719 protein-coding genes, 16 tRNA genes, 1 other RNA gene, 81 pseudogenes and 3 riboswitches (1 of these 820 running past the window's edge) are annotated in these 922,746 nt (G+C 74.1%); of the genes and pseudogenes, 470 read left to right on the forward strand and 347 right to left on the reverse strand.

Annotated elements, in window-relative coordinates; translation table 11 throughout:
- The first annotated feature begins 52 nt into the window (after positions 1-52).
- The 5 genes from LUW75_RS15915 (at position 53) to LUW75_RS15935 (ending at position 6,300) form a co-directional block, all read left to right on the forward strand.
- Positions 53-613, forward strand: coding sequence for a YqgE/AlgH family protein (locus LUW75_RS15915; protein ID WP_250336202.1), 561 nt, complete (start codon positions 53-55; stop codon positions 611-613).
- Between the two features lie 30 nt (positions 614-643).
- Positions 644-931, forward strand: coding sequence for a DUF3039 domain-containing protein (locus tag LUW75_RS15920; protein ID WP_010470163.1), 288 nt, complete (start codon positions 644-646; stop codon positions 929-931).
- Between the two features lie 499 nt (positions 932-1,430).
- Entirely contained in the window at positions 1,431-2,318 is an 888-nt protein-coding gene (locus LUW75_RS15925) for an FAD binding domain-containing protein (RefSeq protein WP_250336203.1), read from the forward strand.
- The gene (locus tag LUW75_RS15930; protein ID WP_250336204.1) at positions 2,315-3,979 is read left to right on the forward strand and encodes a 2Fe-2S iron-sulfur cluster-binding protein; all 1,665 of its coding nucleotides are present in this window, start codon (positions 2,315-2,317) and stop codon (positions 3,977-3,979) included. The genes LUW75_RS15925 and LUW75_RS15930 overlap by 4 nt, the downstream gene beginning before the upstream one ends.
- Entirely contained in the window at positions 3,976-6,300 is a 2,325-nt protein-coding gene (locus LUW75_RS15935) for a xanthine dehydrogenase family protein molybdopterin-binding subunit (protein ID WP_250336205.1), read from the forward strand. The genes LUW75_RS15930 and LUW75_RS15935 overlap by 4 nt, the downstream gene beginning before the upstream one ends.
- Before the next feature lie 637 nt (positions 6,301-6,937).
- Here the strand turns inward: LUW75_RS15935 and LUW75_RS15940 are convergent.
- Positions 6,938-7,105: a hypothetical protein gene (locus LUW75_RS15940; protein ID WP_250336206.1), complete on the reverse strand. Its 168-nt coding sequence runs from the start codon at positions 7,103-7,105 to the stop codon at positions 6,938-6,940.
- A gap of 609 nt (positions 7,106-7,714) precedes the next feature.
- Between LUW75_RS15940 and LUW75_RS15945 the strand changes: the two genes are divergently transcribed.
- The 3 genes from LUW75_RS15945 (at position 7,715) to LUW75_RS15955 (ending at position 10,960) form a co-directional block, all read left to right on the forward strand.
- The gene (locus tag LUW75_RS15945) at positions 7,715-8,140 is read left to right on the forward strand and encodes a hypothetical protein (protein WP_250336207.1); all 426 of its coding nucleotides are present in this window, start codon (positions 7,715-7,717) and stop codon (positions 8,138-8,140) included.
- 8 nt (positions 8,141-8,148) lie between these two features.
- Positions 8,149-10,293 carry a DUF6571 family protein gene (locus LUW75_RS15950; protein WP_250336208.1) on the forward strand — a complete coding sequence of 715 codons (2,145 nt, stop codon included), beginning with the start codon at positions 8,149-8,151 and terminating at the stop codon, positions 10,291-10,293.
- A gap of 148 nt (positions 10,294-10,441) precedes the next feature.
- The gene (locus LUW75_RS15955) at positions 10,442-10,960 is read left to right on the forward strand and encodes a hypothetical protein (protein ID WP_250336209.1); all 519 of its coding nucleotides are present in this window, start codon (positions 10,442-10,444) and stop codon (positions 10,958-10,960) included.
- A gap of 67 nt (positions 10,961-11,027) precedes the next feature.
- Here the strand turns inward: LUW75_RS15955 and LUW75_RS15960 are convergent, their stop codons facing one another.
- From LUW75_RS15960 to LUW75_RS15970, 3 genes are read right to left on the reverse strand one after another with little or no spacing between them, the layout of a single operon-like run.
- Positions 11,028-11,213 (reverse strand): hypothetical protein, encoded by a 186-nt coding sequence (locus LUW75_RS15960; RefSeq protein ID WP_250336210.1) that lies wholly within the window; start codon positions 11,211-11,213, stop codon positions 11,028-11,030.
- The gene (locus LUW75_RS15965; protein ID WP_250336211.1) at positions 11,210-11,368 is read right to left on the reverse strand and encodes a hypothetical protein; all 159 of its coding nucleotides are present in this window, start codon (positions 11,366-11,368) and stop codon (positions 11,210-11,212) included. Before LUW75_RS15965 ends, LUW75_RS15960 begins: the two co-directional genes overlap by 4 nt.
- 26 nt (positions 11,369-11,394) lie before the next feature.
- The gene (locus LUW75_RS15970) at positions 11,395-11,733 is read right to left on the reverse strand and encodes a hypothetical protein (protein ID WP_250336212.1); all 339 of its coding nucleotides are present in this window, start codon (positions 11,731-11,733) and stop codon (positions 11,395-11,397) included.
- Positions 11,734-11,901: 168 nt separating this feature from the next.
- On the opposite strand from LUW75_RS15970, the gene LUW75_RS15975 reads away from it, so the two are divergent.
- The 6 genes from LUW75_RS15975 (at position 11,902) to LUW75_RS16000 (ending at position 18,918) form a co-directional block, all read left to right on the forward strand.
- The gene (locus tag LUW75_RS15975) at positions 11,902-12,162 is read left to right on the forward strand and encodes a GntR family transcriptional regulator (RefSeq protein ID WP_250336213.1); all 261 of its coding nucleotides are present in this window, start codon (positions 11,902-11,904) and stop codon (positions 12,160-12,162) included.
- Between the two features lie 91 nt (positions 12,163-12,253).
- Positions 12,254-12,736, forward strand: coding sequence for a VOC family protein (locus tag LUW75_RS15980; protein WP_250336214.1), 483 nt, complete (start codon positions 12,254-12,256; stop codon positions 12,734-12,736).
- Between the two features lie 652 nt (positions 12,737-13,388).
- On the forward strand, positions 13,389-14,867 hold the full coding sequence (locus LUW75_RS15985) for an MFS transporter (protein WP_250337695.1): 1,479 nt from the start codon (positions 13,389-13,391) through the stop codon (positions 14,865-14,867).
- Positions 14,868-15,211: 344 nt separating this feature from the next.
- Complete coding sequence (locus LUW75_RS15990) at positions 15,212-16,996, forward strand: DEAD/DEAH box helicase (RefSeq protein WP_250336215.1); 1,785 nt, start codon at positions 15,212-15,214, stop codon at positions 16,994-16,996.
- Between the two features lie 308 nt (positions 16,997-17,304).
- A complete protein-coding gene (locus tag LUW75_RS15995; protein WP_250336216.1) occupies positions 17,305-17,949 on the forward strand; it encodes an IclR family transcriptional regulator in 645 nt (214 codons plus the stop codon).
- Between the two features lie 180 nt (positions 17,950-18,129).
- Positions 18,130-18,918 carry a S16 family serine protease gene (locus LUW75_RS16000; RefSeq protein ID WP_250336217.1) on the forward strand — a complete coding sequence of 263 codons (789 nt, stop codon included), beginning with the start codon at positions 18,130-18,132 and terminating at the stop codon, positions 18,916-18,918.
- Between the two features lie 120 nt (positions 18,919-19,038).
- On the opposite strand, the gene LUW75_RS16005 is transcribed toward LUW75_RS16000, so the two are convergent.
- Entirely contained in the window at positions 19,039-19,530 is a 492-nt protein-coding gene (locus LUW75_RS16005; RefSeq protein WP_250336218.1) for an Lrp/AsnC family transcriptional regulator, read from the reverse strand.
- A 124-nt stretch (positions 19,531-19,654) separates the two neighbouring features.
- On the opposite strand from LUW75_RS16005, the gene hppD reads away from it, so the two are divergent.
- The 6 genes from hppD (at position 19,655) to LUW75_RS16035 (ending at position 28,464) form a co-directional block, all read left to right on the forward strand.
- Positions 19,655-20,800, forward strand: coding sequence for a 4-hydroxyphenylpyruvate dioxygenase (gene hppD / locus LUW75_RS16010; RefSeq protein WP_250336219.1), 1,146 nt, complete (start codon positions 19,655-19,657; stop codon positions 20,798-20,800).
- Positions 20,801-21,313: 513 nt separating this feature from the next.
- Positions 21,314-22,681 carry an FAD-binding oxidoreductase gene (locus LUW75_RS16015; protein ID WP_250336220.1) on the forward strand — a complete coding sequence of 456 codons (1,368 nt, stop codon included), beginning with the start codon at positions 21,314-21,316 and terminating at the stop codon, positions 22,679-22,681.
- A gap of 225 nt (positions 22,682-22,906) precedes the next feature.
- Complete coding sequence (locus LUW75_RS16020) at positions 22,907-24,337, forward strand: RDD family protein (RefSeq protein ID WP_250336221.1); 1,431 nt, start codon at positions 22,907-22,909, stop codon at positions 24,335-24,337.
- 63 nt (positions 24,338-24,400) lie between these two features.
- Positions 24,401-25,069, forward strand: coding sequence for an RDD family protein (locus LUW75_RS16025; RefSeq protein ID WP_250336222.1), 669 nt, complete (start codon positions 24,401-24,403; stop codon positions 25,067-25,069).
- Positions 25,070-25,605: 536 nt separating this feature from the next.
- The gene (locus LUW75_RS16030; RefSeq protein ID WP_250336223.1) at positions 25,606-28,047 is read left to right on the forward strand and encodes an immune inhibitor A domain-containing protein; all 2,442 of its coding nucleotides are present in this window, start codon (positions 25,606-25,608) and stop codon (positions 28,045-28,047) included.
- A gap of 120 nt (positions 28,048-28,167) precedes the next feature.
- Positions 28,168-28,464, forward strand: coding sequence for a hypothetical protein (locus tag LUW75_RS16035; RefSeq protein WP_250336224.1), 297 nt, complete (start codon positions 28,168-28,170; stop codon positions 28,462-28,464).
- A gap of 99 nt (positions 28,465-28,563) precedes the next feature.
- Here LUW75_RS16035 and LUW75_RS16040 read toward each other — a convergent pair whose 3' ends face one another.
- Both LUW75_RS16040 and LUW75_RS16045 read right to left on the reverse strand, forming a co-directional pair.
- The gene (locus LUW75_RS16040) at positions 28,564-29,151 is read right to left on the reverse strand and encodes an isochorismatase family protein (protein WP_250336225.1); all 588 of its coding nucleotides are present in this window, start codon (positions 29,149-29,151) and stop codon (positions 28,564-28,566) included.
- 146 nt (positions 29,152-29,297) lie between these two features.
- Positions 29,298-30,650: a nicotinate phosphoribosyltransferase gene (locus LUW75_RS16045; RefSeq protein ID WP_250336226.1), complete on the reverse strand. Its 1,353-nt coding sequence runs from the start codon at positions 30,648-30,650 to the stop codon at positions 29,298-29,300.
- 128 nt (positions 30,651-30,778) lie between these two features.
- On the opposite strand from LUW75_RS16045, the gene clpS reads away from it, so the two are divergent.
- The 8 genes from clpS to LUW75_RS16080 all read left to right on the forward strand — a co-directional run bounded on the left by clpS (position 30,779) and on the right by LUW75_RS16080 (position 37,263).
- Positions 30,779-31,084, forward strand: coding sequence for an ATP-dependent Clp protease adapter ClpS (clpS, locus tag LUW75_RS16050; protein ID WP_010470125.1), 306 nt, complete (start codon positions 30,779-30,781; stop codon positions 31,082-31,084).
- The gene (locus LUW75_RS16055; protein WP_250336227.1) at positions 31,084-31,668 is read left to right on the forward strand and encodes a DUF2017 domain-containing protein; all 585 of its coding nucleotides are present in this window, start codon (positions 31,084-31,086) and stop codon (positions 31,666-31,668) included. The genes clpS and LUW75_RS16055 overlap by 1 nt, the downstream gene beginning before the upstream one ends.
- A 613-nt stretch (positions 31,669-32,281) precedes the next feature.
- Positions 32,282-33,748 carry an amino acid permease gene (locus LUW75_RS16060; protein WP_250336228.1) on the forward strand — a complete coding sequence of 489 codons (1,467 nt, stop codon included), beginning with the start codon at positions 32,282-32,284 and terminating at the stop codon, positions 33,746-33,748.
- 295 nt (positions 33,749-34,043) lie between these two features.
- Positions 34,044-34,466, forward strand: coding sequence for a M67 family metallopeptidase (locus LUW75_RS16065; RefSeq protein WP_250336229.1), 423 nt, complete (start codon positions 34,044-34,046; stop codon positions 34,464-34,466).
- A 119-nt stretch (positions 34,467-34,585) separates the two neighbouring features.
- Positions 34,586-34,702 carry a putative leader peptide gene (locus LUW75_RS24685; protein WP_349816424.1) on the forward strand — a complete coding sequence of 39 codons (117 nt, stop codon included), beginning with the start codon at positions 34,586-34,588 and terminating at the stop codon, positions 34,700-34,702.
- A gap of 137 nt (positions 34,703-34,839) precedes the next feature.
- The gene (locus tag LUW75_RS16070; RefSeq protein WP_250336230.1) at positions 34,840-35,118 is read left to right on the forward strand and encodes a MoaD/ThiS family protein; all 279 of its coding nucleotides are present in this window, start codon (positions 34,840-34,842) and stop codon (positions 35,116-35,118) included.
- Positions 35,118-36,068: a PLP-dependent cysteine synthase family protein gene (locus LUW75_RS16075; RefSeq protein WP_250336231.1), complete on the forward strand. Its 951-nt coding sequence runs from the start codon at positions 35,118-35,120 to the stop codon at positions 36,066-36,068. The genes LUW75_RS16070 and LUW75_RS16075 overlap by 1 nt, the downstream gene beginning before the upstream one ends.
- A gap of 445 nt (positions 36,069-36,513) precedes the next feature.
- A complete protein-coding gene (locus LUW75_RS16080) occupies positions 36,514-37,263 on the forward strand; it encodes an MBL fold metallo-hydrolase (protein WP_250336232.1) in 750 nt (249 codons plus the stop codon).
- 45 nt (positions 37,264-37,308) lie between these two features.
- Here the strand turns inward: LUW75_RS16080 and LUW75_RS16085 are convergent, their stop codons facing one another.
- Positions 37,309-38,559 (reverse strand): PTS transporter subunit EIIC, encoded by a 1,251-nt coding sequence (locus LUW75_RS16085; protein ID WP_250336233.1) that lies wholly within the window; start codon positions 38,557-38,559, stop codon positions 37,309-37,311.
- A 458-nt stretch (positions 38,560-39,017) separates the two neighbouring features.
- Here LUW75_RS16085 and LUW75_RS16090 point away from each other — a divergent pair, with 458 nt between their 5' ends.
- From LUW75_RS16090 to rdgB, 5 genes and pseudogenes are all read left to right on the forward strand, one after another.
- Entirely contained in the window at positions 39,018-39,272 is a 255-nt protein-coding gene (locus LUW75_RS16090) for a PTS glucose/sucrose transporter subunit IIB (RefSeq protein WP_284453839.1), read from the forward strand.
- Between the two features lie 139 nt (positions 39,273-39,411).
- Positions 39,412-39,836 (forward strand): annotated as a pseudogene (locus LUW75_RS24990) (hypothetical protein).
- A 43-nt stretch (positions 39,837-39,879) separates the two neighbouring features.
- Positions 39,880-40,611, forward strand: coding sequence for a ribonuclease PH (gene rph, locus LUW75_RS16100; RefSeq protein WP_250336234.1), 732 nt, complete (start codon positions 39,880-39,882; stop codon positions 40,609-40,611).
- Positions 40,612-40,703: 92 nt separating this feature from the next.
- Positions 40,704-41,084, forward strand: a complete 381-nt coding sequence (locus tag LUW75_RS16105; RefSeq protein WP_250336235.1) for a hypothetical protein — start codon at positions 40,704-40,706, stop codon at positions 41,082-41,084.
- Between the two features lie 117 nt (positions 41,085-41,201).
- Positions 41,202-41,804, forward strand: a complete 603-nt coding sequence (gene rdgB / locus LUW75_RS16110) for an RdgB/HAM1 family non-canonical purine NTP pyrophosphatase (protein ID WP_250336236.1) — start codon at positions 41,202-41,204, stop codon at positions 41,802-41,804.
- 55 nt (positions 41,805-41,859) lie between these two features.
- Here the strand turns inward: rdgB and LUW75_RS16115 are convergent.
- The 4 genes from LUW75_RS16115 to bcp all read right to left on the reverse strand — a co-directional run bounded on the left by LUW75_RS16115 (position 41,860) and on the right by bcp (position 43,893).
- Positions 41,860-41,932 (reverse strand) — tRNA-Leu (locus LUW75_RS16115).
- 11 nt (positions 41,933-41,943) lie between these two features.
- The gene (locus LUW75_RS16120) at positions 41,944-42,639 is read right to left on the reverse strand and encodes an HNH endonuclease (RefSeq protein ID WP_250336237.1); all 696 of its coding nucleotides are present in this window, start codon (positions 42,637-42,639) and stop codon (positions 41,944-41,946) included.
- Positions 42,636-43,286 carry an HNH endonuclease signature motif containing protein gene (locus tag LUW75_RS16125; RefSeq protein ID WP_250336238.1) on the reverse strand — a complete coding sequence of 217 codons (651 nt, stop codon included), beginning with the start codon at positions 43,284-43,286 and terminating at the stop codon, positions 42,636-42,638. Before LUW75_RS16125 ends, LUW75_RS16120 begins: the two co-directional genes overlap by 4 nt.
- A gap of 139 nt (positions 43,287-43,425) precedes the next feature.
- Positions 43,426-43,893: a thioredoxin-dependent thiol peroxidase gene (gene bcp / locus LUW75_RS16130; RefSeq protein ID WP_250336239.1), complete on the reverse strand. Its 468-nt coding sequence runs from the start codon at positions 43,891-43,893 to the stop codon at positions 43,426-43,428.
- A gap of 142 nt (positions 43,894-44,035) precedes the next feature.
- On the opposite strand from bcp, the gene LUW75_RS16135 reads away from it, so the two are divergent.
- The 3 genes from LUW75_RS16135 to LUW75_RS16145 all read left to right on the forward strand — a co-directional run bounded on the left by LUW75_RS16135 (position 44,036) and on the right by LUW75_RS16145 (position 45,177).
- Positions 44,036-44,359: a DUF3618 domain-containing protein gene (locus LUW75_RS16135; RefSeq protein WP_250337696.1), complete on the forward strand. Its 324-nt coding sequence runs from the start codon at positions 44,036-44,038 to the stop codon at positions 44,357-44,359.
- Positions 44,360-44,406: 47 nt separating this feature from the next.
- Positions 44,407-44,745 carry a GroES family chaperonin gene (locus LUW75_RS16140; RefSeq protein WP_250336240.1) on the forward strand — a complete coding sequence of 113 codons (339 nt, stop codon included), beginning with the start codon at positions 44,407-44,409 and terminating at the stop codon, positions 44,743-44,745.
- A 9-nt stretch (positions 44,746-44,754) separates the two neighbouring features.
- A riboswitch (guanidine-III (ykkC-III) riboswitch) is annotated at positions 44,755-44,822 on the forward strand.
- Positions 44,823-44,856: 34 nt separating this feature from the next.
- Positions 44,857-45,177 carry a DMT family transporter gene (locus tag LUW75_RS16145; protein WP_250336241.1) on the forward strand — a complete coding sequence of 107 codons (321 nt, stop codon included), beginning with the start codon at positions 44,857-44,859 and terminating at the stop codon, positions 45,175-45,177.
- A gap of 132 nt (positions 45,178-45,309) precedes the next feature.
- Here LUW75_RS16145 and LUW75_RS16150 read toward each other — a convergent pair whose 3' ends face one another.
- Positions 45,310-47,541, reverse strand: a complete 2,232-nt coding sequence (locus tag LUW75_RS16150; protein WP_250336242.1) for a transglycosylase domain-containing protein — start codon at positions 47,539-47,541, stop codon at positions 45,310-45,312.
- A 226-nt stretch (positions 47,542-47,767) separates the two neighbouring features.
- Between LUW75_RS16150 and LUW75_RS16155 the strand changes: the two genes are divergently transcribed.
- The 4 genes from LUW75_RS16155 to LUW75_RS16170 all read left to right on the forward strand — a co-directional run bounded on the left by LUW75_RS16155 (position 47,768) and on the right by LUW75_RS16170 (position 52,290).
- On the forward strand, positions 47,768-48,568 hold the full coding sequence (locus tag LUW75_RS16155) for an ABC transporter permease (RefSeq protein WP_250336243.1): 801 nt from the start codon (positions 47,768-47,770) through the stop codon (positions 48,566-48,568).
- 184 nt (positions 48,569-48,752) lie between these two features.
- Complete coding sequence (locus tag LUW75_RS16160; RefSeq protein ID WP_349816425.1) at positions 48,753-49,568, forward strand: ABC transporter permease; 816 nt, start codon at positions 48,753-48,755, stop codon at positions 49,566-49,568.
- Between the two features lie 3 nt (positions 49,569-49,571).
- On the forward strand, positions 49,572-50,570 hold the full coding sequence (locus LUW75_RS16165; protein ID WP_250336244.1) for an ABC transporter ATP-binding protein: 999 nt from the start codon (positions 49,572-49,574) through the stop codon (positions 50,568-50,570).
- A gap of 412 nt (positions 50,571-50,982) precedes the next feature.
- On the forward strand, positions 50,983-52,290 hold the full coding sequence (locus tag LUW75_RS16170; RefSeq protein ID WP_250336245.1) for a DUF445 domain-containing protein: 1,308 nt from the start codon (positions 50,983-50,985) through the stop codon (positions 52,288-52,290).
- Between the two features lie 66 nt (positions 52,291-52,356).
- Here LUW75_RS16170 and LUW75_RS16175 read toward each other — a convergent pair whose 3' ends face one another.
- The 3 genes from LUW75_RS16175 to LUW75_RS16185 all read right to left on the reverse strand — a co-directional run bounded on the left by LUW75_RS16175 (position 52,357) and on the right by LUW75_RS16185 (position 54,830).
- A complete protein-coding gene (locus LUW75_RS16175) occupies positions 52,357-52,659 on the reverse strand; it encodes a hypothetical protein (RefSeq protein ID WP_250336246.1) in 303 nt (100 codons plus the stop codon).
- Between the two features lie 365 nt (positions 52,660-53,024).
- The gene (locus LUW75_RS16180) at positions 53,025-53,540 is read right to left on the reverse strand and encodes an excalibur calcium-binding domain-containing protein (RefSeq protein ID WP_250336247.1); all 516 of its coding nucleotides are present in this window, start codon (positions 53,538-53,540) and stop codon (positions 53,025-53,027) included.
- A 273-nt stretch (positions 53,541-53,813) separates the two neighbouring features.
- Positions 53,814-54,830: an SEC-C domain-containing protein gene (locus LUW75_RS16185; protein ID WP_250336248.1), complete on the reverse strand. Its 1,017-nt coding sequence runs from the start codon at positions 54,828-54,830 to the stop codon at positions 53,814-53,816.
- 193 nt (positions 54,831-55,023) lie between these two features.
- On the opposite strand from LUW75_RS16185, the gene LUW75_RS16190 reads away from it, so the two are divergent.
- The 3 genes from LUW75_RS16190 (at position 55,024) to LUW75_RS16200 (ending at position 57,549) form a co-directional block, all read left to right on the forward strand.
- Positions 55,024-55,317, forward strand: a complete 294-nt coding sequence (locus LUW75_RS16190) for a DUF6412 domain-containing protein (RefSeq protein WP_462933743.1) — start codon at positions 55,024-55,026, stop codon at positions 55,315-55,317.
- Positions 55,318-55,543: 226 nt separating this feature from the next.
- Positions 55,544-56,218 carry a YidC/Oxa1 family membrane protein insertase gene (locus tag LUW75_RS16195; protein WP_250336249.1) on the forward strand — a complete coding sequence of 225 codons (675 nt, stop codon included), beginning with the start codon at positions 55,544-55,546 and terminating at the stop codon, positions 56,216-56,218.
- A gap of 191 nt (positions 56,219-56,409) precedes the next feature.
- On the forward strand, positions 56,410-57,549 hold the full coding sequence (locus tag LUW75_RS16200) for a hypothetical protein (RefSeq protein WP_250336250.1): 1,140 nt from the start codon (positions 56,410-56,412) through the stop codon (positions 57,547-57,549).
- 677 nt (positions 57,550-58,226) lie between these two features.
- Here LUW75_RS16200 and LUW75_RS16205 read toward each other — a convergent pair.
- The 4 genes from LUW75_RS16205 to LUW75_RS16220 form a co-directional block, all read right to left on the reverse strand.
- Positions 58,227-58,784 carry a helix-turn-helix domain-containing protein gene (locus LUW75_RS16205; protein WP_250336251.1) on the reverse strand — a complete coding sequence of 186 codons (558 nt, stop codon included), beginning with the start codon at positions 58,782-58,784 and terminating at the stop codon, positions 58,227-58,229.
- Positions 58,785-59,167: 383 nt separating this feature from the next.
- Complete coding sequence (locus tag LUW75_RS16210) at positions 59,168-61,021, reverse strand: S8 family peptidase (protein ID WP_250336252.1); 1,854 nt, start codon at positions 61,019-61,021, stop codon at positions 59,168-59,170.
- A gap of 472 nt (positions 61,022-61,493) precedes the next feature.
- Complete coding sequence (locus LUW75_RS16215; protein ID WP_250336253.1) at positions 61,494-62,360, reverse strand: thioredoxin family protein; 867 nt, start codon at positions 62,358-62,360, stop codon at positions 61,494-61,496.
- Between the two features lie 860 nt (positions 62,361-63,220).
- Entirely contained in the window at positions 63,221-63,685 is a 465-nt protein-coding gene (locus LUW75_RS16220) for a hypothetical protein (RefSeq protein ID WP_250336254.1), read from the reverse strand.
- A 592-nt stretch (positions 63,686-64,277) separates the two neighbouring features.
- Between LUW75_RS16220 and LUW75_RS16225 the strand changes: the two genes are divergently transcribed.
- A complete protein-coding gene (locus tag LUW75_RS16225; protein ID WP_250336255.1) occupies positions 64,278-65,057 on the forward strand; it encodes an HAD-IIA family hydrolase in 780 nt (259 codons plus the stop codon).
- A 125-nt stretch (positions 65,058-65,182) separates the two neighbouring features.
- Positions 65,183-65,560: a hypothetical protein gene (locus LUW75_RS16230; RefSeq protein WP_250336256.1), complete on the forward strand. Its 378-nt coding sequence runs from the start codon at positions 65,183-65,185 to the stop codon at positions 65,558-65,560.
- Positions 65,561-65,568: 8 nt separating this feature from the next.
- On the opposite strand, the gene LUW75_RS16235 is transcribed toward LUW75_RS16230, so the two are convergent.
- Positions 65,569-66,081, reverse strand: a complete 513-nt coding sequence (locus LUW75_RS16235) for a hypothetical protein (RefSeq protein WP_250336257.1) — start codon at positions 66,079-66,081, stop codon at positions 65,569-65,571.
- 303 nt (positions 66,082-66,384) lie between these two features.
- Here LUW75_RS16235 and LUW75_RS16240 point away from each other — a divergent pair, with 303 nt between their 5' ends.
- A complete protein-coding gene (locus LUW75_RS16240) occupies positions 66,385-66,579 on the forward strand; it encodes a winged helix-turn-helix domain-containing protein (protein ID WP_349816426.1) in 195 nt (64 codons plus the stop codon).
- Positions 66,580-66,733: 154 nt separating this feature from the next.
- Here LUW75_RS16240 and LUW75_RS16245 read toward each other — a convergent pair.
- A tRNA-Lys gene (locus LUW75_RS16245) sits at positions 66,734-66,807 on the reverse strand.
- Between the two features lie 168 nt (positions 66,808-66,975).
- On the opposite strand from LUW75_RS16245, the pseudogene LUW75_RS16250 reads away from it, so the two are divergent.
- Both LUW75_RS16250 and LUW75_RS16255 read left to right on the forward strand, forming a co-directional pair.
- A pseudogene (locus LUW75_RS16250) lies at positions 66,976-68,266 on the forward strand (peptidoglycan-binding protein).
- Between the two features lie 1,883 nt (positions 68,267-70,149).
- Entirely contained in the window at positions 70,150-71,115 is a 966-nt protein-coding gene (locus LUW75_RS16255; protein WP_250336259.1) for an SPFH domain-containing protein, read from the forward strand.
- A gap of 49 nt (positions 71,116-71,164) precedes the next feature.
- Here LUW75_RS16255 and LUW75_RS16260 read toward each other — a convergent pair.
- From LUW75_RS16260 to LUW75_RS24355, 3 genes are all read right to left on the reverse strand, one after another.
- Positions 71,165-71,238: transfer RNA gene (locus LUW75_RS16260), tRNA-Lys, on the reverse strand.
- Positions 71,239-71,415: 177 nt separating this feature from the next.
- Entirely contained in the window at positions 71,416-72,174 is a 759-nt protein-coding gene (locus LUW75_RS16265; protein WP_250336260.1) for an IclR family transcriptional regulator, read from the reverse strand.
- A 480-nt stretch (positions 72,175-72,654) separates the two neighbouring features.
- The gene (locus LUW75_RS24355) at positions 72,655-72,786 is read right to left on the reverse strand and encodes a hypothetical protein (RefSeq protein ID WP_284453840.1); all 132 of its coding nucleotides are present in this window, start codon (positions 72,784-72,786) and stop codon (positions 72,655-72,657) included.
- A gap of 173 nt (positions 72,787-72,959) precedes the next feature.
- Between LUW75_RS24355 and LUW75_RS16270 the strand changes: the two genes are divergently transcribed.
- The 3 genes from LUW75_RS16270 to LUW75_RS16280 all read left to right on the forward strand — a co-directional run bounded on the left by LUW75_RS16270 (position 72,960) and on the right by LUW75_RS16280 (position 77,091).
- A complete protein-coding gene (locus tag LUW75_RS16270; RefSeq protein WP_250336261.1) occupies positions 72,960-74,750 on the forward strand; it encodes a coiled-coil domain-containing protein in 1,791 nt (596 codons plus the stop codon).
- Positions 74,751-74,847: 97 nt separating this feature from the next.
- Complete coding sequence (locus LUW75_RS16275) at positions 74,848-75,681, forward strand: hypothetical protein (protein WP_250336262.1); 834 nt, start codon at positions 74,848-74,850, stop codon at positions 75,679-75,681.
- Between the two features lie 720 nt (positions 75,682-76,401).
- Positions 76,402-77,091 (forward strand): aspartate racemase/maleate isomerase family protein, encoded by a 690-nt coding sequence (locus tag LUW75_RS16280; protein ID WP_250336263.1) that lies wholly within the window; start codon positions 76,402-76,404, stop codon positions 77,089-77,091.
- Positions 77,092-77,490: 399 nt separating this feature from the next.
- Here LUW75_RS16280 and LUW75_RS16285 read toward each other — a convergent pair whose 3' ends face one another.
- Complete coding sequence (locus LUW75_RS16285; protein WP_284453841.1) at positions 77,491-79,239, reverse strand: putative bifunctional diguanylate cyclase/phosphodiesterase; 1,749 nt, start codon at positions 79,237-79,239, stop codon at positions 77,491-77,493.
- Between the two features lie 550 nt (positions 79,240-79,789).
- Between LUW75_RS16285 and LUW75_RS16290 the strand changes: the two genes are divergently transcribed.
- Positions 79,790-80,959: a M6 family metalloprotease domain-containing protein gene (locus LUW75_RS16290; RefSeq protein WP_250336264.1), complete on the forward strand. Its 1,170-nt coding sequence runs from the start codon at positions 79,790-79,792 to the stop codon at positions 80,957-80,959.
- A gap of 56 nt (positions 80,960-81,015) precedes the next feature.
- On the opposite strand, the gene LUW75_RS16295 is transcribed toward LUW75_RS16290, so the two are convergent.
- The 6 genes from LUW75_RS16295 to LUW75_RS16320 form a co-directional block, all read right to left on the reverse strand.
- Positions 81,016-81,089 (reverse strand) — tRNA-Lys (locus LUW75_RS16295).
- Positions 81,080-81,742, reverse strand: a complete 663-nt coding sequence (locus tag LUW75_RS16300) for a hypothetical protein (RefSeq protein WP_250337700.1) — start codon at positions 81,740-81,742, stop codon at positions 81,080-81,082. The genes LUW75_RS16295 and LUW75_RS16300 overlap by 10 nt, the downstream gene beginning before the upstream one ends.
- A gap of 358 nt (positions 81,743-82,100) precedes the next feature.
- The gene (locus LUW75_RS16305) at positions 82,101-82,457 is read right to left on the reverse strand and encodes a hypothetical protein (protein WP_250336265.1); all 357 of its coding nucleotides are present in this window, start codon (positions 82,455-82,457) and stop codon (positions 82,101-82,103) included.
- Between the two features lie 413 nt (positions 82,458-82,870).
- Entirely contained in the window at positions 82,871-84,208 is a 1,338-nt protein-coding gene (locus tag LUW75_RS16310) for an AAA domain-containing protein (protein ID WP_250336266.1), read from the reverse strand.
- A complete protein-coding gene (locus LUW75_RS16315) occupies positions 84,205-85,812 on the reverse strand; it encodes a hypothetical protein (RefSeq protein ID WP_250336267.1) in 1,608 nt (535 codons plus the stop codon). The genes LUW75_RS16310 and LUW75_RS16315 overlap by 4 nt, the downstream gene beginning before the upstream one ends.
- Positions 85,812-87,050: a hypothetical protein gene (locus LUW75_RS16320; protein WP_250336268.1), complete on the reverse strand. Its 1,239-nt coding sequence runs from the start codon at positions 87,048-87,050 to the stop codon at positions 85,812-85,814. Before LUW75_RS16320 ends, LUW75_RS16315 begins: the two co-directional genes overlap by 1 nt.
- 149 nt (positions 87,051-87,199) lie before the next feature.
- Here LUW75_RS16320 and LUW75_RS16325 point away from each other — a divergent pair.
- From LUW75_RS16325 to LUW75_RS16345, 4 genes and pseudogenes are all read left to right on the forward strand, one after another.
- Positions 87,200-87,797, forward strand: a pseudogene (locus tag LUW75_RS16325) (histidine phosphatase family protein).
- A gap of 902 nt (positions 87,798-88,699) precedes the next feature.
- The gene (locus LUW75_RS16335; protein WP_250336269.1) at positions 88,700-89,215 is read left to right on the forward strand and encodes a hypothetical protein; all 516 of its coding nucleotides are present in this window, start codon (positions 88,700-88,702) and stop codon (positions 89,213-89,215) included.
- 61 nt (positions 89,216-89,276) lie between these two features.
- Positions 89,277-90,137 (forward strand): annotated as a pseudogene (locus LUW75_RS16340) (spermidine synthase); the annotation flags it as partial.
- A gap of 263 nt (positions 90,138-90,400) precedes the next feature.
- Complete coding sequence (locus LUW75_RS16345) at positions 90,401-91,357, forward strand: DUF2332 domain-containing protein (protein WP_250336271.1); 957 nt, start codon at positions 90,401-90,403, stop codon at positions 91,355-91,357.
- A gap of 223 nt (positions 91,358-91,580) precedes the next feature.
- Here the strand turns inward: LUW75_RS16345 and LUW75_RS16350 are convergent.
- The 3 genes from LUW75_RS16350 to LUW75_RS16360 form a co-directional block, all read right to left on the reverse strand.
- Positions 91,581-91,653, reverse strand: a tRNA-His gene (locus tag LUW75_RS16350).
- A gap of 114 nt (positions 91,654-91,767) precedes the next feature.
- A complete protein-coding gene (gene orn, locus LUW75_RS16355; RefSeq protein ID WP_250336272.1) occupies positions 91,768-92,379 on the reverse strand; it encodes an oligoribonuclease in 612 nt (203 codons plus the stop codon).
- Positions 92,380-92,461: 82 nt separating this feature from the next.
- Complete coding sequence (locus LUW75_RS16360; RefSeq protein WP_250336273.1) at positions 92,462-93,649, reverse strand: helix-turn-helix domain-containing protein; 1,188 nt, start codon at positions 93,647-93,649, stop codon at positions 92,462-92,464.
- A 1,090-nt stretch (positions 93,650-94,739) separates the two neighbouring features.
- Between LUW75_RS16360 and LUW75_RS16365 the strand changes: the two genes are divergently transcribed.
- The 3 genes from LUW75_RS16365 (at position 94,740) to LUW75_RS16375 (ending at position 98,050) form a co-directional block, all read left to right on the forward strand.
- Positions 94,740-95,261: a universal stress protein gene (locus LUW75_RS16365; RefSeq protein ID WP_250336274.1), complete on the forward strand. Its 522-nt coding sequence runs from the start codon at positions 94,740-94,742 to the stop codon at positions 95,259-95,261.
- A 699-nt stretch (positions 95,262-95,960) separates the two neighbouring features.
- Entirely contained in the window at positions 95,961-97,178 is a 1,218-nt protein-coding gene (locus LUW75_RS16370) for an alpha/beta hydrolase family protein (protein WP_250336275.1), read from the forward strand.
- A gap of 326 nt (positions 97,179-97,504) precedes the next feature.
- On the forward strand, positions 97,505-98,050 hold the full coding sequence (locus LUW75_RS16375) for a hypothetical protein (RefSeq protein WP_250336276.1): 546 nt from the start codon (positions 97,505-97,507) through the stop codon (positions 98,048-98,050).
- A gap of 77 nt (positions 98,051-98,127) precedes the next feature.
- Here the strand turns inward: LUW75_RS16375 and glmS are convergent, their stop codons facing one another.
- From glmS to LUW75_RS16435, 12 genes are all read right to left on the reverse strand, one after another.
- Complete coding sequence (glmS, locus tag LUW75_RS16380) at positions 98,128-99,945, reverse strand: glutamine--fructose-6-phosphate transaminase (isomerizing) (protein ID WP_250336277.1); 1,818 nt, start codon at positions 99,943-99,945, stop codon at positions 98,128-98,130.
- A gap of 68 nt (positions 99,946-100,013) precedes the next feature.
- The gene (locus tag LUW75_RS16385) at positions 100,014-100,289 is read right to left on the reverse strand and encodes a hypothetical protein (protein ID WP_250336278.1); all 276 of its coding nucleotides are present in this window, start codon (positions 100,287-100,289) and stop codon (positions 100,014-100,016) included.
- A 244-nt stretch (positions 100,290-100,533) separates the two neighbouring features.
- Positions 100,534-102,327: an IucA/IucC family protein gene (locus tag LUW75_RS16390; protein WP_250336279.1), complete on the reverse strand. Its 1,794-nt coding sequence runs from the start codon at positions 102,325-102,327 to the stop codon at positions 100,534-100,536.
- Entirely contained in the window at positions 102,324-102,881 is a 558-nt protein-coding gene (locus tag LUW75_RS16395) for a GNAT family N-acetyltransferase (protein WP_250336280.1), read from the reverse strand. The genes LUW75_RS16390 and LUW75_RS16395 overlap by 4 nt, the downstream gene beginning before the upstream one ends.
- A complete protein-coding gene (locus LUW75_RS16400; protein WP_250336281.1) occupies positions 102,878-104,152 on the reverse strand; it encodes a lysine N(6)-hydroxylase/L-ornithine N(5)-oxygenase family protein in 1,275 nt (424 codons plus the stop codon). The genes LUW75_RS16395 and LUW75_RS16400 overlap by 4 nt, the downstream gene beginning before the upstream one ends.
- The gene (locus tag LUW75_RS16405; RefSeq protein WP_250336282.1) at positions 104,136-105,578 is read right to left on the reverse strand and encodes a pyridoxal phosphate-dependent decarboxylase family protein; all 1,443 of its coding nucleotides are present in this window, start codon (positions 105,576-105,578) and stop codon (positions 104,136-104,138) included. Before LUW75_RS16405 ends, LUW75_RS16400 begins: the two co-directional genes overlap by 17 nt.
- Positions 105,579-105,738: 160 nt before the next feature.
- Positions 105,739-106,623 carry a siderophore-interacting protein gene (locus tag LUW75_RS16410; protein WP_250336283.1) on the reverse strand — a complete coding sequence of 295 codons (885 nt, stop codon included), beginning with the start codon at positions 106,621-106,623 and terminating at the stop codon, positions 105,739-105,741.
- A 4-nt stretch (positions 106,624-106,627) separates the two neighbouring features.
- Positions 106,628-107,668: an ABC transporter substrate-binding protein gene (locus LUW75_RS16415; RefSeq protein ID WP_250336284.1), complete on the reverse strand. Its 1,041-nt coding sequence runs from the start codon at positions 107,666-107,668 to the stop codon at positions 106,628-106,630.
- A gap of 417 nt (positions 107,669-108,085) precedes the next feature.
- On the reverse strand, positions 108,086-109,246 hold the full coding sequence (locus LUW75_RS16420) for an acyl-CoA dehydrogenase family protein (RefSeq protein ID WP_250336285.1): 1,161 nt from the start codon (positions 109,244-109,246) through the stop codon (positions 108,086-108,088).
- Between the two features lie 5 nt (positions 109,247-109,251).
- Entirely contained in the window at positions 109,252-110,169 is a 918-nt protein-coding gene (locus LUW75_RS16425) for a hydroxymethylglutaryl-CoA lyase (protein WP_250337701.1), read from the reverse strand.
- Between the two features lie 14 nt (positions 110,170-110,183).
- On the reverse strand, positions 110,184-112,136 hold the full coding sequence (locus LUW75_RS16430) for an acetyl/propionyl/methylcrotonyl-CoA carboxylase subunit alpha (protein WP_284453842.1): 1,953 nt from the start codon (positions 112,134-112,136) through the stop codon (positions 110,184-110,186).
- Positions 112,137-112,156: 20 nt separating this feature from the next.
- Positions 112,157-113,788, reverse strand: a complete 1,632-nt coding sequence (locus tag LUW75_RS16435) for a carboxyl transferase domain-containing protein (protein ID WP_168437269.1) — start codon at positions 113,786-113,788, stop codon at positions 112,157-112,159.
- Positions 113,789-113,884: 96 nt separating this feature from the next.
- On the opposite strand from LUW75_RS16435, the gene LUW75_RS16440 reads away from it, so the two are divergent.
- Positions 113,885-114,487: an SACE_7040 family transcriptional regulator gene (locus tag LUW75_RS16440; protein ID WP_168437268.1), complete on the forward strand. Its 603-nt coding sequence runs from the start codon at positions 113,885-113,887 to the stop codon at positions 114,485-114,487.
- A 186-nt stretch (positions 114,488-114,673) separates the two neighbouring features.
- Here LUW75_RS16440 and LUW75_RS16445 read toward each other — a convergent pair whose 3' ends face one another.
- Complete coding sequence (locus LUW75_RS16445) at positions 114,674-115,204, reverse strand: lamin tail domain-containing protein (protein ID WP_250336287.1); 531 nt, start codon at positions 115,202-115,204, stop codon at positions 114,674-114,676.
- A gap of 220 nt (positions 115,205-115,424) precedes the next feature.
- Between LUW75_RS16445 and LUW75_RS16450 the strand changes: the two are divergent.
- Positions 115,425-116,203 (forward strand): annotated as a pseudogene (locus tag LUW75_RS16450) (phosphatase).
- A gap of 109 nt (positions 116,204-116,312) precedes the next feature.
- Here LUW75_RS16450 and LUW75_RS16455 read toward each other — a convergent pair.
- Together LUW75_RS16455 and LUW75_RS16460 are read right to left on the reverse strand one after the other, a co-directional pair.
- Positions 116,313-117,470 (reverse strand): acyl-CoA dehydrogenase family protein, encoded by a 1,158-nt coding sequence (locus LUW75_RS16455; RefSeq protein WP_168437257.1) that lies wholly within the window; start codon positions 117,468-117,470, stop codon positions 116,313-116,315.
- A gap of 348 nt (positions 117,471-117,818) precedes the next feature.
- Positions 117,819-118,445 carry a TetR/AcrR family transcriptional regulator gene (locus tag LUW75_RS16460; RefSeq protein ID WP_250336288.1) on the reverse strand — a complete coding sequence of 209 codons (627 nt, stop codon included), beginning with the start codon at positions 118,443-118,445 and terminating at the stop codon, positions 117,819-117,821.
- Positions 118,446-118,598: 153 nt separating this feature from the next.
- Here LUW75_RS16460 and LUW75_RS16465 point away from each other — a divergent pair, with 153 nt between their 5' ends.
- From LUW75_RS16465 to LUW75_RS16495, 7 genes and pseudogenes are all read left to right on the forward strand, one after another.
- Positions 118,599-119,465: an alpha/beta fold hydrolase gene (locus tag LUW75_RS16465; RefSeq protein WP_462933744.1), complete on the forward strand. Its 867-nt coding sequence runs from the start codon at positions 118,599-118,601 to the stop codon at positions 119,463-119,465.
- A 238-nt stretch (positions 119,466-119,703) separates the two neighbouring features.
- A complete protein-coding gene (locus LUW75_RS16470) occupies positions 119,704-120,489 on the forward strand; it encodes an AAA family ATPase (RefSeq protein WP_250336290.1) in 786 nt (261 codons plus the stop codon).
- A 34-nt stretch (positions 120,490-120,523) separates the two neighbouring features.
- Positions 120,524-120,805 (forward strand): annotated as a pseudogene (locus LUW75_RS16475) (AAA family ATPase); the annotation flags it as partial.
- A complete protein-coding gene (locus LUW75_RS16480) occupies positions 120,709-120,963 on the forward strand; it encodes an AAA family ATPase (RefSeq protein ID WP_250336291.1) in 255 nt (84 codons plus the stop codon). The pseudogene LUW75_RS16475 and the gene LUW75_RS16480, both read left to right, overlap by 97 nt.
- Entirely contained in the window at positions 120,963-121,622 is a 660-nt protein-coding gene (locus LUW75_RS16485) for an RloB family protein (RefSeq protein ID WP_250336292.1), read from the forward strand. The genes LUW75_RS16480 and LUW75_RS16485 overlap by 1 nt, the downstream gene beginning before the upstream one ends.
- Positions 121,623-121,714: 92 nt before the next feature.
- On the forward strand, positions 121,715-124,315 hold the full coding sequence (locus tag LUW75_RS16490; RefSeq protein WP_250336293.1) for a type I restriction-modification system subunit M: 2,601 nt from the start codon (positions 121,715-121,717) through the stop codon (positions 124,313-124,315).
- On the forward strand, positions 124,305-125,519 hold the full coding sequence (locus LUW75_RS16495) for a restriction endonuclease subunit S (protein WP_250336294.1): 1,215 nt from the start codon (positions 124,305-124,307) through the stop codon (positions 125,517-125,519). Before LUW75_RS16490 ends, LUW75_RS16495 begins: the two co-directional genes overlap by 11 nt.
- Here LUW75_RS16495 and LUW75_RS16500 read toward each other — a convergent pair.
- The gene (locus tag LUW75_RS16500; RefSeq protein ID WP_250336295.1) at positions 125,503-125,715 is read right to left on the reverse strand and encodes a DUF397 domain-containing protein; all 213 of its coding nucleotides are present in this window, start codon (positions 125,713-125,715) and stop codon (positions 125,503-125,505) included. The genes LUW75_RS16495 and LUW75_RS16500 overlap by 17 nt on opposite strands.
- Positions 125,693-126,502 carry a helix-turn-helix domain-containing protein gene (locus tag LUW75_RS16505; RefSeq protein ID WP_250336296.1) on the reverse strand — a complete coding sequence of 270 codons (810 nt, stop codon included), beginning with the start codon at positions 126,500-126,502 and terminating at the stop codon, positions 125,693-125,695. Before LUW75_RS16505 ends, LUW75_RS16500 begins: the two co-directional genes overlap by 23 nt.
- Before the next feature lie 171 nt (positions 126,503-126,673).
- Between LUW75_RS16505 and LUW75_RS16510 the strand changes: the two genes are divergently transcribed.
- The 4 genes from LUW75_RS16510 (at position 126,674) to LUW75_RS16525 (ending at position 131,774) form a co-directional block, all read left to right on the forward strand.
- Positions 126,674-127,018, forward strand: a complete 345-nt coding sequence (locus LUW75_RS16510; RefSeq protein WP_250336297.1) for a hypothetical protein — start codon at positions 126,674-126,676, stop codon at positions 127,016-127,018.
- Positions 127,015-127,329, forward strand: coding sequence for a hypothetical protein (locus LUW75_RS16515; protein WP_250336298.1), 315 nt, complete (start codon positions 127,015-127,017; stop codon positions 127,327-127,329). Before LUW75_RS16510 ends, LUW75_RS16515 begins: the two co-directional genes overlap by 4 nt.
- Before the next feature lie 99 nt (positions 127,330-127,428).
- Complete coding sequence (locus LUW75_RS16520) at positions 127,429-130,983, forward strand: type I restriction endonuclease subunit R (RefSeq protein WP_250336299.1); 3,555 nt, start codon at positions 127,429-127,431, stop codon at positions 130,981-130,983.
- A gap of 5 nt (positions 130,984-130,988) precedes the next feature.
- Positions 130,989-131,774 carry a M48 family metallopeptidase gene (locus tag LUW75_RS16525; protein ID WP_250336300.1) on the forward strand — a complete coding sequence of 262 codons (786 nt, stop codon included), beginning with the start codon at positions 130,989-130,991 and terminating at the stop codon, positions 131,772-131,774.
- A gap of 390 nt (positions 131,775-132,164) precedes the next feature.
- Here LUW75_RS16525 and LUW75_RS16530 read toward each other — a convergent pair whose 3' ends face one another.
- Entirely contained in the window at positions 132,165-132,767 is a 603-nt protein-coding gene (locus LUW75_RS16530; RefSeq protein ID WP_250337702.1) for a choice-of-anchor C family protein, read from the reverse strand.
- A gap of 730 nt (positions 132,768-133,497) precedes the next feature.
- On the opposite strand from LUW75_RS16530, the pseudogene LUW75_RS16535 reads away from it, so the two are divergent.
- The 3 genes and pseudogenes from LUW75_RS16535 to LUW75_RS24695 form a co-directional block, all read left to right on the forward strand.
- A pseudogene (locus LUW75_RS16535) lies at positions 133,498-134,047 on the forward strand (MBL fold metallo-hydrolase); the annotation flags it as partial.
- Between the two features lie 96 nt (positions 134,048-134,143).
- The gene (locus tag LUW75_RS16540) at positions 134,144-134,395 is read left to right on the forward strand and encodes an Lrp/AsnC family transcriptional regulator (protein ID WP_250337799.1); all 252 of its coding nucleotides are present in this window, start codon (positions 134,144-134,146) and stop codon (positions 134,393-134,395) included.
- Between the two features lie 223 nt (positions 134,396-134,618).
- Positions 134,619-134,723 (forward strand): annotated as a pseudogene (locus LUW75_RS24695) (AAA family ATPase); the annotation flags it as partial.
- Positions 134,724-134,859: 136 nt separating this feature from the next.
- Here LUW75_RS24695 and LUW75_RS16545 read toward each other — a convergent pair.
- A complete protein-coding gene (locus tag LUW75_RS16545; RefSeq protein ID WP_250336301.1) occupies positions 134,860-135,870 on the reverse strand; it encodes a hypothetical protein in 1,011 nt (336 codons plus the stop codon).
- A 330-nt stretch (positions 135,871-136,200) separates the two neighbouring features.
- On the opposite strand from LUW75_RS16545, the gene LUW75_RS16550 reads away from it, so the two are divergent.
- Entirely contained in the window at positions 136,201-138,486 is a 2,286-nt protein-coding gene (locus tag LUW75_RS16550) for a heavy metal translocating P-type ATPase (protein WP_250336302.1), read from the forward strand.
- A 68-nt stretch (positions 138,487-138,554) separates the two neighbouring features.
- Here LUW75_RS16550 and LUW75_RS16555 read toward each other — a convergent pair whose 3' ends face one another.
- Complete coding sequence (locus tag LUW75_RS16555) at positions 138,555-140,342, reverse strand: pentapeptide repeat-containing protein (RefSeq protein WP_250336303.1); 1,788 nt, start codon at positions 140,340-140,342, stop codon at positions 138,555-138,557.
- 157 nt (positions 140,343-140,499) lie between these two features.
- Positions 140,500-141,921 carry a PucR family transcriptional regulator gene (locus LUW75_RS16560; RefSeq protein ID WP_250336304.1) on the reverse strand — a complete coding sequence of 474 codons (1,422 nt, stop codon included), beginning with the start codon at positions 141,919-141,921 and terminating at the stop codon, positions 140,500-140,502.
- A gap of 132 nt (positions 141,922-142,053) precedes the next feature.
- Between LUW75_RS16560 and speB the strand changes: the two are divergent.
- Together speB and LUW75_RS16570 are read left to right on the forward strand one after the other, a co-directional pair.
- A pseudogene (speB, locus tag LUW75_RS16565) lies at positions 142,054-143,030 on the forward strand (agmatinase).
- 171 nt (positions 143,031-143,201) lie between these two features.
- A pseudogene (locus LUW75_RS16570) lies at positions 143,202-144,943 on the forward strand (thiamine pyrophosphate-binding protein).
- Positions 144,944-144,967: 24 nt separating this feature from the next.
- Here the strand turns inward: LUW75_RS16570 and LUW75_RS16575 are convergent.
- The 3 genes from LUW75_RS16575 to LUW75_RS16585 all read right to left on the reverse strand — a co-directional run bounded on the left by LUW75_RS16575 (position 144,968) and on the right by LUW75_RS16585 (position 147,734).
- Positions 144,968-145,822: an endonuclease I family protein gene (locus LUW75_RS16575; protein WP_250336305.1), complete on the reverse strand. Its 855-nt coding sequence runs from the start codon at positions 145,820-145,822 to the stop codon at positions 144,968-144,970.
- Between the two features lie 231 nt (positions 145,823-146,053).
- Complete coding sequence (locus tag LUW75_RS16580) at positions 146,054-146,884, reverse strand: nucleotidyltransferase domain-containing protein (RefSeq protein WP_250336306.1); 831 nt, start codon at positions 146,882-146,884, stop codon at positions 146,054-146,056.
- Between the two features lie 244 nt (positions 146,885-147,128).
- Positions 147,129-147,734, reverse strand: a complete 606-nt coding sequence (locus tag LUW75_RS16585) for a hypothetical protein (protein ID WP_250336307.1) — start codon at positions 147,732-147,734, stop codon at positions 147,129-147,131.
- A gap of 266 nt (positions 147,735-148,000) precedes the next feature.
- Between LUW75_RS16585 and LUW75_RS16590 the strand changes: the two are divergent.
- The 5 genes and pseudogenes from LUW75_RS16590 to LUW75_RS16610 all read left to right on the forward strand — a co-directional run bounded on the left by LUW75_RS16590 (position 148,001) and on the right by LUW75_RS16610 (position 156,221).
- Positions 148,001-151,799, forward strand: a pseudogene (locus LUW75_RS16590) (ABC transporter ATP-binding protein).
- 244 nt (positions 151,800-152,043) lie between these two features.
- Positions 152,044-153,066, forward strand: a complete 1,023-nt coding sequence (locus tag LUW75_RS16595) for an alpha/beta hydrolase (protein ID WP_250336308.1) — start codon at positions 152,044-152,046, stop codon at positions 153,064-153,066.
- A 766-nt stretch (positions 153,067-153,832) separates the two neighbouring features.
- Positions 153,833-154,189 (forward strand): hypothetical protein, encoded by a 357-nt coding sequence (locus tag LUW75_RS16600; RefSeq protein ID WP_250336309.1) that lies wholly within the window; start codon positions 153,833-153,835, stop codon positions 154,187-154,189.
- A gap of 70 nt (positions 154,190-154,259) precedes the next feature.
- Positions 154,260-154,673 (forward strand): hypothetical protein, encoded by a 414-nt coding sequence (locus LUW75_RS16605; protein WP_462933745.1) that lies wholly within the window; start codon positions 154,260-154,262, stop codon positions 154,671-154,673.
- Between the two features lie 123 nt (positions 154,674-154,796).
- A complete protein-coding gene (locus LUW75_RS16610; RefSeq protein WP_250336310.1) occupies positions 154,797-156,221 on the forward strand; it encodes a S28 family serine protease in 1,425 nt (474 codons plus the stop codon).
- 70 nt (positions 156,222-156,291) lie between these two features.
- Here LUW75_RS16610 and LUW75_RS16615 read toward each other — a convergent pair whose 3' ends face one another.
- Complete coding sequence (locus LUW75_RS16615) at positions 156,292-158,121, reverse strand: glycoside hydrolase family 3 protein (RefSeq protein WP_250336311.1); 1,830 nt, start codon at positions 158,119-158,121, stop codon at positions 156,292-156,294.
- A 181-nt stretch (positions 158,122-158,302) separates the two neighbouring features.
- Between LUW75_RS16615 and LUW75_RS16620 the strand changes: the two genes are divergently transcribed.
- The 4 genes and pseudogenes from LUW75_RS16620 (at position 158,303) to LUW75_RS16635 (ending at position 162,061) form a co-directional block, all read left to right on the forward strand.
- Complete coding sequence (locus LUW75_RS16620) at positions 158,303-159,082, forward strand: SDR family NAD(P)-dependent oxidoreductase (RefSeq protein WP_250336312.1); 780 nt, start codon at positions 158,303-158,305, stop codon at positions 159,080-159,082.
- Positions 159,083-159,892: 810 nt separating this feature from the next.
- Positions 159,893-159,963, forward strand: a tRNA-Cys gene (locus LUW75_RS16625).
- A gap of 429 nt (positions 159,964-160,392) precedes the next feature.
- A pseudogene (locus LUW75_RS16630) lies at positions 160,393-160,737 on the forward strand (alpha/beta fold hydrolase); the annotation flags it as partial.
- Positions 160,738-161,329: 592 nt separating this feature from the next.
- Complete coding sequence (locus tag LUW75_RS16635) at positions 161,330-162,061, forward strand: ferritin-like domain-containing protein (protein WP_250336313.1); 732 nt, start codon at positions 161,330-161,332, stop codon at positions 162,059-162,061.
- 93 nt (positions 162,062-162,154) lie between these two features.
- Here LUW75_RS16635 and LUW75_RS16640 read toward each other — a convergent pair whose 3' ends face one another.
- From LUW75_RS16640 to LUW75_RS16655, 4 genes are read right to left on the reverse strand one after another with little or no spacing between them, the layout of a single operon-like run.
- The gene (locus LUW75_RS16640; RefSeq protein WP_250336314.1) at positions 162,155-163,240 is read right to left on the reverse strand and encodes a C40 family peptidase; all 1,086 of its coding nucleotides are present in this window, start codon (positions 163,238-163,240) and stop codon (positions 162,155-162,157) included.
- 22 nt (positions 163,241-163,262) lie between these two features.
- The gene (locus tag LUW75_RS16645) at positions 163,263-163,745 is read right to left on the reverse strand and encodes a poly-gamma-glutamate biosynthesis protein PgsC/CapC (protein ID WP_250336315.1); all 483 of its coding nucleotides are present in this window, start codon (positions 163,743-163,745) and stop codon (positions 163,263-163,265) included.
- The gene (pgsB, locus tag LUW75_RS16650) at positions 163,742-165,109 is read right to left on the reverse strand and encodes a poly-gamma-glutamate synthase PgsB (protein ID WP_462933746.1); all 1,368 of its coding nucleotides are present in this window, start codon (positions 165,107-165,109) and stop codon (positions 163,742-163,744) included. Before pgsB ends, LUW75_RS16645 begins: the two co-directional genes overlap by 4 nt.
- Positions 165,110-165,115: 6 nt before the next feature.
- A complete protein-coding gene (locus LUW75_RS16655; protein ID WP_250337704.1) occupies positions 165,116-167,344 on the reverse strand; it encodes a cache domain-containing protein in 2,229 nt (742 codons plus the stop codon).
- 323 nt (positions 167,345-167,667) lie between these two features.
- On the opposite strand from LUW75_RS16655, the gene LUW75_RS16660 reads away from it, so the two are divergent.
- Positions 167,668-168,630 (forward strand): hypothetical protein, encoded by a 963-nt coding sequence (locus tag LUW75_RS16660; RefSeq protein ID WP_250336316.1) that lies wholly within the window; start codon positions 167,668-167,670, stop codon positions 168,628-168,630.
- 190 nt (positions 168,631-168,820) lie between these two features.
- Positions 168,821-170,191, forward strand: a complete 1,371-nt coding sequence (locus LUW75_RS16665; protein WP_250336317.1) for an FG-GAP and VCBS repeat-containing protein — start codon at positions 168,821-168,823, stop codon at positions 170,189-170,191.
- 389 nt (positions 170,192-170,580) lie between these two features.
- Here LUW75_RS16665 and LUW75_RS16670 read toward each other — a convergent pair whose 3' ends face one another.
- A complete protein-coding gene (locus LUW75_RS16670) occupies positions 170,581-170,943 on the reverse strand; it encodes a hypothetical protein (protein WP_250336318.1) in 363 nt (120 codons plus the stop codon).
- Between the two features lie 239 nt (positions 170,944-171,182).
- On the opposite strand from LUW75_RS16670, the pseudogene recD2 reads away from it, so the two are divergent.
- Together recD2 and LUW75_RS16680 are read left to right on the forward strand one after the other, a co-directional pair.
- Positions 171,183-173,433, forward strand: a pseudogene (recD2, locus tag LUW75_RS16675) (SF1B family DNA helicase RecD2).
- Positions 173,434-173,580: 147 nt separating this feature from the next.
- Positions 173,581-174,870 carry a citrate synthase gene (locus tag LUW75_RS16680; RefSeq protein ID WP_250336319.1) on the forward strand — a complete coding sequence of 430 codons (1,290 nt, stop codon included), beginning with the start codon at positions 173,581-173,583 and terminating at the stop codon, positions 174,868-174,870.
- A 466-nt stretch (positions 174,871-175,336) separates the two neighbouring features.
- On the opposite strand, the gene LUW75_RS16685 is transcribed toward LUW75_RS16680, so the two are convergent.
- The 3 genes from LUW75_RS16685 to LUW75_RS16695 all read right to left on the reverse strand — a co-directional run bounded on the left by LUW75_RS16685 (position 175,337) and on the right by LUW75_RS16695 (position 177,228).
- Positions 175,337-175,573 (reverse strand): heavy-metal-associated domain-containing protein, encoded by a 237-nt coding sequence (locus LUW75_RS16685; protein ID WP_250336320.1) that lies wholly within the window; start codon positions 175,571-175,573, stop codon positions 175,337-175,339.
- A 304-nt stretch (positions 175,574-175,877) separates the two neighbouring features.
- Positions 175,878-176,075, reverse strand: a complete 198-nt coding sequence (locus LUW75_RS16690) for a helix-turn-helix transcriptional regulator (protein ID WP_250336321.1) — start codon at positions 176,073-176,075, stop codon at positions 175,878-175,880.
- 460 nt (positions 176,076-176,535) lie between these two features.
- The gene (locus LUW75_RS16695) at positions 176,536-177,228 is read right to left on the reverse strand and encodes a TetR/AcrR family transcriptional regulator (RefSeq protein ID WP_250336322.1); all 693 of its coding nucleotides are present in this window, start codon (positions 177,226-177,228) and stop codon (positions 176,536-176,538) included.
- 171 nt (positions 177,229-177,399) lie between these two features.
- Here LUW75_RS16695 and LUW75_RS16700 point away from each other — a divergent pair.
- Positions 177,400-178,519: pseudogene (locus LUW75_RS16700) on the forward strand (serine hydrolase domain-containing protein).
- 240 nt (positions 178,520-178,759) lie between these two features.
- Here the strand turns inward: LUW75_RS16700 and LUW75_RS16705 are convergent.
- Positions 178,760-179,236 carry a hypothetical protein gene (locus LUW75_RS16705; RefSeq protein WP_250336323.1) on the reverse strand — a complete coding sequence of 159 codons (477 nt, stop codon included), beginning with the start codon at positions 179,234-179,236 and terminating at the stop codon, positions 178,760-178,762.
- Positions 179,237-179,952: 716 nt separating this feature from the next.
- On the opposite strand from LUW75_RS16705, the gene LUW75_RS16710 reads away from it, so the two are divergent.
- Entirely contained in the window at positions 179,953-180,834 is an 882-nt protein-coding gene (locus tag LUW75_RS16710; RefSeq protein ID WP_250336324.1) for an SAM-dependent methyltransferase, read from the forward strand.
- Between the two features lie 165 nt (positions 180,835-180,999).
- Here the strand turns inward: LUW75_RS16710 and LUW75_RS16715 are convergent, their stop codons facing one another.
- Positions 181,000-181,839, reverse strand: coding sequence for a phytanoyl-CoA dioxygenase family protein (locus LUW75_RS16715; protein ID WP_250336325.1), 840 nt, complete (start codon positions 181,837-181,839; stop codon positions 181,000-181,002).
- A 522-nt stretch (positions 181,840-182,361) separates the two neighbouring features.
- Between LUW75_RS16715 and LUW75_RS16720 the strand changes: the two genes are divergently transcribed.
- Positions 182,362-185,076 (forward strand): alpha/beta fold hydrolase, encoded by a 2,715-nt coding sequence (locus LUW75_RS16720; RefSeq protein WP_250336326.1) that lies wholly within the window; start codon positions 182,362-182,364, stop codon positions 185,074-185,076.
- Positions 185,073-185,930: an ABC transporter permease gene (locus tag LUW75_RS16725; protein ID WP_250336327.1), complete on the forward strand. Its 858-nt coding sequence runs from the start codon at positions 185,073-185,075 to the stop codon at positions 185,928-185,930. Before LUW75_RS16720 ends, LUW75_RS16725 begins: the two co-directional genes overlap by 4 nt.
- Positions 185,931-186,098: 168 nt before the next feature.
- Here LUW75_RS16725 and LUW75_RS16735 read toward each other — a convergent pair whose 3' ends face one another.
- Complete coding sequence (locus LUW75_RS16735) at positions 186,099-186,737, reverse strand: helix-turn-helix domain-containing protein (RefSeq protein WP_250336328.1); 639 nt, start codon at positions 186,735-186,737, stop codon at positions 186,099-186,101.
- A 435-nt stretch (positions 186,738-187,172) separates the two neighbouring features.
- On the opposite strand from LUW75_RS16735, the gene LUW75_RS24360 reads away from it, so the two are divergent.
- From LUW75_RS24360 to LUW75_RS16745, 3 genes are read left to right on the forward strand one after another with little or no spacing between them, the layout of a single operon-like run.
- Entirely contained in the window at positions 187,173-187,307 is a 135-nt protein-coding gene (locus LUW75_RS24360; protein WP_284453886.1) for a hypothetical protein, read from the forward strand.
- Positions 187,308-187,312: 5 nt separating this feature from the next.
- Positions 187,313-187,861 carry a DUF4142 domain-containing protein gene (locus LUW75_RS16740; RefSeq protein WP_250337705.1) on the forward strand — a complete coding sequence of 183 codons (549 nt, stop codon included), beginning with the start codon at positions 187,313-187,315 and terminating at the stop codon, positions 187,859-187,861.
- A gap of 6 nt (positions 187,862-187,867) precedes the next feature.
- Positions 187,868-188,497 (forward strand): class F sortase, encoded by a 630-nt coding sequence (locus LUW75_RS16745; protein WP_250336329.1) that lies wholly within the window; start codon positions 187,868-187,870, stop codon positions 188,495-188,497.
- Positions 188,498-188,669: 172 nt separating this feature from the next.
- Here LUW75_RS16745 and LUW75_RS16750 read toward each other — a convergent pair whose 3' ends face one another.
- From LUW75_RS16750 to LUW75_RS16770, 5 genes are all read right to left on the reverse strand, one after another.
- Positions 188,670-189,005, reverse strand: coding sequence for a YnfA family protein (locus LUW75_RS16750; RefSeq protein ID WP_250336330.1), 336 nt, complete (start codon positions 189,003-189,005; stop codon positions 188,670-188,672).
- A gap of 966 nt (positions 189,006-189,971) precedes the next feature.
- Complete coding sequence (locus LUW75_RS16755) at positions 189,972-190,823, reverse strand: HNH endonuclease (RefSeq protein WP_250336331.1); 852 nt, start codon at positions 190,821-190,823, stop codon at positions 189,972-189,974.
- On the reverse strand, positions 190,820-192,379 hold the full coding sequence (locus LUW75_RS16760) for an AAA family ATPase (protein ID WP_250336332.1): 1,560 nt from the start codon (positions 192,377-192,379) through the stop codon (positions 190,820-190,822). Before LUW75_RS16760 ends, LUW75_RS16755 begins: the two co-directional genes overlap by 4 nt.
- 86 nt (positions 192,380-192,465) lie before the next feature.
- Complete coding sequence (locus LUW75_RS16765; protein ID WP_250336333.1) at positions 192,466-195,537, reverse strand: N-6 DNA methylase; 3,072 nt, start codon at positions 195,535-195,537, stop codon at positions 192,466-192,468.
- Between the two features lie 875 nt (positions 195,538-196,412).
- Positions 196,413-196,485 (reverse strand) — tRNA-Arg (locus tag LUW75_RS16770).
- 317 nt (positions 196,486-196,802) lie between these two features.
- Between LUW75_RS16770 and LUW75_RS16775 the strand changes: the two genes are divergently transcribed.
- The 7 genes from LUW75_RS16775 to LUW75_RS16805 all read left to right on the forward strand — a co-directional run bounded on the left by LUW75_RS16775 (position 196,803) and on the right by LUW75_RS16805 (position 205,736).
- The gene (locus LUW75_RS16775) at positions 196,803-198,386 is read left to right on the forward strand and encodes a dynamin family protein (protein WP_250336334.1); all 1,584 of its coding nucleotides are present in this window, start codon (positions 196,803-196,805) and stop codon (positions 198,384-198,386) included.
- A gap of 15 nt (positions 198,387-198,401) precedes the next feature.
- Positions 198,402-200,168 carry a GTPase gene (locus LUW75_RS16780; protein WP_250337706.1) on the forward strand — a complete coding sequence of 589 codons (1,767 nt, stop codon included), beginning with the start codon at positions 198,402-198,404 and terminating at the stop codon, positions 200,166-200,168.
- A 120-nt stretch (positions 200,169-200,288) separates the two neighbouring features.
- A complete protein-coding gene (locus tag LUW75_RS16785; RefSeq protein WP_250336335.1) occupies positions 200,289-200,732 on the forward strand; it encodes a single-stranded DNA-binding protein in 444 nt (147 codons plus the stop codon).
- A gap of 291 nt (positions 200,733-201,023) precedes the next feature.
- A complete protein-coding gene (locus LUW75_RS16790) occupies positions 201,024-202,463 on the forward strand; it encodes a Cys-Gln thioester bond-forming surface protein (RefSeq protein WP_250336336.1) in 1,440 nt (479 codons plus the stop codon).
- Positions 202,464-202,928: 465 nt separating this feature from the next.
- On the forward strand, positions 202,929-204,593 hold the full coding sequence (gene ettA / locus LUW75_RS16795) for an energy-dependent translational throttle protein EttA (RefSeq protein ID WP_250336337.1): 1,665 nt from the start codon (positions 202,929-202,931) through the stop codon (positions 204,591-204,593).
- A gap of 13 nt (positions 204,594-204,606) precedes the next feature.
- Positions 204,607-205,041 (forward strand): acyl-CoA thioesterase, encoded by a 435-nt coding sequence (locus LUW75_RS16800; protein ID WP_250336338.1) that lies wholly within the window; start codon positions 204,607-204,609, stop codon positions 205,039-205,041.
- Entirely contained in the window at positions 205,038-205,736 is a 699-nt protein-coding gene (locus tag LUW75_RS16805) for a hypothetical protein (RefSeq protein WP_250336339.1), read from the forward strand. Before LUW75_RS16800 ends, LUW75_RS16805 begins: the two co-directional genes overlap by 4 nt.
- A 20-nt stretch (positions 205,737-205,756) precedes the next feature.
- Here LUW75_RS16805 and LUW75_RS16810 read toward each other — a convergent pair whose 3' ends face one another.
- From LUW75_RS16810 to LUW75_RS16840, 6 genes and pseudogenes are all read right to left on the reverse strand, one after another.
- A complete protein-coding gene (locus LUW75_RS16810) occupies positions 205,757-206,161 on the reverse strand; it encodes a globin (protein WP_250336340.1) in 405 nt (134 codons plus the stop codon).
- A 221-nt stretch (positions 206,162-206,382) separates the two neighbouring features.
- Positions 206,383-208,068, reverse strand: coding sequence for an FHA domain-containing protein (locus LUW75_RS24995; protein WP_250336341.1), 1,686 nt, complete (start codon positions 208,066-208,068; stop codon positions 206,383-206,385).
- 605 nt (positions 208,069-208,673) lie between these two features.
- Positions 208,674-210,049, reverse strand: a pseudogene (locus LUW75_RS16820) (protein phosphatase 2C domain-containing protein).
- A gap of 509 nt (positions 210,050-210,558) precedes the next feature.
- Positions 210,559-211,854 (reverse strand): hypothetical protein, encoded by a 1,296-nt coding sequence (locus LUW75_RS16830; protein WP_250336343.1) that lies wholly within the window; start codon positions 211,852-211,854, stop codon positions 210,559-210,561.
- Positions 211,824-212,861, reverse strand: coding sequence for a transporter substrate-binding domain-containing protein (locus tag LUW75_RS16835; protein WP_250336344.1), 1,038 nt, complete (start codon positions 212,859-212,861; stop codon positions 211,824-211,826). The genes LUW75_RS16830 and LUW75_RS16835 overlap by 31 nt, the downstream gene beginning before the upstream one ends.
- Before the next feature lie 46 nt (positions 212,862-212,907).
- A complete protein-coding gene (locus tag LUW75_RS16840) occupies positions 212,908-213,186 on the reverse strand; it encodes a hypothetical protein (protein WP_250336345.1) in 279 nt (92 codons plus the stop codon).
- A gap of 775 nt (positions 213,187-213,961) precedes the next feature.
- Here LUW75_RS16840 and LUW75_RS24365 point away from each other — a divergent pair.
- On the forward strand, positions 213,962-215,941 hold the full coding sequence (locus LUW75_RS24365; RefSeq protein ID WP_284453843.1) for an RHS repeat-associated core domain-containing protein: 1,980 nt from the start codon (positions 213,962-213,964) through the stop codon (positions 215,939-215,941).
- 453 nt (positions 215,942-216,394) lie between these two features.
- Here LUW75_RS24365 and LUW75_RS16855 read toward each other — a convergent pair.
- Positions 216,395-217,527, reverse strand: a pseudogene (locus LUW75_RS16855) (mechanosensitive ion channel family protein).
- A gap of 216 nt (positions 217,528-217,743) precedes the next feature.
- On the opposite strand from LUW75_RS16855, the gene LUW75_RS16860 reads away from it, so the two are divergent.
- The gene (locus tag LUW75_RS16860; RefSeq protein WP_250336346.1) at positions 217,744-218,280 is read left to right on the forward strand and encodes an HNH endonuclease; all 537 of its coding nucleotides are present in this window, start codon (positions 217,744-217,746) and stop codon (positions 218,278-218,280) included.
- Positions 218,281-218,383: 103 nt separating this feature from the next.
- Here the strand turns inward: LUW75_RS16860 and LUW75_RS16865 are convergent, their stop codons facing one another.
- Positions 218,384-221,350 (reverse strand): beta-N-acetylglucosaminidase domain-containing protein, encoded by a 2,967-nt coding sequence (locus LUW75_RS16865; protein ID WP_250336347.1) that lies wholly within the window; start codon positions 221,348-221,350, stop codon positions 218,384-218,386.
- 301 nt (positions 221,351-221,651) lie between these two features.
- On the opposite strand from LUW75_RS16865, the pseudogene LUW75_RS25000 reads away from it, so the two are divergent.
- The 3 genes and pseudogenes from LUW75_RS25000 to LUW75_RS16875 all read left to right on the forward strand — a co-directional run bounded on the left by LUW75_RS25000 (position 221,652) and on the right by LUW75_RS16875 (position 224,311).
- Positions 221,652-221,938, forward strand: a pseudogene (locus tag LUW75_RS25000) (hypothetical protein).
- 25 nt (positions 221,939-221,963) lie between these two features.
- A complete protein-coding gene (gene malQ / locus LUW75_RS16870; RefSeq protein ID WP_250336348.1) occupies positions 221,964-224,057 on the forward strand; it encodes a 4-alpha-glucanotransferase in 2,094 nt (697 codons plus the stop codon).
- 20 nt (positions 224,058-224,077) lie between these two features.
- Positions 224,078-224,311 (forward strand): hypothetical protein, encoded by a 234-nt coding sequence (locus tag LUW75_RS16875; RefSeq protein ID WP_250336349.1) that lies wholly within the window; start codon positions 224,078-224,080, stop codon positions 224,309-224,311.
- Positions 224,312-224,407: 96 nt separating this feature from the next.
- Here LUW75_RS16875 and LUW75_RS16880 read toward each other — a convergent pair whose 3' ends face one another.
- From LUW75_RS16880 to LUW75_RS16895, 4 genes are all read right to left on the reverse strand, one after another.
- Positions 224,408-224,644 carry a MarR family winged helix-turn-helix transcriptional regulator gene (locus LUW75_RS16880; protein WP_349816429.1) on the reverse strand — a complete coding sequence of 79 codons (237 nt, stop codon included), beginning with the start codon at positions 224,642-224,644 and terminating at the stop codon, positions 224,408-224,410.
- 268 nt (positions 224,645-224,912) lie between these two features.
- A complete protein-coding gene (pepN, locus tag LUW75_RS16885) occupies positions 224,913-227,477 on the reverse strand; it encodes an aminopeptidase N (RefSeq protein ID WP_250336350.1) in 2,565 nt (854 codons plus the stop codon).
- A gap of 135 nt (positions 227,478-227,612) precedes the next feature.
- Entirely contained in the window at positions 227,613-228,641 is a 1,029-nt protein-coding gene (locus LUW75_RS16890) for an aspartate-semialdehyde dehydrogenase (protein ID WP_250336351.1), read from the reverse strand.
- A 176-nt stretch (positions 228,642-228,817) separates the two neighbouring features.
- Entirely contained in the window at positions 228,818-232,114 is a 3,297-nt protein-coding gene (locus LUW75_RS16895; protein ID WP_250336352.1) for a S8 family serine peptidase, read from the reverse strand.
- A gap of 610 nt (positions 232,115-232,724) precedes the next feature.
- Between LUW75_RS16895 and LUW75_RS16900 the strand changes: the two genes are divergently transcribed.
- Together LUW75_RS16900 and LUW75_RS16905 are read left to right on the forward strand one after the other, a co-directional pair.
- Positions 232,725-233,096, forward strand: a complete 372-nt coding sequence (locus LUW75_RS16900) for an NUDIX hydrolase (protein WP_349816430.1) — start codon at positions 232,725-232,727, stop codon at positions 233,094-233,096.
- Between the two features lie 118 nt (positions 233,097-233,214).
- Complete coding sequence (locus LUW75_RS16905; RefSeq protein ID WP_250336353.1) at positions 233,215-234,465, forward strand: serine hydrolase domain-containing protein; 1,251 nt, start codon at positions 233,215-233,217, stop codon at positions 234,463-234,465.
- A gap of 324 nt (positions 234,466-234,789) precedes the next feature.
- Here LUW75_RS16905 and pepN (LUW75_RS16910) read toward each other — a convergent pair whose 3' ends face one another.
- On the reverse strand, positions 234,790-237,336 hold the full coding sequence (pepN, locus tag LUW75_RS16910) for an aminopeptidase N (RefSeq protein WP_250336354.1): 2,547 nt from the start codon (positions 237,334-237,336) through the stop codon (positions 234,790-234,792).
- 146 nt (positions 237,337-237,482) lie between these two features.
- Here pepN (LUW75_RS16910) and LUW75_RS16915 point away from each other — a divergent pair, with 146 nt between their 5' ends.
- Positions 237,483-238,118 carry a mycothiol-dependent nitroreductase Rv2466c family protein gene (locus tag LUW75_RS16915; RefSeq protein ID WP_250336355.1) on the forward strand — a complete coding sequence of 212 codons (636 nt, stop codon included), beginning with the start codon at positions 237,483-237,485 and terminating at the stop codon, positions 238,116-238,118.
- A 129-nt stretch (positions 238,119-238,247) separates the two neighbouring features.
- Here LUW75_RS16915 and LUW75_RS16920 read toward each other — a convergent pair whose 3' ends face one another.
- Positions 238,248-238,883, reverse strand: a complete 636-nt coding sequence (locus LUW75_RS16920) for a superoxide dismutase (RefSeq protein WP_250336356.1) — start codon at positions 238,881-238,883, stop codon at positions 238,248-238,250.
- Positions 238,884-239,048: 165 nt separating this feature from the next.
- Complete coding sequence (locus LUW75_RS16925; protein WP_462933747.1) at positions 239,049-240,590, reverse strand: amino acid permease; 1,542 nt, start codon at positions 240,588-240,590, stop codon at positions 239,049-239,051.
- An 847-nt stretch (positions 240,591-241,437) separates the two neighbouring features.
- Here LUW75_RS16925 and LUW75_RS16930 point away from each other — a divergent pair.
- Positions 241,438-242,040 (forward strand): biotin transporter BioY, encoded by a 603-nt coding sequence (locus LUW75_RS16930; RefSeq protein ID WP_250336357.1) that lies wholly within the window; start codon positions 241,438-241,440, stop codon positions 242,038-242,040.
- Between the two features lie 107 nt (positions 242,041-242,147).
- Here the strand turns inward: LUW75_RS16930 and LUW75_RS16935 are convergent, their stop codons facing one another.
- Entirely contained in the window at positions 242,148-243,581 is a 1,434-nt protein-coding gene (locus LUW75_RS16935) for an amino acid permease (protein ID WP_250336358.1), read from the reverse strand.
- A gap of 162 nt (positions 243,582-243,743) precedes the next feature.
- Between LUW75_RS16935 and LUW75_RS16940 the strand changes: the two are divergent.
- Together LUW75_RS16940 and LUW75_RS16945 are read left to right on the forward strand one after the other, a co-directional pair.
- Positions 243,744-244,231: pseudogene (locus LUW75_RS16940) on the forward strand (ribose-5-phosphate isomerase).
- Positions 244,232-244,234: 3 nt separating this feature from the next.
- The gene (locus tag LUW75_RS16945; RefSeq protein ID WP_250336359.1) at positions 244,235-245,044 is read left to right on the forward strand and encodes an Fpg/Nei family DNA glycosylase; all 810 of its coding nucleotides are present in this window, start codon (positions 244,235-244,237) and stop codon (positions 245,042-245,044) included.
- A gap of 28 nt (positions 245,045-245,072) precedes the next feature.
- Here LUW75_RS16945 and LUW75_RS16950 read toward each other — a convergent pair.
- Positions 245,073-246,301: pseudogene (locus LUW75_RS16950) on the reverse strand (GNAT family N-acetyltransferase).
- A gap of 108 nt (positions 246,302-246,409) precedes the next feature.
- On the opposite strand from LUW75_RS16950, the gene LUW75_RS16955 reads away from it, so the two are divergent.
- Both LUW75_RS16955 and LUW75_RS16960 read left to right on the forward strand, forming a co-directional pair.
- A complete protein-coding gene (locus LUW75_RS16955) occupies positions 246,410-247,558 on the forward strand; it encodes a PP2C family protein-serine/threonine phosphatase (RefSeq protein ID WP_250336360.1) in 1,149 nt (382 codons plus the stop codon).
- A gap of 21 nt (positions 247,559-247,579) precedes the next feature.
- Positions 247,580-248,029 (forward strand): HD domain-containing protein, encoded by a 450-nt coding sequence (locus tag LUW75_RS16960; protein ID WP_250336361.1) that lies wholly within the window; start codon positions 247,580-247,582, stop codon positions 248,027-248,029.
- Here the strand turns inward: LUW75_RS16960 and LUW75_RS16965 are convergent.
- Positions 248,016-249,125 (reverse strand): acyltransferase family protein, encoded by a 1,110-nt coding sequence (locus tag LUW75_RS16965; protein ID WP_250336362.1) that lies wholly within the window; start codon positions 249,123-249,125, stop codon positions 248,016-248,018. The genes LUW75_RS16960 and LUW75_RS16965 overlap by 14 nt on opposite strands.
- Before the next feature lie 400 nt (positions 249,126-249,525).
- On the opposite strand from LUW75_RS16965, the gene LUW75_RS16970 reads away from it, so the two are divergent.
- Complete coding sequence (locus LUW75_RS16970; protein ID WP_250336363.1) at positions 249,526-249,720, forward strand: hypothetical protein; 195 nt, start codon at positions 249,526-249,528, stop codon at positions 249,718-249,720.
- Between the two features lie 89 nt (positions 249,721-249,809).
- Here the strand turns inward: LUW75_RS16970 and LUW75_RS16975 are convergent.
- Positions 249,810-249,880, reverse strand: a tRNA-Gly gene (locus tag LUW75_RS16975).
- A gap of 137 nt (positions 249,881-250,017) precedes the next feature.
- On the opposite strand from LUW75_RS16975, the gene LUW75_RS16980 reads away from it, so the two are divergent.
- From LUW75_RS16980 to clpX, 5 genes are all read left to right on the forward strand, one after another.
- Positions 250,018-250,094 (forward strand) — tRNA-Pro (locus LUW75_RS16980).
- Positions 250,095-250,271: 177 nt separating this feature from the next.
- On the forward strand, positions 250,272-251,654 hold the full coding sequence (gene tig / locus LUW75_RS16985; protein WP_250336364.1) for a trigger factor: 1,383 nt from the start codon (positions 250,272-250,274) through the stop codon (positions 251,652-251,654).
- A 235-nt stretch (positions 251,655-251,889) separates the two neighbouring features.
- Positions 251,890-252,495 (forward strand): ATP-dependent Clp protease proteolytic subunit, encoded by a 606-nt coding sequence (locus LUW75_RS16990; RefSeq protein ID WP_250337709.1) that lies wholly within the window; start codon positions 251,890-251,892, stop codon positions 252,493-252,495.
- A 77-nt stretch (positions 252,496-252,572) separates the two neighbouring features.
- The gene (locus LUW75_RS16995) at positions 252,573-253,232 is read left to right on the forward strand and encodes an ATP-dependent Clp protease proteolytic subunit (protein ID WP_250336365.1); all 660 of its coding nucleotides are present in this window, start codon (positions 252,573-252,575) and stop codon (positions 253,230-253,232) included.
- Positions 253,233-253,389: 157 nt separating this feature from the next.
- Positions 253,390-254,673 carry an ATP-dependent Clp protease ATP-binding subunit ClpX gene (gene clpX / locus LUW75_RS17000; protein ID WP_250336366.1) on the forward strand — a complete coding sequence of 428 codons (1,284 nt, stop codon included), beginning with the start codon at positions 253,390-253,392 and terminating at the stop codon, positions 254,671-254,673.
- A gap of 73 nt (positions 254,674-254,746) precedes the next feature.
- Here clpX and LUW75_RS17005 read toward each other — a convergent pair whose 3' ends face one another.
- A complete protein-coding gene (locus LUW75_RS17005) occupies positions 254,747-255,724 on the reverse strand; it encodes a hypothetical protein (protein WP_250336367.1) in 978 nt (325 codons plus the stop codon).
- A gap of 138 nt (positions 255,725-255,862) precedes the next feature.
- Between LUW75_RS17005 and LUW75_RS17010 the strand changes: the two genes are divergently transcribed.
- From LUW75_RS17010 to galE, 18 genes and pseudogenes are all read left to right on the forward strand, one after another.
- Entirely contained in the window at positions 255,863-258,484 is a 2,622-nt protein-coding gene (locus LUW75_RS17010; protein ID WP_250336368.1) for a valine--tRNA ligase, read from the forward strand.
- A 184-nt stretch (positions 258,485-258,668) separates the two neighbouring features.
- Entirely contained in the window at positions 258,669-260,192 is a 1,524-nt protein-coding gene (gene folC, locus LUW75_RS17015; protein WP_250336369.1) for a bifunctional tetrahydrofolate synthase/dihydrofolate synthase, read from the forward strand.
- 5 nt (positions 260,193-260,197) lie between these two features.
- A complete protein-coding gene (locus tag LUW75_RS17020) occupies positions 260,198-260,551 on the forward strand; it encodes a DUF4233 domain-containing protein (RefSeq protein WP_250336370.1) in 354 nt (117 codons plus the stop codon).
- Positions 260,552-260,740: 189 nt separating this feature from the next.
- On the forward strand, positions 260,741-261,154 hold the full coding sequence (ndk, locus tag LUW75_RS17025) for a nucleoside-diphosphate kinase (protein ID WP_250336371.1): 414 nt from the start codon (positions 260,741-260,743) through the stop codon (positions 261,152-261,154).
- 260 nt (positions 261,155-261,414) lie between these two features.
- Entirely contained in the window at positions 261,415-262,434 is a 1,020-nt protein-coding gene (locus tag LUW75_RS17030) for a rod shape-determining protein (protein ID WP_250336372.1), read from the forward strand.
- Between the two features lie 99 nt (positions 262,435-262,533).
- On the forward strand, positions 262,534-263,517 hold the full coding sequence (gene mreC, locus LUW75_RS17035; RefSeq protein WP_250336373.1) for a rod shape-determining protein MreC: 984 nt from the start codon (positions 262,534-262,536) through the stop codon (positions 263,515-263,517).
- A 4-nt stretch (positions 263,518-263,521) separates the two neighbouring features.
- Complete coding sequence (mreD, locus tag LUW75_RS17040) at positions 263,522-264,187, forward strand: rod shape-determining protein MreD (protein WP_250336374.1); 666 nt, start codon at positions 263,522-263,524, stop codon at positions 264,185-264,187.
- 67 nt (positions 264,188-264,254) lie between these two features.
- The gene (mrdA, locus tag LUW75_RS17045; RefSeq protein WP_250336375.1) at positions 264,255-266,444 is read left to right on the forward strand and encodes a penicillin-binding protein 2; all 2,190 of its coding nucleotides are present in this window, start codon (positions 264,255-264,257) and stop codon (positions 266,442-266,444) included.
- A gap of 6 nt (positions 266,445-266,450) precedes the next feature.
- Complete coding sequence (gene rodA, locus LUW75_RS17050; RefSeq protein WP_250336376.1) at positions 266,451-267,656, forward strand: rod shape-determining protein RodA; 1,206 nt, start codon at positions 266,451-266,453, stop codon at positions 267,654-267,656.
- A gap of 41 nt (positions 267,657-267,697) precedes the next feature.
- On the forward strand, positions 267,698-269,191 hold the full coding sequence (locus LUW75_RS17055) for a CYTH and CHAD domain-containing protein (RefSeq protein WP_250336377.1): 1,494 nt from the start codon (positions 267,698-267,700) through the stop codon (positions 269,189-269,191).
- A gap of 79 nt (positions 269,192-269,270) precedes the next feature.
- Positions 269,271-271,223 carry a TIGR03960 family B12-binding radical SAM protein gene (locus LUW75_RS17060; RefSeq protein WP_250336378.1) on the forward strand — a complete coding sequence of 651 codons (1,953 nt, stop codon included), beginning with the start codon at positions 269,271-269,273 and terminating at the stop codon, positions 271,221-271,223.
- A 477-nt stretch (positions 271,224-271,700) separates the two neighbouring features.
- Positions 271,701-272,483, forward strand: a complete 783-nt coding sequence (locus tag LUW75_RS17065; RefSeq protein ID WP_250336379.1) for a TIGR03936 family radical SAM-associated protein — start codon at positions 271,701-271,703, stop codon at positions 272,481-272,483.
- Between the two features lie 234 nt (positions 272,484-272,717).
- Positions 272,718-276,899: an Rne/Rng family ribonuclease gene (locus LUW75_RS17070; RefSeq protein ID WP_250336380.1), complete on the forward strand. Its 4,182-nt coding sequence runs from the start codon at positions 272,718-272,720 to the stop codon at positions 276,897-276,899.
- Between the two features lie 337 nt (positions 276,900-277,236).
- Positions 277,237-278,355 carry a DegT/DnrJ/EryC1/StrS family aminotransferase gene (locus LUW75_RS17075; RefSeq protein WP_250336381.1) on the forward strand — a complete coding sequence of 373 codons (1,119 nt, stop codon included), beginning with the start codon at positions 277,237-277,239 and terminating at the stop codon, positions 278,353-278,355.
- Entirely contained in the window at positions 278,352-279,365 is a 1,014-nt protein-coding gene (locus tag LUW75_RS17080) for a Gfo/Idh/MocA family protein (protein WP_284453844.1), read from the forward strand. Before LUW75_RS17075 ends, LUW75_RS17080 begins: the two co-directional genes overlap by 4 nt.
- A gap of 12 nt (positions 279,366-279,377) precedes the next feature.
- On the forward strand, positions 279,378-281,006 hold the full coding sequence (locus LUW75_RS17085) for a glycosyltransferase family 2 protein (protein WP_250336382.1): 1,629 nt from the start codon (positions 279,378-279,380) through the stop codon (positions 281,004-281,006).
- Positions 281,003-282,287: pseudogene (locus LUW75_RS17090) on the forward strand (nucleotide sugar dehydrogenase). The gene LUW75_RS17085 and the pseudogene LUW75_RS17090 overlap by 4 nt, the downstream one beginning before the upstream one ends.
- Before the next feature lie 140 nt (positions 282,288-282,427).
- Positions 282,428-283,341, forward strand: a pseudogene (gene galE / locus LUW75_RS17095) (UDP-glucose 4-epimerase GalE).
- 66 nt (positions 283,342-283,407) lie between these two features.
- Here galE and LUW75_RS17100 read toward each other — a convergent pair.
- Positions 283,408-284,316, reverse strand: a complete 909-nt coding sequence (locus LUW75_RS17100; RefSeq protein ID WP_250336383.1) for a PLL family lectin — start codon at positions 284,314-284,316, stop codon at positions 283,408-283,410.
- Between the two features lie 422 nt (positions 284,317-284,738).
- Here LUW75_RS17100 and wecB point away from each other — a divergent pair, with 422 nt between their 5' ends.
- From wecB to LUW75_RS17120, 4 genes are all read left to right on the forward strand, one after another.
- On the forward strand, positions 284,739-285,845 hold the full coding sequence (wecB, locus tag LUW75_RS17105; protein ID WP_250336384.1) for a non-hydrolyzing UDP-N-acetylglucosamine 2-epimerase: 1,107 nt from the start codon (positions 284,739-284,741) through the stop codon (positions 285,843-285,845).
- A 127-nt stretch (positions 285,846-285,972) separates the two neighbouring features.
- Positions 285,973-287,178 carry a glycosyltransferase gene (locus tag LUW75_RS17110; RefSeq protein ID WP_250336385.1) on the forward strand — a complete coding sequence of 402 codons (1,206 nt, stop codon included), beginning with the start codon at positions 285,973-285,975 and terminating at the stop codon, positions 287,176-287,178.
- Positions 287,179-287,187: 9 nt separating this feature from the next.
- The gene (locus LUW75_RS17115) at positions 287,188-287,766 is read left to right on the forward strand and encodes a hypothetical protein (protein ID WP_250336386.1); all 579 of its coding nucleotides are present in this window, start codon (positions 287,188-287,190) and stop codon (positions 287,764-287,766) included.
- Positions 287,767-287,784: 18 nt separating this feature from the next.
- The gene (locus LUW75_RS17120; RefSeq protein WP_250336387.1) at positions 287,785-288,828 is read left to right on the forward strand and encodes a glycosyltransferase; all 1,044 of its coding nucleotides are present in this window, start codon (positions 287,785-287,787) and stop codon (positions 288,826-288,828) included.
- Here the strand turns inward: LUW75_RS17120 and LUW75_RS17125 are convergent.
- From LUW75_RS17125 to LUW75_RS17150, 6 genes and pseudogenes are all read right to left on the reverse strand, one after another.
- A complete protein-coding gene (locus LUW75_RS17125; protein WP_250336388.1) occupies positions 288,825-289,118 on the reverse strand; it encodes a hypothetical protein in 294 nt (97 codons plus the stop codon). The genes LUW75_RS17120 and LUW75_RS17125 overlap by 4 nt on opposite strands.
- A gap of 96 nt (positions 289,119-289,214) precedes the next feature.
- A complete protein-coding gene (locus LUW75_RS17130) occupies positions 289,215-291,470 on the reverse strand; it encodes a glycosyltransferase family 4 protein (protein ID WP_250336389.1) in 2,256 nt (751 codons plus the stop codon).
- Between the two features lie 141 nt (positions 291,471-291,611).
- Positions 291,612-292,214 (reverse strand): acyltransferase, encoded by a 603-nt coding sequence (locus tag LUW75_RS17135; RefSeq protein WP_250336390.1) that lies wholly within the window; start codon positions 292,212-292,214, stop codon positions 291,612-291,614.
- Between the two features lie 82 nt (positions 292,215-292,296).
- The gene (locus LUW75_RS17140; protein WP_250336391.1) at positions 292,297-293,562 is read right to left on the reverse strand and encodes a glycosyltransferase family 39 protein; all 1,266 of its coding nucleotides are present in this window, start codon (positions 293,560-293,562) and stop codon (positions 292,297-292,299) included.
- Positions 293,563-293,649: 87 nt separating this feature from the next.
- The gene (locus tag LUW75_RS17145; protein ID WP_462933800.1) at positions 293,650-294,363 is read right to left on the reverse strand and encodes a polyprenol monophosphomannose synthase; all 714 of its coding nucleotides are present in this window, start codon (positions 294,361-294,363) and stop codon (positions 293,650-293,652) included.
- A 301-nt stretch (positions 294,364-294,664) separates the two neighbouring features.
- Positions 294,665-295,548, reverse strand: a pseudogene (locus LUW75_RS17150) (IS982 family transposase).
- A gap of 635 nt (positions 295,549-296,183) precedes the next feature.
- Here LUW75_RS17150 and rplU point away from each other — a divergent pair.
- From rplU to LUW75_RS17205, 10 genes are all read left to right on the forward strand, one after another.
- Positions 296,184-296,504, forward strand: a complete 321-nt coding sequence (rplU, locus tag LUW75_RS17160; RefSeq protein ID WP_250336393.1) for a 50S ribosomal protein L21 — start codon at positions 296,184-296,186, stop codon at positions 296,502-296,504.
- A gap of 14 nt (positions 296,505-296,518) precedes the next feature.
- Entirely contained in the window at positions 296,519-296,773 is a 255-nt protein-coding gene (gene rpmA, locus LUW75_RS17165) for a 50S ribosomal protein L27 (protein WP_010476314.1), read from the forward strand.
- A gap of 140 nt (positions 296,774-296,913) precedes the next feature.
- A complete protein-coding gene (obgE, locus tag LUW75_RS17170) occupies positions 296,914-298,350 on the forward strand; it encodes a GTPase ObgE (RefSeq protein WP_250336394.1) in 1,437 nt (478 codons plus the stop codon).
- Positions 298,351-298,835: 485 nt separating this feature from the next.
- Positions 298,836-300,347: a bifunctional cytidylyltransferase/SDR family oxidoreductase gene (locus LUW75_RS17175; protein ID WP_250336395.1), complete on the forward strand. Its 1,512-nt coding sequence runs from the start codon at positions 298,836-298,838 to the stop codon at positions 300,345-300,347.
- 168 nt (positions 300,348-300,515) lie between these two features.
- The gene (locus tag LUW75_RS17180) at positions 300,516-302,633 is read left to right on the forward strand and encodes a hypothetical protein (protein WP_250336396.1); all 2,118 of its coding nucleotides are present in this window, start codon (positions 300,516-300,518) and stop codon (positions 302,631-302,633) included.
- A 190-nt stretch (positions 302,634-302,823) separates the two neighbouring features.
- Positions 302,824-303,960 (forward strand): glutamate 5-kinase, encoded by a 1,137-nt coding sequence (gene proB, locus LUW75_RS17185; protein WP_250336397.1) that lies wholly within the window; start codon positions 302,824-302,826, stop codon positions 303,958-303,960.
- Positions 303,961-304,084: 124 nt separating this feature from the next.
- On the forward strand, positions 304,085-304,606 hold the full coding sequence (locus LUW75_RS17190; protein ID WP_250336398.1) for a hypothetical protein: 522 nt from the start codon (positions 304,085-304,087) through the stop codon (positions 304,604-304,606).
- A gap of 214 nt (positions 304,607-304,820) precedes the next feature.
- Positions 304,821-306,122, forward strand: a complete 1,302-nt coding sequence (locus tag LUW75_RS17195; protein ID WP_250336399.1) for a glutamate-5-semialdehyde dehydrogenase — start codon at positions 304,821-304,823, stop codon at positions 306,120-306,122.
- Positions 306,123-306,206: 84 nt separating this feature from the next.
- Entirely contained in the window at positions 306,207-306,764 is a 558-nt protein-coding gene (locus tag LUW75_RS17200) for an SCO2584 family spore wall biosynthesis protein (protein WP_250336400.1), read from the forward strand.
- 119 nt (positions 306,765-306,883) lie between these two features.
- Entirely contained in the window at positions 306,884-308,095 is a 1,212-nt protein-coding gene (locus LUW75_RS17205; protein WP_250336401.1) for an SCO2583 family membrane protein, read from the forward strand.
- Between the two features lie 278 nt (positions 308,096-308,373).
- On the opposite strand, the gene LUW75_RS17210 is transcribed toward LUW75_RS17205, so the two are convergent.
- On the reverse strand, positions 308,374-309,453 hold the full coding sequence (locus LUW75_RS17210) for a M48 family metallopeptidase (RefSeq protein WP_250336402.1): 1,080 nt from the start codon (positions 309,451-309,453) through the stop codon (positions 308,374-308,376).
- Positions 309,454-309,668: 215 nt separating this feature from the next.
- On the opposite strand from LUW75_RS17210, the gene LUW75_RS17215 reads away from it, so the two are divergent.
- From LUW75_RS17215 to LUW75_RS17250, 8 genes are all read left to right on the forward strand, one after another.
- Positions 309,669-309,833: a hypothetical protein gene (locus tag LUW75_RS17215; protein ID WP_250336403.1), complete on the forward strand. Its 165-nt coding sequence runs from the start codon at positions 309,669-309,671 to the stop codon at positions 309,831-309,833.
- Between the two features lie 53 nt (positions 309,834-309,886).
- Positions 309,887-310,507, forward strand: coding sequence for a nicotinate-nucleotide adenylyltransferase (gene nadD, locus LUW75_RS17220; protein ID WP_250336404.1), 621 nt, complete (start codon positions 309,887-309,889; stop codon positions 310,505-310,507).
- A 19-nt stretch (positions 310,508-310,526) separates the two neighbouring features.
- Complete coding sequence (locus LUW75_RS17225; RefSeq protein ID WP_250336405.1) at positions 310,527-312,311, forward strand: LCP family protein; 1,785 nt, start codon at positions 310,527-310,529, stop codon at positions 312,309-312,311.
- Positions 312,312-312,380: 69 nt separating this feature from the next.
- Positions 312,381-312,848 carry a ribosome silencing factor gene (gene rsfS / locus LUW75_RS17230; protein ID WP_250336406.1) on the forward strand — a complete coding sequence of 156 codons (468 nt, stop codon included), beginning with the start codon at positions 312,381-312,383 and terminating at the stop codon, positions 312,846-312,848.
- The gene (locus LUW75_RS17235; protein WP_250337711.1) at positions 312,845-313,498 is read left to right on the forward strand and encodes a histidine phosphatase family protein; all 654 of its coding nucleotides are present in this window, start codon (positions 312,845-312,847) and stop codon (positions 313,496-313,498) included. The genes rsfS and LUW75_RS17235 overlap by 4 nt, the downstream gene beginning before the upstream one ends.
- A 74-nt stretch (positions 313,499-313,572) precedes the next feature.
- Positions 313,573-313,645: transfer RNA gene (locus LUW75_RS17240), tRNA-Ala, on the forward strand.
- A gap of 206 nt (positions 313,646-313,851) precedes the next feature.
- On the forward strand, positions 313,852-314,013 hold the full coding sequence (locus LUW75_RS17245) for a hypothetical protein (RefSeq protein ID WP_250336407.1): 162 nt from the start codon (positions 313,852-313,854) through the stop codon (positions 314,011-314,013).
- A gap of 3 nt (positions 314,014-314,016) precedes the next feature.
- Positions 314,017-314,250 carry a hypothetical protein gene (locus tag LUW75_RS17250; RefSeq protein WP_250336408.1) on the forward strand — a complete coding sequence of 78 codons (234 nt, stop codon included), beginning with the start codon at positions 314,017-314,019 and terminating at the stop codon, positions 314,248-314,250.
- On the opposite strand, the gene LUW75_RS17255 is transcribed toward LUW75_RS17250, so the two are convergent.
- Positions 314,219-315,526 (reverse strand): glycosyltransferase 87 family protein, encoded by a 1,308-nt coding sequence (locus tag LUW75_RS17255; protein ID WP_250336409.1) that lies wholly within the window; start codon positions 315,524-315,526, stop codon positions 314,219-314,221. The two genes, LUW75_RS17250 and LUW75_RS17255, sit on opposite strands and share 32 nt — an antisense overlap.
- A gap of 143 nt (positions 315,527-315,669) precedes the next feature.
- Here LUW75_RS17255 and LUW75_RS17260 point away from each other — a divergent pair.
- From LUW75_RS17260 to LUW75_RS17285, 6 genes are all read left to right on the forward strand, one after another.
- Positions 315,670-315,742: transfer RNA gene (locus LUW75_RS17260), tRNA-Ala, on the forward strand.
- A 345-nt stretch (positions 315,743-316,087) separates the two neighbouring features.
- Positions 316,088-318,955, forward strand: coding sequence for a leucine--tRNA ligase (leuS, locus tag LUW75_RS17265; RefSeq protein ID WP_250336410.1), 2,868 nt, complete (start codon positions 316,088-316,090; stop codon positions 318,953-318,955).
- A gap of 132 nt (positions 318,956-319,087) precedes the next feature.
- Positions 319,088-319,906: a hypothetical protein gene (locus tag LUW75_RS17270; protein ID WP_250336411.1), complete on the forward strand. Its 819-nt coding sequence runs from the start codon at positions 319,088-319,090 to the stop codon at positions 319,904-319,906.
- Positions 319,907-319,973: 67 nt separating this feature from the next.
- A complete protein-coding gene (locus LUW75_RS17275; RefSeq protein WP_250336412.1) occupies positions 319,974-320,819 on the forward strand; it encodes a DegV family protein in 846 nt (281 codons plus the stop codon).
- A gap of 461 nt (positions 320,820-321,280) precedes the next feature.
- A complete protein-coding gene (locus LUW75_RS17280; RefSeq protein ID WP_349816431.1) occupies positions 321,281-321,994 on the forward strand; it encodes a ComEA family DNA-binding protein in 714 nt (237 codons plus the stop codon).
- 158 nt (positions 321,995-322,152) lie between these two features.
- On the forward strand, positions 322,153-324,696 hold the full coding sequence (locus tag LUW75_RS17285) for a ComEC/Rec2 family competence protein (RefSeq protein ID WP_250336413.1): 2,544 nt from the start codon (positions 322,153-322,155) through the stop codon (positions 324,694-324,696).
- Here the strand turns inward: LUW75_RS17285 and LUW75_RS17290 are convergent.
- Entirely contained in the window at positions 324,600-325,055 is a 456-nt protein-coding gene (locus LUW75_RS17290) for a pyridoxamine 5'-phosphate oxidase family protein (RefSeq protein WP_250336414.1), read from the reverse strand. The genes LUW75_RS17285 and LUW75_RS17290 overlap by 97 nt on opposite strands.
- 113 nt (positions 325,056-325,168) lie before the next feature.
- On the opposite strand from LUW75_RS17290, the gene LUW75_RS17295 reads away from it, so the two are divergent.
- Entirely contained in the window at positions 325,169-325,441 is a 273-nt protein-coding gene (locus tag LUW75_RS17295; RefSeq protein WP_250336415.1) for a hypothetical protein, read from the forward strand.
- Positions 325,442-325,554: 113 nt separating this feature from the next.
- Entirely contained in the window at positions 325,555-326,538 is a 984-nt protein-coding gene (gene holA, locus LUW75_RS17300) for a DNA polymerase III subunit delta (RefSeq protein ID WP_250336416.1), read from the forward strand.
- 638 nt (positions 326,539-327,176) lie between these two features.
- Here holA and rpsT read toward each other — a convergent pair.
- A complete protein-coding gene (gene rpsT, locus LUW75_RS17305; protein WP_250336417.1) occupies positions 327,177-327,443 on the reverse strand; it encodes a 30S ribosomal protein S20 in 267 nt (88 codons plus the stop codon).
- Between the two features lie 240 nt (positions 327,444-327,683).
- Between rpsT and lepA the strand changes: the two are divergent.
- The 3 genes and pseudogenes from lepA (at position 327,684) to hemW (ending at position 333,037) form a co-directional block, all read left to right on the forward strand.
- Positions 327,684-329,553 (forward strand): annotated as a pseudogene (lepA, locus tag LUW75_RS17310) (translation elongation factor 4).
- Between the two features lie 280 nt (positions 329,554-329,833).
- The gene (locus LUW75_RS17315) at positions 329,834-331,723 is read left to right on the forward strand and encodes an AMP-dependent synthetase/ligase (RefSeq protein ID WP_250336418.1); all 1,890 of its coding nucleotides are present in this window, start codon (positions 329,834-329,836) and stop codon (positions 331,721-331,723) included.
- An 81-nt stretch (positions 331,724-331,804) separates the two neighbouring features.
- Positions 331,805-333,037: a radical SAM family heme chaperone HemW gene (gene hemW, locus LUW75_RS17320; protein ID WP_250336419.1), complete on the forward strand. Its 1,233-nt coding sequence runs from the start codon at positions 331,805-331,807 to the stop codon at positions 333,035-333,037.
- A 12-nt stretch (positions 333,038-333,049) separates the two neighbouring features.
- Here hemW and LUW75_RS17325 read toward each other — a convergent pair whose 3' ends face one another.
- The gene (locus LUW75_RS17325; RefSeq protein WP_250336420.1) at positions 333,050-333,853 is read right to left on the reverse strand and encodes a DUF3097 domain-containing protein; all 804 of its coding nucleotides are present in this window, start codon (positions 333,851-333,853) and stop codon (positions 333,050-333,052) included.
- Positions 333,854-333,863: 10 nt separating this feature from the next.
- Positions 333,864-334,601 carry an MBL fold metallo-hydrolase gene (locus LUW75_RS17330; protein WP_250336421.1) on the reverse strand — a complete coding sequence of 246 codons (738 nt, stop codon included), beginning with the start codon at positions 334,599-334,601 and terminating at the stop codon, positions 333,864-333,866.
- 191 nt (positions 334,602-334,792) lie between these two features.
- On the opposite strand from LUW75_RS17330, the gene hrcA reads away from it, so the two are divergent.
- The 12 genes from hrcA (at position 334,793) to era (ending at position 345,823) form a co-directional block, all read left to right on the forward strand.
- Positions 334,793-335,809: a heat-inducible transcriptional repressor HrcA gene (gene hrcA / locus LUW75_RS17335; protein WP_250336422.1), complete on the forward strand. Its 1,017-nt coding sequence runs from the start codon at positions 334,793-334,795 to the stop codon at positions 335,807-335,809.
- The gene (gene dnaJ / locus LUW75_RS17340; RefSeq protein WP_250336423.1) at positions 335,810-336,949 is read left to right on the forward strand and encodes a molecular chaperone DnaJ; all 1,140 of its coding nucleotides are present in this window, start codon (positions 335,810-335,812) and stop codon (positions 336,947-336,949) included.
- A gap of 102 nt (positions 336,950-337,051) precedes the next feature.
- On the forward strand, positions 337,052-338,125 hold the full coding sequence (locus LUW75_RS17345; RefSeq protein WP_250336424.1) for a nitronate monooxygenase: 1,074 nt from the start codon (positions 337,052-337,054) through the stop codon (positions 338,123-338,125).
- Complete coding sequence (locus LUW75_RS17350; RefSeq protein ID WP_250336425.1) at positions 338,122-338,859, forward strand: 16S rRNA (uracil(1498)-N(3))-methyltransferase; 738 nt, start codon at positions 338,122-338,124, stop codon at positions 338,857-338,859. The genes LUW75_RS17345 and LUW75_RS17350 overlap by 4 nt, the downstream gene beginning before the upstream one ends.
- A gap of 66 nt (positions 338,860-338,925) precedes the next feature.
- Positions 338,926-339,285, forward strand: coding sequence for a histidine triad nucleotide-binding protein (locus LUW75_RS17355; RefSeq protein WP_250336426.1), 360 nt, complete (start codon positions 338,926-338,928; stop codon positions 339,283-339,285).
- A gap of 6 nt (positions 339,286-339,291) precedes the next feature.
- Complete coding sequence (locus LUW75_RS17360) at positions 339,292-340,197, forward strand: ribonuclease Z (protein ID WP_250336427.1); 906 nt, start codon at positions 339,292-339,294, stop codon at positions 340,195-340,197.
- A 201-nt stretch (positions 340,198-340,398) separates the two neighbouring features.
- Positions 340,399-341,394 (forward strand): PhoH family protein, encoded by a 996-nt coding sequence (locus tag LUW75_RS17365; protein WP_250336428.1) that lies wholly within the window; start codon positions 340,399-340,401, stop codon positions 341,392-341,394.
- A 29-nt stretch (positions 341,395-341,423) separates the two neighbouring features.
- Positions 341,424-341,921, forward strand: coding sequence for an rRNA maturation RNase YbeY (gene ybeY / locus LUW75_RS17370; protein ID WP_250336429.1), 498 nt, complete (start codon positions 341,424-341,426; stop codon positions 341,919-341,921).
- Positions 341,918-343,213 carry a hemolysin family protein gene (locus tag LUW75_RS17375; protein WP_250336430.1) on the forward strand — a complete coding sequence of 432 codons (1,296 nt, stop codon included), beginning with the start codon at positions 341,918-341,920 and terminating at the stop codon, positions 343,211-343,213. The genes ybeY and LUW75_RS17375 overlap by 4 nt, the downstream gene beginning before the upstream one ends.
- Positions 343,214-343,679: 466 nt before the next feature.
- Positions 343,680-344,393, forward strand: a complete 714-nt coding sequence (locus LUW75_RS17380) for a hypothetical protein (RefSeq protein WP_250336431.1) — start codon at positions 343,680-343,682, stop codon at positions 344,391-344,393.
- Positions 344,394-344,450: 57 nt separating this feature from the next.
- Complete coding sequence (locus LUW75_RS17385) at positions 344,451-344,804, forward strand: cytidine deaminase (RefSeq protein ID WP_250336432.1); 354 nt, start codon at positions 344,451-344,453, stop codon at positions 344,802-344,804.
- A gap of 68 nt (positions 344,805-344,872) precedes the next feature.
- Positions 344,873-345,823, forward strand: coding sequence for a GTPase Era (gene era / locus LUW75_RS17390; RefSeq protein ID WP_250336433.1), 951 nt, complete (start codon positions 344,873-344,875; stop codon positions 345,821-345,823).
- A 22-nt stretch (positions 345,824-345,845) separates the two neighbouring features.
- Here era and LUW75_RS17395 read toward each other — a convergent pair whose 3' ends face one another.
- Together LUW75_RS17395 and LUW75_RS17400 are read right to left on the reverse strand one after the other, a co-directional pair.
- Positions 345,846-346,124: a protealysin inhibitor emfourin gene (locus tag LUW75_RS17395; RefSeq protein WP_250336434.1), complete on the reverse strand. Its 279-nt coding sequence runs from the start codon at positions 346,122-346,124 to the stop codon at positions 345,846-345,848.
- Positions 346,125-346,133: 9 nt separating this feature from the next.
- A complete protein-coding gene (locus LUW75_RS17400) occupies positions 346,134-347,210 on the reverse strand; it encodes a M4 family metallopeptidase (protein ID WP_250336435.1) in 1,077 nt (358 codons plus the stop codon).
- Between the two features lie 293 nt (positions 347,211-347,503).
- Here LUW75_RS17400 and leuA point away from each other — a divergent pair, with 293 nt between their 5' ends.
- Together leuA and LUW75_RS17410 are read left to right on the forward strand one after the other, a co-directional pair.
- Positions 347,504-349,273, forward strand: a complete 1,770-nt coding sequence (gene leuA / locus LUW75_RS17405) for a 2-isopropylmalate synthase (protein ID WP_250336436.1) — start codon at positions 347,504-347,506, stop codon at positions 349,271-349,273.
- 245 nt (positions 349,274-349,518) lie between these two features.
- Entirely contained in the window at positions 349,519-350,223 is a 705-nt protein-coding gene (locus LUW75_RS17410) for a TerB family tellurite resistance protein (RefSeq protein ID WP_250336437.1), read from the forward strand.
- Between the two features lie 68 nt (positions 350,224-350,291).
- Here LUW75_RS17410 and LUW75_RS17415 read toward each other — a convergent pair whose 3' ends face one another.
- The gene (locus LUW75_RS17415; protein WP_250336438.1) at positions 350,292-351,659 is read right to left on the reverse strand and encodes an FAD-dependent oxidoreductase; all 1,368 of its coding nucleotides are present in this window, start codon (positions 351,657-351,659) and stop codon (positions 350,292-350,294) included.
- 250 nt (positions 351,660-351,909) lie between these two features.
- On the opposite strand from LUW75_RS17415, the gene recO reads away from it, so the two are divergent.
- Positions 351,910-352,656, forward strand: coding sequence for a DNA repair protein RecO (gene recO, locus LUW75_RS17420; RefSeq protein WP_250336439.1), 747 nt, complete (start codon positions 351,910-351,912; stop codon positions 352,654-352,656).
- Between the two features lie 29 nt (positions 352,657-352,685).
- Positions 352,686-353,546: an isoprenyl transferase gene (locus tag LUW75_RS17425; RefSeq protein ID WP_250337712.1), complete on the forward strand. Its 861-nt coding sequence runs from the start codon at positions 352,686-352,688 to the stop codon at positions 353,544-353,546.
- A 71-nt stretch (positions 353,547-353,617) separates the two neighbouring features.
- Here the strand turns inward: LUW75_RS17425 and LUW75_RS17430 are convergent, their stop codons facing one another.
- The 4 genes from LUW75_RS17430 to LUW75_RS17445 form a co-directional block, all read right to left on the reverse strand.
- Complete coding sequence (locus tag LUW75_RS17430; RefSeq protein WP_250336440.1) at positions 353,618-354,037, reverse strand: Fur family transcriptional regulator; 420 nt, start codon at positions 354,035-354,037, stop codon at positions 353,618-353,620.
- A gap of 118 nt (positions 354,038-354,155) precedes the next feature.
- Positions 354,156-355,052 (reverse strand): metal ABC transporter permease, encoded by an 897-nt coding sequence (locus LUW75_RS17435; RefSeq protein ID WP_250336441.1) that lies wholly within the window; start codon positions 355,050-355,052, stop codon positions 354,156-354,158.
- A 2-nt stretch (positions 355,053-355,054) separates the two neighbouring features.
- Positions 355,055-355,819 carry a metal ABC transporter ATP-binding protein gene (locus LUW75_RS17440; RefSeq protein ID WP_250336442.1) on the reverse strand — a complete coding sequence of 255 codons (765 nt, stop codon included), beginning with the start codon at positions 355,817-355,819 and terminating at the stop codon, positions 355,055-355,057.
- A gap of 37 nt (positions 355,820-355,856) precedes the next feature.
- The gene (locus LUW75_RS17445; protein ID WP_250336443.1) at positions 355,857-356,864 is read right to left on the reverse strand and encodes a metal ABC transporter substrate-binding protein; all 1,008 of its coding nucleotides are present in this window, start codon (positions 356,862-356,864) and stop codon (positions 355,857-355,859) included.
- A gap of 143 nt (positions 356,865-357,007) precedes the next feature.
- Between LUW75_RS17445 and LUW75_RS17450 the strand changes: the two genes are divergently transcribed.
- From LUW75_RS17450 to LUW75_RS17470, 5 genes and pseudogenes are all read left to right on the forward strand, one after another.
- Positions 357,008-358,390: a glycine--tRNA ligase gene (locus LUW75_RS17450; RefSeq protein ID WP_250336444.1), complete on the forward strand. Its 1,383-nt coding sequence runs from the start codon at positions 357,008-357,010 to the stop codon at positions 358,388-358,390.
- 224 nt (positions 358,391-358,614) lie between these two features.
- Positions 358,615-358,794, forward strand: a complete 180-nt coding sequence (locus LUW75_RS17455; protein ID WP_250336445.1) for a DUF6243 family protein — start codon at positions 358,615-358,617, stop codon at positions 358,792-358,794.
- Positions 358,795-358,884: 90 nt separating this feature from the next.
- On the forward strand, positions 358,885-360,021 hold the full coding sequence (gene dusB, locus LUW75_RS17460; RefSeq protein ID WP_250336446.1) for a tRNA dihydrouridine synthase DusB: 1,137 nt from the start codon (positions 358,885-358,887) through the stop codon (positions 360,019-360,021).
- A gap of 400 nt (positions 360,022-360,421) precedes the next feature.
- Entirely contained in the window at positions 360,422-363,133 is a 2,712-nt protein-coding gene (gene ppdK / locus LUW75_RS17465; RefSeq protein ID WP_250336447.1) for a pyruvate, phosphate dikinase, read from the forward strand.
- Between the two features lie 575 nt (positions 363,134-363,708).
- Positions 363,709-364,739: pseudogene (locus tag LUW75_RS17470) on the forward strand (ArsR/SmtB family transcription factor).
- Here the strand turns inward: LUW75_RS17470 and LUW75_RS17475 are convergent.
- Positions 364,705-365,862 (reverse strand): alkaline phosphatase PhoX, encoded by a 1,158-nt coding sequence (locus LUW75_RS17475; RefSeq protein WP_250336448.1) that lies wholly within the window; start codon positions 365,860-365,862, stop codon positions 364,705-364,707. The pseudogene LUW75_RS17470 and the gene LUW75_RS17475 sit on opposite strands and share 35 nt — an antisense overlap.
- Positions 365,863-366,145: 283 nt before the next feature.
- Here LUW75_RS17475 and LUW75_RS17480 point away from each other — a divergent pair, with 283 nt between their 5' ends.
- Together LUW75_RS17480 and LUW75_RS17485 are read left to right on the forward strand one after the other, a co-directional pair.
- A complete protein-coding gene (locus LUW75_RS17480; protein WP_250336449.1) occupies positions 366,146-366,571 on the forward strand; it encodes a VOC family protein in 426 nt (141 codons plus the stop codon).
- Between the two features lie 216 nt (positions 366,572-366,787).
- Positions 366,788-367,564 (forward strand): sulfite exporter TauE/SafE family protein, encoded by a 777-nt coding sequence (locus tag LUW75_RS17485; protein WP_250336450.1) that lies wholly within the window; start codon positions 366,788-366,790, stop codon positions 367,562-367,564.
- A 22-nt stretch (positions 367,565-367,586) separates the two neighbouring features.
- On the opposite strand, the gene LUW75_RS17490 is transcribed toward LUW75_RS17485, so the two are convergent.
- The 4 genes from LUW75_RS17490 to cutA all read right to left on the reverse strand — a co-directional run bounded on the left by LUW75_RS17490 (position 367,587) and on the right by cutA (position 370,252).
- On the reverse strand, positions 367,587-368,222 hold the full coding sequence (locus tag LUW75_RS17490) for a class F sortase (protein ID WP_250336451.1): 636 nt from the start codon (positions 368,220-368,222) through the stop codon (positions 367,587-367,589).
- Between the two features lie 230 nt (positions 368,223-368,452).
- A complete protein-coding gene (locus tag LUW75_RS17495; protein ID WP_250336452.1) occupies positions 368,453-369,007 on the reverse strand; it encodes a hypothetical protein in 555 nt (184 codons plus the stop codon).
- Between the two features lie 490 nt (positions 369,008-369,497).
- Positions 369,498-369,935, reverse strand: a complete 438-nt coding sequence (locus LUW75_RS17500) for a gamma-glutamylcyclotransferase family protein (protein ID WP_250336453.1) — start codon at positions 369,933-369,935, stop codon at positions 369,498-369,500.
- Positions 369,932-370,252, reverse strand: a complete 321-nt coding sequence (gene cutA / locus LUW75_RS17505; RefSeq protein ID WP_250336454.1) for a divalent-cation tolerance protein CutA — start codon at positions 370,250-370,252, stop codon at positions 369,932-369,934. Before cutA ends, LUW75_RS17500 begins: the two co-directional genes overlap by 4 nt.
- A gap of 41 nt (positions 370,253-370,293) precedes the next feature.
- Between cutA and LUW75_RS17510 the strand changes: the two are divergent.
- The 4 genes and pseudogenes from LUW75_RS17510 (at position 370,294) to LUW75_RS17525 (ending at position 376,472) form a co-directional block, all read left to right on the forward strand.
- Positions 370,294-371,867: pseudogene (locus LUW75_RS17510) on the forward strand (deoxyguanosinetriphosphate triphosphohydrolase).
- Positions 371,868-371,987: 120 nt separating this feature from the next.
- The gene (locus LUW75_RS17515) at positions 371,988-373,319 is read left to right on the forward strand and encodes an NAD(P)/FAD-dependent oxidoreductase (protein ID WP_250336455.1); all 1,332 of its coding nucleotides are present in this window, start codon (positions 371,988-371,990) and stop codon (positions 373,317-373,319) included.
- 9 nt (positions 373,320-373,328) lie between these two features.
- On the forward strand, positions 373,329-375,248 hold the full coding sequence (dnaG, locus tag LUW75_RS17520) for a DNA primase (RefSeq protein WP_250336456.1): 1,920 nt from the start codon (positions 373,329-373,331) through the stop codon (positions 375,246-375,248).
- Positions 375,249-375,410: 162 nt separating this feature from the next.
- The gene (locus LUW75_RS17525) at positions 375,411-376,472 is read left to right on the forward strand and encodes an RNA polymerase sigma factor (RefSeq protein ID WP_250336457.1); all 1,062 of its coding nucleotides are present in this window, start codon (positions 375,411-375,413) and stop codon (positions 376,470-376,472) included.
- 355 nt (positions 376,473-376,827) lie between these two features.
- Here LUW75_RS17525 and LUW75_RS17530 read toward each other — a convergent pair whose 3' ends face one another.
- Genes LUW75_RS17530 through LUW75_RS17545 form a run of 4 tightly spaced genes read right to left on the reverse strand, consistent with a single transcriptional unit; the run spans position 376,828 to position 382,343 of the window.
- On the reverse strand, positions 376,828-378,759 hold the full coding sequence (locus LUW75_RS17530) for an ABC transporter ATP-binding protein (protein WP_250336458.1): 1,932 nt from the start codon (positions 378,757-378,759) through the stop codon (positions 376,828-376,830).
- A complete protein-coding gene (locus LUW75_RS17535; protein ID WP_250336459.1) occupies positions 378,759-380,492 on the reverse strand; it encodes an ABC transporter ATP-binding protein in 1,734 nt (577 codons plus the stop codon). The genes LUW75_RS17530 and LUW75_RS17535 overlap by 1 nt, the downstream gene beginning before the upstream one ends.
- A 57-nt stretch (positions 380,493-380,549) precedes the next feature.
- The gene (locus tag LUW75_RS17540) at positions 380,550-381,989 is read right to left on the reverse strand and encodes a xylulokinase (RefSeq protein ID WP_250336460.1); all 1,440 of its coding nucleotides are present in this window, start codon (positions 381,987-381,989) and stop codon (positions 380,550-380,552) included.
- 54 nt (positions 381,990-382,043) lie between these two features.
- On the reverse strand, positions 382,044-382,343 hold the full coding sequence (locus tag LUW75_RS17545) for a YtxH domain-containing protein (protein ID WP_250336461.1): 300 nt from the start codon (positions 382,341-382,343) through the stop codon (positions 382,044-382,046).
- Between the two features lie 181 nt (positions 382,344-382,524).
- Between LUW75_RS17545 and LUW75_RS17550 the strand changes: the two genes are divergently transcribed.
- From LUW75_RS17550 to LUW75_RS17575, 6 genes are all read left to right on the forward strand, one after another.
- A tRNA-Asn gene (locus LUW75_RS17550) sits at positions 382,525-382,597 on the forward strand.
- A gap of 5 nt (positions 382,598-382,602) precedes the next feature.
- A tRNA-Asn gene (locus LUW75_RS17555) sits at positions 382,603-382,675 on the forward strand.
- A gap of 187 nt (positions 382,676-382,862) precedes the next feature.
- A tRNA-Ile gene (locus LUW75_RS17560) sits at positions 382,863-382,939 on the forward strand.
- 416 nt (positions 382,940-383,355) lie between these two features.
- Positions 383,356-383,607 carry a type II toxin-antitoxin system Phd/YefM family antitoxin gene (locus LUW75_RS17565; protein ID WP_250336462.1) on the forward strand — a complete coding sequence of 84 codons (252 nt, stop codon included), beginning with the start codon at positions 383,356-383,358 and terminating at the stop codon, positions 383,605-383,607.
- The gene (locus LUW75_RS17570) at positions 383,595-383,993 is read left to right on the forward strand and encodes a PIN domain-containing protein (RefSeq protein WP_250336463.1); all 399 of its coding nucleotides are present in this window, start codon (positions 383,595-383,597) and stop codon (positions 383,991-383,993) included. Before LUW75_RS17565 ends, LUW75_RS17570 begins: the two co-directional genes overlap by 13 nt.
- A gap of 362 nt (positions 383,994-384,355) precedes the next feature.
- Positions 384,356-384,667, forward strand: coding sequence for a hypothetical protein (locus tag LUW75_RS17575; protein ID WP_250336464.1), 312 nt, complete (start codon positions 384,356-384,358; stop codon positions 384,665-384,667).
- 603 nt (positions 384,668-385,270) lie between these two features.
- Here the strand turns inward: LUW75_RS17575 and trpS are convergent.
- The 12 genes and pseudogenes from trpS to LUW75_RS17630 all read right to left on the reverse strand — a co-directional run bounded on the left by trpS (position 385,271) and on the right by LUW75_RS17630 (position 400,887).
- Positions 385,271-386,379, reverse strand: a pseudogene (trpS, locus tag LUW75_RS17580) (tryptophan--tRNA ligase).
- A 447-nt stretch (positions 386,380-386,826) separates the two neighbouring features.
- Positions 386,827-387,474: a DUF5825 family protein gene (locus tag LUW75_RS17585; RefSeq protein WP_250336465.1), complete on the reverse strand. Its 648-nt coding sequence runs from the start codon at positions 387,472-387,474 to the stop codon at positions 386,827-386,829.
- Positions 387,475-387,557: 83 nt separating this feature from the next.
- Positions 387,558-389,426: a RiPP maturation radical SAM C-methyltransferase gene (locus LUW75_RS17590; RefSeq protein ID WP_250336466.1), complete on the reverse strand. Its 1,869-nt coding sequence runs from the start codon at positions 389,424-389,426 to the stop codon at positions 387,558-387,560.
- On the reverse strand, positions 389,423-390,505 hold the full coding sequence (locus LUW75_RS24705; protein WP_349816432.1) for an aminotransferase class I/II-fold pyridoxal phosphate-dependent enzyme: 1,083 nt from the start codon (positions 390,503-390,505) through the stop codon (positions 389,423-389,425). Before LUW75_RS24705 ends, LUW75_RS17590 begins: the two co-directional genes overlap by 4 nt.
- Complete coding sequence (locus LUW75_RS17595; RefSeq protein ID WP_250336467.1) at positions 390,498-391,451, reverse strand: 2-dehydropantoate 2-reductase; 954 nt, start codon at positions 391,449-391,451, stop codon at positions 390,498-390,500. Before LUW75_RS17595 ends, LUW75_RS24705 begins: the two co-directional genes overlap by 8 nt.
- 55 nt (positions 391,452-391,506) lie before the next feature.
- Positions 391,507-392,721: a cytochrome P450 family protein gene (locus LUW75_RS17600; RefSeq protein WP_250336468.1), complete on the reverse strand. Its 1,215-nt coding sequence runs from the start codon at positions 392,719-392,721 to the stop codon at positions 391,507-391,509.
- Between the two features lie 8 nt (positions 392,722-392,729).
- On the reverse strand, positions 392,730-393,065 hold the full coding sequence (locus LUW75_RS17605) for a MoaD/ThiS family protein (RefSeq protein WP_250336469.1): 336 nt from the start codon (positions 393,063-393,065) through the stop codon (positions 392,730-392,732).
- A gap of 51 nt (positions 393,066-393,116) precedes the next feature.
- On the reverse strand, positions 393,117-393,836 hold the full coding sequence (locus LUW75_RS17610) for an MPN domain-containing protein (RefSeq protein WP_250336470.1): 720 nt from the start codon (positions 393,834-393,836) through the stop codon (positions 393,117-393,119).
- A gap of 1,338 nt (positions 393,837-395,174) precedes the next feature.
- Positions 395,175-396,614 carry a hypothetical protein gene (locus LUW75_RS17615; protein WP_250336471.1) on the reverse strand — a complete coding sequence of 480 codons (1,440 nt, stop codon included), beginning with the start codon at positions 396,612-396,614 and terminating at the stop codon, positions 395,175-395,177.
- 302 nt (positions 396,615-396,916) lie between these two features.
- The gene (locus LUW75_RS17620; RefSeq protein ID WP_250336472.1) at positions 396,917-398,257 is read right to left on the reverse strand and encodes a carboxyl transferase domain-containing protein; all 1,341 of its coding nucleotides are present in this window, start codon (positions 398,255-398,257) and stop codon (positions 396,917-396,919) included.
- Positions 398,250-399,719 (reverse strand): acyl-CoA synthetase, encoded by a 1,470-nt coding sequence (locus LUW75_RS17625; protein ID WP_250336473.1) that lies wholly within the window; start codon positions 399,717-399,719, stop codon positions 398,250-398,252. The genes LUW75_RS17620 and LUW75_RS17625 overlap by 8 nt, the downstream gene beginning before the upstream one ends.
- Before the next feature lie 124 nt (positions 399,720-399,843).
- On the reverse strand, positions 399,844-400,887 hold the full coding sequence (locus tag LUW75_RS17630; RefSeq protein ID WP_250336474.1) for a rod shape-determining protein: 1,044 nt from the start codon (positions 400,885-400,887) through the stop codon (positions 399,844-399,846).
- Positions 400,888-401,414: 527 nt separating this feature from the next.
- On the opposite strand from LUW75_RS17630, the gene LUW75_RS17635 reads away from it, so the two are divergent.
- Positions 401,415-402,221 (forward strand): SCO2400 family protein, encoded by an 807-nt coding sequence (locus tag LUW75_RS17635; RefSeq protein WP_250336475.1) that lies wholly within the window; start codon positions 401,415-401,417, stop codon positions 402,219-402,221.
- 4 nt (positions 402,222-402,225) lie between these two features.
- Here the strand turns inward: LUW75_RS17635 and LUW75_RS17640 are convergent, their stop codons facing one another.
- Positions 402,226-402,663, reverse strand: coding sequence for a MarR family winged helix-turn-helix transcriptional regulator (locus tag LUW75_RS17640; RefSeq protein WP_250336476.1), 438 nt, complete (start codon positions 402,661-402,663; stop codon positions 402,226-402,228).
- Positions 402,664-402,753: 90 nt separating this feature from the next.
- Here LUW75_RS17640 and LUW75_RS17645 point away from each other — a divergent pair, with 90 nt between their 5' ends.
- Both LUW75_RS17645 and LUW75_RS17650 read left to right on the forward strand, forming a co-directional pair.
- Positions 402,754-403,773 carry an NADP-dependent oxidoreductase gene (locus LUW75_RS17645; protein WP_250336477.1) on the forward strand — a complete coding sequence of 340 codons (1,020 nt, stop codon included), beginning with the start codon at positions 402,754-402,756 and terminating at the stop codon, positions 403,771-403,773.
- A 245-nt stretch (positions 403,774-404,018) separates the two neighbouring features.
- Entirely contained in the window at positions 404,019-404,834 is an 816-nt protein-coding gene (locus LUW75_RS17650) for an EI24 domain-containing protein (RefSeq protein ID WP_250336478.1), read from the forward strand.
- Positions 404,835-404,844: 10 nt separating this feature from the next.
- Here the strand turns inward: LUW75_RS17650 and LUW75_RS17655 are convergent, their stop codons facing one another.
- Complete coding sequence (locus tag LUW75_RS17655) at positions 404,845-405,567, reverse strand: carbon-nitrogen hydrolase family protein (RefSeq protein ID WP_250336479.1); 723 nt, start codon at positions 405,565-405,567, stop codon at positions 404,845-404,847.
- A 7-nt stretch (positions 405,568-405,574) separates the two neighbouring features.
- A pseudogene (locus tag LUW75_RS17660) lies at positions 405,575-406,785 on the reverse strand (pyroglutamyl peptidase); the annotation flags it as partial.
- A 102-nt stretch (positions 406,786-406,887) separates the two neighbouring features.
- Here LUW75_RS17660 and LUW75_RS24710 point away from each other — a divergent pair.
- Positions 406,888-407,430, forward strand: a complete 543-nt coding sequence (locus tag LUW75_RS24710) for a fibronectin type III-like domain-contianing protein (protein ID WP_349816433.1) — start codon at positions 406,888-406,890, stop codon at positions 407,428-407,430.
- On the opposite strand, the pseudogene LUW75_RS17665 reads toward LUW75_RS24710, so the two are convergent.
- A pseudogene (locus LUW75_RS17665) lies at positions 407,394-408,366 on the reverse strand (SGNH/GDSL hydrolase family protein). The gene LUW75_RS24710 and the pseudogene LUW75_RS17665 overlap by 37 nt on opposite strands.
- Before the next feature lie 192 nt (positions 408,367-408,558).
- On the opposite strand from LUW75_RS17665, the gene LUW75_RS17670 reads away from it, so the two are divergent.
- Positions 408,559-409,053, forward strand: a complete 495-nt coding sequence (locus tag LUW75_RS17670) for a DUF3145 domain-containing protein (RefSeq protein WP_250336480.1) — start codon at positions 408,559-408,561, stop codon at positions 409,051-409,053.
- Positions 409,054-409,157: 104 nt separating this feature from the next.
- Here the strand turns inward: LUW75_RS17670 and LUW75_RS17675 are convergent, their stop codons facing one another.
- The 5 genes and pseudogenes from LUW75_RS17675 to LUW75_RS17695 all read right to left on the reverse strand — a co-directional run bounded on the left by LUW75_RS17675 (position 409,158) and on the right by LUW75_RS17695 (position 414,060).
- Complete coding sequence (locus tag LUW75_RS17675; RefSeq protein WP_250336481.1) at positions 409,158-410,420, reverse strand: beta-ketoacyl-[acyl-carrier-protein] synthase family protein; 1,263 nt, start codon at positions 410,418-410,420, stop codon at positions 409,158-409,160.
- Positions 410,421-410,486: 66 nt separating this feature from the next.
- Complete coding sequence (locus LUW75_RS17680; RefSeq protein ID WP_010475373.1) at positions 410,487-410,735, reverse strand: acyl carrier protein; 249 nt, start codon at positions 410,733-410,735, stop codon at positions 410,487-410,489.
- Between the two features lie 85 nt (positions 410,736-410,820).
- Positions 410,821-411,822 (reverse strand): ketoacyl-ACP synthase III, encoded by a 1,002-nt coding sequence (locus LUW75_RS17685; protein WP_250336482.1) that lies wholly within the window; start codon positions 411,820-411,822, stop codon positions 410,821-410,823.
- 23 nt (positions 411,823-411,845) lie between these two features.
- Entirely contained in the window at positions 411,846-412,769 is a 924-nt protein-coding gene (locus LUW75_RS17690) for an ACP S-malonyltransferase (protein ID WP_250336483.1), read from the reverse strand.
- A gap of 89 nt (positions 412,770-412,858) precedes the next feature.
- Positions 412,859-414,060 (reverse strand): annotated as a pseudogene (locus tag LUW75_RS17695) (PucR family transcriptional regulator).
- A gap of 41 nt (positions 414,061-414,101) precedes the next feature.
- On the opposite strand from LUW75_RS17695, the gene LUW75_RS17700 reads away from it, so the two are divergent.
- Complete coding sequence (locus LUW75_RS17700; protein ID WP_250336484.1) at positions 414,102-414,782, forward strand: pirin family protein; 681 nt, start codon at positions 414,102-414,104, stop codon at positions 414,780-414,782.
- Here the strand turns inward: LUW75_RS17700 and LUW75_RS17705 are convergent.
- A complete protein-coding gene (locus tag LUW75_RS17705) occupies positions 414,779-415,606 on the reverse strand; it encodes a serine hydrolase domain-containing protein (protein WP_250336485.1) in 828 nt (275 codons plus the stop codon). The genes LUW75_RS17700 and LUW75_RS17705 overlap by 4 nt on opposite strands.
- A gap of 67 nt (positions 415,607-415,673) precedes the next feature.
- Here LUW75_RS17705 and LUW75_RS17710 point away from each other — a divergent pair, with 67 nt between their 5' ends.
- Together LUW75_RS17710 and LUW75_RS17715 are read left to right on the forward strand one after the other, a co-directional pair.
- The gene (locus LUW75_RS17710) at positions 415,674-416,144 is read left to right on the forward strand and encodes a MerR family transcriptional regulator (RefSeq protein WP_250336486.1); all 471 of its coding nucleotides are present in this window, start codon (positions 415,674-415,676) and stop codon (positions 416,142-416,144) included.
- Complete coding sequence (locus LUW75_RS17715; protein ID WP_250336487.1) at positions 416,141-417,160, forward strand: aldo/keto reductase; 1,020 nt, start codon at positions 416,141-416,143, stop codon at positions 417,158-417,160. The genes LUW75_RS17710 and LUW75_RS17715 overlap by 4 nt, the downstream gene beginning before the upstream one ends.
- Before the next feature lie 28 nt (positions 417,161-417,188).
- On the opposite strand, the pseudogene LUW75_RS17720 reads toward LUW75_RS17715, so the two are convergent.
- The 6 genes and pseudogenes from LUW75_RS17720 to LUW75_RS17745 form a co-directional block, all read right to left on the reverse strand.
- Positions 417,189-418,381: pseudogene (locus LUW75_RS17720) on the reverse strand (acyltransferase family protein).
- Between the two features lie 7 nt (positions 418,382-418,388).
- Positions 418,389-419,408: pseudogene (locus LUW75_RS17725) on the reverse strand (alpha/beta hydrolase); the annotation flags it as partial.
- 160 nt (positions 419,409-419,568) lie between these two features.
- Complete coding sequence (locus tag LUW75_RS17730; protein WP_250336488.1) at positions 419,569-420,249, reverse strand: response regulator; 681 nt, start codon at positions 420,247-420,249, stop codon at positions 419,569-419,571.
- Positions 420,246-421,661: a sensor histidine kinase gene (locus LUW75_RS17735; RefSeq protein WP_462933748.1), complete on the reverse strand. Its 1,416-nt coding sequence runs from the start codon at positions 421,659-421,661 to the stop codon at positions 420,246-420,248. The genes LUW75_RS17730 and LUW75_RS17735 overlap by 4 nt, the downstream gene beginning before the upstream one ends.
- Positions 421,662-421,758: 97 nt before the next feature.
- A complete protein-coding gene (locus tag LUW75_RS17740) occupies positions 421,759-422,619 on the reverse strand; it encodes a DUF4429 domain-containing protein (protein WP_250336490.1) in 861 nt (286 codons plus the stop codon).
- Positions 422,620-422,704: 85 nt separating this feature from the next.
- Entirely contained in the window at positions 422,705-423,919 is a 1,215-nt protein-coding gene (locus LUW75_RS17745) for an alpha/beta hydrolase (protein ID WP_250336491.1), read from the reverse strand.
- Positions 423,920-424,701: 782 nt separating this feature from the next.
- On the opposite strand from LUW75_RS17745, the gene LUW75_RS17750 reads away from it, so the two are divergent.
- The gene (locus LUW75_RS17750) at positions 424,702-425,091 is read left to right on the forward strand and encodes a peptidase inhibitor family I36 protein (protein WP_250336492.1); all 390 of its coding nucleotides are present in this window, start codon (positions 424,702-424,704) and stop codon (positions 425,089-425,091) included.
- A gap of 95 nt (positions 425,092-425,186) precedes the next feature.
- Here LUW75_RS17750 and aceE (LUW75_RS17755) read toward each other — a convergent pair.
- Positions 425,187-427,933, reverse strand: a pseudogene (gene aceE / locus LUW75_RS17755) (pyruvate dehydrogenase (acetyl-transferring), homodimeric type).
- Positions 427,934-428,326: 393 nt separating this feature from the next.
- On the opposite strand from aceE (LUW75_RS17755), the gene LUW75_RS17760 reads away from it, so the two are divergent.
- The 6 genes from LUW75_RS17760 to LUW75_RS17785 all read left to right on the forward strand — a co-directional run bounded on the left by LUW75_RS17760 (position 428,327) and on the right by LUW75_RS17785 (position 432,890).
- Positions 428,327-428,764, forward strand: coding sequence for a DUF3052 domain-containing protein (locus LUW75_RS17760; RefSeq protein ID WP_250336493.1), 438 nt, complete (start codon positions 428,327-428,329; stop codon positions 428,762-428,764).
- 102 nt (positions 428,765-428,866) lie between these two features.
- A complete protein-coding gene (locus LUW75_RS17765; protein WP_250336494.1) occupies positions 428,867-429,325 on the forward strand; it encodes a peroxiredoxin in 459 nt (152 codons plus the stop codon).
- A 186-nt stretch (positions 429,326-429,511) separates the two neighbouring features.
- A complete protein-coding gene (locus LUW75_RS17770; protein WP_028964299.1) occupies positions 429,512-430,087 on the forward strand; it encodes a TerD family protein in 576 nt (191 codons plus the stop codon).
- 138 nt (positions 430,088-430,225) lie between these two features.
- Positions 430,226-430,801 carry a TerD family protein gene (locus LUW75_RS17775; protein WP_250336495.1) on the forward strand — a complete coding sequence of 192 codons (576 nt, stop codon included), beginning with the start codon at positions 430,226-430,228 and terminating at the stop codon, positions 430,799-430,801.
- A 100-nt stretch (positions 430,802-430,901) separates the two neighbouring features.
- Entirely contained in the window at positions 430,902-432,035 is a 1,134-nt protein-coding gene (locus tag LUW75_RS17780; protein ID WP_250336496.1) for a DUF475 domain-containing protein, read from the forward strand.
- Between the two features lie 114 nt (positions 432,036-432,149).
- Entirely contained in the window at positions 432,150-432,890 is a 741-nt protein-coding gene (locus LUW75_RS17785) for a TerD family protein (protein WP_250336497.1), read from the forward strand.
- Positions 432,891-432,939: 49 nt separating this feature from the next.
- Here the strand turns inward: LUW75_RS17785 and LUW75_RS17790 are convergent, their stop codons facing one another.
- On the reverse strand, positions 432,940-433,842 hold the full coding sequence (locus LUW75_RS17790; RefSeq protein ID WP_250336498.1) for a TerD family protein: 903 nt from the start codon (positions 433,840-433,842) through the stop codon (positions 432,940-432,942).
- 210 nt (positions 433,843-434,052) lie between these two features.
- Between LUW75_RS17790 and LUW75_RS17795 the strand changes: the two genes are divergently transcribed.
- The 3 genes from LUW75_RS17795 (at position 434,053) to LUW75_RS17805 (ending at position 438,577) form a co-directional block, all read left to right on the forward strand.
- Positions 434,053-435,240, forward strand: coding sequence for an HpcH/HpaI aldolase/citrate lyase family protein (locus LUW75_RS17795; RefSeq protein ID WP_250336499.1), 1,188 nt, complete (start codon positions 434,053-434,055; stop codon positions 435,238-435,240).
- 65 nt (positions 435,241-435,305) lie between these two features.
- A complete protein-coding gene (locus LUW75_RS17800) occupies positions 435,306-437,744 on the forward strand; it encodes a phosphoribosyltransferase (RefSeq protein ID WP_250336500.1) in 2,439 nt (812 codons plus the stop codon).
- Complete coding sequence (locus tag LUW75_RS17805; protein WP_250336501.1) at positions 437,741-438,577, forward strand: HAD family hydrolase; 837 nt, start codon at positions 437,741-437,743, stop codon at positions 438,575-438,577. The genes LUW75_RS17800 and LUW75_RS17805 overlap by 4 nt, the downstream gene beginning before the upstream one ends.
- 371 nt (positions 438,578-438,948) lie before the next feature.
- Here the strand turns inward: LUW75_RS17805 and LUW75_RS17810 are convergent, their stop codons facing one another.
- Both LUW75_RS17810 and LUW75_RS17815 read right to left on the reverse strand, forming a co-directional pair.
- Positions 438,949-439,170: an FmdB family zinc ribbon protein gene (locus LUW75_RS17810; RefSeq protein ID WP_250336502.1), complete on the reverse strand. Its 222-nt coding sequence runs from the start codon at positions 439,168-439,170 to the stop codon at positions 438,949-438,951.
- Positions 439,171-439,213: 43 nt separating this feature from the next.
- Positions 439,214-440,611, reverse strand: a complete 1,398-nt coding sequence (locus LUW75_RS17815) for a coiled-coil domain-containing protein (RefSeq protein WP_250336503.1) — start codon at positions 440,609-440,611, stop codon at positions 439,214-439,216.
- Positions 440,612-441,113: 502 nt separating this feature from the next.
- Here LUW75_RS17815 and LUW75_RS17820 point away from each other — a divergent pair.
- Positions 441,114-441,185: transfer RNA gene (locus LUW75_RS17820), tRNA-Val, on the forward strand.
- A gap of 139 nt (positions 441,186-441,324) precedes the next feature.
- On the opposite strand, the gene LUW75_RS17825 is transcribed toward LUW75_RS17820, so the two are convergent.
- From LUW75_RS17825 to LUW75_RS17875, 11 genes and pseudogenes are all read right to left on the reverse strand, one after another.
- Complete coding sequence (locus LUW75_RS17825) at positions 441,325-442,443, reverse strand: tyrosine-type recombinase/integrase (RefSeq protein ID WP_250336504.1); 1,119 nt, start codon at positions 442,441-442,443, stop codon at positions 441,325-441,327.
- Entirely contained in the window at positions 442,443-442,658 is a 216-nt protein-coding gene (locus LUW75_RS17830) for an excisionase family DNA-binding protein (RefSeq protein WP_250336505.1), read from the reverse strand. The genes LUW75_RS17825 and LUW75_RS17830 overlap by 1 nt, the downstream gene beginning before the upstream one ends.
- Complete coding sequence (gene repSA, locus LUW75_RS17835) at positions 442,655-444,046, reverse strand: replication initiator protein RepSA (protein ID WP_250336506.1); 1,392 nt, start codon at positions 444,044-444,046, stop codon at positions 442,655-442,657. Before repSA ends, LUW75_RS17830 begins: the two co-directional genes overlap by 4 nt.
- Positions 444,043-444,213, reverse strand: a complete 171-nt coding sequence (locus LUW75_RS17840) for a hypothetical protein (RefSeq protein ID WP_250336507.1) — start codon at positions 444,211-444,213, stop codon at positions 444,043-444,045. The genes repSA and LUW75_RS17840 overlap by 4 nt, the downstream gene beginning before the upstream one ends.
- A gap of 5 nt (positions 444,214-444,218) precedes the next feature.
- Positions 444,219-444,401: a hypothetical protein gene (locus tag LUW75_RS17845; protein ID WP_250336508.1), complete on the reverse strand. Its 183-nt coding sequence runs from the start codon at positions 444,399-444,401 to the stop codon at positions 444,219-444,221.
- A 95-nt stretch (positions 444,402-444,496) separates the two neighbouring features.
- Positions 444,497-444,739: a hypothetical protein gene (locus LUW75_RS17850; RefSeq protein WP_250336509.1), complete on the reverse strand. Its 243-nt coding sequence runs from the start codon at positions 444,737-444,739 to the stop codon at positions 444,497-444,499.
- Positions 444,740-444,751: 12 nt separating this feature from the next.
- Positions 444,752-445,057 carry a SpdD protein gene (locus LUW75_RS17855; RefSeq protein WP_250336510.1) on the reverse strand — a complete coding sequence of 102 codons (306 nt, stop codon included), beginning with the start codon at positions 445,055-445,057 and terminating at the stop codon, positions 444,752-444,754.
- A 12-nt stretch (positions 445,058-445,069) separates the two neighbouring features.
- Positions 445,070-445,258, reverse strand: a complete 189-nt coding sequence (locus tag LUW75_RS17860; RefSeq protein ID WP_250336511.1) for a mobile element transfer protein — start codon at positions 445,256-445,258, stop codon at positions 445,070-445,072.
- Between the two features lie 5 nt (positions 445,259-445,263).
- On the reverse strand, positions 445,264-445,440 hold the full coding sequence (locus tag LUW75_RS17865; protein ID WP_250336512.1) for a hypothetical protein: 177 nt from the start codon (positions 445,438-445,440) through the stop codon (positions 445,264-445,266).
- 16 nt (positions 445,441-445,456) lie between these two features.
- Positions 445,457-446,164, reverse strand: a complete 708-nt coding sequence (locus LUW75_RS17870; protein WP_250336513.1) for a DUF2637 domain-containing protein — start codon at positions 446,162-446,164, stop codon at positions 445,457-445,459.
- Between the two features lie 77 nt (positions 446,165-446,241).
- Positions 446,242-447,449, reverse strand: a pseudogene (locus LUW75_RS17875) (FtsK/SpoIIIE domain-containing protein).
- Between LUW75_RS17875 and LUW75_RS17880 the strand changes: the two are divergent.
- Positions 447,382-447,522 (forward strand): hypothetical protein, encoded by a 141-nt coding sequence (locus tag LUW75_RS17880; RefSeq protein WP_250336514.1) that lies wholly within the window; start codon positions 447,382-447,384, stop codon positions 447,520-447,522. The pseudogene LUW75_RS17875 and the gene LUW75_RS17880 sit on opposite strands and share 68 nt — an antisense overlap.
- Positions 447,523-447,589: 67 nt before the next feature.
- Here LUW75_RS17880 and LUW75_RS17885 read toward each other — a convergent pair whose 3' ends face one another.
- A complete protein-coding gene (locus LUW75_RS17885) occupies positions 447,590-447,922 on the reverse strand; it encodes an SCO3933 family regulatory protein (protein ID WP_250336515.1) in 333 nt (110 codons plus the stop codon).
- A gap of 152 nt (positions 447,923-448,074) precedes the next feature.
- On the opposite strand from LUW75_RS17885, the gene LUW75_RS17890 reads away from it, so the two are divergent.
- From LUW75_RS17890 to LUW75_RS17900, 3 genes are all read left to right on the forward strand, one after another.
- Complete coding sequence (locus LUW75_RS17890; protein ID WP_250336516.1) at positions 448,075-448,941, forward strand: GntR family transcriptional regulator; 867 nt, start codon at positions 448,075-448,077, stop codon at positions 448,939-448,941.
- Positions 448,928-449,620: an HAD family hydrolase gene (locus LUW75_RS17895; protein WP_250336517.1), complete on the forward strand. Its 693-nt coding sequence runs from the start codon at positions 448,928-448,930 to the stop codon at positions 449,618-449,620. Before LUW75_RS17890 ends, LUW75_RS17895 begins: the two co-directional genes overlap by 14 nt.
- A gap of 823 nt (positions 449,621-450,443) precedes the next feature.
- Entirely contained in the window at positions 450,444-450,611 is a 168-nt protein-coding gene (locus tag LUW75_RS17900; RefSeq protein WP_250336518.1) for a hypothetical protein, read from the forward strand.
- 420 nt (positions 450,612-451,031) lie between these two features.
- Here LUW75_RS17900 and LUW75_RS24715 read toward each other — a convergent pair.
- A pseudogene (locus tag LUW75_RS24715) lies at positions 451,032-451,193 on the reverse strand (site-specific integrase); the annotation flags it as partial.
- A gap of 57 nt (positions 451,194-451,250) precedes the next feature.
- Positions 451,251-451,394: pseudogene (locus LUW75_RS24720) on the reverse strand (transposase); the annotation flags it as partial.
- Positions 451,395-451,437: 43 nt separating this feature from the next.
- On the opposite strand from LUW75_RS24720, the gene LUW75_RS24375 reads away from it, so the two are divergent.
- Together LUW75_RS24375 and LUW75_RS17915 are read left to right on the forward strand one after the other, a co-directional pair.
- Entirely contained in the window at positions 451,438-451,563 is a 126-nt protein-coding gene (locus LUW75_RS24375) for a hypothetical protein (protein ID WP_284453887.1), read from the forward strand.
- Positions 451,560-451,937, forward strand: coding sequence for an HAD family hydrolase (locus LUW75_RS17915; protein ID WP_250337713.1), 378 nt, complete (start codon positions 451,560-451,562; stop codon positions 451,935-451,937). The genes LUW75_RS24375 and LUW75_RS17915 overlap by 4 nt, the downstream gene beginning before the upstream one ends.
- 258 nt (positions 451,938-452,195) lie before the next feature.
- Here LUW75_RS17915 and LUW75_RS17920 read toward each other — a convergent pair whose 3' ends face one another.
- Both LUW75_RS17920 and LUW75_RS17925 read right to left on the reverse strand, forming a co-directional pair.
- Positions 452,196-452,447: a hypothetical protein gene (locus LUW75_RS17920; protein WP_250336519.1), complete on the reverse strand. Its 252-nt coding sequence runs from the start codon at positions 452,445-452,447 to the stop codon at positions 452,196-452,198.
- Between the two features lie 50 nt (positions 452,448-452,497).
- Positions 452,498-453,037 carry a DUF4262 domain-containing protein gene (locus LUW75_RS17925; RefSeq protein ID WP_250336520.1) on the reverse strand — a complete coding sequence of 180 codons (540 nt, stop codon included), beginning with the start codon at positions 453,035-453,037 and terminating at the stop codon, positions 452,498-452,500.
- 143 nt (positions 453,038-453,180) lie between these two features.
- Between LUW75_RS17925 and LUW75_RS17930 the strand changes: the two genes are divergently transcribed.
- Entirely contained in the window at positions 453,181-453,357 is a 177-nt protein-coding gene (locus LUW75_RS17930) for a hypothetical protein (RefSeq protein WP_250336521.1), read from the forward strand.
- Here LUW75_RS17930 and LUW75_RS17935 read toward each other — a convergent pair.
- Together LUW75_RS17935 and LUW75_RS17940 are read right to left on the reverse strand one after the other, a co-directional pair.
- Positions 453,333-453,611, reverse strand: a complete 279-nt coding sequence (locus tag LUW75_RS17935; RefSeq protein WP_250336522.1) for a DUF2087 domain-containing protein — start codon at positions 453,609-453,611, stop codon at positions 453,333-453,335. The genes LUW75_RS17930 and LUW75_RS17935 overlap by 25 nt on opposite strands.
- 67 nt (positions 453,612-453,678) lie before the next feature.
- On the reverse strand, positions 453,679-454,614 hold the full coding sequence (locus LUW75_RS17940; protein ID WP_250336523.1) for a peptidoglycan recognition protein family protein: 936 nt from the start codon (positions 454,612-454,614) through the stop codon (positions 453,679-453,681).
- Between the two features lie 580 nt (positions 454,615-455,194).
- Between LUW75_RS17940 and LUW75_RS25005 the strand changes: the two genes are divergently transcribed.
- A complete protein-coding gene (locus LUW75_RS25005; protein WP_462933801.1) occupies positions 455,195-455,269 on the forward strand; it encodes a 50S ribosomal protein bL37 in 75 nt (24 codons plus the stop codon).
- A 12-nt stretch (positions 455,270-455,281) separates the two neighbouring features.
- On the opposite strand, the gene LUW75_RS17945 is transcribed toward LUW75_RS25005, so the two are convergent.
- The 4 genes from LUW75_RS17945 to LUW75_RS17965 all read right to left on the reverse strand — a co-directional run bounded on the left by LUW75_RS17945 (position 455,282) and on the right by LUW75_RS17965 (position 459,317).
- Positions 455,282-455,830 carry a flavoprotein gene (locus tag LUW75_RS17945; RefSeq protein WP_250336524.1) on the reverse strand — a complete coding sequence of 183 codons (549 nt, stop codon included), beginning with the start codon at positions 455,828-455,830 and terminating at the stop codon, positions 455,282-455,284.
- Positions 455,831-456,121: 291 nt separating this feature from the next.
- The gene (locus tag LUW75_RS17955) at positions 456,122-456,739 is read right to left on the reverse strand and encodes a DedA family protein (RefSeq protein ID WP_250336525.1); all 618 of its coding nucleotides are present in this window, start codon (positions 456,737-456,739) and stop codon (positions 456,122-456,124) included.
- A 101-nt stretch (positions 456,740-456,840) separates the two neighbouring features.
- Positions 456,841-458,529 (reverse strand): alkaline phosphatase D family protein, encoded by a 1,689-nt coding sequence (locus LUW75_RS17960; RefSeq protein WP_250336526.1) that lies wholly within the window; start codon positions 458,527-458,529, stop codon positions 456,841-456,843.
- 128 nt (positions 458,530-458,657) lie between these two features.
- Positions 458,658-459,317: an HNH endonuclease family protein gene (locus LUW75_RS17965; protein ID WP_250336527.1), complete on the reverse strand. Its 660-nt coding sequence runs from the start codon at positions 459,315-459,317 to the stop codon at positions 458,658-458,660.
- 186 nt (positions 459,318-459,503) lie between these two features.
- Here LUW75_RS17965 and LUW75_RS17970 point away from each other — a divergent pair, with 186 nt between their 5' ends.
- Positions 459,504-460,292, forward strand: coding sequence for an ABC transporter permease (locus LUW75_RS17970; RefSeq protein ID WP_250336528.1), 789 nt, complete (start codon positions 459,504-459,506; stop codon positions 460,290-460,292).
- Between the two features lie 196 nt (positions 460,293-460,488).
- Positions 460,489-461,073: a TMEM165/GDT1 family protein gene (locus LUW75_RS17975; RefSeq protein ID WP_250336529.1), complete on the forward strand. Its 585-nt coding sequence runs from the start codon at positions 460,489-460,491 to the stop codon at positions 461,071-461,073.
- 397 nt (positions 461,074-461,470) lie between these two features.
- Here the strand turns inward: LUW75_RS17975 and LUW75_RS17980 are convergent, their stop codons facing one another.
- On the reverse strand, positions 461,471-462,274 hold the full coding sequence (locus tag LUW75_RS17980; RefSeq protein ID WP_250336530.1) for a peptidoglycan-binding domain-containing protein: 804 nt from the start codon (positions 462,272-462,274) through the stop codon (positions 461,471-461,473).
- Between the two features lie 695 nt (positions 462,275-462,969).
- Here LUW75_RS17980 and LUW75_RS17985 point away from each other — a divergent pair.
- A complete protein-coding gene (locus LUW75_RS17985; protein WP_250336531.1) occupies positions 462,970-465,018 on the forward strand; it encodes an MDR family MFS transporter in 2,049 nt (682 codons plus the stop codon).
- A gap of 337 nt (positions 465,019-465,355) precedes the next feature.
- Here LUW75_RS17985 and LUW75_RS17990 read toward each other — a convergent pair whose 3' ends face one another.
- The 6 genes and pseudogenes from LUW75_RS17990 to LUW75_RS18020 form a co-directional block, all read right to left on the reverse strand.
- Positions 465,356-465,949: a transposase family protein gene (locus LUW75_RS17990; protein ID WP_250337714.1), complete on the reverse strand. Its 594-nt coding sequence runs from the start codon at positions 465,947-465,949 to the stop codon at positions 465,356-465,358.
- Positions 465,943-466,104, reverse strand: a pseudogene (locus LUW75_RS24725) (transposase family protein); the annotation flags it as partial. The gene LUW75_RS17990 and the pseudogene LUW75_RS24725, both read right to left, overlap by 7 nt.
- A gap of 220 nt (positions 466,105-466,324) precedes the next feature.
- Positions 466,325-466,825: a GNAT family N-acetyltransferase gene (locus tag LUW75_RS18000; protein ID WP_250336532.1), complete on the reverse strand. Its 501-nt coding sequence runs from the start codon at positions 466,823-466,825 to the stop codon at positions 466,325-466,327.
- Between the two features lie 5 nt (positions 466,826-466,830).
- Entirely contained in the window at positions 466,831-467,517 is a 687-nt protein-coding gene (locus LUW75_RS18005) for an O-methyltransferase (RefSeq protein ID WP_250336533.1), read from the reverse strand.
- 109 nt (positions 467,518-467,626) lie between these two features.
- Complete coding sequence (locus tag LUW75_RS18010) at positions 467,627-468,031, reverse strand: aggregation-promoting factor C-terminal-like domain-containing protein (protein WP_250336534.1); 405 nt, start codon at positions 468,029-468,031, stop codon at positions 467,627-467,629.
- 643 nt (positions 468,032-468,674) lie between these two features.
- Positions 468,675-469,298, reverse strand: a complete 624-nt coding sequence (locus LUW75_RS18020; RefSeq protein WP_250336535.1) for a TetR family transcriptional regulator — start codon at positions 469,296-469,298, stop codon at positions 468,675-468,677.
- A gap of 266 nt (positions 469,299-469,564) precedes the next feature.
- On the opposite strand from LUW75_RS18020, the gene LUW75_RS18025 reads away from it, so the two are divergent.
- The 3 genes from LUW75_RS18025 (at position 469,565) to LUW75_RS18035 (ending at position 472,877) form a co-directional block, all read left to right on the forward strand.
- Positions 469,565-470,884 carry a glycosyltransferase family 4 protein gene (locus LUW75_RS18025; RefSeq protein ID WP_250336536.1) on the forward strand — a complete coding sequence of 440 codons (1,320 nt, stop codon included), beginning with the start codon at positions 469,565-469,567 and terminating at the stop codon, positions 470,882-470,884.
- A 191-nt stretch (positions 470,885-471,075) separates the two neighbouring features.
- A complete protein-coding gene (locus LUW75_RS18030) occupies positions 471,076-471,810 on the forward strand; it encodes a class I SAM-dependent methyltransferase (RefSeq protein WP_250336537.1) in 735 nt (244 codons plus the stop codon).
- Positions 471,807-472,877 carry a prenyltransferase/squalene oxidase repeat-containing protein gene (locus LUW75_RS18035; RefSeq protein WP_250336538.1) on the forward strand — a complete coding sequence of 357 codons (1,071 nt, stop codon included), beginning with the start codon at positions 471,807-471,809 and terminating at the stop codon, positions 472,875-472,877. Before LUW75_RS18030 ends, LUW75_RS18035 begins: the two co-directional genes overlap by 4 nt.
- 82 nt (positions 472,878-472,959) lie before the next feature.
- Here the strand turns inward: LUW75_RS18035 and LUW75_RS18040 are convergent, their stop codons facing one another.
- The 3 genes from LUW75_RS18040 to LUW75_RS18050 form a co-directional block, all read right to left on the reverse strand.
- Positions 472,960-473,802 carry a DUF5336 domain-containing protein gene (locus tag LUW75_RS18040; RefSeq protein WP_250336539.1) on the reverse strand — a complete coding sequence of 281 codons (843 nt, stop codon included), beginning with the start codon at positions 473,800-473,802 and terminating at the stop codon, positions 472,960-472,962.
- A 92-nt stretch (positions 473,803-473,894) separates the two neighbouring features.
- A complete protein-coding gene (locus LUW75_RS18045) occupies positions 473,895-474,803 on the reverse strand; it encodes an N-acetylmuramoyl-L-alanine amidase family protein (RefSeq protein WP_250336540.1) in 909 nt (302 codons plus the stop codon).
- Between the two features lie 10 nt (positions 474,804-474,813).
- Positions 474,814-475,425, reverse strand: coding sequence for a class I SAM-dependent methyltransferase (locus LUW75_RS18050; protein WP_250337715.1), 612 nt, complete (start codon positions 475,423-475,425; stop codon positions 474,814-474,816).
- Between the two features lie 555 nt (positions 475,426-475,980).
- Here LUW75_RS18050 and LUW75_RS18055 point away from each other — a divergent pair.
- Together LUW75_RS18055 and LUW75_RS18060 are read left to right on the forward strand one after the other, a co-directional pair.
- Positions 475,981-477,453, forward strand: a complete 1,473-nt coding sequence (locus tag LUW75_RS18055) for an MFS transporter (RefSeq protein WP_250336541.1) — start codon at positions 475,981-475,983, stop codon at positions 477,451-477,453.
- Between the two features lie 214 nt (positions 477,454-477,667).
- Positions 477,668-478,419 (forward strand): annotated as a pseudogene (locus LUW75_RS18060) (GNAT family N-acetyltransferase).
- Between the two features lie 374 nt (positions 478,420-478,793).
- Here the strand turns inward: LUW75_RS18060 and LUW75_RS18065 are convergent.
- A pseudogene (locus tag LUW75_RS18065) lies at positions 478,794-479,949 on the reverse strand (hypothetical protein).
- Between the two features lie 621 nt (positions 479,950-480,570).
- On the opposite strand from LUW75_RS18065, the pseudogene LUW75_RS18070 reads away from it, so the two are divergent.
- From LUW75_RS18070 to LUW75_RS18080, 3 genes and pseudogenes are all read left to right on the forward strand, one after another.
- A pseudogene (locus LUW75_RS18070) lies at positions 480,571-481,409 on the forward strand (Nif3-like dinuclear metal center hexameric protein).
- Positions 481,406-482,149: a zinc ribbon domain-containing protein gene (locus LUW75_RS18075; protein ID WP_250337716.1), complete on the forward strand. Its 744-nt coding sequence runs from the start codon at positions 481,406-481,408 to the stop codon at positions 482,147-482,149. The pseudogene LUW75_RS18070 and the gene LUW75_RS18075 overlap by 4 nt, the downstream one beginning before the upstream one ends.
- Positions 482,149-483,693, forward strand: a complete 1,545-nt coding sequence (locus LUW75_RS18080) for a bifunctional RNase H/acid phosphatase (protein WP_250336542.1) — start codon at positions 482,149-482,151, stop codon at positions 483,691-483,693. The genes LUW75_RS18075 and LUW75_RS18080 overlap by 1 nt, the downstream gene beginning before the upstream one ends.
- Positions 483,694-484,160: 467 nt before the next feature.
- On the opposite strand, the gene yaaA is transcribed toward LUW75_RS18080, so the two are convergent.
- From yaaA to LUW75_RS18095, 3 genes are all read right to left on the reverse strand, one after another.
- Positions 484,161-484,943 (reverse strand): peroxide stress protein YaaA, encoded by a 783-nt coding sequence (gene yaaA, locus LUW75_RS18085; RefSeq protein ID WP_250336543.1) that lies wholly within the window; start codon positions 484,941-484,943, stop codon positions 484,161-484,163.
- A 295-nt stretch (positions 484,944-485,238) separates the two neighbouring features.
- Complete coding sequence (locus LUW75_RS18090; protein WP_250336544.1) at positions 485,239-486,054, reverse strand: hypothetical protein; 816 nt, start codon at positions 486,052-486,054, stop codon at positions 485,239-485,241.
- Entirely contained in the window at positions 486,051-486,944 is an 894-nt protein-coding gene (locus LUW75_RS18095) for a MerR family transcriptional regulator (protein ID WP_250336545.1), read from the reverse strand. Before LUW75_RS18095 ends, LUW75_RS18090 begins: the two co-directional genes overlap by 4 nt.
- A gap of 78 nt (positions 486,945-487,022) precedes the next feature.
- Between LUW75_RS18095 and rnpB the strand changes: the two genes are divergently transcribed.
- Positions 487,023-487,423: RNase P RNA component class A (gene rnpB / locus LUW75_RS18100), an RNA gene on the forward strand.
- A 908-nt stretch (positions 487,424-488,331) separates the two neighbouring features.
- On the opposite strand, the gene LUW75_RS18105 is transcribed toward rnpB, so the two are convergent.
- Positions 488,332-489,600, reverse strand: coding sequence for an McrC family protein (locus LUW75_RS18105; protein ID WP_462933802.1), 1,269 nt, complete (start codon positions 489,598-489,600; stop codon positions 488,332-488,334).
- Between the two features lie 2 nt (positions 489,601-489,602).
- Positions 489,603-491,108 (reverse strand): AAA family ATPase, encoded by a 1,506-nt coding sequence (locus LUW75_RS18110; RefSeq protein WP_250336547.1) that lies wholly within the window; start codon positions 491,106-491,108, stop codon positions 489,603-489,605.
- A 220-nt stretch (positions 491,109-491,328) separates the two neighbouring features.
- On the opposite strand from LUW75_RS18110, the gene LUW75_RS18115 reads away from it, so the two are divergent.
- A complete protein-coding gene (locus tag LUW75_RS18115) occupies positions 491,329-492,633 on the forward strand; it encodes a hypothetical protein (protein ID WP_250336548.1) in 1,305 nt (434 codons plus the stop codon).
- Positions 492,634-492,743: 110 nt separating this feature from the next.
- Positions 492,744-494,531 carry a coiled-coil domain-containing protein gene (locus LUW75_RS18120; RefSeq protein ID WP_250336549.1) on the forward strand — a complete coding sequence of 596 codons (1,788 nt, stop codon included), beginning with the start codon at positions 492,744-492,746 and terminating at the stop codon, positions 494,529-494,531.
- A gap of 858 nt (positions 494,532-495,389) precedes the next feature.
- Here LUW75_RS18120 and LUW75_RS18130 read toward each other — a convergent pair.
- Together LUW75_RS18130 and LUW75_RS18135 are read right to left on the reverse strand one after the other, a co-directional pair.
- Positions 495,390-495,857, reverse strand: a complete 468-nt coding sequence (locus LUW75_RS18130) for a hypothetical protein (RefSeq protein ID WP_250336550.1) — start codon at positions 495,855-495,857, stop codon at positions 495,390-495,392.
- 85 nt (positions 495,858-495,942) lie between these two features.
- A complete protein-coding gene (locus tag LUW75_RS18135) occupies positions 495,943-496,167 on the reverse strand; it encodes a DUF397 domain-containing protein (RefSeq protein WP_250336551.1) in 225 nt (74 codons plus the stop codon).
- Positions 496,168-496,491: 324 nt separating this feature from the next.
- On the opposite strand from LUW75_RS18135, the gene LUW75_RS18140 reads away from it, so the two are divergent.
- Both LUW75_RS18140 and LUW75_RS18145 read left to right on the forward strand, forming a co-directional pair.
- Positions 496,492-497,373, forward strand: coding sequence for a helix-turn-helix domain-containing protein (locus LUW75_RS18140; RefSeq protein WP_250336552.1), 882 nt, complete (start codon positions 496,492-496,494; stop codon positions 497,371-497,373).
- Complete coding sequence (locus LUW75_RS18145) at positions 497,370-497,561, forward strand: DUF397 domain-containing protein (RefSeq protein WP_250336553.1); 192 nt, start codon at positions 497,370-497,372, stop codon at positions 497,559-497,561. Before LUW75_RS18140 ends, LUW75_RS18145 begins: the two co-directional genes overlap by 4 nt.
- A 758-nt stretch (positions 497,562-498,319) precedes the next feature.
- On the opposite strand, the gene LUW75_RS18150 is transcribed toward LUW75_RS18145, so the two are convergent.
- The 4 genes from LUW75_RS18150 to LUW75_RS18165 all read right to left on the reverse strand — a co-directional run bounded on the left by LUW75_RS18150 (position 498,320) and on the right by LUW75_RS18165 (position 512,690).
- A complete protein-coding gene (locus LUW75_RS18150) occupies positions 498,320-498,907 on the reverse strand; it encodes a hypothetical protein (RefSeq protein WP_250336554.1) in 588 nt (195 codons plus the stop codon).
- Between the two features lie 380 nt (positions 498,908-499,287).
- Positions 499,288-503,376, reverse strand: coding sequence for an Eco57I restriction-modification methylase domain-containing protein (locus LUW75_RS18155; RefSeq protein ID WP_250336555.1), 4,089 nt, complete (start codon positions 503,374-503,376; stop codon positions 499,288-499,290).
- A complete protein-coding gene (locus LUW75_RS18160; RefSeq protein ID WP_250336556.1) occupies positions 503,376-506,312 on the reverse strand; it encodes a DEAD/DEAH box helicase in 2,937 nt (978 codons plus the stop codon). Before LUW75_RS18160 ends, LUW75_RS18155 begins: the two co-directional genes overlap by 1 nt.
- Positions 506,313-506,351: 39 nt before the next feature.
- The gene (locus tag LUW75_RS18165) at positions 506,352-512,690 is read right to left on the reverse strand and encodes a protein kinase domain-containing protein (RefSeq protein ID WP_284453846.1); all 6,339 of its coding nucleotides are present in this window, start codon (positions 512,688-512,690) and stop codon (positions 506,352-506,354) included.
- Positions 512,691-513,177: 487 nt separating this feature from the next.
- On the opposite strand from LUW75_RS18165, the gene LUW75_RS18170 reads away from it, so the two are divergent.
- From LUW75_RS18170 to LUW75_RS18225, 12 genes and pseudogenes are all read left to right on the forward strand, one after another.
- Positions 513,178-513,459 (forward strand): hypothetical protein, encoded by a 282-nt coding sequence (locus tag LUW75_RS18170; RefSeq protein ID WP_250336557.1) that lies wholly within the window; start codon positions 513,178-513,180, stop codon positions 513,457-513,459.
- 73 nt (positions 513,460-513,532) lie between these two features.
- Entirely contained in the window at positions 513,533-514,888 is a 1,356-nt protein-coding gene (gene eccD, locus LUW75_RS18175; RefSeq protein ID WP_250336558.1) for a type VII secretion integral membrane protein EccD, read from the forward strand.
- A 473-nt stretch (positions 514,889-515,361) separates the two neighbouring features.
- Positions 515,362-516,186: a MinD/ParA family ATP-binding protein gene (locus LUW75_RS18180; RefSeq protein WP_462933749.1), complete on the forward strand. Its 825-nt coding sequence runs from the start codon at positions 515,362-515,364 to the stop codon at positions 516,184-516,186.
- A gap of 27 nt (positions 516,187-516,213) precedes the next feature.
- A pseudogene (eccCa, locus tag LUW75_RS18185) lies at positions 516,214-520,191 on the forward strand (type VII secretion protein EccCa).
- A gap of 60 nt (positions 520,192-520,251) precedes the next feature.
- Positions 520,252-521,682, forward strand: coding sequence for a DUF6177 family protein (locus LUW75_RS18190; protein ID WP_250336560.1), 1,431 nt, complete (start codon positions 520,252-520,254; stop codon positions 521,680-521,682).
- Positions 521,683-521,801: 119 nt separating this feature from the next.
- The gene (locus tag LUW75_RS18195) at positions 521,802-522,137 is read left to right on the forward strand and encodes a hypothetical protein (RefSeq protein ID WP_250336561.1); all 336 of its coding nucleotides are present in this window, start codon (positions 521,802-521,804) and stop codon (positions 522,135-522,137) included.
- A gap of 40 nt (positions 522,138-522,177) precedes the next feature.
- A complete protein-coding gene (locus tag LUW75_RS18200; RefSeq protein WP_250336562.1) occupies positions 522,178-522,489 on the forward strand; it encodes a pore-forming ESAT-6 family protein in 312 nt (103 codons plus the stop codon).
- A gap of 50 nt (positions 522,490-522,539) precedes the next feature.
- Entirely contained in the window at positions 522,540-522,962 is a 423-nt protein-coding gene (locus LUW75_RS18205) for a DUF6507 family protein (protein ID WP_250336563.1), read from the forward strand.
- Positions 522,959-525,361 carry a hypothetical protein gene (locus LUW75_RS18210; protein ID WP_250336564.1) on the forward strand — a complete coding sequence of 801 codons (2,403 nt, stop codon included), beginning with the start codon at positions 522,959-522,961 and terminating at the stop codon, positions 525,359-525,361. Before LUW75_RS18205 ends, LUW75_RS18210 begins: the two co-directional genes overlap by 4 nt.
- Before the next feature lie 91 nt (positions 525,362-525,452).
- On the forward strand, positions 525,453-525,983 hold the full coding sequence (locus tag LUW75_RS18215) for a pentapeptide repeat-containing protein (protein ID WP_250336565.1): 531 nt from the start codon (positions 525,453-525,455) through the stop codon (positions 525,981-525,983).
- Positions 525,984-526,210: 227 nt separating this feature from the next.
- Positions 526,211-526,855: pseudogene (locus LUW75_RS18220) on the forward strand (transposase family protein); the annotation flags it as partial.
- A 115-nt stretch (positions 526,856-526,970) separates the two neighbouring features.
- Positions 526,971-527,777 (forward strand): transposase family protein, encoded by an 807-nt coding sequence (locus tag LUW75_RS18225; RefSeq protein WP_250336566.1) that lies wholly within the window; start codon positions 526,971-526,973, stop codon positions 527,775-527,777.
- Positions 527,778-527,941: 164 nt separating this feature from the next.
- On the opposite strand, the gene LUW75_RS18230 is transcribed toward LUW75_RS18225, so the two are convergent.
- The 5 genes and pseudogenes from LUW75_RS18230 to LUW75_RS18255 all read right to left on the reverse strand — a co-directional run bounded on the left by LUW75_RS18230 (position 527,942) and on the right by LUW75_RS18255 (position 535,786).
- Entirely contained in the window at positions 527,942-528,745 is an 804-nt protein-coding gene (locus LUW75_RS18230) for an NlpC/P60 family protein (protein WP_250336567.1), read from the reverse strand.
- 244 nt (positions 528,746-528,989) lie between these two features.
- A pseudogene (locus LUW75_RS24730) lies at positions 528,990-532,879 on the reverse strand (nSTAND1 domain-containing NTPase); the annotation flags it as partial.
- Positions 532,880-533,027: 148 nt separating this feature from the next.
- Positions 533,028-533,585 carry a peptidase inhibitor family I36 protein gene (locus tag LUW75_RS18245; RefSeq protein ID WP_349816435.1) on the reverse strand — a complete coding sequence of 186 codons (558 nt, stop codon included), beginning with the start codon at positions 533,583-533,585 and terminating at the stop codon, positions 533,028-533,030.
- A 14-nt stretch (positions 533,586-533,599) separates the two neighbouring features.
- Entirely contained in the window at positions 533,600-534,559 is a 960-nt protein-coding gene (locus LUW75_RS18250; protein ID WP_250336569.1) for a hypothetical protein, read from the reverse strand.
- Positions 534,560-534,916: 357 nt separating this feature from the next.
- Positions 534,917-535,786: a PhzF family phenazine biosynthesis protein gene (locus tag LUW75_RS18255; RefSeq protein WP_250336570.1), complete on the reverse strand. Its 870-nt coding sequence runs from the start codon at positions 535,784-535,786 to the stop codon at positions 534,917-534,919.
- 395 nt (positions 535,787-536,181) lie between these two features.
- Here LUW75_RS18255 and LUW75_RS18260 point away from each other — a divergent pair, with 395 nt between their 5' ends.
- From LUW75_RS18260 to LUW75_RS18280, 5 genes are all read left to right on the forward strand, one after another.
- Positions 536,182-537,807 (forward strand): alkaline phosphatase D family protein, encoded by a 1,626-nt coding sequence (locus tag LUW75_RS18260; protein ID WP_250336571.1) that lies wholly within the window; start codon positions 536,182-536,184, stop codon positions 537,805-537,807.
- 532 nt (positions 537,808-538,339) lie between these two features.
- A complete protein-coding gene (locus LUW75_RS18265) occupies positions 538,340-539,689 on the forward strand; it encodes a multidrug effflux MFS transporter (RefSeq protein ID WP_250336572.1) in 1,350 nt (449 codons plus the stop codon).
- Positions 539,690-539,825: 136 nt separating this feature from the next.
- Positions 539,826-540,689 carry a small ribosomal subunit Rsm22 family protein gene (locus LUW75_RS18270; protein WP_250336573.1) on the forward strand — a complete coding sequence of 288 codons (864 nt, stop codon included), beginning with the start codon at positions 539,826-539,828 and terminating at the stop codon, positions 540,687-540,689.
- Positions 540,690-540,867: 178 nt separating this feature from the next.
- The gene (locus LUW75_RS18275; protein WP_250336574.1) at positions 540,868-541,488 is read left to right on the forward strand and encodes a TetR/AcrR family transcriptional regulator; all 621 of its coding nucleotides are present in this window, start codon (positions 540,868-540,870) and stop codon (positions 541,486-541,488) included.
- A 198-nt stretch (positions 541,489-541,686) separates the two neighbouring features.
- Complete coding sequence (locus LUW75_RS18280) at positions 541,687-542,436, forward strand: bifunctional DNA primase/polymerase (RefSeq protein ID WP_250336575.1); 750 nt, start codon at positions 541,687-541,689, stop codon at positions 542,434-542,436.
- Between the two features lie 46 nt (positions 542,437-542,482).
- Here LUW75_RS18280 and LUW75_RS18285 read toward each other — a convergent pair whose 3' ends face one another.
- On the reverse strand, positions 542,483-543,430 hold the full coding sequence (locus LUW75_RS18285; RefSeq protein WP_250337719.1) for an SCO2278 family lipoprotein: 948 nt from the start codon (positions 543,428-543,430) through the stop codon (positions 542,483-542,485).
- The gene (locus LUW75_RS18290) at positions 543,351-543,995 is read right to left on the reverse strand and encodes an FTR1 family protein (protein ID WP_250336576.1); all 645 of its coding nucleotides are present in this window, start codon (positions 543,993-543,995) and stop codon (positions 543,351-543,353) included. The genes LUW75_RS18285 and LUW75_RS18290 overlap by 80 nt, the downstream gene beginning before the upstream one ends.
- Before the next feature lie 468 nt (positions 543,996-544,463).
- On the opposite strand from LUW75_RS18290, the gene LUW75_RS18295 reads away from it, so the two are divergent.
- On the forward strand, positions 544,464-545,138 hold the full coding sequence (locus tag LUW75_RS18295) for a PhzF family phenazine biosynthesis protein (protein WP_250336577.1): 675 nt from the start codon (positions 544,464-544,466) through the stop codon (positions 545,136-545,138).
- A 312-nt stretch (positions 545,139-545,450) separates the two neighbouring features.
- On the opposite strand, the gene map is transcribed toward LUW75_RS18295, so the two are convergent.
- On the reverse strand, positions 545,451-546,308 hold the full coding sequence (gene map / locus LUW75_RS18300) for a type I methionyl aminopeptidase (protein ID WP_250336578.1): 858 nt from the start codon (positions 546,306-546,308) through the stop codon (positions 545,451-545,453).
- Positions 546,309-546,365: 57 nt separating this feature from the next.
- On the opposite strand from map, the gene LUW75_RS18305 reads away from it, so the two are divergent.
- The gene (locus LUW75_RS18305; protein WP_250336579.1) at positions 546,366-546,590 is read left to right on the forward strand and encodes a hypothetical protein; all 225 of its coding nucleotides are present in this window, start codon (positions 546,366-546,368) and stop codon (positions 546,588-546,590) included.
- 49 nt (positions 546,591-546,639) lie between these two features.
- On the opposite strand, the gene LUW75_RS18310 is transcribed toward LUW75_RS18305, so the two are convergent.
- Positions 546,640-547,932, reverse strand: coding sequence for an MFS transporter (locus LUW75_RS18310; protein ID WP_250336580.1), 1,293 nt, complete (start codon positions 547,930-547,932; stop codon positions 546,640-546,642).
- 45 nt (positions 547,933-547,977) lie between these two features.
- Positions 547,978-548,587 (reverse strand): annotated as a pseudogene (locus LUW75_RS18315) (hypothetical protein).
- Positions 548,588-548,678: 91 nt separating this feature from the next.
- On the opposite strand from LUW75_RS18315, the gene npdG reads away from it, so the two are divergent.
- Positions 548,679-549,395 carry an NADPH-dependent F420 reductase gene (gene npdG, locus LUW75_RS18320; RefSeq protein WP_250336581.1) on the forward strand — a complete coding sequence of 239 codons (717 nt, stop codon included), beginning with the start codon at positions 548,679-548,681 and terminating at the stop codon, positions 549,393-549,395.
- A 69-nt stretch (positions 549,396-549,464) separates the two neighbouring features.
- Entirely contained in the window at positions 549,465-549,644 is a 180-nt protein-coding gene (locus tag LUW75_RS18325) for a hypothetical protein (RefSeq protein ID WP_250336582.1), read from the forward strand.
- 78 nt (positions 549,645-549,722) lie between these two features.
- Here LUW75_RS18325 and panB read toward each other — a convergent pair whose 3' ends face one another.
- A complete protein-coding gene (gene panB, locus LUW75_RS18330) occupies positions 549,723-550,616 on the reverse strand; it encodes a 3-methyl-2-oxobutanoate hydroxymethyltransferase (protein ID WP_250336583.1) in 894 nt (297 codons plus the stop codon).
- A 152-nt stretch (positions 550,617-550,768) separates the two neighbouring features.
- Here panB and LUW75_RS18335 point away from each other — a divergent pair, with 152 nt between their 5' ends.
- From LUW75_RS18335 to LUW75_RS18355, 5 genes and pseudogenes are all read left to right on the forward strand, one after another.
- Positions 550,769-552,409, forward strand: coding sequence for an MFS transporter (locus LUW75_RS18335; protein ID WP_250336584.1), 1,641 nt, complete (start codon positions 550,769-550,771; stop codon positions 552,407-552,409).
- 239 nt (positions 552,410-552,648) lie between these two features.
- Entirely contained in the window at positions 552,649-553,146 is a 498-nt protein-coding gene (locus LUW75_RS18340; RefSeq protein WP_250336585.1) for a TetR/AcrR family transcriptional regulator, read from the forward strand.
- Positions 553,147-553,411: 265 nt separating this feature from the next.
- Positions 553,412-554,358 (forward strand): annotated as a pseudogene (locus tag LUW75_RS18345) (endonuclease/exonuclease/phosphatase family protein).
- Between the two features lie 421 nt (positions 554,359-554,779).
- Entirely contained in the window at positions 554,780-555,511 is a 732-nt protein-coding gene (locus LUW75_RS18350) for a DUF998 domain-containing protein (protein WP_250336586.1), read from the forward strand.
- A complete protein-coding gene (locus LUW75_RS18355) occupies positions 555,508-556,362 on the forward strand; it encodes an alpha/beta fold hydrolase (protein WP_250336587.1) in 855 nt (284 codons plus the stop codon). The genes LUW75_RS18350 and LUW75_RS18355 overlap by 4 nt, the downstream gene beginning before the upstream one ends.
- Before the next feature lie 29 nt (positions 556,363-556,391).
- Here the strand turns inward: LUW75_RS18355 and LUW75_RS18360 are convergent.
- Together LUW75_RS18360 and LUW75_RS18370 are read right to left on the reverse strand one after the other, a co-directional pair.
- A pseudogene (locus LUW75_RS18360) lies at positions 556,392-556,810 on the reverse strand (CBS domain-containing protein).
- A gap of 259 nt (positions 556,811-557,069) precedes the next feature.
- Positions 557,070-558,262, reverse strand: a pseudogene (locus LUW75_RS18370) (PP2C family protein-serine/threonine phosphatase).
- 32 nt (positions 558,263-558,294) lie between these two features.
- On the opposite strand from LUW75_RS18370, the gene LUW75_RS18375 reads away from it, so the two are divergent.
- The 3 genes and pseudogenes from LUW75_RS18375 to LUW75_RS18385 all read left to right on the forward strand — a co-directional run bounded on the left by LUW75_RS18375 (position 558,295) and on the right by LUW75_RS18385 (position 563,355).
- Positions 558,295-559,656, forward strand: a complete 1,362-nt coding sequence (locus tag LUW75_RS18375; RefSeq protein ID WP_250336590.1) for a glutamine synthetase family protein — start codon at positions 558,295-558,297, stop codon at positions 559,654-559,656.
- Positions 559,657-559,736: 80 nt separating this feature from the next.
- On the forward strand, positions 559,737-560,282 hold the full coding sequence (locus LUW75_RS18380) for a dihydrofolate reductase family protein (protein WP_250336591.1): 546 nt from the start codon (positions 559,737-559,739) through the stop codon (positions 560,280-560,282).
- An 86-nt stretch (positions 560,283-560,368) separates the two neighbouring features.
- Positions 560,369-563,355 (forward strand): annotated as a pseudogene (locus LUW75_RS18385) (bifunctional [glutamine synthetase] adenylyltransferase/[glutamine synthetase]-adenylyl-L-tyrosine phosphorylase).
- A gap of 31 nt (positions 563,356-563,386) precedes the next feature.
- Here the strand turns inward: LUW75_RS18385 and LUW75_RS18390 are convergent.
- Entirely contained in the window at positions 563,387-564,298 is a 912-nt protein-coding gene (locus LUW75_RS18390; protein ID WP_250336592.1) for a phosphatase PAP2 family protein, read from the reverse strand.
- 36 nt (positions 564,299-564,334) lie between these two features.
- Positions 564,335-565,405, reverse strand: coding sequence for a LacI family DNA-binding transcriptional regulator (locus LUW75_RS18395; RefSeq protein ID WP_250336593.1), 1,071 nt, complete (start codon positions 565,403-565,405; stop codon positions 564,335-564,337).
- Between the two features lie 396 nt (positions 565,406-565,801).
- Here LUW75_RS18395 and LUW75_RS18400 point away from each other — a divergent pair.
- The 6 genes and pseudogenes from LUW75_RS18400 to LUW75_RS18425 all read left to right on the forward strand — a co-directional run bounded on the left by LUW75_RS18400 (position 565,802) and on the right by LUW75_RS18425 (position 577,262).
- Positions 565,802-567,076: pseudogene (locus tag LUW75_RS18400) on the forward strand (extracellular solute-binding protein).
- Positions 567,077-567,159: 83 nt separating this feature from the next.
- Positions 567,160-568,137 carry a carbohydrate ABC transporter permease gene (locus LUW75_RS18405; RefSeq protein ID WP_250336594.1) on the forward strand — a complete coding sequence of 326 codons (978 nt, stop codon included), beginning with the start codon at positions 567,160-567,162 and terminating at the stop codon, positions 568,135-568,137.
- Positions 568,134-569,080 (forward strand): annotated as a pseudogene (locus tag LUW75_RS18410) (sugar ABC transporter permease). Before LUW75_RS18405 ends, LUW75_RS18410 begins: the two are co-directional and overlap by 4 nt.
- Positions 569,081-569,193: 113 nt before the next feature.
- Positions 569,194-570,834, forward strand: coding sequence for a glycoside hydrolase family 13 protein (locus LUW75_RS18415; protein ID WP_250336595.1), 1,641 nt, complete (start codon positions 569,194-569,196; stop codon positions 570,832-570,834).
- Positions 570,835-571,343: 509 nt separating this feature from the next.
- Positions 571,344-576,724 (forward strand): annotated as a pseudogene (gene pulA / locus LUW75_RS18420) (pullulanase-type alpha-1,6-glucosidase).
- Positions 576,725-576,899: 175 nt separating this feature from the next.
- Entirely contained in the window at positions 576,900-577,262 is a 363-nt protein-coding gene (locus LUW75_RS18425) for a hypothetical protein (RefSeq protein WP_462933750.1), read from the forward strand.
- 20 nt (positions 577,263-577,282) lie between these two features.
- Here the strand turns inward: LUW75_RS18425 and LUW75_RS18430 are convergent, their stop codons facing one another.
- The 3 genes from LUW75_RS18430 to LUW75_RS18440 all read right to left on the reverse strand — a co-directional run bounded on the left by LUW75_RS18430 (position 577,283) and on the right by LUW75_RS18440 (position 581,053).
- Complete coding sequence (locus LUW75_RS18430) at positions 577,283-579,250, reverse strand: hypothetical protein (RefSeq protein WP_462933751.1); 1,968 nt, start codon at positions 579,248-579,250, stop codon at positions 577,283-577,285.
- Between the two features lie 224 nt (positions 579,251-579,474).
- Positions 579,475-580,470, reverse strand: a complete 996-nt coding sequence (locus LUW75_RS18435; RefSeq protein ID WP_250336597.1) for an NAD-dependent epimerase/dehydratase family protein — start codon at positions 580,468-580,470, stop codon at positions 579,475-579,477.
- Positions 580,471-580,690: 220 nt separating this feature from the next.
- On the reverse strand, positions 580,691-581,053 hold the full coding sequence (locus LUW75_RS18440) for an arsenate reductase family protein (RefSeq protein WP_250336598.1): 363 nt from the start codon (positions 581,051-581,053) through the stop codon (positions 580,691-580,693).
- Positions 581,054-581,184: 131 nt separating this feature from the next.
- On the opposite strand from LUW75_RS18440, the gene LUW75_RS18445 reads away from it, so the two are divergent.
- A complete protein-coding gene (locus LUW75_RS18445; RefSeq protein ID WP_250336599.1) occupies positions 581,185-581,460 on the forward strand; it encodes a hypothetical protein in 276 nt (91 codons plus the stop codon).
- Positions 581,461-581,799: 339 nt separating this feature from the next.
- Here the strand turns inward: LUW75_RS18445 and glnA are convergent, their stop codons facing one another.
- A complete protein-coding gene (gene glnA, locus LUW75_RS18450) occupies positions 581,800-583,209 on the reverse strand; it encodes a type I glutamate--ammonia ligase (protein WP_250336600.1) in 1,410 nt (469 codons plus the stop codon).
- Positions 583,210-583,475: 266 nt separating this feature from the next.
- Between glnA and LUW75_RS18455 the strand changes: the two genes are divergently transcribed.
- A complete protein-coding gene (locus LUW75_RS18455; protein WP_250336601.1) occupies positions 583,476-583,946 on the forward strand; it encodes an RDD family protein in 471 nt (156 codons plus the stop codon).
- Positions 583,947-584,166: 220 nt separating this feature from the next.
- Entirely contained in the window at positions 584,167-584,442 is a 276-nt protein-coding gene (locus LUW75_RS18460) for a hypothetical protein (protein WP_250336602.1), read from the forward strand.
- A gap of 369 nt (positions 584,443-584,811) precedes the next feature.
- Here the strand turns inward: LUW75_RS18460 and LUW75_RS18465 are convergent, their stop codons facing one another.
- The 4 genes from LUW75_RS18465 to lipB form a co-directional block, all read right to left on the reverse strand.
- Positions 584,812-585,516: a DUF4191 domain-containing protein gene (locus tag LUW75_RS18465; protein ID WP_250336603.1), complete on the reverse strand. Its 705-nt coding sequence runs from the start codon at positions 585,514-585,516 to the stop codon at positions 584,812-584,814.
- A 10-nt stretch (positions 585,517-585,526) separates the two neighbouring features.
- Positions 585,527-585,745, reverse strand: coding sequence for an SCO2195 family GlnR-regulated protein (locus LUW75_RS18470; protein ID WP_250336604.1), 219 nt, complete (start codon positions 585,743-585,745; stop codon positions 585,527-585,529).
- 234 nt (positions 585,746-585,979) lie between these two features.
- Positions 585,980-586,948, reverse strand: a complete 969-nt coding sequence (gene lipA, locus LUW75_RS18475) for a lipoyl synthase (protein ID WP_250336605.1) — start codon at positions 586,946-586,948, stop codon at positions 585,980-585,982.
- Positions 586,949-587,062: 114 nt separating this feature from the next.
- Positions 587,063-587,881, reverse strand: a complete 819-nt coding sequence (gene lipB / locus LUW75_RS18480) for a lipoyl(octanoyl) transferase LipB (RefSeq protein ID WP_250336606.1) — start codon at positions 587,879-587,881, stop codon at positions 587,063-587,065.
- A gap of 247 nt (positions 587,882-588,128) precedes the next feature.
- Between lipB and LUW75_RS18485 the strand changes: the two are divergent.
- Positions 588,129-589,741 (forward strand): annotated as a pseudogene (locus LUW75_RS18485) (regulator).
- Between the two features lie 96 nt (positions 589,742-589,837).
- Here LUW75_RS18485 and LUW75_RS18490 read toward each other — a convergent pair.
- Complete coding sequence (locus LUW75_RS18490; protein ID WP_250336607.1) at positions 589,838-591,127, reverse strand: NAD(P)/FAD-dependent oxidoreductase; 1,290 nt, start codon at positions 591,125-591,127, stop codon at positions 589,838-589,840.
- A gap of 403 nt (positions 591,128-591,530) precedes the next feature.
- Positions 591,531-592,487 (reverse strand): TIGR01777 family oxidoreductase, encoded by a 957-nt coding sequence (locus LUW75_RS18495; protein WP_250336608.1) that lies wholly within the window; start codon positions 592,485-592,487, stop codon positions 591,531-591,533.
- A 34-nt stretch (positions 592,488-592,521) separates the two neighbouring features.
- On the opposite strand from LUW75_RS18495, the gene LUW75_RS18500 reads away from it, so the two are divergent.
- Complete coding sequence (locus LUW75_RS18500; RefSeq protein ID WP_250336609.1) at positions 592,522-593,055, forward strand: GNAT family N-acetyltransferase; 534 nt, start codon at positions 592,522-592,524, stop codon at positions 593,053-593,055.
- Here the strand turns inward: LUW75_RS18500 and LUW75_RS18505 are convergent.
- Positions 593,052-593,570: a DUF4240 domain-containing protein gene (locus LUW75_RS18505; RefSeq protein ID WP_250337721.1), complete on the reverse strand. Its 519-nt coding sequence runs from the start codon at positions 593,568-593,570 to the stop codon at positions 593,052-593,054. The genes LUW75_RS18500 and LUW75_RS18505 overlap by 4 nt on opposite strands.
- Before the next feature lie 109 nt (positions 593,571-593,679).
- Between LUW75_RS18505 and LUW75_RS18510 the strand changes: the two genes are divergently transcribed.
- Positions 593,680-594,627 (forward strand): SDR family oxidoreductase, encoded by a 948-nt coding sequence (locus LUW75_RS18510; protein ID WP_250336610.1) that lies wholly within the window; start codon positions 593,680-593,682, stop codon positions 594,625-594,627.
- 28 nt (positions 594,628-594,655) lie between these two features.
- Here LUW75_RS18510 and LUW75_RS18515 read toward each other — a convergent pair whose 3' ends face one another.
- The 9 genes and pseudogenes from LUW75_RS18515 to LUW75_RS18555 form a co-directional block, all read right to left on the reverse strand.
- Entirely contained in the window at positions 594,656-595,633 is a 978-nt protein-coding gene (locus LUW75_RS18515; protein ID WP_250336611.1) for a helix-turn-helix transcriptional regulator, read from the reverse strand.
- Positions 595,634-595,720: 87 nt separating this feature from the next.
- Positions 595,721-598,413: pseudogene (gene aceE / locus LUW75_RS18520) on the reverse strand (pyruvate dehydrogenase (acetyl-transferring), homodimeric type).
- Positions 598,414-598,700: 287 nt separating this feature from the next.
- Positions 598,701-599,330, reverse strand: a complete 630-nt coding sequence (locus tag LUW75_RS18525) for a GntR family transcriptional regulator (protein ID WP_250336612.1) — start codon at positions 599,328-599,330, stop codon at positions 598,701-598,703.
- Between the two features lie 140 nt (positions 599,331-599,470).
- Positions 599,471-601,327, reverse strand: a complete 1,857-nt coding sequence (sucB, locus tag LUW75_RS18530; RefSeq protein ID WP_250336613.1) for a 2-oxoglutarate dehydrogenase, E2 component, dihydrolipoamide succinyltransferase — start codon at positions 601,325-601,327, stop codon at positions 599,471-599,473.
- Positions 601,328-601,386: 59 nt separating this feature from the next.
- Positions 601,387-602,775 (reverse strand): dihydrolipoyl dehydrogenase, encoded by a 1,389-nt coding sequence (gene lpdA / locus LUW75_RS18535; protein WP_250336614.1) that lies wholly within the window; start codon positions 602,773-602,775, stop codon positions 601,387-601,389.
- Between the two features lie 291 nt (positions 602,776-603,066).
- On the reverse strand, positions 603,067-604,587 hold the full coding sequence (locus LUW75_RS18540; RefSeq protein ID WP_250336615.1) for a leucyl aminopeptidase: 1,521 nt from the start codon (positions 604,585-604,587) through the stop codon (positions 603,067-603,069).
- Between the two features lie 222 nt (positions 604,588-604,809).
- On the reverse strand, positions 604,810-605,622 hold the full coding sequence (locus tag LUW75_RS18545) for an adenosylcobinamide-GDP ribazoletransferase (protein ID WP_250336616.1): 813 nt from the start codon (positions 605,620-605,622) through the stop codon (positions 604,810-604,812).
- Between the two features lie 191 nt (positions 605,623-605,813).
- Positions 605,814-606,905: a nicotinate-nucleotide--dimethylbenzimidazole phosphoribosyltransferase gene (gene cobT / locus LUW75_RS18550; protein ID WP_250336617.1), complete on the reverse strand. Its 1,092-nt coding sequence runs from the start codon at positions 606,903-606,905 to the stop codon at positions 605,814-605,816.
- A 30-nt stretch (positions 606,906-606,935) separates the two neighbouring features.
- The gene (locus LUW75_RS18555; RefSeq protein ID WP_250336618.1) at positions 606,936-608,135 is read right to left on the reverse strand and encodes a bifunctional adenosylcobinamide kinase/adenosylcobinamide-phosphate guanylyltransferase; all 1,200 of its coding nucleotides are present in this window, start codon (positions 608,133-608,135) and stop codon (positions 606,936-606,938) included.
- Positions 608,136-608,226: 91 nt separating this feature from the next.
- On the opposite strand from LUW75_RS18555, the gene LUW75_RS18560 reads away from it, so the two are divergent.
- The gene (locus LUW75_RS18560) at positions 608,227-608,433 is read left to right on the forward strand and encodes a hypothetical protein (RefSeq protein WP_250336619.1); all 207 of its coding nucleotides are present in this window, start codon (positions 608,227-608,229) and stop codon (positions 608,431-608,433) included.
- A gap of 160 nt (positions 608,434-608,593) precedes the next feature.
- Here LUW75_RS18560 and LUW75_RS18565 read toward each other — a convergent pair whose 3' ends face one another.
- The 4 genes from LUW75_RS18565 to LUW75_RS18580 form a co-directional block, all read right to left on the reverse strand.
- Positions 608,594-609,685: a S1C family serine protease gene (locus LUW75_RS18565; protein ID WP_250336620.1), complete on the reverse strand. Its 1,092-nt coding sequence runs from the start codon at positions 609,683-609,685 to the stop codon at positions 608,594-608,596.
- A 74-nt stretch (positions 609,686-609,759) separates the two neighbouring features.
- Positions 609,760-611,547, reverse strand: coding sequence for an ABC transporter ATP-binding protein (locus LUW75_RS18570; protein ID WP_250336621.1), 1,788 nt, complete (start codon positions 611,545-611,547; stop codon positions 609,760-609,762).
- 90 nt (positions 611,548-611,637) lie between these two features.
- On the reverse strand, positions 611,638-612,372 hold the full coding sequence (locus LUW75_RS18575; protein ID WP_250337722.1) for a class I SAM-dependent methyltransferase: 735 nt from the start codon (positions 612,370-612,372) through the stop codon (positions 611,638-611,640).
- 59 nt (positions 612,373-612,431) lie between these two features.
- Positions 612,432-613,028, reverse strand: a complete 597-nt coding sequence (locus LUW75_RS18580; RefSeq protein WP_250336622.1) for a DUF3043 domain-containing protein — start codon at positions 613,026-613,028, stop codon at positions 612,432-612,434.
- A gap of 258 nt (positions 613,029-613,286) precedes the next feature.
- Here LUW75_RS18580 and LUW75_RS18585 point away from each other — a divergent pair, with 258 nt between their 5' ends.
- Positions 613,287-614,096: a PspA/IM30 family protein gene (locus LUW75_RS18585; protein WP_250336623.1), complete on the forward strand. Its 810-nt coding sequence runs from the start codon at positions 613,287-613,289 to the stop codon at positions 614,094-614,096.
- A gap of 12 nt (positions 614,097-614,108) precedes the next feature.
- Complete coding sequence (gene pspAA, locus LUW75_RS18590) at positions 614,109-614,390, forward strand: PspA-associated protein PspAA (RefSeq protein WP_168439586.1); 282 nt, start codon at positions 614,109-614,111, stop codon at positions 614,388-614,390.
- Between the two features lie 213 nt (positions 614,391-614,603).
- Here the strand turns inward: pspAA and nadA are convergent, their stop codons facing one another.
- A complete protein-coding gene (nadA, locus tag LUW75_RS18595; protein WP_250336624.1) occupies positions 614,604-615,782 on the reverse strand; it encodes a quinolinate synthase NadA in 1,179 nt (392 codons plus the stop codon).
- A 244-nt stretch (positions 615,783-616,026) separates the two neighbouring features.
- Between nadA and LUW75_RS18600 the strand changes: the two genes are divergently transcribed.
- Entirely contained in the window at positions 616,027-616,383 is a 357-nt protein-coding gene (locus LUW75_RS18600) for an iron-sulfur cluster assembly accessory protein (RefSeq protein ID WP_250336625.1), read from the forward strand.
- A gap of 72 nt (positions 616,384-616,455) precedes the next feature.
- Here LUW75_RS18600 and LUW75_RS18605 read toward each other — a convergent pair whose 3' ends face one another.
- The 3 genes and pseudogenes from LUW75_RS18605 to LUW75_RS18615 all read right to left on the reverse strand — a co-directional run bounded on the left by LUW75_RS18605 (position 616,456) and on the right by LUW75_RS18615 (position 620,142).
- On the reverse strand, positions 616,456-617,871 hold the full coding sequence (locus LUW75_RS18605) for a hypothetical protein (protein WP_250336626.1): 1,416 nt from the start codon (positions 617,869-617,871) through the stop codon (positions 616,456-616,458).
- A gap of 107 nt (positions 617,872-617,978) precedes the next feature.
- Positions 617,979-618,185, reverse strand: a complete 207-nt coding sequence (locus LUW75_RS18610; protein ID WP_250336627.1) for a hypothetical protein — start codon at positions 618,183-618,185, stop codon at positions 617,979-617,981.
- Between the two features lie 573 nt (positions 618,186-618,758).
- Positions 618,759-620,142: pseudogene (locus tag LUW75_RS18615) on the reverse strand (aminotransferase class V-fold PLP-dependent enzyme).
- 233 nt (positions 620,143-620,375) lie between these two features.
- Here LUW75_RS18615 and ctaC point away from each other — a divergent pair.
- The 4 genes from ctaC (at position 620,376) to LUW75_RS18635 (ending at position 624,840) form a co-directional block, all read left to right on the forward strand.
- Entirely contained in the window at positions 620,376-621,344 is a 969-nt protein-coding gene (gene ctaC, locus LUW75_RS18620) for an aa3-type cytochrome oxidase subunit II (protein WP_250336628.1), read from the forward strand.
- Positions 621,341-623,089 (forward strand): aa3-type cytochrome oxidase subunit I, encoded by a 1,749-nt coding sequence (gene ctaD, locus LUW75_RS18625; protein ID WP_250336629.1) that lies wholly within the window; start codon positions 621,341-621,343, stop codon positions 623,087-623,089. Before ctaC ends, ctaD begins: the two co-directional genes overlap by 4 nt.
- The gene (locus tag LUW75_RS18630) at positions 623,086-623,484 is read left to right on the forward strand and encodes a cytochrome c oxidase subunit 4 (RefSeq protein WP_250336630.1); all 399 of its coding nucleotides are present in this window, start codon (positions 623,086-623,088) and stop codon (positions 623,482-623,484) included. The genes ctaD and LUW75_RS18630 overlap by 4 nt, the downstream gene beginning before the upstream one ends.
- A gap of 108 nt (positions 623,485-623,592) precedes the next feature.
- A complete protein-coding gene (locus LUW75_RS18635) occupies positions 623,593-624,840 on the forward strand; it encodes a L,D-transpeptidase (protein ID WP_250336631.1) in 1,248 nt (415 codons plus the stop codon).
- A gap of 39 nt (positions 624,841-624,879) precedes the next feature.
- Here LUW75_RS18635 and LUW75_RS18640 read toward each other — a convergent pair whose 3' ends face one another.
- A complete protein-coding gene (locus tag LUW75_RS18640; RefSeq protein ID WP_250336632.1) occupies positions 624,880-625,281 on the reverse strand; it encodes a response regulator transcription factor in 402 nt (133 codons plus the stop codon).
- A gap of 201 nt (positions 625,282-625,482) precedes the next feature.
- On the opposite strand from LUW75_RS18640, the gene ctaE reads away from it, so the two are divergent.
- The 6 genes and pseudogenes from ctaE to LUW75_RS18670 all read left to right on the forward strand — a co-directional run bounded on the left by ctaE (position 625,483) and on the right by LUW75_RS18670 (position 632,675).
- Positions 625,483-626,103 carry an aa3-type cytochrome oxidase subunit III gene (gene ctaE / locus LUW75_RS18645; RefSeq protein ID WP_250336633.1) on the forward strand — a complete coding sequence of 207 codons (621 nt, stop codon included), beginning with the start codon at positions 625,483-625,485 and terminating at the stop codon, positions 626,101-626,103.
- Between the two features lie 62 nt (positions 626,104-626,165).
- Positions 626,166-626,974: pseudogene (qcrC, locus tag LUW75_RS18650) on the forward strand (cytochrome bc1 complex diheme cytochrome c subunit).
- Positions 626,971-628,020: a cytochrome bc1 complex Rieske iron-sulfur subunit gene (gene qcrA / locus LUW75_RS18655; RefSeq protein WP_250336634.1), complete on the forward strand. Its 1,050-nt coding sequence runs from the start codon at positions 626,971-626,973 to the stop codon at positions 628,018-628,020. Before qcrC ends, qcrA begins: the two are co-directional and overlap by 4 nt.
- Positions 628,017-629,642: a cytochrome bc1 complex cytochrome b subunit gene (gene qcrB, locus LUW75_RS18660; protein ID WP_250336635.1), complete on the forward strand. Its 1,626-nt coding sequence runs from the start codon at positions 628,017-628,019 to the stop codon at positions 629,640-629,642. The genes qcrA and qcrB overlap by 4 nt, the downstream gene beginning before the upstream one ends.
- Before the next feature lie 119 nt (positions 629,643-629,761).
- Positions 629,762-630,826, forward strand: a complete 1,065-nt coding sequence (gene trpD / locus LUW75_RS18665; protein ID WP_250336636.1) for an anthranilate phosphoribosyltransferase — start codon at positions 629,762-629,764, stop codon at positions 630,824-630,826.
- Positions 630,827-630,936: 110 nt separating this feature from the next.
- Positions 630,937-631,054, forward strand: a riboswitch (SAM riboswitch).
- Between the two features lie 196 nt (positions 631,055-631,250).
- A complete protein-coding gene (locus LUW75_RS18670) occupies positions 631,251-632,675 on the forward strand; it encodes an aminotransferase class V-fold PLP-dependent enzyme (protein ID WP_250336637.1) in 1,425 nt (474 codons plus the stop codon).
- A gap of 18 nt (positions 632,676-632,693) precedes the next feature.
- On the opposite strand, the gene LUW75_RS18675 is transcribed toward LUW75_RS18670, so the two are convergent.
- Together LUW75_RS18675 and LUW75_RS18680 are read right to left on the reverse strand one after the other, a co-directional pair.
- Complete coding sequence (locus tag LUW75_RS18675; RefSeq protein WP_250336638.1) at positions 632,694-632,975, reverse strand: Lrp/AsnC family transcriptional regulator; 282 nt, start codon at positions 632,973-632,975, stop codon at positions 632,694-632,696.
- Entirely contained in the window at positions 632,972-633,691 is a 720-nt protein-coding gene (locus tag LUW75_RS18680; RefSeq protein WP_250336639.1) for a rhomboid family intramembrane serine protease, read from the reverse strand. The genes LUW75_RS18675 and LUW75_RS18680 overlap by 4 nt, the downstream gene beginning before the upstream one ends.
- A 464-nt stretch (positions 633,692-634,155) precedes the next feature.
- On the opposite strand from LUW75_RS18680, the gene LUW75_RS18685 reads away from it, so the two are divergent.
- The 4 genes from LUW75_RS18685 (at position 634,156) to LUW75_RS18700 (ending at position 639,340) form a co-directional block, all read left to right on the forward strand.
- Complete coding sequence (locus LUW75_RS18685; RefSeq protein ID WP_250336640.1) at positions 634,156-635,520, forward strand: NYN domain-containing protein; 1,365 nt, start codon at positions 634,156-634,158, stop codon at positions 635,518-635,520.
- A 327-nt stretch (positions 635,521-635,847) separates the two neighbouring features.
- On the forward strand, positions 635,848-636,873 hold the full coding sequence (locus LUW75_RS18690; RefSeq protein ID WP_250336641.1) for a C40 family peptidase: 1,026 nt from the start codon (positions 635,848-635,850) through the stop codon (positions 636,871-636,873).
- Positions 636,874-637,115: 242 nt separating this feature from the next.
- Entirely contained in the window at positions 637,116-638,147 is a 1,032-nt protein-coding gene (locus LUW75_RS18695) for a C40 family peptidase (RefSeq protein WP_250336642.1), read from the forward strand.
- Positions 638,148-638,233: 86 nt separating this feature from the next.
- Positions 638,234-639,340, forward strand: a complete 1,107-nt coding sequence (locus LUW75_RS18700; RefSeq protein ID WP_250336643.1) for a hypothetical protein — start codon at positions 638,234-638,236, stop codon at positions 639,338-639,340.
- On the opposite strand, the gene LUW75_RS18705 is transcribed toward LUW75_RS18700, so the two are convergent.
- Entirely contained in the window at positions 639,310-640,575 is a 1,266-nt protein-coding gene (locus tag LUW75_RS18705) for a glycosyltransferase 87 family protein (RefSeq protein ID WP_250336644.1), read from the reverse strand. The genes LUW75_RS18700 and LUW75_RS18705 overlap by 31 nt on opposite strands.
- Before the next feature lie 85 nt (positions 640,576-640,660).
- Here LUW75_RS18705 and LUW75_RS18710 point away from each other — a divergent pair, with 85 nt between their 5' ends.
- Positions 640,661-641,803, forward strand: coding sequence for a glycosyltransferase family 4 protein (locus LUW75_RS18710; RefSeq protein ID WP_250336645.1), 1,143 nt, complete (start codon positions 640,661-640,663; stop codon positions 641,801-641,803).
- A gap of 123 nt (positions 641,804-641,926) precedes the next feature.
- On the opposite strand, the gene LUW75_RS18715 is transcribed toward LUW75_RS18710, so the two are convergent.
- Positions 641,927-643,723, reverse strand: a complete 1,797-nt coding sequence (locus tag LUW75_RS18715; protein WP_250336646.1) for an AMP-dependent synthetase/ligase — start codon at positions 643,721-643,723, stop codon at positions 641,927-641,929.
- A gap of 266 nt (positions 643,724-643,989) precedes the next feature.
- On the opposite strand from LUW75_RS18715, the gene LUW75_RS18720 reads away from it, so the two are divergent.
- The 6 genes and pseudogenes from LUW75_RS18720 to LUW75_RS18745 all read left to right on the forward strand — a co-directional run bounded on the left by LUW75_RS18720 (position 643,990) and on the right by LUW75_RS18745 (position 648,866).
- The gene (locus LUW75_RS18720) at positions 643,990-644,766 is read left to right on the forward strand and encodes a metallophosphoesterase family protein (protein ID WP_250336647.1); all 777 of its coding nucleotides are present in this window, start codon (positions 643,990-643,992) and stop codon (positions 644,764-644,766) included.
- Between the two features lie 59 nt (positions 644,767-644,825).
- Positions 644,826-645,275 carry an SRPBCC family protein gene (locus tag LUW75_RS18725; RefSeq protein ID WP_250336648.1) on the forward strand — a complete coding sequence of 150 codons (450 nt, stop codon included), beginning with the start codon at positions 644,826-644,828 and terminating at the stop codon, positions 645,273-645,275.
- 93 nt (positions 645,276-645,368) lie between these two features.
- Positions 645,369-646,502, forward strand: a pseudogene (locus LUW75_RS18730) (ArsA family ATPase).
- A 33-nt stretch (positions 646,503-646,535) separates the two neighbouring features.
- Entirely contained in the window at positions 646,536-646,988 is a 453-nt protein-coding gene (locus tag LUW75_RS18735; protein WP_250336649.1) for a DUF5304 family protein, read from the forward strand.
- 76 nt (positions 646,989-647,064) lie between these two features.
- Positions 647,065-648,006: an ROK family glucokinase gene (locus LUW75_RS18740; protein ID WP_250336650.1), complete on the forward strand. Its 942-nt coding sequence runs from the start codon at positions 647,065-647,067 to the stop codon at positions 648,004-648,006.
- 104 nt (positions 648,007-648,110) lie between these two features.
- Positions 648,111-648,866 carry an endonuclease/exonuclease/phosphatase family protein gene (locus LUW75_RS18745; RefSeq protein ID WP_250336651.1) on the forward strand — a complete coding sequence of 252 codons (756 nt, stop codon included), beginning with the start codon at positions 648,111-648,113 and terminating at the stop codon, positions 648,864-648,866.
- An 11-nt stretch (positions 648,867-648,877) separates the two neighbouring features.
- Here the strand turns inward: LUW75_RS18745 and LUW75_RS18750 are convergent, their stop codons facing one another.
- Together LUW75_RS18750 and LUW75_RS18755 are read right to left on the reverse strand one after the other, a co-directional pair.
- Positions 648,878-649,492, reverse strand: a complete 615-nt coding sequence (locus LUW75_RS18750) for a hypothetical protein (protein WP_250336652.1) — start codon at positions 649,490-649,492, stop codon at positions 648,878-648,880.
- On the reverse strand, positions 649,485-650,288 hold the full coding sequence (locus tag LUW75_RS18755) for an alpha/beta hydrolase (RefSeq protein WP_250336653.1): 804 nt from the start codon (positions 650,286-650,288) through the stop codon (positions 649,485-649,487). Before LUW75_RS18755 ends, LUW75_RS18750 begins: the two co-directional genes overlap by 8 nt.
- A gap of 187 nt (positions 650,289-650,475) precedes the next feature.
- On the opposite strand from LUW75_RS18755, the gene LUW75_RS18760 reads away from it, so the two are divergent.
- From LUW75_RS18760 to LUW75_RS18775, 4 genes and pseudogenes are all read left to right on the forward strand, one after another.
- Positions 650,476-651,201, forward strand: a complete 726-nt coding sequence (locus LUW75_RS18760) for a lysophospholipid acyltransferase family protein (protein ID WP_250337723.1) — start codon at positions 650,476-650,478, stop codon at positions 651,199-651,201.
- Positions 651,202-651,268: 67 nt separating this feature from the next.
- Positions 651,269-652,479: pseudogene (macS, locus tag LUW75_RS18765) on the forward strand (MacS family sensor histidine kinase).
- Positions 652,476-653,150, forward strand: coding sequence for a response regulator (locus tag LUW75_RS18770; protein ID WP_250336654.1), 675 nt, complete (start codon positions 652,476-652,478; stop codon positions 653,148-653,150). Before macS ends, LUW75_RS18770 begins: the two are co-directional and overlap by 4 nt.
- Positions 653,151-653,263: 113 nt before the next feature.
- Complete coding sequence (locus LUW75_RS18775) at positions 653,264-654,268, forward strand: 2-hydroxyacid dehydrogenase (protein WP_250336655.1); 1,005 nt, start codon at positions 653,264-653,266, stop codon at positions 654,266-654,268.
- Between the two features lie 170 nt (positions 654,269-654,438).
- Here the strand turns inward: LUW75_RS18775 and LUW75_RS18780 are convergent, their stop codons facing one another.
- Positions 654,439-657,273: an N-acetylmuramoyl-L-alanine amidase gene (locus LUW75_RS18780; protein WP_250336656.1), complete on the reverse strand. Its 2,835-nt coding sequence runs from the start codon at positions 657,271-657,273 to the stop codon at positions 654,439-654,441.
- Between the two features lie 186 nt (positions 657,274-657,459).
- Between LUW75_RS18780 and LUW75_RS18785 the strand changes: the two genes are divergently transcribed.
- Both LUW75_RS18785 and LUW75_RS24735 read left to right on the forward strand, forming a co-directional pair.
- Complete coding sequence (locus LUW75_RS18785; protein WP_250336657.1) at positions 657,460-658,815, forward strand: class II 3-deoxy-7-phosphoheptulonate synthase; 1,356 nt, start codon at positions 657,460-657,462, stop codon at positions 658,813-658,815.
- A 189-nt stretch (positions 658,816-659,004) separates the two neighbouring features.
- Positions 659,005-659,142 (forward strand): annotated as a pseudogene (locus LUW75_RS24735) ((2Fe-2S)-binding protein); the annotation flags it as partial.
- 156 nt (positions 659,143-659,298) lie between these two features.
- Here LUW75_RS24735 and bfr read toward each other — a convergent pair.
- Positions 659,299-659,778: a bacterioferritin gene (bfr, locus tag LUW75_RS18790; protein WP_250336658.1), complete on the reverse strand. Its 480-nt coding sequence runs from the start codon at positions 659,776-659,778 to the stop codon at positions 659,299-659,301.
- A gap of 153 nt (positions 659,779-659,931) precedes the next feature.
- Between bfr and LUW75_RS18795 the strand changes: the two genes are divergently transcribed.
- The gene (locus LUW75_RS18795) at positions 659,932-660,564 is read left to right on the forward strand and encodes a sulfite oxidase-like oxidoreductase (RefSeq protein ID WP_250336659.1); all 633 of its coding nucleotides are present in this window, start codon (positions 659,932-659,934) and stop codon (positions 660,562-660,564) included.
- A 132-nt stretch (positions 660,565-660,696) separates the two neighbouring features.
- Here the strand turns inward: LUW75_RS18795 and LUW75_RS18800 are convergent, their stop codons facing one another.
- The 5 genes from LUW75_RS18800 to thiO all read right to left on the reverse strand — a co-directional run bounded on the left by LUW75_RS18800 (position 660,697) and on the right by thiO (position 665,842).
- A complete protein-coding gene (locus tag LUW75_RS18800; RefSeq protein ID WP_250336660.1) occupies positions 660,697-661,530 on the reverse strand; it encodes a deoxyribonuclease IV in 834 nt (277 codons plus the stop codon).
- A 76-nt stretch (positions 661,531-661,606) separates the two neighbouring features.
- The gene (gene pknB, locus LUW75_RS18805) at positions 661,607-663,592 is read right to left on the reverse strand and encodes a Stk1 family PASTA domain-containing Ser/Thr kinase (protein ID WP_250336661.1); all 1,986 of its coding nucleotides are present in this window, start codon (positions 663,590-663,592) and stop codon (positions 661,607-661,609) included.
- Between the two features lie 79 nt (positions 663,593-663,671).
- Entirely contained in the window at positions 663,672-664,466 is a 795-nt protein-coding gene (locus LUW75_RS18810; RefSeq protein WP_250336662.1) for a thiazole synthase, read from the reverse strand.
- A 3-nt stretch (positions 664,467-664,469) separates the two neighbouring features.
- Positions 664,470-664,694 carry a sulfur carrier protein ThiS gene (gene thiS / locus LUW75_RS18815; protein WP_250336663.1) on the reverse strand — a complete coding sequence of 75 codons (225 nt, stop codon included), beginning with the start codon at positions 664,692-664,694 and terminating at the stop codon, positions 664,470-664,472.
- Complete coding sequence (gene thiO, locus LUW75_RS18820; protein ID WP_250336664.1) at positions 664,691-665,842, reverse strand: glycine oxidase ThiO; 1,152 nt, start codon at positions 665,840-665,842, stop codon at positions 664,691-664,693. The genes thiS and thiO overlap by 4 nt, the downstream gene beginning before the upstream one ends.
- Positions 665,840-665,952, reverse strand: a riboswitch (TPP riboswitch). (Overlaps the previous gene by 3 nt.)
- Before the next feature lie 133 nt (positions 665,953-666,085).
- Between thiO and LUW75_RS18825 the strand changes: the two genes are divergently transcribed.
- The 5 genes from LUW75_RS18825 to LUW75_RS18845 all read left to right on the forward strand — a co-directional run bounded on the left by LUW75_RS18825 (position 666,086) and on the right by LUW75_RS18845 (position 670,590).
- Positions 666,086-667,366: an NAD(P)/FAD-dependent oxidoreductase gene (locus LUW75_RS18825; RefSeq protein ID WP_462933752.1), complete on the forward strand. Its 1,281-nt coding sequence runs from the start codon at positions 666,086-666,088 to the stop codon at positions 667,364-667,366.
- 75 nt (positions 667,367-667,441) lie between these two features.
- Positions 667,442-667,807 (forward strand): Rv2175c family DNA-binding protein, encoded by a 366-nt coding sequence (locus LUW75_RS18830; protein ID WP_250336665.1) that lies wholly within the window; start codon positions 667,442-667,444, stop codon positions 667,805-667,807.
- A gap of 96 nt (positions 667,808-667,903) precedes the next feature.
- The gene (gene thiE / locus LUW75_RS18835) at positions 667,904-668,581 is read left to right on the forward strand and encodes a thiamine phosphate synthase (RefSeq protein ID WP_250336666.1); all 678 of its coding nucleotides are present in this window, start codon (positions 667,904-667,906) and stop codon (positions 668,579-668,581) included.
- Between the two features lie 161 nt (positions 668,582-668,742).
- The gene (gene metF, locus LUW75_RS18840; protein WP_250336667.1) at positions 668,743-669,657 is read left to right on the forward strand and encodes a methylenetetrahydrofolate reductase [NAD(P)H]; all 915 of its coding nucleotides are present in this window, start codon (positions 668,743-668,745) and stop codon (positions 669,655-669,657) included.
- Between the two features lie 51 nt (positions 669,658-669,708).
- The gene (locus tag LUW75_RS18845; protein ID WP_250336668.1) at positions 669,709-670,590 is read left to right on the forward strand and encodes a hypothetical protein; all 882 of its coding nucleotides are present in this window, start codon (positions 669,709-669,711) and stop codon (positions 670,588-670,590) included.
- Positions 670,591-670,619: 29 nt separating this feature from the next.
- Here the strand turns inward: LUW75_RS18845 and LUW75_RS18850 are convergent, their stop codons facing one another.
- Together LUW75_RS18850 and LUW75_RS18855 are read right to left on the reverse strand one after the other, a co-directional pair.
- Positions 670,620-672,131, reverse strand: coding sequence for a phytoene desaturase family protein (locus LUW75_RS18850; protein WP_250336669.1), 1,512 nt, complete (start codon positions 672,129-672,131; stop codon positions 670,620-670,622).
- A 463-nt stretch (positions 672,132-672,594) separates the two neighbouring features.
- Positions 672,595-673,163 (reverse strand): annotated as a pseudogene (locus LUW75_RS18855) (TetR/AcrR family transcriptional regulator); the annotation flags it as partial.
- A gap of 497 nt (positions 673,164-673,660) precedes the next feature.
- On the opposite strand from LUW75_RS18855, the gene LUW75_RS18865 reads away from it, so the two are divergent.
- The 3 genes from LUW75_RS18865 to LUW75_RS18875 all read left to right on the forward strand — a co-directional run bounded on the left by LUW75_RS18865 (position 673,661) and on the right by LUW75_RS18875 (position 675,554).
- Positions 673,661-674,116 (forward strand): SAV_6107 family HEPN domain-containing protein, encoded by a 456-nt coding sequence (locus tag LUW75_RS18865; protein ID WP_250337725.1) that lies wholly within the window; start codon positions 673,661-673,663, stop codon positions 674,114-674,116.
- 23 nt (positions 674,117-674,139) lie between these two features.
- Positions 674,140-674,916 carry a methyltransferase gene (locus tag LUW75_RS18870; RefSeq protein WP_250336670.1) on the forward strand — a complete coding sequence of 259 codons (777 nt, stop codon included), beginning with the start codon at positions 674,140-674,142 and terminating at the stop codon, positions 674,914-674,916.
- A 245-nt stretch (positions 674,917-675,161) separates the two neighbouring features.
- On the forward strand, positions 675,162-675,554 hold the full coding sequence (locus LUW75_RS18875; RefSeq protein WP_250336671.1) for a DUF3040 domain-containing protein: 393 nt from the start codon (positions 675,162-675,164) through the stop codon (positions 675,552-675,554).
- A 223-nt stretch (positions 675,555-675,777) separates the two neighbouring features.
- On the opposite strand, the gene LUW75_RS18880 is transcribed toward LUW75_RS18875, so the two are convergent.
- The 4 genes from LUW75_RS18880 to LUW75_RS18895 all read right to left on the reverse strand — a co-directional run bounded on the left by LUW75_RS18880 (position 675,778) and on the right by LUW75_RS18895 (position 681,279).
- Positions 675,778-678,135 carry a transglutaminaseTgpA domain-containing protein gene (locus tag LUW75_RS18880; protein WP_250336672.1) on the reverse strand — a complete coding sequence of 786 codons (2,358 nt, stop codon included), beginning with the start codon at positions 678,133-678,135 and terminating at the stop codon, positions 675,778-675,780.
- Positions 678,132-679,463 (reverse strand): DUF58 domain-containing protein, encoded by a 1,332-nt coding sequence (locus LUW75_RS18885; protein ID WP_250336673.1) that lies wholly within the window; start codon positions 679,461-679,463, stop codon positions 678,132-678,134. The genes LUW75_RS18880 and LUW75_RS18885 overlap by 4 nt, the downstream gene beginning before the upstream one ends.
- Positions 679,463-680,485: an AAA family ATPase gene (locus LUW75_RS18890; protein WP_250336674.1), complete on the reverse strand. Its 1,023-nt coding sequence runs from the start codon at positions 680,483-680,485 to the stop codon at positions 679,463-679,465. The genes LUW75_RS18885 and LUW75_RS18890 overlap by 1 nt, the downstream gene beginning before the upstream one ends.
- A gap of 260 nt (positions 680,486-680,745) precedes the next feature.
- Positions 680,746-681,279, reverse strand: a complete 534-nt coding sequence (locus LUW75_RS18895; protein ID WP_250336675.1) for a beta-class carbonic anhydrase — start codon at positions 681,277-681,279, stop codon at positions 680,746-680,748.
- A 400-nt stretch (positions 681,280-681,679) separates the two neighbouring features.
- Between LUW75_RS18895 and rsmH the strand changes: the two genes are divergently transcribed.
- The 16 genes and pseudogenes from rsmH (at position 681,680) to LUW75_RS18975 (ending at position 699,496) form a co-directional block, all read left to right on the forward strand.
- Positions 681,680-682,669 carry a 16S rRNA (cytosine(1402)-N(4))-methyltransferase RsmH gene (rsmH, locus tag LUW75_RS18900; RefSeq protein ID WP_284453847.1) on the forward strand — a complete coding sequence of 330 codons (990 nt, stop codon included), beginning with the start codon at positions 681,680-681,682 and terminating at the stop codon, positions 682,667-682,669.
- Positions 682,666-683,139, forward strand: coding sequence for a cell division protein FtsL (ftsL, locus tag LUW75_RS18905; protein ID WP_250336676.1), 474 nt, complete (start codon positions 682,666-682,668; stop codon positions 683,137-683,139). The genes rsmH and ftsL overlap by 4 nt, the downstream gene beginning before the upstream one ends.
- A gap of 3 nt (positions 683,140-683,142) precedes the next feature.
- Positions 683,143-685,122: a peptidoglycan D,D-transpeptidase FtsI family protein gene (locus LUW75_RS18910; RefSeq protein ID WP_250336677.1), complete on the forward strand. Its 1,980-nt coding sequence runs from the start codon at positions 683,143-683,145 to the stop codon at positions 685,120-685,122.
- Between the two features lie 16 nt (positions 685,123-685,138).
- Complete coding sequence (locus tag LUW75_RS18915; protein WP_250336678.1) at positions 685,139-686,824, forward strand: UDP-N-acetylmuramoyl-L-alanyl-D-glutamate--2,6-diaminopimelate ligase; 1,686 nt, start codon at positions 685,139-685,141, stop codon at positions 686,822-686,824.
- Between the two features lie 4 nt (positions 686,825-686,828).
- A pseudogene (locus LUW75_RS18920) lies at positions 686,829-688,258 on the forward strand (UDP-N-acetylmuramoyl-tripeptide--D-alanyl-D-alanine ligase).
- A complete protein-coding gene (gene mraY / locus LUW75_RS18925; RefSeq protein ID WP_250336679.1) occupies positions 688,255-689,325 on the forward strand; it encodes a phospho-N-acetylmuramoyl-pentapeptide-transferase in 1,071 nt (356 codons plus the stop codon). Before LUW75_RS18920 ends, mraY begins: the two are co-directional and overlap by 4 nt.
- Positions 689,307-690,755, forward strand: a complete 1,449-nt coding sequence (murD, locus tag LUW75_RS18930; RefSeq protein WP_250336680.1) for a UDP-N-acetylmuramoyl-L-alanine--D-glutamate ligase — start codon at positions 689,307-689,309, stop codon at positions 690,753-690,755. The genes mraY and murD overlap by 19 nt, the downstream gene beginning before the upstream one ends.
- 50 nt (positions 690,756-690,805) lie before the next feature.
- Entirely contained in the window at positions 690,806-692,326 is a 1,521-nt protein-coding gene (gene ftsW / locus LUW75_RS18935) for a putative lipid II flippase FtsW (RefSeq protein WP_250336681.1), read from the forward strand.
- A gap of 6 nt (positions 692,327-692,332) precedes the next feature.
- Positions 692,333-693,421 (forward strand): undecaprenyldiphospho-muramoylpentapeptide beta-N-acetylglucosaminyltransferase, encoded by a 1,089-nt coding sequence (gene murG / locus LUW75_RS18940; protein ID WP_250336682.1) that lies wholly within the window; start codon positions 692,333-692,335, stop codon positions 693,419-693,421.
- Between the two features lie 33 nt (positions 693,422-693,454).
- On the forward strand, positions 693,455-694,267 hold the full coding sequence (locus LUW75_RS18945) for a cell division protein FtsQ/DivIB (protein WP_250336683.1): 813 nt from the start codon (positions 693,455-693,457) through the stop codon (positions 694,265-694,267).
- Positions 694,268-694,546: 279 nt separating this feature from the next.
- Complete coding sequence (ftsZ, locus tag LUW75_RS18950) at positions 694,547-695,770, forward strand: cell division protein FtsZ (RefSeq protein ID WP_250336684.1); 1,224 nt, start codon at positions 694,547-694,549, stop codon at positions 695,768-695,770.
- Between the two features lie 21 nt (positions 695,771-695,791).
- On the forward strand, positions 695,792-696,556 hold the full coding sequence (gene pgeF / locus LUW75_RS18955) for a peptidoglycan editing factor PgeF (RefSeq protein ID WP_250336685.1): 765 nt from the start codon (positions 695,792-695,794) through the stop codon (positions 696,554-696,556).
- A gap of 3 nt (positions 696,557-696,559) precedes the next feature.
- A complete protein-coding gene (locus tag LUW75_RS18960; protein WP_250336686.1) occupies positions 696,560-697,279 on the forward strand; it encodes a YggS family pyridoxal phosphate-dependent enzyme in 720 nt (239 codons plus the stop codon).
- A 124-nt stretch (positions 697,280-697,403) separates the two neighbouring features.
- A complete protein-coding gene (locus tag LUW75_RS18965) occupies positions 697,404-698,021 on the forward strand; it encodes a cell division protein SepF (protein ID WP_250336687.1) in 618 nt (205 codons plus the stop codon).
- Between the two features lie 66 nt (positions 698,022-698,087).
- Positions 698,088-698,384, forward strand: a complete 297-nt coding sequence (locus LUW75_RS18970; protein ID WP_250336688.1) for a YggT family protein — start codon at positions 698,088-698,090, stop codon at positions 698,382-698,384.
- Positions 698,385-698,432: 48 nt separating this feature from the next.
- Positions 698,433-699,496: pseudogene (locus LUW75_RS18975) on the forward strand (DivIVA domain-containing protein).
- A 129-nt stretch (positions 699,497-699,625) separates the two neighbouring features.
- Here the strand turns inward: LUW75_RS18975 and ileS are convergent.
- Positions 699,626-702,766: an isoleucine--tRNA ligase gene (gene ileS / locus LUW75_RS18980; RefSeq protein WP_250336689.1), complete on the reverse strand. Its 3,141-nt coding sequence runs from the start codon at positions 702,764-702,766 to the stop codon at positions 699,626-699,628.
- 1,311 nt (positions 702,767-704,077) lie between these two features.
- On the opposite strand from ileS, the gene LUW75_RS18985 reads away from it, so the two are divergent.
- The 4 genes from LUW75_RS18985 to LUW75_RS19000 all read left to right on the forward strand — a co-directional run bounded on the left by LUW75_RS18985 (position 704,078) and on the right by LUW75_RS19000 (position 706,646).
- Positions 704,078-704,557, forward strand: coding sequence for a TraR/DksA family transcriptional regulator (locus tag LUW75_RS18985; protein ID WP_250336690.1), 480 nt, complete (start codon positions 704,078-704,080; stop codon positions 704,555-704,557).
- 57 nt (positions 704,558-704,614) lie between these two features.
- Positions 704,615-705,175, forward strand: coding sequence for a signal peptidase II (gene lspA, locus LUW75_RS18990; protein WP_250336691.1), 561 nt, complete (start codon positions 704,615-704,617; stop codon positions 705,173-705,175).
- Between the two features lie 65 nt (positions 705,176-705,240).
- Positions 705,241-706,182: an RluA family pseudouridine synthase gene (locus LUW75_RS18995; RefSeq protein WP_250336692.1), complete on the forward strand. Its 942-nt coding sequence runs from the start codon at positions 705,241-705,243 to the stop codon at positions 706,180-706,182.
- On the forward strand, positions 706,179-706,646 hold the full coding sequence (locus LUW75_RS19000) for a GNAT family N-acetyltransferase (RefSeq protein ID WP_250336693.1): 468 nt from the start codon (positions 706,179-706,181) through the stop codon (positions 706,644-706,646). The genes LUW75_RS18995 and LUW75_RS19000 overlap by 4 nt, the downstream gene beginning before the upstream one ends.
- 75 nt (positions 706,647-706,721) lie before the next feature.
- Here LUW75_RS19000 and LUW75_RS19005 read toward each other — a convergent pair whose 3' ends face one another.
- The 8 genes from LUW75_RS19005 to LUW75_RS19045 form a co-directional block, all read right to left on the reverse strand.
- Complete coding sequence (locus LUW75_RS19005) at positions 706,722-707,888, reverse strand: mechanosensitive ion channel family protein (RefSeq protein WP_250336694.1); 1,167 nt, start codon at positions 707,886-707,888, stop codon at positions 706,722-706,724.
- A 733-nt stretch (positions 707,889-708,621) separates the two neighbouring features.
- The gene (locus tag LUW75_RS19010; RefSeq protein ID WP_250336695.1) at positions 708,622-709,644 is read right to left on the reverse strand and encodes a zinc metalloprotease; all 1,023 of its coding nucleotides are present in this window, start codon (positions 709,642-709,644) and stop codon (positions 708,622-708,624) included.
- Positions 709,645-709,935: 291 nt separating this feature from the next.
- Positions 709,936-711,612: an alkaline phosphatase D family protein gene (locus tag LUW75_RS19015; protein WP_250336696.1), complete on the reverse strand. Its 1,677-nt coding sequence runs from the start codon at positions 711,610-711,612 to the stop codon at positions 709,936-709,938.
- Between the two features lie 81 nt (positions 711,613-711,693).
- The gene (locus LUW75_RS19020) at positions 711,694-713,652 is read right to left on the reverse strand and encodes a hypothetical protein (protein WP_250337800.1); all 1,959 of its coding nucleotides are present in this window, start codon (positions 713,650-713,652) and stop codon (positions 711,694-711,696) included.
- Entirely contained in the window at positions 713,649-714,050 is a 402-nt protein-coding gene (locus LUW75_RS19025; protein ID WP_250337801.1) for a hypothetical protein, read from the reverse strand. The genes LUW75_RS19020 and LUW75_RS19025 overlap by 4 nt, the downstream gene beginning before the upstream one ends.
- A gap of 841 nt (positions 714,051-714,891) precedes the next feature.
- Positions 714,892-715,704, reverse strand: a complete 813-nt coding sequence (locus tag LUW75_RS19035) for a thioredoxin domain-containing protein (RefSeq protein ID WP_250336697.1) — start codon at positions 715,702-715,704, stop codon at positions 714,892-714,894.
- Between the two features lie 65 nt (positions 715,705-715,769).
- Positions 715,770-716,447 carry a hypothetical protein gene (locus tag LUW75_RS19040; RefSeq protein WP_250337727.1) on the reverse strand — a complete coding sequence of 226 codons (678 nt, stop codon included), beginning with the start codon at positions 716,445-716,447 and terminating at the stop codon, positions 715,770-715,772.
- Between the two features lie 60 nt (positions 716,448-716,507).
- Positions 716,508-717,839, reverse strand: a complete 1,332-nt coding sequence (locus LUW75_RS19045; protein WP_250336698.1) for a DUF2252 domain-containing protein — start codon at positions 717,837-717,839, stop codon at positions 716,508-716,510.
- A gap of 201 nt (positions 717,840-718,040) precedes the next feature.
- Here LUW75_RS19045 and dnaE point away from each other — a divergent pair, with 201 nt between their 5' ends.
- Positions 718,041-721,580 (forward strand): DNA polymerase III subunit alpha, encoded by a 3,540-nt coding sequence (dnaE, locus tag LUW75_RS19050; RefSeq protein WP_250336699.1) that lies wholly within the window; start codon positions 718,041-718,043, stop codon positions 721,578-721,580.
- 82 nt (positions 721,581-721,662) lie between these two features.
- Here dnaE and LUW75_RS19055 read toward each other — a convergent pair whose 3' ends face one another.
- The gene (locus LUW75_RS19055; protein ID WP_250336700.1) at positions 721,663-721,827 is read right to left on the reverse strand and encodes a hypothetical protein; all 165 of its coding nucleotides are present in this window, start codon (positions 721,825-721,827) and stop codon (positions 721,663-721,665) included.
- 247 nt (positions 721,828-722,074) lie between these two features.
- Between LUW75_RS19055 and LUW75_RS19060 the strand changes: the two are divergent.
- From LUW75_RS19060 to LUW75_RS19075, 4 genes and pseudogenes are all read left to right on the forward strand, one after another.
- Positions 722,075-723,366, forward strand: a pseudogene (locus LUW75_RS19060) (NYN domain-containing protein).
- A gap of 83 nt (positions 723,367-723,449) precedes the next feature.
- Positions 723,450-724,421, forward strand: a complete 972-nt coding sequence (locus LUW75_RS19065; RefSeq protein WP_250337728.1) for an ABC transporter ATP-binding protein — start codon at positions 723,450-723,452, stop codon at positions 724,419-724,421.
- A 181-nt stretch (positions 724,422-724,602) separates the two neighbouring features.
- Entirely contained in the window at positions 724,603-725,433 is an 831-nt protein-coding gene (locus LUW75_RS19070; RefSeq protein WP_462933753.1) for an ABC transporter permease, read from the forward strand.
- A 79-nt stretch (positions 725,434-725,512) separates the two neighbouring features.
- Positions 725,513-726,178, forward strand: coding sequence for a DUF2567 domain-containing protein (locus LUW75_RS19075; protein ID WP_349816436.1), 666 nt, complete (start codon positions 725,513-725,515; stop codon positions 726,176-726,178).
- Positions 726,179-726,200: 22 nt separating this feature from the next.
- Here the strand turns inward: LUW75_RS19075 and ybaK are convergent, their stop codons facing one another.
- The 4 genes from ybaK to LUW75_RS19095 all read right to left on the reverse strand — a co-directional run bounded on the left by ybaK (position 726,201) and on the right by LUW75_RS19095 (position 730,366).
- Positions 726,201-726,740 (reverse strand): Cys-tRNA(Pro) deacylase, encoded by a 540-nt coding sequence (ybaK, locus tag LUW75_RS19080; RefSeq protein WP_250336702.1) that lies wholly within the window; start codon positions 726,738-726,740, stop codon positions 726,201-726,203.
- 17 nt (positions 726,741-726,757) lie between these two features.
- A complete protein-coding gene (locus LUW75_RS19085) occupies positions 726,758-727,498 on the reverse strand; it encodes an LON peptidase substrate-binding domain-containing protein (protein WP_250336703.1) in 741 nt (246 codons plus the stop codon).
- A 103-nt stretch (positions 727,499-727,601) separates the two neighbouring features.
- On the reverse strand, positions 727,602-728,594 hold the full coding sequence (locus tag LUW75_RS19090; RefSeq protein ID WP_250336704.1) for a hypothetical protein: 993 nt from the start codon (positions 728,592-728,594) through the stop codon (positions 727,602-727,604).
- Positions 728,595-728,770: 176 nt separating this feature from the next.
- Positions 728,771-730,366 (reverse strand): oxidoreductase, encoded by a 1,596-nt coding sequence (locus tag LUW75_RS19095; RefSeq protein WP_250337730.1) that lies wholly within the window; start codon positions 730,364-730,366, stop codon positions 728,771-728,773.
- A 218-nt stretch (positions 730,367-730,584) separates the two neighbouring features.
- On the opposite strand from LUW75_RS19095, the gene hisD reads away from it, so the two are divergent.
- The 8 genes from hisD to hisF all read left to right on the forward strand — a co-directional run bounded on the left by hisD (position 730,585) and on the right by hisF (position 736,491).
- A complete protein-coding gene (gene hisD, locus LUW75_RS19100; RefSeq protein ID WP_250336705.1) occupies positions 730,585-731,949 on the forward strand; it encodes a histidinol dehydrogenase in 1,365 nt (454 codons plus the stop codon).
- Positions 731,946-733,058 (forward strand): histidinol-phosphate transaminase, encoded by a 1,113-nt coding sequence (locus LUW75_RS19105; RefSeq protein ID WP_250336706.1) that lies wholly within the window; start codon positions 731,946-731,948, stop codon positions 733,056-733,058. Before hisD ends, LUW75_RS19105 begins: the two co-directional genes overlap by 4 nt.
- Positions 733,055-733,648 carry an imidazoleglycerol-phosphate dehydratase HisB gene (hisB, locus tag LUW75_RS19110; protein ID WP_250336707.1) on the forward strand — a complete coding sequence of 198 codons (594 nt, stop codon included), beginning with the start codon at positions 733,055-733,057 and terminating at the stop codon, positions 733,646-733,648. The genes LUW75_RS19105 and hisB overlap by 4 nt, the downstream gene beginning before the upstream one ends.
- Positions 733,649-733,730: 82 nt before the next feature.
- Positions 733,731-733,898 carry a hypothetical protein gene (locus LUW75_RS19115; protein WP_250336708.1) on the forward strand — a complete coding sequence of 56 codons (168 nt, stop codon included), beginning with the start codon at positions 733,731-733,733 and terminating at the stop codon, positions 733,896-733,898.
- Positions 733,895-734,554 (forward strand): imidazole glycerol phosphate synthase subunit HisH, encoded by a 660-nt coding sequence (hisH, locus tag LUW75_RS19120; protein ID WP_250336709.1) that lies wholly within the window; start codon positions 733,895-733,897, stop codon positions 734,552-734,554. The genes LUW75_RS19115 and hisH overlap by 4 nt, the downstream gene beginning before the upstream one ends.
- A 40-nt stretch (positions 734,555-734,594) precedes the next feature.
- Positions 734,595-735,320, forward strand: coding sequence for a bifunctional 1-(5-phosphoribosyl)-5-((5-phosphoribosylamino)methylideneamino)imidazole-4-carboxamide isomerase/phosphoribosylanthranilate isomerase PriA (priA, locus tag LUW75_RS19125; RefSeq protein WP_250336710.1), 726 nt, complete (start codon positions 734,595-734,597; stop codon positions 735,318-735,320).
- Complete coding sequence (locus tag LUW75_RS19130; RefSeq protein ID WP_250336711.1) at positions 735,317-735,724, forward strand: RidA family protein; 408 nt, start codon at positions 735,317-735,319, stop codon at positions 735,722-735,724. Before priA ends, LUW75_RS19130 begins: the two co-directional genes overlap by 4 nt.
- Entirely contained in the window at positions 735,721-736,491 is a 771-nt protein-coding gene (hisF, locus tag LUW75_RS19135) for an imidazole glycerol phosphate synthase subunit HisF (protein WP_250336712.1), read from the forward strand. The genes LUW75_RS19130 and hisF overlap by 4 nt, the downstream gene beginning before the upstream one ends.
- A gap of 152 nt (positions 736,492-736,643) precedes the next feature.
- On the opposite strand, the gene LUW75_RS19140 is transcribed toward hisF, so the two are convergent.
- Positions 736,644-737,276 (reverse strand): TIGR03085 family metal-binding protein, encoded by a 633-nt coding sequence (locus LUW75_RS19140; RefSeq protein WP_250336713.1) that lies wholly within the window; start codon positions 737,274-737,276, stop codon positions 736,644-736,646.
- Positions 737,277-737,358: 82 nt separating this feature from the next.
- Between LUW75_RS19140 and hisI the strand changes: the two genes are divergently transcribed.
- The 16 genes from hisI (at position 737,359) to LUW75_RS19220 (ending at position 754,848) form a co-directional block, all read left to right on the forward strand.
- Positions 737,359-737,709 (forward strand): phosphoribosyl-AMP cyclohydrolase, encoded by a 351-nt coding sequence (hisI, locus tag LUW75_RS19145; protein ID WP_250336714.1) that lies wholly within the window; start codon positions 737,359-737,361, stop codon positions 737,707-737,709.
- An 11-nt stretch (positions 737,710-737,720) separates the two neighbouring features.
- Positions 737,721-739,220 carry an anthranilate synthase component I gene (locus LUW75_RS19150; RefSeq protein WP_250336715.1) on the forward strand — a complete coding sequence of 500 codons (1,500 nt, stop codon included), beginning with the start codon at positions 737,721-737,723 and terminating at the stop codon, positions 739,218-739,220.
- Between the two features lie 15 nt (positions 739,221-739,235).
- The gene (locus LUW75_RS19155; RefSeq protein WP_250336716.1) at positions 739,236-739,895 is read left to right on the forward strand and encodes a TIGR02234 family membrane protein; all 660 of its coding nucleotides are present in this window, start codon (positions 739,236-739,238) and stop codon (positions 739,893-739,895) included.
- 127 nt (positions 739,896-740,022) lie between these two features.
- On the forward strand, positions 740,023-740,274 hold the full coding sequence (locus tag LUW75_RS19160; RefSeq protein ID WP_250336717.1) for an HGxxPAAW family protein: 252 nt from the start codon (positions 740,023-740,025) through the stop codon (positions 740,272-740,274).
- A 91-nt stretch (positions 740,275-740,365) separates the two neighbouring features.
- Positions 740,366-740,827, forward strand: a complete 462-nt coding sequence (locus LUW75_RS19165; RefSeq protein WP_250336718.1) for a DUF2752 domain-containing protein — start codon at positions 740,366-740,368, stop codon at positions 740,825-740,827.
- A 114-nt stretch (positions 740,828-740,941) separates the two neighbouring features.
- Positions 740,942-741,751 carry an indole-3-glycerol phosphate synthase TrpC gene (gene trpC, locus LUW75_RS19170; RefSeq protein WP_250336719.1) on the forward strand — a complete coding sequence of 270 codons (810 nt, stop codon included), beginning with the start codon at positions 740,942-740,944 and terminating at the stop codon, positions 741,749-741,751.
- A gap of 56 nt (positions 741,752-741,807) precedes the next feature.
- Positions 741,808-741,987: a tryptophan biosynthesis modulator TrpM gene (gene trpM / locus LUW75_RS19175; protein WP_250337731.1), complete on the forward strand. Its 180-nt coding sequence runs from the start codon at positions 741,808-741,810 to the stop codon at positions 741,985-741,987.
- A gap of 73 nt (positions 741,988-742,060) precedes the next feature.
- Complete coding sequence (trpB, locus tag LUW75_RS19180) at positions 742,061-743,347, forward strand: tryptophan synthase subunit beta (protein WP_250336720.1); 1,287 nt, start codon at positions 742,061-742,063, stop codon at positions 743,345-743,347.
- Positions 743,344-744,159: a tryptophan synthase subunit alpha gene (trpA, locus tag LUW75_RS19185; protein ID WP_250336721.1), complete on the forward strand. Its 816-nt coding sequence runs from the start codon at positions 743,344-743,346 to the stop codon at positions 744,157-744,159. The genes trpB and trpA overlap by 4 nt, the downstream gene beginning before the upstream one ends.
- 63 nt (positions 744,160-744,222) lie before the next feature.
- Positions 744,223-745,149 (forward strand): DsbA family protein, encoded by a 927-nt coding sequence (locus LUW75_RS19190; RefSeq protein WP_250336722.1) that lies wholly within the window; start codon positions 744,223-744,225, stop codon positions 745,147-745,149.
- Positions 745,150-745,250: 101 nt separating this feature from the next.
- On the forward strand, positions 745,251-746,198 hold the full coding sequence (gene lgt, locus LUW75_RS19195; RefSeq protein WP_250336723.1) for a prolipoprotein diacylglyceryl transferase: 948 nt from the start codon (positions 745,251-745,253) through the stop codon (positions 746,196-746,198).
- 189 nt (positions 746,199-746,387) lie between these two features.
- A complete protein-coding gene (locus LUW75_RS19200) occupies positions 746,388-747,116 on the forward strand; it encodes a VIT1/CCC1 transporter family protein (RefSeq protein ID WP_250336724.1) in 729 nt (242 codons plus the stop codon).
- 414 nt (positions 747,117-747,530) lie between these two features.
- On the forward strand, positions 747,531-752,090 hold the full coding sequence (gene gltB / locus LUW75_RS19205) for a glutamate synthase large subunit (protein WP_250336725.1): 4,560 nt from the start codon (positions 747,531-747,533) through the stop codon (positions 752,088-752,090).
- Positions 752,083-753,543 carry a glutamate synthase subunit beta gene (locus tag LUW75_RS19210; RefSeq protein ID WP_250336726.1) on the forward strand — a complete coding sequence of 487 codons (1,461 nt, stop codon included), beginning with the start codon at positions 752,083-752,085 and terminating at the stop codon, positions 753,541-753,543. The genes gltB and LUW75_RS19210 overlap by 8 nt, the downstream gene beginning before the upstream one ends.
- A gap of 166 nt (positions 753,544-753,709) precedes the next feature.
- Positions 753,710-754,477: a VWA domain-containing protein gene (locus tag LUW75_RS19215; protein WP_250336727.1), complete on the forward strand. Its 768-nt coding sequence runs from the start codon at positions 753,710-753,712 to the stop codon at positions 754,475-754,477.
- Positions 754,474-754,848 (forward strand): VOC family protein, encoded by a 375-nt coding sequence (locus LUW75_RS19220; protein ID WP_250336728.1) that lies wholly within the window; start codon positions 754,474-754,476, stop codon positions 754,846-754,848. Before LUW75_RS19215 ends, LUW75_RS19220 begins: the two co-directional genes overlap by 4 nt.
- A gap of 678 nt (positions 754,849-755,526) precedes the next feature.
- Here LUW75_RS19220 and LUW75_RS19225 read toward each other — a convergent pair.
- Positions 755,527-755,772 carry a winged helix-turn-helix domain-containing protein gene (locus LUW75_RS19225; RefSeq protein ID WP_250336729.1) on the reverse strand — a complete coding sequence of 82 codons (246 nt, stop codon included), beginning with the start codon at positions 755,770-755,772 and terminating at the stop codon, positions 755,527-755,529.
- A gap of 398 nt (positions 755,773-756,170) precedes the next feature.
- Here LUW75_RS19225 and LUW75_RS19230 point away from each other — a divergent pair, with 398 nt between their 5' ends.
- The gene (locus tag LUW75_RS19230; protein ID WP_250336730.1) at positions 756,171-756,443 is read left to right on the forward strand and encodes a hypothetical protein; all 273 of its coding nucleotides are present in this window, start codon (positions 756,171-756,173) and stop codon (positions 756,441-756,443) included.
- Between the two features lie 84 nt (positions 756,444-756,527).
- Here the strand turns inward: LUW75_RS19230 and LUW75_RS19235 are convergent, their stop codons facing one another.
- Positions 756,528-758,036 carry an ankyrin repeat domain-containing protein gene (locus LUW75_RS19235; RefSeq protein ID WP_284453848.1) on the reverse strand — a complete coding sequence of 503 codons (1,509 nt, stop codon included), beginning with the start codon at positions 758,034-758,036 and terminating at the stop codon, positions 756,528-756,530.
- A 60-nt stretch (positions 758,037-758,096) separates the two neighbouring features.
- The gene (locus tag LUW75_RS19245) at positions 758,097-759,029 is read right to left on the reverse strand and encodes a hypothetical protein (protein ID WP_250336731.1); all 933 of its coding nucleotides are present in this window, start codon (positions 759,027-759,029) and stop codon (positions 758,097-758,099) included.
- Positions 759,030-759,202: 173 nt separating this feature from the next.
- On the opposite strand from LUW75_RS19245, the gene LUW75_RS19250 reads away from it, so the two are divergent.
- From LUW75_RS19250 to LUW75_RS19270, 5 genes are all read left to right on the forward strand, one after another.
- The gene (locus LUW75_RS19250) at positions 759,203-759,976 is read left to right on the forward strand and encodes a S1 family peptidase (protein ID WP_250336732.1); all 774 of its coding nucleotides are present in this window, start codon (positions 759,203-759,205) and stop codon (positions 759,974-759,976) included.
- 123 nt (positions 759,977-760,099) lie between these two features.
- Entirely contained in the window at positions 760,100-760,561 is a 462-nt protein-coding gene (locus LUW75_RS19255) for a chorismate mutase (RefSeq protein ID WP_250336733.1), read from the forward strand.
- Positions 760,540-763,041 (forward strand): aminopeptidase N, encoded by a 2,502-nt coding sequence (gene pepN, locus LUW75_RS19260; protein WP_250336734.1) that lies wholly within the window; start codon positions 760,540-760,542, stop codon positions 763,039-763,041. Before LUW75_RS19255 ends, pepN (LUW75_RS19260) begins: the two co-directional genes overlap by 22 nt.
- 153 nt (positions 763,042-763,194) lie before the next feature.
- Positions 763,195-763,902 carry an SIMPL domain-containing protein gene (locus tag LUW75_RS19265; RefSeq protein WP_250336735.1) on the forward strand — a complete coding sequence of 236 codons (708 nt, stop codon included), beginning with the start codon at positions 763,195-763,197 and terminating at the stop codon, positions 763,900-763,902.
- Positions 763,903-763,936: 34 nt separating this feature from the next.
- Entirely contained in the window at positions 763,937-764,497 is a 561-nt protein-coding gene (locus LUW75_RS19270) for a DinB family protein (RefSeq protein ID WP_250336736.1), read from the forward strand.
- A gap of 774 nt (positions 764,498-765,271) precedes the next feature.
- Here LUW75_RS19270 and LUW75_RS19275 read toward each other — a convergent pair.
- Positions 765,272-765,355: transfer RNA gene (locus LUW75_RS19275), tRNA-Leu, on the reverse strand.
- A 100-nt stretch (positions 765,356-765,455) separates the two neighbouring features.
- Here LUW75_RS19275 and LUW75_RS19280 point away from each other — a divergent pair.
- The 6 genes and pseudogenes from LUW75_RS19280 to LUW75_RS19305 all read left to right on the forward strand — a co-directional run bounded on the left by LUW75_RS19280 (position 765,456) and on the right by LUW75_RS19305 (position 771,818).
- Positions 765,456-766,103: an ANTAR domain-containing response regulator gene (locus tag LUW75_RS19280; protein ID WP_250336737.1), complete on the forward strand. Its 648-nt coding sequence runs from the start codon at positions 765,456-765,458 to the stop codon at positions 766,101-766,103.
- A gap of 397 nt (positions 766,104-766,500) precedes the next feature.
- Complete coding sequence (locus LUW75_RS19285; protein WP_250336738.1) at positions 766,501-767,658, forward strand: branched-chain amino acid ABC transporter substrate-binding protein; 1,158 nt, start codon at positions 766,501-766,503, stop codon at positions 767,656-767,658.
- A gap of 180 nt (positions 767,659-767,838) precedes the next feature.
- A complete protein-coding gene (locus LUW75_RS19290; RefSeq protein ID WP_250336739.1) occupies positions 767,839-768,762 on the forward strand; it encodes a branched-chain amino acid ABC transporter permease in 924 nt (307 codons plus the stop codon).
- Positions 768,759-770,129, forward strand: a complete 1,371-nt coding sequence (locus tag LUW75_RS19295; RefSeq protein WP_250336740.1) for a branched-chain amino acid ABC transporter permease — start codon at positions 768,759-768,761, stop codon at positions 770,127-770,129. Before LUW75_RS19290 ends, LUW75_RS19295 begins: the two co-directional genes overlap by 4 nt.
- On the forward strand, positions 770,129-771,055 hold the full coding sequence (locus LUW75_RS19300; RefSeq protein ID WP_250336741.1) for an ABC transporter ATP-binding protein: 927 nt from the start codon (positions 770,129-770,131) through the stop codon (positions 771,053-771,055). Before LUW75_RS19295 ends, LUW75_RS19300 begins: the two co-directional genes overlap by 1 nt.
- 80 nt (positions 771,056-771,135) lie before the next feature.
- Positions 771,136-771,818 (forward strand): annotated as a pseudogene (locus LUW75_RS19305) (ABC transporter ATP-binding protein).
- 69 nt (positions 771,819-771,887) lie between these two features.
- Here the strand turns inward: LUW75_RS19305 and LUW75_RS19310 are convergent.
- Positions 771,888-772,376 (reverse strand): PaaI family thioesterase, encoded by a 489-nt coding sequence (locus LUW75_RS19310; RefSeq protein ID WP_250336742.1) that lies wholly within the window; start codon positions 772,374-772,376, stop codon positions 771,888-771,890.
- A gap of 59 nt (positions 772,377-772,435) precedes the next feature.
- Positions 772,436-774,718, reverse strand: coding sequence for an FdhF/YdeP family oxidoreductase (locus LUW75_RS19315; protein WP_250336743.1), 2,283 nt, complete (start codon positions 774,716-774,718; stop codon positions 772,436-772,438).
- A gap of 120 nt (positions 774,719-774,838) precedes the next feature.
- Between LUW75_RS19315 and polA the strand changes: the two genes are divergently transcribed.
- Positions 774,839-777,550, forward strand: a complete 2,712-nt coding sequence (polA, locus tag LUW75_RS19320; RefSeq protein ID WP_250336744.1) for a DNA polymerase I — start codon at positions 774,839-774,841, stop codon at positions 777,548-777,550.
- A 105-nt stretch (positions 777,551-777,655) separates the two neighbouring features.
- Here polA and LUW75_RS24740 read toward each other — a convergent pair whose 3' ends face one another.
- The 3 genes and pseudogenes from LUW75_RS24740 to LUW75_RS24750 all read right to left on the reverse strand — a co-directional run bounded on the left by LUW75_RS24740 (position 777,656) and on the right by LUW75_RS24750 (position 778,515).
- On the reverse strand, positions 777,656-778,060 hold the full coding sequence (locus LUW75_RS24740) for a hypothetical protein (RefSeq protein ID WP_349816475.1): 405 nt from the start codon (positions 778,058-778,060) through the stop codon (positions 777,656-777,658).
- Between the two features lie 47 nt (positions 778,061-778,107).
- Positions 778,108-778,248: pseudogene (locus LUW75_RS24745) on the reverse strand (DUF4184 family protein); the annotation flags it as partial.
- Positions 778,249-778,275: 27 nt separating this feature from the next.
- Positions 778,276-778,515 (reverse strand): hypothetical protein, encoded by a 240-nt coding sequence (locus LUW75_RS24750; RefSeq protein ID WP_349816440.1) that lies wholly within the window; start codon positions 778,513-778,515, stop codon positions 778,276-778,278.
- 211 nt (positions 778,516-778,726) lie between these two features.
- Between LUW75_RS24750 and LUW75_RS19330 the strand changes: the two genes are divergently transcribed.
- A complete protein-coding gene (locus LUW75_RS19330) occupies positions 778,727-780,493 on the forward strand; it encodes a lytic transglycosylase domain-containing protein (protein ID WP_250336745.1) in 1,767 nt (588 codons plus the stop codon).
- A 223-nt stretch (positions 780,494-780,716) separates the two neighbouring features.
- On the opposite strand, the pseudogene hrpB reads toward LUW75_RS19330, so the two are convergent.
- Positions 780,717-783,255 (reverse strand): annotated as a pseudogene (gene hrpB / locus LUW75_RS24380) (ATP-dependent helicase HrpB).
- 4 nt (positions 783,256-783,259) lie between these two features.
- Complete coding sequence (locus tag LUW75_RS19350) at positions 783,260-784,078, reverse strand: class I SAM-dependent methyltransferase (protein WP_250336747.1); 819 nt, start codon at positions 784,076-784,078, stop codon at positions 783,260-783,262.
- A 408-nt stretch (positions 784,079-784,486) separates the two neighbouring features.
- Here LUW75_RS19350 and rpsA point away from each other — a divergent pair, with 408 nt between their 5' ends.
- The 4 genes from rpsA to LUW75_RS19370 all read left to right on the forward strand — a co-directional run bounded on the left by rpsA (position 784,487) and on the right by LUW75_RS19370 (position 788,318).
- Entirely contained in the window at positions 784,487-785,986 is a 1,500-nt protein-coding gene (gene rpsA, locus LUW75_RS19355) for a 30S ribosomal protein S1 (RefSeq protein ID WP_250336748.1), read from the forward strand.
- A 294-nt stretch (positions 785,987-786,280) separates the two neighbouring features.
- Entirely contained in the window at positions 786,281-787,222 is a 942-nt protein-coding gene (locus LUW75_RS19360; RefSeq protein WP_250336749.1) for a PAC2 family protein, read from the forward strand.
- 65 nt (positions 787,223-787,287) lie between these two features.
- Positions 787,288-787,899, forward strand: coding sequence for a dephospho-CoA kinase (coaE, locus tag LUW75_RS19365; RefSeq protein ID WP_250336750.1), 612 nt, complete (start codon positions 787,288-787,290; stop codon positions 787,897-787,899).
- A gap of 50 nt (positions 787,900-787,949) precedes the next feature.
- Positions 787,950-788,318, forward strand: a complete 369-nt coding sequence (locus LUW75_RS19370; RefSeq protein ID WP_168438477.1) for a tetratricopeptide repeat protein — start codon at positions 787,950-787,952, stop codon at positions 788,316-788,318.
- A gap of 24 nt (positions 788,319-788,342) precedes the next feature.
- Here LUW75_RS19370 and LUW75_RS19375 read toward each other — a convergent pair whose 3' ends face one another.
- A complete protein-coding gene (locus tag LUW75_RS19375; protein WP_250336751.1) occupies positions 788,343-788,630 on the reverse strand; it encodes a DUF6343 family protein in 288 nt (95 codons plus the stop codon).
- Positions 788,631-789,661: 1,031 nt separating this feature from the next.
- On the opposite strand from LUW75_RS19375, the gene LUW75_RS19380 reads away from it, so the two are divergent.
- On the forward strand, positions 789,662-790,369 hold the full coding sequence (locus LUW75_RS19380) for a chaplin (RefSeq protein ID WP_250336752.1): 708 nt from the start codon (positions 789,662-789,664) through the stop codon (positions 790,367-790,369).
- A 784-nt stretch (positions 790,370-791,153) separates the two neighbouring features.
- Positions 791,154-791,787 (forward strand): annotated as a pseudogene (locus tag LUW75_RS19385) (nucleoside/nucleotide kinase family protein).
- An 88-nt stretch (positions 791,788-791,875) separates the two neighbouring features.
- On the opposite strand, the pseudogene LUW75_RS19390 reads toward LUW75_RS19385, so the two are convergent.
- Positions 791,876-792,431 (reverse strand): annotated as a pseudogene (locus LUW75_RS19390) (methylated-DNA--[protein]-cysteine S-methyltransferase).
- A gap of 141 nt (positions 792,432-792,572) precedes the next feature.
- Between LUW75_RS19390 and LUW75_RS19395 the strand changes: the two are divergent.
- The 5 genes and pseudogenes from LUW75_RS19395 (at position 792,573) to LUW75_RS19415 (ending at position 799,801) form a co-directional block, all read left to right on the forward strand.
- Positions 792,573-793,511: an MHYT domain-containing protein gene (locus tag LUW75_RS19395; RefSeq protein WP_250336753.1), complete on the forward strand. Its 939-nt coding sequence runs from the start codon at positions 792,573-792,575 to the stop codon at positions 793,509-793,511.
- A gap of 69 nt (positions 793,512-793,580) precedes the next feature.
- Positions 793,581-795,725, forward strand: a complete 2,145-nt coding sequence (uvrB, locus tag LUW75_RS19400; protein WP_250336754.1) for an excinuclease ABC subunit UvrB — start codon at positions 793,581-793,583, stop codon at positions 795,723-795,725.
- Between the two features lie 191 nt (positions 795,726-795,916).
- Positions 795,917-796,494 (forward strand): annotated as a pseudogene (locus LUW75_RS19405) (TerD family protein).
- A 121-nt stretch (positions 796,495-796,615) separates the two neighbouring features.
- Positions 796,616-798,513 (forward strand): annotated as a pseudogene (locus tag LUW75_RS19410) (TerD family protein).
- A gap of 310 nt (positions 798,514-798,823) precedes the next feature.
- Entirely contained in the window at positions 798,824-799,801 is a 978-nt protein-coding gene (locus LUW75_RS19415) for a TerC/Alx family metal homeostasis membrane protein (protein WP_250336755.1), read from the forward strand.
- 395 nt (positions 799,802-800,196) lie between these two features.
- Here the strand turns inward: LUW75_RS19415 and LUW75_RS19420 are convergent, their stop codons facing one another.
- Together LUW75_RS19420 and LUW75_RS19425 are read right to left on the reverse strand one after the other, a co-directional pair.
- Positions 800,197-800,853 carry an MBL fold metallo-hydrolase gene (locus LUW75_RS19420; protein WP_250336756.1) on the reverse strand — a complete coding sequence of 219 codons (657 nt, stop codon included), beginning with the start codon at positions 800,851-800,853 and terminating at the stop codon, positions 800,197-800,199.
- 9 nt (positions 800,854-800,862) lie between these two features.
- Complete coding sequence (locus tag LUW75_RS19425) at positions 800,863-801,552, reverse strand: maleylpyruvate isomerase family mycothiol-dependent enzyme (protein ID WP_250336757.1); 690 nt, start codon at positions 801,550-801,552, stop codon at positions 800,863-800,865.
- A 196-nt stretch (positions 801,553-801,748) separates the two neighbouring features.
- Here LUW75_RS19425 and uvrA point away from each other — a divergent pair, with 196 nt between their 5' ends.
- Together uvrA and LUW75_RS19435 are read left to right on the forward strand one after the other, a co-directional pair.
- The gene (uvrA, locus tag LUW75_RS19430; protein ID WP_250336758.1) at positions 801,749-804,664 is read left to right on the forward strand and encodes an excinuclease ABC subunit UvrA; all 2,916 of its coding nucleotides are present in this window, start codon (positions 801,749-801,751) and stop codon (positions 804,662-804,664) included.
- 200 nt (positions 804,665-804,864) lie between these two features.
- Positions 804,865-805,293, forward strand: a complete 429-nt coding sequence (locus LUW75_RS19435) for a Rieske (2Fe-2S) protein (RefSeq protein ID WP_250336759.1) — start codon at positions 804,865-804,867, stop codon at positions 805,291-805,293.
- Between the two features lie 16 nt (positions 805,294-805,309).
- Here the strand turns inward: LUW75_RS19435 and LUW75_RS19440 are convergent, their stop codons facing one another.
- Positions 805,310-806,260, reverse strand: coding sequence for a hypothetical protein (locus LUW75_RS19440; protein WP_250336760.1), 951 nt, complete (start codon positions 806,258-806,260; stop codon positions 805,310-805,312).
- Between the two features lie 368 nt (positions 806,261-806,628).
- On the opposite strand from LUW75_RS19440, the gene uvrC reads away from it, so the two are divergent.
- The 12 genes from uvrC (at position 806,629) to LUW75_RS19500 (ending at position 819,621) form a co-directional block, all read left to right on the forward strand.
- Positions 806,629-808,650, forward strand: a complete 2,022-nt coding sequence (gene uvrC / locus LUW75_RS19445) for an excinuclease ABC subunit UvrC (RefSeq protein ID WP_250336761.1) — start codon at positions 806,629-806,631, stop codon at positions 808,648-808,650.
- Positions 808,629-809,600 (forward strand): RNase adapter RapZ, encoded by a 972-nt coding sequence (gene rapZ / locus LUW75_RS19450; RefSeq protein ID WP_462933754.1) that lies wholly within the window; start codon positions 808,629-808,631, stop codon positions 809,598-809,600. The genes uvrC and rapZ overlap by 22 nt, the downstream gene beginning before the upstream one ends.
- Positions 809,489-810,622 (forward strand): gluconeogenesis factor YvcK family protein, encoded by a 1,134-nt coding sequence (locus LUW75_RS19455; protein WP_462933803.1) that lies wholly within the window; start codon positions 809,489-809,491, stop codon positions 810,620-810,622. Before rapZ ends, LUW75_RS19455 begins: the two co-directional genes overlap by 112 nt.
- Complete coding sequence (gene whiA / locus LUW75_RS19460) at positions 810,613-811,602, forward strand: DNA-binding protein WhiA (protein ID WP_250336764.1); 990 nt, start codon at positions 810,613-810,615, stop codon at positions 811,600-811,602. Before LUW75_RS19455 ends, whiA begins: the two co-directional genes overlap by 10 nt.
- A gap of 247 nt (positions 811,603-811,849) precedes the next feature.
- Positions 811,850-812,854 (forward strand): type I glyceraldehyde-3-phosphate dehydrogenase, encoded by a 1,005-nt coding sequence (gene gap, locus LUW75_RS19465; RefSeq protein WP_250336765.1) that lies wholly within the window; start codon positions 811,850-811,852, stop codon positions 812,852-812,854.
- 112 nt (positions 812,855-812,966) lie between these two features.
- Positions 812,967-814,178 carry a phosphoglycerate kinase gene (locus LUW75_RS19470; protein ID WP_250336766.1) on the forward strand — a complete coding sequence of 404 codons (1,212 nt, stop codon included), beginning with the start codon at positions 812,967-812,969 and terminating at the stop codon, positions 814,176-814,178.
- A gap of 5 nt (positions 814,179-814,183) precedes the next feature.
- Positions 814,184-814,960, forward strand: a complete 777-nt coding sequence (gene tpiA, locus LUW75_RS19475) for a triose-phosphate isomerase (RefSeq protein WP_250336767.1) — start codon at positions 814,184-814,186, stop codon at positions 814,958-814,960.
- A 120-nt stretch (positions 814,961-815,080) separates the two neighbouring features.
- The gene (gene secG, locus LUW75_RS19480; protein ID WP_250337734.1) at positions 815,081-815,311 is read left to right on the forward strand and encodes a preprotein translocase subunit SecG; all 231 of its coding nucleotides are present in this window, start codon (positions 815,081-815,083) and stop codon (positions 815,309-815,311) included.
- Positions 815,312-815,426: 115 nt separating this feature from the next.
- Positions 815,427-815,762 carry an RNA polymerase-binding protein RbpA gene (locus LUW75_RS19485; protein WP_010352468.1) on the forward strand — a complete coding sequence of 112 codons (336 nt, stop codon included), beginning with the start codon at positions 815,427-815,429 and terminating at the stop codon, positions 815,760-815,762.
- Positions 815,763-815,946: 184 nt separating this feature from the next.
- Positions 815,947-817,602, forward strand: a complete 1,656-nt coding sequence (pgi, locus tag LUW75_RS19490; protein WP_250337735.1) for a glucose-6-phosphate isomerase — start codon at positions 815,947-815,949, stop codon at positions 817,600-817,602.
- Positions 817,603-817,606: 4 nt separating this feature from the next.
- A complete protein-coding gene (locus LUW75_RS19495) occupies positions 817,607-818,107 on the forward strand; it encodes a PH domain-containing protein (RefSeq protein WP_250336768.1) in 501 nt (166 codons plus the stop codon).
- The gene (locus LUW75_RS19500) at positions 818,104-819,621 is read left to right on the forward strand and encodes a PH domain-containing protein (protein ID WP_250336769.1); all 1,518 of its coding nucleotides are present in this window, start codon (positions 818,104-818,106) and stop codon (positions 819,619-819,621) included. Before LUW75_RS19495 ends, LUW75_RS19500 begins: the two co-directional genes overlap by 4 nt.
- A gap of 359 nt (positions 819,622-819,980) precedes the next feature.
- Here the strand turns inward: LUW75_RS19500 and pgl are convergent, their stop codons facing one another.
- The 5 genes and pseudogenes from pgl to tkt form a co-directional block, all read right to left on the reverse strand.
- Positions 819,981-820,763, reverse strand: a complete 783-nt coding sequence (pgl, locus tag LUW75_RS19505) for a 6-phosphogluconolactonase (RefSeq protein WP_250336770.1) — start codon at positions 820,761-820,763, stop codon at positions 819,981-819,983.
- Positions 820,760-821,842 carry a glucose-6-phosphate dehydrogenase assembly protein OpcA gene (gene opcA, locus LUW75_RS19510; protein WP_250336771.1) on the reverse strand — a complete coding sequence of 361 codons (1,083 nt, stop codon included), beginning with the start codon at positions 821,840-821,842 and terminating at the stop codon, positions 820,760-820,762. Before opcA ends, pgl begins: the two co-directional genes overlap by 4 nt.
- A complete protein-coding gene (gene zwf, locus LUW75_RS19515) occupies positions 821,839-823,362 on the reverse strand; it encodes a glucose-6-phosphate dehydrogenase (RefSeq protein ID WP_250337736.1) in 1,524 nt (507 codons plus the stop codon). The genes opcA and zwf overlap by 4 nt, the downstream gene beginning before the upstream one ends.
- Positions 823,363-823,395: 33 nt before the next feature.
- A pseudogene (tal, locus tag LUW75_RS19520) lies at positions 823,396-824,484 on the reverse strand (transaldolase); the annotation flags it as partial.
- Between the two features lie 35 nt (positions 824,485-824,519).
- On the reverse strand, positions 824,520-826,607 hold the full coding sequence (gene tkt / locus LUW75_RS19525) for a transketolase (protein ID WP_250336772.1): 2,088 nt from the start codon (positions 826,605-826,607) through the stop codon (positions 824,520-824,522).
- Between the two features lie 376 nt (positions 826,608-826,983).
- Here tkt and LUW75_RS19530 point away from each other — a divergent pair, with 376 nt between their 5' ends.
- Both LUW75_RS19530 and LUW75_RS19535 read left to right on the forward strand, forming a co-directional pair.
- Positions 826,984-827,979 (forward strand): heme o synthase, encoded by a 996-nt coding sequence (locus LUW75_RS19530; RefSeq protein WP_250336773.1) that lies wholly within the window; start codon positions 826,984-826,986, stop codon positions 827,977-827,979.
- A 97-nt stretch (positions 827,980-828,076) separates the two neighbouring features.
- The gene (locus LUW75_RS19535; protein ID WP_250336774.1) at positions 828,077-828,400 is read left to right on the forward strand and encodes a hypothetical protein; all 324 of its coding nucleotides are present in this window, start codon (positions 828,077-828,079) and stop codon (positions 828,398-828,400) included.
- A gap of 113 nt (positions 828,401-828,513) precedes the next feature.
- On the opposite strand, the gene LUW75_RS19540 is transcribed toward LUW75_RS19535, so the two are convergent.
- The 3 genes and pseudogenes from LUW75_RS19540 to LUW75_RS19550 all read right to left on the reverse strand — a co-directional run bounded on the left by LUW75_RS19540 (position 828,514) and on the right by LUW75_RS19550 (position 831,248).
- Complete coding sequence (locus tag LUW75_RS19540) at positions 828,514-829,479, reverse strand: COX15/CtaA family protein (protein WP_250336775.1); 966 nt, start codon at positions 829,477-829,479, stop codon at positions 828,514-828,516.
- 79 nt (positions 829,480-829,558) lie between these two features.
- Positions 829,559-830,326 carry an ABC transporter permease gene (locus LUW75_RS19545; protein WP_250336776.1) on the reverse strand — a complete coding sequence of 256 codons (768 nt, stop codon included), beginning with the start codon at positions 830,324-830,326 and terminating at the stop codon, positions 829,559-829,561.
- Positions 830,323-831,248, reverse strand: a pseudogene (locus tag LUW75_RS19550) (ABC transporter ATP-binding protein). Before LUW75_RS19550 ends, LUW75_RS19545 begins: the two are co-directional and overlap by 4 nt.
- Positions 831,249-831,438: 190 nt before the next feature.
- Here LUW75_RS19550 and LUW75_RS19555 point away from each other — a divergent pair.
- The 9 genes and pseudogenes from LUW75_RS19555 (at position 831,439) to dapD (ending at position 839,187) form a co-directional block, all read left to right on the forward strand.
- Positions 831,439-832,190: pseudogene (locus LUW75_RS19555) on the forward strand (helix-turn-helix transcriptional regulator).
- A complete protein-coding gene (gene sufB, locus LUW75_RS19560; RefSeq protein WP_250336777.1) occupies positions 832,187-833,602 on the forward strand; it encodes a Fe-S cluster assembly protein SufB in 1,416 nt (471 codons plus the stop codon). The pseudogene LUW75_RS19555 and the gene sufB overlap by 4 nt, the downstream one beginning before the upstream one ends.
- 60 nt (positions 833,603-833,662) lie before the next feature.
- Complete coding sequence (gene sufD, locus LUW75_RS19565; RefSeq protein ID WP_250336778.1) at positions 833,663-834,838, forward strand: Fe-S cluster assembly protein SufD; 1,176 nt, start codon at positions 833,663-833,665, stop codon at positions 834,836-834,838.
- A complete protein-coding gene (locus LUW75_RS19570) occupies positions 834,838-835,155 on the forward strand; it encodes a non-heme iron oxygenase ferredoxin subunit (protein ID WP_250336779.1) in 318 nt (105 codons plus the stop codon). Before sufD ends, LUW75_RS19570 begins: the two co-directional genes overlap by 1 nt.
- A gap of 7 nt (positions 835,156-835,162) precedes the next feature.
- Complete coding sequence (gene sufC, locus LUW75_RS19575; RefSeq protein ID WP_250336780.1) at positions 835,163-835,954, forward strand: Fe-S cluster assembly ATPase SufC; 792 nt, start codon at positions 835,163-835,165, stop codon at positions 835,952-835,954.
- The gene (locus tag LUW75_RS19580) at positions 835,951-837,207 is read left to right on the forward strand and encodes a cysteine desulfurase (RefSeq protein ID WP_250336781.1); all 1,257 of its coding nucleotides are present in this window, start codon (positions 835,951-835,953) and stop codon (positions 837,205-837,207) included. The genes sufC and LUW75_RS19580 overlap by 4 nt, the downstream gene beginning before the upstream one ends.
- Before the next feature lie 12 nt (positions 837,208-837,219).
- The gene (gene sufU / locus LUW75_RS19585) at positions 837,220-837,693 is read left to right on the forward strand and encodes a Fe-S cluster assembly sulfur transfer protein SufU (RefSeq protein WP_250336782.1); all 474 of its coding nucleotides are present in this window, start codon (positions 837,220-837,222) and stop codon (positions 837,691-837,693) included.
- On the forward strand, positions 837,690-838,028 hold the full coding sequence (locus tag LUW75_RS19590; protein WP_010475820.1) for a metal-sulfur cluster assembly factor: 339 nt from the start codon (positions 837,690-837,692) through the stop codon (positions 838,026-838,028). The genes sufU and LUW75_RS19590 overlap by 4 nt, the downstream gene beginning before the upstream one ends.
- Positions 838,029-838,203: 175 nt before the next feature.
- Positions 838,204-839,187, forward strand: a complete 984-nt coding sequence (gene dapD, locus LUW75_RS19595; protein ID WP_250336783.1) for a 2,3,4,5-tetrahydropyridine-2,6-dicarboxylate N-succinyltransferase — start codon at positions 838,204-838,206, stop codon at positions 839,185-839,187.
- A 118-nt stretch (positions 839,188-839,305) separates the two neighbouring features.
- Here the strand turns inward: dapD and dapA are convergent, their stop codons facing one another.
- On the reverse strand, positions 839,306-840,196 hold the full coding sequence (dapA, locus tag LUW75_RS19600; RefSeq protein WP_250336784.1) for a 4-hydroxy-tetrahydrodipicolinate synthase: 891 nt from the start codon (positions 840,194-840,196) through the stop codon (positions 839,306-839,308).
- 109 nt (positions 840,197-840,305) lie between these two features.
- Here dapA and LUW75_RS19605 point away from each other — a divergent pair, with 109 nt between their 5' ends.
- The 3 genes from LUW75_RS19605 to LUW75_RS19615 are packed head-to-tail and all read left to right on the forward strand — an operon-like array spanning position 840,306 to position 841,260.
- Entirely contained in the window at positions 840,306-840,740 is a 435-nt protein-coding gene (locus LUW75_RS19605) for a phage holin family protein (RefSeq protein ID WP_250336785.1), read from the forward strand.
- Positions 840,737-840,952 (forward strand): hypothetical protein, encoded by a 216-nt coding sequence (locus LUW75_RS19610; RefSeq protein ID WP_250336786.1) that lies wholly within the window; start codon positions 840,737-840,739, stop codon positions 840,950-840,952. Before LUW75_RS19605 ends, LUW75_RS19610 begins: the two co-directional genes overlap by 4 nt.
- Entirely contained in the window at positions 840,949-841,260 is a 312-nt protein-coding gene (locus LUW75_RS19615; RefSeq protein ID WP_250336787.1) for a DUF4235 domain-containing protein, read from the forward strand. Before LUW75_RS19610 ends, LUW75_RS19615 begins: the two co-directional genes overlap by 4 nt.
- Positions 841,261-841,383: 123 nt before the next feature.
- Here the strand turns inward: LUW75_RS19615 and LUW75_RS19620 are convergent, their stop codons facing one another.
- Positions 841,384-843,219 carry an endonuclease/exonuclease/phosphatase family protein gene (locus LUW75_RS19620; protein ID WP_250336788.1) on the reverse strand — a complete coding sequence of 612 codons (1,836 nt, stop codon included), beginning with the start codon at positions 843,217-843,219 and terminating at the stop codon, positions 841,384-841,386.
- A gap of 223 nt (positions 843,220-843,442) precedes the next feature.
- On the opposite strand from LUW75_RS19620, the gene LUW75_RS19625 reads away from it, so the two are divergent.
- Positions 843,443-844,900 carry a hypothetical protein gene (locus tag LUW75_RS19625; protein ID WP_250336789.1) on the forward strand — a complete coding sequence of 486 codons (1,458 nt, stop codon included), beginning with the start codon at positions 843,443-843,445 and terminating at the stop codon, positions 844,898-844,900.
- A gap of 70 nt (positions 844,901-844,970) precedes the next feature.
- Here the strand turns inward: LUW75_RS19625 and LUW75_RS19630 are convergent, their stop codons facing one another.
- The 4 genes from LUW75_RS19630 to LUW75_RS19645 all read right to left on the reverse strand — a co-directional run bounded on the left by LUW75_RS19630 (position 844,971) and on the right by LUW75_RS19645 (position 849,000).
- Positions 844,971-846,170 carry a TerD family protein gene (locus tag LUW75_RS19630; protein ID WP_250336790.1) on the reverse strand — a complete coding sequence of 400 codons (1,200 nt, stop codon included), beginning with the start codon at positions 846,168-846,170 and terminating at the stop codon, positions 844,971-844,973.
- 180 nt (positions 846,171-846,350) lie between these two features.
- Positions 846,351-846,998, reverse strand: a complete 648-nt coding sequence (locus LUW75_RS19635) for a response regulator transcription factor (protein WP_284453881.1) — start codon at positions 846,996-846,998, stop codon at positions 846,351-846,353.
- Positions 846,998-848,293 carry a sensor histidine kinase gene (locus LUW75_RS19640; protein WP_250336791.1) on the reverse strand — a complete coding sequence of 432 codons (1,296 nt, stop codon included), beginning with the start codon at positions 848,291-848,293 and terminating at the stop codon, positions 846,998-847,000. Before LUW75_RS19640 ends, LUW75_RS19635 begins: the two co-directional genes overlap by 1 nt.
- The gene (locus LUW75_RS19645; protein ID WP_250336792.1) at positions 848,290-849,000 is read right to left on the reverse strand and encodes a hypothetical protein; all 711 of its coding nucleotides are present in this window, start codon (positions 848,998-849,000) and stop codon (positions 848,290-848,292) included. Before LUW75_RS19645 ends, LUW75_RS19640 begins: the two co-directional genes overlap by 4 nt.
- A gap of 50 nt (positions 849,001-849,050) precedes the next feature.
- Here LUW75_RS19645 and LUW75_RS24385 point away from each other — a divergent pair, with 50 nt between their 5' ends.
- Entirely contained in the window at positions 849,051-849,173 is a 123-nt protein-coding gene (locus tag LUW75_RS24385; RefSeq protein WP_284453849.1) for a hypothetical protein, read from the forward strand.
- Positions 849,174-849,358: 185 nt separating this feature from the next.
- Here LUW75_RS24385 and LUW75_RS19650 read toward each other — a convergent pair whose 3' ends face one another.
- From LUW75_RS19650 to ectA, 5 genes are all read right to left on the reverse strand, one after another.
- Positions 849,359-849,823 (reverse strand): GNAT family N-acetyltransferase, encoded by a 465-nt coding sequence (locus LUW75_RS19650; RefSeq protein WP_284453850.1) that lies wholly within the window; start codon positions 849,821-849,823, stop codon positions 849,359-849,361.
- 44 nt (positions 849,824-849,867) lie between these two features.
- Positions 849,868-850,725 (reverse strand): ectoine hydroxylase, encoded by an 858-nt coding sequence (gene thpD, locus LUW75_RS19655; RefSeq protein ID WP_250336793.1) that lies wholly within the window; start codon positions 850,723-850,725, stop codon positions 849,868-849,870.
- Between the two features lie 3 nt (positions 850,726-850,728).
- Positions 850,729-851,127 carry an ectoine synthase gene (locus LUW75_RS19660; protein ID WP_250336794.1) on the reverse strand — a complete coding sequence of 133 codons (399 nt, stop codon included), beginning with the start codon at positions 851,125-851,127 and terminating at the stop codon, positions 850,729-850,731.
- A gap of 84 nt (positions 851,128-851,211) precedes the next feature.
- Positions 851,212-852,465 carry a diaminobutyrate--2-oxoglutarate transaminase gene (ectB, locus tag LUW75_RS19665; protein WP_250337739.1) on the reverse strand — a complete coding sequence of 418 codons (1,254 nt, stop codon included), beginning with the start codon at positions 852,463-852,465 and terminating at the stop codon, positions 851,212-851,214.
- Positions 852,466-852,632: 167 nt separating this feature from the next.
- Positions 852,633-853,169 (reverse strand): diaminobutyrate acetyltransferase, encoded by a 537-nt coding sequence (ectA, locus tag LUW75_RS19670; protein ID WP_250336795.1) that lies wholly within the window; start codon positions 853,167-853,169, stop codon positions 852,633-852,635.
- Positions 853,170-853,648: 479 nt separating this feature from the next.
- Between ectA and LUW75_RS19675 the strand changes: the two genes are divergently transcribed.
- The 3 genes and pseudogenes from LUW75_RS19675 to LUW75_RS24755 all read left to right on the forward strand — a co-directional run.
- Entirely contained in the window at positions 853,649-854,593 is a 945-nt protein-coding gene (locus LUW75_RS19675; protein WP_250336796.1) for a LysR family transcriptional regulator, read from the forward strand.
- Between the two features lie 1,058 nt (positions 854,594-855,651).
- Entirely contained in the window at positions 855,652-856,530 is an 879-nt protein-coding gene (locus LUW75_RS19680; RefSeq protein WP_250336797.1) for a helix-turn-helix transcriptional regulator, read from the forward strand.
- A 474-nt stretch (positions 856,531-857,004) separates the two neighbouring features.
- Positions 857,005-857,841 (forward strand): annotated as a pseudogene (locus LUW75_RS24755) (DMT family transporter); the annotation flags it as partial.
- 448 nt (positions 857,842-858,289) lie between these two features.
- Here LUW75_RS24755 and LUW75_RS19685 read toward each other — a convergent pair.
- Positions 858,290-859,402 (reverse strand): pyridoxal-phosphate-dependent aminotransferase family protein, encoded by a 1,113-nt coding sequence (locus LUW75_RS19685; RefSeq protein WP_250337740.1) that lies wholly within the window; start codon positions 859,400-859,402, stop codon positions 858,290-858,292.
- Positions 859,403-859,497: 95 nt separating this feature from the next.
- On the opposite strand from LUW75_RS19685, the pseudogene LUW75_RS19690 reads away from it, so the two are divergent.
- Positions 859,498-860,596, forward strand: a pseudogene (locus tag LUW75_RS19690) (amidohydrolase family protein).
- A 10-nt stretch (positions 860,597-860,606) separates the two neighbouring features.
- Here the strand turns inward: LUW75_RS19690 and LUW75_RS19695 are convergent.
- Positions 860,607-861,185, reverse strand: coding sequence for a GNAT family N-acetyltransferase (locus LUW75_RS19695; RefSeq protein ID WP_250336798.1), 579 nt, complete (start codon positions 861,183-861,185; stop codon positions 860,607-860,609).
- The gene (locus tag LUW75_RS19700; RefSeq protein ID WP_250336799.1) at positions 861,182-863,233 is read right to left on the reverse strand and encodes a penicillin acylase family protein; all 2,052 of its coding nucleotides are present in this window, start codon (positions 863,231-863,233) and stop codon (positions 861,182-861,184) included. The genes LUW75_RS19695 and LUW75_RS19700 overlap by 4 nt, the downstream gene beginning before the upstream one ends.
- Before the next feature lie 256 nt (positions 863,234-863,489).
- Here LUW75_RS19700 and LUW75_RS19705 point away from each other — a divergent pair, with 256 nt between their 5' ends.
- Positions 863,490-864,485, forward strand: coding sequence for an SCO1860 family LAETG-anchored protein (locus tag LUW75_RS19705; RefSeq protein ID WP_250336800.1), 996 nt, complete (start codon positions 863,490-863,492; stop codon positions 864,483-864,485).
- 90 nt (positions 864,486-864,575) lie between these two features.
- On the opposite strand, the gene cobC is transcribed toward LUW75_RS19705, so the two are convergent.
- The 9 genes and pseudogenes from cobC to LUW75_RS19750 all read right to left on the reverse strand — a co-directional run bounded on the left by cobC (position 864,576) and on the right by LUW75_RS19750 (position 874,900).
- Positions 864,576-865,685 carry an Rv2231c family pyridoxal phosphate-dependent protein CobC gene (gene cobC / locus LUW75_RS19710; protein ID WP_250336801.1) on the reverse strand — a complete coding sequence of 370 codons (1,110 nt, stop codon included), beginning with the start codon at positions 865,683-865,685 and terminating at the stop codon, positions 864,576-864,578.
- Between the two features lie 112 nt (positions 865,686-865,797).
- On the reverse strand, positions 865,798-866,280 hold the full coding sequence (locus LUW75_RS19715; RefSeq protein WP_462933756.1) for a cobalamin biosynthesis protein: 483 nt from the start codon (positions 866,278-866,280) through the stop codon (positions 865,798-865,800).
- Positions 866,277-867,661 (reverse strand): annotated as a pseudogene (locus tag LUW75_RS19720) (cobyrinate a,c-diamide synthase). The gene LUW75_RS19715 and the pseudogene LUW75_RS19720 overlap by 4 nt, the downstream one beginning before the upstream one ends.
- Positions 867,655-868,263: a cob(I)yrinic acid a,c-diamide adenosyltransferase gene (gene cobO, locus LUW75_RS19725; protein ID WP_250336802.1), complete on the reverse strand. Its 609-nt coding sequence runs from the start codon at positions 868,261-868,263 to the stop codon at positions 867,655-867,657. Before cobO ends, LUW75_RS19720 begins: the two are co-directional and overlap by 7 nt.
- On the reverse strand, positions 868,263-870,338 hold the full coding sequence (locus LUW75_RS19730; RefSeq protein WP_250336803.1) for a putative cobaltochelatase: 2,076 nt from the start codon (positions 870,336-870,338) through the stop codon (positions 868,263-868,265). Before LUW75_RS19730 ends, cobO begins: the two co-directional genes overlap by 1 nt.
- Positions 870,339-870,447: 109 nt before the next feature.
- Positions 870,448-871,992 carry a cobyric acid synthase gene (locus tag LUW75_RS19735; protein ID WP_250336804.1) on the reverse strand — a complete coding sequence of 515 codons (1,545 nt, stop codon included), beginning with the start codon at positions 871,990-871,992 and terminating at the stop codon, positions 870,448-870,450.
- A complete protein-coding gene (locus LUW75_RS19740; RefSeq protein WP_250336805.1) occupies positions 871,989-872,948 on the reverse strand; it encodes a cobalamin biosynthesis protein in 960 nt (319 codons plus the stop codon). Before LUW75_RS19740 ends, LUW75_RS19735 begins: the two co-directional genes overlap by 4 nt.
- Positions 872,949-873,385: 437 nt before the next feature.
- Entirely contained in the window at positions 873,386-873,607 is a 222-nt protein-coding gene (locus LUW75_RS19745; RefSeq protein ID WP_250336806.1) for a hypothetical protein, read from the reverse strand.
- 18 nt (positions 873,608-873,625) lie between these two features.
- The gene (locus tag LUW75_RS19750; RefSeq protein WP_250336807.1) at positions 873,626-874,900 is read right to left on the reverse strand and encodes an inorganic phosphate transporter; all 1,275 of its coding nucleotides are present in this window, start codon (positions 874,898-874,900) and stop codon (positions 873,626-873,628) included.
- 227 nt (positions 874,901-875,127) lie between these two features.
- Between LUW75_RS19750 and LUW75_RS19755 the strand changes: the two genes are divergently transcribed.
- From LUW75_RS19755 to LUW75_RS19780, 6 genes and pseudogenes are all read left to right on the forward strand, one after another.
- A complete protein-coding gene (locus LUW75_RS19755; RefSeq protein ID WP_250336808.1) occupies positions 875,128-875,811 on the forward strand; it encodes a class II aldolase/adducin family protein in 684 nt (227 codons plus the stop codon).
- Positions 875,812-875,888: 77 nt separating this feature from the next.
- Positions 875,889-877,016 (forward strand): alpha/beta hydrolase, encoded by a 1,128-nt coding sequence (locus LUW75_RS19760; RefSeq protein WP_250336809.1) that lies wholly within the window; start codon positions 875,889-875,891, stop codon positions 877,014-877,016.
- Between the two features lie 55 nt (positions 877,017-877,071).
- Positions 877,072-878,504 (forward strand): annotated as a pseudogene (locus LUW75_RS19765) (hypothetical protein).
- Between the two features lie 281 nt (positions 878,505-878,785).
- Positions 878,786-880,384 (forward strand): ABC-F family ATP-binding cassette domain-containing protein, encoded by a 1,599-nt coding sequence (locus tag LUW75_RS19770; protein WP_250336810.1) that lies wholly within the window; start codon positions 878,786-878,788, stop codon positions 880,382-880,384.
- Positions 880,385-880,682: 298 nt separating this feature from the next.
- Entirely contained in the window at positions 880,683-880,904 is a 222-nt protein-coding gene (locus LUW75_RS19775; protein ID WP_250336811.1) for a helix-turn-helix domain-containing protein, read from the forward strand.
- A gap of 176 nt (positions 880,905-881,080) precedes the next feature.
- A complete protein-coding gene (locus LUW75_RS19780; protein WP_250336812.1) occupies positions 881,081-881,881 on the forward strand; it encodes an enoyl-CoA hydratase/isomerase family protein in 801 nt (266 codons plus the stop codon).
- A gap of 102 nt (positions 881,882-881,983) precedes the next feature.
- On the opposite strand, the gene LUW75_RS19785 is transcribed toward LUW75_RS19780, so the two are convergent.
- The 5 genes and pseudogenes from LUW75_RS19785 to LUW75_RS19805 form a co-directional block, all read right to left on the reverse strand.
- Complete coding sequence (locus LUW75_RS19785; RefSeq protein ID WP_250336813.1) at positions 881,984-882,739, reverse strand: SDR family oxidoreductase; 756 nt, start codon at positions 882,737-882,739, stop codon at positions 881,984-881,986.
- A 4-nt stretch (positions 882,740-882,743) separates the two neighbouring features.
- A pseudogene (locus LUW75_RS19790) lies at positions 882,744-884,527 on the reverse strand (glycoside hydrolase family 15 protein).
- A gap of 96 nt (positions 884,528-884,623) precedes the next feature.
- A complete protein-coding gene (locus LUW75_RS19795) occupies positions 884,624-885,430 on the reverse strand; it encodes an SURF1 family cytochrome oxidase biogenesis protein (protein ID WP_250336814.1) in 807 nt (268 codons plus the stop codon).
- A 42-nt stretch (positions 885,431-885,472) separates the two neighbouring features.
- A complete protein-coding gene (locus LUW75_RS19800) occupies positions 885,473-885,706 on the reverse strand; it encodes a hypothetical protein (protein ID WP_168438080.1) in 234 nt (77 codons plus the stop codon).
- 54 nt (positions 885,707-885,760) lie between these two features.
- Positions 885,761-886,759, reverse strand: coding sequence for a DEDDh family exonuclease (locus tag LUW75_RS19805; protein ID WP_250336815.1), 999 nt, complete (start codon positions 886,757-886,759; stop codon positions 885,761-885,763).
- Between the two features lie 295 nt (positions 886,760-887,054).
- Between LUW75_RS19805 and LUW75_RS19810 the strand changes: the two genes are divergently transcribed.
- Positions 887,055-887,765 carry a VIT1/CCC1 transporter family protein gene (locus LUW75_RS19810; RefSeq protein ID WP_250336816.1) on the forward strand — a complete coding sequence of 237 codons (711 nt, stop codon included), beginning with the start codon at positions 887,055-887,057 and terminating at the stop codon, positions 887,763-887,765.
- 96 nt (positions 887,766-887,861) lie between these two features.
- Positions 887,862-888,743 carry a sterol desaturase family protein gene (locus tag LUW75_RS19815; protein WP_250336817.1) on the forward strand — a complete coding sequence of 294 codons (882 nt, stop codon included), beginning with the start codon at positions 887,862-887,864 and terminating at the stop codon, positions 888,741-888,743.
- Positions 888,744-888,855: 112 nt separating this feature from the next.
- On the opposite strand, the pseudogene LUW75_RS19820 reads toward LUW75_RS19815, so the two are convergent.
- Both LUW75_RS19820 and LUW75_RS19825 read right to left on the reverse strand, forming a co-directional pair.
- Positions 888,856-890,237: pseudogene (locus LUW75_RS19820) on the reverse strand (CoA transferase).
- A 104-nt stretch (positions 890,238-890,341) separates the two neighbouring features.
- Positions 890,342-891,874, reverse strand: coding sequence for a S8 family serine peptidase (locus tag LUW75_RS19825; protein ID WP_250336818.1), 1,533 nt, complete (start codon positions 891,872-891,874; stop codon positions 890,342-890,344).
- Between the two features lie 249 nt (positions 891,875-892,123).
- Between LUW75_RS19825 and LUW75_RS19830 the strand changes: the two genes are divergently transcribed.
- The 3 genes from LUW75_RS19830 to moaA all read left to right on the forward strand — a co-directional run bounded on the left by LUW75_RS19830 (position 892,124) and on the right by moaA (position 895,269).
- A complete protein-coding gene (locus LUW75_RS19830) occupies positions 892,124-892,507 on the forward strand; it encodes a DUF485 domain-containing protein (RefSeq protein WP_250336819.1) in 384 nt (127 codons plus the stop codon).
- Positions 892,504-894,117 (forward strand): solute symporter family protein, encoded by a 1,614-nt coding sequence (locus tag LUW75_RS19835; RefSeq protein ID WP_250336820.1) that lies wholly within the window; start codon positions 892,504-892,506, stop codon positions 894,115-894,117. The genes LUW75_RS19830 and LUW75_RS19835 overlap by 4 nt, the downstream gene beginning before the upstream one ends.
- Positions 894,118-894,279: 162 nt before the next feature.
- Positions 894,280-895,269, forward strand: a complete 990-nt coding sequence (gene moaA / locus LUW75_RS19840) for a GTP 3',8-cyclase MoaA (RefSeq protein WP_250336821.1) — start codon at positions 894,280-894,282, stop codon at positions 895,267-895,269.
- On the opposite strand, the gene LUW75_RS19845 is transcribed toward moaA, so the two are convergent.
- Together LUW75_RS19845 and LUW75_RS19850 are read right to left on the reverse strand one after the other, a co-directional pair.
- Positions 895,252-895,497 carry a hypothetical protein gene (locus tag LUW75_RS19845; protein WP_250336822.1) on the reverse strand — a complete coding sequence of 82 codons (246 nt, stop codon included), beginning with the start codon at positions 895,495-895,497 and terminating at the stop codon, positions 895,252-895,254. The genes moaA and LUW75_RS19845 overlap by 18 nt on opposite strands.
- Before the next feature lie 211 nt (positions 895,498-895,708).
- Positions 895,709-896,098, reverse strand: a complete 390-nt coding sequence (locus LUW75_RS19850) for a DUF3099 domain-containing protein (protein WP_250336823.1) — start codon at positions 896,096-896,098, stop codon at positions 895,709-895,711.
- A gap of 184 nt (positions 896,099-896,282) precedes the next feature.
- Between LUW75_RS19850 and LUW75_RS19855 the strand changes: the two genes are divergently transcribed.
- On the forward strand, positions 896,283-896,561 hold the full coding sequence (locus LUW75_RS19855; protein WP_250336824.1) for a GlsB/YeaQ/YmgE family stress response membrane protein: 279 nt from the start codon (positions 896,283-896,285) through the stop codon (positions 896,559-896,561).
- A gap of 106 nt (positions 896,562-896,667) precedes the next feature.
- On the opposite strand, the gene tyrS is transcribed toward LUW75_RS19855, so the two are convergent.
- The 5 genes from tyrS to LUW75_RS19880 all read right to left on the reverse strand — a co-directional run bounded on the left by tyrS (position 896,668) and on the right by LUW75_RS19880 (position 902,315).
- A complete protein-coding gene (tyrS, locus tag LUW75_RS19860; RefSeq protein ID WP_250336825.1) occupies positions 896,668-897,936 on the reverse strand; it encodes a tyrosine--tRNA ligase in 1,269 nt (422 codons plus the stop codon).
- Positions 897,937-897,988: 52 nt separating this feature from the next.
- Positions 897,989-899,380, reverse strand: a complete 1,392-nt coding sequence (locus LUW75_RS19865) for a metallopeptidase TldD-related protein (RefSeq protein ID WP_250336826.1) — start codon at positions 899,378-899,380, stop codon at positions 897,989-897,991.
- Positions 899,381-899,462: 82 nt separating this feature from the next.
- Positions 899,463-900,986 carry a TldD/PmbA family protein gene (locus LUW75_RS19870; protein WP_250336827.1) on the reverse strand — a complete coding sequence of 508 codons (1,524 nt, stop codon included), beginning with the start codon at positions 900,984-900,986 and terminating at the stop codon, positions 899,463-899,465.
- A gap of 277 nt (positions 900,987-901,263) precedes the next feature.
- Positions 901,264-901,458: a DUF397 domain-containing protein gene (locus tag LUW75_RS19875; RefSeq protein ID WP_250336828.1), complete on the reverse strand. Its 195-nt coding sequence runs from the start codon at positions 901,456-901,458 to the stop codon at positions 901,264-901,266.
- Positions 901,455-902,315 carry a helix-turn-helix domain-containing protein gene (locus LUW75_RS19880; protein WP_250336829.1) on the reverse strand — a complete coding sequence of 287 codons (861 nt, stop codon included), beginning with the start codon at positions 902,313-902,315 and terminating at the stop codon, positions 901,455-901,457. Before LUW75_RS19880 ends, LUW75_RS19875 begins: the two co-directional genes overlap by 4 nt.
- Positions 902,316-902,792: 477 nt before the next feature.
- Between LUW75_RS19880 and LUW75_RS19885 the strand changes: the two genes are divergently transcribed.
- The 5 genes from LUW75_RS19885 to LUW75_RS19905 all read left to right on the forward strand — a co-directional run bounded on the left by LUW75_RS19885 (position 902,793) and on the right by LUW75_RS19905 (position 905,650).
- Positions 902,793-903,077: a type II toxin-antitoxin system Phd/YefM family antitoxin gene (locus LUW75_RS19885; RefSeq protein ID WP_250336830.1), complete on the forward strand. Its 285-nt coding sequence runs from the start codon at positions 902,793-902,795 to the stop codon at positions 903,075-903,077.
- A complete protein-coding gene (locus LUW75_RS19890) occupies positions 903,074-903,469 on the forward strand; it encodes a type II toxin-antitoxin system VapC family toxin (protein WP_250336831.1) in 396 nt (131 codons plus the stop codon). Before LUW75_RS19885 ends, LUW75_RS19890 begins: the two co-directional genes overlap by 4 nt.
- Positions 903,470-903,639: 170 nt before the next feature.
- Positions 903,640-904,359 (forward strand): 3-oxoacyl-[acyl-carrier-protein] reductase, encoded by a 720-nt coding sequence (gene fabG, locus LUW75_RS19895; RefSeq protein ID WP_250336832.1) that lies wholly within the window; start codon positions 903,640-903,642, stop codon positions 904,357-904,359.
- A gap of 5 nt (positions 904,360-904,364) precedes the next feature.
- Complete coding sequence (gene fabI, locus LUW75_RS19900) at positions 904,365-905,132, forward strand: enoyl-ACP reductase FabI (protein WP_250336833.1); 768 nt, start codon at positions 904,365-904,367, stop codon at positions 905,130-905,132.
- A gap of 146 nt (positions 905,133-905,278) precedes the next feature.
- The gene (locus tag LUW75_RS19905; protein ID WP_250336834.1) at positions 905,279-905,650 is read left to right on the forward strand and encodes a hypothetical protein; all 372 of its coding nucleotides are present in this window, start codon (positions 905,279-905,281) and stop codon (positions 905,648-905,650) included.
- On the opposite strand, the gene LUW75_RS19910 is transcribed toward LUW75_RS19905, so the two are convergent.
- Positions 905,607-906,299 carry a FadR/GntR family transcriptional regulator gene (locus LUW75_RS19910; protein WP_250336835.1) on the reverse strand — a complete coding sequence of 231 codons (693 nt, stop codon included), beginning with the start codon at positions 906,297-906,299 and terminating at the stop codon, positions 905,607-905,609. The genes LUW75_RS19905 and LUW75_RS19910 overlap by 44 nt on opposite strands.
- 101 nt (positions 906,300-906,400) lie before the next feature.
- Here LUW75_RS19910 and LUW75_RS19915 point away from each other — a divergent pair, with 101 nt between their 5' ends.
- The 4 genes from LUW75_RS19915 (at position 906,401) to LUW75_RS19920 (ending at position 908,871) form a co-directional block, all read left to right on the forward strand.
- A complete protein-coding gene (locus LUW75_RS19915; protein WP_250336836.1) occupies positions 906,401-907,735 on the forward strand; it encodes a CynX/NimT family MFS transporter in 1,335 nt (444 codons plus the stop codon).
- 17 nt (positions 907,736-907,752) lie between these two features.
- The gene (locus LUW75_RS24390) at positions 907,753-907,869 is read left to right on the forward strand and encodes an SGM_5486 family transporter-associated protein (protein WP_284453851.1); all 117 of its coding nucleotides are present in this window, start codon (positions 907,753-907,755) and stop codon (positions 907,867-907,869) included.
- Between the two features lie 275 nt (positions 907,870-908,144).
- Positions 908,145-908,276, forward strand: coding sequence for a hypothetical protein (locus LUW75_RS24395; protein ID WP_284453888.1), 132 nt, complete (start codon positions 908,145-908,147; stop codon positions 908,274-908,276).
- Positions 908,277-908,352: 76 nt separating this feature from the next.
- Positions 908,353-908,871: a SixA phosphatase family protein gene (locus tag LUW75_RS19920; RefSeq protein WP_250336837.1), complete on the forward strand. Its 519-nt coding sequence runs from the start codon at positions 908,353-908,355 to the stop codon at positions 908,869-908,871.
- A gap of 49 nt (positions 908,872-908,920) precedes the next feature.
- On the opposite strand, the gene serB is transcribed toward LUW75_RS19920, so the two are convergent.
- On the reverse strand, positions 908,921-910,126 hold the full coding sequence (gene serB / locus LUW75_RS19925) for a phosphoserine phosphatase SerB (protein WP_250336838.1): 1,206 nt from the start codon (positions 910,124-910,126) through the stop codon (positions 908,921-908,923).
- Between the two features lie 387 nt (positions 910,127-910,513).
- Between serB and LUW75_RS19930 the strand changes: the two are divergent.
- Positions 910,514-913,089 (forward strand): annotated as a pseudogene (locus tag LUW75_RS19930) (ABC transporter ATP-binding protein/permease).
- A gap of 69 nt (positions 913,090-913,158) precedes the next feature.
- On the opposite strand, the gene LUW75_RS19935 reads toward LUW75_RS19930, so the two are convergent.
- Positions 913,159-913,890 (reverse strand): transglycosylase SLT domain-containing protein, encoded by a 732-nt coding sequence (locus LUW75_RS19935; RefSeq protein WP_250336839.1) that lies wholly within the window; start codon positions 913,888-913,890, stop codon positions 913,159-913,161.
- A 416-nt stretch (positions 913,891-914,306) separates the two neighbouring features.
- Between LUW75_RS19935 and LUW75_RS19940 the strand changes: the two genes are divergently transcribed.
- A complete protein-coding gene (locus LUW75_RS19940; protein ID WP_250336840.1) occupies positions 914,307-915,446 on the forward strand; it encodes a GAF domain-containing sensor histidine kinase in 1,140 nt (379 codons plus the stop codon).
- On the forward strand, positions 915,439-916,122 hold the full coding sequence (locus LUW75_RS19945) for a response regulator (RefSeq protein WP_250336841.1): 684 nt from the start codon (positions 915,439-915,441) through the stop codon (positions 916,120-916,122). Before LUW75_RS19940 ends, LUW75_RS19945 begins: the two co-directional genes overlap by 8 nt.
- A gap of 88 nt (positions 916,123-916,210) precedes the next feature.
- Here LUW75_RS19945 and LUW75_RS19950 read toward each other — a convergent pair.
- Positions 916,211-917,000, reverse strand: a pseudogene (locus LUW75_RS19950) (hypothetical protein).
- A 147-nt stretch (positions 917,001-917,147) separates the two neighbouring features.
- On the opposite strand from LUW75_RS19950, the gene LUW75_RS19955 reads away from it, so the two are divergent.
- The 4 genes and pseudogenes from LUW75_RS19955 to LUW75_RS19970 all read left to right on the forward strand — a co-directional run bounded on the left by LUW75_RS19955 (position 917,148) and on the right by LUW75_RS19970 (position 920,425).
- Positions 917,148-917,939 (forward strand): ABC transporter ATP-binding protein, encoded by a 792-nt coding sequence (locus LUW75_RS19955; RefSeq protein ID WP_250336842.1) that lies wholly within the window; start codon positions 917,148-917,150, stop codon positions 917,937-917,939.
- A gap of 139 nt (positions 917,940-918,078) precedes the next feature.
- Entirely contained in the window at positions 918,079-918,507 is a 429-nt protein-coding gene (locus LUW75_RS19960) for an NfeD family protein (protein WP_250336843.1), read from the forward strand.
- A gap of 129 nt (positions 918,508-918,636) precedes the next feature.
- Positions 918,637-919,659 (forward strand): SPFH domain-containing protein, encoded by a 1,023-nt coding sequence (locus tag LUW75_RS19965; protein ID WP_250336844.1) that lies wholly within the window; start codon positions 918,637-918,639, stop codon positions 919,657-919,659.
- A pseudogene (locus LUW75_RS19970) lies at positions 919,656-920,425 on the forward strand (sulfite exporter TauE/SafE family protein). Before LUW75_RS19965 ends, LUW75_RS19970 begins: the two are co-directional and overlap by 4 nt.
- Before the next feature lie 55 nt (positions 920,426-920,480).
- Here LUW75_RS19970 and LUW75_RS19975 read toward each other — a convergent pair.
- The 3 genes from LUW75_RS19975 to LUW75_RS19985 form a co-directional block, all read right to left on the reverse strand.
- On the reverse strand, positions 920,481-921,002 hold the full coding sequence (locus tag LUW75_RS19975; RefSeq protein ID WP_250336845.1) for an HNH endonuclease: 522 nt from the start codon (positions 921,000-921,002) through the stop codon (positions 920,481-920,483).
- A gap of 152 nt (positions 921,003-921,154) precedes the next feature.
- The gene (locus tag LUW75_RS19980) at positions 921,155-921,694 is read right to left on the reverse strand and encodes a YbhB/YbcL family Raf kinase inhibitor-like protein (protein ID WP_250336846.1); all 540 of its coding nucleotides are present in this window, start codon (positions 921,692-921,694) and stop codon (positions 921,155-921,157) included.
- A gap of 38 nt (positions 921,695-921,732) precedes the next feature.
- Entirely contained in the window at positions 921,733-922,515 is a 783-nt protein-coding gene (locus LUW75_RS19985; protein ID WP_250336847.1) for a sporulation protein, read from the reverse strand.
- 90 nt (positions 922,516-922,605) lie between these two features.
- Between LUW75_RS19985 and LUW75_RS19990 the strand changes: the two are divergent.
- Positions 922,606-922,746: pseudogene (locus LUW75_RS19990) on the forward strand (DNA-3-methyladenine glycosylase) (it continues 500 nt past the right edge of the window).

The raw sequence follows: 922,746 nt of genomic DNA on the forward strand, positions 1-922,746 counted from the left end.
GATCGCTCCGCGTCCGTCCCCGTACGGGCCGAAGATGCGGGATCATGTGTCCATGACGGAGGTGTCCTCGCTCGCGGGCCGGCTGCTCGTCGCCACCCCCGCGCTGGCCGACCCGAACTTCGACCGCGCGGTGGTGCTGCTGCTCGACCACGACGACGAGGGCTCCCTCGGCGTGGTCCTCAACCGGCCCACACCGGTCGACGTGGGCTCCATCCTGGAGTCCTGGGCGCCGCTCGCCGGCGAGCCCGGCGTGGTCTTCCAGGGCGGGCCCGTCTCCCTCGACGCCGCGCTCGGCCTCGCCGTGATCCCCGGGGACGAGGGACCCCTCGGCTGGCGCCGGGTGCACGGCGCGATCGGCCTGGTCGACCTGGAGGCCCCGCCCGAGCTGCTCGGCCCCGCCCTCGGCAGCCTGCGGATCTTCGCCGGGTACGCCGGCTGGGGGCCCGGCCAGCTGGAGGAGGAACTGGGCGACGGGGCCTGGTTCGTCGTCGAGTCCGAACCCGGCGACGTGTCGTCCCCGCGGCCCGAGAGCCTGTGGCGGGCCGTGCTGCGGCGGCAGCGCAGCGAACTCGCCATGATCGCGACGTACCCGGACGACCCGAGCCTGAACTGAAGCCGCCCCGGGTGAGTACCCTTGGCGGTTATGAGCACTCTCGAGCCCGAGCGCGGGGCAGGTACGGGGACCCTCGTAGAGCCGACGCCGCAGGTGTCGCACGGCGACGGAGACCACGAGCGCTACGCCCATTACGTCCAGAAGGACAAGATCATGGCGAGTGCCCTCGACGGCACTCCCGTCGTCGCCCTGTGCGGCAAGGTCTGGGTCCCCGGCCGCGATCCCAAGAAGTACCCGGTCTGCCCGATGTGCAAGGAGATCTACGACTCCATGGGCGCGGGCGGCGACAAGGACAAGGGCGGCAAGGACAAGAAGTAGGCCCCCCGGGCCTCACGGTCCCTCCGCGGGGAGGCCCCCGGGCGCCGCACGCCCCGTGCCCGCCGTGCCTGGCACGGGCCGGTCCGCGGGGCCGAGCGCCCGGCCGGGGGCCTCCGCCGCACCCCCGTCCCGTGCCGCGCCGCACCCCCGTCTCGTCCGGTGCCGCACTCCCGCCCCGTGCCGCCCGCCCGGTCCCGGCGCGCCCGTCGCCCGGCCCCGCGCGCCCGTCGCCCGGTGGGCCGGGAACGCCCCGAACGTGTGACTCCGCCGTGCCGGGCGCCCCGGCGCGCGCCCGAGGTTCCTCCGCCGACAAAGGTTTGCAAAGCGGACCATTCGCCCGGCCTGAGGGGCGTGGGCGGCCGCGGGCGGATCCACCCCCCGCGGGCCCTCGCGTCACCCGTCCCCGAAGATGTGCCACAGTTTCCACGTCCGGGCTGTGAGCACGTACGGTACGGCAACACAGGCGGGACAGCCGGGACACCGGGAAGGGGCAGCTGGGTTGACCACGCACGCACCGAGGACGGCGCACTCCGTCACGCTGCCGGCCTCGCTCGACGAGGCCGTGGCGGCACTCGCCGCCATGCCCGCCGCCGTGCCCGTCGCCGGCGGCACGGACCTGATGGCCGCGGTCAACAAGGGCCGGCTGCGCCCCGCCGGCCTGGTCGGCCTCGGCCGCATCAACGAACTGCGCGGGTGGCAGTACCAGGACGGTCACGCCCTCCTCGGCGCCGGCCTCACCCACGCCCGCATGGGGCGCCCCGACTTCGCCGCCCTCATCCCCGCGCTCGCCGCCGCCGCGCGCGCCGCGGGCCCGCCGCAGATCCGCAACGCGGGCACCCTCGGCGGCAACGTCGTCACCGCCGCGCCGACCGGCGACTCGCTGCCCGTCCTGGCCGCCCTGGAGGCCGACCTCGTCGTCGCCGGCCCGTCCGGCGGCCGCGAGGTCCCCGTCTCGCACCTGCTCGCCGGCCGCGCGATGCTCGAACCGGGCGAACTGGTCGCCTTCGTCCGGGTGCCGCTGCTGCACGCCCCGCAGGTGTTCCTCAAGGCCACCGGGCGGACCGGCCCGGGCCGCGCCCTCGCCTCCGTCGCCGTCGTCCTGGACCCGGCGCGGCGGGCGGTGCGCTGCGCGGTCGGGGCGATCGCGCCGATGCCGCTGCGTCCGCTGGAGGCCGAGCACTGGATCGCCTCGCTCGTCGACTGGGACGGCGAGCGGGGGCTGGCGCCGGAGGCCCTCGTGGCGTTCGGCGAGTACGTCGCGGCGGCCTGCGTCCCGGACCGGCCGCCGGCCGCCGAGGAGCCGCCTCCGCTGCCGCCCGCCGTACTGCAACTGCGCCGCACGGTGTCCGTGCTGGCCCGACGAGCACTGGGGAGGGCGCTGTCGTGACCACCGACGAGTCCGGCAACGAGGAGCGCGCGCGGGACGGCGGCGGCTGGCAGCCGACGCCGCAGGGGGAGTACGACGGCGACGCCACGGCGTTCGTCCACCTCCCGCCCGACATCGCCCGGGACGGCGTCCCGCTGGAGGCGCCCGGCCACGGCTACGTACCGCCGCACATCGCCGACCCGCACGCCACCGCGCAGTGGAACTTCACGTCCGCCCCGGAGGCCGCGCACCCGCCCGCCCCGGGCCCCGCCGACCTGACGGGCCAGTGGACGATCCCGGTCGCGCAGGGGGAGCTGCCCGAGGAGTCGGGCGAGTACCGGATGGGCGCCCGGCAGTTCGGCACCGCGCCCGGGTACGCGCCGGCGTACGGCGGCGGACCCGAGCACGGGTACGCGCCGGTCCACGGCACGCCCGCGCACGACACGCCCGCCCACGGGTCCGGGTACGCCCCCGGGACCGCGTCCGCGCCCGGTCCCGCACACCCGCACGAGGCGGCCGCACCGGCCCCGGAGAGCGCCGCGCCCGCGTCGGGACCCGCCTGGGCGGACGGCAGCAGCGCCCCCGCGACACTGCCGGGCGGTGCCCCCGCGCCCTGGGCGGTCGCCCCGCAGCCGGGTTTCGCCCCGGAACGGCCCGCCCCGCGACCGCAGTCCGCCCCGCAGGCCGAGGCACCGGCCGAGCCCGCGGCCCCGTACGAGCCCTCCGCCGCGCCGGACGACCGGGGCGACGGCCCCGCAGAGGCGGCCCGCGCGCGGGCCGGCGAGACCGGCACCGACCACGCGGTCGGCGCCCCGGCGGCCGGAGCGGTCGTCGACGGCCTCCCCGCCGCCGAGCCGTCCCCCGCCGAGCCGTCCCCCGAACGGGACGCGGCCCCGGCCGACGCCGACCACGCCGCGGTCAGCGACCACACCGCGGTCCCCGACACCACCGCCCAGGCGGCACCCGACCACGCGCCGACGGACGGGGCGCCGGCCGACCACGCGCCGGCGGACGGGGCGCCGGGCCGGCCCGCGCCGGACGACCGGCCCGCGCCGGACGACCGGCCCTCCTCCGACCAGCCCTCTCCCGACCGGGAGGGGAGCGGCGAGCACCCGCACGTCTCGTACGTCCTGCGTGTCAACGGCGCCGATCGCCCCGTCACCGACGCGTGGATCGGCGAGTCGCTGCTGTACGTGCTGCGCGAGCGCCTCGGCCTGGCCGGTGCCAAGGACGGCTGCTCGCAGGGCGAGTGCGGCGCGTGCAACGTCCAGGTCGACGGCCGCCTCGTCGCCTCCTGCCTGGTGCCCGCCGCGACCGCCGCGGGCAGCGAGGTCCGTACCGTCGAGGGCCTGGCCGCCGGCGGAGCGCCCTCCGACGTACAGCGCGCCCTCACCCGCTGCGGCGCGGTCCAGTGCGGCTTCTGCATCCCCGGCATGGCGATGACCGTGCACGACCTGCTGGAGGGCAACCACGCGCCCAGCGACGTGGAGGCCCGGCGGGCGCTGTCCGGCAACCTGTGCCGCTGCACCGGCTACCAGGGCGCCCTCAGAGCCGTACGGGAAGTCGTCGCGGAACGCGCCGCCGGAAGGCCGGGAGCGACCGGAGGCGCGGCCGACCGGCAGAACCCCGAGGTCCGCATCCCGCACCAGGTCCCCCACCCGCACGACGGAGGCACGGCGTGAGCAACGACGCGGCCACCGCCATCCCGGCGGTCGACGTCCCCCGGCAGGCGCAGGAGCAGGAGCGGCCCGTCCGCGGGCTCGGCGCGTCGCTGCCGTCGGCCGACGCCCCCGCCAAGGCGCAGGGCACCTTCCCCTACGCCGCCGACCTGTGGGCCGAGGGCCTCCTGTGGGCGGCGATCCTCCGTTCCCCGCACGCGCACGCGCGCATCCGGTCGATCGACACGTCCGCCGCCGCGGCGATGCCCGGTGTGCGGGCCGTGGTGACCCACGCGGACGTGCCGGGGGACGCGGCGTACGGCCGGACCGTCGCCGACCGCCCCGTCTTCGCGGCCGACGTGGTCCGCCACCACGGCGAGGCCATCGCGGCCGTGGCCGCGGACCACCCGGACGCGGCCAGGCTCGCGGCGGCGGCGATCATCGTCGACTACGAGGTGCTGGAGCCGGTCACCGACCCGGAGCAGGCGTTCTCCGCCCCGCCGCTGCACCCCGACGGCAACCTGATCCGCCACATCCCGCTCCGCTTCGGCGACCCCGACGTCACCGGCGAGGTGATCGTCGAGGGCCTGTACCGCATCGGCCGCCAGGACCCGGCGCCCATCGGCGCGGAGGCCGGTCTCGCGGTGCCGCGCCCGGACGGCGGCGTCGAGATCTACACGGCGTCCACCGACCCGCACACCGACCGCGACCTGGCCGCCGCGTGCTTCGGCCTGCCGCCGGAGCAGGTGAGGATCGTCGTGACGGGAGTGCCCGGCGCGATGGGCGACCGGGAGGACCCCGGCTTCCAGATCCCGCTCGGCCTGCTGGCCCTGCGGACGGGCGCGCCGGTGAAGCTCGCCGCGACCCGCGAGGAGTCGTTCCTCGGGCACGCCCACCGCCATCCGACGCTGCTGCGCTACCGCCACCACGCGGACGGGGAGGGCCGCCTGGTGAAGGTGGAGGCGCAGATCCTCCTCGACGGCGGTGCGTACGCCGACGCCTCCTCCGACTCCCTGGCGGCGGCCGTCTCCTTCGCCTGCGGCCCGTACGTCGTCCCGCACGCCTTCGTCGAGGGCTGGGTCGTCCGCACCAACAACCCGCCCGCCGGGCACGTGCGCGGCGAGGGCGCGATGCAGGTGTGCGCCGCGTACGAGGGCCAGATGGACAAGCTGGCGGCGAAGCTGGGCCTGGACCCGGCCGAACTGCGCATGCGCAACGTCCTCGCGACCGGCGACCTGCTGCCGACGGGCCAGACGGTGACGTGCCCGGCACCGGTCGCCGAACTGCTGGAGGCCGTACGGGAGTACCCGCTGCCGCCGCTGCCGGTGGACGCCTCGGAGGACGACTGGCTGCTGCCGGGCGGCCCGGAGGGCGCGGGGGAGCCGGGCGCGGTGCGGCGGGGCGTCGGCTACGCGCTGGGCATGGTGCACATGCTGGGCGCCGAGGGCACGGACGAGGTGTCGACGGCGACGGTGAAGGTCGAAGGCGGCGCGGCGACGGTGCTGTGCGCCGCCGTGGAGACCGGCCAGGGCTTCTCGACGCTGGCGCGCCAGATCGTCCAGGAGGTCCTGGGCGTGGAGGACGTGCGGGTGGCGCCCGTGGACACGGACCAGCCGCCGGCGGGCCCGACGGCGCACGGCCGCCACACGTGGGTGTCGGGCGGCGCGGTGGAGCGCGCGGCGAAGATGGTCCGCACACAGCTGCTCCAGCCGCTGGCGCACAAGTTCGGCATGTCGACGGAGCTGCTCCAGATCCAGGAGGGCAGGATCAGCTCGTACGACGGCGTCCTGTCCACGACGGTGGCGGAGGCGCTGGAGGGCAAGGAGCTGTGGGCGACGGCACAGTGCCGCCCCCACCCGACGGAGCCGCTGGACGAGGCCGGGCAGGGCGACGCGTTCGTGGGCCTGGCGTTCTGCGCGATCCGCGCGGTGGTCGACGTGGACGTGGAGCTGGGCTCCGTACGGGTCGTGGAGCTGGCCGTCGCGCAGGACGTGGGCAGGATCCTGAACCCGGCCCAGCTGGCCACCCGCATCGAGGCCGGCGTCACCCAGGGCCTGGGCGCGGCACTCACCGAGAACCTCCGCACCCCGCGCGGCCTGGTCCGCCACCCGGACCTGACGGGCTACGCCCTGCCGACGGCGCTGGACACCCCCGACATCCGCATCGTGAAGCTGGTCGAGGAGCGGGACGTGGTGGCCCCGTTCGGCGCGAAGGCGGCGAGCGCGGTACCGGTGGTCACCTCCCCGGCGGCCATCGCCTCGGCGGTCCGCGCCGCCACCGGCCGCCCCGTCAACCGCCTCCCCATCCGCCCCCAGTCCGCGGTGGTCCAGCCCCAGACGTCCTGACGCGGCCGTGCGGCCGGGGCGCGCCCGTGCAGTGAGAGCGGTCGAGGGCCTCGCTTGCAGGGAGGAAGGCGTTCCGCCACCACGGGGGAAGGGCCGGTCCTGTGAGCCGTCACCGGCGAGCCCTGTCGTTCGTCGCGCCGTCATGCTCTTCGGCGGGCCCCTCCCCGCGCAGCTCTGGCGGCAGTCCTCCGGCTGCGCCGGAAACGCCACCGCCCTTACCGTGGCAGCTCGTGTCACCTTCACGGGCTTGCGGGGGACTTCCTCATCCGACGCGGCACCGAGGTCCCCGGCTATGACCCCGAATCTCTCACCGAGCAGCAGCGCAGTGTGGTGGAAGAGGCTCCGCAAGACCCCGCCCAGAACCTCTTCACCGCTTCCGAGCACCTTGCCCGGCTCAAGGCGGAGAGCGAGTTCGCCGACGTACCGGCGGAAGAAACGACCCCAGCCCGGTACCAGGAGCTTGCCGCGCGCCACAACGGCGGCCCGTACTGGCGGACCGACGACGCACGGGCCCACGGGCGTGGATTCACAAACAACCTGAACCAGGCAAGGAACGCACTGCGCTGATGACTTCCTCCTGCCATCCGGACGATGACCGTGGTTGCCTCCGCCTGGTCCTGGCCGTCCCCTTGGGTCTTCACACCCTCATCGCCGCGTTCTTCTGCTGGACGGCCCTGACCGTGCGCCCGTCAGGGTCCTGGGACGACGAGGCGTACGCCGGCATCGCCCTATCCTGCGTCCTCAGCACCGGGACTGCCATCGCGACCGTGGGACTGTGGTTGTTCCCATCGGTACGCCGGGTCATGGGCTGGTGGTGGGTGGCGCCGGCCGCCGTGCTCGGAATCGTGGCCGGGGCTCGATGGGGGACGGGAGGCTGAACCGCACCAGCGGTGGAGTGGGGACTTCGGGTCGTGCACGAGTGCGGGGCCCTCCTCGTGGCGGGTGAGGAAGGCCCGCCTCAGCCCAGTCGGTGTGGCGGGCGCGGGTGCAGGTGATGGAGAAGAACGGTCGCTCGTCGGGGGTGGGGGAACCGGACTTGTGGACCTCCTCCGCGGGGGTGCAGAACCCGGGGCCACCCGAATCGCACTCCTGGGTGCGGTCGGATTCCCCCGCGCTGGCGGCTGTCCGCTGCGTTGTGCGCCCGGATCCCATCGCCCGCCGTCCAAAAGGTCGAGCATGTCGGGGCCGGCGGGAACAGTGGTGCGCACGCCGTGCAGGCGTAGACGTTGAAGCCGAGGCCGGTCGGTCCCGTCGGGGTCGCTTGACCGGCCCGGATCGCATACGGATCCGGCCGTGGTCCGTGTCGTTCCGGCCGTTGGTGCCGCAGCGTCGTACCGATGACCGGAGTTCTTGGCGGGCGGGGTCTCCGTAGGCCCCTAGGGTGGGAATTCCTGACGGCCGATGGGGGAGGACGATGTCGTTCGAGGAAGAGTGGAGTGGCCTCAAGCGGGCAGCGGTAGAGCGCCGGACCGCCATGCGGCTCAACCAGCTCGCGTCCGCGGGCGGAGGCGGAGGCGGTACGGCGGACCTACGGTCCGCTCCGGAGAAGAAGCGGAAGGCCGCCGACGCCATCGAGAACAGGTTGGAGCGGGGCACCCGAGAAGCGGGGGACCTCGTCGACGAGCCCACGGGAGCGGCGGTCCGCGCCTTCGCCGGCTGGGACACGGCCGTCGGCCTGAAGAAGTCCCACGAGAAGTGGGAGGACCAGGTGAAGCGCCTCTTAGGACGCCTGACGTGGCACAAGGGGCAGCTGCGCAGCACCGTCACAATCCTGGGAAGCACCGATGTGGGTGTTCACCACACGATCCAGCGGCCGCAGTCGAAGATCTCGGGACTGTAGGGGGAGACGTGCCCACGTACCGGGAGATTTTGGAGATGGACTTCTCCGTCCTTACCAAGGCCGCCGACAGTTGGAAGAGCACTGCGGCGAAGTTCAAGACACTTGAGGACGTCTTCGCTCGCGAGGTGCAGACCGTCTCCACTAGCGGTGACTGGGTGGGGGAGAGCGCCAGCGCCTCCGTCAAGCCCTTCGCGGTGACGCGGCAGGAATACGATGCGGCGCAGAAAGAGGCGCTCGGCATGGAGTCGCTCCTGCGGGACGCCCACTCCACCTTCGTTCGACTCAAGGCCGACGTGAAGTCGGCCGTCGCCGATGCCGTGGACGCGGGTATGAAGGTCTCGGATGGCGGCGCCGCGAGCTACGACTTCGGCAAGGTCGACGCAGCCACGGCCAACAGCATCCGCCACGATCCGGACCTGCGGAACACGGAGCAGGCGTACACGAAGCGGATCACGGACGCGGTGAAGGCGGTCAACGACTTCGACGAGGACGTGAAGCGGGCCCTGATCAGCGCGACAGGTGCGGACGGCACCTCGCCCTTCGGGTTCAACTCCAAGCCGGTCGGCGACGTCGAGGCGGTGGAGGCGCTCGCCCTCACGGAGAAGATCCGTTCCGGCAAGGCGTCGCCCGAGGAGCTTCAGGAGTACCGGGACCTCCTCCGGCGGAACTCCGGCGACAAGCACTTCAGCGAGGCCTTCCTGCACGCGCTGGGCCCCAGGGAGACCGTGCTGCTGTCCGACCGGATGAACCTGGCGGCGCACGAGCGAGGAGTGTCCGAGGCCGACCGGAAGCTCTACGAGTCCATCAACGCGGGCCTCGCCTCGACGGTCGCCTCCGGCACCAGGGATCCGAACAGCTACGCCTACCGACCATTCGTCGACGGCCTCAAAGCCTTCGGCGACGACTCCTGGGGTGGGGTGAGGCCACTGCACGGGTACCAGGCCTTGGTGACCCTGATGTCGCACGGCGAGGGCTACGGCAAGGAGTTCCTCAACGAGATCGGCGAGGGGATTATCGCGGCCGAGAAGGCCCGCCCCAACATCTGGGTCCACGCCCAGGACGTCGAGCGGCCCAATCTCGCGGCCGATCCGCTGGACGGTCTGCTGAAGGTCATGAGCAAGGAGCCGGACGCGGCCACGTACTTCCTCGACCCGGAAGCGAAGGGCAACAAGAACGACCACCTCAAGTATCTGCTCACCGAACGGCAGTGGAGCAACGAGTACGTGGCGCCGCTGTACGGACCGCTGCAGGAGATCACCAATCCCCACCAGGGCTCCGGCCTCGGGGCCGCCCTCCAGGCCGCCGCGACCGGCCACGGGCCCGGCGAGAAGCTCGGGTCCCCCGGTCCCCACACCGAGGGCCAGGCCCGCGTCATGCACAACGCCATCAGGCTGCTTGACAGGGACGCGGGCGGCGACGAGTTCCCGGAGCACCTGGCCGGGATCCGCCAGCCGATGGCCAGGGCGCTCGCGGACTACGTGGCGGACACCCATCTGATCCTGGGAGGACAGGAATCCAGTCTCGGGGGCGTCGGTGGCAGCGAATCAATCCACGGAGCCGGGGACAAGGCGCACCTGGCCGTCGGTCAGGCAAGTCTCATCCGTGTGATGCGCGGCATCGCCGATGACGCTCCCTCCTACGCCTTGCTGTACGAGGCTGAACGCGTCTACGCCGCTGATCGGCTCGCCACTGTGCCGGAGTTCCATGGGAACAGAGTGCATGGGGACAGCTCGGAGTGGAACGACCGGGCGCGAGACATCGGCGTAGCGATGGGTGCCATCAACGGGATTGGTGCCGATGTGTATCAGGATAAACAGGATGAGAAGGTCGAATGGGCGGAGGATACCGCCGAATACTCGGCGATCGGAGCCAACGGCCTGATTGGGGAGATTCCGATTGTCGGCACAGTCGGCGGGGCTTTGGTCGACAGTATCAAGTACGACTGGGTGAAGGACGTGACTGCCGAAGCCGAGCAACAGGGGAAGCTCGACGCCAGTGAAAATTACGATCATTGCATGGGCGGTACCAACAAGCTGCTTGACCAGTGGGCTGCCAGTAGGGGTATTTCGGAGGATGGCGCCTTCAAGGAGGCAAAGAACAGTGCGAACGATGGGTACACGTCCGGGCGTAGTGCGGCTTCGAACCACTTGTGAACGTCGGCGCCCCCTTCGTGGGAATGCACGCGTCGCACTGCTTGTCGGGTTGGGGTTGTTAGCGACCTCGTGTGACGGCAATATCCGGGAGGGGTTGGCCGATAATTACCTGTGTCATCTTCAGTCGGAATCCGCAGAGAGGGATGCCGTGCTGAAGACGCTTGATGCCGATGAGGTCAGAACTACGATTTTTGCAGTGCCTTCCGATCTTGCAGAGGACGTGGAGAGTGAACTGCGGCGGCTGGAGTCCGGAAAAGACCCACTGCCTTCCAATTTGTGCCTGTTCGAAGGAGCGACGGATGACTCCGAGGGGTCCGTGCGCATCATGCTGCAGTGGGCTGCGCCGGGTAGAGGGAAGACGGCGGGACGCCCGCTGAGGGACGCCAGTCATTATGTGGTGAATGGTCTTCCCGCAGAAGCCAACGAAGGCGATGCCAAGCTCAGCTTCTCCTGTGTGATGCCAGGTGAGTTCCGCGATGCGTCGCGGAAAGCTCAGATGGTCGGGTGGGTATCCCTCACCGGTGGCCCCCGCAAGGGTTCCCAGAGGGACTGGGATGTCCGGCATGTGGCCTTGTCGTACCGCATGGCGCAGAAGGCCGTCGAAGTGCTGGGGTGTGAGAACAAGCCCCTCCAGGGCGACCCCGTGGTGAAGCCCGTCAAAGGGTGAGTGAGGACGACGACGCACCTCCGGGCGGGGCCTTCCTCCTGCGATGGGAGGGAGGCCCCGCCTCGGTTCAGTCGGTGCGGCAGGTGCAGGTACAGGCGAAGGAGAAGAACGGGCGCTCGTCGGGGCCGGGGGAGTCGGACTCGTACACCTCCACGGGGGTGCAGGGCTCGTGCTCGCCCGACTCGCACTCCTGCGTGCGGCCGGACTGTCTGGCGTCGGCGGCGATCTGCTCCTTGGTACGTCCGGGCCTCATCGCTCGCCGTCCAGGAGGTCGAGCACGTCGGGGACCGGTGGGAACAGCGGTGCGCAGGCGGGGCACGCGTAGACGTTGAAGCCGGGTCCGCTGGCGGAGTGGACTTCGGACACCACCACGGGTTCGTCCGCGATCCGGTCGCACCGCACGCACATCCGGACCGGCTTCCGTGCCGACGGGCTCACCGTGGGACCCCCGCCCCGTGCAGGATCCGTGTGTCCAGGTCGATGCCGAAGTCCGCCGCGAGGAGGAGGGTGAGCCTTCGCCTGGCCTGGTTCTCGCGGCGTTCGTGCGCCAGGAGGTAGGGGCGGACGAGGGGTGAGGCGTGGCCGTCGAGCGGTTCGGCCGACCCGTACGGGGAGCGGAGTCGCGGGAGGCCCGCCCGGGGGGCTTCCCACCGGGTAGGGATGTCGGTGATGCCGGGGGTGGGGGTGGGCCGGCCGGCGCCCGCCCGCCTTCGGCCGGAACCGGGGGCGAGTAAGCCCGGCAGCAGGCGCACCAGGGTGGGGATAATGCTCACTGTCGACGCTCCTAGAACAGCGTTGGCCATGCCCCGGGAGTCCTGGCCGACTCGCCGGGGTCTTCTGTGCGCCAACGTAACCGATGCCGAAAGTTGTCGGCAGTGGTAGACAGTGGTTGACAGTTGTTGGTGATGCACGGCCGTTGCTGGACGTTTACGTTCGCTTCCGTGACGGAGAAGATCAACCCCGGTGCGGCCGCCTACCACTACGAGCAGCTCGCGAACATCCTGGAGCGCAAGATCAGGAGCGGAGCGTTCGCCCTCGGCTCCCGGCTTCCCGGAGAGATGCTCCTGTCCCAGGAGTACGGCGTGGGCTCCAACACGGTGCGTCGGGCCCTCGACATCCTGCGCGAGCGGAAGCTGGTCGTGACCGTGCGGGCGAGGGGCTCGTTCGTGGTCGAGGAACTGCCCGGCTCCTCCGAGAAGTGACCGGCACACACCCGCGGCGTACCGGGGGATGAGTTCCGGGGCTCCGGCCGGTCTACCCGTGTGAGAGCACACGGAGGGAAGGAGCCCCGTCATGCAGCAGAAGATCACGCCGTTCCTGTGGTTCGACACCCAGGCGGAGGAGGCGGCCGAGCACTACACCGCGATCTTCCAGGACTCCCGGATCGTGAGGGCCGGCCGTTACCCCGAAGGCACCCCGATGCCGGCGGGCAGCGTGATGACCGTCGAGTTCGAGCTCGCGGGGCAGCGCTACGTCGCGATGAACGGCGGGCCCGAGTTCACGTTCAACGAGGCCGTCTCCCTTTCGGTGGCGTGTGAGGACCAGGAGGAGGTCGACTACTACTGGTCCCGGCTCGGTGAAGGCGGCGAGGAGGGGCCCTGCGGGTGGCTCAAGGACAAGTACGGGCTGTCCTGGCAGGTCACCCCGCGTGTCCTGGAGGCGATGATGGCCGACTCCGACCCCGAGAGGGCCGCGCGTGCCGCGAAGGCGATGATGGGCATGAAGAAGATCGACATCAAGGCCCTCCGGCAGGCGGTCGAGGGGACGGGTTCCTGACGCGGTCGCGCTCCCGGTGCGTCCCGGTGCGTATCGGTACACCTCGGCAGCCCCGGCCGGCTCGGTACGTCCAGGCCGCCCGGCTACCCCGGCCACCCCGGCCACCCCGGCCGGCCCTCCGGACGGCGGTCAGGCCGCGCCGATCGCTCCGCCCCACCCGACCGATCCGGCCGGAGCGGATCCAACCGGCCGGGCCCGGCCGAAGCGGGCCCGAACGGCCAGGGCCGGGGCAGGGTACGGGGTCGTACCGACGGGCGTTCCCGGCAACTGGGCGGTGTCCGTGTTCGTGGTGGTCGTGTGGTCGTGGCCCGGCAACTGGGCGGTGTCCGTGTTCGTGGTGGTCGTGTGGTCGTGGCCCGGCAACTGGGCGGTGTCCGTGTTCGTGGTGGTCGTGTGGTCGTGGCCCGGCAACTGGGCGGTGTCCGTGTTCGTGGTGGTCGTGTGGTCGTGGCCCGGCAACCGGACGGTGTCCGCGTCCGCCGCGGTCGTACGACCGGGGACCGGCCGTGCGGCGCTCGCGTCCGCCGCGGTCGTACGACCGGGGACCGGCCGTGCGGCGCTCGCGCCCGCCGCGGTCGTACGGCCAAGGACTGAGGACGGCCCCGCCGAATTACAGGAGTCAACCCGGTCCATGCCCCTTACCCTGGAGGTCATGAGCGCCCTGGACCCACCCGACACCACCCCCACCGACGCCACCGCCGACTCGCCCGCCGCCCCGCAGAAGGGCGGCGGCGGTGTGATGGACCGGGAGCACCGGGCGCTCAGCGTCGGCATCATCTCCGTCGTCCTGCTGATCGCCTTCGAGGCGACCGCCGTCGGGACGGCGATGCCCGTCGCGGCCCGGGAGCTGGACGGTGTGCCGCTGTACGCGTTCGCGTTCTCGGCGTACTTCACCACCAGCCTCTTCGGCATGGTGCTGGCCGGGCAGTGGGCCGACCGGAGCGGCCCGCTCGGTGGGCTCGCGACCGGGATCGCGGCGTTCGGAGCCGGACTGGTGCTGTCGGGGACGGCGGGCACCATGTGGCTGTTCATCGCCGGGCGGGCCGTGCAGGGCCTGGGCGGCGGGCTGGTGATCGTCGCGCTCTACGTGGTGGTCAGCCGGGCGTACGAGGAGCGGCTGCGGCCCGCGATCATGGCGGCGTTCGCGGCGAGCTGGGTCATCCCGTCCGTCGTCGGGCCGCTCGCCGCCGGGACGGTGACCGAGCGGCTGGGCTGGCGGTGGGTGTTCCTCGGCATACCGGTGCTCGTCGTCCCGCCGCTCCTGCTCGCCCTGCCCGCGATCCGCCGCACGGCGTCCGGACCCGCCGATCCGGACGCCCCGGGCGCGGGGTTGGACGGGCGGCGGCTGCGGTTGGCGCTCGGGATCTCCGTGGGCGCCGGGCTCCTCCAGTACGCGGGGCAGGACCTGCGCTGGCTGTCGGTGGTGCCCGCCGCGGCGGGCGCGGCGCTGCTCGTGCCGGCCGTGCGCGGGCTGATGCCGCGCGGCACGTACCGGGCTGCGCGCGGGCTGCCGTCGGTGGTGCTGCTGCGAGGTGTCGCGGCGGGCGCGTTCATCTCCGCGGAGTCGTTCGTGCCGCTGATGCTGGTCACCGAACGGGGCCTGAGCCCGACGCTCGCCGGGCTGTCGCTGGCGGTGGGCGGGGCGACGTGGGCGCTGGGGTCGTTCGTCCAGTCGTGGCCGCGCGCGGAGCCGTACCGGGAGCGGCTGACGGTGCTGGGGATGCTGCTGGTCGCGGCGGCGATCGCGGCCGTGCCGGCCGTGCTGGTCCCGGCGGTTCCGGTGTGGATCGTGGGCGTGGCCTGGGGCTTCGGCTGCTTCGGCATGGGCATGGTGATCTCCGCGACGAGCGTGCTGCTGCTGAAGCTGTCCCCGCCGGAGGAGACCGGGGCGAACTCTGCGGCGCTCCAGATCTCCGACGCCCTGGCGAACGTCCTGCTGCTCGCGGCGGGCGGCGCGGCGTTCGCGGCGCTGGGCGGCGGCTCGGCGGGTGCCGGCCACGGGGCGACCGGCGAGGGGGCGGTCGTCTCGCACCCGGCGGCCTTCGCGGCGGTGTTCCTGCCGATGGCGGTGGTGGCGCTGGTGGGGGCGTGGGTGGCCTCCCGGGTGGGAGGCGGCGAGCGGGAGCGGTAGCGCGGGCGGGTGGTACGAACACCCCCGTGCGGACACGGACCCCCGTGCGGACACGGACCCCCCGTGCGGCGGTGCGGTCCCGGCACGATCGGGAACCCGCGCCCCCGCTCCGGCCGTCGGCGGCACCGTCGGCCGGGGGGCCGGGGGCCGGGGGCCGGGAGGGGCCGGGTACGGGGCCGGGCGTCGCGGGGGCTTCCCGGACCCGCCGTGTGACACGGCTCGCACTCCGCGGGGCCGCGGTCCCGTCCCGGCCGGGGCGGGACGGGCACCGGTAGGGTGGCCCGGTTGTCGTACGTCGGCCGTGCGCACCCTCCCATGCGTCCGAGAGCACCGAATCGGAGACCGTGACTACTACCGCCTCCCATCACCTCTCTCCCGCCTTCCCCGGCCGCGCCCCCTGGGGCACGGCCGGCAAGCTGCGCGCCTGGCAGCAGGCCGCGATGGACAGGTACATCCAGGAGCAGCCCCGTGACTTCCTCGCCGTCGCCACCCCCGGCGCCGGCAAGACGACCTTCGCACTGACCCTGGCGTCCTGGCTGCTGCACCACCACGTCGTGCAGCAGGTGACCGTGGTCGCCCCGACCGAGCACCTGAAGAAGCAGTGGGCGACAGCCGCGGCGCGGGTGGGGATCAGGCTGGACCCGGAGTACAGCGCGGGTCCGCTCAGCAGGGACTACCACGGCGTCGCCGTCACCTACGCGGGTGTCGGCGTGCGCCCGATGCTGCACCGCAACCGCGTCGAGCAGCGCAAGACCCTCGTCATCCTCGACGAGATCCACCACGCCGGCGACTCCAAGTCCTGGGGCGAGGCGTGCCTGGAGGCGTTCGAACCGGCGACGCGGCGGCTCGCGCTGACCGGTACGCCGTTCCGGTCCGACACCAACCCGATCCCCTTCGTCACCTACGAGGAGGGGAACGACGGGATCAGGCGGTCGGCGGCCGACTACACGTACGGCTACGGCAACGCCCTCGCCGACGGCGTCGTCCGTCCCGTCATCTTCCTCAGCTACAGCGGCAACATGCGCTGGCGCACCAAGGCCGGGGACGAGGTCGCCGCCCGGCTCGGCGAACCGATGACCAAGGACGCCGTCTCGCAGGCCTGGCGCACCGCCCTCGACCCGAGGGGCGAGTGGATGCCGAACGTCCTGCGCGCCGCCGACCGGCGGCTCACCGAGGTGCGCAAGGCCGTTCCCGACGCCGGTGCCCTCGTCATCGCCTCCGACCAGGAGTCCGCGCGCGCGTACGCCAAGCTCATCCGGGAGATCACCGGGCAGGGGGCGACGCTCGTCCTCTCCGACGACGCGGGCGCCTCCAAGCGGATCGACGAGTTCAGCGAGGGCGACGACCGGTGGATGGTCGCGGTCCGCATGGTGTCCGAGGGCGTCGACGTGCCGCGCCTCGCGGTCGGCGTGTACGCCACGACGATCTCCACGCCGCTGTTCTTCGCGCAGGCGGTGGGGCGTTTCGTCCGGTCCCGGCGGCGCGGCGAGACCGCCTCCGTGTTCCTCCCCACGATCCCGGCGCTCCTCGGCTTCGCCAACGAGATGGAGGTCGAGCGCGACCACGTCCTCGACCGGCCGAAGAAGGAAGGGGGGGAGGACCCGTACGCCGAGTCCGAGAAGGAGCTGGACGAGGCGAACAGGCAGCAGGACGAGGACACCGGCGAGCAGGACGTGCTGCCCTTCGAGGCGCTGGAGTCCGACGCCGTCTTCGACCGGGTGATGTACAACGGCGCCGAGTTCGGCATGCAGGCCCACCCCGGCAGCCAGGAGGAGCAGGACTACCTCGGCATCCCCGGCCTGCTGGAGCCCGACCAGGTGCGGCTGCTGCTGCAGAAGCGGCAGGCCCGGCAGATCGCGCACAGTCGGCAGAAGCCCCCGGAGGAGGCCGACCTCCTCGAACTGCCCGCCGAGCGGCGGCCCGTGGTCTCCCACAAGGAGCTGATGGAGCTGCGCAAGCAGTTGAACACCATGGTCGGCGCGTACGTCCACCAGAGCGGCAAACCGCACGGCGTCGTCCACACCGAGCTGCGCCGGGTGTGCGGCGGTCCGCCGAGCGCCGAGGCGACGGCCGGGCAGATCCGGGAGCGGATCAAGAAGGTCCAGGAGTGGGCCACGAGGATGCGCTGAGCCCACCCCGCGGCGCGCGCCCCCAGGCCGCCCGGTTCCGGACACGGACCCGGGGGTGCCGCCCGGGGCGGGGAGCATATTCCGGGATCAAGTCCTCATCCGCGCCCGGATTCTGAACGGGGTCTTCCGCTGAGCGGATCCGGTCGTTACTGTCCGGGCACATGCGAACCGCCCCGTGGCAGCGCCGCCGCGGAGTGCAGCCGGTGCGCCATGGCCTGCCGGCGGCCTCTCGGTGCGACGCCCAAGGGACGGGTGTCACCTCCGCGTTGGGAGTGTCCGCCGTCACTCACTCCGAAGAAGGGGGCGTCGTGACCGCGGAAACCTCCCAGACGCTCGACCGGGGACTGCGCGTCCTCAAGCTGCTCGCCGACACCGACCACGGGCTGACCGTCACCGAGCTGTCCCACCGGCTCGGCGTCAACCGCACCGTGGTCTACCGGCTGCTCGCCACGCTGGAGCAGCACGCGCTGGTGCGCCGCGACCTCGGCGGCCGGGCCCGGGTCGGTCTCGGCGTGCTGCGGCTGAGCCGCCAGGTCCACCCGCTGGTGCGCGAGGCCGCGCTGCCCGCGCTGCGCTCGCTCGCCGAGGACATCGGGGCGACCGCGCACCTCACCCTCGTGGACGGCGCCGAGGCGCTGGCCGTCGCCGTCGTCGAGCCGACCTGGACGGACTACCACGTGGCGTACCGGACCGGGTTCCGCCACCCGCTCGACCGGGGCGCCGCCGGGCGCGCGATCCTGCAGGCCCGGCGGGCCGACGGCCTTCCGGAGCCGGGCTACGTCCTCACGCACGGCGAGCTGGAGGCGGGTGCGAGCGGCGCCGCGGCCCCGCTGCTGGGCGTGACGGGCGTCGAGGGCAGCGTCGGCGTCGTGATGCTGCTGGACGCCGTGCCGGACCGGATCGGCCCCCGCGTGGTCGAGGCGGCCCGCGAGGTGGCGGACGCCCTGCGCTGATCCCGCCCTCCTCGCCCTCCCGCCCGCGCCGCCTTCCTCACCCCTCTGCCCTCCTCGCCCTCCCGCCCGCGCCCTCCCGCCCGCGCCGCCCCGGGGCGGGCCGCCCTTCCCGCCGGCCCGCCCCGGGCGGCGCCGGGCAGGACCGTCCGGGGCGGTCCGGCGGGCCGATACATTGGGCGGGTGCTCTCCCGTCTCTCGCGGCCCCGTGCCCTGCTCCTGTGCGCCCTGCCCGTACTCGCGCTGCTCGCGGCGGCCGCGTTCGCGCCGCTGCCGTTCACGATCGCGGTGCCCGGATCCACGGCGGACGTGCTCGGGACGGACAAGGGGCGGCCCGTGATCACCATCTCCGGGGCGCCCGTGCGGAAGACCGGCGGGCAGCTGCGGATGACCACGATCCTGGCCACCGCGCCGCGCACCGAGATCGGCCTCGGGGAGGTCGCCCGCGCCTGGTTCCGCAGCGACCGGGCCGTACTGCCGCACGACTCGGTCTACCCGCAGGGCAAGACGGACCGGGAGATCGAGAAGCGCAACCTCGGACAGATGCGGGCCTCCCAGAACAGCGCCGTCGCCGCCGCGCTGAAGCACCTCGGCAGGAGCGGGAGGGGCGTCGAGGTGGAACTGCACCTCGCCGACGTCGGCGGCCCCAGCGCAGGCCTGCTGTTCTCCCTCGGCATCGTCGACAAACTGGCCGGCGACGGCGAGGGCGGCGACCTCACGGGCGGCCGGGTCGTCGCGGGTACGGGGACGATCACTCCCGACGGGGCGGTCGGCGCGGTCGGCGGCGTGTCGCTCAAGACGCAGGCCGCCGCGCGGGACGGGGCGACGGTGTTCCTCGTGCCGAAGGCCGAGTGCGACGACGCCCTGGCGACCCGGCCGGACGGGCTGCGGCTGGTCCCGGTGACGACGTTGGCGGACGCCGTCACGTCCCTGAAGGCCCTCGGCGACGGCGCCCGCGTCCCCTCCTGCTGACCCCGCCCGCGCCCGCGTCCCCTCCTGCTGACCCCGCCCGCGCCCGTACTCCCGTCTCCGTGCGCGCCCGCCGTACTCCCCACCCCCGCGCCCGCTCCCGCGCCCGCCGGTCGCACCGTGTCAGCCGCGCCGGGCCGGCGACTGGTCCGCGTCCGACGCCGCCTGCTCGACCAGCGGGATGATCCGCAGCGGTACCGGGTTCTCCATCACGATCGCGGTCGACGCGCGGACGATCCCGTCGAAGCCCACCACCAGGTCGATCACCCGCTGGAGGTCCGCGTTCGAGCGGGCCACCAGGCGGCACAGCATGTCGCCGTGGCCCGTGGTCGTGTGCAACTCCAGCACCTCCGGCACGCCCGCCAGGTGCTCCCGGATGTCCGCGCCCTGCCCCTGCTTGATCTCCAGCGTCGCGAACGCCGTCACCGGGTAGCCCAGTGCCGCCGGGTCCACCTCCGGTCCGAAACCCCTGATCACGCCGTTGGCCTGGAGTCGGTCCAGGCGCGCCTGGACCGTGCCGCGCGCCACCCCCAGCCGCCGCGACGCCTCCAGCACCCCGATCCTCGGCTCCCTTGCGAGCAGGGCGATGAGCCTGCCGTCCAGATGATCGATCAACTCGACCGCCTTTCAATGGTCATCCTGTACACAACGTCCGGTCATTCTGGTGTCCTGCTGTGCAGAGTGACCAGGAGAAGTGCGAAGTATTGCGCAGCTTGTGGAACGGGGGGAACCTGCCGATATGACTGAGACTCTGCATGACACCCCCGGCACCGCCCGGCAGGCCGACCCCTTCCCGGTGAAGGGCATGGACGCGGTCGTCTTCGCCGTCGGCAACGCCAAGCAGGCCGCGCACTACTACTCCACGGCCTTCGGAATGAAGCTCGTCGCCTACTCCGGACCGGAGAACGGCAGCCGCGAGACGGCCAGTTACGTGCTGACGAACGGCGCCGCCCGCTTCGTGCTGACCTCCGTCATCAAGCCCTCCACCGACCGCGGCCGCTTCCTCGCCGAGCACGTGGCGGAACACGGCGACGGGGTCATCGACCTCGCCATCGAGGTCCCCGACGCCCGCAAGGCGTACGCGTACGCGGTCGAGCACGGCGCCACCGGCGTCGAGGAGCCGTACGAGGTCGAGGACGAGCACGGCACCGTCGTCCTCGCCGCCATCGCCACGTACGGCAAGACCCGCCACACGCTGGTGGACCGCTCCGGCTACACCGGCCCGTACCTGCCCGGGTACGTCGAGGCGTCCCCGATCGTCGAGCCGCCGGCCAAGCGCACCTTCCAGGCCATCGACCACTGCGTCGGCAACGTCGAGCTCGGCAAGATGAACGAGTGGGTGGCCTTCTACAACAAGGTCATGGGCTTCACCAACATGAAGGAGTTCGTGGGCGACGACATCGCCACCGAGTACTCCGCGCTCATGTCGAAGGTCGTCGCGGACGGCACCCTCAAGGTGAAGTTCCCGATCAACGAGCCGGCGATCGCGAAGAAGAAGTCGCAGATCGACGAGTACCTGGAGTTCTACGGCGGTGCCGGCGTCCAGCACATCGCGCTCGCCACGAACGACATCGTCGCCACCGTGCGCACCATGCGCGCGGCCGGCGTGCAGTTCCTCGACACCCCAGACTCGTACTACGACACGCTCGGCGAGTGGGTCGGCGACACCCGCGTCCCGATCGAGACGCTGCGCGAGCTGAAGATCCTCGCCGACCGCGACGAGGACGGCTACCTGCTGCAGATCTTCACCAAGCCGGTCCAGGACCGCCCGACGGTCTTCTTCGAGCTCATCGAGCGCCACGGGTCGATGGGCTTCGGCAAGGGCAACTTCAAGGCCCTGTTCGAGGCGATCGAGCGCGAGCAGGCCAAGCGCGGCAACCTGTGACACCGCCGCCCCGCCCGGCCCCGCGGCCCCGAGGACCCCGCTCCCCGGGGCCGCGGGGCCGCGGCCGTTCCCCCGGGCAGGCCCGCCCCCTCTCCGGTACGCGCACTCCGGAACCGGTGCGCACCCGCCGGGCCGGTACGCGTCCTTCGGGCTGCCCCACGTCCTGCGGGCCGGTACGTCCTCCGGGCCGGCTCCGCCCGCCCGGCCGGGCACCGTCCCCTGCCGCCTGCCGCCTGCCGCCTGCCGCCTGCCGCCTGCCGCCTGCCGCCTGCCGCCTGCCGCCTGCCGTCCGCCGCCTGTGCGCCCGGGTGGCGCCGTCCGGACCTTCGCGCCGCCGTCCGCCCCGCCGCGCCCCACTGCGCGCCGGCCGTCCGTCTCCATCGCGCGCCCCGCCGCGAGCCCGCCGTCCGCCGCCCCTCGCCCGGCGTGCGTGCGGCCGTCGGCCCGGTCCGGGCGCCCACGGGCGGCGCACGCCCGGTTCACACCGGTGGTCCCCGGTGCCACGCTGGGGTGATGGACGACCTGCTGGGCCGGCTGCGCGCCGGCCTCCCCGCCGAGGCACTGATCACCGATCCGGACGTGACACCCTCCTACGCCGGCGACATGGCGGGTCTCTGCCCCGTCGGGGTCCCGGCCGCCGTCGTGCTGCCCCGCACCGTGGAGGAGGTGCGGCACGTGATGCGCACGGCCACCGCGCTGCGCGTCCCCGTCGTCCCGCAGGGCGCCCGCACCGGTCTGTCGGGAGCGGCCAACGCCGTCGACGGCTGCATCGTGCTGTCTCTGGTCAAGATGGACCGCATCCTCGACGTCAGCCCGGTCGACCGGACCGCCGTCGTCGAGCCGGGCGTCGTCAACGCCGTGCTGGCCCGGGCCGTCGCCGAGCACGGCCTGCACTACCCGCCCGACCCCTCCAGTTGGGAGACGTGCACCATCGGCGGCAACATCGGGACCGCCTCCGGTGGCCTGTGCTGCGTCAAGTACGGCGTCACCGCCGAGTACGTCCTCGGGCTGGACGTCGTTCTCGCCGACGGGCGGCTGCTGTCCACCGGCCGCCGTACCGCCAAGGGCGTCGCCGGGTACGACCTGACCCGGCTGTTCGTCGGCTCCGAGGGCACCCTCGGTGTCGTCGTCCGGGCGGTGCTCGCGCTCAGGCCGAAACCGCCCGTCCCCCTCGCCCTGGCCGCCGAGTTCACCTCCACCGCCGACGCGTGCGCCGCCGTCTGCGCGATCATGGAGCGGGGCCACACGCCGTCCCTGCTCGAACTGATGGACCGCACCACCGTCCACGCGGTCAACCGCCTCGGTCATATGGGCCTGCCCGACACCACCGCCGCGCTGCTGCTGGCCGCGTTCGACACCCCGGACCCCGCCGCCGACCTGGCCGCCGTGGGGGAGCTGTGCCGCGCGGCCGGGGCCACCGCGGTCGTCCCCGCCGAGGACCCCGCCGAATCCGAGCTGCTCCTCCAGGCGCGCAGGATGTCCCTGCCGGCCATGGAGGCGGTCTCCACCGCCACGATGATCGACGACGTGTGCGTACCCCGCTCCCGGCTCGCCGAGATGCTCGACGGCACGGCCGCCATCGCCGCCGAGCACGGCCTGACCATCGGCGTCTGCGCCCACGCGGGCGACGGCAACACCCACCCCGTCGTGTGCTTCGACCGCACCGATCCGGACGAGACCCGGCGCGCCCGCGCGTCGTTCGACGCCATCATGGCCCTCGGTCTGGAACTGGGCGGCACCATCACCGGGGAACACGGCGTCGGCCTCCTCAAGCGGGAGTGGCTCGCCCGCGAACTCGGCCCGGTGGGTCTCGAACTGCAGCGCGAGATCAAGCGGGTGTTCGACCCGTTGGGCCTCCTCAACCCGGGCAAGGTCCTCTGACTCTCCGTGACTCCGCACCCGGGCCGTTCCGGCGCGTCCGCGGGAGGAAGGGCGGCTCTCCGCCCCACCGCCAGGCACTCCTCCCCGGCGGACCGTCGTCACGTTGGGTGACGACATCGTGACCGAATGGGGGGCCTCTGTCGCGGAGCGGCCCGGGGGCGTCCGGCGGTCTGATAGATGTGGTGCCGTGAAGTGAGGCCCTCGAGGAGATACGGGACCACGGTGATGAGCGCCCCAACTCCGGCAACCGGCGACGGCAGCCCCGAAGCCGGTTACTACCCGGACCCCTCCATCCCCGGCTACATCCGATACTGGAACGGTGCCGCCTGGGTGCCGGGTACGAGCCGCCCGGCGCCCGCGGAGGGCGAGGCCGCCCCGGTGCCGCCGGCTCCCGCCGCGCCCTCCCGGGTCCCGGCCGTCGAGGAGACCGGGCCGGTCTTCCTCGACGAGGAACCCGGGGTGGCGTCCGAGCCCGGTCCCGGCACCCCGCCGGAACGGGAGGCGGGGCCCGAGCCGGCGTCCGCGTGGCAGGCCGACATCTCCCGCCAGCGCGGCCTCGAAGGCGACCGGGACCTCTCGTGGGGCGCGGCCGGCCTGCCGGACCCCCGGGTGCCGGCCGCCGACCCGGCGGGCGGCGGGCCGCCCGGCGTACGGCGGGCGGAACCGGAGCCGGAGGCGCGGACCGCCCCCGGCGGCGCGACGGCCGCGCGGGCGTCCGAGGCGGAGGCGTCCCGCACCCCGGACGCCCCGGCCCCGCACGGCCCGCACCCCCAGCTCCAGGGTCCGCAGGCCCAGGTGCCGCAATCCCAGGGTCCGCAGGCCCCCGCGTACGTCCCGGTCCCGACTCCGGCGGCCCGGCCGCAGCCGTCCTCCGCGCACCCGGTCCCGCCGCAGGCGGCCGCCCCCGCCCCCGCGGCCCCGGTCACCTCCGCTCCCGGTGGTGCCGCCCTCTCCTGGGCGCAGCAGGTCCACCGACTGGCCCAGCCCGCCCCCGTGCAACCGCAGCCCGCCCCCGTTCCGCCGCAGCCCGCCCCCGTGCAACCGCAGCCCGCTCCCGTGCAGCCGCGGCCCGGCTCCGGCCTGCCGGGGGAGGACGTCGCCGAGCAGCCCGTCGTCCCGTGGAAGCCGCCGGTCAGCGACCCGTTCCTGCGCGCCGCCCAGGAACGGGCCGCCGCGCGGCCGGCCGGGCTCGGCAGGCGGTTCGCCGCGCGCCTCGTCGACAGCCTGGTGCTCGGCGCGCTCGCCGGGGCGGCGGGCACGCCGTTCGTGCTGAACGCCGTCGACCACATCACCGCCAAGATCGAGCAGGCGGAACGGTCCGGCGAGACGGTCAGGGTGTGGCTGGTGGACGGCACCACCTCCGTCCAGTTCGGGATCGCCCTCGGCATCCTGCTGGTGCTCGGCGTGCTGTACGAGGCGCTGCCGACCGCCAAGTGGGGCCGGACGCTCGGCAAGAGGCTCTGCGGGACCGAGGTGCGGGGCATCGAGTCGCACGAACCGCCGTCGTTCGGGGCGGCGCTGCGCCGCTGGCTGGTGTACGGGGTACTCGGCCTGACCGGGATCGGCGTGCTCAACGTGGTGTGGTGCCTGTTCGACCGGCCGTGGCGTCAGTGCTGGCACGACAAGGCGGCCGGCACGTTCGTGGCGGGGCGCTGACGCCTTCCCCCGAACGGCACATGACCGGATGCGGGAGCCGGTGGGTCGGGATGCACTGCCCCCATGAGCAACGAACCGCCGACGCCCGGCCCGCCCCCCGAGGACGATCCGTTCCGCAAACACCCGCAGGAGCCGCCGCCACCCCCACCGGGCGGCGGCACGCCCCCGCCCCCGCCGCCCCCTCCGCCGCCGGGCGGTGAGGGCCCGTACGGCGGGGGCCCGTACGGCTACGGAGGCGCCGATCCGCTCGGCGGGATGCCGCCGCTCGCCGACACCGGCAAGCGGGTCCTGGCGCGTCTCGTCGACTGGCTCGTCATCGCCGTACCGCTGGCACTCATCGGCATCCCCTTCGGCGTCTACTCCCGGGTGAGTGACGAGTCGGCGAGCCTCGGCGACGTGTGGACGTCGGGCAACACCGGCGGACAGTGGCTGTTCCAGCTCCTGTCGATCGCGGCGTACGTGGCGTACGACACCTTCATGACGGCGAAGCGGAACGGCCGGACCCTCGGCAAGCGGATGACCGGCCTGCGGGTCGCCATGCTCGACGACGGCAGCGTCCCCTCGGTGAGCACCGCGCTGACGAGGGCGCTCGTGCTGTGGCTGCCCACGCTGATCTGCTGCGCCTGCCTGTGGCCGCTGCTGCTGCTCGTCCTGATCCTGGTGGACAAGCCGTACAAGCAGGGCCTGCACGACAAGGCGGCGAAGACCGTCGTGGTGTCGGAGACGGGATGACGGCCGCGGGTCCGGCGCCCGCCCCGCCGAACCCGCTTCCCGCCCCCGACCCGCCTCTCCCGGATCCGCTTCCCCCCGGGTTCGCATCCCCCGGGATCCGCTTCCCCGGGTCCGCTTCCCCGGACCCGCTTCCCCCGGGACGCTCGCGAAAGCGCGGGGAGGTCGCGGGGGAGGCCGCGTGCCGCGTCCGGCGGTGCGCGCCCGCCTTCCGGGCGTTCACCCCACCCGTCCGGTACGACCGGGGCTCCGTCAGGTGGGGGTGATCAAGACGTCAACGGTCATGACGGGCGGGCGGGGAGGCGGGGCGGCGGTCGACGGCGGTCGGGGGCGAGACGGGCGTCGCTCCGCGCGGCGGGCGCCGGTCTGTCCGGTATGCGGATCAGGTGTCCACATAGGGTATGCGGCCCGTGGAAGTCAAGACTGTCTTTTTTTGCGTAAGTCCGGTCGAATGTCGTCACTTGTGGCGCGACACCGCACGCGAATAATCACGTAACCCCCCGTTCGTGTCAGCGGTGCGCAGGGGAGGAAACAAACAAGTGACCAGCAGACGACGGGCGTTCCGCACGTCCGCGGTGTTCGTGGCCCTGGCCGCGACCGCCGCCACCGCCGGGACCCTCACCACGGCGGCCCACGCCGACAACCGTCCGGAGACGGGCATCGAGCGCCACGACCCGGCGCCGGGCGCGGGCCACGGCCACGCCCACGACAAGGCCGCGGGCGTCGACCACGACCTCGAGGGCCCGTTCACCGAGCAGCAGGAGAAGCAGCGCGAGGCGGCGCTGGAGCAGGTCCTCTCCGGCGAGTCCAAGGTGGAGCGCCGCGGCGCCTCCAAGGTGGTCAAGCTCGACGACAAGAAGTACGTCGAGCTCGGCCGGGAGAAGACCGACAAGATCTTCACCATCCTCGTCGAGTTCGGCGACAAGGTCGACAACGAGACCCTCGTCGACCGCAAGGACGACGACACCGACGAGCTGAAGCCCAAGTTCGGCGGCGCGCCCGGTCCGCTGCACAACGAGATAGCCGAGCCGGACCGGTCGAAGGACAACTCCACCGCCTGGCAGGCCGACTACGACCGGGACCACTACCAGGACCTGTACTTCGGCACCGGCAAGGACGAGGACGGCAACGAGAAGCACTCGCTGAAGACCTACTACGAGCGCACCTCGTCCGGCCGCTACTCGGTCGACGGCACCGTCTCGGACTGGGTCAAGGTCGAGTACAACGAGGCCCGCTACGGCTCCAACTACTGCGGCCAGACCAACTGCTCCACCGTCTGGGACGCCGTCCGCGACGGCGTGACCGCGTGGACCGCCGACCAGAAGGCGGAGGGCAAGTCCGACGCCGAGATCAAGGCGATGCTGGCCGAGTACGACCGGTGGGACCGCTACGACTTCGACGGCGACGGCGACTTCAACGAGGCCGACGGCTACATCGACCACTTCCAGATCGTCCACGCGGGCGAGGACGAGTCGGCGGGCGGCGGCGCGGAGGGCACCGACGCCCTGTGGGCCCACCGCTGGTACGCGTACGGCACCGACGCCGGCAGGACCGGCCCGGCCGGCAACAAGGCCGGCGGCACGCAGATCGGCGACACCGGCATCTGGGTCGGCGACTACACGATGCAGCCGGAGAACGGCGGCCTCGGCGTCTTCGCCCACGAGTACGGCCACGACCTCGGCCTGCCGGACCTCTACGACACCTCCGGCCGCGCGGGCGCCGAGAACTCCACCGGCTTCTGGTCGCTGATGTCCGTCGGTTCCTGGCTGGGCACCGGCAAGGACGCCATCGGCGACCTGCCGGGCGACATGACCGCCTGGGACAAGCTGCAGCTGGGCTGGCTCGACTACGAGAAGGCCAAGGCCGCCACGGAGTCCAGGCACAAGCTGGGCGTCGCGGCGTACAACACCAAGGACCCGCAGGCGCTCGTCGTCGAGCTGCCGAAGAAGAAGGTCACCACCCCGATCGTCAAGCCGGCCCAGGGCGCCACCCAGTGGTGGAGCAACATGGGTGACGACCTCAAGAACACCCTCACCCGCTCCGTCGACCTGACGGGCAAGTCCAAGGCCGAGCTCTCGCTCGACGGCTGGTGGGACATCGAGGCCGAGTACGACTACCTGTACGCCGAGGTCTCCACGGACGGCGGCGCCCGGTGGACCGCCCTCGACGGCACCGCCGACGGCACCCCGATCGCCAAGGACGCCGGCGGCGCCACCGGCCTGACCGACGTCTCCGGGTCGTTCAAGAAGCTCGTGTACCCGCTCGACGCGTACGCCGGCAAGAAGATCGACATCCGCTTCCGCTACCAGACGGACGGCGGCGTGGCCCAGAAGGGCTTCGCGGCGGACAACATCGTCGTGACGGCCGACGGCGCCCCGCTCTTCGCGGACGACGCCGAGACCCAGGCCGCCGGCTGGACGGCGAAGGGCTTCTCCCGCGTCGGCGAGGCGATCACCGACGAGTACCCGCAGTACTACATCGCGGAGAACCGCCAGTACGTCTCCTACGACAAGACCCTGAAGGTCGGCCCGTACAACTTCGGTTTCGCGGGCGACAGGGCCAGCTGGGTGGAGCACTACCCGTACCAGACCGGCCTGCTGGTCTGGAAATGGGACACCTCCCAGAAGGACAACAACACGGCCGTCCACCCCGGTGAGGGCCTCGTCCTCCCCGTCGACGCCCACCCCAAGCCGCTGACCTGGGCCGACGGCACGCTGATGCGCAACCGCGTCCAGTCCCACGACGCGCCGTTCAGCCGCTTCGGCACCGACCGCATCACGCTGCACAAGGCGGACGTCCCGCAGCGGATCGGCGGCCTGCCGGGCAACCCGGTCTTCGACGACCGCAAGGGCGTGTACTGGTTCGAGAGCAACCCGCGCGCCGGTGTGAAGGTGTCCGACACCAACACCCGGATCGCGATCACCGAGCAGCCGCGCCACGGCCGCACGATCACCGTCCAGGTGGGTCCGTCCACCAGGTGACCTAGGAAACCCCAGGTCGCAGCTTGATCGGCCGTCGCCCCCTGGCGGGCGGCGGCCGATCGTGCTTAGGTGCGTCTGACCGGTTCCAGGGACACACCTCTCAGCGGGGGAGCACTCGGCATGCCCGGTGGGGGTTTCTGCACGCTGCCCGGCGGCAGCATGGTCGTCGCGCTGAGCCTGCCCGACCCGGGCGGCGAGGGCGAGGTCCGCATCCTGGTGCACGCGGTGAACCGGCCGCGCGCGCTGACCCGGCTGCGCAACCTCGGTCTGCGCGCCCACCTGCGGGGCAACACCCACCCGCCGACGCCCGACGAGGTCACCGCCGTGCTGCACCATCCCGACGGGCTGCTGTGGCGGGCGACCCCCGGCCGCGAACAGGAGCTGTGGCGCCCGATACGCGCCCTGCTGGGCCCCTGAACCCCTGAGCCCCGCCCCCGGGCGCTCCCGCCCCGGTCTCCCGGGGCGCCCCGGCCCCCGGCCCCGGTCTCCCGGGGCACCCCGGCCCCGGCGAGCCGCTCAGACGACCGGTTCGCCGCTCAGCTCGACCCCGGCCGCGCGGAGCTCCTCCAGGGCCCTGCGGGTGCTCTCCCCGGAGACGCCCGCCGTGAGGCCGAGCAGCACGCGCGTGCGGAAGCCCTCCGCGACCGCGTCCAGGGCGGTGGCCCGCACGCAGTGGTCGGTCGCGATGCCCACGACGTCGACCTCCGTCACGTCGCGGGACCGCAGCCAGTCCGCGAGGAGGACGCCGTTCTCGTCGCCGCCCTCGAAGCCGCTGTACGCGGCCGTGTGCGCGCCCTTGTCGAACACGGCCTCGACGGCGCCGGAGGCGACGGCGGGCGCGAAGTTCGGGTGGAACCCGACGCCCTCGGTGCCCGCCACGCAGTGCGGCGGCCAGGAACGGACGAAGTCGGGGTGCGCGGAGAAGTGGTCGCCCGGATCGACGTGGTGGTCGCGCGTCGCGACGACGTGCCGGTAGCCGACCCCCGCGGTCTGGCCGATCAGGTCCGTGACGGCGGCGGCGACGTCCGCGCCCCCCGCCACCGCGAGGCTGCCGCCCTCGCAGAAGTCGTTCTGAACGTCGACGACGATCAATGCGCGGTGCATGGGGGTCCTTACGGTGGAGGAGTGGTCGGTGGTCACCGGGAGGGGACGCCCCCGAGCCTAGAGACTTCCCCCTCCCGGCGGGAGGCCCGGGTGGGGCGCGCCCCGCCGGACCCGGGGAGCGGGCGGAGCGCCGCCGGCGCGGTCCCTCAGTGTCCGGGGGCCGGGCCCGGCTCGTGGAACTCGGTGGGCAGCACGGGCTCGCCGTGCGACAGCTGGACGGCCGACAGGGGCAGTCCCGCGCGGGCGGCGACGTGCCGCTCCCGTGCCGCCTCCAGCGGCTCCCGGGCGACCACCTCCCCGCCCTCGACCAGCAGCCGCTGCAACTGCCGCCCGGCCAGTTCCTCGGGTACGCGGCCGGTGCCGACGACCTCGGCCTCGGCGACGCCCCCGGCGTCCAGCCGCCGGGCCGCCCACTTGCGGCCGCCCACCGACGCCTTGCCGCCCACGGACCGCTTGGCGACGGGCCGCAGCGGGGCGGCCGGGTCCGCCGAGTCGGCGCGGGCGACCATCTTGTAGACCATCGAGCCGGTCGGGTGCCCGCTGCCGGTCACCAGCCGCGTGCCGACGCCGTACGCGTCCACGGGCGCGGAGGCCAGCGAGGCGATGGCGTACTCGTCCAGGTCCGACGTGACGACGATCCGCGTGTCGCGGGCGCCCAGCTCGTCCAGCTGCTGCCGCACCCGGTGCGCCACCAGCAGCAGGTCGCCGGAGTCGATGCGCACGGCGCCGAGCCCGGGCCCGGCCACCTCCACGGCGGTCCGCACGGCCTCGCCGACGTCGTACGTGTCGACCAGCAGCGTCGTCCCCCGCCCCAGCGCGTCCACCTGCACCCGGAACGCCTCCCGCTCGGTGTCGTGCAGCAGCGTGAAGGCGTGCGCGGACGTGCCGACGGTCGGGATGCCGTACCGGAACCCGGCGGCCAGGTCGGAGGTGGAGTCGAAGCCGCCCACGTACGCGGCGCGCGCCGCGGCGACGGCGGCCAGCTCGTGGGTGCGCCGGGCGCCCATCTCGATCAGCCCGCGCCCGCCGGCCGCCGTCGACATCCGGGAGGCGGCGGCGGCGATGGCGGAGTCGTGGTTGAGGATGGAGAGGACCACCGTCTCCAGCAGCACGCACTCGGCGAAGGAGCCCTCGACGCGGAGGATCGGCGAGCCGGGGAAGTACACCTCGCCCTCGGGGTAGCCCCAGATGTCGCCGCCGAAGCGGTACCCCGCCAGCCAGGCGAGGGTCGGCTCGTCGACGACGCCCCGCTCCCTCAGGAAGGCGAGCACGGCGTCGTCGAAGCGGAAGTTCTCCACGGCGTCCAGGACGCGGCCGGTGCCGGCCACCACCCCGTACCGGCGCCCCTCGGGGAGGCGCCGGGTGAAGACCTCGAAGACCGAGCGCCGGTCGGCGGTGCCGCCCCGCAGGGCCGCCCGGAGCATGGTCAGCTCGTACTGGTCGGTGAAGAGCGCGGTGGACGGCACAGCCACCGGAAGCCCTAGGTCCGCAGCGTTCATGCCAGGATCGTACCCCGAATACTCGTCAGAATGACGATTTCTCGTTCGAAAGCCTTCCCGGCCCGTTCCGGCGGGGTTCGGGGGCCCGTTCGTGCGACGGCGCGCGGGCGGTGGCAGGATTGGGGGGAGTGAGTGTCGCTCCCGTAGAGATCGAACGCACGGCCCCGGCGGAAGAGGGCCGCGCCGTCACCGAACCCGACGTGCCGTGGGTGACGATCGTCCACAACGACCCGGTCAACCTCATGAGCTACGTGACGTACGTCTTCCAGACCTACTTCGGCTACTCCAAGGACAAGGCGCACAAGCTGATGCTCGACGTCCACCACAAGGGCCGGGCCGTGGTCTCCAGCGGCACCCGCGAGGAGATGGAGCGCGACGTGCAGGCGATGCACGGGTACGGGCTGTGGGCGACCCTCTCCCAGGACCGCGGCTGATGAGCGGCCACTTCGAGGCGCTGCCCGACGGCGGCGCGGCCGTGCCGCTGGACGAGGTCGAAATCTCCATCCTGCGCTCGCTCGCCGTCCAGATGCTGGAGCTGATAGGTCCCGGCGACGAGCCCGCCCGGGGTGAGGACCCGCTCGCCGAGCTCTTCCGGGAGGGTCCCCGCGAGAAGCCGTCCGACCCGGCCCTGGCCCGCCTCTTCCCCGACGCGTACGGGGACGGCGACGAGCGGCTGCGCGAGGCGTCCGCCGAGTTCCGCCGGTTCACCGAGAACGACCTGCGCGCCCGCAAGCGCGAGGACGCCCTCGCCGTGGTCCGCGGACTCGACGGCCTGGTCTCCTCCGGCGACGGGTCCGGCGGCGGCCGGCTGGAGCTCTCGCCCGAGGAGGGCCGCCACTGGCTCGGCGCGCTCAACGACCTCCGCCTCACCATCGGGACGCGGCTGGAGGTGACCGACGAGGCCGAGAACGACGAGCTGTACCGGCTGCCGGACTCCGACCCGCGCAAGCCGATGGTGATGGCCTACCTGTGGCTGGGGGCCCTCCAGGAGACGCTCGTCGAGGCGCTGATGCCGTAACCGATGGGACCCCGCGCCCGCCTCCCCGCGCGGAGGGGCCGCACCGGGCGTCCCGGCGCGGGGCCGCGGGGCCGGGGCGGTGCCCGTCCGCGGGGCCGCGGGACCGAAGCGCCACCCGCCCGCGGGGCCGAAGCCGCCCACCCGTCGGGGCGGGGGCCGGGACCACCGCCCCGACGGGCGGGGCTGCCGCACGGAGACGCGGCCCTCGGTAAGGAGCGTCCGCCGGAGTGCTCCTGCCGCGTAAGGAGCAGGCCCCCGAGGCGCCTCTTGCGCCGTCGAAGGGGCGGGGATCGCCTCCCGCAACCGTTCCCGCACGGAGCGCGAGCGTCCGCTCGGCGGCCTCCGAAATCCGAATAACGATCCGGTTACCGTGATGCGCCCTTCTTCCTGATGAGGAGGGTTTGGTCGATATGTACCGTGTCCTGCGTCACAGTGAGCGGTTTTCGACCGTGGTACACCTTCACGACCGCCTGCCGGACGACACCCACGTTCGAGTAGAGGCGCTGCGCCGGCCGACCGCCGGCACGCAACTCCAGCACTATCCGGGGGAATCGGAACCCGGTCCGGCGCCGAGCGCGGCGCGGGCCGGTATGGAGCGGAAAGGCGCACCAGAATGACCTCTACGCAGGTCGGCAAGAACACCGGCGACACCGTCCCGGGCGCGACGCCCGAGGAGGGCTACGAGCGCGGCCTCGGCAGCCGGCAGGTCCAGATGATCGCCATCGGCGGCGCCATCGGCGTCGGCCTCTTCCTGGGGGCGGGCGCGAACATCGCGAAGGCCGGACCCAGCCTCATCCTGATGTACGCCCTCGCCGGCGTGATCGTCTTCTTCATCATGCGGGCGCTCGGCGAGCTGCTCCTGTACCGCCCGGTGTCGGGCTCCTTCGCGGAGTACGCCCGTGAGTTCCTCGGCCCGTTCTTCGGGTTCGTGACCGGGTGGACCTACTGGCTCATGTGGATCGTCACCGGCATGGCGGAGCTGACCGCGGCGGCCATCTACGTGAACTTCTGGTTCCCGGCGATCCCGCAGTGGGTGAGCGCGCTGGTCTTCCTGGTGGCGCTGTTCATCGCCAACCTGATCTCGGTGAAGATCTTCGGTGAGATCGAGTTCTGGTTCTCGATGATCAAGGTCACCGCGATCATCGGCATGATCGTGATCGGCCTCGGCGTCGTCACGTTCGGCTTCAGCCAGGCCGGCGACACCGCGTCCGTCACCAACCTGTGGGCCTTCGACGGCATCTTCCCCAAGGGCATCGGCTCCAGCCTCATGACCCTGCAGGGCGTCATGTTCGCCTACCTCGCCGTCGAGCTCGTCGGCGTCACCGCGGGCGAGTCCGAGAACCCGGAGAAGACCCTCCCCAAGGCCATCAACACCCTGCCCTGGCGGATCATCGTCTTCTACGTCGGCGCCCTCAGCGTCATCCTGATGGTCGTCAAGTGGACCGAGTTCCAGCCCGGCGTGAGCCCCTTCGTGGCCGCCTTCGCCAAGATAGGCATCCCCGCGGGCGCCGCGATCGTCAACTTCGTGGTCCTCACCGCCGCCCTGTCGTCCTGCAACTCCGGCATGTACTCCACCGGCCGCATGCTGCGCGACCTGGCCGCCAACTCCGAGGCGCCGAAGATGCTGGGCCGGCTCAGCTCCACCAAGACGCCGGCCGTCGGCATCACCCTCTCCGTCGCCCTCATGGGCATCGGCGTGGTCCTCAACTACGTCGTCCCGGAGAAGGCGTTCGCCTACGTCACCTCCGTGGCCACCGCGGCCGGCATCTGGACCTGGCTCATGATCCTCGTCAGCCACATCCGCTACCGCCGCGCCGTCGTGGCCGGCCGGCTGCCCGCCTCGTCCTTCCCGGCGCCCGGCGGCACGGTCTGCAGCTGGATCGCCGTCGTCTTCCTGACCATGGTCACCGTCATGATCGCGATCGACCCGGACAGCCGGGTCTCGCTGTACGTCGGCGCCGGCTGGGCCCTCTGCCTGGCCGTCGGCTGGGCTGTGCTGAAGTCCCGCAACCCGCAGGTAGCGGAGCGCACCGTGACCGGCGAGCCGCCGCTGGGGTCGGCCGGCTCCCCGCGCGACTGACCGGACCGCACCGCCCCGCCGCGGGGCCGCGTCCCCCCGGGGGGCGCCCGGGTCTCTCCCGGGCGCCCCCCGACCGCGTGCGGCCCCGCCCTTCCGCCGCGGCCCGGCGGCCTTCCCCCGCGCGCGGATCCCGGCCTCCGCCGGCGGGAGCACCGCCCGTCCGCACCCCGCATCCCGTGCCGAGCGCGCGGCCCGGGGCGCCGCGGCCCGACGGCTTCCGGCGTACCGTCCGGCATCTGGGCGTTCGCGTACCACCCCTCGATACGGGTGGGCTCGTCCGCTTATCCTGATGCGCATGCTGACCATCACACGGGCCCTGTACGACCAGATCGTCGCGCACGCCCGCGCCGACCACCCGGACGAGGCCTGCGGCGTGGTCGCGGGACCGGCCGGCTCCGGGCGCCCCGAGCGCTTCGTCCCGATGCTCAACGCCGCCCGCTCGCCCACGTTCTACGAGTTCGACTCGGGCGACCTGCTGAAGCTGTACCGCGAGATGGACGACCGCGACGAGGAGCCGGTGGTCATCTACCACTCGCACACGGCCACCGAGGCGTACCCGTCCCGCACCGACGTCTCGTACGCCAACGAGCCGCAGGCGCACTACGTCCTGGTCTCCACGGCCGACGCCGACGGCGCCGGACCCTTCCAGTTCCGCTCCTTCCGCATCGTGGACGGCCGGATCACCGAAGAGGAGGTCCGGGTCGTCGAGGCCTACTGAGGCCCGCGAGCCCGCATGACCTGCGGCTCGCCGGAGACGAGTCCGGATGATGAGCAGACCCTGTCCGAGACGTGAGATCACACTCCGGTCCCGCGGTAGGGAATCGATACGATGAACGCATGGTTCCCCTCGACGTGAGCGAACAGACGCCGGGCACCCTCCTGCTCGTCGCGCGGCTGCACGTCGACCTGTGCCGTCTCGCCAGCGCCATGTGTCCCGGCGGCGCGGCCGCCTGAACGGCGCGCCCCGCGCACGACCCGCTCCGCACGCACGCGTTCCGCGGGCGCCGCCCCGGGCTGCCCCGGGCGGGACACCCCGCGTCCGCCTCCCGGCCCCCGCCCCAGCACCCTCCAGCCCTCACAGGAGTCCCACCATGGCCATCGAGGTCCGCATCCCGACCATCCTCCGCACCTACACCGACGGAGCCAAGACCGTCGAGGGCGACGGGGAGACCCTCGCCGAGCTGTTCGCCGACCTCGACACCCGTCACACGGGCATCCGGAACCGCATCGTGGACGGCGAGGAGCTCCGGCGCTTCGTCAACGTCTACCTGAACGACGAGGACGTGCGCTTCCTCGACGGCATCTCCACCAAGCTGTCGGACGGCGACAGCGTCACGATCCTCCCGGCGGTCGCCGGCGGAATGCGCTGATGCGCTACGACAGCCCCCTGGCTGCGGTCGGGAACACCCCGCTCGTCCGGCTGCCGCGCCTGTCCCCCTCGCAGGAGGTGCGCATCTGGGCGAAGCTGGAGGACCGCAACCCGACCGGCTCCGTCAAGGACCGCCCCGCCCTGCACATGATCGAGCGGGCGGAGAAGGACGGCCGCCTCGCACCGGGCCGCACCATCCTGGAACCCACCAGCGGCAACACGGGCATCTCGCTCGCGATGGCGGCCCGGCTCAAGGGCTACCGCATCGTCTGCGTGATGCCCGAGAACACCTCCCGGGAGCGGCGCGACCTGCTCGCCATGTGGGGCGCCGAGATCGTCTCCTCGCCCGCGGCGGGCGGCTCCAACACCGCCGTCCGCGTCGCCAGGGAGCTGTCCGCACAGCACCCCGACTGGGTGATGCTCTACCAGTACGGCAACCCGGACAACGCCGCCGCGCACTACGGGACGACCGGCCCGGAGATCCTCGCCGACCTCCCGTCGGTCACCCACTTCGTCGCCGGGCTCGGCACCACCGGAACCCTCATGGGCGTCGGCCGCTACCTGCGCGAGCACCGGCCCGGCGTGAGGATCGTCGCCGCGGAGCCGCGCTACGACGACCTGGTCTACGGGCTGCGCAACCTCGACGAGGGCTTCGTCCCCGAGTTGTACGACTCCTCCGTCCTCACCACCCGCTTCTCGGTCGGTTCGGCCGACGCGGTGGCCCGCACGCGTGAACTCCTGCAGCAGGAGGGCATCTTCGCGGGCGTGTCGACGGGAGCGGCCCTGCACGCCGCGATCGGCGTCGGCAGGAAGGCGGTGAAGGCGGGCGAGTCCGCGGACATCGTCTTCATCGTCGCCGACGGCGGCTGGAAGTACCTCTCCACGGGCATCTACACGGCGCCCACCACGGAAGCGGCGGTCGAGGCCCTCCAGGGCCAGCTCTGGGCCTGACCGCCGTTCCGGCCGGGCACGCCTGGGGTCGCCGGGCGCGCCCCCGGCCGCCGGGGCGCGCCCGCCCGGTCCGGCCGGGCCGGGCGCGCCGAACCCGCGCCGATCAGCGCCGGAGCCGCCCGGTCCGCCGCAGCCGCGCCTCCCGCGGCTTCCCGGCACCCGGGGAGCCCGCCGCCCACCGCCGCGGCGAGCGCGGCCACCGCGGCGACGGACGCCGGCCGTCGCGACGCGTCCCCCGGCAGGACGTCGGCCGCGTCCGGCCCCGTCCACCGGCGCCGCGGCCACCCGCCCCGCGGGTCCATCCGAACCGGTGACAACGCGGGTGAGTTCCCCCACAACGGGCCGCCGCGGAGGAGCGCCCCGCCGTCGCGGGCCGTACGCTCGTCGAACCGTACGACCTCCCCGTCAGCGCTTCCCCGCTCCCGTCCACGGAGGTTCACGCTCCATGAAGCTCACCGTCGTCGGCTGCTCCGGGTCGTTCCCGTCCGCGGACTCGGCCTGCTCGAGCTACCTCGTAGAGGCCGACGGCTTCCGGCTGCTCCTCGACATGGGCAACGGCGCGCTCGGCGAGCTGCAGCGCCACTGCGGTCTCTACGACCTCGACGCCGTCTTCCTGTCCCACCTCCACGCCGACCACTGCATCGACATGTGCGCCTACTTCGTGGCGCGGTTCTACCGCCACGACGGCAGGTGCGGCGCCCTCCCGGTGTACGCGCCCGACGGCGCCGAGCAGCGGCTGACCACGGCGTACGCGGACGTGCCGTCCGCCACGGCGATGAGCGAGGTGTTCGACTTCCGCACGCTCAGGCCCGGTTCCTTCGACCTCGGCCCGTTCCGGATCCGGACGGACCGGGTGTGCCACCCGGTGGAGGCGTTCGGCATCCGGATCGAACACGGCGGCAGGTCCCTCGCCTACTCCGGTGACACGGGCGTGTGCGACGCACTCGACGAGCTGGCGGCCGACACGGACCTGTTCCTGTGCGAGGCGTCCTTCACCCACGGCAAGGAGGACGTCCCCGACCTGCACCTGAACGGCCGCGAGGCGGGCGTCCACGCGGCCAGGGCCCGCGCGAGGCGGCTCGTCCTGACGCACATCCCGCCGTGGACGGACGGCGAGCGCAACCTGGCCGACGCGTGCGAGGTCTACGACGGCCCGGCGGAGCTGGCCCGGCCGGGGGCGGTGTACGAGCTGTAGCCCGGCGGTGGAACGCGCCCGGCGGGCGGTGCCGGACGGCGGGGCTCACGCCTTGGTGGTGTCCTCGACCTCCTCCTCGGGCTCGCGGCCCGGGGTCGGCAGGTCGAACCTGACGATCGCGAAGCGGAACACCACGTAGTACACGACGGCGAAGACCAGGCCGACCGGGATGATCAGCCACGGCCTGGTGGCGAGTCCCCAGTTCAGGAAGTAGTCGATGGCGCCCGCGGAGAAGGTGAAGCCGTGGTGCACGCCCAGCGCCCAGGTCAGCGCCATCGAGACGGCGGTCAGCACCGCGTGGATCGCGTACAGCACCGGGGCGATGAACATGAACGCGAACTCGATCGGCTCGGTGATGCCGGTGACGAACGAGGTCAGCGCGAGCGACACCATCATGCCGCCGACGACCTTGCGGCGCTCGGGGCGGGCGCAGTGGGTGATCGCCAGGGCGGCGGCCGGGAGGGCGAACATCATGATCGGGAAGAAGCCCGTCATGAACTGGCCGGCGGTGGGGTCGCCGTGGAAGAAGCGCGGCAGGTCACCGTGCCAGACGGTACCGGCGGGGTCGGTGAAGGAGCCGATCTCCTGCCAGGCCACCGTGTTGACGAACTGGTGCATGCCGACCGGCAGCAGGGCGCGGTTGATCGCCCCGAAGAAGCCGGCGCCGAGGGCGCCCAGGCCGGTCATCCACTCGCCGAAGGCGGTGACGACCGCGCCGACGGGCTCCCACACCAGGCCGAAGAAGACGCCGGCGACGGTGCCGATGAAGGCCATCAGGATCGGTACGAGGCGGCGGCCGTTGAAGAAGCCCAGCCAGTCCGGCAGCTTCGTGCGGTGGAAGCGCTGCCAGGTGACGGCGGCCACCAGGCCCATGACGATGCCGCCGAGGACCTTGGGGTCGTTGTACGTGGCGGCGACGTCGGCGCCGTCCTGGACCTTCGCCTCGGTGAGGGGGAAGGCGGTCAGGACGTTCTGGTAGACGAGGAAGCCGACGAGCGCGGCGAGCGCGGTCGAGCCGTCGGCCTTCTTGGCGAAGCCGATGGCGATGCCGACGCAGAACAGCAGCGGCAGGTTGGCGAAGACGGCGTCGCCCGCGGTGGCGCACACCTTCGCCACCGTGCCCCAGCCCAGGCCCTCCCCGCCGAAGACGTCGTCCTGGCCCAGACGCAGCAGGATGCCCGCCGCGGGCAGGACGGCGATCGGCAGCTGCAGGCTGCGGCCGACCTTCTGCAGGCCCTGGAACAGGCCGGCGCCCCGCTTCTTCGCGGGCGTCGCCGGAGCGGTGGCCGTACTCATCAACTTCCTCCATCGGGCAAGGCGCCGCTCAGGAAGAACGGGACGGCGGCGTTCCGGGGGACGCGGCACGAGGAGGGCCGCATGGTCTCCACCATCATTGGTGTAGACCTTTTGTAGCACGGTGGGCAGGCGCGAGAAACCCGCACATGCGTAACACGCCTCCCCCTCGTCCCGCGCCACACAACCGCCCGGCACGCGGAAGCGCCATATTCGGCCCCGCACGCCGGAAACCGGACCGCCCCCGCGAGAACGCCCTTCCGGCCACACGGCCGCCACCCGCCCCGTGAGGACAGGTCTGGTGTAGACCAGCTGGGATAGGCTCGACCGGGACCCGGCCGCGAGCAGGGAGCCGGCGATCGACGCGACCCGGAACGGGACGACCGCCCCGTCCGCGCCGACGGCCCGACCGCCGACCACCATGACGAACGCGGACGTACGGGGCACCCACACCACACCCCGTGAACACCAGGGAGAAAGACATGGCCAGCAAGGCTGAGAAGATCGTCGCCGGGCTCGGCGGGATCGACAACATCGAGGAGATCGAGGGCTGCATCACCCGGCTGCGCACCGAGGTGAGCGACCCGGACCTCGTCGACGAAGCCGCCCTGAAGGCCGCGGGCGCCCACGGCGTCGTCAGGATGGGCACCGCCGTCCAGGTCGTCATCGGCACCGACGCCGACCCCGTCGCCGCCGAGATCGAGGACATGATGTGACCCGCCCCCGACCCTGAGGCAAGGCCCGCCCCCGCCCCACCGGCACGGAAGGCGGGCCGCGCCACACCCCGACACCCGAGGGAACCGACGTGCAGGAACCCGCCCCCGCCCGCCCACCACCCAGGCCGCCGTCACCGCCCTGCGGAAGACCGCCGCCGCCCGCGGACTGACGGTCACCGTCACCCACGACATCGGCGCCGACCAGACCTCCCGCCGCACCGCCGCACCGCCGCACCCCCCTTCACCGCCACCGACCCCGACGGATCCCCGCCCCACGGGGCACACGTCGAACTCACCGGACCACCCGAGATCACCGTGCGGCTCCTCCCCGAAGGCGACGCGCTGATCACCGTGGAAGGCGTGGAGTTCCCCGACGTGCCCCGCGACTCCACCCCGGCCTTCCCCCAGGCGGTCCTCGACGGACGGGCCCGCGTCACCGGACGGTTCCTCCCACCCGGCCAGTGGCTCGTCGTCCCCCTCCCCGGCGGCGACACCCACCGCGAGCCCGTACCGCTGCCCACCCTCACCCCCCGGCTCGCCCGCGCCGCCCGCCCCCGCCCCTGACCGGCCGACGCGGAACACGCACCACACGGCCTAGGCTCTCCCCATGACCCGTATCGACGGCCGCACGCCCGAACAGCTCCGCCCGGTCACCATCCAACGCGGCTGGAGCAAGCACGCCGAGGGCTCCGTCCTCATCTCCTGCGGCGACACCAGAGTCTTCTGCACCGCCTCCGTCACCGAGGGCGTCCCCCGCTGGCGCAAGGGCAGCGGCGAGGGCTGGGTCACCGCCGAGTACTCGATGCTCCCCCGCTCCACCAACACCCGCGGCGACCGCGAATCCGTCCGCGGCAGGATCGGCGGCCGCACCCACGAGATCTCCCGCCTCATCGGCCGCTCCCTGCGCGCCGTCATCGACTACAAAGCGCTCGGCGAGAACACCGTCGTCCTCGACTGCGACGTCCTCCAGGCCGACGGCGGCACCCGCACCACCGCCGTCACCGGCGCGTACGTCGCCCTCGCCGACGCCGTCGCCTGGGCCCAGCGGCAGAAACTCGTCAAGGCCGGACGCAAACCGCTCACCGGCACCGTCGCCGCCGTCTCCGTCGGCATCGTCGACGGCACCCCCCTCCTCGACCTCTGCTACGAGGAGGACGTGCGCGCCGAAACCGACATGAACGTCGTCTGCACCGGCGACGGCCGCTTCGTCGAGGTCCAGGGCACCGCCGAGGCCGAACCCTTCGACCGCAAAGAACTCAACGCGCTCCTCGACCTCGCCACCGGCGGCTGCGCCGACCTCGCCGCACTCCAGCGCGAAGCCCTCGAAACGACCCTCTGAGCACACCGCGCCGCAACCCGGCGGCCTCCCACCGACACGGGCGTGCGGAAGGTACCGTACGCCCGTAACCAGCCAGGGGAGGCCGCCCACTCATGCGCCGTCACCGCACCACCGCCCTCGTCTCCGGCGTCGTACTCACCGCAACCCTCGCGCTCACCGGCTGCGGCGCCCTGGACAAGGCACTCGACTGCGTCCGGACCGCCGAGGCCATCGCCGCCAGCGTCGGCCGGCTCCGCCAGGCCGCCTCCGACGCCGGCGACCCGGCGAAGATCCGGCAGTCCCTCGACGAGATCGACAAGGAACTGGCCACCCTTAAGGACAAGACCGACAACGCCGACCTCTCCAAGGCGGTCGACGACCTGTCCGAGGGCGTCGAACAGGTACGCACCTCCGTCGGCAACGGGGACACGACCCCCGACCTCAAGCCCGTCACCGACGCCGCGGCCGAGATCGCCCGCATCTGCACCCCGTAACCCCCCGCCCCACCACGGGCCGCCCACCGGGCCGGACGGCCGCGGGCACTCCCGCCCCACCACGGTGCCCCTCACCGACCGGACGGCCGCGGGCGCCCCACCGCGATACTGGACGCCATGACCCGCCTGATCCTCGCCACCCGCAACGCCGGGAAGACCACCGAACTCCGCGCCATCCTCGCCGACGCCGGCCTCACCCACGAACTCGTCGGCGCGGACGCCTACCCCGACATCCCCGACGTCAAGGAGACCGGCGTCACCTTCGCGGAGAACGCCCTGCTCAAAGCGCGCGCCCTCGCCCGAGCCACCGGCCACCCGGCCGTCGCCGACGACTCCGGGCTCTGCGTCGACGTACTCGGCGGCGCACCCGGCATCTTCTCCGCCCGCTGGGCCGGCCGCCACGGCGACGACAAGGCCAACCTGGACCTGCTCCTCGCCCAGCTCTCCGACATCGACGCACCGCACCGCACCGCCCACTTCGCGTGCGCCGCCGCCCTCGCCCTGCCCGACGGCACGGAACGGGTGGTCGAGGGCCGCCTCGACGGCACGCTGCGCCACGCGCCCGCGGGCGCCGGCGGCTTCGGGTACGACCCGATCCTGCAGCCGGAGGGGGAGACGCGGACGTGCGCCGAACTCAGCCCCGAGGAGAAGAACGCCATCAGCCACCGCGGCAAGGCGTTCCGCGCCCTGGTGCCGGCCGTCCGGGAGCTGCTGGGCTGACCCCACCGAAAAACCCCGCACCTTGGATTCCAGGGTGCGGGACCTTTCCGTCTTGTGCGCCCGGTCGGATTCGAACCGACAAACACGACCACCTAAAGATCGCCGCTCAGCCCTTGGCGTACGGGCGCCTGGCCGCGCTCTACTCTACTGGCCCGGATCCCCTGCCGGGAGGGAGATGCCGGCCACCTCCTCGCGGCCGGCCTCCGCGGCACCAGGTGCCGGTGACGGCGTGGCAGTTGGGACACAGCAGCCGCAGGTTCTCGCGCCGGTCGTCGCTCCAGTCGCCGTTGATGTGGTCGACCTCCAGTGTCATGGGTTTCCCTAGCCATTCGGGCCCGGTCCCGCATTCGGCACACGCCTCGGGCACACCGACCTCGCGGAGCGCGCGGCGCAGGAGGAGGGTCCTGGTCCGACGCTCACCGCCGTGCTTGACCAGGATCTCCTCGGCGCGTCTGACCGGTGTTGCGCCCGGCTTGCCGCGCTGGTGCGCCTGCCCCAGGAAATGCGCGGTCGAAAGGCCGTCCTCGGTCACCCACTGACGGAACTTCCTGCGCTGGGTGCCGCTGTCCGGTCGGCCCAGCCGGCGCAGCGCCTCGGCGAGGGAGACCGACTCGGCGACCGCCTCACGCAGTTCGCCGGGAGCCGGCCGGACCGAGCCCCCGCAGGGGGTGAGGTGCGAGATGTCGATGCCGAACCGTGCGAACCGTCCGACGAGGTACGTGCGGAGCTTGCCATACGGCCGTGTGCCGAGGAAGGCGATGACCTCGTCCAGGTTCGAGCACTGCTCGGCCGCCTGCACCAGGCGCTCACGGGTGTACTTCACGCCGCCGCTCACCCGGCTCCTCCCATGGTGCGCCCCTTGGCACGGCCCCGGTAGCCGTCCGTCGTCGCGTGGCAGTTGGGACAGAGATAACGCAGATTGTCGATCCGGTTGTCGCGCCAGTCGCCGTCGACGTGATCGACCTCCAAGGGCAGAGGGCTGCCCCGCCAGACCGGTCCCGTGCCGCACAGGACGCACCGCTCGGGTACCCCCAGTGCCGCCATGGCGGACTTGAGCCGGTCGCTCGGGACACGCCTGGCCCGATCGGCGGGCTGCCGGACGAGCACGTGCTCCGGCGCCCCGGAGCGCCGGGGCACTCCGCGGCGTTCCGGTGCCCGGAAGTGCGAGATGTCGATGCCGTACGCCCTGACGCGGCGGCTGATGTGGGTGTGATGCCCGCCGACGACCCCGAGACCGAGGTGGCGCAGGACGTCGCACATGTTCGTGGACGCCGCGACCGCGGACTGGAGGATCTCCCTGGTCCACTTCGTCTCCCGTTCGAAGTGCGAGGTGTCCACCCCCAGTCTCCTCATCCGCTCACGCAGGTAGCGCCGCGTCGGGCTCGACGGGTCCACACCGAGCCGCTCCAGCGCCTCCGACAGTGACCGCACCCCTTTGACAGCCTCTTCCAGGCGTTCCTTTGTGTACAGGCTGACCGGCATCCGTTCCTCCCCGCCCGGCCGTCTGTTCGCGGCCTCGTACGGAGTAACGAACCGGACGCCGGGTGGTCACCCCCGGTGCGCGGGACGGCCCGTACCGCCGGTGGGGCGGTGCGGGCCGTCGGGGCGCCGGGGAGCGGGGTCAGAGACCCAGGTCCTTGATGATCTTCGCGACGTGGCCGGTGGCCTTGACGTTGTACAGGGCGCGCTCGACCCTGCCCTCCTCGTCGACGACCACCGTCGAGCGGATGACGCCCGTCACCGTCTTGCCGTACAGCTTCTTCTCGCCGTACGCGCCGTACGCCTCCAGCACCTTCTTCTCCGGGTCGCCGACCAGGGTGACCTTCAGCCCCTCCTTCTCCCGGAACCTCGCGAGCTTCTCCGGCCGGTCCGGCGACACGCCGATCACGTCGTAGCCGGCGTCCGCGAGGAGCCGGAGGTTGTCCGTGAAGTCGCACGCCTGCTTGGTGCAGCCGGGCGTGAGCGCCGCCGGGTAGAAGTAGACGATGACCTTGCGGCCCCGGTGGTCCGCGAGCGAGACCTCGTCGCCGTCCGCGTCGGTCAGGGTGAAGTCGGGGGCGGTGTCGCCGGGCTGCAGTCGCTCGCTCATGGTTGTGGCTCTCCTCGACGGGGGTGCGGGCGGGTACCCGGTCGAGCCTAACGGGGGTCCGGGACGGCTCCCGGCCGGTCGAGCTGACAGACTGTCCGTGACGAGGAGACCGGAGATCACGACCACCAACGGAGGCAGCTCGGTGTCGGACGCCAGGACCCCCGCGCAGATCGAGGCGGACATCGTCCGCCGGCGCGAGCAGCTCGCCGTCACGCTCGACGAGATCGGCGTACGGATGCACCCGAAGACGATCGTCGGCGACGCGAAGGCGAAGGTGGTGTCGACGGTCGACGAGACGGCGGGCCGGGCCTTCGTCGCCGTCAACCGGATGCTGACCGATGCCAGGGCGCGCTTCGTGGACGGGACGGGGGCGCCGCGCCTGGAGCGGGTGGTGCCGGCGGCGCTCCTCGCCGTGGGTGTGATCGGGCTGGTCGTCGCGGTCTCCTCCCGCCGGCGGGCGCGCTGAGGGGACCTCGCGGCGGGGCGGGGCGCCCGGGCGGGTAGGTTCGTGGGGTGAGCGAGAACACCCACGACAAGTTGCCCATCCGGATGCTGCACGACCGGGTGCTGGTCCGGTCCGACGTCCCCGAGGGCGAGCGGCGCTCGGGAGGCGGCATCCTCATCCCGGCGACCGCCGCGGTGGGCCGCAGGCTGGCCTGGGCCGAGGTGGTCGCGGTCGGCCAGAACGTCCGCACGGTGGAGCCCGGCGACCGGGTCCTGTACGACCCGGAGGACCGCGCGGAGGTGGAGGTGCGCGGTGTGGCGTACGTGCTGATGCGCGAGCGGGACCTGCACGCGGTGGCCGCCGACCGCTTCGAGGGTTCGGTGGACTCCACGGGCCTCTACCTCTGACACCGCCGGCCGCCGCCGCGGCCGGCGGCACCCGACGAGACGCGCCGTACCGGGTCACGAGGCGAAGACGACGCAGATCGAGAACTCCGTCCCGAAGGGTGTTGTGGTGCCATGGCCTGGGTCCTGCTCGTCGTCGCCGGTCTGCTGGAGGTCGGCTGGTCGGTGGGGATGAAGTACACCGACGGCTTCACCCGTCTGTGGCCGACGGTCCTGACCTGCCTGGGCATCGTCGCCAGCATGGTCCTGCTGGCCCAGGCCGCCAGGACGCTGCCGATCGGTACGGCGTACGGCGTGTGGGTCGGCATCGGCGCGGCCGGTGCGGCGGTGTTCGGGATGCTCGTCCTCGGCGAGCCCGTCACCGCCGCGCGGATCTTCTTCGTCTGTCTGCTGCTGGTCGCCGTGGTGGGGCTCAAGGTCACGTCGGGCGGGTGAGGTCCCGCGGGTGCGTGCCGGGGCCCCGCCGGCGTGCGGCGGGGCCCCGGGGGCGCCGTGCGGTGGTGCCGTCCTGGGCCCCGGGGTGCCGTTCCGGGGCGCGGTGGCGCCGTGCCGTGGTGCGGCGCGGTGTCATCCCGTGGCGGGGAACCCGTCCGGGGTGGTCGCCCGGCCGGGGGGCGAGGGGTCCCGGGACGGTTGCGGGGGCCGGTCGTCCGTCACCTGGCCGGTGGTGTCCTCGGCGCCCACCTCCTCGGTGAGGTCCTCCGGGTGCCGGTCCTCCTCGACCTCCGCGCCCTCCGGGAGCTGCAGGTCGAAGTCGCGGGGCGGGGTGCCCTCCAGGGCCGTGCCCGTGTAGTGGGCCCACACCTCGGCGGGGGCGCCGCCGCCGTTGACGCGGGCCATGCCCATCGCGCCGTAGAGCGGTTTCTGCGCGCCGGTCCCCGGGTCCTGGCCCATCAGCGCGACCACGGTCGCCAGGTCCGGGGTGTACCCCGCGAACCAGGCGGCCTTGTCGTCCTCGGCGGTGCCGGTCTTCCCGGCGGCCGGGCGGCCCGCCGCCCGCGCCGCGGTGCCGGTGCCGCCTTCGACGACGCCGCGCAGGACGGCCGTCGTCGTGTCGGCGGCCTCGCGGCTCACGGCCTGGCGGGCGCCGGATCCGGCGGCCGGCAGCGGCAGGGGGCGGTCGCCGTCGGGGTCGATCCGTTCGACCTTCTCGACCAGGGTGTACAGGCCCCGCCTGCCGTGGTTGGCGAGCGTGGCGTACGCCTCCGCCATGTCCAGGACGCTCGCCGTGGCGGGGCCGAGGGCGATGGAGGGGGACGCGGTCAGGTCCGGGGTGTCGGCCGGCAGGCCGAGCGAGATCGCCGTCCGCTTCACCTTCTTCGGCCCGACGTCCACGGCGAGCTGTGCGTAGACGGCGTTCACCGACCGGTCGGTGGCGGTGTGGAGGGGGATGCCGCCGTAGGACATGTCGTCCTCGTTGGCGGGGGCGTAGGCCTTGCCGGTCCAGCCCTCGACGGGGCGCTTGTTGGTGCCGTCGTAGACGGTGTTCGGGGTGATCGGCTCGCCGTGCTGGGTGGTGGCGCCGTACGCGACGGCGGAGGCCAGGACGAACGGTTTGAAGGTGGAACCGACCTGGTAGTCGCGGCGGGTCGCGTTGTTGACGTACTGGCGGGTGTAGTCGACGCCGCCGTACAGGGCGACGACCCTGCCGGTGGCGGGTTCGATGGACGCGCCGCCGACCCGGACGTACCGGTCGGCGGGGTTCGCCTCCGGGTCGAGCCGGTCGAGCACCTGCTGCCGCACGGCCTCGTCGAAGGCGTCCATCCGGTCCTTGCGCAGGGTGGTCGTGATGCGGTAGCCGCCGGCCGCGAGCGCCTTCTCGGAGAGGATGCCGTGGCGGGCGAGGAAGGCGTTGACGGCCTGTACGGCGTAGCCGCGCTGGCCGGCCAGGCCGGCGGTGGGGTGGGAGGGGAGGACCTCGGGGAACCGCAGGACGGACCGCTGGGCCGCGGTCAGCCATCCCTCCTGGACCATGGCGTCCAGCACGTAGTTCCACCGGGCCAGGGCGCGGGCGCGGTTGGAGGGGCGTGCGCCCACGTCGTACGCGCTGGGGGCGTTGAGGAGCGAGGCCAGGTAGGCGCTCTCGGCGGTGTCGAGTTCCCGGACGTCCTTGCCGTAGTACGCCTGGGCGGCGGCTTGTGCGCCGTAGGCGTTGCGGCCGTAGTAGCTGGTGTTGAGGTAGCCCTCCAGGATCTCGTCCTTGGGCTTGGCGCGGTCCAGTTTGACCGCGATGAAGAACTCCTTCACCTTGCGGGTCACGGTGCGCTCCTGGCCCAGGTAGTAGTTCTTCACGTACTGCTGGGTGATCGTCGAACCGCCCTGGGTGCCCTTGCCGGTGACGGTGTTCCAGGAGGCGCGGAGCAGCGCCCCGGGGTCGACGCCCGGTTCGGTGTAGAAGTCGCGGTCCTCGGCTGCGAGGACGGCCTGCCGCAGGGGGCGGGGGACGCGGTCGAGGGGGACGCTCTCCCGGTTGACCCGGCCGGCCTGGGCGAGCGGGCTGCCGTCCGCGTACAGGTAGACGTTGGCCTGGGCGGTCGCGGCGGCGTTGGCGGGCGGGATCTCGATCAGGTGGTACCCGGCGAGGAAGCCGCCGCCGAGGAGGAGGGCGGTGAGGAGGAGGCCGCCGAGGACCGTCCGCCGGGTGGGGACGGCCCTGCGCCATCCGGTGCGCCGGGGCCGGGCTTGGGTCCGGGCCTGGGGGCGGGGGCGGTCGCGGCGGGGCGGGCGGGGGGCGGGCTGGACGCTGGGGTCACGGGGCTCCCAGCCCCGGGCTGGGGGCTGCGGCGGGGCGTCGCTCACTGGGTCTCCGGCACGGTTGCGGTCATGGGCGTGATCACTGTCCGAATTGTGATGTTTTATCACTCTTGCACATAGTGCACCGCGCCGAGCCCCGACCCGTGCATCCCGTTCCGGGTCGCCACCGCCGACGCGAAAAGCGGTCGCCCGTCCGGCACCCGACTGGCTAGGCTCGTCGGCTTCGAGGACCCGCCGAACCGGCGGGCGCGGCCGGAGGGGGGACGGTGGCATGGGGCTGTACTGGGCCGTCCTGACCGGCGGTTTCCGCCGCCACGCCACCTACCGGGTGGCCACCGCCGCCGGCGTGTTCACCAACACGGTCTTCGGCTTCGTCCTGGCGTTCACCTACACGGCCCTGTGGGACGAGCGCCCCCGCCTCGGCGGCTACGACGCGGCCGAGGCCCTGACGTACGTCTGGCTGGGCCAGTCCCTGCTCGCCGCCTGCTCCCTGATGGGCGGCGGCGCCGAGGAGGAGCTGATCCAGCGCATCAGGACCGGTGACGTCGCCGTCGACCTCCACCGGCCCGCCGACCTCCAGCTGTGGTGGTTCGCGGCCGACCTGGGGCGCGCCGCCTTCCAGCTGCTCGGCCGGGGGGTCGTCCCGATGGCGGTCGGCGCGCTCGTCTTCGACCTGGCGCTGCCCGAACACCCCCTCACCTGGCTCGCCTTCGCGGTGTCGGTGCTGCTCGGCGTCGCGGTGGGCTTCGCGCTCCGGTACCTGGTCGCGCTCTCCGTGTTCTGGCTGCTCGACGGGGCGGGGGTGGTGCAGGCGGCGTGGCTGTCGGGGGTGTTCTTCTCCGGGATGCTGCTGCCGCTGACCGTCTTCCCCGGCGTGCTCGGCGAGGTCGCCCGGACGCTGCCCTGGGCGTCGGTGCTCCAGGTCCCGGCCGACGTGTTCCTGGAGAAGCGGACCGGCTGGGCGCTGCCGGAGGCGTACGCCTTCCAGACGGGCTGGGCCCTGGTGCTGCTGGCCGCGGGCCGCGCGCTCCAGGCGGTCGCGACGCGGCGGGTGGTGATCCAGGGTGGCTGATGTCCCTCCGCCGGAGCGCCCCGGAGCCGCGGGGCCCGGCGCGCCCTCCCCGGCGGCGCCCGCACGCGCCGCCCCCGGGCCGTCGGCCGGCGGCCTCCCCGCCCCGCGCCCGCACGCGCCGCGCCCCGCCCGCCCGACGGGGAGGGCACCGCGCCACGGGGGCGGGCCGGGCCCCGCCGGGCGCGTGGCGGCGGTCGCGGACGGGCTGCGCGCGTACCGGCTGATCGCCGTCATGTGGATCCGCTCCACGATGGCGTACCGCCTCTCCTTCGCCATGACGCTGCTGACCAACCTGGTGGCGAACTTCTTCGACTTCGTGGTGATCCTGCTGATGTTCGGCCACGTGCGGGGCCTGGGCGGGTTCGCCTTCGGCGAGGTGGCGTTCCTGTACGGGACGACGAGCACCGCCTTCGGACTGGCCGACCTGGCGATGGGCCAGGTGGAGAAGGTCGGGCGGCGCGTGCGGGACGGCACGCTCGACACGTTCCTGGTGCGCCCGGCGCCCGTCCTGGCGCAGGTGGCCGCCGACCGGTTCGCGCTGCGGCGGCTCGGCCGGCTTGCGCAGGGGCTGCTGGTGCTGGTGTGGTCGCTGGCGGTGCTGGAGGGCGTCGAGTGGACGCCGCTGAAGGCGCTGACGGTGCCGCTGACGGTCGTGACGGGCGCCCTGATCTTCGGATCGCTGATGACGGCCGGGGCGGCGTTCCAGTTCTGGGCGCAGGACGCCGCGGAGGTCGCCAACTCCTTCACGTACGGCGGGAACACCCTCCTGCAGTACCCGCCGTCGATCTTCGCCGTCGAACTGGTGCGGGGTGCCGTCTACGTCGTGCCGCTGGCGTTCGTCAACTGGGTGCCCGCCTCGTACGTGCTGGGCCGGGAGGCGCCGGCCGGGCTGCCGCCGTGGGCGGCCTTCGCCTCCCCGGCGGTCGCCGCGGGGTGCGTCGTACTGGCGGGACTGGCGTGGCGCGCGGGGATCCGTTCGTACCGGAGCACGGGGAGCTGACACATGACCACCGGGGAAGCCGACTTCATCGACCTCGACGGCGTCGAGAAGGTCTTCGACGTGCGCCGCCGGGTGGGCCCGCTGCGCCGGGAGAGGCACCGGGTGCGGGCGGTGGACGGGCTGAGCTTCCGCGTGGCGCGCGGGGAGGTGGTCGGCTACATCGGCCCGAACGGCGCCGGGAAGTCCACCACCGTCAAGATGCTCACCGGCATCCTCACCCCGAGCGGCGGCCGGCTGCGCGTCGCCGGCATCGACCCCGCGCGGGAGCGGACCCGCCTGGCCCGCCGCATCGGCGTCGTCTTCGGGCAGCGGACGACGCTCTGGTGGGACCTGCCGCTGCGCGACTCCTACCGGCTGGTGCACCGCATGTACCGCATCCCCGACGCCCGCTTCCGAGAGAACCTCGACCGGTGCGTCGAACTCCTCGACCTGGCGGACCTGCTGGAGGTGCCCGTCCGCCAGCTCTCCCTCGGCCAGCGGATGCGCGGCGACCTCGCGGCGGCGCTGCTCCACGACCCCGACGTGCTCTACCTCGACGAGCCGACGATCGGCCTCGACGTCGTGTCGAAGGCGAAGGTCCGCGGCTTCCTGCGGGACCTCAACGCCGAGCGGGGCACGACGGTCCTGCTCACCACCCACGACCTCACGGACATCGAGCAGCTCTGCGGGCGCGTGATGGTCATCGACTACGGGCGGCTGGTGTACGACGGCACGCCGGCCGGGCTCCACGAGGCGGGCGCGGGCGAGCGGACGCTCGTCGTCGACCTGGAGCGGGAGGCGCCGCCCGTCGAGGTGGCCGGCGCCCGCGTGGTGCGGGTCGAGGGGGCCCGGCAGTGGCTGGCGTTCCCCGCGTCCGCGTCGGCGGCGCCGCTGGTCGCGGAGATCGCCGGGGCGTACCCGCTGGTCGACCTGTCCGTGCGGGAGCCGGACATCGAGGCGGTCATCGCGAAGATGTACGCCGAACGGCGGCCGGCGCGGACCACCCCAGGCGCGGGGTCCTGAAGGGACTCCCCGGCGGCCCCGCGGCACCCCGCCGCCGGGCCGCGCCGCCGGACCCCGCCGACCGCACGGTGCGGCCCGTCCGGCGGGCGCGGGCCGCGAGGGGCCTTCCCGGGGGCCGGGCACTCCGCCGCCGGGCCCGTGCGGTGGGCGCGGCGGCGGGGGCCGGGCGGGGACCGAAAGAGTGAGAAAGCCCGCACGCGCCGGGAAAAGCCGCCGCCCCGGAACTAGCGGCCCGCCCCGGGAGTACCTGGAATAGGACAAGCGGCGGTGCCGGCCCGCGAGCCGAAGGGGCGTGCGGGCGCCGTCGCGGGGCGGGCGCGGAGGTACGGGGCGTTCGGCGCCCGCCCCCGGCGGCGCCCGCTCACGGCGCCCGGAGGCGAGACGGGCCCCAGGGCCGGCGAGGGCGGAGCGAATGACGGGAACGGGCACGAGGTCGGCGCGGACAGCGGGCGCCGGCGGCTTCTCGTACACGGCGGAGGACGCGGAGAAGCACCGCGGGGTACGCCGCATGAAGGCGACGGCGACGGCGCTGCTGCTCCTGGTGGCGGTGGTCTACGCGCTCGCGACCTGGGCGGAGGCCTCCGGTGTGGCCGGCTGGCCCGGCTACGTGGCGGCGGCCGCCGAGGCGGGCATGGTGGGCGCGCTCGCGGACTGGTTCGCCGTCACGGCGCTGTTCCGCCGCCCGATGGGCCTGCCCATCCCGCACACGGCGATCATCCCGACGAAGAAGGACCAGCTGGGCGAGGCGCTGGGCAGGTTCGTCGGGGAGAACTTCCTCTCGGCGGACGTCGTACGGGCCCGGCTGCACGCCCTGGACGTCGCCGGCCGCCTCGGGACCTGGCTGTCCGAGCCCGCACACGCCGGCCGGGTCACGGCGGAGCTGTCCACGGCGCTGCGCGGCGCCCTGACCGTCCTGCGGGACGCCGACGTCCAGGCCGTCGTCGGCGAGGCGATCACCCGCCGTGCGGAGGCGGCGGAGATCGCGCCGGGCATCGGCAAGACCCTCGGCCGCGTCGTCGCCGACGGGGCGCACCGCCGGGCGGTCGACCTGGTCTGCGCCCGCGCCCACGACTGGCTGGTCGTGCACGGCGACTCGGTGATGGACGCCGTGCAGGGCGGCGCCCCGGGATGGACGCCGCGGTTCGTGGACCGGAAGGTCGGGGAGCGGGTCTACAAGGAGCTGCTGCGGTTCGTCACCGAGATGCGCGACATGCCGGGGCACCCGGCGCGGGGCGCGATCGACCGTTTCCTCGGGGACTTCGCGACGGACCTCCAGGCGGACACCGAGACGCGGACGCGCGTGGAGCGCCTGAAGTCGGAGCTGGTGGCGCGGCCGGAGGTGCAGGACGTCATCGCGTCGGCGTGGGGGGCCGTACGCGCGATGATCGTGTCGGCGGCGGAGGACGAGCGGAGCGAGCTGCGGCTGCGGGCACGCGCCTCCCTGCTCTCCCTGGGCGCCCGGCTGACGACGGACGCGCAGCTCCAGCGGAAGGTCGAGGGCTGGCTGGAGGACGCGGCGGCGTACGTGGTGACGACCTACCGGGGGGAGATCACCTCGCTGATCACCGACACGGTGGCGAGCTGGGACGCCGACCAGACCTCCCGCAAGATCGAGGCGCACATCGGCCGCGACCTGCAGTTCATCCGCATCAACGGCACGGTGGTGGGCGCACTGGCGGGCCTGCTGATCCACACGGTCTCCCACGCCCTGGGCGGATGACCGGACGCCCGCCCGGCACCCGCGGGGAGGCGCCCGCCGGTACGCGGGCGCCCGGACCGGCGGGGGTCAGCCGGCGCGCCGGGTGACCGCCCAGGAGGCCAGGGCCATCCCGCCGGCGACGGAGAACACCGCCGGCCAGGCTCCGATCCTCTTCGCCAGCGGGTGCGACCCGGCGAACGCCGCGACGTACGCGGCACTCAGCCCGGCCGCCGCGGCGTTGCCGCCGCGCCGACGCCACTCCCGCGCGGCCACCGCCCCCGCGGCGGCCAGCGCCACCCCGCCGAGCGGCCGCTTCTTCGTCCACCGGGCGACCCCGTACCCGCCGACGAGCCCGCCCGCGGCGACGACCGACACCGGAACCCTGGCCATACGACAACCCTCCTGCCACATCGACGACCCCCCGAGGCTAACCCGCCCTTCCCGCGCCCCGGCCCGCCCCCGCCGCCGGGCCCGAGCCCCGATCGCCCCGCGCCCCGGGTCCGGGCCCCGAACCTTCGCCGTCGGGTCCGGGCCACCGCGCCCCTGTCGCCCCGGCCCGGGGACGGCTGCCCTCCGCGGCCCGCGGACGGCGGCGCCCGGCCGGGGCGGGGCGCGGTGAGGCGGCGGGACGGTGGGGACGCGGGGAACGGCGGTGCGGCGGTGCGGCGGTGCGAGGGGGGGAGGGGGCGGTGGCGGCCGTGGACGCGGGGGCGCGGTGGTGCGGGGTGGTGCGCGGTGGGACGCCCCCGTGGAGGTCAGCCCTCGCAGCCGACGCCGTCGCCGTCGCGGTCGAGGTGGCGGCCGTAGCCCGGGTCGCCGCGGTGGACCGGGGCGGCGCCGGCGGCGCGGGCCGCGGAGCAGTTGCCGTAGTAGGCGTCGCCATCGGACGCGCCGTCGCCCGACCCGCCGTACCCGTCGCCCGACCCGCCGCCGTCGGCCTCGCGGGCGACCGTGGCCGTCGCCGTGACGGTCGCCGTCGCGGTCACCGTCTCGGTGGCGGTGACCGTGGCCGCCGGGGCCGGTTCGGCGGACGGGGACGCGGTGAGGGTGGCCGTGGCGGTGGCCGTGGCGGTCACCGTGACGGCCGGGGACGCTCCAGCCGCCGCCCCACCGCCCGCGTCGCCCGCGTCGCCGGTCGCGCCGCAGCCGGCGCCGATCAGCAGCAGGAGCAGACCGCCGCCCCACACGCGCTTCATGCGGCGCAGCGGCCGCTGCGTCCCCGGGACCGGGGGCGGGGACGGGACGGGGGGCTGGTGGTACGGATTGCTCATGGACACAGGTCTCCCTCGCGCACACAGGACCGGGACGTGTGGGGGGAGGGTCGGGCCGGCCGACGGTGGTTCAGGATGAAACTACCGCGGACGGGTGGAACGTGAGGGGTGAACGGCCGCACTCGTGTCCGACGCCCGCGCCGTGCCCCCGGCCCTACGCCGTGCCCCCGGCCCTACGCCGTGCCCCCGGCCCTACGCCGTGCCCCCGGCCCTGCAACAGCACCCGGGGCCTTACGGCCGTGCCCCCGGCCCTTGTCACTGCGTTCCCCGGTCCTACAGCCGCATCCCGCCGTGGCAGTCGGCGTACGGGGTGTCCGAGCCGCACCAGCAGGGGGAGGTGCGCGGCGGGGGCCAGGGCAGGGCACGGCCCCGGGCGGCGAGGACCGTCGCGTACTGGGGGAGGAGCGCCGCGTGGGACGGGGAGGCGCCCTCGGACGCGGCGAACGCCTCGTACGACGGGACCGTGCCCCGCACGACGCCCAGGTTCGGGGTGCCCGCCGCGGCCAGTTCGCGCAGCGACGCCTCCAGGTCCGTCAGGTGCGCCTCGTGCGTCGGGTACTCGGCCTCCAGCTCCGGGTAGGCCGCCAGAAGCTCGGCCAGCTCCTCGCGCGGCCACAGCAGCACGGCGACCGGGAAGGGGCGGGACAGGGCCGAGCGGTACGAGCCGAGCTCGCTGCGCAGCCGGATGATCTCCGCCCGGAGCTCCGCCGGGTCCGACGACCCCAGCGCCCAGGTCCGCTTCGGGTCGTGCAGCTCGTCCAGCGGGACCGCGCCCGTGTGCAGCCGGTCCGCCAGGACGTCCCAGTCGTCGTGCTCCCGCCCCAGCAGGCGCCGCACCCGGTGGCGGGAGGTGAGCAGCGACTGCGCCGCGTACGGCACCTCCTGCTCGTGCGGCAGCGGCACCAGCGCCCGCGCCGCCGCCGTGAACGTCTCCTCCGACGCCTCCAGCTCGTCGTGGGCCTCCAGCGCCTCCCCGGCGATCTCCCACGCCGCCGCGTCCGTCGGCGTCGTCGCCCGCAGGCCGTCGATGATGGCGCGGGCCTCCGCCTCGTGGCTGTACTCCCACAGGTTCGCCGCCTTCAGCGCCCGCACCAGGTGGGGGTCGTCCGGCCCGGGGGGCGTGGACAGCAGCGTGTCGTACAGCGTCGTCGCGCGGGCGCGGTCACCGGCCAGCTCCAGGTGCGCGGCCGCCCGCAGGAACAGCGGCTCGCGGTCCCCGGGGTACTGCTCCGCGGCGCGCAGCAGGCGCTCGGCTTCGTTGGTGTGGTCAGCAGGCGTGTCGAGGCGCATGGTCACCACCGTACTGCCGTGCGCCCCGCCCCCAGAGGGGGCGTGGGCGGACCGGCCGGGCACGCGGCGGGACACCCGCCCGGCCGGCGGGGAGGGCCCCGCGCACGTCCGGCCCGCCGGGCACCGGGGCGCCCGCCGGGTGAACTCCTGTACGGTGACGGGGAGAACAGCCGTCCGGAGAGGGGGAGGCCGCGTGTACGGGACGTTCCTGCGCCTGCTGCTGCCGCTCCTCCTCGCCGTCGCCCTTCTGACGGACGGGCCCTCCCTCCCCGCCGTGGCGCTCGCCGCCGCCGCACTCGTCGCCTGCGCCGTCGTCGGCGCCCGCGCCGTCCCGTCCGTGCCGCCCACGCGGGTGCGCACCGCCCTGCGCGACCGGGACCGGCGCACCGCGTTCCTGCCGCAGCGCGACCCCGACGCCTCGGGGCGCCGCCGTCCCAGGGCGCCCGGACGCCGTCTCCCGGCGGCGGTCGCGGCCACGACCCGCTGACCCACCGGGCTTCACCGGCCCCGTCGAGGGTTCACCGGCCCATCGGGCTTCACCGGGATCCCGCGCGTGCTGAGGCGCTGGTCCGTCGGTCCGTCGGTCCGTCGGTCCGTCGACTGCGGGCGGGTGTTCCCCGCGCGCCCCGGGCCGCCCGCTCCGCCGCCACGCCGTGCGTTCCCCACTCCGGCCCGGCCGTCGGTACGACGGCACGACGACTCAGAGGTCTCCCTTGTCCGCCTTCGTGGATTTCCTGCTGTGGTTCTCCGGTTTCGTCCCGGCTCCCGCCGCGATCGTCCTGCTCACCGTTCTCGTACGCGCCGCCCTCCTCCCGCTCGCCGTCGCCGCCGCGCGCGGCCAGCGGGCCCGCGCCCGGCTCGCGCCGCAGGTCGCGGCGGTGCGGAAGAAGTACGCCCGCGATCCGGACCGCCTCCAGCGGGCCGTGCTCGACCTGTACGCGCGCGAGCGGGTGTCGCCGCTCGCCGGGTGCCTGCCGGGCCTCCTCCAGGTGCCGGTCTTCTTCCTGCTGTACCACCTGTTCTCCCGTGACGAGCTGTCCGGCCACGCGCTGCTCGGGGCGTCGCTGGACGGCCGGTGGACCGACGCCCTCGCCCAGGGCGGTCCCCTCGGGTCGGCCGGACTGGTGTACCTGGCGCTGTTCGCCCTGGTCGCCGCCGTCGCCGCGTACACCTACCGCGCCACCCGGGCGCAGACGGCCGCGCTGGGGGCGGAAGCGGCCGCGCCCGGCATGGGGGCGCTGCTCAGGGTGATGCCGCTGATGCCGTTCGCCACTCTCCTGACCGTCGCCGTCGTCCCGCTGGCGGCCGCGCTGTACGTGGTGACCAGCACGACCTGGAGCGCGGCCGAACGGGCCGTACTGCACCGGCCGGAGCGGCCCGGCGCGTGAGCGTCGGCCGGGCGGACGGCGGTGCGGGGAACCGGCCGGTCCCGGCCCGTGCTCCGGCGTCCGGCCCGGGTCCCCGGCCCGGCCGGGTGCTGGGCCGATCGGGCGCATCGTGCCGTACGGGCGGAGAAGGGCCCCGCGCCGGTGGAAGACCTTCGGGGACGACCGGCCGGCGAGCAGCGGAGGCAGTCCCCATGCGCGTACGTACCTCCCCGGCCGTCGCGGCGGCGCTGGCCGCCCTCGCGATCCCGTCGCTCCCGGCCCCGGCCCCGAGGCCCGCCGCGCAGGGCGTGTACGCCGGGAGGACCACGTACGCCGCGCACGCCGGGAGCACCGCCCACGCCGCATACGCCGCTGGGACCGAGCACACCGGTGGCACCGGGCACCTCGGCGGTGCCCGGCACGCCGGCGGCACCGCGTCCACCGGACCGCGTGCCGGTGCGACGGTCGACGGCCGCGAACCGAGCTGCGGCGACCCGGAGGCCGCGGCCTTCCCGATCCGCACCCGCATCGCCGGCGGACCGGCGGTGTACGAGGCGGGCGCGGCACCCCGCACCTGGTACGTCGAGCTGACGAACACCACCCGGCGGCCGTGCCGCAACATCCACCCGGTGATCGTCCTCACCGACGCCTCGGGCCGGCTCGCGCCGGCCTCGGTCCGCATGGCGTTCTCCACCGCACCGGGCGGACCCCCGCGCGCGGTACGGGCCGAGCACACCGACCACCGCGAGGTCGTCGGCGTCCTCGACGACGACACCGACCGCGCCTTCGGCGGCTTCACGGTCCCGCCGTCCGGCACGGTCCGCGTCCCGGTGCACCTCGCCTTCGCGTCCGGCACCCGCCCGGACGAGGTGACGGCCGCCGCGGCGGTGGTGCAGCGCAGGGGCGGCGACGGCGACTGGGTCGGCACGTCCCCGCCGTACCGCTTCGCCCTCACCGCCCCGGCCGCCGGCACCGGGCCCGGCACCCCGCCTCCCCCGGCCGCCTCCCCCGGGAACTGGCCGGTACGGGCCACCGCGCGGCGCCGGGCCTCCTCCCCCTCGCGGCGGTGTCGGCCGGCTGCCTCGTCCTCGGCGCCCTCTCCCTCCGTCTGGCGCGGAGGCGCGCCCGCGCGCACCCGCCCCGTCGCTGACGGGGGTTCGGGGCGTACCGGGCCGACGGGGCCCCCACCGCGCCCGGAACGGTCCGCCGCGCCGCGGCGGACCGGGCTCACCCCGCCGGCGGGTGGGCGGGGTGGGGCCAGCGCGCCGCGATGCGGCTGCGGAGCCCGCGCAACTCGTGGCAGACGGTCGTCAGCGGAGTGGCCATCGCCTCCGCCAGTACGGAGGAGGTGATGGCGAGGGCGTCGTCGGGCTGCCCGGCGCAGGCGTGGCAGTCGGCCCGCCGCAGTGAGAGGAGTACGGCCGACGGCCGCTGACCGGCGGGCACCAGCCGTATGGAGTACTCGGTGGCGCTCAGCGCGGCACGCGCGAGCCCGCGGTCCGCCGCGCAGACGGCGATGTCCCGCAGCGCCCCGCCGATGCCCGCCTCGACCAGGGCGCGGCCCCGCTCACCCGAGATCCACTCCGGTCCGTCCCCGTCGTCCGGGCCGCGCTCGTCCAGGAGGGCCCGCGCCCGGGCGACGTTGCGGGTGGTCTCCCCCAGGTCGCCGAGGGCGGCGTGACCGCGCGCGAGGTTCAGGTGGCCCAGCGCGCGGACCCAGACGCGGTCGCGGGCGGTCGCGAGGAGGGCCTCGGCGTACTCCACGGCACTGGCGCCGTCGTGCTCCATGCGGGCGAGGAGGTTCATGTCGCTGAGCAGGGCGGCCCGCTGGCCCACGTCCTCACCGTCCGCCGCCCACCGCAGCCCCCGGGTGAACAGCGCCATCGCGGCTCCGTGCTGTCCCCGGAGCATGCGCAGCTGCCCCGCGAGGGAGGCGTACGAGGCGGCCAGACGGTGCAGCGCCGTCCGGTACGGGCCCTCCGCCGACGCCAGCGCCCGCACGATCGGCCGGAGCACCGCCTCGACGGCGTCACCGCGGGGGAGGCCCTGCTCCGTGGCGGTGTGCAGGCGTACCGCCAGGTGGCCCGCCAGCACATGGACGGCGTCCGGCGCGGTGTGCCGGGCCGGATCCGACACGAAGGCGCGGTGGATCTCGGCGGCCCGTTCGGTCGGGGGGGACGGCGCAGTGGGCGGAGGGGTGCAGCGGGCAGTCGACGCCGTGGTGGGGCAACCGTACGGGCCAGGGGGCGTGGTCCGGTACGACCTGCGGGCCCTCACCGCCGCGGGAGGGGCCGGGCAGGCCGGGCAGCGGTTCCTCCCGCGGCGGCGTGCGGGACCGTCCGCCGTCGGCACCGGCCCAGTACCGGGCCAGCTCGCCGCCGGTGTCCAGGACGTGGTCGATGCGGCGGACCACGGCGAGGGAGGGCTTGCGGGCACCGGCCTCCCAGCGGCTCACCACACTGTGGTGGTAGCCGAGTTCCGCCGCGAGCCGGGCCTGGGACCAGCCGGACTGCCGCCGCAGACGGCGGAGCGAGGCCGCCAGCGGGGTCGCCGCCGGATCGGTCCCGTCCGTGACGGTAGCGGTCACCGTTCACTCCTGCAGGGTGGGGGTGGAGCGGGGTCGCACGAGTGTGGCCCGGATGGCGCCCGGACACAACGCTCCCCGCCCCGGGGCTCCGGAGGCCCGGAGGCCCGGAAGCCCGAGGCCCCGGAGCCCAGGGGGTCCGGAGCGCCGAGCCCCGGAGGTCCGGAGCCCAGGAAGCCCGAGGCCCCGGAGGCCAGGAGGGCCGAAGCCCCCGAGCCCCCGAGCCCCCGAGCCCCGACGGCCCGGAGGCCCGAGGACCCGGAGCGCCGAGCCCCGACGGCCCCCGATTCCCGACGGCCCCCGAGCGCCGGCCGTCCGGCCCCCGCGCGGCACCGGCCGGGCGGGGGCGGGGGCGGTTCGCGCTCGACGGCCCGTGGCGGGGACCGTCAGGGCCTGACGTACCCGAAGGTGTAGGCGCCGCTGCCGCTGACGGCGTGGACGCGGTAGCGGTAATAGCCGGAGGTGCCGGCGTAGGTGAGCTTCTCGTCCGCTCCGGAGGCGACGGACTGCGCGACGGTGGCCCAGCCCTGGCTCCCCCACTTCTGCAGGTACAGGTCGTAGTTGGCGGCGTCCGGGCCGTCGAGGCAGCCCTCGTGCCGGGCGCTCACGGCGCTGTGGTAGAAGCCGCCCTCGGGCTGGTAGGCGCTGCCGCCCGTGGCGAGGGCGCCCCTCCTCACGTACGGGTACTTGTCGCAGCCGCCGGCGGGGGCGGTGACGGTGAGGGAGAAGGACGCGGTGCGGGCGACCCCCTCGCCGGTGCCGGTGACGGTGACGGTGTGGACACCGGCCGGGACGGTGGCGTCGGTCGCCACGGTCAGCGCGGCCGACTCACCGCTGGTCACCGTGTCCACGTCGAAGGCGGCCTTCGCACCCGTGGGCAGACCGGCGACGGACAGCGCCACCTGCTGCGGGGCACCGGACACGGTGGACGTCCCGACCGTGAGGGTGGTCTTGGCGCCCGGCTCCAGGGAGACGTTCGACGGGTCCACGGTCACCGAGAAGTCGTCCTCGACGGGGCCGCTCCTCACCAGGTGGAGCAGTTTGTTGGGCGAGCCGGTGCCGGGGTTGGCGACCACGCCGGCGGTGGCGTCGGCGACCATGGCGTCCCGCACCTGCCGCGGCATGTACGAGGGGTGGGCCGCCGTCACCACCGCGGCGAGCCCGGCGGCGTGGGGCGCGGCCATGGAGGTGCCGCTGATCCTGGTCGTGGCGGTGTCACCGGTGTGCCAGGCGGAGGTGATGCCGACTCCGGGCGCGAACAGGTCCAGGCAGGTGCCGTGGTTGGAGAAGGAGGCACGCCGGTCGGCTTCGTCGGTGGCCCCGATCGTGATGGCCTCCGGCGTGCTCGCCGGAGAGGTCCGGCAGGCGTCCGCGTTGTCGTTGCCCGCCGCGACCACGAACGTCACGCCGTCGCCGATGGCGGCGGCGACCGCGTCGTTGACCGACTGCATCGTGCCGCCGCCGATGCTCATGTTGGCCACGGCCGGCTCCCCGGGGTCGTGGTCCGCGGTCACCCACTCGATCCCGGCGATCACGTCGCTCCAGGCGCCCCGCCCGCCGCAGTCCATGATCCGTACCGGTACGACGGTGGCGCCCTTGGCGATGCCGTAGGAGGTGCCGGCCGCCGTCCCGGCCACGTGGGTGCCGTGGCCGTTGCAGTCGCCGGGGTCGTCGTCGTTGTCGACGATGTCCCGTCCGCCGACGACCCTGCCGCCGAAGTCCGTGTGGGTCGCCCGGACACCGGTGTCCAGGATGTACACCCGCACGCCGGCGGCCGTGTTGGGGTAGGTGTAGGAGTCGTCCAGCGGCAGCGCGCGCTGGTCGACCCGGTCCAGTCCCCACGAGGGCGTCGGCGTCTGCGTGCCCACCGTGCGCACCGTGCGGTCCTGCTCCACGTACGAGACCGCCGGATCGGCGGCCAGGCGCCGGGCCGCCTCGCGCGACATCCGCACGCCGAAGCCGTGCAGCGCGTCCTGGTAGGTGCGGGTCACCGTCCCGCCGTAGGCGTCGGCCAGTCTCATGGCGCGGGCGCCGACGCCCGACGAGGTGACGGCGCTTTCACGCAGGACGACGATGTACGCCCCGTCGATCGCGCCCGGTCCGCCGTCGCCGAGTATCGCGCCGGTCCGCGGCGCCGGCTCCGCGGCGGGTGCCGCGCCGGCCGGCGCCTGGGTCAGCGCCAGTGCGGCGGCGGCCACGGTCACGACGGTGCGCCACCGGAATCCTAAAGTCATGCTCATGACAAATCGTGATCCTTCCATGCCCTGTGTCTCGTACGGCTCCCGGTGCGGACACGCGGGGCGCGGCCCCTGAAGCCGGGCCCGGCCGACGTTGTGCGGAACCGTCGCACCCGGGAGGCCGACTGGCAACCGGTGGGGCGGGCACCGCAAAGACCGGCAACCCTCGCCGTCGAGCGTCACGTCGGGTGACGGATCGGGGAGTCGTGCGCACCGTGCGTCACCGTTCTGCGGGGGCATCGGCAAATCCCGGCAAGCCCGCGGGGGCGACGGACGACCGGCGCGGCCGACGGAGACAGCCGGAACCGCGACCGGCCGGCCCGCGGGCGGCTCCCGGGGACGCCGGAACGGTCCGGGCCGCCCCGGCCCCGGCCCGGGGCGGCGGCTTCGCGGCGCCGCCCGCGGGCCGGAACGAAGGCACCCGCCCCCGCACGGCGGCGGGGGGCGGGTGACCGACGGTGCGGTGGTCGCGCGGTCAGCCGGCGGCCAGCACGGAGTCGACCCAGTCGCGGTAGGTCTGCGGCTGCCCGTTGTAGGCCAGGCGGCGGGCGATCTCCTTGCCGTCCACCAGGGCTATCAGCGTCGGGTAGCCCTTGATGAGGAAGCGCTTGTTCAGCGCGGGATAGGCGTCGCCGTTGACCTGCCCGAGCAGCCAGGCCCCGTCGTCGTCCCGGGCGAACTGCTGCATGTGCGGCCTCAGCTCCTTGCACGCGCTGCACCAGGGGGCGCCGAACTGCAGGATCACGGGCTTCTCGTGGGACTTCCGCACCACCTCGTCGATGTTCTCCGTGGTGACGGTGACCTCGATGTCGGGGTCGGGCGGGTTGACCGGCGGGTAGTCGCCGTTCTTGACGTCCTGGGTCCAGTACCAGAGCTTCACCCAGTCGGCGGAGGTGTCGTTGTAGCCCACGAACCTGGGCACCACGCCACTCTGGTCCTTGCCGTTGCGCAGCACCACCAGGGTGGGGAGCGTCGTGACGTCGAACCTGGCGTGCAGCTCCGGGAAGACCGCCCGGTCGACGCTGCCCACCATCCAGGCCCCGTTGGCGCGCTGCACCAGGTTGTGCAGGTCCTCGGCGAGCTTCTCGCAGCCCGTGCACATCTCGCTGCCGAAGTCGAGCACCACCGGCTTCTCGAACGAGTACCGGACGATCTGCTCCCAGTTCTCCGGGGTGACGTCCGTCTCCACCGGGGTCTCGACGACGCGTGCCGCCGTGCCCGCTTCCCGGGGGGCCGCCGTCGCGGGCGCGGCGGACAGGCCCGCGCCGGCCAGCAGCACCGCGGCGGCGGCCACCCCGGTCAGGGACGTCCGCGCCAGGCGGAAAAGAGCGCGTAATTGCATCAGAATGCCCTTTCGGTCATGTCGAAGTGCTTCTGTGATCGGTGATGCGGTGATGGTTTCGTCCCGAGCGCGTTTCTCGGAAAGCGCCGCTGAGGCTGGCGTCCGCTCGGTGACGGCAGGGAATGCCGGCTGTGCGAAGGGGCACAGCGCTGTCGCTGGTATCGGAGAGTAAGGCGCGGTCACGGTCTCGGGTAATGCCGCAGCGGTATGCCCGGGCGGCATACCGGACCTGCGGCGCTCCGCCGGAGGAACCCCCCTGTGACCTGCCGTACGAGCGGCACGCCGCCGCCTCCCGCCCCTCGGGGCAGGTCGGCGCGGAGGGGCGGGAAGGCCGGACGGCCGGGATGCGCGACCTTTGCGAAATCCTTCCGCCGGCGTGTTGTGAAATCCCGCCGCTCCCGGGGAGGAGAGGGGATCCGGTAATACCGGAACCGTGACCACATGACGGGCCGAATGTGTTTGCGGTCGAAAAGCAGGGTCGGTGTCCTGGTTCCGCTGCCGCGGTGGGCGCCGACGCCGACGCCGACGCCGACTCTGACGGCCCCGGCGTCCGGTACGGCCCCGTCACCCCGGCATCCCGGCGTCCGGTACGGCCCCGTCACCCCGGCGCCCGGTAGGACCCCGGCATCCCGGCCCCACCACCCCGGCGCTGACGCCCGGATGCCGACGGGGCGGTCAACCGGCGGGGCGGGACGGGTCGGGCCGAGGCGAGCCGGGTCGGGCGCTCGGGCCCGACAGCCGGTCGGCGGGGGGCGCGGCCGTGGAGTCACCGGCGTCGCCCGACGCCGCCACCGGCTCGCCGGTCGACCGGAGACGACGCCGGTCGACCGGCATGCCGCGGATCGTCCACGGCGCCACGCTCAGTCGAAGCGGACGCAGACCGACACGGGCAGCTTGGGCGACCAGGTGCCGGTGGCCGCGTCGTAGCCGCGGGCGTATCCGTTCTTGCCGGGCGGGCAGTGGTAGGGAATGTGGGTCTCGACGTGGAACGTACCGCCGGGATTGCGCTGTCCGAGCCGCGCGACCACCCACTTGCCGTAGTGCGTGGCGCCTGAATTCAGCTTGACCACCACGTAGACCCGGCCGCCTACGGTGAAATTCCCGCCACCCAGTGAGAGGTGGTTGTTGTATCCGTAGCTGAACACGTATGGCTGTGCCCCCCTCGGCTGCTGCGCCGGGGCCGCGGCCGCCTCGGCGGCCTTGGTCGGCGTCGCCGGCCCGGCCAGGGCCGGCGGTGCCAGCGTGACGCCGACCAGGGCCGCGCCGGCGACGCCGACCGTGATCCGACGCGAATGACGAGAGAGGGAGGGGAAGGGCGTACGCATGACTGTTCCTCGGTGAAACGTGGAGGTGACGGCACCGACCGGTTCACAGCACCCGCCGGCACGGGACGTTCGGGGCGGGGCCGACGGAGCTCGGGCGCTCAGGCCCGACAGCCGGTCGGCGAGGGGCGCGGCAGAATGCGCGTCAACGGGGCTGGCGGATCGACCACATCGACGTCGAGGGCAGCCCGGACAATCCTCTTTTACCGGGAGACCAGGCTACCAAGCCCTTTCCGGTCCCGCACCGCCGCGCCCGCCGGTCGCGTCCGTTCCTTCCCGGGGCAGGCGATTACCGGAAGGGAAAACGGATCGGTGCCCCCTTGGCGGGGTGGGCGCCGCGGCCTTCCTTCATTTCGCCACGGTGGTCCTCAGGAGGTCCTCTGCTGATCGGAGGCCGTCCTGGATTTCCCGCGCCGTCTTCCCCCGGTAATCGGCGGCCGGCCCGAGGGTCCGGTTTCCCGTGCGTCCACGGCGTGTTTCCGCACCCGCTTCGCCGACCGGTCCGCAGCCGTCCCCCGCGCTTACCCTGGGAGCGTCGCCGCGGTGCCGCCGCGGCGCCCCGGCACGCGGTGTCCGTACGGCAGGAGTCCCGCCCATGGCAGAGCGCAGGCCGATCGAATCCTGGCTGACCGACATGGACGGCGTCCTCATCCACGAGGGCGTACCGATCCCCGGCGCCGACGCCTTCGTCCGGAGGCTGCGGGACCGCGGCAGGCCCTTCCTCGTCCTCACCAACAACTCCACCTACACCGCCCGCGACCTGCACGCCCGGCTCTCCCGCATGGGCCTGGACGTGCCCGTGGAGAACATCTGGACGTCGGCGCTCGCCACGGCCCGGTTCCTCGACGACCAGCGGCCCGACGGCACGGCGTACGTCATCGGCGAGGCGGGGCTGACGACGGCGCTGCACGACATCGGGTACGTCCTCACCGACCACGACCCCGACTACGTGGTCCTCGGCGAGACCCGCACGTACGGCTTCGAGGCGCTCACCAAGGCGATCCGCCTCATCCACGGCGGAGCCCGCTTCATCTGCACCAACCCGGACGAGACCGGCCCGTCCGCCGAGGGGCCGCTGCCGGCGGCCGGCTCGGTCGCCGCACTGATCACCAAGGCGACCGGACGCGACCCGTACTTCGCGGGCAAGCCGAACCCGCTGATGATGCGCACCGGCCTGAACGCCATCGGCGCCCACTCCGAGACCAGCGCCATGATCGGCGACCGGATGGACACGGACGTACTGGCCGGCCTGGAGGCCGGGATGGAGACGTTCCTCGTCCTCACCGGGGTCACCGCGCCGGCGGACGTGGACCGCCACCCGTTCCGCCCGTCGGCGGTCGTCGACTCCATCGCCGATCTGGTCGACCGGGTCTGATCGGGCCCGACCGGCCGGGATCCGGGGCCGCGCCCCGCTTACCGGGCGGTAGGGGGCGACCGGGGCGGCCACCGGGGATGCGCGGAGCGGGGATACGGGTGAATCTTTCCGGGAGGAGGTTCACGATGCGTCCAGGTGTGATCGCTCTGCGTGCCGCGGCGGTGGCCGCCGTCCTCGCCCTCGCCCCGGCGGCCGGTCCCGCCCTGGCGGACGACCCGCCGGGGGCCGGCCGGGACCGGCCCGCCGCACCACCCGCCCCCGCGGAGCCGTACGCGCCGGACGGCGAGGCCGCCGACGCGGTGGCGCCCGGTGGGGACGGCGCGGTGGCGCCCGGTGGGGACGGCGCGGTGGCGAACGCGCCCAGCGTCGCCGGACACGGCCCGGGCACCCGGCACACGGTGACCGGCCTCGCCTTGGCCGGGGTCGCCGCCGTCGCGGTCGCCGTCCGCTCCGCGCACCGCGGCCGGCGCCCGGACGCGGACCCGGGCGTCGACGCGGACTGACGTACGCGCTACCCGCCGTCGGCGTACGGCGGGATGCGCCGGGCGCGGCTCTCGCAGATGCGCAGGGCGTCGGTCAGGCACTCGGCCGGGCGCTGCGTGACGAAGTGGTACTCGTCCGCCGTGGCCGGCGTCTCCGCGTCGAGGAGCGCGCGCGACAGGCGCAGGACCGTGGCGGCCGTCCCCGTCCGCCGGGCCTCGACGGCGTCGGCCAGCAGGGACAGCCGGCTGGCGGTGCCGTCCGTGACGAGGAGGGCCGGGTTGCCCTCGGGCCCGTTCCGCGGCAGGAGGCGGACGTGGGAGGGGGAGGGGAGGGGGAAGGGGAGGAAGGGGACGCGGGCTCGTGGTTCATGCCGCCGCCTCCCACCAGTGGATGCCGTGGGCGCGTTCGTGGGCGGTGAGGTACGGGCGGACGAGCGGCACGTCCTCGCCGCGTACGAAATCGTGGCGGTGGCGGCGGAGGTCCCCCGCCCCGATCGCGCGGTGGGTGACGACCAACCGCCGCGTCGCCCCGCCCGCCGCACTCCGGGGGGCCGACACCTGCGGGGCCGGCCCCTGCGGGGCGAGGCGCCGCCTGCCGCGAGCGGGAAGGAAAACGGTCAGGAGGGCGGTGAGTGGGCTTCGCATCGTCGGTCACTCCTTAGGTGATCGGCCATGCCCCGGGACCGCCTGCATCGGTCGCCGGGGTCCTTTCGTTGCGTGCTCTCAGGCAGACTTTACGCGATCTTACACAAGCGCGTTAACGCGGTAGCGCGGTAGCTGGATTTTGTGTATACGCGCAAAGTGAAGGTATGAATCTTGATCGTTCCGTTCCCGTGTGGCCTCAGGTGGCCGACGAGTTGCGCCGAAGGCTGGACGCGGGGATGTACAAGCCCGGCGAACGTTTTCCGGGCACGGTGGACATCGCCGTCGAGTTCGAGGTCAGTCAGTCCACGGCCCAGAAGGCGGTGGTTGCATTGCGTGCGGAGGGTCGGCTCTACACCGTGCTGGGTCAGGGTTCGTTCGTGAAGGACGACAAGTAGCGGGCGGGTGTGAGCAGGCGCGCGGTCGGGCCGAGCGCGACCGCCCCGCCTCGCCGCCCGCCCCCGGAAAACCGGAAGAGCCAGGCGGGGTGACTCCACGAGTCGTCCCGCCTGGCTCCCAGGTCAGTGATCGAACAGCGTTTCCGCTGATCAGTGCGCCGCCAGGGACTCGAACCCCGGACCCGCTGATTAAGAGTCAGCTGCTCTAACCAACTGAGCTAGCGGCGCCTGCTGACCGGACAACTGTACCCGACGCCGAGGAGTGCTTCCCGTCGTCCGGTCGCCCGTCCGAGGATTTCCCGTCCCCTCGCGCCTGTCGGATGGTCATTTTTTCCATTTTGGTGTTCAAAATGCGGTATGCACGGAGAGATCTCGTCGAATGTCGAGGGGAACCGTATGACCGCTCCGGTCTTCGAGGAGTACGAACCGGCCGCCGACTGCCCCTGCCCCGGATGCGCCCGGTGGCGGCGGGAACTCGTGCTCCGCCGGGCCGTGCGGGCGGGCGGGCGCCCCGGAGCGCACGGCGCACGGCGTGCCCTCGTCCTGTTCACCGCGGCGGGCGTGGTGCTGGGCGGTGGCGTACCCGCCGCGGACGGCACCGCCCGCGCGGCGGGACCGCTCCCGCCCGCCGGGTGGGCGGACCGCGACGCGGCCGGACCCGACCCGGACACTCCCCAGGGGGCGCGGCCGGGTTGTACGGCCTCCCCTTGGCCGGCCCGGCGGCCGGCTCCGTCGCGACGGCGCCGCTGCCCTCGACCACCCGCGCCGGCATCATCGCCCGGGCCGAGCGCTGGGTCGCGCAGAAGGTCCCGTACTCGATGACGAAGTACTGGACCGACGGCTACCGCCAGGACTGCTCCGGCTACGTCTCCATGGCGTGGAACCTGCCCGCCAACGAGTGGACCGGCAGCCTGCACCGCTACGGCACCCGGATCGCCTGGGCGGACCTCCAGCCGGGCGACATCCTGCTGTTCCACAACACCGACAACCCCGCCAAGGACTCCCACGTCACGATCTTCGGCGGCTGGACGGACCAGCGGCGCACCCACTACATCGCCTACGAGCAGACGAAGCCGCACACCCGCCGGCAGGCGACACCGCTGGCGTACTGGACGAACTCCGACCGGTACGTGGGGTACCGCCGCCTCGGCGTCGTCGCGGACGGCATCCTGTCGACGGCCTTCCCGGGGACCTGGCACTTCGGGCCGGGCGCGGTCAACGCGCACGTCACCCGCCTGGGCCGGATGCTCGTCGAGCGCGGCGGCGCCCGCTTCTACGGCGAGGGGCCGGACCCCCGGTGGTCGGAGGCGGACCGCAGGGCGACGGCGGCGTTCCAGCGGGCGCAGGGCTGGCGCGGCGCCGAGGCGGACGGCCTGCCGGGACCCCACACCTGGCGCCTGCTCGCCACCGGCCGGGGCAGGGACATCCCGCCGGCCGCGGGCCAGTCGCCGCCCCCGTACCCGGGGGGTCCCACTTCCGGCCGGGCCGGTCGAACCGGCACGTCGAGACGCTGGGCCGGCAGCTGGTGAGGCGCGGCTACGGCAAGCACTACCGCACCGGGCCGAACCGCCGCTGGAGCGAGGCGGACCGGCGCAACGTCCAGGACTTCCAGCGCGCCCAGGGCTGGCGCGGCGGCGCGGCCAACGGCCACCCGGGACCGGAGACATGGAGGCGGCTCTTCCGATGACCGAGCACCACACCCGCAGGACGCCCCCGCTCACGGGGGAGGTCCCCAACCTGCTGGAGCCGACCCCGTCCGTCGTGGTCGAGGCCCCCCACACGGATTCCCTGCCCCGGCCGCCGATGAGGAAGCGCCGACGGGGCAGGTCCCTCCTGCCGGGACGGTCCGACTCCGCCGTGCAGGCGGGGGCGCCGGGTTCCGGTCCGTCCGCCGTGCGGGCGAAGGCGTCACACCCCGGTCCGCCCGCAGCGCCCCGCGAGCCTGCGTCCCCCGCCCCGGTCGGCGGACCGGGCGCGGAGGCGCCCGCGCGGGCGGCACAGCCACCCGGGGCATCGGCCCTCGCGGCGGAGCGGTCGGCGCCCTCGACCTGCCCCGTGCCGGCGGGCGGCCCGGACTCCCCGGCCGCCTCCGCACTCCCGGCCGACGCCGTACCTCCGGCCGACCCCGTCCTCCCGACCGGCCCGGACTCGGCCGCCTCCGTGTCCGCAGACGACCCGCACGCGGTCGCGGCGACCGGCGAAACGAGGCCGGGGGAGCGGGCCGACGGGCCGGACCGGCGGCGACCGGCGGACGCGGAACGCCGTGCCGCCACCGCCCCGGACACCGCCGCGCACGGGCGTGAGCCGGGCTCCGGCCCGAGGGGCGCCACCGTGGCGGGCACCGGGCGTCCCGGGGACCTCACCGCCACCGGCACGGTACGGGCGGACGAGTCGGCAGGGCGCGGGGCGGCGGACCCGGGCGGGCCGACGAGGGGCGGGGCAGCGGCTCCGGGGGGAACGGCGGGGGTCAAAGCGGCGGACCCGGGCGCCCCCGCCGGGTCGGCACGCCCCGGCACACCGGGCACCGGGGCGGCACGCTCCGGGAGCCCCGCCGACCCGGACGGGACGACCGCGGCGGGGACGGCGCCCTCCGGTGAACCGGGTCGTGCGGAGCCCGTACTCCCCGAAGGGGAACCCGCCCTCCGGTCCCCGGCCCCCGACGGGCGGGGGCAGGACCCGGCCGGGGGTACGGGCCGGCCGGTGCCCCCGGAGAGCACCGCCGCCGGCCACGCCGGCCATGTCGACCACGCCGATCATGTCGATCACACCGGTCACGCCGATCGCACCGGTCACACGGACCACGCCGGCCACACCGGTCGAGAGGGCCATGACGGTCATGACGGCCACGAGGGGCCGGCTCGTTCCGGGGCCGTGCCCTTCGGGACGCCGGCCACCGGGACCGTGTACTTCGGGACACCGGCCGCGGGAACCGCGCGGACCGCCCCCGACGGGACCGCCGTCACGGACGGACCGGCCACCACCGGCGGGGCGCGCCCGGGCGGAGCCGCCCCCGGGACGGACGACCCGGCCGCCCCCACCGGGGCGACCGCCGCCCCCGCCCCCCACCGGGACGACCGGAACCCCCGCCCCCTTCCCGCACCCCGACGGCCCCGCCACCCCGGCGGCGGACCTCGCCGGGACGGGCAGGACCGGGACGGGCAGGACCGGGGTGAACGGGACCGGGACGAGCGGCACGGGAACGAGCGGGGCCGGGACGGCGCCCGCCCCGGGAGCGGCGCCGTGGACCGCCCCCGTCGAAGCCGTCCCTCCGCTGGGAACCGGCGGCGGGACCCGTGCCGGCGGGTCCGGCGCCGAGGCCCCGCCCGCCGCGCTCCCGGGGACCGGGGCCGGGACCGCGCCGGACGGCGCCCTCCACCCGCTCCCACCGTGCCCGCGACGCGGCCGCCCCCGTACGGACCGGGACCGCGCCGGCCGTGGGCTTCCGGACCGGTGGCGCGCGGACCGGCGGCACACCGGACGGCGGACCCGCCGGTGCGAGCGCCCCGGAGGCCGCGGCACGGGCATCCGAGCCCGGGACGCGGACCCCCGACCCCGGAACACGGGCGAAGGGTGCCCGGCGCGGGCGGCACGCCGGGGTGCGGCGGGGCTCGGTCCGGGCCGACGGGGGACCCGTCGAACGGGAGGGGGACCGCACTGCCCGGATGGGCGGGGCTGGCCGCCGGGCTCCTGCTCCTCGCCGGGAGCGGGGTCCTCGCCTGGTGGACGGGGGCCCTGCCGGAGGACGCGGGCCGGCTGCTGGGCCTGTCGCCCCGGCCGTACCGGGGCCTGGTCCCCGCAGCCGTCGCGCCGCCGGCGGTGGGTGTGCTGCTCGCGCTGTTCGCGTTCGGCGGCCTGGTGCGCGGCCGGGTCGGGTACGCCTCCGTCCTCACCCTGTTCGGCGACTACCGGGGCACGGTGCGCCGCACCGGCCTGCTGTGGGTGAGCCCGCTGGTGGTGCGCCGCCGCCTCGACGTGCGCCTCCGCCACTGGCGCAGCGAACCGCTGCCCGCCGTCGACGCCGACGGCACGGCGCTGCGCGTGGTCGTGCTGGTGGTGTGGCGGATCCGCGACACGGTCCGGGCGGCGCTCGCCGTCGCCGACCACGAACGGTACCTGCGCGAACAGGTGGAGGCGGCCCTCGTCCGCGTCCTGTCCCGGCTGCCCGCCGACGTGTTCCACGGCGGTTCCCCGACGCTGCGGGACGCGGACGCGGTGGGGGAGGCGATGACGCGGATGGTGGCCGACGAGTGCGCACCGGTCGGCATCGAGGTCTTCACGGCGCAGCCGACCCGCATCGAGTACGCCCCGGAGATCGAGGCCGCCATGCGCCGCCGCCGGATCGCGGCGATCGACGCCCGGCACCGCGACGCGGTCCTCGGCTCGGTCGTGGACACGGTGGACGACATGGTGCGTCGCCTCGTCGAGCGGGGCCTGGTCGACCCGGACGACTACGAGCGCAAGGACCTCGTGAAGGACCTGACCGTGGCGTTCGCCACCGGCCACGCTTCGCCGGCCGACGGGGAACGGGGCGCCTGACCCCGAACAGCGGTGAGGCCCCCGCTCTGCGGAGGGCCTCACCGGTCTGTGCGCCGCCAGGGACTCGAACCCCGGACCCGCTGATTAAGAGTCAGCTGCTCTAACCAACTGAGCTAGCGGCGCCTGCTGACAGGAGCAATACTACCCGGTCCCCAGCCGTGCTCCGACCACCGCTCCCGCGACCACCGGAACGGCCCGAACCACCGCCCTCGCGGGCGCCCGTGCCACCGTCCCCGCCGGGACGGCCGGCGCCCGCCCCGCGGGGGTCCGGTCCGTACCGCCGCGGCCGGCCCCGCCGCCTCACAGCGCCAGCGACAGCACCACCGGGGCAGCCTTGCGGTTCAGCGCGTCCGCCGCCGAGCGCAGCCGGTGGGCGTGCTCGATCGGCAGGGACAGCGCCAGGCAGCCGACCGACGCACCCGCCGTCAGCGGCACCGCCGCGCACACCGTGCCCACGGCGTACTCCTGGAGGTCCAGGACGGGGACGGTCGGCGGCTGGCTGTCCAGCTTGGAGAACAGCACCCGCTCGTTCGTGATCGTCCGCGACGTCAGCCGGGCGATCTTGTGCCGGGCCAGGTGGTCCCGCCGCCCGTTCTGGTCGAGCTGGGTCAGCAGGCACTTGCCCACCGCGCTGGCGTGCGCCGCCGAGCGGAAGTCCACCCACTCGTTGACCTTCGGCGCGTGCGGCCCGTCCACCATCTGCGTGATCTTGACCTCGCCGTCGATGTACCGGCTGATGTACACGGCCGCGCCGACCGAGTCGCGCAGCTCCGTGAGCGTCTCCTGGAGCTTGGCCTCCAGGGCCTCCCGCCGGGTCGCGCCCGAGCCGAGGAGCACCAGCGAGTCGCCCACGACGTACGCGCCGTCGGCGACCTGCTCCACGTACCCCTCCCGGCGCAGCATCCGCAGGAGCGGCGTCAGGTGCGCCGGGGGCAGCCCGGTCTCACGCGCGATCTGCGCGTCGGTGACCCCGCCGCCGTGCCGGGACACGGTCTCGAGGACGCGCAGGGCGTACTGCACCGAATGGAACGGCGCGGTCGGCTCGGGCTTCAGCGCCACGGTTTCCCCCTACCAGGTTGTGACCGCAAGCTTTTCCACCACGATAACCGCCAAGCGTCTTTCCCGGGCCACCCGTTGGCGAGGCGGGCGCCCCACCCCGCCGTCTTCATCCTTCCGGCATATGCCCGAGGCAGGATCGGGTGAGAAGGGCGAGGTCACAGGGGTGCGCCGGGGAATCCACGCCTCCGTTCACGGTCCGGGGCGGGGGACGCCCCCTTCGGGGAACCGGGTCCGATCGCGCGCCCGGAGTCGGACATGGGCGCCTTGCCGGGGATGTTCCTGGCGGGATCCGTTCCGTGCGGACACGGCGGTGCCGTCCCCGCCCCCCGCACCGGGCCCCGACGCCGGCCGGCCCGGTCCCGGTCGGCCCGCCGCCCCGGGCGCCCGGGGCCGGGAGCGGGGACGGGCGGCGGACGCGCTGCCCGTCCCGGCCCGTCCGAGCGGGCACGTCCACGGGGAGTCGCGGAGGGCCCGTCGGGTTCACCGGTGCTGGACCCACCACACCAGGGCGGTGACCGCCGCTCCGCCGGCGGCGGTGGCGGCTCCGCGGATCAGGGAGAACAGCATCGTCCGGCGGAGACGGCGCAGCGTCCTGGTGTCGAGACTGCTCATGGGTGTGCCCTTCTTGCCGGTCGTTCCCTCGGGTTGTCCCGAACGGGTGGAGGCACAGCCTGCGAGCTGGTGCAATTGTCCGCCAGGGCGAGGTGGCGAAAGCCCAGGTGGGGCGCGGACAACGCCGCGTTGGCCGTGGAAGGGGGCGGGGGATGGCGAGGCCTGGACGTCCGATGAGGCCTGCTTCGGAGACCGAGGAGGCGGCCGGCCTGGCACGCTTCCTGCACGAGCTGACCGAGGACCTGACCCTCCGGGACCTGGAGGAGCGGTTCCCGGCCGCGAGGAAGTCCTTGTGGGGTGAGTACCGGAAAGGCGCCAAGGACGTGCCGCTGGAGCTGCTCGCCCAGGTGATCAGAGCGCGGGTGCCCGTCCAGCGGCGGGAGCGGTTGCTGCGGCAGGCCGAGGCGCTCTGCCGGAAGGCGGAGGCCGCCCGGGCCGGCCGCGGACGCCTGCTGCCTGCTCCGGCGCCCTCCGCGGAAGCGGAGGCCGTGCAGGCGTACAAGGAGCTCTCCGCCGCCCTGCGCAGGCAGTTGCAGACGGAGGAGGCCCTGAAACGCAGCAACAACCTCGTGCACGTCCTGCTGTTGTCCATCGGCTCCCTGCGGTCCCGGGTCGAGGAGCTGACCGCCGAGCGGGACGCCCTGGTGCAGCAGCGGCGCGACGGCCGGCAACTGCAGCGGGTGCTCGGGGAGCGGGACGAGGCCCACGACCGACTGCTGCGCTACCGGGCCAAGCTCGAGCAGGCCCGGAGGGACCGGGACCAGGCCGAACACCTGCAGATGGTGGCGCAGCAACGTGCCGAGGAGTACCAGCGGAAGCTGGAGCGGTACGAGCGGCGCGACACCGGGGACCACACCGGCGGCGGTGCCCTGGACGGTGCCCGGGTGTCCCGGCTGTCGCCGGAAGTGCCCCTGGACGAGTACGAGTACACCCTGGAGCGCATCTCCGAGGAACTCGACGCCAACGCGCAGGAGCTGAGCCTGCTGCGCCGGGACCTGGACGAGGCCGGTCGGCCCGGGACGGACCCGCGCGTTGTCCCCGGGGAGGTCGTGGACAACGCGGACAACGACGCACCGGACCGCACGGGGCACGGGGACCGTGCTCCGCGGGGCTCGGACCCGTCCCGCTCGGCCGGGGGCGGTCCGCCCTCCGGGAAAGCGGACGGCGTCCGGCGCCGCACCGGGGAGGCCGCGGGGCCCATGCGGGTGGGCGCCTCGGCGCTTCGCTCTTTCCGGTCGGCGGAGGCCGGGGCGCGGCGGTCCCGCCCGAAGCGGTCGGCTCGGCGGGCCGGCCCGCCCTGGAGGAAGCTGGTGTGGCACACCGGGCTGGGGCGGGCGGTCGGGCTGACGCTCGGTTCGGTGGCCTGCCTTGCGGGAGCACACCTGGCCTTCGACGCCTATCAGGAGAACGCCCGGTACGAGGGGGCCCGGCCCTGCGCCCCGGGCGTGCGGGCGTCCGCGGAGCACGCCTGCATCGGTCGGGAGACCGGTCACGTGGTGGGCAGGACCGCTGGCTCCCCCGACCAGTCCCCTTCGCTGACCGTGGAACGGGCTTCGGGGAGAACCGAGGACCACGGGGTCAGCGACGCGCTGTACGAGGTCGCCCGGCCCGGGGCCGAGGCGGAGTTCACGATCTGGCGGAGCGGCGTCGTGGAGATCGCCGTGGCGGGCAGGAGCAGTCGGGTCCACTCCGCGCAGTCGGTCCTCCTCCTGGTCTGGCCGTCGATCCTCATCGGCTACGGGGTCGGCCTGCTGCTCTCGTCCGTACTCGGGAGCGGAGCAATCCGGTGGATCTTCGCGATGGAAAAGATTCTCACATCGGGATTCATCGCGATGGGCACCTTCGGGGCGCTCTTCTTCTCCCTCGAATCGAGCAGCTGGTCGGTCTGGCTGACCTCGTTCGCCGTCTGGTCGGGGCTGGTGGCCTTCGTCGCGGAAGGGTTCAAGAAGGAGTGGGAGTTCTGAGGTTCGCGGCCCGACCCGTCCAAGGGCGCGTACGGCCGCGGCCCCGGGCACCCGGAGGGTTGCGGCGGCGGGTAGGCTCCGGCACCGGGAGGCCGTCGTGCGTGGACCGGAGGTGTTCGCCCGGGCGCTGCGGGGGGACCGGGCGAGCCTGGAGACCCTGCGGCGCGGCGCTCACGTGCTCTGCGTGGTGGAGCCGCTGTCGACCGTCCTCCGCGTCGTCGCGGAACCGGACGGAGGGCAGGAGGCGGTCCTGGCCACCGTCGGCGCCTCGGGCGGCGGAACCGTGCTGCGGCTGGCGGTGCCCCGCGCGTTCCGGATCGACGGAGCCGGGCACGACGCGACGCACCTCGTGCTCCGCGCGGTCGACGGCCGCACCGTACGGGCCACTCCCGGACAGTTCGGGACACACGTCCGGCTGCTGCCGCCCGATCACAACCCGCTGTACGAGGAGCAGTCGACCGAGGCGTTCCTCGCGGCCCCGCTGCTGCCCCGGGGCGACTGGCCCCCCGGACCGCACCCCTCCGGTGCGGGACGAGGGCCTCGGGGCGATCACCTTCGACCGGGACCTGGTGGATTACGGGGTCGCGGTCACGCTCGACGGCCGGTCCCTGCGACTGTCGTTCGACGCCGCCGACGCCGGGAGGACCGCGGAACTGGCGCCCCACGGAGGAGGCTGGCGGAGGCGCTGCCCTCCATCGGGGCGGCCGGCGGGGAGTTCCTCCGGTCCCGGGCGGCGGACGGCACGGAGCCCGCGGAGGAGAAGGCGCGCTTCCTGGACGCGTTGCGGCCGGGCGGCCTGGTGGTGTACCGGTCGGGCGGCTTCGAGGTGCACTTCGACGACACCTCCGCCGACTACTTCCCGGAGGGCTACTGGCCCGCGGTGCGGTACCGCGCCGACCGGACACCGGTCTCCGTCTCCGTCGAGGCCTGAAGCACACACGACGCGCCGCCCCACCCCACCGGCACCCCTGAGGTCCTTCGAGACCCTTGGGGGCTTTGGAGGCTTTGAAGGCTTTGAGGCCGCTGAGGTGGCGGGGGCCGTTGGGGCTGTTAGGACCGTTAGGGTCCTTGAGGTCCTTGAGGTCCTTGAGGTCCTTGAAGTCTCCGATGCCCTTGGGGCCTCTGAGGCCTCTGGGATCCCCGGGATCACTGAGGTCCTTGGAGTCCTTGAGGTTCTTGGGGTCTCTGAGGTTCTTGGTCTTCCTGCGTTCCCAGTGCTCCCGGTTGCCCGTCGTGTCCAGTACCCCGGCCTTCCGGTCTTCCGGTGCCTCGGGGAATGAGGACCCCGCGCCAGGGGTACCCGCGAACCGGGACCCGGGGCCGACGGCGAGACCGGCCCGTCCGGGTGCCGTGTCCGCGTACGCACGCGGCCCCGACGGACCGCCCCTCCGTGCGACGGGGCCGGGCGCCCGGTGCCCGGGAGCCGGGGTGCCCGCCGGCGGTGCCGGACCCCGACACGCCGGATGCCGCCGCGCCGAGGGGGCGACGGGCGGCGGCCCGTCGTTCCTGATTCCCTGTTGACTGTGGTGTCCGTGTCCGCGTCACCCGCGTTATCTGAATTGTCCGTGACCAACCGTACGAGCCGCGGGCGCGCGGTCGCCCGCCCCCGCGCGGGGCGGGCCCGACCGGTGCCCCGGGGACAGGAGGCTGCATGACCACCGTCGGACTTCTCCGCCCGGAGGGTCACCCGGAGGACGACTACCGCCGTATCGAGACGCTGCTGGGCGGCGACATCCGCGTCGACCCCGTCGTGTACCAGGGACAGGGGCACGGCGCGGACCCGGGGCGGCTCACCGCCGGGGCGGAGCGGCTGCGCCTGGCCGGCGCCGACGCGGTGGTGTGGGCGTCGGCGAGCGGGTCGTTCGCCCAGGGCTGGGACGCCGCGCGCGAACGGGCCAGGTCGCTCGCGCTGGCGGCGGGCATCCCGGCGTCCAGTACGGCGATCGGCTTCGCGCACGCGGTGCGGGCGGTGGGCGCGACCCGCGTGGTGGTGGCCGGTACACGGTCCGAGGACCTCGCGGGGGCGGCCCGGTTCCTGGGCGCGGCCGGGGTCGAGGTGGTGGGCGAGTGGCGCGGGGCCGGCCGGCTGCCGTTGCCCGAGCTGGTACGGGCCGCCGACGACCCGCGCGCGGAGGCGCTGCTCGTCCCGGACACGGCCGTGCCGACCGTCGCGGAGGTGCCGGAGGCGGAGGCGGCGGTCGGGAAACCGGTGCTCACCGGGACGCTGGTCACGGTGTGGGAGGGGCTGCGGCTCGCGGAGCGGCACGGGGCGTGGGCGGACGAGCTGGGCGCGCTGTTCGTCCGGCGGGGCCCGCGCGACGTGTGGGAGCCCGGGGAATAACCGGACGCGCCCTCCCGTCGGCCGGTGGCGCAGGAGCGTCGGGTGCGGGAGGGGCCCCACAGGTGAGCGACGACGGGGCGGGTACGAGGGACCGCGGCGGGCGGGGCGATCCCGCGCCCCGGTCCGGCGTCCGCGGGCGGTGCGCCGGGCCGTACGGGTGGCCCCGGAGCACCCGTACGGTCCGGGGCGGGGCGCCCTCCCCGCGGAGCGGCCCCGTACCGCCCGCCCCGGTTCCCGTACGGGGGCGTCGTCCGCAGGCCCCGCCCCGTACGGGAGCGGCCCGTCCGGGAACCCCGGCCCCCTACGGGAGAGGCCCCGGCAGCCCCGATCCCCTACGGGATCGGCCCCAGTCGGCTCCGGCCCCCGTACGGGAGTCGCTGCGGGAATCCCGCCCGCCGTTCAGGTCCCCTCCGCACCGACGCGGATCATGTCGGCGATGCGTTCCGGGACGACCGCCCGCGAGTACCACCAGCCCTGGCCCGTGTCGCAGCCGATCCTCCGCAGGCGGTCCGCCTGCCCGGCGGTCTCCACGCACTCCGCCGTCACCGTCAGCCCCAGCCGGTGCGCCAGGTCCACCATCGCCTCGACGATCACCTCGTCGGCCGGGTTGGGGGGCGTCTCCTCCTGGAACCCGCGGACGAAGGACCCGTCGAGCTTCAGCACCGACACGGGCAGCCGGCTCAGGTACGCGAGGTTCGAGTAGCCGGTGCCGAAGTCGTCGATGGCGATCCGCACCCCCATCTCACTGAGGGCCTGCAGGGCCCGCAGGGGGCGCCCGGCCGAGCCCATCACCGCCGACTCGGTGAGCTCCAGTTGCAGTAGCCCCGGCGCCAGCCCGGTCTCGTCGAGGATCTGCGCGACGTCCGCGACCAGGTCGGAGTCCCACACCTGGCGCACGGCGACGTTGACGCTGACGAAGAGGGGCCGCGTGCCCAGGTGGTCGGTCTGCCAGCGGCGGGCCTGCCTGCACGCGGTCCGCAGGACCCACCGGCCCAGCTGCACGATGGAGCCGTCCTCCTCGGCGATCCCGATGAACCGATTCGGCGCCAGCGGGCCGAACCGGGGGTGGTTCCAGCGGACCAGTGCCTCGACGCCGCGCACCGTCCCGTCCGCCATGCCCACCAGCGGCTGGTACTCCAGCGTGAACTCGCCCCGCTCGACGGCGGGACGGAGCGTGGAGCTGAGCGCCTGCCGGGTCATGCGGTGGGCGTTGCGCTCGGGGTCGAACAGCGTCCAGCGGGCCCTGCCGTCCTCCTTCGCCCAGTACTGCGTGGTCTCGGCGGCCTGCATCAGGCCGTTGACCGTGGTGCCCGCCGCGAGCCGCTCGACGACGCCGATGGACGCGGACAGCGACAGCCGCTGCCCGGCCAGGTCGAACGGCCGCTGCACGCAGGCGAGGACGGCTTCGGCGAGGTCCGTGAGCTGCTCCGTACCGGTCGAGTCCTCGACGAGGATCGCGAACTCGTCGCCGCCGAGCCGCGCCACGAGGTGCTCGCCCCCGTGCGTGTCCGCGTCCCTCTCGGTGCACTCGGTGAGCCGGGCGGCGACGGCGGCGAGCAGCTGGTCCCCGATGCGGTGGCCGAGCGTGTCGTTGACGGCCTTGAAGCCGTCCAGGTCCAGGTAGCACAGGCCGATCCGGCCCGTCCCGCCGCCGCCGTCGTCGTGTGCGTCGTGGAAGTCGTACGACGCGTTCTCCAGCGCGGAGGTGAGGCGCTCGAAGAACAGGGCCCGGTTGGGCAGCCGGGTCACCGGATCGTGCATCTGGAGGTGGCGCAGCCGGGCCCGGAGGTCGCGGTGGGCGCTGACGTCGGCGACCGACAGCAGCAGGTGCCGGCTGCGGGGGACGGGCACGACCGTGACCTCCGCCCACAGGGACCGCCCGTCGGGCCGCTTGACGCGGCGCGTGCAGCGGAAGTGGGGGCGGTGGCCGCGCAGCACCTCGCGGTAGGCCTGCCCGGAGCGGCTGTCGGCGGTCAGGTCGACGAGGTCCGCGGCGACCCGGCGGCGCAGGGACGCGGCGTCCGCGCCGACCAGGGCGGCCAGCCCGTCGTTCGCGCTGACCACCAGGCCGTCGGCGTCGACGACGGCCATGGGGAGCTGCGCGGCGTTGAACGCCGCGTGGACGTCGCGCAGCTCCGCCGCGGACACGGGGTCCGGGGGCGGATCGCAGCACGCCGCGTCCTCGCCGTGGCCGCGGTCGTCCTGCTCCCCCCGTCACGCTTCGTGATCGTGTGGAATGCGATGCAGGGCCGTGCGACTGCCGTGTGTCCCGGTCCTTCTGGAGTTCCGCTCACCGCTCGCTCCCGCAGGGCAGTTGTGACGTACAGATCTGGTCGGGCGAGATCGGCCGTGGAAAGCGTGCCGATCCTAGGGGCTGCCGTGGGGCCGTTCCAGTGACCCCCCTGACCTGTGGACAACGGCCGGACCGCCCATCGGACACGGACGATCGTTTCTGCGCGGGTGTGTCGGCGCCCGGCCTGGCCTGAACGGATGTGACTGTCGGTGAGAAGGCGCGGGCGGCCGGGCGAGTCACCGCTCACCCGGGTGGTGCAGCGGAACAGGACGCGGGCGACAAAACCACACAGGGTGAGGAGACGTCCCGTATCTCGCACCCGGAGGTCGACGTGGAGGGTCAGCAGTCGCTCGCGCAGCCGCCCGGGGAGTGCACCGGCCGGGCCCGCGCTCCGTGGCCGCGGGGGTGTTCTCCCTCGTCGCGATCGCCGCCACGGGCCTCGCCGCGGGCCCCGCCGCGGCCGACCACCCCGCGGGGCCGTGCGCCCTGCCCCGCACCGGGGCGCACCACTCCCTCGGACTGGACACCTGGAACGCGGCCTACCCGAAACCCGAGCGGGCGCTCGACGCGGTCATGGTCTTCCTGTCGTTCCCGGACGCGGTGCCCGCGCACACGACGCGGACGATCACCGCCGACTACGTCCCCGCCACCGGCGAGTTCTTCGAACGGGCCTCGTACGGGCGGTTCACGCTGCGCGTCCACCCGCACCACGGCTGGCTGCGGATGCCCCGCCCGTCCACGGAGTACGAGGTGCGCCGGGACTGGGCGGGCGACCGGCGGGCCGCCTACCTGCGGGACGCGCTGGCCGTGGCGGACCCGGTCGTCGACTTCTCGCGGTACGACATCGTCTACCTGGTCGCGGACCCGGACGCGCCGGGCGTCGACTCGGACGCGACGAAGGTCGTGAACCTCCACACCCCGCTGCGGGCCGACGGCACCGACATCGACCGGATGGTGACCCTGTTCGAACGGCACCCGCCGGACCGCAACGTGCTGGCCCACGAGACGGGCCACGTCTTCGACCTCCCCGACCTGTACAACCGGCCCGTGGACGGCAAGGGCGACTGGGACACCCACGTGGGCGACTGGGACGTCATGGGCAGCCAGTTCGCGCTCGCCCCGGAGCCCTTCGGCTGGCACAAGTGGAAGCTGGGCTGGCTCGGCGGCCACCAGGTGCGCTGCGTGCGGGAGCCGCAGCCGGTGACCCTCCGGCCGCTGGCGGCGGAGGGCGGCGGCCCCGCCGCGCCGGGCACCCGCCTGGCGGTGGTCCGCACCGGCACGGGCAGCGCCCTCGCGGTCGAGGCGCGCGGGGCGGCCGGCAACGACCGGGACACCTGCACGGAGGGCGTGCTGGTCTACCGGGTGCGCAGCGCGACGGAGTCGGGCGCGGGACCCGTGGAGGTGGTGGACGCCCACCCGCTGACGGAGGCGTGCCGCGGCCGCTCCGTGTATCCGCCGCTCGCGGACGCGCCGCTGGCGGAGGGGGAGGCGCTCACCGTGCCGGGGGAGGGCACCCGGGTGGAGGTCCTGGGCCGCACGGCGGCGGGCGCCTGGCGGGTGAGGATCACTCCGTGACCCGGTGACCGCACACGGAGAAGCCCCCCGCTTCCGCGAGGGGCTTCTCCCGTCCGTGCGCCGCCAGGGACTCGAACCCCGGACCCGCTGATTAAGAGTCAGCTGCTCTAACCAACTGAGCTAGCGGCGCCTGCTGACGTCGTAGACACTAGCACCCCGTTCCGCGCGGGGAGAAATCGATATCCGCACGTCACCGGCGGATGTGGCGCGCGCCACCCGCACGCAGGCCCACAGCACCACCTCCGGGCCCGGCAACCAGGGCGAGCGCGTGTCGGGGGCCACGAGCCAGCGCGGGCCCTCCCCGCCCCCGGGCGCCGGCGGCGGGACGGTGACCGCGTCCCCGACGCCGTGGCACAGCATCGGCGGGACCGCGTCGCCCCACTCCTCCCAGGCGAGCAGCGCGGGCAGCCGGCGGCTGGTGCCGGGGGCGGTGAACAGCAGCACCCGCCCGAGATGCGCGGCGACCGGTCCGGAACCGGGCCCCTCGTCCCACAGCCGGTCCAGGATGCGGCGCCCGAAGACCGCGGGGACGTTCACCACGTCGAAGACCGTGCCGCAGGGGAGGACGGCGGGGACCCCGGGGCGGACCTCCCAGGGCGCGAGCACGGAGGCCGGGTGCGGGGAGGCGGACGCGAGCCACTCGGCGCCGTCGGCGCTGATCTGCGAGGTGTGGCGCGGACCGCGGGTCCGCGCCTGCCGGGGGAGGTCGGCGCGGCACTCGGCGGCACCGGTGTGGACGCGGGCGGGGCTCTGAGGGGTCTCGTCTCGCAGCCAGGTACTCATGAGGGGCATGTCTACCGAGGGTGACGTGTCGATTTCACAGGGTTTCCGAAAACGGGGACAGGAGGAGGGGCGAGGGGGTACCTTCCGCCCTCGGCATATGCCGAGGACGTGCCCGGTGCGCCCGCGCGACGGCACGCCGGGCATACCCGACGGGCCGGGGGCCGGGAGTCCGGCGACTCGGGGAGGTCCGGTGCGCCGGGTGTGCCCGGCGGCTCGGGGAGGCCCGGGGGTCCTGTACGACCGGTGTGCCCGGCGGCTCCGAGGCGGACGCGCCCGGGAGGGGACGTCCGGCGGTTCCGGGAGGCCGGAAGCCCCGTGTGCCGGGGAGGGGCGTGTCCGGCGCGCCCGGGAGGCCTGCTCAGCCGCCGTCGCCGGGGGCGCCGCCGCGCAGCAGGTCCCGGCCGAACTCGACCATCCTCCTCGCGTAGTCCTCGCCCCACTGCGCCCGCTCCGCGATGTCGGCGGTGGACAGCCGGTCGAAGCGGCGCGGGTCCGCGAGCTGCGCGGCCGCGATCGCCTGGTACTCGGCGGCCCGGTCGGCGGCCGCGCGGAAGGCGACCGTCAGCTCCGTGGACCGGGCGAGCAGCACGCGGGGGTCGTCGATGGACTCCAGGTCGAAGAAGTGCTCCGGGTCGGCGGCGGCCTCCGCAGGTTCGAAGAGCAGGGGCGCCGGCCTGAGCCGCCGCTGCTGCCCGCTCCGTTCGGTTTCCGCCATGGAGGACTCCGTTCCGCTCGCCGTGCCGTCGCCCCCGTCCGGTGGGCGGCCACCGCCCATTGTCCAGGCTCCCGCAAGACCGCGTGCGGGCCGCGCCCCGGCCGCCCGGGGCGGCGCACCGGGGGGACGCCGGGGGACGCCGGGGGCGCGGATGCCGCCGCCCTCGCCCCCGCCCGACCGCGCCGGCGGGCACGCCGCCCGCGCCGGCGGCCCCGGCGGGGGTCCGCCCGGCCCGTCGTCGGCCGCCACGGCGGCCACCACCACGGCCGGGCGGTCCGGCTCCGGTGCGGTCGGATCGTCGCGGTGCCCGCCTCCGGTCGTACGCGCCTCCGGCCGTACGCCTGCCCGGGTTTCGCGGTCTCCGGGGCGGCCCGCCACCGCACGGACGCCGGGGCGCACCGCGCGCCCGCCGCTCAGGGGCGCAGGCGGACGCGGTGCTCCGACAGGTGCGAGAGGACCGCGTGGTTCGCCTCCCAGCCGTCCGGGAACCTGACCGTCACCCCCAGCTGGACCGGTTCCGTCGACGGGTGCTCGTCCAGCAGGTCCGCGACGCCCTCGCGGCAGACCACCACGCACGCGTGGCGGTGGCGGGACACCAGGACGCACAGCCGGCCCGTCTCCAGGTGGAACGCCGTCGCGTCGGGGCGGCCCGACAGGGGGTGCAGGACGACCGTCACGTCGTACTCGCGGCCCTGCAGCCGGTTCGCCGTGTCGACCGTCACGCCGGGGACCCCCAGGTCGGCGAGGGCCGCGCGGACGGCGGCCGCCTGGTCGCGGTGGGCGGTGCCGACCGCGACGCGGTCCGCCGTGACGGGCACGGGGTGCCCGGCGCGTTCGCTGACGGCCGCCGCGCCCCGGTCCAGCAGGCGCCGTACCACCAGCGCGCACGCCCGGACGGCCTCCGGGTCCGTGCGCGGCGTGTGGCGGGCCGGCAGCTCCAGCAGGCCCCAGCCGGACTCCGCCGCCTCGTCCAGCACCCGGTCGGCCGCCGAGCCGTCCGACGCCGCGCCGAACGCCAGCCGCCGGTCGCCGGGGCCGGTGCCCGCGCGGAACGGCGTGTACGGGTAGAACGCCTCCGACACGAGCGGCGCCGCCGAGGCGGGCAGCCGCCACGACACCGGCAACCGGTGCTGGGGCAGCTCCGGGTTGTGCGCCAGCAGCGTCGACACGGCGCTCGCCGACGGGTCGTACGACAGGCCCGCCCACTGCTCGGCGCCCACCACCGAGAACGGGTCCAGCTGCCCCGGGTCGCCCACGAACAGCGCCCGTTCGAACAACCCCGCCACCGCCAGCAGCGCGTCCGACCGCATCTGGTACGCCTCGTCGACGATGGCGTGCCGCCACGGCCCGACGCCCTTCACGTGCGCCCACTTCGCCGCGGTGGAGACGACCACCGGCAGTCCGGCCAGGTCCGCCGCCTTCGCCGACTTCACGACCTGGTCCAGCCCGTCCAGCGCCTTGTCGTACGCGTCCGCGTCGCTCGCGTGCAGCCGCCCCACGGGCAGCTCGGGCTCCTTCTCGGCGATCCGCAGCACCAGGTCGTCGACCTGCGCGTTCGTCTGCGCGACCACCATCAGGGGGCGGCCCGCGGCGGCCAGCTCCAGCGCGGCGCGCACCACCAGCGTCGACTTGCCCGCACCGGGCGGAGAGTCCACGACGACGCCCCGCGCGCCCCCGCGGAGGGTGTCCTCCAGGATGGAGCGGGTCGCCGCGGCCGCCGCCGACGACGGGTCGGGCACTTCGCTTCTCACAGCACGTCCTCCGGGGTCACCGGGTCGGGCGCCTCCGCCGCGTCCGGGCGGGGCGGGCCGCCGTGGGTCCACGGCGTCTCCTCCGGGTCGGGCAGCTTCGGGCCCGCCCGCCGGTCGTGCTCGAACAGCGTCCACACGGTCCGGTCGCCCACCTCCGGCACGGAGCCCTCCGCCGGCTCCCTCGACCGGCCCATCCGGTCCAGCAGCCGCAGCACCACCGTCCGGCCGCCCCCCGCGTCCCCGGCCTCCCCGTACCCGGCGAACTCCGCCGCCTGCGGACGCCCGTCCAGCGACCGGTACGCCCTCACGCCCGCGCCCAGGTGCGGCGCGTCGTCGGTCCGCACGGTCACCAGGGGGCGCGGCGACGGGCGCTTCGAATCCGTCCACGCCATCACCACCTCCACCACCTCCCCGGCGAACGCCTCGCCCGCGAGCCTCCGCCCCGCCATCACCAGCGGGTCGTCCAGCGCCTCCTGCGCCTCCAGCTGCGCCTGCGCGCTCTCCCGCGCGGCCAGTTTCCGCGCCGCCGTCACCGCGTCGTCCCGGCGCGGCTGCGGCGGCTCACCGGCCCGCACCCGGTCCCGGTGCCCGGTGAACGACCAGCGGTCCCGCGTCCAGCGGTCCGCGACGTGCCGCCCCGGCGGCAGCTCCCGCACCAGCTCCAGCGCCCGCCACACCGCGTCCCACGTCGGCCGCAGCTGCGCCAGGACCAGGCGCCTGACCTCCGCCTCCGCCCGGTGCAGCGCGTCCAGCCGCTCGTCGGCCGCCCCGCCGTCCTCCGCGGCGCCCAGCGCCTGCCGGGCCCGGTCGTACCGCTCGACGGCGGGCGCCAGCAGCCGGTTGTCGAACGCGGGGTCGGTCGCCGGGCCCGCGGGCGGGCACAGCAGCTGCCCGTCCCGGTCCCTGCCCAGCTCCGCACGGAGGGCGGCCGCCGCGCCGGACTCCCCGGCCGGGGGGTCGATCCAGGCGAGGAGCGCGCCCAGGTGCTGGTCCTCCAGGGAGGACTGGCCGGTCGCCCAGTGCCGGTTCAGCAGGTCCGTCGCCGCGACCAGCAGCGACGAGCCCGGCACCCGGGCCCGGTCCCCGTAGTGGGTCAGCCACCGGCCCAGCAGCGGCACGCGCGGCGGGGCGGGGAACGGCGCCCCCGGGTCCTCCTCGGCCGTCCGCCGGAACCGCGTGGACCGCCCCAGCAGCCGTACGTACTCGACGCCCGCGCGCCCGGGCACGACCAGCTGCGGCGCGTCCAGGCACAGCTCGACCTCGACCTTCACCTTCCTGCCGGTCTCCGGGTCGGTCTCGGACCTCTCGGCCGGCTCGACGGCGTCCGCGTACGCGTCGACGTGCGGCAGCACGGCCTCCGCCAGGTCGGCGAGGAACGCGAACCGCAGGTCCCGGTCGCGGGGCTGCGGCACGACCAGGAGCCGGGGCGCCCCGGGGTCCGTGCCGACCAGGGCGCCCAGCGGCGCGCCGGCCTCGCCGGAGGTGGTCAGCGGGACGAACACGAGCGGCCGCTCCGATACGTGGCGGTGGCGCACGGTGGTCAGCGCGCGCGCCCGCCCGGCCTCGACCGCCTCCAGCCGCGCCAGGGTGGAGACCAGCGACATCAGGCCGCCCCCGCCCCGGTGCGCGCGTCCGCCCCCGCGGCCTGCCCGGGCACGCCCGCGCCGCCCCGCGGTTCCGCGCCGGTCCCGGCGACCGCCTCCGCGCGCAGGGCCGCCGCGCGCCGCAGCGCCGCGACCGCCGGGTCGCCGGGGTCCCCCGCCTCGCCCCGGGCCGCCGCGAGCACGGCGCCGACCGTCGTCAGGCCGCCCAGCTCCCCGCGCACCGAACGGCCCAGGGCCTCCACCGCGCCGGCCGTGCGGGCCCGGTCGCGGCAGTGGAACGCCAGCTCGCACGCCGCCAGGCACTCCGGCGCGTACGCGTGCGGCACCGCGTCCACGGCCGCCGCCAGCTGCTCCGCCGAACACGCCGCCACGTCGAACGTCATCCCCCGCGGGACCTCCGCCGCGATGTCCTCCAAGCGGGTCAGGCGCGCCAGTTGACGGCGGGTCACCGAGAGCTGCCTGCGCACGTCGACGGGTGAGCCGGTCGGCTGGTTGGAGAAGTCCCTCGGGCAGACCAGCAGCACCGTGTGGTCCACCTCCGCCCCGTCCGTGACCGCGGCGATCCGCTCCAGCGCCAGGACGTACACCGCCGCCTGCCGGGCGGCCGCCCCGACCTTCGCCGCGTCCGCCGAACCGTCGATCACGGGAAAGGACTTGACCTCCACGACGGTCCACCGGCCGTCCGGCCGCACCACCACCGCGTCCGGCTCCAGGTACGCCGGCGAACCGGCCACCTCCAGCGCCAGCAGCGGGTGGTCGAGCAGTGTCCAGCCGCCCGCCGCCGTGGCCTCCCGCAGCGCCAGCGCCGTCCGCGCCGCCCGTCCCTCGGGACCGGCCGCGGCCAGGTCGGGCGTGCGCACCCCGTCCGGCGCCTCCGCCCCGAGGAGCCGCAGCAGTTCGGCGCCCCCGTCGGCCTTGACCCTCGCCTCGAAGGCGTGGCCCCGCATGAAGGCGAACTGCGACTGCCCGAACCCGGACGGCGCGCCCAGCGCCGACGCGAGCCCGGTCTTGTCGACCCCCGCGCCGTCCAGCAGGGCGCGGCGGCGGCAGCCCGGGTTGGCGGCGAGGGCGGCCAGCGCGCGGGCGTCCAACGGGTGCGGTACCGCGGCGGGGCCGCGCAGTTCGGCCAGCCGGCGCCGCAGGGCCGCCCGCCGCGGGACCTCCGGCTCCTGCGGGGTCTGCCGGGTCTGCGGAGTTCGCGGAGCCGGACGCGGTCCGCTGCCCAGGGAATCGCTCACCGCGGAAGTCTCGCATCCACCACCGACAGACGGGACCGCCTCCCCTCCTCCCCGGCCGCTCCGCGCGTGTACGCGATGATGGCGGGTACCCGGCCGCACGCGCCGCCGCGTGCGGCCTCCCGCCCCGAGTCCCCCCAGGAGCAAGCCCCATGGCACCCCGTATCCTGCTCGCCCGGCACGGTCAGACCGAGTGGTCGCTGCTCGGCAGGCACACCGGCCGGACGGACGTCCCCCTCCTCGCGGCGGGCCGGCGGGGCGCCGGGCTGCTGGGGGGAGCGGCTGCGCCGCGGCCCCTGGGCGGGCCTGGAGGGGTACGAGGTGCGGACGAGCCCGCTCGTACGGGCGCGCGAGACCTGCGACCTGGCCGGCTTCGGCGACCGCGCCGAGGAGTGGGACGCGCTCGTGGAGTGGGACTACGGCGCGTACGAGGGCCTGACCTCCGCCGAGATCCGCGCGTCCCGGCCCGGTTGGCTGGTCTGGCGCGACGGCGTCCCGGAGGGCGAGACCCCGGCGCAGGTGTCGGCTCGCGCCGACGGGGTGGTGGAGTGGGCCCGCTCCGCCGACCGCGACGTCCTGCTGTTCGCCCACGGCCACTTCCTGCGGGCGGTCGCGGCGCGCTGGCTGGGCGAGGACATCGGGTTCGGCGCCCGCGTCCACCTCGACCCGGCGAGCCTGTCGGCCCTCGGCTGGGCGCACGGCGTGCCCGCGATCGCCCGTTGGAACGACACGGGCCATCTGGAGGGGTGACCCCGCCCCGCCAGGCCGCCCCCGCCCCACCCGGCCGCCCCCGGGCCGTCGCCCCGCCCCGTCCCGGCGGGGGACCGGGAGGCGGGTGGTTCCGGCCGCGGGCGCCGGCTGCGTCCCGCCCCGACGGGGCGCCAGGGGGCGGCGGCGGGCGAGGAACGCGGCGACCCGCGGGGCGGTCCGGTGGGGGTGCAGGAGGCGGGCCGTCCCGGCGAGCATCGACTCGACGCGGGCCGACCGGACGTCGCCGAGCAGGCCCAGCACCCGGCACCCGGCCGCCGACCGCCGCCGCCTCCTCCGGGGCGCCGTCCCGGGCGAGGTCGGCGGCGAGCCGGGCGCGGTACAAGGCGAGGTTCCTGGCGAAGTGCGGGTCGTCCAGTGCGGCCGCCCGGCGGGCGTGGCGCACCGCGCGGGCCGGATCGCCCAGCAGCGACCAGCACCGGGCCTCCAGGAACTCCAGTTCCGGCTCCCCGAAGAACGACATCCACTCCGGGTCCGCGTCCGAGGGCCCGCGCCCGAAGAGGGAGTGCGCCCGCCCCAGCGCCTCCCGGCACGCCGCCCGCTCCCCGATCTCCCGGGCGGCCCGGCGTACCGCGGCGGCGAACTCCGCGGGGGAGCGCCGCCCCCGCAGGCGGCGGAAGGCGAGGTTCGGAACCGCCCGCGACGAGGCCACGGTGAGCCCTCTCCTACGCGCTGCCGATGCTCCGGCGGAGCACGGACGCACCCGCCGCGGTGAGACCCCCGTCCCCGGTTTGGTTGCACAACGGATGTCTCATCCGCTATCCGCCATGAAGCGCCATCCTTTGCGGCGAGATATCGCCGTAGCCGTTGACGCCCGGCGCCGTTGAATCGTGCGGAGGGGTGCGACGCGCCCCGTCCGGAAACCCGAGCGAGGAGGGGACCCCTTGTCGGAGGTCGTCACGGAGGCCGGCCCGCGCGACGAAGGCGAGCCGCAGACCACCCTGCGGCACGCGCCCACACGGGACGAGAGCGCACGCCCCCCGGCGGGGCGGGAGGGCGGCGCCCGGGTCCGGGAGCACCCCGTGGACCAGGCGTGCGACCTGGTGACGGTCCCCGCCCGCCAGGGACTGGAGGCGGTCGACATCCTGCGCCGCGGTGCCCCGGCGGTCGGCCCGGTCCTGCACGACGGCGCCGGCGACACGCTCGGCTTCGTCGTCCCGCCGGGCACGGCCGCCGACTGGGACGTCCCGGGCAGCGCCTGCACGCGGACGGACGGGCGCGGTCTGCGCCTGCCCGGCGGCCCGGCCGCCCCGGGGGGCGCGGTGCCGGAGCCGCCGGTGCCCGGCAGCGGCTGGCTCCTCCCGCCGGCCGACGCGGACCCGGTCACCGACCCGGCGCTGCTGCGCGAGGCCCTCGGCGAGGCGGCCCGCCTGCTCAGGGCCGCCGACGACTGCGGCTGACCGCGCGCCGGGGCCCGCCCCGCCGGGCGCGCACCGCGCCCGCCCCGCCGATAATGGGCGGGTGGCGAGGAACAGGCGGCAGGGCGGGCGGGCGGCGGAGACGGTCAGCGAGGTCGTCGACGGCGGCGTCGCCGAGCTGGTGCCCGACCGGGAGCGGCCGCGGGCGTGGACGCTGCTCGTCGACGGGGCCCCGCAGTCGCACGTCGACCTCGACGACCCCGCGCGCCTCGACTTCGCGTACCAGCGCCGCCTCGGCCACGTCGTCGACCTCGCCGCCCCGTCCGGGCGCCCCCTGCGCGCCGTGCACCTCGGCGGCGGGGCGTTCACCCTCGCCCGGTACGTCGCCGCCACCCGGCCCCGCTCCACCCAGCAGGTCGTGGAGATCGACGCGCCGCTCGTGCGGTTCGTGCGGCGGGTCCTGCCGCTCGACCCGGCCGCCCGGATACGGGTGCGCGGCGGCGACGCCCGGGCCGGACTCGCCAGGCTGCCGGACGGCTGGGCGGACCTGGTGGTCGCGGACGTGTTCAGCGGCGCCCGCACCCCCGCGCACCTCACCAGCACCGGGTTCCTCACCGAGGTGCGGCGCGTCCTCGGACCCGGCGGGCAGTACGCCGCGAACCTCGCCGACGGGCCGCCGCTGACCCACCTGCGCGGTCAGATCGCCACCGCGGCCGCCCTCTTCCCCGAACTGGCGCTCGCCGCCGATCCGGTGGTCCTGCGCGGCCGCCGCTTCGGCAACGCCGTCCTGCTGGCCTCCGCCGCGCCGCTGCCCGTCGCGGAGTTCACCCGCCGCGTGGCGGGCGACCCGCACCCGGGCCGGGTCGAGCACGGGCGGGCGCTGGCCGATTTCACGGGAGGCGCCGCCCCGGTGACGGACGCCGCCGCGAAGGACTCCCCGCAGCCGCCGCCCTCGGTCTTCCGCGACCAGCACGGGCGCGGCCCGTCCCGTACGGCGTCCGCCTCCCTCCCCCCGCGGCCTCCCGGCCCGGCTGGGTGAACGGCGGTGCCGCGGAGGCGTCCTGACCCGAGGTCAGGCGGCTTCGGCGACTTCCCGGCGGCGCGGCCGGGCCGCCCGGCGGGCCGCGCGGGAGGGGCCGGGCGGGCCGCGGGTTCAGGACAGTGTGGGTTCCGCTTCTTCTCGCGGAGCCCTCCGCCTGCCAGGATCGGTCCGACGGAGGGCGGACGATGGACGTTGCAGAGCAGTACAGGCGCTTCGTGGTGAGAGAGGTCCGCGGGCACTCCGCGGTCTACGAGGAGACGGCGGAGCGGATCGCCGGCGACCCGGAGCTGATCGCCCTGATCGAGGGGCTGCCCCAGCCGAAGCGGCAGCCGAACCTGCTGCTGGCGTCCGTGCGGTTCCTGGGCGGACCCGTCGGGGACTACCCGGTCTTCCGGACGTGGCTCATCACCCACTGGGACCGTGTGCGCGCGACCGTGCTGCGGCACCGCACGCAGACCAACGAGGCCGGCCGGTGCGCCGTGCTGCTGCCGCTCCTGGCGTCCCTGCCCCAGCCGCTCGCCCTGATCGAGGTGGGCGCCTCGGCGGGCCTGTGCCTGTACCCGGACCGGTACCGGTACCGGTACGACGAGCGCCCCCCGCTCGGCCCGGCCGACAGCCCCGTCTCCCTGCCCTGCCGCACCACCGGCCCCGTGCCCTTCCCCGAGCGGCCGCCTTCCGTCGTCTGGCGGGCCGGCGTCGACCTGAACCCGCTCGACGTCCGCGACGCCGACCAGGTCCGCTGGCTGGAGTGCCTGATCTGGCCGGAGCAGACCCACCGGCTCGACCGGCTGCGCGACGCCGTCCGGATCGTCCGGGCCGAGCCCCCGCACCTGGTCCGCGGCGACCTCAACCGGACGGTGCGGGAGCTGGTCGCCCGAGTGCCCCGGGGCGCCACGCCGGTGGTCTTCCACAGCGCGGTGATGCCCTACCTGTCCGACGCGGAGCGGGAGGCCTTCACCGAGACGGTGCGGAGCCTGCCCGGCCACTGGATCTCCAACGAGTCGCCGCGCCTCTTCCCGTCCGTGGAGGCGCGGCTGCCCCGCGCGGTGTCCGCGGACCGCGCGGTCTTCGCCCTGGCCCTGGACGAGCGGCCGGTGGCCCTCGGCAGCCCGCACGGCCAGTGGCTGGAGTGGTTCGACTGAGGGGCCGTCACACCGGGACGCGCGGGGCCGCCGGGAGCCGGGTGAACCGCTCGCGCCGCGGTCGGACGGGGACGGTGCGCGGGTGCCCGCCCCGGGCCCGGCGCGGGCGGCGGCCGGCGTGACCGTCCGGGCACGCGGCCCGGAAGCGGGGCGGGCGGTGCGCCGTCCGCACGGGCGGGAACGGGGAAGGGCCGGCCCTCGCGGACCGGCCCTTCTCGATCAGGGTGAGTGACGGGACTCGAACCCGCGACATCCTGGACCACAACCAGGTGCTCTACCAGCTGAGCTACACCCACCGCGACCGGTCCTTCTCCTGACCGGCCGAGAAAAAGTGTACAGGGTCCGGGAGGGTGCTCGCGCACCCGTTTCCGCGCGGTCCGCCCGGGGGCGCCCGGAGTCGTGCGCCGCCCCTATCCGGCGGGTTCCGCGGGGAGGACGTGGCGGGCCGCGATGGTCTTCGCCGTGTCCGAGTCGGGGCCGGGCTGCGGGACGAAGATCGCCTCGCGGTAGTACCGCAGCTCCGCGATGGACTCGCGGATGTCGGAGAGCGCCCGGTGGCTGCCGTTCTTCTCCGGGCTGTTGTAGTACGCCCTCGGATACCAGCGGCGCGCCAGCTCCTTGACGGAGGAGACGTCGACGATCCGGTAGTGGAGGTACTTCTCCAGCGCGGGCATGTCCCGCGCGAGGAAGCCCCGGTCGGTGCCGACGGAGTTGCCGCACAGCGGCGCCCTGCCGGGCTCCTTGACGTGCTCGCGGACGTACGCCATGACCCGCGCCTCCGCGTCCGCGAGGGTGGTGCCGCCCGCGAGCTCGTCGAGGAGCCCGGAAGCGGTGTGCATCTCGCGCACCACGTCCGGCATCGTCTCCAGCGCCGCGTCCGGCGGGCGGACGACGATGTCCACGCCTTCGCCGAGCACGTTCAGTTCCGAGTCGGTGACCAGCGCGGCCACCTCGATGAGTGCGTCGTCCGCCAGCGAGAGCCCGGTCATCTCGCAGTCGATCCACACCATGCGATCGTTCATGCGTCCACCTTAAAGGGGCCGCCGGGTGGCGGGGCGGTCTCGCGCCCCCTCACCGGCGGCCCCTCCGGGACGTGCCGTGCGACTACGGCGCGCTGCGCTGGCCCGGCAGCGAGGCCCGGCCGGACGTCAGCGCGTCCACGTGCTGCTTGCCCGGCTCGCCGCCGCCCACGCCGACCGCCGCGGGACGCCGCAGACCGGGGCCGTGCCCGCCCTGCGGCGGCACGACCGGCTCGGCGACCGGCGGCACCCCGTCGCCCTGCGGGCGGCGCGCCCGGTAGGCGGCCCGGTACGCGGCCGGGGACGAGCCCAACTGGCGCCGGAAGTGGCCGCGCAGCGCCACGGGCGAGCGGAAGCCGCAGCGCCCGGCGACCTCGTCGACCGAGTAGTCGGAGGTCTCCAGCAGCCGCTGGGCCTGGAGCACCCGCTGGGTGATCAGCCACTGCAGCGGCGCGCTGCCGGTGAGCGAGCGGAACCTCCGGTCGAAGGTCCGCCGGCTCATGTACGCCCGGGCGGCGAGCGTCTCCACGTCGAACTGCTCGTGGAGGTGCTCCAGCGCCCACGCCACCACCTCGGCCAGCGGGTCGGCGCCGATCTCCTCGGGCAGGGACCGGTCCAGGTACCGCTCCTGGCCCCCGGTGCGGCGCGGCGGCACGACGAGTCGCCGGGCGAGCGCGCCGGCGGCCTCCGTGCCGTGGTCGGTCCGCACTATGTGAAGGCACAGGTCGATGCCGGCCGCCGTCCCCGCGGACGTCAGCACGTCGCCGTCGTCGACGAACAGCTCCCGCGGGTCCACGTGGACCGACGGGTAGCGCTTGGCGAGCGTCGGCGCGTACATCCAGTGCGTGGTGGCGGGCCGCCCGTCCAGTAAACCGGCGGCGGCCAGTACGAAGGCGCCGGTGCACAGGCTGACGATCCTGGCGCCCTCCTCGTGCGCGCGGCGCAGCGCGTCGAGCGCCTCGGCGGGCGGCGGCGACGTGATCGACCGCCATGCCGGCACGACGACGGTGCCCGCTCTGCTGATCGCCTCCAGGCCGTACGGTGCGGAGAGTTCGAGTCCCCCGGTCGTGCGCAATGGCCCTTCCTCGCCCGCGCAGACCAGCAGCCTGTAGCGCGGGACTCCGGCGTCCTGGCGGTCAACCCCGAACACCGAAAGTGGGATGGAACTCTCGAAGATGGGGCCGCCGCTGAACAGCATGACGGCGACGACCTCGCGACGGCGGCGCCCGGACAGTCTGCGTCCGGTCTCCGGTGCGGCGGAGTCCTGGCTCATGACGCTAAGCCCCCCTCGGTGTTCGCGTCTCCTAGGTCCTGTCGCTCCTGCACGTTTCCCCTCGGTTTTGCACGAGACCCCGTTCTCCGACTAGTCATGATCGAATCTACTGGGTCCCGAAGCGCCGGAGTGCCAAGTTCCGCATCCGGCGCTATGTCGACAAGGCAACTTGGCGCGAAGCATTCGATCACGAAGCGTTGCACCTCGGGGCCCCCAGGGAAGGGCGTCCCGCGCTCATGGCCCATCCGCGTAGGGTGCGCGAGACCCCTGCGGCCCTTATCCCGCAGGTGGCAAGGGGGCCCGCAGGCCATTCCGGTAAGGATAGACGGGTTCGCTGAAGTTGGCTGAAAACATATGGGTCCGCCTGTGCGAATCCTTGGGCTCGGCAGCGCGCGCGGCGCCCCCGCTTGCAGCGCGAGGGCCGTGGCACGCCCCCGGCGGCCCCCGTCGGCGCCCGTAGCGCCCCTACCCGCGACCCGGCGCGGCACGCGCCCCGCCGCAGGAGCGGTCCGGCGCGGGGGCCGTGCGGCGCGGTGGGCCCGGGCCCGGATCCGGGGCGGGGGTGCCGAGGGTGCCGGGGCGACACCGGGCGGCGGGAGGGGTGCCGCCCCGGGAGGGACCGGGCCCTCGACGGGGCGCTTCGTCCGGCGCCCGGCCGCGCCCGCCCCGGCCGCGCCCGCCCGGCGGGCGGCCGGCGGGCGGGTCGGCGGGATGTCCGGGCGAGGGGTCGGCGGCCCAGGAGAACCGGGCCGTTCCTCCCGCGCCCCGTGGGCCACCCGGCGGGCCGCGCCCCGCACCGCACCGGGCGGACGGAGGCGCCGAGGGGGCCCGCGGGACCGCTCCGGAAGGGGCTCGCGGACCGGGTCCGGGCGGCCGGCCGGGACCGCTGTAGGGGCCAACCGGCGTTGCGCCGGGCAACGGGCTCGTGCATGCTCCCTGGGTCGCCGCGGGCACCGCGGCGACCCTGGGCGGGAGAAGGGCGGCGCCGTACCCTTGAGGGTGTGGGGCCGGGAAGAGGCATTCCCGGACGCAGCCCCCACCGCCGGACGCCCTGCCCCTTCCCACGAGGACCCTCTTCGCCGAGACACCCATGGCCGGTCACGAACTCCCCGAACCAGCCGACCGCAGGCGGATCGCCGATTCGGCGGTGGACCCCCTGGCGGCGGCAGACGCGCGTCACGCGTGTGACCCCGCTTTCCGGCACGGCGTCGTGGTCGGCTTCGACGGGTCGACCTCCAGCGAGCGGGCGCTCGCGTACGCGGTCGGCATGGCGCGCCGCTCCGGCTCCGGTCTGATCATCGTGCACGTCGCGAACCGGCTCCCCACGACCGTGTGGGCCGGCTGCGAGCCCCCGGTCTTCGTCGACGTGCCCGACCACCGCACCGAGCTCCTGGGGCTGGAGCTGGCCTGCGCCGACCATCTGTCCGAGGTGCCCTGGATCCTCGTCGAGCGCGGCGGCGACATCTGCCACGAGCTGGAGGAGGTCGGCCGGGAGTACTGCGCCGACGCCATCGTCGTCGGCTCCACGCAGGGCGTCGTCGGGCGCGTCTTCGGCTCCGTCGCCGGCCGGCTCGCGCGCCGTGCGCAGCGGCCCGTCGTCGTCATCCCGTAGCGCATCTCAAATAGTTCACGAATAAATCAAGCCACCGCCCGAGAGACTTGTGTGCTTGTGAAGAGCCGATGGGGGCGGAGGGCGGTGTGACCGCGCCCGGAGCCCTCGGCGGGCGGGCCGCCCCGGGGGAGGGCCGCCCGCGGACCCGCTTCCGGAGAGGGCCGCCCCGCGCCCCGCCCGCGCCCGCTTCCCCGCGTCCGCCTCTTCCGCGCCGACAGCCCCCGCGCCGGCCCCTCCCGTGCGGGCTCCTCCGTACGGGTCCCTGCGGTGCGCCCGCCTTCCGCGCCACCTCCGGCGGGTCCGCCCCCGCCCCGCCTCCCCGCGCCCGTCCTCCGCGGGCGGGGCGCTCGCGCGGAGTGCGCGGCCCCGGCCGAGCGGCCCCGCCTCGCCGTACGGGGACCGGCGCCCCGCCTGCCGGCCCGGACCGGAGCCCCGACGAAGGTCCCGCCCGCGGGGGCGGGCCGTCCGCCGTCCCGCACTCCTCCCGCGCCGCGGGAGGTCCCCCGGGCGCGGACGGGCCGGCGGGCACCCGCGCGGCCGGTGCGCCGCAGCGCTCCCGCGGCTCCGGCTGCCACCCCGGTCGTACGCCGACGATCCGTCAACCGACTCAGGGACTACGGGATAGTCGGCCACCGGGCGGACCGGGTCCGGACGGAGGACTGACGCGCGGGGCCCCGGCCCCGGCCTAGCGTCCTCCCCATGACGTCGCCACGCACCCTGCGTACGGCCGCCGCCGCGGCCCTCCTCCTCGCCCTCACCCCCGCTCCGGCGGTCGCCCAGGCCCAGCCCGCCGCCACCGCCGCTCCGGCGGTCGCCCAGGCCCAGCCCGCCGCCGCCCCGCAGTCCGTCCGGGGGGTGCTGCTGCCCCGGCCCACCGGCGCCTCCCCGGTCGGACGGGAGACCCTCCACCTCGTCGACCGGTCGCGCGCCGACCTGTGGGTGCCCGAGCGGCCCCGCGAGCTGATGGTGGACCTGTACTACCCGGCGCGGTCCGCCGCCGGCACCCCCGCCCCGTACGCGGGCCCGCGCGAGGCGTGGCTGCTGCTGGAGGACGCGGGGGGCGGCGACCCCGGCGCCCTCGCCAAGCTGAGCGCCACCCGCACCCACAGCGTCGCGGGTGCCCGCCCGCAGCGCGGCAAGCACCCGCTCGTCGTCCTGTCGCCCGGCTTCGGCGGGCCCCGGTACACGCTGACCACCCTCGCCGAGGACCTCGCCAGCCGGGGCTACGTCGTCGCCCTCGTGGACCACGCCCACGAGTCGCTGGGCACGGTCTTCCCCGGCGGCCGGGTGCTCACCTGTGTGGCCTGCGAGAAGGCCGAGACGCTGGAGGACATGCGCAAGGCGACCGTGCAGCGCGGCCAGGACGTCTCGTTCCTGCTGGACCGGCTGACCGGGCCGCGCCCCGCCTGGCGGCACGCCGCCGTCGTCGACCGCAAGCGGATCGGCGCCTCCGGCCACTCCCTCGGCGGCGCGGCCGCCGCTTCCGTGATGGCGCAGGACGCGCGCGTGCTGGCCGGCGTCAACATGGACGGCACGTTCGGCGACCCCGTACCGGCCGGCGGGCTCGGCGGGCGGCCCTTCATGATGCTCGGCACCCACACCGACGTGCACCTGCCCGGCGGCGAGGACGCCAGCTGGGGCGAGGCGTGGCGGAACCTCGACGGCTGGAAGCGCTGGATCAGCGTGGAGGGCACCGACCACCTGACGTTCTCCGACGCGCCGCTCCTCTTCGACCAGCTCGGCATCCCGTACGACTCGCCCACCCCGTCGACGATCCGGCCCGAGCGGGCGGTGGAGCTGGTCCGCGCCTACACGGCGGCCTTCTTCGACCTCCACCTGCGCGGAATTCCGCAGCCGCTGCTCGACGGCCCCGCGGCGGCCGACCCCGAGGTGCACTTCAACGCCCCGGCCGACTGAGCCGGCCGAACCCACCGGGCCGGGCGCCCGGATCCGCTCACCGGACCGGCCGACCGGGCCGGGCGGCGGCCGGAGGCGCGGTCCGCGCCGTTCCGCTTCCGCCGAACGCGCTGGAGCGGACGGGGGCCCCGGCCGGTCCGCAGGTCGGCCGGGGCCCCGGGACGGCCGGAAGGCGGCGGACCCGGGGGAGCGGCACTTGTACCGGGGCCGGTGCCGCTGGGAGTCTTCCTGCGCGCCCTGCGGCGGCCGGGGCACGGGACGGACCCCCGGCCGGCCCCTCACCCGCTGGTTCCGCCCGCCGGACGACCGATCAGGAGTGCCCTCCCATGCTGCGAACGACCTCGCGCACGCTGCTCGCCGCCGCGGCCACCGCCGCCCTCGCCGTCACCACGGCGGTCACCCCGGCCGCCGCCTCCGCCCCGGCCGCCCCGGTCGTCGCGGCCGTCCCGGCCGCCGGGACCGCCTCCGCGCCGGAGAAGGCCCCCGCCGCCTCCCCGCCCGTCGCCGAGGGCGCCGCCTCGGCGTTCTGGTCCTGCTCCGTCCCGCCCGGCCACACGTACACCATGGTCCGCAACTCGTACACCTGCTCCGGGGGCGGCAGCTTCCTGACCACCGAGTTCTACGTCCAGCCGCCCGAGGAAGGCATGTGGGCGTGCACCACCGTGCCGGGGTACACCCACACCGCGGTGCAGAACAGCCACGCGTGCTCCGGCGCGAGCTACACCAAGACCGCGTTCCTGCTCTACAAGCCCGTGACCGGCATGTGGGCCTGCTCGGTGCCGTCCGGGTTCACCTACACGGCCACCCAGGCCTCCTACGCGTGCTCCGGCGCGAGCTACACCAAGACCGCGTTCCTGCTGCGGGCCCTGTAGGCGCCGAGGGCCCGGGGCCCGGGGCGCCGGGAGGCGGCCGGACCCCGGGCCCCGGGGCGCGTGCGGGACGTACCGGCTTACTCGACCGTGACGGACTTGGCGAGGTTGCGCGGCTTGTCGATGTCGCGGCCCATGGCGAGGGCCGTGTGGTAGGCGAACAGCTGGAGCGGGATGCCCATGAGGATCGGGTCCAGCTCGTCCTCGTTCTTCGGCACCACGATCGTGTGGTCGGCCTTCTCCTGCTCCCGGTGCGCGACGGCGAGGATGCGGCCGCTGCGGGCCTTGATCTCCTCCAGCGCGGCGCGGTTCTTCTCCAGCAGAGCGTCGTCCGGGACGATCGCGACGGTCGGCAGCGCCGGCTCGATCAGCGCCAGCGGGCCGTGCTTCAGCTCGGACGCCGGGTACGCCTCGGCGTGGATGTACGAGATCTCCTTGAGCTTCAGGGAGGCCTCCAGCGCCACCGGGTAGCCGCGCACCCGGCCGATGAACATCATCGACTGGGCGCCCGCGTACTCGGCGGCCAGCTCCTTGATCTCGTCCTCCAGCTCGAGGATCTCGCTGATCTGCTCCGGCAGCCTGCGCAGGCCCTCGATGATCCGCCTGCCGTCCGTGACGGACAGGTCGCGGATGCGGCCGAGGTGGAGGGCGAGCAGCGCGAAGGCGACGACCGTGTTGGTGAAGCACTTGGTGGAGACCACGCAGACCTCCGGCCCGGCGTGGACGTACACGCCGCCGTCGGCCTCGCGGGCGATGGCCGAGCCGACGACGTTGACGACGCCGAGGACGCGGGCGCCCTTGCGCTTCAGCTCCTGGACGGCGGCCAGCACGTCGTAGGTCTCACCGGACTGGGAGACGGCGATGTAGAGGGTGTCGGGGTCGACGACCGGGTTGCGGTAGCGGAACTCGGAGGCCGGCTCGGCGTCGGCGGGGATGCGCGCCATGGACTCGATGAGCCCGGCGCCGATCATGCCGGCGTGGTACGAGGTGCCGCAGCCCAGGATCTTGATCCGGCGGATCGTGCGGGCCTCGCGGGCGTCCAGGTTCAGGCCGCCCAGGTGGACGGTGGAGAACCGGTCGTCGATGCGGCCGCGCAGCACGCGGTCCACCGCGTCGGGCTGCTCGGAGATCTCCTTGTGCATGTACGTGTCGTGGCCGCCCATGTCGTAGGAGGCGGCCTCCCACTCCACGGTCTCCGGGGTGGCGGTGGTCCGCGTGCCCGTCGTGGTGTACGTGCGGAAGTCGTCGGCCTTCAGCGTGGCCATCTCGCCGTCGTCCAGGGTGACGACCTGACGGGTGTGGGCGACCAGGGCGGCGACGTCGGAGGCGACGAACATCTCCTTCTCGCCGATGCCGAGGACGACCGGGGAGCCGTTGCGGGCGACCACGATGCGGTCGTTGAAGTCGGCGTGCAGCACGGCGACGCCGTAGGTGCCCTCGACGACCTTCAGCGCCTCGCGGACCTTCTCCTCCAGGGTGGTCGCCTGGGAGCGGGCGATCAGGTGGGTGAGGACCTCGGTGTCCGTCTCCGACGCGAAGACGACGCCGTCCGCCTCCAGCTTGGCGCGCAGCTCGGCGGCGTTGTCGACGATGCCGTTGTGGACGACCGCGACCTTGTTCTCGGGGTCCATGTGCGGGTGCGCGTTGTGGTCGCTCGGCGCGCCGTGGGTGGCCCAGCGGGTGTGGGCGATGCCGGTGGTGCCGGCGAAGCGCTTGGGGACGCGCGCCTCCAGGTCGCGGACGCGGCCCTTGGCCTTGACCATCTTCAGGCCCGAGGACTTCGGGCCGGTGATCACGACGCCCGCGGAGTCGTACCCGCGGTACTCCAGCCGCTGCAGACCCTCCAGCAGCAGCGGGGCGACGTCGCGCTTGCCGATGTAACCGACGATTCCGCACATAGAGTTGGTGACCCTCCTGGTCTCGGGTGTGTGCCCGGCGGTTTCCCGGCCGGACCGGTCCGGCCGGTTCAGCCGTAGACGATGCGGCGCAGCTGCCGGAGCGAGAGCTCCGGCGGCGCCACGGCGCGGTGCGGCAGCTCCGCCGCGATGTGCTCGAAGATCTCCGAGTTCACCGCGCCGGCCGCCTGCAGTTCCCGATGACGGCGACGGACGAACTCCTCCGTCGTCTCGTCGAAGTACGCCAGCACGTCGAGCACCACCCGGGCGGCCTCACCGCGCCGGAGCGCGGTGCTGCGCACCAGGTGGTCGACGAGGTCGTCGTGTGACGGGCGGCGATCGAGCACCCGTAGATACTGAAGGCACAGGGGCCGGTTTCGCAAGAAAACTGCCCGGAATCGGGCAGGCGCCTTCAGGATCGGGTGTCGGAAACGGTTCGCTCTGGGGTGTTGTGTCCGGAAGTAACAGTTCCGGAAACCGGCGGCTGCGAAGGGGCCGCTCCGGAGGGGACGGGGCCGGGCCCGGCCGGAACGGGGCCGGGGCCCGGCGGAGGACCGTACCCCCCGGGCCCCGGCCGGTCCGGGTACGCCCCTACGGGCGGTGTCCGGCGAGCGGGTTGCGCAGCGTCCCGACCAGCTGGAGCGCCGCCGACGGGTCCGCCAGGTCCACCATCTGCCGGTTGTCGCGCAGCTGGAGCCGGTTCAGGCAGGAGAGCGCGAACTCCTCCGCGAAGAGGTCGTACCGGGCGAACCGCTCCGCCAGCTCCGGACGCGACTTCTGGTACGCCGTGACGCACTCGGCGACCGTCGCCCAGAACATCCCCTCGTCCAGCACGCCCTCGGCGTCCAGCGTGGCGCCCAGGAAGCGGAAGAAGCAGTCGAAGACGTCCGTGAAGACCGACAGCGCCTTCTGATCCTCGGGGACCTCGGCCCGGATGCGCTCCACGGCCGGCGGCAGCACCGCGTCCGGGTCCATGACGACGATCTCCTCGGCGATGTCCTTGAAGATCGCCCGCTGGACCGTGCCGCCCTCGATGACGAGGATCACGTTCTCGCCGTGCGGCATCCACGCCAGGTCGTACGCGTAGAAGGTGTGCAGGATCGGCAGCAGGTACGCGTCGAGGTAGCGGCGCAGCCACCGGTCGGGGGCGAGCCCCGACTCCGCGATCAGCGCGCCCGCGAACGAGGCGCCCTCGTGGTCGGTGTGCAGCAGCGACGCCATGGTGGCCAGCCGCTGCCCCGGTTCGAGGGACGGCACCGGGCTCTCCCGCCACAGCGCGGCCAGCATCTTGCGGTACGGCGAGTACCGGTCGGTGGCCGCCTCGTACTCCAGGTGCCGGTAGCCGACCGCCGCGCGCTCCCGGATGATCGAGAAGCGGGCCGCGCGCAGCACCTCGTCCCGGTCGATCAGCTTCGCCAGCCAGTCGTTGATGGCGGGGGTGGCCTCCATGTACGCGGCGGACAGGCCCCGCATGAAGCCCATGTTCAGCACGGACAGGGCCGTCTTGACGTAGTGCTTGGCCGGGTCGGAGGTGTTGAAGAAGGTGCGGATCGACTGCTGGGCCAGGTACGCGTCGTCGCCCTCGCCGAGGTACACCAGCCGCTGCCGGGCGATCTCCGCGGCGAAGGTCACCGTCAGCTTGTTCCACCACTGCCAGGGGTGGACCGGCACCAGCAGGTAGTCGGCCATGTCCAGGCCCCGCCCGGCGAGCGTGCGGGCGAAGCGGTCGACGGCCTCGTCGCCCAGTTCGGACCGGATGAACGTGTCGTACTCGACGTCCTCGCCGGCCGTGAAGGCGGTGCGGTCCCGGTGCGCGGCCAGCCAGACGAGCCGCAGCGGGCTCGCCGCCTCCGGCGCGTAGGCGTGGTACTCGTCGCCGCCGAAGCCGAGGCGGCCGTTGTTGGCGACGAAGCAGGGGTGGCCCTCGGTCATGCCCGTCTCGACGGCCTGGAAGTCCGACTTCGCCAGCTCGGCGGCGGTCACCCGGGGCTTGGCGGACTTGTACGCCGTGCCGGCGAGCGTCGAGGAGATCTCCTCCAGGTACACGGGGAGGATCTCGTCGCTCAGGCCCAGCGCGCCGCGCAGCTCGATGACGAACTCCAGCGCGTCGAGCGGCAGCTCGGCGCCGTCGCGGTGGCGGCTGACGGAGTCGGCGTACACCTGCCAGTGGTCCAGGGCGAACCGGCCGGCGGTGAAGCGGTACTCGGTGGCGCCGTCGTCGCTGAGGACCCGGTAGCGGCCCTCGCCCAGCGGCTGCGGGTCGAGCAGCCGCTCGTGGGAGAACTCGGCCAGCGCCTTGCGGACGAGGAGGCGGTTGGCGTGCGCCCAGCGCTCGGGGGTGAGGTGGGCGACGGCGTCGGCCGTGCGGTGGTCGGCGGTGTTCATCGGGCGGCTCCCACGGCGGCCTCGAACGCCTCGCGGGTGCAGACGCTCAGCAGGGCCTCCTTCTCCGGCTTGGCGATCTTGTCGACCGGGACGAAGCCGACGGCCTCGTTGAGGGCGTGGACGGCGGTGTTGCGCACGTCCGGCTCGACGACGACCCGCCTCACGGCCGGGTCGCGGAACAGCTCGGCCATCACGGCGGTGATCACCGCGCGGGTGAAGCCGTGGACGGGCGTGTCGGTCGGGGCGACCAGGAAGTGCATGCCCACGTCGCCGGGGAGCGGGTCGTACAGGCCGACCAGCTCGACCTCGGCGGGGTCGTAGCGCTCCATCAGGAACGCCGGCTCCCCGTCGTGGAGGCCGAGGAAGGCGTCGTGGTGCGGGTGCGCGGCGATGGCCGTGTAGTCCCGCTCGACGTCCTCCAGGCGGTGGTCCTGCATCAGCCAGTACGCCGCCTTGGGGTGGGTCACCCAGCGGTGCACCAGCTCGGCGTCGGCGAGCGGGTCGAGCGGGCGGAACGCGAGCGCGCCTATGCCGGAGGCGCCGGTGGTGCTCATACGGTGAACTCCTGGAACGCGATGGACTTCTCGACGGGGTAGTACTCGGTCCCCAGCAGCTCGCGGATGATGTAGGAGTTGCGGTACGCCCCCATGCCCAGGTCCGGCGAGGTGACCGAGTGGGCGTGCACGCCGGCGTTCTGGAGGAAGACCCCGCGGCCGGTGACGTCGATCGCGTAGTTGCGGGCGATGTCGAACCGCCCGCGCCCGTCCCACTTGAGCCGGTCGCGTACGGGCTCCAGGAAGTCCGGGACGCTGTACTTGTAGCCGGTGGCCAGGACGAGGCCCTCGGTGCGGATCTCGTAGTCCTTGCCCTGCTCCTCCTGGCGCAGCCCCAGGGTGTAGGTGCCGCTCCCCTCGTCGTACGAGGCGGTGTTCAGCGACGAGTTGGTGAGCAGGCGCGTGGGGACCGGGCCGCCGTTCTCGACGCTCTTCTGGTACAGCAGGTCGAAGATGGCGTCGATGAGGTTGCCGTTGATGCCCTTGAAGAGGCCCTTCTGCTGGGTCTCCAGCCGGTAGCGGGTCTCCTCGGGCAGGGCGTGGAAGTAGTCGACGTACTCGGGGGACGTCATCTCCAGGGTGAGCTTGGTGTACTCCAGCGGGAAGAAGCGCGGGGAGCGGGTCACCCAGTTCAGCCGGTAGCCGTGGACGTCGATCTCGGAGAGCAGGTCGTGGTAGATCTCCGCGGCGCTCTGGCCGCTGCCGACGACGGTGATCGACCGCTTGGCCTTGAGGGCCTCGCGGGCCTGCAGGTAGCGGGAGTTGTGGAGCAGGTCGCCGCCCAGGCCCCGGCATGCCTCGGGGACGTACGGCGGGGTGCCGGTGCCGAGTACGAGGTGGCGGGCGCGGAAGGTGTCGCCGCCGTCCGTGTGGACCTCGTACACCTCGGCGGCCTCGTCGTACTCGACGCGGGTGACGGTCGTGCCGAAGCGGACGCCGTCCAGCTTCCCGGCGGCCCAGCGGCAGTAGTCGTTGTACTCGGCGCGCAGCGGGTAGAAGTTCTCGCGGATGTAGAACGAGTACAGTCGGCCCTTCTCCTTCAGGTAGTTGAGGAAGGAGTACGGCGAGGTCGGGTCGGCGAGCGTCACGAGGTCCGACATGAACGGCGTCTGCAGGTGGGCGCCCTCCAGGAACATCCCCGAGTGCCACTCGAAGTCGGGCTTCGACTCCAGGAACAGGCCGTCGAGTTCCGCGATGGGCTCGGTCAGGCAGGCCAGGCCCAGGTTGAACGGACCCAGTCCGATCCCGATCAGGTCAAGAGGCGTGGACAAGGTTCTCTCCCAGGTACTGCTCGGCGTGGCCGGCTATCAGATCGAGGACGGCGGCGATGTCGTGCGCGGTCGTCTCGGGGTTGAGCAGGGTGAACTTCAGGTACTGGCGGCCGTCGACCTTGGTGCCGGCGACGACGGCCTCGCCGGAGGCGAACAGCGCCTTGCGGGCGTGCAGGTTGGCGCGGTCGACCTGCTCGGGGTCGGCGCCGGCGGCCGGGGCGTAGCGGAAGACCAGCGTGGACAGCGACGGCCGGACCACCACGTCGTAGCGCGGGTCGGCGGCGAGCAGGTCGAAGCCGTCCGAGGCCAGGTCGCACACCTCGTCGAAGAGCTGCCCGACGCCGTGGGCGCCCATGGTGCGCAGCGTCAGCCAGAGCTTGAGCGCGTCGAAGCGGCGGGTCGTCTGGAGCGACTTGTCGACCTGGTTCGGGATCCGCTCCTCGACCGTGTGGCGCGGGTTGAGGTAGTCGGCGTGGTAGGTGGCGTGGCGCAGCGTCGCCGCGTCCCGGACGAGGACGGCGGAGGAGCTGACGGGCTGGAAGAACGACTTGTGGTAGTCGACGGTGACGGAGTCGGCGCGCTCGATGCCGTCCAGCAGGTGGCGGCGGGTGGGGGAGGCGAGCAGGCCGCAGCCGTAGGCGGCGTCGACGTGCATCCAGGCGCCGTACTCGGCGGCCAGCGCGGCGATCTCGGGCAGCGGGTCGATGGAGCCGAAGTCGGTGGTGCCGGCCGTGGCGACGATCGCCATCGGCACCAGGCCCTCGGCGGCGCAGCGGGCCAGCTCGGCGGCGAGGACGACGCTCTGCATGCGCTTGTCGGCGTCGCAGGGGATGGACACGACGGCGGACCGGCCGAGACCGAGGAGCTGCGCGGACTTCTGGACGCTGAAGTGGCTGCACTCGGAGGTGAAGACGCGCAGCCTCGTCAGGTCGTCGGTCTTGGCCTCCTCGCGGGCGAGGAGCAGTGCCTGGAGGTTGGACTGGGTGCCGCCGCTGGTGAAGACGCCGTCGGCGGTCGGGCCGAGGCCGACGCGGTCGGCGGTCCAGTCGACGAGGCGGCGCTCGATCAGGGTGCCGCCGGCGCTCTGGTCCCAGGTGTCCAGGGAGGAGTTGACCGCCGAGAGGACGGCCTCGCCGACCAGGGCGGGGATGACGACGGGGCAGTTGAGGTGGCCCAGGTAGCGGGGGTGGTGGAAGTAGACCGCGTCCCTGAGGTAGAGGTCCTCCAGCTCCTCCAGGGCGGCGGAGGTGTCGCCGAGGGGCCGGTCGAGGTCGACGGCCGAGACGGCCGGCGCGAGGTCGTCGGGGGTGACGCCGGTGAACGGGCGCCGGGTGGTGGCGAGTCTGCGCGCCACCCGCTCGACTCCTTCGGTGACGGAACGTCGGTACTGCTCCGCCGTCGCGTCGTTGAGCAGGTGCGAGCGCATGCGACATCCTCCCGGATGCGGGGACGTGGGCGTTCCTCTGGGGACAGGGCGGGCGAGGTACGCTGTTTGGTGAGGTTAGCCTAGCCTAAGTTGACGTTGCCGTGTCGCCGATCCCCGCTCATGCGGCGCGAACCGCGGCGGCGGGCACGGCGGTCGGGGGCTACGCGCCGGCCGCGGCCCCGGTCTCGGGCTCGGTCTCGGGCTCCGGGGCTTCGCGCAGGGCGTCCTCGCTCAGGCCCCTGCGCCAGTACCCGACGAACGTGACGCGGCGGCGGTCGAGCCGGCGTTCGTTCACGAAGTGCCGGCGCAGCGCCTTCACCGAACCGGACTCCCCCGCCAGCCACACGTACGGCGCCGAACCGGTCACCTCGGCCGCGCGGACCGCCTCGACGGCCGGCGGCGCGCCCTCCTCCCGCACGAGCCAGGTCACCGAGGCGTCCGCCGCGGTGCGCGGCTCGATCCGGTCACCGGCGTGCGGGACCTCCAGCCACACCCGGGCCCTCGTCCCGGCCGGCAGCCACTCCAGGATCGCCGAGGCGGCGGGCAGCGCCGTCTCGTCGGCCCACATCAGCACCTCGTCGGCGTCCGCGGGCAGGTGGAAGCGGACGCCGGTGTTCTCCCGCGAGGTGGGCCCCAGGACGGCCACGCGGTCGCCCACGGTCGCGCCCAGCGCCCAGCGGCAGGCGGGTCCGCCGTCCTCGTGGACGGCGAAGTCGATGTCGACCTCGGTCGTCCCGTCGCCGGCCCGGCGCTGCCCGCGCACGGTGTACGAGCGCATGACGGCCCGCACGTCGTCCGGCATGGCCCGCCACGCGCCCAGCGTCCCGTACAGGTCGCCGTCGACGACGGGCGGCAGGACCGGCTCGGGCTGGCCCGGGTGCGGAAGGAACAGCGACAGGCTCTGGTCGCGCCCGCCGGAGGCGAAGCCCGACAGGTCCTCGTCGCCGGCGCCGGCGAAGGTCGTGCGGATCATCGACGGGCCGAGCCTCCGCACCCGTACGACCCGCAGGTTGAAGAAGCCGAACGGCGGTGCGGCGGTCGTCATGGGGTCAGGCCACCTTCTTCGCGTTCTCGATCGCCTCGGCGAGGTCCTCCAGCAGCGGGGCGCACTTCTCGTACGAGTAGACGGGCTCCGTGACGCGCGGGACGACCTGGCCGGCCTTGACGGCGGGCAGCCGGGCCCAGGTCGGCTTGGAGGCGAGGTCCTTGGGCTGGATGGCGGAGCTGCGGTTGTCCATCATGATGACGTCGGCCGGGTACTTGTCGACGTTCTCCCAGCTGAGGGACTCGAACCAGCCGCCCTGGTCGAGCTTGCCGGGCACGACGAGGTTCACGCCGAGCTCCTTGAAGTACAGGGTGTCGGTGGGGCGGTCCGGGGTGGAGACGTAGAACAGGTCGGCGCTGGCGGAGCCGATGAGGACCCTGATCTCCGGCTTGGCCTTGGCGGCGGCGCGCAGCCGGGCCGCGGCCTTCTCGAAGCGGGCCTTGCTGTCGGCGACCGCCTTGGACCCCACGTCGCCGCCGAGGCTCTCGGCCAGCTCGGCGTGGCGCCGGATCACCTTCGGCATGGACCGGTCGGCGGCCCACAGGGCGACGCTCGGGGCCAGCTTGAGGATCGTGTCCTTGGACTCGTCCGGCACGTACCAGAGCGCGTCCTTCTCCCACATGTCGGTGATGAGGACCTCGGGCTGGAGCTTGACGTACTCCTCGATGTCGAACTCGCCCCAGACGTTGCCGATGATCTCGACCTTGTTCACGTCGAGGTCGCCGGCCTGGACGTCGGGCTTGCCGTCGGCGGTCTTCGTGGGGCCGAAGACGCCCTTCACCTCGACGCCGAAGTCGTGCAGCGCGGCCGCCATGCCGGTGAAGGCCACGATGTTCCCCGGCGTGGCCTTCGCCTCCGCCGTGACGCCGCGGTCGTCGGTGAACCTCCACGGGCCCGACCCCGCCGCGGGGTCCGCGTCGCCCGGCTTCCCGGAGGGCTTCTCCTCGCCGCCGCACGCGGCGAGCGCGGCGCCCAGACCCAGGGCGCCTCCCGCGGCGAGGAGTCCACGGCGGGTCAGACGGGTGGCTCGGGCGTTGCTGGGCATGGCGGAGTCGCTTTCGTACGGCCGAGTTCCGGCCACCGGGCACGTTCGAAGGTAGGTTAGCCTAACCTCAGACGCTGTCCAGGGGGCGGCCCCGCCTCCCGCTGTCGCCTCCGTCACGCCGCCGCGGCGGACGGGGCCCCGGTGGTGGACCCGCCGGAGCAGCGCTTCACGGGGTCCGTCCGCGCACCGCGTCCAGCAGCGTCCGCGGAGGGCCTTCCCCGGGCCCGACCGTCCGGCGGATCGCGCCGCTGGCCACCGGCCTGCACGCGGTGCGGAGTCCCGCCGGCGGTCCCGCCACCGGCCACGGCGCCTGTCGCCGGCCGGCGGGGACGGCCGCAGCCGTGCCCGCCCGGCGCCCGTCGGGCCGCCCCGCGCCGGCGGCCCGGGGCGGGGCGGCCACCCGGCCGGCCGCGAGTCCTAGGCGGAGAAGCCCAGTTCGCGGGCGATGAGCATCCGCTGCACCTCGCTGGTGCCCTCGCCGATCTCCAGGATCTTGGAGTCCCGCCACATGCGCGCGACCGGGTACTCGTTCATGAAGCCGTACCCGCCGTGGATCTGCGTCGCGTCACGGGCGTTGTCGACGGCGACGGTCGACGAGTACAGCTTCGCCACCGCCGCCTCCTTCTTGAACGGCTCGCCCAGCACCAGCCGCGACGCCGCGTCCCGCCAGCCGATCCGGGCCATGTGCGCCCGCGTCTCCATGTCGGCCAGCATGAACTGGACGGCCTGGTTGTCGCCGATGGGCCGGCCGAAGGCGTGACGTTCCTTCGCGTACTTCACCGACTCGTCGACGCAGCCCTGGGCCAGGCCGGTGGCCAGCGCCGCGATGGCGATCCGGCCTTCGTCCAGGATGCGGAGGAACTGCGCGTACCCGCGGCCCTCCTCGCCCAGCAGGTTCGCCGCGGGCACGCGGACGTCGGAGAACGACAGCTCACGGGTGTCCGAGGCGTTCCAGCCGACCTTCGAGTACGGCGCGGCGACCGTGAAGCCCGGCGTGCCCGAGGGGACGATGATGGACGAGATCTCCGGGCGCCCGTCCGGCTTGCGGCCCGTCACGGCGGTCACCGTGACCAGGCCCGTGATGTCCGTGCCGGAGTTGGTGATGAAGCACTTGGTGCCGTTGATCACCCACTCGTCGCCGTCCCGCACGGCCGTGGTGCGCGTCCCGCCGGCGTCCGAACCGCAGTCCGGCTCGGTCAGGCCGAACGCGCCCAGCACCTCGCCGGAGCACAGCTTCGGCAGCCACTCGCGCTTCTGCTCCTCCGTGCCGAACCGGTAGACCGGCATCGCGCCCAGCGAGACGCCCGCCTCCAGGGTGATGGCCACCGACGAGTCGACGCGGGCCAGCTCCTCCAGGGCGATGCCCAGGGCCAGGTAGTCGCCGCCCATCCCGCCGTACTCCTCCGGGAACGGCAGGCCGAACAGGCCCATGCGGCCCATCTCCCGCACGATCTCGTACGGGAACTCGTGGCGCTCGTAGAGGTCGCCGATCTTCGGGGCCACCACGTCGTGGGCGAACTCCTCGACGGTGCGGCGCAGTTCCTCGTGCTCGGCGGAGAGCCGGTGGTCCAGGGACATGGGGGTCACTCCTTGTGGGAGAGGGCGCGGACGGTACGTGACGGGCTCGGGCGGCCCAGCTCCTCGGCCAGCCACACACTGGTGGCGGTCAGCCGGCCCAGGTCGACCCCGGTCTCGATGCCGAGGCCGTGGAGCATCCACACGAGGTCTTCGGTGGCGAGGTTCCCGGTGGCGGACTTGGCGTAGGGGCAGCCGCCGAGCCCGCCCGCGGAGGCGTCGACGGTGGTCACGCCGTGCCGGAGCGCGGCGAGCGTGTTGGCGAGGGCCTGCCCGTACGTGTCGTGGAAGTGCACGGCCAGCCGGAACGCGGGCAGCCCCGCGTCACCGAGCGCGGTCAGCAGCGCCTCCACGTGGCCGGGCGTGGCCACGCCGATGGTGTCGCCGAGGCTCAGCTCGTCGCAGCCCAGGTCGGCCAGGCGGCGCGTCACCCGCACGACCCGGTCGACGGGGACGGGGCCCTCCCACGGGTCGCCGAAGCACATCGACAGGTATCCGCGCACGCCCAGCCCCTCGGCCTTCGCGCGGGCGACGACCGGCTCGAACATGGCGAGCGCCCCGTCCACCGTGCGGTTCAGGTTGGCCTTGGCGAACGACTCGGTCGCGCTGGCGAACACGGCGACCTCGCGGGCCCCGAGCGCCAGCGCCCGGTCCAGCCCGCGCTCGTTCGGCACGAGCACCGGCAGCCGCACGTCCAGGTCGCTCACCAGCGGGAACAGCCTCTCGGCGTCGGCGAGCTGCGGCACCCACTTCGGGTGGACGAAGCTGGTCGCCTCGACCGTGTCCAGGCCGGCGCCGGCGAGGCGGCGGATGAACTCGGCCTTCACCTCGGTCGGTACGACGCCCTGCTCGTTCTGCAGGCCGTCGCGCGGGCCGACCTCGTGGATCCGCACCCGCGCGGGGAGCCCCGGCGCGGGCACGGCCATCGGCAGTCCGTCGGTCACTTCGCGTCCTCCTGCGCGGCGTGCGGCTCGACCACGGCGAGCACCTGGTCCATGGCGACCGTCGTGCCGGGCGTGACGTCCAGCTCGACGACGGTGCCGTCGTGCGGCGCGGAGATGACGTGCTCCATCTTCATCGCCTCCACCACGAGCAGCCCCTGCCCGGCCGCGACCTCGTCGCCCACGGCCACCTTCACCACCGTGACCGTGCCGGGCATCGGCGCGGTCAGCGAATCCGCCCCGGCGTGCGCCGAACCGGTGAGGGAGGCCGCGACCGGGTCGTGGTCCAGGACGTTCCAGCCGTCCCCGTCCCGGCCGAGCCAGGTGCCGGCGCGGTGGAACGTGTGGGTGACGCCGTCCAGCGTGACCGTCACCCGGTCGGCGGTGACGGTGCGGCCGGTCGCCCGCACGCGGTGGGCGACGGGGTCGAGGCCCGCGATCCGCAGGTGGTGGGTGACCGGCAGCCGCTCGCCGCCGATCCGCCACCCGCTCGGCACGGAGAACGGGTCGGTCCAGCCGCGCCCGTCGGGCCGCGCGGCGAGCGCCTCCTCGCGCACGGCCGCGGCCGCCTCGTACACCTCCTCCGGCACCCCGTCCGGGACCAGCGCGTCGGCCTCCCGCTCCACCAGGCCCGTGTCCATGTCGCCCGACACGACGGCCGGGTGGGCCAGCAGGCGGCGCAGGAACCCGGCGTTCGTCGGCACGCCGAGCGTGACCGTGTCGGCGAGGGCGGCGCGCAGCCGGCGCAGGGCGGTGGCCCGGTCGGGGCCGTGGACGATGACCTTCGACAGCATCGGGTCGTACAGGCTGGACACCTCGGTGCCCTCGCTGAGCCCGGAGTCCGTCCGCACCCCCTCGCCCTGCGGCTCGCGCAGCGCCAGGACCGTGCCGCCCGAGGGGAGGAAGCCGCGGGCCGGGTCCTCGGCGCACAGGCGGGCCTCCACCGCGTGCCCGGTGAGGGTGACGTCGTCCTGCCGGAACGCCAGCTCCTCGCCGGCCGCCACGCGCAGCTGCCACTCCACCAGGTCCAGGCCCGTGACCAGCTCGGTCACCGGGTGCTCCACCTGCAGGCGGGTGTTCATCTCCATGAAGTAGTACTGCGACGGGTCGCCGCCCGGGACGATGAACTCGACCGTGCCCGCGCCCCGGTAGCCGCAGGAGCGGGCCGCCTGGACGGCCGCCTCGCCCATCGCCGCCCGCGTCGCCGCGTCCAGCAGGACCGACGGCGCCTCCTCGATGATCTTCTGGTGGCGGCGCTGGAGGGAGCACTCGCGCTCCCCGAGGTGCACGACGTTGCCGTGGCCGTCGGCGAGGACCTGGATCTCGATGTGCCGGGGCCGGTCGATCCACCGCTCCACCAGCAGCGTGTCGTCGCCGAACGACGCCCGCGCCTCCCGGCGGGCCGCCGCGATCTCGTCCGCCAGCGCGGCCTCGTCCCGCACCAGGCGCATGCCCTTGCCGCCGCCGCCCGCCGAGGGCTTCAGCAGCACCGGCATGCCGATCTCGCGGGCCGCCGCAGCCAGCTCCCCGTCGGACAGGCCGCTGCCGGAGGAACCCGGCACGACGGGCACGCCCGCCGCCCGCACGGTCTCCTTCGCCCGGATCTTGTCGCCCATCAGGGCGATCGCGTCGGCGGGCGGCCCGATGAAGACCAGCCCGGCCTCGGCGCAGGCCCGCGCGAACGCGGCGTTCTCCGCGAGGAAGCCGTACCCGGGGTGGACCGCCTGCGCGCCCGTGCGGGCGGCGGCCTCCAGCAGCCGGTCGACGCGCAGGTAGCTCTCGCCGGCCGCCGGCGGGCCGATCCGGACGGCCGTGTCGGCCTCCCGCACGTGCCGCGCCCCGGCGTCGGCGTCGCTGAACACGGCGACCGAGCGCACCCCGAGGGCGCGCAGCGTCCGGATGACGCGTACCGCGATCTCGCCGCGGTTGGCGACGAGGACAGTGTCGAACATCGTCATGGTCGTCAGGTCCCTCACATCCGGAAGACGCCGAAGGCGGGCGCCCCGGGCTCCCGCTGGGGGAGGGGGGCGTTGGCACAGGCGGTCAGGGCCAGTCCCACCACCTGGCGGGTGTCGAGCGGGTCGATGACCCCGTCGTCCCACAGCCGGGCCGACGCGTAGTACGCGCTGCCCTGCCGCTCGTACTGGGCGCGGATCGGGGCCTTGAACTCCTCCTCCGCCTCCGCGGGCCACTCCTCGCCGCGCGCCTCCATCTGGTCGCGCCTGACGGTGGCCAGCACGGACGCGGCCTGCTCACCGCCCATGACGGAGATCTTGGCGTTGGGCCACATCCACAGGAAGCGGGGGCTGTAGGCCCGGCCGCACATCGAGTAGTTGCCCGCGCCGTAGGAGCCGCCGACGACGACCGTCAGCTTCGGCACCCGGGTGCAGGCCACGGCCGTGACCATCTTCGCGCCGTGCTTGGCGATGCCGCCCGCCTCGTAGTCCCGGCCCACCATGAAGCCCGAGATGTTCTGGAGGAACAGCAGCGGGATGCCGCGCTGGTCGCACAGCTCGATGAAGTGGGCGCCCTTCTGGGCGGACTCGGCGAAGAGGATGCCGTTGTTGGCGACGATCCCCACCGGGTGCCCGTGGATCCGGGCGAAGCCCGTCACCAGCGTCTGCCCGTACTCGGACTTGAACTCGGCGAACCGCGAGCCGTCCGTGATCCGCGCGATGACCTCCCGCACGTCGTACGGCGTGCGCGGGTCGACCGGCACCGCCCCGTACAGCCCCGCCGGGTCGACCTTCGGCTCCTCGACCGGCTCGACCGTCCACGGCAGCGGCCCGCGCGCGGGCAGGGTCCCCACGATGTTCCGCACGATCCGCAGGGCGTGCGCGTCGTCCTCGGCCAGGTGGTCGGTCACGCCGGAGGTGCGGGAGTGGACCTCGCCGCCGCCCAGCTCCTCGGCGGTGACGACCTCGCCCGTGGCGGCCTTCACCAGCGGCGGGCCGCCCAGGAAGATCGTGCCCTGGTTCCGGACGATGACGGCCTCGTCGCTCATCGCCGGCACGTACGCCCCGCCGGCCGTGCACGAGCCGAGGACGGCCGCGATCTGCGGGATGCCCGCGCCCGACATGCGGGCCTGGTTGTAGAAGATCCGCCCGAAGTGGTCCCGGTCGGGGAACACCTCGTCCTGCATCGGCAGGAACGCGCCGCCCGAGTCCACCAGGTACACGCAGGGCAGCCGGTTCTCCAGGGCCACCTCCTGCGCGCGCAGGTGCTTCTTGACGGTCATCGGGTAGTACGTGCCGCCCTTGACGGTGGCGTCGTTGGCGACGACGACCACCTCGCGGCCGCCGACCCGTCCGATGCCGGCGATCACCCCGGCGGCGGGGGCCTGGTCGTCGTACATGCCGTTCGCCGCGAGCGGTGCCAGCTCCAGGAAGGGCGAGCCCGGATCCAGGAGCGTGTCGACGCGGTCGCGCGGCAGCAGCTTGCCGCGCGCGGTGTGCCGGGCGCGTGCCTTCTCGCCGCCACCGAGCCGGACGGCGGCGAGCCGCGCCCGGAGGTCGTCGGACAGTTCCCGGTGCGCCGTCTCGTTGGCCCGCCAGGCCGCCGACGCGGGATCCGCCGCGCTCGTCAGCACAGGTGCCTGCTGCATCGTGTCGAGTCCCCTTGACCGTACGAGAGCGTTAATGAGCGTTAACGTGCATCGCCAAGGTTAACGAGCGCTAACCACCTTGTCTAGAATCGGTCCATGACGACCAGGACCGACGCCCCGACCCGGCGCGAGCAGATCCTGCGGGAGGCCGCCCGCCTCTTCGCCGAGCGCGGTTTCCACGGCGTGGGCGTCGACGAGATAGGCGCGGCGGTCGGCATCAGCGGTCCGGGCCTCTACCGGCACTTCGCGGGCAAGGACGCCATGCTCGCCGAGCTGCTCGTCGGGATCAGCGAGCGCCTCCTCGACGGCGGCCGCCGCCGCGTCGCCGAGTCCGGCGGCGACCCCGAGGCGCTGCTGGCCGCCCTGATCGACGGCCACATCGACTTCGCGCTCAACGACCGGTCGCTCATCACCCTCCACGACCGCGAGCTGGACCGCCTGCGCGACGCCGACCGCAAGCGCGTCCGCCAGTTGCAGCGCCAGTACGTCGAGCTGTGGGTCGACGCGGTGCGCGAGGCGTACCCGACGCTGGACGAGGCCGACGCCCGGGCGGCCGTCCACGCGGTGTTCGGCCTGCTCAACTCCACCCCGCACCTCGCCGGCGCCCTCACCGGCCGCCCCTCCACGGGCCCCCTGCTCCACCGCCTCGCCCGCGGCGCCCTCGCGGCGGCGGCCCCCCGGGACCCGGAGGGCCGCTGAACCCGCCGCCCGCGCGGGCGCACGCCCGCGCGGGTCGGAAGGCCCCGGCGCGGGCGCGCGGGCGCGCGGAGGGGCCGGCCGCGGCGGTCCGTGTGCCCGCGCGGCCGGCCCCTCGATTCCCCCCTCGGGCCTCCTCCGATTCCCCCCTCGGCCCCCCTCGGGCTCCGGTCCGGGCCGGTGCCCGGGTCAGCAGGCGTACGTCGTGCCGTCCGCCGCGAGGTTCCAGTTGCAGGAGCTGACGGAGCCGGTGGACGTGTTGTCGTCCGGGCTCCCCGGCTTCTTCAGCCGCAGGTCGGGGGTGCGGGACCGGGCGTCGTTGGGCAGGACGTGCCGCGCGTAGCCCCGGTAGAGGTGGTGCCAGCCGCTGCCGTCCCGGTGGTTGGTGCCGCTGCCGGTGTGCACGTACGCCTTGGCGCCGGCGGGCAGGTCGTACGAGGGCAGCACGCGACCGTAGGTGTTGGAGGTGATGTCGGGGACGTACCCGCCCGTGTTCACCGTCCGCGAGGTCACGTTCCTGATCAGGAAGTACTCGCCGTTCAGGTTGAGCTGGCGGCCGTCCCGGAGGTCCGCGCCCGAGGTGTTGGGCCGCACGTGGGTGATCATCAGGGCGCCCGTCGTGGACGCGGCCCGGGCGTCCGCGGACAGCGCGGCGGGGGACAGCGCGGCGAGGGACAGGGCGGCCGTCGACAGGGCGGCGGCGCGTATCGCACGGTTCAAGGAGGTGCCTTTCTCCAGCGGTGCCGGGCACGGGCGGCCCGGCCGTTCGGGGACGTCCGCGTCCCGGGCGGGGTGGGGTGGCGGGCGCCAGTCTGCCGGGCCAAGCGGAGGTTGCGGGCGGGTTTCCCGCCGGTAGGGCCGAAGGTCCCGCCCCGGACACGCCGCGGACGCGCCGCCGGACGCCCCGGCCGCCGCCGGAGGCGGGCGGCACAATGGGGGAATGCCGATACCCAGCCGCGCCGCCCTCGTCGAGCACCTCGTCCGCACGCGCATCGCGGGGGACGTCGCCACCCCCGCGACAACAACCTCGCCCACTACCGCGGGCTCGCGAACGGCGACCGCCACTACTGGCTGGGCCTGGAGCTGGGCGACCGCTGGACCGACGAGCAGGACGTGCTCGCGGTGATGGCCGAGCGGTGCGGCGTCGACGACGACCCCGAGCACCGCACCGGCCGGGACACCATCGACCCGGAGCTCACCGTCGACGCCCTGGACCGGATGGCCGTCCGCCTCCGCAAGGCCGCCGACGCCCGGCAGCGGGTGCTCCTGGCGACCGGCCACCCCGGCGCGCTCCTGGACGTGCACGGCCGCACCGCCGCCGCGCTGCGCGCCGCCGGCTGCGACGTCGTCCGCATCCCCGGCGGGCTCACCGCCGACGAGGGGTACGTGGTGCAGTTCGCCGACGTGGCGGTGTTCGAACGGGGCGCCACGCTGTGGCACACCCACTCCCCGGAGCCGATGAGCGCGATCCTGGATGGCCTGCGCGCCGCGGGCGAGGCCCTCCCGGACCTCGTCGTCGCCGACCACGGCTGGGCGGGCCGCGCCGCGCAGCGCGGCATCGACACGGTGGGCTACGCGGACTGCAACGACCCGGCCCTCTTCGTCGGCGAGGCCGAGGGCGTCCTCCAGGTGGTCGTCCCCCTCGACGACCACGTCCTGGACCCCCGCTCCTACGAGCCGATGACCGCCTACCTGCTGGACGCCGCCGGGCTGCTGTGACCGCGGCGGCCGTCCGGGGCCGCGCGGGGCCGCACGCGGACGCCCTCCCCGGGCCGCTTTGTCACGAGCGGCCCGGGGAGGGCGTCACGGTCACGCGGTCCGGCCGCGGTCACAGCCCCATCGACTTGGCGATGATCGACTTCATGATCTCGCTGGTGCCGCCGTAGATGCGGTTGACGCGGTTGTCCGCGTACAGGCGGGCGATGGGGTACTCGTTCATGTAGCCGTAGCCGCCGTGGAGCTGGAGGCAGCGGTCGATGACGCGGTGCGCCACCTCGGTGCAGAACAGCTTGGCGGACGCGGCCTCGGCGGGGGTCAGCTCCCCGGCGTCCAGGGCCTCCAGGGCGCGGTCGGCGACGGCCTCGGCGGCGTCCACCTCGGCCTGGCAGGCGGCCAGCTCGAACTTGGTGTTCTGGAAGTGCGCGACCGGCTTGCCGAAGACGGTGCGCTCCTGCACGTACTGCTGGGCGAACCGGACGGCGGCCTTGGCCTGGGCGTACGCGCCGAAGGCGATGCCCCAGCGCTCGGAGGCCAGGTTGTGGCCGAGGTAGGAGAAGCCCTTGCCCTCCTCGCCGAGCAGGTCCTCGGCCGGGACCTTCACGTCGACGAAGGCCAGCTCGGCCGTGTCGGAGGTGCGCAGGCCCAGCTTGTCCAGCTTGCGGCCGACGGAGTACCCCTCGGACTTGGTGTCCACCGCGAACAGGGAGATCCCGAAGCGGCGGTCCTCCTCGCTCGGGGGGGAGGTGCGGGCGCAGACGATGACCCGGTCGGCGTGGACACCGCCGGTGATGAAGGTCTTGGCGCCGTTGAGGACGTAGTGCGTGCCGTCCTCGGAGAGCCTGGCGGTGGTCTTCATGCCCGCGACGTCGGAGCCGGTGCCCGGCTCGGTCATCGCCAGCGCCCACATCTCCTCGCCGGTGACGAACTTCGGCAGGTAGCGCCGCTTCTGCTCCTCGGTGGCGAGCATCTTGATGTAGGGGAGCGCCAGCAGCACGTGGACGCCGGAGCCGCCGAAGATGACGCCCGCGCGGGCGGTCTCCTCGCACAGCACGGCCTCGAACTTGTGGGTGTCCAGGCCGGCCCCGCCGAACTCCTCGGGGACGTTGATGCCGAAGATACCCAGCTCGCCGAGCTTGTAGTAGAAGTCGCGCGGCGCCTGGCCGGCGGCGAACCACTCGTCGTAGACGGGCACGACCTCGGCTTCGATGAAGGCGCGGAGGGTGTCCCGGAACGCCTCGTGGTCCTCGTTGAATACGGTACGGCGCACCGACGCCTCCTTGGAGTGGCTGGGCTCTGGCTAAGCGCTTGCTCAGGTTGTTGGCATCGAAGTTACCCGGCGGTCATCAAGCCTGTCCAGGGCGCCGGGCGGCACGCCGGCTGGAGTCCGGGGCAGGCCCTCACCGCGATCCGCACCGGCGCGCGTGCGGGGTGCGGCAGGGCCGCCGGGGCGCGGGGCGTCGCGTCCACGCACCCGGTCGGGGCGCGGGGCCCGGCGGCCCGGGTGGCGCGGGTGACCGCCGTGGGTGCGCTGGTCGACCGGTTCGCACGGGCCGCGTCCGTGGGCGCGGGCGGCGCACCGCGCCCGGCGGGTGCCGGCGGCGCTCGCCGGGCGTGGTCATTCCCGCGGTCCGGCGGCGGGGCCGTCCCGGAAGATCCGGTCCAGGTGATGTTCGAGGACCGCGGCGGCCTCCTCCGGGCCGCGCTGCCCGACGAGGACGCCGGTGCCGAGCCCCGCGGACAGGGCCAGCAGGCTGACGGCCTCCAGCCGGGCGTCCACGCCGGGCCGGGTGAGCCCCTCCTCCTCGGCCTGCCGGAGCAGTCCGACCAGGGCGCTCTCGGCGGCGTCGGGGTTCCTGACGAAGGGCTGGGCGGCGAGCGCCCGGTCGGTGACGGACAGGACGGCGTACGAGGTGTAGACGAGGTGGAAGACGCGGCTCTCCTCGTCCGCCGGCAGCGCCGCCGCCAGTATCGCCTCGACCACCGCGCGCGGCCCCGGATCGGGGCCGGCGGCCCGGACCCGGGCACCGACCCGCTCCCCGAACCTCCCGGCCAGGTGCTGCAACCCGTGGAGCAGCAGTTTCTCCTTGGTCTCGAAGTAGTACTGCACCAGCCGCAGCGACACGCCCGCCTCCGCCGCCACGTCGCGCATGCCGACGGCGTGCAGCCCGCGCCGCGCCGCCACGCGGAGGAGGGCCTCGGCGATCTCGGCACGCCGCTCCGCGTGGTCCACCCGCTTGGGCATCGACCGCTCCTTCGTCCCTCGTCGTCGCCGGGCCCCCATTTTTTATGGTACACCTGTATCAATTAAGTGGTACATTCGTACCGTAGAAGACCGCACCCGGAGGTGGCCGTGCGCCGGACCCGAAACCGAACCCAGACGGACGCGGGCCGATTCGTGGACGACGCCCGGCGCGACCGCTACTTCGCGGCCTGCGACGCGGTGTACGCACTGGGCGCGCCGGCCCTGGCGGAAACGGATGTGGAGACGTCCTACGGCACCACGCACGTCTACGCGTACGGCCCGGACGACCCGGCCGCCCGGTCGCGCGTCCCCGTCGTCCTGGTGCACGGGGCGGGCTCCTGTTCCGCCATGTGGTACCCGAACACCCCCGCGCTCAGCGCCGCCCGCCCGGTCCACGCCGTCGACACCCCCGGCGACCCGGGGCGCAGCGTCCAGCGCGCGCCCATCGACCGGCCCGAACACGCCGCGCGATGGCTGGACGAGACGCTCGCCGGACTCGGGCTCGACCGCGTGCACCTGGTCGGCGCCTCCTACGGCGGCTGGCTCGCCCTGAACCAGGCGCACCGCAGGCCCGAACGCCTCGCCTCGGTCACCCTGCTCGACCCCGGAGGCCTGGAGAAGGTGGGGCTGCGCTTCTTCGCCTGGATATTCGCCAGCCTCCTCGCGACCTCCGCGCCCGGGGCGCTGCGGCCGCGGCTGGCGGCCTGGCTGGAGCAGCCGGTCCTCGTCGTGCCGGAACTGCGCACCATGATTAGACAGGGCGTCCGCGCCTACCGGGTGCGCCGCCCCGCCCCGCTGCCCCTGTCCGACGGCGAACTGTCCACCATCCGCACCCCGCTCTACCTGGTACTCGGCAAGCGGAGTCTCCTGGTGCACTCGCGCAGGCAGGTCGAACGCGTCCCGCGCCTGATACCGGGCGCCCGCGCCGAGATCGTCTCCGGCACCGGCCACGGACCCCAGATCGACCAGGCGGACGAGATCAACCGCCGGATGCTGGACTTCATGGACTCCGTCGACTGACGGGCCACCCGCACCCCGGTCGGCGACTCCGGACGGTACGGGCGGCCACGGGTCCGGCATCGGAGCCGGCGCCTCGGGTCCGGGGTGGCAGCCCGGCATCATCACCGATCACCCTGCGCCGAACGGTGGGAGGCGGGCGCTCAGGACCTCAGGGGCGGTCCGGGGTCCCTTCCGGGTTCGTCTCGGCGGTATCCGCCGCCACCCCAGCCACTACGCTGACCGCGGAGAGGAACCCGGCATGCTGCTGAGATTTCGCACGGCCAACGTGCGGTCACTACGCGACGAGCAGGAGCTGACCTTCGTCGTGCCCGGGGACGAGCCGAGCGCCGCGGCGCGGCGCGTCGAGCTGGCGGGAGGCGCGGTCGGCGTACTCCCCCTCGTGGGCGTCTTCGGCGCCAACGCCTCGGGCAAGTCGAACGTCCTCGCCGCGATGACCGACATGAGCGGCGCGGTCCAGAACTCCTACGCCCGCTGGGCCGCCTACGACGGCACCGACCGGACCCCCTTCGCGCTGGACGGCAAGGCCGGTGGGGAGCCCAGCTTCTACGAGGTGGACCTCGTCCTCGACGGCGTGCGCTGGACGTACGGCTTCGAGCTGGGCCCGGACCGGGTGGAAGCCGAATGGCTGCACTGCTATCCGCGCGGGCACCGTCAGGTGTGGCTCGACCGGGACGCCTCGCGCGCCAAGGTCTACGACTGGCCGGGCGCACGCGTGAGGGACCGGGCGGGCCTGGAGCGCCGCACCCGGCCGAACGCCCTGGTGCTCTCCACCGCCGGCACGGACAACCACCCGCAGCTCACCCCCCTCTTCCACTGGTTCCTCCGCAACCTCTGGCTGGTCAACCCCGAGGTCGAACGGGAGGAACGGGAGACGTTCACGACGCGTGAACTGACCGGCAGGCGCGCGCGCCGCATCAACGAGCTGCTGAGGGTCGCCGACCTCGGCATCACCGGCGCGCACGCCGTGGAGGGGCCCCCGGGGCCGCCCGGAGGCCCGGCTCACCCACCGGTCCGCCACGGGTGACGTCGCCCTCGACTGGCGGGACGAGTCCTACGGAACCCGCTCCTGGTTCGCCCTCCTCGGGCCGCTGCTGCTGGCCCTGGACGAAGGGGCGGTCCTGCTTGTCGACGAACTCGACGCCAGTCTCCACCCCCGCTTCGCCGCCGAGGTCATCCGCCTGTTCCACGACCCCCAGGCCAACGCCAGGGGGCGCAGCTCGTCTTCACCTCGCACGACCCGTCCGTGCTCACCACGCCGAGCGGGGGCCGCCTGCTGGAGCCCGCCCAGGTGTGGCTCACCGAGAAGGACGAGGACGGCGCGACCGAGCTGTACCCGCTGACCGCGGCCTCCCCGGGGGAGGACGAGGACCTGATGAAGTCGTACCTGGCCGGCGCTTTCGGAGCGGTCCCCGCGCTGCTGGAGGGTCAGATCGCCCGGCGGCTGCTGGCGGTGTACGAGCGGGAACGCGAACCCGGGGCGGAGCGGAGCGGCAGCTGATGGCGCGTACGAGGGGGAAGGACTCGCTGGGGCCCGCGAAGAGAGGGCAACGGCGCTACAAGATCGTCCACGTCTTCACCGAGGGCCTGGTGACCGAGCCGCGGTACATCGAGATCGTGCGCGGCAGACCCGCCGACACGGGTGTCGAGGTGCGGATCGCGAACGCGTCCGCGCCGGGCTCACAGCGCAAGCCGATCACGCTGGTCGAGGCGGCGGCACGGCTGATGCGCGAGGAGACACGCGCCGCGAAGAAGGCGAAGCTGGACGAGAAGTTGTGGCCGGAGGTCTGGTGCCTCTTCGACCGCGACGAGCACCAGCAGATTCCGGCGGCCCTGCGGCTCGCCGACGAGGCGGGGGTGCAGGTCGCCTTCTCACACCCCTGCTTCGAGCTGTGGCGGCTGCTCCACCACAAGCCGGTACACGGCAGGTTCAGCGGCGTGTGCGGGGAGGCCGTGAGACAGCTCCCCCTCGCGGGGACGCCGCAGGAGCTCAAGCACATGCGGCCGGACGAGCTCCCGGAGGGGAGCTTCGCCGAGGCGAAGAAGCGGGCGCAGAAGATCAACGCCCAGCACCCCGCCCACGTGCCGAAGGACCGGCGCGACCCGTACACGGACGTGTACGTCTTCGTGGAGAAGGGCCTGAGGGTCGCCGGTTACTGAGGCTGATGACCGGTGGGGCCCGCCGTTTTCGCCTCTGCTCCGAGTCGCCGTAGGGTTCCCTCGTCGTATCGGGTCGTAGGGAAGACGGTGACGTGGCCAAGCTCACGCTCGCGCAGCTGGAGCGGCATCTGTTCGCCGCCGCGGACATCCTCCGCGGGACGATGGACGCCTCCGAGTACAAGGACTACATCTTCGGCCTGCTGTTCCTGAAGCGGGCCAACGACGAGTTCGAGGCGGCGCGTGAGCGGATCAGAGAGCACGCGAAGACCGTGCCGGGCATGACCGGGGAGCGGTTGGAGGGCTACCTGGAGCGCCCGGCGCCGTACAGCGACCGCGGGGTCCTCTTCGTCCCGAAGGAGGCGCGCTGGGCCAGGATCGCGTCCGGCACCCACAACGTCAACGAGACGCGGCTGAGGCCCGCCCTCCAGGCCCTCGAAGGGCAGAACGCCAAGCTCAGGGGCCTCTTCGACCAGCTCGACTTCAACCGCATCGGCGGCTCGGGTGCCACGGCGGGTGCCGCCAAGCTCGCCGACCAGCGGCTGAAGCTGCTGATCGCCCACTTCGGGCGGGTACGGCTGCGGACGGAGGACTTCGAGTTCCCGGACCTGATCGGCGCCGCGTACGAGTACCTGATCAAGGAGTTCGCGGACTCGGCCGGCCGGAAGGGCGGCGAGTTCTACACCCCGCGCGCCGTGGTCCGCATGATGGTCGAGCTGCTCGACCCCAAGGACGGCACGCGCATCTACGACCCCTGCGTCGGCTCGGGCGGCATGCTCATCCACGCCAAGGAGTACGTGGAGGAGCACGGCGGGGACACCGAGAACATGTTCTTCGCCGGACAGGACGCCAACAGCGGCTCCTGGATCATGTCCACGATGAACATGGTGCTCCACGGCGTCAGCACCCGCTTCGACCTGCGCACCGGCGACACCCTGTCGGAGCCGGCGCACGTCCCGAAGTCCGACGACGACCGGTACGACGGCGTGCTCAGCAACCCGCCGTTCTCCATGGACTACTCGCACAAGAACTACCCGCACAAGGCCGAGCGGGCGAAGTACGGCGCGACGAGCGAGCGCGGCAAGGCCGACCTGATGTTCCTCCAGCACATGCTCTGGATGACCAAGCGGGAGGGGCGCGGCGGCATGGTCATCACGGTCATGCCGCACGGCGTGCTCTTCCGGGGCGGCGGCGAGCGGGACATCCGCGCCGAGCTGATCGAGAAGGACGCCATTGAGGCGGTGATCGGCCTCGCCCCGAACCTCTTCTACGGCACCGGCATCCCCGCCTGCATCCTGGTCCTCCGCCCGCCCGGCAAGAAGGACCGCGAGCGGGAGGGCCGGATCCTCTTCGTCAACGCCGACCGCGAGTACCACGCGGAGCGGGCGCAGAACGTGCTCCTGCCCGAGCACGCGGAGAAGATCGTCACCACGTTCCGCGCGTACGAGGACGTGCCCGGCTTCGCCCGGGTGGTCGCGCGCGAGGAACTGCGGGAGAACGACTACAACCTCAACATCCGCCGGTACGTGGACAACACGCCCCCGCCCGAGCCGCAGGACGTGCGGGCCCACCTGACGGGTGGCATGCCGCGCGCGGAGGTCGAGGCCAAGCGAAACCTGCTCGACGCCTACGGGATCCGGCCGGAAGACCTGTTCGCCGAACGGGACCCGGTCGACCCGGCGTACGTGGACTTCCTCCCGGAGGGCGAGCGCCCGGACGCCGCCCGGCTGGCGGAGCTGGCGCGGCCCCGCGAGGAGGAGCTGCGGCGGGCCTTCGCCAAGTGGTGGGACGAGGAGGCCCGCCACCTGGAGGCCGTGGCCGCCACCGACGAGCGCCTGGCCGACCTGACGGCCTCGGAGCGCAAGGCGGCGCTGATGACCGTACGGAGCTCGCTCATCGACTCCTTCGTCGAACGGCTCGGCGGGATCGGCCTGCTCGACCGGTACGCGCTCGCGGGCGCGGTGGCCGGCTGGTGGTACGAGGCCAAGTACGACCTGCTGGCCCTGTCCGAGAACGGTTTCGCCGGGGTCCTCGACGGCTGGGTCGAGAACGTCGAGACGATGCTCGCACCCGAACAGGACCCCAAGACGCGGAAGCTGCGCAAGCGCACGGCGGCGGAGCGGCGCCAGGCCTACGACCACAAGGTGGTCGCGGCGATCGTCCCGGAGTTCCTGGCGGAACTGGCCGAGGCGGACGCCCGCAAGGCGGAGCTGGACGCCCGCTGGAAGGAACTCAACGCCGAGCCGGAGGCTTCGGAGGACGGCGAGACCGAAGGTGGCGAGGACGCTGTCACACGGGAACAGGTCGAGCTGAGCGTGGAGCAGCTGGCGGAGCTGGCGCACGTGAAGAGGGAACGCACCAAAGCCGCGGCGCGCATCAAGAAGCTTGAGGCGGAGTTCTGGTTCCCCTGGCCGGACCCGTCCAAGCTGGCCGAGGACCCGCCGAGGCTGATCGCCGCGCGGAAGTGGTACGCGCAGGACCCGGAGGGCGAGCGCCGCGTGGTGCTCAACCTGCTGCGGGACGACCTGGCGGGCAAGCTGGAGGGCCATGTGGTGCGGCGCCGACGGGAGTTGGTCGACGCGTACACGGTGTGGACGGACAAGTACGCGGTCTCGCTGCGGGAGATCCGCGCGGAGCGCGAGCGCGCGGCGGCGACGCTGGACGGGTTCCTGAAGGAGCTGGGCTATGTCGAGTGACGCCGAGATCCGTTGGGTTCCCGTGCGGGAGGTCGGCGAGGTCCGCATGGGCAAGCAGCTCTCGCCGAGCAGCCGAGAGGCGGCGGGGCAGCACCCTTACCTGAGAGTCGCGAACGTCTACGAGGGACGGATCGACCTATCCGACGTCAAGACGATGGGCTTTTCATCGACGGAGCGCGAGGTATACGGGCTGCGCCCGGGGGACATTCTTCTCAACGAAGGTCAGGAGAGCCTTCGGATGGTGGGAAGGAGCGCCATCTATACGGGCGAGCCGGGAGCGTTCTGCTTTCAGAACACGCTCATCAGATTTCGCCCGGGGGGCGAGGTCCTTCCGGAGTACGCGCAAGCGGTGTTCGTGCGATGGCGGGCACAAGGAGTTTTCGCCAGCGTTGCAGAGAAGACAAGTATCTCGCACCTCGGCGGCAACCGGTTCGGGTCCCTTCTCTTTCCTCTGCGGCCTCTGCCCGAGCAGCGGCGGATCGTCGAGGTGATCGACGCGGTGGCGGCGCAGGAACGCGCCATTGAGGTGTCGATCGCGAAGCATGGGGCGACCCGGCAGGCCGTGATTGGCCAGCTCCTAGGTTCTGTAGAGCAAGAGATCCCGCTAGTAGAGGGGCTTGCTGCACTTGAGGTTGGAGTCGCCTCAGCGGGGCCAGAAGCTGTCCCGGATGCCGGTGAGTGGGGCGTTATCAGGCTGGGGTCTGTGACCGGCGGGACATTCGATCCAACACAAGTTAAACGACTGCCTGATGGAATTGCACCGCGCCCTGAGTGCGAGATCCAAGAAGGAGACGTGCTAATGGTGCGCGTCAACGGCTCTGTGGACCTCGTAGGTTCGGTGTGTGTAGCTGAGAAGGTGCCCCCCAGGCTTATGTTGTCAGATCTCGTTTTCAGATTGACACCCAAGGCGGATGTCTTTGTTGGGCGTTACTTGAGTGAGGTCTTGGCAACTCCGATCGTGCGGCTGCGGATCGTTAGTCGATTTCGAGGTACGAGTGGGCAATTTCAGCTTCCGCAGTCTGAACTGAGGAATCTCCCCGTCCCGTTCCCGGAACTGGATGCCCAGAGCGAGATCTGCCAAGTGCTCGACGGGTTTGACGCTGTGCTTGCTCGCGAGAGGGCCGAGTTGGTCAAGATTGGACAGTTGAAGCAGGGTCTGATGGATGAGCTGCTTGCGGGGGACGGAGTCACTGTCCGGCTTTGAGCGCCGTGACGAACACGGCCCAACCAGCCGAAGTGAAAACGAGCGCAGGGCCGTGCAGGGTCTTGGAGTCGCGGACCGGGACCCCTGCGGAGTAGCCGTCCAGCACCTCGACGCAACTGCCGCCCTCTGGACCGCTGTAAGACGACTTGCGCCAACCTTGCAACGCGGAGCTGTCAGGAATGCTGTGGTCGGTCACGATCTTCGTAGTCCTTTGCCGTTGCCCGCAGGAGGGTGAGCGATTCTCGTAGCGGAAGCGCGTCGCTCAGTGCGAGATCGTAGGCACCTTGGAGTCGGGTGACCAGGGCGGGGGAGTCGTGGACCGTGCCCACGCTGTTCCCCTCCGAGTATGCGAGAGGCGGCTGGTCCTCGAACCACATCAGGCTCAGCATGCCTTGGAGCAGCTGGTAGGCGCCGACTCCGAACGGCAGCACGTGCACCCGCACTCGCCTCAACTCCACCAGGCGGACCAGGTGCATGATCTGCTCCGCCATGATCTCCCGGCTGCCCACGACCCGGCGCAGCACCGCCTCGTCGATCAGCGCCCATACCACCGGGCTCACCGGGTCCACTAGCACCTTCGCGCGCTGCAGTCGTGTGACGACGAGCCTGTCACACTCCTCTTCACTCACAGGGGGGTACGACGTGCTCAGAACCGCACGTGCGTACCTTTCCGTCTGGAGGATGCCCGGTACGAACGACAGGGCGAACTCGCGGATCACCGTCGCCTGCTGCTCCAGTTCAAGCGCCGTCTCGAAGTAGTCCGCGACCGCCACGTCCTGCTTCGGCAGGAAGCTCTGCAGGACGTTCCCCGTGCCCAGCGCCGCGTCCAGCCGCCGTGCGTCCTCCGCCGACGGGATCCGGCGGCCCGCCTCGATGTGGGCGATGTGTGAGCGCGTCATGATCGCGAGGTCGGCCAGCTCCTGCTGGGTGAGGCCGGACACCTCCCGCTGCGCCTTCAGCCACTCCCCGTAGACGTTCGTCATCGTCAACCCCTTCGTGACAAAAGCTCTGTCACCTCGAACCCCCTGGTCAGCGTAGCCCTGTCGGTCCCAGGCTGTGAGGGAATCGCTACGGAGCGAAGTTCCGGCGGGCGGACGAGCCCGGCGGAGCCGAACGCGCGAGACCCCCGCGACCGAGGTGAACGGTCCGGGGGCGTGGCCCTCAACTACAACGGAGTTGACGACGTGTTGCACTGTATCGCCCGGGTGCTCGATCCGCTGCTGCGGCTCTTGTGGCCGCCGCCCGGACGCCACCGCCAGCCGTGCACCCGTACCCGCCCCGTACCGCATGTGCCCGGACCCGATCCCGCACCCGCTCCCGCGCCGGAGCCGTACTTCCGGGGAGAGGACAGCCCGCTCGTCCGGCCCTACCTGCTCGCCCACGAGCGCCTTCAGGACGAGGCCCGACGTCAGCGGAGCCGCCGCCGCGCCCTCTGGCTCGCTGCGCACGGCATCGACATCGGACCCCGCGTCATCCACGGAAGGGAGGTCACGCCGTGACCTGGTACACCACCGACGCCGCCCGGCTGCTCCCCTGGACCGGTGCCGAGGGCCAGCCCTGCTACCTCATTGGTGACGGCCAGGGGTACGTGTCCCGCGTCGCCGACACCATGGAGAGCGTGCAGCTCGGCATGGCCGATGATCTCCTCGGCCACGTTGAGGACCTGCTGGACGACCGTTCGGCGACGCCCGAGCAGCTCCGTTACGTCGTCGCCCGTCTGTCGGAGTCCCTGCGCGACGTGCACCGCATCGCGCGGAGCCGGGGCGCGCGGCTGGAGGGGGTCGCCGCTCGCGCCGGTCACCCCGGATAGCCCCACTCTCCGGCAGCCTGAACTCCCTTCCCCAGCACCTGTCATGGCGCAGAATGGATCGCCTGCACGGGTGTTTGAGCGGGCGAGGGGCGTGGGGGCATGGCGGTTTTGCAGGTCGAGCGGGACGAGGTGGAGCGGCCGACCGTCGCGCAGCTTGAGGCGATGGGCTGGAAGCACGTCCCCGGCAAGGACGTCGGCACGCTCGACGCCGGCGTCCCGTTCCTCACCGACCAGCTTTCCAGGGCGCTGCGGCGTATCAACCTCCGTGCCGACGACGGCCGGGCGTGGATGGACGCGGACGACGTCAAGCGGTCGATCGCCGCCCTGGCCTCCGTCTCCGTCGGTGAGGGCGTCGACCGGGCCAACCTCGCCGCCACCGACCTCCTCCTCAACGGCCACCTGCTGGCCGGGCCGTCCGCCGCGCACGGCGGGCCGTCCGCCGTCGTCCAGTACATCGAGTGGCACGAGGAGCACGTCAGCCGCAACGAGTTCACCGTCGTCGACCAGCTCCGGGTCCGCAGCCGGTCCGGTGAGGTGTCGGTCCTCGACATCGTCCTGTTCGTGAACGGCATCCCGCTCGTCGCCGTCGAGTGCAAGAGCCCGGACCTCGCCGACCCGATCCGCAGCGCCGTCCTCGACCTGCGGCACTACGCCGGATCGCCGCTGCCCGACGACGAACGGGACGGCGGCGGTCTGCCGCTGCCCGCCGGGGTCCCGGAGCTGTTCCGTACGGTGCAGCTACTCGTGGCCGCGACGGCGGAGACCGCCTACCTCGGCACGGTCACCTCCACCCCGGAGCACTTCCACCCCTGGCGGAGCGTCGAGCCGGAGGCCCCGGCGACACTCACTGCCGAACTGCCGGGCGGTGCGGGCAGGCTCAACGAGCGGCACAAGCTGGTGGGCGTCGTCCTGCGCCCCGAGGCGCTGCTCAGGGTCGTCCGGCACTACGTCATCCCGATGACCGTCCCGACCGAGTCGGGCGGCGCCCGGACGGTCAAGGCCGTCGCGCGGCACCAACAGTACCGGGCGGCCGAGAAGGCGGTCCGCAAGCTGCTCACCGGCAAGGCGCGCGGCGGTTCGGTCCTCGAGGACGAGCGAGGGGGTGTCATCTGGCACACCCAGGGTTCCGGCAAAAGCCTCACCATGACGTTCCTCGTCCGCCGGATGCACCAGCACCACCGGTTGAACAACTTCATGGTGGTGGTGGTCACCGACCGCACCCAGCTGCAGGAACAGCTCGCCGGCACCCTGCGGCTGAGCGAGGTCGAGGTGGAGACCGCCGAGACCGCGGACCAGATGGCGGGGCTGCTGCGGGACGGCGGCCGGCGGGTCGTCTTCGCGATGATCCAGAAGTACGGGGCCGGCGGGTTCGCCTTCGCGGCCGAGGCGGAGGACGACGGCGACGACCGGGACCTGCCCGCCGAGTACGACGAGGCGGAGCAGGCCAGGCGGGAGCGGCGTGCGGCGAAGCTGCCCCCGGTGCCGAACTTCCCCGAGTGCAACACCTCCCCGGACATCCTCGTCCTCGTCGACGAGGCGCACCGGTCCCACACGAGCCTGCTGCACGCCGCCCTGCGCAAGGCGATCCCCAACGCGGCGAAGATCGGCTTCACCGGCACCCCCATCGTGACCGGCAAGGCGGGGGACACGCGCCGGATCTTCAGCGGCGGTCCCGACCGGGGGTTCCTGGACGAGTACCGGATGGCGGACGCCGAGCACGACGGCGTGGTCGTCCGCATCCGCTACGAGGGCCGCACCGGTGAGGGGACGGTTCACGACCAGCGGGGCCTGGACCGGCGCTTCGAGGACCTCGTCCGCGACCGCACCGACGAGGAGCGGCGCCGGCTCCTCCACCGGTGGCCCACCGAGAGGGACGTCGCCGAGTCGACGCCGATGATCCGGGCCAAGGCCGAGGACATGCTGGAGCACTGGGTGACGACGGTGCTGCCGGGCGGCGGGTTCAAGGCGCAGGTGGCGGCGGTCAGCCGGAAGGCGGCCGTCGAGTACCACCACGCGCTGCGGGCGGCGCGGGACGCCCTGCTGGCGGAGCTCGCCGCGTTCCGGCCGGAGGCGGTCGCCGGGACGCCGGTCGAGGCGATGGACCGGCGGACCCGGTACCTCTTCCAGGCCCACCCGTTCCGGTCGCTGCTGCGCCGGATCGACTTCGTACCGGTCGTCTCGCCGGGGCGGGAGCGCAAGCGGCGCGAGTGGCTGCACTGGACGGACCCGGTGCGGCAGGCCGCGTACATCGAGCGGTTCCACCAGGCGTTCCCCGTCCTGACGCCGGAAACGGACTGGGTCCTCACCACGCCCTTCCGCGCCCCGGTGAACGAGCCCCGGGCCCCGCCCGGGGCCGGCGGCAACCCGTGGTCCCGGGAAGGCACGGACCAGCCGGGCAAGCCGGAGGCCGAACCCGACCCCGTGCACCCCGAGAGCCCCATCGCCTTCCTGATCGTCAAGTCCATGCTGCTCACCGGCTTCGACGCCCCGCGCGAGCAGGTGCTGTACCTGGACCGGCCGATCCGGGACGCCGAACTGCTCCAGGCCGTCGCCCGGGTCAACCGGCCCATGCCGGGCAAGGAGATCGGGTACGTCGTCGACTACTACGGGGTCTTCGAGCACCTGAGCGGCGCGCTCGCCGACTACCGGGCGGCGGACGTCGACGACACGATGCTCAGTATGTCCGTGGAGGTCGACGCCCTGGGACCGGCGGCGGACGAGGTGCGCCGGTACCTGCGCGAGCACGCCGGTGTCGTCGACGCCGATCTCGTCGACTTCACCGCCGTGCGGTCCGCCGCCCTGGCCTTCGAGGACGAGACCGTCCGCAGGGGCTTCGACCGGGTCCTGCACGGGTTCCTCGCCACACTGGAGCGGGTGCTGCCGCACGAGCGCGGCCTGGACTACGTGGGCGAGGCCCGCCGCTGGGGCCTGCTGCAGAAGCGCATCCGTACGCTCCACCGCGACGCTCCGGGCGGGACCTTCACGATGCGGCTGTACGGGCGCAAGGTGCGCTCGCTGATCGCCGAGCACCTGGAGGGCCCGGAGATCGACCAGGTGATCGCGCCCGTGTCGCTGGCGTCGCCGCTGTTCGACGAGCGGGTGCGGGCCATGCCCGCGCGCGAGGCCGCGGCCGAGATGGGGCACGCCCTGCGCTTCCACCTGGAGGAGCGGGTGAAGCGGGAGGACCCGGAGAAGTACACCCGGCTCTCGCAGCGGCTGGAGGAGATCCTGCGGGAGATGCCCGGCCGGTTCGAGGAGCAGCTCCAGGCGTTCGGGCCGCTGCTGGAGCAGGCGCGCCGCCAGACCGAGGAGGACCCGCGGCTGGCGGGACTCACGCCGCTGGAGCAGGTGGTGTACCGCATGCTGGACAAGGACGCGATGGAGAACCCGGATCTCGACACGAGCCGGGTGAACCTGCGGGAGCTGGCCGAAGCGGTGTGCGAGACGGCGACCCGCACCATGTCCAAGACCTCGTACCAGGGACAGGGGCAGGACATCGGCCTCCTCGCCGACAGGATCGAGACGGAGCTGACCCGGGGGAAGGTGTTTCCCGCCGGGACGGACTGGGGACCTCTTCGCGTGCTCGCGGAAGGACTCGCCGCCCACGCCAACCACAACCGGAAGTCGTTCCTGGCGAAGGGAAGAGGACAATAGGCGGGGTGACCGCCTCGACCCTCGACTCCGCAACGCAGGCCGCCCCCGTGCAGGGCGGGCTGCTCGCCGTGGACGGTCTCACGCTGGAGGTGCGTGTCAGCCCGCGGCGCAAACGGTTCGCGCTCACGGTGGAACTGGACGCCGCGGTCACCCTGCACGCGCCCCGGGGACGCTCGGCGGCCGACGCCGTGGACTTCGTCCGCGCACACCGGGCCTGGGTGGCGGACAAGGTCGCGCTCCGGGAGCGGACCCGTCCGCTGACTCCGCCCAAGCGCCTCGTGGAGGGCGAGGTCTTCCGGTACCTGGGGCGTACCTACCGGCTCACCGTCGACCACGAGCGCCCGGCCGGGGCCCCCGTGCGGGCGGTCGCGGGCCGGCTCGTGCTCAGCGCGGCGCAGGCCGCCGAGACCACCTTGGGACGGGCGGCGCTCACGGCCTGGTACTGCCGATCCGGCCGCCGGTGGGCCGTGGGGCGCCTCCAGCCGTGGGCAGCCCGCATGGGAGTGCCCGAGCCCGCCCTGGAGGTGTCCGACCTCGGGGGACGCTGGGGGAGTTACCGGCCTTCCCCCGACAACCGGGAGAAGGGGCGGATGAGGCTCGGCTGGCCGCTGTTCCAGCTCCCCATGCACCTCGTGGACTACGTCGTCGCCCACGAGCTCGCCCACGTGAGGGTCCACGGCCACGGCCCGGACTTCTGGGCGCTGCTCGGCCGGGCCCTCCCCGAGTACGAGGAGCGCAGGGCCGAACTCGACGAGCTGGGGCGGCGCATGTGGATGGGGGACATCGCCTGAGCCCGTCGTCGGACGAGGCGGGAGCCCGGACCGCCGCTCCGGTGGCGCGGGGGTGGTGGAAGCGGCGCGGGGTGGGTCCTCCGCCCGGAGCCTGGACGGGGCCGGTCACGTCGTCACGGTTCCGGGCGGACTTCCACGGGTGCCCCACGGGTCGCCCGGATGCGCCGACCGGGTCGGCGGGCAACCTCCTCCGCCGGGGGGCCCGTCGGAGCACGGCGGATCAGAACACGGTGGGCCTCGCGCTCGCACCAGAACACCGGTGGGGTCACGAGACCCTGTGCGGCGGGGCCCAACCGGGGGATCGGCTTCAGCCCCCGCCGCCCGCCGGAAACGGCCGTGCCGGCCGCAGCCGTCGACGGACGGCTGCGGCCGGCACTTGCACGGCGGTCCCTAGCAGCCGCCGCCGCAGCCGCAGTTGCAGCACGAGTCGACGCGCACGTCGTCGACGACCGGGCCGTACGCGCCCGCCATGGTGCTGGCGAAGCCGAGCGTCGTGGTCGGCCCGTTGGCGATGAACGTGACCTGGCGGGTGACGTAGCCCATCTTGGCGCGCGTCTTGCCCGTGGAGTCGAAGGAGAAGTCCTGGAAGTTCTGGCCGTCGATCAGGACGCGTCCCGTCTTCACGGCCGGTCCGCCCTCCGGGTTCGCGGCCAGCGAGTACGTGACGGTGTACTTCCTGCCCGCGGTCGTCGTGAAGTCCTGCGTCACCGTCCCGGCCTGGGTGGCGTTGAGGTCGACGGACTGGCCGCCCTCGGCGGCCTGCCAGAAGCCGGCGCCGATGAGGTCGACCGCCCCACTGGCGACCTTCCACGGCCCGATGGACTGGCCGGCCGAGAGGGTGGCGAACGAGTTCGCCGGGGCGGCCGGGTATTCGAAGCTGCCGTCGTCGAACCGGCTGGCGGCCGCGGCGGCCGGAGCGGCCAGAGCCACGACCGTCCCGGTCGCGAGCAGTCCGGCCGTGGCGACGGCGGCCAGGGAGCGGGAAACCACCATGAGCACCTCCTGGTGAGTGGTGATGAAGGGGTGGAGCACCATGAGGCTGCTGCTTGGGCCGTACGGGGGACAAGGGATCGGGCCGGGCGTGCGGGAGTGCCTCCCCGGACCCCGTCGTGTGCGAGCGCCGGGCCTCTTCGCCGCGAGCCCGCAGTCCGGGACGGGCACCGGCGTGCGGCCCGCCGCACACCACCGGCCGGATCAGGCCGCGAACCGGCGAAGGCAGGTCATCGGGGCCGAAACACGCCCCGCCACCGGGCGGGGTGGCCCCGAGGGTCCCACCGCCGCTCCCAGCCGGGGCCCGGCGTCCACGGAGTCCCCGACGGATTCGCGCGGTGGGCGGGCCGACGGTGGGGCACACCGCGCGGGCGGGCGCGGGCCGCACGCCGACGGGGCCCCGTCACCGGTGAGCGCGCGAAGGCGCTCGGCGCGGTTCCGGTCGCGGCCCGGCCCACGACCGGTCCCGAGGCCCCGGGCGGCCGGAGGCTCCCGGCGGCTCCGTACGGCCGGGGGCTGTCGACGGTTCCGTGCCACCACGGCCGTACGAACCGGACGGGCCTTCAGATCGTCACGGTGCCGCAACCGCGAGACCCGCACCTCCTTCCTCCATCCGCGCGGCGCGGGATACCCCTGAACGGTGGGCGGCCGGTCGGCGGGCGCGGTGCGGAAGGAAGCGGGCTGGGGGGGCGAGGAGCGGTTCGAGGACGGCTGGCGAGTGGACGAGCGGTGCGTGAACTGCGATGTCGCCCGGCAGTTCGCTCCGGTCCGATCGGCGAAGGCGACGGCCGCTCGGTCGTTCTGCGCCAGCCCCGCGGCCGAGTCGAGGTCCGGTGGACGAGCGCCGCGGCGCACGCCTGCCCCTCCCGGTCGATCCGTCCCCCGGCCGGGCGGCTGGAGGCGGCACCGGATCCCTTCCCGCTGGGCCTGGACGACACCGTGCGCCTGTGCGGGCACAACTCCGCGCACACCGCGGGCGCCAACTCCTACCTGCTGCGCCGCCCCGGCGGCACCGCGATGATGGTGGAACGCCGCGCTGGAGCACATCGCTGGCCGCACGCTACGAGGGGCTGGGCCCCGTCACCGATGTCCTGCTCACCCACCGCGACCACGCCGCGCACGGCCGCCGCTACGCCGACCGCTTCGGCGCCCGGCTGTGGGTCCACGAGGGCGACCTCGACGCCGCCCCGGACGCCGACCGCGTGCTCCGCGGTACCCACCCGATGGAGATCGCCGAAGGGGTGGCCGCCTTCCCCCTCCCCGGGCACACCCGAGGCAGCGTCCCCGAGCGTTTCGGATCAGCGCTCCGTGAGCTTCAGGCTGACCGACCGGCGGGCGATCATGGATCTGGTCCCCCACCATCGTTACCAAGACCGCACATGGAGGCTTTCGTGGTAAAGGCGTACATTCTCATCCAGGCCCTGCCCGCCACAGAGGGGCTCGTCGCCGGTAGGATCGCCGCGGAGGTGCATTGGGTGGTCCGGGCGGACGACACGACCGGCGGCCCCTGCAACGTCATCGCGTACGCCGAAGCCCCCACAGTCGACGACATGGACCACATGGTGGTCACCCCCATCCAGTGTATGGAGAACGTCACGCAGACGGTGACCTGCTGGCTTCCCCACGCGTGACTCCGTCTGTCCTGTACCGGCGCGCTCCTCCTCCATCGGCACCGCTTCGCCCCCCGGACTCCCGCCGGAGTCGGGCGAGCGCCTTCCCGGACAGGCGGACGTGCCCGGTGCGGGCAGCCGGTCCGGAGCAGTCGGCGAGGACTGATCGGCGCTTGAGCGGGCCGGTCGGCGCACGCATCCGCACCGTCGCAACCAGGCTCGGCCTGCCGCACCCGGCCGAGTCCTGAACCAGTACGCCCAGCGGACTGGAGAGGCCGACACGGACTGCCCCGAGTTCCTCGATCCGGTACCGGCCCGGGAACTCGCCGTCCGCGGCGGCCGTCGTTCCCGCAACGGCCTACGGCTGTCGAAGCCGCCGCACCACAGGACGCTGAAGGACTACGACTCCTCGCCGGGCATTGCGCCGGGCCGAGCGGGGACAGGGCCTCTGACCGGTGTCTGTGGCGGCGTCCGCCCCGGTCGGGTCAGGGGTGCCCGCCGTGGCCGGAGCCGGTGTGTCCGCCGGGCTCGGTGTGTCCGGTTCCGCCGGTTCCGCCGGTCGCGTGGGGCTCGGTGTGCCCGGTGGCCGCTCCGGCCGGGGAGGTGTGGACGGTGAAGGCGGCGGTGCGGACGGTGCCCCGGTGCTTGAAGTCGAGGAAGAGCCGGTAGGAGCCGTCGCTGGGGGCGGTGGCCGTGAAGGAGACGCCGGGGCCGGGCCGGGTGGTGCCGTCGCCAGGTTCGCCCTCGGGGTGGACGTGGAGGTAGGCCAGGTCCCCGGACCGGAGCACGACGAGGTGGCCGTAGGCGCCGAGATAGGGCTCCAGGTCCGTGACGGGCCTGCCGTCCTTCGCCACCACCAGTCTGAGGCCGCTCGTCGTTCCCGCGGTGAGCCGGCCCTCCAGGGTGACGGTGTACCCGTCGACTTCGGCCGTGGTCTTCCGCGGGGGCAGAGCCCGGGGCCGGTAGGGGCCGGTGACGGCGAGGTCGGCACCGAGGGTCAGGGCCCCGGCGCCCTTCCGGGCGGGGGCGAAGTCGGCGAAGACGCGGTAGTCGCCCGCCGCGGGCAGGTCCACGGGGACGCTCCAGGTCCCGTCGGCCCCGAGGGCGGGGTGCAGGTGGCGGAAGGTGTTCAGATCGCGTGAGGCCAGGACGAGGTGCAGGTCCTCGTCGTGCGCCTCGGTGTAGTCGGTGACGGCCTTCCCCGCGCTGTCCCTGATGACGAAGCGCAGCGGGGTCTCCCGGCCCGCGGTGACGCGCGGAGTCCTCAGGTCGAGGGTGTAGCCGTCCTGGGAGACCTGCAGCCCTCCGGGGAGGGCGGCCGTGCGGGCGGTGTGCCGGCCGTCGTGGTCCGTCACCGTCTTCCCCTGGTGCGTGCCGTGCCGCGGCGTATCGGCCCCGCCGCCGAGGGGGCCGGCGGTCGCGCCCAGGCCGTAGGCGGCGGCGAACGTGGCCGCGAGGGCGGCGCCGTAGAGGCCGGTCCTGGCTGCGGTGTTCATGGTCTCTCCTTCGAACGGACGGGGGACGCGGGGACGTCGCCGCAGTACACGATACCCCTGGGAGGTATGGAAACAAGGACGTCCCGACTTGTTTTCCCTACGGGGCGGGGGTATACATGAAAACGGCCCTCCTTACCCCCCTAGGGTATGCCGGAAGGGTTCGCCACCCGTTCTCGGAGGAACCCGTGTCCCCGCCCCGCCGCACCCCGGGCCGCAGCCGCCCCTCCGGCCGGCCGGCCGCGACCGGAGGCGCCCAAGCCGCCTGCCCCCCCCTCCCCGCCCCGCCGGGGCCGCCGGGCCCCGCCCGCCCCACCAGCACGAGGAGCACGCATGACCACCACCACCTCCGGCGCCGCCGGGGTCGAACTCGCCATCGGCGGCATGACCTGCGCCTCGTGCGCCGCCCGGATCGAGAAGAAGCTCAACCGCATGGACGGCGTGACGGCGACCGTCAACTACGCCACCGAGAAGGCGAAGGTCACCCTCGGGGAGGGGGTCTCGGTCGCGGACCTGATCGGCACGGTCGAGGCGATCGGCTACACCGCCCGCGAACCCGCCCCGCCCCGCCGCGGACCGGACGGGGCCCTAGACGACGGGGCGGGGGCGGACGAGGCCGACGGACTGCGGCCGCTGCGCCAGCGGCTGACCACCGCGGTGGTGCTGGTGGTGCCGGTCATCGCGATGGCGATGGTCCCGGCCCTGCAGTTCGACTACTGGCAGTGGCTCTCCCTGGCCCTGGCCGGCCCGGTCGTCACCTACGCCGCCTGGCCCTTCCACAGGGCCGCCCTCGCCAACGCCCGGCACGGCGCCGCCACCATGGACACGCTCATCTCGCTCGGCACCTCCGCCGCGTTCCTGTGGTCCCTGTGGGCGCTGTTCCTCGGCACCGCGGGCACGCCCGGAATGACGCACCCCTTCGAGCTGACCATCGCCCGCAGCGACGGGGCCGGGAACATCTACCTGGAGGCCGCCGCCGGGGTGACCGCCTTCATCCTCGCCGGCCGGTACTTCGAGGTCCGCTCCAAGCGGAAGGCCGGCGCCGCGCTGAGGGCGCTGATGGAGCTCGGCGCGAAGGAGGTCACGGTCCTGCGCGCGGGCCGGGAGGAACGCGTACCGACGGACGAGCTGCGGGTGGGCGACCGGTTCCTGGTGCGGCCGGGCGAGAAGATCGCCACCGACGGCACGGTGGTCGAGGGCTCCTCCGCCGTGGACGCCTCGATGCTGACCGGCGAGTCCGCCCCCGTCGAGGTGGCCGTCGGCGACGCGGTCACCGGGGCGACGATCAACGCCGGGGGCCGCCTGGTCGTCGAGGCCACCCGGGTCGGAGCGGACACCCGGCTGGCGCGGATGGCGAAGCTGGTCGAGGACGCGCAGAACGGCAAGGCCGCCGCCCAGCGCCTGGCCGACCGGATCTCCGCGGTGTTCGTGCCCGTGGTCATCGCCCTGGCGGTGGGCACGCTCGGCTTCTGGCTGGGCAACGGAGCGGGGCCGACCGCCGCGTTCACCGCCGCCGTCGCCGTCCTGATCATCGCCTGCCCGTGCGCCCTCGGCCTCGCCACCCCGACCGCGCTGATGGTCGGCACGGGCCGGGGAGCCCAGCTCGGCATCCTCATCAAGGGCCCCGAGGTGCTGGAGAACACCCGCAGGGCGGACACGGTCGTCCTCGACAAGACCGGCACCGTCACCACCGGCCGCATGACCCTCCTCGCCGTACGCACCGACGGGGCGGAGGACGGGGCGGAGGACGGGGCGGAGGCCGAGGCGGAGGTACTGCGCCTCGCCGGTGCGCTGGAGAACGCCTCCGAGCACCCCGTCGCCCGGGCCGTGGCCGCCGCCGCCACCGAGCGCCTCGGCGGCCTGCCGGTACCGGAGGACTTCGCGAACGTCCCCGGCCTCGGCGTCCGGGGCGTCGTCGACGGGCACGAGGTGCTGGCCGGCCGCGAGAAGCTGCTCGCCGAGCGGTCGATCGCCCTGCCCGCGGGACTCAAGGCGGCCGGGGCCGAGGCCGAAGCGGCCGGACGGACCGTCGTCGCGGTCGCCTGGGACGGAGAGGCGCGCGCCGTGCTGGAGGTCGCCGACGCGGTGAGGGACACCAGCGCCGAGGCGGTCCGCCGGCTCAAGGGCCTGGGCCTGACCCCGATCCTGCTGACCGGCGACAACAGGGCCGTCGCCGAGGCGGTGGCGGCCGAGGTCGGCATCGGGCGGGTGATCGCCGAGGTCATGCCGGAGGACAAGGTCGACGTCGTCAAGCGCCTCCAGGCGGAGGGCCGCTCGGTCGCCATGGTCGGGGACGGTGTCAACGACGCCGCCGCCCTGGCCCAGGCCGACCTCGGGCTCGCGATGGGCACCGGCACCGACGCCGCCATCGAGGCCGGCGACCTGACCCTGGTCCGCGGCGACCTGCGGGCGGCGGCGGACGCCATCCGCCTGTCCCGCAGGACCCTCGGGACCATCCGGTCCAACCTGTTCTGGGCCTTCGCCTACAACGTCGCAGCCCTCCCGCTGGCCGCGGCCGGACTGCTCAACCCGATGATCGCCGGAGCCGCCATGGCGTTCTCCTCGGTCTTCGTGGTCGGCAACTCCCTGCGCCTGCGCTCCTTCCGCCCCGCCGACTGACCGGCCTGCCGACCGATCGTCCCCGCGGCCCCGCCGCCCGTCCGGCCGTGCGCCGGGCGGGGCGGCGGTCAGCGTTTGACGCGGCTGCGGACGGCGAGGACGGCCAGGCCGAGGAGGACGGGTTCGGCCAGCCGGGAGACCATCTCGGCGTAGGTGCCGGTGGTGGTGAGGTTCTGCCCGGAGGAGCGGAACACCACCGAGTTGACCACCACCCGCAGGGCCTTCTCCAACCGCCCGGCGGTGACGCGTCCGGTCAGCGGACCGGTGGGGTTCACCGGGGCGGGGGCGCCGGTGGTGAGGACGACCTCCTGCCCGGCGGCGACCTGCCGTCCGGTGGTGGTCGGCTTCGGGTCCTCGGCGGGCAGGCCCCACAGCACCATCACCGCGACCGTGACGGCCATGGCCGCCGCCAGCCAGGCCAGCGCCCGGGTGGCGCGCAGCCCGTAGCCGGACAGGAGCCAGTAGGCGGTCAGCAGCGCGCGCTCGCCCCGGGGCCGGTCGGGGTCGTGGCGACGCATCTCGCACTCGCCGTAGTAGAAGTCGGCGGCGTCCGGCTCGTTCTTGCCGTCCTCCAGCGACTTGCGCAGCTGCCGGTACAGCGCCGCCACCGCCGCCGGCCTCAGCGCGGGCGCGTCGGGCGGCGGGGGCGTCCAGCCCCGGGCGGCGGCCCGGCCGGGAGGGCCGGCGGTGCGCACCCGCCAGTGGTGCTCCTCGACCAGGGTGTTGCGCCGGCTCCACCGCCAGGGGAAGCGCCGGTTCCAGCCGGCGGGGGTGGTGGCGAAGGCGCACCAGCCGTCGACCCTCATCTGGTCGAGGTGGACGGCGCCGGCGAACCGGCACCCGCTCAGGTCGACGTCGTGCAGCGCCAGGTGTGCGGCGTCCACCCCGCCCACCGACGCCAGGCGCACGCCGGGCTCCGGGGCGGACGGCCCCGTCCCCGGCAGGCCGGTCGGGCCGGACAGGGCGAACGGGGTGGGGCGGGCGGCGACCAGTACCGGGTACTCCAGGACCGCGTCCCTCAAGTCCAGCTCCGCGTGGCGCAGGTGGAGCGTGGCGGTCGACGCCCACCGGGTCCGCGCGCAGCTCACCCGGCGGGCGGCGATCTCCAGCGTCACCGGCTGCTGGAACACCGCGGAGTCCAGCACCACCCGCTCGCCGCACACCAGCGGCCCCAGGTGCGGCGCCGCGTCGAACCGCGCCGCGTCGAACCGGGCGTTTCCGGAGAAGAGCGTCCCGTCGAACCGGGCGGCGCCGGAGAAGACCGCCCCGTTGAAATCGGCGTCGCCGCAGAAGGCGGCCCCGTCGAACCGGGCGTCGCCGCAGAAGGCGGCCCCGTCGAACCAGGCGTTGCCGGAGAAGGCGGCCCCGTGGAACCAGGCGGGACCGGAGAAGGACGCCTCGTCGAACCCGGCGGCGTCGGAGAAGGCGGCTCCGTCGAACCGGGCGGCGCCGGAGAAGGCGGCCTCGTTGAACCAGGCGCCGCCGGAGAAGACCGCCCCGTCGAACCGGGCGGCGCCGGAGAAGACCGCCCCGTTGAAATCGGCGTCGCCGCAGAAGGCGGCCCCGTCGAAGCGGGCGGCGCCGACGCGCGGACCACCGGTCGCGGGGTCGTGCAGGGCGGCGAGCAGCCGGCCCAGCAGTTCGGCGGTGAAGGGGGTGCCGCGGTGGTCGACGTCGGTACCGGGGGACAGCGCCGCGAGGTGGGCGGCGCGGTCGGCCCCGTCCAGGTGGGCCAGGCAGGCGGTGTGGTCACCGACGCGGACGCCGCGGCAGCGGACGGCCGGTGCGGCGCCGAAGCCGCAGAGCCGCCACGGCGACGGGGGGCTGGGCGGCGGTTCGGATACGGCGGGCGTCATGCCCCGAGAACGTACCGGTGCCGCCGGGCGGTCGCCCGAGCGGACCGCAGCGGAGCGGGAACCCCGTCGCGCCGCCGGGCCCTTCGGCACGTCGCAGGAGGCTCCGGCGCGCCACCGGGCCTCCGGCGTCCTCACCGGCCCCGCGGCGGGAGGCGCCTCACAGGCGGCGCAGCGCGAACCACAGCTCCATCCGCGTCCCGGCGTCCTCCAGGTCGGCGTCGAGCAGCGCCGCGCACCGGGCGATCCGCTGCCGGACCGTGTTGCGGTGCACGCCCAGCGCGGTGGCCGTGCGGTCCCAGCCGCCGTGCAGGGACAGCCACACCCGCAGGGTCTCCACCAGCGCCGGCCTGCCCAGCAGCGGACCCAGCAGGGCGCGGGCGTGGGCGTCCGCCTCGGCCGGGTCCACCAGGGCGTCCAGACCGCCCGCGCGGTGCCGGGCCAGGCCCGTGCGCGCGGCCTCGGCACGGCGCAGGGCACGGGCCGCCTGGGCGTCGGCGGCCGCCAGCTCCCCGGGGCCGGCCGGGGCGCTCACCCCCAGCGTCCACCCCGGCTGCGGCGCCACCTCCCGCCCGGCCGGGAGCAGCGCCCGCACGGTGCCCTCCCCGGCGTCCACCAGCGGGGTGCCCAGCGCCGGCGGCGGGGCCTGGGCGTCGCCGGCGCGCGCGTGGACCACCGTCCAGGGCGCCTCGCCCAGCAGCGGCGCCGCCTCCTCCGGGCGGGCGCCCAGCAGGAGCCGTACCAGCGCGGCGGACCGGGCGGCCTCGGCGGCGCCCTGGTGGGGCGCGGTCAGCAGGGACAGCAGCACCATCGCGGTCTCGGCGATCCGCTGGTCGGACTCCCCGTGCCGCGCCAGGGCCAGGCCGAGCGTCAGCCCCTCCGGCCCGGTCCCCAGGCCGTACGCGGCGAGCCGCACCCCGTCGGGGCCGCCCGTGGTGTCCGCCGCCGACGACGGGCGCCGCTCCTCCCCGGCGACCACCGCGACCAGCCGGCCCAGCGCCGCCGCCTCCCGGGGCGCGAGCCCCCGCCCGGCCGCCGCGTACTCGGTGCCGTCCGGCGCGTACAGCGCGGCCCGCCCGCCCAGCCGCGCGGCCAGCACCCTCAGCACCGCCGGTACGGGGCCGGGGCGGGCGGCGGCCGCGGCGAGCGCCCGCTGCGCGTCCGTCACCCTCCGCAGCTCGTGCAGCCGCGCGTCCGCCATCAGCCGCCACACCGCCCGGGCGACCGCCGCGAACGTCGTGCCCGGCTCCACCTCCACCAGCGGCAACCGGTGCCGCGCGCACGCGGCGGCCAGCGCCCCGGGCACCGTGTCGTACACCGGCGTCACCCCGAAGCCCAGCGCCGCCGCGCCCGCCTCGGCGGCCCGCGCGACGAACCGCTCCGGGTCCGCCAGCTGCACGCCGGCCGTGAGCAGCAGCTCCCCGCCCAGCAGGTACGGGTAGGGGTCGGCCATCTCGGAGGTGTGCACCCAGTGCAGTTCCGCGTCCGGATCGCCGGCGACCAGCCGCAGCCCCAGCTCCCGCCGGGCCAGCAGGGCGGCCAGCCGCACCGGCGGGGCGAACGGCACCAGCGGTTCCGCCATGGACTTTTCCTCCGTTCCGGGGTCTTCGAATGGAAGAAACGTACACTTCTGTCGTCCCGGGGCCGGCCGTACCGTCGTATCCATGGACGCCGTGTGACGTACGGCGCGAGCGCAGGAAAGAAGGCACCCCAGATGAGCAGCACCAGCGGCACGCCCCGCGGCCCCGTCGACTCCTCCCGCGTCCCGCGCTACGCCGGCCCGGCGACGTTCGCCCGGCTGCCGCGCTCGACGAGGTCGGCACGGCCGACGTCGCCGTGATCGGCGTCCCCTTCGACTCGGGCGTCTCCTACCGGCCCGGCGCCCGCTTCGGCGGCAACGCGATCCGCGAGGCGTCCCGCCTGCTGCGCCCGTACAACCCGGCGCAGGACGCCTCGCCGTTCGCCCTCGCGCAGGTCGCGGACGGCGGCGACATCGCCGTCAACCCGTTCAACATCAACGAGGCCGTCGAGACGGTCGAGGCCGCCGCGGACGAGCTGCTGGGCACCGGCGCCCGCCTGATGACGCTGGGCGGCGACCACACGATCGCCCTGCCGCTGCTGCGCTCCGTCGCGAAGAAGCACGGCCCGGTCGCCCTGCTCCACTTCGACGCCCACCTCGACACCTGGGACACGTACTTCGGCGCCGAGTACACCCACGGCACGCCGTTCCGCCGCGCCGTCGAGGAGGGCGTCCTCGACACCGAGGCGCTCTCCCACGTCGGCATCCGCGGCCCGCTCTACGGCAAGCAGGACCTGACGGACGACGAGAAGATGGGCTTCGGCATCGTCACCTCCGCCGACGTCTACCGCCGCGGCGCCGACGAGGTCGCCGACCAGCTCCGCCAGCGCATCGGCGACCGCCCGCTGTACGTCTCCATCGACATCGACTGCCTCGACCCGGCCCACGCCCCCGGCACCGGCACCCCCGAGGCGGGCGGCATGACCTCCCGCGAGCTGCTGGAGATCCTGCGCGGCCTGGCCTCCTGCAACCTGGTCTCCGCCGACGTGGTCGAGGTCGCCCCGGCGTACGACCACGCCGAGATCACCTCGGTCGCCGCGTCCCACACGGCGTACGAGCTGACGACGATCATGTCCCGGCAGATCGCGGCGGCCCGCTCCGCCGGCGCCTGACCGGCCCGCCCGTACGGCGGCACCGCCCGCCCGCGCGGGAGGGCCGTGCCGCCGGCCGCGGGAGGCGCGCCGCACCGCCCGTGCCGCCGGCGGCGCCGCCCCGCACGGGCACCGCCCGTCCCGCACGGGCGGTGCCGCCGACGCACCGCCGCCCACGGAGGCCCGTCCCGCATGACCCACGACCACGGCCCCGTCCCGCGCCCCACCGCCGCGCAGACGGAGGCCGCCCTGAACTCCCTCCCGCCCGTCGCCCGGCCACCGCCCCTCAAGGAGGCGCTTCGCGCCGCGTGACGCCCGGGCGGACCGGCGGCGACCTCGTCGTCGAGACCCTGCGCGGCCTCGGCGCCACGACCGTGTTCGGGCTGCCCGGGCAGCACGCGCTCGGCCTGTTCGACGCGCTCGGCCGCTCGGACCTGGAGTACGTGGGCCTGCGCGTGGAGAACAACGCGGGCTTCGCCGCCGACGCCTACGGCCGGATCACCGGCGAGGCCGCGCCGCTGCTGCTGTCCGCCGGGCCCGGCGCGCTGACCGCGCTGCCCGCCCTGCAGGAGGCCGCCGCGGCCTCGGCGCCCGTCGTGGCGATCGGCGCGCAGGTCCCCCTCCGGGGCCTGGGCGGCGGACGCCACGGCTACCTGCACGAACTGCGCGACCAGCAGGCGTCCTTCCGCGACGTGGTGAAGTCCGTCCACCCGGTGCGCACGGCGTCCCAGATCCCCTCCGCCGTCGCGGCGGCCTGGGAGTCGGCGCTGACCGCGCCGCACGGGCCGGTGTGGGTGGAGATCCCGGCGGACGTGCTGTCGGCCCCGACGGCTCTGCCCGTCGTGACGGCGCCGGACGCGGTGCCGCGCGAACTCGCCCCCCGCCCGGAGCTGACCGCGCTGGCGGCGCGGTGGCTGTCGCGCGCCGAGCGCCCGGCGATCGTCGCGGGCGGCGGGGTCGTGCGGTCCGACGCCTCCGGCAAGCTGCGGGCCCTCGCCGAACGGCTGTCCGCCCCGGTCGTGACGACCTTCGGCGGCAAGGGCGCCTTCCCCTGGGAGCACCCGCTGTCGCTCCGGTCGTGGCTGGAGGACCGGCACACCACCGACTTCCTCCAGGACGCGGACGTCCTGCTCGTCGTCGGCTCGGGGCTGGGCGAGCTGTCGTCGAACTACCACACGTTCCGGCCGCGCGGCCGGGTCGTGCAGATCGAGGCGGACCTCGGGAAGCTGGAGTCCAACCACCCGGCGCTCGGCATCCACGCCGACGCCCGCCTCGCGCTGTCGGCGCTGCTGGAGGCGGTGGAGGAACGCCGGGACCCCGAGGCGCCCGAGCGCGTACGGAGGGTCCTGGCGGCCGTCCGGGACCGGCTCGACGCGCAGGGCCTCGCCCTGGAGCGGCGGCTGCTGGCGTCCGTGCGCGCCGCGCTGCCGGACACGGCGCCGTCCTTCTGGGACATGACGATCCTCGGGTACTGGGCGTGGTCCGCGTTCGACGCCCGCCGGCCGGGCGCGATGCACTCCGCACAGGGCGCGGGCGGCCTCGGCTACGCCTACCCGGCCGCGATCGGCGCCGCCGTGGCCGACCGCGGCCGCCCGGTCCTGGCGGTCTCCGGCGACGGCGGAGCCCTGTACTCGATCGCCGAGCTGGCGACGGCCCGCCAGCACGACCTGCCGGTGACGTGGCTGATCGTCGACGACGGGGGCTACGGCATCCTGCGCGAGTACATGACCGGCGCCTTCGGCCGGGCCACCGGAACGGAGCTGGCGCGCCCCGACTTCGCGGCCCTGGCCGAGTCGTTCGGCGTGCCGGCGAGGCGGACCACGCCGGAGGCGCTCGAGGACGACCTGCGGGAGGCCCTGCGGACGCCCGGCCCCTCGGTGGTGGTGCTCCCGGCGGTCCTCCGCATGTTCGCGCCGACCCACGCGGAGGACTGACGGGCCGTCAGGGGCCGTACCAGGTCACCAGATGGACTCGACCCACTCCGGGTGGTCGATGAACGGGTTCCGGTTGTGCTGGTACCTGTTGTAGATCAGCTCGTTGCGGTTCCGCTCGAACGCGTCCGGCGGGTCCTGCTCGTTCCACTGCTTCAGCACCGACAGGCGGCCGTGGAACGGGACGGTGCCGTTGGTGACGGCGTCGTTGGGCTCCAGGTCGGGCCAGCCGTCGGTGCCCTCGTAGCGGACGGCCATGTAGAGGATCATGCGTGCCACGTCGCCCTTGTCGGCGGCGCGCGGCTCGAAGGAGTTGGAGTCGGTGTAGCTGCCGGGGGCGCCGCCGACCGCGCTGCCGCCCGTGTCGAAGTCCTTGTTGCCGCGGACGCTGTTGACCTGCACGTCGCACGGGCGCAGGTGGTGCAGGTCGGTGCCGGGCCCGGCGGAGGTGCCGAAGTCGCCGTGGGACTGGGCCCACACGTGCTCCCGGTTCCAGTCGCCGACGTCGCCGCCGTTGAGCGTCTTGCTGCGGGAGGCGCCGCTGTAGAGGAGGCGGACGTTGGCGCTGTTGGCCGGGTCCTGGTCGGTGGTCTTGAGGGCGTCCCAGACCGCCGAGTACGAGATCTTCGTCTGGTTGCGGATGACGGAGTGCAGGGCGCTCTTGAGGGCGGTGCCGGTCTTGCCCGCGGCGGCGGCGTAGTACGTGTCGTCGTACGCGGTGACGGCGCCGCCGGCCGGGGCCGCGGACGCGGTGGCCGGGACCGTCGCCCCGGGGGCCGGGGCGGCGGCGGCCCCCGGGACGGCCGCTCCGGCGAGCAGGACGGCGGCGGCCAGGACGGGGAGTTTCCAGCGGCGTGCGGAGGCGGCCGGGGATGACGGCATGGGAGTCCTTTCCCGAGGCGGGACGCGACTGAACGTTTCGGCGATCTACGCGGGTTGAGCGCCGCGGCAAGGGGAGGGTGCCACGCCCGCGGCCACCTCGGCGTGAACGGAACGGGTCGGTCCCGTGTCGTTGTCATGGACGTGTCGATATGGTCGCCGGAGGTGATCCCGAGCGGCGTCGTGCGGCGGCCGGGGCCGCCGGAGGAGTCCGGTGGCCCCGGCCGGATGGGGTCAGCGGGGGTCGTTCAGGCGGCTGCCGATCTGTTCGTGGAGGTCGTGCGGCAGGTGGACGGCCCAGCGGTCGGCGGCCTCGGCGGCCAGGTCGCGGCTCCAGTCCCAGCTGTTGCGTGCCGCCGTGCGCACCTCCTGGTCGCGGGCGGCGGCCGTGGTGGCGACGTAGCGACGGCGGTCGGTGTCGGGCAGGTCCTGTTCGAGTGCGCGGCTGGGGGTGAGCCAGTGGGCCGTACTGCCCCGCAACAGGCGGCAGAGCTGGAGTTGCCGGGGTGCGATGACGGTGTGCAACAGGGCGTGGGCGCGGGCGATCTCGCCGCGGGCCAGTACGTGGGCGAGCATGAGCGTCCAGTTGGCCAGCTCGTCGGTGAGCTGCCGGGCGGTGGTCACCGGCTCGGGCGGCTGGAAGACGGCCAGTTGCCGGGCGGCCCGGGTGAGCCGGCCGGTGCGGTCGAGCAGGACGGCGTCGTCGGGACGGGGCAGGTGCACCATGCCTCGCCAGGTGGGGACCTCGTCGATGCCGGGCCCGGCGGGAGTGAGGTGGAACTCGCCGCGCATCAGGTCGTCGAAGACGACGGCGAGGACGCCGTACGTGTTGGTGTAGGAGAGCCGGAGCGGTGCGAGCCGCGCCAGGAAGGCGGGGCCGTCGAAGTCGGCGAGGAGGTCGTCCCGGACGTAGAGGTACGCCTCGATGTCGGAGGGGGCGTCGGCCTCGCCCACGGTCCACGAGCCGTAGAGCAGTACGCCCTCCAGCCGGGTCTCGGCGTGGGCGAGTCGCCGCAGGCGTGCGACGCGGTCGTCCAGGGCGGAACGGGCAGGGTGAACGGACATGGTGGGGTCGTGTCTCCTGGGGTGAGCGTGCGGGCACGCTGACGGAGCCCGGCACCTGCCGGGCGGATTTCCGCGGACCGTCGCGGCCCACTCAGGAGAAGTTGCCCACGGCCGGGATCATAGGGGACGGCTCCGCCGCCGGGCAGGCGGCAGCAGACCAAGGCGGTCGCGCCACCGTGCGGACTCGCGCCGGGCCACTCGGGCCTCGTCGTGCTGCTTCCGTGCCCCCGCTCCGGCGCCCGGCTCAGCAGTGCCCCGCCCGGCTCGACACCTCGAACGTGTACTCGGGCAGCTTCACCGCCGCGGCGTCACCGGGAAGCCCGGGAGCCACCGTCTCGACGTGTCCCACCCGCGTACGGGTGACCGTCATGCAGAAGGCCGCTCCGGCCCCTCGGGCCGAGACCTCGTAGCGGGCCCGGCCGGACTCCGCGGGGCCGACGAGTTCGGCGTCCACACCGAACTGCGGAGCGTCCCCACCGCCGTGCTCGCCCACTTCCTGCTCGATCGTCGAGGCGTACGCGGCGAAGTCGGCCGACTCGTCGATCGTCACCGGGTCGCCGTAGGCGGAACTGCCGTCCAGGGCCCGTGTCGCGCCCTCGACCGCGCTCGTCAGCTCGTCGCCGCTCCACTCCGTGCCGTCCTCCACGGCCAGCCCCTGGAAACCGACGACGACACCGCCGAGCGCCGCAGCGACCAGGACGACGCGGGCGACCGTGAAGGCGGAGTCCGGGACGTCCGGGGCCGAGGGGTTCCACGACTCCCGCAGGGCGCGCACGCGGTCCGCCCCGACACAGGCCATGAGGAGCAGCAGGGCACAGCCCCCGAACAGAAGAACCGTCAGTCCCGACATTCCCGCCCCACTCCTCCACGCCGCTGCCGCGGCTCGCTCCGACCGTCGCCGTACGGCGACGGCACGCACCCGTACGTCCTACCGCAGACGGACGCTCCACGGTGTCCTCCCGGCCGGATCCGCCGGGCGGTGCGGGCGCACCCGGTCCGGTGAGGGCTTCGGCGGGCGGCCGGTGGCACCCGCGCCGCCGGCCGCCCGGCGCGGGACGGCCCCGGACCGGTCCTGGGCCGAAAGGAGGGTCTTCCCCTCCCCGGGCGCTCCCGGGGATGAAAATACGACTCCTGCCTGTTGGGCCTTCCGGCAGAGCAGCGCGAACGGGAGGCTGGAACGTGGTGTCGGCGACGGGGGAACGACAGGCGCGCGCGGCGGAGCGGGGGTGGGCCCGCAGGCTGTGGGGCTACGCCTGGCGGCACCGCCCGGACGCGGTGCTCGCGCTCGGCTCGTCGCTGGGGGGCATGGCCGTCATGGCGCTCGTCCCCCTCATCACCAAGATCGTCATCGACGACGTGATCGGCGCGGGCACCGGCTCCCTCGGCACCTGGATCGGCGTGCTCGTCGCCGCCGCCCTCGCCGTGTACGCGCTGACGTACGTCCGCCGCTACTACGGCGGCCGCCTCGCCCTCGACGTCCAGCACGACCTGCGGACCGAGATGTACGAGACGATCACCCGCCTCGACGGCAGGCGCCAGGACGAGCTGTCCACCGGGCAGGTCGTCGGCCGGGCCACCAGCGACCTCCAGCTCATCCAGGGCCTCCTCTTCATGCTCCCGATGACGCTGGGGAACCTCCTCCTCTTCCTCATCAGCCTCGGCATCATGGCCTGGCTGTCCCTTCCCCTCACCCTCGTCGTCCTCGCCGTCGCCCCCGCCCTGTGGCTCGTCGCCAAGCACAGCCGCACCCGTCTCCACCCCGCCACCTGGTACGCCCAGGTGCAGGCGGGACACGTCGCCGGGGTCGTCGACGGGGCCGTCACCGGCGTACGGGTCGTCAAGGGCTTCGGCCAGGAGGACCAGGAGACCGGCAAGCTCCGCGCCGCCGGCCGGGAGCTGTTCGCCGCCCGCCTGCGCGCCGTCCGGCTGAACTCCCGCTACACCCCGGCCCTCCAGGCCGTGCCCGCCCTCGGCCAGGTCGCCATGCTGGCACTCGGCGGGTGGCTCGCCACCCGGGGGAGATCACGCTCGGCACGTTCGTCGCCTTCTCCGCCTACCTCGCCCAGCTCGTCGGCCCCGTACGGATGCTCGCCATGGTCCTCACCGTCGGCCAGCAGGCCCGCGCCGGCGCCGAGCGCGTCCTGGAGCTGATCGACACCGAACCGTCCCTGCGCGACGGCACCCGGGAACTGCCCGCCGACGCCCCCGCCGGCATCGAGTTCGACGACGTCTCCTTCTCCTACGGCGACGACGGCCCCCCCGTCCTCGACGGCTTCTCCCTCACCGTCCGGCCCGGCGAGACCGTCGCCCTCGTCGGCGCCTCCGGCAGCGGCAAGTCCACCGTCTCGCTCCTGGTGCCCCGGTTCTACGACGCGACCGGCGGCGTCGTCCGCGTCGGCGGCCACGACGTGCGCGACCTCACCCTCCAGTCGCTGCGCGCCGCCGTCGGCCTCGTACCGGAGGACAGCTTCCTCTTCTCCGACACGGTCCGCGCCAACATCGCCTACGGGCGGCCCGGCGCCACCGACGAGGAGGTCGAGGCCGCCGCCCGCGCCGCCCAGGCCCACCGGTTCATCGCCGACCTGCCCGACGGGTACGGCACGACCGTCGGCGAGCACGGGCTGACCCTCTCCGGCGGGCAGCGCCAGCGCATCGCCCTCGCCCGGGCCATCCTCACCGACCCCCGGCTGCTCCTCCTCGACGACGCGACCTCCGCCGTCGACGCGCGCGTGGAGCACGAGATCCACGAGGCGCTGCGCTCCGTCATGGCCGGGCGGACCACGCTCCTGATCGCCCACCGCCGCTCCACCCTCAACCTCGCCGACCGCATCGCCGTCCTCGACGGCGGGCGCCTGTCCGACATCGGCACCCACGAGGAGCTGCGGGAGCGCTCCGCCCTGTACCGGCGGCTGCTCACCGACCCCGGGGAACTGGGCGGCGTCTCCTCCGGCCACCCCCGCGGACCGGCGCCCCGGACGAGGACGACCGCACCGTACGGGACGAGCTGGACGCCGAGTTCGACGCCGAGCGCGGCGTCACGCCCGCCCTGTGGGACCGCGAGGCCGCCGCGTCCGGCCCGGCCGCCGCGCCCGGCGCCACGCCCGAGCTGCTCGCCCGGGTGGAGGCGCTGCCGCCCGCGACCGACACCCCCGACGTGGACGAGGCCCGCGCCGTGCGCCCCGAGGAGTCGTACGGGCTGCGCCGCCTGCTGCACGGCTTCGGGGCGCCGCTGCTGGCCAGCCTCCTGCTGGTCGCCGTCGACGCCGGGGCGGGCCTGCTGCTGCCCGTGCTGATCCGGCACGGCATCGACGAGGGCGTCACCCGGCTGGCGCTCGGCGCGGTGTGGGCCGCGTCCGCGCTGGCGCTGCTCACCGTCCTCGTGCAGTGGGCGGCCCAGGTCGGCGAGGTCCGCACGACCGGGCGGACCGGCGAGCGGGTGCTGTACGCCCTCCGCCTGAAGGTCTTCGCCCAGCTCCAGCGGCTCGGCCTCGACTACTACGAGCGCGAGCTGACCGGTCGCGTCATGACCCGGATGACGACCGACGTGGACGCCCTGTCCACCTTCCTCCAGACCGGGCTGGTCACGGCCTTCGTCTCCGTGGTGACCTTCTTCGGGATCATGGTCGCGCTCGTCGTCATCGACGTGCAGCTGGCGCTCGTCGTCTTCGCGACGCTGCCCGCGCTGGTCGTCGGGACGTTCTTCTTCCGGCGCGCCAGCGTCAGGGCGTACGAGCTGGCGCGCGAGCGGATCGGCGTCGTCAACGCCGACCTCCAGGAGTCCGTCGCCGGACTGCGGATCGTGCAGGCGTTCCGCCGCGAGCGGCCGGGCGCCGCCCGGTTCGCCGGGCGCAGCCTGGAGTACCGCGAGGCGCGGGTGCGCGGCCAGTGGCTGATCTCCGTGTACTTCCCCTTCGTGCAGCTGCTGTCGTCGCTGGCCGCGGCGGCGGTGCTGGTCGTCGGCGCGGGCCGCGTCGACGCGGGCACCCTCACCCCGGGCGCCCTCGTCGCCTATCTGCTCTACATCGACCTGTTCTTCGCGCCCGTGCAGCAGCTCTCGCAGGTCTTCGACGGCTACCAGCAGGCGACCGTGTCGCTCGGCCGCGTCCGGGAGCTGCTGCGCGAGCCGACCTCCACGCCGCCCGCCGCCGACCCGCGGCCGGTGCCGTCCCTGAAGGGCGAGATCGCCTTCGAGGACGTGTCCTTCGCGTACGGCGGCGAGGAGGAGGCGCTGAGCGGCGTCCGCCTGCGCATCCCGGCCGGGCAGACCGTCGCGTTCGTCGGCGAGACGGGCGCGGGCAAGTCGACGCTGGTGAAGCTGGTCGCGCGGTTCTACGACCCCACGTCCGGCCGGGTCACCGCCGACGGCACCGACCTGCGGGAGCTGGACCTCGCCGCCTACCGGCACCGCCTCGGCGTCGTCCCGCAGGAGGCGTACCTGTTCCCCGGCACCGTGCGGGACGCCATCGCCTACGGGCGGCCCGACGCCACCGACGCCGAGGTGGAGGCCGCCGCGCGGGCGGTCGGCGCGCACGACGTGATCGCCACGCTGGACGGCGGCTACCTCCACGAGGTCGCCGAACGCGGCCGCAACCTGTCGGCGGGCCAGCGGCAGCTGATCGCCCTGGCCCGCGCCGAACTGGTCGACCCGGACGTCCTGCTGCTCGACGAGGCGACGGCGGCGCTCGACCTGGCGACGGAGGCCCGGGTCAACGCCGCCACCGAGCGCCTGGCGGGCCGCCGCACCACCCTGGTCGTCGCCCACCGCCTCACCACCGCCGCCCGCGCGGACCGCGTGGTGGTCATGGACCGCGGCCGGGTCGCCGAGGACGGCACCCACGAGGAACTGCTGGCCCGCGGCGGCCGCTACGCCGACCTGTGGCGCACCTTCGCCGGCGAGCCGGAGCACGCGGGGTGACGGGGCCGGCGTCGCGCGGGGAACCGGAGCACGCGGACCGGGACGGGGGTGCCGCGCCGGTCCCGGCGGGCCCGCCGCGGGAGCCGCCGGCCCTCCGGGACGGCCGTGGACCGTCCGCCGACGCGCCGATCCCGCGCGGGGGCCGTCGTGCCCGTGCCGGGCGGCCCCCCCGCCGGCCCCCGTCGCCCGTTCGACGACGTACACCGCTCTCAAGGCCCGGCGCCCCCGGCCGATAGATGCCGGTATGTCGGATCTGCACGCGCGGCGCCGCACGGTACTCACCGGTGCGGCCCTCCTGACCGTCAGCGGAACACCACTACTGGGAGCGGCTCCCGCCAGGGCCACGAGCCGCGTCACCGGGGAACGGCGGGTGGACGAGCGGCTCGTCGAGCTGACCGTCGACTCCCCGGCCCTGGGCGGCCCCGGCCGCGTGGCCCTGCTCACCCCCCGCGGCTGGGACCGGCGCGGTCCCGGCGACCGCTGGCCCACCCTCTACCTGCTGGCGGGCGGTGACGGCGACCACACCACGTGGACGACGATGTTCCGCGTGCAGGAACTCGCCGAACTGCGGGACGTCCTGGTCGTCATGCCGGGCATGCCGCTGTTCGGCTTCTGGACCGACTGGTGGAACCACGGCGGGTACGGCCCGCCCGGGGTGCGCACGTACTTCCTGCGCGAGGTCGTGCCCCTGGTGGAGCGGGAGTACGGTGCCGGGACGCGCAGGGCGGCGGCAGGCGAGTCCCAGGGCGGCTTCGGCGCCCTGGGGATGGCCGCCCGGGTCCCGGGCCTGTTCGGCGCGGTCGCCGCGTTCGGGGCCCCGGTGCACCCGGTCCGGCACCCCGAGATGTGGCTGTCGGGCGCCGAGTTCGTGGGGGTGGACGGCTACGCGATCTTCGGGGACCCGTGGGAGCAGTGGAAGGTGTGGCTGGACTGGGACCCGTTCCACCACGCCGAGGGCCTGCGCCGCACGCCCGTCTACCTCGCCTCCGGCGACGGCACCCCGGGGCCCCTCGACGGCGAGGACCCCGAGCCGCACATCCCGGGAACCGAGAAGTGGGTGGCCCTGGCGGACGACGGCGTCGTCTCCGTCACCGAGGCCGTCTGCGCGGAGGAGAACCGGATGCTGAGCCGTCGGCTCACCTCCCTGGGAGCGCCGGTGACCACGCACATCCACCCCGGGACCCACACCGGGACCTACGGGTACCGCGAGCTGCGGCACGCACTGCCCATGCTGCTGGCCGCCCTGCGCGACCGCCCGGGCCGGTAACCGGGACACCACCGGGGCGCTCCGGACCGCCGTGGGCGCGGTCCCCGTCGACCACGGGACGGACCCCGCGATCGACGTGGCAGGCCGGCCGGTCGAGGAAGCGGCACATCACCTCGGCGGGGAACCTCCCGGTGAAGGGCGCGAAGCGCGTCGGCCCCTGGTGCTGATCGCCGCGCCGGAAGTTCGCCCGGCAGGACGCCGCCGCAGGCTCCGGTGAAGGGCGTGATGACGCGGCGGACCGCCGGGGAGCGTGGTCGTACGCTGCTGTTGACGCCAGGTGCGGACGCCATGCCGACCGGGCGCGATGTCCACGGCGCGGTGGTCGCAGCGGTCCTGCCGGAAACCGGGTGCCCGCCGCTCGAGTTCGGTCCACCGACCTGGCGACGGGGTGCGGGAGCCGGTCGTCCGGATCTCGGTGCGGCGGCCTGAGCGGTCGCCGGGGGCCGGGGAGGGCCGAGTGCGTCCCGCTCCTCGTCGCTCCGCTCGCGGACGGCCGCGGCGGCCAGGGGCGAACTCCGCGGGCTCCGTCCGCGACGGCCCGCGATCGACGTTTGCCGGGACTCAGGGAAATCCCTGAGTTCGGTGCCGGTGTTGAAGGGAGCCGTCCTGAGCTGGTCGATCAAGGCCACCGATGAGTACGCGGAGTGGTTCAGGACCCTGGTCAAGGAGGATCCGGGTTCGGCCTACCCGGCGCCCGCCCGGTTGAGTACCGCACCCGGGTGGTTCCGCTCATGTGCGAGTGGACGGGCCCCGGTGGTATGGGGGCATGAACACGAACGACGCCGGGCCCGTCCCCCCGCACCGTCCCCTCCCCGCCCGCTCGCTGCGGGTCGCCTCCCTGGTCTGCGGCATCGGGCTGCCCCCGCTGTGGCTGTCGGCCTGGCTGGTGCCGCTCTCCGGGGAGCGGGGCGGCCGGTGCCTCGTGTACGGGGAGACCTGCGGCGGCGGCTGGCCGGAGGGGACGCTCCCGTTCTGCTTCACCGCGGTCGCCGTCGCCTGCTGCGTCGTGCTGTTCACGCCCGACCGGGGCGCGCGCACCGCCCTCGTGCGGCGGTGCGCGCTGGGCGCCCAGCTCCTCTTCTCCGGCCTCGCCCTCCTGTGGGTGCTGACCTGGCCCGCCTGACCGCAGGGCAACCGTCCGGCGGCCTTCCGCGTCGTACGGGTGTACGCGGACGAGACCGAGGGGGCGACGGGTGATCAGGTGGAGGACGGGAGCGCGGCGCGGCCGGGTCGCGGTCGCGGTCGCGGTGGCCGCCGCGGCCGCCGCCGCGGTGCTCGGGGCCGCCGGGCCGGGCGCGGCCGCCGCGCAGACCGCCGGGCCCGCCGGCTGCTCCGGGCGGCTCGCCAAGTCCGTCAGGTTCGCCACCGGGGAACTGCGGGTCTACAAGAACCGCCAGTACGCCTGCGCCGTCACCGTCGCCAAGGCCCCCGGCGTCCGCCGCCCCATGGCCGTCACCCTCCAGCCGCGCGGGGGCCGGGCCGTCGCCGACACCGGGCGGTTCACCCACCGGGCCGGCCCGGTGACCGTCCACGCCCTCAACCGCTGCGTCCGCGTCACCGGATCCGTCTCCGGACGCGGCGGCGCCACCGGCTGGGTCCTCTGCTGACGCCCCGTCAGTCGGCGTGCCGCCGGGCGGCACGCCACCGGGCTGCCCGGTCGGGGGTGGCCACACACCCGTGCGCACCGCTAGGTTCACCGCGACCGCAACGAACCCAGTGGAAGGCAGCACATGCGCACGACGCTCAGATGGCTGCTGTCGCTCGTGGTGCTCATAGGCACCGTGGGCACGGCCGGGACGGCCACCGCCGCCGGCCGGGACAGCGCCGCCCCGGACATCAAGGACCGCGTCCTCGCGATCCCCGGCATGTCCCTCGTCGAGGAGCAGCCCTACCCCGGCTACCGCTTCTTCGTCCTCAGCTACACCCAGCCCGTGGACCACCGCCGCCCCGCGAAGGGCACCTTCCAGCAGCGCCTCACCCTGCTGCACAAGGACACCAGCCGTCCCACGGTCTTCTTCACCAGCGGGTACCACCTCAACACCAGCCCCCGCCGCGCCGAGCCCACCCGGATCGTCGACGGCAACCAGGTGTCCCTGGAGTACCGTTTCTTCACCCTCTCCCGCCCCCAGCCCGCCGACTGGTCCAAGCTGGACATCTGGCAGGCCGCCTCCGACCAGCACCGGCTGTTCACGGCGCTGAAGGGGATCTACGACCGCAAGTGGGTCGCCACCGGCGGCTCGAAGGGCGGCATGACCGCCACGTACTACGAGCGGTTCTACCCGCGCGACATGGACGCCGTCGTCGCGTACGTCGCCCCCAACGACGTCGTGAACCGCGAGGACTCCGCCTACGACCGGTTCTTCACGACCGTCGGCAGCCGGGAGTGCCGCGACCGGCTGAACGCCCTCCAGCGCGAGGCCCTCGTCCGCCGGGAGCCGCTGCGGAGGAAGTACGCCGAGTGGGCCGCCGCCGAGGGCGCCACCTTCCACACCGTCGGCAGCCTCGACAAGGCGTACGAGGCGGTCGTCCTCGACTTCGTCTGGGCCTTCTGGCAGTACTGGGGCGAGCAGGACTGCGCCACCATCCCGGACGCCGCCACCGCCACCGACGACGCCGTGTACGACACCATCGACGCCTACTCCGGCTGGTCCTTCTACACCGACCAGGGCCTGGAGCCGTACACGCCGTACCACTACCAGGCCGCCACCGAGCTCGGCTCGCCCAGCCTGCGCCTGCGCCACCTCGACGGCCTCACCCGCTACGGCTACCAGCCCGCGCACGCCTTCGTGCCGGACGACATCCCGGTGCGGTTCAAGCCGTGGGCGATGCGGGACGTCGACACCTGGGTCCGCCACAACGCCCGGCGCATGCTGTTCGTCAACGGCGAGCGCGACCCGTGGAGCTCCGAGCCGTTCCGCGTCGACCGGGGCGCCAAGGACAGCTACGTCTTCACCGCGCCCGGCGCCAACCACGGCGCCAGCATCGCCGGCCTGACGGAGAGGGAGCGCGACCTCGCCACGGCGAGGCTCCTGGAGTGGACGGGCGTCGCCCCGGCCGCCGTCCTGGCCGACCCGGACCGCGCCGCGCCGCTGGCCCGCTACGACGCCCGCCTCGACAAGCGCGAACTCAAGCGCGAGCCGCGGTTCCTCCCGTAGCACCCGCCGTGCGGGCACGGGGTGCGCGTCCGGCGCGCGACGCCGGGTACGCACCCCGTGCCCGCGGCGCTCAGTAGGACAGGCCGTACCCGATCGGGTACAGCACCCGTGACGGGTCGTCCGCGCGCCGCACCGGCACCGGCAGCCGGCCCTCCGGGCGGGCGCGGCCGGCGACGACCCGGGCGGCGGCCCGCAGCTCCACGTCGGTCCACGCGTACGAGGCGAGCGCCGCCCGCTGCCCCGTCAGGTGCGCGACGTCGTACGGGTTGCGGACGGCCACCACGACGACGGGCACGCCGGTCGCGGCGAGCCGCGCGACGAGGGTGCGCTGCGCGCTCCCCGCCGACACGTTGTACGTGCCGACGACGACCGCGTCCCTGCCCGCCGCCGCCGCGACCGCCTGCTCGATCCGGGCGGCGGACGGGGCGGTGCCCGTGGACAGGGCGGTCGCCGTGAAGCCGAGCTCCGTGAAGGCCGCGGCGAGCGTCGCGGTCGGCGGGCCCGTCGTCCCGGACGGCGACGCCGGGTCGGCGCCGACGACCAGCAGGTCGCGGTGGGTGAGCCGGTTGAGGGGCAGCAGCCCGCCCTCGTTGAGCAGCAGCGTCGTGGTCGACTCCGCGATCCGGTCGGCCGCGGCGAGGTGCGCCCGCCTGCCGACGACCCGGTCCACCTCCTCGTGGGAGGTGTACGGGTCGCGCAGCAGGCCCAGTCCCGCCTTGAGCCGCAGGACGCGCAGGACCGACTCGTCGAGCCGGTCCTCGGAGACCTCCCCGCCCCGCACGGCGTCCAGCACGGCGTTCCAGGCCAGCTCCAGGTCCGGCGGGTTGAGCAGCTGGTCGCACCCCGCCTTCAGCGCCAGCACCGGCACCCGGTCGTCGCCGTACCTGGTGCGGACGCCCTCCATGCCGAGCGAGTCGGTCACCACCACCCCGTCGTAGCCGAGCCGCCCCCGCAGGATGCCGGTGAGGACGGGCCGCGACAGGGTCGCCGGGTCCTCCGACGGGTCCAGGGAGGGCACGACGATGTGCGCGGTCATCACCGAGTCGATCCCGGCGGCGATCGCGGACCGGAACGGCGGCGCGTCCAGCGCCTCCCACTGCTCGCGCGTGTGGTGGACGTACGGCAGCTCGGTGTGGCTGTCGTCGACGGTGTCGCCGTGGCCGGGGAAGTGCTTGGCGGTCGCCGCGACACCGGCGCCCCGGTACCCCTTCACCTGCGCGGCGACCATCCGGGCCACGGCCCGCGGGTCGGCGCCGAAGGACCGCACGCCGATGACGGGGTTGGCCGGGTCGACGTTCACGTCCGCCACGGGCGCGTAGTTCTGGCGGATGCCCAGCGCGGCCAGTTCGGCGCCGGCGATGCGCGCGGCGCGCCGGGCGGCGTCCCGCGACCCGGACGCGCCGAGCGCCATCGCGCCGGGCAGCAGCGTCGCGGGCTCGCCCACCCGCGCCACGGCGCCGTGCTCCTGGTCGGTGGAGACGAGCACCGGTACGGGGACCCGCTGGGCGAGCGCCGCGCGCTGGATGCCGTTGGAGAGGTCCGCGATCTGGTGCGGGTCGCGGGTGTTGTGCGCCCACGTGAAGTAGACGATGCCGCCGACGTGGTACCTCGCGACCAGCTCGGCGGCGGTGCGGACGCCGATCTCGCGGAGGTTGGCGTCGACGTCGGCCTGGTCGGGCCGGGTGGCTGAGTGCCCGTACACCCGCATGACGAACAGCTGGCCGACCTTCTCCTCGAGGCTCATGCGGGAGACGATCCGCGCGAGGCGGCGTTCCCGGCCGCCGCCCGCGGCGGTGGACGGGGGGACGGCGGCGGCCCGCGGAGCGGCGGACCCGGTGGTGGCGGCCGCCGCGGCGGTGGCGGCGAGGACGGTGCGTCTGGAGGTGGCTCGGTGGTGCACGGGGGCTCCTTCCGGCCGTACGTGACGAGAAGTGGAGGAAACTTCCGGGACGTCACACGTAGGCGAAAGCAACTGCCGGGTCAAGGACGCGCGCAGGACCGACCCGCGTCCGGCGCCCCCCGACGACCTGAGTGCCGGACACGGCGCGGCCGCCGGGAGGGGACCCGCCTAGGGTGGCGGCATGGACTCGCGGACGTACCTCTCCGAACTGTTCTCCCTGGAGGGCCACGTCGCCCTGGTCACGGGCGGCAGCTCCGGCATCGGCCGGGCCGTCGCCGGGGCGCTGGCCCGCGCCGGCGCGAGCGTCGTGGTCGTCGCCCGGCGCGAGGCGGAGCTGGCCGCGACGGTGGCGGAGCTGGAGGGGCTCGGCTGCCGCGCCGCCCGGGTCGGCGCCGACCTCGCCACGCGCGACGGCGTGCGGGAGGCGGCCGAGCGGGCCGCCGCCGTGTTCGGCGAGCCGGACATCCTCGTGAACTGCGCCGGGATCAACCTGCGTCCGCCGATGGACGGCCTCGGCGAGGACGTGTGGGACGCGACGATGGCGGTGAACCTGGACGCGCCGTTCCTGCTGGGCCGGCGGTTCGGGCCCGGCATGGCCGAACGCGGCTTCGGCCGGATCGTCCACGTCACCTCCCAGCAGGCGCACCGCGCGTTCGCCCGGAGCGGCGCGTACGGGGTGTCCAAGGGCGCCCTGGAGTCGCTGGCCCGCTCCCAGGCGGAGGCCTGGTCCCCGCACGGCGTCACCTGCAACACCCTCGTGCCCGGCTTCGTCCCCACCCCCCTCAACGCGCGGCTGCGGTCCGAGCCCGGCGCGGCCGAGGCCCTGGCGGCCCGGACCCTCGCCGGCCGCAACGGGGTCCCCGAGGACTTCGCGGGCGCGGCTGTGTTCCTGGCGAGCCGCGCCTCGGCGTACGTCACGGGCCAGTCGCTCTTCGTCGACGGGGGCTTCCACGCCCACTGAGCCGCCCCGCGGGGGCGACCGGGTGCGGCCCGGCCACCCGGCACCGCGGCCGCCGCTCCGGCCGCCCGGACGGCGTCCGCGCCGCGCCGGCCCCGCGGCGACGCACCCGACCGGGACCGTGCCGGATGCGCCGGCGCCCCGTGCGCCCACCTGCTCCGGGGCGCCCGTGCGGGCCGCCGGCGGCCGGACGCGGGGGAACCGGATCCTGTCGGACCTGTCGCGTCCAAAGGCCCAACAGGGGCCTTTTTGTATTTTCACGGGCGGTCCCGCCGAGCGTCCCGCACGCCCCTGAAACCGGTTCTTTCCCGTCGGTATCCACCGCCGGTGAACGCCGGCCCCGGCGGGAAAACCGCTCGGCCCCGGCGGCCCGGCAGGACGCGCGGCAAGGCGGTATTCCCGTCGAAAGGGGACACCGGCGGGACGCGCGACGAGGGTCGTGGAGCCGGGGCGGGCGGCTTCCCCCCGCGCCGCCTCCGCCGATCCCGGCGGGAACCCCCGGTCCACCGGGCCCGCCGGCACCGGGAGGCGCCGCCCACTGCCGAAAGGCATGCCGTAAAGGCATATCGGGAAAGGCATGACGGGAGAGGTGGGCCGGGAAAGGGGGTGCTGAAAAGGCATACCGGAGAGGCATATCGGAAAAGGCATACCGGAGTTCCATTGCCGTGTCGAACGGACGCTGCCCGAGAAGTTCGCCGGCTATTCCCTCGGCGGTTGGAGGTCTGCTAATGTCTTCCATGTCGGCGGGGGAATCCCGCCGAACAGGAGGAAGGATTTCCGGCACCTTTCCAGGGTTTCCGGAGGTCCCCGTCCGGTGGAGTGGCCGAGAGGCGAGGCGACGGCCTGCAGAGCCGTTTACACAGGTTCGAATCCTGTCTCCACCTCTACCCCTGCCCGCCGCCCGTCATCCACGGGCGGCGGGCGGCCGGGTGCGGCCGGGCGGCTCTCACGGGTGTCCGCGAGGCGTGGGGAGAACCGCCGGCACCGGGATCGGTTGAGAGCCGCCCGCCGGGAACCCGCGCCCGCCGCGCCGACCGGCGCCACGGCCGCCGAGGCCCGCACGGGCCGCCCGGAAACGGCCTCCCCGCATTCCACACGGCCAGGAAGCGCGCACAGCGACCGCACCCCTCACCCCCTCCTCGCGTCCCTCCGCCCACCCCCTCCGCTCCCCGTCGGGGAGGTACGGGACCGGGGCGGCCCCCCTCCCGGCACGTCCGCCCCGTACGGCGGAGGAACCGGGTGCCCCGGGCCGGCGATTCGGCCGCCGGTGAACACCGCCCCTCCGGCAGGTCCTGCCCGCGTACCCTCCGGGCATGGTCGATCAGCGCTCGGTCGAGGTGGGAGGGATCCGGCTGGCGTACCGCGTGTCGGGCCCGCCGGACGCCCCGCCGCTCGTCCTGCTGCACGCGCTGGGCGAGGACTCCACCGACTGGGAGGCGGTGGCCCCCGCCCTCGCCCGCAACCGCCGGGTCCACGCCCTCGACCTGCGCGGCCACGGCCGGAGCGACCGGCCGGGGGCCTACTCGCTCGAACTCATGCGGGACGACGTACTCCGGTTCCTGGACCTGCTGGTACCCGGGCCGGTGGAACTGATCGGGCACTCCGTGGGCGGGGTCGTGGCGTACCTGCTGGCGCAGGACCGGCCGCGGCGGGTGAGCCGGCTCGTCCTGGAGGACGTCTCGGCCCCGCGCCCCCGGGAGCGGACCACCCCGGTCAGGCCGGACGGCGACCCGGCCTTCGACTGGGACGTGGTACCGGCCGTCAGGGGGCAGATCGACGCGCCCGACCCCGGCTGGCTGGAACGGCTCGGCGAGATCACCGCCGAGACCCTGGTGGTGGCCGGCGGCCTCGGCAGCCACGTCCCCCAGAACGGCGTCGCCGAACTGGCCCGCCGCGTCCCCCCACGGGCGCATGGTCACCATCCCGGTCGGCCACCTGGTCCACCGCGCGGCTCCGGAGGCGTTCACGGAGGCCGTCTCGGCGTTCCTGCGGGTGGAGTGAGGCACCCGCGCCGCACACCGGTACCGCGACGGTGCCCGTGCCGACTGCTGACCGGTTCCACCGAGGCCTGGGACGCGCTCCGCTTCCTGCCCGCGCGCCGGGCTCCCCGTGAACGTGGTCCGCAGCGAGGATCCGCTCGCCGGGGAAGCGGCGGGGCCCGCGGCGCCGGGCGGCGGCGGAACGATTCGGTGCCCGCCGGCGTCGTCCCCCTTCGGGGCAGGGTGCCGATGCCCCGGGGAGGGGAAGCGAATGGGTACGGACGACTTCGCCGCGTGGACGAGGCGGTTCGAGGAGGCGCGCGAGCGCAGGCGCGTCCAGGGCGATCCGGACTGGGAGCGGGGCGCGACGCTGCACCCGGCGGTGTGGGCCGGCATCCGACGCTTCCAGGTCGGCGAGGAGGGCGACGGCGCCGGCCTCGTCGGCAAGGCGGACGCGGCCGGCGACGACGACTACGCCAGGGCGGTCCGGCTCTTCGTCGCCGAGGAGCGGAACCACGCCCGGCTGCTGGCCCGGCTGCTGGCCGCGGGCGGTGTACCGGAGCTGACCGGCCACTGGAGCGACACGGCCTTCGTGCGGCTGCGGCGCCTCATGGGCCTGCGCACGGAACTGCTGGTGCTGATGGTCGCGGAAGTGGTGGCACTCCGTTACTACCGGGCCCTGCGCGACGGCGCCGACGACCCGCTCACCTCGGAAGTGGCGGGGCGGATCCTGTCCGACGAACGGCGCCACGTCCCGTTCCACTGCGACCGGCTGCACGCCTCCCTGGCGGAGCTGCCCCGCGCGCTGCGCCGCCCGGTGACGGCCCTGTGGCAGCTCCTCCTGCTCGCCGCCGCCCTCGTCGTCGCCGTCGACCACGGCCCGGCGCTGCGGAGGGTCGGCGTCGGACGCCTGCGCTTCGCGGCCGACGTCGCGGCCTCGTCGAGCGCGGTCGTCTCCGCGGTGCTGGCACCCCGCCCGGGCACGCGGACGGACCCGGGCTGACGGTCCGCCGCCTCCCGCTCGCCTCTTCGGGGAAGGCGGGCCGCCGATCCGGTCCTCCGCCACGGCGCGGCCAGCCCCGGCCGCGCCGCCGGCTCACAGGCGCTTCGCGCCGCGCAGGGCCTTCGCGTAGTAACCGCCGCCGTCCAGCCTCGACGCTCCGCCCTTGTCTCCGATGGTGGGGCCGTTGGCCTCCTCCCGGCTGGATATGAAGATCTTGTGCCCGTCGGTGTCGTTGCCCACGTACATGCCGACGTGGTCCAGCCGGTCCTTCGTACGGGCGTCGAGCTCGAAGAACACCAGGTCACCGGGTTGGAGCACGTCGATCGACGTCGGCTTGGCGGAGTCCGCCCCGCTGCCGCCCAGCGGGATGACGTCCACCCCGAGCTTCGAGCGGGCCATGCTGTCGGCGGTGCGGGGCAGGCCGTCGCCGGCCTCGTCCGTGGCCATCAGCGGATAGCGAGCCCGGTAGCCCAGCACCACGCGGATGTAGCCGGAGCAGTCGACGGACCGGGCCCGCGCCGCCTCGGGCCGCATCGTGGTGCCGTCCCGGAAGGTGTAGGGGATGCCCAGGTAGTCGTAGAAGTCGGAGCTCTCCAGCCGGTAGTCCGCCCCTTCGCTCCCCTTGGGGTTGACGGGCCCGAACTGCGCGTCGCCGGCGTACTTGATCCCGGCGTCGTCCTGCTTCACGGGCGCCTGGTCGATGTACTGGAAGGCGATCGCGAACAGGTCGTCCTCCTTGCTCCCGAAGTTCTCCTCGAACCACTCCGTGAACCACGGCTCCTTCTCGGAGCCCTCCTTCCACGGTTCGGGCATCAGCCTCACCCAGTTCTCGGTGACGATGCGGGACTCCGTGTGGGCCGGCTCGGTGAAGGTGCGGCTGGGGCCCGTGAGCGTCGCGGTGCGGGCCCGGTCGGTGAAGGTGGCGAGCACGTCCCCGTTCTCGCCCCGCAGCACCGAGCGGTCCGGGTTCCGCAGCCGCTCCCAGGTCTGCTTGCCGGAGGGCCGGCCGGCACCGGCCGACGCGGGATCCGGCCTGTCCGTGACCGCCTGCACGGCGGGCGCCTTGGCCTGCTCCTCCTTGCGGAGCTCCACGGTGAGGTACGCGCTGGCGGCGAGCAGGGAGATCACGGTGACGGCGTGGAGGGCGGGGCGGGAACCGCGTGTGGTCCTTGCGCTCATGGTTTCGACTCCGAACGGTCGGTCAGACGGACGGCATGACGCCGAGCAGGATTCCGGCGGTGAGGACGACGTAGGCCATGAGCGTCACGGAGCCGGTGGCCAGTACGGTCGGACCCTTCGGCTGGCGGACCAGCTGGTAGGCGATCAGCCCGGGCACGATGAAGCCGAGGGTCTGGTTCGCGTACAGCAGGGGGAACTCCATCTGCAGCACGATCATCACCGTGCCCTGCAGCACCACGCCGATCAGCACGACCGTCGCGAACAGGCGCTTGCCGTAGAGGATGACGTACTTCTGCGTGAGGAGCGTGCACAGGTACGTGAGGACCGTCACGCCGAGGACCATCGCGGCACGCTGCAGGTCCTCGACGAGGGTGAGGGCGAGCCAGCCCGGGGTGATCATGCCGCCCGGCGACAGGTTGGTCGTCAGGTAGCAGACCAGCGAGAACAGCAACCCGAGCGCGATGCCTATCGCGGCGATCTCGGGGGTGAGGACGGCGGGGATCAACGGTGCTCTTCTCCTGAGCCGGGCCACGCGTCGGCGTGCTGGTGCTGCCGCGGCACGTGTGGCTGCTGGTAGTGGGACTCGTAGGCCGGTGAGTAGTCGGCGAAGGGGTCGAGGTGGGGCGTGTACGGTTCCGCCGGGCCTTCGGCCGGCTCGGCGCCGCTCTCCCGGGCGTCGTCCGGCTCCTCGTCCGGGGGAAGCTCCGCGAGGTGCTCCAGCAGGTGCTCGCCCTGCCCGTGGATGTTGCCGATGGCGACGAGCGACGAGTCGGGCCCGAGGTGCCCGAGCAACCGGGCCATGAACTCCTCGGGGTCGCGCCGGTCGCCGCCCAGGTCGATCGCGCGGGAACGCCACTCGGCGGGGATCGCGTCGATCGCGCTCTTGGCGGGGTGCCCGATCACGAACACCGCGTCCGGTTCGAGCTGCGGGACGATCTCACCCATCTGGCCGTTGCGCTCGACCCGGTCGGGACGGCAGTTGATCACCACGTTCAGCGGGCGGTGGATCGCGCCCAGGCCGAGCAGCTGGTTGATGTTCATCAGCGTCGACTCCGGGTCGTTCGCCGCGAAGACGTTCGCGAACCGCAGCCGCTTGCCGTCGGGGGTGCGGTACCGCTCGACGGAGAGCACGCCCGGGTCCGGCGGGGCGTCGTACATGCCCCGCAGGGCGGTCGCGCGGTCCACGCCGAGCAGTTCGGCGACGGTCAGCGCGATGGCCACGTTCTCCTTGAAGGTGAACCAGCTGAAGCCGCGCAGCTCCTCGTCGGTCACGCTCTCGGGGTCGGCGTACACCAGCCGGCAGTCCCTGGCGTCGGCCTCCTCCTGGAGGATGTGGAACCGGTCCTTCTCGGCGGTCACGCAGACGCCGCCCTCCGGCATGGAGCGGGACAGCGAGCGGGCGACGTCGTCGAGCGTGGGGCCCATCTCGGCCAGGTGGTCCTCGCGGACGTTGCAGAGGACGCCGATGGTGGAGCGGATCAGCTTGGACTGGTTGATCTCCTGGAGGGCCGGCATGACGGCCATGCACTCGATCACCAGGGCGTCCGGCCGGTACGCGGCGGCCCTGCGGACGATCCCGATCTGCTCGACGACGTTGGCGATGCCGAACTTGCGGTACACCGGCTCCTCGGTGGCGTCGGGGTGGATGAACCGCGCCGCGGTGCCGGTCGTCTTGGCCACGGTGGTCAGGCCGCCGCCGCGCAGCGCGCCCGCGCACAGCCGCGTGATGGAGCTCTTGCCGCGGATGCCGTTGACCAGCACCCGGGCGGGTATGCGGTCGAGGTTGGCGAAGTGGCGCCGCTGCTCGACGACTCCGGCGATCAGCAGGATCGCGCAGCACACCACCAGCACGGTGTAGAGGAAGAGCACGGTCCGTCAGGTCCTTCCGGTCAGGGGGACGCCGTCCCGTTTGCGCGTCTCCTGGAGCTGTTGGCGGATCAGCTCCAGGCTGCGGACGACGGCGCCGACCTCGTCGTGGTGGTGCGGGTACAGAACGGTGCGGCGGTCGCCGGCGGCGAGCGCCTCGGCCCTGCGGGCCAGGTCCCGCAGGGGCCGCCCCACCACGATGTGCAGCCAGCCGAGGCAGGCGGCGGCCGCGGTGAGGCCGAGCAGACCGACCAGCACGGTGCGGTTCTGCAGGGTGTACTCGGGGACGGCGAGGGCGGCGGCGGGCTTCCAGCTCACCACGGTCCAGTCGAGCGACCTCGCCGCCCCGTCGCCCGTGAACGGGGCGGCCGCGGCGATGTGGAGGCCGCCGTCGTGGTGGAGGGCCGAGCGGGGACGCGGCCTCGCGTCCTTGGCCCCGGTCTTCCGGGCGAGGGCTTCGAGGGCCTCGGAGGGCAGGTCCTGGAAGGCGCGGTAGCCGGTGTTCCCGCCCAGTACCCGCTGCTCGGCGTCGACCACCCGCACCTCGCCGAGGCCGGGCCTCCGGAGCAGCGCGTTGACGAAGTCGATCCGGAACTCGCCCACCACGGTGGCACCCCGCCGGCCGGGCACCTCGGCGTAGCCGACGACGACCGGCTCCTCGCCCGTGTCGTCGAGGAGGGCGATCGCCTCCTTCCCCGGGCCCTCGCCGGCCGGGCGGTGCGGGTCCCCGCCGGCGCGGGCGAGGAGCCGGCCGTCGACGTCGAGGACGTAGACCGACCGGTAGCGCGAGTGCTCCCGCGCGGTCCGGTCGAGGGCCTCGGTCATCTGCTCCGGCGTCGTGCGGTCACCGATCAGCGAGGCCACCGACTCCAGGTCGGCGTGCCCCTCGTTGAGCGCCCGCCGGACCCGGTCGGCCAGGGTCTCGGTGCGTTCGCGCTGGTCCTCGACGAGCTGCTTCGGTACGGCGGCCTCGCCGTCGGCGCGGTTGACGAGCAGCGCCAGCGGGGCGGACCACAGGAGGATGAGCGCCGCGGACACGCACACCAGGCCGCGGACCCCGACGCGGCGGAGCCGTCCGGCGGCCGCGGTGGTGCCGTCGGTGTCGCGGGGCTCGCCGAGGAGTTGGCGCCTCAGCCGCTCCAGCGCCTCGCCGATCCGCGCCGCCTCCCCGTACGCGGGTACGCTCACCGGCCGCTGGAGGTCGCCCCGGGTGAGCCGGCGGCTCTCCAGGAAGAGCCGGATCAGCGGACGCTGCACGAGACCCAGCAGCAGGGCCACGGCGAGCCCGCCGATCGCCAGCAGGGCTCCGGCCGCGACGACGCCCAGGAGGGAGTCCCTCTCGCGCGAGGGCTCCTCGGGGACGTCCACCATGGCGACGACCGTCAGGCCGAGGCCGCTGGCGACGGTGCTCCCGCCGGGCCGGGGCGCGGCGAGCGTGGCGTAGCCGGCCGCGGTCCGGTCGCCGCCGCGTGCACCGCCGACCAGGCTCCCGCTGACTCCGGGGAAACCCCCGGCACCGGGCTCCTTGGCCTGGAGGGGGTGCTGCTCCGCCTTCACGGCGGCGATCTCGGCGAAGGCCTCCAGCTGTTCCCGGGCGCGCTCGGCCTTCTCGCGCTGCGCACGCGACGGGGACCGTCCGGGCTTGGGAAGGCCGTCGCTGCTGAGAACGGTGCCTTCCGGGTCGAGCACGGCGATGGCCCGCGACCTGCCGAGGTTGATGCCGGGGAAGCGGAGGTTCCTGGAGGCGACGAGGAGCTGCTGCGGCTGCCCGCTCCAGGAGAGCAGGGCGAGGGAGAGCAGACGGGTCTCGCCGTTCGCGAGGCGCACCATGCGCGAGTCGAGCCCGCCCGGCTCCGACAGCTTGCTCCGGTCGATCGCCGTCAGCGGCACGTTCTCGCCGCGTGCCGCGAGGAGCCTGCCGGATCGGATCTCGATGACGGCCGTGCCGTGCCACTTCTGGTAGACACTGCCGATCCTGTCGAGGACCGAGTCGGCCGAGACCGGGGGACCCGCGTTGAGGAGCGCGGCCGCGCGGTCGAGGTCGGTCACGCTCTCGTCGAGCGAGGCGCGCATCGCGACGGCACCGTCCTCGGCGAAGTGCTGCTGGGAGGTGAGCACCGCCTCGGGGATCGCGTCGTGACCGACTCTGCCGAGGCTGAGGGCGGTGAGGGCCGTCAGCGAGAGCAGGAGGGCCGACAGGACGGCGATGGGCGGGCGTATGCCGCCGAGCAGCGACATGTCGGCCCTGCGGCGGGCCCTGTGCCGCCGCTTCGTCCCCGGAGCTGCCACGGGTATGTGTTCCTCTCCTGTTGTGCGTGGGCGGTGCGTGCGGGTCCGGCGCGTGAGCGCGGACGGGGAGCAGCACCGGAATCCGAGGACCGGTACCGCCGCCGCATGGTCGTACGGTGGTCCGGATCCGTGACCGGAGGATCTCCGAGGGGTGGTTCAGCGCCTCCGGACCGCTTCCGGATGATGCCGGGGACGATACGTGTGACACGGCGTCAAGTGACCGTGAAGTTCAGGGGAGAGATCGTGAACCACGCTGTTATTGTCATACAGCGATGACCGACGTTCGCACCAAAAACCCGAAGTTCATCGGGAAGTTCCTGGTCACGGTCGTAGCCGTGGCGACCGTGGCCAACATCACGTCGTGCGGCGGGTCGCGGTCCGAGCCGGTGGAGCCCTCCGCGGGGCCCGAGCGGCACTCCGTCGACCTCGGGGACCACGTCTCCGCGTTCACCGGCGGGCTCGGCCCGCGGGGTGGATACCGCGAGCCGGTTCGCGGGGAGCGCCGGACGGTGGCGGAAGGCGTCGGCCTGTTCCTCGACGGCCGCCGCGCCGAAGCCGGGCGGCACCTCGCCGGCGTCGGCTTCCGCGTCCGCACGCTGACCGACCGGGCCACCGGCCGACGGTACGCCGAGATCGCCGACGCCACGGAGGCGCGTGCCGCGACACGCGGGTGGGGGCGGGTCTACGTCGACCTCGGCTCCCCCTCCCGGTGGTCGGTGCAGGTCCCCCATCCGGTCGCCGACACGGACAGCGAGGACGTCGGCGTCGCGATGCTGCGCGGTACGCCGGGAGGGGTCCTGGTGCTGGCGGGAGCGCACCGCGAGGCCGGCCGCGGGGACGCGGCCGACGTCTCGCACCGCCGGGACACGGTCTTCCACGCGGTGTGCGACGAGTTGCTGAAGCGGGGACTCCCGGGCATCCAGGTGCACGGGTTCGACGACGCCACCGCCCCCGGGTACGACGCGATCGTCTCGACCGGCTCGGGGACACGGGGGAGGGCGGCGGGCCGAGCCATGTCCGACGCCCTGCGGGACCGGGGCTTCGACCCCTGTCGCGCCTGGAGCCGGAAGTGCCCGCTGGAAGGCCGGACCAACGTGCAGGGCCGTGCCGCGGACAAGGCCGGAGTGCCCTTCCTGCACGTGGAGTTCAGCCGGAGCGTCCGCGAGAGCGGGAGAAGCGTCTCGCGGGTCGCGGAGGCCGCGGGAGCGGCCACGAGGGTGTGGGCCGCGGACTGAGGAGCCGGCGCCCCGCGTCCCGGCGGCCCGCCACCACGCGACTTTCCGCCGCCGGTACGGCCTTCGGGCCGGGCGGCGGTCCCACAGAGGGGGTTCGGACACGAACCCCCACGGACACGGGAGGTACCCGATGAGACCCCGTCCCCGCCGCGCGGCTGCCGCGGCCCTGTGCACCGCCGCGGTTCTCGGCGTGACCGGGCTGACCCCCGGCACGGCGGCCGCCGCCCCGGCCCCCGAAGGCGGTGCCCGGGCGGACTTCGACGGCGACGGTTACGCCGACATCGCCGTCAGCGCGCCCACGGCCACCGTCGACGGCCTCAAGCGGGCCGGAGCCGTCACCGTCCTGTACGGCTCCGCCGACGGGTACGCCACCACGAACAGCGCGACGGTGTCGCAGGCCGGCCCGGGCGTGCCGGGCGACCCGACCGCCGAGCGGCGCTGGGGGTACCTCGGCGGCGACGGCGATCTGGACGGGGACGGACACGACGACCTGATCGTCCGCTCGGGCCAGGGCTGGACGGTCCTGTGGGGCGGCGCCGAGGGGCTGGCCGGCGGTGCCGAGCTGCCCGCCGGCCGGGGCACCGCGGATTCCCCGAGGCTCTACAACAACAGCGCGGGGGTCGGCGACGTCGACGGCGACGGCACGGCGGACGTCGTCGCCGTCGCCGAGGTGGGCGGCCGGTACGGCCTGGCCGTCTTCCACGGCCCGGTGAGCCGTACGGGCGCCCCCCGGAAGACGGTGTTCCGCGACACCGCCGCCGTGGACGGCGGCTACTCGCCGAGCACGGTGTCGGTGGGCGACATGACGGGCGACGGAGTGGCCGACGTGGTGACCGGCGGCACCACGCAGCCCGACCACGTCCCGTCGGGGCTGCTCTACGCGGGCTCCGCCGCGGGCCTGACCCGCGGCGGAGCCGTCAAGCGGGACTGGAGCGGAGCGTTCGGCGACCTCAACGGCGACGGCTACCAGGACTTCGTCGGCGGCGACGGCGACGCGACGGCCCAGGCCCCCGGCGGGGCGGTCCACGTCACCTACGGCGGACCCGGCGGCGTGAGCGGGACCCTCGCACCGCGCACCTACACCCAGGCGACCGCCGGGGTGCCGGGGACGGACGAGAAGGGCGACCGGTTCGGCGACAGCGTCGCCCTCGGCGACACCGACGGCGACGGGTACGCGGACCTCGTCGTCGGGGCGCCGGGGGAGACCGGTGCCGACACCGCGGCCACCGGCGGGGCCGGGGCGATCACCGTCCTGCGGGGCGGCCCCGACGGCGTCACCACCGCGGGCGCCCGGTCGCTCACCCAGAACACCCGGGGCGTGCCCAGCACGTCGGAGGCGTCGGACCACTTCGGCTCGGCCGTCCTCGTGACCGACGGCCGCGGCGGCGGCGCACCCGAGGTCTTCGTCGGCGGCAACGGCGAGGACGGCTGGCTGGGCCGGGTCTGGCGGCTCCCCGCGACGACGGCCGGGGTCACCGGAGCCGGCAGCACCAGCTTCAACGGCGAGGACCTCCCCGGTGTGTCCGGAGCCGCGCACATCGGTGAGCAGTTCGGCCGCTGAGCCCGCCCCGTCCGTCCCGGCGGCCGCGGTCCGCACCGGCCCCGCGAGCGGCGGGGTCGCGGCTCCGGGGCCGGGACTCCGGGGCCGCTCGGACCGCCCGCACGAAGGCGTCGCGGCACGGGACGGAGGCCGCCCGGGGGATCCGGGCGGCCTCCGCGCCTGCGCGGGGAGCCGGGGTTCGCACCCGGGCCGTACCCGGTGGTGGCGCCCGCCCCGACGAGGGGGCCGCGACGCACCCCTCGCGGGCGCCCCGGGGCCGCGGACGGTTCCGGAGGGGCGGGCGGAGACTCCGGGCGCGGCGGCCGCCCGGCGCGTCCGCCCGCGCCCCGCGCGGACACGGCGGGGGAGGGCCGGGCCGCGGCGGCCGGTCGATCCGCCCGCCGCCCGCCTCAGGTCGGCTCGACGATGTCGGCGGTCCCGGCGGCGCGGTTGGCCAGACCCCGCGGCGGTGCCTTGACGCCCACGATGACGTCGCTGACCTCGATGTACCTGCCCTTGGCCCCCATGCGGAAGTCGGTCGCGGCGGCGTGGATCTCCTCCAGGGAGTCGGCCTCGACGAGGGTGATCTGGTCGTACTTCCCGTTGAGCCCCGAGGTCACGACGTGGGTCAACTGCTTGGTCCACTTGGAGAGGTCCCGCGCGTGGGCGGCCGAGACCTCGTGGATCTTCTCCCTGCCCAGTTCGAAGTAGGCGGGGTCGATGTGCATGAAGAGCAGTCCGATGTACTTGTTGCGATCCGCCAGTTGATGCACGGGGGCTCCCTTCCAGCCTGCTGCGAGGCGATACAGGTGAATGCGGATGAATGGGGGTGAGGTGATCGAATGATCCGATCTGATGTTCCCGGGCTCCCCGGAGCGGTAATCCCGGCCTCACCCCTGCGAGTGAAGGCCGGGCGGACCGGCGCTGCGCGGCCGGGCGCGTACCGCCGCGCCCCGCGGGCCGGGCCTCCCGGGGCCCGGCCGCTGTCGGAGGGGGCCGGTAACGTCGGGGCATGGCGCAGACGGCGGTGGTGGAAGGCGTCCTCGAGCGGATCACGTACAGCAACGAGGAGAACGGGTACACGGTCGCCCGGGTCGACACCGGGCGCGGCGGCGGCGAACTGCTCACCGTGGTCGGCTCGCTGCTCGGCGCACAGCCCGGCGAGTCGCTGCGGATGGAGGGCCGCTGGGGCTCCCACCCGCAGTACGGGCGGCAGTTCACCGTCGAGAACTACACGACGGTCCTGCCGGCGACGATCCAGGGCATCCGCCGCTACCTGGGCTCGGGGCTGATCAAGGGCATCGGCCCGCGGATCGCCGACCGGATCGTGGAGCACTTCGGCACGGACACGCTCGACGTCATCGAGCGGGAGCCGGAGCGGCTCGTCGAGGTGCCGGGCCTCGGACCGAAGCGGACGCGGATGATCGGCGCCGCCTGGGAGGAGCAGAAGGCCATCAAGGAGGTCATGGTCTTCCTCCAGGGCGTCGGCGTGTCCACCTCGATCGCGGTGCGGATCTACAAGAAGTACGGCGACGCGTCGATCTCCGTCGTACGGAACCAGCCGTACCGGCTCGCCGCCGACGTGTGGGGCATCGGCTTCCTCACCGCCGACCGCATCGCCCAGGCCGTCGGCATACCCCACGACAGCCCCGACCGGGTCAAGGCCGGGCTGCGCCACGCCCTGTCCCAGTCGGCCGACCAGGGGCACTGCTTCCTCCCCGAGGAGCGGCTCATCGCGGACTCGGTGAAGCTCCTCCAGGTCGACACGGGCCTCGTCATCGACTGCCTCGCGGAGCTGGCGGCGGACGAGGAGGAGGGCGGCGTCGTGCGGGAGCGGGTGCCCGGTCCGGACGGGGGAGCCGGTCACGGCCGTGTACCTGCTGCCCTTCCACCGCGCGGAGGTGTCCCTCGCCGCGCAGCTCGGGCGGCTGATGCGGGCCGGGGAGGACCGCATGGCCGCCTTCCGGGACGTCGCCTGGGACAAGGCCCTGGCCTGGCTCGCGGACCGCACGGGGGCGGAGCTGGCGCCCGAGCAGGAGGCGGCCGTGCGGCTCGCCCTGACCCGGAAGGTCGCGGTACTGACCGGCGGGCCCGGCTGCGGAAAGTCCTTCACGGTGCGCTCGGTGGTGGAACTGGCCCGCGCCAAGAGGGCGAAGGTCCTGCTGGCCGCGCCGACGGGCCGGGCGGCCAAGCGGCTCGCGGAGCTGACGGGCGCCGAGGCGTCGACGGTTCACCGGCTGCTGGAGCTGAAGCCGGGCGGGGACGCGGCGTACGACCGGGACCGGCCGCTCGACGCGGACCTCGTGGTGGTCGACGAGGCCTCGATGCTCGACCTGCTGCTGGCGAACAAGCTGGTCAAGGCGGTCGCGCCGGGCGCCCACCTGCTGCTGGTGGGGGACGTGGACCAGCTGCCGAGCGTCGGCGCGGGGGAGGTGCTGGGCGACCTGCTGGCGCCGGGCGGCCCCGTGCCGTCGGTGCGGCTCACGCGGATCTTCCGCCAGGCGCAGAAGTCCGGGGTCGTCACCAACGCACACCGGATCAACGCCGGTGAACCCCCGGTGACCAGCGGCCTGCCGGACTTCTTCCTGTTCGCGACGGAGGACACCGAGGAGGCCGGACGGCTCGCGGTCGACGTGGCCGCCCGCCGCGTCCCGGCGAGGTTCGGCCTCGACCCGCGCCGGGACGTGCAGGTCCTGGCGCCCATGCACCGCGGTCCGGCCGGCGCGGGCACGCTCAACGGGCTCCTCCAGCAGGCCGTCACCCCGGCCCGCCCCGGGCTGCCGGAGAAGCGGTTCGGCGGCCGCGTCTTCCGCGTCGGGGACAAGGTCACCCAGGTCCGCAACAACTACGAGAAGGGCGAGAACGGGGTCTTCAACGGCACGGTGGGGGTGGTCACCGCCCTCGACCCGGAGGAGCAGCGGCTGACGGTGCTCACGGACGAGGACGAGGAGGTGGGGTACGACTTCGACGAACTCGACGAGCTGGCCCACGCGTACGCAGTGACGATCCACCGCTCGCAGGGCAGCGAGTACCCGGCCGTCGTGATCCCCGTCACCACGGGCGCCTGGACCATGCTCCAGCGCAACCTGCTCTACACGGCCGTCACCCGGGCCCGGAAGCTGGTCGTCCTCGTCGGCTCCCGCAGGGCGATCGGCCAGGCCGTCCGGACGGTCTCCGCCGGCCGCCGCTTCACCGCGCTCGACCACCGGCTGGCGGGGGGAGGGGCCGCGGCGGCCGCCGCAGGGCTTTCGGAACCGGGGTGAAGGGGGCAGGATGAGCAGGTTGGCGGCACTCAGTGCCGCCGGTGAGCCCAATGGTCGACCCCGAGTGCACTCTGCTGAGCCAGATGGGGGATGGTAGAGGCAGTCAGGGCACCTCGAAGAAGAGGCACAACGTCGGTGAGGGATGACGTGAGCGACAACTCTGTAGTACTGCGGTACGCGGACGGCGAGTACACCTACCCGGTGGTCGAGAGCACCGTCGGCGACAAGGGCTTCGACATCGGCAAGCTCCGCTCGCAGACGGGTCTGGTGACCCTGGACAGCGGCTACGGCAACACGGCCGCCTACAAGTCCGCGATCACCTACCTCGACGGCGAGCAGGGCATCCTGCGCTACCGCGGCTACCCGATCGAGCAGCTCGCCGAGCGCTCCACCTTCCTTGAGGTGGCGTACCTGCTGATCAACGGCGAGCTGCCGAGGGCCGACCAGCTGGCGGCCTTCACCACCGAGATCACGCAGCACACGCTGCTGCACGAGGACGTCAAACGGTTCTTCGACGGCTTCCCGCGCGACGCGCACCCGATGGCGATGCTGTCGTCCGTGGTCAGCGCGCTGTCGACGTTCTACCAGGACAGCCACAACCCGTTCGACGAGAAGCAGCGCCACCTGTCGACGATCCGGCTGCTGGCGAAGCTGCCGACGATCGCGGCGTACGCGTACAAGAAGTCGATCGGCCACCCGTTCGTCTACCCGCGCAACGACCTGTCGTACGTCGAGAACTTCCTGCGCATGACGTTCTCCGTGCCGGCGCAGGAGTACGAGCTGGACCCGGTCGTCGTCTCGGCCCTCGACAAGCTGCTGATCCTCCACGCGGACCACGAGCAGAACTGCTCGACGTCCACGGTCCGCCTGGTCGGCTCGTCGCAGGCGAACATGTTCGCGTCGATCTCCGCGGGCATCTCGGCCCTGTGGGGTCCGCTGCACGGCGGCGCCAACCAGTCGGTGCTGGAGATGCTCCAGGGCATCCAGGCCAACGGCGGCGACGTCGACTCCTTCATCCGCAAGGTGAAGAACAAGGAGGACGGCGTCCGCCTGATGGGCTTCGGCCACCGCGTCTACAAGAGCTTCGACCCCCGGGCGAAGATCATCAAGGCGGCGGCGCACGACGTCCTCTCGGCACTCGGCAAGAGCGACGAGCTGCTGGACATCGCGCTGAAGCTGGAGGAGCACGCGCTCGCCGACGAGTACTTCGTCTCGCGCAACCTCTACCCGAACGTCGACTTCTACACGGGCCTGATCTACCGCGCCATGGGCTTCCCGACGGAGATGTTCACGGTGCTGTTCGCCCTCGGCCGCCTGCCGGGCTGGATCGCCCAGTGGCACGAGATGATCAAGGAGCCGGGCTCCCGCATCGGCCGCCCGCGCCAGATCTACACCGGCGAGGTCCTGCGCGACTTCGTCCCGGTCGAGGCCCGCTGACCCCACCGGTCACCGCCCGGAGCGTGAAAGCGCCCCGCTCGCCGATCCCCCCACGGGTCGGCGGGCGGGGCGCTTCCGCATCCCCGGTGCGGATTCCCCCCACGGGATCCGGACCGGGCATCTGCCGGTCCCCGGCAGAGGCTCGCGCAGGCGATCTGCCGGGGTACGTACGGACGGGAGGGCCGCTCAAAGCTCCCCGGCGCACGTGCCCCGGCCAACGCTTGCCCGGGACGTCCCCCAAGACATCCCGTGAACGTCCCCCAAGACGTTCGCGGCATCGTCCATTTAGACCCACGAGCTGGCCAAATGGTTACCCCTCAATATCTGTGATCTAGGTCTCTTTGTGAAGGTCCGGTACGTCACGTGACGGTGAATTCGCGTGAACACCCGCTCCGGTCCGGCGGACGGGCGGGCCGTATCGGTGGGTCTGTCACGGTACGGCCCGCCCGGGTGCCGCGGTCGGCGTTCAGGCGGCCGCGCCGACCAGTTCGTAGCCGGCCTCGTCCACGGCGGCGCGGACGGCCTCCTCGTCGAGCGGCGCGCCGGAGGTGACCGTCACCCTGCCGGTGGCCGCCACGGCCTGGACCGAGGTGACGCCCGGGAGGGCGGACAGCTCCTGCGCGACGGCGCCCTCGCAGTGCCCGCAGGTCATGCCCTTGACCTCGTACACGGTGGTGACGTCGGCGTTCGTCTCGGCGCTCATGGTGCTTCTCCTCTGGGTGCGGGGGCGGGGCGGTGCCCTGTTGCGATCACCACTGTATACCCCCTGGGGGTACTGGTTCCACTCCTGCTCGGCGCCCGGTCCGCCCGTACGGCGGAGCACCGGCCGGACCGGGCCGCCCCGCGCCCCGTGTCGCGGCGCGCCCGCCGTCCACCTCCTCCCGGGCGGGGCCAGCGCGCTCGCGGACGCGCGGGCGGGCCGGGGCGGGAGCGTTCGAAGGCGGGGCGGGGGCCGGAGGCGTACCGCGGTACGGGGCGCGGCGGGGCCCCGGCGGGGCGCGGCCGGATCAGCCGCCGCGGGAGCGGTTGCCCGGGCGGTTGGCCACCCAGGTGCGGATCGTGTCCGCGTACCAGTAGGGCTTGCCCGCCTCCACGTGGTCGGGGCGCGGCAGGAGGCCGTGCTTGCGGTACGAGCGGACGGTGTCCGGCTGCACCCGGATGTGCGCCGCGATCTCCTTGTACGACCAGAGCCCTCGGTCCGTCATCTGGATGGCACCTCCCCGTGCACGCCGCGGCGCGGCCCGGGAGGGCCGTCGGAGGAGCCGCGGCGCGGACTGATGATCACCAACCCTGTGCCCGGTCAACGACGCAGAGTGACCGTTCGGATGCGTCGTTGAACGGCTGTGACCGTGCGGCCATCTTCCGGTGACGTATGTGACGTCCGCGGAACGCCCGCGACCGTCGGGCGACGGTCCCGCACCCGTCCGCGGACACCTCCGGGAGGAGGTCCGCCGGAGCTCGGGGGCACGCCCGGGCGCGAGCCCGGCGGCGGTGCGGGGGCGCGGCCGTGGGCGACGGCCCCGCACCGCCACCGGGGCCTTCCGGAGCGCGGGGCCGGCACCGGTACGGACCCCCTCACCGGCCCCCGCCGGAGGCGGCGGCGGGGGCCGGTGACGGGGTCCCGGAACGCCCGGGTCCACTCGGCGCTCTCCGCGCCCGCCGGGCTCAGCCCTCCGCCGGCGCGCCCGGTCCGGCCGGTCGGCCCGCGGCGATCCCGGCTTCGACGTCGGCGAGGTGGGCGGCGAGGATCTCCTCGAACGCGGCACGGCGGTCCGCCCCGAGGGGGCGGACGTCGCGGGCGAAGCGGGCCAGGGCCGGGAAGCGCTCGGGGTCGGCGCCCAGGACCGCCACGCGGAACAGCTCCATGCCCTGTTCGTGCTCGGCGGGCTTGACGGTGCCGAACCCGGCCTCGGCGGAGACCAGTGCGGAGAGGAGGACCGTGAGCCGGTGGTAGCGCGCCGGGATCTCCTCCTCGGGGAGTCCCGACGCGCTCAGGGCCTGCAGCACCTCTTCCATGACCAGCCGGGAACCAGTGCCGCTCGACGCGTAGCGCCCCCAGACCGCGGCGAGCTGGGGCTGCTGCACGAAGAACTCCCTCACCCGCAGGGCCAGGGAGGTGATGCGCTGCTTCCAGTCGCCCTCGGGGCGGTAGCCGTCCATCGCGGCCAGGAGGATCCGGTCGGCCACCGCGCGCAGCAGTTCGGTCTTGCTGCGGAAGTGCCGGTAGAGGCTGGAGGAGTCGGTCCCGAGGGTCGCGGCCAGCCTGCGCACGCTGAACGAGTCCGCGTCGCCCGTGCGCAGCAGCTCCGCCGTCGCATCCAGGATCTCTTCGGTCGACCAACGCCTTCGGCCCGTCATCCCGCTCCTCTCACCGGATTCCAGCCTACTTGTGCACTCGCTGTTGCACGCACCGCGTGCATAATGTGGGCACGGGCGTGCCGGACGGGCCGGCACGCCGCTCGCGCCCCGGTGCCCGGGGCGGGCGACGGAAGCGGGGTCCGCCCCGGGCGCCACGAAAGGACGCATGACGTGAAGAGCCCACTGGATTCCGCGGCGCTGGACGCGGCCCTGGAGAACGTCCACCGCGCCGGGATGCCGGGCCTGTTCGCCGAGGTGCGGGAGGGCGGCCGGGTGTGGCGCGGCGCCGCCGGGGTCGCCGACGTCGACACCGGCCGCCCCGTCACCGCCGGCATGCGGCACCGGGTCGGCAGCGTCACCAAGACCTTCACCGCCGCCGCCGTCCTGCGGCAGGTCGAGAACGGCCGGATCGGCCTCGACACGCCGATCGGCCGCTACCTCCCGGGACTGGTCCCCGGGGCGCGCGGCGACGCGATCACGGTCCGCATGCTGATCAACCACACCAGCGGCCTCGCCGAGTACCTCTCCCCACGCCTACCCCTCCCTGAAGGCGTACCCCGTCCTCGCGGACACCGGGCCCCAGAGCCTGGACGACCACCGGTTCACGCGGTTCGACCCCGACGAGCTGATCGGGATGGGGGTCGCCGCGCCCGCCGTCGGCACCCCGGGCGGCACTCCGGGGGTGTACTCCAACACCAACTACCTGATCCTCGTCCGGCTCCTGGAGGAGGTGACCGGCGTTCCGGCCGAGCGCTGCATCACCCGCGACGTCATCGAGCGCGCCGGGCTCCGGGACACCGGGTTCCCCACCGGGCCGTGCGTCGAAGGGCCGCACTCGCGGCTCTACGAGGCGTGGTTCGGCATGATCGACCCGCCGCGCGACTACAGCGTGTACGACATGTCGTGGGTGGGGCCGTCCGCCTCGCTGATATCGACCGTCACGGACCTCAACCGCTTCTTCGGCCGGCTGCTGGCCGGGGAGGTCGTCGGCCGTTCCTCGCTGGCGCAGATGCAGCGCACCGTCCGGGTCGTCTCCCAGGAGGGGAGGACCACCGAGTACGGCCTCGGCCTCCACCCGGTGGAGGGCCCCGGCCGGGGCGTCTTCTGGGGTCACGGGGGCACGGTCTGGGGCGGCGGAACGCTGACCGCGACCCGTGCCGACGGCGGGCGGCAGATGTCCGTCGCGGTGAACCTGCAGCGGTGGAACAGGCTCGACCCCTCCGGCAGGCCGCAGCCCCACCCCATCGACGAGGCGCTCGCGGCCCTGTACCGCGTGGCGATGTACGGCTGACCCGGCGGGGGCCGCGGGCGGGCCGTCGCCGGCGGGTGGGCACCACCCCGTCCCGCGGCGGCCTCGGGGCGGCGAGGCCCCCGGTCCGCCCGGACCACGGCGCACCCCGCCCCGGACGCGGTCGGTGAGACGGCGTCCGGGGCGGGGCCGGCCGCCCCGCGGCCACGCCGCGCGGGGCGAGGGCCGGGCGACGCCGCGCGCGGCGTGGCCGGACCCGCGGGGCGAGGGCCGCAGACCGGATCAGGCGTGGAAACCGAGGTCCGCCACGAAGGCGAAGTCGCGTGCCCTGTTGAGCAGCCGGGTCACGACGAAGTCGTCGTACAGCCCCGGCGGCACCTCGGTGTCGACGCGCACGCGCACACTGATGAAGACGGGCGCCGACTGGTCCGGCAGGGTGAGGACGATTTCCTTGCGGTTGTCGTCCGCGCTTTCCAGACGCGCCGTCGCGAGCACCACTTCCGTGAAGTGATTCGGCTCACCGGGGTCGGGCAGGAATTGCGTGACGGTGATCAGGTGGCCCGGATAGCCGGTGTACGTCTCCGCGTTCTGCGTTACCAGGACCAGCTTCGTGGTGTTCGGACCGCTCGGATCGGTCTTCCGGAGGGTGACGGGAAGTTCCATGGCCAGCCCGGAGTATTCGGCGTCACCGAATACGCCCGGCTCGTCGCCCAGATGGATTCGCCCTTGCCACACGAGTTCCGACTTGCTGCTGCGCATGGACAACCTTTCCCAGATCGAAGCGGCGATTCCTGCCACCTGCGCACAGGCTAGCGGTGACCGGGACAGGCGGGGCGGAAGCGCCCGGTGCGCCACCGGAACGTTTCGCATTCACGAGCACCGACGATGAAGGCGATCATCCGAAAATCCATCGGCCCCACTCCGGCACCGGAAACCAGAGAAGGTCGCCGCGCCCCGTCGTCGCGGATCCTGATTCCGCGACGGTCGGCAGCGTAGGCGATCCGCCGGAGGTGGACAACCGTGCGTGCGGCCGATTCGGCAGGGGCGGAGGAGAGCCGTGTGATTACCGGAACCGGATGGGGTGGAGGAGTTCTGCGTATTTCGCGGCGTGCGATCACCCGGGAGATGTGCTTTACTCCCGAAAAGGCATCGGGGCGGTGAAATCGCCGCCGAGTTCCACGTGCGAGTGATCTCCGGCGTGCGGACCGGCCCGGCCGTCCGCCGTCCCGCGCCGGCGGGGCCGTACGGCTCCGGGCACGAGGCGGGTCCACCGGTGGGCGGCCGCCGGCGGAGTGCGGCCCTCCGCCGCCGGGCCCCACGGCCGCCCCGGGCGCCGGGTCCGTCCCCCCGCACCGTGGCGGTGACGGGTGCGCCGGACCGGCGCGGGTTCGAAACCGGGGGACGGAGGGACGCCCGCCCCTCCCGGGGCGGGCGAACGACAGGGCGGCGCGCGGTCTACCACTGTGGGGAAGCGGATGAGGAGCGGCAACCTGCACTACCGGGCCGAGGAGGTCGGCGACGCGCTCGGGCTTCCGGGAGCCGGCATCCTGGCGTGGCTCACCGACGACCAGCTCCATCCGCCGATGCTGGACGACGAGGAGATGTGGCGGGACGGCGACCGGTGGGGTCCGGGAGCCCGGGAGTACGTCTCGGAACTCGCCCTGCTCGCGGGCGTCCGGCCCGGCACCCGCGTCCTGGACGTCGGCTGCGGGCTCTGCGGCCCGGCGCGGCTCCTCGTCGACCGCTTCGAGGCGACCGTGACCGCCATCAGCAACAGCGGCACGCACGTGGCGACCAGCCGCACGCTCAACGACCGCTCCCCCCGCCACCGCGGCAGCATCTCCGTGCACTACGTCGACGGGCCCGGGACGTGGCCGGACCGGCCCGTCGACGTGGCCTGGAGCCTCAACATGCTCTACCAGGTCCCGGACCACCGGGAGATGTACGGGCGAGTGAGCGATCTGCTGGTGCCCGCGGGCCGCCTCCTGATGGACGACTGGATGGCCACGGACCTGATGACCGAGAGCGACCTGCGGAGTTTCGGCCATCACTTCCAGTACCGGAACCTCGCCAGGATCTCACGGGTCGAGTCGGAGCTCGTGGACGCCGGCTTCTACCCCGCCGTCCACGTCGTCGACCGCGGAGAGGTGGGGCGGGGGCCCATGCGGCGGCACTTCGAACCGGTCATGACGAGCCACTTCCTGCCCCGGCTGCTGGCGAGGTGGCCGGACGGCGACGGTGCGGGCGTCAGCGGTCGGCGGATGGTCCGGGACTTCCTCGACGCCGTGAACCTGACGCTGGACCTGTACTCCTCCGGGAAGCTGACCTACCGGACGGTCGTCGCGGTCAAGCGGTGACCCGTCCGAGGGCGGGCCGGCGACGCATCCCGGCCGCCCGGCCCCCGGCCGCCCGGCCCCCGGCCGCCCGGCCCCCGGCCTCCGGTCGCGCCCGTCCGCCCCCTCGGCCGCAGGCCGACCGTCCGCCCGCACACGCCGGCGGGGCCGGACCGGAAGCGCTCCGGATCAACAGGCGAGACGGTGTCCGAAACTCTCCCCCGGTGTCCTGTCGAGGACGATCCGGGTGCTCTCCTCCGCCTCTTCCCGGGGAATCAGGAGGGGGCCCGGTCCGGGTGCGGCCCGGCGCTCCTCGTCCGAGGGCTGGCACTGGTTCCGGGCGTAGTGCGACCGGAAGGCGGGGGGCAGGGACCCGTAGTCGGGGAGGTACCAGAGGACGACCCCCGGGCGCTCGACCCCGGTGGTGTTCGCGTGAGTGGAGTGCAGGAGCCGCACGTCGCAGACGACGAAGTCGTGCGGCGCGAGGGGGATCTCCACCTCGTCCGCCTGCTCCTGGAACGCGGGGTGATCGGCCGGGAGTCCGTTGATCTCCTCGGTGTGCGCGGGCGGAAGGACGGAATGGAGCCTGTGGCGCCGCCTGTGCGACCCCGGGATCACCCGCAGGCATCCGTTCTCCTTACCCGAACCGGTCGGATACGTCAGCACCGAGATCTGGGCGGGCATCTCCGCGAAGGAGAGCTCGTGGTCCCAGGCCCACCAGTCCTGGTGCCACCACAGCCTCGGCGAGCGGGGCGGCTTCGAGATCAGGTAGCCGCTCAGCCACCGGAGATCCGAGGCCCCGAGCCGCCGGAGGGTGTCGGGGACCGCTCCTTCCGCGATGAGGCGGGACCACGGCTCCCGGAGCGGCGAGAGGGGCACCATGCTCCCCTGAAAGGGGAAGGCCCGGCGCTGCGGCGCGTCCAGTCCCCGCAGGAGGCCGCCGACTTCCCGAGCGGTGTGCGCGACCAGGTCCTCGGCCAGGCCGCCTCGCACGACGATGTAGCCCTCTTCGATGAATTTTTCCCTCACGCCGTGGTCTTCCACCGGGAGTGCTCCAGAATCGATGCTCGGACCGGGGGCCTGCGTCAAGCCGCCTCAGGGTGCTCAACGGCGTCGAGCCCTGCCAATCTTCCCCCATCGGTGTCGCGGCCGGGCGGACGGAGGCACCCGCGTCGGCTGAGGAGCCGCGGGGAGCCGGAGTACCGCCTCCCTGCCAGGGCCGTCGTGCGGTGCGCCCGTCCCCGGCCGGACCCCCGCCGGACCTCCGGCCGGACCCCCGCCGGCTCGTCGCGGAGCCCACGGCACCGCCCTCGCGGGTGGGCGAGCGGCGGCGGGGACCGCTCCCGGGGCCGGGTCCCGGGAGCCGGGCCGTGGCGGCGGCCGGGCCGCCGCGCGGACAGCCCCCGGCGGCGCGCCCCCACCCTCCCCCGTCCGGTGCCGTCCGCCCCGTCCGCCGTACACCGGGGCCGGCGCGTACGCCCGAGGGGTGCTGCGGGCCTCCCGCCGGGGGGAGCGGCCGGGCGTCGCCGCGGGGCCGTCTAGGGTCGGGGCATGCGGATCCGACTCTCCCGGCGGTGGGCGGCGCTCGCCGCGGCCGGCGCGCTGCTCGCCGGCGCGGGCACCTTCACCGCCGTCGCCTCCGGCGGCGAGGCCCCCGTGCACCGCGAGGACACGGTGCTCGCCGTGGAGGGCGTGAAGATCGACACGTCGTTCTTCACGTCCGGCTCCGGGCGCCGCCCCGCCGTGCTGCTCGGGCACGGCTTCGGCGGCGGCAAGGACGACGTGCGCGCCCGGGCCGAGCGGCTCGCCCGCGACGGATACGCCGTACTGACCTGGAGCGCCCGCGGTTTCGGCCGCTCCGGGGGGCGGATCGGCCTCAACGACCCGCGCTACGAGGTCCGGGACGTGCAACGGCTGGTCGACTGGCTGGCGAAGCGCCCCGAGGTGCGGCTCGACGGGGCCGGCGACCCGCGCGTCGGGGTGACCGGCGCGTCGTACGGCGGGGCGGTGTCGCTGCTGGCCGCCGGGCACGACCCGCGCATCGACGCCATCGCCCCGCAGGCCACGTACTGGAACCTCGCCGACGCGTTCTTCCCCGACGGCGTGTTCAAGAAGCTGTGGGCCGGGATCTTCTTCACCACCGGGTCCGGCGGTCCCGCGACCCCCGACGGCCCCGCGGACCCCGGAGTCCCCACCGACCCCGGCGGACCCGCGGCCCCCGGCGGTCCGGAAGCGGTGCGGCGGGCCACCGCCTGCGGCCGCTTCCAGCCCGAGCTGTGCGCCATGTACGAGCGCGTCGCCGTCACCGGCGAGCCCGACCCCGCCGCCCGCGCGCTGCTGGAGGCGCGCAGCCCCTCCGCCGTGGGCCACCGCATCAAGGTGCCCACCCTCGTCGTGCAGGGCCGGTCGGACTCGCTGTTCCCGCTCTCCCACGCCGACGCGATGGCCTCCGCCATCGCCCGCAACGGCGCCCCCGTCGCCGTCGACTGGACCACCGGCGGCCACGACGGCGGCGCCCCCGAGACCGACCGCGTCCAGGCCCGGGTCACCGCCTGGTTCGACCGGTACCTCAAGGGCGACGAGGGCGCCGCCACCGGCCCCGCCTTCCGCACCACCCGCACCGGCGGCGTCGACTCCACCGACGGCCGGGCCACCCTGCGCGGCGCCACCGCCGACCGCTACCCGGGCCTGCGCGCGGGCGCCCGCGCCGTCCCGCTCGCCGGGCCCCCGCAGACCTTCCGCAACCCCGCCGGGGCCACCCCGCCCGGCATCTCGACCGTGCCCGGCGGCGGGCTGTCTGAGCTGTCCGCCCTCGGCGTCGGCGTCTCCCTCGACTTCCCCGGCCAGCACGCCCGCTTCGAGTCCCGCCCGCTCGACGAGCCGCTGCGGATCACCGGCACCCCCACCGTCCGCGTCACCGTCGCCTCCGACAGCGGCCGGGCCGTGCTGTTCGGCAAGGTCTACGACGTCGGGCCGGACGGGCGCCGGCAGGTCCTCCCGGCCCAACTCGTCGCCCCGGTGCGGATCGACGGCGCCGAGGGCGGCCGGACCGTCGACCTGACGCTCCCCGCGATCGACCACCGGGTGGAGGCCGGGCACCGGCTGCGCCTCGTCCTCGCCGCCACCGACCTCGGCTACGCCTCCCCGACCGCCCCCGCCGCATATACCGTCGCCCTCGCCGGCGGCGGGCTGTCCGTGCCGACCGCGCCCGCCGTGCGTACTCGGGCCGCCGCACCGCCCTGGTGGGTGTGGGGCCTGCCCGCCGGGGGCGCCCTCGTCGCGGCGGCGCTGCTGCTGACGGCCCGCCGCCGCACCGCCGCGCCCGCCCCGGACCCGGAGCTGGCCGGCGTACCGCTCGTCATCGACGGCCTGACGAAGCGCTACGCCGGGTCCTCCGAGGCGTACGCCGTGCGCGACCTGTCGTTCCGCGTCGAGAAGGGGCAGGTCCTCGGCCTGCTCGGGCCCAACGGCGCAGGCAAGACCACCACGCTGCGCATGCTGATGGGCCTCATCGCGCCCGACGCCGGCGAGATCCGGGTCTTCGGGCACGCGGTGCGGCCCGGGGCGCCCGTCCTGTCCCGCGTCGGCGCGTTCGTGGAGGGCGCCGGCTTCCTCCCGCACCTGTCGGGGCGGGAGAACCTGGAGCTGTACTGGCGGGCCACCGGCCGCCCCGCCGGGGACGCCCACCTCGACGAGGCGCTGGAGATCGCCGGGCTCGGCACGGCGCTGGCCCGCGCCGTCCGCACGTACTCGCAGGGCATGCGGCAGCGGCTCGCCATCGCCCAGGCCATGCTGGGCCTGCCGGACCTGCTCATCCTCGACGAGCCGACCAACGGCCTCGACCCGCCGCAGATCCGCGAGATGCGGGACGTGATGATCCGCTACGCGGCCGGCGGCCGGACCGTCATCGTCTCCAGCCACCTCCTCGCGGAGGTCGAGCAGTCCTGCACCCACCTGGTGGTCATGGACCGGGGCCGGCTCGTGCAGGCCGGGCCCGTCGCCGAGATCACCGGCAACGGCGACACGCTGCTCGTCACCACCGGGGGCGACCTGCCGCAGCCGCTCGTCGAGAAGGCCGCCGCGCTCCCGGGCGTCGCCTCCGCGACCCGTGTGGACGGGGGCCTGCTGGTGCGGCTCGACGGCACCGCCACGGCCGCCGCGCTCGTCGCCGGGCTGGTCCGGCTCGACGTGCCCGTGACCGGGGTGGGCCCGCACCGCCGCCTGGAGGACGCGTTCCTCACCCTGATCGGAGGAGGTGCCGCATGACCGCGCCGCCCGACTCGGCGCCCGGCTACCGCGCCGGGCACACCCTGCCCCTGCGCGTCGAGGCGGTGCGGCAGCTCAAACGGCGCCGCACCGCCGTGATGGGCGCGGTCCTCGCCGCCCTGCCGTTCGTCCTGATCGCCGCCTTCGCCATCGGCGGCGACCGGGACGACGGGCCGGACGACCGGATCACGCTCATGGACACGGCGACCGCGTCGGCCGGGAACTTCGCCGCGACCTGCCTGTTCGTCTCGGCCGGCTTCCTGCTGGTGATCCCCGTGGCGCTGTTCTGCGGGGACACCGTCGCCTCCGAGGCCGGCTGGTCGTCGCTGCGCTACCTGCTCGCCGCACCCGTGCCCCGCGCCCGGCTGCTGTGGTCGAAGCTCGTCGTGGCGCTGGGCTTCAGCGCCGCCGCGATGCTGCTGCTGCCGCTCGTCGCGCTCGCCGCCGGGACCGTCGCCTACGGGTGGGGGCCGCTGCGGCTGCCGACCGGCGGCGCACTGCCCGCGGCGGACAGCCTGGGACGGCTGGGGATCGCCGTCGCGTTCGTCTTCGTGTCGCAACTCGTCACGGCCGGACTGGCGTTCTGGCTGTCCACGCGGACGGACGCGCCGCTGGGGGCGGTGGGCGGAGCGGTCGGTCTGACCGTCGTCGGAAACGTCCTGGACGCGGTGACGGCGCTCGGCGACTGGCGCGAGTTCCTGCCCGCGCACTGGCAGTACGCCTGGGTGGACGCGCTCCAGCCGCGGCCGGAGTGGGGCGGCATGGCCAAGGGCACCGCCGTGTCCGTGGCGTACGCACTGGTGCTGTTCGCGCTCGCCTTCCGCGGCTTCGCCCGCAAGGACGTCGTGTCGTAGCCCTTCCCGCGGAGTCGGCGCCGGGGCCGGACCGGGGGCCGGGCGCGGAGAACGGGCCGGGTCCGGCGCCGGGTCCGTGTCCCGGCCCGGTGTCGGAGCAGGGTCCGGAGCGGGGACGGGGACCGGGGCCGGGGCGGGGCAGGGTCCGGCGTCCGGCGGGCCGCGGGGTCACAGCCAGCCGCGCCGCGCCGCCTCCACCCCGGCGCGGAACCGGCTCGTCGTCCCCAGCACGGCCAGCAGCTCGCCCACGCGTCTGCTGTACGTGCGCGTCGACACGCCCAGCCGAGCCGCGGCCGCCTCGTCGGTCAGCCCGGCCGTCAGCGCGTCCAGCACCGGACACAGCCGCGGCGGCAGTCCGGTGCCCCGGCGCCGGGCCCGGTCGGCGTCCTCCCCCGCCTCCCACCACGCGCGGTGCGTCCGCACCAGCGCCCGGACGACCACCGGGTCCCGGACCAGCAGCAGCCCGTTGTGGAACAGTTCCAGGTCGAGCGGGACCGCCGCGACCACCCGGTCCGCCACGATCATCTCGAACGGGATCGCGTCCGCCAGCCGCGCCCGTACGACCGGCCGCGCAGGACCGGCCGGGTGGGCCGCCGTCAGCCGGCCCAGCGCGTGGCGCGGCACCACCCGCCGGACCGTCCGCACCCGCTCGGCGGCCGTCCGCACACACGCTTCCACCAACTCCGCGAACGGCGCCGGAACCGGCCGCCGCACCCCGATCGCCGGGTCGTCGAAGACCAGCAGCTCGCGGCGGGCCGATCCGCTCAGCGCGGCGAGCGCGGCGCGGACGTGGCGTCCGCCCGCCACCGGCCGGCCGGGCGGGTGCGGAGCCGGCGGGGGAGCCGCCGCCCCGGTCGGCGCGCCCCCGAAACCCCCTCCCGCGCGGCCACCAGACCCAGTACGGGGCCCTGGGCGTTCACCACGGCCGACCACCCCCGTCATCCCCACAGTACGCACACCCGCCACTCCATGTACTCATGTGACTTCGCACCGTGACAAGGGGGGTCTTTCCCGATGGCGTGTCCAAGCCAAGCGCTCCGGACCGCGGAAGGGGCGCCCCTTCCGCGCGGTCCGCCCCGGCGCACCACCGGGAGCGCGCCGCGCCCGCCGTCCGGGTGACGGCTGCACCGGTTCGCAGTACCGCGGATGGCGCCGGACGGGGCGGTGTGTCCGGATGGAGCGGAGGCCGGCGCGCCGCGCCGGCCGGCAACCGACCCCGCACGAACGGACGACGACACCACCATGCGTACGTACCGCTGGGCCGCGACGGCCCTCACCTGCCTCACCCTCTCCGGCATAGCCGCCGCCCCGGCGCTCGCCGCCGGCGACCCCCCACCGACCACGCGTTCCTCCGCGCCGCCCACCAGGGCAACCTGACCGAGATCGCCGCCGGCCGCGACGCCGGCAAGAACGCCACCACCGCCTGCGTGAAGAAGGTCGGCGCCGTCCTGGTGCGCGACCACACCAAGCTCGACGCGGCGACCCGCGCCCTCGCCGACAAGCTGGGCGTCGACCTGCCCACGGCCCCGTCGCCCGAGCAGCAGCGGATCCTCGCCTCCGTGATGGCCAAGGCCGGCACCGGCGCCTACGACGTGGCCTGGCTGAAGGCCCAGGACGCCGCGCACACCAAGACCCTCGACATGATCGACCACCAGATCGCCGAGGGCAGGGAGGCGTCGGTCACGGCCGCCGCGAAGGCCGCCCGCCCGGTCGTCGCCCACCACCTGTCCATGGTCCGCGGCGGCACCTGCCACGAGGACACCGCGCACGTCCCGAACAGCATCCACGCCGGCAACGGCGGCCAGGTCGCCCTCGCCGACGAGGGCGTGCCCGCGTTCGTCGCGGTACCGGCCATGGCCGTCGGCGGGATGCTCGTCGCGGGCGCGGCCTTCTGGGCGGCCGGGCGCATCCGCCGCAACGACATCCGCTGACGCGCCGTGGGCGGCCGCCTCCGGCTGACCGCCGAACCCGGCCCCGGCCGCCTCCCGGTCTGGGCCGGGGTCGCGGGCGCCGCCTCGGCGGCCCTGGCGCTCCTCCTCCCGGCGGCCGGGCCGTCCGTCCCGCCGGACACGGGCAGGGTTCCCCCCGGCACCGGCACGGCGGCCCCGGCCGCCGAGGCCGCCCACTCCCCGCCGGTCGCCCTCACCGTGCCGGGCCACGTCGCCCGCATGCCCGTCGACCCGGTCGGCGGCACCGACGACGGCGCGCTGGACCTGCCCGCTTCCCCGTCGCGGCTCGGCTGGTGGGCGCTGGGCGCACGGCCGGGCGCGGCGGCGGGCACCCTGCTGCTCGCCGGCCACCTCGACTCGGCGGAGGAGGGGCCGGGCCCCTTCGAGGCACTGCACTCGCTGCCGATCGGCACCCTGGCGCACGTGGCGGCGGCCGACGGCGGCCGCCACACGTACCGGATCGTGGCGCGCCGCACCTACCGGGCGGGCGCGCTCCCCGACGACCTGTTCTCGGCGGAGGGCCGCCCCCGGCTGGCGCTGGTCACCTGCGCGGGCGCGTTCGACCCGGAGGAGCGGGCGTACGCCGAGAACCTCGTCCTGTACGGCGTGCCCGTCTGAGGACGGAGGGAACCCCGGGGCGTCCCCCGGCGCGGCGGGCACCGGAAGCACGGGACCCGCCGCGCCGGGGTCGGCGAGCCCTCTCGATCCGGCCACCGGTCGGGCGACGGTGCCGCGGGGCGTCGCAGGCCGGTTGCCCGGAACCGTCCCACGCACCGCCAAGGTGGAGAGCTCAGCGGCCGCGCGGCGCGTACATGATCACGGCCATCCCGGCGAGGCACACCAGGGCGCCGATGACGTCGTGGCGGTCGGGGCGGTAGCCGTCGACGGCCATGCCCCAGGCGATCGACCCCGCGATGAAGACACCGCCGTACGCGGCGAGGACGCGGCCGAAGTGGGCCTCCTGCTGCCAGGTCGCCACCACCCCGTACAGGCCGAGGGCGACGACGCCGGCGCCGACCCAGGCCCACCCCCGGTGCTGGCGGAGGCCCTGCCAGACGAGCCAGGCACCGCCGATCTCGAAGAGGGCCGCGACGAGGAACAGGACGGCGGAACGGGCGACGGTCATACCGGCCGACCCTACCCGCGGCGCGGGGCGGCACCACCGGCCCGGCCGGGTGCCGGCGGCGGGAGGCCGGAACGGGCACCCGCCGCTGTCCCACTGCCGTCCCGCCGCTGTCCCACTGCCGTCCCGCCGCCGTCCCATTACCGTCCCGCCGCCGGACGGTCCGGCGGAGGCACGCGCAGGACCACGGCGGGGCTTCTCCACCACCCCGGCCGCGCTGTCCGCCCGGCGCTCCGGTCCGAAGACACCGTCCGGCCCGGGCGGGGACTCGACGTCGACGCCGTATCCGCGGCGCGCCAGCGCCTCCAGCCCGTGGCCGTAGCCCTGCCCTGCGGCACGGAAGCGCCACGTCGGGCCTCGCCCGGAACCCGGCGGGCAGCAGGGTGCGTTCGCCGTCGGTGGCTTCTCCGGCGCCGGTTTCCCGTGTGGCGTCCCCGGGCGCACGCCCTTCGGCACCGTGAGGAAGTCGCGCTCATCGACGATCCGGGCGCCTCCGGCACCGCGCGACGGGCCTTGGCCGGACCCGAAACGGCGTCATCGGTGACGAGAGCGCCGGTGTGCCGGCTGACCGGGGCCATGACGTTCGGGCGGGACGGCGATCTCCGTACCCCGGACGAGCGGACCTCCCGGCTCCAGCAGGCCGGGGTCGCGATGGGCGCACGGGCATCTGGCGGTCCTGCTGCGACCAGCCGGGGACACCTCCTGGCTGTGAACGGACTTCACCGCCCCTGACGTGCGGTGGCGCACGTCCGTCTCGCCTCGACGGGGAGAGACGCCCGGGGCGGGGATCCCGGGTGCCTCTCCCCGAGTTCTCCTCACACGGCCCCGGAGGTCGCTGCTCCCCGCAGGGAGAATCTGGCCACAGGCCCTCTCGGCACCCACCCACCGGCCGGTCCCCGGCCAGGAACGGTCCACGCGGCGGCGATCCTTTGTGTGGCGGTGGCCGCGGGATCCGCCCGGGTGCTTGTGTCAGAAATTCCTGTATCCACCTTCGACGAACCAGGAACTACGGGCGAGGGCTTGGTACATGACTGCTCGCCAATGGTTGAGGCCGCCGGTTTCCCTGCTGCTGGCGATGCTTTCGGACATTCGCTCCAAGTAGGAGGGAAGGGCTTGTTCTGGCAACATGGAGAGGAAGGTGCGGAGCCCGCTGATCTCCTGGCCTGCATGGGACGTATACAACTCGGCCAGTCCGAACGTGCGAAAATGCAGGCGCACCCGGTTCGACAGGGCGGTGTCCCACCCTTTCGGAGGCTCTACGAAATAGACTACCGAGGGGGGTGCGATTTCAGATTCGATGACGCGGGCGTGGAGCCACTGTTCACGTGTAACGTCATCGAAGTAGGGGTGAAGCGTCTGGTCGCTGGAAGTTCTGGGAAAAATCGAGCGCTTGATCCAGTTGCAACTGCTGCATGCGGGCACCAGATTAGAAGGTGTCACGGCGAGTAATGGGAAGTGCGCCTTGGGCATCTGATGGTCCAGCGTCTCGACGGTACGCTGTCCGCAGAGAGGGCATATGCCATGCTTGGGTGCCTTCCTGAGCCTGTTGTAGACGTCGTTCCCGGGAGTTCCGGATGGCACCATCCTGTTCTTGTAGGTTTTGAGGAGTTCTGCCCGGTCGTCCTCATCCTCTGGCATACCTTTGAGAGCTGCCAACGTGTGAAGAGCGGTTGCGGCTGCGGCAGCCTCGTACTGCCTGCTGGCATCGACGACGTCATCTGCGAGTGCTTTGAGGCGGTGCTGCGTGACTTCGCGTGCGGAACCGACGCATCTGAGATAGAAATCCCGTACGGGTATGTCGGGCCGCGGCAGAGGTCTCACCTGAATCGGTCCTCCACCGCAGGCCCGAGGCCTCCCCCCAGATCGCGCACGGTGATGAGCCCCTGAGTGAGGGCACGGGCCTCCCCGCCGAGCCGTCCTCCGAAGGTGTTCAACACCTCCTCGAAACTCATCCCCTGCCGCACGAGTTGCTTCAGGTACCGGTGATACCCGGAATCCGTGACCTCAAGGCCGAATATCTCGTGCGTAAGGATTCCTACATTTTCTCCGAACGTTTCGATGACGGGACGCTCGGCCACCATCTCATCGTCATAGCGGCGCAACTTCCATACGCATGAGGTCGGCACCTCCTGTAGTACCACCGGCGAGTGGGTGGCAATTATCGCGAGACCGTTGCGATCGGTCAGCAGATCGGAGAGGGCGCGAACGAAAGCGGCCAGAAGCGGGGGATGCAGGTGAGACTCCGGTTCGTCAATCACCACAAGGGTGCGCTCCGTGACGTGTTCGACGAGACGCGTGAGCGTTAAGAGGACGGCCTTGTGTCCCGAGCTCAGGTTCTTGAAGAGGTCGGTGGCTTTCTGCTTGCGTTGTTCGGGGATTTTGATTGCCAGGAAGTCCTCGACCCATGAGTCTTGCAGGAAGCCGCTTCCTGCGTATCGCAGCGTCCGGAGCGCGTTCGCCCAGCGCTGTGCTCGTCTGCCGGTTAGGCAGGCCTCCACGCTTTCAGTGAAGTCATGAGCCAGTTGGTCCGGTGTCTTCGTCCTGCTCGGAAACTGTCCGGTTGGACCGGGCAGTTTGAGACCGACATACGAGTACCGATCGATCCCGACGTCCTCGTCGCGGATCTGAGGGAACTCGTCGAAGGCGCTGAACGTGACGCTTACCAGGTTGGCGAACGTGTCCAGGTTTCCGCGGCCGGCTTCGAGGATTCTGCCGACGTCGGCCGCATCCGAGTGCCTGTCTGCGATGCAGAGGGTGAGTTTGTTCAGTAAGTACGATTTGCCCACGCCGTTGCGCCCGATGAGAACGTGGATGTTTGTCGGCGGTACCGACTGAGGGGTGACGGTGAAAGGCAGAAGTACCGGGTCCTTGCCGCCCCCTTCGGGCACAGGCGGCTCGTAGACGACTTCGAACCCGCGAACACGCTCTCCGCCGCGGGCGATTCGGCGGAACTGGTCCTCGACCGCAGTGGCCTGCACGAAGCGCATCAGTGACTTCCGGGTGACTGGCTCGGTTCGGGCTTGGTGGTAGATGCCCTCGTCATAGACCATGTCCCGCAGAGCGACCAACACAATGTCCCGTGTCTGGTGTCCCAGGGCGACCAGATTGGTGTAGTAACTGTCGTCCTGCCCTAGGGAGAAGAAGCTCTCAGTCAACTGGTCAAAGCGAGCGGGGAGGGACAGTGGCGAGCGAGCCCGCATCCCGTGCTTGCCGATTTTCACCTCCCCGATGTCGTGCCGCACGCCATGCTCGTCGTAGACGACCAGGTAGAACAGGGTAGCGAATCCCAGGTCGTCCCACCTGTCCGCGATGAGCAGCGCGCGATAACGAAGGCCTGTCGGCTCCCTCTGGCCTTGTCGCATCACTTCGAACCGCATTACCCCCCCCATGTAGGTCCGGCGCCCGGACACGCGCCCGTCTGTTCGGCATCCGGCCGTTTGCCGGACGGCGGGCCCTGCGGGTGCTACTCGATCAGAAGGCGAACCAGTTGGTCCAGTTCCTCGGCGTCCGGGGAAGTGCTGAGCACCTGTCGGACCACTTGACGGAGTTTGACGAACCCCTTGGACCGGTCGAGCTGCAGTTCGGAGACCCTTTGATGTTCCGCGGCGCCGATCGTGGCGATTCTCGCGTGTGCGGCCTCTGACGGATCGTATGTGGGGATGGGCAGCTCCCACACCGCCTTGTCGATGTCACGCTCGTCCTTTCCGTAGGACATGAGCGGACGGACCAGTTCGGTGAGCGCCGGCGTGTTCAGGATTGCGGTCAGATAGAACCCTTCGGCTTTGCTCGACACCGTTCCCCAGTAGAGCTTGTGTTCCAACACGGCGTTCGGGTCGTCGACGAGCGCAGCGGTCACGTGCATCCCTGAAGCCCCGTACACCACGCGCAGCGAGGTACCGGGCAACTGGTCCGTCAGCTTCTTGCGGAAGTTCAACTGCTCCGACAGCGAAAGCCTTTCGCTGCGACGGTGCCTGTTCCACTGGTCCTCGGCGTTCCTCCACCAACGAGCAAGGTCGGGGTAGCGGTCCAGGTGGGGATGGTCGCCGTCCATCAGCGTGCCTGTAGCCTCGATGGGGAGAACAGCTTGTTTCGATTCCAGCACCATGTAGGGAAGGATGCTCTCCCCTAGGAGAACGGGGCGAATGAACTCCTTCTCCACAACCCCTTCCATGTCGGGTAGGTCTCTCCACGGTGTCTTCTCGAGGTTGTTCCGTTCGGAACGTACGGAAACGCGTCCGCCGCCCAGACCCAAGGGATTGACCTGTTCCGGTTTCACGAAGAACAGGTACTTGGGGTAAATCGTTGCCCCGTTGTTGAAGCGTGAGCGGTAAGGAGAGGAGATCAGCGACTCCTTGGCGTACTTGAGCTGGGCCTCCTCCCGTCTGATCCAGCCCTTGGCTTGTGCCCATGTCGTTGCTGTACGGGAAATCTTCCCGGTCCATCGTTCGGTGGACCTGGAAAGCGGAGTCGGGTTGTTCCCCTGCGCTGAGGCGCCGATGCCCACTGTGATGCGGCGACCGAAGACGACGGCGCTGCCACGGGGGAAGAAGTGGGGGCGCAGTCGGCGCAGGTCCCATGATCCGGAGAAGGCGACCTTCACCGGTGTTTCAGGGTCGGGGTAGTCGCCGCCCCGGAATCCTGACCAGTACGGACGATCCAGTACAGGATTCGGAACCACGAAGGCGAAAATGCCGTCTTCGCGTAGGTAGTGCTCGATGGCCCTCGCGATGAAGAGCCCCGAGAGGTCCTGATGAGTTGCCACCTCATCCCCGCGCCAGAGCTTTCGGGACTGAGACATCTCCTTGAAGAGCTCTTGCATGTCTCTCGGCATGTGGCGATAGGACAACCACGGCGGGTTACCAATCAGAACGTCCACTCGGTTCTCTGCGCGGGAGAGCCACATGGGCCGGGCCAGGTTGCGTACGTAATACGACCAGATGTGGTCACGGCCTTCGTCGACGAGTTCACACAGCAGCCTGAAGTTGTGAGTCAACTCCTGCTGGTCCTGCTCGGAGTCGATCGCCAGGCGATTGAACACCGCGGTGAGGGGCGGGAACTTGCCCGGCGGTCGGTTCGTTGCTTTTTCTGCGAGTTCGTTGACAAGGCCGTCGAACTTGACGGCGTCGGCGAGAAGATGCTCGGAAAATCGAAGTTCATTCTCGTAGAACTGGCCGCCGGCGCCGGTTCGAATCACCAAGTGGCCGTGGTCCAGCAGGTCAGTGCGCTGCTGCCACTGGAAGCTGTCTCCCAGGTAGACCGGTACCCTTATGTCCTTGCGGTCACTTGAGGTGAGGCGTTCTTTTCCGATGGCGAGCAGGTAGGTGACGCGGGCCAGGGACACGGCCACGGGGTGGAGGTCGATGCCCGCTACGCGGTCGATGAGTTCGGCAAGCGACTTCTTGAGCGGCTGCCCTGCGGCCTCTGCAGTTTCGAGGTATCGGCGGACGGCGTGGAAGAGGAACGTTCCCGATCCGCACGACGGGTCAAGCACGCGCTGATTCAGGGGATCTGTGACGGTCTCGGAGACCATCTTCTCGGCAAGCCAGTCCGGCGTGTAGTACTCGCCTTGCTTCTTGCGCGTCTCCTGGGCGATCACGGACTCGTACAGCACCTTGAGGACGTCATGTTCGACCTCGTGCCAGTCGAACCGCGTTAGTCTCCGTGCCAGAGTGTGGACGAAGGACTCCCCGCCCTCGACTTCGATGGGCCACCCGAAAAAATCGGATTCGACCACGCCGAAGATGTTGGCTCTGGTAAACAGCTGCCCCTGGACCAGAGTGGCTGCCCGTACGTCCCTGACGTCGATCCCAAGCACCAGGTGCGCGATGATCGCAGCGTTGTTGACAAGTAGCGTGTGTTCGATGAACAGTTCGTCGCTGTCGTCGAACTGAGCTCCTAGAGCGCTCCGCAGAAGGCGTGCCCACAGGTCACGCTTGAGTTTTACGGTGGGCAGGTTCCTGTGCTGCTCGTAGAGCGCGGCGAGCGTCGTGCGGTCGAGCTGGTGCGAAACGCTGTCTGCGCCCATGCGGGCCTCGATTGCAGAGGGCGTGGGCTTGATGCCCTGGGCGGTGGCGAGTACACCTTCCAGCCACAGCAGGAGATTTTCAAGCGGCACGCGAGGCTTGAGCTCGAATCGGCTCACCTGGATGAGGTCGTCACCGGCCAAGCTGTAGGCGCGCCAGTCGGCCCCGTCGGTGAGGATGCCCGCGTACCGCTGGCCCAGTTGTTCGGTTCGTGTACGCACATACCCGGCAAGTTGCGCCTCTGCGGCCTCTCGAACGGTCTTGCTGCGTAGATCTTTCTTGATCTCGATCGCCGTGAAGCCGATCTCGACGTCGATGCGCCGACGATCGCCCACCTGACTCTCGAGCCGCGGCATCACCTCTTCGTGGAGGTCGTCGTCGCCCAGGTTCAAACCGCCATCGAGGAGCAGGGTCCGTACGTCCGCCTGGACTTCCGCTTCCGACCTACCGGCCTTGCGCTTGAGCAGTCGTGCGAGCAACTTCTCGAGATCGTTCTGTGGGCTGGTGGTCATAGTCACCATGGACGCACTGCTCGCTGGATGACCGACGGTACGTCCCTGTTCGTGGACGTCGCCCCTTCGGGTCCTGGTGGCGTCCCCCTCCTTCCTCTTCCGCGACGCGGGCGTCGGCTGTGACGTGGCAGCTGCCTGGCAGGGGACCCATTCTGCCGCCTGGCACATCGGTGATCATCCTTTCGGACTACTTGCGGTCGATCCTTCGTCCTGGGCCGTGGGGCGAGGATCACCGCCCGGCGGGCCCCCGCCGACGGGCAGCACGAACCCCACTCGCGCCCGCCGGGCGGGGCCTGACCGACCGGGGTCGGTGAGACGGCTTTGGGCTGGAGCTGCTTTGGGGCGGGTGATCGTGGCCCCGGAGGATTCCGGCGCGTCGGGCAGTCCGTGGACCCGCCCGGTAGGGCACGGTGTCGGGGCCACGATTCCGAGGCCCGCCCCGAAGCGGCTGCCTGAAGCCGTGGAGCCGGACCCGGCCACAGGGCGTCTTTCCCGTCTTGTGCCCGCAGCCGCCGAGGGCGTCGCCGACAGGTCGGCGCGCGCCCGCGCCGCGAGCGGGCCGGTAACGGCACGGCGGTGCTCCTCGCGACGTACGCCCGGTGCGTCGGCGGGCGGCTTCCGGATCTGAAGCGGCGGCTCGAAGCGGCGGCTCGAAGCGGCGGGCGACCTGCCGGAGGCGCCCGGCGCCGACTGACCCTGCGGCGCGGGGACTTCGACACGTATGCGCCACGGCCGCCCATGGGAACCCGGTGACGGCCGGACCGTCCCGCAGCCCGTCCCTGGCCACCGGGAGGGCGCCCGGGGCTTCGCCGCGTCGACCGGAAAGGGGGCCTCGACCGGCGGGAAGACCCTCCCGAAGGAGGGTCCCGGTCTTGCGCCCCCGGCAGGACTCGAACCTGCGGCCAAGTGCTTAGAAGGCACCTGCTCTATCCACTGAGCTACGGGGGCCGGCGGTGCGGCCTTGCGGCCTCTGGAGCCCGGGAGGGTGGTCCGTGACCTTGCCGGGGACAAGGATAGGGCTCCGCTCACCTTGGTCCGGCCGCTTCACCCGTGTGGCACGATGTGGAGGTTCGGTGAAGCGAACCTGATAATCGCAGGCAGGTGCGATTCCCGCAGCGCTTTTCGCGCCTCGCGGCCCGGGTGTTGTGTACTCGTTATGCCTGCGTCCCACTCATCCCCTCTGTCCCCGTACGATACCGGCGCGCAGGGAGGGTCATACGCTTCAAAAAGATGCTGAAATTGGGCATTCTTCACATGTGGTGACCTTGGACGTACGGCCTCAGCTCCTCGACGCACTCTCCGCCCTGCGCGACCGTGTCGCCGCCGTGCGTCTCCCCCTGCCCGTCCCCGGCGCTCCCCGGGCACGGCAGACGCGGGCCGAGCTGCTGGCCCAGCTCGACGACTACCTGGTCCCCCGGCTCGTCGATCCCGAAGCACCGCTCCTCGCCGTCGTCGGCGGATCGACCGGCGCAGGCAAGTCCACCCTCGTCAACTCCCTCGTCGGGCGCCCCGTCAGCGAAGCGGGCGTCCTGCGGCCCACCACCCGCGTCCCGGTGCTGGTCTGCCACCCCGACGAACACCACTGGTTCTCCGGCACGCGCGTCCTGCCCCGCTTCACCCGGGTCTGGGGCGCACCGGGCGACGACGGCGACGCGGAGCCCGAAGGGCGCGTCCTGCGCGTCGAGACCGCCCCCACCCTGCCCCGCGGCCTCGCGCTCCTGGACGCGCCCGACATCGACTCCCTCGTCGTCCGCAGCCGCGAACTGGCCGCCGAGCTGATCTGCGCCGCCGACATCTGGGTGATGGTCACGACCGCCTCCCGGTACGCCGACGCCGTCCCCTGGCAGATGCTCCGCACGGCCAAGGAGTACGACGCCACCCTCGTCACCGTCCTCGACCGGGTCCCCCACCAGGTGATCGGGGAGGTGTCCCGCCAGTACGAGGCGCTCCTCACCCGGGCGGGGCTCGGCGCCGTACCGCGGTTCACCGTCCCGGAACTGCCCGAGTCGACGGGCGGCGGCAGCGGCCTGCTGCCCGACACCGCCGTCGCCCCCCTCCGCGCCTGGCTCGCCCACCGCGCCCAGGACCCCGACGCCCGCCGGCAGACCGTCGGCCGCACCGCGGGCGGCGTCATCGGCTCCCTCCGGGTGCGCATGCCGGAACTCGCCGGCGCCGTCGCCGTCCAGTGCGCCGCCGCCCTGCGGCTCACGGGCGCCGTCGAGGCGGCGTACGAGCGGGAAACCGACCGGGTGCGGAACGAACTGCGGCGCGGGGCCGTCCTGTCCGGCGACGCCCGGGCCCGCTGGCGCGCCCACCCCGACGACTGCACTCCCGCCGAACTGCTCGACGCCCTCGCCGAGTCCTTCGGCGCCCTCCTCCACTGCGCCGTCGCCGCCGCGGACGAGCAGGTGCGGGAGGCGTGGCGGCGGGAACCGGCCGCCGCCGCCCTCGACGCCGCCCCCCTCAGACGCGACCGGGAGGCGGGGGAGCGGGTGGGCATGGCCGTGCGCCGCTGGCGGCGCGTTCTGGAGGAGCTGGCCGAGGACGCGGCGCGGCGTGCCGGCCGCACTCCCGCACCCGACCCCGACACCGTGGCCGCGCTGCTGGCCGCGGCCCTCCTCGGCGGGCACCGCGCACGCGGGGCGGGGCGACGGCTCGCGGAGCTGATCGGCGCCCAGGGCACCCTCCGCCTCCGCGAGCGGGGGGCGGAGCTGGTCGACGCGTACGTCGACCGCGTCCTGCGGGAGGAGCGGGACCGGCGCATGGCACCGGTCGACGCGTTCGACGTCACCCCGGAACCGCAGGCCGAGCTCATCGCCGCCCTGTCCGTACTGCAGAAGGAGAGGTGACGGCGGGTGAGCGCCGTGGGGCAGAAGTGGGACGACGGGCTGATCGCCCGCCGCACCGCCGCGGGCGCCGGCCCGGCACGCCGGACCGGCGCGGCGGTGGGCGGCCGACGCGCCGGGCACGGCGGGGGCGACGGCGGCGACGACGGGGGTGACGGCGGCCCCCCGCCGCCCGGCGGCGCCTACGCGGGCGCCCTCAAGGAGCGCCTCGACGCCCTGCGCGACCTCCTCGGGCTCTCGGCCACCCGCCTCGACCCGCAGACCGTCGCCGAGGCGGGCCGCGTCCTCGACGAGGCCGCCGCCCGCCAGCGGCTCTCCCTCCGCCACACCGTCGTCGCCATCGCGGGCGCCACCGGAAGCGGCAAGTCGACCCTGATGAACGCGCTCGCGGGCGTCCCCGTGTCGGAGACCGGCCTCAAGCGCCCCACCACCGCCGCCCCCGTCGCCTGCGCCTGGTCCGAGGGCGCCGCCGGCCTGCTGGACCGGCTCGGCATCCCCGGCCGGCTGCGGCGCAGGCCCCTCGCGGGCGGCGACGGCGACGACGCGCTGCGCGGGCTCGTCCTCGTCGACCTGCCCGACCACGACTCGGCCCTCACCGCCCACCGCGCCCAGGTCGACCGCGTCCTCGGCCTCGTCGACGCGGTCATCTGGGTCGTCGACCCGGAGAAGTACGCCGACGCCGCCCTCCACGAGCGGTACCTGCGGCCGCTCGCCACGCACGCCGAGGTCACCTTCGTCGTCCTCAACCAGATCGACCGGCTCCCCGGCGACGCCACCCACCAGGTCCTCGACGACCTGCGCCGGCTCCTCGACGAGGACGGCGTGGCCCTCGGCGAACACGGCGAACCCGGCGCCACCGTCCTCGCCCTGTCCGCCCTGATCGGCGAGGGGATCGCCGATCTCCGCGACGTACTCGGCACGTTCGTCCGGGAGCACCACCCCGCCACGCGCCGCCTGTCCGCCGACGTCGACGCGGCCGCGGCCCGGCTGCGCCCCGTCTACGTGGGGGAGGGGCGGCCCGGCCTCGGCGAGCGGTCCCGCGAGGACTTCGCCGCCCGGCTCGCCGTCGCCGTCGGCGCCGCCGCGGCCGGCGAGGCCGCCGAGCGCGAGTGGCGGCGCAACGCCGGACGCGCCTGCGGCACCCCGTGGCTGCGGCTGTGGCGCTGGTACGAGGGGCTCCGCACCCCCGGTGGCGGGGGCGGGGAGCCCGCCGCCGGGACCGTGCCTCCGGAGGAGGAGCCGGCGGCACGGCAGCGCGTCGAGCACGCCGTCCGCGTCGTCGCCGAGGAGGCCTCGCGCGGACTGCCCGCGCCGTGGGCGCAGGCCGTGCGGGAGGCGGCGGCGCGCGGCGCGCGGGGCCTGCCCGAGGCGCTGGACGAACTGGCCGCCGGCGCCCGCGCCCCGGAACAGGGGGGACGGCCGCCCCGCCCCGCCTGGTGGCCGGTGGCCGTCCTCGCCCAGGCGTCCATGACGCTGCTCCAGGTGTTCGGCTCCCTGTGGCTGGTGGGCCAGATCGTCGGCGTACTGGAACCGGGCCTGTGGCCGCCGGTGCTGGTCATGCTCGCCGGGATCGTGGGCGGACCGCTCGTCGAGTGGGCGTGCGTCGTGGCGGCGCGGGGGCCGGCGCGCAGGTACGGGCAGGAGACCGAGCGGCGGCTGCGCGAGGCGGCGGCGGGCTGCGGGCGGGCCATGGTGCTCGACCCGATCGCGACGGAGCTGATGCGGTACCGGGAGGTGCGCGAGCAGTACGCGACGGTGACGGGGGGCCGGACCCCGACGGGGTGACGGGGTTGTCCACAGAGGCCGTGGCCGTCCACAGGAGCGGGCGGAGTCCGTCGGACACGGCCACCATGGAGAGGACGGACGACGCGGGGGAGCGTCGTCGGACGGGGAGGAGCGGAAGCCGTGAACGACACCCTGGTGACGGTCGTGGGGAACGTGGCGACCAACGTGGAGTACCGGGAGACGCCGGCGGGCGGGATGGCGAGGTTCCGCTTCGCCGCCACGGCCCGCCGCTGGGACCGGGAGCGCGCGGCGTGGGCGGACGGGCACACCAGCTTCTACACGGTGAACGCGTGGCGGCAGCTCGGCGCGAACCTGGCCGCGTCGGTGGCGGTCGGCGAGCCGCTGGTGGTGCACGGCCGGCTGCGGGTCCGCGAGGAGCCCGCGGACGGACGGGACGGGCAGCGCAGGACGTTCGTCGACATCGAGGCGGTGGCCGTCGGCCACGACCTGACCCGCGGTACGGCGGCCTTCCGCCGCGGCGGCGGGAAACGGCCGTCTGAACAGCTCGTGACGGGGCGGCAGAGCGGAGAGGCGTCGCGCGATCCGGAGCCGGTACCGACCTGACCTGGCCTCAACCCGGCTCCCATACCGTCTCGAAAGGGGGGTTACCGCTGGTCAATTCGCCAGTCCTTGACCGGAAAGCAAGGTTCCCACGCCTGGTTCACGATAACGATTTCGATTCGGAACGGTTGAGTGGGGGCACCGGGTGGGACGGGCCGTCCCCGCCTCTCTAGGATTCCCCCTACCCACGGGGCACTTGATTCATCAGGCGAGTCCCACCCCCACGTGCCCTGCGGCGTGTCACACGCCGTGGCTGCCACGTTCCAGAGGGGGATTCGTCCAGAGGGGAAATCTGTGTTTGCTGCGCTTTCTGTCCAGCGGCGGGAGCGGCTCGGCCGCCGACTCGCCGCCGCGGTCCTGACCTCCGGCCTGGTCGCGGGAGGGTCCATAGCCGGAGCGTCCGTCGCCGTCGCCGACGAGACCCCCCAGCACCAGGGCGGCGCCTCCGCCACCCTGACCGGCCTGAAGGTCTACGCCGACGCCGTCCTCAAGAAGGCCGACGGCAAGGAGGAGACGATCTCCGCCGGCCTCTTCGAGATGGCCGTCGACGGGGGCGGCACCCTCAAGACCTACTGCATCGACGTCCACAACCCGACCCAGAAGGAGGCCAAGTACCTCGAGGCCTCCTGGGACCAGACCTCGCTCGGCCACAACAAGGACGCCGGCAAGATCCTCTGGGTCCTGAAGAACTCCTACCCGCAGGTCGACGACCTGGCGGGCCTGGCCGCGAAGGCCGGCGCCGGCTCCCTGACCAAGGAGACCGCCGCCGCCGGCACGCAGGTCGCCATCTGGCGCTTCTCGGACGGCGTGGACGTCACGGCCAAGGACCCGGCCGCCGAGAAGCTCGCGGACTGGCTGGAGGGGAAGGCCCAGAACCTCCAGGAGCCCGAGGCGTCCCTGAGCCTGGAACCGAACGCGGTCTCCGGCAAGGCCGGCGGCAAGCTCGGCCCGATCACCGTCCGCACCAACGCCGAGCGCGCCACCGTGACCGCCCCCGAGGCCTCCGGCGTCAAGGTGACGGACAAGGACGGCAAGCCGGTCACGGAGGCCAAGGACGGCACGGAGCTGTACGTCGACGTGCCCGCCGGCACCGCCGACGGCACCGCGGCCTTCAACGTCCAGGCCAGCACCTCCGTCTCCGTGGGCCGCGCCTTCGCCAGCCTCTCCAAGAGCCAGACGCAGATCCTGGCCGGCTCCAGCCAGTCGACCGTCTCCGCGACCGGCAGCGCCACCTGGGCGAAGAAGGGCGCCATCCCGGCCCTGACCGCCGAGAAGGACTGCGCCAAGGGCGGCATCGACGTCACCGCGAAGAACGAGGGCGACGAGGCGTTCACCTTCGAGCTGGCGAACCAGAAGGTCGAGGTCGGCGCCGGCGAGTCGAAGACCGTCACCGTCCCGGTCGGCGAGGACCAGGCCTACGACTTCAGCGTCGCGCTGCCCGGCGGCGAGACGAAGACGTTCAAGGGCGTCCTCGACTGCAAGACCAGCGGCGACACCACCCCGCCGACCACCGGTGGCGACGAGCAGAGCCCCGAGCCGAGCTCCGAGCCGAACCCCCAGACCGGCGACACCACCGGTGGCGCGACCGGCGGTGACACCGCCGGCGACCTCGCCGAGACCGGTGCCTCCAACGCCACGCCGATGATCGCCGGCATCGCCGTCGCGCTCCTCCTGCTGGGCGGCGGCGCGGTCTTCTTCCTCCGCAAGAAGAAGGGCGCCGCGGCCGGCCAGTGACCCCGAGGCGGCCCGCAGGAGCGGCCCCGGACGCGCACCGCGCCCGGGGCCGCTCCTTTTTTCCCGCCGCCCCGCCACCCCGCCGCTTCTACGGCCGGCCGGCGGGACGCGGGCTCGGTACGCCGCCCCACGGCTCCGGCCCGCACCCCGGTGACCGCGACGGGCCGCGCCGGGGCCGCCGGCTGTACGGGAGTGCGACGGGAGACCGGACCGGCTGCGCGGGAGCACGGCGGGCCGCCCGCCCGTGCGGGAGCACGGCGGGCAACCGTCTGGGAACCGGAGGGGCCGGGCGGACGGACGCGGAGGGCGGGGCCCGCCCTCTCCGGCCGCCCGGCGGAGGGGGCGGTCCAGCGCGCCCCGGGTGCTCATTTCTGTTGCGGGGCGGTGGTCAGGCAAGATGGGGTGTGTCTGCCCTGACGCGGCGGAGCCGCGAAACGACCCCTACTGATTGCCGGACGGTTTCTCTTGGCTGAGTACATCTACACGATGCGCAAGACGCGCAAGGCGCACGGCGACAAGGTCATCCTCGATGACGTGACGCTGAGCTTCCTGCCCGGCGCGAAGATCGGTGTGGTCGGCCCGAACGGCGCCGGTAAGTCCACCGTGCTCAAGATCATGGCGGGCCTGGAGCAGCCCTCCAACGGCGACGCGTTCCTGTCGCCCGGCTACACGGTCGGCATCCTCCTCCAGGAGCCCCCGCTCGACGAGTCCAAGACCGTCCTGGAGAACGTCCAGGAGGGCGTCGCCGAGATCAAGGGCAAGCTCGACCGGTTCAACGCGATCGCCGAGGAGATGGCGACCAACTACACCGACGAGCTGATGGAGGAGATGGGCAAGCTCCAGGAGGAGCTCGACCACGCGGGCGCCTGGGACCTCGACGCCCAGCTGGAGCAGGCGATGGACGCGCTGGGCTGCCCGCCCGGCGACTGGCCGGTCACCAACCTCTCCGGCGGCGAGAAGCGCCGTGTCGCGCTCTGCAAGCTGCTGCTGGAGGCCCCCGACCTGCTCCTCCTCGACGAGCCCACCAACCACCTGGATGCCGAGTCCGTCCAGTGGCTGGAGCAGCACCTCGCCAAGTACGACGGCACCGTCGTCGCGATCACCCACGACCGGTACTTCCTGGACAACGTCGCCGGCTGGATCCTGGAGCTCGACCGCGGCCGCGCCATCGGCTACGAGGGCAACTACTCCACCTACCTGGAGACCAAGCAGGCCCGCCTGAAGGTCGAGGGGCAGAAGGACGCCAAGCGCGCCAAGCGGCTCAAGGAAGAGCTGGAGTGGGTCCGCTCCAACGCCAAGGGCCGTCAGGCCAAGTCCAAGGCCCGCCTCGCCCGGTACGAGGAGATGGCCGCCGAGGCCGACAAGATGCGGAAGCTGGACTTCGAGGAGATCCAGATCCCGCCGGGCCCGCGCCTGGGCAACGTCGTCGTCGAGGTCGAGAACCTCAGCAAGGCGTTCGGCGAGAAGGTCCTCATCGACGACCTCAGCTTCACCCTCCCGCGCAACGGCATCGTCGGCGTCATCGGCCCGAACGGCGCGGGCAAGACCACGCTGTTCAAGATGATCCAGGGCCTGGAGCAGCCCGACTCCGGCACCATCCGGGTCGGCGACACCGTCAAGATCAGCTACGTCGACCAGAGCCGCGAGAACATCGACCCCAAGAAGACCCTGTGGGCGGTGGTCTCCGACGAGCTGGACTACATCAACGTCGGCCAGGTCGAGATGCCGTCCCGCGCCTACGTGTCCGCGTTCGGCTTCAAGGGCCCGGACCAGCAGAAGCCCGCCGGCGTCCTCTCCGGCGGCGAGCGCAACCGCCTCAACCTGGCGCTCACCCTCAAGCAGGGCGGCAACCTGCTCCTCCTCGACGAGCCGACCAACGACCTCGACGTCGAGACCCTGTCCTCCCTGGAGAACGCGCTGCTGGAGTTCCCCGGCTGCGCCGTGGTCGTCTCCCACGACCGCTGGTTTCTCGACCGCGTCGCCACGCACATCCTGGCGTACGAGGGCGACTCCAAGTGGTTCTGGTTCGAGGGCAACTTCGAGTCGTACGAGAAGAACAAGGTCGAGCGCCTCGGCCCGGACGCGGCCCGCCCGCACCGCGCCACGTACAAGAAGCTCACCCGGGGCTGAGGCGGCGCTTCGAGTGGCCCGGCACATCTACAGCTGCCCCCTGCGCTGGTCGGACATGGACGCCTTCGGGCACGTCAACAACGTGGTCTTCCTCCGCTACCTGGAGGAGGCCCGGATCGACTTCATGTTCCGGCTGGCGCCGGGGAACGGCTCCCCGTCCTTCTCCGGCGGCTCCGTCGTGGCCCGCCACGAGATCGACTACATCAGGCCGCTGTTCCACCGGCACGAGCCGGTGACCGTCGAGTCCTGGGTCACCAAGATCGGCGCGGCGTCCCTGACGATCGCGTACGAGATCAAGGACCCCGACCGGGTCTACGTGCGGGCTTCCACCGTGGTCGTCCCCTACGACCTGGCGGAGCAGCGTCCGCGCCGCATCACCGCCGAGGAGCGAGCGTTCCTCCAGGAGTACGTCGACGACGGGATGCGCTCGGGGGGCGCCGTCGCATGACGGCGCCGCTCCACTTCGCCGAGCCCGGGGAGGCGGCGGGCGTCGCCGCCTTCCTGGCCCGGCTTCTCCACTACGACCGGACCGCCGCCGTCCGCCTCCGTGCGGGCGGCGGGGTCCTGGCCGTCTTCGGCCGCCCGCCGTCGTTCGACGTCCTCGCCGTCCGCACGGCGGTCCTCGTCGCCGACGACGCCCTCGCCGACACCGCCCTCGACGTGACCGTCTCCGCCGGAGAACTGCTCGACGGCGTCGAGGAGGCGGCCGGCAAGGCCGTCCTGCCCGCGCCCGTCACCGGCCCGCCGTGGAGCGGGGTCCTCCCGCCGCGCGGCGGCTGGCGCGAGGTGCCCGGCCTGCCGGACTCCGCCGGGCTGTGCGCCGCCGTCGCCGCGGGGGTCGCCGAGTTCCGGGCCCGGGACGAGGAGCTGCCGCCGCGGCACCGCACCCGCGCGGAACGGGACCGGATCGGCCGCGAGATATGGTCCCGCCCCGTCGCCGGCACGGAGCTGCCGCTGCGCGCCGCGCACGCGGCCCGGTCGCTGGGCTTCCTGCCCCCGGCCGGGGCCGTCCCGCAGGGGGTGCCCGTGGTGCTGCTGGCCGCCGGGCCGTGGCTGCGGCTGCGCACCCCTTGCGGGTCCGTGGCCGTCCGTGCGGCGACGGGCCTCGGGGAGCTGGGCGTCACACCTCTGCGCCACCCCTGAGCCCCGCCGCGCGCCGGGGCTCAGCCGGCGGTGTTGACCATCGACGCGGCCGCGTAGGTGAGGTAGTCCCACAGCTGCCGCTCGTGCTCCTCGGACAGCCCGAGCTCGTCCACGGCGTCCCGCATGTGCCTCAGCCACGCGTCGTGCGCCGCCCGGTCCACCGTGAACGGGGCGTGCCGCATCCGCAGCCTCGGATGCCCGCGGCGGTCGCTGTAGGTGCGGGGGCCGCCCCAGTACTGCATCAGGAACAGCGCGAGCCGCTCCTCGGCCGGACCCAGGTCCTCCTCCGGGTACATCGGCCGCAGCAGCGGGTCCTCGGCGACGCCCCGGTAGAAGCGGCGGACCAACCGCCGGAACGTCTGCTCGCCGCCCACCTGCTCGTAGAACGTCTGCTCCTGGAGAGTGCCGCGCGGAATCTCATTCACCCGTCCATCGTCTCAGACGCGCCGGCGGAGGATCCCGGCCCCGGAACCACCCCCCGCGGCGGAAGGGAGCGGCGGGGCGCCGCACGGGTCCGGGCGCGGGGCGGGCCGCGCGGCCCGTGGGCGGTACGGCCCGGCCGCCCGCGGCCGCCGGGCGTGCCGGACGACCCCGGAGACCGGCCGCACGGCCCGCCGGAGTCGTCCGGGCCGGGGCCCGGGCGGGGTCAGTCCCGTACGACGGCGAGCGTCGTCCAGGCGCCCACGTGGACGCGGTCGCCGTCCTGGAGCGGTACGGGCACGTGGGGCTGGATCGGCTCGTCGGAGCCGTTCAGGGTCGTGCCGTTGGTGGAGCCCTGGTCCACCACCGCCCAGGAACCGTCGGGCTGCCGCAGGAACACGGCGTGCCGGTGCGACACCCCCGGGTCCTCCGGCGGCACCGACAGGTCGACGTCCGGCGACTCGCCCGTCGACTGCCGTCGGCGGCCGACCGTCACCTGCTGCCCGGTCAGCGGCACGCGCCGCTCGGGCGCGTGGAGGGGCGGAGTGAGGTTCGCCGCCTCGGGACCGCTGCGGCGCATCATGGCCGCGAAGTACTCGCGGTCGGGCCGCACGACGACGGCCCACCCGGTGGGCGCGGCCGCCTGCGGGGCTTGCCCGTGCGGGGGCTGCCCGAGGGGCGGCTGTTCCTGCGGAGGCTGCCGGGAGTGGGTCTGCCCGTGCGGGGCTTGTCCCTGCGGGGGCTCCCCGTAGGGGGGCTGTCCGTGCGGAGGCTGGGGCCGGGCAGGCGGAGCCTGCGGCGAGGGCGGAGGCAGCACCCAGTCGTCACCCCGGGGGGCATCGGGCTGCCGGAAGGTCTGCGGCGGTGCGGAACCGGGCGGGCTCTGTACGGGCGCGGGGTCGCCGGACGGTCCGTGGCCGGGGCCACCGAGACCCCGACCGGGTGCGCCGGGGTCATCGAGACCCTGACCGGGTGCGCCGGGCGGGGCGAAGGGGCCGGGTGAGCCCGGGCCGTCGGGCCCCCAGCCGGGCGCGTCGAGACCCTGACCGGGTGCGCCGGGGATGCCGGAACCCCGACCGGGTGCGTCGGGTCCACCGAGACCCCGATCGGGTGCGTCGGGTCCACCGAGACCCCGATCGGGTGCGTCGGGTGCGTCGGGTGCGCCGGGTGCGTCGGGCGGGGCGAAGGGGCCGGGTGCGCCTGACGGCCCGGGGCCGGGTGCGCCGGGTATGTCGTGCGGGAAGCCGGGACCGTCCGCCGGGGCACCGCCGAGGGACGGGCCGCCGCCCGCCGGGCCGCCGCCGGGGCCGTAGGCGGGAGGAGGCGTACCCTGCCCGGGGTTCGGGTTCCGGACCGGTGCTCCGCCCCGACCGAACGCCGGGTCCTCCCGGCCGGGACCCTCCGGCCGGTTCGGATCGAAGCCGTCGAAGGGGGACGACCCCCGGTCGTGGGGCGGCGCGTGGCCGGGCTCCCGCGGGCCGCGTTCGGACGGCGGCTCCACCGGGTGGTTCGTCCGCGACGGAGCGGGCGCCCGGTGCTCGTACGGGTCCGGCGGGCGCGGCGCCGACGTGAAACCGGGCGGCAGGTTCAGCCCGCCCGGCGGTGGGGCCGGCGCGGGCGGGGAGGCCGGCGGGTACGACGCGGCCGCGCCGGCGGGGAAGGCCCACCGGCACTCCTCGCAGAACGGCGCCGCCGCCTCCCGGGGCGTACGGCACCGCGGGCACAGCTCCGCCTGCTGCGTGGCGTTCGGATCGCCGCCGGCGGGGCCCGGGTGGCCGTGCCCGGGGACGGGAGGCGGGGGAGGGGGAGGCGGTACGGCACCCGCAGGCGCGCCCGCCCCGGCCATGCGGTGGCCGCAGACCTCGCACCAGTCGGCGGCGTCCGACCGGTGTCCGCTCGGGCAGGTCGGCATCTCGGCGCTTCCCCCTCTCCACGTCGGCCGCCGCTGCGGCCGTCGTCACGGCTTCCTCGTGTGCGTCCGGTTCACGTGAACCGTTCCCGTGGACCGCGCCGCGGGCGGTGTCCCGCCCGCCTCCGCGCTCCCGGTTCTCAGCCGCACAGTACCCGCCGCCCCGGCGGCGGCGTCGAGCACCTTCGAAAGCGGCTCCGCCGCGCCCGTGTTCCCGGAGCGGCCGCCGCCCACACCGCGTGCCCGGGGACGGCGGCTGCGGGCCGCCCGGCCCGCACTCCCCCGCCGCCCCCGGGCGGCTCGGGCGGGTCCGGTGCGACTCGGGTGATTCCGGAAGGAGCCGAGCGGGACGTGGACCCGGCGATTCCGGTACGGGCCGGGTGGAGGGCGATCCGAGACCTGCGACCCGCGGGCGGAGCCGCCGCGTCGGCCGCCCGCGCCTCCCGCCCGCGCCTCCCGTACGGGCCTCCTGCCCGGCCCCGGTCCCCGCCCCGGCCCCGGAGCACGGCTCCGGCGTCCGGCCCCGCGGCCCCGATCCCCGTCCCCCGCTCCGGCCCCCGGGCCGGGACGGTCCGGCTGCGGGGGCGGGAGCGGGCCCAGGCCCCCGGTCAGGCCGCCCGCGCCCCCGCTCCCGGCTCCGGCACGGCGAACGGCACCACCGCCACCGTCACGTTGTCGTGGCCGCCGCCGTCGAGGGCGTGGCCGACCAGGACGCGCGCGCAGTGCAGGGGGCGTGCGGCGGCGTCGGCGGGGAGGACGCGGGCCATCTCCTCCGCGGCCTCGGCGTAGTTCCACAGGCCGTCCGTGCAGACGACGACCACACCGGGGCGCTCCGGCCGGAACACGGCCACGTGCGGCTCCAGTTCGTAGGAGTCGGCGCCGAGCCAGCCGGTGATGGCGTGGGCGCGTTCGTCCGCGTACGCCTCGGCCTCGCTCATCAGGCCCGCCGCGACCATCTGGGCGGCCCACGAGTCGTCCTCGGTGAGCCGGGCCGCCGGGACGGAGCGGTCGTCGGGCACCCAGTAGGCCCGGCTGTCGCCGACCCAGCCGACGACGAGGAGGCCGCCCGCGGCGACGGCACCCACGAGGGTGCAGGCGGGGGCGTTGCGGTGGCGGTACGCGTCGTGCCCGGAACCACCCGGGCCGTCGCCGGGGGGTTCGTCGGCGAGGGCGTCGACCGCGCCGGACGCGGCGACGATGGCCTCGTGCATCGCCTGCCGGGGGTCGGCGCCGAGGGGAAGGGCGGCCCGGAGCGAGGCGTCGGCGGCGCGGGCCGCGGCGGCCGAGGCGTCGTCGGGGCGGGACGCGGAGGACACCCCGTCGCAGACGACCGCGACGACGGCGGCCGAACCGTCCGGCAGGGGGGCGGTCGACACGGCGAACGCGTCCTCGTTGCGGTGGTGCCGCAACCCCCGGTCGCTGACGGCGGCGACGGCGCGCCCCATCTCCCGCTCCACGTGGTCCCGCTCCCGCGGCTGCTCGTGGCCGCAGTTCCCGCAGTACCCGTCCGCCGCGACCCGCCCGGTCCGGCAGGCCACGCAACCGTCCCCGCCGTCGGAGGCCCAAGGGTCGGGCGCCGCGAGTCCGAAGTCCCCGTGCGGCGCGTCGTGCCGCACGGACCGCTCGGGACCCCCCACCGCCGGGCCGGCCGGGGCGGGTGCCGGATCAGTCGGGGTGTACGCCGGGTCGTACGGAGGCGCGGGCGGTCCGGGGGGCGCCGCGGGCGGAGGCGGCGGGGTGCCGGCCGGGGCGGGTGCCGGGGGCCGGGCGCCGGGGGGTGGGGAGGCACGGGCGGCGCGGGCGGTCCTGAGGGCGCCGCGGTCGCGGGCGGAGGCGGCGGGGCGGCCGGGGGCACCGCCGGGGGGCCCGGGGGCGGTTCCGGTACGGCCGACAGGGCGTACCCGCACGCCCCGCAGAACCGGGCGCCCGGCTCCAGCGGCTCCGAGCAGGCCGGGCAGGCCGCCAGCTGATGCGTCTGCGACATCGATCACACCCACGTTCGGGGGTGGAACCGGTCGGCCCGGTCCACCAGTTCGGTCCTTCCCTCGCCCCACCGGGCGAGCCGGGCGGGCACCCGGTGCGAACGTTCCGGGCCGAACCGCGGCCCGTGCCCCCGGAGTCGGCCGCCGGACGGTCCGCGGCCCGGGACCCCCGGCCGTCGCGGCGGCCGGCCGCGCCGCACCGGGCCGGGGACGACGGAGGCCCCCGGTCGGCACGCCGCCGCGCGGAGGCCGCCCCGCAGGGGCTCCCGCGGCCTCCGCCGGCGAGGCCGCGTGCGTACCGCCGCGGTACGCGCAGCGGCGCGGTGGGGTGACGGACCGGGCACGGGTTCCAGCGTACGCACCGCCGCCCCCCGGCCACCCCCCGACAGGACGCGGACCACCCCGGACGGGGGCACCGCGCCGTCCGGGGCGGCGGCCCGCGCCGGGTCGCGGCACGGCGCGCCGCCCCCGCCTCCGTGGGCGCCGCCCGGGTTCGGCCACCGGCGCGCCCTCATCCGCGGCCCCCCGCCGACAGGGCCTCGCTCGCCGCCCGCTGGTAGCGCAGGACGGCCTGCTCGGCGGCGCGCAGGTCGCAGGGGACGCTCCACAGCATGCGGCGCGCCGCGTCGTACCGCTCGCTCAGGACCGGGTCGTCCGCCAGCCCCTGTCTGGCCGTCCTGGCCCGGAACGCGTCGAGGCGGCCGCGGAGTCCGGCGCGGACGGCGAGCGGAGCGGTCACCGCGGCCAGGGAGTCGCGGGCGCGCAGCAGCTCCTCCTCGGCCTCCTGCTCCAACGCCTCCAGCAGTGGGGACAGCCGGTGCCACCGGGCGTGGCGCCGGTGCTCGGCGGCGGCCGCCAGCCGCTCGTGCAGCGCGGTCGGCGGGCCGCTCACCGCCGGCACCTCCGACGCGGCGATCTTCGCCAGGACCTCGACGCGCGCGGCGCGTGCCTCGGCGAGGGTGCGGTCGGCCCGCGACAGCAGGTCCCGCAGCCGCAGCAGCCGGGACTCGGAGTCCTGCCGCACCTGGAGCACCGCCTCGATCTCCCGGCGCACGTCCTCCAGCGCCCGCGCCGCCCGGTCGTACCGGTCGGTGTCCGGCCGCCCGGCGCCGGGCGCCGAACTGCCCGCGGCCGGGCGCCAGAACGCCAGCGGGTCGCTGACGACCTCGGCGCGCAGCGCCGCCAGCTCCTCGGTGACGGCCTCCAGGTCGTCCCCCGCCGGGTGCTCCCCGGGCCGCACGCCGACGGAGCGCGCCAGCGACCGGGTCCGGTGCAGCTCCGCCGCGAGCAGGTCCACCCGGGCGGGCAGCGCCGACCAGACGGCGTCCGCAGCCACGATGACGTCGAGGGACCGCGCGTACAGCTCGTTCATCCGCGCCACCAGCCGGTCCAGCGTGTACCGCTCCCCCGGCGCGCGTGCCGGGGGACCCTCCGCCGGGGGCCGCGCCGGGCCGGGCGGCGCGGGGGCCGGTACGACGACGCTCTCGCCGCGCAGCCGCTCCGTCAGCTCCGCCAGCTCCTCGTGCCCGGGCCAGCGGCGCCGGGCGCGCACCTCGCGGGCGGCGCGCAACGCCTCCGTGTAGACGTCGAAACACGTCCACAGCAGCGCGATCGACCGCTCGGTCGCGTCCCAGCGCTCCTTGGTCGTACCGGTCAGCGCGGCGCCCTCGAGCAGTCTGCGGCCCGCGTGGTCCTGCAGCGCGAGCAGCGAGTCCTCGACCGCCTTGTGTTCCGCGCCGAGGCGTGCCAGCGCACGGTCCACCTCGTCCCGGTCCATCACCGGACCGGGAGGACCCGCGACGCCCATCGATCACCTCTCGCTCTCAACAGGACGTTTCCGTCCGGTACTCGGGCGCGGACCCGCCCGGGCGGGTCCGCCTCGGGCCGCTCCCCGTACGAGCGTGTCCACGGCCCGGTACGGTATGCCACCAGCACGTGGTCGACGCGGCCCACCAGGTCGTCGCGGCCCAGCCCGGCGGCCGCGCCGTGGTGCCTGATCGTGAGGGGCGCGCCCTTCGGTTCCACGGCCGGGTCCTGCGCGGCCTGCCCGGCGGCGAGGGCACCGTCCGTGACGGCCGCGTCGACCCCGCCCGCCCGGAGACGCACCGGGCGGTCCAGCCGGCTCGGCCCGGTGCAGCGGTCCGGGTCCTGCGCGGTGCCGTCCCGCTCGTCGCGGTGGACGGCGCCGTACGAGCGGCGTTCCCGCGCCTCGCACGCCGTGGAGCCCTCGCCGGACAGCGACGCGTCGTACCGGGTGGCCGCGGAGCCCTCGCGGGCGAGGACCTGCTGGCCGGTCCCGAAGACGGCGGTGGAGAACGCGACCTGCTTGACGCGGGCGCAGTTGATCGTCATGGTCCGCACGACCGGGCCGACCGTGCCGCTGTCCGGCGCGGCGATGCGCTGGTCGGTGGATACGGTCCGGGACCTCACCGCGACGGGGCCGCCGAGGACGTCCGCGGCGGTGGTCCGCGCCAGGTCGATGCCGAAGCCCTCCGGAGTGCCCGTGGCGGGATCGCGGTAGCCCCGGCGGTAGCCGTTCTGGTCGACACCCACGACGAGCTTCCCCCGCGCCCTGATCACGGCGGCCGCCGGCCCGTCGGCGGGGGACGGCGGCAGGGACGCCTCCGGGTCCGAGCACTCCTCCCCGGCGTCCCCGGCGGGCCGCGCGCACCAGGCCCGCGCCGGACGGAGGGCCCGCCGGGTCGCCGTCCGGGCGGTGCGCCAGCGGTACGGGGAGCGAAGCGGCCGCCAGCAGGCAGGCGACGCCCACGGCACGTGCCCCGCGCCGCCCCGCCGCGCTCCACGGTCGTCCATCGTGTCCCTCCCCTCGACTGTCACCGGTCCTCCGCGAGCCTGCGGTTCACACCCGCCAGGCGTCCCGGGCGCGCCCGGCCGCCCGGACGAATTCATCCTGCTCGTGGTCGACCGCCTTCCGCAGCGCCCGGTCGACCCGGTCGAACGCGGCGCCCGTCGACGCCTCGCCGCCCGTGACCTGTCGCAGCACACCGTCGCGGCCGCCCGCCCGGTCCGTGCGCCACGCCCGTGTGAGGGCCCGGTCGGGACCGGCCACGGCCGTGGCGTACTCCGTCGCGTACCTGTCGCTCCTGCCGTCGTCGGCGAGTGCCGCGCCTCGTGCCACGGGGGGTCAGGTTCCCGTTCGCGCGGGCCTTCCGGGGGCCGATCCGCGCCCCGTTCAGCACCTTGAGCGAATCCTGCCCGTGTCCCCGTGCCCCTGCGCTCCCGTGCCTCAGCGAGCCCGGTCCGCGCGACCGCGTGGGCGCCCGCGAGCCACAGCGCCGCCGTCGTCGCGGCCCGGGCGGCCCGCACCCGGACCGGCCGCGCCCACCGGGCGCTCCTGCACCGCGTCCCGCCGGCCCCGCGGGGCGGTGTCCGCGGACCGGCCCGGGCCGTGCCCGGCGCCGAGGGGGCCCGGTCCCCGCAGGCGGTCCGGCCCGACGTGCCCGCGGCCGGGGCGGGGCCCGCCGACGCGGGCACGCCCTTCCACGGGAGCGCGTCCGCAGGGCCGCCCGGTGGTGGCGCGGACGGCGGGCCCGGAGACGACGGGGCGCCCGCCGTCGCGAGTGGTGCGTTCCGCGCGTCTGACACGTGACCTCCCCCGGTCTCCAGCGCCGGCCCGCCCGCTCCCGGTCTCCTCGGAAGGCGGCGGCCCGGTCAGCAGTATGGCCGCAGGGGAACGGCGGCGACACGGTCTTGACTGGATCTTGTTCTCGTACCCGGCGTCCGCTCCGCACCCTCATTCGATCCCCTGCCCGGACAACACCGTTCCTCCCCCATGGGTTCCAGCGCCGGCGTGAACCACACCCTGAGCGCCTCCCCGGCCGCCTCGTGCGCCCCCACGTCGTCGAGGCCCGGCAACGCCGCGCCCGGCACCGGCGCCGCCACCACCACACGCGGTGCCGCACGGGACGCCCGCTCCCGCGGCAGGGCAGACCACGGAACGTCGGGAGTACGGCGGCCCCCGGCCCGAGGGCCCGGCCGCCACCACGTACACCTACCTCCCGGCGGCCGCCAGGCCGCGGTCACCGGACCAGGCCAAGCGGAGCTGCTCCTACGACCTGTTCGGCCGCCAGACCAGCGCGACCGACCCGGACAAGGGCACCGCCACCACGGTCTACGACGAACTCGACCAGGCGGTCAGCGCCACCGACGCCCGAGGCAAGACCCCGGTGACCGAGTACGACGCCCTCGGCCGGAAGACCGGCCTGTGGGACGGGGCGAAGACGGACGCCGGCAAGCTCGCCGCTTGGACGTACGACCTCCTTGCCAAGGGCCACCCGGACAGCTCGGTCCGCTACGAGAACGGCGTCAACCAGACCACCAGCAAGGCGTACACCCAGAAGGTCACCGGTTACAACGCCCTGTACCAGCCCACCGACAGCCAGACGGTCCTTCCGGCCGGTGAGCCGCTCGTCGCCGCCGGTGTGCCGGCGACGCTGTCCTCTTCCACCACCTACGGTCTGGACGGCTCCGTCCTGAGCTCGACGATGCCCGCTGTGGCGGGACTCGACTCGGAGACCGTCACCATCACGCGTGGCGAACTGGGCCAGGAGACGAAGGTGGCCAGCGGCACCGGCTACCTCCTGGGAGCCGCGTACTCCCCGCAGGGCGACGTGCGCCAACTCACCCCGGGCACCAGTTCGGCCGAGACGGCGAAAAAGGCCTACGTCAACTACGACTACGAGACCGGCACCCGTCGACTGACCCGCTCGTACGTCACCGACACGGCGCACTCCCACATGCCGCAGGATCTTCAGTACACCCAGGACGACGCGGGCAACGTCACCTCCCTCTTCGACGCCACCACCCAGGGCGGCACCTCGAAGGCCGACTACCAGTGCTTCGCCTACGACGGCCACCGCCGCCTCAGCGAGGCCTGGACGCCCGGGACAGCCGACTGCGCCACCACCGGCCGCACCACGGCCAACATCGACGGCGCCGCGCCGTACTGGCACAGCTACACCTACAACGCGGCCGGTCAGCGCGCCACGGAGACCGAGCACACGGCCACGGGCGACAAGACCACCACGTACGCCTACGGCACCACGACGGGCCAGCCGCACCCGCCGGCCAGGACGACCGGCGCGAAGAACGCCACGTACGCCTACGACAAGGCGGGCAACACCACCAGCCGCCCCGGCACCCAGGTCCAGCAGACGCTGACCTGGAACAGCGAGGGCAAGCTCGTCGGCACGACCGAACCGGCGGTCGGCACCAAGCCCGCCCTGGGCACCAGCTACCTGTACGACGCCTCGGGCGAACTGCTCGTCCGTCGTGCCGCGGGCGACGGCGACACGATCCTCTACCTCGGCTCCACGGAGGTCCGCCTCACCACGAAGGGCACCGCGAAGACCCTGTCCGGTACCCGCTACCACACGGCGGCGGGCAAGACGATCGCGGTCCGCACCACGACGGCGGGAGTCACCGGCGGCAAGCTCAGCCACCTGGCCGCCGACCACCACGGCACGGGCACCCTCGCCCTCGACGCCACGACCATGGCGGTCACCAGGCGCTACACGACCCCCTTCGGCGCCCAGCGCGGCCCGACGGCCCCCACCTGGCCGGACGACAAGTCCTTCCTTGGTAAGCCGGAGGACAAGACCACGGGCCTCACTCACATCGGCGCCCGCGAATACGACCCCGTGATTGCGCGGTTCCTGAGTGTGGACCCGAAGCTGGAGTTGGGGAAGCACCAGTCCATGAACGGGTACTCCTACGTGGAGAACAACCCCCTTGTCCGACCCGACAGGCTTGAGCAGCGGCTTCACCTGCATCCCCGGCAAGACGTGCCCCGAGGGGTCCGAAGCGCTGGAAAAGAACATGTCGAACGTCGATTGGGGCGGCGGTGGCGGTTCCACCAACGGTGGCGGCGGTAGCGGTAGCGGTGGCAGCGGCTCCGGCTCCGGCCTGCAGCGTGTAGGTGCAGGGCTCCTGACACGTTGCGGTGGCGAGGAAGTGCACAACACCCTGGCACCAGAGGATGATCCGGTTGGTCCAGTCGCATACGGGCTGATCCGTAATTTTGCCTATTGATCCGAAACGCTTTGGGTTCAGGCTGGTTGACTGTGCGTGAGTGATCTGGTGGGGGACGCGTGGACGTGGTCGCCGGACGCGCAGGAGGCTGTGCGGCTACTTCGGCAGCCCCGCCGTCCGCTACATCCTGGACGAGAACTCCATGAGTTCTCATCAATACGAGTTCACCCGAGCGCTCTCCAAGGCGGTACGCAAGGAGGGGGCGTCGGCGCAGCCCGCCCCCGCAGTGATCCGTGCCGGATGTTCGAAGGCGCCCCGCACCGATCGGTGCGGGGCGCCTTCGGGTTCGTACGGCGTCAGCCCTTCGAGAGGTTCGGGCCCGCTGACGGCTGGGGTATCGACGGGGGCTGCTGGAGCGGGGCCGCGGCCACCGACTGGGGGTCGTCGGGGAGGCGAAGGCGGACGGGGCGGCCACGGCGGCGGCCGGATCGGGGGCCGGGGCGTCCTCCGCGGGCAGCGGGACGCCGCCCACGATGCGGACGCCCGCCGCGTCGAAGGCGCGCTTGACGCGCCAGCGGATCTCCCGCTCCACGCTCAGCGCCTTGCCCGGCATCGTCTTCGCCGAGACCCGCAGCGTCATCGAGTCGATCATGACCTCGGTCAGGCCCAGCACCTCGATCGGGCTCCACAGGCGCTCGTTCCAGGGCTCCTCCGCGGCCATCTCCTCCGCCACGCCCTCGATGAGCCTCCGCAGCGCGTCGAGGTCCTCCGTCGGGCGGACCGTCACGTCCACGGCGGCCGTCGCCCAGCCCTGGCTGAGGTTGCCGATCCGCTTGATCTCGCCGTTGCGGACGTACCAGATCTCGCCGTCCACACCGCGCAGCTTCGTCACCCGCAGGCCCACCTCGATGACCTCGCCGGACGCCACGCCCGCGTCGATCGAGTCACCGACGCCGTACTGGTCCTCCAGGATCATGAAGACGCCCGACAGGAAGTCCGTCACGAGGTTTCGGGCGCCGAAGCCGATCGCCACACCGGCCACACCGGCCGAGGCCAGCAGCGGCGCCAGGTTGATCTGGAAGGCGCTCAGGACCATCAGCGCCGCCGTGCCCATGATCAGGAACGACGCCACCGAACGCATGACCGAGCCGATCGCCTCCGACCGCTGGCGGCGCCGCTCCGCGTTCACCAGCAGCCCGCCCAGGGTCGTGCCCTCCACGGCCTGGACGCTGCGGTTCATCCGGTCGATCAGCTTCGTCAGCGCCCGCCGGACCAGGAAGCGGAGGGTGCACGCGATGGCGATGATCAGCAGGATGCGCAGGCCGGTGCTGACCCACGTGGCCCAGTTCTGCTCCACCCAGCCCGCGGCCTCCCCGGCCTGGCGGGCGGCCTCGTCCAGGGACACGGGGGCCACGGAAGGGGAGGGGGCGGAGTCGGTCGAGGGGACAGCGGGGGGAGCCGACCACAGCACGGGGGGACCTCCTGGCATCACGGGCGGGTCGCTTCCATTAAACGGGGGGAGCCCTGGGGTTCGTCGCCGTGTTCGGGGGAGAGCCTTCTCTCATGTGGGGATGACCACCCTGTGGTGGAAAACACCTCCGTCCCGTTATCCCCATGTGGTGGCGCTCCGACCTTGCATGAGGAGAGACTGAGAGCAGATCGTCCCGGCGCGAGCCACGCGCCGCCGGCGTACAAGGAGGCACGCGTGCCGCACGTCCTGGTCCTCAACGCGTCGTACGAGCCCCTCGGCGTCGTACCGCTCCGCCGCGCGCTCGTACTCGTCCTCGAGAACAAGGCCGTGTGCCTCGAGGAGTCCGGCGCCCTCATGCACAGCGCGACCCGAGCGATCGCCGCCCCCAGCGTGGTGCGGCTGAAGCGGTTCGTACGGGTCCCCTACCGGGGGCCCGTTCCCCTGACCCGCAAGGCGCTCTTCGCCCGCGACGGCGGGCGCTGCATGTACTGCGGTGCCGTCGCCACCAGCGTCGACCACGTCGTCCCGCGCAGCCGCGGCGGCAAGCACGCCTGGGACAACGTGGTGGCGGCGTGCCGCCGCTGCAACCACGTCAAGGCCGACCGGCACCTGCGCGAGCTGGGCTGGCGGCTGCACCAGCCGCCCGCGCCGCCCACCGGGCTCGCCTGGCGCATCATCGGCACGGGGCACAGGGATCCGCGCTGGCTGCCCTACCTGCAGCCGTACGGCGCGGACGACGTCCTGGCCCGGATCGACGGCGTCTCCGCCTGACGCCCGGACCCCGCCGCGGCCGCCGCGCCCGGACCGGTCCTCCCCGAGCGGGGCGGCCGGCCCGCTCGGAGAGCGGAGGGCGCCGCGGCGCCGGGGGCTTCCCTCACTCCGCGACCGCGTACGCCTCCACGCCGAACAGGGAGTACCCGTACCCCGTCGCCCGCTCCTCGCCCCGCACGCGCAGGAAGCGGGTGCCCGGGGCGTCCATGCGGACCGTCTCGCGGCCGCCCCGGCCGTCGCCGACCGTCGCCGCCGTGCGCCAGGAGCGGCCGTCCGGGGAGACCTCCACGCGGTACCGCCGCGCGTACGCGTCCTGCCAGTGGAGGACCACCTGCCCCACCCGCGCCGGCCCGGCCAGTTCGACCTGCCACCACGCGTCGTCCCGCGCCGGCGACGACCAGCGGGTTCCCGGGTCGCCGTCGGCCGCCGCCGACGCCGGGAAGTCCGGCGTCTCGTCGCCGGAGGACGAGGCGGCCGCGCCGGGGGCGCGGACCAGGTCCGGACCGCCGGCCGCCGGGTACGCACGGACCGTCAGGGTGCGCTGCTCGCCCGCGAAGGACAGCGGCACCGGGTACGAGCCGGCCGGGGTGCCCTCGGGGACGGTGACCGTGACGGGGACTTCGGCGGCCACGCCGCGCGGCACCGTCGCCTCCTTCGGCACGTCCACCACGATGCCCTTCGGCGCCTTCGCCGCGAACGCCCCGCGCACCGCCTCCGGCCGCCGGGCGGCCAGCACCGCCTCCACCCGCTGGGGGCCGCCGCCGATCACCGCGTCGGCCTCGGGGCGCGGCAGGTCCAGACTGACGCGCGGCTCGTCGGCGAACCACGGCACCAGGGACCGCACCGGCACCTCGGCGCCCCCCGCCCAGTTCACCCGGACGGCGTCCACGCGGAGCCCGCCCACGCGGGTCTGCGTCCAGCCGGTGGGCGCCAGCGCGCCCAGCCGCCGCCAGCCCCCGCCCGGCACGCGCACCTCCACGGCGCCCCCGCCGGAGCCCGGTTCCGCCATCGCGGTGACCGCCTCCACGGGGCGCGCCCGCCCCAGTTCCACGGTGTACGAGGTGTCGGTGCGGGACGGCTCGCCGACCCGTCGGGCGGCGCCCGTCCACGCGGCGGCCTCGTCGAGCGCCCGCTTCAGGAACGGGTCCAGGACGCCGGTGCCGACCTTCACGGGGCCCGCGGCCAGGGACCGGCGCAGCGGCTCCAGCTCCAGCTGGGCCCGCCAGGCGGCCGCGCCGTCGCCCCGGGCCTGCGCCTGGAGCATGTCCACGGCGGCCTCGCCGGCCCGGCCGTACCGGGAGAGCTGCTCCAGCCAGGGCCGCACCTCGTCGTCGAGGCGGCCCTCCGCGGGCGCGGTCAGCGCCTCGGGCGCGCCGCGCATCACGGTGAACGCCGCGCGCAGCCGCCGCGCCGCCCCGTCGCGGACGGCGGCCGGGACGCCCGCCGCCGTGCGCGTCCGCCAGAACCCGGCCAGCAGCGGGCGCAGGTACGCCGACTCGCCGTGCGGGTCCAGCAGCGACGAGGCGTCGTTGCCGGCCAGCGCGCCCAGTGCCTCGCGGGCCCTCGGGTCGCCGCCCGCCAGGTCGTCGAGCGCCGCCCGCCAGGACTCCCGGGGACGGTAACCGCGCGGGTTCCAGGCGAAGTCGGCGGCGGTGAAGACGGGGATGCGGGAGGCGGACGCCTGCACCATGGCGTTGGCCAGCAGTGCCGCCGAGCCGGCCGCGACGGCCGGCTCCCGGCCGGTGTACGGGCCGAGGAAGAGGCGGTCCTGCGCGTAGTCGCTCACCGGGTAGTTGTCCATGGTGACCAGCGGGTGCCGGAACGCGCCGCGGGCCTCGGCCAGGTCGCCGCCGCTGATCGTGCGGGGTACGGCGCCCACGCCCGTCCACGCCACCTGCACGCGCGCGTCGAGCGCCTCGGCGAGCGCGGTCCGGTACTCCGTCGCCCCGTCCTGGTAGTACTCGGTCGGCATCAGCGACAGCGGCTCGGCGTCCGGGTGGCGGCCGGCGAGGTGCCGGGACAGCTCGCTCGCCACGCGCGCGTGCGCCCGGGCGGCCGCGCCGGGCCCGCTGCCGAACGCCTCCGCGTCCCGCGAGCAGTGCCACTCGTCGTACGCGGAGTCCTGGAACTGCAGCTGGAACGCCCGCACGCCGAGCGCGTACATGGCGTCGGCCTTGCGCTTCAGCGCCCTGACGTCGTCCTCGGAGGCCAGGCACATCGACTGGGCGGGCGCCACCGCCCACGCCAGCGTGACGTGGTTGCGCCGGGCCCGCTCGGCGAGCTGCCGGAACTCGGCGCGCTGCGCCGCCGGGTACGGCTCGCGCCACTGCGCCTGCCGGTAGGGGTCGTCGCCGGGTGCGTACAGGTACCGGTTCTGCTTGGTGCGGCCCATGAAGTCCAGCTGGGAGAGCCGCTGCCGGTGGCTCCAGGGGCGGCCGTAGAAGCCCTCCGCCAGGCCGCGCACGGCCGTGCCCGGCCAGTCCCGGACGAGGACGCCGGGGAGGGTGCGGGCCGGGGTGACCAGCTGCCGGAGGGTCTGCACGGCGTGGAACAGCCCGTCCGCGCCCGCGCCGTCCGCGGCGACCGTGGGCCGGCCCAGGTGGCTACCGGTCGCGAGCCGGTAGCCGCCGGGCGGCAGGTCGGCGCGTTCGGGAGCACGCAGGGCGCGCAGCGCGTTCTGCGCGCCGACCCCGCCCAGCCACACCACCGCTCCGCGCACCCCGGCCGCGCCGTCCGGGCCGACGCGGCGCACCTGCCGCACGCCGGCCCCCCGCAGCACGTCCTCGAGGGCGGCCACGGCGTACGGGTCGGCGTCCGGGGCCACCGCGAGCGCCACCTCGTCGCCCAGCCGTACGGGGCCGCCCGCGGCCCGCACCGACTGCGGACGCGGCCACAGCGCGGGCGGCTGCGCGGCACCCCGCCCGGGCACCGCCGCGGCGGGGGCGCCGGGGCCGCCGGGCGCGGCCGCCGCGCCCGGCGCCGCGCCGAGCAGGCCGCCGATCACCGCGACCGCGACGGCGGTCGCGGTGCCCCTGCCGCGGCCGAACTGCGCGAGCTGACGGAACTGCACGCGCGTCTCCCCTCGTCCTGCGTGGTCCTGCGGGTAGCTTTGCGGTGGCCGTACCGCTGTTCTGACGGGTCGTCGGACAGGTCGTCCCGCTGACGGGCTCCGAGCCCACCACCCCCTGACGAAGGTGTCAATGTGCGTGGCCGATGTGTCGTATTTGCACACCGAGTCGACGGACCCGGGCGGAACCGCCCCGCACCCGGCCCCCGCACGGGACGTGAGCGGTACCACGCCGCACGGATGGGCGGGCGGGCGGTGGGTAGGGCTCCCGGGGCCCGCCGTCACCCCGTACAGGGAGGCCACCATGGCCGAGTCCCCCCGGCCGCCGCTCCCCGCGGCCCCCGCTCCCCGGCTCCCCCGGGCGGGTGCCGGGACGGCCGCCCGGCCTCGTCGCCGGCCCCCTTCCCGGCCCGCTCCGCGCCCCCTGACCAGCGAACCGCCGCTGGCCGGCACCGCCCCCTGACCAGCGAACCGCCGCTGGCCGGCACCGCCCCCCTGACCAGCGAACCGCCGCCGGTCGACGCCGTGCCCCTGACCAGCGAACCGGCCTCGCGCGGCACGGCCCGCGGACCGGCGTCGCCCCGCCCGTAGAAGCCCGAAGCGCCCAGGAGGCCGCATGACCCTCGCCCGGCTCGCCGCGCTGCACGGAGTCGCCACCGCGTACTCCCCGTCCCCGGGGGTCACGGTCCCGGTGCCCGACGCGACCGTGGTCGCCGTCCTCGGCGCCCTGGACGTGGACGCGACCACCGAGGCGGCGCTCACCGCGTCGCTCGCCGCCGCGGAGGAGGCGGGGGCGGCGCGGCTGCTCCCGCCCACGGTCGTGGTGTGGCAGGGCGGCGAGCCGGCCCTCCCCCGGCCGCTCGCCGCCCTCCCCGCGGGCACGTCCCTGCGCATCGCCCTGGAGGACGGCGGCACCGCCGGGTCGCCCGTGCCGTGGGCGCGGCTCCCGACGGGCGTGCACGCTCTGGAGGCGCACGCCCCCGACGGGCGCGCCGCCCGAGCCGCCCTCGTCGTCGCCCCCGCGCGCGTGCCCCGGCCCTCCGCGCCCTGCCACGGCGTGCTGGTGCAGCTGTACTCGCTGCTGTCCGCCCGCTCCTGGGGCATGGGCGACCTCGGTGACCTGCGGGAGCTCGCCGACTGGGCGGGCCGCGCGCTCGGTTCGGGGTTCGTGCAGGTCAACCCCCTGCACGCGGCGGTGCCCGGCACGCCCACCGACCCGTCCCCGTACCGCCCCTCCTCGCGCCGCTTCCCCGACCCGGTGCACCTGCGGATCGAGGACGTCCCCGAGTTCGCGTACGCCTCCGGGACCGCCCGCGCCGAACTCGACGCGCTCGCCGGGCGCGCCGGGGAGCTGCGCGAGGGGGTCCTGCGCAAGGGCGAGCTGATCGACCGGGACGCGGTGTGGGTCCTCAAGCGGCGTGCCCTGGAGGTCCTCGCCGCCGTCCCGCTCGGCCCCGGTCGCCGGGCCGCGTTCGACGCCTTCCGCGCCGCCCGGGGGCGGGCGCTGGAGGACCACGCCACCTGGTGCGCGCTGGCCGAGCGGTACGGCACCGACCGCACCCGGTGGCCCGCCGGCCTGGACGACCCCCGGTCGGCGGCCACCGCGCGGGCCCGCGCCGGGCTGGAGGACCGCCTCGCCTTCCACCGCCTGGCCGCGTGGCTGACCGACGAGCAGCTGGCCGCCGCCGCGCGGACCGCCCGCGAGGCCGGCATGGCCGTCGGGATCGTCCACGACCTGGCGGTCGGCGTGCACCCGGACGGCGCCGACGCCTGGGCGCACGCCGGGGTGTACGCGCGCGGCGTGTCGGTGGGCGCGCCGCCGGACGCGTTCAACGCGCGCGGCCAGGACTGGGGGCTGCCCCCGTGGCGACCCGACGTCCTGGCCGCGTCCGGCTACGCCCCGTACCGCTCCCTGCTGCGCTCCCTGTTCCGGCACGCGGGCGCCCTGCGGATCGACCACGTGATGGGCCTGTTCCGGCTCTGGTGGGTGCCCGCCGGGCTGCCGCCGACGCGGGGCACGTACGTCCGCTACGACGCCGACGCGATGCTCGCCGTCCTCGTCCTGGAGGCCCACCGCGCCGGCGCCGCCGTGATCGGCGAGGACCTCGGCACGGTCGAGCCGGGCGTGCGGGACGCGCTGCGGCACCGGGGCGTGCTCGGCACCTCGGTGCTGTGGTTCGAGCGGGACTGGGAGGGCACCCGGCGCCCGCTGCCGCCCGGGCGGTGGCGCGCCGACTGCGTGGCCACGGCCACCACGCACGACCTGCCGCCCACCGCCGCCCGGCTGAGCGGCGAGCACGTGGAGCTGCGCCACCGGCTGGGGCTGCTGGCCCGGCCCCTGGAGGAGGAGCGGGCCGAGGACGCCGGGGACGTCGCCGAGTGGCTGGCGTACCTGCGGGAACTGGACCTGCTCCCGCGCGGCGCCGGGCGGGACGAGGAGGCGGAGGTCCTGGCCGTGTACCGGTTCCTGCGCCGCACCCCCGCCCGGATGACCGGCGTGTGGCTGCCCGACGCGGTGGGGGACCGGCGCCCGCAGAACCTCCCGGGCACCTCGGACCAGTACCCGAACTGGCGGTTGCCGATGGCCGGCGCGGACGGCCGCCCGGTCACCCTGGAGGAGCTCGCCGCCTCGCCCCGGCTGCACGCGCTGATGGCCGCGCTGGGGTCGTCCGGGGACCCTACGGCACCCCCGGACGCGCGGCGCGGTTAGGCGTTCGCTACGTTTGCTCCGTGGACAAGAAGAACGCCCTGCGCGCCGGTGCCGTCGCGACCGGTACGACGCTGATGATGCTGCTCATGTCGTCCCCCGCGTTCGCGCTGGTGCGCGACGACGGCGACGACCCGGGCTCCTCCGGCCTGAGCGTCGTGGAGACGCTCGGCCTGTTCGTGGTCGCGCCGATCGTGCTCTTCGCGGTCATCGCCGGCCTCGTCATGGTGATGGACCGCTCCAAGAAGCGGGCCTGACACCACCCCCGCTCCGCCGGGGCGCCGCGTGCCGGGGAACCTCCCCGGCGCGCGGCGCCCCGCCGCCCCCGTAGGGGACGGCCCGCGGTGCGCCGCTCAGGCGCCCGTCGCGTTGAGCGGCTTCCGCAGCAGTCCGGAGAGCCGCTCCGCCTCCCGCCCGTCCAGGGCCCCCTCCAGCGCCTCCCGCCGCACGGCCTCCGCCAGGATCCGCCAGCCCCGTCCGCTGAGGGTCACCCGCGGCGCCCGCCGGTCGTGCGGGTCGCGGCTCCCGCCGAGCAGCCCGGCCCGCTCCGGCTCCTCCAGCCGGCCCGCCATCCCGTCCGAGGTCGGCACCAGCGTCGCCGGGAGCCGGCCCGGCGACGGCGCGCACGGCTCGCCGGAGCGGCGCAGCGTCGCCAGGACGTCGAACCCGCCGCGTGAGGTCCCGAAGGCCCGTGGGCCTCGCCCCCCGGGTCGGGGTGGCGGCGGGGCCCGCCTCGTCGGTCGCGCGCACCGCTCGCCGCGGAGGGGCTCCCGCCCACCGGGGCGGTGCCGCGGGCGGCCGGCCGTAGCGCACCGGTGGGGAGGGGTGGGGCGCCCGGCGGCGCCCCACCCCGTCACGTCACCGGTCGGAGGCCTGCGCCCTCAGCGCCCGCTCCACCCCGTCGCGGGACTCCAGGACCAGGCGGCGGAGCGCCGGGCTCGGCTCCGCGCTCCGCAGCCACGCGTCCGTCGCCTCCAGGGTCTCCCGGGAGATCTGGAGGGACGGGTACAGGCCGACCACGATCTGCTGGGCCATCTCGTGGGAGCGGGACTCCCACACGTCCTTGACCACGGCGAAGAACCTCTCCGTGTACGGTGCCAGCAGCTCCCGCTGGTCCGTCTGCACGAAGCCGGCGATCACGGCCTCCTGCACGGCGTTCGGCAGCTTGTCCGACTCCACGACCGACGCCCAGGCCTCGGCCTTCGCCTCCGCCGTGGGGCGCGCGGCCATCGCCGTGGCGGCGTGCCGCTCGCCGGCGGCGGTCCGGTCCCGCTCGTGCTCGGCGGCGATCTCGTCCGCCCCGAACCGGCCGGTCGCCGCGAGCCGCTCGACGAACGCCCAGCGCAGCTCCGTGTCGACGGCCAGGCCCTCGATCGTCTCCGAGCCGTCCAGCAGCGCCGCCAGCAGGTCCAGCTGCCCGTCGGTGCGGGCGGTGGCCGCGAACGCCCGCGCCCACGCCAGCTGGTGGTCGCTGCCCGGCTCCGCCGCCCGGAGGTGCTCCAGCGTGGCCTCCGTCCAGCGGGCCAGGCCCGTCCCGCGCCAGTCCGGCGCCGCGTACAGGTCCAGCGCCAGCTTCACCTGCCGGTGCAGGCTCTGCACCACGCCGATGTCGGACTCCTTGCCGATGCCCGAGAGCACCAGGTCCAGGTAGGCGCGCGTGGCCAGCTCGCCGTCGCGGGTCATGTCCCACGCCGACGCCCAGCACAGCGCCCGCGGCAGCGACTCGGCGAAGTCGCCCAGGTGCGCCACGACGTTGCGCAGCGACTCCCCGTCGAGCCGGACCTTGGCGTACGACAGGTCGTCGTCGTTCAGCAGGACGACCGCCGGGCGCCGCTTGCCGACCAGCGCGTCGACGGCGGTCAGCTCGCCGTCCACGTCCAGTTCGACGCGCTCGGTGCGCACCAGCCGGCCCGCGTCGTCCAGGTCGTAGAAGCCGATCGCGATGCGGTGCGGCCGCAGCACCGACGCGCCCTTGGCGCCCGTGGGCAGGGCCGGGGCCTCCTGCTTCACGGTGAACGAGGTGACGACGCCGTCCGCACCGGTCTCCACCAGCGGACGCAGGACGTTGATGCCGGCGGTCTCCAGCCACTTCTCCGACCAGGTCCCCAGGTCCCGCCCGGAGGTCTCCTCCAGCGCGCCCAGCAGGTCGGACAGGCGGGTGTTGCCGAAGGCGTGGCGCTTGAAGTACGTCTGCACGCCCCGGAAGAAGGCGTCCGTGCCGACGTACGCGGCGAGCTGCTTCAGCACCGACGCGCCCTTGGCGTACGTGATGCCGTCGAAGTTGACGAGCACGTCGTCCAGGTCGCGGATCTCGGCCATGATCGGGTGGGTGGACGGCAGCTGGTCCTGCCGGTACGCCCAGGTCTTCATCTGGTTGGCGAACGTGGTCCAGGAGTGCGGCCACTTCGAGCCGGGCGCGTACGCCTGGCAGGCGGCCTCCGCGTACGTGGCGAACGACTCGTTCAGCCACAGGTCGTCCCACCACTCCATGGTGACCAGGTCGCCGAACCACATGTGGGCCAGCTCGTGCAGGATCGTCGCGGCCCGCACCTCGTACGCCGCGTCCGTCACCTTCGACCGGAAGACGTACTGGTCGCGGATGGTGACCGCGCCCGCGTTCTCCATCGCGCCGGCGTTGAACTCCGGCACGAACAGCTGGTCGTACTTGGCGAACGGGTAGGCGTAGTCGAACTTCTCCTGGAACCAGTCGAAGCCCTGCCGCGTCACCTCGAAGATCGCGTCCGCGTCGAGGAACTCCGCCAGCGACGGGCGGCAGTACACGCCCAGCGGCACGACCTGCCCGCCCGGCCCCTCGTACGTCGAGTGCACCGCGTGGTACGGGCCGACGACCAGCGCCGTGACGTACGTCGAGATGCGGGGGGTCGGCTCGAAGACCCACACGTCGTCCTCGGGCTCCGGCGTCGGGGAGTTCGAGACCACCTTCCAGCCCGCCGGGGCCTTCACGGTGAACTGGAACGTCGCCTTCAGGTCCGGCTGCTCGAAGCTGGCGAACACCCGCCGCGCGTCCGGCACCTCGAACTGCGTGTACAGGTACGCCTGGCCGTCCACCGGGTCGACGAACCGGTGGAGGCCCTCGCCGGTGTTCGTGTACGCGCAGTCCGCGACGACCCGCAGCTCGTTGGCGCCCCGCCGCAGGTGCTTCAGCGCGATCCGCGAGTCCCGGAAGACCGAGGCGACGTCGAGGTGCCTGCCGTTGAGCACCACCTCGTGCACCGCCGGGGCCACCAGGTCGACGAACGACTCCGCGCCCTCCTCGGCGCACTCGAACCGGACGGAGGTCGCGGACCGGTAGGTCCCGCCCTCCTGCGCCCCGCTGAGGTCGAGCTCGATCTCGTACGCGTCCACGGTCAGTAGCGCCGCGCGCCGCCGAGCCTCTTCACGGGTCAGGTTTGTGCCAGGCACCCGGTCATCTCCTCCATGTGTGAACTTGAAGGCCATCCTTCCACGGGCGGCGCCGAACACGGAGGGCATAAACGCGGCGTACGGGAAGGGCGGCCCCGCCACCGGCGGGGCCGCCCCGGACGGCGGGCGCGCGGGTCAGCCGCGCAGCTCCCCGGCGACCAGCTCCGCGATCTGCACCGCGTTCAGCGCGGCGCCCTTGCGCAGGTTGTCGCCGGAGACGAACAGGGCCAGGCCGTGCTCGACGGTCTCGTCGACGCGGATGCGGCCCACGTACGAGGCGTCCTTGCCGGCGGCCTGGAGCGGGGTCGGGATCTCGGACAGTTCGACGCCCTCGGCGGCCCCGAGCAGCTCGTACGCGCGCTCGACGCCGATGGGGCGCTCGAAGCGGGCGTTCAGCTGGAGGGAGTGGCCGGAGAAGACCGGGACGCGCACGCACGTGCCCGACACCCGGAGCTCCGGGATCTCCAGGATCTTGCGGGACTCGTGGCGGAGCTTCTGCTCCTCGTCGGTCTCGAAGGAGCCGTCGTCGACGATCGACCCGGCCAGCGGCAGCACGTTGAACGCGATGGGCCGGCTGTACACGCCCGGCTCGGGGTACTCCACGGCCCCGCCGTCGTGGGTGAGCTCGGCGGCGCGCCCGGCGACGGCCCTGACCTGGCCGTCCAGCTCGGCGACGCCCGCGAGGCCGGAGCCCGACACGGCCTGGTACGTGGTGGCGACCAGCGCGACCAGGCCGGCCTCCCGGTGCAGCGGCTTCAGGACCGGCATGGCAGCCATGGTGGTGCAGTTCGGGTTGGCGATGATGCCCTTCGGGCGGTCCTTGACCGCGTGCGGGTTCACCTCGGAGACGACCAGCGGCACCTCGGGGTCGCGGCGCCACGCGGAGGAGTTGTCGATCACCACGGCGCCCTGGTCGGCGACCTTCCCGGCGAGCGCCCTCGACGTGGCGCCGCCGGCGGAGAACAGCACGATGTCCAGGCCCGTGTAGTCGGCCGTCGCGGCGTCCTCGACGGTGACCTCGCGGCCCTCCCACTCCAGGGCGGAGCCCGCGGAGCGCGCGGAGGCGAACAGCCGGAGCCCGTCCACCGGGAAGTCCCGCTCGGCGAGGATCCTGCGCATGACCGTGCCGACCTGGCCGGTGGCTCCGACGATTCCTACCTTCACGGGGGCTCCTCCGTACGTGTGTGCTGGACGCTGCCATGATGCGCCGGTCCCGGGCCGCCCCGCCAATCCTCCGTCCGGAGGGTGAGAAGGACCACGGACCGCACGGCGGCGGGCGGGGACGGCAGGGGCGGGCGCCCTGCCGGACGCCCGCCCCCCGTACTCCGTACCCCTCCAGACTACGGAGTGACCTTGCCGATCACGACGCTGCCGGTGCCCGCGGCGGTGCCGCGCGCGTTCAGCAGCTGCACCTCGCCGAAGAACCGGCGGCCCTCGGGGGCGGCGCCGTTCACCAGCACCTGGGCGCCGAACTGCGCCGAGGCGCCGTTCGCCAGGGAGATCGTCTTCGACTCGTCGACCTTGATCTCGCCGAGCGAGGACGAGAAGTACACGTCCTTGTAGTCGTAGGCGGTCTCCCCGGACGGGACCGAGTAGCCGTCGACGACGATCGTGTACGTGCCCGGCGCGGGCTTCAGCACGGACACCGACTCCTCGGAGTCGCCGTCCGCGGACGAGCCGACCGCCACGCCGTCGCGCAGGACCGTCACGTCCAGGTCGGCGGACTTGTCGGAGACGTTGCCGATGGCGACGTCGAACCGCTCGACGCCCTCACCGATCTCCACGGTGGTGCGCTGCTCCCCGTGGTTGGCGATGGTCGGGCGCGTCACCTTGGCGGAGCCGAGCGAGCCGGCCTTCAGCTTGCCGTCGAACGCCGCGAAGCCGTTGGAGACGGTCCACTCGACCGGCGCGGCCTGGCCCACGGTGGCCTCCGGCAGCGTCTGGACGGCCGGGGCGAAGGTGGCGCCGAGCACGGCGACGTCCAGCTTGTACGGGTTGTCGAGCAGCGGCGACGTGCGGCGCGACTCGACCTCGATCTCCCAGACGCCCGGCTGCGGGTTCGGGTACGACCGCAGGTCGGGGCGGCAGGTGTTCGCCGGGTTGGTGTAGTTGGCGTAGCAGTTGACCGTCGACGTGGGGTCGGACGGCACGCCGTACGGGTGGATCGCGACGAAGCGGGTCTGGCTGTCCTCGGCGAGGCCGCCGAGGGCGATCTCCAGGGACTGGGCGCCGACCGGGACGTTCACGAAGTACGACCGGTGGCTGTTGCGCTGGACCGTTCCCTCGGCCGAGAGGCCGAAGGCCGGCTTGGCCAGCTGCTCGGCCGCGACGACCGTAGTCAGGACCTGCTTGTCGATGCCCTTGGTCTTCGGGTCGTTGACCTCCAGGACCGCGCTGTGCACGCCGGCGCTGCGGGGCTTGGCGGCGACCTTGACCGTGACGGGCTTGTTCAGCGGCAGGGACACCTCGTCGGAGCCGACGACGCGGAACGTGCGCTCGTGGTTGTTCTCGAACCACAGCTCGTGCCGGATCGGGCGGTCGGCACCCGTGGTGCGGGTGACGGTGACCTCGTAGACCTTCTCCTGGCCGACCTTGACCCCGCCCTCGCGGTCGTACAGGCCGGTGCCGAAGCCGGGCTCGGCGAGCAGCTGGTCGATCGCGGTGTCGACCGGGGCCTTGACGGTGTACTCGTGGGCGTGGGCGCCGCGGAGCACCTCCTTCCAGGCGTCGACGACGTTGAGGAGACCGGCGCCCTGCTCGTGGGCCTGCGCGCCGGGGATGCGGTCGGCCTGGCTGGTGACGGCCGTGCGGAGCTTCGCCGGGGTGAGCTCGACGCCCTGCTGCTTGGCCGCGGACAGCATCAGCGCCATGGCGCCGGCGGCCTGCGGGGACGCCATCGAGGTGCCCTGCATCATGGAGTAGCCGGCCGGGAGCTGGTAGCCCGCCTCGGCGACCGGGCTGCCGGGCAGCCACGTCTGCGTCGTGTTGACGGCCGCGCCGGGGGCGCTGAGCGTCGGCGTGAAGCCGCCGTCCTCGCGCGGGCCGCGGGAGGAGAACGGCATCATCGCGTACGGCGTGGAGACGGCCGAGCCGTAGTTGGAGGCCCAGGTCTCCCGGGAGATGGACGCGCCGACGCTGATGACCTTGTCTGCGAGGGCCGGGTCGCCGATCGTGTTGACGCCGGGGCCGCTGTTGCCGGCCGAGACGACCAGCTGGACGCCGTACTCGTCGATGAGCCGGGTGTAGAGCTGGGCGCGGGCGTTGTTGCCGTCGTTCAGCGCGGGGAGGCCGCCGATGGACATGTTGACGATGTCCACGCCGCGGTTGACGACGAGGTCGATCATGCCCTCGGTGAGCGCGACGTTGGTGCAGCCGCCGCTCCAGGTGCACGCGCGGGAGGAGACCAGCTTGGCGCCGGGCGCCGCGCCGTTCATCTTGCCGCCCAGCAGTCCGTGCGCGGCGGTGATGCCGGCGACGTGGGTGCCGTGGGAGCCCTCGATGATGCCGATGTTGACGTAGTCGGCCTTGGCGCCGGAGGCGCCGTAGACGACGTCCTTGCGGATCTCGACGACGAACGGGATGCGCTCGGCGACGTCGGTGGCCGGGTTGTCGGTGCCGAAGTAGCCGACCTGGAAGCCGTCCTTGTACGGCTTCATCGCCTCGTCGTCGGCGAAGTCGCCGTTGCCGTTGAGGTCGACGCGGACGGTGCCGGCGGCCTGGTCGTACAGGACGCCCCAGACGTCGGTCGTGTCGCCGTCGCGGTTGAGGTCGCCCTCCATGTCGCCGCCCTTGGTGGCGGCCTCCGCGAAGGTGCGGAACCGGTAGGCGCCCTCGGGGGCCTTCCAGGAGCGGCCCTCGGCGGAGAAGGCGGGGCCGGCCACGGCCACGTCCATGCGCCGCCACGTCTGGTCGCCGTCCCTGACGGGGTCGGTGGCGGTGACCCAGTCGACGATCTTGCGCTCGCCGGTGGTGGTCTTCTGCAGCGCCGGGTGGCCCAGGTCGACGCCCGAGTCGAGGATGCCGATGGTGACGCCGCGCCCGTCCGCGGTCGGCCACTTCCGGACGAAGTCGACCGCGCCCGTCTCGTGGGACGGGTTGTACGGGTTGACGGCCGGGGTCTTGGGCCCGGGCGCCGGGTACGCGCCGGCCGTGCCGGCGGCGGTGCCCTTCGCGCGGTCGGCGGCCGGCGACGGGTCGTCCAGCTCGATCTCGTGCTTGAGGTCGATGCCCAGGACGCTGGACAGCTTGGCGGCGGCGCCGATGGCGGCCTCGGCCTGGGCCGTCGGGAGGGTGGCGCGGACGTAGCCGAGCCTGTCGTAGGCGCGGTCGACCGTGCCGCCCTTGAGGGCGTCGAGCTGCCGGGCGACCTGCTCGGTGGCGCCGGGGGCGGTGGCGACCATGAGCGTGACGTTCTTCTCACCGCTGGCCTCGGCCTCGGCGAGCAGTTCGGCGTCGTCCGAACCGAGCTTCGCCGCGGCGGACTTGGCGGGCTCGGGGGTGGCCGCCGGCGGTTCCGCGGGGGTGGCGAACGCGGGAGCGGCACCGGTCGCGACGAGCGCGGCGACCAGGCCGGCGGCGGCCGCGATACGGGCCGCGCGTCTCGCTCCGGATATGGAGCTGGGGGGTTCGAGCGTCATTCAACATCCCTGTCGAGTGAAAGAACGGTCCGGAATTCGATACCGGATGACCGCTGAGCTTTTCGTACATGACCGGGTTTTGTGGAGGTCTGCCAGAGTTGGAAAACTCTCATGGCGGGAATCCGCCATCGCAGGGCAACCGCCAACGGGGACGAACCGGTTGATTCTGGGCTCCTCCCGGTGCGGTGGCGGTGCGCGGGGCGGCGGGGACGGTGCGGCGGCGGTGCGTGGTGCGGTGGTGGCGAAGGGGAGCGGGGTGCCGGGGCGCGGCGGCGGTGGGCGGTGCGGTGGTGAGCGGCGGGGTGACGGCGATGCGCCGGACGGCGCGGCGGCCCGGCCCACCGGCGCCGCCCGTACCGGGCCCGCCCGCCCCGCCGCCGGTTCCCTCGCGCTCTCCGCGCCGCTTCGCCGGGACCGCCGCCGGGACCGGGCGCGCGGCCCCCGGCGCCGGCCGCCTCCGGACGTCTCCCGGCCCGCCCGTAACCTGCCGGTGTGAGACGGAGGTTGAGGGCGGCGGCCTACGCCGTGTGCGTACGCGACGGACGGCTCCTCCTCGTCCGGGGCACCGCCCCGGACGCCGCGGGGCGGTGGGCCCTCCCCGGCGGGGGGCGTGGACCACGGCGAGGACCCGCTCGGCACCGTCGTCCGCGAGGTCGGGGAGGAGACCGGCTACCGCGTCGAGGCGACCGCCCTCCTCGGCGTCGACTCCCTGCGGGCGGTCGGCCACCCCCGGCTCCGCGGCCGGGGCCGGACGGACTTCCACGCCCTGCGCCTCCTCTACGAGGGCCGCGTCACCGGCGGCGCCCTCCGCCACGAGGTCGGCGGCACCACCGACCTCGCCGCCTGGCACCCCCTGGCCGCCGTCCCCGCCCTGCCGCGCGTCCCCCTCGTCGACACCGCCCTGCGGCTGTGGCGGGACCGCCCCGCCACGGGCCGCGCCACCCCGGAGGGCGTGGACGGCGCGGACGGCGCGGAAGGCTGAAAGCGGCCCAACCCCGGCGCCCCCGGGAATCTTCGCTCAACCGGTGCGTCCCGGCCGGCGGTCCCCTCCCACGACCGCGGTCACGCGGTCGGGCAGCCACCGGGGAGGAGACCCCTTCATGTCAGTACCCACCGTCCGCGGCGGGCTCGTCGCGGCCCTGGCCGCGGCCGCCGTCACCGCCGCCGCGCTCACCGCCCCGGCCGCCGCCGCCCCCGCCCCGGCACCCGCCGCCACCGCGGCCGCCGCCGAGGCGGACGGCCGGACCGGCGGCCGCCACGACGCCACCCGGCGGTCCGTCGAGGAACTCGTGCGCGCCGGGGTGCCCGGTGTGCTCGCCCAGGCCAGGGACCGGCACGGCACCTGGAGCGGCGCCGCCGGGGTCGCCGACCGCGTCACCGGCCGCAAACGCCTTCCGAACGACCGCTTCCGCATCGGCTCCATCACCAAGACGTTCGTCGCCGCCGTCGTCCTCCAGCTCGACGCCGAGGGCCGCCTCGACCTCGACGACAGCGTGGAGGAGTGGCTGCCCGGCGTGGTCCGGGGCAACGGGCACGACGGCCGGGAGGTCACCCTCCGCCAGCTCCTCAACCACACGAGCGGGATCTACGACGTCACGTCCGCCCCGTCGTTCCAGGACAGGATCTTCGGCCCCGGCTTCCTCGACCACCGCCACGACACCTGGACGCCCGAGCAGCTCGCGGCCATCGCCATGGAACACGAGCCGTCCTTCGCCCCCGGAACCTCCTGGGAGTACTCCAACACCAACTACGTCCTCGCCGGGATGGTCATCGAGAAGGCCACCGGCCGCCCCTACGGGGAGGCCGTGGAGCGCCGGATCGTCGAGCCGCTCGGGCTCGGCGCCACCAGCGTGCCCGGCACCGACCCGCGGATGCCGCGGCCTAGCGGCCGCGCGTACTCCACCCTCGGCGGCGACCCGTCCGATCCGGCCACGCGCGTCCACGACGTCACCGAGCTGAACCCGTCCCTCGCGGGCGCCGCCGGCGAGATGATCTCCAGCACCGCCGACCTCCAGCGGTTCCTGCGCGCCCTGCTCACCGGCCGGCTGCTGCCGCGGGAGCAGATGAGGGAGATGACCACCACCGTCCCCATCGACTCGGTGGAACCCGGGGCGGGATACGGCCTGGGGCTGATCAGCCGCAAGCTGGGCTGCGGCACGGAGGTGTGGGGCCACACGGGAGGCATCCACGGCTCGCGCTCCGCGGTCGTCGCGACCCGCTCCGCGGGCCACACTCTGGCGGTCAACGCCAACGGCGACTGGACGGGCGGCCTGGACGGGACGGTGGAGGCGGAGTTCTGCGGCGAAGGCCCGGACGGCGCCCCGGCCGCCGCGGTCTCCCCGGCCCCGTAGGGTCCCTCTCCGCGGCCCCTCCCCGCGGGATCCCTCCCCGGTGGAGGGGGCGCGCCCCGGCCGCCGCTCCACCGCCCGCCGGTTCCGGTCCCGCGCGGACCGGAACCGGCCGCGTCCGCCGCGTCGGGGACACGGCCCGCGAAGGCCACCGCGCCGGTCGTGCGCCCGTGGCGGTCGCCGGCCCGGGCGCCGCGACGCCCTCCACCGCCCCGGGGGCCGGTGGCTCCCACCAGGCCCCCCGGGACGGCCCCCGGGGGGCGGCGCCCGGAACCCGGCCGCCGCCCCCGGGGGTCCTCCGCGAGAGGTCTCCCCCGAGGGGGCCGATCAGGCGCGCGCGTCGCACTCCTGGGCCCGCAGGGCGCGCGCCAGGTCGTCACGCGCCTCCAGCACGAGCCTGCGCAGCGCCGGCGCGGCCCCCTCGTGCGCGGCCAGCCACGCGTCCGTGGCCTCCAGCGTCTCCGCACGGTCCTGCAGCGCCGGGAACAGGCCCCGCACCACGTGCATCCCGATCTGGATGGACCGCTCGGCCCACACCCGCTCGATCGCCGCGAGGTACTTCTCCGCGTACGGCGCGACCAGCTCCCGCTGCGACGGCTGAGCGAACCCCGCGATCACCGCCTCGACCAGCGCGTTCGACAGCTTGTCGGACTCGACCACCTCGGCCCACGCCCGCGCCTTCACCGACTCGGACGGCCGCGCCGCCAGACACCGCACCTGGTGCCGCTTGCCCGACGCGGTGTCGTCCCGCGCCAGCTCCGCGTCGATCGCCGACTCGTCGGCCCGTCCGTGCGCGGCGAGCGGCTCCAGGAACGCCCAGCGCAGCTCCTGGTCGACGTCGAGCCCGTCCACACCCTCCGTGCCGGCCAGCAGGCCCTGGAGGAAGGCGAGGTCCTCGTCCGCCGCCGCGACCGACGCGAAGAAGCGCGCCCACGTCAGCTGGTGCTCGCTGCCCGGCTCCGCGCTCCGCAGCTCGCGCAGCGCGGCCCGCGCGACGAGCCGGCCGCCGGTCCCGCGCCACTGCGGCGCCGCGTAGTGGACGAGCGCGGTCCGCACCCAGGAGTGCAGCATCTGCAGGACGCCGATGTCCGACTCGCGCCCCGCGAAGGCCAGGACGGTCTCCACGAAGTCCCGTGCCGGCATCAGGGCGTCACGCGTGGTGTTCCACAGGGCCGACCAGCACAGCGCCCGCGCCAGCGGGTCGGTGATGTCGCCGAGGTGCGCCCTCAGCGTGGCGAGGGAGGCCTCGTCGAACCGCACCTTGCAGTACGTCAGGTCCTCGTCGTTCAGCAGCACCAGCGCGGGCCGCTCGGCCCCCGCCAGCTCGGCCACGACCGTCCGGGCGCCGGCGACGTCGGTCTCGACGCGCGCGTAGCGGACGAGCCGCCCGCCGTCGAGCCGATACAGGCCGACGACGATCCGGTGCGGACGCAGCTCGTCGCCGTCCTGCTCGACGACCAGCTCGGCGACGCGCCCACCCGTCTCGTCGTAGGTGACGACGGGCGTGAGCGCGTTGACGCCCGACGTCTCCAGCCAGGACCGGGACCAGGCCCTCATGTCGCGGCCGGACGTCTCCTCCAGCACCGCCAGGAGGTCGTCGAGGGTCGTGTTGCCGTAGGCGTGGCGCGCGAAGTAGCGGCGGGAGCCCTCCAGGAACGCCTCCCGGCCCGCGTACGCGACGAGCTGCTTCAGCACGGAGGCGCCCTTGGCGTACGTGATGCCGTCGAAGTTGAGCTTGGCGTCCTCCAGGTCGCGGATGTCCGCCGTGACCGGGTGGGTGGAGGGCAGCTGGTCGGCCCGGTACGCCCACGCCTTGCGGCTGTTGGCGAAGGTGATCCAGCCGTCGGTGAAGCGGGTCGCCTCGACCATGGAGAAACTGCCCATGAAGTCCGCGAAGGACTCCTTCAGCCACAGGTCGTCCCACCACTTCATGGTGACGAGGTCGCCGAACCACATGTGCGCCATCTCGTGCAGGATGACGTTGGCGCGGCCCTCGTAGGCGGCGCGGGTCACCTTGCCCCGGTAGACGTACTCCTCGCGGAAGGTGACCAGGCCGGGGTTCTCCATGGCGCCGAGGTTGTACTCGGGCACGAAGGCCTGGTCGTACTTCCCGAAGGGGTAGGGGTAGCCGAAGCACTCCTGGAAGAAGTCCAGGCCCTGCTTGGTGACGAGGAAGACGTCGTCGGCGTCGAAGTGCTTGGCGAGGCTCCTGCGGCACATCGCGCCGAGCGGGATCTCCTGGTCGCCGCGCCGGTAGACGTCGGTGACGTGGTGGTACGGGCCGGCGACGACGCAGGTGATGTAGGTGGAGATCGGCTTCGTCTCCGCGAACCGCCACACCCCGCCGTCCCGGGACTCCTCCGCGCCGTTGCTCCACACGGTCCAGCCCTCGGGCGCCGTCACCCGGAAGCGGTACGGGGCCTTCAGGTCGGGCTGCTCGAAGTTGGCGAACACGCGGCGGGCGTCGGCCGGCTCGTACTGCGTGTAGAGGTAGACCTCGCCGTCCTCCGGGTCGACGAAGCGGTGCAGCCCCTCACCGGTGCGGCTGTAGGCGCACTGCGCGTCCACGACCAGCACGTTCTCCTCGGCGAGGCCCTCCAGCGCGATCCGCGCCCCGTCGAAGACCGCCGACGGGTCCAGCTCGCGCCCGTTGAGCAGGACGGAGGTCACGGACGGCGCCACGAGGTCGGCGAAGGTGTTCGCCCCGGGGGTCGTGCAGCGGAACCGGATCGTCGTCACCGAGCGGAACGTCAGCTGCTCCGCCTCGCTCCCCTCCGCGGCCGACCGCAGGTCGAGCGCGACGTCGTACCCGTCGACGGACAGCAGGGCCGCCCGCTCGCGGGCCTCGTCGCGGGACAGGTTCTCACCGGGCACGGGCACTCCTTCGTGGGTTGGTCACCGGGATCCTCCCACGCCGCGCGGAGCGGCCATAGGGCGGGAATGCCCTCGTCGTCCCCCTGGTTGTGGCCGGTACGCGACCGCACCGCCCCGCCGCCCGACCCACGGATCCGAGGAGACACATGTCCGAGACGAGGACCACCGCCGACTTCTGGTTCGACCCGCTGTGCCCGTGGGCGTGGATGACCTCCCGCTGGATGGTGGAGGTCCAGAAGGTCCGCCCGGTGGACGTCCGCTGGCACGTGATGAGCCTCGCCGTCCTCAACGAGGACAAGCTGGACGAGGTCCCGGAGGAGTACCGGGAGTCGCTGGCGACCACGGCGTGGCACCCCGTCCGCGTCGCCGTCGCCGCCGAGCGGCTGCACGGCCCGGAGGTGCTGGGCCGGCTGTACACGGCGATGGGCACGCGTTTCCACAACGAGGGCCGGGGCCCGACCCGGGAGGCGATCGCCGAGGCGCTCGCGGAGGCCGGGCTGCCGGCGGAGCTGCTGGAGTACGCCGAGAGGGACACGTACGACGCGGAGCTGCGCGCCTCCCACAAGGAGGGCATCGACAAGGTCGGCCAGGAGGTCGGCACGCCGGTGATCTCGGTCCCCGGCCCCGACGGCGCGGAGGTCGCCTTCTTCGGCCCGGTCGTCACCCCCGCGCCCAGGGGCGAGGCGGCCGCCCGCCTGTGGGACGGGACGCTGCTGGTCGCGTCGACGCCCGGGTTCTACGAGATCAAGCGCACGCGGACGGCGGGTCCGGTCTTCGACTGAGCCCGCGCGCCGGAGCGGCCCCCGCGAGTCCTGTCCTCGCGGGGGCCGCTCCTCTTTTCTCCGCCCGCCTCGTGAAGGGTGAGAAGACGATCACGAGCGGGGGATCCGGGGGGCGCTGTGGCGCCGCCGTCAGGGGGCGATCAGCGGCACGCGGTCCTTGGCCTGGGCGTAGCGCTTCGCCACGTCCTGCCAGTTGACGACCTTCCACATCGCCTCGACGAAGTCGACCTTCTGGTTCTTGTACTGGAGGTAGAAGGCGTGCTCCCAGGCGTCGAACACCAGGATCGGCACCGAGCCCTGGCCGACGTTGCCCTGGTGGTCGTAGACCTGCTCCACGATGAGGCGGCCGCTCACCGGCTCGTACGCCAGGACGCCCCAGCCGGAGCCCTGCGTGGTGGCGGCGGCCTTCGACAGCTGCGCCCGGAACCGGGCGAACGAGCCGAACGACTTGGCGATCGCCTCCGCCAGCTCGCCCGTGCCGTCCTCCTCCAGCGGCTCGCCGCCGCCGTCGCCGCTCATGTTGTGCCAGTAGATGGAGTGGAGGATGTGGCCCGAGAGGTGGAAGGCCAGGTTCTTCTGCAGGCCGTTCAGGGCGGCCCACTGGTCCTTGTCGCGGGCCTCCTCCAGCTGCTCCAGGGTGTCGTTCGCGCCCTTGACGTAGGCGGCGTGGTGCTTGTCGTGGTGGAGCTCGATGATCTCCGGGCTGATGACGGGCGCCAGGGCCGCGTAGTCGTAGGGAAGTTCCGGAAGGGTGTACGTCGCCATGCCGAGCCTCCGACAGCTTGTTGCAACCGATGTGCAGGTGCAGGCTAACAGCAGTAGTCTTCCGGAGTGATCGGCCTCCCGTCCCGGGTCCGAAGGCGGACGGAGGACGACGGAGAGGCCCCGGCGCGCCGTCGCGCCGGGGCCTCCCTGGAAGGTGCGTCGGGGTCAGTCGTCGCCCTTCGCGGCGGTGGCCGCGGGCTTCCCGGAGGCGGCCTGCTCCTCGGCGCCCGCCTCCCCGGCGGGCTCCCCCGCGGCGGGCTCCCCGGAGGTCGCCGGCACCCCGGCGGGGGCGGACTCCCCGCCGGCGGTCAGCCGCTGGTGGGCGTAGCCCAGCACGGCCAGGACCACGACGAGGCCGCCCGTGTAGTAGAGCTGCTCGCGCGTGCCCTCGTCGCGGGCCATCAGGACGAACACCGCGGCGATGCCGGCGAGCGCCGCCCAGGTGAGGTAGGGGAAGGCCCACATCCGCACGGCCAGCTTCTCCGGTGCCTCCTTCTCCATGCGGCGGCGGAGGATCAGCTGGGAGACGGCGATGAAGAACCAGACGACCAGGATGATCGCGCCGATCATGTTGAGCAGCCACATGAACAGGTCGTCCGGCCGCCAGTAGCTCAGCAGCACGCACAGGAAGCCGAAGGCCGACGAGGTCAGCACCGCGACGCGCGGCACACCGCCGGAGACCCTGCCGAGGGTCTTCGGACCCTGGCCGCGCGCCACCAGCGAGCAGGCCATGCGGGAGGCGCCGTAGATGTTGGCGTTCATCGCGGACAGCAGCGCGACCAGCACGACGACGTTCATGATCTCACCGGCGGCCGGCAGGCCCAGGTGCTTCAGCGTGGCGACGTACGAGCCCTCGGCCAGCGACTTGCTGTCCCACGGGATCAGCGTGACGATGACCGCCATGGAGCCGATGTAGAAGACCGCGATGCGCCACATCGCCGTGCGGACGGCCGTGGCGACGCCTTCCACCGGGCGCTCGGACTCGGCGGCGGCGATGGTGACGGTCTCCAGGCCGCCGTAGGCGAAGACGGAGGCGAGCAGGCCGACGATCAGGCCCTCGGTGCCGTTGGGCAGGAAGCCGCCCTGGCCGGTCAGGTTCGACAGGCCGGGGGCGTCGCTGCCGGGCAGCAGGCCCAGGATGGCCAGCAGGCCGATGACCAGGAAGAGCGCGATGGCGCCGATCTTCAGTGCGGCGAACCAGAACTCGAACTCGCCGAAGTTCTTCACGGCGGCCAGGTTGGTCACGCAGAACACCAGCATGAACAGGGCGACCACCGACCACTCGGGCACGTCCACCCAGCCGGTCACGATCTTCGCGGCGCCGATCGCCTCCAGGCCCACGGCCACGCACAGCAGGAACCAGAAGGCCCAGCCCGCCGTGAAGCCGGCCCAGGGGCCGACGGCCCGCTCGGCGTGGACCGAGAAGGAACCGGAGGCCGGGTTGGCCGCCGACATCTCGCCCAACATGCGCATGACCAGCATGACGAGCAGGCCGGAGATCGCGTAGGCGATGACGATCGACGGGCCGGCGGCCGCGATCGCGGAGCCCGACCCGACGAAGAGGCCGGCACCGATCACACCGCCGAGGGCGATCATCGACAGATGGCGTTGCTTGAGTCCGTGCGAGAGCGGCGCGTCGGTGGTCGGCGTCATGGGTGCGTCGACGTCGGCCGATCCGGTGGACGCGGGCGCGGGGGTCCGAGACATGGAGTGCCCTGTTCCGTATCGGGGGGAGAGGCGAAGGTGCGCCCAAGTTTTGATGCGCGCACCGCTAACAGGGAACACGTTTCCGCTATACGGACACAGCGCTCACACAAAGTGAAGGTTAATCCACGGGTTCTTTACAAGTGGAACATGATCGCCGGATGTCCGGAAACAGTTGTTCCGCCCGTCCCGCACGCCGCCCCGGCGCGTCACGGCCGGCGCCCCCGGCGGTGCGCACGGGATGCGTAAACAGGTGGACACGCGGGGTGCACGGCGGCCTCGCGGACCCGGCGGGCGGGGCCGGCCGCCGGACTCCGTCCGGATGCGCGGGCGTCCGTGCGCCGGTCGCTCCGTCCGGAACCGGGCGCCCTCCGCTCCGCCGCGCGCCGCGGCGCCCCGGAGGCGCGCCGGCGGGCGGAGCCGGGTGCGGACCGGGCGGGGAGAGCGGGGCCGGGCGCGGGCGGGTGGGCGGGAGCCGGGCGAGGACCGGACACGTTTCCCCGTGCCTCGGCGGGGTCCCCGTGTCCCGGCGGGGTCCCCGTGTCCCGGCGGGTCCCCGTGCGCCGGCGGGGTCCCCGTGTCCCGGTGGGCGCCCGCGTCCCGGTGGGGTCCATGGCCCCTGCGGGGAGCGACGCCTTGTGGAGGGACGGCCCGCCGGCTCCCCGGCGTGACGCGCGTCACGCCGGGGGAGGGGACGCGGGTGCTCCTTGCACGAAGTCCACCAACACCGCGCGGGAGGCTTTGTCGTCGGCCGCCGGTGAACGCCCGTCGGCCCGCGGGTTACGGTCGGGCCCGTCCCCCCGGCCACCGTCCGCCCAGCACCGCGGAGTACCGAAGCACCGGAGCACCGATGAGCACAGCCACCGCCCCCGCCCGTATCGGAACGGTCCTCGCCGACCTGCTTCCCTCCACCCGCGCCCGCACGGGCGACCTCGTGCTCGTCGCCGGCGGCGCCGTCCTCACCGGCCTCGCCGCCCAGATCGCCGTCCCCGTGCCGGGCTCGCCGGTGCCGGTCTCCGGCCAGACCTTCGCCGCGCTCCTCGTCGGCACCGCGCTCGGCGCCCGCCGGGGCTTCCTCTCCCTCGCCCTCTACGTGCTCGCCGGCATGGCCGGTGTGCCGTGGTTCGCGCAGGGCACGGCCGGATACGCGATGCCGACCCTCGGCTACGTCCTCGGCATGCTCCTCGCCGCCGCCGCGGTCGGCGCCCTCGCCCGGCGCGGAGGCGACCGCTCGGTGCCGCGCATGGCGGGCACGATGGCGGCCGGTTCCCTGGTCGTGTACGCGGTCGGCGTGCCGTACCTGGCGCTCGCCACCGGCATGCCCCCGTCCCGGGCGGTGGCCGTCGGCATGGTGCCGTTCCTCGTCGGCGACGCGCTGAAGGCCGCGCTCGCCATGGGCCTGGTGCCCACCGTCTGGAGGCTCCTCGGCGACCGGGACCGCGACCGCGCCTGAGCCCGGGGCCGCGGCCGAAGCGGGCGCCGCCGAAACGGCCGGGAGGGGCTCCCCCGCACGTCCCGTGGGACGGGGGAGCCCCTCCCGCGCCGTCGCGCGCGGCCTCCTCAGGAGCCCGCTGCCGCCCGGCGCCTGCGGTCCAGCACCAGCCCCACCGCCACCACGACCGCCGCCACCAGCACCGACAGCAGGACGACCTGCCGGTTGGCCTCGTCGAAGAGCATGTAGACGAGCACGAAGAGGATCATCGCGGCGGTCGCCCAGGTCAGGTAGGGAAACAGCCACATCCTCACGGTGACCTTCTCCGGGGCCTCCCGCATCAGGATGCCGCGCATCCGCAGCTGCGTGAAGCAGACCACCAGCCAGACGAAGAGCGCCACGGCACCCGACGAGTTCAGCAGGAACGTGAAGACGGTGTCCTTGAAGGCGTAGTTGAAGTACACCGCGGCGAAGCCGAAGACCACCGACGCCCAGATCGCCGTGGCCGGCACCCCCTTGGCGTTCACCCGCGCGAAGGACTTCGGCGCGTCACCGCGCTCGCCCAGCGAGAACGCCATGCGCGAGGCCGTGTAGAGGCCGGAGTTCAGGCACGACAGCACGGCCGTCAGCACGATCACGTTCATGATCTGCCCGGCGTGCGGGATGCCGATGGAGTCGAGGGCGGCGACGTACGAGCCCTTCTCGACGATCGAGGGGTCGTTCCACGGCAGCAGCGTCAGCACCACGAGGATCGAACCCAGGTAGAACACGCCGATGCGCCAGATCACGCTGTTGGTGGCCTTGGTGACCGCCCGGCGCGGGTTCTCCGACTCGCCGGCCGCGAGGGTGACGATCTCGCTGCCCATGAACGAGAAGACGACCATCAGCACACCGGTGAGCACGGCCCCGGCGCCCTTGGGGAAGAAGCCGCCCGCGTCCGTCAGGTGGGCCAGCCCGGCGCCGGGGTTGTCGGAGCCGGGCAGCAGCCCGAAGGCCGCCAGCAGGCCGACGACGACGAACGCGCCGATCGCGACGACCTTGACCCCGGCGAACCAGAACTCGAACTCGCCGTAGGACGAGACCGACGCGAGGTTCGTCGCGGTCAGCACCACCATGACGATCAGCGCCCAGGCCCACTGCGGCACGGCGGGGACCCAGCCCTCCAGGATCACCGCGCCCGCCGTCGCCTCGACGGCCAGGACGACGACCCAGAAGAACCAGTACAGCCAGCCGATGGAGAAGCCCGCCCAGCGGCCGAGGGCCCGGTCCGCGTAGGCGGAGAAGGACCCGGAGTCCGGGCTGGCCGCGGCCATCTCACCCAGCATCCGCATCACGAACACGACCATCGTGCCCACCAGGGCGTACGACAGGAGGATGGAGGGCCCGGCCGCGGCGATGCCCCCGGAGGACCCGACGAAGAGGCCGGCGCCGATCACACCGCCGATGGCGATCATGGAGAGGTGGCGGTTCTTGAGTCCCGCCTTGAGGCCGTCGGAGGGCTGCGGGGCAGCGGGTTCCCCGGCCTTTCCGCCCTGCTCCGCCAGGTTCCTCGGGTTGGTCATCGGAAGTTCCTCGGCTTTCTCGGCTGCTCCGGTCACGAGCCCGTGCATTGAACCCCGGGGGCGTCCGGGCGCGGAAGGCGGGGGGCCGGATCGTTGTGCGTGTCACTCCCGGCCCACCCCCGGCGACCGCCCCCGGGCACCCTCCGTGCCACACTCGGAACCATGCGCGTGTACCTCGGCTCGGACCATGCCGGCTACGAACTCAAGAACCACCTCGTCGAGTGGCTGAAGGCCCACGGCCACGAGCCCGTCGACTGCGGTCCCCACATCTACGACGCCCAGGACGACTACCCGCCGTTCTGCCTGCGCGCCGCGGAGAGGACGGCGGCCGACCCCGACGCCCTGGGCGTCGTCATCGGCGGCTCCGGCAACGGCGAGCAGATCGCCGCGAACAAGGTCGAGGGCGTCCGTGCCGCCCTCGCCTGGAGCGAGCAGACCGCCGCCCTGGGCCGTGAGCACAACGACGCCAACGTCGTCGCCGTCGGCGCCCGGATGCACTCGCTCGAGGACGCCACCCGGTTCGTGGAGGTCTTCCTCGCCACCCCGTACTCCGGCGACGAGCGTCACACGCGCCGCATCGAGATGCTCGCCGCGTACGAGGCCACCGGCGAGCTCCCCCGATCCCGGCCCACCACCCCCAGCAGGACTGACCCGTGCCCGAGGGGCACGCGATCCACCGGCTGGCCGCCGACTACCGGGAGCGGTTCGGCGGCCGCGCCGTGCGGGCGACCAGCCCGCAGGGCACGTTCTCCGACGCCGCCGCACTCCTCGACGGCGCCGTGCTGGAGACCACCGAGGCGCACGGCAAGCACCTCTTCCTCGGCTTCGGCGCGGGGGAGTGGGTCCACGTCCACCTGGGCCTGTTCGGCAAGGTCGCCTTCGGCGGCGCCCCGGTGCCGCCGCCCACCGGCACGGTCCGGCTGCGGCTGGCCCGCGCCGAGACCTACGCCGACCTGCGCGGTCCCGCCGTCTGCGCGCTGATCACCGAGCCCGAGAAGCGGGCGGTCCACGACCGGCTCGGCCCCGACCCGCTGCGCGAGGGCGACGACCCGGCCCGCGCCTGGCGCCGCGTCTCCCGCTCCCGCACGACGATCGCCGCACTCCTCATGGACCAGGGGGTCGTCGCCGGCGTCGGCAACGTCTACCGCGCCGAGGTCCTCTTCCGGCACGGCATCGACCCGTACCGCGCGGGAAAGGACCTCGCGGAGGCGGAGTGGGCGGCGATCTGGCAAGATCTGGTCACACTCATGCGCGAGGGCGTCCGCACCAACCGCATCGACACCGTGCGCCCCGAGCACACCCCCGAGGCGACGGGCCGCCCGCCGCGCGTCGACGACCACGGCGGAGAGGTGTACGTGTACCGCAGGGCCCGCCTGCCCTGCCACATCTGTGGCGGCGAGATCCGCACCGCCGATCTCGCCGCCCGCAACCTCTTCTGGTGCCCCGGCTGTCAGCGGCGCTGACCCGGGCCGGCCGCCCCGGGGGCCGGCCTCAGAAGCCGTGCGGCAGCCAGGGCGCGACCGCGGAGCCGAAGGCGAGCGAGGCCTCCGCCAGCGCCCCCTCCCGCAACTCCCGCACCAGGCCCGCCCCCGCCAGCGACACCAGCGAGAACCCGCCCAGGTACGCCGCGCCCAACTCCCGCACGGAAAGCGCCAGATCGGCCGGATCCCCGGTGCGGACGCACCGGGCGCCCCCGCGGTCCCCGGTCAGCCGCCAGCGGCCCGCGTTCCACGGGCAGAAGCCGTCCGCCACCTCCAGGACCACGTCCACCGGCGTCTGGTACGTCCGCGCCTCCAGCGCCGCGCCCACGTCCACGAGCCGTACGAATATCCCGTCCCGCAGCGCGATCCGCACCGCCGGACGTCCGACACGAGGTACTGCCACGGGTCGTCCGCCGGCCGGTTCTTGGCGAAAACGGTCGACGTCAGGTCGATCTCGAACAGATAGCGCCAGATGGCGGCGTACGACGCCGGGTCAAGCGCTCCCATGCACTCCAGCACCACCGTGCCGTCGGCCCCCGCCGCCTTCCACTCCGGCCGCACCCGGTACAGCGCGTACCCCGCGATCCCGTCCTCCCCCTCCGCCAGCACGCACTGCAGCGGCGACGCGCCGCCCCGCTCCGACGGCGGGTCCAGCAGCGGCAGCCGCTCCCACCCCGGCCGCCGCTCCAGCATCCCCGGCCGCAGCGGCACCGACCGCGCGTACACCGCCTCGCACGCCGCCGCCGCGTCCCCGGGCCGCGCCAGCCGCAGCCGTACGCCGTCCGTCCCCTCCGGGACGGACAGCCGCACCCGGGCCGTGTCGATGTCGGCCCGCATCCGCCACGTCGCCAGGCCGTAGCCGAACCGGCCGTAGATGCCGGGCTCCGACGCCGTCAGCACCGCCAGCGGCTCCTCCCGGGAACGCACGTCGTCCAGCTGCCGCCGCATCATCGAGGTGAGGACGCCCCGCCTGCGGTGGGTCGGCGCCACGCCCACCGCCGTCACCCCGGCCGCCGGCACCACCGCCCCGCCCGGCACCGACAGCCGGAACGAGAACGCCCCGGCCGTCCCCACGCACGCCTCCCCGTCCCAGACGCCCAGCGAGCGTTCGTGCTCGGTCAGCGCCTCCCACAGGGCGCGCTCCTCCGGCACGTCGGACACGCCCCCGAACGCGCACTCCAACTGCTGGTACCACACGTCCCACTCGGAGGGCGTGAGAACCCTCGGCTCAGTCGTCATGTGCCATCCGTACCAGCCCCTCCCCGCACGGGGCGACCCGATTTCGAACACAATGTCACGGGGGTCCCCCCTGCACGACGCCCGCCCGGATGGATAGGGTCCAGGCCAATGGCCCGCAGCACACCACGAACGGACACGTACGCGGCCCGGTACCGCAAGGCGGTCCGCCGGGCCCGCGTCGCGCTGCGCAAGTCCGCCGTCGACTACTTCCGCGGCGACGGCTCCGACTGGGTCGCCCTGGCGGGGCTCTTCCTCACCATCCCGGCGATCATGCTCGCGACGATCACCACCCCCGTGTGGTGCGCCCCCGAAGCCCTCGTCCTCCCGATCGTCGCCGGCGGGCTGCTGTTGCGCCCCGCGAGCCTCCTCGGCCTGTACGCCGCCTCCGCGGCCGCGCTGATCGTCGAGTCCGCCGTCCTCGGCCCGTACACCGAGGGCGCCGCCCGGGTCACCCCCGGCACCATCCTCGTCGTCGCCGCCTGCGGTCTGTTCGGGCTGCTCATCGCCCAGTTCCGGGCCCGTGTCGGCGTACCCTGGCGGCGCGGCGGCACCATGCTGTTCGACCTGCGCGAACGCATCCGCGCCCAGAGCGCGCTGCCCCCGCTGCCCAAGGGCTGGCACCGCGAGATGGCGCTGCGCCCGGCCGGCGGCCAGTCCTTCTCCGGGGACTTCGTCGTCGCCGCCCGCACCAACGGCGGCCGCACCCTCGAAGCCGTCCTCACCGACGTGTCCGGCAAGGGCATGGACGCCGGCTCCCGCGCCCTGCTGCTGTCCGGCGCCTTCGGCGGGCTGCTCGGGTCCCTCCCGCCGCACGGCTTCCTCCCCGCCGCCAACGCCTACCTCCTCCGGCAGGACTGGGACGAGGGCTTCGCCACCTCCGTCCACCTCGTCCTCGACCTGGAGTCCGGCGACTACGAGCTGCTGTCCGCCGGCCACCTGCCGGCCCTCCAGCTCCACGCGGGCAGCGGCCGCTGGGAGGAGAAGGCCGGCGACGGACCGCTGCTCGGCGTCTACGACGGCGCCGAGTTCCACCCGGTCAAGGGCACCCTGCACCCCGGCGACGTGCTGATGCTCTTCACCGACGGCCTCGTCGAGGCCGCCGACCGCGACATCGCCGAGGGCATCGACCGGCTCACCGGCGAGGCCGACCGCTACGTCACCGCGGGCTTCCACGGCGCGGCCTGGCACCTCATCGAGGCGTGCGCCAGGGACGTCAACGACGACCGCGCGCTGCTCCTGATCTCCCGCGACGCCTGAACCGGCGCGTACAGTCGTCCCGTGCCCCACCTCTCCCTGCAGCAGGTCGAAGCGATCGCCCGCCGTGCCCACGCCGGGCAGACGGACAAGGCGGGACGCCCCTACGCCGAGCACCTCCGGGCCGTCGCCGAGGGGGTGCGGGCGCGGGGCGGCAGCGACGGGCAGGTCGCCGCCGCGTGGCTGCACGACGCCGTCGAGGACGGCGTCCTGCCACCGCACCGGCTCGCCGGCGCCGCGCTGCCGCAGGAGGTCAAGGACATCGTCTCGGCGCTCACCAGGCACCCCGGCGAGGACCTCGCCGACTACACCGCCCGCATCCTCGCCGTGCCCGGCGCCCTCCTCGTCAAGGAGGCCGACCTGGCGCACAACACCGATCCGGACCGGCTCGCCGCCCTCGACGAAGCGACCCGGTCCCGGCTGACCGCCAAGTACGCGCGCGTACGGCGCCTGCTCGGCCTCACACCCGGCTGACCGCCCCGCCCGGGGCACCGGCGCCCCGGGCGTCCGGCGGGGACGGCGGGTCCGCGGCCTCCCGCACGGGCACCGCCTGACGGAACGCCCACTCCAGGCGCGGCTCCGTCACCCACCGCAGCGCGCGCCGCACCGGCGGGGCGCACATCAGCGTCACCGCCGCGGCCGCCGCCGCCGTCAGCCCGACCCGCCCCGCGGCCGTGGCCAGCACCGGGTACGCGTCGACCAGCTCCCAGTACTGCAACGCCTTCGTCGCGAACCCGTGCAGCAGGTACCCGCAGAGGCTGCCCGCACCCAGCACGGTGAACCGGGTCCGCCGCGACGGCACCCACGCCAGGAACGCCGCCGTCAGCACCAGCGCCGCGGCGCCCAGCGCGACCGTCGCCAGCGGCCCCGCCCACCACGCGTACCCGAGCTCCTGGGCGCTGCTGTCGCGGTAGAACCAGCCCATCCGCAGGTGCGGCGCCACCGCGTACGCCCCGGCCGCCCCGGCCGCCGCGACCGGCACGGCCGCCGCCCGCACGGCCCGCCGCCGCAGCAGCCGGAAGTGCTCCTCGCGCAGCGACAGGCCCAGCACGAAGAACGGCAGGAACTGCAGGACGCGCTGGAGCTCCAGGTCGGCCGCGATGCGCGGGGTCAGCGAGGCCAGCACCGCCACGGCCGAGGCGACGGGCAGCGGGTGGCGCAGGGAGCGCCACAGCGGGGCGGACAGCCGCCACACGAACAGCGCCAGGAGGAACCACATCAGGTAGGACGGGTCGGTGAGCGAGAACGCCTGCTGCGGCGCGTCCTGCGCCCACCGCCGGTACAGCGTGTACGCCACCTCGAACACCAGGTAGGGGACGAGGACACCGCCGACCAGCCGTCTCATCTGTTCGGGCCGGCCGGTGAAGCTCCGCGAGAAGTACCCGGAGACGATCACGAACGCCGGCATGTGGAAGGCGTACACGAACATGTACAGGGCGCGCGTGGCGCGGCTGCCCTCCATGACCGGTTCCCACGCGTGACCGACCGCGACGAGGACGATCGCCAGGTACTTCGCGTTGTCGAAGAAGGGGGTGCGCCGGACCTGCTTCTGCCGTGGCGGTTGGAGCATCCAAGGGACCCTAGCCCCGGCCGCGCCGTTCGGAAAGCCGCGCGATCCCCTCGGGGGCAGGGCCAGCGGTGCCCGCAATCACGAGGTCGGTCCATCACGGAATTCGCACATCACCCCGCTGGTCGTCACGGTGCGCGCACCCTCCGGGAGGCCCGGCGGGAGTCTGCGGATTTTCCGTGGCGGGCACGCGGGCGCCCCGGCGGGACCACCGCGCGCGTGCTGCGGAGATCCCCCCGGGATCCCGTGTCGGCCGGGTCCGTCCGCCCTTTCCGGTGCCACGGGGGTTCACAACCCGTCACCGGGCAGCGTGAAACGGGCCGTTAGTGGCACGATGGACGTGCGGGGGTGTGTCGGGCTGGCGCCCCCGGCCGTGCTGATGGGCCGACCGAGGGGATCAATCGTGGCCATTTCGCTGTCCGTGGTGCTGTTGCTGGCGATCGTCCTGGTGGTGATGACCCGCAGCGGATCGATCAAGGCGGGGCCCGCCGTCGTCGCCGCGCTGTTCGGCTTCTTCCTCGCGTCCTCCGGGGTCGGGCCGACCATCACCAAGGTCCTCAACGAGATAGCCGCGTCCATCAGCAAGATCAACTTCTAGCCGGGGCCGGCCCGGGCCCCGGGCGCCCCGGAGACGACTCCGGCCCGGTCGGATGATCGCTCACCCGGCCGGGCCGGACGTCCGTGCAGAGCGGGCGACGGGAATCGAACCCGCGTAGCTAGTTTGGAAGACTAGGGCTCTACCATTGAGCTACGCCCGCAAGCGGCACACCGCGCGTCACCGAGGAGCGACGGCCGCGCCACGTGAAGCATCGTAGCGGGTCCCCGTACCGGGCCGCACACCCCTTCACCGTGCCGACGCGGCGCCCGCGGCCATGTACCCTACGTGTCGCACCGACGGGGTGTGGCGCAGCTTGGTAGCGCGTCCGCTTTGGGAGCGGAAGGCCGTGGGTTCAAATCCCGCCACCCCGACCACGACACGACCGCCACGCGCACGTCGGACGCGGCAAGATCACGTTGTGGGGCCCGTACTCCTTGCGGTTACTATGCAAGCTACGAGCCCGTGTGTCTCTCTGACCGGGCCGATCCGCTGGGCCGCCGCAGTCAGCGCCCCAGCTGAAACCCAGAATCAGCCACCAAGGAGACCGAACCGTGAAGAGCGCCGTGGAGACCCTGAACCCGACCCGGGTTCGGCTCACTGTCGAGGTGCCCTTCGAGGAGCTCAAGGCCAGCCTCGACGCGGCGTACAAGAAGATCAACCAGCAGGTCACGGTCAAGGGCTTCCGCAAGGGCAAGATCCCGGCCCGGGTCATCGACCAGCGGTTCGGCCGTGGTGCGGTGCTGGAAGAGGCCGTCAACGACGCCCTCCCCAAGCTCTACACCGAGGCGGTCAACGAGGCCGAGGTCAACCCCCTCGGCCAGCCCGAGGTCGACATCACCGAGCTGAAGGACGGCGAGCTGCTGGCCTTCACCGCCGAGGTCGACGTCCGCCCGGCGATCGAGATCCCGGACTTCTCCGGCATCGAGGTCACCGTCGACGCGGTCGAGGTCACCGACGAGGACGTCGAGAAGGCCGTGGAGCAGCTGCGCGAGCGCTTCGCCTCCACCTCCCCGGTCGAGCGCGCCGCCGCCGAGGGCGACGTCGTGACGGTCGACCTCGAGGCCAAGGTCGACGGCGAGGTCCTCCCGGACGGCGTGGCCACCGGCGTGCAGTACACGATCGGCTCCGGCGAGCTCCTGGAGGGCATCGACGAGGCCGTGACCGGCCTGGAGGCCGGTGGCGAGGCCACCTTCACCTCCACGCTGAAGGGCGGCTCCGCCGAGGGCAAGGAGGCCGAGGTCACCGTCAAGGTCACCCAGGTCGCCGCCCGCGAGCTCCCCGAGCTGGACGACGAGTTCGCCCAGATGGCGAGCGAGTTCGACACGCTCGACGAGCTGAGGGCCGACAGCCGCAAGCGCCTGGAGAACACGAAGGAGTACGACCAGGCCACCCAGGCCCAGGAGCGCGTCCTGGACGAGCTGCTGAAGCTGGCCGAGGTACCGATCCCCGAGAAGCTCCTCGAGGACGAGGTCAACACCCGCAAGCACAACCTGGAGCACCACCAGCTCGGCCAGATGGGCCTCACCCTGGAGAAGTACCTGGAGCTCCAGGGCAAGACGGTCGAGGAGTTCGAGTCCGAGACCCGGGAGCAGGCGGTCAAGGGCATCAAGACCCAGTTCATCCTGGACGAGCTCGTCTCCAAGGAGAAGCTCAACGTCAACCAGGACGAGCTGACCGAGCACCTGATGCGCCGCGCCGCGTCCTCCGGCATGAGCCCGGACCAGTTCGCCCAGGCCGTCGTCGAGGGCAACCAGGTCCCGATGCTCGTCGGCGAGGTCGCCCGCGGCAAGGCCCTGGCGCTCGTCGTCGAGTCCGCCAAGGTCGTCGACACGAACGGCGAGCCGGTCGTCATGGAGGACGAGGACGAGGACGAGGCCGCCGAGGGCACCGAGGCCTCCGCCGAGGACGCCTCCGACGAGCGGACCGAGGCCTGACCGGCCTCGCCCCGGGCTCCGCGGCGGGCCCCGGACGCACTGTGCGGCCGGGGCCCGCCGCCGTACCCGAGGAACCTTGCGCTCCGAGCGAACAGTTCGGGAACCGGGATGGCGCCCGCCCACCTGCGCGTTAGGGTCCATGAATACGAGGGCAGGGGAGTCCCGCCCCCAGTACGACAGACGCTGAGACGGCCGCAGCCGTCAGAGACGAGCAGGTGGATACGTGACGAATCTGATGCCTTACGCCGCGGGTGAGCCGTCCATCGGTGGTGGCCTCGGCGACCATGTGTACAACCGGCTGCTCGGCGAGCGGATCATCTTCCTGGGCCAGCAGGTCGACGACGACATCGCGAACAAGATCACCGCGCAGATGCTCCTCCTCGCCGCCGACCCGGACAAGGACGTCTACCTGTACATCAACAGCCCCGGCGGTTCGGTGACGGCCGGCATGGCGATCTACGACACCATGCAGTACATCCCGAACGACGTGGTCACGATCGGCATGGGCATGGCCGCCTCCATGGGCCAGTTCCTGCTGACCGGCGGCGCCGCGGGCAAGCGCTTCGCCCTGCCCAACACCGACATCCTGATGCACCAGGGCTCCGCCGGCATCGGCGGCACCGCCTCGGACATCAAGATCCAGGCCGAGTACCTCCTCCGCACCAAGCGGCGCATGGCCGAGATCACGGCCCGCCACTCGGGCCAGACCGTGGAGACGATCATCCGCGACGGCGACCGCGACCGCTGGTTCACCGCGGACGAGGCGAAGGAGTACGGCCTGATCGACGAGATCATCTCCGCCGCCTCGGGCGTTCCGGGCGGTGGCGGCACCGGCGCCTGAGCCCTCCGCCGCGCCGACAGCCCCCGCCCCCCGCCCCCAGCAGCCCGCCGAACGCCACCAGGATGGTGAACACCCCAATGAGCAACTTCTCCGCGAGCGGCCTCTACACCGGCCCGCAGGTGGACAGCCGTTACGTCGTCCCCCGGTTCGTCGAGCGCACCTCCCAGGGCGTGCGCGAGTACGACCCGTACGCCAAGCTCTTCGAGGAGCGCGTGATCTTCCTCGGCGTCCAGATCGACGACGCCTCCGCCAACGACGTCATGGCGCAGCTGCTGTGCCTGGAGTCGATGGACCCGGACCGCGACATCTCGGTCTACATCAACAGCCCCGGCGGCTCCTTCACCGCGCTGACGGCGATCTACGACACGATGCAGTTCGTGAAGCCGGACATCCAGACCGTCTGCATGGGCCAGGCGGCCTCCGCCGCGGCCGTCCTCCTCGCCGCCGGCACGCCCGGCAAGCGCATGGCCCTGCCCAACGCGCGCGTGCTGATCCACCAGCCCTCCGGCGGCACCGGCCGCGAGCAGCTCTCCGACCTGGAGATCGCGGCCAACGAGATCCTCCGGATGCGCACCCAGCTGGAGGAGATGCTCGCCAAGCACTCCACGCAGCCGATCGAGAAGATCCGCGACGACATCGAGCGCGACAAGATCCTCACGGCCGAGGACGCCCTGGCGTACGGCCTGATCGACCAGATCGTCTCGACCCGCAAGAGCACGGCGGCCTCGGCGGCCTGACGCTCGACCTTCCCTTGGCACGGCCCGCCGCGGACCTCCGTCGGCGCGAACCGTGCCAAGGGGGGCCCGAACGGGGGGCCCGGCAAGGTACCGTCGGATATGAGGCACCAGGAGCCGGCTGCGAACAAGCCGCTCCCAGGCGAAGGGGAAGCACCTCGTGGCACGCATCGGTGATGGCGGCGACCTGCTCAAGTGCTCGTTCTGCGGAAAGAGCCAGAAGCAGGTGAAGAAGCTCATCGCAGGCCCCGGTGTGTACATCTGCGACGAGTGCATCGACCTCTGCAACGAGATCATCGAAGAGGAACTCGCCGAAACGAGCGAGGTGCGGTGGGAGGAACTCCCCAAGCCGCGCGAGATCTACGAATTCCTGGAGGGCTACGTCGTCGGCCAGGAGCCGGCGAAGAAGGCCCTCTCGGTCGCGGTGTACAACCACTACAAGCGCGTCCAGGCCGGTGAGAACGGCGGCGGCCAGGGCAGGGACGACGCGATCGAGCTCGCCAAGTCCAACATCCTGCTGCTGGGTCCCACGGGCTCCGGCAAGACGCTGCTCGCCCAGACGCTGGCGCGCATGCTGAACGTCCCGTTCGCCATCGCCGACGCGACGGCGCTCACGGAGGCCGGGTACGTCGGCGAGGACGTCGAGAACATCCTGCTCAAGCTCATCCAGGCGGCCGACTACGACGTCAAGAAGGCCGAGACGGGCATCATCTACATCGACGAGATCGACAAGGTGGCCCGCAAGAGCGAGAACCCGTCCATCACCCGCGACGTGTCGGGTGAGGGCGTCCAGCAGGCCCTGCTGAAGATCCTGGAGGGCACGACCGCCTCCGTCCCGCCGCAGGGCGGCCGCAAGCACCCGCACCAGGAGTTCATCCAGATCGACACGACGAACGTGCTGTTCATCGTGGGCGGGGCCTTCGCCGGCCTGGAGAAGATCATCGAGTCGCGGGCCGGTGCCAAGGGCATCGGCTTCGGCGCGACGATCCGCTCCAAGCGGGAGATCGAGGCGAGCGACCAGTTCCAGGAGGTCATGCCGGAGGACCTGGTGAAGTTCGGGATGATCCCCGAGTTCATCGGCCGCCTCCCCGTCATCACCTCCGTCCACAACCTGGACCGCGAGGCCCTCCTCAAGATCCTCGTCGAGCCCCGCAACGCCCTGGTGAAGCAGTACCAGCGCCTCTTCGAACTCGACGGCGTGGAGCTGGACTTCGACCGCCCCGCCCTGGAGGCCATCGCCGACCAGGCCATCCTCCGCGGTACGGGCGCCCGGGGCCTGCGCGCCATCATGGAGGAGGTCCTCATGTCGGTGATGTACGAGGTCCCGTCCCGCAAGGACGTCGCCCGCGTCGTCATCACCGAGGACGTCGTCCACAACAACGTCAACCCGACCCTGGTGCCCCGCGTCGTCACGGACCAGGGCCGCCACGAGAAGAGCGCGTAGCCCCGCTCGGTACGGCGGAGGGCGCCCGCCCGGTTCACCACCGGGCGGGCGCCCTCCGCCGTACCGGCTCCGATCAGGCCTTGGAGCGGGAGTCCTTGTAGTGCTGGGCGGCCAGCTCGGCCGTCTGGTCGAGCGTGGGGGCCTGCCCGGCCGCCGCGGCGAGCATGTCGATCGTGTTGACGACGCCGTAGGTGCTGTAGTCGGCCCAGATGCAGGTCGGGATCCGCGCCTCCTTGGGGCCCTTCTCCGCGCTGCCGTCACCGTTGGGGTTGATGAGCTTCAGGTACTGGCACTTCATCAGGGCGCCCTCGAAGCCGGCCGGGGTCTTGCCCTCCGGGCTGCCGACCGGCTCCAGCTCGAACGCCCCGCCGAACTGGGTGCTCTCCTTCTTGGTGTAGTTGGCGAACCCCATGTCTATGGCCTTCTCCGGGTCGGTGATCTCGCCCCAGGTCCCGTTGAGACTCATGTTGCGGCCCACCGTCGTGCCGGAACCGCCGCCCGCCTTGTAGTTGGCCACGACCATCTGCGGGTTCTTGATGCCCATGGCGGTCGCGTTGGCCGTCATCTTGGCGTCCAGCTTGACGGGCCGGTCCCCGCCGTCCTTCTGGTACTCGCCGATCGACGCCGCCGGCGTGATCTTGTAACCCCTGGTGTCGTCGGCCACCGCGCCGTTGCCGCCGCCGAGGCCCCCGAACAGGAACCACGCGCCCACGCCCAGGGCCACCACACCCGCGGTCACCCCGACGACCAGGCCCGTCTTCTTCTTCGGGGGCCGCGGCGGGACCGGGTACCCCGGACCGCCGCCGTACGGCGGCTGCTGCGGCGGCTGGCCGTACGCACCGGGTTGCGGCGGCTGGCCGTACGGGGCCGGCTGCTGCGGGTGGCCGTACCCCGGCTGGGGCGGCGGCGCCTGCTGCGGGTAGCCGTAACCGGGCTGCGGCGCCTGCGGGGGCTGGCCGTACGGGCCCGGCTGGCCGTACGGGCCCGGCTGGCCGTAGGGCCCGGGCTGCTGGGGCTGCCCGCCGTACGGGCCCGGCTGGTTGTAGCTCATCAGGGGTTTCCCTCATCCAGACGTTTACGCGTTGCCCACATCTTGACCGAAGGAACGCTTCCCGAGGAGCGCGGAGTGCGCACCGTCACGGAACATTCCCGTTTCAGTACGCGGCTGTGACACCTCTAAACTGGGTCCGTGACCGAGAACACTCAGCAGCAGCCAGCATCCGCCCCCGAACTGCCGACCCAGTACGCGCCGGCCGAGGTAGAGGGGAAGCTGTACGAGAGCTGGGTGGAGCGCGGTTACTTCGACGCCGACGAGAACAGCGACAAGCCGCCGTACGCGATCGTCATCCCGCCGCCGAACGTCACCGGCAGCCTCCACCTGGGCCACGCCTTCGAGCACACGCTCATCGACGCCCTCACCCGCCGTAAGCGCATGCAGGGCTTCGAGACGCTGTGGCAGCCCGGCATGGACCACGCCGGCATCGCCACGCAGAACGTCGTCGAGCGCGAGCTGGCCAAGGAGGGCAGGTCGCGGCACGACCTCGGGCGTGAGGCGTTCGTCGAGCGCGTCTGGCGGTGGAAGGCCGAGTCCGGCGGGCGGATCTCCGGCCAGATGCGCCGCCTCGGCGACGGCGTCGCCTGGTCCCGCGAGCGGTTCACCATGGACGAGGGGCTGTCCCGGGCCGTCCAGACCATCTTCAAGAAGCTCTACGACGACGAGCTGATCTACCGGGCCGAGCGCATCATCAACTGGTGCCCCCGCTGCCTCACGGCCATCTCCGACATCGAGGTGGAGTACCAGGACGACGACGGCGAACTCGTCTCCATCCGGTACGGGGAGGGGGACGACTCCATCGTCGTCGCCACCACCCGTGCCGAGACGATGCTCGGCGACACGGCCGTCGCCGTCCACCCGCAGGACGAGCGGTACGGCCACCTCGTCGGCCGGGAGATCGAGCTGCCGCTCACCGGCCGCCGCATCCCGGTCGTCGCGGACGAGCACGTCGACCCCGCGTTCGGCACCGGTGCCGTCAAGGTGACCCCGGCCCACGACCCGAACGACTTCGAGATCGGCCAGCGGCACGGCCTGCCCTCCCTCACCGTCATGGACGAGCACGCCGTCATCACCGCCCACGGCCCCTTCCAGGGCCTGGACCGGCTGGAGGCCCGCTCCGCCATCGTCGCCGCCCTCCGCGCCGAGGGCCGGGTCGTCGCCGAGAAGCGCCCCTACTCCCACTCCGTCGGCCACTGCTCGCGCTGCAAGACCACCATCGAGCCGCGCCTGTCGATGCAGTGGTGGGTCAGGGTGGGCCCGCTCGCGCGGGCCGCCGGCGACGCGGTCCGCGACGGCAGGGTCGCGATCCACCCGCAGGAGATGGAGAAGCGGTACTTCGACTGGGTCGACAACCTGCACGACTGGTGCATCTCGCGCCAGCTGTGGTGGGGGCACCGCATCCCCGTCTGGTACGGGCCGAACGGCGAGGTCGTCTGCGTCGGCCCCGACGAGCAGCCCCCGTCCGGCGACGGCTGGCACCAGGACACCGACGTCCTCGACACCTGGTTCTCGTCCGGCCTCTGGCCCTTCTCCACGCTCGGCTGGCCCGAACGGACCGGGAGCCTGGCGAAGTTCTATCCGAATTCCGTCCTGGTCACCGGATACGACATCCTCTTCTTCTGGGTCGCCCGGATGATGATGTTCGGTCTCTACGCGATGGACGGGACCCCGCCGTTCCGCACCATCGCCCTGCACGGCATGGTCCGCGACCAGAACGGCAAGAAGATGTCGAAGTCCTTCGGGAACGTCGTCGACCCGCTCGACTGGATGGACGAGTACGGCTCCGACGCCCTCCGCTTCACCCTGGCGCGGGGCGCCAACCCGGGCGTCGACGTGCCGATCGGCGAGGACTGGGTCCAGGCATCGCGGAACTTCGCCAACAAGATCTGGAACGCCACCCGCTTCGCCCTGATGAACGGCGCCACCGTCGAGGGCCCCCTGCCGGACGCCTCCCGGACGACGGCCGCGGACCGCTGGATCCTCTCCCGCCTCAACAAGACCGTCGCCGAAGTCGACGCGTACTACGAGGACTTCCAGTTCGCCAAGCTCAGCGAGGCCCTCTACCACTTCGCGTGGGACGAGGTCTTCGACTGGTACGTCGAACTGTCCAAGACGACGTTCTTCGCGGGCGGCGAGCAGGCGAAGGTCTCCGCGCGCGTCCTCGGCGAGGTCCTCGACGTGATGCTGCGCCTGCTGCACCCGATCGTCCCGTTCGTCACCGACACCCTGTGGACCACGCTCACCGGCGGGGAGTCCCTCGTCGTCGCCGACTGGCCGGGCGACAGCGGCTTCCGCGACGAGGCCGCGGAGAAGGAGATCGAGCTGGTCCAGCGCGTCGTCACCGAGGTCCGCCGGTTCCGCTCCGACCAGGGCCTCCAGCCCGGGCAGAAGGTCCCGGCCCGTCTGGACCTGGCCGGTACGGCGCTCGCGCCGCACGAGGCGGCCATCCGCCAGCTGCTGCGCCTCCAGCCGGAGGGCGAGGGCTTCCACGCCACCGCCTCCCTGCCGGTCGCCGGCGCCACGGTCGCGCTCGACCTGTCGGGCGCGATCGACGTCGAGGCGGAGCGCAAGCGCCTGGCGAAGGACCTGGCCGCGGCCGAGAAGGAGAAGGCCCAGGCCCGGGCGAAGCTCGGCAACGACGCCTTCCTCGCCAAGGCTCCGGACCACGTCGTGGAGAAGATCCGCACACGGCTCGCCCAGGCGGACGAGGACATCGCCCGCGTCCAGGCCCAGCTGGACAACCTGCCCCGGGGCTGACCCGCCCGCCGGGCCGGCCCGCCGCACACCACCGGGGGTCCCGGAACCGCTCGGGTTCCGGGACCCCGCCGTGTGCCCGGGGCGGGGTCGCCCGGACCGGCCCGCGGCCGACTCGGCCCGGGGTCCCGCCGTGCGCCCGGGGCGGCGACCGGCGGTGTCGGCGGCCCTCCGTAGACTGGGCGGCGTGAGTGAGCAGCCCTCGTCCGGCGACCGTCCGGACCGCGACGACGTCCCCGACTTCGACGACATCGTCCAGGCGGAGACCACCCGAGACCCCGACCTGGCGGTGATCGAGGCCGGAAGCCGCACCCTGCGCACCCAGGCCGGCCCGCCGCAGGGCGACCCCGTACCGGCGCGGCCCGCCGACCCGGAGGTCGACAAGGCGCTGCGGGAGGTCGAGCAGGAGCTCTCCAGCCGCTGGGGCGAGACCCGGCTGGAGCCCTCCGTCCAGCGGATCACCGCCCTCATGGACGTCCTGGGCGAGCCCCAGCGCGCGTACCCCTCCATCCACATCACGGGCACCAACGGCAAGACGTCCACGGCCCGCATGATCGAGGCCCTGCTCGGCGCGTTCGACCTGCGCACCGGCCGGTACACCTCGCCGCACGTCCAGATGATCACGGAGCGGATCAGCCTGGACGGCGCCCCGATCGACGCCGAGCGGTTCGTCGAGACGTACCGCGACGTCAAGCCGTACGTCGAGATGGTCGACGCCGCCCAGGAGCACCGGCTGTCCTTCTTCGAGGTCCTCACCGGCATGGCGTACGCCGCGTTCGCCGACGCCCCGGTCGACGTGGCCGTCGTCGAGGTCGGCATGGGCGGCAGCTGGGACGCGACGAACGTGATCGACGGATCCGTCGCCGTCGTCACCCCGATCTCCCTGGACCACACCGACCGGCTCGGCTCCACCCCCGCCGAGATCGCCGGCGAGAAGGCCGGGATCGTCAAGCAGGACGCCACCGTGATCCTCGCGCAGCAGCCGGTGGACGCGGCGCAGGTGCTCCTCAGGAGGTCCGTCGCCGTGAACGCCACCGTCGCCCGCGAGGGCATGGAGTTCGGCGTCGTCTCCCGGGAGGTCGCCGTCGGCGGCCAGCTGCTGACCCTGCGCGGCCTCGGCGGCGAGTACGAGGGCGTCTTCCTCCCCCTGTACGGGGCGCACCAGGCGCACAACGCGGCCGTGGCGCTCGCCGCGGTCGAGGCGTTCTTCGGGATCGGCGCGCAGCACGCCCGGCCCCTGGACCTCGACACGGTCCGCCGGGCCTTCGCCGCCGTCGCCTCGCCCGGCCGTCTGGAGGTCGTCCGGCGCAGCCCCACCGTCGTCCTGGACGCCGCGCACAACCCGGCCGGCGCGCAGGCGGCGGCGGACGGCGTCCGCGAGGCGTTCGGCTTCTCGCGGCTGATCGGTGTGGTCGGCGCCAGCGGCGACAAGGACGTGCGGGGCCTCCTGGAGGCGTTCGAACCGATCTTCGCGGAGATCGTCGTCACGGCGAACTCCACGCCCCGCGCGATGGACCCCGACGCGCTCGCCGCCATCGCGGTGGAGGTCTTCGGCGAGGAGCGGGTGGTCGTCGAGCCGCGCCTCGACGACGCGCTGGAGGCGGCCGTCACGCTCGCCGAGGAGGAGGGCGGGTTCGCGGGCGCGGGCGTGCTGGTGACGGGTTCGGTGATCACGGTCGGCGAGGCCCGGCTTCTCCTCCGGAAGGGCTGACGGACATGCGTACGCTCTGCGCCTCGACGCTGATCGGGGAGTTCTTCGTGATCGGCTTCGCGGGCCTGGTCGCGATGAAGGACGACAGCCTGGCCACGGGCACGGTGTGGACGGTGTGCGGCATCGCCATGGTGCTGTCCGTCCTGCTGTGCGGCGTGATCACCCGTCCGGGCGGGCTCCGGCTGGGGTGGGCGCTGCAGGTCGCGCTCGTCCTGAGCGGTTTCGTCGTGCCGGCCATGTTCTTCCTCGGCGCGGTCTTCGCGGGCCTGTGGTGGGCGTCCATCCACTTCGGCCGCAGGATCGACGAGGCGAAGGCCCGCTGGGCGGCCCGGAACGAGAGCGGCGCCTCCTCGGCGTAGCCGTACCCCCGGTGCGGCGTGCGCCGCCGCCCGCGGCGCCCGGCCCGGGAGGCCCCGCGCACGCGGGGGGCGGGCCCTCCGGCCGTCCGCCGCGGGCCGGCCGGAGGACCCGGCCGGGTGCCGTCCCCGCAGCGGTCCCCTGTAGCCTCTGTGCACCGCACGTACATGCTTGCAAGGAGCCATTCCACGATGCCCCAGCGCACCCTCGTCCTCCTCAAGCCGGACGCCGTCCGCAGGCGGCTGATCGGCGAGATCATCGGCCGCATCGAGCGCAAGGCCGGTTGGGCCATCAGTGCGCTGGAGCTGCGCACGCTCGACCAGGACACGCTGGAGCAGCACTACGGCGAGCACAAGGGCAAGGCCTTCTACGAGCCGCTCGTCGCCTTCATGTCCTCCGGTCCGGTCGTCGCGATGGTGGTCGAGGGCGAGCGGGTCATCGAGGGCGTCCGGCGGCTCGCCGGCCCGACCGACCCGATCGCCGCGGAGCCCGGCTCCATCCGGGGTGACTACGGCACGATCGTCCGGGAGAACCTGATCCACGCCTCGGACTCCGAGGAGTCCGCCATTCGGGAACTCAAGATTTTCTTTCCCGGCCTTTCCTGACCTACTGTCAGCCGTACGCGCTCACGACCTGGGGCGACCGAGTGGAATTCCGGTCGCCCCGCGGCATATCGCGGAGGAGACCGGGAACGCATCGCACCGACATCTCGTCACCTGTATAGAGGCGGATCACCGCGCCGTGTTCGCGGAAGCGGTACTACGATGGAATCCTCCGCTCCACACGATCCAGCGCGCCGTCCTGAGAAGCCGTCAACGCTCTGTGGGAAGGCCCGGCGCTCCTCATGGGAAACAAGGGGAACTCAATGTCGTTCATCGGCCGTGACATGGCTGTCGACCTCGGGACCGCCAACACGCTGGTGTACGTCAGGGGCCGCGGCATCGTCCTCAACGAGCCGTCGGTCGTCGCCATCAACACCAACACCGGCGGCATCCTGGCGGTCGGCGCAGAGGCGAAGAAGATGATCGGCCGGACCCCCGGCAACATCGTCGCGGTGCGGCCGCTGAAGGACGGGGTGATCGCGGACTTCGAGATCACCGAGCGGATGCTCCGCTACTTCATCCTGAAGATCCACAAGCGCCGCTACCTGGCCCGCCCCCGCGTCGTCGTCTGCGTTCCGTCCGGCATCACGGGCGTCGAGCGCCGCGCCGTCATCGAGGCGTCCACTCAGGCGGGCGCCCGGCAGGTGCACATCATCGAGGAGCCGATGGCGGCCGCCATCGGCTCGGGCCTGCCGGTCCACGAGGCCACGGGCAACATGGTCGTCGACATCGGCGGCGGTACGACCGAGGTCGCCGTCATCTCCCTCGGCGGAATCGTCACCGCGCAGTCCATCCGGGTCGCCGGCGACGAGTTGGACAACGCGATCATCCAGCACGTCAAGAAGGAGTACAGCCTCCTCCTCGGTGAGCGCACCGCCGAGCAGATCAAGATCACCGTCGGTTCGGCGCACGACTTCGGTGAGGAGGAGCACACCGAGATCCGCGGACGCGACCTGGTCTCCGGCCTGCCGAAGACCGTCGTCATCTCCGCCTCGGAGGTCCGCAAGGCCATCGAGGAGCCCGTCAACGCCATCGTCGACGCCGTGAAGACGACCCTCGACAAGTGCCCGCCCGAGCTCTCCGGCGACATCATGGACCGCGGGATCGTCCTCACCGGCGGCGGCGCCCTGCTGCGCGGCCTCGACGAGCGGCTGCGCCAGGAGACGGGCATGCCGATCCACATCGCCGAGGATCCGCTGGACTCGGTGGCGCTGGGCTCCGGCAAGTGCGTCGAGGAGTTCGAGGCGCTCCAGCAGGTGCTGGACTCCCAGCCCCGCAGGTGACGCCCACACGATCAGCCGTACGGATCCCGTCGGACCCGTACGGCTGATCTTCGGTATAACGGCACAAACATTCCTACGAGGAAGGCACGGCCGCCCCACGTGAGGGACACGAAAGAGAGCCGGCTGCTTCTGGCGCTTCTGGTCGCCGTCGCGTTCGCGCTGATCACGGTGGACATCCGCGGCGGTGAGGAGTCACCGGTCGACGGAGCCCGGCGCGTCGCCGCCGCGGTCTTCGGCCCCGTCGAGAACAGCGTCGCGTCCGCGGTGGCCCCGATCGGCAACGCGATCGGGGCCGTGCGGGACTCCGGCGAGCGCCACAGCCGCATCGCGCAGCTGGAGAGGGAGAACGCCGAGCTGAAGACGAGGCTCGGCAGCGACGACCGCAACCGCAACCGCGTCCGCGAACTGGACAAGCTGCTCAGAACGGCCGGCGCGGGACAGTACGGCATCAAGGCGGCCGAGGTCGTCGCCATAGGGGCGGCCCAGGGCTTCTCCTGGACGGTGACCATCGACGCCGGCGCCCGGGACGGCATCCGCCGCGACATGACCGTCATCAACGGCGACGGGCTCGTCGGCCGCGTCACCACCGTCGGCCCCTCCACCGCCACCGTGCTCCTCGCCAGCGATCCGGACTTCACGGTCGGCACGCGGATAGAGCGCACCGACGAGTTGGGCTTCGCCACCGGGCAGGGCGAGCGCCCGCTGTCCGTGCAGCTGCTCAACGGCAAGGCGAAGGTGAAGCCCGGCGACCGGCTCGTCACCTTCGGCTCCCAGGCCGACCGCCCGTTCGTGCCCGGCGTGCCCGTCGGCGAGGTCATCCGCGTCGATCCGTCCAGCGGCGACCTGACCCGCCGGCTGTTCGTCCGCCCCTACGCCGGGTTCAGCCGCCTCGACATCGTCGGCGTCGTCGTCCAGGCGCCCCGCACCGACCCGCGCGACACGGTCCTGCCCGCCCGACCGAAGCCCGCCCCGACGGTCACCGTGACGGTCACCCCCTCACCGGCCGGCGAGCGGCCGCAGGACGGGCAGGCCGACGCCCAGCCGGGCGTGGCCCCCCGCACCGACGAGCAGGAACAGGAGTAGTCCCATGCGCCTCAACCGGATCCTCCTCTCCGGCACCCTGGTCGTGGTCGCCCTGGTCGTCCAGGTCTCCGTCCTCGCCCGCCTGCAGCTGCCCGGCGCCGTCCCCGACCTGGTCCTGCTGACCGTGCTCGCCCTGTCCATGGTGTACGGGCACGTCAGCGGTGCCCTCATCGGTTTCGGCGCCGGCCTCCTCGCCGACCTCGCCCCGCCCGCCGACCACGCCATCGGCCGCTACGCGCTGGTCCTGTGCGTCATCGGCTACCTCGCGGGGCTCACCCGGCCGGAGACCGGGCAGCCCCGGTCCGCGGCCGGACCGATGGCCGTGATCGTCGCCGCCGCGATCGGCTCCACGCTGCTGTACGCGGGCGTCGGCGCCCTCGTCGGCGACACCGGGGCCCGCCACGTGGGCCTCCTCTCCCTGATCCTCACCGCCGTCGTCTACGACCTGCTGCTCACGCCGTTCACCGTGCCGTGGATCATGGCGCTGGCCCGGCGGGCCGACGGCGACCCGCTCGCCGAGCCCGCCACCGCCGGCGGCGACGTCACCGCCGGCTGGATGGTCGGCGGCACGGGTCTGAGCGTCGGCGGCCGGCGCGGCGGCCTGCGCGTCAGGGCCGCCCGCGGCCGCGCCGCCCGCGCCGCCCGCATCAAGGGGGTCAAGCGCCCGTGAGGCCGGTCCGACCCCGACGAGAGCCGCACACGGTACGAGGGAACCGAGACACCCGGGGGAGGGCGTCGTGAGCAACATTCCCGAGACGGGCCGGACCCCGCGGGTCCAGATCCGCCTCGTCGTCATCCAGGTCCTCGTCTTCTCCCTGCTCCTCACCCTCCTCGGTCGCCTCTGGTACCTCCAGATCCGCAACGGCGAGGAGTACTCCGACGAGGCGAGGAACAACCACGTCCAGCAGGTCGTCCAGCCCGCCGTCCGCGGCACCATCCTCGACGCCCGAGGCGTACCCCTCGCCGACAACGAGACCCGCCTCGTCGTCTCGGCCTCCCGCACCGAGCTCATGCGCATGAAGGACCGCGGCAGGGGCGTCCTCACCCGCCTCGCCGGCGTCCTCGGCATGACGCCCAAGGAGGTCATGGACAAGGTCCGCCTCTGCGACTCCGAAACCCCGCAGCCCTGCTGGAACGGCTCCCCCTACCAGCCGATCCCCGTCACCGACGAGGCCACCACCCAGCAGGCCCTGCAGATCCGCGAGCGGGCCGAGGACTTCCCCGGCATCACCGCCGAGCCCACCGCCGTACGCCGCTACCCGGCCCCCGGCAAGGCCCGCACCGCGCAGGTCCTCGGCTACCTCTCGCCCGTCACCGACGAGGAGATCGAGAAGGCCAAGGACACCGACTCGCCGTTCCTCCGCTCCGACCAGGTCGGCCGCTCCGGCATCGAACGCACCTACGACAAGTACCTGCGCGGCAAGGCCGGCGTCACCCGCTACGAGGTCGACAACCTCGGCCGCGTCATCGGCCAGGCGGAGAACGACCCGACCGTCCCCGGCTCCACCCTCGTCACCTCCATCGACGCCCGCGTCCAGGCCGTCGCCGAGTACGAGCTCCACGAGGCGATGAAGAACGTCCGCAAGGAGACCGACAAGATCACCGGCCGCCCCTACAAGGCGGACGCGGGCGCCGTCGTCGTCATGGAGTCCAAGACCGGCCGCGTCGTCGCGATGGCCTCCCAGCCCGACTACGACCCCAACGCCTGGGTCGGCGGCATCTCCGGCAGGGAGTACGCCAGGCTCACCGGCAAGAACTCCAACTACCCGCTGCTCAACCGGGCCATCCAGGGCCAGTCGCCCGCCGGCTCCGTCTTCAAGGTGGTGTCGGCGAGCGCGGCCGTGCGGGCCGGCTACCCCTTCGACGACCGCTACAACTGCAGCGCCTCCTACAGCCTCGGCGGCCGGAGCTTCGCCAACTTCGAGTCCAAGGGGCATGGCCCCATCACCCTCGGGGACGCCCTCAAGTACTCCTGCAACACCGTCTTCTACGCCCTCGGCCACAAGGAGTGGCAGCGCGACGGCGGCCTCAAGCCGAACAAGGACGCCCACGACTGGTTCTACCGGACCGCCCACGAGTTCGGGTTCGGCGCCGAGACCGGCATCGACCTGCCGAACGAGGTCAGCGGCCGCATCCCCGACCGCCGGTGGAAGCAGCGGTTCTGGGAGGCCAACAAGGACTCCTGGTGCAAGCAGGGCAAGAAGGGCGGCAGCTACGTCGAGCAGATCGCCTACGAGAACTGCCTCGAAGGCAACCAGCTGAAGGCCTTCGACAGCATCAACTTCGCCATCGGCCAGGGCGACGTCCTCATCACCCCCGTCCAGCTGGCCACCGCCTACGCCGCCATCAGCAACGGCGGCACCCTCTTCGCGCCCACCATCGGCAAGGCCCTGATCAGCCCCGACGGCAAGAAGGTGCAGGAGATCAAGCCCAGGGCCCGCGGCAGGCTGCCGGTCGACGCGGAGACCATCAGCGACCTCGACAAGGGCCTGCGCTCCGTCGTCGAACCCGGCGGCACCGCCGCCTGGCGGTTCGGCGGATGGCCGCAGGACAAGATCCCGATGCGCGCCAAGACCGGCACCGCCCAGGTCTACGGCAAGCAGACCACCTCGTGGTTCGCGACCTACACCGACGACTACACGATCGTCATGACGATCTCGCAGGGCGGCACCGGCTCCGGCGCCTCCGGCCCGGCGGTCCGCAACATCTACGACGCCCTGTACGGCCTCGACGACGAGGGCGACCAGGACCTCAAGCGGGCCCTCCTGCCCAAGCCGCAGAAGGACCTGCCGAAGATCCAGCCCGACGGCACCATCGAGGCGCCCCCCGTCAAGCCGTACGACCCCGAGGCGCAGAAGCCCGGGACGGGTGAGGGACGGGACGACGAACAGCAGGGCCTCGCCGGCCCGCCGGTCTGGAGGGACTGACCCGCCGTGCCCGCAGCCAACAGCACCCTGTCCGTCCCCCGCTACGCCCCCGAGCCGGGGGGCCTGTGGGCCAGGCTCACCGCCCGCGACTCCCCGGTGCGCCGCCTCGACTGGCCACTGATGCTCTCGGCACTGGCCCTGTCCCTCGTCGGCGCGCTCCTCGTGTGGTCGGCCACCCGCAACCGCACCGAGCTCAACCAGGGCGATCCGTACTCCTTCCTCTTCAAGCACCTGCTCAACACGAGCATCGGCGTCGCCCTGATGGTCGGCACGATCTGGCTCGGGCACCGCACCCTGCGCGGCGCGGTACCCGTCCTGTACGGCGTCTCCGTCGTACTCGTCCTGCTCGTCCTCACCCCGCTGGGCGCCACCATCAACGGCGCCCACGCCTGGATCGTCCTCGGCGGCGGCTTCTCCCTCCAGCCGTCCGAGTTCGTGAAGGTCACGATCATCCTCGGCATGGCGATGCTCCTCGCGGCCCGCGTCGACGCCGGGGACCAGGTCCACCCCGACCACCGCACCGTCGCCAAGTCCCTGGCCCTCGCCGTCGTCCCCATGGTGATCGTCATGCTGATGCCGGACCTCGGCTCCGTGATGGTCATGGTCGTGATCGTCCTCGGCGTGCTCCTCGCCTCCGGCGCCTCCAACCGGTGGATCCTCGGCCTGATCGGCGCGGGCGTCGCCGGCGCGGTCCTCGTCGCCGCGCTCGGCGTCCTCGACGAGTACCAGATCAACCGCTTCGCCGCGTTCGCCAACCCCGAACTCGACCCCGCGGGCGTCGGCTACAACACCAACCAGGCCCGCATCGCCATCGGATCCGGCGGCCTGTACGGCGCCGGCCTCTTCAACGGCCACCAGACGACCGGCCAGTTCGTCCCCGAGCAGCAGACCGACTTCATCTTCACCGTCGCCGGCGAGGAGCTCGGCTTCCTCGGCGCCGGCACGATCATCGCCCTGCTCGGCCTCGTCATGTGGCGCGCCTGCCGCATCGCACGGGAGACCACCGAGCTGTACGGCACGATCGTCGCCGCCGGCGTCATCGCCTGGTTCGCCTTCCAGTCCTTCGAGAACATCGGCATGACCCTCGGCATCATGCCCGTCGCCGGCCTGCCCCTGCCGTTCGTCTCCTACGGCGGCTCGTCCATGTTCGCCGTGTGGATCGCCGTCGGCCTGCTGCAGTCCATCCGTTCCCAGCGGCCCATAGCCGCATGAGCACATGACGCCCCGGTGACGCCGTGGACTACATTCGGTGTATGGCGGATACGAAACGTGAGATAGAGCGAAAGTACGAAGCCACCACCGACGCCCGGGTGCCGGACCTCACCCGGGTGCGCGGCGTCTCCCGCGTCGTCGACACGGGCACCGCGGACCTCGACGCCGTCTACTACGACACCCCCGGCCTGCGCCTCGCCGCCCACTCCGTCACCCTGCGCCGCCGCACCGGCGGCGACGCGGGCTGGCACCTCAAACTGCCCGTCGCCCCCGGTGTCCGCGACGAGGTCCACGCACCCCTCGACGACCACGTGCCACCCGCCCTCGCCGCGCTCGTCCGCGCCCTCACCCGCGGCGAGGACCTCGTCCCCGCCGTACGGCTGCGCTCCTCCCGCGACGTACGCCACCTCCTCGACGACGGCGGCGGCCTCCTCGCCGAACTGAGCACCGACACGGTCCACGCCGAGCGCCTCACCGGCGACGGCGGCACCGCCCGCTGGACCGAGATCGAGGTGGAACTCGCCGACGGCGGCGACCCCGCACTGCTGGACGCCGTCGACAAGCGCCTCCGCAAGGCCGGCGTCCGCCCCGCCGCGGCCCCGTCGAAACTCGCCCGCGCCCTGGAGGAGACCGGCACCCCGCCCCCGGCGGCCCGGCCCGCGGAACACGACACGGCCGGCGGTCACGTCCTCGCCTACCTGCGCGAACAGGCCGACGCCCTGCTCACCCACGACATCGGCCTGCGCCGCGACCACCCCGACTCCGTCCACCGGATGCGCGTCGCCACCCGTCGCCTGCGCAGTGCCTTCCGCAGCCACCGCAAGGTCCTCGACCGGGAGGCCACCGATCCCGTCGCCGCCGAACTGAAGTGGCTCGCCGCCGAACTGGGCGTCGACCGCGACCGGGAAGTGCTCGACGAGCGCCTGCGCGAGGCCCTGGACGCCGTCCCGCGCACCCTCCGGCTCGGCCCGGTGCACGCCCGCCTCGACCGCTGGTCCGCCGCCCGCCGGGCCGGCTCGCGCGACCGCCTCCTGGAGATCCTCGACGGCGACCGCTACCTCTCCCTCCTCGACGCCCTGGACGCCCTCCTCGCCGGCCCGCCGCTGCGGCCCGCCGCGGCCAAGTCCCCGCGGAAGGCACTCGCCAAGGCGGTCGCGAAGGACCAGGCCCGCGTGGCGGCCCGCATCCGGCACGCCCTGGCGCTCGACCCCGGCCACGACCGGGACACGGCCCTGCACGAGGCGCGGAAGGCCGCCAAGCGCGCCCGCTACGCCGCCGAACTCGCCGTCCCCGCCCTCGGCGGGCCCGCCCGGCGCCTCGTCAAGGACATGAAGGCCCTCCAGAAGCTCCTCGGCGACCACCAGGACGGCGTCGTCGCCCGCGAAGCCCTCCGGGAGATCGCCGTCCAGGCCAACGGCGCGGGCGAGTCGTCCTTCACCTGGGGCCTGCTCCACGCCCGGGAGGAGGCCCGGGCCGCCGACCGCGAACGCGAGCTGCCGGGCCTGTGGGCGGAGGCGCGGGGCCTGGACGGCTGAGTCGTTCACCGTGCCGGGGGCGACCCGGAGCGCGTTACGCTTGAGAGTCGCCCCCATCAGCTCACGAAGGTTCCCCGAAATGCCTGAGTCGGTCTTCCCACAGCTCGAAGCTCTGCTCCCGCATGTGCAGAAGCCGATCCAGTACGTCGGCGGCGAGCTCAACTCCACGGTCAAGCCCTGGGAGAGCTGCGACGTCCGCTGGGCCCTGATGTACCCCGACGCGTACGAGGTCGGCCTGCCCAACCAGGGCGTCATGATCCTCTACGAGGTGCTGAACGAGCGCGAGGGCGTCCTCGCCGAGCGCACCTACAGCGTCTGGCCGGACCTCGAGAAGCTGATGCGCGAGAAGGGCGTGCCGCAGTTCACCGTCGACAGCCACCGCCCCGTCGGCGCGTTCGACGTCTTCGGCCTCAGCTTCTCCACCGAGCTGGGCTACACCAACATGCTCACCGCGCTGCTGGGCTACACCAACATGCTCACCGCGCTCGACCTGGCGGGCATCCCCCTGGAGGCGAGGGACCGCGGCGTCGACCACCCGATCGTCCTCGCCGGCGGCCACGCCGCGTTCAACCCCGAGCCGATCGCCGACTTCGTCGACGCCGCGGTCATCGGCGACGGCGAGCAGGCCGTGCTGGAGATCACCGACATCATCCGCGCGTGGAAGGCCGAGGGCCGCCCCGGCGGCCGCGAGGAGGTCCTCCTCCGCCTGGCCAGGACCGGCGGCGTGTACGTCCCGCGCTTCTACGACGTGGAGTACCTGCCCGACGGCCGCATCGGACGCGTCGTGCCCAACCGCTCCGGCGTGCCGTGGCGCGTGTCGAAGCACACCGTCATGGACCTCGACGAGTGGCCGTACCCGAAGCAGCCGCTCGTCCCGCTCGCCGAGACGGTCCACGAGCGGATGTCCGTCGAGATCTTCCGCGGCTGCACCCGGGGCTGCCGCTTCTGCCAGGCCGGCATGATCACGCGCCCCGTGCGGGAGCGGAGCATCACCGGCATCGGCGAGATGGTCGACAAGGGCCTCAAGGCGACCGGCTTCGAGGAGGTCGGCCTGCTCTCCCTGTCCTCCGCCGACCACTCCGAGATCGGCGACATCGCCAAGGGCCTCGCGGACCGCTACGAGGACGACAAGATCGGCCTGTCCCTCCCCTCCACCCGCGTCGACGCCTTCAACGTCGACCTGGCCGACGAGCTGACCCGCAACGGCCGCCGGTCCGGCCTCACCTTCGCCCCCGAGGGCGGCTCCGAGCGCATGCGCAGGGTCATCAACAAGATGGTCTCGGAGGAGGACCTGATCCGCACGGTCGCCACGGCGTACGGCAACGGCTGGCGCCAGGTGAAGCTCTACTTCATGTGCGGCCTCCCCACCGAGACCGACGAGGACGTCCTCCAGATCGCCGACATGGCGGCGAACGTCATCGCCAAGGGCCGCGAGGTGTCGAAGTCCAACGACATCCGCTGCACGGTCTCCATCGGCGGGTTCGTGCCCAAGCCCCACACCCCGTTCCAGTGGGCGCCGCAGCTCTCCGCCGAGGAGACCGACGCCCGCCTGGAGAAGCTCCGCGACAGGATCCGCGGCGACAGGAGGTACGGCCGCTCGATCGGCTTCCGCTACCACGACGGCAAGCCCGGCATCGTCGAGGGCCTCCTGTCGCGCGGCGACCGCCGCGTCGGCGCCGTCATCCGCGCCGTCTACGAGGACGGCGGCCGCTTCGACGGCTGGCGCGAGCACTTCAGTTACGACCGCTGGATGGAGTGCGCCGCGAAGACGCTGCCGCAGTACGGCGTCGACGTCGACTGGTACACGACGCGCGAGCGCACCTACGAGGAGGTCCTGCCCTGGGACCACCTCGACTCCGGTCTGGACAAGGACTGGCTGTGGGAGGACTGGCAGGACGCCCTCGACGAGACCGAGGTCGAGGACTGCCGCTGGACGCCCTGCTTCGACTGCGGCGTCTGCCCCGCCATGGACACCTCCATCCAGATCGGCCCCACCGGCAGGAAACTGCTCCCGCTCACGGTCGCCGAGTAACCGGCGACCGGGCACCGGCGTCCCGGCGGCCCGCCCCGGAGGGAGACCCCGGGGCGGGCCGCCGCGTTACGGGACCGCGGAACCGGAGGACCGGTGCACCGCCCGGCCCGCCGGTCCCACCGCGAGCTGCGCACCCCGCCGCCCGCCCGCGCCGCGGTGCGGCGCCCAGCCCCCGACGCGGCCCGCGCCGCGCCCGCCTCCGCCCGCGACCCGCTGCGCCGCGCCGTCCGGCGCGGGTCCCCCCGCACGGTCCGTGGGAATGGGACGCGTTCCTCCGCGTACCCTGGGTAGTACAACGACTGCTCCCGGCGCGGCGCCCGCCCCCGAGGCCCTCCCGCACCGGCGGGGGCGACCCGGGCGGGACCCCCGGGGCCGTCCCACCGCATCCGGTGGGCGGCGCGCCACCGCGCCGCCCCGCACCGAGGAGAAGAACCACTGGGCAAGCGACAGCCCGAAGGCCCGCCGCCCGCACCGGCGGTGCAGCGCATCCGACTGCGCTACACCAAGCGCGGCCGCCTCCGGTTCACCAGCCACCGAGACTTCCAGCGCGCGTTCGAGCGCGCGCTGCGCCGCGCCGAGGTGCCCATGGCGTACTCGGCCGGTTTCACACCCCATCCCAAGGTGTCGTACGCGAACGCCGCGCCGACCGGCACGGCCTCCGAGGCCGAGTACCTGGAGATCGCACTCACCGAACCGCGCGACCCCGCGAAGCTGCGGGTGCTGCTCGACGAGTCCCTGCCCGACGGCCTCGACATCGTCGACGCCGTCGAGGCCCGCACCCCGGGCCTCGCCGACCGGCTCACCGCCTCCGTGTGGGAGTTGCGGCTCGACGGGGTCGACCCGGCCGACGCCGAGCGGGCCGTCGCCGCGTTCCTCGCGGCGGGTACCGTGGAGGTGCAGCGCATGACCAAGAACGGTCTGCGCACCTTCGACGCCCGCGCCGCCGTGGCGGGACTCGAAGCCGCGCCCGCTCCGGCTGATAGGCCGCTGGACGGCCCCTGTGCGATACTGCGGCTGGTCGTTCGGCACGTGACACCCGCCGTTCGACCCGACGACGTCCTGTCCGGTCTCCGCGCTGTGGCCGACCTGGCGCCGCCGGTCCCCGCAGCGGTGACCAGGCTGGCGCAGGGGCTCTTCGACGAGGAGTCCGGCACGGTGACCGACCCGCTCGCGCCCGACCGCGAGGCAGTCACGGCCGCCCCTTCCAAGGCCGCCGGGCCCGCCGCCGCGACGGCGCCGGAAGGTGCAGGTTCCGCGTAGGGACGGTCGTCGAAACGCGGCCCTGGCATTCGGGAGCCACCTGGGTCGGGCCGCGTACAGACACAGGAGACTTTCGTCAGGCCGTACGCCGAAGGCGTAGGGAACCGGCGAGCCAGACATACAGCTCCCGTGCGGCGCCCGCGCCCCGGACGGCGGCCACCGCGTACGACGCGGTGCCGCGGCCGGACCGGACACAGGCGCGACGCCCGGGAGCGTGACGGGAGAACTGCCCGCATGCTCGAGTCGAACGAGACCGGCACCGCCGGTACCAGCGAAGAAGACAACACACCCAGCGGCACGCTGCCGCCGCGCCGCAGGCGCCGTGCGGCGTCGCGCCCCGCGGGTCCGCCGGTCGCGGCGGACACCGCCCCCGAGACCGTCGTGACCACGGCCGCCCCGGCCGAGGCCGCCGTGCCCGAGACGCCTTCCACCGGGTCCGGGGAGGCCGTCGAGGCCGCCGCTCCGGCTCGTGCGCGCCGCCGCGCCACGCGCAAGGCGACGGCTCCGGCCGTCGAGGGTTCCGGGGCGGCCGCGGTGGCGGGGGAGCCCGTGGAGGAGCCGGCCGTCGAGGCCGCGGCTCCGGTTCGTGCGCGTCGTCGTGCCACGCGTAAGGCGACGGCTCCGGCCGTCGAGGGTTCCGGGGCGGCCGCGGTGGTGGAGCCGCGGGACGTCGAGGCTGTGGAGCCTGCCGCCGTGTCGGGGGCCGCCGTCTCCGAGGAGTCGTCCGAGGCTCCCGAGGCCGCGGCTCCGGTTCGTGCGCGTCGTCGTGCCACGCGCAAGGTGGCGGCTCCGGCCGTCGAGGGTTCCGGGGCGGCCGCGGTGGTGGAGCCGCAGGCGCAGGCCGTTCAGGTCTCCGCCGCCGCCGAGGCCGTCGCGCCCGCCGGGTCCGAGGCTCCCGAGGCCGCGGCTCCGGTTCGTGCGCGTCGTCGTGCCACGCGCAAGGTGGCGGCTCCGGCCGTCGAGGGTTCCGGGGCGGCCGCGGTGGTGGAGCCGCAGGCGCAGGCCGTTCAGGTCTCCGCCGCCGCCGAGGCCGTCGCGCCCGCCGGGTCCGAGGCTCCCGAGGCCGCCGCTCCGGCTCGTACGCGCCGCCGCGCCACGCGCAAGGCCACCGCCCCGGTCGCGCGCCCCGAGACCGAGACGGAGACCGAGACCGAGACGGGCGAGAGCCTGCCCGCCACCGCCGTCGAGCAGATCACCGCCGACGAGTCCGGCCAGGTCGCCGCCGCCGAGCAGGCCGCCTCCCGGGGGCGTACGCGCCGCCGCGCGACCTCTCCGCAGTTCACCGCCGAGCCCCCGCGCGGCCCCGAGCGCGGCCGCCGCCCGGCACGCCCCGCCGTGCCGGTGTTCCAGGCCCCGGTCTTCACCGAGCCGATGTTCCAGACCCCGGAGACGGCCGCCGCGGCCGCCGCCGCCGAGGCCGCGGAGGCCGCCGCCGAGGCGGAGGAGGAGACGGCCGAGACCGCCACACCCGTCGCCGAGCGCGTCGAGGCCGGTGGGCGCCGCCGTCGCCGCCGGGGCGAGGCCGCGGAGGCCGCCGAGGCCGCGCCTTCCGCCGGACCCGCCGCCGCCGAGGAGGCGGAGGCCGAGGACGAGACCGCCGGGGACGAGGCCGAGCAGGCCGTCGCCGAGGACGAGGAGCAGGACGACTTCGAGGAGCGACCGTCGCGCCGCCGCCGCCGGGGCGGCCGTCGCCGCCGCCGCGGCGAGTCGGCCGACGACCACGACGAGACCGTCGTCGAGGACGACGAGCAGGGCGACGAGGACGGCGCCGACGGCGAGGACGCCGAGCACGAGCCCGAGGGCCCCGAGGGAACCGAGGGTGACGCCACCCCGTCCGCCGCCGGCACGAGCAGCTCGCGCCGCCGTCGTCGCCGCCGCCGCCGCAGCGGCGAGCCCGCCGAGGCCGAGGCGGCCGCGGAGGAGGACGGCGTCCGCACGGTCGTCAAGGTCCGCGAGCCGCGAGCCCCGCGGGACAGGGGCGCCGAGCCGTCCGACGAGGTGCAGTCCATCAAGGGCTCCACGCGGCTGGAGGCGAAGAAGCAGCGCCGCCGCGAGGGCCGGGAGCAGGGCCGCCGCCGCGTCCCGATCATCACCGAGGCCGAGTTCCTCGCCCGCCGCGAGGCCGTCGAGCGCGTCATGGTCGTCCGCCAGAACGGCGACCGCACGCAGATCGGCGTCCTCGAGGACAACGTGCTCGTCGAGCACTACGTCAACAAGGAGCAGGCGACCTCGTACGTCGGCAACGTCTACCTGGGCAAGGTCCAGAACGTGCTGCCGTCCATGGAGGCCGCGTTCGTCGACATCGGCAAGGGCCGCAACGCCGTCCTGTACGCCGGCGAGGTCAACTTCGAGGCGCTCGGCATGGCCAACGGGCCGCGCCGCATCGAGACCGCCCTCAAGTCCGGACAGTCCGTCCTCGTCCAGGTGACCAAGGACCCCATCGGCCACAAGGGCGCCCGCCTCACCAGCCAGGTCTCCCTGCCCGGTCGGTACCTGGTCTACGTGCCCGAGGGATCGATGACCGGCATCAGCCGCAAGCTCCCCGACACCGAGCGGGCCCGGCTGAAGGCCATCCTCAAGAAGATCGTCCCCGAGGACGCCGGCGTCATCGTGCGCACCGCCGCCGAGGGCGCCAGCGAGGACGAGCTGCGCCGCGACGTCGAGCGGCTCCAGGCGCAGTGGGAGGAGATCCGGCAGAGGGCGAAGACGGGCAACGCCCCGACGCTCCTGTACGGCGAGCCGGACATGACCGTCCGCGTCGTCCGCGACATCTTCAACGAGGACTTCTCGAAGGTCATCGTCAGCGGCGACGAGGCGTGGGAGACCATCCACGGCTACGTGTCGCATGTCGCGCCCGACCTGGCGGACCGGCTGCAGCGCTGGACGTCCGAGGTGGACGTCTTCGCGACGTACCGGATCGACGAGCAGCTGATGAAGGCGCTCGACCGGAAGGTGTGGCTGCCGTCCGGCGGTTCGCTGGTGATCGACAAGACCGAGGCCATGGTCGTGGTCGACGTCAACACCGGCAAGTTCACCGGCCAGGGCGGCAACCTGGAGGAGACCGTCACCAGGAACAACCTGGAGGCGGCCGAGGAGATCGTCCGGCAGCTGCGCCTGCGCGACCTGGGCGGCATCGTCGTCATCGACTTCATCGACATGGTGCTGGAGTCCAACCGGGACCTGGTGCTGCGGCGCCTGCTGGAGTGCCTGGGCCGGGACCGCACCAAGCACCAGGTCGCCGAGGTCACGTCGCTGGGTCTGGTCCAGATGACCCGCAAGCGGGTCGGCCAGGGTCTCCTGGAGTCGTTCTCCGAGACCTGCGTCCACTGCAACGGCCGCGGTGTCATCGTCCACATGGAACAGCCCGGAACCGTCGGCGGCGGCGGCAAGCGGGCGCGCAAGCGCGGCCGCGGCGGCGCCGAGCACCCGCACGAGCACGCCGAGCCGGTGGAGGCCGCCGAGGAGCCCACCGCCGAGGTACCGGAGGCCGAGGCTCCGGAGGCCGAAGCGCCCGCCCCGGCCGCCGCTCCGGAGCCGGCGTTCGCCCCGGACGAGGAGCTGTACTCCAGCGCCGCCGAGGCCGAGGCCGCCGCGTCCCGGGGCCGCACGCGCCGCCGGGCGAGCCGCAAGGCGTCCGCCCCGGCCGGCGCGCCCCGCGCCGCGGAGACCGAGCCGGTCGTCCAGACCCCGGTGACCCCGGTGACCCCGGTCGCCGAGCCGGTGACGGCGCCGGAACCGCAGGAGCCCGCCCCGGCCGCCGAGCCGGAGCCGGTCGCCGCCGCACCGCAGGCCGCCGCCGAGGCGCCGGAGGCCGCCCCCGAGGCACCCGCCGCCGAGGCCGCAGCGCCCCAGGGCCGTACCCGCCGCCGCGCCACCCGCAAGGCCACGGCCCCGGCCGGTCCGCCGTCGGGGGCCGCGGAGGCCGCCGTCGTCGTGGCGCCCGCCGCCCCGGAGGCGCCGGCCACCGCCGAGCAGCCGGCGGCCGGAGAGCCGGCCGCCGAGGAGCCCGCGCCCGCGGCGGCCCCGCCGCGGCCGCGCCGCCGGGTGGTCCGCAAGGTCACCGCGCCGGCCGGTTCGCCGTCGGGGGCCGCGGAGGCCGCCGTCGTCGTGGTGGCCGGTCCCCCGGCGGCCGGGCCGGAGGACGGGACCGGAGCGGAGGACGGGGCCGGGCCGGAGGCGCAGGCCGCCGAGAAGCCCGCCCGGAAGACCGCCAAGAAGGCGACGGCCAAGAAGGCCGCCACCAAGAAGACGGCCGCCAAGAAGACCGCTGCGAAGAAGGCGACCGCCAAGAAGGCCGCGGCCGTCAAGACGGCGTCGAAGACGGCGAAGAAGACGGCGAAGACCGCCGGATCGGCCGGGAGGACCGCCGCGGGGGAGCCGTCCGAGCCCTCCGTGACGGTGGTCACGGAAAGCTGACCGTTCGGTGAAGTGCGACTGAAATGATCTGCGTCCCGCCCCGCATTCCTGCGGGGCGGGACGGGGATTCTGTTTCAGAACCGATGCCTCCCGCTCTTAACGGCCCGGAAATCGACAGGGACATTCCTGATAATGTGACGCCGGTCGATGCCGTCCCCCGTTCCCCACCGGAGCGCGCGGGCGGTGTGCGACCCGGTTCCGGGACGGACCCGTCCCGGCCGTCATCGGTAGGGCGTCGGCATCGCGCCGGAGGGGTAGACGCGCGCTCTCGACGAGACGTACGCACACCCCGGACCTCTGCCACGAAGAGCTCTTGCGGTGTTCAAGGAGGACGTCCATGCCGAGCGTGAACGAGCAGCCCATCCCCGCTGCCCGCCCTGTCATCGGTGAAGAGGAGATCGAAGCCGCCGTACGCGTGCTGCGCAGCGGCCGCGTCGTGCAGGGCCCCGAGGTCGCGGCGTTCGAGGAGGGCTTCGCCGACCTGGTCGAAGGCCGCCACTGCGTCGCCGTCAACTCCGGCACCTCGGCGCTGCACCTCCTCCTGATGGCCCTGGGCATCGGCCCGGGCGACGAGGTCATCGTGCCGTCGTTCTCCTTCGCCGCGTCCGCCAACGCGATCCGGCTGGTCGGCGCCGACGCCGTCTTCGTCGACATCGACCCGGGCACCTTCTGCGTGGACCCGGCCGCCGTCGAGGCCGCCGTCACCCCGCGCACGGTCGCGATCATGCCGGTGCACCTGTACGGCCACCCGGCCGCCATGGACGAGATCACGGCCATCGCGGGCAAGCACAAGCTGGCCGTCGTGGAGGACGCCTGCCAGGCGCACGCCGCGGCCCTGAACGGCACCCCGGTCGGCGCGTTCGGCGCCGGCGGCACGTTCAGCTTCTACCCGACCAAGAACATGCACTCCCTCGAGGGCGGCATGATCACGGTCGCCGACGCGGAGATCGCCCGTACGCTGCGCCTGCTGCGCAACCAGGGCATGGAGCAGCGGTACGCCAACGAGATCGTCGGCGCCAACATGCGCATGACCGACGTCGCCGCCGCCGTGGGCCGCGTCCAGCTGACGAAGCTGCACGGCTGGACCGAGCAGCGCATCGCCAACGCCGCGTACCTCTCCGAGCACATCACCGCGCCGAACGTGGTGACCCCGGTCGTCGCCGAGGGCGCGCGCCACATCTACCACCAGTACACGATCCGCGTCCGCGGCGACCGCGACGCCGCCATGGCGAAGCTCACCGGGGCCGGCGTCGGCAACGCCGTGTACTACCCGACGCCGATCCACCGCCTGAAGCCGTACTGGGAGCCGGACCAGAAGGCCGGCCGCCACTGGGACCTGCCGGAGACGGAGAGGGCGGCCGCCGAGGTCGTCTCCCTGCCCGTCCACCCGTCGCTGACCCGGAGCGACCTGGAGCGGATCGTCACCGCCGTGAACGCGCTGGGGGAGGGCCTGTGACCGCCGAAGCCACGCTCCGGGCCGGCCTCGTCGGCCTCGGCTCCATGGGCCGCCACCACGCCCGCGTCCTCGCCGGGCTGGAGGGCGTCGAGCTCGTCGGCGTCGTCGACCCGATGGGCGACAAGAACGGCTGGGCGCAGGGCGCCCCCGTCCTCGCCACCGTCGAGGAGCTGCTCGCCCTCGGCGTGGACTACGCCGTCGTCGCCTGCCCGACCGCCCTCCACGAGGAGGTCGGCCTGAAGCTGGCCGAAGCCGGCGTGTGCGCGCTCGTCGAGAAGCCCGTCGCGGACACCGTCGAGGGTGCCCGCCGCCTCGTCGAGGCGTTCGAGTCGCGCGGCCTGGTCGCCGGCGTCGGCCACATCGAGCGGTGCAACCCGGCGCTGCGCTCCCTGCGCAGCCGCCTGGAGGCCGGCGAGCTGGGCGACGTGTACCAGGTCGTCACGCGCCGCCAGGGCCCCTTCCCGCACCGCATCGCCGACGTCGGCGTCGTCAAGGACCTGGCGACCCACGACATCGACCTCACCGGCTGGGTCACCGGCCAGACGTACACCTCGATCGCCGCGCACACGGTGTCCAAGTCGGGCCGCCCGCACGAGGACATGGTCTCCGCCGTCGGCCAGCTCTCCGACGGGACCATGGTCAGCCACCTGGTCAACTGGCTGAGCCCGCTCAAGGAGCGCTTCACGTCCGTCACCGGTGAGCGCGGCTGCTTCGTCGCCGACACCCTCACCGCCGACCTGACGTTCCACTCCAACGCCGCCGTCGCCACCGAGTGGGAGGCACTGCGCGCCTTCCGCGGCGTCGCCGAGGGCGACATGGTCCGGTACGCGATCCCGAAGCGCGAGCCGCTGCTCGTGGAGCACGAACTGTTCCGCGACGCGGTCCTCGGCAGGTCCGACGACATCTGCACGCTGCGGCAGGGCCTGCGGACCGTGGAGGTCGCCGCGGCGGTCCTGGAATCCGCGGCGACCGGTGCCACCGTCCGCCTCGACGGCTCCGCCCAGGGGTAGGGGTAATCTCCCTTGACCAGACCTGATGTCACCGTCGTGGTGGCGGTCTACAACACGATGCCGTACCTGACGGACTGCCTGAACTCGCTCGTCAAGCAGAGCATCGGCGCCGACCGCCTGGAGATCGTGGCCGTCGACGACGGCTCGACCGACGACAGCGGCCGGGAACTCGACCGCTTCGCGGAGCGGTACCCCGGCCTCGTGAAGGTCGTCCACCAGGCCAACTCCGGGGGCCCGGCCGCGCCCAGCAACCGGGCCCTGGAGGTGGCCACCGGCCGCTACGTGTACTTCGTCGGCTCCGACGACTACCTCGGCCGGCAGGCCCTGGAACGCATGGTGGACTACGCCGACGAGCACGGCTCCGACGTCGTCGTCGGCAAGATGGTCGGCACCAACGGCCGGTACGTCCACCAGGCGCTCTTCAAGGAGAACACCCCGGACGTCAGTCTGTACGACTCGGCGCTGCCGTTCTCGCTGGCCAACACCAAGCTGTTCCGGCGGGACTTCGTGGAGGAGCACAAGCTGCGCTTCCCCGAGGACATGCCGGTCGGCTCCGACCAGCCGTTCACCATAGAGGCGTGCGTCCGCGCCCGGCGGATCTCCGTCCTGGCGGACTACACGTGCTACTACGCCGTGAAGCGCGGCGACGCGTCCAACATCACCTACCGCTCCGGCCACCTGTCCCGGCTGCGCTGCACCGCCCGGATGATGGAGCACGCGGCGAAGCTGATCGAGGCCGGCCCGAAGCGGGACTGGGTCCTCAGGCGGCACTTCACCTGGGAGCTGGCCAAGCTCGTCCAGGACGACTTCCCGTCCCTGGACCACGACACCCGGGTCGAGGTGTGCGCCGGCATCGCGGAACTGGCCGACGCGTACTTCACCGACGCCCTGCGCGACTCGATGGACGTCAGGCGGCGGGTGCGGATCGCCCTCGCCCGGCGCGGTGCCGTGGACCTGCTGATCCGCGCCATAGAGGACGAGGCGGAGCGCGGCGCCCCGCCGATGCTCCTGGAGGACGGCCGCGCGTACGTGCGCTACCCCGGCTTCCGCGACCCCGCCCTCGGCCTGCCCGACCGGCTGTTCGAGGTGATCGGCGAGGCCGTCCCCGGGCAGCTCGCCGACGGCACGGGCCTGGTCTCCGCCGCGTGGGAGCAGGAGGGTGAGGAGATGGCCGTCTCCCTCGCCGTCCGCGTCCCCGTCACCGGCGAGACCGCGTCCGCGACCGTCCGCCTCGCCGGCGAGCCCATGCCGAAGAGCGCCGACAGGCCCGGCGGCCGGCGCGTCCCGGTCGGCACCGGGCTGCCCCCGCTCCTCGGGGAGACCCGCCGGGAGGAGGCGGCGGACGGCACCGGGACGGTGCTGCTGGCCCGCATCCCGCTCCAGCCGGTCCGGGCCGGCCTCGGCGTCCGCGCCTACGTGGATGTGGCAGGCTCGACGTACGAGATCCCCGTCAAGACCCGGGGGGTGCCGCTGCCCCTGGCCCGGCGCTGGCGCGAGAGGGTCCCGTACCGGGTCTCCGCCACCGCGGACGCCAAGGGGCGGCTGGTCATCACCACGGCCCCGCTGTGGAAGCCCCCGCCCGGCGCCGCCCTGCGACTGCGCCGCGTCCTGTCCCGCGTGAAGAGGAAACTGACCCGATGAACATCTGTGTAGTCGCGCTCGGCAAGATCGGTCTGCCGCTCGCCGTGCAGTTCGCCGACAAGGGCCACAAGGTCATCGGCGCCGACGTCAACGAGAAGGTCGTCGAGCTGGTCAACGCCGGCACCGAGCCCTTCCCCGGCGAGCACGAGCTGGACGTCAAGCTGAAGCAGGCCGTCGACGCCGGCCTGCTCACCGCCACCACGGACACCGCCGCCGCCGTCGCGCGGTCCGAGGCCGTCGTCGTGGTCGTCCCGCTGTTCGTGGACGCCGAGGGCACCCCCGACTTCGGCTGGATGGACTCCGCCACCCGGGCCATCGCCGAGGGCCTCAGGCCCGGCACCCTCGTCTCGTACGAGACGACCCTCCCCCGTGGGCACCACCCGCACCCGCTGGGCGCCGATGCTTCAGGAGGGCTCCGGCCTCACCGCCGGCGAGGACTTCCACCTGGTCTTCTCCCCGGAGCGCGTCCTCACCGGCCGCGTCTTCGCCGACCTGCGCCGCTACCCGAAGCTCGTCGGCGGCATCGACGAGGCGTCCACCCGGCGGGGCGTCGAGTTCTACGAGCAGGTCCTCGACTTCGACGAGCGCGCCGACCTCTCCCGGCCCAACGGCGTGTGGGACCTCGGCACCGCCGAGGCGTCCGAGCTCGCCAAGCTCGCCGAGACCACGTACCGCGACGTCAACATCGGCCTGGCGAACCAGTTCGCCCGCTTCGCCGACAAGAACGGCATCGACGTCAAGAAGGTCATCGAGGCCTGCAACTCGCAGCCGTACAGCCACATCCACCAGCCGGGCATCGCCGTCGGTGGCCACTGCATCCCGATCTACCCGCGGATGTACCTGTGGAACGACCCGGAGGCGACCGTCGTCCGCTCCGCGCGCGAGGCGAACGCCGCGATGCCGGAGTACGCCGTCGACCTGCTGGCCGCCGCCTACGGCGACCTGAAGGACGCGGCCGTGCTCGTGCTGGGCGCCGCCTACCGCGGTGGCGTCAAGGAGACCGCCTTCTCCGGCGTCTTCGGAGTCGTCGAGGCGCTCGGGGCGCGCGGCGCCGTCCCGTACGTCTCCGACCCGATGTACACGGACGAGGAGCTGGCCGCCCACGGCCTCACCCCGCACCGGGGCGAGAAGGTGACCGCGGCGATCCTCCAGGCCGACCACGCCGAGTACCGTGAGCTGGCGGCCTCGGACCTGCCGGACGTGAAGGTCCTCGTCGACGGCCGCCGCACCACCGACCCGGCCCGCTGGGAGGGGGTCCGCCGCGTCGTCATCGGCGGCTGAGCACCCGCGCTCCACAACCGCTGACACCCAGGCCCCGCCCCGCCCGCCCGGCGGGGCGGGGCCGACCTGCTGGAGGTTCCACGATGACCTGGATGATCACCGGAGGCGCCGGATACATCGGCGCGCACGTGGTGCGTGCGATGGCCGCGGCGGGAGAGTCCGTCGTCGTCGTCGACGACCTGACGTCGGGGCGCGCCGACCGGCTGCCCCCGGTGTCCCGCTGGCGGGCGGGACGGTCCTCGACCGGGACTTCCTCGACCGCGTCCTGCGCGAGCACGCCGTCACGGGCATCGTGCACATCGCGGCGAAGAAGCAGGTCGCCGAGTCGATGGCGAAGCCGCTCCTCTACTACCGGCAGAACGTCGAGGGCCTGCGCGTCCTCCTCGACGCCGCGGTCGCGGCCGGCGTGGGCCGGTTCCTGTTCTCCTCGTCGGCCGCCGTGTACGGGATGCCCGACGTGGACCTGGTCACCGAGAAGACCCCGTGCGCGCCGATCAACCCCTACGGCGAGACGAAGCTGGCGGGGGAGTGGATGACCGGCGCGGTCGGCCGCGCCCACGGCATGGCGACCACCGCGCTGCGCTACTTCAACGTGGCGGGCGCGGCCGTGCCGGAGCTGGCCGACGAGGGCGTGTGCAACCTGGTGCCGATGGTCTTCGAGCGGCTCACGGCCGGCCGGGCGCCGCTGGTGTTCGGCGACGACTACCCGACGCCGGACGGGACGTGCGTCCGCGACTACATCCACGTCGAGGACATCGCCTCCGCGCACCTGGCGGCGGCGCGGCGGCTGGTCGAGGACCCGCGGGCGGAACTCGTGCTCAACGTGGGCCGCGGCGAGGGCGTCTCCGTGCGGGAGATGATCCGCGTGATCCAGGAGGTCACCGGAGCCGCGGACACCGCGCCCGAGACCGGCCCGCGGCGCCCGGGCGACCCGGCCCGGGTGGTCGCCTCGGCGGACCTGATCCGCGAGGAGCTGGGCTGGACGGCCCGCCGCGGCGTCCGCGAGATGGTCGAGTCGGCCTGGCGCGGCTGGTGCCTGAACCACCCCGCCTGAACCACCCCGCCCGGGCCGCGCCGCCCGGCGGTGCGGGCGCCCGGCCGGGCGCCCGCCCGCACCGGCTCAGGAAACGGCCCGCTCCCAGGCGCCCAGGGCCAGGCCCGGTCCGGGCTTCTGGCGGGCGGTCCACAGCGCGCCGTCCGTTCCGATGACGGCCATCACGACCCGCCCGGCCCCGTCCACGGCCAGCGACGGCGCCCCCGGGCAGGGACCGCCGGTGAGCGTCCAGGCCGCCCCGGCGCCCTCGTCCCGCGTCGGGTACGCCGCCAGCGCCGCCCGCCCCGTCGCCTCGTCCCGGTGCGCGAGGACCGTGCAGTCGTGGCCGTCCACGACGGTCCGCAGCGCCGCCACCGGTCCCGTACCGGTCCCGTCCCCGAGCCGCGCCCCGTCCGGCAACGACGGCCGCCAGGCCCGCACCGCGCGGTCCGCGGGGTCGTGCCAGAAGTGCGTCAGCCCGTCCTCCGCGCCCGCCCCCACGGCACCCAGCGAGTCGGGCTCCGCCCGCAGCGGCACGTCGTCGCCGCGCTCGAAGCGGGTTCCGGGCTTCTCCCGCTCCCACCGCAGCAGCCCCTCCGCCGTCGGCGCCAGCACCTCCACGCGGCCGTCCGCGGCGAGCGACGCCGAGACCGTGCCCCGCACGCCGCTGCCCTTCAGATCGACCCAGGCGCCCCAGGCGCCCGTCCTGGCCTGGCTGCGCGCGCACACGCCGCCGCCCGCGTTGCGGACGAAGACGTTGAGGGAGCCCTCCGCGTCGACGACGGCCGTCGGGAGCCCCGTCATCCCGGCGAGCGACGGGTCGTTCGGGTACGGCGTGCCCAGGGGCCGCCACTCCCGCACCGGGCGACCCGTCTGGTACTGCAGGGCGTACACGACGTCCGTACCGGTCCGTCCGTCCGCGAGCCGCTCGCGCCGCAGCCCCACCAGGTGGACGTACCCGTCCTCGCCCTGGGCCACGGCCAGGTACGGCAGCACGCCGGGGGGCCGGGATCAGCTCGGGCCCCGTCCAGGCCGGGCCGCCGGGGCGGGCCTCCGTCCAGCGCAGCACCCCGCCGTCGCCGGGCGCGTACGCGGTGAGCCGGCCGTCCTTGCCGCGGACCAGCCAGCCGGTGGTCGCCGGCACCGACGGGTCCAGGACCGGCTGGGGCGTCTCCTCGGCCGGCACCGGCCGGTCGGCCCGGCGTTTGGCTTTCCGCGTGAACAAGACCGCCATGACTGACGTAGACCTTTCCCTGTACCTGTACCGCGGGCGAGTGACCCTCTTCCGCAGGCGCGCGACCCTAGCATCTCGCACCCGGTCGCCCCGGGCCGCCGCCGAGACCCGGTCACGGAGCACCGTCCCGCGGGCATACGATGGCGGTGCCCCTCATCGGCCCGACCCAGAAGAAGAGTGCGCAGTGAAAGTCATCAGCATCGTCGGCGCCCGTCCCCAACTGGTGAAGCTCGCGCCCATCGCGGCCGCGTTCGCGGAGACGGAGCACGAGCACTTCATTGTGCACACCGGGCAGCACTACGACGCCGACCTCTCGGACGTCTTCTTCCAGGGTCTCGGCATCCCCGACCCGGACGTCCACCTCGGTGTCGGCTCCGGCAGCCACGGCGTGCAGACCGGCTCCGTGCTCTCCGCGCTCGACCCGGTCCTGGAGCGGGAGAAGCCCGACTGGGTCCTCGTCTACGGCGACACGAACTCCACCATCGCCGGCGCCCTGTCCGCGGTGAAGATGCACCTGCCCGTCGCGCACCTGGAGGCGGGCCTGCGCTCCTTCAACCGGCGCATGCCGGAGGAGCACAACCGCGTCCTCACCGACCACTGCGCCGACGTGCTCCTCGCCCCGACCGAGGAGGCCATGCGCCACCTCGCCGACGAGGGCCTGAAGGACCGCGCCGTCCTCGCCGGCGACGTCATGGTCGACATCTGCCTGCGCATCCGCGACGCCGTCCTCGCCGGCGAGCACCCCGCCCCGGCCCTGCCCGAGGGCATCGACCCGTCGCAGCCCTTCCTGCTGGCCACGATCCACCGGCCGGACAACACCGACGACCCCGAGCGCCTCGCCGCGGTCGTCGACTCGCTGGCCGCGCTGCCGCTGCCGGTCGCGCTGCTCGCCCACCCGCGCCTGGTCGCCCGCGCCCGGCAGCACGGCGTCGAACTGGCGAAGGGCTCCGTCCGCGTCGGCCGCCCCCTGCCGTACGCCGGTCTCGTCGCCGCCGTACTGGCCTCCGCCGGCGTCGTCACCGACTCCGGCGGCCTGCAGAAGGAGGCGTTCCTGCTGGAGCGCGTCACCACCACCATCCGCCCGGAGACGGAGTGGGTCGAGACGGTCGGGACCGGCTGGAACGTCCTCGTCCCCGACCCGCACGCGCTCCCCGCCGACGAATGGGCCGCCACGGTCACCCGCGCCGTGCCCACCGCCGACAAGGGCGCCCCGTACGGCGACGGGCGCGCCGCGCACAACGTCGTCCGCATCCTCGAGGAATGGCAGAGCACCGTCCGCAGCGACGGCTGACCGACCGCCCGCCGACCCCCCGCACCCCGTCCCCGAGGCCGGGGTGCGGGCCGTCCCGGCCACCGGGCCGGGGCGGCGGCCGGTGATAAAGTGGCGCGTCGCCGCGCAATCTCGTAAGGAAGTCGACATGAAGCAGGCAGCATCGAGGGATGCAGCCGTGGTCACGCCGTGGTATCCGACACGGGAGTTGCCTTTCCGGGGATCGTTCGTCCAGGCCATGGTGGCGGCCACCGCGCCCGGCTGCGACAGCTTCACCGTCTACCACTGCGACCCCTGGGTGGCCCCCATGGACGCGGCGGCGACGAAGGCGGTCGAGGCGGCCAACGCCGAGGTGATGGCCCGGGCCGCGCACCGCGCCCCCACCGCCGGCGGCGCCGACCTGATCTCCTTCCCCGTCACCACCCCGCGCGGCCAGGACTACGGCGCCCAGGCCCGCAACCACGAGCGCCAGCTCCGCAACCTCCTCGGCGGCGAGCCGATCGACGCGGACGTCGTGCACGCCCACGTCGGACTGCCCAGCGGCTGGGCCGCCCTGAAGAACGCCCGCCCCGGCGCCCGGGTCTTCGTGACCGAGCACGCGTCGTTCCTGGAGCGGGTCTTCCAGGACCCCGAGGCCGTCGAGCTGTACGACGAACTGCTGCACGGCGTCACCGGCTTCCTCGTCGTCGGCGACAAGGTCACCGAGGTGCTGGAGCGCCGGTTCCCGCACCACGCCGACAGGATCCTGCGCATCCCCAACCCGATCTCCTTCGACGAGCCGCGCCCCGAGCCGGTGAAGGACCTGCGCAAGTGGCTGTACCTGGGCAGCGTGACCGAGCCCAAGGGCGTGAAGTGGCTCGTCGAGGCGTTCGCCCGGTGCCACGCGGAGGACCCGTCGCTCACCCTCACCCTCGTCGGCGAGGGCCCGCTGCGCGGCCCGCTCACCGAGCGCGTGGCCGAACTGGGCCTGGGCGACGCCGTGAAGCTGCCCGGCTCCATCCCGCACGAGCAGGCGCTGGAACTGATGCGCGGCCACGACCTGCTGGTCCACCCCAGCCGGTACGAGACCTTCGGCATGACCATCGTCGAGGGCCTCGCCGCCGGCATGCCGGTCCTCGTGACCCGCTGCGGCGGCCCCGAGAAGACCCTCGCCGGCATCGAGGACGCCGCGGGCGAACTCATCGACGTGGAGGAGAACCCGGAGTCGATCGTCGAGGGGTACCGGCGCCTGCGCGCCCGCTTCCTCGACGGCGGACTGGACCTCGCACGCGCCCAGGCGAAGCTCGCCGCCGACTACGGCTACGAGGCCGTGGCCCAGGCGCACTACCGACTCTGGTTCCCCGACTCCCCGTGATGGAGTGACATGCAGGTTCTGTTCCTGGCCCTTGGCGCCTCGCGCAAGCGGGCCGTGGTCGAAGAGTCCGCCGCGGTCGCCGCGGCCGGCGGCCGGGCGGTCGTCCTGGTCGGCCAGAGGCAGCCCTGGGCGACCGAGGCGTTCGCCCCCGGCGTGCGGCTGACGACGCTCGACGAGCTGGAGGCCGGGCACCTGCCGCGCCGGCTCGAACGGGCGGTGCTCTACCAGGCGCCGCGCCGCGTCGCCGGGGCGGTCGGCCGCGGCCCCCTGAGCGCGAAGGCCCGGAAGGCCCTCAAGGCGTACGAGAAGCGGGTCGCCGGCCGCGTGCACCGCCGCGTGTTCACGCCGCTGCACCGCAGGGTGTGGCCGACGGCCACGGCCCGGCTGGTCCTGCGCCGCTGTTTCGGCCGGCGGGGCGGCCCCGACCTCGTCGTCGTCGCCGACGCCCTCTCCACGCGGACCGCCGCCGAGCTGATGGACGCCTGGGAGCGCGAGGGACTGGGAACCCCGCGCATGGCCTACAGCGTCGACTCCGTCGTACCGCCGATCGTCGCCCGGGCGACCCCGCAGCCCTCAGCCGCTCGCTGAACCAACCGAGGAAGACTGATGAAGAACCGTAGCGAACGGCGCCCCCGTGTGCTCTACCTGGCGTTCTACTTCCCCCCGTCGCGGGCGAGCGGCGTCTACCGCGCCCGGGCGACCGCCAACCACCTGGTGGAGAAGGGCTGGGACGTCACGGTCTGCGCCGCCCCGCTCGACTTCCTCTACAACGTGATCGGCTCTGTCGACGAGGAGCTGTCGAAGACCGTCGACCCGCGCATCCGCGTGGAGCGGCCGTCGCTCAACCAGTACACGTGGCAGCAGGACCTGCGCGACTACAGCTGGCTGCGCCGCAGCTTCCCGCTGATGGCCAAGCGCGTCTACCAGTTCAGCCAGACGAAGCTCTTCCCCGAGCGGTACTCGTCCTGGGCGTGGGCTTCCGTCACGCGGGCGCTGAAGCTGCACGCCAAGCAGCGTTTCGACGTGGTCGTCGCCACCGGCAACCCGTTCGCCTCGTTCGGCGCCGCCTGGCTGTTCAACAAGCTCACCGGCGTCCCGTACGTCATGGACTACCGCGACTCGTGGACGCTGGACCTCTTCCACGACGAGCCGGCGTTCCCCGAGGGGCACATCGCCTGGGCGTGGGAGAAGCGCATGCTCGGCAAGGCGTCGGCGGCCGTCTTCGTCAACGAGGCACTGCGCGGCTGGCACGCCGAGCGCTACCCGGAGGTCGCCGACCGCATGATGGTCGTCCCCAACGGGTGGGACGCCGACGTGCTGCCCGCCGAGGAGCCGTCCGGGGAGCGGCCCGACGAGGAGGTCCCGACCGATGAGCGGCCCGCGCCGCTGAAGTTCACCTACCTCGGCACGCTCACCGCGAAGCAGCCGGTGGAGGAGATGGCCGAGGCGTTCAAGATCGCCCGCCGCCACCCGGACCTCGCCGGCGCGGAGCTGCAGATCCACGGCCACCTCGGCTTCTTCAAGAACAGCCCCGGCACCCTGAAGGCCCGCCTCGGCCTCCAGGACGGCCCGCGTCCCGAAGGCGTGGAGGACACCGGCCTGCGCTACTGCGGGCCCGTCTCCAAGACCGAGGTCGGCCGGGTGTACTAGGAGGCCGACGTCCTGGTCTTCCTCGCGGGCGGCGGCAAGTACGTCACCTCCGGCAAGATCTTCGAGTACATGGCCTTCGGGCACCCGATCGTCTCCGTGCACCAGCCCGGCATCGCCGCGCAGGACGTGCTCGACGGGTACCCGCTGTGGTTCAACGCCGACAGTCTCGACGTCGAGGAGTTGGCGGCGTCGATGGTCGCCGCGGGCAAGGCGGCCCGCGACCTCACGCCCGAGCAGCGCGCGGCGGCGCGGCGGCACGCCGACACGTACACGCGTGAGGCGACGCTCATCCCGTTCGAGCGACGGCTGCGGGAGATCGCTGACGGCCCGCACCGCACCGAAGAGGCCCCGGCCGCCTTCCCCGGCCGGGGCCTCCCGCGTCCCGTTCAGCGGTCCGTCACTCGGGGTCGTACGCGGTGCGGTCCAGGCTCGCCGTCACCTTCAGGTGCGGGTGGGACTTGGCCCACTTCCAGCCCGTCACCGTCGAGTTGATGTCGCTGACGAACACGGTGTCCACCAGGTCCAGGCGCAGCTCCGGAAGCACCCGCCGCCTGGCGATGCGGGCGAACAGCTGCGGCCTGACCTCCCGGTAACCGCGGTTGAAGACCTTCTTGTGGAAGGCGTTGGCGACCTTCGTGTGGGCCCGCTGCACGGTCGCGACGGCCAGCTCCGGGCCGATCGCCTCGCGGTTCCTCGCGGCGAGCCGCCGTGCCCGCCGCAGTACGGCGCGGGGCGCGCGGTAGACGAGGAACCGCTCGGCGCGCGGGATGCGCAGCTTCTGCTCGGCGTCCCCGATGCCGACGACGGGCACGGCCGGGTCGAGGTCCAGGGTCTGCCACAGGTCCGGCGACTGGGCGGTGACGAGGGTGACCTCGACGCCCTTCCCGACGAGGTGGTTGGCGAAGTCGACGATCCGCCGCGGCTTGGCCGGGGTCAGCGCCAGCACGACGGCGCGCCCGACGGGCTCGCCCGGACGGCGGGCGGGTGCCTCCCCGGCCGGCTCGGCGGCCCCGGCGCCCTCCCGCGCCCCGTCGCCGGCCGCCCCGGCGCCCCCCCGCGTCCACGGGGTCCGGCACGGGCGGCAGGGCGCCGCCGTACACCTCGACGAGCTGCTTGCCGACCGCCTCGCGGCCGACCCGGCCCTCCAGCGCCTCGCGGGCCGCCGGCAGGTCCAGGTCACCGGCGCGGGCGCGCAGCCCCCGGTACGCGTCGACGATGACCCGCGGATCGTCGCTGACGTCCATGAGCGCACCCGCCAGCGTCTCGACGCCGGCCAGCGTCTCCTGGGGGCCGCCGCTGCGGGTCGCGAGCACGGGGAGCCCGGACGCGATCGCCTCGACGACCGTCATCCCGAACGTCTCCCTCTTGCTGGCGTGCACGAGCAGGTCGTACTCGTGCATCAGCGGACCCACGGCCTCCGGGGCGACCGGCGGCAGTATGCGGAAGCGCTCGCCCAGGCCCAGTTGGGCGCCGCGGGCGCGCAGCTCCTCCTCGGCGGGGCCGTGGCCGACCATCGTGAGGGTGGCGCGCGGCTCCTCCGCGGCGACCAGAGCGAACGCCTCCAGCAGCTCCTTGACGCCCTTCGGCTGGACGAGCCGCCCCAGGTACAGCCAGCGCAGCAGCTCGAGGGAGCGCTCCGGGCCCGGCGTGAAGCGGTCGAGGGGGACCGGGTTGGGCACGACGCCCACCTTGTCCGCGTACCGCGGGAAGCGCTTCACGACCTGCTCGCGCAGGGCGGCGCTGACGCACGCGAACGCGTCGGCGCGCTCCAGCACCTGCTCGTACAGCTCCGCGGCCGGGGCCTGGGAGAAGACCCTGTCGAGGAACGAGGAGTGCTCGGTCACCACGACGCGGGCGTCCGGGCGGGCCAGCCGGGTGGCCAGGACACCGCCGTAGATGCCGGTGTGGGCGTGGACGACCGGCGCCTCGATCCGTCCGCCGGGCAGGGCGCTGCGCAACGCCTTCACCTGCGCCTCGACCCACGGGGCGTAGTTCCTGCGGCCGATGAGCGGCACCGGGACGCGCACGACGGTCGCCTCGTCGGCGTCCACGACGTGGCCCAGGGCGCCGCGCTCCCGCAGGCGGTCGGCGGTCACGCGGATGGCGTCGTTGAGCGGGGCGGACGCGCGACCGGTCCAGTCCTCGGTGTGGAAGACGGTGACGCGGTCGTAGTTCCCCGCGACGGCCGCGGTCGCCGCCTGCACGAACGATCCGGCGTACGGGTTGTTCGGCGACGGGTACCACGGGGTGAGGACGGCCAGGTCGGACGGCTCCACGACGCGGCCGGCGCCGTGCGGCTCCAGCACCAGCGCGACGCCCGGCCGGCGGCGCTTGGCGATCCAGGCGACGGGCAGCGCCTGGGCGTCGCCCGCGACGATGGTGTCGGCCTCGGCGAACGGCCCCGACCTGGCGGCGGCCAGCTTCTTGGCGGAGCCCCAGGCCGTGCCGTTCCTGTCCGGGGCGACGCGGACCACCTCCACGCCGTCCAGCCGGCCCAGCTCCTCCAGCGCCTCACGCCACTCCGGGGCGTCCAGCACGACCAGGGAGACCCGGGACCCCGAGGAGGCGAGCTCCTTCACCTGCTCGCGCGTCGCCCGTACTCGGTATGTGCCAAGCGCGAGATAGAGCACGTGGCTGTTCATCTGGATCCCTTCGCCCTTTCACCTGCACGCCACGCACCCGTGCGGCGGAAGCGGCCCCACGGGGTTCGGTACGGAGATACAGCGCGGCGGCACCACCCTACCGAAGGCGGTGCCCCCTCCCGGCACGCGGCCGGGGCGTCGTCAGCCCTCGCACTCGGCGAGGACGCCGTCCTCTTCCCGGTACAGGGCACCGGTCTGCGGGCACTCCCACACGCCCTCCTCGCCGGCCCGCTCGACCAGCCGGACACCGGCCCTGCCGACCCAGCCGATCCGCCGCGCCGGGACGCCCACGACGAGCGCGAAGTCCGGTACGTCCCGCGTGACGACGGCACCCGCGGCGACCATCGCCCAGCGCCCGACGCGCACCGGCGCGACGCACACGGAACGGGCGCCCAGCGAGGCGCCCTCGCCGACCTTGACGCCGACGGCCTCCCAGTCGCCCCCGCGCTTCAGCCTGCCCTCGGGGTCGACGGAGCGGGGGTTGTGGTCGTTGGTGAGCACCACGGCGGGGCCCACGAACACGCCGTCGCCCAGCTCGGCGGGCTCGTAGACGAGCGCGTAGTTCTGCAGCTTGACGTTGTCGCCGATGCGGACGCCGGTGCCGACGTACGCGCCGCGCCCGATCACGCAGCCTTCCCCGAGCCGGGCGTTCTCACGGATCTGCGCGAGCTCCCAGACGCTGCTCCCGGCCCCGATCTCGGCGGTCTCGTCGACCTGGGCGGTGGGCTGGACCCTGTAGTTCACTCTGCTGTCTCTTTCGGGGGACGGCGGAAGTCTTCGACGCCAGAGCATACGCGGACGTCCCCGGCGCCAGGCGTGCGGCGGGTCAGGGGGAGTGCGGCCAGACGAGCATCAGGTACACGCCGTAGGCGGTGGACAGGCCGACGGCCGTGCCGAGCAGTGCGTGCATGGTGGCGGGCCGGGCCGCGGCGAGGGCCCGTGCGGCCGGGACGAGCAGGGGGAAGGCGGGCAGCAGGAAACGCGCCTTGGAATGGAAGTACCCGGCTCCGCCCACGGCGATGAGCAGCAGCATTCCGGCGTACACCAGCAGCACGACGGGCTGGCGCTGCTGCATGCAGACGGCGAACGTCACCACGGCGGCCACGACGGTGGCGGCGCCGACCGCGGTGTTGAGGTTGAGCGGCAGCTTCAGGAAGACGTCCGCGACGCGGTGCAGGGTGAAGGAGCCCCCGTCGAAGGTGCTGCCCCACCTCTCCTGCACCTCGAAGTAGCCGCGCCAGTCGCCCGCCCGGTGGCCGACCCACCCGAACCAGGCGAACCATCCCAGCGGTGCGACGGCCACGGCGGTGAGCAGCGGGCCCGTACGGTCCGGACGCCCCCGGTCCTCCCCGGAGGCGGAGCGACGGCGGGAGGTGAACAGCGCCCACAGCGCGGCGAGCACGACCGCGGCGACGACGGCGGATCCGGAGGGCCGGGTGAGCCCCGCGAGCGACGCCAGCACTCCGGCGGTGACCCAGCGGTGGCCGAGCGCCGCGTACAGGGACCAGGCGCACAGGGCGGTGAAGACCGGCTCGGTGTACGCCATGGACTCCACCATGGCGTGGGGGGCTATGCCCCACAGCACCGTGGCGACGACGGCGGTGCGCCGGTCGGCCACGCGCTCCACGACGGCGTAGACGCCCCAGGCCGCGAGCAGCGCGGCGACGACGGCCACGCCCCAGGCCACCTGCGCGGCGGGCAGGGGCAGGAGCGTCGAGCCGCCGCGTATCAGGGCCGGGTAGAGCGGGAAGAACGCGTACTTGCACAGGGGCCCCTGGACGGTGCAGGAACCCGTCATGGGGGCGGCGTAGCCGTACTCCGCTATGTGGGTGTAGAACACCGCGTCGTACGCGCCGGCGAGCATCGTGCCGAGGCTCGGGTCGTCCCCGTCCGCGCGCAGGGCCACGGCCGCCACGCCGAGGCAGCGCACGGCCGCGTACGCGAGGAGCGCGGGCCAGGCCCGCGAGGCGGCGGCCCGCAGCCCGCGCGGAAGAGGCCCGGCCGCCGCGGTCGCCGGAGTGCGGCGCCTGCGGTGCGTCCGGTCGGATCGCGGTGGGGGGGTCCGGGCCGGCTCGGTCTGGATCGGGGGCATGGGCGGCATCTCCGCGTGCGGACGCTGGGAGGGCGGGCGCGGGGCCTTGCGGCCCCTCGTGTCCCGCCGGGTGGACGGTGGCGGCGCTCAGCGCCGCGGGAGGAGCCGGCCGAGACGGTGCCCGACGCCCCACGCGGTGACCCGCCACAGGGCCTCGACCACGATGGCGCGGCTCATCTTGCTGTCTCCGCGCTCGCGCTCGACGAACGTGATCGGCACCTCGACGACCCGGAAGCCGGCCTTCACCGTGCGCCACGCCAGGTCGACCTGGAAGCAGTACCCCTGGGACGCGACCCGGTCCATGCCGAGGCCCTCCAGCGTCCGCCGCCGGAACGCGCGGTAACCGCCGGTGACGTCCCTGATCGGCACGCCGAGGAGGGTTCGCGAGTACAGGCTGCCGCCGCGCGACAGGAACTCGCGGGACCTGGGCCAGTTGACGACCTTGCCGCCGGGCACCCACCGCGAACCGAGCACGAGGTCGGCGCCGTCGAGCGCGTCGAGCAGCCGGGGCAGCTCCTCGGGCTGGTGGGAGCCGTCGGCGTCCATCTCGACGAGCACCTCGTAGCCCCGCTCGATGCCCCAGGCGAACCCCGCGAGGTAGGCGGCGCCGAGCCCCTCCTTGCCGGCCCGGTGCAGCACGTGCACGTGGTCGTCGGAGCCGGCGAGCTCGTCGGCGATCTTCCCGGTGCCGTCGGGGCTGTTGTCGTCGGCCACGAGGACGTGCGCCCCGGGTACGGAAGCGCGCACACGGGAGACGATCTCCGTGACGTTGTCGGCCTCGTTGTAGGTCGGAATGATCACCAGGACCGCTTCCGGACCCGCATCCCGCCGCTCGTTGATGTTCACTGCACCTTCACCTCGGGATCCCGCCGGCGGGTCGGACGGCCGCGCGGTTCCACCAGAGCATACGGCGTCGTATCCCCACCGGGCGGGGTCGGGGCGAGTTGCAACGGCAGGGGGGAGGCGTGGAGGCATGGGGTCCTCCCGTGGTGAAACCGTGGCCAAGAAGGTGAGGTCATGACGGGAACCCGCCTCGCGCGTTCAGCTCGTCACAGCACTCGTCACAGCACTCGTCACAGCTAGATGAGTGAGTCCGATGTCTTCAGTGGTCGTAGGCGATCAGCGAGCGTTTGGCTGGGGCTCCGGTGGTCCAGTTGTGCCAGATCGCGGTGGCCAGGGCGAGGAGGCGTTGGGCGGTGCGGGCGAAGACTCCGGCCGGGGTTCTGCCGCCGTGCTGTTCCAGGCTGAGCCGGCCTTTGAGGGTGTCGATGACGGCCTCGATCCACTGGCGGACCCGGGCGATCTTCCCGTGCCGGGCCGGTTCGTCCTTGCGGTCCGGCCGCACCAGGTGGGCGCCGAGCCGGTCGGTGACGAAGGTTTCGAACTCCTTCCGGCGAAGCCCTTGTCGGCCAGGAGCACCTGCCCTGCACGGACGAGGCGGTGGTCGCGTTCCAGCAGCGCGGCCATCACCTCCCGTTCCCCGAGTTTCGGGTTGGCCGGGCACCAGGTGACGGGCATGCCCTCGGCGGTGGTGACCAGGTAGAGCCTCAGGCCCCGGAAGAAGCGGGAGTGGGAGCGGTAGTAGCCGTAACCGGCGTGTCCGGCCAGGCCGGAGCGTTTGACCGTCTTGCGGGACGCGGCGCAGGGTAGCGGTGTGGAGTGGATCAGCCGGAGGTCGTCGTGCCAGGTGGGCACCTGTCGGGCGAGCATCTCGATCACGTGAGTGATCAGGGGCCCTGCGGCGTTGAGGCGTTTGTTGCAGGCGGACGGCTGGGGCAGGTAGCGGAACAGGTGCCCCAGCCGGGCGTGGGCGAAGCGGATGAAGTGCCGGGCCGAGGGGAAACCGAGCAGGACCTGGGCGACGGCCAGGCACAGCAGTTCGGCGTCCGTGAGTTTCGGGGGTCGCCCGATCCGGCGACACGGGGCCACATGGTCGTCGATGAACACGTACAGTGCCGCCAGAAGGGCGTCCAGGTTCGTCTTCACACACTGACCAACGGGCGCCCTTCGCCATGGTCGCGACCAGCACAGACAGCGGACTCATTCATCCAGGGTCCGCGTGTCGTCCGCACCTTCGGACACCGTCTCTTCCGGCGGGTCCGCAGTGGCGGATCGAAGGTGCGGGCGGTGGCGGCGGAGGCCGGGAAGGGGGCGGCCTTACACGCGTGACGGCGGTGCAGGCGGCGGCATCCGGCCCGCCAGGACCCGGCGGGTCCGCTGGTCCGGCGGTGCCGGCTGAGCCGGGTGGAGGGCTCGATGCCCTTGCGGGCGACGCGGTGGCGGACGCCGCGCTCGCGCAACCGGGACACAGGGCGTCGTAGCCGTCGGTCCTTGTCGCCGCGGAGCTTGGCCGGCCCCCGTCGACGCGGACCGGCAGCCCTTCCGGGGCCCGCCCCCACGGGTACCCCGCCCCGTCGGTAGCGCGCCCCGCTCGGTTTGACCGGCCCGACGGGGGGACCTAGTCTTGACCGTCGGCGTGTTTCCATGCGCGCCAGCTCCTGAGCACCTTCCCTCCCGGCCGGGGCCGGGGAGGCCGTTCCGACCATCCGGTCCAGTCGCGGGCCACGCCCGTGCGGGCGGCTGGCGTCAGGGGTTTCCGTTTCGAGCGAGGAGAGATCCGCGTGTACGCCATCGTGCGCAGCGGTGGTCGCCAGCACAAGGTTGCTGTCGGCGACATCGTTGAGGTTGACAAGATTTCCACTGCCAAGGTTGGCGACGCGGTCGAGCTCTCGACCCTGCTCGTTGTCGACGGCGACTCCGTGACCAGCGACCCGTGGGTCCTGGCCGGCATCAAGGTCCAGGCCGAGGTCGTGGACCACCACAAGGGCGCCAAGATCGACATCCTGCGCTACAAGAACAAGACCGGCTACCGCCGTCGTCAGGGCCACCGCCAGCAGTACACGGCGATCAAGGTCACGGCGATCCCGACGGCCGCGAAGTAAGGGACTGAGGAGACATGGCACACAAGAAGGGCGCATCGTCCACCCGGAACGGTCGCGACTCCAACGCTCAGCGGCTCGGCGTGAAGCGCTTCGGCGGTCAGGTCGTCAACGCCGGTGAGATCCTGGTCCGCCAGCGCGGCACCCACTTCCACCCGGGCGCGGGCGTCGGCCGCGGCGGCGACGACACGCTGTTCGCGCTGCAGGCCGGTTCGGTGCAGTTCGGCACCTTCCGCGGCCGCAAGGTCGTGAACATCGTCCCGGTCGCCTGACCTGGTCGGACGCTTCGCGAGGGCGGGCCTCTCCTCCCGTACGGCGCACGCCGTGCGGGAAGGGGGTCCGCCTTTCGCTTGTTGCAGCTGAGACACCCCGTACGTCCCTTCCCTTTCCGCACCGCTGGAGGCACCCCACCATGACCACCTTCGTGGACCGCGTCGAGCTGCACGTCGCCGCGGGTAACGGAGGCCACGGCTGTGCCTCCGTACACCGGGAGAAGTTCAAGCCGCTCGGCGGCCCCGACGGCGGCAACGGCGGCCGCGGCGGCGACGTGATCCTCGTCGTCGACCAGTCCGTGACCACGCTGCTCGACTACCACCACTCCCCGCACCGCAAGGCCACCAACGGCAAACCCGGCGAGGGCGGCCACCGCTCCGGCAAGGACGGCCAGGACCTGGTCCTGCCGGTGCCGGACGGCACGGTCGTCCTCGACGGGAGGGGCGAGGTCCTCGCCGACCTGGTGGGCCACGGCACCCGGTACGTGGCGGCGCAGGGCGGCCGCGGCGGCCTCGGCAACGCCGCGCTGGCCTCGGCCCGCCGCAAGGCGCCCGGCTTCGCGCTGCTCGGCGAGCCCGGGGACGTACAGGACATCGTCCTGGAGCTGAAGACCGTCGCCGACGTGGCGCTGGTCGGCTACCCGAGCGCGGGCAAGTCCTCGCTGATCTCCGTGCTGTCCGCCGCGAAGCCGAAGATCGCCGACTACCCGTTCACCACCCTCGTGCCGAACCTCGGCGTCGTCACCGCCGGATCCACCGTCTACACGATCGCCGACGTGCCCGGCCTCATCCCCGGCGCCAGCCGGGGCAGGGGCCTGGGCCTGGAGTTCCTGCGCCACGTCGAGCGGTGCAGCGTCCTGGTCCACGTCCTCGACACGGCGACCCTGGAGACGGAGCGCGACCCGCTGTCCGACCTGGACGTCATCGAGGAGGAGCTGCGCCAGTACGGCGGGCTCGACGACCGGCCCCGCGTCGTCGTCCTCAACAAGGTCGACATCCCGGACGGCAAGGACCTCGCCGAGATGGTCCGACCCGAGCTGGAGGCGCGCGGCTACCGCGTCTTCGAAGTGTCGGCCGTCGCCCACCAGGGCCTGAAGGAGCTGTCGTACGCGCTCGCGGAGATCGTCGCCGGGGCGCGCGCGGCGAAGCCGAAGGAGGAGGCGACCCGGATCGTCATCCGTCCGAAGGCCGTCGACGACACCGGCTTCACCGTCACCAGGGGGGAGGACGGCCTGTACCGGGTGCGCGGCGAGAAGCCGGAGCGCTGGGTCCGCCAGACCGACTTTAACAACGACGAGGCCGTCGGCTACCTCGCCGACCGCCTCAACCGCCTCGGCGTCGAGGACGAGCTGATGAAGGCGGGGGCCCGCGCGGGCGACGGCGTCGCCATCGGCCCCGAGGACGACGCGGTCGTCTTCGACTGGGAGCCCACCATGATGGCGGGCGCCGAGATGCTCGGCCGCCGCGGCGAGGACCACCGCATGGAGGCCCCGCGCCCGGCCGCGCAGCGCCGCAAGGACCGCCAGGCCGAGCGGGACGAGGCGGAGCGCGCGTACGACGAGTTCGACCCGTTCTGACCGCCGGGCGCTCCCGGGCGCCCGTGGTCCGGCGGGGTCGCCTCGCGGCGGCCCCGCCGTCCTCGTACGGACCGCCGTTCTCGTACGGACCGCCGTTCTCGTACGGACCGCCGTTCTCGTACGGGTCGCCGTTCTCGTACGGATCGCCGTCCCCGTAGGGACCGCCGTTCTCGCACTCCCCGCCGTTTCCGTGCGCCCCGCCGTTCTCCCACGCCCCGCCCGTACGCCCCGACCGGGTCCGGTGCGGGCGGAGGCGCGGCGGCGGAGCGCGTGCGCCCCGGGCGCCCGGGCCGGACCGGGCCCCGGCGCCGGGCCGCGTGCGGTCGGTCACGGCGGTGGCCGCCCGGCCCCGCCGAGGAGGGCGGCCGGAGGGTGAACCACCGGTTTCCGGCAGGGTTCGGCCCTCTTCCCCCCGCCTTGCAGGACGGTCACGGAGGGTGCGACCATCAGGCCGTTCCCCGAGCCAAGCAAGGTAGGTCGTCCCTGTGTCTGCGCCTTCGTCCGCGCCTCGTGAAGCCAAGCCCCGCACCACCGCCGTCGTCCTGGCGGGGGGCACCGGTCAGCGGGTGGGGCTTGCGATCCCGAAGCAGCTGCTGAAGATCGCGGGCAAGGCGGTCATCGAGCACACGCTCACCATCTTCGAGCGGGCGGACTGCGTCGACGACGTGATCGTGCTGATGGCGCCGGGGTTCGTGGCCGACGTCGAGAGGATCGTCGCCAAGGCGGGGCTGACCAAGGTCACCCGGGTCATCGAGGGCGGCGCCACGCGCAACGAGACCACCGAGCGGGCCATCCGCGCCCTCGGCGAGGGGCTCGCGGAGGGCGAGGACCCCAACGTCCTCTTCCACGACGCCGTACGCCCCCTGCTGTCACAGCGCGTGATCGAGGACTGCGTGGCCGCCCTCGACCGCTACCGGGCCGTGGACGTCGCCATCCCCTCCGCCGACACGATCATCGTGACGCGCACCCACGGCGAGGACGGCGAGTTCATCACGGACGTGCCGGACCGCTCCCGGCTGCGCCGCGGCCAGACCCCGCAGGCGTTCAAGCTGTCCACGATCCGCAGGGCGTACGAGATCGCCGCCGGCGACCCGAACTTCCAGGCCACCGACGACTGCTCGGTCGTGCTCAGGTACCTGCCGGACGTGCCGATCCACGTCGTGCCCGGCGACGAGTACAACATGAAGGTGACGCAGCCCGTCGACGTCTTCATCGCCGACAAGCTGTTCCAGCTCGCCTCCACCGCCGCCCCCGCCCAGGCCGGCGAGGACGCGTACCGCGAGCGCCTCGCCGGCCGGACGCTCGTCGTCTTCGGCGGCTCGTACGGCATCGGCGCCGACATCGCCGCCCTCGCCGAGCGGTACGGCGCCCGCGTCTACGCGCTCGGCCGCTCCACCACCGGCACCCACGTCGAGAACCCGCAGCACGTCGAGGCCGCGCTGGCCAGGGCGTACGCCGAGACGGGCCGTGTCGACCACGTCATCAACACGGCCGGCGTCCTGCGCATCGGAAAGCTCGCGGAAACCGACGGCGCCACCATTCAGGAAGCGCTGAACGTCAATTACCTGGCACCGGTGCAGATCGCCCGCGCGTCCTACAAGTACCTGGTGGAGACCAAGGGGCAGCTTCTTCTCTACACGTCTTCCAGCTACACCCGGGGGCGCGCCGAGTACAGCCTCTATTCATCGACCAAGGCGGCGATGGTGAATCTCACGCAGGCACTGGCCGACGAATGGGCGGCTGACGGAATCCGGGTGAATTGCGTGAATCCCGAGCGCACCGCGACCCCCATGCGGACCAGGGCGTTCGGCCGGGAACCCGCCGGGACGCTGCTCTCCTCCGAGGCCGTCGCCCGCACCTCTCTGGACGTCCTCCTCTCCGACCTGACCGGCCACGTCGTCGACGTGCGGCAGCAGGACCCGACCCGTGCGGCGGGCGAGGCGTCCGGTTTCGAACAGGCCCTGGCGGCCGTCCTGGACCGTCAGGAAGATGTGTAATACTCACGGAATGTGAATTCTCGGGCCCCCGCATCGGCGAGAGATCGCAAATGCGGGGGCCTGCTCCGTGGAGCTCCGCCCGCACGGAGACGAACACCCCGTGAAACAACCGGCATCCCCGTCTGGAGCAGGTTTTACGTGATTTCGACCGTCATTCGACTGGCCCGAGTGGGCAGCGGGTCGGAGCTGGCCGCGGCAGTCCTCCTGGGACTCGGGTTCCCCTGTGCCGTGCTCGCCGCGCTGGTCCCGGACGTCCGGCTGTTCGCGGGAGCCGCCGCGGTCACCTACGCCGCCGACTGGTACCTGCACCAGAAGAAGAGCTACCTGGTCGACCGGCTCAACAGCGTCCGCGCCGGCCTGCCGATCCGCTTCCTGCTGCGCCAACTGCTGCTGATCCTGCTCCTCGCCCGCGAGAACCTCGCGGAGCAGCCGCTGTTCTACGCCGCGGTCGCCTGCTTCCTCCTCTTCTACGGCCTCCAGGCCCCGCACGGCGCGCTCACCACCCTCATCAGGCTGCGCCGCACCCTGCCGGTCGTCACCCGCAACGTCGACCTGCACGGCGTGCGCATCCCGGACGCCCCGCCGCACGCCCTGCTGCACCGGGCCGGCGAGAAGATGCTCCACCTCGACCTGCCCGCCGTCGCCGGCGTCGTCGCCGCCGCCGCCACCGGCCGTCCCGTCCTCGGGTACGCGGGCACCGCCGCCACGCTGGTCCTCGGCGTCCTCTACGTCCTGCTGCTCGTCCCCTACGTGCGCCGCAAGCACCGCGTCCCGGGCGCCGGCACCGTCCTCAAGGCCGTCGACACCTGGCTGCGCGAGTACCAGCCGACCGTCGCGCTGTACTTCTCCGGCTCCGACGAGGCGGCCTACCAGGTCAACATGTGGCTGAACACGATGGAGCGGGTCGACGGGCGGCCGATCGTCGTCATGCGCGAGCCGAACCTCGTCCCGAGGCTGAACGACACGGCCGTGCCCGTCCTGTGCATTCCGGGCGGCCAGCACACGATGGCCCGCGACTGGTCGACGCTCCGCGTCGTCCTGTACCCGGCCAACGCCGGCAAGAACATCCACATGCTGCGCGTGCCGACCGCGAAGCACGCCTTCATCGGCCACGGCGACAGCGACAAGCTCGCCAGCGTCAACCCCTTCTCCAAGGCGTACGACGAGGTGTGGACCGCGGGCCGGGCCGGCCGCGACCGGTACGCCCTCGCCGACGTCGGTGTCCGCGACGAGGACGTCGTCGAGGTCGGCCGCCCCCAGCTCGCCCCCATCCGGCGCTGGACGGGCACGCCGAAGAACCCCGTCCCGACCATCCTGTACGCCCCCACCTGGGAGGGCTGGGACGGCGACCCCGGCAACACCTCGCTGCTCCTCGCCGGCGAGAACATCGTCAGGCGGCTGCTGGACGCGCCGGACCCGGTCCGCGTCGTCTACAAGCCGCACCCCTTCACCGGCCTCGTCGACAGGAGGGCCAAGGCCGTCGACGAGCGGATCCGCACGATGGTCGCCGAGGCAGCGGCCCGCCGCGCCGCCGACCCGCGCTGGGCGCGCGAGGCGGACGCGGCGCGGGCCGGGCAGGCCGCCGCCCGTGCCGAGCTGACCCGCGTCGAGGCCCGTCTCGCCGCGCTCTCCGACCCCGGCCGGAAGGGTGCCGACGAGGCCGAGACGTCCCGCGTCTCACTCGCCGACCCGCACCGCATCGCCGTGCTCAGGCGGCTGCGCGCCGAGTGGAACGACGCCTACTGGCGCTCGTTCGGCTGGTGGGAGCATCGCGTCGTCACCGGCGCCCGGCCCCACCTGTACGACTGCTTCAACGAGGCGGACGGCCTGGTCTCCGACATCTCCAGCGTCGTCTCCGACTTCATCGCCAGCGGCAAGCCCTACGCGGTGGCGGACTCCGCCGGGCTCGGCGAGGAGGAGTTCCGGCGGCAGAACACCGCCGTCCGGGCCGCGGTCGTCCTGTCCAACGACGCCGCCGAGCTCGGCGAGCTGCTCGCCGCCGTCGCCGACCCGGCCGCCGACCGGACGGCCGGGGAGCGGCGCGCCCTGAAGCAGTACCTGCTCGGCCCCGACGAGCCCACCGCCACGGAGCGGTTCGACACCGCCGTGCGCGCGCTGGCCGCCAGGGCGGAGGCGCGCAACACGGCCGTCGCCCAGCGCCTCGCCGGACGGACCGTCGGCGGAGCGGACCGCGAGGACGACGCGGTGCCGATGGGCGCCGGGGACGACGATCCGGGAGCCGCCGCGGCGGCGAGGGACTCCGCCGAGCCGACGGTGGTCGGCTGACCGCGGCGGGGTGCGGCGCGGCCTCCGTCCGCCGCGGTGCCGGGCGGCCCGCGCCGCACCCCGGTGGGCGCGGACGGCCCGCCGTGGCGGGGCCGGGAGCGCCGCGGCGCGCCCCGGGACCCGTCCGCGAACCCGTCCGCCGGATGGCACAGGTGCGCGCGGGTTCGCCCGGCTGGCATAGATTCGCCATGTGACAACGGCAAGGCAGTACGTGGCGGAAGCCCGCAGGGTCGTCGTGAAGGTCGGCTCGTCCTCCCTGACCACCGCCTCGGGCGGCCTCGACGCGGACCGGGTCGACGCGCTCGTCGACGTGCTCGCCAAGGCGCGCGGCCAGGACGGGCGGGAGATCGTCCTCGTGTCGTCCGGCGCCATCGCCGCCGGCCTCGCACCGCTCGGTCTCGGCCGCCGTCCCGGGGACCTCGCCCGGCAGCAGGCCGCCGCCAGCGTCGGCCAGGGCCTGCTCGTGGCCCGCTACACCGCGTCCTTCGCCCGCTACGGCGTACGCGTCGGCCAGATCCTGCTCACCGGTGACGACACGAGCCGCCGCGCCCACTACCGCAACGCGTACCGGACACTGGAGCAGCTCCTGGCGATGGGCGCCCTGCCGATCGTCAACGAGAACGACACGGTCGCCACGGACGAGATCCGGTTCGGCGACAACGACCGGCTCGCCGCGCTCGTCGCCCACCTCGTCCGCGCCGACCTGCTGGTGCTGCTGTCGGACGTCGACGGACTGTACGACGGGGACCCGAGCCGGCCCGGCACGTCCCGGATCGAGGAGGTCCGCGGCCCGGAGGACCTGGCGGGCGTCGAGATCGGTTCCGCGGGGAAGGCCGGAGTCGGCACGGGCGGCATGGTCACCAAGGTCGAGGCGGCCCGGATCGCGGCGGCCGCCGGCATCCCCGTGGTCCTCACGTCGGCCGGCCGCGCCGCCGACGCCCTCGCCGGGCGGGACACCGGCACGTACTTCCACCGCACCGGGCGCCGCTCCGCCGGGAGACTGCTGTGGCTGGCGCACGCCTCCGCCCCGCGGGGCGCCCTCGTCCTCGACGAGGGGGCGGTACGGGCGGTCGTACACGGGAAGAAGTCGCTGCTGCCCGCCGGGATCGCTGCCGTGGAGGGGGACTTCGGCGCCGGCGACCCGGTCGAGCTGCGCGACGCGGAGGGCCGGCCGGTCGCGCGCGGCCTCGTCAACTTCGACGCCAAGGAGATCCCCCGGCTCCTGGGACGCTCCACCAGGGAACTGGCCGAGGAGCTCGGAGCGGCGTACGAGCGGGAGGTCGTCCACAGGGACGACCTGGTCGTCCTGCACCCCTGGAACGGCTGAAAGTCGGGTCAACCCTCGGGGACCTTCGCCAAAACCGCCCCGCGTCCCGCTCGGGGCTGGTCAACTTTGTACGAGGGGGCAGGCGGGGTGACAGCACGACGACGCATCGATCAGGAGGCCGCCGGTGAGACGAGCGCGCCCAGGGGCTGCGCCCCGCGGGACGACCGAACGGGCCTTGACCAGTGTCGGGGCCGGTGCAGACTTCGACGACGCCGCATTCCGGTCCGGAACCGGCGGCGGCGCCGTCACGGGGACGGGCGCGGCCACGGGCCCGGGGACGGCCGGCCGGGTACCGGACCGGCCGGTGTCCAGGCTGTGGCACGTCACGCTCAGCGTGTCGGGCCGGGAAGCTCCCCTGAAGGAGGTCCGGCGGGCGCTCGAACAGCTCGCCCACGACCATCCGTTCCTGCTGACCAGCAGGTACGCGGGTGATCACGCGGAGATCCGGTACTGGGAGGAGGCCCGCGACCTGCACGACGCGGCCGCCGTCGCCCTGCGCCTGTGGGGCGAGCACCGGCAGAGCGCCCGGCTGCCGCCGTGGGAGATCGTCGGCCTGGAGGTCATCGACCGCGAGACCTACCACCAGCGCATCGCCGAGGGGTACGGGCCGCCGCCCGCCGCCCCCGTCGGTGTGCATCCGTACTGATTCCGGTCACGTTCGGGCTCCCGGGAGCTCCCGGCGGAGCGCCCCGGGCGGGAGCGGCGCCGACGGGGCGCCCCGCGGTCGGACGCCTGAGCCGGACACCCCGGCAGATGCTCCGGTGGGCGCCCCGCCGAGGCGTCTCACCAGGGTGTCTCGCGGAGCGGGACGGAGCGGGCCGTGTGCGAGATGCCCGGGAAGAGCGCATTACCCTGCGGGCATGACCTCGCAATCCGCCTCCCCGTCCCTGAACCCGTACGACGGCATGTCGCCGGTGGTGCAGGCCGCGCACCGGGCCCGCGCGGCCGCCGCCGACATCGCGCCGCTGCCGCGCGCGGTGAAGGACGACGCGCTGCTGGCCGTGGCGGACGCACTCGAAGTCCGCACCGCCGAGATCGTCGAGGCGAACGCCGAGGACGTGGCCCGGGCGCGGAAGGCCGGCACCGGCGAGTCCGTCGTCGACCGGCTGGCCCTCACCCCCGAGCGGGTCCGCGCGATCGCCTCCGACGTCCGGCACGTCGCCGCGCTGCCCGACCCGGTCGGCGAGGTCGTACGCGGCTCCACCCTGCCCAACGGCCTGGACCTGCGGCAGGTCCGCGTCCCGCTCGGCGTGGTCGGCATCATCTACGAGGCCCGGCCCAACGTCACCGTCGACGCCGCCGCCCTCTGTCTGAAGGCGGGCAACGCCGTCCTGCTGCGCGGCTCGTCCTCGGCGTACGCGTCCAACACCGCCCTGGTCCGGGTCGTGCGCGACGCGGTCGGCGGAGCCGGCCTCCCGGAGGACGCCGTGCAGCTCGTGCCGGGGGAGTCGCGGGACTCGGTGCACGAACTGATGCGGGCGCGCGGCCTCGTCGACGTCCTCATCCCGCGAGGCGGCGCGTCGCTGATCCGCACCGTCGTCGAGGAGTCCACCGTCCCCGTCATCGAGACCGGCACCGGCAACTGCCACGTGTACGTCGACGACCGGGCGGACCTCGACATGGCCGTCGACATCCTGATCAACTCCAAGGCACAGCGCGTCAGCGTGTGCAACGCCGCCGAGACTCTCCTCGTCCACCAGGACATCGCCCCGCGCTTCCTGCCGCGCGCCCTGGACGCCCTCGCCGAGGCGGGCGTCACCGTCCACGGCGACGAGCGGGTCCTGCCGTACGCGGAGGGCTCCAGGGCCACCGTCGTCCCGGCCACCCCCGAGGACTGGGAGACGGAGTACCTGTCGCACGACATCGCCGTGGCCGTCGTCGACTCCCTGGACGCGGCCGTCGCCCACATCCGCCTGTGGACCTCCGGGCACACCGAGGCGATCGTCACCACGTCGCAGGCGGCCGCCCGCCGTTTCACCCGGCTGGTGGATTCCACGACGGTCGCCGTGAACGCCTCGACGCGGTTCACCGACGGCGGCCAGTTCGGCTTCGGCGCCGAGATCGGCATCTCCACGCAGAAGCTCCACGCCCGCGGCCCGATGGGGCTGCCGGAGCTCACGTCGACGAAGTACATCGTCACCGGGGACGGGCACATCCGGTAACCGCCGCCGGGCCGAGTGCCGCGGCGGGGAGAGGTCGTGCGCTCTCCCTGCCGAACGGCGCCCTCCCGGTCTACTCTGGGACACGTGCCGGACGACGTGGGGGGCAGGCCGTTCCCGGACGGCCGGGAGCCCGACGACGACCGCGGAGGCGCCGACGAGGAACTCGCCTCCGTGGTGTTCGACGAGGACTTCGTACGCGCCGCGGAGATCCACGAGCCGACCGCGGTCGAGCGGCTGCTCGCCGCCGCCCAGGCCCGTGCCGACGCGGACGCGGCCAGGGCGCGCGGCGGCGCGCCCCCCGACGGCGACCCGCACGTCCCCGGCCTGAGGACCGGCCACGACGGCCACGGCGACGACCCCCACGAGCCGTACGGCCTCCACGACCCGTACGGGCCCTACGGCGGTGCCCTCCGCCCGTACCGCCCCGGTGCCCGCTGGTGCCGCCCCATCGCCTGGCTCGTCGCCCTCGTGATGGGCCTGGGCATGGTCGCGCTCGCGTTCACCGCCGTGTACCGCGGTTCCTCGGGCGGCCGTGAGGAGAAGGTCCCCGCCCCGGCCAGCAGCGGCGTCGGCCCGGAAGGCGCCGCCTCCACCACCGGGCGCCCCGCACCGCCGGTCCCGGTCACCTCCGGCGTCCCCTGACCCCGCCTCCCGGTCCCGCCCTCCGGTCCCGTCTCCCGCCCTCCCGGCCGTGGCCGATCCGTTCGACTCGACGTTCGGCGGGGTGTTTACCCGGCCCCCGGCCGACCCACCCTCAAGGTATGGCAGGGAGCGTCGACCCGCCCGACGGAACGCCCGACGGCACGCCCGACGGGAATCCCGGCAGGGACGAGGAGGAGTACCGGCCCGTCGTCTTCGACGAGTCCTTCGTCCGCGCTGCCCGCCTCCGGGAACTGTCCGCCCGGGAACGGACGGGCGGCGACGCCCCCGCCGTCCGCGACCGCCCCGGTTCCGACCGCGACGGCCCCGATCCGGCCCTCGACGCGGAGTATGAGTACGCCTACGACCTCGACCGCCGCCACCACCGGCACACCGTCCGCCGGCGCGCCCGCGGACGGCGCCGCGGCCCCGGGCGCGCGATGGGCGCGCGCCTGGGGGCACTCACCCTCGTGCTGCTCGTCGCGGCGGTCTTCGCCGCCGCCGTCCACCTCGGGTCCCGCTACCCGTACCAACCACCCCCCGATCCGCATACCGAACCCCTGCGCACCACCCTCGTCGCACTGGCCCCCGCCGGCCCCGTGCCCGGCGGCCGACCCGACGACCTGTACGCCCACAGCCCCGCCGCGCAGTACCGCTCCGGCGCCGCGGGCATCGCCCTGCCGCCCGCGCGGCGCACCGTGCACTTCTCGCAGGGCGAGGTCATGACCGCCCTCACCATCGCCAAGGACTTCCTCGTCCACTCCTCCCTCGACCCCGACGTCCTCACCGGCGGTGCCACCCGCCCCGTGCGGCTGCTCCTCGACCCGGACCAGCTCGCCCAGTTCGACCGGAGCGTCGGCTCCCCGGCCGCCGACGGGCACCACGCCACCGGCGGCTGGCTCGTCCGGTTCGACCCGGCGCGCACGGCCCTCGCCGACCCCGGCGTCCGGGTCCGCGGCACCCTCCGGGTGACCGAGGCGTCCACCGACACCCTGGAGGTCGTCTCCGACCACACCTTCGCCTACGCGCTGCGCCCCGCGGAGCCGGCCACCGGACCCGGTGCCGCCTCCCTGTTCACCGTCCGCCGCGAACTGCGCTTCCACCTCGACCGCGACGATCTGCGCATGCACCGCGTCGAACTGGTCACCAGCCACCTCCAGGCCGGCCCCATGGACTGCTCCTCCGATCCATCCGGAGCCCTGCAGCCGCTCCTCGCGGGCCGGCGCCCCGCGAGGACCGCCCCTCCGGCCACCGACCCCTACGCTTCCGCCCCGGCCGCGGCCGCCCGCCTCTGCGCCGTACTGGCACCCGGCAGCCAGCCCGCCCGGCCGTAGGCCCGCGGCGAGCGGCGGTTCCGGGGGAGGGCCGCCGCGGGCCCCCACGCTCCACCGCCGGGAGGGGCACGGCACACGACCGAACGGCACCCCGCCGAGCCGCGGGGTGGATCCGCCGGTCCGGCACCCCGGGCGCCGGGAACGGGGCGCCGGGCCGACGGATCCGACGCCGCCGCACCCCTGTGCCCCGATGCGCTCGGCACGCCGGCCCCGGTCCCGTAGCGCCGCACCGCGTCCGGGTCCCGAAGCCCGCGGCGGGCCCCCGCCCCGCGGCGGGGTCAGACCGTGTCCCGCCCGCCGTCCTCGCCGTCGTCGCGGGTGCCCGAGCGGCCCCCCGCGGCGCCGGTGAACTTCTCGAAGAGCTTGCCGCCGAGGTCGCCGGCGCCGCCGGCTATGTCGCCGACCAGCTTCATCAACGGGTCCTTGCTCCCGCGCACCGTGTCCGCGTAGTGGTTCGCGGACTCGCGGAAGGAGTCCGCGACCGAGGCGTCCCCGTCCTCCGACCGCCGCGGGTAGTGGCCGTCCATGATCCGCTGGTAGTCGCGGCTCTCCGACCACTTCTTCAGCTCGGCCGCCCGCACCGTGGTGAACGGGTGTGAACGCGGCAGCACGTTCAAGATCTTCAACACCGAGTCCCGCAGGTCGCCGCCCGACTCGTACTCCTCCGCCTGAGCGAGGAACGCGTCCACGTTCATCTCGTGCAGATGGTGTCCGCCCGCCAACTTCATCAGGCCGCGCATCGACGCGCGGAGGTCCTGGCCGACCAGCAGACCGGCCCGGTCCGCCGACAGCTCCGACTTGCGGAACCACTCCCGCAGGGCCGTGACGACCGCCATGACGGCCACGTTCCCGAGCGGGATCCACGCCACCTTCAGCGCCAGGTTGGTGAGGAACAGCAGCACCGTCCGGTAGACGGAGTGGCCCGACAGGGCGTGGCCCACCTCGTGGCCGACGACGGCGCGCATCTCCTCCTCGTCCAGCAGCTCCACCAGGCTCGTGGTGACCACGATGATCGGCTCGTCCAGGCCGATGCACATCGCGTTCGGCTTCGGGTCCTGCGTGACGTACATCGGCGGGACCTTCTCCAGGTCGAGGACGTAGCAGGCGTCCCGCAGCATGTCGTGGAGATGGGCGAACTGCGCGTCGCTCACCCGCACCGAGTCCGAGAGGTACAGCAGCCTCAGGCTGCGCTCGGGCAGCAGTCCGCTCAGCGCCTTGAACACGGTGTCGAAGCCGCTGAGCTTGCGCAGGGCGACGAGCGCGGAACGATCCGCCGGATGCTCGTAGGCACGGGAGGAGATTCCCGGGAAGCGCCGGCGCGCGCGGCTCGGCACGGTCCCGTGGCCGTTCTCTGTCATGATTGCCCCCAACTTCATACGAGATCTGCCTCGTCCCCCTGGCAGACCTCAGCCTAGGCGGTGTTCCGGAGAACCGCCGAGCCTGTGGACAACACCCTGTGGACAACGGCTCGTGCCGGGACAACGCCTGAGTCGGCGTGAGGGTGCCCGGACCACCCGCATACGATGTGCGCGAAGTCCCCCGCTCCGACTCCGATGGATTGGTCCCGCAGAAGATGAGCAGCCTCCACACCGCCGCCGCCCACCTGGTCACGCTCGCCCAGGGTTCCGAGCACGGCGGCAACCACGAAAGCCTCAACCCCTACCTCACCGGCGGCGGCGCCCTCCTCGCGCTGCTGCTCCTGCTCTGGGTCACCACCCGCTTCAACCGCGACCGCTGAGCAGGCGCCCGCCGGGACCGGGCCGCGCCGCCGTGCCGTTAGGCTCTGCACGCATGGGAGAGCAGGAAGTGCCGAGAAGTCCCGGCAAACGCCGCCTGGGCGTGATGGGCGGGACGTTCGACCCGATCCACCACGGACACCTGGTGGCCGCCAGCGAGGTGGCCGCCCTGTTCCACCTCGACGAGGTGGTGTTCGTGCCGACCGGGCAGCCATGGCAGAAGAGCCACAAGACGGTGTCCCCGGCCGAGGACCGCTACCTCATGACGGTCATCGCCACGGCGTCGAACCCGCAGTTCTCGGTCAGCCGCATCGACATCGACCGGGCGGGCCCCACCTACACCATCGACACCCTGCGGGACCTGCGCTCCCTCAACCCGGACACGGATCTGTTCTTCATCACCGGCGCCGACGCGCTGTCGCAGATCATGCCGGGCTGGCGCAACGCCGAGGAGCTCTTCTCGCTCGCGCACTTCGTCGGGGTGACCCGGCCCGGCCACGACCTGTCGGACGACGGCCTGCCCGAGGGCGGCGTCTCCCTCGTCGAGGTGCCCGCCCTCTCCATCTCGTCGTCGGACTGCCGCGAGAGGGTGGCGCAGGGCGATCCCGTCTGGTATTTGGTGCCGGACGGCGTGGTGCGCTACATCGACAAGCGCCAGCTGTACCGGGGCCAGTGAGCCGCGGAAAGGGGCACCGGTGAACGATCAGAACAGCCACTACGACCCATACCACCCGCCGCAGCCGCAGATCGTCGGCTACGACGAGTACGGGCAGCCGGTGTACCAGCAGGCCCAGCAGCCGTCTCCGCCCCAGCCGCCGCAGTACCCCGCGCAGCAGGGCCACGGGTACGGCCACGACCCGTACGCCCGGGCGGCCCGGCCGTACCCCGAGCCGCAGCAGTACCTCCACGACCAGCCGTACCAGGGATACGAGGAGCAGCCGCAGGGCTACGGCGGTCACAGCCCCTACGGCACCGGGCAGTGGCAGGCTCCGCAGGCACCCGCCGCCCAGCCGCCGGAGCAGCCCGCACCGCCGGCGTCCGGCCGGGTCGCCGCGCCCGCGGGCGTACCGGGGCAGCGCGGCCCCGCTCCCCGGGCGCAGGCCCCCGCCGTTTCCGAACCGCCCGCGGGGGCCCCGGCCGACGACGGCCCGCACACCGGCCGGGACGCCCGCGGCCGGCGCGACCCCGCGGAGCAGCCGGGCGCCGGTGACGGCGGGGGGTACCGGACCGAGCAGTTCGCCTTCGTCGACGAGTCCGACGAGGAGTCGGAAGACGCCATCGACTGGCTCAAGTTCACCGAGAGCCGCTCGGAGCGCCGCGAGGAGGCCAAGCGGCGCGGCCGCAACCGGATCGTCGCGCTCTGCGTCGCCGTCGCCGTCGCCCTCGTCGGCGGCGTCGGCTACCTCTGGTACGCGGGGATGCTCCCGGGCCTGTCCCGGGAGGACGCCCGGCGGGGCGACGCCGCCGCGGCCGGCCCCCAGAAGCGCGACGTGATCGTCCTCCACCTGCACAACACGAAGGACGAGGCCACCTCGACGGCCCTCCTGGTCGACAACGCCACCACCCGGCAGGGCACCACGGTCCTGCTGCCGAACGCCCTCGCCGTCGCCAACGAGGACGGGACGACCACCACCCTCGGCAAGTCCGTCGAGGACGACGGCTCCTCCGGCACCCGCGAGGCCATCGGCTCCCTCCTCGGTACGAGGATCACCGGCACGTGGCGGCTCGACACGCCCTACCTGGAGAACCTCGTGGAGCTCGTCGGCGGCGTCGACCTCACCACCGACGCGGAGGTGCCTGCCGCCGAGGAGGGTGAGGCGCCGCTCGTGCGGAAGGGCGGGAACCAGACGCTCGACGGGCGCACGGCCGTCGCCTACGCCACGTACCGCGGCCCGGGTGAACCCGAGGCGGCGCAGCTCCAGCGGTTCGGCCAGGTCGTGCACGGGGTGTTGCGCAAGCTGTCGGACGACCCCGAGGGCGCCACCTCGACGGTCCGGTCCCTGGCGCAGATCCTGGACCCGTCGCTCCCCGACGAGGACCTGGGCGCCTCCCTGGCCAAGCTCGCCGAGCACGCCAGGGCGGGGGCTCACAAGACCGTGCTGCTGCCCGTGGAGGGCGACGGGCGGCTCACCGAGGAGACCGGTCGCAGTGTGGTCGAGGACGTCCTCGGGGGAACCGTCAGCCCTCCCGAGCCGGGCTCCGTGGTACGGGTGGGCCTCCGCAACGCCAGTGGCGACGCCGACGCCACCGAGGCCGCGCGGATCGTCCTGGCCAACGGAGGCTACGCGGTCGTCGACGGCGGCGCCGCGGACGGTGCGGAGAGCACCTCGGAGGTCGTCTACGGCGACGCGGCGCGGAAGGCCGAGGCGGACGAGGTCGCCAAGACGCTCGGACTCCCCGCCCGCGCCGTCCGCAAGGGCGAGGCGCCCGCGAACGCCGACGTCACCGTCGTCCTCGGCGAGGACTACCGGGCCGGGTAATGGCTTGCCGGGCCGTCGGCGGTACGTGAGACCCTTGAAGGGTCCCCGACCGCCGACGAAAGCCTGCTTGTGACCGCCACCGACCGATCCATCGCGCTCGTCAACGCCGCCGCCCAGGCGGCCGCCGACCGGCTCGCCCACGACATCATCGCGTACGACGTCAGCGACGTGCTGTCGATCACCGACGCCTTCCTGCTCGCCTCCGCGCCCAACGACCGCCAGGTCAAGTCGATCGTCGACGAGATCGAGGAGCGGCTGAACAAGGAGCTGGGTGCCAAGCCGGTACGCCGCGAGGGCGACCGCGAGGCCCGCTGGGTCCTGCTCGACTACGTGGACATCGTCGTCCACGTCCAGCACAGCGAGGAGCGGGTCTTCTACGCCCTGGAACGGCTCTGGAAGGACTGCCCCGAGCTGCCCCTGCCCGAGGACGCCGTGAAGACCCGGGGCAAGGCGGCGGAGCACGCCCGGCTCAGCGGAACCGACGGCTCCGGCCCGGACGGCCTCCCCGGCGACGGTACGGACGGTGAGCTGCGCTGAGCGCCACCGGGGGCGGCAGGGGCCGCCGCATCGTCCTCTGGCGCCACGGCCAGACCGCGTGGAACCTGGAGCGCCGCTTCCAGGGCAGCACCGACATCGAGCTGACCGAGACGGGCCTCGCCCAGGCGCGCCGGGCCGCCCGGCTGCTCGCCGCCCTCAAACCGGACGCGATCATCGCGTCCGACCTCAGGCGCGCCGCGGCCACGGCCGCCGAGCTCGCCGCGGTCACGGGACACCCGGTCAGCCACGACGCCGCGCTCCGCGAGACGTACGCCGGTGTCTGGCAGGGGCTGACCCACGAGGAGATCCTCGCCCGCCACCGTGAGGAGTACCGCGCGTGGAAGCGCGGCGAGCCGGTGCGGCGCGGCGGCGGCGAGCTGGAGACCGAGGTCGCCGAGCGGGCCGCCCCCGTCGTGCTGGAGCACGTCGGCAGGCTGCCCGAGGACGGCACCCTCGTCGTGGTCAGCCACGGCGGCACGATCCGCACCACGATCGGCCGGCTCCTGGGGCTTCCCCCGCACAGCTGGGAGAGCCTCGGCGGCCTGTCCAACTGCTGCTGGTCCGTCCTGGGGGAGGGCGCGCGGGGCTGGCGGCTGCTGGAGCACAACGCCGGCACGCTCCCCGAGCCGGTCCTCGGCGACGACGACTGACCCGGATTTCACTTTCGGGCAGGTGACAGGCTAGAGTTCTTCTTGTTCGCAGCGCGGAGCGCGAAGGAACACGAGGGGCTATAGCTCAGTTGGTAGAGCGCTTGCATGGCATGCAAGAGGTCAGGAGTTCAATTCTCCTTAGCTCCACAATCAAGAATCCCGTCCCCGTCAGGGGGCGGGATTTCCGTATGTGAGGACTCCCGTCGCCCACCTGCCCCGGGAGCCCCGCCCGGGGCCCGTCCCGGAAGCGGAAGACACCCCGGCGTTCACCGGAGGTAACCGCCACCGCACCGGGACCGTGGCAGAATCGGACGGCCGGAGGGGGCTACGGACCGGACGGGAGGGAGCGCGCGATGGCCGCCAGCAGATTCGAGGAACCCGCCCGGCCCGTCACCGCACAGACGCGCGCCGGCCTCACCTGCCCCGCCTGCGGCTCCCCGGACGTCGCCCAGGTGCTCGGGGACAACGGCGGCGTGTCCTACGTCTGCACGTCCTGCGGCCACAGCTGGAGCTGATCGATGGGTGCACACAGGCGGAAGTGCGACTGGTGCGGCAGCGGTACGCCGATCGTCCGCGACATGGACCCGGTCAACCGGGCCTACCAGTACTGGTGCGAGGAGTGTGCGCGGGCGCTGATCATAAAGGGCGACCCCATCGAGACCTACCGCGAGCTCGAAGGGGAGCCGATCTACGGGCGGCTGCTCGACGAGCACTGCGCCCTCAAGCGCTTCTACTCGTTCGCGACGGCCTGAGCCCGTCGGGCGCCGGGCGCCCCGCAGCCGAGCCGCCCGCGCCCGCCCGCACCACCCACGCGGCGAACGCGCCCAGCAGGGCGATCCCCAGGAGGGTGTAGAGGCCGGACAACAGCATCTGCCAGCCGTTCTGGTGCAGTTCGAGCCGTACCGGCGCGGGGGCGTGCGGCACCCACCACAGTGCGAACGACCCGAACACCAGGGCCGCTGCGGCCGTCCACACCGGACGCACCCGTGCGGCGAGCAGGGTCAGCGCGGGCACGCACCACACCCAGTGGTGCGACCAGGAGATCGGACTCACCAGCAGCGCCGTCACGGCACACGCCACCACCGCCACCGCCCGGTCCCCGCGCAGCGCCGCCAGCACCGCCACGGCCAGCCCGGCGCCCCCCACCAGGAGCGCCGCGACCACCCACCACGCACCCGGGTCGGTCGTGTGGAGCAGTCGCGCCAGCACCCCGCTCAACGACTGGTTGGCCGTCTCCTCGGTGCGGCCCACCCGACCCGTCTCGAAGATCATCTCGGTCCAGAAGCGGCGCGAGTCGTACGGCAGGACCAGCGCCGACGCGACCGTCACCACCGAGAACGCCGCCACCGCCCGGGTCCCGCGCCACAGCCACTCGTTCCGCCACGGGGCCCAGCCGTCACTCCGCGCGCGCACCACCCCCACGGCGAGCAACAGCACCACGAAGAGCCCCGGTGTGAGCTTCACCGCAGTGGCGAGTCCGATGCCGATCCCGGTCCAGCGGCTGTCCGCACGGCGGGTCAGGTCCCACAGCACCGCCGCCGCCACCAGCAGGTTGATCTGGCCGTACCGGAACGTCTGCCACACCGGTTCGCACCACACCAGGACCGCCGCCGTCCACAGGGCCGCCCCCGGCCTCGTCGGGAACGCCCCGCCGCGGCGGGGCGCGGCGGTCCCGTCCGGCGCCACCAGCCGCAGCGACAGGTGCGCCAGCGCCACCAGCAGCAGCAGGTTCCCGAGCGTGGCCAGCGCCCGCATCTCCGGTATGCCGACCAGGGTGAGCGGCGTGAACACCAGTGCGGCGAACGGCGGATACGTCATCGGCAGGTTCGCGGAGGTGGCCCGCATCGCGTACAGGTCCCCACCCGCCAGGGCGGTCGCCCCCTCGGCCCGGTAGACCGAAAGGTCCAGCATCGACACATGGGCGGCGCGCTGCGCGACCCAGAAGGACGCGAAGGACAGCAGGCAGGCCCCCAGAGCGGCGAGCGGCAGGCTCCGGAGGCGGGTTCGAGCGGTCACGGTCGCGGTCACGTGCGCCGACGCTACCCGCCGCCTCCGCCAGTCGGGCGGGGAGGGGACAAGGGATTTGGCGGTGCACCGGGGAGACCGTGTAATGTTCTCCGTGTCGCCGCGGGGAGAACCGCCAGGGAAGACCGGCGGAGCGGCACACGCAAGGGGCTATAGCTCAGTTGGTAGAGCGCTTGCATGGCATGCAAGAGGTCAGGAGTTCAATTCTCCTTAGCTCCACAGCCCGAGAAGGCGGGACGTCGACAGGATGTCCCGCCTTCCTCGCGTCCACCTCCCGCCCCCACCCGGAACCCCGAGATGCGAGGGCCGCGTGACGCTCCGTTCCCGTGCGGCGGGGGCGGCGCGATGCGGTACGCGGGGGCGCTGCTGTACCCTGACGCCATGCGTGCCGTACGCCTCCTGCTTGGCGAGCCGCGCTGATCAGTGCCGGCGGATGAGAGATCCGCTCGGAATCGGCGCGGCGTCCCCTCCTGTGCGAGGGGTTTTTTCATTTCGCCGCACCGACGCAACCGGGGCGCGGCGGCGGCAGCGAGGCAGAGACGATCGATGGAGCTTCAGAGGATCATGACCGAGACGAACCCCGTCGCCGAGACGGCGGCCCCGCACCGTTACACGGCGGCCATGGCGGCCGACATCGAGGCACGCTGGCAGGACTTCTGGGACGCGGAGGGGACGTACGCCGCGCCGAATCCGGGCGGCGACCTGGCGGGCGCCCCGGAGCTGGTCTCCCGGCCCAAGAAGTTCATCATGGACATGTTCCCCTACCCGTCCGGTGCCGGCCTGCACGTCGGCCATCCGCTGGGGTACATCGCCACCGACGTGTACGCCCGCTACCAGCGCATGACCGGCCACAACGTCCTGCACACGCTGGGTTTCGACGCGTTCGGCCTGCCGGCCGAACAGTACGCGGTGCAGACCGGCACGCACCCGCGCGTGTCGACCGAGGCGAACATGGAGAACATGAAGGCCCAGCTGCGCCGGCTGGGCCTGGGCCACGACAGGCGCCGGTCGTTCGCCACGATCGATCCCGACTACTACAAGTGGACCCAGTGGATCTTCCTGCAGATCTTCGACTCCTGGTACGACGAGGAGGCCGGGAGGGCCCGCCCGATCGCCGACCTGGTGGCCCGGTTCGAGAGCGGTGAGCGCCCCGTACCGGGCACCGCGCGGTCGTGGGGCGAGCTGACCGCCGCCGAACGGGCCGACGTGCTGAGCGGATACCGCCTGGCGTACGCCTCCGACGCGCCGGTCAACTGGTGCCCCGGCCTGGGCACCGTCCTGGCCAACGAGGAGGTCACCGCCGACGGCCGCTCCGAGCGCGGCAACTTCCCGGTCTTCAAGGCGAAGCTGCGCCAGTGGAACATGCGCATCACCGCCTACGCGGACCGCCTGCTGGAGGACCTGGACGCGCTGGACTGGCCCGAGGCCATCAAGCTGCAGCAGCGCAACTGGATCGGCCGGTCCGAGGGCGCCCGCGTCGACTTCCCCGTCGGCGACGACGTGATCACCGTCTTCACCACGCGCCCGGACACCCTGTTCGGCGCCACCTACATGGTGCTGGCCCCCGAGCACGACCTGGTCGACACGATCGTCCCGGACGCCTGGCCGGCCGGTACGCCCGCCCTGTGGACGGGCGGGCACGCCACCCCGGCCCTGGCCGTCGACGCGTACCGCAAGCAGGCCGCCGTCAAGTCCGACGTGGAGCGGCAGGCCGAGGCGAAGGAGAAGACCGGCGTCTTCACCGGCGCCCACGCCGTGAACCCGGTCAGCGGCGAGCGCGTCCCGGTCTTCATCGCCGACTACGTGCTGATGGGCTACGGCACGGGCGCCATCATGGCCGTCCCGGCGCACGACGGCCGCGACTTCGCCTTCGCCCGCGCCTTCGACCTGCCCGTGCGCTGCGTCGTCGAACCGGTCGACGGCCGCGGCACGGACCCGTCCACCTGGGACGACGCCTTCGACTCGCACGACGCGAGGATCATGGCGTCGTCCAACGACGACGTGTCGCTGGACGGCCTGGGCGTCGCCGAGGCCAAGGCCGAGATCACCCGCTGGCTGGAGTCCCGCGGCATCGGCGAGGGCACCGTCAACTACCGCCTGCGCGACTGGCTGTTCAGCCGCCAGCGCTACTGGGGCGAGCCCTTCCCGATCGTCTACGACGAGGACGGCGTGGCGCACGCGCTGCCCGAGTCGGTGCTGCCGCTGGAACTGCCCGAGGTCGACGACTACGCGCCGCGCACCTTCGACCCGGACGACGCCGACACGCAGCCGGAGACCCCGCTGTCCCGCAACGAGGACTGGGTGAACGTCACCCTGGACCTGGGCGACGGCCCCAAGCGGTACCGCCGCGAGACCAACACCATGCCCAACTGGGCCGGTTCCTGCTGGTACGAGCTGCGCTACCTGGATCCGCACAACGACGGGAAGCTGGTCGACCCGGACATCGAGCGGTACTGGATGGGCCCGCGCGACGGCATGCCGCACGGGGGCGTGGACCTGTACGTGGGCGGCGCCGAGCACGCCGTACTGCACCTGCTGTACGCCCGGTTCTGGTCGAAGGTCCTGTACGACCTGGGCCACGTGTCGTCGGCCGAGCCGTTCCACCGGCTCTTCAACCAGGGCATGATCCAGGCGTACGTCTACCGCGACGCACGGGGCATCGCCGTCCCGGCCGCCGAGGTCGAGGAGCGCGACGGCGCGTTCTGGTACCGGGGCGAGAAGGTCGGCCGGGTCCTGGGCAAGATGGGCAAGTCCCTGAAGAACGCGGTCACCCCGGACGAGATCTGCGCCGAGTACGGCGCCGACACGCTGCGGCTGTACGAGATGGCCATGGGCCCCCTGGACGTGTCCCGCCCCTGGGACACGCGCGCGGTGGTGGGCCAGTACCGGCTGCTGCAGCGGCTGTGGCGCAACATCGTCGACGAGGCGACGGGGGAGGTCACCGTCGTCGACGCCGAGCCGGACGAGGACACGCTCCGTGCCCTGCACAAGGCCGTCGACGGAGTCTCCCAGGACATGGCGGCGATGCGCTTCAACACGGCCATCGCCAAGATCACCGAGCTGAACAACCACCTGACCAAGGCGGGCGGCCCCGTCCCCCGGCCGGTCGCCGAGCGGCTGGTGCTGCTGGTCGCGCCCCTGGCCCCGCACATCGCCGAGGAGCTGTGGCGCAAGCTGGGCCACACCGACTCGGTCGTCCACCAGGACTTCCCGGTCGCCGACCCGGCGTACGTCGTCGACGCGACGGTGACCTGCGTCGTACAGGTCAAGGGCAAGGTCAAGGCGCGCCTGGAGGTCTCCCCGTCCATCACGGACGAGGAACTGGAGACGCTGGCCCTGGCCGAGCCCGCGGTCACCGCCGCCCTGGGGGGTGCGGGCATCCGCAAGGTCGTCACCCGCGCGCCGAAGCTGGTGAACATCGTCCCGGCGTGACCGGCCACCGGGTCCCGTCGCGCGACGGCGTCCCGGAGTCGACTCCCGGGGGCGGATCGGGGGTTCTCCGGAACCCCCGATCCGCCCTCCGGCGTTTACCGTGGAGGGAACACACGACGACGAGGGGACTCCATGTCACAGGCGATCCTGATCCTGGCACTGCTTTTCGTCGCCTTCGTCGCGCTCGGGGTGTACGTGAGCGTCAAGGCGGTCAAGGCGGCCAAGCGCGGTGTCGACCGCACCCTCACGCAGGCCCGGCGCACGGTCGAGGACACCGCCCTCCGCGCCAAGGGCTACGGGCAGACCGGCGTCGCGGGGGAGCTGGCACAGCTGCGGTTGTCACTGCGCACCTCCTTGCGGGCCACGCAGGACGCCCTGGAGGCAGGCTCCCCGGAGGACGCCTCGCTCCAGGAGTCGCTGGAGCTGTTCCGCCGGCTCAACGCCCACGGGCACGAACTGGACGAGGAGCTCAAGCGGCTGGAGCGCGACCCCGACAAGGCCGGGGTCGCCGAACGCCTGGCGGACCTGCGGGAGCGCACGCGGCGGATCACGGAGCCGGCCGACTCCCTGCGCTGGGCGGCCAGGGACCGGGCGCAGCGGTTCGCCCGGGACGACCTCGACCTGCTCGGCGCGCAGATCGACGTCGAGGCCGGTGCGCTGCGCCACTGGTCGGAGCCGGAAACCCCCGGAACGAAGGGTCACGACGGTCCCGAGGCCGCGGCGGCGCCCGGGCACGACCGCCCCCGGGCGTCGTGGCCGGAGCCGGCGGCGGGACCCGCTCCCGCCCAGGTCTGGCCCGCCGGAGCGGACGGGGAGGCGGGGACGGATGCCCGCCGAGCCGGCGGGAGCGGCCCGGCCGAGACGGCCCGGCCGGCCATCACCGCTCGGGACCCACGCCTCGGAACCGGCTATCCCTGGCAGAGGACCACGCGTCCCGAGACCACCAACTGACCCTCCGCGACCGCGGCGGGCGGTCCCGGGATGCCTTCCGGCGCCGCCTGCGGGTAACCTCCCGGTCATGTCCCGCCATGTCGCGATCGTCACCGATTCCACGGCCTACCTGCCGCCGCAGACGAGAGAGCGGCACGGTATCACCGCGGTGCCGCTGACCGTCGTCCTGGGCGGTACGGCCGTGGAGGAGGGCGGCGGGATCTCGGCCCGCTCACTCGCCCAGGCCCTGCAGAAGCGACGCTCCGTCACCACGTCCCGGCCCAGCCCGGAGACGTTCGCGACCCACTACCGCCGGGTCGCCGAAGGAGGCGCCACCGGGATCGTCTCCCTCCACCTCTCGGCCGAGCTGTCCGGCACCTACGAGGCGGCGCTACTGGCGGCCCGGGAGGCGCCGGTGCCCGTGCGGGTCGTCGACACCGGGATGATCGCCATGGCGCTGGGCTTCTGCGCCGTCGCGGCGGCCGAGGCCGCACAGGCGGGCTGCGGTCCGGACGAGGTCGTGGCGGCCGCGGAGAAACGCGCCTCCGGCACCTCCGCGTACTTCTACGTCGACACCCTCGACCACCTGCGGCGAGGCGGGCGCATCGGGGCCGCCCGCGCACTGCTCGGGTCGGCGCTGGCCGTGAAGCCCCTGCTGGAGCTGAACGGCGGACGCATCGAGCCGAGGGAGAAGGTGCGTACCGCGTCGAAGGCCATCGCCCGGCTCGAGGAGATCGCCGTCGAACGGGCGGGCCGCGCCTCCGTCGACATCGCCGTGCACCACCTCGCCGCCGCCGAACGGGCCGACGTGCTCGCCGGGCACCTGCGTGACCGCGTCCCGGGTCTGGTGGACCTCCACGTCAGCGAGGTCGGCGCGGTGATCGGAGCGCACACCGGACCGGGACTGCTGGGAGTGGTCGTCTCCCAGCGGTGACACCGTCGGTTTCACCCCTGCGGGTGACCGCGTTCTCCACAACTCCCAGGTTTTCCACGGAAATCAGCGCGGCCCGGCAGATCCGGACGGACATCTCTACCGTGCTGTGGCATGGCGACACGGACACACTCGGTGATCAGAGCCGCCGCGGCGGCCTCTCGCAACTCCCTCTCCTCCCGGCCGCCCGCGGCGACGAGCGGGCCCGGGCGGGCCCGCGGTTCCGACGGCCGGACGCGCGGCCGCACGGGCGGGCGGGGCCGGCACCGTGCCGAAGACCCCGGAGCACACGCCGCCGCGCCACCCGGGCCGCCCCCAGGAGCAGGGCGGACGCGTTGATGGCGGGTACCGACCCGCCGCCGCGCCGGCCCGCCGGACCCTCGGCGCCCTCCGAGGCCCCGGCCCCTCCGTACACGCCGTCCGCGGACTCCCGGACCGGGACGGGAGAACGGTGGGGGCTCGCGTTGCGCGAACGCCTGCCGGTGTGGGTGCAGACCAGGTGCGGGCTCGAGCGCCGCACGCTGGGCGCACTGGCCGTCGTCCTGGTCGCGGGAGTGGTGCTCGCCGCGTGCTGGTTCTGGGCCGGCCGTCCTGAGACCGTGCGCGCACCCGAGGCGGTCGGGCACGCCGCGACCGCGGTGACCGCGCCGGCGGAGCAGCTCCCGCCGACCGCCGCCCCGCCGCCGACGGGCCCGCCACCGGCCGGCCTGCCGACGGCGGGTCCGTCCCCGGGCGTGGTCGTCGTCGATGTGAGCGGCAGGGTGCGGCGGCCCGGCGTGCTGCGGCTTCCGACGGGTGCCCGCGTCGTCGACGCGCTCCGCGCCGCCGGCGGCGTCCCGCCGGGTACGGACACGAGCGGGCTCAACAGGGCGCGCGTCCTGGTGGACGGCGAGCACGTCCTGGTCGGCGTCCCGGCCACCGCCGGCCCGCCCGGCGTCCCGCCGCCGGGAACCCCGCCGGACGCCGCCGGAACCGGGGCGGTGGAAGGACCGGTCAGCCTCAACACCGCCACGGTCGAACAGCTCGACACCCTGCCCGGGGTCGGACCGGTCCTCGCCCGCCACATCGTCGAGCACCGCGCCCGGCACGGCGGCTTCCGGTCGATCGAGGAACTGCGCGAGGTCCGCGGCATCGGCGCCCGCCGCTTCGCCGACCTCTGTCCCCGGGTACGGCTGTGACGTCCGGCCAGGCGGCGCCGGTGCGGCCCGGCAGGGGCGCGCGGCCCGCCACCGGGCCGGACGCGCGCTCCGAACCGTGTGCGGCGGCCCATCGCGCTCCGGACGACCCGCGAGGAGCCCCCGACCCGCGGCGGGAAGGACCGGCAGACCTGCGGCTGGTGGCGCCCGCCCTGGCGGCATGGGGGGCGGCGGCAGTCGCCCTGGGCCTTCCCGGCCGGTGGGCGGTGACCGGCGTCGCCCTGTGCGGAGCGGGGGCGGTCGCCCTCCTGCTGGACGGGTGGCGGAGGCGTACGGCCCGGGCGTCCGCCGGGTGGCGGCGGCGGAACGCCACCGCGTACGCCGCCGTACTGCTGTGCGCCGCCGCCGGCGCGGCCTCGGCGGGGCTGCACGGGGCGGACCTGCGACGCGGACCGGTCCCCGCGCTGGCGGGGGAGCACGCGAGCGTCACCGCCGACGTGGCGGTCCGCTCCGACCCGCGGCCCACCGTGCACCGGGTGCGAGGTGACCGGACGGTGCCCGCCTCCGTCGTTCTGGACGCGGAAGTGACGCGGGTGACCGCACCGGACGGAACGACCACGCGGGTCCGCACACCGGTCCTCGTGATGGCACGGCCCGGGGAGGAGGGGCGGCACGGCGGCGCGTGGCTGAGGCTGCTGCCGTCCACCACGCTGCGGGTGACGGGCCGGCTCGCGCCCCCGCGTGACCCCGGCGACCCGTTCGCCGCCGTGCTGTACGCCGGTACGGGGCCGCCCCGCGTCACCGGCCCGCCGAGCGCCCTGCACCGAACGGCCGGACGGCTGCGCGCCGGCCTGCGCGAAGCCACCGACGGGCTGCCCGCGGACGCACGGGCGCTGCTGCCGGGACTCGTCGTCGGTGACACCTCGCGGATCCCCGAGGACCTGCGCAGAGCGTTCGAGGCAACGGACCTCACCCATCTCCTGGCCGTCTCCGGCAGCAACCTGACCATCGTCCTCCTGCTGCTCATCGGGCCCGCCGGCACGGCGTCGAGTGCCGAGCGGGGCGGCCTCGCCCCCCGGCTGGGCGTCCCGCTGCGGGGGACGGCGCTACTGGGCGGAGCGCTGACGCTGGCGTTCGTGGTGGTGTGCCGGCCCGAGCCGAGCGTGCTGCGCGCCGCCGCCTGCGGTCTGATCACCCTGCTCGCCATCGCCACCGGGCGGCGCCGGTCGCTGATCCCCGCCCTCGCCGGGGCCGTTCTGCTGCTGGTGCTGTACGAGCCGTGGCTGGCCCGCAGCCACGGGTTCCTGCTGTCCGTCCTGGCGACCGGCGCGCTCCTCACGATCGCCCCGCGCTGGAGTGCCGCCCTCCGGGCGCGCGGAACACCACCGCGCATCGCGGAGGCCCTGGCCGCGGCGGCGGCCGCACAGGCGGTGTGCGCACCGGTGGTGGCCGTCTTCGCGGCGCGGGTGAGCCTGGTGGCGATCCCCTGCAACCTGTTCGCCGAACTGGCGGTGGCGCCGGCCACCGTGCTCGGGTTCGCCGCGCTGGGGGCCGCCCCGCTCGCCATGCCGGCGGCCCGGCTGCTCGCCGAGTGCGCCGCCTGGCCCGCCGGGTGGGTGGCGTCCGTGGCGCGGACCGGGGCCTCCCTGCCCGGGGCGCAGGTGGACTGGCCGGGTGGCTGGCGGGGTGGGCTGCTGCTGGCCGCCGTGACGGCGGCGCTGCTGCTCGCGGTGGGTCGACTGCCGTACCGGCCGTGGGTGGCCGCCGGCTGCGTCGGGCTTCTGCTGCTCGCCGTCCTGCGGCCCGTGCCGCTGGTCCGCGTCGTCACCGGGTGGCCGCCGCCCGGATGGGTGTTCGCGATGTGCGACGTGGGCCAGGGCGACGCCTCGGTCCTGGCCGCGGGGGGCGGCACGGCCGTCGTGGTCGACGCGGGACCGGACCCCGAGCCGGTGGACCGGTGCCTGCGGGACCTGGGCGTCAGCCGTGTGCCGCTCGTGCTGCTCACCCACTTCCACGCCGACCACGTGACCGGGCTGCCGGGCGTACTGCGCGGCCGGTCCGTGGGGGGTGGTTCAGACGACGGGACTCCTCGACCCGCCGGGCCAAGCCGCGTTCGTCCGCCGCACGGCCGCCGCGGCACGCGTCCCCGTGGTCCACGCGGTACCGGGGGAGCGGCGCCGGACCGGGGCGCTCGACTGGCGGGTGCTGTGGCCCGCGCCGACCGCCGGGTTCGCCCCCGAGGGCCCCAACGACGCCAGTGTCACCCTGCTCGTCCGGACCCGCGGCGGAGTGACCCTGCTGCTCCTCGGCGATCTGGAGCCGCCGTCCCAGCGGAGCCTCTCCCGGGCACATCCCGCGCTGCCGGGGGTCGACGTCCTCAAGGTCGCGCACCACGGCTCGGCGCACCAGGACCCCGAACTGCTCGGCAGGACGCGTCCGCGGCTCGCACTGGTGTCGGCCGGGCGGGGCAATCCGTACGGGCACCCCTCGCCCCGCACGCTCGACGCCCTGCGGGATGCGGGCGCGGCCGTGCTGCGCACCGATCGGGACGGCGCCATCGCGGTGGTGGGCTCCGGTCGGGACCTGCGGGCGGTCACCCGCCACCGCCGCGGGCGCCCGCCGGGCCCGTCGCGCGGCCCCGGCGGGCTCACGCCAACCAGGTGCCGTCGCGCATCAGGAGCCGGTCGGGCAGTTCGGCCTCCTCGCGCCACGCCTTCACGGTCCGGGGCGTCACCCGCAGGTAGACCCAGGGCTCGCAATCGCGGGGGTCCCAGCCCAGCTTGGCCGCGAACGCGTCGGCCGAGGCCCTCGGCAGGTCGCATCCCTCGACCGCCTCCGCCATGCCGTCCACCAGCACCACGTCGCGGGTGTGCCCCAGGCCGAGCCGGACGCGGCCGCGCGGGGTGAGGTTCCGGGCGGTGGGGTTGGCCCGCCGCGTCGATATCAGGAAGGTGTCGTCGTCCCAGACGAATGACAGCGGCACGAGAAGGGGGGCGCCCGCGGCCGAGGCGGTCGCCGCCCACAGGTCGTGATCCTCCGCGAACCGCCTGAGGACGTCGTGCTTGCGCTGCTCCCGGTCGCGGACCGGTTGACGAACGATCATGCCCGCACCCTACGGACCGGCCCCGGGCGGCGCCTCGGTCCCCGGACGGAGGACCCGCGCACGAGGACCTGCCCGGAGGACCGTCGTGGGGAAAGGGGGCGGACAATGGTGCCGTGGACGCAGTGGACGAAGAGGACCGCACCGGCGACGTCAGGCACGTGCTGGTCCTACCCGACCGGGAGGCGGCCGAGGAGGCCGCCGAGGCGCTCGTCGACCGCTACGGGCTGGACGAGGAGCCGCAGCTGGTACGGGACGCCCTCGCCGGGGAGGACGACGCCGAGGACGCCCAGTGGCTCCTGGTGGTCGAGGACCCGGACGGCCGGTTGTCGGCGACGCGGATGGACGACTTCGCCGCCGAGTGGGAGGGCTGGCGCGAGGAGCCGTAGGCGGGCCGGTGGCACGGGCCGCGCGGCGGTGCCGACGGTTCGGCGGGTGTGGACGGCGGCCGGGCGGAGCGGCCGGGCGGGGGATGTCGGTGGGCCGTGGGATGCTGGTCGCGATGGCTGCCAAGAAGACGACCGACGACCCGCTCGCCCCCGTCACCCTCGCCGTGGGCCAGGAGGACCTGCTGCTGGACCGCGCCGTCCGGCAGGTGGTGGTGGCCGCGCGAGCCGCCGACTCCGACACGGACGTACGGGACCTGACCGCCGACCAGCTTCAGCCCGGCAGCCTGGCCGAACTGACCAGCCCGTCGCTCTTCGCCGAGCGCAGGGTCCTGATCGTGCGCAATGCCCAGGACCTGTCGGCGGACACGGCCAAGGACTTCAAGGCGTACATCGCCGCACCCGTGGAGGAGACCAGCCTCGTCCTCCTCCACCCGGGCGGTGCCAAGGGCAAGGGCCTGCTGGACGCGGCCCGTAAAGCGGGAGCGCGCGAGGTGGCGTGCCCCAAGACCACGAAACCGGCGGAGCGCCTGGCGTTCGTGCGGCAGGAGTTCCGGGAGCTGGGGCGGTCGGCCACGCCGGAGGCGTGCCAGGCGCTCGTCGACGCGATCGGCAGCGACCTGCGCGAGCTCTGCGGAGCGGTCTCGCAGCTCACGGCGGACGTCGAGGGCACGATCGACGAGTCCGTCGTCGGCCGTTACTACACGGGCCGGGCCGAGGCGTCCAGCTTCAACGTCGCCGACCGCGCGGTGGAGGGGCGGGCGGCCGAGGCCCTGGAGGCGTTGCGCTGGTCGCTCTCGACCGGGGTGGCGCCCGTGCTGATCACCAGCGCTCTGGCTCAGGGCGTGCGGGCCATCGGCAAGCTCTCCTCCGCGAGGGGCGGGAGGCCCGCCGACCTCGCCCGCGAACTGGGTATGCCGCCGTGGAAGATCGACCGCGTGCGACAGCAGATGCGCGGCTGGACACCCGATGGCGTGGCCGTGGCCCTGCGGGCCGTCGCCGAGGCCGACGCGGGGGTCAAGGGCGGCGGTGACGACCCCGGGTACGCCTTGGAGAAAGCGGTGGTGGCCGTCGCCCGGGCCGCCCGTTCCCGCCGCTGACCTCGACGCCCGAGGGCCCGGCGCCGGCGCCCTCGTGTGCTCGGCGCCTCGGGGCCGGCCCTGCGCCGTCGAGGACGCCGCAGCCGTGGTCACCGAACACCCGGGCCTTCGGGCAGCCGGAGTACTGGGCCTCCGGGTCAGCGGGTACATCGGGCCACGGGTGCCGGGCCGTCGACCACCCGGGCGGTCGGCCGCCGAGCCCCGGCGCCCGGCCACCGGGCACCCATACCGCCGGGCGCCACACACCTGTACCACCGAACACCCGGACCACCGAACACCCGGGCCGCTGGAGCACCGGGCACATCGGCCGCCGAACACCTGGGCCGCTGGAGCACCGGGCACATCGGTCGCCGAACACCCGGACCGCCGGGCCGCCGGCCGGTGGCCCGGCACGCCGGAGGCCCCGGACGCCCGTCTGGGGAAAGACGGGGCCGGGGCCTCCGGGATGTTCCTGGTGAGCCCGTACCCGCGTGGCGAACGCAGGCCGCGTACGGGCTCGGGGGTGCCGGGCGGGAGCGTGGTTGAGAGGGCCCGCTGTATCCCTGCCGGCGATCAAGTCGTCCGGTCCGTCACCCCGGGGCGCAGGCCCGTGGGGTTCCGGCCGGTTCCGGGGACGGCGTCCCCGGGACTACAGGAGCTCAGCCCTGCAGGGCGGCCAGCTTGGACGCCAGCGCCGACTTCTTGTTGGCGGCGGCGTTCTTGTGGATGACGCCCTTGGAGGCGGCCTTGTCCAGCTTGCGGGACGCCTCGCGAGCGGCCACGGAGGCCTTCTCGACGTCGCCGGAGGCGGCGGCCTCACGGGCCTTGCGGATCGCGGTCTTGAGCGACGACTTGACGGCCTTGTTGCGCAGGCGCGCCTTCTCGTTCGTCTTGTTCCGCTTGATCTGGGACTTGATGTTCGCCACGAAAGAGCCTTTTCAGGTTCGTAAGGATTCCTCGATGTGCGCCACGCTGCCGAAAGGGCCACGAGACACAGCTGCCCAGGCTACCAGCAGCGCTTCGAGCAGCCCAAACCGAGCGTCCGTCCCCGCCCGTGGGACCCCCGCCCCCGTCCGTGGGACCATGGAGCCTACGTATCGATACCGACGTCGACCCGAGCAGAGACACCGGCGTACGCCCGGGCGTCTCGAGAATCAGGACCCTGCGTGCCCGCGACCCCTACCCACGTGCCCGAGCCGAGCCGTACCGACCCGGCACTGATCCGCAACTTCTGCATCATCGCGCACATCGACCACGGCAAGTCCACCCTTGCCGACCGGATGCTCCAGCTGACCGGTGTGGTCGAGCAGCGGCAGATGCGCGCTCAGTACCTCGACCGCATGGACATCGAGCGCGAGCGCGGCATCACCATCAAGTCCCAGGCCGTTCGTCTGCCCTGGGCGCCCACCGAGGGCGAGCTGCAGGGCAGGACCCACATCCTCAACATGATCGACACCCCGGGCCACGTGGACTTCACGTACGAGGTGTCGCGCTCTCCTCGCCGCCTGCGAGGGCACGATCCTCCTCGTCGACGCGGCCCAGGGCATCGAGGCGCAGACCCTGGCCAACCTGTACCTGGCGATGGAGAACGACCTCGCCATCGTCCCGGTCCTCAACAAGATCGACCTCCCGGCCGCCCAGCCGGAGAAGTTCGCCGAGGAGCTGGCCAACCTGGTCGGCTGCGAGCCCGACGACGTGATGCGGGTCTCGGCCAAGACGGGCCTGGGCGTGGAGGCGCTCCTCGACCGCGTCGTCAGGGACGTCCCGGCCCCGGTCGGCGTCGCGGACGCCCCCGCCCGCGCGATGATCTTCGACTCGGTCTACGACTCGTACCGCGGCGTCGTCACCTACGTCCGCGTCGTCGACGGCCAGCTCAACAAGCGCGAGCGCATCCGCATGATGTCGACCGGCGCCACCCACGAGCTGCTGGAGATCGGCACCAACTCGCCGGAGATGCTCGCCGCCGACGGCCTCGGCGTGGGCGAGGTGGGCTACCTGATCACCGGCGTGAAGGACGTCCGCCAGTCGAAGGTCGGCGACACGATCACCAGCCAGGCCAAGGGCGCCCAGGAGGCCCTCGGCGGCTACAAGGACCCCAAGCCGATGGTGTTCTCCGGCCTCTACCCGCTGGACGGGTCGGACTACCCGGAGCTGCGCGACGCCCTGGACAAGCTCCAGCTCAACGACGCCGCCCTGGTGTACGAGCCGGAGACGTCCGCGGCACTCGGCTTCGGCTTCCGCGTGGGCTTCCTCGGGCTGCTCCACCTCGACGTGATCCGCGAGCGCCTGGAACGCGAGTTCGGCCTCGACCTGATCGCCACGGCGCCGAACGTGGTCTACCGGGTCGTCATGGAGGACGGCGCCGAGCACACCGTCACCAACCCGAGCGAGTTCCCCGAAGGCAAGATCGCCGAGGTGTACGAGCCGGTCGTCCGCGCCACGATCCTCGCGCCGTCCGAGTTCATCGGCTCGATCATGGAGCTGTGCCAGAACCGCCGCGGCACCCTCCTCGGCATGGACTACCTCTCCGAGGACCGCGTCGAGATCCGCTACACGCTGCCCCTCGCCGAGATCGTCTTCGACTTCTTCGACCAGCTGAAGTCGAAGACCCGCGGCTACGCGTCGCTGGACTACGAGCCCACCGGCGAGCAGAGCAGCTCCCTGGTCAAGGTCGACATCCTGCTCCACGGCGACAAGGTCGACGCCTTCTCCGCCATCACCCACAAGGACCAGGCGTACGCGTACGGCGTGCGGCTCGTCGCCAAGCTGAAGGAGCTCATCCCCCGGCAGGCGTTCGAGGTGCCGGTGCAGGCCGCCATCGGCTCCCGGGTCATCGCCCGCGAGACGATCCGCGCCATCCGCAAGGACGTCCTCGCCAAGTGCTACGGCGGTGACATCTCCCGCAAGCGCAAGCTGCTGGAGAAGCAGAAGGAGGGCAAGAAGCGGATGAAGATGGTGGGCTCCGTGGAGGTCCCGCAGGAGGCCTTCATCGCGGTGCTCTCCAGCGACGAGTCCGGGGGCAAGGCCAAGAAGTAGCCCCGCCCGTCCCGGCCGCCCGCCCCGGCGGCCGCGGCACGGAGGCGCCCGTCCGGACGACGAACGGGCGCCTCCGCCTTTTCACGAACGTCCCCCAGTCGTTATGAAGCGGGTATGAACCCCGGTCCACAGCCCCTTACGCAGCGGACGGCGGCGCTCTACCCTGATCCCGCTCGGTGGTTACTCGCGAGTTAAACAACCAGCCGTCGACCCGCTTTTCCCGCAGCAGCGAAGTGCCCGCGCGCCGCGCGGCATCTGCCAGGCCCGCCGGAGGACGCCCGTGAGCGACACACAGACCCAGATCGAGAACCGCCCGCCCTCCGTGGCGAGCCTCCTCCTCGAGCGGGTGGCGAAGACCCCGGACGCGGAGGCCTACCGCTACCCGGTCCCGTCCCCCGGCGGCCGGGGGCCCGAGGAGTGGAGGTCGCTCACCTGGCGCCAGGCCGCGGACCGCGTGTACGCGATCGCCGCCGGACTCGTCGACCTCGGCCTCCGGCCGGAGGAGCGCGTCGCCCTCGCCTCCGCCACACGGGTCGAGTGGATCCTGTGCGACCTGGGCGTCATGTGCGCCGGGGCGGCCACGACCACGGTCTACCCGCAGACCGACGCCGGGGAGGCCGCCTACATCCTCGCCGACTCCGGGAGCCGGGTCCTGATCGCCGAGGACGCCGCCCAGCTCGCGAAGGCCCGGGAGCGCCGCGCCGAGCTGCCGGAACTCCGCCACGTCGTGGTGATCGACGCCGCGGCGGCGGTGCCCGCCGACGGCGACCCGGAGGGCTGGGTGCTGTCCCTCGCGGATCTGGAGGAGCGCGGCAGGGCGTACCTGGGGGAACACCCCGAGGCGGTCCGGGAGCGGATCGAGGCGATCGCCGCCGACCAGCTCGCCACCCTCATCTACACCTCCGGCACCACGGGCCGCCCCAAGGGCGTGCGCCTCCCGCACGACAACTGGTCGTACATGGCGAAGGCCATCGCCGCGACCGGCCTGCTGCGCGACGACGACGTGCAGTACCTGTGGCTGCCGCTCGCCCACGTCTTCGGCAAGGTGCTGACCTCCGGGCAGATCGAGGTGGGCCACGTCACCGCCGTCGACGGCCGCATCGACAAGATCGTCGAGAACCTGCCGGTCGTCCGGCCGACGTACATGGCGGCCGTCCCGCGCATCTTCGAGAAGGTCTACAACGGCGTCGCCGCCAAGGCCCGGGCCGGCGGCCCCGTCAAGTACCGGATCTTCCAGTGGGCGGCCCGCGTCGCCCGCGACCACGCCAGGGCCGCCCAGGACGCCTTCCGCCGCACCGGGCAGGCGAGGGCACCCCTGGGCCTCAGGGTGCAGCACGCGATCGCGGACGTGCTCGTGTACTCCAAGCTCCGCGCCGCGTTCGGCGGGCGGCTGCGCGCGGCCGTGTCCGGCTCCGTCGCGCTCGCCCCGGAGATCGGCTACTTCTTCTCCGGCGCCGGCATCCACATCCTGGAGGGGTACGGCCTGACGGAGTCGTCCGCCGCCTCCTTCGTGAACCCGGGCGAGGCGTACCGCACCGGCACGGTCGGCAAGCCGCTGCCCGGCTGCGAGGTGCGCATCGCCGACGACGGCGAGATCCTGCTGCGCGGCCCCGGCATCATGGAGGGGTACCACAAGCTGCCCGACAAGACGGCCGAGGTGCTGGAGCCGGACGGCTGGTTCCACACCGGGGACATCGGCGAGCTGTCCGCCGACGGCTACCTGAAGATCACCGACCGGAAGAAGGACCTGTTCAAGACCTCCGGCGGCAAGTACATCGCGCCGACGGAGATCGAGGGCCGCTTCAAGGCGCTGTGCCCCTTCGTCTCCAACATCGTCGTGGTCGGCGCCGACCGGAACCACTGCAGCGCGCTGGTCGCGCTCGACGAGGCGGCGCTGCGGGGCTGGGCGGAGGAGCGCGGCCTCGGCGACCGGCCGTACGCCGAGCTGGTCGCGACGCCGCAGGTCCGGGAGATGGTCCAGGGGTACGTGGACCGGCTCAACGAGGGCCTCCAGCGCTGGCAGACGGTCAAGAAGTTCCGGCTGCTGCCGCGCGACCTCGACGTGGAGCACGGCGAGCTGACGCCCAGCCTGAAGCTGAAGCGGCCCGCGGTGGAGCGCGGGTACGGGGACCTCATCGAGGAGATGTACGAGGGCGCCCGCGAGGCCTGACCGCCGGCGGCCCCGCCCGCGCCGGCCGTCCGCCCGTCACCGCCGCGCCGCGCACCGCGGCGGTGACGGACAATGGACCCCATGCCTTCCGTACTGCCCGACGGCGAGCCCGTGCCCGAGGACGGGTCGCTGCCCCCGTCCGCCCTCGACGGGCGCGAGGAGCGGCCGCTCGGGTTCTACCTGCACGTGCCGTACTGCGCGACCCGCTGCGGCTACTGCGACTTCAACACCTACACCGCCACCGAGCTGCGCGGCTCCGGCGGGGTCCTCGCCTCCCGCGACAACTACGCGGCGACCCTCGCGGGCGAGGTCCGGCTCGCCCGCGAGGTCCTCGGCGACGACCCCCGCCCCGTGCGGACGGTCTTCGTCGGCGGCGGCACCCCCACGCTGCTCGCCGCGGAGGACCTCGTCCGCATGCTCGACGCCGTCCGGGACGAGTTCGGCCTCGCGGACGACGCGGAGGTCACCACGGAGGCCAACCCGGAGTCGGTCGACCCGGCGTACCTGGCCGCGCTCCGCGAGGGCGGCTTCAACCGGATCTCCTTCGGCATGCAGAGCGCCCGGCGGCACGTGCTGGAGGTCCTCGACCGCACCCACACGCCCGGCCGTCCCGAGGCGTGCGTCGCCGAGGCCCGCGCCGCCGGCTTCGACCACGTCAACCTCGACCTGATCTACGGCACCCCCGGTGAGAGCGACGACGACTGGCGGGCCTCCCTGGACGCCGCCGTCGGCGCCGGCCCCGACCACGTCTCCGCGTACGCCCTGATCGTCGAGGAGGGCACCGGGCTCGCCCGCCGCATCCGGCGCGGCGAGGTGCCGACGACCGACGACGACGTGCACGCCGACCGCTACCTCATCGCGGACTCCGTCCTGGCCGGGGCCGGATTCCACTGGTACGAGGTGTCGAACTGGGCCGCCTCCGAGGCGGGCCGCTGCCTCCACAACGAGCTGTACTGGCGCGGGGCCGACTGGTGGGGTGCCGGACCCGGCGCCCACAGCCACGTCGGCGGCGTCCGCTGGTGGAACGTGAAGCACCCCGGCGCCTACGCCGCCGCCCTCGCGGAGGGGCGCTCGCCGGGCGCCGGCCGGGAGGTCCTGACGGGGGAGGACCGCCGCGTGGAGCGCGTCCTGCTGGAGCTGCGGCTCCGCGAGGGCGTCCCCCTGTCGCTGCTGCGCGCGGCGGGGCGGGCCGCCGCCGGGCGCGCCGTGCGCGACGGGCTCCTCGACCCGGTCCCGTACGGCGCCGGGCGCGCCGTGCTCACCCTGCGCGGCCGGCTCCTCGCCGACGCGGTGGTGCGGGACCTGGTGGACTGAGGACGCCGGGCGCTACGGCGCCGTCACGAAGTCGATCAGCTCCTCGACCCGGCCCAGCAGCGCCGGCTCCAGGTCCCTGTACGACCGGACCCGGTCCAGGATCCGGCGCCAGGCGGCGCCGGTGTTCCCGGGCCAGCCCAGGGCCCGGCACACGCCCGTCTTCCAGTCCCGGCCGTGCGGCACGTCCGGCCAGGCCGGGATGCCCAGCGACGACGGCTTCACGGCCTGCCACACGTCGACGTAGGGGTGCCCCACCACCAGGACGTGCGGGTCGGTGACCGAGGCGGCGATCCGCGACTCCTTCGACCCCGGCACCAGATGGTCCACCAGCACCCCGAGCCGGGCGTCCGGGCCGGGCCGGAAGTCGCGGACGACCGCCGGCAGGTCGTCGACGCCCTCCAGGTACTCCACGACGACGCCCTCGATCCTCAGGTCGTCGCCCCACACCTTCTCCACCAGCTCCGCGTCGTGGCGGCCCTCCACGTAGATCCGCCCCGCCCGCGCCACCCGCGCCCGCGCGCCCGGCACGGCGACCGACCCGGACGCCGTGCGGGACGGCCGCGCCGGCGCGGGGGCGGCCGGGCGGACCAGCGTCACCGGGCGGCCCTCCAGCAGGAAGCCGCGCGGTACGAGCGGGAAGACCCGCCGCCTGCCGAACCGGTCCTCCAGCGTCACCGCGCCCGCCTCGCACCCCACCACCGCCCCGCAGAACCCGGTGCCGGCCTCCTCGACCACCAGGTCCGGCTCGGCGGGCACCTCGGGCACGGGGGACTGCTTCTTCCACCGGGGGGTCAGGTCGGGGTCGTAGGCGCGCATCCACCAGACGCTACGACACCGCGAACCGGCGGGCCAGCTCATCGCGTTGGGCGCGTACGAACGAGGCGTCCACCACCGCGCCGTGGCCCGGCACGTACGCCGCGCCCTCCCCGCCCAGCTCCAGCAGCCGGTCCAGCGCGGCCGGCCAGCGCGACGGGACCGCGTCCGGGCCCGCCTGGGGCTCACCCGACTCCTCCACCAGGTCCCCGCAGAACACCACCCCGTCCGACGCCCCGTTCACCGTGCCCGGCACCAGCAGCGCCAGGTCGTGGCCGGTGTGCCCGGGGCCGGTGTTCACCAGCAGCACCTGCCGGCCGCCCAGGTCGAGCGTCCACTCCCCGCACACCAGGTGGTGCGGGTGGACCAGGACGTCCGCGGCCTCGCCCGCCTCGTCCGCGGCGACGCCCTCCCGCACGGCCTCCGCCCGCAGCGCGTCCCGCTCCCGCACCAGCACCTCGTCGAGGCCCACGGCGCCGAACACCTGCGCGCCCGCGAAGGCGGCGGCACCCAGCACGTGGTCGAAGTGCGGGTGGCTCAGTGCGATGTGGGTCACGCGCCGCCCTCCCAGCAGCCCCTGGACCTGGGCCCGGACGGCGGCACCCTCCCGCAGCGTGGAACCCGCGTCGAACAACAGTGCGGCACCGTCCCCGACGACCAGCCCGACCGTGGCGTCCCATCCGGGGAGCCGCCTGCGGCCCACGCCGGCCGCCAGCCGCTCCCACCCGAACTCTTCCCAAGCGACGTCCATACCGCGACGCTAGCGGCAATGCCGGCGGCGGGCGCGCGGTACGGCGGCCGGCGCCGCCCCTACCGCGCCCACCACGTCGCCCTTGCCAGGCATCGACCCCGGCGCCGTACACTGGCCGCGGGGATGGTTGGCACTCGGGCATGGCGAGTGCCAGCAGACGTCAGCCGACCGGAGCGAGCTGGAGGTGCGCCGTGCTCAGTGAACGCAGACTCGAGGTGCTGCGCGCCATCGTCCAGGACTACGTCGGCACGGAGGAGCCCGTCGGTTCCAAGGCGCTCACCGAGCGCCACAACCTGGGCGTGTCTCCGGCCACCGTGCGCAACGACATGGCGGCGCTGGAGGAGGAGGGGTTCATCGCCCAGCCCCACACCAGCGCCGGACGCATCCCCACGGACAAGGGCTACCGCCTTTTCGTCGACAAGCTCGCCGGGGTCAAGCCGCTGTCGCCGCCGGAGCGCCGGGCCATCCAGAACTTCCTGGAGGGCGCGGTGGACCTGGACGACGTGGTGGGGCGCACGGTGCGCCTGCTCGCCCAGCTGACCCGCCAGGTCGCGGTCGTGCAGTACCCGTCGCTGACCCGGTCGACCGTGCGCCACGTCGAGCTGCTGTCACTGGCCCCGGCCCGGCTGATGCTCGTCCTGATCACGGACACCGGACGGGTGGAGCAGCGCATGGTCGACTGCCCCGCCCCGTTCGGCGAGACGTCCGTCGCCGACCTGCGCGCCCGGTTGAACAGCCAGGTGGCCGGCCGGCGCTTCACCGACGTGCCGCAGCTGGTGCAGGACCTTCCGGAGTCCTTCGAGCCGGAGGAGCGCGGGACCGTCTCCACGGTGCTCTCCACCCTGCTGGAGACGCTGGTGGAGGAGACCGAGGAGCGTCTGGTGATCGGCGGGACCGCCAACCTCACGCGCTTCGGACACGACTTCCCGCTCACCATCCGGCCCGTGCTGGAGGCGCTGGAGGAGCAGGTCGTGCTCCTCAAGCTGCTCGGCGAGGCGACGGATCCGGCCATGACCGTGCGCATCGGCCACGAGAACGCCCACGAAGGGCTGAACTCCACGTCCGTCGTCGCGGTCGGCTACGGTTCGGGCGACGAGGCGGTCGCCAAACTCGGCGTGGTCGGACCGACCCGCATGGACTACCCCGGAACGATGGGAGCGGTACGCGCAGTGGCACGTTACGTCGGACAGATCCTGGCGGAGTCGTAAGTGGCCACGGACTACTACGCCGTGCTCGGCGTGCGCCGCGACGCGTCCCAGGACGAGATCAAGAAGGCATTCCGCAGGCTCGCCCGCGAGCTGCACCCGGATGTCAACCCCGATCCCAAGACGCAGGAGCGGTTCAAGGAGATCAACGCCGCCTACGAGGTGCTGTCGGACCCGCAGAAGAAGCAGGTCTACGACCTCGGCGGCGACCCCCTGTCGTCGTCCGGCGGGGCCGGCGCGGGCGCGGGCTTCGGCGCGGGCGGCTTCGGCAACTTCTCCGACATCATGGACGCCTTCTTCGGCACGGCGTCCCAGCGCGGCCCGCGGTCGCGCACCCGCCGCGGCCAGGACGCGATGATCCGGCTGGAGGTCGAGCTCGACGAGGCGGCCTTCGGCACGACGAAGGACATCCAGGTCGACACGGCCGTCGTGTGCACCACCTGCTCCGGCGAGGGCGCCGCGCCGGGCACCTCGGCGCAGACCTGCGACATGTGCCGCGGCCGCGGCGAGGTGTCGCAGGTGACGCGGTCCTTCCTGGGCCAGGTCATGACCTCCCGGCCGTGCCCGCAGTGCCAGGGCTTCGGCACGGTCGTCCCGACGCCGTGCCCCGAGTGCGCGGGCGACGGCCGGGTGCGCTCCCGCCGGACGCTCACGGTCAAGATCCCGGCCGGCGTCGACAACGGCACCCGCATCCAGCTCGCCGGCGAGGGCGAGGTCGGTCCGGGCGGCGGTCCGGCGGGCGACCTGTACGTGGAGATCCACGAACTGCCGCACCCGGTGTTCCAGCGGCGCGGCGACGACCTGCACTGCACGGTGACGATCCCGATGACGGCGGGCGCGCTCGGCACGAAGGTGCCGCTGGAGACGCTCGACGGCCTGGAGGAGGTCGACATCCGGCCGGGTACGCAGTCGGGCCAGTCGATCCCGCTGCACGGCCGCGGCGTGACGCACCTGCGCGGCGGCGGCCGCGGCGACCTGGTCGTCCACGTCGAGGTCCAGACGCCCACGAAGCTGGACGCGGAGCAGGAGCGCCTGCTGCGCGACCTGGCGAAGCTGCGCGGCGAGGAGCGGCCGACCGGCCAGTTCGCCCCGGGCCAGCAGGGACTGTTCTCCCGGCTGAAGGACGCGTTCAACGGACGCTAGCGGGACCCCGGCGGCGTGCCGCCGGGACCGCGGAGCGCCGCCCGCGAGGCCGGTCCCGACCCGTGCCCGGGGTACGGCGCGGGGGCGTGACACCATGCGTGCATGTCCTCCGCGCTGACCGATCTCTGCCGCTACCCGATCGTGCAGGCCCCCATGGCCGGCGGCGCTTCCTGCCCGCAGCTCGCGGCCGCCGTGTCCGAGGCGGGCGGTCTCGGCTTCCTGGCGGCCGGGTACAAGACGGCCGACGGCATGTACCAGGAGATCCAGCGGGTCCGGGGCCTCACCGCCCGCCCCTTCGGCGTGAACCTCTTCATGCCGCAGCCCGGCCAGGCGGACCCCGCCGCCGTCGAGCTGTACCGCCAGCAGCTCGCCGGCGAGTCCGCCTGGTACGAGACGCCGCTCGGCGACCCGGAGGCCGGCCGGGAGGACGGCTACGACGCGAAGCTGGCGGTCCTCCTCGACGACCCGGTGCCGGTCGTGTCCTTCACCTTCGGCTGCCCCGCGCCCGACACGGTGGCGGCCCTCGCGGGCGCGGGCACCCGCACCGTCGTGACGGTCACCTGCCCCGACGAGGCGCGGGCCGCCGAGAGCGCCGGCGCCGACGCCGTGTGCGTGCAGGGCGTCGAGGCCGGCGGACACCGGGGCACGCACCGGGACGACCCGGAGACCGAGCGCTTCGGAACCGGGCTGCTGACGCTGATCGCCCAGGTTCGCGAGGCCGTACGGCTGCCGGTGCTCGCCGCGGGCGGCCTGATGCGCGGCGGGCAGATCGCCGCCGTCCTGGCGGCGGGGGCCGAGGCCGCGCAGCTCGGCACCGCCTTCCTGGTGTGCCCCGAGTCCGGCGCCGACCCCCTGCACAAACAGGCCGTGACGGATCCGCTGTTCACCCACACGGAGTTGACCCGCGCCTTCTCCGGCCGCCCCGCCCGGAGCCTGGTCAACCGGTTCGTGCGGGAGCACGGCCCGTACGCCCCGGCCGCCTACCCCGAGGTGCACCACCTGACCGGCGGGCTGCGCAGGGCCGCGGCCAGGGTGAAGGACCCGCAGGGCATGGCCCTGTGGGCCGGCCAGGGCCACCGCCTGGCCCGGGAGCTGCCCGCCGGTCGGCTCGTCGAAGTGCTCCACTGCGAACTCCGGTCGGCCCTCGCGGCGCCGGCCCTGAGAGGTGTCTCATGACCGCCCCCGTCTTCGTCGTCGAACGGGTCCCCACCGGGCCCGAGTACGTCCTGGAGGGCCCGGAGGGCCGGCACGCGGTGTCCGTGCGACGGCTCGGCCCCGGCGAGGACGTGGTCCTCACCGACGGGTGGGGCCGCTGGACCGGGGGCGTCGTCGGGGCCGCCGAGGGCAAGGACCGGCTCGTCGTCGTGGACCTGCACGAGATCCGGGAGGAACCGGAACCCGAGCCGCGCATCACCGTCGTCCAGGCCCTCCCCAAGGGCGACCGCGGCGAACTCGCCGTCGAGACGATGACGGAGACCGGCGTCGACGCGATCGTGCCCTGGCAGGCCGCCCGCTGCATCACCCGGTGGCGCGGCGACCGGGGCGCGAAGTCCCTGGCGAAGTGGCGGGCCACCGCCCGCGAGGCCGGCAAGCAGTCCCGCCGGGTCCGCTTCCCCGAGGTCGCCGCAGCCATGACCACCGGGCAGGTCGCCGGGCTGCTGGCCCAGGCCGACTTCGCGGCCGTGCTCCACGAGGAGGGCGCCACGCCGCTCGCCACCGCGCCGCTCCCCGCGACCGGCCGCATCGTCCTGGTCGTCGGCCCCGAGGGGGGCGTCGCCCCCGACGAACTCGCCGTGTTCGCGGAGGCCGGGGCCGGGCCGTACCGGCTCGGGCGGAGCGTCCTGCGGACCTCCACGGCCGGCACGGCCGCGACGGCGCTCCTCCTCGGGCGCACCGGACGGTGGTCCTGAGGGAGGCACCGGGCGGCGATAGGGTACGGACGTACCTGCCGTCCGAGTCGAGGGAGGGCCGCCGGCATGGCCGGAGAGCCGCGCAGCGACTGCCTGTTCTGCAAGATCGTGGTGGGGGAGGTGCCCGCGACCGTCGTCCGCGAGACGGAGACCACCGTCGCGTTCCGCGACATCAACCCCCAGGCACCCACCCACGTGCTGGTCATCCCCAAGGCCCACCACGCCGACGCCGCCGCGCTCGCCGCCGCCGCGCCGGAGGTCGCCGCCGACGTGCTGCGCGAGGCGGGCGAGGTCGCCGCGCAGGAGGGGACCGACGAGGCGGGCTACCGCATCGTCTTCAACACCGGCAGCGGAGCCGGCCAGACCGTCTTCCACGCCCACGCCCACGTCCTCGGCGGCCGCGGCCTCGAGTGGCCCCCCGGGTAGACCCGCGTGTCCGTACGAGAGCTCGTCGTCCTGGGCACCGCGAGCCAGGTGCCCACCCGCCACCGCAACCACAACGGCTACCTGCTCCGCTGGGACGGCGAGGGCATCCTCTTCGACCCGGGCGAGGGGACCCAGCGCCAGATGCTGCGCGCCGGGGTCGCCGCGCACGACGTCGACCGGATCTGCGTCACCCACTTCCACGGCGACCACTCCCTGGGCCTCGCCGGGGTTATCCAGCGCATCAACCTGGACCAGGTCCCGCACCCCGTCACCGCCCACTACCCGGCCTCCGGGCAGCGGTTCTTCGAGCGGCTGCGGTACGCCACCGCCTACCGCGAGCGCGCCTCCCTCGTGGAGGCGCCCGTCGCCTCCGACGGGCCGGTCGCCGAGACCCCCGGCTACACGCTGGAGGCACGCCGCCTCTCCCACCCGGTCGAGTCGTTCGGGTACCGGCTGACGGAGCCGGACGGGCGCCGCATGCTGCCCGAACGGCTCGCCGCGCACGGCGTCGGGGGCCCCGACGTGGGCCTCCTCCAGCGGGAGGGGACCCTGCGCGGGGTCCGGCTGGAGGACGTCAGCGAGGTGCGGCCCGGCCAGCGCTTCGCCTTCGTCATGGACACCCGCCTGTGCGACGGCGTCCACGCGCTCGCCGAGGGCTGCGACCTGCTCGTCATCGAGTCGACGTTCCTCGACGAGGACACCGCCCTCGCCGTCGAGCACGGCCACCTCACCGCGGGGCAGGCCGCCGCGGTCGCCCGCGACGCGGGCGTCCGGCACCTCGTCCTCACCCACTTCTCGCAGCGCTACGGCGACCCGTCCGCGTTCGAGAGGCAGGCCCGCGCGGCCGGGTTCGACGGCGAGCTGACCATCGCCCGGGACCTCGTCCGCGTCCCCCTTCCCAAGCGCTCCTAGCGCTCCGCCCGGAACGCCCCGGCACCGCCCGCCGCGGACCCGCCGGCCCGCGGCGCTCCCGGCCGGCCCGCCCGGGGGCCGCGGGGGGCCGCGGAAAAGCCTCCCGGGTCGCGAGCCGCACGCCGTACCCTGGAAGACCAGAGGTTGTCGAGCCGCGAGAACCCTGCAACAGGAGGTATGCGCAGGCCACAGAGCCGGCCCATGACTCACACACCGACAGACCAGGTACGAGCCCACTTCACCGTACCCGCCAAGCACCCGATGGTGACCGTGCTCGGCTCGGGCGACGCCCTGCTCCGCGTGATCGAGCAGGCCTTCCCCCGCGCCGACATCCACGTGCGCGGCAACGAGGTCAGCGCGGTGGGCGAGGCCACCGAGGTGGCCCTCATCCAGCGGCTGTTCGACGAGATGATGCTGGTGCTGCGCACGGGGCAGCCGATGACGGAGGACGCGGTGGAACGCTCGATCGCCATGCTCAAGGAGGAGACCGGGGGAGCGGCCGCCGAGACGCCGTCCGAGGTCCTCACCCAGAACATCCTCTCCAGCCGTGGCCGCACCATCCGCCCCAAGACGCTCAACCAGAAGCGGTACGTCGACGCGATCGACAGGCACACGATCGTCTTCGGCATCGGCCCGGCCGGTACCGGCAAGACCTACCTCGCCATGGCGAAGGCGGTCCAGGCCCTGCAGTCCAAGCAGGTCAACCGGATCATCCTGACCCGGCCCGCCGTCGAGGCGGGCGAGCGGCTCGGCTTCCTGCCGGGCACGCTCTACGAGAAGATCGACCCGTACCTGCGGCCGCTGTACGACGCGCTGCACGACATGCTCGACCCCGACTCGATCCCGCGCCTGATGGCGGCCGGCACGATCGAGGTCGCGCCGCTGGCGTACATGCGCGGCCGGACGCTCAACGACGCGTTCATCATCCTCGACGAGGCGCAGAACACGAACCCCGAGCAGATGAAGATGTTCCTGACCCGGCTCGGCTTCGACTCGAAGATCGTCATCACCGGCGACGTGACCCAGGTCGACCTGCCCAACGGCACCAGGAGCGGCCTGCGGCAGGTCCAGGACATCCTCGACGGCGTCCAGGACGTCCACTTCTCCCGCCTCACGTCGCACGACGTCGTACGGCACAAGCTGGTCGGCCGTATCGTCGACGCGTACGAGAAGTACGACACCCGCAACGGGCGCTGACAACTCAGAGCGAGAGACCGAACAGCCACATGTCGATCGACGTCAACAACGAGTCCGGCACCGAGGTCGACGAGCAGGCGATCCTCGACGTCGCCCGCTACGCGCTCGCGCGGATGCGGATCCATCCCCTGTCCGAGCTGTCGGTGATCATCGTGGACGCCGGGGCGATGGAGCAGCTGCACCTCCAGTGGATGGACCTGCCGGGCCCGACGGATGTCATGTCCTTCCCGATGGACGAGTTGCGTCCGCCCTCGAAGGACGACGAGGAGCCCCCGCAGGGGCTCCTCGGCGACATCGTGCTCTGCCCCGAGGTCGCCGAGCGGCAGGGCCGCGAGGCGCCCACGGCGCACTCCATGGACGAGGAGCTCCAGATGCTCACCGTCCACGGGGTGCTCCACCTCCTCGGCTACGACCACGAGGAGCCCGACGAGAAGGCCGAGATGTTCGGGCTCCAGGCGGCGATCGTCGACGGCTGGCGGGCGGAGAAGGGCCTGACCGGCCCCTCCCCGGCGCCGACCGTCTCATGACCGGCCGACTCGTCCTGGGCGTGGTCGCCCTGGTCGTCGTCGCGTGGCTCGCTGCCTGCGCGGAGGCGGGCCTCGCGCGCGTCTCCGGCTTCCGGGCCGCCGAGGCGGTGCGGTCCGGGCGGCGCGGCGCGGCCAGGCTCGCCCAGGTGACCTCCGACCCCACCCGGTACCTGAACGTGGCGCTGCTGGTCCGGGTCGCCTGCGAGACGGCGGCCGGCGCGCTCGTCACGTACGCCTGCCTGGAGGAGATCTCCGGGACCTGGAGCGCGCTGGCCGCGGCGATCGGCGTGATGGTGCTCGTCTCGTACGTCGCCGTGGGCGTCTCGCCGCGGACGATCGGCCGCCAGCACCCGCTGAACACGGCGACGGCCGCCGCGTACGTGCTGCTGCCGCTGGCCCGGATCATGGGCCCGGTCCCGCAGCTGCTGATCCTCGTCGGCAACGCGCTCACCCCGGGCAGGGGCTTCCGCAAGGGGCCGTTCGCGTCCGAGGCGGAGCTGCGGGCCATGGTCGACCTGGCGGAGCGGGAGTCCCTCATCGAGGACGAGGAGCGCCGCATGGTGCACTCGGTCTTCGAACTGGGCGACACGCTGGTCCGCGAGGTGATGGTGCCGCGTACGGACCTGGTGTCGATCGAGCGGTACAAGACCGTCCGGCAGGCCCTCACCCTCGCGCTGCGCTCGGGCTTCTCGCGCATCCCGGTCACCGGGGAGAGCGAGGACGACGTGGTCGGCATCGTCTACCTGAAGGACCTGGTCCGCAAGACCCACATCAACCGGGAGGCGGAGGCCGACCTGGTGTCCACGGCGATGCGGGCGGCGACGTTCGTCCCCGACACCAAGAACGCCGGCGACCTGCTGCGCGAGATGCAGCAGGAGCGCAACCACTGCGCGGTGGTCATCGACGAGTACGGCGGCACGGCCGGGATCGTCACCATCGAGGACATCCTGGAGGAGATCGTCGGCGAGATCACCGACGAGTACGACCGCGAGCTGCCGCCGGTCGAAGAGCTCGGCGACGGCCGCTACCGGGTGACGGCCCGCCTCGACATCGGGGACCTCGGCGAGCTGTTCGGGCTCGACGCGTACGACGACGAGGACGTGGAGACGGTCGGCGGGCTCCTGGCCAAGGCGCTTGGCCGGGTCCCGATCGCCGGGGCGACGGCCGTGGTGGACCTGCCCGACGGACGGGCGCTGCGGCTGACCGCCGAGTCCCCGGCGGGCCGCCGCAACAGGATCGTGACCGTGCTGGCGGAGCCGGTGCCGCGGGAACCGGAGGACGAGGCCGCGTGACCCCCGGGCGGCCGGGGCGCCCCGGCCGCCCGGACCCCGGCGCCGCGGTGGAGGGGCTCCCCTCCGGCCCGCGGGCCCCGGGTTCCGGGGCCGTAGGGAAGGCGTTCCGCCCCGGCGCGCTCGACGCGCGGCCCCTCGCCGCGGACCCCGGACGCGAGCCGGGGCACGCGGTCCGCCCGTGCGCCGGCCACCCGGACGTGATCGTCCCCGGCCACCGCGTGAGCGAGTGCCACCGGAACACGGCGACCGCTTCCCGGCCGCCGGCGCCCCCTCGGTCGGCCGGCGGAGGACTCCCGCGGCCCGGTCGCCGCCGGTCCGCCGGGGACCGGGCGGCCGCGTCCGCACCGTCCGCGGTCTTGCCGGCGGCCGGCCGGCGGCGGTGGCGTATCCTCACTGCGGCCCGCAAGGGCGGGGAGGGGGAACGCTGGCTCCCCGAGACGACCACAGCGATGGGGAGCACACCTCTATGCGTATCCGTACGTACCGCGGCACCGTCGTGGCGCTCACCGCGTCCGCCCTCCTCCTGACCGCCGCGTGCGGTGGCCCGTCCGACGGGAAGGACGGCGGGGGCGGTCCGGACGGCGGCCGCGGCACCGGGCAGAAGCCGGCGTCCGCCCCGCTCACCGAGGCCCAGATGAAGGCCGGCCTCCTGGAGGCCGGCGACCTGCCGGCCGGCTGGAAGGCCGGGACCACCATGCCCGCGGAGGGCCGGCCGAAGGCGGAGAAGCCCGAGTGCCAGCCGCTGGCGATGCTGATGTCCGCCGAGGTGGAGGGCACCACGAAGGGCGGTGAGCGCGACTTCCGCGGGCCGGGCGACAGCGTCCTGGCCCAGATGGTCCTCACGTACCCCGACGGGGCCGGCGCGGCGGCGTTCGTGAAGGGGCTCGACGGCGCCGTCGGCAGGTGCCGGTCCTTCACGACCGTCCAGGACGGCCGGAGGATGTCGGTCACCGCGGAGGAGTTGACCGCTCCTAAGGTCGGCGAGGAGGCCTTCGCCGTGCGGCTCACGATGGACATCCCGCAGCTCGGCATGGAGCTGAAGACCGACGTGCTGGTCGCCCGCCAGGGCGCCGGGATCACCCGCCTCGGGTACCTGCCGGGCGCCGAGCCGGACCCCGCCGCCTTCGACGACCTGGCCAAGCGCGGTGGCGACAAGTTCGCCGAGGGCGCGCGGAGCTGAGGCTCCCGCCGCACGGGCGGCCGGTGCGCTCCCGGCCGCCCCGCTTATGCTCGGGGCATGACGCAGAGCACCGAACTCGACCCCGAGGACCGCAAGATCATCACCTTGGCGCGCAGCGCCCGCGCCCGCAACGGCGTGCCCGAGGGCGCGGCGGTGCGGGACGAGACCGGGCGGACCTACGTCGCCGGGACGGTCGCGCTGGACTCGCTCCGGCTGAGCGCGCTGCAGACCGCCGTGGCGATGGCCGTGGCCAGCGGCGCCAGGTCCCTGGAGGCGGCGGCCGTCGTGTCCGAGGCGGAGACCCTCGCCGACGCCGACCGCGCCGCCGTCCGCGACCTGGGCGGCCCCGCCACCCCGGTCCTCCTCGCCGGCCCCGACGCGGAGGTGCGCGCCCGGGTGACGGCAGGCTGAGCGCGGGCCCGGCCCGTGCGCCGCGGCCCGGGGCGCACGGTACGTGGCCCGTGCCGGGATCGGGGAGAATGGCCCCCATGAGCGTTCGTACACCAGAAACCGAAGCGACCCACCGCGCGGGCTTCGCCTGCTTCGTCGGCCGCCCCAACGCCGGCAAGTCCACCCTCACGAACGCTCTGGTCGGTCAGAAGGTGGCCATCACCTCCAACCGCCCCCAGACCACCCGGCACACCGTGCGCGGCATCGTGCACCGGCCCGACGCCCAGCTCGTGCTGGTCGACACCCCGGGCCTGCACAAGCCGCGCACCCTCCTCGGCGAGCGGCTCAACGACGTCGTCCGCACGACGTGGGCGGAGGTCGACGTGATCGGCTTCTGCCTGCCCGCCGACCAGAAGGTCGGCCCCGGCGACCGGTTCATCGCCAAGGAGCTGGCGGGGATCGGGAGGACCCCGAAGGTCGCGATCGTCACCAAGACCGACCTCGTCGACTCCAAGGCGCTCGCCGAGCAGCTCGTCGCCGTCGCCCGGCTCGGCGAGGAACTGGGCATCGAATGGGCGGAGATCGTCCCGGTGTCGGCCGTCGGCGGCGATCAGGTCCGGCTCCTCGCCGACCTGCTCGTCCCGCTGCTGCCCGAGGGTCCGGCGCTCTACCCGGAGGGCGATCTCACCGACGAGCCCGAGCAGGTCATGGTCGCCGAGTTGATCCGCGAGGCCGCGCTGGAGGGCGTACGGGACGAGCTGCCGCACTCCATCGCGGTGGTCGTCGAGGAGATGCTGCCCCGCGAGGACCGCCCCGCCGACAAGCCGCTGCTGGACATCCACGCCAACGTCTACATCGAGCGCCCCAGCCAGAAGGGCATCGTCATCGGGCCCAAGGGCAAGCGCCTGAAGGAGGTCGGCATCAAGTCCCGCAAGCACATCGAGGCGCTGCTCGGCACTCCGGTCTTCCTGGACCTGCACGTCAAGGTCGCCAAGGACTGGCAGCGCGACCCCAGGCAGCTGCGGAAGCTCGGGTTCTGACCCGGGCGCGGGAGGGCCCGGGTCAGGCGCCCTCCCGCAGCACGCGGGAGACCAGCTCGCGCTGCGCCCCGGTCAGGCGCGGCTCCGCGCAGCGGACCGTGCGGCCGTCGACCGTGATCTCGTAGCCGAAGCCGTCCGGCACCCCGGGCACGCCCTGCGTCGGGTCCCCGGTCGCGGCCTCCTCCAGCACCGCCCCGGCCAGGGCCCGCCAGACGTCCGCGTCGGGCCGGTCGGCGGTGTCCACCTCCGCCCGGCGCTCGATGCCCGCGAAGCCGCCCGTACGCCGCACCTCGATACGCATGGCCTCCGTCTACCCCCTGGTCGGCACTCCCACCGTCGACCACGCCTTGAGCACCGCCTCGGCCTCCGCGCCGCCGTCGCCGAACCGCTCGCGCGCCGCCGCCACCGTCAGCCGGGCGAACGCCGCGAAGTCGGCCGTCTCCTCGAGCTTGCCGCCCGTCAGCACGTCGTACCAGATCCGCCCGGCCCGCTCCCAGGCGTGTCCGCCCAGTGCCGTGGCCACCAGGTAGAAGGCGTGGTTGGGGATGCCCGAGTTGATGTGCACCCCGCCGTTGTCGGCGGCCGTGTCGACGTAGTCCTCCATCTTCGCGGGCTGCGGGTCCTTGCCGAGGACCTCGTCGTCGTACGCCGTGCCGGGGGCCTTCATGGAGCGCAGCGCCACGCCCCGCACCCGGTCCGACAGCAGGCCCGCGCCGATCAGCCAGTCCGCCTCCTCGGCGGTCTGGCCCAGCGCGTACTGCTTGACCAGCGACCCGAACACGTCCGACACCGACTCGTTCAGCGCGCCGGGCTGGCTGAAGTAGGCGAGGTTCGCGGTGTACTGCGTGACGCCGTGGGCCAGCTCGTGGCCGATCACGTCCACCGGGAGGGTGAAGTCCTTGAAGATCTCGCCGTCCCCGTCGCCGAACACCATCCGCTCGCCGTTCCAGAAGGCGTTGCCGTAGTCCCGGTCGTAGTGCACCGTCGCGTCCAGCGGCAGTCCGGCGCCGTCGATGGAGTCCCGCCCGTAGGCGCTCAGGAACAGCTCGAACGTCGTGCCGAGGCCGGCGTACGCGCGGTTGACGGTCGCGTCCCGGGTGGGCCCGTCGCCCTCGCCCCGGACCTTCCGGCCGGGCAGCCGGGTGCGGTGCTCGGCGTCGAAGACCGTGCGGCGCGGTTCGCCCGAGGCCGCCGGCACGTCGCGCGGGGCGGGGCGGAGACCGGTGACCGTGGTGAGACGGCGGGCCGTGCGGTTCGCCTCGTCGGTGACCAGGGTGCGGCGGGCGGCCTCGGCGACGGCGGGGTCGGAGGAGCGGGCCAGTCTGTCCAGGAGGTGGGGCGGGACGATCGTGCAGAAGACCCGTGCGGGTGAGGAGTGCGCAGTCATGTGTGGCAATGTGGCAGTCGGTCACCTTCATGTCACTGCTCGTGAAGGCGAATTGACGAAAAGGAGTGACAATTCACGTCCCGACGGTTATCGGGTGGGAATCCCGCATACTGGAACGGCGCCCCCGTCTCCGCGACCCTGGGCTACGCTGCTGCGCATCATGCGTTTCGGGCTGCTTCTCCTTAGCCGCCGCGGCGAGGGCCCGTAGTCGTAGGCCGACCCCCTCCCCGCGGAGTCTGGTGCTGCTTCGACCCGTCGGCCGTCCTCCCGCTGGACCCGAGGAGCCCCACGCGATGCCCCAGCCCGCACCCCAGCCCGTCGGCCGCCGCACGCCGCTGACCAACGCGACGCACACCCAGAGGCCGTCCGGGATGCCGATCCACCGGTACGGCGCGTACGAGGCCGTCGGCCTCCCCGACCGCACCTGGCCCGACCGGCGGATCACCAAGGCGCCGCGCTGGCTCTCCACCGACCTGCGCGACGGCAACCAGGCCCTGATCGACCCGATGTCCCCCGCCCGCAAGCGGACCATGTTCGACCTGCTCGTACGCATGGGCTACAAGGAGATCGAGGTCGGCTTCCCGTCCTCCGGCGAGACCGACTTCGCGTTCGTCCGGTCGATCATCGAGGAGGGGGCGATCCCCGAGGACGTGACGATCTCCGTGCTGACCCAGGCCCGCGAGGACCTGATCGAGCGGACCGTGGAGTCCCTGCGCGGCGCCCACCGGGCGACCGTGCACCTGTACAACGCCACCGCGCCGGTCTTCCGCCGGGTCGTCTTCCGCGGCTCCAGGGACGACGTCAGGCGGATCGCCGTGGACGGCACGCGCCTGGTGGTGGAGTACGCCGACAAGGTCCTCGGCGACGACACGGTCTTCGGCTACCAGTACAGCCCGGAGATCTTCACCGACACCGAGCTGGACTTCGCCCTGGAGGTCTGCGAGGGCGTCATGGACGTCTGGCAGCCCGAGGAGGGCCGCGAGATCATCCTCAACCTGCCGGCGACCGTGGAGCGCTCGACCCCCTCCACGCACGCGGACCGGTTCGAGTGGATGTCCCGCAACCTCTCCCGCCGCGCCTTCGTCTGCCTCTCCGCGCACCCGCACAACGACCGCGGCACGGCCGTCGCGGCGGCGGAGCTCGCCGTCATGGCCGGCGCCGACCGGATCGAGGGCTGCCTGTTCGGCCAGGGCGAGCGCACCGGCAACGTCGACCTGGTCACCCTGGGCATGAACCTGTTCAGCCAGGGCGTCGACCCGCAGATCGACTTCTCGCAGATCGACGAGATCCGCCGGACCTCCGAGTACTGCAACCAGATGGAGGTCCACCCGCGCCACCCCTACGCGGGCGACCTGGTCTACACCGCCTTCTCCGGCTCCCACCAGGACGCCATCAAGAAGGGCTTCGACGCGATGGAGGCCGACGCCGCGGCCGCGGGGAGGAGCGTCGACGAGATCGAGTGGGCCGTCCCGTACCTGCCGATCGACCCCAAGGACGTCGGCCGGTCCTACGAGGCGGTCATCCGGGTCAACTCGCAGTCCGGCAAGGGCGGCATCGCGTACGTCCTGAAGAACGACCACAAGCTGGACCTGCCGCGCCGGATGCAGATCGAGTTCTCCAGGATCATCCAGGCGAAGACCGACGCCGAGGGAGGCGAGGTCACCCCGGCCGACATCTGGGCCGTCTTCCGGGACGAGTACCTGCCCAACCCGGACGACCCGTGGGGCCGCATCCAGCTGCGCTCCGGTCAGGCCACCACCGACAGGGACGGCACGGACACCCTGGCCGTCGAGGCCGTCGTCGACGGCGTCGACACGGTGCTGACCGGCTCCGGCAACGGCCCGATCTCCGCGTTCTTCGACGCGCTGAGCGCCGTCGGGGTCGACGCCCGGCTGCTGGACTACCAGGAGCACACGATGAGCGAGGGGGCCTCGGCCCAGGCCGCCTCGTACATCGAATGCGCCATCGACGGCAAGGTGCTGTGGGGCGTCGGCATCGACGCCAACACGACCCGCGCCTCGCTGAAGGCGGTCGTCTCGGCCGTCAACCGCTCCGCGCGCTGACACCGCCCGCCGCCTCCCGCCCGCCCTCCGGGGCGGGGCCGGGGCGCCCGCACCCCCCTCCCCGGCACCCGCCCGGGGAGGGGGCCCTTCCCTGGCCGTGCGCGCCCCCGTCCCGGGCCTCCGTCGGGGGGCGGGGTTCGGCCATGTCCGCGGCGTTCTCACGACGGGGTACTGACGTCACATCACCGATGTGGCTAACATCACGTCCACATCGGCGAGACGGCCGAGGCCCCAGGAGGTGCGACGTGCTGCCAGCGCGGGAAACACGCGGATCGAATGGCCGGAAAGTCCACATCTGTTCCGTTCGCACCTCGTGGCACACCATCGGCGACGGCGAATTCTTCTGCCCCGGCTGCGGCGGCGACCGCAACTACCGGCGCCGCACCGGCCGCCGCCGCCTCACCGTCCTCGGCGTCCCGGTGCTGCCGCGCGGACTGGCGGGCCCGGTCGTCGAGTGCGCCGCCTGCCACGACCGCTTCGGCACGGAGGTGCTGGACCACCCCACGACGGCCCGGTTCTCGGCGATGCTCCGCGACGCCGTGCACACGGTGGCCCTCGCCGTCCTCGCCGCCGGCGGCGCGTCGTCGCGGACGGTCGTGCGGACCGCGGTGCGCGCCGTACGGGACGCCGGGTACGACGACTGCACGGCCGACGGCCTCGTCGACCTCGTCGAGGCGCTCGCCGCGGACACCGGCCGCTACCTCGGGGGTGCCGACGGGCCCTACGGAGCCGCCCTCGCCATCGAGCTGCACGAGGTGCTGGAGCCGCTCGCCCCCCACCTGGCGGCCGCCGGGCGGGAGTCGCTCCTCCTCCAGGGCGCCCGCATCGCCCTGGCGGACGGCGCGTACATCCAGGCCGAGCGGGACGTGCTCGCCACCGTGGGCGACGCCCTGCTCCTCCGGCCCGGCGACACGGCCCGGCTCATGGAGGCGGCGCGCACCCCGTTCTGAGCGCCCCGCCGCGACGGGGCGCCGGGACGGGGCGCGCCGCGGAACCGGTCGCCTCCCGGCGGCCCGCGTCAGACCTCGACGCCGCTCGCCCGCAGCATCTCCTCACGCTCCACGATCTTCACGCGCTCGCGGCCCCCGGCCTCGCCGCGAGCCCGCTCGGCCGCGTCCAGCCGGTACCAGCCGTCCCACGTCGTGTACGCGACGCCCCTGCCCCGCAGGAACTCCACCACGGCGTCCTCACCCGGCGCGTCCGGCGTGTGCAGCCGACCCTCGCGGTGGTCCTCCAGCAGGTTCGCGACGGTCTCGTTGGCATCGCCCTTGGTGTGGCCGATCAGGCCGACCGGACCGCGCCGGATCCAGCCGGTCACGTAGGTGGACGTGACGTGCTCGCCGCCCTCCACCACCCGGCCGCCCTCGTCCGGGACGGTGCCGGAGGCGGCGTCCCACGGGAGCTTGGGCAACTCCTCGGAGAGGTAGCCCACCGCGCGGTACACGGCCTGGACGTCCCAGGCGGTGAACTCGCCGGTGCCCCTCACGTTGCCGGTGCCGTCCAGCTCGGTGCGCTCGGTGTGCAGGCCGACGACCCTGCCGTCCTCGCCGAGGATCTCGGCGGGCGACTCGAAGAAGTGCAGGAACAGCTTGTGCGGCCGGTCGCCGACGTCGCGTATCGCCCAGTTCTCCAGGATCTTGGCGACCATGTCGACCTGCTTGTTGGAGCGCCGCGCGTCGATGGAGCCCTGGTCGTAGTCGATGTCCTCGGGGTCGACGACGACCTCGATGCTGGGGGAGTGGTCCAGCTCGCGCAGCTCCATGGGGCTGAACTTCGCCTGGGCCGGGCCGCGGCGGCCGAAGACGTGGACCTCCCGCGCCCTGTTGGCCTTCAGGCCCTCGTAGACGTTCGGCGGGATCTCGGTCGGCAGCAGCTCGTCGGCGGTCTTGGCGAGGACGCGCGCCACGTCCAGGGCGACGTTGCCCACGCCCAGCACCGCGACCTTCTCGGCCTCCAGGGGCCAGGTGCGCGGCACGTCGGGGTGGCCGTCGTACCAGGAGACGAAGTCGGCGGCGCCGTGGGAGCCGTCCAGGTCGACGCCGGGGACGGCCAGGTCCCGGTCGGCGTCGGCGCCCGTGGAGAAGACCACCGCGTCGTAGAAGGCGCGCAGGTCGTCCAGGGTGATGTCGGACGGGTAGGAGACGTTCCCGAAGAGGCGGACCTGCGGCTTGTCCAGGACCTGGTGGAGCGCCGTGACGATGCCCTTGATCCGCGGGTGGTCGGGGGCGACGCCGTACCGGATGAGGCCGAACGGCGCCGGCATCCGCTCGAACAGGTCGATGGAGACGCCCGGGTCGCCGGCGGCCTCGGACTTCAGCAGCGCGTCGGCGGCGTAGATGCCGGCCGGGCCGGCGCCGACGACAGCGACCCGCAGGGGGCGGGGCATGGCAGGTTCCCTTCGACGGTCGGTACTCCCCACCCGCCCGCCTCACGGGCGACGGGGTGGAGCGGTACCCGCTCCGGAGCTATGGCTACATAAGGCATGCTTATGTAATCTCGAAGCATGACTTGGAGTGCGCGACCCGGTCGGGCCGTGCCACCACCCTATGGGGAGCCTCGCGGCCCCCGCGCCGCGGGTCGGCGCCGGGGGCGGGGAGCGGGGGCCCGCGCCCCGCCCGGTACGGGACAATGGGGCCATGAGTCTGTTCCGGGATGACGGCGTCGTGCTGCGCACGCAGAAGCTGGGCGAGGCCGACCGGATCATCACCTTCCTCACCCGCGGCCACGGGCGCGTACGGGCCGTCGCGCGCGGGGTGCGCCGCACCAAGTCGAAGTTCGGCGCCCGGCTGGAGCCGTTCTCGCACGTGGACGTCCAGTTCTTCGCCCGCGGCTCCGAACTGGTCGGACGCGGGCTGCCGCTGTGCACCCAGACGGAGACCATCGCCCCGTACGGGGGCGGCATCGTCACCGACTACGCCCGCTACACGGCCGGCACGGCCATGCTGGAGACCGCCGAGCGGTTCACCGACCACGAGGGAGAACCCGCCGTCCAGCAGTACCTGTTGCTCGTCGGCGCCCTGCGCACCCTGGCGCGCGGCGAGCACGCCCCGCACCTGGTCCTCGACGCCTTCCTGCTGCGCTCGCTCGCCGTCAACGGCTACGCGCCCTCCTTCGAGGACTGCGCCCGCTGCGGCATCCACGGGCCGAACCGGTTCTTCTCGGTCGCGGCGGGCGGCGTGGTCTGCGGCGACTGCCGGGTGCCCGGCAGCGTCGTACCCTCGGCGGAGGCGGTCGGCCTGCTCGGCGCGCTGCTGACCGGTGACTGGGCGACGGCGGACGCGTGCGAGCCGCGCCACGTCAGGGAGGGGAGCGGACTGGTGTCCGCCTATCTGCACTGGCACCTGGAGCGCGGACTGCGCTCGCTGCGTTACGTCGAGAAGTAGAGAACTTAGGAGAAGTGAGCCGCATGGCCATGGCACGACGCGGAATCCTCGGGCGCTCCAAGCGGCAGTACAAGGACCCCGATCCGCATCCGTCCGGCGCGCGCCCGCCGCGGATCCCCGCCGAGATGGTGCCCGGCCACGTGGCGATCGTCATGGACGGCAACGGCCGCTGGGCCAAGGACCGCGGCCTGCCCCGCACCGAGGGCCACAAGGTCGGCGCCGAGCGCGTCCTCGACGTGCTGCAGGGCGCGCTCGAGATGGGCGTCGGCAGCATCTCCCTGTACGCCTTCTCCACCGAGAACTGGCGGCGCTCCCCCGACGAGGTGCGCTTCCTGATGAACTTCAACCGGGACTTCATCCGCAAGACCCGCGACCGGCTCGACGAACTCGGCATCCGGGTCCGCTGGGTCGGCCGGATGCCCAAGTTGTGGAAGTCGGTCGCCCAGGAGCTCCAGATCGCCCAGGAGCAGACCGGGGACAACGACCGCCTCACGCTGTACTTCTGCATGAACTACGGCGGGCGCGCCGAGATCGCCGACGCGGCGCAGGCCCTCGCGCAGGACGTGGGGGCGGGCCGGCTGGACCCGTCGAAGGTCACCGAGAAGACCTTCGCGAAGTACCTCTACTACCCCGACATGCCGGACGTGGACCTGTTCCTGCGGCCCAGCGGCGAGCAGCGGACGTCCAACTACCTGCTGTGGCAGAGCGCGTACGCCGAGATGGTCTTCCAGGATGTACTCTGGCCCGATTTCGACCGCCGGGACCTGTGGCGGGCCTGCCTGGAGTACGCCCAGCGCGACCGCCGCTTCGGCGGCGCCGTGCCGAACGAGCAGCTCCTCGCGATGGAGGCCGCCATACGGGGCGACGAGGCCCCCGGCGCCGACGGCTGACCCCGGAACGCCCCCGTACGCGTCGGGGGCGCGGCTCCCCGGGGAGCCGCGCCCCGGGGCGCGGTCGGCGGTCAGTCCCGGGAGGCCGCCGCGCACTCCGCGCACGTGCCGAAGATCTCGACCGTGTGCGCCACGTTCACGAAGCCGTGCTCGGAGGCGACGGACTCGGCCCACTCCTCGACGGCCGGGCCCTCCACCTCGACGGCCTTGCCGCAGCCGCGGCACACCAGGTGGTGGTGGTGCTCCCCCGTCGAGCAGCGGCGGTAGACGGCCTCGCCGTCGCTGGTGCGCAGCACGTCGACCTCGCCCGCGTCGGCGAGGGACTGCAGGGTGCGGTAGACCGTGGTGAGGCCCACGGAGTCCCCGCGGTGCTTGAGCATGTCGTGCAGCTCCTGCGCGCTGCGGAACTCGTCCACCTCGTCCAGCGCCGCCGCGACGGCGGCGCGCTGCCGGGTCGACCGCGCGCGTACGCCGGATCCTGCCGTCGCCACAGGTGCCTCCTTGCCCTCGGCCCGCTCACCGGTACGCCCTGTGCGTCCGATCACGTCAGGCCATTCTGCCAGCCATCGCACCGGGATCCCGCGGCCCCGGCGCCGCCGACCGCGGTTTTCAGACCCGGACGTCGTCGTCCGCCGCTCCCGGGGAGGGCCGCGCGCCGTCGCCGCGCCCCTGCGCCGCGGCCCCCGCCGCCCGGGCGCGACGCCGGGCCAGCGGTGCGGCCAGCGCGGTGAACACCACGAACACGGCGATGGCCAGCAGCACGATCGTCGCGCCGGGCGGGACGTCCTGGTAGTACGTGGTGACGGTGCCGGCCAGCGTCACCGCCGTACCGATGAGCACCGCCGCCGCGAGTGTGGCGCGGAAGCTGCGCGTCAGCTGCTGCGCCGCCGCCACCGGCACCACCATCAGGGCGCTGACCAGCAGCAGCCCCACGACCCGCATGGCGACGGTCACGGTCACCGCGGCCGTCACGGCGACGAGCAGGTTCAGCGCCCGCACCGGCAGGCCGGTCACCCGCGCGAACTCCTCGTCCTGGCTCACAGCGAACAGCTGGCGGCGCAGCCCCAGCGTGACCGCCATCACGAACGCCGCGAGCACGCAGATCGCGGTCACGTCCTCCCGGGACACCGTCGCCAGCGAGCCGAACAGGTAGCCGACCAGGTTGGCGTTGGAGCCGTCGGGGGAGAGGCCGGTCAGCAGGACGCCGCCGGCCATGCCGCCGTAGAAGAGGAGGGCGAGGGCGATGTCGCCGCGTGTGCGCCCGTACATGCGGATCAGCTCCATCAGGACGGCGCCGGCGACCGAGACGAGCCCGGCGACCCACACGGGGTTGGCCGACATCAGGAAGCCGAGGCCGACGCCGGTCATGGCGACGTGGCCGATCCCGTCGCCCATCAGGGCCTGCCGCCGCTGCACCAGGTGGATGCCGACGGCGGGCGCGGTGACGCCGACCAGGACGGCGGCGACGATCGCCCGCTGCATGAACGCGTGGTCGAGGAATTCCATGGTCAGGTCAGCAGTCCCAGGCGGAGCGGCTCGTCGGCCGCGTGCGGGTGTACGTGGTCGTGGCCGGGCAGCGCGTGCTGGCCGACGGCCTGCGGGGGCGGGCCGTCGTGGACGACGCACCCGTCGCGCAGGACGACCGCGCGGTCGATCAGCGGCTCCAGCGGACCCAGCTCGTGCAGGACGAGCAGCACGGTCGCACCGTTCGCGACCTGCTCGCGCAGGGTCGCGGCGAGCACCTCCTGGCTGGCCAGGTCGACGCCCGCCATCGGCTCGTCCATGATGAGCAGCTCCGGCTCGGACGCCAGGGCGCGGGCGATCAGCACCCGCTGGTGCTGGCCGCCGGAGAGCGCCCACACCGAGTCCCCCGCCCGGTCGGCGAGACCGACCAGCTCGACGGCCCGGTCCACGGCCGCGCGGTCCGCCCGGGACGGCCGGCGCAGCCCCGTCCGCGAGAGCCGTCCGGACGCCACGACCTCGCGGACCGTCGCCGGGACGCCGCTGGCGGCGGTGGTGCGCTGCGGTACGTAACCGACGCGCGCCCAGTCGCGGAAGCGGCGCAGGTCGGTGCCGAACAGGGCGACCGTGCCGCCGGTGAGCGGGACCCGGCCGATGACGGAGCGGACGGCGGTGGACTTGCCGGAGCCGTTGGCGCCGAGCAGGGCGACGACCTCGCCGCGCCGGACGGCGAAGTCGACCCCGCGCAGCACGGGACGGGAGCCCAGCGTGGCCGTGGCCGCCCGGACGGAGATGACGGGCTCGATGCTCACCGGGCCTCCAGTGGGTGTGCGGGAAGGGCGGGAGGGGTCACTTCGCGCCGAGGGCCTTCCGGAGGGCCGCCAGGTTGGCCTCCATGACCTCGAAGTAGTCAGTGCCCTTGGAGCGCTCGGTGATTCCCTCCAGCGGGTCCAGGACGTCGGTCCTCAGGCCGGTGTCCCGTGCGAGGGTCCTGGCGGTGCGGTCGCTGGCGAGGGTCTCGAAGAAGACCGTGGTGACCTTCTCCTTCTTCGCGATGCCCTGGAGCTCCTTGACGCGGGCGGGACTGGGGTCGGACTCGGGGTCGAGACCGGAGATGCCCTCCTGGTCGAGGCCGTACCGCTCGGCGAGGTAGCCGAACGCCGAGTGGGTGGTGATGAAGGTGCGGGTTGCGGTGGTCTTCAGGCCGTCGCGGAACCGGGTGTCGAGGGCGCGCAGCCTTTTCGCCAGCCCGTCGGCGTTCTTCTCGTACGCCGCCGCGTTGGCCCGGTCGGCCTCGGCGAGCCGGTCGCCGACGCCCTCGGCGATCTCCGCGTACTTCACCGGGTCGAGCCAGACGTGCGGGTCGCCGCCGGCCTCGCTCGCGTGGTCGTGCCCGTCGTGCCCCCCGGACTCCCCGGCGCGGGGCTCCTCGGTGCGGGCCTCGTGCGCGCCGTGGTCGTGGTCCTCGTGCGTGCCGTGCGCCTCGAGGGTGGTGAGCGACGCGGCGTCCACCGTGTGCTCGACGCCCGCCTGCTCGATCGCCTCGTCGACGGCGGGCTGGAGGCCCTTGAGGTAGAGGACGAAGCCGGCGTCGCCGAGCTCGGCTATCTGGCGCGGCTTGAGCTCCAGGTCGTGGGGCTCGGCCCCGGGCCGGGTCAGCGTGGTCACGGAGACCTTGTCGCCGCCTATCTGCTCGGCCAGGAACCGCATCGGGTAGAACGACGCCACGACATCCAGTTTGCCGTCTTCGCCCTTCTCCGCACCTCCGGAGGGTCCGGAGCAGGCGGAGAGGGCGACCAGGCCGAGGGCGGCGGCGCCGGCGACGGCGGCGGTGGACAGGGAGCGTCGTGCGTTCATGACAGTCATTTTCAACCTTTCTGGAAACGATTGTCAACAAAGCGACCAAGTGGCCGCCGCCACCCATCGATTTGATCCCGGGGGCGCGCCCGCCGCTAATCTGAGGCATTCGCCGTTCGTCACCGTCGTATGAAGAGAGCACCGTGGCCGCCGACAAGATCGACACCATCGTCAGCCTGAGCAAGCGCCGTGGCTTCGTCTACCCCTGTAGTGAGATCTACGGCGGTCAGCGCGCCGCCTGGGACTACGGGCCGCTCGGTGTGGAGCTGAAGGAGAACATCAAGCGCCAGTGGTGGCGCTACATGGTCACGTCCCGCGAGGACGTCGTCGGCCTCGACTCGTCGGTGATCCTGGCCTCCGAGGTCTGGGAGGCCTCCGGCCACGTCGCGACCTTCACCGACCCGCTCACCGAGTGCACCTCCTGCCACAAGCGCTTCCGCGCCGACCACCTGGAGGAGGCGTACGAGGAGAAGCACGGCCGCCCGCCCGCGAACGGCCTCGCCGACCTGAACTGCCCCAACTGCGGCAACAAGGGCCGGTTCACCGAGCCCAAGCAGTTCTCCGGCCTGCTCTCCACCCACCTCGGCCCCACCCAGGACTCCGGTTCCGTCGCCTACCTGCGCCCCGAGACCGCGCAGGGCATCTTCACCAACTTCGCCCAGGTGCAGCAGACCTCGCGTAAGAAGCCGCCGTTCGGCATCGCGCAGATGGGCAAGTCCTTCCGGAACGAGATCACTCCCGGCAACTTCATCTTCCGCACCCGTGAGTTCGAGCAGATGGAGATGGAGTTCTTCGTCAAGCCCGGCGAGGACGAGACGTGGCAGGAGTACTGGATGGAGCAGCGCTGGAACTGGTACACGGACCTGGGTCTCCGCGAGGAGAACATGCGCTGGTACGAGCACCCGAAGGAGAAGCTCTCCCACTACTCGAAGCGCACCGCCGACATCGAGTACCGCTTCCGGTTCGGCGGCAGCGAGTGGGGCGAGCTGGAGGGCGTCGCCAACCGCACCGACTACGACCTGACCGCGCACTCCCGGGCCTCCGGCGCCGACCTGTCGTTCTTCGACCAGGAGGCCGGCGAGCGCTGGACCCCGTACGTGATCGAGCCGGCCGCCGGCGTGGGCCGCACCATGCTGGCCTTCCTCCTCGACGCGTACGTCGAGGACGAGGCGCCCAACGCCAAGGGCAAGATGGAGAAGCGCATCTCGCTGCGGCTCGACCCGCGCCTGGCGCCGGTCAAGGTCGCGGTCCTGCCGCTCTCCCGCAACCCGGAGCTCTCCCCGAAGGCCAAGGGCCTCGCCTCGGACCTCCGCAGGAACTGGAACATCGAGTTCGACGACGCGGGTGCCATCGGCCGCCGCTACCGCCGCCAGGACGAGATCGGCACGCCCTTCTGCGTCACCGTCGACTTCGACACGCTCGAGGACAACGCGGTGACCGTCCGCGAGCGCGACTCGATGAAGCAGGAGCGCGTCTCCCTCGACCAGATCCAGGGCTACCTCGCCGCCCGCCTGGTCGGCTGCTGACGCACCCCGGCACGGCGGCGCGAGGCCCCCGGTCCCCTCGAAGGGGCCGGGGGCCTCGCGCCGCCCGCGCTCCGGGGATGTCCGGATGCCCCTGCGCGCCCCGCCCGGTACGGGCGCCCCCGTGTTCCCCTTCCCCCCGATCCACGAGTGAGAGCGCGCCGGGCCTCGACGCCCGCGGCGCCCCGGCAGACGTCCGGATGACTTCGCACCCCGGGGAGAGCCCCGTGGCCAGGAGCCGCGGCAACCTGCTCGGCGTGGGCGGGCAGCGCGGGAAGCTGCGCCGCCTGGAGCGGCAGGGTTCCGCGTCCCGCGGCGCCGGGCCGGCGGCGGACGCCGCCGACGCCAGGCAGGAGCTCCTGCGCAGGATGCGCGAGCGCACCCGCGCACAGGAGCAGGAGGGCTGACCCCTCCGCGCCCCCCGGGCCCGGCCGCCTTCCCGGTGGCCGGGCCCGCGCCCGCCCGGCGACCGCGCGCGGTACGGGACAATGGGGCGCATGACCGCGTTCAGCCCCCTCTCCATCGGCCCGCACACCGTGCAGCCGCCGGTGGTGCTCGCCCCGATGGCCGGTATCACCAACGCACCGTTCCGCACGCTCTGCCGCGAGTTCTCCGGTGGCCGGGGCCTGTTCGTGAGCGAGATGATCACCACGCGGGCGCTGGTCGAGCGCAACGAGAAGACCATGCAGCTCGTCCACTTCGACGCCTCCGAGACGCCGCGCTCGATCCAGCTGTACGGAGTGGACCCCGTCACGGTCGGCAAGGCCGTCCGCATGATCGTGGACGAGGACCTCGCGGACCACGTCGACCTGAACTTCGGCTGCCCCGTCCCCAAGGTCACCCGCAAGGGCGGCGGTTCGGCGCTGCCCTTCAAGCGGCCGCTGCTGCGGGCGATCCTTCACGAGGCGGTGGCCAACGCCGGGGACCTGCCGGTCACCATGAAGATGCGCAAGGGCATCGACGACGACCACGTCACCTACCTCGACGCGGGCCGCATCGCCGTTGAGGAGGGCGTCACCGCGATCGCCCTGCACGGCCGCACCGCCGCCCAGCACTACGGCGGCACCGCCGACTGGGACGCGATCGCCCGGCTGAAGGAGCACGTCCCGGAGATACCGGTGCTCGGCAACGGCGACATCTGGTCCGCGGACGACGCGCTGCGGATGATGCGCGAGACCGGCTGCGACGGGGTCGTCGTGGGCCGCGGCTGCCTGGGGCGCCCGTGGCTGTTCGGGGACCTCGTGGCCGCGTTCGAGGGCACGGGCGGGGCGGCGGCGCCCACGCTGCGCGAGGTCGCGGACGTCATGGTGCGCCACGCCCGGCTGCTGGGGGAGTGGATCGGGGACGAGGCGCGGGGTGTCGTCGACTTCCGCAAGCACGTCGCCTGGTACCTGAAGGGCTTCGCCGTCGGGTCCGACATGCGCAGGCGGCTGGCGGTCACGTCCTCCCTGGAGGAGCTGCGCGCTCAGCTGAGCGCGCTCGACCTGGACCAGCCGTGGCCGGCGGGCGCCGACGGGCCGCGGGGCCGGACGTCCGGCAACAACCGGGTCGTCCTGCCCGACGGCTGGTTGAAGGACCCGTACGACTGCGCCCCGGTGGGCGCCGACGCGGAGCTGGACACGTCGGGCGGCTGAGCCGCGGGTGGACCCCAGTCGTCCGGATCATGGATTCGAGGGGCGGGGAGTAGCGTGATTCTCGCCACCCCTGATCGCCGGCATGCTCAGATGAGCATGTGTCGAGTGGCTGCACTTCTCAAAGGGTGGCACTGAGTGCCACCTTTTCTGCCTTCATGCAGTGAAGTCAGATGTGAGTGGCGGATGCTCAGATGAGCGCTTCTTGGGTAGTCTTCGACCATGCCGCTTCAAGGGGTGAAGTGTTTGGGTCCTGGAGGGCAATCATCACGTAACTTTCGATCTGCTGGCGGACGGGTGGTTAAGGCCGTACGACGGGTAGGCGTACCTCCCCAGACACCTTCGATCTGGGTATGTTCCTCGCCGTCAGGGCAGTCACGTCGTCCTCGAGGAGTCGAGACCCGTGTCGGAAAACAAAGATCAGAAGTTCGTGTACGACTTCACCGAGGGCAACAAGGACCTCAAGGACCTCCTCGGTGGTAAGGGTGCCAACCTCGCCGAGATGACCAACCTGGGTCTCCCGGTGCCTCCGGGCTTCACGATCACCACCGAAGCGTGCAAGGTCTACCTGGAGAGCGGCGCCGAGCCGCCCGCGCTCCGCGACGAGGTGAGCGCCCACCTCGACGCGCTGGAGCGGAAGATGGGCAAGAAGCTCGGCCAGGCCGACGACCCGCTCCTGGTCTCGGTGCGCTCCGGTGCGAAGTTCTCCATGCCCGGCATGATGGACACGGTCCTCAACATCGGCCTCTCCGACGCCTCCGTCGAGGGCCTCGCCAAGCAGTCCGGCGACGAGCGGTTCGCCTGGGACTCCTACCGGCGCCTCATCCAGATGTTCGGCAAGACCGTCCTCGCCGTCGACGGCGATCTTTTCGAGGAGGCTCTGGAGGAGGCGAAGAAGGCCAAGAAGGCCGCGGTCGACACCGATCTGGAGGCCGCCGACCTCAAGAAACTCGTCAAGCAGTTCAAGAAGATCGTCAAGGCCGAGGCCGGCCGCGAGTTCCCGCAGGACCCGCGCGAGCAGATGGACCTCGCCATCAAGGCCGTCTTCGACTCCTGGAACGGCGACCGCGCCAAGCTGTACCGCCGCCAGGAGCGCATCCCGCACGACCTCGGCACCGCCGTCAACGTCTGCTCGATGGTCTTCGGCAACCTCGGCCCGGACTCCGGCACCGGCGTCGCCTTCACCCGCGACCCCGCCTCCGGCCACCAGGGCGTCTACGGCGACTACCTGCAGAACGCCCAGGGCGAGGACGTCGTCGCCGGCATCCGCAACACCGTGCCGCTCGCCGAGCTGGAGTCGATCGACAAGAAGTCGTACGACCGGCTCATGGGCATCATGGAGACGCTGGAGAACCACTACAAGGACCTCTGCGACATCGAGTTCACCATCGAGCGCGGTCAGCTGTGGATGCTCCAGACCCGCGTCGGCAAGCGCACCGCCGCGGCGGCCTTCCGGATCGCCACCCAGCTCGTCGACCAGGGCCTCATCGACGAGGCCGAGGCGCTCCAGCGCGTCAACGGCGCGCAGCTCGCCCAGCTGATGTTCCCGCGCTTCGACGAGGGCGCGAAGGTCGAGCAGATCGGCCGCGGCATCGCCGCGTCGCCGGGCGCCGCCGTCGGCAAGGCCGTCTTCGACTCGTACACCGCCGTCAAGTGGTCCCGCTCCGGCGAGAAGGTCATCCTCATCCGCCGCGAGACCAACCCGGACGACCTGGACGGCATGATCGCCGCCGAGGGCATCCTCACCTCGCGCGGCGGCAAGACCTCGCACGCCGCCGTCGTCGCCCGCGGCATGGGCAAGACCTGCGTCTGCGGCGCCGAGGAGCTGGAGGTCGACACCAAGCGCCGCCGGATGACCGTGCCGGGCGGGCGCGTCGTCGAGGAGGGCGACGTCGTCTCCATCGACGGCTCCACCGGCAAGGTGTACCTGGGCGAGGTGCCGGTCGTGCCGTCGCCGGTCGTCGAGTACTTCGAGGGGCGGATGCACGCCGGCGCCGACGACGCCGACGAGCTGGTCCAGGCCGTCCACCGGATCATGGCGTACGCGGACCGCGTCCGCCGGCTGCGCGTCCGGGCCAACGCCGACAACGCCGAGGACGCCTCGCGCGCCCGCCGGTTCGGCGCCCAGGGCATCGGCCTGTGCCGCACCGAGCACATGTTCCTCGGCGACCGCCGCCAGTACGTCGAGCGGCTGATCCTCGCCGACACCGACGCCGAGCGGGAGGAGGCCCTCCAGGCGCTCCTCCCGCTGCAGAAGGGCGACTTCGTCGAGCTGTTCGAGGCGATGGACGGGCTGCCCGTCACCGTCCGCCTGCTCGACCCGCCGCTCCACGAGTTCCTGCCCGACATCACCGAGCTGTCGGTGCGCGTCGCCCTCGCGGAGGCCCGCAAGGAGCCCCACGAGAACGAGCTGCGGCTGCTCCAGGCGGTGCACCGGCTGCACGAGCAGAACCCGATGCTGGGCCTGCGCGGCGTCCGCCTCGGCCTGGTCATCCCGGGCCTGTTCACCATGCAGGTGCGGGCCATCGCGGAGGCGGCCGCCGAGCGCGTCGAGGCCAAGGGCGATCCGCGCGCCGAGATCATGATCCCGCTGGTCGGCACCGTGCAGGAGCTGGAACTGGTCCGCGACGACGCCGAGCGGGTCATCGCCGAGGTGCAGCAGCGCACCGGTGTCGACCTGAAGCTGGCGCTCGGCACGATGATCGAGCTGCCGCGCGCCGCCGTCACCGCCGGGCAGATCGCGGAGTGCGCCGAGTTCTTCTCCTTCGGCACCAACGACCTCACGCAGACCGTCTGGGGCTTCTCCCGCGACGACGTGGAGGCCAGCTTCTTCACCGCGTACCTGGAGAAGGGCATCTTCGGGGTGTCGCCGTTCGAGACGATCGACAAGGACGGCGTCGGCGCCCTGGTGCGCAGCGCCGTGGAGTCGGGCCGGGCCACGCGCCCCGACATCAAGCTCGGCGTGTGCGGCGAGCACGGCGGTGACCCGGAGTCGGTGCACTTCTTCCACGAGGTGGGCCTCGACTACGTCTCCTGCTCGCCGTTCCGGATCCCGGTCGCCCGCCTGGAGGCCGGCCGGGCCGCGGCCCAGTCGGGCGGCAGCGACAGCCGCTGACCTCCCGGCCCCGCCGCGGCGCGCCCGCGGCGGGGCCCCGCGAACACCGGGGCCGTCGTCCGTCACCCACCCTCACCGGCCGGCGGCGGCCCCGGGCCGGGGAAGCACGGGGCGGACATCTCCGCGGGGGACGCCCGCCCTGTGGCGTTTCCTCGCCGTTCGCGCCCCGGAAGGAGCGCGTTCCCCTGGATTAAGGCCGGTTGAATTCCGCGTCGGTTGAAGGGTCGGACCGTTTGCGGAAGGTGGACGGAGCGTCGATTTCACTGCTCAGTCGAGCAAACAAACGGCGGAGCGCGGCCACCGGATCCCCACCCGCCGGCCGCGCCCCATTACCCCTGTCGGACAGGAGAGCCGTAACCTTTCAGTCCCGCCGCCGGGCGCGGGAAGCCCCCCACGGTCCTCCGACGCGCCACCTCGGTCCTGAAGGTTTTCTGTCCGACGGCGTACAGCTTTTCGGTTACCGGCCGTCTCTCGCGATGCGTTTCAACTGTGGCTGAAATGCCATGGTAACAACCTGTGATGACATGCATACTCCTTGGTGGGAGGTGATTGCGCGTGCAACAGGTGGGGGTTCAGTGCTTCGCATACATTTCACCGACGCGGACCTCGCGGGCGTCCGGATGGCGGCCCGTCCGAACGCGTTGTGGGAAACGGTCCTCAGTTTTCACCGTCTGCGGGATCGGCGGGGCGCCCCGGTCTACGGGGAATGGCGCTCCGAGACCCGGGCGCGGCTGAACGGCGAGACGCGCCTGCTGGCCGTGCTCGTCCCCGCGCGCGGGTACTTCCCGGACTTCCTGACCCCGCCGGAGGGCCTCCAAGGCCTCGACGCGGGGCTGGAGGCGGTGCGCGCCACACCGCCCGCCCGCATCCGCGCGGAGCTGTCCCTGCTCGCCTCCGAGCGCTCGACGGCGGCCCCCCCGCCCTCCTGGGCTGCGGCCCTCGCGGAAGGGCGCCGGGAGTCCCTCGACCGGCTCCTGGGGGCGCTGCGCGACTACCACCGGGCGGCCGTCGAGCCGTACTGGACCTACATCCAGGCGCGGGTGGAGGCGGACCGGGCGGTGCGCGGCCGGGCGCTGCTCGACGGCGGCGCCGAGGAACTGCTGGCGTCCCTGCCCCCGATGCTCCGCTGGCGCGCGCCCGTCCTGGAGGCCGACTACCCGGTCGACCGCGACGTACGGCTCGACGGCCGCGGACTGCTGCTCCAGCCCTCGTACTTCTGCCGGGGCACGGCCGTGACGTACCGGGACCCCGGCCTCCCCCGGTCCTCGTCTACCCCGTGGCGCACGCGGACGCCCCCACCGCGGCCGGCGATCCGGGCGGTGCGCCGCTGGGGCGGCTGGTGGGCCACACCCGCTCCGCCGTCCTCAAGGCCATCGGTCAGGGCGGCACGACCAGCGAGCTGGCCCGCCGGGCGGGGGTGTCCCTCGCCTCGGCGAGCCAGCACGCGGGTGTCCTGCGCGACGCGGGCCTGGTGATGACGCTGCGCCAGGGCAGCTCGGTGCTGCACACCCTGACGCCGCTGGGCGCCGCCCTGCTGCACGGCGGCGCCCAGCCGGTGGGGGAGGGCTCCGCTACGCGCGGAACGGCCCCGTCACCTCGTAGGTGATGCCGCCGGACGAACTGCCCGTGGTGCCGCGCTGGCTGGAGAAGTACAGCCGCTTGCCGTCGGGGGAGAACGCCGGGCCGCAGATCTCCGAGGAGGACTGGTTCAAGATCCGCACGAACGGCGCGACCACGTCGTCCGGGGTGATGACGCAGATCTCCATGTTGCCGCCGTCCTCGGCGACGTACAGGTCGCCGGAGGAGGCGCCGGTGATGTTGTCGACGCCGGTCAGCGGGGCGGTGCCGGAGACCAGCGAGTCGTCGTAGTCGAGCCCGTAGGTGCTGGACGCCAGGTCGAGCCGCCACACGCGGTTGTCGCCCTTGGTGGTGAACCAGACCGTGTCGTTGGCGTAGTGGCAGCCCTCGCCGCCGTTGAACAGCTTGGCGCCGGTCACCTGGTCGCGGGTGGGGGTGGGGGAGCCGTCGGGGTCCGGTACGGTCGCCCAGGTGAAGGAGCCCGACGTGGCCGTGCCGGCCTTGAGCACCTGCAGCGTCCCCGACGACAGGTCGCCCCAGGTGTTCGGGACGAACCGGTAGAAGCAGCCGTCCGAAGCGTCCTCCGTGAGGTAGACCACCTTGCGGACCGGGTCGGCCGCGGCGGCCTCGTGGTTGAAGCGGCCCATCGCGTCGCGCCGCACGGCGGCCTTCACACCCCACGGATCGGTCTCGTAGACGTAGCCGGTGCCGACCTCCTCGCAGGACAGCCAGGTGTTCCACGGGGTCGCGCCGCCCGCGCAGTTGCGGTTGGTGTTGGACAGGATGCGGTAGGCGCCGGTGATCCCGCCGGACGAGTTGAAGCGGATGGCGCTCGCGCCGCCCGTGCTGGAGACCTCGGAGTTGGAGACGTAGATCCAGCCGGTGCCGTCGGCGAAGCAGGCGCCGCCGTCGGGGGCGCTGTGCCACACGTAGGAGGTGGAGCCGACCTGCTGGCCGGAGCGGGCGACGACCCGGCTGGTGAAGCCGGCCGGGAGCTGGATGCCGTTCGCGTCGGCGGTGCCGAGCGGGCCGTACGGGCCGGTGCCGGGCTGGGCGGGGGCGGCGTAGGCCGCGCCGCGCATCATCGTGTAACCGAAGGCCGCGGCCGCGCCGCCCGCGACCGCTCCGCGCAGGAAACTACGACGTTCCACTTCATCACTCCACTGGGGTGGTGACCGCCCCGTCGCACCGGTCGGCGACGGGGTCGCGCGTTGCCGGAACCTAGGAGCCCCGGATTGCCGGGGCGTCAACGAGCGGTGAAGGGGAGGAAGAGCCCGGCGGTCGGCTCCCCGGCGGCGCCCGGCGGCCCGCCCACGGGGGCCGGGCCGGCGGCCGGGGGCGGCCGGGAAGAAATCCGCGTGGCGGCGATGAGTTCCGCCGGGTCCGGCGGTCTACTTCTCCGCAAGGCCAGCCACACGGATGGAGAGAACCGCCATGGAACAGATGATCTTCGTGAACCTGCCGGTCAAGGACCTCGACGCGGCCAAGCGCTTCTGGACGGGGCTCGGCTACTCCTTCAACCCGCAGTTCACCGACGAGAACGCCGCCTGCCTCGTCTTCAGCGACACCATCTTCGCGATGCTGCTGACGGAGCCCTTCTTCAAGAAGTTCACGAAGAAGGACATCGCCGACGCGTCCTCCTCCAACGAGACCATCATCGCGCTGAGCGCCGAGAGCCGGGAGAAGGTGGACGAGCTCGTCGACCGGGCGCTGGCCGCCGGCGGCACGCCCGCCATCGAGACGCAGGAGCATGGCGACTTCATGTACAGCCGTTCCTTCCACGACCTCGACCAGCACATCTGGGAGGTCGTGTGGATGGACGTCGAGAAGGCGCGGGAGCAGGGCGCCGCGCAGGGCTGAGCAGGGCGCCGCGCACGCCGGCGGCGCGGTCCGCGGGGCCGGTCCCCGCGGGGTCCGCGCCCCGGGGGCCGCTCCTCTCCCGCCGGGAGCCGCTCCCGGCGGCCCCGCGCCGGCGGCCGAGGGGCCCCGCCCGGTACGGGGGACGGGCCGGTGCGGGGGCGAGGGGCGGCAGGGGCGGCGGGTCGGGGCGGGAGGGGCGGCGCATAGGGTCGGGGGATGCCCGACATACCGTTGACCACCCTCGTGCTGCTCTGCCTCGCCGCGCTGCTGGCGGGCTGGATCGACGCGGTCGTGGGCGGGGGCGGGCTGCTGCTCCTGCCCGCGCTGCTGCTGGGTGCGCCGCAGGTGCCGGCCGCGCAGTGCCTCGGGACGAACAAGGCGGTGGGGATCGTCGGCACGACCGGCGCGGCCGTGACGTACGTGCGCGAGGCGCCCGTGCCGGTCGGGACGGCGGTCCGGGTCGGGCTGGCGGCGCTCGCCGGGTCGACGGGCGGGGCGCTCCTCGCGGCCGGCGTCGGCAACGAGGTGCTGCGCCCGGTGATCCTCGTCGTGCTGCTGGGCGTCGCTGCGTTCGTGCTGCTGCGGCCGTCGTTCGGGACGGGGGCGGTGTCCGGGCCGGTGCGGCGGGCCCGCGTCGTCACGGCGATCGTCCCGGTGGGCGGCGGGCTGGGCTTCTACGACGGGCTGTTCGGCCCCGGTACCGGAACATTCCTGGTACTGGCGCTCACGGCGGTGCTCCGCCTGGACCTGGTGACCGCGTCGGCCACCGCCAAGGTCGTCAACGTCTGCACCAACGGAGGCGCGCTGGCCGTGTTCGCGTACCAGGGGAGCGTGCTGTGGCGGCTGGCGGCACTGATGGCGGTGTTCAACCTGGCGGGCGGGACGCTGGGGGCGCGGACCGCGCTGCGCCGGGGCGCGGGGTTCGTGCGCGGGGTGCTGCTGGTCGTGGTGTTCTCGCTCGTCGCGAAGCTGGCGTTCGACCAGTGGGCGTGACGGCGGCGCGGTCCGGCGCCGGTCAGTACGCGCCGACGAGGTGGGCGTACGCGACGACGTTGCCCTGGTAGCCGGTCTTCGGGGAGAAGCCGCCGCCGCAGGTGATGACGCGCAGCTCGGCGCGGTCGGACGGGCCGTAGACCTTGTCGTCGGGGAAGTCGTCGTTGTCGTACACCTCGACGGCGTCGACGGTGAACACGGCGGTCCGCCCGTCCAGGCGGGCCACCTCGACGCGGTCGCCCTTCTTCAGCGCGCCCAGCGCGTAGAACACGGCGGGGCCCTCCTCGGTGTCGACGTGGCCCGCCATGATCGCCGTACCGCGAGCGCCGGGCGGGGTGCCGCCCTCGTACCAGCCGGCCACGTTGCGGTCCCCGGCCGGCGGCACCTCCAGGCTGCCGTCGGGGGCCAGGCCGAGCCCGGTGACGGGCGCGTCGACACCGACGCGGGGGATGCGGACCCGCGCCGGCGCCGACGGCGGCATGGGCTCGGCGGCCGCGGGGGTGTGCCAGCCGGGTCCGGCCGCGAACGCCTCGGCGGCGGAGGGGACGGGCGGCCGCCCCTCGCCGGAGCCGCTCTGCACCAGCCACAGGCCGACGCAGGCGGCGACGGCTATGCCCCAGCCCTTGCCGGGGGCCCTGGTCTCGGGAGGACTGCTCATCGGGATGGAACCTCCGGGTGCGGGGCCTCCTCGCGAGGAGAGGGCCGTGCCGGAGGGTCCCCGCGGAGGAGGGGTCCCCCGCCCCCGCCGCGGTCTCGGGGCCACGCGGCGGGGGCGGGGAGTCGGGGGACGGACGGCCGCCGGTGCGGGGCGGCGGTCGCCCGCCGGGGGAGGGGAGCCCGGCCGGAGGGGGCGCCCCGCCGGGGAGGGACGGAGCGGTCCCGGCGGACTCAGCCGCGGCCGCCGTCCGCGCGGCGGCGCCGCGCCCAGGTGCCGGCCGCGACGGCGCCGGCCAGGATCGCCGCCCCCGCCGCGATCCGCGTCGCGTCGGGCCCGACGCTGCCGCCCACACCTGTCTTCACGTGACCGCGCGGCCCCTCGTGGGTGGGGTAGTGGGTGGGGTGCTGCGTCGGGTGGTGGGTGGGGTCGGCGTGCCGGACCATCAGGTCGCCGGCGGCCGTCCTGCCGTTGTCGCAGACCACGCCGATGCGGTAGGAGCCCGGCTTGGCGTGCTCCGGGACGCGGAACGTGCCGACCGCGAGGTCCTTGTGGGCGCCGGGACGCACCTTGAACTGGCCGGCGCCGAGCGCCTGCGCGTCTCCCACGCCGTGCCCGTTCGGCCCGCAGGCACGGGTGCTGACGGTGACGCTCGTGCCCGGAGCGGCGACGGAGGGGGACACCTCCAGGGTCCCGGAGTCACCGGCGTGCGCCGCGGGGGCGGCGAGGGCGCCGAGGCAGACGGCCGCGAGCGCGGTACCGGTCAGCGAACGGGCAGTGGTGCGCATGGGGTCCTCCGGGCAGCGCCTCGAGCTGGTGTACCTGTCTCCGAGGTAAGGCCGGAACCGCTCCCCCCGCCTGCTGAGACCCCGTCAGCAGAGCCCTCCCGTGAACGTGTCTCCGCAGGTGGGGACGGTGAACCGGACCGGGTCGCCGAGGCGTTCCGAACGGGTGACGGGCCTGCCGCCCGACCTCGACCCCGGTGGGGGCGCGGGGCCCCGGCGCATGGACACCACCCCGGACGCCGCCACCCCGTGTTCCTCGGCCGGCGGGAGACCGGCGTCGCCGAGGCCCTCGCGTCGGTGGGCTGAGCCCCGTCCGGGCCCGTGCCCCGTCCGGGTCTGCGCCGAGCCTCGGGCCTGTGCCGCGCCCGGGCCGGCCGAGTCGCGGGCCTGAGTCGCGTCCGGACCTGCGCCCCGCCCGGGGACGGCTGCCCCGCGCCCGGAGGCGTCCGCCGGGGCCGTCCGCGCCCGCCGGGCCGGCCCCCGGGCCCCGCGTTCAGCGGACGTGCGGCACGCGCCGGGGCGGCCGGCGGCCGAACCAGTCGCCGCCCGGTATCCGCTGCCCCGGCACGGCGCGCGCCGCGGCCACGTACACCCACGCCGGCACCAGGACCCCGTCCCGCAGCCGCACCACGTCGCAGCGCCGCCGCTCGTACAGGTTCAGCGGGTGCCCGGGGCCGTGGTACTCCTCCAGCCCGTCCAGTGCGGAGAGCAACCCGCCGTACGCGCCGGGCGCGGCGCGCACCAGCTCCCCGGCGACCTCGCCGTCGCCGCCGCGCACCGCGTACGGGTAGCCCGGCCCGTCGTGCAGGGCGGCGCCCGGCAGCCGCGCCGGTTCCTCCGCGGCCGTCCTGCCGCCGAGGAACAGGGCGTGGTTGCGCTCGCCGGGCCGCAGCGTCCCGTACACGAAGAACGGCAGCTCGCCGGCGGTCATCCGGCCGTCTCCCGCTCCACCCACGCCAGGTAGTCGCCGTCGCCCCGCACCACGGGCACGGCGACGACCTCCGGCGTGTCGTAGTCGTGGTGGCGGCGGATGTGCTCCTCCAGCGCGTCGTACCGCGCGGCGGCCGTCTTGAACCGCACCCGCCACTCCCGCGCGGTCTCGACGGCGCCCTCCCAGCGGTAGACCGAGGTCACCGGACCGGAGACCTGCGCGCACGCGGCGAGGCGCGCCTCCACCGCGCTCCGCGCCAGCGCCTCGGCCTTCGCCTCGTCGTCGGTGGTGGTCAGTACGGTCAGAACCTGGGTCACGCTCGCGCACCTCCGGGTGGGACACCGCCGTCGCCACCAGGATGGCACCCGCGCCCGGCGCGGGGACCCCGCCGGGGCGGACCGGGCGGACGCCGAGGGGCACGCGGCGAGCGGCACTCCGGCCACCCGGAGCGGCCGCCCGGGGCGCGCGGCCGCTCCGGGCGGCGCGGGGCCGGGGAGGCCGCCGCGACGGCCCCCGGTCCCGCGCGCATCCTCCGTCCGCCCCGCCGCAGGCTTACCACCGTCCCCGGCGGTTACCTTCACCTCATGGACGGCACGGACGGCACGACCCCCGGGACAGCGCGTACGACGCGGCGGCCACCGAGCGGCGGGCCGCCGAGCCCGACAAGCGCCCCGGCCGCACCGCCTTCCAGCGCGACCGGGCACGCGTCCTGCACTCCTCCGCCCTGCGGCGCCTCGCCGGCAAGACCCAGGTCGTCACCCCCGGCACGGTCCCCGCGGGCACCGGCCCCACCGGAGCGGCGGGCGCCCCCCTGCCCGCCTGGGACGCCAGCCCCCGCACCCGGCTCACCCACCCCTCGAATGCGCCCAGGTCGGCCGCGAACTGGGTGCCGCGCTCGGTTGCGACCCCGACCTCGTCGAAGCCGCCTGCCTCTCCCACGACATGGGCCACCCGCCCTTCGGGCACAACGGCGAGCGGGCCCTCAACGAGTTCGCCGAGGACTGCGGCGGCTTCGAGGGCAACGCCCAGTCGCTGCGCATCCTCACCCGCATCGAGCCCAAGCGGTTCTTCCCCGACCCCGGCACCGGCGACCTCGTCAGCGTCGGCCTCAACCTCACCCGCGCGGCCCTCGACGCCGCCGCCAAGTACCCCTGGCCGCGCGGCGCCCACCCCACCGACCCGCACTCTCCGAAGTTCGGGGTGTACGAGGACGACCTGCCCGTCTTCACCTGGGTCCGGCAGGGCGCCCCCGCCGGACGCACCTGCTTCGAGGCCCAGGTCATGGACTGGTCCGACGACGTCGCCTACTCGGTGCACGACTTCGAGGACGGCCTCCACGCCGGCCACGTCGACCCCGCCCTCCTCCTCTCCGGACCCGAGCGCGCCGACGTCTGGCGCGTCGCCGTCGGCCGCTACGTCCCCGCCGACACCGACCCGCAGGAACTCGCCGACGCCCTCGACCGGCTCGTCGGCCAGGAGTGGTGGCCGCGCGACTACGACGGCACCGCCCTCGCCCAGGCCCGCCTCAAGGACGCCACCAGCCAGCTCATCGGCCGCTTCTGCCTCGCCGCCGAGGGCGCCACCCGCCGGGCGTACGGCTCCGGCCGCCTGACCCGGTACGGCGCCCGGCTCGTCGTCCCCCGCGAGACCCGCAACGAGTGCGCCGTCCTCAAGGCCGTAGCCCACCGGTACGTGATGCAGCGCGCCGAGCAGGAGGCCCTCCGCGCCGACCAGCGCGTCGTCATCACCGAACTGGCCGACGCGCTCGTGCGGCGCGCCCCCGACGGACTCGACCCGCAGTTCCGCGCCCTGTTCGACGCCGCGCCCGACGACCGGGCCCGCCGGCGGGTCGTCGTCGACCAGATCGCCTCCTTCACCGACGCCACCGCCCGCGCCCTCCACGCGAGCCTCACCGCGCCCCGCACCCGGTAGCCCCCGCGCCGCGTCCCGCGCGGCGCGGGGGCCACCGGCCCGCCGCGGCCCGGGCCGGACGGCGGCGCGCGGCGTAGCGTGGACGGGGACGGACCGTGCGTTCCGGGCGGGAGGCGGCAGGTGATCGACGCGGACGAGACCTTCGTCATCGTGGGCGGGGGAGTGGCCGGGGCCAAGGCGGCGGAGACCCTGCGCGCCGAGGGGTTCTCCGGCCGGGTGATCCTCGTCGGCGACGAACCCGACCGCCCCTACCGGCGTCCGCCGCTGTCCAAGGGCTACCTCTCCGGCGAGGAGGGACGCGACGGCGTCTTCGTCCACGAACCCGCCTGGTACGCCCGGTCCGGCGTCGAACTCCACCTCGGCCGGCCCGCCACCGCCGTCGACCGCGACCGCCGGACGGTCCGCCTCGACGACGGCACCGTCCTCCCCTACGACAGGCTGCTCCTCGCCACCGGCGCCGAACCGCGCCGCCCGGACGTCCCCGGCACCGACCTCGACGGCGTCCACCACCTGCGCAGCCTCCACGACGCCGACCGCCTCCGCGGCACCCTCGCCGCACTCGGCCGCGACAACGGCCACCTGGTCGTCGCCGGCGCCGGCTGGACCGGCCTGGAGGTCGCCGCCGTCGCCCGCGGCTACGGCGCCGAGGTCACCGTCGTCGAACCGGCCGCCACCCCGCTCCACCGGGCGGTCGGCCCCGAGGTGGGCCAGATCCTCGCCGAGCTGCACGCCGAGCACGGCGTCCGCTTCCGGTTCGGCACCGGGCTCACCGGGATCACCGGCCAGGACGGCGCGGTCCTCGCCGCCCGCACCGGCGACGGCGAGGAGCACCCGGCGCACGCCGTGCTCATCGCGGTCGGGGCGGTGCCCCGCACCGCGCTCGCCGAGGCCGCCGGGCTCGCCCTCGCCGACCGCGCCCACGGCGGGGGCGTCGCCGTCGACGCGTCGCTGCGCACCTCCGACCCGCGCATCCACGCCGCCGGGGACGCGGCGGCCGTGCGCCACCCGCTGCTCGGCCTGCGGCTGCGCGTGGAGCACTGGGACAACGCCCTCCACGGCGGCCCGGCCGCCGCCCTCGCCATGCTCGGCCGCGACGTGTCCTACGACCGGCTGCCGTCCTTCTCCTCCGACCAGTACGGCCTCGGCCTGGAGCACTCCGGCTGGGCGCCGCCCGGCTCGTACGACCAGGTGGTGCTGCGCGGCGACGTCGGGAGGCGCCGGTTCCTCGCGTTCTGGCTGGGGGACGGGCGGGTCCTGGCCGGGATGAGCGTGGGCGTGCGGGGCGCCGCGGGACCGGTCCGGGACCTGGTCCGCGCCGGCGCGAGGGGCGCCGCCGTCGACGCGGAGGCCCTGGCGGACCCGTCGGCCCCGCTGGAGTCCCTGCCGACGGGGCGGTCCGGGCCGCCCCGGGGCCCGCGGACCGCCCCGCCGGGAGCCGCCGGACCCCCGTAGAATCCCCGCGTGGCCGGCAGGATCAACGATGACGACGTGAAGGCGGTGCGGGACGCCGTCCCGATCGACGCCGTCGTGTCCGAGTACCTCCAGCTGCGCAACGCCGGCGGCGGCAACCTCAAGGGGCTGTGCCCCTTCCACGACGAGAAGTCCCCCTCCTTCCAGGTCAGCCCCGCCAAGGGGCTCTTCCACTGCTTCGGCTGCCAGGAGGGCGGGGACACCATCGCCTTCGTGATGAAGATCGACCACCTCTCCTTCTCGGAGACGGTGGAGCGGCTCGCCGCCCGCGCCGGCATCACCCTCCGCTACGAGGAGGGCGGTTACCACCCCGCCCACCAGCGCGGCGAGCGCATCCGCCTGATCGAGGCGCACAAGGCGGCGGCGCAGTACTACGCCGAGCAGCTCGACGGCGCCGAGGCGGAGGTCGGGCGCAGGTTCCTCGCCGAACGCGGCTTCGACCAGGCCGCCGCCCGCCACTTCGGCGTCGGCTACAGCCCGGCCGGCTGGGACCACCTCACGCGCCACCTGCGCGGCAGGGGCTTCTCCGACAAGGAGCTGATCCTCTCCGGGCTGTCCCAGGACGGCCGCCGCGGCCCCGTCGACCGCTTCCGCGGACGGCTGATGTGGCCCATCCGCGACGTGGGCGGCGACGTGGTCGGCTTCGGCGCCCGCCGGCTCCGCGACGACGACAACGGCCCCAAGTACCTCAACACGCCCGAGACGCCGGTCTACCGCAAGTCGCAGGTCCTCTACGGCATCGACCTCGCCAAGAAGGACATCGCCAAGGCCAGCCGCGCCGTCGTCGTCGAGGGGTACACCGACGTCATGGCCTGCCACCTCGCCGGTGTCACCACCGCCATCGCGACCTGCGGCACCGCCTTCGGCGGCGACCACATCAAGATCCTCCGCCGGCTGCTGATGGACAACGGATCCGCCCGCGTGATCTTCACCTTCGACGGCGACGCGGCCGGCCAGAAGGCCGCGCTGCGGGCCTTCGAGGACGACCAGAAGTTCGCCGCCGAGACGTACATCGCGATCGCCCCGGACGGCATGGACCCCTGCGAGCTGCGCCTGGCGAAGGGGGACGAGGCCGTGCGGGAGCTGGTCGAGCCGCGCACCCCGCTGTTCGAGTTCGCGCTGCGGCAGATCGTCAACCGGTACGACCTGGAGACCCCGGCGGGCCGCGCCGCCGCCCTCGACGAGGCCGCGCCGATCGTGGCCCGCATCAAGAACGTCGCCTCGCAGCACGAGGTCGCCGTGGAGCTGGCCGGGATGCTCGGCATCCTGGACACGCAGTTCGTCGTCAGGCGCGTCGCCCAGCTCGCCCGGTGGGCCCGGGATCGCGGCGGCGCCCCCGACGGCCGCCCCCGCTCCGGCGCGGGCCCCCGCCCGTCCGCGGCACCCGCCGCGCGGCGCCCGGAGCCGCCGGCCTTCACCGGCCCGGCGCTCAATCTCCGCAGCCCCGCCCACCGCACCGAGCGCGAGCTGCTGAAACTCGCCCTGCAGTACCCGGCGCTCGTGTCACCGGCGTTCGACGCGTACGGCGCCGACGAGTTCACCGCCCCGCCGTACGCCGAGGTGCGCCGCACCATCGCCGAGGCGGGCGGCGCCGCGCAGGGCGTCCACGACGGCCCCGACTACCTCGCCCGGGTCCGGGAGGCCGCCCCCGACGACACGGTCCGCGCGCTCGTCACCGAACTGGCCGTGGAGGCCGTCCTCGCCCGCGCGGTCGACGAGGCGTACGCGGGGGAGCAGCTGGTCCAGGTCCGCCTCCGGGCCGTGGACCGCCGCGTCCGCGAGGTCCAGGGCACCCTCACCCGTCTCGGCTCGCACGGCGACCCGGAGCGCCTCGCCGCCGTCCAGAACGAGCTGTGGGTCCTCCAGCAGTACGGCCAGTCGCTCCGCGACCGCGGCGCCGCCGCCCTCTGAGCCGCCCGGCCCCGGCGCCCGCCCGCCGTACCGGCCGGTGGCCGCACCGTCACGCACCGGTCGCAGAAAGTAGGCGCACGACCCTCGTGGCGACGATGTGGTGTACCCCACACTGGAGGCGGTGACGGACCGAACAGGCAGCGATCACCTGGAGGTCGCCCCGTGCAGACCCGGACCCTGAACGACGCCGCCCCCGTGCGGGACGTCCCGCCGGACCGCCCCGAGACGCTCCCCGAGACCCTCGCGGAGGGCGGGCCCGGCCCGCGGGAGCCGCTCGCCGGGCCGCCCGCGCACCCGGCCGCGGACCGGACCGCGGCGCCGTCGACGGACCTGCTCCGGCAGTACCTCAGGGAGATCGGCCGCATCCCGCTCCTCAGCGCCGCCGAGGAGGTCGAGCTGGCCCGATGCGTCGAGGCGGGGCTGTTCGCGGAGGAGAAACTCGCCCGCACCCCCGACCCGGACTCCCGGCTCGCGCTCGACCTCGACACCCTCGTCGTGCGGGGGCGGATGGCCAAGCGCCGGCTCATCGAGGCGAACCTGCGGCTCGTCGTCTCCGTCGCCAAGCGGTACGCCGGCCGCGGCCTGACCCTGCTGGACCTCGTCCAGGAGGGCAACCTCGGCCTGATCCGCGCCGTCGAGAAGTTCGACCACACGCGCGGCTACAAGTTCTCCACGTACGCGACCTGGTGGATACGCCAGGCGATGTCCCGGGCCCTCGCCGACCAGGCCCGCACCATCCGGGTCCCCGTGCACGTCGTGGAGCTGATCAACCGCGTCGTACGGGCCCAGCGGCGGATCCTCCAAGAACACGGGCGGGAGCCCACCGCCGACGAGGTCGCCGCCCACCTGGACCTGCCCCCCGAGCGGATCGGGGAGGTGCTGCGGCTCGCCCAGGAGCCCGTCTCCCTGCACGCGCCGGTGGGCGGGCAGGACACGGCCCTGGGGGACCTCATCGAGGACGGCGACGCCGCGTCCCCGGTGGAGACCGCCGCCTTCCTGCTGCTGCGCGAGCACCTGGAGGCGGTCCTGTGCACGCTCGGCGAGCGCGAGCGCGAGGTCGTCCAGCTCCGCTACGGGCTGGTCGACGGGCGGCCCCGCACCCTGGAGGAGATCGGGCGCCTCTTCGGCGTGACGCGCGAGCGCATCCGCCAGATCGAGGCCAAGAGCCTCGGCAAGCTGCGGGACCACGCGTTCGCCGGCCAGCTGCGCGGCTACCTCGACTGAGCGGCTTTCCCGGCCGTCCCGGCCGTCCCGGCCGTCCCGGCCGTCCCGGCCGTCCCGGCCGTCCCGGCCGTCCCGGCCGTCCCGGCCGTCCCGGTCCGCCGCGCCGCCGCGCCGCCGCGCCGCCGCGCCGCCGCGCCGCCGCGCCGCCGTGCGGGTGGTGCCGGTCCGGCGGCAGGCCGCGGCGGGGCCGGCACCGGCTCCGGTCCGGACCGCGGTACCGACCCGGACGCGCACCCCGGCGCCGCCCCGGCACCGGGGACGGGCCCCGCGGCCTCCCGCGGGCCGTCGGCGCCCGGCCCCGGCGCGTCCGCCGTGCCGCTCCCCTCCGCGGCCCCGCCCGGCGCCGGCCGCGCGCTCAGTCGACCTCGACCACCGCCTCGGCGAACTGCGCCGCGTACAGGCGCGCGTACGCGCCCCGCGCCTCCAGCAGCTCGTCGTGCGTGCCCTGCTCGACGAGGGAGCCGTTCTCCATCACCAGGATCACGTCCGCGTCGCGGATCGTGGACAACCGGTGCGCGATGACGAACGTCGTCCGCCCGTGGGCGAGGCGTGCCATCGCCTTCTGGATCAGCACCTCCGTACGGGTGTCGACCGAGCTCGTCGCCTCGTCGAGGATCAGGACCGCCGGGTCCGACAGGAACGCGCGGGCGATCGTGATCAGCTGCTTCTCACCCGCGCTGACACCGCCGCCCTCCTCGTCGACGACCGTGTCGTACCCGTCCGGCAGGGTGCGGACGAACCGGTCGGCGTGCGCGGCCCGCGCCGCCGCCTCGATCTCCCCGCGCGTCACCTCGCGGCCGGCGGCGGCGCCGTACGCGATGTTCTCCGCGATCGTCCCGCCGAACAGCCAGGTGTCCTGCAGGACCATGCCGATCGACGAGCGCAGCTCCTCCCGCGACATCCGGGCCACGTCCACGCCGTCCAGGACGATCCGGCCGCCCGTCACCTCGTAGAACCGCATCAGCAGGTTGACCAGCGTGGTCTTGCCGGCCCCCGTCGGCCCGACGATCGCGACCGTCTGGCCGGGCTCCACCGTCAGCGACAGGTCCTCGATGAGCGGCCTGCCGGGCTCGTAGCGGAACGACACCTTCTCCAGGGCCACCGCGCCGCGGACCTCGGCGGGCCGCTCCAGCGCCGGCGACTCCGGCTGCTCCTCGGCGTCCAGCAGCTCGAAGACCCGCTCGGCGGACGCCACGCCGGACTGCATCAGGTTCGCCATCGACGCGATCTGCGTCAGCGGCATCGAGAACTGCCGCGAGTACTGGATGAACGCCTGCACGTCGCCGATCGACAGCGCCCCGGACGCCACCCGCAGCCCGCCGACGACCGCCACCAGGACGTAGTTCAGGTTCGACACGAAGAACATCAGCGGCTGCATGACCCCGCTGGTGAACTGCGCCCGGAACCCGGCCTCGTACAGCTCGTCGTTCCGCGCGCGGAACTCCCGCGAGGCCTCCTCCTGCCGGCCGAACACCTTCACCAGCGCGTGGCCCGAGTACGCCTCCTCGACGTGCGCGTTCAGCCCGCCCGTGGCCTTCCACTGCCGGACGAACTGCGGCTGCGACCGCTTGCCGACCCGCGCCGCCACCGCCACCGCCACGGGCACGGTCACCAACGCGACCAGCGCCAGCAGCGGCGAGATCCAGAACATCATCGCCAGGACGCCCAGGACCGTGAGCACCGAGTTGATCAGCTGGCCCATGGACTGCTGCAGGGTCTGGCCGATGTTGTCGACGTCGTTCGTCGCCCGGCTCAGCACCTCGCCGCGCTGCGCCCGGTCGAAGTACGACAGCGGCAGCCGCTCCAGCTTCGCCTGCACGTCTTCGCGCAGCCGGTAGACCGTCCGGTTGATCACCCTGATCGACATGCGGGTCGACACGAGCATCAGCAGCCCGGCGGCCGTGTACACGGCCAGGGCGAGCAGCAGCACGTCCCCGACCGCGTCGAAGTCGATGCCCCGGCCGGGCGTGAAGTCCACGCCGGACAGCATGTCCGCGAGCCCCTCGTCGCCCTCCTCCCGCAGGGCCGCGACGACCTCGCCCTTCGTACGGCCCTCCTCCATGCCGCGGCCGACGACCCCCGAGAACACCAGGTCCGTCGCACGGCCGAGGATCTTCGGCCCGACCACCGACAGCGCCACGCTGAGCACACCGGTCGCGACCATCGCCCACAGCGCGGCCCTCTCCCGGGAGAGCTGCCGCAGCAGCCGCCGGAGCGAACCCCCGAAGTCCGCGGACCGGTCGCCCGGACCGCCGCCGGGCCGCATCATCCCGCCAGGACCGGCCATCAGACAGCCTCCGCCTCGGTCAGCTGGGAGAGCACGATCTCCCGGTACGTCTCGTTGTCCGCCATCAGCTCGCGGTGCCGCCCCGCGCCCACGACCCGGCCCCCGTCGAGGACCACGATCCGGTCGGCGTCCCTGATCGTCGACACCCGCTGCGCGACGATCACCACGGTCGCGTCCGCGGTCTCGCGCGCCAGCGCCGCCCGCAACCGGGCGTCGGTGCTGTAGTCCAGTGCCGAGAACGAGTCGTCGAAGAGGTAGATCTCCGGCCGCTGCACCAGCGTCCGGGCGATCGCCAGCCGCTGCCGCTGGCCGCCGGACACGTTGGTGCCGCCCTGGGAGACCGGCGCGTCCAGCCCGCCCTCCAGCTCCCGCACGAAGTCGGCGGCCTGGGCCGTCTCCAGGGCCCGCCACAGCTCCTCGTCGGTCGCGTCCGGCCGCCCGTACCGGAGGTTCGTCGCGACCGTCCCCGAGAAGAGGTACGGCCGCTGCGGCACGAGCCCCACCGTCCGGGCGATCAGCGCTGGGTCCAGGTCGCGCACGTCGGCGCCGTTCACCAGCACCCGGCCGTCCGTCACGTCGAACAGCCGCGGCACGAGCCCCAGCAGCGTGGACTTGCCGCTGCCCGTCGACCCGATGACCGCCGTGACCTCGCCCGGCCCGGCCACCAGGTCGACACCGCGCAGCACCGGCTCCTCGGCGCCCGGGTAGCGGAAGTCGGCGCCGCGGATCTCCAGCCGCCCGCCGCGCGGCAGCTCCCGCACCGGCGACGCGGGCGGCCGCACGCTGGTCCCCGTGCGCAGCACCTCCTCGATGCGCTCGGCGCACACCTCGGCCCGCGGCACCATCATGAACATGAAGGTGGCCATCATCACGGCCATCACGATCTGCATCAGGTACGCCAGGAACGCCGTCAGCGCGCCGATCCGCATCGCGCCGTCGTCGATCCGGTGCGCGCCGAACCAGACCACGGCCACGCTGGAGAAGTTCACCACCGTCATCACGGTCGGGAACATCAGCGCCATCAGCCGCCCCGTAGCCGTCGACACGTCGGTCAGCTCCGTGTTCGCGCCCCGGAACCGCTCCCGCTCGTACGCGTCCCGCACGAACGCCCGGATGACGCGGTTGCCGGTGATCTGCTCGCGCAGCACCCGGTTCACCGTGTCGAGCCGCTCCTGCATCGTGCGGAACAGCGGCCTCATCCGCGCCACGATCAGCGACACGGCGACGCCCAGCACCGGCACCACGGCCAGCAGCACCGCGGACAGCGGCACGTCCTGCCCCAGCGCCAGCACCACCCCGCCCACGCACATGATCGGCGCCGACACCATCAGCGTGAACGCCATCAGCACCAGCATCTGCACCTGCTGGACATCGTTGGTGGTGCGGGTGAGCAGCGACGGGGCCCCGAAGTGCCCCAGCTCCCGCGCGGAGAACGACTGGACCCGGTCGAAGACGGCCGCCCGCACGTCCCGGCCCACGGCCGAGGCCGTCCGGGCCCCGTAGTAGACCGCGCCGACGTTCCCCGCGACCTGTAGCAGGGACACGGCGGTCATCAGGGCGCCGTACCGCAGGATGTAGCCGGTGTCGCCGGTCACGACGCCCTTGTCGATGATGTCGGCGTTGAGTGTCGGGAGGTAGAGGGTGGCGCCCGTCTGCAGGAGCTGGAGGGCCACCAGGAGGGCTATGGCCCGTTTGTACGGCACCAGGTGGGTGCGGAGTAGTCGTCTGAGCACGGGTCCCACTATCGCTGCCGCACCCCACCCGTCACGACCGGGTTTCCGCGGTTCCCGCTACGGACCGAACGCCCCCGGGTGCAGTTGGTCCCGCGTCGCCCCGTACTGCTGGCGCACCGCCTGGCCCACCGCGAGTTCCTCGCCCGGCTCGAACACCTGCGCCGCCGCGCCCCGCCACGCCGGCGGCGCCTGCGGGGCCAGCGTCCCGTGCGCCACCCCCAGCGCCCACGCCGCCTGCCGCGCGGCCCCCAGCGCCGTGTAGTCCGCCGGCTCGGGCACGACGACCTGCGCGCCGAAGATCGCGGGTGCCACCGCCTGCACCGCGGGCAGCTCCGCCGCGGCGCCCAGCAGGAACACCCGGCGCACCGCCACGCCCCGCCGCCGCAGCACGTCCATCGCGTCGGCCAGCGCGCACAGCATCCCCTCGAACGCCGCCCGCGCCAGGTGCTCCGGCTTCATCGACTCGCGCCGCAGCCCGCTGAGCGTGCCCGCCGTGTGCGGCAGCGGCGGCGTCCGCTCGCCCTCCAGGTAGGGGAGCAGCACCAGCCCGGACGCGCCGGGGGTCGACTTCAGCGCCAGCGCCGACAGCTCCTCCAGGCTCTCCGCCCCCAGCATCTCCGCCGTGCCGCGCAGCGCCCGCACCGCGTTCGACGTGTGCACCACCGGCAGATGCGTCCCCGCCGCGTCGGCGAGCGCCGTGACCATGCCCTGCGGGTCGGACAGCGCCTCGGAGTGCACCGCCATCACGGACCCGGACGCGCCGAGCGACACGACGGCGTCGCCGAAGCCGAGGCCGAGCCCCAGCGCGGCGGCCATCGTCTCCCCGGTGCCCGCCGAGATCAGCAGGCCCTCCGGCGTCACCCCGGCGGCCTCCGCCGGACCCAGCACCTCCGGCAGCGCCGTCCGGTGGCCGAGCGCCAGCTCGACGAGGTCCGGCCGGTACGCGCCCGCGGCCGCCGACCAGTAGCCCGTACCGGACGCGCCGCCGCGGTCCGTGGTCCGCCGCGCCGGCCGGCCCAGCAGCTGCCACACCAGCCAGTCCTGCGGCTGGAGCACGGCGGCCACCCGCCGCGCCGCCTCCGGCTCGGTCCGCGCCAGCCAACGCAGCTTCGCGACGGGCTGCGCCGACTGCGGTACGCAGCCCACCGCCTCCGCCCACGCCTGCCGGCCGCCCAGCGCGTCGACCAGGTCCGCGGCCGCGACCTGCGCCCGCTTGTCGTTGCCGACCAGCGCGGGGCGCACGGTGCCGCCCTGCTGGTCGAGCGGGACGAGGCCGTGCGCCTGCGCGCACACGCCGATGGCCTGCACGCCCTCCAGCAGCCCGCCCGCCGCGGCCTCCCCGAGCGAGAGCAGCCAGGCCTGCGGATCGACCTCCGCGGCCTTCGGTTCGACGGGGTGGGCGGCGTACCCCTGGCGCAGGACGGCACCCGTGTCCGCGTCGCAGACGACGATGCGCGTGAAACCCGACGAACTGTCCAACCCGGCGACTATCCCCATGAAGGAGATTCTGCCGTACTCCGCCCGGTGTCCGGCCGGCCGGAGGCGACGGGATCAGGTGTTGGTCGTGCCCCAGTCGTCCCCGGCGTACCGGCCGCGCCCCCGCAGCGAGCGCACCCGCTCGGCGACCGACTCCGGCATCCGGTCCCCGACCTTCCCGCTCACCGCGTGGTACGCCTGCCCGGCGACCTGCCGGCCGGTCTGCGCGGCCGACTCCGCGGCGTTGCGCACGGCGGGGTTGGCGCAGAGCCGCCTCGCGGAGCTCCGCAGCTGCTCGTACCGTTCGCGCCCGGCCCGGGTCCCCAGGACGTACCCGACGGCCGCTCCGACGATGAACGTGAGCTTGTACCGCATGGCTGTCACCCTTCTCCGTAGGCGTCGGTGCCGGCCGCCTGCCCGCGGGGGCGGAGGTCACACCCGGGTCCGGGGTGGTACCGATTGGCGGAGCACCCCCGGCTTGCGCTAATGTATGTGTCGCAGCGAGCGAGCGCCGCCCGGGAGGCCCCGGGCGGGTGTGCTCGATGCGACGCAGCAATCCCCTGTAGCTCAATTGGCAGAGCAGCCGGCTGTTAACCGGCAGGTTACTGGTTCGAGTCCAGTCGGGGGAGCGCGATCCCCTGTAGCTCAATTGGCAGAGCATTCGGCTGTTAACCGGAGGGTTGCTGGTTCGAGTCCAGCCGGGGGAGCGGTGACGAGAGAGGGTCCGACGGGGCCCTCTCTCGCGTTTTCCGCCTGCTCCCGGCCGTCTCCCGCCCCCTCCGGAACCCGTGGTCGTCCTCCGGGGCGTGCGTTACCGACCACCCGGAGCAGGAGATCGTATGAGCGGCTATGCTGCGGCAGACGGCGCGCACAAATGTGCGCGACGCGCCGCACGGGGCGGTAGCTCAGCCGGTTAGAGCAGCGGACTCATAATCCGTCGGCCGTGGGTTCGAGTCCCACCCGCCCCACCAATAACGTTCCCTAACCTGCAGAAACGTCTCTTCGGTGCCTCTGGGTCACCTACTGGGCCCCAGCGGAGAGAATCCGCTGCTCACAAATACCGTCTGAGGTGTCACGGCGGGCGTCCTGACGCCCTCCTCAAGGTTCTGACCTGCGGCGATCCAGAACAAGCTCCACTGCTGGAGGTTACGCGGTGCAGCCGAAGAGCCAGATCCAGGGGACGCGCAGGGACGTGAGGAAATGGAGCGGTCGGAGGAAGCCGGGCGGCATCACCGTCGGCGACGTCGCCGTTCACCTCGCCCCAGCCTGCCGGCCACCGCTCTCCGGCCTCTCTTCGGCTTGAGGGAATCGAGCGTCAAGCAGGGGGAGGGCATCAGTGGCTCGGCATGGCCTTGTCTGGCATCTGATTCTCTGAGAGCATGAGGTCATGAAGGTGATGACCGCTACCGAAGCATCACGGAACTTCGCCTCCGTGCTGGACAGCGCGGAACGCGGCGAAACCATCGTGATCACCCGCGGGGGTAAACGCCTGGCCGTGCTCGGCCCGGCGCCCAAAACCACCGGCCGGGCGGTGAAGGACGCTCTCCTGCCCTACGTCGACACCCTCGACGACGCCTTCGAGGGCGATGTGACGGCGACCCGTGATCTGCTGACCCTGGACGATCCGTGGAACGACTGATCCTGGACACCGGCGTATTGATCGCGGTCGAGCGCCGGAAAGTCGTCCTCGACCATGTTCTCGCGGACGATGACGACCCGGTGATCGCCGCCATCACGGCCGCGGAGTTGCTCCAGGGCGTCGAACTGGCCGACGACACCGACCGGCTTGCCCGCCAGTCGTTCGTCGACGCCATCCTCGCCACAGTTCCGGTCGAGGAGTACACCGTGGACATCGCGCGGGTTCATGCGCGGCTACTCGCCCACGTACGCAGGGCCGGCCAGCCCAGAGGAGCCCACGATCTGATCATCGCGGCAACCGCCCTGACCACTGCACGTACAGTAGTCACCTACGACAAGCGAGCGCGCTTCGACGATCTCCCCGGTGTTCGTGTACGTCGGTTGTGACGGGAACGGGTGATGGTCTGTCGGTGAGTGCGCCTGCCTCAGGCGCTGGCTGCCCACCGAGTGACGGGAGTTGTGGCGTGGTACGTGGTTTCCGCTGTCATTGCCGTGACTCAGTGGTGCGCTCTGCGGCCGGCAGTCCCACGCACGCCAGGCACATCCCCCCCGTGAGATAGGCGAAAGCGGCGGTGTGGGTTAGACCGCGGTCCACGGGATGCCCGCTACGGCGCTGGCGCCGACGCATCAAGGGGCGGGCTGACCGACGGGTCGATCGGGTAGCCGACGACGTTCACTGGGCAGCGTCCGCTGCCGGGTAGTCACATCCAGGTCGTGTCCATGTGGCCTGGTGCGGACGATCATGTCAGTTGCTTCTGGACGCCGCCTGGCGGGAGGCCGCCGGCCGCGCCGACGACCGGCAGTGGGCGCAGCTCGCTGATCAGTCGCGCGAGACGCGCCCGGCCGAGGCGCTCGGCGTGTACCTGCGGCTGATCGAGCGGTCGAAGGAGCCGACGGGTGACCGCGCCTACGAGCACTTGGCGCGGCTGCTCCAAGCCGCCCGTGACTGCCATCGCGCGCTGGGGACCGAGGACGCGTTCACCGGGTATCTCGCCGGCCTGCGGGCGGAACTGAAACGCCGACGCAAGCTGATGAGCATCCTTGACCGGCACGGGCTGTGAAAGGGCTCCGGCAGAGGGCTCATCGGGGATGGGAGAACGACGGGGGCAGAAGCCGGCTCTCCCCGTCGGAAGGCAATTCCGCTGCCGGAGGGTGGTGAAAGCGGGCCACCCCGCTACTCGGCCTCTGCTGATGCCGTCCGACGTTCCCCAGTTCCCCCTCACGGGAGGGCTCTGCGGACCGCCAGGGGACGCGCAGTGGACGGAGGGATCCTGAGGGACCAGGCGTTCTGTCCGGGAAGGTCGTGGACGGGTGGGTCAGGCCCTGGTCGAGGGAACCCGAACAGGTGGGGGCCTTCCGGTTCGGTGTGGGTCGCGACGTCTCCACCGGACGACGGAAGACCCCCGTGCCTCCCCGCGACGCACCCCCGTCCGGGACCGGACGGCTGCGCCCTGCCCGCCGCGTGGTCGAGGACCGTTCGAAAGCTCCCGGCACCCAGCCCGTTTCCCGTCGGTCGGCGGAGACGGGCTGGACGGTCCTCGGGCGTCGGGAACACGGGCGGCCCCCGGCCGGCTCGGACGCGCACGCTCGACGTCCGAGCCGAGATCACGAATGACGGCCTCGTACCTCGCCGTCGACGGCCGGACGCCGCCGTGCCGACTCCGTCAGTACTCGCTGTTCATGGCGGCACGCACCTCGGCGAGTGTGGCATCGGCCACGGCCCTGGCGCGCTCGTTGCCTTCGCGGACCGTGTGACGGACGTAGGCGCGGTCCTGCGCGTACTCGGATCGGCGCGCCCTGATCGGGGCCAGGTACTCGTTGACCGACTCGATCACGGTCTTCTTCAGCGCGGCGGCTCCCGCACCGATGTCCTCAGCCACCTGCTGGGGGTCCGGTTCTGGCAAAGGGCCGCCAGCAGGAGGAGGGAGGAGACTTCGGGGCGAGTGGCCGGGTCGTAGGAGATGTGACGCTCCGAGTCGGTCTTGGCACCCTTGAGCAGTCGGGCGGTCTCGTCGGCGTCGGCCGCCAGGGCGATGGCGTTGCCCCGGCTCTTGCTCATCTTCGTGCCGTCCGTGCCGAGCAGGAGCGGTGCGTTCGACAACAGGGCATCGGGCTCGGGGAACACGGCGGTGCCGTTGCCGTAGCGGTCGTTGAAGCGGCGGGCGATGGTCCGGGTGACTTCGAGGTGGGGGAGCTGGTCCTGGCCGACCGGGACCAGATTGGCCTTGCAGAAGAGGATGTCGGCGGCCTGGTGGACGGGATAGGTGAACATCAGGCCGCTGACGGAGGACTGGCGGGAGTGGGTGATCTCGTCCTTGACCGTGGGGTTGCGGTTGAGCTCGGCGACGGAGACGAGGCTGAGGAAGGGCAGCATCAGTTGGTTGAGCGCGGGGACGGCGCTGTGCGTGAAGATCGTGCTGCGTGCGGGGTCCACGCCGATGGCGAGGTAGTCCAGTACCAGCTCCTCGACGTGCCCGGTCAGGTCGTCCGCCACATCGCGGTCGGTCAGGACCTGGTAGTCCGCGATGACCACGAGCGTCTCCACGCCGAGGTCCTGAAGGCGTACCCGGTTGTGCAGGGTTCCGAAGTAGTGCCCCAGGTGCAGGCGGCCGGTGGGACGGTCACCCGTCAGGATGCGGAACCGCCCGGGATCCTTGAGGACCTGCTCTTCCAGCACCGCGTTGCGGGCCTGCGCGGTGGACGTCCCGAGCGTGTCGGCGGGGGGACCTGAGGCAGGGGCGTCGGGGGCCACGGCCTGGGGGGTGGTGTTCACGAGGTCTCCTGGTGCGTCGGTCTCGCCGTCGGAGTGGCACGGCCCCTGGTCCAGGAGGACGCGGACGGGCCGTCCAGTCGAACGGCCCGGTCATGCATGAGAGGCGGCCGCTCCTACGAGGAGCGCCACCAGCTCAGACATGATGAAAGATGCATGGGGCCATCATAACGTCGGCTGCCGTCACCACCGGTGGAAAACGCCGCAGGTGCGGCCCTTCTCCAGGGAAGGGGCGAGCCGGGGAAAGCCGGTCCCCGGTGGGGGCGCGCCGTCGTCGCCACCGCGACGTGCAGGAAGGAGGTGCCGACGGGCTCGCCGTTCGGGGGAGTCGGCGGGCGGCGGTGAACAGCCCGGCGCGTCTCGGCCCGTCCGATCACGCCCTCGCCGGCCGGCACGCTCACGGGATCATGACGGCTTCGCGAGGGCCCCGGCCGCAGGACTCTGTCCGAGCTACCCGTTGACGTCGTCCGGTTTCCTTCCGGCCGAGGCCAGGGTTCCCCCCAGGAGAACCGCTCCGAGGGGCCATGAACGCATGTGCACGGGGAGGGTCACGCAATGGTCCCCGACGCGCAGGAGCAGTCCCTTGTCCACCAGGTCCCGCGCGGCGGCGGCGTATCGCGGTGTCCGAGCCGCCTCGACCCACGCGCATCCCTCCAGGGCCTGGAAGAAGACGTCCGTCATGGCGGGATCGTCCACGACGATCCGCCTACCGGATTCGGGTCGCTGATCGACGATGGACAGGAAATTCGGTCCCTTGCGGAAGTACAGGAGGCCGAAATCGCAGGAGGACCGCCACTCACCGGCGGATGAGGCGCCCTCCTCCGGCACCGTGACGGCGTCGGGGGCGGGAAGGTGATCGAGCTGCGGGATCAGGCCGAGCTGTTCCGCGCCCAGGACCAGGGACCAGCTGACCCGAGTACCGATCGAGGAACACTCGCGGACCAACGCGATGATCCGCACGATCGTGTGATCGGGGAGCGCCGAGAAATCGGCCGGCGCCGCCAGCCGAACCCCGGTGACCGGTACACGGAGCAGGAGCGTTGCCAGCTCGGTGGCCGGGGGGAGTTCGGCCCCGTCGGCACCGAGGGTCAGCGTCACGGCCCCGGGCCGGCCGCCGGCCGGTGCACGCCCCCGACCCGAGGCCCGTGCCCGGAGTTCACCGATGTCCATCAGCGCGTTCGTCACGATGCCGCGACCTCCTTGCCGTTCACCAGCTTTCGGCGGTACGGGTCGACCTGCAGGGCGACGCTCACGTAGCGCCCCTCGTCCTCGAATGCCAGGCCCCGCTCGACGAAGTAACGGAGCATCTCCTCGACCTCCCCTTCCCCGACGACGTGACCGCTGTCGGCTAGCCTCCGGCGTATGCCCTCGCGGGCGGCGCACCGGAACATGCCGAGGTACACACTGCTCTGGACCTCGTCCAGTTCGATCACTTCCCGTGGCCAACTGGCGCGGCGGTCTTCGACGGTGACCCGGCCCCGGTCATCGGTCCAGTAGGAGAGGGTGCTCTGCGGATACGCCTTGGCCCATTGCTCGCATGCCTGCTTCACCTCGTCCTCGATGGGCCCCGCGATTCCCTGGACGCCGGCGTCGAAGAAGAACACCATGTCGTACAGCTCGTCCCGTGGGACCTGGTAGATGAAGTCGTATATCTCCGACGGGCGGCGGAACATGAACCCCTGGGTCGGATCCTCGAAGTAAGGACTGAATCGCTCCAGCGCTATGCGCCAGGCCCCGGTGGGCGGCTCCAGGTGCTCGAGCGCGGCCATCTTCCTGAGCAGCCCGCGGTAATCGTCCTCGGTCTCACCGGGGAAACCGTAGAGGATGCTCCATGTCACGTTGAGCCCGAGATCCTGTCCGTCACGGAGCATACGCACGTTGTGCGCGGCGCTGACGCCCTTGTCCATGAGGCGCAGCACATGGCTGCTCAGGCTCTCGATACCGGGCTGCACGAACAGAACGTTCGCCTCTTTCAGCTTGCCCAGCTGCTCCCGGTTCATATTGGACTTGATCTCGTAGTGGATTCTCAGGTCGCAGCCGAGGGCAGCTATCTCGGGCATGGCCGTATCGAGGTACTTCATGTCGAGAATGTTGTCCACCATGACCAGGTCGAGAACCCGGTACCGCTCGGCCAGCTCCCGGACTTCCCGGGCGATGCGCTCGGGGGCCTTGCTCCGGAAGTCGATGTTCGAGCCGTTCAGGCCGCAGAACGTGCATTGGTGAGCCTCCCCCCACCAGCAACCGCGGGAGGTCTCCAGGACCAGCATCGGATGGACGTGGTGCCGGACGGGTGACCTTTCGAGCGCCTGGAAGTAACTGTCGTAAACAGGTGCCGGCACCATGGCGAACGGCAGTGCCGCCTTGGCCGGCGGGTTCACCACCGTCCGTCCGTCGTCCCCCCTCCAGCTCAGCCCCGGAACGTCGGTCAGGCTCTCGCCCCCGGCGATGCGGTTCAGCAACGCGGGCAGTGCGCGTTCGCCCTCGCCGCTGATCACGAAGTCGAGTTGCCCGAAGTTCCGGTGCAGGGCGGGACCCTGCACTCCGTCGCAGTTACTGCCGCCCAGTACGGTGAGGATGCCCGGTACAAGCCTCTTCAGTTCCCTGGCCAGTGCGAGCGACGGCACGTTCTGCATGAAGGTGCTGGTGAATCCGACCACGTCGGGCGGATCGGCGGCGATCTCGGCAGCGAGGTCCCGAACGAACCCCCGGGCGTACTTCTGCATCTCGACGGGAAGCGTCGGGTCCATGTCCCGTTGCTGGAGGAACTTCGAGTACTCGTCGCTCCGGTAGCCGTCGACGTCGTACAGCGCTGGGGTGAACACCCAGTCGCCTACGCCGTGGAAGACTTGGTCCGCGACGTTCCCGTACTGCTCGCACGTGAGGGAGCCGTTGCTCTCACGCATCAGGCGCTCGGCCCACCGGAGATTGGCGTACAGCTCGTCGACGGTCCAGCCGGCAGCGTTCCTGCGGATGCACGGCCCCAGTATTCCCAGTGCGCTGGAGGGTGTGTCGAGCCCTTGCCACGGCATGGCGATCATCAGGATTTTCACAGAATACCCACCTCGGAAGTCCTCCGGCCGGGCGCTGCCGGCAGCATCCGGTGCGCCTCGGCCCCTCCTGCTGAGATCCGTACACCGCGGCCCGGACGGCCCCGGACCCCGTGCCCTGCGGTAACCGCGGCCCGAGCGAAGGACCCGGCGGCCGAGACGAGCGGCGGCCGGACGAAGTCGGCTCGGGAAGGCGGGCCGGGCGACCCCGGTTCCCCGAGGCCCGCGGTCAGTTCTTCGCGTGCCGCAGCCGCTGCCGTCGGGTGTGTGCGGAGTTCGCCCTCATCGCGCGAGGAGAGCACCGCGGCCCGTTCCGCGAAACGCGTCACCCCGGAAGCCATCGCCGTCCCACGGGCGGTGGCCGCGATCCGCCGCGGCCCGGCCGCACGGCCGACCCGTGGACCGGCCGGCTCGTAGGCTTCGGAGAAGGTTCGAAGCACCACGGTGCCGCCGTGCCCGTGTGGAGCCTCCGGCATCCCGGGAGGGTCGCCGCGCCGGTCGGACTCCACGTGCGCCTCGCCGAGGACCGTGACCACACGGCCCGGCAGGGGGCGCGGGGAACCGCGCGACTCGCCGTGATCAGCCACGGCTCCGGTCGGATGGTGAGGGGAGCACGGGACGACCGCCCCGGCCCGCACGCTCACCCGGGTGCGGATCCCGTCGGGACCGTGGCCCCCGGACACAGTCGGCGGCGCGTGGGCGCTGGTGGCGGCTGGAACGGCGACCACCAGCGGACACGCACCGGATCCCGGCCACGTGCAGACGGCTTCGCCTCCTTCGCCGCACGGTGCGGGAAGGACGTGCCGGAGCACGCCTGCGCTCCCGGGGCCGACGGCCGCCTCCCCGCCGGAGACGCACAGGTGCCCGGCGGTCCCCCCTGCCGGGCCCCGTGCCGTGGGGTCGGGACATCGAGCGGGTCGCGGCGGGCCCTCCTCGACGCCGGCGGGCGCGGTGGGCGGCGGGAGGAGGACCGGCCCGTCGCCGGGCGGGTCGAAGACGGTGCACGGACCGCCGCCGACGTTCGACGGCTCCTCGTCCCGGCGGACCCTCACGTCCTGAAGTGCGCTGCGGGCTTCATCCATCCGCGGCCGTCCGCGACACGCGCGTGGCGAGCAACTCGTACAGCATTTCGTGGACCGGTGCGGCGCGGCCCGCCCGGTCGGCGAGGCGGACCGCGGCTCCGGTCCATGCGTCGAGTTCCGACGGCTTCCCCGCCAGGATGTCCCGTTGCAGCGAGGAGGTCACCTCGGGCCGCTGCCGGTCCATGAGCCCTGTCGCCGTGTCCACGGCGTCCCCCGGCAGTGCGATCCCGAGCGCGGTCCCGGTCGCGTGGATCTCCCGCATGCCGGCGATCAGCATCCGCCGGGTGCCGGGGCGCGATCGCAGTTCGCCGACGGTGGCCCCGCCGGTGGCGGCTCCCAGGCTGCCGATCGGCACCAGCAACAGGAACTTCGCCCAGATGTCGACCCAGATGTCGCTCGGTTCCGTCGCCGTCACCGAGGCGTCACGGAACACCGCGCGCAACCGCTTCACCCGGTCGGACACGCTGCCGTCCCACTCGGCGAAACCGAGTGCGGAGGGGCCGCCCCCGTGCCTCACCTCGCCCGGACCCACCAGCGTGGCGACGACCTTGACGGTGCCGGGGAGCACCCGGCCGCGGCCGACCCCGGCCGCCACCCGCTCGGGGGCCTCCACCCCGTTCTGCACGGTGAGCACGGCGGTGTTCTCGCCGACCATCGGGCCCAGCGCGTCGACGGCCGCCGGCAGCTGCCAGGTCTTGACGCAGAGCAGCACGTAGTCGACCTCGCCGATGTCCCGCGGGTCGTCCGACGCCCGCGGGTCCGGCACGGACCAACCCCCTGGTCCACCGGTGACGCGCAGTCCCTTCCGCCTGAGCGCGGCGAGGTTCTCCCCGCGGGCCAGGAACCGCACGTCATGCCCGGCAGCGGCGAGCCGGCCGCCGAGGTAGCCGCCGACCCCGCCGACTCCCACCACGGCGATGCTCGGGCTGCCCGTTCTCCCGGTCATCCTTCCCCGTTCCCGAGCGACTCCGGCCCGGGCCACGCGTCCTTCCGCGTACCCGTCATCGCGGCAACCGCCCCCGCAGCCGCAGGGGGAGGGCCTCGAGACCCCGGCTGAGCGAACTGTCGGCGACCCAGGCGACCTCCTCCGGAGCCACTGCGAGCTCGAACCGCGGCAGTCGGCGCAGCAGCGTGGTGAACGCGACCTCGCCCAGGAGCCGGGCCAGTGGAGCGCCGATGCAGAAGTGCGTGCCGTGGCCGAAGGACAGATGGCGGTTCGGCGACCGGGTGATGTCGAAGCGTTCCGGATCGTCGTACACCTCGGGATCGTGCCCCGCGCCGGACAGCGACAGGTGCACGAAGCTTCCCTTGGGTATGTCCACCCCTCCGAGTCGCATGTCCTCCGCCGCGACCCGCAGCGAGGCCCAGGCAGCGGACCCCTCGTAGCGCAGGATCTCCTCGATCGCCGAGGGAACCGTTGCGGGGTCGGCGCGGAGCATCGCGAGCTGCTCGGGGTGGCGGAGCAACAGCGCCGTTCCGTTCCCCAGCATGTTGGCGACCGTTTTGTGCCCGGCGATGATCAGCAGGAGGATCGTCGAGAGCAGCTCGTCCTCACTGAAGACGTCCGCGTCCCTGGCTTTGACGAGCTCGCTCAGCAGGTCGTCCCGCAGATCGGTGCGGCGCTCGGCCGCCAGTTCGGTGAAGTAGGCCCGGAACTCGCTGCTCGCCCTCTTCAGGTCCGCTTCGGGGTGCTGGAACGGGTCCTGGCTGAGGACGTGACTCCACTCCTGGAACAGCGGCCTGTCCTCGACCGGTATCCCGAGGTACTCGCAGATGGTGATGAGCGGCAGCGGCAGGGCGAAGGCACTCAGCAGGTCGATCTCACCGGACTCCGGGAAGGCGTCGATGAGGTCGTCGACGATGTCCTGGATGCGCGGGCGGAGCCGGGCGACCGTTCCGGGCAGGAAGGCCCGGCTGATGGGCTTCTTCAGCCGGGTGTGCTTGGGCGGGTCGGCGAACCCCAGGTTGCCGACCACGAGGAGGCTGTTGTCCGCAGCCTTGTCCCGGTACGGGGCGGGCAGGTTCTCGATCTGCTTGGTGAGGCGCGAGTCGCCGAACGCCTGCTCGACGGTCTTGTTCCCGAGGACCGCGTACGCCCGGGCGCCGGGGGGGACGTCGATCCGGTGGACCGGGCACCTGGCCCTGAGTTCCGCGGTTGCCGCGTGCGGGGACGGCCCGGGGTCGGTGAAGAATTCTGAGGGAAGAATGTCCGGCATGGTGATTCCTAGGCTCGTGCCGTTTTGCTGCCGCCTGCCACCGCCGGGACTATCCACACCACGTCTTGGTTCTCGACTTTCGTTTCGAGGCCGTCGAGGTCCCTGATGTCGCTGTCGTTCCGATAGACATTGACGTAGCGCTTCACGGACCCCTCCGGATCCATAAGCCGTTCAAGCGCACCGGGGCAGGATCCGTCAAGTCCGACGAGCACCTCCCGGATAGTGCCGCCCTCGACGGCTATCTGTCGCTGTCCGCCGCTCAACGCATGGAAGGCTGCGGGGAGTCTGATGGTCACCACGGGTAGCGGAAGGCTCTTGCTGACACCCTGCGAGATGTCGGGCATATCTCATCCTCCTTGGGTGGCCCCTCTTGTTTCGCCCTGCGGGCGCCGCACTTACCGCTGGGACGGCGATTCGATATCGAACTCGCCGCGGATCGCCGCCGGAATCCGTATGTCAAGGCTTTCGAATTGCCCCGCACCGGGCCTCCAGCCCGCCACTCGGTGCACCATGCCGCCACTGCTGTCGCCGCCGCGGATGTACCAGATGATGTTCACCGGCCAGCATGACTGGCGGAAGAGGTACTCGTCCATCCTGGTCGGGTTTTCGCTGAGTTTCTGGTAGCGCTCGTGTGGCGGGCCGATTTCATGCCAGTTCGGATGCGAATGTATGGACCCCATAAGCTCCAGACCTCTGGCGTACTGCTTCTTGATCGCCTGTAGCACACCCTTTTCGTCGCACCAGAAACCTCGCCCCGGGTTCCGGTACACATCGCCGAACCGTGGGATGATCGTCTTTTCGAACTCGGCCATGACGCTTTCGTCGCTGCCGCGGACGTTTGTCACGAATTCGATGTCGCTGATGCTTATCTCGACGCCGTCCGACTGCCCGAACAAAAGACCCGAGGCGCGCGGCAGGTGGGCGGGGACCCCGTTGCCGTCGCGACTGTCCAGACACTTCTGGTACTCCTGCACGGCATTGCTGACGAAATGCCTGGTGGGTTCGGCTTCGAGGCGGGCGGTCGCCGGAAGATCACCGAAAAGCGCTGCGCCGCCTGCTCTGCCGGCCGCCGTGCCGAGATCCGTGGTGCGAGCCGCGCGTTGAGAATTTTGCATGCGTGCCGTTACCTCCCCCTCCGGTTTCCTCGCCAAAACATGCGGGACAGACGGGCCGGGCTTCTCCGCGTTCCGTGCCGGCGGTGACGCCGAAGCGGGCGTCGAACTGGGCGGACGCATCGCTCCCGAAAAGCCGCACAAGGGTCATGGCGGCCTGGTGGAAAAAGACCGTCAGCCGTCGGCGGCCCTCCGGTCCGCACCTTCGGGTACCGATGGGGTCCTCCGGTCGGGGAACCGGGAGAATCGGGGCGCCGGCATCGACCCCGATTTCTTCGCGAGGCTGCTGGTCACGGCCGTGCCTCCGCTTCGGAGGAGACCTCCGCGTTCGCGGCGTGAAAGAACGTGGGCTTATTTTACGGGGTGTGATCCGGAGCTTCCGCGACTCCGTGCCGCGAAAATCCAGACATAAACGCCGGTGGCTCCAATCGATATTTCAGGCGGCCTCTCGTGTTGCGTGCGCCTGCGGCAAGTGCGCGGCAGGCAAAACTTTCCCAGTCGGTTATTCGGTCGTCAAGGCACAGAACTGGTCATCCGACCGACCGCGATCTTTCGTGGCGGTCCGCCGGTTGATCCGGCGGGCCGTTTCGGCTTGCAGGGGCCCGGGTGGGCCGGGTGCCCGGCTGCCGCACCGGATCCGGTTCCGCGCGGCCTCGTGCGGGGTCAGGTCGCGCGGTCCGGTGGCGTGGGCGGCGCGGAGTCCGCAGCCGCCCACCGCCGGCGCGTGCCCGGACGCGGCCCGGCCGGGAGCCGGGAGCCCGGACGGCGCTGTTCCGCGAGCACCTCCGCGGCGCCTAACATCGCGGTGCCGGACCTTCCGGCCCCAGGACTCCGGGAGGAGAGATGGCGCGTTCCCGAAAAGCCCCGTCCCGGCCCCTGATCGGTTTCCTCACCCTGCTGGTGCTGCTGTTCCTCTGGTCGTACCAGGCCGGTGCGCTGGCCGCGAAGGTCGCGCCCGGCCTCCGCCCCGGCGGGCTGGAGACCGGAGTCGGGCGGGAGGACCCGCCCGTCCCGGGGGCGGCGGGCACGGCCACGGCACCTGAGCGGGGCCGCCGGCGCCGCGCGACCACCGCCGGCGGCGTCGTCCTCCCGCCGCGCCGCGCCGCGCGGTGCCCGGGCGGCCGCACGGCGACGGGCACGGTGGACGCCGGAGCGACCGGCCGCCGGCAGCGGGACCCGCCCGTGCCCGAGGCCCCGGGACCGGACGATCCCGGGACCGGACGATCCCGGGACCGGACGATCCCGGGTCCCCGGTCCCGGGGTTCCTCGCCGGTGGACGGCGCGCCTCCACCGGTCCGTGCGCGGTCCGCGCGCCCCGGGAGGTGCCGGTGGTGCGCGGTGTCACCCGTGTTCGGGGTCGAGGAGGCGGGCGAGCGTCCGGCGGACGCCCGGCTCGGGCCCGGAGGCGAAGCACAGCGGCTGCCCCTCCGGGGAGAGCCAGTCGAAGAGGCCCGGTGCCCCGCCGTCCGGTTCGAGCAGGACCGGCGCGGAGCCGGGATCGTGGACGAGGGTCTCCGCCAGGGACGCGAAGGTGACGGGTCCCTCCGCGGGCACCCGGGCCGTCACGTGCTGCGAGAGCTGCCCGCCTCCCCCGGGGCCGAGGGTGAGCAGCGCCGGCACCTCCGGCCGGTCCGTCTTCTCGTGCACGGTCAGCCGCACGGTGTGCGGGCCGTCGGCCCGTCCCGGGGCCTCCCGGTCGGCCCGTGCGATCGCGGTGTACCGGGCGGCCGAGGCGCGCCCCATGGCCAGGGCGAACGCGACGGCGTCCTCCAGCACCTCCGGCCGGTCGCCGAACACCCCCGCCCAGCGGGCCCGTACGGCGGGCGACACCGCGCACGTCACCGCCGCCCGGACCAGCAGCGGGGTGCGGTCCCGCGGCGATTCGCGCAGCCACCGCGCGACGTGCGGCGCCAGGTGGACACCGTGCGGCGCCCCGCCCCGCGCCGCCTCGGACAGGACCCGCGGCCAGTCGACGTTGAAGAGCATGACCGGCATCTGCGCGGCGACGTCCTCGTCGGTCAGCGCGGCGAGCCGCCGGCGCACCCGCTCCTCGTGCGCCTCCCGCTCGGCGGGGTCGGACCGCTTGGCGGCCGCGAAGTCCCGGAAGTCCACCACCCCGGGCCCGGCCAGGGCTTCGGCGATGCGGCCCCGCTGCGCGTCGTACTCCAGCAGCGGCCCGGGCTCGGCGAACAGCGCCGCCGCGAACCGGTTGCCGCCCGAGTACACCGTCATGCCGATCCGCCCGTCCCCGGCCAGCTCCCGGGCGGCCAGGACCAGGGCGGCCAGCCGGCCCACCGCGTACACCTCCGCGAGGTCCGCCCACCGGCCGGCCGTCTTCAGTCCGCCGACCTCCCGCTTGGGCTGCCCCCAGGCCAGTTCCAGGCGCGGCGGCTCGTCCGCGGACAGGGCCCCGGTCACCCGGCGCTGGAGCGCCCGGGTGTCCAGGCGCTCGGCGTTGGCGCTGACCCGGCGGTCGCGGAACAGCTCCGCGACGAGGGCGGCGCGCCGGTGCTCCGGGTCGTCTAGCCCGTCGTACGGGGCCCCGCCGGACGGCGGGGCCAGGCTGTCGCGGCAGCGCCGGACCAGGGCCTCCGCCCGCCGCCGCACGCCCTCGCGCCAGCGGGGCAGCAGCTCGTCCCGCAGCCGGCGCGACGTCAGCGAGAGGGCCGGTCCGGAAGGGGACGGGAAGAGCGGGACCGCGTCGGGGCTCTCCGCGAGCAGCGCGGGCAGCCCGCTGCCGCTCACGATCCGGCCCGGTCGGTAGGGCGGGGTGGTGGTCATGTCGCCAGGTCCTCCAGCGGTCGGGGAAGGTGCCGTCGGGCGGGGGGCGCCGGGTCGTTGCGGGTGCGCGGCGGTCGCCCCCTCCCTCCCGCGGGGGCGGTGACGGCGGCGCGACCGGCCGCGCCGCGGGACGGCACGGAGCGGGGCGGGCCATCCTGAAGAGCGTAACTCCCTTATGTGACAGGGGCGTTGACGGAACACGCGGAGGGCGCCGTGGCGGATCGCGGTCCGTCCGTCACGGCCGCGGGGTCCCGCCGCGCGGGGCGGATCCCGCGCCGGCCGGCGCGGCGGGCACCGGCGCCTCACACGATGCCGCGCACGACCCCCAGCTCCACCAGGTCCTGCGGGCGCAGCCGCAGCTGCCCGGCGGTGCGCGGGACCTCCTCCGGCGGGCGCTTCAGTATCGCCGCGGCCGACTCCGGGGCGATCACCGAGAAGTAGCCGTCACGCGCCACCCAGGTGTTGCCGGCCGCCGCCAGCGCCAGCGCGCCGCCCGAGCCGCCCTCCCCGACGACCAGCGTGGTCACCGGCACCCGCGCCCCGGCCACCGCCGCGAACACCTCCGCGACGGCCGCGCCCGCGCCGGCCCGCTCCGCCTCCGCGTCGTTGGCCGCGCCCGGTGTGTCCACCAGCGTCAGCACCGGCAGGCCCAGCCGGTCCGCGAGCCGGATCACCCGGGCGGCCGTGCGGTACCCGGCCGGCCGCGTCGCCGTACCGCACTGCGCCGCGTACGCGACGCCGTACCCGCCGCGCAGCCCCACCCCGCACAGCATGCCGGGGTCCGTGCCGCCGCACCGGTCGCCGACCAGCGGCAACCGCTCCTCGAAGTACGCCTCCAGATACGCCTGCGCGCGCGGCCGCGCCGCGTCGCGCGCCCGCCGCACCGCCTCCCAGCCGCTCTCCGGCAGTCCGCCGGCGCCGCCCGGGAGCGTCGGCGGGGGCACCGTGCCGGGCGCGGGCCGGGTCAGCGCGGCGAGCCAGTGCCCCAGCGCCGCGCGGAGTCCGCCGGCGGGCACCACCGCGTCGACGTGGCCCGCCGCGAGCTGCCCCTCCGCCGTGTACGCCGACGGGTCCGCGTCCGCGGGCCGCACCCGCGCCCCGGCGAACCCGACCTGCGCGCCGGGCAGCGCCAGCACGACGTCCGCGCCCGCCCCGACCGTCGCCCAGCCGCCCCCGGTCGCCGGGTCCCGCAGCACGGAGACGTGCGGCACGCCCGCCTCGCGCAGCAGCACCGACTCGCGGGCCACCCGCTGCAGCTGCGTCAGCGCGACCATGCCCTCCTGCATTCGGCTGCCGCCCGTCGCCACCAGGGAGATCAGCGGCACGCGCCGCTCCCGCGCCAGCCGGTACGCGGCGCACAGCCGGTCCCCGGCGCGCTCGCCCAGCGACCCGCCGAGGAAGCCGAACTCGAACGCCAGCACCGCGCACCGCGTCCCCGCCGCCTCCGCCTCGCCGAACACCACGGACTCGCTCTCGCCGGTCCGCTCCGCCGCCCGTGCGCGCGCCGCGCCGTACCCCTCCCACGCCAGCGGGCCGTCCGGCGCCGCGGGGGAGCCGGGCGGGGGCGGGGCGTGCTCCGTGAACGCGTCCACCGCCAGCGCGATCGCCGCGCGCGCCGTCGGCCGGGCCGCCGCCTCAGCCACGCAGCGCCCGCTTCATGACCTTGCCCATGTCGTTGCGGGGCAGTTCCTCCAGGTAGCGGACGGCGCGCGGCCGCTTGTGCGGGGCGAGCTGCGCCGCCACGTGGTCGGCCAGCTCCCCGGCGGGCGGGGGCGCGGCCGGGTCCGCCGGCACGACCCACGCCACGACCCGCTCGCCCAGGTCCGCGTCCGGCTCGCCGGTCACGGCGGCCTCCCGCACGCCCGGATGGGAGAGGAGCGCGTTCTCGACCTCGCCGGCACCGATCTTGAAGCCGCCGCTCTTGACGAGGTCCGTGGCCCTGCGGCCCACCAGCCGCAGCGAACCGTCCGGGTCCCGGACGGCCATGTCCCCGGTCCTGAACCAGTCCCCGTCGAACGCGGCGGCCGTGGCGTCGGGCCGGTTCAGGTAGCCGGTGAACAGGTTCGGACCGCGCACCTGCACCTCGCCGATCGTCTCCCCGTCGTACGCGGTGAGCGGCGTCCCGTCGTCCTCCACCAGCCGCAGCCCGACGCCGCGCAGGGGCGTGCCGACGGAGCCGGGGCGGTGCGTCCGCGCGGCCCCGTCGGGACCCACCCGGACGGCGCACAGCATGAGCGTCTCCGTCATGCCGTACCGCTCCACCACCCGCCGCCCCGTCGCGGCGGTGATCCGCTCGTGGTCGGACGGCGGCAGCGCCGCGGAGCCGGAGACCAGCAGCCGGGCGCCCGCGAGCGCCCCGGTCAGATCCTCGTCGGTGCCGAGCGCCTCCGCGATGCGGTGGTACATGGTGGGCACGCCGAACAGCATGGTCCCGCCGGCCGCCAGTTCGCGCGCCACGCCCCCGGTGGTGAACCGCCCGAGGTGCCGGACGCTCCCGCCCCGGCGGAGCGGGCCGAGGACGCCGAGGACGAGCCCGTGGACGTGGAACAGCGGCAGGGCGTGGACCAGGACGTCGTCCGCGGTCCACGCCCAGGCGTCGGCGAGGGCGTCCAGGGAGGCGGCCAGGGCGCGGCGGGGCAGGACGGCGCCCTTCGGCGGACCGGTCGTCCCGGACGTGTAGACGATCAGGGCGGGTGCCTCGGCACCGGGTTCGGCGGGCGGCCGCGCGTCCGGGCCGTCCCCGCGCGCGTGGGGGGCGACGTCGACGCGCGGCAGTCCGGCGAGCGGGGCGGGCAGGTCGTCGCCGGGTGCGGCGAGCACCAGGGAGGGCGCGCTGTCGGCGACGATGTGGGCGAGTTCGCGCGTGCCGGTGCGCGGGTTGAGCGGTACGGCCGGGACTCCGGCGAGCAGCGCGGCGACCACCGCGACGGCGGTCCCCGCCGAGGGCGTCGCCCACACCGCGACCCGCCGGGCGCCGGCCAGGCGGGGTCCCAGGGCCCCGGCGGCCGCGCGGAGCTCGCCGTACGTCAGGGCGTGTTCGCCGAACCGCAGAGCCGGCCGGAGGCCGTCCGGGCCGGCGGCGAGCGCCGGAAAGAGGGAACTCACGGGTCGTCCTCCTCGCATGGCTGCACGGGCTGTCCCGCCATGGTCCCAGCAGGCGGCGGCCGCGCCGGGGGGCGGGCCGCGCGGCGGCCTCGCCGGCGGCCCGGGGCCTGTGCCGGAGGCGGGCTCAGCGGGTGCCCGCCAGCGGGTCCAGCATGAGCGGCTCGACCCGGCCCTCCAGCATCTCGCCCAGCCCCAGGACCGCGCAGACGTCCGGGCGGTCCGCGATCCGCACGGGCATCCCGGTCGCGTCGTGCAGCATCTGGTCGAGGCCGGGGAGCCGCGCGCTGCCGCCGACCATCGTGATCCCGCGTTCCGCGAGGTCGGCGACCAGGTCGGGCGGGCAGTCGCGCAGCACCCTGCCGAGGCCGTCGAGCACGGTGGTGAGCGGCGCGTGGATCGCCTGGCGCACGGCGGCGGTCTCCACGACGACCGACCGTGCGAGGCCCGTGGCCACGTCCCGTCCGTGGATCTCCGTGGAGGCGGGCCCCTGGGCGGTGAGGCCGTTGCCGTGCAGGGCCAGGTGGAGCGGCCGTACGGACTGGCTGGGCAGCATCAGCTGGTGCTGGTGGCGGAGGTACTGGATGACCGCGTGGTCGATGGCGTGGCCGCCGACCGGGATGCGCTCGGCGGTGACGATCGAGCCCAGCGACAACACGGCCACCTGGGTCGTCGCCGCCCCGCAGACCAGGATCATGGTGGCGGTCGGCTGCGCCACCGGCAGTCCGCAGCCGACGGCCGCCGCGATCAGGGTGTCCACCAGCTCGACCCGCCGGGCGCCCAGCCCCACCAGCGTCTCGACGGTCGCGCGCTGGGCGAGCGGGTCGCAGTCGTGCGGGACGCAGGCGGCGGCGCGCAGCAGCGGCTTGCGGCGCAATTGGCGGCGGAGCTTCTCGCCGAGCAGGGTGCGGAGCATCCGCTGCGCCATCTCGATGTCGACGACGCTGCCGCCCGACGCCGGGCGGACGACCCGGATGTAGCCGGGGGTGCGGCCCGTCATCCGCTCGGCGAACTCGCCGACCGCGATCAGCGCGCCGGTGCGGGTGTTCACGGCGGCCACACTCGGCTCGTCCACCACGAGCCCCGCCCCCTTCACGAAGACGCGGGTCCTGGCGGCCCCGAGGTCGACGGCGACGTGGCAGCGGCGCAGCTGTTCGAGACTGACGGTCACGGCGGATCCTCCCGGGAGCGGTGTGTGTCTGCATCGTCCGGCGGCCCCGGGCGCCGCGCGCGCTGGGCTGGGCCGGTCGGGCGTACGGACCTGACGGACGGTCAGGCCGGGGGCGCCCTCCCCGGCGGTACGGGGGCCGGAGCGTCGGCCGCGCCGCGGTGGACGGACCGCGTGACGGGAGGGGGCGGGGCGCCGCAGGCGCGCCCGGAACTCCGGCGGCGGGGACGCGGGGGCGCGCCGGAGGGGTCCGCGGCCGGGAGGGGGCGCCCCTCGGGCGGCACCGGGGCGACGCCGTCCGTGCCCGGGGCCCGCGGGGCGCGGGCCGGGAGAGCCTCGGGCGTACGGGGTGAGGGAGCCGCAGGGCGCGGCCCGGGAGCGGACGCACGCACACGCACGTGCATCCGCACAGGTCCACGCACATCCGGCGCACCCCGTGCGACAGGCGCGCCGGAAGGAAACATTCCACACGGAATCTTCACATCCTCCCCCGGTCGCGGTACTCGTACGGCGCATACTCTGCGTGCGCCATGGACTACTGCCACGAGTGCCGGCGGCACCTCAACGGGGCCCTGGCCTGCGCCGGGTGCGGGAGGCCCGCCCAGGAGCTGCGGCGCGGCGACCCCGGAACGCCCGCGGCGGACCACGTCTTCGAGCTGACCCGGGACGAGGAGGCGCCGCCCGCGGACCCCCGCCGCCCCCGCGCCCCCCGCCGCGCCGGGCGGGCGGCCCGGTCGGCGGGCGGCCGCCGGGCGCGGCGGCGGCCGGGCCGCGCCGTGCTGACCGCGGTGACCGGCCTCGTGCTGGCGGCGGGCGCCCTGAGCCTGGCCGAGGTGGCGGTGGAGGACGGGGGCGGGCCGGCGACCTCCGTGCGGCAGGAGGACGTGGCCCTGCCGGCCCCGCTGCCCGATCCCTCGCGGAGCGGGGCCGCCGCGGCCGACCCCGGTGAGGTGGGGGCGACGCCCTCCGCGTCGGGCCCCGCGGACGCCCCGTCGGCCGGGGCCGGTGACGGCGGCGCCTCCGGCGCGCCCCGGCCCGCGGTCTCCGGCGCCGTCGGCGGACCGGGCCCCGGGGCCGTACCCGGCTCCGGAACCGGCTCCGACGAGGGCGGCGGGGGTGCCGGGGAACCCGGCAGGGGCGGGTCGAGGGGTCCGGCGGAGCCGGACGCGCCCCCGTCCGCCTCGGAACCGGCCCCGGACGCCTCCCCGCCCCCCGGCGGCGATCCGGACCCACGGCCGACCGAGACCGGCGGGCCCGCTCCCGCCCCCACCCCGACGCCCACCCCGGCCCCCGAGCCGTCGCAGACGTGCACGCGCTGGCTCTGGTGGTGCATCTGACCGATCAGGGCGCCGGAGGCTCGCCCAGCATGCGGCGGAGGAGGTCCCGCAGCAGGGCCCGCTCCGCCGCGGAGAGGCCGGCCAGCGGCTCCCGGGCGAAGTCCAGGGCGTCCCGCAGCCGGCGCGCGGTCGCCCGGCCCTCCTCCGTCGGAGCGGCCAGCTTGACGCGGCGGTCGGCCGGATCCGGGCGCCGCTCGACGAGGCCCCGGGCCTCCAGGCGGTCGACGATGCCCGTCACGTTGGACGGCTCGCACCGCAGCGACACGGCGATGCGCCGCATCGGCAGCGGCTCCAGCGCGAGCAGGCTCAGGACGCGCGCCTGCGCACCGGTCAGCGCGTGCCGGGCGGCGGCCTGCTCGTACTCGTCGTGATAGCGGGCCACGACCGTGCCGATGAGCTCCACGACCTCGCGGGTGAGCGGGTCCGTGCGTGTGCTGGCCATGCCCTCCAGCCTACCCCGTTGCTTGACAGGGTGAAATATCGAGGAGCATGGTTGTTTCAGGTAGCGAAACATATTCCGGAGGCATGCAGCATGTCCGCACTCCCGACGTCCGGCCGTGAATGGCACCTCGTCTCCCGCCCGAACGGCCTGCCCGTCCCCAAGGACTTCGCGCTTCGCGAGGTGCCCGTCACCGCGCCCCGCGAGGGCCGCGTCCTCGTCCGCAACCTCCACTTCTCGGTGGACCCGTACATGCGCGGCCGGATGAACGACGTGAAGTCCTACGTCCCGCCGTTCCGGCTGGACCGCCCGATGGACGGCGGCGCGGTCGGCGAGGTCGTGGCCTCCGGCGCCGAGGGCTTCGAGGTCGGCGACCACGTGCTGCACGGCCTGGGCTGGCGGGAGTACGCCGAGGTCGGGGCGGAGCACGCCGTCCGGGTCGACGCCTCCCTCGCGCCCCTCACGGCCTACCTGGGCGTGCTCGGCATGACGGGGCTGACCGCCTACGCGGGCCTCTTCGAGACGGCCTCCTTCAAGGAGGGCGACGCCGTGTTCGTCTCCGCGGCGGCCGGCGCCGTCGGCAGCCAGGTTGGCCAGATGGCCCGTCTGAGGGGCGCCTCCCGGGTGATCGGCTCGGCCGGCTCCGACGAGAAGGTCGCGCTGCTGCTGGAGGAGTACGGCTTCGACGCCGCCTTCAACTACAAGGACGGTCCGGTGGCCCGGCAGTTGGCGGCCGCCGCCCCCGACGGCATCGACGTCTACTTCGACAACGTCGGCGGCGAGCACCTGGAGGCGGCGATCTCCTCGCTCCACGTCCACGGCCGCGTCACCGTCTGCGGCATGATCGCCCAGTACAACGCCACGGAGCCCACCCCCGCCCCGCGCAATCTGACACAGGTCATCGGCAAGCGGCTGCGCCTGCAGGGCATGCTGGTCAGCGACCACTCCGACCTCCGGCCCCGCTTCGTCGAGGAGGTCTCCGGCTGGCTGCGCTCGGGCGCCCTGAAGTACCGCGAGACGGTCGTCGAGGGCGTGGAGAACGGCGTGGACGCCTTCCTCGGCCTGCTGCGCGGCGACAACATCGGCAAGATGATCGTCTCGCTCGCCCGCTAGCCCCCTCCGCCCGCTAGCCCCCTCCGCCCGCTAGCCCCCTCCGCCCGCTAGCCCCCTCCGCCCGCCGGCCCCCTCCGGGCGGCCGCGCCCACCGCTCGGCGCGGCCGCCCGCGGGGGAACGCCGCCGTGCCCGGCCCCAGGGCCGCGGCGGAAGCCGGCACGGGGAGCGGCGCCCCCGGTCCCGCCCCTTCCGAAGCGGCGATGGCCGGAGAACCGCCGGTGCCGCCCCCGGATAGGGTGATCTCATGCGTGATCTCGGCAAAGGCTTCGGCTTCCTCCTGCAGGGCCAGCGATGGGTCGGCCGGCACGGCCGCTGGCTCGGGTTCGGGCTGCTGCCCGGCCTCGTGACGCTCGTCCTGTACGCCGCCGCGCTGGTCGGCCTCCTCTACGGCGCCGGCGACCTGACCGGGTGGGCGACCTCCTTCGCCGACGGCTGGCCGTCGTACTGGCGGGACCTGTTCCGGGGCTTCCTCACCGCCCTGCTCTTCGTCCTCGCGCTGTTCCTCGCGGTGATCACCTTCACGGCGGTGACGCTGCTGGTCGGACAGCCCTTCTACGAATCGCTCTCCGAGGCGGTCGACCGCTCCGAGGGCGGTCGCGTCCCGGGGACCGGCCTGCCGTTCTGGCGCGGGCTGTGGATCTCCGCCCGCGACAGCCTGCGCATCGTCCTGCGGGTCGCGTTCTACGGGGTCCTGCTGTTCGCCCTCGGGTTCGTCCCGGTGATCGGCCAGACCGCCGTCCCCGTGCTCGGCTTCTGCGTCTCCGGGTACTTCCTCACCGAGGAGCTGACCGCCGTCGCGCTCCAGCGCCGCCGCCTCGGACTGAAGGAGCGGCTGCGGCTGCTGCGCGGCCGCCGCATGATGGCCCTCGGCTTCGGCGTGCCCCTGACCCTCGCGTACATGGTGCCGTTCGTCGCCGTCCTGCTCATGCCGGGAGCCGTCGCGGGCGCCACCCTGATGGCCCGCGAGCTGGCGCCCGACCCCGAGGACGCACCGCACCCCGGGCCCGCCGCCGGACCGGGGGCGCCCGCCCCCGCCCCGCACGGGCTCCGCGAGGACTGACGCCCGCCCGCTAGCCGACGGCGGCGCGCACCAGCCCCGGCTCGACCGGGTCCGCCTCGGCCAGCAGCCCGCCGTCCGGGCCCCACACCGCGCTGCGCCCGCAGCCGGTCCAGGACCCGGCGGCGCCCACGTGGTTGGCGAGGACCACGTGCAGTCCGCTCCGCCGGGCGACGGCCGGGTAGACCGTCGCCCGCTCGCGGACGCCGTCGCCCGTCCCGTACAGGGAGCTCGCCAGGTACACCCGGCAGCCGTCCGCCGCCGCCCGCTCGCCCGACTCGGGGAAGTGGCTGTCGAAGCAGGTGGCCAGTGCGAAGCGGTGGCCGTCGAGGGTGAACCGCCCGTCGGCGGTGCCCGCCGCGAACACCTCGCGTTCCGCCTCGTACAGGTGCTGCTTGTCGTAGCGCGCCAGCGTCGCCCCGTCCGGGCCGATCACGTACGAGGTGAGGTACGGCCGCCGTCCGCCCCGCTCCCGGCCCGGCGCCGGTCCGTTGACCACGGCCGCCGCGCCGGCCGCGCGGCACGCCTCCCGCACCGGGTCGAGGCGCGGGTCGTCGGCGGTCAGCCACAGGCCCGGGTCGGCGGCGATGAGGGCCGGTTCGTAGCCCGTGAGGGCCAGCTCGGCGAAGACGACCACCCGGGCCCCGGCCGACGCGCGGACCGTCTCCGCCATCGTCCGGACGTTGGCGCCGATGTCGCCGGGGACGGCGGTGAACTGGGCCGCTGAAACGATCATATGGTGATTATCCACGTCCGGCGCGGGACTCCCCGACCGCGACCGCGATGATCGCGCGGACCTGCGCCGTGATCGCCGCCCGGTTCCGCACCAGCTCGGGGTCCTCCACCGCCTCCGTGTTGCCCGTCCCGAACCGCAGCACCGGCGTGTGCACGTGCCCGCCCGGCAGGCCCGGCAGGCCCAGCCGGTCGCGCAGCAGCGTGGCCCGGTAGGCGATCTCGTTCGACAGGTAGTCACCGCCCCCGCCCGCGCGGGCCGCCGAGCCCGGCGTCGGCCCGTCCGCCCGGACCACCGGCTCGCTCCCGCCCGCCGGCACCTCGGTCACCTGCGTGTTGTCGTACACCGGGAACGGGCCCGTGGCGGCCGCGGTGATCGCCGCGTACGGCAGGCTCGTGACCGTCCACTGCGGTCGCGACGCGGGGTCGCCGACCGGGACGGGGCCGGTCGCGGAGACGTTCTCGTTGTCCGGGGACCCGCCCCGCCAGGCACCGTTGTACCGCTCCACGTCGAAACGGCCCACCCGCCCCTGACTGACCGTCGTGAACGCGTCCACGTGCGGCAGGTGCGGTCGCAGCGCCCGCTCGACCGCGCCGTCCGCGAAGTCCCGCCACCGCACCGGGAAGACCGCCGCCTCCACCCGCGCCCACCCGCCGTCCGGCGTGCGCAGCAGCGTCCCGTCCAGGGCGAGGGCCGCGGCCCCCGAGGGGTTGCCGATCCGGATGTCCCGGTCCAGCGTGAACGGGTCGAACCCGGTCATCAGCACGCGCCTGACGCCCCGGCCGCGGGGGAAGCCGATCGCGTCCTGGCCGCGCGACGCCGACTCCAGACGGTCCAGCAACCGCTCCCGCGCCTCCCGCGCAAGGCCGAAGGGGGCTCCCAGCCGCGCAGTTCGCGGGTCATGCCGAGCCGCGCCCAGTACAGCGGCCGGTCGTCCCCCCGCGCCAGGTCCCCGCCCGCGGGCCCCCGGCCCTGCGCCCGGTCGACGGCCCGCCGCCACAGCGCCGCGCCGTGCCGTACGACGACCCGCTCGGCCTGCGCGTACGATCCCGCGCCGCGCAGCGCGGCGGCGAACCGCGGCGCCTCGCCGTCGAACCCGGAACGCCGCAGGATCTCCCGCGGCACGCCCCGGTCGAGCCGGGCCTCCTCGGCGGCGGGCCCCTCCGCGGCGGCCGGGTCCCGTACGGCGGCCGGGCCTCGTGCGGTGGCGGACGCGGCGGCGGGCGCGGGGGGGCGCGCCGAGGGAGAGGGCGGCGGCGACGGCCGCGAGGGCCAGGGCGGGGGCGGTGGTGCGTATCCGTGGCACGGGAGTCCTTCCGTCGGGTGCCCGCAGTATCCCGGCCCCCGGCAACCCACGCCACCATCCCCCCGCTTGACCCTTCCACCCCTCCGGCCGCGCGGGCCCGCGCCCGCCCACCCCTCCGGCCACGACCTCGGCTACACCACCTGGGAGTACGAGTCCCCGGCCGTCACCCCCGCCACGGTCCGCAACACGGGCACCCGCCCCGGCCGCGAGGTCGTCCGGGTGTACGCGGCCCCCTCGGCGACCCGGCGGGGCGCCCCGCCCGCCGGCTGGTCGGCTTCGCGGGCGTGCGGGCCGAGCCCGGGGCCCGGGTGGAGGCGGAGATCCGGCCGGCACCCCGCGCCTTCGACCTCTGGGACGAGGAGACCGGTGCCTGGACCACCGTTCCCGGCCGCTCCCTCGCCGACACCCCCTCACCGCCGTCCTCGACGTCGACTGACACCCCGTCGGACGGATCGGCCGGGCGGGCCGGAGGGCGCCGCCGCACCGCCGGGGGAGCGGATTCCCGCGGCCCGCGCGCCGGAGCCTACGCGGGGGGCGGCCCGGACGTGACGGCGCGGTAGGCGATCTCCGCCAGCTTCCCCTGCCCGTCCCGGCCCGGGTGGAACACGTCCCAGTGGCTCAGCTGCGTCTCGTCGAAGGCGTACGCGAAGACGGCACCCCCGTCGTGCCGGCACCGCTCGTCGCGGGCGCAGACGTCCCGCAGCACCTCGTTGTAGGCGACGACCCGCCCGCGCACCCGTTCGCGGCGCTCCTCCGCCGCCGGACCCAGGTCGTGGGCGTCGGCCAGCATCGACGCGCAGACGCCCAGCGACCACACCCGCCGCCCCACCGGGTGCCCCCGCCCCGTGGACCACAGCCGCCGCAGGTCCGGGACGCTCGCCACGTACACCTGCGCCCGGGGCGCCGTCCGCCGCAGCCGGGCCATCGCCGCCTCGAACGACGCCCGGAACTCCGCGACCGGCGTCATCAGGTCGGCGGACGGCCGGCAGGCGTCGTTCGCCCCCACCATCACCGCCACCAGACCGGGCTTCTTCTCCGCCGCCCGCTCCATCTGCGCGGGCAGCTCGGCGACGCGCGCCCCCGACCGGGCCAGGTTCCAGCTGCGGGACGCGAGCGCGGGCGCGCCCAGCAGCCGCAGGGCCAGGCTGTTCACCCGGGTGTCCGAACCGGTGGCCCACGACACCTCCGGGCAGTCCTCCAGCAACTCGCAGGCGTCGAAGCCGCGCGTGATGGAGTCGCCGACCGCGGCGACGGACGCGGGCCGGGGGTTCCAGAGGGACGCGGGGGAGGGGGCGGGCCGCGCCGGAGCGGTGCGCCGCGCCGCGCCCGCGCCGCCGCCGTCCTCGGCGGCGGCGCATCCGGACAGGGGCCGCGCCGCAGATCAGGGCCGTCGCGAGAGCGGTACCGCGGCGGGCACGGCCGGCGGCGGGAGCGGTACCGGGCCGGGGCGGGGGGCCGCCGTCCCGGCGGGTGAAGGCTTCGTGTCGAGGGACCACGGACCGACCGTACGCCATCCCCCGCACCCCGGCGCACGGTAGCTTTTCCCCGTCGAACCAGAGGCGCCCGACCGACCGACTCCGGTAAATTACATCACGTCACAAGCTGTCCGTTTTGCGGAGTTTCGTTCCCGGTGCTGTTTACTGAGGCCGCTGGGAGAAGGCGAACCTCGTCCCACACTGGAGGTCCCGGTGACGACACGTGGAGTCCTGTACGTCCACTCCGCGCCGCGCGCGCTGTGCCCGCACGTCGAATGGGCGGTCGCGGGGGTGCTCGGCACGAGGGCCCAGCTCGACTGGATCCGGCAACCGGCCTCACCGGGCACGTGGAGAGCCGAGTTCTCCTGGAGGGGCGAGCCGGACACCGCGTCGAAGCTGGCCTCCGCCCTGCGCGGCTGGCGGATGCTGCGCTTCGAGGTGACCGCCGAACCCTGCCCCGCCGCCGAGGGGGAGCGCTACAGCGCCACCCCCGACCTGGGCATCTTCCACGCGGTCATCGGCGTCCACGGCGACATCATGGTCCCCGAGGACCGGCTGCGCGCCGCCCTCGTCCGCTCCGCGCGGGGCGAGACGCGGCTGGAGGCCGAGGTCGCCGAACTCCTCGGCAAGCCCTGGGACGACGAGTTGGAGCCCTTCCGGTACGCCGGCGAGGGCGCCCCGGTCCGCTGGCTCCACCAGGTCGTCTGAACCCTGCGGACCCGGTCCCCGCTTCCCGGTCCCTCCGGTTCCGGCCTCCCGGCACGCGAAGAGGGGCCCCGCCGCGGGGGCCCCTCTTCGCGTCGTACGGGGCGTCAGACCGTGCGGAAGGCGAGGACCACGTTGTGGCCGCCGAAGCCGAACGAGTTGTTGATCGCCGCGATCGTGCCCTCCGGCAGCGCCCGGGGCTCGTCGCGCACGATGTCCGCGTCGACCTCCTCGTCCAGGTCGTCGACGTTGATGGTCGGCGGGGCCGTGCGGCGGTACAGCGCCAGGACCGTCGCGACGGTCTCAATGCCGCCGGCACCGCCCAGCAGGTGGCCCGTCATCGACTTGGTCGCGGAGATCGCGACGTGGTCGAGGTCCTCGCCGAGGACGTTGCGCAGCGCCTTCACCTCGGCGACGTCGCCCTGCGGCGTCGAGGTGGCGTGCGCGTTCAGGTGGGTGACCTCCGACGGCTTGAGGTCCGTGGACTCCAGCAGGTTCCGCAGGGCGGCGGCGATGCCCCGGCCGGTGGGCTCGGGCTGCGCGATGTGGTGGCTGTCGGCGGACAGGCCCTGCCCCAGCGCCTCGCAGTAGACGCGGGCACCGCGCGCCGCGGCGTGCTCCGCGGACTCCAGGACGACCACACCCGCGCCCTCACCCAGCACGAAGCCGTCGCGGGCCTTGTCGTACGGGCGGGAGACCGTTCCGGGTTCGCCCTCGTTCTTGGACATCGCCATCATGTTGGCGAACGCCGCGATGGGCAGCGGGTGGATGGCCGCCTCGGTGCCGCCCGCCACGACCACGTCGGCGCGACCGGTACGGATCATCTCGACGGCGTAGCCGATCGCCTCGGCGCCCGACGCGCAAGCCGACACCGGGGTGTGCACGCCCGCCTGGGCGTTCACCTCCAGGCCGACGTTGGCGGAGGGGCTGTTCGGCATGAGCATGGGCACCGTGTGCGGCGAGACCCGCCGGGCGCCCTTCTCCTTCAGCACGTCGTACTGGTCGAGCAGGGTGGTCACACCGCCGATGCCGGAGGCGACGACGGAACCGAGCCGCTCCGGACGGACCCCGCCGTCCTCGCCGGCGGGGCCGGAGAAACCGGCGTCGGCCCACGCCTCGCGCGCGGCGATGACCGCGAACTGCGCGGAGCGGTCCAGCTTGCGGGCCAGCGGCCGCGGCAGGACCTCCAGCGGCTCCACGGCCACCCGGGCCGCGATCTTGACGGGCAGGTCGGCGAAGGGCTCGCCTTCGAGGTGCCTGACGCCGGAACGTCCGGCCACCAGTCCCTCCCAGGTCGAGGCGGAGTCGCCACCCAGCGGTGTGGTTGCGCCGATACCGGTGACGACCACGGTGCGATTGGTCGGGCTCACAGGAATTCTTTCTCCACGTGTATGAGGTATGCGTGAATACGGCGCCACCGCCGGGTGGCGAACCGGTCAGGCCTGGTGCTTGAGGATGTACTCGGCAGCGTCGCGGACGGTCTTGAGGCCCTTGACGTCGTCGTCCGGGATCTTCACCGAGAAGCGCTCCTCGGCGGCGACGACGACCTCGACCATGGACAGGGAGTCCACGTCCAGGTCGTCCGTGAAGGACTTGTCGAGCTCGACGTCCTCGGTGGGGATGCCGGCGATCTCGTTGACGATCTCGGCGAGACCCTCGACGATCTCTTCCAGGGTGGCGGCCATGTTGGCGCTCCTTCAGTGTGTAGCTCTGTGCTTGGCAGAGGATGTGACGACGTTCCGGTCCGGTACGGAGACCGGACCGGGTTGCCTAGGGGAGGGTAACGACCGTCGCGGCGTAGGCGAGCCCCGCCCCGAAGCCGATGACGAGCGCGGTGTCACCGCTCTTCGCCTGCCCGGTCGCCAGGAGCCGCTCCATCGCGAGCGGGATCGAGGCGGCCGAGGTGTTGCCGGTGGTCTCCACGTCGCGGGCGACCGTGACGTGCTCCGGCAGCTTCAGCGTCTTCACCATCGAGTCGATGATCCGCATGTTGGCCTGGTGCGGGATGAAGACGTCCAGGTCGGCCGCGGTGATGCCGGCCGCGTCGAGCGCCTGCTGGGCGACCTTGGCCATCTCGAAGACGGCCCAGCGGAACACCGCCTGGCCCTCCTGCGTGATGGCGGGGAACCGCTCCACCGTGCCGTCGCGGTAGTCCGTCCACGGCACGGTCTGCTTGATGGTCTCGGACTTGTCGCCCTCGGAGCCCCAGACGGTCGGGCCGATCGCCGGTTCCCGGGACGGGCCGACCACGACCGCGCCCGCGCCGTCGCCGAACAGGAAGGCGGTGGCCCGGTCCTCCAGGTCGGTCAGGTCGCTGAGCCGTTCCACGCCGATCACGAGGACGTACTCGGCGGAGCCCTCGACGACCATGCCCTTCGCGAGCGTCAGCCCGTAGCCGAAGCCCGCGCAGCCCGCCGAGATGTCGAACGCGGCCGGCTTGCTCGGCGTGAGCCTGTCGGCGATCTCGGTGGCGACCGCGGGGGTCTGCTTGAAGTGCGAGACGGTGGAGACGATGACGCCTCCGACCTGCTCGGGGTCGATCCCGGCGTTCGCGAGGGCCTTGCCCGCCGCCTCGACCGACATCACGGTCACCGTCTCCTCGGGCGACGCCCAGTGGCGGGTCGCGATGCCGGAGCGCGAGCGGATCCACTCGTCCGACGAGTCGATCTTCTCCAGGATCACCTCGTTCGGCACGACCCGGCTCGGGCGGTAACCGCCGACACCCATGACGCGCGCGTACGGAGCGCCCTTGCTGGGTTTGATCTTCGCCATGCTCTACGGCTCCTTGCTCCGGTTCAGGAGACGACGCCGGCGTGCTCGGCGATGAGCGCCCGTGCCGCCTCGAGGTCGTCGGGGGTCTTGAGCGCGAGCGTCCTGACGCCGGGGAGGGCCCGCTTGGCGATACCGGTCAGCGTGCCGCCCGGGCACACCTCGACCAGCGCGGTCGCGCCCAGCCGCTGGAACGCCTCCATGCACAGGTCCCAGCGGACCGGGTTGGCCACCTGGCCCACCAGCCGGGTGACGACGTCGGCACCCGTGGCGACGGTCTGCCCGTCCTTGTTGGAGACGTAGACGACCTTCGGGTCCGCCGGGGCGAGGTCCCGTGCGGCCTCCTCCAGCCTGGCCACGGCAGGTGCCATGTGGTGCGTGTGGAACGCGCCGGCGACCTTGAGCGGTACCACGCGGCGAACGCCCTCGGGCTTGTCCTCCGCCAGCGCGGCCAGCTGCTCCATGGTGCCGGCGGCGACGATCTGGCCGGCCCCGTTGACGTTCGCCGCGGTCAGGCCGAGCCCCCGCAGGTGCTCCACGGTGACCTCGGGGTCGCCGCCGAGCAGCGCCGACATGCCGGTGCGGGTCACGGCGGCGGCCTCGGCCATCGCCAGGCCGCGGGCGCGCACCAGGCGCAGCGCCGCCGTGTCGTCGAGGACGCCCGCGAAGGAGGCGGCGGTGATCTCGCCGACGCTGTGGCCCGCGACGGCGTCCGGGACGGCCTCGCCGAGCGCGGCGGCGGAGAGCAGGCCCGCGGCCACCAGCAGGGGCTGGGCGACCGCCGTGTCGCGGATCTCCTCCGCGTCGGCCTTCGTGCCGTAGTGGGCCAGGTCCAGTCCGATGGCCTCCGACCACGCGCCGACGCGGTCGGCGGCGCCCGGAAGATCGAGCCAGGGGGTCAGGAAGCCGGGCGTCTGAGCGCCTTGGCCGGGAGCGACGAGTACGAGCACCCTCACACTCTCTCTTGTGGACGGTCCTGGGCGCCCGTGAGGACTAGGACGAAGAACCGTCAGGCGAATTGTTGATCCCCCACAAAACCCTAGGATTGCATCTCGCTGTCGGCGAGACGCCCCAGGATGAGCGCGATACGCAGAGTGAAGGCCGACCGCACATCGGACGGTGACCAGCCCGTGACATCAGTCACACGTCGAAGCCGGTAGCGCACGGTGTTGGGGTGCACGAACAGCATTCTGGCGGCCCCCTCAAGGCTACTCGCCTGCTCCAGGTACACGCTCAGAGTCTCCAGGAGAGCCGAGCCGGCCTCCTCCAGCGGCCTGTAGATCTCCTCCACCAACTGCTCGCGCGCGGACGGGTCCGAGGCGATCGCGCGCTCCGGCAGCAGATCGTCCGCCAGGACCGGCCGGGGGCGTCCTGCCAGGCGGAGCACGCCTTCAGCCCGGCCGCCGCCGCCTGCGCGGACCGGGTCGCCGCCAGCAGGTCCGGCACCACCGGGCCGGCCACCACGGGACCCGCCGCGTACGGGCCGATCAGCGCCTTCGCCACGGTCAGGGGGTTGTCGCTGCCGCCCGCGATCACCACGAGGCGGTCGCCGAGCACACCGGTGAGGACCTGCAGCTTGGCGTGGCGGGCCGCGCGCCGGATCGCTTCGACGGTCAGTTCGCTGTCGCCGTCCGGGGCGGTGCCGAGGATCACGCACACGTGCTCCGGCGAGTTCCAGCCGAGGGCGGCGGCCCTGCTGACGGCACCCTCGTCGGCCTCGCCGGACAGCACCGCGTTCACCACGAGGGACTCCAGCCGCGCGTCCCACGCGCCGCGCGCCTCGGCGGCCTGCGCGTACACCTGCGCCGTCGCGAAGGCGATCTCCCGGGCGTAGACGAGCAGCGCCTCGCGGAGCACGGACTCGTCGCCGGGGGCGGCGACCTCCTCGATCGCCGACTCCATGACCTCGATGGTCGTGCGGACCATCTCGACGGTCTGCCGCAGCGTGATCGCCCGGGTCAGCTCGCGCGGCGCCGTGCCGAACACGTCGGTGGAGATCGCCTGCGAGGCCTCCGGGTGCCGGAACCACTCGGTGAACGCGGCGATGCCGGCCTGCGCCACCAGGCCGATCCAGGACCGGTTCTCCGGGGGCATCGCCCGGTACCACGGCAGCGTCTCGTCCATGCGGGCGATGGCGCTGGCGGCGAGCCGACCGGAGGACTGTTCGAGTCGCTTCAGGGTCGCTGCGTGCGGGTGGGCGTCGTTCACTGCGGGATCGGGCACGGGACAAGACTGCCTCATCGGGACGGCGGCCGACCGGCCGGTCTACCGTTGGACCTGTGATGTCCGTACACAGGGCCGGGGACCGCCACCCCGGTGGCGACCCGGACGCCGGGGTCACGACCAGGCACGCCTTCTCGTTCGGCCCCCACTACGATCCGGACAACCTCCGCTTCGGCGCGCTCGTCGCCTGCAACGAGGAGCGGCTCGCGCCGGGCGCCGGCTTCGACGAGCACCCGCACAGCCACACCGAGATCGTCACCTGGGTCGTCGAGGGCGAGCTGACGCACCGGGACTCGGCGGGGCACGCGACCCTGGTCCGCCCCGGGGACGTCCAGCACCTGAGCTCCGCGGGCGGCGTCCGGCACGTGGAGCGCAACGACGGCGCGGCGCCGCTGGTCTTCGTCCAGATGTGGCTCGCCCCGCTGGAGCCCGGCGGCGACCCGTCGTACGGGATCGTCCGCGGCCTCGCCGACACGACCCCCCACGCGGTGCCCGCCGCCGGTGCGGTGCTCCACGTACGCCGGCCGGGCGCGGGCGAACACGCCGCCGTCCCGGACGGGGACTTCGTGTACGTGCACGTGGTGCGCGGCGACGTCCGGCTGACCGGCGGCGACGGGGGGTGCGGGCTGTCGGCGGGCGACGCGGCCCGGATCACCGGCGCGCGGGGCGTACGGCTGGCCGCCGCCGCGCCCGCCGAGGTGCTGGTGTGGGAGATGACCCGGCCGGCGCGGGTCCGTTAGGCGCCCCGGCCCCGGCGCAGTTCGGCGAGCACCGCGTCGGTGAACGGCGGCCAGGCCTCGACCGCCCAGGGGCCGAAGGCCCGGTCCGTCAGCGCCACACACGCCGCACGGGCGTCCGGGTCGACCCACAGGAACGTGCCCGACTGCCCGAAGTGCCCGAACGTCCGCGGCGACGACGAACCGCCCGTCCAGTGCGGCGACTTGCCGTCCCGGATCTCGAAGCCCAGCCCCCAGTCGTTGGGCCGCTGGTGACCGTACCCGGGCAGGACGCCGGCCAGGCCCGGGTGGACGACCGTCATCGCCTCCAGGACCGTCCGGGGGTCCAGCAGGCGGGGCGCCTGCACCTCCGCGGCGAACCGCACCAGGTCGTCCACCGTCGACACCCCGTCCTTCGCGGCCGAACCCTCCAGCGACGTCCCCGTCATCCCGAGCGGCTCCAGCACCGCCTGGCGCAGGTACTCCGCGAACGGGATGTCGGTGGCCTTCGCCACGTGGTCGGCCAGCACATCGAAGCCCGCGTTCGAGTAGATCCGCCGTGTGCCCGGCGCCGCCGCCACCCGGTCCTCGTCGAAGGCGAGCCCCGACGTGTGCGCGAGCAGGTGCCGCACGGTCGACCCCTCCGGACCGGCCGGCTCGTCGAGCTCCACGGCGCCCTCCTCGTAGGCGACGAGCACGGCGTAGGCCGCCAGCGGCTTCGTCACCGAGGTGAGCGGGAACCGCCGTCCCGTGGGCCCGCGGGACCCCGCGAGGGTGCCGTCCGCGCGGACCACCGCGGCGGCCGCGGCCGGCACGGGCCAGTTCTCGATCATCGCCAGGCTCTGCATGCCGATGAGGGTACTTGCTCGTCGCGGCGCTTGCTTCGAGCGCGCTCGAAGGTCCTAGCGTGGGGGCATGACGGTGATCGAGAGCACTCCGGCGGATCCCCGGACCACCGATGCCTGCGCCGCCCCGCCACCCCGCCACCCCCGCCCCGACGGGCAGGACCACTACAGCATCAGCGAGGTCGCCGCCTGGACCGGTCTCACCGCCCACACCCTCCGCTGGTACGAACGCATCGGGTTGATGCCCCATGTCGACCGGTCCGCCACCGGCCAGCGGCGCTTCACCAACCGGGACCTGGACTGGCTCACCCTGATCGGCAAACTGCGGCTGACCGGCATGCCCGTCGCGGCGATGGTCCGCTACGCCGAGCTGGTCCGCGCGGGCGACCGCACCTTCGACGAGCGGCGCGAACTCCTGGAGGCCGCCCGCCACGACGTCCTGGCCCGCATCACCGAGCTCCGCGAGACCCTCGCCGTACTCGACTACAAGATCGACGTCTACACGGGCGCCCGACCGGCGCCGGAAAGGGTTGCACCATGACCTCCGAACAGACGATCCCGCAGGTACGACTCGGCGCGACGGGCCCCGTGGTCGGCGTCCAGGGCCTAGGCGCCATGGGCATGAGCGAGTTCTACGGCGACACCGACGAGGCCGCCGCCCGCGACACCCTCGAAGCCGCCCTCGAAACCGGCGTCACCCTCATCGACACCGCCGACATGTACGGGCGCGGGGCCAACGAGGAGTTCCTCGCCCCGTTCGTCGCCGCCCACCGCGACCGGATCACCCTGGCCACGAAGTTCTCCCTGGTCCGCACCGGGGACCCCTCCCACCGGGCGGTCCGCAACGACCCGGCCTACATCAAGTCCGCCGTCGAGGACAGCCTGCGTCGCCTGGGCGTCGACGTCATCGACCTCTACTACATGCACCGCCGCGACCCGGCCGTGCCGCTCGCCGAGTCCGTCGGCGCCATGGCCGACCTCGTACGGGAGGGCAAGGTCAAGCACCTGGGGCTCAGTGAGGTCACCGGACGGGAACTGCGCGAGGCCCACGCCGTCCATCCCGTCGCCGCCCTGCAGTCCGAGTGGTCGCTGTTCTCCCGCGACGTGGAGCGGAGCGCCGTCTCCACCGCCGCCGAACTGGGTGTCGCACTCGTGCCGTACTCCCCGCTCGGCCGGGGCTTCCTCGCCGGTGCCTTCGCCGACGCCTCCCAGGACCTCTCGGAGAGCGACTTCCGCCGCTCCCAGCCGCGGTTCTCCGGGGACAACGCCCGCCGCAACGCCGCCCTCCTCGAACCCGTCCGCTCCATCGCCGCCGCCCACGGCGCCACCCTCGCCCAGATCGCCCTGGCCTGGGTACAGCAGCGTGCGGCCGTGCACGGCCTGCCCGTCGTCCCCATCCCCGGCACCCGCAGGCGCAGCCGCCTCCTGGAGAACGCCGCCGCCGTCCGCATCGTCCTCACCGACTCCGAACTCGACCTCCTCGAACCCATCGCCGCCCAGGTGGCCGGCCGCCGCTACTCCGACATGTCCCTCACCTCCACCGCCCGCGAGGAGTGACCCGCCCGCGCCCACCGCCCCGGGGCCCTCAGGCCGGCCCCAGAGCGAAGGCCGCGAAGCCGGCCGCCAGGGCGCCCGCCACCGCGCGATGCGTCCTGGTGGCGCCCGCCCACGGAGTCTCGAAGCGCCGCGCGTACCGGCCTATGAGCACCAGCAGCGCCGCGAACACCGGGAGCCACGCCACCCGCGCCGCCACCCAGCCGAACGTGTCCGGCGCCGTGGTGAGGCCGGGAACCGCGCCGACCGTCAGGGACGCGGGCACCGCCGCCGCGAGCATCGCCGTCTGGTGCCAGCACAGGATGGTCATCGCCGACAGGTTGACGACCACGATCGGAGCCCACAGCGCGGGCCGCCGCAACAGGGCCGCGAGCCGGTCCCGCAGCAGCACCGCGGCACCGCTCTGAGCGGCCGCAAGCGCCAGGACGAGCAACGACGGCGGATGCGAGTTGGTACGCGCCTGGCCCGGCACGCCGACCATCGAAGCCGGGTAGTGGAAGACGGCGAGTAGCGCCGCGAAGAGGACCACGCCGCCCACGAGCAACACCCGTGCCTCCCGCCGACCCATCCGGCGCTCGCCCCACACCACCCCGAGCTGGTAGGCGAACAACCAGCCCGGCAGCACGTTGAGCAGACCCAACCAGGGCGGCACGGCCTCGGCGTACGGGCCGTACCGCAGCAGGTCGACGACGGCGACGCAGCAGAGCAGGGGCGCCGCCGCCCAGGCGCCCATGACACGCGCGGCCCGCACGCAGCAGGGGGTGAGCGCGGTGATCACCGTGTACACGCCCACGAACCACAGCGGCTGTATCACCAGCGTCGCCCCGGTCCGCAGGGTGTCGCCGGGCACGCCCGCCACTGAACCCGCCGCTATCAGCACGGCCCATACGGCGGTGACCCCCAGGACGGGGCGACCGAGCCGGGCGATCCTGCCGCGCAGCCATGGGCCGGTGCCGCCCGGCCGGCGCCGGTAGGAGAGTACGGACGCGTAACCACCCACGAGGAAGAAGACGCCGAGCATCTGCAGGACCCAACTGGCGGGCGCGAGGAACCCGAACGCCGACAGCGGGCTCGCGTTGTGGATCGCCCCCTCCCCGTCCAGGGAGAACCCGCCGAGTAGCCAGTGCCCGGTGGGCACGGACAGCAGGGCCAGTGCGCGCAGCCCGTCGACCCCCGGTCGCGGTGGGCCGGCGTGCCCCGCTCGACACGGTCGGTGAGCTTCACGCGGCTTCCCCCGGGCGATCGCGGCGAACTCGCGGAGCGAGGTGGTGCCGGGTGCGAAGTAGCCGCCGTGGCCCCGCGCGTCCCCGGCGGGCACCCGCCGGGCGCCGAACCCCTCGGACGCCGGATCCGTGCCGTGCCCCAACCCCAGGAAGGTCACGTGGGGGACTTTGGATATCCAGTCGGTCGGATGCTTCGCGGACCATACCCGCGCTGCCGTACCCAGCTCCGCGACGTTCGCCGCGCGCATCCCGGGAGAGCCGAAGACCACCAGGTCCTTGGCCTTCACCTCGGCTGCGGCCAGCCCGCACACCACCGAGCCGTAGCTGTGGCAGAACAGGGACGGGGTGGCGGCGCCGGTCGCGGCGAACCCCTCGGCGAGGCGTACCAGCCGTTTCGCCCCCACCTCGGCGAGGCCGCCGGTCGCCGCGTCGGGACCGATCCCGACCGGCGTGGTGTAGCCGGCCCAGGCGACCACCGCCACCTGCCCGCCCGTCGCCGTCCGCAACTGCCGGGCCATCCCGGCCGGCGTGCCGTACGGGTCGCGGGGCCGGTCGTAGGACCCGGCGTCGACGTTCGACCCCGGTACCACGACTGCGACATGGCGGCTGTGCTCCAGATCTCCGAAGACCTCCGCGACCAGGCCGCGGCCGCGCGGGTCGAAGGCCAGGAGGCGACGGCCGGCGAGGTGCGCGTACCGCGCGTCACGACTCGCGGAGAGGGCGTTGGCCCTGTACCGCAGAGTCACCGGCACCCCGTCCAGGTTGCCCACCACGCCCGGGTGCCGCCGGGCCAGACGGTCCCGCCGCCGTTGGTCGAGGCCCCGGAAGAACGAGGCCACCTCGGCCGGTGCGGCTCGTGCGGGATCCGGCAGCGGCCGCCCCAGCGAGGTGTCGGCCAACCAGGCCGGACTTCCCGGCGGCGGCCCCGTCATGGCCTGCTGGGCGGTTCCCGACATCCATCCGGCCGTCCCGGTGACGACGGTCGTCGCCAGCGCGGCGGCCACCAGGCCCTTCCTGCAAGGGTGCATGACGTCCCCCTCCTGTACCTCGTGCGGTGTGACGAGGGAGAAGGTAGGAGGGCGGTCCCCGAGTGATCGTCACCCTACGGAGCCAACCGCCGACTGATACCGCGGTAGGGGGCGTCCTGCACCGGCACCGCGTCGGGGCGCCGCGAGCGCCCCGACGCGGTCAGACCGCCTCGCCGGGCGTGACGAGCCCGGACTCGTAGGCGAACACCACCGCCTGCGCGCGGTCGCGCAGGCCGAGCTTGGCCAGGACGCGTCCGATGTGCGTCTTCACCGTCTGCTCCGCGAGGACCAGGTGCGCGGCGATCTCCTGGTTGGACAGCCCCCGCGCGACCAGCTCCAGCACCTCCGTCTCGCGCGGCGTCAGCCCGTTCAGCCGCACCGAGCGCTCCCTGCGCGGTGCGGGCCGCTGGGCGGCGAAGTCCTCGATCAGCCGCCGTGTCACCGACGGCGCGAGCAGAGCCTCCCCTCCCGCCACCACGCGCACGGCGGCGATCAGGTCGGCCGGCGGGGCGTCCTTGAGGAGGAAGCCGGACGCCCCGGCGCGCAGCGCCTCGTACACGTAGTCGTCCACGTCGAACGTCGTCAGCATGAGCACCTTGGGCCGGTGGGTCACCCCGGGCGGCGGGTTCAGCAGTTCGCGCGCCGCGGCGAGTCCGTCCATCTCGGGCATGCGCACGTCCATCAGCACCACGTCGGGGCGCGCGGACCTGCCCGCCTCGACACCGGCCCGCCCGTCCGGTGCCTCGCCCACGACGTCGATGTCGGGCTGCGCCGACAGCAGGGCGGCGAATCCCGCCCGCACCATGGCCTGGTCGTCGACGATGATCACGCGGATGGTCACGAGAGTCCCCTCCTGGCGGGTCGGGGAAGCGGTGCGATCAGCGGCAGCCGTGCCGCCACGCGGAAACCGCCGTCCGGCAGCGGTCCGGTGTCGAGCCTCCCGCCGGTCAACCGTACGCGCTCCCGCATCCCGATCAGGCCGTGTCCCGTCCCGGACGTCTCCAGCGGTGAGATCGGCTCCGTCGGCGGGCCGTTGACCACCAGGACGATCAACCACTCCAGGTTGGGCGACCGCGAGACGGAGACCCGGGTCCGGGCACCCGGCGCGTGCCGCACCGCGTTGGCCAGGCCCTCCTGCACGATCCGGTAGGCCGACAGGTCCACGGCCTGGGGAACGGGTCCCAGGTCCGCCGCCAGCGACAGCTCCACCGGCAACCCCGCCCGTATCGTCGCCTCGACGAGCTGCTGCACCCGGCCGATACCCGGCTGCGGGGCACGCTCGTCCTCCACGTTCTCACTGCGCAACACCGTCAGCAGCCGTCGCATCTCGGCCAGGGACTCCCGCGCGGACGCCGCTATGGACGAGAACTCCTCGCGCGCGGCGTCCGGGATTCCCTGGATACGGTAGGGCGCCGAGTCCGCCTGCACGGTGATCACCGACATGTGGTGGGCGACCACGTCGTGCAACTCGCGGGCGATGCGGGCCCGTTCCTCCAGCAGCGTCCGCCGGGACCGCTCGGCCTCGCTGATGGTCTCCTGTTCCACCAGCCGACGCTGGGCGTCGCCGCGTTCCCGGAGCATGCCGGTGACCAGCAGGACGACACCGCTCAGCACGAACAGCACCAGGGGGACGCCTCCGCCCCCGCCCGCCTCGCCGAACAACTCGAACGCGAATCCGGCGGCGCCGGTCACCAGCCACACGCTCATCAGGGTCCGCCGCTGCTCGCGCAGCCCCACGGCGAGCATCAGCCCCAGGTAGCCCACCACGGCCATCGGCGTCCACGGCCACGGCCGTCCTTCCGGGACGCCCGTGTTCACGGCCACCAAAGCGCCGAGCACGTCGGCGGCGAAGACGACCCACCACGCCTGCAGCGGCCGTGACACGGCCATGAGCAGGGGAGCGGTCTGAGCCGTGGCCAGAAGGCCGGCGACGCCGCCGTTCACGCCGTAGTCGTTGACGAGCACCACGACCGTGACCGGCAGCAGCGACACGACGAACGCCACCGCCAGCACGTACGGCGTGAGGCGCACCCATCGTGACGAGACCTGCCCGAACAGGGGCGCCCCCGGCTCCGTGGGGGTCGACAGTGCCACGCCGACCGCGTGCACCGCCTCCCGCGTGAAGCGCCGAACCCGGCCGGCGGACGCGGTGACGCCGCCGGGCGCGGGCCGCGGCGGAAGGGAGGGCGAGTCCACCGGGGAAAGGCCGGGCGGGCCCTTCGGCGGGAGAGGGACGGAGGGAACACTGCTCATGGTCCCGCCAGCCTAGGCACGCGCCGTGGCTCGGGCGTCATACCGGGGAGCCAGTTCTCCACCTCGTACTCCGGTATGACGCCCCCGCGCACCGCCGTCACAGCTCGGCGAGCAACTCGGCCTTCTTCGCGCTGAACTCGTCATCCGTCACCAGGCCCGCCTGGTGCAGGTCCCCCAGGTACCTGATCCGGTCGGCTATGTCCGCCGGGTCGCGCCGGCCGGCCCCCACGGGAACCGGCACCGGCACCGCACGGTCGGTGTCCCGCACCGCCTGCAGTACGGCGGCCGCGAACGGGAGCGATTCGTGGACGGGACCGTAGCCCAGGCCGAAGACGACCGCCGCCGGGTCCTGGTCCGGTTGGACCGGCTCCGCGTCGACACCGCGCCGCAGCAGCCTCAGGTACCCGTCGGGGCCGTCGGGCGAACGCCACTGCACCCCGCAGAGGTCGCTCACCGCGAAGGACTGGTCGCCGGCCCTCCACTTGGCGGTCGACGCACCCGTCCAGAACCATCGGATGGACACGTTCCGGCCATCGAAGGAGGCCTTGCCGTCGTACGCCTTGAACTGCAGCGGCGGTTCGGGGGCGGCCACCAGGAACCGTTCGGCCGGCTCCCCGCGCTCCGGCCCGAGGCACGCCCGAAGCTCGTCCGCGTAGTACTCGGCGAGCTTCTCCCGCTCGGCGGGCAGTACCAGCCGGTAGGGGTCGCAGCCCTCCTTCAACTGGCCGTCCGCCGCTGCCATCAGGGGGTCGGCGCCCGCACGCGGAACGGCGTGCAGCACCACCGTGCCCCGCTTGCCCGGGGAGAGCGTCACCGCCCCCAGCGCTTCGTGCGGAACACGTCTTTCGCGTAGCGTCTGGAACAGCCTCGGCGCGCGGATCCCCCGTTCGAAGCGGATGAGCACGGCGTCGGTTTCGAACTTCCAGGTGGCATGAATTCCGGCCAGCACATCACCCATGCGCCTCATCGTATGCGGCGTGCGCCCGCGCGTCGCCCCCGGAAGACGAGCGGAAATGGACTGAGCCGTCCGACTTCTACGCGGGTCAGGCCGACGTGGCACCGTGGATTTCGCTGCGGCAGGCGCTCGCCCCCTCGGCGCAGCGCACCCTGCCGTAGGCCCCGACCCCTATCTTCGCGAAGTTCCGCAGGCTGTCCGTGTCCGGCACGAAGTACCCGCCGTGCCCCGACGCACCGTCCGCCGACAGCAGCCGCGCCCCGAACCCGGGGGCCACCGGGTCGGCGCCGTGCCCCAACCCTCCGACGTCCAGGTACGGCACGTCGGCTATCCAGTCCTCGGCACCCCGCATGGCCCACACCCGCGCCCGCGTACCGAGTGCCGCCGCGCTCTCGGCCCGCATGCCGGGACTGCCGGCCACGGCGATGTCGGTGACCCGCCCGGGCAGCCGGCGCGCGGCGAGCCCGCACACCACGGAGCCGTAGCTGTGGCAGAAGAGGGAGACGCGCGATCCGGCGGGCAGCACGCGGACCAGGGAGACCAGTCGCGCGGCCCCCTCGACGGCGAGCCGCCCGGTCGCCGCGTCCATCCCGACGCCGCTCGGCGCGGTGTAGTCGGCCCAGGCGATGACCGCGGTCCGCACGCCGGGCGCCGCCTCGCGCTCCGCGGCGTACAGGGATTTCGCCATTCCGTACGGGGCCGTGTACCGGCGGGCGGTCTTCTCGAAGGTGAGTAGGTGCGTGTCGACGCCCGGCACGACCACCGAGACCCGCTCGGCGCGCTCGAGGTCGCCGAACACCTCCGCCACCCGGCCCTGCCCCGAGGGGTCGAACGCGAGGATCCGGCGCCCGCCGGACAGGAGCGAGGAGAACCTGTGCGCCCGGCGCGCGGCCTCCTGACGACCGTCGGCGGAGAGCCGGCGGTCGGCGGCGCGGGCGCGGTCGGCGGCGAGGGCGCGGCGGAGCGCCTGCCGGTTGGCGAGGTACCGCAGGATCACCGGTGCCCCGGCGAGGTTGCCGACGACGAGCGGGTGCCTCCGGGCGAGCCGCACGCGCTGCGCCGGTGTGAGGGAGGCGAAGAAAGCGGTCACGGCCGCCGACGGTGACGCGGGGTCGGGAAGCGTGCGGCCGCCGATCCGGTCGGCGCGCCACGACTCCGCTGCCGCGCTCCACGAGTCCGGTGGTGCGACGCGTACGCGGTGCGGGCCGGTCCAGCCCGTCGTCGCGAGGAGGACGAGGACCACCGCGAGGGCCGACAGGGCCCGCCAGACGGTGAACGAGGGGGAGGCGATGGTGGGAGTCACTACGAGACACCTTAGGAGAGACCGCGCGGCCCCCACGCCAGGTGTGACGCAGATCATGGTTTGTGGTGCGCAACGAGGAAGGAGGGGATGCCCCCGCAGGTCGGGACCGTCCATCGCGGGCGACGGGGGCGGCGGTCAGGCCCCGCCCTCCACTACGGGAGGCCTGTTCTCCGTGACGTTCTGCAACGCCCCGACGGAGTTGCCGGGTGTGGCCGGCGGTCCGCAGCGGACCGTCATGCAGGTCGGCGGCCTGGGTACGGCGGTGCCCGGCGCCGCGATGTCCGCCGAGGTCGGCTCCGACTTCCCGGGCGACCGGAAGGACGGGGGCCTCCCGGTGCCGCCCGCGCCCGGACCGGAGCAGGCGGCGGAGTTCGGCACCGTTCTCCGGGGACCCGCCGAGGGCCCGGGGATGACGCCGGGCGCCCTGGACGCGATCACCGGGGTCGTCCACGACACGTTCACGTCCGGCATGGGAGCTCGGCCTCACCGCCGCCGGTGTCGTGGCGCTCGCCGCGGCCCTGGTCGCGACCTTGACCAAGCGCAGTGCCGACGGCCGGGGCCGGCGGGGGCGGCGACCACATCCGACCGGCGGCACGGCCGGAACCCGGGGCCGCGGGCCCCGGCGCCTTCCTGGTGCCGGGGCCCGCGGCATGTCCACCCGAAGCCTCTTCCCTCACCCGTCCGAGTGGATCGAGCCGGGACCTCTTCCCTCCTGCGGTCACACAACGTCAGGCTTGGGGCAGACATCGATACGGAGTGTCACGAATCGGGGGTTGATCCACATGCGCACGTTCTCAAGGCCCTTCTCCACCGCCGCGCTCGGGATGGCCGCGATCACCGTCGCCGCCCTGTCCACCTGCGCCCCGCCCGCCGACGCCGCGCCTCCCGCCCTCGGTCCGTGCGACAGCGGACAGCTCTGCCTGTGGGGGCGGGAGGGGTTCAAGGGCGAGCGGCGGACACACGAGCTGGCGACCACGGACGTCGACAGCTGCGTCGCGCTCCCCGCCGGCACCGCGGCGGCGGCGCTCGCCAACCGCACGGGGCGCCCCGTCACCACCTACCAGTCCGCCACCTGCGGGGAGACCGGGGAGTTCGAGACGTACCCGGGCAGCGGCACATGGGTGCCACGCTCGCCCTACCAGGTGAGGGCCTTCAAGATCTGGGAGAACTGATGCCGGGCCCGCACCGCCGGCCGCCCCGTGCGCCGCACCCTGGGGGAGGGCCGGGGGACGGGGCGCCGGAACGCCCCGTCCCCCGGTGGCGTACCTTAGGCGTCGCCGCCCGCCGGACCCGGATCGGCCGCCGACACATCCAGCAGCCGGTAGCGGTCCACCGCCTGCTTCGGCGCGGAACGGTCCACCTTCCCCAGTCGCGCCAGCTCCGTCAGCACGCCCAGCACGATCGACTGCGCGTCGATGTGGAAGTGCCGACGGGCAGCGCCGCGCGTGTCCGCGAAGCCGAAGCCGTCCGCACCGAGCGAGTTGTACGGACCAGGCACCCAGCGCGAGATCTGGTCCGGGACCGACCGCATCCAGTCGGAGACGGCCAGGAAGGGGCCCTCGGCAGCCGACAGCTTCCGCGTCACGTACGGAACGCGGGCCTCCTCGTCGGGATGCAGCAGGTTGTACTCCTCGGCCTCCACCGCGTCGCGGCGCAGCTCGTTCCAGGACGTCACCGACCACACGTCCGCGCGGACGTCCCACTCCTCGGCCAGGATCCGCTGCGCCTCCACGGCCCAGGGGACGGCCACGCCGGACGCCATGATCTGCGCCGGCACCGAGCCGGCCCCGCCGGTGCGGAACAGGTGGACGCCCCTGACGATGCCGTCCACATCGACGTCCGCCGGCTCCGCCGGGTGCTGGATCGGCTCGTTGTAGACCGTCAGGTAGTAGAAGACGTCCTCTCCGTGAGGGTGCTCCTGCGACGAGCCGTACATCCGCCGCAGCCCGTCCTTGACGATGTGCGCGATCTCGTACCCGAAGGCCGGGTCGTAGGCGACGCACGCCGGGTTGGTGGAGGCCAGCAGATGGGAGTGGCCGTCCGCGTGCTGCAGGCCCTCACCGGTGAGCGTCGTCCGGCCGGCGGTCGCACCCAGCACGAAGCCGCGCGCCAGCTGGTCGGCCATCTGCCAGAACTGGTCACCGGTCCGCTGGAAACCGAACATCGAGTAGAAGACGTACACGGGGATGAGCGGTTCGCCGTGCGTGGCGTACGCCGACCCGGCCGCGATCAGCGACGCCGTGCAGCCCGCCTCCGAGATGCCGTCGTGCAGCATCTGCCCGGTCGGCGACTCCTTGTACGCGAGCAGCAGCTCCCGGTCCACCGACTCGTACTGCTGGCCCAGCGGGTTGTAGATCTTGGCGCTCGGGAAGAACGAGTCCATACCGAAGGTCCGGTACTCGTCGGGCGCGATCAGCACGAACCGCTTGCCGATCTCCTTGTCCCGCATCAGGTCCTTCAGCAGCCGCACGAACGCCATCGTCGTCGCGATCGACTGCTGCCCCGACCCCTTCTTCACCGCCGCGTACGCCCTGTCGTCGGGCAGCACCAGCGGCTTCGACCGCACGACCCGCGTCGGGACGTACCCGCCCAGCGCCTTGCGCCTGTCGTGCATGTACTGGATCTCCTCCGACTCCCGGCCGGGGTGGTAGTACGGCGGCAGGCCGGACTCCAGCTCGCTGTCGGGGATCGGCAGGTGCAGGCGGTCACGGAAGCGCTTCAGGTCGTCGACCGTCAGCTTCTTCATCTGGTGCGTGGCGTTGCGGCCCTCGAAGTTCGGGCCGAGCGTCCAGCCCTTGACCGTCTGGGCCAGGATCACCGTCGGCTGGCCCTTGTGCGCCTTGGCCGCCGCGTACGCCGCGTAGATCTTCCGGTGGTCGTGGCCGCCGCGGCCCAGGTGGAGCAGCTGCCGGTCGGTCATGCCCTCGACCATCGCGCGCAGCCGGTGGTCGTCGCCGAAGAAGTGCTCCCTGATGTACGCGCCGGACTCCGTCGCGTACGTCTGGAACTGCCCGTCCGGCGTGGTGTTCATCCTGTTGACCAGGATGCCGTCGCGGTCCTGGGCGAGGAGCGGGTCCCAGGAGCGGTCCCAGATCAACTTGATCACGTTCCAGCCGGCACCCCGGAAGACCGACTCCAGCTCCTGGATGATCTTCCCGTTGCCCCGGACCGGACCGTCGAGGCGCTGGAGGTTGCAGTTGACGACGAACGTCAGGTTGTCGAGGCCCTCGCGCGCAGCCAGGGTGAGCTGGCCCAGCGACTCGGGCTCGTCCATCTCGCCGTCGCCCAGGAACGCCCACACGTGCGACCGGGACGTGTCCGCGATGCCGCGGGCCTGCATGTACCGGTTCATCCGAGCCTGGTAGATCGCACTCAGCGGACCCAGGCCCATGGAGACCGTCGGGAACTCCCAGAAGTCCGGCATCAGCCGGGGGTGCGGATACGACGACAGGCCGTCGGGGTACTTCGACCTCTCCTGGCGGAAGCCGTCCAGCTGCGCCTCGCTCAACCGGTCCAGGAGGAAGGCGCGGGCGTAGATGCCGGGGAGGCGTGGCCCTGGAAGAAGATCTGGTCGCCGCCGTCCCCCTCGTCCTTGCCGCGGAAGAAGTGGTTGAAGCCCACGTCGTACAGGGAGGCGGAGGAGGCGAAGGTGGCGATGTGCCCGCCGACGCCGACCCCCGGCCGCTGCGCGCGCGAGACCATGACGGCCGCGTTCCAGCGCGTCGCGTTGAGGATCCTGCGCTCGATCTCCTCGTTGCCGGGGAAGAAGGGCTCGTCCTTGGTGGCGATGGTGTTGACGTAGTCCGTGCTGCGCATCTCGGGTACGGCCACCCGCTTCTCGCGGGCGCGCTCGATCAGGCGGAGCATCAGGTAACGAGCCCGCTCCCGCCCCCGCTCGTCGACGGCGGCGTCGAGGGAGTCGAGCCATTCCCGGGTCTCCTCCGGATCGAAGTCCGGGACCTGACTGGGAAGGCCGCCAATGATGATCGGGTTGCGATCGGATCCGGAAGCCACGCTGTTCCTTCGCTGTTCGAAGTGTCTACGGGTGATGACGTGCGGGGTGGGGTGTCGGCTTTGCGGTCGCGTAGCCACCATCGTCTACCCCGTGGGCGCCCACGTCATCTTTACCGAGAGGTAACCGGCCGCCGCCGGCCGGAGCCCCGGGGCGCGCCCCGGCGGAGCGCGGTGCGCGCAACCCCCTAAAGTGGGTCAAGAGGGGTGGCGGGTGTCATGGCCGCGGGAAGGCGGGTACCCGGAGTTGCGGCAGGACGGCCCCAAAAGTCACCGTTTCGGCGGTCTGGGTCGCCGGGTACTTGCGCGATCCGTCCAGCACGTGTGGACTACGCCCAATGCCACGCGTACGCGCGCGGCCCGAGCACTTTCCCATTCATGATCAGGAGGCAAGCCGTGAGCGCGACCGCGGACCACGCGGAGGAGCGGACCAACCCGGCCGCAAGGCTGGGGTTCGAGCCCGGACAGGTGGTCCAGGAGATCGGCTACGACGACGACGTCGAGCAGGAACTCCGTGAGGACATCGAGGCTGTCATCGGCCAGGAGCTCGTCGACGAGGACTACGACGACGTCGCCGACGTCGTACTGCTGTGGTTCCGCGACGAGGACGGCGACCTCACGGACGCGCTGGTGGACGCCATCGGCCTGATTGAGGAAGGCGGCCAGATCTGGCTGATGACGCCCAAGACCGGGCGTGACGGCTACGTCGAGCCCAGCGACATCAACGAGGCCGCCCAGACCGCCGGCCTCTCCCAGACCCGGAGCATCAACGCGGGCAAGGACTGGGTCGGCAGCCGCCTGGTCAGCCCCAAGGCGGGCAAGCCCAAGCGCTGACCGCCGGCTCCCACGGCCGGGGCCCCCGCCGAGTACATCGGCGGGGGCCCGTTGCGTAGGCTGGGGCCCCAGCGATCCGCCCACCGAAGGGATGCTTCTGCCATGGCGATCGAGGTCGGCACCAAGGCCCCGGACTTCGAAGTGAAGGACAACCACGGACGCACCGTGCGGCTCGGCGACTTCCGCGGCGAGAAGAACGTCGTGCTGCTCTTCTACCCGTTCGCGTTCACCGGTGTCTGCACCGGCGAGCTGTGCGCCCTGCGGGACCAGCTGCCGCGCTTCGTCAACGAGGACACCCAGCTGCTGGCCGTCTCCAACGACTCCATCCACACCCTGCGCGTCTTCGCCGAGCAGGAGGGCCTGGAGTACCCGCTCCTGTCGGACTTCTGGCCGCACGGCGAGGTCTCCCGCGCCTACGGCGTCTTCGACGAGGAGAAGGGCTGCGCGGTCCGCGGCACCTTCATCATCGACAAGGAGGGCGTCGTGCGCTGGACGGTCGTCAACGGCCTCCCCGACGCCCGCGACCTCAACGACTACGTCAGGGCCCTCGACGCCCTCTGATGCCGCCGGGGCACGGAGCGGCCCCTGCGGCGGCCGGGCCCCGCGCCCGCGCGTACGCCGTCCGAAACACCTGATTCATCGGTGCAAGAGCGTGCCCGGGGTGGGAACCCCTCACTAGGATCCAGTCGTTGATCCGATGCCAACGCACGACGGGGGCGCTGCCCCTGGAAACCAATGGAGGGACTCGTGGGAGTCAGCCTCAGCAAGGGCGGCAACGTCTCGCTGACCAAGGCCGCGCCCAACCTGACCGCGGTCACGGTCGGTCTCGGCTGGGACGTCCGCACCACCACCGGTACGGACTTCGACCTGGACGCGAGCGCTCTGCTGCTGAACGCCCAGGGCAAGGTCGCCACCGACGGCAACTTCGTCTTCTTCAACAACCTGAAGAGCCCGGACGGCTCCGTCGAGCACACCGGCGACAACCTCACCGGTGAGGGCGAGGGCGACGACGAGCAGATCAAGGTCAACCTCGCGACCGTCCCGGCCGACGTCGACAAGATCGTCTTCCCGGTCTCGATCTACGACGCCGAGACCCGCCAGCAGTCCTTCGGCCAGGTGCGCAACGCGTTCATCCGCGTCGTGAACCAGGCCGACGGCCAGGAGCTGGCCCGCTACGACCTGAGCGAGGACGCCTCGACGGAGACGGCGATGGTCTTCGGCGAGCTGTACCGCCACGGCGCGGAGTGGAAGTTCCGCGCCATCGGTCAGGGCTACGCCTCCGGCCTGCGCGGCATCGCGCAGGACTTCGGCGTGAACGTCTGAGTCGTACCGCAGCTCCGTCCGGCGCCGCACCCGTCCGGTGCGGCGCCGGACGCGCACTCTCACACCGCGCGGCGCACGGGCCACCGCGCGGCACACGGACGCACGTCACGCAGCACGTCACCGGGGAGGATCATCGTCATGGGCGTCACGCTCGCCAAGGGAGGCAACGTCTCCCTCTCCAAGGCCGCACCCGACCTGACCCAGGTGCTGGTCGGACTCGGCTGGGACGCGCGCTCCACCACCGGAGCGCCCTTCGACCTCGACGCCAGTGCGCTGCTCTGCCGGTCGGGCAGGGTCCTCGGCGACGAGTGGTTCGTCTTCTACAACAACCTCACCAGCCCCGACGGCTCCGTCCAGCACACCGGTGACAACCTCACCGGCGAGGGCGACGGCGACGACGAGTCCCTCGTCGTCGACCTGGGCAAGGTCCCCGCCCACTGCGACAAGATCGTCTTCCCGGTCTCGATCCACGAGGCCGACAACCGCGGCCAGACGTTCGGCCAGGTCAGCAACGCGTTCATCCGTGTCGTGAACCAGGCCGACGGCCAGGAGCTGGCCCGCTACGACCTGAGCGAGGACGCCTCGACGGAGACGGCGATGATCTTCGGCGAGCTGTACCGCTACGGCGGCGAATGGAAGTTCCGGGCCGTGGGCCAGGGGTACGCGTCCGGTCTCCGGGGCATCGCTCTAGACTTCGGGGTCAATGTTTCCTAAAGCTCGTCCCAGGGTTCTTTCAAGTCCCGGCGCACTCGGCGCGGAGGAGACCCTCCCGCAGGCCTCGTCCGGGGGGACCCCCAACACGATTGGGTAGTCAGTGGTTCTGAAAACCTTCGGCTGGTCGTTCGCCGTCACGGCGCTCGGCCTCGCTTTCGCCGCCTGGCAGTGGGGGTGGGAGGCGTTCGGGATCGTACTGATCCTGTCGATCCTCGAGATCTCCCTCTCCTTCGACAACGCGGTCGTCAACGCCGGAATCCTCAAGAAGATGAACGCCTTCTGGCAGAAGATCTTCCTGACGATCGGCATCCTGATCGCGGTGTTCGGCATGCGGCTGGTCTTCCCGGTCGTCATCGTCGCGATCAGTGCCAAGGTCGGTCCGATCGAGGCCGTGCAGCTGGCGCTCGACAAGCCGGAGCAGTACGAGAACCTGGTCACCGACGCGCACGCGGCCATCGCCGCCTTCGGCGGCATGTTCCTGCTGATGATCTTCCTCGACTTCGTCTTCGAGGAGCGCGAGCACAAGTGGCTGGCCTGGCTGGAGCGGCCGCTCGCCAAGCTGGGCAAGATCGACATGCTGTCGGTCTGCATCGCGCTCATCATCCTCCTCGTCACCGCGGTCACCTTCGCCACCGAGGCGCACACCAGCACCGGCCACGCCGACAAGTCCGCCACGGTGCTGCTCTCCGGCATCGCCGGCCTGATCACCTACCTGGTCGTCGGCGGCCTGTCCGGCTACTTCGAGAACAAGCTCGAGGAAGAGGAGGAGAAGGAGCACGAGGAGGAGGAGAAGGCCAAGCAGCAGGGCAGGCAGGTCTCCGCGGTCGGCCTCGCCGGCAAGGCCGCGTTCTTCCTCTTCCTGTACCTGGAAGTCCTCGACGCCTCGTTCTCCTTCGACGGCGTCATCGGTGCCTTCGCCATCACCAACCACATCTTCTGGATGGCGCTCGGCCTCGGCATCGGCGCCATGTACGTCCGGTCGCTCACCGTCTACCTGGTCCGCGAGGGCACGCTCGACGACTACGTCTACCTGGAGCACGGCGCCCACTACGCCATCGGCGCCCTCGCCGCGATCCTCCTGGTCACTATCGAGCACGAGATCAGCGAGGTCGTCACCGGCTCCATCGGCGTCCTCCTCATCGCCGCCTCCTTCCTCTCCTCGGTCCGCCGCAACAAGCGCGCCGGAGCGGCCGGGGGCCCCGGGGAGAGGGCCGGGGTCTCGTCCGGAGTGTGACGACCACTGCATGAGACCGGGGTGTGACCACTCCGGTGATGCGGAACGCTTCTGAGCGGGGCGGCCGGGTGCTCCCGACCGCCCCGCCGCGCATCCGGACACCTTGGGGGTGGCATGGCCTTCTGGAACATCCTGCGGCAGGACAGGGCGGCGCAGTTCGACTCGGGCGGCGTCGCGGCCCACGTGATCGGTCTGACACGGCGGCGCCCGACGGTCTCACTGACCAAGCAGGGCGCGGCGACCGGCAACCTGCGCGTCAACCTCTCGTGGAAGATGCGCACGTCCGACTTCGACAGCAGGCCCCGGCGGAGCGGGCGGCTGCTGCGGGACCCGCTGAAGTTCTTCCAGCCCGAACCGGTCCAGGCACACACCCGCGCCGTGACCAACGTCGACCTGGACATCGGGTGCCTGTACGAGCTGGCCGACGGCACCAAGGGCGTCGTCCAGCCCCTCGGCGGCTACTTCGGCGACCTCAACGACCCGCCGTACGTGAAGCTCAGCGGCGACGACCGGTTCGGTTCGCCGTCCGGCGAGACGATCTTCGTCAACCTCGACCACCGCGACGACATCAGGCGCCTGCTGTTCTTCGTCTACATCTACGACCAGACACCCGCCTTCGACCGCACCCACGCCATGATGACGCTCTATCCGAGCAACGGCCCGCGCATCGAGATCGAACTCGACGAGCGCGCCCCCGAAGCCCGCTCCTGCGCGGTCTTCCTGCTGGAGAACGTCAAGGGCGAACTGCTGGTGCGGCGCGAGGCGAAGTTCGTCTACGGCTTCCAGGGCGAGCTGGACCGGATGTACGGCTGGGGCATGCAGTGGGGGCGCGGGTTCAAGGCCGGGGCGCCCTGACGGCCGCGCCGCCACGCCCCGGGCCCCGCGCCACCTCCCCGTACGGGGCTCAGCGCTGGAACTGCGGGCCCATCGGCGGGAGCCGGAAGTCCGGATCCGGCACGGGCGCCCCGGCGGCCGCCGGGTGCGGGTAGCCGTAGGCGGGCTGCGAGGCGAACGGGCCGTACGGGGGCACCGGCGCGGGCTGCGGGTAGCCGTAGGCGGGCTGCGGCGTCCCGGCGTGCGGATAGCCGTACGAGGGCGGTACGGCGGGCGGGGGCGGCAGCGGGGGAGCGGCGGGGGCCGCCGCGGCGCCGGCGGGGGCGGGTATCGCCCGGGTGGCGTCCTGGGGACCCGCGCCGGGCACCGGCTCCGTGGGGCCGGCGGCCGGTCCGGCCTCCCGGGTCCCCTCCCCGGTCTCCGCCGGATCCTCCTCCACCGAGATGCCGAACGCCGTGGCCAGCCCGATCAGCCCGGTCGGATAGCCCTGCGCCACCGCGCGGAACTTCCACCCCTCGCCCCTGCGGTACAGCTCACCGCAGATCATGGCGGTCTCCTCGCCCGTCTCCGGACGCACGTGGAACGACGCCAGGCCCTCGGCGCCCTCGCCCCCGGCGGCGTCGTACAGCACGATCCGCAGGTCCGGCACGCGGGTGAAGGTGTCGCCGTCGGAGGACGCCGCGATCACCACCTGGTCCACGGACGGCTCCAGGCCCGCCAGGTCCACCGCGACCGTGTCGGTGAGCCCCTCCGCCACGCGCTTCTTGGGCAGCCGCCGCACCGTGCCGGAGGGATGCCGGGGCTGGTTGTAGAAGACGAAGTCCTCGTCGGAACGCACCCGCCCGTCCGGACCGAGCAGCAGGGCCGAGGCGTCCACGTCGGGGACCCCCGGGCCAGGGGTCCAGCACACCACGGCCCGCACGGCCGCGACGTCGAGCGGGACGTTCGAGCCCTTCAGCATCTCGTGCGTCATGCCCGTCATCCTGCCCGCCCGCCCGCCCGCGGGACAACGCGGGGGCCGGTACCGGATGCTCCGACCGCTCGGGCGGCCCCCCGGAGGCCACCTCTGCATCATCCACCGTTCGTACGGGCGGGGAACCGGTGACACCTGTCCCTACGTACTATTACCGGCCACACGTCATCAGGCCGTAGGCGGCACGCCACGGCAGTTCGGGGAATCCGCATGCGTCATTTCGGGCACGTCCCGCCCGCCGCCCGGGCCGGGCTGTTCCACCGGGAGCCGTGCGTGTTCGACGGCTGCTCGCCGGCCCGCCTCCTCTCGGCCGCGCTCGGCGCCACCCTCTACAGCCCCGCCACCCGCCCCAGGCTCGCCGACGACGTGATGAAGCAGGTCGGACGCGGAGTCGTGTCCATGGTGCTCTGCCTGGAGGACTCCATCGGCGACGGGGACGTCGAGGCCGGCGAGGAGAACCTGGTGCGCCACTTCGCGGACCTGGCCGGACGGGGCGGTGAGCCACCGCTGCTGTTCATCCGCGTCCGCGAGCCCGAGCAGATACCCGACCTGGCCCGCCGCCTCGGTCCCGCCGTGCGGCTGCTGTCCGGGTTCGTCCTGCCGAAGTTCACCGAGAAGCACGGCGCGCCCTTCCTGGAGGCCCTCGTCGCCGCGGAGGCGGAGCCCGCCACGGCGGACGCCCTCGCCGGCCGCCCCCTGTACGCGATGCCCGTCCTGGAGTCGCCCGAGCTGCTCCACCTGGAGACCCGCGTCGACACCCTCGCCGGGATCGCCCGCTCCGTCGACGCGTACCGGGACCGGATCCTGGCCCTGCGGCTCGGCGTCACCGACTTCTGCTCCGCGTACGGGCTGCGCCGCCCGCCCGACATGACCGCGTACGACGTGCAGATCGTCGCCCACATCATCGCGGACGTCGTCAACGTCCTGGGCCGCGCCGACGGCAGCGGCTTCACGATCACCGGGCCGGTGTGGGAGTACTTCCGCCTCCAGGAGCGGATGTTCAAGCCGATGCTGCGCCGCAGCCCCTTCACGGAGGGCCACGCCGACGCCCTGCGCGCCGAGCTGATCGAGCACGACCTGGACGGACTGCTCCGCGAGATCGAGCTGGACCGGGCCAACGGCCTGCTCGGCAAGACCTGCATCCACCCCTCCCACGTTCAGCCCGTGCACGCCCTGTCCGTGGTGAGCCACGAGGAGTACAGCGACGCCCGGGACATCCTGCGCCCGGAGCGGGACGGCGGCGGCGTCCTGCGCTCCACCTACACGAACAAGATGAACGAGGTGAAGCCGCACCGGGCCTGGGCGGAGCGCACGCTCCGGCGGGCCGAGGTGTTCGGCGTCGCCAAGGCGGGCGTGGGGTTCGTCGAACTGCTCGCGGCGGGCCTGACGGTACCGTGAGCGGCACCCCGCGTTCGGCAGGACACCCGTACCCCGGAGAGAAGAGGCACGTCATTCACAGCGCGGTGTGGACGGGAACATGGGTCGCCGAGCGGCTCGGCGTCGAGCTCTCCGGGCGGTGCGGCGACGACGGGGAGCTGCGCGACCTGTTGGGGCTGGCCCTGCGGAACAACAGGCGGCGGGCGCACCTGCTGGTCTCCCGCGTCCTGGGCAAGCACGTGCCGCAGAGCCCCGCCGTGGTGCGCGGCTGCGGCCACGAGCTGGGGCGCCGCGTGCGGGCGCTGCTGGGCGAGGCGGAGGCGCGGCGCGCGGTCGTCGTCGGGTACGCGGAGACGGCGACCGGCCTGGGCCACTGCGTCGCCGACGGCCTGGCCCACGCCCCGTACCTGCACTCCACGCGCCGCCCCGTGCCCGGGGTGCCCCGGGCGGCCGGGTTCGAGGAGCCGCACTCCCACCACACCTCGCACCTCCTGCTCCCCGAGGACCCCGCGCTGCTGGCCGGGCCGGGCCCGCTGGTGCTGGTCGACGACGAGTTCTCGACCGGCAACACCGTCCTGAACACCGTGCGGGCGCTGCACGGGCGCTACCCGCGCGAGCGGTACGTGATCGTGGCGCTCGTCGACATGAGGTCGGAGGAGGACCGGGGGCGGCTCGCGAAGTTCGCCGCCGAGATCGGCGCGCGGGTGGACCTGGTGGCCCTCGCGGCGGGCACGGTGCACCTGCCCGACGGCGTCCTGGAGGCGGGCCGCGCCCTGGTGGCCGCCCACGAGACGCCGGCGCCGGCCGCCTCCGGCGACGCGGCCGCCGTACGCCGCGTGGACCTCGGCTGGCCGGCCGGACTGCCGGACGGCGGCCGCCACGGCTTCACCCCGGAGCACCGGGCACGCCTGGAGGCGGCCCTGCCGTCGATGGCGGCCCGCCTGGCGGAGGCCCTCCTCCCGGCCGGCCCGCCCGCGCCGGCCCCCGCCGGCGGCGGCGCCCCCCGCGTCCTGGTCCTCGGCTGCGAGGAGCTGATGTACGCGCCCCTCGCCCTGGCCGCCGCGCTGGAGGAACGCGCCCCCCACGCCGACGTGCGGTTCTCCACCACCACCCGCTCGCCCGTCCTCGCCGTCGACGACCCCGGCTACGCCATCCGCACCCGCCTCGTCTTCCCCGCCCACGACGACCCCGCGGACGGCCCCGGCGACCGGTACGCCTACAACGTCGCCGGAGCCGGCTTCGACGCGGTCGCCGTCGTCGTCGACTCGGCCGCCGACACCCCCGCCCTCCACGCCCCGGACGGCCTCCTCGCCCGGCTCACCGCGCACGTCCCGCGCGTCGTGCTGGCGACCGTCCCCTCGTACGTACCGGAAAGAGCCGGCATGCTGCCCCAGCCGCTGCGCGGACCCGCGTTCTCCTCCTACGCCCCCGACGAGGTCGGCTGGCTCCTGAAGGACCTCTCCTCCGCCGAGCTGGAGGCCCCCGTGGAGGAGCGCGAGGAGGCCGTCCAGAACGGCGGCGCCCACTACGCCGAGTCGCTCCCCGTCGAGTACCAGCCGAGCGACGAGTACCGCAGGCTCTTCCACGCCGCTCTCGACGGTTCCGCCGCCCGGATCGCCCGCGCCGTCGGCGCCGTCACCGAGACGGTGCTCGCCGAGCGGTCGCCGCGCCCCGTGCTGGTCTCCCTCGCCCGCGCCGGCACCCCCGTCGGTATACTGATGCGCCGCTGGGCCCGGTACCGCCACGGCCTGGACCTGCCGCACTACGCCGTGTCCATCGTGCGCGGCCGGGGCGTCGACGCCAACGCGCTGCGCTGGCTGCGCGCCCACCACGACCCGGCCCACGTCGTGTTCGTCGACGGCTGGACCGGCAAGGGCGCCATCGCCCGCGAGCTGGCCGCCGCCCTCGCCGGCTTCCCGGACTTCGACCCGGAGATCGCCGTACTCGCCGACCCCGGCTCCTGCGTGCGCACCCACGGCACCCGCGAGGACTTCCTCATCCCCTCCGCGTGCCTCAACTCCACCGTCTCCGGCCTGGTCTCGCGCACGGTCCTGCGCGCCGACCTGATCGGCCCGGACGACTACCACGGCGCCAAGTTCTACCGGGAACTCGCGGACACCGACGTGTCCGCCGCCTTCCTCGACGCGGTCTCGGGCCGCTTCGGCGAGGTCGCGGACGCCGTCGCCGAGGACACCGCCCGCCTCCTCGCCGCCGACCGCACCCCCACCTGGGAGGGGTGGGCGGCCGTCGAGCGGATCAGCGAGGAGTACGGCATCCACGACGTGAACCTCGTCAAGCCGGGCGTCGGCGAGACCACCCGGGTCCTGCTGCGCCGCGTCCCGTGGAGGGTCCTCGCCCGGCGCGGCGCCGGCCCCGACCTGGACCACGTGCGGCTGCTGGCCGCGCAGCGCGGCGTCCCGGTCGAGGAGGTCGACGGCCTGCCGTACACCTGCGTGGGGCTCGTCCACCCCGGGTACACGCGCGGCGCGACCGGCGCCGACGGGCGGGCGGTGACGGCGCCGTGACCGCCCCGACCGCGCTGGTCGCGAGCGACCTCGACCGCACCCTCGTCTACTCCGCGGCCGCGCTCGCCCTGACCGCCCCCGACGCCGAGGCACCGCGCCTGCTCTGCGTGGAGGTGTACCAGGGCAAGCCGCTGTCGTACGTCACCGAGGCGGCCGCCGGACTGCTCGGCGAGCTCGCCCGCACGGCCGCCTTCACACCGGTCACCACCCGGACGCGGGAGCAGTACCGGCGCATCCGGCTGCCGTGCCCCACCCCCCGGTACGCGATCTGCGCCAATGGCGGCCACCTGCTGGTCGACGGCGAGCCGGACCGCGACTGGCGGGCGGCCGTCGCGGCGCGCCTCGCCGACGAGTGCGCCACGCTCGACGAGGTGCGGGCGCACCTGCTGGCCGCCGCGGACCCGGCGTGGCTGCTGAAGGAGCGGGTCGCGGAGGACCTCTTCGCCTACCTCGTCGTGGAGCGGTCCCTGCTGCCCGACGGCTGGCTGGCGGAGCTGTCCGACTGGGCCGGCTCCCGGGGCTGGACGGTCTCCCTGCAGGGCCGCAAGGTGTACGCGGTGCCGAAGCCGCTGACGAAGAGCGCGGCGGTACGGGAGGTGGCGCGGCGCACCGGCGCCCGCACCGTCCTCGCGGCCGGCGACTCGCTGCTCGACGCGGACCTGCTGCTGGCCGCCGACCGGGCGTGGCGGCCCGGGCACGGCGAACTGGCCGACACGGGCTGGCACGCCGGCAACGTGGAGGTGCTCGCCGACCGGGGCGTCGCGGCGGGGGAGGAGATCCTGCGCCGGTTCCTGGCGGCGGCCCGGACGGCGACGGGGGCGGCGGGGGCTTGACGGGGGGCTTCGCGCGGGGCCCGGTCCCGGGCGGGGTGCCGGCCCCGGGCACCGGGTGGGGCGTCGGGTGCGGGTGGGGCGTCGGCTCCGGGCACCGGGTGGGGCGTCGGCTCCGCGCGGGGCTTTGACCTCGGGCGGGGCGTCGGCGGCGGGTGGGGCTTTGACCTCGGGCGGGGCGTCGGCGGCGGGTGGGTCGTCGGTTTCGGGGAGGCGTCGGGGGCGCCGCGCGGGGGCGCCCGCCGGGCGGAGGACGGCGCCCCGGCCCGGACGGACCCGGGAACGCGCGGGCGGACCCGGGACCTCAGGCCCGGGGGCGCACGGGCGGACCCGTCGCCGACGGATCCGGGACCGGCGCCTCCGGGGCGTGGCCGTCAGCCGCAGCAGCCGCCTCCGCAGCAGCCCCCGCCCCCGCCACCGCCCGAGGCCCCGGCCGGGGCCGCGGGGGCGGTACCTCCGACCGCGACGGTCGACAGCAGCTTCACGGTGTCCCCGTGTCCGGCGGGACAGGCGGCGGGCGCGGAGGACTCCGCCATGGGACGGCTCAGTTCGAACGTGTCGCCGCAGGTGCGGCAGCGGTACTCGTAGCGAGGCATACCCACAGGTTAACGACTCCGGGCAGCGGCGGGCCCGGCGGTTTCAGCCGGCACGCCCCGGCGGACCGCCCCCGCGCTCCTCGCGGATCCGCTCCACCACCCGCGCGACCGACGCCCGCACGGCCTCCGTCTCGGTCAGGAAGTGCCAGTAGTCGGGATGCCGCCCCTCCAGGTCGCCGGCCGCCCGGTCGAGGCGGGCGACCGCGTCGTCGAGGGGCCCGGCGTGTCGGGGGTCCGGGGTGTGGCGGCCCTCCATGGCGAACCGCTGGGCGTCCCGGATGGCGAAGCGGGTCCGCTCGATCTCCCGCCGCGGGTCCTCGGACACGGCGTCCAGCCGCCGGAGCCGCTCCCCGGCGGCCGACACGGCCTCGTCCGCCGCGTTCAGCAGCGCCCGCACCGTTCCCAGCAGCGCCGTCGCGTCCGCCCACCGCTGCTCGTCCCGGGCCCGCCCCGCCTCGGCGAGCCTCTCCTCCGCCCGCCGCACGCTCTCCGCGGCCCGTGCCGGCACCGGCTGGAGGTCCTGCCAGCAGGCGGCGCTGAACCGGCGCCGCAGCTCGCTCAGCACGGGTTCCACCGAGGCGGCCCGGTGGGCGAGGGCCTGCGCGCGCGTCCGGAGGGACACCAGCCGCCGGTCCGTCTCGGCGGCCCGCTCCGGCAGCCGCTCCGCCTCGGCCCGCACGGCTTCGGCCTCGCGCAGCACGCGGTCGGCGCGCTGGAGGGTCGGTGCGACACCGTGCCGCCCCGCACCCTCGTTGAGCCTGGTCAGCTCGGGCGCGAGGGCGGCGAGCCGCGCGGCCTGGTCGTCGGCGCGCAGCCCCGAACCGCGTACGGCGTCCAGCGCGCCGCTCGCCGCGAGCAGCGCCGCGCGGGCCCGCTCGACCGCCGGGGCGAGCCGCGCCAGTTGCGTCTCGGCCGTGGCGAGGAGCGGTGCGATCCGTTCCTCGAACCGCTCCAGTTCGTCCCGGGCCCGCACCAGCTCCTCCCTGACGCGGACCAGGTCCCCGCGGGCGCGGGCCGCCGTGGCGGCGTCGAGGTCGGCCCGGTCCAGGTCGTAGCCGTCGACGGCCTCGATGTACGACCGGCTGGCCTCGTCGATGCGCCGCCCCAGCGCCGCGAACTCCGCGGCGGCCCGGCCCGCCGCGGGCGACCCGTCGACCGCGGCGATCGTCTCGACGGAGATCCGCAGGTCCCGCTGTGCGGTGTCCAGTTCGTAGAACGCGGCGGCCGCGTCGTCCTTCGCGGCCTGCGCCTCGGCCCGCTGGCCCTCGGTGCGTCCGCCGCCGAACCAGCGCCGCGCCCCGCCTCCGGCGAACGTCCCCGCCGCGGCGAGCACCCCGGCCGAGACGGCGGCGAGCAGGGGCAGGGACAGCAGCACCGGGGGCAGCAGCGCCAGGGCGAGCGCGTCCCCCGCGTACCGCCGTGCGCCGCGTGTCCCCGTCACATCCGCTCCCCGTGCCGTGCGTGTCCGAGTTGGCCCGGTCCATTCTCCCACCGGTACGACGAACGGGAGGGCGGCCCGGTTCGCGGCACGGACCGCCGCCCCGCCGCTCCCACCGGACGGGAGCGGCTCCCGTCCGACGGCCCCCCGGCGCTCCGGCCGCCCCGCCGCCCCCGCCGCCCCCGGTGTGCCCGGCGCCCCCGGCACCCCGGTGTGCCCGCCGTCCCGCCTCACAGCGCCTCACCGCCCCCGCACCCCCCGCACCCCCGCACCCCCGTGGGCCCGGACACCGGACCCGCCGTGCCCGGGGAGCGGACGGCGCGACGGCCGGGACGCCGTACGCCCCGGACGACCATCCGGGGCGGAAGCCGCTGCGGCGCACTCACACCGCGCATACGCCTCCCCGCCCCGCGGCCGGGTCACCCGCCGCCCGGGGACGGAGGGCCCCGCGGCGGTGGTTTGCGGACCCCACCCGTGGGCCATGTACGCTGTTGCCCCGCTCCGAGGGTGCGTAGCTCAGGGGTAGAGCGCTGCTCTTACAAAGCAGATGTCGGCGGTTCGAACCCGTCCGCGCCCACTTGATCGGCAGTACGCCGAAGGCCCAGGTCATCCGGGAGTTTTCCGGAGTCCTGGGCCCTGTTCGTTTCCCCGCCGTCACGGGGCGGAGGAGGCGCCGTGCCACTCACGTGCCATATCGGGTCCACAACGAGTCCACATCACCCGTCTTGATCGCGGGTCCTCCTGATCTGACGGTCGACGTGGTCGGCGATCTCCTGGTCACGACCGTTGACCAGATGCTGATAGATCAGCGCGGCCCGCACCGACGAGTGCCCCATCCGGTGCATCAGCTCCCGCGTGGTCGCGCCACCGGTGGCCGCCAGGGTGTTGCCCGTGTGCCGCAGGTCGTGGAAGTGCACGTCACTCAGACCGGCGGAGGCGAGAGCGCGCAGCCAGATGCGGCGGAAGTTGTTGCGGCGCAGCATGCCGCCGCGGGGACCGACGAAGACCAGGCCGTTGCGGCCGGCCTCCGAGTACTCGGACAGGTGGGCTTGCAGCTCCTCGACCAGCGAGGCCGGGAACACGACCGTACGGATGCCCGCCGCGCTTTTCGGCGTCTTGATCAGCAGGCCGTCCGTGCGCGTCTCGGCGGCAGCCCGGCGGACGGAGACGACGCGGCGTTCCAGGTCGACGTCATGCCGCTGGAGTGCGGCCAGCTCCCCGAACCGCAGCGACGTGAAGGCGGCGAGCAGGATCAACGCTCGGTAGCGCTCGGGGACGACGTCGGCGAGCCGGAACACCTCGGCGACCGTGAGGAAAGGACGCTCAGCCGTCTTCGTGGCACCGGCGCCCTTGATCCGGCACGGATTGCGTTGGATCAGTCCGTCGTCAACCGCCGTGTTCATGATCGCCCGAAGGATCTGGTACGCCTTCGCCGCGGTCGCTTCCCCTACACCGCTGTCGAGAAGGCCGGCACGCCAACGCCGGATCTGCGGTGTGCTGATGTCGCCCACGTTGATGTTGCGGAACGTCGGCAGGATGTGCAGCCGCAGTGCACTGCCGTTGCGCTCCCGTGTGGTCGCTGCGTAGTCGCGCTCCTTGAACCAGGCGTCGGCGTACGCCCCGAAGGGGACCTTGTCGTCCGGATTCTGCCAACGGCCCTCGATGATCTCGGCTTCCTTGCGGACCAGCCATCGGTCAGCGTCCGTCTGCGTCCCAAAGGTCTGGGGTGCCGCGCGGAGCAGCCCGTCAGGGTCTCGATAGCGCGCCTGAAAGCGTCCGGACGGCAGCTTGCGAACCGAGCCGAAACGCCGTTTCCTGCCCTTGCCGTTCGCCATCAGGCCACCGCCCTGTACGCCGTCTCACGACCCGACGAAATCGGTGACACGGTGTTCGCCAGGACGAATGACTCCAAGGCATTTTCCGGAATGCGCACATGACGGCCGACCTTGACGAACACGATGCGACGTTCGGCGATCAAGCGTCGCGGGAAGCGTTCCGTCGTCCCGAGGTACTCGGCGACTTCGGCAACGCTCAGCAGCCGGTCCTTCATGCTGCGGCTCCTTCCAGGTCGAGTTCGGCGCGGATTTCGCGGGCGGTTTCGCGGTTGTGTTGGAGGTCGCGGCGGATGGTGGCGGCGAGCCAGGACTCTCCGGGGGTGTGGCCGTGGCCGGCGTAGGTCCAGTGGGCGACGACGAGCGTGGTTGCTTCGGGGTGGTCGTCGGGGTCGGGCAGGCCGAGGGCGGCGCGTTGTTCGGCGGCGCGGTAGTCGGCGCGGGTCTGGCGCAGGGCGGTGAGGGTGGTGGAGTAGCGGCGGGACTTGGTGGAGAAGTGGCCGCGGAAGCCGAGCATGTGGGCCCAGTCGCGTAGCTTGCGGTCGGGGTACAGCGGGTGGAGGTCGAGGCAGGCTTCGATCAGGCGCCGGGGATGCTCCGGCACACCGAGCAGGTCGAGGGCTTCCTTGTTGCCGATGCGGTGGTCGACGGTGCCGGTGGTCTCCGCGGCTTTGGTGGCGTACTTGGCGACGTAGGAGGCGACGGCCTGTTCGTTGATCTCCTCGCCGTCGCCGAAGGCGCCGATGGGCTGGATGTCGAGCTGGGTGCCCCAGCGCAGCGTCCGGGCGGGTTGGTTCCCGGCGTCGGGGACGTCGACGTGGACGCGGGCGGCGGCGGCCCGGGTGGCGTCGGTGAGCAGGTTGAGCGTCGCCCAGGCAGGCGGCGGTGTGTCGGGTCCGTCGGGGCCGTCGAAGCGGATCACGGCGTGGAAGTGGACGGCGCCACGTTTCTGGTACTCGGCGACCTTGCCGAAGGAGACCCGGGAGGCTTCACGGGCGGCCTTTTGGGTGAGGCCGGCGCGGCGGGCGATCTCGCGGCGGAGGTAGATCGTGAAGTAGCGCCACAGCTCGGAGGCGTGGTTGTTCCACAGCACCGCGCCCGCGTAGTCGTACGTCGCCGGGTCGAGCGCGGTGCCCAGTTCGGGGGCGTCTTCGGCGTGGCGGGTGCCGCAGGCGCAGGGGCGGTTTCCGGGCCGGTTGTGGACGGGGCCGAAGGAAGGGGCGGTGAGGGTGGCGAAGACCCGCGGGTGGTCGCGCACGGTGTCGGGGGTGCCCTTGGCGGGGTCGCCGACGAGTCCGGCGCGGATCAGGTGGTAGGTGTCGCCGGCGTAGGTCCAGGCGCAGGCCGGGCAGCGCGAGGCGCGGCGGTTGCCGCAGGCCACGCGGAGGCGTCCGCCGGGTTCGGTGTCGGTGGAGTAGTGATGCAGAACCTGACCCGTGGCGGCATCCCGGGTAATGGTCTGGCCCTGGAGGTGGATGGGGGCGGCGCATCCACCGGTGCGGCGGATCTGGTCTTGGAGGCGGTCGAAGCCGGGGGACCCGGCCAGCCTCACCACGTCGGCGAGGGTGGCCGGGTCCAGGCCCGCCGCGGTGGCGGGGTTGCTCACGCGTTGTCCTCCTTCCGGGGGTGGGTGTCGTTCCACTGCTCGGCGCAGACCTTGTGGACGGGCTTGCCGCGGTCGGAGCGCAAGGGGGTGGGCCGGGTGCAGATCACGCAGGGCTTGTCGCCGGAGTGGTCGTAGTGGTCGGCGGAGCGCCAGTTCAACAGGGCCATGGCGGTCACTTCCCGACGTGAACGCGGACGGCGGCGGGGGTGGTGCGGCCGGTGCCCCGGCAGGTGGGGCAGGCGACGCGGAGGGTGGCGCGGGAGCCGTCGGCCGCCTGAAGGCCGGTGGTGATGGTGGCGGTGGCGAAGCCGTCGCAGTCGCGGCACACGCGCGACGCCGGGGTGTGCTGAGGCATGATGGGGTCTCCCTTTCGGGTCCGGTGGATCTGGAAGTGGCCCAGGCGCCCCGGGGCGGCGGAAGTTTGGCGACCGAGGCCGCCCCGGGGGCCGCTCAACGGCGGCGCCAAGTGCGGCGCGGCGGGTTGATGGGCGGGAGCGCGTCGTACGCTTCCTGGCCGTGCTGGAACGAGGCGGCGTCCGCATCGGTCTGAGCGGTGTTGGTGTACTCGCGGCCGATGCGGCGCATGGTCTTGCGGTCGCCGTGGCGGCGGGCGATGGCGAACTCACGGCCCATCTCGGCCATGGCCGGGTTCGCCGGGGTCTCGCTGTCCTTCTTGCGGTTGAACAGGCCCATGACGGGTTCCTTTCAGCGGTGGTTGTTGTCCTTCAGGAGCAGGCGCAGCACGACGGCGACCAAGGCGACCGAAGCCGCGGTGACGGCGACCGCCAGGAGCGTGGAGACCAGGACCGTGCCGACGACGAGGACGGCGGCGGTGCCGGTGGCGACGGCGGCGGGCGTGATCTGAACCGTGGCGCGCGACGGCGGCAGGGCCGGGGTAGGCGGCACCGCGGCCGGGGCGGGAACGGCCGACGGAGTCGCGGTGGCGCCGGTCGGCTGGAGCGGGACGGGCGCGGTGGCGGTGTCGGGCGGCGGGTACTTCGGGGTGAACACGGCTTGTCTCCTTCAGGCGTTGCAGCGGTGGGTACGGGCGGCGAGTTCGGCGGCGGGCCGGTTGTGGTAGTCGGCGGAGAAGTCGCAGCCGGGGGCGGTGCACACGGCCGTGTGCTTGGTCCGCCCGCGGCCGTCGTAGTGACTGCCGACCCGGACCGGGCCGATGCGGATCACGTCGTAGAAGCGGTTCGGACGCGCCATGGCGGTCAGACCTTGCCGACGAAGTCGTCGGCGTGGTCGGTGAGCCACTGCCTGATTTCGGGGTGCTCATCCTCGGTGGCCCGGTTGATGGCTGCCTCCGCGATGGCGACGGCTTCCACGAGCTGGTTGTTGCGGGTCAGTTCGGCCGAGCGCTCCAGGGCGCAGCGGATGGACGGACGCATAGTGCGGTTCTCCTGTTCAGGTGAGTTGGGCGGTGATGGAGTCGGCCAGCGGTGCGGGGACGCCGAGGCGGACGCGCAGCGTGGCGGGGTCGATCGGGGCCCCGGTCTGGGCACGGTGGGCTTCGGCGACCTTGCGGGCGTGGTCGAGGAGCGCGGGCGGGACCGGCACGGGAGGCGCTGCCGCAGGAGCAGGAGCAGGAGCAGGAGCAGGCTCGGGAGCGGGCATGGGTTCGGGTGCGGGGAGTTCCGGCACGGGGTCCAGGGCGCGTTCGACCGTGATCGGCTCCGGGTCCGGGTCCGGGTCCGGGGTGGGCCGGTCGGGTTCGGCGGCCGGGGCCGGCGTGGTCGGCTGGTCGTCGGTGTGCGTGGGAGCGTGGACCAGGAGGGTGCCGCCGAGGAAGGCCAGCGCGGGCCATCCGGCGACGAGGATGCGCAGCCAGGCCGGCACGTCGTTGAGGTCGAGCAGCCCGGCGGTGGCGACGTTCGCACCGAGCGAGGCGGCGAGGGCGATGACGAACCACACCCAGGCGGCACGGTTGTCGGCGTGAGCGCGCATCCGGCGCCAGGCCGCCACCAACAGCAAGTCGACACTGACCGGGTAGGCCCACGCCTTCCACCCGTCCTGACCCGCGGCTTCAGCCAGATCGTGCAGGTGAGCGAAGGACAACGCACCGGCGATGACGGCCTGAACCAGCACGGCATCGAAGCGGAGGGTACGGAACACGATTCACCTCCTTTCAGACATGGCAGGGGTAGGGACCTGGCGCGAGATACGGCCGCGCCGACCGTCGAACAAGGGGGTTAGTCGGTGACGGGCACCGGCTTGACCAGCGGCACGGCATCGGCCGCCGGCGCGGCGGAGACGATCGGCCGGTAGGGGACCAGGGCCGCAAGGCGCGGGGTCAGGTCCGCGTACCGGGCGCAGATCGCGGCGACCTTGGCCGCGCTCAGCTCGGGGGTACGGATGCGGGACCAGCCGCCGGAGGAGTCACCGGCCACCGCAACACCGGGCCGGTCCGGCGGGATCGCGGTCACCGCCATGACCGCATCAGGGGCGATATCGCCAAGGCCCATGTCGGCGGTCTGCTTGTCGTTGACCCGGTGCACGACCCGCCCGGTGAGCTGGGCGCGCAGCGTGGTGGCGCCCTTGCCGAGGTCCGAGCCGAAGCGCTGGCCGCACACCTCCAGGAAGATGCCGGCCGCACGAGCCATCTGACCCATGCGGATCATCTGCATGACCATCCGGTCCCGGCGTTCCTCATCCTTCTTCCCCGCCACGAGAAACAGCTCCGCCACCTCATCCACCAGGACCACGACCGGCACCGGCCGCACCCGCTCGGGCAGCGCCCACACATCGGCCGCGCCATGCTCGCTGAGCAGGTCGAAACGCGCTTCCATCTCGCCCACCAGCGCATCCAGCACCCCGGACGCTTCCTCGGGGGTAATGGCCAGGGCCGACAGGCGGGGCGCGTATCCGCGCTGCTCGACCCCGCGCTTGCAGTCGATCCCCACCAGCGCCACCGGCAACCGGGCCAGCCCGGCGACGAGGTTGCGCTGATACATCGACTTGCCCGACTGGTTCGCCCCCAGCGTCAGCGCGTGCGGCACCTTCAGGTAGTCCCGCACGAACGCCGTACCGTCCTCCCGCAGCGCCACCGGCACCCTCATCGACCCCGAGGGGAGACGGCGCGGCATCTTCACCCGCCGCAGCACGTCATAGCCCGTCATCCGCAGCTCGACGAACCCCGGCCGGGTCTCCACCACGTTCACCGAGTGCACCCCCAGGCATGCCGCAGCCGCTCAGAGGCCGCCACCACATCCGCAGGCTCAAGACCGGCCGGAAGACGCAGCGTGACCCGCATCCCGGTCGCCGAGCCCCGCACGCGCCGGATCTTCGGCGGCACCGGCTGAACGTCCGCGCGGCGGGCGACGGTGCGGACCATGAACGCCCGCAGACGCGACGGCTGCACCGTCAACCCGCACACGTCCATCGTCGAGCGGTACGTCACCGCGAACCGCACCCGCGCCACCGGCAGACCCACCAGCGACCAGAACACCCGCGGCGCCCGGACCCTCGCGTAGCCCAGACCACCACCGGCACCGGCCAGCGGAAGGCCGACCTCCCATAACGTCGACAGGTCCGACACGATCAGGCACCCACCGGCGTGATGGCGACCGCGCGGAACGAGATCCCGTGCCGCGTCTGCCCGTTGAACGTGTTCTCCCAGTCCCGCGCCTTCAGCCCGATCACCGTCACCGGCATCCCCGGCGTCAGCCCCTCCGGGATACCGGTCTCCGGGACGGTCACCTGGTACAGGTTCCCCTCACCCTCGTCCGAGATCAGCAGGCCCACCGTGGACAGACCCGCACCGGTCTCCCGGTCCACCGCCCGCTCACCGGTCTGCTTGTTCACCAGCTTCGGCACCGGAGCCGTGGCCACGAACACCACGGCAGTCGACGTGTCCACCTTGAACGACGGCATGATCTCTCCTTTGAGATGGCAGGAAGGGTCTAGACGACCAACTTGGCTATCCCCGTTGGTCATGTCTCCAAGTTAGAAGACATGGCTAGCCATGTCAACAACATGACTGCCGTGACTGTCTTGCTAGAGGCGACTCGCCTACCATCAACCTCATGACCTTTGTCCCCGAGCCCCTCGACCCAGACGACGACCGAGCACCCTACGAGCAGGTGGCCAGCAGTCTTGGAGCCGCCATCCGGACCCGTCGACTGGCCCCTGGTGAAAAGCTCCCGTCCCATAAGGAGCTGACGGAGCTGTACGGCTTCGCACGGGCGACGATCCAGCGCGCGTTGCGGGATCTCGAAGATGAGGGACTTGTGGTCTCCCGCAAAGGCAGCGGGGTCTACGTCCGCAACCGGACGGAAAGGCCGGCGGGGCTACGGCCCTATGTCGAGCAGGCTTTCGCGAAGGACCACGTCACCATCGACTTCGCCGGGTTCTCCAGCGAGACCTTGCATGGTGCACTGCAAGAACCACTTGACAAGATCCGCATCGGAAGGCTGACCCCGTCAAGCATCACCATGCGGATACTCGTTCCGGACATGTCGGTACCGCAGGCCGCCCCGGTACGGATGGCGGACGGAGCGGACGACAAGCGGTTGCGAGACCGTATGCACGACATCATGGTCGGCTACACCCGCAGCATTCGGGACGCGATTACCGAGCTGGAGCACCTGGGGTTGGTTGCCGAGACCCGGATCAACGTCCGTGTCCACAGCGGCACGCAGTTCTTCAAGCTGTACGTGATTAACGGCGAAGACGCGTTTTTCGGGTACTACCCGATCCGCCCCAACAAGGTCGTCGCCCAAGGCGAGACGATCGAAATCTACGACCTTGTGGGCAAGGACACGACGCTCTTCCACCACTCGATCAACGATGGCGAGTCCTCCAGCGGGGCCCAGCAGGTCCAGCAGGCCGGCATGTGGTTCAACAGCGTCTGGGAGACGATCGGAAGGGACTTCGACCTTGACGCACGATGACCGACTCCCGGAGGTCCTCGCCAACGCAGGCGTGATCTTCTTCGACTTCGACGGGCCTGTGTGCGACGTGTTCGCCGGGCTCCCCGCTTCCGAAGTCGCCAAACAGCTCACCGTGCTCTTGGCTACCAAGGACGCAGCCGCGGGCGCGAAGGCCGCCGAGACCGACGACCCGATCGAGGTTCTGCGCATCGCACACGAGGCCGACGCAGAGTTGGGCCAGGAAGTGGAGGCGGCTTTGACGGCGGCGGAGGTGGAAGCCGTCGCGGTGGCTGGCCCGCCGACGCCGGGAGCAGCGGAAGCCCTCCAAGCCGTGAAATCCTCGGGCCGGGCAGTGGCGGTGGTGAGCAACAACTCTGCCGAGTGCGTCCAGCGCTTCCTGAAAACCCACGGACTGGAAGGGTACGTCGTGCGGATCGTCGGCCGACCGGCCGGGCAACCCCACCTGATGAAGCCCAACCCGTTCCCACTCATCACAGCGGCCGAGCAGATGCATATGGACGTCACGAACTGCACCCTGATCGGTGACTCGCTCACAGACATCCAGGCTGCCCACGCAACCGGGACGACAGCCATCGGCTACGTCAACAAGCCCCACAAGGCCGACCTCTTCGCGGAAGCGCAAGCCGACGCCATCACGGACGACATGCACGCCATCGCCAACGCACTCACCACGGCGTAGCCGAAGAGCAGCGGAGACCTGTTACAGGTTTCTCTACCTCATCAAGCCCCGGCTGCGCTCCGCTCCGCCGGGCGGGCTCCCGGCTCCGCTCCGCGCGACGCTCCTGCCTCCGGCCCGCTCCGCGCGGGCTGCGCCGACGCCCGCCCACAGGTGGACAGGGCCGAAGGCCATGAGCCGAGCACCGTCCGCACAGTCACGGTCAAAGCCTGATGCCTCCGGCGGGGGATCGGCCGGCACCGGGATGGCGGGGGCGCCGTCCCCGGCTGCGGGTCCGTAAGGGCGTGCGTGGGGAGCTTCCATCCCGTCCGCCGTCGACCCAGGCAGAGCCGAGCAGACACGGCACCGGGCGTCCAGGTCGTTCGTCCAGTTGGGCGCTCCACCTGGACGCCCGGCACCGCGCCCGCTCCACGGTGTGTGGGTCGACGGCGGACGGGATGGAAGCTGGGGGGGTGGGTTGAGATCCACGAGCAGTCCGACGCGCCGGAAGCGTACGGATCCTGATCGGTCACCCAAGGCTGCTAGGCCGATCCCGTCAGCGATCGGTAGCCGAAAAAGCGCGCAGGTATCCCTACATGTAGTGGTTGCATGGTCCGACACGCCCACAAGTTGTGGTCTGTATAACCCATTTAGGTCACTGGGGCGCTATGCTTCTCGATAGCGCGAAAGACCCCAGTTCAGAAGGACTGACGCGGGGTCGGTGCCTGCTCGAACTGGGGTCGTGATGCGTTCCTAGGCGCCCAACGACCCTACATGGTTCCGCTCTTTGCTCAGAAGGGCGGGGTCGACATCGAGTGGTATCCAGCTCGAAAGGTAGGTGATCAGGATGGCCAAGAAGCTTACGCCGGGTACGCCAGCACCGAAGTCGGGGCAGTACAAGGTCCCCGGTTCTAAGACCGAGGTCACGGCCGTGAAGGGTAAGCCCCTTCCGCCGACGCCCAAGGCCGGTCAGGGTTACAAGCTTGTCGACCCGACCAAGCACAAGGGCAAGTGATAGGCCGGGGCAGACTCCTCGGGGGTCTGCCCCTTGCCTTGCGTTGCGGTGCAGCAAGGAAGTACAGCAACCAGGTTGCCCGCAGGACGCCGCGGAGGGTTGCCATAGGGCTGTGGGCCAGGCCGGATGACTTCAGTGACCGCCCCGCTCGTAGTTCGCATCGGGAGGTTCAGCCGTGCCAGATCCGTGCCAGATCGAGCGGTCAGCCACGGTCAACCGGAGGGCGTGGCGGTGCCGGTGCTGTATCGGCAGCCGGGATCCTCAAATGGCGGATGACCAGGGAGGCGTGTCCGCCGGGGGCGCCAGGCTTACAAAGCAGATGTCGGCGGTTCGAAACCGTCCGCGCCCACCAGCGCAAAGGCCCCCGGTCGATCACGACTGGGGGCCTTTGACATCCACATCCGACATCAACGGTGCCGGTCACCGGCGGCCGGGGCGCCTCCTGAGCAGCCGGTCCATGTGGCTGACGGCCTCACGCTGCGTGTCCTGCACGACGTGGGTGTACACGTTCATGGTCACGGCGATCTGGCTGTGACCGAGGATCTCCATGACGACGCGGGGCGCGACCCCGGCGGCGGTCAGCCGGTCGTCGCGTTCACCGGAATCCACCTCGACCTGACGGACCCAGCCGCGCAGGGCCTCCTTGTGGATGCCCAGGTCCTTCGCGACATGCGCGATCGGACAGCCAGTGGCGCGGACCTGGCGGACAGCCCTCTCGCGGAACTGTCCGGGTATGTGCGTGGTGCTGGCACTGCTCGTGGTTCTCCTTCGGGTCAGGGTCACAAGCCTGGCTTCAGGGACTCCACGAAATCAGGGTCAACTCAAAGTGCTGCGCCTGGCGCACGCGGCGGACGTCGACCTCGGGCACGAGGTGGAACGCGCACTGACGGTGGCCGAGGTGGAGGCGGTCGCGGTGGCGGGAGCCCCCACGCTGGGAGGGGGGCGGCGCTGAGGGCGGCGAGGGAGGCGGGGCGGCGGGTCGCGGTCGTCAACAACAACTCGGCGGAGTGCGTCCGGGCGTACCTCGACCGGCATGACCTCTCCGCGTACGTGCTGGAGGTGGTGGGTCGGGCCGAGCACCGGCCGGACCTGATGAAGCCGAATCCGCATCCCCTCATCACCGCGGCCGAGAGCCTCGGCGTGGACGTGACGCGCTGCGTGCTCATCGGGAACTCGACCACCGACGTCCAGGCCGCGCACGCCGTCGGCGCCGTCGCGATCGGCTACGCCGACAGGGCCGACAGGGCCGAGCCGTTCGCCGCGGCCGGGGCCGACGTCGTCATCCGGAGCATGCAGGCCGTCGTGGACACCCTGGAGCCCGAGTAGGCCGCCAGGGGCCTCCATCTGATCAAGGCACCCGCTGTGCGCGGCACGGTGGTCGGCTCAGAGGTGGTGGAGGGGGTCTCCCCCATGACCGGGGCGGTCGGCTCCGTGGTGTCAGGCGGCTTCTTCGGGGTGACTCGAAGAGCAGGGATTCAACCTCGTGCCGGGTGAGGTGGGGCCGTGGGCTGCTCGGCGTGCCGTCGGCGCGGGGGCGTGGTCACTCGTCCTGCGGCGACTTTCGGTTGAGGTCGCTTCGTCGGGCTATTCCTGGATCGGCAGGTCCGGGTGGGTGAACACGAAGACCACGTAGGCGACGGCCGCCCCCGTGCCCAGGGCCGAAAGGACGAGAGCGGTCACGGGGGCGGTGCGGCTGGTGTTCAGCCTCGACGCGGTGCGGAGCTCGACGCAGCCCCGCACCAGGCCGGTGAGGCCGAGAGGGAGGGCGAGGAGCCAGACGAGTACCCAGAAGGGGCAGCAGAACCAGAAGGCGACGGAGAGCCCCCCGAAGATCATGGCTCGGCTCGGTCGCTGGGGTTCACCGCCGGGCTGGTCGACCGCGCCGCTCACGCCTCGGTCCACGGGCCGGTGGACTCGCCCTTCGGGATCCAGAACAGTGGCTGGCTCGTGCGGCAGCACTCGTCCGCCTCCTCGTCCCAGGGGAACCGCCCGGCCCTGTCCGGCCACAACAGCTGGGTGATCGGCAGGGGCGGAGCCTGGTAGAAGTCGACGCCCGCGCCGAAGAAGACGAGGTACCAGCTGGGGCGGACGGGCCGGACGGTCACCTCGTAGCCGTGGAGGACGTCTCCCCGGCGCTGGTCGGGTTCTAGCGGGACGCCGTCCCGGACGCCCGCGGCGGCGCTGTTCACCACGCGCATCGCGGTCGGGGAGGGCAGGCCGAACACGCTGACCTCGGGGCTGCGCAGGGTGTGCCAGAGGCCGATGGAGCAGCCCCAGTCGCCTGGGGAGTCGCCGCCGGCCACGCCCACGACGTGCCAGCCGAACTCCGTGACGTTTCCGGCTATGCGGCTGTCGCGCTCCTCCCACGCCGGGCCGCCCCGTTCGGCCGGGGTGCAGAGGAGGCAGAAGCACGGGGACTCGTTCATCCGGGGGAGGGTAGCCGGTGACCCTGTACGGCCCCAATCGGTCCGCTGGCGCCCCGGCCCCGACGGTGCCGGGTGGTCCGCGGCGGGTTCCCCGCCGTGCCGGGTGGGCGGGCCGGGTAAGCCTCGCCCCGAGGGGTGGTTCCGTGCGGGGACTCGGGGCCGTGTTCGTCGGCGGGGCCGTGCTCGTCGCCCTGCTCGCCGTATTGATCGTTCCCGCCTGGGCGCGGGCGCGGGCGCGGGTGACCGCGATCCGGCTGGAGGGGGCGCGGGAGGCCCGGCGGCGGGGCGGTGGTGGTCAGGCCGCCGGGGAGCGGTGGTAGGCGGCGCCGTCCCGGGTGCGGGTCAGGTGGCCCGAGACGACCAGGTGGCGGCGGAGGGCGGAGCAGTCCGGGTGGACGGTGCGCAGCGCTTCGTTGACCTCGGGCTCCGTGTAGGTGCGGCCGTGTTCGAAGAGGGTCTGCGCCAGGTGGGCCAGCAACTGCTCGCGGCGGGCCGGTCTGCGGGGGACGGCGGTGAGGCGGCCTTCGCCGTCGAAGAGGGCGGACACGCTGTGCGGCGTACGGTGCTCCGGCATGGCGGGAAGCCTCACAGACGGTGCGCCCGCTTCGCAACGGGTTTGCCCGGCCGCCTCGTCGGCGGGGTCACAGGGTCCAGAACGGGCCCGAGACCGAGCGGTGCAGGAGGCGGACCGGGCGGTTGTCGGACGTTCGCGCGCGGACCATGAAGCGCAGGTGGCGGCCGGCTCCCGTGTCGGCCGTGCAGGTGAACTGGTGGCCGCCCGCCCCGTACGCCCGCACCGGCAGATGCAGGGAGCGGTCGCCGCCGTTCCCGTCCGTGGTGTAGAAGCGGCCCTCGACCACCGTGTCCGCCGGGGTGTCGTCCCCGAACAGCAGGTGGACGGTGGTGTGGTGGCGTACCGGCCCCACCAGCAGGACCGCGGTGCGGAAGGAGAGTCCGGCCCAGTTGCCGGACGTGAGCTCCATGTCGGCGGCGTTGGACTCGTTCAGCATGTCGGGCACGGGGTCCTCCTCGGAGGGTACGGGCGCCGTCTGGTCGTCGGCGCGTTTCACGATCCCGGGGAACACGACCTTGCGGAACTGGTCCACGCGCGCGTCCCCCGGGCACGCGGTGCCACCCGCCGACCAGGCGGAGTGCAGGCGGTGGTAGCCGTAGCCGGGGTCGTCGTGGCTGCGGCAGATCCGCAGGGGCAGGCCGTGCCGCTGGTGCAGCCACACCCCCAGCCGGATCAGCTGCTCGACCTGCTCGTCCGTCCACGGGTCGGTGTGCTTCAGGTTGGACGCCGTCTCGACGGACACCGCGCCGGTGCCGTCGGGGCGCCGGTTGGCCGTGTAGTTGGCGTCGGCGCGCGTCTCCGTGCCGATGTACTGGGCGAGGTCGCCCGCGTACCCGAGCCCGAAGTGCGACTCGAGCGAGCTGGACTTCCAGTACTCGTAGAGCCGCTGCGCGGTCCACGGTGCGGCGAGGCTGTGCAGGATGAACTGCGTCGGCCTGATAGCGGGTTGCTGATCGCTCTCGGGCTGGAGCTCCAGCTTCCTCGCGAACGGGCACCAAGCCATCGGGGTGCCTCCTTCTGACTCGAGTACGTCTTCTGGGGGGCGTCCGGCTCCGGCTGCGCCTCCACGCGCTCGGCCCCGGACACCGGGCCATGCGTCTCCTCCTCGGGGCGTGGGGTGCCTCGTGCGCGGCGGGCGGTGCGGGCACCTGACAGTGAGGTGCCCGGTGCGGGGACCCGTCACTCGGCGCGGCGCGCACTCGCCGGGGACGAGCGGGGCGGACGAACCCCAACCGCCCCACGGGGCAGGCTGGTTCCCGTACGCGTCCTCCCGCCCCGTCCCGTCGCGGGCCCGGTGGTACGGAACGACCGCTCCGTGTCGCCGGTCCGTCCCGTGCCGGTCCGCTCCGTGTCGCAGGGCCCTACCGCGCCGGTCCGGGACGCACCGGTCCGCGCCGCGCCCGCCGCGTCCACCGCCGATCGCGCGGGCGCCGCCCCCGCCGCGCCCGGCGGCCACGGCGCCCACCGGGGCGGCGCCGTCGGAGCCCGGCGGCGGCCGTGCGGGGTGCCCGGGGCGGACCTAGACTGGCGAATGCCCGACATGCCCGAAAAACCCCTCACGGGGCTCGGAAGGGAGTGGTCCCATGTCGAAGCGCGGCAACAAGCGGCGTGCCCGCAGGGGCAAGAGGGCCAACCACGGCAAGCGGCCCAACGCCTGACCTCCGGAGCGCTCACCGGGCCCGGTACGCCGCCTCCACCGCGTCCAGGGCCGGCGCCCAGGGGAAGTGGTCCGGCCGGTCGGGGCCGGACGGGTCCGGGAGGTGCCCGCCCTCGCCGTGCAGCACCGCCACGCCCGCCGCCCGCAGGGTCTCCACCGACCGGTCGAACTGCGGGTGGCGTGCGTACGCGGCGTTCGCGCACGGCACCGCGACGACCGGCAGGCCCCTGCCGACGGCCTCCGCCGCGACGCCCACCACGAGGTTGCCGGTCAGGCCGAGCGCCCACGCGTTCACCGTGTTGAACGTCGCCGGGGCGAACAGCAGCGCGTCGGCCGGGGGCCAGACGTCCGGGTCGCCGGGGCGTTCGTACGCGCTGCGCACCGGGTGCCCGGTCAGCACGGCCAGCCCGTCGAGGCTCGGCTCCAGCCAGCGCGCGGCGCTCGGCGTCAGCCCCAGGCAGACGTCCCAGCCACGCGCCTGTGCGTCCTCGACCACCCTCGCCACGTCGAACACCGGGGGAGCGGCGGAGCAGAACAGATACAGGGTCCTCGCTTCGATCATGGAGTTCATCTGATCACACGCCGTACGGGTGCCTCCCGGCGGTGGGGAGACGTCCGCACCGCTCGGCCGGACGGGGAACGCCGTGTGCCGCGGCGTCAGGACCCTCCGTCCGCCGGCGCTCCGCGGGGAGGCCGCCGAGGACGACATCCCCGCCGCCCTCCGGCGCGGGCGCGAGGCCCCCGGGTTCCGGACGTCCGCCGCGCACGACCGGGAGGGGCGAGCGCGCCGTCGCCGGGGCGGCCGGGGCGACGCGGCGGCCGCCCGACGGGCCGGAGGCGCGCGGTGCCCCCGTCAGGAGGCCGGTGCCGGAGCGGGCGCCGGACGCCGCACCAGGTACGCCGCGAGGCTTCCCGCCAGGAACAGGGCGAGCACCGACACCGCCGCGCTGAGCCAGGTCGCGCCCAGCCACTGCCCGCCGAAGTAGCCCAGGCCCACGCTGTACGAGGCCCACGCCACCCCCGCCAGGACCGACCAGGGCACGAACTCGCGCGCCCGGCGCCGCGCCGCCCCCGCCCCCAGGGACACCACGGACCGTCCGGCCGGGGCGAACCGGGCGATGACCACGAGGGCGCCGCCGCCCCTGCCGAGGGCCGCGCCGAGCCGCTCCCGCGCGGTGGTCAGGCGCCGCGAGCGGGCGATGGCCTGGTCGAGACGGGGCCCGCCGCGCCAGGCGAGGCGGTACGCGACCAGGTCGCCGAGGACCGAGGCGGACGCCGCGCACAGGGCGAGGGCGACGAGCGAGACCCCGCCGGGGGCGGCCGTCGCGGTCGCCGCGGTCGCCGCCGTCGCCGCCGAGATCAGCAGGACGCCGCTGGGCAGCACCGGGAGGAACACGTCCAGCACCACGGAGGTGGCCACCGCCGCGTAAATCCAGGGGCTGCCGGCCAGCCACCGCACGCTCTCCAGCACCCCGACCCCCGCTCGCTGCCGACAAATGCGGAACAGCGTACGCCCCGCACGTCAGCGGGTGCACGGAGGGCGGCCGGAGGGCCGCCCGCCCCGGCCGCGCGTCACCCGGAGCCGACGCCCGACGCCCGCTCGACGGCCGGTTCCCGCCCCCACGCCCGCTCGTGCACCTTCACCAGCTCCCGCTCGCCGCGCGCCCGTTCCAGCCGCAGCAGGGCCGTCCGCCCGTGGAGCGTCAGCGTCATCAGCTGGTTGCCGAACCACGGCCCGCCCGTCCGGGTCCAGCCGGTCCCGGCGGCGCCCACCCGGCCGTGCCGGGCCAGCGCCCGCCCGAGCCACCGCCCCGCGCGGCTCCAGCCGAACCGGAAGCCGAGCCGCAGGGCGTACGGGATGCGCTGGTGGACCGGTGAGCAGGTCAGCTGCAGTACCCGCGAGGCGGTCGGCAGGTCCGGTTCCGCCACGTACGCGTGGTGCACGTCCCCCGACAGCACCGACACCGTCGCCGGGGCGTCCGGGCCCTCGGCCGCGTCGGCCAGCAGTCCCGTCAGCCACGCGAACGACTCCGGGAAGGCCGCCCAGTGCTCCAGGTCGGAGCGGCGGCGCAGCGACTCGCCGACCCGCGCCCAGCGCTCGCCGCGGTCGCCCCGGCACAGCGCGGCGTTCCACCGCTCGGCGTCGTGCACCAGCGGCGGCAGCAGCCACGGCAGGGAGCTGCCGATCAACAGGTGGTCCCGGCCCGCGCGGCCCTCCAGCACCTGCTGGCCCACCCAGCGGGCGTCCTCCTCGCCGAGCATGGCCCGCTTCTGCTCGTCCAGCACGCGGCCCGCCCGGGTGTCCACCATCACCAGCCGCGTCCGGCCGAGGTCCCGCCGGTAGCTCCAGCGCACCCGCGCCGGGTCGGCGTCCGCCTCGGCGGCGAACCGGCGCAGCGCCGCCGTGCCGTCGGGGGCCGCGCGCACCCGGGCGTACAGCGGGTCGGCGGCCAGTTCGGCGGGGGAGAGGTTGCCCAGGTGCTGGTGCACCCAGTACGCCATCAGGCCGCTCAGCAGCCGCTCGCGCCACCAGGGCGCGGCGCGCATCCGGGACAGCCACGCCGCGCTGGTGTTCCAGTCGTCGATCACGTCGTGGTCGTCGAAGATCATCATGCTGGGGACGGTGGAGAGGAGCCAGCGCACCCCGGGGTCGAGCCAGGACTCGTAGTAGAGGCGGGTGTACTCCTCGTAGTCCGCCACCTGCGCGCCGGGCGGTTCGGCCAGGTCGCGGCGGCCGGCCAGCCAGCGCCTGGTCGCCTCGGACGGCTTGTCCGCGTACACCTGGTCGCCCAGCAGGAGCAGCACGTCGGGGCGTTCGGCGGCCGGGTCGGCGGCCAGCCGGGCGGCGAGCGCGCCGAGGGCGTCCGGCCCGGCCGGCCGCCTGCCCTCCGCGCCCGCCGCCGCCCAGCGGCAGGAGCCGAACGTCACGCGCAGCGGCCCGCGGGGGTCGTCGGGGGTGGTGAGGGTGCTCGGCGGGAACGGCGAGTCCGGCGGCGGCCAGACGGGCCGGCCGTCGAGCAGCACCTCGTAGGCCGTGGTGGCGCCCGGCGTCAGGCCGGTCACCGGGACGACCGCGTAGTGGTGCCCGGCGATCGCGAACGTCCGGGCCCGTCCCCCGGCCCCGTCCGCGCACCGCACCTCGGCGGTGCGCGGCCCGTCGGCCTCGATCCACACGGTCGCCGCCGGGTGGCGCGGGGTGCCGTCGGCGTCCGGCCACTCCACGTACCTCAGCAGCGGCCCCAGCCGCAGTCCGGCGTCCACGAGTCGGTCCTCCTCGGTCGTCCCGCCCGTGCGGTGCGGGGTCCGTACCGTACGGAGTGCCCGGAGGGGGTTCCCGGTTCCGCCGGACGCCGGCGGTGAGGTGACGTTTCGTCAGGAGCGGCCGTCCGTCAGGAACAGCCGTTCAGCACCGACTGGAGGGCGCTCTTCTCGGCGGAGTCCACCGAGAGGCCCCAGTGGTGCTTCACGTGCACCCACATGCGGGCGTAGGTGCAGTGGTACGCGGTGCGCGAGGGCATCCACTCGGCCGGGTCCTGGTCGCCCTTGGCCTGGTTGACGTCGTCCGTGACGGCGATGAGCTGCGGCCGCGTCAGGTCGTTGGCGAAGGAGCGGCGCTGCGTGGTGGTCCAGGAGCTCGCACCGGAGCGCCAGGCCTCGGCGAGCGGGACGACGTGGTCGATGTCGAGGTCGGAGGCGGCGTACCAGGTGGCGCCGTCGTACTCGGAGTACCAGCGGCCGCCGGTCGCCGCGCAGGTGGAGTCCTGGACGACGTTCACGCCGTCGCGCTCGAGGACGACCTCGCGGGTGTTGCAGGCGTCGTACTGGGTGATCCAGTGCGGGAACAGGTCGCGGCTGTAGCCGGTGGAGGAGCCCTCCGCGCGGACCGCGAGCTGGCCGAGGTAGGTGCGCGCGGTGGCGGCGCTGACGGGGGTGGGCGGGGCCGCCTGCGCCGTGGGCGCGGTGGCCAGCAGGCCGGTGACCGCGAGGGCGGCCGTCGTGGCGAACGCGGCGAGGCGACGCATCGGTCGACGCGCGTAGATACGGGGCATGTCAACTCCCTTGGACGGCTGGGGCGTTGCGGGCGCCCGGACGGGCGGCCCGCTCATGCTGATGGCGCCGGATGTCCTGGAGGCGGGCGCCGGGTAACAGGGTGACGACATGAACACGTCACATCAAGGTCCGTGTCCACTTCCCGACACCCCGACAGGCGGCCCCCGCGGGCCTAGGGTTGGTGTGTGCTGCTGCCGGTCGACCTCGTCTTCGGTGCCGTCCTCGCCCTCCTGCTCGCCGCCGCGGCGGCCGTCGTCGCCGTCGCCCGGCTGCGCCCGCCCCGCGAGACCGCCGTCGCGGGGGTGCGCGCGGCGGCGCAGCTCGCGGCCGTCTCGCTGGTGATCGGCTGGGCGGTCCGCCACGCACTGCTGCTGCCGCTCTTCCTGCTGGTGATGTACGGGGTCGCGGTGCGGACCGCCGGGCGCCGCCTCACCCGCAACCGCACCTGGTGGTGGGCGGCCGCCCCGGTGGGCGCCGGGGTCGCCCCGGTCGTCGCGGCGCTGCTGCTCACCGGGCTCGTGCCGGTCGAGGGCATCGCGCTGATCCCGGTGACCGGCATCCTCGTCGGCGGGGCGCTCACCGCCACCGTCCTCGGCGGGCGGCGCGCCCTGGACGAGCTCGCCGCCCGCCGCGGCGAGGTCGAGGCCGGCCTCGCGCTCGGACTGCTGCCGAGGGAGGCCCGGCTGGAGGTGGCGCGGACGGCGGCGGCCGACGCGCTGCTGCCCGGGCTCGACCAGACCAGGACCGTGGGCCTCGTCACACTGCCGGGCGCGTTCGTCGGGATGCTGCTGGGCGGGGCGTCGCCGCTGCTCGCCGGGGCCGTGCAGCTGTTCGTGCTGGTCGCGCTGATGGCCGTGCAGGCGGTCGCGGTCGCGGTGGTGCTGGAGCTGGTCGCGAGGGGGCTGCTGCACCGGGAGGAGGGCCCCGGCCGGCGTCGCGTACCCTGGACGGAGCAGAAGGGGAGTAGCTCCTAGCCGGACCGTCGACATACTGCCGGGCCCCGTGCCCGGCCGGCGCCCGGAGGCGGACCCCGTGGGGGACCGCCAGCGAGACCTTCGGCATCAGCAGGATCCATGTACCCATGGCCCTGCCGTGCCGGAGCGACCCCCGAAACGCGCGAGCGAAGGTCCCCCGGTCCGGCCGCGGCCCGACCGATTGAGGAACCAGCCCGTGCTCAGCTTCACGATCGTGGCGATCACCTTCGGTGTCGTCTTCCTGGCCGAACTCCCCGACAAGACCGCCCTCGCCGGCCTCGTGCTGGGCACCCGCTACCGGGCGTCGTACGTCTTCGCGGGGGTGGCCGCCGCCTTCGCGGTCCACGTCGCGCTCGCCGTCGCGGCGGGCAGCGTCCTCACCCTGCTGCCGCACCGGCTGGTGCAGGCCTTCGTCGGCGTGCTGTTCCTCGCCGGCGCGGCGATGCTGCTGCTGAAGAAGGACGACGACGGGGACGAGGAGATCAGGGCCCCCGCCGACCAGTCGTTCTGGAAGGTCTCCGGGGCGGGCTTCATGCTGATCCTCGTCGCGGAGTTCGGCGACCTCACGCAGATCATGACCGCGAACCTGGCCGCCCGCTACGACGACCCCCTCTCCGTCGGCCTCGGCGCGGTCCTCGCCCTCTGGGCGGTCGCCGGACTGGGCATCGTCGGCGGGCGGACGCTCATGAGGTACGTGCCGCTGCGGCTGATCACGAAGGTGGCGGCGGGCCTGATGCTGGCCCTGGCCGGCTTCAGCCTGTACGAGGCGCTGACCGGCTGACCGGCTGACCGGCTGACCGGCTGACCGGTCGACCGGCTGGGGCGGCTTGGGCCGGCCGGGTCGGTTGTCCGGCCTGGTCAGGTCGGATCGGTTGTCCGGCCGGACCGGTCGGGTCGGATGTCCGGCCGGGGGTTGCGGGGTGCCACGTCCACGCCGGACGGGGCGCCGGGAAGGGCGGACGCCGTGGCCGTACCGGCGGACGACGCGCCGGGCGGGGCCGTGCGCCGGGCGGGGCCGTGCGCCGGGCGGGAGCGCCGGCGGGCCCGCCCCGGTCCCGCACGGTACGGGGCGGGACGGGGCGGGCGGCGCGACCCCGATCCCGATCCCGACCCCGCCCCCGACCCCGATCCCGATCCCGATCCCGCGGGACGGTGCCGTCCGGTGCGGCGGCCGCCGCTCAGCCGGCGCCGAAGGTCTCGGCCTCCAGCGACTTCCTGGTGGCGGGACCGTAGACGCCGGACGGGTCGGCGGTGATCCCGCGGTACGCCTGGTACCGGGCGACGGCCCGTTCGACGTTCTTGTCGTAGCGGCCGTTCATCGCGTTGCGGTACAGGCCGAGCTGGCGCAGCCGGTACTGGAGCTCCAGCACCTCCCTGCCGCGGTCGCCGCGGCGCAGGGTCGGACCGTCCTCCTGCGGCCGGCCGGGGGCCGTCGCGGACGGTCCCGGACCGTCGGGCCGGGGCCGCGCCGGGACGGTCGTCCGCGGCCCCGGGCGCCCCGTCGCGGTCGGGTCCGCGGGTGCCCCGGTCTCCGCGGGGGCCGGAGCGCCCGACGGGGACGCGGCGGACGCGGCCGACGGCGGGGCGGACGGGGCACGGGAGACGGGCGAGGCGGTCCGCGAGGGCGCCGTGCTCCCCTCGGGCGCCGGGCGGGCCGGGCCGGTCGGCCACGGGGGCTCGCTCAGCGCCGGGCCGGGCGCCACCCGGTCGGCCGTACCGCCGCCGTCGAAGAGGCCGCCCACCAACGCCGCCGCGCCGGCCACCGCCACGACCGCCACCACCACGGCGGCGACCACGCCCGGCCGCCGCCCGCTCCCGCGCCGGCGCGAGCGGCGCGGTCCCGGCGTGACGTCCACGCGCTGCGCCCCGTCCGTGCCGCCTGTGCCGTCCGTGCCCGCCGTGTAGCCCGCGTCGGCGGGGCCCGCCGCGTACCCCGCGCCTGCCGCGTACCCCGCATCGGTGGAACCCGCGGCGTGCCCCACGTGCCCGGCGCCCGCCGTACCCGCGTCCGCGTCCGCAGGCCCTGTGCCCGTTGCACCCGCGTCAGCCGCGTCCGCCGTATCCGCGCCTGCCGCCCTCGCGTCCGCCGTACCCGCGTCCGTAGGCCCCGCGTGCGCCGCCCCCGTGCCCGTTGCGTCCGCGTGCGCCGCCCCCGTGCCCGCGCCCGCCGTGCCGGCCCCGAGGTGCAGCGGCATCGTCGACTCCACGTCCGGCTCCGCCGGCCGGGCACCGGGCGCCGGGGCCGCCTCCAGCGGGAGCGGCGCCCCCGCGCCCGGGGCGGTCCCCGCCGGGGGCTCCTGGGCCGCTGCGCCGGGCGCCTGCGGACCGGGGACCGCGCCGGCCCCCGGACGCGGACCCGGGGGGCCGGACGGCGGCTGGAGGTTCACGTACGGGCGTATCCGCGGAGGTTCGGACGGGCCCGGGCGCCTGGCGCCCCCCGCCCCACCGCAGGCGCAGCCGGCGGCCTGCGGCGCCGCGGGCGTACCGCACTCAGGACAGACCGTTTCGGCCACTGTGGGTCCTCCCTAGAGGTTCTGCCGACTGGATCCCGCCCCCCGGGAACTGGCAGCGATTATGCAGCCCCGAGTGATCCTCCCGGCATCCCGGACCGCTCTCGGCAGGCCACAACGGGCCGGACCGCCCACGATGGATGGTGCAGACAGTGAGGGAGGAGCCCATGACGCGGCCACTCGGCACCCCGGCCACCGCTCCCGCCCCCGGGGCGGGGTACGACCGGCGCGCGGTCCTGGTGCCCATCGGGGCGCTGCTGCTGGGCATGCTGCTCGCCGCGCTCGACCAGACCATCGTGTCGACCGCCCTGCCGACGATCGTCAGCGAGCTCGGCGGCATGGACCACCTGTCATGGGTGGTCACCGCCTACCTGCTCGCCTCCACCGCCGCCACACCGCTGTGGGGCAAACTCGGCGACCAGTACGGGCGCAAGAAGCTCTTCCAGGCGGCGATCGTCCTCTTCCTCCTCGGCTCGGTGCTGTGCGGCGTCGCGCGGGACATGCCGCAGCTCATCGCCTACCGCGCCGTGCAGGGCCTGGGCGGCGGCGGGCTCATGGTGCTGTCCATGGCGATCGTCGGCGACCTCGTCCCGCCCCGGGACCGCGGCCGCTACCAGGGGGTCTTCGGCGCCGTCTTCGGCGTGACCAGCGTCCTCGGACCGCTCCTCGGCGGCGTCTTCACCGAGCACCTCACCTGGCGCTGGGTGTTCTACGTCAACGTGCCCGTCGGGATCGTCGCCCTCTTCGTCGTCGCCGCCGCCCTGCACGTCCCGGTCCGCCGCACCCCCCACTCCATCGACTACCTCGGCACGTTCCTGATCGCCTCGGTCGCCGCCTGCCTGGTGCTCGTCGCCTCCCTCGGCGGCACCACCTGGCCGTGGGCCTCCGCCCCGGTCGTCGGACTCGCCGCCCTCGGCGCCGTGCTGACCGCGGCGTTCGTGCGCGCCGAACGGCGCGCCGCCGAGCCCGTGCTGCCGCTGCGGCTGTTCCGGATCCGCACCTTCACGCTCGTCTGCGCCATCAGCTTCGTCATCGGCTTCGCGATGTTCGGCGCCATGACCTACCTGCCGACGTTCCTCCAGGTCGTCCAGGGCGTCAGCCCCACCGTGTCCGGCGTCCACATGCTGCCGATGGTGCTCGGCATCCTGCTCACCTCCACCGCGTCCGGGCAGGTCGTCAGCCGCACCGGCCGGTGGAAGGTCTTCCCCGTCGCCGGCACCGCGCTCACCGCCGTGGGCCTGCTGCTCCTGCACCGGCTGGAGGTGTCCAGTCCGACGTGGGAGACGAGCCTGTACTTCTTCGTCTTCGGCGCCGGCCTCGGCCTGGTCATGCAGGTCCTGGTGCTGGTCGCGCAGAACGCCGTCGGCTACGAGGACCTGGGCGTCGCCACCTCCGGCACCACCTTCTTCCGCTCCATCGGCGCCTCCTTCGGCGTGGCCGTCTTCGGCACGGTCTTCACCGGCCGCCTCACCGGCAAACTGGAGGCCGCCCTCGCCGGGCGGGACGCCCCGCCCGGCGCCGACGCGCAGGGGATCGCCGCCGACCCGCGCGCCATCGCCGAACTGCCGCCCGCCCTGCGCCCGACCGTGCTCGAGGCGTACTCCACCTCCATCACGGACGTCTTCCTGTACGCGTCACCCGTGGTCCTGCTCGCCTTCGCCGTCGCCTGGCTGCTGCGCGAGGACCGGCTGCGCGGCTCGGTCACCGCACCCGACCCGAGCGAGACCTTCGCCTCCAACCCCGTCGAGCGCTCCTCGTACGAGGAGGTCGCCCGCGCCCTGTCCGTGCTCGGCTCCCGCGAGGGCCGCAAGGCCGTGTACGAGAGGGTCACCGCCCGCGCGGGGACGGACCTGCTGCCCGCGTCCGGCTGGCTGCTGCTGCGCATCCGCCGCCACGGGACCGTGGAGCCGGGGCGGCTCGCCGAGGACGCCTCCCTGCCGCTCAGGGTCGTCACGGAGGCGGCCAGGCAGGTGGAGGAGCGGGGACTGGCCCGCCGCGAGGGGCTCCAGATGGTCCTCACCGACCGGGGGGTGGAGGTGGCGGCCCGGTTGGCGCACGCCCGCGAGGAGTCCCTCGCCGAGCTGCTCGGCGACTGGTGGGGGCCGGACCGGCCGACCGACCTCGCCCGGCTGGTGGAGGAACTGACCGCCGAGTTGTCCGGCTCGCACCGGGAGTGCCCCGGCGCGGGGCGGCCGGTCCAGCGCCGCCGGACCTGAGGACTGCCCTGCAACCGCTGGTCACAGAGGAGACGATCTCGATGTGGCCGATGGAATCGCGGTGCCGGAATCGCCCTGGACGGCTCCGTTCACCGGGTTGAGCCCACGGCAGCCCGGCAAGCCGATCAACGCGCTGCGCCGGAGGGCGCGGACCCGGTCCGCAAGGGGGCCGGCCCTGGAGCCTCCCGCCGGAGGACCGGGTGTCGCCGACCACCGCGTACCGGAGGCGGGCGGTCTCGTCCCGGTCCCGGCGGGCGGCACAGGTGGAGGGGGTTTCGCAGCAGGTGGGCCCAGCGGGCCTGGACGGCGGGGCTTTTGCCCCATCGGTCTGAGCCGGTCAGATGCAGGGTGGGGACGGCCTGGACGAGGCAGGCGATACGGCCTGGACGAGGCAGGTGATCCGGGTGGTCGAGCACCGGAGCTTGCGGAGGAGCCGCCAGGACTTGAGGGTGGCGATGGCCTGCTCGACGAGGGTGCGGATCTGCGCGTGGGACCGGTCCACCGCCTGCTGGCCGGTGGGGAGGGTCTCCCACCGCCCGCGGTACGGGGTGCGGGCCGTGCCGCCGGCGCCTCGGTAGCCCTTGTCGGCCCGGCACGGGACGCCGGCCTCGGCGAGGGTGTCGGCGATGCCGTGTGCGCGAGCCGCGCGGACGTCGTGGACGGTACCGGGCAGGGCCGGTGAGGCCCCCAGCGGCCGGCCGGAGGGATCGGCGAGGACCCGCACCTTCGTCCCGCGCCTCTTGTGCTTGCCGGAGTAGGAGGGCCGGTCCGCGGCGATGCGGTCGATCGGCGGGAGCGTGCCGTCCAGGAGCGGGTACGCCTTCGCCGCCGCGGGCGCCTGTCGGCGGCGGCCAGGGTGGGTGCGAGGGTGGCCGGGAGAGCGACGGCCTCGGTGACGTAGCGGTGTGCGGTCGTGGTCCCGATGCCGAATCCGGCCGCAAGCCGGGCATAGGTGTGTCCCACCCGTAGGTGGGCGAGCGTGAGGAGAGCCTGGCGGCCGGCGCTCAGCCGCCGCCGACGGGAGCCGATCGCACGGCGGTGCCGCCGTGGTTCCTGAGCGGGGGAGCGAGGGGCAGAGCTGGACACGTCGACGCCGGACGGGCAAACAGCACGTGAAACCTCTGATGGAGACGGTTCTCTTGGTCGAAAACCCGTCTACCAGGGGCTTCACTACGTTGTCACCCCGACTGCCGAGCTCTGCCCCCGGGTGGGAAAGAGATCACCGATCATCCGGAACGTCCGTCCAGCGGGCGCCGGGGCCGGGCGGCTCACCTCGGGACCGGTACCCCGGGCGGGCCGCCGGGAGTCAGCGCAGCTCCCTGCCGTACCAGACCTCCATGTACGGGCCCTCGCAGTACGGGGGGATCTCCCGGTAGCCGTGGCGCGCGTACAGGGCGCGGGCCTCGACCAGATCCAGGCGCGTGTTCAGCACCGTGCGCCGCGCTCCCAGCTCGGCGGCGGCCGCCTCCAGGGAGGCCAGCAGCAGCCCGGCGCCGCCCGTTCCGCGGTACGCGTGCCGGACGAAGACCCGGGTCAGCTCGGCCCGTTCGGCGTCCAGCAGCAGCACCCCGCCGCAGGCCGCGGGAGTCCCCCCGCACCTGCCCACCAGGAACCGCCCGGTCGGTGCCGCCAGGGCCTCCACGCCGTCGCCGGCCAGCCCCTCGTCGACCTCCCGGGCCGTGGCGGGGCGGCGCCAGTAGCGGCTGGCCACGTCGTGGTAGTAGTCGCGGCGCAGCGCGGTGGCGTCCTCGGTGTCGTACCGTTCGGCGCGTATGTCCCAGCCCGTGGGCGGGTCGGTCGTCGTCACGGCCTCTAGGACACCACCCGGGCGACGAGCATCCCGTCGTAGCCCTTCGCGCCGACCGTCTGGAACGCCGTCGCGTCCAGCCGGGGGTCGCGCGCGACGAGGTCGAACATCTCACGGGTGCCGCGGATCGCCTCGTCGGCCGGCGCCTCGTCGACGATCCTGCCGCCGCGCACCACGTTGTCGACGACGATCACGCTGCCCGGACGGGTCAGGCGCAGCGCCCACTCCACGTAGTGCGGGTTGTTCTTCTTGTCCGCGTCGACGAAGACCAGGTCGAAGGGGCCGGCGCCCTCCGCCTCCAGCCTCGCCAGCGTGTCCAGGGCGGCACCCGTGCGGACCTCCGCCACCTGGTCGAGGCCGGCGCGGGCCAGGTTGAGCCGGGCGACCTCGGCGTGCGCGGGATCGTACTCCAGCGAGACCAGCCGGCCGTCCGGGGGGAGCGCCCGGGCCAGCCAGATGGTGCTGTACCCACCGAGCGTGCCGATCTCCAGGATCGAGCGGGCGCCCTGGACGCGGGCCAGCAGGTGCAGCAGCTTGCCCTGGTTGGGGGCGACCGCGATCCTCGGCAGACCCGCCTCGTCGCTCGCGGTGAGCGCGGCGGTCAGCGCCTCGTCGGCGGGGGCGAGCAGGTCGGTGACGTACGCGTCGACGGCGCTCCACCGCGCCTGGGGGTCGTCAGTGTGCTGGTTCATGGTCAGGAACGTAACCGACATCGGCGGCCGGCGGGACCGGTCGCGGGCCCCGGAGCGCCGGGACCCCCGGTGGACGGGGCCACCGGGGGTCCTGAAGGGCAGTCGCCGCTCAGTACCAGTGGTTGGCCTGCCAGAACCGCCAGGCGTCGCACGGGCTGCCGTAACGGTCGTTCATGTAGTCGAGGCCCCACTCGATCTGGGTGGCCGGGTTGGTCTTCCAGTCCGAGCCGGCGGACGCCATCTTCGACGCCGGCAGGGCCTGGACCAGGCCGTACGCGCCGGACGAGGCGTTGGTGGCGGTGTGGTCCCAGCCGGACTCGCGCTCCACGATCTCGCTGAAGCACGTGTACTGGCCGGCCGGGACCATCTTCCGGGCGACGGCCTGCGCCGAGTCGGGCGCGGCCGAGGCCGGGGCGGTCGCGGTCATCACCGCGCCCGAGGCACCCAGCAGCACGGCGGCGGCGACGGCGGACTTGCTGCGGACGGGGAGACGGCTGGCGGAGGAGCGGAACACGTAAGGGACCTCACGTCGGGGACAGGGCTGCCGCGGGCACGCCGGAACCGGCCCGGGGGCACCCGGCGGTTCGGGGAGGCCTGCCATGGGGCACCGGGGCGGGACCACGGGGGCCGCGCCGCCGTCGGTGCCCGGCGACGTCGTCCACCAAAGCAGTGCCGCGGGGTCCTGGCAATGCCCCCCGGGTACGACGCGCGACCGGAGAACGGACCCGGCCCGGGGGCCGCTCCGCGACGGCCGCGCAGGTCACGGCGGGGGAGCGGCCCTTCTCCGGACCCGGGAGATCCACTAGGTGACGTCGTATGTGACGCGGACCCTGTGGGGCGCCTCACCCCGGAATGCCCCAGATAGGGCTTTTCGCGGCCTTCGTATGTGGTTCGGACCACACGGCACACCCACCGGAACGCGCGCGGCGGGACCTTCGCACCGTCGATCCGACGGCCGGTGCCGGCGCCCCGGCCTCCCCCGTCCCGGCCTTCCGGACACCCGCCCCCGCGCCCCCGGCCTCCCCCGTCCCCGGCCTCCCGGACGCCCGCCCCCGCACCCCCGGCCTTCCGCACCCCGCGCCCCCGGCCTCCGCGCCCCGGGGTGATGCGCCCGGCGCTCCGGGGCCCGGCCGCTTCACGGAGCGCCCCGGCCTCCCCTACCGCTCTCCGGAGCGCCCCCGGCCCTCCTCGGGGCCGTCGATCAGCCGGCACGCCGTCTCGATGTCCAGCCGCACCTGCGCGACCGACGCCCGCCCGGACAGCCAGGCCACCAGCGCCGAGTGCCAGGTGTGCTCGATGACGCGGACCGCCGCCAGCTGCTCCGGCGTCGGGTGCTCCAGCCGCATGGCGTCCAGGACGATCGCCGTCGTCCGCCGCGACACGGCGTCCACCTCCGCGCTCACGCTCCGGTCGGCGAAGGTCAGCGCCCGTACCATCGCGTCCGCCAGCTGGGGCTCCCGCTGCAGTGAGCGGAACGCCCGCATCAGCGTCTCGGCGACCCGCTCCGCGGGACCCTCCCCGGCCGGCGGCCGCTTGCGCAGCGCCGCGTGGAGGCCGTCGAGCCGGTCCTGCATCGCGGCCACCAGCAGGTGGACCTTGGAGGGGAAGTAGCGGTACAGCGTGCCCAGGGCGACCTGTGCCGCCTCGGCGACCTCCCGCATCTGCACGGCGTCGAAGCCGCCGCGGCCCGCCAGCCGCGCGCTGGCGTGGAGGATGCGGCGGCGGCGCGCCTCCTGCCGCTCGGTCAGGGGGGTCGGCGCCGGCCTGCCTTCCGCTGTCATAGGTCCCCGTCGATCCGTGTGTCGGACGTTTCCGTGCCGCCCGTGTGTCGGACGTTTCCGCGCCGCCGTCTTCCGTGCCGTGGTGCGCGACAGTATGGCCGGGCCCCCGCCGTGGTGCGAATCACCCCGGCCACCCCTCCCGCGGGTGCTACCTGCCGGTAGATTCGAGGCTCCCCGAGCGTCGAGAACGATCAACTCTGAAACTTGTTCTAGATTAACGCGACCGGTTACGCTCCGCCGGGACGCAGGGATGGAAGGGGCCGCGAGTGACCGCTGAGGCCGTAGCAGCAGGCCCGGGCGCGGGCGTGGCAGCCGACGGGGAACGCCCGTTGCGCATCGCCCTCCTCACGTACAAGGGGAACCCGTTCTGCGGCGGCCAGGGCGTCTACGTACGGCACCTCTCCCGCGAGCTGGCACGCCTCGGCCACACCGTCGAGGTGATCGGATCCCAGCCGTACCCGGTCCTCGACGCGGTCGGCGAGGGGGTCGCGTTCACCGAGCTGCCCAGCCTCGACCTGTACCGGCAGCCCGACCCGTTCCGCACCCCGGGGCGCGACGAGTACCGCGACTGGATCGACGCCCTCGAGGTCGCCACCATGCGGACCGGCGGCTTCCCCGAGCCGCTCACGTTCTCCCTGCGCGCCCGGCGCCTCCTGTCCTCCCGCCGCGGCGACTTCGACGTCGTCCACGACAACCAGACCCTCGGCTACGGCCTCCTCGCCCCGCTCGGCGCGCCGCTGGTCACCACCGTCCACCACCCCATCACCGTCGACCGGCGGCTGGAGCTGGACGCCGCCCGCGACTGGAAGCGCCGCGCCTCCGTCCGCCGCTGGTACGCCTTCACCCGCATGCAGGGGCGCGTCGCGCGCCGCCTGCCGTCGATCCTCACCGTCTCCGGCTCGTCCCGCCGGGAGATCGTCGAGCACCTGGGCGTGCGCCCCGAGCGCGTCCACGTCGTCCCCATCGGCGCCGACACGGACCTGTGGTCCCCCGACCCGTCCGTCGCCGAGGTGCCCGGCCGCATCGTCACCACCTCCAGCGCCGACGTCCCCCTCAAGGGCCTCGTGCACCTGGTCGAGGCGCTCGCCGAGCTGCGCGCCGAGGTGCCCGGCGCCCACCTGGTCGTCGTCGGCAGGCGCGCCGAGGACGGCCCCGTCGCCCGCGCCATCGAGCGGTACGGCCTCGACGGCGCGGTCCGGTTCGTCAAGGGCGTCAGCGACGCCGAGCTCGTCGACCTGGTGCGCGGCGCCCAGGTCGCCTGCGTCCCCTCCCTCTACGAGGGGTTCTCGCTCCCGGCCGCCGAGGCCATGGCCACCGGCACACCCCTCGTCGCCACCACCGGCGGTGCCATCCCGGAGGTCGCCGGGCCGGACGGCGAGACGTGCCTGGCCGTACCACCCGGCGACGCCGGCGCCCTGGCCGCCGCGCTCGGCCGCCTCCTCGGCCCCGGCGGCGCCGGGCTGCGGGCCCGCCTCGGCGCCGCCGGGCGCGCCCGGGTCCTGGCCCGCTTCACCTGGGCCCGCGCCGCACAGGGCACCGCGGAGCACTACCGCGAGGCCGTCGCCGCGCACGGAGCGCGCCGGTGACGACCGCGCCCCGGGCGCACCGGAGCCCGGTGCCGCCCGCCGCGCGCGGAGCCCGCCGCGGGCCACCGCCCACTGGCAGTGGGCGGACTCCGGGCCCTCCGCGCGCGGAGCCCGCCGATGACGACGACCGCCACCCCCTCGTACCCCCGCCCCCCGCCCCCCGCCACGGACCGTGAAAGCAGGCCCCGCACGTGTTGACCGTCGACTTCACCCGCTTCCCGCTCGCCCCCGGCGACCGCGTGCTCGACCTGGGATGCGGCGCCGGGCGGCACGCGTTCGAGTGCTACCGGCGCGGAGCGCGGGTCGTGGCCCTCGACCGGAACGGCGAGGAGGTCCGCGAGGTCGCCAAGTGGTTCGCCGCGATGGAGGAGGCCGGTGAGGCACCGGCCGGCGCCACCGCCACCGCGGTGGAGGGCGACGCCCTCGGGCTGCCGTTCCCCGACGCCTCGTTCGACGTGGTGATCGTCTCCGAGGTGATGGAGCACGTCCCCGACGACGAGGGCCTCCTCGCCGAGATGGTCCGGGTCCTCAAGCCGGGCGGCCGCATCGCCGTCACCGTCCCCCGCCACGGGCCGGAGAAGATCTGCTGGGCGCTGTCCGACGCCTACCACGAGGTCGAGGGCGGCCACATCCGCATCTACCGGGCCGACGAGCTCCTCGGCAAGGTCCGCGCGGCCGGCCTCCGCCCGTACGGCACCCACCACGCGCACGCCCTGCACTCCCCGTACTGGTGGCTGAAGTGCGCGTTCGGCGTCGACAACGACGAGGCGCTGCCCGTCCGCGCGTACCACAGACTGCTGGTCTGGGACATCATGAAGAAACCCCTCGCCACCCGCCTCGCCGAACGGGTGCTCAACCCGGTCCTCGGCAAGAGCTTCGTGGTGTACGCGACCAAGCCCCACCTCCCGGCGGACGCCGCGCTGTGACGCCGCCCGAGCGCACCGAACACCTCGTCCTGCCCGGCGTGCTGACCGCCGGGCAGGCCGCCGAGACCGTCGCCGGCATCCTCGCCGTCCAGCACGACAGCGGCGCCATCCCCTGGTTCCGCGGCCACCACCTCGACCCGTGGGACCACACCGAGGCCGCCATGGCCCTCGACGCCGCCGGTGAGCACGACGCCGCCGCCCGGGCCTACGACTGGCTCGCCCGCCACCAGAACGCCGACGGCTCCTGGTACGCCGCCTACCACGACGGCGACGCCGGCCGGCCGACGAACCTCGCCCGCGAGACCAACTTCTGCGCGTACGCGGCGGTCGGCGTCTGGCACCACTACCTGGCCACCGGCGACGAGGCGTTCCTCGACCGCATGTGGCCCGCCGTCCGCGCCGCCGTCGGATTCGTCCTCGCCCTCCAGCAGCCCGGCGGGCAGATCGGCTGGAAGCGGGAGGCGGACGGCACGCCCGTCACCGACGCCCTGCTCACCGGCAGCTCCTCCATCCACCACGCCCTGCGCTGCGCCCTCGCCGTCGCCGAGCACCGCGAGGAGCCTCAGCCGGACTGGGAGCTCGCCGCAGGCGCCCTCGCCCACGCCGTCGCCCGCCACCCGGAGCGGTTCCTCGACAAGAGCTGCTACTCGATGGACTGGTACTACCCGGTCCTCGGCGGCGCCGTCACCGGAGCCGCGGCGAAGGAGCGCATCGAGAGCCGCTGGGACGAGTTCGTCGTCCCCGGCCTCGGCGTGCGCTGCGTCGCCCCCAACCCGTGGGTCACCGGCGGCGAGAGCTGCGAACTCGCCCTCACCCTCTGGGCGATGGGGGAGTCCGACCGGGCCGTGGACGTCCTCCGCTCCATCGGCCACCTGCGCGCCGAGGGCGGCCTGTACTGGACCGGGTACGTCTTCGAGGGCGACCGCGCCGTCTGGCCCGCGGAACTCACCACCTGGACGGCGGGCTCGCTGCTCCTGGCGGTCGCCGCGCTCGGCGGCGACGAGGCGACGGCGGCCGTGTTCGGCGGCGAGCGCCTGCCGGCCGGCCTCGCGCCGGACTGCTGCTGACCCCGCGGGGGCGCGGCCACGCGAACGGGCCCGCACACCGCCTTCCGGCGCGGTGTGCGGGCCCGTTCGCGGCGGCGGCGGGTCAGCCGCGCTGGATGCCCGTCGTGTCCTGCAGGACGCCGCGGCGGCCGTCCTGCGTCTGCGCGACCAGGGCCGCGCCACGCTGCTCCACGGCCAGGTACCAGGTGCCCGGCGCCAGTTCGGCGATCGGCGTCGGCGAGCCGTCCTCGGCGTACAGCGGCCGCGCCACCGGCACGGCGAACCAGAACGGGGCGAAGTCGCCGGCCGGCGCGCCCTGCTGGGCCGCGGCGGGGGCGCCCTGCTGCTCCGGCTGCGGCTGCGGATGATGCAGTTCCGCCGGGCCCGGCTGCGGGTGGCCGCCCGCCGGGTAGCCGTAGCCGCCCGTACCGCCGGGCTGGACGCCCGGGTAGCCGTAGCCGGCACCGCCCGTCGCGCCCGGCTGGACGCCGTAGGGCTGGGGGGCCTGCGGGCGCGGAGCGCTCATCAGCGGCGCCTTCAGGGCCGGGACGAGCGGGGAGGCCACCGCGGCCGCGGCGAGCACGATGCTGGCGAGCAGGCCGAGGATCATGCCGGCGCCCGCGGAGTGCCAGTCGATGATCGTCCAGAAGGCCGTCCACAGCGCGAAGACGGTGAAGGCGACGCCGAACTGCCCCAGGTCGAGTCCGGCCACCCTGCGGCCGGGCATGGTCCGCGCCAGGATGATCAGCGCCGCGCCGATGACGCCCGCGAGGAACATGCTCATCAACAGGCCCAGCGTGTCCCAGGCGTTGGGCGTGTCGTAGTTCGAGCAGTCATGCCCGGTGGGGCAGTCGACGCTGCTCAGGCCGAGGAACGAGGCGATGAACAGCACCACCGCTGCTCCGATCACCACGCCATCGCCTCGAGTGAGGGAGCGGATGTTCACGTGAGAAGTCCTTCGTCGGTTCGTGTCGTCTCGGGTGGCGCGAAACACGGGGGGCGCCCCATCGTACGGACGAATGTATCGTCCGCACGGCCCTACCCCAGCAGGTAGGTGCTGATCCCGTTCGCGATGGCTTGGGCGGCCTTCTGTCGCCATGCGGGGTCGGACAGCGAGGCGGCGTCTTGTGGGTGGCGCATGTTGCCGCATTCGATGAACACCTTGGGCGCGGTCGACAGGTTCAGTCCGCCGAGGTCTTCGCGTACGACCAGCCCCGTACCGTCGCCGAGGTAGTCGGCCGGGGTGGAGCCGGTCGTCCGGGTGAACTCGGCCGCGATGTGCTGTCCGAGTCTGCGTGAGGGGGCGACGATCGGTGCCGTGTCGGCTGTACCTGCTTTGACCAGGCCCGGGACGATCACGTGGTGGCCTCGGCCGCCGGTGGTCGATCCGTCGGCGTGGATGGAGACGACGGCGTGGGCGCCTCTGCCGTCGTCTGCTTCGTTGCCGATGCGGGCGCGTTGGTCGATGCACGGGCCGAAGGGTCGGTCGGCGTCGTGGGTCAGTCGTACCGTCGCTCCCAGGCGTCGGAGGATCGTGCGGAGCCGGTGGGAGACGTCGAGGGTGAACGCGGCCTCGGTGTAGCCGTCCCGGGTGGAAGTGCCGGTGGTGTCGCACTCCTTGTGGTTGGTCCCGATGTCCACCTTCTCGTTGATTTCCGAGGGGTGTTGAAAGTTCCCCGGATTGTGACCCGGGTCGATCACGACCACCCGGCCGGCGAGCGGCGCGGACACGGGCGCACCGGTCGGAGCGGGCCTACCGGCCGGGCCGGACACACGGGTCGGAGCGGGGTCGCCACCGGGGGCGCGGCCGTCCTCGGGCGGCCCGCCGGACACCGCCCCCGTGACGGCCCGCCCACCGGCGAGCAGGGCGGCCGCGGCGAGCGGCACGGCGGCCGTCAGGGCGGCCCTCCGGAGGCGGGTGCGCTTCCGCGCGTCGTCGTCGTCCACGCGGGTGAGCCTAAGCGGTGCCGGGCGTCCCGGTCCGGACCGCGGGGGCCGTCCGGCGCAGCACCCGGAGCGAGTCCGTCGCGGACACCTCGGCGAAGGCCCCCGACTTCAGCGCCCGCCGGTAGATCCGGTACGGCGCCTGCCCGCCGTCCGCCGGGTCGGGGAACACGTCGTGGATGACGAGCAGCCCGCCCGCCGCGACGCGCGGCGCCCACCCCTCGTAGTCGTTCGCGGCGTGCTCGTCGGTGTGCCCGCCGTCGACGAAGACCAGCCCCACCTGCCCGGCCCACACCCGGGCCACCTGCGGCGACCGGCCGACCACGGCGATGACGTGCTCCTCGAGTCCGGCGGCGTGCAGGGTGCGGCGGAACGTCGGCAGGGTGTCCATCAGCCCCACCTCGGGGTCCACGACGGACGGGTCGTGGTACTCCCAGCCCGGCTGCTGCTCCTCGCTGCCCCGGTGGTGGTCGACCGTGACGGCGACGGTGCCGGCCGCCCGGGCCGCGTCGGCCAGCAGGATCGTGGAGCGCCCGCAGTACGTGCCGACCTCCAGCAGCGGGAGTCCGAGCCGCCCCGCCTCGACGGCCGCCGCGTACAGCGCGAGCCCCTCCCGCACGGGCATGAACCCCTTGGCCGCCTCGAACGCCGCGAGCACCTCCGGCGACGGCGTCGGCTCCGGCGTCGGCGACGGTGTCGGCTCCGGGCTCTGCTGCGGTGGCTGCGGCGTGGGTGCGGCGCTCATGGTGCGGGGTCCTCCGGGTCGTACGGGCTGGCGGGAGGCCATCGTCCCCCACCTCCACCGCCCCGGCGGCCCCGCCCCGCCCCGGCCCGGCCCGTCATGACGGCGCGGCCCGCGCCGCCCCGTCATGGCGGGTGCGCCCCGCCGCGGGGCACCGGCCGGGACGCGCTCCCCGGCGGACCCGCGCGCCGGGGACGGCGGGGCGGGCCGCGGTTCCCCGTCCGCGCCGCGCCGCCCCGTCCGCGCCGCCCCGGCTCGTCGCGGTGGGGCGGACGCCTCGGCCTCCACCCGGGGAGCACCCCCGCACACCGCCCCCGCACACCGCCTCCGGAACCGGCCGGCCGGGCCGTGGGACGACGGCCCCCGAAGCTCGGGGACCGGCGCCCCCGCTCTCTCCGGCGGGGCCGGGAATGTACGGGGTGATGCCCGGGTGCGACCATGACGGGCATGGCTCAGCCCCGTACCGCCGTCCCCGCCGCCCCCGCCGTCCGCCCCGAACCGCCCGACCGCCCCTGGGCGGTGGTCCTCGCCGCCTGCGCGGGCACGTTCCTCGTCGTGCTCGACGTGTCCGTCGTGAACGTCGCCCTGCCGTCGATGCGCGCCGACCTCGGCCTGTCCGCGACGGCGCTGCAGTGGGTGGTGAACGCGTACTCCATAGCCTTCTCCGGGTTCATGCTGCTCGGCGGGCGGGCCGCCGACCTGTTCGGGCGGAAGCGGATGTTCCTGCTGGGCCTGGCGGTGTTCACCGTCGCGTCCGCCGCGGGCGGACTGGCCGAGGAGGGCTGGCAGTTGCTCGCCGCGCGCGCCGCGCAGGGACTGGGCGCGGCCGTGCTCTCCCCGGCGACGCTGACCATCGTCACCGGCGCCGTGCCGGAGGGCCCCGCCCGGACGCGGGCCATCAGCACGTGGTCGGCGGTCGGCGCGGGCGGCGGCGCGGCGGGCGGCCTCGTCGGCGGCCTCCTCACGGACCTGCTGGGCTGGCGCTGGGTCCTGCTGGTCAACGTCCCGGTCGGGGTCCTCGTGCTGGCCGCCGGCGCCCTGTGGGTGAAGGAGGCCCGTACGGGCGCCGGGCGCCGCCTGGACCTGCCGGGCGCGCTCCTGGTGACCACCGGGCTCGCGGCGTTCGCGTACGCGGTGGTGCAGACCGAGCGGGCCGGCTGGACGGAGGCCCGGACGCTGGTGCCGCTGCTCGGCGGGGCGGCGCTGCTGGCCTCGTTCGTGGCGGTGGAGTCCCGGATCCGTGAACCGCTCGTGCCGCTGAAGGTGTTCCGGGCGCGGGCGGTCTCGGCGGCGAACGTCGCGCTGTTCGTCATCGGCTCGGCGACCTTCTCCTCCTGGTTCTTCCTGACGGTGTACGCGCAGAACGTCCTCGGCTACAGCCCTCTGGAGGCCGGGCTCGCCCTGATGCCCAGCTCGGTCGGGATCGTCGCCGGCGCCAAGCTGGCGCCGCGCCTGATACCCCGGGTCGGCGCGCGGAACCTCGCGGTGGGCGGCGCGCTGACCACCGCGGCCGGCTTCGCCTGGCAGTCGCTGATGGACGCGGACGGCGCGTACGCCACGGACCTCCTGGGCCCCGGGGTCGTGATGATGACGGGCGTCGGGCTGATCCTCACACCGCTCGCCGCGATGGCCACCTCCGGCGCCGCACCGGGCGACGCGGGCCTCGTGTCGGGCCTGGTCAACACCTCCCGCACGATGGGCGGCGCGGTCGGCCTGGCCGTCCTGTCGACCGTCGCCGCCTCCGGCGCGGCGGGGGCCGCCACTCCGCAGGCCCTCACCACCGGGTACGCCCTCGCCTTCCGCACCGGCGCGGGCGTCCTCCTCGCGGCGGCCGTGCTGATGCTCCTGTGGCTGCCGCGCCCGGCCCCCGCCGCCCCGGCGGCGGGCGGGACGGCGCGCGACGGCGCCTGAGGGAAACAGTGTTGCGCCCCCTCGCCGAGCCGTGCCAGGGTGCCCGGGTCCGGCACCACGCGCGTCCTCACACCAAGGGACTGAAGCCCATGACTGCAGCGTCCACCAGCGGCCGCCGTCGGCACTGACCGTTTCCCCACGGCGGCCCCACGTCGCGGTGGCGCGCATCCGCGCGCACCGGTTCACCGGCATCTTCACGTGAGGTCGCTCCACCGTGGACACAGACGTCCAAAGCTTCGCCGTCACCCACCTCCGCCGCCGCCCCGTGGTCGTCGAGACCGGGGGTTTCGTCATCGGCGTCGACCCCGGCACCACCAGCCCGTACCTCAACTACGCCACCCCGCTGCCCGGCGCGCGCCCCACGGCCCGCGACGTCGCCGCGCTCGTCGCGGCCTTCCGGGGGCGCGGGCTCACGCCCCGGCTGGAGTTCGCGCCGGGCGCCGCCCCGGAGGCGGCGCCCGCCCTGCGCGAGGCCGGGTTCGCGACGGAGGCGGTGCACGAGTACCTGGTGTGCACACCGGACACGTTCACCCCGCCGCCGCCCTCCGCACCCCCGGCGAGGACCCCCTCGACGGACGCGGAGTACGCGGCGGTCGACGCCGCCCTGTCCGAGGCGTTCGGCGGCGGCCTCCCCCGTCCGCGGAGGGCGCGGCACGGCTGCGCCGCGTCCAGGAGGGCGGCGGCGCCGTGCGTTTCGTCCGGGCCCCGGACGGCGGTGCCGCCGGCGCCGCCACCTGCTCGGCGCCGGCCGCGGGCACCGCCGAGGCCGCGGGCGTGGGCACCCGGCCCGCCTTCCGCGGACGCGGCGTCGCCGGTGCGGTCACCGCGTCCGTCACCGGGGCGCTGCTCGGTGCGGGCGCCCGCTCGGTGTGGCTGGAGTACTCGGGCGAGGGGCCCGGGCGCGTGTACGAACGCGTCGGCTACCGCCCCCGGGGCACCCGCCTGTACCTGGTCCTGCCGGACTGACCGGCGTTCCCGGGACCCCCGCGCCATGCGCCCCGGGACCCCCGCGCCATGCGCCCCGGGACCCCCGCGCCATGCGCCCCGGGACCCCCGCGCCATGCGCCCCGGGAACGCCGAGGGCCGCCCCGGAACCCGGGGCGGCCCTCCTCCCGTCCTGCGGCGGCGGGCGTTACGCCACGCCGCCCTCACCGGGCTCCCTGCGGTGGCGGCCGTGCGGCCGCGCCGAGGTGTCCTCCGACGGCGCCGGGCCCCCGCGGTGCTTTCCGGAGCCGCCGGCGTCCCCGTGCGCCCGCGTCGCCTGGGTCGTGTCGGTGCTGGCTTCAGGCATGTGGTGAAGTCACCCCGTAATGATCGCTGTTCTCTTGCGACCCGTGAGTCTAATGGGGCATCGCACGCCCCCTGAGGGGCGCCTGCTGCAAGGGCACCGGCCGGCACACCGCCGCGCCGCCCGGGGCGTGGCGCCCTCCTCCGCCCGCGGGGACCCGGGCGCCGGAGGGGGCGCCTCCGGCCCCGGCGCGGCCGCCGCCCCCTCGACGCGCGCCAGTCCGCACGGCACCCAGGCGTTCGCGTACGGCAGCGCCAGGGCCCCGTCCCGCGTCCACCGCCCGGCGCCCGGGAACCAGCCTTCCGGCGCGGGGAGTTGCAGCAGGCGCCGCGCCGAAGGACGCCACACCCCCACCCGGCTCCCGGCCGCCGTGTCGACGCGCAGCGCCACCGCGCACGCCTCCGGCGTCAGCACCTGCCCGGACTGCACCGCGAACGGCGTCAGCACCGCGTCCACCGATCGCAGGGACTCCGGGAACCGCACCGGCCGGGTGCTGCCCAGCACCCCCAGCCGAGCCGTTCGCGCCCCGGCGACGGCGCGTCCGAGCGGATCAGCAGCAGCCCGCTGTCCGGGTCGGCCAGGACCAGCCGGTCCCGGCTCCCCTCCGTGAGCTGCAGCAGGGGCGTGACCTCCCCGCCCCGCCACAGGTCCACCGCGACGGTCTTCACCGGGCCGCCGTCCGCCGTCCGGTCCAGCGCGAGCAGCCGCCCGTCCCGGTCCAGCCACACCCCGCCCGAGCAGTGGCCCCGGACCTCGGCGACGTGCTCCGGCCCGCGGACGCCGCCCGCCACCCGCCAGACACGCGTCGAACGCCCGCCCACCGCCAGCGCGTACGCGCCCACCCCGTCCGGGGCGGGCGGCAGTAGCCGCACCGACTCCGCCTCGACCGCCCCGAGCGGCAGCTCGCCCGTCTGCGGGCCCGTCGGGTACAGCAGCGAGAACGCGCACCTCCCGGAGACCCTGCGGGCGATGAGCACCCGGCCGTCCGCGAGCGGCAGCAGTTGGGCGTGCGGGTCCTCGGGCTGCCCGAGCGGCAGCGGTACGGCGTACGGCTCCGGCCCGTCGAGCGTCCAGCGCTCGGGGAACAGCGCTTCGCCGTCGCCGGCCAGCCGGGCCGCGTAGGAGCCGTCCGCGGCGATCGTGAACCCCGTTCCGCCGGCCGCGGCGCCGCCGTTCCGGGGGGTGGCCGCGATGGCACAGGCTGTCATGGTTCGTCACCTCCGGCCACCGACGCTAGTTTTCACATCTCCACCCGAACGGTGCGAGACCGTCTGTTTCACACATAAGGGTGGCCCTCCCGGGGTTCGCCTGTGACGAAGGGGGCCGGTGTGCTGGCCGGGGCCCCGGAGGCGACCCGGTCGGAGCCGGGACCCGGCGCCCCGCGCGCCACGCCCCGCGCGCCACGCCCCGCCCCGCCACGCCCCGCCGGGGACGGGAACGGGAACGGGGACAGGAACGGGGACGGGAACGGGGAGGAGACGGGGCGGGGGAGCAGGGCGGGAGGCCGCCGGCCGGACGGCGGACGCCCCGGACGGGACCCGGTGCCCCGCCTCGTCCGGCCGCGTGGGCGTCCCGCCTCGTCCGGCCGCGTGGGTGCCCCGCCTCGTCCGGCCGTCCGGCCGCGTGGGCGTCCGACCGGGCCGGACCGGGGCGCCCGACGAGCGTCCCGGCGGGGCGCCCGGTGAGCATCCCGGCGGGGCGCGCGGGACCGGTCGCCCGCCGCCCGCCCCGGCGCGGGCCCGCCGTCCGCCGTCCGGTCCGCCCCGGGGCGGGGGGCGGCACCCACCGGGGCGGTCGCGCCCGTTGGGGTTGCGGGTAGCCTTGGGGGCGTGCCACGCCTCACCGAAGTCCTCGCCGAGCTCGACGCCCTCTGGCCCCCGAGCGGGCCGAAGGGTGGGACGCCGTCGGCACGGTCTGCGGCGACCCCGACGCCGAGGTCGACCGGGTCCTCTTCGCCGTCGACCCCGTCCGGGAGGTCGCCGAGGAGGCGGTCCGGATCGGCGCGCAGCTCGTCGTCACCCACCACCCCCTCTACCTCCGCGGGACGACGACCGTCGCGGCCTCCCACTTCAAGGGGCGCGTCGTGCACACCCTCATCAAGCACGACATCGCCCTGCACGTCGCGCACACCAACGCCGACACCGCGGACCCCGGCGTCTCCGACGCCCTCGCGGGCGCTCTCGGGCTGCGCGTGCTCGGCCCCCTCGTACCCGACGACGGCCTCGGCCGGATCTGCGAGGTGGACCCCCCGGAGACCCTCCGCGCCTTCGCCGCCCGCGCCGCCGAGCGGCTGCCCGCCACCGCCCAGGGCGTCCGCGTCGCGGGCGACCTCGACGCGACGGTCCGCAGGGTCGCCGTCAGCGGCGGCTCCGGCGACGGCCTGTTCGACGCCGTGCGCGCGGCGGGCGTCGACGCGTTCCTCACCGCCGACCTGCGCCACCACCCGGCCTCCGAGGCCGTCCAGCACTCCCCGGTCGGCCTCGTCGACGCGGCCCACTGGGCCACCGAGTGGCCCTGGTGCGAACTGGCCGCCGCCCAGCTCGACGAGATCTCCGACCGGCACGGCTGGAACCTGCGGGTGCACGTCTCGAAGACGGTCACCGACCCGTGGGCAGCCCACCACACGTCCCCCTCCGCTCACCACACCTCCCCTGGAGCCCCCAACTGAACGCCGCGCCCGCCGACCAGATCCGACTCCTCGACGTCCAGGCCCTCGACACGCGCCTGTCGCAGCTCGCCCACAAGCGCAGGACCCTGCCCGAGCACGCCGAGATCGAGTCGCTGACCCGGGACCTCGCCCAGCTGCGGGACCTGCTCGTCGCCGCGCAGACGGAGGAGGGCGACTGCGCCCGTGAGCAGAAGAAGGCGGAGCAGGACGTGGACCAGGTCCGCCAGCGCGCGGTCCGCGACCAGCAGCGGCTCGACTCGGGCGCCGTCACCTCCCCGAAGGACCTGGAGAGCCTCCAGAAGGAGCTCGTCTCCCTGTCCAAGCGCCAGGGCGACCTGGAGGACGTCGTCCTGGAGGTCATGGAGCGCCGCGAGTCCGCGCAGGAGCGGGTGGAGGAGCTGACCGGCCGGGTCGCCTCCGTCCAGGCGAAGGTCGACGACGCGACGGCCCGCCGCGACCGGGCGCAGGGCGAGCTGGACGCCGAGGCGGCGGCGGTCGCCAAGGAGCGGGAGCTGGTGGCCGGTTCCGTGTCGGCGGACCTGATGAGGCTGTACGAGAAGATCCGCGGCCAGCAGGGCGGGGTGGGCGCGGCCCGCCTGTACCAGCGCCGCTGCGAGGGCTGCCACATCGAGCTGAACATCACCGAGCTGAACGACGTCCGGTCCGCCGCGGCCGACGCCGTCGTGCGGTGCGAGAACTGCCGCCGCGTCCTGGTCCGCACGGCGGAGTCCGGCCTGTAATGAGCGGTGGGTCGCGGCTGCGCGAGCTGATCGTCGAGGCCGACGGCGGCTCGCGGGGCAACCCGGGCCCCGCCGGGTACGGTGCGGTGGTCCTGGACCCGGTGTCGGGCGAGGCCCTGGCGGAGGCGGCCGAGTACATCGGCGTGGCCACCAACAACGTCGCCGAGTACAAGGGCCTCCTCGCCGGGCTGCGCGCCGCCCGCGAACTGGCGCCGGACGCGTCGGTGCGGGTGCGGATGGACTCCAAGCTGGTCGTCGAGCAGATGTCCGGACGCTGGAGGATCAAGCACCCGGACATGAAGCCGCTCGCCGCGGAGGCCGCCCGCGTCTTCCCGCCGGGGCGGGTCTCGTACGAGTGGATCCCGCGCGAGCGCAACAAGCACGCGGACCGCCTCGCCAACGAGGCGATGGACGCGGGCCGCGAGGGCCGGCGGTGGCGGCCGTCCACGTCCCGCGCCGCCCTCGGCGAGGGTGCGGCCCGTGTGGTCGGCGACGCGGCGGCGGGCGCGGCGAGGGCCCGCGCGGCCCTGGCCCGCACGGCGAAGCCGACCGGGGTGGAGCCCCCCGCGCCGGCCGCGCGGCCGGGTGGGGCCGGTGCGGACCGTCCGGCGCCCGGCGGCACCGCACCGTCCGGCACGACCGCCGCCCGCGGGACCGCCGCGTCCCACGGGGACGTCGCGCCGCACGGGTCCGCCGTGCCGCAGGAGTCCGCCGCCCTCGCCGGGGAGTACGCCGTGCCCGCCGGAGGGGCCGCCGTGCCGGGCGGGGCCGCCGCACCCGTCGGGGACTCCGCCGCGTCCGGCGCCCCGCAGCCCGGCGACAGTCCCTCCCCGGCCGCCGCCGCGCCCGCGCCCTCCGCCGGTGGCGGGGCCGCGGCGACGCCCGCCACGCCGTCCGTGGGATGGGCCGCGCCCGCCGATCTCGGGGCGCCCGCCACCTTCGTCCTACTGCGGCACGGGGAGACCGCGCTCACACCGGAGAAGCGGTTCTCCGGCAGCGGCGGCACGGACCCCGAACTGTCGCCCGCCGGACGCCGCCAGGCCGAAGCCGCCGCGGCCGCCCTCGCCGCGCGCGGCACCGTGCAGGAGGTCGTCTCCTCCCCGCTGCTGCGCTGCCGCCAGACCGCGCTCACCGTCGCCGGACGCCTGGGCCTCGACGTGCGGATCGAGGACGGGCTGCGCGAGACGGACTTCGGGGCGTGGGAGGGCCTGACCTTCGCCGAGGTCCGGGAGCGCTACCCGGACGACCTGGACGCCTGGCTCGCCTCCCCGAAGGCCGCGCCTCCGGGCGGCGAGTCGTTCGCGGCCGTGTCCCGCCGGGTCGCCGCCGTCCGGGACCGGCTGACGGAGCGCTACGCGGGCCGCACGGTCCTGCTGGTGACCCACGTGACGCCGATCAAGACGCTGGTGCGGCTGGCGCTGGGCGCCCCGCCGGAGGCGCTGTTCCGGATGGAGCTGTCCGCCGCGTCCGTCTCGGCGGTGGCGTACTACCGGGACGGCAACGCCTCGGTACGGCTCCTCAACGACACGTCGCACCTGCGCTGACCCGTTCGCGGGGCCGCCCGGCGGCACGGCGTCGGCGGCGCCCTCACCGGCCGCCGCGGGCCGTACGGGCGCGGACGGCGGTGACTCCGACCCGGTGCCCGCCGCCCGGCCCCGTCCCGGCCCGCCCCGGCACCGGCCCGCCCCGGCACCGGCCTTGCCCGACCCGCCCCGACCCGCCCCGGCCCTGCCCTGCCCCGTCCCGGCCGCCCTCTGCGACGGCCCCGGTTCCGCCCCGGTCCCGGCCCCGCCCGGCCCACCCCTGCACCGCCCCGGCCTGTCCGTGCACAGCACCGCCCCGTCCCGGCCGCCCTCTGCGACGGCCCCGGTTCCGGCACCGCACCGCCACCGTCCGCGACGGCCGCCGCCCCGCCGCCCGCCCGGTCGCCGTTCGCCCCCGCACCGCCCCGCCCCACCGTCCGCGACGGCCGTCGGGCGCCCCGCCGAGGCCCGCCCGGCGGCCGTGCCCCTCAGTGGACCTCGTCCACGAGCACGTCCAGCGACCACGCCCTCCCGGCCCGTTCCGGCGCCTCGCACTCCACCGCGTACCCGAGGTCCCGCAGCGCCTCCACCAGCTCGGCCGGGGTTCCCGGCGCCGCGCCGGCCTCCAGCAGGGCGCGCACCATCCGGCCCTTCGTCGCCTTGTTGAAGTGGCTGACCACCTTCCGGGTCGGCGCGTGCAGCACCCGCACCGTCGCCGTGCGCTCCGCCAGGTCGCCCCCCGGCCTCCACGCCGACGCGTACGCCGCCGACCGCAGGTCCAGCACCGGCCCCTCCCCGGCCACCTCGGGCACGACCTCCGCCATCGGCCCGCGCCAGTACGCGCCGAGCGCCCCCAGCCCCGGCAGCCGCACCCCCATCGAGCAGCGGTACGAGGGGATGGGGTCGTCGATCCGCACCGCGCCCCACAGCCCGGAGAACACCAGCAGCGACGACTCCGCCCGCCTCCGCGCCGCCGCGTCCAGCGTCGCCAGGCCCAGCGCGTCGTACAGGACGCCCGTGTACACCTCGCCGGCCGGGCGGGCCCCGGCGGTCCGCAGCGCGGCGTTCTTCGCGACCTCGCCGCGCAGCCCCTCGCTCAGCCCGAGCACCTCACGCGCCTTCTCCCCGTCGGCGGCGCACAGCTCGACCAGCTCCGCGAGCACGGCGGCCCGCGCCTCCGCCAGCCCCGGCAGGGACAGCGCGTCCGGCTCCAGCGGCGCGCCGCGCCCCGAGGCGGCCTTGCCCTCCGAGGGCGGCAACAGCACGAGCACGGTGGTTCTCCTCACATGCGGACGACGGCGGGGCACGGCCCCGGGCCAGCGTACAAAGTGCCGCACGGCGCCCCGCGTCCTGCGCCCGGCGCGGGCCCCGCCGCAGGCTCCGCTTGACCGGGGCCGCCGAGGAGCGGCCCGCGCCGCCGTACGACGCCGGCCGCGCCCGCGAGGAGCCGGGGCCGGGCGGGACGGCGACCCGGCCGCCGGCACCGTGCACCCGGAGGCCCCGGCCGCGGCGCCCCGGCCGGAGGAGCGGGGGTGCCGCCGCCGGGGGAGCGGCCGGACGTACGGCTCACACGGCCGTGTCCGGGGCGGGGGAAGGCGCTGTTCGCGCCCGCCTGAGCGCGGCGTACAGCGCTCGCGGCTCGTCGGCGTGGAACCGCACGACGCGCACCGGGCGCCGTTTGCCGAGCAGGCCCACGGCCTCGACGGGCTCCGCCAGTTCCAGGACGAGGGAGGTCTGCCCGCCGACCTTGAGGTTCAGTTCGCCGTCGGCCTTCCCGTGGGTGAACAGCGACTGGTGCCGCACGGTGGCGATGGAGCCGAGCGGTACGGCGAGGTCCACGTGGCAGCCCTGCCGCAGCCGCAGCACCCGTCCGTCCAGCAGGTGCGGCCGGGTGACGGAGGCGGCGTGCACGCCCAGCACGAACAGCACCGTGTACACGTCGAGGAGCAGGAACACCTCGTGCACCACGGGCACGTCCCACAGCAGCCAGGACATCCCGACGGCCTCGACGGCGCACACGAACGCGAAGCCGTACATGAGCGCGGCCTGGTCGCGGGCGTGCCCGAACGCCTCGGCGCCCCCGTGCACCCCGTGCCGCCGCCGCCCCGCCCACCGCACCAGGCTCACCATCAGGCCCAGCTCGTGCCCGGCGAGCCGTACGACGGGCTCCGGCACCACCTCGTACAGCGCCTCGCGCGGCGGGAGGCCGTCGCGGCGGGCCCGCCGGTAGACGAGGGCGCCCAGCAGCAGGGCGACGGCGACCACCAGCTCCACCGCGTGCAGCAGGAGCGCGGGCACCGGCACCTCGGCGACGAGGCAGACGGCGAGCACGGCCTCCGCGGGCAGCACGGCGTACCCGAGCGCCCTCGGCAGCCACTTCACCGCCCCTCCTCCGTCCGCCCGCCCCGGCCCGCGCCGGGCGCCCGGTCCGCGTCCGGCGCCCGGTCCGCGTCCCCGGCCGGGTCGGCGTCCGGCGCCCGGCCCGCCCGCTCGGCGGCGAGGCGGAGGGCCCGCCGGACCACCTCGGCCTGGGCGGGTGAGAACTCCGTCAGGAACGCCCCCTCGAAGCCGCCGCCCGCACTCCACGTGCCCGGTCCGGCCTCGGCCACCCGCTCGGCCACCTCGTCGGGCAGCAGCTCCACCAGCAGCGACGCGACGGGACCCACGCGCGGGTCGTCGGCCCCGGCACCGTCCAGCTCGTCGAGCCGCGCGTACAGGTCGTAGGCCCGCTCCATCGCCTCCGGGGAGGCGACCGCGCCCTGCATGGCGGCGACCATCCGCCGCCCCTCCTCGCCGGCGAACGAGGAGTCCATCAGGGCGAGCAGCTCCCGGTCGAGCGCCGCCATCCTGGGTTCGGGCCCGGCGCGCCCGGCGCTGACCCGCGCCATGTCCGCGAACAGCGCGGCCAGCTCCGGGGAGACCGGCCCCTCGGCGGGCAGCCGCCCCTCGCGGGCCTGTTCCAGCAGCTCCGCGAGCCGCTCCCGTCGCGCCCGCACCCCGGCCTCCTGCCGGGCCAGGTCGTCGTCCAGTTCCTCCAGCACCTCGACCAGCTCCCGTCCGGCGTCGTCAGCGAGCACGTCCCGCACCTCGTCCAGGGACAGGCCCAGTTCGGTCAGCCGCCGCACCCGCACCAGCAGGATGGCGTCCCGCAGGGCGTACTCGCGGTAGCCGTTGCCGAGACGGGGCGGTTCGGGCAGCAGCCCGATGTGGTGGTAGTGCCGTACGGCCCGCGTGCTCACGCCGGCGAGCCGGGCGATCTCTCCGATCCTCATGCGACCAGTAGAGACGTTGACGTCGCGACAAGGTCAAGCGCGTGGGCGAGGGGGGAGTACGATGGTCGGCACGGCAGACGAGCCGGGCGGACGGCCGCGTGGGGACCGAAGGGTCCTCCCGAGGAACGTCCGGGCTCCACAGGGCAGGGTGGTGGGTAACGCCCACCCGGGGTGACCCGCGGGACAGTGCCACAGAAAGCAGACCGCCGGGGGCTTCGGCCCCCGGTAAGGGTGAAACGGTGGTGTAAGAGACCACCAGTGCCCAGGGTGACCTGGGCAGCTAGGTAAACCCCACCCGGAGCAAGGCCAAGAGGGGCCGTCGCGAGACGGCCCTGCGCGGACGTTCGAGGGCTGCCCGCCCGAGTCCGCGGGTAGGCCGCACGAGGCCGGCGGCGACGCCGGCCCTAGATGGATGGCCGTCACCCCGACGACCGCGAGGTCCCGGGGTACAGAACCCGGCGTACAGCCCGGCTCGTCTGCCCTCGCCTGCGGCTTCGTCCGGGGAGATCCCTGACGTGTACGGGGCGGCCTTCCGTCTTTCGCGGGGCCTGCCGTGTCGGGCGGCGAAAGCGCTTCGGAAGCGCCTTGAGCAACGCGGGAGTTCCCCGGAGTTCCCCGGGGCGGGCCCTTGAGGTGATCGCGGATCAGCCGGTGCGGCCGGTCGCGGCCGCACCGGGTCGGGGGAAACCGGTACGTGCAGGATCCGCTGTCCCGAGTTCCCGCGTCGACGTCGACGCGTATGTCTCCGGTCACGATCGCGCGGTCCGTGTGCGCCGGGGCCGTGACGGACGACGTCGCTCCACCGGTCGGGCCTCTTGCCACCGGTCCCGGGACCGCCCGGCCGGCCGGGGGCACCCGGGCCGCTGTCCCCGACCGGCGTCGGCGCTACGACGACTTCCCCGCACCGGCGGGAGGTGCCGCGGACAGCCCGCTCCTCGCGCTCGCCGAAGTCCGGGAACGGCTGGACGAGCAGCGCAAGGGCCAGGGGCGCCGCCCGGGGACGGACTCCGGCAGGCCGTGCGGGCCGCGTACGGGGGCAGACGGTCGCGGGCCCGGCGGAGGCGGCCGCGGTGGCCGGCCGGAGGGCACGGACCGGGGAGCCGGACGATGCCGCCGTCCGTGTACGGGAGTTCGCTCGGGCCGGAGCGCCCGTCGACCTCGTGGACGGGCTGACCGAGCGGTTCGCGGGCTCCGCCCGGCGCGCGGGGGCGGACCGGGCGACCTCGGAGCGCGTGGTGCGCGCCGTGTGCCGCTTCGCCCCGGGCTGCCCGTCGGCACGACGGCCTTCGATCCCGGCTGGGGAGGGCGCGGGTACGCCGGGCGGGCGCCCCGCACCGGCGCGTGGCCGTGGCGCGGGGCCCCTCCTCCGCCGGACGGCGCCCCACGGTCACGGGCGCGGGGCGGCTGCGGCCAGCCGTCCCGCGATCCCCTTCAGGGCGGACAGGAGCTGCACGGGCTCGCGGGAGAGGTCGAGGCTGTGCTGGTACAGCCGCACTCCCCGTCCGCCCGGCCCCGCCGTCGTTCCGCGCACCTCGTGGAAGCGCTCGGGCCGCCGTCCGGCCGCGTACACCAGGTGCGCCTCCGGCAGGGAGAGCGCGGTGGCGTACGCCAGCGCCTGGTACAGGTCGGCGTTGAGGAGCCCGTCGGCCTTCTCGACCTTGTACTTGGCGTCGACGACGGCGAGGGGGGTGCGGCCGTCGCCGGTGCGGACGACGAGGTCGGGGCGGATCCGCACGCGACCCGCGACGTCGAGGTGATGGGGGTCCTGGAGGCGCGCGGTCAGGCCGTGCTCCCGCAGGGCCTCCCGCAGGCCGACCGTGACGAAGTCCTCGAACAACGTGTTCATGTCGAGGAGGAAGCCGTCGACGGCGAGCGGTTCGGACCCGGCCGGCCGGTGTTCCGGTGAGGTGCCGCGCAGGACGGCCTCGGCGAGCCGCAGCGCGGGCTGGTAGCGGGAGTTCAGGCGCGACGGCCGCCAACGCGGCAACTCCTGTCCCCGGATCAGCGGCAGCGCGTCGGCGAGACGTGCCCGCTGACGGGCGAGGCGCCGCCGGACGGGGCCGGGAACGCCCGGCAGCCGCAGCAGCCGCTCGACGGCGGCGCGCAGGAGGCGGTTCTCGGCGGTGTCGGCGGTGTACGCGTCGCAGGCGATCTCCACGGGCGGCGTACGGCCGAAGTGCCGCCGGATCTGCTCGGCCTCCCGCAGCCGCCCGCGCACGACCGGCGCGGACTCCTCCACCTCCCGGTACCCCTGGAGGACCCCCCGCCGCAGCGCCGCGTCGATCCGCCGCTCCACCGCGTGCGCGAGCGCGGGCACGACGCCGTCGTACGCTCCCGTGTCGACGGTGCCCTCCCGGTCGCGCCAGGCGCGTGCCGGATCGAGACTGAACCCGAGGAGGAAGAACAGCCGCCTCACCGGGGTCTTGGGCGTGATCCGCACGACCGGGCCGCCGGGCGTCCGCACGGCGCCGACCCGGCTGCCCGCCCGCAGCAGCCAGTGCCCGCCCCGGCCGGGGTCCGGGGCCGCGCTCCGCAGGACGCCGGAGGCGGCGAGGGCCCGTCCCGCCCCGGAGCCCAGCGGGACGGAGACGGCGGGCCCGTACTCGCGCAGCGTCACCTCGGGCACGGGCACGGGCGTGGGCGCGGGCGCGGGCAGGGTCACGGGTGCTGCTCGCGCAGCGAGGCGAGACCGTAGCGGGCGGCGACGTCGAGGTCCTCGCCGTAGTGGTGCTCCTCCAGCAGCGGCAGGATCTTCGTGCGCCAGGTCCGTTCGAGGCCGCCCTCGCGGTACACGCCCGGCTTCATCAGGTAAGAGGGGCCGATGGCGAAGTCCGGGTCGTCGACGAGGGCGTTGAGGGCGTCGAGGAGACGGGCCGGCTCCGGGTCCCTGCCCTCGCGCTCCAGCCAGCGCGCGAGCAGCCCGGCGGTCGGCTCGGAGCGCGGGGACAGCTCCACGAACGCGAAACGGCGCCGCATCGCCGCGTCGACCAGGGCGATCGACCGGTCGGCGGTGTTCATCGTGCCGATCACGAACAGGTTCGGCGGCAACGCGAAGTCGTCCCCGGAGTAGGTGAGGCGGACGGACCTCGTCCGGTACTCCAGGAGGAAGTACAGCTCACCGAAGACCTTCGCCAGATTGGCGCGGTTGATCTCGTCGACGATCAGGAAGTGCGGGACGTGCCGGTTGCCCTCGCGGGAGGCGAGGTCGGCCAGTTCCCGCAGCGGGCCCGCCGTCAGCCGGAAGGCGACGTCCCTCGTCTCGGGGTCCTCCACGGGCCGGAACCCCTCGAAGAAGTCCTCGTAGGCGTACGAGGGGTGGAACTGCACGATCTTGACCTGCTCCGGGCCGCCGCCGAAGTACTCGGCCAGTCTCATCGCCAGGTACGTCTTGCCCGTGCCCGGCGGGCCGTAGAACACCAGCTGCCGTTCGTCGAGCAGCAGTTCCCGTACCTCCGCCAGCCAGGAGAGGTCGTGGACCAGGAGGTCCGAGGCGAGTTTCCCGGAGACGTCGGGCAGGGTCAGCTCCCGCTGCGCCGGCCGTTCGGCGGCGGGGTGCCCGCCGGTGCCGCCGGGCGCCCCCGGATCCGGTCCTCCCGGATGCCCGGCGAGCCCGTCCAGCGCGTCCAGGACGCCGGTCAGGTCGACGACGTCGTGCTGGACGGACAGCTTCTGCTGCACCTCCTCCGGCAGCTCCTCGTACGCGTGGCTCCGCGGCAGCCAGGCGACGGCCCTGCGCAGATTGGACAGCCCGCCCGGCGACGGGGTCTGCACGGCCTCCCCGGTGATCCGCCCGACGTGCAGCCGGCCGTCGCTGATGGCGGCCACCGCGTCCCCCACGCGCATCTGCGTCAGGAAGGCGTGCAGTTCGTCGACGAGGCCCTGCTTCTGGCTGTACGAGGCCGCCCCCTCGTACCCCTCCTCCACGTGGCGGCGCAGCACGCTCTTGGTCGGATCGGCCTCCTCCAGCGGCGGCAGGTGGGTGCCCGGGAGCGAGACGAACCCCTCCTTCAGCCACGACTGCCGCACCAGGTTGCGCCCGGAGACGTTGGAGCCGCGCACCAGCCACGCCTTGCGCGGGGCACGCCAGCCGGTGGACGGGCGGGCGTCCCGGGGGAGCGCGGTGCGGGGCCCGGGGGCGCCGGGGAGGCGGTCGGAGTGCGGCACGGTGACCCTCCGGAGGGGGACGGGGCCTGCGGGGACGCGCACACTGTACCGAAGTAACGCCAATGAAGCGGATTGGTGCGTTGACTGCGTAAACAGGGGGGTACTTTGGTGGCAGCACGGTGCGCGGCGGGCGGCGCCGGGCCGCTCCGCGGAGGACGGCCACGCGCCGTTCGCGTCCGGCGCCGGCCGTGGGCTGCTGTCGGGGAGCGAGGGGGAGACGATGACCGAGGACCGCGGGACGACCGTGCCCGTGTGGACGCTGGCGACCGGTGACGTCCGGATGCCGGGGCCGACGGCGGGCGAGTCGCTGACGGCCGAGCGCCTGGCCGAACTGCGCGGCGTGCTCGCCGTCCTGGCCGACGAGCCGATCGTCACCCCGGAGAGGCACCCGCTGCCCGCCGGGACGGACCGCGGCCGTGGCATCCCGCTCGACGCCGCGAGCCCCCTGGCCCGGCACCTGTCGCGGTTCATCGCGGAGTCGGCGCGGACTTCCCTCACGGCGGCCAGGGCGACCGCCTCCGGCGAGGGCCTCTACCGCATGGTGGTCCCGGCGAAGGTCGCCGCCCGGTTCGGTCAGGGCCTCGTCCGCCCGATGGCGCCGAAGGCGGCGGCCGGTGGCTTCCACGGCGCACTCGTCGACTCGACGGGCATCGCCGCCCAGGCGACGTTCGTGCCCGTCGGCAGAGCGGCGGCGGGCACGGCCGGCGGGGCCGGTGCGACCGCCGGGGCCGCCGCAGCCGGGGGCGCGGCGCTCACGGTCGCCGCCCCGCTCGTGCTCATGGCCGTGGCGGTGGGGGTGAGCGCGCACGCCGACCAGAGGCGCCGGCAGGCCGTCGAGCACATCACGGAACTGCTGGAGCAGCTCCAGCAGGACAGACTCGACGACGAGCACAGCGCGCTCGACGGCTGCCGCGCCGCCGTCGACAAGGCCACGGCCGTTCTGCTCGACCAGGGCGAGCCCGGTCTCTCGCTGGGACTCGACTCGGCGGTGCACACCCTCGACACGGCGCTGAGCAAGGCCGACACCCGTCTTGCCCGGTGGCAAAGGGCGCTCGACGCGCTGCCCGGGGGCGAGCCCGTCGACCTCGCGACCCTGACGGAGTCGTTCCCCGGCGTCGACGGCCACGGGGGCGCGTTCCGCGCCCACCTCGAACTCGCTTCCCTGGCCATCGCCCTGAAGCGGCGGGTCGTCGTCCTCCAGGCCGTCGAGCACGCCCAGCAGGACCCCGGCAACCCGTTCGGGAACTTCGTCCGCGCACTCCGGCGCGACCAGCGGAGCCTCGACGCACTGGAGTCGGGCATCGCCGCCGTCCTGGTACGCCTGTCCGCACTCGAACTGGCACGCCCGAGCGGCCGGCGCCCCGTCTTCACCACCAACGAGGTCGATCGCCTGCTGCGCGCCGCCCACCACCTCCACCGGCTGGGCGACGGCGTCGCGGTCGACGGCCGCGCGACGGACGTGGCGATCGAGATCGTCCGCGACAAGGACGGCTCGGTGGTGGTGTTCCCGGCGCTGGCCGCGTAGGCGTCGACGCGCCCGCACCCACTCGGTGACCGGTTCCGCCCGCCGCCGCCGGGTGTTCCTCCCGTTCGTCCGTCAAGCGGAGGTCGGCATTGAGACCCACTCCCCTGGTGATGCCCAGCCGCAAGCCCGCGCCGAAGGCCCTACGGCGGGACCGGGGCGGGTCCGTCCGGGACGAGCCGCGCGCCGAGAACCCGCTGGTCTACCGGGCGGTCCTGCCGATCCCCGAGGACGAGCAGGAGCAGATGTTCGCCGGGGCCCGCTCGTGCTTCACCTCCTGGCTGGAGAGCAAGGGGCCGGCGACGCACCTCTCCTCGGGCGTCCACCGGCTCACCGACACCCACACCCTCACCGTGACCGACTCCTACGACGCCGACGGCCACCAGACCGCGCTGCGGCTCCGCCTGCGGGAGAGCAGGGAGGACGGGCGGGAGGGGACCTGGCAGACGACGCTCACGTCCGCTGTCGACCGCGAGTCGAAAGCGGCGTACGTCGGCATCGACCTGGAGCACCACCCCGGTCCGGGCGGACGGCCGGTCACACCGGTCCCTCCCCGGCTCGTCCGTGAGGTCCTCGACCACTTCACCGTGCCGGACGGGACGACCCGGCTCACCACGGCACCCCACCTGATCGGCCCCGACTCGCTCGGCCTGCTCACGTCCGCCCTCACCGACCCGGTCCGGGAGCTGCCGCTGGTCCTGGCGGCGGAGCCGTCCAACCCCGATCCGGCCTGGGAGAAGCTGCTGACGAGGGTCGTCAGGAACCTGGTCGGGATCGCCTCGGTGTTCCGGCTGGGACGGGAGGCCGTCCCCGCCTTCCGGGAGGCGGCCGGAGACCGGCACGGCGTGTTCCCGGGCCAGATCCGCACGTATCTCCCGGAGGTCGCCCTCGGCTCCGCCGAAGACGGTCGGCGCCATCGCGTCCTGGCGTACCGGCGGCTCGGCGATCCGGGGTTCCGCGACGCGGACGTCCGGATCTCCAGGTACCCGCGCCAGCACGCCGTCACCACGCCGCAGCCGTCCCTGCTCGCCGAGTCCGCCTTCCCGGGCATCGAGGAGGTCCTCAAGGACCTGCGCGCGGCACGGTCCCAGAGCGCCGGGTCCTCGGGGGACGAGACCGTCGGCTCCCTGCGTGCCCAGCTGAACGCGGCCCACGAGACGATCGACAGAGCGCTGGAAGAGCTGAGCGAGGCCGCCGGCGCCCGGGACCTGGCGGAGCGCAGCAGGCGCGCGCTCGACGAGCAGCTGCGGGAGGCGACCGACCGCTACGAGGACGAGATCGCCGACCACGACGCCACCCAGGCGCAGTTGTCCGCCCTGCGCCACCAGGTGGCGGTTCTGCAGCAGCGGCTGGTGGAGGCCGGCCGGGCGGAGGACGCCTACACGCCGCCGGCGGAGGAACCGGTGCCGATGTCCTTCGCCGAACTGAACGAACGGGTGCGGGAGCGGATGAGGCACCTTGTCCTGACCTACGACCCGGGCAGGGCGGAGGACCTCGACGACCACATGAAGAGCTCGACCTGGGCGTCGAAGGTGTGGGACGCCCTGCTGGCGCTGGATTCGTACGGGGCGAGCAGCGCCGGCGAGCAGGGGTTCGACGGAACCTTCCGGGATTTCTGCGAGGCTTCCCCGCAGGGCATGCGCACCTACCCGGTGACGCGCGTGGCGATGGTGGAGTCCGACTCCGTGCGCAACGACAGGAAGTTCCGGCGGCAGCGCATGCTTCCCGTGCCGCCGGAGGTCGACGCCTCGGGCCGGGTGTTCATGGAAGCCCACGTGAAGATCGACAACAAGGGGAGGACCGCGCCGCGCGTGCACTTCTACGACGACACGGCGGGCGCCACGGGCAAGGTGGTGGTCGGTTACGTGGGGCCGCACCTGTCCAACACCCGGACGAACTGACCGCTCGGCCGGGCCCGAGTGCTCAGGCCCGGTCGGCGAAGGAGGCTCCCCGATGGGGCTCCGCGCACCCCCGCCCGTGCCGCGGCCGGCGGGAGTTCACCCGGTCCGCAGGCGGGCCGCGCCGTCCGCACCGCTCTCCGGCGGCAGCTCCCGGGCGGCCGGTGCCGGAAGCGGTGCCCCGCTCCCGTGGCGGAGAGGTCGCCGCGGCGTGCGGGGCGACCTGGCGCGGGGGCACAGGAGCACCGCGCGGACGGTCTTGCCGCCGGGTGGGTAGGGGACGCAGTCCCAGTGGTCGGCGAGGGCGGCGACGAGGGCCAGGCCGCGCCCGCCGGGGTGCAGCGCCTCCGGCTCGTCGGCGCCCGTCGCGATCCGCGGGTGGAGCTCCCCCGCGGGCGTCGGTGACCTCGACGCGCAGGCGCCCGGCCGGCTCGTCGAAGGAGAGCGCCAGCCGGAAGCAGCGGCCGGGCACGCGGCCGTGGAGGACGGCGTTCGAAGCGAGCTCCGCGACGACCGGTTCGGCGCGTTCCAGGAGGTCCGGCGGGGCGCCCCAGGACCGCAGTTCGGTCACGGCCAGCAGCCGGGCGAGCCGGGCGCCGCGCCGCGTGGACGACAGCAGTTGCGCGAAGGTGCCGGTGGGGGAGGCGACTCGGGGCGTTGCGTGGTTCATGGTGCCAGCGTGGCGGTGCGGCACGGACGAGGGCGAGCGCCGCGCCCCGTACGCGGGGTCGGCGTACGAGCGCGGAGGGTGCCCGGTGCGTCGGGCGGCCCGCCGGGCCGGGCGCCCGCGCGGGCCGAAGGGCCCGGTCGGCGCGGGCCGACGGGGCCCGATCGGCGCGGTGCGGAGGTCCCGGTGCCCGACTACGAGCAGGGGCAGACCAGTTCGGGCATCGCGCGGTTCGGGGAGCACGTCACCACGGCCAGGGAGAGGAACGAGGGACGGTCGAGGTAGTAGCCGTACGACACGTCGGCGCCCGCGCCCAGGCGCTCGGCGGCGGCGTCCACCAGCCGGGCCAGGCGCGCGGTGTCCCGGTCGCTCTCGAAGGCGAACCGGGGGGCGTACTCGGCCAGCCGCTCCCCGAGCCAGGCCGCCGCCTCCTTCGCCTCGTCCCACGTGCCCCGCACCAGGGAGCGCGGTTTGGCGAGCCAGTACGCCGTCTCCAGGGGCGGCAGGTTCGACCCGGCGAACTCCGCGGCCACCTGGCGGTAGCGCTGGACCAGTTCCGGCCTGCCCTCCGCCGGGGGCGGATCGGGGTGCGGGGGCCGCCGCAGCGCCTCGTCGTCGAGGCGTTCCTTCGCGCCGGTCCACAGGTAGGCGTGGTGGTGCATGGGCTGTTCCTGCTTCGGGGAGCGCCGGCCGGACGCGGGGGGAGGGCCCCGGTCCGGCCGGCTGCGGGGAGTGGGGGGAGGGCGGTCAGGCGCCGAGGCCGAAGCGCGCCGGGTCGACACCGGCCGCGGCCAGCTCCTCGGTGGTGAACCGCAGCGGCTGCGCGTCCGGCCGCTTGCTGTCGCCCAGCGCCCAGGCGCCCTCGCCGATCGGGGCGAGCGTCACGCACCCCTCGGTGCAGGGGCCGCCGCACGCCTTCACGAACGAGGCCCCGCTGATGTCGAGCGCGTACAGGTTGGTTCCGTCGTGCATGTTCCGTACCTTCCACTCGTCTGAACGCGACCGGGACCGGCCGCCGCCGCCCGTGGGGGGCGGGAGTCGACGGGAGAACGCGAGCCGTCCGGGGCTCCCGCCGTCCTGGCTCCGGACGGCGGGAACGGGCGGCGTCAGCCCGCTCTCCCTGACGTCAGAGTGGTGGCTGGACGGGGTGGGGACGAGTCTGGCACCTCGTACGCCGAGTCAGCGTACGGACACGAAGAGTGGACGGTACGCGTGCGGCTCCGCCACGCTGGACGCCGAGCGCGGGGCGGCGTCGAGGAGCCGTCGCCGGCGCGGTACAGCGGAAAGGGGCGGCGGATGGACAGCGTCGAGACGGAGGCGGCCACGGGTGCCGGTGCCCGTGCGGCTTCGGTGGGGGAGGGCGAGCGGGAGCCGCATCCGTCGGACAGCCTGCGGACGTTCGGCGCGTTCGTCCAGGCGCTGCGCGAGCACGCGGGGCTCAGCAGGGGCGACCTCGCCGCCGCCGTCCAGTACTCCAGGCACACCGTGGAGTCGGTGGAGCTGGGCCGCCGGATGCCGGACGAGGCGTTCGTGGAGCGCGCGGAGGAGGCCACGGGCAACACCGGCGCGCTGCGCAGGGCCGCACGGCACCTCACGCGGGGCGAGGCGGGACTCGCCGCGTGGTTCCGGCGGTGGGCCCGCCTGGAGCGGGAGGCGGTGAGCCTGTGCACCTACGAGTGCCGGCTGGTACCGGGGCTGTTGCAGTCGGAGGCGTACGCGCGGGCGGTGTTCGACAACAGCATCCCGCTGCTGACCGACGAGCAGACTGAGGCGCAGGTCGCGGCCCGAATGGAACGGCAGGCGATGCTACGGGAACGGCCGACCGTGCCATTCGGCTTCATCGTGGAGGAGTCGGTTTTCCGACGCGGGCTGGGTGGGACGCAGGTCCAGACGAACATGCTGGACCACGTGCTGGAGCTTACGGCGCCGCGTAACGTAACGCTGCAAGTCGTGCCGCTGCGGTTGGAGTTCCACGGGTGCCTGGACGGACCCGTCCAGTTGGTGGAGACGCCCGAAGGACGACGGCTCGGCTACTCCGAAGGCCAGCAGAACGGGCGGCTGATCTCCGACGTGAAAGAGGTGAGCTTGCTCTGCCGACGCTATGACACACTGCGCTCGCAGGCCCTGAACCCCAGAGAATCCCGGGACCTGCTGGAGCGACTGCGAGGAGAGCTATGAGCAGCGGCACGTCGGAACTCGCCTGGTTCAAGTCCAGCTACAGCGGCACCCAGGGCGACAGTTGCGTAGAGATCGCGATCGCCGAACAGGCCGTCCACGTCCGGGACTCCAAGGACGTGACCCGCCCGGCTCTCGCCGTCGGCCGCGAGGGCTGGGGACGGTTCGTGCGGTACGCGTCGGAGCGCTGAGCGACGTGAGGGCATGCCATCCGCCGGAGTGGCGGATGGCACGCCCTCACCGCGTTCGAAAGCCCTTGGCCTGGTCCGTGGCCGCCTGGCTACGGCTGTGAAGCGGGCGAACACGCCTCTGAGGGCGGAAGCTCGCGCATCTGACGCTGAGGGGCGAGCCGTGGCGGACCCGGTGCCCATGCGGCCAGAATCGCAAAGGTCTCGTCGGCATACCGCAGGCCGTCGCTCCGAGATGCCGGACCCGACTCCGCCCTGGACGAGCGTCTTGCTCCCGCGCAGGGGCGCTAACACGAGCAGCGCCCGCTTGGAGCAACCGAGCCGTCCCCAGAACGAGATCAGTTCACGCCGTCGGGCGCAGGCGAGACAGGGACATGCTCAACCAGCTCGTACGGGACGTTCAGCGTGGAAGGGTACGGAATCAACAGAGCCCCCGGACGGCCGGCAGTGTCGAGTGGAACCGACACCGCCAGCGACCGGGGGCTCCGCCACGTCACCACCCGGCTGAACAGGCCGTGCAGCCCCTCAGAGCGAGGAAGGAAAAGGTGCCGTTACGGGTGAGTTCTTCGAGACCGTGGGGTCGTCTGGGTAGCGGGTAGGTACCTCTGGGGTGGCTTCCATCCGGCATGCGGGGCGCGGGGCGAGGGAGGCCGCCGCGGTCTCCACCACCCGGCCCCCAGCCGTCATTTCCCCCCCTGCTGCGCCTGCCGCGGCAGGGCGTCGCGTCGACTGCTGGGGAGGGAGCCGGTGTCGTCGCGCTGTCAGCCAAAGGTGCGCCGCCACCAGTCCTCGACATCGTGCCAGCGGTCCTCGAACCACTTTCCTACCTTCCGGAAGAACTCGAGGATGTTCTCGACCAGGTTCTCGAAGAACGACTTGATGGCGTCCCAGAGACGGGTGAAGAAAGCGCTGACCTCCTGGTAGGCGGCAACGATCAAGTCTCGGTGTTCGGGGTACTGGTCACCCAGCTTCGACAGCCGCTCGAGCGTCCGGTCCTCACGCGCCTTGAAGTCCGCGATGTTCTTGTCGTGGCGTTCCTTGAGTCGCCTCTGGAACTCCTCCCGGCTCATGCCGGACTTGCCCTGTTCGTGGTCGGCGCGGGAGCCGGCCCAACCGCTGACGACCTCCTTGTTCTCCTCGGTGGCCTTCACCTCGGTGTCCCGGCGGTCGCGGCACACCGCCTGGGCGGCTTCCGGAAGGCTGCGCAGATCAGTTTCCTGAGCGGAGAACATGACGGGATACGACGGCAGTTCTTCGAACTTGCGGTCGGGATTCTTCAACAGGGTGATCCGCGCGATGTTGTGCGCGTGGACCGCTGCCATGGTGGCGTGGAACTCTTCGGCCGTCATCTGTGTCGACGTGGCAGTCATCATAACCTCCTGTTATCGGCTAATCGCGGACTGCGCTTTGATCCTCCCCAGCGGCAGGCTCCGTATCGTCACTCGTTTGGGTGAAGCGAGGTTCGTCAGTTCGCTTCTCCGGGATCGTGCAGGGGTGCGACGAGCTGATCGGTTTCGGCGGTGGTCGCGTCCTCCAGCTCGGCTCCGGCCGGTCCGGGCGTCAAGCAGCTCCGCCAGGTCCTCCGGACCGATGCCGAATCAGGCCTGCGCCCAATACGGCTCTGGTCTCGGCGGCGAGTTCGGCCTGACTGCGGGCGCGGCGCTGCTTGGGCAGGCTGTGCCTGAGGTCGTGGATGAGTTCGCACCAGGTGGGCCACCCCGGGGGCCGGTCAGTCGTGGCGGGGACCCTGACCGGGGGGCGGGGTGAGGGTGGAGCGGTAGTTGCCGCCCTCGCCCTCGACGAGCGGATTCTCCAGGGTGAGACCGGCGGCCGCCATGCGGTCGTACTCGGCGAGGATCAGCTTCTTGGTGCGGTACTCGCCGTGCGCCTTCATGTCGTTGTCGCGGGTGACGTTGAAGGTGTCCAGGATGTAGGCGGCGTCGTCGCGGTCGATCCCGTAGAGGTGGAAGAAGAGGGCGTCCAACTCGGCCCGGATGACAGCACGGCGGTTTTCGTCCCAGCGGAAGGGGGCGCCGCTGTCGCCGAGGTCGTGGGCGAAGGGGGCCATGTCGAATGCCGTGTAGGTGAGTTCGAGGACGCGAGGCGTGATGAAAGGTGCATGCGGTGCGACCTGAGCAGGGGCGATGACCGGGAGCTGGCGGACGGTAAAGAACTTCAGATGAGTTCCTCCGACCTTCTGGCGCGCGGTGAAGTCTAGGACGAAGGAGGACAGGCAAGCCATGAGAGCGGCTACGGGGCCCTCATGAGGCAACATGAGAAGGGTGCTGTCGGGCGTGCCAACGCGAGGGAGAACGAAGTTAATCATTGTCCGCTCGTCACTCGCCCGGCAGATGTCACGCCAGCCGAAGAGCCATTCCCGATCCCAGCCCTTGGCCGCCAAGCGACTGTGGACCCCTGGCTCCATGACGGGCTTGCCGAACTTGTCGACCTTGTCAGTCGAAACATCCTTTTCCGACAACCAGTAGCGCGGCAGCGGTACAGCGGAGGCGTCTTGGTGCTGGTCCACAGTGAAACGCGGAAGAGTGCCAACGGCGAGCTGCTTCTCGGTTGCATTTTCGTATGTCGAGAAGCGGTGGTCGTAATGGTGCAGCATCTTCGCCTCGTACAGCGGTAGCATGCGTGCTCCAGATTTAATGAAGATGTTGCCTTCTAGGTGCCAACCATCGGCGATGAGGTGTTTGCGGGTATGGAACTTGCCCGAGTCCGAATTCATCATGAACATGAGTTGGAACTTCACGCCCCACGGGTTGCCGTCTGCGGCGTTTTCCTTGAAAAGCACCGGAATGCGTCGGTAGATGCCCAGGGTGATTTCCATGTCGCGACGAGAGCGGAAAACGGGGCAGGTTCCGGTATTTGGATTTAGGATTTGGATATCCCGGCCCGTCAGTAGATAAGAGCGTTCCGGAATCTGTCTAGCCTGACGAACTCGGAAGGCGATGGAGATCGGCTCGTCAGGAGAGCCGGAGCCTGCCATGCAAAACAGGGCAAAGTTCACGCTGTGATGGACGCCAGGGAAGACTTTTTCTTCGTTCTCGAAGCTATACAGTGCAACCAGGCGGCCCTGGGTGACTAGATCCTGAAAGAAATATTGATTGAAGGAGTCGGTAGCAATGCCCGAGGGGATGATCTGACCGCTGCGCCCTTGCGGGGTCATGATGGTGCGAGCATGCTCCGTGAAGAGTGAGTACGTGTTAAGTCGCCCAAAGGCTGTCAGTGGGAACCGGCCAGAAGCGTGTGCGAAATGCTTGAACCCGTCATTCTTGCGCTGCTCCTCCTTAAAGCTTGCGTATAGCTCAGGGTTCTCTGTAGCCAGCGAGGTAATCTTTTTGTTACGGGCTGCCATGTTCGCCGCTTCAGCGATATCTGCTCGTTTTGCTGCGAAGAATTCGCGCGCGTCAACCTGTACTTGGTCCCACGGCGGATTCCCCACCACCGCGTCGAACCCCCCGGCCCACCCCGTTCCCGGCTGGACGCCCGCTCCCGACTCCGGGACGGTGAAGACCTCCGGGAACTCCAGGTGCCAGTGGAAGAAGCCGTACTGGTCCCGCAGGCGCAGGATCTCCGCGTGCGTGGCGTCCGGCACGGTCGACTGGTCGCGTCCCCGCAGCGCCCGGAACACCTGGTCCGTCGGGGCCTCCGGTGCGCCCTCCCGCTTGGGCCACACGAACGCGGCGCACCAGGCGTCGGCGGCGTGCAGGTCCTGGACGTACGCCGGGGACTCCACGTACGCCCGGTACGCGGACTCCTGCGCCCGTACCTGCTCCAGGGAGTCCGCCGGGGCGGCGGTGATGCGGGCCAGCTCGGCGGCGTACCGCTCGTTGCCGGGCAGGGTGTCCGTGTCGAACAGCAGCTCGTCCTGGCCGCCCCGCTGGGCCTTGTTCCGCTTGACGAGCCCGGCCGCGTACTTCCTGTCGTCGCCCTCGATCGGCTTGAACGCCTCGTCCGGGACGCCCTCCGCCAGCAGCTTCGGCGTCGCGCCGATCAGGCCGTTGCCCTGCTTGAGGTGGGCGTCGAGGAAGCCGAGCGGCTTGCCCGGCTCCAGGGCCTCCAGCCACAGGGAGACCTTGGCCAGGTCGACGGCCATCGGGTTGAGGTCGACGCCGTAGACGCAGCGCGCGACGACCTCGTGCAGGGCGTGGCGCATGGCGTCGACCGTCGGCTCCGGGGTGCGCTCCCGTACGGACGCCACGCGCTTGGCGATGCGGCGGGCCGAAGCGACCAGGAAGTGCCCGGACCCGCAGGCCGGGTCGCACACCGTCAGCGACAGCAGCTCGTCGACGATGTCGTCCGCCGGGTCGGGGCGGCCGGCCTCCGCCGCCCGCTGCTCGCCGCGCTTGACGGCGTCGTCTATGACCGGGTCGAGCGTCGTGTCCAGCAGGCATTCGATGAGCGAGGACGGCGTGTAGTAACTGCCGGTCGTCTTGCGGCTGTTGCCCGCCACCTCGATCAGTTCGAAGCTGCGGTCCGTCGCCGAGTGCTTCGGCTCCAGCTCCAGCAGCGACTCGTACACCGAGCCCAGCTCCTCGGCGTCCAGGTGCCGGTAGTCGACGGCCCGCCAGCGCCGCGCGCCCGGGTCGCGGACCTGCGCCAGGTGGCGGACCGCGGCGAGCAGCGACTCGTTGGACAGCTTCAGCCCGTCCAGCGGCGCGTCGGCCTCCGTACGGGTGAACAGGCCGCCCAGACCGGGCAGGCCGAGTTCCGGGCGGCCCCCCTCGGTGCCGAGCGCGTCGAGGACGATCCGCAGCGCCTCGTACTGGTCGCCGTGGGCCGTGCCCTGCCGCCGCCGGGCCCGCTCCCGCAGCCGCGCCGACGAGAAGTAGCGTTCGTACGCCTCCCGCCGCCGCTCATCGGCGTTCGGGTCGAGCAGGGCGTCCCGGTCCTCGGCGACGAACACGAACAGCAGCCGGTAGACGAGCCGCAGCAGGGCGTCCCGGAGGGCCTTCGGGTCGACGTCCTCGCGCAGCCGGGCGTTCTCCGGGTGCCGCAGGAAGCCGGTGCCGAGCACGGTCAGCGCGTTCTGCACGCCCAGCCGCAGCTGGTCCAGCGCGCGGGCGCCCGACGTGACGGCCTCCGCGCGCCACTTCTCCAGCCAGCACCCCGAAGGCGCCGCGCCCTCCGGCACCGCGAACCGGGAGGCGTGCAGCAGGCTGTACAGCAGGACGAACTCGCTGAACAGCTCCCCGTCGAAGACCGCCTCCAGGTCGAACTCGACGTACGCCGCGGTGGAGAAGGACGACGAGTCGCGCAGCAGGCGCAGGCGGCGGCCGTTGGTGAGGACCGCCCACAGGTGGGCCTCGGTGCGGTTGAGGCAGTCCTGCACCATGGACTGGGGCGGGACCCGGCCGGGGGCCGGGCGCTTGTCCAGCTCCTGGTTCCAGGGGATCAGGTGGAGCAGCGCCGGGCCGTGGCGGTGGGAGACGGGGAAGCGCCTCTCCGGGTCGGAGTCGGCCGGGACGCCCGCCGCGCCGACCTCCGTCAGGGCGCCGAAGTCCAGCTTGCGGAAGAGCTGGGCGAGCCAGTCGGTGCCGGCCCGGCCGGTCGGGTCGGCGGCGGGCGCGCCCGTGACCGGGTCGGAGGGCAGGGCGGCGCGCAGGTCGCGCCAGAGCGGCTTGAGGTACTCCCAGGCGCGTTCGGCCTCGTCCCGCACGGGCACGGACGCGGGCAGGCCGTAGTCGGCGGGCCTGGTGCCCGGCAGGTTCCGCGCCTCGGCGACGCGCAGCAGCATGTCGGCGGGGAGGAGCCCGCCGACCGTGGTGACGGCGGTGAAGGCCGGGGCGGTGCGGGTGGCGGCGGACATCAGGCTTCGGCTCCGGGGACGGTAGAGGCGGCGGGCGGCAGGTACACGTACACGCCGAGGACGTCGGCGGGTTCCTGCGGGACGACCTTCAGGCCGCGGACGATCTCCTCGTTGGCCCTGCGCACCCGGCGGTGCGAGGCGTCGAGTTCGTCGGCCAGGCGGGTGCCATACCCGGTGAGGTGGGCGGCGAGGCCGGGCAGGCCCTCCAGGGCGCCGGTGACGGCGTTGCGGGCGGCCAGCTCGTGGGTGTTGGCGGTGGCGCGGGCGCCGAGGAGCGCGGCGGCCGCGTCGTCGTCCAGCCAGCGGGCGCGCTGCGGCAGGCCCTCGTAGGCGAGCAGGCGGGCGTCCTCCGCGACGATCCGCCGCTCGCCGGTGCGGGACGGCAGGGTGAGGTGGAAGCGGTAGCGGACCAGGAGCAGCGTGGTGCGGACGGTGACCGCGTCCGTGGTGACCACGCCGCAGCGGCGGGCCGGGCGGGGCCCGGGCGCCCGCGCGTCGAGCGCCGAGTCCAGGACGTACGAGGCGAGGGCGCCGATCGCCGGATCGGTGCGGACCAGGGCGGCCTCGCCGCGCCCGACCGCCGGGGTCGTCCGGAACGGGATCTCGCGGTCCTCCTCGACGACCCGGTTGCCCAGCGCGGCCGCGAGCGCGTCGCGCAGCCCCGCCGGGGCGCCGCCGACCTGCGCGGTGAAGTCGCCGCTGCCGTCGCGGGGGTCGCGGACCAGGGCGTCGAGGTCCCGCAGCGCCTCCAGCGCGAACCCGCGCACCTCCCGGGCCCCGCCGAGCGCGGCCCGTACGGCGGCGACCTCGCGGGCCACCTCCTCCGGGTGGACGGCACGCTGGGCGTACTTGGAACGGGACGTCTTCTCCCGCTCGGCGGCCGAGCTCCACTCCCGCTCGACGCGGTCGAAGGACTCCTGGTGGCCGTCCATCTCGAACAGGCTCTCCTGGCTGCCCTGCCGCCCGTGCAGCAGCAGCCACTCCACCACGGCGTCGGTGACGCCGGACGCGGTCTCGTCGGGGACGGAGACGGAGATGCCGAGGTCCTTCTTGATCTGGCGGTGCTTCCTGAACAGCACGTCCAGGACCTTGCCGTCGATGCCGTTGTCCTCGCCGTACATGGTGATCACGCGGACCTGGTCGCGCTTCTGGCCGTAGCGGTCGACGCGGCCCTCCCGCTGGTCGTGGCGGGTGGGGTTCCAGGCCAGGTCGTAGTGGACGACGGCGTCGAAGTGGTGCTGGAGGTTGACGCCCTCCGACAGGCAGTCGGTGGCGATCAGCACGCGCCGCGCCGCCGGGTCGTCGCCCGCGTCGGCGGCGAGCTGCTCGATCCGCTCCAGGCGCTGCTGCGGGGAGAGGGTGCCGGTCACGGCGGCGATCGTCGTCTTCCTGCCGAGCCTGCCCTCCAGCTGCCCGGCGAGGTACTCGGCGGTGGGGATGTAGCGGCAGAAGACGATCGGGTGGTAGCCGTCGGCGATCAGGGCCTTCAGGTGCCGGGTCAGCGCCTTCAGCTTCGCGTCCTCGGCCGGGCCGGTCAACCGCTCGGCGCGCCGGGCGAGTTCGAGGAGGCGGGCGCCCGCCTCCTCCGACTCGGCGGCGCCGGGCGCGACGTCCATGCCCTCCAGCCGGCCGTCGTCGGCGGAGTCGGCGGCCACCGGGGCGCCCAGCACGTCCGCCTCGTGCGCGGTGCGGGCGGCGGCGGACTCGGAGCGGGTCCTCAGGGTCTGCGCGGCAGCGGCCGGGGAGGACACCATGGAGCGCAGCAGCGCGATCACCGACCACCAGGCGATCCTGGCCTCCCGCCTCCCCCGCTCGCCGGCCGCCTCGACGCGGTCGCGGGCGTAGGCGATGGCGTCGTCCAGCAGCGCCCGGTAGGCGGGCGTCAGCCGGTACGGCTCGTCCTTCGTCCAGCGGTCGGACGGGAACGCGGTCCGCTCGGCCAGGGAGTCGTCGGCGAGGCCGTCCTCCCTGGTGAGGTAGGTGCGGACGTCGGCGCGCTTGCGGGCCACGAAGTGCTCGGCGAGCTTCGCCCGCCCCGCCGCCGTCTCCAGGTCCAGCGCGGCCAGTTCGGGCCGCACCAGGCCCAGCAGGTTGCGGAACGCGGACTCCTTGCCGGAGTGCGGGGTCGCCGTCAGCAGCAGCAGGTGGCGGTCGGCGTCGGCGGAGACCCTCCGCAGCAGCTCGTGGCGGAGCTGGTCCGTCGCGCAGGACGCGCCGCCCTGCGCGGGGTCGTCGGCGGCCACGCAGGTGTGCGCCTCGTCGACGATCACCAGGTCGGGGCAGTGCCTGACGAAGTCCTCGCGGTGGCGGATCGACTTGATGAAGTCCGTCGAGACGATCGTGAACGGGTGCCGGTCGAACAGGGACCGGCCCAGCTCCAGGTCGCGCTCCAGACGCGGCACCGTGGAGGAGAGGACCAGCTCGGCGTCGATGCCGAACTTCTCCCGCAGCTCGCCCTGCCACTGCTCGGCCAGCGCGGGCGAGCACAGCACCGCCAGCCGGGTCGCCTCGCCCTGCGCCAGCAGTTCCTTGGCGATCAGGCCCGCCTCGACCGTCTTGCCGATGCCGACGTCGTCCGAGATCAGCAGCCGTACGGTGCGCTGCCGCAGCGCCATCAGCAGCGGCACCAGCTGGTAGGCGCGGGGCTCCACGGCGATCGACGCCAGCGAGCGGAACGGGCCCGCGCCGGACCGGAACCCGATGCGCAGCGCCGTGCGCAGCAGGCCCGCGGCGCGCTGGTCGCCCAGGTCGGCCGGACTCGGCGGCGCGAACTCGGCCGGACGCACCTCCTCGAACGCGGGGAAGACGGCCGCGACGTCGTCCTCGCCGCCGCCCAGCGGGCGCAGCACCAGCATGTCGGGGGCGCTCTCGGGCAGCACCACCCATTCCCGGCCACGGGCGGCGACCAGCGAGCCGGCGGTGTACGTGGGGCTCATGAGATGTCTCGGTTCCTCGGGGTCGGCGGGGTGCGGCGGTCAGCGCAGGCGGAAGTAGGCGGCGTTGCGGTCGACGACGGTGCCCCAGTCCGCGTCCGCGGGGAAGCGCAGGACGTCCCAGCCGGCCTCCTGCAGGCGGTAGCCGGCCTCGGCGTCGCGGGTGGGGTCGGCCGGCCGGCCGGGAACGTCGACGAACACCGCGAGATCGGCGCCGTCCAGGTGGAAGACCAGGTCGGGGCGTGCGTCCGCCCCGGCGACGAAGGCGTCGACCTCGTCCGGAAGCCGGTAGCCCTTGGCCTTCAGCCAGCCGAGCAGGTCGCCCTCGGCGACGAGCGCCGCCAGATCGGCCTCCACCGGGGTCGGCGAGGCGGCGCCGCGGGAGGCGCCCGCCGGGGCGAGCCTGCGGAACGCCTCGCTGCGGGACTCCCCGCGGTCCTCCCGCTCGGTGCGCGCGCCGGCCAGGCGCAGCAGCAGCGGCCGGGCGGCGTGCCGGCTCAACTGGCGGTGGTGCCCCTGGTTGGCGTAGGTCAGCAGGCAGGTGTAGCAGCCGCGGGCGCACTTCTCGTGCTCCGCCGGCCCGCCCAGGTCCTCGCCCGTCCCCGGGTCGAAGTGGCAGATCTCCAGCGCCGTCCGGGCGGCCTCGGCGAGGGCGCCCCGCTCGTGCTGGATCCGGCGCAGCACACCGGCGCCGCCCTCGGCGGCCTCCGTGAACAGCAGGCGGCGGCGCGGGCCGTCGTCGGGCGGCAGCAGCTCCGCCGTCAGCTCGGAGTCCTCCAGCTCGAACGCCGCCTCGACGCCCCGCTCCAGCGCGTACATGAACGACAGCGCCACCGGCTCCGGCTGCGGCTCGTCCAGCGTCACCACGAGGATGTTGCGGCGGTCCTCCACGTACGGCAGGACCCGCTTCTTGCGGCGCTTCTCGTTGCCGTCCTCGTCGACCACCGGCATGCCGGTGCCCTCGATGGCGTCCGCGGCGGCCCGGTCGTTGAGCCAGCGGCCGTCGCCCAGGTCCAGCCAGTAGCCGTCCGGCTCGCCCTCCTTGTCGCGGACCCGGCCGAGGTTGGTGATCCGGACGGTCGCCGAGTCGCCGTAGTCCAGGTCCAGGACGGGGGCGCCGCCCGCGTCGGTGACGTGCGAGGTGAGGCGGCCCTTGCGGGCGCCGTGGTCCTGGAAGGCGTACGACGTCTCCAGGCGGAAACCGGCCCGGCGGCGCTCCTCCTCGTCGGAGGAGATCCGCTCGCGCGGCGTCGTGTACACGGTGTGCAGGTGGAGCAGGCCGGTGCGCTTGCCCCGCAGCGGCTCCCCGCACATCGCGCACAGGTCGGAGCCCGCCTTCACGTCGTGGTGGTAGCCGCAGCCGTCGCACCGCCGCGCCTCCGCCGTCGCCAGGTCGCCCGAGGCGTCCGGCGGCAACTGGACCCGGGTGACCTGGTAGCGGGCGCCCTCGTGGTAGATGAGCGCGCCGGGCCCGAACTCGCGGATCGCGAGGAACCGGGGACGCTGCAGGTAGTCCCCGTCGGCGTTGCGGCGGTTGCCGGAGCGCGGGACGTACGCGGCCAGCGGGAGCCGAGGGAAGCTGTAGCCGGGCAGGAACCCCTCGGACGCCAGGTAGCGGTACGGGTTGAAGTCGCTCATCACCGACTTGCTGTCGGCGGAGCGGTTCAGCAGCAGGTTCGTCTGCGTCTCCGCCTCCCGGCGGCGGGTGCGCGCCCGGCCCTGCTCACCGGGGGAGAGGGTGTGGTCGACGACCCGCTTGTTCTGCTCGTACTGGTCGATGACGGCCGCCCGGAACAGGTCCCGCCACCGGTCGAAGGACTCGTCGAACTTCTCGGGGGCCCGCCCGATCCGGTCCTCGATCCACTCGTCGTACCACCAGGTGGTGGACTCGAAGTCCGCGACCAGCGGGGCCAGGACGGTACGGGCGGCCTCGACCGCGCGACGGCGGGCGCCCTCGTCCAGGGACAGGTCGCGGATGTGGGACAGGAGCGGCAGCGGCATCAGCGGATCGGGGCGGTCGCCCGCGTCGGGGTCGTAGGCGACGTCGACGACGTCCGGGATCGCGGTGCCGAGCCTCATGCCGGTCTCCGCCAGCCAGATGCCCTGCAGGTGGGAGCGGACCAGGTCCTCGTTGGCGAGGTCCAGGCGCGGCGGCGCCACCTGCCCCGCCACCATGTCCTGGGAGCGGCGGAAGTAGTACTGGTCGTGGCTGTTGCCCGTCGCGCAGTACGTGGTCACCAGCGCCGGCTGGCCGGAGCGGCCCGCCCGGCCCGAGCGCTGCGCGTAGTTCGCCGGGGTCGGCGGCACGTTGCGCATCATCACCGCGTTGAGCGACGAGATGTCCACGCCCAGCTCCATCGTCGGCGAGCAGTACAGCAGGGGCAGTTCGGCGTCGCGGAACCGCCTCTCCCGCTCCAGCCGGTCCTCCGGGGCGACCTGCGCGGTGTGCTCCCGCGCGTACAGGCCCGCCAGGTCGGCCGCCGCCGTGCGGTACAGGTCGCGGAAGAACGGGTTGACCCGCGGCCCCTCGCCGCTGCTGTAGGTGCGCGCCAGCGGGTCGACCGCGCCCCGCTCGCCGTCGCCGGCCCGCCACACCAGGGCGGCGGCCGACACGCGGTAGCCGGTGCGCTTCCCCGCCGCGCGGCGGCGGAAGGCCGGGCCGGAGCGCTCCGGGGCGGCCTCCACCTCGCGCACCAGGTCCGCGTCCCGCAGCACCTTCAGCAGGTCCTCGATGACGCACCGGACGTCGTCCGGGGAGGCGTCGCGCAGCTCCGGCACGTTGCGCCGCAGGTACCTGCCGAACTTGCCGCGCGCCGACAGGAACAGCGCGGAACGCTCCATGCCCGGCCGCGAACCGTAGGGGTAGGCGGTGCCGACGGCCGGCTGGTCGGAGTCGCCCAGCACCCACGGCCCGGTCAGGCGCTCCTCGCTCGCCCGCCGCAGGGCGTCGAAGTCGTCGCGGAAGTACTGCACGTCGATGGCGAGGGCCCGCCGCATGTGGTCGAGCAGCGTACGGCCGACCTCCTCGCGGAGGGCCGGGTCGGCGTCGCGCAGCACGGCGTGCGAGGACCGCCAGCGGTCGGGCCGGGCGGCGACCCAGTCCAGGTCCTCGTAGTCGATCCGCAGCAGGCCCGTCTGCTCCAGGTTCGGCATCGTGACGCGCCAGCCCCGCTCCAGGTCGCGGTAGAGGCGGTACCCGACGACGTCCCGGAACACCTTCGCCGCCCGCCGCTCCATGGACGGGGGCAGGTCCGCACCCGCCGCGTACTCGCGGGGCCGCAGCCCCATCACCGCGGTGACGGCCTCGGCGAGGTCGTCGTGGCGCAGCCCCTCCCCGCCCGCCCGCACCGCGGCCTCGTACAGCGCGCCGCGCACCTGGGTGACCTGGGCGAAGTCGTTGAAGTGCCCGGCCTGCAGCGAGGCGTCCTGCCGGTTGTCGACGAAGGTGAGGAGCTTGCGCGCCTCCCTGCCCAGGCTCGCCTCAGGCACCGCCCGCAGCGACTTCACGATCGACGCGGAGATCAGCGAGGTCGCCGAGGAGCGGCCCTCCTGGTCCAGGGTGGCGAGCTTGGCGAAGTCCCGGCCGCGCGTCTGCTCGTAGGAGACCTGGCAGTGCACGCAGAAGAGGAACGGCGCCGGCACGAACGCCGCCACCAGGCCGCCCTCGCCCGACTCGCTCCCGTACGCGTCCACGACCACGCGCCTGGGCACCCGCGGCCGGTAGGACTTCCTGACGACCGTCACACCCTGCGCGTCCGGCTCCAGCCACGACTCCGGGAGCCGCCGGTCGTCCACGGCCTTCTGCGGGTCGGCCGGCCACTCGTAGTCCTCACCGGGTGTCCCCAGGTACAGGTAGCCCTCGCCCTCGCGGCCCCCGGAGGCCGAGGTGTCCCGGCGCGGCTCGTACCGGAACGCGCCCCGCTCCTCGGTGCGCCACACGGTCAGGTACTCCTGGCCGCACTCGCGGCAGAACGCCAGCGGGAACAGCGGCTTGCCGCCGCTGTCCGGCTGCTCCAGCTGGTAGGTGCGGGTCAACGGCCGGGTGAGCGGGTCCTCCAGCGTCGTGTGGACGGTGTCGCCCTTGGAGAGGAACTGGTGCAGCCGGAACGCGAACAGCGGCCGCTCCGTCACCGGGTGCCTGGCCTGCGCGCCCGCCTCCAGGGTCGCCCGGATCGCCTCGCGCACGCTCTCCTCGGCCACGCCGGACGCGGCGGCCAGCTCGGCCGCCGCCTCCTCGACGGTGCCCGGCGCGCGGCGGCGCAGCCGGCCCGTGCCCTCCTCGCGCTCCAGCCCGAACCGCGACTCCACCCAGCGGGCCAGCGGGTCCCTCGTCAACGCCTCGTACGAGCGGGGCGCCGCCGGCACCCGGAGCCGTTCGGCGGGCACCGACCCGGGCGCCTCGTCGGTCGCCCGGACCAGGGTCTCGCCGATGACCCGCTCCGGCAGCACGGTCGTGCCGAACAGCCGGCCGGCGACCTTGGCGACCTCGCGCCGCTGGTCCTCCCAGGAGCCCTCGGTGGACATGGTCGCCGAGGTGCCGATGCACTGCAGGGACGCCGACGCCCGGCAGGCCTCGCGGACCCGGCGGATCAGGAACGCCACGTCCGCGCCCTGCCGGCCCCGGTAGGTGTGCAGCTCGTCGAAGACGAGGAACCGCAGCCCCTCGGCCATGCGGATCAGGCTGGACCGGTCGTCCGGCCGGGTCAGCATCAGCTCCAGCATCACGTAGTTGGTCAGCAGGACGTCCGGGGGGTTCCTGCGCAGCTCGCGGCGCTCCTCGGCGGACTCCTGGCCGGTGTAGCGGGCGAAGGTGACCGGTTCGCGGCCCTTCCCGAAGCCGTGGCGCAGGTACTTCTCCAGCTCCCCGAGCTGCGAGTTGGCCAGCGCGTTCATCGGGTAGACGACGATCGCCCGCACCCGGCCCCCGGCGTCCGGGCCGGCCGCCTCGCGCTCCCTCAGCACCCGGTCCACGATCGGCACGATGTACGACAGCGACTTGCCGGAACCGGTGCCGGTGGTCAGGACGTAGGAGTCGCCCGCCCGCGCGGCCTCGATCGCCTGCCGCTGGTGGAGGTGGAAGGTCAGCGGCCGGCCGTCCGGGCGCGGCGAGGTCTCCTTCTTCCCCGCCTGGAAGATCTCCGCGCACCGGGGGTGCAGGACGCCGTCCCGTACGAGGTCGGTGACCTGGCCGCCGTCGGCGAAGAACGGGTTCAGCGACAGCCAGGGGTCGGGCCACTGCGACTTCGCCTTCAGGTCGTCCGCGACGAAGCCCTCGATCCGGGCGTCCCGGATCACCGTCCCGCTCCTGGTGAAGCTCTCGTACTCGGCGATCAGGTCGGCGTGGATGCCGAAGACGTCCATCGCCTCGGGCAGGCGCCGCTGCCTGCGCGGCACGGGCGCGGGCGCGGCGGGGACCCGCTCGGGGAGCAGGGCGCGCAGCCGCGCCACCGGGTCCGCCGCCTGCCAGTGCGGGGCGAGCAGGGAGGCCGTGCCGTCCGGCGCGAGCGCGAGCGGGACCAGCACCTCGCGGACCAGGGCGGCGTTCTCCGGCCGCAGCTCGGCGTCCTTCTCCAGCAGGCGCTCCACCAGCCGGACCAGCCCGGCGGGCAGGTCCGGGCGCACCAGGGTCAACCGCGGCGGCCGCTCGTGCTGGTGCTGCCGGGAGAGCTCGTACGGGGTCCTGGCGGAGAACGGGGGCCGTCCGATCAGCAGCTCGTACAGGATGCAGCCGAGCGCGTAGAGGTCCGCCGAGGCGGAGACCCGCTCGGCGCGGAACTGCTCGGGTGCCATGTAGCGGGCCGTGCCGACGCTGACGCCCGTGCTGGTCAGCCGCGTCTGGTCGGGGTCGTCGACGATCGAGCCCATGCCGAAGTCGAGGATCTTGACGGTGCCGTCGCCGGTCAGCATCACGTTGGCCGGCTTCAGGTCGCGGTGGACGACCCCGGCGGTGTGCGCGGCGGTGAGGCCGGCGGCGACCTGCGCCCCGATCGCGGCGACCCAGGAGACCGGGAGCTGGGGCTCCTCGTCGACGAGGTCGGCGAGCGGATGCCCGTCCAGCAGCTCCATGGCCAGGTAGGGCAGCCCGCCGCCGCCCGGGGCGTCGTCCACGCCGCCGTCGACCAGCAGGGTGAGGTTCGGGTGGCCCTGGGAGAGCATGCGCATGATCCGCACCTCGCGGCGGAAGCGGTCGATCTCCTTGCCGGACCCCGAGGCGTCGACCGCGACTCCGGTCCGGCCGCGCAGGACGGTCTTGACCGCGACCTCCCGGAGGGGGGAGTCCGGGTCGGCCCGGAGGTCCTCGGCCCGGTGCACCTCGCCCATGTTCCCGCGCCCCACGGCCCCCGTGATCCGGAACCGTCCGCCGACCGTCACCAAGTCCACTGCCCTTCCCCGTTCACCCGTCGTGTACAAGGTGGTCACACCACGCGAGAGAGCGTACACCTTGACGCGCCGCCGAGCGTCGCACGGGCTCGTTGACGATGTCAACGTGAAATCGGGTCGGTGTGCGGGACGAGGCGGTGCCGTTCGCCGGGGCGGAGCAGCCCGGCCGGCGGTACGGGCCGCGTCGATCCTCGGGGAAGGCCGCCCGAACCCGCGGCGACCCCGCGCGCCGGACGCCCGGGTGCCCGGATGCCTGGGAGTTCGGGTGCCTGGGCACCTGGGTGTCCGTGGCGGGGCGGGTCGGGTGCGGATACCGGTGCGGAAGCCGGGCGCCGCTTGCCGTCGTGGACGCCGCACACGTGGTGGGCCGGGGCGAAGGCGCGTACCGCCGGGGCGCTCCGGCGATTTGCCGGGGGCCGGATGTGCCTGCCGGCGGGGCCATGTCCTATGTTGCACGAACGAGTCAGGGGGAGGCGGCGGACAGCGCATGATAGGGGATTACGACAGCCAGTTGCTCGAGTCGGTGACGGTGCGTCGGCGCAGGTTGCGGGACGCTCTGTTGTTCGGGGCGGAGCGGGCCCGGCGTACGGCGGACGAACGGCTGGGCAAGGTCTTCGCGGGCATCGCCATCACGGCCGTGCTGTGCGCGGGCTGTGTCGGGTGGTCCTTTCTCCAGCACACGCTGGCACAGCAGAAGGTTGAGGAGCAGGAGCAGCGGCAGCGATCGGAGCAGCCGTACGCGCCGCTCGGTCCCTCGCCGAAGCCGTGAAGACCCGGAGGGGTTCAGGCAAGGTGGATCGACCCGCCAGGTACGCGAACAGGGCGATGATAGGTTCCCGCAAGTGGTGAGCACAGCAACGACGTCGCGTGCGCGACTGAGCCGGGTGACCCTGATCGGCGAGCGACGCCGCGCCGACCTGGTCCTGCCCTCGGACATCCCGATCGGACAACTGCTCCCGGACATTCTGCGGTTGCTGGACGACCGGGCGGCCTCCCGCCCGATGACTCGCCAACTCGTCACATCCGACGGTTCGGCGCTGCCACACGTCAGCACCCTCACCTCGGCGGAGGTCGCCGACGGCGCCGTGCTCCGGCTCGTCCGGACCCACTCCGTGCCACCCGCGCCCGTCGTGCACGACGTGTCCGACCAGGTGGCCGACGACCTTGATCTGCAGGCATGGCGGTGGGGGCCCGCCGCGCGCCGGGCCACCGCGGGCGGGGCGTCCGTCGTCCTCGCCTGCACCACCGCACTGCTCGCCCGCCGGGTGTTCGCTCCCGACGCGCTGGCCGGTGGTCTCTGCGCACTCATGCTGTGCCTGCTGGTCACCGGGGCGATCATCGCTCGCGTCGGACGCGGCAACCGCGGACTCGCCACGTCCCTGCTGCTGGTGGCCGGTGCGCTCGGTGCGATTGCCGCGTGGACCGCTGCCGACGCGCACGACTGGCCCGGAACGGCACGGCTCGCCGTGGTCGCGGGCGCTCTCACCCTCATGCTCGGGGCACTGGGCTGGTTCTCGCCACTCGGCCGCGGGGGGCTCGTCGGGGCGGTCGCCCTGGCCGTGACCGTCCTCGTCTGGGAGGCGGCCGCCGCGGTGCAGGCCGAACCGACACGGCTTGGCGCCGTGCTGGCCCTGTTCTCGGTCGTGTCGCTCGGCATGCTGCCCCGGCTCGCGCTCATGGCGTCCGGGCTCACCGCGCTCGACGACCGGCGCGCGGGCGGGACCTCCGTCAGCCGCCACCACGTGCACAACGCCTTGGCGGCGGCCCACCGGGGGCTCGCTCTGGCCACCGTCATCACCGCGGCATCCGCCGTGGCGTCGAGCTGGCTGCTCACTCTGGGAGCCCGGCCCACCGCGTGGACGGTAGCGCTGACGGCGGTCGTCGCGGCCGTGCTGCTGTCGAGGGCGCGAGCGTTTCCGCTGGTGGCCGAAATCGTCGCCCTAATAACGGCCGCTGCCGTCATCGTGGTGCGCCTCGTGGTGGTGTGGATGGAGCGTGCCGGAGGGGCGGGGCCGCTGGCCGTGTTGTGCGTGGCGGTGGTGCTGCCGTTCCTCGTGCTGGCGGTACACCCGCCCGAGCACGTGCGGGTGAGGATGCGGCGGATCGGCGACGTGGTCGAGTCGGTCGGCGTAGTGGCGATGTTCCCGCTTGTGGTAGGCGTGTTCGGCGTGTACGGACAGCTACTCGACAGGTTCTGACCAGCCAGGCCGGCGACAGCCGAGGTGGAGAACGAGGACAACGGGGGTCAAGAGGCATGCCGAGCGGAGACAACTGGCAGGGCGATGTCCTGCGCGATCTGAGAGGCGCGTGGGGCGGGGCCCCCGCTGGCGGTGCGCCCCCGCAGCCCACCCCCGGCCCCGACGTGCAGATGCCGCAGGTCCGGTCGCCGACCCCCGGTCTGCCCGGCGACCGGCTTCCGGGACCCGTGCGCGGACAGGCCTCTCCCCAGGCCGGCACCGACCCGGCACCGGCCACCGCGTCCGGCTCGGCGCCCGGACCCGCCCACAGTGGAGTCCGGGACCAGCCGGCCGCGCACCCCGCGGTCGTCGGCGGGAGCCGCCCCTCCCAGCGTCCCGCGCCGGACTCGCGTCCCGTCATCGACGAGAACCTCGCGAGCACGGCGCGCGCGCCGCACCGGGGCGAGTCCTTGACGACACGCACAGCCCGAGCTGTGCGTAGAATTGTCTCCTCTTCGACCGCCCGGGAAGTCGCCGAAGCGACCAGCGCCGCGGAGGCCCTGCAGCAGCCGGTGACCACGGGGCGTCAGATAGCCGTCACCTCCATACGCGGTGGCGCGGGCAAGACGACAGTGGCCGCGTTGCTCGGCACCACTTACGCGTACTACCGCCAGGACCCCGTTCTGCTGGTGGAGGCGGACCCGGACCTCGGGTCCCTGCCGCTGAGGCTCGGGGCGGAGCAGCTGCGCTGGACCACCGCCGACGTGGCGGACATCGTCGAGCCGCAGATGTCGCTGCTGGACGTCACCGGCTACCTCATCCAGCTGCCCGACAACGCCTGGCTGCTGCCGGGCGGCCAGGGCCGTATCGGGGCGATGCTCGACGCCACCACGTACGGGCGGACCATGGTGGCGCTGCGCCGCTACTTCGGTGTGACGGTGGTCGACTGCGAGACGTTGCCGGCGGAGGTGGCACGGGTCGCGCTGTCCGCGTCGCAGGCGCGGGTGCTGACCGCGCCGGCCACGCTGGAGGGCCTCAGCAGCACGTACACGGTGCTCGAATGGATGCGCGGACTGCCGCCGCACATCATGGCCGCCACCGTCGTCGTGCTCACCGAACTGGCCCCGCACCGCGGCCTCGACCACCGCGCGGCCGCGCGCAAGCTGAGCTCCACGGGGGCGTCCGTACACGTCCTGCCGTACGACAGGCACCTCGCCGCCGGCGGCCGGCTCCACACCGGCCTGCTCGCCGGTCCCACCCGGCGGGCCGTCACCCGTATCGCCGCGGACGTCCTGCGGCTTTCCCAGCAGCGGCACTGACCCCTACTGACCCCACACGAGCGGCCCATGAGCACCCGACTGATCCACCGCCCGGCGAGGACGACCCGCCCGCCGGCCGAATCCGAGGCACGCGTCATCGAGGCCCCGCCGAACCTTCCCGAAGGCAAGGCGGGCAACGTGGCGATGTCGCTGCTGCCGGTCGCCGGCGTCCTGTCGTCCGTCGTGATGATGACTGTGGTGCGGAACAGCCAGTTCGCCCTGCTTGGGGCGATCATCCTGGTCGTGACCATCCTCGGCTCGCTCGTCCTGGTCTTCTCGCAGCGCGGCAAGGCCCAGCGGACACGCCGCGCCCAGAGAGAGGCGTACCTGGCCTACCTGGAGGATCTGCGCGAGGAGTTGGCTGCCGAAGAACGGGGCTGGCGGGAGTCGGCCGATGTACTGAACCCGCCGCCGAACGCCTTGTACGACATCGTTCGGGACCCCGCCCGCCTGTGGGAGCGGCGCCGCCTCGACGGTGACTTCCTCCAAGTGCGGGTCGGCACCGGTGAGACGCCGGTCCGCGACCTGACGGTCGCACAGCAGGGCTCGACCGTCCTGACCCCGCCCGATCAGTTCATGCTCAACGAGGCGTCGGCGTTGGCGTCCCGCTTCCGCACCGGGTACGAACTGCCCCTCACCGTGCCCCTGGACCGGGTCGGCAACGTCAGCGTCATCGGCGCGCGTGAGGACTGCCTGCGGGTGGCGCGCGCCCTGCTGGTCCAGACGGCCGCCCTGCACGCCCCGGACGACGTGGCGGTGGCGATCGCCGCTCCGGGAGACCGCCTCGCCGACTGGGACTGGGCCAAGTGGCTGCCGCACCTGCTGGATGGTGGGCAGCTCAACGGTCCCGTCGCCGCCCGTCGCATGGCTCCGTCCATGCTTCAGCTCACCCGCGTGCTGGGGCACGACCTGCGGCGTCGTGCCTCGTACGCCGCCGAGATCCGGCGTGGACTGCCCGGTGAAGACGCTTTGTCCATGACGTCCAGGTTGCTGGTGGTCAGCGACGGCCATGGCGAGGACGCCGTGGATCTGCCGGTTCCGGACGAGGCCGTCGGGCTGCCCGCCATGGGCGTCACCGTGCTCCACCTGCTGGAGCAGCGTGTCCAGGAGCCCGGCCATGTCGCGGTCCGTGTCACGGTGAACGGCGAACGGATCGTCGTCGAGGACCTCCGCGCGACCGAACCCGTCCACGCGCACGGCACCGCGGACGATGTCGCGCTGCCGTTCGCCGAAGGCCTGGCCCGCATGCTCGCACCGCTGCGGCTCTCCGCCGAATCGACGGCCGACGCACCACTGTCCGGACCGGTCGACTTCGCGGACCTTCTCGGCGTCGAGGACGTCGCCCACGTCGACCTGGACCGGTTGTGGGCGCCGCGCGGCGAGCGTGCCTTCCTGCGCGTGCCCATCGGCGTCAACGACTCGCGCGAACCGGTACTCCTCGACCTCAAGGAGTCGTCCGAGCTCGGGATGGGGCCGCACGGACTGTGCGTCGGCGCCACCGGGTCCGGCAAGTCGGAGCTGCTGCGCACGCTCGTCCTGGCCCTGGTGGCCACCCACCCGCCGGACGACCTGGCCCTGGTACTGGTCGACTACAAGGGGGAGCGACCTTCGCGCCGTTCGCGCCCCTTCCGCACGTCGCCGGCGTCATCACCAACCTGGAGAACCAGGCGGGCCTCGTCGAACGTGTCCACGCCTCCCTCGCGGGCGAGGTCAAGCGCCGTCAGCAGGTCCTCAAGGACGCCGGGAACATCGCGGACATCGGCGACTACGCGGTCCTGCGCGCCGAGAAGCGCCCAGATCTGGAGCCCCTCCCGCATCTGTTCGTCGTCATCGACGAGTTCGGGGAACTCCTTACCGCCAAGCCCGACTTCATCGACCTGTTCCTCTCGATCGGCCGCATAGGTCGCTCCATCGGCGTACACCTGCTGCTCTCCAGCCAGCGCATCGAGGGCGGCAAGCTGCGAGGCTTGGACACCTACCTGTCCTACCGGCTGGGCCTGCGCACCTTCTCCGCCGACGAGTCCCGTACGGTCCTGGAGACCCCGGACGCCTTCCACCTGCCTCCGCTGCCCGGCTTCGGCTACCTCAAAGTCGACACCAGCCACTACGAGCGGTTCAAGGCGAGCTACGTCTCCGGTCCCTACCGCGGCCCCGTACGGCGCGAGGACGAAGACGAGGCGAGGCCCCTCGTCCTGGAGTACAAGGCGTACAACAACCACGCCGGACCGGACGGCGCGAAGATCCAGGAGCCGGTCCTGCGCCGTCGTGAGACCGGCCCCACCGAGATGGGGGTCATGGTCGAACAGCTTCAGCACGCCCCCGTCAGCCCGGTACGCCGGATCTGGCTTCCGCCTCTGCCGGCCGCGGCCCCGCTCGACCGGGTCGCCGGGCCGCTGGAGGTGGGACGGCGCGGCACGCAGCTGTCCCAACGGCGCGGACCCCTGCAAATCCCCCCTCGGCCTGCTGGACGACCCCGCCAGGCAGTGGCAGGGGCCATGGTTCCTCGACCTGACCCTGGCAGGTGGGCACGCCGCGTTCATCGGCGGCCCCCAGTCCGGCAAGACGACGCTGCTGCGGACCCTCGTACTCTCCCTCGCGCTGACACACACTCCGCAGGAGGTTGGCGTATACGCCCTTGACCTGGTCGGCGGCGGACTTCAGGCGCTGTCCGGGCTGCCACACGTCGGCGGGGTCGCCTCCCGCGCCGACCGCGAGCGGGCCACCCGTACCGTCGAGGAGGTGCGGACCATGCTGGCGCTCCGGGAGGAACTCTTCCGCGCCCACGGCATCGACTCCGTCGAGCAACTGCGCACCCTGCACGCGGCAGGCGCTCTCCCGGAACTGGCGTCCGCGGAGATCGTGCTCGTCGTCGACGGCTTCGGCGCGCTGCGCGACGACTTCGAGGAGCTCGACGACGCCGTCTCCGACATCCTCAAGCGGGGCAGCGGATACGGCATCCACGTCGTCGCCGGAATGCTCCGCTGGAACGACGTCCGCATCGCCGTCCAGTCGAATTTCGGCACACGCGTCGAGTTGCGGCTCAACGACCCCACGGAGTCGAGCATCGACCGCAAACTCGCCGAGACCCTGTCGCCCGACGAGCCCGGTCGGGCACTCACCGACGGCAAGCTGTTCGCCCAGGTCGCCCTGCCCCGGACGGACGGGCGCGCCGAGGCGTCCGGACTCGCCCCAGTACTGGAACGCGTGGCGCGCACGATCCGCGCCACCTGGAGCGGGGAGGTCGCCCAGCCCGTACGGGTGCTGCCGCACCTGCTGGAGCCGCACGTGGTGCCGGGCCCGGCGGCCGAACCGCGCCGTGTCCCGCTCGGCCTGGACCAGACGGCGCTCGAACCCGCGCTGCTCGACCTGTTCCACCACGACCAGCACCTGCTCGTCCTGGGTGACAGCGAATGCGGCAAGACGAACCTCCTGAAGACGGTCGCGGCCGGCCTCATCGAGCGCTACGGCGAGGACGAGCTCGTCTTCGCCGTCATGGACCCGCGACGCGGTCTGCGCGGCGTGATCCCCGAGAAGTACCTGGGTGGATACGCCTACAACGCCAAACTCTGCGCGGGGTTGTCCGCCGGGATCGCGACCGAACTGGAGAAACGGCTCCCCGACGGCCAGGCATCACTCGAGGACCTGGAGCCGGGCAGCTGGGGGAGTGGCCCGCGCATCGTCGTTCTCGTCGACGACTACGACGTGCTGACGACCGCCGGACAGTCACCTATGGCTCCGTTCCTGCCGTACATCCCCTCGGCGGTCGACATCGGGCTGCACTTCGTCCTGACCCACCGCGTCGCCGGTGCGTCGCGGGCCATGTACGAGCCGCTGGTGCAGGCGCTGCGTGAGTCGGGCTCCTCGGCCCTGGTCATGACGGGCGACCGCGGCGAAGGCCAGCTCTTCCCGGGCGTGTACGCCTCGCCGCAACCGCCGGGCCGTGGTGTCCTCGTCCGCAGAGGCAGGCCGAACTGCCTTATCCAGACGGTGTACCGCGCCGGGTGATCCCCGTACGAGCGTGGCGCCGCACTTCCACCACGAAGCAACGAAGGACCCGCAGACTTCATGACCAAGGACGTCGTCGCTCTCACCCACCGCATGCCGGACGCCGCGGCCCTGCTCGCGGGGCTGCTCTCCGGCGGCCCCGACCTACTGTTGGGCAGGACCGGTGAAGGAGCTGTCCTGCAGTTGTGCGACGAGGCGGGCCGGCCGCTGGTCTCTGTGGAGGCACCGCTGCTCGTCCAGGTGGAGGGCGAGGCCGAACGGCTGCTGGGAGCGGAGCCACCGCGCGTGCCGTTCTGGTGGACGGAAGCCCGCGCCACGACCGGGGTCCCGGACGCCGAACGGCTCGCGGGCACGCTCGCGGCCCGGCTGGTCGCGCTTGCCGGCGGATCGGTCTGGCCACCGGAGGCGGCACAGTCGCTGAGCGCTGTCCGCATGGACGGCGTCGGCGTGGCACCCGAACCGGCCGCGGCCCAGCCCGCCGTCGACGTCCTCACCGACAGGGCCGCCGTCGTGATCCAGGACCGCCCGGTCGTCGCCATGACGGCCTGGCTCTCCGACGCGTTCCGGGCAGCCGCCGAGGCGGGGATCGGGCTTCAGATCGTCAGCCCGGCCGGCACCACGCTCTCCCCCGCGGTGCGGGACAGCCTCGGCGGCCGGCCGTCGCGGTGGGTCGTGCAGGACGAGCGTGACGGCTATTACGACGGTTTGACGGGGGCGGTACTGCGCTGGCAGAACGGCGTGTTCGCGCCCGTCGAAACGGCGGCCGACGGCACCGGAACGGCAAAGGGCGGGGCGGGCACCCCGGTGGCCGCCACCTACCAGGAGGTGACCGAGACCGGTGAGCGGCAGCTCGCGGTCACGTTCCGCTCGGTGCACCCCGCCGACGAACGACTGGTGCTGGGCCGCGGGCTGGAGGCCGTCTGGCGCGAACTCACCGGCACGCCCCCGGCCGGGTGGGGTACGGCCGAGCCTGCCAACCTGCCCTGGTCGCCACGGCAGATGACCCAGGTGGCACGGGAACGGGCGCCTCTCTCGACCTGGTTCGTGGTGGTCGGCGGCAGGGACAGGCCGGGCGTCGCCACGGTCCGGGTTCGCCGTACGGAGGCGGGTGTCGAGGAGGAGGTCACCCTGGCGTTCGGCTATGGGAGCGGGGAGGAGCCGCCCGTGGACGCCGTGCGCTCTGCTGCCGAGAACCTCGCGACCCTGCACCGTCTCCAGTCCATGCTCGTGCAGATCCGCAAGGCGCGTCGGGACCTGGCCGTACCGCCGCGCTTCGAAGGACCAGGCGTGCCGCTGGCCTTCGTCCTGGGTGCGGAGGAGGTCCACGGCATGCCGGAGGACCGCGCCCGCCGCACACCGCTGGCGCAGCCGCCGGTGGCCCTTGGACCGAAGGCCCGCCCGGCGCTGTACTACGCGCTACCCGGCGACCCATCCGATTTGTCCGGCTGGAAGGACTTCGAGTCGTTGATGAGGCATCTGCGGGGTGCCTGACAACGACCGCTTCGCGCGAAGTCACTCCTTTCGAGGACCAGTTGTTGGATTGCACTCGCGACGTGGCAGTTGATACAGATGGGCGAGCATGCGAACGCACTTGACCGAGGGGGAGTCACATGAAGTTCGACATGGGGGCGCAGGTTCTGACGACGCTGATACAGCAGTCGAATCTGTCGACGAACGACCTCGGGTTGCTGATCCGGCAGCTCATCCAGGCGGCGCAGCCGTTGGAGGGGAAGTTCAACGGCCAGGGCAAGGCGGCGTTCGACCTGTTCAAGTCAAGGTCGGACGAAATCACTGCGGAACTGAACGCGTCGCTCCGAGCGATCCTGGGCGGGCAGTCCGGCATGGAGACGGCATTCGGCTCCGGCGACCAGGAGCAGGGTGGGAACGCCCGCACGCAGATGGCGGCAGCCAACTTCGACGCGGCCCGATTCTCCGGCCGCCGCTGACCGGTCCACCGCAACGCACCTCACGGGGAGTGGATTTCTGATGGCAACCGACAACGGCCGCCGCTCGTACGACCTGGCCGCCTCCACCGAGGTACAGGCCAACCTCAAGGCGGTGATCGCCCGTCTGGAACAGGTGATCACCGATCGCGACGCCCAGGTGAAGGCCGCGATGAAGGACTTCCAGGCCGACGGCGTGGCCGACGAGTACCACGGCAAGGAACTGCGCTGGAACAGCGCCTCACAAGAAGTCAAGGCCATCATCCGCCTGCTGAGGACGACGCTGGAGAGGAACGACGCGACGGCTCAGCAGACGCTCGCGCGGGCCAAAGCCGCGGTCGACGGCATCGGCTGACCGCTGGCACGGGCGGAGTGGCCGGTACGCGGGGGAAGCGGGGGCTCTTCATGACGTGGTGGGACATCAAGCCACAAGGTGTCCGGGGACAGTTGCAGGCGACGAGCACACAGGCCGGGAACCTGGAGGCGGCGCTCAGGGCGTTGGTCGGCGATGTGCAGGCGGCCGGAGAGGCGGCGGGCACGGCCGTGCCCGGGTCGGTGTCCGAGGCGAAGGTCCCCGGACCCTGGGCCTCGGGGCCCTCCGTCACGGTCAAGGCGACAGGCCCGGTCGCCGCTGCGCTCGCCGAGTACCTCCAGGCACGCGGCAAGGACTTCGCGTCGATGGCGAACCGGGTCCAGGCCGCCCTGCTGGGAGCCGCCAAGGCCACGCAGGCGTACGTCGAGGGCGACCTGGAGACGGCCAGGGAGGCGCAGGCCGCGGCACGTTCCGTACGGCTTGATCTCCTGAAGGGCGTCGGGGGGGAGAAGTGAGCGACAACCAGCCGGTCGATCCGGCGGAGATACCCGTCTTCACCGGTGATGTGGCGGTCCTCGAAGCGAAGGTGAAGGCGCTCGGCGGCGACGGCGTGAAGGTCGCCACGGCGGCCGGGGACGTCCACGGCACCTTCGGCGGACTGCGCGCCTTCTACCAGGCGCCTGAGGCGGACCAGTTGTTCGCCACGACCAGGCCGGTGGTGGAGAAAGCCCTCCAGCTCAACTCCGAGATGTGCGTCATCGCGGGGGCGCTGGGCACGTACGCCGACGAGATCCGCCCTCTGGTGAAGGAGTTGGAGTCGCTTAAGGCGGACGCGACCGCCTTCCGCTCCCGGATCTCGGGTGACGACGAGTGGCGCGAGGACGGCGACCTCGTCGACGAGAACAACGAGCGGCGCGACAGGATCGCCGAGGTCTGGGCTCGGTTCCAGGAGGCGGAGCGGTCCTGCCATGCCAAGATCGTCGCTCTTGTGGGCGGAACGGCGTTGAAGGTCGACGACGGTTCCGGCAAACCGGGCATGTACGGCTACGACGCCGGGGCTCTCAAGCAGGCAGAGAGCCTGCCCTGGGGCGACGTCGTCGACGAGTCGATTCCGGGCTGGCAGGTGTGGGAGCACACCTGGGAGTTCGGTAAGGGTTTCTTTGTCGACGGTGTGTGGGGCACCATCACCGGCATCGGTACCCTGGTCGGCTTCGACGGCTGGGACGCGGCCGGCGAAGCATGGAGCGGCTTGGCGGCGCTGGGGGCGGGCCTGACGCTCTCGATGACGCCGATCACCCGCAAGTACCTGTGGGAGACTCCCCCGGAACAGTTGCCCCCGGAACTCCGCAAGGCGCGCACCGCTGTCACGGAGACCGGCAAGGCGCTCGTCGCGTGGGATAAATGGGACTCCAACCCCTCCAGGGCGGCGGGTGAGGTTTCCTTCAACGTCCTGACCACCGTCTTCACCGGTGGTGCCGGTGGCGCGGCGGCAGGCGCGGGCAAGGCGGGAGCCATCGCCAAGGCGCTCTCCACGGCGGGCAAGGTCGGCGGTGCCCTCGATCCGGCGACCTACCTCGCCAAGGGAGCGGGCGCGGGGCTGACGAAGGTCGGCGATGTCATGACGGGCCTCAAGGACCTCGGCAAGATTGAAATTCCGAAGATCCAGGTGGACGGTGCCGTCGCCCTACCGGACGGATCGCGGGTCCTGCCTGACGGAACAGTCCGCTTCCCGTCGGGCGCGCCCGTCCCGGAAGGCGCGCTCAGGCTCCCGAACGGCACCGTCAGACTCCCCGAAGGCACCGTCGCGTTCCCGCCGGGCACGGTCAAACTGCCCGTGGACGGCCCTGCCCGCTTCATGGACCCCGCGGGCCACATCTACGACGCCGACGGCGCGCTCATCCAGCGGGCCGAGGACGCTCCCGACGGCAAGCCGACCGCGGGCGCGGACAGTCCCCGCGTCGACGCTCCGAAGACGGACGCCCCGGCCACAGCGAAGGTGCCGGAGCGCGAGCCGGCCGGCGTGGGCGGCCGCGGCGATGACCGCAACCGCCTCGGCTCCGACACTTCCGACCCACTCCATCCCGCGAACGGCACCTCGCCCTTCCACCCGGACACCACCCCGGGCGGCAGCGCCCCGGACAACCTTCCCCACAACAGTGCGGACAGCAACCCTTCGGGTGGCGGTACGGGCAACAACACACTTGGCAACGGTGCTTCTGCCGGTGGTACCGGAGGTGGGACATCGAACGGTCAAGACACCCCCCAGCCAGGTGGCGGCACCGCTGACACGGTGCCCCATCAGGGACAGCCCCAGGTAGCTGAGCGTCCGGAGGGCTTCGCGAGCGGCAGAGGGGAAGCCGGAGTCAACAGCGGTCAGCCGTTGTGGGCCGACCCTTCGGACCGGGTGAACAAACCACTTCCAGAACTTTCGCCGCAGGAGCGCGCTGATCACTGGCAGCATCTTGACGAGGTGGAGCGGCGGAGTCCCGGGGACTTCGACCACCTACAACGGGATCCTGACAAGAACGGCGGAATTTCAGAGCCGTCGAAGGATGAGGCGAGGGTGGGGCTGGACCTTCGCGAGCAGGGACGGCTGCCCGAAGATATCCAACGTCCCACCGAGGCAGACCGAGGTGAGTTCTACTCACCGAGCACAGGCAGATACTACGACATCAAGGGCGTCCACTCGAACTGGCCACCCTTTAACAACGTACGAGACAAGTCGCAGCCCTTTAGAGGGGCATACGATCCCGCCAACAACGGCAGGTGGGTCAAGAAGCTCGCGGAACAGATCGTCGACAAGGAGCGCACTGTTATCCTCGACGTGCGTAATGCCAACCAGACGGCGATTGATGACATCAGGTCCATCGTCGAAAAGAACGGCTGGGAAGACAATGTCATTTGGTACCCGTAGAGACTGGACACCGCAGGCATACCCAACCGACCATACTGCCGCTCGACGGCTGCAGGAATGGCTAAAGGAGGGTAAAGGTAGCCTTGACGCAGTGGGTCTCGATTTCAGGGGCGCCGACCTCACTGGTGGCGACTTCTCTGAGTCTTGGTTCAGTGACGCCATGTTGGCGGGGGTTGTGCTGAGGGAGACGGATTTCTATCGTGCGGACATGCAAGGGTGCAATCTTTCTGGAGCTGACCTGACTGGCGCTTCGTTCGTGCGATCTAACCTTGACGACGCCGTAATGAAGGCGGCGATTCTTGATGGCGCAGATTTCGTCAAAGCTTCTCTCTATGGTGTCGATGCATCGGCGGCAAGTTTTCGTGGTGCGCAGCTCATGGGAGCCTCACTGCTGGATGTCAACCTGTGTGGAGCAGACCTGACCGGCGCAAGGGTGATGGAGAACTCATTTAGGGTCAGACTGGATGAAAGTACAATTCTGCAGGGTTTCTCGGGGTCACTTTTCGGTCCGATTGAAGTCTCGACCGGTGAAGGGGTCAGAGAGATCGGCGGCGCTGGCCTCGAGCGGTGGATTCGCGAAAAAGGGGGAGCGGTTACCGTCATTCACCGGCGGAAAGCGTGATAATCACTACTGAGTCTTTCTGTGATCGGTCTGATCTATCCAGATGCAGGTTTATGGTCGCTTGGATGAGGCTTGTGGTATTGATCCGGAACGCTTTGAGTTTAGAATCGTTGACGGTGAGCCTTTTCCAGCCTGTGTCTGAAGTCGGGCGGTTGGGCTGACAATGTGGTGAAGCCCCTGGTAGATGGGTTTTCGACCAAGAGAACCGTCTCCGCCAGAGGCTTCACGTGCTTGTCTACCCGTCGGGCGTCGACGTGTCCAGCTCCGCCCTCCGCTTCCTCACGCAGCAGCTGCGGCGCCACCGCCGCACGATCGGCTCCCGTTGGCGGCGCCTGAGCGCCGGCCGCCAGGCCCTGCTCACCCTCGCTCATCTGCGGATGGGACACACCTACGCCCAGCTCGCCGCCGGATTCGGCATCGGCACCACGACGGCCTACCGCTATGTCACCGAAGCGGTCGACCTCCTGGCCGCTCTCGCCCCCGGCCTGACCGACGCGGTCCGCACCGCGTCGGCGAAGGCGTACCTGATCCTGGACGGCACGCTCCTGCCGATCGACCGCATCGCCGCGGACCAGCCGTTCTACTCCGGCAAGCACAAGAGACACGGGATGAACGTGCAGGTCATCGCCGACCCCTTCGGCCAGCTGCTGTGGGCCTCACCAGCCCTGCCCGGCGCCGTCCACGACGTTCGCGCGGCCCGCGAACACGGCATCGTCGACGCCCTGGCCGAGGCCGGGATCCCGTGCTGGGCCGACAAGGGATACCAAGGTGCCGGCGGCACGGTCCGCGTCAGCCCAACTGCGGCACTCAAGAAACAGGCTGGAAAAGGCTCAGTGACGTTTTCTCAGCGAAATAATCTTCGGGAAGTGGGTTGATCAGGGCGTTAAGGGTTGGGTCGGACAGCGGTGGCCCGGGTGCGGACAGACGTGAAGCCTTTGGTAGGACGGTTCTCACCACAAGATCGTCCGTTGCACCAGAGGCTTCACGTTGGTCACCTATGTTGCCATGCTCGACGTCCCGCGCCACGTGGTGGAATACGTGGCCCGGCTGCTGGCCGGCCACCGCCGCCGGATCGGCACCCCGAAGGGCTCCCGGGCGTTGAGCCCGTTCCGGCAGGCCGTCTTCGTGCTGCGCTGGTTCCGCGAGGCCGGCTGCGTGCACTGCCTGGCCCGCGATGCGGGAATCTCGCAGGCCACCGGCTACCGCTACCTCCACGAGGCAATCGACGTCCTGGCCGACCAGGCCCCCGAGCTGCATGAGGTGCTGGACCGCTGCCGCGCGCGGCAGATGAGCCACGTGGTGCTGGACGGCACCCTGATCTCCTGCGACCGTGTCGCCGGGACTACCGAGAAGGGCAACGACCTGTGGTACTCCGGCAAGGCTCGGCACTTCGCCGGGAACATCCAGTTCGTGGCCGCACCCGACGGCACCCCGCTGTGGGTCTCCGACGTCGAACCCGGATCCGTCCACGGCCTGCGTGCCGCCCGCATCCATGCCCTGCCCGCCTTGTACGCGGCGGCCCGCGCCGGTCTGCCGACGCTGGCCGACGTCGGCTACACCGGCGCCGGCAAGGGCATCCACACCCCGTTCCGTCCGCACCCCGACATCGCTTCCCCGCTCGCGCCGGACAACCGCGCCCACAACCGGCTCCTGCGCGGCATCCGGGCCCTGGGCGAACGGGCCGCCGCTGAACTCAAGCAGCGCTGGCGCGCGCTGCAGCACGTCACGCTCAGCCCCAGCCGGATCGGACGCATCGCCCAAGCCGCACTCGTCCTCAACAACTCATGGAAGTGACAACCGCTGAGAAAACGTCACTGGCCGCCGGGGCCGGCGGCCGGTCCGCGACCGCCGGTACGGAGCGGTCAGGGGCCGGCGCCCGCGGCCCCGCGCGCGTCACCGGCCCCGGCGCGGGGGCGCCGTTCGGCCGCGCACCGGGGCCGCTTCGGGAGCCGGGCCGGTCAGAACGTGCAGGTGGGAACCCCGTCCAGCCAGGCCGGGCCCTTGATGTAGATGTTCGTCACCCAGGCCCGGTAGTCGGGCAGGTACGACCAGGCGTCGTTGGTGTACCCGTCGGAGGTGACCTCCTCCGCGTGCTTCTGGCACTGGACGCGGACGGTCGTCGAGTACGGGAAGGCGTACACGCGTGCGGCCCGGGTGGACGGCTCGGCCTTCGTCCAGACGCCGGTGCCCCAGGTCTGGTGGACGTGACCGGTCACCGCGCCGGTGTTGACGCGGAGGGCACCGAAGTAGTCGCCGCCCAGACGCACGTCGCTGACCATCAGCCGGGTCCCGGACTGCCGGGCCTCGACCATCTTCCCGTCACCCAGGTAGATGGCGATGTGGTGGAGGTCCTGCGAGGTTCCCCACGCCAGCAGGTCGCCGGGGAGGAGCGGCGCGAGGCCCTGGGCGGCGGTGAACCGCTCGGCGGCGCGGTGGGTGTAGAACTGCCGGCTGGCGACGCCGTCGAGGATGTCCGCGCCGGCGGCCTCGGCGTAGGCGTACCGGACCAGGCCGGAGCAGTCGAACCCGAGGCGCTCGGGGTCGTGTTCACTGGCCGGGTCGGTCGGGTCGACCCGGCCGTACGTGGGGCCCGGCTGCGGGCCGTGGCCGCCGCCCCAGGTGTACCAGAGGCCGGCGGCGACCTGGGTGCAGGCGGCGGCGACGGCCTGTTCGGCCTCCGCCGACGCGCCCGGCGCCAGGGGGCGGCAGTCGCCCCCGACGGCCGTCGCGCCGGTGCGGCCGTCCGCGGGCGCCTGCGCCACGGCCGGTGCCGACGCCAGGAGGAGAAGAGCGGGTAACGCGAGGAACGCGCGGATGAGGCTGCTCCGCCGGGACATGGGGCCCTTCCGTCGGAAGTGGGTGGTCGGGCAGCAGCATGCCGACCGGTGCCCGACCCGTCGAGCGCGTCCCCGTCGCCCTTCCGGACGGGCGACGGGAAACCCTCCGGGAAACCCCGTACGGCCGAGGCGCCGCGGCGTTTCTCAGGCCTGCCCGCAGGGGGTCCCCCGCGGCCGGGGGGGTTCCGGACGCCAGGGGCCGGCCGCTCGCGGGGGCCCGTTCGCGCAGGAGGCAGATCCGGGTCAGTCTCACCGCGGGGTCCAGGTCCCACAGCCGCACGGTGCCGTCGGTGCCGCTGCTGGCCAGGCTCCGGCCGTCCGGCGCGAAGGCGACGCCCCGCACCGCGTCGGCGTGGCCGGTCAGGGTCGCCCAGTGCCGTCGCCCGGACAGGTCCCACAGCCGTACCGTACGGTCGTTGCCGCTGCTGGCGAGCAGCCTCCCGTCGGGGGAGAACGCGAGGCCGCGCGCGGCGCCCGTGTGGCCGGTCAGGACCGTGTCGAGCCGTCGCCCGGGGACGTCCCACAGCCGGACCGAGCCGTCGTTGCCGCTGCTGGCGAGGGTGCGGCCGTCGGAGCTGAGGGCCAGGCCGCGCACCGCGCCGGTGTGGCCGGTGAGGACGGCCGCCGGGCGGCGTCCCGCGACGTCCCACAGCCGGACCGTCAGGTCGTCGCCGGCGCTCACCAGCGTCCGGCCGTCCGGGCCGAACACGACGCGGTTGACGTAGTCCGCGTGGCCGGTGAGGGTCGTGACGAGCCGTCGCCGCGGCACGTCCCACAGGCGTACCGTCCGGTCGGCGCCGCCCGACGCGAGCACCCGACCGTCGGGTGCGAACGCCACCGAGAACACTTCGCCCGTGTGGCCGGTGAGGGTCTTGATGAGCCGTCGCCGCGGCACGTCCCACAGGCGTACGCTCCCGTCGGAGCCCGCCGAGGCCAGCACGCGCCCGTCGGGTGCGAAGGCCACCGAGAACACCGTCTCGTCGTGACCGGCCAGGGCCGCCACCTGCCGGCGGCGGGCCACGTCCCACAGCCGTACGGTGCGGTCGGCGTTGGCGGTGGCGAGCAGCCTCCCGTCGGGGCTGTAGGCGGTCATCAAGACCTCCGTGAACGGACGGGCCGACAGCACCGGCCCGCCGAGGTCCCACACCACCACCGACTGGTCGAACCCGGCGGTGGCCAGCGTCGTCCCGGTGGCGTTCACGGCCACGCCGAGGACGTAGTCCGTGTGCCCGGCCAGGGTCGTCGTCGACGTGCCGCGGCGCACGTCCCAGAGCCGGGTGGTGCCGTCGCCGCTGCCGCTGACGACCGTGGAGCCGCCGGGCAGGTAGGCGACCGCGTTGACGTCGTCGCTGCTCCCGGTGAGCGTCGCCGTCAGCCGGCGCCCCGGCACGTTCCAGAGCCGTACGGTCCGGTCGACGCTGCCGGAGGCGATCTGGCGCCCGTTCGGCGAGACCGCCGCGCTGAGCACCTCGTCCGCGTGCCCCCTCAGCACCACCGGCGGGCGCGCGCGGTCGGGGTCCCACAGCCGCACGGTCCGGTCGGCGCCGGCCGAGACCAGGGTCCGGCCGTCGGGGGAGTACGCCAGGGCGTTGACGTTCCCGGTGTGGCCGATGAGGGAGACGACGGGCCGGTGCGGGCGCGCGGGGTCCCACACCTGGACGGTCCCGTCCGCGGCGGCGACGGCGAGCCGGTGCCCGCGCGGGTCGAACGCCACCGCGCGGGCCCCCCTCGTGCCGCCCGGCAGGACCGTCCGCGTACCGCGGCCGGAGACGGGCCACAGGTGCACCGGACCGCCCGTCGAGGTGGCCGCGAGCACCCGGCCGTCGGGGGAGAAGGCGACCGAGCGCACGCGGCCGGGGACGGCGAACACGGCGGCCGTGCGGTGGTCGCCCGTCCGGCGCAGGACCACCCTGCCGTCGGAACCGGCCGTCGCCAGGGAGAGCCCGTCCGGTGCGAAGGCCACGGCGTTGACCGGGCCCGTGTGGCCGCCCAGCCGCGCGGAGAACGGCTGGGACTGGGTGCTGAGCAGTGCTCCGCGCGCCTCGGCGGTCGCCGCGAGGCGGTACGCCTCCTCGGCGAGCACCATCGACGCCTCGGGCCGGCCGCCGGCGAGGTACGCGGACCGGGCGGCGAGCGCCCGCGAACGGGCGACGCGCTCCTGGTCGAGGGCGGCCCCGCGCTGCTGGTACGCGAGGGCTCCGGCGGTCACCGCGAACGCCAGCAGCAGGCAGAGGGCGGCGCACAGGGACCGCCGCAACCGCACGTGCCGCCTCTCCAGGGCCCGCAGGCGGCCCTCCTCCCCCAGACTGGCCCGCAGGAAGGCCTCCTCGCACGGGCTCAGCCGGCGCCTGCCCTCGGGGTCGTCCAGCCAGGCCCGCACGCCGTCCAGCCGGGCGCCCCGGTAGAGGGCGGACGGGTCGCGGCCCTCCCGCTCCCACTCGTCCGCCGCGTGGGACAGCCGCTGGTGGGCCAGGAGTTCGGCCCGGTCGGCGCGGAGCCAGTCCCGCAGCCGCGGCCAGGCGTGCAACAGGGCCTCGTGGGTGATCCGGACGGTGTCGCTGTCCACGGTGACCAACCGGGCCCGCACGAAGGCGTCGAGCGCCGTGGCGGCGCCGTCCGCGTCGGCGAACTGCTCCAGGAGGGCGGTCCGGCTCATCCGGCGCCGTGTCGCGCCGGCGCCGTCGGCGAGGTGGACCAGACGCGTCAGGACGCGCCGGATGGTCCTCTGCTCGGCCGGGTGGAGTCCGGTGAACACGGTCTCGGCGGTCCGGGTGACCGCCCCCGGATGCCGCCGGCCCGCTCGTACCCGTCGACGGTCAGGGCGGACCCCCGCCTCCGCTCCCACGTGGCGAGCAGGGCGTGCGAGATCAGCGGGAGCGCGAAGTCGGACGCCCCCTCGGAGTCCTCCCCGGCGCGGTGCGGGGCGGCGTGGGCGGTCGCGGCCGGCACCCCGCCCGGACCGGCGTCCCGCAGCACCAGCGGTACGAGGCCGGACTCCAGGGTGACCCCGGCGAGTTCCGCGGGGCGCGTGACCGACTCCCGCAGCTCCGCCACCGACATCGGCGGGAGGACGAACGGGCCGTCGGCGAAGGCGTCGGCCAGTTCGGGGATGCGCAGGCAGTCGCCGGTGAAGTCGGCGCGGACGCCGAGCACCACCACGGCGGGCTCGGGCGCGCCCGGTGCCGGGGCGGGGCCGGCCAGGGTGGCGAGGACCCGGACGAAGGCCCGCCGCTCCTCCTCGTCGGGGCAGTCGGTGAACAACTCCTCGAACTGGTCGACGATCAGCACCGGGCGCGACGGCGGGAGCGGTCCGCCGTCGGCGGGGGCCGCGGCGTCCGACCGGGCGGCCACGGCGGCGAGCAGCGCCACGGGGTCGTCCCGCACCTCCTCCGCGGTGACGCCGAGACCGCCGCCGAGGATCTTCGCGGTGCGCTCCAGCAGCTCGTCCAGGGGACGGGAGGCGGGCGTGAGGGTGACGACCGGCCAGCGCCCGGCGCCCGCCACCGGCAGGTCCCCGCGCGCCAGGGCCGGGACGAGTCCCGCGTTGAGCAGGGACGACTTGCCCGCCCCGGAGGGGGCGACGAGCACCACGGGGCCGCTGCCGATCCGTTCGAAGACCCGCTCGACCAGTGCGGCCGTCGCGCGTTCCCGGCCGAAGAACCACTTCGCGTCCCGCGGGGTGAACGGCAGCGGGCCGCGGTAGGGGCAGCCGGCGTCCCGCCGTCCCCCCGGCGGACCGGCCGGGGCATCCGCCCCGTGGCCGGGGGGCGCAGGGCGCGCCAGGAGCCCCAGCAGGCGGCCGTCGGCGCGCAGCACCTCGTCGCAGAGCCGGGCGACGTCCGCGGTGGGCCGCTTGGCGCCGGTCTCGATCTTGCTGAGGTACCCCTTGCTGTAGTGGGTGCGCCGGGCCAGGTCGATGAGCGACAGACCGCCCTCCCGCCTGAGCCGTCGCAGCTCCCCGGCGAACGACCGGGGGCCCGGTGGTTCCCGGTCCGCGTGGGCGGTGCGGCCGGTGCGGTCCCGCTGGTCCGCGGTGAGTCCTGGCTGCTGGTCACTCAAGGCGTTCCCCCTGGCAATGAGGCCGTCGAGCAGGCGGCGCCCAGGCTAGTGCCGGGGTACGGGGGGTGAGCAAAGGTTTCCGCCGGTGTGGCGTGAACACGAACGCCCGGGGCCGCGTGGCGGTTCCGGGCGTTCGGGCCGGTGCGGATCAGGTCAGCAGCGTGGCGCACTCCGCGCGGTTGACCCACTTGTGCGAGGAGATGGTGTCGTTGGCGCCGACCCCGTTGCTGAGTCGGTTGTCGGTGAGGTTGTCGGCGTAGAGCTCGCCCGGCAGGAGGCAGGCGTGGCCACCGCCGTGGTTGGCGTGCTCGTAGAACTTCACGACCTCCAGGTTGCCGGTGTAGCCGCGGTTCATCACGGAGGAGGCCCGGTCCTGGGAGCCGCCCCACCAGCTGCTGTTGCCCGAGGTGACGATCAGCTGCGCGCCGTCGCAGTTGATGTGCTCCCAGGCGTACATGTTGCCGTTGCGCGGGCCCCACTTGCTGTCGCAGAGCGCGCTTGCGGTGGAGCTGCCGGTGGCCTGGGCGGTGGTGGCGGGGACGGCGACGCCCAGGGCGCTGAGGCCCAGGACGGCCACCGTCGCGGCGAACTTGCGCATGGTGAATCCCTTCATGGTGATGGAGTGGTTCCGGTGGTGCTGGTGGTGCTGGTAGTGCGTGACGGGTGCCGGGGCGGCACGCCGTCGGCGGTGGGCGGGGCGCGTCACGGAGCGCCGGGTGGTCAGTCCCGCTCCGGGACGACGCGCACCGCCCGGTCGTAGGCCCGCTGTCCGAGGGACCGGTGGGTGTCGAGGTCCCCGCCGAACCGGTCGCGCAGGCGGTCCCGGTGGAACGCCTCCCGGGCCGTGACCACGGCCCGCAGCGACGTCCGGCGGGCGCAGGCCGCGTCCGCGACCGCCGTCCGCCGCTCGGCGGCGAACGCCTCGTCGACGCGGCCTGCGCCCGGACGGGTGGTGGCGGCCCTCGCGGCGTCGCGGGCCGCCTGGGGGTTCCTGTAGGGGTGGCCGGCCCGTTCCATGCACCGGGACCACGCCTTCAGCGCGGCGGTGAGCTGGGGATCACGCATCAGGCGGTCGCGGTAGAGGGAGCCGACCCCCATGGCGACCTTGCTCGTGCGGAACCACTCGGCCGGGTCGCCGTAGAGCGCGCGCTCGGCCTCCTCCGTACAGCCGCCGAGGCGTTTGCGGATCTCACCGCCGGCCGGCAGCGGCGCCCTCAGCAGCCGGGCGTCCCCGCCGCCGTCGAGAGCGACGTCGAAGGCGGCACGCCGCGGAGGGGGGAGGCTCCGGCGGTAGGCGCCGACGGGATGGGCCTTGCGGGCGCGCTCGCCCTTCAGGGCGATCAGCCCGCCGTAGCCGTGCGTCCGGGCCCACTCGACGTCGTCCTGGACGAAGGGAACCGGACGGCTCTCCTCCAGCGACAGGGCGCGCTCCTCGGGGTACGCGAAGCCCCGGCGGTTCATGCACTGCCCCGTCAGCCGCTGCAGGGCGTCCGTGACGCGCAGTTCCTGCCGCCACGTCAGCGGCTGGAGGCGGGCGCCGCCGGCGGGTGCGGTGCCGGCGGGTGCGGTGCCGGGACCGGACGACCCGCCCGCACCGGCCCCCCCGGTGGGGGCGCACCCGGTGGCCCCGGCCGTCACGACGGCCAGGACCGCGCACAGTGACACCAGTCCGCGTCTCATGCCCCTCCCCCGCTCGACCCCGTGGCACCGGTCGCGGTGCCGTTCCCCCGGGCGCCGACGGCTCGGACCGCCGTCGCCGACGAATCCAGAGTGACCGCACTTCCGGACCGGGAGCCACGGGTTTCCCGTTGCCCGCTGGAGCGGCGATCGGGAAACCCGGGGTGACCGGGGGAAACCGGGCAGAGGGCGACAGCGGTGAAGCCGTGGGACACACGGGGACCACCCGGTGCGGGAGCACCGGGCGGTGCGGGCCGGTGCCCGGTCCGGCCACCGGGGCCGCGTGCGCGGGCCGCCGCGCGACCGGCGGGAGACCCCCCGTCCGGACGCCCGCGCCGCCGGGAGGACGGTGCGGCGGCCCTACATCCGCGCGCCCGTCCCCGAGACCCGTACGCGGGGGTCGCCGGCGCGCAGCTCGACGGTCAGCTCCGCCGGGCGGCCCAGGTCCTCGCCCTGGTGGAGGGTGAGCACCGACGCCTCCGGGACCAGGCCCAGGGCGCGGGCGTACGCGCCGAACGCGGCCGCCGCCGCGCCCGTCGCCGGGTCCTCCACCACCCCGCCCACCGGGAACGGGTTCCGGACGTGGAACACCGCGTCCGACGCGCGCCACACGAGCTGGACGGTCGTCAGGTCCAGCCGCAGCATCAGGGCCTTCAGCCGCTCGAAGTCGTACCGCAGGTCCGCCAGCCGCTCCCGCGACGCCGCCGCCAGCACCAGGTGCCGGGCGCCCGCGAACGCGATGCGCGGCGGCAGGGCCGGGTCCAGGTCGCCCGCCGGCCAGTCCAGCGCGGCCAGCGCCTCCGCCACGTCCTCGGCGGCGGCCCCGGCGACGTACGGTTCCACGCTGGTCAGCGTCGCGCGCGGCGACCCGTCCGGCACGGTCACGGAGACGGGGACCTCGCCGGCCCGCGTCGCGAACAGCAGGTCGCCCGGGCCGATGCGCTCGCCCAGCGCGACGGCCGCCGCGATCGTGGCGTGCCCGCAGAACGGGACCTCCGCCAGGGGGCTGAAGTAGCGCACGGTGAACGCCCGCCCCGGCTCGCCCAGGCCCTCCGGCGGTGCCGTCAGGAAGACGCTCTCGCTGTAGCCGACCTCCGCCGCGACCGCCAGCATGCCGGCGCGGTCCAGCCCGGACGCGTCCAGGACGACGCCGGCCGGGTTGCCGCCCTCCGGGTCGGCGGAGAACGCGGTGTAGCGGAGGATCTCGGGGGTGCCCTCGGTGTTCGTCATGGTCCTCACGAACCGCCCCGCTCCGCCGCTTGTTCCCCTGCGGCCCGCCCGGTCGCGCGGTCCCACGCGTCCGTCGCACCGCCTGTTCCCGGCGGCCGGCACGGCGCCGGCCCCGCGCCGGGCACGGCGTGCCCGCCACCGCCACCGCCACCGTCGCGAACGGGGTGTCCGCCCCGGCACCGCCGTGCGCACCGTCCGCCGGGTCCGCCGTGCGCACCGGGTCCGCCGGGCCCGTCGCCGGGTCCGGGGCGGGGGCGCCGCCTGCCGGGGGGACGCCCTCCTCCGGGCGGCGGGTCACCGGCCGCGCGGCGTACGGGACGGCCCGGCACCCGGACCTCACACGGCCGCCACGTGGATGTCGTGTCCCGGACAGTCCACGCCGGTGTACTCGGCCCATGACGTCCGACACCACCGAACTCCGCGCAGCCGCCCGCCACTTCGGAAGACGGGGCTTCCTCACCGGTACGGGCGCCGCCGCCGCGCTCGCCTTCGCCGTCGGCATCCCGGCCGCGGGCGCCGCCCAGGCCGCCGAACTCGACGAACGCCGCGTCGCCGACGACCCGTTCACCCTGGGCGTGGCCTCGGGCGACCCGCACCCCACGTCCGTCCTGCTGTGGACCCGCCTCGCGCCGCGCCCGTACGAGCCCGGCGGCGGCCTGCCCGCGGCGCGCGTCCCCGTGCACTGGGAGGTCGCCCACGACGAGCGGTTCCGCCGCGTCGTCCGGCGCGGCCGCACCACCGCCCACCCGGAGTTCGACCACACCGTGCACGTCGAGGTCGGCCACCTCCAGCCGGGCCGCGTCTACCACTACCGCTTCCGCACCGGCACCTGGACCAGCCCCGCCGGCCGCACCCGCACCGCCCCGCACCCCGGCTCCCGCCCGGCCGCGCTGCGCGTCGCCGCGGTGTCCTGCCAGGCGTACCACGACGGCTACTTCACCGCCTACCGCCACCTCGCCGACGAGCCGGACCTGGCCGCCGTCGTCCACCTCGGCGACTACCTGTACGAGTACGCCGTCAACGCCACCGGCGGGGCCCGCGCCTACACCGACCGCCGCCTGCCCGCCCACTTCAACCGCGAGACGGTCACGCTGGAGGACTACCGCCTCCGGTACGCGCTCTACAAGACCGACCCGGACCTGCGGGCCGCCCACGCCGCGCACCCGTTCGTCGTCACCTGGGACGACCACGAGACGGAGAACAACTACGCCGGCGGCACCCCGGAGAACGACGTGCCGCCCGAGGAGTTCCTGCTGCGCCGCGCCGCCGCGTACCGCGCGTACTGGGAGAACCAGCCGCTGCGGCCGCCCCAGCGGCCCACCGGCCCCGACATGCGGGTGTACCGGCGGCTGCGGTTCGGGCGGCTCGCCCAGTTCGACGTGCTCGACACCCGCCAGTACCGCTCCGACCAGGCGTACGGCGACGGCTGGCGGGTGCCCGGCCCGGATTCGGAGGACCCGTCGCGCACCATGCTCGGCGCGGAGCAGGAGCGCTGGCTCGTCGACGGCTGGCGCGCCTCGGACGCCCTGTGGAACGTCGTCCCGCAGCAGGTCGTCCTCGCCCGGCGGCGCAACGTCCCCGGCCCGGACTTCAAGGTCTCCATGGACGCCTGGGACGGCTACCCCGCCGCCCGCGCCCGCTTCCTCGACGGGGCCCGGTCCGCCGGGGTCGAGAACCTGGTGGTGCTCACCGGCGACGTCCACGTCGGGTACGCCCTCGACCTGAAGGCCGACTTCGACGACCCCGCCTCGCGCACCGTCGGCACCGAGCTGGTCGCCACCTCCGTCAGCAGCGGCAAGGACGGCGCCGACCGGCCCGCCAACTGGACCGACCTGACCTCCGCCAACCCGCACATGAAGTACTACAACGGGCGGCGCGGCTACCTCCGCGTCACCTTCGACGAGCGGCAGGCCCGCGCCGACTACCGGACGGTGGCCGCGGTCACCACGCCGGGGGCGCCCGTCGCCACGGCCGCCTCGTTCGTCACGGAGGCGGGCGCGCCGGGACTGCGGCCCGCGTAGCGGCCGCCCCGGAGACGACTCGGGCGTCCGCCGGGGTTCCGCACCGCGCCGGGGCGCCCACGCCGGGGCGGTGCGGAACCCCGGCGGCGCCATCCGCCGCGCCGCCGCGCCGCCGCGCCGCCGCGCCGCCGCGCCGCCGCGCCGCCGCGCCGCCGCGCCGCCACCCGCCACCCGTCCCGCCGTCCGGGCCGCCTGCTCTCCGCCGTCCCGCCGTCCGGGCCGTCCGGCCGTCCGCCTTCCGGCCGTCCGCCTTCCGGGCCGTCCGGCCGTCCCGCCGTCCGGGTCGTCCGGCGGCCCGGCCGTCCGGTCTCCTCGCCGTCTGCCGCCCGGCCGTACCGGGGGCGGCACGCCGCCTCCGCGGCCCGGCACCGGTGGTCCTCCCGGTCCGCCCGCCCTTCCCGCCGCCCCGAGGGCGGCGCGCCGCCCCGGCCGTCCGGAGCCGGTGACCGCCCCACCCTCCGCCCTTCGGTTGATGTTTAAATCACTTCGGGCGGGCTGAGAGGATGGGAGCCCCCCAGGAACAGGAGACGAGATGCAGGAGAGCGGCCCGAGCACGCGGAGACGCACCCCCCGTGGACCGGTACCGACCGCCCGCACCGGGGGTCCCGCCGCACCGAACGGGGCCTCCGCCGCCCCGCCCCCCGTACCCCCGCGCGCCGCGGCCGGCCTCCTGGTCACCCTCGTCCTCGGCGGGCTGACCGCGCTGCCGCCGCTCTCCATGGACCTGTACCTCCCGGCCCTCCCGCAGGTCACCGGAGCCTTGAACGCCCCGGCCGCCACCGTCCAGCTCACCCTCACCGCCTGCCTCGCCGGCATGGCGGTCGGCCAGCTCGCGGTCGGCCCGATGAGCGACCGATGGGGGCGCCGCCGCCCCCTCCTCGCCGGGATGGCCGTGTACGTCCTGGCCACCGCCGCCTGCGCCCTCGCGCCGAACGCCGCGCTGCTCGTCGCGTTCCGGCTGCTCCAGGGCCTCGCGGGCGCGGCGGGCATCGTCATCGCCCGCGCCGTCGTCCGCGACCTGTACGACGGGGTGGAGATGGCCCGGTTCTTCTCCACCCTCATGCTGATATCCGGCGTGGCCCCCGTCGTCGCGCCGCTCGTCGGCGGGCAGCTCCTCCGCGTGACGGACTGGCGGGGCGTCTTCCACGTGCTCACCGCGGTCGGCGCGCTGCTCACGCTCGTCGTGTGGAGGTGGCTCCACGAGACGCTGCCGCCCGCCCGGCGGCACGGCGGCGGCGTCGGCTCCGCCCTGCGCACCATGCGCGGGCTGCTCGCCGACCGGGTGTTCACCGGCTACATGCTCTGCGGCGGGTTCGCCTTCGCCGCCCTCTTCGCCTACATCAGCGCCTCCCCGTTCGTCGTCCAGGAGATCCACGGGGCGTCGCCGCAGACGTTCGGCCTCCTCTTCGGGATCAACTCGGTCGGCCTCGTCGTCGTCGGCCAGATCAACGGCAAGCTGCTCGTCGGCCGCGTCAGCCTCGACAAGGCCCTCGCCGCCGGCCTCGCCGGGATCACCGCGGCCGCCGCCGCGCTGCTGGTGATGACCAGCGGCCTCTTCGGGCGGGTCGGGCTCCTCCCGGTCGCCGTCGGACTGTTCGTCCTGATGTCCGCGATGGGCCTCGTGATGCCGAACACCAACGCGCAGGCGCTGATGCGCGCCCCGCACGCCGCCGGCTCCGCCTCCGCGCTGCTGGGCGCCTCCGCGTTCCTCGTCGGCGCGGTCGCCTCCCCGCTCGTCGGCATCGCCGGGGAGCACACCGCCGTGCCGATGGCCGTCGTCCAGCTCGTGTGCGTGCTCGCCGCGACCGGCTGCTTCCTCGGACTGTGCCGCCCCCGGCAGCGGACCGCCGCCCCGGCCGACCCGCCTACCATGGGCCGGTGAACGCCACCCCCCGACCCCGGACGCCCTGCGCGCCGCCCTCGCCGGGCTGCTCGACGGGCTGCCGCCCACCAGGGCGGCGCAGGCCGTCGACCGGCTCATCGCCAGCTACCGCGGCACCACCCCCACCGACGCGCCCGTGCTGCGGGACCGCGCGGACGTCGCCGCGTACGCCGCGTACCGCATGCCCGCCACCTTCGAGGCGGTGCGGTCCGCGCTGGCCGCCCTGCGCGACGCCGCGCCCGCGTGGCGGCCCGCCACCCACACCGACGTCGGCGGCGGCACCGGGGCGGCGAGCTGGGCGGTCGCCGAGGCGTGGCAGGAGCCCGGCGGCGAGGCGCCCCGCACCACCGTCCTCGACTGGGCCGAGCCCGCCCTCGCCCTCGGCCGGGAGCTGGCCGCCGCCTCCGGGGCGCCGGGCCTGCGCGCGGCCGAGTGGCGCCGGGCGCGCATCGGCGGGGCGCTGCGGCTCGACCCGGTCGACCTCGTCACCGTCTCGTACGTGCTGAAGGAGCTGACCGGGGCCGACCGGGACGCGCTCGTCGACGAGGCGGCCCGCGCCGCCCGGGCGGTACTGGTCGTCGAACCGGGCACCCCCGACGGGTACGAGCGGATCATCGCCGCCCGCGACCGGCTGGTCGGGGCGGGCCTGCGGGTCGCCGCGCCCTGCCCGCACAACGCCGCCTGCCCGATAGCACCGGGCGCCGACTGGTGCCACTTCTCGGCGCGGGTCAGCCGTTCGTCGCTGCACCGGCGGGTGAAGGGCGGCTCCCTCGCCTACGAGGACGAGAAGTTCTCGTACGTCGCGGCGGTCCGCTTCCCCGCGGAGCCGGCCGCGGCCCGGGTGACGCGCAGGCCGCAGATCCGCAAGGGGCAGGTCCTGCTCGACCTGTGCACCGCGGAGGACGGACTGCGCCGCGACACGGTCGCCAAGCGGCACGGCGCCCTGTACAAGGAGGCCCGCGACGCCGAGTGGGGCGACCCCTGGGAGCCCGCCACCTGAAACCCGCCTCCCGCCTCCCGGTGCCCTACGCGCCGTACGCGGGAGGCCGACCGCGCCCGGGCCCGCCTTCCGGGGGCCGCGCCCCCTTCGGCTCCACGGGCGGCCGGCGCCGGGACGCCCGGCACCGGGCACTCCGAGACGAGACGTACCGGCTCGCCTCCCTGGTAGATTGACCGCCGTGCCCGAACCCGAGCCGACGGCCCCCCGCGCGCCCGACGCCTCGCGCCGCAGCCAGCGCTCCCGGCGTGCCGTCTTCGACGCCGCCCTCGCCCTCGTCGGCGAGGCGGGCTACGCCCGGACCACGGTCGAGGGCATCGCCGCCCGGGCCGGCGTCGGCAAGCAGACCATCTACCGCTGGTGGCCCTCGAAGGCCGCCGTCCTCCTCGACGCCTTCCTCGACCTGACGGGCGGGGCCGGCGCGGAAGGGGCCGGCGGGCTCCCCGACACCGGGGACCTCGCCGCCGACCTGAAGGCCGTGCTGCGCGCCACCGTCGACGAGCTCGGCGACCCCCGCTTCGAGGCCCCCACCCGGGCCCTCACCGCCGCGGGCGTCGTCGACCCTGAGCTCGGCGCCCGATTCGTCGAGCGGCTCCTGGAACCCCAGCTCCGGCTGTACGCGGAACGGCTCACCGCCGCCCGCGAGGCCGGCCAGGTGCGTCCGGAGATCGACCTCCGCATCGCCCTGGAGCTGTTCGTCGGCCCGCTCACCCACCGCTGGCTGCTCCGCACCCGCCCGCTCACCCACGCCTACGCCGACGAACTCGTCGAGTACGCCCTCCACGGCATCACCCCCCGCTGAACCCGGCGCGTGGACCTCCTCACGGCGAACGGGGCCGGGCACCGGGCATACCCGGGCGAAATCCGGCAACCCGAGCGGCGCACCGGTCCTCCCGGGCGCGGCGGCCGCCCCGGGTCGGGCGGTCCCGCCACCCGCGGCGCCGGATGGTGGGACCATGTCGGGGACCACAGGGGCTCGTATTCAGGTGTGAGGGGATAGATGGGCGACGGTATCGGCCGCCACCGCGGCACGGAGAGCAAACTCGCGCAGTGGCTGCGCCGCCGCCCGGGCAGGTCCGCCGCCGAAGGCCCGGACCGCGAGGGACTGCTCCTGGCCGCCGCCGCCGCGGGCCTGCCGCTCGCCCCCGCCGCTCACCCGGTCGGCTACCGCTGCTCCTGCGACCGCATCGGCTGCCCCACACCCGCCCGCCACCCCCTCTCCTTCGCCTGGCAGACGCAGTGCGCCACCGACCCGGCGCAGGTCGAGCGCTGGGCGCGCAGCCAGCCGCAGGCCAACTTCGTCACCGCGACCGGCATGGTCCACGACGTCCTGGACGTCCCGCTGGAGGCCGGTCGCGCCGCGTTGGAGCGCCTGCTCGCCGAGGGCGTCGAGGTGGGCCCGGTCGCGGAGGCGGGGGACGCGCTGGGCGGGGGCCGCGCGCTGTTCTTCACGGCCACCCGGGGCACACCCGAGGACGAGGACGAGTGGTGGCCGTGCGAACTCGACTGCCACCCCGAGACGATGGACGAGCACCCGGGGCTGCGCTGGCACTGCCGGGGCAGCTACGTCCTCGTACCGCCGGCGCGGCTCCCCGGCGACCACGCGGTGGAGTGGGTGCGGGGCCCCGAGCACCCGCTGCCCGACCCGCTGACCCTGCTGGAGGCGCTCACCGACGCCTGCGCCCGCCACGCCGAGCGGTACGACGACGAACACGGCCACCACGCGGTGGCGTGGCCGCTGAGCCGCTGAGCCGCTGAACCGCCGGGTCACCGAACCGCTGCGCCGGCGGCCGGGTTCAGGAACCCCTGAGGCCCGTCACGCCCTGGACGCGGTTCAGGACGTCCACCCGGCCCGGACCGGGCGGACCCGGCTTCACGAAGGCGGTCAGGCTCGTCACCCACTCCTTGGTGAGCGTGTTGCGCACCTCGCCGGTGAGCAGCGGCTTCTCCTGCGGCGCCACCGCGGGCCGGTAGCCGCGGGCGGCGGTGGTCCGCTCGTGGATGCGGTTCGAGAAGAACACCAGCGCCCCGCCGTCCTCGGTGAGCAGGCCCACCGGCGCGAACACGCCCGCGTCCAGCGCCTGGTCGGCGAACTGCAGCGCGAAGCCGGGCCGTTTGGAGACCTTCGCGCGCTCCTCCCGCAGCCGCGAGGTGTGCGGGCCGTCCGCGAACACCCCCGGCTCACCCGACCCCATGTACGCCGCGTAGGCCCGGCTCAGGTCGCGGGGCGCCGCCGCCAGCGCCGCGCCGTCCGCCGGGGCGGGCTCGGCCCAGCCGTCCGCGTCGGTCCGGAACGCGGGCACCCGGTCGGCCGGCAGGACGGCGAGGTGCGCCGCCTCCCACAGCCGGTCGGCACCCTCGCGGACGAACAGCAGCAGCCAGCGGTTGTCGTTCCCGCCCTCGTCGGCGTCCGTGTTCGAGTCGACGTCGGCGACGAACCAGCGCGGCCACCCCGCCTTCCTGGGGATGACGAGCCTGACGTCGCCCAGCTCCAGCGGCTGGTGCCGGGGGTTCCCGTCCGGGTCCGTCACCGAACGGGCCTTCAGCCCGGCCTGGTTGATGGCGCCGAGCGAGCCGGTCACCCGGTGCGCGTCGAGGGCCGGGTCGTACGCCTTGTCGGCGGCGTTGTACGCCTCGGTGAAGTCCTTCAGCGCCTGCTCGGCCTCACCGCGGGTCGCCGTCGGCACGACCGCCAGCTCGCCGTGCACCGTCACGCAGCCGCCCGCCGCCAGCGTCAGCGCCACCGCCGCCGCGACCGCCGACAGCGGACGCCGGCCCCCGCGGGCCAGCGCCCGGCCCAGCCCCTTCACCAGCCCTCGCATCGGTTCTCTTCTGCTCCTCCACCCCGACCGGCACCGACCGACCGAACCCTACCGGGGACACGGCGAGCACGAGCGCCGGGACCAGGTACAGGACCCACACCACGACCTGGAGCACCGACGGGTCGGGCCGCAGGTTGAACACGCCCTCCAGCAGCGCCCCGGGCCACCGGTCCGGCGACACCGCGCCGCCCAGGTCGGCCGCCCGCCCCGCGAGCAGCCCGCCCAGCGGGCCCCCGTCCTGCAGGTCGCGCGCCCCCTGCGCCAGCACCCCCGCCGCGACGACCAGCAGCGCGCCGCCCGCCCAGGCGCGGAACCGGGCCGGCGGCAGCCGCCGCACCCCCAGGTGGGCCGCCCACCCCGCGAGGGCCGCCGCGGCCAGCCCCAGCAGGACCATGCCCAGCGGGCCCGCAGTACCGGCCTCGTCCCGCGCCGCCGACACCGTCGCCCACACGAACAGCGCCGTCGCCGGACCCTCCCGCGCCACCACCAGGAAACCGGCCGCGCCCGCGAGCCCGCCCCGCCCCCCCGCCCGGGCGCAGCACCGCCCGGGCGACGCACCCGGCCGCCGCCACCGACAGGGCGCCCCCGAGGACCTTGACCGCCTCCGGCGTCAACTCCCGGTCCCCGTACGTGAACAGCCACCCCAGGCCCAGGCAGAGCACCCCGGCCGCACCCGCCCCGGTCCGCAACCGCCGCACGGCGCCGCCCCGCCGGCCGGGCGCCCCGCCGGGGGACGGGCGCGGCCGAACCACGCGGCGAGCAGGCCGAGGAGCAGGGCGGCCTCCAGGCCGCCGCGCACACCTGCGAGATGGGACCCGAGCACGGGGGAGGCCTTTCGATCCGGTCCTGCGTACGGCCCGCCCCGGGACGCCCCCGGCGGGCCCCGCCACCGTACCGGCCGGGCGTCCCCGCGCGGCCGGCCGCCCCGGGGCCGGCACCGTGTTTGAATGCCCCGGTGAACCCCGTGAACACTGCGTACGACGTCCTGGCCGTCTTCTGCGGGCCCGACGGGCGGCACGGCAACCGGCTCGGCGTCGTGCGCGAGGGCCGGTCCTGCCCCGACGAGGCGTCCCGGCAGGCGTTCGCCAAGGAGCTCGGGTACAGCGAGACGGTCTTCGTGGACGACCCCGAGCGCGGCGTCCTCGACATCTACGCGCCCGGCGTGCGGCTGCCCTTCGCCGGGCACCCCGTCGTCGGCGCCGCCTGGCTGCTCGACCTGGAGGTGCTGGACCTGGCGGTCGGCGAGGTGTGGGTGCGCCAGGACGGCGAGTTCACCTGGATCGGGGCGCGCGCCGCGTGGGCGCCGCCGCGCACCCTGCGCCGGTACGGCTCGGCCGCCGAGGTGGAGGCGCTGGAGGTGCCGCCGCCCGGCGAGTGGGTGTACGCCTGGGCGTGGGAGGACGCGGCGGCCGGGCGGGTGCGCGCCCGGGCGTTCCCGGGACGGGGCGACGGGATCGACGAGGACGAGGCGACGGGTGCGGCGGCGCTGCTGCTGACGGCGGAGCTGGGCCGGGCGCTGAACATCACGCAGGGCCGCGGCTCGCAGATCATGACGGCCCCCGGCCCGGACGGCGTGATCGAACTGGGCGGCCGGGTCCGCCACCTGGGCCACGGCCCGCTCGGCGCCTGAGCCGCGCCCGCGCGCCGGGCGGGTGCCCCCGCCCGGCGTGCGGAAGACGGCCGTGTCGGACGCCGGGGCGCGCCCGCACCCGTCGGCGGTCCGCCGCCGCTCCGGGCCGTCGGCGTCCACCGGGTCCGGCGGGACGCGGTGCTCCCGCTCGGCCGCCGCCGGCCCGGCGGCGGCGCCGGGGGCGTGGGGGCGGACGCCGCCACCCCGGTGGGCGAGGCCCGCCGGCGCTCCGCCCGGTCGCGGCCGCCCCGGCCCCCGGAGGGGCCGCCGAGGCGGCGCGTGCGGCGGCGGGCGGCGTGCCCCTCCGGCGGGTCAGGGCAGCGTGAGGATCTCGGCGCCGGTGTCCGTCACCACGAGCGTGTGCTCGAACTGCGCGGTCCGCTTGCGGTCCTTCGTCACGACGGTCCAGCCGTCCTCCCACATGTCGTACTCGTGGGTGCCGAGCGTCAGCATCGGCTCGATCGTGAAGGTCATGCCGGGCCGCATCACGGTCGTGGCGTGCGGCGAGTCGTAGTGCGGGACGACCAGGCCGGAGTGGAACGACGTGCTGATCCCGTGCCCGGTGAAGTCCCGCACGACGCCGTAGCCGAAGCGCTTGGCGTACGACTCGATGACGCGCCCGATCACGTTGATCTGGCGGCCCGGCCGGACGGCCCTGATCGCCCGGTCGAGCGCCTCCCGGGTCCGCTCGACGAGCAGCCGCGACTCCTCGTCGACGTCGCCGCACAGGTAGGTGGCGTTGTTGTCGCCGTGGACGCCGTGGACGTACGCCGTGACGTCCAGGTTCACGATGTCGCCGTCCTTCAGGACGGTCGAGTCGGGGATGCCGTGGCAGATGACCTCGTTGACCGACGCGCACAGCGACTTGGGGAAGCCCCGGTAGCCGAGCGTCGAGGGGTAGGCGCCGTGGTCGCACATGTACTCGTGGGCCACGCGGTCCAGCTCGTCGGTGGTGACGCCGGGCGCGATGTGCCGGGCGGCCTCCTCCATCGCCCGCGCGGCGATGCGGCCCGCGACGCGCATCCGCTCGATCGTGTCGGAGTCCTGGACCTCGGGGCCGTCGTACGGCTTCGGAGCGGGCTTCCCGACGTACTCGGGACGCCGGATGGAGCCGGGGACGGGGCGGATGGGGGACAGCTCCCCCGGGACGAGCAGCGACTGGCCAGACATGCGGCGAGTCTAACCAGCGCGGGCGGGGCACCATGGCGGCAGAGGAAGGAGCGGGAGATGCCCCTGTTCAGGAAGCGCACGGCGGGCAGGCCGGGCGAGTGGTTCTACTGCCTGCAGCACGAGAAGGTGGAGGAGGGGCCCGAGTGCCCGGCGAAGGACCGCTTCGGTCCCTACGCGTCGCGCGGGGAGGCGGCCCGCGCGATGGAGACGGCCCGCGAGCGCAACGCCCGCTGGGAGACGGACCCCCGCTGGCACGACGCCCCCGGAGAACCGGAGAGCTGAGCGCCGCCGGCCCGCCGCGCCGACCGCGGCGGGCCGGCCGGCCCCCGCCCTACGGGTCCCCGGCTCCGTCCGCGGGCCGTTCCCGCGACGCCCGCCGGCGCCGGGCGTCGGGGTCGGTCACGACGTCGTACGACACGAGCGCCGGCAGCGCCGCCGCCAGCAGCCCCACCGCCGCCACGCACGCCAGCCCGCCGCCCCACACGGCCCCGCGCGCGCCGGTCCACCCGGCCATGGCGCCCGACCGCACCTGCCCCAGCTGCGGGCCCACGCTGTACGACAGCACCTCGATCCCCGCCAGCCGCCCCCGCAGCCCCTCGGGGACCGTCTGGTTCCAGATCGTCGACCGGCCCAGGCCGCTCACCATGTCGCCCGCGCCCGCCGCCACCAGGCACAGCAGCACCACCCACACCCCGTCGAACCAGCCCGCCCCCGCGACGGCCAGACCCCACCCGGCGGCACCGCACACCACCATCAGCCCGTGCCGCCGCACCCGCGACGTCCATCCGCTCGTCAGGCTCACCACCACCGACCCCACCGACCCCGCCGCGTACATCAGCCCCAGGGACCACCCCGCGTCCAGCTCGTCCGCGAGGAACGGGAACAGCGCAGGCGGGTACGCCAGCAGCATCGCCGCCAGGTCGATCGCGTACGTCCCCAGCAGCACCGGCCGCGACCACGCGTACCGGGCTCCCTCCGCGACGCCGCGCAGCGACGGCCTGCCGGCGCCGCTCGCGGGTGGAGCGGGGGAGAGGCGCAGGCACAGCGCCACCGAGACGGCGAAGCAGCCCACCGTCATCGCGTACGCCGCGCCGTGGCCCGCGTACCCCGCCACCAGCCCGGCCAGGGCGGGCCCGGCGACGGAACCCAGCTGCCAGCGCAGTGCGTTCAGCGCGGCCGCCGCGGGGAGCTGGTCGTGCGGCACGACCCGGGCCGTCAGCGACTCCAGCGCGGGCCGCTGGAGCCCCGCCATCGCCGAGACGCCGGCCGCGACCAGGTACAGCGGCCACAGCGCCGGCCCCGGCACCAGCGCGTTCACCAGCAGGACGGCGGCGAGCAGCGCGAGCCCGGCCTCGGTGGCGAGGACCACCCGGCGCCGGTCGGCCGCGTCGGCGAGCGCGCCCCCGTACAGGCCGGACACGACCAGCGGCACCAGCTCGACCGCACCCATGGCGCCGACCGCGAACGGTGAGCCGGTCAGCTCCTTGACCTGAAGCGGCAGCGCCACCATCGCCGTGGAGCCGCCGAGGTGGGCGACGAGCCCCTGCACCCACAGCAGGCGGAAGTCCCGGGAGGACCGCCAGGGGGACAGGTCGGGCAGCACGGCGGACGGCTTCGGGGTCACGGGGCGCCATGGTGCGCGCCGTCCGCCGCCCCGGGCAACCGGTTTTCACCAGCGGGCGGGCGGCGGCGACGTCAGGTGGTCGACGAGCCGGGACAGCCGGTCGCGCAGCCGGCCGCGGCCCCGGGGAGAGGGCAGGCTGTTCTCGCCGGCCGCCGCGCTCACCAGGTGCTGCACCGTGTCCAGGTCGACGCCCTCGTCGTGCGCTGGGTCGACGCTGAGCGACTCGTGCGCCAGGCCGTGGACCTCCCGGTCGCCGCCGTCCAGCGACAGCACCGTCGCCCCGGCCCGCCGCGCCCCGTGCACCCGCTCCAGCAGGTCCGCGTCCGGCGGCCCCGGTGCCACGACCAGCAGCGTCGCCCCCCCGCCCGGCCGCCTCCAGCCGGCCCGGCCCCACCGCCAGGTGCGCCGGGTCCGAGGGCCGCGCCCGGTGCCGCACCAGGGTGGGCGCCAGCTCCGGGAGGCCCGCCCACATCGCCTCGTCCGTCAGGTGCGCGGCCAGGTGCCACGGCTCGTACTCCGCGGTCCCCACCAGCAGCAGGCCCCCGCCGTGCCGCACCACGGAGGAGCGCAGCGCGCCGGCGAAACCGCGCGCCGCCGACGGCCACGCCGTCCCGGCGAGCACGTCACGGAGCAGGGCGACCCGTACGGCATCCATGGCGCCGCATCCTGCCCGCCCCGGCCCGCCCGGCGCGGCGCTTCGCGCTCCTGTCACCCGTACGGAGGCGGTGGCACGTAGTGTCGGCGCCATGAGTGAGACGGAGACCAAGAAGGCCGCCCGGGACCCGTGGGACCTGCCCGACGTGTCGGGCCTAGTCGTCGGCGTCCTCGGCGGCACCGGGGAGCAGGGGCGGGGCCTCGCCTACCGGCTGGCCCGCGCCGGCCAGAAGGTGATCGTCGGGTCGCGCGCCGCCGAACGGGCCCGCGAGGCCGCCGCCGGGCTGGGCCTCGGCGTCGAGGGCGCCGACAACGCCGAGTGCGCCCGCCGCAGCGACGTCGTGATCGTCGCCGTGCCCTGGGACGGCCACGCCGCGACCCTCACGGCGCTGCGCGGGGAGCTGCGCGGCAAGCTCGTCGTCGACTGCGTGAACCCGCTCGGCTTCGACCGGCGGGGCGCGTACGCGCTCAGACCCGAGGAGGGCAGCGCCGCCGAGCAGGCCGCCGCGCTGCTCCCCGAGTCGCGGGTGACGGCCGCCTTCCACCACCTGTCGGCGGCACTGCTCCAGGACGAGACGGTCGAGGAGATCGACACGGACGTGATGGTCCTCGGCGAGAAGCGCGCCGACACCGACGTCGTGCAGGCCCTCGCCGCCCGCATCCCCGGTCTGCGGGGCGTCTTCGCGGGCCGGCTGCGCGGCGCCCACCAGGTCGAGTCGCTGGTCGCCAACCTGATCTCCGTCAACCGCCGCTACGGGGCCCACGCCGGCCTGCGCCTCACCGACGTCCGGGAGGCGCCGGGCCGCTGAACGGGCCGACGGGCCGCATGGGGGACACTGGACGCGCACGACCCCCGCACCGGACAGGAGCCGACCCCCATGCCCCGCCTCGCCCTCCTCGCCCTCCTCGCGCTCGCCGTCTGCGTCCTCGCCGCCGTCGCGGCCGCGGTCTCCTTCGCCCGGGGCACCTGGCTCGGCATCGTGTGGGTGCTGCTCGCCGGCGTCTCCTCCAACATGTGCTGGTACTACTGGAAGCGCGCCCGCCAGGGCACCCCGTGACGCCCGGCGCCCGGTCCGCCCCCGACGCCGACGGCCCGCCGGCGCGGGTCCGGCGGGCCGTCGTCCGTACCGCGGCGGCTAGTGGAAGGTGTGCTCCTCGGCGGGGAACGCGCCGCCCGCGACGTCCTGCGCGAACGCCCGGGCCGCGTCGCCGAGGGTGCGGCGCAGGTCGGCGTACTGCCTGGTGAAGCGCGGCACCCTGCCGCCGGTCAGCCCGGCCATGTCCGTCCACACGAGGACCTGCGCGTCCGTGTCCGGACCGGCGCCGATGCCGACGGTCGGGATGTGCAGGGAGCGGGTGACCTCCGCGGCCAGCCCGGCCGGGACGAGTTCCAGGACCACCGCGAAGGCGCCCGCGTCCTGCGCCGCCTTGGCGTCCCGCAGCAGCCGGTGCGCGTCCTCGTCGGCGCGGCCCTGCACCCGGTAGCCCATCGTGTTCACGGACTGCGGGGTGAGGCCCAGGTGCGACATCACCGGGATGCCGGCCTGGACCAGCATCCGCGTCTGGGGCAGCGAGCGCTCGCCGCCCTCCAGCTTCACCGCGCCGACGCCGGCCTCCTTCACCAGCCGCGTCGCCGACCGCAGGGCCTGCACGGGACCCTCCTGGTACGAGCCGAACGGCAGGTCGCCGACGACGAGGGCGCGCCTGGTGCCCCGGACGACGGCGGCGGACAGGACGGCCATCTCGTCCATCGTGACGGGCACGGTGGTGTCGTAGCCGAGGTGGCAGTTGCCCATGGAGTCGCCCACGAGGAGGACCGGGATGCCGGCCTCGTCGAAGACCGACGCGGTCATCGCGTCGTACGCGGTCAGCATGGGCCACTTCTCGCCGCGCTCCTTGGCGGCGGCGACGTCGTGGACGGTGAGGCGGCGGGTGCCCTTCCCCCCGTACAGCGCCTTGGGGTGCCTGGCGTCCTGGCCCCCGCCCCCGCCGCTGTCGCCGGGCTGCTTCCGGGCAGGCTGAAGCGTCATGTGCAACGGCTCCTTCGTCATCTCGAGGCGCCCTGACGGCGTCCCCGGACCACGTCCATGGTGGCACTCCGCGCCGGACGGGGGAAGTGGGAGGACACCCCGGAGGGCGGTGCGGGACGGCGCCGGCTCGTCATCCGGCCTACGGTGGGCCCATGGACCGGTCACCGCCCCCGCCGCACGCCCCGCGCCCCGCCCGCGGCGGCCTCCCGGAGCAGGAGCCGGAGGTGCCGCCGGAGGTGCACCGGCGCCGCTGGGCGATCCTCGCGGTGCTGATGCTGAGCCTGCTGTTCGTGGTGCTGGACAACTCGGTCCTCAACGTCGCGGTGAAGACCGTCGCCAGCCCCCCGCCCGTCGGCATCGGCGCCACCCAGGGCCAGCTGGAGTGGGCGATCAACGCGTACGCCCTGGTCTTCGCGGCGCTGCTGTTCACGGCGGGGCTCCTCGGCGACCGGATCGGCCGCCGCAGGACGCTGCTGTTCGGCACGGCGGTCTTCGGGGCCGCCTCGGCGCTGGCCGCCTTCGCGGACTCGCCGGTCGAGCTGGTCGCGTACCGGGCGGTGATGGGGTTCGGGGCGGCGTTCGTGATGCCCGCGACGCTCGCCGTCCTGATGAACGTCTTCGAGCGCGACGAGCAGCCGCGGGCCATCGGCGTGTGGGTCGGCGCGGTCGGCGTGGCCATCGCGGTCGGCCCGGTCCTGGGCGGGCTGCTGCTGGAGCACTTCTGGTGGGGGTCGATCTTCCTGGTCAACGTGCCCGTGGTGGCGGTGTCGCTGGTCGCCGTGGCGCTGCTGGTGCCGGAGTCCCGCGACCCCGCGCCAGGGCGGATCGACCCGGGCGGGGTGGCGCTGTCGGTCGTCGGCCTGGTGCTGCTGGTGTTCGGCGTCATCCGGGGCGGCGAGCTGGCCGACCTGACCGACCCGACCGTGCTGCTGCCCGCGGCGGGCGGGGTGCTGGTGCTGGCCGGGTTCGTCGTCCACGAGCGGCGCAGCCCGAACCCGGCGCTCGACATGGCGTACTTCCGCAAACCCGTCTTCTCGGCGGCGGTGGGCGGGATCGCGCTGGTCTTCTTCGCCCTGATGGGCGTCACCTTCGTCTCCGTCTTCTACCTGCAGTCCGTGCGCGGCTTCAGCCCCCTCCAGGCCGGGCTGCTGCTCCTGCCGCTGGCGGTGACGCAGCTGCTGTTCGCGCCGCGCTCCCGGCTGGTGGTGCGGCGGTTCGGGGCGCGCGCGGTGTGCGCGACGGGACTGCTGGTGGTGGCCGCGTGCCTGGCCGCGTTCGCCGGGTTCGACACGGGCACGCCGGTGTGGGCGGTGGAACTGGTGCTGTTCGCCCAGGGCGCGGGCATGGCCCACGTCATGCCCCCGGTGACGGTCGCCGTGATGCAGGCCCTGCCGAAGGAGAAGGCCGGCTCCGGGTCGGCCGTGAACAACACCTTCCGGCAGGTCGGCGGGGCGCTCGGCGTGGCCGTGCTCGGCTCGCTGCTGTCGGCCGTCTACCGGGGCCGCGTCGAGGGGCACCTCGGCGCCCTGCCGCCGGGCGCGCGGGCGGCGGCCGGCGAGTCCGTCGAGGCCACCCTCGCCGCCGCGCGGCGCCTCGGCCCGGCGGGGGAGGCGCTCGTCGCCCCGGCGCACGAGGCGTTCCTGGCGGCGATGCACGTGACGGCGGTGTGCGCGGCCGGGGTCGCCGCGCTGGGGGCGGTGGTGGTCGCCGCGTTCCTGCCGGGCCGCCGCCCCGAGCCGGAGGGCCGGGAGCGGGCGGCGGAGGGCGGGGCGCGAGAACCGGTCCCCCGGTAGCCGCACGCACCCGGCGGGAGGCGGCACCGTGCCCCCGCACCCCCGAGCGGCCCGTCCCCGGGCCGGCGCCGGAACCCGCCGGTACCGCTCCGGGGCCCGCGCCGCGTCCGCCCGCCCCCGCCCGCGACGGCGGCGCCGAGGCGGGGGGTGCGCCCCCGCGGCGCGGGCGGCCCCGCAGCGGGGCGGCCGGGCGGGCCATCCTCGACGCGGCCGCGCGGCTGCCGGAGGAGGGCGTCCCGGTGGCCGCGCCGTCCGTCGAGCGGACAGCCCGGACCGCCGGCGTCGGCAAGGCGACCGTCTACCGGCGCTGGCCCGGCACGGAGGAGCTCCTCGTCGACCTGCTGCGGTCCGCCGGCCCCGTACGCCCCGAACCGCCCGGCACCTCCGTGCGCGACGGCCTGGTCGTCCTCCCGGAGGCCGTCCGCCCGCGGGGCGAGGCCCGGCGCTCGTCCGCCGCCCTCCACACCGCCTCCGCCCAGCTCCACGGCCATCCGAGGCTCCGCGAGGCGTACCGCCGGACCGTGGTCGAGCCGCACCGCCGCGCCGCCCTCGACGTACTGCGCCGCGGCGTCGCGGCCGGGGAGATCCGTCCGGACGCCGACGTGGAGCTCCTCGCCGACCTCCTCGGCGGGCCGCTCGTCCTGCGCGCCGCCGCGGCACCCGGCGCCGACCTCGGAGGGGACCTCCCCGCCCTGATCGTGGACACCGTCCTGTCCGGCGCCGCCGTCCGGCGCTGACCTGCGGCGCAGCACCCGCGAGTATGCGTGTTCCGTCACAACCCGCCCGTCCCCGGCGGCTCCAGGAACCCGCCGGGCGACCGCGGTCGTCCCTGAGACCGTACGGCCGTGCCGCGGCCCCGACGGACCATCACCTAGGGTCGGGGGTTCCGGTACGGGAAGGACGGCGGGACGTGAGGACGGCGGAATGGCGCGGGTGGACGGCATGACGGAGACGGGGAGCGGCGCCGCGGGGGAGCGGCGTGCGGGGTCCCGGGTCCGCTCGGTGTTCGCCCGGCGGCGGCGCGGCCCCGGTGCCCGGCGGCGCGGCGCGGTGCTGTCCGCGTGCGCGGCCCTGCTGGCGCTGGTGATGGTCCTGCACCGCCACGTTCCCAACGACATCGGCAACCTCGGCAGCCTCATCGAGACGTTCCTGCCCTGGTTCGGCCTGCTCGTCCCGCTCCTGGCCGGCCTCGCGCTGCTGCGCCGCTCGGCCGCCGCCCTCGTCGCCGCCCTCCTCCCGGCCGCCGTGTGGCTGAACCTCTTCGGCGGGCTCGTCACCGACAAGAACGGCCCCGGCGGCGACCTCATGGTCGTCTCGCACAACGTGAACGCCGACAACCCCGACCCCGGGGGCACCGCCCGCGCCGTCGCCGCGTCGGAGGCGGACGTGGTGGCGCTGGTGGAGCTGAAGCCCGCGATGGTGCCGGTGTACGAGGAGGCGCTGGCCGGCGCGTACCCGCACCACTCGGTGCGCGGCACGGTCGGCCTGTGGAGCCGGTACCCGCTCGACGACAGCCGCCCCGTCGACATCCGGCTCGGCTGGACCCGCGCCATGCGCGCCACCGTGTCGGCCCCCGGGGGCCCGTCGCGGTCTACGTCGCCCACCTGCCGTCCGTACGGCTCAAGCTGCACGCCGGCTTCACCGCCAACCAGCGCGACCGCAGCGCCGACCGGCTGGGCGAGGCCATCGCCGCCGAGCCCAACCGCCGGGTGATCCTCCTCGGCGACCTCAACGGCACCATGAACGACCGCTCCCTGAACGCCGTCACGTCCCAGCTGCGCTCCACCCAGGGCGCCGCCGGCGACGGCATGGGCTTCAGCTGGCCGGCCGGATTCCCGATGGCCCGCATCGACCAGATCCTGGTCCGGGGCGTCGAGCCGGTCGCCTCCTGGTCCCTGCCGCGCACCGACAGCGACCACCTGCCGATCGCGGCCCGCGTGACCCTCTGACGCCCGGGGAGCGGGGACGGGGCGCCCGCCCGGGGCCGGGGCCGCCCCGCACCGCCGGCGCACGGCCGCCGGCCTCCGCCGCGTCCCCGCGCAGGCCTTCCGCCCCCGGCGGCGCCCGCGCCACCGGCTTCCCGCCGGAGCCCGCGGCGGCGACCGGGTCCCCGCCCCCGGCCGGCATACGACTCCGGGATCCGGGCGAGCGCCTCGCGGCCCGGCGGCGAGCCCGCGCCGCCCCGGCACGGCGTCCCGGGGAGAACGGGCGCGGTGCGACGCATCCGAACCGGGCGGCGGCGCGTCCTCAAGGGTGTCAGGCGCCGCGGTACCGCGCGCGGCCGGCCGCCCGGAGGGGATCGGGGGCACCGGACCGCGCACGGCGACCGCCACCGAGCGCGCACCCGCACGCCCCGAAGGACGGCCCCCCGTGCGCATCGTCACGACGCCGGACGGTGAGGCGCCGAACGGCGCCCGCCGCCCGCACCCCGGCACACCGGGGCGGCGGACCGCCGTCCTCCTCGTCCTGGGAGCGCTCTCCTACAGCGTCTGGGTCGCCGAACTGCCGCTCGCCACCGGCCTGGACCCCCTCCGGTCCTACGTCAGCGAACTGGCCGCCGCCGACCGGCCGCTGGGCGCCCTGTTCCGCACTGCCGACCTGGTCGCCGGCCTCCTGCTGCTGGCCGCCGCGCTGCCCCCGCTGCTCGCGTCCCGGCGCCGCTTCTGGACGGCGACCGGATGGGCGGCGCTCGCCCTGTTCGGCGCGGCCACCGCCGTCGACTCCCGGCTGCCGCTCGACTGCGCGCCCACCGCCGACGCCGCGTGCGCCGCCCGCGAGGACGCCGGCCTGGTCACGGCCGCGCACGCCGCGCACGCCGTGAGCTCCGGCCTCGCGATGGCCGGCGCCGTCACGGCGGTCGTCGCGCTCACCGTCGCCGCCCGCCGCTACGGCCGGTGGCCGCTCCTCGCCCGTACGGGGCCGGTCCTCGTCGCGCTGGAGCTGGCCGCCACGGCCTGGACGCTCGCCGCGATCGCCGCGTCCGAGGCGGGGCGCGGCCACTGGGCGCTGGGCGCCGGCCAGCGCGCGCAGCTGCTGCTGGCGGCGGTCTGGCTGCTCCTGCTGGCCCGGTCGCTGCCGCACCGCGGGGGGCGGCGCGGGTGAGCCGCTTCGTCCGGGTCGGGGGCGTGCCCCACCACGTGGTCGTCGAGGGCTCCGGACCGGTGTGCGTGCTGAGCGCCGGGCTGGCGCTGTGCTGGTTCGACTGGGACCCGGTGGTGCCGCTGCTGGCGCCGCACCGCACGGTCGTCCGCTTCGACCGGCCCGGCCACGGACTGAGCGGCCCGGCCGGGACGGCGCCCACCGCGCGGGGCGAGGCCCACCGGATCGCGGCCCTGCTGGACGCGCTGGGGAGGGGCGGCGAACGGGTGACCGTGGTGGGGCACTCCGTCGCCGGGTTCCACGCGGAGGCGTTCGCCCGGCTGCACCCGGCGCGGACGGCGGCCCTGGTCCTGGTCGACGCCTCCGTGGAGGAGCAGGCGCGCGCACCGGCCCCGCGCACCGCCGCGCTCCACACCGCCCTGGCCCGCGCCGCGGGCGCCCTGCTCGCCGCCGCGGGCGCCCCCGCCGCGCTCGGCCCCGGCACCCGCCGCGCGCTGGTGCGCCTCTCCCGCGCGGGGTGCGCGCCCGACCCGGCCGACCGCGAGCGGGTACTGCGCTGCTACCGGACCCGCCGCGTCCTGGACGGCGCCCTGCTGGAGAACGCGCACTACCGGGCCGTCGCCGCCGGGCTCCTCGCCCTGCGCGCCCGCCACCCGCTGCCCCGGCCGCTCCCCGTCGCGGTGCTGGCGGCACCGGACTCCCCGGACGGCACCGACCGCTGGACGGCCCGCCAGCGGACCCTCGCCCGGGTGCTGGAGGCCCCCCTCACCCTCGTCCGGGGAGCGGGCCACCTGATGATGCTGGACCGCCCCGGCGCGGTCGCCGAGGCGGTCCTCCGCCCGCCGGGCCGGTGAAGCCTCCGGGCGGGGCGCGCCGCGCCCGGTCAGGCCCGCGCGTACACGCCCTGGGCGAACTCGGCGACCTTGTCGTCGGGCAGGTTCCGGGCGAGGTCGGCCTCGCTGATGACGCCGACCAGCCGCTTGTCGTCGATGACCGGGAGGCGCTTGATCCGGTGGCTGCGCATCTCGCGCAGCACCTCGCTCACGTCCGCGTCCGCGTCGATCCAGCGGGGGTGCCCTCCGCCACGTCGCCGCAGGTCACACGGGACGGATCCTGGCCCGCGGCCACGCACTTGACGACGATGTCGCGGTCCGTGACGATGCCGCAGAGCCGCTCGTTCCCGTCGGTGATGGGGAGCGCGCCCACGCCGTGCTCGCGCATCAGCCGCGCGGCGCGGTCCAGGGTCTCGTGGGCGGGGACCCAGTGGGCCCCCGAGTGCATGATGTCTCGGGCGGTGGTCATGGGGCGGCTTCCTCCGTGTGAGGGCGTGCGTCGTCTCCCCGAGCCCCTTCATTCTGGACGCGCCCCCCGGCACCCGCGACCGCTGCGCCCCCGACCGGGTCCCGCGGGGGCGGGCCGCGCGGCCGCGGTGCCCGGAGGCCCCGCGTACCGGAGGGCCGCGCCCCGCGCCCGGCCGTCCGCGGGCGGGCGGCGGGCCGGCCGGCGCCGCCGCGCCCGCGGGCCGCGGCGGCCGCGCCCCGCGGACGGCCGGGGCCGGCCCTCAGCCGCCGGGAGCGACCCGCAGCGCCAGCAGCGCCACGTCGTCGTCGATCTCGCCGGCGTACGCCGACACGTCCCGCCACACCGAACCCACCAGCGCCACCGGGTCGTGCTCCGGCCGGACCCGCTCCAGCAGCGGGTAGAACTCCCCGGCCGCGTCGCGCGCCTCCGACACCCCGTCCGTGTACGCCAGCAGCACGCACGACGGCCCCAGCGGCACCGTCACCGGCGACGGCGCCGCGAACCCCGCCACGCCCAGCCCGAGCGGCGGCCCCGGCTCCACCGCGACCTCCCCGCCCCCTCCCGCGCCACCAGCAGCGGCGGGGGGTGGCCGCAGCTCAGCACCCGCGCCTCGGCCCCCCGGCCCGGCCCGCCGCCGGGGAACTCCACCAGCAGGGCCGTCGCGAACAGCTCCGTCTCCCCCTCCCGCGAGGAGTCCACCACCAGCCGCCGGTCCAGCCGCGCGGCCACTCCCGTCAGCTCCGGCTCGTCCAGCACCGCCTCCCGGAACGCGCCGAGCAGGGCCGCCACCGTCGACACCGCGGACAGCCCGTGCCCCTTCACGTCCGCCACGACCGCCCGCACCCCGTACGGGCCCGGCTGCACGTCGTACAGGTCCCCGCCGACCAGCGCCGCCCGGCCCGCCGCCCGGTACATCGCGCCGCACCGCACCGGCCCCACCCGCGGCGGCACGGGCGGCAGCACCGCGTACTGGGCGGCCTCCGCGACCGTGTGCACCCGCGTCAACTGGGCCTCGCGCCGGACCCGCGCCCGCGCGAGCAGCACGCTCACCGCCCCGATCAGCCCGAGCGCCAGCAGGTCGCCGCCGGCGCCGCGCGGGGCCCACGGGTGCGGCACGGCCAGCGCCAACACCAGCACGGCCGACACCAGCGCGGTGCCGAGCGCCCCGTACGCCAGCGACGCCAGCGGCGCGACCACCGCGAACGCGAACCCCAGCTGCACCGTCTCGGGCGTCAGGCCCTGCGCCGCGAGCCCGCCCGCCAGCAGCCCCCAGGGCAGCAGGCGCAGCCAGAGCGGAGGGAGGGCACCGGGCGTCCTCCGGGCGCGGTCCATGGCCCCAGTCTGCGCGAACCGGTCCCGTGCCGCCCGCCCCCGGGGGCACCCGGCGTCACGCGCGCCGCGCCCGGCCGGGCACCATGGGATCGCGACGCGCACGCGACCGTGTGGTGGCATGCTGGCCCTGATCGGCGAGGATGGGTGTGGAAATGGACAAGCAGCAGGAATTCGTGCTCCGGACCCTGGAGGAGCGCGACATCCGCTTCGTGCGGCTGTGGTTCACCGACGTGCTCGGCTTCCTCAAGTCGGTCGCCGTCGCCCCCGCCGAGCTGGAGCAGGCCTTCGACGAGGGCATCGGCTTCGACGGCTCCGCCATCGAGGGCTTCGCGCGCGTCTACGAGTCCGACATGATCGCCAAGCCGGACCCGGCCACCTTCCAGATCCTCCCCTGGCGCGCCGAGGCCCCCGGCACCGCCCGGATGTTCTGCGACATCCTCATGCCCGACGGCTCCCCGTCGTTCGCCGACCCCCGCTACGTCCTCAAGCGCATCCTCGCGAAGACCTCCGACCTCGGCTTCACCTTCTACACCCACCCCGAGATCGAGTTCTTCCTGCTCAAGGACAAGCCCGTCGACGGCACGCGCCCCACCCCCGCCGACAGCTCCGGCTACTTCGACCACACCCCGCAGAACGTCGGCATGGACTTCCGCCGCCAGGCCATCACGATGCTGGAGTCGATGGGCATCTCCGTGGAGTTCTCCCACCACGAGGGCGGCCCCGGCCAGCAGGAGATCGACCTGCGCTACGCCGACGCCCTGTCGACGGCCGACAACATCATGACGTTCCGCCTGGTCATGAAGCAGGTGGCGCTGGAACAGGGCGTCCAGGCCACGTTCATGCCGAAGCCGTTCTCGGAGCACCCCGGCTCCGGCATGCACACCCACCTCTCCCTCTTCGAGGGCGACCGCAACGCGTTCTACGAGTCCGGCGCCGAGTACCAGCTCTCCAAGGTCGGCCGCTCCTTCATCGCGGGCCTCCTGCGCCACGCCGCGGAGATCTCCGCCGTGACCAACCAGTGGGTCAATTCCTACAAGCGCATCTGGGGCGGCTCCAGCCGCACCGCCGGCTCGGGCGGCGAGGCCCCCTCGTACATCTGCTGGGGCCACAACAACCGCTCCGCGCTGATCCGCGTCCCCATGTACAAGCCCGGCAAGACCGGCTCGTCCCGGATCGAGGTCCGCTCCCTGGACTCCGGCTGCAACCCGTACCTCGCGTACGCCGTCCTCCTCGCCGCGGGCCTGCGCGGCATCGAGGAGGAGTACGAGCTCGGCCCCGGCGCCGACGACGACGTGTGGGCCCTCTCCGACGGCGAGCGCCGCGCGATGGGCATCGAACCGCTCCCGCAGAACCTGGGTGAGGCGATCTCCCTGATGGAGCGCAGCGAACTGGTGGCCGGGACCCTGGGCGAGCACGTCTTCGACTTCTTCCTGCGCAACAAGAAGCAGGAGTGGGAGGAGTACCGCTCCGAGGTCACCGCCTTCGAGCTGCGCAAGAGCCTGCCGGTGCTGTAGCCGCGGGCCGGCCCCGGCGCGGCGGGCGCACGGCGCGGCCCCGCGGTGCGGCGGCGGGCCGGGCGGGCCAGCATGGAGGGATGGACAAGGTCTTCGCGAGCCTGGGCATGTCCCTGGACGGGTTCCTCGCCGGACCGCACGCCGGACCCGGCAACCCCTTCGGGGACGGCGGGGCACGCCTCCGGGAGTGGCTGGTCGCCGCCGAGGACCCCGCTCGCGCCGGGGCGTACGTCATGGGGCGCCGCACCCTCGACGAGGGCGAGCGGCTGTGGTCCGACCCGCCGCCCTTCCGGGCGCCCGTCTTCGTCCTCACGACCAGCGCCCGCGACGCGCTGGTCCGCGAGGGCACCGTCTTCACGTACGTCACGGAGGGCGTCCACGCCGCCCTCGACCGGGCCCGTGCCGCGGCCGGCGGCAGGGACGTGCGGATCTCCGGCGGGGCGCACACCGTGCGCCAGTACCTGAACGCGGGCCTCGTCGACGAGCTGGAGCTGCACCTCGTCCCGGTGCTGCTGGGCTCCGGCGTCCGCCTCCTCGACGGCGTCGACCCCGCGCTGCGCCTGGCGAAGGCCCGGGCCGTCGACGCCCCGGACGTCACGCACCTGCGGTACCGGATCGTCCGCTGACCGGCGCGCGGCGACCGCCGGACGCGCCGCCGCGACCGGGGCGGATAGGCTCGGCCCGAGCGTGGACGCGTGGAGGGAGCAGCCGCATGACGACGGCGCCGGGGCGTAGGAGCAGCACCTTCACACGGCTGCTGCGGCACGGCTTCACCGACGCGTCCGCCGCCGAGCGGCTGCTCGACGACCCCGCGCTGGCCCCGGCCCGCTCCGACCCGGCCCTCCTCGAGGCCCTCGGCGCGACCGCCGACCCGGACCTCGCCCTGCGCGGCCTGGTACGGCTCGCCGAGGCGCAGCCCGACGGGCCGGGGGAACTGCTGTCCGCGCTGGTCGCCGAGGAGCCGCTGCGCGACCGGCTCCTCGGCGTGCTCGGCGCGTCCGAGGCGCTCGGCGACCACCTCGCGCGCCACCCGCTGGACTGGCGGGTCCTCGCCACCCGCGAGTCGGCCGACCCGGACCCGGGCGTCGCCGGGTTCGAGCGGGACCTCGCCGCCGCCACCGACCCGGTGTCCCTGCGCGTCGCCTACCGCCGCTGCCTCCTCGGCGTGGCCGCCCGCGACGTGTGCGGCACCGCCGACGTCGCCCGGACCGCCGCCCGGCTGGCCGACCTGGCCACGGCCACGCTCCGCGCGGCCCTCGCCCTCGCCGCCGCGGCCGCCCCCGAGGACGCCGCCCGGTGCCGGCTCGCGGTCGTCGCGATGGGCAAGTGCGGCGGTCACGAACTCAACTACGTCTCCGACGTGGACGTGGTCTTCGTGGGGGAGGCCGCCGAGGGCGCCGACGAGGGGAGGCCCTCCAGGCCGCCACCCGCCTCGCCTCCCACCTGATGCGGATCTGCTCCGAGGCCACCGTCGAGGGCGTGATCTGGCCCGTCGACGCCAACCTCCGCCCCGAGGGCCGCAACGGCCCCCTCGTGCGCACCCTCTCCAGCCACGTCGCCTACTACCAGCGCTGGGCGAAGACCTGGGAGTTCCAGGCGCTGCTCAAGGCCCGCCCGGTCGCCGGCGACGCCGGGCTGGGCGCCGCGTACGTCGAGGCGCTGTCCCCGATGGTCTGGCAGGCCGCCGAGCGGGAGAACTTCGTCACCGACGTGCAGCGGATGCGCCGCCGCGTCGTCGACACCATCCCCCCCGCCCACCTGGAGCGGGAGCTCAAGCTAGGCCCGGGCGGCCTGCGCGACGTGGAGTTCGCCGTCCAGCTCCTCCAGCTCGTCCACGGCCGCAGCGACCCGACGCTGCGCAGCGGCACCACCCTCTCCGCGCTCGCCGCCCTCGCCGCCGGCGGTTACGTCGGCCGGGCCGACGCCGCGCAGCTCGACGCGGCGTACCGCTTCCTGCGCGCCATGGAGCACCGCATCCAGCTGTACCGGCTGCGCCGCACCCACCTGGTGCCGGAGGGCGAGCAGGACCTGCGCCGCCTGGGCCGCTCGCTCGGGATGCGCACCGACCCGGTGGCGGAACTGAACCGGGAGTGGAAGCGGCACGCCTCCCTCGTGCGGCGCCTCCACGAGAAGTTGTTCTACCGGCCCCTGCTCGACGCCGTCGCCCAGCTCGCCCCCGGTGAGATCCGGCTCAGCCCCGAGGCGGCCGGGCAGCGGCTGGAGGCGCTCGGGTACGCCGACCCGGCGGCCGCCCTGCGCCACCTGGAGGCGCTGTCGTCCGGGGTGAGCCGCAAGGCCGCCATCCAGCGCACCCTGCTGCCGGTGCTGCTGGGCTGGTTCGCCGACTCCGCCGACCCGGACGCCGGTCTGCTCGGCTTCCGCAGGGTGTCGGACGCGCTCGGCGCCACCCCCTGGTACCTGCGGCTGCTGCGCGACGAGGGCGCCGCCGCCGAGAACCTGGCCCGCGTCCTGTCCGCCGGCCGCCTCGCCCCCGACCTGCTGCTGCGCGCCCCCGAGGCGGTGGCGATCCTGGGCGCCCGTGAGGGGCTGGAGCCGCGCCGCCGCGACCACCTGGAAGCGGAGGTCCTCGCGGCGGTCGGCCGCGCCGGCACCCCGGAGCAGGCGGTGGCCGCGGCCCGCGGGGTCCGCCGCCGGGAGCTGTTCCGCACGGCCGCCGCCGACATCATCGCCTCGTACGGCACGGAGGGGGAGCCCGCCCACGCGGACGCGGGAGCGCTGGTGGACCGGGTGGGGCGGGCCGTCACGGACCTCAACGCGGCGACGATCGCCGGCGCCCTGCGCGCCGTCGTGCGCGCCGGGTGGGGCGACACCCTCCCCACCCGCTTCGCGGTCGTCGGCATGGGCCGCTTCGGCGGGAGCGAGCTGGGCTACGGGTCCGACGCCGACGTGCTGTTCGTCCACGAACCGCGCGACGGCGTCGACGAGCGGGAGGCGGCCCGCGCCGCGAACCTGGTCGTCACCGAGATGCGCCGCCTGCTGCAACTGCCGACCACCGACCCGCCGCTGCCGATCGACGCGGACCTGCGCCCGGAGGGCCGCAGCGGCCCCCTGGTGCGCACCCTGAAGTCGTACGAGGCGTACTACCGGCGCTGGTCGCGGGTGTGGGAGAGCCAGGCCCTGCTGCGGGCCCGCCCGATGGCGGGCGACCCCGACCTGGGCCGCCGGTTCGTCGAGCTGGTCGACCCGCTCCGGTACCCGGCGAAGGGCCTCGACGAGACGGCCGTGCGCGAGATCCGCCGCCTCAAGGCCCGGATGGAGAACGAGCGGCTGCCGCGCGGAGCGGACCCCACCCTGCACACGAAGCTGGGCCGGGGCGGCCTGTCCGACGTGGAGTGGACGGTGCAGCTGATGCAGCTGCGGCACGGCCACGAGGTGCCGGCCCTGCGGACCACCGGGACGCGCGCGGCGCTCGCCGCGGCCCTCGACGCGGGGCTGATCGGCGAGGAGGACGCGCGCACCCTCGACGAGGCGTGGGTGCTGGCCACCCGCGTCCGCAACGGCGTGATGCTGGTGCGGGGCCGCGCCGGGGACACCTTCCCGGCGGACGCGCGGGAACTGGCCGCCGTGGGCCGCTACCTGGGGTACGGGCCCGGTCACGCCGGGGAGATGGTGGACGACTACCGGCGCACGACGCGCCGGGCCCGGGCCGTGGTGGACGAGCTGTTCTACGGCGGGTGAACCGCGGCCGCCCGCCGGGCGCGGGCCGGCGCTACGGCACCGGGGCCGCGCCCACCGGGGGCGCCGCCGGCTCCCCGGGGCCGCCCGCGCCGGGGACGGGCACGACGACCGGCCCGACGTCGACACCGGCGTCCCCCCGCGGGGCGCGCCCCTGCACGTACCGCGGCAGCCGGTGCGGCAGCGCCCCGTACCAGGCGTGGACGAGGCCGACGCCGAAGGCGAGGCAGAGGACGCCGCCCACGGCGTCCAGCCAGAAGTGGTTGGCGGTCGCGACGATCACGACCAGCGTGACCGCCGGGTACAGCAGCCCCAGGATCCGCACCCAGGGCGCCCGGGTGAGGGCGAATATCGCCAGTCCGCACCAGAGGGACCAGCCGATGTGCATCGACGGCATCGCGGCGTACTGGTTGGACATCTGCTTCAGGTCGCCCGAGGCCATCGAGCCCCAGGTCTGGTGGACCAGCACCGTGTCGATGAAGTCCTCGCTCTCCATCAGCCGGGGAGGGGCGAGCGGGTACAGGTAGTAGCCGAGCAGGGCCACGGCGGTGGTGGAGAACAGGATCATGCGGATCGCCGTGTAGCGGCCCGGGTGCCGGCGGTAGAGCCACACCAGCACCCCGACGGTGACGACGAAGTGCAGCGTCGCGTAGTAGTAGTTCATCGACACGATGAGCCAGTCGACCGACTCCACCGCGTGGTTGACCGTCTTCTCGAAGGCCAGGCCCAGGCTGTGCTCGGCGCGCCAGATCCAGTCGGCGTTGCGCAGCGCCTGCGCCTTCTGCTCGGGCACCGCGTTGCGGATGAGCGAGTACACGCCGTAACTGACGGCGAGCAGCAGGATCTCGACCCAGATGCGCGGATGGCGCGGGGAGCGCAGCCGGTGCCACGCGGCCGGGCGTCTCGCCGAACGGCCTTCCAACGCGGTCGAAGTCCTGTCGTCCATGAGCGGAGAGTCTGCCAGAAAGGGCCCGTAGATCGATCATCCTTCAATCGGATTGTCGTCACCACCGGTCCGCGGTTCGGGGGGCCGGTGGCCCCGGGGCCCCGAGGCCGTCGAACCGCGCACGACCAGCTCCGGCATGAAGACGAACTCGCCGTGCGGGGCCGGCGTGCCGCCGATCTCCTCCAGCAGTGCCCGCACCGACGCCTGCCCCATCGCCTGCACCGGCTGCCGGATCGTGGTCAGGGGCGGGTCGGTGAAGGCTATGAGGGGGGAGTCGTCGAAGCCGACGACCGACACGTCCCCCGGCACCCGCAGCCCCCGCTGCCGGGCCGCCCGGACGGCGCCGAGCGCCATCATGTCGCTGGCGCACACGACCGCGGAGCAGCCCCGCTCGATGAGCGTGCCCGCCGCCGCCTGCCCGCCTTCGAGCGTGTACAGGGAGTGCTGGACCAGTTCCCCGGTCTCCTCCCAGGAGAGGCCGAGCCGTTGCCGCATCACGGCACGGAAGCCCTCGATCTTGCGCAGGACGGGCACGAACCGCTTCGGCCCGACCGCGAGCCCGATCCTGGTGTGGCCGAGGGAGACGAGGTGGGTGACGGCGAGCCGCATCGCGGCCCGGTCGTCGGGCGAGACGAACGGCGCCCGGATGTGCGGCGAGAAGCCGTTGATCAGGACGAAGGGGACGCCCTTGCCGCGCAGCCGGTCGTACCGCCGGGTGTCGGCGGTCGTGTCGGCGTGCAGACCGGAGACGAAGATGACGCCGGAGACGCCCCGCTCGACGAGCATCTCGGTCAGCTCGTCCTCGGTGGACCCGCCCGGCGTCTGCGTGGCGAGGACCGGGGTGTACCCCTGACGGGTGAGGGCCTGGCCGATGACCTGGGCCAGCGCCGGGAAGATCGGGTTGTCCAACTCGGGCGTGATCAGCCCCACCAGTCCGGCGCTGCGCTGCCGCAGCCGTACCGGCCGCTCGTAGCCGAGGACGTCCAGCGCGGCCAGCACGGACTGGCGGGTGGCCGCGGCCACACCGGGCTTGCCGTTGAGCACGCGGCTGACTGTGGCTTCGCTGACCCCCGCCTGGGCTGCGATGTCGGCCAGCCGCGCGGTCACGAGGTGGGACTGTACCGGTCGCACGTCGCGTTGCCCACCGGGAGCGGGAGGCGCGCGCCGCGGGGAACCCGCCCGCGCGGGTGGCCGGGAGCCCCCCGTCCAGGACCCGGCGCACCGCAAGCGGGACGAAGGGGCTTGCGGCCGCCTGCCGCCGGAGGGCCCGGCGCGGAGCGCAAGCACACGGCGGGAACGGCGCCGGGCGCCCGCGCCCGGAGCACCGGGCCGGGCTCCCGGCGGCCATCAGGCCTTGCAGAAAGTCCTCGCAAGCTCTTTCGGCCTGTTTTCATCCCTGTTACCTTCCTGACAGCCCGGCGCCGCGAAGGAGCGGCCGGCAGGCGGCAGGTCGTCGTGAGGGTCTCCGCCTCGGTCTTCCCGGGATCAGTCGAAGGAGTTCACATGCGGCGTGGCATAGCGGCCACCGCGCTGGCCGTCGGCCTGGCCCTCGCGGCGACGGCCTGCGGCGACGGTGGGGACACGGCGGCCGGCGGCCCGGTCACCATCACGTGGTGGGACACCTCGGACGCCGTGAACGAGGCGCCGACCTACCGGAAGCTGATCGAGAGGTTCGAGGCCGCCCACAAGGACGTCAAGGTCACGTACCAGAACGTCCCGTTCGCCGAGGCGGAGCAGAAGTACAAGACCGCCGCCCAGGCGGGCAACGCCCCCGACGTGCTGCGCGCCGACGTCGGCTGGACCGCCGGCCTCGCCGAGAGCCGGTACCTCGCCCCGCTCGACGGCACGCCCGCCGTCAGGGAGATCGGCTCCTTCGACCAGGACCTCGTGAAGGGCGCCAGGGTCGGGGGGAAGCTGTACGGCGTCCCGCAGGTCACCGACGCCCTCGCGCTCCTCTACAACAAGGAGGTCCTCGCCGGGGCCGGCGTCCGGCCGCCGAAGACCTAGGCCGAGCTGTCCACCGCGGCGAAGGCCATCAAGCAGAAGACCGGCGTCGACGGCATCTACCTCAACCCGGACAGCTACTTCGCCCTGCCGTTCCTCTACGGCGAGGGCGGCGCGATGGTCGACACCGGCGAGAAGAGGATCACCGTCGACGACGCGCCCGGCCGGAAGGCCGTCCAGACCGCCGTCGACATGATCGAGAGCGGCGTCGCCGTCAAGCCGGACTTCACCGACGGCTACAACAACATGCAGGCCGCCTTCAAGGACGGCAGGGTCGCCATGGTGGTCAACGGCCCGTGGTCCACGGCCGACGACCTCACCGGCAAGGCGTTCAGGGACAAGGGCAACCTGGGCGTCGCCCCGGTCCCGGCCGGCTCCTCCGGCAAGGCCGGCACACCCGCCGGCGGCCACAACCTGGTCGTCTACAACGGTGCCGACGCCGCCCACAAGGCGGCCGCCCAGAAGTTCGTGGCGTTCATGACCTCCGCCGCCTCGCAGGAGTTCGCCGCCACCGAGACCGGCGTCCTGCCCACCCGCGACGACGCCTACACCGCCGAGGTCGTCGCCGACCCGATCCGCGCCGCCTTCAAAAAGGTGCTGGCCGACTCCACGCCCCGCCCCGCCGTCGCCGGCGTGGGCGACATGTTCACCGAGTGGACCAAGCAGTACATCGAGACCCTCAAGGGCGGCACCACCGTCGAGAAGGGCCTCGACACCACCGCCGAGAAGTGCAAGACCAACGTCAACTCCCTCAGGGAGTACTCGGTCGACTGAGCCCCTCCGGTCCGGGCCGGCACCGCGAGGGCGCGGGCGCCGGCCCGGACCGGACCCGTACGCACTGGGGGAAGCCACCTTCCATGAAGACAGCCACCGCAGATCCCGCCACGGCCGCGCGGCCCGGACTGCTCACCCGCACGAAGCGCTCCTACGACCGGCACTGGTACGCCTGGGCCATGGTGCTGCCGGTGGTGCTGGTCGTCGGCGTGCTGGTCGCCTACCCGCTGGGCCGGGGGCTCTACCTGTCGTTCACCGACGCCGACGAGCTCAACGTCGCCAAGCAACTCGGCGCGACCGAGATCCCGGCCACCTACCGGTTCGTCGGCCTCGACAACTACCGGCGGGTGCTGTCCGGCGCCGACGGCGAGTTCTACCCCAAGCTCCTGTGGACCGTGGTGTGGACCGCGTCGTGCGTGTTCTTCCACTACACGATCGGCCTGGGCCTCGCCCTGCTGCTCAACCGCAGGGTCAGGGGCCGCTCCCTCTACCGGGTGCTGCTCGTCCTGCCCTGGGCGGTCCCGGCGTTCGTCGCCACCTACGTCTGGCGCATGATGTACAACTCCGAGTCCGGCGTCTTCAACGCCGTCCTCGGCCTGCTCGGCGTCGGCCCCGTCGACTGGCTCGGCGACACCTTCATGCAGAAGGCCGCCGTCGTCGGCGTCAACGTGTGGCTCGGCGTGCCCTTCATGATGGTCGCCGTCCTCGGCGGCCTCCAGTCCATCCCCGGCGAGCAGTACGAGGCCGCCGAGATGGACGGCGCCGGCGCCTGGCAGCGGTTCCGCCACGTCACCCTGCCCGGCCTGCGCCCGGTCAGCGCCACGGTGATCCTGCTCGGCACCATCTGGACGTTCAACATGTTCCCGATCATCTACCTGATGCTCGGCGAGGCGAACGCCATGCACAGCGAGATCCTCGTGACGTACGCCTACCGGCTCGCCTTCGGCTCGGTCCGCGACTACGCGGGCGCCGCCACGTACGGCATCCTCATCCTCTCGATGCTGCTGGTCTTCGCCGTCCTCTACCGCCGTACGCCCGCCCGCAGGGAGGCCGCCCGATGAGCACGGTGACCGAACCCCGGGACAGCGCCCCGGCGGACCGCGCCGCGGCGGGCGCGCCCGGCACCGCCGGTTCCGGCCCCGGGTCCGGCGGCGCCCGCCGCCGCACGGTCCGCGGCCGCGGGGAGCGCTCCCCGCTCGCCTCGGCCGGCCTGCACGGCGCCCTGGTCCTCGCCTGCCTCGCCGCGGTCTTCCCGATCGCGTACATGGTCTTCGTCTCGCTGCGCGGCCGGAACGGCTGGACCACGCCGACCAGCGCCGAGGGCGGCCTGGAGATCGGCAACTACGCGTACGTGCTCGGCGAGACCGGGTTCCCCCGCTGGTTCGCCAACTCGGTGCTCGTCGCCGCCGGCACCACGCTGATCGGCGTCCTCGTCGCGGCCTCCGCCGGCTACGCCGTCTCCCGGATGCGCTTCCCCGGCCACAGGTCGCTGATCTGGGTGCTGCTCGTCACGCAGATGTTCCCCGTCGCCGTGCTGATCGTCGCCCTGTACAACATCCTGAGCGGCCTGGGCCTGCTCGACTCGCACCTCGGCCTGATCCTCACCTACTGCTCGGTGTCGGTGCCGTTCTGCGCCTGGATGATGAAGGGCTACTTCGACACGATCCCGTACGAGATCGACGAGGCCGGCCGGGTCGACGGACTCACCCCCTTCGGCACCTTCTACCGGCTGGTGTTGCCGCTGGCGAAGCCGGGCCTCGCCGTCACCGCGTTCTACTCCTTCCTCACCGCGTGGGGGAGGTCGCCTTCGCCCGCGCCTTCCTCTCCACCGATTCGAAGCTCACGCTCTCGGTCGGCCTGCAGAGCTTCATCGGCCAGCACAAGGCCGAGTGGGGCTACCTCACGGCCTCCGCGGTGATGATCACGGTCCCGGCGGGCCTGGTGTTCCTCCTGGTCCAGCGCAACCTCGTCGCCGGCCTCACGGCGGGCGGCACCAAGGGCTGAACACCGCCCGCACCCGACCCGCCCGCCCCGTACCGCCCCGGACGGCGGTGCCGGGTCCGGCAGCCCCGCCGCCGGACCCGGCACCGCCCCCGCCCCACTCCACGAGGGAAGACATGACCCAGCACCTCGCTGCCGCCACCGCCTCGACCACCGACTGGTGGAGGGAAGCGGTGATCTACCAGGTCTACCCGCGCAGCTTCGCCGACGGCGACGGCGACGGCATGGGCGACCTCGGAGGCGTCCGCAGCCGCCTGCCGTACCTGAGGGACCTCGGCGTCGACGCCGTCTGGCTGAGCCCCTTCTACGCCTCCCCGCAGGCCGACGCCGGGTACGACGTCGCCGACTACCGGGCCGTCGACCCGGTGTTCGGCACCCTCCACGACGCCGACTCCCTCGTCCGCGAGGCCCACGAGCTGGGCCTGCGCCTCATCGTCGACCTCGTCCCCAACCACTCCTCCGACCGGCACGAGTGGTTCCGGCGCGCCCTGCGCGAGGGCCCCGGCTCCCCGCTGCGCGAGCGCTACCACTTCCGTCCCGGCAGGGGCGTCGACGGTGAACTGCCGCCCAACGACTGGGAGTCCGTCTTCGGCGGCCCCGCCTGGACCCGCGTCCCCGACGGCGAGTGGTACCTCCACCTGTTCGCGCCCGAGCAGCCCGACTTCAACTGGGACCACCCCGCCGTCCACGACGAGTTCCGCTCCGTCCTGCGCTTCTGGCTCGACAAGGGCGTCGACGGCTTCCGCGTGGACGTCGCCCACGGCCTGGTCAAGGCGCCGGGCCTGCCCGACATCGGAGCCCACGACCGGCTGAGGCTCCTCGGCGACGACGTGACGCCGTTTTTCGACCAGGACGGCGTCCACGAGATCTACCGCAGCTGGCGCAGGGTCCTGGAGGAGTACGGCGGGGAGCGCGTCCTCGTCGCCGAGGCGTGGACGCCGACGGTCGAGCGCACCGCCGGCTACGTGCGCCCCGACGAGATGCACCAGGCGTTCAACTTCCAGTACCTGAGCACCCCCTGGGACGCCGTCGAGCTCCGCCGGGTCATCGACGCCTCCCTCACCGCGATGCGCTCCGTCGGCGCCCCCGCCACCTGGGTGCTCTCCAACCACGACGTCACCCGGCACACCACCCGCTTCGCCAACCCGCCCGGCCTCGGCACCCAGCTGCGCGAACCCGGCGACCGCGAGCTGGGCCTGCGCCGCGCCCGCGCCGCGACCCTGCTGATGCTGGCCCTGCCCGGCTCCGCCTACCTCTACCAGGGCGAGGAGCTCGGCCTGCCCGACGTCACCGACCTGCCGGACGAGGTGCGCCAGGACCCGTCGTTCTTCCGCGCCACCGGCCAGGACGGCTTCCGCGACGGCTGCCGCGTCCCGATCCCGTGGACCGCCGGGGGCAGCTCGTACGGCTTCGGCCCCGGCGGCAGCTGGCTGCCGCAACCCGCCGACTGGGGCGCCCTGAGCGTCGAGGCGCAGACCGGCGTGCCCGGCTCCACCCTGGAGCTGTACCGCACCGCCCTGCGCGTCCGCCGCGAGCAGCCGGGGCTCGGCGCGGGCGAGGCGGTGGAGTGGCTGGAGGCGCCCGGGGGCGTCCTGGCCTTCCGCCGCGACGGGTTCGCGTGCACCGCGAACACCACCGGCGAGCCGGTCCGCATCGCCGTACCCGGCCGGATGCTGCTCTCCAACGAGCCGGTCCGCGCCGGCATGGACGGCACGGCCGAACTGCCCGCCGACACGACCGCCTGGTGGGCGGTGTGACCCTCCCCCCGTCGCGGGGCCCCGGTGATCCGACCGCCGGCACCCCGCGCCTCGTGGACACCGCACTCCGGGCGGGGTGGGCGAGGCGACCGCCGGCCGGGTCCTCCCGGTGCGAGCGGCTCGCCGCGCGCGGCGTCCCGTCCGTCCCCCTCGACGGCTTCGACGAGCACGCCGACGCCCACCCCGCCCCGTCCGACGGCCCGGCCGCGGTCCGCCGGCCCCGCCGGCCCCGCCGGCCGCCGACGGGCCGGAAGCGCGGCCGGACACGGCACTGCCGCGAGGACGGGCCGGGGCCCCGGCGGGCACACGGGCCCCGGGCCCCGCGGCGGCGGCCCGCACGCGGGCGGGGCGCGTCGCAGGGGTTGACCCCGCGGCGGACGGCTCGTACGGTCACGCCCGAAAACCCTTGCCGTCGCTTGCAGCAAGAACTTCCACCGGCCTCGCGGGCATGGCGCGTTGCCGTACGAGCGCCCCCGCCGCATCCGCACCTCCCTTCCCCAGGAGGAGACATGGCCAGAACCACGGCCGCCGCGCTCGCCCTCGCGGCGACGCTCGCCACGCTCGCCGCCCCCGCCCCCGCCCGGGCCGGCGACGCGCCCCGGCCCCCGGAGCCGCCCTCCGACCGGAGCCTCGCCGCCGAACCCGCGCGGCACGACCTGACCCGCGAGCAGTTCTACTTCCTGTTACCCGACCGGTTCGCCAACGGCGACCGGCGCAACGACCGCGGCGGGCTCACCGGCACCCGGCTCACCACCGGCCACGACCCCACCGACAAGGGCTTCTACCAGGGCGGCGACCTCAAGGGCCTCACCGAGCGGCTCGACTACGTCAAGGGCCTCGGCACCACCGCGATCTGGCTCGCCCCGATCTTCGTGAACCAGCCCGTGCAGGGCGAGGGCGACGGCGCCTCCGCCGGCTACCACGGCTACTGGGTCACCGACTTCACCCGGGTCGACCCGCACTTCGGCACCGACGCCGACCTGGAACGGCTCATCGACAAGGCCCACGCCAAGGGCATGAAGGTCTTCTTCGACGTCATCACCAACCACACCGCCGACGTCGTGGACTACGAGGAGAAGTCGTACGAGTACCTCTCCAAGGGCGCCTTCCCGTACCTGGCGGAGGACGGCCGGCCCTTCGACGACGCCGACCACGCCGGCGGTGCGCGCCGCTTCCCGAGGACCGACCTCGACTCCTTCCCGCGCACGCCGGTCGTGCCCGCCCACAAAAAGGACCTGAAGGTCCCGGCGTGGCTCAACGACCCCACGATGTACCACAACCGGGGCGACTCGACCTTCTCCGGAGAGTCCTCCACCCACGGCGACTTCGACGGCCTGGACGACCTGTGGACCGAGCGCCCCGAGGTCGTCGAGGGCATGGAGAGGATCTACCGGCGCTGGGTGCGCGACTTCGACATCGACGGCTTCCGCGTCGACACCGTCAAGCACGTCGACACCGCGTTCTGGACCCGGTGGGCCACCGCCCTCGACGCGTACGCCGCCGAGCGGGGCCGCGAGGACTTCTTCGTGTTCGGCGAGGTGTACTCCTCCGACACCTCCGTCACCTCGCACTACGTGCGCGAGGGCCGCCTCGACGCCACCCTGGACTTCCCCTTCCAGGAGGCCGCCCGCCAGTACGCCTCCCGGGGAGGCCCCGCGGCGAAACTCGCCGCGCTGTTCGCGGACGACCACAAGTACACGACCGGCAGGGCCAACGCGTACGAGTCGGTCAACTTCCTCGGCAACCACGACATGGGCCGCTTCGGCGCGTTCCTCAGACGGGACGACCCCGGGGCGTCCGACGCGGAGCTCCTGAAGCGGTACACCCTCGCCAACGAGCTGATGTTCCTCAGCCGCGGCAACACCGTCGTCTACGCGGGCGACGAGCAGGGCTTCACCGGACCCGGCGGCGACAAGGACGCCCGGCAGACCCTCTTCGCCTCGAAGACCGCCGACTACCTGGACGACGACCAGATCGGCACCGACCGCACCCACGCCGCCGACGCGTACGACCCGGCACACCCGCTGTACCGGCGGATCGCCGCCCTGGCGGAGCTCCGCCAGGCCCACCCGGCGCTCGCCGACGGCACGCAGATCGAGCGCCACGCGGACCGGGGCGCGGGCGTGTACGCGTTCTCCCGCATCGACGCGGAGGCCCGCACCGAGTACGTCGTCGCCCTCAACAACGCCGCCGGCCCGAGGACCGTCGAGCTGGCCACCGACTCGGCCCGCACCGCCTTCCGCCCCGTCCACGGCGACGCGAAGGCGGTGACCAGCGGCGACGACGGGAGGATCACCGTCACCGTCCCGGCGTGGTCCTCCGTCGTCCTCAGGGCCGACGAGCCCCTCGCCGTCCCCACCACCGCGCCCACCCCCCACCTGCGGGTCCCCGCCGCGGGAGCCTCCGGCACCGTCCGGGTCACCGCCGACGTCGACGGGGGACGGCCGGACCGGGTCGTCTTCGCCGCCCAGCAGGGCAACGGCGGGTGGCAGGTCCTCGGCTCCGCCGACCACGCCCCGTACACGGTGATCCACAGGATCACCGCCCCGGCCGGCACCCCCGTCCGGTACAAGGCGGTCGCCGTCGACGCGGCCGGGCGCACCGCGGGCGACCTCGCCGCCACCACCGCCGGGCAGACCCCGGCCCCCTCGGTGCCCACCGCCGCGCGGCGGGACCACGCGGTCGTCCACTACAAGCGCCCCGACGGCGACTACACGGGCTGGCGCCTCCACGTCTGGGGCGACGTCGCCGACGGCGAGGCCGCCCCCTGGCCGGGGGCCGCGCCTTCACCGGCCGCGACGCCTACGGCGCCTTCGCGTACGTCAGGCTCAAGCCGGGCGCCGCCACCGTCGGCTACCTCGTCGTCGACGGGAACGGGGACAAGGACGTGGCCGCCGACCGGACCATCGACCTGTCGAGGACCGGCGAGGTGTGGATCGAGCAGGGCGAGGAGACCGCCCTCGACCGGCCGCCCGCCGGCGCCTACCCGCCGCAGGACACCTCCAAGGCCGTCCTCCACCACCACCGCCCCGACGGCGACCACGACGGCTGGGGCCTGCACGTGTGGACCGGCGCCGCCACGCCCACCGACTGGTCCGGGCCGCTCGTGCCCGTCCGCACCGACGCGTACGGGGCGGTCTACGAGGTGCCGCTCGCCCGGGGCGCCACATCGCTGAGCTACATCCTCCACAAGGGCGACGAGAAGGACCTGCCCGCCGACCGGTCACTCGACCTCACCGCCGACGGCCACGAGGTGTGGCTGCTCGCCGGAGAGCCGGAGCACCTGCTGCCGCAGCCGAGGGGCGGCGCCGCCCTGGACCTCACCGAGTCCACCGCCGTGTGGATCGACGGGACGACCCTCGCCTGGAACGGCGCGCCCGCCGCGGCCTCGAGCCAGCTCGTGTACTCGCCCACCGGCTCCCTCGCCGTGAAGGACGGCGTCCTCACCGGCGAGGACCGCGCCCACTGGCTGCGCCTGGGCCGCACGGCGCTCACCGACGCGCAGAAGGCCGCGTTCCCGCACCTGGCGGAGTACCCCGCCTACTCCGTCGACCCGCGCGACCGCGACCGGATCCGCACCGCGCTGCGCGGCCAGCTCGTCGCCACCCAGCGGGCGGCCGACGGAGCGCTGCTCACCGCGACCGGCGTGCAGACCGCGGGCGTCCTCGACGCCCTGTACGGCGAGGAGGCGAGGACGAAGGCGCTCGGCCCGGTGTTCCGGGGCGGTACGCCCACCCTCTCCGTGTGGGCGCCCACCGCCCGGTCCGTCGCCCTCGAACTCGACGGCCGCACCGTCCGCATGAGGCGCGACGACACGACCGGCGTCTGGTCCGTGAGGGGCGCCCGGTCCTGGAAGGGCAAGCCGTACCGGTACGTCGTGACGGTGTGGGCGCCCAGCGTCCGGAGGATCGTCACCAACAGGGTCACCGACCCGTACTCCACGGCCCTCACCACGGACTCGGCCCGCAGCCTCGTCGTCGACCTCTCCGCCCCCGAACTCGCCCCCGAGGGCTGGGCGACCCTCCGCAAACCCGCCGCCGTCCCGCTGCGCGACGCCCGGATCCAGGAACTGCACGTCCGCGACTTCTCCGCCTCCGACCCCACGTCGCAGCACCCCGGCGGCTACCTCGCCTTCACCGACCGCGACTCGGCCGGCATGCGGCACCTGGCGAGGCTCGCCCGCAGCGGCACCTCCCACGTGCACCTCCTCCCGGTCTTCGACTTCGGCACCGTCCCCGAGAGGAGGTCCGACCAGACCGCCCCCGACTGCGACCTGCCGGCGCATCCGGCCGACTCCGAGCGGCAGCAGGAGTGCGTCGCGAAGGCCGCCGCGAAGGACGCCTACAACTGGGGCTACGACCCGCTGCACCACACCGTGCCGGAGGGCTCGTACGCCTCCGACCCGGAGGGCCCCCGCCGCACGGTCGAGTTCCGGCGGATGGTGCGGTCCCTGGGCGACGCCGGCCTGCGCACCGTCATGGACGTCGTCTACAACCACACCGTCGCCGCGGGCCAGGACGACGGGTCCGTCCTCGACCGGATCGTGCCCGGCTACTACCAGCGGCTCCTCGCCGACGGCTCCGTCGCCACCTCCACCTGCTGCGCCAACACGGCGCCCGAGAACACCATGATGGGCAAGCTGGTCGTGGACTCGGTCGTCACCTGGGCCAGGGAGTACAAGGTCGACGGCTTCCGCTTCGACCTCATGGGCCACCACCCGAAGGAGAACGTGCTCGCCGTCCGGAAGGCCCTCGACGCCCTGACCGTCGGCAAGGACGGCGTCGACGGCAAGGCGATCATCCTGTACGGCGAGGGCTGGGACTTCGGCGAGGTCGCCGACGGCGCCCGCTTCGTCCAGGCCACGCAGGAGAACATGGCCGGCACCGGCGTCGCCACCTTCTCCGACCGGGCCCGCGACGCGGTCCGCGGCGGCGGCCCCTTCGACGCCGACCCCGGCGTCCAGGGCTTCGCCTCCGGCCTGTACACCGAGCCCAACGGCTCCGCCGCCAACGGCACCCGGGCCGAGCAGAGGGCCCGCCTGCTGCACTACCAGGACCTGATCAAGGTCGGCCTCAGCGGCAACCTCGCCGACTACACGTTCACCGACACCTCCGGCAGGCGCGTCAAGGGCTCCGGGGTCGACTACGGCGGCGCCCCCGCCGGCTACGCCGCCGCCCCCGGCGACGCCCTCGCCTACGCGGACGCCCACGACAACGAGACCCTGTACGACGCGCTGGCCTTCAAGCTCCCCGCCGGCACCTCCCCCGGCGACCGGGCCAGGATGCAGGTCCTCGCCATGGCCACCGCCGCGCTCTCGCAGGGGCCCGCCCTGTCGCAGGCCGGCACCGACCTGCTGCGCTCCAAGTCCCTGGACCGCAACTCCTACGACAGCGGCGACTGGTTCAACGCCCTCCACTGGGACTGCCGCCTCGGCAACGGCTTCGGGCGCGGACTGCCGCCCGCCGCCGACAACCGGGAGAAGTGGGCGCACGCGAGGCCGCTGCTGTCCTCGCCCGGCCCGAAGGCGGGCTGCGCGCAGATCGACGGCGCCTCGGCCGCCTACCGGGACCTGCTGAGGATCCGCACCACGGAGCGGGCGTTCGACCTCGCCACCGCGGACCGGGTCCAGTCGGCCCTGACGTTCCCGCTGTCCGGGCGGGACGAGACCCCCGGTGTGATCACCATGTGCCTCGGCGACCTGGTCGTGGTCTTCAACGCCACCCCCACGCGGCAGGAGCAGACGGTGCCCGCCCCGGCCGGCGGGGGCTACGCCCTGCACCCCGTCCAGGCCGGCGGCTCCGACGCGACGGTGCGGACGGCGGCGTACGACGGCGCCTCGGGCACCTTCACGGTCCCGGCACGCACCGTCGCGGTGTTCACCGCCTCCTGAGGGCCGTCCCCGGCCCCGGGGGCGGGCGCGGCCGGTCCGGCGCGGCCGGCGCCGCCGCGAAACCGGGCCCGCGCTCCCCGCCGCCCGTCCCCCCGCACCCCGGCCGCCGCCGTTGGAAGGGCCGGAGGCCGCCCTTCCAACGGCGGCGGCCGCACGGTCCGTTACGCTCCGGGGCATGACCACAGCGGACCAGGACACCCCCGGTGCGGAGGACGCGCCGGACACCCCGGGGACGGCGGCCCCGGAGCCCGCCGGGGACGACGCGCCCGGGCAGCCCCATGACGGCCTGACGCCGCGCCAGGCACGCCGGCTGCGGATCGTCGTCGCGACGGTCCTGCTGGTCACCCTCGCCGCCGTCCTCGCACTGCGCCTGGCGAGCCGGACCTCGGTCCTCGTCGTCGGCGTGTACGGGCTGGCGATGGTCCTGTGCGGCGTGGTGATCGAGCTCAGCCGCCACGGCCGCACCCGCCTGGGCACCTGGCTCCTCGGCACCGGCCTCCTCGCCGCCCTCGCCGCCGACTGGCTCCTGCTGCCCTGACCGGACCGCTTTGGGGCCGCTCAGCGCAGGGCGTCGATCCGCGTCCCGTCCTCCAGCCTCCCGGTCAGGTCCACCCGCGTGCCCCGCTCCGCCCCGACCGCCAGCAGCCTCCCGGAGGCGTCGCCCTCGACCCCGCCGGAGACGGCCAGCGACGCCACCCCCGGACTGCCCGCCGCCAGCACGTGCCACCGGTCGTCCGGGTCCCTCCACAGCACCCCGGCCAGTACGTGCGGTTCGCGGGTGCCGCAGGCCGGCGAGTCCTCCACCCTCGCCGCCACCACCCCCGTCGGGAGCGGCCCGTCCGGTCCGGAGGCCGGCGCGGGCGCCTGGAACTGCGTCAGCACCCTGCTGCCCGGCCCCCGCCACGTCTCCGCGCGCGTGCAGAGCCACGCCGCCGTCCCGGTGCCCGGGCCGGGCAACTCCTGCTCGGCGAACCGCCACGAGTTCACCGACCGCACGCCCAGCGCCCGCACCGACGGCAGCAGGCACGCCGTACGCGCCCACTCCCGCAGGGCGTCGCGGCCCGCCACGTCCGCGGGGCCCGACGGCGGACCCGACGTCAGCCGGACCGGGGTCAGTTCGCCCAGGTCCGTCAGGACCCGCGCCGCCACCCCGTCCCGCACCTCCAGGACCTCCCACGACCGGCAGCGGCCCGCCGCGGCGGGGCTCTGCATCGGCGCCGTCACCCCGGCCGCGTCCCGTGCCAGGGGCCGCGTGCCCCCGTCCGGCAGCAGCAGGTCCCGCACGGTCACCTCCCGTACCCAGGGCGCCGTCAGGTACCGCACGTTGGAGTGCGTGCGCCCCACCACCAGGGCCGCCGACGCGGCGGTGTCCGCCCCGTCCGTACGGGCGAAGTCCAGTGCCGCCGCCTCCGCGCCCTCCTCCGGCTCGGCGTACCGCACCGCCCGCAGCCCGTCGTGGAACAGCACCACGCGCGCACCGTCCACCCCGCCCGCGAACAGCAACTGCGGCGGGCCCATCGGCGGCCCCGGCGGCGTGCCCGGCGTCGCCGACGTCCGCACCCGGGAGCCGGGCCGCGCCCACACCGCGAGCGCCCGCCGCAGCAGCGCCTCGTCGCCGGCCAGCCCGCCCCGCGCCGGCCACACCGAGAAGTCCGTGCGGGACGAGTGCTGCCACGCCGCCGGCGCGACCCGCCGCAGCTTCGCCGGGTCCAGCGCCGCCTCCGACACCGGGTTGCGCGCGTACGGCGGCGCCGCCGCGCCGTCCGGTCCCCAGCCCCCGCCGGGCAGCCCCAGCAGCGCCCCGCACACCACCGCCGCCGCACCCGCCGCGAGCGCCGCCCGCACGTGCTGCCGCCGCCGCATCAGGTCCGTGGGCCGTGCCTGGAGCGAACACGGGTCGAACTCCGGCGACTCCAGCAGCGCCCCGCCGTCCGCCCCGATCCGGTCCGCCTCCGCCAGGGCCGCCTTCGGATCCGCGACGCCCGCCGCGGCCAGTGCCCGCCGCACCTCCGCGTCGTCCTGCCGCTCCAGACCGCGCAGCACGCACGCGGCGCGCCCCGCGCCCGACAGGGCCGCCATCCGCTGGTCCAGGGCCAGCTCGTCGGCGCCGCCCGACCGGGGGAACAGCCGCAGCCCCCACACCATGGGCAGCAGCGGCGGCAGCTGGGCCCGCCTCGGCCGGGCCGGGCGCCGCAGCGGCAGGCCGGCCTCCAGCGCCTGCCGCAGCACCCGGCCGCGGACGTACGCGTACCCCGGGCCCGCGGCGCCCCCCGGACCCGGCGCCGCCCCGTCGCCCACCGCCGTGCGGCGCCGGGGCAGCGACCGCTGGACCAGCGCGTGCGCGGTGAGGACGCGCCGGTTGCGGCCGAGGGACGGCGGCAGCACCAGGTAGGCGATGCGGACCAGCCGCGGGTAGTGCTCGACGAGCGCCGCCTCGGCCTGCTCCACGTCGACGGGGGCGGCGCCGGAGGCCCCGGCACGGGACTCCGCGGCTCTTCGGGTGCGCTGGGCTTCCTGGGTGCTCACGCCCAGCGCAACGAGCGACGGTGGGGTTGGTCACCTCGCGCCCCGGCCGGTCGCCGCCGCGCCGCGCGTCCCGCTCCGGCGCGCGCACCCGCCGCGGGCCCCCGGCCCCCGGGCGCGTTCCCGTGGACCGGGACGCGGAACCGCCGGCACCGGAGGGCGGGGGAGGCGGCCGGACCGGGCGGCGGTGCGCGGCGGGGCGGGCCGCGGCGGCGCCGGGCCCGCCCCTACGGCCCGAGGACCTTCGCCTCCAGTTCGGGGTCGACGCCCACCGGGTCCCGGTCCGCCCGCTGCGGCGCCTCGCCGCCGAGGCCGCGCAGCCACTCCCACGTGTCGGCGACGGTCTCCTCGACGGGGCGGCACCGCAGGCCGGAGGCGATCGCCTTGCTCACGTCGGCGCCGTGCATCGCGTCGTGCGCCTCGCCCGGCGGGATCCACACGGGCAGCCCCGTCCACGGCTCGATGCCGGCGGCGAGGATCCGGTCGGGCGGGGTCCAGCGCAGCTCGGCGTCCGAGCCGGTCACCCGGACGCAGGCGTCCAGCAGTTCGCCCATGGTCGCGTGCCCCGGCCGGCTCGCCAGGTCGTAGGGGCCGGCCAGTCCGCCCTCGGCGCCGTCCAGCAGCCATCCGGCCAGATCCCGTGCGTCGACGTACTGCAGCGGCAGGTCGTGCGGCCCCGGCGCGAGGACCGGGCCGCCGCGCGCGATCCGGTTCAGCCACCACGGCAGCCGGCCCACGTTCTCCCCCGGCCCCAGGATCAGCCCCGCCCGCACCAGCAGCGTGCGCTCCGGGCCGAACGCCCCGACCGCCGCCAGTTCCCCGCCCCGCTTGGCGCGTGCGTACGGCACGTCGTCCCCGTCGTCCGGGGACGCCTCCACGACCGGCTTGTCCTCGCGCAGTTCGGCCACCCGCGGCCACTCGTACACGGAGCAGCTCGACACGTAGCAGTACCGCCCCGCCCGTTCCGCCAGCAGCCGGGCCGCGTCCCGTACCGCCGAGGGCGCGCCCGACCAGGTGTCGACGACCGCGTCCCACGCGCCCTCGCGCAGCGCGGACAGGCCTGCTCCGTCCGGTACCGACCGGTCGCCGCGCAGCACCGTCGCACCGGGAGGCGGTTCGTGCCGCCCCCGGTGGAACACCGTCACCTCCCAGCCGCGGTCGAGCGCGGCCTCGGCCACGGTGCGCCCCACGAACTCCGTACCACCCAGGATCAGAAGTCTCATGCCTCCGACTCTGCCCCGGAGTCCCCGCCCCGCCCAGCACTTCCGCTACCGGTGGAACAGCCGGAAGCGGACACTCCGTCCAAGCGGGAGCATGTTCCGGCCATGGCCGCGTCCCGCCCGCCGTCCCCCTCCCCGGCGGCGGGCGGGGCCCGCACGGCGGACCGCGCCCCGCCTCCGGCGCGGCGCGAACCGGCCTGGTGGCGGGGCGCCGCCGGGAACCCTACGACCGGGACAGGGCATCCCGCACGGCCTCCTCGGAGCGGCCGACGACCGCCGTGCCGTCGTCGGCGGTGATGATGGGCCGCTGGATGAGCCCGGGGCGGGCGGCGAGCGCCTCGATCCACCGCTCGCGGGAGGCCTCGTCCCGGGGCCAGTCCCGCACCCCCAGCTCCTTCGCGTCCGCCTCCTGGGTGCGGGTGATCTCCCACGGCTCCAGGCCGAGCCGCCCGAGGACGTCGCGGATCTCGTCGGCGGAGGGCACGTCCTCCAGGTACCGGCGGACCGTGTACCGGGCGCCCTCCCCGTCGAGGACGTCCAGCGCGCCACGGCACTTGGAACAGGCGGGATTGATCCAGATCTCCATGCCGCCCACCGTACCGCGCAGTGCCTCGCACCCCGTCTGGCCAGGGCCGTCTGTCAGTGCCCGCCGGTAGAATCGAAGCAGTCGGTGAGGGTCCGGGCAGGGCCTTCACACCCCGCACCGGGAGGTCGCCGATGGCCGTCGCCACCGTCATGCCACTGCCGCTCGAAGCCTGGAAGCCCCTGCGGAAGAAGCCGCTCCCGGCCGGCCGGCCGCGCGAGTGGTACGTGTCCCACAACCGCCACCTGAAGGCCATGCGCCTCGCGATAGCCCTGCTCGACTCCGGCGTGTACACCGCGTCCGGGGCCGACGACGAGACGATCCGCGCCACGGCCCGGGACCTCGACATCCGCCCGCCGTCCGACACCACGTGCCGGATGGTCCGCTCGCTGATCCGCTCCGCCCACTGACCGACCGGCGGCCCGGCGGGCGACGGCACCGCCCCGCCGGGCCCTCCACCGGGTCGCTCCGCCCCGCCCCGTACGCCCCGGGGAGGCGCGCCGCGCGGCGCCGCCGTATGGTACCGCGCCCCCGCCCGCGGACCGGGCGCCGGGGGGCGTCGCCCGCCCGCGGCCGGCCCTCCGCCGCACGGGGAGCGGGGCCCGACCGGACGGAACCGCCGCGGACGCGCCCACGCCGGGTCCCGCCCTCCGGCGGACCGCCGGGGGACCGCCCCGCGACGGCGAGGGCCGCCACCCCCGGGGTGACGGCCCTCACGGATCCTCCGGCGCACGGGCCGGGCCCGCGGCTCAGAGGTCGAAGTACAGCTCGAACTCGTGAGGGTGCGGGCGGAGCTGGATCGGGGCGATCTCGTTGGTGCGCTTGTAGTCGATCCACGTCTCGATCAGGTCGGGCGTGAAGACGCCGCCGGCCTGGAGGTACTCGTTGTCCTCCTCCAGGGCGTCGAGGACCGCGGGGAGGGAGGTCGGGACCTGGGCGACGTCCGCGTGCTCCTCGGGGGCCAGCTCGTACAGGTCCTTGTCGATCGGCTCCGCCGGCTCGATCTTGTTCTTGACGCCGTCCAGGCCCGCGAGGAGGAGGGCCGCGAAGGCCAGGTACGGGTTGGAGGACGGGTCCGGGGCGCGGAACTCGACGCGCTTGGCCTTCGGGTTCGAGCCCGTGATCGGGATGCGCATCGCGGCCGAGCGGTTGCGCTGCGAGTACACCATGTTCACCGGGGCCTCGAAGCCCGGTACCAGGCGGTGGTACGAGTTGACCGTCGGGTTGGTGAAGGCCAGCAGCGACGGGGCGTGCTTGAGGACGCCGCCGATGTAGTGGCGCGCCATGTCCGACAGGCCGGCGTAGCCCTGCTCGTCGTAGAAGAGCGGGTCGCCGCCCTGCCACAGGGACATGTGGACGTGCATGCCCGAGCCGTTGTCACCGAAGATCGGCTTCGGCATGAAGGTCGCGGTCTTGCCGTTGCGCCACGCGACGTTCTTCACGATGTACTTGAAGAGCATCAGGTCGTCGGCGGCGGCCAGCAGCGTGTTGAACCTGTAGTTGATCTCCGCCTGGCCGGCGGTGCCCACCTCGTGGTGCTGGCGCTCGACCTGCAGACCGGCCTTCTCCAGCTCCAGGGAGATCTCCGCGCGCAGGTCGGCGAAGTGGTCGACCGGCGGGGCGGGGAAGTAGCCGCCCTTGTAGCGGACCTTGTAGCCGCGGTTGTCCTCGACCGCACCGGTGTTCCAGGCGCCCGCCTCGGAGTCGATGTGGTAGAAACCCTCGTTCGCGGAGGTGTTGAAGCGGACGGAGTCGAAGACGTAGAACTCCGCCTCGGGGCCGAAGAACGCCGTGTCGGCGATGCCGGTGGAAGCGAGGTACGCCTCCGCCTTCCTCGCGATGTTGCGCGGGTCGCGGCTGTACTGCTCACCCGTGATCGGGTCGTGGATGAAGAAGTTGATGTTCAGCGTCTTGTCCCGGCGGAACGGGTCCAGCCGCGCCGTCGACAGGTCCGCCCGCAGGGCCATGTCTGACTCGTGGATGGCCTGGAAACCGCGGATCGACGAGCCGTCGAAGGCCAGCTCCTCGGACGGGTCGAACGCCGTCGCCGGGATGGTGAAGTGCTGCATCACACCCGGGAGGTCGCAGAACCGGACGTCGACCATCTTGACGTCGTTGTCCTTGATGTACTTCCTGGCCTCGTCGGCGTTCTGGAACATCCAACTCCTCCTCCTCCCACCCGGGGGAGGGCGGGGTTGCAGCTCGTACGTGCGCCCGGTGCGACGGCCCACGCTCGACCCGACCATAGGCACGGGGGATTTCCCGGGCGTGACCCGTCTGTTTCGACCAGGTTAACCAGTGGCTCTCCGGTGCCCGCCGGAGACCGGGGCCACACGTCCTCCGGTGCCCGCCGGAGGACGGGGCCACACGTCCTCGCGCGGCCCCGGCCCGCGGCGACCGGAAGCGGGCGCAGTACCGTGGAGGGGTGGACGACAGGCGAGTGATCGGATCGTGGCTCTCCGGGCCGCGCGCGGCGGCCGAGGAGATGGGCGCCGACTTCGGCTACCGGGGCGAACGGCTGGGTCTGCCGGAGACCGGCCCCGGTTCCGCCGCCCCGCTCGGGCGGCGCTTCGGCGCGATCTTCGTCGACTGGTCCCTCTGCATGCTCATCGCGTACGGGCTGATCACCCGGGGCGACTGGAACGCGGCGGGCAACTGGGCACTCGGCGTGCTGTTCCTCCTCGGCGTCCTCACCGTCGGCACCATCGGCTGCACCCCCGGCAAGCGGCTCCTCGGCCTGCGCGTCATCGCCGAGGACGGCCGGCGGCTCGGCTTCGGCCGCGCCGTCCTCCGCACCGCCCTGCTCTGCCTCGCCGTCCCCGCCCTCGTCTGGGACCGCGACGGCCGGGGCCTCCACGACCGGCTCGCCCGCGCCGTACAGGTGCGGACGGTGTGAGGGGGGCGGGGGGAGGGCGGCCGCTCGACGCGGCCGCCCTCCCCCCGCCCCCCTCGCCCGTACGGCCCGGGTCAGCGGTCGGCGGAGCCTCCCGCCGCGCGGCATCCGCGTGCCCTCCGGCAGCGTTTGCGCACGTGGGGTGCCCGTTCGCGCTGAGGGCAGCGGTCCGGCCTGCGCAAACACCCAGACGGAGCCACCGCTGCCCGCGATAGCCCTCGCCATGGAGGTCCCGTGGCCGGAGACAGGGGCCGCCCGGGCCTCGAGGCGGACATCCGGGGCGCTCGCGCCGCCGGCCGACGGCTTCAGCGTCCAGACCCCGGAGCCGCACGACTACCGGGACCACGCCGAGCAACTCCCGGCGGCCGTGCTCCCCCGCTTCGAGCCGGCGCACCAGCGGGGCGTCATGGCCGAGCGCAGCCGCGCCGGCTACCGCGCCCTGCGCGCCGGGAACAGGGAACGCACTGGACGACGCGAGATCCAGAACGCCACCGCGTGACCGTCGCCGGCCAGATCCGGTGAGCCTTTCCCGAGGCAACGATCGGCTCGTACCGACGCTCCGTGACCACTGATGGGATCTTGTGGCGACGGCAGAGCGATTCCCCGGCGGAGGCGTTGTTCCCGACAGCGGGGAGGGCTCGCGCCCCGGACCGTTCTTGAGGCCTTCCGCGAGGAGCCCCCGCCCCGGCGTGGCCCGAGCTGGATGCGGAGCACGGTTCCACCGGGCTGATCGGGCACCGGAAGCGCTGGAGCGCTCCCGGCCGGTGGGAGCGCGTGAGGGAGGTTCCGAGGAGCTGCGAAGGGACGCCTGCGCCTCCCCTTCACCCTCTCCCGCCGACGCGCATGACGGGAGAGGCGAAGCCGGGGATCATCCGCGCGGCGACCGGCCGCGAACCCCACGCCCGGGAATCGGGCCCTTCGGCAGGGGCATGTTGCTCATCAGGTCGCCCAGCGCCCGCAGCCGGTCGTTCGCCGTCGTCACCTGGGCCGCGGTCAGCACGCGCGGCAGCTTCAGCATCGTCGTGCGGACCTTCTTCAGCGGCACCTGCCCCTCGCCGTCGCCGACGATGATGTCGTGCACCGGCACGTCCACCAGGATGCGGGCCATCCGCTTCTTCTCGGCCGCGAGCAGGCCCTTGAGCCGGTTGGGGTTGCCCTCGGCGACCAGGACGATGCCGGGACGGCCGACCGCGCGGTGGATCACGTCCTGGTTGCGGTTCATCGCCACCGCCGGCGTGGTCGTCCAGCCGCGGCCCACGTTCTGCAGGACGGCCGCGGCCGCGCCCGGCTGGCCTTCCATCTGCCCGAAGGCCGCCCGCTCGGCCCGCCGCCCGAAGACGATCGCCATCGCGAGGAAGGCCAGCACGAAGCCCAGGACGCCCAGGTAGACCGGGTGCCCGATCAGGAAGCCGATCGCGAGGAGGGCGCCGAACACGACGATCCCCACGGCGGCGATGACAAGCCCGACCTTCGGATCGCTCCGCCGGGTCATCTTGTACGTCAGAGCGATCTGCTTCAGTCGCCCGGGGTTCGCAGCGGCGTCACCGCTGTCTGAATTCGACTTCCTCGCCATGCTCAGAAGTTTACGTCTCCGACGGTGCCCGGCTCGCCGCGGCCTCCAGTACGTGCTGCGCCTCGACCCGGGCGCGGGCCCTGCGGCGGTCCTCCAGCACGGACGTCCAGGCGTTGCGGCGGGCCGTCCGCTGGCCGCCGCGCAGCAGCAGCGCCTCGACGGCGCGCAGGGCGCCGGTGACGGACGGGACGGCGGCGTGGGCGCGTACCTGCTGACTCGGGGCGTGCATGTCGGTGTCCCCCTGGAGCGGGTGAGCGGATCTGGACGGGCGGGGCCGGCGCACCGGCCGGGCCGCGTCCGCGGGGGCGGCGCGGGCGTCCCGTACGGCGCGTACGGCCATCGTCACCCACTGGTGTTACCAGCGCACGTCCGGCCGGTCAAACGACGGCGGCGGCCCGGCGCCGGCCGTACGCCTCCCACCTGCGCGGGAGCGCGCGGGCCGGGCACCGGGCCGTGCCGGACGTCACACCGCCGGAGCGGTCCCCACCGAGGCGCCGCGGGCCTCCACCGCCTGCTGGAACAGCCGGCCCGCGCGGTACGAGGAGCGGACCAGCGGGCCCGACATGACACCGGAGAAGCCGATCTCCTCGGCCTCCTCCTTCAGCTCCACGAACTCCTGCGGCTTCACCCAGCGCTCCACCGGGTGGTGGCGTACGGAGGGGCGCAGGTACTGGGTGATGGTGATCAGCTCGCAGCCGGCCTCGTGCAGGTCCCGCAGCGCCTCGCCGACCTCCTCGCGGGTCTCGCCCATGCCCAGGATCAGGTTCGACTTGGTCACCAGGCCGGCCTCGCGGGCACGGGTGACGACCTCCAGCGACCGCTCGTAGCGGAAGCCGGGGCGGATCCGCTTGAAGATGCGGGGCACCGTCTCGACGTTGTGCGCCAGCACCTCGGGGCGGGAGGAGAAGACCTCGGCCAGCTGCTCCGGGACCGCGTTGAAGTCGGGGATCAGCAGCTCGACCTTGGTGCGGCCGCCCTCCCGGGCCGCGGTCATGGCGTGGATCTGCCGCACCGTCTCCGCGTACAGCCAGGCGCCGCCGTCCTCCAGGTCGTCGCGCGCGACGCCGGTGATCGTGGCGTAGTTCAGGTCCATCGCCACGACGGACTCGCCCACGCGGCGCGGCTCGTCGCGGTCGAGGGCCTGCGGCTTGCCGGTGTCGATCTGGCAGAAGTCGCAGCGCCGTGTGCACTGGTCGCCGCCGATGAGGAAGGTCGCCTCGCGGTCCTCCCAGCACTCGAAGATGTTCGGGCAGCCCGCTTCCTGGCAGACCGTGTGCAGCCCCTCGCTCTTGACGAGCTTCTGCAGCTGGTTGTACTCGGGACCCATCTTCGCCCGGGTCTTGATCCACTCGGGCTTGCGCTCGATGGGGGTCTGGCTGTTCCGGACCTCCAGGCGCAGCATCTTGCGTCCGTCGGGGGTGACTGCGGACACGGCTGGCTCCTAGGGCTTCGATTCTTCGGCGAACACCAGGGTACGCCCGGCAAAAGTGCGGCCTCGCATCCGGCCGAACGCCGGCCGGGGGACGCGTCCCCGGGTCCGGGGCGGTCAGACGGCCGCCGCCCCCGCGGGGTCCGGTGTCCGGTCGATCACGCGCGGCCCGGGCTCGGCGCCGCCCAGCACGTCCCGCAGGTGGCGCTCCGCCACCGGCAGGACCTCGGCGATCGTGACCTCGCGGCCCAGCTCGTTCGCCAGCGAGGTCACGCCCGCGTCGCGGATGCCGCACGGGACGATCCGGTCGAACCAGGTGTTGTCAGGGTTCACGTTGAGTGCGAAGCCGTGCATCGTGACGCCCTTGGCGACGCGGATGCCGATCGCCGCCAGCTTGCGGTCCTCGCGGCGCTGCCCCGCGTTGGACGGGGCGTAGTCGGGGCCGCTGAGGCGCGGGTCGAACTCCTCGTCGCCCAGCCGGGGGTCGAGGTCCAGCGACAGCCCGCCGAACGCGGGCCGCTCCTCGACCGGGTCGCCGAGCACCCACACGCCGCTGCGGCCCTCGACGCGGGTCGTCTCCAGGCCGAACTCCGCCGCCGTGCGGATCAGCGCCTCCTCCAGGCGCCGCACGTGCGCGACGACGTCCACCGGGCGGGGCAGCTTCAGGATCGGGTAGCCCACCAGCTGGCCGGGGCCGTGCCAGGTGATCTTCCCGCCGCGGTCCACGTCGATGACGGGGGTGCCGTCCAGCGGGCGCTCGCCGTCCTCGGTGCGCCGCCCCGCCGTGTAGACGGGGGGGTGCTCCAGCATCAGGCAGGTGTCCGGCACCTCGTCCGCGAAGCGGGCGGCGTGGACCTCACGCTGCCTCTCCCACGCGTCCAGGTAGTCCACGGCGTCCTCGCCGAACCCCAGACGGACGAATCGCAGCTCGCTCACGGCACCGCCTCCCTAGAAATGCGCGTCCCGCGCCCCTGCCACTGTACGGCGGCCGCCGCCGGGCGGACCGGGCGGGCTCGGGGCGGTACGGCGCCGGAGGGGTCCGCCGACGTCAGGGCCGAATTCGATCCTCACACGATCGGATGAATCCGGGGCGAAGGTGACGGCCGCGGGGGCCGCGGCGGTTAAGTTCGCGCCGTCCCAAGGGGGCCGACCCCGGCCCGGAAGGCAGGAGACCGCACAGCCGATGACGGACCGACCTCCGCAGCGCACCCCCAACCGCCAACTCGCCGCACTGATCGCGGAGGCCGGGTTCTCCAACGCGGGCCTCGCCAGACGGGTGGATCAACTCGGCCTCGAACACGGGCTCGACCTCCGCTACGACAAGACCTCCGTGACCCGCTGGCTGCGCGGCCAGCAGCCGCGCGGCACCACCCCCGCGCTGATCGCCGAGGTGTTCACCCGGCGCCTCGGCCGGCGGCTGTCCGCCCAGGACCTGGGCCTCGACTCCTGTGCGCCCGTGTACGCGGGCCTGGAGTTCGCCGCTACGCCCGAGGAGGCCGTCGACATCGTCAGCGGGCTGTGGCGCAAGGACTCCGGCAGCCACACCGAACTGCGGAAGATCGCCTTCACCCCGGCGGGGCTGGTCGTCCCCAGCCGCGACTGGCTGATCGGCCGCGCCGACGAGCACGTCGGCCGCGGGGAGCCCCCGCAGGGCGCACCGGGCACGGCCGGCACGGCCCCGGCGGGCGGGCGCGTCCCGGCGCAGGGGCGCCCGTCCGGCCCCGGCGCCCCCGGCGCGGCACCGCCGGGCGCCCGCACCGGCCGGGTCGGCCCCGGCACCGCCCGCGCGACCGACCCGCTGCGCGGGGGCCCCGCGCGCCCGACCGGGGCGCACGGGCCGGCCGAGGCCGCCCTCCCCCGCCCCGCCCGCGCGGCACCGAGGTCGGGGCGGGGCAGCGCGTGACCGCCGGGGACGTCGCGGCGCTCCGCTCGGTCGGCGAGCTGTTCCGCACGCTGGACCACGCGTACGGCGGCGGCCACGCCCGGCAGGCCCTGGTGCGGTACCTGGAGCACGAGGCGGAGCCCATGCTGCGCGGCGGCTACGGCGAGTCCACCGGGCGGCGGTTGTTCGGCGCGGTCGCCGACCTGACCCGGCTGGCCGGCTGGACGTCGTACGACATCGCCGCGCACGGGCTGGCGCAGCGGTACTTCGTGCAGGCCCTGCGGCTGTCCCAGGCGGCGGGGGACCGGGTGTACGGCTCGTACGTCCTGGTCACCATGAGCCGCCAGGCCGTGTACCTGGGCCACGGGCGGGAGGCCGTGCAGCTGGCGCGCGTCGCCCAGCAGGGCGTCGGCTCGTCGGCGCCCCCCGTCGTCCAGGCCCTGCTGCACGCGGTGGAGGCGCGGGGGCAGGCGGTGCTGGGGGAGGTGCGGGCCTGCACGACGTCGCTGGTGCGCGCCGAACGGGCGCTGGAGGGCGCCCGCCCCGGCGAGGAGGTGCCGCCCTGGGCACGGGCCTTCGACGAGGCGCAGCTGGCGGACGAGTTCGCACACTGCCACCGGGACCTCCAGCAGTACCGGGCCGCCGCGCAGTACGCGGAGCGCGCCCTCCAGGCGTACGCGTCCGGGTACGCGCGCAGCCGCACGCTCTGCCGCGTCGTCCTGGCCACCGCCCGCCTCGCCCTGGGCGAGCTGGAGCAGGCGTGCGCCCTGGGCGCGGAGGCGGCGCGGCAGGCCGCCGAGATGCGGTCGGCCCGCGCGGTGGAGTATGTCCGCGACTTCGAGCGCCGGCTGGACCCCCACCGCGACGCCCCGCCGGTCCGCGCGTACCGGGAGCGGGCGGCGCTGCGGGACTGAACGGCCCGGCCCCGGGGGCGCGGCCCGGCCCCGGGCGCCCGCCGTCCCCCGCGGCGCCCGGGGTCCCGGAGCCGGTCCCGTGCGGGGTGGTCCCGCCTACGCCGCCTCGGTGTGCGCGGACGGTTCCACCGACGGGAGGCCGAGGTCCCGCAGGACCGCCTGGGCCGCGCGGCGGCCCGAGTGGAGCGCACCCTGCGGGGAGCTCACGTCCCGGTGGTCGCCGCACACATACAGGCCCGCCAGCAGCCGCACCGGGCGCCGCAGGTCGTGCGGGGCGGGCATCGCCGGTACGGCCTCCGGGTCGTGCCGCACCGCGAGGAGCTCCCAGTCCGCCGTCCCCGTGCCGTACAGCGCCGCCAGGTGCCGCCGCACCCGGGCGTCCACGTCGTCCGGGGGAGCGCCGAGCACCGTGGAGGTGATCAGCGCCCGGCCGTGCGGCGCCCGCGACGGGTCCACCTCGCTCATCACCGCCGTGTGCGACACCGGGCCCGCCCGGTCCGCGTCCAGCACCAGCGCCGGGGCCGCCAGCGGCGCGGCGGGTGCGGCGTGGTGGAGGACGGTCACCGGGTGGAAGCCGGGCACCCGCAGCCCCGGCAGCAGCTCCGCGGCGGTCCGGGCCCCCGTCGCCACGACCAGCGACCGGCACGTGAACTCCCCGTGCCCCGCCGTGACCACGCGGCTGATCGACGCCTCCTCGACCCGCACCCCGGTACGGACCGTCCCGGCCGGCAGCGCCGCCGCCATCCGCTCCGGGAGCCGCGACGCCCCACCGGCCGGGACGCACAGCCGTCCCCGTGCGAACCCGCGCAGCGCCAGGTCGGCGCACCGGCTGGAGGTGGTCAGGTCGGGGTCGCTGAGCAGGGCGCCCAGCAGCGGCCGCAGGAACGTCTCGGCCGTCCGCGACGACGGGCCGCGGCTCGCCAGGGCCTCCGCGGCGGGGCGCTCCCGGCGCGCCAGCAGCCGCTCCGTGGGCGTGTCGGCGAGCCGGGCCAGCGACGCGCCGAGGCGGGCCTGGTCCAGCGGGCGCGGGCCGCCCGCTAGCGCCTTCGCCCTGGTCAGCGCGGACCGCGGGCCGCCCCGGACCTCACCGGTGCGGTACAGCCGACCCGCGCTGTGCACCAACACCCCCGGCTGGAACCGCCGCAGGGTCCCGGCGTCCACGCCGGCGAAGCGGTGCAGCTCCGGGCACGCCGTGTTGAGCAGCTGCCCGGCGCGGTCGAGGCGGAACCCGTCGACGTGGTCGGTGGCCATCCGCCCGCCGACCTCCGGAGCGGCCTCCAGGACCCGTACGGCCAGTCCGGCGCCGGCTAGGTGGTGGGCCGCGGCCAGCCCCGCGAGTCCGGCTCCGACGACGACGACGTCCGCGTGATCTGCGGTACTGAGCACGTAACCCTCCCGGGTGACGGTTCGGTGCGTGGGTGGCTCATGCCCTGGACGGGCCGCCGGAATACCCGCGTACGGATCCGGGTGTTCCGAGCGGTACCAGAGCGTATGCCTACCGACCGGTAAGGGGGAGTCGCGCGCACGGGGGGTCATCGGAGCACGGAGGTCGCACGGGCGTGCCTTTCAGGCCCGTTCCGCCGCCGCGGCGGTGCGGGCGGCGCCGGGGGAGCAGCGCCGCCTGGCCGCCCGGCGGGGCCAGGGGGGTGCCGGGAGGCCGCCCCGCCGGGCCGCCCGCGGAGCCGGAGGGGCGAGCGGACGCCGGGGAGGAGGAACGGGCGGACGTGGAGCGCCGGGCACGTCGGTACCGCCCCGGTGCCCGCGTCGGCGCCCCGGGGCGGAGCGGGCCTCAGGAGGAGGGGAGCGCCGCGCGGATCGCCGACTCCACCGTCGGGAACGCGAAACGGAACCCCGACTCCAGCAGGCGGCGCGGCAGCACCCGCTGGCTGCCCAGGACGTCGCGGGCGAACTCGCCCAGCGCCAGGCGGAGGGCCGGCGCCGGGACGCGGAGGACCGCCGGGCGGTGCAGGACGCGGCCCATCGCGGCCGTCACCTCCCGGTTGGTGACCGGTTCCGGGGCCGTCAGGTTCACCGGCCCGGACAGGTCCGGGGTGTCGAGGAGGTGCCGCAGCGCCGCCACCTCGTCGTGCAGCGCGATGAAGCTCCAGTACTGCCGCCCGTCCCCGAGCCGTCCGCCCAGCCCCGCGCGGAACAGCGGGAACAACCGCCCCCACGCCCCGCCCCGGGCGGCCACCACCAGGCCCGTGCGGGCGTACGCGACGCGGACGCCGGCCTCCTCGGCCGCCGCGGCGGCCTCCTCCCACTCCACGCACACCGACGGCAGGAACCCGTCGCCCGCCGGGGCCGACTCGTCCACCGCGCGCGTGCCGGTGTCGCCGTAGTACCCGAGGGCCGTCCCGCACACGAGCACCCGCGGCGGCGCGTCCAGCGACGCCAGCGCCTCCGCGACGGCGGCCGTGCCCAGCACGCGGCTGTCGCGGATCTCCCGCTTGTACGCCTCCGACCAGCGCCGGTCGCCGACCCCCGCGCCCGCCAGGTGCACCACCGCGTCGCAGCCGACCAGCCCGGCCACGTCCACGTACCGCCGCCTCGGGTCCCACTCCACCTCGTCTGCGCCGCGCGCGGGGCGCCGCACCAGCCGCAGGACCCGGTGCCCGTCCGCGCGCAGCGAGCGCACCAGGGCGGAGCCGATCAACCCGCCCGCACCGGTGACGGCGACCCGCCGACGGGGGGACGGAGGGGACGACGGGGACGACGGGGACGGGGACGCCGGTGGGAGAGCCATGACCACATCCTGCCCCCGTGGCATGGTGACGGCCATGACCCCGCTCCCGATACGCCGCGCGCGGCCCGGCGACGCCGAGGCCCTCAGCCTGCTCGACCACGCGACCTGGTCGGCGCTCCACGCCGTGACGCCGTGCCCGCAGCCGCCCTTCGCCCCGTTCTTCGACGCCGGAGTCCGCCCCGAGGACCACCTCGTCGCGGACTTCGGCGACGGACCGGTGGGGTACGTCCGTCTCGGCCTCCCCACCCGGCTCGCCTGCAACCGCCACGTGCGGCAGGTCCAGGGCCTCGTCGTCGCCGGGCACGCGCGCGGCCGGGGCGTCGGCCGAGCCCTGCTGCGCGCCGCCTGCGACGAGGCCCGGCGCCGGGGCGCCGTCCGGATCACGCTGCGCGTCCTCGGCCGCAACGCCCCCGCCCGCGCCCTGTACGCGTCGGAGGGCTTCGTCGTCGAGGGCGTCCTGCCGGGGGAGTTCCTGCTCGACGGGGAGTACGTCGACGACGTGCTCATGGGCCGGCCGCTGACGGCCGGCCGAAGCACCCGGCCCCCGTCCGGGCGGCACCGGGACTAGCCCCCGAAGCGGTCCCACAGGCGGGGCAACCGGTCCGCGAGGGCCGTGTCGTCGTCCACGTCGAGCGGGACGCCCTCCGGCTCGGGCGGCGGCGGGGCGAGGCCCAGGTCCGGCATCTCCGCGCCGGTGAGCGCCTCGTGCGCCTCGTCCGCCGCGAAGCCCAGCTCCTCGCCGTCCCCGTCGACCGCCGGGTCGAAGTCCTCCAGCAGCTCGGCGAGCGCCTCCGGGTCGTGGACCGCCCCCTCGAACACCTCCCGGCCCCGGCCGATCAGCCAGCACCGGAAGGAGTCGAACGCCTCCTCCCGGGCGCCGCCCAGCAGGATCGCCGCGGCGGCCCGCAGGTCCCAGGTGTCCGCGCGGTTGTAGCGGGCCTCGAAGTGGCGGGCGAAGTCGAGGACGGTGTCCGGATCGAGCCGCACCAGGCGCTCCAGGAGCAGCTCGGCGTGGTCGTCGGGGTCGCCCTCGGCGGCCTCGCGGGTCGAGTCGACCAGCTCCCAGAACTCCGTCTCGTCCATCACGGGACCAGCATCCGGTGTGACGGGGGCCGGCGCACCCGGAGGGCCCGCCGCGACCGGCGGGGGAAACCAGACAGAGGGTGTCGTGTTTCGGTGGCACGGTCCTCCCATGACGACGAACAGCACCACCACCCGGCAGGACGGGCCGCTCGCCGGCAGGGTCGCCCTCGTCGCGGGCGCCACCCGGGGCGCGGGCCGCGCCATCGCCGTCCAGCTCGGCGCCGCGGGCGCCACCGTCTACGCCACCGGGCGCACCACCCGCGACAGCGTCAGCGAGGTCGGCCGGCCCACCGAGACCATCGAGGAGACCGCCGAGCTGGTCACCGCCGCCGGCGGCCGGGGCGTCGCCGTCCCCACCGACCACCTCGTGCCGGACCGGGTGCGCGAACTGGTCGCCCGGATCGACGCCGAGCAGGGCCGCCTCGACGTGCTGGTCAACAGCTGCTGGGGCGGGGACCACCTGCTCGTCCCCACCTGGAACGCCAGGATGTGGGAGATCGACCTCGACGCGGGGCTGCGCATGCTCGACCTCGGCGTCCGCACCCACGCCATCACCAGCAGCATCGCCCTGCCGCTGCTGGTGCGCCGCCCGGGCGGGCTGGTCGTGGAGATGACGGACGGCACCGCCGAGTACAACGAGCGCTTCCGCGAGCAGTTCTACTTCGACCTCGCCAAGACCGCCCCCCTCCGGATGGCCTTCGGCCTCGCCCACGACCTGGAGGACGTCGGCGGCACCGCCGTGGCCCTCACCCCCGGGTTCCTCCGCTCGGAGGAGATGCTCGACCACTTCGGCGTACGGGAGGAGAACTGGCGCGACGCGTGCGCGCGGGAGCCGCACTTCGCCATCGCCGAGTCACCCGTGTACGTCGGCCGGGCCGTCGCCGCGCTCGCCGCCGACCCGGACCGGCACCGCTGGAACGGCCGGTCCCTCCACAGCGGCCAACTCGCCGAGGAGTACGGCTTCACCGACGCCGACGGGTCCCGGCCCGACGCCTGGGCGTACTTCCGGGACGTCGTCGACGGCGGCGGGGACGCCTCCGCCGACGACTACCGCTGACCGGCGGCCGCCGCCGGCCGGGTGCCGGTCAGCGCCGGTCCCGCCCGTACAGCTCCGCCATCCGCGCCGCCGCCTCCGCGAACCGCTCCCGCAGCGAGGCCGGCTCCAGCACCTCCGCCTCCGGGCCCAGCGCCAGCAGCTGCCCGAACGCCACCTCCTCGGACTCCACCGGCAGGGTGACCGTCACCCGGCCGGCGGGGTCCGGGGGTCCGGCCGCCTCCAGCGCCTCCCGTGCCGCCGCCCGGTCCGTGACGTGCGGCAGGCCGCGCGCCCCGGCCTCCGTCAGCCGCACCACGGCCGAGGCGCGCAGCAGGGACCGCGCGAACCGGGCGGCCCGCTCCTCCCAGAACGCCGACAGGTCGAAGGACGCGTCCCGGTCGAACCCCTCCTCGCGCGGCACGGCCCGGGCGAACCGGTCCACGCGGTACACGCGCACCGAGTCCCCCGCCCGGGCGCACAGGTACCAGACCCCCGCCTTCAGCACCAGCCCGTACGGCGCGAGCTCCCGCTCCACCTCGCCGTCGCCGCGCCGGTACCGGACGTCGAGGAGCCGGTCGCCCCACACGGCCTCCGCGACCGCAGGCAGCAGTTCGGGCGTCTCCGGCTCCCGGTACCAGCCCGGCGCGTCCAGGTGGAACCGCCGCGCCGCCGACTCCGGGGCGTCCCGCAGCGAGGGCAGCAGCGCCGCCGACACCTTCAGCCGGGCCGCCGACGCCGCGTCGCCCAGCCCCATCTCCCGCAGCGCGCCCGGCACGCCCGACAGGAACAGCGCCTCCGCCTCGCCGCGCGCCAGGCCGGTCAGCCGGGTCCGGTAGCCGTCCACGAGCCGGTACCCGCCGCCGCGCCCCCGGTCCGCGTAGACCGGCACGCCCGCCTCGGAGAGGGCCAGGGCGTCGCGGGCCACCGTCCGCTCGGACACCTCCAGCTCCCGGGCCAGTTCGGCGGCGGTCATGGACGGCCGGGACTGGAGCAGCAGCACCATCCTGATCAGTCGAGCGGCACGCACCCCGCCATCATGCCGGGTGGAGTGGGCCCGGCGCGGCCGTGCCCCCGGCCGCCGCGGCGGCCGGGGGCACGGGTACCGGAGGAGGGCCTACAGGCCGTACCGCTCCCGGGCCTCCTTCACCGCGGAGACCGGGACCTCGCCGCGGCGGGCGAGCTGGGCCAGCGCGGCGACGACGATCGACGGGGCGTCCACGCCGAAGTGGCGGCGCGCCGCCGCGCGGGTGTCCGACAGGCCGAAGCCGTCCGCGCCCAGCGAGGTGTAGTCCTGCTCGACCCACTGCGCGATCTGGTCCGGGACCTGGCGCATGTAGTCGCTGACGGCCAGCACCGGGCCCGGCGCGTCGGCCAGCGCCCGGCGCAGGTACGGCACCCGCTCCTCGCCGCGCAGCAGCGCCGCGTCGGCCTCCAGCGCGTCGCGCCGCAGCTCGGTCCAGGAGGTCGCGGACCACACGTCGGCGGTCACGCCCCACTCCTCGGCCAGCGTCCGCTGCGCGTCCAGCGCCCAGTGGATCGCCGTGCCCGAGGCGAGGAGCTGGATGCGCGGCGCGCCCTGGGCGCCCGAGCCCTCCTTGAACCGGTACAGGCCCTTGACGATGCCCTCGTCGACGTTCGCGACGGCCGGCTTGGCCGGCTGCGGCATCGGCTCGTTGTAGACGGTCAGGTAGTAGAAGACGTCCCGGTCCTCGCCCGGGGCGGCCTCGCCGTACATCCGGCGCAGGCCCTCCTTGACGATCACCGCGACCTCGTACGCGAACGCCGGGTCGTACGTCAGCGCCGCCGGGTTGGTCGCCGCGATGGCGGGGGAGTGGCCGTCCGCGTGCTGGAGGCCCTCACCCGTCAGGGTGGTGCGGCCGGCGGTGGCGCCGATGAGGAAGCCGCGGCCGAGCTGGTCGCCGAGCTGCCACATCTGGTCGGCGGTCCGCTGCCAGCCGAACATCGAGTAGAAGATGTAGAACGGGATCATCGGCTCGCCGTGCGTCGCGTACGCGGTGGACGCGGCGATGAAGTCGGCCATCGAGCCGGCCTCGGTGATGCCCTCGTTCAGGATCTGGCCGTCGACGGCCTCCCTGTAGTACATCAGCTGGTCGCGGTCGACTGGCTCGTACGTCTGGCCCTTCGGCGAGTAGATGCCGAGCGACGGGAACAGCGACTCCATGCCGAAGGTGCGCGCCTCGTCGGGGACGATCGGCACCCAGCGCCTGCCGGTCTCCTTGTCGCGCACCAGGTCCTTCACCAGGCGCACGAAGGCCATGGTGGTCGCGACGGACTGCGAGCCGGAGCCCTTGTCGAACGCGGCGAACGCCTTCTCCGCCGGGGCGGGCAGCGGCGCGACCGGGTGGACGCGGCGGGCCGGGGCGGGGCCGCCGAGCGCGGCGCGGCGCTCGTGGAGGTAGCGCACCTCCGGGGAGTCGGCGCCCGGGTGGCCGTACGGCACCCGGCCGTCGGCGAACGCGCTGTCCGGGATGGGCAGGCCGAGGCGGTCCCGCATGTCCTTGAACTCGTCCACCGTCAGCTTCTTCATCTGGTGGTTGGCGTTCTTGGAGGCGAAGCCCTTGCCGAGGGTGTGGCCCTTGACCGTCTGGGCGAGGATCACGGTCGGCGCGCCCTGGTGGCCCAGCGCGGCCTTGTACGCGGCGAAGACCTTGCGGGACTCGTGGCCGCCGCGCGAGTGGTGGAAGCACTCGACGATCCTGTCGTCGGACAGCAGCTTCGCCATCTCGGCGAGGGCCGGGTCCCTGCCGAAGAAGTCCTCGCGGATGTAGGCCGCGTCGCGCGTCTGGTACGTCTGGACCTGCGCGTCGGGCACCTCGCGCAGGCGGCGGACCAGGGCGCCGGTGGTGTCGAGCCGGAACAGCTCGTCCCAGGCGGTGCCCCACAGGGTCTTGACCACGTTCCAGCCGGCGCCGCGGAACTGGGCCTCCAGCTCCTGCACGATCTTGAAGTTGGCGCGGACCGGGCCGTCGAGGCGCTGCAGGTTGCAGTTGACGACGAAGGTCAGGTTGTCCAGGCCCTCGCGGGCCGCCAGTGCGAGCGCGGCGGTCGACTCCGGCTCGTCCATCTCGCCGTCGCCGAGGAACGCCCACACGTGCGAGGCGGAGACGTCCTTGACGCCGCGGTTGGTCAGGTAGCGGTTGAAGCGCGCCTGGTAGATCGCGGAGAGCGGGCCCAGGCCCATGGAGACGGTCGGGAACTCCCACAGCCACGGGAGCCGGCGCGGGTGCGGGTAGGAGGGCAGGCCGTCGCCGCCGGCCTCCCGGCGGAAGTTGTCGAGGTGCGCCTCGGTGAGGCGGCCGTCGAGGAAGGCGCGGGCGTAGATGCCGGGGAGGCGTGGCCCTGGATGAACAGCTGGTCGCCCGAGCCGTCCCGCTCCTTGCCGCGGAAGAAGTGGTTGAAGCCCGTCTCGTAGAGCCAGGCGGCGGAGGCGAAGGTGGCGATGTGGCCGCCGACGCCGTGTTCGGAGCCGCGGGTCACCATGGCGGCGGCGTTCCACCGGTTCCAGGCGGTGATGCGGGCTTCCAGCTCCTCGTCGCCGTCGAAGCCGTAGTCGGCCTCGGCGGCGGTCGGGATGGTGTTGACGTAGTCGGTCTCCAGCAGTTCCGGCAGCGCCAGACCGGCGTCCCGCGCCCGCTCCAGGGTGCGGCGCATCAGGTACGCGGCACGGTGCGGCCCCGCCGCGGCGGCCACGGCGTCCAGGGACGCCCGCCACTCGGCGGTCTCCTCGGGGTCGCGGTCCGGGAGCTGGTCGAGCCCGCTCGGCTGGGTGCGGGTGGGGTCGGTCATGATCGCCGCCTTCCGGAGTCGAAGGGGTGGGAGCCCTTGGTCTTGGCAGGACAGGGCGGAGGGACCCCTGGAGGGGGTCCGCCGACGACTGTAAGCCTGCGATCGATGATCGATCAAAGGGTGAGCGGCAAAATCTTATGCCGATGGGCAAAGTCGGCATGGGGTGCCATGTTTTCGGGCACCCGGTGCCGTGTTTTCTTAGGGAGAGGTGAGCGGGCGGGTGCCTCCGCCACGGGGCGGAGGCACCGGCGGAGCGCCCCGGCCCGAGGCCCGGGACGCCCCGACCGCTACGCGCGCGGGGCGCAGCCCAGGACGTGGGCCTTGACGAGCGAACCGATCTCCGGATCCCGTCGGCGGAAAGCCGCCACCAGGTCCTGGTGCTCCTGGGCGTACTCCTTCTGGACCGTGCCGAGCCAGCGGATCGACAGGGCCGTGAAGACCTCGATGCCCAGGCCCTCCCAGGTGTGCAGGAGCACGGCGTTGCGTGCGGCGCGGACCAGCTCGCGGTGGAAGGCCACGGTGTGCCGCACCTGGGCCGTCCCGTCACCGCGGGCGTCCGCCTCGTACAGCGCCGCGACGTGCGGCTCCAGCGCCGAGCAGTCCTCCGCCAGGCGGTCCGCGGCCAGCTCCGCGGCGATCTGCTCCAGGCCCGCCCGCACCGGGTACGACTCCTCCAGGTCCGCCGCGGTCAGGTTCCGCACCCGGACGCCCTTGTTCGGCGCCGACTCGATCAGCCGCAGGCTCTCCAGCTCCCTCAGGGCCTCCCGTACGGGTGTCTGGCTGACCTGCAGCTCCGTCGCGATGCGCCGCTCCACGATGCGCTCCCCGGGCTTCCAGCGGCCGCTGACGATCCCCTCCACGATGTGCTCGCGGATCTGCTCCCGCAGCGAGTGCACGAGGGGGGACGGGGTGGTCATGGAGGGGGCTCCTTCGCTGCCGCGGCGGCCGACGCCGCCACCGCCATTATTCCGCCCGGGCGCCCCGCGGACGACGACGGCGCCCCCGCGCCGGGCGATCACCGGTGCGGGGGCGCCGTCGTCGGACCCGTCGGCCGCGCCTACAGGCCGAGGTCGACCTCGAACTCGCCGGCCTCCAGGATCGCCTTGACGGCGCCCAGGTAGCGGGCCGCGTCCGCGCCGTCGACCAGGCGGTGGTCGTACGACAGCGTCAGGTACGTCATGTGGCGCACGGCGATCGTCTCGCCGAGCTCCGGGTGGTCCAGGACGACCGGACGCTTCACCGTGGCGCCGACGCCCAGGATGGCGACCTGGTTCGGCGGGACGATGATCGTGTCGAACAGCGCGCCGCGCGAGCCGGTGTTGCTGATGGTGAACGTCGCACCGGCCAGCTCGTCCGGGGTGATCTTGCCGCCCCGGACCTTGGCCGCCAGGTCGGCGGTGGCCTTGGCGACGCCGGCGATGTTCAGGTCGCCCGCGCCCTTGATGACCGGCGTCATCAGACCCTTCTCGGAGTCCACGGCGATGCCGATGTTCTCCGAGTCGAAGTACGTGACGGTGCCCTCGTCCTCGTTGATCCGGGCGTTGATGACCGGGTGGGCCTTCAGCGCCTGGGCCGCCGCCTTGACGAAGAACGGCATCGGGGAGAGCTTGACGCCCTCGCGGGCGGCGAAGGCGTCCTTGGCCCGGGCGCGCAGCCGCATCAGCCGGGTGATGTCGACCTCGACGACCGAGGACAGCTGGGCCTGGCCGTGCAGCGCCTTCATCATGTTGTCGCCGATGACCTTGCGCATGCGGGTCATCTTGACCGTCTGGCCGCGCAGCGGGGACGCCTCCGGGGCCTTGGCGGCCGGAGCCGCGGCGGGCGCCGGGGCCGGCGCGGCCGGGGCCTTGGCGACCTCGGCGGCGGCGACGACGTCCTGCTTGCGGACGCGGCCGCCGACGCCGGTGCCCTTGACGGACGCCAGGTCGACACCGTGTTCGGCGGCGAGCTTGCGCACCAGCGGGGTCACGTACACGCCCTCGTCCGTCGCCCGGGCGGCGGCGGGAGCCGGAGAGGGCTGGGCCGGGGCGGGCTGGGCGGCGGCCGGCTCCGGTGCCGGGGCCGAAGCGGCCTCGGCGGTCGGGGCGGGCTCGGCGGGGGCCGGCGCGGGCTGCGTCGGAGGGGCCTGGACGGGAGCCTGGGCGGCTGGCTCCGGCTCCGGCTCCGGCTCCGGAGCCGGAGCCGGGGGTGCGGCCTCGGCGGGGGCCGGGGCGGCCGGGGCCTGGGCGGCCGGGGCGGCACCGGCGGCGCCGATGACGCCCAGCTTGGCGCCGACCTCGGCGGTCTCGTCCTCACCGACGGTGATCTCCAGCAGGGTGCCGGAGGTCGGGGCGGGGATCTCGGTGTCGACCTTGTCGGTGGAGACCTCGAGCAGCGGCTCGTCGGCCTCGACGGACTCGCCGACCTGCTTCAGCCAGCGCGTGACGGTGCCCTCGGTCACCGACTCGCCCAGCGCGGGCAGGACGACGTCGGTGCCCTCGGCCGAACCGCCGCCGGAGGCGGCCTCGGCGGCCTCGGCGGGGGCCGGGGCGGCGGCCTCGGTCGACGGGGCGGCCTGCGGGGCCTCCTGCGCGGGGGCCGGCTGGGCCGGTGTCTCCCGGGCGGGGGCGGGAGCCTGGGCCTCCTGTGCGGGGGCCGGGGCCTCGGCGGCGGCCGGGGCCCCGGCGGGGGCGCCCGTACCGTCGTCGATGACGGCCAGCTCGGCGCCGACCTCGACGGTCTCGTCCTCGGCGACCCTGATGGAGGACAGGACGCCGGAGGCCGGGGCGGGGATCTCGGTGTCGACCTTGTCGGTGGACACCTCGAGCAGCGGCTCGTCGGCCTCGACGCGTTCGCCCTCCGCCTTCAGCCAGCGGGTGACGGTGCCCTCGGTGACGCTCTCGCCGAGCGCCGGCAGGGTTACGGAAACCGGCATGGTTTCACTTGCTCCTAACGAACTTGTGCGGTAAGTGGTCGCGCCCGGTTGCTGGTGTGTCAGTCGTGGGAGTGGAGGGGCTTGCCCGCGAGGGCCAGGTGGGCCTCGCCGAGCGCCTCGTTCTGCGTCGGGTGGGCGTGGACGAGCTGGGCCACCTCGGCCGGGAGGGCCTCCCAGTTGTAGATCAGCTGCGCCTCGCCGACCTGCTCGCCCATGCGGTCGCCGACCATGTGGACGCCGACCACCGCGCCGTCCTTGACCTGGACGAGCTTGATCTCGCCCGCGGTCTTGAGGATCTTGCTCCTGCCGTTGCCCGCGAGGTTGTACTTCAGCACGACGACCTTGTCCGCGCCGTAGACCTCCTTGGCCTTGGCCTCGGTGATGCCCACGGAGGCGACCTCGGGGTGGCAGTACGTCACCCGGGGCACGCCGTCGTAGTCGATGGGGACCGGCTTGAGACCGGCCAGCCGCTCGGCGACCAGGATGCCCTCGGCGAAGCCGACGTGCGCGAGCTGGAGGGTGGGGACGAGGTCGCCCACGGCCGAGATCGTCGGCACGTTGGTGCGCATGTACTCGTCGACCAGGACGTGGCCGCGGTCCATGGCGACGCCCTGCTCCTCGTAGCCCAGGCCCTGCGAGACCGGTCCGCGGCCGATGGCGACCAGCAGCACCTCGGCCTCGAAGGTCTTGCCGTCCGCGAGGGTGACCCTGACGCCGTTCTCGGTGTACTCGGCGCTCTGGAAGAACGTGCCGAGGTTGAACTTGATGCCGCGCTTGCGGAAGGCGCGCTCCAGGAGCTTCGAGCTGTTCTCGTCCTCCGCCGGGACCAGGTGCTTCATGCCCTCGACGATCGTGACGTCCGTGCCGAAGGACTTCCACGCCGAGGCGAACTCGACGCCGATGACGCCGCCGCCGAGGATGACGGCGGACTCCGGGACGCGGTCCAGGGTCAGCGCGTGGTCCGAGGACAGGATGCGGTTGCCGTCGATCTCCAGGCCGGGCAGCGACTTCGGCACGGAACCCGTGGCGAGCAGGACGTGGCGGCCTTCGATGCGCTGACCGTTCACGTCGACGGAGGTCGGGGAGGAGAGGCGGCCCTCACCCTCGACGTACGTCACCTTGCGGGAGGCGACCAGGCCCTGCAGGCCCTTGTAGAGGCCCGCGATCACGTCGTCCTTGTACTTGTGGACGCCCTTGACGTCGATGCCCTCGAAGGAGGCCCGGACGCCGAACTGGTCGGCCTCGCGGGCCTGGTCGGCGATCTCGCCGGCGTGGAGCAGGGCCTTGGTGGGGATGCAGCCGTTGTGCAGGCACGTGCCGCCGAGCTTGTTCTTCTCGATCAGTGCGACGTCCAGGCCCAGCTGCGCACCCCGCAGGGCCGCGGCGTAACCGCCACTGCCACCGCCGAGGATCACTAGGTCGAAAACGGTGCTGGCGTCGTTCGCCACGTCACGTCCTCCATGCATGTGCGCCGGTCGCCGGTCCTCGATGGCCGGCGGCGGCTGGTTTTCGGCCGCTGTCTCTTCGGCCCTGTGGTGGGCCCTGTCCTGCCGGGAACCCATCTTTGCACCTGTCGCGCCGGTGCGGGACGCGGGGCCGGTTCCCGCCGGGCCCCCGCGGGACGCCGACGGCCCCGGACGGGTGACCGTCCGGGGCCGTCGGCCGGGTGCCGGAGCCGTGTGTCCCTCCACCGTCGGCCCTCCCCGGGCCGGCGGCCCTCCCCGGGACCGGCTCCGTTCTCAGCCCAGGTCGCCCTCCGCGACGCGCTCCGCCAGCCGCACCAGGGTGCGCACCGCCGAGCCGGTGCCGCCCTTCGGGGTGTAGCCGTACGGGCCGGACTCGTTGAAGGCCGGGCCGGCGATGTCCAGGTGCGCCCAGGTGATGCCCTCGCCGACGAACTCCTTCAGGAACAGGCCGGCCACCAGGCCGCCGCCCATGCGCTCGCCCATGTTGGCGATGTCGGCGGTGGGGGAGTCCATGCCCTTGCGCAGGTCCGCCGGGAGCGGCATCGGCCAGGACTGCTCGCCGACCTCCCCGGCGATCTCGTGGATCGCGGTGCGGAACGCGTCGTCGTTCGCCATCACGCCGAACGTGCGGTGGCCGAGCGCGAGGACCATCGCGCCGGTCAGGGTCGCCACGTCGACGATCGCGTCCGGGTTCTCCTCCGAGGCGCGGGTGAGCGCGTCGGCCAGCACCAGCCGGCCCTCGGCGTCAGTGTTCAGCACCTCGACGGTCTTGCCGCTGTACATCCGCAGCACGTCACCCGGGCGGGTGGCCGATCCGGACGGCATGTTCTCGGCGAGCGCCAGCCAGCCGGTGACGTTGACCGGCAGGCGGAGCCGGGCCGCGGCCACGACCGCCGCGAACACGGCGGCCGCGCCGCTCATGTCGCACTTCATGGTCTCGTTGTGGCCGGCCGGCTTGAGGGAGATGCCGCCCGAGTCGTACGTGATGCCCTTGCCGACCAGGGCGAGGGTCTTCTCCGCGTCGGGGTGGGTGTAGGCGAGCTTCACCAGGCGCGGCGGGTTCGCGGAGCCGGCGCCGACGCCGAGGATGCCGCCGTAGCCGCCCTTGGTGAGCGCCTTCTCGTCGAGGACCTGGACCTTGACGCCGTTCTCCTTGCCCGCCGCGGCGGCGACGGCGGCGAACGCCTCGGGGGTCAGATCGTTCGGGGGCGTGTTGATCAGGTCGCGGGCGCGGTTGACCTCCTCGGCCACCGCGAGTGCGCGCTCCGCGGCCGCCTTGGACGCCTTGTCGCGCGGCTTCGCGCCGAGCAGGACGACCTCGGCGAGCGGGTTCTTGGCGTCCTCGCCGCGCTCCTGGTAGGCCGTGAAGGCGTACGCGCCGAGCGCCGCGCCCTCCGCGACGGCCGCCAGGTCCTCCACCGTCCCGACGGGGAGGGCGAAGCCGGCCTTCTTGACCCCGGCCAGGGCACGGGCGGCCGAGCCGGCCGCGCGGCGCAGCGCCTCGGTGCCGTACGTCCCGTCCTTCTCGGGCGCGCCGCCGAGGCCGACGGCGAGGACGAGCGGCGCCTTCAGACCGCCGGGGGACGGCACCTTGGTCACCTCGTCCTCGGCGCCCGACGCGCCGAGGGTCTCCAGGACGGCGGCGAGCTTGCCGTCGAACGCCGAGTCCACGGCCTCGGCGCCCGGGGCGACGACGATCCCCTTGCCGCCGTCCGCCGCCTTGGCGACACCGACCACGAGGGCGTCGACGCGCAGCGACGCGGCACCGGAGGTGCTGAGAGTGAGAGCAGTCACGTTGGTGAAATCTCGCTTCCGTTGAGTTGTCCGGCGGTCGAGGAGTGAGCCGACCGCGCCCGCCGCATGGTAGATGGACCCGTCGGCGCGGCGGGCATGAGCCTACGCGCGCACGGGGGTTCCGCCCACGGGGCGGTCTTCCGCCCGTGCGGAGGCCCGTTCCCGGGGCCGCGGCCGGGCCGGCGGCCCGCGCCCACCGGCGCGGGCCCCGCCGGGCGCCCGTCAGCCCAGGGTGAGCACGACCAGCGCGGTGGTCGCCGCGGTCTCCGCGACCGCCCCGAACACGTCGCCCGTCACCCCGCCCAGCCGGCGCACGCACCGGCGCAGCAGCACCTCCGCCGCGGCCAGCGCGGCCAGCGCGGCCAGCGCGTGGCGCAGCGCACCGTACCCCCCGCCGTCCGCCCCGGCCAGCGCCCCGGCGCCCGCGCACACGCCCACCGCCAGCGCCCCGGCCGCCAGCGCGGCACGCGGCGGCACGGTGCCCGCCACCACCGCGCCCAGGCCCTCGGGCCGGGCCGCCGGGACGCCGGTGCGGGACGCCAGGGTGAGCGCGAGCCGGGCGACGGCACCGGCGAGGACCGCCGCGGCGGCGCCGCGCGCCCACCCCTCGCCGTACAGCCGGTGGAGGGCCGCCACCTGCGCGAGCAGCACGAGGAGCAGCGTGACGACGCCGAACGGCCCGATGTCCGACTGCTTCATGATCCGCAGCGCGTCCTCGGCGGGCCTGCCGCTGCCGAGCCCGTCGGCGGTGTCGGCCAGACCGTCCAGGTGGAGGCCCCGGGTGAGCACGGAGGGCACGGCGGTCGAGGCGACGGCGGCGAGCAGCGGCCCGGCGCCGAGCAGCAGGAGCAGCGAGCCGGCCGCCGCCGCGCAGAGGCCGACGGCCACCCCGGCCGCGGGCGCGCACAGCATTCCGGAGCGGGCCGCCTCCCGGTCCCAGCGCGCGACCCGCGCGGGCAGGACGGTGAGCGTGCCGAAGGCGAAGCGCAGGCCGTGGAAGCGGGGGAGCGGGCGGGAGGTCGTCACGGCGCGCACACTAGCCGCCGCCGGGGGCGCTCCGGTCCGCCGGGCGGTGCGCACCGCCCCGTTGCGGGCGAGGGGACGCGGTTTCGGGCGAGGGGGCGCGGACCACCCGCTCCCGCCGCCTCCCGGCCCGGTGTCGGGACCGCCGTCCGGTCCGCCCCGGGCGGCCTGCCCCGTGGGGAGTGGCGGTCGCGCCCGGGGCGTCAGTCCGAGCCGCCCTCCCCGCGCGCGTCCTCCGGCTCCGGCGCACCGGGCCGCTCCGGCAGCTCCGCCGCGAGCGCCGCGGCGGCCTGCACGAGGGGGAGGGCGAGCAGCGCCCCGGTCCCCCCGCCCACGGTGACGCCGTGGTCGAGCAGCGGGGCGAGCCCCATCCGGTCCAGCGCCCTGGCCTGGGCCGGCTCCCCGCTCACCTGCCCCACCAGCCACCAGTCGGGCGCCCGGAACGCGGCCCGCTGCGCGACCAGCGCGCACGCCGCCGACACGACGCCGTCCAGGATCACCGGCATCCGCCGCACCGCGGCCTGCAACAGGAACCCGGTCGCCGCCGCGAAGTCCGCGCCGCCCACCGCCGCCAGCAGCCCCAGCTGGTCGCCCAGCACCGGCCGGGCCCGGCGCAGCGCGTCGCGGACCGCCGCGCACTTGCGCATCCACGCCAGGTCGTCGATGCCCGCGCCGCCGCGCCCGGTCACCACCGACGCGTCCGTCCCGCACAGCGCGGCGACGAGCACGGCCGCCACCGTCGTCCCGCCGACGCTCAGGTCGCCCAGCACCACCAGGTCGGTGCCCGAGTCGGCCTCCTCGTCGGCGATCGCCGCGCCGAGCCGCACCGCCCGCTCGGCCTCCTCCGCGGTGAGGGCGTCCTCGACGTCGACGCGACCGCTGCCGCGCCGCACCCGGTGCCGTACGACCTCCTCGGGCAGCAGCCCCGGGTCGCAGTCCAGGCCGGCGTCCACGACCCGCACGGGCACCCCCGCGCGCCGCGCCAGTACGGCCACCGGGCTCGCCCCGTCCAGCACCGCCCGCACCAGCGTGTGCGCCGTCCCCGCCGTGCGCCCCGACACGCCGAGCGCGGCCACGCCGTGGTCCCCGGCGAACAGCACGGCCTTCGCCCGCTCCACCGGCCGGACCGGGACGGCGCCCTGTGCGGCGGCCAGCCACCCGCCGAGCTCGTCCAGGCGGCCGAGCGCGCCGGGCGGGACGGCCAGCCGCTCCCGGCGTTCCTCGGCCTCCCGGCGGACGCTGCCGTCCGGGCGCTCGATCAGTTCGGAGAAGTCGTCGAGATTCAGCCTGCTCATTCGCGGAACAGTACCGGGCCCGCGAGACGGTCAGCCGCGCAGTACGAGGACCTGCCCCGCCGCCGCGAGCAGCACCTGCTCGCACTCGTCGGCGAAGGCCGCGTTGAGCCGCCCCAGCTCGTCCCGGAACCGCCGTCCGGCCGCCGTCGCGGGCACGACCCCGGAGCCCGCCTCGTTGGTGACGGCGACGACCGTGCGGGGCGTGGCGCGGACGGCGGCGACCAGTTCGGCGACCCGTTCCCGCAGCGCCTTCTCACCGGTGCGGGCCCACGTCTCGTCGTCCCACGCGCCGGCCCGGTCCATCGCGTCGGTCAGCCACAGCGACAGGCAGTCGACCAGCAGCGGCGGGCCGTCCTCCGCCAGCAGCCCGGCGACCTCGCAGGTCTCCTCGGTGCGCCAGGAGCCGGGCCGCCGCTCCCGGTGCGCCCCCACCCGGGCCGCCCACTCGGCGTCGCCGTCCCGGGCGCCGCCCGTCGCCACGTACACGACGTCCGGGTACGCCTCCAGGCGCCGCTCCGCCTCCAGCGACTTCCCCGACCTGGCACCCCCGGTGACCAGGGTGCGGCGGGGGACCGGCGGCGCCTCCCGGTACGCGCCGACCGTGAGCGCCGTCCCGTCCGGCACCGCCCTCGCGCCGGCCGCGGCGAGCCGCCGGTCCAGCTCCGGGCCGGGCGGCACGTCGTGGTCCAGGTGCACGGCCAGCACGTCGGTCTCCCGGCCCACCGCGCCCGCCGCCCGCAGCCGGGCCAGCGCGTCCGGCCGCCCGGTCGCGTCGACGGCGACCAGGTCGTACGGGCGGTGCGGCGCGGCCGCCCCGGCGGGGGCGCCGCCCGGCGGGAGGTACAGCAGCCGCGCCCCCTCCGGGGACGTCACCTCGTACCCGGTGCCGGGCGCGTCCATCGCCACCGCCCGGACGCGGTGGCCGCTGATCAGCGTCAGCTCCCGGCCGTCCGGGACGCGGCCCGCGGACGGCAGCCCGGCGGGCAGTTCCACGGGCGGGCCGTCGTGCGGGTGCGTCAGCAGCACCTGCCGCACGCCGGTGAGCGCGTGCCCGGCGCGGGCGGCGGCCAGGGCGGCGCCCGGGGTGAGGTCGAGCAGCAGGGCGCCGTCGACGAGCAGCGAGGTCGCGGAGCGCGCGTACGGGCCGCGGGCGGTGGCGCACGCGGCGCAGGGGCAGCCGGGCCGGGGCAGTCCGGTCGGGGTCCCGGTGCCGAGCAGAGTCAGTTCCACGTACCCGATCCTCCCGCGAGCCCCGTGCGGCTGCGCGCCCGGCTACGCTGCGGGCAGGAACCAGCACAGGTGCAGGACCCGGGAGGCGCACATGGCGTGGACGTGGCGGTTCGAGAAGGCCGACGGCACGGAGGTGGAGCCGGCGGTCAGGCCGGAGGAGTTCACCACGCAGGGGGACGCGGAGTCCTGGATCGGCGAGACCTGGCGCGACCTGCTGGAGGGCGGCGCGGACCGGGCGACGCTCCTCGAGGACGGCACCGAGGTCTACGGCCCCATGCCGCTGGACGCCGAGTCCTGACCCCGCCGGGCCGGCCCGCCGCTCCCGGCGGCCCCGCCCCGCCCGGCGGGCCGGTCCGGCGCCCGTCCCCGGGCCCCGCGCGCCGGTGCGCGCCCGTCCCGCGCGGAGCGGGCGCGGCGCCCGGCGGGGGGTCCGGGGCGCCCCGCGGCGGACCTCCGGGTCACATCTCGCCCAGGGTCACCCGCGCCGTCCGGGTGCGCCCCTCGCGCACGTACCGCACGGTCACCTCCTGCTCCGGCTTCAGCGAGGCCAGCGCCTCCAGCAGCGACGTGATCGTCGTGATCCTCGTGCCCTCCAGGCGGGTGATGACGTCCCCCACCCGCAGCCCCGCCTCCTGCGCCGCGCCGCCCTCCAGGACGCGCTCCACCGCGACCCCCGCGGGCCGGTAGTCGTCGTCGACGACCGTGCGCCCGGAGATCCCCAGCGCCGCCCGCCCCGAGTCCCGCACCCTCCCGAACCTCACGATCTGGTCCGCGACCGTCCGCACCATCGACACGGGGATGGCGAAGCCGATGCCGGGCGCCGAGCCCCCGCCCGCCTCGGGGTCGGCCGCCGCGAGGGTCGGGACGCCGATGACCTCGCTGTCCAGGTTGACCAGGGCGCCCCCGCTGTTTCCGGGGTTGATCGGCGCGGACGTCTGCACCATGTTGCCGATCGTCGCGCCCGTCCCGCCGCCGGCCCGGCCCTCGCTGACGGTGCGGCCGATCGCGGAGACGATGCCCTGCGTGACGCTGCCGGACAGCCCCAGCGGCGCCCCCATGGCGAGGACGATCTGCCCGACCTCGACCTTCGCCGAGTCGCCGAACCGCGCCGGGCGCACCCCCTCGGGCGGCGGGCCGTCCAGTTTGATGACGGCCAGGTCCTGCTCCGGGTAGCTGGAGACGAGCCGCGCCGCCAGGGGCTGCTCCCGCGTGGCGACCGTGACGCGGAAGCTGCGGGCGGAGCCGACGACATGGGCGTTGGTCACGATGTGGCCCCGGGCGTCGTAGACGACCCCCGAGCCGAGGCTCTCGCCCGCCTGGATGGTGACGACCGACGGCAGGACGTTCTTGATGACGGTCTGGTACTCGCTCTGCAGGTCGCCCGCCTGCCGCGGCGCCTGCCCGTGCGCCGTGCCCGCCACGCGCGGCCCGGCCGCCGCGGGCCCGGCGGGCGGCAGGGCGGTGGTGCAGCCGCCCAGCAGGGCGGCCGCGCCCACTCCGGCGACGAGGGGCAGCAGCAGCGCACGCGCACGCGGCGGTGGGAGGTCCATGCCCGGAGTATCGCTTCCGCCCGTTCGCGTCCGCCCGTGCAGCGCACCCGAACAGGGGGTGGGACACCGCCGCGCTACCCCCGTGTCGCCAGGAACTGGGTCGCCGCCAGCTCCGCGTAGAGCGGATCGCCGGCCACCAGCTCCGCGTGGGTGCCCACCGCCCGGACCCGGCCCGCGTCCATCACCACGATCCGGTCCGCCATCGTCACCGTCGACAGCCGGTGGGCCACCACCAGCACGGTCACCTCCCGGGCCACCTCCGCGACGACGTCCCGCAGCGCCAGCTCGTTGACCGCGTCCAACTGCGACGTCGCCTCGTCGAGCAGCAGCAGCCGCGGCCTGCGCAGCAGGGCCCGGGCCACGGCGACGCGCTGCCGCTCCCCGCCGGACAGCTTCGAGCCCCGGTGCCCCACCACGGTGTCCAGCCCGTCCGGCAGCCGCTCCACGAGCGCGTCCAGCCGCGCCCGCACGAGCACCTCCCGGACCTCCTCCTCGGTCGCGCCGGGCGCGGCGAACACGAGGTTCTCGCGGAGCGTCCCCGCCAGCACCGGGGCGTCCTGCTCGACGTACCCGATGGCGGCCCGCAGCGCGGCGACCGGCCAGTCCCGCACGTCCCTGCCGTCGACGAGGATCCGTCCGCCGGTCGCCTCGTAGAACCGCTCCACCAGCCCGAACACGGTCGTCTTGCCCGCGCCCGAGGGCCCGACGAACGCGGTCATGCCGGGACCGGGCACCTCGAACGACACCCCGTGGTGCACGTACGGCAGGTCCTCCCGGTACCGGAAGCGCACCTCCTCGAAGACGACCGACGCCGGTCCGGTCCCGCCCGCCGCGACGGGTTCGGCCCCCCGCTCCGGCTCCTCGACGGCCAGCCGCTCCGCCTCCTCGATCCGGGCGATCGCCGCGGACCCCACCTGGTACTGCGTCACCGCCTCGACCAGCTCCGACACCGGCTCGATCAGGTAGAAGAGGTACAGCAGGAACGCGATCAGCTCCGCGACGGTGATCGCCCCCGACGCGACCCGTGCCCCGCCGACGCCCAGTACGGCCAGGAACGACACCTGCACCGCGAGCCCCACCGACGACCCGGCGAGCGCCTGCCACGCGGCGGCCTTCACCCCGTGCCGCCACGCGTCGTGGGCCGCCGCCTCCACCGCGGCCGTCTCCCGCGCCTCGGCGCCCGACGCCTTCACCGTGCGGAACGCCCCGAACACCCGCTCCAGGCGGCTGGATATCTCGCCGACCGCCGCCTGCGAGCGCCGCGTCGCCTCCGCGATCCTCGGCACGGCCAGGGCGAACGCCCCGCCGATCAGCACGATCACACCGAGCGTCACACCGAGCAGGACGGCGTCCATCAGCAGCATCATCACGAGCGTGGCGAGGAACCCGAGCCCCCCGGTCGCCGCCGAGACGACCGACCGCGTCGTCACGGCCCGCAGCAGCGTCGTGTCCGAGGTGATCCGCGACATCAGGTCGCCCGGCCGGGTCCGCTCCACCTCGGCCAGCCGCAGCCGCAGCAGCCGGCCGACGAGGGAGCGGCGGGCGGCCAGCACCACCGATTCGGCGGTGCGCTCCAGCGCGTACGACCCGGCCGCCTGCACCGCGGTCCCGACGACCACCAGCGCGGTCAGGCCCAGCAGGAGGCCGGTGATCGGCTCCTCCCGCCCGAGCCGCTCCACCAGGGCCTTCGCGGCGAGCGGCTGCGCCAGCCCGGCCACGGTGCCGACCAGCGCCAGCAGCGCGCCCAGGGCGACGACCGCGCGGTGCGGCCGGAAGTGCCGGTACAGGGCCCGCCACGTCTCGCGCGCGGGCAGCCGGGGCGCCGCGGCCCCGAGGTCGGTCGTCTCCTCAGCGGTTCCCATGCCTACGGGGACGCGGAAACCCCCCCGCGCGCCTGCCCGCCGCGGACGACGGGACGCCGCGGGCGGACCCGCACGGGCGGGGGCGCGCGGTCAGCCGCGGACGCCGCACAGGTGCAGCAGCGCCGCCACCCCGCGGTACGGGTCGGTGCGGCCCGCCCGGTCCTCGGCGGCCAGCAGCCGCTCCAGCTCCCGCGCCGCGGGCAGCCCCTCGTCGGCGGGCACCGCGTCGGTGAAGACCCGCACGCCGTACCAGGCCTGCAGCGGCGCCGCGATCCCGGCCAGCGTGGCCATCAGCGCCCCCAGGCGGTCGGCGCGGGTCGGCGTGCCCAGCTCGCTCACATGGGTGTCCGAGTCGAACGCGGCCAGGGCGGCCGACCAGTCCCCGGCCAGCCCCGGGCGCATGGCCAGCGCGTCCGCGTTCCGCACCACCAGGGACAGCAGACCGCCGGGCGCCAGCATCCGGGCCAGCCCGGCCAGCAGGGCGTCGGGCTCGTCCACGTGCATCAGGACGCCGTGGCACAGCACGACGTCGAAGCTGCCCGGCAGGAAGTGCACGCCGGTCTCCCGGGCGTCGCCCTCGATCAAGCGGAACCGCTCGCGGATGCCGGCCGGCTCGGTCGCCAGCGCCTCGCGGGCGACCTTCAGCATCCCGGGGTCCGACTCCAGCCCGGTCACCGTGTGGCCGGCCCGGGCCAGCCGCAGGGCCTGCGTGCCCTGCCCCATGCCGACGTCGAGTATCCGCAGCCGCTGGCCCACCGGGTAGCGGGCGCCCAACTGCTCGTCCAGCTGGCGCGCCACGAGCTCCTGGCGGACGGTGTCGCGCAGTCCGCCCAGTCCGCCCAGCCACTCCGCCGCCGCGCCCCCGCACCCGAAGACCGTGGCGCTCAGGGCCGCTCTCCTCGTTTGACCTGCGGCTTCGGCAGCCGGAGCCGACGCATCTGAAGCGAGCGCATCAGGGCGTACGCCACGGCGCCGCGCTTGGGCTGGTCCGGGAAGCGCTGCTTCAGCTGCTTCCTCAGGCGGATCGACAGGCCGATCGAGTCGATGACGATCAGCACGATCACACCCAGCCACAGGAGCGTGGCGATCGCCTGCATCCGGCCGACCTGGATCACCGACAGGACGAGGATGACCACCGCCAACGGCAGGAACATCTCGGCGACGAAGAACCGCGAGTCGACGAAGTCCCGCACGAAACGGCGAACCGGCCCGCGGTCGCGGGCGGGCAGGAAGCGCTCGTCGCCGGTGGCCAGCGCCTCGCGCTGGCGGGCGAGGTCCGCACGGCGCGCCTCGCGCTGGCGGCGCATCGCCGCCTTGCGGTCGAGCGGTGGCGTCACGGCGCGGCGGCGCTGGGACTGGGCCTCGCTCCGCTTCGGAGTGGGGCGGCCCTTGGGGGCCTGCGGGTCGCGGGGCTGCTTGGAGAGGTCCGCCGTCACCTTGTCGGTGGGGGCCTTCTCATCCTTCGAACGGCTACGGAACACAAATCCCAAGGGTACGGGGTGCCGGGCATGGACCTCGCCGCGGCGGGGAACGATCCGGCAACAGCCCGCGCCACCGCCGCCGGCCCCAGACGCCCCGACGTCCCCCTCCTCCCTGCGCCGGAGGGAAGCCGTCGGCAGTCGTCCTCGGGGAGGAGCGCGTCGGCGCTCGAACAGTGCGGTAATGGAGACAGGGCCCGTACTGTGGGTTCTGTCGGAGTGCTGCAGCCGAGTCGGTTCAGAAGGGGGCGCGCGAAGCCCATGAGCGGTGTCATGAAGCGTATGGGGATGATCTTCCGCGCGAAGGCGAACAAGGCCCTGGACCGGGCCGAGGACCCGCGCGAGACCCTCGATTACTCGTACCAGAAGCAGCTGGAGCTGCTCCAGAAGGTCCGCCGCGGCGTGGCGGACGTGGCGACCTCCCGCAAGCGCCTCGAACTCCAGCTCAACCAGTTGCAGAGCCAGTCCGCCAAGCTGGAGGACCAGGGCCGCAAGGCGCTGGCGCTCGGCCGCGAGGACCTCGCCCGCGAGGCGCTGTCCCGGCGCGCGGCGCTGCAGCAGCAGGTGACCGACCTGGAGACGCAGCACCAGACCCTCCAGGGCGAGGAGGAGAAGCTGACGCTCGCCGCCCAGCGCCTCCAGGCCAAGGTGGACGCCTTCCGCACGAAGAAGGAGACCATCAAGGCCACGTACACGGCGGCGCAGGCCCAGACCCGCATCGCCGAGTCCTTCTCCGGCATCTCGGAGGAGATGAGCGACGTGGGCGTCGCCGTCCAGCGCGCCGAGGACAGGACCGCGCAGCTCCAGGCCCGCGCCGGCGCCATCGACGAGCTCCTCGCCTCCGGCGCCCTCGACGACCGGTCGGGCCTCGTGAAGGACGACATCCAGGCCGAGCTGGACCGCCTGTCGGGTGGCACGGACGTGGAACTGGAGCTCCAGCGCATGAAGGCCGAGCTGGCCGGGGGCACGACCGCGCAGCAGCAGGCCATCGAGAGCGGCGACGGCACGCGGGCACAGGACCGGGCACAGGCACAGGACCGTCAGGCACAGCCGAGGTTCGAGAAGGATTGAGGACGGCGCGTCATGATCGTACGGATCATGGGGGAGGGCCAGGTGAGGCTGGCCGACGGCCACCTGGCCGAACTGGACGGGCTCGACGAGGAACTGCTCGCCGAGGTGGAGACCGGTGACGGCGCCGGCTTCCGGCGGACCCTCCACGCCCTCCTGGACCGCGTCCGGGAGCTGGGCGAGCCGCTCCCGGACGACTCCCTGGAGCCCTCCGAACTCATCCTCCCGTCGCCGGACGCCACCCTGGAGGAGGTCCGCTCCCTCCTCTCCGGCGGAGGGCTGATCCCTCCGCCGTAGCGCCCCGGGGCGGCGCCCGGCCCACGTCGCCGACCCCTCCGACGGGGCGGGACCACCGGGCGCCCGCGGGCCGGTCCTCCCCGGTCGGCACCCGCGCGGGCCGGGCCACGGCGCGTGGCCCGGTGCCCGCGCCGCGCGGCCGGCCGCCGTCGCGTACGGGCCGGGCCCGCCCGGCGGCGGACCCGGGGACCCGGGACGGGCCCGGCGCCGCGCCTACGGCAGGGCCAGCATCCGCTCGAGCGCCAGCTTGGCGAAGCTCTCCGTCTCGCGGTCGACCTGGATCCGGTTGACCACGTTGCCCTCCGCGAGCGACTCCAGCGCCCACACCAGGTGCGGCAGGTCGATCCGGTTCATGGTGGAGCAGAAGCAGACGGTCCGGTCGAGGAAGACGACCTCCTTGCCCTCGGGGGCGAACCGGTTCGCGAGGCGCCGCACCAGGTTCAGCTCCGTGCCGACGGCCCACTTCGACCCGGCGGGCGCCGCCTCCAGGGTCCTGATGATGTACTCGGTCGAGCCCACGTGGTCGGCGGCGGCGACGACCTCGTGCCGGCACTCCGGGTGCACCAGCACGTTGACGCCCGGGATGCGCTCGCGGACCTCGTCGACCGAGTCCAGCGAGAAGCGGCCGTGCACGGAGCAGTGGCCGCGCCACAGGATCATCCGCGCGCCGCGCAGCTGCTCGGGGGTCAGCCCGCCGCCGGGCCGGTGCGGGTTGTAGACGACGCAGTCGTCGGGGGACATGCCCATGTCGCGGACCGCGGTGTTGCGGCCGAGGTGCTGGTCGGGCAGGAACAGGACCTTCTCGCCCTGCTCGAAGGCCCAGCGCAGGGCGCGCTCGGCGTTGGAGGAGGTGCAGATCGTACCGCCGTGCTTGCCGGTGAACGCCTTGATGTCGGCGGAGGAGTTCATGTACGAGACCGGTACGGTCACGTCCGCGACGCCCGCCTCGCCCAGCACGTCCCAGCACTCGGCGACCTGCTCGGCGGTGGCCATGTCGGCCATGGAGCAGCCCGCCGCCAGGTCCGGCAGGACGACCTTCTGGTCGTCGCCGGTCAGGATGTCCGCCGACTCGGCCATGAAGTGCACACCGCAGAAGACGATGTACTCCGCCTCGGGCCGGGCGGCCGCGTCCCGGGCGAGCTTGAAGGAGTCGCCCGTGACGTCCGCGAACTGGATGACCTCGTCGCGCTGGTAGTGGTGGCCGAGGACGAAGACCTTGTCCCCGAGCCTCGCCTTGGCCGCGCGGGCGCGCTCCACCAGGTCCGGGTCGGACGGGGAGGGGAGGTCGCCGGGGCACTCGACGCCCCGCTCGCTCTTGGGGTCGGCCTCGCGGCCGAGCAGCAGCAGGGCGAGCGGCGTCGGCTGGACATCCAGGGGCTGGGCGGTGGTCACGTCACGCACCCTTTCTACTGAGCCTTTTCGTCTAATTGACGTTATCTATCATAACCGGTTTCACGTCACTTTGACGATCTCCATAGCGTCGATGTGACGAATTCGCCTCCCGAGCACGGGCGCCCGCGCCGTCGCCGGTGTGCGAGCATGAAGGGAAGGGCCGGGCGCGGCCCGGAATGAATCGGCGACCCCGCCGGTTGCAACCGTCGGCAAGCAGTCTCCGAACAACCCGGGAGAAAAGCAGATGTCCGTATCGGACGAGAAGACCACTGTCGGTGACGGCCTCATCCTGACGGACGCCGCCGCGGCCAAGGTCAAGGCCCTGCTCGACCAGGAAGGCCGCGACGACCTGGCGCTCCGCGTCGCCGTCCAGCCGGGTGGCTGTTCCGGTCTGCGCTACCAGCTCTTCTTCGACGAGCGCTCCCTCGACGGCGACGTCGTCAAGGACTTCGGCGGCGTCAAGGTCGTCACCGACCGCATGAGCGCCCCGTACCTGGGCGGCGCCTCCATCGACTTCGTCGACACGATCGAGAAGCAGGGCTTCACGATCGACAACCCGAACGCCACGGGTTCCTGCGCCTGCGGCGACTCCTTCAGCTGACCCGCTGACGCCCGCCCGCGGGGAAGGCGGCGGTCCCGGACCCCTCCCGGTCCGGAACCGCCGCCTTCCGCGTCACTTCGCCGACGTGCCGACCCGGGGCAGCGACCGCCCGGTCGCCGCGTCCACCACGGCCCGGTCGCCGACCGGCCCGTCCAGCTCCACCGCCGCGTCCACCGGCAGCGCGATCGCGGCGCACACCCGTCCCGAACCGTCCGGGATCTCGAACAGCCGCAGCCGCACCTGCTCGGCGGTCTCCTCCGCCTTCACCAGGTACCGGCTGCACGCCCCGCCGGTGAACGCCACCCCCAGCCGCCGGTCCCGCTGCGTGTAGGGCTCGACGCGCAGCTCGGACGGCTCCGCCTTCGGGAAGAGCCGCTCCAGCGGCACCGCCGGGTAGTCGAACCGGTACGACCGCCCGTCCCGCTCGCCCTCGAACAGCCAGGTCGGCACCAGTGCCTCCCCGGTCCGCCCCACCGACGACGACAGCCCGAGCACGGCCGTGCGGATGGTGGTCACGGACTCCCGGGGGGACTTGGGCAGGTCCGTCCGCGGCTCGCACGGGTCCGCCCCGGCCCGGTCGACCGTCCCCACGCCGGCCCCGTCGAGCGGGACGGACGTCGCGCAGCCGCCGGTACCGCCCCTCGGCCACTCCGCCCTGACGGTCGCGTTCAGCTCCCGTACCGCCTGCTCGGCGCTGATCACCGGGTACGCGCCCCCGTGCGCCAGCCCGGCCAGCCGTCCCTCCGCGAGGACGACGCCTCCGCCGGCGTCCACGGTAAACCGCGTCTCCCACGACCGGGTGGGCAGGCCCCCGACCCGCGGGTCGGCGGTCACCAGGCGAGCCGGGCCCCGGGCCTCGGAGGACACGGCGGCGTCCGCGAGGCCCAGCGCCCTCATCAGCGGTGCGGCGGCCCGCCGCGCGGCCTCGTCGCTCACCGGGGGGCCGGCCGTCGGGTCCGCCCCGCACCGCTTGCCCGGGCGGCAGTCGTCGGTGGACGGGCCCCGCGCCTCGTACCGCCAGTCCCCCGACTCGTACACGCTGAGCGAAGGTCCCGAACCGTCCTTGTCGGGGCCGACGCGCCACCCCACCGGCCCCTTCACCGGCGCCCCGGCGAAGCCCAGCGCCTTCGCCAGCCGGGCCGCGTCCGCCGCCGTGGCCTTCCCCTGCGCCCGGTAGGCGTGGGCCGTCTCCGGCGCCTTCGGCAGCGCGACGCCCACCCGGTACCGCTCGTCGCCGCTCGGGTCCGGCTCGCCCGGTGCGATGCCCGGGGGCGTGCCGCCGGGGGAGGGCGAGAGGGCGGGCCCCCCGCCGCGTCCGTCCGCCGGGGCGCCGGTCCTCGCCGAGTCCGCGTCCCCGCCGCCCGTCCGGGCCACCGCCAGGTACGTCCCGCCGCCCGCGGCCAGCACCGCCGCCGCCACCAGGGCGGCGACGAGCGGCGGCCGCCGTCGGCCGGGGCCCACGTCCGTGCTGGTCTCCATCTCGCTCACCGCAACGCTCCTTCGTCGGTCGACGTCACCAGTCGTACTTCCCGCCTGACGGGAGACACGGGTGTGACGGGGCGGACGGGCGAGCGGTTCCGTGCGCCGTACGGGTGTCAGGCGCCGTACTCGGCGGTGGCGGCGATCAGCCGGACGGACGAGGGCTCCACCACCACCCCGTGGATCAGCGACGGCGGCACGGGGGCGGGGGCGGCCGCCGCGGGAGCCCGCCAGTGGGGCGCCATCCGCGCGGAGTTCCCGCGCAGCTCCGCCAGGGTGAGCTCGGGCTCCGGCCGTCCGTACGAGGCGATGTGGTCCGTCATACCGGCACCGTACGCACACCGCCTCCGACCGAGAAGACCTCCTATCGGGTGTTTTCCTCGGTCCGCCACCACCCCGTGAGCCCCGAGGGCGTGAGCCGTCCCGTCCGCGCCCCCCGGGAGCCTCCCGCCGTGCGCGTCGCGGCCGTCGGCGCCATCGCCACCGGCCGCCTCAAGGCCTTCCCCGGCCGGTCCGCCGACCGGTTCGCCGCCGACCGGACGCACGCGGTCCCCCCTCCCTCCCCGTCGACGACCCCGGCGTCCGCGGAGGCGGTGCCGGCGCGAACACCCGCTCCGGCGCGGGCCGGGTGCCCCACCGGTCCCGGCCGGCGCCCCGCCGCCGACTCCGACGAGCACCGGGCCCGGCCCGAGCGGCACGGCGCGGACACCGGCCCGGTACGGGTCCCCGAGCTCCTCCGGGCCGCCCGGGCCGGCCGCACGCCCGCCACCCCGGTCGGCGGGACCCCCGGCACGCAGGAGCGCACCCCGCGCCGCGTCCGCCTCGCGGGGCGCTCCACCGGGACCCGCGGCGACGGGGCTGCCGGGGTCCGGGCCCGCCCGGGGCGGCCGGGCGCCTCACACGAGCCGGCGGACCACATGGGCCGAGCCCCGGTCCGCCGGCTCCTCGCCCACGTACTCCTGGCCCCGCATCCCGCACCACGCCGGAATGTCCAGTCGCGCCGCGGCGTCGTCCGCGAGCACCCGCACCGTCCCGCCGACCGGCACGTCGCCGATCGCCTTCGCCAGCTCGATGACCGGCACCGGACACCGCTTCCCCAGCGCGTCCACCACCAGCCCCCCGCTCCGGCCCGGTGCCGCCGGGCCGGCCACCGGTGCCCCGAGCCGCTCCCGCACCCCGGCCACCACGGCCGGCAGCACCTCCAGGAACCGCTCCACGTCCGCCTCCGCCACGCCCAGCGGCAGCGACACCCGGACGTTCCCCTCCGACAGCACCCCCATCGCCCGCAGGACGTGACTGGGCGTCAGGGTCGAGCTGGTGCACGACGAACCGGATGAAACGGAGAAACCGGACCGATCCAGCTCGTGCAGCAGCGCCTCCCCCGTCCACGTACAGGCACGAGAACGTCACCAGATGGGGCAGCCGCCGCACCGGGTCGCCCACCACCTCCGACTCCGGCACCGCCTCCGTCACCACCGCCCGGATCCGCTCCACCAGCCCCCGCAGCCGTGCCGCCTCCACCGCCGCCTCGTCCCGCACGGCCCGCAGCGACGCCGCCGCCGCCACGATCGCCGGCAGGTTCGGGAACCCTGCCGACCGCCCGGACTCCCGCTCGTCCGCCGGCCCCTGGGGCGCGAACCGCACCCCCTTGCGCACCGCCAGCAGCCCGACCCCCGCCGGACCGCCCCACTTGTGGGCGCTCGCCGCCAGCAGGGACCAGCCCCCGTCCACCGGACCCCAGGCCAGCGACTGCGCCGCGTCCACCAGCAGCGGCACCCCCGCCGCCCGGCACGCCTCCGCCGCCTCGGCGACCGGCTGCACCGTCCCCACCTCGTGGTTGGCGGACTGCAGGCACGCCAGCGCCGTGTCCCCGCGCAACGCCCCGGCGTACGCCTCCGGGGCCACCGCCCCGGACCGCCCCACCGGCACCCGCGTCACCGCCCCGCCCACCGCCTCGTGCGCCTGGGCCGCGTGCAGCACCGACGAGTGCTCCACCGCCGACACCACCAGGTGCCGGCCCGTCCGGCGCCGCCCCGCGAGGGCCCCGGCGATGCCCGAGTGGACCGCGTGCGTCCCCGAAGGGGTGAACACGAGCTCGTCCGGACGGCACCCCACCGCCTCCGCCGCCGCCTCCCGCGCGGCGTCCAGCAGCAGCCGGGCGCGCCGGCCCTCCCGGTACAGGCGCGCGGGATCGGCCCACCCCTCGTCCAGGGAGGCCTGGAGCGCCTGACGGGCGACGGGGTGCAGGGGCGCGGAGGAGGCGACGTCGAAGTAGGCCACGCGGCAACGCTAACCCCGCACCCCTCCGGAAGCGGCCACAGGCCCGCGACCTGCGCCCACAACCCGAAAGAGGGGCCCGGCGGCGCGTTGGGCACCCTCCCCGCGCAGCCCCGGAAGGCGTCCAGTAGGGTTTGGTCCGCATAAACATCCAAACCCTGCCCGCGTCAGGGCGGCGACCGACCAGCGAGACGGCCGCAGCCGAGCCGCGGGCGAGACTCTCGGGAAGGCGCTACGTGAGTCCCAACGGCTCCGACCGCTCGTCGCGGCGCCCGATGCGGCGGAAGCTGCCGCAGGTGCTGACTGCGGGCCTGATCCTGGCTACCGCCTCCGGTTGCTCGTACAACTGGAAGAACTTCCCCCGCCTCGGCATGCCCACCCCGGTGACGGAGGAGGCCCCGCGGATCCTCTCCCTCTGGCAGGGCTCGTGGGCGGCAGCGCTCGCCACGGGCGTGCTCGTGTGGGGCCTGATCCTGTGGAGCGTCATCTTCCACCGGCGCAGCCGCACCAAGGTGGAGGTCCCTCCGCAGACCCGGTACAACATGCCCATCGAGGCGCTGTACACGGTGACCCCCCTCGTCATCGTCTCGGTGCTGTTCTACTTCACCGCACGTGACGAGTCCAAGCTCCTCACCCTCTCCCAGAAGCCGGCCCACACCGTCAACGTGGTCGGCTACCAGTGGAGCTGGGGCTTCAACTACATCGAGAACGTGGACGGCGACGCCGCCACCGGCGCCAAGCCCTCCCCGGAGCTCGACGCCATCCCGGACAAGTGGCAGAAGCAGTTCCCCGCCGGTGCCGAGGGCGTCCACGACGCGGGCGTCCCCGGTACGCGCAACCCGCAGACCGGCAACCCCGGCCCGACGCTGTGGCTGCCCAAGGGCGAGAAGGTCCGGTTCGTCCTGACCTCCCGTGACGTCATCCACTCCTTCTGGGTGGTCCCCTTCCTGATGAAGCAGGATGTCATCCCGGGCCGCACCAACGCCTTCGAGGTGACCCCCACGCAGGAGGGCACCTTCCTGGGCAAGTGCGCCGAACTGTGCGGCGTCGACCACGCCCGGATGCTCTTCAACGTCAAGGTGGTCTCCCCGGAGCGCTACCGGCAGCACCTCAAGGAGCTGGCCGAGAAGGGGCAGACCGGCTACATCCCGTCGGGCATTGAGCAGACGGACCCGGCCAGGAATGCGGAGAACAACCAACTGTGAGCATCCCCAACGAACCTCAGGGTGCCGTCGCGGCAGCCGACGGCTCGAAGGAGCCGTACGAGAACGAGTCGCCCGTCCGGCGCAAGCAGCCCGGTAGCGTGGTCGTGAAGTGGCTGACCACCACCGACCACAAGACGATCGGTACGCTCTACCTGGTCACCTCGTTCGCCTTCTTCTGCGTCGGCGGTCTGCTGGCGCTGTTCATGCGCGCCGAGCTGGCCCGTCACGGCACGCAGCTCATGTCGAACGAGCAGTTCAACCAGGCGTTCACGATGCACGGCACGATCATGCTGCTGATGTTCGCGACGCCGCTGTTCGCCGGCTTCGCGAACTGGATCATGCCGCTGCAGATCGGCGCGCCCGACGTGGCGTTCCCGCGGCTGAACATGTTCGCCTACTGGCTCTACCTGTTCGGCTCGACCATCGCCGTGGCCGGCTTCCTCACCCCGCAGGGCGCCGCCGACTTCGGCTGGTTCGCCTACACCCCGCTCTCGGACGCCATCCGCTCCCCGGGCGTGGGCGCCGACATGTGGATCATGGGCCTGGCCTTCTCCGGCTTCGGCACGATCCTCGGCTCGGTCAACTTCATCACCACGATCATCTGCATGCGCGCCCCCGGCATGACGATGTTCCGCATGCCGATCTTCACCTGGAACGTGCTGCTGACCGGTGTCCTGGTCCTGCTCGCCTTCCCGGTCCTGGCCGCGGCGCTCTTCGCGCTGGAGGCCGACCGCAAGTTCGGCGCGCACATCTTCGACTCGGCCAACGGCGGCGCCCTGCTCTGGCAGCACCTCTTCTGGTTCTTCGGCCATCCCGAGGTGTACATCATCGCGCTGCCGTTCTTCGGCATCGTCTCCGAGATCGTGCCGGTCTTCAGCCGCAAGCCGATGTTCGGCTACATCGGCCTGGTGGCCGCGACCATCGCGATCGCCGGCCTGTCCGTGACGGTGTGGGCCCACCACATGTACGTCACCGGCGGCGTGCTGCTGCCGTTCTTCTCCTTCATGACCTTCCTGATCGCGGTCCCGACCGGTGTGAAGTTCTTCAACTGGATCGGCACCATGTGGAAGGGCTCGCTGTCCTTCGAGACGCCGATGCTCTGGACGATCGGCTTCCTGGTCACCTTCACCTTCGGTGGCCTGACCGGTGTGATCCTGGCGTCGCCGCCGATGGACTTCCACGTCTCCGACTCGTACTTCGTCGTCGCGCACTTCCACTACGTCGTCTTCGGCACCGTGGTGTTCGCGATGTTCGCCGGATTCCACTTCTGGTGGCCGAAGTTCACGGGCAAGATGCTGGACGAGCGCCTCGGCAAGATCACCTTCTGGACGCTGTTCATCGGCTTCCACGGCACCTTCCTCGTCCAGCACTGGCTGGGCGCCGAGGGCATGCCCCGCCGCTACGCGGACTACCTGGCCGCGGACGGCTTCACCGCGCTGAACACGATCTCCACGATCAGCTCGTTCCTGCTGGGCCTGTCGATCCTGCCGTTCTTCTACAACGTCTGGAAGACCGCCAAGTACGGCGAGAAGATCGAGGTCGACGACCCGTGGGGGTACGGCCGGTCGCTGGAGTGGGCCACGTCCTGCCCGCCGCCGCGCCACAACTTCCTCACGCTGCCGCGCATCCGCTCCGAATCCCCGGCTTTCGACCTGCACCACCCCGAGATCGCCGCGCTCGACCAGCTCGAGAACCAGGGCCGCGAGGACAACGTGCTGGTCGGCGGCAAGGAGGCCGGCAAGTGAAGATCCAGGGCAAGATGTTCATCTGGCTGAGCTTCTTCCTCTTGGCCATGGCCGTCCTGTACGGCCTGTGGTCGAAGGAGCCGGTCGGCACCACCGCGCTGTTCATGGCCTTCGGCCTGGCGATCATGGTCGGCTACTACCTGGCCTTCACGGCCCGGCGCGTCGACGCCATGGCGCAGGACGACAAGGAGGCCGACGTCGCGGACGAGGCCGGTGAGCTCGGCTTCTTCTCGCCGCACAGCTGGCAGCCGCTCTCCCTGGCCCTCGGCGGCGCGTTCGCCTTCCTCGCCGTGGCTTTCGACTGGTGGCTGATGTTCTTCTCCCTGCCGATCATCCTGATCGGCCTCTGGGGCTGGGTCTTCGAGTACTACCGGGGCGAGAACCAGAACCAGTGACCACCCGCAGCGGTGGGGGGACCCGGCGGACTCCGAGAGGAGGCCGCCGGGTCCCCCTTTGCAGTCACCCGGCGTGCCGCGCTCGACAGGCGTTCCTACGGTGTGCTCATGAGCCACATCCCGAGCCTCCGCATAGCCCTCAGCTGCTCCCTGCTGGCCGTCGCCGCGGGCACCGGCCTGGCCGGCTGCGGGGGACCGGACGGCCATCCCCTCTCCGCGCGGCCGTACGACGCCGCCCGGCAGGTCGCCTTCGACGGCCCCGGCGAGGGCCGCGAGCTCCCCCTCGACAAGCCCCTCGCCCTCAGGGCCGAGAACGGCGACACCCGCATCACGGACGTCACCGCCGTCGACGAGGCGGGCCACCACCTGGCGGGCGAACTCTCCGCCGACGGCGGCCGCTGGCGCTCCACGGGCCCGCTCGCCGCCGGCGCCCGCTACACCGTCCGCGTCGCCACGGAGAACGCCGACGGCGCCCCGGGCGTCCGTACGCTGACGTTCAGGACGGCACCGGCCAAGAAGCTCCTGAAGGTGGATTTCGGCCCGGAGGCGGGCAAGTACGGCGTCGGCCAGCCCCTCACCGCCACCCTGAGCGCCCCCGTCCCCACCAAGGACGGTCGCGCGGCCGTCGAGCGCGCCCTGAAGGTCCGCTCCACCCCCTCCGTCACCGGCGCCTGGCACTGGGTCGACGACCGGGAACTCCACTTCCGGCCCAGGGAGTACTGGCCCGCCGGCGCCACCGTCACCCTGACGAGCAACCTCGCCGGCCTCCACGTCGGCGGCGGGTTCTACGGCACCGCGACCGCCCCGCTCCGGATCGACATCGGCGACCGCGTCGAGGCCGTCACCGACGCGGCCGCCCACCAGATGGTCGTCAAGCGCAACGGCGAGGTGATCAACACCATTCCGGTGACGACCGGCAAGCCCGGCTTCGCCACGCGCAACGGCGTGAAGGTGGTGCTGGAGAAGCAGGCGTTCGTCCGGATGCGCAGCACCACGGTCGGCATCGCCGAGGGCAGCAGCGAGTCCTACGACCTGCCCGTCCACTACGCGACCCGGGTCACCTGGAGCGGCGAGTACGTCCACGCCGCGCCCTGGTCGGTCGGCTCGCAGGGGTACGCCAACGTCAGCCACGGGTGCGTGGGGATGTCCACGTCCGACGCCGCCTGGTTCTTCGGGAACATCCGGCGCGGCGACATCGTCCGGGTCGTCAACAGCCAGGGGGAGGAGATGACCCCGTTCGGCAACGGCTTCGGCGACTGGAACCTGTCCTGGGACAGGTGGCGCCGGGGCAGCGCCGTCCACGCCGGCACCCGCGAGGGCGCCGACCCCGCCCGGCTGCGGCCCCGGCCGCTGTAGCGGTCCGCGGGCCGCGCGGGAGGGGAGGCGGGATCCGGGTCAGGCCTCCACGGACAGGCGGCTGCGCAGCAGCGCCGCCAGGGAGTCCGCCAGCTCCACCGGGTCCACCGGCAGCGTCACCGCCGCGTCGGCCCGGCTCCACGTCGCCAGCCACGCGTCCTGCGGCCGCCCGATCAGCAGCAGCACCGGCGGGCAGTCGAACACCTCGTCCTTGATCTGCCGGCACACGCCCATCCCGCCCGCCGGGGCGGCCTCGCCGTCCAGCACGCACACGTCGACACCGCCCTCGCCCAGCCGCTCCAGGACCGCCGGCAGCGTCGCGCACTCGACGTACTCGACCGGGGGGACGTCGTCCGCGGGGCGGCGCCCGGCCGCCAGCCGCACCTGCCCGCGGGTGCCCGCGTCGTCGCTGTAGACCAGTACGGTGGCGCTGGACTGCATGGTTCCTCCGAGTTCGTACGTGGCAGTGCTCGGTAACCGATGCGGCGGATGCTACTCCGTCCCGCCGCCCCCCGGCACCGGTCCGGCACCGCTTCGGTCCCCTCCCCGATGGGCCGTCCGGGTGGGCCCGCAGGGCTCCCGGAGGGCGGGGACACTCCGAACGGCACCCCCGGAGTGAGGGCGGGATAAGCGACCGACATAATGTCGGTCGTGGCGACAGCAACGACAGTAGATACCGGGCACGCGCACCCGTCGGTCAATCGGCCGAACCTCACCAGCGTCGGAACCATCATCTGGTTGAGTTCCGAGCTGATGTTCTTCGCGGCCCTCTTCGCGATGTACTTCACCCTGCGATCGGTAACGGGTGCCGAATACTGGTCCGAGCAGGCGGGCCACCTGAACTTCCCGTTCTCGGCGACCAACACGGCGATCCTGGTGCTCTCCTCCCTCACCTGCCAGCTCGGCGTCTTCGCCGCCGAGCGCGGCGACGTGAAGAAGCTGCGCGCCTGGTTCATCGTGACGTTCGTCATGGGCGCGATCTTCATCGGCGGCCAGGTGCTGGAGTACACCGAGCTGGTCAAGGAGGCGGGCATGTCCCTCTCCTCCGGTCCGTACGGCTCCGCGTTCTACCTGACCACGGGCTTCCACGGCCTCCACGTGACGGGTGGCCTCATCGCGTTCCTGCTGGTCCTCGGCCGGACGTACGCCGCGAGGCGGTTCACCCACGAGCAGGCAACCGCCGCCATCGTCGTGTCCTACTACTGGCACTTCGTCGATGTCGTCTGGATCGGCCTCTTCGCCACGATCTACATGATCAAGTAATCGGGCCCGGCCCGAAGTTCCAGCAAGCATCGACGCAGAAGATCCTGACACCGGGGTAATCCGTGAAAAAGCTCTCCGCACGACGACGCCATCCGCTGGCGGCGGTCGTCGTCCTACTTCTCGCGCTGGCGGCCACCGGGGGCTGTACGCCGCGTTCGCACCCGCGAGCACGGCACAGGCCGACGAGACCGCCCAGTCCCTCGCCATCGAGGAGGGCAAGAAGCTCTACACCGTCGGCTGCGCGAGCTGCCACGGCACCGCCGGTCAGGGCGCCTCCGACGGCCCGCCCCTGGTCGGAGTGGGCTCCGCCGCCGTCGACTTCCAGGTCGGCACCGGCCGCATGCCCGCGCAGCAGCCGAGCGCCCAGGTCCCGGAAAAGAAGAAGATCTACACGCAGGCCCAGATCGACCAGCTCGCGGCGTACATCGCGTCGCTCGGCCCGGGTCCGGTCACCCCCACCGAGAAGCAGTACAGCGTGGAGGGCGCGAACGTCGCCAGGGGCGGCGAGCTGTACCGCAACAACTGCGCCCAGTGCCACAACTTCACCGGTAAGGGTGGCGCGCTCACCAAGGGCAAGTACGCGCCGAGCCTCGACGGCGTCGACGAGAAGTACATCTACGAGGCCATGCAGTCCGGCCCGCAGAACATGCCCTCCTTCCCCGACACGACCATGCCGGAGAAGGAGAAGAAGGACATCATCGCGTACATCAAGGCTGTGAACGGTGAGGAGACGCCGACCCCCGGCGGCTTCGCGCTGGGCGGCCTCGGACCGGTCAGCGAGGGTCTGTTCGGCTGGATCTTCGGGCTGGGTTCGCTGGTCGCCGTCGCCGTCTGGGTCGCGGCCCACACCGCTAAGGCCAAGAAGTCATGAGTAGCCAAGAGATTTCCGAAGAGAGCCTGCCTCACGAGCAGGACGCCGCGCACGGCAAGGCACTGGCCGAGAACCCGTTCGCCGACCCGGGGCTGCCGCCCCACAAGCCCCGCATCCAGGACATCGACGAGCGGGCCGCCAAGCGCTCGGAGCGCACGGTCGCCCTCCTCTTCACGATCTCGATGCTGGCCACGGTCGGCTTCATCGCCTCGTTCGTGATCTTCCCGGTCGAGAAGATCGTGTACGTGTGGCCGCTCGGCCACCTGAGCGCGACCAACCTGTCGCTCGGTCTGACGCTGGGCCTCGCCCTCTTCTGCATCGGCGCCGGCGCGGTCCACTGGGCCCGCACGCTGATGTCGGACGTGGAGGTCGCCGACGAGCGCCACCCGATCGAGGCGTCGCCGGACGCCAAGGCCAAGGTCCTGGCCGACTTCGCCCTGGGTGCCGAGGAGTCCCAGCTGGGCCGGCGCAAGCTGATCCGCAACACGATGTTCGGCGCGCTGGCCATGGTGCCGCTCTCCGGCGTCGTGCTGCTGCGCGAGCTCGGCCCGCTGCCCGAGAAGAAGCTCTTCCACACCTCCTGGGCCAAGGGCAAGCAGCTCATCAACATGAACACGATGGAGCCGCTGCGCCCCGAGGACGTCGCGGTCGGCTCGCTCACCTTCGCCATGCCGGAGGGGCTGAGCGAGGAGGACCACGACTTCAACAACAAGATCGCCAAGGATGCCCTGATGATCGTCCGGATCCAGCCGGAGGACATCAAGGACAAGCGCGAACTCGAGTGGTCGCACGACGGCATCGTCGCCTTCTCCAAGATCTGCACCCACGTGGGCTGCCCGATCTCCCTGTACGAGCAGCAGACCCACCACGTCCTCTGCCCGTGCCACCAGTCCACCTTCGACCTGTCCGACGGCGCCCGCGTCATCTTCGGTCCTGCCGGTCACGCCCTCCCGCAGCTGCGGATCGGCGTCAATGACAAGGGCAACCTCGAAGCGCTCGGCGACTTCGCGGAGCCGGTCGGTCCTGCATTCTGGGAGCGCGGATGAGTACCGCAAACGACACGAAGCGGAAGGCGCCCGCCGGTGAGCGGGTGGCCGACTGGGCGGACGGCCGGCTCGGGATCTACTCCCTGGCCAAGGCCAACATGCGGAAGATCTTCCCGGACCACTGGTCCTTCATGCTGGGCGAGGTCTGCCTCTACAGCTTCATCATCATCATCCTCACGGGTGTGTACCTGACGCTGTTCTTCCACCCGAGCATGAACGAGGTCGTCTACCACGGCAGCTATGTGCCGATGCAGGGCGTCCGGATGACCGAGGCGTACGCCTCGACGCTGGACATCAGCTTCGACGTCCGCGGCGGCCTGCTGATCCGGCAGATCCACCACTGGGCGGCGGTGATCTTCATCGCCGGCATGTTCGTGCACATGATGCGCGTCTTCTTCACCGGCGCGTTCCGCAAGCCGCGTGAGATCAACTGGCTGTTCGGCTTCCTGCTGCTCGTCCTGGGCATGTTCACCGGTTTCACCGGCTACTCGCTCCCGGACGACCTGCTCTCCGGCACCGGTGTGCGCTTCACGCAGGGCGCGATCCTGTCCGTGCCGATCGTCGGCACGTACCTGTCGATGTTCCTCTTCGGCGGCGAGTTCCCCGGCCACGACATGGTCGCCCGGTTCTACTCGATCCACATCCTGCTGCTGCCGGGCATCATGCTCGGTCTCGTGGTGGCCCACCTGATCCTGGTCTTCTACCACAAGCACACGCAGTTCGCGGGTCCCGGCCGGACGAACAAGAACGTGGTCGGCATGCCGCTCCTGCCGGTCTACATGGCCAAGGCCGGTGGCTTCTTCTTCCTGGTCTTCGGCGTCATCGCGGCCATCGCCGGCATGTTCACCATCAACCCGGTGTGGGCGCTCGGCCCGTACCGACCGGACATGGTGTCCACCGGCGCCCAGCCCGACTGGTACATGGGCTTCGCCGAGGGCCTCATCCGGGCCATGCCCGGCTGGGAGATCAACCTCTGGGGCCACACGCTGGTCCTGGGCGTGTTCGTCCCGCTGGTGGTGTTCGGCCTGATGCTGGCTGCGATCGCGGTCTACCCGTTCATCGAGTCCTGGGTCACCGGCGACAAGCGCGAGCACCACATCCTGGACCGCCCGCGCAACGCCCCGACGCGGACGGCGCTCGGCGTCGCCTGGGTCACCGGCTACATGATCATGCTGATCGGCGGTGGCAACGACATCGTCGCCACCTACTTCCACATGTCGATCAACGCGGTCACCTGGTTCGTCCGGATCGCCTTCTTCGTCGGACCGGTCCTCGCCTTCATCGTCACCAAGCGGATCTGCCTGGGCCTCCAGCGCCGCGACCGCGACAAGGTGCTGCACGGCCGCGAGACGGGCATCATCAAGCGGCTGCCGCACGGTGAGTTCGTCGAGGTCCACGAGCCGCTCAGCCAGGCGCAGATGTACGCGCTCACCGCGCACGAGCAGTACGCGCCGGCCGAGATCGGCCCGACGGTCGACGACAACGGGGTCGAGCGCAAGCCGACCCTCAAGGAGAAGCTCCGCGCGAAGCTGAGCAAGGGCTACTACGGCGAGGGGAACCAGATCCCCAAGGCCACGGTGGAGGAGTACAAGGAGATCAGCGCGGGCCACGGCCACCACTGACCCCCGACCCGAAGGTCGCCACGGCCGAGAGCCCCGTCCCATCGCCGGACGGGGCTCTCCGCCGTCCCCGGGCTCGCTAGGCTGGAGCCCGTCTATCCGTCACGGACCCGGGAGCGACCATGAGCGCTGTGCCACCCGCTGGAGGTTCCACCGCGGCGGGCCGCTCCTGGCCCGCCGTCCTCGACACCCTGCTCTCGGGCGGGGACCTCGACGCGGACGCGACCGCGTGGGCGATGGAGCGCATCCTCAGCGGGGAGGCCACGAACGCGCAGATCGCCGGCTTCGCGGTGGCCCTGCGCGGCAAGGGCGAGACCGTGGAGGAGATCTCCGGCCTCGTCCGCACCATGTACGCCCACGCCCGGACCATCGAGGTCCCGGGGCCGTCGGTCGACATCGTCGGCACGGGCGGTGACGGGGCGAAGACCGTCAACATCTCCACCATGTCGGCGGTGGTCGTCGCCGGTACGGGCGCGAAGGTCGTCAAGCACGGCAACCGCGCCGCCTCGTCCGCGTCGGGCGCCTCCGACGTCCTGGAGAAGCTCGGCGTCAACCTGGAACTCTCCCCGGAGCGGGTCGCCGAGGTGGCGGAGGAGGCGGGCATCACCTTCTGCTTCGCCGTCAGGTTCCACCCGGCGCTCCGCCACGTCGCCGCCGCCCGCAGGGAGCTGGGCATCCGGACGACGTTCAACTTCCTGGGGCCGCTGACCAACCCGGCCCGGGTGCGCGCCCAGGCGACGGGGGTGGCCGACGCGCGGATGGCGCCGATCCTCGCCGGGGTGCTCGCCGAGCGCGGCTCGTCGGCGCTGGTGTTCCGCGGTGAGGACGGGCTCGACGAACTGACCACGACGGCCGGCTCCCGGGTGTGGGTCGTCCGGGACGGGGCCGTGCGCGAGGAGTCCTTCCACCCCCGCGACGTCGGCCTCGACCTGGTCCCGGTGGAGGCCCTGCGCGGCGCCGACGCCTCGTACAACGCGGACGTGGCGCGCCGGCTGCTGGCCGGCGGGACCGGGCCGGTGCGGGACGCGGTGCTGCTGAACGCCGCGGCGGCGCTGGTCGCGCTGGACCCGTCGGAGGCGCCGCTGGCCGAGCAGTTGCGGGCCGGTATGGCGAAGGCCGCCGAGTCCGTCGACTCGGGCGCCGCCCGGGACGTCCTGGACCGCTGGGTGCGGGCCACCAACCGCTAGCCCCACGGGTCGGCGGCGCCGCCCCGCGCGGGGCGGCGCCGCCGACCCGTCCGCCGTACGGACGGCCGCCTTGCGCGGGGGCCGGGTGCGTGTGGCAGGATGCTCGGCAAGGTCATGAGTGACAGCGAAGACGGCCCCGGCCCGCTGTCCGGCAACCCTCCGTCCGTGGCGGGGTGCCCCGGGTGACGACCAGGCCGCGAGCAGAGAGGCCCGCGGCAAGCGCGGACCCCTGCGCACCCCGGGGTCCTGGTTCCGAGGGAGCGGTTTCGTGAGCAAGCGAATGCGCTAGGGCCTTCGGCCCCTTCCCCCTCCTCCGCGCGGCCGCAGCCGTGCGTCGAGGCAACACCCGCGTGGCGTACGGCGGCCGAGCCGTCCCCGCGGGACTCCGCCCCCATCCGCCCCGTCCTCGCCGGGAGAGTCCGCCATGTCCGCGTGCCCGAACACCGTCACCGAGTCCGCCCCCGTCACCGGACCCGCCCCCGGCGCCTGCCTGCCGCTGCCCGTGCTCGGACGGGACGTGACCGTGCCGCTGGCGACCGGCGGTAAGGCCGTGTACGCCGCGCTGGACTACGCGGCCAGCGCCCCGGCGCTGCAGCGCGTGTGGGACGACGTCGCCGCGTACGCCCCGTACTACGGCAGCGTCCACCGGGGCGCCGGGTACCTGTCACAGCTTTCCACGGACCTGTTCGAGAGCAGCCGCGCGACGGTCGCGCGGTTCCTCGGGTGCCGCCCCGGCGACCAGGTCGTGTTCACCCGCTCCACGACCGACTCGCTGAACCTGCTCGCCGGCGTCCTGCCCGCCGGCTGCGAGGTGTTCGTCTTCGAGACCGAGCACCACGCCTCGCTCCTGCCGTGGCGGGGCGCCCGTGTGACCTACCTGGACGCGCCGCGCACTCCCGGCCGGGCCGTGGAGGCGCTGGAACGCGCCCTCGCCGGCCGGGACCCCCACGGGCCCGCCCTGGTGTCCGTGACCGGCGCCTCCAACGTGACCGGCGAGCTGTGGCCCGTACGGGAACTGGCCGCCGCCGCGCACGCGCACGGCGCGCGGGTCGTGCTGGACGCCGCCCAGCTGGCGCCGCACCACCCGGTGGACGTGGCGGACCTGGACGTGGACTGGGTGGCGTTCTCGGGGCACAAGCTGTACGCGCCGTTCGGGGCGGGCGTGCTGGCCGGGCGGGCCGACTGGCTGCGGGAGGCCGAGCCGTACCTGGCGGGCGGCGGGGCGTCGCGGACGGTGGCCCGGCGGGCCGACGGCGGGGTGGACGTCGCCTGGCACACGACGGCGGCGCGCCACGAGGCCGGGTCGCCGAACGTGATCGGCGCCTACGCCATCGCCTCGGCCTGCGAGGCGCTCACCGCGGCGGGGTTCGACGCGCTCGTCGCCCGCGAGCGGGAGCTGATCGCCCGCGTGCGGGAGGGGCTGGCCGAGGTGCCGGGGGTACGGCTGCTGTCGCTGTTCGGCGACGACGCCCCGCGCGTCGGGGTGCTCTCCTTCGTCGTGGAGGGCTGGAGCGGCTCGCACTTCGCCGCGGCGCTCTCCGCCGAGTACGGGATCGGCGTCCGCGACGGACTGTTCTGCGCCCACCCGCTGGTCAGGACCCTGCTGGGCGAGTCGCCGCAGGAGCCGGGGGAGTGCGGGGCACCGGGGGCCGGGCCGGGGGAGGAGCAGCTCGGCGCGATCCGGGTCAGTTTCGGCGCGGGGACGCCGGACGAGCACCTCGACCGCTTCGTCCGGGCCGTGCGGGAACTGGTCGGGGGCGGTGTCCGGCGGGAACGCCGCACCGGGGACGGGCACCGGACCCCGGCCGCCGCCGCCCCGTGGCCGGTTCCGCCTCGCTCGTTCGAGTGAATCGGGTGGCGGGGAGGGTCAGGTGTCGAGGCCGATGGCGAACGCCGCCTCCAGGTCGTGCTGCGAGTACGTGCGGAACGCGACGTGGGTGTCGGTCGCGACGACGCCGGGGATCTTGCTGATGCGGCCGGGGATGACGTCGGCCAGGTCGTCGTGGTCGGGCACACGGACCATGGCGACCAGGTCGTAGGTCCCGGTGACGGAGAAGACCTCGCTCACGTTGTCGAGCGCGGCGATCGCCTCCGCGATCTCGGGGATGCGGTCCACACTGGTCTTGATGAGCACGATCGCGGTGATCACGGCTGTCCCTCTCGCTCGGCGGCCGCTGCTGGGCCCTTCACTCTAGTGCCCCGGCGGCACGCCCACGCGTGGAGGAAACCCAGCGCGAACCCGACGAGGTGCGCGAGGTAGGCGACGCCCGGTCCGCTGCCCGCCCCGCGCGCCGCCAGCCACTGCAGGACGAACCAGAAGGCCAGAACGATCCAGGCGGGGAAGCGCAGCGGCAGGAAGAACAGGAAGGGGAAGAGGCTGGTCACCCGCGCCCGGGGGAAGAGGTACAGGAAGGCGCCGAGCACCCCCGAGATCGCCCCCGACGCCCCCACCAGCGTCTGCTCGCTGTCGGCGTGGGCCACCGCGTAACCGGCCAGGGCGAGGTAACCGCACACCACGTAGAACACCCCGAACCGGATGTGCCCCATCCGCTCCTCGGCCATCGCGCCGAAGACGAAGAGGAACAGCATGTTCCCCAGCAGGTGGAGCCAGTTGCCGTGCACGAACAGGGCGCTGAGCGGGGTGAGCAGCGCCGGGGGGGAGCCGCTCAGGAGGTCCGCCGGGACCACTCCCCAGCGCCGGAAGTACGCGCTCTGCGCGGCGACCAGGGCGTCCCCGCTCCCGTGCGAGGCCGTCAGCCCCGACGCCGGGCCGAGGACGAAGACCAGCGCGCACACCCCGATGACGCCGTAGGTCACCGAGGGGCCGGTGACGGCGCGCCGCAACGCTCCACACCAATCGATCATGAACAGATCATGACGTAGGGGGAGCGAGCGGGACAGAGCGCCTCGCCGGGGCGCGCCCGTCCCCGCCGTCCGCGCGGGCGGGACCGCGGAGGCCGTAGGGTTGCGGGCGTGCCCGGGCCGCTCCGGGGCATCCGCAGTCCGGGGGCGCACGGCGCACCGAGGGTCGAGGCGGTGGAACGACCGGACGACGAGGACGGCATCATGGCGACGGCCCCCCGGCCGGCCCCGGCACCCGCCGGCGCCGCGCCCTCCGCGGCGGCCGGCCCGCTTCGGCGCGGCGCGTTCCCCGCGGGCCGGGAGCGCGGCCGTCCGGACCCGGCGGGGGAGCCCGCGGCGGGGGAGCGCGAGACGGTCGGTGAGACCATCGAGTCGGTGGACGGGCCGGGCACCGGTCCCCGAGCACGGGTCCGGGGCGACGGGTGGCCCGGTGGAGTCGGAACGGACGGGTAGTGGGGTGACGGATCGTGGCGCAGCCCGCAAGCGGCGCTGAGTCGGCCGGCGCGGCCGGTGGCGCCGCCGAGGCGCTCGACCGCCCGCTGCCCGAGGCGGTGCGGCGCCGGGTCGTCGGGCTCGTCGCCGAGGCGTTCGGCGGCCTGACGGTCGCCGAGCTGCCGCCGCAGCTGCGGCAGTACGCCCGCTTCACCCCTTCCCGGCGGGCCCGGTTCGCGGGCAACGCGATGGCCGCGGCCCTGGAGGCCGAGGCGCTCTTCCGGCAGCGCGTCGGCGAGTGGCTGCGGACCGTCCAGCCGGAACTGGCCGCGGCCGTCGAGTCGGGCGCGCCGCCCGCCGCCGCCGACCCGGTCGACGTGGCGGCCGCCGCGTACGTGCTGCGCCCCGCCGGCTGGGTCAAGCTGGTCGCCGCGGCCGGCGAGGAGGCGCAGCGCGCGGACGCCGAGCGCGCCGGGGAGGCGGACCGGCGGGAGCTGGAGCGGCTGCGCGAGGAGCTGGCGGAGGCCCGCGCGCACACCCGGACCGAGACGGAGCGGCTGCGCTCCGAGCTGGAAGCGGCCCGCAAGGAGGCCGAATCCCTCCGGCGCAAGCTCCGCAGCGCGCTGAGCGACGTCAAGCGGGGCGAGGCCGCCCTCCGCCGGGCGCGGGCCGAGATCGACGGTGTCAGGTCGGACGCGGCCGCCCGCGTCTCGGCCGCCGAGAGCGAGACCCGCCGCCTCAAGGCCCGGCTCGGGGAGACCGAGGCCGCCCTGGAGGCGAGCCGCCGGGCCGCCCGCGAGGGCCGCTCGGTGGAGGACGTACGGCTCCGGCTGCTGCTGGACACGGTCCTGGAGGCCGCCCAGGGCCTGCGCCGCGAACTGGCCCTGCCCCCCGTCTCCGTGCGGCCCGCGGACTCCGTGGACGCGGTGGAACCCGGCCGGATGTCGCCGAAGGACGTCGCCGCCCGCGCGCTGTCGGAGACCGACCCCGCCCTCCTCGACCAGCTCCTCGCCCTGCCCCAGGCCCATCTGGTCGTCGACGGCTACAACGTGACCAAGGCCGGCTATCCGACGATGCCGCTGGAGAAGCAGCGGCTGCGGCTGCTGGGCGGGCTCTCCGCACTCGCCGCCCGTTCGGGCGCCGAGGTCACCTGCGTCTTCGACGGCGCGGAACTGGCCGCCCCGGTGCTGCTCGCCCCGCCGCGCGGGGTGCGGGTGCTGTTCTCCAAACCGGGGGTGACCGCGGACGAGCTGATCCGCCAGCTCGTCCGCGCCGAGCCCGCCGGCCGGCCGGTGGTCGTGGTCTCCAGCGACCGCGAGGTGGCCGACGGCGTCGCCGAGTCCGGTGCCCGGCCGGTCGCGTCCGTGATGTTGCTGAAGCGGCTTTCGCGGCTCTCGTGACCCCTGGGCGCGATGCCCCTTTTTGAGGGTGCCCTTGGAGAACGCAGGGTCAACTCCCCTTGACGCGCTGTGGGGCGGCGGTAAAGAAAGTGCCCGGTGGGCGAGATTTTTCTCATGAGGATTTGAACTGATCACAACTCGGTCACTAGGGTCTGGGCTCGAACCTTCGCGCGGTTGACCGTCCATCCGGGACGGCAGCGAAGGCACCGCCTGAACCGTGCAGTTCGGACGTGGATCACGGGGAGTGTCCGGACGCTCAGCGCGGGACCGGGGCATTGACCGTCGACCCGGCAGGCGGCTCGAACGAGGAAGAAGGAGCTCGCCTCCGTGGCGTCCCACCGTCGACCCAAGCAGCCGAGCCGCGCCCGTGTGACCGTGCTCACCGCGACCGCCGCCGCTGCCGTCGCCCTGACCTCCCAGACCGCTTCGGCGACACCGCAGCCGAGCAAGGAACAGGTCAAGGAGAAAGTCGACAAGCTGCATCACGAGGCCGAGGAGGCCACGGAGCAGTTCAACCTCGCCGACGAGCGCCGCGAGAAGCTCCAGCAGGAGGTGACCGCCCTCCAGGACCAGGTCGCCCGCGGCCAGGAGGAGCTCAACACCCTGCGCGACAGCATCGGTTCGGTCGCCAGCGCCCAGTACCGCAACGGCGGCATGGACCCCTCGCTCCAGCTGTTCCTCTCCTCGAACCCGGACGACTACCTCGACAAGGCGTCCGCCGTCGACCAGCTCTCCGCCAAGCAGACCGAGACGCTGCGCACCATCCAGGCCAAGCAGCGCGCCCTCGCCCAGCAGCGCGCCGAGGCCACCGCGAAGCTCGCCGACCTGGAGGACGTCCGCAAGTCCCTCGGCGAGAAGAAGAAGAAGTTCCAGGCCAAGCTGGCCGAGGCGCAGAAGCTCCTCAACACGCTCACCGCCGAGGAGCGGCGGAAGATGCAGCAGGAGGAGCAGCGCGCCAGCCGCGACGCCGGCGAGCGCGTCGATCTCGGCAACGAGGTCCCCGCCTCGCAGCGCGGCGCCGCCGCCCTCAACGCCGCCGCCACGCAGATCGGCAAGCCGTACGTCTCCGGAGCCGAGGGCCCCAACTCCTACGACTGCTCCGGCCTGACGCAGTGGGCCTACCGCCAGGCCGGCGTCGGCATCTCCCGCACCACCTACACCCAGCAGAACGACGGTGTGAAGATCGGCCGCAGCCAGCTCAAGCCGGGCGACCTCGTCTTCTTCAACAACCTCGCCCACGTCGGCCTGTACGCCGGGAACAACACCGTCCTGCACGCCCCGAAGCCGGGCGCGTCCGTGCGCTACGAGTCGATGGAGTACCTCGGCGCGTTCCAGTTCGGCGTCCGCATCTGAGCCGCCCCGCCCGCACTCGGGCGTCCGGCGCGCGGTGCGCCGGGGCCCCGCCCGAGCCGCCGCGCACACACGCCCGACCGGGGGATTTCCGCCCCCCGCGCTGACGCTCCGCCCCGCCGGTGACCTGTGCTTCCCGGCGGGGCGTCACTCTGTGCGCCTCCCGGGGTCTTTGGCCGGGCCGCGACCGCCCGGCTACTGTCGGCCGCGCAAAGCCCCCGACACAGCCGAAGGGAGCGCGGTCCGTGGCGTCCCACCGCCGTCCCCCCCACCCGGGCCCCCACCGGAGCGCCGCCAAGGCCACCCTCCTGTCCGCCGCGGCGGCCACGGCGGCCGCCGCCTTCGGCGCCACCCCGGTGAAGGCCGAGCCGGCCGCCCCCGCCGACACCGTCCGCGCCCGCGTCGACCGGCTCTACGCCGAGGCGGAGAGGGCCGCGGAGGACTTCAACGCCGCCGACGAGCGCGCCGACGCGCTGCGCCGGACCGCCGAGGCCGCCCGCGACGCCGTGGCGCGCGGCCAGGAACGCGTCAACCGCATGCGCGGCGCCCTCGGTTCGGTCGCCGGTGCGCAGTACCGGTCCGGCGGGATCGACCCGGCGCTCGCGCTGATGCTGTCCGAGGAGCCCGACACGTACCTCGACAACGCCGCCGCACTGGAACGGATCGGCGAACGGCAGATCACCCTCCTCTCCGAACTCCGCCTCGCTCAGCGGCGCCTGGACCAGGAGCGCGCCGAGGCCGTCCGGGTCCTCGCCGAACTGGAGCGCGGCCGCGCGGCGGCGGCCCGGCACAAGTCCGACGTCGAGCGGAAGCTCGCCGCGGCGCGGAGGCTGCTGAACTCCCTCCCCTCCCGGGAGCGCGACGCCTTCGACCGCGCCTCCCGCGCCGGCCGCGGCGAAGCCCTGCCGCCCCCGGCCGGCGGGGCCGCGTCCCCGCGGGCCGCCGCGGCGGTGCGGGCCGCCCGGTCGGCGGTGGGCAGGCCGTACGCGTGGGGGGCGAACGGCCCCGACGCCTTCGACTGCTCGGGCCTCACGCAGTGGGCGTACGCGCAGGCCGGGGTCGGGCTGCCGCGCACCTCGCAGGCGCAGCGGAACGCGGGACGGCACGTGGCGCTGTCCGAGGCGCGGCCGGGCGACCTGGTGACGTACCGCTCGGACGCGAGCCACGTGGCGATGTACATGGGGCGCGGCCGGGTCGTCCACGCCCCGTACCCGGGGGCCGCGGTCCGCTACGACCCGGTGGGCATGATGCCGGTCTCCGCGGTGACCCGCGTCTGACGGCCCCGGTGCCTCGGCGGGCCCGGCGGGCGCGTTCCGGCGCGGGCGCGGACGACGCCCCCCGACCGGGCGTCTACGATCGGCGCGTGGGTCTTCCGGGGCGTTGGACGGTGGCCGTGCTCGCGGCGGCCGCACTGGTGGCGGGGTGCGCCCCGCACGGGGACCCGGCGGCCGACGGCGTCCGCGGCACGGTGGAGGCGCACCACCGCGCCGCGCTCGGCGGCGCGCCCCTCGCGTCGTGGACGTACCGCGTCCTCGCCGTACGGCGGGACGGCCGGCGCGCGGCCGTCGACGCCGAGCTGACCTACGCCCTCGACGGCTACGACGCCGCGCCGGCCACCACCCGGCGCCGCCTCGACCTGGCGCGGCGCGACGGCCGGTGGCACGTCACCGGCGACCGCCCGGCGGAGGGGCAGCCCGCCCAGCTCTGGGACCAGGGACCGGTCCGGGCGGTGCGCGGCGCCCGCAGCCTCGTCCTCGGCGTCGGCCACCCCCGGGCGCTGCTGGGCGAGGTCGCCGCGGCCGCCGACCGCGCGGCCCCCGCCGTGGCGGCCGCCTGGCCGGGCGGGCCGTGGCGGGGGACGGTCGTCGTCCTCGTACCGGGGTCGCTCGGTGCCATGGCCGCCCTCCTGGGGGAGGAGCCCGCCGCCTACCGGGGCGTCGCCGCGGTCACCACCGGCCGCACCGGCGGCGGGTCCGCCGACCGCGTGGTGGTCAACCCGGAGGCGTACCGGGACCTCGGCGACTTCGGGCGGACCTTCGTCCTCGCCCACGAGACCGCCCACGTCGCCACCCGCGCCGCCACGACCGCCGCCACGCCCCTGTGGCTCTCGGAAGGGCTGGCCGACCGGATCGCGTACCGGGGCACGGGCCGCACGGCCGCCGAGGGCGCGCCGGAGCTGGCCCGGTCGGTGCGCGCCGGGAACACGCCGGCGGCGCTCCCGGCCGACGCGGACTTCTCCTTCGGCGGCGACCCCGCCGCCGTGGCGCGCGCCTACGGGGGCGCCTGGCTGGCCTGCGAGCTGATCGCGGACCGGTGGGGCGGGGAGCGACTCGCCGACTTCTACCGGGCGGCCGGGAGGTCCGGTGCGCGCCGCGCCTTCCGGGACGTCCTCGCGACCACGCCGGAGGAGTTCACCCGCGCCTGGCGGGACCGCCTCCGTCAGGAGTTCAGCAGCGCCCCGTCGCGGTGACCGCCCTGGGCCGGCACCCGCGCGGGGCCGGCCCCGGCGGCGCGCAGCCGCGGCTCGGTCACCGTCTGCCGCCACAGCTGCCGCCCCGCGGCCACCGACGCCGCGACGAGCAGCCCGTTGCGGACGAACAGCAGCGCCAGCCCCAGGCCGTCGCTGTCCACCACGTGCGAGAACCAGATCGGGAACTCCAGGAGCGTCACCCCGGTCGCCACCAGCACCAGCAGCGCCGCCCGGCGCATCCGGCTCCGCCGCCACACCAGGCACACCGCGGCCAGACCGACCAGCCACAGCATGTACTGGGGGCTTATCACCCGGCTCGTCGTGGTGAACAGCAGCACCGCCACGAACGCCGCGTCGGCCGGCACCGTCGCGCCGAACTCCCGCGCCCGCACCCGCCACAGCACCAGCCAGCCGAACGCCAGCGCCGTCAGCGCCATCGCCGCCCCGCTGACCAGCGGCACGTACGGACCGAGGAACTCCACCGACCCGTAGTTCAGCCGCACCTCGCCCTCCCAGGCGCCGAAGAACCGCGCCACGTGGAACACCATCGCCCCCAGCGACTCGACCTCGGTGCCCCGGTCGCGCTGGAACGTCAGGAACGCCAGCGCGCCCGGCGCCGCGAGGACGCACGCCGCCAGCACCGCCGCACCCGACACCGCCGCAGCCGTCCACGCACGGCGCGTGACGCGGCCCGGGGCCGTGCCCGCGAGCAGCAGCGCCGGCCACACCTTCAGCAGCGCCCCGACCCCGGCGAGGACGCCCATCGTGCGCGGGTTGCGGGCTCCGGCGAGGAGCGCCGCGACGGCGACGGCGGTGACCATGAGGTCGTAGCGGGAGTACGCGGTCGGCCCGAGCAGCGGCACGCCCGCGAGCCACACCCAGGCGCCCGCGCGGCTCTTGCCGGGGCGGCCGCCCGCGTACACCAGCAGCCCGAACACGACCGCGTCGCAGACGAGCGCGAGGACGAAGAAGGCGTGCGCGTACTCCAGGAACGGCAGCAGGCCCGGCGCGAGGATCGCGAACGCCGCGGCCGGCGGGTACTGCCAGGTCACGTCGGTCAGCGGGTACGTGCCGCCGCGCAGCACCTCGTACCAGCCGCGGTAGATCACCGAGACGTCGGTGGTGACGTCCGGGCCGGGGGCGAAGACGATCCTGAAGGTGTAGAGCAGGAGCACGGCCCTGCTGAGCAGCCAGAGCCCCACCAGGGACGAGCGCGGTCCGCTCGGGTGCTTCATCGGTACCTCGTCCGGTTTCGTGGCGGTCTGGGGGCGGGCGGTACGGTGCGCGAGCGGTGCGGGCCGTTCGATACTGTCGGCCGCGATGCACAAGACGCTGATCGTAACGAACGACTTCCCGCCCCGCCCCGGCGGGATCCAGGCATTCCTGCACAACATGGCCCTGCGCCTGGATCCCGGCCGGGTGGTCGTCTACGCCTCCACGTGGAAGCGCGGGCGGGAGGGCGCGGAGGCCACCGCGCGGTTCGACGCGGAGCAGCCCTTCCGGGTGGTGCGGGACCGCGCGACGATGCTGCTGCCCACGCCGCGGGTGACCGCGCGGGCGGCGGGGCTGCTGCGGGAGCACGGCTGCACCTCCGTGTGGTTCGGCGCCGCCGCGCCGCTCGGGCTGATGGCGCCCGCGCTGCGCCGGGCCGGCGCCCGCCGCCTGGTCGCGACCACCCACGGCCACGAGGCCGGATGGGCGCAGCTGCCCGCCGCGCGGCGGCTGCTGCGGCGCATCGGCGAGGGCACCGACGCGATCACGTACCTCGGGGAATACACCCGCTCCCGGATCGCCGCCGCGCTCACCCCCGAGGCCGCCGCGCGGATGGTGCGGCTGCCGCCCGGCGTCGACGAGAAGGCCTTCCACCCCGGCTCGGGCGGCGGCGCCGTGCGCGCCCGGCTCGGACTGGCCGGCCGGCCGGTGGTCGTGTGCGTCTCGCGCCTGGTGCCGCGCAAGGGCCAGGACACCCTCATCAGGGCGATGCCCGCGGTCCTGGCCGCCGTGCCGGAGGCCGTCCTGCTGATCGTCGGCGGCGGCCCGTACGCCGAGGGCCTGCGCCGCCTCGCCCGGGAGACGGGGGTGGCCGACGCCGTGCGGTTCACCGGCCCCGTGCCCTGGGAGGAACTGCCCGCGCACTACGGGGCCGGCGACGTGTTCGCGATGCCCTGCCGCACCCGGCGCGGCGGGCTGGACGTCGAGGGGCTCGGCATCGTCTACCTGGAGGCGTCCGCGACCGGGCTGCCGGTCGTCGCCGGCGACTCGGGCGGCGCCCCGGACGCGGTCCTCGACGGCGAGACCGGCTGGGTCGTGCGGGGCGGCTGCCCGCGGGAGGCCGCCGAGCGGATCGTGCCCCTGCTGCGGGACCCGGAGCTGCGCCGGCGCATGGGGGAGCGGGGCCGTCGCTGGGTCGAGGAGCAGTGGCGCTGGGACCTCCTCGCGGAGCGCCTCCGGACCCTCCTGTAGCCCCGGCCCCCGCGCGGCCCGTCCGGCCCGGGGCCGCCCCGTCCGGGCGCCCCGGGGCCGTGCGGGCGGCGGTCGCGGAGCGGGGCGGAGGCGTTCCGGCGGACGGCGGGGTCCGGCGCCGGCTCAGGCGCGGTAGATGGCCTCGATCTCGTCGGCGAAGTCCCTCGCCACCACGCTCCGCTTCAGCTTCAGCGACGGCGTGATGTGCCCGGCCTCCTCCGTGAACTGCACGGGCAGTACGCGGAACCTGCGCACCGACTCCGCCTTGGAGACGGCCGCGTTGCCGTCGTCCACCGCCCGCTGGACCTCCGCCAGCAGCTCCGGGTCCTCCCGCAGCCGCGCCGCCGTCGACCCGGCCGGCTTGCCGTGATCGGCCGCCCAGCGCGCCAGGAACTCCTCGTCCAGCGTGATCAGCGCGCCCACGAACGGCCGCCCGTCGCCGACGACCATGCACTCCGCGACCAGGGCGTGCCCGCGGATGCGGTCCTCGATCACCGCCGGGGCGACGTTCTTGCCGCCCGCGGTGACCAGGATCTCCTTCTTCCGGCCCGTGATGGCCAGGTAGCCGTCCTCGTCGAGGGTGCCGATGTCGCCCGTGTGGAACCACCCGTCGGCCAGCGCCTCGGCGGTCGCCGCCTCGTTGTTCCAGTAGCCCGCGAAGACGTGCTCGCCGTGGAGCAGCACCTCGCCGTCGTCGGCGATCCGCACCTTGGAACCCGGCAGCGGCTGGCCCACCGTGCCGATCTTCTGCCGGTCCCAGGGGTTGAACGCGGTCGCCGCGCACGACTCGGTCAGGCCGTACCCCTCCAGCACCGTGAAGCCGATGCCGCTGTAGAAGTGGCCGAGCCGCTCGCCCAGCGGCGCGCCGCCCGAGATCGCGAACTCGCAGCGGCCGCCCAGCACCGCGCGCAGCTTGGCGTACACGAGCACGTCGAACAGCCTGTGCCTCAGGCGCAGGCCGAGGGACGGGCCGCCCGGGGCGGACCTGGCCCGGCTGTAGGCGATGGCGGTCCGCGCGGCCCGGTCGAAGATCTTCCCCTTGCCCGCCGCCTGCGCCTTGGCGCGGGCCGCGTTGTACACCTTCTCGAAGACGCGCGGCACGCCCAGGATCAGCGTCGGCCGGAACGAGGCCAGGTCGTCGGTGAGGTTCTTGATGTCCGGCACGCAGCCGAGCCGGATCGGCGCCAGCACCGCCGCGACCTCGACCATGCGGCCGAAGACGTGCGCGGCGGGCAGGAACAGCAGCACCGACGAGCGTCCCGTCCGGAACAGCGGCCGCAGCCGCTCCACGACGTTGCCGCACTCGGCGAAGAAGTTGCGGTGGGTCAGGACGCAGCCCTTGGGGCGGCCCGTCGTGCCGGACGTGTAGACGATGGTCGCCACGTCGTCCGCCCCGGCGGTCGCGCACCGCTCGTCGAGCGTCCCGTCCGGCACCTCCCGGCCGGCCTCGGCCAGCTCCCCGACGGCGCCGTCGTCGATCCGCCACACCCGCCCCAGCGCCGGCAGCGCGCCCCGCACCGACTCGACCGCCTCGGCGTGCGCCGCGCCCTCCACGATCGCCGCGACCGCGCCCGAGTCGCCGAGGATCCACTGGACCTGCTCGGGCGAGCTGGTCTCGTAGACGGGTACGGTCACCGCGCCGGCGCTCCAGATCGCGAAGTCCAGCTGCACCCACTCGTAGCGCGTGCGGGACATCAGCGCGACCCGGTCACCGGGCCGCACGCCCTGCGCGATCAGGCCCTTGGCCGCGGCCCGCACCTCGGCCAGGAACTCCTCGGCGGTGACGTCCGTCCAGCCGTCGGCGGTCCTGCGGGCCATGACGGCCGCGCCCGGATGCTGCGCGGCGTTGCGGTGGAGGAGGTCGGTCAGGTTGCCGTCCGCGGGGACCTCGTACAGGGCCGGAAGGCTGAACTCGCGCAAGACTGCTGCTCCTCATCGGGCGCCGGCGCCGCGGCTCTGTGCGATGCGCCGGCTCGCGGCCCCCTCGGACACGCGCCCCGGGTCGAGCGCGGCTGGACCGCCCGGACGTTACCCACCGGTACCAGGTTCTCGGTAGGGGGTCCCGGCCAGATGTTTGCTGCATCACACATCATTGGCACTGCTTCGCCGCGCACAGTAGTCCACTTCCGTCACGACTCGGAAGTAACCGCAGGTCCCGCCCCCGCGGGGTCGTAAGGTGGGATCCCATGCGAGTACATGTGGTCAGCGACGTGCACGGGAACGCCCGGGACCTGGCCGCCGCGGGTGACGGCGCCGACGCCCTGGTCTGCCTCGGCGACCTGGTGCTCTTCCTCGACTACGCCGACCACGCCCGCGGCATCTTCCCCGACCTCTTCGGCGAGGAGAACGCCCGCCGCGTCGTCGCCCTGCGCACCGCGCGCCGCTTCGACGAGGCCCGCGCCTTCGCGCACGGCCTGTGGGACGGGCTGGCGCGGCGCGGCGTCGACAAGGCCGCCGTCCTGGAGTCGGCCGTCCGCGCCCAGTACGCCGAGCTGTTCGCCGCCTTCCCCACGCCGACGTACGCCACGTACGGCAACGTCGACGTGCCCCGGCTGTGGCCCGAGTACGCCCGCCCCGGCACGGCCGTCCTGGACGGCGAGCGCGTCGAGATCGGCGGTCGCGTCTTCGGCTTCGTCGGCGGCGGCCTGCCCTCCCCGATGCGCACCCCGTACGAGGTGCCGGAGGAGGAGTACGCGGCGAAGGTCGAGGCGCTCGGCGAGGTCGACGTGCTGTGCTCGCACATCCCGCCGGACGTCCCCGAGTTGACGTACGACACGGTCGCCCGCCGATTCGAGCGCGGGTCCGCCGCCCTGCTGGCCGCGATCCGCCGGGTGCGGCCCCGCTACGCGCTCTTCGGCCACGTCCACCAGCCGCTGGCCCGGCGCATGCGCGTGGGCGCGACGGAGTGCGTCAACGTGGGCCACTTCGCCGCCTCGGGGCGGCCCTGGGCCCTGGAGTGGTGACCGGTGGGCACGCGGTAGCCTTCCCCCCACGTACCGAGTCCTTCGGAGGAGCCACAGCGATGGCGGAACACACCAGCTCGAGCATCACGATCGAGGCGGCGCCCGCCGAGGTCATGGAGGTGATCGCCGACTTCGCGCGCTACCCGCAGTGGACGGGCGAGGTCAAGGTGGCGGAGGTCCTGTCGCGGGACGCGGCCGGCCGCGCCGAGCGGGTCCGCCTGCTGCTGGACGCCGGCGCGATCCGGGACGACCACACCCTGGCGTACACGTGGACCGGCGACCACGAGGTCAGCTGGACCCTGGTGAAGTCCCAGATGCTGCGGGACCTCGACGGCTCCTACCGGCTCACCCCGCTCGCCGGCGGCACGCGCACGGAGGTCACCTACCGGCTGACGGTGGACGTCAAGATCCCCATGCTCGGCATGATCAAGCGCAAGGCCGAGAAGGTCATCATCGACCGGGCCCTGGCGGGCCTGAAGAAGCGCGTCGAGTCGGCCGCCGGCGCCTGAGCCCCGGGGCCCGCCCGGGACCCGCCCGCAGCGGGCGGGCCCCGGGGCGGGCCGCCCGCCCCGGGGCCCGCCACCGCCCGCTACCGTGCACGCATGCGCACCCTCCTCGTCACGGGGCCCGGCGGGGCCGGCCGGTCCACCGTCGCCGCCGCGACGCCCTGGACGCGGCCCGCGGGGGCCGGAAGGTCCTGCTCCTGACCGCCGACCCGGCCCGCGCCCTCGCGGACGGCGGCGACGGCCCCGCCGTCCACCGCCTGGACCCCGCGGCCCGCTTCCGCGCCGAGGTGCTCGCCCTGCAGGGCCACGCGGCCCCCGCCCTGGAGCTGCTGGGCGCCGCCCCCCTCGACGACGACGAGCTCACCCCCCCTCCCCGGCAGCACCCACCTCGCGTACCTGAAGGCCCTGCGCGACGCCGCCCGCGGCGACTGGGACCTCCTCGTCGCCGACCTCCCGCCCCTGCCCGACGCCATCGCGCTGCTCGCCCTCCCCGAACAGCTCCGCCGCTACCTGCGCCGCCTCCTGCCGTCCGAGCGCCGGGCGGCCCGGGCCCTGCGCCCGGTGCTGGCCCGGCTCGCCGCGGTCCCCGCGCCCGCCGACGGACTGTACGAGGAGGCCGCCCGGCGCGACGCCGCACTGGCCGCCGTGCAGGAGCTGCTCGGCGCCCCGCGCACGAGCGTCCGCCTCGTCGTCGAACCCGGCCCCGCCGCCGCCGACGCGCTGCGCACCGCCCGCGCCGGACTCGCCCTGCACCGCCTCGCCCTCGACCGGGTCGTCGCCAACCGCGTCCTGCCCGCCGCGTCCCCCGACCCGTGGCTCGCCGCCCTCGCCGCACGGCAGCGGACCCACCTCGAGGAGCTGCGCGGGGACGGCGCCGTGCACGAGGTCCCCCACCTGGGACGCGACCCGCGCACCGCGGACGACCTGGCCCTCCTCGGCGCCCCCGCCCCCGGTGCCGCGCCCGCCCCGGCCCCGGAGTGGCCCGTCGAGGACCGCCGCGCCGCCGACGGCGCGCTGGTCTGGCGCATCCCGTTGCCCGGTGCGGCCAAGCCCGATCTGGGACTCGTCCGGCGCGGCGCCGACCTCGTCCTGACGGTCGGCCCGTTCCGCCGCATCGTCCCGCTCCCCTCCGCGCTGCGCCGCTGCGCCGTCACCGGCGCCGCCCTCCGCGACGGCGAACTGCGCGTCCGCTTCGCCCCCGCCCCCGGCCTGTGGCCCCGCACCCCCTGAACACCCGCCCGCCGGTCGGGTACCGTCGATGGCATGAGCGATGCCACCCCCCGCCCCGGCCCCCCCGAGGACGACGCCTGGGCGCGCGCCTGCGCCGAGGACCTGGAGGCCGAGCGCGCCCGCCGCGGTGGCCCCCCGCCCGGCTCCGCCGCCGAGGAACTGCGCAAGCTCGTCGACGCCGTCGCCGACAAGGTCTCCTCGCTCGGCGCTCCGCTGCTCGGGGCCGGCGCGCAGAGCGCCGTCCGGCAGGCCGTCGCGCAGGCGAGGTCCGCGATCGAGCCGGTCGTCGAGCGCAACCCGGAGGTCTTCGACCACCTCGCCGCCGCGGGCGGCGAACTCCTCGCCGCCTACCGCTCCGCCGTCCGGGGCCAGGAGCACCGCTGGACCCGGGGCGCCCGCGAGGCACCGGCGCCGCACGACCCCGCCGCGCCCGGGGGCGAGGGCGACGAGGGGCCGGGCGGCGGCCACCGCATCGACCTCGACTGACACGGAGCAGCCGGCCGGGCGCCCGCCCTCGGGTACGGTTGGGCGCGGCGGGCACCGACCGAGAGCTGAAGGACACATGGGACTCACCATCGGCGTCGACATCGGCGGTACGAAGATCGCGGCAGGCGTGGTCGACGAGGCGGGCGCCATCCTCGACGTCCACAAGGTGCCCACCCCGCCGACGCCCGAGGGCATCGTCGACGCGATCTGCGCGGCCGTCTCCGAGGCGGGCCGGGGCCACGACGTCGAGGCCGTCGGCATCGGCGCCGCCGGCTACGTCGACGACAAGCGCGCGACCGTGCTCTTCGCCCCCAACATCCACTGGCGGAACGAGCCGCTGAAGGACAAGGTCGAGCAGCGCGCCGGGCTGCCCGTCGTCGTGGAGAACGACGCCAACGCCGCCGCCTGGGGCGAGTACCGCTTCGGGGCCGGCCAGGGCCACGACGACGTCATCTGCGTCACGCTCGGCACCGGCCTCGGCGGCGGCATCATCATCGGCAACAAGCTGCGCCGCGGACGGTTCGGCATCGCGGCCGAGTTCGGCCACATCCGGGTCGTCCCGGACGGCCTGCTGTGCGGCTGCGGCAACCAGGGCTGCTGGGAGCAGTACGCCTCCGGCCGGGCCCTCGTCCGGTACGCGAGGCAGCGCGCCAACGCCACCCCGGAGAACGCCCGGATCCTCCTGTCCCTCGGCGACGGCACGCCCGACGGCATCCAGGGCAAGCACGTCAGCGACGCCGCCCGGCGGGGCGACGGGGTGGCCGTCGACTCGTTCCGCGAGCTGGCCCGCTGGGCCGGTGCGGGCCTCGCCGACCTGGCCTCCCTGTTCGACCCGTCCGCGTTCATCGTCGGCGGCGGCGTCTCGGACGAGGGCGAGCTGGTCCTCGACCCGATCCGCAGGTCGTTCCGCCGGTGGCTCGTCGGCGGCCAGTACCGGCCCCACGCCCAGGTCCTCGCCGCCAGCCTCGGCGGCGAGGCGGGCCTGGTCGGCGCCGCGGACCTCGCCCGCCAGGGCTGACCGCCCCTCCGCGGCCCGGGCCGCGCGGCCCCCGCGCCGCCGGCCGCGCGACCGCCCGCCGCGCGCCTTCCGGTGCGCGGCGGGCGCTGCCGTATCGTGCCCGCATGGCGCTCACCGCACTGCCGGGCTCCCGTACCGATCCGGACGGGTCGGCCGTGATCCGGGTGCTCGGCTACAACATCCGGTCGATGCGCGACGACGAGGACGCCCTGGCCCGGGTCGTCCGCGCCTGCGCTCCCGACGTCGTCCTCGTCCAGGAGGCGCCCCGCTTCCTCCGCTGGCGCAAGCACGCCGCCCGGCTCGCCGCCGAGAGCGGGCTGCTCGTCCTCGGCGGCGGCGCCCCCGCGGCCGGTCCGCTGCTGCTGTGCTCCCCGCGCGTCACCGCGGAACGGACGCGGGACGTCCTGCTGCCGCGCACCCCCGGTCTGCACCGGCGCGGTTTCGCCACCGCCGTCGTCAGGGTCGCCGGCGCCCGCTTCGGGCTGCTCAGCTACCACCTCGGCCTGCGCGGCGACGAACGGTACGCGCAGGCGGGCATGGTGCTGGACGAACTCGCCGCGCTCGGCGTGCCCCACGCGATCGCCGGGGGCGACGTCAACGAGCCGCCCGGCGGACGCTCGTTCCGCCGGCTCGCCGCCGAACTGCAGGACTGCAGGGCCGTACGCCCCTGGGGAGGCGAGTACACCTTCACCCCGGGCGACCCGCGCCGGCGGATCGACGCGGTCTTCGCCACGAGGGGCGTGGAGGTGCTGGGCTGCGGCGTGCCGGCCGGGCTGCCCGGCGTCACCGCCGAGGACCTGAGGGCGGCCACGGACCACCTGCCCGTGCTCGCCGCCCTCCGCGTACCGGCCGCCCCCTGAGGACGGAGGCGTCAGACGACCGCGCCGCGCCCCGGGTCGTCGTCCTCCTCGTCGTCGCCGGGCCGCATCCGCGCCACCAGCGTCGCGAAGCCGCCCAGGAAACCGCCGACGCACACCGTCGTCAGCCACCAGGTCATGTCCCAGCCGAGCAGCACGGCGAGCAGCACCAGCACCGGCCCGCCGACCACCCCCAGCCAGCCGAACCTCACCGCGGGGTCCGCCTCGGGCAGCGGCGGCGGCTCCGGCGGTACGAAGTGTCCCTCGTCCTCGTCGGCCGGCTCGTAGTCGCGCGGCCCGCGCGGGGCGCGCGGACCGACACCCGGCGCGAACACGACGGAGCCGCCCAGCACCGGCCCGTCCGCCGGGCCGGTGCCCTTCCCCGCGTCCCGTCCGCCGTCCGGCGGGTCCCCCTCCGGCAGCGCCAGGTCCTCCACCGGGCGGAGCGGCTCCGCGCCCGGCGGGTCCGACGGCTCCTCCCCGTACGCGGCGACGATCGCGGCCCAGGCCGCCTCCTCGTCGAGCCCCGCCCCGCCGCCCGCCGGCTCCGGTCCGGCGTGGTCGCCGGGGCCGTCGCGCCGCTCCCGGCCCTCCCCGCGGTCCGCGTCCGCGTCGTGCTGCTCAGCCACCGGTCGTGCTCCCCTCCCTGTCCCTGACCGGGGCGGCGGTCGTGCCGCCCCCCGGAGCGAGCCGGCCGACGAACGCGTGGCTCTCCTCGAAGATCCGCTCCGCGTCGTGGTCCAACGTCGCCACGTGGTAGCTCTGTTCCAGCAGGACCTCCGTGACGTCGGCGGAGGAGACGCGGCCCAGGACGCGCGCCGAGTCGGCGGGCGGCACGACGTGGTCCCGCGGCGAGCGCAGCAGCAGGAGCGGCTGCGTCACTCCGGGCAACTCCCCGTCCACCAGGCGCAGGAACCGCCGCAGCGAGTGCGCCGCGTGCAACGGCACGCGGTGGTAGCCCAGTTCGTCCATCCCCTCCTTGGCGATGTCGTTCACCAGGCCGCCCGTCGACGGCACCAGGTGGCGGACGAGCGGCAGCGCGTGCGCCGCCGCGCCGTGCACCCTGTTCGCCGGGTTCACCACGACGACCCCCGAGACCGCGTCGCCGTGGCGGGCCGCCAGCCGCAGCGCCAGCGCGCCGCCCATGGACAGCCCGCACACGAAGACCGCGGAGCACCTCCCGCGCAACACGCGCAGTTCCCGGTCGACCTCCGCGTACCAGTCCTGCCACCCGGTGATCCGCAGGTCCTGCCAGCGCGTGCCGTGCCCGGGCAGCAGCGGCACCGACACCGTCAGGCCGCGCTCCGCGAGGTACCCGGCCCAGGGGCGCATCGACCGGGGCGAGCCGGTGAAGCCGTGGCAGAGGAGCACGCCGACGCCGCCGCCCTCGTGGCGGTAGGGCTCGGCTCCGGGGACGACCGGCACGGAGGTCTCCTGTTCGGATCGGGTGGGTCGCGGGCGTGCACCTCACCGTACGCGACCGGGATGGCACCGGCCAGGGCCGTCCGGCGGGCGAAGCGGCCCCGGCCGGGCGGGGGAGTGCCCGGGGCGGCCCACAGGTTAAGGTCTGTGCGACGGAACACGGGAGGAACACGAGTTGATCTACGGCGCCATGAAGTTCTCCATCGGAGGGACGCTGAAGCTCGCCTTCAGGCCCTGGGTGGAGGGCCTCGAGAACATCCCCGCCGAGGGGCCGGCGATCCTCGCGAGCAACCACCTGTCGTTCTCCGACTCCTTCTTCCTCCCGGCGGTCCTCGACCGGAAGGTCACCTTCATCGCCAAGGCCGAGTACTTCACCTCGCCCGGTGTGAAGGGCAGGCTCACCGCCGCGTTCTTCAAGGGCGTCGGCCAGCTCCCGGTGGACCGCTCCGGCGCCCGGGGCGCCGGCGACGCCGCCGTGCGCAGCGGCATCGAGGTCGTCAGACGCGGCGAGCTGTTCGGCATCTACCCGGAGGGCACCCGCTCCCCGGACGGGCGGCTGTACCGCGGCAAGACCGGCGGCCTCGCGCGCGTGGCGCTGGCCACGGGCGCGCCCGTCATCCCGATCGCGATGATCGACACGGAGAAGATCCAGCCCCCCGGCAAGGTCGTGCCCAGGTTGATGCGCCCCGGCATCCGCATCGGCGAGCCGCTGGACTTCAGCCGCTACCAGGGCATGGACAACGACCGCTTCATCCTCCGCTCGGTCACCGACGAGGTGATGTACGAGATCATGAAGCTGTCGGGCCAGGAGTACGTCGACGTCTACGCCACGGTCGCCAAGCGGCGCATCGCCGAGGAGAAGGCCGCCGGGGCGGCGGGCGGGGCGCCGCACCGGGCCGGGGACGGGACCGACTGAGGCCGGGCGGCGACGCACGGCACCCGGCGCCCGGGCGGCGCGCGGGTCGTACGCGGGGGTGGGGGAGATGACCGGGCGCGAGCGGGTGGTCCGCATGTCCGTGGAGCAGCCGCTGTGGCGTGCGCTCACCGCGTACCGCGTCCTCACCATGGTCTACGCGGACCTCCTCTTCGCGGTCAACCGCGGCGACTTCGAGCGGCCGTGGGTCGCCGTCGGCTTCCTCGCGGCGCTGAGCGCGTGGACGCTGGCGACCCTGCCGAAGGTGTCCGGCGCCGCCCGCTGCACCCGGCGGTTCCTCGCAGCCGACCTCGCCCTCGCGCTCGCCGGCATCCTGCTCACCCCGCTCGCCGACAGCGACGCCCAGGCCCAGGACGGCCCCACCCTGCCCGGCATCTGGGCGGCGGGCGCGGTCCTCGCCTACGCGATCAAGGGCGGCTGGCGCTGGGCCGGCTTCGCGTCCTCGCTGGTCGCCGTCGCCAACGTCGTCCAGCGCGGCGAGCCCAGCCGCGACACGCTCCACAACGTGCTGCTCGTCTGGGTGGCGTCCATCGCGATCGGGTACGTCGTCGAGGTCGCCCGGGCCTCCGAGCGGACGCTCGCCCGGGCGCTGGAGATCGAGGCCGCCACCCGCGAGCGGGAGCGCCTGGCCCGCGACATCCACGACTCGGTCCTCCAGGTGCTGGCCATGGTGCAGCGCCGCGGCACCGCCCTGGGCGGCGAGGCGGCCGAACTCGGCCGGATGGCGGGCGAGCAGGAGGTCGCCCTGCGCACCCTGGTCGCCGGCGGCCTCGGCCGGCCCTCCGGTGTCCGCGAGGACGCCCCGCGGGGGCCGCCGCCCGTCCGGCCGGCGGGCCCGGCGGGCCCGGCGAGGGGGACGGCCGGCAGGACCTGCGGACCCTCCTGGCCCCGTACGCCGGCTCCCGCGTCACCTTCGCCGAGCCGGGCGCCCCGGTCCTGCTGCCGCGGCCCGCGGCGGCCGAGCTGGCGGCCGCCGTCGGCGCCGCCCTGGACAACGTGCGCAAGCACGCGGGACCCGGCGCCCGGGCGTGGATACTCGTCGAGGACTGGCCCGACGAGGTCGTCGTGACCGTGCGCGACGACGGACCGGGCATCCCCGACGGGCGCCTCGCCCAGGCGGAGAGCGAGGGACGCCTCGGCGTGGCCCAGTCCATCCGCGGCAGGCTGCGGGACCTGGGCGGCACGGCGGAGCTGGTCTCGGTGCCCGGCCAGGGCACGGAAGTCGAGTTGAAGGTCCCACGGGGGAAGGCGGAACGATGACGGAACGGCCGATCAGGGTGATGGTGGTCGACGACCACCCGATGTGGCGGGACGCCGTCGCGCGCGACCTGGCCGAGGCGGGGTTCGACGTGGTGGCCACGGCGGGCGACGGCGACCAGGCCGTACGCCGCGCCCGCGCCACCGCCCCCGACGTGCTGGTCCTCGACCTGAACCTGCCGGGCAGGCCGGGCGTCCAGGTCTGCAAGGAGCTCGCCGCCGACGGCGATCCGCCCGTGCGGGTCCTGGTGCTCTCCGCGAGCGGGGAGCACGCCGACGTCCTGGAGGCCGTGAAGTCCGGCGCCACCGGGTACCTGCTGAAGTCCGCCAGCACCGCCGAGCTCCTCGAAGCGGTGCGGCGCACGGCCGCGGGCGACGCGGTCTTCACTCCCGGCCTCGCCGGCCTGGTGCTCGGCGAGTACCGCCGCCTGGCCGCCGAGCCCGCGCCGGCCCGCGGCGCCTCCGAGCCGGGCGCGCCCCGCCTGACCGACCGCGAGACGGAGGTGCTCCGCCTGGTGGCCAAGGGCCTGAGCTACAAGCAGATCGCCGAACGGCTCGTCATCTCCCACCGCACGGTCCAGAACCACGTCCAGAACACCCTGGGCAAGCTCCAGCTCCACAACCGCGTCGAGCTGGTCCGCTACGCCATAGAGCGCGGGCTGGACGACGCCTGACACCGGTGCCCGGCCGCCCTCCGCCGTCCCGTCCCGGCGCGGCGCGGCGGGAGGGCGGCGCCCGCGGCGGGGCCGTATATTCGCGGTGACCGCACCGACCGGCGGGAGGCACCGTGGACGTCCTGGCCTTCGGCGTGCAGGCCGACGAGAAGCCCCTTCTGGAGCGCGCCTTCGCGGGCCGCCACGGCCTGCGCTGCCTGGACGTCTTCCTGACGGAGGACACCGCCCCCCTCGCCGCGGGCCACGAGGCCGTCTCCACCAGCGTCAACGCCGACCTCGGCGCCGGCGTCCTGCGCGTCCTCGCCGCCGGCGGCACCCGGATGATCGCCCAGCGCTCCACCGGCTTCAACAACATCGACCTCGACGTCGCCCGCGGCCTCGGCCTGACCGTGGCCCGCGTGTCGTACTACTCGCCCTACTCCGTGGCCGAGTTCGCGTGGACCCTCGCCATGGCGGTGAACCGCCGCGTCGTCCGCGCCGCCCACCGCACCCGGGACTTCGACTTCCGCCTCGACGGCCTCCTCGGGCGCGACATGCGGGGCCGCACCGTCGGCGTGCTCGGCACCGGCAAGATCGGGGAGGCGTTCACCCGGATCGGGCACGGCTTCGGCATGCGCCTCCTCGGCTGGGACCTGGTCGAGAACCCGGCCTGCCGCGAGCTCGGCATGGCGTACGTCGGGAAGGAGGAGCTCCTCGCCGCCTCCGACCTGGTCAGCCTGCACGTGCCGTTGACCCCGGAGACCCGGCACCTCCTGGACGGCGACGCCCTCGCCTCGATGAAGGACGACGCGATCCTGGTGAACTCCAGCCGCGGCGGCCTCGTCGACACCGAGGCCCTCGTCGCCCAGCTGCGCGCCGGCCGGTTCGCGGGCGTCGGCCTCGACGTGTACGAGGCGGAGGCCGGGCTGTTCCACCTCGACAAGTCCCTGGTGGGCGTCGACGACGACACCCTGGCCCGGCTGATGACCTTCCCGAACGTGCTGGTCACCAGCCACCAGGCGTACTACACGGCCGAGGCGGTGGGCCAGATCGTCGAGGCGACGCTGCGGAACGTCACCGACTACGCCGAGGGCCGCCGCAGCGAGAACGTGCTGGTCCCCGCCGGCCGACCCGCCTGACCCGGCCCGCCCGCCCGGCCCGTCCGGCGCGTCCGGCGCGGGCACCGGCCCGGGGCCGCGCCCCGGCGGGGCCGCCCGCACCGACGCGACGGCCCGCGGCGCCGCGGGCCGTCCCACGAGGGGACGGGCCGCGTGCCGCGGGCCGGTGCGCGCCGGGAGGGGCGGGTGCGTCAGACGAACAGGTCGTAGACCTGCCAGCCCTTGCCGATCGTCGTGCGGGCGGCGAACGGCGCGGTGGCGCTGCCGGTGCCCCGGTAGAACCACATCTCGCCGTTGCCGTCGCGGGCGATCAGGTCCGGCCGGCCGTCCCTGTTCAGGTCGCTCGGGCCGAGCAGCGTGTTGTAGACCTGCCAGCCCTTGCCGATCGTCGTGCGGGCGGCGAACGGCGCGGTGGCGCTGCCGGTGCCCCGGTACAGCCACATCACGCCCGAGCCGTCGCGGGCGACCATGTCGGGCCTGCCGTCGCCGGTGAGGTCGCCGGTGTCGGTCATCGTGGGGTACGCCTGCCAGCCCTTGCCGACCGAGACGCGGGCGGCGAACGGGGCGGAGGGGACGCCGGTGCCCCGGTACAGCCACAGGTAGCCGGAGCCGTCGCGGGCGACGAGGTCCGCGAGGCCGTCGCCGGTGAGGTCCCGGGCGCCGCTCATCAGGTTGTAGATCTGCCAGCCCCTGCCGACGTACACCCGGGCGGCGAACGGCGCCGACGGGTTGCCGCTGCCCCGGTAGTACCACAGGCCGCCGGAGCCGTCGCGGGCCACCGCGTCACCCGTGCCGTCCGCGCGCAGCGCCGTCATCGAGGTGATCGTGTCGTACGCGCCCCACCCGCTGCCGACCCGGTAGCGGGTGAAGAACGGGGAGGCCGCGCCGCCGGTGCCCTGGTACTGCCACAGCACGCCGGAGCCGTCGCGGGCGAGGGTGTTGTAGCGGTCGGTGCCCGGGTCCGGGGCGGTGGGCTCGACCTTCTCCACGTCGGCCGCGCTGACCCACGCGAAGCGGTGGTTGTAGCGGATGGGGTAGAAGGAGTTGCTCCCCCGCACCAGGGTCCGGGAGCCGGTGCCCGTGCCGTCGAACGTGCCGCCGTAGTAGTACGTGCCCGGCACGGCCGCGCCGGCCAGCGTGTACAGCTGCCCGGCCGGGAGGCTGTACTTGGTCAGGTGCGCGGTGTTCTGGTCCTGCACCGGCACGCCCGTGCCCGCGTACGCCGCGTCCTCCGGGTAGCTGCGCCCGTACACCTTGACGGTCACGCCGGCCTTCGCCCGCAGCGCGGTCCCGGACTTCACGGGCGCGGTGTACTGGCCGCCCGGGTTGCGGAACCACGCCTTCTGGCCGCCGTACCAGACCGCCGTCCAGTCGTTGCGCGCCTCGGCGACGACGTACGTGCCGCCGGCGACGAGCTTGTTGCCCCAGTTCCAGCCCTCGCTCCAGGTCTGCGCCCCCAGGTAGGGGTCGCCGATCGTGGCGGAGCCGGTGGAGGGCGAGGTGTAGAGGTAGCCGAAGTTCGCCGGCTGCGGCGTGACCGCGGTGCCGTTGTTCGTCAGCTTCGGCTGGTTGGCCGAGGTGAACGGCGGGACGAAGCGGACGAGCTGCCCCGCCCTGAGCGGGCCGCCCGCGCCGCCGGCGCCCGTGGGGGCGCCCATCAGGGACATGTAGTGGTTCCAGTCCCAGAACGGGCCCGGGTCCCAGTGCTGGGCGCGGACCTTGGTGTCCAGGACGCCCGGTATCTCGTCGTGGCCGATGATGTGCTCGCGGTCGAGCGGGATGCCGTACTTGGCGGCGAGGTGCTTCACGAGCGCCGCGGACGACTCGTACTGCGGCTCCGTGTACCAGCTGCCCTCCTTGATCGCGTAGCCCTCGTGCTCGATGCCGATCGAGTGCACGTTGAGGGTCTTGTTGCCCGCGTGCCACGCCTCGTTCTTGTTCTCCACCATCTGGGTGACCAGGCCGTCGGAGGCGCGGACCATGTAGTGGGCGCTGGCGTAGGTGCTGGAGTTCTGGAAGACCGCGAGCGACCCGTCGTAGCCGCCCTCCGTGTCGTGGATGGCGATGTACCGGATGTCGTGGCCGTTCGCCGGGCGGTCGGCGACGTTGTAGTTGCCCCAGTCGTCCGGGCCGCTGTTCTGCTTGTACGCGGCCGGGCGGAAGTCGCAGTTCAGGCCGGTCGGGCAGTCGGGGGCCGGGACGGCGCTCGCACCGGCGGAGGTCGCGGCGAGCGGGACCTTCGCCGACGGGGCCGGCTTCACGGACGGGTCGGCCGGCAGGGACAGCCGCTGGCCGTCGCCGGTGACCCGCCGCTCGCCGGTCCGGATCGACTCGAAGACGCGCTTCGCGAACAGCTGGGCGCCCTTGCGGTCGGGCGCCTGGCTGTAGCGGGCGACGGCCGGGTACCACGCGCCCGGCTCGTCGGGCAGGGCGCCGGTGGCCTCGCGCTGGTACTCGGCGAGGAGCGCCGCGCCGGCGCGGACGCTCTGCGCGGGGTCCTCGCGCACCGCTTCGGGGGAGGCGTCGGCCAGCTCGGCGGCCTCGTCCAGCGTGTGCAGCCGCGGGTCGCTCGTGTCGACGGGCTTCTCGCGGACCGACCTCAGCGCCTTCTCCGCGTCGAAGTGCTTCTCGACGTTCGGGTCGCCGCTGCGGTTCATGTGGGCGAGGCGGTGCTCGTCGTCCCCGTGGCCGTGGCCGTCCTCCAGGTCCTCCGGGTCGACCTGGGTGAGGCCCATGACGTTGTACGCGCCGGTGGTGCTGGGCAGGCCGTCGTGGCTCTCCCAGCGCGTCTGCCGGTACGCCACCGCCATCAGCACGCTCACCGGGACGTCGAACTCGCGGGCGGCCTCCTCGAACCGGGTCTGCAGCTCCGTGCCCGGCGCCGCGGCCACGGCACCGGAGGAGCCGAGGAGGCCCGGGGAGGCCACGGCGAGGGTGCCGGCGGTCGTCGCGACGGCCACCGCCGAGGCGACGGCGTACGTCAGGAACCTTCTCTTCTTGCGGTCTCTTCGGTGATCGGCGCTCAAGTCCCACCCCTGTGTGAAGTTCGCGGCCGGGCAGATGATCTGGCCCAAGAGCGCGTGACGCTACCAAACCCGCCTCCGCCCGGATCCGCCGGGTTGTCGGCCGCCTCCGTGTCCGGATCCGGAGAAGGCCGTCTCATTTCCTGGTCTCATACGTGCCGTCCGCCCGCAGCGCGTAATGTGGTCGAGGTGACCGTGAACGCCGACCCCCACGCCGTCGCCGCCCGGGCGACCTGGCGAGACCTGCCCGCGGCGCAGCAGCCCGAGTACCCGGACGCCGAGGCTCTGCGCGACGTGATCGCCGACCTCGAGTCGTATCCGCCGCTCGTCTTCGCCGGCGAGTGCGACCAGCTGCGGGCCAGGATGGGGGCCGTCGCCCGGGGCGAGGCGTTCCTGCTCCAGGGCGGGGACTGCGCGGAGTCCTTCGACGCGGTCGGCGCCGAGGACATCCGGGCCAAGCTGAAGACCCTCCTGCAGATGGGCGCCGTGCTGACGTACGCCGCCTCCGTGCCCGTCGTGAAGGTGGGCCGGATCGCCGGCCAGTACTCGAAGCCGCGCTCCAAGCCCACCGAGACCCGCGACGGCGTGACCCTGCCGACGTACCGCGGCGACTCCGTCAACGGCTTCGACTTCACCGAGGAGGCGCGCGTCCCGGACCCGCAGCGGCTCAAGCGCATGTACCAGGCTTCCGCCTCGACGCTGAACCTGGTCCGCGCCTTCACCACCGGCGGCTACGCCGACCTGCGCCAGGTGCACGCCTGGAACCAGGACTTCGTGAAGTCCTCCCCCTCCGGCCAGCGGTACGAGCAGCTGGCCCGCGAGATCGACAACGCCCTCAGCTTCATGAAGGCGTGCGGCACGGACCCGGCCGAGTTCCGCACGGTCGAGTTCTTCGCCTCCCACGAGGCGCTGCTCCTCGCCTACGAGTCGGCGCTGACCCGTGTCGACTCGCGCACCGGCGACCTGTACGACACGTCGGGCCACATGCTGTGGATCGGCGAGCGCACGCGCCAGCTCGACCACGCGCACATCGAGTTCGCGTCCCGGATCCGCAACCCGATCGGCATCAAGCTCGGCCCGACGACCACGGTCGACGAGGCGCTCACCTACGTCGACCGCCTGGACCCGGATCGCGAGCCGGGCCGGCTGACCTTCATCGTCCGCATGGGCGCCGACAAGGTCCGCGACAGGCTCCCCGAGCTGGTGGAGAAGGTCACGGCCGCGGGCGCGGTCGTCGCCTGGGTCGCCGACCCGATGCACGGCAACACCTTCGAGGCGGCCTCGGGCCACAAGACGCGCCGCTTCGACGACGTCCTGGACGAGGTCAAGGGCTTCTTCGAGGTCCACAAGGCGCTCGGCACGCACCCGGGCGGCATCCACGTCGAGCTGACCGGCGACGACGTCACCGAGTGCGTCGGCGGCGGCGACGAGATCTTCGTCGACGACCTGCACCAGCGCTACGAGACGGCCTGCGACCCGCGGCTCAACCGCAGCCAGTCGCTGGACCTGGCGTTCCTGGTGGCGGAGATGTACCGGGACCAGTGAGCGGCGGACGCCGTCCCCCTCGGGGACGGCGCCGACGCGCAGGTGGGGCGCGGATCCGTGTGATCCGCGCCCCACCGCTTCGTCCGGGGCGTCCCGGGCTTCCGCGCACCGCACCCCACAGGTAAGGTTAGGTTAACCTCACCGACCGGGCGGGGATTGTCGGCCGCGACCTGCAGGAAGGTGACCCGCGTGTACGTCTGCTCGTGCTTCGGCATCACCGAGAGGCAGGTCAGGGAGCACGCGGACGCCGGTGCCTGCACCCCGCGCCAGATAGCCTCGGCCTGCAAGGCGGGCACCGACTGCGGCTCCTGCGTACGCCGCATCCAGGCCATCCTGGGCCGGGGCGCCTGCCCGCGGCGGGAGCTGGTGGAGCAGGGCGGCCCGGCGCTGTCCGGCCTCCCCCGGTCCCCGCGGCACCGTCCCCGGCGCTCCGGGGCCTCTCCGAGGTCGCCTGAGGGACCGCGGCACCGCCGGGCGGCGGGCCTACCCCTCCGGCTGCTGGACGATCGTCGCCAGGTACAGCGACTCCCCGAGTTTCTGCACCAGCTCCAGCTGCGTGTCCAGGTAGTCGATGTGCCGCTCCTCGTCGGCGAGGATCGCCTCGAAGACGTTGGCCGAGGTGACGTCGCCCTTGTCGCGCATCACCCGGATGCCGCGCCGCAGCCGGTCGATCGCCTCCACCTCGACCTCGCGGTCGGCGTGGAACATCTCCGTCACCGTCTGGCCCACGCGGACGTGGAAGAGCCGCTGGTAGTTCGGCAGGCCCTCCAGGAGGAGGATCCGGTCCGTGAGCACCTCCGCGTGCCTCATCTCGTCGAAGGACTCCGCGCGGGTGTACTTCGCGAGCCTCGTCCACCCGAAGTTCTCCTGCATCTTCGAGTGGAGGAAGTACTGGTTGATCGCGGTCAGCTCGGCGGTCAGCTGCTCGTTGAGGAACTCGAGGACCTCGGGGTCTCCCTGCATGGCAGAGGCTCCTTCCGTAGGGGCGGGGCGGGATGCGCGCATCCGCGCACCGCGGGGGAGGATCATCCAGTAGATGACTACTCGATAGAGCTTGCCCCATTCGTCCTGTACTTCGGTCGTAACCACCCCTCCCGGTCTGTCACCATTGGGGGCATGGGTCAGCCGGAGAGCGGGGAACACCGGACGGCGGAGGAGCCCGCGCTTCCGCCGGGACAGCGTCTGCAGCGCGGCTGGCCGGTCACCCACTACGGCCCCGTCCCCAGGTTCCGGCCCGAACGCTGGGACTTCCGGGTCTTCGGCGCCACGGCGGACGGCGGGAAGCGCTGCTGGAGCCACGAGGAGTTCACCGCGCTGCCGTTCTCCACCGTCGTCGCCGACCTGCACTGCGTCACGAGGTTCAGCATGGTCGGGGCCGAATGGGGAGGCGTCCCCGCGCGCACGGTGCTGGAGCTGGCCCCGCCCGCCCCCGACGCCAGCCATGTGATGGTGTGGGCCGAGTACGGCTTCAGCGCCAACATGCGGCTGGCGGACTTCGCCTCCGAGCGCACCGTCTTCGCCACCCACAAGGACGGCGAGCCGCTCACCGCGGAGCACGGTTTCCCGCTCCGGCTCATCGTGCCCCACCTCTACGCCTGGAAGGGCCCCAAGTGGGTCCGCGGCGTCGAGTACATGACCGCCGACCGCCGCGGCTTCTGGGAGGAGCGCGGCTACCACAACATCGGCGACCCGTGGGCCGAGCAGCGCTACTCGTACCAGGAGGAGCCCGGGGACGGCCCGGAGCCCTGACCCCCGGCCCCGCGGCGCGCCCCCGCCGGAGGCACGCGTCCGGACCCGGCACGGGACGGCGGCGCCCGGGCGGTGCCGGCGGGCGGCTCCCGCCCCGGCGACCGGGCCGCGTGCCCCGGAGGGCCGTCGGGGTCAGGGCCGGGGCGCCGCCCGCAGGGCCTTGAGCCGCGCCACGTCCCCGGCGTTGCCCTCCTTGCCGCCCGGCGTCTCGACGATCAGCGGCACGCCCTCCGTGGCGGGGTGGCGCATCAGCTCCGCGAAGGGCTCCTCCCCGATGTGCCCGGCACCGATGTTGGCGTGCCGGTCCTTGCGCGCCCCGGCCACGTCCTTGGAGTCGTTGGCGTGGATCAGCTTCAGCCGTCCCTCGCCGACCGTCCCCACCAGCAGGTCCAGCGTCCTGCGCATCCCGTCGGCCCCGGTCAGGTCGTGGCCGGCGGCGAAGACGTGGCAGGTGTCCAGGCAGACGCCGAGCCGGGGGTGGGCGTCCAGGGCCTCGAAGTACGGCCCGAAGTCCCGGGTCCGGGAGCAGAGCGACGAGCCCTGCCCGGCCGTCGACTCCAGCAGCAGGAACGGGTCGTCGTCGTGCGTCAGCTCGTCGAGCAGCGGCAGCAACCGCTCCCGCACCTGCGCGAGCGCCTCCGCGCGGGGCCGTCCGCCGGTCGCCGAGCCGGTGTGGACGACGACGCCCCGGGCGCCGATCGCCCGGGCCCGGCGCAGCGAGTGGCGCAGGGACCCCACGGACCGCTCGGCGGTGGCCTCCGTGTGCGAGCCGAAGTTGATCAGGTAGGGGGCGTGGACGTACGCCGGTATGCCCTCGGCGGCGCACCGGTCGCGGAACACCGCGTCCTGCGCCGGGTTGCCGGCCGGGGTGGCCCAGCCGCGCGGGTTGGCGACGAAGACCTGGACGGCCTCGGCGCCGATCTCGCGGGCGTGGGCGAGGCCGGTGGCGGCCAGGCCGCCGGCCACCGGGACGTGGGCGCCGACGGGGCGGGGGGGCGCCCGCCGGGCGGGCGGGGGCGGGGGGACGGGGAGGCACGGGCGGTCAGATCCCCTCGGTCCTGACGGTGATCGTGCCGCCCTCGGGGGCGGTGCCGCCGCCGGGCACGGACTGCGCGCCGACGGTGTCGTCCAGGTACGGGAAGGCCCTCTCGACCTTCACCTCGAAGCCCGCCGCCTCCAGCTTCCGCACGGCCTCGTCGACGTCCTCGCCCGTCACGTCCGGTACGGCGACCATGCGGGGGCCCTTGGAGAGCGTCAGCGTCACGGTGTCGCCCTCGGCGGCGCGGGCACCCGCCGGAAGGGACTGGGCGGCGACCGAACCGGAGGAGTGCGGGGAGTGCACGCGCTCCTCGGCGACCTCCACCCGGAACCCGGCGCCGGTCAGGGCGGTGCGGGCCTCCTCAAGCGGCCGTCCGACGGCGGTCGGCACGTTGATCGGGGCCCCTCTGCTGACCACCAGCGCCACGGCGGCGTCCGGCGACCGCTCGGTGCCGGCCGGCGGGTCGCTGCTGACGACCGAGCCCTTCGCCACCCCGCCGTCGAACTCCTCGGTGACGACGCCCACCGCCAGCCCCGCCCGGCGCAGCAGCTCCTTCGCGGCGGCCAGCGGCCGGCCCCTCAGGTCCGGCACCTCCACGATCCTCGGGCCGCGCGAGACGACGAGGTCCACCGAGCCGTTGCCGCGGATGCGCTCACCGGGCGCCGGGTCGGTGCCCATGACCGTGCCCCGCTCGTACGCGCCGCTGAACTCCTCGCGCGTCGAGCCGACGTCGAGCCCCTCGTCCGCGAGCCGCCGCTCGGCCTCCGCCCGGGTCTTGCCGAGCAGACCGGTGGCCGGGACGCGGGTGAACTGGCCGGAGCCGATGTACCAGACGCCGGCGCCGCCCCCGAGGACCAGCAGCACGGCGGCCAGGACCGCCACGAGCCCCCGCCGCCGGCCGGGGGCCGCGAGGCCGCGGCGGAGCCCGGCTCCCGCAGGTGGCTCGGGACGCGGCTGCGGGCGCGTGGCGGACTCCGGCGGCCCCTCCAGCAGGCTCGTGCGCTCCGCGTCCACGCCCGCGCCCGCGGGCAGCGGACGGGCGAGGACGCTCGTCACGTCGTCGGGCCCGGCCGTCGCGACCGGCACCGCCGCGTCCGTGCGCGCCTCGCCGCGCCCGGCCGGAGGCGCCAGGTCCAGCCGCGCGTCGTCGAGGGCGGCCCGCACGGCGCGGACCCGGGCGAGCAGCGCCACGGCGTCGCGCGGGCGGGCCCCGGCGTCCCGCGCCGTGGCGGCGGCCACCAGCGCGTCCAGCTCCGGGGCGAGCCCGGGGAAGGCGGCCGAGGGGGCCGGGACGTCGTTGTTCAGGTGCTGGTAGAGGACCTGGGCGGGGGTGTCGCCGCCGTGCGGCTTGGCGCCGGTCAGCATCTCGTACAGGACGACCCCGCACGCGTACACGTCGGTGCGGGTGTCGGCGGTGCCGTGCTCGATCTGCTCCGGCGCCAGGTACGACACGGTGCCCAGGACGGCCCCGGTGGTGTGGGTGGCCGTGCCGACCGCCCGGACGAGGCCGAAGTCGGCGACCTTGACCCGGCCGTCGTCGCCGATCAGGACGTTCTCCGGCTTCATGTCCCGGTGGACGAACCCGGCCCGGTGCGCCGCCCCGAGCGCGGCGAGCACCGGCTCCAGGACGTCCAGCGCGGCCCTCGGGGACAGCGCCTCGCGTTCGCGGAGCACGTCGCGCAGCGTGCAGCCGGCGACGTACTCCATCGCCAGGTAGACGTACGGTCCGTCCGCGCCCTGGTCGAAGACGCCCACCACGTTCGGGTGGGAGAGCCGTGCCACGGACTTCGCCTCGCGGATGAACCGCTCCACGAACGACGCGTCGGCCGCCAGCGACGGATGCATCACCTTCAGGGCGAGGTCGCGGTCGAGGCGGGTGTCGACCGCCCGGTAGACCGTGGCCATGCCGCCGACGGCGATGCGTGCGTCGACGCGGTAGCGGCCGTCGAGGAGCCGGCCGACGAGCGGGTCGTGAAGGGTGGTGTCCACGCGCCCGAGTCTACGAGCCCCTCCCGGCCCGCCCGCCTCCCCGGGCGCGGCCGCGCCCGGGGAGGCGGGCGGGCGCCGCTCAGAAGGCCGGCCGCTCCGGGTCGAGGGCGGCGCGGCCCTCGGCGGGGGAGGAGGCGTGCGCGAAGTGGCGGCGCGGGATGCGGCCGGCCCGGTGGGCGAGCCGCCCCGCCTCCACCGCGTGCCGCATCGCCTCCGCCATCAGCACCGGCTCCTGCGCCCGGGTCACCGCGGACGCCAGCATCACCGCGGCGCAGCCCAGCTCCATCGCCAGCGCCGCGTCCGACGCCGTCCCCGCGCCCGCGTCCAGGATCACCGGCACCCGCGCCCGCTCCACGATCAGCCGGAAGTTGTGCGGGTTGCGGATCCCGAGCCCGGAGCCGATGGGCGATCCCAGCGGCATGACCGCCGCGCAGCCCACGTCCTCCAGCCGCCGCGCCAGGACCGGGTCGTCGTTCGTGTACGGCAGGACCGTGAAGCCGTCGTCCACCAGCGTCTCCGCGGCGTCCAGCAGTTCGACCGGGTCCGGCAGCAGCGTCCGCTCGTCCGCCACGACCTCCAGCTTCACCCAGTCCGTACCGAGCGCCTCGCGGGCCAGGCGGGCCGTCAGCACGGCCTCGCCCGCCGTGAAGCACCCGGCCGTGTTCGGCAGGACCCGGATGCCCAGCCGGTCCAGCACGGACAGCACCGAGCCGTGGACGGAGGGGTCGATCCGCCGCATCGCCACGGTCGTCAGCTGCGTGCCGCTCGCCACGAGGGCCCGCTCCAGCACGTCGAGGCTGGGCGCCCCGCCCGTACCCATGATCAGCCGGGAGTCGAAGGAGGTCCCGGCGATGGTGAGACGGTCGTCGGCCACGGCTCAGCCCCCCTGCACCGCGGTGAGGACCTCGACCCGGTCGCCGTCCGCGAGGACGGTGGACGCCCACCCGCCGCGCGGGACGACCGTCTCGTTGACCGCCGCGGCCACCCCCGAGGGGGCCGCGGTCAGCGCGGCCACCACCGCGTCGAGGGTGACCGGGGAGGTAAGTTCGCGCGGCTCGCCGTTCACCGAGACGGTGACGACGGCGCGTACCTGGTTCGTCATGACACTCCTGTGGGGGCGAATCGGGCGGGCGTGAAGGCGCGGGCGACCTCGGGCAGCTCCCCGGTCGTCAGCACGGAGGCCATCACGTCCCCGGTGACGGGGGCGAGCAGTACGCCGTTGCGGTGGTGGCCGGTCGCCAGGTGCAGGCCCGGCAGGGCGGACGGGCCCAGCAGCGGCGCGTTGTCGGGCGAACCGGGCCGCAGCCCGGCGCACGTCTCGGTGAGCGGCAGCTCCGTGACGCCCGGCACCAGCTCGTGGGCGTCGCGCAGCAGCTCGTACACCCCGCCCGCGGTGACCGTCGTGTCCCAGCCCATCTCCTCGCTCGTCGCGCCGACGACCAGCTCGCCGTTCTCCCGCGGCACCAGGTACACGTGGCCGCCCCGGACGACCGCCCGCACCGTCCGGCTCAGGAACGGCGCGTACGCCTCCGGCACCGCCAGCCGCAGTACCTGCCCCTTCACCGGCCGCACCGGCGGGAGCACCGCGTCCGGCACGCCGTCCAGCCGCCCGCTCAGGCTCCCCGCGGCCAGCACCACCCGGTCCGCCGCCGGCCGCGTGCCGTCCGAGAGGACCGCCCCCGCCGCCCGGTCCCGCACCACCGACAGCCGGTCCGCCCGCGCCCGGTGGAAGACCACCCCGGCCCGCTCGCAGGCCGCCACCAGCGCCGCCGCCAGCCGCCGCGGGTCGACCTGGTGGTCGCCGTCCACCCGCAGCCCGCCGCGCACACCGGGCGCCAGCATCGGTTCCAGGCGCCGGCACTCCCGGCCCGTCAGCCACTCCGATGCGAGCCCGCACCGCAGCTGCAGCGCGTGCAGCTCCCGCAGGTGGGCCCGGTCGTCGGCGTCCAGTGCCACGGCGAGCGTGCCGCTGGCGCGGAAGCCGACGTCCAGGCCGGTCGCGTCCCGCAGCTCGGCGACGAAGTCCGGGTAGCGCTCCGCGGAGGCGAGGTTGAGGCCGAGGAGCGTCTCCTCCCCGTAGTGCAGCTCCGTCACCGCGGCGAGCATCCCCGCCGCCACCCGGGCGGCGCCGCCGCCCGGCTCCGGATCCGCCACGGCGGTGCGCAGCCCGCGCTGCGCCGCCCGCCAGGCCGTGACCAGGCCGATGATCCCGCCCCCGATGACGAGGACGTCCGAGGTGTCGCGTGACATGGGCGTCCAGCCCCTCCCTTCGCCGGCATGACCCGGATCAGGTTCGTACGGTCGGAGGCCGCCCCAGCCTCCCTCTCAGCCCGGTGCGCCGGGCTCCCGCGATGTTCTGGCGTGGCCAGACTAACCCCCCGCCCCGAACCCCGGTAAGGGAGCCCGGGTCCGTCCGCCGGGCCCCGGGGATCCCGGTCGGGCACCCGGCCGGGGCGGCTTCCCGGCGGTGTGGCCCCTGCGTAAGGTGATCGCGTGAGCGAGCAGAGGCACGAGGAGCGGGGGCCGCGGTCCCCGGAACCGCGGCAGGGGCCCGGGGCCGGGCGCGGCCCCGCGGACGGGCGGCGCGTGGTCGTCGTCGGCGCCGGGATGGCCGGGGTGCAGACCGCCGTCGCCCTGCGTGAGCAGGGGTTCACCGGACAGGTGCTGGTCCTGGGCGCCGAACCCCACCAGCCGTACGACAGGCCGCCGCTGTCCAAGGCGTACCTGCTCGGCGAGGCCGAGGGCTCCGCGTTCGAGGTGGACTTCGCCTCGCTCGGCGTCGAGCTGCGCCTCGGCGTCGAGGTGACCGGGCTGCGCCCCGGCGACCACGAGGTCGACACGGAGGCCGGCCCCGTCCCGTACGACGTGCTGGTCGTGGCGACCGGCGCCGTCCCGCTCACCCTGCCAGGCGCCGAGGGCGTCCCCGGCGTCCACCTGCTGCGGACCCTGGACGACGCCGAGCGGCTGCGCCCGGTCCTCGCCGGGCGGCGGGAGGTGGTGGTCGTCGGCGCCGGCTGGATCGGCGCCGAATTCGCCACGGCCGCCCGGGAGGCGGGCTGCGCGGTCACCGTCGTCGAGGCCGCGGCCCGGCCGCTCGCCGGCGCCCTGCCGGCCGAGGCCGCCGAGCCGATGGCCGCCTGGTACGAGGAGGGCGGCGTCCGGCTGCTGACCGGCGCGCGCGTGGAGCGGGTCGAGCCCGGCCGGGTCGTCCTGGCCGACGGGCGGACCCTGCCCGCCGGGGCCGTCGTCGTCGGCGTCGGGGCGCGGCCCGCCACCGGCTGGCTGCGCGGCTCCGGCGTGGCGCTCGGCCCGGACGGCGCGGTCGTCGCCGACGACCGCCTGCGCACCTCCGTGCCGGACGTGTACGCGGTCGGCGACTGCGCCTCGTTCCCGTCGGCGCGGTACGGGACGCGGCTCCTGGTCCACCACTGGGACAACGCCCTGCAGGGGCCGCGCACGGTCGCCGCCGCCGTCGTGGGCGGGGAGCCCCGGCCGTACGACCCGGTGCCGTACTTCTGGTCCGAGCAGTTCGGCCGCTTCGTCCAGTACGCCGGGCACCACGCGTCCGCCGACGCGACCGTCCGGCGCGGCGACCCCGCCGACCCGGCGTGGACCCTGGCGTGGCTGCGGGAGGGCGCCCTGGTGGCGCTGCTCGCGGTGGGCCGTCCGCGTGACCTGGCGCAGGGGCGGCGGCTCATCGAGGCGGGCACCCCGCTCGATCCGGCGCTGGTCGCGGACCCGGCGGTGCCGCTGAAGTCCGCGGTCCGCGGGTGACGGCCCGACACGGGCCCGTGGCCCGGACGGCGGGCCCGGCTACCGGCTGTCGGTGCGGGATGGCAGGCTTGTCGCGTGACCGAGATTGACACGAAGATCGACGCGCTCGTCCCCGCCTGGCTGTACCTCCCCGACATCGCCGAGATGCTCGGCGTCGAGGTGACGCGGGTGCGGCAGCTCGTCAAGGAGGGCCAGCTGATCGCCGTGCGCCGCGGCGAGAACCGGGCGCTGCAGGTGCCCGCCGCCTTCATCCGGGACGGCAGGGTCGTCAAGGGCCTCTCCGGCACCCTGACGCTGCTGAGGGACGACGGCTTCACCGACGAGGAGATGCTGGAGTGGCTCTTCACGCCGGACCCGTCCCTGCCGGGAACGCCCGCGCAGGCCCTGGCGGAGAACCGCGGCACGGAGGTGAAGCGCCGCGCCCAGGCGCTCGCCGTCTGAGTCCGCGCACCGCCGCACCGACACCGGGCGGCGCGCGGGAGAGAGGGCCCGGAGCCCCGCCCGCGCACCGCCGCACCGACCCGGGGGGAACACCCGATGTCCACCAGCGCCCGCGCGACCCTGACCGACGCGAGGCTCTACCTGTGCACGGACGCCCGCAGGCGCCAGGGCGACCTCCCGGAGTTCCTCGACGCGGTCCTCGCAGCCGGGGTCGACGTCGTGCAGCTGCGCGACAAGGGCATGGAGGCCGGTGAGGAGCTGGAACACCTCGCCGTGTTCGCCGACGCCTGCCGCCGGCACGGGAGGCTGCTCGCCGTGAACGACCGGGCCGACGTGGCGCACGCCGCCGCGTCCGACGTGCTCCACCTCGGCCAGGGCGACCTGCCGGTCCCGGCCGCCCGCGCCGTCCTCGGCGACGGGGTGCTAATCGGCCGGTCCACGCACGCGGAGGCGGAGGTCGACGCGGCCGTCGCCGAACCCGGCGTGGACTACTTCTGCACGGGCCCCTGCTGGCCCACGCCGACCAAGCCGGGGCGGCGCGCGCCGGGCCTCGACCTCGTGCGGTACGCCGCCTCCCTCGACCAGGACCGGCCCTGGTTCGCGATCGGCGGCATCGACGCCGGCAACCTCGACGAGGTCCTGGACGCCGGCGCCCGCCGCGTCGTCGTCGTCCGCGCCGTCACCGAGGCCGACGACCCGGCCGCCGCGGCGGCCGACCTGGCCCGCCGGATACGCGAGCGGACCGCCGACGCGCGCCCCGCGGCGGCAGGCTGAACCGGCCTCGTCCGGGGGGTGTCCGCAGACCGGTACGGAAGGGCCCGCGAAAGACGCTTTCCGCCCACGACCGTCCACCTGGTGGACGGGATTGCGGTGAAAGCGGGCGAAAGGCGCTGCTCCGGTTGGGTGCCCCGCCTCCGGGTGGCTAACCTGCCCGTATGGCCCTCGGCACCCCCTCCATCAGGTCGGACCGCGCGCGCACGGTGCGCGAGCTGCTCGCGGACGGCACCACGTACTCCTTCGAGTTCTGGGCGCCCAAGACCGAGAAGGGCGAGCGCAACCTCTGGAACGCGCTGCGCCGGGTGGAGGCGGTGGCCCCGAGCTTCGTCTCCGTGACGTACGGAGCCGGCGGCTCCACCCGCGCCGGAACCGTCAAGGCCACCGAGCAGATCGCCGCCGACACGACGCTCACGCCCGTCGCCCACCTGACGGCCGTGGACCACTCGGTCGCCGAACTGCGCAACATGGTCGGCCAGTTCGCCGACGTCGGCATCCGCAACATCCTCGCCCTGCGCGGCGACCCGCCCGGCGACCCGATGGGCGAGTGGGTCCCGCACCCGCGGGGGCTGCACTACGCGGCCGACCTCGTCCGGCTGGTCAAGGAGGCCGGCGACTTCTGCGTGGGCGTCGCCGCCTTCCCCGAGATGCACCCCCGGTCCGCGGACTGGGACACGGACGTCCGCCACTTCGTCGACAAGTGCCGGGCCGGCGCCGACTACGCCATCACCCAGATGTTCTTCGCCCCCGAGAGCTACCTGCGCCTGCGCGACCGGGTCGCCGCCGCGGGCTGCGACACGCCGATCATCCCCGAGGTCATGCCCGTCACGGCCGTCCGGCAGCTCGACCGGCTGCCGCAACTCAGCAACGCGCGCTTCCCCGCGGCCGTCGAAGAGCGGATCCTCGCGGTCAGGGACGACCCGGCCGCTGTACGCTCCTTGGGCATCGAGTTCGCGACGGAGTTCTGCACGCGGCTGCTGTCCGAGGGCGTTCCCGGGCTGCACTTCATCACGCTGAACAACTCCACGGCGACACTGGAGATCTACGAGAATCTCGGACTGCACCCGCAGTCCTGACCGGTCGTACCCGTCACGTCCCGAGGCGGCGGCCGAAGGAGAGGGGCGGGCATGGACTGGAGCTGGTGGACGGTCCTCTACATCGCGTTCGGCGTCGTCGCGCTCTGGCTCCTCGGCGAAGTGCTCCTGCAGTACAAGGCGCGGCTGCGCTGGCGCCTGCTGGCCTTCTTCGGCTTCCTCGGCGTCGTCGCCGGCGTCCTGGCGTCGTCGATCGTCCTGATCATCGCCGGCGCCGCGGCCTTCGGCGTCGGCCAGACCTGCGTCACGCTGTCCTTCCTGCGCGGTTTCTCCACCGGATGGGCGCTCGGCGGCCGGCCCGGCGCCAGCCGCCGCCGCAGGGTCGCCCGCGGGAACCGGGACCACGGCCCCGTGCTGGAGGTCACCGAGCCCGTGTACGACGAGCCGCAGGTCCCCCCGGCGCCGGACGCTCCGCCCGCCCACGGGCCGCTGCCCGACGGCACCGGCGAGTACGGGGCCCACGACCCGGCCGGCACCGCCCCGTCGGCCGCGGACCACCCGGTGGGGTACGGCGAGCCCCCGGTGTACGACCCGGGCCCGTACCCCCACGGCCACGGCCACGGCTACGGCTACGGCCCCGGCTACGGCTACGGCGGGGACGACCCGCGGCAATACGCCGCCTGCCCCGACCCGTACGCCGCCCCCGTCCACCCCGCCGACCCGTACGCGGGCACGGCCCCCGCCCACGCCGACCCGTACGCCGACGCGGTACCCGCCCACCCCGACGTCCCGCAGCACGGCGCCCACGACCCCTACGGTCAGCCCTACACCGCCGGCCCCTACGCCTCGCAGTACGCCGCGGACACCCCGCCCGGCGGGGTGTGGGTGCCGCCCCGGCGCGACGGCGCGCAGCAGTTCCCGCCGCCCCCGCCCCCGTACGGCTACGGCCCGGACGGCCTGCAGCAGCACCACTGAGCCGGACGCCGGACTCCGGGGCGCGGTCGCTACCGGGAGCCGCGGAAGCCGGAGCCCTCCACGACCAGCCCGGCGACCAGCGCCCCCGACATCCCGGCGTGCGCCGGCCCGCCGCCCGGGTGGGACCAGCCGCCGGCGAAGTACAGGCCGGGCAGCGGCGCGGAGTTGGCCGCCGGCAGGTAGGCGCCGCCCCCGCCCGCCAGCGCAGGGGCGGGAACGCGCCGGCTGCCGGTCTCCTGCTCGGTGTGGACCGGTGTGCGGACCTCCCGCCACAGCAACCGCTCCCGGAGTCCCGGCACCGCCGCCGCGGCGGCCTCCACCATCCGGTCCGCGAACGCCTCCGCGACCCCCGCCCCGTCCCAGGGGTCGTCCGGCGCCCCCGGCCCGCCCGCCGGGACCGTCGCCGTCACCGTGACCGCCTCGTGGCCGCCGTCCGGCCGCAACTCCGGGTCGTCGGGGCGCAGCACCACCACGGTCGGCCGTTCGCACGGCGCCCGGCCGCCCGCGAGGGCCGCCCGCTCCCCGGCCGGCTCCGCGGAGTGCACCACCGTGCGGTGCGCCGCGCCCTCCTCCCGGGCGCCGCGCAGCGCCAGGCACACGGTCACCCGTCCCGTCACCGCGCCCGTCTGGAAGCGCGGCCACGCGTCCCGGCGCTCCCACGCCACCACACGGTCCCGGTACAGGGCGGGCACGGGCGCCCCCGCCACCACGAGGTCGGCCCCGACGACCCGCCCGTCCGCCAGTTCCACCCCGGCCGCCCGCCCGTCCTCCTCCACCACGCCGACCACTTCGGCACCGAAGACGAACCCCACCCGCCGCGCCAGGCACCGCTCGTGCACCGCGTCCGCCAGCGCCCGCAGGCCACCGCGCACGTACCAGGTGCCGAAGGTCTGCTCCATGTACGGCAGGACCGCCGCCGACGGGGGAGCGGCGGCCGGGTCCAGTCCGTACGCCAGCGCGTACCCCTCCAGCAGGGCGGCCAGCCGCCCGTCGCCCAGCTCCCGGCGGCCCACCTCGGCGAGGGTCGTCGCGGTCCGGCGCAGCAGCCCCGTCCTCGGCGCGGGGTACGGATCGCGGAAGAACGGCGCCACGTCGGCCGGCAGGGGCTCCTCCAGCAGCGGACGGCGCGAGCGGTCCCAGGCGTCGCGCGCCCGGTTCAGGAACGCCGCCCACCGCTCGCCCGCACCCCGCCCCAGGGCGCCGTCCAGGGCCGAGACGACCCCGGCCCGCGACGCGTTCGGCAACGACACGGCCGTGCCGTCCGCGAAGACGTGCCGGCTCGCCGGATCGACCTGCGTCAGCCCGACGCACCGCTCCAGCGGCTCCCTGCCGGTCTTGACGAACAGGTCCCGGTAGACGGCGGGCAGGTGCAGCAGCCCGGGGCCGGTGTCGAAACCGAAGCCGTCCCGCACGAGCCGGCGCACTCCGCCGCCGTACGTCTCCGTGCGCTCGTACACCGTCACCCGGTGGCCCGCCACGGCCAGCCGGGCGGCCGCCGCCATGGCGCCCATGCCGGCGCCGATCACCGCAATCCGTGCCATGCCGGGGACTCTACAAGCCCTGTTCCCGGCCTCTCGGCGCGGCCCGGCCCCCGGGTCCGCCGCTCCCCCTCCGGCCCGTCGGGAGCCCGGGGAGCGGCCCCGCGGCCGCCGCCGTCCCTCCGCGCGCGGGGAGCCGGTGCCCCGGTCGAAGGGCCTGTCGGGGAACTCCGGGCCGTTCCCGTGCGGGGGACCGGTGCGGAGGCTCTGAGTACCCGTACTCAGCTCCCCGGATGAGTAGGCGTGCGGATGGGCCGCGGACCGCCGGGGCGGAAGAGTGGGGGTCACGGAAAGGGGCGCGGCACGGGCACCGCCGACACGGGGCCGCGGAACCGGCGTCGCGCACCCGTCCGGACGGGGGAGGGGGAACCGGGGGCGCGGGGTGATGCGCCGGTCTGGTGGGACTCGGGGGGAACGCACCCCACCGGACCGGCGCTTCCCCGTAGCGGCGGGCGCGCGGTCGGTGGCCGCCCGCCCGCCCGGGCAGCATCCGCGACAGCGCGGCGTGCACGTCGTCGAGGGGCCGCTCCCGCTGGAACGCCCGCCGGCCGAGCGCCGCCGCCAGCACCATGCCGACGAGCGCGGCCCCCGTCAGCGGGACGTCGACGTCCTCGCCCGGTTCGCCGCCCGCGACGGCGGCCCGCAGCACCGCCTCGACGACCGCGACCGCCCTCCGCCGCGCCGCCAGGAGGGTCGGCTGCCACGCCCGGTCGGTCCGCCACAGCTCGGCCGCGTAGCCGGGCGAAGGCCGGACGCCGGCCGGGGAGGACCAGCCCCGCCCGGATCATCGCGTCCAACGCCTCGATGCGCGTCCCGCAGGGAGGCGGTGAGCAGCCCCGCGCCGTGCCGCGGCACCTCCTCGAACAGCCCGGTCCCACCCGTGAGGTTGCGGTGGACCGTGCCCTTGGCCGCCCCCGCCCGCTCCGCGATCCCGCCGATGGCCGTCGCGGAGAACCCCTGCTCCGCGACGAGGGCGCCTGCCGCCTCGTACAGCTTGGCGCGGGTGGCCTGCCGCCGCGTGCTCCGGGTGTCCACGGGGTGCACCTTCCCGGGTCCGGGCCGTTCCGCCGGTCCGAAGGGCCGGCTCGGGGCGGAGGGGGCCGGACGGCCGCGCCACCGGGCGCGACCTCCGGCTCCGCCCCGTGGCGCCCGGCCGCGCGGGCCCCTCCGCCCCGGCCCCCCGCCTCCCCCTCCCGCCCTCCCCTCGCACGTCCCCCGGCATCGGCGGCGCCGTCCGGCCGCGCCGTCCGCCTCCGCCGGCCCCCTCACCGCCCGTGCCCCCGTGGGTCGCCCCGCCCTCCGGGCCGGCCGGAGGGCCCGGGAGGGGCGGGACGGCCGCCGGACGGGACGGAACCGCGGGCGGGACGGGTACCGGCGACCGGACGGGGCAGCCGGGGAGCGACCCGGCGGGGCGTCCGCCGGTGGCCGGGCCGCGGCCGCCGGAGCCCCGGTGCCGGCGTCGATGTCAGTGGCGGCCCGCAGGATGGAACCCGTACGGCCGAAGCGCCCCACGCGACGACAGGAGGTCCGCCATGGCGAGCGACGTCCACCCCGTGCTCCGCCGTTCGTCGGCACCGCCGGCCGCCCTCGACCTGCTCGCCCGGGCGCACGCCGGCCTGGCCGAGGCGGCCACCCTCGGCGATCCCGGCGAGCGGTACGCGACGGCCCACCTGGCCGCCCTGCGGACCGCCGCCGCCGTACTGGCCGTACGCGGCCGCCCCGAGGCCCCGCAGCGCGGCCGGCGGGGGATCCGCACCGCCTGGGAGCTGCTGGCCGAGACCGCGCCCGAGCTGGCCGAGTGGAGCGCCCTGTTCGCCGCCGGGGCCGCCCGCAGGGCCCGCGCCGAGGCGGGCGTGCGCGGCGCCGTCTCGGCGCGGGACGCCGACGACCTGGTACGCGACGCCGCGACGTTCCTGCGCCTGGTGGAGCGCTCGCTCGCACTGCGGCCGGAGACCGCGCCCGAGGCCATAGGCTGGGACCGTTCGTAACCGCCACCGAGGAGTCAACCGCCGTGTCCGACCCGCAGCGCACCCGCGCCTCCCTCCGTACCGCCGTGGTGTGGGACGTCCTGGAGGGGGCCCTCGACCGCAGGGCCGGGGCGACCGGCAGGGAGAGCCTCGACGTCCTCGACACGGGCGGCGGCAGCGGGAACTTCGCGGTGCCCGCCGCGCGCCTCGGCCACCGCGTCACCGTGGTCGACCCCAGCCCCGACGCCCTGTTCGCCCTGGAGCGCCGCATCGCGGAGGCGGGCGTCGCCGACCGCGTCCGCGGCGTCCAGGGCGATGTCCACGGCCTGTTCGACGTCGTCGAGCGCGGCGGCTTCGACGCGGTGCTCTGCCACGGCGTCCTGGAGTACGTCGACGATCCCGCCGAGGGCGTGCGCCACGCCGCCGAGGCCCTGCGCCCGGGCGGCGTGCTCAGCCTGCTCGCGGCCGGCCTCGGCGGTGCCGTCCTGGCGAAGGCCCTCGCCGGCCACTTCAACCAGGCGCTCCACGCGCTGACCGACCCCGCGGGCCGCTGGGGCGAGGGCGACGCGGTGCCGCGGCGCTTCACCGCCGAGCAGCTCACCGGGGCGGCCGAGGCGGCCGGGGTGAGGGTCGGAGCCGTGCACGGCGTGCGCGTCTTCGCCGACCTCGTCCCCGGCGTCCTCGCCGACACGGAGCCCGGCGCCGTCGAGGCCCTGAACAGGCTGGAGGCCGCCGCCGCCGAGCTGCCCGCGTTCCACTCGGTGGCCACGCAGCTGCACGTGCTGGGTGAAAAGCGGAGCCGACCCGGTGGAGGGGCCTGAACAGCGCCGCAGCGGGGGACCGAGTCGCCGCGACCGCCCCGATCGCGCCGGGATCCCCGTATGATCGAAGGACACCGTCCGGCATGACGGTTCGGGCGACGGGGAATCAACGTCTCACCAGCCGAACCGGCATGGCGGCCCGATCGGCGATTGGCACTGGGGCGGGTTTCACGGGGACGATTCCCTGCCTATCCTGGAAGGGCCGCATACCGGTCGCCCCCGCGACCGACGATGAGGAGGACTCCGTGCCGCTCTCGGAGCACGAGCAGCGAATGCTCGAGCAGATGGAGCGAGCGCTGTACGCCGAAGATCCCAAGTTCGCGACAGCGCTCGAGGGAAGCGGGCTGCGTACGTACACCCGACGACGGGTCTACCAGGCGGTCGCTGGATTCCTGGTGGGTATCGCGCTCCTCATGGCCGGAATGGTCGCCCAGCAGATCTGGATCAGCGTGGTGGGGTTCCTCGTCATGCTCGGCTGCGCGGTCCTGGCCGTCACCGGCTGGCGCAGGACCCCCAAGCCCGGGGAGCAGCCCGCCGCCGGGGGAGTGTCCCGCGGCGGGGACGACCGCCGGCGCCGCTCGATGATGGAGCGCATCGAACAGCGCTGGCAGCGCCGACGCGACGAACAGGGCCACTGACCCACCACGACGGAGGGGTGACCGCACCGGCGGTCACCCCTCCGTCGTGTCCGCGTCTTCCTCCGTCGTGTCCGCGCCCGCGTCTTCCTCCGCCGTGTCCGGGCTCTCCGCCTCCCGGGCGCGCCGGTGACGGCCCGCGGGGGGCGGGCACCCTCCTGCGGGGCCGCGGCCCGGCGACGGCCCGCGGCTCCCGGAGGGAACGCCCCTCCGGGAGCCGCGGCGCCTAGCCCGCCCGCCGGGACGGCCACCGCAGCAGCGCGCCGCAGCGGGCCGCCACCGCCGCCCGGCGCCGCGACAACGCCCACGCCACCCGCGCCGCCGACCGCGGCGCGAGCAGCGCCCGCAGGCGCGTCCCGCGCCCGCCCGCCGCCGCGAACCCGGCGCGCACCCGCGCCGCGTCCTGCGCCAGGCCGTCCGCGGGGCGCGGCGCCGGCGCGTAGAGGGCCTCCTCCACGGCACCCGCGATCCGGTGGACCGCCTCCGCCGCGGCCCCCTCCAGCCGGCCCGCCCGCACCAACCGCCCAGCCGTCCCGCGCGGGGTCAGCGCCCCGTCCGGCGGGACGCCGTGGTCCCAGGCCGTGTCCACGACCTCCTCCCACACCGCCAGCGGCCGTCCGCCGCGCAGCCGCCGCGTCCGCAGCCTCCGCCGCCACACCACCGGCACCAGCGGCAGCACGACGGCCGCCGCGGCCGCGGCCGCGGCCAGCGGAACCGGTCCGGGCGCCGCGTCCGTCCCCGCCGGCGGCCGGGCACCGGGAGGCGTCGGCCCGGCGCAGCCCTCCGCCCCGGCCGCCCGCGCGGCGCAGCCGTCCTGCGGGGACGGCTGCGCCGAGGGGGCCGCCGACGGGCTCGGCAGGGTCTCCTCCGCCTCCGGCCGCTCATCGGCCGGCGCCTGCGGGGACGCGTAGTCCGGGATCGACCCCCGCGACGGCGTCGGCTCGAAGCGGGTCCAGCCCACGCCCTCGAAGTACAGTTCGGGCCAGGCGTGCGCGTCCTTGACGCTCACCGACACCGTGCCCTCGCCCGAGGGCGTGCCGGGCATGAAGCCGACGGCCACCCGGGCCGGCACGTTCAGGGTGCGGGCCATCGCCGCCATGGCGAAGGAGAAGTGGACGCAGAAGCCCTCCTTGTCCTTCAGGAACCGGGAGATCGCCGTGACCCCCGTCCCCGACGACACCGTCGTGTCGTACGTGAAGCCGCCCGCCGAGGCGAACCACTCCTGCAGCCGGACCGCCCGCTCGTAGTCGTTCCCCGCGCCCGCCGTCACCCGGAGCGCCGTGGCCCGCACGTCGGACGGCAGCGACTTCGGCACCCGCGTGTACTCCCGCAGCAGCGTGCCCGGCGCCGTCGGGGCCGCGGCCAGCTGCTCCGGCGTGGGCCGCACCACCAGGCTGCTCACCGAGTACTGGACGCCGCCCGTCGTCTGCCCACCGTCACCGACGACCATCCTCCCGACCGGCTCGTACCGCCAGCGTCCCCCGACCCGCACGCCGGTCGCCGGGTAGGGCATCGGCAGCCACTTCTGCTCGTACGAGCCGGCCGCCGAGACGTTCGTGGTGATCTCCGTCGTGCCGGTGCGCTCGCTGAGCCCGACCGGCCGGGGAAAACGCTCCGGCACGTCCTCCACGCCGCGCACCGACGTCCGCCACGAGGTGCCGTCGAACTGGTCCAGCGACACCAGCCGCAGGTACATCCCGGAGCCGTCCGGCGCGTTCGTCCGGTACCGCAGCACCTCCCGGTCCTCCGCCTGGGTCAGGTTCTCCTTCAGCGACACGAGCGGGTTCACCGCGGATATCGTGCCGCCCCCCGCGCCGTCGCCGCCGTCGCCGCCCAGCAGGCCGCCGTCCAGCGACGGCAGGACGCCCGGGAGGACCACCGCGACGCCCAGCGCCAGCGCGCCGATCCGCCGCCCGGTGCGCAGCGGGGCGGCCGCCGGCCCGTCCGGTACGCCGAGCGCGGCCGGGCCGGCGGCCGGGGACCCGGGCCCGCCGAGGACCCGGCCCCACCGGGTGAAGTGGTCGCGGCCCTCCGCCAGCAGCAGCACCAGGTACCCGGCCGCCGCCACCAGGAACCACAGCCAGCCCGCCCCGCCGCCGCCCGAGAGCCCGGCCGCGACCGAGTACAGCGCCAGCAGCGGCAGCCCCGCCGGGGCCGCGCTGCGGAACGTCACGGCGAGGGCGTCCACCGCCAGGCCGATCAGCAGCACCCCGCCGACCAGCATCAGCCGGATGCCGTCCGTCACCGGGGCCGGCGGCGCGTACTGGCCCACGTCCTGCGCGCCCGCCTGCAGCAGCGCGCCGAACCGGCGGAACACGTCCGGTGACGGCAGCACCCAGGCCACCGCCTGCTCCCGGGCGAAGAAGACCGTCAGCAGCACGAGGCCCACCGCGACCTGGGAGGCCACGGTCAGCGGCCGCGCCAGCGAGGCCCGCCGCGCGGCCGCGCCCGCCCCGGCCACGGCCGCCAGCAGCAGCACCGCCTGCACGATCCAGCCGATCTCGCCGACCAGCGGCAGCAGCGCGCACGCCGCCGCCACCGTGGCGACCAGGGCACACACCGCCAGGCGTCCGCCACCGTTCATGACCAACCCCCCGAGAACCCCGTCGTACCACCGGCGGCGACCGCTCCCGCGCCCGGCACGGCATGCCGCCACAGCGAGGCGAGCGAGTCACCCGGCCGCACCGGCACCGCCGACCAGCCCGCCTCCCGGAGGCGCCGCACCGCGTCCGGCGTGCCGGCGCCCGCGCCGTCCAGGACGAACGCGACCGCCGCGCCGCCGCGCCGCCGCATCCGGCCCGCCAGCTCCGCCTGCGCCGCGTCCAGCTCCCCGAAGAACGCGATCAGCAGCCCCTCGCCCCCGGAGCGCAGCGCGTCCTGCGCCCGGTCGAGGCCCGCCTCGTCCGAGTGGTCCACCACCGCGAGCGCGTCCATCACCAGCCCCGCCGTGTCCGCCGCCCCGGATCCCGGGGCCACGTATCCGTCCGGGCCGTCGCCGGGCAGCGCGTCCCCGGTGTCCGTCAGCAGCCGCACCGCGTAGCCGCGTTCCAGCATGTGCGTCACCGCCGACGCGGCGCCCTCCACCGCCCACTCGAACGACGGGCCGGGCCCGTCGTTCCCGTACGCCTCCGCGCGGGTGTCCAGCAGCACGGTGCAGCGGGCCTGCCGCGGCTGCTCCTCGCGCCGCACCATCAGCTCGCCGTACCGCGCCGTGGACCGCCAGTGCACCCGGCGCAGGTCGTCGCCGTACCGGTACTCGCGGGGGATGACGTCGTCCTCGCCGACCCGGGCCGGTGCGCCGTGCCGTCCGTCGCCGCGGCCCGGCGCCTCGCCGGGGAGCCGGACGGCCGGCAGCGGCTCCGTCCGCGGCACGACCGTCAGCATGTCGTACGCGCTGAACGAACGCGTCAGCTCGCACATCCCGAACGGGTCGCTCAGCCTCAGCTGCAGTGGGCCCAGCGGATAGCGCCCGCGCAGGTCGGAGCGGACCCGGTACGACACCTCGCGCCTGCCGCCCGGCTCCACCCGGTCGAGCGCGAACCGGGGCCGCGGCCCCAGCACGTACGGCACGTGGTCCTGGAGCATCAGCAACCCGGTCGGCACCCGCGACACGTTCTCCATGCGCAGCCGCACCCGGGCCTCCGCGCCGGCGGCCACCCGCTGCGGGGAGAGCCACCGGCTGCCCGTGACCCGGTGGCGCGTGCGGTACAGCACCGTCGCGCACACCAGGGGCAGCGCCGCCAGCAGCAGGCCCACGCGCAGCAGGTCCGGCTGGCCGAGCACGTACGCGCACACCACCGCCGCCACCCCGGCCGCCAGGAACGACCGGCCGCGCGTGGTCAGTCCGCCCAGGGCGCCCCGGAACCCGCTCCGGACGGCGCCGTCCGGGCCGGCGGGACCCGCGGCCGCCATCACAGCCGCCGCAGACCGGGCCGCTGGGCGAGGAACGCCTCCCCGGCGGGTTGCTGGGCGACCGCGGGCACGGGCGTGCGCTGCAGGATGTCCGCCACGACCTGCTCGGCGGTCCGCCGGTTCAGCTGCGCCTGCGCGGTCGGCAGCAGCCGGTGCGCCAGCACGGGCACGGCCAGCGCCTGCACGTCGTCGGGGAGCGTGTACGCGCGGCCGCCCAGCGCGGCGGCGGCCTTCGCGGCCCGCAGCAGGTGCAGCGTCGCGCGCGGGGAGGCGCCCAGCCGCAGGTCCGGGTGCGTCCGGGTCGCCCCGACCAGGTCCACCGCGTACCGCCGGACCGACTCGGCCACGTGGACGCCGCGCACCGCGTCGATCAACTTCACCACGTCGTGGGCGTGCGCCACCGGCTGGATGCCGTCCAACGGGGACGCCTCGCCGTGGGTGTCCAGCATCCGCAGCTCGGCCTCGGCGCTCGGGTAGCCGATCGAGACGCGCGCCATGAAGCGGTCCCGCTGGGCCTCCGGCAGCGGATACGTTCCTTCCATCTCCACCGGGTTCTGCGTGGCCACCACCATGAACGGGCTCGGCAGCTCGTACGACCGCCCGTCGACGGTGACCTGACGCTCCTCCAGCGACTCCAGCAGCGCGGACTGCGTCTTCGGCGAGGCGCGGTTGATCTCGTCGCCGATCACGATCTGGGAGAAGATCGCGCCCGGCTTGAACTCGAACTCGCGCCGCTGCTGGTCGTAGACCGACACGCCCGTGATGTCGGACGGCAGCAGGTCGGGCGTGAACTGGATCCGCCGCACCGAGCAGTCGATGGACCGCGCGAGCGCCTTCGCCAGCATCGTCTTGCCGACCCCCGGGACGTCCTCGATGAGGAGGTGCCCCTCGGCCAGCAGCACGGTCAGCGAGAGCCCTACGACCTCGGGCTTGCCCTCGATCACACCCTCCACCGATCGGCGGACCCGCTCCGCTGTGGTGGTCAGGTCAGTGAGGCTCGCTCGGTCGTCATAGGTCGTCACCCGGCCCTCCTCGGCCCTTTCGATCACGGGCCGGCGCGACGAGGCGCGGCACGGCCCACCCGGAAACACGGACACCGCCCGCGGCGCGTTCCCTGCGGTCCGGGAGGGGTGTCCCCTCGCATTCTTCTCGTCGTGCAGCGCGGTGTCACTCGGCTGTGGACAACCGCGGGCGATATGTCAGGGCTTCGGCGGGTCGGTCCCGCGGTCGGCACCGCCCCGGCGGCCACGGCGCGCCGGGGCGGTGCCGACCCCCGGGCCGCTCAGGCCGGGTCGACCTCCCGCAGCAGGCCGGTCGTCACGTCGAAGACGAAGCCCCGCACGTCGTCGGTGTGCTGGAGGAAGGGCGAGGTGCGCACCCGCTGCATCGACTGCCGGACGTCCTGGTCGACGTCCCGGAAGGCCTCCACCGCCCAGGTGGGACGCTGCCCGACCTCCTGCTCCAGCTCGTCGCGGAAGCCCTCGGTGATCCTCTCCAGGCCGCACCCCGTGTGGTGCACGAGGGCGATGCTGCGGGTGCCGAGCGCCCGCTGGCTGATGGTGAGCGAGCGGATCACGTCGTCCGTGACCACACCGCCCGCGTTGCGGATGGTGTGGCAGTCGCCCAGGTGGAGGCCGAGCGCGGCGTGCAGGTCGAGGCGGGCGTCCATGCAGGCGACGATGGCCACCTTGAGCACGGGCCGCGCGTCCATCCCGGGGTCGGTGAACTGCTCGGCGTAGTGGCGGTTGGCCTCGACGAGGCGGTCGGTGACCGTCTCGTTCCGGACATCGATCGGGGAGTGCGCGGAAGTCGACATGGCTATGACGTTAGTGGCCGGACCCCCGCGCGGCCCGTCCCGAGAGGGGACAAAGAGCCTCAATGAGGGGCGCTGTGAGGTACCCCACAGGAAGAACCCGAAGGGTGGTACGTCCCGGTTCCTTCTCCTCGTCCGGACCCCGGGCGACGCGCTGACCGGTTGATTGACCGCGCCGGGGAGTGGACTAGAGTGGCGCGGAGTTCACGGAGACATTGAGCGAATTCCGAGCGATTTCCGCAGTTTCTCCTCCGCGTGCGCGGTGACATGTACGGCTCGGCCCCTCCGCCCGCCGGTCGGCCGACGCCCCCTCCGGCGCCGGTGGCCCGGTGGTACGTACGCCGCGCGGGACCTGAGAGGGCAGATGAGAGGGCGCGATGGGGGTGCCGCCGGCCCGGAGCCGGTGGAACTCCCCGACAAGGACGGCGGCGAACGGCCGGGCGGGAACACCCGGCACGTCCCCGTGATGCTCCGACGGTGCCTGGACCTGCTCGCTCCCGCGCTGGAGCGGCCCGGGGCGGTCGTCGTCGACTGCACCCTCGGCCTCGGCGGCCACAGCGAGGCACTGCTCGGCCGGTTCCCCGGGGCGCGGCTCGTCGCCCTCGACCGCGACACCGAGGCGCTGCGCCTCTCCGGTGAGCGCCTCGCCCGCTTCGGCGACCGCGCCGCGCTCGTCCACGCCGTCTACGACGAGCTCCCCGACGTCCTCGAACGGCTCGGCGTCCCGCGCGTCCAGGGCGTCCTGTTCGACCTCGGTGTCTCCTCCATGCAGCTCGACGAGGCCGACCGCGGCTTCGCCTACGCCCAGGACGCCCCGCTCGACATGCGCATGGACCAGACGGCGGGCGTCAGCGCCGCCGAGGTCCTCAACACGTACCCGCCCGGCGAACTGGTCCGCGTCCTGCGCGCCTACGGCGAGGAGAAGCAGGCCAAGCGGATCGTCGCCGCCATCGTGCGGGAGCGGGAGAAGGAGCCGTTCACCCGCAGCGCCCGCCTGGTCGAGCTGATCCGCGACGCCCTGCCGCAGGCCGCCAAGCGCACCGGCGGCAACCCGGCCAAACGGACCTTCCAGGCCCTGCGCATCGAGGTCAACGGCGAGCTGGCCGTACTGGAGCGGGCGATCCCGGCCGCCGTGCGGGCCCTCGCGGTCGGCGGGCGGATCGCCGTCCTGTCGTACCACTCGCTGGAGGACCGCCTGGTCAAACAGGTGTTCGCCGCGGGCGCCGCCACCACGGCACCGCCCGGTCTGCCCGTGGTCCCCGAGCGGTACCAGCCGCGACTCAAGCTCCTGACCCGCGGCGCCGAACTCCCCACCGAGGAGGAGGTCGCCGAGAACCGCAGGGCCGCGCCGGCCCGGCTGCGCGGCGCGGAACGGATCAGGGAGGACGCGTGACGAAGGCGGGGCCTCCGAAGGGGCGCGCGGCCCGGCTCGCCCGGTTCGTGCCGTCCGGGCCGGGCACCGCCGCCCGCACCCCCTTCGTCCTGCTCGTCGTGGTCCTCCTCGGCGGCGGACTCATCGGGCTCCTGCTCCTCAACACCTCCCTGAGCCAGGGGTCCTTCAAGCTGGCCGAGCTGAAACGGAGGACCACCGAGCTCACCGACCAGGAGCAGGCCCTCCAGCGGGAGGTCGACACCCGCTCCGCCCCCGACGCGCTGGAGCGGCGGGCCCGCGAGCTGGGCATGGTGCCCGGCGGCGCCCCCGCCTTCCTGGAACCGGACGGCACGGTCCGCGGCCTCCCCGGCCCGGCCCCCGCCGCACCCGGCGCCCTCCCCGGCGCGGACCCGTCACCGCAGCTCGCGTCCGCCCCCGTGCCCCGCGCCCCCGCGGCCCCGGCCCCCGTCCCGACGACCCCCGGCAGGTGAGCAGTGCCCTCCCAGGAACCTCCGCACCGCCGCGCCCCCCGGCCCTCCGGCGCCCGGCGCACCCCGGGCGCCGCCCGTGCGGACCGCGCCGGCCGCCCGCGCCCCGCGCCCCGCCCGGGGCAGGCCCCGCCCCGGTCCGCGCGCCCGCTCCGCCTCGGCAACCCGCGCCCCCGCCTCCGCCTGGTCAGCCTCGGCCTGACCCTCGTCATGCTGGCGTTCGTCGTACGGCTCCTCCAGGTCCAGGCCGTCGACGCCGCCGCCTACGCCGCCAAGGCCGAGAAGAACCGCTACCTGAGCCACAAGCTGGCCGCCGAGCGCGGCGAGATCACCGACCGCTCCGGCATCGCGCTGGCCACCAGCGTCGACGCGTACGACATCACCGCCGACCCGAAGATGTTCACCCCGCAGGAGAGCAAGGTCCCCGACGCGCCCGAGCAGGCGGCCGCCCTCCTCGCCCCGATCCTCGGCAAGGACCCGGACGAGCTGGTCCGCACCCTCAAGGCACCGCCGTCCCCGCGCTACGCCGTCCTCGCCCGCAAGCAGACCCCGCAGGTCTGGAACCAGATCAGGGGCCTCAAAAGGCTCCTCGCGAAGAAGGCCCGCGAGGACGCGGCCGGAGGCGGCCCCGGCGTCAGCGTCCTGGCCGGCGTGCTGAGCGAGAAGAGCAGCAGGCGCGTCTACCCGAACGGTTCCCTCGGCGCGGGGATACTCGGCTACGTCAACACCGAGGGCCGCGGTGCCGGCGGCCTCGAGGCGATGCTCGACCGGGAACTCGCCGGCCGGGACGGCAGCATCACCTACGCCCACTCCGGCGGCCGCCGGGTGCCCACCGCCGGCGCCCGCGAGACGCCCGCCGTACCCGGCTCCGACATCGAGCTGACCATCGACCGCGACATCCAGTGGGCCGCCCAGAAGGCCATCGCCGAGCAGGTCGCCGCCTCCCGCGCCGACCGCGGCTACGTCGTCGTCCAGAACGTCCGGACCGGCGAGATCCTCGCCATGGCCAACGCCCCCGGGTTCGACCCCAACGACCTGTCGCGGGCCGATTCCGCCGCCATGGGGAACGCCGCCCTCCAGGACGCCTTCGAACCCGGCTCCACCGCCAAGGTGATGTCGATGGCGGCCGTACTGGAGGAGGGCGTCGCCACGCCCTCCACCCACGTCGTCGTCCCCAACCGGCTGCACCGCGGCGACCGCCTCTTCAAGGACGACGTCGACCACCCCACCTGGTACCTGACGCTCAACGGCGTCCTCGCCAAGTCGTCCAACATCGGCACCATCCTCGCCACCGGCCAGCTCGGCCGGAACCAGGCGGAGGCCAACCGGGTCCTCCACGCGTACCTGCGCAAGTTCGGCATCGGCAGCCCCACCGGCCTCGGCTACCCGGGCGAGACCTCTGGCATCCTCGCCCACCCGCGGAGCTGGAACACCTCCCAGCAGTACACGATCCCCTTCGGCCAGGGACTGTCCGTCAACGCCGTGCAGGCCGCCTCCGTCTACTCGACCATCGGCAACGGCGGCGTCCGCGTCGCACCCACCCTGGTCCGCGGCACCCGGGGCCCCGACGGCCGCTTCGCCCCCGCCCCCGCGCCGGACAGGACGCGTGTCGTGAGCGAGAAGACCGCCGAAACCCTCGCCGCCATGCTGGAATCGGTCGTCGACGACCGGGAGGGCACCGGCACCAGGGCCGCCATCCCCGGCTACCGCGTCGCCGGCAAGACCGGCACCGCCAACCGGGTCGACCCGCGACTCGGCCGCTACAAGGGGTACACCGCCTCCTTCGCCGGGTTCGCACCCGCCGACGACCCCCGGATCACCGTCTACTGCGCCATCCAGAACCCCACCCGGGGCAGCTACTTCGGCGGCCAGATCTGCGGCCCGGTCCACAAGAAGGTCATGGAGTTCGCCCTGAAGACCCTGCACATCGCGCCGACCGGAGCACGGCCCCCGCGCATGCCGGTCACCTTCACGCCCGGCAGCTGAGCCGAGGGGAGCCCCAGTGACGACGATCACGCCAGACGACGGGAACCGATCCGGCGGCGGCCGCGAACCGGCGGCCTCATTTAGCCCGATCACGGGTGCGCCCGGTACGCTCACCGCCGTGCCCCACCCTGATCAGCCCCGAACCACCGACCAGGACGTCCCCGCGAAACAGCCGGGGGCGCCCCGCCCGGCCCGGGTCCGCCCCACGCCCCTCGGCGAACTGGCCGCCCGGCTGGCCGCACCCGCTCCGCACGGGCCGGACCGGCCGTTCGAGGGACGGGTCACCGGCATCACCCACGACTCCCGGGCGGTACGCCCCGGGGACGTGTACGCCGCGCTGCCGGGCGCCCGGCTGCACGGCGCCGACTTCGCCGCCCAGGCCGCCGGCCTCGGCGCCGCCGCGATCCTCACCGACCCTGCGGGAGCCGACCGCGCCGCGGCGACCGGCCTGCCCGTCCTGGTGGCCGACGACCCGCGCGGCCGGATGGGCGAACTCGCCGCCGAGATCTACGGCCGTCCCGGCTCCGGCCTCCTCACCATCGGGATCACCGGCACGTCCGGCAAGACCACCACCGCGTACCTCGTCGAAGGCGGCCTCAGGGCCGCCGGGCGCACCCCCGGGCTGATCGGCACCGTCGAGACGCGCATCGGCGACGAGCGCGTCAGGTCCGAGCGGACCACCCCCGAGGCCACCGACCTCCAGGCCCTGCTCGCCGTCATGCGGGAGCGCGGCGTGGAGGCGGTCGCCATGGAGGTGTCCAGCCACGCCCTCGTGCTCGGCCGGGTCGACGGCTGCGTCTTCGACGTCGCCGTCTTCAGCAACCTCAGCCCGGAGCACATGGAGTTCCACTCCGGCATGGAGGACTACTTCCGGGCCAAGGCGCAGCTGTTCACCCCGCGCCGCTCCCGCCGGGGGGTCGTCAACCACGACGACGAGTACGGCAGGAGACTGGCCGCCGAGGCGACCGTGCCCGTCGTCACCTTCTCCGCCGACGGCGACCCGGACGCCGACTGGCGTGCCGAGGACGTCCGCAGCGGCCCCCTCGGCAGCACGTTCACCATCGTCGGCCCCGGGGGCGAGCGGATCGACGCCCGGGCGCCGCTGCCGGGTCCGTTCAACGTCGCCAACGCCCTCGCCGCCGTCGTCGCCCTCGCCGTCGCCGGCGTCGACCCGCGGACGGCCGCCGACGGCGTCGCCGCCGTGCCCGGCGTGCCCGGTCGGCTGGAGCGCGTCGACGCCGGTCAGCCGTACCTCGCCGTGGTCGACTACGCCCACAAGACCGACGCCGTCGAGTCCGTGCTGCGCTCCCTGCGCAAGGTCACCGAGGGCGGGATCCACATCGTCCTCGGCTGCGGGGGCGACCGCGACGTCACCAAGCGGGGCCCCATGGGCGCCGCCGCGGCGCGCCTCGCCGACACCGCCGTGCTGACCTCCGACAACCCGCGCTCCGAGGACCCCCTCGCGATCCTCTCCGCGATGCTCGCCGGCGCCGCCCGGGTACCCGCCCGCGAACGGGGCACCGTCCTCGTCGACCCCGACCGCGCCTCCGCGATCGCCGCCGCCGTGGCCCGCGCGCGGCCGGGCGACACCGTGCTCGTCGCGGGCAAGGGCCACGAGCAGGGCCAGGACATCGCAGGCGTGGTACGGCCCTTCGACGACCGCCAGGTCCTGCGGGAAGCCATCCAGAACAGTCAGGGATGAAGAAGTGATCGCCCTCTCCCTCACCGAGATCGCCGAAATCGTCGGCGGGCAGACGCACGACATACCGGATCCGGAGGTACGGGTCACCGGTTCCGTGGTCTACGACTCCCGCCAGGTCGAGCCCGGCGGTCTCTTCGCCGCGTTCGCCGGTGAGAACGCCGACGGGCACGACCACGCACGCGGCGCCGTCGAGGCCGGAGCGGTGGCCGTCCTGGCCACCCGGCCCGTCGGCGTCCCCGCCGTCGTCGTGCCCGACGTGACCGCCGCCCTCGGCGCGCTCGCCCGCGCCGTCGTCGGGCGGCTCGGCACCACCGTGGTCGCCTTGACGGGCTCGGCCGGCAAGACCAGCACCAAGGACCTCGTCGCGCAGCTCCTCCAACGCCTGGGCCCCACCGTCTGGCCGGCCGGCAACCTCAACAACGAGATCGGCCTTCCGGTGACCGCTCTGCGCGCCACCGCGGAGACCCGGCACCTCGTCCTGGAGATGGGCGCGCGCGGCGTCGGCCACATCCGCTACCTCACCGGGCTGACCCCGCCCCGCATCGGCCTCGTCCTCAACGTGGGCTCCGCCCACATCGGCGAGTTCGGCGGCCGTGAGCGGATCGCCCAGGCGAAGGGCGAGCTCGTCGAGTCCCTCCCGCCCGCCGAGGAGGGCGGCGTGGCCGTCCTCAACGCCGACGACCCGCTCGTGAAGGCCATGGCGTCCCGCACCGAGGCGCGCGTGGTCTTCTTCGGCGAGTCCCCGGAAGCGTCCGTACGCGCCGAAAATGTCCGTCTCACAGAGGACGGACGGCCTTCTTTCCGCCTCCACACACCCACCGGGTGCAGCGATGTGACCATGCGCCTGTACGGTGAGCACCACGTGTCGAACGCGCTCGCCGCGGCCGCCGTCGCCCATGAGCTGGGCATGCCCGTGCACGAGATCGCCGCCGCGCTCTCCGAGGCGGGCTCCCTCTCCCGCTGGCGCATGGAGGTCACCGAGCGTCCGGACGGTGTGACGATCGTCAACGACGCCTACAACGCGAATCCCGAGTCCATGCGGGCCGCTCTGCGCGCGCTCGCGGCCATGGGCGAGGCCGCACGGGCCAGGGGGGACGCACGTGGGCGGTGCTCGGCCTGATGGCCGAGCTCGGCGACGAGGCGCTCGCCGAGCACGACGCGGTCGGGCGGCTCGCCGTCCGGCTCAATGTCGGCAAGCTCGTCGCAGTCGGGGGCAGGGAAGCGTCCTGGCTGCAACTGGGCGCATACAACGAGGGTTCGTGGGGTGAGGAGTCGGTGCACGTGTCCGACGCGCAGGCGGCGATCGACCTGTTGCGCAGTGAACTGCGTCCGGGTGACGTCGTGCTGGTGAAGGCTTCCAGGTCGGTCGGGCTCGAGCGGGTCGCCCAGGCACTGCTCGAGAACACCACCGAGGGCGAGGTCGCCGGCCGATGAGGCAGATCCTCTTCGCGGGGGCCATCGGGCTCTTCCTGACCCTGATCGGTACGCCGCTGCTGATCAAGCTCCTGGCCCGCAAGGGGTACGGGCAGTTCATCCGGGACGACGGCCCGCGCACCCACGGCAGCAAGAAGGGCACGCCCACCATGGGCGGCATCTCCTTCATCCTGGCCACGCTCATCGCGTACGCCCTGGCCAAGGTCATCACCGGTGAGGACCCGTCGTACTCGGGCGTCCTGGTGCTGTTCCTGATGGCCGGCATGGGCCTCGTCGGGTTCCTCGACGACTACATCAAGATCGTCAAGCAGCGGTCGCTCGGCCTGCGGGCCAAGGCCAAGATGGCCGGCCAGCTGATCGTCGGCATCGCCTTCGCCGTCCTCGCCCTGCAGTTCTCCGACAAGCGGGGGCTGGCCCCGGCCTCCACCAAGCTGTCGTTCATCACCGACTTCGGCTGGACCATCGGCCCGGTGCTGTTCGTCGTCTGGGCGCTGTTCATGATCCTGGCGATGTCGAACGGCGTGAACCTGACGGACGGTCTGGACGGCCTGGCCACCGGCGCGTCGGTGATGGTCTTCGGCGCGTACACCTTCATCGGGCTCTGGCAGTTCCAGGAGTCCTGCGCCAACGCCAAGGAACTCACCAACCCGAACGCCTGCTTCGAGGTGCGCGACCCGCTCGACCTCGCCGTCGTGGCCTCCGCGCTGATGGGCGCCTGCTTCGGCTTCCTGTGGTGGAACACCTCGCCCGCGAAGATCTTCATGGGCGACACCGGTTCGCTCGCCCTCGGCGGCGCCCTCGCCGGCCTCGCCATCTGCTCCCGCACGGAGCTGTTGCTGGCGATCCTCGGCGGCCTCTTCGTCCTGATCACCCTCTCCGTGATCATCCAGGTCGGCTCCTTCCGGATGACCGGCAGGCGCGTCTTCCGCATGGCGCCCCTGCAACACCACTTCGAGCTCAAGGGCTGGTCGGAAGTGCTCGTCGTGGTGCGGTTCTGGATCATCCAGGGCATGTGCGTCATCGTGGGCCTGGGACTCTTCTACGCGGGATGGGCGGCCGACAAGTGAGCACCGGCGCGGCGGACTGGCGGGGCAGGCGGGTCACCGTCGCCGGGCTGGGCGTGAGCGGCGTCCCCGCCGCCCGCGTCCTGAGCGGCCTGGGAGCACGCGTCACCGTCGTCGACGACGGCACCGACGAGCGCGCCCGCGCCCGGGCGGCCGAGTTGGAGGCCGAGGACGTCACGGTCCGCCTCGGGGACGGCGACACGCTCCCCGAGGGCACCGAGCTGGTCGTCACCGCCCCCGGCTGGCGCCCCGACAAACCGCTGTTCGCCGCCGCCGGGGCCGCCGGCGTCCCGGTCTGGGGCGACGTCGAGCTGGCCTGGCGGCTGCGCGGCCTCGACGGCCGGGAGCCCGCCCCGTGGCTCGCCGTCACCGGCACCAACGGCAAGACCACGACGGTCCGCATGCTCGCCTCCGTCCTGGAGGCGGCCGGCCTGCGGACCGCCGCCGTCGGCAACATCGGCGTCTCCCTCCTCGACGCCGTCCTCGGCGACGAGCAGTACGACGTCCTCGCCGTCGAGCTGTCCAGTTACCAGCTGCACTGGGCGCCCAGCGTGCGCGCCCACTCGGCGGCCGTGCTCAACCTGGCGCCGGACCACCTCGACTGGCACGGCTCCATGGAGGCGTACGCCGCCGACAAGGGCCGGATCTACGAGGGCGCCACCGTGGCCTGCGTCTACAACGCCTCCGAAAAGGCCACCGAGGACCTGGTCCGCGCGGCCGACGTGGAGGAGGGCTGCCGCGCGATCGGCTTCACCCTCGGCACGCCCGGCCCGTCCCAGCTCGGCGTCGTCGACGACCTCCTGGTGGACCGCGCGTTCGTCCCGAACCGGCGGAAGCAGGCCCAGGAGCTGGCGCGGGTCTGCGACGTGGACCCGCCGGTCCCGCACAACATCGCCAACGCGCTCGCCGCGGCGGCCCTGGCCCGCGCCTTCGGCGTGGAGCCGGCGGCCGTCCGGGAGGGGCTGCGCGCCTTCCGCCCCGACGCCCACCGCATGGCGCACGTCGCGCAGGTCGCGGGGGTCGCGTACGTCGACGACTCCAAGGCCACCAACACCCACGCCGCCCACGCGTCGCTCGCCGCCTACGACCCGGTCGTCTGGATCGCCGGAGGCCTCGCCAAGGGCGCCGTGTTCGAGGAACTCGTCGCGGAGTCGGCGAAGCGGCTGCGCGGCGCCGTGCTCATCGGCGCCGACCGCGGGCTGATCCGCGAAGCCCTCGCGCGACACGCCCCGCAGGTGCCGGTGGTCGACCTCGACCGGACGGACACTGGGGCGATGGCGGCGGCGGTCCGGGAGGCGGCGCGGCTCGCCCGGCCGGGGGACACGGTGCTCCTCGCCCCGGCCTGTGCCTCGATGGACATGTTCACCGACTACAACAAGCGGGGCGACGCGTTCGCGGACGCCGTCCGCGCGCTCGCCGCCGGGGACGCCTGACCAGCCACGGGGTCCGGCGGCGTCGGACACGACTGGAGGGGACAGCGACCATGCCGGCCGACGACACCGCGGCCCCGGCGCCCGCCCGGGCCCGGGCAGCCGCCGACGCCCTCGCCGCACGGCTCGCGGCCGCGGGCCGGCGCCTCGCGGACCTGGTCCCGGGCGCCGCGCCGCGGACACCCGCGGGAGTGCGGGCGCCCGCACCCCCGCGGCGGCCCGCGGCCGCCCCGCGCGCCCGTGCGACCGGTCCCCGCGGGGCCGCCGCCCCGCGCACCGGGGCCCGCACGCGGGCCGGGGGCGCGGTGCGGCCGCCGCGCGGCACCGGGGTGCGGGGGCTGTACGAGCGGGCGCGCCGCGCCTGGGACCGGCCGCTCACGGCGTACTACGTGATCCTCGGCGCCAGCATGCTGATCACCGTGCTCGGCCTCGTCATGGTCTACTCGGCGTCGATCATCAAGGCGCTGGAGCTGTCCCTGCCGGCCACGTACTTCTTCCGCAAGCAGTTCGTCGCCGCCGCCATCGGCACCGGTCTGCTCCTGCTCGCCTCCCGCATGCCGGTCAGGCTGCACCGCGCCCTGGCGTACCCGTTGCTGGTGATCACGGTCTTCCTGATGGTCCTGGTCCAGGTCCCGGGCATAGGGCACGCGGTCAACGGCAATCAGAACTGGCTGTACCTCGGCGGCCCCTTCCAGCTCCAGCCCAGCGAGTTCGGCAAGCTGGCGCTGATCCTGTGGGGCGCGGACCTGCTCGCCAGGAAGCAGGACAAGCGGCTGCTCGCGCAGTGGAAGCACCTGCTCGTGCCGATCGTCCCCGTGGCCTTCCTGCTGCTCGGCCTGATCATGCTGGGCGGTGACATGGGAACGGCGATCATCCTGACGGCCGTCCTCTTCGGCCTGCTGTGGCTGGCCGGCGCCCCCACGCGGCTGTTCGCGGGGGTCCTCGGCGTCGTCGCCGTCATCGGCGTGGCGCTGGTCCGCGGCAGCGACAACCGCATGGCGAGGGTCGCCTGCCTGGGCGCCACCGACCCCGGCCCGGGGGACGCCTGCTGGCAGGCGGTCCACGGCATCTACGCCCTGGCGTCCGGCGGATGGTTCGGTTCCGGCCTGGGGGCGAGTGTGGAAAAATGGGGCCAACTCCCCGAACCGCACACCGACTTCATTTTCGCCATCACCGGGGAGGAACTGGGGCTGGCGGGGACGCTGTCGGTGCTCGCCCTGTTCGCGGCTCTAGGCTATGCGGGTATTCGCGTGGCCGGACGCACGGAGGACCCCTTCGTGAGGTACGCCGCGGGAGGTGTGACCACCTGGATCACGGCCCAGGCCGTGGTCAACATCGGTGCGGTGCTCGGCCTGCTGCCGATCGCCGGTGTCCCCCTCCCGCTGTTCTCCTACGGGGGCTCGGCCCTGCTGCCGACCATGTTCGCCGTCGGGTTGCTGATCGCCTTCGCGCGTGACGAGCCCGCCGCGAAAGCGGCCCTGGCCGGCCGGGAGCCCCGTTTCGGCGGCCGGGCCGGGGTGAGTTGGATGTCGATGCGACGGCGCGTCAAGAAGCGTCCGTCCGGAGAGCGGTGAATTTCGGTGCATGTCGTACTCGCCGGCGGGGGGACCGCCGGCCACATCGAGCCCGCGCTCGCCCTCGCGGATGCCCTGCGCAGGCAGGACCCGACCGTGGGGATCACGGCCCTCGGCACGGAGCGGGGCCTGGAGACCCGTCTGGTGCCCGAGCGGGGCTACGAGCTGGCGCTCATCCCCGCCGTGCCGCTGCCGCGCAAGCCCACCCCCGAGCTGATCACCGTTCCCGGGCGGCTGCGCGGCACGATCAAGGCCGCCGAGCAGGTCCTGGAGCGCACCAAGGCGGACTGCGTGGTCGGCTTCGGCGGCTACGTGGCGCTGCCCGGGTACCTGGCCGCCAAGCGGCTCGGCGTACCCATCGTCGTCCACGAGGCCAACGCCCGGCCCGGCCTGGCCAACAAGATCGGTTCCCGGTACGCCTCCGCGGTCGCCGTCGCCACGCCCGACAGCAAGCTGCGCAACGCCCGGTACATCGGCATTCCGCTGCGCCACTCCATCGCGACCCTGGACCGCGCCCGGGTGCGCCCCGAGGCGCGTGCGGCGTTCGGCCTCGACCCCAACCTGCCCACCCTGCTGGTCTCCGGCGGCTCGCAGGGCGCCCGCCGCCTCAACGAGGTCGTCCAGCAGGTGGCCCCGGTGCTCCAGCGGTCCGGGATCCAGATCCTCCACGCGGTCGGCCCGAAGAACGAGGTGCCACACGTCGACAACATGCCCGGTATGCCGCCTTATGTTCCCGTATCGTATGTGGACCGGATGGACCTCGCGTACGCCGCGGCCGACATGATGCTCTGCCGCGCGGGCGCGATGACCGTCGCCGAACTCTCCGCCGTCGGGCTCCCCGCCGCGTACGTCCCGCTGCCCATCGGCAACGGCGAGCAGCGGCTCAACGCCCAGCCGGTGGTCAAGGCCGGCGGCGGCCTGCTGGTCGACGACGCCGAGCTGACCCCCGAGTGGGTCCAGGGCAACGTCCTGCCGGTGCTCGCCGACCCGCACCGGCTGTACGAGATGTCCCGCGCCGCGGCCGAGTTCGGCCGCCGGGACGCCGACCAGCTGCTCGTGGGCATGGTCCACGAGGCGATCGCGGCACGCCGGTAGGGGCGGGCCAGGGCTGAGGGAGGGGCAGGGAGCATGGCCGGACCGATGACCGCCCGGCGCGGCGCGGAGGGGTCCGCGGGCGCGTCGCCGGGCCGGAGCCCCCGGGGGACCGGCCCGGGGCGCGGCGGGGGCGTGCGGCGCCTCCCGCCGCGCCCCCGCATCCTGCTCCTCGCCCTCGCCGCCGCGGCGTCCGCCGGCGGGGCGGTCTGGCTGCTGTACGGCTCCCCGTGGCTGCGGGTCGAGAGCGTCTCCGTCTCGGGCACCCGCGTCCTGACTCCCTCCGAGGTCCGCTCCGCGGCGGCCGTCCCCGTCGGCTCGCCGCTCGCCTCCGTCGACACGGACGCCGTCGGGGAGCGGCTGCGCCGCGCCCTGCCGCGGGTCGACTCGGTCGAGGTGGTCCGTTCGTGGCCGCACGAAATCGGCCTCGAAGTGGTCGAACGCCGACCCGTCCTGCTGGTTCGGCGGGGCGGGAAGCACGTCGAGGTGGACGCGGAGGGCGTCCGCTACGCCACGGTCGCCACCGCCCCCGCCGGGGTGCCCCTGCTCCACCTCCCCGCCGGGCGGTCGCCCAGCCTGCGCCGCTTCGGGGCGGAGCGGCTGGCCCGGGAGGCCGTGGGCGTGGTGGCCGGGCTCCCGGAGCGGATCGGCCGCGACCTCCGGTCCGTCCGCGTCCGCTCGTACGACTCCCTCACCCTGGAGCTGAGAGGGGGCCGCACGGTGTTCTGGGGGAGCGGGGAGGAGCGCGAGGTGAAGACGCGCGCGCTCCTGGCTCTGATGAAAGCGGCGCCCGAGGCGGGGTACTTCGACGTGAGCGCCCCCAGCGCCCCTGCGGCGTCGCGGAGTTGACGCACGTATGTGCTGGCCAGCACCCTGGTTGGTCAGCGCTGTGGGTGATCACATAGGGTGAAAAGAAAAACGGGAGGTTCGGCGTGTTCGTTGAACGCGCGCCGCTTGTCGACTTAGTGTCCTGTTCGGAAGAGTGCAAGGAGCAGGCACACTGGTAACCCTAAACTTCAACGTTAGGGTTTGGGTCGGCGATTCGGACCGTCCCTTCGGCATCCGCCGTCGCGGCGCGCCACGCAGCGCGAAGCGGCGGCACGTAACTCGAGGCGAGAGGCCTTCGACGTGGCAGCACCGCAGAACTACCTCGCAGTCATCAAGGTCATCGGTGTCGGCGGCGGTGGTGTCAATGCCATCAACCGAATGATCGAGGTCGGTCTCAAGGGCGTCGAGTTCATCGCCATCAACACGGACGCGCAAGCGCTGTTGATGAGTGACGCCGACGTCAAGCTGGACGTCGGCCGCGAACTCACCCGCGGCCTCGGGGCCGGGGCCAACCCGGCAGTCGGCCGCAAGGCGGCAGAGGACCACCGCGAGGAGATCGAGGAGGTCCTCAAGGGGGCCGACATGGTCTTCGTCACCGCCGGCGAGGGCGGCGGCACCGGAACCGGTGGCGCGCCCGTCGTCGCCAACATCGCGCGCTCCCTCGGCGCGCTCACCATCGGTGTGGTCACCCGCCCCTTCACCTTCGAGGGCCGGCGCCGCGCGAACCAGGCGGAGGACGGCATCGCCGAGCTCCGCGAAGAGGTCGACACCCTCATCGTCATCCCCAACGACCGGTTGCTGTCCATCTCGGACCGCCAGGTCAGCGTGCTGGACGCGTTCAAGTCCGCCGACCAGGTGCTGCTCTCGGGCGTCCAGGGCATCACGGACCTCATCACCACCCCGGGCCTGATCAACCTCGACTTCGCCGACGTCAAGTCGGTCATGTCGGAGGCCGGTTCGGCGCTCATGGGCATCGGCTCCGCCCGCGGCGACGACCGCGCCGTGGCCGCCGCCGAGATGGCGATCTCCTCACCGCTCCTGGAGGCGTCCATCGACGGCGCCCGGGGCGTGCTGCTCTCCATCTCCGGCGGCTCCGACCTCGGCCTGTTCGAGATCAACGAGGCCGCCCAGCTGGTCAGCGAGGCCGCCCACCCCGAGGCCAACATCATCTTCGGCGCCGTCATCGACGACGCCCTGGGCGACGAGGTGCGGGTCACGGTCATCGCGGCCGGCTTCGACGGCGGCCAGCCGCCCGCCCGGCGCGACAACGTGCTCGGCACCTCGACCGCCAAGCGCGAGGAGTCCGCCTCGCCGGCACCCCGCGCCTCCGAGCCCGTCCGCTCCGCGAGCGGCGGTCTCGGCACGGTCCCGGTGCGCGAGGAGCCCCCGGCCGTCCCGGCCGAGCCCGCTCCGGCCGTCGTCGAGAGCCCGCTCCCGGCCGTCGCGCCGCCGTCGATCCCGACGACGCGCCCGTACGCGGACAGCCAGGCGGAAGAGCTGGACGTCCCGGACTTCCTGAAGTGACGGCCGCGAAGTGACCCTGACGTGATAGAGCGGCACGACACCGCGGACGGCGCCCACTTCGCCTTCACCGACCGGTGGGGCGGGGTGAGCGCCGTTCCGTACGAGGAGCTCAACCTCGGGGGCGCCGTGGGCGACGACCCCGCCGCCGTACGGCGGAACCGGAGGATCGCGGCCGAGCGGCTGGGCGCGGACCCCGAGTCGGTCGTCTGGATGCACCAGGTGCACGGCCGGACCGTCCACGTGGTCGACGGCCCCTGGCCGACGGAATCGGAGGTTCCGGAAGGCGACGGCGTCGTCACCGCCCGGAGGGGGCTGCCGCTCGCGGTCCTGACCGCGGACTGCGTCCCCGTCCTCCTCGCCGATCCGGTCGCGGGCGTCGTGGCCGCGGTCCACGCGGGGCGGCCGGGGATGGTGGCCGGGGTCGTCCCGGCGGCGGTCGAGGCCATGGTCGCGCTCGGGGCGGAGCCGTCCGGGATCGTCGCCAGGACCGGCCCCGCCGTCTGCGGGCGCTGTTACGAGGTCCCGTCGGCCATGCGGGACGAGATCGCCGCCGTCGAGCCGGCCGCCCGGGCCGAGACCTCCTGGGGAACGCCGGCCGTCGACGTGGTCGCCGGGGTCCACGCCCAGCTGGAGCGGATGGGAGTCCGGGACAGACGGGCCTCCGGGGTCTGCACCCGCGAGTCGGAGGACCACTTCTCGTACCGCCGGGACCGCACGACGGGGCGACTCGCGGGATATGTCTGGCTTGACGGGGACGCTACCCGGCCGAAGGCGGGGGGAGGATAGGGAATGACCGATCGCAGGACCGAACTCGCCGAGAACCTCGCGCGGGTGGAGGAACGTATCGGCGCCGCCTGCGCGGCGGCCGGGCGCAAGCGCGAGGACGTGACCCTGATCGTGGTCACCAAGACCCACCCCGCGAGCGACGTCCGGATCCTCCACGGACTCGGGGTCCGCCACGTGGCGGAGAACCGGGACCAGGACGCGGCCCCCAAGGCCGCCGCGTGCGCGGATCTCGATCTGACGTGGCACTTCGTCGGTCAGCTCCAGACCAACAAGGTACGATCCGTGGTCGATTACGCCCGGGTGGTGCAGTCGGTCGACCGGGTGAAGCTGGTCTCGGCGCTGTCGGCCGCCGCCGTGCGGGCCGGGCGGGAGCTGGACTGCCTGGTGCAGGTCGCACTCGACGCCGGGACGGACGGGCGGGGCGCGCGCGGCGGCGTCGCGCCCGAGGGGGTCGAGGAACTGGCCGCCGCGGTCGACGGCGCGCCCGGGCTCCGGCTCGGCGGGCTGATGACGGTCGCGCCGCTGACCGGCCCCTACGCGAGGCGGCAGCGCGCGGCGTTCGACCGGCTGATGGAATTCTCATCCCGTCTGCGTGCGACCCGCCCTGCTGCGAACATGGTGTCGGCGGGCATGAGCGCGGACCTCGAGGACGCGGTGGCGGCCGGGGCGACACATGTGCGCATCGGTACGGCGGTACTCGGAGTCCGCCCCCGGCTCGGGTAACGTCGCGAAGCAAGTCGGACCACAGTAGAAAATATGGTCATTTCCGCCGAACGGCGGTCAGGCCCAGTGGATCGCGGGCGCGACCCGACGTTGCCGATCCACCACAGAGCGGAGGAATCGGAGAATGGCCGGCGCGATGCGCAAGATGGCGGTCTACCTCGGCCTCGTGGAGGACGATGGGTACGACGGCCGGGGGTTCGACCCCGACGACGACTTCGAGCCCGAACTCGAACCGGAGCCCGAGCGTGACCGGCGTCACCACCAGCCCCCCCGTCAGGTGGAGCGCGAGGAGCCGGTCCGCGCGCCGGTAGTGCAACCCCCGGCACAGCGCGAGCCCGTTCCGCTTCCCGCTGAAAGCGGACGACCTGCCCGAATCGCCCCCGTGGCGTCCATCACACCTGAACGCCCGAGCCTGGAGAAGAGCGCACCGGTGATCATGCCCAAGGTCGTGTCCGAGCGGGAGCCCTACCGGATCACCACGCTCCACCCGCGAACCTACAACGAGGCCCGTACCATCGGGGAACACTTCCGCGAGGGCACTCCCGTGATCATGAACCTCACGGAGATGGACGACACGGACGCGAAGCGACTTGTCGACTTCGCCGCCGGTCTCGTCTTCGGGCTGCATGGCAGCATTGAGCGAGTGACGCAGAAGGTGTTCCTGTTGTCGCCTGCTAACGTCGATGTCACGGCGGAGGACAAGGCCCGCATCGCAGAGGGCGGATTCTTCAACCAGAGCTGAGACACGACACCGGGAACGGCCCGGCCGGCAGGCCGGTACAGAGAGCCAGGGGAGAGGGAACGCGGGATGGGTATCGCACTACAGGTGATCTACATCGCGCTGACGTGCTTCCTGATCCTGCTGATCTTCCGACTGGTCATGCAGTACGTCTTCCAGTTCGCCCGTTCATGGGAACCCGGCAAGGCGATGGTGGTCGTCCTGGAGGCCACCTACACTGTCACCGATCCACCACTGAAGCTTCTGCAGCGGTTCATCCCGCCGTTGCGTCTCGGAGGCGTGGCACTCGACCTGTCCTTCTTCGTTCTGATGATCATCGTCTACATCCTCCTCGACATCGCGGGTAGCTTCGCGATGAGGGTGTGAGCGATACGGCCCTGCCGACTGCCGACGACTACGTAGAGGTGAAGAAGAATGCCGCTGACCCCCGAGGACGTGCGGAACAAGCAGTTCACGACCGTCCGTCTCCGAGAAGGCTATGACGAGGACGAGGTCGATGCCTTTCTCGACGAGGTCGAGGCCGAGCTGACCCGCCTGCTCCGAGAGAACGAGGACCTGCGCGCGAAGCTGGCCGCCGCGACGCGCGCGGCCGCGCAGAGCCAGCAGCAGGCGATGCGCAAACCGCCGGAGCAGCAGGAGCGCCCCGTCGGTCCCGGCGGTCCGGTGCCCGCCGCCATATCGGGCCCGCCGGTCCAGCAGCAGCCCCCGCAGATGGGTCCCCCCAGCTGCCCGGTGGTGCCCCCCAGCTGCCGGCCGGTCCCAGCCACGGCGGACCGCAGGGTCCGCACGGCCCCGGGCCCATGCAGGGCGGTCCCATGGGCGGCCCGATGGGCGGCCCCATGGGCGGTCACGGTCCGGGGATGCCCCAGCAGGGGCCCGGCGGCGACAGCGCTGCGCGCGTCCTGTCGCTCGCCCAGCAGACCGCCGACCAGGCGATCGCGGAGGCCCGTTCCGAGGCCAACAAGATCGTCGGTGAGGCCCGGTCGCGCGCCGAGGGACTGGAGCGGGACGCCCGCGCCAAGGCCGACGCGCTGGAGCGGGACGCGCAGGAGAAGCACCGCGTCGCGATGGGTTCCCTGGAGTCCGCCCGCGCCACGCTGGAGCGCAAGGTCGAGGACCTGCGTGGCTTCGAGCGCGAGTACCGCACGCGGCTCAAGTCCTACCTGGAGAGCCAGCTGCGCCAGCTGGAGAGCCAGGGCGACGAGTCGCTGGCCCCGCCGCGCACGCCGTCCGCGGCTCCGTCGCTGCCGCCGTCCCCGTCGATGGCGTCGGCCGGCGCGAGCGGCCCGTCGTACGGCGGGGGCCAGTCGATGGGTGGTGCCCCCACGATGGGCGGCGCCCCGTCCTACGGCGGCCAGCAGCAGATGTCGCCGGCCATGACGCAGCCGATGGCGCCGGTGCGGCCGCAGGCCCCGCAGCCGATGCAGCAGGCCCCGTCCCCGATGCGCGGTTTCCTCATCGACGAGGACGACAACTAGGAGCCGAAGGCAGTCGGCGAGGGCCGGGCCCGGGACACACGTCCCGGGCCCGGCCCGTTTCCGTCCCGCGCGGCGGCGACCCGTGCCCCCGCACCGGGGCTTGGCGGTGCGGGGGCACGGGTCGCGGGACTACGGCGTCCTGCGGAGGCGGAAGGTCAGGGACAGCGCCTCGTCGGTGAACGGCTCGCCGAACGACCCGTCCCCCTCGCCGCGCGCGAGGTCCGTGGCGAGGACCTCCTCGGCGATGAGCCCGGCGTGCCCCTCCAGGGCGGACGCGACCTCGGGGTCCGTCGACGACCAGCGCAGCGCGATGCGGTCCGCGACGTCCAGGCCGCTGTTCTTCCGCGCCTCCTGGATCAGCCGGATGGCGTCGCGGGCCAGGCCCGCCAGGCGCAGCTCCGGGGTGATCTCCAGGTCGAGGGCGACCGTCGCGCCGGCGTCGGAGGCCACCGACCAGCCCTCGCGGGGGGTTTCGGTGACGACGACCTCCTCGGGCGTGAGGGTGATCGTCTCGCCGCCGACCTCCAGCGTCGCCCGGCCCTCGCGCAGCGCCAGCGACAGCGCGGCGGCGTCGGCCTCGGCGATCGCCCTGGCGACGTCCTGGACGCCCTTGCCGAACCGCTTGCCCAGGGGCCGGAAGTTGGCCTTGGCGGTCGTGTCGACCAGGGAACCGCCCACCTCGGACAGGGAGGCCAGCGACGAGACGTTCAGCTCCTCGGTGATCTGGGCGTGCAGCTCGGGGCCCAGCGACTCGAAGCCGGGCGCGGCCACCAGCGCCCGCGACAGCGGCTGCCGGGTCTTCACGCCGGACTCCGCGCGCGTGGCGCGTCCCAGCTCGACCAGCCGCCGGACGAGCGCCATCTGCTGCGACAGCGCCGGGTCGATCGCCGACGGGTCCGCCTCGGGCCAGGTCGACAGGTGGACCGACTCGGGGGCCTCCGGCGTCACCGGCACCACCAGGTCCTGCCAGACCCGCTCGGTGATGAACGGGGTCAGCGGGGCCATCAGGCGCGTGACGGTCTCCACGACCTCGTGGAGCGTGCGCAGCGCGCCCTTGTCACCCTGCCAGAACCGGCGCCGGGACCGGCGCACGTACCAGTTGGACAGGTCGTCCACGAACGCGGAGAGCAGCTTGCCGGCGCGCTGCGTGTCGTACGCCTCCAGCGCCTGCGTCACCCGGTCGGTCAGCGTGTGCAGCTCGCTCAGCAGCCAGCGGTCCAGGACGGCGCGCTCGGCCGGGGCCGGGTCGGCGCCGGACGGGGCCCAGCCCGCCGTGCGCGCGTACAGGGCCTGGAAGGCGACCGTGTTCCAGTAGGTGAGGAGCGTCTTGCGGACGACCTCCTGGATGGTGCCGTGGCCGACGCGGCGGGCCGCCCACGGGGAGCCGCCGGCCGCCATGAACCAGCGCACCGCGTCCGCGCCGTGCTGGTCCATCAACGGGATCGGCTGGAGGATGTTGCCCAGGTGCTTGGACATCTTGCGGCCGTCCTCGGCGAGGATGTGGCCCAGGCACACGACGTTCTCGTAGCTCGACCGGTCGAAGACGAGGGTGCCGACGGCCATCAGCGTGTAGAACCAGCCGCGGGTCTGGTCGATGGCCTCGGAGATGAACTGCGCCGGGTAGCGCTTCTCGAACAGCTCCTTGTTCCTGTACGGGTAGCCCCACTGCGCGAACGGCATCGAGCCCGAGTCGTACCAGGCGTCGATGACCTCCGGCACGCGGGTCGCGGTGAGCGCGCAGCCCTCGTGGGTGCAGCCGAACGCGACGTCGTCGATGTAGGGGCGGTGCGGGTCCAGTTCCGACTGGTCCGCACCGGTCAGGTCGGTCAGCTCCGCGCGCGAGCCGACGCATGTGAGGTGGCCCTCCTCGCAGCGCCAGATCGGCAGCGGGGTGCCCCAGTAGCGGTTGCGGGAGAGCGCCCAGTCGACGTTGTTGTCCAGCCAGTCGCCGAAGCGGCCGTGCTTGACGGAGTCCGGGAACCAGTTGGTCGCCTCGTTCTCCTCCAGGAGCCGGTCCTTGACGGCCGTGGTGCGGATGTACCAGGACGGCTGCGCGTAGTACAGCAGCGCCGTGTGGCAGCGCCAGCAGTGCGGGTAGCTGTGCTCGTACGCGATGTGCCGGAACAGCAGGCCGCGCGCGTCGAGGTCGGCGGTGAGCGCCTCGTCGGCCTTCTTGAAGAACGCGCCGCCGACGAGCGGGACGTCCTCCTCGAAGGTGCCGTCGGGGCGGACCGGGTTGACGACCGGCAGGCCGTAGGCGCGGCAGACCCTGAGGTCGTCCTCACCGAAGGCGGGGGCCTGGTGGACCAGGCCCGTGCCGTCCTCGGTGGTGACGTACCCGGCGTTGACGACGAAGTGCGCGGCCTGGGGGAAATCCACCAGCTCGAACGGGCGCCGGTAGGTCCACCGCTCCATCTCCGCGCCCGTGAACGTCGGGCCGGTGGCCTCCCAGCCCTCGCCGAGGGCCTTCTCCAGCAGCGGCCGGGCGACGACGAGCTTCTCCCGGCCGTCCGTCGCCACCACGTACGTCACGTCGGGGTGGGCGGCGACCGCCGTGTTGGACACCAGCGTCCAGGGGGTCGTCGTCCACACCACCAGGGAGGCCTCGCCCGCCAGGGGGCCGGAGGTCAGCGGGAAGCGGACGTAGACGGAGGGGTCGACCACCGTCTCGTAGCCCTGCGCCAGCTCGTGGTCCGACAGGCCCGTGCCGCAGCGGGGGCACCAGGGGGCGACGCGGTGGTCCTGGACCAGCAGGCCCTTGTCGAAGATCTGCTTCAGCGACCACCACACGGACTCGATGTACTCGGGGTCCATGGTCCGGTAGGCGTCGTCCAGGTCGACCCAGTAGCCCATGCGGGTCGTCAGCTCGGCGAACGCGTCGGTGTGCCGGGTCACGGACTCGCGGCACCGGGCGTTGAACTCGGCGATCCCGTACGCCTCGATGTCCTTCTTGCCGGAGAAGCCCAGCTCCTTCTCGACGGCGAGCTCCACGGGCAGGCCGTGGCAGTCCCAGCCCGCCTTGCGGGCCACGTGGTAACCGCGCATGGTCCGGAAGCGGGGGAAGACGTCCTTGAAGACGCGGGCCTCGATGTGGTGGGCGCCCGGCATCCCGTTGGCCGTGGGCGGGCCCTCGTAGAAGACCCACTCGGGGCGGCCCTCGGACCGTTCGAGGCTCTTGGCGAAGACCTTGCCCTCGCGCCAGAAGTCGAGCACGGCGTGCTCGAGGGCGGGCAGGTCGATCTGGGCGGGCACCTGGCGGTACTGCGACATCGGGTCCTCCGGCGGACAGGTTCGTCGTTCCGTCGGAGGGACGAGAGCGCGTGCTCCCGCGGTACCACCCTCCTTGGCACCGGGCACACCGGCCCGGAGCCCCCTCGTTCGGGTCGCGAAGCCGGTTCTACTGACCTTGTGCCCGCGGGCGGGGCCCACCGTCCAAGGCGTTCTTCCGGCGGCTCCGGGGTGATGCTTCACGTCGGGCTCGCCCCCGGGCTCTCACCGTCCCCGGATCGCTCACGGCCGCGTGCGACGTTACTCGTCCCCATCCACGCCTTTCGCTGCGCCCAGTGTACGGGCCCGCGCCGACCCCGGCCGACACGCCGTCCGGGCACGGCGGGGCGGGGAGGGCGGAACGGGCGCGGGGGCGCGACCGGCCCGGAGCGGGGCGTCCGCCCGGCGGCCGGCGGGCCGGGCGCACGGCGCGCGGGCTCGACTGGTCGGGTACCGGGTGTCCGGTACGGGCGGCGTGCCCAGTTGCCGCGGGACCGGAGTCGATTTATCGTCCCAGCACGATTCGCGAGCAAGATCACAATATGTGAAGGGGCCGCGGCATGGTGGCGAAGAGGACCGCAGTCGAGAGGGCGGCGTCGGCGCGGTCGGCACCGGGCGGGGCCACGGGCGGTGGGAAGGCACCGGCGACCGCGGCCGGGGCGGCGGCGTCCGAGGACGCTCCCGCCCCGGAGCGGGCGGCGCGGAAGGCCCCGCGGAAGACGGCGCCCGCAGAGGGGGCGCCGCGGGAGGGGGCCGCCGGGGAGCCGCCGCCCGCGGACGCGGGCGGGGCGCCGGCCCGGAAGCGGGCCGCCGGCGGGTCCCCCTCCGGGAGGGCGGCCCGCACGGGGGGAGAGGACCGCCCGGAAGGCCGCGCCGCGGGGGACGGCCGCCGGGAGGGCGGCGGATCCGGAGGGAGCCGCGGCCGGGAAGGCGGCCGCCCGGACGGAGGCGCGTTCCCGGAAGGCGGCCGCGGCGAAGGCGGCGGGGGCGGGCGCGGAGGAGGCCTCCGCCGGGAGGAGGACGGGCCGGAAGGCGCCCGCCCGGAAGGAGGCGGCGGGGGCGGGCGCGGAGGAGGTGGCCGCCGGGAGGAGGCCGCTGGTCGGCGAGCCCGGCCCCAAGGAGCTGGCCGCCCCGGGGCCGCCCGCCGGGGAGCCCGCTGCTCCCGGAGCGGCCGGCGCGACCGCGACCGGCGGGGGAACGGCCGCCGGGGTGTTCGGCGGCGCCGGGGCGGGTAAAGCGGCTGGGGCCGCCCATACGGGTGGGAAGAGGGCCGCCGGAGACGCGGCGGACACCGAACAGACGGGAGCCAGGACCGTGGCAGCGAAGAAGACGGCGGACGTGACCGCGGCGGTCGGTGTGGCCATGCCCACGGCCCGCGGTGTCGCCGAGGCGGAGCCGCAGGGGCTCGCCGTACGGCCGGGCGAGGAACCGTGGACGCCGGAGGAGGTGGCGGAGGCCCGCGCCGGGCTGGAGGGCGAGGCCCGCCGCCTGCAGGAGGAACTCGCCGCGTCCGAGGAGGCCCTCTCCGGGCTGATGCGGGACTCCGGTGAGGGCGCCGGGCACGACGAGGCGGACACGGGCACCAAGAACATCACGCGCGAGCACGAGATGGCGCTCGCCGCGAACGCCCGCGCGACCCTGGAGCAGACCGAGCACGCCCTCCAGCGGCTGGACGCCGGGACGTACGGGCTGTGCGAGGTCTGCGGCAGGCCCATCGGCAAGGCCCGCATGCAGGCGTTCCCGCGGGCCACCCTCTGCGTGGAGGACAAGCAGAAGCAGGAGCGGCGCGGCTGACCCGCAGGCGTGTGCCGTACTCTCGTCCCAGTCAGGCACCTAGGTTGAGGGACTCACGTGACAGAGGCGGAGTACGGCACCGGCACGCCGGACGTTGACGACGGGACCGAGGTGCCCGACGAGCGGCCCGGGGGCCGGCGCAGGGTCGCGGCGCTCCTCGCCGTCGCCCTCGTCGCCTATCTGCTGGACCTCGGCAGCAAGATGCTCGTCGTGGCGAAGCTGGAGCACCGCGACCCGATCGTGGTCGTCGAGGGCCTGCTGAAGTTCGAGGCCGTGCGGAACCCGGGCGCGGCGTTCGGCATCGGCGAGGCGTTCACCGCCGTCTTCACCGTGATCGCGGCCGTCGTGATCGTCGTGATCGTGCGGCTGGCGCGCAGGCTGTACAGCCTGCCCTGGGCGATCGCGCTGGGCCTGCTGCTGGGCGGCGCGCTCGGCAACCTCACCGACCGGGTCTTCCGCGCGCCCGGTGTGTTCGAGGGCGCCGTGGTCGACTTCATCGCGCCGGCGCACTTCGCGGTGTTCAACCTCGCGGACTCGGCGATCGTCTGCGGCGGCTTCCTCATCGTGATCCTCTCCTTCAGGGGGCTGGACCCCGACGGGACCGTCCACAGGGACTGAGCGGCCGGGCCCGGACCGCCCGCGGGACCGACCGGGCGGGGCCGCGGACAAGGCATACTCGACGGGTGAGCACGATTCCCGAGATCCGTACGCTGCCCGTTCCCGACGGCCTGGAGGGCGAGCGCGTCGACGCCGCCATCGCCCGCATGTTCGGCTTCTCCCGCACGAAGGCGGCCGAGCTGGCCTCCGCCGGGAAGGTCCTCGTCGACGGTGCCGTCGTCGGCAAGTCCGAGCGGGTCACGGGCGGCGCCTGGCTCGAGGTCGAGATGCCCGGCGCGCCCGCGCCGGTGCAGGTCGTCGCGGAGCCGGTGGAGGGCATGGAGATCGTCCACGACGACGACGACATCGTCGTGGTCGTGAAGCCGGTCGGCGTCGCCGCCCACCCCAGCCCGGGCTGGACCGGGACGACCGTGATCGGCGGCCTCGCCGCCGCCGGGTACCGGATCTCCACCTCGGGGGCCGCCGAGCGCCAGGGCATCGTGCACCGCCTCGACGTGGGCACGTCCGGCCTGATGGTCGTCGCCAAGTCGGAGCGGGCCTACACGCTGCTGAAGGCGCAGTTCCGCGAGCGGGTCGTCGACAAGCGGTACCACGCGCTGGTGCAGGGCCACCCCGACCCGCTGAGCGGCACGATCGACGCGCCCATCGGCCGCCACCCGAACCACGACTACAAGTGGGCCGTCACCGCCGAGGGCAAGCCCTCCGTCACGCACTACGACCTGGTGGAGGCGTACCGGGCCGCGTCCCTGCTGGACGTCAAGCTGGAGACGGGCCGGACGCACCAGATCCGCGTCCACATGGCGGCGCACCGCCATCCCTGCGTCGGCGACCTGACCTACGGCGCCGACCCGACGCTCGCCAAGCGGCTCCGCCTCACCCGCCAGTGGCTGCACGCCGTGCGCCTCGGCTTCGAGCACCCGTCGGACGGCCGGTGGGTGGAGTTCGCGAGCGACTACCCCGCCGACCTCCGGCACGCGCTGGACACCATCGCCGCGGAGAGCGCGTGACCGCCTACGAGGTCCGGGAGGCACTGGACGACGAGGACCGCGAGGCGGCCTTCGCGGTCCGCCGCGAGGTCTTCGTCGTCGAGCAGGGGGTCCCCGAGGAGATCGAGTACGACGCGCACGACGCGACGGCCGTGCACGTCCTGGCCGTCCGCACCGCCGACGGCGCCGCCCTCGGCACGGGCCGGCTCCTGTACGGGCCGGACGCCGCAGACCGCACGGGCGGTGAGGACGGGGTGGGCGCGCTCGGCCGCCTCGCCGTCACGCGGGCCGCCCGCGGCCTCGGCGTGGGCGCGGCGCTCGTACGGGCCGTCGAGGAGGCGGCGCGGGCGCGCGGCCTCGGGGCGGTGGACCTGCACGCGCAGACCCACGCGCTGGGCTTCTACGAGCGGCTGGGGTACGAGGCGTACGGCCCGGAGTTCCCCGACGCGGGGATGCCCCACCGGGCGATGCGCCGAAGGCTCTGACCCGCGTCCGCGCCGTCCGCGGACGCTCCGGCCCGGTGCGCCCGCGACCGGCGCCCGGTCCGGCGGGGCGTGCGGTCAGGGGCGCCGGCCCGGAGCCCGGCTCCGGCCCGGCCCGCCGTCCCGGTTCCGCGCGGGGCTCCGGCCGCCGTCCGCGGCGAGGACGTGCCCGGTGTCGCGGTCCCGGTCCGCGTCGCGGCCCGCGCCCCGCTCGGGGGTGATGGTGGTGGCCAGGCGGGGCAGCGCGTACGGATGGTGCTCGTACAGCCAGGCGATCAACTGCTCCCGCACGTCGCACCGCAGGTTCCACACGTCGTCGGCGTTCCGCGCGGTGACCACCGCCCGCACCACCATCGTGCTCGGCGTGGTGTCCGTCACCACCAGCGACCAGGCCCGCCCGTCCCAGTCGGGGGACTTCTCCAGGAGTTCGCGGAGGCGCTCGCGCATCAGTCCGACGGGGGCCGTGTGGTCGAGGTGGAAGTAGACGGTTCCGGTGATCTGGGCACCGCCCCGGGACCAGTTCTCGAAGGGCCTGCTGGTGAAGTACGAGACGGGCATGGTGAGTCGGCGCTCGTCCCAGGTGCGCACGGTGAGGAAGGTCAGCGTGACCTCCTCGACGACACCCCACTCGCCGTCCACGACCACGGTGTCCCCTATGCGGACCATGTCGCCGAAGGCGATCTGGAACCCGGCGAAGACGTTGCTGAGCGTCGACTGCGCCGCCACGCCGGCGACGATGCCGATGATGCCGGCGGACGCCAGCATCGAGGTGCCGACCGCCCGGAAGTCCGGGAACGTCAGCAGCATCGCCGCCACCGCGACCACCCCGACCACGGCGGTGACGATCCGCATGATCAGTGTGACCTGCGTCCGGACGCGGCGCAGCCGGTCGAGGTGCCGGGTCGTCGCGGCGTACCGCGCGTACGTCGCCTCGACGACCGCCGACGCGATGCGCACCACCAGCCAGGCGCTCGCACCGATCAGCACGAGCGTCAGCCCCCGGCCGATGCCCACCGCGTGGTCCCTGATGACCCCCCACGCCGTCTCCCGGTACGCGCCGCGCAGCAGCCCGGCCAGCATGACCACCCGGAGGGGTATCCGGCAGCGGCGCAGCAGCCCCCACAGGGGGGTCTCGGGGTGGCGGCAGTCGGCGCGTCTCAGCAGCACGTCGGCGGCCCAGCCGACGAGCAGGGTGAGCACGACCGAACCACCGAGGACGGTCAGCGGACGCAGTACGTTCTCCATGGCTCCGAACCCAGGGCGGGTGGTGGGAAGGCGACCGGACGGACATCGCGCTCTTCCACCCGGCCCACGGTCTCCGCCCGGCCGTGCACGCGGCCGCGGACCGGCTGCGTGCCGCCGGGCACCAGGTGCGCGTGCCCGACCTGTGCGGGGGTCAAACCGCGCGGACCGCGGGGGAGGGGCCGGAGACCGGGTGACGGGCCGGGCCCGGACGGACCGGCCTGCCGCGCCGCCCCGGCCGCGGCGCCGCACCGCGGCGCCGCACCGCGGGGACGGCCCGGGGCACGCGGCGTTCCGCCCGGGCGCCGCGTCCGTCCGGGAGTCGGCCGTCGCCGGCGGGAGGGCGCGCGGGCTGCTCCAGCACGGCGCGCACGAGGTGCCGGAGGGCCCTTCGCCGGGCGGCCGCCGGTCCCACCGCACGTCGCGGACCCGGATCCGCCCGAGCCGGACGACCGGCTGAACACCCGGTACCCGCGGCCGGGGCGGCCCGGGGCGGACACCGGGGTGCACCGCCACCGGGGCGCCGGGCACCCGTACACCGGCGCGGGCCCGGCGGACCACCGGGGGAGGCGGCCGGGCGGAGCCGGGCGGCGTCCCCGGCGTTCCCCGGCGGCCTCTGACGACGCATCCGCCGCCACGGCCGCCACGGCGGGGGGCGCGGTGCGGCTCCTCCGCCACACCGCGCCCCCCCGCCGTGTCCGGGGCCGCAGCCGCCCGAGCGGCCGCGGCCGCGGGATCAGCGCGCCCGGTACGCCGTCCAGTGGTCCTGCATGCGCTTCACCTGACCGCCGGTGAACTGGTACATGCAGGAGTCGTACGTGTAGTCCATGAAGTTGTGGATCGGGTCCACGCCGGCCTGGCGGGTGCAGGAGTCCTGGCCCGTCGGGCACGCGTACGCCGGGGCCTTCTCGGCGGCGGTGTCGGCGACGTAGTCGCCCTGGCCGCTGCAGCCGCCCTGGAAGGTGTGGTAGAGGCCCATCCAGTGGCCGACCTCGTGGGTGCCGGTGTCGCCCTGGTTGTAGTTGGCGGCGGTACCGCCGGGCAGCGACGCGTCGAGGACGACGACGCCGTCCATGGACGGGTTGGAGCTGTACGAGGACGGGAAGGTCGCCCAGCCGAGGAGGCCGTCGCTGAGGTTGGCGGTGTAGAAGTTCAGCGCGTCGGGGCCGCCCCGGCGGAGGGTGCTCTTCATCGCCTTCTCCTCGGGGGAACCGGAGGAGAGGTTGTACCAGGCGGCGTTGTCCGTGTAGGTGGTGCCGGCCAGCGTGAACTGGAAGCCGGTGACGGTGTTGCCGGTGCCCTGGCCGCCGAACGAGGCGTTGAGGACGGCCATCTGGCCGTTGATGTCCGTCGCGGTCAGCTTGCCCTTGGCGCCGTCGTGGACGACGTGGAAGTACACCGGGATGGTGACCGAGGCGGCGGCCGTGCCGAACCGGTTGCCGTCCGCTCCCCCGGCCTTGGCGGCCTTCAGCTTCTTCTGGAGGTCGGCCTCCATGGCCTGGGTCTTGGCGGCGGAGACCTCGTTGGGCTCGTGCGCGTGGACGCCGTCCGAGGGACGGGACTCGCGCGCGTGGGCGCTCGCGCCCGCCTCCTCGACGCACTCCCCGGCGGCGGCGCCCGTCGGGGCCGAGAGCGGCGCGGTCTGTGCGGCGGCGCCCGTCGGGGCCGAGAGCGGGAGGAGCGCCAGCGTTCCGGCCAGCGCGGCCGTACCGAGTACACGACGGCGCGTCTTCGGAGATATACGAACAAGAGCACGCATACGTGACTCCTAGCGGGGGTGTGGGAGGGCCTTCCTCGCCACCGCCGGGAGATTACGCGGGACGTGAAGACGCGGAGGAGGAGCGTTCCGGCCCAATCGGCCCACGGAGGGGCGGGGTGGAGGGACGGGTTCTCTCGGCCCGTCCAGATGGTTGAGATCTAAACGTGATGGAGGGGAGGCGCCACGGAGGTGGTGTGTCCGGATTCGACCCGGAGAACACACCACCCGTCATGGCTTCGTGATCTTCAGTTAGCTCGTAAAGCTTGGCTGAAAATAGCTCTTGCGCTCACGTCATCGCACCGGTGTGTACACCCGCTCCACTCTCTGCGTTCCGCTCAGCGTCCGGTACGAGCGCGTCCACCTGTCCGAGGCGTCCGGGGCCGTGCGGTCGGAGAGGACGTAGTAGTCCATCTGCGAGCGCTCCGGCGTCACGTCCAGGACGCCGTAGCCGTGGTGGTCCATGTCGATCCAGTGCACGTGGCGGTTGGCCGCCTTCAGCGCGGCGACGGCGGCCACCGAGGCGGTGTTCGCCGGGACGCGGAGGATGTCGTCCAGGTTGTCCGAGGTCACGGACGTGACGACGAACTCGGTCGCGGCGGACGGCGACCGCGGGTACGTGGCGGCCGCGACCGGCACGTCGTTGGCCCACGCCATGTGGATGTCGCCGGTGAGGAAGACGGTGTTGCGGACGGCCCGCTCCCGGAGGTGCGCCAGCAGCTCCCGGCGGTCGTCCGTGTAGCCGTCCCACTGGTCCGTGTTGACCGCCAGTCCCCCCGCCGGCAGACCCAGCAATTCGGCCACGGGCTTCAGCAGGTGCGCCGGGAGGGAGCCGAAGGCGACCGGCGAGACCATCACCGACGTGCCCACCAGCCGCCAGGTCGCGTCCGAGGACGCCAGCCCCGCTTTCAGCCAGTCCAGCTGGGCGCGGCCGGTGATCGTGCGGTCCGGGTCGTCGACCGCGCCGCTGCCGGCGGGTGCCTGCCGGGAGCGGAAGGAGCGGAGGTCGAGCAGGTGCAGGTCGGCGAGCTTGCCGTAGCGCAGCCGCCGGTAGACCGTGCCCTCGGTGGAGGTGCGCACGGGCATCCACTCGAAGTAGGCGCGCTTCGCGGCCGTCACGCGCGCGGCCCAGTCGCCTTCGGCGCCGGGGGTGTGGTTCCCCGCGCCGCCGGACCACATGTCGTCGGCGACCTCGTGGTCGTCCCAGATCGCGATCACCGGGTGCGCGGAGTGGAGGGCCTGCAGGTGGGCGTCGGACTTGTAGGCGGCGTGCCTCAGCCGGTAGTCGGCCAGCGTGACGGTCTCGTGGCGCGGCTCGTGGGGACGCAGCACGTCTCCGGTCCTCGGGTACTCCCCGGTGCCGTACTCGTATATGTAGTCGCCGAGGTGGAGGACGGCGTCCAGGTCGGTACGGGCGGCGAGGTGGCCGTACGCGGCGAAGTGACCGGCCTCCCAGTTGGCGCAGGACGCGACACCGAACCGGACGCCCTGCACCGGGTCGTCGTACCCGGGTGTCGTACGGGTCCGGCCCACCGGCGAGACGGCCCCGGCGCCGGGCGCCCCCGCGGTGAACCGGAACCAGTAGGACGTCGCCGGCCGCAGTCCGCGCACGTCCACCTTGACCGTGTGGTCGGTCTCGGCGGTGGCGGCGACGGTGCCGCGCGCGACGGTCCGGGTGAAGCCCCCGTCCTCGGCGACCTCCCATCCCACCTCGGTGTCGGCCCCCTCGCCGGAGCCGGGCAGGGCGTCGGGGGAGGGCGTCACGCGGGTCCAGAGCAGGATCCCGTCGGGGAGCGGGTCGCCGGAGGCGACACCGTGGAGGAAGGCGGGGGCGGAGGTGTTCGCGACGGCGGTGGCGGTACCCGGGAGGACCACGGATCCGGCGGCGGAGACGGCGGCGGCGGAGACGGCGGCGGCCTTGACGACGGTGCGCCGGCTGGGGGCGGTGGGACTGGGGTTTCGATTGGTCACGGCGGAGCAGACTACCCAGGGCGTTACCGGTGGATAAGTGTCATGTGCCGCTGTTCGGCCCGTAGTCGCCCGCTGTTCCCGTCACCCGAACGAACGGCCCGCTCCGTAGGGGGCGGGCCGTTCGCGGGGCCGGCCGGTGTCAGCCGAGCGACTCGTCCAGGACCCGCCCCTCGGAGAGCCGGGGCAGCGACTCGGGAAAGCTCCTGGGCTCCTGGCACTCACCCACCCGGTAGGCGTGCCTGGCCAACTGGTAGGCGAAGTCGACGAGGACCTGCCGCAGTTCGTCGCCCTTGGCACGGGTGGTCCCGATGGTGCGGGCCTCCGCTGACAAGGAGTACGCCTCGGCCGCTTTCCTCTTCTGCGACGGCAGAGTGCAGGGCACGTACACGGTGGCGAGCCTCGGTGTGGAGATGGCGTGCACGTCTCCTGCGGACACCTCCACGGCCTTCGCTGAGCCGGTGTGCGTAGTGCCGGCGCCAGGTGGCGACGGAGGAGTCGGCGCTTTCCGCCTCCCCTGAGATGGTGGAGTCGCTGGTGCCGACGTATGGCCGTTGCTCCCACTGCGGTGTGCAAGGGCCCCATGGGGACAAGAGCCACTGAACCTACGGAGACACCCGCACCGATGACTGCCTTGATGAAGTCACCCTTGCGCTTGAGGGCGTTATTCTCGTCCTCCTCGGACTTGAGCTCGCCTTGGATGTGGGCATCGGCCACCGAGTGTCCGACGATCCCCTCGATCGGTCCAACGTTTTGACCGATCGTCTCGACCAGAGTTCTGCGGTCGCCGCTGTAGAGTGATGGATCCGCGGTATGTGCTTCCAAAACGCTCGACGTGTAGATGCTCTCGCCCAGAATGATCGAAGCTCTTCCCTGGGGATCCCGGGCGACTTCGTACAGGAATCGCTGAACGTCGGTCCGCTCAAGTCCGTGAGGATCCGCGCTACTCGTTCGGAAGATGGACTCCGCACCGTGCCCGGCGAGTTCGTTGCTGATCTCTGCCATATACGAAGAAGCCATGTCGCCGAAGCTTCCGCCTGTTTCGCCGGTTACCAGCCTCGCACCGCCTTCTGGGTTCGCGATCATGTGCATGATGTTCCGCACGATCTCGACCTGCGTCTTACTGTGTGGCCGTGCAGGCTCGGTGGGAACGCCTCCGTCCGGGACTCCAGTGACGGCGGCTTCCAGGGCACGTGCGACTTCCGCATCCCGGGCTGTGTAGCGGATGCTCTCCAGGCTGTGCTCGAGGACGTCCTTGTCGGCGAACGTCTGCGTCGCCGCTTCCGGGTTGTGGGACAGCGCCTTCATGAAGCCGACCACCGGATCCTGACCGTCCTCCTTGCCGAAGACCAGGTCGGTGAGCTGGTCCGGTGCCGTCCACATGTGGTCGGAGTCCATGCCCGATGCGTTCGCTTGGGCCTTGTCGGAGGCGAGCAACTTCTTGCCGTACGCCTCCAGGAACTCGGTGTCGTACTTGCCGTGGCCCATGAGGCTGCTCATCACGTGGAAACCGGTGGCGTTCATGGGGCCTCGCACGGGGTAGGCCGGGTTCTCGGAAGTGTAGGCCTTGCTGGTGTCGTTGAGGACCTGCTGTTTCCAGGCCGTCATGCCGTCACTGTCCGAGAGGGTCGCCGTCGCGAGTGCGGTGCTCGGGTTCTTCTGCAGTTCCTGCAACTCGTGCAGGCCTGAACCCCTCTCCCCCGAGTGAAGGGTGCACATGTCCGTCCAGAACCGCAGCGTGTTCTCGGCTCCGAGTTTCGTTGCGAACTCGGCGGCGAAGAGCTCGTCGTTCTTGTGATGGGCCAGGATGGGGTTCAGTTCGGCAAGCCGCTCGGGGGTCAGCTTCTTCGCATCCCCGGCCAGCGCCGCGGCGTGGGTGGCCTTCTGGAGGGCGCCCACCGCGCTGTCACGATCGCCGTACCTTGCACTGGAGAAGCCATGGTCCGCCTGGGCGGCGAGCGCCGTCAGGGCACGGGCGGCGCTGGAATCGCTGGTGGTCGCCTTGTCGAGGATGGCTTGGAGTTCGTCCACCAGATCCTTCACGGCCCGCTCACTGTTCGGCGGCTCCGGGTGGACGTTGACGTAGACCTTGAAGCCGCCCCCGCGACACCGACGACCGTGAGTTTCTTCTTCCACGCGCGGTCGATGGCCGCATTGAGCTCGTCGCGGTACTCGACCAGTTCGTCGCGCGTGTCGCGGAGGATGTTGAGGATGCTGGTCGCCTGGGCCACCGCGTCGCTGAACTCCCCGGCCGTCTTGGTGACGAACTCGCGGGAGACCGTCGCGTTGACACCCGCCGACTTGGCCCGTTCCGCCTTCGCGCGCATGTCGTCCCGCGCTCCGGTCTCCAGGGATTCGAGCTGCCTGACCATCGTCGACCAGTCGTTGAGCGCCGTGCCGAGCCTGGCGAAGTTTCCGTGCCGGAGCGCTTCGAGGTCCATCAGTTCTTCGCCCCCGGTCGAACCCCTGGTCCAACGTCTCGATACTGCTGAGGGTCGACGCGATGAAGTACTCGTCCCCCGCGTGAGCGTTCCGCGTGAAGTCCATGTGGTTCGAGATGTGCGCACAGGCGTCCGATAAGGAGCGCAACTGCTTGTCCCAGCGCTTCTCCACCGTGGAGAGAGCGGCGCCCAGTTCGAATTCCTGGGTCGTGAGGTCCTTGGCGGCCTCCCGCGTGCTGGTCGCGGCTCCGCGCCCGTGCCTGCCCAGGTCCTCGAACAGCCTGAAGGCGCTGTTCCCCACGGCCGCGAGGTCCTGCTGGTCGACCTTCAGGTCGCCTTCCGTGCCACCACCGGACGGTTGTGGCTCAAGCGCGTTCAAGCGCATCTTCTCGGACCCGGTACGTGCTTCGGCTTTCAACTGTTCCCACTCGTCCCACGCCGTGCAGCGGCCCCTCCCCCATGTGAACGGACGAGCCGGTCCATTGTCGTCGAACGGGGGGACGGCACCACACGGCCGTGGCCGAGAAGGTTCCTTCCGGAGCGCTCGGCGGAGTCATGCTCGGGCGAGGGGCCGTCACGCCGGGCTCCGGCACCCGGCGGTTCGCCGCCGTGCCGAGCCGGCCGGCACGTGCGTCCGGTGCGCGACCCGGAACGGCAACCCCACCGGAGCCCGGCCGGTTGGAGCAACCGGGCCCGGCGTTGGGGAGGCGGCAGCCGTGCGGTGTGCCGGCGCACTTCGGTCACGCGGCAGGAGCACCGGCCACCGGAAGGCCGCTCGCCGTAGGACCGCGGGGGACCGGCCGCCCCCGCCGTGGAGCGGGGGCGGCCGGGCGGGCGCGGGTCAGCCCTTCAGGGCCTTCTCGATGGCCGTGGCGAACTCGGCCGTCGTGATCGGGATGTTCTTGCCGTTCGGGCCCGTGACCGGCTTGCCGTCCATCTTCAGGGCGGGGGTGCCCGTGACGCCGCTCTTGTCGAAGGCCTCGGACATCTTCAGCGCCCAGGCGTGGAAGGTGCCCTCCTCGACGTTCTTCCTGAACGCCGCGTTGCCCTTCAGTTCGGGGACCGTCTCCGCGATCTTCAGGATGTAGGAGTTGTCGCCGAACTTGTCGTCCGACTCCTCCGGGTGGAACTTCGCCGAGTACATCGCGGCCTTGAAGTCCATGAACGCGCCGGGGCTCACGTCCAGCGCCGCCCCCAGGGCGGACAGGGCGTTCTTGGAGCCCTGGCCGAGGGCGGCGTCGTCGATGAAGGTGGCGCCCACGTACTGCAGCTTGTACCTGCCCGCGTCGACGTCCTTCCTGATCGCCGGGCCGACCTGCTGCTCGAAGACCGCGCAGATCGGGCAGCGGGCGTCCTCGAAGACCTGGAGGGTCTTCTTCGCCGTCGGCTTGCCGATCACGACCGTGGTGCCGTTCTCGCCGGTCGTGTTCTTCGGCGCCTTGACGCCGGCCTTCTTGGCGGCCTCCCAGTGGGAGGGCTTGTTCGCCTGGACGACGGCGTAGCCGACGCCGCCCGCCAGGGCGAGCGTGGCCACGACGGACAGGGCGACGGTGATCTGCCGCCGCCGCTTGTCCCTCTTGGCCTGGCGCTCCCGCTCCGCCCGGAGCCGTTCGCGGGCCGCCGTCTTGTTGGCGTGGCTGTTGCGTGCGCTCATGATGGTCTGCTCTCCGTACTGTGTGGGGATCACCGGCCGGTGATCGGTGGTAGGGGGTGCCGCGGTCAGGCCGCCACGGGCCTGTGCGGCGGTCCCCTCCGGCCGACGGAGTGCACCAGGAGGCGCGCACGCGCGGTCGTACGCCGGCGGGCGCCCGCGCGCGGCACCGGCCGGAGCGCGGGGCCCCGCGCCGTGGACACCGACCACGCCGCCCGCAGCGGGCGGAACGCCGACGAGCCGGCCGCCCGCAGCACCCGCCCCAACGCCGCCTCGCCGCGCCACAGCCAGGCGGCGGCGGCCAGCCCCACCGCGACGTGCGCGGCGAGCAGCAGCCACGGCACGGCCGGGTCGCCGGAGCGCAACAGGGCCGCCGCCGCGCTCTCCGCCACGGCGACGCCCGGCAGGGGCGTGCCCAGGGACTGGCCGCACGGCACGTCGACGCCGACCGTGCGCAGCGACCCGGCGACCGGGCCGCCGGACGGCCCGTAGCAGGCGTGCTGCCCCGCCGTGAACGCCGTGTCCGCCGCCAGTTCCAGCGGGACGAGCAGGCCGGCGATCGACCGGTACCCGCGCTCCCGGCCGGCGAGCGCGTAGGCGACGGCGAAGACGCTGGCCGCGACCGTCAGGACCGCGGTCAGCGGCAGCGGCACCCGGGACAGCAGCACGTGGGAGGCGGCGGACAGCGCCACGACCAGAGTCGTGAAGACCGCTGCCCGCACCCCCCTCAGCTGGGTCCCGGCCATGTCGTCCATCGTCCGAGAGTGTGCCACGGGCTCCGGTAAGAGGTCCCTAAAGGACGATGATCAGCGGAGACCCGGAATCCGACCGTTACGGAAGAGGTCCACGAAGATCCGGTGGTCCTCCCGCGCCCGTGCGCCGTACGCGTGCGCGAAGTCCACCAGCATCTCCGCGAACCCCTCCTCGTCGGCCGCCACGGCCGCGTCGATGGCCCGCTCCGTGTTGAACGGCACCAGCGAGTGGCCGCTCTCGTCGTCCGCCGCCGCGTGCATCGTGGCCGTCGCCCGCCCCAGGTCCGCGACGGTCGCGGCCATCTCGTCCGGGTCGTCGATGTCCGACCAGTCCAGGTCCACGGCGTACGGGGAGATCTCCGCGACCAGCTGGCCGGCGCCGTCCAGTTCCGTCCAGCCCAGCCACGGGTCGGCGTGCGCCTGCAGGGCGCGCTGCGAGATGACGGTGCGGTGCCCCTCGTGGCGGAAGTACCCCCGCACCGCCGGGTCCGTCACGTGCCGGGAGACCGCCGGGACCTGCGCCTGCTTCATGTAGATCACCACGTCGTTCTCCAGGGCGTCGCTGTTGCCCTCCAGGAGGATGTTGTACGAGGGGAGGCCGGCCGACCCGATGCCGACGCCGCGCCGCCCCACCACGTCCTTCACCCGGTACGAGTCCGGGCGGCGCAGGCTGGAGGGCGGCAGCGTCCCCAGGTACCCGTCGAAGGCGGCCAGCACCCTGCGGCGGGTCGCCGCGTCCAGGGCGACCGCGCCGCCGCCGGGGGAGAAGCGGCGCTCGAACCCGCGGATCTCCGTCATCGTGGCGAGCAGCCCGAACCGGGTCAGCGACCGGGCCTCCCGCAGGGCGCCCAGCAGCGCGCCCTCCGCCGTGTCCAGCGTGAACGGCGGCACCTCCTCGTCGCGGGCGCCGGCCGCCAGGGCGCGCACCCGCTCCCGGTACGCCGTCGCGCAGAGCCGCACGAGCGCGGTGATCTGGTCGTCGCCGAGCGCCTTGGCGTACCCGAGGAGGGCCAGGGAGGCGGCGAGGCGCTTCAGGTCCCAGGTGAAGGGGCCGACGTACGCCTCGTCGAAGTCGTTGACGTTGAACACCAGGCGGCCGTTGGCGTCCATGTACGTGCCGAAGTTCTCCGCGTGCAGGTCGCCGTGGATCCAGACCCGGCCCGTCCGCTCGTCCAGGTAGGGACCGCCCTCCCGGTCCCCCTCGTCGAGGTCGGCGTAGAACAGGCAGGCGGCCCCCCGGTAGAAGGCGAACGCGGAGTTCGCCATCTTCCGGAACTTGATCCGGAAGGCCGCCGGATCCGCCGCCAGCAGCTCCCCGAAGGCGGTGCCGAACACGGAGAGGATCTGCTCGCCGCGCTCCTGGGCGGTGGGCTGGGGGACCGGCATCGGGGTGCCTCCTGACACGCGCGCGCCGCGGTGCGGAGCGCATGACGAAACGGACGGGTGTTCCGGCCGCTCCAACGCGCGGCCCCCCTCCCGAGTGCCCGCGCGCCACCCCCGCTGCGGGCCCCTCCGGGGCCCGGGGGGTCGTAGACTTCCCAGCGACCCCCCTTCCCCCCCGACGCTCCCGCCCCGGAGGCCGCAACCGTGTCGAAGTCGCCGTTCACGCACCTCCACGTGCACACCCAGTACTCCCTGCTGGACGGTGCCGCACGGCTCAAGGACATGTTCGACGCGTGCAACGAGATGGGCATGACGCACATCGCCATGTCCGACCACGGCAACCTGCACGGGGCGTACGACTTCTTCCACTCGGCGAAGAAGGCGGGCATCACGCCGATCATCGGCATCGAGGCGTACGTGGCGCCTGAGTCCCGGCGCAACAAGCGCAAGGTCCTCTGGGGCCAGCCGCACCAGAAGCGCGACGACGTCTCCGGCTCCGGCGGCTACACCCACAAGACGATCTGGGCGTACGACAACACCGGCCTCCACAACCTCTTCCGCCTCTCCTCCGACGCGTACGCCGAGGGCTGGCTGCAGAAGTGGCCCCGGATGGACAAGGAGACCATCGCCAAGTGGTCGCGGGGGCTGATCGCCTCCACCGGCTGCCCGTCCGGCGAGGTGCAGACGCGGCTGCGGCTCGGCCAGTTCGACGAGGCCCTGAAGGCCGCCTCCGACTACCAGGACATCTTCGGCAGGGAGCGGTACTTCCTGGAGCTGATGGACCACGGCATCGAGATCGAGCGCCGGGTCCGCGACGGCCTGCTGGAGATCGGCCGGAAGCTCGGCATCCCGCCGCTGGTCACCAACGACTCGCACTACACGTACGCGCACGAGGCGGGCGCCCACGACGCGCTGCTGTGCATCCAGACCGGCAAGAACCTCTCCGATCCGGACCGCTTCAAGTTCGACGGCACGGGCTACTACCTGAAGTCCACGGAGGAGATGTACGCCATCGACTCCTCGGACGCCTGGCAGGAGGGGTGCGCCAACACGCGGCTGATCGCCGAGATGGTCGATCCCGCCGGCATGTTCGAGAAGCGCGACCTCATGCCGAAGTTCGACATCCCCGAGGGGCACACGGAGGTCAGCTGGTTCCGCGAGGAGACCATGCGCGGCATGCACCGCCGCTTCCCCGGCGGCATCCCCGAGGACCGCATGAAGCAGGTCGAGTATGAGATGGACGTCATCGTCCAGATGGGGTTCCCGGGGTACTTCCTCGTCGTCGCCGACTTCATCATGTGGGCGAAGAACCAGGGCATCGCGGTCGGCCCCGGCCGGGGTTCCGCGGCCGGCTCGATCGTCGCCTACGCCCTCGGGATCACCGACCTCGACCCGATCCCGCACGGCCTGATCTTCGAGCGGTTCCTCAACCCCGAGCGCGTCTCCATGCCCGACGTCGACATCGACTTCGACGAGCGCCGGCGCGTCGAGGTGATCCGGTACGTGACCGAGAAGTACGGCGAGGACAAGGTCGCCATGATCGGCACGTACGGCACCATCAAGGCCAAGAACGCGATCAAGGACTCCGCGCGCGTGCTGGGCTACCCGTACGCGATGGGCGACCGGATCACCAAGGCCATGCCCGCCGACGTCCTCGGCAAGGGCATCCCCCTGTCCGGCATCACCGACCCCTCCCACCCCCGCTACTCGGAGGCGGGCGAGGTCCGGGCGATGTACGAGAACGAGCCGGACGTCAAGAAGGTCATCGACACCGCGCGCGGCGTGGAGGGCCTGGTCCGGCAGATGGGCGTGCACGCCGCCGGCGTCATCATGTCCAGCGAGCCGATCGTCGACCACGTCCCCGTCTGGGTGAGGCACACCGACGGCGTCACCATCACCCAGTGGGACTACCCGAGCTGCGAGTCGCTCGGCCTGCTGAAGATGGACTTCCTGGGCCTGCGCAACCTCACGATCATGGACGACGCCGTCAAGATGGTGAAGGCCAACAAGGGGATCGACATCGACCTCCTGGGCCTCCCGCTCGACGACCCCACGACCTTCGAGCTGCTCCAGCGCGGTGACACCCTCGGCGTCTTCCAGTTCGACGGCGGGCCCATGCGCTCGCTGCTGCGGCTGATGAAGCCCGACAACTTCGAGGACATCTCCGCCGTCTCGGCCCTCTACCGGCCGGGCCCGATGGGCATGAACTCGCACACGAACTACGCCCTGCGCAAGAACGGCCAGCAGGAGATCACCCCGATCCACCCCGAGCTGGAGGAGCCGCTCAGGGAGGTCCTGGACGTCACCTACGGCCTGATCGTCTACCAGGAGCAGGTGCAGAAGGCCGCCCAGATCATCGCCGGGTACTCGCTCGGCGAGGCCGACATCCTCCGCCGCGTCATGGGCAAGAAGAAGCCCGAGGAGCTGGCGAAGAACTTCACCATCTTCCAGGCCGGCGCGAAGAAGAACGGCTACAGCGACGAGGCGATCCAGGCGCTGTGGGACGTGCTGGTCCCCTTCGCCGGCTACGCCTTCAACAAGGCCCACTCCGCCGCGTACGGACTGGTGTCGTACTGGACGGCGTACCTCAAGGCCAACCACCCCGCCGAGTACATGGCGGCGCTCCTCACGTCCGTCAAGGACGACAAGGACAAGTCGGCCGTCTACCTCAACGAGTGCCGCCGCATGGGCATCAGGGTCCTCCCGCCCAACGTCAACGAGTCCGAGGCGAACTTCGCGGCCCAGGGCGACGACGTCATCCTCTTCGGGCTCTCCGCCGTGCGGAACGTCGGCACCAACGTCGTCGAGTCGATCATCAAGTGCCGCAAGGCGAAGGGGAAGTACGCCTCCTTCCCCGACTTCCTCGACAAGGTCGAGGTCGTCGTCTGCAACAAGCGCACCGTGGAGTCGCTGATCAAGGCCGGCGCCTTCGACGAGATGGGCCACACCCGCAAGAGCCTCGTCGCCCACCACGAGACCATGATCGACAACGTGGTCGCGGTCAAGCGCAAGGAGGCCGAGGGCCAGTTCGACCTCTTCGGCGGCATGGGCGAGGAGGGCGGCGACGAGCCGGGGTTCGGCCTCGACGTCGAGTTCTCCGACGTCGAGTGGGAGAAGTCCTACCTGCTCGCCCAGGAGCGCGAGATGCTCGGCCTGTACGTCTCCGACCACCCGCTGTTCGGCGTCGAGCACGTCCTGTCCGACAAGACCGACGCGGCGATCTCCCAGCTCACCGGCGGCGAGCACGCGGACGGCGCGGTCGTCACCATCGGCGGGATCATCTCCGGCCTCCAGCGGAAGATGACCAAACAGGGCAACGCCTGGGCCATCGCCACCGTCGAGGACCTGGCCGGTTCCATCGAGTGCATGTTCTTCCCCGCCACGTACCAGCTCGTCTCCACCCAGCTCGTGGAGGACACGGTCGTCTTCGTCAAGGGCCGCCTGGACAAGCGCGAGGACGTGCCCCGGCTGGTCGCCATGGAGCTGACGGTCCCCGACCTGTCCAACGCGGGCACCAACGCGCCGGTCGTGCTCACCATCCCCACGGTGAAGGTGACCCCGCCGATGGTCAGCCGCCTCGGCGAGATCCTCAGCCACCACAGGGGCGACACCGAGGTGCGGATCAGGCTCCAGGGCCCGCGCAAGACCACCGTGCTCCGCCTCGACCGGCACCGCGTCCAGCCCGACCCGGCGCTCTACGGCGACCTGAAGGTCCTCCTCGGCCCGTCCTGCCTCGCCGGCTGAGGCGCCGGCCGGCACACGGGAGGGGCGCGCCCGTCGTCACGGACGCGCCCCTTCCGCGGACCCGCGGGTCACCCGGCACGGGTCAGTTGTGGCCGAACCTCTTCTGCCGGCCCTTCTGCGCGACGTCCGCCGGCGTCATCGGGGCCGTCCGCTGCTCCGTCTGGCGCTCCATCGACATGTCAGGGGACTGCCGGGTACCGGGCTCGGTCTGCCGCTGCCGGCGTTCGGTCTTCTTGTTCTTGGCCATGGTGGTGCCTCCTGTGGGATGTGGGGGCCAGGACCGCGACCAGACTCACATACCGGTATGCACCGCGCATTTTGGATCATTGCGGACGGTAGTCGCGGGCCCGGACGGAAGGCGTGGCCAGAAAGCGCGGAAGCCACTACGGTGAGGCGCCACGCCGATGATCGCGCTCCGACCGCCGGGGCCCCGCCAGTCGGGCAGACTCGAAGGACACCCGAAGCAACTCCGATCCCGAGGTTCCCGAAAGAGGGTGGAACACGTGGACCGCTGCGTCGTGCTCGTGGACGCCGGCTATCTGCTCGGCGCGGCCGCCAGTCTGCTGGCCGGGGACCCCGCCCGCTCCCGGATCACCGTCGACCACGCCGCCCTCGTCCAGGGGCTGCGGGAACGGGCCGAGGCCGACACGGCCCAGCCGCTGCTCCGCATCTACTGGTTCGACGGCGCCCCCGACCGCGTCCCCCAGCCGGAGCACCGCCGGCTGCGCGTCATGCCCCGGGTGACCGTCCGCCTCGGCGCCCTGACCCGCAGCGACGGGCGCTGGGCGCAGAAGGGCGTCGACGCCGCGATGCACGCCGAGCTGACCGAACTGGCCCGCAACCGGGCCTGCTCCGACATCGTCCTCGTCACCGGCGACGGCGACCTGCTGCCCGGCCTGATGTCCGCCAAGGAACACGGCGTCGCCGTCCACCTCTGGGCCGTCCAGGCCGCCGACGGCGACTACAACCAGTCCGAGGACCTCGTCGCCGAGGCCGACGAGCGCCGCGTCCTCGACCGGGCCTGGATCACCCGCGCCGTACGGGTGAGGGACCTCACCGGGCCGTGCGCCCCGCCGCCCGCACCGCGCCCCGAGATCGCAGCCATCCTCGCCGCGCCCCTGCCCGAGACGGCTCCCGCCGCCGAGCGGGCCTCCGGCGCGGCCCCCGGCCCCCTCGCCGACCCCCCGCGTCCCGTCCCCGTCCCGGCCGCCGTGCCCGCCGCCACCGCCGCGCCCGCCCCGCCGGCCGGAGGCACCGCGCACCCCGCGGCCCCCTCCACCGCGGCGCGCGGAGTGCCCACCCCCAAGGACCTCGCCGGGCTGCGCGCCGCCCACCACAACGGCCAGCAGTCCGCCGCCCCCGCCAACGCCACCCTGCGCTGGTCCTCCGACCGCGGCTGGATCGACCGTCCCGGCCCCGCCGGCGAACCCCCGAGACCGCGACGCTCCCGACCCTCGCCCAGCTCACCAGCGCCGAGCAGCGCTGGGCCGACCGGGAGGAGGACATCACCGCGGTCGGCGGCGATCCGTTCGAGGTGGGCCAGGTCTTCGCCCGCCGCTGGATGGAACGGCTCCCCGACCAGGGCCACGTCCAGAGGCTCTCCGCGATGTACCCGCGCATCCCGCACCGCATCGACGGCGAACTCCTGAGGTACGCGGCCCGGTTCGGCCTCCTCGCCCACAAGGACGACCAGATCGACGAGCACGACCGGTACACGATCCGGGCCGGCTTCTGGCGGGAGATCGACGGCCGCGCGGCGGCCGGGAACCAGGCGGCGGGGGAGTAGCGGCGGGAGCGCCGGGCCGTGCGGCACCGCCCCGGGCGCGATCCGGGGGCCGGGACCCCTTAGGCTCATCCCTCGTGAGTACGGTGTGCGTGGTGCGGGACCTGGTCAAGACGTACCCCGCCACGCGCGGCGGGCGCGGCAGGCCCGCGACGCCCGAGGTACGGGCCACCGACGGGGTCGACCTGGACGTGCGGGGCGGTGAGATCTTCGGGCTGCTCGGCCCCAACGGCGCCGGCAAGTCCACCCTCGTGCGCCAGCTCACCGGCCTGATGCGCCCCGACTCCGGCAGCGTCGAGGTCCTCGGCCACGACCTCGTGCGCCACCCCGACCGCGCCGCGCGGCTCATCGGCTACCTCGGCCAGGAGTCCACCGCGCTGGACGAGCTGACCGTCGCGCTGGCCGCCGAGACGACCGGCCGGCTGCGCGGCCTCACCGCCCGCGGCGCCCGCGCCGAACGCGACGCCGTCCTCGACGAACTGGGCCTCGGCGAACTCGCCGGCCGGCCCCTGAGGAAGCTCTCCGGCGGACAGCGCCGACTCGCCTGCTTCGCCGCCGTCCTCGTCGGCGAGCGGCCGCTGCTCGTCCTCGACGAGCCGACCACCGGCATGGACCCGACGGCACGCCGGGCCGTCTGGGCCGCCGTCGACCGGCGCCGCGCCGAGCGCGGCGCGACGGTGCTGCTGGTCACCCACAACGTGATCGAAGCGGAGACGGTCCTGGACCGCGTCGCCGTCCTGGAGCGGGGCCGGGTCATCGCCTGCGACACCCCGGCCGGGCTGAAGGAGCGGGTGGCCGGAGAGGTGCGCGTCGACCTGGTGTGGCGCGAACGCGCTCCGCTGGAGGTCCCCGAGGTGGCCGCGCTGCGGGCCTCCGCCCACGCGTCGGGGCGCCGCTGGGTGCTGCGCCTGGCCCCGGACGAGGCGCGCGCGGCGATCGCGGCGGTGACGGGCGGCGCGGCGTTCACGGCGCTCGACGACTTCACGCTGGCGACGCCGAGCCTGGAGGACGTCTACCTGGCTCTCGGCGGCGAGGCGAAGGGGCTGGTCAAGTCATGAGCGCGCGGCGGCGAGACGAAGGGGCTGGTCAAGTCATGAGCGCGCGGCGACGCGGGGAGAGCGCGCCGGGCACGGACCGGCACCCGGCACGCCCCGGCGCCCCGGCGCGCCGGGCGGCCGGCGGGGCGGAGACGGCCGGCGCGCGGTACGGCGCCGCCGGCGAGGACGGGAGTGGGAGAAGGTGAGCACCCTGCCTGCGGAGGCGCTCTCGGCCGGAGGCGTCCGGACGGCCGCCGCCGGGACGGACGGCCGGACCGCCGCGCCCCTGGCGCCCCGCGCGCGGCTGCTGCCGGCGCTCGCCGCCGTGTACCGGGCGCAGCTGTCCCGCGCCCGCGTCGCCCGCATCCCGCTGCTGTTCGTCGCGACCTTCCAGTCCGTCGGGATCATGGTGCTGATGCGCGGTGTCGTCGACGGCGGCGCCGAGGCCCGCGCGGTCGTCGCCGGGTCCTCCGTCCTGGTCGTGGCGTTCGTCGCGCTGAACCTGCTCGCCCAGTACTTCGGGCAGCTGCGGGCGAGCGGCGGCCTCGACCACTACGCCACGCTGCCGGTACCGCCCGCCGCCGTGGTGCTCGGCGCCGCCGGGGCGTACGCCTCCTTCACCGTGCCCGGCACGGTCGTCACGGCCGTCACCGGGTCGGTCCTCTTCCAGCTGCCGCTCACCCACCTGTGGATCCTCGCGGCCGTCGTCCCGCTCGCCGGGGCCGCGCTGTCCGGCCTCGGCGCCGCGCTCGGGCTGCTCGCCCCGCGCCAGGAGCTGGCCACGCTGCTCGGTCAACTCGGCATGTCGGCGGCGCTGCTGCTCGGCGTCCTGCCGGGCGACCGGCTGCCCGGCCCGATCGGCTGGGCCCGCGACCTGCTCCCGTCGACGTACGGGGTCGAGGCGCTGGCCCGCACCTTCGACACGAGCCCCGACTGGGCGGCCGTCGCCCTGGACCTCTCGGTCTGCGCCGCCGTCGGCGTCGTCTCCCTGACCGTCGCCACCCGGGCGTACCGCCGGGCGGCCGTCCGGTGAGGCGGCGCCCGGCCGGTCCTGGCACGATGACACGGTGACCGCATCTCTTCCCCCGTCCCACCGGCCCCCGAGTGAGCACGTGCCGAACGACGCCGCCTCCAGCACACCCCCGAACGGCGACACGCCGGGCGGGCACCCCGCGCTACCGCCCGCGCCCCCGACGACCGGCCGCCCGCACGCGGGGGACGGGCGGGCGGCTCCGGACACGGCGGCGGAGGCGCGGCAGGGGGCCGCGGTCCTGCTCGCGACGGCCGTCGCGGGGATCGCGCTCGGCCTGCTGTGGCTCTGGCTGGCGCCGCGGGTGCCGCTCGTCTCGGACGGCAGGTCGGTCCTGCTGAGGGAATCGGAGGCGGAGCACGCCGTCGGTGCGGACGGCGTGTTCGTCCTGCTCGGCCTGGCGTTCGGCGCGCTCGGCGCCCTCGCCGTGTTCCTGCGGTACCGGCAGGGCGGCGTCGCCGTCGTGGCCGGCCTCGCCCTCGGCGGGGTGCTCGGGTCCGTACTGGGATGGGGCACGGGCACGCTCCTGGGGCCCGCGCACGACGTGGCGGCCCACGCGCGGGCGGTCGGCGAGGGCGTCGCCTTCGACGCGCCGCTGGAACTCCGGGCGTACGGCGCGCTGCTGGCCTGGCCGGTCGCCGCGATGGCCGTCCACCTGGCGCTCACGGCGCTGTTCGGCCCCCGCGACCCCGAGCCGGAGCGGGACCCCGACCCGTACGGCCCGCCCCGCGAGGCGCCCCGCGCCTGACCGGGCCGCCCGCGCCCGGCGGCTACACCCGGCCGACCGGCGCGAGGACGGCACCGGTCAGCTCGGCCAGATGCGCCGGGGAGACCTCGACCTCCAGGCCGCGCCGCCCCGCCGACACGCAGATCGTCCCGTACCGGGACGCCGAGGCGTCCAGCACCGTCGGCAGCCTCCTCCGCTGGCCCAGCGGGGAGATGCCGCCCCGCACGTAGCCGGTCGCCCGCTCCGCGGCCGCCGGGTCGGCCATCACCGCGCGCTTCCCGCCGACCGCCGCTGCCAGCGCCCTCAGGTCCAGCCGGCCCGCCACCGGCACCACCGCGACCGCCAGGGCGCCGTCGACGTCGGCCACCAGCGTCTTGAACACCCGCTCCGGGGGCACGCCGAGGGCCTCCGCGGCCTCCTCGCCGTACGACGGCGAGGCCGGGTCGTGGACGTACTCGTGGACCGTGAAGGGGACCCCCGCGTCGGTCAGGACCGTGGTCGCGGGGGTGCCACCGGCCCGCCGCCCCCCGCCGGCCCCGTCCGCGCGCGCCCCCCGCGCCCCTCTTTCCCGCTTCTTCGCCACCGTCCGTCCCCTCCGCCTCAGTTAGGGCTCGTCGGCGTCCGGGTCAGCTCGACCGCCGGGAGCGAGGGCAGGTGCCGCAGCACCGCGGTCTCGGCGCGCAGCAGCCGCAGTTCCTCGCGCAGCCGGACCGCCGTGTCGGGCGCCTGGAGCAGCCGCTGCTTCGCCGGTGTGTCCAGCACCGCGGCGGCGGCCACCAGGTACGACACGACCGACGGCTCGTCGGGTAGCTCGGCGCCGGTGGAGAGCGACCGCTCGCGCGCCCCCGCCAGCCGCTCCTGGTAGGCGCGGAAAGCCCGCAGCACGCCCTCGGCGAGCACCTCGGCGCCCTCGCCCTGCGGCTCCTCCAGTTCCTCCACCTCCGCGGTGAGGAAGGGGCCGCCCGCGTCGACCGACAGGATCCTCACCCGCTTCGTCCCGGTCGCGAGGACCTCGAAACCGCCGTCGGGGCGTTCGCGGATGGTCGCCGCGTCGGCGATGCAGCCCACCCGGTGGAACGCTCCGGCCGGGTCGGGGCCGAAGCCCGCGGCGGGGCCGCGTTCGGGGAGCGCCGTCTGGTCGGGCAGCCCCGGCGCGGTCGGCGCCACCTCGTGGCCGTCGCGGATCGCGACGACGGCGAAGCGGCGCGGCTGCGACCCGTCCGTCCCGAGCAGCTCGCGCATCATGGCGCGGTAGCGCTCCTCGAAGACGTTCAGCGGCAGCACGAGGCCGGGGAAGAGCACCGAGTTCAGCGGGAAGAGGGGCAGGCGAGCGGTGGTCACAGCGGTCAAGCGTAATGGCCGCCCGCCGCCGTGCGGCCGGCCCGGTACGCGGGCGGCCCGGCGTACGGCCGCGGGGCGGCCGCGCGACCGTTCCGGCGTACGGTCAACGGCCCCGGCGCACGCTCGCGCGCCGCGCCGTCTCGCGCGCCTCCAGGAACCGCCCCAGCGGGTCCCCGCCCTCGCCGGCCGCGGCGGACCAGGGGTGCGACGTGGCCCGCGGTCCGATGAGCCGGAACTGCTCCAGCGCCGCCGTCCAGCGCCGCCGCGCCATCAGCACGTACGCCAGCAGGTTGCGCACCTCGGCCGGCCAGGGGTCGCCCACCGGGTAGCGCGCCGACAGCTCGGCCGCCAGGTCCGCCGCCGCGTCCACCCGCGCCCCCGGCACACCGTCCCCGCCGCCGCCCACCAGCTGCGCGTACGCCGCCCGCAGCGGCAGCGCCCGCACCAGCGAGCCCGGCAGGGAGTCGGACGCGGCGGCCTCCGCGAAGTCGAAGCACGCCCGGTGCGAGCCGTACCAGCGGGCCGACAGGTACTCCAGCGCCGACACGTGGCACCCGTGGTGGCGGGAGGACCGGCGCACCGCCTGCTCCCACAGCGCCTCGAACAGCGCGTCCGGCGCCCCGCTGCCCCGCGCGTGGTCCAGCGCGATCCGCCACGGCACCGGGTCGCGGGGCGCCGCCCCGGCCGCCGCGTGGACCATCGGCTCGACCTCCCGCAGGCGCTCGGCGCGGGTGGGCGACGCCCAGGCGCGGTCCACGGCCAGCTGCGCCGCGACGAGCAGCGCGTCCGGGTCCCCGGGGTCCTGTGCCCGCCACGCCGTCAGCCAGTCGCCCCGGCCGCGGGCGAAGGCGGCGAGGCGCACGGCGTACCGGTCCCGGTACTCCCACTCGGCGGCGCGCCGGGTCTCGGAAAGCAGCCGGGCGGCCGGAATGTGATCCCCGAGCGCGGCGGCGACCAACGCCGGACCGAGCCGGTCGTCCGGCGCGTCCAGCAGCACGCAGCCGTCCGGCGACAGCCCGTCGCGGGGCGGCCGGCCGGGCCGGTCCGGGCGCGCGTTGCCCAGGAGGGAGCGGAGCAGAATCATCGTGCGAACCATTGAAAACCGCAGGTGGGAGCCGCACCAGAGAGGGGCTGTGAAGCTTTGGTGGGGGCAGGAAGGTTGTCCTGGCGAACGTCAAGAGGAGGCAAAGAAAGCGGTGGTGCGGACACGGACGGGGACGCGCGGCGTCCGCCGCCGCCCCCGCCCGGCGTCCCTCCGGGCCCGCCGTCCGGTCAGTGCCGGCCCAGCAGCCGCGACGCGCCCGCCGCCACCGCCGTGGCCAGAATCCACCCCACCAGCACGAGTACCGTCGACAGCCACTGCCACGTCCCCGACAGCCGCCAGTACCCCTCCTGGCCCAGGTTGATCACCGGCAGCAGCAGGTCCAGCGTGTAGAGGCCGGCGTCCCAGTGCGGGAACTCCTCCCGCTTGATCGGCACCGGCTCGTAGAAGGAGAAGGCCAGCGCCCCCGCAGCCCACAGCACCGCCATCCACACCGCCGCCCGGCCCGGGCGGTAGCCGTAGGCCACCGTCCAGTCCTGGAGGTAGCCCCACAGCTTCGCGGCGAGCGGCAGCGTCTCCCGCCGCCGCCGCTGCTTGGCGAGCAGCACCTCCCGTGCGTCGGCGTCCTCGCCGCAGCCGCGCAGCACCGCCGCCAGCCGTTCGTACGGCTCCGGCGCGTACTCGGGCGTCGCCGCCGCGACCCACTCCAGCCGCTGGGCCAGCGGGAAGTGCCCGTACGGCACCAGGTTCTCGTACACGAACCCGTTGATCGCCAGGCCGCCCGGCCCCGGCCAGCTGGCCACCTGGTCGACGAGTGTGACTACCTTCGCGCCGTTCAGCACCACCCGCCCCTCCTCCGGCCGCTCACAGCTGAACCGCAGCTCCGGGGTGACGATCCTGCGCAGCGACAGTTCCTCCCTGCGCGCCGACGACAACACGAACCGCGCCTGGTGCAGGTCGACCGCGTCCCCGAACCGCCCGTCGTCCAGCCGCACCCCGCCCCGGCACTCGAAGGGCCGCATCCGCGTGCCCCGCATCGGCGTGTTGACGTCCCCCAGCCCGTACGGCGGCGTCCCGCCCGGGTGGTCGCCCGGGCCGCCCACCGACTCGCTCACCCACGCGCCCGTCAGGTACAGCGTCCGCTCCACGCTCAGCTGCGGCGCGTTCAGCGCGCGCCGCCCCTCCGCGCCCCGCAGCCGGCTGCCGCGCAGGCTCAGCGACACCCCGACCTTCGCGCCGCGCATGCTGAACTCGCCGTACGTCTCGATCAGCTCGGCCTGGAGGTCCTGCGCCACCGACATGCCGTCCGCGACGATCGCCCTCCCGCGCCGGTCCGGCTGCACGTGGATCTGGCTGATCAGCAGGTCCGTGCCGATCTGCGCGTCCGTGAGCCGCATTCCGCGCGCCACCCGGCAGCGCGGCAGGTGCAGGTCGCCCTCCGTGTGCAGCCGGGCCGCCTCCAGGCGGGGTATCGCGCAGCCCACCAGCCGGAGCGTGGTGAACCGGGACTCCGGCAGCACCACCTCGTCGTCGAAGACGCACGCCTGCAGCTCCACGTAGGGGGCGACCGTGCCGCCCGCCAGGTCCAGCCGCCCGGTGATCCGCGCCCCGCGCACCTTCAGCGCCGCGACGCGCCCCGCCAGCGCGGGCGGACCGGACAGCAGCAGCCGGGCCACCACCCGCGCCCGGACGCACCGCTCCCGCGGCCACGCCCGCGGCGCGAACGGGTCGTCCAGCACCGGGTGGCCCGAGCGCAGGTCGTACCACGCGCCGATCCGGAACGCCTGCCACATCCCCAGCTCGGCCGGGCTGAGGTCCCCGGGCATCTCGTCGTCGTGACCCCCGCCTCCGCGGAGGTCGTCGCGGTCGTCGTGCGGCTCGGTCAATGCCGCCCCCTCACTTCCCCAGGTCGTACGGCTGTTCTTCCCGCTGGGTGACGGGCTGAACGCTAACTGTCAGGTGTGACATCCAGGGAGTGATGTGGCGCGTATCAGCCAGTGATACGAGGGGCGGGTACCGCGCGGCCGTCTGCGAGAATCGACCTGTGATCTCACGTATCGATCTGCGAGGCGACGCCCTGCCGGCGGGCGGAGCCCTGCGCGACCTGCTGCCCCGTGCCGAGTTCGACGTGGAAGCCGCCCTGGAGAAGGTGCGGCCCATCTGCGAGGACGTGCGCCATCGGGGTGACGCGGCGCTGATCGACTACGCCCGTCGCTTCGACGGGGTCGACCTCGACCGGGTGCGGGTCCCGGCCGCCGCGCTGACCCGCGCCCTGGAGGAGCTGGACCCGGCCGTCCGGGCCGGCCTGGAGGAGTCCGTCCGCCGGGCCCGGACCGTCCACCGCGAGCAGCGCCGCACCGCCAGCACCACGCAGGTGGCGCCCGGCGGCACGGTCACCGAGAAGTGGGTCCCGGTCGGGCGCGTCGGCCTGTACGCGCCGGGCGGCCGCTCGGTCTACCCCTCGTCCGTGGTCATGAACGCCGTGCCGGCGCAGGAGGCGGGCGTCGAGTCGATCGCCCTCGCCTCCCCGCCGCAGAAGGCCCCCGCCGGCGGGTGGAGCGCCGGCCTGCCGCACCCGACGATCCTCGCCGCCTGCGCCCTCCTCGGCGTCGACGAGGTGTACGCGGCCGGCGGCGCGCAAGCCGTCGCCATGTTCGCGTACGGCACGCAGACCTGCGCCCCCGCCGACATGGTCACCGGCCCCGGCAACGTCTGGGTCGCCGCCGCCAAGCGGTACTTCACCGGGCGCATCGGCATCGACACCGAGGCCGGCCCCACCGAGATCGCCGTCCTGGCCGACGCCACCGCGGACCCGTCCCACGTCGCCGCCGACCTGGTCAGCCAGGCCGAGCACGACCCGCTCGCCGCCGCCGTCCTCGTCACCGACTCCGCCGCGCTGGCCGACGCCGTCGAGCGCGAGCTGCGGTCGCGGGCCGCCGCGACCCGGCACGCCGACGACCGCGTCCTGCCCGCCCTGCGGGGCAGGCAGTCCGCGATCGTCCTCGTCGACGGGATCGACGAGGGGCTGCGCGTCGTCGACGCCTACGGCGCCGAGCACCTGGAGATCCAGACCGCCGACGCCGCCGCCGTCGCCCGGCGCGTCCGCAACGCCGGCGCGATCTTCGTCGGCCCCTGGTCGCCGGTCTCCCTCGGCGACTACTGCGCCGGTTCCAACCACGTCCTGCCCACCGGCGGCTGCGCCTGCCACTCCTCGGGCCTGTCCGTCCAGTCCTTCCTGCGCGGCATCCACATCGTGGACTACACGCGCGAGGCGCTCGCCGAGGTCGCCCACCATGTGGTCACCCTCGCCGAGGCGGAGGACCTGCCGGCGCACGGCGAGGCCGTGATGGCGCGCTTCCCCGCGGAAGGGCGGGGCGGGCCCCGAGCGGGAGGGGCGCCGCGACGGTGACCGCGACACGCATCGAGGACCTGCCCGTCCGCGACGAGCTGCACGGCCAGTCCCCCTACGGCGCGCCCCAGCTCGACGTCCCCGTGCGCCTCAACACCAACGAGAACCCGTACCCGCTGCCCGAGCCGCTCGTGGAGCGCATCGCGGAGCGGGTCCGGGAGGCGGCCCGGCACCTCAACCGCTACCCCGACCGCGACGCCGTCGAGCTGCGCACCGAACTGGCCCGCTACCTCACCCGCACCACCGGGCACGAGGTCGGCGCCGGCCGGGTCTGGGCGGCCAACGGCTCCAACGAGGTCCTCCAGCAGCTCCTGCAGGCCTTCGGCGGCCCCGGCAGGACCGCGCTGGGCTTCGAGCCCTCGTACTCCATGCACGGCCTGATCTCCCGCGGCACCGGCACCGGCTGGGTCACCGCCCCCCGCCGCGAGGACTTCGGCCTCGACCCGGCGGCCGCCTCGGCGGCCATCGCCGAGCACCGCCCCGACGTGGTGTTCATCACCTCCCCCAACAACCCCACCGGCACCGCCGTCGACGCCGACACGGTCCTCGCCCTCCACGACGCCGCCCAGGCCGCCAAGCCCTCCCTGGTCGTCGTCGACGAGGCGTACGTCGAGTTCAGCCACCGCCCGTCGCTGCTGCCGCTCATCGAGGGCCGCCCGCACCTGGTGGTCTCCCGCACCATGTCGAAGGCGTTCGGCGCCGCCGGGCTCCGCCTCGGCTACCTCGCCGCCCACCCGGCCGTCGTCGAGGCCGTCCAGCTGGTGCGCCTGCCGTACCACCTGTCCGCCGTCACCCAGGCCACCGCGCTGGCCGCGCTGGAGCACACCGATACGCTGCTGGGGTACGTCGAACACCTCAAGGCCGAACGGGACCGGCTCGTCGCCGGGCTGCGCGCCGCCGGCTACGAGGTCACCGACTCCGACGCCAACTTCGTCCAGTTCGGGCGCTTCGAGGACTCCCACGCCGCCTGGCGGAAGATCCTCGGCCACGGCGTCCTGGTCCGCGACAACGGCGTACCGGGCCGGCTGCGGGTCACGGCCGGCACACCGCAGGAGAACGACGCGTTCCTGGACGCGGTCCGCGCCATTCGGAAGGAGCAGAGCTCATGAGCCGCGTAGGACGGGTCGAGCGCACCACCAAGGAGACGTCCGTCGTCGTCGAGATCGACCTCGACGGCACCGGCAGGGTCGACGTCTCCACCGGCGTCGGCTTCTACGACCACATGCTCGACCAGCTCGGCCGCCACGGGCTGTTCGACCTCACGGTCAAGACCGACGGCGACTTGCACATCGACTCCCACCACACGATCGAGGACACCGCCCTCGCCCTCGGCGCCGCCTTCAGGCAGGCCCTCGGCGACAAGGTCGGCATCCACCGCTTCGGCGACTGCGCGGTCCCGCTGGACGAGTCCCTCGCCCAGGTCGCCGTCGACCTCTCCGGCCGCCCGTACCTCGTGCACACCGAACCCGAGAACATGGCGCCGATGATCGGCGCGTACGACACGACGATGACCCGGCACATCCTGGAGTCCTTCGTCGCCCAGGCCCAGATCGCGCTGCACGTCCACGTCCCCTACGGGCGCAACGCCCACCACATCGTGGAGTGCCAGTTCAAGGCCCTCGCCCGCGCACTGCGCCAGGCGTCCGAGCGCGACCCGCGCGCCGCCGGCATCCTGCCCTCGACGAAGGGCGCCCTGTGAGCGCCGCACGCGCGGCCGCCGGGCCGCGGACGGACACGGCCTCCCCGCGCCGCGCGGGCGCGGGCGCGGACGGGGGGCCGCGATGACCGGGCTGTCCACCGTCCTGATCGTCGTCGGCCTGTTCCTGGCCGGGGGCGTCTACTCCTTCACCCGGCAGAAGATGCCCAGGGGACTCGTCGTCCTGCTCGCCGTCGCCTCCGGCATGTGCCTCCTCGCCGGAGTCCTGAGGATCCGGGGGATCTGGGAATGACCCGAACGCACGGCGGCGGCACCGCGAGGAAGGTCGTCGTCCTCGACTACGGGTTCGGCAACGTCCGCTCCGCCGAACGCGCCCTCGCCCGCGTGGGCGCCGACGTCGAGATCACCCGCGACTACGACAGGGCCATGAACGCCGACGGGCTCCTCGTCCCCGGCGTCGGCGCCTTCTCCGCCTGCATGGCCGGGCTGAGGAGGGCGCGCGGCGACTGGATCATCGGGCGCAGGCTGTCCGGCGGCCGGCCGGTCATGGGCATCTGCGTCGGGATGCAGGTCCTGTTCGCGCGCGGCGTCGAGCACGGCGTCGAGACCGAGGGCCTCGACGAGTGGCCCGGAACGGTCGGCCCCCTCCGAGCACCCGTCGTCCCGCACATGGGGTGGAACACCGTCGAGGCGCCCGGCGGCAGCGAGATGTTCGCCGGGATCGACCCCGGGGAGCGGTTCTACTTCGTCCACTCGTACGCCGTGACCGACTGGTCCCTCCGGACCGCGAACCCGGCCATGCGCGCCCCCGGGGTCACCTGGTCCACGCACGGCGAGCGGTTCGTCGCCGCCGTCGAGAACGGCGCCCTGTGGGCGACCCAGTTCCACCCGGAGAAGTCCGGCGACGCCGGGGCCCGGCTGCTCGCCAACTGGCTCGACACCTTCTGACCCGACCTCCCGCACCCGCTTAGAGGCTAGGACCCCTGAGATGAACAAGCTCGAACTCCTCCCCGCCGTCGACGTCCGGGACGGCCGGGCCGTCCGCCTCGTCCACGGCGAGTCCGGCACGGAGACGTCCTACGGCTCCCCGCTGGAGGCGGCCCTGGCCTGGCAGCGGGCGGGCGCCGAGTGGCTCCATCTCGTCGACCTCGACGCGGCCTTCGGCACCGGTGACAACCGCGACGTGATCACCGAGGTCACCGGGGCCGTGGACGTGAAGGTCGAGCTGTCCGGCGGCATCCGCGACGACGCCTCGCTCGCCGCCGCCCTCGCCACCGGCTGCACCCGCGTCAACCTCGGCACGGCGGCCCTGGAGACCCCCGAGTGGGTCGCCGGGGTCATCGCCGAGCACGGCGACAGGATCGCCGTCGGCCTGGACGTGCGCGGCACCACCCTGCGGGGCCGCGGCTGGACCCGCGACGGCGGCGACCTGTACGAGACGCTGCAGCGCCTCGACGAGGAGGGCTGCGCCCGGTACGTGGTCACCGACATCGCCAAGGACGGCACGCTCCAGGGCCCCAACCTCGACCTGCTGCGCGACGTCTGCGCCGCCACCGACCGGCCCGTCGTCGCCTCCGGCGGCGTCTCCTCGCTGGACGATCTGCGCGCCATCGCCGAGCTGGTCCCGCTGGGCGTCGAGGGCGCCATCGTCGGCAAGGCCCTCTACGCGAAGGCGTTCACCCTCCAGGAGGCCCTCGCGGCGGTGTCCGCGTGACCGGCTCCCCGCGCAGGATCGCCACCGGCGCGCCCTGGGAGGAGCAGTTCGGCTACTCCCGCGCGGTGGAACTGCCCCACGGCCTGGTCCTGGTCTCCGGCTGCACGTCGGTCGTGGACGGGGCCGTCGCCGAGGGCGGCCCGTACGAGCAGACCGTCAACGCCTTCGGCGTGGCGTTCGACGCGCTGGGGCGGCTCGGCCTCGGCCCGGCGGACGTGGTCCGCACCCGCATGTACCTCACCCACGCGCGGGACGTGGAGGAGGTCGGCCGCGCCCACAAGGAGCTGTTCGACGCCGTCCGCCCCGCCGCGTCGATGATCGTCGTCTCCGGCCTCGTCGACCCCCGGCTCGTCGTCGAGGTCGAGGTCGAGGCGTACCGCTCGAACGGAGGTGCCGCGTCATGAGCCTCGCGGTCCGAGTCATCCCCTGCCTGGACGTGGACGGCGGCCGCGTCGTCAAGGGCGTCAACTTCCGGGACCTCCGCGACGCGGGCGACCCCGTCGAGATGGCGAAGCTGTACGACGCCGAGGGCGCCGACGAGCTGACCTTCCTCGACATCACCGCCTCCTCGGGCGACCGGGAGACCACCTACGACGTGGTGCGGCGCACCGCCGAGCAGGTGTTCATCCCGCTCACCGTCGGCGGCGGCGTCCGCAGCGCCGACGACGTGGACCGGCTGCTGCGCGCCGGTGCGGACAAGGTCGGCGTCAACACGGCCGCCATCGCCCGGCCCGAGCTGATCGGGGAGATCTCCGAGCGGTTCGGCAGCCAGGTGCTCGTGCTGTCCGTGGACGCCCGGCGCTGCCCGGAGGGCACCACCACGCCGTCCGGCTTCGAGGTCACCACGCACGGCGGGCGCCGGGGCACCGGCGTCGACGCCGTGGAGTGGGCGCACCGGGCCGCGGAGCTGGGCGCGGGGGAGATCCTGCTGAACTCCATGGACGCCGACGGCACCAAGGACGGCTACGACACCGCGATGATCGCGGCGGTCCGCGAGCACGTCACCGTACCGGTGATCGCCTCCGGCGGCGCCGGAGGGGCCGGCCACTTCCCGCCCGCGGTCGAGGCGGGCGCGGACGCCGTCCTGGCGGCGTCCGTCTTCCACTTCGGGGACCTGCGGATCGCAGAGGTGAAGGCCGCGCTCAGGGAAGCCGGCCACCCCGTCCGCTGAGACGCGCGCCGACGCCCCGCCCCGGCGCCCCGGGCCGGGGCGGGGAGCGCTCCGGAGGGCCCGGCGCGGGTACGGCCCCGGAGCCGCGGCCGCCTTCCGGGACCGCGCCGCGCCCCCGTCCCGCCGGCCCGGCCACCGGGGCCCCGGAGGCCTCAGATCCCCAGCCGCGCCTCCGTGACGCGGGCGATCGCCTCCGCCTCACCGTCCGCCTCCACCCGGGCGGCCCCCTGCCGCCCGTGCAGGAACAGCGTCAGCTCGCCCGGCTCGCCGGTCACCGTCACCACCGGTGCGCCGCGGTGCGCGACGGCCGTCCGGCCGTCGGGGCGGCGCACGACGAGCCCCACGGGGCAGCGGCGGCCCAGCAGGCGGGCCGCCCGCTCCAGCCGGGTCCACAGCGCGTCGGCGAACACCGGGTCGACCTCGCGCGGCGTCCAGTCCGCCCGCGCCCGCCGCACGTCCTCGGCGTGGACGTAGAACTCCACGGTGTTGGCGCCCTCGTCGACCTGCTTGAGCGAGAACGGCGACATCCGCGGCGGACCCGTCCGCACCAGCCGGACCAGCTCCTCGTACGGCTTCGCGGCGAACTCCGCCTGCATCCGCTCCAGCCGGCCCCGCAGCGGCCCCAGCAGGACGCCCGCCGCCGCGTCCGGGCGGCGCTCGCGCACCACCAGGTGGGCGGCCAGGTCGCGGGTGGCCCAGCCCTCGCAGAGGGTCGGCGCGTCGGGACCCGCCGCCTCCAACAGATCGGCCAGGAGGAGTCGTTCGCGTGCGGCGTGGGTGGACATGGCAGCCAGCGTACGGGGGTTCGCCCCGGACCGCCCGGCGGGCGCGGCCCGAAACGCCCGCGCCGCACGGCACAATGACGTCATGACCAGCAACCTCGACCCGGCCATCGCCGCCCGCCTCAAGCGCAGCCCCGACGGGCTGCTGCCGGCCATCGCCCAGCAGTACGACACCGGCGAGGTGCTGATGCTCGGCTGGATGGACGACGAGGCCCTGCACCGCACCCTGACCACCGGCCGCTGCACCTACTGGTCGCGCAGCCGCCGGGAGTACTGGGTCAAGGGCGGCACCTCCGGCCACGTCCAGCACGTCAGGTCCGTCGCCCTCGACTGCGACGCCGACACGGTTCTCGTCAAGGTCGACCAGGTGGGCGCCGCCTGCCACACCGGGGCCAGGACGTGCTTCGACGCCGACGTCCTCCCGCTGGGCGAGTAGGGTCGGGCCCCATGGACCTCGAGACCTTCCGCAAGCTGGCGGCCGACCGCCGAGTGATCCCCGTCAGCCGCCGCCTCCTCGCGGACGGCGACACCCCGGTCGGCCTCTACCGCAAGCTGGCCGCGGAACGCCCCGGGACGTTCCTCCTGGAGTCCGCCGAGAACGGCCGCTCCTGGTCCCGGTACTCCTTCGTCGGCGTCCGCAGCGCCGCCACCCTGACCGTCCGCGACGGGCGGACGCACTGGCTGGGCACGCCGCCCGTCGGCGTCCCGGCCGACGGCGACCCGCTGGAGGCGCTGCGCGCCACCGTGGAGACCCTGCACACCCCGCGCGACCTCTCCGCGCTGCTCGGGGAGGACCTGCCGCCCTTCACCGGCGGCATGGTCGGCTACCTCGGCTACGACGTCGTGCGGCGCCTGGAGCGCATCGGCGACCACGGCGCGGACGAGCTCGGCCTGCCCGAGCTCACCATGCTGCTCACCTCCGACCTGGCCGTCCTCGACCACTGGGACGGCACGGTCCTGCTGATCGCCAACGCGATCAACCACAACGACCTCGACACCGGCGTCGACGAGGCGTACGCGGACGCCGTCGCCCGGCTCGACGCCATGCAGGCCGACCTCGCGAAGCCCGTCGACTCCGGGCCCGCGGCCCTGCCGCCGTCCGAGCTGCCCGAGTACACCGCCCGGTGGGGCGGCGAGGCGTTCCAGGAGGCCGTCGAGGACGTCAAGGAGCGCATCCGCGCCGGCGAGGCCTTCCAGGTCGTCCCGTCGCAGCGCTTCGAGACGCCCTGCGCGGCGAGCGCCCTGGACGTCTACCGGGTCCTGCGGGCCACCAACCCGTCCCCGTACATGTACCTGCTCCGCCTCGACGGCTTCGACGTCGTCGGATCCAGCCCGGAGGCGCTGGTCAAGGTCGAGGCCGGGCGCGCCACGGTCCACCCGATCGCCGGCACCCGGCCGCGCGGCGCCACCCCCCGGGAGGACCGGGCCCTCGCCGACGAGCTGCTCGCCGACCCCAAGGAGCGCGCCGAGCACCTCATGCTCGTCGACCTCGGCCGCAACGACCTGGGCCGGGTCTGCGAGCCGGGCTCCGTCGAGGTCGTCGACTTCATGTCGATCGAGCGCTACTCGCACGTCATGCACATCGTCTCCACCGTGACCGGCCGGGTCGCGGAGGGCCGCACCGCCTTCGACGTGCTGACCGCCTGCTTCCCCGCCGGGACGCTCTCCGGGGCGCCCAAGCCCCGCGCCCTGCAGATCATCGAGGAGCTGGAGCCCAGCCGCCGCGGCCTGTACGGCGGCGCCGTCGGCTACCTGGACTTCGCGGGCGACTCCGACACGGCCATCGCCATCCGCACGGCGCTGCTGCGCGACGGCACGGCGTACGTCCAGGCGGGCGCCGGAGTGGTCGCGGACTCCGACCCGGTCGCCGAGGACACCGAGTGCCGCAACAAGGCGGCGGCGGTGCTCCGCGCCGTCCACACGGCCAACCGGATGAGCCGCGTCTGAGGCGGATGGGGGATAGTGGGGTACGTGAGTGCCGCATCCGTACCCCAGCCCCGCGCCGCCCGCCGGGGCGAGGCGGCGACCGCCGGAAGCGGCCGCCGCAGCCTCGCCGCGGCCCTGCTCCTGGGCGCCCTCGGCGCCGCCGTCGTCCTGCTCGCCTCCGGCCGCACCTGGACCGAGGGGCGCGTCACCGGCGTCGGCGGCACCGTCGCCCTGGAGGCCGCCGGGGGCGAGGTCACCGGCGTGCCCACGGCCCTGGCCGTCGTCGGGCTCGCCGCCCTGGTCGCGGTCCTCGCCACCCGCGGCGCCGGCCGCCGGGTCGTCGCGCTGCTCCTGGCGCTGAGCGGCGCCGGGGCGGCCGCGGCCGCCCTCCTCGGCGCGGGCGACGGCGCCGCCCTCGACGAGCGGGCGGCCCGCGCCACCGGCGACACCGCCGCCCGGGCCGTCGACCTCACCCAGACGGCCTGGCCGTACGCGACGGCCGCCGCCGCCCTGCTGATCCTCGCCGCCGGGCTGATCGCCCTGCGGTGCGGCCGGACCTGGCCCGCCATGTCCGGCCGGTACGAGCGCGACGGCGGCCCCCGCGCGCGCGCCGCCCGCCGCGTCGGCGACCCCGAACGGCCCGAGGAGCTGTGGAAGGCCCTGGACCGCGGGGAGGACCCCACGGAGGGCGCCTGACCGGGGCCTTCCGGTGCGCACGGCCCACCCCCGGATCACCCGGTGCGCGCACGTGCGGAAGAATGGCCGCGAGCGTCCGCACTCGGCGGGGCCTCACCACAGAGCGACATTCAACGAGGAGCAACTCATGGCGGGCAGCGCCCACGGACACACCCCGGCCGCCTGGACCGGTGTCATCATCTCCTTCACCGGTTTCTGCATCGCCGGCGTCTTCATGGTGGCGGCCAACCCGCTCGGCTTCTGGGCCGGAATGGCCGTCGTCCTGCTCGGCGGTGTCGTCGGCGCCGCGATGAAGGCCGCCGGACTCGGCCAGCCGAAGGAGCCGCGGGAGCAGGCCGAGGCGCGCGCCGACGCGGGCCGCGCGCAGGCCGCCTCCTGATCCGCGCGCGCCCCCGACCCCCGGTCGGGCACGGGGCGCGGTCCGGCCACGCCGGGCTGCGCCTTCCCGCCGGGACGGTGACAATCGGCGGGTGGACGCCACGACACCGCACTCCCCGCACCCCCGCCGCACCCCGTACGCCCCGCCGCCCCCGCGCCCGCCGCACCGGCGGCTCCTGCCGCCGCTGGGCACCCTGGCGGCCGCCGCGGCGGCCTTCGCGTACGTCGGCGCCGTCGACCCGAACGAGCCCGGCCACTACCCCGCCTGCCCCCTGCTGCGGTACACGGGGCTGTACTGCCCGGGCTGCGGCGGGCTGCGCAGCGCCCACGCCTTCGCCCACGGAGACCTCGCCGCCGCCCTCGGCGCCAACGCCATGGCGGTCGCCGGGTACGCCGCCTTCGCCGTGTTCATGATGCTCTGGCTGGTCAGGGCCGCCCGCGGAGTCCCCCTGCGGCTCGACCCGAGCCCGCCGCTGCTCTGGCTGCTCGGCGGGGTGTGGGCCGTCTTCACCGTCGTGCGGAACCTGCCCTTCGGCTCCGCGCTCGCCCCGTGAGGACCGCGGCCGCCGCCGGGGCGCCGGCCGGGTGCGGATGACGGCCCCGCCTCCGGATACCATCGAGGTGTCCGGCCCGATCGAACACCACCCTCCCGGAAGGGGGCCTCTCGCGTGAGCGTGCTCGACGAGATCATCGAAGGCGTGCGCGCCGACCTCGCAGAGCGGCAGGCGCGGGTCTCCCTCGACCAGCTCAAGGAGCGGGCCGCCCGGGCACCCCAGGCCCGCGACGGCGCCGCCGCCCTGCGCGGCGAGGGCGTCACGGTGATCTGCGAGGTCAAGCGCTCCAGCCCCTCCAAGGGCGCCCTGGCCGCCATCGCCGACCCGGCGGGGCTCGCCGCCGACTACGAGGCGGGCGGCGCGGCCGTGATCTCCGTCCTCACCGAGCAGCGCCGCTTCGGCGGCTCCCTCGCCGACCTGGAGGCCGTCCGCGCGCGGGTCGACGTGCCGGTCCTGCGCAAGGACTTCATCGTCACCTCGTACCAGCTGTGGGAGGCCCGCGCGTACGGCGCGGACGTCGCCCTGCTGATCGTCGCCGCCCTGGAGCAGCCCGCGCTGGTCTCGCTGATCGAGCGCGCCGAGTCCATCGGGCTCACCCCGCTGGTCGAGGTCCACGACGAGGAGGAGGCCGCCCGCGCCGTGGACGCGGGCGCCCGGGTCATCGGCGTCAACGCCCGCGACCTGAAGACCCTCAAGGTGGACCGCTCCACCTTCGAGCGCGTCGTCCCCGAGATCCCGTCCCACGTCGTGAAGGTCGCCGAGTCCGGCGTCCGCGGCCCGCACGACCTGATCGCCTACGCCAACGCGGGCGCCGACGCGGTGCTCGTGGGCGAGTCCCTGGTGACCGGCCGCGACCCGAGGTCCGCCGTGGCCGACCTGGTCGCCGCCGGGGCGCACCCGGCGCTGCGGCACGGCCGGGACTGAGCGGCCCCCCCGCCGTGTCCGCTGCCGCAGTTCCGCTCGCGTCCCGCCCCCGCCAGATCCCGGCGGCTCCCCCGGAGGCGTACGCCCGGCTCGCCCGAGGCTGCCGCCCCCGGGGCTGCCGCGCGCCCGCACGGCGGGTGCGCGGGCGGCGCGTGCGGTACGTGATCGGCTCCGAGCCCGGCCAGGTGGACGGCATGCGATGGCGCCCCCGCGGGGCGCGGGCGACCACCGCCTGACGAGCCGCACCCGGCTCGCGGCCCGCCCCCCACGGCGTTCGGTGTCCACCCACACTCACCGTGAGGTTTCCGCATGTCCAGCGAGTTCTTCCTGCCCGACCCCGAGGGGCGCGTCCCGGACGCCCGGGGGTACTTCGGCGCCTTCGGCGGCACGTTCATCCCGGAGGCGCTGGTCGCCGCCGTCGACGAGGTCGCCGTCGAGTACGACAAGGCCAAGGCCGACCCCGGGTTCGCCCGCGAGCTCGACGACCTGCTCGCCCACTACACCGGCCGGCCCAGCGCGCTCACCGAGGTGCCCCGGTTCGCCGGGCACGCCGGCGGCGCCCGGGTCTTCCTCAAGCGCGAGGACCTGAACCACACCGGCTCCCACAAGATCAACAACGTGCTGGGCCAGGCCCTGCTCACCCGGCGGATGGGCAAGACCCGCGTCATCGCCGAGACCGGCGCCGGCCAGCACGGCGTCGCCACCGCGACCGCGTGCGCCCTGTTCGGCCTCGACTGCACCGTCTACATGGGCGAGGTCGACACCCGGCGCCAGGCCCTCAACGTCGCCCGCATGCGGATGCTCGGCGCCGAGGTCGTCGCCGTGAAGTCCGGCAGCCGCACCCTGAAGGACGCCATCAACGAGGCGTTCCGCGACTGGGTCGCCAACGTCGACAGCACCCACTACCTCTTCGGGACCGTCGCGGGCCCCCACCCGTTCCCGGCCATGGTCCGCGACTTCCACCGGGTCATCGGCGTCGAGGCGCGCCGCCAGGTCCTCGAGCGCGCCGGGCGCCTGCCCGACGCCGTCGTCGCCTGCGTCGGCGGCGGCTCCAACGCCATCGGCCTGTTCCACGCGTTCATCCCCGACGAGGGCGTCCGCCTCGTCGGCTGCGAGCCGGCCGGCCGCGGGGTGGAGACCGGCGAGCACGCGGCGACCCTGACCGCCGGCGAGCCGGGCGTCCTGCACGGCTCCCGCTCGTACGTCCTCCAGGACGACGAGGGCCAGATCACCGAGCCGTACTCGATCTCCGCCGGCCTGGACTACCCGGGCATCGGACCCGAGCACGCCTACCTCAAGGACAGCGGCCGCGGCGAGTACCGCGCCGTCACCGACGACGCGGCCATGCACGCCCTGCGCCTGCTGTCCCGCACCGAGGGCGTCATCCCGGCCATCGAGTCCGCACACGCCCTCGCCGGAGCCCTGGAGGTCGGCCGCGAGCTGGGCCCGGAAGGACTGATCGTCGTGAACCTCTCCGGCCGCGGCGACAAGGACATGGACACCGCCGCCCGCTACTTCGGGCTGTACGACACCGACGCCGAGGTCGCCTCCGACGAGGCCGGCCGCACCGCCGAGATCGAGGGAGACGCCAGGTGAGCGGGAACATCCGGCTGCTGGACGAGACCCTGGCCGCCGCCAGGGCCGAGGACCGGGCCGCGCTCATCGCGTACCTCCCGGCCGGCTTCCCCACCGTCGACGGCGGGATCGAGGCGGTCAAGGCCGTCCTCGACGGCGGCGCCGATGTCGTCGAGGTGGGCCTGCCCCACAGCGATCCGGTCCTGGACGGCCCCGTCATCCAGACCGCCGACGACATCGCCCTGCGCGGTGGCGTCCGGATCGCCGACGTGATGCGCACGGTCCGCGAGGCGTTCGAGGCCACCGGGAAGCCGGTCCTCGTCATGACGTACTGGAACCCGGTCGACCGGTACGGGGTGGAGCGGTTCACCGCCGAGCTGGCCGGGGCGGGCGGCGCCGGGTGCATCCTGCCCGACCTGCCCGTGCAGGAGTCCGCCCTGTGGCGGGAACACGCCGCGAAGCACGGCCTGGCCACCGTTTTCGTCGTCGCGCCCAGCAGCAAGGACGAGCGGCTCGCCGCCATCACCGCGGCCGGCTCCGGGTTCGTGTACGCCGCGTCCCTCATGGGCGTCACCGGCACCCGCGAGTCCGTCGGCGAGCAGGCCGCCGGGCTGGTGCGGCGCACCCGCGCCACCACCGGCCTGCCGGTCTGCGTCGGGCTCGGCGTGTCCGACGCCGCGCAGGCCGCGGAGGTCGCCTCCTTCGCGGACGGCGTCATCGTCGGTTCCGCCTTCGTCAAGCGGCTGCTCGACGCCGACGACCACGCGGCCGGGGTGGCGGCCGTACGGGAACTGGCGGGCGAGCTGGCCCGGGGCGTGAAGCGGGTTTCGTAGCTCGTACGGGTGGATGTGGAACCGGGGAGGCGCGCACGTGCCTCCCCGGTTCGTTGCTTGGGCGTGAACGAGAAGAACAGGGCAGGGAAGCAGAGCGCGCGCCGGCGGCTCCAGATCGAACGCGAACGCGAGCGGGCCCGCGAGAAGCGGCGCCGCCTGGTGCTGGTGACGGCGGCCGTCGCCGGCGTGCTCGCCCTCGCCGCGGTCGTCGGCGTCATCGCGGCGAAGACCGGCGGCGGGGGCGACACCTCCGGCAAGGGCCCGGTGACCGCGCCGTCCGGCGCCACCGGAGAGGACCGGCTGGTCATCCCGGTCGGCGCGCCGGACGCCCCCGCCACGCTGACGGTGTGGGAGGACTTCCGCTGCCCGGCCTGCGCCGTGTTCGAGAACACCTTCCGGGACACGATCCACGGGCTGGAGGCCGCCGGGCGGCTGCGGACCGAGTACCGGCTCGCCACGCTCATCGACGGCAACATGGGCGGCGGCGGTTCGCTCAACGCGGCGAACGCCGCGGCGTGCGCGCAGGACGCCGGGAAGTTCGGCGCCTACCACGACGTGCTCTTCGCCAACCAGCCGGAGGAGGCCGACGACGCCTTCGCCCGGGACGCGAAGCTGTTCGAGCTGGCGGCGAAGGTACCGGGCCTCGACACCCCGGCCTTCCGCTCCTGCGTCGCCGACGGCACCCACGACGGCTGGGTGAACGCGTCGAACGAGGCGTTCCGCGACGGCGACTTCCGGGGGACGCCGACCGTCCTGCTCAACGGCGAGCCGATCTTCCCGGCGAAGGGGAACGAGCAGATCTCCCCGGCGAACCTGAGGAAGTGGGTCGCGCAGGCCAACAAGGGCAGGAAGCCCGGCACGGCGACCCCCTCCGCCGGGGCGTCCGCGCCGGGAGGCGGTCCGCGGCCCGCGTCGTCCCCGGCGGGCGGGAGCGGCGGCGGCCCGGACACCGGTTCCGGGCCGGGCTCCGGGGCGGATGCCGCGCACTGACCCGGCACCCGGCCCCGGGCCCCGGCCCGGCCGGGCGTTATGCAGTCTTTGCCGGGCGGGTGGCCCGGTCACCGGCCCGGCAGGGTAGCGTCGGTCCTGCCATGGACCTTGCCTACATTCCCAGCCCGTCGACCGGCGTGATCCACCTCGGACCGGTCCCGCTGCGCGGCTACGCCTTCTGCATCATCATCGGTGTCTTCGTCGCCGTCTGGTACGGCAACCGGCGCTGGATCGCCCGGGGCGGCACCGCCGGCACGGTGGCCGACATCGCCGTCTGGGCGGTTCCCTTCGGCCTGGTCGGCGGCCGGCTCTACCACGTCGTCACGGACTACCAGCTCTACTTCAGCGAGGGCCGGAACTGGGTCGACGCGTTCAAGATCTGGGAGGGCGGTCTCGGCATCTGGGGCGCCATCGCGCTCGGCGCGGTGGGCGCCTGGATCGGCTGCCGCCGCCGGGGGATCCCGCTGCCCGCGTACGCCGACGCGATCGCCCCGGGCATCGCCCTCGCCCAGGCGATCGGCCGCTGGGGCAACTGGTTCAACCAGGAGCTGTACGGCCGGTCCACGGACCTGCCGTGGGCGCTGGAGATCGGCGAGGGCGTGAACCGCGAGCCGGGGCTCTACCACCCGACCTTCCTCTACGAGTCGCTGTGGTGCGTCGGCGTCGCCCTCCTGGTGGTCTGGGCCGACCGCCGGTTCACGCTGGGCCACGGCCGGGCCTTCGCCCTGTACGTCGCCGCGTACTGCGCGGGCCGCGGCTGGATCGAGTACATGCGCGTCGACGACGCCCACCGCATCCTGGGCCTGCGCCTCAACGTGTGGACCGCGATCGTGGTGTTCCTGCTGGCCGTGGTGTACATCGTGCTGTCGGCGCGGAGGCGGCCGGGCCGCGAGGCGGTCGTGGAGCCCCGGGCGGTCGCGGGCGGGACCGCGGCCGGGCCGACGGCGGACGGTGCCGCGGAGGCCGCCGCGGACACCGCCGCGCAGGGGCCCGGCACCGAGACCGCCGACGCGACGGCCGCCGACGCCGGGGCGCCGCGGAAGCCCTGACCGCGCCCCGCCGCGCGAGGAGCGGCCGCCGGGACCCCGAAGGGCCCCGGCGGCCGCTTCGCCGTCCCCGAGGTGTGGCGACCCTTACTAAGTAAAGCCTGCCTTGCTGGCACACCCCTTACATCGAGCGTATTTTCGAAGATGATCGAGGGAAGGCGCGGGTCGGCCCGCGTGGAGCAAGGGAGAACCGTGTCCATCATCGAGACCGAGGCGGCGCTGCACGTCGCCCACCGCGACAACCACACGCACCGCGACGTGAACGGCGGCTGGCTCCGCCCGGCGGTGTTCGGCGCGATGGACGGCCTGGTCTCCAACCTGGCGCTGATGACCGGCGTGGCGGGCGGCTCGGTCTCGCAGCAGACCGTCGTCCTCACCGGCCTGGCGGGCCTCGCCGCCGGCGCGTTCTCCATGGCGGCCGGCGAGTACACGTCCGTCGCCTCCCAGCGGGAGCTGGTCGAGGCCGAACTGGACGTCGAGCGGCGGGAGCTGCGCAGGCACCCGGCGGACGAGATGGAGGAGCTGGCGGCGCTGTACGTGGCGCGCGGCGTCGAGCCCCGGCTCGCCCGCGAGGTGGCCGTGCAGCTGTCCCGCGACCCGGAGCAGGCACTGGAGATCCACGCCCGCGAGGAGCTGGGCGTCGACCCGGACGACCTGCCGTCGCCGCTGGTCGCCGCCGCCTCGTCGTTCGGCTCGTTCGCGCTGGGCGCGCTGCTGCCGGTCCTGCCGTACCTGCTGGGCGCGACCGCGCTGTGGCCCGCGGTGCTGCTCGCGCTCGCCGGGCTGTTCGCCTGCGGAGCGCTCGTCGCCCGGGTGACGGCGCGCGGCTGGTGGTACAGCGGCCTGCGGCAGCTGGCCCTCGGCGGGGCGGCGGCGGCCGTGACGTACGCGCTGGGAGGCCTCTTCGGCGCGGTGCTCTGAGCCGGGCGCCCGGACACGGGCCGGGGGCGGGGCGCCGGGCCGCACCGGCCGCCGCCGGGCCGCTGCGGCGGCAGTCCGGTGGCCGCCCCGGCCGGCGGGTGGGACACTGTCCGGGAAGCCGCACGGGCGACCACCGCCCGGCGGTTTCGGCCCCCCCTCCCGGGGGATGAGCCCCGAACGCCGCGGGCGACGGAGCCCGCCCCCCTTCCGACGGGCCGCAGGGTGCCGCCCGCGCCCCCTCCCCCGTCCCCGGACGCGGCGCCCGGTGGCGCCGCCCCCGCGGTGTCCGCATGGTGGAACGAGCTATCCGTCCCCCGAGAAACGTTTCATCATGTGATTCGCACGCGACTCCGACGGAGGGCCAACGTCGTCCCTTCGGCATCCGCACATGCCACGACGACGACGGGAGAGCCCATGCGCGCCGACGCCTGGTCGCCCACGGACGGCCGCCCCGCTGCCCAGGGGATGTACGACCCCCGCCACGAACACGACGCCTGCGGCGTCGGACTGGTGGCCACCCTCACCGGTGTCCCCGGCCACGAGCTGCTCCGGCAGGCGCTGACGGTGCTGCGCAACCTGGAGCACCGCGGCGCGACCGGCTCCGAACCCGACTCCGGGGACGGCGCGGGCATCCTCATCCAGGTCCCCGACGCGTTCCTGCGCGAGGTCGCCGGATTCCCGCTGCCCCAGGCCGGCGCCTACGCCGTCGGCACCGCCTTCCTCCCCGGGGACGCCGCGGACGAAGCCGTCGCGCGCATCGAGACGCTCGCCGGCGAGGAGGGCCTGACCGTCCTGGGCTGGCGCGGGGTCCCCGTCGTCCCGGATCTGCTGGGTGCCGCCGCCCGCTCCACCATGCCGGTCTTCCGCCAGCTGTTCCTCGCCGACGGCGGCAGCCGCGGCATCGACCTGGACCGCAGGGCCTTCGTACTGCGCAAGCGCGCCGAGCGGGAGCTGGGCGTCTACTTCGCTTCGCTCTCCGCCCGCACCCTGGTCTACAAGGGCATGCTCACCACCGGGCAGCTGGAGCCGTTCTTCCCCGACCTGTCCGACCGCCGCACCGCCAGCGCGCTCGCCCTGGTCCACTCCCGGTTCTCCACCAACACCTTCCCGAGCTGGCCCCTCGCCCACCCGTACCGCTTCGTCGCCCACAACGGCGAGATCAACACCGTCAAGGGCAACCGCAACTGGATGCGCGCCCGCGAGTCCCAGCTCGCCTCCGGCCTCTTCGGCGACGGGGCGCTGGAGCGGACCCTCCCCGTCTGCACCCCGGACGCCTCCGACTCCGCCTCCTTCGACGAGGTCCTGGAACTGCTCCACCTCGGCGGCCGCTCCCTGCCCCACGCGGTGCTGATGATGGTCCCCGAGGCGTGGGAGAACCACACCTCCATGGACCCCGCCCGGCGCGCCTTCTACCGGTACCACTCCACGCTGATGGAGCCCTGGGACGGCCCCGCCTGCATCACCTTCACCGACGGCACCCGGATCGGCGCCGTCCTGGACCGCAACGGCCTGCGCCCCGGCCGCTACTGGGTCACCGACGACGGCCTCGTCGTCCTCTCCTCGGAGGTCGGCGTCCTCGACGTCGAGCCCGGCAGGATCGTCCGCAAGGGCCGCCTCCAGCCCGGGAGGATGTTCCTCGTCGACACCGCGGAGCACCGCATCGTCGAGGACGACGAGATCAAGGCGGAGCTCGCCGCCGAGCACCCGTACCGGGAGTGGCTGGAGGGCGGCGTCATCGAGCTGGGCGACCTGCCCGAACGCGAGCACGTCGTCCACACCCACGCCTCGGTCGCCCGCCGCCAGCAGACCTTCGGCTACACCGAGGAGGAACTGCGCGTCATCCTCGCGCCGATGGCCCGCACCGGCGCCGAACCGATCGGCTCCATGGGCACCGACTCGCCCATCGCCGCGCTCTCCGAACGCCCCCGCCTGCTGTTCGACTACTTCACCCAGCTGTTCGCGCAGGTCACCAACCCGCCGCTGGACGCCATCCGCGAGGAGCTCGTCACCTCGCTGGTCTCCCCCCTCGGCCCGCAGGGCAACCTGCTGGAGCCGACCGCTGCGTCCTGCCGCAGCGTCACCCTGCCGTTCCCGGTCATCGACAACGACGAGCTGGCCAAGCTCGTCCACGTCAACGCCGACGGCGACATGCCCGGCATGGCCGCCGTCACCCTCTCCGGCCTGTACCGGGTCTCCGGCGGCGGCGAGGCGCTGGCCGCCCGGATCGAGGAGATCCGCGCCGAGGCCGAGGCCGCCGTCGAGGACGGCGCCCGCCTGATCGTCCTGTCCGACCGGCACTCCGACACCGAGCACGCGCCGATCCCGTCGCTGCTGCTCACCTCGGCCGTCCACCACCACCTCATCCACACCAGGCAGCGCACCCGCGTGGGCCTGCTGGTCGAGGCGGGCGACGTCCGCGAGGTCCACCACGTCGCGCTGCTCATCGGCTACGGGGCCGCCGCCGTCAACCCGTACCTGGCCATGGAGTCCGTCGAGGACCTCGTCCGCGCCGGGACGTTCGTCCGGGGCGTCGAACCCCGACAGGCCGTCCGCAACCTGATCCACGCCCTCGGCAAGGGCGTGCTGAAGGTGATGTCGAAGATGGGCGTCTCCACCGTCGCCTCCTACCGCGGCGCCCAGGCCTTCGAGGCGATCGGCCTGGACCGGGACCTCGTCGCCGCGTACTTCGACGGCACCTCCAGCAGGATCGGCGGCGTCGGCCTCGACGTCATCGCCGAGGAGGTCGCCGCCCGCCACGCCAGGGCGTATCCGGCCGGCGGCGTCGCACCGGCCCACCGCACCCTGGAGACCGGCGGCGAGTACCAGTGGCGACGCGAGGGCGAGCCGCACCTGTTCGACCCCGAGACGGTCTTCCGCCTCCAGCACGCCACGCGCTCCAAGCGGTACGACGTCTTCAAGAAGTACACCGAACGGGTGAACGAGCAGTCCGAGCGGCTGATGACGCTGCGCGGCCTGTTCGGCTTCACCCCCGACCGGCCCCCCGTCCCGATCGAGGAGGTCGAACCGGCCGCCGAGATCGTCAAGCGGTTCTCCACCGGCGCCATGTCGTACGGCTCCATCTCCGAGGAGGCGCACGAGACCCTCGCCGTCGCCATGAACCGGCTGGGCGCCAAGTCCAACACCGGCGAGGGCGGCGAGGACCCCGACCGCCTCCACGACCCGGCCCGCCGCTCCGCGATCAAGCAGGTCGCCTCCGGCCGCTTCGGCGTCACCAGCGAGTACCTGGTCAACGCCGACGACATCCAGATCAAGATGGCCCAGGGCGCCAAGCCCGGCGAGGGCGGCCAGCTGCCCGGCCACAAGGTGTACCCGTGGATCGCGAGGACCCGCCACTCCACACCCGGCGTCGGCCTCATCTCCCCGCCGCCGCACCACGACATCTACTCCATCGAGGACCTGGCGCAGCTCGTCCACGACCTCAAGAACGCCAACCCGGCCGCCCGCATCCACGTGAAGCTGGTCTCCGAGGCCGGCGTCGGCACGGTCGCCGCCGGCGTCTCCAAGGCCCACGCGGACGTCGTCCTCGTCTCCGGCCACGACGGCGGCACGGGCGCCTCCCCGCTCACCTCGCTGAAGCACGCGGGCGGCCCCTGGGAGCTCGGCCTCGCCGAGACCCAGCAGACCCTGCTGCTCAACGGCCTGCGCGACCGGATCGTCGTCCAGACCGACGGCCAGCTGAAGACCGGCCGCGACGTGGTCGTCGCCGCGCTCCTCGGCGCCGAGGAGTTCGGCTTCGCCACCGCGCCGCTCGTCGTCTCCGGCTGCGTCATGATGCGCGTCTGCCACCTGGACACCTGCCCGGTCGGCATCGCCACGCAGAACCCCGTCCTGCGGGAGCGGTTCTCCGGCAGGCCCGAGTTCGTCGAGAACTTCTTCGAGTTCATCGCCGAGGAGGTCCGCGAACTCCTCGCCGAACTGGGCTTCCGCACCCTGGAGGAGGCCGTCGGCCGCGCCGAGGTCCTCGACGCCACCCGCGCCGTGGACCACTGGAAGGCCCGCGGCCTGGACCTCGCCCCGCTGTTCCACGTCCCCGAACTGCCCGAGGGGGCCGCCCGCCACCGGGTCCTCGCCCAGGACCACGGCCTGGAGAAGGCCCTGGACAACCAGCTGATCGAACTGGCCGCCGACGCGCTGGGCGCACCGAGCGCCGAGGACGCCCGCCCGGTCCGCGCCCGCCTCGCCGTCCGCAACATCAACCGCACGGTCGGCACCATGCTCGGTCACGAGGTGACCAGGCGGTTCGGCGGGGCGGGCCTGCCCGACGACACGATCGACCTCACCTTCACCGGCTCCGCGGGCCAGTCGTTCGGCGCGTTCGTGCCGCGCGGCGTGACCCTCCGCCTGGAGGGCGACGCCAACGACTACGTCGGCAAGGGCCTGTCCGGCGGCCGGATCGTCGTCCGCCCCGACCGGGCCGCCGACCACCTGGCCGAGTACTCGACCATCGCCGGCAACACCATCGCCTACGGCGCCACCGGCGGGGAGATCTTCCTGCGCGGCCGCACCGGAGAACGCTTCTGCGTCCGCAACTCCGGCGCCCTGGTGGTCTCCGAAGGCGTCGGCGACCACGGCTGCGAGTACATGACCGGCGGCCGCGCCGTCGTCCTCGGCGAGACCGGACGGAACTTCGCGGCCGGCATGTCCGGCGGCGTCGCGTACGTCGTCGACCTCGACCCGGACGACGTCAACCCCGCCAACCTGCCGGCCGTCGAACCCCTCGACGACACCGACCGGGCGTGGCTGCACGACGTGGTGCGCCGCCACCGGGAGGAGACCGGCTCCACCGTCGCCGAGGGGCTCCTCGCCGACTGGCCCGCCGCCGCCCGGCGCTTCAGCAAGATCACCCCGACCACGTACAAGGCAGTGCTCGCCGCCAAGGACGCCGCCGAGCGGGCCGGTCTCTCCGAGACCGAGACCACCGAGAAGATGATGGAGGCGGCGACCCATGGCTGACCCCAAGGGCTTCCTGACCACCGGGCGCGAAGACGCCCCGAACCGCCCGGTGGGCGAACGCGTCAAGGACTGGAACGAGGTCCGCGTCCCCGGCTCCCTCCTGCCGATCGTCAGCAGGCAGGCGTCGCGGTGCATGGACTGCGGCATCCCGTTCTGCCACAACGGCTGCCCCCTCGGAAACCTCGTTCCCGAGTGGAACGACCTCGTCTACCGCGAGGACTGGGCCGCCGCCCACGAGCGGCTGCACGCCACCAACAACTTCCCCGAGTTCACCGGCCGGTTGTGCCCCGCCCCCTGCGAGGCGGCGTGCGTCCTCGGCATCGACCAGCCGGCCGTCACCATCAAGAACGTCGAGGTCTCGATCATCGACAGGGCGTGGGAGTCCGGCAGCGTCACCCCGCGCCCCCCGGAGCGCCTCTCCGGCAGGACCGTCGCCGTCGTCGGCTCCGGCCCGGCCGGCCTCGCCGCCGCCCAGCAACTCACCCGTGCCGGCCACACGGTCGCCGTGTACGAGCGCGCGGACCGCGTCGGCGGACTGCTCCGGTACGGCATCCCCGAGTTCAAGATGGAGAAGCGGCACATCAACCGGCGCATCGAGCAGATGCGCGCCGAGGGCACCCGCTTCCGCACCGGCGTCGAGGTCGGCCGCGACCTGACCGCCGGAGACCTGCGCAGGCGCTACGACGCCGTCGTCGTCGCGGCCGGCGCCACCACCCCCCGCGACCTGCCCGTCCCCGGCCGTGGACTCAAGGGCGTCCACCAGGCGATGGAGTACCTGCCGCTCGCCAACAAGGTGCAGGAGGGCGACTTCGTCACCCCGCCGATCACCGCCGAGGGCAAGCACGTCGTCGTCATCGGCGGCGGCGACACCGGCGCGGACTGCGTGGGCACCGCCCACCGCCAGGGCGCCCTGTCCGTCATCCAACTGGAGATCATGCCCAGGCCGGGGGAGGAGCGCGCCCCGCACCAGCCGTGGCCGACCTTCCCCGTGCTGTACAAGGTCACCTCCGCCCACGAGGAGGGCGGCGAGCGGATCTACTCCGTCTCCACCACCCGCTTCGAGGGCGACGAGGACGGCGACGTCCAGTGGCTGCACCTGGTGGAGGTGGAGTTCACCGACGGCAGGCCGACTCCCAGGCCCGGCACCGAACGGCGGATCCCCGCCCAGCTGGTCACCCTCGCCCTGGGCTTCACCGGCACCGACGTCGCCAACGGCCTGGTCGAGCAGTTCGGCCTGGAACTCGACGAGCGCGGCAACATCGCCCGCGACGCCGACTTCCAGACCAACGTGCCGGGCGTCTTCGTCGCCGGCGACGCCGGCCGCGGCCAGTCGCTCATCGTCTGGGCCATCGCCGAGGGCCGCTCCGCCGCCCGCGGAGTGGACCGGTACCTGACCGGCGCCAGCGACCTGCCGGCCCCGATCCGCCCGACCGACCGCGCGCTGACGGCCTGACGGCCCGACCGCCGCTGTCCCCGGAGGCCCGGCGCCCGCCCACGTCCCCGACCGGACCCGGGCGGGCGCCGCACCGTGCGGCGGCGCCCCGGCGGGCGTACCGTGCGGTGGGCACGCAGGACGTCACACGGGGTGCCGCGCACGGCAGGCACCCGGGGGAGCACGCATGGCCATCGACCTCCGCAAGATCGAGCAGACCGCGCCCGCGCTGGTCGACCTCTACAAGCGTGCGGGCACCTCCCTGCGCAGACACGGCCTGGAGGGACAGCGGGCGGCGGTCTACCTGGTCGTCGACCACTCCGGCTCCATGCGCCCCTACTACCGGGACGGCAGCGTCCAGGCCCTGGCGGACCGGGTGCTGGGGCTCGCCGCGCACCTGGACGACGACGGGCGCGTCCCGGTCGTCTTCTTCTCCACCGGCGTCGACGCCGTCGCCGACATCGAACTCGCCGACCACCGGGGGCGGATCGGCCGGATCGCGGCGGGCCTGGGCCACATGGGCCGGACCAACTACCACGTGGCCATGGACACCGTCATCGACCACTACCTGGACAGCGGCACCACCGCCCCGGCGCTCGTCGTCTTCCAGACCGACGGCGGGCCCTCCGACCGGGCGCTCACGGAGAAGTACGTCTGCAAGGCGGCCCGGCTGCCGGTGTTCTGGCGGTTCGTGGGCTTCGGCGACCCCCGCAGCAGCCGGTTCGACTTCCTGCGCCGCCTCGACGAACTGCCCGTGCCACAGCGGCGGCCCGTCGACAACGCCGGCTTCTTCCACGCCGGGACGGACCCCCTCCGGGTCCCCGACGACGTCCTGTACGACCGGCTGGTGGAGGAACTCCCGTCCTGGCTCGCGGCCGCACGCGCCCGCGGCATCGCCCCCGGGACGGCCCCGGCGGCGGCCCCGGCGGCGCCGAATGGCAGCCTGGTCTCATGAGTTCCCTCGTGAGACATGTGACCGTCGACTGCGCCGACGCCTACGCGCTGGCCTCCTTCTGGTCCGCCGTCCTGGAAGCCCCCCTCGCCGACGACGACCGTCCCGGCGACCCGGAGGCTACCGTGCTGGCCCCCGGCGCCGGCCTCCTCTTCGTGACCGTTCCGGAGGGGAAGACCACCAAGAACCGGCTGCACCTCGACCTCCAGCCGCAGGACCGCACCCGCGACGAGGAGGTCGACCGCCTCCTCGCCCTCGGCGCGACCCTCGTCTCCGACCGGCGCCGCCCGGACGGCACCGGCTGGGCGGTCCTGGCCGACATCGAGGGCAACGAGTTCTGCGTCGAACGTAGCGCCGCCGAACGCGCGGCCTGACCCCGGGCGGCGCCCCCCGGTACGCCCCGTACCGGCGGGTCGCCGCCCGGTCCGGGGCGCCACGTCGGCACGCGGGGGCCGGGACCTCCCCACGACGGGCCGGAACACCGGGCGGATGCCGGGGCCGCCGTTCTCGTACAGCACCACGCGCCCGTCACCCGAGGCGATGGCGGACGGATCCACCGTGTCGTCCCGGGGCATCGGCTCCGGCCTGTCGAAACCGGGGCGGAGTACCGGCGACTCGCGGGGATCGGTGGACGACTCGATTCCCGTGTACCGGAGCCGTCGAAGGTGTCGCCGGGTTCCTCGCGGCAGGAGTCGCCGGTCGGCCGGTTCTCGACGGTGAGCGCATCAGGGCCTGGCTCCGGCTCTTCAGACCGGTGAGCACGGCCCGTGAACGCCTCGGTCAAGTGGTCCTCACCGGTGGCGGGCGTCGATGCGCGGTGCCAGCGGGGCCGCGACCCGCTGCGGGCAAGCCGTGGCTCACACCGCGCCGCACCACGGAGCACATGGAGGGCTCGGCGAACGTCGCGGGATCGAGGAGAAGGCCGCTCACGGCTGCGGACGGGTAGTGAATTCCGGAAACCCGTGGACCGGCGTCGTCCGGACAGCGCAGGGCGGGCCAACTCGATCGCGGCTCACCTGCGGTTCCGGGCGCCCTCCGTCCGACTGTAGGTCTCAGGAGCTCTCCCGCTCCTCCGGAGTCAGCACGAAGGTGCCCATGCCCTTCTCCGCTCGTGTCAGCCCCTCGGCGCGCACAGCCTCCATGGCCCGTTGAGCTGTGCTGTTGACGACTTCGAACTCCGCAGCGATCTGCACCACACTGGGGATCTTGCTGCCGGGCGGGTAGGTCCCATCCTTGATGCGCTGCGTGATCGCAGCGGCAATCTGCGGCCACATCGCACGCGTTCGATCGATTTTCACCCTTCCAAGCTCAGTGTACTTCGGTCTTCTCTGCATCCGAAGAGCACCTCAGTACACTTCGGTATACCGTGGAAGTGAAGTGCCCCGGCGACGCCGCGAACGTCCCGGGGCCGGCCGATCACACGAGGAGTGACCGACGTGCGAACTGTACTGGAACGACTTTTGAGCCCCTTCCTGCCTGCCTGCGGCCGACGCCGTGCGGGAGCCGCGCCCGTACCGCCCGAGCCCCGGCGCATCCCGTGGCCGACCGTCCAACCGTGCGCTGAGTTCCTTTGCGGGGAGGACGTTCAGCTCGTCCGCCCCTACCTGCTGGCCTGCGAGATGCGGCGCGGGCACGGGCGGTACGCCGCGGCGGTGCCGGCGGCGACGGGTGCCGACCACGGGGCGGCGGTGTCGGCGTGACCGAGTACCGGCGCATGCCCTGCCCGGGGGACGGGCGCGGCGGGTTCTGCCAGCCGGACGGGGTCGTGGCGGCGCTGAGCGACGCCCTGGAGGACGACCCGGTCGAATCGGCGGCCGTCGTCCTGGGGCCCGTACGGAGCGTGCCAGCCGGACCCCGACTCACCGCCGACGAGTCCTGGTTCATGCTGCGGCGGACGGCCGAGCGCCTGGCGGACGCGGTGAACGTCGCGGAGCTGAGGGGCGAACGGCTCGAGGCCGCGAAGCGGTAGCCGCCTCCACACCGCCGGATCCCTGCCCGGCGGCCGGTGGACGGCCCGGTCCGGCGGCCGGTGGACGGCCCGGCCCGGTGGCCGTCAGCGCCGGCGCGGCGTCGTCGACTCCAGGCGTCGCCGCGCCGCCCCGTCCCGTACGTGCTCCACGGCGGCCAGCGCCACCGCGTACGCCGGCCCGCCCGGGTCCTCCGTCGTCAGCAGCGCCTCCAGCGTCTCCACCGCCCGCTCGTCCTGCCGTACGGCCAGTCCCCGCGCCGCCTCCGCCGCGACCACCGGGTCCGGCGACCGGTCCTCCAGCCGGGCGGCCAGCGCGCCCCGCGCGGCGGGGGAGTCGTCGGGGGAGGAGGCCAGGGCGCGCACCGCCGCCGCCCGCACCGCCGCGTCCCCGTCGCGGGCCAGCGCCACCAGCGCGGCGACCCCCTCCCGGTGCCCCTCCGGCAGGAGACCGGTCACGGCCGCGGCGACCCCGCGCCGCACGCGCGCGTCCGGATGGACGGCGTGCCGCAGTACGTCCGGCAGCACCGACGCGTCGCCCAGCGCCCCCAGCGCCCGCACCACCGACAGGACCACCTCCGCCTCCCGCGCCTCCCGGGCCAGCTCCCGCAGCACCGGCACCGCCCGCGCGGCGAACGCCCCGGCCCGCCCGTCCGGGGCGGTGAGCCGGGCCAGCACGTCCGCGCCGAGCGCCTGCCGCAGCGGGTCGCCGTCCGCGCACCACGCGGCCGCCGCTTGGAACGTCCCCTCGTCCCCGCGCCGCCCCAGCACCTCCACCGCCCGCGTCCAGTCGTCCAGCGACGGGTCGCCGCACCGCAGCGCCCGCCCGGCCAGCTCCTCCGGCGGCGTGCGCTCGCCCAGCGCGGCCTCCAGCAGGGTGGCGATCGCCGCGTGCCCGGTCTGCCGCTCGCGCCCGGCGACCGGCCGGCCGTCCCGCAGGACCTCCACGACGACCGTCACCCCGCCGTCCTCCCGGACGCGCCGCACCACGGTCCGGACCCCCTCCCCGTACGTCTCCGCCAGCTCCTCCCGCACGGCGCGCTCCACGTCCCGGCCCAGCCACGCCCGGGCCTCCGCCAGCGCCTCCGCCCGCCCCGGCGCGCCGTGCTCCAGCAGCGCCCGCACCACCGGCACCGACCCGCGCCGCGCCGCCGCCACCAGCGGCGGCGCCCCGTCCGGTCCGGCGGCGCCCGGGTCGGCGCCGTACTCCAGCAGCGCCCGCGCCACACCGGCGTGCCCCTGGCGCGCCGCCCAGGCCAGCGCCGTGTACCCGAACTCCTCCGACTGGTCCGGCCACGCGCCCGCCGCCAGCAGCGCCCGCACCGTCGCCGTGCGGCCGTTGCACGCCGCGCCGCACAGCGGCAGGTCGCCGCCGCCCCCGCCGCTGCCCCGCCCCGGGTCGGCCCCGGCGGCCAGCAGCAGCCGCACGATCCCGGTGCGGCCGCCCACCGCGGCGGCGTACAGGACGGTGCCGCCGTCCTCCCCGGTCGCCTCGGCGGGCGCACCGGACCGGAGCAACCGCACCACGGCGTCGTCGTCACCCTCGTGGACGGCCTCGAACAGATCCTTGTGAACAGGGGCGGGCACCATCGTCATGTCCCGACCCTCACCCGCGCACCGCCCGCCCGCAAGCAAGCACGCGCCCGAACAGACCCCTCACGTGTCGCACTCCAGCACCGTGCGGCACAGCCCGCACCGCGCCCGCACCCGGCCCCGCACCGGCACCCGCACCCGCTGCCGGCACGTCGGGCACGGGAACGACACCCACACCCCGCCCGCGCCCGCGCCCCCGAAGGCGTACCCGGCCCCGGCCGGCGCGGCGGCGTCCGCGCGGCCCTCCGCGTACCGGCGGCGCTCCCTCGCGTACCGGCGTCGGCCCGCCCACCCCGCCGCCGCCAGCGGGGGCCGCCGCTCGTCGAGCAGCGCCTCCTCCCGGCCGCGCTCGTACGCCGTGTACGCCTGCGGGCTGGTGAACCACGGCGACGGGTCCTCGCCGAACACCCGCGCCCGCTTGGCCAGCACGTACCCGAACTCCTCCGGGGTGAGGTAGCCCAGCTTCTGGCTGGACACCGCGTCCTCCCGGTAGGCGTCCAGCAGCAGCCACCCGGCGCCCAGGTACGTGGCGGCGGTGTCGGTGAGGACCTCGTTGTCCCGCGTTCCGGGGAAGGCGAGGCCCAGGCGGTGCAGCAGCACATGGGTGATCTCGTGGGCGAGGGCCGCGCCGATGTCCCGACGGTGTGTCCGAAACCTGTCGTTCAGCTCGACGAAGTACTCCGGCCCCGCCGTCAGCTCGACGCTCGCCGCGTGCACCATCGGCCGGAAGGCCACGATCACCCGCGCCCGGGGGAGCCGCAGCTGCCGCACCAGCGCCCGGGCCACCCGGTCCGCGCCCAGGTGGAGGTCGTCGGCGTCGGCGAAGGCCACGTCGGCCGGGGCGACGCTGCCGGCGTACGCGTACAGGCCGTCGGGCGAGAGCCGCCGGTACAGCGCGGTGACCGCCGCCCGCACCGCGGCCAGGTGGGGGAAGCCGTGGACGACCCCGCCACCGGCTCCGCCCGTCCCCTCGTCCGCCACCTCCGGTACCCCCAAGCCCGACGCCGACCCTCCTCCCACGGTACGGCGGAGGGCGGTGGATGGCCGAAAAACGAGGCTTGCGCCCCGCGCGCGGACCTCCGGATAATCCCGTCCATGCTTTGACGGGCTCATGTCATCGAGGTGTATGGCCCGTGACGCGCAAGCCACCCCCCACGGAAGGCAAAAAATTGAAGAACACCCTGGTACGCGCCCTGAAGAGGTTCGCCGCAGCCGGCGCGGTCGTCCTCGCCGCGGTCAGCCTCCAGCCCACCTCCGCCTCCGCCGCCCCCGCCCCCATCGTCGGCGGCACACGCGTGGCCCAGGGCGAATTCCCCTGGATGGTCCGCCTCTCCATGGGATGCGGCGGCTCCCTGATCACCCCGCAGATCGTCCTCACCGCCGCCCACTGCGTCGACGGCTCCGGCTACAACACCAGCATCACCGCCACCGCCGGCGTGGTCGACCTCCAGAGCACCTCCGCGATCAGGGCCCGCTCCACCAGGGTCTACCGGGCCCCCGGCTACAGCGGCACCGGCAAGGACTGGGCGCTGATCAAGCTCGACAGGCCCATCAACCTCCCCACCCTCAACATCGCCACCACCACCGCCTACAACAGCGGCACCTTCACCATCGCCGGCTGGGGCGCCAACCGCGAAGGCGGCAGCCAGCAGCGCTACATGCTCAAGGCCCAGGTGCCCTTCATCTCCGACACCGTCTGCAGGCAGTCCTACGGCGAACTGGTCCCCTCCGAAGAGCTCTGCGCCGGTTACCCCAGCGGCGGCGTCGACAGCTGCCAGGGCGACTCCGGCGGCCCCATGTTCCGCCGCGACGCCAACGGCGCCTGGATCCAGGTCGGCATCGTCAGCTGGGGCCAGGGCTGCGCCCGGCCCAACTACCCCGGCGTCTACACCGAAGTCTCCACCTTCGCCTCCGCCATCAAGTCGGCGGCCGCCTCCCTGTGACCCCCTGACCCACCCCGCGCCACACCCCGACACGAGGCAGGTCCGCCACCACCGCGGACCTGCCTCTCGCCGTACCGCCCCACACCGCACCCCCGCCCCGGCACCCCGTCTAAGCTCGCGCCCATGAACACCGGCGACAAGCACGACACCGGCGAAACCGACGACCCCGTCACCGCCGAACTCACCCGCCTGCGCGAAAGCATCGACAACATCGACGCGGCCGTCGTCCACATGCTGGCCGAACGGTTCAAATGCACCCAGCAGGTCGGCCTCCTCAAAGCACGCCACCACCTACCGCCCGCCGACCCCCCACGCGAAGCCCGCCAGATCGCCCGCCTCCGCCAACTGGCCGAAACCGCCAACCTCGACCCCGCCTTCGCCGAGAAACTCCTCAACTTCATCATCGCCGAAGTCATCCGCCACCACGAACGCATCGCCGTCGCCCCACCACCACCCGCCACACCCGCACCACCGGCAACACCCACGACAGCACCCCCCGCCACCACACCCCCGACTGACCGTTACGACGGAACCCACTCCCCGTCACCGCCCCATCAGGCAGCATGGCCCCCATGCCCGTACTGACACGCGAAGAGGCGCAGACCCGAGCCCGGACCCTGGACGTCCACCACTACAGGATCGACCTCGACCTGACCACCGGCGACCAGACCTTCGACTCCACCACCGTCATCCAGTTCACCGCCCGCACCGCCGGCGACACCTTCGTCGACATCAAACCGGCCACCCTGCGCGGCGCCACCCTCGACGGGAAACCCCTCGATCCCGCCACCCTGGACGACAACCGCCTCCCCCTCACCGGCCTCACCGAAGGCCCCCACGAACTCCGCGTCGACGCCGCCATGCCCTACTCGCGAACCGGCGAAGGCATGCACCGCTTCACCGACCCCGCCGACGGCGAAACCTACACCTACACACAACTCTTCCTCGACGACGCACAACGCGTCATCGCCGCCTTCGACCAACCCGACCTCAAAGCCACCTTCGACGTCACCGTCACCGCCCCCCACAACTGGACCGTCCTCGCCAACAGCGTCACCACCCGCCGGAACGACGGCCGCTGGAAAGCCGCCACCACCCCCCGCATCCCCACCTACCTCCTCGCCGTCGCCGCCGGCCCCTGGCACTCCGTCCGCACCACCCACGCCGGCCTCCCCTTCGGCCTCCACTGCCGCCGCTCCCTCGCCCCCCACCTCGACACCGACGCCGCCGAAATCCTCGACACCACCCGGCGCTGCTTCGACCGCTACCACGAAAAATTCGACGAACCCTACCCCTTCGACTCCTACGACCAGGCTTTCGTCCCCGAATTCAACGCCGGCGCCATGGAAAACCCCGGCCTCGTCACCTTCCGCGACGAATACATCTTCCGCTCCGCCGTCACCACCACCGAACGCCAAACCCGCGCCGTCACCATCGCCCATGAAATGGCCCACATGTGGTTCGGCAACCTCGTCACCCTCACCTGGTGGGACGACATCTGGCTCAACGAGTCCTTCGCCGAATACATGGGCTACCAAATCGTCAACGAAGCCACCACCCGATACCCCGACACCTGGATCGACTACGGCATCACCCGCAAACCCTGGGGATACGACGCCGACCAGCGCCCCTCCACCCACGCCGTCGCCCCCCACCCCGACGCCGTCCCCGACACCGCCTCCGCCCTCCTCAACTTCGACGGCATCTCCTACGCAAAGGGTGCCTCCGCGATCCGCCAACTCGTCACCTGGATCGGCGAGAAAGACTTCCTCACCGGCATCAACACCCACTTCGCCCGCCACAAATTCGGCAACGCCACCCTCGCCGACCTCATCGACAACCTCACCACCGCCACCGACCGCGACGTCCACACCTGGGCCCACACCTGGCTCCGCACCACCGGCGTCGACACCCTCACCGCCGACATCACCACCGCCCCCGGCCAGTGGACCCTCACCCTCCACCGCCACGGCAACCGCCCCCACCGCACCACCATCGGCGCCTACGACCACGACATCGCCGACAAGCACACCCTCGTCCTACGCGAACGCCACGAAACGGACATCCCCCAGAACGCGCCCCACACCCGCCCCGGCCCCCGACCCGCACTCGTCCTCCCCAACGAACACGACCTCACCTACACCAAAGTCCGCCTCGACCCCACCTCCCTGAAAACCGCCCTCCACAGCATCTCCGGCACCCCCGACCCCCTCACCCGCGCAGTCCTCTGGAACACCCTGCGCGACATGGTCCGCGACGGCGACCTCCCCCCCACCGACTACCTCACCACCGCCCACCACCACCTCCCCCGGGAAACCGACGCCTCCCTCGTCGACAGCGTCCTCCACTTCGCCGTCCACCAGATCGCCGACCGCTACCTCCCCACCCGACAGCGCACCACCGCCCGCACCACCCTCACCGACATCACCCGCAACCTCATCCGCCGCACCGAAGACGGCGAAAACCCCGGTCTCCGCCTCACCGCCGTACGCCACTTCATCGACTGCACCGACCACACCGGCACCCTCCACAGCTGGCTCAACGACGACGCCGTCCCCGGAGGCCCCGACCTCGATCCCGAACTGCGCTGGCGCATCCTCCGGCGCCTCGCCGTGCTCGGCGCCACCGACGAAACCGCCATCACCGCCGAACTCCACCGCGACCCCAGCGCCACCGGCCAAGAAGGCGCCGCCCGCTGCCGCGCCGCCCTCCCCACCCCCGAAGCCAAGGCCACCGCCTGGCAACGGATGTTCCACGACGACACCCTCTCCAACTACCTCTTCACCGCCACCGCCGAAGGCTTCTGGCAACCCGAACACACCGACCTCCTCACCCCCTACACCACCCGCTACTACCCCGAAGCCGCCACCCTCGCCGCCCGCCGCGGCCCCGCCATCGCCACCGCCACCGGCCGCCAGGCCTTCCCCGGCTACACCGTCACCACCGAGAACCTCCGCCTCGGCGAGGAACACCTCACCACCACCGACCTCACCCCCGCACTCCGCCGCCAACTCGTCGACCGCCTCGACGACCTCCGCCGCGCCCTCCGCATCCGCCGAGCCTGACCCACCCCACACCCCGACCGACACACCCGCCACCAGAGCACCACCAGGACCCGCCACGGCAGGCACTCCCCTCAGGACCGCCCCCACGGCAGGCACCCCCCACCGCGCACACCCCCACGCGCGCGCCACCCCGACGAAGACGAGAGACACCACATGACCACCCCCCCGACCCCCCACATCACCGTCCGCGGCGAAGGCCACGTCGAAACCGCCCCCGACCTCGCCCGCATCGACATCACCCTCACCGCCCGCGGCACCGACCGCCACACCACCCTCACCGACCTCACCCAACGCAACACCACCGCCCTCAACCTCATCCGCAGCTACGGCTCCGCCATCGACACCCTCGAAACCAGCACCCTCACCCTCACCCCCGAACTCACCCCCCACAGCCGCAACGAACACATCCACACCCACCACGGAACCGTCCACCTCACCACGACCCTCACCGACTTCGCCCCCCTCGGTGAACTCATCACCCGCCTCGCCGCCCTCGACCTCACCCGGATCGACGGCCCCTGGTGGACCCTCCGCCCCACCTCACCCGCCCACACCCAGGCCCGCCGACAAGCCGTCGAAGACGCCGTCCACCGCGCCCGCGACTACGCCCACGCCCTCGGCACCGAACTCGACGCCCTCCTCCAACTCGACGACACCGCCCCCGACCACCCCCTCTTCCCAAGCCCCACCCTCCGCACGGCCCACGCCACCGAAAGCACCCAGACCCCCCCGCCCCTCGACCTCCAACCACAACGCCAAACCGCCACCGCCCACATCACCGCCCGCTTCACGCTCCACCCGCCCACCCTCCGGAGCGCCGAACACCAGCCACCCGGACACCCCACCACCGCAAACCGGTAGCCGGCCCCACCCCCCACGGACCACCATGCACCACATGAACGACCACCCCACACGATGGACCCAGGCAACCGTCCACCCCGACATGTGGACCGACCCGGACCAGGACCCCCGCAACACCCACCACCCCGGCCCTGACGGCGAACTCCCCACCCTCCAGGGCTTCCTCGGGGACTACCGCCTCACCCTCCGCATGAAATGCGAAGGACTCGACCCCAAACAGCTCGCCCGCCGATCGGTCCCCCCGTCCACGATGTCCCTCCTCGGCCTGATCCGGCACCTCGCCGAAGTGGAACGCGACTGGCGCAACTGGATCAGCGACGGCGACCCGCTCCCCAAGCTCTACGGCGAACGCGACGCCGACTTCGACGAAGCCACCGCCGACCGGACCACGGTCGACACCGCCTACGCCGACCTGGAGAAGGAACAAGCCGCCACCGACGCCGCCCTCGCCAACCACCCCGACCCGGCCGAACGCCTCGGAAAGAACGCGATCCCCGTCCGGGAACTGATGGTGCACAGGATCGAGGAGTACGCCCGCCACTGCGGACACGCCGACCTGCTGCGCGAACGCATCGACGGAAGAGTCGGCCAGTGACGACCGGCACGACCCCGCACCACGGCCCGCCGGCCACCCCGCACGACGCCACCGGCCCCGCACGAGGACCGACACGAACGAAGACCCCGGACCGCCACGGACGACGGAACGGGCGAGAACCCCGACCGGACCAGCGGCCCCGGCCCGGACCCGCGCACCGGACACCTCGAACGGACCCGGCACCTCCCCCGGCGCCCCGCCCCCACACGGGCGCCGGTCAACGCGACCGACGCCCTCCGGGCCACCGAGAACGTGTACGGACCACCGTCACCCGTGCAGTGCGTCCACCATCCCGTGGCAACCGGTACGCTGCGCCCCGGTGAGGCCGGCACCCGGCACTACGCGCTGCATCGCATCCCCGCACGCCTCGATCGGTCCCGGCCAGGCGCCCGTGCACCACACGGACGGGCACGGTGCGCTCGTGGGGCGGCTCCGGGCGAGGTGGCCACCGCCCGGGCAGCGCCCCAAGAGGTGGGCATGGGCTTCCCCGCCGACCGGTGTGCCGTGCACCTGGAGCAGCGGGAGGCGTCGCGGCCAGGGCACTCGCCGGGCTTCGCACGGTCCACGTGGCGCCGGTAGCCGACCGTGCCGGCGGGTACTCCGGGGAGCCGAGCGACTTCCGCGTTCTTCACGCCTCCGCGCAGCGATGGTGATCGCACGCTGCCGTACTTCTGTTCCGTGAACGTGTACGGCACTACGCTGCGAGAGCGGCCGTGGCCGGATGTAGTACGTGGAAGGAGACCCACGAGAGCGTGAGGTTCCGCCTCCCGTGAGTGCCGGGTGCGGGACTTGAACCCGCACGCCCTTTCGGGCAATCGCTTTTGAGGCGATCATGTCTGCCGATTCCATCAACCCGGCTCACGTGCTGCGAAGGAGTGTATCGGGTCCCCCGGGTCGCCGCAGCTGGGTACGCTCGTGCGGAGCCGTACCCGTGCCGCGCCCGTACTGAGGAGCCTCCGTGACCGCCCCTGAGTCGCCCCAGCCCGTCGCCGACGACCAGTCGCACGTCCCGCCGGCGACGACCCGCGTCGTCATCGCCGAGGACGAGGCGCTCATCCGCCTCGATCTGAAGGAGATGCTCGAGGAGGAGGGGTACACGGTCGTCGGCGAGGCGGCCGACGGGGCCCGGGCCGTGGAGTTGGCGCGCGAGCACCGTCCGGATCTCGTGATCTTGGATGTGAAGATGCCGGTGCTGGACGGCATCTCGGCCGCGGAGAGGATCGCGGGGGAGTCGATCGCTCCGGTGCTGATGTTGACCGCGTTCTCGCAGCGGGAGCTGGTGGAGCGGGCGCGGGACGCGGGTGCGATGGCGTATCTGGTGAAGCCGTTCGGCAAGAGTGATGTGGTTCCGGCGATCGAGATGGCGGTGTCGCGGTTCGCGGAGTTGCGGGCGCTGGAGCGGGAGGTGGTGGATCTGGCGCAGCGTTTGGAGACGCGGAAGTTGGTGGACCGGGCGAAGGGGGTGTTGCAGTCGCGGTACGGGCTGGGGGAGCCGGCGGCGTTTCGGTGGATCCAGAAGACGTCGATGGATCGGCGTATGTCGATGCGGGAGGTGGCTGAGGCGGTGTTGGAGGATGCCGAGGAGAGGTGGGGCGGTCGGGGATAGGGGCTGGCCGGTGATCGGTTCGGGGGGTTTTTGCGTTTGAGGTGAATTGTGGGGGGTGCCCTCGGTTCGGCGCTTCTTCCTTTGGGGGGAGGAGTGCTGGGACGGGGGCTTTTTGTGGTGTTGTGCGAGGGTTCGATGGGTGTGTTTTCGAGTGCTTTGCGGTGATGTATGGGGGTGGGGTGCGGGGTGGGGGTGTTCGTTGGCTGGTAAGGGGTGTTCTGTTTTCGGCGCATGACGCAGGTCACAGGGGGATCACACATCCTGCGGCCGTCTATCCGATGAGCTGAACGGGCGATTACATTCCCGGCACGCCGTGGGGACAAGCGGTGGGTTGTGAGGAGGTTCCTCGAACTTCCTGCGCGTTCAAGATCGTTCGGTCGGCTCCTGGGAGTGCGTTGTGCTGAACAAGACTGTCGTCAGGTTTGCGGTTCCGCTGGTTGCGGGTGCTTTGGCGTTGACCGGGTGCGGCGACTCGGGCGGTGGTGACGGAACCGTCAAGATCGCTTTCCAGGGGCCGTTGTCGGGTGACAACGTGGCTCTGGGGGAGAACATGCAGAACGGCGTGAAGCTGGCGATCGACCAGGCGAATGCCAAGGGCGACCTCGGTTTCACGTTGGAGTACGTCGCTTCGGACGACCAGGGTCTGCCGGACAAGGCGACCGCGGCCGCGCAGAAGGTGATCGACGACGAGAGCGTCGTGGCGGTGGTGGGTCCTGCTTTCTCGGGTCCTACGAACACGGCTTCGCCGTTGTACGCGGAGGCGGGGCTGGTCACGGTGTCGCCGTCGGCGACCAATCCGTCGCTGACGGATCCGAAGAACAATTTCACGAGTCTGCTGCGGGGTGTTCCGAACGACAGCCAGCAGGGCGCGGGGATGGCGACCTACTACGCCAAGAAGCTGAAGGCGAAGAAGGTCTATGTCGTGGACGACAAGACGGACTACGGGGTGGGTCTGGCGGGAGTGGCCGAGAGGGATCTGAAGGCCGCGGGCGTCCAGGTGGTCCGCAAGTCGGTTCCGCAGAAGACGCCGGATTACAGTGCCACGGCGAAGGACGTGGTCAACTCGAAGGCCGACGCGCTGGTCTACGCGGGGTACTACCAGGACGCCGCGCCGCTCGCGAAGAAGTTGAAGGAGGCGGGTTACCAGGGCGCGGCGATCTCCGGCGACGGTACGAACGACGTGAAGTTCGTGGAGTTGGCGGGCGGTGCGTCGGAGAACTGGTTCCTGACGTGCCCGTGCACCGACGCGACGGTCGAGGCGGGTACGAAGCAGTTCTCGACGGACTACCAGAAGGCGTTCAAGCGGGCGCCGGGCACGTATTCGGCGGAGGCGTACGACATCGCGAACATGATCATCGGGGAGATCAAGGCGGCGAAGGGCGAGGTGGATCGCGAGGCGCTGCGGGATGCTCTGGCGAAGGCCTCGTACAAGGGGCTGACGAAGACGTTCTCCTTCGACGAGAACGGTGAGTTCAAGGGCACCGATGTGTACCTGTACCAGGTGAAGGGCGGAAAGATCGCCTATCAGGGCAACATCAACCAGTTGGCGGGCTGAGCCCGCCGGCGGGGTCGGGGCCTGGTGGCGGGGGCCGGGGGAGTTGGTCTTCCGGCCCCTGTTGGACGGCGGGGCCTTTCGGGTGGTCCTCGTCGTGTGTGATCCGCTTGTTCTGCCGCGGGCCGTGGCCGTGTGACGGGTGTCCCGGTCCTGCCCGGTTCTTCTAAGGAAGTCTGTTCCATGTCCCTTCAGGATTTCTGGGACTATCTTGTCCTGGGTGTGATGCTCGGCTCGTTGTACGCCGTCATCGCGATCGGTTACACGCTGGTGTACGGCGTTCTCCAGTTGATCAATTTCGCGCACAGCGAGGTGTTCATGCTGGGGGCGTACGGGAGTCTCATCGTCCTTCAGCTGCTGGATCCGGGCGACAACCCTTCTGCTTGGGCGTCGATCGGTTTCGTGGCTCTGGCGATGGCGGGTTCGGCGCTGTTCGGCGGGGTTACGGCGTACGGCCTGGAGAAGGTGGCGTATCGGCCTCTGCGGCGACGTGGTGCTCCTCGGCTGATTTTTCTGATCACGGCGATCGGGGCGTCGTTCTTCCTGTACAACCTGGCGGGCAAGCTGTTCGGGCGTGATCCGCTGACGTTGCCGGAGATGTACGACAACCACGACGTGTTCAGTGTTCTCGGTGCGGGTGTGAACGTCACGCAGCTGCTGCAGTTCCTGACCGCCGTGGTGATGATGGTGGGTTTGGACCTCCTGGTGAACCGGACGAAGTTGGGGAGGGGCATCCGGGCGGTGGCGCAGGATGCCGAGGTGGCTTCGTTGATGGGCGTGGACATCGACCGGGTGATCTCGCGGACGTTCGTGATCGGCGGTGTGCTCGGCGGTGTGGCCGGGTTCTTGTTCGCGAATCTGAACCAGGTGTCCTACACGATGGGGTTCATTCCGGGTATCACGGCGTTCGCGGCGGCTGTGGTGGGTGGTATCGGCAACATTCGCGGTGCGATGGCGGGTGGGGTGCTGATCGGTGTCGTGGAGACGATGACGGTGCCGTTGTTCGGTGACGAGTGGCGGAGTGTCTCGGCGATGGTGGTCCTGATTCTGGTGCTGATGTTCCGTCCGATGGGCATCCTCGGTAGGCAAGTGGGGAGGGCGGCATGAGTTCGGTGGGGTCTTCCGTGAGGGATGTGGCGTCCGAGGCGAGCAGGTTGCGGCGTACGGCGTGGTATCAGCGGCCGCGGTTCACGCGGTTGTGGTCGGTGTTGGCACTGGGTGTGCTGTTGGCGTTGGTGACGGGTGAGCAGGGCACCACGCGGGACGTGTTCTTCTCGATCGAGGGATCGTTGACGGGGTCTCACCTGTGGGTGTGCCTGGCGTTGACGGTGGGTGTGTGGGCGTTGCGGGAGTTCGCGGCGGCGCCGTTGAGGGGGGCCGCGGTTCGGGTCGGGGCTGTGGTGGGCCGGCCCGGGGGCGTGGTGCGTGAGCGGATGCAGGGTGATCCGCGGTTGCGCTGGGGTCTGGTGGGGTTGGCGTTGGTGCTGGCTCTGGTGGTGCCGTCGGTGTTGTCGCGGACGTGGCAGACGGTGTTGGTGGACCAGGTGGCGATCTTCGCGTTGCTGGCGATCGGTCTGAACGTGGTGATCGGCTGGGCGGGTCTGCTGGATCTGGGTTTCTTCGCCTTCTTCGCGGTGGGGGCGTACTCGACGGCGTTCTGGACGGGACGTCTGCCGGTCGAGCCGCCGGTGGTGCTGAATCCTTTCTGGGTGATTCCGATCGCGGTGGTGACGTGTCTGGTCACGGGCCTGCTGCTGGGTGCGCCGACGTTGCGGTTGCGGGGTGACTACCTGGCGATCGTGACGTTGGGTTTCCACGAGATCATCTACCTGGTGGCGAAGAACGCGGACGGGGTGACGGGTGGTCCGCAGGGTGCCCGGTTGATTCCGGACTTCTCGTTCGACTTCGCGGGTGTCGCGTACACGTGGTCGATCAAGCCGTTGCCGTACTGGTATCTGCTGGTGTTCTTCATCGTGCTGGTGATCGTGCTGTTCTCCCGGCTGGAGCACTCGCGGGTGGGCCGGGCGTGGACGGCGATCCGGGAGGACGAGATCGCGGCGGCGGCGAACGGCGTGGACACGGTGCGGTTCAAGCTGATGGCGTTCGCGATCGGCGCGTCGACGTCGGGCGTGGCCGGGGTGATCTTCACGAGCAAGTACGGCTACATCAATCCCGAGGTGTTCCCGCTGCTGCAGTCGATCCTGATCCTGGCGTACGTGATCTTCGGTGGGATGGGGTCGATCCCGGGTGTGCTGATGGGTGCGGCGGCGTTGGTGTGGTTGCCGGAGGCGTTGAAGGACTACGTGGATCCGTCGGATCGGTACATGTACCTGGGCGCGCTGCTTGTGATCATGATGATTTACCGGCCTCAGGGGATCTGGCCTTCGCGTCGTCGTCAGCGGGAGCTGGGGATGGCGGAGGAGGGTTCCGGTGGCGCGGATGCGGTGTCCGAGCCGGCGGGAGGCAAGGTCTGATGAGTGCTGAAGTGACGGGCGTGTCCACCGGGGAGCTGGTGCTCCGGGTGACGGGTGTGACGTTGCGGTTCGGCGGGTTGACGGTCCTCGACGGGGTGGACATGTCGATGCGCCGGGGTGAGGTGCTGGCGGTGATCGGCCCGAACGGTGCGGGGAAGACGTCGTTCTTCAATTCGCTGACGGGCGCGTACACGCCGCAGGAGGGGAGGATCGTCTTCCTGCCGAAGGAGGGGGGCGAGAAGTCGCTGCTGGGTCGTAAGCCGCATCTGGTGAACCGGGCGGGGCTGGCCCGTACGTTCCAGAACATCCGGTTGTTCTCGGCGCTGACGGCGTTGGAGAACGTGAAGATCGCGGCGGAGACGCGGCTGAAGGCGGGGCCGGTGTCGATCATGCTGGGGTTGCCCGGTGCGCGGCGTGCGGAGCGGGAGAGCGACGAGCGGGCGCACCGGTTGCTGAGGTTCGTCGGTCTGGAGGGCAGGCTCAACGAGATCGCCGGCGGCCTGAGCTACGGCGATCAGCGGAGTCTGGAGATCGCCCGGGCGCTGGCGACGGATCCGCAGGTGCTGCTGCTGGACGAGCCGGCGGCGGGGACGAACCCGACCGAGAAGCTGGAGTTGGAGCGGTTGATCCGCCGTATCAACGCCGAGTTGGGCGTGAGCGTGCTGTTGATCGAGCACGACATGCGGTTGGTGATGTCGGTTGCGGACCGGGTGATGGTGCTGAACTTCGGCAGGAAGATCGCCGAGGGTACGCCGGGTGAGGTGCAGCGGCACCCGGCGGTGGTGGAGGCGTACCTGGGCGCGTCGGAGGAGGGCGCGGGGGCGGTCCGCGGTGCGGTCGGGGCGGGTTCCGGCGCGGTGCCGGGGGACGCCGGTGAGGGCGGCGCGGGCCGTGCGGCGCGGAGTGACGAGGGGAGCGGCCAGTGAGCACGACGGCGCGGGTGGAGGAGGGTTCCGGTGGCGCCGGGGCCGTGGGGGTCCCGCTGCTCGAACTGAGGGGCGTGCGGGTGTTCTACGGTGCCATCGAGGCGCTGAAGGGCATCGACCTGACGGTCGGCAGCGGTGAGATCGTCGCCCTTCTGGGCGGTAACGGCGCGGGGAAGACGACCACGCTCCGCACGGTCTCCGGGATGCTCCGGCCGCGTCACGGGGAGGTGCTGCTGCGCGGTGAGCGGATCGACGGGATCAAGTCGCACGAGCTGGTCCGCTTCGGTGTCGGGCACGTGCCCGAGGGCCGGCGGGTGTTCGCGACGATGACGGTGCTGGAGAACCTGGAGATGGGCGCCTACCGGTTCCCGTCGGTGGATTCCGGCGATCTGGACCGGGTGTTCACGCTCTTCCCGCGGCTCGCCGAGCGCCGTTCGCAGCAGGCGGGCACCTTGTCGGGGGTGAGCAGCAGATGCTGGCGATCGGCCGGGCGCTGATGGGCCGGCCGGAGCTGCTGCTGCTGGACGAGCCGTCGATGGGGCTGGCGCCGCTGATCGTCCGGCAGATCTTCGAGATCGTCCGGGAGATCAACGACCAGGGGACGACGGTGCTGCTGGTGGAGCAGAACGCCACGCAGGCCCTGGGGCTGGCGGATCGGGGCTACGTCCTGGAGACGGGTTCGGTGGCGATGTCCGGTCCGGCGGGCGAGCTGCTGGCGGACGGCCGGATCCGCGCGGCGTACCTGGGTGAGGGCGCGGCCTGATCGGCGGGGGCGTGCGGCGGCGGAGCGCCGGGCACCCCGGGGCGGGGGTCCGGCGCTCCTCGCCGCCGGTCAGGCGGTGGCGGGGACGTTCCCGGCGTCCTTCGGGGTGGCCTCGCGCAGCATGCAGGTGAGACGGGCGGTGCAGACGCGCTTGTCCTGGTCGTCGGTGATGGCGATCTCGTAGGTGGCGGTGGAGCGGCCGCGGTGGACGGGGGTGGCGACGCCGGTGACGAGGCCGGAGCGGACGCCGCGGTGGTGGGTGCAGTTCAGGTCGACGCCCACGGCGATCTTCCGGGAGCCGCCGTGGAGCATCGCGCCGACGGAGCCGAGCGTCTCGGCGAGGACGGCGGAGGCCCCGCCGTGGAGGAGGCCGTAGGGCTGGGTGTTGCCCTCGACGGGCAGGGTGCCGACGACGCGGTCGGCGGAGGCCTCGACGATCTGCAGGCCCATGCGGTTGCCGAGGTGGCCTGCGGAGAACAGGGCGGGCAGGTCGACGCCGAGGGCGGCGTACTCGTCGATGACCTCTTGCGGGAACATGGGTGCGGTCTGCTCGCCCATGGGGTCCGAACTCCGTTCGTCGTCGTACGGCTGTCCTGGTGTGCTGCCGAGCGGAACGCTCAGTCGGCCGGTGATTGTTCCAGACGGACGATCACGGACTTGCTGGCGGGGGTGTTGCTGACGTCGGCGGTGGCGTCCAGGGGCACGAGGACGTTGGTCTCGGGGTAGTAGGCGGCGGCGCAGCCGCGCGCGGTGGGGTAGTGGACGACCCGGAACCGGGGGGCGCGGCGTTCGACGCCGTCGGCCCACTCGCCGACCAGGTCGGCGTAGGAGCCGTCGGCGAGGCCCTGTTCGCGGGCGTCGTCAGGGTGGACGAGGACGACGCGGCGGCCTCCCTCGATGCCGCGGTAGCGGTCGTCGAGGCCGTAGACGGTGGTGTTGTACTGGTCGTGGGAGCGCAGTGTCTGCAGCAGCAGCCGCCCTTCGGGCACGCGGGGGTACTCGACGGGGGCGGCGGTGAAGTTGGCCTTGCCGGTGGCGGTGGGGAAGCGCCGTTCGTCGCGCGGGGCGTGGGGGAGGGCGAAGCCGCCGGGGTCGGCGGCGAGGCGGGCGTTGAAGTCCTCGAAGCCGGGGATCACGCGTGCGATGCGGTCGCGGACGGCGGCGTAGTCCTTCTCGAACTCCTCCCACGGTGTGGCGGAGGAGGGGCCGAGGACGGCGCGGGCCATGCGGGCGACGATGGCCGGTTCGGACAGCAGGTGGGGGCTGGCCGGCGGGAGGTTGCCGCGGGAGGCGTGGACGAGGCCCATGGAGTCCTCGACGGTGACGAACTGCCGGCCCGAGGCCTGTACGTCCCGGTCGGTGCGGCCGAGGGTGGGCAGGATGAGCGCGCGCGTGCCGGTGACGGCGTGGGAGCGGTTGAGCTTGGTGGAGACGTGCACGGTGAGCCGGGCGCGGCGCATCGCGGCCTCCGTGACGTGGGTGTCGGGGCTCGCGGCGACGAAGTTGCCGCCCATCGCGAAGAAGACCTTCGCGCGGCCGTCGCGCAGGGCCCGGATGGAGCGGACGACGTCGTACCCGTGGTGGCGGGGCGAGGTGATGCCGAACTCCCGGTCGAGGGCGTCGAGGAACGCCTCCGAGGGCCGTTCGAAGATACCCATGGTGCGGTCGCCCTGGACGTTGGAGTGGCCGCGGACGGGGCAGACGCCGGCGCCGGGGCGGCCGATGGCGCCGCGCAGGAGGAGGAGGTTGACGATCTCCCGGATGGTGGCCACGGAGTGCTTGTGCTGGGTGAGGCCCATCGCCCAGCAGACGACGGTGCGGCGGGAGGCGAGGATCATGCGCAGGGCGCGTTCGATCTCGTCGCGGGTCAGTCCGGTCGCGGTGAGCGTCTCGTCCCAGTCGGCGGCGCGGGCCGCGGCGGCGAACTCCTCGAAGCCGTGGGTGTGGGTCCGGACGAACTCCTCGTCGACGGCGCCCCGGGTGTCCAGGAGGAGTTTGTTGAGGAGGCGGAACAGGGCCTGGTCGCCTCCGATGCGGATCTGCAGGAACAGGTCGGTGAGGGCCGTGCCCTTCAGCAGGCCCCTGGGGGTCTGCGGGTTCTTGAACCGCTCCAGGCCGGCCTCGGGCAGCGGGTTCACCGAGATGATCCTCGCGCCGGCCTGCTTGGCCTTCTCCAGCGCGGTCAGCATCCGCGGGTGGTTGGTGCCCGGGTTCTGACCGGCGACGATGATCAGGTCGGCCCGGTGGAGGTCGTCGAGGGAGACGCTGCCCTTGCCGACGCCGATGGTCTCGGTGAGTGCGGAGCCGGACGACTCGTGGCACATGTTGGAGCAGTCCGGCAGGTTGTTCGTGCCGTACTCGCGTGCGAAGAGCTGGAGCAGGAACGCGGCCTCGTTGCTGGTCCGGCCGGAGGTGTAGAACAGCGCCTCGTCGGGGGAGTCCAGCGCGGCGAGTTCCTCCGCGATGATCGAGAACGCCTGCTCCCAGCCGATCGGCTCGTAGCGGTCGCCGCCCTCCGGCAGGTACACCGGGTGGGTGATGCGGCCCTGCTGGCCCAGCCAGTAGCCGCTGCGGCCGGCGAGGTCGGACAGCGGGTGCGCGGCGAAGAACTCCGGGGTGACCCGGCGCAGCGTGGCCTCCTCGGCGACGGCCTTGGCGCCGTTCTCGCAGAACTCCGCGGTGTGCCGCCCGTCGCCCTCGGGCCAGGCGCAGCCGGGGCAGTCGAAGCCGTCCTTCTGGTTGACCTTGAGGAGGGTGCGGGCCGTGCGGGCCAGTCCCATCTGCGCGTGGGAGGCGCGCAGGCCGTGGACGACGCCGGGGAGGCCCGCGGCGGAGTGCCGGGCGGCCGTCACGCGCGGGGCGTCCTGGGCGGGATCCTCCGCGGGCGGTCTGCTGGCCATGGCGCACTCCCTCGTCTCGTCGTACGTGTGTACGCGGGTACACCTCCGATCCTGTCACGGCGACCCGCGGCGTGTGATGTCCGTCCGGGGTTGTCGGTGGGGCGTGGCAGGATCGGGTGTGTGGCTGAGACAGCATCGAGGAAGACCGCACAAGACCGTCCGCGCCTGCTCCTCATGGACGGGCACTCCCTGGCGTACCGGGCGTTCTTCGCGCTGCCCGCGGAGAACTTCACGACGTCGGGCGGGCAGGTGACCAATGCCGTCTACGGCTTCGCGTCGATGCTGGCGAACACGCTGCGCGACGAGGCGCCCACGCACTTCGCGGTGGCGTTCGACGTGTCCCGCAGGACGTGGCGCTCCCGGGACTTCCCGGAGTACAAGGCGAACCGCTCCGCCACGCCCGACGAGTTCAGGGGCCAGGTCGAGCTGATCGGCGAGCTGCTGGACACGATGAACGCGCCCCGGTTCGCCGTGGAGGACTACGAGGCGGACGACATCATCGCCACGCTGGCCACGCGGGCGGAGGCCGACGGCTTCGAGGTGCTGATCGTCACCGGCGACCGCGACGCGTTCCAGCTGGTGTCCGACCGCGTGACGGTGCTGTACCCGACCAAGGGCGTCTCCGAGCTGACCCGGTTCACCCCGGAGAAGGTGCGGGAGAAGTACGGGCTGTCGCCCGGCCAGTATCCGGACTTCGCGGCGCTGCGCGGCGACCCGTCGGACAACCTGCCGGGCATCCCGGGCGTGGGCGAGAAGACGGCCGCCAAGTGGATCAACCAGTTCGGGTCGTTCGAGGAGCTGGTGGAGCGGGCCGACGAGGTCAAGGGCAAGGTGGGGCAGGCCCTGCGCGACCACCTGGAGTCGGTGAGGCTGAACCGGCACCTGACGGAGCTGGTGCGGGACGTGGAGCTGCCGAGGCCGGTGGCGGAGCTGGAGCGCGTCCCCTACGACCGGGCGGCGCTCAAGGGCTTCCTGGAGGTCCTGGAGATCCGCAACCCGAGCCTGCGGGAGCGGCTGCTGGCCGTCGACCCCGGCTCGGAGGGGGAGGCGGCGCCCGCCCCGGCCGCCGGGGTGGAGCTGGACGGCTCGGTGCTGGGCTCCGGCGAGCTGGCGCCGTGGCTGGAGCGGCACGGGGACCGGCCGCTCGGCATGGCGACGGTGGACGGCTGGGCGCTGGGGACCGGCGGCGTCACCGAGGTCGCCCTCGCGTCGGCGGACGGCGCGGCCGCCTGGTTCGACCCGTCGCGGCTGGACGAGGCCGACGAGCGGGCGTTCGCCGCGTGGGTCTCGGACCCGGCCCGGCCGAAGGTCCTGCACGACGCCAAGGCCGCCATGCGGGTCTTCCCCGAGCACGGCTGGGGCGTCGCCGGCGTCACGATGGACACGGCGCTCGCGGCGTACCTGGTCAAGCCGGGCCGGCGCTCCTTCGCCCTGGACGCCCTCGCCGTCGAGTACCTGGGGCGGGAGCTCGCCCCGCCGTCCGCCGCCGACGGCCAGCTGGCGTTCGGCGCGGACGACGCGGCCGAGGCGGAGGCGCTGATGACTCAGGCGCGGGCCGTCCTCGACCTGGGCGAGGCGTTCGCCGCGCGCCTGGAGGAGGTGGGCGCGGTACGGCTGCTGCACGAGGTGGAACTGCCCACGTCCGAGCTGCTCGCCCGGATGGAGCGGCACGGCATCGCGGCCGACCGGCCGCACCTGGAGGCGATGGAGCGGCAGTTCGCCGGCGCCGTCCAGCAGGCCGTGACGGAGGCGCACGCCTCGGTCGGCCACGAGTTCAACCTCGGCTCGCCCAAGCAGCTCCAGGAGGTCCTCTTCGGCGAGCTGAACCTGCCGAAGACCAAGAAGACCAAGACCGGGTACACCACCGACGCCGACGCGCTGGCCTGGCTCGCCACCCGGACCGAGCACGAACTGCCCGTGATCATGCTCCGCCACCGGGAGCAGGCCAAGCTGCGCGTCACCGTGGAGGGCCTGATCAAGACGGTCGCGGCGGACGGCCGGATCCACACCACGTTCAACCAGACGGTCGCGGCGACCGGCCGGCTGTCGTCCACGGACCCGAACCTCCAGAACATCCCGGTCCGCACGGACGAGGGCCGCGCCATCCGCCGGGGCTTCGTCGTCGGCGAGGGCTTCGAGGCGCTGATGACCGCCGACTACAGCCAGATCGAGCTGCGCGTCATGGCGCACCTGTCGCAGGACGAGGGCCTCATCGAGGCGTTCACCTCCGGTGAGGACCTGCACACCACGGTCGCCTCCCAGGTCTTCGGCGTGGAGAAGTCGGCGGTCGACCCCGAGATGCGCCGCAAGATCAAGGCCATGTCGTACGGGCTGGCGTACGGCCTGTCCGCGTTCGGCCTGTCGCAGCAGCTGAACATCGACGCCGCCGAGGCGCGCGCCCTGATGGACACGTACTTCGAGCGGTTCGGCGGCGTGCGGGACTACCTGCACCGCGTCGTCGACGAGGCCCGCGCGACCGGCTACACGCAGACGATGCTGGGGCGCCGCCGCTACCTGCCGGACCTGAACAGCGACAACCGGCAGCGGCGCGAGACGGCCGAGCGGATGGCGCTCAACGCCCCGATCCAGGGCACGGCCGCCGACATCGTGAAGGTCGCCATGCTCAACGTCGACCGGGCGCTGACCGAGGCCGGCCTGGACTCGCGGATGCTGCTCCAGGTCCACGACGAGATCGTGCTGGAGCTCGCGCCGGGGGAGCGGGAGCGGGTCGAGGAGCTGGTGCGCCGCGAGATGTCGTCGGCGGTCGAGCTGCGGGCGCCGCTGGACGTGTCGGTGGGCGTCGGCCAGGACTGGGAGTCGGCCGCGCACTGACCGGCCGGCGGCCACCGACGGCAGGGCGGCGCGACCCCGCCGTCCCGGTCCGGTCCGGGCCGTACCGTCCCGGTCCGGGGCCGTGCCGCCCCCGCGGGGCGCGGTTCAGGGCCGGGCCGCGGCACCGGAGCGCAGCCGCATCCCCGCCCCGTACAGGACGATCCCCGCGGCCAGTCCCGCCCCGGCGCCGGAACACACGGTCGGGACGGCGTCGAGCGGCGTCTCGATCCGCCCCCGGTACGCGTACCGGCGCAGGCACCGGTGCACGGCCCCGGCCGCCACGCACCCCGCGAGGAACCCGCCCGCCAGCCGCCGGTCCCGCCGCGTCAGCGCCGGCCGCGGCGCCACCGCCGCCTCGGCCGCCTCGGCCGCCTCGGCGGGCACGCGGCGCAGCGCGCCGTACCCGAACCACGCCAGGACGGCCAGGGCCACGGCCGACCCGCCGTACTGGGCGTACGGGTACCCGGGGAGGCCCGCCGCGGACTCGCCGAGCACGGGCAGCACGCGCACCCCCACCGGTCGGCGTGGGTGACCAGGTCCCACACGACGTGGGTGGTCGCACCGGTGACCGCCGACACGTGGAACCACACCGCCAGCGCCACCGGACGCCGCGCGCGCCACGGCCGGCCCCGCAGCACCGCGTACGCCCGGCCCCGCCACCGCTCCGGCAGCAGTGCCACCAGCGGTTCACGGACCATCAACCACCCCGGTCAGCAGGGCGGCCGTCAGGGGGCCGCGGTCAGCGGCCCCCACAGGCCGTGCGTGACCTCCCCGAGCGCCATCGCGTCGGGCACGACGCTGTCCGCGTAGTGCACCACGTCGGGCGAGAGCGACCCCGTGACGAGTGCCGAGGCGACCGGCGGGCCCCGCGCGGTGCCGGACCTCCGCATCCCCGGCAGCACGGCGACGGCGCGACCGAGTGCGAACGGCGTGGGCGGTGCCCCCGGCAGTCGTTTCCCGAACATCAGCCGGGTCAGTATCAGTCATGCCGTGATCAGTCCGGGGCATCGTCAGGTTGAAGACGGCTGCGAGGGCGATCAGTGACGAAAGCGTGAAAAGCGTCCGCCCCTCGGTGTGACGGGGGCCGCGAGTGTCGTAGGGTCGCCTGAGCCGCGCACCGGGGCGCGCGGCAGAGGCCTTCGGCGCCGACGGGCGCCACCGGGGAGGGACAGACGCATGGCAGCGCACATCAGCCGTCGACTGCGCAAGGGCGCCACGACCACCGCGGTCGCCGCCGCGGCCGTGGCCGCGCTCTCCGCATCGCAGGCGCCGGGCGCCGCTCCCGTCGCCACCGACGGGCAGCCGGCCGGCGGCACCACACCGCCCACCTCGACCGGTGCCACCGCCACCGGAGACTCGCCCTACTACACCGACCTGCCGCCGCTGAGGACCCCCAACCCCGTGGGCCCCGGCGACGGCGGCCCCGTGGTCACCGGTCCGGCCGAGGCGGGCATCCCGGCCACCGTGCTTGCCGCGTACAAGCAGGCCGAGCAGCACCTGAGGACCACCCGGCCCGGCTGCAACCTGCCCTGGCAGCTCCTCGCCGGCATCGGCAAGGTGGAGTCCGGCCAGGCCCGCGGCGGCCGCGTCGACGCCGGGGGCACCACCCTCTCGCCCATCCTGGGCCCCGTCCTCGACGGCAACGGCTTCGCCAACATCGGCGACACCGACCACGGCGCGTACGACGGCGACCTCCGCTACGACCGCGCCGTCGGCCCCATGCAGTTCATCCCGTCGACCTGGGCCTCCTGGGGCCAGGACGCCAACGGCGACGGCCGCAAGGACCCCAACAACATCTACGACGCCGCCCGTGCCGCCGGCATGTACCTGTGCGCCAACGGCCGGGACCTCGCGGTCAAGGCCGACCTCGACCGGGCCGTCCTCAGCTACAACCAGTCCCGCGAGTACCTGCGCACGGTCCTGTCCTGGTTCGAGTTCTACAAGCGCGGCACGCACCAGGTACCCGACGGCACCGGCGTGCAGCCCGTCGAGCGCAGCGACTCGCGCGTACCGTCCCGTCCCGGACGCACCCCGGACCCGACGAGGACGCCCCCGCCCCCGGCCACCACGCCGCCGCCCGGCACCCGGCCCGGCGCGGAAACGCCGGCCCCCGGACCCGGCACGGGCGATCCGACCCCCGGGCCGGCCCCGATCGAGACCGTCCCGGCCCGCCCCACCCCCTCGCCCACGCCGCCCCCGTCGCCCACGCCGGCCCCCACCCCGCCGCAGACCCCGCCGCGGACTCCGGCCGACCGGGTGGAACGCCTCGCGGACGCCGGCACCGGCACGCTCACCGCCCCGGCCGGCACGGAGTTCACCGAGCGCCCGTCCGTCGTCGCCCGCGACGCCTCCGGCAAGCCCCTCGCCCTCGTGCCGGTCCGCTTCGAGATCGCAGGCGACACCGACGCCCGCTTCACGAGCGGCGCCGCCGCCGTCACCGTCATCACCGGCATTGACGGCACCGCCACCGCGCCCGCGCTGCGGGCCGGCGAGCGGACCGGGCGGTTCACCGTCCGCGCCGCAGTCCCGCAGCGCCCGGCCGTCGGTCCCGTCGCGTTCACGGCGACCGTGACCGCGGGCCGGGCCGACGCCCTCGCCCGGACCGGCGACACCCCGCTCACGGCCGCCCCCGAGAGCGAGTTCGCCCAGCGGCTCACCGTGCGGGCCACCCGCGGGGGAGCTCCCGTCCCCGGTGCCGCGCTGACCGCCGAGATGGTCGCGGCGGGTCCCGACGGCACTCACGCGCCCAGCGACGAGGGCCCGTACTTCGAGGACGCGCAGGGCGACCCGGTCCGCACGCTCACCGGTCTCACCACCGACGCGGACGGCCTGCTCCCGCTCCCGCCGATCCACGCGGACGGCCGGACCGGCACGTTCCTGCTGCGCCTGACCGCCCAGGGCGGGGCGACGCTGACGGTGGAGCTGGAGGTCACCGCCGCCTGACCCGCCCCGCGCCCGACGATCCGGCCGGCGTCCCCGCCGGTCATCCCCTGCCGCACGAGCTGGAAGGACGCCGCTCGCCCCACAGGTCCTCGCGGCGTATGGTCCTCACGCGTCCCGAAGTCCACCGCCTCCCCAGAGCCGGGGCGTCGCGACGACCAGTGGAACGGAAGCACGAGGACGGCGGGCCGTCGCCGGGCCCGGGGCGCACGAGGACGGCGGGCCGTCAGCGCCGCGGGTTCGTACGCCGCGTCGGCACCGCCGCCGACGGGTCCTCCGGCCACGGGTGCTTCGGGTACCGCCCGCGCAGCTCCGCCCGCACCGCCCGGTACCCCTCCCGCCAGAACGACTCCAGGTCGGCCGTGACGGCCGCCGGCCGCCCCGCCGGCGACAGCAGGTGCACCAGCACCGGCACCCCGGCCACCCGCGGCGTCCGGGCCAGCCCGAACATCTCCTGCAGCTTCACCGCGAGGACCGGCCGCCTCTCCCCGTACTCCACGGGGACCAGAGAGCCGCTCGGCACCTCGATCCGCTCCGGTGCCAGTTCGTCCAGCCGCGCCGCCTCCCCGCCCGCCCACGGCAGCAGCCGCCGCAGCGCCTGCCCGGCGTCGATCCGCGCCAGGCCCGCCCGCCGCCGTGCCGCCGACAGCTCCGGCTCCAGCCACTCACCGGCCCGCGCCACCAGCGCCCCGTCCGACACGTCCGGCCACGGCGCCCCCACCACCCGGTGCAGGAACGCCAGGCGCTCCCGCAGCCGCACCGCCTCCCGCGACCAGCGCAGCAACCCGGGCCCCTCCCGCCGGAGCCCCTCCACCAGCGCCTCCCGCACGAGCTCGGGCCCGGCGTCCCCGAGCGGCCGCACGGCCAGGTCGACCGCGCCCAGCCGCTCCACCCACCGCGCCACGACGTCGCCATCCCGCCACCGCACCTCCTCACCCGCCGCCCGCAGGTGCCCGGCCGCGAGCCGCGCGGTGTCCTCGTCGCACACGGCGGCCAGCCGCACCCGGGCCGACGCGGAGTGCGCGGGCCGGTCGGCCACGGCCACCGCCAGCCAGTCCGCCGCCCGCAGGCCCGACTCGCGGCCCACCTCCGCACCGGTCCCGGCCACCGTCAGGAAGGAGCCCCCGCCCCGAGCCCGCGCCACCCGCTCCGGGAATGCCAGCGCGACCACGATCCCGGCGGCCACGTCGTCCGGTACCGCCCCACCGGGCGTACCGGAGGCACCCCCCGCCCCACCGGCCGCCCCCGGCGGGGCACCGGCGGTCCCGTCCGCCGCGCCGGCCTGCCGCCGGGCCAGCCGGCCGGCCTCGCGGCGCCACCGCGCCCCGTACGCGTCGCCACTCCGGCGGGCCGCCCGCCACGCGGCGGCCACGTCGTCGCCGTACTCGCGCGGCGGCTCCTCGCCCAACAGGGCCACCAGCTCCGCCGCCCGCCGCGCCCCCCACCAGCGGCGCGCCGTCCAGCAGCGCCCGCGCCAGCCGGGGATGCAGGCCGGAGCGCGCCATCCGGGCGCCCCGCTCCGTCACCCGGCCCCGCACGTCGAGCGCGCCGACCGCCTCCAGCACCGACCGCGCCGCCGCCATCGCCCCCGCCGGGGGAGCGTCCAGCAGTGCCAGGCCCGAGGCGTCCGGGGCGCCCCACGCCGCCACCTGCAACGCGAACCCCGTCAGGTCCGCCACCCGGATCTCCGGCGCCGGGAACGCCGGCAGCCGCCCGTCCTCCGCCTCCGTCCAGCACCGGTACACCGCACCCGGCGCCTCGCGCCCCGCACGCCCCGCCCGCTGCCGCGCCGACGCCCGCGACGCGCGCAGCGTCACCAGCGAACCCAGCCCCCGCGCGTGGTCCGTCCGCGGCTCCCGCGCCAGGCCCGAGTCGACCACGACCCGCACCCCCGGCACCGTCAGCGACGACTCCGCCACCGCGGTCGCCAGCACCACCCGCCGCCCGCGCCCCGGCGACAGCACCGCCTCCTGCACGGCGGCGGGCGCCCGGCCGTGCACCTGCAGCACCTCCACCCCGCGCGGGTCCCCCAGCAGCGCCGCCACCCGGGCGATCTCCCCCACCCCCGGCAGGAAGCACAGCACGTCGCCCTCCCGCTCGGCCAGCGCCCGCCGCACCACCCCCGCCACATGCGCCAGCAGCACCGGGTCCACGAACGTCCCGTGCGGCGGGCGCACCGGCCCGCCCGGCGGCGCCCACACGACCTCCACCGGATGGACCGCACCCGCCGCCTCCACGACCGGCGCGCCGCCCAGCAGCCGCGCCCACCCTCCGGCGTCCGTCGTCGCCGACGCGGCCACCAGCCGCAGCTCCGGCCGCAGCGCCTCCCGCACGTCCAGCAGGAACGCGGCGGCCGTGTCCGCGTCCAGGTGCCGCTCGTGGCACTCGTCGAGGACCACCGCGTCCACCCCGGCCAGCTCCTGGTCCCGCTGGAGCCGCTGCAGCAGCACCCCGGTCGTCACCACCTCGACGACCGTCCTCCGCGACACCGCCCGCTCCCCGCGCACCGTGAAGCCGACCCGGCCGCCGACCTCCTCGCCGAGCAGCCACGCCATCCGCCGGGCCGCACCCCGCGCCGCGATCCGCCGCGGCTCGGCGACCACCACACGGGCGCCCCGCTCCGCCAGCGCCAGCGGCACGAGCGTCGTCTTGCCGGTCCCGGGCGGCGCGCACAGCACCGCCGCCCCGTGCCCCTCCAGCGCCCGCTCCAGCGCGGGCAGGGCGTGCCGTACGGGAAGCCGCTCCCGCTCCTCCTCGCGGATCACCCGGTCACGCGCCCCGCTCGTCGCGCTCGCAGACGAAGACCGCCGTCCCGGGGATCAGGCCGCCGCGCAGCGGTGACCAACCGCCCCACTCCCGGTCGTTCCAGGCCGGCCACTCCGGCTCCACCAGGTCCACCAGCCGGAAGCCGCCCGCGACCACGTCCCGCACCCGGTCGCCGAGCGTCCGGTGGTGCTCCACGTACACCGCCCGGCCCCGCTCGTCCTGCTCCACGTACGGCGTGCGGTCGAAGTACGAGGACGTCGCCGTCAGCCCCTCGGGCCCCGGCTCGTCGGGGAACGCCCAGCGGATCGGGTGCGTCACGGAGAACACCCACCGGCCGCCCGGGCGCAGTACCCGCCGCACCTCCCGGAAGACCCGCACCGGGTCGGCGACGAACGGCACCGCCCCGTACGCCGAGCAGGCCAGGTCGAAGGAGCCGTCCCCGAACGGCAGCGCCCCCGCGTCCGCCTGGACCAGGGCCAGCCCGTCCGCGCCGATGCGCAGCGCGTGCTGCAGCTGCCGGTGGGAGAGGTCCAGCGCCACCGGCCGGGCGCCCCGGGCCGCCAGCCAGCGCGAGCACTGCGCCGCGCCCGCGCCGATCTCCAGGACGTCCAGGCCCCTGAGCGAGGCGGCCGGACCCAGCAGTCCCGCCTCCGCCTCGTCCAGCCCCTCGGGGCCCCACACGAACCGGTCGTCCCCGAGGAAGCCGCCGTGCTCCCTCTGGTACCCGTCCGCGTTCCCGTCCCACCAGCCGCGGCTCGCCCTGCTGCTCTCCGCGTCGCCCGCCTCACGGCGGGTCGCCTCCGGTTCGTACTCTTGGATCATCTCGTCCGCCGTTGTAGTTTGCGCACAGCGCGCGGGCGTCGCCGCAGCCGGTGCCCGCGGCTGCGCCGCGCACGGTGTGCGCCCGGCGTGTCACCGGCGCGTCACGGCCAGAACGGCCTCGGCCAAGCTTAGTTGCGCCGGGCGGGCGGGCCCCCGGGCCCGGGGCGGGCGCCTTCGCGCATTGACCCCGTCCGGCGGCACCCTTATGCTAAAGGTTGCGCTGCGGGCCTGCGCGCCTCAGACGGAGCAGGCCGCGCTCGCATCTGTTGTATGTCCCCTCGGTTGTCGAGGCGCCACCCGCCACCGGGTCCGGCGCTTCCTTGGCTGTCCGGCTTCTGCAGCTGCGATACGGGCTCTCGGCGTAGCAGTGCCTACGACTTCAATGTCCGTACCGGAGCCCTTTCCCACATGACGAGCAGCACCGAGACCACCGCCACCACCCCGCAGGTTGCGGTCAACGACATCGGTAACGAGGAAGCCTTCCTCGCCGCGATCGACGAGACGATCAAGTACTTCAACGACGGCGACATCGTCGACGGCGTCATCGTGAAGGTCGACCGGGACGAGGTCCTGCTCGACATCGGTTACAAGACCGAAGGTGTCATCCCGAGCCGCGAGCTCTCGATCAAGCACGACGTCGACCCGAACGAGGTCGTCAAGGTCGGCGACGAGATCGAGGCCCTCGTCCTCCAGAAGGAGGACAAGGAAGGCCGCCTGATCCTCTCGAAGAAGCGCGCCCAGTACGAGCGCGCCTGGGGCACCATCGAGAAGATCAAGGAAGAGGACGGCATCGTCACCGGCACCGTCATCGAGGTCGTCAAGGGTGGTCTCATCCTCGACATCGGCCTCCGCGGCTTCCTGCCGGCCTCCCTCGTCGAGATGCGTCGTGTCCGCGACCTCCAGCCGTACGTCGGCAAGGAGCTCGAGGCCAAGATCATCGAGCTGGACAAGAACCGCAACAACGTGGTCCTGTCCCGCCGCGCCTGGCTGGAGCAGACCCAGTCCGAGGTCCGTCAGACGTTCCTCACGACCCTCCAGAAGGGTCAGGTCCGCTCCGGTGTCGTGTCCTCGATCGTCAACTTCGGCGCCTTCGTGGACCTGGGCGGCGTCGACGGCCTGGTCCACGTCTCCGAGCTGTCCTGGAAGCACATCGACCACCCGTCCGAGGTGGTCGAGGTCGGCCAGGAGGTCACGGTCGAGGTCCTCGACGTCGACATGGACCGCGAGCGCGTCTCCCTGTCGCTGAAGGCGACGCAGGAGGACCCGTGGCAGCAGTTCGCCCGGACCCACCAGATCGGCCAGGTCGTCCCGGGTAAGGTCACGAAGCTCGTTCCGTTCGGTGCGTTCGTCCGCGTGGACGAGGGCATCGAGGGCCTGGTCCACATCTCCGAGCTGGCCGAGCGCCACGTGGAGATCCCGGAGCAGGTCGTCCAGGTCAACGACGAGATCTTCGTCAAGGTCATCGACATCGACCTCGAGCGCCGCCGCATCAGCCTCTCGCTGAAGCAGGCCAACGAGTCCTTCGGCGCCGACCCGGCCTCGGTCGAGTTCGACCCGACCCTGTACGGCATGGCCGCGTCCTACGACGACCAGGGCAACTACATCTACCCCGAGGGCTTCGACCCGGAGACCAACGACTGGCTGCCGGGCTACGAGGCCCAGCGCGAGGCGTGGGAGACCCAGTACGCCGAGGCGCAGCAGCGCTTCGAGCAGCACCAGGCCCAGGTCATCAAGTCCCGCGAGGCCGACGCGGCCGCCGCCGCCGAGGGCGGCTCCGCCGCCTCCGCCGGCGCCGGTGCGCCCACCGGTGGCTCCTACTCCTCGGAGTCGGACGACAACTCCGGTGCCCTGGCGTCGGACGAGGCGCTCGCCGCCCTCCGCGAGAAGCTGGCCGGCGGCCAGAGCTGAACGGCTCCCCACCGACCCGCTGGCTCCTAGCCGGTGACACCGAGGCCCGCCCCGCGAGGGGCGGGCCTCGGTGCTTCGCACCCCGCCCGCCGTACGGGCGCGGCCCCGAGTTCCCCGTCGCGGCGGAGGACGCGCCGGGCGCCGCCCGCAGCCGCGGGGCGGGACGACGCCCCGGCGCCTCCCCGCCGAAGGCCCGCACCAAAGGCCGTACGCCTCCCGTGACATGGGCGCGTGCGGGAATCCCCGGGGGCCGTGCGACGTTCTTCCGTGGGAACACGAGGAGGAGCGGTAATCGTGCTTGATCCGCAGGACTTGTACACATGGGAGCCCAAGGGCCTGGCGGCCGCCGACCTGGCGCTCGCGCAGGAGTCGGCCGGCCTGGTCATGCTCTACCACTTCGACGGGTACATCGACGCGGGCGAGACCGGCGAGCAGGTCGTCGACGGCCTGCTGGAGAGCCTTCCGCATCAGGTGGTGGCCCGCTTCGACCACGACCGCCTGGTCGACTACCGGGCGCGCCGTCCGCTGCTCACCTTCCGCCGCGACCGCTGGACCGCGTACGACACCCCGGTCATCGAGCTCCGCCTCGTCCAGGACGCCGCCGGGGCGCCCTTCCTCCTGCTCTCCGGGCCCGAGCCCGACGTGGAGTGGGAGCGTTTCGCCGCGGCCGTGCGGCAGGTCGTGGAGCGGCTCGGCGTGCGGCTCTCCGTCAACTTCCACGGCATCCCGATGGGCGTCCCGCACACCCGCCCCGTCGGCCTCACCCCGCACGGCAACCGCATCGACCTCGCACCGGGGCACCGCAGTGCCTTCGACGAGGCGCAGGTCCCCGGCAGCGCCGTCGCGCTCGTCGAGTACCGGCTGATCGAGTCCGGGCACGACGTGCTCGGACTCGCCGCGCACGTCCCGCACTACCTCGCCCGCTCGGCCTACCCCGACGCGGCGCTCACCGCCGTCGAGGCGATCACGGCCGCGACGGGTCTGGTCCTGCCGACCGTGGCGCACGACCTGCGCATCGCCGCCCAGCGCACGCGCACCGAGATCGACCGCCAGATCGGCGAGGGCGACGAGGAGCTGACCGCCCTCGTCAAGGGGCTGGAGCACCAGTACGACGCGCTGGCCGGCGCCGAGACCCGCGACAGCCTCGTCGCGGAGTCCGCGGAGCTGCCGTCCGCCGAAGAACTCGGCCGGGAGTTCGAGCGCTTCCTCGCCGAGCGCGAGGGCGACACGCCGTAGGGGCCGGGCGCCGGTCGCCGGGGGCGGCCGCCGTCCGCCCCGCCCAGGCGCCTAAGCTTCCGCCCATGCTGACCGTAGGTCTCACCGGTGGAATCGGCGCCGGCAAAAGCGAGGTCTCCCGCCTCCTCGTCTCGTACGGCGCCGTCCTCGTCGACGCCGACAAGATCGCCCGCGAGGTCGTCGAGCCCGGCACCCCCGGCCTCGCCGCCGTGGTGGAGGCGTTCGGCCCCGGCGTCCTGACGCCGGAGGGGACCCTGGACCGGCCCGGACTGGGGTCCGTCGTCTTCGGCGACGCCGAGCGCCTCGCCACCCTCAACGCCATCGTCCACCCCCTCGTCCGCGCCCGCTCCGCCGAACTCCAGGCCGCCGCCGAGCCCGACGCCGTCGTCGTCCACGACGTGCCCCTGCTCACCGAGAACGGGCTCGCCCCCCTCTACGACGTGGTCGTGGTCGTCGACGCCTCCACCGAGACCCGCCTGGAGCGCCTCGTACGGCTCCGCGGCATGACCGAGTCCGAGGCCCGCGCCCGGATGGCTGCCCAGGCCACCTCCGAGGAGCGGCGCGCCGTCGCCGACTACGTCATCGACAACGACGGCCCCCTGGAAGCCCTGGAGCCCCGGGTGCGGACGGTGTGGGGGGAGCTGGAGGCCCGCGCGGCCCGCACCGCGCCGGAATAGGGCGGGCGTCGGGAATGTTGAGGGAGCCCAGCAAGGGGAAGGATCCGACCGTGCCCGACAGCAACCCGGAGACCCACGTCATCGACTACCGGGCGGCCGAGCGACTGCTCGCCGCACGGGATCCGCGCGGAGCCGTCAAGCTGCTCGACTCGGTGATCGCGGCCCACCCCGAGAACACCGCCGCCCGCCTCCTGCGCGCCCGAGCCTTCTTCGCCGCGGCCCAGCTCCGCCCGGCCGAGCTGGAGTTCGAGCTGGTCCTGGAGCGCGAGCCGGACAACGCGTTCGCCCACTTCGGGCTGGCCCGCACCCTGCAGCGCGCCGGCCGCCCGCAGCACGCCAGGCGGCACTTCCGGCTGGCCGCCGCGCTCGACCCGAAGCCCGAGTACGTGGAGGCGGCGCGCTTCGACGCCGCGGACTGACGCGGCGGCGCCGCGGCCCGGCCCCTACGGTGCGTCCCGGCCGCCGCGCCGTCGGCCCGTACGGCAGGACTCGTACGGGGGGACGTCCGGACCGGGCTGGTAGTGGGCGCCCTGCCGCATGCGGCGCAGGACCACCGCCACGTCGGCCGCCACCACCAGCAGCAGCGCCCCACAGGCGATCGCCCAGTCCGCCCGTCCCACCAGCGCGAACGCGACGGTGCCGCCGAGGGCCCACAGCAGTCCCCACACCCCCAGCCCGAGCCGCAGCCGCAGCGGGCTGCGCGCGGTGACCGGTTCGTTTCCGCTGCGCATGGTCATCGTCCTCCTCCACCGCCGGGTACCCGCGGACCGCCGTCCGACCCCGCGGCGGGGGCCCGCCGGACGGCCCCCGCCGCGGGGACGGACGGCGAGGACCCGGTCGCGGGAGGCGCCGGGCCCGTGCGCGGTGCCGCCCCGCGGCGGTCGTGCCACCCGGTGCCGCGGCCCCGCCCGTAGGGGTGGCGCCGCCTTCCAGACCCCGACGGCACCGTCCCCCCGGTGGGCCGGCCCCGGGCGCCGGCACGCCCGCCGTCGTACGGCGCCACGGCGGCGCCCGCAGCCGCCGGGCACCCGCCCGCCGCCGACCTCCCGCCGCTACCCGGCACCGGCGCCCCGCCCCGACCGGGACGGACCCGGCTCCTCCACGGCCGGGGCGGGGCTCCTCCCCGGCCGTGGCCTCCGGTGCGGCCGCGAGCCCGAAGCGGGCCGCGACGCCCGGTGGCCGCGGGGCGCCCCGGGCCCGACCCGGCCGGGGCGCCCCGCGGCCACCGGGCCGCCGGACACCCGGGCGCCGCACCGCCGTCCCGGCCCGCCCCTTTCGAGGAGACCGCGCGGAGCCGGACCGCGTGCCGGAGGCGGCGCCCACCCGGCGCCCACCCGGCGGACGGCCGGTGGAACGGCCGATGGACGGGGCGCGGGACAGGGGCGCTCGCCGAGGGGCGCACGCCCCACGTCCGGTGCGACGGCCCGGCGGCTCCTCGCCCGGCCATACGGGGCCCGGGGGCCGGGGGCCGCCCCGGTCGCCCTTCCGGTGGCCCCCGCGCCTCACGGCGCCGCAGGCGGGGACGAGGAACGGCGGGGTGGCCCGGTCCCGGCACGGCCAGGGGCTTCGACGCGGACGGCGCCGCGGCACCCGGCCCGGGCGCCGCGGACCGCCGGGACGGCCGAAGTCAGGATGATGTGAGAGAACGATTGAAACGTCCCTCGATGGGGTGATTGCGGAATACGTCATAACCCGTCCGGGGCTAGCGCGTTAACCGGAGTGCGGGCGAGTGCCCGCGAACATCTTCGGAAGGCAGGAAGCCATGAGGCACATTCGCCGAAATGGTCTGGTCGCTCTGATGGCCACGAGCGGCGCGCTCGCGCTGGCCGCAGGTACGGCGCGGGCCGACGCCGACGCGTTCGCCGCGGCGTTCGACTCGGTCGGGATGGTCACCGGCGACGAGATGCAGTTGCCGATGGACAGCCCGGTCAGCGTCTGCGGCGACACCGTGAACGCCGAGGGTCTGCTCAACCCCGAGGCCGGCAGCACCTGTGAGGACGGGGACGAGGCGCGCGGCTCGCACGGGGAGGAGTCCGGCACCTCCCGCGCGTCCGACCGCGACGGCGGGCACGGCGGCGGCACCACCGCCCTGGCCGGCGTGATCGGTTCGCCCGGCGCGGTCTCCGACGACGGCATCCGACTCCCCGTCGACCTCCCGGTGAAGGTCTCCGGCAACGCGGTCAGCATCGTCGCCTTCGACGAGTCGGACTTCGACGACTCCGGCGAGAGCGGCGGCAAGCCGCCCGCGCAGGACGTCACGCCGTCGAAGCCGGCCGCGCCCGCGCCGCCCGCGAGCGACGAGCCGGCCGCGCCGATGCTCGTCGAGGAGGCGCCCGCACCGGCGCAGACCCCGACCCTCGCCGTCACCGGCGCCGGCGACCTCGCCGGCATGGGGCTGCCCGCCGCCGGCCTGGTCCTCGCCGGGGCGCTGCTCTACCGCCGCTCCCGCTCGTCGGCCGCGCGCGCCTGACCGGACCGGTCCCACGGGCGCCCGCCACCGCCGCCGGTGCGGCCGGCGCCAGCCGGACGCCCCGGCGCCGGTGCGGTGTCCCGTCCGTCGGCAGTGCGTTCCACGGGGCGCCGCAGTGCCGTACCGGCGCCCGCACCGCGGCAGGGCGCGCCCCGCCCGGGGCGCACCCGGCCGCCGCACGGCCCACGCGTCCGCCGCCGCGCGGGGGCGGCGCTCCCGGCACCCGGTGGGCCGGGGCCCGGGAGCAGGCGCCGCGCCCCGTCTCCGCGCGGCTCCGCCTCCCCGCGGCGCGGCGGGCACGGGACCCGGCGCCCACCGGGCACGCCGTCCCGGTTCGGGCCGGGGCCTCCTCGAGGAGGGGGCCCCGGCGCTCGTACCGGGTATGGCGCCCCCTCGTGCCGCACGGCCACGGCCCGCGCCGCGCCCGTCCCCGGCCGGACCGGACGAGCGCCGCCCCACCGTACGGCGGACGGGCCGGCCGGCGCGGCCCGGGCCGGCCCACGCGGCGGCCACCGGCACCGTCCGCCGCAGCGGCCCCGGCGGGTGCCTGGCCGGAGCGGTCCGACGGCCGCGAGCGGGTTTCCGCGGCACCTCCGCCCGTCCCCGCTCCCGCACCCCGGCGGGGCCCCTCCCGGTGCGGCGACCGTCCCGGGCACGGCGCCGCCCCATCGCCGGCGGGCGCGGGGGCCGGGGCGCAGGGACGGCGGGGGTGCCCGCCGTGCTCCGGGGAGGACGGGCCGGGACCGGCCGTCCGCGGCACCGGTCCTCTTAGGAGGATGGGGGCGTGCGACTGGAACCGATCACCTGGGAGCGGCTCGCCGACGCGCTCGCCGAGCACCTGGCCGGTCGGCACCCCGCCGACGGGGGCCCCTGGCTGAAGGCCGCCGTCGACGGCGCCCCCGCCGCCCGGCCCGGCGACCTGGCGGACGGCGTGGCGCAGGGGCTGCGACTGCGGGGGGCGGGACGTGATCCGGGTCGCCGCGTCCGGGTTCCTGCGTCCGGCGTCGCTGCGGTTCGAGCACGGCAGGGAGGACCCGGACGCGTACTACGGCGGCTGGTTCGACACCGGCGCGCTGTGGCGGGAGGTGTGCGGTCCGCTGGAGCCGGGCGGCAGCGGCCGCGTCCTGCCCGACCTGTGGGACCCGGCCACGGACCGCGCGACGCGCAGCCCGTACCGGGAGCTCGCACCCGGCGGGGTCCTGCTGCTGCACGGGCCGTTCCTGCTCGGGCACTGGTTCCCCTTCGACCTGACCGTGCACCTGCGGCTCTCGCGCGCCGCACTGGCCCGCCGCACACCCGAGCGCTGGACGCTGCCGGCCTTCGAACGGTACGAGGCGGAGGTCGCCCCGTCGGACGCCGCCGACGTGCTCGTGCGCGCCGACGACCCGCGCCACCCGGCCTGGACCGGCCTGCCGTGACCGCCCGCGTCCGGCCCGCCCGTGCGTCCGCCCGCGCCCGGCCGCGTGCGCACCCGCGCCCGTCCCGCGCCGCCCGCCGGAACGTCCGTCAGAACAGCGGCTCCGGGAGCACCCCCTCCAGCACCAGCAGCCGCCGCTTGGTCTCCAGCCCGCCGCCGAACCCGCCGAGCCCCCCCGCCCGCCTCCACCACGCGGTGGCACGGCACGACGACCGGCAGCGGATTGGCGCCCATCGCCGCGCCCACGGCCTGCGCGGCGCCGGGCTGCCCCACCCGCGCGGCCAGCTCCCCGTACCCGACGAGCGTCCCGTACGGCACCCCGGACGCCAGCTCGCGCAGCACCTGCCGGTTGAACCCGCTCGTCAGCGACCAGTCCAGGGGAAGCCGGAACTCCCGGAGGCGACCCGCGAAGTAGTCCTCCAGCATCCGCACCGGCCCGGCGAGGCGTCCGGTCGCCGTCTCCACCGGCTGTGCCCCGAGCCGCGCCGCGAGCCGGTCCGGCGCCTCACGCCGCACCTCCCGCTCCGCGTGGAAGACCACCCCGGCCAGCCCGTCCGCGGTGGCCGCCAGCAGCAGCGGCCCGACGCCGCCGCCGACCACCGCCCACTCCACGGTGCGCTCCGCACCCCGCGCCCTGTCGTCCATGCCGCCACGGTACGCGCCGCCGCCCGCACCACCGCGGCCGTTCCCCCACGCCACCGCCCGGCCGAACGGGCCTGCCGCGGGTGGACTACCCTCCACGGTCGGGTTCGCGGCGGGACACCGAGGGGTGAGGGGCGCACGGACATGTGGGGCACAGTCGACGGATTCGGTCACGGGCCGGTCATCCCCCTGGTGGCCTACCTCGTGGCCTGCCTGGGCGGAGTGCTCGGCTTGCGCTGCACGACCAGGTCCCTGCGCGCCCCCGGCGCCCCCCGTCCCGGCTGGCTCGCCCTGGGCGCCGCGTCCATCGGCTCCGGCACCTGGGCCATGCACTTCATCGCGATGACGGACTTCCGCGTCGCGGGGGCGCCCGTCGACCACGACCGTCCGGTCGTCTTCGCCGGCCTCGCCGTCGCGATCCTCATGGCCGGCGTCGGCACCTCCGTCGTGGGGCTGCGCGGCCGGACCGCGATGGCCCTGGCCACCGGTGGAACCATCACCGGCCTCGGCATCGCCACCATGCACTACCTGGGCATGGCCGGCATGCGCTTCCCCGGCCGCGTCGAGTACGACACCCCCACCGTCGTCCTCTCCGCGGTGATCGCCGTGGCGGCGGCCACCACGGCGCTGTGGGCCGCCGTCGGCGTCCGCGGGCTCGCGGCGAGCGTCGGAGCCGGTCTCGTCCTGGGGCTCGCGGTGACCGGCATGCACTACACGGGTATGGCCGCCGTCAGCGTCCACCACGACGGCACCGCCGCGGCGCACGCCCCCGCCGACCGGGCGGACCGGGCGGACCGGGTCGCGACGGCGGAGGGGGCCGCGACGGCGGAGGGGGCCGGCCCCGGCGGTGCCGCGGACGGCGCGCCGGGCGCGCCCGCGGGGGTCCGCGGCGGTACGGCGGCGGTGCCGCTCGCCCCGCTCCTCGTCGGCCCGGCCGCGTTCCTGCTCCTCGCGGGGGCCGCGGTGCTGTTCGGCCCGGTCCTGTCCGGCGGCGAGCGGCCCGGACGGCGCCCCGCGGACCCGCGTGCCGGCCTCCGCGGCGTCCCCGCCCCGCGCCACCGCGACCACGACGCCCGCCGCTGACCTGGGGCACGGCCGGGGCCGGCCGCCGAGGGACGGCCGGCTGTCACCGCGGAGTCGTACGGTGGACTCATGCGGCCCGTAACCCAGATCGAACGCTCGGTGGCGCCCTTCGAGGTCGTCAGCCCCTACCAGCCCAGCGGTGACCAGCCCACGGCCATCGCCGACCTCGAACGGCGCATCCGCGCGGGCGAGAAGGACGTCGTCCTGCTCGGTGCGACCGGCACCGGCAAGTCGGCGACCACGGCCTGGATGATCGAGCGGCTCCAGCGGCCCACGCTCGTCATGGCGCCGAACAAGACGCTGGCCGCGCAGCTGGCGAACGAGTTCCGCGAGCTGCTGCCGAACAACGCCGTCGAGTACTTCGTCTCGTACTACGACTACTACCAGCCCGAGGCGTACGTCCCGCAGTCGGACACGTACATCGAGAAGGACTCCTCGATCAACGAGGAGGTGGAGCGGCTGCGCCACTCCGCGACGAACTCCCTGCTCACCCGGCGGGACGTGGTCGTCGTCGCCTCCGTCTCCTGCATCTACGGCCTGGGCACGCCCCAGGAGTACGTCGACCGGATGGTCTCCCTCGAGGTCGGCGACGAGGTCGACCGGGACCGGCTGCTGCGCCGCTTCGTCGACATCCAGTACACGCGCAACGACCTCGCGTTCACCCGCGGCACGTTCCGGGTGCGCGGCGACACGATCGAGATCTTCCCCGTGTACGAGGAACTCGCCGTCCGCATCGAGATGTTCGGCGACGAGATCGAGGCCCTCTCCACGCTGCACCCGCTCACCGGCGAGGTCATCAGCGAGGACCGGCAGCTGTACGTCTTCCCCGCCAGCCACTACGTGGCGGGCCCCGAGCGCCTGGAGCGCGCCGTCAGCGGCATCGAGCGCGAGCTGGAGCTGCGCCTCGCCGAGCTGGAGGGGCAGGGCAAGCTGCTGGAGGCCCAGCGGCTGCGCATGCGCACCACGTACGACATCGAGATGATGCGCCAGATCGGCTCCTGCTCCGGCATCGAGAACTACTCCATGCACTTCGACCAGCGCGAGCCCGGCTCCCCGCCCAACACCCTCCTCGACTACTTCCCCGAGGACTTCCTGCTGGTCGTCGACGAGTCCCACGTCACCGTGCCGCAGATCGGCGCCATGTACGAGGGCGACGCCTCCCGCAAGCGGACCCTCGTCGACCACGGGTTCCGGCTGCCGTCCGCGCTGGACAACCGGCCGCTGAAGTGGGAGGAGTTCCAGGAGCGCATCGGCCAGGCCGTCTACCTGTCGGCCACGCCCGGACCCTACGAGCTGTCCCGCTCCGACGGGTTCGTCGAGCAGATCATCCGCCCCACGGGCCTGGTCGACCCGGAGATCGTCGTCAAGCCCACCGAGGGGCAGATCGACGACCTGGTCCACGAGATCCGCCTCCGCACCGAGCGCGACGAGCGCGTCCTGGTCACCACCCTCACCAAGAAGATGGCCGAGGACCTCACCGACTACTTCCTGGAGCTGGGCATCCAGGTCCGCTACCTCCACAGCGACGTGGACACGCTGCGCCGGATCGAGCTGCTGCGCGAGCTGCGCGCCGGCGAGTACGACGTCCTGGTCGGCATCAACCTCCTCCGGGAGGGCCTCGACCTGCCCGAGGTGTCCCTCGTGGCCATCCTCGACGCCGACAAGCAGGGCTTCCTGCGCTCCGGGACGTCCCTCATCCAGACCATCGGCCGCGCCGCGCGCAACGTCTCGGGCCAGGTTCACATGTACGCCGACACGATCACCCAGGCCATGGCGCAGGCCATCGACGAGACCAACCGCCGCCGCGAGAAGCAGGTCGCCTACAACGAGGCCCACGGCATCGACCCGCAACCGCTCCGCAAGAAGATCAACGACATCGTCGCCACCATCGCGCGCGAGGAGGTCGACACGGAGCAGCTGCTCGGCACCGGCTACCGCAAGGCGAAGGACGGCAAGGGCGCCAAGGCCCCGGTCCCGTCGCTGGGGAAGGCCGCCCGGGACGGCGCCGGGAGCCCCCGGGGCGAGGCGGCCCGCACGGGCGCCGTCACCGGCGACCGCCCCGCCGCCGAACTGGCCGGGATCATCGAGGAGATGACCGAGCGGATGCGGGCCGCCGCCGCGGACCTCCAGTTCGAGGTCGCCGCCCGGCTGCGCGACGAGGTGAGCGAACTGAAGAGGGAGCTGCGCCAGATGAAGGAGGCGGGCATCGCCTGACGGCCCGCCCCGGGCCGGCCGGGGCGGGTCCTTCCGCAGGCGGGGCGCCGGGCGCCGCGCCCGCTGTGTTGCAACACCGACACAAAGGGGGACCTGCCGCCGTCCCGGTGCCGCACCCCCGCATAGGGTGCTCGCAACCGCGCCCCCACCACGGGACGGCCGCGGGGAACGCCGAAGAGAGGGGACAGCGCGTGTCGGTCAACTTGACCAAGGGCCAGGCCATCAGCCTGCAGAAGAGCGACGGGGGGCCCTGTCCGCGGTGCGGATGGGACTCGGCTGGAAGGCGGCGCCGCGCCGCGGTCTGTTCGGCTCGCGCACCCGGGAGATCGACCTCGACGCGTCGGCGGTGCTGTTCGCCGGCAAGCAGCCCGTCGACGTCGTGTTCTTCCGCCACCTGGTGAGCGACGACGGCTCCGTCCGCCACACCGGCGACAACCTGGTGGGCGGTGCGGGCCAGGGCGGCGACGACGAGGCGGTCCTCGTGGACCTCCAGCGGGTCCCGGTCCACATCGACCAGATCGTCTTCACGGTCAACTCCTTCACCGGTCAGACGTTCCAGGAGGTGCAGAACGCGTTCTGCCGCCTCGTCGACGAGACGAACGGCCAGGAGCTCGCCCGCTACACCCTGGACGGCGGCGGCCAGTACACCGCGCAGATCATGGCGAAGGTGCACCGCGTCGGCGGCGGCTGGACCATGACGGCCATCGGCGCGTCCGCCAACGGCCGGACGTTCCAGGACCTGATGCCGGCGATCCTGCCGCACCTGTAGCCGCACCCGGCACACGCATCGCAGCTCCCGGAGGCCCGGCCGCCGGGAGCTGCCACACGTGCGCCGCCGGCGCGTTCCGCGACCCATGCCACCCAGCCGCAACCACCGAGGGGACGACACGATGACGGTCGAGCTGGTCCGGGGCCAGAACCACCCGCTGCCCGACGCCCGACTCGAGATCCGGGTGTCGTCCGGGACACCGGTGGTGGCGGGGGCCGTGCTCTCCGACGCCTCCGGGGCCGTGGCCGGGGCCGGTTGGGTCGCCCGCCCCGGCGCGCCGTCCCCGCCCGGCGTCGAGGCCCCCGGGAGGCGGCCGCCGACCACCGCCTCGCCGTGGACCTGGGGGCCGTGGCCGACGGCGTGCACCGCGTCGCCGTCCTGCTGGCCCTGCCGGCGGGCCCGGGCGGACCCGGCCGCTTCGGCGCCGTCGCCGCGCCCTTCGTCGCGGTCGCCGTGCCGGGCGGCGCCGAGGTCGCCTCGTACGCCCTCACGGGCCTGGACACCGAGTCCGCCGTCGTCGCCCTGGAGCTGTACCGCCGGCAGGGCTCCTGGAAGGTGCGCGCCGTCGGCCAGGGGTACGCGGACGGCCTCGCCGCGCTCTTCCGGGACCAGGGGGTGCCCGACGCGGCCGGGCTCGCCGCGGCCGTCCAGGACGCCGTGGCGAGCGGCGCCGGCCGCCCGGCCGCCCCGCCTCCGCCCCGTGTCGCGGAGGACGACCGGGCCGGCCGCGCCGCCCGGGTCGCGCCGCCGGCGCCCTCCGGGGCCCAGCCCCCGGCCCAGCCCCCGGCCCTGCCGCCCGCGCCGTCGGGCGGCCCCGTGGACTACACGCACCCCCGGCGGGCCACCGCGCCCCCGCCCTCGGCGGATCCACCCGGCGTTCCCGCGGCCCCGGTCGCCGGCGACGCCGCCGGCTGGTCCATGGAGGAGCGCCTCTACAACCAGGTCTGGGGCATGTTCGAGGACCTGGCCCGGGCCACCGCCGCCTACCGCGGTGCCGTCGACTTCGCCGAGTCCCGGATGCGGCAGGAGCTGGACGGCGTCCTGTCCGACCCGCGGAGCCGCCTCGGCGCCGCGGGCGAGACGGCCCGCGCCGAGGCCCGCGCCAGGTGCCGGGAGCTCACCGACCGGGCGCGGGAGGCCCTCGACCGCGACCTGGCCCAGCTGACCGCCGAGTCCGAGGTCGTCGAGCCCGCGCTCCCCCCCGCCTTCGCCCGCTGGGACCATCCGGTGTGGCACGCCTACCGCGTCCCCGAGGAGGCCCCGACGGCGCTGCGCCTCGGCGACCTCCACCTCCCGGAGCGCCCCGAGCTGCGCATCCCGATGCTGGTCAGGCTGCCGCTGGAGCGCGGTCTGTGGGTGGACAGCGGTCGCGGCGGCTCCGAACACGCCCTGCTCGTGGACGGGGGGCGGCTGCGGCGCCTCGCCCTGGACACGGCCGTCGCGCACGCCGCGCGCCTCCTCGCCGCCCACCCGCCGGGTGACTTCACCGTCCAGGTGATCGATCCGGCCGGTTCGGGCGCCGCCTCGTTCGCCCCCCTCACCGCCGCGGGAGTGCTGGCCGAGCCTCCGGCGGCGGGGGCCGGGGGAGTGGCGTCGGTCCTGGAGCGGCTCACCCGGCGCGTGGACCTGGTGCAGATGGCGCTGCGCGGCGGCGCCGGCGCGGACGCGCTCCCGCCGGACCTGGACACGGCGGGGCAGCTGCTCGTCGTCAACGATTTCCCGCACGGCTTCGACGACCGGGCCGTCACCCGGCTGCGGTACCTCGCCGACGAGGGGCCCGCCGTGGGCGTCCACCTGATGATGGTCGCCGACCGCGAGGACGCCGGGGCGTACGGGCCGGTGCTGGACCCGCTGTGGCGCTCGCTGCTGCGCGTCACCCCGGTGCCCGACGACCATCTGGCGGATCCGTGGGTGGGCCACGCCTGGACGTACGAACCGCCGTCGGTGCCGGAGGGGAGCCGGGTGCTGCACCGGGTCCTCGCGAGCGTCGCGGAGGCCCGCCGCGTGCGGCGCCGCTGAGCGGCCGGGCCCCGGCCGGGCCCCGGCCGGGCCGGGTCGGGTCGGGCCGGGTCGGGCAGAACCCTCGCCGACCAGCGCTTCCGTCCCCTCCCCTGCCGGGACTTTACCTTTCCTTGGTTGTCGGCGTACGATTCCTTTACGCGGAGGGGAGTACTCCCACACAGCGGCGTGCCCGTCAGTACGGACCGGCCGGACGGAGGTCCGGTCCCGGGGCGCCGGCCCCGCCGTCCGGATCGCGGGCGGCGCCCGGGCGGAAGAGACCTCCGGCAGCGACGACGCTGGTCGATAGCCGTACGACGCCGGAGGCACCATGGACGTTTCGATGACCTTGTGGGCGGTGACCGTCCTCGGTCTCATCGCCCTGATCGCGGTCGACTTCCTCATCGGGCGCAGACCCCACGGCGTGTCGGTCAAGGAGGCCGGGGTCTGGACGGCCGTCTGGATCGTCCTCGCCGTGCTGTTCGGCCTGGGCCTGTTCCTCTTCGGCGACAGGCAGGCCTCCGGGGAGTTCTTCGCGGGCTTCATCACCGAGAAGTCGCTGAGCGTCGACAACCTTTTCGTCTTCGTCCTCATCATGGCGAAGTTCTCGGTGCCGTCCCACCTCCAGCAGCGGGTGCTGCTCGTCGGCGTGCTCATCGCGCTCGTCCTGCGGGCGGTGTTCATCGCCGCCGGTGCCGCGATCATCGCCGGCTTCTCGTGGGTCTTCTACGTCTTCGGCGCCTTCCTGATCTACACCGCCTGGAAGCTGATCAAGGAAGCCTCCTCCGACGAGCCCGAGGAGGAGTACGAGGAGAACCGCCTCCTGAAGTCGGTCGAGCGGCGCTTCGGCGTCGCCGACCGCTACCACGGCACCAAGCTGTTCGTCCGGGTCGCCGGCAAGCGGGTGCTGACCCCCCTGATGGTGGTCATGCTCGCCATCGGCACCACGGACGTGCTGTTCGCCCTGGACTCGATCCCCGCGATCTTCGGCCTGACCCAGGACCCGTACATCGTCTTCACCGCGAACGCCTTCGCCCTGATGGGTCTGCGGCAGCTGTACTTCCTCATCGGCGGCCTGCTGAAGAAGCTGGTCCACCTCAGCTACGGCCTCTCCGTCATCCTGGGCTTCATCGGGGTGAAGCTCGTGCTGCACGCCCTGCACGAGTCCGGGGTGCACGTCCCCGAGATCTCCATCCCGTTCTCGCTGGCCGTCATCTGCGGCGTCCTCGCCGTCACCACGGTCACCAGCCTCGTCGCCTCCCGCCGGCGGGCCGCCGACGGGGCGGAGGCCGGGTCCGGGAAGGTCTGACGCCGCCGGGCGCGGGCGGGGCGCCGGCCGGGCCGCTCGACGGCGCGGGCCGGCGCGCGCCCGTGGACGCGCGTCCACGGACGGAGGCCCCGCCCGCTCCTCCCGTCACCGGAGGCCTCCGGAGCGGGGTGCGACGCGGTCCACCGGCCGCCCGCCCGGGTCACCGGGGTGGGCGGGGAGCGCCCCTCCCAGGGTGCGGGCGGCGTCCCGCGGTGGAGACCCCGCGGGCGGCGGCCGCCCCTGCGTACCGCCGCCCCGGTCCGGCGGACACCCACACCGCCCCCGCGACCGCCGGGAAGGCGGCCGCGGGGGCGGTCCGGGGAAGGCGGACGAGGACCGGGGAGCGCGCCGCGGTCACACGGGGCGCGGACGCCCGGGAGCCGGTACCGGGTGCGTCACCAGCCCCGTGCGCGCCACTGCGGGAGCTGCGGGCGCTCGTCGCCCAGCGTCGTGTCCCGACCGTGGCCCGGGTAGACCCAGGTCTCGTCCGGCAGGGCGTCGAACAGCTTGGTCTGTACGTCGTGGAGGAGGCTCGCGAACGCCTCCGGGTCCCTGTGGGTGTTCCCGACGCCCCCGGGGAACAGGCAGTCGCCGGTGAAGACGTGCGGATGGCCGTGCGGGTCGTCGTAGAGCAGCACGATCGAGCCGGGCGTGTGCCCGGTCATGCGGCGCGCCGTCAGCTCCACCCGGCCCACCCGGACCGTGTCGCCGTCCTCGACGAGGACGTCCGTCGGCACGTCGATCCCCTCGGCGTCGTACCGTCCCGCGTGGGTGCGGGCGCCGGTGGCCGCCACCACCTCGTGCAGCGCGTACCAGTGGTCGTGGTGGCGGTGGGTGGTGACGACGGCCGTGACGCCGTCGTCACCGATCAGCCGGAGGAGGGTCCGCGGCTCGTTCGCCGCGTCGATCAGCAGTTGCTCGCCGGTGGCCCGGCAGCGCAGCAGGTACGCGTTGTTGTCCATCGGCCCGACGGCGACCTTCGAGATGATCAGGTCCGTCAGCTCGTGTACGTCCGCGGGTCCGCCGACCTTCACCGCTCCGCTGTACGTCATGGACCCAGCCTATAGCGGGGGCAGCGCGGGGAGGGGCCCGCCGGAGACGCCCAGCGCGGAACCGTCGCGGCGGCCCGCGAGCCAGCCGAGCAGGTCGGCCGCGGAGCCCCGCACGGTCACCGGTCCGCCGGCCGCGCCGCCGCCCGTCGTCCACGTGCGGCCGTCCTCGGCGGCGACCGTGGTCGCGGGGACGTCCCGGTGGCCGGCGAACCGCTCCGCCAGGAAGGCGATCTCGCGTGCGGTGAACTCCTTCGGCAGGTCCTCCAGCTCGTAGCCGACGCCCAGGTCGACGTGGTGGAGCTCCACCTCGACGAGGCGGCGGAAGGGGACGCGGGCGGCCCGGTCGGTCACCCCGTTGCGGAGCTCCACGGTGCGGCCCCAGTCGGCCGGTGCGTCGCCCTCGGCCCGGAATCGCTCGGCGCTCGCCCGCAGGTCGTCGAGGTGGGCGGCGAGCGGGCGCGCGGCGTCGCGCTCGATGTCCGACTCCCGCGCCTCGGCGCTGGCGTACATGGGCAGCCCACGCAGGACGTTCACCAGGGCGTCCGCGTTGCGGGCGAGGTGGGCCAGGACGTGCCCGCGGGTCCAGCCGGGAAGCCGGGAGGGCTCGGCGACGGCGGTGCCGTCGAGCGCGGAGGCCGCCGAGAGCAGCCGGTCGGTCGCCTCGCGCACGGAGGCCAGGTCGTGGATGTGATCGATCATGGTGCCGACAGTAGCGCCGTCACTCGTTCCGGTGAAGGCGGTGGAGCGTGGACCGGAATCGAATGCGCGTGCTATAGGCTCGACGGAGGCATTCTTGGAAGTCAGGCAGTCATCCATCTGGCGGCCCCCCTAGGCTGGGGCGGTCGGAGACGGGGGCTGTGCCCCCCGCTTCTCTCAAGAAAGGTGCGGACCCGGCGTGGCCGACCGTCTCATCGTCCGTGGCGCGCGCGAGCACAACCTGAAGAACGTCTCGCTCGACCTGCCACGCGACTCCCTCATCGTCTTCACCGGGCTCTCGGGGTCGGGCAAGTCCTCCCTCGCGTTCGACACGATCTTCGCCGAGGGGCAGCGCCGCTACGTCGAGTCGCTCTCGTCGTACGCCCGGCAGTTCCTCGGCCAGATGGACAAGCCGGACGTGGACTTCATCGAGGGGCTCTCCCCGGCGGTCTCCATCGACCAGAAGTCCACCTCGCGCAACCCGCGCTCCACGGTCGGGACGATCACGGAGGTCTACGACTACCTCCGGCTCCTCTTCGCGCGCATCGGCAGGCCGCACTGCCCCGAGTGCCGCCGGCCGATCTCCCGCCAGTCGCCGCAGGCGATCGTCGACAGGGTGCTGGAGCTGCCCGAGGGCAGCCGCTTCCAGGTCCTGTCACCGCTGGTGCGCGAGCGCAAGGGCGAGTTCGTCGACCTCTTCGCCGACCTCCAGACCAAGGGCTTCAGCCGCGCCCGCGTCGACGGGCGGACGGTCCCGCTGACCGACCCGCCCAAGCTGAAGAAGCAGGAGAAGCACACGATCGAGGTGGTCGTGGACCGCCTCACGGTCAAGGAGAGCGCCAAGCGGCGGCTCACCGACTCCGTGGAGACCGCGCTCGGCCTCTCCGGCGGCATGGTGGTGCTCGACTTCGTCGACCTGCCCGAGGACGACCCCGAGCGCGAGCGGATGTACTCGGAGCACCTCTACTGCCCCTACGACGACCTCTCCTTCGAGGAGCTGGAGCCCCGCTCCTTCTCCTTCAACTCGCCCTTCGGCGCCTGCCCCGAGTGCACCGGCATCGGTACGCGCATGGAGGTCGACCCGGAGCTCGTCGTCCCCGACGAGGACCGCTCCCTCGACGAGGGGGCCATCCACCCCTGGTCGCACGGCCACACCAGGGAGTACTTCGGCCGGCTGGTCGACGGGCTCGCCCAGGCGCTCGGCTTCCGCACCGACATCCCGTGGGCCGGACTGCCCCAGCGGGCCAGGAAGGCCCTGCTGTACGGGCACAAGACCCAGGTCGAGGTGCGGTACCGCAACCGGTACGGCAGGGAGCGCGCCTACACCACCGCCTTCGAGGGCGTCGTCCCCTTCGTCAAGCGCCGCCACAGCGAGGCCGAGAGCGACTCCAGCCGCGAGCGCTTCGAGGGCTACATGCGCGAGGTGCCCTGCCCCACCTGCGAGGGCACCCGCCTGAAGCCGATCGTCCTCGCCGTGACGATCATGGACAGGTCCATCGCGGACGTCTCCGCCATGTCCATCAGCGAGTGCGCCGACTTCCTCGGCCGCCTCACGCTGAACGACCGCGACAAGAAGATCGCCGAGCGGGTGCTGAAGGAGGTCAACGAGCGGCTGAGGTTCCTGGTCGACGTCGGCCTCGACTACCTCTCGCTCAACCGCGCGGCCGGCACGCTCTCCGGCGGCGAGGCCCAGCGCATCCGGCTCGCCACCCAGATCGGCTCCGGCCTGGTGGGCGTGTTGTACGTGCTCGACGAGCCGTCCATCGGCCTCCACCAGCGCGACAACCACCGCCTGATCGAGACCCTCGTCCGGCTCCGGGACATGGGCAACACGCTCATCGTCGTCGAGCACGACGAGGACACCATCAAGGTCGCCGACTGGATCGTCGACATCGGCCCCGGCGCCGGCGAGCACGGCGGGAGGGTCGTCCACTCCGGGCCGCTGAAGCAGCTCCTCGACAACGAGGAGTCGACGACCGGGCAGTACCTGTCCGGCAGGAAGGCGATCCCCGTCCCGGACGTCCGCCGCCCCGTCGACGCCGCCCGGCGGTTGACCGTGCACGGCGCCCGGGAGAACAACCTCCGCGACATCGACGTCTCGTTCCCGCTGGGCGTGCTCACGGCGGTCACCGGAGTCTCCGGTTCCGGCAAGTCGACGCTGGTCAACGACATCCTCTACACCCACCTCGCGCGCGAGCTGAACGGTGCCAGGTCCGTGCCCGGACGGCACACGCGCGTGGACGGCGACGACCTCGTCGACAAGGTCGTCCACGTCGACCAGTCGCCGATCGGCCGCACCCCGCGGTCCAACCCGGCCACGTACACCGGCGTCTTCGACCACATCCGCAGGCTGTTCGCCGAGACGGCGGAGGCCAAGGTCCGCGGCTACCTCCCGGGCCGGTTCTCCTTCAACGTCAAGGGCGGGCGCTGCGAGAACTGCTCCGGCGACGGCACGATCAAGATCGAGATGAACTTCCTCCCGGACGTGTACGTGCCGTGCGAGGTCTGCCACGGCGCGCGTTACAACCGGGAGACCCTGGAGGTCCACTACAAGGGCAAGTCCATCGCCGAGGTGCTGGACATGCCCATCGAGGAGGCCCTGGCCTTCTTCGAGGCCGTTCCCACGATCTCCCGCCACCTCAGGACCCTCGACGAGGTCGGCCTGGGGTACGTGCGGCTCGGCCAGTCCGCGCCGACCCTGTCGGGCGGCGAGGCGCAGCGCGTCAAGCTCGCCAGCGAGCTCCAGAAGCGCTCCACGGGCCGTACGGTCTACGTCCTGGACGAGCCGACGACCGGTCTGCACTTCGAGGACATCGCGAAGCTGATCAAGGTGTTGTCGGACCTGGTCGACAAGGGCAACACGGTGATCGTCATCGAGCACAACCTCGATGTGATCAAGACGGCGGACTGGCTGGTCGACATGGGCCCCGAGGGCGGCGGCGGTGGCGGCCTGGTCGTCGCGGAGGGCACGCCGGAGGCGGTCGCGGGCGTGCCCGCGAGCCACACCGGCAAGTTCCTCCGCGACATCCTGGACCCGAGCCGGATCAGTGACGCCGCATCCGTGAAGACGAAGGCCGGGCGTCCCGCGCGCAGGACGCCCCGGCTCGCCCGCTGAGAACCGGTCCCGCCCGCCCGGCCGGGCTCCCGCCCCGGGCGGGCCCGGCCTGCGGCGGTGCGCCCGCACCGCCGCACCGGTCCGTCGGGCCGCGTCCCCGGGGCGGAACCCGGGACCGGGGGCGGCGGACCGCGTCGGTATCGTCGGGTCCGTACCCGTCGTACCGACGTGTCCCCACCCCCGTACGTCCTGGAGCGCCCATGTCCGGCCAGCCCGCCACCCGCCGCACCGTGCTGAAGGGAGCTGCCCTCGCCGGCACCGCCGGGCTCGGCGCCGCCGCCTGCTCCACCGAGTCCAAGCTGGGCCACGCCCGGACGCCCACCCCGACCGCCCCCGTCGACCTGGGCGCGGCCGCCGAGGTGCCCGTGGGCGGCACCCGGCTCTACCGCGAGCAGCGCCTGCTCGTGCACCGCCCCGCCCGCGGCGAGTACCGGGCGTTCAGCGCCCAGTGCACCCACGCGGGCTGCGCCCTCGACCGGATCGAGGAGAACGAGGGCAACTGCCCGTGCCACGGCAGCCGCTTCGACGTCACCACCGGCAAGGCGCTCAAGGGCCCCGCGACCGTCCCGCTGCCCGAGGTGCCCGTCACCGTCAGGGACGGCAGGCTCATCGCCGGCCCCCAGGCCTGACCGCCCCTTCGCCGGTCTACTCCCAGTCCCAGCCGATCCCCAGCCGCCCCGGGCGCACCCCCTGCTCCACGAAGTGCACCGTGCGGTGCCGGCCGCTCAGGGTCAGGTCCCCCCGCGTCCCGCGCGGCGCCGACGCCGACGTTTGCGTGAACCGCCGGCACCGCACCGGCAGCGCCTTCTCGTGGAAGCCCACCTGAAGCACGTACTGCCCGCCCGCGAAGTTGAACCCGCGCACGTACTCGAGGCTCTCCCCGCCCGTACCGTCCTCGAAGCCGTACCCGAACACATAGGTGTCGCCCGCCCGCAGCCGCGTGTCGAAGAGCAGCTCCGCGACCACCACCCCGGTCTCCCGGTGCCACCGCACGCGTCCGGTGCGGCAGTTGTCGCCCGCCCGCACCACCACCCGCTCCGGCACGCACCCGGGGTCCCCGCGGTGGATCGCCACGTAGCGGTCGACGCCGTCGCGGTGCGCCCGCACCACGTGCGACGAGTCCCGGCCCACCAGCTCCCGCTGCGCGCCGATCCACACCCGCTCGTGGTGCCCCACCGTGTGCAGCCCGCCGTCCTGCGGCAGACCCAGGCCCTCGATGAGCCGCTCCACCGCCCCCGCGGTCTCCATCAGCGACCGGTACGCGCGGGCCGTCGGCCGCTTCACCCCGCCCCGCCCACCGCCGGTCCCGCCGCCCGGAACGTCGTCGAGCAGCCGGATCAGCGACTCCCCGGGCAAGCCCAGCAGCTCCTCCAGCGCCCGTACCGCCTTCAGCGACTCGGGCCGCCGGGGCCGCCGCGCCCCCTGCTGCCAGTAGCACAGGCTCGTCACCCCGACCTTGATCCCCCGGTGCGCCAGGTGGTGCCGGACCCGCTGCAGCGGCAGTCCCCGCGCCGCGAGCGCCGCGCGGAGCGCCAAGTGGAACGGACCGGTGCGCAGGAGCTGCGCCAGGTCGCCAGCGGCCTCGGTGTACTCCACGAGGTCTCCTCGGTGAACGTTCACATACGGGGGGATGAGACGGCGTTCCGGTGTGGACGGGAGGGCAGGTCAGGCGTACCGGGGCGTTCACACCCCGGTGGCCGCCGCTCACACCGCGACGCTCACCCCGCATTGAATCGTGTTGACCTGCCCGTGACAACGCTCGATCTCCCGGGCGGGCCTCCGGACGGGCTCCTCCCTTCCGCGGCCCCTCGGGGGAACGCGCTGCGCCGCCGCGGCAGGACACGGAGCGGACCCCGCCCCGGCCGGTGTGGTGCCGCGGGCCGCCGTCCCGCCCGGCCGGCCGCCGGACCGGGCCGTTCCCGCACCCCGCCGGGCCGTCGGCGCGCGCCAGTAGGGTGTGAGGTATGGCCGACCCCTCCAGCTACCGCCCCAAGCCGGGGCAGGTCCCCGACTCGCCGGGGGTCTACAAGTTCCGCGACGAGCACGGTCGTGTGATCTACGTCGGCAAGGCCAAGTCCCTGCGCCAGCGCCTCGCCAGCTACTTCCAGGACCTCGCGGGCCTGCACCCGCGCACGCGGACCATGGTGACCACGGCCGCGTCCGTGGAGTGGACGGTGGTCTCCACGGAGGTGGAGGCGCTCCAGCTGGAGTACTCCTGGATCAAGGAGTTCGACCCCCGCTTCAACGTCAAGTACCGCGACGACAAGAGCTACCCCTACCTCGCCGTCACCCTCGGCGAGGAGTTCCCCCGCGTCCAGGTCACACGCGGCCGCAAGCAGAAGGGCGTGCGCTACTTCGGGCCGTACGCCCACGCGTGGGCCATCCGCGAGACCGTCGACCTGCTCCTGCGCGTCTTCCCCGTCCGCACGTGCACCTCCGGGGTGTTCCGGAACGCCGCCCGCACGGGCCGCCCCTGCCTCCTCGGCTACATCGGCAAGTGCTCGGCGCCCTGCGTCGGCCGGATCGCTCCCGAGGAGCACCGCGAGCTGGCCGAGGAGTTCTGCGACTTCATGGCCGGCCGGACCGGCACGTACATCCGCCGCCTGGAGCAGGAGATGGCGGCGGCGGCCGAGGAGATGGAGTACGAACGGGCCGCCCGCCTCCGCGACGACGTGCAGGCCCTGCGCCGGGCCATGGAGAAGAACGCCGTCGTCCTCGCCGACGCCACCGACGCCGACCTCGTCGCCGTCGCGGAGGACGAGCTGGAGGCCGCCGTCCAGATCTTCCACGTCCGCGGCGGCCGGGTCCGCGGCCAGCGCGGCTGGATCACCGACAAGGTCGAGGCCGTCGACACGGCCGGCCTCGTGGAGCACGCCCTCCAGCAGCTGTACGGCGAGGAGAACGGCGAGGCGGTGCCGAAGGAGGTCCTGGTCCCGGCCCTGCCCGAGGACTCCGACGCGGTCACGCAGTGGCTGAGCGGCCGCCGCGGCTCCCAGGTGTCCCTGCGCGTGCCGCGGCGCGGCGACAAGAAGGACCTGATGGAGACCGTCGGGCGCAACGCCCAGCAGGCCCTCGTCCTCCACAGGACCAGGCGCGCCGGAGACCTCACCACCCGCTCCCGCGCCCTGGAGGAGATCGCCCAGGCCCTCGGCCTGGACGCGGCCCCGCTGCGCATCGAGTGCTTCGACGTCTCCCACCTCCAGGGCGAGGACGTCGTCGCGTCCATGGTCGTCTTCGAGGACGGGCTGCCCCGCAAGAGCGAGTACCGCCGCTTCCAGATCAAGGGCCGCGTCGGGGACACGCAGGTCTGGCACGGTCAGGGCCAGGACGACGTCCGCTCCATGCACGAGGTGGTCAGCCGCCGCTTCCGGCGCTACCTCGCGGAGAAGGAGCGGACGGGGGAGTGGCCCGCCGGGGACGGGGAGGCCCCCGCCGAGGAGAACGGCCGGCCGAGGAGGTTCGCCTACCCGCCCCAGCTCGTCGTCGTCGACGGCGGCAGACCGCAGGTCGCCGCCGCCCGCCGGGCCCTCGACGAGCTGGGCATCGACGACGTCGCCGTGTGCGGCCTGGCCAAGCGGCTCGAGGAGGTCTGGCTCCCCGACGAGGACGACCCGGTCGTCCTGCCCCGCACCAGCGAGGGCCTGTACCTCCTCCAGCGGATCCGCGACACGGCCCACGACTTCGCCATCCGCTACCAGCGCGCCAAGCGCGGCAAACGGCTGCGCACCAGCCCCCTGGACGACGTGCCGGGTCTGGGGGAGACGCGCAAACAGGTGCTGATCAAGCATTTCGGTTCGGTGAAACGGCTCCGGCAGGCGACAATCGACCAGATCTGCGAGGTCCCCGGCTTCGGCCGCAAGACCGCCGAAGCCGTCGCCGCAGCCCTCGCCCGGGCGGCTCCGGCCGCCCCGGCCGTGAACACGGCGACGGGGGAGATCATCGAGGACGACGACGGGGGAACCGTATGGACGGGCGACCGGACATGAATGACCACACCGCGCACGACGACCGGGAAGACGGAGCAGCAGACGTGAGTACGGGCACGACGATCGAGGCCGGCGAGGCCGCCGAGGCGGCCATCCCCGAGCTGGTGGTCATCTCCGGGATGTCCGGCGCCGGGCGCAGCACCGCCGCGAAGTGCCTGGAGGACCTCGGCTGGTTCGTCGTGGACAACCTGCCGCCCGCCCTGATCCCCACCATGGTCGAGCTCGGCGCCCGCTCCCAGGGCAACGTCGCCCGGATCGCCGTCGTCGTCGACGTCCGCGGACGCCGGTTCTTCGACAACCTCCGCGAGTCCCTCGCCGACCTCGACGCCAAGCAGGTCACGCGCCGCATCGTCTTCCTGGAGTCCTCCGACGAGGCGCTCGTGCGGCGTTTCGAGTCCGTGCGCCGCCCCCACCCGCTCCAGGGCGACGGCCGCATCGTCGACGGCATCGCCGCCGAACGCGACCTGCTGCGCGAGCTGCGCGGCGACGCCGACCTGGTGATCGACACCTCCAACCTCAACGTGCACGAGCTGCGCGCCAAGATGAACGCCCGGTTCGCCGGCGAGGAGGAGCCCGAGCTGCGGGCCACCGTCATGTCGTTCGGCTACAAGTACGGCCTGCCCGTCGACGCCGACCTCGTCGTCGACTGCCGCTTCCTGCCCAACCCGCACTGGGTGCCCGAGCTGCGCCCCTTCACCGGGCTCAACGAGGAGGTGTCCGCCTACGTCTTCGACCAGCCGGGCGCCAAGGAGTTCCTCGACCGGTACGCGGAACTGCTCCAGCTGATCGCCACCGGCTACCGCCGCGAGGGCAAGCGGTACGTCACCGTCGCCGTCGGCTGCACGGGCGGCAAGCACCGCTCCGTCGCCGTGTCCGAGAAGCTCGCCGCCCGGCTCGCCTCGGAAGGGGTCGAGACCGTCGTCGTGCACCGGGACATGGGGCGCGAGTGAGGCGCCCGCACCGGCGGCGCGTCGGCACCCCGTCCGCGCGCGCGCTGCGCGGACGCGGCGCGCAGCCGAAGGTCGTGGCGCTCGGCGGCGGCATGGGGCTGTCCGCGTCCCTCGCCGCCCTGCGCCGGATCACCGGCGACCTGACCGCGGTGGTCACCGTCGCCGACGACGGCGGGTCCAGCGGCCGGCTCCGCGAGGAGCTGGGCGTCCTGCCCCCCGGGGACCTGCGCAAGGCCCTCGCCGCCCTGTGCGGCGACGACGACTGGGGCCAGACCTGGGCGCGGGTCATCCAGCACCGCTTCCAGTCCAAGGGCGACCTGCACGAGCACGCCGTCGGCAACCTGCTGATCGTCGCCCTGTGGGAGCAGCTCGGCGACCACGTGCAGGCGCTCGACCTGGTCGGCAGACTGCTCGGGGCGCAGGGCAGGGTGCTGCCCATGTCCGCCGTGCCGCTGGAGCTCCAGGCGCTCGTCAGGGGCCACGACCCGGCCCGGCCGGAGGACGTGGACACCGTGCGCGGCCAGGCGACCGTGGCGCTCACGCCCGGCGAGGTCCAGTCGGTGCACCTGGTGCCGCACGACCCGCCGGCCGTCCCGGAGGCCGTCGCCGCGGTCCTCGACGCCGACTGGGTGGTCCTCGGCCCGGGCTCGTGGTTCTCCTCGGTGATCCCGCACCTCCTGGTGCCCGAACTGCTGGACGCGCTCGTCGGGACCAGGGCCCGCAGGGTCCTGTCGCTGAACCTCGCGCCGCAGCCCGGTGAAACCGCCGGGTTCTCCCCGCAGCGTCATTTGGAGGTTTTGGCCCGACACGCACCTAAACTCGCCCTGGACGTGGTGCTGGCCGACGAGGCCGCCGTACCCGACCGCGACTCGCTGGCGGACGCCGCGAAGCGCCTCGGCGCGGCGGTCGAGCTGGCCCCGGTGGCCAGGAAGGACGGCCTGCCCAAGCACGACCCGGAGCTGCTGGCCGCCGCGTACGACCGTATTTTTCGGATGCATGGAAGGATCGGCCCATGGCGATGACGGCAGCGGTGAAGGACGAGATCTCCCGGCTCCCCGTCACCCGCACCTGCTGCAGAAAGGCCGAGGTCTCGTCGGTCCTGCGGTTCGCCGGCGGCCTGCACCTGGTGAGCGGCCGGATCGTGATCGAGGCGGAGCTGGACACGGCGATGGCGGCACGCCGCCTGAAACGGGACATCGCGGAGATCTTCGGGCACGGCTCGGAGCTGATCGTCATGGCCCCGGGCGGGCTGCGGCGCGGTTCCCGCTTCGTGGTGCGCGTGGTGGCGGGCGGCGACCAGCTGGCCCGCCAGACGGGCCTGGTCGACGGCCGCGGCCGGCCGGTCCGGGGCCTGCCCCCGCAGGTCGTCTCCGGGGCCACCTGCGACGCCGAGGCCGCCTGGCGCGGCGCCTTCCTGGCGCACGGGTCGCTGACCGAGCCCGGCCGCTCCTCCTCCCTGGAGGTCACCTGCCCCGGCCCGGAGGCCGCACTCGCCCTGGTCGGCGCCGCCCGCCGGCTCTCCATCGCGGCCAAGGCCCGCGAGGTGCGGGGCGTGGACCGCGTCGTCGTCCGCGACGGCGACGCGATCGGCGCACTGCTGACCCGGCTCGGCGCCCACGAGTCCGTACTGGCCTGGGAGGAGCGGCGGATGCGCCGCGAGGTCCGCGCCACGGCCAACCGGCTCGCCAACTTCGACGACGCCAACCTGCGCCGCTCGGCCCGCGCCGCCGTCGCCGCCGGCGCCCGCGTGCAGCGCGCCCTGGAGATCCTCGGCGAGGACGTGCCGGAGCACCTCGCGGCGGCCGGGCGGCTGCGCATGGAGCACAAGCAGGCCTCGCTGGAGGAGCTGGGCGCCCTCGCCGACCCGCCGCTGACCAAGGACGCCGTCGCGGGCCGGATCCGCCGCCTCCTGGCGATGGCCGACAAGCGCGCCCAGGACCTGGGCATCCCGGGCACGGAGTCGAACCTGACGGAGGAGATGGCCGACGGCCTCGTCGGCTGAGCCCACCGCCCCGCGAGCCCCGCCGCACCGCCCCTCCCGTGGGCCCGGCGGGGTTTGCCGTTGCGCACACCGAGCAGGGGGATGACAAACACATCACCCGACTGTATCTTGCAAGGTTCGGGTCGTTCCGGTGCGCTGAATGCCGCCGCGGAGGCCCGGGAGGGGTAGTGTCGAAGGCGGTCGGGGACATCCCACACAGAGATCGCCGGGCGTCGACCCCGGCGTACCCCAACGAGGAGATCGGTTCGTGACGATCCGCGTAGGAATCAACGGCTTCGGCCGCATCGGTCGCAACTACTTCCGCGCGCTGCTGGAGCAGGGCGCGGACATCGAGATCGTGGCTGTCAACGACCTGGGTGACACCGCGACCACCGCCCACCTGCTGAAGTACGACACCGTCCTCGGGCGCCTCAAGGCCGAGGTGACCCACACCGCCGACACGATCACCGTCGACGGCCACACCGTCAAGGTGCTCTCCGAGCGCGACCCGGCCGACATCCCCTGGGGCGGGCTGGGCGTCGACGTCGTCATCGAGTCGACCGGCATCTTCACCAAGAAGGCCGACGCCGAGAAGCACATCGCCGGCGGCGCCAGGAAGGTCCTCATCTCGGCTCCGGCCAAGGGCGAGGACATCACCATCGTCATGGGCGTCAACCAGGACAAGTACGACGCGGCCAGCCACCACGTCGTCTCCAACGCCTCCTGCACCACCAACTGCGTGGCCCCGATGGCCAAGGTCCTCGACGAGAACTTCGGCATCGTCAAGGGCATGATGACCACCGTCCACGCGTACACCAACGACCAGCGCATCCTGGACTTCCCGCACCGGGACCTCCGCCGCGCCCGCGCCGCCGCGCAGAACATCATCCCCACGTCCACCGGGGCCGCCAGGGCCACCGCGCTCGTCCTCCCGCAGCTCAAGGGCAAGCTGGACGGCATCGCCATGCGGGTCCCGGTGCCGACCGGCTCGGTCACCGACCTCGTCCTGGAGCTCGAGCACGAGGCCACCAGGGAAGAGATCAACACCGCCTTCCAGAAGGCCGCCGAGGGCCAGATGAAGGGCATCCTGGAGTACACCGAGGACCCGATCGTCTCCTCCGACATCGTCAACTGGCCGGCCTCCTGCACCTTCGACTCGTCGCTGACGCTGGTGCAGGGCAGGCAGGCCAAGGTCGTCGGCTGGTACGACAACGAATGGGGCTACGCGCACCGTCTCGTGGACCTGACTGTCTTCATCGGCGAGCGGCTCTGATAGACAGCAGGCGGGCACCTCGATGTGAGCACGGGGCCCGGGCAGCGCGAAACCGCGCTGTACGGGCCCCGTGGCTTGCCCCGGCCACGAGTTCTCCAAGGAGCACCAACCGATGCAGACGATCCACACACTTCTCGAGCGGGGAGTCGAAGGCAAGCGGGTCTTCGTCCGCGCCGACCTCAACGTGCCGCTGGACGGCACCACCATCACCGACGACGGCCGCATCCGCGCGGTCCTGCCCACGGTCAGGGCCCTCGCCGAGGCGGGTGCCCGGGTCGTCGTGGCCTCCCACCTCGGCCGCCCCAAGGGCGCGCCGGACCCGGCCTTCTCGCTGCGCCCCGCCGCCGTGCGCCTCGCCGAACTGCTCGGCGCACCCGTCGCGTTCGCCGGCGACACCATCGGCACCGAGGCCCACGACACCGTGGGCGGTCTCGGAGCCGGCGGGGTCGCCGTCCTGGAGAACCTCCGCTTCGACGCGGGCGAGACGTCCAAGGACGACGCCGAGCGCGCCGAGTTCGCCGCCCGCCTCGCCGCACTCGCCGACGTGTACGTGGGCGACGGCTTCGGCGCCGTGCACCGCAGGCACGCCTCCGTCTTCGACCTGCCGAAGCTGCTGCCCGCCTACGCCGGCCACCTCATCGCCGCCGAGGTCGGCGTGCTGAGGAAGCTCACCGACGACGTCGAGCGGCCGTACGCGGTCGTCCTCGGCGGCTCGAAGGTCTCCGACAAGCTCGGCGTCATCGACCACCTGCTGGAGAAGGCCGACCGCATCCTCATCGGCGGCGGCATGGCGTACACCTTCCTCAAGGCCGAGGGCCACGAGGTCGGGGCCTCGCTGCTCCAGGAGGACCAGATCCCGGCGGTCCGGGAGTACCTGGACCGGGCCGAGAAGCGCGGCGTGGAGTTCGTCCTCCCCGTCGACGTGCTGGTCTCCGCCGAGTTCCCGGACCTGGCGGGGAAGGCCCCGGCCCACCCCGCCACGGTCGCCGCGGACGCCATCCCCGCGGGCCAGAAGGGCCTCGACATCGGCCCGAGGACCTGCGAGCTGTACGCCTCGAAACTCGCCGACGCCGCCACCGTCTTCTGGAACGGCCCCATGGGCGTCTTCGAGCACCCCGACTACGCCCAGGGCACCAGGGCCGTCGCCCAGGCGCTCGCCGACTCCCCGGCCTTCACGGTCGTCGGCGGCGGCGACTCCGCCGCCGCCGTCCGGACCCTGGGCTTCGACGAGGACGCCTTCGGCCACATCTCAACCGGCGGCGGCGCCAGCCTCGAATACCTCGAGGGCAAGACGCTCCCCGGCCTCGCCGCACTGGAGGACTGAACACCGTGACCACCCGCACCCCGCTGATGGCGGGCAACTGGAAGATGAACCTCAACCACCTCGAGGCCATCGCCCACGTCCAGAAGCTCGCCTTCGCCCTCACCGACAAGGACCACGACGCCGTCGAGGTCGCCGTCCTGCCGCCCTTCACCGACCTGCGCTCCGTGCAGACCCTGGTCGACGGGGACAAGCTGAAGATCAGGTACGGCGCCCAGGACCTGTCGGCGCACGACTCCGGGGCGTACACCGGTGAGGTCTCCGGTGCCATGCTCGCCAAGTTGAAGTGCGCCTACGTGACCGTGGGCCACTCCGAGCGCCGCCAGTACCACGGCGAGACCGACGCCGTCTGCAACGGGAAGGTGAAGGCCGCGTTCCGGCACGGCCTGACCCCGATCCTCTGCGTCGGCGAGGGCCTCGACGTCCGCAAGGCCGGCGGCCAGGTCGCCCACACCCTCGCGCAGCTCGACGGCGCGCTCGAGGGCGTCCCCGCCGAGCAGGCGGGGACGATCGTCGTCGCCTACGAACCGGTGTGGGCCATCGGCACCGGAGAGGTCGCCACCCCCGAGGACGCGCAGGAGGTGTGCGGCGCGATCCGCGGCCGCCTCGCCGAGCTGTACTCGCGGGAGGCGGCCGACGGGGTCCGCATCCAGTACGGCGGCTCCGTGAAGGCCGGCAACATCGCCGCGATCATGGCGCAGCCCGACGTGGACGGCGCCCTGGTCGGCGGCGCCTCCCTGGACCCGGAGGAGTTCGTCAGGATCGTCCGCTTCCGCGACCAGTGAGTATGCGGTAGGGCCGAATCGTCGTACCCTTGCGGGGGCCCGGGGGCTTCGGGCGAGCCCGGGCCCCCGCCGTCCATCCAGTCCGAGAGAATTGCCAGGAAGTAGGGTCCAGCCGTGATTATGGGATTCTCGATTGCCCTGATCGTGTTCAGCCTGCTGCTGATGCTGCTGGTGCTGATGCACAAGGGGAAGGGCGGCGGTCTCTCCGACATGTTCGGCGGCGGCATGCAGTCCTCCGTCGGCGGTTCCTCGGTCGCCGAGCGCAACCTCGACCGCATCACCGTCGTCGTCGGCCTGCTCTGGGTCGCCTGCATCGTCGTCGTGGGGCTGCTGGTCAAGCTGGAGGGCTGACCGGCAGCCCCCCGTCCCGCGTCCCGAGGGCGGGGTAACTCCCGTCGCCGGACGCGCGTTGGGCCTTACGTAGACTGGGGCATCCTCGAGCACCATCACGCAGGGAGTGACGACCGTGGCAAGTGGCAACGCGATCCGGGGGAGCCGGGTCGGGGCGGGGCCGATGGGGGAGGCCGAGCGCGGTGAGTCCGCGCCCCGGCTCCGCATCTCCTTCTGGTGCTCCAACGGGCACGAGACGCAGCCGAGCTTCGCCAGCGACGCGCAGGTCCCGGACACCTGGGACTGCCCCCGGTGCGGCTTCCCGGCCGGTCAGGACCGGGACAACCCGCCGGCCCCGCCGCGCACCGAGCCGTACAAGACGCACCTGGCGTACGTCAGGGAGCGCCGCAGCGACGCGGACGGCGAGGCGATCCTGGCCGAGGCGCTGGCCAAACTGCGCGGTGAGATCTGAGCCCCGGCACCCCCGGCACGGGCCCTGCCCGCGAAACCCCACGGGTTTCCGCGAGCAGGGCCCTTTTCGCGTCACCGGACGGCCCCGGCCCGCGGGCGGGGCGGTGGAGGAGGGGCAGATCAATTAGGTTGGGAGTGCAGCGGGCAAGCAGGCAGATACGAGAAGAAGTGGGCTGATGTCCAGCATGAACGCAGAAAGCAGCCGCCCGAGGCTGACCCGGATGCCGGAGTGGGCCGCGCTGGCGGAGCACCGCGAGCGGTTCGGTACGACACATCTGCGCGACCTGTTCGCCGCCGACCCGGCACGCGGCACCGGCTACACCCTGCGAGTCGGCGACCTCCACCTGGACTACTCCAAGCACCTCGTCACGGACGAGACCCTGGCGCTGCTGCGCCGGCTGGCCGAGGCCACCGGCGTCGCGGAGCTGAGGGACGCCATGTTCCGCGGCGAGAGGATCAACACCACGGAGGACCGCGCCGTCCTCCACACCGCGCTGCGCGCCCCGCGCGACGCCGTCGTCGAGGTCGACGGGGAGAACGTGGTCCCCGGCGTGCACGCCGTCCTGGACCGGATGGCCGCCTTCTCCGAGCGCGTCCGCTCCGGCGCGTGGACGGGCCACACCGGGAAGCCCGTCAGGAACATCGTCAACATCGGCATCGGCGGCTCCGACCTGGGGCCGGCCATGGCCTACGAGGCGCTGCGGCCCCACAGCCGCCGCGACCTGACGTTCCGTTTCGTCTCCAACGTCGACGGCGCCGACCTGTACGAGGCGGTCCGGGACCTGGACGCGGAGGAGACCCTCTTCGTCATCGCGTCCAAGACGTTCACCACCGTCGAGACCCTCACCAACGCGGCCTCCGCCCGCGAGTGGCTGCTCGATGGGCTGAAGGCCGGTCAGGAGGCCGTCGCCCGGCACTTCGTGGCCCTGTCGACCAACGCGGGGAAGGTCGCGGACTTCGGCATCGACACGGCGAACATGTTCGAGTTCTGGGACTGGGTCGGCGGACGCTACTCGTACGACTCCGCCGTCGGCCTCTCCCTGATGATCGCCATCGGCCCGGACCGGTTCCGCGAGATGCTCGACGGCTTCCGGTTGGTGGACGAGCACTTCCGCACCGCCCCGCCGGAGGAGAACGCCCCACTGCTGCTGGGCCTCCTCGGCGTCTGGTACGGCGCGTTCTTCGACGCCCAGTCGCACGCGGTGCTGCCGTACTCGCACCACCTGTCCAGGTTCCCGGCCTACCTCCAGCAGCTCGACATGGAGTCGAACGGCAAGTCCGTGGACCGCTCCGGCCTGCCGGTCGACTGGCAGACCGGCCCGGTGGTCTGGGGCACGCCCGGCACGAACGGCCAGCACGCCTACTTCCAGCTGATCCACCAGGGCACGAAGACGATCCCGGCCGACTTCATCGGCTTCGCCCGGCCCGTCGACGGCCTGCCACCCCGCCTCGCGGCCCAGCACGACCTGCTGATGGCCAACTTCTTCGCCCAGACGCAGGCGCTCGCCTTCGGCAAGACCCCCGAGGAGGTGCGGGCGGAGGGCGTCCCCGAGGAACTCGTGCCGCACAAGACGTTCCGCGGCAACCACCCGACGACCACGATCCTCGCCGAGGAGCTGACCCCGTCGGTGCTGGGCCAGCTGGTCGCCCTGTACGAGCACAAGGTCTTCGTCCAGGGCGCGGTCTGGAACGTTGACTCCTTCGACCAGTGGGGCGTCGAGCTGGGCAAGGTCCTCGCCAAGCGGATCGAGCCCGTCCTGACGCGGGGGACCGGCGGCGAGGACCTCGACAGCTCCACGGCGGCCCTGGCCGCCGCCTACCGGGCGTCGCGGGCGGGGTGACGCGGTGCGGGGGGAGAGCGCGGTGCGGCTGCGGCCGCCGCGGAACACGCCCGACCGGCGGGCCGTCGCCTGGTGGCGCACCCGGTGCCTGCTGGCGGCGACAGTGCCGACGGCCGTCCCGGCCGTGCTGGGCGGCCTCCTGGAGCCCGCCCGCACCTGGCTGTTCGCCGCCGCGGGGGTGGTGGCCGCGGCCGGACTCGCGTGCGCCGCGCTCCTTCCCCGCCGGTGGTTCCGGGCCAACCGGTGGGAGGTGACGGACGAGGCGGTCTACGTCCGCACCGGCCTCCTCCGGCAGGAGTGGCGGATCGCCCCCATGTCCCGCGTCCAGACCGTGGACACCGTCCGCGGCCCCCTGGAGCGGGCGTTCCGGCTCGCCACGGTCACGGTCACCACGGCGTCCGCCAGGGGCGCGGTCACCGTCCCGGGACTCGACCACCGGCTGGCCGCCGACCTCGCCGAGCGGCTGACGCTGACCACCCGCGACACGCCGGGGGACGCGACGTGAGCGCGGCCCCCGGCGACGGGCGGTGGCGGCGGCTCGACCGGCGCACGGCACTCGTCACCGGTGCCGCCGGGGCCGGCGTCGCGGCCGGCGGCGCCGTGCCGGCGTTCCTCGGCCTGACCGGCCCGATGGGCACGGCCGGCGCACTGCTGCTGGTGGCCGCCGGGTTCCTGCTGCTGGCCGCCGGCGGCGCCGCGGTCGAGTACGTCCGCTGCCTGCGCACCCGCTACCGCGTCGGGGAGGAGCGGGTCGAGCTCCGGTTGCGGCTGCCGGTGCTGGAGCGGCGCCGCTCCCTGCCCCGGGAGCGCGTCCGCAGCGTCGACCTGACGGCCCATCCGCTGCTGCGCCTCCTCGGCCTGGTGAAGGTGCGCATCGGGACGGGGGAGGGCACCGGAGGCACCGAGTCCACACTGGAGCTGCACGCGGTCACCCGGGCCGAGGGCGAGCGGCTGCGGCGCGAACTGCTGCGCCACGCCCCCGGAGCGGGCGCGGCGGACCGGACCGACGGCGAACTGGCCGCCCTGGACCCGTCGTGGGTCCGGTACGCGCCGGCGTCCTTCGCCGCCCCGCTTCTGGGCGGTGCGGCGATCGGCGGTGTGCTGCAGGTCAGCGAGTGGTTCGGGAAGCGGGACGAGCTCGTCGACCGGGCGGGCGACCTCCTCCGGGGCGTCCCGGTCGTGTGGAGCGTCCTCGTGGCCGTCGCCGCCGCGCTGCTCACCGGGGCCGTCGGCGCACTCGCCCTGTGGACCGAGATGTGGTGGGGCTTCCGGCTGGAGCGGGAACCCGGCGGCACGCTGCGGGTGCGGCGGGGCCTGCTGACCGCCCGCTCGCTGTCCGTCGAGGAGCGGCGGTTGCGCGGCGTGGAACTGGTCGAGCCGCTCGGCGTCCGGCTGCTGGGGGCCGCGCGGGTGGACGCCGTCGCCACCGGCCTCGCGCGGGGCGGCGACGAGAGGCACGGCACCCACAGGTCACTGCTGCCCGCCGTGCCCCGCGCCGTCGCGGACGGGATCGCCGCCCGCGTCCTGCGCGAGCCCGCGCCGCCCACCGGCGCGCAGCTCGCCGTCCACCCCCGGGCGGCCCGCACCCGGCGGCTGCGCCGGGCGGTGGGTGCCGTGCTGCTGCCCGCCCTGGTGCTCGCCGCGCTCGGGGCCGTGCTGGAGGCCCGCGCCCCGCTGTACGCCGCCGGGGCGACCGCCCTGGTGCTGCTGCCGCCCGCGGTGCTCCTCGCCCTCGACGCGTACCGGAGCCTCGGCCACGGCCTGGCCGGCGACTACCTGGTGGCGCGCTCGGGGACGGTGCGCCGGTCGACCGTCGCCCTCCGGCGCGGCGGCGTCATCGGGTGGACGGTCAGGCAGTCGTACCTCCAGCGGCGCGCCGGACTGCTCACCCTCACCGCCACCACGGCCGCCGGCGACGGCGCCTACGACGTGCGCGATGCCGACGGGAACGAGGGCCTGCGCTTCGCGGCCGCCGCCGTCCCCGGTCTCCTGGAGCCGTTCCTGGAACCGGCGGAGTGACCCGGGGGCCGTGGTCGCCGGCGGACCCGAGGAGCGGTTCGGGGCCTGCCGAAGGCCGGGGCCGACCGGGCGGCCGTCGCCCGGGGGGACGGCGACGGCCCGGGGCCCGCGACCTCGCCGGCATCGGCCCGGCCGGCCCGTGCGACCGCACCGTGCCCGGTGGGGCGGCCGACCGGGGCCCGCCACCGGGTCGCGCGCCGCGATGTCCGCCCTCGACACCCGTGCCGGGCGTTCCGGCGGACATCGCGCCGGGGCAGCGGGACCCCGGGCCGGACGGCCCCCGACCGTGCCGGAACGGCGGGGGCCCGGCCCGCGCCCCGACGCGGACCGGGCCCCCGACCGTACGGGGCGGCGGCCGGTCAGCCCGCCGCCACCGGGTGCGGCGGCCGCGGCAGCCGCGCCGCCGCGGCCGCGTCGAGCAGCCACAGCGTCCGCTCCCGCCCGTACGCGCCCGCGGCCGGGGCCTGCACCTCGCCGGCGCCGGACAGGGCGACGGCCGCCGCCTGCGCCTTGTCCTCACCCGCCGCCAGCAGCCACACCTCGCGCGCCGAGCGGATCGCCGGGAGGGTGAGGGAGATCCGGGTCGGCGGCGGCTTCGGCGCGTCGTGCACGTCCACCACCGTCCGCTCGGCCTCCCGCACCAAGGGGTGCTCCGGGAAGAGCGACGCGACGTGGGTGTCCGGGCCGACACCCAGCAGGAGCACGTCGAACCGCGGGACCGGGCCCTCGTCCTCCGGGCGGGCCGCGGCGGCCAGTTCCCCCGCGTACGCGGAGGCGGCCGCGGAGGCGTCCGCACCGTACGCGCCGTCCGCCGCCGGCATCGGGTGCACCCGCGCCGGGTCCAGCGGCACGGCGTCGAGCAGCGCCGCCCGCGCCTGCGTGACGTTCCGGTCGGGATCGCCCTCCGGCAGGAACCGCTCGTCGCCCCACCACAGGTCGAGCCGCGACCAGTCGATCGCGTCCCGCGCGGGGGCCGAGCGCAGCGCGGAGAGCAGGCCGTTGCCGTTGCGGCCGCCGGTGAGGACCACCGACGCGGAGCCGCGGGCGGCCTGCGCGTCGGCGATCCGGGTGATGAGCCGGGCGGCGGCGGCCCGCGCCATCAGCTCCTTGTCGCGGTGGACGACCAGCAGGGGTTCGTTCACGTGGCGGCCGCCTTCTTCGCCGGGGCCTTCTTCCCGCCGGTCCTCCGCGCGGCGGCGGGAGCGGCTGTACCGGCCTCGCCGCCGCCGGCGTCAGCCGCGGCCGGGGCGTCCGGGGCCGCGGCGGGCGCCGGGTCCCCGGACGGGCCGCCCGCCGCCTCGCCCAGCCGCTCGACCCCGTACCGCAGGGCCGACGCGTAGGTGTCGTCCGGGTCCAGCCGCCGCAGCTCCTCCGCGATCAGCTCGGCGGTCTCGCGGCGCTTCAGCGCCACCGCCCGGTCCGGCTGCCCCTGCACGCAGAGCGTGGCGAGCGAACCGTCCGCCCGCCCCAGCACGATCGGCCCGCAGTCCGTCTCCAGCCGTACGGAGGTGAGGCCGGGCCCCGCGGACGTCGTGCGGCGCACCGCGATCCCGAGCCGGTCCGCCAGCCACATGGCCAGCAGCTCCACGCTCGGGTTGAACTCCTCGCCCTCCACGGCGGCCGAGACCACGTGACAGGCGACCTGGTCCAGCGCCGCCGCGAGCATCGAGCGCCACGGCGTGATCCGGGTCCAGGACAGGTCCGTGTCGCCCGGCGTGTACGCGTCGGCGCGCGCCGCCAGCTCGCGGACCGGGTCCTCGGCGTTGTACGTGTCGGTCACCCGGCGCTGGCCGAGCGTGCCCAGCGGGTCGCTGGCGGGGTCGGTCGGCGCGTTGACCGGCCACCAGACCACCACGGGCGCGTCGGGCAGCAGCAGCGGCAGCACCACCGACTGGGCGTGGTCGACGACCTCGCCGTACAGCCGCAGGATGACCGTTTCGCCGCTGCCCGCGTCCGCGCCCACCCGCACCTCGGCGTCGAGCCGGGCGTTCGCGCGGTCGCGCGGCGAACGCGACACGCGCTTGATCACGACGAGGGTCCGCGACGGGTGCTCGCGGGACGCCTCGTTGGCCGCCTTGAGCGCGTCGTACGCGTTCTCCTCGTCGGTGACGATGACCAGGGTCAGCACCATGCCGACGGCCGGCGTGCCGATGGCGCGCCGCCCCAGGACCAGCGCCTTGTTGATCTTGCTGGAGGTGGTGTCCGTGAGGTCGATCTTCATGGCCGGCGCCAGCTCCGTCCGTCTCGTGCGAGCATTTCGTCCGCCTCGACCGGACCCCAGGTGCCCGCCTTGTACTGTGCGGGCCTGCCGTGCTTGTCCCAGTACTCCTCGATCGGGTCGAGGATCCGCCACGACAGCTCGACCTCCTCCACGCGCGGGAAGAGGTTGGCGTCGCCGAGGAGGACGTCGAGGATCAGCCGCTCGTAGGCCTCGGGGCTGGACTCGGTGAACGACTCGCCGTACGCGAAGTCCATCGAGACGTCCCGCACCTCCATCGAGGTGCCCGGCACCTTCGAGCCGAACCGCATGGTCACGCCCTCGTCCGGCTGGACGCGGATCACCAGCGCGTTCTGGCCCAGCTCCTCCGTCGCCGTGTGGTCGAACGGGGAGTGCGGGGCCCGCTGGAAGACGACCGCGATCTCCGTCACCCGGCGGCCCAGCCGCTTGCCGGTCCGCAGGTAGAAGGGGACGCCCGCCCAGCGGCGGTTGTCGATCCCCAGCTTGATCGCGGCGTACGTGTCGGTCTTGGAGGCGGGGTCGATGCCCTCCTCCTCCAGGTAGCCGACGGCCTTCTCACCGCCCTGCCACCCGGCCGCGTACTGGCCGCGCACCGTCGAGGCGCCCAGGTCCCCGGGCAGCCGTACGGCCCCCAGCACCTTGGTCTTCTCGGCGGCGAGCGCGTCCGCGTCGAAGGAGGCGGGCTCCTCCATCGCGGTCAGCGCGAGGAGCTGGAGCAGGTGGTTCTGGATGACGTCGCGGGCGGCGCCGATGCCGTCGTAGTAGCCGGCGCGGCCGCCGATGCCGATGTCCTCGGCCATGGTGATCTGCACGTGGTCGACGTACGACCGGTTCCAGATCGGCTCGAAGAGGGTGTTGGCGAACCGCAGCGCCAGGATGTTCTGGACGGTCTCCTTGCCCAGGTAGTGGTCGATCCGGAACACCTGGTCCGGGGTGAACACCTCGTGGACGATCGCGTTCAGCTCCTTGGCCGAGGCCAGGTCGTGCCCGAACGGCTTCTCGATGACCGCGCGCCGCCAGCACCCCGCCCGCTGCTCGGCCAGCCCGTGCTGCTTGAGCTGCTGGACGACCACGGGGAAGAACCTGGGCGGCACGGAGAGGTAGAAGGCGAAGTTGCCGCCGGTGCCCTGCGCCTTGTCCAGCTGGTCCATCGTGGCCTTGAGCTGTTCGAACGCGGCGTCGTCGTCGAAGTCGCCCTGGACGAAGCGCATGCCCTGGACCAGTTGCTGCCACACCTCCTCGCGGAAGGGGGTGCGCGCGTGCTGCTTCACCGCGTCGTGGACGACCTGGGAGAAGTCCTCGTCCTCCCACTCGCGGCGGGCGAATCCGATCAGCGCGAAGCCCGGCGGCAGCAACCCCCGGTTCGCCAGGTCGTAGACGGCGGGCATCAGCTTCTTGCGGGAGAGGTCACCCGTGACGCCGAAGATGACCAGGCCCGAGGGGCCCGCGATGCGCGGGAGCCGGCGGTCCGCCGCGTCGCGCAGCGGATTGCTGGTGTGCAAGGTCCTACGCCTCCGGGGGGCGAGGCGCTTCAGCTCCGCCTCGGTCGACGCCAGCAGGTCGTTCCAGGACGCCTCGAACTTGGCGACGCCCTCCTCCTCCAGCAGCCGGACCACCTCGTCGTAGCCGATGCCCAGCTCCTCGAGCGCGTCCAGGTCCGCACGGGCCTGCCCGTAGGTGCCGGCGACGGTGTCGCCCCGGATCTCGCCGTGCGCGGCGGTCGCCTCCAGCGTCGCCTCCGGCATCGTGTTCACCGTGCCCGGCGCGACCAGCTCGTCCACGTACAGGGTGTCCTTGTACGCCGGGTCCTTCACACCCGTCGACGCCCACAGCGGACGCTGCCTGTTGGCCTGCGCCCGGTCCAGCGCCGCCCAGCGCTCGGAGGCGAAGACCTCCTCGTACGCCTGGTAGGCGAGCCGCGCGTTGGCGAGGGCGGCCTTGCCGCGCAGCGCCTTGGCCTCCGGCGTGCCCAGGGCGTCCAGCCGCCTGTCGACCTCGGTGTCCACGCGGGACACGAAGAACGACGCCACCGAGTGGATCTTCGACAGGTCCAGGCCGCGCTCCCTGGCCTTCTCCAGGCCGGCGAGGTAGGCGTCCATGACGGCGCGGTAGCGCTCCAGCGAGAAGATCAGCGTGACGTTGACGCTGATGCCCAGGCCGATCGTCTCCGTGATCGCCGGGAGGCCCGCCTCGGTGGCCGGGATCTTGATGAGGGTGTTGGGCCGGTCCACCAGCCAGGCCAGCTGCTTCGCCTCGGCGACCGTCGCCCGGGTGTCGTGCGCGAGCCGCGGGTCCACCTCGATCGACACCCGGCCGTCCTGGCCCTGCGTCGCGTCGAAGACGGGTCGGAGGATGTCGGCGGCGTCCCGGACGTCCGCCGTCGTGATCATGCGGATGGCCTCCTCCACGGTCACCCTGCGGGCCGCGAGGTCGGCCAGCTGGACGTCGTAGCCGTGGCCTTCGGAGATCGCCTTCTGGAAGATCGACGGGTTGGTGGTGACACCCACCACGTGCTGTCCGTCGATCAGCTCCGCCAGGTTGCCGGAGGTGATCCGCTTGCGGGACAGGTCGTCGAGCCAGATCGCGACGCCTTCGTCGGAGAGGCGCTTGAGTGCGTCTGTCATGGGGATTGCATCTCCTACTCGTGCTCGTGTGGGCGTCAGCGCGCCGCGGCCGCGATCGATTCCCGCGCGGCGGCGGCCACGGCCTCCGGGGTGAAGCCGTACTCCCGGAACAGCAGCTTGCCGTCGGCCGAGGCACCGAAGTGCTCCAGCGACACGATCCGGCCCGCGTCACCGACGTACCGGTGCCAGGTCAGACCGATACCGGCCTCCACCGCCACCCGCGCCCTCACCGACGGGGGCAGCACCGAGTCCCGGTACCCCCGGTCCTGCTCCTCGAACCACTCGACGCACGGCATCGACACCACGCGCGTGGGCACGCCCTCCGCCTGGAGCCGCTCGCGCGCTTCCACGGCCAGGTGCACCTCGGACCCGGTGGCGATCAGCACGACCCGCGGTTCGCCGCCCTCGGCGTCGGCCAGGACGTAGCCGCCGCGCGCGGTCCCCTCGTCCGGTTCGTACGTCGGCACGCCCTGGCGGGTCAGCACCAGGCCGTGCGGGGCGCCCTTGCCGAACTCCTTGGTCCAGCGCCTGAGGATCTCGCGCCAGGCGATCGCCGTCTCGTTCGCGTCGGCCGGGCGGACCACGTTCAGGCCGGGGATGGCGCGCAGCGACGCCAGGTGCTCCACGGGCTGGTGGGTCGGGCCGTCCTCGCCGAGGCCGATCGAGTCGTGGGTCCACACGTACGTCACCGGCAGGTGCATCAGCGCCGAGAGCCGGACCGCGTTGCGCATGTAGTCGGAAAAGACCAGGAAGGTGCCGCCGAAGACCCGCGTGTTGCCGTGGAGCGTGATGCCGTTCATCTCGGCGGCCATGGCGTGCTCGCGGATGCCGAAGTGGATCGTGCGGCCGTAGGGGTCGGCCTCCGGCAGGGGGTTGCCCTCGGGGAGGAACGACGACGTCTTGTCGATCGTCGTGTTGTTCGAGCCGGCCAGGTCGGCGGAGCCGCCCCACAGCTCGGGGACGACCGGGCCGAGCGCCTGGAGGACCTTGCCGGACGCGGCGCGCGTGGCGACGGCCTTGCCCGCCTCGAAGACCGGGAGCCTCTCCTCCCAGCCCTTGGGCAGCTCGCCCGCGGAGATCCGGTCGAACTCGGCGGCGCGCTCCGGGTTGGCGGCGCGCCACCGCCGGAGGTCCTCCTCCCAGGCGGCGCGGGCCTCGCGGCCCCGGTCCAGGGCCCCGCGGGTGTGCGCGATGACCTCGTCGGCCACCTCGAACGACTTCTCCGGGTCGAAGCCCAGCACGCGCTTGGTGGCCGCGACCTCCTCCTCGCCCAGCGCCGAGCCGTGCGCGGCCTCGGTGTTCTGCGCGTTCGGCGCGGGCCAGGCGATGATCGAGCGCATCGCGATGAACGACGGGCGGCCGGTCTCCGCCTTCGCCGCCTGCACGGCCGCGTACAGGGCCGCCGGGTCGAGGTCCCCGTCCTCCCGCTGCTCGACGCGCTGCACGTGCCAGCCGTACGCCTCGTACCGCTTCAGGGTGTCCTCGGACACGGCGGTCTCGGTATCGCCCTCGATCGAGATGTGGTTGTCGTCCCACAACATGATCAGGTTGCCGAGCCTCTGGTGCCCGGCCATCGAGGACGCCTCCGCGGCGATGCCCTCCTGGAGGCAGCCGTCACCGGCGACGACGTACACGAAGTGGTCGAACGGCGAGGTGCCGGGCGCCGCCTCCGGGTCGAACAGGCCGCGCTCGTAGCGGGCGGCCATCGCCATGCCGACGGCGTTGGCGACGCCCTGGCCCAGCGGGCCGGTCGTCGTCTCCACGCCCCTGGTGTGGCCGTACTCCGGGTGGCCCGGGGTCTTCGAGCCCCAGGTGCGGAACGCCTTCAGGTCGTCCAGCTCCAGGCCGAAACCGGCAAGGTAGAGCTGGGTGTACAAGGTCAGCGAGGAGTGGCCCGCGGACAGCACGAAGCGGTCGCGCCCGGCCCAGTCCGGGTCCGCCGGATCGTGGCGCATCACCTTCTGGAAGAGGGTGTACGCCGCGGGGGCCAGGCTCATGGCCGTCCCCGGATGGCCGTTGCCGACCTTCTGTACGGCGTCCGCGGCCAGGACACGGGCGGTGTCCACGGCACGCTGGTCCAGTGCGGTCCATTCGAGGTCTGTGGTGATCGGCTTGGTGCTCACCCTGGGTCAGGGCTCCTCTCCGAACAGGTCACATGCCGATGACGTCGATGCACCGGCCGCTGCCGAGCCTATCCCGTCACCGTGCTCGATTTTCCGGCTCCCGACCGGGTGCCGCCACCCGCGTCCACCCCGTGCATCAGCTGTACGCGGGCCCGCTCATCCGATCGCTCATCCGTGCCCCGGACGCGCGGAGGGCGCTCGTCGGAGCGCTCGTCCGAACGGGGGCCCGCACGTCCGCGCCCGTCCCGGCCGCCCCGGCGCGGGCGGGGTGAACACGACCCACCCCCGCGAAGAACGGAGTATGGGCAACGTCTACAGTGGCGTGGTACGCGCGAGTCTTCACCGGCCCATCACGTCAGGGGGCGGGCTCGCAGGGATGTCTCTGTCAGGGGTGTGCGTGACGGCCGTCGAATCCCGTTCTGGGGGCACCTCCCAGGCCCTCGAGGCGCTGGGGGAGGGTGGGCTCGGGACGAGCCCAGCCCATCGGCCATTCGGGGCCCGCGCCAAGGCGTTCGTGGCGCTGACCAAGCCGCGGATCATCGAACTGCTGCTGATCACCACGGTGCCGGTCATGTTCCTCGCGGAACAGGGCGTGCCGGACCTGCTGCTGGTGCTCCACACCTGTTTCGCCGGCTACCTGTCGGCCGGCGGCGCCAACGCGCTGAACATGTACATCGACCGCGACATCGACGCCCTCATGGACCGCACGTCGCAGCGGCCCCTGGTCACCGGCATCGTCACGCCGCGCGAGGGCCTGCTGTTCGGCCTCGGGCTCGGCGTGGTGTCCACGCTCTGGTTCGGGCTGTTCGTCAACTGGCTCTCGGCGTGGCTCGCCCTCGGCGCGCTCCTCTTCTACGTCGTCGTCTACACGATGATCCTCAAGCGCCGCACGGCGCAGAACATCGTGTGGGGCGGCATCGCCGGCTGCATGCCGGTCCTCATCGGCTGGTCGTCGGTCACCAACTCCATGTCCTGGGCCGCGGTCGTCCTCTTCCTCGTCATCTTCTTCTGGACCCCGCCGCACTACTGGCCGCTGTCCATGAAGGTGAAGGAGGACTACGCGCGCGTGGGCGTGCCGATGCTCCCGGTCCTCGCCTCCAACCGGGTCGTGGCCCGGCAGATCGTCCTCTACAGCTGGGTGATGGTCCTCGTCTCGCTGCTGCTCCAGCCGCTCGGCTACACGGGCTGGTTCTACACGGCCGTGGCGCTGGCCACCGGCGGCTGGTGGCTGTGGGAGGCGCACGCCCTCCAGCACCGCGCCCGGTCCGGTGAGACCGGGGTGAAGCTGAAGGAGATGCGCCTCTTCCACTGGTCCATCACCTACGCGTCGCTGCTGTTCGTCGCGGTCGCCGTGGACCCGTTCCTGCGCTGACCGCGTTCCGCCGGACCGCCTGACGGGCGGGGCGCGTGGCCAAGGCCACGCGCCCCGCCCGTCGCCCGTCGGTCTACCCGGAAGTAGCATCCTGTCCATGGCAGACACCACCAAGCAGGCAGCGCGCACGGCGGCGAAGCTCGCCAAGCAGATCCGGGCCTTCGCCGCGGAGCACGGCGGCGCCCGGGGCCAGCTCTCCCACGTCGGGCAGGCGGGCACCCGCATCGTCCTGGTCGGCGAGGACGGCGGCTGGGGCGACCTGGTCGCGCCGGACGGGGAGACCGCGCGGGACGCCGCCGAGAGGGCCGGCCTCGCCCTGCGGGAGTCCTTCGACGGCGAGCTCGCCGCGAAGGTCCGCACGGGTCCGTACGAGTGGAGCCGCATGGCCGGCATCCAGATCGGCGGCGGGACCGCCGGGTGACGGTGCGGGGTGCCGGCGACGCCCCGCACCGCGACGCGCGAACGCCCGGGGCGCCGCCGGAACGATCCCGTCCGGCGGCGCCCCGGGCGTCTTCCCCGCGCCGCTGCCCGGCCCTACGCCGCCGTGAGCGCCGTGTCGCCCGTCCGGGGGGCGGGCTCCGGCGCCGCGGGCAGGGGCCGCTCGCGCATGCCCAGGGCCAGGCGGAGCACGGCGATCCACAGGAGCGCCGAGCCGAGCATGTGGGCGCCGACCAGGATCTCCGGGACACCGGTGAAGTACTGCACGTAGCCGATGCCCCCCTGGAACAGCAGCACCACCAGCAGGTCGCGGGCGCGCGCCCGGACGTCGTCCGGGGCGTCGACTACCCGCAGGGCGAGGAACAGGGCGACCGCGCCCGCGCAGACGATCCACGCGAACGCCGCATGCACCTGTGCAGCCGTCGCGTAGTCGAACGGCATGCGCGGCACGTCGCTGCTGTCGCCCGCGTGCCTGCCGCTGCCCGTCACCCCCGTACCCGCGAGGATCAGCACACCCGACACGGCGACCAGCGCCCAGCCCGCCCTCCGCACCGGGCCGGGGACGCGCGGACGGGGTGCGGAGTCGCCCTCGCCGGTGCGCACCCAGGTGATCACCGCGACGGTCAGCAGCGCGTTGGCGGCGACGAAGTGACCGGCCACCGTCCACGGGTTCAGGCCCATCCAGACGGTGACGCCGCCGATCACGGCGTTGCTCGCGACGATCCAGAACTGCGCCCAGCCCAGCCGGGTCAGCCCCCGGCGCCACGGCTTCGTCGACCTGGCCGCGACGATCGCCCAGCCGACGGCCGCCGACAGGACGTACGTCAGCATCCGGTTGCCGAACTCGATGGCGCCGTGGACGCCCTGCTCGGGCGTGGCGAACAGGCTGTCGTCGGTGCACTTGGGCCAGGTGTCGCAGCCGAGACCGGAGCCGGTCAGCCGGACCGCGCCGCCCGTGACGATGATGACGACGGTCATGACGACCGCGGAGAGCGCGGCCCGCCGGAGCGTCCGGGGGGACGGGGTCCAGCGCTGGGCGATGAAGGCGAGGGGGGTCAACACGGACCTATCGTAGGTCGACGCTTGTGCACGCTTTCACGAGGGGGTGTCCCGAGGGGCGGCCCGCCCCCGTGCGGACCGCCTACTCCCAGCGGAAGAACCGCGCCGCCGCGCCCAGGCCCACCGCCGCCCACCCGGCGAGCACGCCCAGCTCTCCCCAGGGCACGCCGGCGCCGTGCCGGAGCACCTCCCGCAGCCCGCCGGAGAGCGCCGAGATCGGCAGCCACTCCAGCACCGCGCGCGCCGCGCCGGGGAACCTGTCCAGCGGCACGGCCACCCCGCCGCCCACCAGGAGCAGCAGGAAGACCAGGTTCGCCGCGGCCAGCGTCGCCTCGGCCCGCAGCGTCCCGGCCATCAGCAGACCGAGCCCGGAGAACGCGGCCGTGCCGGCGACCAGCAGCAGGAGCACCGCGAGGGGGTTGCCCCGCGGCGACCAGCCGAGCGCCAGGGCGATGGCGGTCAGCAGCAGGATCTGGAGGACCTCGGTGACCAGCACGGCCAGCGTCTTGGCGGCCATCAGCGCCCAGCGGGGGAGGGGGGACGCGCCGAGCCGCTTGAGCACCCCGTACCGCCGCTCGAAACCGGTGGCGATGGCCTGCCCGGTGAAGGCGGTGGACATCACGGCGAGGGCCAGGACGCCCGGCGCGAGGAAGTCCACGGCCTCGCCGGCGCCGGTGTCGACGACGTCCACGGTGGAGAACAGCACCAGCAGCAGCGAGGGGATGACGACGGTGAGCAGCAGCTGCTCGCCGTTGCGCAGCAGCATCCGCGTCTCCAGCGCGGCCTGGGCGGCGATCATCCGGCCGACCGGCGCGGCCCCCGGCCTCGGGGTGTACGTACCGCTGTTCATCCGCGCAGCTCCTTGCCGGTCAGCTCCAGGAAGACGTCCTCGAGGGTGCGGCGCCCGACCGCGATGCCGTCCGGCATCACCCCGTTCCGGGCGCACCAGCCGGTGACCGTGGCCAGGAGCTGCGGATCGACCGCGCCGGTGATCCGGTACGCGCCCGGGGCGGTCTCGGCGGCGGCCGTGCCGCCGGGCAGGGCCGCCAGCAGCGAGGCCAGGTCCAGGCCGGGGCGGCCGGTGAAGCGCAGGGAGCCGTCGGCGCCGCCGCGGCACAGCCCCTCGGGAGTGCCCCGGGCGACGACCCGCCCGCCGTCGACGATGGCCACGTCGTCCGCGAGCTGCTCGGCCTCGTCCATGAAGTGGGTGGTGAGCACCACCGTCACGCCGTCGGCGCGCAGTTCGCGCACCAGCTCCCAGGTGGAGCGGCGGGCCTGCGGGTCCAGGCCCGCGGTCGGCTCGTCCTGGAAGACCAGCTCGGGCCGGCCGACGACGGCCATGGCCAGGGCGAGCCGCTGCTGCTGCCCGCCGGACAGGCGCCGGTACGCCGTGCGGCCGCAGGAGCCCAGGCCCAGGCGCTCGACGAGGGCGTCCACGTCGAGGGGTGGGCGTGCAGCCTCGCCGTGTGGCGGAGCATCTCGTCGGCGCGGGCGCCCGAGTAGACGCCGCCCGACTGGAGCATCACGCCGACGCGGGGGCGCAGCCGGGCCGCGTCGGCGACCGGGTCGAGACCCAGGACGCGGACGGTGCCCGCGTCGGGGCGGCGGTACCCCTCGCAGGTCTCGACGGTGGTGGTCTTGCCGGCCCCGTTGGGGCCGAGGACCGCGGTGACGGTACCCGTGCGGACGTCGAGGTCGAGCCCGTCCACCGCGGTCTTGGTCCCGTACCGCTTGACCAGGCCCCGTACCCGGACGGCGGACTCGTTTCGCATGGCAGCCAAGTCTAGGCAGCCGCCGGACGCGTCCGGGCCGCGGGGGCCCGTCCGGCCCCCGGCGGCGGCGCGGACGGCCCCGGTGATCGTTCTCGCAGGTCAGGTTAGGTTTCCCTAAGTGACGTACGGCATCGCCGGGTCGCGGCGGCGCGGCTTGTCACTCTCTTCGGAATTACGCAACAATGGCGTTGTGAAAAACGTCGGCGCGACTTCCACGGCCTCCGGGGAGGAGCTCGCGACCGGGGAGCGGTCCACCCGCAACCGGGTCGCGCGGTCCGTCCTGGACCACGGTCCCTCCACCGTCGCGGAACTCGCCCAGCGGCTGGGCCTCACCCAGGCCGCCGTGCGCCGGCACCTCGACGCCCTCGTCGCGGACGGCGTGGTCGCCCCGCGCGAGCAGCGCGTCTACGGTGCCCGCACCCGCGGCCGCCCCGCCCGGGTCTTCGCGCTCACGGACTGCGGCAGGGACGCCTTCGACCAGTCCTACGACGCCCTCGCGGTCGACGCCCTGCGCTGGATCGAGCAGAACGCCGGGGGGAGGCCGCCGTCGCGGCCTTCGCCCGGGACCGGATCGAGGCGCAGGCGGAGGCGTACCGCGAGGCCGTCGAGTCGGCGCCGCGGCGGGAGCGGGCCGAGGCGCTGGCCAGGGCGCTCAGCGCCGACGGGTACGCTGCGACGGCGCGCGAGGCGCCGGTCGGGCAGGTCGGGCAGCAGCTGTGCCAGCACCACTGCCCGGTCGCCCACGTCGCGGAGCGCTACCCGCAGCTCTGCGAGGCGGAGACAGAGGTCTTCTCCCGCCTCCTGGGGACGCACGTCCAGCGTCTGGCCACCATCGCGCACGGCGACGGGGTCTGCACGACGTTCATCCCCCACAGCGCCCCCACGCACCCCAAGACCCCTTCACCACCATCCGCAAGCACGGCCGGGAGGAACCCCGCATGACCACCGAGATCAGCCACCCCGAGCTCGAGGGCCTGGGTCGGTACGAATATGGCTGGGCCGACCCGGACGCGGCCGGTGCCGCCGCCAAGCGCGGCCTCGGCGAGGACGTCGTCCGCGACATCTCCGCGAAGAAGAACGAGCCCGAGTGGATGCTGAAGCTGCGGCTGAAGGGTCTGCGCCTGTTCGACAAGAAGCCCATGCCGACCTGGGGCTCCGACCTCTCGGGCATCGACTTCGACAACATCAAGTACTTCGTCCGGTCCACCGAGAAGCAGGCCGAGTCCTGGGAGGACCTGCCCGAGGACATCAAGAACACGTACGACAAGCTCGGCATCCCCGAGGCGGAGAAGCAGCGCCTCGTCGCCGGTGTCGCGGCCCAGTACGAGTCCGAGGTCGTCTACCACCAGATCCGCGAGGACCTGGAGTCCCAGGGCGTGATCTTCCTCGACACGGACACCGCGCTCAAGGAGCACCCCGAGCTCTTCCAGGAGTACTTCGGCACGGTCATCCCGGTCGGCGACAACAAGTTCGCCTCGCTGAACACGGCCGTGTGGTCCGGCGGCTCCTTCATCTACGTGCCCAAGGGCGTGCACGTCGACATCCCGCTCCAGGCCTACTTCCGCATCAACACCGAGAACATGGGCCAGTTCGAGCGGACGCTGATCATCGTCGACGAGGACGCCTACGTCCACTACGTCGAGGGCTGCACCGCGCCGATCTACTCCTCCGACTCGCTGCACAGCGCCGTCGTGGAGATCATCGTCAAGAAGGGCGCGCGCTGCCGCTACACGACCATCCAGAACTGGTCGAACAACGTCTACAACCTGGTCACCAAGCGCGCCGTGGCCTACGAGGGCGCGACCATGGAGTGGGTCGACGGCAACATCGGCTCCAAGGTCACGATGAAGTACCCGGCCGTCTACCTGATGGGCGAGCACGCCCGGGGCGAGACCCTGTCCATCGCCTTCGCCGGCGAGGGGCAGCACCAGGACGCCGGCGCCAAGATGGTCCACATGGCGCCGAACACCTCCTCCAACATCGTCTCCAAGTCGGTGGCGCGGGGCGGCGGGCGCACCTCCTACCGCGGCCTCATCGAGATCGGCGAGGGCGCCCCGGGTTCCAAGTCCAACGTCCTGTGCGACGCCCTGCTCGTCGACACGGTCTCCCGCTCCGACACCTACCCGTACGTCGACGTGCGCGAGGACGACGTCTCCATGGGCCACGAGGCCACGGTCTCGAAGGTCTCCGAGGACCAGCTCTTCTACCTGATGAGCCGCGGCCTCTCCGAGGACGAGGCCATGGCGGTGATCGTGCGCGGATTCGTCGAGCCGATCGCCAAGGAGCTGCCGATGGAGTACGCCCTGGAGCTCAACCGGCTGATCGAACTGCAGATGGAGGGCGCGGTCGGCTGACGCCGCCCACCCCGAACGACTTGACGACGTACGCACGTAGGAAGAGAAACCACGACAGCCATGGCTGAGAACATCCCGGTGGGTTCGACCACCGCCGGCTCCATCGCGGTGGCGGCCGAGTCGACCGTCGCCACGCGCATGAGCGCCCCCCCGTCCTTCGACGTCGCGGACTTCCCCGTCCCGCACGGCCGCGAGGAGGAGTGGCGGTTCACGCCGCTGGAGCGTCTGCGCGGCCTGCACGACGGCACCGCCGCCGCCACCGGTGAAGGGGTACGCGTCGACGTGGCCGCGCCCGACGGGGTCACCGTCGAGACCGTCGGCCGGGACGACGCCCGCGTCGGCAGGGCCGGCACGCCGGTGGACCGGGTCGCCGCCCAGGCGTACTCCTCGCTCGAGAAGGCCACGGTCGTGACCGTGCCCGAGGAGGCCGTGCTCACCGAGCCCGTCCGCGTCGCCGTGCACGGGCGGGGCGGCACCTCCTTCGGGCACCTCGTGATCGAGGTCGGCGCGTTCGCCGAGGCCGTCGTGGTCGTCGACCACACCGGCGAGGCCGTCCTCGCCGCCAACGTCGACTACGTCCTCGGCGACGGCGCCAGGCTGACCGTCGTCTCCGTCCAGGACTGGGACGCCGGGGCCGTCCACGTGGCGCAGCACAACGCGCTCGTCGGCCGCGACGCCTCCTTCAAGTCCGTCGTCGTCACCTTCGGCGGGGACCTCGTCCGCATCCACCCGCGCGTCGAGTACGCCGGGACGGGCGGCGCGGCCGAGCTGTTCGGCCTGTACTTCACCGACGCCGGCCAGCACCAGGAGCACCGCCTCCTGGTCGACCACAACACCCCGCACTGCACGTCGAACGTCGTCTACAAGGGCGCCCTCCAGGGCGAGTCGGCGCACGCCGTGTGGATCGGCGACGTCCTGATCCGGGCCGCCGCCGAGGGCACCGACACGTACGAGATGAACCGCAACCTCGTCCTCACGGACGGCGCCCGGGTCGACTCGGTGCCGAACCTGGAGATCGAGACCGGTGAGATCGCCGGAGCCGGCCACGCCTCCGCGACCGGCCGCTTCGACGACGAGCAGCTGTTCTACCTGATGGCCCGCGGCATCCCGGAAATCGAGGCCCGCCGCCTCGTCGTCCGCGGCTTCTTCGCCGAGCTGGTCCAGCAGATCGGCCTCGCCGACGTCGAGCAGCGGCTCATCGAGAGGATCGAGGCGGAGCTGGAGGCGTCCGTCTGATGGCCTTCGTCCGCGCCTGCGACCTGGGCGAGCTGACCGAGGACACCCCGAAGCGGGTGGAGATCGACGGCACGCCGGTCTCCCTGGTCCTCACCGAGGGGGAGGTGTTCGCGATCAACGACATCTGCTCGCACGCGAACGTGTCCCTCTCGGAGGGCGAGGTCGAGAACTGCGCCATCGAGTGCTGGCTGCACGGCTCCAGCTTCGACCTGCGCACCGGCAAGCCGTCCGGCCTTCCCGCGACCCGCCCCGTCCCCGTATACCCCGTAAAGATCGAAGGGGACGATGTGCTCGTCTCCGTCACCCAGGAGTCCTGAGTCACCCATGGCAACGCTTGAAATCCGCGACCTGCACGTCTCCGTCGAGGCCGACAACGCCACGAAGGAGATCCTCAAGGGCGTCGACCTGACCGTGAAGCAGGGCGAGACCCACGCCATCATGGGCCCCAACGGCTCCGGCAAGTCCACCCTCGCCTACTCCCTCGCCGGCCACCCGAAGTACACGGTCACCGGCGGCACCGTCACCCTCGACGGCGAGGACGTCCTGGGGATGTCCGTCGACGAGCGCGCCCGCGCCGGCGTCTTCCTCGCCATGCAGTACCCGGTCGAGATCCCGGGCGTCTCCGTCTCCAACTTCCTGCGCACCTCCGCCACCGCCGTCCGCGGCGAGGCCCCGAAGCTGCGCACCTGGGTGAAGGAGGTCAGGGAGGCCATGGAGCGCCTCAGCATGGACCCGGCCTTCGCCGAGCGGAACGTCAACGAGGGCTTCTCCGGCGGTGAGAAGAAGCGCCACGAGATCCTGCAGCTGGAACTCCTCAAGCCGAGGATCGCGATCCTCGACGAGACCGACTCCGGCCTCGACGTCGACGCCCTGCGCATCGTCTCCGAGGGGGTCAACCGCGTGCGCGGGACCGGCGAGGTCGGCACCCTGCTGATCACGCACTACACGCGCATCCTCCGCTACATCAAGCCGGACCACGTCCACGTCTTCGCCGGCGGCCGCATCGTCGAGTCGGGCGGCCCCGAGCTGGCCGACAAGCTGGAGGCCGAGGGCTACGAGTCCTACACGAAGGGCGGCACCGTGATCGGGACGCATTCAAAGGGGGACGTCGCGTGACACGGCTTCCGGGCCTCCTCGACACCGAGGCGATCCGCAAGGACTTCCCCATCCTGGACCGGGCCCTCCACGACGGCAGGAAGCTCGTCTACCTGGACAACGCGGCGACCTCCCAGAAGCCGCGCCAGGTGCTCGACGCGCTCAGCGAGTACTACGAGCGGCACAACGCCAACGTCCACCGCGGTGTGCACGTCCTCGCCGAGGAGGCCACGGAGCTGTACGAGGGCGCCCGCGACAAAGTGGCGGCCTTCGTCAACGCGCCCAGCCGCAGCGAGGTGATATTCACCAAGAACGCCTCGGAGTCGCTGAACCTCGTCGCCAACATGCTGGGCTGGGCCGACGAGCCCTACCGGGTGGACGCCGACACCGAGATCGTCATCACGGAGATGGAGCACCACTCCAACATCGTCCCGTGGCAGCTGCTCGCGCAGCGCACCGGTGCGAAGCTGAAGTGGTTCGGGCTGACCGACGACGGCCGGCTCGACCTCTCCCGGATCGACGAGGTCATCACGCCGAAGACGAAGATCGTCTCCTTCGTGCTGGTCTCGAACATCCTCGGCACCTTCAACCCGGTCGAGGCGATCGTCCGCCGCGCCCAGGAGGTCGGTGCGCTCGTCCTCGTCGACGCGTCGCAGGCCGCCCCGCACATGCCGCTCGACGTGCAGGCGCTCGGCGCGGACTTCGTGGCCTTCACCGGCCACAAGATGTGCGGCCCGACCGGCATCGGCGTGCTGTGGGGCCGCCACGAGCTGCTGGAGGACCTCCCGCCGTTCCTCGGCGGCGGCGAGATGATCGAGACCGTCTCGATGAGCTCGTCGACGTACGCCCCCGCGCCCCACAAGTTCGAGGCGGGCACGCCGCCGATCGCCCAGGCGGTCGGCCTCGGCGCGGCGGTCGACTACCTCTCCTCGATCGGCATGGACAAGATCGCCGCCCATGAGCACGCGCTCACCGAGTACGCGGTCCGGCGCCTGCGCGAGGTCCCCGACCTGCGGATCATCGGCCCCACCACGGCCGAGGACCGGGGCGCGGCGATCTCCTTCACGCTCGGCGACGTCCACCCCCACGACGTGGGCCAGGTCCTCGACGAACAGGGCATCGCGGTCCGGGTCGGCCACCACTGCGCGCGGCCCGTCTGCCTCCGGTACGGAATTCCCGCGACCACGCGAGCGTCGTTCTATCTGTACTCCACGCCCGCCGAGGTCGACGCCCTGGTGGACGGGTTGGAGCACGTCCGCGACTTCTTCGGATGAGGGGCTGACTCGGTGAAGCTGGATTCGATGTACCAGGACGTCATCCTGGACCACTACAAGAACCCGCACGGGCGGGGCTTGCGGCCGGGCGACGCCGAGGTGCACCACACCAACCCGACGTGCGGCGACGAGATCACGCTCCGTGTGAGGTACGAGGGCTCCCGCGTCGCGGACGTGTCGTACGAGGGGCAGGGCTGCTCCATCAGCCAGGCCTCCGCCTCCGTGCTGAACGAGCTCCTGGTCGGCAAGGAGCTCGACGAGGCGCGGCGGGTCCAGGGCACCTTCCTGGAGCTGATGCAGTCCAAGGGCCGCATCGAGCCCGACGACGCGATGGAGGAGCTGCTGGAGGACGCGGTCGCGTTCGCCGGCGTCTCCAAGTACCCGGCCCGGGTGAAGTGCGCGCTGCTGAGCTGGATGGCGTGGAAGGACGCGACCGCCCAGGCGCTGGGCGAGAAGCCCGCGAGGACCGAGGGGAAGACCGCATGAGCGAGAACGAGACGGCGACGGTGAAGCCCGCGTCCGAGGACGAGGTCCGCGAGGCGCTGTACGACGTGGTCGACCCGGAGCTGGGCATCGACGTCGTCAACCTGGGCCTGATCTACGGCATCCACGTGGACGACTCCAACGTCGCCACGCTGGACATGACGCTGACGTCGGCGGCCTGCCCGCTGACGGACGTGATCGAGGACCAGGCGAAGGCGGCGACGGACGGCATCGTCAGCGAGCTGAGGATCAACTGGGTCTGGATGCCGCCGTGGGGCCCCGACAAGATCACGGACGACGGGCGCGAGCAGCTGCGCGCGCTCGGCTTCAACGTCTGACGCACCCGGCCCACGGGCCCCTCGGACCGCGGCCGAACGGCCGGGCCCGCCGAACCGATCCGGCGGGCCCGGCCGTTCGCCGTCGCCCGGGGCCCCGTGGGCCGTCCGGGGCGCATGCGGAGCGGGACGCGGGACCGGTTGGCACCGCGGCGGACCGGACGGTTAGGTTCGGGGCATGACTTCTGCACCTCGCACCACCGGGGCGGTGGCCGCCGGCCTCGCCACCCTCGCCGGTGACGGCACCGTACTGGACACCTGGTTCCCCGCGCCCGAGCTGACCGAGGGGGCCGGGCCCGCCGGGACCGAGCGGCTCACCCCCGACCGGGCCGCGGACCTCCTCGGGGAGGGCGCCGCCAAGGCCGTCGGTGCCGACGCCCGCCGCGGCGTCGAGGTCGTCGCCGTACGCACCGTGATCGCCTCCCTGGACGAGAAGCCGCTCGACGCCCACGACGCCTACCTGCGGCTGCACCTGCTCAGCCACCGCCTCGTCAGGCCCCACGGCCAGAACCTCGACGGCATCTTCGGCCTCCTCGCCAACGTCGCCTGGACCTCGCTGGGGCCGGTCGCCGTCGACGACGTGGAGAAGGTCCGCCTGAACGCCCGGGCCGAGGGCCTGCACCTGCAGGTGACCGGCGTCGACAAGTTCCCGCGCATGACCGACTACGTCGTCCCGAAGGGCGTGCGCATCGCGGACGCCGACCGCGTCCGGCTCGGCGCGCACCTCGCGGCCGGCACGACCGTCATGCACGAGGGCTTCGTCAACTTCAACGCGGGCACGCTCGGCACGTCCATGGTCGAGGGCCGCATCTCCGCGGGCGTCGTCGTCGGCGACGGCTCCGACATCGGCGGCGGCGCCTCCACCATGGGCACCCTCTCCGGCGGCGGCAACGTCGTGATCTCCGTCGGCGAGCGCTGCCTGATCGGCGCCGAGGCGGGCGTCGGCATCGCGCTGGGCGACGAGTGCGTCGTCGAGGCCGGCCTGTACATCACCGCGGGCACGCGCGTCACCCTGCCCGACGGGCAGGTCGTCAAGGCCCGCGAACTGTCCGGCGCCTCGAACATCCTGTTCCGCCGCAACTCGGTCACCGGCACCGTCGAGGCCCGTCCGAACAACGCCGTCTGGGACGGCCTGAACGAGGTCCTGCACAGCCACAACTGATCACCGGGCGGCCGGGCGCCTTCCTGGGCCCGGGGGCGCCCGTGTCCCCGGGCCCACCGGAGGCGAGGGGCGCCGGACCGGGAACGCGCCGGAAAGGAGCCCCCGGGCCCGGGGGCCGTCAGCGGTCGGCCAACTCCGCGTAGGCCCTGCGCAGCCCGGCGACCGCCCCGGGACCGGCGGGCTGCAGCGGTTCGCGGAGTGGGCCCGCGTCCAGCAGGGCCTTCGCGGTGACCGCGCCCGGCAGTCCGGACGCCGTCATCAGCTCGGTGAGCGGCAGCAGGCGCCGGTTCAGCCGGGCCGCCTCCGCGGTGTCGCCCGCGTCGAAGGCGTCCAGCACCGCCCGGGTCTCGGTGGGCGCCACGTTCGCGACCGTACTGACGAACCCGGCACCGCCCAGCGCGTACAGCGGGAGGTTCAGCTCCTCGCAGCCCGAGTAGACGGCCAGAGCCGTGCGGGCGATCACCCTCGTCGTGCCCAGCAGGTCGTAGGCGCAGTCCTTCACGGCCGTGATCCGCGGATGCCCGGCGAGCCGCAGCATCGTGTCCGGCTCGATCCGCGTGCCGGTCCGGCCGGGGATGTCGTACAGCATCACGGGCAGCCCCGTCGCGTCGGCGACCCGGCGGAAGTGCGCCTCGACGGCGGCCTGCGGCGGACGGCTGTAGTACGGCGGTACGACGAGCAGGCCGTCCGCGCCCGCGGCCTCCGCCTGGCGGGCCAGCTCGACCGTGTGCGCCGTGTCCGCCGTGCCGACCCCCGCGACGAGCGGCACCGACGCGCCGACGGCTTCCCTGACGGCGCTGATCAGCTGCCGTTTCTCGGCGTCGGAGGTGGTCGGGGACTCCCCGGTCGTGCCGTTCAGGACGAGCCCTTCGCAGCCGCGGGAGACCAGGTCCGCCGCCAGCTTCGCGGCCCGGTCCGCGTCGAGGGCGGTGCCGGCCGGGGTGAAGGGGGTGACCATGGCGCACAGGGCGCGGCCGAAGGGCGGGGGCGTCGAGCCGTCGCAGATCATGCCCCGCAGTCTGCCCGCCCACGATCTCGTAGGTCCACTTAGTGATACTGCGACATACGGTGAAGCAGCGCTCAAGCCTGGCATGGGGGCGGTTCGTCCGGGTACTCGGATGACCCCCGTACGTGCACAGGAAGGAGTGACCGCCGTGGCCGCCAGAACCCCGGAACCCTCGGTCGGAGAGCTGGTCAAGCGCGCGTCGGAGCAGCTCTCCGACCTGGTGAGGGCCGAGTTGCGCACCGCCCGGGCCGAGCTGGCCCAGAAGGGCAGAAGGGCCGGGGTCGGCGGCGGGCTCGTCGGAGGCGCCACCGCCGTCGCCTACGTCGGCCTCATGGCCCTGGCCGGGACCTGCGTGGCGCTCCTCGCCCTGGTCCTGGAGGTCTGGGCCGCCGCCCTGATCGTGACCGCGGTGCTGTTCCTCGTGGCCGCCGCGCTGGGCCTCGCGGGACGGGCGCAGATCCGGCGCGCCGCGCCGCCGCTGCCCGAGCGGGCCGTCGACGGCGTGCGCTCCGACCTCGACGAGATCAAGGAGACGGTGCACCGATGAGCAGGCCCGACGAACTGCGCCTGGAAGCGGCGCGCAAACGCGAGGAGCTGATCGAGACGCTCGACCAGCTGGTGGCGAAGACGGACCTGCGGGCGCGCGCCGCCCGCATGGACCGCCGGCCGCTGGTGGCGGCGTCCGCGGCCGCCGTGGCGCTGGTCGTGCTCGCCGTGGTGCTGTCGGCCCGCTCCCGGCGCACGGGGGGCGGGCGGTGAGCGCGCGCGGGCTACCGGGGCGCCGGTCGAGGGCCGCGCGCAGGCAGAAGATCCTCTACCGCCCCGTCGGGCTGCTGCTCGGCCTCGTCGGCGGCGCCGCCGCGAGCGCGCTGTTCACCCGGGCGTGGAAGGCGGTGGGCCGGGGCAGCGACGCCCCCGACGCGCTGGACGAGGGCCGCTCGTGGCGGGAGGTCCTGATCGCCGCGGCCCTGCAGGGCGCCATCTTCGCGACGGTGCGGGCGGCCGTGGACCGGGGCGGCGCCGTCGGCGTGCGGCGGCTCACCGGGACCTGGCCGGGGGGTTCCTGACCTCCGGTCCGCCTCGGCCCGGGAACGTGGCGGCACCCCGGGGCCGACGGGGGCGCGCCCCGGGACGGGGCGGCGCGGGTCCCCTCCGCCCCGGGGCGTCCGGGGCGGAGGGGACCCGCGGGGTCACGGCCGGAAGCGCAGGACCTGCGGGTCGTGGTCGCTGACCTGGTCCGCGAACTCCGCGTTGATGTGCACGCTGTCGTACGTGAAGCGGCGGATGCCGGGGCTGGTCAGGATCTGGTCCAGCACCTGGCTGTTGCCCTGGAAGACGTAGGAGTAGCGCTCGGACCGGGGCAGGCTCGTGACGGCCGCGCGCAGGGCGCCGCCGTCGGTGAGGGCCCGGGTCGTGGCGGAGAACTCGAAGTCGTTGATGTCGCCGAGGACCACGACGTCGGCGTTGCGCTGGACGGCGAGGACGTCCTTGACGAAGGCGTTGACGACCTTCGCCTGCTGGACGCGCTTGACCTCGGAGGAACGATTCGGCGGCTGGCGGTGGGAGACGAGCGGCTCGTCTCCGCCCTTGGAGCCGAAGTGGTTCGCGACGACGATCACCGTGCGGCCGCGGAAGACGAACTCGCCGGCCAGCGGCTTGCGGCTGTTCTCCCAGGCGGCGTCCGCCGGGGCGATCCGGCCGGGGGAGGCGGTCAGGGCCGCCTCGCCGCGCTCCTCGACGACGCCGGTCGGGGTCGTGGCGTCGCCGCCCGCGCGGTCGGTGAACGACACGCGCTCGGGGTTGAAGAGGAACACCTGGCGGATGTTGCCGCCGGGTTCGCCGCCGTCCCCGCCGTCCTCCGGGTCGACGGACCGCCACGCGTACGCGGGGCCGCCCGCGGCGACGATCGCGTCCGTGAACTTCTCCAGCGTCTGCCCGGCGGTGACCGTGCCGTCGTCGCGGGCGCCGCTGTCGTCCTGGATCTCCTCCAGGGCCACGATGTCGGGCGACGCCAGGTTCTCCACGACCGCCCCCGCCAGCGCGTCGAACTTCTCCTGCGGGTCGGTCGGGTCGAGGTTCTCCACGTTGTACGTGGCGACGGCGAGTTCGCCGCGGCGCTGCGGGCGCGTCCTCTCGCGCTGCAGGCCGCGGCCCTCCACGGTGCCGAGGGTGCGCGCGGCGAGGGTGTAGCCGCCGTACTGGTCGAAGTCGAGCGGACCCTCGGTGGTGCCGGTGAGCACGTCACCGACGTTCGCGGCCGGGAAGGGCTGTTCGGCGAGCGGGACGAGCGACCGGACCTTGAGGCGGCCGGGGTTCTGGGACCCGTACGAGCCGTAGAGGGTGCCGCCCCGGCGGGTGGGGTTCCGGCAGGGCTCGACGGTCACCCACAGCTCGGCGTGCTCGGTGCTGGGGCCGACGACGCGCGAGGCGCCGACGCGGACGTTGGCGCCCTCCAGCGACTCGTAGTAGTCCAGCGCGTAGGAGGAGGGCCTGAGGGCGAGGCCGTTGATCGAGCCCTCCGCGGCCGGGTCGCCCCCGGGCGCGTACGCGTCCGGGACGGACCCGGCGGTGACGGTCACCGGGGCGGGCAGCGGGTTGCCGGAGGAGACGACGGTGACGGCCGGCTTCGAGATCTGGGTGAGCGACTGGTTGCCGGAGCCGGGGCCGCCGGGGACGTACTCGGTGACCGTGCCCGACACCCGTACGGCGTCGCCGACGGAGACGGCCGGCCTCGAACCCGTGAAGACGAAGACGCCCTCGCTGGTCGCCGCGTCCCCGTCCGCCTCCGGGTCCTGGAACCAGAAGCCCCGGGAACCGTACGTGCGCACGCCGGTGACGACGCCGGGGACGTCCGCGACGTGCCGCCCGACGAGCGGGGATATGCGCGTGGAGCCCTGGACGTCGTGGATGCGGACGGTGCCGGCCGCGTCCGCCGCCGAGCCGGGGGCTCCGGCGAGCAGCCCGGCGGCCAGTGCGGCGGCGACGACGGCCGGGACGGCGGCGGTTCTCGGCGGGAAGGAAGCCATGGGCGGACTCCAAGAGGGAGGCGGAGGACGGGCGTGCGCGGGGGCCCGGGGTAGGCCGACCGCTCTACGCGCGTCAATCTCTTGGGTGTGCGGGCAGCCTGTCAAGGGGCTCCCGGTGGACGGCGCCCGTCGGGCACGTGAACGCGGGAGGCGCCCCCGCGGGCGTCTAGGCTTGGAGGTCGCCCGGACCCGCACCGCCGTTCGCCCCGAGGAGACGCCGCCCATGCCCTCAGACCGTCCGACCCTCCCGCCGGTGCGGCTCCGACCGGAGGCCGAACTGGCGCGGGCCGCGCTGGCCGCCCCCGTGCTGGCGCGCGCCGTCCGGCTCGCCCGCTGGGCCGGACCGGAGACCCGGGTCGGCACGGACGGCGAACTCGTCGACGCGCAACTGGGAGCGGCCGCCGAGGCGCTGGGCCTCGCGGACGAGGAGGACGGGGAGGCGTGCGCGAGCGGGGCGTGGCGGGTCGCCGTCGACACGGGCCTCGTCGAGGTCCGCGGCCCCGGCGACGGCGGCACGGGCACCGTCATCGCCGGGGACGCCCTGCCGTTGGTGACCGGCGGGGCCCCGCGGGACGTGCTCGCCCTCTGGCTGGAGGGCCTGGAGACCGTGTTCGCCGACGCCGCGGCGCCCGTCGTGGACAGCTCCGGGGCGCCGGAGGTCCCGGCCGCGGCGGGGGGCGGCGCCGGTCCCGGCGCGCTCGACCGGAACACGGCGGCGGAGGCGGAGCTCCTGGACGAGGTGCTCGCCAACCTCTACGCGCTGACCGCGGCCGAGGGCGGGCCCGGCGACGGGCCGGTGCCGCTGCCCGCGCTCGCCGCCTCCGTCATCGTCCCCGACGGCATGACCGAGCCGACGGACGACGTGCTGCAGCAGGTCTCCCGGGCGATGATGCGGCTCGACGACCAGTTCCGGATCCTGGAGCCGACGGGGCTGGTCGAGTACCGGCCCGTGGACGAGGCCCTGATGGCGGAGGAGGCCCCCGACGAGCCCTCGCCCGCCGACCTCGACGAGGACGACGTCGCCCGGTACGGCATGGTGCGGCTCACCCCGCTCGGGCTGTACGGGGTCCGCAGCAGGCTGCTGGAGGCCGGGGTGGCCGCCCCGGCGGTCGGGGAACTCGCCGGCCGGGGCGCGGACGAACTGCTCGGCGCGGTCGGTGCCTTCCCGCCCGCGGCGGCGCGGGCCGAGACGGAGCGGTGGCTCGCCGGGCGCGAACCGGTCGCGGCGGCCCGCGAACTGCTCGCCGCGGCGAGGGGCGCCGACACCGGGTCGCCGCTGCGCCGGCTCCACTGCCAGCAGGCACTGTCCCTGGTGGGGCCCGGGGCGGAGCCCGCCGTGCGGGAGGTCCTCGACGACCCGGAACTGGGCGGGCTCGCCCGGGTGTGGCTCGCCGAGCGGGGCGCGGCGGACGTGCCGCCCCCGTCCGAGGCGATGGTCTTCTGGCTGGCCGTCGACACAATCGCCGCCCAGCTCGACGCCGACGGCGACCTGGAGGAACTCCAGGACCTCGTGGAGGGGCTGACGGGCGGTCACGGCGGCTTCTTCGACGAGGTGTGGCGCGTCGAGCACCCCTCGACGCCGGAGGTGCTGGAGGCGCTGGGGCGCCTGCACCGCGACAAGCGGATCGCGAAGGACGCCCGGAAGGCGGCCTTCAGGGCCCGCTCCCGCGCGGGCTCCTGAAGCCCGCCGGCCGCACCGGTCCCCGTACGGCCGGCGCCCCGCCCGGGAACCCGGCCGGGGCGCCGGCCCGTCAGAGGGCCTCCGCCGCCGGGCGGACCATGCCGCGCACCGTGCGGGCCTTCACGAACGTGCCCATCGCGGTCATCTCCCACTCGCCGGAGAACTGCCGGATCAGCTTGCACATCATGACGCCCGTCTGCGGTTCGGCGCCCGTCAGGTCGAAGCGGACCAGCTCGTCGCCCGTCGCCGCGTCGAGCAGCCGGCAGTACGCCTTCGCCACCTCGGTGAACTTCTGGCCGGAGAACGAGTTCACCGTGAAGACCAGGCCCGTCGCCTCGGCGGGCAGCCGACCCAGGTCGACCGTGATGACCTCGTCGTCGCCCGCTCCCTCTCCCGTCAGGTTGTCGCCGGAGTGGCGGACCGCGCCGCCGAGGACGGTCAGCTTGCCGAAGTAGCAGCTGTCCAGGTGGTCGCGGCGCGGCCCGTACGCGATGACGGACGCGTCCAGGTCGATGTCCTTGCCGCGGAACGCGGGCTCCCAGCCGAGGCCCATCTTGACCAGGGACAGCAGCGGGCGGCCGCCCTTCACCAGGGACACCGTCTGGTTCTTCCGGAGGCTCACCCGGCCCTTGTCCAGGTTGATCTTCCCGGACGCCGGCGGAGCGGCGGCCGGCGGCGGGGGAGCGGCGGCGGAACCGGCCCGCGCCCGGGGGGCGGCGGGGGCCGGGGCCGCGGGGGCCGGGGCCTGCGGCGGGGCCGCGGCCGGTGCTTCGTCGACGGTCACGCCGAAGTCGGTCGCGATGCCCGCCAGCCCGTTCGCGTACCCCTGGCCCACCGCACGGGCCTTCCAGGCACCGCCGCGCCGGTACACCTCGACGACGATCAGCGCCGTCTCCGCGCCGAGCCGGGGCGGGGTGAACGTCGCGAGCACGGCGCCGGAAGCGGCGTCGCGGATCGTCGCGGTCGGCTCGATGCCCTGGAACGTCTGCCCCGCGGCGTCCGGGCTCGCCGTGACGACGATCCGTTCGACGTCGGCGGGGACGGCGGCGGTGTCGACGGTGATCGTGTCGGGCGCCGCGCCGCCGCCGGACCGGTGGGTGACGCCGGGGGCCGACGGCTGGTTGTAGAAGACGAAGTCGTCGTCGGAGCGGACCTTGCCCCGGACGGTGAGCAGCAGGCCCGAGACGTCGAGCCGCACGGGGGCGGCGACGTCCACCGCCACGCGCGCGGCGGACAGGGGGATGTTCGAGCCGGGGGTCATAGCTGTCATGACCGCCATAACGACCGAACCCGCTCTGCCGTTCCCCCACCCGCCGCGTCCGGCGGGCGCGCCGGCCCCGGCGTCCACCGCCCGCCCCGCCCTCCCGTCCCACGGCGCCGCCCCGGCCCTCCCGCAGCGCCACCCCCGCCACCCGCGTCCGCCGCCCCGGCTCCCCGCGGGCGGGGCGGCTCACCCCGGGGTGACGAACCCCGACTCGTAGGCGGCGATCACCGCCTGCGTCCGGTCGCGGGCCCCCGTCTTCGCCAGTACGGCCGCCACGTGGGTCTTCACCGTCGCCGCCCCGACACCGAGCCGCGCGGCGATCTCCGCGTTCGCCAGCCCCGTCGCCATCAGCCGCAGCACGTCGGCCTCCCGCTCGGTCAGCCGCGCCACCCAGGGGGCGGCCGGCGCGGCCCCCCGCCGCCCGTACGCCGCGGCGAGGCCGCGCAGCGCCGCCGGGTACAGCAGGGAGTCGCCGCGCGCCGCCAGCCGCACCGCCGTCACCAGCTCCTCCGCACCCGCCCGCTTCAGCAGGAACCCGGCCGCGCCGACGCGCAGCGCGTCGTACACGTACTGGTCGTTCTCGAAGGTGGTGACGACCACGACCCGGGGCGGTTCCGGCATCGTCGCCAGGAGCTGCTCGGTGGCGCGGATCCCGTCGACCTCCGGCATGCGGACGTCCATCAGCACCACGTCGGGCCGCAGCCCGCGCACCACCGACACCGCCTCCGCGCCGGTCGAGGCCTCCCCGACGACCTCCATGTCCGGTTCGGCCGCCAGGATGACCCGCAGCGCGGTGCGGACCATCCGCTCGTCGTCGGCGAGCACCACGCGGATCACCGGCGGCCCCCCGCCAGCGGCAGGCGTGCGGTCAGCCGCCACACGGCGCCGTCCTCCGCGGGGCCGCCGACCGCGCGCCCGCCCAGCAGCGCCGCCCGTTCGGCGGCCCCGCGCAGCCCCCGGCCGCCTCCCGGCCGCACCGCAGGCGCCCGGCCGGCCAGTGGGTTCTCCATGGTGACCTCCAGTTCCCCGTCGGCCGCGCGCAGGCGCAGTGACACCGGCGCGGCCCCTCCGTGGCGCAGCGCGTTGCTGAGCCCCTCCTGCACGATCCGGTACGCCTCCCGGGAGACCGGCTCCGGCGCGGCGGCCACCGGGTCGCCCTCCAGCGCGCACGCCACCTCCAGGCCGCTGTGCGCGAGCAGTGTGTCCAGCGCCTCCAGGCCCGGCCCGGGCAGCTCCCCGTCGTCCTCGCCGTGCCGCAGCAGGCCCAGGACGGCGTCGAGTTCGCCGACCGTGCGGCGCGTCGTCTCCTCGATGGCCGTCAGCGCCTCGCGGAGGAAGGCGAGGTCGGGTCCGGGCGCGTCGAGGACCCGGCGCGCCGCGCCCGCCTGGAGGGTGACGGCGCTGAGCGCGTGGCCCACCGAGTCGTGCAGTTCGCGGGCGAGCCGGTTGCGCGCGGCGAGTTCGGCGGCGCGCCGCTCGGCCGCCGCCAGCCGGTCCGCGGGCGTCGGCCCGAGCAGCACCGGCGCCCACCGCGCCAGCAGCGCCCCCGCCGCGGCCGCGGCCGCGGCGAGCGCCAGCAGCATCAGCGGCCCGGCGGGCACCCCCAGGGCCACCCACCACTCGTGGTGCAGGCCCCACGCCCTGCCCGTCTCCGACTCCCGCAGGGCCGGTGAGAACGGCAGCGCCATCGTCACCACCGCGAACGGCGGCAGCGCCAGCGACGCCCCGCTCACCAGCCCGCCGAGCCCCACGTGCAGCGCGAACCAGGCGGCCGTCCGGGCCTTCGCCGCCCGCGACGCGGCCGGGGAGTCCGCGAGCAGCTCCGCCGGAACGCCGCACAGCACCCGTGCCGCCGCCACCGACATCGGCCGGACGAGCGGGACGACCCCCGTGAGCGCGGCCATCGGCAGCGCCAGCAGGTACGCCCCGAACTGATCCCCGGGCGCTCCGGCGAAGACGCCGGAGCGGTCCGTGAACGGCGACAGGAGAACCCCCGACAGCAGCCAGTACGGCATGAGCAGCGCGCCGCCCAGGACGAGGTGCGCCCAGCGCAGCCGCGCCCGGCGCCCCAGCAGCGCCGCCGCCGCCCGGCGCGCCCGCCCGCCCGCCGGGCGCGACCGGACGCTCACCCGGCGCGCCTGCGCAGGACCAGGGCCACGCACCCGGCCAGCGTCATCCCCGCGATCATGTCGCCAGCGTAGACGAGCGTCAGCAGCGCGGCGGGCTCCCCCGACGGACCGGCGACCGGCGCGAGCGCCGTGAGGAACCGCCAGCCGCCCCAGCAGCCCAGGGCCGCCGACCCGGCCCAGCCCGGCGCCAGCGGCAGCCACACCGGCAGCCCGCGGCCGCGCCGGAACACCAGCAGCCCGGTCCCGGCCGCCGCGGCCGCCGCGTACAGCACCTGCGCCGCCTCCAGGGCGCGGAAGCCCGCCGCACCGGCGGTCCGGAGCGCGGCGGGGCCCTCCGCGACCCCGGTCGCCCAGCCCAGGTGCACCGCGGTGGCCGGTACCAGGACCAGCCAGGCCACGACGGCGGCGGCCCGCGTCCCGGGGCCGGACACGCGCGGCGGGAGGTCCCGGACCGCACCCCGCCACAGGCGGCTCCACCGGCGCCGCGCGTACCGGACGAACAGCGCGCCCAGGGCGAGCCCCTGCACGAGGAAACCGCCGTACACGACCGTGAAGACCCATGCGTCGAGGAACGGCTCCGGCGGCCCCGCCGCGGGCCGCCCGCCCCCCACCAGCCCGGCGAGGGCGTTCAGCGGGAAACCGACCGCGATCGGCAGCAGCAGGCCCGTCGCCGCCCACGCGGGGAAGGCCGGCAGCCAGGCGGGCACCCGCTCCCCCCCACCGCTGGGTGAGGAGCAGCGTCAGCACGATCACCGCCGTGTCCATCAGCAGCGTCACGGTGTTGGCGGCCGCCACCAGCCGGGGATGCTCCAGCAGCAGGCTGCCCTCGGGTATGCCGACGCGGCTGCCGGCCAGCCAGGCGGTCTTCAGCGCCAGGTAGGGCAGGCAGGCGGCGATCGCGACGGCGCGCAGCACGCGGTCGGCGGCGCCGGGGCGGCGGGGGGCGGCGGGCGGGGTCCTCTGCATACCGTCCACCCTCCCGCCCGGCCGGCCCCGGCACCTCCTGCCGGCGGGCGATCCCCCTCCACCGCGCGGCGGAGGGGGATCGCCCGGGGTGGGACCGGCTCAGGCCGGCAGGGTCAGCAGCACCTCGCCGGTCTCCGCTCCCCGCGCGTGCGCCCAGCCCCGGTCGTACCCGGTGATCTCGAACCCGCACCTGCGCAGGACGCGGATCGAGCCGGCGTTGTCGGCGGCCGCACGCGCGTGGAGCGGGCGCTCGGGGACCAGGTCCAGCAGGGCGGCCAGGGCGGCGGTGGCGACGCCCCGCCCCCAGTGCGCGCGGTCGATCCAGTACGTCACCTCCCGCTCGCCGGGCGGGCCGTACACGGCGGCGTGCCCGGCCGGCACGCCGCCCGGGAGGACGATCCGGTTGACGTCCCCGGAGCCGAGGAGGCGCGCCCAGTGCGCGTCGAACGCGGCCCGGTCGCCGGAGCGCTCGGAGACGAAGGCCGCCATGCGGCGCGCCGACGGATCCCGCATCAACGCGAACAGGTAGTCGAGGTCGCCGGCGGTCACCGGCCGCAGCGACACGGGAGCACCGGAGCCCCCCGCCGCCGGGGCCCCGTGGGCGGGGCTCACCGCACCGGGGCGAAGTCGCGCGCCCCGACGAACTCCGGCCGCCGCGCCGGCGCCGCGAACGGCTCCACCGCCGTGTTCTCCACGCTGTTGAACACGAGGAAGACGTTGCTGCGCGGATACGGGGTGATGTTGTCGCCCGAGCCGTGCATCGCGTTGCAGTCGAACCACGTCGCCGACCCGGCCCGGCCCGTGAACAGCCGGATGCCGTGCGCGTCCGCCAGACGGGTCAGGGCCCCGTCCGACGGGGTGCCCGCGTCCTGCATCCGCAGGGACTTCCGGTAGTTGTCCTTCGGCGTCGCGCCCGCGCACCCGAGGAACGTCCGGTGCGACCCCGGCATGATCATCAGAGCGCCGTTGGTGTCGCGGTTGCGGGTCAGGGCGATCGACACCGACACGGTACGCATCCGCGGCAGCCCGTCCTCGGCGTGCCAGGTCTCGAAGTCCGAGTGCCAGAAGAACCCGGACGCCCCGAACCCGGGCTTCACGTTGATCCGCGACTGGTGGACGTACACCTCCGAGCCGAGGATCCGGCGCGCCGTGCCGGCCACCCGCTCGTCCCGCACCAGCTCCGCGAAGACCTCGCTGATCCGGTGCACCTCGAACACCGACCGCACGGCCTGCGAGCGGGGCTCCACGACGGACCGCTCGTCCGCCCGGAGGGCAGGGTCCGCGACCAGCCGGTCGAGCTCGGCCCGGTAGACCGCGACCTCCTCGTCGGCCAGCAGGTCCTCCACCGGCAGGAAGCCGTCCCGCTCGAACGCCTCCAGTTCCGGGTCCGGGGGTCCCCACACGACCGGGTCGCGGCGGGGCGTGACCGTCTCGGCCGTGCCGCGCGTGGGATACAGGTCCTCCACCGGTCAGTCCTCCTCCGTCAGCAGCGGGTAGACGCCGTTCTCGTCGTGGTCCTCCCGCCCCGTCACGGGCGGGTTGAAGACGCACACGCAGCGGAAGTCGGTCACGGTGCGCAGGGTGTGCCGCTCGTGCCCGTCGAGGAGGTACATCGTGCCGGGCCGGATCCGGTGCACCTCGCCCGTCCCGTGGTCGGTCAACTCCGCCTCCCCCTCGACGCACAGCACGGCCTCGACGTGGTTCGCGTACCACATGGACGTCTCGGTGCCCGCGTACAGCACCGTCTCGTGCAGGGAGAAGCCGACCTTCTCGCGGGCGAGCACGAGCCGCTTGCTCTCCCACGTCCCCGACGCGGACCTCACGTGGCGCTCGGTGTCCTCGATCTCCTGCAGCGATCGGACGATCACGGTGACTGCACCTCTCGTTTCGTTTCGTCCCTCGGCGTTCCCGAGGCCATCGGCGTCCTCGCGCGGGCGGGGCGGCCCCGCCGTTCAGGGGGCCGCGGTCTCGCGCACCGCGCGGGCCAGCGTGCGCAGCCCCTCGTCCAGCTCCCCGGGGGTGATGGTCAGCGGCGGCAGCAGCTTCACCACCTCGCTCTCCGGACCGGAGGTCTCCAGCAGCAGCCCCAGCTCGAACCCCCGCCGGCAGATCCGCGCGGCCCGCTCCTCCTCGGCGAACTGCAGACCCCACACGAGCCCGCGCCCCCGGTAGTGGGCGCCGTCCGCGGAGTTCTCGTCGCAGATCGTCAGCAGCGCCTGCTCCACCTGCTCGCCCCGTGCGAGGGTCTGCCGCTCCAGGCCGCCGTCCGCCCAGTACGCGCCGAGCGCGGCGGTCGCGGTGACGAACGCCGGGTTGTTGCCGCGGAAGGTGCCGTTGTGCTCGCCCGGTCCCCACACGTCCAGCTCCGGCCTGAACAGGCAGAGCGACATCGGCAGCCCGTAGCCGCTGATGGACTTGGAGACGGTGACGACGTCGGGCGTGATGCCGGCCTCCTCGAAGGAGAAGAAGCCGCCGGTGCGGCCGCAGCCCATCTGGATGTCGTCGACGATCAGCAGCATGTCGCGACGGTGGCACAGGTCCGCGAGCGCCCGCAGCCACTCGGTGCGGGCCACGTTGACGCCGCCTTCGCCCTGCACCGTCTCGACGATGACGGCGGCCGGCCGGTTGAGTCCGGAGCCGCTGTCCTCCAGGAGCCGCTCGAACCACAGGAAGTCCGGCACCCGCCCGTCGAGGTAGTTGTCGAACGGCATCGGCGTGCCGTGCACCAGCGGGACGCCCGCGCCGGCCCGCTTGAAGGCGTTGCCGGTGACGGCGAGCGAGCCGAGCGACATGCCGTGGAAGGCGTTGGTGAACGACACGATCGACTCCCGCCCCTTCACCTTCCGGGCCAGCTTCAGCGCCGCCTCCACGGCGTTGGTGCCGGTCGGGCCGGGGAACATCACCTTGTAGGGCAGCCCCCGGGGCCGCAGGACGAGTTCGTGGAACGCCTCCAGGAAGGCGCGCTTGGCCGTCGTCGCCATGTCGAGGCCGTGGGTGAGGCCGTCGCGCTCCAGGTAGTCGAGGAGGGCGCGTTTCAGCACGGGGTTGTTGTGGCCGTAGTTGAGGGAGCCGGCGCCGGCGAAGAAGTCCAGGTAGGTGCGGCCGTCCTCGTCGGTGAGGCGGGCGCCCTGCGCGCGGTCGAACACGGTGGGCCAGCCGCGGCAGTAGCTGCGCACCTCCGACTCCAGGGCCTCGAAGACGCTCAGGGGGAGACCGCGGCGCCGCGGTCCGGGCCCCGGGTGGAGGCGGTCCCGGCGGGGGAGGGGGCGTTGGCGGGGGGAGGAGGGCCCGGCGGACGGGGCGGTGGTCACGGCTGATCGCTCCTGGAGTGAGGGGAAGGGGGTCGGGCGGGCGGTGCGGGACCGCTCGGGGCTCAGCCGGTCGGGCCGGCGCCGGCGACGGGCCGGATGCGGTACAGCACCTCGGGCGCGTGGGTGCCCTCGGGGAACAGCCGGCCGTCGAAGAGGACCTCGCGCTCCAGCGCGGCGTCCCGGCGCTCGGCGAACGAGGTGAACAGCCGGTCGGACGCGGTGTTGTCCGGGGTGACGGTCGTCTCCAGGGTGTGGACGCCCCGGTCGGCGAGCCGCGCGGTCAGCGCGTCCAGCAGGGCCGCGGCCAGTCCGCGGCCGCGGTGCCCGCGGTCGACGGCGACCTGCCAGACGACCAGCGTCCCGGGCCGGTCGGGGCGCAGGTAGCCGGTGACGAACGCGACCGGCTCCCCGTCCCCGCCGCGTGCGACGAGGGACGTGGCGGCGAAGTCGCGGCACCACAGGAGGTAGCTGTAGGAGGAGTTCAGGTCCAGTACCTCGGAGTCGCGGGCTATTCGCCAGATGGCGGCTCCGTCCTCCACCCGCGGGCTTTCGATGAATTCGTGTCGGGCACGTGCAGCGTCTGCTTGTGCGGTGGTCATGCGGATCGAACTTACCCAGTGATTTCCCGGATTGCATCGGCGTGAGCCCTTGGGCGGAAAGCGTCGACGTGTTATCACGCGTACGCGGAGCGCGGGCGGAGGGAGCCGGAGTACGGATGGATTAGGGTGAAATGTACTGACGAAACGATCGCGATGTGGAATGCGTCACGCTGGCCGGATGTGTGTGACGCATCGTCAGGGAGGTTGCGGAATCGTTTCGGAAAACTCCTGTTTAGGATCGCGTCAAGCGGGCAGGAGAACGCGGGAAGCTACCCGCGAGAATGCGCCGTTAATGCGTTCGGAAGGCATCCGCATATCTGCGGGGGGACACACCGCCGTCCTCTTGTGCGACGCGCCGCACGGCCCCGGCGGCCCGCCCGGTGTCCGGGGCGGGCCACCGTGCCCGCGCTTCGCCGCCGCGTACCCCGCGGGTACGGTGCGGGCGGGCGGCGGACAGCGAGGGGCGGGTGGGTGCGGCCGTGGAACTGCGTCAGATGGAGTGCTTCGTCGCCGTGGCCGAGGAGTTCGGCCTCGACCGCGCGGCCGAGCGGCTGGGGGCGGCCGAGGCGGAGGTGGGCCGCCGGATCGAGGAACTGGAACGGGCGCTGGGTCTGCGCCTGTTCGACCGTGCGGCGCCGCCGCGGCACGTACGGCTCACCGCCGCGGGCGAGCGCCTGCTGCCCGAGGTGCGGGCCGCGCTCGCGGCGGTCGGCCGGGTGCGGGAGACCGCCGCGGGCATCGCCGGCGGCACCGGGGGACTGGTGCGCCTCGGCAGCAGCCGGGCCTTCGCCGACCGCGTGTACCGCGCGCTGGGTGCCCTCGCCGGGAGCCGGCCCGGGCTGCGGGTGCGGCTGGAGCGCGCGCCGCAGGAGGGGCGCCTCGCCGCCGTCCGCTCGGGCACGTTCGACGCGGCGCTCGTCCGGACGGTGCGCAGCGCGGAGGGGGTCGTGCTCCACCCCCTGTGGACCGAGCCGCTGTTCGCCGCCCTGCCGGCCGGGCACCCGCTCGCCTCGCTGGACGAGCCGCACCCGTCCCGGCTGGCGCGGCTGCCGCTGCGGCTGGCCCCCCGCGAGACGAACCCGGCCCTCCACGACCTGCTCGCGTCCGTCCTCCCGGACTGGACGCCCGGACCGCCGTTCACCACCCTCCGGGCGACCCTCGACGCCCTGGCCGCCGCCGCCGAACCGTCCTGGACGGTGTTCCACCCGGCGGGACCCCTGCCGCGCGACCGCCGCCTGGCCTTCCGCCCGCTGAGGGCGCCGCGCGTCCCGGTCTCCCTGGCCGTCCGGCCCGGCCGCCCCACCCCGGCCGTCCGGGCACTGCTGGAGGCGCTCGCTGCCACCGCCGAGCCCCCGCGCGGCCCGGCGCCCCGCTCCGGGGCCGCTCCGCCCGCACCCGGCCGGGACCGCCTCCGGCTGGTGTGACGCGCCGGAGACCGTGAGCACGGGAGGGCGTCTCACGCGGTGGGTTCTGCGAGCTTCTCGTAGCAGGTCGGCGCTGCCGCGGGTCCGGGGAGGTCCGGGGAGCGGCCGTTCCTTCGCTCGTACCGGACGGTCAGGCGACGTCGGCCGGACGTCCACGGGACCGACCGCTCGGTCTTCAGCGGTACCGGCCTTCCAGCGGTACCGGCCTTCCAGCGGTACCGGCCGAGGCGCTCGCCGGACTCGATGCCGGGGCGTACGCGGGAGGAGGCCCCGCTCGCGCAGCCACTTCAGCCGCTCGGCCGAGTGCGGTACGCCCTGCCGGCGCGGAGCCCGCCGGGGCCGTCCGCGGGGGCCGCGCCGGGAGCGGACGGCGGGTGCGCCCGGGGTCCACGACGGCAGCGCCCGGCTGACGTGGACGTTCGCGCCGAGGACGCCGAGCGCCGGTGGCGAGCCCTGCGCGTCGGACAGGACGTGGAGCCCGCCGCTCCTCTCGCCCCGGCCGACCGGATCGCGCCCGGTCGGCGCTCCTCTTCCCGTACGGGCGGAGGCGGCGCCCACGACCGCCGAGGTCCAGTCCACCCCGCCGCGGACTCCGGGTTCGTCCAGGACGGCCCGGTGCCGCCGCCACAGCCCGTTCCCGGTCCATGCGGAGGACCGGCGGTGCGCGGTCGCCGGCGGGACACCGGACGTCTCCGGCGGATGCCGCCGGGCACATCCGCCGGCCGGCACGGACCCCACGGCCGTGGACACCGCTCGCTCATCGACCGGGACCGTGCCCCCGCCCCGCGGACGGGGGGCGAACGAAGGCGACGACGGCGCGACGGGCGATCACGGTCCGTCGGGAACCGGCCGCTGCGACAAACCGGCGACCACGGCACGGCACCGTGCCGCCTCACCCTCGCACCACGTCGGACAAGCTCCGCAGTTCACGGTTCCCGGCGCGTCACACTGGTCGGAACCGGTGGGCACACCGTCCTGCAGGACGGCTCCGAGACGTCCCTGAGGGGCAGGGGCGTCGGTGCGGTGGACACGTCGAGGGCGGCGGTTAACCTGGGCCCATGTCTCCGAGCCCGTTGCCGGTCGAGGCGGAAGACGGAGCGCACCGCGCGGATCGAGCAGTCCTCTGGCGTCCGCCGGTGGCGGGCGTCGAGGTGCTGCACGCGTTTTTCCGACGTCACAGATATGCCCGTCACGCCCACGAGGGCATGACGCTCGCCCTGGTCGATTCCGGGGCCGCCGCGTTCGAGTGCGCGGGCCGAGAGCACGTGGTGCCGGCCGGCGCCGCCTTCGTCATCAGACCGGGAGAACCCCACACCGGCCGAGCGGCCACCCCCGAGGGTTACCGGTACCGCGTGCTGTACGTCGAGCCCGGCTTCGCAGGTGAAATGCTCGGCTCGCCGACCGCGACATCCCGCCTGCCGGACAGCGGGAGACTGCCCGGTGCCCGGCTGGTCCGCTCCCTGGCGCGAGCCCATGACGCGCTCGCCTCCCACGCGTCGGCCCTCGCCCGTGAGACCGCGCTGCTGGACGTCGGCCGCGCCCTGGCCGACCAGGTCTCCGCCGGTTCCGACCGCGTCGATCCGGCCGGGCGGATGACGCGAGTCGCGCGCACCGCACGTGACTACCTCCATGCGCACCCGGATGAGGACATCACGCTCGGACGACTCGCCCGTATCTGCGGGGTCAGCGTTCACCACCTCGTCCGCACCTTCTCCGCCTCAGTGGGAATGTCGCCGCACGCCTACCAGACGCAGTTAAGGGTCTGGCGGGCGCGAACGCTCCTCTTCGAGGGGGTGCGGCCCGTCGACGTGGCACACCGCACGGGCTTCTACGACCAGGCGCACTTCACCCGCGTCTTCAAACGCCATACGGGGGTGACCCCCGGCCGGTTCCTGCGGGGCGATACGGGGCTTTCGGGTAGCCGGACGCGGGGTTGACGAGGTCCCAGCGCATCGGATGCGCGCGGGGAGCGAACGGCATCCGGCGGTCGTCGCCCGGCCCGGGGACGGAACCGCGGGGACCAGCCGCCCGCCGCGCCCCGGCCACCGAAGAGAACGGCCGGGGCGCGGCGCTGCTGTTCCCCGCGGACGGATCTGCCGCGCGAGTACGGCGCGGTCGGTGTACGGGGCGTTCAGCCCGTGCACGCGCCGGAGCCGTCCGGCCCGGGTCCGGCGGCCACCGCCCCGCGCGCAACGGCGGCGCCGGGGGAGGCGGGACCGGCTCGGCCCCGGTCCCCACCGCGGCGGGTGGCGGCAGGTTCGAGGGCCGTGCGCAGCTCGTCACCTCGTTCCCCCACCCGCATCAATTTCCTACAAGACCACCCGGCTGGCGTCGGTGCATCATGTGTCGGCTGATCGCGAGGAGCCGGCCGCAGCGGCCGGAGTGGAGGCACGATGTCGGTGAAACAGCGGATGTCGCCGCATTCGACAGCCGTCCTGGCCGTTCTGGCCGGGTCCACGCTGTTCGGAACGAGTGGTGTGGCCCGGGCCCTGGGACCGGGGGCGTCGCCGTCGGCGGTGGGAGCCGCCCGGGTGCTGGTGGGCGGACTCCTCCTGGTGTGCCTGGCGGTCTGCCAGCGAAACCGTTTCACGGTGGCGCGGAGCTTCCCGGGTACCACCGTGTTGCTGGGGGCCTCGGTCGCGGTCTACCAAACCTGTTACTTCAGTGGGATCAGCCGTGTCGGCGTTGCGATGGGGTCGATCGTCACGGTGGCCACGGTGCCTGTGGCCACCGGTGTGGCCGCCTACCTGCTGCGCAAGGAGAAGCCGACGGGTCGCTGGTACGCGGCGACCGTCTTGGCCGTCGCCGGCTTGGCCGCGTCGAGTGGTGTGGCGGGAGAGGCCGAAGCTGACGCCCTGGGATTCGCACTGTGCCTGACCGCAGGGAGCAGCGTGTCCCTGTACACCGTGCTCAGCCGTGAACTGCTCGACGCGGGAGCGCTGGTCACCGAGGTGACGACGATTGCCGTCGCCCTGTCCGGGATGCTGCTGCTCCCCGTGCTCCTGGTTTCCGACCCCGCGTGGCTGGCCACCCCTTCAGGGGCGCTGACGGCGCTTTACCTGGGACTGTTCACCAGCGCTCTTGCTTTCTGGCTCAACGCCCGCGGGCTGAGGAGGGTCCCGGCCACCGCCGTAGCCACCCTCAATCTCGCGGAGCCTCTGGCCGCGGTGATCCTGGCGTTCGTAGTGCTGGATGAGCGGCCGTCGGCGACGCAGGTGGTGGGAGCCTCGGCAATATGCGCAGGGCTGCTCATCCTGACCCGGCAGCCCCGGCACGCCGCTCCCGAAGACGGAGGCGGAACCCGTTCGGGGACGGCACCTCCCGGGACCGGCGGTTTCCCCCAAGCGGCGCACGGCGGCGTGGGCACCGCCGGACGGCCACGGAAGGGAACACGACACGGAACCGCTGAAGGACGCTTCACCCCATGGGCACCCCACCACGTCCGATGCGGACACGAGGACCGCAGTCGTTCTCCGGGACGACCCACGGGACTGGCAGAAGCTGAACGTCACCGCCTTCACCACCGGTGGCACCGCAGGGACGGCCCCCGACGTCGGGGAGCCGTACACCGGCGAGGTCGTCCGAGGCGCGATCAGGCACCCCTGAGCGGGACGCGGCGGCGATCACGCCGACGACCGCGACGTCTCGCGCGCTACGGGCCTTCACCGACACCGACGGGAAGCCGCCCGGCGGCCGTCACCGGCGCCAGGACCCCGCCGCGGCCGCCCGCGCCGCCTGCGGGTCCGCCGGGCGGCCCAGCCCCGCCAGGGCGGTGCCCAGGGCGTCCAGGCAGGCCCGTACCGCCTCCGGGGTGGCGGCCGGACCGTAGTGGTTCACGCGGACCATCTCGCGAGCCAGCGCCCCGCCGCCCGCCGCCAGCGGCGCCGACGGGTCCGCCGCCAGCGCCCTCGCCACCAGTTCGGCGGCGTCCACCCCGGCCGGGGCGCGCAGCGTGGTCGCCACCGGCGCGGCCTCGGACGCCTCGCGCACGTACGGCTCCAGGCCGGCGCCCAGGGCCACCGCCCCGGCCCGGGCCGCCGCCGCGGCCGACGCGTGGCGGGCCTCCAGCACCGGCAGGCCGCCCTGCGCGTCGACCCGCTGCAGGCACGCCTCCAGCGCCAGCATCTCCAGCTGCGCCGGGGCGTGCGGCAGCACCCGCCGTCCCGCGTCGATCCAGCGCTCCTTCCAGTCGAGGAGCGACAGGTACGAGCGGCGCGGCGCCCCCGGGTTGGCGGCGAACCGCTCCCAGGCCCGGTCGCTCACCGACACCGCCGAGACGCCCGCCGGGCCGCCCAGCGCCTTCTGCGCGCCGATCACGCACAGGTCGACGCCCCACGCGTCGGGCAGCAGCGGCTCGGCTCCCACCGACGCCACCGCGTCCAGCATGAACAGTGCGCCGTGGGCCCGCACGACCTCGCCGATCTCCGCGACCGGGTTGGTGTTGCCGGTCGCCGCCTCGGCGTGCACCAGCGACACGAAGTCGGTCTCCGGGTGTGCGGCCAGCGCCCGCTCCACGTCCTCGGCGGCGACCGCCGTGTGGAACGGCACCTCCAGGTCGACCACCGTCGCCCCGCAGTCGCGCAGCCAGTGGCCGAAGGTCTGCCCGTACGGGCCGGTCACGACGTTCAGCGCGGTCGAGCCGGGCCGCGCGCCGCCGCGGACGCAGCCCTCCAGCGGCAGCAGCGCCTCGCCCTGCGCGATCACCACGTCCTGCCCGGTGGCGAGGAGGGCGGCCACGCGCCGCTCGACGGCGGCGAAGCGGTCCGCGGTCAGCGGCGGCAGGTCCAGGAAGGGGTGGGAACGGGTCACGTCGGCTGCTCTCTCCACATCTCGTACGGTCGTGCGTTCGGTTCGGGGTACGGGCGCCCTGTCGAGCGTACCCAGCCCCCTCGTACAGTGCGGGCATGAGCGATCGCAGGGTGGTACTGCATGTGAAGGGGCGGGTGCTCGTCGGCCCGGAGGACGTCCGCGACGAGGTGTGGGTCGTCGGCGGCCGGGTCACCCACACCCGGCCCACCGGGCCCCTCGCCGCCGACGTGCGCACGGTGACCGGCTGGGCGCTGCCCGGCCTGGTCGACGCGCACTGCCACGTCGGCCTCGACGCGCACGGCGCCGTGGACGCCGGGACCAGCGAGAAGCAGGCGCTGGCCGAACGCGACGCGGGCGCGCTCCTCCTGCGCGACGCCGGGTCCGCCGCCGACACCCGGTGGATCGACGACCGGGACGACCTGCCGAAGATCATCCGCGCGGGCCGGCACATCGCCCGCACCCGCCGCTACATCCGCAACTACGCCCACGAGATCGAGCCCGCCGACCTCGTCGCGTACGTGGCGCGCGAGGCCCGCCGGGGGGACGGCTGGGTGAAGCTCGTCGGCGACTGGATCGACCGCGACGCGGGCGACCTGACCGCCTGCTGGCCGCGGGCCGAGGTCGAGGCGGCCATCGCGGAGGCCCACCGGCTCGGCGCCCGCGTCACCGCCCACTGCTTCGCCGAGGAGTCCCTGCGCGACCTGGTGGAGGCGGGCATCGACTGCGTGGAACACGCCACGGGCCTCACCGAGGACACGATCCCGCTCTTCGCCGAGCGCGGGGTCGCGATCGTGCCGACGCTGGTCAACATCGCCACCTTCCCGCACCTCGCCGCCGGGGGAGGCGAAGTTCCCGCGCTGGGCGGACCACATGCGCCGGCTGCACGAGCGCCGCTACGACACGGTCCGCGCCGCCTACGACGCCGGTGTGCCGGTCTTCGTCGGCACCGACGCGGGCGGGTCCATCGCGCACGGGCTGGTGGCGTCGGAGGTGGCCGAACTCGTCAAGGCCGGCATCCCGGCCCTCGACGCGCTGTCCGCCACGACCTGGGGCGCCCGCGCCTGGCTGGGGCGCCCCGCCCTGGAGGAGGGCGCCCCGGCCGACCTGGTCGTCTACGACGAGGACCCCCGCGCCGACGTCCGCGTCCTGGCGGCGCCCCGGCGGGTGGTCCTCGACGGCCGCGTCGTCGTCTGAGCCGCGGGGCTCAGCGGCTGAGGAACGCCAGCCGCGCCCGCTTCTCCACGAGGTGGACCTCCGGGAGCACGACCTCCGGGAGGACCACCTCGGGGCCGAGTGCGAAGCCGCTGCGCTCCAGCAGCGCGAGGGCCTTGCCGTTCGCCGCGTCCGGCTCGGCCACCATCCGCTCGTGGGTGCTCAGGCAGTACGGGACGAGGGCCTCCAGCAGGTGCGCGGTGAAGCCGGGCTCGGGCGCGGTGGCGGGCGCCAGCAGCAGGTGGACGCCGATGTCGCCGGGGAGCGCCTCGTAGCACTCGGAGACCCGGTCGGCCCGCGGGTCGTAGGTCTGGAACAACGCGACCGGCACGTCGTCGCGGTGCACCAGGTACGCGTGGTGCGTGGTGAGCGAGTCCAGGTGCGCGTAGATCTCCCGCACCTCCTCCACGTCCGCGTCCCGCATGCCCCAGAACCGGGCGCGCTCCTCGCTCACCCAGGAGTGCAGCAGCGGGGCGTCCCGGTCCGGGTTGACCGGGGTGAGGCGGACCGTGCCGAAGCCGTCGACGGCGTGCTCGTACACGGTGGGGCGCGGGTCTGTGCCGGTGGTCATGCGGGGTGCTCCTTGTCGAGCCGGTTCCAGTCGGTGATCACGGGGACGAGGCCGCCGCGCAGCCACAGCGGCAGCTGGTCGCGCTCGTGCGGGTCGCCGGGGACGCCCGACGCGCCGAACGGCACCACCCACAGGCTGTCCTCACGGCGCGCCAGGTCCCAGACGTAGCGGGCGGCCGGGCCGCGGGCGCCGCGGTCGGTGACGCCGGGCACGCTCGACGTGGACAGGACGCAGTCGTGGTCGCCGTCCAGGCCCGGCCACGCGGCGTCGTCCCCGTCCGGCAGCGCCGCCCACGGGGCGAGCCGGTGCGTGGCGCCCCAGGGGCCGGCCGGGGGCGCGGCGGCGACCTCCGCCAGGGCGGCCCGTACGGCGCCGGCCCGGTCGGCGGGGGGCACGGGCCCGGACGTCAGCAGGGTCTCCAGGGCGTACGCGACGCGCGGGACCAGCGCCATCCACGGCGAGAACAGCGCCGGGTACGCCGGGGTGCGGGCCAGCGGTGCGAGCACCGGGTGCGCGGCGAGCCGGCGTACGACGGCGCCGCGCACGGCGGCGTACAGCGCGGCGTCGGTGCTGTCGGCGTCCATGCGCCGGTCCCAGCGCAGCAGCCGGTCGCGCAGGGCCGCCGCGTCCGCGGGGAGTCCGTCCAGGCGGGCGGCGAGGGCCAGCAGCGGGCGGGCCGAGGCGAGCCGCGTGTCGGTGTGCACGGCCGCCATGCCGGGCGCCGTCCACTCCCGCGACGCCTCCAGGAGGCGGGCGATGCGCTCGGCGCGGTGCGGCGGCGCGAACTCGACGCCCAGCGGCGCGGCGAGCCCGCGCGCGTTCGCCATCACGGCGAAGCCGTCCACGGCGGCGCGGGGGAGCGGCTCGAACCGGCCCCGCCACGCGTGGGCGGGCTCCCAGGCGGGGACGACCCGCAGCAGGTTGTCCCGGGGCCGTACGGGGACGTGCCCGGCGACCCGGTGGAGGGTGCCGCCCCGGGTGTCGGCGGCCTGCACGACGTTCACGGGCTCCACCCACCGGTCGAAGGCCCGGTCCACGTCGTCGACGGTCCGCGCGCAGAGCAGCGCGGGCAGCGCGGCGAAGCCCAGGTCCCCGGTGACGCGGGGCGGGTGGCGCAGGCTGATCGCGCCGCCCTCGCCGTCGTCCGGGACGATCACCGGGCCGCGTTCGGTCTCCACGACCTCGACGGCGACCGGGTCGGCCCCCTTCACCTCGACGGTCTCGGTGTGGGCGTGGGCGGGCCGCCACCCGTCCGGACCGAGCGCCTCCGGGGTGCCGTCGGCGCGGCGGCGCAACCGCTCGCGGTAGAGGTCCTGGTAGTCGGCCATGGCGTTGGTGATGGCCCAGGCGACGGTGCCGGTGTGGCCGAAGTGCGCGAGGCCGGGGACGCCGGGCACGGCCAGGCCGACCACGTCGTACCCGGGGCAGGCGAGCCGGATCTGCTGGTAGACGCCGGGCGCCTCGATGAACCGGTGCGGGTCGCCCGCCAGGAGGGCGGCGCCGGTGGCGGTCCGGTCGGCGTCGACCAGCCAGCCGTTGCTGCCGGAGGTGCCGGGGCCGTCCGTGGCGAACAGCTCGATCGCCTCCTCGCCGAGCGTGCGGGCGACGTGCTCGCGCCACAGCTTGGTCGGGAAGCCGGCGAAGAGGACGTGGGTCGACAGCCAGACGCCCAGCGGGACCCAGGGCTCCCAGGTGCCCGGTACGAGGCCGGCGGCCGCGAACTCGCGGCTGCGGCGGGCGCCTTCGGCGAGGCCCGCGTTGACCCCGTCCGTGTAGGCCGCGACCCAGGCGCGGGTCGCGTCGTCCAACCGGCCGAGGCAGCGCCGGGCGGTGTCGGCGAGACGGGTGCGGCGGGCGAAGACGTCCCACTCGACGGCTTCCGGGCCGAGGAACGCGGCCGTCGTGCCCTGGACGCGGTGCCGTTCGACCTCCAGCTGCCACGCCCGGTCGCGGGCCGTGACGAGGCCCTGGGCGCGGGCGAGTCCGCGCGGATCGTCGGCGCGCAGGTGCGGGATGCCCCAGGGGTCCCGGTAGACCTCGATGCTCACTCTTGTCCTGATCTCTTTAGGTAAGGCTGCCCTAACTTAACCTCTCGGCGCCTTCGAGGCAATCCGGCCGCCCGCCGATGCGAACACGTGACCGTAAACAACTCTTCGGAGTGAACTCATGTCAGGTTCCTGTGGGACGCCCCTGTCCACAGGAGGATTCCGGTGTCCCGGGCCGCCGCCGCACACGTGTCCCAGCGACACACGTCCCCGTGCGCGCCTCACGGCGGCCCCTGTCCTGCCTTGGAGTTCCACCATCGTGAACAGCTCCACCTTCCGTACCCACGCGACCGCCGCGGCCGCGACCGCCGCCGCCGTGGCCGTCCTGGGCACGGTGACGGCCCCGGCGGCGCTCGCCGCGCCCGCGGCCCCGAGCGCCCGCGCCACCGTCCTGCGCGCCGGTCTGGACGTCTCCCTCCTCGACGGCGTCCGCGTGCCGGTGAACGCCTCCCTCAACGAGGTCAAGGCCCCGGCCGCGGCCGACCGGACCTCGCTCAGCGTCCGGGTCGACGGCGTCGACCGCAACAGGCCCGTCCAGATGCTGCGTGCCGACGTGGCGTCGGCGAAGGCCACCGCCGACACCTCGGGCGCGGAGGGCTCCGTGAAGCTCGTCGGCGCCCGGGTGCACGTTCCCGGCCTGCCCCTGCTGTCCGTCGTCGAGGCCGAGCAGGTCACCGCCCGCGCCGTGTGCCGCGCCGGCTCCGCGCCGACCGCCGAGGCGAACCTGCTCGGCACGGTGACCGCCCTCGGCAAGCGCGTCACGCTCACCCCGGGCCACCGCAGCACCGTCCGGGTGCAGGGGGTCGGCGAGGTCGTCCTCGACCTCTCCCGGCGCACCACCACGTCCGCCTCGGCGGCGGCGACCGCCCTGGAGCTCAAGGTGGCCGTCAACCCGCTCGACCTGAACGTCTCCAAGGTCACCGGCACGGTCACCCTCGCCGAGGCCGGCTGCGAGATGCCGGCGTCCGCCCCGGGCGCGCCGGCCCCCACCCCGCCGCAGGGGCCGGGTGCGCCCGGCCCGTCGGACACGGGCGCCGCGCCGGCCCCCTCCGGTACGGGCGCCGCGCCGGACCCGTCCGCCGCGCCCGGCGACGGCAACGACCCCTCCCCCGCGGGCGGCGACGCCCCCGCCGACGGCGGCAACCTGGCGGAGACCGGCGGAAGCTCCGGCACGCCCTACCTGGCGGCCGGGGCGGCGGCCCTGCTGGTGGCGGGGGCCGTGGCGCTGAAGTACGCCCGGCGCGCCCGCTCCTGACGCGTCCCGCACGGTTCCGGCCGGCCCTCGCCGGCCGGAACCGTGCGGGTCCACCCTCCGCTCCGGCCGTCCGCCCACCGCTCCGGCCGGCTACGCCTGGCCCGACCGACCGCAACCGGCCATGACCAGAGCCTGGTCCAGAGCCTGGAAGAATCGATTCGTCGTCACCCGGTCCCGCACCGCCACCCGCAGCCACTGCGGCCCGAGACCGGGGAAGGTGTCACCGCGCCGCACCGCGAACCCCAGGGCCCGCAACCGCTCCCGCACCACGTCCGCCCCCTCCACGCGGATCAGGACGAACGGACCCTCCGCGGCCTCCACGGCCCGCACCTCGTCGAACTCCGCGAGTCCCGCCAGCAGGTGGGCCCGCTCGACGGCCACCCGCCGGGCCGCCTCCTCAGCCTCCGCCAGCGCCTCCCGCGACACGCACGCCTCGGCCGCCACCAGCGCCGGCGTCGACACCGGCCACAGCGGCTGCACCCGCTCCAGCGCCGCCACGGTGTCCGGCGCCGCCAGCACGTACCCGATCCGCAGCCCCGCGAGCCCCCACGTCTTCGTCAGGCTCCGCAGCACCACCAGCCCCGGCACGTCCGTCCGCCCGGCCAGCGCCTCCCGCTCACCCGGCACGGCGTCCATGAACGCCTCGTCCACGACGAGGATCCGCCCCGGCCGCGCCAGCGCCGCGACGTCCTGCGCGGGATGCAGGACCGACGTGGGGTTCGTCGGGTTGCCGACCACCACCAGGTCCGCGTCCCCGGGCACCCGCGCCGGGTCCAGCCGGAAGCCGTCCTCCTCGCGCAGCAGCACCCGGCGCACCTGGTGTCCCGCGTCCCGCAGCGCCGCCTCCGGCTCCGTGAACTGGGGGTGCACCACGACCGGCCGCCGCACCGGCAGCGCCCGCGCCAGCAGCACGAACGCCTCCGCGGCGCCCGCCGTCAGCAGCACCCGCCGCGCGGGCAGCCCGTGCCGCTCGGCGACCGCCGTGCGCGCCGCCCGCCCGTCGGGGTAGGCGGCGAGCCCCGAGAGGGACTCCGCGAGCCGCTTCCGCAGCCACTCGGGCGGGGTGTTCGCACGGACGTTGACCGCGAGGTCGGTCAGCCTCTCGTCCCGGACCTCCACGTCACCGTGGTGCCGCAGGTCGTACGCGTCCGCGTCGCGGGGGCGGGGGAACGGTCTGTCGCTGTCTGGGTGGGTGTACATGGCCGCCAGCCGGGGTGGGGGACAGTGGGGGGTGTGGCGGGCCGACGGCTCCGGCGGCCCACCGGATGGCTCTCGATCGCCGGACGGGGAATCCGGCGCGGGGATCAGCGGTTCAACGCCGCGTCCGTAACTCGAACACCGCGTCCCCACGGGTGTACCCGCGCCCTCCGGCGGGCAACCGCCCCTCCCCGTGCGCCACCGCCACCGCACAGGTCACACGAGCCGCCCCGGAAACGGGCTTCCGCTTCGGTACGAGGAGTTCGCCCCCCGCCGGTCCGAACACCCCGCGGCGCGCCGCCTCCACCAGGGCCGCGGCCTCCGCCACCGACGGCGTGCCCGCCGCGGCCAGCGCCGCCTCCGACGGGCCGGGCACCGGGACGCGGGCCAGCACCTCCGCCGGGTGGGCGCACAGGGGGACGCCGAGGCGGGAGGCGGCCTCCACCAGACCCGGCTCGGCGGCCTTCGCCCCCACCGTCGCCAGCGCCACCACCTCCCCGGGGCTCCGTCCCGCCTCCCGCAGGACGGCCGCGACCAGGTCGCACACCTCCCGCGCGCTCACTCCGCGCCGGGCGCCCACGCCCACCACCAGGCTCACGGCCGGCAGTGCCCGACGAACCGCCGTGCCGTCTCCGGCACCGCCGCCCAGTGCGTGTGCACGTAGCTCGCGTGCACCCCGCCCTCGACGAAGCCCTCCACGCGCCGCTCCGGCTGCCGCAGCCCCCACGCGGGCCGGGCCCCGGCGCCCGGTTCGGCCACCGTGCGGTGGAACTCGTGGCCCCGCAGCCGCGTCCCGGCCGCCGCCACCGGGCTGTCGCTCACCGCGACCGCGTCCCGGTACCCCAGCGTCAGCCGCTCCGTCATCCGCGCGTCCGCGTCCAGCACCCCGCACATCGGCAGCCCGTCCAGCGAACGCGCCAGGTACAGCAGGCCCGCGCACTCCGCCGCGACCGGGGCGCCCGACCGCGCCAGTGCGGCCACCGCCTCCCGCAGGGCCCCGTTCGCCGACAGCTCCGGCGCGTACACCTCCGGGAAGCCGCCGCCGACGACCAGGGCGCGCGTCCCCTCGGGCAGTTCCTCGTCCCGCAGCGGGTCGAACACCACCACCTCGGCGCCCGCCGCCGCCAGCAGTTCGGCGTGCTCCGCGTACGAGAAGGTGAACGCCGCCCCCCCGGCCACCGCCACCACCGGCCGCGCACCGGCCGCCGACCCCCGGCACCCGGCACCACCGCCCCGGCCCCCGCGCCCCGCAGGGCCGCCTCCGCCGACCACGCCTCCGCGTGCAGCGGCGGCGCCGAACGGGCCAGCGCCAGCAGCGCGTCCAGGTCGCAGCCGCCGCGCACCTGCTCCGCCTGCGCCCGCACCGCCTCCACCGCCTCGGCCCGCCGCTCGGCGACCGGCACCAGGCCCAGGTGGCGCGAGGGCGTCGACACGGCCGGGGCCCGCCGCAGCACCCCCAGCACGGGTACGCCGGACTCGCCCAGCGCCTCCCGCAGCAGGTGCTCGTGCCGGTCCGTGGCGACCTTGTTGAGGATCACCCCGCCGATCCGCACCTCCGGGTCCCACGAGGCGAAGCCGTGCACCAGCGCCGCCACCGACCGGGACTGCGACGAGGCGTCCACGACCAGCACCACCGGCGCCCGCAGCACCTTGGCCACCTGCGCCGTCGACGCCAGCTCGCCCCGGCCCGCGGCGCCGTCGTACAGCCCCATCACGCCCTCGACGACGGCCAGGTCGCAGCCGCGCGCCCCGTGTGCGAACAGCGGCGCCACCAGTTCCGTACCGCACATGAACGCGTCGAGGTTCCGCCCGGGGCGGCCCGTCGCCAGCGCGTGGTAGCCCGGATCGATGTAGTCGGGGCCCACCTTGTGCGGCGACACCGCCAGACCGCGCTCGGCGAAGGCGGCCATCAGCCCCGTCGCGACCGTGGTCTTGCCCGCGCCGGACGACGGCGCGGCGATGACGAGACGTGCTACCACTCGATGCCCCGCTGGCCCTTCTGACCGGCGTCCATCGGGTGCTTCACCTTGGACATGTCGGTGACCAGGTCCGCGAAGTCCACCAGCTCCGGCGGCGCGTTGCGGCCGGTGATCACCACGTGCTGCGTGCCGGGCCGGTGCCGCAGCACCTCGACCACCTCGGCCGTGTCGATCCAGCCCCAGTGCAGCAGGTAGGCGAACTCGTCCAGCACGTAGAACCGGTACGTCTCCGCCGCCAGGTCCCGCTTCACCTGCTCCCAGCCCTGCCGGGCCTTCTCCTCGTGGGACGGCTCGCCCTCGGCCGGCTCGCGCTGGATCCACGACCAGCCCTCGCCCATCTTGTGCCAGGCGACCGTGCCGCCCTCGCCGGTCGCGCCGAGCGCCTTGAGCGCGTTCTCCTCGCCCACCTTCCACTTCGCCGACTTGACGAACTGGAACACCCCGACCGGCCAGCCCTGGTTCCAGGCGCGCAGCGCCATCCCGAACGCGGCGGTCGACTTGCCCTTGCCCACGCCCGTGTGGACCACCACCAGCGGACGGTTGCGGCGCTGGCGGGTGGTGAGACCGTCGTCCGGAACGACGGTCGGCTGTCCCTGCGGCACTATGCGGCCCTCCTCGTAGTACGAACATCCCTGACCAGCCCGGCGATCGCGTCCGCGCGCAGCTCCTCCAGCGTCACGGCCGCGCCGCCCAGGTCCCGCGCGAGCCCCGCGGCCAGACCGAGCCGTACCGGTCCGGTCTCGCAGTCCACGACGACCGACGCCGTCCCCTCCGCCGCGTGCAGCCCCGCCGCCCGGGCGACCGGGCGCAGCGGCTCCGGCCCCCCGGTCGCCCGCCCGTCCGTCACCACGACGAGCAGCGGACGGCGCGCCGGGTCCCGCAGCCGCTCCACCCGCAGCACGTCGTGCGCCTTCAGCAGGCCCGCCGCCAGCGGCGTGCGGCCCCCCGTGGGCAGCCGCTCCAGCCGGGCGGCCGCCGCGTCCACCGACGACGTGGGCGGCAGCACCAGCTCCGCGTCCCGGCCCCGGAACGTCACCAGACCGACCTTGTCGCGCCGCTGATAGGCGTCGAGCAGCAGCGACAGCACGGCGCCCTTCACCGCACCCATCCGCCGCCGCGCCGCCATCGACCCCGAGGCGTCCACCACGAACAGCACCAGGTTCCCCTCGCGCCCCTCCCGCACCGCCTGGCGCAGGTCGTCGCGGTGCACGACCAGCCCGGGGCCCGACCGGCCGCGCGCCCGCTGGTGCGGGGCGGCCGCCCGCACGGTCGCCGCCAGGTGAAGCTTCGTCAGGGCGCCCCGGGGGCGGTGCGCCCCGGTGGTGCGGCCGTGCTCGGTGCGCGCCCGGGAGCGGCGGCCGGCGGCGCCGTCGCCGACCCCGGGGACGGTCAGCGTCCTGGTACGGAACGGCTCGGCCGCCGCGACCGGCGACTGCGCACCGGCCGGGCCCGCGCCCGGCGCCGGCCCGGCACCGGGGGAGGGCGCCGCCTCCGGCGCGTCACCGGACGGCTCCGGCTCCCCGGCCTCCGCCTCCGGTCCCCGCCCCTGCGGCGGGACCCCGCCGGGGCCGCCGCCCCCGGGACCCCCGCCGTCCCCGTCCGGGCCGCCGTCCCCGTCGGGGCCGCCGTCCCCGGGGCCCTGCGGGTCCGGCTCGGGCCCGTCGTCTCCGCCGGACTCCTCCAGCACCTCGTCCAGCCTGTCCTCGTCGAGGCCCGGCGCGTCGAACGGCGACCGCCGCCGCCGGTGCGGCAGCGCCAGCAACGCCGCCTGCCGCACGTCCTCGACCGCCACCTCCGCACGGCCCGCCCACGCGGCGAGCGCCGTCGCGGTCCGCGCCATCACGATGTCGGCGCGCATGCCGTCCACCTCGAACGCCGCGCACGTCGCCGCGATCCGGCGCAGCGCGCCGTCGCCCAGCCGCACCTCGGGCAGCAGCGCCCGGGCGGCCGCGATCCGCTCCCGCAGCGCGGCCTCCTCGCCGGCCCAGCGCGCCGCGAAGCCCGCCGGGTCGTCGTCGTGCGCGAGGCGCCGACGCACCACCTCGACCCGCTGCTCCGGGTCGCGCGACGCGGCCACCTCCACGGTCAGCCCGAACCGGTCCAGCAGCTGCGGCCGCAGCTCGCCCTCCTCCGGGTTCATCGTCCCCACCAGCAGGAACCGCGCGGCGTGCCGCACGGAGACCCCTTCGCGCTCCACGTGCGAGGCGCCCATCGCGGCGGCGTCCAGCAGGTGGTCGACCAGGTGGTCGTTGAGGAGGTTCACCTCGTCGACGTAGAGGATGCCCCGGTGCGCCTGCGCGAGCAGCCCCGGCTCGAACGCCTTCACGCCCTCGGCGAGGGCCCGTTCGATGTCGAGCGACCCGACGAGCCGGTCCTCGGACGCGCCGACGGGCAGCTCCACCATCCGCGCGGGCCGCGACACCCCCGGCCCGGGTCCGTGCGGCCCGTCGGGGCAGCCGGGGTCGGGTGCGGCCGGGTCGCAGCTGAACCGGCAGCCGGCCACGACCGGCACCTCCGGCAGCAGTTCGGCGAGCGCGCGCACCGCGGTGGACTTCGCCGTGCCCTTCTCGCCGCGCACCAGCACGCCCCCGACGGCCGGACTGACCGCGTTCAGGAGCAGTGCCAGGCGCAGGTCGTCCATGCCGACGACGGCGGTGAACGGGTAGCGGGTGCTCATCGGCTGATCGCTCCTTCGAGTGGCGTGGGACCGGACCGCGGGGATGCCGCCGGGATGCGGCGCGGGCATGCGCCCGGACTCCCCGCCCGCGCGGGGACCGGGGGGCCGCTCACGGCGCCCCCGGCGGGACGAACGGCAGCCCGCCCGGCGGGCCGGACTCGATGAGCTTCCACAGCGCCTCCGTGTCCACGTGCTCCTCGACCAGGTCCCCCAGCCGGTCCAGCTGCTCCTCCCGCAGCGCGCCGAAGGACGTGTCGGGCGCCGGGACGAAGCGCCGCCCGGCCGCCGCGGCCACCTCCCGCAGGAACGCCCGCCGGAAGCCGTCGCTCTCCAGCGACCCGTGCCAGTGCGTCCCCCACACGGCCCCCACCCGGCAGCCGTCGAGGAAGGGCTCCCCGCCCAGCACCTCGGCGACGCCGTGGTGGATCTCGTACCCCTCGACCCGTTCGCCCAGCGCCTCCCCGACCGGCCGCGCGAGGGTCTTCTCCGGCGCGAAGCGCACCCGCACCGGCAGCAGCCCGAGCGCCTCCACGGACCCGGCCCGCGACTCCACGTCGTCCTCGATGCGCTCGCCCAGCACCTGGAAGCCGCCGCAGACGCCCAGTACCGGCCGCCCCTCGGCGGCCCGCCGGGCCAGCGCGCCGGCCAGGCCGCGCTCCCGCAGCCAGGCCAGCGCCCGCACCGTGCCGCGGGTGCCGGGCACGACCACCAGGTCCGCGTCGGCCAGCTCCTCGGGCCGGTCCGCGAACCGGACCACGACGCCCGGCTCGGCGGCCAGCGCGTCCACGTCCGTGAAGTTCGACATCAGCGGTACGGCGCACACGGCGACCCGCAGCACGTCCTCGCCGACCGGCGGCGCGGCCGCCGGCTCGCGCGCGGCGCCCCGCGGCGACGCGTCCCCCCGGCCTCCCGGCTCCGCCCGGGCAGGGGGGACCCCCATGCCGTCCTCCTCGTCGATGCCCAGCCCGTGCGCGTACGGCAGCACCCCGAACGTCCGCCGGCCCGTCAGGCCGTACAGCATGTCCAGGCCGGGCTCCAGCAGCGTCACGTCGCCGCGGAACTTGTTCACCAGGTACCCGGCGACGAGCGCCTGGTCCTCGGGCGCGAGCAGCGCCGTCGTCCCGAAGAACTGGGCGAACACCCCGCCCCGGTCGATGTCGCCGACCACGAGGACCGGGAAGCCCGCGGCCCGCGCGACGCCCATGTTGACGATGTCGTTGCGCCGCAGGTTGATCTCGGCGGGGCTGCCCGCACCCTCGCAGACCACCACGTCGTGGGTGGCGCGCAGCTCCTCCAGGCACTCCACGACCGTGCCGAACAGCGCCTGCTGCCGCCCGCCGTGGTAACCGCGGGCGCTCAGCTCGCCGACGGGCCTGCCCAGCAGCACGACCTGGCTGGACCGGTCGCCGCCCGGCTTCAGCAGCACCGGGTTCATCAGCGCGCTCGGCTCCACGCGGGCGGCCTGCGCCTGCATCGCCTGCGCCCGCCCGATCTCGGCGCCCTCGCGCGTCACGAACGAGTTGAGGGACATGTTCTGCCCCTTGAACGGCGCGACCTTCACACCCTGCCGGACCAGCCAGCGGCAGATCCCCGCCGTCACCACGCTCTTGCCCGCGTCCGACGTCGTCCCCGCGACCAGCAGCCCCCCGCTCACGCACCCCTCCGCTTCCACGTTCCGTACAGCAGCCGTCCGCCCGCGCAGGCGGCGAGCGCCAGCCCGCCGACCCGTCGCGACAGCCGCACCGCCCGTTCGATGTCCGCCACCTCGACGGCCCGCCCCGGTCCGTTCAGGACCGGCCGGTGCTCGACCCGCCCCCGGTAGGAGAGGGTGCCGCCGAGCCGTACGCCGAGGGCGCCCGCGAAGGCCGCCTCGACGGGGCCCGCGTTGGGTGACGGGTGCCTGTGGGCGTCCGCCCGCCAGGCCCGTACGGCCCCGCGCGGGTCGCCGCCCGCGACGACGGCGAGCGCGGCCGTCAGCCGGGCCCCGGGCGCGCCGGCCACGTCGTCGAGCCGGGCCGAGGCCCACCCGAAGCGGTGGTGGCGCGGCGAGCGGTGGCCGACCATGGCGTCCAGCGTGTTGACGGCCCGGAAGGCCGCCAGGCCCGGCACGCCGCCGAGCGCGCCCCACACCAGGGCGCCGACCACCGCGTCGGAGGTGTTCTCGGCGACGGACTCCACCACGGCCCGCGCGATGCCCGGCCCGTCCAGGGCCTGCGGGTCGCGCCCGCACAGGTGCGGCAGCCGCTCCCGGGCGGCCGCCACGTCCCCGGCGGCCAGCGCGGCGCCGACGGCCCGCGCCTCCCGGCCCAGGGAGGTGCCGCCCACGACGGCCCACACGGCGGCGGCGGTCAGCGCGACGGACGCGGCGTCGCGGCCCCGGACGGCACGGGCGGCACGGGCGGCGAGGGCGGCGCCTCCGGCGGCGCCTCCGGCGCACACGGCGGTGTACAGCGCGCCCCAGCCGCGGTGGTCGCGCCACAACAGGCGCTCGACGGCGCCCGCGGCGCGCCCGAAGGCGGCGACGGGGTGGCCGCGGCGGGGGTCCGCGAAGACCAGGTCGGCGAGGAAGCCGGCGGTGGCGCCGTATGCGAAGACTCGGTCGTCCCGCATCGGCTCAGCAGCCCCGCGCGCCGGGTCGGCCGCGGGTCCGCGAGCCGGGGGCCGCGGGCCGGGGGGAACGGGGGGAACGGGGGGGAGGGCGGCCGGGCATGCGCAATGTCCTCACTCAGGGTCCGCGCCCTGGCTCGACGTGACCGGCGGTGAGAGTTCCTGGCTCCCGGACGCCCCCGCGGCGACCGCCGCGCCGGGTCCGGTGACAGTGGCGGGACCGCGCCGGACTCGCACCGGGCTTCCTCTCCTGCCGCCGTATATGGCCTGGGCAGTCCACCACGGCCCGCGAAGGCCCGTCAACTCACCCTTGACCTGCGGCGGAGCGGTGGGACCGGCCCCGCGGGAGGCCGGGGGAGGGCCGGGCGGGGGCGTGCGGCGGCGGCCGGGCCGGCCGCACCGCGGGGGCGCGGCCGGCCCGGCCGGACGCTTCGGCCTGCTCAGACCACGATCAGGTGGATGCCGTACGCGACGGCCGCGGCGCACAGCGCGAAGCAGGCGTACGCGCCGGTGCGGGCCAGGGGGGCGGAGCCGCCCCGCGCGGAGGCCCGCTCCTGCCGGGAGAGGCCCACGAGGCCGAGGGTGAACAGGCCGACGAGTGCGACGGTGGTGACGAGGCCCACGCCGAAGACGGAGCCGAGGGCTGCCCAGTCGATGTCCATGGCGATGCCGCCCTTTCCTTACAGCGTGGCCGTGGGCGCCGCGCCGGACGCGACGGCCGGGGCCGGGACGGTGGTCTCGGGGGCGCCGCCGTCCGCCGGGTCGGCGGTGACGGGGCCGGCGGGCGGCGGGGTGACGGCCGCGATGGCGGCGGTGACGACCCCGGCGGGCTCGGCGTCGGGGGCGCCGCCGCCCTCGACCTCGTTGACGTTGGTGTGGTCGACGACCTGGCGGCGCGAGACGAACCAGATGGCGGCGGAGGAGCCGACGAGGAAGGCCGCGACGACGGCGACGCCCCAGTCGCCCTGGCGGGCGACGAGCTCGGCGAGCGCGGCGACCAGGCCGGCGGCCGGCAGGGTCAGGCCCCAGGCGACGAACATCCGGGTGGCGGTGGACCAGCGGACCACGCCGCCCTTGCGGCCGAGGCCCGCGCCCATCACGGCGCCGGAGCAGACGTGCGTGGTGGAGAGCGAGAAGCCCAGGTGGGAGGAGGCGAGGATCACGGTCGCGGCGCCGGTCTGGGCGGCGAAGCCCTGCTGGGGCTGGAGGTCCGTGAGGCCCTTGCCCATGGTGCGGATGATGCGCCAGCCGCCCAGGTAGGTGCCGAGCGCGATGGCCACGCCGGCGGAGACGATGACCCACACCGGCGGGTTGGAGCCGGGGGCGAGGACACCGCCGGCCACCAGGGCCAGGGTGATGATGCCCATGGTCTTCTGCGCGTCGTTGGTGCCGTGGGCGAGGGAGACCAGGCCCGCGGAGGCGATCTGGCCGGTCTTGTAGCCCTTGCGGCCGGTCCCTTCGCCGATGGTCGCGCCGACCCGGTACGTGAAGCGGGTGGCGACCATCGAGGCGACGCCGGCGACCACCGGGGCGGCGACGGCCGGGATCAGGACCTTGGTGAGGACGACGCCGCCGTTGACGCCGCCGACGCCGATGGACGCGACGGTCGCGCCGATCAGGCCGCCCATGAGGGCGTGGGAGGAGCTGGAGGGCAGACCGACCAGCCAGGTCAGGAGGTTCCAGAGGATCGCGCCGACGAGGGCGGCGAGGATGACCTCCGGCTGGATGCCCGTCTCGTCGACGAGCCCCTTGGAGATCGTCTTGGCGACCTCCACGGACAGGAACGCGCCCACCAGGTTCAGCACGGCAGACATGGCCACCGCCGCCTTGGGCCTCATCGCGCCGGTCGAGATGGTGGTGGCCATCGCGTTGGCGGTGTCGTGGAAACCGTTTGTGAAATCGAACACGAGAGCTGTCACGACCACGATGGCGAGCAGCAGCGTGATGTGTTCCATTTACCCAGGCAATCGTTTGACATCAGTGGCGGGTCGAACGTAGGCAACCTGGATGAACGGAAGGTGAACTGAGGCGGGCTGTGTGGTGTCTCGGTTCGCGGGTGGTTCCGGTTCCGTCCCGGCACCCCCGGACCCCGGCCCCGGCACCCCCGGATCCCGGTCCCGGCCCGGCCGCGCCGGGGCGCCCGCCACTACCGGCCCGGCCCCTCCGCTGGCAGGATCGCCGCATGGCGAAGCACGGCGGGGCGCACGACGGGACGGCGGCGGGGACGGCGATCGGGGAGGCCTGGGACGCCCTGGTCGCCGCGGCGCGCAGGACGGTGGCCGACGGGCTGGTCGTCGGCACCTCCGGGAACGTCTCCGTACGGGTCGGGGACCTGCTGCTCGTCACCCCGAGCGGCGTGCCGTACTCCCGGCTGACCCCGGACGACGTCGTCGCCGTCGACCTGGACGGACGGCGGGTCCGCGGCACGCTGCCGCCGACCAGCGAGCTGCCGCTGCACCTCGCCGTGTACCGGTCCACCGACGCCGGGGCGGTCGTCCACACCCACGCCGTGCACGCCACCGCCGTCTCCACCCTCGTCGAGGAACTGCCCCCGGTCCACTACATGACCGCCGCCCTCGGCGGGCCCGTGCGCGTCGCCCCGTACGCCCTGTACGGCACGCGGGAGCTGGCCGACGGCATGCTCGCCGCCCTGGCCGACCGCAGCGCCTGCCTCCTGCGCAACCACGGCACGGTCGCGTACGGCGCGACGCTCGACCAGGCGTACGACCGCACCGCCCAGCTGGAGTGGATGTGCCGGGTCTGGCTCGCCGCCGACAGCCACCCCGCCCGCACCCCGGCGCTCCTCACCCCGGGCCAGCTGGCCGAGGCCGCCGAGAAGCTCCGCGGCTACGGCCGGCCCGGCTGACCCGCGCCCCGCCCGCTCCCGTCCACCGTCGCCGCCGCCCACTGGCACGGCCCGGCCGGCCTGCGGACACTGGACGGATGCGCTCTGCTACAGCCGCGGCGGCCGCCGCCACAGTGATCGGTGCGGGGACGGCCGCCGTGGCGGCCGGAAGGTACGCCAGCGGTGTGGCGCTCAGGCCGCGCCCGGGACGGCCCCTGCCCGGCGAGCCCCGGCTCACCGTGCACACCGCGGGCCCCGACCGGGTCGCCCTCACCCGCTCCCTGGCCTCCATCCGCCCCGGCGTGTACGGCCTGGAGGGCTCCGGCGTCCACGCGGTCGTCGGCCCCGTCCTCGACGACGCGCCCTACGCCCCCGACACCGTCGTGCGCCGCCTCGTGCGGGTCGACCGCGGCACCCTCAGGGCCGGCACCCGCGTCCGCCTCACCCCGCAGGTCCACTCCGGCACCCCCGCCTCCGCGCTCGGCGTCCCGTACCGGGACGTCGAGGTGGCCGGCGAGCTGGGCCCCCTGCCCGCCTGGTACGTCCCGGGGGTCCGCACCACGTGGGTGATCACCGCGCACGGCCTGGGCGCCACCCGCGAGCACCCGCTGAACGTGCTGGGCCTCCTCCACCGCCGGTTCCGCCTGCCCGTCCTCGACCTCGCCTACCGCGGCGACCCGGGTGCGCCCCGCCCCGCCGACGGTCTCGGCCACCTCGGGGACTCCGAGTGGCGCGACCTCGACGCGGCCGTCCACCACGCCGTCCGCAACGGCGCGGACGGCGTCGTCCTCCACGGCTGGTCGACCGGCGCCGCCATGGCCCTGCGCACCGCCCGGCGCAGCCGGCTGCGCGACCGGATCACCGGCCTGGTCCTCGACTCGCCGGTCCTCGACTGGGAAGCCGCCCTGCGGGCCCTGGCCGTCGCGCACCGCGTCCCCGCCGCCCTGCTCCCGCTCGCCGTCCGCGCCGCCCAGGGCAGGACCGGGCTGCGTGCCGGGGAGCCCGCCCGGACCGTCGGCACCGAGGCCCCGGACGTGCCCGCGCTCGTCTTCCACGGCCCCGACGACGCCGTCGCCCCCTGGGCGGCGACCCGCGCCCTCGCCGAGCGGCGCCCCGGCCTCGTCACTCTCCGCACGGTCCGCCAGGCACCGCACGCCGCCATGTGGAACGCCGACCCCGGGCGGTACGAGGAGGCCATGCGCCGCTTCCTCACGCCGCTCCTCTGAGTCGACCGCCCCGTTCCGTTTGGGCTTTCGGGCCGTCAACGGGAAGACTGCCCCCGTGACGTCTCGAAAGCCCGATGAGCAACTGGCGCGCAACTCCGCACTCCGACTCGTCCGGCCCCGGTCGCTGGCGGCGACCGCCCGGCGGGCGGTGGCCGACCGGAGGACGCGGTCGGCCCCGCGCCCGCCGGAGGGGACGCCCCCGCGGGCCGAGCTGGCCCGCCGGGCCCGGCACGTCCTGGCCGACGCCGTGCGCGTGGCCCGCTGGGCCGCCGTGGAGCGCGGCCCCGTCACCGCCCCCGACGCGGCGTGTGAGCGGGCCGCCGCCGCCCTCGGTCTGACCCGGGAAGGGGTCCGCACGGCCTGGGACCGGGCCCGGCTCGCCGGGCTCGTCGAGATCCACGGCGGCACCGTCCGCCCCGGCTGGCGGCTGCGGGCCTGGGACCGCGACGACTCCGCCGCGCTGCGGGGCTGGGTGGCGCTCCTCGACGCCTGGTCGCTCGCCCATCCCGCCCCGCAGGACGCCGAACCGGCCGCGGTCGCCGAGGTCGTGGAGGCGGTCCCGCAGGTCCTCTCCCTCCTCCACCTGTCCGCCGGGCCCGTGCCCGTCCCCGCCCTGCTCGACCTGCTCCGGCAGCGCGTCGCCGAACTGCGCGAGCAGCGCTGCGAGGTGTCCTACGCCCCCGGCGCCGGGGCGCCGCCGGGGCCGGGGCGCCCCCGGTCGCCGCCCCGGTGCGCGACGAGCGGCGGGACGCGGCCTCGGACGCGGACGCCCTGCCCCGCCTGCTCGACTGGGCGCTGGAGGGGCTCGCCTCCGTCGGCGCCCTGACCCTCGGTGACGGCCAGGCGACGCTCACCCCGCTCGGCAACTGGGCGGTGTGGGTCAAGCTGGAGCAGATCTGCGTCGCCGCGCAGAGCCCCGCGGGGCACATCGAGCAGTCGGCGGAGGACATGCTGCGCGGCTGCGTCCGGCTCACCCCCGGCCCGGCCCGCGCCGAGTACCGCGCCTGGCTCGCCGCCCGCCCCGTCGGCAAGGCCGTCGCCGAACTGCTCACCGTCGCCCGCGGCGACGACGCCCTCCTGCGCGGGCTGGCCTTCGAGGCCCTCCGCGTGGTGGGCGCCGCCGCCGAGGCCGAGGTGCGCGCCGCCGCCGACGAACTCCCGCTCCGTCCGTACGCCCTGCTCTGGCTCGCCGAGCACGAGGGCGCCGACCCCGACGAGGCGCCGGACGTCCTCACCCGCGAGGAGGCCACCTGGCTCTGGGTGGACACCGCCGCGGCCCTCGTCGACCACGGCGAGAGCGACCTGCTCGTACGGCACCTGGAGTCCGCCGTGCAGGGCACCGTCCCCGCCCTGCTCGACGAGGTCCGCGCGGTCGGCCACCCCCGCACGGTGCAGGTACTGGTCGCCCTGGCGGCGGCCCACCCGGACCCCGCCCTCGCCAAGGCGGTCCGCCGCGCGGCCTTCCAGGTCCACGCCGGGGGAGCCTGACCGCCGCGAACCCCCGGACGGGTGCGCCGGGGGCGTACGTCCCGAAGCTCCGGACGCCGCCCTCGGCCTCCCGCGCCCGGTGACCCCGCGAGCCGCCGGCCCGGCCCCGCCGGACCGCACGGCCGCGGGCGCCGCCCTCGCCCCCGGCCGGCGCATGCCGGAAAAACAGTTGCATGCGCCCGTTAGACTGGCCTCCATGGCCATTCTCCCCGCGCATTAGACGGTGTCGACGTCACCGCAGCCGCCGTCCGCCCACCGTCCCCCCGCCCTGGAGTCTGTCCGTGATCACCGCCACCGGCCTTGAGCTGCGCGCCGGCGCACGCGTCCTCATCGAGTCCGCCTCCTTCCGCGTCGCCAGGGGCGACCGCATCGGCCTCGTGGGCCGCAACGGCGCCGGCAAGACCACCCTCACCAAGTGCCTCGCCGGGGAGGGCGTCCCGGCCGCCGGCACCATCACCCGCTCCGGCCAGGTCGGCTACCTCCCGCAGGACCCGCGCACCGGCGACCTCGACGTCCTGGCCCGCGACCGGATCCTCTCCGCCCGCGGCCTCGACGTGCTGATCCGCAAGATGCGGCTGAACGAGGAGCGCATCGCCGCCGGCAAGGGCGCCACCCGCGACAAGGCCCTGAAGCAGTACGAGCGCCAGGAGACCGAGTTCCTCACCAAGGGCGGGTACGCCGCCGAGGCCGAGGCGTCCACCATCGCCGCCGCCCTCGGCCTGCCCGACCGGGTGCTCGGCCAGCCGCTGCACACCCTCTCCGGCGGCCAGCGCCGCCGCATCGAACTGGCGCGGATCCTCTTCTCGGACGCCGACACGCTCCTCCTGGACGAGCCGACCAACCACCTCGACGCCGACTCGATCACCTGGCTGCGCGACTACCTCAAGACCTACCGCGGCGGCTTCATCGTGATCTCCCACGACGTCGACCTCGTGGAGACCGTCGTCAACAAGGTCTTCTACCTGGACGCCAACCGGTCCGTGATCGACGTGTACAACATGGGCTGGAAGCTCTACCAGCGCCAGCGCGAGGACGACGAGAAGCGCCGCCGCCGCGAACGGCAGAACGCCGAGAAGAAGGCCGCCGCGCTCAACGCCCAGGCCGACAAGATGCGCGCCAAGGCCACCAAGACGGTCGCCGCGCAGAACATGGCCCGCCGCGCCGAGAGGCTGCTGTCCGGACTGGAGGAGCTGCGCCAGTCCGACAAGGTCGCCAAGCTGCGCTTCCCCGAGCCCGCGCCCTGCGGCAGGACCCCGCTCACGGCGGAGGGCCTGTCCAAGTCGTACGGCTCGCTGGAGATCTTCACCGACGTCGGCCTCGCCATCGACAAGGGCTCCCGCGTCGTCATCCTCGGCCTCAACGGCGCCGGCAAGACGACCCTGCTGCGCCTGCTCGCCGGCGTCGAGAAGCCCGACACGGGCCGGGTCGTCCCCGGTCACGGCCTGAAGCTCGGCTACTACGCGCAGGAGCACGAGACGCTGGACCCGGAGCGCACGGTCCTGGAGAACATGCGCTCGGCCGCGCCCGACCTGGACCTGGTGGAGGTCCGCAAGGTCCTCGGCTCGTTCCTGTTCTCCGGCGACGACGTCGACAAGCCGGCCGGGGTCCTCTCCGGCGGCGAGAAGACCCGTCTCGCCCTGGCCACCCTCGTCGTCTCCTCGGCGAACGTCCTCCTCCTCGACGAGCCGACGAACAACCTCGACCCGGCCAGCCGCGAGGAGATCCTCGGCGCCCTGCGCACCTACAAGGGCGCGGTCGTCCTGGTCACGCACGACGAGGGAGCCGTCGACGCCCTCCAGCCGGAGCGGATCATCCTCCTCCCGGACGGGGTCGAGGACCTGTGGGGAGCGGACTACGCGGACCTGGTCTCCCTCGCCTGATCACCCCGCCTGGATCGTTCGGCCCAGTCGTCCTCCTTCATCTGAGTGAGGGGATCTCGTACCGCGGCGTGGCGCCCGAAAAATTTTCGGAGCGGACGCCGCACCGCGCTCCTCTTCACGGCACGCCGCTGACCTGGCACTTCGCCGCCGGACGGGTGCCAGATCCGGGGTCCCGGCGGGTGGCGCGGCCGCCGCACGGCGAAATCCGCGCCCACGGAGCCTGTCGAATGGCTGGCCATGCGGCCCCGGAGGGGTGATCATGAGAAGTCCAGAGCGCACTTCCCATGAGGAGGCACGGGTGGCCGAGACTCTGAAGAAGGGCAGCCGGGTGACCGGCGCCGCGCGCGAGAAGCTCGCGGCAGACCTGAAGAAGAAGTACGACGCCGGTGTGAGCATCCGGGCCCTGGCCGAGGAGACCGGCCGGTCCTACGGATTCGTGCACCGGATGCTCACCGAGTCCGGAGTCGCGCTGCGCGGACGCGGCGGGGCGACCCGGGGCAAGAGGGCCACGCCGGCCTGATCACCGACACGGGTCGTGAGGCGTCCCGTGGTCCCGGTGGTGACGCCCGGCCGGCACCGGCCGCGGTTCGCCGCGGTCCGGCGGTCGACCGTGCGGTTACCGTGCAGTAATTTGTCGGTCGGCGCGACCGTTCCGGTCGCGCCGACCGACCGCTGCACCGGACCCGGAGGCGCCTCATGACCCCGACCGACCCCACCCCCCTCCTGCTCGACAAGGACGGGGTGCGTCTCGCCGTCGAGGACGCCGTCGCCACGGTGACCCTCGCCGACCCGGCGAAGCGCAACGCCCAGTCGCCCGCCCTGTGGCGGGCACTCACCGAGGCCGGGCGGTTGCTGCCGGGCAGCGTGCGGGTCGTGGTGCTGCGCGCGCAGGGCAGGTCGTTCTCCGCCGGCCTCGACCGGCGGGCCTTCACACCGGAGGGGTTCGACGGGGAGCCGTCGTTCCTCGACCTGGCGCGCGGTTCCGACGACGACCTGGACGCGGTCATCGCCGAGTACCAGGAGGCGTTCACCTGGTGGCGCCGCAACGACATCGTGTCGATCGCGGCCGTCCAGGGCCATGCCATCGGCGCCGGTTTCCAGCTCGCCCTCGCCTGCGACCTGCGGGTCGTCACGCAGGACGTGCAGTTCGCGATGCGCGAGACCGGCCTCGGCCTGGTGCCCGACCTGGCCGGGACGCAGCCGCTCGTCGCCGCGGTCGGCTACGCCCGCGCGCTGGAGATCTGCGCCACGGGCCGGTTCGTCCACGCCGACGAGGCCGAGCGCATCGGCCTGGCCAACCTCGTGGTGCCGGTCGGCGAGCTGGACGCGGCCGTGCGGGACCTGTCCGCCGCCCTGCTCGCCGCGGAGCGCGACGCCGTCGTCGAGACCAAGGCGCTGCTGCGCGGCGCGACCGGGCGCACGTACGAGGAGCAGCGCGCCGCCGAGCGCGCCGCACAGGCCCGCCGCCTGCGCGACCTCGCGGGCCTCTCCGACTGAGCCGCCCGCCCCGGGCCCGCCCGCCCCGGGCCCGCCCGCCCCGGGCCCGCCCGCCCCGGGCCCGACCGGCCCGGGGCGGACGCGTCCGCGTACCGGTCCGGCTCAGAAGCCGTGGCGGGCGCCCCCGTCCACCGGGAGCATCACCCCCGTCAGGTACGAGGCGGCGGGGGAGAGCAGGAACGCCGCCGCCGTGCCGAACTCCTCCGGCGTGCCGTAGCGGCGCAGCGGGATCCGGGCCTCGTTGGCCGCCCGTGCGGCCGAGGCGTCCCCCGACAACGCGTCCAGCTCCCGCACCCGGTCCGTGTCGATGCGCGACGGCAGCAGGCCCACCACGCGGATGCCGCGCGGCCCCAGCTCGTCCGCGAGGGACTTGGCGAAGCCCGCCAGGCCGGGGCGCAGGCCGTTGGAGATGGTCAGGCCGGGGATCGGCTCGTACACCGAGCCGGACAGCACGAAACCGACGACCCCGCCCTCGTCCAGCGCGGCCGCCGCGGCGCGGGCCATGCGCACCGCCCCCATGAACACCGAGTCGAACGCGGCCCGCCACTGCTCGTCGGTGTTGTCGGCGGCCCAGCCGGGCGGGGGCCCGCCGACGCTGACGAGCACGCCGTCGAACCCGCCGAAGTGCGAGCGCGCGGCGGCGATCAACCGGTCCGCGCCGGCCGGGTCGGCGTTGTCCGCGGCGACCCCGACCGCGCGGGGGCCGAGCCGGGCGGCGGCCTCCTCGACGGCCTTCGCGCCGCGCGCCGCCAGGACGACCTTCGCGCCCTCCGCCACCAGCGCCTCCGCCGCCGCGTACCCGAGGCCGCGGGACGCGCCCGTCACGATGTACACACGATCCTTCAGTCCAAGATCCATGCGCCTATCCTGCCGGGTCGTCCGGCGTCAGCGCGAGGGCCGTCGCCACCAGCCCGACATGGCTGAACGCCTGCGGGAAGTTGCCCAGCTGCCGCCGCGCCACCGGGTCGTACTCCTCCGCCAGCAGCCCCACGTCGTTGCACAGCCCCACCAGCCGCTCGAACAGCTCCCGCGCCTCCGCCACGCGGCCCATCATGCGCAACGCGTCCGCCATCCAGAACGAGCAGGCGAGGAACGTCCCCTCACCGCCCGGCAGCCCGTCGACCGCGATCCCGTCCGTGCTGTACCGGCGGATGAAACCGTGGTGGCCCAGCTCCTCCCGCACCGCCTCCACCGTGCCGACCACCCGCGGGTCGTCCGGCGGGAGGAAGCCCACCCGGGGGATCATCAGCACCGCCGCGTCCAGCTCCGCCGAGCCGTACGACTGGGTGAAGGTGTTGCGCACCGGGTCGTAGCCCCGCTCGCACACGTCGCGGTGGACCTCGTCGCGCATCGCCCGCCACCGCGCCACGTCCCCCGGCAGGGACGGGTCCCGCTCCAGTGTGCGCACCGCCCGGTCGGCCGCCACCCACGCCATGACCTTCGAGTGCACGAAGTGCCGGCGCGGGCCGCGCACCTCCCACAGCCCCTCGTCCGGCTGCCGCCACGTCGACTCCAGGAAGCCCAGCAGGCTCAGCTGCAGCGCCCACGCCTGCCGCTGCGGAGGCATCCCCGCCCCGCGCGCCAGCGACAGCGAGTCCATCACCTCGCCGTACACGTCCAGCTGGAGCTGCTTCACGGCGGCGTTGCCGATCCGGACCGGGCGCGCCCCGCCGTAGCCGCGCAGCCACGGCACCTCGGACTCCGGAAGGCGCCGTTCGCCCGCCAGGCCGTACATGATCTGGAGGTCCGCCGGGTCGCCCGCGACGGCCCGCAGCAGCCAGTCCCGCCAGGCGGCGGCCTCCTCCAGGTACCCGGCCGACAGCAGCGCCCGCAGGGTCAGGGTCGAGTCGCGCAGCCAGCAGTAGCGGTAGTCCCAGTTGCGCACGCCCCCCAGCTCCTCCGGCAGGGAGGTGGTCGCGGCGGCGACGATCCCGCCGGTCGGCGCGTACGTGAGCGCCTTCAGCGTGATCAGGGAGCGCATCACCGCCTCCCGGTACGGCCCCTCGTACGTGCACTGCGCCGACCAGGCCTTCCAGTCCTCCAGGGTGTGCTCCAGCGCCGTGTACGGGTCGACGAGCGGGGGCGCGGCTCGTGGGAGGGGTGCCAGGCCAGGCAGAAGGCGACCTTCTCGCCGGGCCGGACCGCGAACGAGGAGCAGGTGCTGTACTGCTGCCCCCACGTCTTCACCTCCGGCTCGCTGCGCAGCCACACGGAGTCCGGGCCGGCGACGGCCACCCGGTGGCCGTCGGAACGCCGCATCCACGGCACGACCGACCCGTAGTCGAAGCGCAGGCGCAGCACGGACGACATCTCGACCCGGCCGGTCACGCCCTCCACGATCCGCATCACGTCGGGCGTACGGTCGCGGTGCGGCATGAAGTCCACGACGCGCACGGTGCCGGTATGGGTCTCCCACACGGACTCCAGCACCAGGGAGTCGCCCACGTAGCCCCGCCGGGCGCAGGTCCGCGCGCCGGCGGGCGCGATCCGCCAGTGGCCGTTGTTCTCGTCGCCCAGGAGCGCGGCGAAGCAGGCACCGGAGTCGAACCGGGGCAGGCAGAGCCAGTCGATCGAACCGTCCCTGCCCACCAGAGCGGCGGTCTGCAGATCGCCGATGAGGGCGTAGTCCTCGATGAGTTGGGTCACGTCCTGGCGTGTTCCCTCAGCGGAGAAGGGCCAATCAACGGCGCCGCCCCGCTGGGCGCGTGGCCTGCGGCGACGCACCGTACGGCGTGCGCCGCGTCACGCGTCCGCGGGTTCGCGCGGGGCCGGCGCGCCCTTCGCGGAACCGGCCTCCCCGGCGGCCGCCACCCGGTCGCGGCGCTCCCGGCGCACCAGGACGACCCAGCCGACGGGGACGCCCGCCGCGAACAGCCACCACTGCACGGCGTACGCCATGTGGGAGCCGATCGAGTCGTGGTCGGGCTCCGGAACCGGTTCGGGGGAGCCCCCGGCCGGGGCGGGGTCCGTCAGCTCCAGGTGGCCGCCGAGCACCGGCCGGCCCAGCCGCTCGGCCTGCTGCTCGCTGTTGACGAGCATGACCTGGCGCGGCGGCAGCCCCCGCAGGTCCTTGATGCCGCTGCCGCCGGTGGTCTGGTCGGCCATGAGCCGGCCGGTCACCGTGACCCGGCCCTTCGGGGCGGGCGGCACGTCCGGGTACGACCTCTGGTCCGGGGCGGCGGGGACCCAGCCGCGGTTGACGAGGAGGACGCGCCCGTCGTCGAGGACGAGCGGGGTCAGGACGTGCACGCCGACCCGCTCGTCGGCGTTGGTGCGGCGGCGGACGACGACCTCGTGGGCCGGGTCGAAGGTGCCGGTCGCGGTCGCGCGGCGCCAGTGGTCGGAGCGCGGGACCGCGTGGCCGGGGGAGGTGAGCTCGGTCACGGGGACCGGTGCGGCCCTCAGGTTGTCCGCGATCAGGGCGTTCTGCGCGACCCGGCGCTCGTGCCGGTGGAACTGCCAGAAGCCCAGCTCGACCATCACCGGGATCAGGACGAGGACGACCAGGGTGAGGATCACCCACTGCCGGGACAACAGGAAGCGGTACACCCCACGACCGTACTCCCGCCGCCGCCGGGGCCCGCCCCCGGGTCACACCTTGTCGACGATCCTCACCTCGCCCTCCGCCCGGGCGCAGTGCGCGCCGCAGAACCAGCGGCCGTCCGCCTCCACGCCCTGCCCGATGATCTGGACGCGGCAGTGCTCGCAGATGGGCGCCATGCGGTGGATGGCGCAGGCGAAGCAGTCGAAGACGTGCACGGCGCCCTGCGCGTGCACCTCGAAGGACATGCCGTACTCGTTTCCGCAGACCTCACAACGTGCCATGCGCCACAGGGTGCGGGGCGCGGCGGCCGGAACGGAGGGCGGCGCGCCCGGCCGTCACCCGTTCGACCGGGCGGCCCCCGCGGTTCGGCCGCGGGCCGGCGCCACGTCCCGCAGCAGATGGGTGAAGGCGGCCTCGTCGAGGACGGGCGTGCCGAACGACCTGGCCCTGACCGCCTTCGACGTGGCGGCGTCCGGGTCGTTGGTGACCAGCAGGCTGGTCAGCCGCGAGACGGCGGTCGCCACGTGCAGTCCCGCCTCGACGGCCCGGTCCTCCAGCAGCTCGCGTTCGACGGAGGTGTCGCCCGAGAACGCCACCCGCATCCCCTGCCTGAGCGGCCCGCCCGGCTCGTACCGCCCGGGGTTGGGGTACGGGCACGCCGGGCGCCTGCGCGCCGGGCGCCGGGCCCCGGAGCGGTACGCGGCCCCGCCGGCGGGCGTCCCCCCGCCGGGCGGCGCCGACCACTCGACGAGCGGGCGGCACTCCAGGAGGGGAAGCCGTACGCCGCGCTCGGCCGCCGCGTGCAGGCTCGGCCGGAACGCCTCCGCCAGCACCCGCGCGTCGTCCAGCGCGTGGTGGGCCCGCCGCTGCCGGACGCCGAAGTGGGCGGCGAGCGACTCCAGCTTCATGTTGGGCAGCGGCAGCGCCAGCTCCCTCGCCAGCGCCATGGTGCACAACCGCTGCCGCACCGGCGCGGTGCGCTCGGCCCGGGCGTACTCGCGGGCGATCATCGTCCAGTCGAAGTACGCGTTGTGGGCGACCAGGACGCGCCCGTCGAGCCGCTCCGAGAACTCGGCGGCCACGTCGGCGAAGAGCGGCGCGCCCTCCAGCACGTCGCTCGTCAGGCCGTGGATCCGCACCGGGCCGGGGTCGCGCTCCGGGTTGACCAGCGTGTACCAGTGGTCCTCCACCCCGCCGCGCGCGTCCAGCCGGTAGACGGCGGCGGACACTATCCGGTCGTGCGGCGAGAGCCCGGTGGTCTCCACGTCGACGACCGCGTACCCCTGCGGGTAGGCGGGCGGCCACGCTGCTGCTGTCGTACGGTCGTCGAGCATGGTTACCGAGAATAGGGCCCGCCGCCGACATCCCGGGGCCCGGTCCGGTCCCGGCCCCGCGCCCGCGGGGCGGGGCCGCCCCCGGGCCGGGCGGTTCCCCGCCCGGCGCGCCTCCGGGCGGGGCCCCTCGCCGACCCGGCCCGGGGAGGCATCGGTGCGGCGGCGGAAGGGCGCCCCGCGGGGCGCGGACGGCTTCCCGGCGCGCGGAGCGGCGGGGGGCGCCCGCACGGGCGTGCCGCGCGCCGCCAGCGCGCCGTTTCCCGGCGGACCCCCGCGCGGGTGAGACGCTCGGCCCGTGACGGAACCGACGGAGCGGGAAGCGCCCGAGGAGGGACTGGGGACGCGGCTCAACTGGCTGCGCGCCGCCGTGCTCGGGGCGAACGACGGCATCGTGTCCACCGCCGGACTCGTCGTGGGCGTCGCGGGCGCCACCACCGAGCGCTCGGCCCTCCTGACCGCCGGCCTCGCCGGGCTGCTCGCCGGGTCCATGTCGATGGCGGTCGGCGAGTACGTGTCCGTGTCCACGCAGCGGGACTCGGAGAAGGCGGCCCTGGCGGTGGAGCGGCGGGAGCTGCGGGAGCAGCCGGAGGCCGAACTCGACGAGCTGACCGACCTGCTCGCCGGGCGGGGACTGTCCCGGGGCGTCGCGCGCGAGGCGGCCGAGCAGCTGACGGAGCGCGACGCGCTGCGGGCCCACGCGCGGGTGGAGCTGGGGATCGACCCGGACGCCCTGACGAACCCGTGGCACGCCGCCGCCGCGAGCTTCCTCGCCTTCACGGTCGGCGCGCTGCTGCCGCTGCTCGCCATCGTGTGCCCGCCCGCGTCCGCCCGGCTGTGGATCACCGTCGTGTCGGTCCTCGCCGCACTCACGCTGACCGGTTGGTGGAGCGCCCGCCTCGGCTCGGCGCCCGCCCGCCCGGCGGTGGTGCGCGTGGTGGGCGGGGGAGCGGTGGCCATGGCCGTGACGTACGCGGCGGGATCACTGCTGGGGGCGGCCGGGGCCTAACGGCGGGCGCGCGCCGGGGACGTCGGCGGGCCGTCTCGCATACTTGTCGGTAACAACCTCTGGCCCCGGCCCGGCGCCCTGCCCTACGGTGCTCGCGTGCCGCCGGACCCGCCCGACCCCGTGACGTGGTCGATACCCGCCTTCGTCCTGCTCATCGCCGTGGAGCTGGCCGGCTGCCGGCTGCGCCCCGACGACGGCGCCGCCGGGTACGAGGCCAGGGACTCCGCCACCAGCGTCGGCATGGGCCTCGGCAGCGTCGTCTTCGACCTGCTGTGGAAGATCCCGGCCCTGGCGCTGTTCGAGGCCGTCCACGCGCTCACCCCGGCCCGCGTCCCCGTCGTGTGGTGGACGATCCCGCCGGTGCTGCTCGCGCAGGACTTCCTCTACTACTGGTCCCACCGCGGCCACCACGTCGTCCGCGTCCTGTGGGCCTGCCACGTCGTCCACCACTCCAGCCGCCGGTTCAACCTCACGACCGCGCTGCGCCAGCCGTGGACCTCGCTGACCGTCTGGCCGTTCTTCCTGCCGATGATCGTCTGCGGGGTGCCCCCGGCCGCGGTGTTCCTCTGCTACTCGGTCAACCTCGTGTACCAGTTCTGGGTGCACACCGAGCGGATCGGCAGACTGCCGCGGCCCGTCGAGTACGTCTTCAACACCCCCTCCCACCACCGGGTGCACCACGCCTCCCAGGGCGGCTACCTCGACCGGAACTTCGGCGGCATCCTCATCCTCTGGGACCGGCTGTTCGGTTCCTTCGCGGCCGAGACCGAACGGCCCGTCTACGGCCTCACCAAGAACATCGACACGTACAACCCGCTGCGCGTCGCCACCCACGAGTACGCCGCCATCGCCCGCGACCTGCGCGACGCCCGGTCCTGGCGGGAGCGCGCCGGCCGGGTCCTCCGGGGTCCCGGCTGGCAGCCCGCGCCCCCGCCGCCCGCAGCCGGCCCCGGCTCCGCGGGGGAGGGCGCGGTGTGAACCGCGGGCGCCCCGCGCGGCTCACGCGGCGGGGCCCGCCACCCGGCGGCCCGCGGCCGGCCCGGGGACCGCGCCCCGCACGGAGCGCCCGCCGCCCCCCGGCGCGGGGCGCTCAGGCGGTCCAGCGCGGGGCGTCCGCCCCCCACCGGCCCGGCGGCCGAGCCCAGTCCCCGGGGCCGCCCTCGTAGCCGACGGGGGACAGGGCGTGGCGCAGCCGGCCCAGCGGGGTGGTCCGCTCCCACAGCCAGCGCCCGGGCGCGTACGGGGGGCCGGACGGCTCCCCGTCCGGCGGGGTGCGGTGCGTGCCGTGCACCAGCCAGTGCGCCGTCTGCGCCAGCGCCGCCTCCACCCGCCAGCTCCCGCCGCTCCGCCGGCGCTCCGTCAGGGCGCGCAGCACCGCGGCGGCCACCAGGTAGCCCGTGCCGTGGTCGAGGGCCTGCGCCGGGAGTGCCCCGGGCGCCTCCCGGTCGCCCTCCGTCAGGGCGATGCCCGTCGCCGCCTGGACCAGGCTGTCGAAGCCGCGCCGCCCACCCCAGGGCCCGTACGCGCCCCACGCCGACAGCCGTGCGGCCACCAGGCCGGGGCGGCGCTCGACCAGTGCCTCGGGGGCCAGCCCGAACCGGTCCAGCGCGCCCGGCCGGTAGCCGGTCACCACCACGTCGGCCGCCGCCAGCAGTTCCTCGAAGACCCTCCGGTCCGCGCCCCGCCGCAGGTCCAGGAGGGCCGACCGCTTGCCGAGGCCGGTGTCGTCGTGCGCCCCCGGGCTCTCCGGCAGCCCCGGCGGGTCCACCCGCAGGACGTCCGCGCCCAGCAGCGCCAGCGTCCGCGTGGCGACCGGTCCGGCCAGCACCCGCGTCAGGTCCAGCACCCGCACCCCGGCGCACGGCGGCGCCGCGCCGGCCCCCCGCCGTACCGGTCCGGGCGCCCCGTCCACCCGCTCCAGCGCCAGCAGCGGCCGCTCCGCCACCAGGGCGCCCTGCTCCAGCCCGGCCCACGCGGCGGCGTCCCGCACGGCGACGGCCAGCCCCCCGACCGCGTACACGGCGTCCTCCACCTCCGCCGCGCGCCGCCCGGCCAGCGCCTCGGCCACCCCCGGGCGTCCGACCCGGCCGGCAGTCCCAGCGCGGCCAGCAGGCGGTCCCGGTGGTGCGGGTAGTTGGCGTGGGTGCGCACCCACCCGTCGGCCGTGCGCCAGAACCGGGACAGCGGGGCGAAGCCGCCCCACACCCGCCCGTCCAGCCGTGCGAACCGCTCGCTGCGGAAGGCCGTCGCCACCGCGCCGTCGTCCACCCGGACCCGCGGCACCGGCCCCCCGTGCCGTGCGGCGGCGAGCTCCGCGGCCGCCAGCGCGCACACCGCGACCGCCGCGCGCGCCGCCTCCAGCACGGGCAGGCGCGCGGTCAGCGCGTCCGGCGCCCGGGTGTACGACACGTGCTCCAGCATCTCCTGCTCGGCACCGAGTGCCGCCCATGCCCGGCTGGTTGCCCTGTCCATCCCTCGATCATGGCACCGAGTGCCACTTCGGGGAAGGGTCCGGACATGAAAGAGCCCGGGCACGGCTCGCGCGCCCGGGCTCTCCCTCCCCTATCAGACGTGCATCACCGGCGCACCGCGTCCAGCGCGTCGACCAGGCCGGTGCCGTAGAAGCCGTTGTGGCGCTTCCCGCCCTCGCACACCGCGTCGACGGCGCCGTCGCCGTCGATGTCGTACGGGTTGGTGCAGGCGCGGTCGTCGGCCTGCGCGAACAGCAGCGCCTTCACCATCGCCGGGGTGGCGCGGGGGTGCTTCGACTTGATCAGCGCCACGACGCCCGCGGCGTGCGGGGACGCCATGGAGGTGCCCGCCTTGTAGTTGTAGCCGCCGTTGACCGTCGTCGACAGGATCCGGCCGTTCACGGCGGGAGCCTCCGGCGTCTGGTACTCGGTCCGGTCGCCGCCCGGGGCGGCGACGTCCACGACGCCCAGGCCGTAGTTCGAGTACGACGCCTTCAGGTCCTTGGCGCCGGTCGAGGAGACGGTGACGACGCCGGGCAGCATCGTCGGGATGTCGGGGCACTCGCTCGGGTCGATCACGCGGTCGGCCGGGGTCGTGTCGTTGGGGCTCGAGGTGTCCGTGATCTCGTCGGACGCCAGGTCGAACGCCGAGTTGCCGGCCGCCGCGACGTTGACCGTGCCCCTGCGCTCCGCGTACCGGGTGGCCCGCTGCAGCGCCTCGACCAGGGCGCCCTGGTCGAGGTCGTTCTTGCAGTTGAACATCCACGGGTCGACGTAGTAGCTGTTGTTGGTGACCTCGATGCCGCGCTCGGCCGCCCACATGAAGCCGCAGACGACGGCCTCGGTGTAGAAGAAGCCGTCCGGGTTCGACACCTTGATGCCGGAGATCTTCACGCCCGGCGCGACACCGGTGACGCCGATGCCGTTCTTCGCGGCGGCGATCGTCCCGGCGACGTGCGTGCCGTGGTCGCTCTCGCCCTCGGCGGGACGCCAGGAGCCCTCGGTGGTGTCGGCCTTGCCGGTCACGCAGCTCGCGGAGGCGGCGCGGTCGAAGTTGGGCGCGAGGTCGGGGTGGGTGTCGTCGACACCGGTGTCGATCACGCCGACGGTGACCTTGCTGCTGCCGAGGGTGATGTCGTGCGCCTTGTCCGCCTTGATGGCGGGCAGGCTCCACTGCATCGGCTCCAGCGGGTCCTGGCCGTCCTCCGCGGCCGCGGCGGCGGCGCGGGCCTCGGCGGCGGTGAGCGGCTCGGAGGCCTCCCCGACCTCCGTGGTGGCGACCGGCGCCAGCGGGGCGGTGCGGGTCGCGCCCGCCGACTCCACGCCCTTGACGGCGCGGATGGTCTGCGCGAACGCCGGGTTCTTGGAGTGGACGACGATGACGCCGATCGCGTCGTACGACGCCACCACCGTGCCGCCGGCCTCGGATATCGCCTTCCGCACCTTGGCGGTGTGGCGACCGCCCTCCGTGTTCACCACGTAGGACATGGTGGGGCCGTCCGCCGCGACGGCGACCGGGGCGCTTTCGACGGTCGCGGCCGAGGCGGCGCCCGCCGGCAGGAAGCCGAGCGAGGCCGTGAGGGCCAGGCCGACGGGCAGAGCGAGTGCGCGCCCGCGCCTGGTTCCCAGGTGAGCCATGGGTTCTCCACATCGTTCGTGAGGTCCGCCCGCATACAGGATGGGCGGGTACATGACGAGCGAAGCTATCGCTGATCCTCTCCGATCAGCAATGTGTTCGGTGAAGAAAAGGTGTGGAAAGAAGATGTGGGGTGAACCACGCTGTGCCACGCTCCGTGACGTCGACGGAGAGGGGGGCCCGGACGGGCCTCCCGGCACCCGTGAAGCGACCCCGCCCATGCCCACAGCACCGCGCAGCGAGGAGTTCCCGTGGCCACCGAAGCACCACCGCCCCCGCGGGGAGCGGACACCGCTCCCGCCCAGCCCCCGACGGAGGCGTTCGTACGGACCCAGCGGAGCGAGGAGTTCGGCGAACTGCGCCGCGCCTACCGCTCCTTCGCCTTCCCCCTCACCGTCGCCTTCATCGCCTGGTACCTGCTCTACGTGCTGCTCTCCAACTACGCGGGCGGCCTCATGGGCGTCAGGGTGGTCGGGAACGTCAACGTGGCGCTTCTCCTGGGCGTCGCCCAGTTCGCGTCGACGTTCCTCATCGCCTGGCTCTACGCGCGGCACGCGGCCGCGAAGCTCGACCCCAGGGCCGAGGCCATCAGGGCCCGCATGGAGGACGGACCGCGTCCGGAGGCCGACGCATGAGCCCCCTCGCCGCCGCCGGAGCCGCGAGCGAGCACCGGCCGCTGATCGTCACCCTCTTCGCCTGCTTCGTCGTCGCCACCCTGCTCATCACCGTGTGGGCCGGCCGGCAGACCAGGAGCGCCGCCGACTTCTACGCGGGCGGCCGGCAGTTCACCGGCTTCCAGAACGGCCTCGCCATCTCCGGCGACTACATGTCCGCCGCGTCGTTCCTCGGCATCGCCGGCGCCATCGCCCTCTTCGGTTACGACGGCTTCCTCTACTCCATCGGCTTCCTCGTCGCCTGGCTGGTCGCCCTGCTGCTCGTCGCCGAGCCGCTGCGCAACTCCGGCCGCTTCACAATGGGCGACGTCCTCGCGTACCGGATGCGCCAGCGCCCCGTCCGCACCGCCGCCGGCGCGTCCACCATCATCGTGTCGGTCTTCTACCTGCTGGCCCAGATGGCCGGCGCGGGCGTCCTGGTCTCCCTGCTGCTGGGCATCACCAGCGACGCCGGCAAGATCGCCATCGTGGCGCTGGTCGGCGTGCTGATGATCGTCTACGTGACCATCGGCGGGATGAAGGGCACCACGTGGGTGCAGATGGTCAAGGCCGTCCTGCTCATCGCGGGCACCCTGCTCGTCACCTTCCTGGTGCTGCTGAAGTACGGCTTCAACGTCTCCGAACTGCTCGGCGAGGCCGCCGAGAACAGCGGCAGGGGCACCGCCTTCCTGGAGCCCGGCCTCAAGTACGGCGCCGACGCCACCTCGAAGCTCGACTTCGTCTCGCTCGGCGTCGCGCTGGTCCTCGGCACCGCCGGGCTGCCGCACATCCTCATCCGCTTCTACACCGTGCCCACCGCCAAGGCCGCCCGCACCTCCGTCAACTGGGCCATCGGCATCATCGGCGCCTTCTACCTGATGACGATCGCGCTCGGCTTCGGTGCCGCCGCCCTCGTCGGCCCGGCCGAGATCACCGCGTCGAACAAGGCCGGCAACACCGCCGCCCCGCTGCTCGCGCTGCACGTCGGCGGGGCGGACTCCGCGGGCGGCGCGATCCTGCTGGCCGTGGTCTCGGCGGTCGCCTTCGCGACGATCCTCGCCGTCGTCGCCGGGCTCACCCTGGCCTCGTCCTCGTCCTTCGCGCACGACATCTACGCCAACGTCATCCGCAGGGGCCGGGCGACCGAGCGGGAGGAGGTGCGCGCCGCCCGCTGGGCGACCGTCCTCATCGGCGTCGTCTCCATCGGGCTCGGCACGCTCGCCCGCGACCTCAACGTCGCCGGCCTCGTCGCCCTCGCCTTCGCGGTCGCCGCCTCGGCCAACCTGCCGACGATCCTCTACAGCCTGTTCTGGAAGCGCTTCACCACCCCGGGCGCCCTGTGGTCGATCTACGGCGGCCTGACGTCCTCCGTCGTCCTCGTCCTGTTCTCCCCGGTCGTCTCCGGCAGGGCCGGCTCCATGTTCCCGGACGCGGACTTCGCCTGGTTCCCGCTGGAGAACCCCGGCCTCGTCTCCATCCCGCTGGGCTTCCTGCTCGGCTGGCTCGGCTCCCTGCTGTCGAAGGAGCGGCCCGACGAGGGCAAGTACGCCGAACTGGAGGTCAAGTCCCTCACCGGTGTCGGGGCGCACTGACCCCCGCCCGCCCCGGGCCGCCGCCCGCGGGGCCGCGCCGTGGACCCCGCGGCGCGGCCCCGCCGTCCCCGGGGCGGACGCCCGCGAAAGGGGGGCGCGGGTCACGTAGGCTCGGAGGAGGACCCCACACGAACAGCTGATCGAACCGAGAGGGCGCCCACCGTGCTCATCGACACGTACGGCCGTGTGGCCACCGACCTCCGGGTCTCGCTCACGGACCGGTGCAACCTGCGCTGCACGTACTGCATGCCCGAGGAGGGCCTGCAGTGGCTCGGCAAGCCGGACCTCCTCACCGATGACGAGATCGTCCGCCTCGTGCGGACAGCCGTCACCGACCTCGGCGTCACCGAGGTCCGCTTCACCGGCGGCGAACCCCTGCTGCGCCCCGGGCTGGTCTCGATCGTCGAGCGGTGCGCGGCCCTGGAGCCCCGCCCCGGGCTGTCGCTGACCACCAACGGCATCGGCCTGGGCCGCACCGCCACCGCCCTCAGGGACGCCGGCCTCGACCGGGTCAACGTCTCCCTGGACACGCTGCGGCCCGACGTCTTCAAGGCCCTCACCCGCCGCGACCGCCACCACGACGTCCTGGAGGGCCTGGCCGCCGCCCGGGACGCCGGCCTCACCCCCGTCAAGGTCAACACCGTGCTGATGCCGGGGCTCAACGGCGACGAGGCCCCCGACCTGCTCGCCTGGGCCGTCGCCCACGACTACGAACTGCGCTTCATCGAGCAGATGCCCCTCGACGCCCAGCACGGCTGGAAGCGCGACGGCATGATCACCGCCGGGGACGTCCTCGCCTCCCTGCGGACCCGCTTCACGCTCACCCCCGAGGGCGACGCGGAGCGCGGCTCCGCGCCCGCCGAACGGTGGGTCGTCGACGGCGGACCGCACCGCGTCGGTGTGATCGCCTCCGTCACCCGCCCGTTCTGCCGCGCGTGCGACCGCACCCGGCTCACCGCCGACGGCCAGGTCCGCACCTGCCTCTTCGCCCGCGAGGAGACCGACCTGCGCGGCGCGCTGCGCTCCGGGGCGCCGGACGGGGAGATCGCCCGCCTCTGGCGGCAGGCCATGTGGGGCAAGAAGGCCGGTTCCGGCCTGGACGACCCCGGGTTCCTCCAGCCCGACCGCCCGATGTCAGCGATCGGCGGCTGACCCCGGTCCCGGCGGCGCCTCCCACTCGGCCAGCGCCACGACGTCCTTCAGGAACCCGCGCGCACCGAGGAAGTGCGACAGGTGCTCCCGGTGCTCCTCGCACGCCAGCCACGTCTTGCGGCGCTCGGGGGAGTGCAGCTTCGGGTTGTTCCACGCCAGGACCCACACGGCGGCGGTCCGGCAGCCCTTGGCGGAACAGATCGGGGGATTCTCGTCGCTCACAGCCATGTCCCAACAACCACGTACGGACAAAAGCGACGCCGGGCAGCCACGGGGGAGCTGCCCGGCGTCGGTCCGTCGCTCCGACGGGGGATGCGGAGCGCCTACGCAGTATGTCACGCACAGCCCGGCCGGGTGCACCGGAACCCGCTATTGATCCGGCCCTCCGGCGGGTCCCCGGACCGCGGGCACGGCGCACCTCCACGCGCCCGCGGCGGGCTCAGCCCCGCCCGGCCCCCGCCTCCCCGGCCCCCGCCTCCCCGGACCGCCCGCCGTCGGTCTGCCCCGCGTCCTCCGCCCGGGGCCCCGGCGCCTCCAGCACCGGGTGCGCCACGGGGGGAGCCGACACGAACGTGGACGGCGGCTTCGGCGCCGTCTCCCGCCCGGCGTTGGCGACGACCACCGCGACGTACGGCAGGACGACGCCGAGTACCAGCGCCACGACCGCCACGTGCCGCTCGACGTTCCACAGCGCCGCCGCCGCGATCACCGACGCGGTACGGACCGACATCGAGATCACGTACCGCCGCTGCCTGCCGCGGACGTCGTCCGCCAACCCCTGCCGGGCACCCGTGATGGTGAAGACCTGGGCACCGCCGTGCTTGTGCATCGCGTTCCACCGCCGACCTCGCGCGCCGGTCGCTCCTCGGACCGGACCTCCTTCCACGGTACGCCCGCGGCGACGGCTCCGGCCCGCCCCTCCCCACGTACGGACGCCGCCGACGTGCGCCCCGCGCGCCGTGGGCCGAAACTGTCAGGGACTGCTCACGTCGATCCGTTCCGAGGAGGCAGCCATGGGCTGGTTGTGGGCGATTATCGTGGGACTCGTGCTGGGCCTGCTGGCCAAGGCCATCATTCCGGGCAAGCAGCACAGCCCACTCTGGCTGATCACTATCTTCGGCATCATCGGCGGCCTCGTCGGCAACGCCTTGGCCCGGGCCTTCGGGATCGAGGCGACCCCCGGCATCGACTGGGGGCGCCACGCCCTCCAGGTCGCCGCCGCGGTGATCACCGTCGGTCTCGGCGACATGCTGTACATGGCCATGCGCGGCGGTCGCCGCCAGCGCGCCTGATCGGCCGAGGCACCCGGTCCCGGGGCCGGCCGGCCCGGCGGGTGCCGGCACGAACGGGGGCGGCCCGGGGACGTGAGCCCCCGGGCCGCCCGGCCGCCCGGACCGCTCAGCCGGCCGTGACCTCGACCGCCGCCAGGTTCTTCTTGCCCCGGCGCAGGACGAGCCAGCGCCCGTGCAGCAGATCGCCGGCGGACACCTCGGCGTCCTCGGCGGTCACCTTCACGTTGTTCACGTAGGCGCCGCCCTCCTTCACCGTGCGCCGTGCCGCCGACTTGCTCGGCACCAGGCCGGCCTCGGCGAACAGGTCCACCACCGGACCCGGTCCCGGGACCACCGCCCGCGGCAGCTCCGACAGCGCCGCCGACAGCGTCGCCTCGTCCAGCTCGGCGAGCTCGCCCTGGCCGAACAGCGCCTTCGACGCGGCGACCACGGCGGCGCACTGCTCCGCGCCGTGCACCAGCGTCGTCAGCTCCTCGGCCAGCGCGCGCTGCGCCGCGCGGGCCTGCGGGCGCTCCTCGGTGGCCCCCTCCAGCTCCTCCAGCTCCTCACGGCCCCTGAAGCTGAGGATCCGCATGTACCGCGAGACGTCCCGGTCGTCCACGTTCAGCCAGAACTGGTAGAACGCGTACGGCGTGGTCATCTCCGGGTCCAGCCAGACGGCGCCGCCCTCGGTCTTGCCGAACTTGGTGCCGTCCGCCTTCGTCATCAGCGGCGTCGCCAGCGCGTGGACCTCCGCCTCCGGCTCCAGGCGGTGGATCAGGTCGAGCCCGGCCGTGAGGTTGCCCCACTGGTCGCTGCCGCCCTGCTGGAGGACGCAGCCGTACCGCCGGTACAGCTCCAGGAAGTCCATGCCCTGCAGCAGCTGGTACGAGAACTCGGTGTAGCTGATCCCCTGCTCGGACTCCAGACGCCGGGCCACCGAGTCCTTGGTGAGCATCCGGTTGACCCGGAAGTGCTTGCCGATGTCCCGCAGGAACTCGATGGCGGACATCCCGCCCGTCCAGTCGAGGTTGTTGACCATGGTGGCCGCGTTGTCGCCCTCGAAGACCAGGAACGGCTCGATCTGCGAGCGCACCCGCTCCACCCACACCGCGACCGTCTCCGGGGAGTTCAGCGTGCGCTCGGCGGTCGGCTTGGGGTCGCCGATCTGCCCCGTCGCCCCGCCCACCAGCGCCAGCGGGCGGTGGCCCGCCAACTGGAGCCGGCGCATGGTCAGCACCTGTACCAGGTGTCCCACGTGCAGGCTGGGGGCGGTCGGGTCGAAGCCGCAATAGAAGGTGACGGGACCGTCCGCGAGAGCCCCGCGCAGGGCCTCCTCGTCGGTGGACTGGGCGAACAGCCCGCGCCACTTGAGCTCGTCGACGATGTCCGTCACGGGTCCCCTGCCTCCTCGATGCGTGTCTGCCGGTGCGGTCAGTCTAGGGGCGTCACACGCCCCGGCTGACCGAGCTCATGTGGAAGTCCGGCACCCGCAGCGGCGGCATCGCGGCCCGGGTGAACCAGTCGCCCCACTCCCGCGGCAGCGTCCGCTCCGTCCGCCCCGCCTCCGAGACGCGCCCGAGCAGGTCCACCGGCGACTCGTTGAACCGGAAGTTGTTCACCTCCGCGACCACCTCCCCGTCCTCGACCAGGTACACCCCGTCCCGGGTCAGGCCGGTCAGCAGCAGCGTCGCCGGGTCGACCTCGCGGATGTACCACAGGCACGTCAGCAGCAGCCCCCGCCCGGTCGAGGCCACCATCTCCTCCAGCGACCGGCCGTCCCCGCCCTCCAGGACCAGGTTGCCCGCGCCGGGGGCCACCGGCGACCCGGTCAGCGCCGCGCTGTGCCGGGTCGCGACCAGCCGCTCCAGCCGGCCCTCCCGGATCCAGTGGACCGGCTCCAACGGCAGCCCGTTGTCGAACACCGACGCGTCGTCGCCCGACGCGTGCGCGATCACGAACGGCGCCGACTCCAGACCGGGTTCCGCCGGGTCGCTGCGCAGCGTCAGCGGCAGCGTCGCCAGCCGCTCCCCGACCCGGGTGCCGCCGCCCGGCCGGGAGAACACCGTCCGGCCCTCCGCCGCGTCCCGGGCCGCCGCCGACCACTGCTGGTAGACCAGCAGGTCCGCCACCGCCGTCGGCGGCAGCAGCGTCTCGTACCGCCCCGCCGGAAGCTCCACCCTGCGCCGCGCCCACTCCAGCCGTCGCGCCAGTCCCTCGTCCATCGCCAGCGGGTCCACGTCCGCGAAGTCCCGGGTGGCCCGCCCGGCCCACGCCGAACGGGTGCGGTCCGGCGACTTCGCGTTCAGCTCCAGCGTCCCGTTCGGCTGGTCGTGCCGCAGCCGCAGCCCCGTCGACGTGCCCAGGTACGTGGAGGTCATCGCGTGGCTGGCGAACCCGTACAGCTCCCGGCCCCCGGCACGGGCCCGGCCGAAGGCCTCGCCCAGCGCCGGCGCGAAGTCCCCGAACACCGCCGGCGACGTCTCCGCCGGCGCCTCGCGGAAGCCCGGTGACTCCGGGGCCCCGGCCACCAGCGGCTGCGCGTCCTCGGCGGGTCCCGCCGCGCGGGCCGCCGCCTCCGCCGCCCGCACCAGCGGCTCCAGCTCCTCGGCGGTCACCGCCGAGCGGGACACGACGCCCGACGCCGTGCCCTCGGCCCCGTCGACCGTCGCGACGACGGTGAGGGTGCGGCCCCTCGTGACGCCATTGGTGGTCAGGGCGTTCCCGGCCCAGCGCAGGTTCGCGGAGGAGTGCTCGTCCGCGAGGACGACGCACCCGTCGGCGCGGGACAACTCCAGCGCCCGCTCGACGATCTCGTACGGCTTGCTCACGCCACTCATCGACCGGCCTCCCGCGCCGTGTTGAGACTGTGCTGGCCCGGGGGGCGACCCCCGGACCCCCGGTGGGTCGTGTTCCGCTCGCTCATCGACCGGCCTCCCGCGCCGTGTTGAGGATGTTCACGCCCCGGAAAAGGGCGGACGGGCAGCCGTGCGAGACCGCCGCGATCTGGCCCGGCTGGGCCTTGCCGCAGTTGAACGCGCCGCCCAGGACGTACGTCTGCGGGCCGCCGACCTTCTCCAGCGAGCCCCAGAAGTCCGTGGTCGTCGCCTGGTACGCCACGTCCCGCAGCTGCCCCGCGAGCCGGCCGTTCTCGATCCGGAAGAACCGCTGCCCGGTGAACTGGAAGTTGTACCGCTGCATGTCGATCGACCACGACCGGTCGCCGACCACGTAGACGCCCCGCTCGACGCCGCCGATCAGGTCCTCCGTCGACAGCCCGCCCGGCTCCGGCAGCAGCGACACGTTCGCCATCCGCTGCACCGGCACGTGCGACGGAGAGTCCGCGAACGCGCACCCGTTGGAGCGGCCGAGCCCCGTCAGCCGGGCGATCCGCCGGTCCAGCTGGTAGCCGACCAGCACCCCGTCCCGCACCAGGTCCCAGGACTGCGCCTCGACGCCCTCGTCGTCGTACCCGATCGTCGCCAGCCCGTGCTCGGCCGTGCGGTCGCCCGTCACGTTCATCACGGGCGAGCCGTACCGCAGCGTGCCCAGCCGGTCGAAGGTCGCGAACGAGGTGCCCGCGTAGGCCGCCTCGTACCCCAGCGCCCGGTCCAGCTCGGTGGCGTGCCCGACCGACTCGTGGATCGTCAGCCACAGGTTCGACGGGTCGACGACCAGGTCGTACGTGCCCGCCTCCACGCTCGGCGCCCGCATCTTCTCGGCCAGCAGCGCCGGGATCTCCTCCAGTTCCGCGTCCCAGTCCCAGCCGGTGCCCGTCAGGTACTCCCAGCCGCGCCCGGCCGGCGGCGCCAGCGTCCGCATCGACTCGAACTCGCCGCTCGCCGCGTCCACCGCGACCGCCGTGAGCTCCGGGTGCACCCGCACCCGCTGCTGCGTGGTGACCGTGCCGGCCGTGTCGGCGTAGAACTTGTTCTCGTGGACGGTCAGCAGCGACGCGTCCACGTGGGCCACGCCCTCCGCGCGCAGCAGCCGCGCGCTCCACTCCGCCAGCAGCGCGCTCTTCTCGGCGTCCGGCACGGAGAACGGGTCGACCTCGTACGAGGAGACCCACGTCCGGTCCGCGTGCACCGGCTCGTCCGCCAGTTCCACCCTCTCGTCACTGCCCGCCGCCGCGATCACCCGCGCCGACAGCTTCGCCATCGCCACCGCCTGGGAGGCGACCTTCGCGGCGGCGTCCATGGTCAGGTCCACACCGGAGGCGAACCCCCACGCCCCGTCGTGCACCACCCGCACCGCGTACCCGAGGTCCGTCGTGTCCGACGACCCGGCCGGCTTCGCGTCCCGCAGCCGCCAGGAGGCGCTGCGCACCCGCTCGAAGCGGAAGTCGGCGTGCTCGGCGCCCAGCGCCCTGGCCCGCGCGAGCGCCGCGTCGGCGAGCGCCCGCAGGGGCAGGGCGAGAAACGCCTCATCGATGTCATGGGCCACAGGTGGAGATCCCTTCTGCCGCTTGTCGGTGACGACCGTCCCGGGCAGTGAACCACGTCCGGCCCGCGGGGCTCCCGCGGAACGGGCTCACGGGGAGGGAAACCGGCGGCGAGGGGGTGGGGGAGGGACGGCGGCGTACGGCTCGACGCGCTCGACCGGCTCGGCCTGTCGGCCTGTTCGGTGAGGACGGGCGGGGCAGGGCGTGCGGGTACGGAACGGCGGGCGGGTACGGGAGCAGTTCCCGTACCCGCCCGCCGGCGTCACGTGCGACGCGGGCTCAGCCGTCCAGGGGCATGTCGGCCGCGAGTGTGGTGAAGGCCGTCCAGGCGGTCGGGGTGACGGCGAGGGCGCGGATCTCCGTGTCCTTGGAGTCGCGTACGTGGACTGTTGCGGGACTCATGGCGACCTCGACGCAGTTGCCGCCACCACTGCCGCTGTAGCTGCTTTTGAACCAGGCCAGTTCGGTGCTCATAGCGCTCCTCGCATCTCCCTCAGCAGGTCCACGGTGGCCATACGACTCAGGGCCTGTGACCGCATCTTTCCATAGCGCTGGAGCATGGAACTCACCAGTCTCGGCTCGGTCAGCAGAGTGCTGCTGTCGTGTCCTTCGACATATCCGACCCATTGGTGGTTGTCGCGTTCAGCGAGGTACATCTGGCCGTCGACGCCGGAATGGTCCTCCTGCCGCAGAGGCATGACGAGGATCTCGATGTTCCGTCGGCTGCCCTGTTCCAGGAGGTTGCCGATGACCGCGCGTGCCACCTCAACACCCCCGAGGTGACGTTCAAGCACCGCTTGTTCGATCAGGAACGAGAACACCGTGTTCGGGCGCTCGGTCAAAAGCCGCTGACGCTCCTGTCGGGCAGCAACTTGCCTTTCGAACTGCTCCTCCGACAGCGGGGGAACCTGCCGGTCGAAGATCGCCCGGATGTACCCCTCCGGCTGCAGCAGCCCCGGAATCGCCCGGCACTCGTACGCGTACAGGGAGATCGCCTCCTCCTCGACCCCCGCCCACTGGCGGAACCACGACGCCAGCCCCGCCCTCCGCGTCAGGCTCCTCGCAGCCGCCGCGAGGACCTTGGCCGCGACCGGACCCAGGGCCTCCTCCGCCCGTGCGGGCAGGTCCGCGGGCGGGAACCGCTTCCCCTGCTCGATCTTGGCGACGTAGGCGGTCGAGTACCGCACCCGTGGCGCGAACTCCTCCTGCGTCAGCCGGGACTCCTCGCGCAGTGCCTTGAGTACCGCGCCGAAGGTCTTGAGGCTGTCGGAGATTTCCGCCTCCGCGCCGTTCGCGCCGCCGTTGCCGCCTCCGCCGTGGTCCGCCCTCATCGCCGCGTGCCTCCCGTACCCGCGCTTTCACGCCGTGCTCAATCCCGCCCGACCCGCCCATGGTCACGGGGAGTTACCCATCCGGTCCAGAGTGTGCACCGGTACAGCCGTGCTTGTACGGGTGTCGTCCCTGTCGGGGGCCGGGAGGGCGCCGGAGCGCGGGGCGCAGGCCGACGCCCCGGGCCCGGGAGGCCGTAACCGTAAGTGTGTTCGCCCGGTGCTTCTCCGCCACCGGGACCGGAGCTTCCTCGACACCGTCGGCCGGCACGTGCTCAAGCCGGACCCGGCGCCCTATCTGCCGTCGCCACGGGACGGAGTGCTCCACCAGGCCGTGGACCTCGCCTCCGGCATCGGGGCCCTCGCCGAGTCGGTCGACACCGCGCGGCACGGAGGCGGGTGGAAACGACCGCGGCGGCCGGATGTAGGTACTGTCAGGGTTGTGTACGCACAATGTTCCTGCTGCGAGGGGAGCGCGGTATGAGCACCATTTCCGTCCGCGAGTTCTCGCACAACCCCGGCGCGGTCTTCGCCCGCGTCGAGAAGGGCGAGGCCATCCAGGTCACCCGGCGCGGCAACGTCATCGCGATACTGTCACCCGCCGGCAGCCCCATGGAGCGGTACGCGCACCTGGTGGCGCAGGGGAAGATCAAGCTGAAGCCGGTCACCGGCGCCGACCGCCACGGCATGCCGCACTACGAGGTGCCGGAAGACGTCGACCCCGTGGCGCTCCTGCTGGCCGAGTGCGAAGAGGACGACCGTTGATCTACACGGACACGTCCGCGCTGGTCACGTGGATGACGCGACGCGGCCACTGGGGCGCGCTGGACGCCTTCCTCCAGGAGCGGGCCGCGGAGCCGCTCGCCACCACCACGCTCGGCTTCGTGGAGACCGTACGAACCCAGGACCTCATGGGGCACTTCCCGAAAGCCATGGGGGACCTGGACGCCCGGATCACCGAGATCCTCCTGACCCGGCAGGTGCGCGACGCGGCGGCCCTCCTGGTCGGGCGCTTGAGGACGCTGGACGCGATTCACGTGGCCAGCGCGCTCTCCCTGCGGGACGACCTGACCGCCCTGGTGACCTACGACCGCGGGATGCTCGAGACCGCCCGCGCCGAGGGACTGCCGGCCGACGCGCCCGGCATGTCGGACTGACCCGGGGGCCGGACTGTAGGAACCCGACAGGCGGCCCCGAGCGCCACTGTCGGTGCCCCGATGTCCCGCCGCGGACGGGGACCGATAGGTTTTCGGGTGAGCCGCCCGTCACCGCCCCTGTCATCCGGGCGTCCGGGCGGGGAAAGAACCGCTATCGAAAGGGTGATCCGATGAGCCGCTCGGTTCTCGTCACCGGAGGCAACCGGGGCATCGGCCTCGCCATCGCCCGCGCTTTCGCCGACGCCGGCGACAAGGTCGCGTTCACCTACCGGTCCGGCGAGCCGCCCGCCGAGCTGGTCGAGCTGGGCTGCCTGGGCGTCCGGTGCGACATCACCGACTCCGAGCAGGTGGAGACCGCCTACAAGGAGATCGAGGAGAGGCACGGCCCGGTCGAGGTCCTGGTCGCCAACGCCGGCGTCACCAGGGACCAGTTGCTCATGCGGATGTCCGAGGAGGACTTCACCGCCGTCCTCGACACCAACCTGACCGGCACGTTCCGCGTCGTGAAGCGGGCCAACCGGGGCATGCTGCGCGCCAGGAAGGGCCGCGTCGTCCTCATCTCCTCCGTCGTCGGCCTGCTCGGCTCGGCGGGCCAGGCCAACTACGCCGCCTCCAAGGCCGGCCTGGTCGGCTTCGCCCGCTCGCTCGCCCGGGAACTCGGCTCCCGCAACATCACCTTCAACGTCGTCGCGCCCGGTTTCGTCGACACCGACATGACCAAGGTGCTCACCGACGAGCAGCGCGCCGGCATCGTCTCGCAGGTGCCGCTGGGCCGCTACGCGCAGCCGGAGGAGATCGCGGCCGCGGTGCGCTTCCTGGCGTCGGACGACGCCTCGTACATCACTGGAGCCGTCATCCCGGTTGACGGCGGATTGGGCATGGGTCACTGAGTCACATGAGCGGAATTCTCGACGGCAAGCGCGTCCTCGTCACCGGTGTGCTGATGGAGTCCTCCATTGCGTTCCACACCGCGAAGGTGGCCCAGGAGCAGGGCGCCGAGGTCATCCTGACCGCGTTCCCGCGGCCCACCCTGACCGAGCGCATCGCCAAGAAGCTCCCGAAGCCGGCCAGGGTCATCGAGCTCGACGTCACCAACGACGAGCACCTGGCCCGGGTCGAGGGCGTCGTCCGCGAGGAGCTCGGCGGCCTCGACGGAGTCGTGCACTCCATCGGCTTCGCCCCGCAGGACGCGCTCGGCGGCAACTTCCTCCACACGCCGTTCGAGTCGGTGTCCACGGCGATGCACGTCTCGGCGTTCTCGCTGAAGTCGCTGACCACGGCCTGCCTGCCCCTGATGGAGGACGGCGGCTCGGTGGTCGGCCTGACCTTCGACGCGCAGTTCGCCTGGCCGCAGTACGACTGGATGGGCCCCGCCAAGGCCGCCCTGGAGGCCACCAGCCGCTACCTGGCGCGGGACCTCGGCAAGCGGAACGTCCGCTGCAACCTGATCTCCGCCGGCCCGCTCGGCTCGATGGCGGCCAAGTCCATCCCGGGCTTCGGGGACCTGGCCAAGGTCTGGGACGAGCGCTCCCCCCTCGCGTGGGACATGACCGATCCGGAGCCCGCCGGCCGCGGTGTCGTCGCCCTGCTGTCGGACTTCTTCCCGAAGACCACCGGCGAGATCGTCCACGTCGACGGCGGCGTCCACATCATGGGTGCCTGACGCTCCGCACCCACCCCGTCCGCCCCGGCGTTCCGCCGTCGAGGCCGCGCGACCGTCACCCGATCGGCGCGCGGCCTCGCCGTGCGTGAGGCACACTGGTCGAGCCGGGCGGCTCCGCCCCCGGTGTCCGGGGAGGAGGTGCGGCCGTGGCGATACGACACCACCGGACGGCGGCTTCGACCGCCGCCCCGGCCCTCGCCGCCGTCCTGCTCGCGGGTCTCGCCGCGCCGGCGGGACCCGCCGCGGCGGACGACCGGCGGGAGCGGGCGGGCGCGTCGTGCCGTACCGAGGTCGACGGTTCCCACGTCACCGCGTACTGCCACAACCCCTACCCCCGCACCGACCGGGTGCGACTGCACGTCGAGTGCGCCCGCTGGTGGGACGTCGACGCCGACAGCGCGCCGGTCGAGGTCCCGGCCACCGCCCACGTCGAACTGGCGGAGCGGTGCTGGAAGGAGGTCCGGGCCGCCTGGATCAGCCACGATCCCCTTCCGGCCCCGGGTTCCCGAGGCAGGTGAACGGGTAGCCCGCCGCCTCCGACGCCGCGGTCTCGGCGTCACCCGCGCGGATCGCCGCCACCAGCCGCCCGTGGTCCATGTGGTGCTCCGGGCGCAGCTCCCGGCCCACGTCGTCGCGCAGCCAGGCGCGCATCAGGTGCCCGAGGTCGGCGTACAGCTCGGTCAGCACGTCGTTGTGCGAGGCCGCGACCACGGCGAGGTGGAAGGTCGCGTCCGCCGCCACGAACAGGTCGGCGTCGCCCGTCCCCCACGCCTCCTCGCGCCGCGCGAGGAGCGTCTCCAGCTGCCGCAGGTCCCGCTCGGTGCGGCGCCCGGCGGCCAGCCGCGCCGCCGACGACTCCAGGGTGGAGCGCAACTCGGCGACGTGCCGGGGGTCGGCGTCGGCGAAGCGGCGGTGCATCACCCCGGCCAGCTCGCTCGTCGCGACCACGTACGTGCCGGATCCCTGGCGGATGTCCAGCAGGCCGTTGTGCGCGAGCGCCCGCACCGCCTCGCGGACGGTGTTGCGGGCCACGCCCAGCTGCTCCACCAGCTCCGGCTCGGTGGGGATGCGCGAGCCGACCGGCCACTCACCGGAGGTGATCTGGTTCCGCAGCTGCGCGATCACCTGGTCGGAGAGCGCGGACCGGCGGGGCGAGCTGAGCGCCATGGTTCTTCCTCGTCTCGGGTTCGGGGCGGGTTCGGGGCGGGTTCGGCGGTGGTTCGTTCGCGATTGGACAACCAATCATCCCATGATTCTATGATGGGCATATGTCCGACGAGCCGCAGATCCCGACGCACAGTCCCGTACGCGTGACCCCCCGGTCGGCCGCCCCGCCGCCGCGGACCGCCCCGGCCGCCGCGGCGCCCTCCGGAAGGTGGCTCCCCCGTCTCCTCGTCGTCGGTCTCGTCCTCGCCGCGCTCAACCTCCGCCCCGCCATCACCAGCCTCGGCGCGCTCCTGGAGGAGGTCCGCACCGGCCTCCACATGAGCGGAGGCGTCGCGGGCCTCCTCACCTCCGTGCCACCGCTGTGCTTCGCCGTCTTCGGCGTCGCCGCGCCGCGCCTCGCCCGCCGCTTCGGCGGGGCCGCGGTGGTCTGCGCCGGCATGGCGGCGATCGCCGTCGGCGTGGCGTGCCGCCCCTTCGCGGGCGGCACGCCGGGCTTCCTCGCCGCGAGCGCCCTCGCCCTGGCGGGCATCGCCCTCAGCAACGTGCTGATGCCCGCCGTCGTCAAGCGGTACTTCCCCGACCGCGTCGGCACGATGACCGGCCTGTACTCGATGGCCCTGGCCCTGGGCACCTCCCTCGCGGCGGCCGTCACCGTTCCGCTCACCGCCGCCCTGGGCGGCGGCTGGCGCGCCGGTCTGGGCGTGTGGGCGGCCCTGGCGGCCCTGGCGGTCCTGCCGTGGATCCCGGTCGTACGGGACCACCGCGCGGCCGCGCGTCCCGTCCCCTCCGTCGGCGTCCCTTCGGCGGGCGCCGTCCCCTCTGTTGCCGTCCCCTCCGAGGGTGCCCCGGCGGCCGGGCCGCGGGTGGCGCGGAGCCGTACGGCCTGGGCGCTCGCCTGCTTCTTCGGCCTCCAGGCCACCGGCGCGTATATCACGATGGGCTGGCTCCCGCAGATCTTCCGCGACGCGGGCGTCCCGGCCGGGACCGCCGGCGTCCTGCTGGCCGTCACCATGGTCATGGGCGTCCCGCTCGCCTTCGTCATCCCGCGCGTCGCCGGCCGGATGCGGCAGCAGGGCCCGATCGTGGTCGCCCTCGGCCTGGCCGGGCTCGCCGGGTACGCCGGGCTGCTCACCGCGCCGGCCGCCGGCGCCTGGCTCTGGGCGGTCCTGCTCGGCATCTCGAACTGCGCCTTCCCGCTCGCCCTCACCATGATCGGCATGCGGGCCCGCACGGGCACCGGCGTCGTGCGGCTCTCCGCCTTCGCCCAGTGCGCCGGGTACCTCCTGTCGATCCCCGGGCCGATCCTCGTCGGCGCCCTGTACCAGCACAGCGGCGGCTGGACCGCCCCACTCGCCCTGATGGCGGGCCTGATCGTGCCCCAGATGGCGGCCGGCGTGCTGGCCGGACGGGACCGGACGGTCGAGGACGAGGCCTGAGATGCGAGACTGGCACCATGCCTGTGCTCGACCCGAACCCCCAGAACGGCCAGAAGAAGCTGCTCGCCGTCTTCGGCGTCATGCTCGCGATCGGCGTGGTGATCGGAATCGTCGCCTCGATCGTCTCGCCCTGACCGCCTCCGCCTGGCCTTCCCCGGTCCGTCCGGACCGGGCGGCGGAGCCGCCCTCCCCGTCCCCTAGGGGACGAGGATCGGGGTCATCTGGGTGGATCACCGGATGGACGCGCCGCCGGGGCTCCGTAGCGTGGGGACCACCACGGACCCCGCGACGACGGAGGCGGCCATGTCGGCCCGTACGCCCACCCCCCACCCACGTCCCCGCCCCCGCCGTCGGCGGGGGCACCGCCGCCGGCACCGGCGGTGCGGACGTCCGGCTGCCCTGGTGGGCCGTGGCCCTCCCCGCCGCCGCCTTCGCCGTGCTGTTCCTCCTCCTCGCGGGGCCGGGGCAGGCCCGCGCCACGGGCGGCGAGCCCGTCGTGGGCCGGTTCCTCGAACAGGTCCGGCACGCCGTCGCGCGCTAGCGGCCCCGCCCGCCCCTGCCGTTCGGACGCGTCAACACCCTGCGCCGCAGGGTCCGTCTCGTGCGAAGCTGGGGGCATGAGCGTCGATACAGCCCGCAGGATCGTGCTACTCCGGCATGCGAAGGCCGAGTGGTCCCAGGACTCCGACCACGAGCGCCCGCTCACCGACCGCGGTCGCCGGGAGGCGCCCCTCGCCGGGCGCTGGCTCGCCGGCGCCGGCATCACCCCCGACCTGACCCTGTGCTCGACCGCCGTGCGCACCCGCGAGACGTGGAAGCTGGTGGTCTCCGAGCTGCCCCAGCGGCCCAGGACCCTCTACGACGAGCGCGTCTACGAAGCCTCCCTCGGCGAGCTGATCGCGCTGCTCAACGAGACGCCCGACGACGTGAGGGACCTCCTCCTCGTCGGGCACAACCCGGGCGTCCACGCCCTCGCCGACGCCCTCGCCGGGGAGGCGGAGGGTGACATCCTGCCCAGGATGAACCGCAGCGGCTTCCCGACCTCCGCCCTCGCCGTCCTCACGTTTGACGGAGGGTGGAAGTCCCTGGAGCACGGCGCCGGCAAGATGGTCGGCTTCTGGGCGCCTCACGCGTGACGCCCGCCGTACGGCGGACCGGCGTCGCCACGGCGGCCCGGGCACCGGGTCAGGCGGACACGGTGCCCGCCGCCTCCACCTCCTCGCGGGTGATGCCGAGCAGGTACAGCACGGTGTCCAGGAACGGCACGTTGACCGCGGTGTCCGCGGCCCTGCGGACCACCGGCTTGGCGTTGAAGGCCACGCCGAGACCGGCCGCGTTCAGCATGTCGAGGTCGTTCGCGCCGTCGCCGATCGCCACGGTCTGCGCGAGCGGCACACCCGCCTCCGCCGCGAACCGGCGCAGCAGCCGCGCCTTCCCCGCCCGGTCCACGATCTCGCCGGTCACCCGGCCGGTCAGCCTGCCGTCGACGATCTCCAGCGTGTTGGCGGAGGCGAAGTCCAGGCCGAGCCGCACCTTCAGGTCGTCCGTGACCTGCGTGAACCCGCCGGACACCACGCCGACCTGGTAGCCGAGCCGCTTCAGCGTACGGATCAGGGTGCGGGCACCGGGCGTCAGCCGCACCTCGGACCGCACCTTCTCCACGACCGACTCGTCCAGGCCCTCCAGCAGCGCCACGCGCGCGTGCAGCGACTGCTCGAAGTCCAGCTCGCCGCGCATCGCCGCGGCGGTGACCTCCGCGACCTCGTGCTCGCACCCCGCGTGGGCGGCGAACAGCTCGATGACCTCGTCCTGGATCAGCGTCGAGTCGACGTCCATGACCACCAGCCGCTGCGCCCGCCGGTGCAGCCCGGCGGACACCACGGCCACGTCCACGCCCAGTTCGTGCCCCTCGGTGGCGAGCGCGGTGCGCAGCGGTTCGGTCTCGACGCCGGAGACGGCGAACTCCACCGCGGTCACGGGATACTTCGCCAGCCGGAAGACGCGGTCGATGTTGCCTCCGGTGCGGGTGATGGTGGCGGCTATGGCCGCGGTGTTCTCCGCGGTCAGCGGGTTCCCCAGGACGGTCACGTGGGAACGCCCGTGGCCGCGCGGCCGGTTGTCGCCGGTACCGGAGATGATCTCCGCCTGGAGCTTCAGCGAGTCGGCCCAGGTGTGGACGGTGGCCCGCAGTCCGCCCTCCGTTCCGGCGGCCGGCTTGGTGACGAGCGCGCACAGGACGATACGGCCGCGGGTGACCACCTGCTCGATGTCGATGACGTCGACGGAGAACGCGGCGAGGGTGTCGAACAGCCCGGCGGTGATCCCGGCACGGTCCTTCCCGAAGATCTTCACGAGGAGGGTGGGAACGTCTGAGGTCTGTGATGCGCTCATGGTCCCCCCACCGTATCCGTCCCGCAGGACGCCCACCGCCCCGTCCCGGCCGGCGGACGCCGATCCGGAGCGGGCCGCCGGGGCGCCGCCGAGCCCCGTTCCGTACGGGTGCGGCCGGATTCCGCCCCGTCCCGGTCATGCCCGGCCGGGACGGGGCGGGGAGCGCCCCGCCCGCCGCCCCGGCCGTTCTTCGTCCTCGGCGGCGGGATGCCCGGGTAGAGGGGTGATGAACCCATTCGCCGACCCGTCCGGCCGCGCTTCCCGGGGGACGCCGGGGGTCTTCACACCGCCCGACTTTCAGATCGGCGACCGGGCCTGAAATAGTTCCTCCTCGATGTTCGCCATCCCCAGACTCCCAGCGACGGGGGTACCTCGGGGGACAACTACGTGGGGCATGGAGTGCCGGAACTCGTACTGGAACTGAACGGAAGGACCTGGACCCTCGATCCGTCCAGGTCGTACACCCTCGGGCGCGACCCGCAGGGCGACGTGGTGATCGACGACGCCAGGGTCTCGTGGCGGCACGCCACGGTGAGCTGGGGGGCCGGAGCTGGGTCATCGAGGATCACGGCTCCACCAACGGCACCTACGCACAGGGTCAGCGGATCCACCAGACGGAGATCGGACCGGGTGCCTCGGTGCACCTGGGCAACGCCACCGACGGCCCGCGGCTGGACTTCGCCGGCGCCGCTCCCGCAGCCCACGCCGCGCCCGCCGGCGCGTACGGCGCCCGGGCGCCGCAGGTCCAGCAGCCCTGGCCCGGCCGGCAGGCCCACGCGGCACCACAGGCCCCGCAGCAGCACCAGCCGCAGCAGCACCCGCACCAGCCGCACCAGGATCAGCCGTACCAGGAGCAGCCCGGCTGGCAGCAGGCGCCGCAGCGGCAGATCCCGCAGCAGCAGGGCGGCGGCGTGGCGGTCGACAAGGTGCCAGGTCCCCCCGCCCACGGCGGGGACCGCAGCCCCACCACCTTCCACCAGCTGGCCCTGGGCCGCGTCATGCGCATCGGCCGCGCGCTCGAGAACGAACTGGTCGTCTCCGACCTCCAGGTCTCGCGCCACCACGCCGAGTTCACCGCTCACCCCGACGGCCGCTTCGAACTGCGCGACCTCGGCTCGCACAACGGCACGTACGTCAACGGCCAGCCGATCGCCAAGTCCGGAACCGTCCTCATCGGCCCGAACGACATCGTCGGCGTCGGCCACTCGACGTTCCGGATCGTCGGCGACCGCCTGGAGGAGTTCGTCGACACCGGCGAGGTCTCCTTCTCGGCCCGCCACCTCACCGTCACCGTCGACGGCGGCAAGCAGATCCTGAAGGACGTCTCCTTCGGCGTCCCCGAGAAGTCGCTGATCGGCGTCATCGGCCCGTCCGGCTCCGGCAAGTCGACGCTCCTCAAGGCGCTCACCGGCTACCGCCCCGCCGACCAGGGCGACGTCCTCTACGACAACCGCAGCCTCTACAAGCAGTTCGCCGAACTGCGCCAGCGCATCGGCCTGGTCCCGCAGGACGACATCCTCCACAAGGAGCTGACCGTCCAGAAGGCCCTGCGGTACGCGGCGAAGCTCCGCTTCCCGGGCGACACCGCGGCGGCCGAGCGCGAGGCCCGGATCGACGAGGTGCTGCGCGAGCTGAAGCTGGACGTCCACAAGGAGAAGAAGTTCACCTCCCTCTCCGGCGGCCAGCGCAAGCGCGTCTCCGTCGCCCTGGAGCTGCTGACCAAGCCGTCCCTGATCTTCCTGGACGAGCCGACCTCCGGCCTCGACCCGGGCATGGACCGCGACGTCATGCAGCTGCTGCGCGGCCTCGCCGACGACGGCCGCACGGTCCTCGTCGTCACCCACTCCGTCGCCGAGCTCGCGCTCTGCGACAAGCTGCTGGTGATGGCCCCCGGCGGTTCGGTGGCCTACTTCGGCCCGCCGGAGGAGGCGCTGAACTTCTTCGGGTACGAGACGTGGGCGGACGTCTTCTCCGCCTTCGAGAACTACCGCGACTACGACTGGGCCGGCCGCTGGAAGGGCTCGCAGCACTACCAGCTGTACGCCGCCGACATCGACGCCGTGGCGCCGCAGCCCGTCCACATGGCGGTGCAGTCCGCCGCCAGGCCGCCCAAGCCGCAGAGCTGGGGTGCCCAGCTGTGGACCCTGATCCGCCGGTACGTCTCCGTGATCGCCTCCGACCGGGGCTTCCTCGCCCTGATGGTCATCCTCCCGGCGGTCCTCGGCGCGGTCTCCGTCGTCATCCCGGCCGACTTCGGCCTGGCCCCGCCGACGCCGCCGTCCAGGTTCAACGGCGACGCGGGAACGATCATGCTCATCCTCGCCGTCGGCATGTGCTTCTCGGGCGCCGCCAACTCCGTACGAGAGCTGATCAAGGAGCGGGTGATCTACGAGCGGGAGCGCGCCACCGGCCTGTCCCGCTCGGCGTACCTGATGTCCAAGGTGATCGTCCTCGGCCTCATCACGGCCTTCCAGGGCGTCATCATCTGCGCCATCGGCTTCACCCCGCGCGAGCTGCCCGCCGAGGGCCTGGTGATGCCGCCCGCCGTCGAGCTGTGCCTCGTCGTCATCGCGCTCGGCCTGACCTCGATGATGGTCGGTCTGGTCATCTCCTCCCTGGTGAAGACCGCGGAGAAGACGATGCCGCTGCTGGTCATGTTCGCGATCGTCCAGGTCGTCTTCACCGGCATCCTGTTCAAGGTGTACGGCTCGCCGGGCCTGGAGCAGTTCGCCTGGCTCATGCCGTCCCGCTGGGCCATCGCCGGCGCGGGCGCCACCCTCGACCTGGCGCACCTCATGCCGCCGTGGGACCACGAGAACCCCACCGACCTGGACCCGCTGTGGGAGCACGGCGCCGGCCAGTGGGGCGTGAACGTGACGGTGCTGGTCGTCATGGCCGTCGCCCTCGGCTTCGTCGTGGCGCGCCTGCTGCGCCGCCACGAGCCGGAGGTCATGCGCAAGTGACCGCCGCCGCGCGCGCGCGTGAAGGGCGGCACCCCTGCCGGGGTGCCGCCCTTTCCACGTCGGTGCGGGTCAGTACGCGCTGTCGACGTTGTCCATGGAGCCGTAGCGGTCGGCGGCGTAGTTGCACGCGGCGACGATGTTGGCCACCGGGTCCCACTGGCTCTTCTTCGTGCCGGGGATGTGGTACGCGTCGAACGTCGGCTTGATGACCTGGAGCAGGCCGATCGACGGGACGCCGTTGCGGGCGTTGATGTCCCAGTCGTTGATCGCGTTCGGGTTGCCGCTGGACTCCCGCATGATGTTGCGGTGGATGCCCTCGTAGCTGCCGGGGATGTCGTGCTTCTTCATGATGGAGAGCGCCTCGCGGATCCATCCGTCGAGGTTGTCCGCGTACACCGGCTTGCGTGCGGCGGTACGGCTGGCGGCGGCCTGGGCGGCGGCGCGCTCCTTGGCGGCGGCCTCGGCCTTGGCGGCGGCCTTCGCCTTGGCGGCCCTCGCCTTGGCGGTGGCCTCGGCCTTCGTCGCGGCCTCGGACTCGGCCTTGGCCTTGGCCGCGGCGGCGGCCTTCACCTCGAACGCCGACTTCTGCCCGGCGATGCCGGCCTGCAGCTCCGCGTTCCGGTAGCCGCTCCAGGCGGCGGCCGGGGCGGCGGCCACCTCCCTGACCTCCGCCTCGGCCGGGGCGGGACCCGGAACCACCGAGAGGGAGAGGGTGGCGGCACCGATGGCGGCCACGCCGGCGAGGGAGAGCTTGTGGTTCTTCTTGAGACGGCTGAGACCAGGAGTGCTGGACGGGAACATACAGTCGTACCTCTTCGAATCGCGGGAGTCGCACGCCGGGCGGCGCTGCGCCTGGCTTGGCGGGCGACGGCAGCAATTCTTAGCGACTGCGAAAACCCGTGGCAAAGATGTGACATACGATCCCGGGTAGTGGATCAGAAGGTGCCGCACATGGCTCCGACGGGTCGGATAGACTCGTGCGACCAGCGGGAATATGTCGCATGTGTGAGCACTAAAGGGTTTCGTACGTGATCTGGGTCCTATGCGCGGCCTCACATCAGGCCCCTGCCGCGTTTACATGAGGTTGCTGAAGCAATGCTCTCTGTGAGGCCCTTTCAGGGCCTCCGCGGCGCCCAGGGAAGACCTAGGTCGCCGGTCCCGGCCGCTGCCGCCCGCAGGCGGATACGGACCGCCACCCCCGTGGGTACGGTGGTCGCATGACCGACCGACCACGCTCCGGTCTCGCCGCGGTGAGCACGGCCCTGCTGGAGATGAGCAGGCAGCTGGAGGTCCGCGACGTCCTGAAGACCATCGTCGCCTCCGCCCGCGACCTGCTCGACGCCGAGTACGCGGCGCTCGGCGTCCCGGACGACCACGGCGGTTTCGCCCAGTTCGTGGTCGACGGGGTCAGCGACGAGCAGTGGAAGGCCATCGGCCCCCTGCCCCGGCAGCACGGCGTCCTCGCCGCGATGCTCCACGGCGAGCGGCCCGAGCGCCTCGCCGACGTCCGCGAGGACCCCCGCTTCGAGGGCTGGCCCGCCGCCCACCCCGACATGTCGGACTTCCTCGGTCTGCCCGTCCGCGACGGCGACGAGACGATCGCCGCCCTCTTCCTCGCCAACAAGCGCCGCCCCTCACCCGGCGGCGGCTTCACCGCCGACGACGAGGAACTGCTCGGCATCCTCGCCCAGCACGCCGCCATCGCCTTGACCAACGCCCGCCTCCACGAGCGCAGCCGCGAGCTGACCATCGCCGAGGAGCGCTCCCGCCTCGCCCACGAGCTGCACGACGCGGTCAGCCAGAAGCTGTTCTCCCTGCGGCTCACCGCCCAGGCCGCCGCCGCCCTGATCGACCGGGACCCCGCCCGCGCCAGGACCGAGCTCCAGCAGGTCGCGGCCCTCGCCGCCGAGGCCGCCGACGAGCTGCGGGCCGCCGTCGTCGAGCTGCGCCCCGCCGCCCTCGACGAGGACGGCCTGGTCCACACGCTGCGCACGCACGTCCAGGTCCTCGACCGGGCCCACACGGCCCGCGTCACCTTCGACGAGGGCGGCGTGCGCGCCCTGCCCGCCGCCCAGGAGGAGGCGCTGCTCCGCGTCGCCCAGGAGGCCCTGCACAACGCCCTGCGCCACTCCGGGGCCGACCGGGTCGCCGTCCGGCTCTCCCGGCACGGCCAGGGCGCCCGCCTCACCGTCGCCGACGACGGCAGGGGCTTCGACCCGTGGGCGGTCCGCAGCGCCGGGCGCCACCTGGGCCTCGTGTCCATGCGGGACCGGGCGAGCGGCGTCGGCGGCCGGCTCGCCGTGCACTCGGCGCCCGGCGAGGGCACCGCGATCGAGATGGAGGTCCCCGGTGGCTGACGAGGAGAGCGGCGGCGCCGCGCGGGCGGGGAAGGGGCGTGCCATCCGCGTGCTCCTCGTCGACGACCACCAGGTCGTCCGCCGCGGGCTGCGCACGTTCCTGGAGGTCCAGGACGACATCGAGGTCGTCGGCGAGGCCGCGGACGGCGCCGAGGGCGTCGCCCGCACGGAGGAGCTGCGCCCCGACGTCGTCCTCATGGACGTGAAGATGCCCGGCACGGACGGCATCGAGGCCCTGCGCAGGCTCCGCGAGCTGGGCAACCCGGCGAAGGTGCTGATCGTCACCAGCTTCACCGAACAGCGCACGGTCGTCCCCGCCCTGCGCGCCGGCGCCGCCGGGTACGTCTACAAGGACGTCGACCCGGACGCCCTGGCCGGCGCCATCCGCTCCGTCCACGCGGGCCACGTCCTGCTCCAGCCCGAGGTGGCCGGGGCGCTGCTCAGCCAGGACGGGGCGAACGGCGGCGCCGGCGGCCGCGGCGGCACCCTCACCGAGCGGGAGCGCGAGGTCCTCGGCCTGATCGCCGACGGCCGCTCCAACCGGGAGATCGCCCGCGCGCTCGTCCTCTCCGAGAAGACCGTGAAGACGCACGTCTCCAACATCCTCATGAAGCTGGACCTCGCCGACCGGACCCAGGCCGCCCTGTGGGCGGTACGCCACGGCCTCACCACCTGACCGGCCCCGCCGCCCGGCCCCACCACCCGGCTCCGGGACGGGGCCCGACCTGACGCGCCCGGCCGGATCCCGTCCCCGGCCGGCCGGCTCAGGGCCGCCCCCGCTCCCGCTCCTCCACGTACGCGTTGAACGCCGCCACCCGCGCCCGCCGCGCCACCCGCTCCACCGGCCGCAGCGCCTCCGCCCGCGCCGCCATCTCCGACGCGCTCACCGCGCCGCCGTGCCCGCTCCCGCACGCCAGCGAGACCAGCAGCGCCACCCGCCGCGCCATCTCCAGCACCCGCACCGCCCGCGGCGGGTACCCCGGCGCCAGCGGCTCGCCCCCCGGCGTCCGCCCGCGCCCGGTACGCGTCCAGCGACGCCTCCGCCACCGGGCCCGAGGCCGCCACGTCCAGCCGCGTCAGCACCGCCGTCGCCCTCCGCAGCGCCTCCGCCAGCTCCCGCTCCGCCTCGCCCAGCGACGGCACGTCCGCCGGAGGCGCCTGCCGCACCGGCAGGCAGCGCCACACGACCCCGGCGCGCGGCTCCCCGGCCGGACCCGCCCCGGTCACCTCCGGTACGAGCCCGAATCCGGCCCCGTAGCCGACGGCCGCCTCCCCCGCCTCGAGCGCCCGCGCGTTGAACTCCGGCGGCCCGCTCAACCCCAGCGGGTGCCCCGGCACGGGCAGCGCGACCCGCCACCCGGCGACCCCCAGCGACCGCAGCCGCCCCAGCGCCAGGGTCAGCCCGACGGGCCCCGGCTCACCCGGCAGGCCCTCCACCCGGTGCGGCGCGTCGTCGCCGACGATCGCGCCCACCGCCTCGTCCGGCGACACCGACCCGGCCAGCAGGGCGTTCCCCCAAGCGGCCAACCGTCCTGAACGTGGTTCCGAAAGCATGGCCCCCAGCCTAGGTACCGGCCCCACGGGTACGGGCCCCGCCACCGGTGGCGTAGGTTTTCCCAGGGAACCCGTGCCCGCCGCTCCCACGGCGCTCCGCGCGGGGACGACGACGAAGCGACGACCGCAAGGGGAGACAACGCGCTCATGGGCGATGTACTGGAGCTGGTGGACGTATCCGTGGTCCGCGACGGACGCGCTCTGGTGGACGGGGTCTCCTGGTCGGTCGAGGAGGGCGAGCGCTGGGCCGTCCTCGGCCCCAACGGCGCCGGCAAGACCACCCTCCTCAACATCGCCTCCACCTACCTCTTCCCCACCCGCGGCACCGTCCGCATCCTCGGCGAGCAGCTCGGCAGGGTCGACGTCTTCGACCTGCGGCCCCGCGTCGGCATGGCCGGCATCGCCATGGCCGAGAAGCTGCCCAGGCGGCAGACCGTCCTCCAGACCGTCCTCACCGCGGCGTACGGCATGACCGCCACCTGGCGGGAGGACTACGACGCCGTCGACGAGGACCGCGCCCGCGCCTTCCTCGACCGCCTCGGCATGTCCGACTTCCTCGACCGCAGGTTCGGCACCCTCTCCGAGGGCGAGCGCAAGCGGACCCTCATCGCCCGCGCCCTGATGACCGACCCCGAGCTGCTCCTCCTCGACGAGCCCGCCGCCGGCCTCGACCTCGGCGGCCGCGAGGACCTCGTACGCCGCCTCGGCCGCCTCGCCCGCGACCCGCACGCCCCCTCCATGATCATGGTCACGCACCACGTCGAGGAGGTCCCGCCGGGCTTCACCCACGTCCTGATGTTCCGTCAGGGCGAGGTGCTCGCCGCCGGGCCCGTCGAGACCGAGCTGACCTCCCGCAACCTCAGCCACTGCTTCGGCCTGCCCCTCGTCGTCGAGCGCGTCGGCGACCGCTACACCGCCCAGGGCCTCCCGCTCGGCTGAACCCGCCGCCCCTCCCCGAAGCCCCGGGGCGCCGGACGCCGGGGGAGCGGAGGAACCCGCCCACCGGGCACCCGACCCCCCTTCACCGCCGGACCCCGGCCCCCTGTCCCCGGCGGGCCCGCGCGCCTACCATGACGGAGTGGACATCGACGCATGGGTCTGGTGGCTGATCGCGGCGGTGGGACTGGGCATCCCGCTCGTCATCACCGCGATGCCCGAATTCGGCATGTTCTCCGTCGGGGCGGTCGCGGGCGCCCTCACCGCGGGACTCGGCTTCGGAGTGGTGGCCCAGGTCATCGTCTTCGTCGTGGTCTCCGTCGCACTCCTCGCCGTCGTGCGCCCCATCGCGGCCCGGCACCGCCGAGGACAACCCGCCCACGCCACCGGCGTGGACGCCCTGAAGGGCCGCCAAGCCGTCGTCCTGGAACGGGTCGACGCCTCCGGCGGACGCGTCAAGCTCGCCGGCGAGGTCTGGTCCGCCCGCGCCTACGCACCCGACCAGGTCTTCGAACAAGGGCAGCAGGTCGACGTCGTCGACATCGACGGGGCCACCGCCGTCGTGATGTGACGTCCCGCCACACGCCGTCCCGGGCAGGCCGGTCACCGGGACAACCGGCCGAACCGCCCACATGACCGCCCGACGTCTGGGAAAATCGATCACAGACAACAACCGGCAGCGAAGGGCACGGGGAGCACGATGCCATCAGTCATCATCGTTCTGGTCATTCTGGTGGTGCTAGTCTTCATCGCCCTGATCAAGACGATCCAGGTCATCCCACAAGCCAGCGCCGCCATCGTGGAACGCTTCGGCCGCTACACCCGCACCCTCAACGCGGGCCTCAACATCGTCGTCCCGTTCATCGACACGATCCGCAACCGCATCGACCTGCGCGAGCAGGTCGTCCCCTTCCCGCCCCAGCCCGTCATCACCCAGGACAACCTGGTCGTCAACATCGACACGGTCATCTACTACCAGGTGACCGACGCCCGCGCCGCGACGTACGAGGTCGCCAGCTACATCCAGGCGATCGAGCAGCTCACCGTCACCACCCTGCGCAACATCATCGGCGGCATGGACCTGGAGCGCACCCTCACCTCCCGCGAGGAGATCAACGCCGCCCTCCGCGGCGTCCTCGACGAGGCCACGGGCAAGTGGGGCATCCGCGTCAACCGCGTCGAACTCAAGGCCATCGAGCCGCCCACCTCCATCCAGGACTCGATGGAGAAGCAGATGCGCGCCGACCGCGACAAGCGCGCCGCGATCCTCACCGCCGAGGGAATCCGTCAGTCCCAGATCCTCACCGCCGAGGGCGAGAAGCAGTCCGCGATCCTGCGCGCCGAGGGCGAGGCCAAGGCGGCGGCCCTGCGCGCCGAGGGCGAGGCCCAGGCGGTCCGCACCGTCTTCGAGGCCATCCACGCCGGCGACCCCGACCAGAAGCTGCTCTCCTACCAGTACCTCCAGATGCTCCCGAAGATCGCCGAAGGCGACGCCAACAAGCTCTGGATCGTCCCCAGCGAGATCGGCGACGCCCTCAAGGGCCTCTCCGGCGCCTTCGGCAACCTCGGCAACGGCGCCTCCGGATTCGACACCTCCTCGAAGGAGCGGCGCCGGCAGGACCCCCCGCGGACTGACCGCGGGCCGGCCCCCCGGTCGACTCACCCGGGTGCCCTCGTGCATGATCGGTTCATCCACCACCGATCCGCACGGGGGGCACAGTGACGCTCTGGGAGATGCTCGCCGTCTTCGCGGCCGGCATAGGCGCGGGCACCATCAACACGATCGTCGGGTCGGGCACGCTCATCACCTTCCCCGTCCTCCTGGCAACCGGCCTCCCCCGGTCACCGCCACGGTCTCCAACGCCCTCGGCCTGATCCCGGGCTCCGTCAGCGGGGCCATCGGCTACCGCGCCGAGCTCACCGGTCAGCGCGACCGCGTCCTGCGCCTCACCGTCGCCGCCGCCGCCGGAGGGCTCGGCGGCGCCGTCCTCCTCACCCTCCTCCCCTCCACGGCCTTCGAGACGATCGTCCCCGTCCTCGTCGCCCTGGCACTGGTCCTGGTCGTCCTCCAGCCCCGCATCACCCGGACCGTCCAGACCCGCCGGGAACGCACCGGCCGCGACGGCACCACCCGCCACGGCGGCCCCCTCCTCTTCGCCGGCCTGCTCCTCGCCAGCGTCTACGGCGGATACTTCACCGCCGCCCAGGGGATCATCTACCTCTCCCTCATGGGCATGCTGCTCGACGACACCCTCCAGCGCCTCAACGCCGTGAAGAACGTCCTCGCGGCCGTCGTCAACACCGTCGCCGCACTGTTCTTCGTCTTCGCCGCCCGCTTCGACTGGACCGCGGTCGCCCTCATCGCCGCGGGCTCCACCATCGGAGGCCAGCTCGGGGCCCGCGTCGGCCGGCGGCTCCCCGCCCGGGCCCTCCGCACCCTGATCGTCGTCATCGGCGGCGCCGCGATCCTCCAGCTCACCACCCGATGACGGAGGAGCCCGCCCCCGGCGGCACGCCGGGAACGGGCTCCACCCGCGGCCGCGCTCAGGCGGCGACGGCCTCCGGCCGCTGGACCGCCAGCCACTCCGGCAGCTCCGACCGCTCACCGGCCCGCAGCGCCAACAGCATCGCGTCCGCGGGACTCGGCACGTACGGCCGGTGCAGCAGCGGCATCCCCGCCTCCTCCGGCGTGCGGTCCGCCTTGCGGTGGTTGTCCTCCGCACAGGAGGCGACCGTGTTCAGCCAGCTGTCCGCGCCCCCCTGCGACCGCGGCACGACGTGGTCGACCGTCGTCGCGCGCCGCCCGCAGTACGCGCACCGGTACTGGTCGCGCACCAGCACACCCCTGCGCGACCACGGCGCGTGTCTTCGGAACGGCACCCGTACGTACCGGCACAACCTGATCACCCGCGGTGCGGGCAACTCCACCCGGGCCGCCCGCAGCCGGAGTTCCGGATGGGCCTGCTCGACGACGGCCTTGTCCTGCAGCACCAGCACCACCGCCCGGTGCAGCGACACCGTCGACAGCGGCTCGAAGCTCGCGTTGAGAACCAGCGTGTCCCGCATTCCGCCCACCTCCGTGTGCCGGCCGTCCCCTGACGCGCCTGGACCAACTCTGGCGGGGCGGCACCGAACGGGACAACGCAATATCCGCAGGCACGAAAATGCCCGCCCCCGGCCTCTCACAGGCCAGGAGCGGGCGAACGGGAGGCGAACCTTCAGCCCTCCGCAGGTGTCTCGTACTCCCCGACCAGCTGCGCGCGCGCCAGCGTGTGGAACCGCAGGTTGAAGCCGACGGCCGCCGCCGTCGCGTCGGAGTCCGGCCCCAGCTTCTCCCGGTCCACGGCGTACACGGTGAAGACGTACCGGTGGGGGCCGTCCCCGGGCGGCGGCGCGGCACCGCCGAAGTCCTTCGACCCATAGTCGTTGCGGGCGTGGACCGCCCCCTCGGGCAGTCCCGCGAACCCACCGCCGCCCGCGCCCGCCGGCAACTCCGTCACCGACGCGGGGACGTCGAACAGCACCCAGTGCCAGAACCCGCTGCCCGTCGGCGCGTCCGGGTCGAAGCACGTCACGGCGAAGCTCTTCGTCTCCGCCGGAAACCCCTCCCACCGCAGGTGCGGGGAGGTGTTCCCCTCCGCGTACACCTGCGCGTCCGCCAGCACGCCCCCGGGTGCGACGTCGTCGCTCACCACGGTGAACGACGGCACCGGCGGGTGGAAGTCGTGGGGGAGCGGCGGCCTCTTCGCCTCGGTCACGTCAGAACCTCCGATCACGTGGGACCCTCGTCCCGAGCCTAGAGCCAGTTGCGGCGCCCGCCGACATCGGCGAGCCACTGGTTGAGGTAGGCGGCCCAGTCGGTGTCCCGGTAGCCGTCCAGCCCGACCACGAAGCAGCGGTACGAGTCGCTGCCCTCGCTGAACAACCCGGCCTTCTTGTCCATCTCCAGCACCACGTCCATCTCCCGCCCGTCGGCGACGAACGACAGCTCGACCTGGTTCAGCCCGCGGTGGTGCTGCGGCGGCAGGAACTCGATCTCCTGGTAGAACGGCAGCCGCTGCCGCGTCCCGCGGATGTGCCCCCGCTCCATGTCGGCGCTCTTGAAGCGGAAGCCCAGCTGCACGAACGCGTCGAGGATCGCCTGCTGCGCCGGCAGGGGGTGCACGCTGATCGGGTCCAGGTCACCGGAGTCCACGGCCCGCGCGATCGCCAGCTCCGTCGTCACCCCGATGTCCATGCCGCGCAGCTGCTGCCCGCCGATGCAGGTGACGGGCGTCTCCCAGGGGATCTCCAGTCCGAACGGCACGACGTGCACGGCCCCGGGCTGGACGGTGAAGGAACCGCCGATCTGCTTCTTCGCGAACTCGACGTCCTGCTTCACCTCCTGGTCGCCGCCCTCGACCTCGACCCGCGCCTGGAGTCCGAGCGACAGGCTCTGGATCTCCTGGGCGACCGAACCGCCCTCGACCCGCACCTCGCCCTGGACGACGCCACCGGGTACCACGTTCGACTCGGTCAGCACGGTCTCGACGTTGGCTCCGCCCGCCCCCAGGCTCGCGAGCAGCTTCTTGAAGCCCATGTCCACTCCTTCTCGGTCCTCGGCCTACATACGCGTACGCCCGGAAGACCGTAGCCGGTTCCGGGTGCCGTCCCGGTACGCTCGTCCAACATGATCGAGAGCCTCGACCGTACGCCGCTGCCCCGGGACTTCTTCGACCGCCCCGTACTGGAGGTCGCCCCCGACCTGCTCGGCCGGACCCTGATACGGATGACGGACGACGGGCCCATCGAGCTCCGCCTCACGGAGGTG

The organism is Streptomyces sp. MRC013 (assembly GCF_023614235.1).
Taxonomy (GTDB): domain Bacteria; phylum Actinomycetota; class Actinomycetes; order Streptomycetales; family Streptomycetaceae; genus Streptomyces.

Excerpts from the sequence above, each read along its gene's own strand:
- ybeY (WP_250336429.1), top strand. The coding sequence starts at position 341,424 with ATGTCGATCGACGTCAACAACGAGTCCGGCACCGAGGTCGACGAGCAG.
- LUW75_RS16520 (WP_250336299.1), top strand. The coding sequence starts at position 127,429 with ATGGCGGTTTTGCAGGTCGAGCGGGACGAGGTGGAGCGGCCGACCGTC.
- rapZ (WP_462933754.1), top strand. The coding sequence starts at position 808,629 with ATGGACGGGCGACCGGACATGAATGACCACACCGCGCACGACGACCGG.
- LUW75_RS17795 (WP_250336499.1), top strand. The coding sequence starts at position 434,053 with ATGCGTCATTTCGGGCACGTCCCGCCCGCCGCCCGGGCCGGGCTGTTC.
- LUW75_RS15985 (WP_250337695.1), top strand. The coding sequence starts at position 13,389 with ATGAGCGCCCTGGACCCACCCGACACCACCCCCACCGACGCCACCGCC.
- LUW75_RS18380 (WP_250336591.1), top strand. The coding sequence starts at position 559,737 with ATGGACAAGGTCTTCGCGAGCCTGGGCATGTCCCTGGACGGGTTCCTC.
- opcA (WP_250336771.1), bottom strand. The coding sequence starts at position 821,842 with ATGAAGATCGACCTCACGGACACCACCTCCAGCAAGATCAACAAGGCG.
- LUW75_RS19005 (WP_250336694.1), bottom strand. The coding sequence starts at position 707,888 with ATGGAGAACGTACTGCGTCCGCTGACCGTCCTCGGTGGTTCGGTCGTG.
- LUW75_RS17345 (WP_250336424.1), top strand. The coding sequence starts at position 337,052 with ATGTCCTCCGCGCTGACCGATCTCTGCCGCTACCCGATCGTGCAGGCC.
- uvrB (WP_250336754.1), top strand. The coding sequence starts at position 793,581 with ATGCGGCCCGTAACCCAGATCGAACGCTCGGTGGCGCCCTTCGAGGTC.
- LUW75_RS16270 (WP_250336261.1), top strand. The coding sequence starts at position 72,960 with ATGAGGCCTGCTTCGGAGACCGAGGAGGCGGCCGGCCTGGCACGCTTC.
- LUW75_RS16660 (WP_250336316.1), top strand. The coding sequence starts at position 167,668 with ATGACCGACGTTCGCACCAAAAACCCGAAGTTCATCGGGAAGTTCCTG.
- LUW75_RS17495 (WP_250336452.1), bottom strand. The coding sequence starts at position 369,007 with ATGCGCACCACTGCCCGTTCGCTGACCGGTACCGCGCTCGCGGCCGTC.
- LUW75_RS17385 (WP_250336432.1), top strand. The coding sequence starts at position 344,451 with ATGACGCAGAGCACCGAACTCGACCCCGAGGACCGCAAGATCATCACC.
- LUW75_RS18160 (WP_250336556.1), bottom strand. The coding sequence starts at position 506,312 with ATGAGCCCCACGTACACCGCCGGCTCGCTGGTCGCCGCCCGTGGCCGG.
- LUW75_RS16345 (WP_250336271.1), top strand. The coding sequence starts at position 90,401 with ATGGACGTTGCAGAGCAGTACAGGCGCTTCGTGGTGAGAGAGGTCCGC.
- LUW75_RS19115 (WP_250336708.1), top strand. The coding sequence starts at position 733,731 with ATGACCGGGCTGTCCACCGTCCTGATCGTCGTCGGCCTGTTCCTGGCC.
- LUW75_RS17530 (WP_250336458.1), bottom strand. The coding sequence starts at position 378,759 with ATGGCCGGTCCTGGCGGGATGATGCGGCCCGGCGGCGGTCCGGGCGAC.
- LUW75_RS15920 (WP_010470163.1), top strand. The coding sequence starts at position 644 with ATGAGCACTCTCGAGCCCGAGCGCGGGGCAGGTACGGGGACCCTCGTA.
- LUW75_RS19695 (WP_250336798.1), bottom strand. The coding sequence starts at position 861,185 with ATGACCACCGGCACAGACCCGCGCCCCACCGTGTACGAGCACGCCGTC.
- LUW75_RS18200 (WP_250336562.1), top strand. The coding sequence starts at position 522,178 with ATGGCAACCGACAACGGCCGCCGCTCGTACGACCTGGCCGCCTCCACC.
- LUW75_RS17400 (WP_250336435.1), bottom strand. The coding sequence starts at position 347,210 with ATGACTGCGCACTCCTCACCCGCACGGGTCTTCTGCACGATCGTCCCG.
- LUW75_RS16035 (WP_250336224.1), top strand. The coding sequence starts at position 28,168 with ATGCCCGGTGGGGGTTTCTGCACGCTGCCCGGCGGCAGCATGGTCGTC.
- LUW75_RS19920 (WP_250336837.1), top strand. The coding sequence starts at position 908,353 with ATGAGCGTCGATACAGCCCGCAGGATCGTGCTACTCCGGCATGCGAAG.
- ndk (WP_250336371.1), top strand. The coding sequence starts at position 260,741 with ATGCCCCAGCGCACCCTCGTCCTCCTCAAGCCGGACGCCGTCCGCAGG.
- LUW75_RS17890 (WP_250336516.1), top strand. The coding sequence starts at position 448,075 with ATGACCTTTGTCCCCGAGCCCCTCGACCCAGACGACGACCGAGCACCC.
- LUW75_RS17005 (WP_250336367.1), bottom strand. The coding sequence starts at position 255,724 with ATGAGCTACAACCAGCCGGGCCCGTACGGCGGGCAGCCCCAGCAGCCC.
- LUW75_RS18565 (WP_250336620.1), bottom strand. The coding sequence starts at position 609,685 with ATGGACCTCCCACCGCCGCGTGCGCGTGCGCTGCTGCTGCCCCTCGTC.
- LUW75_RS18435 (WP_250336597.1), bottom strand. The coding sequence starts at position 580,470 with ATGAGACTTCTGATCCTGGGTGGTACGGAGTTCGTGGGGCGCACCGTG.
- LUW75_RS19965 (WP_250336844.1), top strand. The coding sequence starts at position 918,637 with ATGCCATCAGTCATCATCGTTCTGGTCATTCTGGTGGTGCTAGTCTTC.
- LUW75_RS16305 (WP_250336265.1), bottom strand. The coding sequence starts at position 82,457 with ATGGCGGAAACCGAACGGAGCGGGCAGCAGCGGCGGCTCAGGCCGGCG.
- LUW75_RS16495 (WP_250336294.1), top strand. The coding sequence starts at position 124,305 with ATGTCGAGTGACGCCGAGATCCGTTGGGTTCCCGTGCGGGAGGTCGGC.
- LUW75_RS18145 (WP_250336553.1), top strand. The coding sequence starts at position 497,370 with ATGAGCAGCGGCACGTCGGAACTCGCCTGGTTCAAGTCCAGCTACAGC.
- LUW75_RS18505 (WP_250337721.1), bottom strand. The coding sequence starts at position 593,570 with ATGGACGAGACGGAGTTCTGGGAGCTGGTCGACTCGACCCGCGAGGCC.
- LUW75_RS19955 (WP_250336842.1), top strand. The coding sequence starts at position 917,148 with ATGGGCGATGTACTGGAGCTGGTGGACGTATCCGTGGTCCGCGACGGA.
- malQ (WP_250336348.1), top strand. The coding sequence starts at position 221,964 with ATGACCCTCGCCCGGCTCGCCGCGCTGCACGGAGTCGCCACCGCGTAC.
- LUW75_RS17900 (WP_250336518.1), top strand. The coding sequence starts at position 450,444 with ATGGCCAAGAAGCTTACGCCGGGTACGCCAGCACCGAAGTCGGGGCAG.
- sufC (WP_250336780.1), top strand. The coding sequence starts at position 835,163 with ATGGCAACGCTTGAAATCCGCGACCTGCACGTCTCCGTCGAGGCCGAC.
- LUW75_RS18960 (WP_250336686.1), top strand. The coding sequence starts at position 696,560 with ATGACCGATCGCAGGACCGAACTCGCCGAGAACCTCGCGCGGGTGGAG.
- LUW75_RS18155 (WP_250336555.1), bottom strand. The coding sequence starts at position 503,376 with ATGTCCGCCGCCACCCGCACCGCCCCGGCCTTCACCGCCGTCACCACG.
- LUW75_RS16145 (WP_250336241.1), top strand. The coding sequence starts at position 44,857 with ATGGCCTGGGTCCTGCTCGTCGTCGCCGGTCTGCTGGAGGTCGGCTGG.
- LUW75_RS18845 (WP_250336668.1), top strand. The coding sequence starts at position 669,709 with ATGGACTGGAGCTGGTGGACGGTCCTCTACATCGCGTTCGGCGTCGTC.
- LUW75_RS19755 (WP_250336808.1), top strand. The coding sequence starts at position 875,128 with ATGGCGAAGCACGGCGGGGCGCACGACGGGACGGCGGCGGGGACGGCG.
- LUW75_RS18570 (WP_250336621.1), bottom strand. The coding sequence starts at position 611,547 with ATGGGAACCGCTGAGGAGACGACCGACCTCGGGGCCGCGGCGCCCCGG.
- LUW75_RS18970 (WP_250336688.1), top strand. The coding sequence starts at position 698,088 with ATGGGTATCGCACTACAGGTGATCTACATCGCGCTGACGTGCTTCCTG.
- LUW75_RS18635 (WP_250336631.1), top strand. The coding sequence starts at position 623,593 with ATGAGCCACATCCCGAGCCTCCGCATAGCCCTCAGCTGCTCCCTGCTG.
- secG (WP_250337734.1), top strand. The coding sequence starts at position 815,081 with ATGGGATTCTCGATTGCCCTGATCGTGTTCAGCCTGCTGCTGATGCTG.
- LUW75_RS17645 (WP_250336477.1), top strand. The coding sequence starts at position 402,754 with ATGTCCGCACTCCCGACGTCCGGCCGTGAATGGCACCTCGTCTCCCGC.
- LUW75_RS17985 (WP_250336531.1), top strand. The coding sequence starts at position 462,970 with ATGACGCGGCCACTCGGCACCCCGGCCACCGCTCCCGCCCCCGGGGCG.
- LUW75_RS19805 (WP_250336815.1), bottom strand. The coding sequence starts at position 886,759 with ATGCTCGACGACCGTACGACAGCAGCAGCGTGGCCGCCCGCCTACCCG.
- LUW75_RS15945 (WP_250336207.1), top strand. The coding sequence starts at position 7,715 with ATGTCGTTCGAGGAAGAGTGGAGTGGCCTCAAGCGGGCAGCGGTAGAG.
- LUW75_RS18500 (WP_250336609.1), top strand. The coding sequence starts at position 592,522 with ATGACCCCGCTCCCGATACGCCGCGCGCGGCCCGGCGACGCCGAGGCC.
- LUW75_RS17925 (WP_250336520.1), bottom strand. The coding sequence starts at position 453,037 with ATGAACGAGTCCCCGTGCTTCTGCCTCCTCTGCACCCCGGCCGAACGG.
- LUW75_RS16170 (WP_250336245.1), top strand. The coding sequence starts at position 50,983 with ATGACGGGAACGGGCACGAGGTCGGCGCGGACAGCGGGCGCCGGCGGC.
- LUW75_RS16595 (WP_250336308.1), top strand. The coding sequence starts at position 152,044 with ATGTCGGATCTGCACGCGCGGCGCCGCACGGTACTCACCGGTGCGGCC.
- obgE (WP_250336394.1), top strand. The coding sequence starts at position 296,914 with ATGACCACCTTCGTGGACCGCGTCGAGCTGCACGTCGCCGCGGGTAAC.
- trpB (WP_250336720.1), top strand. The coding sequence starts at position 742,061 with ATGTCCAGCGAGTTCTTCCTGCCCGACCCCGAGGGGCGCGTCCCGGAC.
- LUW75_RS19300 (WP_250336741.1), top strand. The coding sequence starts at position 770,129 with ATGAGTGCTGAAGTGACGGGCGTGTCCACCGGGGAGCTGGTGCTCCGG.
- LUW75_RS18525 (WP_250336612.1), bottom strand. The coding sequence starts at position 599,330 with ATGACCACCCCGTCCCCCCTCGTGCACTCGCTGCGGGAGCAGATCCGC.
- LUW75_RS18885 (WP_250336673.1), bottom strand. The coding sequence starts at position 679,463 with ATGGCGGCCGCGGGTCCCGCCGGCCCGGACGGCGCCGTCCGGAGCGGG.
- LUW75_RS19760 (WP_250336809.1), top strand. The coding sequence starts at position 875,889 with ATGCGCTCTGCTACAGCCGCGGCGGCCGCCGCCACAGTGATCGGTGCG.
- LUW75_RS16065 (WP_250336229.1), top strand. The coding sequence starts at position 34,044 with ATGCTGACCATCACACGGGCCCTGTACGACCAGATCGTCGCGCACGCC.
- LUW75_RS16175 (WP_250336246.1), bottom strand. The coding sequence starts at position 52,659 with ATGGCCAGGGTTCCGGTGTCGGTCGTCGCCGCGGGCGGGCTCGTCGGC.
- LUW75_RS16895 (WP_250336352.1), bottom strand. The coding sequence starts at position 232,114 with ATGACGCTCGAACCCCCCAGCTCCATATCCGGAGCGAGACGCGCGGCC.
- LUW75_RS16085 (WP_250336233.1), bottom strand. The coding sequence starts at position 38,559 with ATGAGTACGGCCACCGCTCCGGCGACGCCCGCGAAGAAGCGGGGCGCC.
- LUW75_RS19800 (WP_168438080.1), bottom strand. The coding sequence starts at position 885,706 with ATGGCACGTTGTGAGGTCTGCGGAAACGAGTACGGCATGTCCTTCGAG.
- LUW75_RS17565 (WP_250336462.1), top strand. The coding sequence starts at position 383,356 with ATGAAGGTGATGACCGCTACCGAAGCATCACGGAACTTCGCCTCCGTG.
- LUW75_RS18150 (WP_250336554.1), bottom strand. The coding sequence starts at position 498,907 with ATGACGGCCGAAGAGTTCCACGCCACCATGGCAGCGGTCCACGCGCAC.
- LUW75_RS16540 (WP_250337799.1), top strand. The coding sequence starts at position 134,144 with ATGGAGGCTTTCGTGGTAAAGGCGTACATTCTCATCCAGGCCCTGCCC.
- LUW75_RS16710 (WP_250336324.1), top strand. The coding sequence starts at position 179,953 with ATGAGGAGCGGCAACCTGCACTACCGGGCCGAGGAGGTCGGCGACGCG.
- LUW75_RS24750 (WP_349816440.1), bottom strand. The coding sequence starts at position 778,515 with ATGTTCGGGAAACGACTGCCGGGGGCACCGCCCACGCCGTTCGCACTC.
- LUW75_RS18470 (WP_250336604.1), bottom strand. The coding sequence starts at position 585,745 with ATGCACGCCCCGAGTCAGCAGGTACGCGCCCACGCCGCCGTCCCGTCC.
- nadD (WP_250336404.1), top strand. The coding sequence starts at position 309,887 with ATGGGAGAGCAGGAAGTGCCGAGAAGTCCCGGCAAACGCCGCCTGGGC.
- pepN (WP_250336734.1), top strand. The coding sequence starts at position 760,540 with ATGGCCCCCATGCCCGTACTGACACGCGAAGAGGCGCAGACCCGAGCC.
- rpmA (WP_010476314.1), top strand. The coding sequence starts at position 296,519 with ATGGCACACAAGAAGGGCGCATCGTCCACCCGGAACGGTCGCGACTCC.
- LUW75_RS19785 (WP_250336813.1), bottom strand. The coding sequence starts at position 882,739 with ATGGATCTTGGACTGAAGGATCGTGTGTACATCGTGACGGGCGCGTCC.
- LUW75_RS18460 (WP_250336602.1), top strand. The coding sequence starts at position 584,167 with ATGGAGGTCCCGTGGCCGGAGACAGGGGCCGCCCGGGCCTCGAGGCGG.
- LUW75_RS16580 (WP_250336306.1), bottom strand. The coding sequence starts at position 146,884 with ATGTCCGTTCACCCTGCCCGTTCCGCCCTGGACGACCGCGTCGCACGC.
- LUW75_RS16070 (WP_250336230.1), top strand. The coding sequence starts at position 34,840 with ATGGCCATCGAGGTCCGCATCCCGACCATCCTCCGCACCTACACCGAC.
- rpsA (WP_250336748.1), top strand. The coding sequence starts at position 784,487 with ATGACGAGCAGCACCGAGACCACCGCCACCACCCCGCAGGTTGCGGTC.
- LUW75_RS16930 (WP_250336357.1), top strand. The coding sequence starts at position 241,438 with ATGAGCACAGCCACCGCCCCCGCCCGTATCGGAACGGTCCTCGCCGAC.
- LUW75_RS17940 (WP_250336523.1), bottom strand. The coding sequence starts at position 454,614 with ATGGCTTGGTGCCCGTTCGCGAGGAAGCTGGAGCTCCAGCCCGAGAGC.
- LUW75_RS16635 (WP_250336313.1), top strand. The coding sequence starts at position 161,330 with ATGGGTACGGACGACTTCGCCGCGTGGACGAGGCGGTTCGAGGAGGCG.
- leuA (WP_250336436.1), top strand. The coding sequence starts at position 347,504 with ATGCCCCAGCCCGCACCCCAGCCCGTCGGCCGCCGCACGCCGCTGACC.
- LUW75_RS17860 (WP_250336511.1), bottom strand. The coding sequence starts at position 445,258 with ATGGCGCGTCCGAACCGCTTCTACGACGTGATCCGCATCGGCCCGGTC.
- LUW75_RS18095 (WP_250336545.1), bottom strand. The coding sequence starts at position 486,944 with ATGAGGATCGGAGAGATCGCCCGGCTCGCCGGCGTGAGCACGCGGGCC.
- LUW75_RS18280 (WP_250336575.1), top strand. The coding sequence starts at position 541,687 with ATGGGCGACGGTATCGGCCGCCACCGCGGCACGGAGAGCAAACTCGCG.
- LUW75_RS18880 (WP_250336672.1), bottom strand. The coding sequence starts at position 678,135 with ATGAACGGTGGCGGACGCCTGGCGGTGTGTGCCCTGGTCGCCACGGTG.
- LUW75_RS17705 (WP_250336485.1), bottom strand. The coding sequence starts at position 415,606 with ATGCAGAGCCTGGCGATGATCGAGAACTGGCCCGTGCCGGCCGCGGCC.
- LUW75_RS16215 (WP_250336253.1), bottom strand. The coding sequence starts at position 62,360 with ATGCAATTACGCGCTCTTTTCCGCCTGGCGCGGACGTCCCTGACCGGG.
- rdgB (WP_250336236.1), top strand. The coding sequence starts at position 41,202 with ATGACCCGCCTGATCCTCGCCACCCGCAACGCCGGGAAGACCACCGAA.
- LUW75_RS16165 (WP_250336244.1), top strand. The coding sequence starts at position 49,572 with ATGACCACCGGGGAAGCCGACTTCATCGACCTCGACGGCGTCGAGAAG.
- LUW75_RS18705 (WP_250336644.1), bottom strand. The coding sequence starts at position 640,575 with ATGAAGCACCCGAGCGGACCGCGCTCGTCCCTGGTGGGGCTCTGGCTG.
- LUW75_RS19270 (WP_250336736.1), top strand. The coding sequence starts at position 763,937 with ATGAACGACCACCCCACACGATGGACCCAGGCAACCGTCCACCCCGAC.
- LUW75_RS16390 (WP_250336279.1), bottom strand. The coding sequence starts at position 102,327 with ATGAACACCGCCGACCACCGCACGGCCGACGCCGTCGCCCACCTCACC.
- LUW75_RS16655 (WP_250337704.1), bottom strand. The coding sequence starts at position 167,344 with ATGTCGCTGCTCGGCGGCATACGCCCGCCCATCGCCGTCCTGTCGGCC.
- LUW75_RS18745 (WP_250336651.1), top strand. The coding sequence starts at position 648,111 with ATGGCGCTCACCGCACTGCCGGGCTCCCGTACCGATCCGGACGGGTCG.
- LUW75_RS19295 (WP_250336740.1), top strand. The coding sequence starts at position 768,759 with ATGAGTTCGGTGGGGTCTTCCGTGAGGGATGTGGCGTCCGAGGCGAGC.
- LUW75_RS18255 (WP_250336570.1), bottom strand. The coding sequence starts at position 535,786 with ATGACGAACACCGAGGGCACCCCCGAGATCCTCCGCTACACCGCGTTC.
- LUW75_RS17060 (WP_250336378.1), top strand. The coding sequence starts at position 269,271 with ATGCCTGAGTCGGTCTTCCCACAGCTCGAAGCTCTGCTCCCGCATGTG.
- qcrA (WP_250336634.1), top strand. The coding sequence starts at position 626,971 with ATGAGTAGCCAAGAGATTTCCGAAGAGAGCCTGCCTCACGAGCAGGAC.
- LUW75_RS17545 (WP_250336461.1), bottom strand. The coding sequence starts at position 382,343 with ATGCGGTACAAGCTCACGTTCATCGTCGGAGCGGCCGTCGGGTACGTC.
- LUW75_RS16690 (WP_250336321.1), bottom strand. The coding sequence starts at position 176,075 with ATGACGGACCGAGGGCTCTGGTCGTACAAGGAGATCGCGGCGCACATC.
- LUW75_RS16365 (WP_250336274.1), top strand. The coding sequence starts at position 94,740 with ATGGCCGGTCACGAACTCCCCGAACCAGCCGACCGCAGGCGGATCGCC.
- LUW75_RS16440 (WP_168437268.1), top strand. The coding sequence starts at position 113,885 with ATGACGACCAGGACCGACGCCCCGACCCGGCGCGAGCAGATCCTGCGG.
- LUW75_RS18510 (WP_250336610.1), top strand. The coding sequence starts at position 593,680 with ATGACGACGAACAGCACCACCACCCGGCAGGACGGGCCGCTCGCCGGC.
- LUW75_RS16025 (WP_250336222.1), top strand. The coding sequence starts at position 24,401 with ATGAGCAACGAACCGCCGACGCCCGGCCCGCCCCCCGAGGACGATCCG.
- sucB (WP_250336613.1), bottom strand. The coding sequence starts at position 601,327 with ATGCCGGTTTCCGTAACCCTGCCGGCGCTCGGCGAGAGCGTCACCGAG.
- LUW75_RS16425 (WP_250337701.1), bottom strand. The coding sequence starts at position 110,169 with ATGGCCGTGCCCGCGCCGGGGCTCCCCGCGCGGGTGCGGATCCACGAG.
- LUW75_RS18610 (WP_250336627.1), bottom strand. The coding sequence starts at position 618,185 with ATGACGGACCACATCGCCTCGTACGGACGGCCGGAGCCCGAGCTCACC.
- LUW75_RS19975 (WP_250336845.1), bottom strand. The coding sequence starts at position 921,002 with ATGCGGGACACGCTGGTTCTCAACGCGAGCTTCGAGCCGCTGTCGACG.
- LUW75_RS17020 (WP_250336370.1), top strand. The coding sequence starts at position 260,198 with ATGCGTACGCTCTGCGCCTCGACGCTGATCGGGGAGTTCTTCGTGATC.
- sufD (WP_250336778.1), top strand. The coding sequence starts at position 833,663 with ATGGCTGAGAACATCCCGGTGGGTTCGACCACCGCCGGCTCCATCGCG.
- LUW75_RS16835 (WP_250336344.1), bottom strand. The coding sequence starts at position 212,861 with ATGGACGACCGTGGAGCGCGGCGGGGCGGCGCGGGGCACGTGCCGTGG.
- LUW75_RS16685 (WP_250336320.1), bottom strand. The coding sequence starts at position 175,573 with ATGAGCGCCGAGACGAACGCCGACGTCACCACCGTGTACGAGGTCAAG.
- LUW75_RS17935 (WP_250336522.1), bottom strand. The coding sequence starts at position 453,611 with ATGCCGGAGCACCGTACGCCGCACAGCGTGTCCGCCCTCTTCGACGGC.
- cobT (WP_250336617.1), bottom strand. The coding sequence starts at position 606,905 with ATGAGCAGGCTGAATCTCGACGACTTCTCCGAACTGATCGAGCGCCCG.
- LUW75_RS18760 (WP_250337723.1), top strand. The coding sequence starts at position 650,476 with ATGAAGTTCTCCATCGGAGGGACGCTGAAGCTCGCCTTCAGGCCCTGG.
- LUW75_RS17195 (WP_250336399.1), top strand. The coding sequence starts at position 304,821 with ATGACCTCGCAATCCGCCTCCCCGTCCCTGAACCCGTACGACGGCATG.
- LUW75_RS16805 (WP_250336339.1), top strand. The coding sequence starts at position 205,038 with ATGACGGCGCCGCTCCACTTCGCCGAGCCCGGGGAGGCGGCGGGCGTC.
- LUW75_RS18865 (WP_250337725.1), top strand. The coding sequence starts at position 673,661 with ATGGCGAGCGACGTCCACCCCGTGCTCCGCCGTTCGTCGGCACCGCCG.
- LUW75_RS18945 (WP_250336683.1), top strand. The coding sequence starts at position 693,455 with ATGGCCGGACCGATGACCGCCCGGCGCGGCGCGGAGGGGTCCGCGGGC.
- LUW75_RS16760 (WP_250336332.1), bottom strand. The coding sequence starts at position 192,379 with ATGCGGTTCGAAGTGATGCGACAAGGCCAGAGGGAGCCGACAGGCCTT.
- sufB (WP_250336777.1), top strand. The coding sequence starts at position 832,187 with ATGACCACCGAGATCAGCCACCCCGAGCTCGAGGGCCTGGGTCGGTAC.
- LUW75_RS16620 (WP_250336312.1), top strand. The coding sequence starts at position 158,303 with ATGGACTCGCGGACGTACCTCTCCGAACTGTTCTCCCTGGAGGGCCAC.
- LUW75_RS17810 (WP_250336502.1), bottom strand. The coding sequence starts at position 439,170 with ATGCCTCGCTACGAGTACCGCTGCCGCACCTGCGGCGACACGTTCGAA.
- LUW75_RS15965 (WP_250336211.1), bottom strand. The coding sequence starts at position 11,368 with ATGTGCGTGCGGTGCGACCGGATCGCGGACGAACCCGTGGTGGTGTCC.
- LUW75_RS17595 (WP_250336467.1), bottom strand. The coding sequence starts at position 391,451 with ATGACCGGGAGAACGGGCAGCCCGAGCATCGCCGTGGTGGGAGTCGGC.
- map (WP_250336578.1), bottom strand. The coding sequence starts at position 546,308 with ATGTCTGGCCAGTCGCTGCTCGTCCCGGGGGAGCTGTCCCCCATCCGC.
- LUW75_RS18005 (WP_250336533.1), bottom strand. The coding sequence starts at position 467,517 with ATGAACCAGCACACTGACGACCCCCAGGCGCGGTGGAGCGCCGTCGAC.
- ctaE (WP_250336633.1), top strand. The coding sequence starts at position 625,483 with ATGTCGGTCGTGGCGACAGCAACGACAGTAGATACCGGGCACGCGCAC.
- LUW75_RS17125 (WP_250336388.1), bottom strand. The coding sequence starts at position 289,118 with ATGAGCGTCGCCTCACGCGTGTACGTGTCGGCGTGCCGCCGCGCCGCC.
- LUW75_RS18050 (WP_250337715.1), bottom strand. The coding sequence starts at position 475,425 with ATGCCCGTGCGGGAGGGGCTCGCGCTGTACGCGGCGGCCGTCGAGGCG.
- LUW75_RS18425 (WP_462933750.1), top strand. The coding sequence starts at position 576,900 with ATGACCACAGCGGACCAGGACACCCCCGGTGCGGAGGACGCGCCGGAC.
- bcp (WP_250336239.1), bottom strand. The coding sequence starts at position 43,893 with ATGAGCGAGCGACTGCAGCCCGGCGACACCGCCCCCGACTTCACCCTG.
- LUW75_RS16015 (WP_250336220.1), top strand. The coding sequence starts at position 21,314 with ATGGACGACCTGCTGGGCCGGCTGCGCGCCGGCCTCCCCGCCGAGGCA.
- LUW75_RS19010 (WP_250336695.1), bottom strand. The coding sequence starts at position 709,644 with ATGCGTGCTCTTGTTCGTATATCTCCGAAGACGCGCCGTCGTGTACTC.
- LUW75_RS16105 (WP_250336235.1), top strand. The coding sequence starts at position 40,704 with ATGCGCCGTCACCGCACCACCGCCCTCGTCTCCGGCGTCGTACTCACC.
- serB (WP_250336838.1), bottom strand. The coding sequence starts at position 910,126 with ATGAGCGCATCACAGACCTCAGACGTTCCCACCCTCCTCGTGAAGATC.
- LUW75_RS16375 (WP_250336276.1), top strand. The coding sequence starts at position 97,505 with ATGCTGCGAACGACCTCGCGCACGCTGCTCGCCGCCGCGGCCACCGCC.
- LUW75_RS17850 (WP_250336509.1), bottom strand. The coding sequence starts at position 444,739 with ATGGGCCTGTTCAACCGCAAGAAGGACAGCGAGACCCCGGCGAACCCG.
- LUW75_RS16410 (WP_250336283.1), bottom strand. The coding sequence starts at position 106,623 with ATGACGACCGCCGCACCGCCGTTCGGCTTCTTCAACCTGCGGGTCGTA.
- LUW75_RS16600 (WP_250336309.1), top strand. The coding sequence starts at position 153,833 with ATGAACACGAACGACGCCGGGCCCGTCCCCCCGCACCGTCCCCTCCCC.
- LUW75_RS16460 (WP_250336288.1), bottom strand. The coding sequence starts at position 118,445 with ATGCCCAAGCGGGTGGACCACGCGGAGCGGCGTGCCGAGATCGCCGAG.
- LUW75_RS19310 (WP_250336742.1), bottom strand. The coding sequence starts at position 772,376 with ATGGGCGAGCAGACCGCACCCATGTTCCCGCAAGAGGTCATCGACGAG.
- LUW75_RS19850 (WP_250336823.1), bottom strand. The coding sequence starts at position 896,098 with ATGCACAAGCACGGCGGTGCCCAGGTCTTCACCATCACGGGTGCCCGG.
- LUW75_RS16430 (WP_284453842.1), bottom strand. The coding sequence starts at position 112,136 with ATGTTCGACACTGTCCTCGTCGCCAACCGCGGCGAGATCGCGGTACGC.
- LUW75_RS17650 (WP_250336478.1), top strand. The coding sequence starts at position 404,019 with ATGCGTGATCTCGGCAAAGGCTTCGGCTTCCTCCTGCAGGGCCAGCGA.
- LUW75_RS17070 (WP_250336380.1), top strand. The coding sequence starts at position 272,718 with ATGCTCGAGTCGAACGAGACCGGCACCGCCGGTACCAGCGAAGAAGAC.
- LUW75_RS16990 (WP_250337709.1), top strand. The coding sequence starts at position 251,890 with ATGCCTTACGCCGCGGGTGAGCCGTCCATCGGTGGTGGCCTCGGCGAC.
- mraY (WP_250336679.1), top strand. The coding sequence starts at position 688,255 with ATGAGGCAGATCCTCTTCGCGGGGGCCATCGGGCTCTTCCTGACCCTG.
- LUW75_RS16435 (WP_168437269.1), bottom strand. The coding sequence starts at position 113,788 with ATGCAGCAGGCACCTGTGCTGACGAGCGCGGCGGATCCCGCGTCGGCG.
- LUW75_RS18020 (WP_250336535.1), bottom strand. The coding sequence starts at position 469,298 with ATGACAGCGGAAGGCAGGCCGGCGCCGACCCCCCTGACCGAGCGGCAG.
- LUW75_RS18740 (WP_250336650.1), top strand. The coding sequence starts at position 647,065 with ATGGGACTCACCATCGGCGTCGACATCGGCGGTACGAAGATCGCGGCA.
- LUW75_RS19035 (WP_250336697.1), bottom strand. The coding sequence starts at position 715,704 with ATGAGCGCACGCAACAGCCACGCCAACAAGACGGCGGCCCGCGAACGG.
- LUW75_RS19025 (WP_250337801.1), bottom strand. The coding sequence starts at position 714,050 with ATGGACCTCGAAGCGCTCCGGCACGGAAACTTCGCCAGGCTCGGCACG.
- LUW75_RS24705 (WP_349816432.1), bottom strand. The coding sequence starts at position 390,505 with ATGGATGAAGCCCGCAGCGCACTTCAGGACGTGAGGGTCCGCCGGGAC.
- LUW75_RS18965 (WP_250336687.1), top strand. The coding sequence starts at position 697,404 with ATGGCCGGCGCGATGCGCAAGATGGCGGTCTACCTCGGCCTCGTGGAG.
- LUW75_RS18720 (WP_250336647.1), top strand. The coding sequence starts at position 643,990 with ATGCGAGTACATGTGGTCAGCGACGTGCACGGGAACGCCCGGGACCTG.
- LUW75_RS19855 (WP_250336824.1), top strand. The coding sequence starts at position 896,283 with ATGGGCTGGTTGTGGGCGATTATCGTGGGACTCGTGCTGGGCCTGCTG.
- gltB (WP_250336725.1), top strand. The coding sequence starts at position 747,531 with ATGCGCGCCGACGCCTGGTCGCCCACGGACGGCCGCCCCGCTGCCCAG.
- LUW75_RS17115 (WP_250336386.1), top strand. The coding sequence starts at position 287,188 with ATGCAGGTTCTGTTCCTGGCCCTTGGCGCCTCGCGCAAGCGGGCCGTG.
- LUW75_RS17785 (WP_250336497.1), top strand. The coding sequence starts at position 432,150 with ATGGCCTTCTGGAACATCCTGCGGCAGGACAGGGCGGCGCAGTTCGAC.
- LUW75_RS19605 (WP_250336785.1), top strand. The coding sequence starts at position 840,306 with ATGACCCCCGTACGTGCACAGGAAGGAGTGACCGCCGTGGCCGCCAGA.
- LUW75_RS16720 (WP_250336326.1), top strand. The coding sequence starts at position 182,362 with ATGCGGATCCGACTCTCCCGGCGGTGGGCGGCGCTCGCCGCGGCCGGC.
- LUW75_RS19425 (WP_250336757.1), bottom strand. The coding sequence starts at position 801,552 with ATGATCGATCACATCCACGACCTGGCCTCCGTGCGCGAGGCGACCGAC.
- LUW75_RS19940 (WP_250336840.1), top strand. The coding sequence starts at position 914,307 with ATGACCGACCGACCACGCTCCGGTCTCGCCGCGGTGAGCACGGCCCTG.
- LUW75_RS16560 (WP_250336304.1), bottom strand. The coding sequence starts at position 141,921 with ATGGCGGAACCGCTGGTGCCGTTCGCCCCGCCGGTGCGGCTGGCCGCC.
- LUW75_RS19235 (WP_284453848.1), bottom strand. The coding sequence starts at position 758,036 with ATGACGATGGTGCCCGCCCCTGTTCACAAGGATCTGTTCGAGGCCGTC.
- ectA (WP_250336795.1), bottom strand. The coding sequence starts at position 853,169 with ATGACCACCGCACAAGCAGACGCTGCACGTGCCCGACACGAATTCATC.
- LUW75_RS17500 (WP_250336453.1), bottom strand. The coding sequence starts at position 369,935 with ATGACCGCCGGCGAGCTGCCGTTCTTCGTGTACGGGACGCTGCGGCCC.
- LUW75_RS15940 (WP_250336206.1), bottom strand. The coding sequence starts at position 7,105 with ATGACCCGGCGTACCGATGGGAACAACCACAGTCCCACGGTCGCGATG.
- LUW75_RS17610 (WP_250336470.1), bottom strand. The coding sequence starts at position 393,836 with ATGCAAAATTCTCAACGCGCGGCTCGCACCACGGATCTCGGCACGGCG.
- thiS (WP_250336663.1), bottom strand. The coding sequence starts at position 664,694 with ATGACGAACCAGGTACGCGCCGTCGTCACCGTCTCGGTGAACGGCGAG.
- LUW75_RS17395 (WP_250336434.1), bottom strand. The coding sequence starts at position 346,124 with ATGCGTATCGAGGTGCGGCGTACGGGCGGCTTCGCGGGCATCGAGCGC.
- lgt (WP_250336723.1), top strand. The coding sequence starts at position 745,251 with ATGGACCTTGCCTACATTCCCAGCCCGTCGACCGGCGTGATCCACCTC.
- LUW75_RS17830 (WP_250336505.1), bottom strand. The coding sequence starts at position 442,658 with ATGAAGGACCGGCTGCTGAGCGTTGCCGAAGTCGCCGAGTACCTCGGG.
- LUW75_RS19530 (WP_250336773.1), top strand. The coding sequence starts at position 826,984 with ATGTCTCTGTCAGGGGTGTGCGTGACGGCCGTCGAATCCCGTTCTGGG.
- LUW75_RS17710 (WP_250336486.1), top strand. The coding sequence starts at position 415,674 with ATGACGGTGATCGAGAGCACTCCGGCGGATCCCCGGACCACCGATGCC.
- LUW75_RS16080 (WP_250336232.1), top strand. The coding sequence starts at position 36,514 with ATGAAGCTCACCGTCGTCGGCTGCTCCGGGTCGTTCCCGTCCGCGGAC.
- LUW75_RS18140 (WP_250336552.1), top strand. The coding sequence starts at position 496,492 with ATGGACAGCGTCGAGACGGAGGCGGCCACGGGTGCCGGTGCCCGTGCG.
- thiO (WP_250336664.1), bottom strand. The coding sequence starts at position 665,842 with ATGTCACGCGACACCTCGGACGTCCTCGTCATCGGGGGCGGGATCATC.
- LUW75_RS17075 (WP_250336381.1), top strand. The coding sequence starts at position 277,237 with ATGCCGAGCGTGAACGAGCAGCCCATCCCCGCTGCCCGCCCTGTCATC.
- hemW (WP_250336419.1), top strand. The coding sequence starts at position 331,805 with ATGCCTTCCGTACTGCCCGACGGCGAGCCCGTGCCCGAGGACGGGTCG.
- LUW75_RS19535 (WP_250336774.1), top strand. The coding sequence starts at position 828,077 with ATGGCAGACACCACCAAGCAGGCAGCGCGCACGGCGGCGAAGCTCGCC.
- LUW75_RS18850 (WP_250336669.1), bottom strand. The coding sequence starts at position 672,131 with ATGGCACGGATTGCGGTGATCGGCGCCGGCATGGGCGCCATGGCGGCG.
- LUW75_RS16550 (WP_250336302.1), top strand. The coding sequence starts at position 136,201 with ATGACCACCACCACCTCCGGCGCCGCCGGGGTCGAACTCGCCATCGGC.
- LUW75_RS19745 (WP_250336806.1), bottom strand. The coding sequence starts at position 873,607 with ATGGACATCGACTGGGCAGCCCTCGGCTCCGTCTTCGGCGTGGGCCTC.
- LUW75_RS19350 (WP_250336747.1), bottom strand. The coding sequence starts at position 784,078 with ATGATCCAAGAGTACGAACCGGAGGCGACCCGCCGTGAGGCGGGCGAC.
- LUW75_RS19780 (WP_250336812.1), top strand. The coding sequence starts at position 881,081 with ATGACCCCGACCGACCCCACCCCCCTCCTGCTCGACAAGGACGGGGTG.
- hisB (WP_250336707.1), top strand. The coding sequence starts at position 733,055 with ATGAGCCGCGTAGGACGGGTCGAGCGCACCACCAAGGAGACGTCCGTC.
- LUW75_RS16300 (WP_250337700.1), bottom strand. The coding sequence starts at position 81,742 with ATGAGTACCTGGCTGCGAGACGAGACCCCTCAGAGCCCCGCCCGCGTC.
- LUW75_RS18120 (WP_250336549.1), top strand. The coding sequence starts at position 492,744 with ATGCCCAGCCGCAAGCCCGCGCCGAAGGCCCTACGGCGGGACCGGGGC.
- LUW75_RS16180 (WP_250336247.1), bottom strand. The coding sequence starts at position 53,540 with ATGAGCAATCCGTACCACCAGCCCCCCGTCCCGTCCCCGCCCCCGGTC.
- LUW75_RS17275 (WP_250336412.1), top strand. The coding sequence starts at position 319,974 with ATGTCCCGCCATGTCGCGATCGTCACCGATTCCACGGCCTACCTGCCG.
- LUW75_RS16075 (WP_250336231.1), top strand. The coding sequence starts at position 35,118 with ATGCGCTACGACAGCCCCCTGGCTGCGGTCGGGAACACCCCGCTCGTC.
- LUW75_RS19435 (WP_250336759.1), top strand. The coding sequence starts at position 804,865 with ATGTCCGGCCAGCCCGCCACCCGCCGCACCGTGCTGAAGGGAGCTGCC.
- LUW75_RS16925 (WP_462933747.1), bottom strand. The coding sequence starts at position 240,590 with ATGTCTCGGACCCCCGCGCCCGCGTCCACCGGATCGGCCGACGTCGAC.
- LUW75_RS17735 (WP_462933748.1), bottom strand. The coding sequence starts at position 421,661 with ATGAGCAGTGTTCCCTCCGTCCCTCTCCCGCCGAAGGGCCCGCCCGGC.
- LUW75_RS17920 (WP_250336519.1), bottom strand. The coding sequence starts at position 452,447 with ATGATCTTCGGGGGGCTCTCCGTCGCCTTCTGGTTCTGCTGCCCCTTC.
- LUW75_RS18335 (WP_250336584.1), top strand. The coding sequence starts at position 550,769 with ATGGACCGGTCACCGCCCCCGCCGCACGCCCCGCGCCCCGCCCGCGGC.
- orn (WP_250336272.1), bottom strand. The coding sequence starts at position 92,379 with ATGAACGATCGCATGGTGTGGATCGACTGCGAGATGACCGGGCTCTCG.
- LUW75_RS17945 (WP_250336524.1), bottom strand. The coding sequence starts at position 455,830 with ATGATCGAAGCGAGGACCCTGTATCTGTTCTGCTCCGCCGCTCCCCCG.
- LUW75_RS19140 (WP_250336713.1), bottom strand. The coding sequence starts at position 737,276 with ATGTCCACCCACGCCGCACGCGAACGACTCCTCCTGGCCGATCTGTTG.
- LUW75_RS17840 (WP_250336507.1), bottom strand. The coding sequence starts at position 444,213 with ATGGCCCTGTTGAACTGGCGCTCCGCCGACCACTACGACCACTCCGGC.
- dusB (WP_250336446.1), top strand. The coding sequence starts at position 358,885 with ATGACCGCGTTCAGCCCCCTCTCCATCGGCCCGCACACCGTGCAGCCG.
- LUW75_RS19395 (WP_250336753.1), top strand. The coding sequence starts at position 792,573 with ATGTGGGGCACAGTCGACGGATTCGGTCACGGGCCGGTCATCCCCCTG.
- LUW75_RS19750 (WP_250336807.1), bottom strand. The coding sequence starts at position 874,900 with ATGGAACACATCACGCTGCTGCTCGCCATCGTGGTCGTGACAGCTCTC.
- LUW75_RS18465 (WP_250336603.1), bottom strand. The coding sequence starts at position 585,516 with ATGGCGAGGAAGTCGAATTCAGACAGCGGTGACGCCGCTGCGAACCCC.
- LUW75_RS16405 (WP_250336282.1), bottom strand. The coding sequence starts at position 105,578 with ATGCGCTCGCACCTGCTCAACGACGCGACGGCGGAGCAGTACCGACGT.
- LUW75_RS16995 (WP_250336365.1), top strand. The coding sequence starts at position 252,573 with ATGAGCAACTTCTCCGCGAGCGGCCTCTACACCGGCCCGCAGGTGGAC.
- LUW75_RS18680 (WP_250336639.1), bottom strand. The coding sequence starts at position 633,691 with ATGATCGATTGGTGTGGAGCGTTGCGGCGCGCCGTCACCGGCCCCTCG.
- LUW75_RS16020 (WP_250336221.1), top strand. The coding sequence starts at position 22,907 with ATGAGCGCCCCAACTCCGGCAACCGGCGACGGCAGCCCCGAAGCCGGT.
- LUW75_RS16505 (WP_250336296.1), bottom strand. The coding sequence starts at position 126,502 with ATGACGAACGTCTACGGGGAGTGGCTGAAGGCGCAGCGGGAGGTGTCC.
- LUW75_RS19380 (WP_250336752.1), top strand. The coding sequence starts at position 789,662 with ATGAGGCACATTCGCCGAAATGGTCTGGTCGCTCTGATGGCCACGAGC.
- LUW75_RS15980 (WP_250336214.1), top strand. The coding sequence starts at position 12,254 with ATGCAGCAGAAGATCACGCCGTTCCTGTGGTTCGACACCCAGGCGGAG.
- npdG (WP_250336581.1), top strand. The coding sequence starts at position 548,679 with ATGAGTGAGACGGAGACCAAGAAGGCCGCCCGGGACCCGTGGGACCTG.
- cobC (WP_250336801.1), bottom strand. The coding sequence starts at position 865,685 with ATGTACACCCACCCAGACAGCGACAGACCGTTCCCCCGCCCCCGCGAC.
- LUW75_RS19255 (WP_250336733.1), top strand. The coding sequence starts at position 760,100 with ATGAACACCGGCGACAAGCACGACACCGGCGAAACCGACGACCCCGTC.
- LUW75_RS16610 (WP_250336310.1), top strand. The coding sequence starts at position 154,797 with ATGCGCACGACGCTCAGATGGCTGCTGTCGCTCGTGGTGCTCATAGGC.
- fabG (WP_250336832.1), top strand. The coding sequence starts at position 903,640 with ATGAGCCGCTCGGTTCTCGTCACCGGAGGCAACCGGGGCATCGGCCTC.
- LUW75_RS16555 (WP_250336303.1), bottom strand. The coding sequence starts at position 140,342 with ATGACGCCCGCCGTATCCGAACCGCCGCCCAGCCCCCCGTCGCCGTGG.
- LUW75_RS19880 (WP_250336829.1), bottom strand. The coding sequence starts at position 902,315 with ATGAGGGCGGACCACGGCGGAGGCGGCAACGGCGGCGCGAACGGCGCG.
- LUW75_RS18640 (WP_250336632.1), bottom strand. The coding sequence starts at position 625,281 with ATGCAGTCCAGCGCCACCGTACTGGTCTACAGCGACGACGCGGGCACC.
- LUW75_RS17250 (WP_250336408.1), top strand. The coding sequence starts at position 314,017 with ATGGGTGCACACAGGCGGAAGTGCGACTGGTGCGGCAGCGGTACGCCG.
- pspAA (WP_168439586.1), top strand. The coding sequence starts at position 614,109 with ATGATCGTACGGATCATGGGGGAGGGCCAGGTGAGGCTGGCCGACGGC.
- LUW75_RS18560 (WP_250336619.1), top strand. The coding sequence starts at position 608,227 with ATGGCGTGGACGTGGCGGTTCGAGAAGGCCGACGGCACGGAGGTGGAG.
- LUW75_RS19215 (WP_250336727.1), top strand. The coding sequence starts at position 753,710 with ATGGCCATCGACCTCCGCAAGATCGAGCAGACCGCGCCCGCGCTGGTC.
- LUW75_RS17750 (WP_250336492.1), top strand. The coding sequence starts at position 424,702 with ATGCGCACGTTCTCAAGGCCCTTCTCCACCGCCGCGCTCGGGATGGCC.
- LUW75_RS17655 (WP_250336479.1), bottom strand. The coding sequence starts at position 405,567 with ATGATCGTTTCAGCGGCCCAGTTCACCGCCGTCCCCGGCGACATCGGC.
- LUW75_RS24355 (WP_284453840.1), bottom strand. The coding sequence starts at position 72,786 with ATGAGCAGTCTCGACACCAGGACGCTGCGCCGTCTCCGCCGGACGATG.
- LUW75_RS18080 (WP_250336542.1), top strand. The coding sequence starts at position 482,149 with ATGAGCGGTGGGTCGCGGCTGCGCGAGCTGATCGTCGAGGCCGACGGC.
- LUW75_RS17635 (WP_250336475.1), top strand. The coding sequence starts at position 401,415 with ATGGACTACTGCCACGAGTGCCGGCGGCACCTCAACGGGGCCCTGGCC.
- LUW75_RS18055 (WP_250336541.1), top strand. The coding sequence starts at position 475,981 with ATGACGGGCATGGCTCAGCCCCGTACCGCCGTCCCCGCCGCCCCCGCC.
- LUW75_RS19740 (WP_250336805.1), bottom strand. The coding sequence starts at position 872,948 with ATGCGGGACGACCGAGTCTTCGCATACGGCGCCACCGCCGGCTTCCTC.
- LUW75_RS19985 (WP_250336847.1), bottom strand. The coding sequence starts at position 922,515 with ATGGGCTTCAAGAAGCTGCTCGCGAGCCTGGGGGCGGGCGGAGCCAAC.
- hisF (WP_250336712.1), top strand. The coding sequence starts at position 735,721 with ATGAGCCTCGCGGTCCGAGTCATCCCCTGCCTGGACGTGGACGGCGGC.
- rph (WP_250336234.1), top strand. The coding sequence starts at position 39,880 with ATGACCCGTATCGACGGCCGCACGCCCGAACAGCTCCGCCCGGTCACC.
- LUW75_RS24995 (WP_250336341.1), bottom strand. The coding sequence starts at position 208,068 with ATGCCGACCTGCCCGAGCGGACACCGGTCGGACGCCGCCGACTGGTGC.
- LUW75_RS18205 (WP_250336563.1), top strand. The coding sequence starts at position 522,540 with ATGACGTGGTGGGACATCAAGCCACAAGGTGTCCGGGGACAGTTGCAG.
- LUW75_RS18130 (WP_250336550.1), bottom strand. The coding sequence starts at position 495,857 with ATGCACCACCACGCCTACCTGTGGACCGGCGCGAAGGAACGCCTCGAC.
- whiA (WP_250336764.1), top strand. The coding sequence starts at position 810,613 with ATGGCGATGACGGCAGCGGTGAAGGACGAGATCTCCCGGCTCCCCGTC.
- LUW75_RS16200 (WP_250336250.1), top strand. The coding sequence starts at position 56,410 with ATGCGCGTACGTACCTCCCCGGCCGTCGCGGCGGCGCTGGCCGCCCTC.
- glnA (WP_250336600.1), bottom strand. The coding sequence starts at position 583,209 with ATGTTCCAGAACGCCGACGAGGCCAGGAAGTACATCAAGGACAACGAC.
- LUW75_RS19590 (WP_010475820.1), top strand. The coding sequence starts at position 837,690 with ATGAGCGAGAACGAGACGGCGACGGTGAAGCCCGCGTCCGAGGACGAG.
- priA (WP_250336710.1), top strand. The coding sequence starts at position 734,595 with ATGAACAAGCTCGAACTCCTCCCCGCCGTCGACGTCCGGGACGGCCGG.
- LUW75_RS19875 (WP_250336828.1), bottom strand. The coding sequence starts at position 901,458 with ATGAGCACCGAACTGGCCTGGTTCAAAAGCAGCTACAGCGGCAGTGGT.
- LUW75_RS19730 (WP_250336803.1), bottom strand. The coding sequence starts at position 870,338 with ATGAGCACCCGCTACCCGTTCACCGCCGTCGTCGGCATGGACGACCTG.
- LUW75_RS19845 (WP_250336822.1), bottom strand. The coding sequence starts at position 895,497 with ATGGCTGTGAGCGACGAGAATCCCCCGATCTGTTCCGCCAAGGGCTGC.
- LUW75_RS17120 (WP_250336387.1), top strand. The coding sequence starts at position 287,785 with ATGAAGAACCGTAGCGAACGGCGCCCCCGTGTGCTCTACCTGGCGTTC.
- LUW75_RS16830 (WP_250336343.1), bottom strand. The coding sequence starts at position 211,854 with ATGGGCGTCGCGGGTCCTCCCGGTCCGGTGATGGACCGGGACGAGGTG.
- LUW75_RS17480 (WP_250336449.1), top strand. The coding sequence starts at position 366,146 with ATGGAACAGATGATCTTCGTGAACCTGCCGGTCAAGGACCTCGACGCG.
- pgi (WP_250337735.1), top strand. The coding sequence starts at position 815,947 with ATGAACGCAGAAAGCAGCCGCCCGAGGCTGACCCGGATGCCGGAGTGG.
- LUW75_RS17425 (WP_250337712.1), top strand. The coding sequence starts at position 352,686 with ATGGCACGACGCGGAATCCTCGGGCGCTCCAAGCGGCAGTACAAGGAC.
- LUW75_RS19265 (WP_250336735.1), top strand. The coding sequence starts at position 763,195 with ATGACCACCCCCCCGACCCCCCACATCACCGTCCGCGGCGAAGGCCAC.
- LUW75_RS17885 (WP_250336515.1), bottom strand. The coding sequence starts at position 447,922 with ATGCCGTCGTTCAAGGTGGACACGTCGACTGCCGTGGTGTTCGTGGCC.
- LUW75_RS18375 (WP_250336590.1), top strand. The coding sequence starts at position 558,295 with ATGGACAAGCAGCAGGAATTCGTGCTCCGGACCCTGGAGGAGCGCGAC.
- LUW75_RS18135 (WP_250336551.1), bottom strand. The coding sequence starts at position 496,167 with ATGCACGACGGAACCAACCTGTACGCGCTCGACATCAGCGGGGCCTCG.
- murD (WP_250336680.1), top strand. The coding sequence starts at position 689,307 with ATGGGCGGCCGACAAGTGAGCACCGGCGCGGCGGACTGGCGGGGCAGG.
- LUW75_RS18325 (WP_250336582.1), top strand. The coding sequence starts at position 549,465 with ATGCCCCGCCTCGCCCTCCTCGCCCTCCTCGCGCTCGCCGTCTGCGTC.
- LUW75_RS17030 (WP_250336372.1), top strand. The coding sequence starts at position 261,415 with ATGTCGTTCATCGGCCGTGACATGGCTGTCGACCTCGGGACCGCCAAC.
- fabI (WP_250336833.1), top strand. The coding sequence starts at position 904,365 with ATGAGCGGAATTCTCGACGGCAAGCGCGTCCTCGTCACCGGTGTGCTG.
- glmS (WP_250336277.1), bottom strand. The coding sequence starts at position 99,945 with ATGTGCGGAATCGTCGGTTACATCGGCAAGCGCGACGTCGCCCCGCTG.
- LUW75_RS19470 (WP_250336766.1), top strand. The coding sequence starts at position 812,967 with ATGCAGACGATCCACACACTTCTCGAGCGGGGAGTCGAAGGCAAGCGG.
- LUW75_RS24685 (WP_349816424.1), top strand. The coding sequence starts at position 34,586 with ATGGTTCCCCTCGACGTGAGCGAACAGACGCCGGGCACCCTCCTGCTC.
- LUW75_RS17375 (WP_250336430.1), top strand. The coding sequence starts at position 341,918 with ATGACCGGCCGACTCGTCCTGGGCGTGGTCGCCCTGGTCGTCGTCGCG.
- LUW75_RS16360 (WP_250336273.1), bottom strand. The coding sequence starts at position 93,649 with ATGAGCCAGGACTCCGCCGCACCGGAGACCGGACGCAGACTGTCCGGG.
- LUW75_RS16585 (WP_250336307.1), bottom strand. The coding sequence starts at position 147,734 with ATGTCGGGACTGACGGTTCTTCTGTTCGGGGGCTGTGCCCTGCTGCTC.
- LUW75_RS18415 (WP_250336595.1), top strand. The coding sequence starts at position 569,194 with ATGACCCAGCACCTCGCTGCCGCCACCGCCTCGACCACCGACTGGTGG.
- LUW75_RS19625 (WP_250336789.1), top strand. The coding sequence starts at position 843,443 with ATGCCCTCAGACCGTCCGACCCTCCCGCCGGTGCGGCTCCGACCGGAG.
- LUW75_RS17415 (WP_250336438.1), bottom strand. The coding sequence starts at position 351,659 with ATGCCCCGCCCCCTGCGGGTCGCTGTCGTCGGCGCCGGCCCGGCCGGC.
- holA (WP_250336416.1), top strand. The coding sequence starts at position 325,555 with ATGGCTGCCAAGAAGACGACCGACGACCCGCTCGCCCCCGTCACCCTC.
- LUW75_RS19040 (WP_250337727.1), bottom strand. The coding sequence starts at position 716,447 with ATGGCCGGGACCCAGCTGAGGGGGGTGCGGGCAGCGGTCTTCACGACT.
- LUW75_RS18195 (WP_250336561.1), top strand. The coding sequence starts at position 521,802 with ATGAAGTTCGACATGGGGGCGCAGGTTCTGACGACGCTGATACAGCAG.
- LUW75_RS16225 (WP_250336255.1), top strand. The coding sequence starts at position 64,278 with ATGGCAGAGCGCAGGCCGATCGAATCCTGGCTGACCGACATGGACGGC.
- LUW75_RS16575 (WP_250336305.1), bottom strand. The coding sequence starts at position 145,822 with ATGCCGTCATCCCCGGCCGCCTCCGCACGCCGCTGGAAACTCCCCGTC.
- LUW75_RS16230 (WP_250336256.1), top strand. The coding sequence starts at position 65,183 with ATGCGTCCAGGTGTGATCGCTCTGCGTGCCGCGGCGGTGGCCGCCGTC.
- ftsW (WP_250336681.1), top strand. The coding sequence starts at position 690,806 with ATGCCGGCCGACGACACCGCGGCCCCGGCGCCCGCCCGGGCCCGGGCA.
- LUW75_RS19055 (WP_250336700.1), bottom strand. The coding sequence starts at position 721,827 with ATGGCCAAGAACAAGAAGACCGAACGCCGGCAGCGGCAGACCGAGCCC.
- LUW75_RS16530 (WP_250337702.1), bottom strand. The coding sequence starts at position 132,767 with ATGGTGGTTTCCCGCTCCCTGGCCGCCGTCGCCACGGCCGGACTGCTC.
- LUW75_RS19330 (WP_250336745.1), top strand. The coding sequence starts at position 778,727 with ATGGCAGCGCACATCAGCCGTCGACTGCGCAAGGGCGCCACGACCACC.
- LUW75_RS18600 (WP_250336625.1), top strand. The coding sequence starts at position 616,027 with ATGTCCGTATCGGACGAGAAGACCACTGTCGGTGACGGCCTCATCCTG.
- LUW75_RS16915 (WP_250336355.1), top strand. The coding sequence starts at position 237,483 with ATGTCCGAGACGAGGACCACCGCCGACTTCTGGTTCGACCCGCTGTGC.
- LUW75_RS18895 (WP_250336675.1), bottom strand. The coding sequence starts at position 681,279 with ATGTCGACTTCCGCGCACTCCCCGATCGATGTCCGGAACGAGACGGTC.
- LUW75_RS16905 (WP_250336353.1), top strand. The coding sequence starts at position 233,215 with ATGTCAGTACCCACCGTCCGCGGCGGGCTCGTCGCGGCCCTGGCCGCG.
- LUW75_RS19825 (WP_250336818.1), bottom strand. The coding sequence starts at position 891,874 with ATGGCTCACCTGGGAACCAGGCGCGGGCGCGCACTCGCTCTGCCCGTC.
- LUW75_RS16765 (WP_250336333.1), bottom strand. The coding sequence starts at position 195,537 with ATGACCACCAGCCCACAGAACGATCTCGAGAAGTTGCTCGCACGACTG.
- LUW75_RS16415 (WP_250336284.1), bottom strand. The coding sequence starts at position 107,668 with ATGCCCAGCAACGCCCGAGCCACCCGTCTGACCCGCCGTGGACTCCTC.
- LUW75_RS18495 (WP_250336608.1), bottom strand. The coding sequence starts at position 592,487 with ATGGCTCTCCCACCGGCGTCCCCGTCCCCGTCGTCCCCGTCGTCCCCT.
- LUW75_RS18170 (WP_250336557.1), top strand. The coding sequence starts at position 513,178 with ATGATAGGGGATTACGACAGCCAGTTGCTCGAGTCGGTGACGGTGCGT.
- LUW75_RS17110 (WP_250336385.1), top strand. The coding sequence starts at position 285,973 with ATGAAGCAGGCAGCATCGAGGGATGCAGCCGTGGTCACGCCGTGGTAT.
- LUW75_RS19885 (WP_250336830.1), top strand. The coding sequence starts at position 902,793 with ATGAGCACCATTTCCGTCCGCGAGTTCTCGCACAACCCCGGCGCGGTC.
- hppD (WP_250336219.1), top strand. The coding sequence starts at position 19,655 with ATGACTGAGACTCTGCATGACACCCCCGGCACCGCCCGGCAGGCCGAC.
- LUW75_RS19630 (WP_250336790.1), bottom strand. The coding sequence starts at position 846,170 with ATGACAGCTATGACCCCCGGCTCGAACATCCCCCTGTCCGCCGCGCGC.
- LUW75_RS17615 (WP_250336471.1), bottom strand. The coding sequence starts at position 396,614 with ATGACCACCACCCCGCCCTACCGACCGGGCCGGATCGTGAGCGGCAGC.
- LUW75_RS16420 (WP_250336285.1), bottom strand. The coding sequence starts at position 109,246 with ATGTCCCTGGACCACCGGCTCTCCGCCGAGCACGAGGAACTGCGCCGC.
- LUW75_RS17700 (WP_250336484.1), top strand. The coding sequence starts at position 414,102 with ATGTCCGTACACAGGGCCGGGGACCGCCACCCCGGTGGCGACCCGGAC.
- LUW75_RS17445 (WP_250336443.1), bottom strand. The coding sequence starts at position 356,864 with ATGAACGCACGACGCTCCCTGTCCACCGCCGCCGTCGCCGGCGCCGCC.
- LUW75_RS17380 (WP_250336431.1), top strand. The coding sequence starts at position 343,680 with ATGCGTATCCGTACGTACCGCGGCACCGTCGTGGCGCTCACCGCGTCC.
- LUW75_RS17245 (WP_250336407.1), top strand. The coding sequence starts at position 313,852 with ATGGCCGCCAGCAGATTCGAGGAACCCGCCCGGCCCGTCACCGCACAG.
- LUW75_RS18190 (WP_250336560.1), top strand. The coding sequence starts at position 520,252 with ATGACCAAGGACGTCGTCGCTCTCACCCACCGCATGCCGGACGCCGCG.
- LUW75_RS16055 (WP_250336227.1), top strand. The coding sequence starts at position 31,084 with ATGAGCGGCCACTTCGAGGCGCTGCCCGACGGCGGCGCGGCCGTGCCG.
- LUW75_RS19315 (WP_250336743.1), bottom strand. The coding sequence starts at position 774,718 with ATGGCCAGCAGACCGCCCGCGGAGGATCCCGCCCAGGACGCCCCGCGC.
- LUW75_RS19910 (WP_250336835.1), bottom strand. The coding sequence starts at position 906,299 with ATGGCGCTCAGCTCGCCCCGCCGGTCCGCGCTCTCCGACCAGGTGATC.
- LUW75_RS16485 (WP_250336292.1), top strand. The coding sequence starts at position 120,963 with ATGGCGCGTACGAGGGGGAAGGACTCGCTGGGGCCCGCGAAGAGAGGG.
- LUW75_RS17775 (WP_250336495.1), top strand. The coding sequence starts at position 430,226 with ATGGGCGTCACGCTCGCCAAGGGAGGCAACGTCTCCCTCTCCAAGGCC.
- LUW75_RS19420 (WP_250336756.1), bottom strand. The coding sequence starts at position 800,853 with ATGACGTACAGCGGAGCGGTGAAGGTCGGCGGACCCGCGGACGTACAC.
- LUW75_RS18725 (WP_250336648.1), top strand. The coding sequence starts at position 644,826 with ATGGCGGAACACACCAGCTCGAGCATCACGATCGAGGCGGCGCCCGCC.
- LUW75_RS17845 (WP_250336508.1), bottom strand. The coding sequence starts at position 444,401 with ATGCCTCAGCACACCCCGGCGTCGCGCGTGTGCCGCGACTGCGACGGC.
- LUW75_RS19545 (WP_250336776.1), bottom strand. The coding sequence starts at position 830,326 with ATGAACAGCGGTACGTACACCCCGAGGCCGGGGGCCGCGCCGGTCGGC.
- LUW75_RS18115 (WP_250336548.1), top strand. The coding sequence starts at position 491,329 with ATGACCGAGGACCGCGGGACGACCGTGCCCGTGTGGACGCTGGCGACC.
- LUW75_RS17540 (WP_250336460.1), bottom strand. The coding sequence starts at position 381,989 with ATGGGGATAGTCGCCGGGTTGGACAGTTCGTCGGGTTTCACGCGCATC.
- LUW75_RS18265 (WP_250336572.1), top strand. The coding sequence starts at position 538,340 with ATGCAGGAGAGCGGCCCGAGCACGCGGAGACGCACCCCCCGTGGACCG.
- LUW75_RS17685 (WP_250336482.1), bottom strand. The coding sequence starts at position 411,822 with ATGGCGAAGATCAAACCCAGCAAGGGCGCTCCGTACGCGCGCGTCATG.
- LUW75_RS16370 (WP_250336275.1), top strand. The coding sequence starts at position 95,961 with ATGACGTCGCCACGCACCCTGCGTACGGCCGCCGCCGCGGCCCTCCTC.
- LUW75_RS19160 (WP_250336717.1), top strand. The coding sequence starts at position 740,023 with ATGGCGGGCAGCGCCCACGGACACACCCCGGCCGCCTGGACCGGTGTC.
- LUW75_RS16185 (WP_250336248.1), bottom strand. The coding sequence starts at position 54,830 with ATGCGCCTCGACACGCCTGCTGACCACACCAACGAAGCCGAGCGCCTG.
- LUW75_RS18250 (WP_250336569.1), bottom strand. The coding sequence starts at position 534,559 with ATGAGACGCGGACTGGTGTCACTGTGCGCGGTCCTGGCCGTCGTGACG.
- LUW75_RS16395 (WP_250336280.1), bottom strand. The coding sequence starts at position 102,881 with ATGAGCACCACCGGCGCCTCCGGCATAGGCGCGCTCGCGTTCCGCCCG.
- LUW75_RS16045 (WP_250336226.1), bottom strand. The coding sequence starts at position 30,650 with ATGAACGCTGCGGACCTAGGGCTTCCGGTGGCTGTGCCGTCCACCGCG.
- LUW75_RS17210 (WP_250336402.1), bottom strand. The coding sequence starts at position 309,453 with ATGACAGAGAACGGCCACGGGACCGTGCCGAGCCGCGCGCGCCGGCGC.
- LUW75_RS15960 (WP_250336210.1), bottom strand. The coding sequence starts at position 11,213 with ATGAGGCCCGGACGTACCAAGGAGCAGATCGCCGCCGACGCCAGACAG.
- qcrB (WP_250336635.1), top strand. The coding sequence starts at position 628,017 with ATGAGTACCGCAAACGACACGAAGCGGAAGGCGCCCGCCGGTGAGCGG.
- LUW75_RS17790 (WP_250336498.1), bottom strand. The coding sequence starts at position 433,842 with ATGACGCACGAGATGCTGAAGGGCTCGAACGTCCCGCTCGACGTCGCG.
- LUW75_RS17765 (WP_250336494.1), top strand. The coding sequence starts at position 428,867 with ATGGCGATCGAGGTCGGCACCAAGGCCCCGGACTTCGAAGTGAAGGAC.
- LUW75_RS19915 (WP_250336836.1), top strand. The coding sequence starts at position 906,401 with ATGTCCGACGAGCCGCAGATCCCGACGCACAGTCCCGTACGCGTGACC.
- LUW75_RS16725 (WP_250336327.1), top strand. The coding sequence starts at position 185,073 with ATGACCGCGCCGCCCGACTCGGCGCCCGGCTACCGCGCCGGGCACACC.
- LUW75_RS19415 (WP_250336755.1), top strand. The coding sequence starts at position 798,824 with ATGGACGTTTCGATGACCTTGTGGGCGGTGACCGTCCTCGGTCTCATC.
- LUW75_RS17605 (WP_250336469.1), bottom strand. The coding sequence starts at position 393,065 with ATGCCCGACATCTCGCAGGGTGTCAGCAAGAGCCTTCCGCTACCCGTG.
- LUW75_RS17350 (WP_250336425.1), top strand. The coding sequence starts at position 338,122 with ATGACCGCCCCCGTCTTCGTCGTCGAACGGGTCCCCACCGGGCCCGAG.
- LUW75_RS19090 (WP_250336704.1), bottom strand. The coding sequence starts at position 728,594 with ATGGTTCGCACGATGATTCTGCTCCGCTCCCTCCTGGGCAACGCGCGC.
- recO (WP_250336439.1), top strand. The coding sequence starts at position 351,910 with ATGAGTCTGTTCCGGGATGACGGCGTCGTGCTGCGCACGCAGAAGCTG.
- coaE (WP_250336750.1), top strand. The coding sequence starts at position 787,288 with ATGCTGACCGTAGGTCTCACCGGTGGAATCGGCGCCGGCAAAAGCGAG.
- LUW75_RS18585 (WP_250336623.1), top strand. The coding sequence starts at position 613,287 with ATGAGCGGTGTCATGAAGCGTATGGGGATGATCTTCCGCGCGAAGGCG.
- LUW75_RS18670 (WP_250336637.1), top strand. The coding sequence starts at position 631,251 with ATGTCCGCGTGCCCGAACACCGTCACCGAGTCCGCCCCCGTCACCGGA.
- LUW75_RS19680 (WP_250336797.1), top strand. The coding sequence starts at position 855,652 with ATGTCTCCGAGCCCGTTGCCGGTCGAGGCGGAAGACGGAGCGCACCGC.
- LUW75_RS17290 (WP_250336414.1), bottom strand. The coding sequence starts at position 325,055 with ATGATCGTTCGTCAACCGGTCCGCGACCGGGAGCAGCGCAAGCACGAC.
- ileS (WP_250336689.1), bottom strand. The coding sequence starts at position 702,766 with ATGTCGCAGTACCGCCAGGTGCCCGCCCAGATCGACCTGCCCGCCCTC.
- LUW75_RS18735 (WP_250336649.1), top strand. The coding sequence starts at position 646,536 with ATGAGCGATGCCACCCCCCGCCCCGGCCCCCCCGAGGACGACGCCTGG.
- LUW75_RS16125 (WP_250336238.1), bottom strand. The coding sequence starts at position 43,286 with ATGCCGGTCAGCCTGTACACAAAGGAACGCCTGGAAGAGGCTGTCAAA.
- thiE (WP_250336666.1), top strand. The coding sequence starts at position 667,904 with ATGTCCACCAGCGCCCGCGCGACCCTGACCGACGCGAGGCTCTACCTG.
- LUW75_RS17435 (WP_250336441.1), bottom strand. The coding sequence starts at position 355,052 with ATGGAATTCCTCGACCACGCGTTCATGCAGCGGGCGATCGTCGCCGCC.
- LUW75_RS17485 (WP_250336450.1), top strand. The coding sequence starts at position 366,788 with ATGCCCGACATACCGTTGACCACCCTCGTGCTGCTCTGCCTCGCCGCG.
- LUW75_RS19210 (WP_250336726.1), top strand. The coding sequence starts at position 752,083 with ATGGCTGACCCCAAGGGCTTCCTGACCACCGGGCGCGAAGACGCCCCG.
- LUW75_RS17130 (WP_250336389.1), bottom strand. The coding sequence starts at position 291,470 with ATGAACAGCCACGTGCTCTATCTCGCGCTTGGCACATACCGAGTACGG.
- dapA (WP_250336784.1), bottom strand. The coding sequence starts at position 840,196 with ATGATCTGCGACGGCTCGACGCCCCCGCCCTTCGGCCGCGCCCTGTGC.
- LUW75_RS18445 (WP_250336599.1), top strand. The coding sequence starts at position 581,185 with ATGGCCGTCGCCACCGTCATGCCACTGCCGCTCGAAGCCTGGAAGCCC.
- metF (WP_250336667.1), top strand. The coding sequence starts at position 668,743 with ATGGCCCTCGGCACCCCCTCCATCAGGTCGGACCGCGCGCGCACGGTG.
- LUW75_RS16920 (WP_250336356.1), bottom strand. The coding sequence starts at position 238,883 with ATGGCGACGTACACCCTTCCGGAACTTCCCTACGACTACGCGGCCCTG.
- LUW75_RS17880 (WP_250336514.1), top strand. The coding sequence starts at position 447,382 with ATGAACGCCCGCAGACGCGACGGCTGCACCGTCAACCCGCACACGTCC.
- LUW75_RS18795 (WP_250336659.1), top strand. The coding sequence starts at position 659,932 with ATGGGTCAGCCGGAGAGCGGGGAACACCGGACGGCGGAGGAGCCCGCG.
- LUW75_RS16695 (WP_250336322.1), bottom strand. The coding sequence starts at position 177,228 with ATGACGGGCCGAAGGCGTTGGTCGACCGAAGAGATCCTGGATGCGACG.
- dapD (WP_250336783.1), top strand. The coding sequence starts at position 838,204 with ATGACTTCTGCACCTCGCACCACCGGGGCGGTGGCCGCCGGCCTCGCC.
- LUW75_RS16040 (WP_250336225.1), bottom strand. The coding sequence starts at position 29,151 with ATGCACCGCGCATTGATCGTCGTCGACGTTCAGAACGACTTCTGCGAG.
- LUW75_RS18305 (WP_250336579.1), top strand. The coding sequence starts at position 546,366 with ATGCCCCTGTTCAGGAAGCGCACGGCGGGCAGGCCGGGCGAGTGGTTC.
- LUW75_RS16955 (WP_250336360.1), top strand. The coding sequence starts at position 246,410 with ATGGCCCGCAGCACACCACGAACGGACACGTACGCGGCCCGGTACCGC.
- LUW75_RS19620 (WP_250336788.1), bottom strand. The coding sequence starts at position 843,219 with ATGGCTTCCTTCCCGCCGAGAACCGCCGCCGTCCCGGCCGTCGTCGCC.
- LUW75_RS16315 (WP_250336267.1), bottom strand. The coding sequence starts at position 85,812 with ATGTCGCTGGTCTCCACCCTGGCGCGGCTGGAGGCGGTCGAGGCCGGG.
- leuS (WP_250336410.1), top strand. The coding sequence starts at position 316,088 with ATGACCGAGACGAACCCCGTCGCCGAGACGGCGGCCCCGCACCGTTAC.
- LUW75_RS18710 (WP_250336645.1), top strand. The coding sequence starts at position 640,661 with ATGCACAAGACGCTGATCGTAACGAACGACTTCCCGCCCCGCCCCGGC.
- LUW75_RS19570 (WP_250336779.1), top strand. The coding sequence starts at position 834,838 with ATGGCCTTCGTCCGCGCCTGCGACCTGGGCGAGCTGACCGAGGACACC.
- LUW75_RS17330 (WP_250336421.1), bottom strand. The coding sequence starts at position 334,601 with ATGGACGTCGCTTGGGAAGAGTTCGGGTGGGAGCGGCTGGCGGCCGGC.
- LUW75_RS16545 (WP_250336301.1), bottom strand. The coding sequence starts at position 135,870 with ATGAACACCGCAGCCAGGACCGGCCTCTACGGCGCCGCCCTCGCGGCC.
- LUW75_RS16750 (WP_250336330.1), bottom strand. The coding sequence starts at position 189,005 with ATGACCGTCGCCCGTTCCGCCGTCCTGTTCCTCGTCGCGGCCCTCTTC.
- LUW75_RS19220 (WP_250336728.1), top strand. The coding sequence starts at position 754,474 with ATGAGTTCCCTCGTGAGACATGTGACCGTCGACTGCGCCGACGCCTAC.
- LUW75_RS16280 (WP_250336263.1), top strand. The coding sequence starts at position 76,402 with ATGACCACCGTCGGACTTCTCCGCCCGGAGGGTCACCCGGAGGACGAC.
- LUW75_RS16210 (WP_250336252.1), bottom strand. The coding sequence starts at position 61,021 with ATGAGCATGACTTTAGGATTCCGGTGGCGCACCGTCGTGACCGTGGCC.
- LUW75_RS17680 (WP_010475373.1), bottom strand. The coding sequence starts at position 410,735 with ATGGCCGCCACCCTGGAAGAGATCGTCGAGGGTCTCGCCGAGATCGTC.
- LUW75_RS17270 (WP_250336411.1), top strand. The coding sequence starts at position 319,088 with ATGTCACAGGCGATCCTGATCCTGGCACTGCTTTTCGTCGCCTTCGTC.
- LUW75_RS17965 (WP_250336527.1), bottom strand. The coding sequence starts at position 459,317 with ATGCCCCGTATCTACGCGCGTCGACCGATGCGTCGCCTCGCCGCGTTC.
- LUW75_RS24360 (WP_284453886.1), top strand. The coding sequence starts at position 187,173 with ATGCGTACGTACCGCTGGGCCGCGACGGCCCTCACCTGCCTCACCCTC.
- LUW75_RS16935 (WP_250336358.1), bottom strand. The coding sequence starts at position 243,581 with ATGACCAACCCGAGGAACCTGGCGGAGCAGGGCGGAAAGGCCGGGGAA.
- LUW75_RS17355 (WP_250336426.1), top strand. The coding sequence starts at position 338,926 with ATGGCCGGAGAGCCGCGCAGCGACTGCCTGTTCTGCAAGATCGTGGTG.
- LUW75_RS16470 (WP_250336290.1), top strand. The coding sequence starts at position 119,704 with ATGCTGCTGAGATTTCGCACGGCCAACGTGCGGTCACTACGCGACGAG.
- LUW75_RS17215 (WP_250336403.1), top strand. The coding sequence starts at position 309,669 with ATGAGCAGCCTCCACACCGCCGCCGCCCACCTGGTCACGCTCGCCCAG.
- LUW75_RS19150 (WP_250336715.1), top strand. The coding sequence starts at position 737,721 with ATGGACCTCGAGACCTTCCGCAAGCTGGCGGCCGACCGCCGAGTGATC.
- LUW75_RS19935 (WP_250336839.1), bottom strand. The coding sequence starts at position 913,890 with ATGTTCCCGTCCAGCACTCCTGGTCTCAGCCGTCTCAAGAAGAACCAC.
- mreD (WP_250336374.1), top strand. The coding sequence starts at position 263,522 with ATGCGCCTCAACCGGATCCTCCTCTCCGGCACCCTGGTCGTGGTCGCC.
- LUW75_RS19835 (WP_250336820.1), top strand. The coding sequence starts at position 892,504 with ATGAGCCCCCTCGCCGCCGCCGGAGCCGCGAGCGAGCACCGGCCGCTG.
- LUW75_RS17715 (WP_250336487.1), top strand. The coding sequence starts at position 416,141 with ATGACCTCCGAACAGACGATCCCGCAGGTACGACTCGGCGCGACGGGC.
- LUW75_RS17140 (WP_250336391.1), bottom strand. The coding sequence starts at position 293,562 with ATGCCCCCGATCCAGACCGAGCCGGCCCGGACCCCCCCACCGCGATCC.
- LUW75_RS18440 (WP_250336598.1), bottom strand. The coding sequence starts at position 581,053 with ATGGAGATCTGGATCAATCCCGCCTGTTCCAAGTGCCGTGGCGCGCTG.
- LUW75_RS19865 (WP_250336826.1), bottom strand. The coding sequence starts at position 899,380 with ATGAGTGGCGTGAGCAAGCCGTACGAGATCGTCGAGCGGGCGCTGGAG.
- LUW75_RS17365 (WP_250336428.1), top strand. The coding sequence starts at position 340,399 with ATGACTCACACACCGACAGACCAGGTACGAGCCCACTTCACCGTACCC.
- LUW75_RS18390 (WP_250336592.1), bottom strand. The coding sequence starts at position 564,298 with ATGGACGACAGGACTTCGACCGCGTTGGAAGGCCGTTCGGCGAGACGC.
- LUW75_RS18405 (WP_250336594.1), top strand. The coding sequence starts at position 567,160 with ATGAAGACAGCCACCGCAGATCCCGCCACGGCCGCGCGGCCCGGACTG.
- trpD (WP_250336636.1), top strand. The coding sequence starts at position 629,762 with ATGAGCGCTGTGCCACCCGCTGGAGGTTCCACCGCGGCGGGCCGCTCC.
- LUW75_RS18770 (WP_250336654.1), top strand. The coding sequence starts at position 652,476 with ATGACGGAACGGCCGATCAGGGTGATGGTGGTCGACGACCACCCGATG.
- LUW75_RS18260 (WP_250336571.1), top strand. The coding sequence starts at position 536,182 with ATGACGTCCGACACCACCGAACTCCGCGCAGCCGCCCGCCACTTCGGA.
- LUW75_RS19290 (WP_250336739.1), top strand. The coding sequence starts at position 767,839 with ATGTCCCTTCAGGATTTCTGGGACTATCTTGTCCTGGGTGTGATGCTC.
- LUW75_RS17490 (WP_250336451.1), bottom strand. The coding sequence starts at position 368,222 with ATGAGCAGTCCTCCCGAGACCAGGGCCCCCGGCAAGGGCTGGGGCATA.
- hisH (WP_250336709.1), top strand. The coding sequence starts at position 733,895 with ATGACCCGAACGCACGGCGGCGGCACCGCGAGGAAGGTCGTCGTCCTC.
- LUW75_RS16060 (WP_250336228.1), top strand. The coding sequence starts at position 32,282 with ATGACCTCTACGCAGGTCGGCAAGAACACCGGCGACACCGTCCCGGGC.
- LUW75_RS19610 (WP_250336786.1), top strand. The coding sequence starts at position 840,737 with ATGAGCAGGCCCGACGAACTGCGCCTGGAAGCGGCGCGCAAACGCGAG.
- panB (WP_250336583.1), bottom strand. The coding sequence starts at position 550,616 with ATGACGCTTCAGCCTGCCCGGAAGCAGCCCGGCGACAGCGGCGGGGGC.
- LUW75_RS16705 (WP_250336323.1), bottom strand. The coding sequence starts at position 179,236 with ATGCGCAGCAGCAAGTCGGAACTCGTGTGGCAAGGGCGAATCCATCTG.
- LUW75_RS19045 (WP_250336698.1), bottom strand. The coding sequence starts at position 717,839 with ATGCCGGTCCCCCAGCCCACCGCCCAGGAGCGCGGCGAGCAGATCCTC.
- LUW75_RS16640 (WP_250336314.1), bottom strand. The coding sequence starts at position 163,240 with ATGAGCGCAAGGACCACACGCGGTTCCCGCCCCGCCCTCCACGCCGTC.
- LUW75_RS15915 (WP_250336202.1), top strand. The coding sequence starts at position 53 with ATGACGGAGGTGTCCTCGCTCGCGGGCCGGCTGCTCGTCGCCACCCCC.
- LUW75_RS19095 (WP_250337730.1), bottom strand. The coding sequence starts at position 730,366 with ATGCCCGGGGACCTCAGCCCGGCCGAGCTGGGGATGTGGCAGGCGTTC.
- bfr (WP_250336658.1), bottom strand. The coding sequence starts at position 659,778 with ATGCAGGGAGACCCCGAGGTCCTCGAGTTCCTCAACGAGCAGCTGACC.
- LUW75_RS17055 (WP_250336377.1), top strand. The coding sequence starts at position 267,698 with ATGGCGGATACGAAACGTGAGATAGAGCGAAAGTACGAAGCCACCACC.
- hisI (WP_250336714.1), top strand. The coding sequence starts at position 737,359 with ATGACCAGCAACCTCGACCCGGCCATCGCCGCCCGCCTCAAGCGCAGC.
- LUW75_RS17205 (WP_250336401.1), top strand. The coding sequence starts at position 306,884 with ATGGCAGGGAGCGTCGACCCGCCCGACGGAACGCCCGACGGCACGCCC.
- LUW75_RS17600 (WP_250336468.1), bottom strand. The coding sequence starts at position 392,721 with ATGCCGGACATTCTTCCCTCAGAATTCTTCACCGACCCCGGGCCGTCC.
- LUW75_RS16965 (WP_250336362.1), bottom strand. The coding sequence starts at position 249,125 with ATGCTCCAACCGCCACGGCAGAAGCAGGTCCGGCGCACCCCCTTCTTC.
- LUW75_RS19375 (WP_250336751.1), bottom strand. The coding sequence starts at position 788,630 with ATGCGCAGCGGAAACGAACCGGTCACCGCGCGCAGCCCGCTGCGGCTG.
- LUW75_RS24390 (WP_284453851.1), top strand. The coding sequence starts at position 907,753 with ATGCCTGTGCTCGACCCGAACCCCCAGAACGGCCAGAAGAAGCTGCTC.
- LUW75_RS17740 (WP_250336490.1), bottom strand. The coding sequence starts at position 422,619 with ATGGGTGATGTGCTGGCCGGAATTCATGCCACCTGGAAGTTCGAAACC.
- LUW75_RS17825 (WP_250336504.1), bottom strand. The coding sequence starts at position 442,443 with ATGGCGAACGGCAAGGGCAGGAAACGGCGTTTCGGCTCGGTTCGCAAG.
- LUW75_RS17325 (WP_250336420.1), bottom strand. The coding sequence starts at position 333,853 with ATGCGCGCCTACGACCCCGACCTGACCCCCCGGTGGAAGAAGCAGTCC.
- LUW75_RS16220 (WP_250336254.1), bottom strand. The coding sequence starts at position 63,685 with ATGCGTACGCCCTTCCCCTCCCTCTCTCGTCATTCGCGTCGGATCACG.
- LUW75_RS17640 (WP_250336476.1), bottom strand. The coding sequence starts at position 402,663 with ATGGCCAGCACACGCACGGACCCGCTCACCCGCGAGGTCGTGGAGCTC.
- era (WP_250336433.1), top strand. The coding sequence starts at position 344,873 with ATGGCCCCCATGAGCGTTCGTACACCAGAAACCGAAGCGACCCACCGC.
- LUW75_RS16155 (WP_250336243.1), top strand. The coding sequence starts at position 47,768 with ATGGGGCTGTACTGGGCCGTCCTGACCGGCGGTTTCCGCCGCCACGCC.
- LUW75_RS17865 (WP_250336512.1), bottom strand. The coding sequence starts at position 445,440 with ATGCGTCCGTCCATCCGCTGCGCCCTGGAGCGCTCGGCCGAACTGACC.
- uvrC (WP_250336761.1), top strand. The coding sequence starts at position 806,629 with ATGGCCGACCCCTCCAGCTACCGCCCCAAGCCGGGGCAGGTCCCCGAC.